This is a genomic window from Amaricoccus sp. B4 (genome assembly GCF_043226085.1).
Classification (GTDB): Bacteria; Pseudomonadota; Alphaproteobacteria; order Rhodobacterales; family Rhodobacteraceae; genus Amaricoccus.
This window is the reverse complement of record NZ_CP171225.1, coordinates 2,660,119-3,550,730: the sequence shown is the minus strand read 5'-3', so window position 1 is coordinate 3,550,730 and position 890,612 is coordinate 2,660,119. Positions and strand designations below refer to the sequence as shown.

Genomic DNA, 890,612 nt, shown 5'->3' with positions numbered 1-890,612 from the left:
TGCGCTGCGCACCGTCGATCACCGGGGCGGGCTCGACGCCTTCCTCGCGAAGGCAAACGACGCCGAACTTTCGCCCCGCGCGCTGAAGGTCAAGCGCGACATCGCGAAGGCACAGGCCGCCGCCTGATCCGGCGCAACCGCCGTCTTCAAGGCCGGGCCCCCGGGATGCGGGGCGCGGCCTTTTCGCATGTACGGTTGTTTTTCGAGGGCCCTGCCTGCACGGTGGTCCTGCCTGTCCGGCGTACGGCGGCTGGGAATCGCCTCCGGCTTGCCCTATTGCGCGGGGCATGGAAGCCTTTGGGGGAAAGGACGCCTGCGCCCATGCACCGCCTGAGAATCGCCGCGCTCGCCGTTCTTCTTGGCATCGCCCTGCTGCCCGGCGCCCGGGCCGGGGAGGCCGCGCCGCTTGCCGGGCGCGATGGCATCCGCATCGAGGACGCCTACGCCCGCGCCGCGGGGGCTGCCGCCCGCAGCGGCGCCGTCTACCTGACGCTCGCCAACACCGGCACGGCGGAGGACACCCTCCTCGCGGTCACGGGCGATGCGGCGGCGCGGATCGAGATCCACAGCACGGTGGTCGAGGATGGGATCGCCCGGATGCAGCCGCATGCGGACGGGCTTCCCCTGCCGGCAGGCGCGCGTGTGAGCCTCGCGCCGGGAGGGCTTCACATCATGCTCCTCGGCCTCACCCGGCCGCTTGCCGAAGGGGACACGGTCGGTCTTACCTTCGTCTTCGAACGTGCCGGTGCGATCCCGGCGGCGGTGCCCGTCGATCTCGCGCGCGGCATGCCCGGCGGGCAGCACACGCATTGAGTGCACGCGGGCGTGAAGTCCTGCCCCTTCTCCCCGCCGCAATACAAGCGTAAAATGGAATATGACCCATCAGCGTGCCCGCTCGGGGCATGTGATCGAAAGGTAAATCCGATGAAAAAGCTTTCATTTGTCGCAGTTTCCCTGGCGGCGCTTTGCGCCGTGACCTCCGCCGCCGCCGGCGTTGCCTTCCCGCGCGCCGACGCCAATGGCGACGGCTATGTCACCTATGACGAGGCAAAGCGCGTGTTTCCCGGCATGCAGGAAGTCACCTTCCTCAAGGCCGACTGGAACGGCGACGGCAAGATCAGCGCCCAGGAATACCCGTCGCTCGAGGCGCTCTATCGCAACACCAGATCGATGGGCCACTGAGCCTCACCCGCGCGCGCTTTCCCGCCGGACGGGGTTGCCGCCCCGCCGAAAAGCGGCCATAACCCGCCGCCTGAGGACAGACGGGTGTGCCATGACGCAAGCTTCGGCCAATCTCAACATCATGATCAAGGCCGCCCGGAAGGCCGGGCGGAGCCTCGTCCGGGATTTCGGTGAGGTGGAACAGCTCCAGGTCTCGCGCAAGGGGCCGGGAGACTTCGTGAGTCGCGCCGATATGCGTGCCGAGGAGATGATCCGCACTGACCTCACCGAGGCGCGGCCGAACTACGGCTGGCTCGGCGAGGAGAGCGACGAGGTGAAGGGCGCCGACCCGACGCGGCGCTGGATCGTCGATCCGCTCGACGGAACCACCAACTTCCTGCACGGCCTGCCGCACTGGGCGGTCTCGATCGCGCTCGAGCACAAGGGCGAGATCGTTGCGGGCGTGGTCTATGACCCGGCGAAGGACGAGATGTTCGTGGCCGAGAAGGGCGCGGGCGCCTGGATGAACGACCGCCGCATCCGCGTCTCGGCGCGGCGTGACACCTACGAGATGATCTTCGCCACCGGCGTTCCCTTCGGCGGCAGCCCGAACCTGCCCGCGACGTTGAAGGATCTCGCCAACCTCACCCCGCGCACCGCCGGCATCCGGCGCTGGGGCGCGGCGGCGCTCGATCTCGCCTATGTCGCGGCCGGCCGCTACGACGGCTACTGGGAGCGCGGCCTCAACCCCTGGGACATCGCGGCGGGGCTGCTGCTCGTCCGCGAGGCCGGCGGTTTCACCGGCCCGATCCAGGAAGGCGCCAGCATCTTCGAGAGCCGCGGCTGCGTCGCCGCCAACACGCACGCCTTCGAGACCCTGACCTCCATCGTGCGCGCCTCCTGAGGCTCGCCGCCGCGCCTCAGGCCAGCTCGGCGCGGAGGCGCGCGGGGCCGGCGGCCAGCGCCCCCTCCGCCCGGTCGAACCGGAGATAGGCCAGCCCCGCGCCGCCCGTGCTCGAATAGAGGCGGCCGGCAACGCGCTCGCCTGCGAGGATCTCGGTGCCCGGTGCGGGCGCCTCGCCCTCGATCTCCACCCGCACGAGCCCCTTGCGGAGCTCGGTCTTGTGCTTCATCCGCGCCGTGACCTCCTGGCCGACATAGCAGCCCTTGCGGAAATCGACGCCGTTGAGCCGCGCAAAGCCCATCTCGAGGATGTAGCTCTCGTCCGGCACGAGCTCGATACCGGTCTCGGGCACGCAGGCCGCAATCCGCGCCGCGAGCAGCGCCGCGGGATCGAGCGGCGCGAGGTCCGCGAGATAGGCCTGCGGGTCCGCGACCCAGGCCCGCCAGCCGAGCGCGGCGCTGCGCGGATCGATGACGGCGCCCGAGGGCGGCTCGCCCTGCCCCAGCACCACGGCGAGATCGCTCGGCGCAACGGTCACCCTGGCGCGCAGCTTGTAGAGCGTGAGCCGTTGCAAAAGCGGTTGAGCCCGGTCGGCCTTCACGTCGATGAGAAATCCTGCGCCGCGCCGGATGACGAAGAAATCGAAGAGATATTTTCCCTGCGGCGAGAGAAGGGCTGCGTAGACGCACGCGCCCTCGGCCAGACCCTCGACATTGTTGGTGACGAGATTCTGCAGGAAATGCCCGGCGTCCTCGCCGCTCACTTCCAGCACCGCCCGATCCGTCGCCTGCAGTCCCGCCGTCATCGCAAATCCTCCTGTCTCCAGAGACAGATAAGCCCCGGAGCGGCGGACCGAAAGGGATCAGGCGCCGGAAAACTGCAAGGCAAAGAGATCGGCGTAGAGCCCGCCGCGGTCCAGCAGCTCCTGGTGCCGGCCCATCTCGACGACGCGGCCGCGATCCATCACCACGATGAGGTCCGAATCCATCACCGTCGCGAGCCGGTGCGCGATCACCAGCGTGGTCCGGCCCTCGGCAAGACGGGCGAGCGCCTTCTGGATCTGGGCCTCGGATTCGGCATCCAGCGCCGAGGTCGCCTCGTCGAGGAGCAGGATCGGCGCGTTGCGCACCATGGCCCGGGCGATGGAGAGCCGCTGGCGCTCGCCGCCCGAGAAGGCCTGTTCGGTCGGCCGGACCATGGTGTCGTAGCCCTGCGGCAGCGCACGGATGAAACCGTCGGCGGCGGCGGCACGGGCCGCCTCCTCGATCTCCGCGCGCGTCGCGCCCTTGCGGCCGAACCCGATATTGTCGGCGACCGAGCCCGAGAGCAGCACCGAATCCTGGCTCACCACCGCGATCTGGTCGCGGAGCGAGGCGAGCGTCATGTCGCGGATGTCGATCCCGTCGATGGAGATCGTGCCTGCGGTCGGGTCGTATAGCCGTGGCAGCAGGTTGAAGACGGTGGATTTCCCGGCCCCCGAGCGGCCGACGAAGGCGGTCTTGCGGCCCTGCGGAATGGTGAGCGAGACATTCTCGAGGGCAACATGGCCGTCGGGATAGGCGAAGGAAACATCCTCGAAATGGATCACGCCATGGACCCGGCCGACCTCGCGCGCGCCGTCGACGATGGTGTTCTCGGCGTCGAAGAGCATGTAGATCCGATCGAGCGCCGCGCGCCCCTGCATCAGCGTCGCATAGGAGCCGCCGATGCGCCGCGCCGGCCCCGAGAGCACGCCGAAGCCGGTCAGCAGCCCGGTGAAATCGGCGATCGAGATCGTGCCCGCCGTGATCCGCTTCGCGACCACGAAGAGCAGCACGGCGATCGCGATCCCCATCAGCACCTCCATCAGCGGCGCCATGCGCGCCCGCCAGATGTATTGCTTGACGCTGAGCCCGAGCAGCCTGTCGAAGACCCCTTCGGCGCTGCGCGCGAGCGGCTCCTCGAGGCTGTAGGTCCGCGCCATGCGGATGCTCGAGAGCCCCTCCGTCACCTCCGAGGTCATGTGGCTGATCTCGGCCTGGGTGCGCTTCGCGAGCTTGCGAAGCCGCCGCCCGATCACGTTGACCGGCACCAGCGCAACCGAGAAGATGAGCAGGATCATGAGCGTGAGCGACCAGTCGATGGTGAGCATCACGCCGATCGAGACGATGATCGTGAGGATGTTGGTGAGCCCGCCGACATAGCCCCGGACCGCGCCGCCGACGACCGAGATGTCGGAGGAGAACCGCGCCGCGAGCCCCGCGGGCGCCTCGCTCTGGAGCCGCGCGAGATCGGCGCCGACGAGCTGGGAGAACATGCGCTTGCGCAGGTCCGTCTCCATGTGCGTGACCACGATGTTGGAGATCGTCTCCTTGTAATACTGCCCCACCGCGCTCAGCGAGGTGAGCCCAAGCACGGTCAGCGGCCCCCACCAGATCACTGCCGGATCGGTGCGCTCTAGCGCCGCCATCACGAGCTGGATGACCTTCGAGTAGGCGCCGGTCGTCGCCGAGACCAGAACGGTCATCAGGATCGCGAGCGAAAGTGTCCAGCGATAGGGCCAGAGCCAGTCGCGCCACAGGCGCACATAGGGTGAGAAGCCCGAAGCTTCCGACATCACGTTCCCCCGCCCCAGCTCACCGGGTCCCTCCCGCCTTGTGTCCGACCGGGCTCCGGACTAGCACGGTGGCGCGCGCGCAACCAAGCGGATTTGCCTTTTCTCCCGCATTTGCGCGCAGTTGATGTCTTTCGTGTCTCTCGGGGAGCATCCGTCCCATGCGCCTGTCCTATGGCCGCGACCTCATCGCCATTCCCGGCCCCTCGATCGTTCCCGACCGCGTGCTGCGGGCGATGCATCGGTCCTCGCCCAACATCTACGGGGGAGAGCTGATCGCGCTCAGCGATACCGTCTACCGCGATCTCGCCGCCCTGGCCCGCACCACCGGCGATCCGGTGATCTATCTCGGCAACGGCCATGCCGCCTGGGAGGCGGCGGTCGCCAACACACTCCGTCCCGGTGACCGGGCGCTCGTGCTCGCGACCGGCGTCTTCGGCCGCGGCTGGGCCGAGATGGCCCGGCGGCTCGGTGTCGAGGTGGAGCTGCTCGACTTCGGTTTCCGCGCCACTGCCGATCCTGCGCGCCTCGCCGAACGGCTCGCCGCCGACCGGGAGCATACAATCCGCGCCGTGCTGACCGTGCAGACCGACACCGCGTCTTCGGTCTCGAACGACATTCCCGCCCTGCGCCAGGCAATAGACGCGGCGGGTCACCCGGCACTCTTCCTCGTCGATTGCATCGCCTCGCTCGGGTGCGAGCGCTTCGAGATGGACGCCTGGGGCGCGGATGTGACGGTCGCTGCCTGCCAGAAGGGGCTGATGCTGCCGCCCGGCATCGCTTTCAACGTCGTGGGCCCCCGCGCCTGGCGCAAGCGGGTGCCCTGCCCCAGCCTCTACTGGGACTGGGCGCCGCGGATCGAGCCGGAGCTCTTCTACCAGCGCTTTGCGGGCACGCCGCCGACGCATCACCTTTATGGTCTGCGCGAGGCGCTCGACATGCTGGCCGAAGAGGGTCTCGAGAACACCTGGGCGCGCCACGAGCGGCTGGCCCGCGCCATCTGGGCGGCGGTGGAAACCTGGGGGGCGCCGTCGGGGGCGGGCTGCGACCGTGCGCTGGCGCTCAACATCGCCGAGCCGGCGCGCCGGAGCCGGGCGGTGACGACGATCCGCACGGCACCGGGCGATGCGATCCGGCTCCGCGCCTGGTGCGAGGAAGCCGCAGGCCTCACGCTCGGCATCGGCATCGCCGCGCCCGACGAGGATGGCGGCAGCCTCTTCCGCATCGGCCACATGGGCCATCTCAATCCGCCGATGGTGCTCGGCGCGCTCGCGACCATCGAGGCGGGCCTCTCCGCCCTCGGCATCCCCCATGGCCCGGGTGGGATCGCCGCCGCCGCCGAGGTGGTCGCGCAGGAGATTTGAGCGTGGGCAGCGCACCACCACCCCGCGAAAAATTGATGGAATGATCGCGCAGGAGCGCCTAGTTTGCCGCGTGGATACAGGCGGCAACGCCATTCCGAACTTGGAGAAAGAACGAATGAAAAAGGCTATCATACTGTTGGGGCTCGCGACTTTTGTCACCGCAGCCTGCACCACCGACCCGCAGACCCAGCGCCAGCTCGAATGCGGCGCGGGTGTGGTCGGCGGCGCGGCCGTCGGCGGAATCCTCGGCAACCAGCTCGGCAAGGGCACGGGCCAGGATATCGCAACGGCAGTCGGCGCGGGCGCCGGAGCGGCCGCAGGCACCCGCCTGCCCTCCTGCCAGTAAGGCACGTTCGGACCAAGGCCCTCTCAGATTGAACCGCAGTCTGAAGAGGGATCCTGGTCTGTTCAGGCACGTGGAGCGACATCCCGGGTGCGGACTGTTTCAGCCCGAACCCCTGGCGCTCTGAAGGACGGCGGCGGGAGGCCTCGCAGGCCCCGCCCCGTCCGCCGCTTGCCCGGCCGCGGAGCCGATCGGTGGCGGGGCATCCGTTTCGGCCTCGGTGACGGGACATCCCGCGCGCCGTGCGACCTTGTCCCAAAGCTCCCAGCTCACCTCCTCCACCATGCAGGAACTGCCGCGGCTGTAATGGCGCGTCTCGGCTGCGAGACGGGCGAACCCGCGGCGTACAGCGGCGAAATGCCGAGCAGCGCCTCCCCCGCGATGCGGGGGAAAGACGTATCCGACTGCACTGACCCCGCCCTTGCTGCCCGGCGGCAAGCCTCGGCTCTCCTGCGAACGGCGCCGTCAGACCGAGCGTCCCTTCAAGCATGTCGGGATGCCCCGGATTGACGGCGGTGGATCAACCGGCGGCAGTGCGTCGGGCCCTGGCGCAGGAACGGAAAACCCGCCGGTCGGGAACCGGCGGGTTTCAGGGGATCACCGTAAAGAGCCGCCGTCAGGCCTGCGGCTGGCGGAAGACCCTCCGGATCGCGACATAGAAGAGCGGCACGAAGAGAATGCCGAGCACGGTCGCCGAGAGCGTCCCTCCGAGCACGCCCGAGCCGATCGCGTTGCGCCCGCCCGAGCCCGCGCCGGTCGAGAGCACCAGCGGCAGGACCCCGAGCGAGAACGCCATCGAGGTCATCAGGATCGGACGGAACCGCTGCCGCGCGGCATGGACCACCGCCTCGAGCAGCGGCTGGCCCTCCTGCTGCCGCTCGCGGGCGAATTCGACGATCAGGATCGCATTCTTGCCCGTGAGCCCGATCACCGTGAGCAGGCCCACCTGGAAGAAGACGCCGTTGTCGAAGCCGCCGAGCCAGGCGCCGATCAGCGCACCCAGAACCCCGATCGGCATCGCCAGCATGACCGCGAACGGGATCGCCCAGCTTTCATAGAGCGCGGCGAGGCAGAGGAAGACCGCCGCGAGCGAAAGCGCATAGAGCATCGGCGCCTGGTTGCCCGACTGGCGTTCCTCGAGCGAGAGCCCGGTCCAGGCGATGTCGAAGCCCGGCGGAAGCTGCCCGGCCAGACGCTCCATCTCGGCCATCGCCTGCCCGGTGGTGACGCCGGGCGCGGGCGAGCCCTGGATCTGCATCGCCGGGATGCCGTTGTAGCGCGTGAGGCCCTGCGGCCCGAAGCGCCAGTTGCCTTGCGAGAAGTTCGAGAACGGCACCAGCTCGCCCGAGTCGTTGCGCACCCGCCACTTCTCGATATCGGACGGCACGGCGCGGGAATCCGCATCGCCCTGGACATAGACGCGCTTGATCCGGCCCCGGTCGATGAAGTCATTCACATAGCGCCCGGCCCAGGCGGTGGAGAGCAGGTTGCCGACATCCACCGCCGTCACGCCCATGGCGCCGGCCGCGCGCCAGTCGATGTCGATGTTGAACTGTGCGGCGTCCTCGAGGCCGTTGGGGCGTGCCGAGGAGATCAGCGGGCTCTCCGCCGCCATGCCAAGCAGCATGTTGCGCGCCTCCAGAAGCTGCTCGTGCGTCTGACCGTTGCGCGCCTGAAGGTAGAAGTCGAAACCCGACACGTTGCCGAGCTCGATCACCGAGGGCGGCACGATCGGGAAGACCATGGCGTCGCGGATGCCCATCATCGCCGGGAAGGCCCGGCCCGCGATCGCCTGCGCGCTCTGATCGGGTCGCGTGCGCTCGTCCCAGTCCTTCAGCCGGACGAAGGCGATGCCCATGTTCTGGCCCTGGCCCGCGAAGCTGAAGCCGACGACGCCGAACATCGATGAGACGTTCTCGGATTCCTTCTCGATGAAGTAGTTCTCGACCTGCTTCACCACGTCGAGCGTCCGGTCGGCGGTGGCGCCGGTCGGGGCCTGGATCAGGGTGAAGATGATGCCCTGGTCCTCGTCGGGCAGAAAGCCCGTCGGCGTGCGCACGAACATGATGCCCATGACAACGGCCAGCGCGACGTAGACGAGGCCGGTCCGCAGCGGCCTCCGCACGATCCAGCCGACACTGCGGCCGTAGCCGTTCTGCGTGCGCTCGAACCCCTTGTTGAACCAGCCGAACGGCCCGCGCTTCGCGTGTTGGGCGTCGCGGCTGCGCAGGATTGTCGCACAGAGCGCGGGCGTGAGCGTGAGCGCCACCACGACGGAGAGGGCCATCGCCGAAACGATGGTGATCGAGAACTGCTGGTAGATCACACCGGTGGACCCGCCGAAGAACGCCATCGGCACGAAGACGGCCGAGAGCACCAGGGCGATACCGATGAGCGCACTGGTGATCTGCCCCATCGACTTGCGCGTCGCCTCGACCGGCCCGAGCCCTTCCTCCTCCATGATGCGCTCGACGTTCTCCACAACGACGATGGCATCATCGACGAGCAGGCCGATGGCGAGCACCATGGCGAGCATGGTGAGCGTGTTGATCGAGAACCCCGCGACGGCGAGGATCCCGAACGTGCCGAGCAGCACCACAGGCACCGCAAGCGTCGGGATGAGCGTCGCTCGGATATTCTGCAGGAACAGGAACATCACCAGGAAGACGAGCACGATCGCTTCGAAGAGGGTCTTTACCACCTCCTCGATCGAGATCGTGACGAAGGGCGTGGTATCGTAGGGGATGGTGTAGACCACGCCTTCGGGGAAGAAGCGCGAGAATTCCTCGACACGTGCTTTCACACGCTCGGCGGTATCGAGCGCATTGGCGCCCGAGGCGAGCCGGATCGCGAGACCGGCCGCCGGCTGACGCATGTAGCGCGAGATGGTGTTGTAATTCTCCGCCCCGATCTCGACGCGGGCGACATCCTTGAGCAACACGAGACCGCCGTCGGTCTCGGCGCGGAGCACGATCTGTTCGAAATCCTCCGGCGTCGAGAGCAGCGACTGCGCGGTGATCGTCGCGTTGAGCATCTGCCCCTCAAGGGTCGGCCGCTCGCCAAACGCGCCCGCCGAGATCTGGGCGTTCTCCGCCGACACGGCGTTCACCACATCCGAGGGCGTGAGCTCGAAGGCCGCGAGCTTGGAAGGATCGAGCCAGATCCGCATCGCATATTGCGCGCCGAAGACCTGGACTTCGCCGACGCCCTCGATGCGGCTGAAATCGTCCACCATCGTGGAGTTGAGGTAGTCCGAAAGGTCCACCTGCTCCATCCGCCCGTCCTCGGAGATGAGCGCGATGACCATGAGGAAGCTCGCGGTGGATTTCTTCACCGTGATCCCCTGGCGCTGCACCGTCTCGGGCAGGAGCGCGGTCGCCTGAGAGACCTTGTTCTGCACTTGGACCTGCGCGATGTCAGGGTCCGTCCCGGTCTCGAAGGTGAGCGTGAGCTGCGACCCGCCCTGCGAGGTCGAGTTCGAATCCATGTAGCGCAACCCGTCGAGCCCGGTCATCTGCTGTTCGATGACCTGGGTGACGGTATTGGCCACCGTCTCGGCCGAAGCGCCGGGATAGGAGGCGCTCACGGTCACGGAGGGCGGCGCGATCTGCGGGTATTGTGAAATGGGCAGGCTGAGGATCGAGAGCAGCCCGACCCCCATGATGATGATCGAGATCACCCAGGCAAAAACCGGCCTGTCGATGAAGAAGCGTGCCATGATCGGCCCTCCGGAAGTGGCAGGTCAGTCTTGCGGATCAGTTCTGGGCCGCATCTGGTGCGGCCCCTTCAGCGGGCGCAGCGTCGGCCGCTTCGGCACGTTCCTCGGGCACGACGGTCGCTCCCGGGGCTGTCTTCTGGAGCCCCGCGACGATCACCCGGTCGCCGTCGGCCAGCCCGTCGCTCACGATCCAGTCGGTGCCGTGGTCGCGCACGATGGTCAGTTCGCGCGACTCGACGACATTGTCGGCGTTCACCACCATCGCGATCGGGCGGCCGCGGTTGTCCCGGCTCACCCCTTCCTGCGGCACCAGGATCACATTCTGGAGCAGCCCTTGCGGCATCTCGACCTGGACATACATCCCCGGCAGCAGCAGCCCCTCGGGATTGGGAAACTCGAGGCGCAAAAGCACCACGCCGGTCAGTTCGTCGACATGCGGTTCCGCCGCAGTCAGCTCGCCCGTCTGTTCATAGCCCTCGCCGTCGGCGAGCGTCAGCGCAACGGTCCGGTCCGCGCCGCCCAGCTCCAGGTCAGTATGACCTCGGCGCCAGCGAATCAGCTCGGCGGCAGACTGTGTCACGTCGACATAGACCGGATCGAGCGCGCGGATGACCGCCAGCGGTTCGGCCTGGCCGGCGGTGACGAGCGCGCCCTGGGTGGTGAGCGAACGGCCGACCTTGCCGGTGAGCTGCGCGCGGATGGTGGTCCGGTCGAGATCGATCCGGGACGAAAGGAGTTGCGCCTCCGCAACCTTGAGCCCGGCTGCCGCCGCGTCACGAGCCGCGGTCGCGGAATCGACGTCCTGCTCGCTCACGACCTTGCGCCGGAGCAGGGTCTCCATGCGCGTCGCCTCCTTCTCGGCGGCCCGCAGCGTCGCCTGGGACTGAGCGACGGAGGCCTCGGCGGACGCGACCTGAGCCTCGTAGGTGGCCGAATCAATGCGGTAGAGCGCGTCGCCCATACTGACGTCACCGCCTTCGGCGAAGAGACGCTCGTTAATGATACCACTGACCTGCGGCCGCACTTCCGCCACGCCCGAGGCCACCACGCGGCCTGGAAGCGTCGAGGTCAGTGTCACGTCCTGGCTGTGGAGCGTCACCACGGTCACCGGCATCGGTGGCGGCGCCTCGCCCCCTGACTGCTGGGCCAGTGCCGGGCGAATCCCGGCGCAGCTGAGGGCAATGGCCAGGGTAAGGCTCACGAGAGACGCTGCGCGCGCAGGCACCATGGGGTGTCTCCAGGACTGGGGGCCAGGATCCGGCTGGCACATGCCGACCGGACCGGCTACAAAACAAAACCGATTGGTTTTATAATGCGGGGCAGCAAAGTTGCGCAAGGGTTTTACCACCCCGGAAACAGACAAGGATGACCGCAGAAACATGAAGGAAGACCACGGCCCTGCCGGATTCGGCTCCTGCACCCGCCGCCGCGGACGGCCGCCGAGCCTTTGCGAAGCCGAACGCAGGGCGCTGATTCTCGATGCGGCAAGCCGTATCCTCGCGAGCGAAGGGCTGCAGGGCACGACGATGGCGGCGATCGCGCGCGAAGCCGGCATGTCGAAGCGGACGCTTTACGAGCTTTTCGAGGATCGCGATGCGCTGTTCGAGGCCTGCGTGCGGCGGACCAGGCTCCAGCTCGTCCGCCCGCTCACCGACGCCGAACGCGCCCTGCCGCTCGCCGAGCGGCTGAGGATCCTGCTCCGGCCCGGCGGCTGCCTCACGGAGCAGTCGAAGGCAATCCTGCGGGCGGTGATCGCGGAGGCCCCTGCCCACCCCGAACTGGCCCGCGGCTTCCTGCGCGAGGGACCGTACGGCGCGCGCCGGAGCCTGCGCGAGGAGCTGGACCGGGCCGTCGCGGCTGGCGAGGTCGAAATCGAGGATACGGACGCGACCGCACGCATCCTCTGCAACATGTCCTTTCAGAGCCCGGTCGAAACGCTGGTGGACCCGGACGCCGTGCCGCCCGCACCGGAAGCGGTCGAGGCCTGCCTCGCCCGGATCATCACGATCTTCCTCCACGGGGTTGCACGGCGCGCGAAGGGCTGACGCCACCAGGGGCGCGCGCTTCACCGAATAAGTTGGAGGCGCACCGCGCCAAAGGCGCGAAACACGCCAGGCCGGTCGAGAGCCTCCACGGGGCCACATCCCCGCCCCTCAGGCCACCCTGCCGATGCGGCACACGATCGGACAGCCGCCCCCTGCCTATCGCCGCGCCATGATGGGCAAGATTATTTTCCACGCATCCGGCGGGGTTCATGGGCCGATGCCCCCGTCAGTTCTCGGCCCAAGGGCCGTGGAAGGCGCCTTCCGCGTCGATCCGCTCGAAGCCATGGCGGCCGAAGAAATCGCGCTGGCCCTGGATCATGTTGGCGGTGCCGCGCGCCGTGCGCATCGCGTCGAAATAGGCCAGCGCCGCAGCCAGCGCCGGTACCGGGTGCCCCGCCAGCGCCGCCGCCGCAACCACCCGGCGCAGCGCCCCGTGGCTCGCCTCGAGCTTGGCCGCGAAGGCAGGTGCGAACATGAGGTTGGTGTCCGGCGAGCCGGCCAGCGCCTCGGCCATGTCGCTCAGCATGTCAGAGCGGATGATGCAGCCCGCACGCCAGACCTTCGCCACCTCCGGCAGAGGCACTTTCCAGCCGAAATTCCGCGAGGCCTCCGAAAGCAGCCCGAAGCCCTGCGCATAGCAGGCGATCTTGCCCGCGAGCAGCGCGGTCTCGAGATCGGCCTCCATGCCGTCGGCCCCGGCAAGCGGCGCAGGCGCAGGCCCGAACACCGCCTCGCCCGCCTTGCGCTCGTCGAGGCGGGCCGACAGGTTGCGCGCCGCCACCGCCGCCTCGATCGCGGTCGCGGGCGCGCCGAGATGCAGCGCCTCGATCGCGGTCCAGCGCCCGGTGCCTTTCTGACCCGCCCGGTCAAGGATCACGTCGAGCACCGGCTTGCCGGTTTTCGGGTCCGTGGTTCGCGCCACCTCGGCCGAGATCTCGATGAGATAGGAGGCGAGCGGCCCCTCGTTCCAGCGCGCGAAGACATCGCCGATCGCATCGGGCGCAAGCCGGAGCCCGTCGCGCATCATGCCGTAGACCTCGGCGATCATCTGCATGTCGGCGTATTCGATGCCGTTGTGTACCGTCTTGACGAAATGCCCTGCGCCGTCCGGACCCATCCAGGTGGCGCAGGGCGTCTCCTCGTATTTCGCGGCGATGGCCTCGAGAACAGGGGCAACCCGCTCCCAGCCCGCCTTCTCGCCGCCGCCCATGATCGAGGGCCCGTGCCGCGCGCCCTCCTCGCCGCCCGAGACGCCGATGCCGAGATAGGGCTGCCCGGCGGCGCGGGCCACTTCAGCCCGGCGCATCGTGTCGTGGAAATCGGCATTGCCCGCGTCGATGACGAGATCCTGCACGTCGAGCACGGGGCGGAGCTTTTCGATCATGTCATCGACCGGCGCGCCCGCGGGCACCATGAGGATGATCGCGCGGGGCGGCCGGATCGCATCGCGCAGCGCCTCGAGGCTGTGGCAAGGCACGACCCGCTCCGCAAGCGCACCGGCGCCTGCGGCGAACTTGTCGGTGACGGAGGTGGTGCGGTTGAAGACCGCCACGGTGAAGCCCTTCTCCGCGATGTTGAGCGCCAGCGCCGCACCCATCGTGCCCAGCCCGATCAGTCCGATTTCTGCCTGTTCTGCCATCTCGTCGCCTCCGTGCTGTCAACGCATGCCCGTGGCGGAACAGTCCTTCCGCCATCTTGTTTCTGCAAGGCTTAGACCCATCCCTTGCGCCGCAAAAGCCGCAAGGCGCGTCCTTCCCGAGCCTGTGACCGGTCAGGGAAAGCCAAGAGGCCGGGCGCTTCAAGGAACGCCCGGCGAAATCTTCTTTTTCAGGGATGACTTTGGATTTTCACGGTGAAAGATCGTGCTTTCACCGTGAAAATTCCGCGCCTCAGGTCACTTCACCGTCTCGGTACGGAGCCCCTTCCAGATGCAGTAGCACATCGTCACGCAGATGATCGCGAAGGGAAACCCGGTAGCGATGGCGAGCGCCTGCAACGAGGCGAGCCCGCCCCCGAGCAGCAGTGCGATGGCAACGAGCCCCTCCAGCGAGGCCCAGAACACCCGCTGCGGCACCGGCGCATCGACCTTGCCTCCGGCGCAGATCGTGTCGACGACCAGAGAACCCGAGTCCGAGGAGGTCACGAAGAAGACGAGGACAAGGATGATGCCGACCACCGAGGTGAAAGCGCTCAACGGCAACTCCGAGAGCATCGCGAAGAGCGAGAGCTCCGGCCTCCAGTCGGTGATGGTCTGCTGCACCCCGGTGTAGCCGTCGCTCACAAGCTGATCGATTGCCGTGCCGCCGAACACCGCCATCCAGCTCATGCAGGCCAGCGTCGGGATCAGCAGCACACACGTGATGAACTCCCGCACCGTCCGGCCGCGAGAGACACGCGCGATGAACATTCCGACGAAGGGCGACCAGGAGATCCACCAGGCCCAGTAGAAGGTTGTCCAGCCGTGGAAGAAGCCATCGTCCGTGCGCCCGACCCAGTTCGAGAACGCGGGCAGCTCCTTCACATAGGTGATCGCGCCCCCGAAGAACGAGGAGAGCACCGCGAGGGGTGAACCGAGCGCGAAGACGAAGACGAAGAGCGCCAGTGCAAGCAGCATGTTGGCTTCTGAAAGCACCTTCACGCCGCCATCGAGCCCGCGCACGACGGAGATGATCGCGGCGCCCGTCACCACGATGATGATGACGATCTCGAGCGTCGCCGAGGGCTCGAGGCCGAAGAGCCGCTCGAGCCCCGCCGCCGCCTGCGTCGCGCCGAACCCGAGCGAGGTGGCAAGGCCCGCGAGCGTCGCGATGGCCGCGAGCGTGTCGATCAGGTGCCCCGGCCAACCCCAGACCCGCTCGCCGAGGATGGGATAGAAGGCCGATCGGACGGTCAGCGGAAGCCCCTTGTTGTAGCAGAAGATCGCGAGCGCCAGCGAAACGACGGCATAGACGGCCCAAGGGTGCAGCCCCCAATGGAAGATCGTCGCCGCGATCCCGAGCTCCACCGCCTGCTTTACTGCCGCCGGGTCGCGCAGATTGCCATCGGCATCGAACACCCCCTGTTGGCCGAGCGGCGCACTCAGGGTGTGGTTCATCGGCTCGAGCACGCCATAGAAGACGAGGCCGATCCCCATACCGGCTGCGAACAGCATGGCGAACCAGCTCGGATACGAATACTCCGGTTCGGCATCCTGTCCGCCAATCCTGATCCGCCCGAGCGGCGAGATGATCAGATAGAAGCAGAACAGCACGAAGATGTTCATCGAGATGGCGAAGACCCAGTCGAACTGCGACGTGAGCCAGGGCCGAAGCGCCCCGAAGATACTTGCTGAAGTCTCGTCGAAGATCAGGCAGAAAAACACCAGCCCGATCACCGACAGGCCGGTAATGAGAAAGACAGGATTGTGAATATCGATCCCGAACGGGCCGATCGAAACCTCGATATTATCCTGTCCGATTTCGTACTCGGTCTCGATCAAATTCGGCACGTTGCCGGTATCGGTGCTTTCACTCATGCTGAACTCCCTCTCCGCTGCCGCATCGCCTACCGTAACAGGCCATGTCTGAGCGTCAACGCCCCCTGAGACGGGGTCGGGCGCACCGGGAAAAGCGGCGTGGTCACCGAAATCTGCCCGCGGGACGGCATGACCTGCCGGCAAGGCAAGGCTCGGACCGGCTCCGGGCGGCGGGGTGTTCGCGATGTTTTCGGGAGAGCGGGGGAACCGGCGCTCTGGCTGTCCCCCTTCTGGGTGCCCGGCGCGGGCGAGGCGCCCGCGAACCGGTCGTTGGTGAACCCGGCCTGGGCCGGACCCTCCGATGTCAGGACGCTGCGAGATACCGCTGCAGCACCGCCCTTACGCGCGGATCGCGCGCGAGCTTTTCGGGCTGCCAGAGACGGAGCGCCTCACGAGACGTGAGTTTTTCCCCTATCGCCTCGTGGAGAACGTCGGTCAGGCACGGACCTTCCATCGGATCCATGCCCCGTGCCACGAGACGCTCGTTGATGCGGGCATCCGTTGCACAGACGACGATAGCACGTTCATTCATCTTATTCCTCCCCGGAATCAACGGCCACGCGGCACCATAGCTCTACTTGGGGTTTATCGAAAGCGATCCGGGGCGAATATTTTATGACAAGACCAGCGAGAAATCGGCAGATCCTTACACTTTGCCACTTCTTGGAGCAACTTCCGGAAAGGTAAACAGGACAAGTTTCCACGCCATAATGGTGGCTTAGAGAAAAGTATTAGCAAGACCGTGACAGAGCGGCAGACTCAGGCTCGAACCCAGGTATGAGCGGTTTTTCGCCTATGACTTTTTGCTGCATTGCACTCCTGCCCGCCTTCGCAATCGATTGATGTGGAACTCGCCGCAGAATACGCGCCAGCCGCTCAGCCCACACCCCAATCCTCTGGAATCAGCCGCTTCCCGTCTTCCATCGCGCGAATCTCTCCCCGGACGCGCGGCGATCTGAGTGGAACCGGAAGAGGCAGACGTATCAGGGTTGGATAGGCCCCACCCGGCGGGTATAAGCGCGTCCGAAGACCAGCCCGAGGATACTTCCCCATGCGCAAGGCAGAGATCAGCCGCAAGACCGCCGAGACGTCCCTCTCCGTCCGGTTGAACCTCGATGGCGAGGGCCGCTACGAGAACCGGACCGGCGTCGGCTTCTTCGATCACATGCTGGACCAGATTGCGCGTCATGCGATCATTGATCTCGAGATTGAAGCGGAAGGCGACCTGCATATCGACGATCATCACACGGTCGAGGATGTGGGCATCGCCTTTGGCCGCGCGCTCGCAGCGGCACTCGGCGACAAGTGCGGGATCCGCCGCTACGGCTCCTGCCTGCTCGCCATGGACGAGGCGCTGGTGCGGGCGGCACTCGACCTGAGCGGGCGGCCGTTTCTCGTCTGGAAAGTCGACATGCCGAGCCCGAAGATCGGCACGTTCGATACCGAGCTCGTACGGGAATTCTTCACCGCCGTGGCGATGAACGGCGGCGTCACGCTCAATCTTGCGAAGCTTGACGGCGAGAACAGCCACCATATCGCCGAAGCGACCTTCAAGGCCTTTGCCCGCGCCCTGCGCGAAGCCGTCGAGCCCGACCCGCGGAGCGCTGGCATCCCCTCCACCAAGGGAACGCTTTCGGAATGACCTGCGTCATCATCGATTATTCCAGCGGCAACCTGCACTCGGCGGAGAAGAGCTTCCAGCGCATGGCGCGGGAGACGGGAGCGGGTACGGTGATCGTTACCAACGACCCCGAGCGCGTGCTGGGAGCGGACCGGATCGTGCTGCCCGGCGTGGGCGCCTTCGCCGATTGCCGGGCCGGGCTCATGGCGGTCGACGGCATGTTCGAGGCGATCCGGACGCGGGTGATCGATCAGGGCGCGCCCTTCCTCGGCATCTGCGTCGGGCAGCAGCTCATGGCGAGCCGTGGCCTCGAGCACGGGGTGACGGAAGGGTTCGGCTGGATTCCCGGCGAGGTGGTAAAGATCAAGCCTTCGGACCCCGCGCTCAAGATCCCCCACATGGGATGGAACGCGCTCTCTGACATTGCGCCGCATCCGGTTCTGGCCGGGATCGAGCCAGGCGACCATGCCTATTTCGTGCATTCCTATCATGTGATTGCGGAACACCCGGAGCATGTGCTCGCGCGCGTCGATCATGGCGGGCCGGTGACGGCGGCGGTGGGGCGCGACAACATGATCGGGACGCAGTTCCACCCCGAGAAGAGCCAGAAGACCGGCCTCAGGCTCATCGCGAACTTCCTCGCCTGGCGACCCTGACCTTGCGGATCAGCCGCGCTCCCCGCGCAGAGCGGCGATCGCAAGCCGCATAAGGCGGAGAAACTCGGCCTGTTCGCCGGCGTTCATCGCGCCGAGCGCATTTGCGTTGGTCTTCATGGCCGCCTCGAGCGCCGGTGTGCGCAGGGCGCGTGCCTTTTCCGTGAGCCAGATCTGCTGCACCCGGCCATCGCCCGGATGCGGCCGGCGCAGGATGAGGGCGTCGCGCTCCATGCGCGCAAGCGTGTTGGCGAGCGTCGCCTGCTCCACGTCGAGCTTCGCAACGAGATCCTTCTGGCTCTGGCCGTCCTTTTCCCAGAGCTCCAGCAATGCCGGAAACTGGCCTGGCGTGAGGCCGAGCGGGCGGATGCGTTCGGCGAGGCCAAGCGCAAAGAGCCGTGCCATATGGTTGGCGAGGTAGCCCGCCGAGCTGTCCTTGCAAAAATCCATGCTCCTCCCTTTCATTTAATAGCTCGCTATGCAATATTATATAGCGAGCTATATTTACGGAGGACGCCTGATGCCGAAATACATTCATCCGCTCGCCGGAGGTATCGCGATGCTGACCATCGCGACCTTCTGGCTTTCCACCGTGGTCGTTGAGCTTTCAGGGAGTGAGGCGGCCATCATTGCGGTGAAGACCGCGATCCCCTGGGGGCTGCTGTTGCTCGTTCCCGCGCTGGCGCTCACCGGCGCGACCGGCAACTTGCAGGCCCGCCGACGCCGGGGGCCGCTGGTCGCCGCCAAACAGGCACGCATGAAGGTCGTTGCGGCAAACGGGCTGCTCGTGCTCGTTCCCTGCGCGCTCTTTCTCGCGGCGCGCGCCGTGGAGGGCCGGTTCGATGCGATCTTCTATGCCGTTCAACTCACCGAGCTTGTTGCAGGCGCCCTGAACCTCCTGCTGCTCGGGCTCAACGCGCGCGACGGGCTCGCGCTTCGCCCGCGTCGGCGGATCGGGACGCTGTGAAGGCCTTGCATCCTGTGTCGAGGGCATCCATCGCGCCAAGCGCACCGCTGCGCTCCGCGATGGCGGGCTTCTCCTCTTCGCTGACGCCGCTCAGGATGATGCCGGCACGACAGGCCTCAAGCGCAGCCTCGGCGGCGGCCAGACGATCCGAGAGATGCATGCCCGCCTCACTCGCCTCGCAGCTCCTGAGCATGCTCTGGGTAAAATGGCCGAGCCCGCGCAGGCGGGCCTGGCTGCGGTAGAAGAGGCATGGATCCACAGTCTGCCCGGTCGCATGCGCGGGCAGCAGCGTGTCGTTTGCCGCCCGAGAGCTCGAAGGCATTGCGCCGGACAGCGGGGCGAGGAGGAGGAGCGCGGACAGGAACTTGAGCAGTTTCTGCTGCCTGGCGAGCATCCTCCGAGAGGCCCGCCGGCGGGGGCCGCGCCAGCGCGACAGGCTGCCGGGATCGCCTAAAGGGACCGGCGATATCAGAGCGGATGCTAGCGTGCTTCGGCTAATGAAACCGTCATCAAATCAAAACGGGCGCTGAAGATCGGCAAGCCGAGCCCTGCGGCATCCCGTCTTTCACGCGACACAGCCCTCCTCCGGCGGCAGATCCCGGCAGAGATCACATACCCGGAGGACAAGACGCGCAGCGTCACATGCGCGTCAGGTCGGCGTGACATCGGAAGGCGCAGCGATTGCCGCGCCTTCCCCGACCGCCGTCAGCAGAAGAGATCGTGGCAGGTCTCGAGCGCGGCCACCAGCTTGTCGACTTCCGCGCGGGTGTTGTAGAGGCCGAAGGACGCCCGGCAGGTGGCAGTGACGCCGAGATGCTCCATGAGCGGCTGCGCGCAATGATGCCCGGCCCGGACCGCGATGCCCTTGTGATCCACCACCGTCGAGATGTCGTGGGCATGTGCCGGTCCTTCGAGGGTGAACGAGAAGATCGCCCCCTTGCCCGGCGCCTTGCCCTGGATATTGAGCCAGTTGAGGCCGTCGAAGCGCGAGATCGCATAGTCGCGGAGGTCACGCTCATGGGCAGCGATATTGGAGATGCCAAGGCCGGTCATGTAGTCGAGCGCAGCGCCCAGACCGATTGTCTGGACGATGCCGGGCGTGCCGGCCTCGAAACGGATCGGCGGATCGGCATAGGTCACCACATCCTTCGAGACCTCGCGGATCATCTCGCCGCCACCGAGGAACGGGCGCATCTCGGCCTGACGCTCGCGGCGGGCATAGAGCGCCCCCGAGGCGGTCGGGCCATAGAGCTTGTGGCCCGTGATCGCGTAGAAGTCGCAGCCGAGATCCTCGACGTCGATCGGCATGTGGACTGCGGCCTGTGCCCCATCGACGCAGACGGCGACACCGCGCGCGCGGGCTGCAGAGCAGATCGCCTTGATGTCGACAACCGTGCCGAGCACGTTCGACATATGGGTGATCGCGATGAGCTTTGTGCGCGGACCGATGGCGGCAATCACCTTCTCCGGGTCGAGCGAGCCGTCGGGCTCGACATCGATCCATTTCAGCACGACGCCCTGCCGCTCTCGCAGGAAATGCCAGGGCACGATGTTGGCGTGATGCTCCATCACCGTGAGAATGATCTCGTCACCGGCCTCAAGCCGGGGCGCGGCCCAGGACTGCGCCACCATGTTGAGGCTGAGCGTCGAGCCGGTTGTGAGGATGATCTCCTCTTCATGCGCAGCACCGAGGAAGGCGCGCAGCTTCTCTCGGACGGCCTCGAACCTTTCAGTCGCGAGATTGGAGAGAAAATGCAACCCGCGATGAACATTGGCGTATTCATGGGCGTAGGCTTGGGTCATCGCGTCGATCACCGCCTGCGGCTTCTGGGCCGAAGCGCCGTTGTCGAGATAGACCAGCGGCACCCCGTTCACCTCGCGGGAGAGGATCGGGAAATCCCTCCGCACCGTTTCGACGTCATACATCATTCAATTCCCTGCGGCGGGGCGCCCAAAAGCGCGAGCACCAGCGCCATTCCGAAGAAGACAACTGTCATCGTGAGCACCACGCCGCCGAAGACGAGAACCGTGTTCGGAAAGCCGTGGAGTTCCGCGACAAAGGAGGCGAGTGCCCAGATCACCCAGAACATTGCGACGAGCGCGAGCAGGGTTGCGAGCGGCGGGAGCAGCACGAGGGCAAGCACCTGCGCGGCCTGGACGCAGACCATCACGGCATCGAGCCATACCACGACGGCGAGGGCATCCCTCGAACTGCCCACTCCGCCGAAGAAGCGCCCGACCCGCACGATCAGGAAGGTGACGAAAAAGAGCAGCCCGAGCTGCACCCCGGCACCGAGAAGCGGGTTGCCGAGCACAAGGGAGGTCATCGCATCCAGCGCGCCGGGATTGAGCTGGATGGTGACGAAGCCAAGGATCATGCCGAGGCAGGTGACAAGCAGCGCAGCCTCCAGCAGCACCGGCCCGGGAAGCTCCAGCGCAAGCAGCCGGCGCGCCGCGAGCCGCGGCCGGACGAGACTGTCGACAAACAACTCGCTCCACACCTTCAAGGGCTTCCTTTCGCGAGACTGCGGGGCCCCTTGGGCGCCCGCCTGATGGATTTCGGCGCTAGAGTGCCCCGCGCAACGCAACGGCCACAAGGCCGAACAGCAGACAGAAGACGAGGAATACCGACCGGGTCCGGAACCGCTCACTCTCGGCCACGGCTGCGGCGAGCAGCCAGAACCAGTAGCCGAGTGCGACATAGCCGATCCAGACAGAAACGGAAGCGACGCCCTCGACACCGGACCGCGCCAAGCTCCCGAAGGCCGCGAGGAGGAGCGCGATCGGTGCGGCGAGCAGCATCGACCAGAAGAGGGCCGAGCGCATGGCAAGCCCGGAGCCACTGCCCCCGACGAGGCGGGACACGCCACGCATCAGGGCGGCGAGCCCATAGGCGATCATGGGCAGCAGAACGATGAAACCAAAGATCTGAGCCGCAATCGCGGCGTTCACCGGATCGTCGGCGTCGATAGATGCAGCGCGTTCGAGGGCGGACGGCACACTTGCGACACAGAGGAGGATGCAGGCGAGCCCGAGATGAAAGAGCGCACGCCCTTCCGAGAGCCCGGCTGAAAGCTGGCGCGCCATCGCGGCGCGGGGCCGGCGATAGGCCGGCCCCATTTCGGCGATCAGTGACTGGTTTTGCGCACCTGCCGGAGACATCATGCCGCCTGCCATCGCTCTAGCGGCGGCGCCGTGCGAGCCAGGCAGCAAGCCTTGCCCGAATGTCGTCGGCAAGCGCCGGATCCTCGATCTCGGCGATTGCCTCGTCGAGGAAGGCCAGCACGAGAAGTTCTTCCGCCTCGCCGCGGCTCACGCCGCGGGAGCGCAGATAGAAGAGCAAGGTTTCGTCGACCGCGCCGCATGTGGACCCATGCGAGCAGGCGACATCATCGGCGTAGATCTCGAGCTCCGGCTTGGCGAGGAACTGGCTGTCGTCATCGAGCAGCAGCCCCTGGCTGATCTGGTAGCCGTCGGTCTTCTGCGCATCGGGCTTCACGAGGATCTTGCCCTGGAAGATGCCCATGGCACCGCTGCGAAGCACCTTCTTGAAGACCTGACGACTTTCGCAGTTCACGGCATCATGGGTGACGAAGACCGTGTCGTCGTGCCGGAAGTCCCCTTCACCGACGCAGGCGCCAGCGACATGCGCGATGCCGTCGTCGCCGGTGAACTCGACCACGCATTCGTTGCGGGTGAGCCGCCCGTTCACCGTGAGGGTGAAGGACTTGAAGGTCGAACGGGCGCCGAGACGTGCAAATGTGCCGGTTACGGCGCGACGCTCGTGATCACGCCCCTGGGCACGCACATGGTGGAAGGCGCCGTCATCGGCGACGTCGACCTCGAGCACCTTGTTGAAGCGGGCGGCGGCTGGGCCGTTCTCGAGCAGCGTGAAATCCGCTCCGGCCTCGACGCGCACGATGTTGTGGACCATCGCATCCGACAGCGCGTCCTCGTGCAGATAGACGAAGTTCACCGGCTTGCCGGGGCGGCCATGGACCCGGATTGCGAAGCCTTCAGTTGCGCGCGCCGTGTTGAGCGCCGCCATCGGCCGGTCGACCGGCGTCTGGCCGCGCGCCTCGAGCACGCCGAAGAGCTCCCGCGCCCAGTGGATGTCGGTCGAGAGCGCTTCGGAAAGCGGCTGGATCTCGATGCCTTCGAGCTCGACCGGATCGGAAAGCTCGCGGGAGAAAACGCCATCCACGAAGACAAGCTTCAGCCGGTCGGCCCCGCCGAAGAGCGGCGCCTCGTCATTCTCGAACGGCGCAGCTGCAACCGGGGGCTGGCAGGTGAGCGATTGCGGATCGGTGTAGCGCCAGTATTCGTCGCGGCGTACGGGAGCGCCGCGCTCGGCAAGACGCCGGGCTGCAGCCTGGCGGACGGACCGCGCCCAGGATGCTTCGCCGGAAGGCTCGGGCGCGGCGGCGAGCAGCGTCTGCGCGCCGTCGAGTTTCAGTGCAGGAACCGCCATTTATGCCACCGACTTCAGGATGTCCGCATAACCGTTGTGCTCGACCTCGAGCGCGAGCTCCGGCCCGCCGGTCTTGATGATGCGGCCCTCGGCCATGATGTGGACCACATCGGGGACGATATGATCGAGCAGGCGCTGGTAATGCGTGATGACGAGAAAGGCGCGATCCTTGCCGCGCAGCGCGTTCACGCCCTGGGCGACGAGCTTCATCGCATCGACATCGAGCCCGGAGTCGGTCTCGTCGAGGATGCACATCTTCGGCTCGAGCACTGCCATCTGAAGGATCTCGTTGCGCTTCTTCTCACCGCCCGAGAAGCCGACATTGACCGGACGTTTCAGCATCTCCTGGCTGATGTCGAGCGCCTTGGCCTTTTCGCGCAGCATGCGCAGGAAGTCGGCGGCGTTGAGTTCCTCCTCGCCACGCGCCTTGCGCTGCGCGTTGAGTGCCGTGCGCAGGAAGGTCATGTTGCCGACGCCAGGGATCTCGACCGGATACTGGAAGGCGAGGAAGAGGCCCGCCGCGGCGCGCTCTTCGGGCTCGAGATCGAGGAGCTCGCTTCCGTTCATCTCCACCGAGCCTTCGGTCACGTCGTAGCCGTCGCGTCCGGCGAGAACGTAGGAGAGGGTCGACTTGCCCGAGCCGTTGGGGCCCATGATCGCGTGGACCTCGCCCGCCTTCACTTCGAGATCGACACCCTTGAGGATCTTCTTGTCCTCCTCCTCAAGGCCGGCGTGCAGGTTCTTGATAGTCAGCATTCGTTATCCCTTTCAGTTCCGGTGTCCCGTCTCACTCGCCGCGCCGTGCGGCACGGGCCTCGTCGAGGGCCGGGTTCCGGTCGAATGTGTGTCGCGCGTCCGGATCGTCGGTCCGGTACCAGTGAAACAGCTTCGCGACGAAGTTGTGCAGGTAGTGGAAGATCGTGACGAAGACGGCGGTCTTCAGCACCGCTTCCACCAGTGCGCTGACATTCGTCACGTTCGGCCCGCCGAACACCATGCTCGACAGGTAATTGAGCACGAAAAAGATCGCCCCAGCGATGATTGAGGCTCCCAGAAACTGCATCACACCCTCTCTATCGTGACCGATGTGCCCGAGGCCGAGACCATGAGCATGCTCTCCCCCACCACCTCGTAATCGAGATCCACGCCCACGACCGCATTACCGCCCGCTGCCCCGGCACGTGCTTCCAACTCACCCAACGCGGTCTCCCGCGCCTCCTGCAAGCTCTTCTCGTAGGCCGCCGACCGCCCGCCGACAATGTCACGGATCCCGGCAAAGAAATCCCGGAACACATTCGCCCCGAGGATCGCCTCGCCCACGACCACGCCGTGATAGGCAGTGATCCGGTGGTCCTCGATGGAGGGTGTCGTGGTGACGATCATTCTTCCGCCTCTTTCCCATCGGATGATCCGTTGGCAAACCGCTCAAGGCGAATACCGACCCACACCGCAACTGGCGCTGCGGCCACGAGCCAGACCAGCACGAAGACAATCATCGGTGCATCAGGAACGATGGCCATAACAGGATACAATGCAAGACCACCGGCGACTAACCCCGCCGCCACCGCCAAATACCTCCAGCTGGTCTGCGGACTGCGCAGCAATTGCTGCAAGGCCTCTCTGGTGACCCCCTTCACGCGTGTTATCCCACCGATCCCTCCAGTGAGATCGCCACAAGCTTCTGCGCTTCCATGGCGAACTCCATCGGCAGCGCCTGGAGCACCTCGCGGCAGAAGCCGTTGACAACGAGCGCCACCGCCTCCTCTTCGTCCATGCCGCGCTGACGGCAGTAGAAGAGCTGCTCGTCATCAACCTTCGAGGTTGTCGCTTCGTGCTCGACGCGAGAGGAATTATTGCGGCACTCGATGTAGGGCACCGTATGGGCTCCGCACTTGTCGCCGATGAGAAGACTGTCGCACTGCGTGTAGTTACGGCTGTTCTTCGCCTTGGGGTGCATCGAGACAAGGCCGCGGTAGGTGTTTTGCGCAACGCCAGCGCTGATACCCTTCGAAACGATGCGCGAGCGGGTATTCCTGCCGAGATGCACCATCTTCGTGCCGGTATCGGCCTGCTGATGGTTGTTGGCGATGGCAATCGAGTAGAACTCGCCCTGGCTCTCGTCACCGCGCAGGATGCAGGAGGGGTATTTCCAAGTCACTGCGGATCCGGTCTCAACCTGGGTCCAGCTGACCTTGGAGCGGTCACCACGGCAGTCGGCACGTTTGGTCACGAAGTTGTAGATGCCGCCCTTGCCGTTCTCGTCGCCCGGATACCAGTTCTGAACAGTGGAATATTTCACTTCCGCATCGTCGAGCGCAACGATCTCGACCACTGCCGCGTGAAGCTGGGTCGTGTCGCGCATGGGCGCAGTGCACCCCTCGAGATAGGAGACGTAGGCTCCCTTGTCGGCGATGATGAGCGTACGTTCGAACTGGCCGGTGTTCTCGGCATTGATGCGGAAATAGGTCGAGAGCTCCATCGGGCAGCGCACGCCGGGCGGCACGTAGACGAAGGAGCCGTCGGAGAAGACCGCGGAGTTGAGCGTCGCATAGAAATTGTCACTCTGGGGCACGACCGAGCCGAGATACTTCTTCACAAGCTCGGGATGCTCGCGCACCGCCTCCGAGATCGAGCAGAAGATCACGCCAGCCTTGGCGAGTTCCGCCTTGAAGGTGGTGCCGACCGAGACGCTGTCGAAGACGGCGTCCACCGCAACCTTGCGGCCTTCCACCGGAGTATCGCCCGCGCCCTCGACGCCCGCGAGGATCATCTGTTCCTTGAGCGGGATGCCGAGCTTCTCGTAGGTCGCGAGCAGCTCCGGATCGACCTCATCGAGCGATTTCGGCTTGACCGTCATGCTCTTCGGCCGAGCGTAGTAATACTGCGTCTGGAAGTCGATCTCGGGATAATGGACCATCGCCCAAGAGGGCTCTTCCATCTGGAGCCACCGGCGGTAAGCCGTCAGCCGCCATTCGGTGAGCCATTCCGGTTCGCCATTCTTGTCCGAGATGAGCCTTACGATATCCTCGTTCAGGCCCTGCGGCGCGTATTCGGTGTCGATCGAGGTCGAGAAGCCGTATTTGTAGCGCTCGCCCACAGACCGGACAGCATCGACCGTCTCGCGGTCCACGCCTTCGCGTATGCTGGTGTCGTCGTGTAGCTGCATTCTCGTCTCGCTTTCCTTCTGCACCGCGTCAGGCCGCTTTCTGCCTGAACCGGCGATACCGTTTCGCCCAGGCCTGTACGAAGCCCAGAATCTCGTCCTCGCGCGTCTCGGGGCCAATGGAGACCCGGATCGCGCTTGCCGCCGCTTCGGCGGACAATCCCATCGCGCCGAGCACCCGGCTCGTGCGCACCTTGCCGCTGGAACAGGCGGATCCGGCCGAGATGGCGAATCCAGCCAGGTCCATCTGCATCACCTGTGTCTCGCTCTTCCAGCCCGAAACCGCGAAACAGGCAGTATTGGGCAGGCGCGGCACGTTCCTGCCCACAAAGATAAGGTCCGGAGCCTCCGCTTCCAGAGCCGCCTCGAGAAGATCACGCCGCGCGGCGACCTGCTCCCAGACACCTGCCGCGAGATCCCGGGCGGCCGCTTCCGCTGCCGCGCCGAAGCCGGCAATGGCGGCAACGTTCTCGGTTCCGGCCCGCCGGCCCATTTCCTGGCCACCGCCTCGCAGCAGAGGCGCAGGTTCGACACCACGGCGCAGAAGCAGCGCCCCAACGCCTTTCGGTCCGCCGAACTTGTGTGCCGAGAGAGCGGCACGATCCGCGCCGAGCCAGTCGAAGGCGAATGGCCGTTTGCCCGCTGCCTGGACGGCATCGATGAAGCCGAGATGCTCGGGAAGAGCCTGAATCACGCCCGTCTCGGAGTTCGCTGCCTGAAGTGCGGTGGCCGGGGGATCGATCACGGAAACGCGGCCCGCGTCATCCACCGTGAGCTCCGGCTGGATCCAGGCCAGCACGCTTTCATGTTCCACCGGCGCGCCCACCGGATCCCAGCCGGAGAGACCGAGCGCAGCCGCCTCCGTGGCCCCTGAAGTGAAGACGATATCCGCCGCCTGCGCCCCAAAGGCTTCAGCAACCTGCCCGCGCGCCCGCTCGACAATCGCACGTGCCGCCCGCCCTTCCGCATGAACGGATGAGGGATTGCCCACCACATCAAGCGCTGCAGCGATCGCAGTGCGTGCTTCAGGCCGCAGCGGCGCCGTTGCGTTCCAGTCGAGATAGGCGCGTGGGCTCATGCCTTGACCGCTCCCTCCACCGCATCGGCATCTGCCGTGACCTCATCTGCTTCCCGCCCGGTCGCAATCCCCTCGTCGATCACGGCAACGAAGCTCGGCACCGCCGGACAGGGTGCAAGATGATCGCCCACCACATCGCCAAGCCGGGTCTGGTGCAGGAGAACATAGACGTTTGCGGAAAGCTGCTCCCAGAACTTGTCGGCCAGCATCTGCTCGCGCGTGCCGCTCGAGGCGCCTGACGCCCCCGCGCCGCGTGCGAGCGCATCCATGTTCTCGTCGACCGCAGAAAGCACTTCGGCAATGCGGATCTGTTCGATGGGCCGCGCAAGCCGGTAACCGCCGCCAGGGCCACGCACCGATTCGACCAGCTGCGCCCGGCGCAGCTTGACGAAGAGCTGCTCGAGATAGGCGAGTGAGATATCCTGCCGCTCGGCAATCTCGGCGAGAGAAACAAGCTTGTCAGCGCCCTGCGCGGCGAGATCGGTCAGCGCGATCATGGCGTAGCGGCCTTTAGTGCTCAGCTTCATCTAGGGTCTCCCGAAATGACGACGGTGTTGACGCCCCGTCCCCGACACCTTAACAGCATCCAAGCTTGGTTTCGCCGCGCGACCAACTTAGAATGCTTCTAGATTGGCTGAGCGATTCCGTCAAGTTATTGTCTCAGCCCCGACAGGAGAAGGCTTTTAATGCCCGAGGTGATCTTCCCCGGCCCTGATGGCCGCCTCGAAGGCCGCTACCATCCGCAGAAAAACAAGGACGCACCGATCGCGATCATTCTGCACCCCCATCCGCTTTATGGGGGGACGATGAACAACAAGGTGGTCTACAACCTGCATTATGCGTTTCACCGCATGGGCTTCACCTGCCTGCGCTTCAACTTCCGTGGTGTTGGCCGCAGCCAGGGGGAATATGACCAGGGCATCGGCGAACTCTCCGACGCCGCCGCTGCGCTCGATTACCTGCAGTCGCTCAATCCGAACGCCAAGTTCTGCTGGGTGGCAGGGTTTTCGTTTGGTGCCTGGATCGGCATGCAACTGCTGATGCGCCGGCCGGAGATCGCCGGCTTCGTGTCGGTGGCACCGCCCGCCAACCAGTATGACTTCAGCTTTCTAGCGCCCTGCCCGTCATCCGGCCTGATCATTTCCGGAAGTGCGGATCGTGTTGTGCCGCCTTCGGAGGTTACGGCGCTTGCCGACAAGCTCAAGCAGCAGAAGGGCATCACCATCACCCACCAGACGATCGAGGGCGCGAGCCACTTCTTCGATCCGGGGATGGAAGAGATGATCGGGAACGTCGAGACCTACGTCCGCCGGCGGATGACCGAAAACACCCGCTGACCGTTTCACGGCCTGGGCTGGCCCTGCTCCAGCCCAGGCCAGAGACTATCTCGGATCAGTAGGTTTCCGCGACGTCGTACATCACCGGCTCGAAGCTCTTGCAGAGCGCACTGATCCGGCGGTTGCGGACGCGCATCTCCGTAGAACGCAGCATGGCGAGGAAGTCCTCGCGCTTGCGCCATTGTGAATAGTTCGCGATTCTCGTCTGGGCGTCGTTGACGTGAAGACCTGCGCCAACGAAACCGTCCTGGTGGCGAATGAACTTGTCATAGGCATCCATGAGCTCGTCGAGCAGATCATGGCAGGTGCCGGGCGTGGTTTCGAAGGTGGTCAGCACCGTCTGGAATGATGTGTCACCCGTGATCGTCAGCATGGTATCCTCCCTACTGCCTTTTCGGGCGAGCCTAGGCCAAGCTCACGGCGCAGGCAACGGATTGAAGCAGATGCGATTCCATCATGTGAGCAAGGCTGGCCTCTGCACGCCCAGCGATCTGAAGTTTCGGCAAAACAGCGCAGAAACAATCGTGTAGGCCTCATTCCTACAGTCGCGCGAGAGAAAGTCTCGACGCAAGACAGATTACCGGACTAATTTTCGGGAGCGCTTTTATCACCAGGAGAGATGCTATGTTGCGTGCGCTTCTGCTCGTGTCGCTGATCGCCCTGCCGCTCCCGTCGCGCGCCGAAATGGGCCGCAGCGAGCCGGTTGCGGGCGTGACGATCATCCGTGGCCCGGCCACATCCCCCGGACCGGCATGGAGGAGCGCAGCGCGCGAAAGACGGGTTCGGCAAGACCCCGAAACGGACGTGGGCTTCAAGCGGCGTCCGCTGTCGGTGGTCGTGTATGAGGCGCCGCCGCGCATCTATGCTTGGCACCAGGCCTGGCAGCGGGGCTGGTGAGAGCCTATTTCGTCCCGAACATGCGGTCACCGGCATCGCCAAGGCCCGGCAGGATGTAACCGTGTTCGTTCAGGCCGCGATCGAGGGCAGCAGTAATGACCGGCACATCCGGGTGCGCCTCGGCCATGCGGGCGACACCCTCCGGTGCGGCAAGGAGACAGAGAAAGCGGATGTCCTTCGCCCCGGCCTCTTTCAGCAGATCGATCGCCGCAACGGAGGAGTTGCCGGTTGCAAGCATCGGATCGACGGCAATGGTGATCCGCTCGTCGAGCGCTGCGGGCAGCTTGCAGTAGTACTGCACCGGCTGAAGCGTCTCCTCGTTGCGGTAGAGGCCCACGAAACCGACGCGCGCCGCCGGGATAAGTTCGAGCACACCATCGAGTAGGCCATTGCCTGCGCGCAGGATCGAAATCAGTGCGAGCTTCTTGCCTTCAAGAAGCGGTGCCTGCATCGGCTCCATCGGCGTCTCGATCTCGCTCGTCATGAGCGGCAGGTCGCGGGTGACCTCATAGGCGAGCAGCAGGCTGATCTCGCGCAGGAGCCGCCGGAATCCGGCCGTCGAGGTCTCGCGATGCCGCATCAGGGTGAGCTTGTGCTGCACAAGTGGGTGATCGACGATCGTCAGGTTCGGATGGGTCATCTGTCCTCGCTATCCGACCCGCGCAAGCAGCCTCTCGCGGGTCTTCTCGTCGCAAAAGGCAGCCCTGAGGGCCGTTCGGTTGATGGCGGCAAAATCGACGCTTGTCCAGCCGAAGGCAGATGCCAGCTCGGCGTATTCGTGGATCATGCCGGTGTGAAAATACGGCGGATCATCGGTCGAGACCGTAACGTTGACACCGGCGCGCCGCAGCCGGTCGATCGGATGCGACCGCCAGTCGGGATAGACGCCAAGCGCGACGTTGGAGCCCGGATTGACCTCCAGCACGATCCCCTCCTCCGCAAGTCGCGAGACGAGCGCCGGCTCCTCGATTGCACGCACACCATGACCGATGCGACTGACCGACAGATGATCGAGCGCATCACGAATGCTCTGCGGGCCGCAGACCTCACCGGCATGAACCGTGAGGCCGAGCCCAGCTTCGGCTGCGAGCTCGAAAGCCGAGGCGAATTCGGCAAGATGCCCGTCCCGCTCGTCGCCGCCCATGCCGAAGCCGGTGACGACGGCCCCGGCCGTCTCGGCGGCCAGGCGCGCGGCGCGAAGGGCGCGTTCCGGACCGAAGTGGCGGATCGCGGTCGGGATGAAGCGGGTCTCGATCCCGGATGCCCGCCGCGCCGAATCGGCGCCCTCAATCATTGCGGCAAGGTATTCGGGCCATGCCGCAGGGGACCCACCGCCGCAGAGATCCGGGGCAAGAAAGATCTCGGTGTAGATCACACCGTCGGCCGCCGACGCCGCCAGAACCGCCTCGACAAGACGACAGAAATCCCGAGGTGACTGCAGCACTGTGCAGGCTGCCTCGTAGGTGCGCAGGAATTCCGCAAAATCGGCCCAGCGATATCCGCCATCCGCATCGAAGATCGCTGACAGATCGACGCCCTTCTCGGCCGCGAGCCCGCGAATGAAGGCTGGCGGTGCGGCGCCCTCCAGATGCAGATGCAGCTCCACCTTGGGAAGTCTTGCCAGATCGGATTTCGGCCCAGTCACAGGCAGCTCTTGCCGTGGCGCCCCGGTACAAGGCCGAGATGCGCGGCGAGCGTCTCCCCAACATCGGCAAAATACATGGGCCCGAGCGCGCGCGGTGCAAATCCCGGACCGGTGCCGAGCACTGGAGCCCGTTCGCGCGTATGATCGGCTCCGCGGAAGGTGGGATCGTTGCCGTGATCGGCGGTAAGGATCATGAGATCGCCGGGTCGGAGCCGCGCTTCGAGGGCCGGAATACGGGCATCAAACGCTTCGAGAGCACGGGCATAGCCGGAGACATCGCGGCGATGCCCGTAGAGCGTGTCGAAATCGACGTAATTGCCGAAGATGAAATCACCCTCCCCGGCCGCATCGAAGGCCTCCAGCGTCCGGTCGAGCAGATCCATGTCATCCTTGCCCTTGGCGAGCGTGGAAATACCGCGATGGGCGAAGATGTCACCGATCTTGCCGATGGCGTGGGTCCGGCCACCGGAAGCAACGACACGGTCGAGCAAGGTATCCTCGGGAGGCGCGATGGCGAAGTCCCGGCGATTGGCCGTGCGCTGGAAGGTCCTGGCGGTATCGCCAACAAACGGCCTCGCGATCACCCGGCCCACACGCATCGGGTGAACGATCCGCGCCGTCAGACGACACAGGTCGAGGAGGCGATCGAGACCGAAGTGCTCCTCATGCGCCGCAATCTGGAGTACGCTGTCAACGGATGTATAGACGATCGGCTTACCCGTTCGCAGGTGTTCCTCTCCGAAATCCTCGATCACCGGCAGACCGGAATAATGGCGATTGCAGAGCGTGCCCGGCAGCCCCGCCTCCGAGCACATCCGGTGGGTGATTTCCGGTGGGATGGAGGGGTCTCCGTCAGGGAAATAGTGCCAGTCCCAGGGGACGGGCACACCCGCCAGTTCCCAGTGGCCTGAAGGTGTATCCTTGCCAAGCGAGATCTCTGTCGCTGCCCCCCAGAGGCCCTGGGGCGCCACGTCGAAGCCAGGCAGGGCGATGTCGGACGCCGCACGGATCGCCTCACCGATGCCGAGGCGTGCCATGTTCGGGATGCAGAGCGGTCCGCTTCGGCCCTCTTCGGCCCGCCCGGTGGCGCAGGCCTCGATGATGTGACCGAGGGTGTTGGCCCCCTCGTCGCCGAAGTCGCCAGCGTCGGGCGCCCCGCCGCAGCCGACCGAATCCATCACGAGCAGCATCGCACGTGGCATCAGGCGATCCTTTCCGCGATCAAGGGCGTTTCATCGGGAGGTCTGTCGCCGATGGTATAGGCCGCGCGTACTTGGGCAGCCGCAGATGACAGGGCACCGCTGTCAGCTGCGTGGATACGCGCGAGCGGCATACCCGCTTCGACCACCGCACCGAGACCGATCAGCGTCTCGAGCCCGACCGAATGGTCTATCGCATCGCTTGCGCGCCTCCGGCCTCCGCCTAGCTCCACCACGGCAACGCCCAGGGCACGGGTATCGACGGCAGTTATGAAACCGTCTGCCTCGGCGGTCACATCAGCGTTTTCGTCTGCCGCCGGCAGATAATGCTCGAACTCCTCGACAAAATCCGCTGGCCCGCCCAAGGCTGCGACCATCTGGCCGAACTTCTCCGCAGCCGCACCGGTTTCAAGGGCGCGATCGAGCCGCTCGGCCCCATCCTGCGCATCGGAGGCGATGCCAGCAGAGACAAGAAGCTCGCCGCCAAGCGCCACCGTCACATCCCAGAGACGGCTGTCGACAGCATCCCCGCGCAGAAACCGAACGGCATTCGCGACCTCAAGGGCATTTCCCGCCGCAGAAGCGAGCGGCTCGTTCATGTCGGTGATGAGAGCGGTCGTCCGGCATCCCGCGCCGTTCGCCACTTCGACGAGCGCGCGCGCAAGCCGCTGCGCCTCCTCCAGAGACGTCATGAAGGCGCCGGAACCGACTTTCACATCCAGAACCAGCGCATCCAGCCCGGCTGCCAGCTTCTTTGAGAGAATCGAGGCGGTGATGAGATCGATCGACTCGACGGTGCCGGTCACGTCGCGGATGGCATAGAGGCGGCGGTCGGCCGGGGCGATGTCGGGGGTCTGGCCAATGATGGCACAGCCGACCCCAGCCACGACCCTGCGGAAGGTCTCGGCATCCGGCTGCGTGCGGTAGCCCGGAATCGCATCGAACTTGTCGAGCGTGCCGCCGGTATGCCCCAGCCCCCGCCCGGAAATCATCGGCACAAAGGCGCCGCAGGCCGCAAGCGCGGGGGCGAGCATGAGACTTACGTTATCCCCTACGCCACCCGTCGAATGCTTGTCTATCACCGGCCCCGGCAGATCCCAGTCGAGCACGGTGCCGCTGTCGCGCATCGCTTCCGTCAGCGTCACGCGCTCCGGCAGACCGAGGCCACGGAACAGGACAGCCATCGCGAAGGCGGCAATCTGGCCTTCGGTGATACTGTCATCGCACAGGCCCGCGACCATGAAGCGGATCTCGTCCTCCGAAAGGGCCCGCCCGTCGCGCTTGGCAATAATGACTTCCTGGGCGAGCATGTTCAGTAATTGTCGTCGCTTGACGGGCTATCCACGCCGTCGAGCGCCGCGAGCAGCGCATCGAGGAGACCCGATGCTCCGATGCGGAAATGCTTCGGACCGGCCCAGCCCTGCCCCATCATCCGATCGCAGAGGTCGAGATAGGTCCTGGCGTCCTCCAGCGTCCGGACACCGCCTGCCGCCTTGAAGCCGGCGGAGCCGCCCGCCGTGCGGATCGCCGTCAGCATCACTTCGGCAGCTTCCGGCGTTGCGTTGACCGCAACCTTGCCCGTCGATGTCTTGAGAAAATCCGCGCCCCCCCTCAATGCCCGCTCCGCCGCGTCGCGGATCAGATAGGGCGACTTGAGCTTCCCGGTTTCAAGTATGGCCTTGAGGGTCGTCTCGCCGCAGGCATCACTCACCTCGGCAACGAACTCCTCGACAATCGCGGCATTGCCCGCGAGCACTTCACGGTAAGGAATGACGAGGTCGATCTCGTCGGCGCCATCGGCGATCGCCTGTTCCGTCGCGGCAAGCACCTCCTGCAGGTCTTCGGTACCTTCAGGAAAGTTGACAACCGTCGCAACCTTCACACCGGTATGGGCGAGCGCACCTGCGGCCTCGGTCACGAAGCGGGGCCAGACACAGACAGCCGCCACCGATCCGTGCGGCGTCTGCCCCCGGGCACAGAGCTGCGCGACATCCTCCGCCGTGCAGCTTTCCTCGAGATTGGTGAGGTCGAGGCAGACAAGGGCGCGTAGCGCCGTTGTGACGGTTTCGCTCTGGCTGGTCATGTTTCCGCACGCTCCATGTGATCGGACCCGAAACTGCCGGGCAGAAGGGCGCCCAGCGTCGTTCGGGTGATGGCGCCGTCGAGGCTCGCGAGGATTACCGGCGTTTCAGGTCCGGCGAATTCTGCGATCTTCTGGCGGCAGCCGCCGCAGGGAGGCACAGGGCTCGGCCCATCCGCGACCACGACGATCTCGGCGATCTTGCGGGAACCATCACAGACCATGGCCGCAATCGCTCCAGCCTCCGCACATGTGCCTTCGGGATAGGCAACATTCTCGACGTTGCAGCCGGAATATATGCCACCGTCCGACGATCTGATTGCGGCCCCGACCTTGAAACCCGAATACGGAGCATGCGCATTTTCACGCGCGGTGCGGGCAACACCAATGAGGCTCATGTTCCCCCCGGAAGACTTATTGTCGGGCCGAACTATGGGCGCTCGCCGATCCGGTTGGCAAGGATAAAGCCGCGCAGGCGGCGAGGCTCCGGTCAGGCGCTTTTCTCGACGCTGTTCCAGCTCTCGAGCTTGCGATAGACCGTCGAGGGCGAAAGACCGAGGACCTTCGCTGCACGCGGGATGGATCCACCGCAGTGGCCGATCGTAGCCTCGATGAACTCCCGCTCCACCTCGGCAAGCGACAGACCGACGAGAGCCGCCACCCGGCTTTCGCTGGACGCCTCCTTGGGAGCTGCCGCCTGCCAAGGACCGCGGAGAGGTTCGACCCTGCGCGGCGCGGCTTCCTCCTCTTGCACCAATGCCAGCATTTCGGAAGGAAGCATATCGGCGGTCACGAACGGGCCATCGTGCAACACAACTACATTGCGGATGACATTGAGCAGCTGGCGCACGTTGCCGGGCCAGGGATGATTGCGCAGGAGCCGCTCGGTCTCCGCATCAAAGCTCGTGAATCCCTTGCCTTCCTCCGCCGCGAAGGTTGCAAGGCTTGCGCGGGCGACATCGAGAATATCCGTAGGCCGCCCGCGAAGCGGCGGCATGTGGATGGGAACGACGTGCAGCCGGTAGTAGAGATCCTCGCGGAACCGTCCCGCGCGCACCTCGGCGAGAGGGTCGCGATTTGTCGCGCAGACGATACGCACATCCACCGGACGGGGCCGCGCCGCTCCCACTGGCTGAATCGTCGATGTCTGCAGGAAGCGCAGGAGTTTCGTCTGGAGCGAGAGATCCATCTCGCAAATCTCGTCGAGAAACAGCGTCCCACCATCGGCAATCGCCGCGGCCCCGGGTTTGTCGCAGAGCGCGCCGGTGAACGACCCCTTCAAATGCCCGAAGACCTCGGACTCAAGCAGATCCCGCGGAATTGCGGCGCAGTTCAACGGGACAAAGGGCTTCGAATGCCGTGTAGAGTTGGCGTGGATCGCCCGCGCGCAAACATCTTTGCCCGTGCCGCTCTCTCCGGTGATGAAGACGGTTGCCGTCGAGCGACCGATCGAGCGGATCATCCGGTAGATGCTTGCCATCGCCTCCGAGCTGCCGATAAAGCCCTCGAATCCTCCGCCTTCGGCCTCGGCGACAGGTTCCGCGGTCGGATCGTCGAGCGGTGTAGACGCGAGCGCATTCTGCACTGCATTGACGAAGCGGGAATCGTCGAAAGGCTTCACGAGAAAGTCGAACGCGCCCGCACGCATTGCCTGAACCGCACGATAGATCGAGCCGTTCGCGGTGATCACGATCACCCGCACCTCCGGGGATGCGGCGCGAACCTGCTCGAGCAACTCGATGCCGTCCCCGTCCGGAAGCTGCAGATCCAGCAGCACAAGATGTGGCGCGGTCCTTTCGGCGAGCATCGTCCGGGCCTCGGCAAGAGAGTAGGCACATGTCACCTCAAGCCCGCTACGGATCAGCGCCTGACTGTAGACCATCGAGAGTGTCTCGGTGTCCTCGACCAGCAGTACGCGTCCCGCCATTTTTTATCCTCTCGCCTTTTGCAGTTCATCCGAAACGAACATGATCGCCCGGTCCAGTTCCGCGATACACCGCCGGACCAGGTCAGGAAGCCCGCTCGTATCGCTCTCATGCGCAGCGGCATTCACCGAGCGCGCCGAAGCAAGGAGCCGGTTTGCCCCGACGGCCCCACCAACCGAAATCAGGATATGCGAAGCCGCGCGGATCGGCTGAATATTGAGTGGAGTGAGCGCCGCCTGGAGATCGTCGCGCGCATTCGCGAGATCGGCGAGCACCTTCTCAAGCAGCTCTTCCATCATCTCGCCACCGATTGCGCCGACAAGCGCGTCGTAAACATCGCGGTCGATACTTGCGGGCTCCGGCACTTTCACCGCCATCACTTCTTCCTGCCCCTGCGCAGCGACGGCACTGGTCAAGTGGGCCGAAAGGCTGCGGCCGAGATCCTTGATCCCCGTGATCGGCTTCGAGATAAGTCCATTGGCCCCAGCCTCGGCAATCCGGTCCCGATGCTCACGCAAGGCATAGGCGGTGAGCGCGACGATCGGAGTGCGGGATCGCTCGTCCGGCAGAGCCCGGATCGCCCGAATGACATCAAGCCCCGACAGTCGTGGCATTTCGATATCGACGATCACCAGATCGTATTCGTCCTCGGCAAAGGCCTCGAGTGCCTCGACACCGTCTGAGCAGACCTTCACTCGCGCTTTCAGAGCTTCGAGCATCTGGCTTGCCACCATCTGATTGGTCGGATTGTCCTCGGCGAGAAGGACGCGACTGCCGGCAAGGGCCGGAAAATTCGCGGCGGGCTCAATCGAGGGCCGCGTCACTTCGGTTGCCACACTCCGAATACAAAGGCGTTCAGGCAACCAGATCGCCGCAATGGCGCCGCCTTCCGGTCGATTGCGAAGCGAGAAGCGCCCGCCCAGTTCAGAGGCAAGAGCCTTGACGATCTGCAGGCCCAGTCCATGCTTCTCGTCTCCCTGCAGTCGCGCCCCGAACCCCGGACGCGACACCGTACGCAATACGGCATCGGATACCCCTGGCCCACTGTCACGCACGAAGAAGTCGAGTCCGCCTTGAGCAGACCGTGACATCTGCACCTTCACTTCCCCCGCTTCCGCGTGTCGAAGCGCGTTGGAAATGAGATTTCCGATCATCCGTGAAAGGTCGATCATCGCGCAGTCGAGCGCTGCGGGGACATCATTCCCCACAACCACCTCGAGTGAAGCGCCACGCGCTCGCGCTTCGCCCTCCCAACGATTTACGAGAAAGTTGCGATACTCGTGCAGATCCACATAGTCGTGCAGCGGATCGAAGTCATCCACGGACTCGTCATGTCCGATCACCTGTTCGATCAGCGAAACCAGTACCCTTGACGCAGCTCGGGCCCGCTCCACCTGCATTGCGGCTTCCGCAGGCAGGGAGACCACATCGATCAGAGCCATTCCACCGACGACGCCATTGAGGGCTGTGCGTATGTCATGGGTCAGCATTGCCGTGTCGGCGTCGCAGGACAACAGGCTGTCTTGCCTGAAATTCTTGCGAGAAAAGCCTGTTTCTAGCGCTGTCATCTTTTCCTCAGCGGCTTAACCTGACCAGCCGCGACTCCGCCCCACAACACGTCACAGTTGAAATAAACCGAACAGTTTCATCGTATGATACACTAGGGTTTTGCGAATAGCAAAAGGCTTTGCAGTATGAGATTCAGGACGCCATTCTGTCGAGAATACGGCTGCGCAGACGTCCCATGTCGCTCGGACTCTCCACAACATCGTCGAAGGCGTTGGGGGTTGCTGGCAAACCAAGCGAAATGAAAAGCGCATCGGGATTGGCACCGCGCAGGCGCGCCATAAGGGTTTCCTCGCCGATGCAGCCGATATCCACGAGGACGATATCGGCCGGCCCTGTGTCTCCTTCATCGACGAAGACCACCCGCTCCGACTTCAGCCCCGCCTTGTAGATGGTTGCGAGCGCCACCGAGCGGGTTTCGAGCAGGACACGTACATTGCTGACAGCAACAACTTCGGCGGGAATTTTCACCTGGATCGCGCGACGGCCTGAGTCGCTGCCCTCGAGACGCAGCGTGCCGCTGCAAGCCGCTATCAGACCGCGGGCGATCAGCGGGCGCAGCGCATCGGCAGAAACCTGGTCTGGTGCAAGATCCCCGAGCCCCATGAGAAGGTCGAGCTTCCAGTCGACCGCCGGCATGTTGAGCGCGAGACAGATCTCGATGACAAGGTTCTCGCCATCATGCCGGAATATGAGCTCCACGCAATCGGGGCCGGTGGCCTCCAAGACGTATTCGCATAGGTGAACAATGATCTGCCGAATACGATCGAGATCGCCGCAGACCCGCTCGGGTGTGCCGGGAATCACCCGGATCTGCATCGCGGACGCGCCGTCTGAGGTAAGAGACATTCCGGCCGATGCAGCCAGAGTGGTCAGCGCGAAAGGCTCCGGCTTCAGGCGGAAACGGCCGTCCTGCATTTCCCCATAGTCAAGCAATCCGGCCAGCATCTGCAGCATCGACTGCCCGCAGCTCTTGGCCTGGTCGACGAGGCGCTGTTGGCCTGATGCAAGATTGCTTTGCCCGAGCAGGGCAAGAGGGCCGAGGATGCCGTTGAGCGGATTGCGAAGCTCATGGCTCATCATCGACAGGAAGCGCGATTTTGCCCGGCTCGACAGCTCGGCCGAATCCGCGAGGCGGCGGTTCATGTCAACGAGGTGGCGCTGCCGTCGGTTCTCACGCAGGATCATTGCGAGCGCAAATACACTCAACAACACGGCGGCAAGACTGATCGCACCTGTGGTCTGCGAGCTCGACTGGATTCTGTCCCGTAACGAGGCGCTGGCGGCAGTATCGGCCCGCACAACCCGAAGCGTGTAGAAGCGCAACTCCTGCTGCAGCGCCTGAAGCTTGGCAAGGATCGCCTGGATTGTCGCCGTATCATGCGGATCCAGACTACTCAGGACAGGATCCACTTCCTCCAGGTAGGAACTGATTGCCGCGAGAGAGCCGTGACCCTCATCATACTGGCGCATCAGCTCTCCAACGCGGCCCTTGCCCATCATGAAGACCCGGCTCCAGAGGATGTCAAAGCGGTCAAGGGCGGTATCTAGCGCCTCTTCAGTCTGGACGACACCGAGCGTCGCCATGCTGAGCTGGAAACGGAGAAGCTCCACCTCCATCTGCGTCGCAGACCAGAGGATATTGTCCTGGCTGATAACCCGGAGATTGTCGACATCGCGGCGGATTGAAAGGAAACCGAGCGCGACAAAACCGGCCATCGCCAGAAGAACTGTCAGGCCAACATATTTCGGAACGGGTCGCATCGCAGTCACTGTGCTTCGATACGAACCACCTGCCAGATCAGACGCGTGATATAGACCGGATCACCGCGAAGTTCGGCATGGTCGGAGATGGGATACATCAACCAGAGCGGTCCCTTGTCGCGGCGCCCGAGTTTCTTTCCGTCGACCTCCATGGCAAGAATGGCATTGTAGCGCCGGAAATCGCTTGCCGGAATGTCGACATAATAATCGTTGGCTGCGATGAACCGAAGGCTCTTGGCCCGTTCGAGTCCAAGGTGCTCGAGCACGTCGAGCACGAGAGGTCCGCGATAAGTGGCCTCGCCGTCGGTAAACTCGTTGCTCGTGACGATCGTGGACTGTGGCAGCGCCTCGAGTTCGGCCATGGAAAACTCGACGGTCTCCGTCCCGCTGGGGGTCGGCCTGCTCAGGACCAGAGCCGGGCGCGCGGCGCTCGCCTCCGACTGTGGAAGCAGCAGCACGAAGAACGCCGAGAGGATGAGAGGACTGATCCTTCTGGCGATCAAAGCAGGGGATGACACGAAACATGCTCCTAATCTTCGCCGCGACCCGAAAACGAGGCAGAGATGCCACTCTCTCCACTCCAGACACTCAGAGCAACATCTATGCCAAGTTGATATCGCGATTCCTTGATAATCGCAAAGGTAGTTCCGCTCAGCCCCCTCTTATTCTGCGAAAAAGCGCGGCGCCGCCGTCGCAAATTGCGACAGCAAAGCGCCACGCCCATCTCCCGTGGATCCTCAGACGTCAGCCGTGCTGAGCATAACCGATCGAGGAAAGCGTTTCTTCGATCTCTCCCAGGATCGCCGGATCATCAATGGTGGCAGGCATCTTGTAGTCTTGGCCATCCGCAATCCTGACCATGATGCCACGCAGGATCTTGCCGGATCTGGTTTTCGGAAGACGATCCACGACAACGGCGGTCTTGAATGCCGCCACCGGGCCAATCTTTTCGCGTACGAGCTTCACGCATTCCTTCCGGATCTCCTCCGGATCGCGATCGCATCCCTTGTTGAGGCAAAGAAAGCCCATCGGCAACTGCCCCTTGAGCGCGTCAGAAACGCCAATCACCGCGCATTCCGCAACGTCCGGATGGCTGGCAAGAACTTCCTCCATCGCCCCCGTTGAAAGCCGATGGCCTGCAACGTTAATGACATCGTCGGTTCGCGCCATGATCGCGAGATATCCGTCCGCGTCGATAACGCCCGCATCTCCGGTCTCGTAGTAGCCAGGGAAGGTTGTGAGATAGGAGCTGATATAGCGCTTTTCGGCATTCCAGAGCGTCGAAAGCGTTCCCGGCGGCATCGGAAGCTTGATGACAACGGCTCCGAGTTCGCCGGCCGGAATCGGATGGCCTTCATCATTCAGGATCTGCACATCGTAGCCCGGCATCGCCATCGTCGGCGAGCCAAGCTTGATCGGCAGGAGCTCGATCCCAGCCGGGTTCGCTGCGATGGCCCAACCGGTCTCTGTCTGCCACCAATGGTCGATGACAGGCACCTTCACATGGTCCTGTGCCCAGACGATCGTATCAGGATCGGCGCGTTCTCCCGCAAGGAAGAGGAACTTGAGCGAGGAAAGATCATATTTCTTCACAAATTCGCCGGCCGGGTCTTCACGCTTGATGGCTCTGAAGGCGGTGGGCGCGGTGAAGAAGCTCTTGACGCGGTATTCCTCGATCACACGCCAGAACGTACCCGCATCAGGCGTGCCTACAGGCTTGCCCTCAAAGACAATGGTCGTGGCGCCAGCCAAAAGGGGAGCGTAGCAGATGTAGGAATGCCCGACGACCCAGCCCACGTCGGAGGCACTCCAGAACACGTCGCCCGCCTCGATGTCGTAGATCGCCTTCATGGTCCACATGAGCGAGACCATGTAGCCGGCGGTCGGCCGCACGACGCCCTTGGGTTGTCCGGTCGTTCCAGAGGTATAGAGAATGTAGAGCGGATCCATGCCGCCCACGGGCACGCAGGGCGCAGGCTCCGCGGATGCGACGAATGCATCCCAGGCGTAGTCGCGCCCTTCGACCAAGGGAGCCTCGACCTGCGGCCTCTGCAGCACCACGCAGAACTCGGGCTTGTGACTGGAAAGCTCGATCGCCTGGTCCACCATCGGCTTGTAGGCGATGACACGGCCAGGCTCGATCCCGCAGGACGATGCAATTATCGCCTTCGGCTTTGCGTCCTCGATACGGACCGCGAGCTCGGGCGCGGCGAATCCCCCGAAGACTACAGAGTGGACTGCGCCGATGCGGGCGCAGGCAAGCATTGCGACAAGGGCCTCGGGCACCATCGGCATGTAGACGATAACACGGTCTCCCTTGCCGACGCCCTTTGCCGAGAGAGCACCGGCGAGGCGCGACGTCTGCTCGAGGAGCTCGGCATAGGTCAGCTTGCCTTTGGCGCCGGTGATCGGGCTATCGTAGATAATGGCAACCCGATCACCGTTCCCTGCTTCGACATGCCGGTCCACGGCATTGTGGCAAGCATTGCACACACCGTCGGCAAACCATCCGTAGAGGGGCGGGTTAGTGTCATCGAGCGCCTTCGTCGGCGGTGTCACCCAGTCGATGGTATCGGCCGCTTTCAGCCAGAACCCTTCAGGATCGGACTTCCAGCCCTCGTAGACGTCGCGATAGCTCATGTTTCTCCCCCTTCAATAAATTTTACCGGTAGTCAGCCGTATGATTGCACCGGCGCCCCTGCGAGCGCGGCGATATTGAGCAGACCCCTTGCAGTAATTGAGGGCGTGACGATGTGGGCCTTGTTGCCCATGCCCATCAGGATCGGCCCGACTTCCAGGCCGCCAGCGACGACCTTCATGATGTTCCGTACACCACTGGCTGCGTCGGTATTGGCAAAGATCAGCGTATTTGCCGGGCCCTGCATTCTCGAATTCGGGAAAATGCGCTCGCGCAGGGCTGGCTCCAGCGCGGCATCAGAATGCATTTCCCCCTCATAGACAAAATCGAGTTCCTGTTCGTCGAGAAGCTCCAGGGCTTCGCGCATGCGTAGACCTGATTCATTGTCGAGATTGCCGAACTGAGAGTGCGAGCAGAGAGCAATCGACGGTTCCAGACCGAAGCGTCGGACATGCCGAGCCGCCGCGATCACCGTATCGGCAATCTGCTGCGCCGTCGGCTCGGGATGAACATGCGTATCGGCGACGAAGATCGGCCCCTTTTCGGTGATCATCAGCGAGAGCGCTCCAATCGGCCGCAGCTTCGGGCTGGCAATCATCTGGCGCACATAGTTGAGGTGCCAGAGATAGAGACCGAAGGTTCCACAGATCATGCTGTCGGCTTCTTCGCGGTGAACCATGACCGCCGCGATCGCCGTCGTGTTCGTGCGCATGATCGCCTTGGCGAGGTCGGGTGTGACACCCCTGCGCTGAAGATGCTCGTGATAGGTTCCCCAGTATTCGCGGAAGCGCGGATCGTTTTCCGGGTTCACCACATCGAAGTCCCGCTCGACCTGAATCGGGATGGCTTCACGTTCGCAGCGCATCGCGATCACATCGGGCCGGCCGATCAGTATCGGGCGATCCACGCCGTTCTCGCGCATGCCCTGCACAGCGCGCAGCACGCGCTCGTCCTCGCCTTCGGCAAAGACGATACGCCGCACGCCAGCAGTCGCAGCCTCGAAGACCGGACGCATGATGAGCGCCGACCGGTAGACCGAATGGTTGAGCTTGTCCTTGTAGGCTTCGATGTCGTCGACCGGCCGCTGGGCAACGCCGCTTTCCATTGCCGCCTTCGCGACAGCCCCGGCCACGATCGCGAGCAACCGAACATCGAATGGCTTCGGGATCAGGTAATCGCGCCCGAAAACGAGCCGCTCGCCCTGATAAGCCTCGGCGGCCTCGGCAGAGGACGACACGCGCGCAAGCTCGGCGATCCCCTCGACACATGCGATCTGCATCGCATCATTGATCTCCGTCGCGCCGACATCGAGCGCACCGCGGAAGATGAACGGAAAACAGAGGACGTTATTGACCTGATTGGGATAATCCGAGCGCCCGGTCGCCATGATGACACGAGGATTGGCCGCCCGCGCGATCTGCGGATCAATCTCCGGATTGGGGTTGGCCAGCGCGAATACGATCGGCTCATCCACCATCTTGCGGACCATATCGCCGGTCAGCACATTCGGCCCGGAAAGCCCAAGAAACAGATCCGCGCCCTCAATGACCTCATCGAGCGTGCGAAGTGCCGTTTTTTGCGCGTAGGCTGCCTTTTCAGGATTCATGTCCTCGGCGCGGCCTTCATAGACGACGCCATGCACATCGCAGAGCCAGACGTTCTCCCGCTTCACGCCGAGCTTCAGCAGCATGTTGAGGCAGGCGATACCGGCCGCGCCGCCGCCGGTGGAAACGACCTTGATATCCTCGAACTGCTTGCCCGCGATGCGAAGCGCGTTGGTCGCGGCGGCGCCGACAACGATCGCCGTGCCATGCTGGTCGTCATGGAAGACAGGGATGTTCATCCGCTCGCGGCAGAGCCGTTCGACGATGAAGCAATCCGGCGCCTTGATGTCCTCCAGGTTTATCGCCCCAAAGGTCGGGCCAAGCGAGCAGACGATCTCGGCAAGCTTGACCGGATCCTTCTCATCGACCTCAAGGTCGAAGCAGTCGATATTCGCGAATTTCTTGAAGAGGACCGCCTTGCCTTCCATCACCGGCTTCGCGGCCATGGCCCCGATATTGCCGAGACCAAGAACCGCCGTGCCATTGGTGACGACCGCAACGAGGTTCGCTCGTGCCGTGTAGCGCGCCGCGGTCGAGGGATCAGCCTTGATTTCGAGGCAGGCTTCAGCGACTCCGGGGCTATACGCCCGCGACAGGTCATGCTGGTTGGCGAGGGGCTTGGTCGCCCTTATCTCCAGCTTTCCCGGCTTCGGCAATTCGTGGTAGAGTAGCGCCGCTTGGCGCGCGCTTTCCTTGCTTCCGTCGCTCATCGACGCAGTCCCCCAGTGTCATCCCCAAACCGCTCCGGCGTCAGGACCGGGCGGTGATCTCGGTCTTCCCCCCGCCGCCCGTCCGGGGGCGGGAGAATGTGCTTTCCTGATCCGGATCAGGCGCGAGCCTGACGGATCAAACCGAGGATGTCACGGGCGGCGTCCGGAATGTTGGTCCCGGGCCCGAAGATGGCACTTACACCGGCATTGCGCAGGAAGTCATAATCCTGCTGCGGGATCACTCCGCCGCAGATCACGAGGATATCCCCTGCACCCTGCGCCTTCAGCGCTTCGATGAGCTTCGGTGCAAGCGTCTTGTGGCCTGCAGCCTGGCTCGAAATACCGACAACATGAACGTCGTTGTCGATGGCATCCTGAGCGGCTTCCTCTGGCGTCTGGAACAGCGGACCCACGTCGACATCGAAGCCGATGTCGGCGAATGCGGTCGCGATAACCTTCGCGCCGCGGTCGTGACCGTCCTGACCCATCTTTACCACCAGCATGCGGGGCCGCCGGCCCTGCTCCTCGGCGAACTTTTCCACATCCTTCTGGATCGCGGCAAAGCCCTCATCGCCCTCGTAAGCCGCGCCGTAGACGCCCGCAAGCGTCTTCACCTCGGCACGGTGCCGTCCAAACACCTTCTCCATGGCCATCGAGATCTCCCCGACCGTGGCGCGCGCACGCGCCGCTTCCACTGCAGCTTCCAGGAGATTGCCCCCCTCTGCGGCGCGACGCGACAGTTCTGCGAGCGCCGCCTCGCAAGCGGCTGCATCACGCGCGCCGCGTGTCCGTCCGATCCGATCGATCTGAGCCTGACGAACCTTGGCATTATCGATATCGAGAATGTCGATCGGATCTTCCTTGGCCAGGCGGTACTTGTTCACGCCGACGATCACGTCCTCGCCGCGGTCGATCAGCGCTTGACGGCGTGCGGCGGTTTCCTCGATGCGAAGCTTCGGCATTCCGGAGGCGACCGCCTTCGTCATGCCGCCCATTTCCTCCACTTCCTCGATGAGCTTCCAGGCCTCTTCCGCAAGTTGTGCCGTCAAGCTCTCGACATAATAGGAGCCTGCAAGCGGATCGACGACGTTGGTGACGCCTGTCTCTTCCTGAAGGATCAGCTGGGTATTGCGGGCAATGCGCGCCGAGAACTCGGTCGGCAGGGCAATCGCCTCGTCGAGCGCGTTGGTGTGCAGCGACTGGGTTCCGCCGAGCACCGCCGACATTGCCTCATAGGCAGTACGGATGACGTTGTTATAGGGATCCTGCTCCTGCAGGCTTACGCCCGACGTCTGACAATGGGTGCGAAGCATCTTCGAGCGCGGATCCTTCGCGTTGAACTCGGTCATGATCCGGTGCCAGAGCAGGCGCGCGGCCCGCAGCTTTGCGGCTTCCATGAAGAAGTTCATGCCGATCGCGAAGAAGAAACTCAAACGGCCGGCAAACTTGTCCACGTCCATGCCCGCCGAAAGCGCAGCGCGGACATACTCGCGGCCGTCGGCGAGAGTGTAGGCGAGCTCCTGAACGAGGTTCGCACCCGCCTCCTGCATGTGATAGCCGGAGATCGAGATCGAGTTGAACTTCGGCATCTCGTTGGAGGTGTATTCAATAATGTCCGCAATGATCCGCATCGAGGGCTCCGGCGGATAGATATAGGTGTTGCGGACCATGAACTCCTTGAGAATGTCGTTCTGGATCGTGCCCGAGAGCAGTTTCCGATCGTGCCCCTGTTCCTCGCCGGTGACGATGAAGTTCGCGAGGATCGGGATCACTGCGCCGTTCATCGTCATCGAGACGGACACCTTGTCGAGCGGAATGCCGTCGAAGAGGATCTTCATGTCCTCAACCGAGTCGATGGCGACACCAGCCTTGCCTACGTCACCCACGACGCGCTCATGGTCGCTGTCATATCCCCGGTGTGTCGCAAGGTCGAATGCGACCGAGACGCCCTGCTGTCCCGCGGCAAGCGCCTTCCTGTAGAAGGCATTTGACTCTTCAGCGGTCGAGAAGCCCGCATACTGCCGGATCGTCCATGGCCTGCCGGCATACATCGTGGCCTTCACGCCGCGGGTAAATGGCTCGAACCCCGGGAGCGTACCCAGATGGTCCAAACCCTCGGTGTCCGCATCGGAGTAGAGCGGCTTAACATCGATCCCCTCGAGCGTATGCCACGTAAGGCTCTCCAGGGGCCGGGCCTTCAACTCCTTTTGCGCGAGCGCTTCCCACTGGCTGATGTCGGCCCTGCTCATCGCGTCACTCCTTGCATCGATACCGGGAGGGCAACAATCAGTCCCGCTCCGGCGAATTCCTGAAATTCTCTCTCGCATCCCGCAACAAAGCGACTAAATCTGGAAGAGAGGGAGAATGATATGCATCTGATCGGTCTGATCGTTTTATTGGCCAGTTGCCTGGCAACGGCCCATGCCGGCATGGCGCGGGCGCAGGCCGAAGATGCCGCCGTGGCACAGACGGCAGCCATGGCCGCCGATGCCCGCTCAGACGCCGTTGCGCAGCCATCGCTCGAGGATCTTCTCTGGATTGCACGGCCAGTCGTTGTCTTTGCGGACACCCCCAACGATCCGCGCTTCCACCAGCAGCTGGATATGCTTGCGGAGCGCAAGGACGAGTTCGTCGAGCGCGACGTCGAGGTTCTTGTGGATACGGATCCCGCGGCGCTGGGTCCGCTCCGCACGGCACTGCGACCGCGCGGGTTCGGGCTGGTGCTCATCGACAAGGATGGCACTGTTGTCCAGCGCCGCCCAGCCCCCACTACTGCCCGCGAACTCATCAACCTGATCGACCGGCTCCCCTCTCGGCACCAGGAAACGGGTTCGCACCGACAGTAGCGCGGGCCGAAGGCGGCACCGGACGTCCACATCCTATTCGAACTCCATGATGATCTCGTCGACGGCCAGGCTGTCGCCAGCCTTGGCGATGATCTTGGTCACCACTGCCTTGCGTTCGGCGCGCAGCACGTTTTCCATCTTCATCGCCTCGACGGTGCAAAGCGACTGCCCGTCGAAGACCTCGTCGCCCTCCTTGACGTTGATCGAAACGACGAGGCCCGGCATCGGACAGAGCAGCATCTTCGAGGTGTCGGGCGGCAGCTTCTCGTGCATCAGTGCCGCAAGCTCGGCATGACGCGGAGAGTAGACGCGCACCTTCAGGTCAGCACCGCGATGACGCATGCGCATATACCCCGGCATGCTCTGGACCTTGGCAATCAATGCTTCACCGTCGATCTCGCCGCGCGCGAGAATCTGACCCGGCAACCAGTCGCTGGCGACCTGGAAGCTCGTGCCATCTTCAAAGAGCACATCACTCTCGCCGGGGTTCTGGTCGACCGAGACTTTGAACTCGGTATTGTCGAGACGCACAACCCAGTCCCGACCAAGCGCGCGGCGATGGTTTGCCATTGCGCCGGAGATCTGTGTGGCACGTTCCTCCGTCATGACATGGAGCCGGACGGCAAGTGCAGCGAGCCGCTTCATCGTATCAAGGGGCAGCGCCGCGCCGCCGAAGCCTTCGGGATATTCCTCGGCAATGAAGGCGGTCGTAATCTCTCCGGAGATGAAGCGCGGATGATCCATGACCGCAGACAGGAACGGCAGGTTATGCCCGATGCCTTCGACTTCGAAGCCATCGAGCGCATTGCGCATCGCCTCGATGGCGGAGGCACGATCGGGGGCCCAGGTACAGAGCTTGGCGATCATCGGGTCGTAATACATCGAGATCTCGCCACCTTCGAAGACGCCGGTATCGTTACGCACCGCAATCGCATCCGCCGCAACTTCCTCAGGCGGCCGATAGCGCGTAAGGCGACCGATCGAAGGCAGAAAGTTCCGATAGGGATCCTCGGCATAAAGCCGGCTTTCGATCGCCCAGCCATTGATGCCCACCTCGCTCTGGGTGATCGACAAGGGCTCACCGGCGGCAACGCGGATCATCTGCTCCACGAGATCGACACCGGTTATGAGTTCGGTGACCGGGTGTTCCACCTGCAGGCGGGTATTCATCTCGAGAAAGTAGAAGTTACGCTCGCCATCGACGATGAATTCCACGGTCCCGGCCGAGCAATAGTCGACGGCCTTCGCCAGCGCGACAGCCTGTTCGCCCATCGCCTTGCGGGTCTCGGCGTCAAGGAACGGCGACGGAGCCTCCTCGATCACCTTCTGGTTACGGCGCTGGATCGAGCACTCGCGCTCGTTGAGATAGATGCAGTTGCCGTGCGTGTCGCCGAGGACCTGGATCTCGATATGCCGCGGCTGCGTCACGAACTTCTCGATGAAGATCCGGTCGTCGCCGAAGGAGCTGGCCGCCTCGGATTTTGAGCGCTCGAAGCCTTCGCGGGCCTCCTCGTCATTCCAGGCGATGCGCATCCCCTTGCCGCCGCCACCGGCCGAGGCCTTGATCATCACCGGATAGCCGATCTCGGAGGCGATCTTCACCGCATGCTCCGCATCGTCGATCAGCCCCATATAGCCGGGCACGGTGCTCACGCCCGCCTCGGCCGCGAGCTTCTTCGAGGTGATCTTGTCCCCCATCGCCTCGATAGCACCAACCGGCGGGCCGATGAAGGCGACGCCGAGCTTCGACAGTGCCTCGGCGAATTCCGCCCGCTCCGACAGAAAGCCATACCCCGGATGCACCGCCTCGGCGCCGGTCTGCTTGATCGCGTCGAGAATCTTGTCGATCACGATGTAGGACTGGTTGGCGGGCGGGGGGCCGATATGAACAGCCTCATCCGCCATCTTGACGTGCAGCGCCTCGGCATCCGCGTCGGAATAGACCGCAACCGTCTTGATGCCCATCTTGCGAGCCGACTTGATGACGCGGCAGGCGATCTCACCGCGGTTCGCGATCAGGATTTTCTTGAACATGTAACCTCGCTCGAAAAGTCTGGCCCGATGCGCCCGGCTCCAGCGGACGCCGCGGCAGATGTCAGGGCAACTGGCCGCCGGCAGCGGACGGGATCTCGCCGGTCGCCAGCGGATCCATACGGGTAAAGTCGTCGGCGAACTCCTCACGCTCTGCCGGCGACATCTTTGCCGCGCCGGACTCGCTGCAGGCAGCGACGAGAAGCACTCCGGCAAACGCCAGCGACAGAACAGTCAATTGTTGCATCCATCCTCTCCCGTCCGGTTCGCGCCCGGACCTGTTGTGGCCCCTTCACCGGAGCCTTTCGTCATCTCAGTCGATCGCGCCGGGAAAGCTCCGCTGCACCTGCTCCAGATCGAGCCGCAGCAGGGCATCGTAGCTCTCGGGATCGAAATCTTCCTCGGCCGGGATCACTTCCCGGCCAAGGACCCAGCTCAACCGCCCGGCATCCAGGTTGCCCCGGACGAAAGGTTCCGTACCGAAATGCTCGTAGATCGCCGCAAGAAACGCGGCATCTGCGGCGAGATCTGCCCGACGGCGGTCCGCATAACGTTCGCGTGCCCTTAGTGGCGTGGCGCCGCCGGCCGCTGGCCTGCGAATGGTGAATTGCTGATCCGTTCCCGGCAGACGGCTCGGGAAGCCGCGATGCTTCAGCATGCGATCCTCCTGTCCACCGTCCCCCCGGACAGGAGCTTCAGTCCTCGCCGAGATTCATCACGGCAACGCCCATCGAAACGGCTCCGAAGGTCAGTGCAGTCTGAAAGAAAAGCACTGCTGTTGCGAGACCAGTCGCATCCTTCTCGAGCAGCGTGCCCAGCCCCGCCAGATCGAAATGGATGAGAACGAGCAGGAACACGCAGCCAATCACGATGCCATTCGCGATATGGATCAGCATGAAACGAATGAGTTTCGGCAAGGACATCCAGACACGCCGTATCATGCGCGGTCCCTCCTTCTGACGAACCTACGAATTCTAGGCCATTCCGGTCCATTCGTCCAATGCCCATGATCTACGCGCCAAATCCATCCGCAGGGTCCGCCCCTAAAGCGGAATGTTGTCGTGCTTCTTGTACGGGTTCGCGAGCACCTTGGTCCGGAGGCTTGCGAAGGCTCGCGCCACACGCCGACGGGTCGAATGCGGCATGATGACTTCGTCGATGAAGCCCCGTTCCGCAGCGACAAACGGGTTTGCGAAGCGATCTTCGTAGTCCTTGGTCCGCGCCGCGATCTTCTCCGGATCGCCAAGTTCGGAGCGGTAGAGGATCTCGACAGCGCCCTTTGCGCCCATCACCGCGATTTCCGCCGACGGCCAGGCGTAGTTCACGTCGCCGCGGAGGTGTTTCGACGCCATCACGTCATAGGCACCGCCATAGGCCTTGCGAACGATCACCGTCACTTTCGGCACAGTTGCCTCGCCATAGGCAAAGAGCAGCTTCGCGCCGTGTTTGATGATGCCGCCATATTCCTGGCTGGTACCCGGCAGAAAGCCCGGCACATCGACAAGCGTCAGGATCGGGATTTGGAACGCGTCACAGAAACGCACGAAGCGCGCCGCCTTGCGGGCACTGTCGATGTCGAGACATCCTGCAAGCACCATCGGCTGGTTTGCCACGATGCCGATCGTGGAGCCTTCAAGGCGTATGAAGCCGGTCAGGATATTCTTCGCAAAATCCTGCTGGATCTCGAAGAAGTCCCCCTCATCCGCAATCTTCTGGATGAGTTCCTTCATGTCGTACGGGGTGTTGGCGTTCGGCGGCACGAGCGTATCGAGGCTGTCCTCGACGCGGTTGACCGGATCGAAGAACGGACGCACCGGCGGCTTCTCACGGCTCGAGAGCGGTAGAAAGTCGACCAGTCGTCGAACCTCGCTGAGCGCTACAACGTCATTCTCGTAAGCGCCATCCGCAACGGACGACTTGGAGGTGTGGGTCTTTGCTCCGCCGAGTTCCTCGGCCGTCACCACTTCGTTCGTGACCGTCTTCACCACATCCGGGCCGGTGACGAACATGTAGGAGGAATCCCGCACCATGAAGATGAAATCGGTCATTGCCGGGCTGTAGACCGCACCGCCGGCGCAGGGCCCCATGATCACGGAAATCTGCGGCACGCAGCCCGATGCCATGATGTTGCGCTGGAACACGTCGGCATAGCCCGCGAGCGAAGCAACGCCCTCCTGGATCCGCGCCCCACCCGAGTCATTGAGACCGATGACCGGCGCGCCGTTCTGCACCGCCATATCCATGACCTTGCAGATCTTCTCGGCATGAGTCTCGGACAGCGATCCGCCAAAGACCGTGAAGTCCTGACTGAAGACGTAGACCTGTCGCCCATTGATGGTGCCCCATCCGGTCACGACGCCGTCTCCGGGAATGGACTGGCTCGCCATGCCGAAATCGACACAGCGATGCGCCTTGAACATGTCGAACTCTTCGAAGGAGCCTTCATCGAGCAGGATGTCGATCCGCTCGCGGGCCGTCAGCTTGCCCTTGGCATGCTGGCTGTCGATGCGCTTCTGTCCGCCGCCGAGACGCGCCTCGTTCCTGCGGCTTTCGAGCTGATCTAGAATTTCTTTCACCAGTCGCTCCCTTCTTCAGTGCGTTTCGTGTGCCAGATACGCAAGATAGTTACAAGCAGACTTCGGTGGATTTGCAAAGTGTGTCGCAGGAGTGGACTGCGAATTGCATATTTGCGAAGCGGGAGGCGCTTTGTTGTGATTTTGGCCGAAGGCTGGACACCCTCGGCCCCACATCGCTCAGCCTTCATATACAGATGCAAAGCCGCGGCCAAACAGCCGCGGCATCATGACAACTTAGCGCGAAGGGTCGCTATTTGCAGGTCATATCATTTTCGTCAGGGCAGTGCTTTTTCTTGCCCTTCTTTTTTTCTTCATGGTTCTTTGCCTTCTTTTCAGCGCCCTGATGTCCCGCGGCCTGCTTTTTGGCCTCGGATTTTGCGGCTTGTCCGGCCTTGTCTTGTGACCTTGCGTCGCGAGCCCCCTGTTTGTCTTGCGCCTCCCGTGCCTGCGCCTCGGCGCGCTCCTTTCTACGCTCGATCCTGGCCGCCTTTTCCTGACGCCTTTGCTCTTCGGCTGCCCGGGCCTGATCCTTCTTGCGCTGCGCTCGCGCCTGCTCTGCCTGGCGCTGCTCTCGTTGTTCCTGCAAGGCGGCATCCTTCTTCTGCTGCTGCCGCTCTTCGCGTGCACGCTCCTGCTGGCGCTGCTCCCGCTCGGCTTCCTTCAGCCGTTCCTCCTTGCGCCGTTCGTTCTCTTCCGCGCGGATACGATCATTCTGGCGCTGCACCCGTTCTTCCCGCTGGTTTTGCCGCGCCTTTTCCTCAAGCCTCTGTTCGCGCCGCTCGTCCTTCAGGCGCTCTTCGCGCCGCCGTTCACGCTGCAACTTGTCGAGCCGGTCTGCCTCAAGCCGCGCCTCCCGCTCCCGGCGCCGCAATTCCTCCAGCTGTGCGGCCCTGCGATTGTTGTCACGTTCTAACCAACGGACTGCATCGCGCTGCGCCTCTATGCGGCGCTGATCGCGCGCCACCTCGCGACGCCACCGCCCGTCGTTTCTGTCCCAATACCGGTCACGTTCAGCGCGCCAGCCGTAGTTGCTGTGGGGGCGCGCATAGACCTGACGATCTCGCCAGTCGATCGCCTTCTGACGATCCCAGTAGTTTCCCCAATCGCCCTCATCATCGTCGTTATGATCATTGTCATCACCCAGGAACTTGCTGACAAGGAAAGCACTTCCGAAGGCCAGAGCCCCTGCAATGATCGGATTGGCGAGAGGATTCTGGGCGCCCCCCGTCACCGGTGCCGCAGCCTGGGGCGTCGTGTAGACCTGCGACGTGTCGTAGCGCGGGATATAGACCATATCGGGATCCGTGGGCCGGATGTAGATCTGGTCATCCTGGCGATCGACCTGCTGAGCCTGATTGCTCACGAGATTACCCGCCGTATAGGCTGCCTGCCGCTTCCTTTGCACAGCGGCAAGCACATCCCCATCCTGCGACAGCATCGCATCGCCAAGATCCTGGGTCCAGTTGAGGTCGCGCGCCATCATCCGGATCACCTCCGGGAACCCGGTCAGCAGGATCATGACGCTGGGATCCCAGTCCTGCTCCGCGATCAGCACGCTCAGCTCATCGTCGGTCAGCCCCTCGCTTTCATCAAGAAGGCGATCGGCCTGCACGATATCGAGAGGGTGGGTTGCCGCGACGAGGATCTGCGCAAGAAGCGTGTCCGGATAAAGGGCGACCGGAGCAACCAGATCATCGAGTTCCGCAGCACCAAGGAGTGCCCCCTCCGCCGCTCCGAGATTATCAGATCGCGCTGCCGTTGCGTCGAACCCGGGTGCATGCTCGATCAGATCGCGCAGTCCCTCGGAACCCTGCTGCATCGAGCGCGGCAATGGACGTGGCGGAACGTAATCCTGCGCTGTCACCGGCGGCACGATCGCCATTGAACCTATACCAAGCATGGCGGCAATGGCCGCAGTATTCGCAAATCGACGCATGACGACCCCCTAAGACGACCACCAAAGCTGAGCAAACAAGAGCCATGCCGCACAGCCTTCAGCGCAAGGTGCAAACCCCGGGACACCGCTCCGGTTCCACTCGCTGCCGCGGAATCAGCGAAACCCCGCCGCAAGCTGGACAGACGATATTATGCACGCGCCGCCCCAGGCGCGTCGAAAGCAGTATTAACCGGTTAAGATCCCCGAACGGAGAAAACACGACAGAACGGCGGCCATACCAGACACAGCGGGCTGGGAATACTTTGCAAATTCGGTTACAGAAATATTCTGCGAATTGCGAAGATTGTGAATGATGGCTCAGAAGGCACCCAATCAAGCCAGGAAGCTCTACGCAGGCGTGAAGCTCCGTGAGGTACGCACACGGCTGGGCCTTACACAGGCAGACTATGCCTCGAAACTCGGCATCTCGCTCTCCTATCTCAACCAGATGGAGAACAACCATCGCCCACTCTCCGCGCGTGTTCTCATCGCACTGGCAGAGCAGTTTGGCGTCGCCGTTACCGAAATCGCGAAAGGCTCGTCCGAGCGCATGGTCGCCGATCTGCGCGAGGCCCTTGCCGATCCGGTCTTCGACACAGCACCGCCCCTCGGCGATGTGCAACTTGTGGCCTCCAACGCACCGAATTTCGCGCACGCCTTTCTCGCACTGCATCGCGCGCATCGACAAACGCAAGAGCGCCTCGCCCAGCTCAATGAGGCGCTCGGCCGCGAGGACAGTGCCCTTGCGCCTCTGCCTTGGGAGGAAGTGCGCGACTTCTTCCATTACTGCGACAACTATATCGACGCGATCGACCGGGCGGCCGAGCGTTTCGCAGGGCTTGTTCCTGCCGGCGACCGGCGCAGGGCGCTCGCCCAGTGGCTTGAATCCAAGCATGGAATCCGCGTCGTTACCGCCTCGGATGCCCCCCTGCGACGCTACACTCCCGACAGCGGAACGCTCACACTCGGCGCCACCGCAGCCCCGGCGACCCAAGCCTTCCAGATCCTTCACCAGATCGCCCTGATCGAACACGATCATCTTCTCGAAGCCACCCTGGATCTCGCGCGCTTCGGCACACCAGAAGCGCGGGCGATCTGCAAGACGGGGCTCGCCAATTACTTCGCAGGCGCGGCGATGCTGCCTTACGATCACATCCTCGACCGCGCCCGCTTTCTGCGACACGATCTCGAAGCGCTCTCGCGGGAATTTGATGCCTCGATCGAGCAGGTCGCCCAGCGCCTCTCCACTCTGCAGCGCATCGGTGCGAAGGGCGTTCCATTCTTCTTCTTCCGGGTCGATCAGGGCGGGACTATCACAAAGCGCCACTCCGCGACACGGCTGCAGTTTGCCCGCTTCGGCGGGTCATGTCCGCTGTGGAACGTCCATAGCGCCTTCGAGACGCCCGGCCGTTTCCTGCGACAGCTTGCCGAGACACCTGATGGTGTGCGTTATCTCTGCCTCGCACGGGACATCGTGAAGCCCGGCGGAAGCTTTCACGCCCCCATACGTCGATACGCCATAGGTCTGGGCTGCGAAGTCACCCACGCCGACGCGGTTGTCTACTCGGACGGTCTCGATCTGAAGGACGACGCCGCCTACGAGCCGATTGGCGTTTCCTGCCGGATCTGCGAGCGGCGGGACTGCGTGCAACGCTCGGTGCCGCCGATGGAACGCCCCCTGAATGTCGATCCAAACCGGCGGGATCTGTTGCCGTATTCGATCGGATAGCAGAAACTGCCCGATAGAAATCGGCCTTCTCCGTGCTACGGCAACTCGGTCACATGTCGCTCGCGCGCGAGCAGCACCTGACGCTGGCGTTCGCGAAACCGCTCACGGTCAGTCGCGTCGTATTCATCGACACATGCCGGGCAGCAGACACCTTCCTCGAAGGCGTGATGCGCCCTGTCCGCGTCGGAAACCGCCCGGCCGCAGGCATGACAGATGCCATAGTCTCCCGGCTTCAGTCCGTGGCCGACAGAAACACGGCCGTCGAAAACAAAGCACTCGCCCCTCCAGAGACTTTCGGCTTCCGGAACCACCTCCAGATACTTCAGGATACCGCCCTTGAGATGGTAAACCTCGGGCACCCCCTCGCCGAGAAGAAAACTCGTAGCCTTCTCGCACCGGATCCCACCCGTACAGAACATTGCCACCGGCCGCCCCTCGAAGCGGGCGCGATTTTGCCGCCACCAGTCAGGAAATTCGCGAAAATTTCGGGTACCGGGATCAACGGCCCCTGCGAACGTCCCGATTGCGACCTCGTATTCATTCCGCGTGTCGATGATGGCGATATCATTCGATGACAGCAGAGCATTCCAGTCCTCGGGCGCGACATACCGGCCGACGCGCGCATTGGGGTCGGCATCCGGCACTCCGAACGTCACAATCTCGGGCTTCACGCGCACCTTCATCCGCTTGAACGGCTGCGCAGCGGCGTGGCTTTCCTTCACCTCAAGCTCAGCCAGCCCCGGCAGAGCACGCAGATATGCGAGGACAGCATCGATCCCGTCGCGTGTTCCGGCGATCGTGCCATTGATGCCTTCGCCGGCGAGAAGAAGCGTTCCCCTGACACCCATATCGTCGCATTGCGCCTGCAGCGATGCGCACAGCGCTTCCGGGCGCTCGAAACGGGTGAATTGGTAGAGGGCGGCAACGACAAGTCCGGTCATGCAGCCCGATTAACAGCGGCCACCGAGGCTGCCAAGAGCCGAGCCGGTGCTTGCGGCACCATGTCATCGCTTGCAAGGATACCTGAAACCCCGATCTGAGGAATCCGACGTGACTCGACCGATTTCGGACCTGCCGGCTCGCCCGGGGCTCCTGCACCGTCTGCACCTCCTGGCAGGCACCATGGCGATCAATGTCTCCAATGCTCTGAGGCCTCGCCTCACACTGGGGGTTCGAATTGCCGCGTTTGATCCCGAGGGGCGGGTCTTTCTCGTGCGCCATTCCTATGTTCCAGGCTTCTACCTCCCCGGCGGTGGCGTCGAACTCGGGGAAACCTGCCGCGAGGCCGTGATACGCGAGGCATCCGAGGAGGGCGGCCTCGTCTTCGACACACCGCCAAACCTGCACCACATCTACCGCTGCGACACGCTTGGACGCCGAGACCACATCGTCCTCTTCGTCGCATACGGTACTCTCACGCCAAACGGCTTTCCGAAAACAGGTGGCGAGATTCTTGATGCCGGCTTCTATGCACCCGACGCGCTGCCGGACGACGCCACACGCGCAACACGAGCGCGCGTGGCGGAGCTGATGTCCGGCGAGGCCCCTTCCGACATCTGGTAGGCGGCGTCAGCCGACAGTGAGGACGATCTTACCGATATGCGCCGAACTCTCCATCCGCGCATGCGCCTCGGCCGCTCTTTCGAGCGGGAAGGTCTGATCCATCACCGGAGCGATCTTGCCTGCATCAAGCAAGGGCCACACCTCACGCCGCAGGTCGGCGGCAATCGCGGCCTTCGCAGCCACCGACTGCGGACGCAGTGTCGAACCGGTGAGCGTGAGGCGCTTGACCATCACCTGCGCGAAATTGACCTCTGCCTTCGGGCCGGACAGGAAGGCGATCATCACCAGTCGGCCGTCCATGGCGAGCGCCCGGATATTGCGAGGGATGTAGCCGCCACCGACCATGTCGAGGATGAGATTCACCCCTTTCTTGCCGGTGGCTTCCTTCACCGCTTCGACAAAATCCGTCTCGCGATAGTTGATCGCGAGTTCCGCCCCGAGTTCGCGACAAGCCGCGCATTTCTCCTCTGAACCGGCAGTCGCAAAAACGTGCGCGCCACGGGCGGCCGCGAGCTGAATGGCGGTTGTTCCGATGCCGGATGAACCGCCGTGGACGAGAAAACTCTCCCCGGCCTTGAGGGCCCCCCGCTGGAAGACATTGCTCCAGACGGTGAAGAAGGTCTCGCAGAGCGCCGCGGCCTCAATCATTCCAAGACCGCTCGGCACCGGCAAGGCATGCGCAGCGGGCGTCGTCACGTAGTCCGCATATCCCCCGCCGGGCAGGAGCGCACAAACCTTGTCACCGATCTGCCAGCCTTCGGCGCCCGCGCCGAGCGCCACCACCTCGCCCGACGCTTCGAGCCCCGGAAGATCCGACGCGTCAAGAGGCGGGGCGTAATTCCCGGCGCGCTGGAGCGCATCCGGACGGTTCACGCCGGCCGCGTGGACACGCAGGAGGATCTCTCCCGGCCCGGGTTGCGGCACCGGTCGGGTGACAAGCCGCAGGACCTCCGGTCCACCTGGTTCGGAAATCTCGACAGCACGCATTTCGGAAGGAAGGGTCACGCAGCTCTCCGGGTCTGATGAGCGAATTCCCAGTAAAGCGCCCGCGCGCGGGCAGCCATTCTGGTCGAACGGAGTTCGTTCGTCTCGTAGCGGGTCACGGGAATGATCTTGCTCGCGTTCGCAGTAGCAAAGATCTCGTCGGCCATGGCAAAATCCTCTGGCCGGAGCGTCACCTCCTCAACCCGTATGCCATCCTCGCGCAACAGCGCGATGACCCGCTGCCGGGTGATGCCGTTGAGAAAAGTGCCATTTGGCACCGGCGTGCGCACGACGCCATCCTGGACCAGGAAGACATTGGTGGAGCCGGTTTCTGCCACATTTCCCTCGGAATCGAGCGAGAGTGCGTTATTGAATCCGCGGCTCCGCGCCTCGCGGATGATCCGTCCGTTATTGGCATACTGGCAAGCGGCCTTCGCATCGTTCAGCCCCGATTCGCGCGTTGGCCGGCGGAACGGGGAAAGTGTGAGCGCATGAGGCTGCGCCGCGCCGAACGGCAGATCCTCGATACAGATTGCAAAGGCCGTCGACGCAGGATCGGGATCGATCATCGCAGGAGACCCCTCGCAAGACCACATCATGGGCCTCAGATAAAGCTCCCGCCCCGCACCGAGCCGCGACACCCCCTCTCGAACGAGATCTTCGATCTCGCCGGCCGAGATGGCAGGCGCGAGCCCCAGGATCTCCGCCGAACGAACGAGACGGGCACAATGCAGGTCAAGATCCGGGATTGTTCCCTCGAACGCCCGGGCCCCATCGAAGACAAGCGTTCCGAGCCAGGTCGCGTGATCGGCGGCCCCGAGAATGGGCAGGTTGCCATCGTGCCACCCGCCCTTGAACCAGGTGACACATTCCGTCCCGACAGCCATCCCTCTTCCCCTTCGCGCAAGTTCTCGCGCCGGGGCTCAGCACTCCCTGCGAAGCGACCCCGGCAAATCAGGGGGCGCAGTATCGGCAGGCGGTTTGACGCGGTCAAGGATACGCATGGGCCCGCGCATGAGCGCCGAGGCCAACGGGTTCTTGCGAAGCCGCGCCTTCACTTCCTCGAATTGCATCACGTTGTCGATGCGCCGGCCGACGAACTCGCGCGTCGCGGAGAAGTCACTGGTCTCATCCCCGAGCCAGTAAAGAACCGAAGCCGAATAGACCGCCGAGAGCGTTGCCCGCTTCGTATACCAGTTGAAATCCTGGCTCGAATCACCGAGCGCGTTCCAGATCGTGTCGGCCGTGTGCCAGAGCGCGCGGGCGGCGTCCGGGGCGTGGTGTGGCAAGGCAAAGAGGGCCGCGGCGCGCCGAACCTCCTCACGCTCACGCGCGACAAGCTCAAGCCGTCGCATGATCGCATAGGCAACCTTGTCCCGAAACCGCATGCCGGCAAGCTCCGCCTCCGCAAGCTCGGCCGCAAGCTCCGCGTCACGGGCATGGTGGAAGGCCAGGGCAAGATCTATCCCGCCGCGCGGAAAGGCGACCCGAGCTACGGCGGGGTTCGAACCTGAATCCTCCACCGCCTGTGCGAGCGTCGCATCGCTCCAGCCATCAAAGACGACATGCGGAAGCGCTGCCGCGAGCACGGCCTGGCGCGTTGCGGTAACTTCAATGTCCTCTGAGGCCCTGGCATGCATGATTGATGTCCTTGTTCCGTGCGTTAGGAGAATCCGGGGGAGTGGACAGCACCCGGCTCTTGCGCTATATAGCGCGCTCTTACGAGATATCGAAACTTCGGCAACAGAAAGGTGGTGAAAATCCGTGCAGGTAACCGTTCGTGACAACAATGTCGATCAGGCGCTGCGGGCTCTCAAGAAGAAGCTCCAGCGGGAAGGCGTTTTCCGTGAAATGAAGCTTCGGCAGCATTTCGAGAAGCCCTCCGTCAAGAAGGCCCGTGAAAAGGCTGAGGCCATCCGGCGTGCTCGCAAGCTCGCGCGCAAGAAAGCGCAGCGTGAAGGGCTTCTCTGAGCCGACGGCCTGATTTCTGACCGACAGGTCACGCAAAACGTGTCGTAGCGCGGCTTTCGCTGTTTGGCACTCGGACCCCCGCATGATCCATGCGGGGGTTTTGTCGTTTTTGCGGGCTTCGCAGATCCGATCACGATACCGAAACCACCCGTGACACCTCGAGCTACTCGGCGGGCGTCGCTGCCGGCTCTTCCGACGGAGTGTCGTGGTCGGCCGTCTCTGGAATCACCAGCGAGAGAATGATGGCGGACAGACCGCTGAGGGTTATCGGCGTCGCAATGACCTGACGCACGAGTTCCGGCAGGTTCTGGGTCGCATCGGGTACGAGTGTGACGCCAAGACCAAGGCCAAACGAGATTGCCATGATGTAAACGCGGCGGCGGTCGATCTCCTCCGTGGCGAGGATACGGATACCCGCGACGGCGATCGTCCCGAAGAGCACGAGGGTCGCGCCACCGAGCACCGGCTTGGGGATAAGCAGGAAAGCACTGCCGATGACCGGAAAGAACCCGAGCAGCACCAGAATCGCCGCGATATAATATCCAACATGGCGGCTCGCGACGCCAGTCATCTGGATCACACCGTTGTTCTGGGAGAAGGTCGTGTTCGGGAAGGTGTTGAAGATGGCAGCGATGCCGGAATTGATTCCATCCGCGAGAATTCCGCCCTTGATACGCTTCATGTAGAGCGGACCCATGACCGGCTGGCCGGAAATGACGGAGTTTGCAGTAAGATCGCCCGTCGTCTCGATAGCCGTGATGAGATAGATGAACGCGATCGCGATGAAGAGGCCCAGATCGAAATCGATGCCGAAGCGAAACGGCACGGGCAGCGCGACAAGGGGCCCCGCGCCGAATGCACTGAAGTTCACCATACCGAACGGGATGGAGACGAGGAAGCCGACGATCAGCCCGACCATGATTGCCGAGATCCGAAGCATCGGATGGCCTTGAAACGTGGTGAAAATGATCGTGGCGACCACAATTCCACCAAGCACAAGATTGATCGGAGCGCCAAAGGACTCACCTGCCCCGAAGCCTCCTGCAAAATCCGTGAATCCGACCTTGACGAGGCTGAGACCGATCACGGTGATGACGATCCCGGTCACGGTCGGGGTCACGATGCGGCTCAGCTTGTCGATGAATTGGCTGAGCACGATCTCGACCACGCACCCGACGAGACAAAGCCCGAAGATCATCGCGAGGATATCCTCCGGCGTGCCGCCACGGCCCTTGACCGCAAAGCCTGCTGCAAGGATCGAGCCGAGGAAGGCAAAGCTCGTGCCCTGCAGGCTCAAGAGGCCGGAGCCCACCGGCCCGATCCTCCGGCACTGGATGAATGTCGCGACGCCCGAAACGAAGAGCGACATGGCGATCAGATAGGGGACATACTCGCCCAGCCCCAGCGCACCGCCAATCACAAGCGTCGGCGTCACGATGCCGACGATACTTGCCAGAATGTGCTGGATAGCTGCCAGAATGGCCGGACCAGGCGGTGGTGTGTCATCCAATCCGTAGATCAGATGTCCGGGAGGCGTATACTTCACTTCGGTCATGTCATTGCCCCATCTCAGGAAACAGATCTTCGCCCGGCACCGCCTTCCCATCCCGCCCGACGCTCCGGATCAGCATGAGAAACCCGTCTGCACTGCGGGCCTCCATGGCGGCGAGATCGCCTGAACACCTCCGGAACACAGCCCGATGCTCCACGCGGGAGCGTTAGGGCAACGTCGCTACGAAGAAGATCGGGCCACCCCGGGGCGCCGTTCTTTCACTCCCTGTCGCTCTTGCCGCGATAGAGCCGGTCAACGACCGCGCCCCGCAGATACGCGAAGGCCTGCCGCTCCGCAGGAACTCGGAGCGGCAGGCAAACTCTGCACAAAAAACAACCGCACGAGATACTCTGTTCATATGTTGGGCTACCCTGTGCCCACACAAACTGTGATATGCGCAGGAATTACTCTGCTCTAGAAATCCGAAGGTTGCAATGCACAAAAAACACCGAACAAAGGTCCGATGCCCATACTTTCAACACCATTGCAGCGCAACAACAGTCAGGCGATCGCGCAGATGTCCCTGGCGACGGTCTGGTCATATTTTCGAGATTTTTCGGGAGGATGAGAGAAGGTCAGCCGCGAGCGCACGAGCCCTGGCTCAAGGGGCCTTCTGTTCCCAGACCTTGTTCTTGCCCACGTCGACCTCACGCACGTAGCCGTTCTCGACCCCGGCGATCTTCGCGAAGTCCTCTCTCACGCCTTCGGGAAACAGGGTGATTCCCACATCCGTGAAGGGCGGGACGGGCTTCAGGGACGCCGTCACGGCCTCGGCACAGAACATCTTCGGCGTCCGGCCGCGCGCCTCGACATTCGCAAGCACCTGATTGGCCGTCGAGAGACTTACCGGCACCGTCTGCGTATGGACGTAATAGGAAAAACGGGCGTGATACCGCTCGTAGTAATCCAGAAAGCGCGGCGTGATCCCGTAATGGACATCGCCGCGCCGCGGCAGATCCGGATGCTGGAACGTACCGGCGGGATCATAGATCACCTGCTCGGATCCGTTGATGAGCAACGCCGAATGGGCCGAGCGGTTGGTTCGGCTGTTGACCATCGACATCAGGGTCACCGAGGGCGGCGCGTCGCTCACATAGCGTGCGGATTCGATCTGCTGCGGTTCGGCAGCGCGATACATCTCGCAGCCGGAAACCAGCAGCGTCGCCAGGATGACGACCGAAGCCCTGAACATGCCGCGCCCGCGCCGCTGTGCCGCCCCGATATCAGGTGTTGAAGATCGCAAGGAAGATGAGAATCGCGATGGCTGATCCGAACAGAAAGACGAAGAAGCGCAGGAAGCCCTCGAAGGTCTTCTCATGATCCGTGATATCCATCTCGCCGTGCTTGTATTCAGCCATTTCGCTCTCCTGTCGCGCCCGGCCCTCATCTGCGCGAGGGGCCGCCTGCCAAGGTTCTAGCCGGATCTGCGCGTTCTGTCAGTCACCTTTTCAACAGGCGGTCCAAAGCCATACGCCGTCCGGCGTCACGTCGCGCACGACCCGCCCTGTCCGCTGCAGGTGATTGAGGTGCCCGACCGCCTCGCCCAGCGCGAGGCCATATTCCGAGCGTCCGATCGGCCGCCCGAACAGCACCTCGAAACACTCCGTCGCACGCCGCGGCGTCACGAGAAAGGCCTGCAGGCGCTCGAGTGCTGCAAGCTGATGCACAACAAGCTCCTCGAGCCGGGAATCGAGCCCGAGAAAGGGCCGCCGGTGCCCCGGAAGCGCGAGCATTTCCGGGCTCGCGAGAGGATGAAGTTTCCGGCAACTCCCGATCCAGTCCCCAACTGGATCCGCACCGGGCTCGGTCGCATAGACACCAAGGTTCGGCGTGATCCCCGGCAGAACCTGATCGCCGGTGATCACCAGCGGATCATCAAGGCTCCAGAGCGTCGCCTGCTCCGGCGCATGGCCATGACCGATCTCGACGCGCCAGAGCCGCCCGCCCGCCAGCAACTCGTCGCCCTGTGCGATTCGCGTGAACCCAAGCGGCATCGGAGCGACAACATCGGCAAAGTTCATTGGCCGCGTGATTTCCCGCTCGGCATAGATCTCCTCCGCCATTCCAGCCGCGCGCCAGTAGGCAAGCAGCTCGTCGGTCGGAAGCGGCTGTTCGTCGAGCATGAGCATGCGCGCAAAGAGCCAGGCTGTCCGGGTCGTGACAAGCTCGGCGCCATGCGTCTTCTGGAGCCACCCGGCATTCCCGACATGATCGGGATGGTGATGGGTGACGATGACCCGACGCACGGGCCTGCCGCCCAGCGGCCCGGCCAGCAACTCTGTCCAGGCCTCCCGAGCCTTGTCGGTGCCGAGCCCGGTATCGACAACCGTCCAGCCGTCGCCGTCATCAAGTGCGTAGATGTTGATGTGATCCGGACGCATGGGAAGGGGAATACGCAGCCATAGCACGCCATCGGCGAGCTCCACTGCGCCTCCGGGCCGCGGCGGCTCGGGAAAGGGATAGCTCACCTGCCGGATGCCACCATCCATCACGACGCGATCTCCCAGGCGTAGAGCTGCTCCGCCCCGCCCCGCGCCTGGGCGCAAAGGGCCGGCACTTCGGGAAGCAGCCGCTCCACATGGAAGGCTGCCAGCGCCTCGCGCTGCGGATCGCTTCCCTCGGCCGCGCCCTTAAGCAGATAATGGCCGCCGAGCGCCAGCGCAAAGGCCCGCAGATAGGGCACAGCGCCCGCGAAGCGGTCATTGAGTTCGGAGCCGAGCATCCAGTCGGTCGCGGCGCCCAGCGCATCGGCTGCCGCCGCGAGCCGCGCCCCCAGCGCACCACCAGCGGCGTCGGCGGTTGCTGCGATTTCAGCAATCAGGGCCTTGGCTGCCGTGCCACCGTCAGCAAGCTTGCGTCCCACCATATCCATGGCCTGAATGCCGTTCGTGCCCTCATAGATCGCGGTGACCCGCACATCGCGGAAGTACTGCGCAACGCCGGTTTCCTCGATGAATCCCATACCGCCATGGACCTGAATACCGAGATCCGAAACCGCGCAGCCGGTATCGGTGCCGAAGGCCTTGGCGATCGGCGTGAGGAAAGCCGCACGCGCATCCCAGGCCGCATCGCCGGTCGCTGTGGCCATGTCGATGGAAAACGCACAGTCGAGACAGATCGCGCGGGCCGTCGCGGTGAGAGCCGCCATGGTCAGCAGCATCCGTCGCACGTCCGCATGGCCCTGGATCGTTTCGACACCCTCTTCCGGCGTCCGCCCCTGTCGGCGCTCCTGGGCATAGGAAATGGCGTCCTGAAGAGCCGCCTCCGCCTGGGAAAGGCCTTCGATACCCACGCCGAGGCGAGCGTTGTTCATCATCGTGAACATCGCCGCCATGCCCTTGTGTGGCGCGCCGACAAGCCATCCCGTCGCGCCATCGAACTCCATCACACAGGTCGGACTGCCGTGCAGACCCATCTTGTGCTCAAGTGAAACCACCTTGAGGCTGTTGGCAGCACCGGGATTGCCATCCGCATCGGGAATGAATTTCGGCACCAGAAAGAGCGAGATGCCCTTCGTGCCCGGCGCGCCGTCAGGCAGTCGCGCGAGGACGAGATGGCAGACATTGCCGCCGAAATCGTGATCACCCCAGGAGATGAAGATCTTCGTGCCGGTGACGGAATAGGAGCCATCGTCCTTCGGCTCGGCCTTCGAGCGCAGGGCCCCGACGTCGGACCCCGCCTGCGGCTCGGTAAGGTTCATCGTGCCGGTCCATTCCCCGGAGACGAGCTTCGGCAGATAGAGCGCCTTCATCTCGTCATCCGCATGATGCTCGAGCGCCTCGATCTGGCCCTGCGTCAGCAGGGGGCAGAGCGAGAGTGCGAGGTTGGCCGAAGCCAGGATCTCGTTCACACAGCTGAGCACCGAAACCGGCAGGCCCATCCCCCCGAACTCGGGGCTTGCCGCCGTTCCCACCCAGCCGCCATCCGCGATCGCCTTGTACGCCTCGGAAAAGCCTCCAGAGGTTCGCACGACGCCATTTTCGAGCCGTGCAGGCTCGAGATCGCCCGCCCGGCGCAGCGGAGCCAGCACATCCTCCGCCAGCCGCGCGGCCTCGTTCAGGATCGCATCGACCATGTCGCCGGTCGCTTCGGCAAACCGCTCCGTTTCCGCGAGCCGCCCTGCCCCGAGCACATGATCCAACAAAAAACGCATTTCGGTGACAGGAGCGCGGTAGCTCATCGGTTTCTCCCCAAACCTTATTTGCAGCCGCGACTTGCGGCTTCCGGATGCACCTGGATGAGACTATGACATCCCGGCCGCAACGCGCGAGTTTAGGCACGGCCGCGCACCTCGGCAAGGAGCAGGCCACTCTCGGCCCATCTCCCACGCAGCGAAGTGCCGGAAGAACTCATGACGCAGGATCCGCATTCGAAGAACACGGTCATTCTCTCCGACAGCCCCCGCGGGCTGCGCGCCGCTGCGGCGCTGCTCCATGCAGGAGAACAGGTCGCCTTCCCGACGGAAACCGTTTACGGGCTCGGAGCGGACGCACGAAATCCCCGGGCTGTCGCAGGCATCTTCGCGGCCAAGGGGCGACCGGCCTTCAATCCGCTGATCGTGCATGTCGCCGATGTCGAGGCCGCGCGCGCGCTCGCGGAGTTCGGGGACGATGCCCGGATACTCGCTACGACCTTCTGGCCCGGCCCCCTCACCCTCGTCCTCCCGCGACGCCCGGAGGCCGGGCTTGCCGACCTGGCGACGGCCGGGCTGGAGACGGTCGGGATCCGCGTTCCGGCGCATCCTCTCGCCCGTCGCCTGCTCATCGCCTTCGGAGGCCCCGTCGCCGCGCCCTCCGCCAACCCCTCCGGCCGTGTCAGCCCCACATCGGCCGCGCATGTGCTGGAAGGGCTGCGAGGCAGGATCGCAGCGGTGGTCGATGGCGGAACCTGCCCGGTCGGGGTCGAGTCGACGATTGTCGGCTTCGACGGCGGCCGGCCCATCCTGCTGCGCCCCGGTGGCATCCCGGTCGCAGCGCTTTCCGAAGCACTTGGCCGCGAAATCGGACGTCCGGTAACGACCGGCATCATCGCACCCGGCCAGATGACATCGCACTACGCCCCTCGGGCGCAGCTGCGTCTCGAGGCTTCCGGCCCTGGACCGGATGAGCTCTGGCTGGGCTTTGGCCCGGTCGAATCGCTGCGGCCGGGCCTCAACCTTTCGCCTTCAGGCGATCTCGCCGAAGCCGCAGCCAATCTCTTCGCCCACCTGCGCGAGATCGATGCCATGGCCACGAAGTCCGGCGTGAAATGCGTGGCGGTCGCCGCGATCCCGGAAAAGGGCCTCGGGGAAGCCATCAACGACCGTCTTCGTCGCGCGGCCGCCCCGCGTCCTGCGGGCTGATGCCGGAGGATAAGAGCATCTCGCGCGTGTGCCCACGTCATCTCGTGCGCAATGCGACGGGGCTAGGAAGCGCGGATCCGGTCGTCTATGCTTAAAAATTAGCCATAGCGCCTTATCCCGGCACTGTTTCCATCCGCAGCACGGCACCATGAAACATGATTTCGCCACCGCACCGCCTCCCGGGGAGGAGAGGGAGCCCCCGCAGCGCATCCTTTTCGTCGAGGACGATCGCAAGCTCAGCGCCTTCCTCTGCCGCTATTTTGGCGAACAGGGCTATCTGGCGGCCGCCGTGCATGACGGCCCGGCGATGCGGCGGGCGCTTGCGGAGGAGAGGTTCGATCTGGTCGTGCTCGATGTCGGCCTCCCCGGCCGGGAAGACGGCTACACGCTGGCGCGCGATCTGAAGAAGGGAGAGGATATCGGGATCCTCTTCCTCTCCGCCCGGCAGGAAGCCGTTGACCGGATCGTCGGCCTCGAGATCGGTGCGGATGATTTTCTCGTCAAGCCGTTCGAGCCGCGCGAACTTCTCGCGCGCATTCGCGCCATCCTTCGGCGCCTGCCACTGGGGCAGCCGGCCGGGGCCAAGCTATCCGCGGAGCATCACCTTGCCTTCGACCGCTGGCACCTCGATCTCGACGCACGGCTTCTCCGGGACGCCGACGGCCGCGTCCAGACCCTGACGACACAGGAGTTCAATCTCCTCAGCATCCTCGCCCAGCGCCCCGGCCGCGTACTCAGCCGGGAGCAGCTGCTGGATCTTACCGTTGGCCGCCACTGGTCGCCCTACGACCGCTCGATCGATGTGATGATCGGCAAGATCCGCCGCAAGATCGGTGATCCCGGCCCCGATCACCGCCGGATCCGCACCATCCGCGGCGCAGGCTACATGTTCTCGCCCGATCCCTGATGCGGCCCGAGACAGGGGAGATCCAGCACCGCCCGCGCCCCGCCGCCAACGGCATTCTCGAGCCGGAACCGCCCGCCGGATTGCAGCGCCATATGCTGGATCATCGGGAGCCCGAGCCCCGTGCCCTCGGGCTTGGTGGTATAGAACGGCTCGAGCACGCGGCGCAGCCCTTCGGGTGTGAGCCCCGGCCCGTCGTCCTCGACCGTGAGCCGGGCATAATGCGCACCGCGCCAGATGCGTTCGAGCCTGACCACGGCACGCCCTCGCCCTCCGGTCGCATCCCGCGCATTGATGAGCAGGTTGACCACCGCCGTTTCCATCTGCCCCGGATCGATCGGCGCCAGCACGCCTTCCTCCGGCAGTTCGGCCGAAAGCGTCATCCCGATACAAAGCGAACGTTCGAGCATCGCTACCGCCCCCGAGACCGGGCCGCGCAGATCCCCGGGCTCCGCCCGATCGAGACGCCCCCGGGCAAATCCCATCAGGCGCGCGACCACGTCGGCAGCGGTTCCCGCGGCCTCCAGAGCATCACTCGCATAGGGCTTCAGCCGGTCCTCCGCCGCAAGACGTTCATCAATCACCGAGAGATTTGCGAGGATCACCGCCATCATGTTCTTGAAGTCATGCGACAAGCCCGCGGCAAGCTGCGACGTCGCCTCGAGCTGCCGCAGCAGTGCGAGCTCGTGCTCCGCGCGTGCCTTCTCCCGCCGGAGATCCGCGAGCTGGAAGCAGCGCTCCAGCGCCCGCATGAGCTCCTCGAGAAAGAACGGCTTGCGCAGGTAATCGTAAGCCCCGGCCTTCAGCGCGGCGACGGCGCTGTCGACCGAGGCATAGGCCGTCATGATGACGAGAATGAGCTCGGGAAAATGCGCCCGAAGCCGTGCCGCGACCTCCGTGCCGTCCTCATGCCCGAGGCGAATATCGAGGAGCGCGACCTCCGTCTCTCCGCCGTCGAGCGCGGCGAGCGCGGCGGCCCCGTCATGCGCGATGTCGCAGTTCACCCCCTCAAGCGCCAGCGCGCGCGAGGTCGAGATCGCGAAATCGCTGTCATCGTCGATGATGAGCAGCCGACGCCCGGATGCGCGCCCGTTCATGCCGCCTCGGCGATGCTGAGGCGCATGAGGGTGCCGTCCGGCCCCGTGCGTTCGATCCAGGCATCACCGCCATGCATCTGTGCCACGCGGCGAACGAGCGAAAGCCCGAGGCCGACACCGGAGGCCTTGGTGGTAACAAGCGGATCGAAGGCACGCGCCCTGAGCTCGGGCGCGAGCCCCGGCCCGTTGTCCTCGATCTCGAGAACGCTGCGGCCCTCCTCCCGAAAGGCCCGCAGCACCACACGCGGGCGGTGGCCGGGCACGTCGACCGCCTCGGCGGCCTGCCAGCCGTTCTCGATGAGATTGCGGATGGCAAACTGAAGCCGGGCAGGATCGCAGCGCAGGAACATTCCCGCCGGCACGTCCAGATCCACATGCGCCCCGGCCGGATGCTCGTCGATCAGCGCCTCCAGCCAGTCCCGCAGATCCACTGGAATCGTTTCATGCGCACCCTGTCGCGCGAAATCGAGCAGGATATCGATGATCCGGCTGCACCGGGCGATGTTGCGCCGGATGCGCTGGACATCCTCCTCCGCTTCCGGCCCGATGCCCGGGCTCCGCGAGAGCACTTCGACCGAACTGGTGATCGTCCCGAGCGGATTGCGCAGCTCGTGGCTGATCGTCGCGGCGACCTCGCCGACCGCCGCCAGACGCTGTCGGATCGCGAGTTCGCGCTGGGTCGAACCGAGGCGCTGCAGGGCCCCGAGCAGGTTTTCTTCGGTCAGTCGCCGGCGCTCGTTGGCCATCACCGCCCAGAAGGCAACGAGCGCCACCAGAGGCGCCGACCCGAGGAAGAAATGCGTCATCGCCCCGGTGTCGTGCAGGCTTCCCGCAAGGTTCAGCGCAATGAGATACAGGCCGCCGAGCCCGGCCATCAGTCCGAGAAACACGGCGCCCACCTGCCAGATCCGCGACCCGAGCCGCGGCGAGACCCGGTGCAGGCGCACGGCATCGGCGGTCGGATCAATGTCCTCCGGCATCGCGACATGCGGGCGCTTGCAAAAATCCCGGCAATGCGGCTCGAGACTGCAGCAGAGCGAGCAGATCGGGCGCTGGTAGAAGGTGCAATAGGCCATGTCGCGCGGCTCGTAGTCATGGCTGCAGATCGCGCAACCGCAGCGCGCGACACCGGCGCCGAAATCATGCGTCCGGCGCGCGACATACCCCCGCCCCTGCCGGACAAGCCCGATCGCCGTTGCCGCGGCAAGCGAGACAAAGAACGCGATCGGCGGCGACCAGGCCTGCAGCAGCTCCCCACCGAACCCGAGGAAGAGCGCCAGTCCGAGCAAGCCGCCAACTGCCATGCCGCCGCAGCCGACAACGTTGAAATCCGGCAGATAGGCGCGCTTGAACTCGATCTGCGCCGGGCTGAAACCGAGCGGCTTCAGGATCGCGAGGTCGGCAAAGATCGCGCCAAGCCAGGCGAGCGCCAGATTGGCATAGATTGCGAGCACCGCCTCCAGCGTCGAGAACACCCCGAGCAGCATGAGCGCGCAACTTATTGCCACATGGAGCAGCAGCCAGACCAGCCGGCCGGGATGATAGCGCGCGATCCTGAGGAAGAAGTTCGATTGTGCCAGCGACCCGGCATAGGCGTTCGTGACGTTGATCTTGATCTGCGCGACCAGGATATAGACCGTCGCCACGACAAGCGCCGTGCCCGGGCCGAGCAGATACTCGTAGGCGTGCCAGAACATGCCGATGGGCTCGACGGCAAGGCTCGCGGGCATTCCGTCGCCAATGGCGAGCCAAGCAAGGAAACTCCCCATCAGGATCTTGGTGCCACCGATCAGGATCCAGCCCGGCCCGGCCAGGATGAGCGCCCCCCACCACTGCAGGCGCGTGGTGGCCTCGGGCGGCGGCAGAAAGCGCAGATAGTCGACCTGCTCGCCGATCTGGAGCGAAAGCGCACAGAGGACACCGATGGCGCCGCCAAGCGAGAGCAGCGTCATCGCGGGCCCGGGCGCGGCAAGCCAGGCCCGAACCCCTTCGGGCTCTGCCCAGAGGATCGCAACGAACGGCAGAAGCGCGAGCACGATCCAGGGGAGCTGGGTCACACGCTGGAAGCGCGAGATCGCGGTCATGCCCCTCGATGCAACCGGCAGGATGACGAGCGCCGACAGGAGATATCCGAGCGGCAGCGGCAGCCCGAAGCACACGAAGAGCGCCTGCCCGATGATGACACCCTCGAGCGCGAAGAAGATGATGGTGTAGGTCGCGTAGATGAGCGAGGTAACCGTCGAGCCGATGTATCCGAAGCCCGCCCCCCGGGTGAGAAGATCCATGTCCACGTTGGAGCGGGCCACGTGATAGGCGATGGGCAATGACGTCACGAATATGAAGATCGAGGCCAGCAGCACCGCAACGACCGTCGTCTGAACGCCCCAGGAAATCGTCAGCGCCGCACCGATCGCCTCGAGCGCGAGAAACGAGATCCCGCCGAGCGCGGTATGCGTGATCGTCGCCGGGCTCCAGCGGCGATGGCTCGCCGGGGCATAGCGCAGCGCGTAGTCCTCGATGGTCTCGTCGGCCACCCACGACTGGTAACTGCGCGGCGCGGGTTCGAGGCCCGGAAAACGGTCCCTGTCCCGCTCCGGATCCTCCGGCCGATCGTCCGCGCTCCGTCTGCCCATGTCTTCACTCCGGCCAAGTCTTCGGCAACAGCGGCGCGCCCTTCGCCGGCTGGAACCGCGCACCCTAGCGCCGAAAGCGACAGCTGTGAATGCGCGCGGGGTCCCCGCACCTGGCGTGCACGCGCCCGCTCTCCATCGCGGCCACAAATCCGCCACGGCGCAAGGCCCGGTTACACGAAATTACATTTGGCCGCGTTTCGGGACGAACGCCGGTTACACGGCCGGCCCAGATTGATGCCCGACCGGTGCCCCCCGAGACGGCGCCGGCGCAGAAACAGGGAGGCATCCATGCCAAAGACAGTCTTCGAGGTCGATCTCACCAAGGCTCCCGAAGAAGCCGCACAGAAGCCGCACAACCGCTGGCACCCCGACATCCCGATGGTGGAGACCTTCAAGCCCGGAGACGTTCTGCGCGTCGAATGCTACGACTGGACCGGCGGGCAGATCGGCAACAACGACAGCGCCAACGATATCCGTGACGTGGACCTCACGCGGGTCCACTACCTCTCCGGCCCGTTCGGCTTCGAAGGCGCCGAACCGGGCGACCTACTGGTCGTGGACATCCTCGACATCGGCGCGATGGACGACTCGCGCTGGGGCTTCAACGGCCTCTTCGCCAAGGAAAACGGCGGCGGCTTTCTCACCGAGCACTACCCCAACGCCACGAAGTCGATCTGGGATTTCGAGGGCATCTACACCACCTCGCGCCACATTCCCGGCGTGCGCTATCCCGGCCTGATCCACCCGGGCCTCATCGGTTGCCTGCCGGATCACAAGCTGCTCGCCGAGGCCAACCGCCGCGAGGCCGAGCTCATCGCGACCGATCCTGACCGCGTTCCGCCGCTCGCCTGCCCGCCCGATGCCTCCACCGCGCTGATGGGCCTGCTCAAGGGCACCGCCGCCGATACCGCCGCCAAGGAGGCCTGGCGCACGGTGCCGCCGCGCGAGCACGGTGGCAACTGCGACATCAAGAACCTCTCGCGCGGCTCCAAGGTCTATTTCCCCGTCTACGTGAAGGGCGGCGGGCTCTCGATGGGCGATATCCACTTCAGCCAGGGCGATGGCGAGATCACCTTCTGCGGCGCGATCGAAATGGCCGGCTGGATCGACATCAAGGTCGAGATCATCAAGGACGGCATGTCGAAATACGGCGTCATCAACCCGATCTTCCGGCCCTCGCCGATCGATCCGCATTTCGACGACTACCTGATCTTCGAGGGCATCTCGGTCGATGAGCACACCGGCGAGCAATACTATCTCGACGCCCATGTCGCCTACCGCCGCGCCTGTCTCAACGCGATCGAGTACCTGAAGAAATTCGGCTACTCGGGCGAGCAGGCCTACATGATCCTCGGCACCGCGCCCGTCGAGGGCCGCATCGCGGGCATCGTCGACATTCCCAACGTCTGCGCGACACTCGCCATCCCCACGGCCATCTTCGACTTCGACATCCGGCCGAACGGCGACGGACCGAAGCGCTCCGTCCCCGACATCCCGGTCGCCATGACGAGCTGAGGCCCCGCCGCGCCCGCCCCGCACGCCGGGGCGGGACAGTCGGAGCGGGCGGTGCCACGCGCCGCGCCGCTCCAGGACGTTCAATCAGATCGGACAGGTCCTCCAAACCGGAGCGGCTCCGATCGGGGAGACAAGATCCATGTTGCTCGGATTTCTTCTATTCTACGTCGGCGCCGTGCTGTTTCTCAACGGGATCTGGCTCATGGGCAAGATCCAGGACCGGGAAATCGTCGTCATCAACATCGTCTCCGGCCTCGTGGCCGCGGGCGTGGTGATCCAGAGCGCCTTCGGTCCGGCCGCCGACCCGGACACGGTACGCGCCGCAGCCCTGACCCTCATGTTCAGCACCACCTATTTCTGGGTCGCCTACAACCGCCTCGTCGCGGTCGACGGTCGCGGGCTCGGCTGGTTCAGCCTCTTCGTCGCCATCAGCACGGCGCCGGTCTTCCTCCGCGGGATCGGGTCCGCCGCCTCGCCGGGCGAATTCTGGCTGGCCGGAAACTGGCTCATCTGGGGCGTGCTCTGGTTCATGTATTTCCTGCTGCTGGCACTCGGGCGCCCGATCCTGCGCCAGACGGCATGGGTCACGCTCATCGCCGGGATCGTGACCGGCTGGGTGCCGGGATACCTGCTGCTCGACGGACTGCTGTAAGGGAGCGCTTCGATGCCGATCTACGATTTCCACTGCGCCGACCATGGCATCTTCACCGACCGGGTCAGTTACGAGGCGAGCCGGGCCGGCATCGCCTGCCCCTGCTGCGGCAACACGAGCGCGGTGCTGCCCGCCCTGCCCCAGATCAGCACGCTCTCGAGCGCGCTGCGCCGGGCCGAACACCGGGCGGAAACCAGCTCCGGCGCGCCGAAGGTGGTGAAACGCAGCCACCTGCCGAGTTGCGGCTGCAACCTCTGCAAGAAGAAGGCGCCGCCCACCTCCCGGCGCTGGATGCTCGGCCAGTGCTGAGGGCATCGCCGGGGCATACCATCCCCCGGCGATGCGCCGCGCCCGCGCCCGAATGACCCTTGACGGGAGCGGCCGAGCGGGTCGTGGTCGACGCCTGGCCACGTCGGGAGACATTGCATTCCGTCGCGGCCCGGCAGGACCGAGACACGAGGAGAGCCATGAGCACGACGATCACCGGCCCCGACGGGCAGCCGCGCTGCCGCTGGAGCGCGAGTGCCGACGAGATGCCCTATCATGACGCGGAATGGGGCATGCCGGTCGGCGACGACCGCCGCCTCTTCGAGAAGCTCTCGCTCGAGGGGTTCCAGTCCGGCCTGAGCTGGCGGACGATCCTCGTCAAGCGCGAGAACTTCCGGGCCGCCTTCGCGGGCTTCGATTTCGACAAGGTGGCCGAATTCGGCGAGGCCGACGTCGCGCGGCTGCTGCAGGATGCCGGGATCGTGCGGCACCGCGGCAAGATCGAGGCGGTCATCAACAACGCCCGCCGCGCACGGGAACTTGCGGCGGAGGCGGGCTCGCTCGCGGCCTATCTCTGGCGCTACGAGCCCGATCCCGCGACATGCGCCCCGCCGCAGACCGTCTCGACCTCGCCCGAATCCGTCGCGCTTTCGAAGGATCTCAAGAAGCGCGGCTGGAAGTTCGTCGGGCCGACGACCCTCTATGCCTTCATGCAGTCGATGGGCATGGTGAACGATCATGTGGAGGGCTGTGCCTACCGCGCGCGGATCGACGAGGCGCGCGCCGCGTTCCGGCGGCCGGGCCGGTAGCGTCCGCCGCGCCCCCGGTCGCGGCTTCGGGATGCCCCTTCCCCCAGACCGCGCCGGTATCGCGGGCGAGCGCCCGGGCCTCGAGCGCATCGAGCGCGGCAATGGCGCGGGCCACGTCGCCCCCGGCCGTCTCGATGGCGCGGGCAAAGGCGCGACGGACCGAGCGCGGGCTCCAGGGCAGCCGCGCGCCCGCGAGCCAGGCGCGCAGACGCGGCGGCAGCGCATCGAACTCCGCCATGGGGTCCCCGCTCCGGCGGCGGCGCGGCAGGGCGCTCGCACCATTCCGCCCGCCGCGCGGCTCAGGCCGCTGCGCCATGTGCCCAGGCCGGAAACGGATCGGCCAGCCCTTCCCAGCGCTCCGGCACGAAGGCCTCCGGCCCGACCTCGCCCATGAGGCAGGCATCGAGCGCCGCGGAAATCGCCTCCCGGTCGAGGTCCGAGCCGATGAAGACGATCTCCTGCCGCCGGTCGCCGAAGGGCTCGCACCATTCCGCGGTCATGCGCTGCACCATCTGCGGATCGTCGGGCCAGTAGCGCTTCGGCACCGCCGCCCACCAGCGTCCGAGGGGTCGCACGCCCGAAACCGCACCCGCGAGGCTGAATTCCGCCACCCAGTCGGGCCGGGTCGCGATCCAGAAATGTCCCTTCGCGCGGATGACGCCAGGCAGCGGTCCGTTCAGCACCGAATGGATGGCCGAGGGGTGAAAGGGCCTGCGCGCCCGGTAGACGAAGGACGAGATACCGTATTCCTCGGTCTCGGGCGTGTGTTCGGCGAAACCGTAGAGCTCCTTGAACCAGAGCGGGTGGCCATGCGCGCGATCGAAATCGAAGAGGCGTGTGTCGAACATCGCGGCGGCCGGCACCCGGCCATGGTCGGCCTCGATCAGTCGGGCCTCGGAATTGAGGCTGCGGATGATGCGCCGCGCCGCCTCGGCCCGCTCGGGCCCCGCGTCATGCACCTTGTTGAGCACGATGATGTCGGCGAACTCGATCTGGTCCACGAGCAGATCGACCAGCGTGCGCGCGTCGTCCGCACCGAGGCTTTCGCCACGGTCGGCGAGGAAGTCGTGGCTCGAAAAGTCCCCGAGCAGGTTGATGGCGTCAACCACCGTGATGGTGGCGTCGAGGCGGGCGACATCCTCGAGGCTCCTGCCCTCCGCGTCGCGGAACTCGAAGGTGGCGGCGACCGGCAGCGGCTCTGATACCCCGGTCGATTCGATCACCAGCGCATCGAACCGGCGCTCGCCCGCGAGACGGCGCACTTCCGTCAGCAGGTCCTCGCGCAGCGTGCAGCAGATGCAGCCGTTGGTCATCTCGACGAGGGTTTCCTCCGCGCGCGAAAGCTCGGCCCCCCCGGCGCGGACGAGATCGGCATCGATGTTCACCTCCGACATGTCGTTCACGATGACCGCGACGCGGCGCCCCTCGCGGTTGTTGAGAATGTGGTTGAGCAGCGTCGTCTTCCCGGCTCCGAGGAACCCGGAGATGAGCGTCACGGGAAGGCGCGTATCGGCGGCGGCGGGCATGCAAGTCTCCCTGCTGGATGGGTCAGGGCTATATTGTTATAGTATAACATATCATACCGCAACCGGTCCGAAGGGTGCATTGCAGCAAGTCCGGGATGCCGCTACGAATGCCGCATGACCCAGGACGCACTCTTCGACGAAGGGCCGTTTGCGCCCTGCCCCGAGACCTTCAACATGGCGGCGCACACCTTCGCCCCGGCCCTTCGCGCGCCCGAACGGACGGCGCTGGAGGTCCTGTGGGCACCGGGTGAGATGGCCGAGCATTGGACCCACGGGGCGCTGCGCGAGGCGGTGCTGCGGGTGGCGGGGGGGCTTGCGGCGGTGGGGATCGGCCGGGGGGACAGGGTGCTGCTCCGGATCGGGAACTCCTCGGATTTCCCGCTGCTCTTCTTCGGCGCCATCGCGCTCGGCGCGGTGCCGGTGCCGACTTCATCGATGCTCACGCCCCACGAGATCGCGGTGATCCTCGCCGATCTCGAACCGGCATTCATCTGTCGCGGCGAAGGTCTCGAGCTGCCGGATACGGGCGGGATCCCGGTTCTGGGGCCGGAGGAAATCCGCGAGCTGCGCGAGGCCGGGCCGGGCGAATTTGCGGCGACGCGGGCGGAGGATCCGGCCTTCATGATCTATACCTCCGGCACCGGCGGCCGGCCCAAGGGGGTGCTCCACGCCCAGCGGGCAGCCTGGGCGCGGCGGATGATGTGGCAGGGCTGGTACGGGCTCGGCGCGGATGACCGGATGCTCCATGCCGGGGCCTTCAACTGGACCTACACGCTCGGGGCGGGCCTGACCGACCCCTGGGCGATGGGGGCGGCGGCGCTGATCTATGCCGGCCCGCCGGACCGGCATGTCTGGCCGCACCTTGCCGAGGCGCACCGGGCGACGATCTTTGCCGCGGTGCCCGGGGTCTACCGCCAGATGCTGGGCGATGATGCGGCGCTTGCGCGCGGGTTTGCCCATCTCCGGCACGGGCTGAGCGCGGGAGAGGCGCTGCCGAAGCAGGTGGCGGCGGCCTGGAGCGGAGCGACGGGGAAGCCGATCCATGAGGCGCTGGGCATGTCGGAGATCTCGACCTACATCTCCTTCTCGCCCGACCGGCCGAGGATCGAGGGCCGGGCGGGCTATCCGCAGCCGGGGCGGCGGGTGGCGATCCTGGCCGAGGATGGCGGGGCGGAGGATCTGGCGCTCCGGGGCGAGGACGGGCTGCTGGCGGTCTCGCGCCGCGATCCGGGCCTGATGCTCGGCTACTGGCGGCGGCCGGAGGAGACGGCGGAGGCGTTCCGGGGCGAGTGGTTTCTGACCAGCGACCGGGCCCGGATGGACGAGGACGGGGCGATCACCTATCTCGGACGGGCGGACGACGTGATGAACGCGGGCGGGTTCCGGGTGAGCCCGGCGGAGGTCGAATATGCCCTTCTCCACCACCCCGGCGTCGCCGAGGCGGCGGTGGTGGCGACCCCGGTGCGGGAAGGGGTCTCGATCATCACCGCCTTCTACGTGCCGCGCGGGGCGGCGGTGGCCGAGGAAGAGCTTGCGGCCCATTGCGCGGGCGAGCTGGCGCGCTACAAATGCCCGCGGGCGTTCCGGGCGGTCGAGGCGCTGCCCCGGAGTGCCAACGGCAAGATCCAGCGACGCCACCTCAGGGCAATGGAGGGAGATGCATGACCCGGCTCGAGATCCTTTCGGACCCGATCTGCCCCTGGTGCTATATCGGGGCGACAAACCTGATGCGGGCGATGGAGGCGCGGGCGGACCACGGGCTGGCGGTGAGCTGGCGGCCCTATTTCCTCAACCCCGACATGCCGCCGGGCGGCATGGAGCGCACCGACTATCTGGAGGCGAAATTCGGCGGCAAGGACGCCGCGGTGAAGGCCTACATGCCGGTGCAGGCGGCCGCGGAAGCCGCCGGGCTCAGCCTTGATTTCCGGGCGATCGCACGGACGCCGAACACGCTCGATGCCCAGCGGGTGATCCACTGGGCGGGCACCGAAGGCGCGCAGACGCGGGTCGCGATGGCGCTCTTCAAGGCCTATTTCGAGAAGGGCGCCGATCTCGAGGACCCGGAGACGCTGGCCCGGATCGCCGGCGAGGCGGGGTGCGACGCGGGCGTGATCGGGCGTCTGCTGGCGGGAGACGCCGACCGGGCGGAGATCCGCGCCGCGGCGGCGGAGGCGGCCCGGATGGGGGTGACGGGGGTTCCCACCTTCATCCTCGGCGGGCATTACGTGGTGCCGGGCGCCCAGCCTTCGGACCTCTGGACGAAGGTGATCGACGAGCTGGCCGCTGCCGCCGCGGGGTCGTAATTCGGACCCCTCTCCCCCGTGAAAACGAGCTTTTCACCGTGAAAATCTCAAAACAGCGCTGAAATCATTGGATTTTCGTAGTTAACATATCATGAATGCGGTCGATGCGCCGCTCTCCGGACGGGCTTGCGCATCGGGACACGGACGCTGCGCCATGCGGGAGCGGGTCAGGGAGGCCGGGGCGCAGGGGGCTGGTCCACCGCGCGGGTGGTCCGGTCGGGCCTCTGGTTCCCGAGGCGGCGTTCTCGATTGTCCGGCCTGTTGGCCGGATTGCATTTCCCCCGCCTGTTGGCGGGGCCCCGTTCCTGCCCGATAGGGTTTCTGCCTGTATGAAATCGCTTTCCGGGGGGGCGCGCCCGGCCGGGAGGGCGGGGTTGCACCGTCGGGGTCGGTCGGGTCTAACGGGGGGCGATGGGCCGGATCGTTCGCGACACTCTCCGCTTCTTTCGGGACAATGCGCGCTGGCTGGCGGCGGGGTTCCTGCTCACGTTCTTTTCCTCCTTCGGCCAGACCTTCTTCATCGGGCTTTCGGGCAACGATCTGCGCGCGGCATTCGGGCTATCGGGCGGGGCGTTCGGGGCGCTCTACATGGTGGCGACGCTGGCGAGCGCCTCCACCCTGCCCTGGCTCGGGCGGACGCTCGATCTCATGCCCGGATGGAAGGTCGCGCGCTTTACCCTCCCCGCGCTCGCCGCGGCCTGCGTGCTGGTGGTGCTGGCGCCCAATGTGGCGGTGCTCGGGCTCGCGCTCTATCTGCTGCGGCTTTTCGGGCAGGGCATGATGACGGAGATCGCCCATACCGAGACCGGGCGGTGGTTCATCGCGCGCCGGGGCCGGGCGATGGCGCTGGTGGTGCAGGGCCAGCCCGCGGGCTCGGCCGTTTTGCCGATCCTCGCGGTGCTGGTGAACGGCGCGGCGGGGAGCTGGCATGCGGCCTGGCTCTGGGCGGTGGGGCTGCTTCTCGGGGTGGCGCTGCCGCTTCTTCTCTGGCTCATGCGCGTCGGGCGGGTGCCGGAGGCGATCGAGGTGAGCGCGCGCGGGCGGCCGATGGCGCGGGACTGGAGCCGGGCGGAGGCGGTGCGCGATCCGCTGCTCTATCTGCTGCTGGCGGGGCTGCTGGCGCCGCCCTTCATCGGCACGACGATCTTCTTTCATCAGGGCTATCTGACGGAGCTGCGCGGCTATGCGCCGCTCGCCTTTGCCGCGGCCTTTCCGGTGATGTCGGTGGCTACGGTGGTTTCGGGGTTCGTCTGCGGGCATCTGATCGACCGCCACGGGGCGCTCGGGCTGCTCCCCTTCGTGCTGGCGCCGCTCGCGCTCGCCTCGCTGCTGGTGGCGGTCGTGGTGCCGGTCTGGGGGATCCATGCCTTCATGCTGCTGCTCGGGATCAGCAACGGCTTTACCGGGACGCTGATGGGCGCGCTCTGGCCGGAGGTCTACGGGCTCGCCAATCTCGGCGGCATCCGCTCGATCATCCTGTCGGCGATCGTGCTGTCGACCGCGATCGGGCCGGGGATCACCGGGGCGCTGATCGATGCGGGGATCGGGCTGCCGGTGCAGATGCTCGGGATGACGGCCTGGTGCGGGCTTGCCTCGCTCCTCCTCGCGCTGGCCGCGCGGCGGATCCGGGCGCGGGAGGCGGCGTGGCGGGCGGGGGTGGCGGCGCGGGCCTGAGCGGCCCGCCGGGCGCCGCGCTTTCGGGCGCGCGGCCGCGGGTCAGCCGAGGGCTTTCACCGCGGCGGTGAAGGCATCGCCCCGCGCCTCGAAGCTCGCGAACTGGTCGAAGCTCGCGCAGGCCGGCGCGAGCAGCACGGTCTCGCCCGGCTCGGCCTCGGCGGCGGCCTGGGCGACGGCTTCCGCGAGCGTCCCCGAGATGGTGTGGGGGACCTTCCCGCCGAGGGTCGCGGCGAATTCGCCCGCCGCCTCGCCGATCAGGTAGGCCTTGGCGATGCGCTCGAAGAGCGGGCCGAGGGTGGTGATGCCGCCGGCCTTGGCCCGGCCGCCGGCGATCCAGCGGATGCGTTCGAAGCTTGCGAGCGATTTCGCCGCGGCGTCGGCGTTGGTGGCCTTGGAATCGTTGACGTAGGTCACGCCGCCGATGGTGGCGATGAGCTGGGCGCGGTGCGGCAGGCCGGGGTAGCTCGCCATCGCCGTCTCGATCTGGCGCGGGGCGAGGCCGAGGCTGCGGGCGGCGGCATAGGCGGCGCAGGCGTTCTGGTGGTTGTGCGCCCCCGGCAGGGTGAGGATGGGGCGGAGGTCGATCGAGGCGAGCTGGCGGCGGCCGCGCCATTCGGCGAGGAAGCCCTTGCGGGCGAAGACGGTCCAGCCGGGACCTGCGAGCTTGCGGCTCGCGGAGATCATGATGACGGGTTCGGCACTTTCGGGCATCTCGCGCATCACGTTGGCGAGGAAGCGGCCTTCCGTCTCGTCGACGCCGATGATGCTGCGCTCCGGGCCGCCCTGGGTGAAGAGCCGGCGCTTGGCGGCGAAGTAGCCGCCCATGCCGCCGTGGCGGTCGAGGTGATCGGGCGAGATGTTGAGGAAGACGGCGATGTCGGGCTGGAGCGCGCGGGCGAGCTCGGTCTGGTAGGAGGAGAGCTCGAGCACGACGACCATGCCGTCCTCGGCCGGGTCGAGATCGAGCACGCCGCGGCCGATGTTGCCGCCCATCTGCACCGGGCGGCCGGTGGCCTTCAGGATGTGGGCGAGCAGTGCCGTGGTGGTGGACTTGCCGTTGGAGCCGGTGATGCAGACGACCTGGGGCGCGCGGTCGAACCAGTCCCAGTCCTCGGTCGCGAAGGAGCGGAAGAAGAGGCCGACGTCGTTGTCGACGGCGACGCCCGCGTCCCAGGCGGCGGCGATGGCGGGGTGCGGCTCGGGGTAGAGATGCGGGATGCCGGGGCTGACGATCAGCGCCTTGACGTCCTCGTAGGCGCCGGGCCGGGTGAGGTCGACGAGGGTGACGCCCGCGGCGGCGGCCTTTTCGCGGGCGGGCGCGCCGTCGTCCCAGGCGATGACCTCGGCGCCGCCCTCCTCGAGCGCGCGCACGGCCGGAAGGCCCGAGCGGCCGAGCCCGAGCACGGCCACGCGGCAATCCTGGTATCCCCGCACCGGGATCATCGAACCGGCGCTCCGGGCCGTGAGTTCATCGTCATGCCGCCAATTGCCTCGCGTCGAATCCTGTCTTCGGGTCGTTATAAGTGCTTGTCCGGAGGATGCAAATCACCGGGCTGCGGGAGGGGGGAAATCAGAGCTGCGCGCGGATCGCCCCGGTGTCGATGAGCGACCAGACCCGGAGGATTCGGCCCTCCTCGAGCTCGTGGAAGACGTTTTCGGCGAAGCGCACGCGCCGGCCGTTGACGGGGAGGCCGAAGAGCACGCCCGCGGGCGTGCCGTCGAAGGCGAGGCGGCTGGCGATCCGGGGCGGTTCGGACACGAGGAGCGCGATGGTGAAGCGGAGGTCGGGGATCGCGCGGAAATCCGCCGCGAGCAGGGCGCGGTAGCCGGCGAGGCCGAGCGGGCGGCCGTTGTGCTCGGCACGGGCGTGGACGAAGGCGCCGAGGCTCTCCCGGCCCTGCCGGTTGAGGCAGGCGATGTCGCCGCGGTAGAAGTCCGAGAGGCTCTCGGGGCTCATGGCGCGGCGCTCCCGGTGCGGCGGCCGGAGCCGGGTTTCCTCGCGCCTTCCGGTGGCGGTGCGGACGCGGCGGGACTTGGCATGAGGCGGTGGCCGTTCGGGATGCTGGGGGTGGGGCCGGCCTTGCGGGCCGGGCTCTCTGCGGTCTTCCTCTCCACCATGGCGGTCATGGGAGCCTTCCGCAATCGGGGTCCATGCGCCGGGGCTTTCGGCGTTAGGGGCGGTCGGGGCGCTGTTCGTGACGGTGCGGGTCTGGCTGGCCCCGGAGCCTCACATCCAGCGGCTGGCTCCGGCGAGCCATGCCGCCTGATCCGGGTAGCAGTCCTTGCAGGGCGTGAAGCCCTGCTGCCGGGCCGCTTCGGGCGTGTCGAAGAACCGCACGCCGTCGCGTTCCGGGCGGGTCCGGCAGATCGGCGAATGATAGATCCTGTCCGCGTCCCGGCCATAGACGAAGGTTCCCGCCGCCTTCACGTCGCAGGTTTCGATGGCGCGCCAGCGGCTTTCGTCATCGCACATGCCGCGGCTCCCGTCCTCGGGGCAGGCCGGGGCCCGCTAGAGCCGCGCGGCGATGGCCAGTGGCGCCGGGGCGCGCGGGACGTGATCCCGGAGCGGGACGGCGAGAAGCCCCTGCCATCGGGGGGATGGGGCGTTGCGGCGGGGTGATCGGATGCATTGTTCCTCCTCCGGTTTCCGGGGGAGGACGGAGCCGCTCGGCGCGCGCGCTTCGGGCATTTCCTCCTCCCCATGGCAGGATCATGCGGCGGGGGTGCAGCACCGGGCGATCCGTTTCTTGCGCTTAGATCAGGACAGGACGGCTTTCTCGCGCGGCCCGGGAGGCTCGGGCGGATCGGTGCCAGCCCTGGAGCGCGCGACGGCCTGCTCGCGGGCGCAGGGGCGTCCGCCGTGCATGGGGGAGAGACGATGCGGGGGCGGCCGCCCGCGCTGATGCAGGCTTCCGGTCGTCGCTTTGCGGGACAGGGGTTTCGGCAGAGGGCCTGCACCGATGGCCGGGCAAGGACGGAGCCCGCGCGCGGCAGGACCGCTCAGGAGAGGGAGGCAGATCGTGTGGAGGATGGGACCGGATGGCCCCCGGTCATCGGGCGTTTCCTCCTCCCCATGGCGGGATCATGCGGCGGGGGCGCGGCGCCGGGCGATCCGTTTCTTGCGCTTAGAGCAGGACAGGACGGCTTTCTCGCGCGGCCCGGGAGGTCTGGGGCGGATCGGGGGCTCGACGGCCTGCTCGCGGGCGCAGGGGCGTCCGGCGGGCATGGGGGAGAGACGATGCGGGGTCGGCCGCCCGCGCTGATGCGGGTTTCCGGTCGTCGCTTCGCGGGAAAGGGGTTTCGGCAGAGGGCCTGCACCGGTGGCCGGGCGAGGAGGGAGCCCGCGCGCGGCAGGGCCGCTCAGGAGAGGGAGGCAGGTCGTGTGGAGGATGGGACCGGATGGCCCCCGGTCATCGGGCGGGGCGCTGGCCCCGGTGGCGGGGCGCGGGTGGCGGGGCGCAGGGCCGAGGGCGCGGGGCGCACGGCCGCAGGTGGCGGGGCGGAGGGCCGAGGGGGCGGAGCGGGCCGGTCTTTCCCGGCCCGCGCGCCCTCGAGGGCGTCAGCCGAGTTCGGCCGCGGTGCGGATGAGCTTGCCGCAGAGGCCGTAGTCGATCGCCTCGGCGGCGGTCAGCCAGAAGTCGCGGCCGGTGTCCTTCTCGATCTTCTCCTGGCTCTGGCCGGTCGCCTCGGCGAAGAGCTTGTGGAAGCGCTCGCGCATGATGCGGATCTGCTCGGCCTGGATCATCATGTCGGTGGCCTGGCCGCCGATGCCGCCGCGCGGCTCGTGGAGCAGGAAGCGGGTGTTGGGCAGGCAGTAGCGGTTTTCCCGCGCGGCGCCGACGAAGATCAGCGCGCCCGCGCTCGCCACCCAGCCCGAGCCGATGGTGCGCACCGTCGGCTTGATGAACTGGATCACGTCATGGACCATGTCGCCGGATTCCACATGGCCGCCGGGCGAGGAAATGAAGACGTTGATCGGGTCGTCGCTCGCCTCGGCCAGCGCGAGAAGGTGGGTGACCGCGCGGCTTGCGAGCTTGTCGTTGATCTCGCCCGCGATGATGACGTTGCGGCTCCGGAAGAAGAGCGCGTCGATCCGGCCGGGCGCCTCCTTCTCTTCCGGCTTGTCGCCATCTTCCTGCTTTTCACGATCGTTGCGCAGGTTCGATACCATGTCGTTCTCCATGTCGGCTTCCGCCGGGGCCCGGGCCTTGCGCGGGGCGGCGGATCGGTCGCCAACTGTTGACGCCTAATCGCGCAGATCGCAAGGCAGATTGATGCCGCCCCCGCCCGGGCGCCCGCGCGGGCAGGTGGCGGGATTGGCGCGGATCACGCGAAGCCCGGGACCTCCGCCGCCGCCACGGCGCGCTTCAGGGCGGCGTAGCATTCGGGATCGATCGCCGACCCCACCATGGCGTCCATGATCTCGTAGGTCTTGCGGAGCGGGGTCGCTGCGCGATAGGGGCGCTCGGCCGTCAGGGCATCGAAGATGTCGGAGACGGTGAGCACCCGGACATCGCGCGAGAGCTCGGGCGCCCTCAGGCCGCGGGGATAGCCCTTGCCGTCGAGCCGCTCGTGATGGGCGCCGGCGAGCCGCGCCATCGGGCGGAACTGGTCGACCTGCGCGAGGATCTCTTCGCCCATCGCCGGGTGCCGCCTGATGACGTCGAATTCCGCATCGGTCAGCCGGGCGGGCTTGTCGAGGATGCGGTTCGAGACCCCGAGCTTGCCGATGTCGTGCATCAGCGCGGCGCGGCGCATCCAGCGCCGGGCCTCGGGCGCGTAGCCGAGCTCGGTGCAGATCAGGTCGGTGTAGAGCGCGACGCGCGCGGAATGGCCGTGGGTGAAGGGGCTCTTGGCGTCGATGACCCTGGCGAAGGCATGGACGACGTCGTCGAGGCCATCCTCGTCGAAGGCGCGCCCCGCCCGCGAGGGTTCGGCCACGAACACCCGCCGCGCGAGCTCCGGCCCCTCGAGTTCGGCCCAGAGCGCCGCGCCCCGGCCGCAGGCCAGTGCGGCCCGCGCCACCTCCGGGTCGAACCACCGCCCCGCGCGGGCGGCGATCTCGCTCATCGCGGCCTCGCGGCCCGCGCCGGTGTGGAAGACGTCGATGACCTGGGCGGCGAGCGCGATCCGGGAGAAGAGCGGGATCTCCCGGCCCCGGAGCCCGGCCGGGCGGCCGCCGCCGTCCCAGTGCTCGTCGAGCGCCTGGATCCCCGCGCAGACGGCGGCCGAGAACCCCATCATGCCGGCGATCTGCGCCCCCTGCTGGCAGCGGGTCTCGATCAGTTCGGCGACGATGGTGTCGGACTGCCGCAGGACCCTGGCCAGCGCCCCGAGGCGGCGCCGGAGATCGGCGCCCGGCCCGGTGTGGCGCAGCACGAAGGCCAGCGCCCCGCGCCGCGAGCCGTCCACGGTCTTGAAGGCGTGCTTGAAGGGCTGGTCGTCGGCCAGATAGAGCTGGCAGATCCGGGCGGCGTTGGAACTGCAGCCGAGATCCTTGAGGAGCAGCGTGTAGTAGAGATCAGCGATCCGGGCCTCGTCGAGGCCCATCTGCCGCGCGATCCGCATTCCGATCCAGCAGCTCCGCACGCAATGGCCCTTCGGCTGGCCTTCGGTGAGATCGAGCGCGTGGCTGAGCGCGCCGAGCACCTGGCCGAAGTTGAGGGCCGCCACGGGGGGTGCCTCGGGGGACCCCTCGGGGGGCGCCTCGGGCCGGGTGACCGCGGTCGGTGCCTCTCGGGCCATGATGCGCCTCGCTTCGAGCCTGGGGCCCGAAGCATGGCGCAGAGGATCTTAACAGACCGTGCCTGCGCCCCGGCGCGGGGCGCGCGGCGGGGGGCGGGCCGCTAGCGGAGCTTGAGGGTGGCGAGGCCGATCATCGCGAGGATGAGCGAGATGATCCAGAACCGGATGACGATCTGGGGCTCCGCCCAGCCGAGCTTCTCGAAATGGTGGTGGATCGGCGCCATGAGGAAGACGCGCTTCTTGGTGCGCTTGTAGTAGGCGACCTGGATGATGACCGAGAGCGCCTCGACGACGAAGAGGCCGCCGATGATCGCGAGCACGATCTCGTGCTTGGTCGCCACCGCGATGGCGCCGAGGGCGCCGCCGAGGGCGAGCGAGCCGGTGTCGCCCATGAAGACCGCCGCCGGCGGGGCGTTGTACCAGAGGAAGCCGAGCCCGCCGCCGATCAGGGCCGCGACGAAGATGGTGATCTCGCCGGTTCCGGGGACGAAATGCAGGCCGAGGTAGTCGGTGAAGTCCACGCGGCCGACGACATAGGCGATGATCCCGAGCGAGGCGGCGGCGATCATCACCGGCATGATCGCGAGCCCGTCGAGCCCGTCGGTGAGGTTGACCGCATTGGCCGCCCCCACGATCACGAACATGGCGAAGGGCACGAAGAAGACGCCGAGGTTCAGCAGGTAGCGCTTGAAGACCGGGAAGGCGAGGTCGCCGGAGAGATCGGCGGGGTGGAGATACATCGCCCAGGCCCCGGCGATCAGCGCGATCGCGAAGCCGGCGGCGAGCCGGATCCGGCCCGGCACCCCGGCATGGGTGTATTTCTTCACCTTGGCGTAGTCGTCGGCGAAGCCGATGAGGCCGAAGCCGAAGGTCACGAACATCACCAGCCAGACGAAGCCGTTGTCGAGCCGCGCCCAGATCAGGGTGGAGACGAGGAGCGCCGAGAGGATGAGGAGCCCGCCCATGGTCGGGGTGCCGGCCTTGGCGACGATATGGCCTTCCGGCCCGTCGGTGCGGATCGGCTGGCCCCGACCCTGGCGGAGGCGCAGCGTCTCGATGAGCGGCCGGCCGAACAGGAAGCCGAAGATGAGCGCCGTGAGGAAGGCACCGCCCGCGCGGAAGGTGATGTAACGGAAGACGTTGAGCAGACTGATGCTGTCGGAAAGGTCAGCGAGGTAATAGAGCATCGGGGATTTGCTATCCCTCCTCGGAGTTGGCAGGGCGTGCCTCGCCCAGCTGCTTGATGGCCTCGACCACGAGCCCCATGCGCGAGCCGAAGGAGCCCTTGACCATGGCGATGTCGCCCGCGTCAAGCAGGCGGCGTGCCCGCGCGGCCATCTGGGCCGAGGTCTGGAACCATTCGCCGCGCTGCGCGGCCGGGAGCGCCTCGTGGAGCGCCTGCATCCGCTTGCCCGCGCAATGCACGACCGAGATGCCCGCGAGCGCCGGGACGCGCGCGAGGCTGGCGTGGAGGGCGACCTCGCCGGGCCCGAGCTCGAGCATGTCGCCGAGGAAGGCGATGCGGCGGCCCTTGGCGACCCGGCCGACGCCATCGACCGGCTTTTCGGCGGCGAGCACCTCGAGGGTCGCGGCCATGGCGGCGGGATTGGCGTTGTAGCTCTCGTCGATGAGGGTGATCGCGCCGTCCATGCCGGCCGGGCCGAGGCGGACGGTCCAGCGCGCGCCGCGCCCGTCGGGGGGCGTCCAGTCGGCGAGCGCGATGGCGCCGCGGGCCATGTCGGCGCCGAGCGCCTCGACCGCGGCGAGGACACCGAGGCCATTCATCGCGAGGTGCCGCCCGCGCGCGGCGATGCGGAAGAGGAAGGGCCGGCCGTGGGCGCGCGCCGAGACCGCGGTGCCGGTGTCGGCGAAGCTGAGCCCGGTGAGCCGGAACTCGGGCCGGCCCAAGGTGCCGAAGCGCACCGCGCGGACCTTCTGCCGCCGGGCGGCGCGGAGCAGCACCGGGTAGGTCGGCGTGTCGCGGTTGAGCACGAGGGTGCCGCCGGGTTCGAGCCCGCGCGCGATCGAGGCCTTTTCGCGGGCGATGCCGGAGACATCGCCGAAGGCCGCGAGATGCACCGCCGCGACCGTGGTGATGAGCGCGACATGCGGCCGGGCGAGGCGGGCCAGCGGCTCGATCTCGCCGGGCGCGTTCATGCCGATCTCGATCACCGCGTAATCGGCGTCGCGCGGCATCCGGGCGAGCGTGAGCGGCACGCCCCAGTGGTTGTTGAAGCTCTTCTCGGCGGCATGGACCCGGCCCTCGGCGCCGAGCGCGGTGCGGAGCATCTCCTTGGAGCCGGTCTTGCCGACCGAACCGGTCACCGCGACGAGCTTGCCGCCGAAACGGGCCCGCCCGGCCGCTCCGAGCGCCCGCAGGGCGTCCATGACGTCGGGCACGATGAGGAGGGGCGCGTCGGCGGAAACGCCGTCAGGACGGCGCGAGACGAGCGCTGCGGCCGCGCCCTTCGCCAGCGCATCGGCGACGAAGTCGTGGCCGTCGCGCTGATCGGCGAGGGCGATGAAGAGATCGCCGGGCACGAGCGAGCGGGTGTCGATCGAGACGCCCTGCGCCGCCCAGTCAGGGCCGGAGCTGCCGCCGGTTGCCGCCACCGCCTCGTCGCGGGTCCAGAGCGGCGGTGTCATGCGCCGGTGCCGTCGAGGGCCGCCACCGCAACGCTCGCCTGCTCGATGTCATCGAAGGGCAGCACGTCGGAGCCGATGATCTGGCCGGTCTCGTGCCCCTTGCCGGCGATCAGCAGCGCGTCGCCGGGCTGGAGCGCGTCGACCGCGGTGAGGATCGCCTCGGCCCGGTCGCCGATCTCGGTCGCCTCGGGGCAGCCGGCCATCACCTCGGCCCGGATCGCGGCCGCATCCTCGGTGCGCGGGTTGTCGTCGGTGACGAAGACCACGTCGGCGGCCCTGGCCGCGGCCGCGCCCATGAGCGGGCGCTTGCCCCGGTCGCGGTCGCCGCCGGCGCCGAAGACGACGAGGAGCCGGCCCATCACATGCGGCCGGAGCGCGCGGAGCGCCGTCTCGATCGCATCGGGGGTGTGGGCGTAATCGACGAAGACCGAGGCGCCGCTCGTGCGCGTCGCGGCAAGCTCCATGCGGCCGCGGACCGTGCAGAGGTGCGGCAGGGCGGAAAAGACCGCCATGGGTTCGCTGCCCGAGCCGATGGCGAGCCCCGCCGCGACAAGCGCGTTATGGGCCTGGAAGCCGCCGATCAGGTCGAGGCGCACGCGCTGGCTCTTGCCGCTCCAGGAGAAGAGCACCTCCTGGCCGGTGGCATCGAAGCGCTGCGCGAGCAGGCGCAGGTCGCACATTTCCGAGCGGCCGACGGTCAGCAGCGCCTGGCCCCTGTCCTGTGCGGCCTGGAGCACGCGGGTGCCGTGGGGATCGTCGAGGTTGATGACGGCCGTGCCCTGGCGCGGCAGCACCCGCTCGAAGAGCCCGAGCTTGGCCTCGAAATAGGCCTCGAAATCCTGGTGGTAGTCGAGGTGGTCACGGGTGATGTTGGTGAAGCCCGCCGCCGAGAGGCGCACGCCGTCGAGGCGGAACTGGTCGAGCCCGTGGCTCGATGCCTCCATCGCGGCATGGGTCACGCCCATGTCGGCGAGCTCGTCGAGGAGGCGATGCAGGGTGATCGGCTCGGGCGTGGTGTGGCCGAGGGGGGCGGAGACCGCGCCCTCGACGCCCACGGTGCCGAAATTCACCGCGCGTTCCTCGAGCCCTTCCCAGATCTGGCGGGTGAAGCTCGCGACCGAGGTCTTGCCGTTGGTGCCGGTGACGGCGACGATCACGTCGGGCTGGCCGGAGAAGAAGCGCGCGGCGGCGATGGCGAGCACCCGGCGCGGCTGATCGGAGATGATGACGGGCACCCGGAGCGCGCCGCGCATCTCGCGCTCGGCAACCTCGAGGCCCTTGGCGTCGGTCAGCACCGCCACCGCGCCCATGCGGAGCGCGAAGGGCACGAACTCCGCGCCATGGACATTCGCCCCCGGCAGCGCCGCGAAGAGGTGGCCGGGCTCCGTCTGCCGGCTGTCGACCGAAAGGCCGGTAATTTCGGGCAGATTGCCCGACCAGTCGCCGCCGCGCCGCGTTCCGGCGAGAAGGCCGAGGGCCTCGAAACCCATGAGGGTATCGGTCCGTTCCGTTCCGCTCATCACGCCCCGTGTGCCGTGTGTTCCGGCCACCGGGCTATTCGTTTCCTGCGAGCGTGTAAAGCACCGGGGTCGCCTCCTTGCCGGGGACCTGCGGGCGGAGGCCCATCACCGGCGCGATCCGGGCGAGTACCTTGGCCGCGACCGGGGCGGCGGTGAGGCCCGCGGTGCGGAAGCGGGTGCCGTTGATGATGGTCTCGGGCTCGTCGAGGGTGACGATGAGCACGTATTTCGGATCGGAGGCCGGGAAGAACCCGGCGAGCGTCGAGATCACCTTGTTGCGGGCATAGCCGCCGGTGGCGTCGGGCTTGTCGGCGGTGCCGGTCTTGGCGGCGAGCTCGTAGCCCTCGACCTCAGCCTTGGTCGCGGTGCCGCGCACCACGACCTGGCGCATCATCTGGCGCAGCTCGCGCGAGGTGCGCTCGGAGATCACCTGGGGCGCGGCGGTCTTGTCGATGCCCGGGCGCTCGATGAGCGAGGGCGTCACCCGGTAGCCGCCGTTGGCCAGCGCGGCATAGGCGGCGGCGAGATGCATCGGCGTCACCGCGATGCCGTGGCCGTAGGAGATCGTCATCGTGGTGAGATCGGACCAGCGCTCGGGCAGCAGGGGCTTGGCGCGGCGCGCCTCGGGCAGCTCGATCTGCAGCGGATCGAAGAGGCCGAGGCGATCCAGGAAGGCGCGCTGAGCCCCTGCCCCTTCCTCGATCGCGAGCCGCGCCGAGCCGATGTTGGAGGATTTCACCAGCACTTCGGTGACGCTGAGCCGCGGGCCGTAGTCGTGGAAATCGCGGATGGTGTAGCGGCCCCAGCGCATCGGCCCCTTGGTGTCGATGACGGTCTGGGGCGAGACGAGGCCGCTCTCGAGCGCAAGCGCCACGGTGATCGGCTTGAAGGTGGAGCCGAGCTCGTAGCGGCCCTGGGCGGCGCGGTTGAAGAGCGGGCTGTCGGCGGGATCGCCCGAGACCGGCAGCGCCGGACGGTCGTTCACGTCGAAATCGGGCAGGCTCGCCATCGCCCGGATCTGGCCGGTGTCGGCCTCCATCAGGATCGCCGAGGCGCCCTTGGCGTTCATTTCCGCCATGCCGTCGGCGAGCACTTCCTCGAGGACGATCTGCGCGCCGAGGTCGATCGAGAGCCGGAGCGGCTCGCCGATGTGCTCGGGATCGCGCAGCCGCGCGTCCTCGGTGAGCTCGATGCCGGCACTTCCCACCACTTCCGCGGCCCGCACCCCTTCGCGGCCGAAGCTGGTGGCGCCGAGCACATGGGAGGCCACCGCGCCGTTGGGATAGAGGCGCGCCTCGCGCGGGCCGAAGAGCAGGCCCGGCTCGCCGAGATCGTGGACGAGCTGGCGCTGTTCGGGCGAGATCGTGCGCTTGATCCACATGAACTTGCGCCCGCTGGTGAAGCGGTCGCGCAGGGCGGCGGCGTCGAGATCGGGGAAGATGCGCGCGAGCCCGTCGGCGGCGGCGATCGGATCGACCATCTCGGCGGGCTGGGCATAGAGCGAGGCGGTGACGATGTTGGTCGCGAGGATCGCGCCGTTGCGGTCGGTGATGTCGGCGCGCCGGGCGGTGATCGGCACGGCATCGGCCTCGGCCCGCGGCTCGGCGGGCACCGCGGCCGAGACCAGCGCCATGCGGCCCGCGACGGTCGAGAAGCCGAGCACGAAGACGGCGCCGAGCAGGATCAGCCGGGCCTCGGCCTTCTTGCGCTCGGCCCTGCGGCTGGCGGCGACGCGCGCGGCGCGTTCCTCGGCCTCGATCAGGTTGGGATCGGTTCCGGCATCGCGGGCGGAGAGGACGCGGGCGAGCGGGCGGAGCGGACGGCGGATCATCGGTTCTTTCCTCCAGCGGCGGCGTCTTGCAGGGCATCGGGCTGCGGCGGATAGGCGACCATGGCCGCCTCGCCGAACTGCTCCGGGGTGAGCGGAACGAGCCCGAGTTCGTCGGAATAGGCCGCGACGAGCGTCGTCAGCCGGTCGGGGCGATTGAGATAGGCCCATTCGGCATGGAGCACGCCGAGCGCCTCCTGCTCGCGGGCGATCTTGACCTGGAGCGCGGCGACGCGGCCGAGCGCTTCCTGCGCGGCGTAGTTCACCCGGTAGGCCCAGGTGGCGCAGACCGCGACGAAGACGATCGCGGAGAGATGGAAGACGACCTTCATCCGACACACCCCCAGAGCGCCACGGGCGGCAGGCCCAGTTCGGCGGGATCAAGCCGGACGGCGGGCGCATCGAGCCGCCGGCCGAGGCGGAGCTTTGCCGAGCGCGCACGCGGGTTTGCAGCGAGTTCCTCGTCGCTCGGGGTGATCGCCTTGCGGAGCGCGCGGGCGAAGCGCGGCTCGTCCTCGTCCTGTTCGGGCGCGTGGCGGCTGCCCTTGGGCTGTCCGCCCGAGGCGGCCTGGAAGAAGCGCTTCACGATGCGGTCCTCCAGCGAATGGAAGGTCACCACCGCAAGCCAGCCGCCGGGGGCGAGCACGCTTTCGGCCGCGGCGAGGCCGCGGTCGAGCTCGCCAAGCTCGTCGTTCACCGCGATGCGGAGCGCCTGGAAGCTGCGGGTGGCGGGATGCGGCTCGCCCGGGCGCTGGCGGCGGGAACAGCTCTCGATGAGGCCCGCGAGCTGGCGGGTGGTGCTGAAGGGCGCGGTCTTGCGCGCGTTCACGATCGCCCGCGCGAGCCGGCGCGCGTTGCGCTCCTCGCCGAGCTGGAAAAGGATGTCGGCCAGGTCGGCTTCGGGCAGGCCGTTGACGAGATCGGCGGCGGAGGGCCCGCTCTGCCCCATCCGCATGTCGAGCGGGCCTTCCTTCTGGAAGGAAAAGCCGCGCTCGGCCTGGTCGATCTGCATCGAGGAGACGCCGATGTCGAGCACGACGCCATCGAGGCGCGGGGCGCCGGCCGCGGCGGCGATCTCGTCGAGCTCGCCGAAGCAGCCCTGCCGGAGGTCGAGCCGGTCGCCGTAGCTGGCGGCCCAGGAGGCGGCGCGTTCGAAGGCTTCCGGGTCGCGGTCGACGCCGATCACCCGCTCGGCGCCGGCCTCGAGCAGGGCGCGGCTGTAGCCGCCGGCCCCGAAGGTGCCGTCCAGCCAGACGCCGGAGACGGGCGAGACCGCCTCGATCAGCGGCTCAAGGAGAACCGGGATATGCGGAGAGACGGGGCCCATCATCATGATCCGCTCCCGCTGCCCTCGATCATCGCGAAAAGGCTTTCCATGCCATCAAGCCCGCCATGTTCGTCCATCTTCTCCGCGATTCCCGCATTGTCGGCGTCATAGGCGGTGGGCGACCAGATCTGGAAATGATCGCCCATGCCCGCGAAGACCGCCTCGCCTTCGATTTCGAATTCCTGCCGGAGCTTGGCCGGCAGGATGATGCGCCCGTTGTCGTCGACCTGGGCGTCCATGCTCTTGGTGTTGATGAGGCGCTCCGCGATACGGCGGCGATCGGAGAATCGCGGCAGGGCCGAGATCATCTCGTCGATCTCCTCCATGCCCTCCATGGTGTAGCCCTCGATCCGGCCCTTGAATCCGTAGATCAGCACGAAGGTCGCCGCCCGGTCCTTGTTGTCGCGATCCCAGTCGGGGTCGCCCTCCTCGATGACGCGCCGAAACGAGGCGGGGACGGACACGCGTCCCTTCTGGTCCACCTTATGGACCGATTCGCCTCTGAAGCGCCGTTTCACCGGCCGGTCTCCTGTCCTTCACACCGGAGCGAAACAAAAGGCGGGCCGTGCAGTCTCAATGCACGACCCGCCGCTTGGTCCGTTCTGGGGGCCTGGGCCCGACTGCGTCCGTTTGTGTGGTCTGCTCTGCTCTTTTGTGTCCGCGTCGGGTCTTCAATGTTTTCGGAAAGCGGCGGGCCTGTATGAAACCTGCCGTTTTTTTTGTTTTTCGCGGAGCTTGCTGCCCCTGTCCGAATTCCGCTGCCTTCCGTGAATTTTGGATACCATGGGAATTTGTACAACTCAATGGATTTTTATGCCACTCCATGGACATGACGCGACTTTCTCATCTCACATTTGCATCAATTTTGACCGAACCTGTGGTACCGAGGCAGTGGTTGCGTATCGCGCTGCGGGATAACACAAGATATGCCGGCAACTTAGAGTTGTGTTGCAAAGCAGCAATCCGCGCCTAATCCGAGCCTGGAAATCGCGATGACGGAGGGGGGGCGGAATCGCGCACGAAGAGGCCCGAATCGAGCCTCTGGTGGCATGCCGTTCCATGGGATCGGCGGCGCGCGCGGACGGCCTGTAAGCCGGATTCTGTGACGCGCCCGGAGGGGCGCGACGATGACCATTCCTCTTGGCCCGCCGTCGCCGACGGGCTCGAGCAGCCAACCCGGACCGCTCGGGCGGAAGATCCCTGGGGCAGAGCCCCGCGCGGTCCCTATTTGGCCTTGCTCCTGGCGGGGCTTGCCGTGCCGCTGCCGTTGCCGGAAGCGCGGTGGGCTCTTACCCCACCGTTTCACCCTTGCCCCCGGCCCGGAGGCCGAAGGCGGTCTGTTCTCTGTGGCGCTTTCCCTCGGGTTGCCCCGGGCGGGCGTTACCCGCCGCCATTCCTTCCTGGAGTCCGGACTTTCCTCGACCCGATCCGGGCCGCGGCCATCCAGCCATCCGCGCCCGATCCGGTCTAGGGGCGGCGCACGCGGCGGTCAATCGGCCCCGGAACGCCGCGCGGGAGGCGTGGCCATCCGGCCACGCGGGGGTGGGATGTACCACACCGACCCGGCCGCGGCCGCCGGGCCGGCAGCTCTCTCCACGCCCCCGCAGGCCGCGGGGCCAGAGAGGGCCCGAGGCCCGGTCAGGCGGGAGAATCGGGGGGACGCAGCGGCGGGCTGCAGAGACGCTATATATACATGTATCGCGGCGGCGCCCCGGTTGCCTTCCCCGCGGGCTTTCGCGTCAGGAAAGCGAGGCCGGGAGGGCGTCGGGATCGAAGCGGCACCACTCCGCGGCCTTCAGCCAGACAGCGGTGAAGCCCGAGAGCGAATAGGTGTCGAAGATGCGAAACGCGCCTTCGTGCGTGACGCCGATCTCCACGACATCGCCGTCGCGCAGCGCCGCCACCGTCTCGGCAGCAAAGCCGTTCGTCATCGAAGCCTCGACCGTGGGCTCGCCGAACGCGTCGATGCCCTGCAGGATGGCCATCTCGTCGGAGAGCCAGGTCGGGGTGCCATCGAAGATGAGCGCGATCTCGTCATACACGTCGAGCGGCAGCGGATCATGGCGGAACCAGACCGGGATATAGCTGAGCACGCCGTCGTAGCCGTTCTCGCCGATGGAGAAGAGGAGCGCGCCGTTGCCGTCGCCGCCGGTCCGAAGCTCGCAGGCGCCGGTATCGGTCATGCGGACACGCCAGGCGCCGTGCTCCCAGAAATTGCTGTCGGCCTGGGCCGGGGCGGCAAGGACACCCGCGACGGCAAGGGGGATGGCAAGGGCAAGGGGTGCGAAACGGCGCATGACTGGAACTCCGGGCTTTCGGAAAACACCGGAGACGCTAGCGGCAGGGTGTGAAGGCCGGGTTAGCCGGGGCGCCCTTTCCGGCGCCCCGGCCCGGTCAGCTCGGATCGCGCCAGCGGTTGACCATCGGGTAGCGGCGGTCGAGCCAGAAGGCGCGGCGGGTGAGGCGCGCGCCGGGGGCGGACTGGAAGCGCTTCCATTCGGAGATGTTGAGGAGATGCTCGACGCGCTTCACCGTGTCGCGCTCGTAGCCCGCCGCGACGATCTCGGCGACCGACTGGTCGTCCTCGACCATGCGCTCGAGGATGCCGTCGAGGATCTCGTAGGACGGCAGGCTGTCCTCGTCCTTCTGGTCGGCGCGCAGCTCGGCCGAGGGCGGCTTTTCGATGACGCGGGGCGGGATCACCACGCCCGCGGGCGCCTTCATCCACGGGCGGTGGTTTTCGTTGCGCCAGCGGCAGGTCTCGAAGACGCGGGTCTTGTAGAGATCCTTGATCGGATTGTAGCCGCCGTTCATGTCGCCGTAGATCGTGCAGTAGCCGACCGCGACCTCCGACTTGTTGCCGGTGGTGAGCAGCATGGCGCCGAACTTGTTGGAGACCGCCATCAGGAGCGTGCCGCGCAGCCGCGACTGGAGGTTCTCCTCCGTCACATCCGGCGCATGGCCCGCGAAGAGTGGCGCGAGCGTCTCGGTGAGCGCGGCGCGGCCAGGCTCGATCGGCAGCGTGTCGAGCCGGCAGCCGAGGGCCTCGGCCACGCCCGCGGCATCCTCGAGGCTTTCGGTGGCGGTGTATTCGGAGGGCAGCATGATGCAGTGGACGTTTTCCGGGCCCAGCGCATCGGCGGCGATGGTGGCGACGAGCGCGCTGTCGACCCCGCCCGAGAGGCCGAGCACCGCCTTCGAGAAGCCCGACTTGGTCATGTAGTCATGGAGCGCCATGACCATGCCGCGGTAGTCCTGCTCGACCACGGGCGGGTGGACGGCCCGCTCGCCGGGGCGCGCGCGCCAGCCCGCCTCGGTGCGGTCGAAATCGACATGGGCGATGACCTCGTCGAAGACCGGGAGCTGCACCGCGAGCTGGCCGCCCGGGTTGAGGACGAAGGAGCCGCCCTCGAAGATCTGGTCGTCCTGGCCGCCCAGCATGTTGAGGTAGACGAGCGGCAGGCCGGTTTCGACGGTGCGCGCCACCATGTGGTGGATGCGCACGTCGAACTTGCCGCGGCGGTAGGGCGAGCCGTTCGGCACCATCAGGATCTCCGCCCCGCTCTCGGCCATCGTCTCGGCGACATCAGGATACCAGCTGTCCTCGCAGATCGGCGTGCCCATCCGCAGCGGGCCGATCGCGAAGGGCCCGGCGATCTGGCCGGGCGTGTAGAGGCGCATCTCGTCGAAGACGTGGTAGTTCGGCAGGTGATGCTTGCGGGCATAGCCCCTGACCTTCCCGCCCTCGAGAATGGCGTAGACGTTGTAATGCCGGCCGTCGGCCTCCCTCACCGGCAGGCCGATGCCGAGCGGCGGGCCGTCGGCGACCTCGGCGGCGAGCGTTTCGAGCTCGTTCCAGGCATCGGCGCAGAGCGCGGGTTTCACGGCGAGATCCTGCGGCTGGTAGCCGAGCAGGAACATCTCGGGCATGGCGACGAAATCGGCGCCGGCGGCCTTGCCCGCGGCATGGGCCTCGCGCGCCTTCGCGCGGTTGCCCGCGAGATCCCCGAGCGTGGGGTTCATCTGTGCCATGGTCAGCCGAAACGTGCCGGTCATGCCGGATCCCCCGCGCTTGCCTCGTCCTCCCCGAATACCTTCGGCGCCGGGGCGATGACAAGGGCGGCTCTGATGCGGCGCAGCGGGGCGCCCGACCGCCGGCATGGGGCAATAAGCCATTGTCCCCGCCGGGGGGGATTGGCTAAGTTCCCGCAACAGCAGATTGACCCGGACCCCGGGCAGGAGACAGGCTTGATACGAGCAATCCGCATCGGCACCGCACTCGGCGTCCTCTGCCTTGCGCCCGGCCTTGCCATGGCCCAGGCGTCGGTGCAGACCAAGGAATACGACAATGGCGGCGTCTACGAAGGCGAATTCGTCGACGGCCGCCAGCAGGGCACCGGCACCTACCGGCTGCCGAACGGCTATGAATACAGCGGCCAGTGGGTCGAGGGCCGCATCGAGGGCGAGGGCAAGGCGACCTTCCCCAACGGCGCGGTCTACGAGGGCCATTTCGCCGACGGCCGCCCGCAGGGCAAGGGCCGCATGACCTATCCCGACGGCTCGAGCTACGAGGGCGCCTGGGCAGGCGGCCTCATCGAGGGCGAGGGCGTCGCGACCTATGCCAACGGCATGCGCTACGAGGGCAACTTCACGCAGGGCCAGCAGGACGGCAAGGGCAAGCTCACCGGGCCGGACGGCTATGTCTACGAGGGCGACTGGGTCGCGGGCGAGAAGGACGGCACCGGCCGGATCACCTATCCCGACGGCAGCGTCTATGAGGGCGAGATGACGGCCGGCGTGCCGGAAGGCTCCGGCGTGCTCGTCGGCGCGGACGGCTCCCGCTACGAGGGCGGCTGGAAGGGCGGCCAGATCGACGGCGACGGCCACCTCGTTCAGGCGGGCGGCGAGAGCTACGAGGGCGCCTTCGTCGCGGGCCGCCGCGAGGGGCTCGGGCGCATGGTCTCGGCCAATGGCGATGTCTACGAGGGCGGCTTCAAGGCCGACCAGCGCGACGGGGCGGGCACGCTCACCGCGGTCGACGGTTTCTCCTACACCGGCCAGTGGGTCGAGGGCCGCATCGAGGGCGAAGGCAAGGCGACCTATCCCGACGGCGCGGTCTACGAGGGCCACTTCACCAACGGCCGCGCCGATGGCCAGGGCAAGATCACCTATGCCGACGGCTCGACCTTCGAGGGCAGCTGGGAGGCCGGGGTGATCGCCGGCGAGGGCAAGGCGGTCTATGCCAACGGCATCACCTACGAGGGCGCCTTCTCCGACGGGCGCAACAACGGCCGCGGCAAGCTCACCTCGGAGGACGGCTATTCCTACGAGGGGGACTGGAAGGACGGGCTGCGCGATGGCGAGGGCGTCGCGGTCTATGCCGACGGCACCCGCTACGAGGGCAGCTTCAAGGAGGGGATGCGCGCGGGCGCGGGCAAGATGACCCTGCCCCAGGGGCATGTCTTCGAGGGCACCTGGAAGGACGGGCTGCTCAACGGGCCCGGCCGGGCGGAATATCCCAACGGCGATGTCTACGAGGGCAATTTCGTCGACGGGCGGCGCGAGGGCGAGGGCAAGATGACCTTTGCCGGCGGGCAGGTCTACGAAGGGCTCTGGAAGGACGGGCAGCCGGCCGGGACGGCAACGGCGACGCCGCCGACGCCGGAGGACGCCCCCGCAGCCCCCGAGGAGCCCGCGGCAGCGCCTGCGCAGGACGGCTGAACCTTGACGGCAGATTGCGCGCGGGGGCGGAAACGGCCCTGCGCGCCCTGTTTATGCTCAGTTGATGCGGTCGGTGGCGCCGCCGGGGCCGATCAGCAGCGCGTCCACGTCGCGGCGGACCGAGCGGATCAGGGCGGCGCAGGTTTCATCGCCCTCCCCTCCCTCTCCCGCGAGGCGGTCCCAGATCGCGAGCTTGGTGCTCACGTCGCGCAGCGATCGGGCCCGGAGCGCGGCCGCCTTCATCGCGACCTGCTGCTCGAGATCGAGCAGCACATCGGTCTCGCTCGCCGCCTGGCAGGCGAGCGCCCAGGTCAGCTCGTGATCGTGCGCCCGCTCGGCGAGATGTTCGCCGATCATCCGGAGATAGTCGTGAAGCTTGTCGAGGTCGTCGGGCAGACTCTTCGGTCCGAAGCGCAATGTGCGTATCAGTCCATCATTTTCCATCAGCGCCAGCATCTTCCCGCCATCCCCCAAAAAAATGCTCGCAATCCCGCCGGAGCGGAGCATCGGCTGCGTTTATCCTGCGACCTATGCGAGTGCAATTCCGAGCGTCACGCTAACGTGATCGCGTGAGGCGCAGGTCAAATCATGTTTCTCCGCGCCGGTTCCATCAGGAATCGCTGCGGATGATTCCGACACCGATCCCCCTTACCGCCGCAGTAATCCGGTCAAACACACCCAGCTTGAGGTAGATCCGCCGCAGATGTGCGTCAACTGTATGAGCGGAAATCCCCAGGATCTCGGCGATCGAGGGATTGCTTTTGCCGCGCGCCACCCAGATCAGCACCTCCTGTTCGCGCCGCGAAAGGCTTGGCCGCGGGCCGAGCGCCGGCACCCAGAGGGCGCAGTAGCGGAGGTGGGCGAGCTGGCAGGCCCACTGCATCTCGTGGAGCGCGCCGGGCTCCATCCGGGTCGTGCCCGGCTCGAACTCGAGGCTTACGAAGCCGTTGCGGCCGTTGGGGCCATAGACCGAGATGCAGAGGCCGCTCGCCGGATCATCGTCGCGCAGAAGCGCTATCTGCTCGGGGTCGAGCGGACCGTCGAGAACAAGCGGCACCTCGTCCCAGTAGAAGGGCCTCGGATGCATCAGCGCGTAGCGGAGGTTGCGGTTGGTCCGGTAGTAGCCGGAGCAGAAATAGGTCTGCACCACATCCTCGCCGAAGCCCTCGGTGGCGAAGCGCAGGCGATCCGCATCCGGCGCGCCGAGCGGCGGCAGATGAGCGTAATAAAGCCGCGCGATGCGGCGCGCCTTTATGTAGCGGGTGCAGATATCCCAGAGTTTCCAGAGATCCGGGGCCCGCTCCACCTCCCCCTGGTAGTCGCGAAGATCCATTGTCTCGCAATCCTGCCATCACCTGCTGTCGCCATCCGATAATAGGACCTTATGCTGCGGAAGCACAATCAACCTTGCGCCAGATCATGGCGAAAGGCCGGCATTTCACACGACAGGCGATTGACGACGACGCTATCCCGCCCCCGGAGCTCAGACCTCGCGCAGGATGCGGCGCTGGATCTTGCCGGTCGCCGTCATCGGCAGATGTTCCACGAAGACGAGCTGTCGCGGCGCGACATGGGGCGAGATCCGGCTCCTCACCCGCTCGACGAGCTGGGCTTCGAGCCCCTCGGAGGAGGCACCGTCGCGCAGCACGACAAAGGCCTTCACCACCTCGGTGCGGATCGGATCCGGCACGCCGACGACCCCGGCCATCGCGACATCGGGGTGGCCGGAGAGGCAATCCTCGATCTCGGTCGGGCCGATGCGGTAGCCCGAGGAGGTGATGACATCGTCGGTGCGCGACTGGAAGAAGACGTATCCGTCCTCGTCCATCGTGCCCTCGTCCCCGGTGAGCAGCCAGCGCCCGGCGAATTTCTCCGCCGTCTTTTCCGGGTTGTTCCAGTATCCGAGAAACATCACCGGATCGGGCGCGCGCACTGCGATCTCGCCGGACTCGCCCGGAGGCAGAGGCCGGCCCGACGGCGAGACGATGGCGACCTGGTGCCCTGGCACGGCGCGACCGGCGGAACCGGGGCGCACCGGCATCCGGGCGGAACAGTTCGCGATCATCGCGTTGCATTCGGTCTGGCCGTAGAATTCGTTGATGGTGATGCCGAAGACGCCGCTGCCCCAGTCGAGCAGCTCGGCGCCCAGCGCCTCGCCGGCGGAAGTGACGGTGCGGAGCCCGGGCACGGCGCCGACGCCCGCCTGGCGCATGAGCTTGAGCGCGGTCGGCGGGAAGAAGGTGTTGCGCACCTCCGTGCGGGTCATGAGATGCGCGGCGCGCTCGGGATCGAATTTCGCCATCCGGTGCGCCACCACCTCGACCCCGAAATAGAGCGAGGGCAGCAGCACGTTGGTGAGCCCGCCCATCCAGGCCCAGTCGGCCGGGGTCCAGATCCGGTCGCCGGGGCGGCCGAGCGTGTCATGGGCCAGCCCGATGCCGGGGAGATGCCCGAGCAATACCCGGTGGCCGTGGAGCGCCCCCTTGGGCGGGCCGGTTGTCCCAGAGGTGTAGCTGAGGAAGGCCGGATCATCGGGGCCGGTCGCCACCAGCTCGCAGTGGTCGCTCGCCTTGCCGAGCTCCTGCCAGAAGCCCATCACGTCGGTCTCGCGCATGTCGATGGAGAAGACCGTGGTCAGATCGGGCAGGCTTGCGCGGATCGCCACCACCTTGGGGAGGTTCGCCTGATCGGTGACGATGGCCTTCGCGCCGGAATCGAGCATGCGGAAATGCAGCCCGTCTTCGCCGAAGAGCGAGAAGAGCGGCACGACCACGGCACCGATCCGGTAGGCGGCGAGATGGGTGATGAGGGTCTCGGGCGTCTGGGGCAGCAGCACCGCGACCCGGTCGCCGCGGCCGATGCCCTGGGCCTTCAGCGCATTCGCAAACCGCCGCGCGGCACGGGCGAGCATGGCGAAGGTCCAGACCCGCTCCTCGCCCTCGGGGCGGATGTAGCGCAGCGCAACGCGGTCGGGTTCCTGCCGGGCCCAGACGTCGCAGCACACTTCGGCAATGTTGAACCGCCGCCAGCGCGGCCAGCGGAAGGCGGCCCGGAGCTCGTCCCAGCTGCCGGATTCAGGAAGGAGGGGAAGCCCTGGACTACGCATCACTCTCATCTCGCACCTGCAACATCACTGGAACCTGATGGCACAAGATTGCGAAATAGCCAAATGGTGGCGTTGCGTTGAGAAAGGAAAAGAGCCATCTTGCGACCCCGCGACAACAATACGAAACACCGCCCCGGGAGTTTGCCGTGTCCGTTCCGCCTCGCCTGATCGACCCGTTCCAGCGGGAGATCACCTACCTTCGGGTCTCGGTGACGGACCGGTGCGATTTCCGCTGTGTCTATTGCATGGCGGAGCATATGGAATTCCTGCCCAAGGCGGAGTTGCTGACGCTTGAGGAGCTCGACCGGCTCTGCTCGGCCTTCGTCGGGCTCGGGGTGCAGAAGCTGAGGATCACCGGTGGCGAGCCCCTGGTGCGCAAGGGCATCATGACCTTCTTCCGCGGCATGGCGCGGCATCTCGAGAGCGGGGCGCTGCGGGAGCTGACCCTCACCACCAACGGCAGCCAGCTCGAGCGATTCGCGGCCGAGCTCTTCGATTGCGGCGTGCGGCGGGTGAATGTCTCGCTCGACACGCTCGACGCGGCGAAGTTCAAGGCGATCACCCGCTGGGGCCGGTTCGAGCAGGTGATGCGCGGGATCGAGGCCGCCGCCGCCGCGGGGCTGGCGATCAAGATCAACGCGGTGGCGCTCCGGGGCGTCAATTGCGACGAGATCCACGATTTCGTCGCCTGGTGCGGCGCGCGCGGCTTCGATCTCACCTTCATCGAGGTGATGCCGATGGGCGATCTCGGCGAGGAGGACCGGCTCGACCAGTATTATTCGCTGGAGGCGCTGCGGGCCGATCTCGAGACCCGCTGGACGCTCACCGATACGCAGGAGCGGACGGGAGGCCCGGCGCGCTATGTGCGGGTGGCGGAGACCGGCGGGCGCATCGGCTTCATCACGCCGCTCTCCCACAACTTCTGTGAAAGCTGCAACCGCGTGCGCCTGACCTGCACCGGGCAGCTCTACATGTGCCTCGGCCAGGAGGACGATGCGGATTTGCGCCGGGTGCTGCGCAGCCATCCGGGCGAGGACGCGCCGCTCATCGAGGCGATCCGGGCGGCGATCGCCCGCAAGCCCAAGGGGCACGACTTCGACTATTCGCGGCAGGAAGTCGCGGGCCAGATGAGCCGCCACATGAGCCACACCGGCGGCTGAAGCCGCCCCCCGGAGGGAGGTGCGCATGGACTTCACGCCGCTCACGGGCAGCTGCCGCTGCGGCAGGGTGCGGATCGGGATGTCGCAGCCGCCGGTGATGACCGCGGCCTGCCATTGCCGGGGCTGCCAGCGCATGAGTTCGAGCGCGTTTTCCCTGACCGCGATGGTGCCCGTGCAGGGTTTTCAGGTTCTTGCGGGCGATCCGGTGCCGGGCGGGCTGCGCGGGCCCGAGCTCGATCACCGGTTCTGCCCGGACTGCATGAGCTGGATCTTCACCCGCATCCGCGGCTGGGACGAGATGGTCAATGTCCGTCCGGTGATGTTCGAGGACCTTCGCTGGGCCGAGCCCTTCCTCGAGACGATGGCGGCGGAGAAGCTGCCCTGGGTGAACCTGCCGGTCCGGCGGAGCTATGCGGGCTTTCCGCCCGAGGCGGATTTCCCCGATCTTCTGGCGCAGTTCGCGGCCGAGCGGCACTGAGCCGCGCGGCTCAGTGCGCGAGAGCCCAGTTCGGCCCCTGCCCCGCATCGACGACGAGCGGCACATCGAGCGCGACGGCGGGCAGCGCCGCAGCTTCCATCACCGTCTTTACCGCCGCGATGGTTTCCTCCACCGCGCCTTCCTCGACCTCGAAGACCAGTTCGTCATGGACCTGGAGCAGCATCTTCGCGGGCAGGTGCGCAATGGCCTCGGGCACGCGGATCATGGCGCGGCGGATCACGTCGGCGGCCGAGCCCTGGATCGGGGCGTTGATCGCGGCGCGCTGCGCGAAGGCGGCCTTGGGGCCCTTCGCAGCAATCTGCGGCGTGTGGATCCGGCGGCCGAAGAGCGTCTCGACGTACTGGTGCTCCTTCGCGAAGGCCACGGTCTCGTCCATGTATTCGCGGATGCCGGGGAACCGCTCGAAATAGGTGTCGATGAAGGCCTTCGCCTGCTCGCGCGGGATGCGCAGGTTGTTGGCGAGCCCGAAGGCGGAAATGCCGTAGATCACGCCGAAATTGATCGCCTTCGCCTGGCGCCGGACCATCGGGTCCATGCCCTCGATCGGCACGCCGAACATCTCGGAGGCGGTCATCGCATGGATGTCGAGCCCGTCGCGGAACGCCTCCTTAAGCGCCTCGATCCCGGCGACATGGGCAAGGATGCGGAGCTCGATCTGGGAATAGTCGAGCGAGACGAGCAGGCTGCCCTCCGGGGCGATGAAGGCCTCGCGGATACGGCGGCCCTCCTCGGTGCGGACGGGGATGTTCTGCAGGTTCGGGTCGGTCGAGGCGAGGCGGCCGGTGGCGGCGCCCGAGATCACGTAGGAGGTGTGGACGCGGCCGGTTTCCGGGTTGATGTGGCTCTGAAGCGCGTCGGTATAGGTCGACTTGAGCTTGGAGAGCTGGCGCCAGTCGAGCACGCGCGCGGGCAGGTCGTGGCCCTGTGCGGCAAGCTCCTCGAGCACGTCGGCGCCGGTGGCATAGGCGCCGGTCTTGCCCTTCTTGCCGCCCGCAAGCCCCATCTGGTCGAAGAGCACCTCACCGAGCTGCTTGGGGGAGCCCACGTTGAATTTGCCGCCTGCAAGCGTGTGGATCTCCTCCTCGAGCGCCGCCATCTTCTGGGCAAAGGCGCCGGACATGCGCGAGAGGTGGTCGCGGTCGACCTTGATGCCCGCCATCTCCATCCTGGCCAGCACCGGAACGAGCGGGCGCTCCATGGTCTCGTAGACGCGGGTGACGCGGGCGAACGGCAGGCGCGGCTTCAGCACCGCCGAGAGCCGCCAGGTGATCTCGGCGTCTTCCGCGGCATAGGCCGCGGCCTCCTCGATCGGCACCCGGTCGAAGGTGATCGCCGACTTGCCCGAGCCGAGCAGCGGCTTGATGGGGATCGGCACATGGCCGAGATAGGCCTCGCTCAGATAGTCCATGCCGTGGCCGTGGAGGCCGGAATGGAGCGCGAAGGACATGAGCATGGTGTCGTCGATCGGCGCCACCGTCACCCCGTGCCGGGCGAAGATCTTGGCGTCGTATTTCATGTTCTGGCCGATCTTGAGGATCGCGGGATCCTCGAGCACGGGTCGGAGCAGGCCGAGCGCCTCCTCGAGCGGGATCTGCCCCTCGATGAGCGCCGCCGCGCCGAAGAGGTCGCCCTCGCCCTTCACATGGCCGAGCGGGATGTAGGCCGCAATCCCCGGACCGGTGGAGAGCGAGATGCCGACGAGGCCCGCCACCATCTCGTCGAGGCCGGTGGTTTCGGTATCGACCGCGACGATGCCCGCCGCGCGGATGCGCGCGACCCAGGCCTCGAGGGCGGCGCGGTCCCGCACCGTCTCGTAGCGCGCGGGATCGATCGGCGGAAGCTCCGGGCGCGCCGGCGCCGTCCAGCCCTCGGCGGCGGCACCGTCCGCCCCGCCGTCGGCGGGGCTCGATGCCCCGGCGCCGGCGCCCCCCGCCCCGGCGGGCAGGGGCGGCTCGACGCCGAATTTCGCCGCCACCCGGCCGGTCAGGGTGCGGAACTCCATTTCCGAGAGGAAGGTCAGAAGCTTCTCCGGGTCCGGCTCGCGCACCTCGAGCGCCTCGAGCGGCTCGTCGAGCGGCGTGTCGCGGCGGAGCGTGACGAGATCGCGCGAGACGCGGATCTGGTCGGCATAGTCGATCAGGGTCTGGCGGCGCTTGGGCTGCTTGATCTCGCCCGCCCGCGCCAGCAGCGTGTCGAGATCGCCGTATTCGCGGATGAGCAGCGCGGCGGTCTTCACGCCGATCCCCGGCGCACCGGGCACGTTGTCGACGGAGTCGCCCGCAAGCGCCTGCACGTCGGTGACCTTGTCGGGGGTGACGCCGAACTTCGCCTCGACCTCCTCGAGCCCGATCGGCTTCATCTTGAGCGTGTCGAACATCTCGATGCCGCCGCCCACGAGCTGCATGAGGTCCTTGTCGGCGGAGATGATGGTGACACGGCCGCCCGCGTCGCGCGCGAGGCAGGCGTAGGTCGCGATCAGGTCGTCGGCCTCGAAGCCTTCCTTCTCGATGCAGGGCAGATTGAAGGCGCGGGTGGCATCGCGGATCAGCGGGAACTGCGGGCGCAGATCCTCGGGCGGCTCGGGCCGCTGGGCCTTGTATTCGGGGTAGATCTCGCTGCGGAAGGTCTTGCCGGAATGATCGAAGATCACCGCGACATGGGTCGGCGCATCCGCCCCCTTCGCGTCCTCGACCATCTTGAAGACCATGTTGCAGAAGCCCGCGACCGCCCCCACGGGAAGGCCGTCGGATTTTCGGGTGAGCGGCGGCAGGGCGTGATAGGCCCGGAAGATGAATCCCGAGCCGTCGATCAGATGCAGGTGGTGCCCCTTGCCGAAGGACACGATCAGTGGTCCGACACCGCCGCGCCCGGCTTCAGCACGTATTTCCGGTCACAGTAGCCGCACTCGACGAACCCGGTCTTCGGGTCGATGGTGAGCCAGACCCGCGGGTGCCCCAGCGCGCCGCCGCCGCCGTCGCAGGCGATGCGGGTCGAGGTCACTTCGATGACTTCCGGGGCTGGTCTGCTCATGCGGAACTCCGTCAGGCTGCGGCTTGTCTCCCGCTCTCCTTAGCCTGCGGGTGCGGGGCTCGGCAATGCCAAGCTCGCGCCCGCGGGCCGAGGCGCGCGGTCAGGCGGGGTGGACGAGCATCGCGCCGAGCGAGCGGCCGGCGAGGATGTGCATGTGGAAATGCGGCACTTCCTGGTGCGAATCCGGGCCAGCATTGCCGATCACCCGGTAGCCTGCGCCGCCCGTCCCCGGCGCGACCCCGAGATCGGCCGAAAGCTTCGCAAGGGTCCGGTAGAAATCGACGATCTCCGCCTCGCTCGCCTCCGCCCCGAAATGGTCGGCGTTCACATAGGCGCCCTTCGGGATCACCAGCACATGCACCGGGGCCTGGGGCCGGATGTCGTGGAAGGCGAGCGTGTGCTCGGTCTCGCAGATGGTCTTGTTGGGGATCTCGCCGCGCAGGATCTTCGCGAAGATGTTCTGGTCATCGTAGTCGTAGGGCATCCCTGTCGCTCCGCTCGGTCTCGGTTCAGTGCGGCTAGCAAGGCGGAAACGCGCCGGGGGTCAAGGGGCAATCGCCCCCGGAGCGGGTTTCAGGCAACGCCCTCCTGGGCGAAGATCCGGCGCAGGTCCTCCTCGGGGCGCGCGCCGATATGGCTGATGATCTCGGCCGCGGCGATGCAGCCCATGCGGGTGGCGGTCAGCATGTCGCGGCCCGCGGTGAGGCCGTGGAGCAGGCCCGCGGCGAAGAGATCCCCCGCGCCGGTCGCATCGACCACGCGGGCCGGCATGGCGGTGGCATGCACCCGCCGGCCGCCGGACATGAGGAAGGCCCCCCGGGCGCCGACGGTGCAGGCGGTCATCGGCACCTCGGCCTGGGCCCGCCCCATGGCCCATTCGAGCACATCGGTCTGGTAGAGCGACTTGAGCTCGTGCTCGTTGGCGACCAGCAGGTCCACGTCGGAGCGGATCATCGCGAGAAAGGCCTCGCGGTGGCGCTCGACGCAGAACGGGTCGGAGAGCGTGATCGCGACCTTGCCGCCTGCGGACTTGCAGGCGTGGATGGCGCGGGCGAAGGCCGCGTGGCTCTCGGGGCCGTCGAAGCGGTAGCCCTCGAGAAAGATCCATTCCGCGTCGGCCATCTGCGCTTCGTCGATGTCGGCGGGGCTGAGGAACTCGGAGACGCCGAGGTAGGTGCTCATCGAGCGCTCGCCGTCCGGGGTGACGAGCACCATGCAGCGCCCGGTCTCGTGCGGATGGTCGCGCGGCGCGGGCGGGGTGTCGAAACCGGCCCCCTGCGCCCGGAGGTCATGGGCGAAGATCGCGCCGAGCTGGTCGTCCTTGACCTTGCCGACATAGGCGGTGCGCACGCCGAGCGCCGCGAGGCCCGCGATGGTGTTGGCCGCCGAGCCGCCCGAAACCTCGCGCGCGACGCCCATGCTGGAATAAAGCTCGACGGCGCGGTCCCGGCCGACGAGCTGCATGATGCCGCGTTCGACCGCGTGTTCGGTCAGGAATTCCTCCCGCACGCGGGAGATCACGTCGACGATGGCATTGCCCACGCCGACGACCTGATAGGTCTTGCTCAAATCGTCTTCTCCTCGAACTCGCAGATATCGCGGATCAGGCAGGCGGCGCAGGCGGGTTTGCGCGCCGTGCAGACATAGCGTCCGTGCAGGATCAGCCAGTGATGTGCGTGTAGCTGGTAGGGGGCGGGAACGTGATCCTCGATCGCGCGCTCGACCGCCTCGACGGTCTTGCCCTTGGCGATGCCGGTCCGGTTCCCCACCCGGAAGATGTGGGTATCGACCGCCTGTGCGGGCAGCCGCCACCACATGTTGAGAACGACGTTGGCGGTCTTGCGGCCGACGCCGGGCAGGCTCTGGAGCGCGGCGCGCGAGGAAGGCACCTCGCCGCCATAGGCCTCGACGAGAATGCGGCTGAGCTTCAGCACGTTCTTCGCCTTGTTGCGGTAGAGACCGATCGTGCGGATATGCTCGACGATGCCCTCCTCCCCGAGGGCGAGCATCTTCTCGGGCGTGTCGGCGGCCTGGAAGAGGCCTTCCGTCGCCCGGTTCACGCCCTTGTCGGTCGCCTGCGCCGAGAGCGCGACGGCGACAAGCAGCGTGTAGGCACTGGTGTGGATGAGCTCGCCTTTCGGCTCGGGCTCGGCAGCGTGGAAGCGGCGAAAGATCTCCGAGATCGTCGCGTAGTCGAGCTGATCGGGCATGGGCCTCCAGGATCGGGGCGCGGCGGGCCCGCCGCTTTTGCACAGGATTCGGGTGTCTGTGTCTCCGGCAAACGGTTACTTTCCCGCTAATGGCACGGAAACACTGCTGCATGTGGAATAACAGGCGATGACCGAACTGCAACCCTATCATTACGGTGTCATGACCCGGGCGCTCGCCCAGATGGACGCCCATGCCCCGGAACAGCTCTCGCTCGAGGCGCTTGCCGCCGGGGTCGGCATGAGTGCGGCGCATTTCCAGCGTGTCTTCAGCCAGTGGGTCGGAGTGAGCCCCAAGCGCTACCAGCAGTATCTCGCACTCGACCATGCCAAGCGCCTGCTCGCCGAGCGGCACAGCGTGCTCGCGACCGCCCATGCCGCGGGGCTGTCGGGCTCGGGGCGGCTCCACGACCTGTTCCTGCGCTGGGAGGCGATGAGCCCGGGGGAATACGCCCGCGCGGGCGACGGGCTCGAGATCGCCTGGGGCCAATTCGAGACGCCCTTCGGGCCCGCGCTTGCCATGGGCACGGCGCGGGGTCTCTGCGGGCTCGCCTTCTCGGCCGAGACCGGCGAGGCGGCGGCGATGGCGGACATGCGCGCGCGCTGGCCGAAGGCAGGCTTCCGGGAGGATCGCGCGCGGCTCGCGCCCTGGGTCGCCGCGGCCTTCGGGGACGGCGGCGAGACGCGGATCCACATGATCGGCGCCCCCTTCCAGATCAAGGTCTGGGAGGCGCTCCTGCAGGTGCCGAGCGGGCATGTGACGACCTATTCCGACATTGCCACCGCCATCGGGCGGCCGCGCGCGGTGCGCGCCGTGGGCACGGCGGTGGGGCGCAATCCGGTGAGCTGGCTCATTCCCTGCCACCGCGCCCTGCGGAAATCGGGCGGGCTCGGCGGCTATCACTGGGGGTTGGGGGTGAAACGGGCGATGCTCGCCTGGGAATCCGCGCGGCTCGAGGGCACACGCGAGGCGGGATAGGCCCCGCGCGGAATTCCGCGCGAGGCGGCCGGGCCTCATGACGAAGGCGTGAAACCCGCAGCCGTGACGCTTTCTGCCGGCGCGCGGTGTATGATAAGGCGGATCCACAACAACAGCACGAACGAGGATCCGAGCAGTGTCCGGCAAACTCAATGCATTTTCCGCGCTCGGTGCAGCGGCGGCCCTTCTCTCCGCCTGCACCTATGCCGACGGCACCCGCAACAACACCGCGACCCAGGCGGTCGCCGGGACCGCGACCGGGGCGCTGATCGGCAATCTGGTCGGCGGCGACGAGCAGTCGACGATCATCGGCGGCGTCGTTGGCGGCATCGCGGGCACCGCCCTTGGCAGCCATCTCGACAACCAGCAGCGCGAGCTTCAGGCCGCGATCGGCGGCAGCGGCGCCGGCATCGTCAACACCGGCAACCAGCTCATCGTGAGCCTGCCCGAAGCGATCACCTTCGCGGTCGACAGCTCCGACGTGCGGCCCCAGATCCGCGACGACCTGATCGCGGTGTCGCGCAACCTGCAGAAATACCCCAACAGCACCGTTCAGGTGGTCGGGCACACCGACAACACCGGCTCGGCGAACTACAACCAGGGCCTGAGCGAGCGCCGCGCGCAGGCGGTCTCGAACATCCTGATTGCGAGCGGCACGCCCTCCTGGCGCGTCCAGTCCTTCGGCCGCGGCGCGAGCCAGCCGGTGGCCTCGAACGCAACGGCCGAGGGCCGGGCGGCGAACCGGCGGGTCGAGATCATCATCACGCCGGGCAGCTGAGGCGCGGCGCCGTCAGACCGGGCGGGCCTCCGGCAACCGGGGGCCCCGGCCGAAACGGGCCGAGAAGCTGGCGCAAGGGCGGCCCTGTGGCCGCCCTCGGGTCATTCCGGCATGTGCAGGACGGACGGGTTCAGCGACCCTGGGCGCAGGCCCGGCATTTCGGGGTGTGCGGCAGGACATCGAGACGCGCGTCGCTGATCGGATCGCCGCATTCGACGCAGATGCCGTAGGTGCCCTGCGCCATGCGGTCGAGGGCCGCACGGATCATGCGGATCTCGAGCTGCCCGGCCTCGCCGAGATCCTCGAGCACCTCCTCGTCCTCGCGTTCGGTGGCGCGTTCCTCGAAATCGCGGTTCACCGGCTCGTCGAGTTCGCTCGCGATCCGGTGCAACCGTCCCTCGAGCTCCTCAAGCCGGGTTTCGAGCAGTTTCCTGCGGTCGTCGGTGGCAATCATCTCGCGCCCCCCTTGTCATCCATTTTTCATGACTCGCGCATGGATCGCGCCGGCGGTCCATGATCCGTGTCAATTCCGGCACTTGCGTGCAGGACAGGATAAATGGCGGGCGGCCCGTCAGCGACGGGCGATGATCCAGACCGCATGGACGATGCCGGGGATGTAGCCGCAGAGCGTCAGCAGGATGTTGATCCAGAACTGGAGGCCGATCCCGACCTGGAGAAACACGCCGAGCGGCGGCAGCAGGATGGACAGAAGAATTCGCAGCAGATCCAATTTTCTCAACTCCTCGATGGGCAGACCACAGGAACGTTTGAGAAACGAGGTTGTTCCCCCCGCCCGGCGCAAGGGGGCCGCTCAGGGGATCGAGAAGATCTCGGCGGCGATCGCAGCGCCGCTGCCCTCGAGACGCCGCTCGGCCGGGCTGTCGTAGACGACGAGCCAGTCCTCCCCCCAGCGCACGAGGCCTTCGGGGTGATCGACCTTACCGCGATAGGGCAGATCGAGCGCATGGACGACCGCTTCCGGCGGATGGACGCCGCTCTTGCGCGCCGAGACGGCATCCTTCCAGCGCAGGACATGCGCCGGCCCGTCGCCGGCCATGGCGGGCCCCGCGAGCACGAGCAGGTCGTCGCCGTCGAAGGCGAGATCGCGCACGCCGAGGCCGCGCGTCGGCAGCAGGTGCGTCCGGTAGCGGCGCTTGCCGTCGATGCGCCGGGGCTTGAGGTGGCCGCTGCCGGTGATCTTGCAGTCGAGCTCGATCACCACCGCCATGCCGCCGATCACCGGCCCGCGCAGCCCGAGCCAGACGCGCAGCCCGCGGGCGGCGATCCCCTCGATGTCGAGGCCGTTCTCCTTGCAGGGGATGTCGAGAAACGGGCCGAGGATCGGATCGTCCCGCAGCCAGCGCTTGAGCTTGCTGTGCTTCTTCGAGAGCTTGAAATGTGCGGCGCGGTTCTCGCCCACTTCGGCGAGCGGCGCCATGCCACCGGAGCGGCGGGTGAGGGGAAAGCGGCCGAGGAACGCGCGGTTCGGGTCGCGCTTGATGTCCGTCATGCGGCGGAGCGCCTCGTCCGGCGCATGTCCGGAGACCTTGGGCTTGCCGCGCTTGAGCGAATGCGAGCCCACCACCCAGAGCCAGTTGCCGTCGCAATCGAGCCCCTCGATATCCATCTCGCCCCCCGGGCCGTCGGGGAGATCGATGAGCGCGCCGAAGGCGAAATGGCGGTGATTGCCCCAGTGGCCGTCGGCCTCGGTCAGGCGGTCCACCCCCGCGGTTTCGTCGCAGGAGAGGAACAGGCTGTCGCCTGCGCGCGCGGCGGCGGAGAGATCCTGGTGTATTGGATCATCAACGTGATCGATCGCCTTGTGATGCCGGAAGCGGAGGATCAGGCGGTCTTTCGGGTCGGGCACGGGCATTCGGTCTCCTGTGGGGCTTGGCGCACCGGCCCTCGTTCACTTGCTGCGGAGCCTTCATCGTGATGCGTGCGCCGAATCCCCCCGAGCCTAGCCCAAGCGAGGGCTGTTCCCAAACCCCGGAAGCGGAGGACGAGGCGCTGGTGATCTTCACCCCGTCGGGCCGCCGCGGCCGGGTGCCGCGCGGCACGCGCGTGCTCGATGCTGCGCGCCGCCTCGGGGTCGATCTCGATTCCGTCTGCGGCGGGCGGGGGATCTGCTCCAAATGCCAGGTCGCGCCGGCCTTCGGCGATTTCCCCAAGCACGGGCTCCGGTCGGCGGTGGATGCGCTCTCGGACTGGAATGCGGTCGAGGCGCGCTATGCCGAGAAGCGCGGGCTGGCGGCCGGCCGGCGGCTCGGCTGTCAGGCGCGGATCAAGGGCGATGTGGTCATCGACGTGCCGCCCGAGAGCCAGGTTCACCGCCAGGTGGTGCGCAAGCGCGCGGAAGCGCGCGCCATCGTCATGGATCCTGCCGTGCGGCCCTTCTATGTCGAGGTGGCCGAGCCCGACATGCACGAGCCCTCGGGTGATTTCGAGCGGCTCTGCCGGGCGCTCGAGGCGCAATGGGGGATCGGCGCGGTGGAGGCGAGCCTGCCGGTGCTCGCCCGGCTCCAGCCGGTGCTGCGGCAGGGCGGCTGGAGCATCACCTGCGTGATCCACCGGGAAGGCGAAACCGGCCCTGCCCGGCTGCTCGAGGTCTGGCCCGGCTTCCGCGAGGGCCCGCTGCTGGGGCTCGCGATCGATCTCGGTTCGACGACGATCGCCGGCCATCTCTGCGATCTCGCGACCGGCGAGGTGCTGGCCTCGGCCGGGCTCATGAACCCGCAGATCCGCTTCGGCGAGGATCTGATGAGCCGTGTGTCCTGGGCGATGATGAACCCCGGCGGTGCGGCGGAGATGACAAAGGCGGTGCGCGATGCGCTCGGGGCGCTGGCCCGCGCCGCCGCGGCGGAGGCGGGCGTGTCCGCGGACGCGATCTTCGAGGCGGTGATCGTCGGCAATCCGGTGATGCATCACCTGCTGCTCGGGATCGATCCGGTGGAGCTCGGCCAGGCGCCGTTCGCGCTCGCGGCGGCGGGCGCCCTGCGGTTCGGCGCGGCCGAGATCGGCCTCGGGCTGCATGCGGAGGCGCGCGTCTACGTGCTCCCCTGCATCGCGGGCCATGTCGGCGCCGATGCCGCGGCGGTGGCGCTCTCGGAAGCGCCGGACCGCTCGGACGAACTCATGCTCGTCGTCGATGTCGGCACGAATGCCGAGATCCTGCTCGGAGACCGCAGCCGCATTCTGGCCTGCTCCTCGCCGACCGGGCCCGCCTTCGAGGGCGCGCAGATCGCCTTCGGGCAGCGCGCGGCGCCGGGCGCCATCGAACGGGTGGCGATCGACCCGGTAACGAAGGTGCCGCGCTTCCGGGTGATCGGCTGCGAGCTCTGGTCCGACGCGCCGGGCTTTGCCGAAGCCGTCGGCGCCACCGGCATCACCGGGATCTGTGGCTCGGGCATCATCGAGGCGATCGCGGAAATGCGCATGGCCGGGCTCGTCGATGCGAGCGGTCTGATCGGTTCGGCCGAGCAGACCGGGTCGGAGCGCTCCGTGCCCGAGGGGCGGACTCATGCCTATCTGCTCCATGACGGCAGCGCCGCCGGCGGGCCCCGCATCCTGGTGACGCAGGGCGATGTTCGCGCCATCCAGCTTGCGAAATCCGCGCTTTACGCCGGAGCGCGGCTGCTCATGGACCGGATGGGGGTCGATGACGTGGCCCGTGTCGTGCTCGCGGGCGCCTTCGGCGCACATATCTCGCCGAAACATGCGATGGTGCTCGGCATGATACCGGACTGCGGGATCGGCCAGGTGAGCTCGGCGGGAAATGCGGCGGGCACCGGCGCGCGGATCGCGCTGCTCAATGCCGCCGCCCGGCACGAGGTCGAGGCGCTGGTGCGGCGGATCGAGAAGGTCGAAACCGCGATCGAGCCGCAGTTCCAGGCCCATTTCGTTGCCGCCAACGCCATGCCGCACGCGAGCGATGCCTTCGCCCGGCTCCGCGCCGCGGTGCCGCTCCCCGATGTCTCGTTCAACACCGGCGGAGCGCGCAGCGGCGAGGGCGGCGGGCGCCGGCGGCGGCGCGGCTGAAGCCGCGGCTAGGCCGCGAGATCGGGTGCGGCCGAACCGATGCGGGCACAGATCTCGCGGAGCGCCCGGCGGCTTTCGGGCGACCAGGGCGCGGCGCGGGAGGCGAAGAGCGTCGCCTGGCTCCTCAGCACGAGCCCGTCCTCGAGGATCTTCAGGTGGTTGTCCCGGAGCGTCGAGCCGGTCGAGGTGATGTCGGCCACGGCTTCGGCGGTGAGGTTCTTCACGCTGCCTTCGGTCGCACCCTGGCTGTCGACGAGCTGGTAATCCGCGATGTCGTGCTGGCGGAAGAACTCGCGCACGAGATGGTGATATTTCGTCGCGACCCGCAGCCGGTGGCCGTGGATCTGCCGGAAGGCGGCGGCGGCGGCATCGAGATCGGGCATCGAGGTCACATCGACCCAGAAGGCGGGCACGGCGATGATGAGATCGGCGTGGCCAAAGCCCATCTCCTCCATCTCGATCAGCCGCTCGGACCAGCGCGGGATCTCCTCATGGACGAGATCCTGGCCGGTGACGCCGAGATGGAGCCGCCCGGCGGCGAGCTCGCGGGGCACCTCGGCGGCGGAGAGCAGCACGAGCTCCACGCCCTCGAGGCTGACCGTGCCACGGTATTCGCGCCCGAGATCGCTGCGGGTGATGGTGATGCCGCGGGCGCCGAACCATTCGATGGTGGCCTCCTGCAGCCGGCCCTTGGAGGGCACACCGAGCTTGAGGGTCATTGCGGGGAGCCTCCGGTGAGGGCGAGCAGCGCCTCGGGGCGGATGATGCCGCCGACCGCGGGCATGCCCTGCCCCTGCCCCAGCACCTCGGTCAGCGCGTCATAGCGCCCGCCGCTGGCGATGGGGGGCAGGTCCGGGCGGCCCTCGGCGATCGCGCCGAAGACGAAGCCGTCGTAATACTCGAGCGTGGTGCGGCCGAAGCCCGCCTCAAAGGCAAGGGCCGCCGGGTCGATGCCGCGGGCGGCAAAGGCCGCGAGCCGGGCCTCGAACCGGTCGATCGCCGTGCCGAGGCCGGGCAGGTCGCGGGAAAAATCGCGCAAGGTCGCGAGCACCGAGGCACAGGTGCCGCGCACCGCCATCAGCGCCTCGAGCGCGCGCACCTTGCCCGGATCGAGCGGCGGCGTCACCGCCTCGGCGACCAGCCGCTCGACGCGGCCCATGACCTCCTCGGCGGTGCGCAGGCCGACCGGCGCACCGGCCTCGGCGATCATGGCATCGAGCGTGCCGGACTGCGCGGCTTCGATGAGCGCCGCGCGGCGAACCGTCATCTTGGCCTGATCGACGCCGAAGCGGTGGAGAAGCTCCTGGAAACGCGCCGGGCGCCAGAGATGGCGGCGAAGGGCGGCCCGGCGCGGCGCACTGGTCTCGAGCGCCTCGATCCCCGCGATCGCCAGCCCCATGTCGCCGGTGAGAAGCGAGACCGGCGCGCCCGCGAGCGCCTCGCCGATCAGCGCGAGCACCTCGGCATCTGCCTCGGCGGGGGCACCCTCGCCGAAGATCTCAAGCCCGGCCTGAAGGTATTCGCGCGGCCGGTCGGAGCCGAACTCCTGTCGCCGCCAGACCGGGCCGCAGTAGCTGTAGCGCGCGGGGTTCACGCCCTGCGCCATGTGGAGCCGCACGATCGGCACGGTGAAATCCGGGCGCAGCATCATCTCGGCGCGGTCGTCGCGGGTCACGAAGGCGCGCGCCCGGATGTCCTCGCCATAGAGGTCGAGCAGCACCTCGGCGGGCTGGAGCGCGGCGGGCTCCACCCGCGCGGCCCCGGTCTGGCCGAGAACCGAAAGGATGCGGGCGACCTCGGCCTCGAGCGCGGCGAGCCCCGCTCCGACGCGGGCGCCCTTCAGATAGGCCCTGTCAGCGACGACCATCTCAGCCCCCTGCCCGCGCCAGCATCGCGCGGACCTCCGCGACGAGATCGCCACGCGCGATCTCCATCTGAGCGGGCTGGGCCTGCCAGTCCTCTCGGGTCTCGATGTTGGCGGCGAGCCGCGCGCCGAGCGCGAGATCCTTGATCTGCACCACGCCGCGCGCCTTCTCGTCGCCCCCCTCGATCACCGCCACCGGGCAGGCGCGCGCATCGGCATACTTGAGCTGCTTGCCCATGTTGCCACCGCCGAGGAAGACCTCGGCGCGGATGCCGGCCGCGCGCAGCTCGGCGGCCATCGCCTGATACTCGGCCATGCGGTCGCGATCCATCACGGTGACAACCACGGGGCCCGCGGGCGCAGCCTCCGCCCGGCCCTTCGCGGCGAGCGCGGCCAGCAGCCGGTCGACGCCGATGGAGACGCCGGTCGCGGGCACCTTCTCGCCGGTGAAGCGGGTCACGAGATCGTCGTAGCGTCCGCCCCCCGCCACGGAGCCGAACTGGCGCTTGCGGCCCTTCTCGTCGAGGATCTCGAAGGTGAGCTCGGCCTCGAAGACCGGCCCGGTGTAATAGCCGAGGCCACGCACCACCGAAGGGTCGATAACCACATGGCCCGCGCCCGAGGCCGCCAGCATCTCGGCGATCGTCTCGAGCTCCTGCACCCCCTCGAGCCCGGTGGCCGAGCCGCCCACCAGCTCGCGGAGCCGCGCGCAGGTTCCCGCGCCATCCTCGGCACGGGCGTCCATGAAGCCGAGAATCACATCGGCCTGCGCCTCGCCAAGCTGCGCGCCTTCGGTGAAATCGCCGCTCTCGTCCTTGCGGCCCGCACCGAGCAGCGCGCGCACGCCGTCGAGCCCGAGCCGGTCGAGCTTGTCGATGGCGCGCATCACGATGCCGCGCCGGGCAGCGTCGCGCTCCGGGTCCGCCGGATCGAGCACGCCCGCGACCTCCATGACGCCGTTCAGCACCTTCCGGTTGTTCACGCGGATCAGGTAGTCGGCGCGCGCGATGCCGGCAGCCTCCAGCGCCTCGCCGAGCATGCCGCAGATCTCGGCATCCGCCGCCACGCTCGCGGCCCCGACGGTATCCGCATCGCACTGGTAGAACTGCCGGAACCGCCCCGGCCCCGGCTTCTCGTTGCGCCAGACCGGACCGACCGCATAGCGGCGATAGGGATTGGGCAGGTCGCGCCGGTGCTGGGCATAGACGCGCGCCAGCGGCGCGGTGAGATCATAGCGGAGCGCGAGCCAGCCCTCGTCGTCGTCTTCCCAGGCGAACACCCCTTCGTTGGGCCGGTCCACATCGGGAAGGAACTTGCCCAGCGCCTCGACCGTCTCGACGGCGGAGCTTTCGAGCGGGTCGAAACCGTGGGCATGATAGACTGCGGTCACGCGCGAGAGCATCTCGGCGCGGTTCGTTACCTCGGCGCCAAAATAGTCACGGAACCCGCGCGGGGTCTCGGCGCGCGGTCTGCGGGGTTTTGCTGCCTTGTTCTTCGCCATGGCCTCATCCGGGCTACGCAATTTGCGCGCCCTCGTAACCCGGATGCCGGGCGGGGGGCAAGGTCAGCCGAGGGTGAGCGACTTGAAGCCGCCGCGATGGAACAGCAGCGGCGGCACGTCGCGCTCGCAGAGCCGCAGCACCTCGCCGACGAGAATCACATGATCGCCCCCGTCATGGCAGGCGGCGGTGCGACACTCGAAGCGTGCGGCATATGTCGCAAGCAGCGGCGTGCCGCCTATACCTGTCTCGAGCTCCAGACCCTCGAAGTCGCGGCCAAGGGTCGCGAAGCGCAGGGCGAGAGGCTTTTCGCCCGCGGGCAGCACATGGATCGTGAAATATTCGGTGCCGGTGAAGCACTCGAAGCGGTCGGAGCCGCGCGCAAGCGACCAGAGCACGAGCGGCGGGTCGAGCGAGACGCTCGCGAAACTGTTGATGGTGATGCCGACGGGCCCGCGCGCGCCGTCGGCGGTCACGACGGCGACGCCGGTGGCGAAATGACCCAGCGCGTCGCGCAGCTCTCTCTGATCGAATTCGGGCATGCCCCGCCTCACTCCCCATCGGGCCCCTGAGCGCCCTACCTAGGCGCGGAAACGGGGTCTGTTCAAGCCGCCATGACGACCCGCGGCCGGACGGTGGCGCCGCCGCCTCAGCCCGGCAGCGCGCCCTCCCCCCGCCGTCGCGCGAGAAGCTGGCGCAGGAACGGCGGCGCGATGAGCGCGAGCCCGATGAGCGTCGCCGTCAGATCCGGCGCGATGAGCAGGAAGGCAGCCGCTCCGAGCAGCAGGCGCTCGAAGAGCCAGAGCGGTGCGAGCAGCCAGTTGGCAATTGCCGAGGAAAGCGCCCAGACCCCGAGCACGGCGCCCGCGAAGGCCAGCACGAAGGAGGACCAGGTAAACCCGTCGGTCACGAGCAGCAGCGAGGGCGAGAAGACGAAGACGAAGGGCACCAGAGCCTTGCCCATGCCGAGGCGGAACGCGGTGTTGCCGGCCTTGAAGGCGTTCGCCCCGGCGATCCCCGAGGCGGCATAGGCCGCGAGCGCCACTGGTGGCGTGATGTCGGCCAGCACCCCGTAATAGAAGACGAAGAAATGCGCGACGAGCGGCTGAACCCCGAGAAGGGCGAGAATGGGCGCCGCCACCGCGATCATGATGAGATAGTTCGCGGTCGTCGGGATGCCGCAGCCCATCAGGATGCAGACCACCGCCGTCATCATGAGGGTGAAGAGCAGCGTCAGCGTGGAGATGCCCATGAGCTCGAAGGGCAGGAAGCCGAGCGCGGCATGCACCGAGCTCGCCCAGTTCGCCGCGACCGAGGTCACCATGTAGGCGATCTTGAAGCCGACGCCGGTGAGGGTGACGACCCCGATGATGACGCCGACGAGCGCCGCAGCCGCCGTGACGGAGAGCGAGTATTTCGCGCCGACCACGAAGCCGTCCCAGAGCTCGCGCACGCTTTCGCGCGCCGCCGTTACCGGGTCGTGGCGCAGCAGGTTCTGGATCACCAGCACGAGGATGCAGGAGAGGATGCCGTAGAACGCCGCGAGGTAGGGCGTGCGGCCCGAGAGCAGGATCGCCACGAGCACGAAGAGCGGCAGCGTGGTGAGCCAGCCCGCCTTGAACACGGCCCAGGCCACCGGCAGCTCGTCCTTCGAGAGCCCGCGCAGGCCGCGGCGGCGCGCCTCGAGATGGACCTGCACCAGCACGCCGAAGAAATGCATGAAGGCCGGGACAAGGGCTGCTGTGAGGATCGTGGTGAGGGGCACCCCGAGGTATTCGATCATGAGGAAGGCGACCGCCCCCATCACCGGCGGCGTGATCTGGCCGCCGGTGGAGCTCGCCGCCTCGACTGCGGCGGCGAAGTGGCGGGGATAGCCGATGCGGATCATCGCCGGAATGGTCAGGGCGCCGGTCGTCACCGTATTGGCGATCGAGGAGCCCGAGATCGAGCCGAGAAGCGCCGAGGAAAGCACCGAGACCTTCGCAGGGCCGCCCGCATAGCGCCCCGCCACCGCCGAGGCGAGGTCGATGAAGAGCTGGCCGAGGCCAATGCGCGTCGCGAGCACCCCGAAGAGCACGAAATGGAAGACATAGGTCGAGATCACCCCGAGAGCCGTGCCGTAGATGCCCTGGCTGGTGAGGTAGAGATGATTGACGATCATCCGCCAGTCCGAGCCGGGATGGGTGAGCACGCCGGGCATCGACTGGCCGAACCGGGCATAGGCCAAGAAGAGGATCGCGATCACCGGCAGCGGCCAGCCCATGGCGCGCCGGGTCGCCTCGAGCAGGATCACGATGAGGATCGTGCCCATCACCACGTCGATCGGCAGCGGGTCCCCGACCCGGAAGGCGAGATCGTTGAAGATCCAGGGCACGTAGAGCGCCGAGACCGCGCCGGCGATGCCGAAAACCCAGTCGTAGAGCGGCAGGCCGAGCGGCGCGAGCGGGCCGGGCTTGGGCGTGCGTGCCCGCTCCCAGGCCGCGAAGGTCATGAAGATGAGCGCCAGCGTGAAGGCGAGATGGACGCCACGATGGAGCGTCGCCTGCGGAATGCCGAAGCCTGCGGTGTAGAAGTGGTAGCAGGAGAGGATGAAGAGCGCGGAGGCCGAAACCCAGTGCAGGAGCGGCGGCAATGGCCGGAAGCGCACCTCCGGGTCGAACTGTTCCTCGAGGGCCTTCATTTCGGCCTCGGTCAGACGCTCGCTGCGCTCGCTCTCCTGCGACATGCCGTCCCTCTCTGTCACCCCGGTGATCGGAAGCCCGGGGGCCGGGCTTCCGCAGCGTCGTTCCTGCGCGGTGCGGAAAGGCGCCGCCCTCCCCGGGCGACGCAGCCCGTCATTCGATCAGACCGGCCTCGCGGTAGTATTTCTCCGCGCCGGGATGGAGCGGGATGCCGATACCGTCGAGCGCGGTGTCGATCGTGATCTCCTTGCCCTTCTGGTGGCCCGCATCGAGCAGCTTGCGGGTGTTCTCGTTCCAGAGTGCCTTGGTGATCTCGTAGATGAGCTCCTCGGGCTGATCGGCGCTGGTGACCCACTGCGCCCCGACCGAGATCGTCGTCACGTCGCCATCGACGCCCTCGTAGGTGCCGCCGGGCACGGTGTTCTCGGCGAAGAAGCGGTATTCGTCGAGGACCGTGGCGGCTTCGGGGCCGGAAATCGGCACCAGCGTGATGTCGTCCTGGCTCGCAAGCTCGGCGATCGCGCCGGCCGGGAAGCCGCCGACGAAGAAGAAGGCATCCATCGCCCCGTCGCGCATGCGCTCGGCCGCCTGGTCGGGCTTGAGATAGGCGGGCTTGATGTCGTCCTCGGTCAGGCCATAGGCCTTGAGGATGATATGCGCATCGACGAGCGTGCCAGAGCCCGGCTCGTCGAGCGAGACGGTCTTGCCCCTGAGATCACCGACCGAGGTGATGCCGGAATCGGCCGAGGCCACGAGGTGGATCGTCTCGGGATAGAGGTTCGCAATGGCGCGGAGCTTCTCGACCGGTTCGCGGCCTTCCCAGATGCCGGTGCCGGTCTGGGCCCAGGTCGCGACGTCGGACTGCGAGAAGCCGCTTTCGAGCGAGCCCGAGGCGATGGCGTTCACGTTGGCGACCGAGCCGTTGGCCGAGAGCGCGGTGGCGATCAGGCCCGGCACGCCGCAGGAGCCGCCTTCGTCGCAGGGCCGCGAGCCCGGCGGGCTCGAGATCGCGTTGGCGATCAGGCCGCCGATGGGATAGTAGGTGCCGGCCGTGCCGCCGGTGCCGATGCGAAAGAACTGGGGTTGCTGGGCGACGGCCACGCCGGAGACCGCGAGCCCGGTCAGAAAGACTCCCGCCAGCGTGAAGTGTCGTCTGTTCATGTTGCGCCCCTTTCAAAGGTTCAGGCTTAAATCCGATTGGCCAAGACAAGCATGGGGGGCCGCATGGCGCAATCCACGCGGCCGTGAAGCCGGGCTTTCCGGACCAACATAGATGAAATGCCTCAAATCACGGCAGGTTCCGGTCCGGATCCGGCGGAAAGGATGCGAAAGCTCCAGGGCGCCAGCATCACTTTCGTATCAGGGCCGACCTCGAGCGCGGCGCCGGTCTCGAAATCCCGGTAGCGGCCGTGGTGCAGCGTCTCCTCGAACCCGACCTCCAGCGCCTCGGGCGAGAAGTTGAGCACGGCGAAGACCCGGTGTGCGGTGTTCGCCCGCACGAAGCTCAGCACCTTGCCCGGCGCGTCGTTCACCACCAGCACCATGCGCGCGCCCCAGGGCGCATTCCAGAGCGCGGTGTTTTCGGCATGGAGCGCGAAGAGCCGCTGGTAGAGATCGCCCACAGGGTGCGGACGCCATTCGATCGGATCGCGTTCGAAGAATTTCAGCCGCTTCTCGTTGCCCGCCTCCTGGCCGCTGTAGATCATCGGCATGCCCTCGCCCACCACCGAGAGCGCGATGGCGGGCATGAGCGCGGGGCCCATGGATTCGAACTGCGTGCCTTCCCAGGAATTCTTGTCGTGGTTCTCGATATGGGTCATGCGCTGCGCCTCGGAGGGCCAGCCGCATTCGTTCTGGGAGTAGTAGACGTAGAGCGCGAAGACATCCGCCTCGCCCTTGCCGATCTTGTGCAGGATGTCCCACCAGCTCCAGGCGTAGGTGGCATCGAAGGCCCCGGCGTGGAGATCGCGGGCCTCCCATTCGGCGAGCAGGAAGACGGGCTTGATCGCCTCGAGCTCGTGCCGGGCGTTCTCCCAGAAATCGACCGGGACGTAGCCCGCCACGTCGCAGCGGTAGCCGTCGATATCGGCCTCGCGCACCCAGTAGGTCATTGCCGCGGTCATGTATTCGCGCAAGGCGGCGCTGGAATAGTCGAGGTCGATGATGTCGTCCCAGTCCCACCAGGGCGTGGGGCGGAAATCGCCCTTCCAGTTGCGGGCATACCACTCGGGATGTTCGTCGCGGAGCGGGTTGTCCCAGGCGGTGTGGTTCGCGACCCAGTCGAGGATCACCCGCAAGCCGAGCCCGTGGGCGGTGCGGACGAAGGAGCGGAGCGCTTCGAGATCGCCGAACTCCGGATTGACGCCGTAATAGTCCTTCACCGCGTAGTAGCTGCCGAGGCTGCCCTTGCGGTGCATCTCGCCGATCGGGTGGATCGGCATGAGCCAGATGATCGTCGCGCCGAGCGCGCGGATCTGCGGAAGGCCCGCCTCGGCGGCGGCCAGCGTGCCTTCCGCCGAGAACTGCCGGATGTTGAGCTCGTAGACCACCGCGTTCTTCGTCCATTCGGGATGGGTGAGCCGGACGAAGGGCTTCGGGGTGTAGCGCGCCGCGGCAGCGGGCAGCACGGTGGCGGAGAGCGCGGCGAGGGCCGGAAGGTCGGAGAGCCAGTCGATCATGCGGGCGGGGTCCACTCCTTGGTTGGCGGCGGGGCCGAGCCTATGCGCCATGGCGGCGGGGCTCAACCATGGCGGGCGCGGAAGATGCGGGGGGTCTCCTGGCGGTGAAAGCGGGGCGTTTCACCGTGAAAATGTGGAAATGCCTTTGAAATCATTTGATTTTAGAGTCAACAAATCATGAATCGGCGCGGTTTCGCTCCCTGTGAGCCGATCTTCCCCAAGAAGCGGCTCCCTCGAAAACCGGCCTCCGCCGCCGCCGCGGGATCAGGCGCGGCGGGCGGAATAGAGGATGATGCGGGCCGGGAGGCGGGCGCCGTCGGGGGCGGCGAAGGGCGCGAGGCGGCGGCCGAGATCGGCGAGAATCGCGGCGCGATCGGCCTCGGTGCCCTCCTTCTCGCGCAGGATGCTCGGGATCGGGCCGACATTGCCGGCAAGGGCGAGGAGTGCGGGCAGGCCGCCGGGATGGTGGAGCGTGACCGTGCACGCCTCGCCCCGGCAGGCGACGAGACCGGCGGCCTCCATCAGCGCGCAGACGCGGGCGGTGTCGGCGAAGGCCATCGGGCCGGGGCCGTCGGGATCGGCCGGCGCGACCGGACCGAGCCGGGCGACGGCCGCGGCGCGGGGTTCGGAGAACCACGGATTGGCGGCGGCCTCGGCCCAGCCCGCGAAGACGATCCGGCCGCCGGGGCGGAGGCTCCGGGCGAGGTTGCGGAAGGCCGCGACCGTATCGTCGAAGAACATGAGCCCGAAGCGCGAGACCACCGCATCGAACGCGGCCTCGGGCAAGGGGTGGATCTGGGTGTCGCCGTGGAGGAAGCGGAGGTTCGCGATCCCGGCCTCTGCGCGGCGGGCCTCGGCAATGGCGAGGAGCGGCTCGGAAAAGTCGATGCCGGTGACCGAGCCGCCGGGCAGCAGCAGGGGTGCCAGCGCAAGGCAGGAGGCGCCCGCGCCGCAGCCCGCATCGAGGATCGCCTCACCGGGGCGGGGGGCGAGCGCCTCGAGGAGCGGGCCGGTGGTGGCGGCGTTGAGCGTGTCGAGCTCGCCGGCCTGACGCGCCCAGTTCTGCCCGCCGGGGCCGGTGTTCCAGAAGGTGTGCTGGCCGTCGTTGCGGGTGGTCATGGGAGCCGACCCTCCTTCTGCTGCGGGTGCCCGCGGACATGAAAAGGGCCGCACCTCGCGGCGCGGCCCAACCGGATCATCGGGGCGGAACGCTCCGCCGGGACGGAATCAGACCGATTCGTCGATCCAGCTCTTCAGGCTCGCCTTCGGAGCTGCGCCGGTCTTGTTGGAGACAAGCTCGCCGTCCTTGAACATGAAGAGCGCCGGGATGCCGCGCACGCCGAACTGGGCGGGCAGGCCCGGGTTTTCGTCCACATTGACCTTGGCGATCTTGATCTTGCCTTCATATTCCTCGGCAAGCTCTTCCAGAGCCGGGCCGATCATGCGGCAGGGGCCGCACCATTCGGCCCAGAAATCTACCAGTACGGGCACATCGGATTTGATGACCTCGTCCTGGAACGTGTTGTCGGTGACCTTGACCGTAGCCATGACGGACTCCTCGCGGGTTTCGAAGTTGGGCTCAACCTATGAACGCGGGGGGGTAGGGTCAAGATGGGCTCCGGCGGCAGGAGAGGCTTGTGGCGGCAGGGGCGCATTGCCCGGCATGGTGCAGATTTGCGTCGACTCCGTGCAGGATCGCGGTCAACACTCTGGCAATGCCAGAAAATCCGGCGCGCCTCCCGTGCCGGGCGCCGATGAGGATGTTCCCATGCCCCTGCCCCAGGCCTTCGCCGGCCGGTTGCGATTGCCTGCCGTCGCCGCGCCGATGTTTCTCGTCTCCGGCCCCGATCTGGTGGTTGAGACCTGCCGGGCCGGGGTGATCGGGACGTTTCCCGCCCTCAATCAGCGCACGAGCGACGGGCTCGCGGCCTGGATCGAGGAGATAGAGGCACGGCTTGCGGCGGCCGGGGACACGGCGGCCCCCTACGGCATCAACCTGATCGTGCACCGTTCCAACCCGCGGCTGCAGGCCGATCTCGAGATCGTGGTGGCGCGGCGGGTGCCGCTCGTCATCACCTCGCTCGGCGCGGCGCGCGAGGTGGTCGAGGCGGTGCATTCCTATGGCGGGCTGGTGTTTCACGACGTGATCTCGCGGCGCCATGCGGAGAAGGCCGCCGAAGCGGGTGTGGACGGGATCATCGCGGTGGCCGCCGGCGCGGGCGGGCACGCGGGCACGCTGAGCCCGTTTGCACTGGTGGCGGAGATCCGGGAGGTGTTTGCCGGCACGATCCTGCTCGGGGGCGCGATCTCGACGGGGGCGCATGTGGCCGCCGCCCGCGCGCTCGGGGCCGATCTCGCCTATCTCGGCACGCGCTTCATCGCAACGCGGGAGGCGATGGTGTCGGAGGCGCAGAAGCGCATGATCCTCGAGAGCCGGGCGCTCGACGTGATCTACACGCCCGACATCTCGGGGGTGAACGCGAACTTCCTGCGCCCGAGCATCCGCGCGGCGGGGCTCGATCCCGATGCGCTGCCGCCGCACCGGGTGCTCGACATGGCAAGCGAGGCGAAGGCCTGGAAGTCGATCTGGTCGGCGGGGCACGGGGTCGGGTCGATCTCCGACATTCCCGGGGCGGGCGCGCTCTGCGGGCGGTTGATCGCGGAATACCGCGCGGCGGTGGCGGCCCTGGCGGCGGAGCCCTTCGCGGCGGGCTGAGGCCGGCCGGCACCGGGATGCCTGTCTGGATCGCGATGCAGGCCGGAACGGTGCTGGTTGGGCGCTTTTGACAGACCAGAATCCTTGTCCGCATTGCGCTGCAAGGCGGAACGGCTCTGGTTCCACGTTTTTGACAGACCAGAATCCTTTGCCGCATGGCGCTGCTATGCGGAACGGTTCTGGTCTAGCCCCGTGCGACGAGGAGCGCGCCCGCGGCGATCATCGCGACGCCCGCCCAGGCGGCGGGGCTGAGGCGCTCGCCGAGGAAGGTGGCGGCGAAGAGCGCGACGAGGACGACGCTGAGCTTGTCGATCGGCGCGACGCGGGAGGCCTCGCCCGCCTGCAGCGCGCGGAAATAGCAGAGCCATGAGGCGCCGGTCGCGAGCCCCGAGAGGGTGAGGAAGAGCGCGGAGCCGCGCGGGAGCGTGCCGATTCCCTGCCAGCCGCCGGTGAGCGTGAGGACGAGCGCGAGCCAGGCGAGGATCACCGCGGTGCGCAGGAAAGTCGCGAGATCGGCGGGGATGCCCGCGACGCCTGCCTTGGCGAAGATCGCGGTCAGGGCGGCGAAGAGGGCCGAGAGCAGCGCCCAGACGAGCCAGGCCGGGATCACCGGGTGGTCTCCGCGGCACGGAGCCGGGCGCGGAGCTCGGCCGGGGTCACGCCTTCAGCGCGGAAGGCGCGCAGCGCGCGGGCGTCGTCGCGCTTGGCGAGCCGCCGGCCGCTGTCGTCGCGGATCAGGCGGTGGTGGTGCCAGACCGGGACGGGGAGGCCGAGCAGCGCCTGGAGCAGGCGGTGGAGCGGCGTTACCTCCCAGAGATCCTCGCCGCGCACGACATGGGTGATGCCCTGGGCGGCGTCATCGCTCACCACGGCAAGGTGATAGGCGACGGCGCCGAGCTCCTTGCGGCCGAGCACCGCATCGCCGATTTCCGCCTGCATCCGGGCGGGATCGAGCACGTGCCGCCCGCCGTGTGCCGGGCCGGTTTCCTCGAAGGCGAGGCCGGGCCCGGCGTGGGCCAGCGCGCGGGCGAGATCGAGGCGGATCGCATCGCCCGGGCGGCGGCTCGACATCGGGCGGCCGCGGCAGGTGCCGGGATAGACCGCCGCCCCTTCGGGCGGGCTGCCCGCGCCTTCCTGCGGCGCGGAGAGGGCCGCGCGGATGTCGGCCCGCGTGCAGGAGCAGGGATAGGTGAGGCCCATCGCGGCGAGCCGGTCGAGGGCGGCCCCGTAGCGGGGGAGGTGCTCGGACTGGCGCAGCACCGGTTCGGGCCAGGAGAGGCCGAGCCAGGCGAGATCCTCGCGGATCGCCGCCTCGTATTCGGGGCGCGCCCGCGTGCGGTCGATATCCTCGATGCGGAGCAGGAATTCGCCGCCCGCGGCCCCGGCCATCTCCCAGGCGGTGAGGGCGGAGAAGGCGTGGCCGAGGTGGAGCCAGCCGGTCGGCGACGGCGCGAAACGGGTGCGGAAGCCCGCCACCGGGGCGCTCAGGCCGGCGCGGGCGCCAGCGCGGCAGCGTCGCGCCAGGCGGCGAGATCGGCCTTGGCGCGGTCGGTATAGCCGCGGTAGCGCTCCTTGCGCCCGCGCCGGCCGCCACGCGCCTCCGGGAGCGGCGGGAAGAGGCCGAAGTTCACGTTCATCGGCTGGAAGGTCCGGGCCTCGGCACCGCCGGTGATGTGGTTGACGAGCGCGCCCATCGCGGTGGTGGGCGGCGGCGGCGGCAGATCGCGGCCGAGGCGCTCGGCGGCGGCCATGCGGCCCGCGAGCAGGCCCATCGCCGCACTCTCGACATAGCCCTCGACGCCGGTCACCTGGCCCGCGAAGCGCAGTGCCGGGCGGGCCCGGAGGCGCATCCGGTCGTCGAGCAGGCGCGGCGAATTGAGGAAGGTGTTGCGGTGGATGCCGCCGAGGCGGGCGAAGGCGGCGTTCTCGAGGCCCGGGATCATCCGGAAGACCTTGGCCTGCGCGCCGTATTTCATCTTGGTCTGGAAGCCCACGATGTTGAAGAGCGTGCCGAGCGCATTGTCGCGGCGGAGCTGCACCACGGCATGGGGCTTCACCTCCGGCGCATGCGGGTTGGTGAGGCCGACGGGCTTCAGCGGGCCGAAGCGCAGGGTCTCGCGGCCGCGTTCGGCCATGACCTCGATCGGCAGGCAGCCCTCGAAATAGGGCGTGTCGCGCTCCCAGTCCTTGAACTCGGTCTTCTCGGCGGCGAGCAACGCGTCGATGAAGGCTTCATACTGGGCGCGGTCCATCGGACAGTTGAGATAGGCCGTGCGCTCCGCCTCGGTCTCACCCTTGTCGTAGCGCGACTGGAACCAGGCCCGGCTGAGATCGACCGATTCGAAATGCACGATGGGCGCGATCGCATCGAAGAAGGCGAGGCCGTCCTCGCCGGTGAGGCCCTGCACGGCCTGCGCCAGCGCAGGGCTGGTGAGCGGGCCGGTGGCGACGATGACGCTGTCCCATTCCGCGGGCGGCAGGCCCGCGATCTCGCCGCGCTCGATCGTGATGAGCGGATGGGCGGCGAGACGTTCGGTGATCCAGCGGCTGAAGGGCTCGCGATCGACGGCGAGCGCGCCGCCTGCGGGCAGGGAATGGGCATCGGCCGAGGCCATGACGAGCCCGTCGAGCGCCCGCATCTCCCAGTGCAGCAGCCCGACGGCGTTCTGTTCGTCATCGTCGGAGCGGAAGGAGTTCGAGCACACCATCTCGGCCAGCCCGTCCGTCTGGTGGGCGAAGGTGCCGGTCTGGGGGCGCATCTCGTGCAGGATGACGGGCACGCCGAGGCTTGCCGCCTGCCAGGCGGCCTCCGAACCGGCCATGCCGCCGCCGATGACATGAATGGGGGCGATCTTCTCCATCCCGCGCATCTAGGCCAGCGCGGTGGAAATGGAAAGAGCGGCGTGCGCGGGATCCGCCCCAACACGCAACGCCACCGCGCAAGGACTAGAATGCGCCCTCGCCCCACGGCGGCAGGATGAAACACCAGGAGGCAGGCTCGGTATGAGACCGCAACAGACAGAATCGCATCCCGCGCGCCGCACCGGAGCGCTCGCACACGCATGTGCCCGCCGACGGCCGGCCTCCGCCGACGGCGCAGCACAGCCATATTCACCCGATTTCATTTCAAAATAGGCGAGACAATCGATGATCAACTGGATGCAGGGCTATCTGAAACGCGATGCGGCGCAAAGGCGGCGCGCGTTCATAATGGATGCGGCGATCGTCGGGCTCGGTGTTCTGCTGATCGTGGTGCTTGCGAATTTCTGGATCCGTCTCGGCGAGCTGCGCCAGGCCCAGGCGCGACTGCTCGAGCGCAACACCGAGCTGTTGAACCAGGTTGTCGATTTCGAGAGCGAGATCGGCTACGGCGGTTTCATCCACAATTTCAAGAACGCGATCCTGCGGCCCACCGAACTGCTCTATCTCCACTCGGCCGAGGCCAATCTCGCCAGTTCGTTCCGGACCCTCGACAACATCTCGCGGCTTTCGGCCTCGGCCGGTGCGCCCATCGATCTCCTGCCCACCCGCAACACGCTGGAACAGTATTCCACGGCGTTGCAGCTGCTGAAGGAGCTGGCGGGCAGCGGCAAGTCCTCCCCGGAACTCGACCGGCTGGTGCGGATCTATGACGGCGACGCGATCGAGAACCTCGCCCAGCTCGTCGCGTCGGTCCGGCGCGACCTGATCCTCCGCATCGAGAGCCTCAACGAGCAGATCGATCAGCTGAGCGACTGGTTCTCGCTCGTCGGCGCAGTGCTGATGACGCTGAGTATATTCATGCTGCGCAAGCGGCAAATGGACACGCAGGGCCTGCGCGGCGCGGCCGGGCGGCAGACAGCCTATCTGCTCGACCAGATCGACGAGGGCGTGATCGGTCTCTCACCCCGGCGCGAGGTGATCTTCCTCAATGCCGCGGCGCGGCGACTGCTCGGTCGGGCCGAGGCACTGCCGCCCTTCATCTGGCCGGAGGCGATCCAGATCATCCCGGCGGGCACGTCCGAAGAAGACCTCGAGATCCCGGACCTGCTGGAGTGCGCGATTTCGGGCGAGAACCTCTCCAACGTCCTCGCGCGGATCACCCGGCCGGGCGGCAACGGCACGCGGCTCGTGCGGTTCACCTGCCATGAGGTGACGGATGAACTGGCCCGCCCGATCGTCTCGGTCGTGGTCATCATGCGGGAGTCGAGCTATCTGCCCGAGTTCGACAATCTGGGCTCGCAGACCAGCCTCGGCTTCGCGCCGAGCTGAGCCCCCCCATCCGGCCCGCAGGGGGCCGGTGCGCGGGGCCGTCGCCCGGCTCTCCCCGGCGTCAGGCGGCGTTCTCGCGCTCGGCGGCCTGCCGCGCCCACATCCGGGCGTAGCGGCCGCGCCGGGCGAGCAGCGCCTCGTGGGTGCCTTCCTCGGCGACCTCGCCCCCTTCCAGCACGACGATCCGGTCGGCATCGACCACGGTGGAGAGGCGGTGGGCGATGGTGATGACGCTCCGCCCCTCGCCCATCCGGCGCAGGCTGTCCTGGATGTCGCGCTCGGTCTCCGTGTCGAGCGCGCTCGTCGCCTCGTCGAGCAGGAGGATCGGCGGATCCTTGAGCAGCGTGCGGGCGATCCCCACCCGCTGCTTCTCGCCGCCCGAGAGCTTGAGGCCGCGCTCGCCGACGACGGTGTCGTAGCCCTCCGGCAAGGAGCGGATGAAATCGTGGATCTGTGCCGCGCGCGCCGCCGCCTCGATCTGCTCGCGGCTCGCCCCGGGGCGGCCGTAGGCGATGTTGTAGCGGATGGTATCGTTGAAGAGCACGGTGTCCTGCGGGACCATGCCGATCTCGGCGCGCAGGCTCGTCTGGGTGACGTCGCGCAGGTCCTGGCCGTCGATGAGCACGGCTCCCTCCCGGACATCGTAGAAGCGGAAGAGCAGCCGCCCGATCGTGGATTTGCCCGAGCCCGAGGGCCCGACCACCGCAACCGTCTCGCCTGGCGCCACGGTGAGATTCAGCCCGCGAAGGATGCCGCGCTCGGTGTCGTAGGCGAAGCTCACGTCGCGGAACTCGATCCGGCCGCCGCTGACCGCGAGCGGGGCGGCGCCGGGGCGGTCCTCGATCTCGGCGGGCTGGCCGAGCAGGTCGAACATCGCCGCCATGTCGACGAGCGACTGGCGGATCTCGCGATAGACCGTGCCGAGGAAGTTGAGCGGCATGGTGATCTGGATCATGTAGGCGTTGACCATGACGAAATCGCCCACGGTGAGGCTGCCGGCCTGCACCCCGCGCGCCGCCATGACCATGACCGCGGCGAGGCCTGCGGTGATGAGCAGCGACTGGCCGAAGTTGAGCCAGGCGAGCGAGACGCCGGTCTTGACCGCCGCCGCCTCGTAGCCCGCCATCGACTCGTCGTAGCGCCGGACCTCGCGTTCCTCGGCGTTGAAATACTTCACCGTCTCGAAGTTCAGCAGGCTGTCGATGGCCTTCTGGTTGGCGTCCTGGTCACGCTCGTTCATCCGCCGGCGGATCTGCACCCGCCATTCGGTGACCTTGAAGGTGAACCAGACGTAGAGCGCGATGGTGACGGCGACCACCGCGAGATACCAGATATCGAAGACCCAGAAGAGGATGGCGCCGACAAGGGCGAGCTCGAGGATGAGCGGGATGATCGAGAACAGCAGGAAGCGCAGCAGGAAATCGACGCCCTTCACCCCGCGTTCGATGATGCGACTGAGCCCGCCGGTCTTGCGGGTGATGTGGTAGCGCAGGCTGAGCGCGTGGATGTGGCGGAAGGTCTCCATGGCGAGGAGCCGCAGCGCGCGCTGGCCGACGCGGGCGAAGATGCCGTCGCGGAGCTGGGCGAAGCCTACGCCCGCGAGCCGCATGAGGCCGTAGAAGACCGTGAGCGCGACGGGGCCGGCGACGAGGAGGAAGCCCGCCTGGGCGGCCGGATCCTCCGGCGCGAGCCCGTCGACGGCGGCCTTGAAGAAGAATGGGGTGGTGACGGTGGCGAGCTTGGAGACCACGAGCGCCGCCATTGCGAGCACGACGCGCAGCCGCACCTCCCGGTTGTCGGCGGGCCAGAGGTAGGGCGCAACCTTGCGAATGGTCCGCCATCCGGAACCGCGGGGTTCCGGCGGAAGCGTGTCGGTGCTGGGTGGCATGGGCTCAATTCGTCTCGTCGAGGCCCGGAATAGATAGAACCTGACCGGGATAGATCAAGTCCGGGTCGCGAATCAGCTCCTGATTCGCGGTGAAGATCTGGGCGTAGAGCACGCCCGAACCGTAATAGCTCCGCGCCAGCGTCCAGAGCGTGCCGCCCGGCTGGACGGTCGCGAGCACGCCCGGCTGCATGCCGGGCAGCGTACGGCCGGGGCGCGGGCGCGGGCCTTCGGGGAAATCGCGCTGGAAGGGCGTCTCGACGCGGCTCGCGACACGTCCGTCGGCGCCGACCTGGTCGATCCGCAGCCGGTAGAGCCCCTGGTCGATGTCGGCGAGGCGCAGCACCCAGCGGCCGTTGCCGCCGACATCGCCCTGCTGCACAAGGCGGTTGTCGACATAGACCCGAAGCCCGGTGCCCCTGGGCCCTGCGCCCTGCAGCTCGATCTCGCCCGACTGGGTGTAGGAGATCGAGCCGAGCGAGACCTGATCGGTGTCGATGGGCGCGGCCATTGCCGCGGGGCGCGCGACGGGCAGGACATCGACGGAGCCGGGTCTGAGGATCGCGGTGGCGGCGACGGAGGGTGCGGGCGCCTGTGCGGCGGGGGCATCCCCGGCGGCGGGCGGCGCGGCCGCGGTGCTGGAGGCGTCGGGCAGCAGCATCACCACCTCGTCGGAGGCGGTGCGGGTGCCGTCGGCGGTTTCGGCATCCATGGTGAGCGCCTGAGCGCCGCGGGCCGGGTCGGCCCGGAAGATCGCGACGAAACTGCCGTCGTCATCGGCCTCGACCGCCGCGAGCGGCATGCCATCGGCATAGATGGTGACCTTGGCATCGGGGCGCGCGGTGCCCGCGACCACCGCCGAACCATCGGGCTCGACGCGCACGATGTCGAAGGCGGGGCCGGATGCGGGCGGGCGGGCAGCGGCGGGCTCGAAGCCCTCGGCCTGCGGCGCCGCGGACCCGGCGTCCGCGAGCTCTCCGGGGCCTGCGCCCGGCGCGGCATCGGCCAGCGGCGCCCCGGTCTCGGCGTCCAGCTCCGGCACCTGAGGCACAAGAGGTTCCGGCCGAGTCGCGTAGATGAGGAGCAGAAGAATCGCCGCCGAGACCGCCCCGGCCGCGAGCTTCCTGCGAGTCCTGGATTCCGTTTTTTCTTCCATAGGTTGCATCCTCCATCCGCTCCGGGCGGGGCGCCCTGTCCGTGCGATCCGGGCTCGCCGTGGGGACGGCAACCTGCTAGCACGTGTGCAGGATTGGCAGGCAATTGTCTTAAAAGTCTCGAAACACAGGATAATGTGATCAGGTGAATCTGTCCATGCAGCCCGAATCAGTGAAATCCGTCTGTGTCTTCTGTGGCTCACGTACCGGCACGAACCCCGCCCATGCCGAAGCGGCGACCGCGCTCGGCACGGCACTGGCCGAGGCGGGCCACCGGCTGGTCTACGGCGCGGGAGACGTGGGCCTCATGGGGGCGGTCGCGCGCGCGGCCCAGGCAGCGGGCGGCACGACCTTCGGCGTGATCCCGGTGCATCTCATGCGGCGCGAGGTCGGCAAGCGCGACCTCTCTACCTTCATCGTCACGGAGACGATGCACGAGCGCAAGAAGGTCATGTTCATGAACGCCGATGCGATCGTGACGCTGCCCGGGGGGCCGGGCTCGCTCGACGAGCTCTTCGAGGTGCTGACCTGGCGCCAGCTCGGGCTGCACCAGAAGCCGGTCTATCTGCTCAATTGCGACGGCTACTGGGACCCGCTGCTGGCGCTGCTGCGCCATGTCGTCGATCAGGGCTTTGCCGAACCGGAGTTCCTTGCGTTTCTCACCCCGGTCGACAGCGTGGCCTCGCTGATGGCGAGCCTGCGCGAAGCCCTTTCCTGACGCAGGCTCTCGGCGGCATAGAGCAGCAGCGCGGTCCAGATCATCGGAAAGGCGATGGCGTGCCAGCGGGTGAAGGGCTCGCCGAAGACCGCCACAGCGACGGCGAACTGGAGCGTCGGATTGAGATACTGGACGAGGCCGAGGGTCGAGTATTTCACCCGCTGCGCAGCGTAGGACATGAGGTTGAGCGGCAGCGCGGTGATGATGCCAGATCCCACGAGGAGCAGCGAGACCTGCCAGTCATGGCCGAACCAGCCCGCCTGGGCCGCGGTTCCCGGCCCCGTCCAGCCCGCGAAGGTGGCACCCGCGAGCCAGACGAGCGCGGCAGGCAGAAGCACCGCGGTTTCGGCAAAGACGGAGATGACCGGGCCGGTACGGGTCCGCTTCTTGAGCAGGCCATAGGTGGCGAAGGTTCCGGCGAGGATGAGCGCGATCCAGGGCGGCGCGTGGAGGCCGATGGTAAGCACCAGCACCGCCGCAGCCACAAGGGCGAGCGCCGCCGCCTGACCGCGTGAGAACCGCTCGCCGAAGGTCAGGGCGCCGAGCGTGACCGCCACCAGCGGGAAGATGTAGTAGCCGAGGCTCGCCTCGAGCGCCAGGCCGCCCTGAATCGAATAGATGAAGAGAAACCAGTTCGCGCCGATCGAGAGCGCCGCCCAGACGAGCAGGCGCAGCGTCCGGCGGTGGCCGAGCACCTCGGCCACCTCCGCCCCCCTGCCCCGCACGAGGATCAGCGCGCCGAAGAAGACCGCGCTCCAGAGGATGCGATGGCTGAGCACCTCGAGCGCCGGAACCTCGGCGAGCAGCTTGTAATACATCCCCGACAGGCCCCAGGCCGCCGCGGCGGCGGTCATTGCAAGCAGCCCCTTGAACGCATCCGTCATCGCTCACCTCCGGCCCTGAGGCCCACGTCCCGAAGCGCGGCGCCGCGCCCGATCCCGGACCGGACAGTCCGGACTGGGCCTTCATCCGGGTGGCGCATTCCGACCGCCATCACAAGGACGGAATGCCGCGTGAGAGGCTCGGTCGGATCAACACTTAACAACTCACAGTTGATTGTTTTCGGCGCGGCCTGTAGCTTGTTGCGACGATTGTGCTCCGATGAATGCGCCTGATCTTTTGAAAAGTCATTTTTTCCGTTTTCGTATCCTCGTCGTGGGAGCGCTTGCCGCCATGGTTCTCAACAGATTTTCACTTCCCCAGGGGTTGCGCGGCGACGCCCATCTTCGGCATGGCGCCGCGCCCGGGCGCGACCCGCTCGGCGTCCTGGCCGGCCCGATGCCGGCAGGGGAGCCCCGCATAGGAATTCCCTACCGTGGCCCCTTGCCGTCGCTTCGGTTCGTCGCCGGCGCGATCGTGCTGCTTCTCGGAATTGCGGGGGTGATGGGGCAATCGACCGGCGATACCTGGCTTGCCCAGGGCCGCGCGAGCTGGATCCCGCTCGATCCGCTCAACGCCTATGTGCTGATGCTGCTGGGTGGTCTGCTCATGCTCTCGTGGATACCCGCCGCGCGCACCGCCTGCTGGATCCTGCCGATCACGACCGGGATCGCAGCCCTGCTGCAATACGCTCTCATCCAGCCGCTGGTGAGCCCGCACGAGCCCGCGATGGAAGGCAGCGCCGTGCTGATCCTCTGTCCGAGCTCGGCAGCCATGCTCATCCTCGTCGCCAGCAGCATTCTGGTCGCAGCTCCCGCCCCGCTGCTCGCGCTGGCGATCGACGGCATCATCCTCGGCTTTGCCGGCACAACGCTCGCCGGATATGTCCTCAACCACCCCCCGCTCTTCCTGTCACCGTTCCTCGGCGGCATCTCCTTCCCGGAAGCCATCGCCTTCAGCGTCATCGGGGTGTTCTTCCTCGCCGCGGACCGGGAGATTGCGAGCATGTCGGCGGCCGCCCGGGGGCAGCCGCCCAGCCGCCGCACCGCGATCGGGCTCACGGCCTTCGCCCTCACCGCGGGCCTGCGCATCGCCATCACGCCCGCGGAGGCCGGCGCGCACGACCCGAGCGTGTCCGCCCTCGCCCTCGGCGCCGCGGGGCTTGCCGTCGGGTTTGCCGCCGCCGGCATCGTCCTGCCGCTGCTCTTCCGCCGGGGCGTTCTGAAGGTATCGGGGGCCCAGGCCGCGCCGAAGCTGCAGCAGGATCTCTCGCGCGCGACGGAGCTGCTCAACACGGCCCATGACGATTATGCCCAGCTTGCGCATGCGCTTGGCGAGGACATGCGGCTCTTTGCCATTCGCCTGCGCCACAGCGCGCTCCAGCTCAGCGAGCTGCTCAGCGTCGAACGCACCGGAGAGGCGCGGGAGACGGCCGAGGAGATCCTCTCCGAGGCGCGCGCCCTCTCGCAGCTGCTCGCGAGCCTCGGGCAGCCCGACACGCTCCGGCCCCGGTCGCTCGACATCGAGACGCTGGACTTCCGCGACGTGCTGGAGGCGAGCATCGCCCAGGGCGGTTTCCGCAACGGACCCCGTCAGCCGGCGATTCTCAGGGAGCAGGCGCACGGCCGGATCCGGGGCGACCGGTTCCTGCTGACCTGCGCCGTCGAGCGCCTGCTGGCCCGCGCCATGGCGCGCTCCGCCGATGCGACCCCGATCATCAGCGTGCGCCTCATCGCCGAGGACGAGATGCAGGAGATCCGGATCTCCTGCGGTGGCATCCCGCCGGCGGGCGAAGCCCAGACGCCGGTGCCCATCCGCCCTTCGACCCAGTTCGTCGATCGGGTGGCGCGCTGGCATGGCGGTTATCTGAGCGTGACGATCGAGGGCCGCGTCCAGACCTGGATCCTGCACCTTCCGGGCAGTGCCCGTATGGCTGGCTGAAAGATGGCGGGCTGAAAATGCAGAACCCGGCCGCAGGGGCCGGGTCCGATCCTGTCTGTCCTGTGCCTTGCGGCGGGGCCGCGGCGCGGACGGGCAGCCTCGCGTGCCTCAGAGCTGCGAGGCGACGTATTCCCAGTTCACCAGCTTGTCGAGGAAGTTGGTGAGATAGGCCGGGCGCTTGTTGCGGAAGTCGATGTAGTAGGAATGCTCCCACACGTCGCAGCCGAGCAGGGCCTTCTGGCCGAAGCAAAGCGGGTTCACGCCGTTCTCGGTCTTGGTGACCTTGAGGCCGCCATCGCTCTCTGCGACGAGCCAGGCCCAGCCCGAGCCGAACTGGCCGGCGCCGGCGGCGGAGAAGTCGGACTTGAACTGGTCGACGGAGCCGAAGCACTCGGTCAGCCGCGCTTCGAGATCGCCCGGCATCTTCTTCTCGCCCGGGCCCATCATCTTCCAGAACTGGGTGTGGTTCCAATGCTGGGAGGCGTTGTTGAAGATGCCCGACTGGGCCACCGCATCGGCGGAATAGGTGCCGGTGATGATGTCCTCGACCGACTTGCCTTCCCACTCGGTGCCGGCAATCAGCTTGTTGCCGTTGTCGACATAGGCCTTGTGGTGGATGTCGTGGTGGTACTCGAGCGTTTCCTTCGACATGCCGAGATCGGCAAGCGCGTCATGGGCATAGGGAAGGTCGGGAAGTTCAAAAGGCATTTATATCCCCTCTGTCTGTTGGGCCGCGCCCCATCGGGAAGCATTCTGGCAACGGCCGGTTATCGCCTTATAGGCGCTCCCGTTCCAAGGCAAAACCCCTCGGCTGCGGGGAAGTTCCTTACTCAGGGAGCAGCGCGTTCACGGCCTCGCGAGCGGGTCAGACCGGGACGAGCGCGGCCGCGACGCGGCGGCCCTCGGCCAGGAGCACGTTGTAGGTCCGGCAGGCGGAGGGCGTGACCATGAACTCGACGCCGATGCCCGCCGCCTCGAGGCGGGTGCGCTCGGCGAGGAAATCCGCTCCGGGCTGCACGAGGGTCGCGCCGAGGCCGACGAGCAGGACGTCGATCTCGGCCGCGCGGTCCGCGAAGATCGAGAGATCGTGGAGCCCGGCCCAGGCCATAAGGCCGCCGGGCAGTACCGCAAGCGGCCCGCGGTGCACCTCGCCCGCGATGCGGAAGGCGCCGGGCCCGTAGCCGTCGATCGGCCGTGCGCCGTCCCGGAACGTCATCTCGACGGTCTGCATTGCTGTCCTCCCTCGCAAGGTCGCGGGGCGCGGCGCCCCGGTCGGAGCCGGGGCGCGCGGCAGGGACGCGCTCAGGCGTCCACGTTGGCGAACTTGGTACCTGCCGCGCCGCCGCCCGGCTTGCTCCAGTCCCGCTTGACGCCGAGCCGCAGCACGATGGCGCTCGCGACCCAGATCGAGGAATAGGTGCCGCTCAGCACCCCGAAGATCACCGCGAAGGCAAAGCCCCAGGTGACCGGGCCACCGAGCAGAAGCAGGGCAACGAGCGCGATGAGCGTCGTGCCGGAGGTGAGCACCGTGCGGCTGAGCGTCTCGTTGAGCGCGAGGTTCATCACGTCCTTGAGCGGCTTGGTCTTGTATTTGCGCAGGTTCTCGCGGACGCGGTCGAAGACCACCACCGTGTCGTTGATCGAGTAGCCGATGATCGTGAGGATCGCGGCGACGATCTGGAGGTTGAACTCGAACTGCAGGAGCGAAAAGATCCCGACCGTCACGATGGCATCGTGAATGAGCGAGATCGCCGCCCCCACCGCGAACTGCCACTCGAAGCGCAGCCAGATGTAGAACATGATGGCGACCACCGCGAGCGCGACCGCGATGACGCCGGTCTGCACCAGCTCGCCCGAGACCTTGCCGCCGACACTGTCGACCTGGAGATACTGGACGCCCGGATAGGCAGCATCGAGCGCGCCGCGCACGGTGGCAACGACCTGCGACTGGTCGGCCTCGCCGTTCGAGCCGATGCGCATCAGCACGACCTGGCCGCCATGGCCGCCCGAAGCCTCGGTGACGGCGACCGCGCCGAGATCGAGGCCATTCAGCAGCGTGCGATAGTCGCCGATTTCGTGGGTTTCGGGAAACTCGGCGAGGATCAGCGAGCCGCCGAGGAAATCGACGCCGAAGTTGAGCCCCCGCACCGGCAGCAGGATCAGGGTGCCGATCACGCCGATGATCGATACGGCGAGCCAGAAGCGCATCGGGCGGAAGAAATCGAGATTGGTCTCCTCGGGGACCAGGCGCAGGCGCATCATGATCTATCGTCTCCCGCTGGCGGAGGGGCGCGCGGGCCCGCAGCGCGTTGCCGTGCTCGTCGTTGCCTTGGTCATCGTCATAGCGCGAGCACCTTCGGGCGCCGCCGGTCGAACCAGCCCGTGATCATCATGCGGGTGACGAAGACGGCGGTAAAGACCGAGCAGAGGAGGCCGAGGGCCAGCGTCACGCCGAAGCCGCGGACAGGACCGGCGCCGATCGCATAGAGGATCACCGCGACGATGAGCGTGGTGAGGTTGCCGTCGAGGATCGAGGAGAAGGCTTTCTCGAAGCCGAGCTCGATTGCCCGTGCGGGCCCCCGCCCGGACCTCGCTTCCTCGCGGATGCGTTCGAAGATCAGCACGTTGGCGTCCACCGCCATGCCGATCGTGAGCACGAGGCCCGCGATGCCCGGCATGGTGAGCGTGGCGCCGAGCAGGGTCATGAGCGCGAGGATCAGCACGATGTTGGTGACGAGCGCGATCGAGGCGAAGACCCCGAAGAGCCCGTAACTCGCGATGATGAAGGCGATGATGGCGACGGCGGCGACCGCCGCGGCGATCTCGCCCGACTCGATCGAGTCGCGCCCGAGCTCCGGGCCGACCGTGCGCTGCTCGAGCACCTTGATCTCGGCGGGAAGCGCACCGGCGCGCAGCAGCACCGCGAGGCGGTTCGATTCCTCGGGCGAGAAATTGCCGGTGATGATCCCCGATCCACCCGCGATATGGGTCTGGATGACCGGCGCGGAGATCACCTCGCCGTCGAGCACGATCGCGAAGGGTTCACCGATATGATCGGCCGTGAAGCGGCCGAAGGCGGCGCCGCCGCTGGCGTTGAAGCGGAAGCTCACCGCCGGGCGGCCGTTCTGGTCGAAGCTTGGCTGGGCATCGACGAGCTGCTCGCCGGTGACCACTGCGCGACGTTCGAGCACGTAGTAGAGCCCGTCGGTGTCCATCGCCGGATAGAGCACCTCGTCGAGGCCGGGTTCGGTGTCGGGGTTATCGGTGCGCGAGACGACGGCATGGAAGGACAGCCGCGCCGTCTGGCCGATGACCTTCAGGAGCTCCTCGGCGGAGCCGATGCCGGGGACCTGGACAAGGATGCGGTCGCTGCCCTGGCGCTGGATCGTCGGTTCCCGCGTGCCGGTCTCGTCGACGCGGCGGCGGATGATCTCGAGGCTCTGCTGGAGCGTGCGTTCGTCGATCGCGGCGCGCTCGGCGTCCGAAAGGGTCACGACGATGCGGTCCCCGTCGGCATTCGCCTCGAAATCGCGCGAGCCGGCGCCGGTGAAGGAGAGCACCGGCTGCGAGGCCGCGCGCACCGCGTCGAGCGCCGCGCTCATCGCCTGCGGGTTGCCGATGCGGATCTCCAGCTCGTCGGGCTTGCTCTCGAGCCGGCGCACGGTGCCGATCTCGTCGCGCTTGTCGCGCAGCGCGTCGCGCAGGACGGGCCAGAGGCTCTCCATGCGCTCGGCATAGACGTCCGAGGTCTGGACCTCGACGAGCACATGCGCGCCGCCCCGAAGGTCGAGCCCAAGATTGACGAGACCCGAGGGCAGATAGGAGGGCCAGGCGGCCGCATCCGCCTCGAGTTCGGGCGTGGGCTGGGCCCCCTGCTCGAGCGCGAGCCGGGCGTCATTGGCGCGCTCGACCCGGTTGTAGAACAGGTTCGGAAAGGCGGTGGCGAGGCCGGCCAGGCAGACGAGAAGAATGGCCAGTCGCTTCCAGAGCGGGAATTGCAGCATCAAGGGGTCCTATTCCCAGCGCAGGGCGCCCGGATCCGGCGCCCCGCGACACGGCGCGCGTCAGCCCTCGGCGGGCTCGGTCTTGCTCAGAACCTGGCTGATCGTCGGCCGCACGACCTTGACCTTCACGTTGGGCGCGATCTCGAGCTCGACCTCGTTGTCGGCGACCTTGGTCACCTTGCCGATGAGGCCGCCCGAGGTGACGACCTGGTCGCCGCGGCGCAGGGCCGCAACCATGGCCTTGTGCTCCTTCACCTTCTTCTGCTGCGGGCGGATCATCAGGAAATACATGATGACGAAGATGAGCAGGATCGGCACGAAGCTGATCAGTCCTCCGGCGCCGGCGGGCGCCCCCGCGGCTTGCGCAAATGCAGGTGTTGCGAACATGAATGGCCCTTCCGCTTGTCGCGGGGCCGGGGCCCCGTCTGGTTCCAGTTCGGGCCGCCCTCGCCGCCCGCAAAATCGCGCGGACACTACCGTCCGCCTCTGCCAATGGCAAGGCACGGCGGCCCGGGCGCTCTTGCGCCATGCGAGGGCCCGGGATCGCCACGTTTCCGCCTGCATCCGCAGGTTTTTCCGATCGGGTGTGATGGCCGTCACAGTGGCTCTCCGGTACGGCGCGGTAAAGTTTCTGTTCAAATACCGGTTTCGAGGTATCAGGACGGCCGATGACGCAACTGCAGGGACCAGCTGGAGAGGCGGTCGCGCGGGGAACACCCCCCGGCGCACTCTTCTGGCCCGTGGGCGCGATCGAGGCCGAGGCGATCGAGGGTGTCGCAAGCCGGCTGCGCGGGCCACGGGATCTGCTCTGCATCCTCCGCAACACCACCGAGTATGACATCGAGGTTGACTGGCATCTCGGCCATGGCCGCTACGAGGGGCGCGCGGGTGACATCGTGCTTCCCGCCCGCGGGCTTGCTGCCACGCGCCCGGCCGCGCTCTACGCCCCCGGCTTTGCCGCCGGGGATGGGGGGTGCAATGTCGTGCTGGTCATTTCGCCGCGCCGGACCGGCTGCCGCATGGAGCGGCGCTTCGGCCTGCTGGTGGCAACCCCGCCGGGACCGGACGGCGCCGCGGATCACCTGGGCTTCAGCCCGCTCGATCCGGCGACCGTCGAGCCCAAACGCGCGCTCTTCGCGCTCAATGCGGTGACCGAGCGCCACCGGCGCGCGGCCGGTGTCTTCAGCGCGCGCCTCGGCCCCTCCTGCCGCATGATCGCGGTGCTCGAGGGGCTCGCGCCCGTCCGCTGCTGGGTGCATTTCCTGCCCTGAGGCAGGCGGCCTCCGGCGTCAGGCGCTCTCGCGGATGAAGGTCCCTGCCTGAAGGTCGCGCATGGCGCGGATCAGCTCCTCGCGGGTGTTCATCACGATCGGGCCGTGCCAGGCCACCGGCTCCTGCAGCGGACGGCCCGTCACCAGCAGGAAGCGCATGCCCTCGGGCCCGGCCTCGACGCGCACCGAATCGCCGGTGTCGAAGCGCACCAGGGTGCGGTTGCCGGTCAGGTCACGGATGTTGAGCTCCTCGCCCCGGAACTCCTTTTCCACCCGCACGCCAACGGGGTTCGAGGCATCGCGGAACCGGCCCGAGCCTGCGAAGACATAGGCGAAGGCGCTGGCGTAGGTATCGACCGGCAGGGTCTTCACCACATTGGGTGGCACCGAGACGTCGATATACATCGGCTCGGCCGCGATCCCGTCCACCGGCCCCGTCTTGCCCCAGAAGCTGCCCACGACGATGCGCACGCGGGTGCCGTCATCGTCGATGATCTCGGGAATGTCGCCGCCCTGGATGTCCTGGTAGCGCGGGCGGGTCATCTTGAGCGAGGAAGGCAGGTTCGCCCAGAGCTGGAAGCCGTGCATCTGGCCCTTCGCGTTTCCGCGCGGCATTTCCTGGTGCATGATGCCCGAGCCCGCGGTCATCCACTGGACCGAGCCCGCCCCGAGCAGGCCACGATTGCCGAGGCTGTCGGAATGCTCCACCTCGCCCTCGAGCACATAGGTTATGGTCTCGATGCCGCGATGCGGATGCCAGGGAAACCCGGCCCTGTAGCGGGCAGGATCGTCATTGCGGAAATCGTCGAGGAGCAGGAACGGATCGCTCTCCGCCGGATCGCCGAATCCGAAGACCCGGTGCAGGTGCACGCCCGCCCCTTCCGTGGTCGGCATGGCGCGGCTTTCGCTCTTCACGGCTCTGAAAGACATGTCGCATCTCCCGTCATTTGCTTGCCGCAAAGATAACCCCGGCCACTCCGGAGACAACGAGCCCGCAACTCGACAGATTGTTTCCAATCAAACGCCACCACACGCCGAGCATTCGGAATTTGGAAACCCTTTGCGCGGAGACCTTGGGGCCTGAGCACCAGCAGAACGCGAGGACCGGGCCATGACGGGCAAGCCGCAATCGATCGACCGCACGCTGTCCCGGGCGAAAACGCACGCGCGGAAGGGCGATCTCGCCGAGGCCGAGGCACTCTATCGCGACGTGCTGGCGCGCTTTCCGCAGAACCAGCGCGCGCTCAGCGGCCTGCGCGAGATCACCAGCGAGGTGCTCGACCACAAACGCAGCGCGCTGAAGCGCCGGGCCCGGCCCACCGCCGAGGGGCCCGATCCGGCGCGCTCGGCCTGCATCCGCGGCCAGAAGCTGCTCGCGGGCGGCGACGCGGCGGGGGCGGAGGCGGCCTATGCCGAAGCCATCGCCGCGGATCCCGCCTGCGCCGAGGCCCATGGCGGGCGGAGCGCGGCGCTGCGCCAGCTCGGCCGCACCGCCGAGGCCGCGGATTGCGCGCGCCAGGCGATCCTCCTCAAGCCCTCCCTGCCAATGGCTCATGTCAATCTCGGCTGCGCGCTTGTCGCGCTCGACCAGCCGCAGGACGCGCTCACTTCCTTCGCCGCGGCGATGAAGCTCAACCCGGACTACGCCGAGACCTATGTGAACACCGCCGAGGCGCTGATGATGCTCGGCAAGCACGAAGAGGCGCTCTCGAGCTATGACATCGCGCTGAAGCTCAGCCCGGAGGCGCCGGAGATTCACAACAAGCTCGGCGCCGCCCTCTATGCGATGGGCCGGCATGCCGAGGCGCTCGTGGCGCTCGAGGCCGCCCGGAGCCGCGCGCCGGAGGCCTCGGCCGTCCAGAACAACATCGGGGCAGTGCTGGGGGCGATGGGCGATCGCAAGTCCGCCGCCGGGCATTTCGCCCGCGCCATCGCGCTCAGACCCGACTACGCGGAGGCCCATTTCAATCTCTGCAATCACCGCAAGCACGAGGCAAACGATCCGCATCTCGACGAGATGCGGGCGCTGCTCGCGCGCAAGGACCTGCCCGCCCTCGACCGCATCTTCCTCGACTTCGGTCTCGGCAAGGCGCTCGAGGACGCAGGGCTCTGGGAGGAAAGCTTCGCGCGCTACCAGGAAGGCAACAGGCTGCGGAAACGCGAATCGGGCTACAGCTTCCGCACCGATCTCGCGCTCTTTTCCCGCATTCGCGCGGCTTTCCCCGAGGCCGGGCCGCCGGCGATCCCGGAGCGCCCCGGCGACGGCCCCCGCCCCGTCTTCGTGCTCGGGATGCCGCGCTCGGGCACCTCGCTCATCGAGCAGATCCTCGCCAGCCACGGCAGCGTCCATGGTGCGGGAGAACTCGAATTCATGGCCCGGGCCGCCGGGCGCGCGCTCGGCCTCGAGGGTGCGAGCCTCGACGGGCCGGTCACGGCCGAGCAGCTCTGCCTTGTCCGCGACGAATACCGCGCCGAGCTGGCAAAGCTCGGGATTGCCCGGCCCGTCGTGGTCGACAAGATGCCGCTCAACTTCCGCTTCGTGGGCTTCATCGCCGCCGCGCTGCCCGAGGCGCGCATCATCCATGTCGAGCGCGATCCGGTCGCGACCTGCTGGTCGATCTTCAAGCACCGCTTCACCAGCCGGGGTAACGGCTATGCCTACGACCTCGAGGATCTCGGGCGCTACTTCCGCCTCTACCGCGCGCTGATGGCCTTCTGGCACCAGCGCTTCCCCGGCCGGATCCTCGATGTGAACTACGAGCACCTGACGGAGAACCAGGAGGCAGACAGCCGCCGGATGATCGCGCATGCCGGGCTCGACTGGGAGGACGCCTGCCTCGACTTCCACCAGACCCGGCGGGCGGTGATGACGGCGAGTGCCGCACAGGTGCGTCGCAAGATGTATCGCGGCAGCTCGGAGGCCTGGCACAATTACGAGCCCTGGCTCGGGCCGCTCAGGGCGGCGCTCGCGGACTGAGGCGGCCGACGTCCGCCCGGCCCGCGCCCGCCTTTCCCCGCGGCAGGAGAATCCGCTAGGATCGCGCGCAGCAAACGGGAGGAAAGCATGGCCGTCTCACCCATCCGCTGGGGTATTCTCGGCGCGGCGAAGATCGCGCGCGAATTCGTCTGTCCCGCGCTCCACAAGAGCAGCCGGGGCGAGGTTGCCGCCGTGGCGAGCCGGGATGCCGCACGCGCCGCGGCGCTGGCGGCACGCTATGACGCCCGCAGCTTCGGAAGCTACGACGCGCTGCTCGCCGATCCCGACATCGACGCCGTCTACATCCCGCTCCACAACGCCGCCCATGTGGAATGGACCCTGAAGAGCCTCGAGGCGGGCAAGCACGTGCTTTGCGAGAAGCCGATCGCGCTCCGCGCCGAGGAGATCGACAGCATCATCGCCGCGCGCGACCGCACCGGGCTCTTCGCGGCGGAGGGCTTCATGGTGACCCACCACCCGCAGTGGCGCTGCGTGCGGGAGCTGCTGGCCGAGGGCGCGATCGGGCGGCTGCGCCATGTGCAGGGCGCTTTCAGCTTCTTCAATGACGACGCGGAGAATGTCCGCAACCAGGCCGATCTCGCCGGGGGCGCGCTGCGCGACATTGGCGTCTATCCCTGCATCGTCACCCGCTTCGTCACCGGGGCCGAGCCCGAGAGCGTCACCGCCTCGGTCGACTGGGAAAACGGCATCGACGCCACCGCCCGCGTCGCCGCCGTCTTCCCGGAGTTCCACATGGACTTCTACATCTCGATGCGCATGGCGCCGCGCCAGCTCATGACCTTCCATGGCGAGACGGGATGGCTCTCGGTGCATGCGCCCTTCAATGCCGAGGTCTACGGCCCCGTGATCGTCGAGCTGCGCTCTGCCGATGGCAGCACCCGGCGCGAACGCTTCGACCGGGCGGAGCAGTATCACCTCCAGGCCGATGCGGTGCATGCCGCGATCCTCGACGGCGCCAGCTATCCCTGCCCGCTCGAGTTCTCGCGCGGCAACCAGCGCATGATCGACATGATCTACGACGCCGCCGGCTGACCGCCCGCGCCGCTCAGCTCCCGGAGCGGGCGGCGGCCACGCGCTCGAGCAGGCGGAGAAGAAGCAGGTTGACGGCCGGCGCCAGCGCCGCGGCGGCTGGCCATGCGCCTTCCGGCAGATGGTCGATCCAGCGCACCCAGGGCTGGCCGAGCAGGATGAGGTAGACCCCCGAGAGCGGATCGCGCGCGACGCCCGCAATTCCATAGGTGCCAAGCAGGAAGACGATCAGCGCCAAGGCGTAGAGCCCGACGAAGACCCACAGCACTCCCCGCAGAAATCGTGACATTCCTGCCCTCCCGGCAAGTTGTTTTCAGCTTAGCGCAAGGAATATTGCATACTCCTTGGACATTCGGGCCGCGAATCGTGCGCCGCAGGCCCCGCACGCCAAAATGGCGTCTTGTATATCAACGAGTATTGCCCGATCCTGAGAAGGGGCTTTTGACATGCGCAGACTGTTTCACCTGCCTGGCCTCTTGGCCATGGGATTTGCCGTCACCGGTTGCATGATGGAGACCGGAACGGTCGAGGAGGTGCCGCCACCAAGCCGCGCCGTGACCGCCGCTGCGCCCGTGGTGCAGCCGCTTGCACCGGTGCTTGATGCGGCGACCCTCGCCCATTACGCGGCACTGCCGGACGGCAGTCGCACCGTGCCCGCAATCGACGTGACGAAATACCACCCGGCCCTGCTGCGCAACGAGGTGGCTTTCGAGACGGCCGAGGCGCCGGGCTCCGTCGTGATCGATACCAAGGGGCCGTTTCTCTACTACATCGAGGGCGAAGGCCGGGCGACGCGCTACGGCATCGCAGTGGGCCGCGAGGGCTTCGGCTGGACCGGTCAGGGCGTCATCGCCCGGAGCGCACGCTGGCCGACCTGGACGCCGCCCCCCGAAATGATCGCCCGCGACCCGAGCCTCGAACGCTGGCGCGAGGGACAGCCCGGCGGCGTCAACAACCCGCTCGGCGCCCGCGCCCTCTACATCTACTTCGACGGCCACGACTCGGGCTACCGCATCCACGGCACCAACCATCCGGGCAGCATCGGCTATGCCGCCTCCTCGGGCTGCTTCCGCATGCTGAACCAGGACGTGATCGAGCTCCAGAGCCGGGTGCAACCGGGCGCGCATGTCGTCGTGATGTAAGCCCGGCGCGCCGCCCGTCAGGCCCGCTCGTCCTTGGGCGAGCCCATGACCACATAGGTCACGATGGAATTCACCTGCGGCAGGGTGCCGAGCACATCGGTGTGGAAGACCTTGTAGGCGGCAAGGTCGGCCACCTCGACCCTCAGCAGATATTCCACCGTACCGGTGACGTTGTGGCACTCGCGCACCTCCGGCGCCCGCGCCACGCCGCGCTCGAACGCCTCCTGCGCGGCCTTTGTGTGCACCGAAAGTCCGACCGCCATGTAGGCCACAAAGCCAATCTCGCGCGCGCCCGGATCGATCACCGCGCGGTAGCCGAGGATCACCCCCGAGCGCTCGAGCTCCTGCACCCGGCGCAGACAGGCCGAAGGCGAGAGCCCCACCCGCTCGGCGAGCTCGGCATTGCTGAGCCGCCCGTCCGCCGCCAGCTCCTGCAATATCCTGTCGTTTATCCGGTCTATTTTCGTCATATATTGTGTCTATACGACCATAACGCCCAATTTAGCAAGCAAATTGCCTCCAGTTTCGCATATACTTGCGCCATGACACAGGAACAGATCACCGCCCTTGCCCTCTTCGTCCTCGTAGGCACGATCACCCCGGGGCCGAACAACCTGATGCTGATGGCCTCCGGGGCCAATTTCGGCGCGCTCCGGACGCTGCCGCACATGTTCGGCATCTCCTTCGGCATGATTGTAATGGTCTCGCTGGTGGGAATCGGCCTCATGGGGCTCCTCGAGGCCTGGCCCGCGGCGGGGCTCGCGCTCAAGGTCGCCTGCGTCGTCTATCTGCTTTGGCTTGCCTGGAAAATCGCGTCGGCCGCGCCGCCCTCGGCCGAGGCCGCAGCGGCGCGAAGGCCCTTCAGCTTCCTGCAGGCCGCGCTCTTCCAGTGGGTGAACCCCAAGGCCTGGACCATCGCGCTGACCGGCATCACCGTCTATGCCCCCAGCCGCGACCTCCACACCATCCTCGCGGTGGCGCTCGCCTTCGGCCTGATCGGCTTGCCCGCCATCGCGCTCTGGGCGCTGCTCGGACAGAACCTGCGCCGCTTCCTCAGCAATCCACGGCGCCTCCGGGTCTTCAATGCCGCGATCGCTCTGCTGCTGGTCAGCTCGCTCTGGCCGGTGCTGCTCGCCTGATGCAGGAATGCCGCGGCGCGGACGCAACCGCCGCCCGCGGGCACGCGGCCACTTGCAAACCCCGGCGCATGCGCGGATATTCGCGCGATGAGTCTTCCTCCCGGCTTCCTTGACGAGCTTCGCAACCGCGTCTCGATCGCTCAGGTCGTGGGCCGAAAGGTCACGTGGGACCCGCGGAAGAGCATCGCTGCGCGCGGCGATTACTGGGCCCCCTGCCCCTTCCACCATGAGAAGACTGCATCGTTCCATGTCGACGATGCAAAGGGATTTTACTACTGCTTCGGCTGCCATGCCAAGGGGGACGCGCTGAGCTTCCTGCGCGAGACCGAGAACATGGGCTTCATGGAGGCGGTCGAGACGCTCGCGCGCGAGGCGGGCATGAGCCTGCCGGCGCAGGATCCCGCCGCCGCCGCCCGCGCCGCCGAGGCCAAGGGGCTCGCGGAGGCGATGGAGGCCGCCGTCCAGTTCTACCGGCTGCAGCTCAACGGCGCTCGCGCCACGGCCGCCCGCGCCTATCTCGAGCGGCGCGGGCTTGCGCGGGCCACGATCGAGCGCTTCGAGATCGGCTTTGCCCCGGAGGGCCGCACGCTTCTGCTCGAGCATCTCACGGACAAGGGGTTCGAGCGGAAAAAGCTTGTGGAGGCTGGGCTTGTCGGCCTGCCGCGCGAGGGCGGATCGCCCTATGACCGCTTCCGGAATCGCATCATGTTCCCGATCCGCGACACCCGCGGCCGCGCCATCGCCTTCGGCGCCCGCGCCATCGCCGAAGGTCAGGAGCCGAAATACCTCAACTCGCCCGAGACGCCGCTCTTCGACAAGGGCCGGAGCCTCTACAACATCGGCCCGGCACGCACGGCGGCCCACAAGGCCGGCGCGCTGGTGGTGACCGAGGGTTACATGGACGTGATCGCGCTCGCCGAGGCCGGGATCGAGCACGCTGTCGCCCCCCTCGGCACCGCGATCACCGAGGCCCAGCTCGAGGCGATCTGGCGGCTCTCGCCGGAACCCGTCGTCGCCCTCGACGGCGACAAGGCCGGGCTCGGCGCCGCCCACCGGCTGATCGAGCTCGCCCTGCCGCTGCTCGCCCCCGGCCGCGCCCTGCGATTCGCACTGCTCCCGGCGGGGCAGGATCCGGACGACGTGGTGCGCCATGGCGGCGCGGAAGCCATGCAGCGAATCATTTCCGAATCACTGCCGATGGTCGAGCTGATCTGGAGCCGCGAGACCGAAGGCCAGGTGCTCGACAGCCCCGAGCGCCGGGCGGCCCTCGACACGCGGCTGAAGGCCAAGCTCGCAAGCATCCGCGACGAGAACCTCCGCGCCCATTACCAGAGCGAGATCCGCACCCGCCGCGCCAAGCTCTTCGCCACGCCGGAGCGGGAGGAGCGACCGGTCCGCCGCACCGGCACCCCGCACCACGGCCGCAAGGCTCGCGGCCGCCTGCCCTGGACCGTCGCCGCGGCCCCCCGCCCCGAGACGCTCGCCTCCCTGCTCGGGCGCGGCGAGCCCGGCCTTTTTGCCGAAAGCCGCATCCGCGAATGCGCGATCCTCGCGGGCTGCATCAACCATCCCGAGCTCGCGACGGAGTTCGAGGATCGGCTCGAACGGGTGCCTTTCACCTGTCCGGATCTCGAAAAAATCCGTGACGCCCTCTTGTCTTCGCTCGAAGCGGCCCTAAATGCCCCCGATCCGGCGGAAGAGCTCGGACGCGCCATAGGCCAGCGAACAGGCCGCAATCCATTGATCGACCTTCTGGCGCCGGGGCAGGTGCGCGCGAACCGCTATCTTTCGAGATCGGCGGAACCCGAGCAGGCCCGGCGCGCGATTGACGAGGAACTGACGCGACATGCAGCGACACTCGGCCGTTCAGCGGAAACGCTCGAGGCCCAGCGCGAGATCATCGCCGATGAAGGCGAGGGTCTGACCTGGCGTCTCAGCGAGGCGGTGAGTGCCGAATTCGAGGCAAACACCCGACCGCTCGCCGAAGCGGGCCAGTCGTCTGAAGACGAGGCTTCGCTGTCCCGAGAACTCGAAAGCATGATCGCCCGCCACAACTCCCGTCAGCCGAAGACTCGATGACGACATTGCGAATCGCTGATTCGTACTTAATTAACGCCACTGATCCCGAATCGGCGAAACGTTCGGGGAGATACGGAGTCGCCCATGGCCGCCAAAGACGCCGAGCAGAAGAAACCTGAAGAGAATTCCGAAGCCACCGGCCCGATGCTCGACATGAGCCAGGCCGCGGTCAAGAAGATGATCGGCCAGGCCAGGGCGCGCGGCTACATCACCTATGACGAACTCAATCAGGTCCTGCCTCCCGAACAGGTCACCTCGGAGCAGATCGAGGATGTGATGGCGATGCTCTCCGAGATGGGCATCAATGTCATCGACAACGAAGAGAGCGAGGACGAAGGCGACGCCGGCGGCGAGGCCTCGGATGCGGGCGAGAGCACCTCGCGCGAGCTCACCGTCTCCAGCACGTCGAACGAGAACCTCGACAGGACGGACGACCCGGTCCGGATGTATCTGCGCGAGATGGGCTCGGTGGAGCTCTTGTCGCGCGAAGGCGAGATCGCCATCGCCAAGCGCATCGAGGCCGGCCGCAACACGATGATCGCGGGGCTCTGCGAGAGCCCGCTCACCTTCCACGCCATCACGATCTGGCGAGACGAGCTCCTCGACGAGGCGATCATGCTGCGCGACGTGATCGATCTCGAGACGACCTTCGGCTCGCAGATGGAGGCCGACGACGAGGAGGGTGTGGACGAAAGCGTACTCTCCGCACTGCAGGACGCCAAGCCGAGTGAGGACGCCCCCGCCCGCCCGGCGCCCGCTGCGGCGCCAGCACCGAAAGCTGCGGCGCCGGACGGACAGGATGGCGACGACGAGGCGGGCGAAGGTGGCGCCGAGCCCGAGGACGACGAGGACGAGGATCAGGGCAACCTCTCGCTCGCGGCGATGGAGGCGGCGCTGAAGCCGCAGGTCCTCGAGACCCTCGACCGCATCGCGACCGATTATGCCCGCCTTGCCGAGATGCAGGACGAGCGCATTTCCGCGACGCTGAACCAGGGCGAGAGCTACACCTCGGCCCAGGAGCGCGAATACCAGCGCCTGCGCGGCGAAATCGTCGAGCTGGTGAACTCGATGCACCTCCACAACAACCGCATCGAGGCCCTAGTCGACCAGCTCTACGGCATCAACCGCAAGATCATGTCGCTTGACGGCGGCATGGTGAAGATCGCCGACCAGGCCCGCATCAACCGCCAGGAATTCATCCAGGAATACCGCGGCTCCGAACTTGAGCCGGGCTGGCTCGAGCGCGTGTCCCGGAAATCCTCGCGCGGGTGGGACCAGCTCACCTCTCGCTATGCCGACAAGGTCGATCAGATCCGCGGCGAGATGGCGGAGATCGGTCAGTATGTCGGCCTCGACATCTCCGAATTCCGCCGCATCGTGAACCAGGTGCAGAAGGGCGAGAAGGAAGCCCGGATCGCCAAGAAGGAAATGGTCGAGGCGAACCTCCGCCTCGTGATCTCGATCGCGAAGAAATACACCAACCGCGGCCTGCAGTTCCTCGACCTGATCCAGGAAGGCAACATCGGCCTGATGAAGGCGGTGGACAAGTTCGAGTATCGCCGCGGCTACAAGTTCTCGACCTACGCGACCTGGTGGATCCGGCAGGCGATCACCCGGTCCATCGCCGACCAGGCCCGCACGATCCGCATCCCGGTCCACATGATCGAGACGATCAACAAGCTCGTGCGCACCGGCCGGCAGATGCTGCACGAGATCGGCCGGGAGCCGACGCCGGAGGAGCTGGCCGAAAAGCTGCAGATGCCGCTCGAGAAGGTTCGCAAGGTGATGAAGATCGCCAAGGAGCCGATCTCGCTCGAAACGCCGATCGGCGATGAGGAGGACAGCCAGCTTGGCGATTTCATCGAGGACAAGAACGCGATCCTGCCGCTCGACAGCGCGATCCAGCTCAATCTCAAGGAAACCACCACCCGGGTGCTCGCCTCGCTCACCCCGCGCGAGGAGCGCGTGCTGCGCATGCGCTTCGGCATCGGCATGAACACCGACCACACGCTCGAGGAAGTCGGCCAGCAGTTCAGCGTCACCCGCGAGCGCATTCGCCAGATCGAGGCCAAGGCGCTCCGCAAGCTCAAGCACCCGAGCCGGTCGCGCAAGCTCCGGAGCTTCCTCGACCAGTAGCGCGGCCGCGCCGCGTCACGCGATTGGAGACCGAAATGCCTGCGCCCCCGGCGACATCGCCGGGGGCGCAGGCGTCATGACCTACGGGTCGCGGCTCGTGCCCCGCTTGGCAGGGAGGTCCCCGGCGCCGGGATCAACCGGCGCCAGGACCAGCGCGTCAGAGGATGAAATCATCCGTGGTGAGGGTCAGGCCGCTACCGATCTCAATCTGGAAATCGGCACTGCCGTCGCCATCCACATCCCCGAAAACGCTGTGATAGCCGTAGCGGAGTTCGCCCGCCGTACCCGAGAACACGTCGCTTCCGATGAACTCAAAGGCCTGATTTCCAGCGCTGGTGATATCGGCATCGATACCCGCAAGATGCAGCCGGTCGAGCCCGGCCTCGAAATCCGTGATCACGTCATGGCCTGCACTGCGCGGCGTTTCGGCGGCCGAACGGAAGACGAAGAGATCGGCGCCAGCATTGCCGGTCATCTGGTCGGCACCCGCGCCGCCGAAGAGGCGATCCGCGCCGCCGCCGCCCAGCATGGTATCGGCCCCCGCCCCGCCGCGCAGGATATTGTCTCCGGCATTGCCGGTGAGGCTGTTGGCCAGGCCGTTGCCGCGCCCCTCGAGATCCCCACCTCCGGTCAGCACGAGGCGCTCGATATTGGCGCCGAGCGTGAAATCGACGCTCGCCGACACGAGATCATTGCCCTGCCCCCTGGCCTCGACGACGACGTCTCCGGCATTGTCGACGACGAAGCGGTCATTGCCGGCGCCGCCGACCATACGGTCCGCATCCTCGCCGCCATTGAGGAAATCGTTGCCGGCACCACCCGCGAGCGTGTCCTCGCCCGAACCACCGCGAAGCACATTGTTGCCCGCATTGCCGGTGAGCACATTGTCAAGCTCATTGCCGGTACCGCGGAGCGCCGCCGTCCCGGCCAGGACAAGCTGCTCCACATTCGCGCCCAACGCATGGTCGACGCTGGCCCTGACCAGATCGTTGCCCTGATTCACGCCTTCGACCACGACATCCTTGACGTTGTCGACGACATAGCGGTCATCACCCAGCCCGCCGAGCATGCGGTCCGCTCCGACGCCGCCATGCAGGAAATCGTTTCCGTCATCGCCAAAGAGAACATCCCGTCCGGCGCCGCCATAGAGGCTGTCGGCGCCAAGCCCGCCGCGGATCGTGTCGTTGCCAGCCATGCCGTCGATCATGTCGGATCCGGCGCCGCCATCGAGATTGTCCGAACCGCCATAGGTCCAGAAGATATCCGCCCCATCCGACCCGACGACATTGTCCTTTCCCGCGAACAGGAGCTCGTAGATGCCATAGGCGTCGCCATCGTTGAAGAGCGCGCCATAGGCTGCGGCATCGACCGCCAGCCCCTTGAGGCGAATCTGCAGCTCGCCATCCTCGAAATAGGTGTATTTCTGGATCGTGCCCGTCGCGTTGCCATCGGCGTCATATTCAAAGACGCCGTCATAGCGCGCGGTGCGCGAGCCATCGGAAATTATGAGAGTATCGGCGGTCGCCTTCACGACCTCTCCCGTCCAGACCACCGCGTCGCTCATGTCGAACGGCGTAAAGACCTTGATGTAAGACATTCGGCTTCCCCACCCAATTCACCGGAAAGCCAGCCTCAAATACGCACGGCCTCCCCGGATTCCCTTCGAATGTGACTTAAAGGCGAGGCATGCCGCATTAACCAAGCGCGGCGTGGTAACTTGCTTAATTGCGGCATTGCAGGCGAATACGCCGCACATGCGAGACCAGCCTCGGATAGAGCCCTCGCAGGAGCATTTCCGCCACGCCTTCGGCGGGAAGTGGCGGATGAAAAATATTTAAGTTGAACTGACAGAAGCTTCGTGACTTGAGTAAAAGCAAACCGCTTCTTGAGTCCGGTCATCTCGGTAAAGTACCGTGCCATACAAAAAACCGTTGATCTGCGTGCCGATGCGCGCCTTTTCCCGAAATGGCGGCGTGCTCGCGACGCTTGATCTTGTTGATCACCTGGAAACGTCGGAACACTTCCGAACTCGCGTGATCAACTACTTTGGCGAGTATCAGACGCGTCCGAAATCGGATGTCGAAATTCGGGAGCCCTACGTTAGGGGCCTCGGTCGGCTGCCGCTTGGCCTTGGCAGACGTCTCGTTTCGCGGCAGCGCAACCGGATGCTCGAGCACGGGATGCGCGATGCCGACCTCATCATCATGCCCGACGACTGGGGCGTCACCTTCACCGCAGCCTTCGACATCGCCCGGCGCCGCAACATCCCCATCTGCTGTGTCGTCCATATCGATCTCGACAACAAGTTCTCAGCGCCGGGCCGCCGCCAACCCTGGACCAAGGAACAGACGCTCGCCTGCTACCGCAAGGCGGATCTCATCATCTGCGTGAGCGGTGGCATTCGCGAACGCCTCGCCCGCGACCTGCCGGATCGCGCGGACCACATCATCGCGATCCAGAACGGCGTCGATCTCGCCCGGATCGACCGCCTCGCCGCCGAACCGCTGCCCGAAGGCACTGCCCTGCCCGACCTCCCCTGCTTCACCGCGCTCGGCCGCCTCGTCTGGCAGAAGGGGTTCGACCTGCTGATCGAGGCCCACGCCCGGCTGCTCGCGCAGGGTGTGGAGCGCCATGCGATCGCCATCATCGGCGAAGGCCCGGATCGCGCCGCGCTACAGGCGAAGGCCGCGGCGCTCGGCGTTGCGGATACCGTGCACTTCCTCGGCTATGTCGAAAATCCCTTCCCGATCCTCGCACGCTCCGCCGGACTCGTCACCTCCTCGCGCTTCGAGGGTTTCCCCCTCAGCACGACCGAGGGCTGCGCGCTCGGCATTCCGGTGATCTCGACGACCTGCAACTACGGCCCGGCGGAAATCCTCGACCACGGGCGCTATGGCGCGCTGGTGCCGGTGGAAGACCCGCAGGCGCTCGCCCGGGCGATGCAGGACCATCTTGCGCATCCGGAGACGCTGCGCCGCAGGGCCGCCGCCTCGTTCCGGGACCGCCAGCGGCTTTCGGCCGAATACTGCCACGCCCGCTACGAGGCGGCGCTCGCCGGCATCCCGCTCCGGAACGGACGGATGCGGGTCGAGGAGAACGCCAAGCTCTTTCCCGTGGTCGTGCCCCTGCCCGAGCCGCAGGTCGAGGGCCAGCCCTGAGCGGCCGGCGCGCCCTCGCCGCGCTCTTCCTCGCAGCAGCCACGCCCGCGGCGGCCGAGATGCCGGAGCGGTGCGCGGCCGATGACGGCGCGCTCCGCGATGCGGCCTTCGTCTTTGCCGAAACGCCGCGGGTGGGCGACCGGGTCGCCTCGGGCTTCGAGGTCTCCGGCTGCTCCCGCACCTTCGAGAGCACCGTGAACTGGCGGCTGCTCGGTCGGGACGGCACGGTGCTGGCCGAAGGCCATGGCGCGGGCGGCGGGGTCGACGGCCCGGCGCCCTTCAGTTTCAGCGTCGCCTTCACCATCGCCGAAGAGCAGATCGGCCATCTCGAGGTCTACGAGGAGGACGTCTCGGAAGGCGAGGGCTTCCCGCCCGGCCGCACGGTCCTGCCCCTCGTCCTGCTGCCGTGAGCCGCGTCGTCAGCCGCGCAGCCTGTCCATGATCGCGACGAGCTGCGCGCTTATGCCGGGCTCGGAAAGCGCATGCCCTGCCGTCGCCACCATGTGAAGCGCGGAGGCGGGCCAGAGATGGTGGAGCGTGTGCGCGGTATGCGGCGGACAGACCATGTCATAGCGGCCCTGCACGATATGGCCGGGAATATGCGCGATCCGCTCCATGTTGAGCAGGATCTGGCCATCGGTCTCGAGAAAGCCCGCGTTGATGAAATAGTGGTTCTCGAGCCGGGCAAAGGCGCGGGCATACTGCCCCGAGGGGCTTCCGCGCGCCTCGCCGGGATCAAGCACCGCCAGCGCGCTTTCCCAGCCCGCCCAGGCGCGGGCAAAGCGGATCTGCTCGCCCTCGTCCGCCGAGAACAGGCGGCTGTGATAGGCGGTGACGAGATCGCCCCGCTCGTCGGGCGGCACCATCTGGGAAAACGCCCGCCACTGATCGGGCCAGAATTGCCCCGCGCCACCGCCATAGAACCAGTCGAGCTCGCCTTGGGTCATGGTGAAGATGCCGCGCAGCACGAGATTGGTCACGCGATCGGGATGGGTCTGGGCGTAGATGAGTGCGAGGCAGGCCCCCCAGGAGCCGCCGAAGACGATCCAGCTCCCGACGCCGAGTTCGATGCGGATGCGCTCGATGTCCGCGACGAGATCCCAGGTGGTGTTGTTCTCGACCGAGGCCGTCGGCTGCGACCGGCCGCAGCCGCGCTGGTCGAACAGCACCACACGATAGTGCTTCGGATCGAAGAAGCGCCGCATGCCGGGTGAGCAGCCGCCGCCCGGGCCGCCGTGCAGCACGACCACGGGAACGCCGTCGGGATTGCCGCATTGCTCGACGTAGATCCGGTGGCCGCCCGGCATGTCGAGGATCTGCTGGCGGAAGGGCTCGATGGGGGGGTAGAGTCCCCCACGCGGGCCGGCGCCGCTCTGGTTCGGGTTTTCCTTCATGCCTGGACTATGTATCCCTGAAAACCGCCGCACAATCGCAGACCGGACCCATGAGCGCAATGCATGACACCACCACCTCCGTCGATGCCGGCGAAGTCGCCAAGTTCGAGGCCATGGCCTCGGAATGGTGGGACCCCAACGGCAAGTTCAAGCCTCTCCACATGCTCAACCCCTGCCGCCTGGATTATATCACCGACCAGATTGCGGCGGAATTCGGCCGTGACCTGAAGGCGCGCGCGCCCTTCGAAGGGCTCCGGCTGCTCGACATCGGCTGCGGCGGCGGGCTGCTGGCCGAGCCGATGGCCCGCCGCGGCGCGACCGTCGTCGGGGCCGATGCCGCCGAACGCAACATCCCGGTGGCGCGCCTTCATGCCGAACAGTCCGGGCTCGAGATCGACTACCGCCACACCACGGCCGAGGCGCTCGCGGAGGCCGGTGAGCGCTTCGACGTGGTGCTCAACATGGAGGTCGTCGAGCATGTGGCCGACCCGGCGGCGTTCCTCACCACCTGCCAGACGTTGCTGAAACCCGGCGGGCTGATGATCTGCTCGACCCTCAACCGCAACCCCAAGAGCTACGCCATGGCAATCATCGGCGCTGAGCACGTGATGCGCTGGCTGCCGAAGGGCACGCATGACTGGCGGAAGTTCATCACCCCCGACGAGCTCTTCGACCTGCTGACCCGCGCGGGCCTCGATCCGGTGGACCGCAAGGGCATGGTCTTCAATCCGATCTCGTGGAGCTGGCGGCTCTCGGACCGCGACCTCTCGGTCAATTACGTCACCGCGAGCGTGAAACCGGCCGACGCCCCGGCCGCCTGAACCCGCGGCATTTTCGGAAATTCCGCGGCATTGAATGTGCCGCGGACATCCTCTCTTAAAGGAATCGCTTACTTCCGGGACTACACTCGCGACCGGGTGGATAGGGAGTGCAGCCATGATTGGCGGGCTTTACAACACGACGTCCCTTCTGATCGAACCGACGCGAGCGCTCGGTGAATTCATGAGGGTCGCCGATACACATGGCGTGACGCCGGTGGCATCACAGAGCAGCTTTACGGCGCGCGGCACCGATGCCGAAGTGCTGCCGGACCGACTGCCGACGGGGGTTCTCAACTTCGTACCGGTCGTGCTCGAGATGCTCGAGCAGCAGGCGGCCGAGGAAATCGCCGCCGACGAGATCCGGCGCGAATCCGAGCGCCACGCCGAACAGGCAGAGGAGATTCCAGACGCGGGCGGAGGCCGGGAGACGGCCGAGGCCGCCACGGCGCCGCCGCCACGGGAGAGCGAGCAGGCGAAGGAGAGCTCGGCCGCGGCCGAGGGCTATGCGCGCGGCCGCGAGGCCCCGCCGGACACCGAACCGGAACTCGACGCCTTCATCTGAAGTATCAGCGCGGCGCCTGCACGTCCGCCGCCGTCTCGCCGCCGAAGCTCTGCCGGATCGCTCTGAGGATCGGCAAGGCCCGGCGGAGTTCGTCGTTGCGGACCCCGGCCAGAAGCTCGTCCAGAACCGGCGTGATCTCGCGAACCGCACGGTCGCGGGCGGCCTGGCCCGCCGGGCTGATCCCGACCCACTTGCGCCGGGCGTCATCCCAGTCGGGCCGCACATGCACATAGCCCGCCTCGTCGAGCTTGCGCACGGTGTTGGTCATCGCCCCCTTCGTCACATGGAAGATCCGGGCGAGCTGGCCCGGCGTCTTCTCGCCGCCGAGGCGCGAGAAATGGTTGAGCACCATGAAATGCGACAGCTCCATGCCCTTCGGCATCGCCCGGCTGATGCGGATACGCGCGAGCTGTTCGATCATCACGATTTCGCTGAAGAGCGCGATGACAAAGGGATCGCCGGGCGGCCGCGTGCTCATGTCACCCGGACCGGCGCATAGGGCCGGTCATGGGTGAGCGCGGGAATCCGGGCCCGCGCCTTCTCGACGAGCCCGAAATCGAGATCGGCATAGACCACCGTCTCCGGCGCCTCGCCTCCGTCCGCCAGCACCTCGCCCCAGGGCGAGACGGCCAGAGAATGGCCGTAGGTCTCGCGCGCCTTGCCCCGGCTCGCCGGATGGGTGCCGCACTGGGAGGGCGCCAGCACGAAGGCCCCCGTCTCGATCGCCCGCGCCCGGAGCAGCACATGCCAGTGCGCCCGGCCTGTCGGCACGGTGAAGGCCGCGGGCACCGTGAGCATCCGCGCCCCCGCCTTCGCGAGATCGCGGTAGAGATGCGGGAAACGCAGGTCGTAGCAGATCGTCATGCCGACCGCCTCCGCCCCGGCCCGCGCCAGCACCGCCGCCGTGCCGGGGCGATAGGCCGCCGATTCCCGATAGCTCTCGCCGCCGGGAAGCTCGACATCGAACATGTGGATCTTGTCGTAGCGGGCATGGACACGGCCATCGGGGCCGACGAGAAGCGAGCGGTTGACGAAGCGCGCCTCGGGCTCCGGCCCGCCGCGCAGGCAGAGGCTGCCGATGAGGAGCCAGATGCCCAGCTCCGCCGCCACGGCCGAAAGCCGCATGAGCGTCGGGTCCTCGGCCTCGATCCTCAGCCGCTCGGCCTGCAGCTCGCGGGAAAAGCTCACCATGTTGGTGCATTCGGGCGTCGCGACGAAGGTCGCACCCCCGCTCGCCGCCTCGCGCAGCAGCGCCTCGGTCACGGCGAGGTTCACCGCCGGATCGTCGCCGGAGCGAAGCTGGAGCAGGGCAGCGCGCATCGTCTCAGGCCGCGAGCAGCGGATCGAGCTTGCCCATCCGGTCGAGTGCATACATCTCGTCGAACCCGCCGACATGGGTTTCGCCGACAAAGATCTGCGGTACGGTGTAGCCGCCGGAGGCGCGCTCCATCATCTCGCGCCGCAGCTCCGGGTCGCCCGCGACATCGATCTCGGTAAAGGGCACGCCCTTGCGGGCAAGCAACCGTTTTGCTGCCATGCAGTATCCGCAGGTCGGCGTCGTGTAGATCGTGACCGGTTTCATATGCACTCCCTCTGACGAGACTTGATTATACGTCCCGCGACTCACCGAATGCAACGCGGCAGAGCACCAGTACATCGACCCGCGCGGCGCCTGCCGCACGCAGCGCCTCGGTGCAGGCCGAGAGCGTCGCGCCCGTGGTCAGAACATCGTCGATCACCGTGACGGCGCTGCCCCGGATCAGGGCGGCGCGGCGCGGATGGACCGCGATCGCGCCCGACTGGTTCGCTGCCCGCGCCGCACGATCCATCTGTTTCTGGGCCGTGGTCGCGCGGCGGCGCTGGAGCAGATCCGGCACCGCCCGCCGCCCCGACTGCCGCGCGATCGCGCGCGCGAGCTCCGCCGACTGGTTGTAGCGCCGCCCCAGCAGCCGGCGCCAGTGGAGCGGCACGGGCACGACGAGATCGGTTCCGGCGAGAATGTCGCGCCCCGCCGCCGCCATCCAGCGCGCGAGCGCCGGCACCATGTCGAGCCGGTCGGCATGCTTGAGCGCGAGCACCATGCGCCGCCCCGCCCCGTGATAGAGCATCGCCGCAGCCCCCCGGTCCCAGGCCGGCGGATGGCGCTGGCAGCTGTCGCAGACATCGCCCTCCACCGCCACACCGACGAGCGGCACGCCGCAGCACGCGCAGGCCGAGCCGGCGATGAAATGCGTCTCGCGCCAGCAGCTGGAGCAAAGCCCGTGGGCACTGTCGGTGAACTCGGTGCAGGCGAGGCAGCGCGGGGGATAGATCGTGTCAAGGAGCGGCGGGACCACCGTGCGGCGCATCGTGGCCTTGCCCCTCCGGAGGACTGTGATAACGCTGCTTGCCATGTCCGATACGCCGCGCCTCTTCGATTCCGGCCTCCTCACCCGCCGCCGTGCACGTGCCCGCGCCACCGGGCCTGCGGATTTCCTGCACGCCGCGGCGGCCGGGGAAATCTCAGAAAGGCTCTTCGAGGTTAACAGGAGGTTTCAGGCCGCCGCCCTCGTCACCCCGCGCCCGGAGATCTGGTGCGAAACGCTCGCCCCGAACGGCCTCGGCGAGATCCGCACCGTACCCGACGCGGACGTGCTCGAGCTTGCGCCCGGCGCCCATGACCTCGTGATCCACGGGCTCTGCCTGCACTGGGCCAACGATCCCGTCGGCCAGCTGATCCAGGCGCGCCGCGCCCTGCGGCCCGACGGCCTCCTGATCGCGGTGCTCTTCGGCGGCGACACGCTCTCCGAGCTGCGCGCCGCCCTTGCCGAAGCCGAGGCGGAGGTCTCCGGAGGCATCAGCCCGCGCGTCGCGCCGATGGGCGAGATCCGTGCGCTCGGCGGGCTCCTGCAACGGGCAGGCCTCGCCCTTCCGGTCGCCGACGGCGTGCGGCTCGACGTGAGCTACGAGACGCCGCTCCACCTCATGCGTGACCTGCGCGCCATGGGCGAGACCAACGTGATGGCCGACCGGCTGCGCAAACCGATGTCACGGGCGTTGCTCGCACGGGCCTGCACGCTCTACGGCGCCGAATTCGCGATGTCCGACGGTCGGGTGCGAGCAACCTTCGAGCTCGTCTTCCTCACCGGCTGGGCGCCCGATCCCGGCCAGCAGAAACCGCTCCGCCCGGGAAGCGCCGTCCAGCGCCTCTCCGACGCGCTGGAGACCGCCGAGCGGGAGACGGAAAGAGACCACGACCCGTGAGGCGCCTTGATCTGCCGCACTCCGCCCCTATCTCCAACAGCGCCCCGACGCGCGAAAGAGCCGCTAGCCCAGCATGAAAGATACCGTCATCGAGACCGATCAGCCGGGCGAAGGCCGCCTCGCCCACAGCACGCCCGACCATCCCGTCCTGCCGCAGCCGAAGGTCGGCGTCGTTCTCTCGAACCTCGGCACGCCGGACGCGACGGACTACTGGTCGATGCGCCGCTACCTGTCGGAGTTCCTCTCCGACCGCCGGGTCATCGACTACTCGCCCTTCTTCTGGCAGCCGCTCCTTCAGCTCGTGATCCTGTCCAAGCGCCCGTTCAGCTCGGGCGAGGCCTATCGCAGCATCTGGAACGAGGCGCGCGACGAGAGCCCGCTGCGCACCACCACCCGCGACCAGGCCGAAGCCGTCGCCGCCCGGATGGCCGCCCTCTATGGCGATCGCGTGATCGTCGATTTCGCCATGCGCTACGGCAACCCCTCGACCGCCTCGGTGATCGAGCGGCTGCGCGCCCAGGGTTGCGAACGGATCGTGTTCTTCCCGCTCTACCCGCAGTATTCGGCGACCACGACCGCCACCGCGAATGACAAAGCGTTCCGTGCGCTGATGAAGCTCCGCTGGCAGCCCTCGATCCGCACCGTCCCGGCCTATTACGACCACCCGCTCTACATCGAGGCGCTGGCGCAGAGCGTCGAGCAGGTCTATGCGCGCCTGCCCCAACGCCCGGACGTGCTCGTCACGAGCTATCATGGCATGCCGGTTCGCTATCTGACCGAGGGCGATCCCTACCATTGCCACTGCCAGAAGACGACGCGGCTCCTGCGCGAGCGGCTTGGGTTCGGCAAGGACGAGGTCGTGCTGACCTTCCAGTCCCGCTTCGGCAAAGAGGAATGGCTCCAGCCCTATACGGTGGAAGAGGTCGCCCGCTTGGCGAAGACCGGCAAGAAGCGCATTGCGATCATGGCGCCGGCCTTCTCGAGCGATTGCGTGGAGACCCTGGAGGAGATCCGCGAGGAGATCCGCGAGAGTTTCGTCGCGGCGGGCGGCGAGGATTTCGCCTATATCCCCTGCCTGAATGCAGAGGACAGCCACATCGACATGATGATGGCTGTCCTCGAAAAGGAATTGGCGGGGTGGATGACGTCGGTCGGCTAGAAGGCCGTCAGCGCGTCATCGCGAATTCTGCCATCTTTACGGTGCGGGACACCTCGGCAGGATTGCGACGCAGAGCGACAGCCTTTCCGATCGGACGACCCCGGTAAACGGTTTTGCCGTCGCGCACAATGACTTCGCCATTGCGGAGAGCTTCCACGAACTCGCCATGAACCGAAACGCAACTGGACAACTGGATCGTCTGATACATGTTCTTCTCCACCCGTGTTTTTTTGCTCTGAAGGGACCGTCACCATACCGGCCCCAAGCGGGTGTGTCACTTAATAAAAGGTATGAATTAAAATAATCGAAATTTTTTAGAGCAAATCGCGCAACATTGGCAAAAGCGGCAAATCAGCGGCCGGCATGGGAAAACGGTTAATGTCCTCGATTTTAACCCATTTCAACGCAGAATGCACCCTCGGTTGCGGAATTCCCTCCCAGCGGCGGCAGACGTAAAGCGGCATCAGCAGGTGAAAATCGTCATACGCGTGGCTCGCGAATGTGAGGGGAGCCAGGCAACTTTTCCACGTCTCGATGCCAAGTTCCTCATGGAGCTCGCGAATCAGCGCCGCCTCGGGCGACTCGCCCGATTCGACCTTGCCCCCGGGAAATTCCCACAATCCCGCCATGGCCTTGCCCTCCGGGCGGCGGGCCAGCAGGATGCGCCCGTCGGGATCGACGAGCGCAACTGCAACAACGAGGACGAGTGTCACGAGCGGTAGTCCGCGTTGATCTCGATGTAGCGATGGGTGAGATCGCAGGTCCAGACCGTCGCCTTGCCCGAGCCGATGCCGAGATCGACCCCGATCACGATCTCCTCGCGCTTCATGTAGGCCGCGCCTGACGCCTCGGCATAGCCGGGATGCACCCAGCCCTGCTCCGCGACGGGGATGTCGCCGAAGCGGATCGAGAGCAGGTCACGGTCGGCTTCGGCGCCGGACTTGCCGATCGCCGCGACGATGCGGCCCCAGTTCGGATCCTCGCCCGCAATCGCGGTCTTCACCAGCGGTGAATTGGCGATCGACATGCCGACCCGGTGGGCATCCGCATCGGAGGCTGCACCGCTCACCTGGATCTCGACGAACTTCGTCGCCCCCTCGCCGTCGCGCACCACCTGATGCGCCAGATCGCGCATGACTTCCTCGAGGGCTGCGCTGAAAGCATCGAGGCGCGGATCGGCGGGCGAGGCAATGCGCTCCATCGCCGCCTTCCCCGTCGCCGCGACGAGCAGCGTGTCGGATGTCGAGGTGTCGCCATCGACGGTGATCGCGTTGAAGGTGCGCGGCGTGATGTCGGTCACCGCGTCCTGCAACAGCGCCGGCGCGATGTCTGCATCGGTGAAGATGAAGACGAGCATGGTCGCCATGTCGGGCGCGATCATGCCCGAGCCCTTGGCGAAGCCGGTGATGCTGACGGGCACCCCGTCGAGTTCGACCCGTGCGGTCGCGCCCTTCGGGAAGGTGTCGGTCGTCATGATCGCCCGCGCGGCCAGCTCGGCGGCGTCTTCCGCGAGCCCGTCGCGGAGCTCGTCGAGCACGGCGGTGATCCGCGCGGCCGGCAACGGCTCGCCGATCACCCCGGTCGAGGCGATGAAGACATGCGGCTCCGGCACGCCCAGCACCCGTGCCGTTTCGGCCACGGTCACATCCACCGCGCCGCGGCCGGCGCTGCCGGTGAAGGCATTGGCATTGCCCGAGTTCACCACGATCGCGAAGCCGCCCTCGCCCGCACCCTGGCTCTCGAGGCGCGCCAGCACCTCCTCGCACCAGAGCACCGGGGCGGAGCGGGTCGCCGAACGGGTGAAGGCCCCGGCGACGGCCGCGCCGGAACAGACCTCGGCCAGCATCACATCGAGCCGGCCCTGGTAGCGGACACCCGCGCGTGCCGCCGCGAAGCGCACGCCGGGGATCGCCGGAAGGGCGGGAAACCCGCCCTTCGGCGCGAGAGGGGAAACGGGACCCTTGCCGCTCATCGACGCGCGCCTCCGCCTACTGGCCGGAGACCAGCCCTTCGTCGTCGAGCGCCGACGGCGGAACACCGGTGTCGGGCGTGTCGATCTCGGCGCCGTCACGCAGCTCGGCGATCGCGTCCTGCACCTGCTGCTGCCGGATCTGGTCCTCGATCTGCGGCCGGACCTCCTCGAGCGTCGGCGCCGTCGAGTCGCGGGTTTCCTCGAGCTTGATCAGGTGCCAGCCGAACTGGGTCTGGACCGGGCCTGCAACGTCGCCGGGCTTCATCGCCACCACGGCCTCTTCGAACTCCGGCACCATCCGGCCGAGGCCGAACCAGCCAAGCTCGCCACCCTGCGCGGCGGAGCCGTCGGTCGAGTTTTCCTTGGCGACCTCGGCGAAATCGGCGCCATCGTTGATCTGCGCCAGAAGCTCCTTCGCCTTGTCCTCGCTGTCGACGAGGATATGCGCCGCGCGGTATTCGGGCTCCGGCTCGAAATCGGCGAACTGCTCGTCATAGGCGGCCTGCACCGCGGCTTCGTCGAGCGGCTCGGAGATGATGCCCTGCACCGCGAGATTGGCGAGCGAGCCGCGACGCTCGTTCTCGAGCAGGAGCCGGATGTCGAGCGGATCGTCGTCCTGCGAGGTCGACTCGGTATCGGCCAGCAGCGTCTGGTCGATCATCTGGTTGAGCAGGTTCGGGAAGAGAACGTCGGCGGGAATCTGCTGGAACTGCTGCGGAAGCCGGCTGCGCAGCAGGATGAGATGGCCGAGCGTGATCTCGGTCCCATTCACCGTGGCGAGCACCGTCGTAGCATCATAGTTGGCCGCGGCCTCCGTCGCGTCCGCGGCGGGCTCCTGCTGATCCTGGGCATAGACAGGTGTAGAGAGGATCAGCCCGGCAAGAGCCGTTGCGGTGAGTAGACTGCGCATGAAGTTCTCCGCATAACGCGTGCCGCGCTCCTGCCGGCACGTCCTGGAACTGCTGGCCGCCGCACCCGGCGGCGGCGTTGACAGGCGCGGCCCTGCCGCTTACATCCCAACCCGGTTCGGACATGGGCCGGACGCGCCTCGCGGCAGACTTAGACCGATCGGCGCCGGTGGACAAGCGCCCCCGTCATGACATTTCGGTGGGCCGGAGCATATCCGCCGGGGCGCGCGAAACGGTCCCGCCGGACAGGACATTGAGGACGACAGGTAATGCTGGGACTGGGCACGATCGCAAAGAAGGTGTTCGGCACGCCGAACGACCGCAAGATCAAGGCTACCCGCCCGCTCGTGGAGCAGATCAACGCGCTCGAACCCGAATTCACAGCGCTGAGCGACGCGGAGATCATCGGCAAGACGGCGGAATTCCGCGAGCGGTTCGCCAAGGGCGAGACCCTTGACGACCTCCTGCCGGAGGCCTTCGCCAACGCCCGCGAGGCGGCGCGGCGCACCCTCGGGCTCCGGCCCTTCGACGTGCAGCTCATGGGCGGGATCTTCCTGCATCAGGGCAACATCTCGGAGATGAAGACCGGCGAGGGCAAGACGCTGATGGCGACACTGCCGGTCTATCTCAACGCGCTCGCGGGCCGCGGCGTGCATGTGGTGACGGTGAACGACTACCTCGCCCGGCGCGACGCGGAATGGATGAGCCTCGTCTACCATGCGCTCGGCATGACCGTGGGCGTCGTGGTGCCCGGCATGGCGGAGCCCGAGAAGAAGGTGGCCTATGACGCCGACGTCACCTACGCCACCAACAACGAGCTCGGCTTCGACTATCTGCGCGACAACATGAAGTCGAGCCTCGACCAGGTTCTGCAGCGCGACCACTATTTCGCCATCGTGGACGAGGTCGACTCGATCCTCGTCGACGAAGCGCGCACGCCGCTCATCATCTCCGGCCCGAGCCAGGACCGCTCCGAGCTCTACCGGACGATCGACAAGCTCGTGCCCGAGCTCCAGCCCGAGCATTACGAGGTCGACGAGAAGCAGCGCGGCGCAACCTTCACCGAAGAGGGTAACGAGTTCCTCGAACGCCGCCTGCTCGAGGACGGCATCCTCGCCGAGGGCGCCACGCTCTACGATCCCGAGAGCACCAACCTCGTCCACCACGTCAACCAGGCCCTGCGCGCCCATGTGCTCTTCAAGCGCGACAAGGACTATATCGTGCGCAACGGCGAGGTCGTACTCATCGACGAGTTCACCGGCCGCATGATGTCGGGCCGCCGCCTCTCCGAGGGGCTGCACCAGGCGATCGAGGCCAAGGAAGGCGTCTCGATCCAGCCCGAGAACGTCACCCTCGCCTCCGTCACCTTCCAGAATTACTTCCGGCTCTACGAGAAGCTCGGCGGCATGACCGGCACCGCGGCGACCGAGGCCGAGGAATTCCAGGAAATCTACAATCTCGGTGTGGTCGAGGTGCCGACGAACCGGCCGGTGATCCGCCAGGACGACGACGACCAGGTCTTCCGCACCGCGCGCGAGAAATACGAGGCGATCGTCATCGAGATCAAGCGCGCCCACGAGGACGGCCAGCCGATCCTCGTCGGCACCACCTCGATCGAGAAATCCGAGCTGCTCTCGGGCATGCTCAAGGCCGCCTCAGTGCCGCACAACGTGCTGAACGCGCGCTACCACGAGCAGGAAGCAAAGATCATCGCCGAGGCGGGCGTGCCCGGCGCGGTGACCATCGCGACCAACATGGCCGGCCGCGGCACCGACATCCAGCTCGGCGGCAACGTCGATGCCCGCGTGCTCGACGAGCTCGAGACCGCCGGCGAGGATGCCGATCCGGCGGCGATCCGCGCCCGTGTCGAGGCCCAGATCGCCGAGGCCAAGGCCAAGGCGCTGGCCGCCGGCGGGCTCTACGTGCTCGCCACCGAACGCCACGAGAGCCGCCGCATCGATAACCAGCTCCGCGGCCGCTCCGGCCGTCAGGGCGACCCGGGCCGCACGAGCTTCTACCTCTCGCTCGAAGACGACCTGATGCGCATCTTCGGCTCCGACCGGCTCGATTCGATGCTGGGCCGGCTCGGCATGAAGGAAGGCGAGGCCATCGTTCATCCCTGGGTCAACAAGGCGCTCGAGAAGGCTCAGGGCAAGGTCGAGGCACGCAACTTCGACATCCGCAAGAACCTCCTCAAGTTCGACGACGTGATGAACGACCAGCGCAAGGCGATCTTCGCCCAGCGCCGCGAGATCATGGAGGTGGAGGATCTCTCCGAGATCACCCGCGACATGCGCCATCAGGTCATCGAGGATCTCATCACCGAGCATGTGCCCGCCCGCGCCTATGCCGATCAGTGGGACATCGAGGGCCTGAACGCAGAGGTCCGGCGCATCTTCGGCGTCGATCTGCCGCTGCAGGCCTGGGCCGACGAGGAGGGCGTCGATGACGAGACGATCTCCGAACGCCTGATCGCCGAGACCGATCGCCTGATGGCGGCCAAGGTGGCGCATTACGGCGCCCAGGCCATGCGCAGCGTCGAGAAGCAGGTGCTGCTGCAGGTGATCGACCAGAACTGGCGCGAGCATCTGGTGACGCTCGACCATCTGCGTTCCGTCGTCGGCTTCCGCGGCTACGCCCAGCGCGATCCGCTCAACGAATACAAGACCGAGGCGTTCCAGCTCTTCGAGAGCCTGCTCAACCGGCTGCGCATCGAGGTGACGCGCATGCTCGCCCATGTCCAGATCATGACGTCCGAGCAGCAGCAGGCGATGATCGCCGAGATGCAGGCCCGTGCAGAGGCCGAGGCGAAGGAACAGGCCGCGAGCCATCCCGAGCTCGCCGAGGCCACGGCTGCGCCCCAGCCCGCCCCGGCCGCGGCGGAGGCCACCGATCCCTCCGGCGCGCAGGTCGTGCCGATGCCCGCGCCGCGCACCGCCGGGGTCGATCCGGATGATCCCGCGACCTGGTCGCGCTCCGGCCGTAACGATCCCTGCCCCTGCGGCTCGGGCAAGAAATACAAGCACTGCCACGGCCGCGTCTGAGATCCCGGGCCGGGCGGGCGCCGGTTGCATTCCGCCCGGCCCGGTTCTAACTAGGTCGTTAACGCTCTGCCCGAGGACCTGACCCGCGCATGAACTGGATCTCCAACTACGTCCGCCCGAAGATCAATTCGCTGTTTTCCCGCCGCGAGGTGCCGGAAAACCTGTGGGTCAAATGCCCCGCCTGCGGCACGATGCTGTTCCACCGCGAACTGGAAGACGCGCTCAACGTCTGCACGAGTTGCGGCCATCACATGGCGATCTCGCCGCGCGACCGCTTCCGGGCGCTCTTCGACGGCGGCGTGTTCCTCGAGCTCCCCGTCCCGGTGCCGGTCGCCGACCCGCTCGGCTTCCGCGACCAGAAGAAATACCCCGACCGGCTGCGCGAGGCGCGCAAGAAGACCGGCGAGGACGGCGCCATGCTTGTCGCCGAAGGCGAGATCGGCCGGCTGAAGACCATCTGCATCGGCCAGGACTTCGCCTTCATGGCGGGCTCCATGGGCATGCAGGTCGGCAATGCGATCATCGCGGGCGTCGAGCGCGCGGTTCAGGAACGCTGCCCGGTGGTGCTCTTCGCCGCCGCGGGCGGCGCGCGCATGCAGGAGGGCATCCTCTCGCTCATGCAGATGCCGCGCTCGACCGTCGCCGTGCAGATGCTGAAGGAAGCGGGGCTGCCCTATGTCGTGGTCCTGACCGACCCGACCACCGGCGGCGTCACCGCAAGCTACGCCATGCTCGGCGACGTCCAGATCGCCGAACCCGGCGCGCTCATCTGCTTCGCCGGCCCCCGCGTCATCGAGCAAACCATCCGCGAGACGCTGCCCGACGGCTTCCAGCGCGCGGAATACCTGCTCGACCATGGCATGCTCGACCGGGTAGTCGCCCGCAAGGAGATGCGCGAGGAACTCGCCCGGCTCCTGCGGCTCCTCACCAATTCCACACCGCCCGTCTTCGGCGACCTGCCCGCGCCCGAAGCGATCCCCGCCCTGCCCAGATAAGGCTTCCGGCCATGACCGAGACGAGCGACCGCGTGCTTTCGCGGCTCATGTCGCTGCACCCGAAGGTGATCGACCTTACACTCGGCCGCGTCGAGCGGCTGCTTGCGGCCCTCGGCCATCCCGAACGGCAGCTGCCGCCGGTGATCCATGTCGCCGGCACCAACGGCAAGGGCTCCGTGGTGGCGATGCTGCGCGCCGGGCTCGAAGGCGCGGGCAAGCGCGTCCATGTCTACACCTCGCCGCATCTCGCGCGCTTTCACGAACGCATCCGGCTCGCGGGCACGCTCATCTCCGAGGACCAGCTCATCGCCGATCTCGCGCATTGCGAGGCGATGAACGGCGGCGAGCCGATCACCTATTTCGAGATCACCACCGCCGCCGCCATCCTCGCCATGGCCCGCGAACCGGCCGACTATACCCTGCTCGAGGTCGGCCTCGGCGGGCGGCTCGATGCGACCAATGTCATCGGCAGCCCGGCGCTCAGCGTGATCTGCCCGGTCTCTCTCGACCACCAGCAGTATCTGGGTGAGACGCTCGAGGAGATCACCTTCGAGAAGGCAGGCATCCTCAAGCATGCCGTCCCCGCCGTCATCGCGCCGCAGGATCCCATCGCCGAGGCGGTGATCGAGGCCCGCGCCGCCGAGCTCGACGCCCCCCTCCTCCTCGCCGGCCGCGACTGGCAGGTCTGGGAGGAGCACGGCCGCATGGCCTATCAGGATCTACACGGCCTGCTCGACCTGCCTCTGCCCCGGCTGATCGGCGCGCATCAGGTCACCAATGCCGGCACCGCGATCGCGGGCCTGCGGCGGCTCGGCTTCGACGATGCCGCCTGCCTCGCCGCCGTCAGCCGCCCCGAATGGCCCGCCCGGCTCCAGCGCCTGCGCCAGGGGCCGCTGGTCGAGGCCGCCGAGGCCACCGGCGCCGAGCTCTGGCTCGACGGCGGCCACAACCCGGCGGCGGGTGCCGCGCTCGCCGAGGCGCTCGCCCGGCTTCCGGCCCGGCCGCTCCACCTCGTCACCGGCATGCTGCGCACCAAGGACGTCGGCGGCTACCTCCGCCCGCTCGCCCCGCTCGCCCGCAGCCTCTCCGCCGTCTCGATCCCCGGCGAAACCGCGACCCTCACCGCCACGGAGACCGCCGAGGCCGCCCGCGCCGCGGGCATCGCGGCCACCGAGGCCGAAAGCGTCGCCGCCGCGGTGGCGGCAATCGGCGCCGTCGAGCCACATGCCCGCATCCTCATCTGCGGCTCGCTCTACCTCGCCGGGGGCGTCCTGCGCGAAAACGGCTGACCCGCAGCCCGCGATCGGGGCTTGAACGCAGGCGCAGCATTGGCCCTAATGTCATCTGGGGCCAGCGCGAGGACATCCGCCGATGACGACGATACCCGAACCGAAGCTGATCGACCGCCTGCTGCAGGTGATGGAAGACGATATCGTGCCGCTGACACAGGCGGGCGTGCGCGAGGGCAACAAGGTCTTCGGCGCCGCGATCCTCCGCAAGTCGGACCTCTCGCTGGTGCTTGCCGGCACCAACAACGAGGTGGAGAACCCGCTCTGGCACGGCGAGGTCCACACCATGAAGCTGCTTTACGAGATGGCGCCGGAGGATCGCCCCGCGCCCGGCGACTGCATCTTCTTCGCCACGCACGAGCCCTGCTCGCTCTGCCTCTCGGCGATCACCTGGGGCGGCTACGACAATTTCTATTTCCTCTTCAGCCACGAGGACAGCCGCGACAGCTTCAACATCCCCCATGACCTCCGGATCCTGAAGGAGGTCTTCACCCTCGAGCCGGGCGGCTACAACCGCGAGAACGCCTACTGGAAGAGTGCGGGCCTGATGGCGGGCATCGAGGCCGCGCCCGAGGCCGAAAGGGCCGCCTTCCTCGCCCGCGTCGAGGCGCTGAAGGCGACCTATGCCGAGATGTCGGACACCTACCAGTCCCACAAGACCGATACGGAAATCCCGCTCAACTGACGTCCCGAAGCCCGCGCCGGGGCCGCCTCAGCCTTCGCCCCGCTGCGCCCGTGCCAGCCGCTCGGTCTCGGCATCGATCGGGCGGCGCAGCGCCGCGATCAGCGGATGCCGGTCGGTGTGCTCGCGGCCGTAGGAGAGGTTGAAGGCGTAGTCGATCGCCGCCGGGTCTATGCCCTGGACATGCTGGAGCACCGTCTCGAGCCGGTCGAGCCCCTTCGCCAGCCGCGCCTCCGGGCTTGCGAGGGCATTGTATTCGTCCCAGAGCGCCATGATCCGCGCCGCGGCGGCGGGCGGCAGAAGCCCGGCGAGACCGGCCATGTCGGCGCGTTCGTCGGCGGTCTTGTCCCCGGCCTGCGCCGGGGCCGGAATGTCGCCGTGCACCGCCTCGCCGAGATCGTGGATCACGAGGATCTGCAGCAGCCGGCCGAGATCGATCTCCGGCAGCGCCTCGGCAAGCGCCACCGCCATCAGGCAGAGCCGCCAGCTGTGCTCGGCGGTGCTCTCCCGCCGCCCGCCGCTGGTCGAGCCGCTCCGCAGCGTGTCCTTGAGCGGCTCCACGGCGCGAAAGAACGCGGCATAGGCGGCAAGCTCGTCCTCGGGAATCGAATCCTCTTGGGTCATGGCGCCGACTATTCCCCGGCGCCGCCCGCCTGTCCATTGCCCGCGTGCCGCAGCCGCACCGGCCCGAGCCGCCGCCCCCAGATCAGCAGCCAGAGCCCGTAGCAGACGAGCGTCGTCGCCATGTCCGTCAGATGCAGTGCCCGCAGCCCGGCCGCATCCGTCTGCGACACGTCGAGCAGCAGCAGGCTCAGCCCGCCGAGCGGGGTGGGTGGCGAGACGAGCAGCAGCGCCACCGCGTTGTTGACGAAATGGAGGCCGATCGCGGCCGAGAGATTGCCGAGGCGTGCGGTGATATCCCCGAGCACCAGCCCGATCAGCCCCGCAGAGGCCGCCACGAGCCAGGCATTCGCCCCATGCGTCACCGGATCAAAATGCAAGGCGCCGAAGACGAGCGCCGGCAGTCCGAGCCAGATGAGGCGCGACCGGAACCGGGCGGCGAGCGATTGCATCAGATAGCCGCGAAAGGCGATCTCCTCCGCCGCGCACTGGATCAGCACCGCAGGAATGGCGAAGGGCAGATGGCGCAGCCATTGCGGCAACGGAACGCCCGGCTCGAGCGGCAGGACATCATGGAGCAGCGCGAGCGAGAGCAGCGCGAGCCCGCCCCAGATCGCCACCGCCCAGCCGAAGAGCCCGGGCCGGAAGCCGCCCGGCCCGAAGACGCTCCGGAAACTCCGGCGCTGGAACAGCCGCACCGCGAGCGCCGTGCCCGCGATCATGCCGCCGAAGGCATAGAGGAACCCGATCGTCAGCAATGCGGGGTCGTGAAGCTGGTGCCCCTTGGCGAATTCCCTCAGCGTCGGCGCGACGGAGACCAGCGCGCCGAACCACGCGATGCAGATCACCACGCAGCCCGCCAGCATGCGCCAGAGTGCCGGTCTGGCACGCGCCGGCGCGACATAAGCCTCGATCGGTGCGAGTTCCGTCACGCGCCCGTATCCCGTCCGTTCCTGCCGCTCATCTGCCTGCGCGCCCGGTCCCGCCCCGGTCCCGGAGCGCAACCGCGTCAGACGACATCGCAGACCCAAAGTCACCCGGCCCGCCAGAATGGGCGGGCCGCCGTGAAATCCTCCGTTCCGGCCGACATGTGCCCGGAACCGGCCGCACTCTAGAGCGAAAACGGCTCGGACTGAAACAGTCCGAGCCGCGGATTACGGTGAAACTCTGAAAAAATGGACCGAAACCCCGGTCGGTTTGCCGGCCACTCCGAAGCGGCCTCGGTCCGGCAGCCGGCCCGGCCGTCGCCTATGCCTTGCCCCGCTTCGTGCGATGCTTGGTCAGGGAGGTGATGTTGACCTTCTTGCGGTCCTTGTAGGGGTTCTCGCCCCCGCGCAGGAACAGCCGGATCGGCGTGCCCGGCATGTCGAAATCCCGGCGCAGCCCGTTCACCAGGAAGCGCTTGTAATCCTCGGGCACCGCGTCGGGGATGGAGGCAAAGACGACGAAGGTCGGCGGCCGGGTCTTTACCTGGGTCATGTAGCGCAGCCGGATGCGGCGGCCGCCGGGCGCGGGCGGCGGATGGTCCGCGATCTGCGTCGCGAGCCAGCGGTTGAGCCGCGCCGTCGAGATGCGGCTGTTCCAGGTGCCATAGGCCTTGACGATCGCGTTGTGCAACCGGTCGAGCCCCTTGCCGGTCAGGGCCGAAATCATCACCATCGGCGCGCCGCGAAGCTGCGGCAGCAGCCGCCCGAAAGCCTCGCGCAGCTCGTTGAGCTTCTGCGGCTTCTCGTCCTCGAGATCCCACTTGTTGACCGCGACCACCACCGCGCGCCCCTCGCGCTCGGCGAGATCTGCGATGCGCAGGTCCTGGCTCTCGAAGGGGATCTGCACGTCGAGCAGCACGACCACCACCTCGGCGAAGCGCACAGCGCGCAGCCCGTCGGCAACCGAGAGCTTCTCGAGCTTTTCCTGAACCTTCGCCTTCTTGCGGATGCCCGCCGTGTCGAAGATCCGGAAGGGCGTGCCCATCCATTCGGTGCGGACCGCGATGGCGTCGCGGGTAATCCCGGCCTCGGGGCCGGTCAGAAGCCGGTCCTCGCCGAGGATCGCGTTGACAAGCGTGGACTTGCCCGCGTTGGGCCGCCCCACCACGGCGATCTGGATCGGCCGGCCCTCGGGGATCTCCGCCCCCTCGCCCTCCTCGTCGACGCTGTCATCGATCGGCTCGATGCGCTCGGCGAGGTTGTCGATATCCTGATGCGCCCTGATCAGCGGCTCGAGAACCTGCTCGAGCTCCCCCAGCCCAGCGCCATGCTCCGCCGACATCGCGATCGGCTCGCCGAGGCCGAGCTCGTAGGCCTCGAGCATCCCGCCTTCCGCGGCGCGGCCCTCGACCTTGTTGGCCGCGAGGATCACCTTGATGTCGCGCTTGCGCATCATCTCGGCCAGCGTCCGGTCGAGCGGCGTGAGCCCGGTGCGCGCATCGACCAGGAAGAGGCAGGCATCGGCCATCACCATCGCCCGCTCGGTAAGCGCCCGCATCCGGCCCTGGAGGCTCGCATCCGTCGCCTCCTCGAGCCCGGCGGTGTCGATCACCTGAAACCGCAGCGCGCCGAGCCGGGCATCGCCCTCGCGCAGATCGCGGGTCACGCCCGGCTGATCGTCGACGAGCGCGAGCCGCCGCCCGACGAGGCGGTTGAAAAGCGTCGACTTGCCCACGTTGGGGCGGCCGATGATCGCAAGCGTGAAGGACATCAAAAGACTTTCGCATGGCCGCAGGCGGAGGGGCCCGCGGCACGAGGGTTGACCAGCGGCCGGCTCATTGCAAGGCGTTGAGCTTGCCGTCCTCGGTCACGACATACATGATCCCGCCGGCGATGACCGGCGGCGCCGCCGCGCCCGCAGGCAGCTCGATCTCGGTCAGCAGCCGGCCGTCGGTCGGGCTGAAGCCCCTGAGCCGCGCATCCCCGCTGGCGATCCAGAGCCGGTCGCCGGCCAGGATCGGCCCGAAATGCGTGATGGCGCGGAACGGCATCCGGTCGCCGAAGATGTTGTGGTTGGGATGGAACTGCGGCAGCTCGACCGACCAGATCTCCTCGCCCTTCGCGGCATCGGCGCGTACCAGCGCGCCGCGGTCCGAGACGAGGAAGATCGAGTCGCCCACCGGCCAGACCGGCCCGTAGGCGCCCTCGTCCATGGTCCAGAGCCGCGCGCCGGTGCTGCGCTCCATGCGCAGCGTGCGGCCGTTCTGGCTCGAGGCATAGATGGCGGAGCCGAGGATCACCGGATCGCCGGTGATGTCGCCGATCGAGCTGCGGGCGAGATCCGGCCGCCCCGGCGTCACCGCCGTGCCCCATTCCCAGAGCCCCGTCGCCACCGACACCCCGCGCAGCTCGCCCGAGGTGAAGGGAATGACCGCAAGGCCGCCCGCCACCGCGGGTGTCGCCCCGCCCATCAGACCGGCGCCCTTCCCGGCACTCTTGATCTCCCAGAGGGTCTCGCCCGTCGCGGTGGAAAGCGCGAGCGCCGTGTCGTCGCGCAGCACCACGAAGAGCCGCGAGCCCTCGACCACGGGTGCTGCAGGCACCGGCGCCTCGAAGGATTTTCGCCAGAGAACCTGCCCCGTCCCCGGCTCCATGGCGAGCACCTCGCCGAAGCCCGTGGTGACGAAGAGCACGCCACCGGCCTGCGCCATGCCGCCGCCCGGCGCCGAATCCGCCTTCTGGCCGACAGGAACGAGGTTCTTGGTCCAGACCCGTGCGCCCTGCGGCGTCACCGCCGAGAGGTTCGCCTCGGCATCCATTCCGAAGACCAGCCCGCCCGCAGCGATCGGCGTCACCGTGACCCGTTCGCGCCGCCCGCCGCCCTTGCCGAGCGGGAAGGACCAGCGCAGCCGCGGCTCGGCGGCAAAGGCCGGCTGTTGCGCCGGCCGCCCGCTGGCAGACCCGTTGCGGAAGCTCCAGTCGGCATTGACCACCGCCGGCGGCAACGCGATCGGCCGCGCCCGGTTCGGCGTCGTGTCTTGGCCGACGAACTCGTTCGCGCGCACCGGCTCACGCTCGCCCGGAAGCGGCTTGTCCCTGCTGCCGCAGGCGCTCAGCAGAACGGCAAGCGCCAGCGCCACGAAAACCTTCGGGGCGCTGGCGGGTTTCCGCGCCGGTTCCAGCCGAGAGACTGCCGTCATCTTTGCCCCCGTCCGCTCTCAGCCATCGGCCGGCGCAGCGTCGGCGGGCACGTCCGTCCCGGCCGCCGTGCCCTCGACCGGCAGCGCACCGCCCGCGGCAACGATGAGCTGGCGCGCGCGCGCCTGCAGCGCATCGGTCGCGCCGGGCGCCTCGAGCGCGGCCTCGAGATCCGCGATCGCCGCCGCCTTGTCGCCATCCTCGAGATGCACGAGCGCCCGCTGCTCGAGCGCAAGCGGGCGGAACGGCGCCTCGGGCGCGAGCAGCCCCTCGAGGGTCGCAAGGCGCTCGGAGCGCGGCATCTCGGGGCCGAGCAGCATCACCCGCTCAAGGCTCGCGAGCGCGCGGTAAAGCGCGGGCGTCGCGGGCGCATCGGCCACCCCGGCGAGCACCTCCGCGGCGCGCGCGGTCTCCCCGGCCTCGGCGAGGCTGCCCGCCTCCGCGAGATGGGCCACGAGCGCGGCATCGGGATCGGTCTCGGCCAGCGCGCCCAGGTTCTCGGCCCGCTTCGCCGGATCGGCCTCGGCCATGGCGCTGCGCAGCGCGTCGCCCGCCACCTCGGCCTCGGTCTGCCGGATGTGCTTGCGCCACTCCATCGCCCCGGTTCCACCGACAATCAAGAGGATCACCGCTGCGATCAACCAGCCCCACCGGCCGAGAAATCTGTAGAACCTGTCGCGGCGTAGCTCCTCGCTGACCTCGCTGATAAAGGAATCACTTTCGCTCAAGACGACCTCCGACGCATCGGGGTCGCGTATAGCGCCCGCCCTTCGGCCTGCCAAGCCTCAACGCCCCCCCGAGAACAGTTGCGCTGCCGCGCCGCGCGCTTATGTTCACCTTGCGCCGTCCGCCGCCGGGGCGCCGTCGGCACACTATTGTCATACGTGATCGCACGCGAGTGCGCGGATGCCCGCTTTTCGGGCGAGGGGATGTTGGAGTCCAAGATGCGTTGGGTATCGGTCCTGACCGCCGTTCTTGTCGCGATCGCGCTTTACGGCTTCATCATGCAGCGCGACGTGCTGCGGGCGCTCGCGGGCGCCGAGCCCGAGGCCGCCACCGAAACCGCAGCGCCGGAGGCGGCGGAGGGCACGCCGGGCGGGCCGATCGCCGTCGTCGTCCGCCATCTGGTCGCCGAGGAGGTGCCGAACGGGCTCGTGCTGCGGGGCCGCACCGAGGCCGACCGTCGGGTCGAGGTGCTCGCCGAGACGACCGGCCGGGTGATCTCCGACCCGCTGCGCCGCGGCACGCGCGTGGCGGAGGGCGATCTGCTCTGCGAGCTCGATCCGGGCAGCCGGCCCGCCGAGCTTGCCGAGGCCGAGGCCCGCTACAAGGAGGCCGAGGCCAATGCCCGCGCCTCCGAACGCCTCTCGGAGCGTGGCTACACCGCCGAAACCACCGCAATTGCCAACCGTGCCGCGCTTCAGGCCGCCCAGGCAGCCATCGAACAGGCACAGAACGAACTCGCCCGGCTGAAGATCCACGCCCCCTTCGGCGGCCTGCTCGAGGACGATACCGCCGAGATCGGCGCATTGCTCCAGCCCGGCGCGCTCTGCGGCACCGTGATCGATCTCGACCCGATCCGCCTCGTCGGCTTCGTGGCGGAAAACGCGGTCAACCGCGTCGAGGTGGGCGCCCCCGTCGGCGCGCGGCTCGTCTCGGGCCAGCAGGTTCAGGGCCGGGTGAGCTTCGTCTCGAGCTCCGCCGATCCCGAGACCCGCACCTTCCGCGTCGATGCGACGATTCCCAATGCCGATCTCTCGATCCGGGACGGGCTGACGGCGGAAACCCTCGTCGCCCTCTCGGGCACCCGCGCCCATCTCGTGCCGCAATCGGCCCTCACGCTCGATGACACCGGCCGGCTCGGCCTGCGCGTGGTGGAGGACGGCCGTGCCGTCTTCGCGCCCGCCGAGGTGCTCCGCGACACGCCCGACGGCATGCTGGTCACCGGCCTGCCCGACGAGATCGACGTCATCGTCACCGGTCAGGATTTCGTGACCGACGGCCAGGCCGTCACCGTCACCCGCGCGGATGACACCCCATGAGCGGCATCGTCGACTGGGCCGCGGCCCATGCCCGCACCATCGTCGCCTTCGTGATCCTCAGCCTCTTGGCGGGCGGCTATGCCTATGTGTCGCTCCCCAAGGAGGGCGAGCCCGACATCGAGATCCCCGCCCTCTTCGTCTCCGTGCCGTTCCAGGGCATCTCTGCGGAGGATTCCGAGAAGCTGCTGGTCCGCCCGCTCGAAACCGAGCTGCGCGGGCTCGAGGGCCTGAAGAAGATCTCCGCCACCGCCGCCGAGGGCTATGCCGGCATCGCGCTCGAATTCGAGTTCGGCTGGGACAAGAGCGCGACGCTCGCCGATGTCCGCGACCGGGTGAGCCGCGCCCAGGCCGAATTCCCCGAAGGGGCCGACCAGTACACCATCACCGAGATCAACTTCTCCGAATTTCCGGTCCTCGTCGTCTCGCTCTCGGGCGCCGTGCCCGAACGCACGCTGCTCCGCCTTGCAAAGGAGCTGCAGGACGAGATCGAGGCCATGCCCGAGGTGCTCGAGGCCGGGCTCGCCGGGCACCGCGACGAGATGCTCGAGGTGCTGATCGACCCGCTGAAGCTCGAAAGCTACAACGTCACCGCCGAGGAGCTGGTGAACGTCGTCACCCGCAACAACCGGCTGATCGCGGCGGGCGAGGTCAACAGCGCGAGCGGCGCCTTCTCGGTCAAGATCCCCTCCTCCTTCGACGAGCCGGCCGACATCTTCAACCTGCCCGTCAAGGTCAACGGCGACAGCATCGTCACCCTGGGCGATCTCGCCGACATCCGCCTCACCTTCGAGGATCGCGAGGGCACCGCGCGCTTCAACGGCGACCCGACCGTCGCGATGCAGGTGGTGAAGCGCAAGGGCCAGAACGTGATCGACACGGTGGCCGACGTCCGCGCCACCGTCGAGCGCGCCCGCGCCGCCTGGCCCGCGGAGCTGCGCCAGGCGGTCCGCGTCGATTTCACCATGGACACCAGCCGCGAGGTCCAGTCCATGGTCTCCCAGCTCCAGGGCTCGGTGATGACCGCGATCTGCCTCGTGATGATCGTGGTGCTCGCGAGCCTCGGCACCCGCTCGGCGCTGCTGGTGGGCTTCGCCATCCCCACCTCCTTCATGCTGAGCTTCGCGCTCCTCGCGCTCTTCGGCATCTCGATCTCCAACATCGTGATGTTCGGCCTCATCCTCGCGGTGGGGATGCTGGTCGACGGCGCCATCGTCGTCGCCGAATACGCCGAACAGCGGATCGACGCCGGCCAGGGGCCGATGCGCGCCTATGCCGAAAGCGCCCGGCGGATGTTCTGGCCGATCATCTCCTCCACCGCCACCACGCTCTGCGCCTTCCTGCCGATGCTCTTCTGGCCCGGGGTCGCGGGCGAGTTCATGGGCAACCTCCCCGTCACCCTCATCTTCGTGCTCTCCGCCTCGCTGGTGGTGGCGCTCGTCTACCTCCCCGTGCTCGGCGGCATCGCCGGCCGGATCTCGCGCGCGATCGAGCACGCCGGCGCAACGCTCCACGGCCTGCTGCCGGGCTGGCTCAGGGTGCTCCTGATCCTCCCCGCCGCCCTCGTCCTCCTCGCGGGCCTCCGCGCCCTCATCCTCGTCCAGATCGCACCGGCGCTCGTCCTCGTCGTCGCCGGCTGCCTCGCGCTGGCCCTCGTCGGCGCCACGCTGCGCCACGGCCGCACCGACCCGGTCGGCCGCGCCGAATACCGCCCCTCGCCCTTTGGCCGCCTCGTCCGGCTCCTCACCGGCAACCCGGTGATGCCCTTCGTCACCATCGCCGGTGTCGTCGGCTTCGTCATCGCCATCTTCGGCTACTACGGCGAGCACAACCGCGGCGTCGAGTTCTTCGTCCCGACCGAACCCGAACGCGCGATCGCCTATGTCCGCGCCCGCGGCAACCTCTCCGTCGCCGAGAAGGACACCCTCGTCGCCGAGGTCGAGCGCGAGATCGAACAGACCGAGGGCGTGAAGGCGGTCTTCGCCTTCGCCGGCGCCGGCGGGCTCAACGAGATGCTCGGCAACAGCGGCCCGCGCGACACCATCGGCCAGGTCCAGATCGAGCTCTCGGACTGGGGCACGCGCCCCTCGGGCCACGTCATCCTCGCCGACATCAACGACCGCATCAGCCGCATCCCCGGCATCATCGCCGAGATCTCCGAGGCCGAGCAGGGGCCGGGCGAGGGCAAGCCGCTCCAGCTCCGCCTGATGGGCCCCGACTGGGAGGCGCTGCAGGAGGCCGCCGCCACCGTGCGCCGGCACTTCGAGGCCCAGCCCCAGCTCACCGACATCGAGGACACCCGGCCGCTCCCCGGCATCGACTGGCAGATCGACGTCGACGTCGCCCGCGCCGGCCGCTTCGGCGCCGATGTCGCCAGCGTCGGCGCGATGGTGCAGCTCGTCACCCGCGGCATCACCCTCGACACCATGCGCGTCGAGAGCTCCGACGACGAGATCGACATCCGCGTCCGCCTGCCCGAACAGGACCGCCTGCTCTCGACCCTCGACACCCTGCGCGTGCGCACGGAGAACGGCCTCGTGCCGCTCTCGGCCTTCATCACCCGCAAGCCCGCGCCCGCCCTCGCCCAGATCGACCGCTACCAGGGCGAGCGCTACTTCGACGTGAAGGCCGATGTCACCGCCGACACCAACGCCAATGCCGAGATCGCCGCGATGACCGCATGGCTCACCGACGAGGCCGTGCTGCCCCCGAGCGTGCACTGGGAATGGACCGGCGATCAGGAGGACCAGGCCGAGAGCCAGTCCTTCCTCGTCAGCGCCTTCGCCGCCGCGCTCGGGCTCATGTTCGTGATCCTGCTCGCCCAGTTCAACTCGCTCTACAACGCCGTCCTCGTGCTCACGGCCGTCGTGCTCTCGGTCACCGGCGTGCTGATCGGCATGCTGGTGATGAACCAGACCTTCTCCATCATCATGACCGGCACCGGGATCGTCGCGCTCGCGGGCATCGTCGTGAACAACAACATCATCCTGATCGACACCTATCAGGAATACGCCCGCTTCATGCCGCGGCTCGAGGCGGTGGCCCGCACCGCGGAATCCCGCCTCCGCCCGGTGCTGCTCACCACGATCACCACCATGGCCGGGCTCTCGCCGATGATGTTCGGCCTCTCGGTCGATTTCGTGAACGGCGGCTACACCATCGACAGCCCGGCGGCGATGTGGTGGAAACAGCTCTCGACCGCCGTCGTCTTCGGCCTCGGGCTCGCCACCGTGCTCACCCTCATCGTCACGCCCGCGCTGCTCGCGGCCCGGATCTGGTTCTGGGTGGCCTTCCATGCCGCGGTGGCCCGCCTCGCGGGCGCCGTCGGCCTCGAACGCGAACGCGCCGCCGCCGACCGCCGCCTCGCCCGCGCCCTCCGCGGCTTCGAGACCGCCGAGATCCAGTGGACCGACCCGGCCCGCCCGGGCCCCACGCGCATCATCCCGCCCGCCGAACCCCACGCCGGCGGCATGGCCTGACCCGCGGCGGCCCCTTCGGCCCCGCGGGAGAAAACGTCAGTCAGGCAACCGGAAGTTGCTCAGCCAATTCTTACAGATATAGACCGGAATCTCTTTAATATTAAAACATCCAAATACGTCATCAGACAAAAATTTTTTATCTACAGAATTTTCATAAAAAATATTCATCCATATTCTATACAAATATAAAACATGACCATCAAATTTTGGATTTTTCCGGTCATCCTCGGTGTATTCTTTTACAAAGTCGTCACCTGCACCCAGATAAGCAACGAGTTCTTCGGGGCTGATCGTAGAAGCGCACAGTTTCGGGAAGATGTCCGACCGGATAATCCTCGTGATCACAAGCGTGACGGCCGCTTTGTGCAGTCCCGTATGCGCTGCAACTGCCTGCGCCTCCTCCGGCAGGAGCGCCACCATCGACATTACCTTCCCGACATCTCTGAGTGAGATGGAATTGTTTCTGCTCAGAATTCGAAGCTGGGTGCCGACCTCCTCCAGAAGATGGTCGGGCATCTTCATGGCTCTTCCGAGATGATCCGCATATTTTAGCATCGCGGACGTTCGCCAATCGTCCCCGACGTGCTCCGGCAGTGTCACGGTAAAGCTCAGGAATTTCTGCAGATACGCCGTCGCATCGATCCCCGCGCCATAGCGGGCCTTCACGCTGTTCTCCAGCGCCTCGAGGTTGGCCCCGAGCACGAAATGCACATGCGGCACGGCGAAGAAATGCTTGATGACCTCGAGGATCTCCAGCGCGTAGTCCGGTCGGCACCTGTCCAGTTCATCGACGACGATGATGAGCGGTGTCGGTGCCTCGCCCCCCTTGGCCGCCGTCAATGCCCCGAGCGCCTTGCGAAACTCCTCCATGGCCGCCTGGCGCCCCTCCTCGCGCTCCCAGAACTCCTCCACCGCCTTTCCGGCTTCATTCTCCACTGCCTTGGCGGCTGCGTCCCCGAGCTCATTCAGCACCGCCGTGGCGCCATAGGTCGCAAGCGCAAGGCCAATTCTGGCCGCGGGTCTGAGCAACTTGAGTGTGACTTTCTTCACCCGATCGAGCTTGCAGCTTTCTTCCTCGGGAAGCCGCTCCGATAGTGCCCCGACCAGCGCGACCAGCGGGTCGGACAGATAGTCATGGGCAAAGGCATCGAAATAGAGCGTGTTCGCTTCGCCGCTGTATTGCCGCAGATGTTCGCCCACCCATCGTTGCAGGAAATGCGACTTGCCGGTCCCCCACCGCCCGTCGAGCGCCACCACCAGCGGATCTTCCGTGCGCTGAAGAACCTCCGAGAGCCTCTGGCCGACCTTCTTGCGCCCGAGCAGGTCGTTCTCGAACCCAGTCTTGTAGAGATCCAGAGCTTCTTCCGGTGGTGCAAACCGCATCTCGGACCCTCTCCCTGAAATTTCTTCCGCCTCGAAATATCTGCGAGCAGGCCGCCCCAAAAATGGCCGCCTCCATGAAATTCATGATATGTTAGTAACTTTTTTCAATGAAATCAATGTATTGATTTCGTTTTCACGGTGAAAAGCCCGTCTTTCACGCACCGGCCCCGCCGCATCGCTGCGACGGGGCCGGGTGTTTCAGGGGTCTCAGGAGGCCATCCCCGCGGGAACGGCCCGCCCGGATCAGATCATCTCGATGGCGAGCGCGATGCCCTGGCCGCCGCCGATGCACATGGTGATGAGGCCGCGCTTGCCGCCGATCCGCTCGAGCTCGTAGAGCGCCTTCACGGTCACGATCGCGCCGGTGCCGCCGACCGGGTGGCCGAGCGCGATGGCGCCGCCGTTCGGGTTCACCTTCGCCGGGTCGAGGCCGAGGCCCTTGTTGACCGCGAGCGCCTGGGCCGCGAAGGCCTCGTTCGCCTCGATCACGTCGAAATCCTCGATCGAGAGGCCGGTCCGCTCCAGCAGCTTCTGCACCGCCGGCACCGGTCCGATGCCCATCACGTCCGGCCGCACGCCCGCCAGCGCATAGCCGAGCATCCGGGCCTTGGGCTTGAGCCCGGCCCGGGAGGCCGCTTCGGCCGTTGCCAGCACCACGGCCGCCGCGCCGTCATTGATGCCGCTCGCGTTGCCTGCCGTCACCGTGCCGTCGCGCTTGAAGACGGTCTTGAGCGCGCCGAGCTTCTCCATCGTCGTGGCCTTGGGGTGCTCGTCGGTGACGAAGTCGACCATGTCGCGCTTCACCTTGACCTGCACCGGGGTGATCTGGCTCTTGAAATGGCCCGCCTCGATCGCCGCGGCCGCCCGCTTCTGGCTCTCGAGCGCGAAGGCGTCCTGCTCCTCGCGGGTGATCTGGTGCTCGGCGGCGACGTTCTCCGCCGTGACCCCCATGTGGCCGGTGCCGAACGGGCAGGTGAGCGCGCCGACCATCATGTCGATCGCACTGGTATCGCCCATCTTCTGGCCCCAGCGTGCCGCCGGAAGGTTGTACGGCCCGCGCGACATGCATTCGGAGCCGCCGGCAAGCGCGAAATCCGCGTCCCCCGTCAGCAGCGACTGATAGGCCGAGGCGATCGCCTGCGCACCCGAGCCGCAGAGGCGGTTCACGTTCATCGCGGGCGCCGAATCCGGGATGCCTGCGTCCATCGCCGCGACGCGCGAGAGATACATGTCCCGCGGCTCGGTGTTGATGACATGGCCGAAGACAACGTTGCCGATCTGTCCCCCCTCGACGCCCGACCGCTCGAGCGCGGCCTTGGCCGCGGTCGCCGCCAGGGTGATCGGCGGCGTGCCGGCCAGCGCGCCTCCGAACGTGCCGATGGCGGTACGCGCGCCGTCAAGGATTACGATTTCTTCGGTCATGGAGCTCCCTCCCCGTTACCCGGATGAATGCGCGACACACTCACGCAACCGTGCGCAGGATGCAAGGCCCCAGGTCGGCTCAGGAGGAGGCGGCCTCCCCCTGCCAGCGTGGCGCGCGGAGATCTTCGCGGCCATGGGGCTCCCGCCAGTCGAGATCCGGGCCGATGGGGACGATGCCGCAGGGATTAATCGTGCGGTGGCTCTCGTGATAGTGCCGGGTGATATGGCGGAAATCGACGGTCTCCGCGACACCGGGATGTTGGTAGAGATCGCGGGCATAGGCCCAGAGGTTGGGATAGTCCGCGATCCGGCGGCGGTTGCACTTGAAGTGCCCGTGATAGACGAGATCGAAGCGGAAGAGCGTGGTCACCAGCCGCACATCCGCCTCGGTCAGCCGCGCCCCCGTCAGGTATCGCCGGGTCGCGAGCCGCTCTTCGAGCCAGTCGAGCGTCTCGAAGAGCGGCACCACCGCCGCGTCATAGGCCGCCTGCGAGGTCGCGAAGCCGGCGCGGTAGACCCCGTTGTTGACCGTGTCATAGATCCGCTCGTTGAGCGCGTCGATCTCGTCGGCAAGCGCGGCGGGATGGAAGTCCTGCTCGTCGCCGGTGATGCCGTCGAAGGCCGAATTGAACATGCGGATGATCTCGGCGGACTCGTTCGAGACGATCGTCCCGCGCTCCCGGTCCCAGAGCACCGGCACGGTGACCCGTGTCGTGGCATCCGGTTCGGCTTCGAGATAGACGTCGCGGAGAAGGCGCTTGCCGAGCACCCTGTCGCCGGTGGCACCCTCGGCATCGGTGGCGAAGCTCCAGCCGTCGTCCCCCATCACCGGATGCACCACATCGACGCTCACATGCGGCGCCAGCCCCTTGAGCTCCCGAAAGATCAGTGTCCGGTGCGCCCAGGGGCAGGCGAGCGAGACATAGAGATGGTACCGCCCGCTCTCGGCGCGGAACCCGCCCTCCCCGCTCGGCCCCGGCCTGCCATCGGCCGTGACCCAGTTCCGGAAGCTCGAAGCCGAACGCTCGAACGCCCCGCCCGACGAGTCCGTGTCATACCAGTCCGTGTACCAGGTGCCGTCCCGCAACAGTCCCAAAACAGATCTCCCTTTATGCCTTCATCGCAATATAGGTCACGAGAGAGCTTTTAAACGCGCATGCCGGAACCTCATTGAACCCAAAACGGAAACAGACAGCGCCGCCGGATGCCCATACAGACCAATGGATGGGGGCCGGGCCGGAGCGGGAAACCATGAAAACGTTTGTGTTTCATCGGCACCCATGGTTGCATTTCGCCATGCGAGTCGTGACCTTCCGTCATTCTGGCGGGCAATCGGGTTGTCATCGAAGGAGGGGGCCATGGACGCTGACGCAGAGGGTTTGCCCGGCGGCATTACGCCAGTTCCCGAGCATCGGGCCCGGCCCGGCATGGAGCTCCGGACCGACAGCGGGCGCTACAAGATCATCGATCTCGGGCGGGACACCTGCCTGATCGAGGTTCCCGAGCATGCGCATCTCCGCGGCTATGCCGACATCTATGATGGCGAGGAGCAGGTGGCGCATTGCCTCATCATGCTCACGGAGCCCGAGGGCTCCTACCTGCGTTGCGGCTTCAAGCGGCACACACCGGCCCGCAAGACACCACCGGTCGATTTCCCCCTCTGATCCGCGCCGCCGCGGCCCCGGAAGCGGGCCTTCGGCACACGCGCGGACTTTCAGGACGCCTGGCGCGCGGCCGGAGCATGTGCCCGCGTCTTCCCGATGACATGGAAAGGCATTGAAATGATCTCTTCCCCCTATCTGCTCTTCCTCGGCGACGCGCCCGACACGCTGGCGGCGAAGGTGGCGCAGGGTATCCGCGACTGGCGGCCGGACGCCGCGATCGGGCAGCTCCGCATGGAGGGCTGCAAGGCGGACATGGGCCTGCCGGACATGACGCTGAGGGAGGCCGTCGCGGCCGGAGCGAAGACCCTCGTCGTCGGGGTTGCGAACCGCGGCGGCGTCATCTCGCCCGCCTGGCTCAGCATCCTCGAGGAGGCGCTGATCGCGGGGCTCGATCTCGCTTCGGGCCTCCACAACCTTCTGCGCGACGAGCCGGTTCTCGTGGCGACCGCCAATTCCTACAACCGCAAGCTCCACGATGTCCGGGTGCCGGAAACCCGCTTTCCGATCGCGAACGGCAAGCGGCGCAGCGGCAAGCGCTGCCTTGCCGTCGGCACCGACTGCTCGGTCGGCAAGATGTACACCGCCCTCGCCATGGAGAAGGAGATGGTGGCGCGCGGCATGAAGGCGAGCTTCCGCGCGACCGGCCAGACCGGCATTCTCATCACCGGCAACGGCGTGCCGCTCGATGCGGTGGTGGCGGATTTCATGGCCGGCTCCATCGAATGGCTGACGCCCGACAACGATCCCGACCACTGGGACCTGATCGAGGGCCAGGGCAGCCTCTTTCACGCCTCCTATTCCGGCGTGACTCTGGCGCTCGTCCATGGCGGCCAGCCTGATGCGCTCATCCTCTGCCACGAGCCGACGCGCCCGCACATGCGCGGGCTGCCGGACTACAAGCTTCCGAGCCTCGAGGCGCTGCGCGATCTCGCGCTCACCATGGCCGGCATCGTCAATCCGGAGGTCTATGTCGCCGGGATCTCGGTCAATACCGCCGCGATGTCGGAAGAAGAGGCCGTGGACTATCTCGCCGGGGTCGAGGCCCGCATGGGCCTTCCGGCCGTCGATCCGTTCCGCCACGGCGCCGGGCGCCTCGTGGACGGTCTGCGATGAAACTCACCGCCGCCACCGAGAGCTTTCCCTTCGCGGAGGTCTTCACCATCAGCCGCGGCTCGCGCACTGAGGCGCATGTCGTCACCGTGACGATCGAGGCCGACGGTGCCGCAGGCCGGGGCGAATGCGTGCCCTATGCCCGCTATGGCGAAACCCTCGAGAGCGTTGTCGCCGAGATCGGGAGCCTGCCGCCGCAGTTCGACCGCGCGGAGCTTCAGCGCCTGCTCCCGCCAGGTGCTGCCCGCAACGCCGTCGATTGCGCGCTCTGGGATCTCGAGGCGAAACGTTCCGGCGAGCCGGTCTGGCAACTCGCGGGCCTGCCCACGCCCGGCCCCGAGATCACCGCCTTCACCCTCTCGCTCGATGCGCCCGCGGCGATGGAGGCGCGCGCGCGGAAGAACGCCGGCCGGCCGCTCCTCAAGATCAAGCTCGGCGGCGAGGGCGACATGGCCCGGCTCGAGGCCGTGCGGCGCGGCGCGCCCGCGGCGCGGATCATCGTCGATGCCAATGAGGGCTGGTCGCCGGAGGCCTATGCCGAGCTCGCCCCCGCGCTGGTCCGGCTCGGGGTCGAGATGGTCGAGCAGCCCTTCCCCGCCGGCAACGACGGGGCGCTGGCGGAGCTCGAGCGGGTGCTGCCGGTCTGCGCCGACGAGAGCTGCCACGATCGCGCGAGCCTCGCGGGGCTCGCCGGCAAATACGACATGGTCAACATCAAGCTCGACAAGACCGGCGGCCTCACCGAGGCGCTGGAGCTTCGCACGGCGGCCCGTGCGGCGGGCTACCGCATCATGGTCGGCTGCATGGTCGGCTCGAGCCTTGCCATGGCCCCGGCACTTCTCGTCGCACAGGGCGCGGCCGTCACCGATCTCGACGGGCCGCTGCTGCTGGCCCGCGACCGCGACCCCGCGCTCAGCTACGACGCCGCCGGGGTCCATCCCGCCCCCCGCGCGCTCTGGGGCTGACCCGGCCGCCGCGCCCCCGGGCAAAAGGCCCGTTGCACCGGCCGCGCCCGCCGCGATACGGTGCCGCCGCGCTCCGGGCCGCACTCGGGGCCGCGCCGCCTGAAAGCTGAAGGATCCGCCATGTCCCGCATAGTCTATGTGAACGGGGAATACGTTCCGGAGGAGGCCGCGAAGATCTCCGTCTTCGATCGCGGCTTCCTGTTCGCCGATGCCATCTACGAGGTGACGAGCGTGCTCGACGGCAAGCTGCTCGATTTCGAGGGGCACATGCGCCGGCTGCACCGCTCACTCGGCGAGCTGGAGATGGCCGAGCCCTGCGACGACGCGACGCTCGAGGCGATCCACCGCGAGCTCATGACCCGCAACGCGCTGCGCGAGGGACTGATCTATCTCCAGGTCACCCGCGGCGCCGCCGACCGCGATTTCCTCTATCCCGCCGAGGCGGTGCCGAGCCTCGTGCTCTTCACCCAGGCGAAGTCCCTGCGCACCTCTCCTGCGGCGCAGGCGGGCGTGCGCATCATCTCGGCCCCCGACATCCGCTGGGGCCGGCGCGACATCAAGACCGTGCAGCTTCTGGCCTCGGCCATGGCCAAGATGGAAGCAAAGAAGGCGGGCAAGGACGATGTCTGGATGACCGAGGACGGCTTCGTGACCGAAGGCTCCTCGAACAACGCCTATATCGTGACGCAGGACGGCACCATCGTCACCCGCGACCTCTCCAATGCGATCCTCCACGGCATCACCCGCGCCGCGGTGCTACGCTGCGCGCGCGAGGCGCAGATGAAGGTCGAGGAACGGCCCTTCACCATCGAGGAAGCCAGGGGCGCGGCGGAGGCGTTCTTCACCTCGGCCTCCTCCTTCGTCATGCCGGTGATCGAGATCGACGGAACGCCCGTGGGCAGCGGTGCGCCCGGGCCGGTCGCCCGCCGCCTGCGCGAGATCTACATCAACACGGCCCTCGAGAGCGGAAGCTGAGCTTCCGCGCCCGAGGCTCCGGGCTCACTCCGCCATGACCTCGCCCGAGCCGCCGAACTCCGCCGGAAAGTCGTGGAGCTTCGGCAGCCCGTCCTTCATCGGCAGCACCGTCTCGGCATAGTTCACATGCACGCCGGGCACGAAGGTCACCGTCGGGATCGTCGCAGCGTAGACATCCGTGAGGCCGAGCGGCGGGTGCTCGGTCAGGACATGCCCGCCACACTCGGTGCAGAACCGCCGGATGCTCATCTCGGTCTTGGCATAGCGGCCGAGCTTGTCCTCACCCTTGGTGATCTTCACGGCCTCCGGCTTCCAGAGCGTGAACGCATTGACCGGCCCCGCCGACCAGGACCGGCAGGAGGCGCAATGGCAATAGCCCATCGCCTCGGGCGCCCCTGTCACCTCGACCTCGACCGCGCCGCAAAAGCAGGCGCCCCTGTGCGTTTCAGCCATTTCGGCCTCCCTCCCTTATTCGAGGCGCACTCTGCCCCCTGCCGCAGCGCCGGGCAACCACACCAAAGTCGCAGGGATGCGGCGGACGGGCGAGGTCAGTGGTTCTCGGAAAACGCCGCCTTGGCCTCCGGGCTCGCCTCGGTCTGGAAGCGCGCGCGCCATTCGTCATAAGGCATGCCGTAGACGATCTCGCGCGCCTCGTCCTTCTCCATCGCGAGGCCGCGCGCGTTCGCCGCCTCCTGATACCACCGGCTGAGGCAGTTGCGGCAGAACCCCGCGAGGTTCATGAGGTCGATGTTCTGGACATCGGTGCGCGCACGCAGATGATCGCGCAGCGCGCGGTAGGCGGCGGCCTCGAGTTCGATTTCGGTCGGTTCGCGCGTCGGTTCGGTCATGGGCTCGCTTCCTCGGATCGGTATGCCGTCACGTTACCCAAGATGGGCGCGAACCGCGCCGCCCGCAACCGTCGGACATCGGTCGCGGGATCTGGTGATGCGGGGTCCGTGCGGCCGGAGCCTTGGGCGAGCCTTAAGAGATCCACAACAAATTGGAGGTCAAGGTGGCGGACCTGAAATCTGCCGGCTGAAGACCCCCCGTGATGATCCGAACCTTCTGCGTCTTTCTCGTTGCCCTGTCCCTCCTTCACGGATGTGGCGCGCCGACAACCACCTATGGCGCCTACACCGCGGGCCGACCGATGCCGATGTTCTACAAGGGCGGCGCAGCTTTCAGCGAGATCTCGGTGGACAATACCGAGTGTCAGGTGGAGGCGACGCAGAGAGTGCCGGCCCAGATCCAGTACAGTCAGACGCCCGCCTACACGACGCCGGCTTCCGTGACCTGCAACCAGTACGGAACGCAGACATTTTGCAACCAGACCGGCGGTCAGACCTATGGCGGCGAGATGCAGTCCTATGACGCCAACGCCGGCCTCCGTCAGCAGGTGCATCTGCAGTGCATGGCGAGGAAGGGATACCAGCTTGTCAATCTGCCGGCCTGTCCCGCCGGCGTGGATATCTCCGACCAGGACGACGAGCGCGTCCTTCGGCCGCTTTCCGCGACAAGCTGCTACCAGGCCGATCCCTCGAACAGGGTCCGTATCGGGAATTACTGATCGGGAGCTTTGATCTGGCCGCTCCCAGCCAGCGGCCCGGATCCGGCCGGCGTGCTCACTGGGCGGGTTTGTCTTCCAGGGTGCCGACGACCTCACTCAGCATGGGGGCAAGCCGTGCGGCCCAAAGGCGCTGGTCGGCCTCGGTCTCGATGAGGTCGTGGCGCAGCTCGATCAGGACATGGGCCAGCCCCCGCCCGGTGCCGTGGCGGCTCATCGAGTCGCCCTCGAGCTGGCCGGTGTAGGGCTCGTTGTCGCCGATGCAGAGGTCGGGCTCCTGCCGGAGGCGCTCCATCAGCGGCAGCGCGATGCGGCCGTCGTGATGCCAGAGGATGCCGACATGCCAGGGGCGCGGCACGCGGCCGACGAGCCGCGGGGTGAAGGAATGTATCGCGACGAGCGCGGGCGTGCGGCCTTCGGCGAGCATCCGGTCGATCTCGGCCGTGACCGCATGATGATAGGGCCGGTGATAGGCCGCGAGGCGCCGCGCCTTCTCGGCCTCGGTGATATGCCGGTTCGCCGGGATGATGGTGCCGTCATAGAGCCGCATCACCAGCGTCGGGTCGTCCTCGCCGCGGTTGGGATCGATGACGAGCCGCGAGAAGCGGCTAAGCACGGCGGGTGCATCGAGCAGCCGGGCGAGCTCGAGCGTCACCCCGCGCGCGCCGAGATCATAGGCGATGTGCCGGCCCATGTCGGCGGGCGGCAGACCCAGATCGCCGCCGTTCACCGCCTCGGGCACGATGTTCGTCGCATGGTCGCAGAGCAGTAGAATCCCGGAGCTGCCGGCGGAATTCACAATCTCGAACGGGGAACTCTCGGTCATCTGGCAATTATGTTTCGTCATGTCGCGCGCACCATATGGGTCTGTTGCGGCAAGCGCCAGAACCCCCGCAAAATTTCCGGTGCAAGCGCCCATCCTTTGGGCATTTGTTGTTTCAAGGCGTTTTCTTTCGCCTATAACGAGGCGGGAACGTCAACTGGAGAGAGGGCCAGGATGGATCACCTTCGCCGTCAGCGAAACGTCAAGATCGTGGCCACGCTGGGGCCAGCGTCCAATAGCCGCGACATGATCCGGAAACTCTACCTCGCGGGTGCGGATGTCTTCCGCCTCAACATGAGTCACGGCACCCAGGAAGAGATCGCCTGGCGGCATGCCCAGATCCGGGCCGTTGAGGCCGAACTCAACCGGCCGATCGGCATCCTGGCCGATCTGCAGGGCCCGAAGCTCCGCTGCGGCGTCTTCGCGAACGGCCCCGAGACCCTCGTGGAAGGCGCGAAGTTCCGCTTCGATCTCGACAAGGCCGAGGGGGATTCGAACCGGGTCTGCCTCCCGCATCCCGAGATCTTTGCCGCGCTTGAGGTCGGTTCGACCCTGCTGGTGAACGACGGCAAGATCAAGCTGCGGGTCACCGACCGCTCCGACAGCCATGCCAATACCGAAGTGATCGTCGGCGGCGAGATCTCGAACCGCAAGGGCGTCAACGTGCCCGATGTGGTGCTGCCGCTCGCCGCGCTGTCCGAGAAGGACCGCTCGGATCTGGAGTTCGTCTGCGAGCTCGGGGTCGACTGGCTGGCGCTGAGCTTCGTGCAGCGGGCGCAGGACGTGGCCGAGGCGCGGACACTCGCCAAGGGCCGCGCGGCGCTGCTCGCGAAGATCGAGAAGCCCGCGGCGGTCAAGGCCTTCGACGAGATCCTCGCCGCCGCCGACGGCATCATGGTCGCCCGTGGCGATCTGGGCGTCGAGCTGCCGGTTCAGGAGCTGCCGCCGATCCAGAAGCGGCTGGTCCGTCAGGCGCGCGCGACCGGCAAGCCGGTCATCGTCGCAACCCAGATGCTCGAGAGCATGATCACCGCCCCGGTGCCGACGCGCGCCGAGGTCTCGGACGTCGCGACCGCGATCTACGAGGGCACGGATGCGGTGATGCTGTCGGCAGAATCGGCCGCGGGCGAGTATCCGATCCAGGCCGTGAAGACGATGGACAACGTCGCCCGCGCGGTCGAGAGCGATGCGATCTACCGCCAGATCATCGAGGCGTCGCGCGCCCCGCATCGCGAAAGCGTGGCCGATGCGATCAGCTCGGCGGCCCGCTCGATCGCCGAGACCGCGAATGTGAAGGCGATCTGCTGCTTCAGCCATACCGGCACCACGGCGCTGCTGGCCTCGCGGGAACGGCCGCGGGTGCCGATCATCGCGCTCACGCCGTTCGACAAGACGGCGCGGCGGCTTGCGCTGTCCTGGGGGCTGCACTGCGCCGTGGTCAGCCAGCCGGTCGGGCGATTCAAGGAAGCGGTGGTGAGCGCGGCGAAGGTTGCGCGGGATCATTCCTTCGCGCTCGAGAACGAGCAGATCGTCGTGATGGCGGGCGTGCCCTTCAACACGCCGGGCTCGACCAACATCCTGCGTGTCGCCGTCTGCAACGAGAAGGCCATCTACGAGGGCTGGGGCGAAGACTGAGCCGCCCGGACGACAAGGTTTTCACCGTGAAAACAGGGCTTTTCACGGTGAAAACGAAATTAAATTATTGATTTCATTTAAAAAAGTTACTAACATATCATGAATTTCACCGGAAGGCGGCTGCGGGGCTGCCCTTGCGGGCAGCATGAGACCGGTGCGGGTCGGGCCACTTGGCCTGCCCTGCCCCCGAACTTCCCCACCCTTTTGACGGGCGCCCGGTTTCCGGGGGGCAGCGCGGCGATGATGGCCAGATCGCTCGCCACGAGCGCCATTGCCGCGCGCGGCTTCGCCCGTGCGGCCAGAGGGGCCGCCAGCAGGTGGGGAAATGCAATCCTCGCGGAACCCGCCCGCGTTTCGAACCGACCCCCGGGCTCAGGCATGGAGGCTTGGGGCGTTTCCCGAGCATGTGCCTGTGGCTAGGGACGAGATCCTCGTGGATGGCGGCTGTCGGCGGCGTTGGCTTGCTGCAAGAAAGAGGCGCGCGGTGGGTATCAGAATAGTGGATTAGATAAAAACTAATCCACGCTATTGAAAATCGTTGTTTTTGTTAAGTCATGCCGATTGTAAGGGAGGAGGGAGAGCGCCTCCGGCCCACCCGCGGGCATCGGCGCCAAACCGTTGGGGACTGCATTGATGACGCTTGAAACCACCGACACGCTGGTCATTGGGGCTGGACAGGCCGGGATCGCCATGAGCGAGCACCTGACGCGCCGGGGGATTGCGCATATCGTCGTCGAGCGCGGGCGCATCGCCGAATCCTGGCGCACGCGCCGCTGGGACTCGCTCGTCGCAAACGGACCGGCTTGGCATGACCGCTTCCCGAACATGGAATTCGAGGGCCACTCGCCCGACGAATTCGTCGGGAAGGAGGATATCGCCGCCTATTTCGAAACCTATGCGGAGCGCTTCGCGGGACAGGTGCGGAGCGGCGTCGAGGTGACCGCGCTCGCGCCGCTCGAGGGGCGCCCGGGCTACAGGGCGGACACCTCGGAGGGCGTGGTCGAGGCGCAGAACGTCGTCGTCGCGACCGGGGCCTTCCAGACGCCGGTGATGCCCCGGATCGTGCCCGAGACCGCGGGGCTCACCCAGATCCATTCCTGCGATTACCGCAATCCCGGCGCGCTGCCCGAGGGCGCGGTGCTCGTCGTCGGCGCCGGCTCCTCCGGCGCGCAGATCGCGGAGGAGCTGATGCAGGCCGGGCGACGCGTCTATCTTTCGGTCGGGCCGCACGACCGGCCGCCGCGCAGCTATCGCGGCCGCGATTTCGTCTGGTGGCTGGGCGTGCTCGGGAAGTGGGACAAGCAGGCGAGCGCCCCCGGCACCGAGCATGTCACCATCGCCGTCAGCGGGGCGCATGGGGGACGGACGGTCGATTTCCGGCGGCTTGCCCAGGACGGCATCACCCTGGTCGGGCGCACCGAACGCTGTGCGGATGGCGTGCTGTCCTTCAGCCCGGACCTGGAACGCAACATCCGCCGCGGCGACGAGAACTACCTGTCGATCCTCGACGAGGCCGACGCCTATGTGACGCGCAACGGCCTCGACCTGCCCCCCGAACCCTCGGCCCGCGCGCTCGCAGCGATGCCCGCCTGCGTGACCGATCCCCTGACGGAGCTCGACATGGAGGCGGCGGGCCTCTCGACCATCATCTGGGCGACCGGCTTTGCCAACGATTACGGCTGGATGGCGGTCGATGCCTTCGACGATGCGGGCCGGCCCGACCACCAGCGCGGCGTTTCGCGCGCGCCGGGGATCTATTTCCTCGGCCTGCCCTGGCTCTCGGGGCGCGGCTCCAGCTTCATCTGGGGCGTCTGGCACGATGCGAAATACCTCGCCGATCACATGCAGATCCAGGCCGGCTACCGCGCCTATCGCCCCGATCCCGACGCGGCCCGCTCAGATGCGCGCGCCGCCCCCCGCACCGCCTGATCCGAACTGGAACCCGACATGGCCCATACCCGCATCCGCGCCTTCAACACGAAGGACACCTACCCCGAACAGAACCTCGACAACGACCTTGCCCAGGCCGTCGTGGCGCGGGGACAGGTGATCTTCCTGCGCGGCCAGTGCCCGCAGGACCTCGACACCGCCAAGAACATCGACAGCCACGATCCGGTGGAGCAGACCCACAAGGTGATGCAGAACATTCGCCAGCTGGTCGAGGAGGCGGGCGGCGAGATGGCGCATGTGACAAAGCTCGTCGTCTACCTGACCGACGTGCGCCACCGCGAGGCGGTCTACCGCACGATGGGCGAGTATATCCGCGGCGTGCATCCGGTCTGCACCGGCCTTGTCGTCGTCGCCCTTGCGCGGCCCGAATGGCTGGTGGAGATTGACGCAACCGCCGTGATCCCCGACTGATCCGAGATCCGCACCGAAACGGAACGCCCCATGACCTTTTCCATCGTAGCTAGATGCGCGCAAAGCGGGCAGTTCGGCGTGGCCATCTCCTCCTCCTCACCGGCGGTCGCGGCGCGCTGCGCGCGGGCACGCGCCGGGATCGGTGCGGTCTCGTCGCAGAACGTGACCAATCCGGAGCTCGGCACGGTGATGCTGGACCGGATGGCGGCGGGCGCGGGCGCGGCGGAGGCCGTGGCCGCGGCGCGGGACGGCGACGCCCACCCCGACTACCGCCAGCTTCTGGCGATCGATGCGACGGGGGCGACATCGGTGCATTCCGGCCCGAAGGCGCTGGGGCTCTGGACCGCCGCCGCGGGGCGCGACTGTGCTGCGGGCGGCAACATGCTCGCCAGTGACGGCATCCCGGCGGCGATGGTCGCGGCCTTCGAGGCGGCCGAGGGCGCGCTCGGCGATCGCCTGATCGCGGCGATGACCGCGGGTCTTGCGGCCGGTGGCGAGGCGGGGCCGGTGCATTCCGCGGGCCTCCTCGTCGTCGACGAGCAAAGCTGGCCCTATGCCGACCTGCGCGTCGACTGGCTGGACGGGGCCTGCCCGATCGCGGCGCTCGCCGAGCTCTGGGCGCTCTACCGCCCGCAGGCCGACGATTACGTCACCCGCGCGCTGAACCCCGGCGCCGCGCCGTCCTACGGCGTTCCCGGCGACGACTGATGCCGCTGCGGATCACCCTCCGCCAGCTGGAATACTTCATCGCCGTCTGCGAGTGCGGCTCCATTGCGCTGGCCGCGCAGAAGGTGAACGTCTCCTCGCCCACGATCTCCACCGCCATGGCCCAGCTCGAGGCGGAGGTCGGGCTCAGGCTCTTCATCCGCCGCCATGCCCACGGCCTTGCCGTGTCGCAGGTGGGCCGCCGCTTCCTCGAAGGCGCGCGCGAGGCCGTCGCGCGGGTCGAGGCGCTCGGCGATCTCGCGAGCGATCTGGCCGGCACGGTGCGGGGCGATCTGCATGTGGGCTGCCTCGTCACCTTCGCGCAGATCGTGCTGCCGAAGCTGCGCCGCGGCTTCATCGACACCTACCCGGAGGTCACCTTCCAGCAGTTCGAGCGCGACCAGTCCGAGATCTTTGAAGAGCTGCGCGATGCCCGTCTGGACGTGGCGATAACCTACGATCTCGGCATCCCCCCCGATCTCGACTTCCTCCCGCTGATCGACCTGCCGCCCGTCGCGCATTTCCCGCAAGGCCATCCCCTGGCCGAACGGCGCGAGGTCGCGCTGTCGGAGCTGGTCGATCTGCCGATGATCCTGCTCGACCTGCCGGTAAGCACGGACTATTTCCTGGCGCTCTTCGCCGAGACCGGGCAGCGCCCGCGCGTGGTGGAACGGACGCGGGACATCGCGGTGATGCGCTCGCTCGTGGCGAACGATTTCGGCTATTCCATCGCCAATATCCGCCCGATCACCGATCAGGCGCCCGACGGCGGCACGCTGCGCTTCGTGCCGATCTCGGGCGGGCCGCGGCTGCTCAAGATGGGCATTCTGACGAGCCGGGGGGCCGAGACCTCGCGCACGGTCGCGGCCTTCATCGAGCATGTCCGCGACAATCTGGGCGAGGCGAGCGAGTTCAGCTTTGGCGCGGTAGCGGGGTAGATCATGGCGCTCTCCACCAGGGACATCCTCGCCGCACTCGTCGGCTTTCCGACGATCACCGACGGGCCGAACGGGGCGCTCGTGGACTGGGTCGCGGATTTCCTGCGGGCGCAGGGCTTCGCGGTGTGGCGGCTCGCCTCCGCCGACGGGGTGAAGGCGGGGCTGCTGGCGAAGCGCGGGGCGGGGGATGGCGGGCTGCTCTGCTCGGCGCATTCCGATGTGGTTCCGGTCGCGGGACAGGACTGGTCGCGGGATCCCTTCGCGCTTGGCGAGTGCGATGGCCGCTATGTCGGCCGCGGCACGACGGACATGAAGGGGTTCCTCGCCTGCGTTCTCGCCGTCGCGCAGGCGCTGAAGGTCGAGGACCAGCGGATGCCGCTGAGCCTCGCGCTCAGCTGGGACGAGGAGATCGGCTGCCGCGGCATCGCCGAGATGATCGATCAGGTGATCCCGACGCTGGGCCGGCCGGACCTCTGCATCGTGGGTGAGCCGACCTCGCTCCGGCTCGTCACCGGGCACAAGGGCAAGGCGAGCTACCGGGCCATCGCGACCGGCGAGGCCGGGCACTCGGCGATGGCGCCGCAGTTCCGCAACGCGCTGCATCCCGCCGCCGATCTGATCGCGGCGATCCGCGACCGGCAGGCGGCGCTCATGACGCAGGGCGCCCGGGACGCGCGCTATGACCCGCCGGTCTCGACGATCCATGCGGGGGTCTTCCGCGGCGGCACCGCGCTCAACATCGTGCCGGACCGGGCGGAGCTGCTCTTCGAGATCCGCCACCTCGCCGCCGAGACGCCGGAGGCGATCCTGGCGGGCCTCGACGTGCCGCAGGACGTGACGATCACGCAGACGGGGAGCTATCCCGGGCTCAGCAGCGATGCCGCGGTTCCAGCGATCCGCGCCTTCGCCTCCGGCCTCGCGCAGGCGGAGCCCGGCACCGTCGCCTTCGGCACCGAAGCCGGGTTCTTCGCCGCCCTCGGCCTTCCGACGATCGTCTGGGGGCCGGGAGACATGCGGGACGGCCATCAGCCCGACGAATCCATTGCGATCTCCGAGCTCGACGGCTGCATCCGGATCCTGCGCGCCTTCCTGTCCCGCTGACGCGCGCTGCGGACGCGATGGCGTCGAGGCGCTTCGGAGGCGGCCGGAAGCCCCAGACTGTGCCACCCGGCGGCTGGGTTAGCTCATGCCTAAGCCGGACTAATGGAAAAAGTCCTTTCGGCAGCGCCGTTCCGGCGTCATTCAGAAGAAGACGTCCGGAGCCGCGTCTCCGCTCCCCGACATGGAACCCGCGATGAACCAGATCTCCCCTCTGAGCAGCGCCCGGATCGATCCTGTTGCCGAACTCGCCGCCAATGTCGCGGTCCCGTTCGAGCATGCCTCCGCGATGCCGACCTCCGTCTACACCTCGGATGCGTTTCTCGCCGTCGAGGAGGCGCGGGTCTTTGCCAGGAGCTGGGTCTGCGCCGGCCGAACCGAGTCGCTCGACGGGCCGGGCGCCTACATGACGACCGAGATCTCCGGCGAGCCGATCATCGTGCTTCGTGACGCCCGGGGCGCGCTGCGTGCGATGTCGAACGTCTGCCGCCACCGGATGTCGACGCTGCTGGAAGGGCGCGGCACCGCGCGGGTGATCACCTGCCCCTACCATGCCTGGACCTATTCGCTCGACGGATCGCTCCGCGGCGCCCCGGCGATGGAGCTGAACGGCTCGTTCTGCAAGGAGACCTCGGGCCTGCCGGCGATCCGCTGCGTCGACTGGAAGGGGTGGATCATGCTGACCCTCGACCCCGATCTGGCCGAACCGTCCGAGATCTACGCCGAGGTGGACGACCTCGTCGGCTATCTCGACATGGCGAGCTACCGCGAGACCTTCCGCGAGACGCATCGCTGGAACACCAACTGGAAGATCCTGGCCGAGAACTTCATGGAGAGCTACCACCTGCCGGTCTGCCACGCGGGCACGATCGGCGGCTCGACCAGGCTCAGGGACATGGTCTGCCCCGAGGGCTTCGCGAATTTCAACTACCACCACATCCTCAAGAACGATTCCGTGCCGCTGGCGCTGGCGCACCCGACCAACACCGCGCTCACGGGCGACGAGCGCCGCCGCACCTGGCTGCTGGCGATCTACCCGTCGCTGCTGATCACGCTGACGCCGGGCTATTTCTGGTATCTTTCGCTTACCCCTGACGGGCCCGATCACGTGAAGATCCTCTACGGCGGCGGCCTCTCCGCCGATTTCCTCGCCGATCCGGAGGCCGAAGCGCATCTCGCCGCGCTCAAGACCCTGCTCGACGAGGTGAACGAAGAGGACAAGGGCTGCACCGAAAAGGTCTGGAAGGGCATGCAGAGCCGCTTCGCGAGGCCCGGCGCGCTCTCGCATCTCGAACGGCCGAACTACGAATTCGCGCAGTGGATCTCGCGGATGGTGTCGGCGGCCTGAGCCCGCCCTTCCAGCCGCGTGCCGGGGTCGCGCACGGGCCCTCCCCGTGCGGTCGATCGCGCGCCCTCACGGCGGGCCGGAGCATGGGTCTCCTCTCACCCTGCCCGCTCGCGCTGCATCGGGAAGGCCCCGACCGGAAGCGCCGGCCCCGGGGCCTGGAATTCCCGGCGATAGGCCGTGGGGGTGCGCCCCGTTGTCGCCCGGAACTTGCGCGCGAAATGCGCCGCATCGTGAAAGCCGCATTTCTCGGCGATGGCGGCCATCGGCAGATCGGTGCGGCTCAGCAGCGTCGAGGCGCGGCCGACGCGCAGGCGGGTGACATATTCGCTGATCGAGAGGCCTGTACTGCGCTTGAAGATGCGCTGGAGCTGGCTCTCGGACACATGGGCGATCTCGCAGAGCGGCGCCAGACGGATCGGCGCCGCGACCTGCGCATGGACATGATCCAGCACCCGCTCCATCCGCCGTCTGTCGCGCGGCATCTCGGACGGGGTGATCGCACCCGAAGACAGGCCGGTGCGGTCGTTCGCACGGGCCAGATCCAGCAGCAGGCCGACGAGGCCGAGCGCGCGGTCGGAAGGCTCGTGCTCGCACAGCCGGAGCATGCGCGCCTTCATCGCCATCGCGACCGCCGGGCCGAACAGCACGCCGTTTCCGGCCTCGCCCAGGAGCGGGGCGATGACATCGAGCTCCGGCATCAGCTCCAGAAGGCCCCGGATCCAGCCCTCGGTGAACCAGCACACGATGGCGCGATGCTCCGCCGCGCCGTCGGCCAGGCGATGCGACTGCCACGCATGCGGGAGATTGGGGCCGATCAGCGCCAGATCGCCCTCGGCATATGGCGCGACGCCGGTGCCGACGAACCGTGTGCCGTGACTGCCCAGGGTGAGCGTCAGTTCGTATTCCGGGTGGTAGTGCCAGTTGAAGGCAAATTCGGGCAGGCGCCGGTCGTAGATGCGGCAGGAGTGTCCATCCGGAATGGTCACGGCCTCGAACCACGGCTGCATTGTGCGTCTCCTGAAGAATGCGGTGATCCTACAAGAAATCGCCGGGGCCGGGAATGGCGCGGGCCAATGCGGGCCGGTATTTTCATCTCCAGGACACGCCCGGCGGGAGGGGAACATGCAAGGCAGGATGAACGATCCCGATGTGGTGGTAATCGGCAGCGGTGTCGGTGGCGGATCGGTGGCGCTGAAACTGGCGGAGGCGGGTCTGCGGGTGCTGATCCTCGAGCGCGGCGGGCCCCTGCCGAACGAGCCGGAGCTCAACGACGCGGAAGCCGTCTTCATGCAAAACCGCTATCGCACGCAGGAGGAATGGCAGCACGCCTCCGGGCGGCGTTTCCGCCCCGGCCAGTATTATTTCCTCGGCGGGCACACCAAGTTTTACGGCACCGCCATGTTCCGGTTCCGGGAAAGCGACTTTGCCGAGACCGCGCATGAAGACGCGCCCTCGCCCGCATGGCCGATCGGCTACGCCGATCTGGAGCCCCACTATGCGGAGGCCGAACGCCTGTTCGGCGTACGGGGGCTCTCAGGGCTTGATCCGACCGAACCGCCCCGCAGCGGCGGCTACGATCATGCCCCGGTGCCGCATGAACCGCTGATCCAGGACATGGCGAACCGGCTGGAGCAGGCCGGTCTGCGGCCTTTCCCGATGCCGGCCGCGATCGATTACGGGCCCGGCGGCGCCTGCCGGCGCTGCGGCACCTGCGACGCCTTCGGGTGCCGCTTCGATGCCAAGGGCGACGCGGAGACACGGCTTCTGAGCCGTCTGCGCGGCCGCGCGAACGTCGAGATACGCCCCCATGCCAGGGTGCTGCGGCTGATCCACGACGATGGCGGCCGGAGGATCGTCGCCGCCGAGGTCGACTGCGGTGGCGCGACGGAGCGGATCGAGGCGCCGCTCTTCGTTCTCAGCGCCGGCGCGATCAACTCGGCCCTGATCCTTCTGCGCTCCGCCAGCCCCCGCTGCCCCGAAGGGCTCGCCAACCGCTCCGGCGTCGTCGGGCGTTTCCTGATGAACCATCACCTGACCGGGCTGATGGGGGTCCTGCCCTCGACGGTCAATGACACGAAATTTCCCAAGACCCTTTCGGTGAACGATTTCTATCACGGCATCGCGGGCGATCCGCTGGCGCGCGGCAATATCCAGATGCTTGGCAACATCCAGGGGCCGATGATCCGCGCCGCCTATCCCTTCGCGCCGCGGCGTGCTGCCGACTGGCTCGGACGGCACAGTGTCGACTGGCTGGTGATGTCCGAAGACCCGCCGCGGGCGGAAAACCGCGTCCGGCTGCTGCCGGATGGCACCCCGGAGATCACCTGGCGCCCGGCGGACCTTGCCGCGCACGAGCGCTTCGTCCGCCATGCCCGGGCGCTGCTGCGCCGCATCGGCTTTCCCGTCGTCCTGCGCCATTCCTTCGGCATCGAGTCCCCCTCGCATCAGTGCGGCACGGTGCGGATGGGCACGGACCCGGCGGCTTCGGCGCTCGACCCGCTTTGCCGGGCGCATGATCATCCCAACCTCTACGTGGTGGATGCCGGCTGCTTCCCGTCCTCCGCCGCCGTCAATCCCGCGCTGACCGTGGCCGCCCAGGCGCTGCGGGTCGGTGCGCATCTCACCCAGGTCCTTGCCACCGGCAAGGCCGCCTGACACCGGAGACAGTCTCATGCCCCACGATTTCCTGCAGCCGCTGACCGGTTCCTTCGCCATGCCGGCGGGCGAAAACCCGACCGTCGCGATGATCGAGGCCGCGTTCCGCCACCACGGGCTGAACTGGCGCTACATCAATTGCGAGGTGGCGCCGGAGGATCTTGGCGATGCGGTCCGGGGGGCGCGGGCCATGGGCTGGCGAGGGTTCAACTGCTCGATTCCGCACAAGGTGGCGGTGATCGATCATCTCGACGGGCTGGGAGAATCGGCCGCGATCATCGGCGCCGTCAACACCGTCGTGCGGCAGGACGACGGCCGGCTGATCGGGGAAAACACCGACGGCAAGGGGTTTGTCCGGGCGCTTTCCGAGGTGACCGCGCCTGCGGGCCAGCGCGTGGTCCTGTTCGGGGCCGGGGGGGCTGCGCGGGCGGTGGCGGTCGAGCTGGCGCTGGCGGGGGTGTCCCACATCACCGTGGTGAACCGGAGCCGCGATCGCGGCGAAGCGGTGGCCGGGCTGATCGAGGAGAGAACCCCGGCCAGGGCCGACTACCGGCCATGGGACGGCCCCTTTTCGATCCCGGAGGGCACGGGGATCGTCGTCAACGCGACCTCGATCGGGCTCTATCCGCATGTCGAGGCCACCCCGGACATCGACCACGACAGCCTGACCCCGGAGATGGTCGTTGCCGACGGCATCCACAATCCGCCGTTGACGAGGCTCCTGCAGGCGGCACAGGCGCGCGGCTGCAGGACCGCGGACGGTCTGGGAATGCTGGTCTGGCAAGGGGTGATCGGCCTGAAATACTGGACCGGCCTCGATGCCGACGCCGGTGTCATGCGCAAGGCGCTGCTGGACCTTGGCCTCTGAGGCCGGACGCCCGCGGAGGCCGGCCTCGGGCCTCCGGGCGGGGGGGCGGCGTTGACGTGGCCAGAAGGGATTTCCGGAAGCGGCGTCTCCCGCCCCGCCCGCGCCCTCCCGGAACCACACTGCGGCGGCGGCGTTAACCTGCGTGCTCCGCGCTCTCGATCCCGAACGGCGTGACAGAGCAGATGGAGTATCTTCATGACTGTTCGCCTCCACGGTCTCGGGACCGCGCTTCCGCCGTACGAACTTCCGCAGGATATCGTCAGGGTACGGGCCGAGGAAATCCTCGGGCCGCAGTATCCGCAGTTCCAGCGGCTGCTCTCGACCTTCGCAAGCGCCGGGGTCGACCGGCGCTATTCCGTGGTGCCGCTCGAGTGGTTCTCGGAGGATCATGGCTGGGCCGACCGCAACGAGGCCTATATCGAGGGCGCAACGGCGCTTTTCATCGATGCCGCCCGTGCCGCGCTGGATCGCGCCGGGTGGGAGGCGGGCGAGGTCGATTGCGTCGTGACCGTCTCCTCGACCGGTGTGGCGACCCCGACGCTCGAGGCGCGCGCCATGGCCGCGATGGGATTTCGCCGCGACATCCGGCGCGTGCCGCTCTTCGGGCTCGGCTGTGCGGGCGGGGTCTCCGGGCTTTCGATCGCGCAGGCGCTGTCGGCGGCGGAGCCGGAGGCTCGGGTGCTGCTGGTGGTGGTCGAGGCCTGCACGCTCTCCTTCCGCAGCGACCGGTTGCAGAAGGCCGACATCATCGCGACCGTGCTCTTCGGCGACGGCGCGGCGGCGGTCTGCCTCTCGGGGCGGCCTTGCGCCGGGCGGGAGATCACGCTCGATCCCGGCACCCAGGTCACCTGGCCCGACACGCTCGACATCATGGGCTGGAATGTGGACGACACCGGGCTCGGAGTGGTCTTCGACCGGGCGATCCCGGATTTCGTCAACGAGCACATGAGCGAAGCGGTGGCCGATGCGCTCATCGCCTGCCGCATGGAGCGGGGCGCGATCGACCGCTTCGTCTGCCATCCGGGCGGCGCCAAGGTCATCACCGCGATCGAGCGTGCGCTTCATCTCGACCAGGGCGTGCTCGCGGCCGAACGCGAGGTGCTGCGCGGGTCGGGCAACATGTCGGCGCCCACGGTGCTCTTCGTGCTCGAATCCGTGCTGGCCTCGGGTGCGACGGGGCGGATGATGACCATGGCGCTCGGACCCGGTTTCAGCGGGGCATTCCTGCCATTGACGGTGGCGGCGGCATGACGGCGGGCGCGGGGCTTTTCCTCGGCTTCCTGATCCTTCAGCGGCTCTCGGAGCTGGCGCTGGCACGGCGCAACACCGGGCGGCTGCTGGCGGCGGGGGCGCGGGAGGTGGCGCCGGGGCATTATCCGCTGATCGTCGCACTCCACGCGGCCTGGCTGCTGGCGATGGTGGTCTTGGGGCATGACGCGCAGGTTGCCCTGCCCTGGCTCGCGGCCTTTGCGCTGCTGCAGGTGTTCCGGGTCTGGATCCTCGCCTCGCTCGGACCGCGCTGGACGACGCGGATCATCGTGACGGATACGCCGCTGGTGGCGCGGGGCCCCTATCGCTGGGTCCGCCATCCGAACTACCTGCTGGTCGTTTGCGAGATCGCGGTGGCGCCGATGGTGCTCGACCTCTGGCCGGTGGCGCTCGTGTTCAGCCTTCTGAATGCCCTTGTGCTTTCGATCCGCCTCCGCGCCGAGAACCGGGCCCTTGCCCCGCTTCGGCCCGCCTGAGCTTGGGGGTGCCGCCCCTTGAAAACGGGCGTTTCACCGTGAAAATCGGATTTTTTCTTTGATTTCGTTGGATAAAGTTATTAACAACTCATGAATGGAGGGGGTGGAGGCTTCGGGTCGGGTAGACTGCGAGGCTGATGCGCGCTCTGAACGGGGCGCTCTTCAGGCGCTTCGGCAACAAGCGGTCATCGCACCGGCCCCCAGAGAGATGCCTTGGGTTCAGGCAGACAACCCTTCTGCGAAGTCGTCACCCCGGACGCAGGACGCGCGTGACCATGCCCGATCAAACCGGACCATATGTCATCCTGTCGAACGCCCCAACGTTCTCGAGAAGTCGCTCAAGCTCCCCGCGGTGAGGCGGGTGCTTGAGGCGTCGGGCGCAGCCTGAGCCGTCCGGTCAGAGCGGCATGGGGGCTGTGGGGCCGGAGTCCTCCAGCTCCCAGACGGCGGTCCAGGTGTCGGCGTTGCGTTCGAGGCGGAGGAAGTTGCGTTCGGCGGCGTAGACGCCGCCCTGCCCCGGCAGCGGGTGGAGGCGGATCGGGTGTCTGGGGAGCGGCGCCTCGCCGAAGCGGGCGAGTACGCCCAGCACCGTGGCATAGGCGCCCGGCGGGGCGGGGTGGGAGATGCCGGAGGCGACGAGCTGGTGGATATCGCCCTCCGCGGTCTTCATCGTGCCGCGGGTCGCGAGGTGGATCTCGCCCGAGAGCAGGCTCACGCGGCAGCCCGGGCGCTCGTGCACGGCGACGAGCGCGCGGAGGAAGTCGCGCCATTCCTCGCGGTGCCAGCGGCTCTGCCACTGATCGCGCAGGTCGTCCTCGTATTTCTCCATCCAGGGGGTGAGCTTCATCAGCCGCTCGACGATCGAGAGCCGCGGCCCGAGGGCGGGGACGCTCGAGACGAGGAGCACGCGGCCCTCGCGGACCGAGGCCAGATCGGCGCGGAAGGCGCGCCAGCCGGCCTCGCCCATCACCCGCTCGGGCCGGCGTTCGGAGCGCAGGTCCGGGGCGAGCAGGGTGGCGCCGGGGATCTCCACCCGCCAGCCGAGCGACTGGCCGGAGCGGTCGGAGCAGATCTCGGGCACCTCGCCGGGCGCGGCGGCGAACTGGAAGATCAGGAAGTGGTCGCGGGCGGCGGCGAAGAGCGCGCGGCCGAGCGGCGAGTCGAGCTTGCGCTCCTTGAGCGAGCCCCAGCCGTCGCAGATGTCGTGATCGTCCCACATGGCGAGGGAGGGCACGCGCGCGGCGAGCCAGGCGAAGCCCGGCTGGGCGAGCTGTTCGGTGTAGCGCTCGAAGAAGGCTTCCGAGAGGGCGGCGGAGAGCTCGGCCGTCGTGTCCTCGCGCAGGTTCTGCGGCACGGCTTTCGGCCAGCCCGTGGCGAGCGGGTGGGCCTCGGTCACCTCGTCGGCATAGAGCTGGTCGCCGCCGTGGAGCAGGAGGTTGAGCGGGCGGTCGCGGTGGCGCTCGGCGAGGCGGCGCCACATGAGGTTGCGCTCGTCGCCCGGCCGGGAGAGATCGCCGTGCTCCTGGCCGTTGCAGGAGACGAAGCCGATGTGGAGATCGCCGGAGAGATCGGCCGCCACCTCGAAGCTCTCGCCGTCGAAGCGGTAGGCGGCGCCCGCCGTCGCGGGCAGATCGAAGCTGTAGCGGAGCACGTCGCGGCCGCCGCACTGCCAGATGCGTTCGGGGGAGACGGGGCCTGCGTCGGTCTCGAGCGCGGGCGGCGTGCCCTCGCCCTCCGGGGTGACGACGAGCGCCGCGAGGCGGAGCCTTTCCCTGTCGCAGCCCCTGAGATAGAGGATCGGGCCGATGCGCCCGCCCCCGTCCGTCTGCCCTTCCTGCATCGCCGCTCCTTCCGTAGTGCCCCACGCGCACACCCACCCGCGCGCGCCCCAACACATGTGGCGCGGAGCGGCTGCGGGCAATCCCCGATCGGACGGATGGGCGGGCTCTTGCAAATCCCGCGATCCGGGGCTATAGGCCCGTCTTCCCGGGCGCGCCGGCTGAAAGGGCTGCCGAGTTGCGCTGCGTGACCAATCCGCGAGAGGAGATGGAAATGCCCAAGATGAAGACGAAGTCGAGCGCCAAGAAGCGCTTCAAGGTGACGGCCACGGGCCGCGTGCTGGCCGCACAGGCCGGCAAGCGCCATGGCATGATCAAGCGGTCCACGAAGTTCATCCGTCAGGCGCGCGGCACCAGCACGCTCTCCGATCCGGATGCGAAGATCGTGAAATCCTACATGCCCTACGCCCGCTGACCAGGAGGCCTTGAGAGATGTCCCGAGTTAAGGGTGGCGTGAAGACTCACGCCCGTCACCGCAAGATCGTCAAGCAGGCTGCCGGCTACTATGGCGCCCGCTCCACCAACTTCCGCACCGCGAAGCAGGCCGTCGACAAGGCGCTGCAGTATGCGACGCGCGACCGCAAGGTGCGCAAGCGGAACTTCCGCGCGCTCTGGATCCAGCGCATCAACGCCGCCGTGCGCGAGCACGATGCCGGCATGACCTATTCGCGTTTCATCAACGGCCTCGACAAGGCCGGGATCGAGGTCGACCGCAAGGTGCTCGCCGATCTCGCCGTCCACGAGCCGGCCGCGTTCAACGCGATCGTCGATCAGGCCAGGGCGGCTCTCTGAGCCCCTTCCGCCAGACCGGATTTCAGGATGCCCGGACCGCGCGGTCCGGGCATTTTCGTTTCCGCGCCCCGGTGGGGACGCGGCAGGGCCGGCGCCCTCAGTCGGCGGCGACGCCGAAGATGGCGAGATCGACGGAATTGGCCATCGCCTCGTAGCCCGCGTCGTTCGGATGCAGGTGGTCGCCCGAATCGTATTCGGCGCGGATATGCGCCGGGTTTTCCGGATCGCGCACCACCGCGTCGAAATCGATCACGCCGTCGAAGGCGCCGCCGTTGCGGATCCAGTCGTTGACCGCGAGGCGCTTGGCCTCCTTGTCCTCGTTGTAGAAGCCCTCGAGCGGGCCGCCGGCGAAGGTGTCGGCGAAGGGGGTGAGGGTCGCGCCGAAGATTCGGATGCCCTGCATGTGCGCCCGTTCGATCAGCTGGCGGTAGCCCGCGATGATGTCCTCGGCGCTCGGCGCGGGTTCGGTCGGAGCGGTGAGCGGCGAATCCGGCCAGCCGATGTCGTTGATCCCCATCATCAGCACCATCGCCTCCACATGCGGATGGGCCAGCACGTCGTCGTTGAAGCGGGCGAGCGCGTTGACGCCCAGCTGGTCGGTGAGCACGCGCGCGCCCGAAATGCCCTCGTTGAGCACGGTGAGGCTGGATCCGGCCTCGACGAGGCGCTCGGCCAGCACGTCGGGCCAGCGGTTGTTCCCGTTCGGGGTCGAGCCGTCGCCGTCGGTGATCGAGTCGGCGAGGAAGACGATGGAGCCGGGCGCGTCGCCGGTCTGGACCTGGATGCCGCTGAGGAAGAAGCGGGAGTCGAAGGTCTGCGCCGCCTCGAAGCTCTCCTCGCCGGTGAAATCGCCGTTGACCGAGATATAGGCGGTCTGGCGGCCGTCGTTGTGCCAGGTGGTGAGCGGCGTCACCTCGGGGAAGTAGGTGGTGACGGCGATCTCGGAGAGATCCTCGACGGCGAGCGCGACCGGATCGCTCCAGGCCAGCGCGCCGGGCGGGATGGTGAAGCTTTCCTCGCCCGAGAAGGTCAGGGCCATGTCGGTGGCGGCGTCGATGGCGCCGTCCTCGCCCGCGCGGGCGACATGGGCCCGGCCGATCACCAGGGGCATCGCGCCGTAGCGGTTGGAGAACTTCACCCGGACGGCATCGCCGCCCTGCGAGATGCGCGCGACCTGGCGGATGGTCTGATCGCGGACCGAGCGGGGGATCGGGGCGGCGGCGAAGAAGTCCTCGCCCCAGATCGGCTGCGGGCTGGCCGACCAGGTGCCGACCCAGGTGCCGCCCTCGGCGCGTGCGGCCGGCGCCGGCAGGAGCGTTTGCAGGCCGAGGGCGAGCGCCCCGGCCGTGACGGCCATGCGGCAGCGGCGGGGACGGGCCCCGGCAATCGTTCCACGCATATTCTTTTTCTCCCTGAATTTTTTTATGCGCCCGTTATCCGCAACCAATTCCGTCGAGGCAAGGCAAACGGCGGGAATGGCGACGAGGGCATTGCTCGCCGGGCCGGACGCGCGCACTATGTGCAGGGCAGACTGCCCGCAATTTCCGGTGACCATGCCTTGTCTTGATGACCTCCCCGCCCCGTCCTTCCTCGTACCCGGCGAGACGGTGTGGCGCGTGGCGGAGGCCGAACGGCTGGCCTTCATCGTCGATGCGGAGGATTTCTTCCGGCTGGCGAAGCAGGCGATGCTGGCCGCTCGGCATTCGGTGTTTCTCATCGGCTGGGATTTCGATGCGCGCATCGAACTCGAGCCCGAGGGGCGGACGCTCGAGGGGCCGAACCGGATCGGAGCATTCCTGAACTGGCTGGCGAAATCGCGGCCCGAACTCGATCTCAGGGTGCTGAAATGGGATATCGGGCTCCTGCATTCGCTGGGCCGCGGCGAGACGCCCGCCTTCCTGCTCTACTGGCGCTTCCGGCGGCGCTTGGACCTGAGGCTCGACGGGGCGCATCCGCCGGTCTCGGCCCATCACATGAAGCTCATCGTGGTGGATGACGCGCTGGCCTTCTGCGGCGGCATCGACATGACGGAGGGCCGCTGGGACACGCGGGCCCATGCGCCGGAGCGCGAGGGGCGCCGCGCCCCGGACGGCGAGATCCAGAAACCCTGGCACGATACCACGACCTGCGTCTCGGGCCCGGCGGCCCGCGCGCTCGGCGATCTCGCCCGCCTGCGCTGGAAGAACGCGACCGGCAAGGACATCCCGGATGTCCCGCCGAGCGAGGGGCTCTGGCCGGACGAGCTTGCGCCGCATTTCCGCAACGTGGAGATCGGCATTGCCCGCACGATGCCGGAATACAAGGAGACGCCGCAGATCAGCGAGATCGAGAAGGCGACGGAGGCGATCCTGCGCAGCGCCGAGCGCACGCTCTACATCGAGAACCAGTATCTCGCCTCGCGCAAGATCGCCGAGATCATGGCCGAGCGGCTGCGTGCGCCGGACGGACCCGAGATCGTGGTGATCTGCCCACGGGATTCCGACGGCTGGCTCGAGTCGAAGGCGATGGACACGGCGCGGGCGCGGCTGATCGAGTTCCTGCGCGGCGAGGACCGGTACGGGCGCTTCCGGATCTTCTATCCGGTCAATGCCGATGACACGCCGATCTATGTCCATGCCAAGGTGATGATCGCGGACGACAGCATCCTCAAGGTCGGCTCGGCCAATCTCAACAACCGCTCGATGGGCTATGACACCGAGTGCGACATCCTGATCGAGGCGACCACCGAGGAGATGCGCGAGACGATCACCGCGATCCGCAACGACCTCCTGGCCGAGCAGGTGGACGCCACGCCGGACGCGGTGGCCAAGGCGGTCGCGGCCTCGGGCGGCTCGATCATCGGCGCGATCGAGGCGCTCAACCCGGATGCGCAGAGGCGGCTCGTGCGCATGGAGGTGGAGGAGCACAGCCTCGACGAGGAGATGCTGGCGGAATCGGATGCCGCCGATCCGATCCGCCCGGTCACCTTCCGCGAGGCGGTGACGAGCCTCTTCCGGAGCTTCCGGCGCAAGCTCTGAGGCGCCCGGCCCGCGCTGCCGCGAAAGCCGCGGAAAAGCGCGCGAAAAACACGCTCAAATTGCGAAATATGACCAAAAATCCAGCTGTTTCGTTGCACTTGGTCCGGCAAGCCAATATACCAGATACAGTGAGCGCAAACTCCCTAAGGGCGAAACCTTGACAGATACCCCCGAGAACGGACCGGACGAGGAAGAGGGCGGCGCTCCCGAGCGCCCCGCCTATTCCGGCCCTGCCATCGCCATCGAGACGGAAATGAAGACGGCCTATCTCGATTACGCGATGAGCGTGATCGTGAGCCGTGCGATCCCCGACCTGCGCGACGGTCTGAAGCCGGTGCATCGGCGCATCCTCTATGCGATGCACGAGACCGGCAACACCCACGAGAAACCCTACCGCAAGTCGGCGCGGCCCGTCGGCGACGTGATGGGCAAGTATCACCCCCATGGCGACAGCGCGATCTATGACGCGCTGGTGCGCATGGCGCAGGATTTCTCGATGTCGCTGCCGCTGCTGGACGGACAGGGCAACTTCGGCTCGATGGACGGCGATGCGCCGGCCGCCATGCGTTACACCGAGGTGCGCATGGACAAGCCGGCGGCCTATCTGCTGGCCGACATCGACAAGGAGACGGTGGATTTCCAGCCGAACTACGACGGCAAGGATCTCGAGCCCGCCGTGCTGCCGGCGCGCTTCCCGAACATGCTGGTCAACGGCGCGGGCGGCATCGCGGTCGGCATGGCGACGAACATCCCGCCGCACAACCTCGGCGAGGTGATCGACGCGACGCTGGCGCTGATCGAGAACCCGGATCTGGGCGTGACCGAGCTGATGGACTATATCCCTGCCCCGGATTTCCCGACGGGCGCCATCATCCTCGGGCGCTCGGGGGCGCGGAAGGCCTATCACGAGGGGCGCGGCTCGGTGATCATCCGGGCCAAGACCCGGATCGAGGAGATCCGCAAGGACCGCTTCGCCATCGTCGTGGACGAGATCCCCTACCAGGTGAACAAGGCGACGATGATCGAGCGGATCGCCGATCTCGCCCGCGAGAAGCGCATCGAGGGCATTGCCCATGTGCAGGACGAGAGCGACCGGTTCGGCGTGCGCGTGGTGGTGGAGCTGAAGCGCGACGCGACGCCCGACGTGGTGCTGAACCAGCTCTTCCGCTTCACGCCGCTGCAGACCTCCTTCGGCTGCAACATGCTGGCGCTGAACGGCGGGCGGCCGGAGCAGCTCGACCTCCGCAAGTTCCTCACCGCCTTCGTGAGCTTCCGCGAGGAAGTGGTGGCGCGGCGGACGGCCTTCGAGCTGCGCAAGGCGCGGGAACGGGCGCATATCCTCTGCGGGCTCGCGGTCGCGGTCACCAATGTGGACGAGGTGGTGGCGACGATCCGCGCCTCGGCCGATCCGGCGGAAGCGCGCGAGCGGCTGATGACGCGGGCCTGGCCGGCCTCCGACATCGCGCCCTACATCGCGCTCATCGACGATCCGAGCCACAAGGTGCAGGAGGACGGCACCTATTACCTTTCCGAGACCCAGGCGCGCGCGATCCTCGAGCTCAGGCTCCAGCGGCTGACGGCGCTCGGGGTCAAGGAAGTGACCGACGAGCTGCAGGATCTGGCGGTGAAGATCACCGACTATCTCGATATCCTGCGCTCGCGCGTGCGGATCATGGAGATCATCTCGAACGAGCTCAAGGAGGTGAAGGAGCTCTTCGCCGTGCCGCGGCGCTCCGAGATCGTCGAATGGGACACCGATCTCGACGACGAGGATCTGATCGAGCGCGAGGACATGGTGGTGACCGTCACCCGTGCGGGCTACATCAAGCGCACGCCGCTCGCCGAATACCGCGCCCAGCGCCGGGGCGGCAAGGGCACGGCGGGGATGAACACGAAGGACGAGGATTTCGTCACCACGCTCTTCGTCGCCAACACCCACACGCAGCTCCTGTTCTTCACCACCGACGGCATGGCCTACAAGCTCAAGTGCTGGCGGCTGCCGCAGGCGGGGCGGAACGGGCGCGGCAAGGCGATCGTCAACATCCTGCCCATCGCCCATGGCGTCTCGATCGCGGCGATCATGCCGGTGGACCAGCCCGAGGAGGACTGGGCGAGCCTGCAGATCATGTTCGCGACCTCCCAGGGCGACGTGCGCCGCAACGCGCTCGACGATTTCACCAACGTCAAGGCCAACGGCAAGATCGCGATGAAGCTGCCCGAGGGCACCCGGCTCATCAACGCGCGCATCTGCTCGGAAGACTATGACGTGATGCTGACGACGCGGGCAGGCAAGGCGATCCGTTTCCCGGTCCATGACATCCGCATCTTCAAGGGCCGCGAATCCACCGGCGTGCGCGGCATCCGGCTCGGCGCGGGCGACGAGGTGGTCTCGATGGCGATCATCCGGCATTTCGAAGCGAGCCCCGAGGAGCGCGCGGCCTATCTCAAGATGCGCCGCGCGGTTGCGGGCGCGCTCGAGGAGGAGGATGCCGGCGAGGACGAGGATGCGGTCGAGGCCGTGACCCTCGGCCAGGAGCGCTATGTCGAGATGTCGGAGGCCGAGGACCTCTTGCTGACGATCACCGAGAAGGGGTCGGGCAAGCTCTCCTCGAGCCACGACTATCCGGTGCGCGGCCGCGGCGGCCAGGGCGTGATGGCGATGGACAAGGCCATGCGCGGGGGGCCGCTCGTGACCCTCTTCCCGGTCGAGAGCGACGACCAGATCATGCTCGCGACCAATGCGGGCCAGTCGATCCGCTGTCCGGTCGGCGACATCTCGTTCCGCTCGCGCAGCGCGGGCGGGGTGCGGGTCTTCCACACCTCGAACGGCGAGCGCGTGGTTTCGGTCGCGCTGATCGCCGAGGCCGGCGACGAGGAGACGGATGAGGCCGAAGACGAGGGCGGCGGCGCGGAGGCGTAAGCCCCCTGCCCCCGCCGTCCGGGTGTCATCGCGGCGTCGATGGCCGAGAGCAGAAGGCTCGAACCGCCCCGGTTCGGGCCTTTTTTCCGCTCTAGCGCTTGAGGAAGCCCACCGGATTGCCGGAGATGAGGCCGGCGACATCGACGAGCGCGCGGGGCAGCTCCAGCCCGCCGGGGGCGGCGAGATAGACCGGGGTCCAGACCGGGCCGAACTTCTGCTTGAAGGCGCGCAAGCCCTCGAAATTGAAGAATTCGTCGCCGCGGCGGTAGATGAAGGTGCCCATCCGGTTCCAGGTCGAGGCGAGGGGATGGTCGGCGAGGCCAGAGAGCGGGGCGGCGCCGAGGTTGAACCAGGTGTATCCCTCGGACTGGCCGTAGAGGATGAGATGGGCGAAGAGCGCGTCCATCAGCACCTTGGAGACGTCCGGGCGGTAGCGCATCAGGTCGACGGAGATCTCGTTCTTCTCCGCGCCGCGCCAGAGATTGGCGAAGGCGACGATCTGGCCCTCGCGCCGGAGCACGGCGAAATCGAACTCGGCAAGGTAGACGGGGTCGAACCGGCCGAGCGAGAAGCCCTTTTCCTCGCCGGACTTGAGCGCGAGCCAGGCATCCGAGATCTCGCGGAGCTCGTCCATGTGGGCGGGCACCTCCGCTTTCGGCAGGATGGCGAACTCGAGCCCCTCGCGCGTGGCGCGGCTGAGGGCGGAGCGGGAATCCTGGCGCTCCTTGCCCTTCATGGTGAAGGTGCGGAGATCGACGCGGGCGACCTCGCCGGTCTTGAGGATGGCGAGCCCGAGATCGAGATAGAGCGGCAGACAGTCCGGCGTGACGGCGTAGAAGACGGCGCGCGCGCCCGCGCGGTCGGCCATCTCGGCAAAGCGCCAGACGAGATCGGAGCCCGCGACGGTATCACCCACCGGATCGCCCATGGTTATCCAGCTCCGGCCCGCGACGGCATACATGAGGAACGCGGTCTCGTCCTCGGAGATCATGAAGCGCTTGTCGCCGAGGAGCGCGATGTTGGGGTGGGTCGCCGGGCAGGTCGTGAGGATCTTGCGCACCGCGTCGGGGACATCGACCTGGCCGACGCGCGATTGCATCGGGCGGTTGACCAGCGCGTCGATCCCGAGGGCGAAGAAGACGACGGCCAGCGCGAGCGTTGCCCGCAGGAAGCGCGGCGCGTCGCCATGCCAGGTGAAGACCCACCAGAGCTCGTTGCGGTATTCGACGTTGCGGAAGGCGAAGAAGCCGATGAGCGTGATGCAGATCAGCGTCATCGCGACGACGGCAAGCCAGCCGGAGCCCGGCCGGAAGCTGCTCCAGTCGCCCTTGCGGTAGAAGGCGTCGCGCGAGGTGTAGAGCAGCCCGGCGACGAGGCAGAGTGCCATGGCCTCCTCCCAGTCGAGCCCCTTGAGCAGCGAGAAGGTGGCGCTCGAGAGCAGGAGCACGATCGCGGCGACGCGGGCGAGCGCCATGCGGTTGGCGAGCCCGTGGGCAATGATGAGGAGCAGCAGGCCGACGAGGCTTGCGAGCAGGTGCGAGGTTTCGGCGAAGGGCAGCGGGAAGAAGTTGCGGAGCTCCTCCATCCGGGTGCCTTCGGCGGGCGTGTTGCCCGAGAGCAGCAGGATGACGCCGGAGAGGAAGACGAGCCCGGCGAGCGCCCGGGCCATGAAGGGCCGCACGGTGCGCAGGGCCGAGCGGGAGGCGCGCATCACGGGTTGTTGCAGCCGCCGGCCCTCGAAGAGCGCCAGCGCGATGCCGGCGAGCACGAGCGGCAGGAAGTAGTAGATCACCCGGAAGAGCAGCAGCGCGGCGAAGGCATCGGGGCGGTCGCCGGCGCCGAGGCCGATGAGGATCGTGGCCTCGAGCACGCCGAGCCCGCCGGGCACATGGCTTGCCGAGCCGGCGGTGACCGCGACGATGAAGATCGCGACGAAGACCGCGAAGCCGGGCGTGAGATCGGCCGGCAGCAGGACATAGAGCACGCCCGCCGCGGCGGAAATATCGAGCATGCCCACGAACATGAGGAAAAGCGCGCCGGGCCCGGAGGGCAACGGCATGCTCCAGCGGAAGGCGGATACGCGCTGCCGCGAGCGCCAGAGCCAGGCGATGAGCCCGACGAGCGAGAGGAGCACCGCGACACCGAGCATCCGGTCGAGGAGCGGCGACAGATCGCGCAGGAGCGGCAGGCCATGCGGGTCGAAGATGAGCGCAACCCCGAAGAGCGCGCCGATCCCGAGCCAGACGGAGGCGAAGGAAATGCCGACGACGCGGCCGACATCGGCCGCATCGAGCCCGGCGGATGCATAGATCCGGTAGCGCACCGGCCCGCCGACGAAGAGGTGGAAGCCGAGCGTGTTCGAGAGCGCATAGCCGGTCATGCCGGCGAAGGCGGCGACCCGTGCAGGCACCTTTCCCGGCGCGACGCAGCGCACGGCGAGGATGTCGTAGAGCGCCATGCCGCAGTAGCTTGCGAGGGTGAGGCCGAGGGCGAGCGCGATGTGGGAATCCGGGGTCGCGAGCACGGCGGCGCGGATCTGGGCGAGGTTCACCTCGCCGGAGATCCGGTGGATCACGAAGGCGGCGAGCGCCATGATGGCCGCGGCGGCGATGGGCCAGACCACTTCGGTGCGCAGGAGGCGCGGCAGCAGGTGCCGGCGTTCGGGCGTGGGGTCGATCCGGTCGGTCAGGGTGCGATCCTCAAAGTCTCCGGCCCGTCATGCGGGGCCCGTGCAGGCGCCTTCCGGCTGAATTTGTCGTGGCCCCATTCTCTCAGGATTGGCTTCGCTTCCCAAGGGCCGGGCTCCTCATCCGTCGGAAGAACCGCGACAACTGCGCTGCCTGTGGCCGATCTGCACCGCAGGCGCAAGAGGCCACGGCCGCCGGGCGGTGGCCGGGCGGGGCCGCGCCACCGGCCTGCGCAATCGGCGCGCAGTTTCTACCCATGGCTGAAAATTTGATCGCCCTCCGCCGTGGCCTGATCCGCCGCGGTGCAAGGGGCTGGACGGAATGCTGCAATTGCGCTCTATTGCCGCGGTGCGGACGTCCGAGCCTTCCGTCCGCCTGGCGCGGGCGGGTCCGGTTGCGGCCGCGGGGGACCTAGGGACAATCCGGGTAGAGGGTGCGTGTCAGCGGCGGATAATACACGGAACGGTCAGGCTGCGCTCGAGGTGCGGGACCTTCGCAAGAGCTTCGGCGAGCACGAGGTTCTCAAGGGCATCTCGCTCACCGCCCGCGACCGCGACGTTGTTGCCATCCTCGGCTCCTCCGGTTCGGGGAAATCGACCTTCCTGCGCTGCATCAACCTCCTCGAGATGCCGTCGGGCGGCGAGGTCAGGGTGAAGGGCGAGCTCATCGAGATGACCACCCGGCGCGGCCGGCCGGCGCCTGCCAGCATGAAGCAGGTGGACCGCATCCGGGCAAAGCTTGCCATGGTCTTCCAGCAGTTCAATCTCTGGCAGCACATGACCGTGCTCGAGAACGTCACCGCGGGCCAGATCCATGTGCTCGGCCGCAGCAAGGCCGAGGCGGTGGAGAAGGCCGAGGCGATGCTCGCCAAGGTCGGGGTCGCGGAGAAGCGCGGGCATTACCCGAGCCAGCTTTCGGGCGGGCAGCAGCAGCGCGTGGCGATCGCGCGGGCGCTGGCGATGGACCCCGAGGTCATGCTCTTCGACGAGCCGACCTCCGCGCTCGATCCCGAACTGGTCAACGAGGTGCTGCGCGTGATGCGGGGCCTCGCCGAGGAGGGGCGCACGATGCTCGTCGTCACCCACGAGATCGGGTTCGCGCGCGAGGCGGCGAACCGGGTCATGTTCCTGCATCAGGGGCTGGTCGAGGACGAGGGCGAGCCGCGCGCGCTTCTTGCCAACCCCAATTCCGAACGGTTCCGGCAGTTCCTGTCCGGCAGCCTCAAGTAGTCGCGTTCCCGCGGGGCGCCGGAGCTGTGCCGCGCGGGCCAATCCAAGGACGATAGCCGCCCATGTATCAGGCCCTGAAGACATTTCTCGCCGCCTCCGCCCTCACGCTCACCGCCGCCCTGCCCGCGCTCGCGCAGGAGACGCTGGTGATCGGGACCGAGGCCTCCTACAAGCCCTTTGCCTGGGTGCTGCCTTCGGGGGAGCTGACGGGCTTCGACATCGACATCACGAAGGCGCTCTGCGCGGAGATGCAGGTTACCTGCGAGATTTCCAACCAGAGCTATGACGGGCTGATCCCGGCGCTCAATGCCGGGAAGATCGACGCCATCATCGCCTCGATGTTCATCACCGCAGACCGCCTGAAGGCGATCGATTTCGCCGGCCCCTATTACGTGACCCCCGGCCTCTTCATCGGGCCGAAGGACAGCGATCTGGAGCTGACCGAAGAGGGGCTCAAGAAGAAGTACATCGGCGTGCAGCGCGGCTCGACCATGGCCGACTATGTCGAGCAGAAGCTGCCGGACGCGCGGGTGCAGTATTACGACACGTTCGATGCGGCGACGCTCGATCTGGTGAGCAACCGGATCGATCTCGTCTTCGCCGATTCGGTGGTGGTCGACGAATTTCTCGCCTCTCCCGACGGCGAAACCTTCGCCCAGGTCGGCACGCCGGTCTTCGATCCGCTGCTCGGCGAGGGTGCGGGGATCGGGCTGCGCCAGGGCGAGACGGAGCTGAAGCAGAAGTTCGACGAGGCGCTCGCCGCGATCATCGCCTCGGGCCAGTATGCCGAGATCAACAAGAAATACATGAGTTCGGACATCTCTCCGAAGTGAGCCGGCCACCGGCGGGCCGGGGCGGCCCGCCGGGGCGAGACGCGAAGGGACGGGCATGGATTCGGTGATCGAGTATCTGCCGCTGCTGTTGCAGGGTCTCCGGACCACGCTGCTGCTTGCGGTCTCGACCGCGGTGCTCGGCCTCGCGCTCGGGATGCTGCTCGCGCTCGCGAAGCTCTCGCGGCATGGCTGGCTGCGGGCGCCCGTCTTCGCGATCACCAATTTCCTGCGCGGCATTCCGGAATTCCTGGTGCTGCTGGTGATCTATTTCGGCGGCACGCAGCTTCTCGGCGCGCTCCTGCCCGGCGCAGGCCTCGAGATGGGACCGTTTGCCGCCGGCCTGACCGCGCTGACGCTCGTTTTCGGCGCCTATGCCTCGGAGACCTTCCGCGCCGCGTTTCTCTCGGTGCCGAAGGGGCAGATCGAGGCCGGGCGCGCCTACGGCTTCAACGCCTGGCAGTGTTTCCGCCACATCCAGCTGCCGCAGATCTGGCGGGTCGCGATCCCCGGGCTCGGCAATCTCTGGCAGGGATCGGTGAAGGATACCGCGCTGGTCTCCATCGTCGGGCTCGACGACCTGATGCGGAAGTCGAGCCAGGCGGCGCAGTCGACACGGGAGCCCTTCACCTTCTATCTCGTGGCCTCGCTGATGTTTCTCGTCATCACGGTCGTCTCGATGTGGATCATCGCCGCGCTGGAGCGGCGCGCGAGCCGCGGCATGACGGAGATGCGCTGAGATGGAGGTCTTCACCGGCATCCTCGCCCGCTACGGGATGGCTTTCCTCTCCGGCACCTGGCTCACCGTGCAGCTGGTGACGCTCTCGGCGCTCATCGGTTTCCTGCTGGCGATCCCGGTCGCGCTCGGGCGGCTCTCGGAGAACCGGCTGGTGGCGGGGATCGCCGGGGCCTATTCGCTGTTCTTCCGCGGCACGCCGCTGCTGGTGCAGATCTTCCTGATCTATTTCGGGCTCGGGCAGTTCGATGTCGTGCGCGACTCGATCCTCTGGCCGTTCCTGCGCGAGGCGTATGTCTGCGCGCTCATCACCTTCGTGCTCAACACCGCGGCCTATTCGGGCGAGATCGTGCGGGGCGGCATCCTCGCGGTCCCCAGGGGCGAGATCGAGGCGGCGCGGGCCTGCGGCATGACGGTGTGGCAGTGCTACCGGCTGGTGATCCTGCCGCGCGCCTTCTCGATCTGCCTGCCGGCCTATTCGAACGAGGTCATCATCCTGATGAAGGGCACCTCGCTGGCCTCGACGATCACGCTCCTCGAGCTCATGGGCGTGGCCCGGCTGGCGGCCTCCTCGACCTACCAGCCGATCCAGGTCTTCGCGATCGCGGGCGTGATCTATTACCTCCTCACACTCGTCATCAGCTGGATCTTCCGGATGCTCGAGGCCCATTACAACCGCTACATCCTCGAGGCGCGCTGAGGCGCCCCCCCCCCCCCCCGCTCAGAGGAGGGAGTCGAGCAGCAGGCTCGTCTCGCTGTTGAGCACGCCCGGGATATCGCGGATCACCCGCAGCACCCGGTCGAAATCGCGCAGGTCCGCGGCACGGATCTCCGCCACCAGATCCCAGGCGCCGTTGGTGGAGTGGAGCGAGGCCACCTCGGGGATGGCGCGGAGCGCGCGAATCACCTGGCGCGACAGGCTGCCCTGAAGCTCGACCATCATCACCGCGCGCACAGCGGCCTCCTCGGCGGTGCGGGTGAGGATGGTGAACTTGCGGATCGTGCCCTCGGCGATCAGGCGTTCGAGCCGGGTGGAGACGGTGGTGCGGCTGAGCTTCAGCCGCTCGGCCAGCGCCGTCACCGGCAGGCGGGCATCCTCGGTGAGCGCGGCGAGGATGCGGCGGTCGGTCTCGGAGAGCTCTGGCATCGCGGATTGCTCATGATGACGGGTCTGGATCGTCATATTGTAGGATCTGTCGCGAAATTTGTCCAATCTGCCGCTTCCTTGTGAACAGCGGCAGCTGTCACATTCCCTGATGGAAGAGTTTTCCCGGAGAGAGCGCCTGTGACACGTGTGAACCATTGCCGGCTTTTGGGCGCCCCCGTTGGGTCGGGCGCCGGGGTGCGCGGGTGCGAGCTGGGCCCGGCGGCGCTGCGGCAGGCAGGGCTGGCGGACGCGCTGCGGGCGCGGGGCTGGCAGGTCACGGATCTGGGCGATGCGCGGCCCGAACCGGGGCCGCTCAGCCATCCGGCAAACCCGGCGCTGCGGTATTTCTCCGAGACCACGGCCTGGATCCGCGGCATCGGGAGGGCTGCACAGACGGCTGGGCGGGATGGCGCGCTGCCGGTGTTTCTGGGGGGCGATCACGCGCTTTCCGCCGCCACGGTGCCGGCGATGGCGCGGCGCGCGCGCGCGGGCGGGCGGCCGCTCTTCGTGCTCTGGCTCGATGCGCATCCCGATTTTCACACGCTGGACAGCTCGACAAGCGGCAATCTGCACGGCACGCCGGTGGCCTATTTCACCGGAGCGGCCGGTTTTACCGGCTTTCCGCCGCTGCGCGATGCGGTCGCGCCCAGGCGGGTCTGCATGATGGGGCTGCGCTCGATCGACGCGGATGAGGCGGCGCGGCTCGCCGGCTCGGGAATCGCGGCGCTTCGCATGGGGGCGCTCCGGCGGGCCGGGGTCACGGCGCCGCTCGAACGCTTTCTCGACCGGGTCGCCGCCGAGGACGGCGATCTGCATGTGAGCCTCGATGCGGATTTCCTCGACCCAAGGCTCGCGCCCGCGGTCGGGACGGCGGTTCCGGGTGGCGCAACGCTGGAAGAGGCGGGCCGCATCGCCGCGCTGCTCGGCGAAAGCGGCCGTGTGACCTCGCTCGATCTCGTCGAACTCAACCCGCGCCTCGCAGCGGCCCGGCGAACCGCGGCGCTGCTCATCGCGCTCGCCGCCGACATCCTGCCGCCCTGCCCCGAGGCGCTGCGGCACACAGGGAGCTGACTGCCATGAACGACATGACCCTTTCCCCTGCATCGGCCGAGGCGCTGGCCCCCTCGGCGCTCGCCATGGTGCCCTTCGTTTCGGTCGGGGACATGATGCGGCTGGTGAACGCCGCAGGGATCGAGACGGTGCTGCGCGATCTCGCCGCCTATATCGAGGCCGATTTCCGGCGCTGGCCGGAGTTCGACAAGACGCCGCGCATCGCCAGCCATTCGCGCGAGGGGGTGATCGAGCTCATGCCGACGGCGGATGCCGAGACCTACGGCTTCAAGTATGTGAACGGGCATCCGGGGAACACCCGCACCGGGCATCAGACGGTGACGGCCTTCGGGATGCTCGCCGCGGTCGCGACCGGCTATCCGCTGCTTCTGAGCGAAATGACGCTGCTGACCGCGCTGCGCACCGCGGCGACCTCGGCGCTCGCCGGGCGGCTGCTTGCGCCCGAGGGGGCGGAGGTGATGGCGCTGATCGGGAATGGCGCGCAGTGCGAGTTTCAGGCGCTGGCTTTCCGCGCGCTCTGCGGCATCGGCACGGTGCGGCTCTTCGACATCGACCCGGCGGCGACGGCAAAGGCAGCGCGGAACCTGCGGGCGCAGGGGTTCGAGGTGGTCTGCTGCCGCAGCGCCGAGGCGGCGGTGGAAGGCGCGCAGGTCCTGACGACCTGCACCGCGGACAAGCAGTATGCGACGATCCTGACCGACAACATGGTCGGCGCTGGCATCCATATCAACGCGATCGGCGGCGACTGTCCGGGCAAGACCGAGCTGCATCCGGACATCCTGCGCCGCGCGGCAATCTTCGTCGAATATCCGCCGCAGACCAGGGTGGAGGGCGAGATCCAGCAGCTGGCGCCGGATCATCCCGTGACGGAGCTCTGGGAGGTCCTCGCCGGCCGGGCGGAGGGGCGATGCGATGCCCGCCAGATCACCCTTTTCGACAGCGTGGGCTTCGCGATCGAGGATTTCTCGGCGCTGCGCTACGTGCTCGACCGGGTGCGGGCGGGTGCGGCGCATCTGCCCCTCGACATGCTCGCGGACCCGGACGATCCGCGCGATCTCTTCGGGATGCTCCGGCGCGCCGGAGCGGCAGGCCCGGCCAGCGCCGTTTCAGGGCGAGACGCCCCCTGACACAGGATTTCGGCGCGGTCAGCCGAGCGGGACGACCCGGATCTCCCCCCCCTGGGCGGAGAGGGCGATCTCGCCGCGCTTGAGGCGCAGCGCATCCTTGCCGAAGACCTCCATCCGCCAGCCCTCGAGCGCGGGGACGTCGGGATCGTCCTCGGAGGCGAGCCGGTCGAGATCGGCGGAGGAGGCGACCAGACGCTGGGCGACGCCCTCGGCATCGGCGCGGGCCTTGAGCAGCACGCGAAGCAGCTCGGACAGTGCCTCGCTGCCGGGCTTGCGCGCCGGCGCCTCGCGCGGAGCCGGGATCTCGCTTTTCGGCAGGGCCTTGGCTGCGGCAATCGCGGCGAGGATGCCATCGGCGATGTCACCCTTGCGGGCCTCGCGCAGCAGCAGCCGCGACTTGCCGAGCTCGTCAAGGCTCGCCGGGCGGTTGGCGGCGAGCTCGAGCAGCGCGTCGTCCTTGAAGATCCTGTTGCGCGGCACGTTGCGGCTCTGGGCCGCGGTCTCGCGGAAGCGGGCGAGCTCCTTGAGAGCGGCGAGGAACTTCGGCGCCGCGGAGCGGGTCTTCACCCGCATCCAGGCCTCGTCGGGGTCGGTGCGGTAGGTCTCGGGGTCCATGAGGACGGCGAGCTCTTCCTCGACCCAGGCGGCGCGGCCGCTCTTCTTCAGGCGCGCGGCGAGTGATTCGTAGATCTGACGCAGGTGGGTCACATCGGCGATGGCATAGGTCTTCTGCGCGTCGCTGAGCGGGCGGTGGCTCCAGTCGGTAAAGCGCGAGGACTTGTCGATGCTGGCATTGGCAATGCGGCGGACAAGGGTTTCATATCCAACCTGATCGCCGTAGCCGCAGACCATCGCCGCGACCTGGGTGTCGAAGAAGGGTTTCGGCAGCACGCCCGCGTTCACCTGGAAGATCTCGAGATCCTGGCGCGCGGCGTGGAAGACCTTGACGATGCTCTCGTCGCGGAAGAGCTCGTAGAGCGGCTCGAGCGAGAGGCCCTCGGCCAGCGCATCGATCAGCACCGCGGTTTCGGGGCCCTTGCCCGGCCGGGCGAGCTGCACGAGGCAGAGCTGGGCATAGTAGGTCCGCTCGCGGAGAAACTCCGTATCCACGGTGACATAGGGGGATCCGGCGCAGCTGCGGCAGAATTCGGCAAGGGTCTCGGTATCGGATATCAGGTCCAAGGGGCGCTCCAGCAGGGATCATCGGGCACCGGGCTCGAAAATTCCCAAGCTGCCTGCGCCGCAAGAGGTCTCCGCCTTGGCCGGACCGGCTGCGAAAACCGGGAGGTTACAAGCGGATACCACTCTTGGGACGTTCTTCTGACACATGTCGCGGCCCAAGGCAAACGGGGACTTGGGCGATGAGCGGGGATCTTACTTGCGGCGCCGGTGCTCCTCCAGCCGGGGCATGATCTCGACGAAGTTGCAGGGCGGGTGGCGGTAGTCGAGCTGGGGGGCGAGGATCTCGTCCCAGCCGTCCTTGCAGGCGCCGGGCGAGCCCGGCAGCGCGAAGAGATAGGTGCCGCCCGCAACCCCGGCGCAGGCCCGGCTCTGGATCGCCGAGGTGCCGATCTTGCCGAAGGAGACCATGGTGAAGAGCGTGCCGAAGGCCGGGATCGCCTTCTCGTAGACCGCCTCGTGGGCCTCGACGGTGACGTCGCGGCCCGTGAGCCCGGTGCCGCCGGTGGAGATCACGGCGTCGATCCCCGGATCGCGGATCCAGTCGCGCAGCTTGGCGACGATCTGCGCCTTCTCGTCGCGGAGGATGGCGCGGTCGGCGAGCAGGTGGCCGGCCTTCGCGATCCGGTCGCAGAGCAGGTCGCCCGAGCGATCGTCGGCGAAGGTGCGGGTGTCGGAGACCGTGAGCACGGCGATGCGCACCGGCACGAAGTGGCGTTCGGAACGGTCGGACATGGCGCTTACCCCTGCCGCATGCAGGCGAGGCGCAGGGCGAGCACGCCGAAGATCGTGGCCGAGACCCGGTTCACCCAGCGCTCGAACCTGGCCGAGCCCATCAGCGTCCGCCCTGCCCCGCCCGCCAGCATGCCCGCCCCCGCCGTGACGATGAAGCCGCCGGTGGAGAGCACGAGGCCGAAGACGAGGAACTGACCGAGGACGGATCCCGCTCCGGGGTCGACAAACTGGGGAATGAACGCGAGCACGAAGAGAATGACCTTCGGGTTGGTGAGGTTGACGAGGATCGCCTGGCGGAAGGCGGTGCGCGAGGAAACCGCGGCGGCGACATGGTGCTGGCCCGGCGGAGCGTTGAGGGTGGTCCAGGCGATGCGGAGCAGGTAGGCGACGCCGATCCAGCGGATGAGGCCGAAGAGGCCGGGATGGAGGGCTACGAGCGCGCCGAGGCCGAGCCCCGCGAGCGTCACATGGACCATCGCCCCGGTGCAGATGCCGAGGCTCGCCGCGGCAGCCGCGCGCGGTCCGCCCCGGAGCCCCTGGCCGACGCAGAAGAGCATGTCGGGGCCGGGGGTGAAGTTGAGCGCGAGGCTTGCGGGCACGAAGGCGAGCAGCACGAGCGGGTCCATGCCGAAGATCATGGGCGGAGCAGCCTTTCCTGGACATGCAGCAGATCGGCCCAGGCGGCGCGCTTCTTCTCGGGATCGCGCAGGAGGGCGGCGGGGTGGAACATCGGCATGGCCGGGATGCCGCGGCACTCGGTCCAGGTGCCGCGGAGCCGGGTGATGCCGGTGGTGGTCTCGAGCAGGGTCTTGGCGGCGGCATTGCCCATGAGGATGAGCACCTGCGGCTTTGCCAGCGCGATGTGGCGGTGGAGGAAGGGCAGCAGCATGGCGATCTCGTCCCCCGAGGGGTCACGGTTCTGCGGCGGCCGCCAGGGCAGGACATTGGTGATGTAGGCCGCGCGCTCCGGCTCCTTGGCCTGGCGCGAGAGGCCGATGGCGGCGAGCATGCGGTCGAGGAGCTGGCCCGATCGGCCGACGAAGGGAAGGCCGAGGCGGTCCTCGTCACGGCCGGGCGCCTCGCCCACGATCATCACCCGCGCCGCCGGATTGCCATCAGCGAAGACGGTCGATTTCGCACCCTTCTTGAGCCCGCACTCCTCGAAGGCCTCGAGCGTCGCGCGAAGGCTGGCAAGATCGGGGCAGGATGCAACGAGCGCGGCGGTATCGGGGCGCTCCGCCGCGCCGGGCAGCGGCGGGGCTTCGCTGGCAGCGGGGTCGGCGCGGCGGGCCGCGGCCGCGGGGCGCGGGGGTGGCGGCGTCTCGACGGCCTCGAAGCGGTTCACCGGTGCCTCGCCGATCGCCTCGTCGGCCCCGAGCTCGAGGAGCCAGGCCAGCGCGGCCAGGTCGGCGTCAAAGGTGTCGGATTCGAGGCTCAAGGCGAGGCTCCGCTGCGGTTCGGTGCCGAGGATAGGCGGGGCCGGGGCGAGATGCCAGAGGGCGCGAGGGGCCTGTGATCCGCGGCACGAGCCTGTATGAGTCGGACAGGCGATTCGCGGCGGAAAGAGGCGGCCATGAGTGACGGGGTGGAGACGGCGGGGCTGACGCAGCTCGGGCAGACGACGGGGCTTCCCGAGAGCCCGGAGGCGGCGGTGCTGGAGCGGGTGCCGAATCCGCAGGCGGACGTGGCCTATTGCGTGCGCTTCACCGCGCCGGAGTTCACCTCGCTCTGCCCGATCACCGGCCAGCCGGATTTCGCGCATCTCGTCATCGACTACGTGCCCGGCGCCTGGCTGGTGGAGAGCAAGTCGCTGAAGCTCTTTCTCGGCTCGTTCCGCAACCATGGCGCCTTTCACGAGGACTGCACGGTCGCGATCGCCAGGCGACTGATAGCGCTGCTCGACCCGGCCTGGCTCCGGATCGGGGGCTACTGGTATCCGCGCGGCGGCATCCCGATCGACGTGTTCTTCCAGACCGGCCCGGTGCCCGAGGGCGTCTGGCTCCCGGACCAAGGCGTCCCCCCCTACCGCGGCCGGGGCTGAGGCGGGGCCTTCCGTCCGGGCGCATGGCGCGCCGGGCTAGACGGAGCAGAGCGATCCGCCGAACAAGTGCGCGCACGGCCACCGCTCGAGGCGCCCGAAGAAGTGGCCTTTCAGGGCAGCTGCCAAGAAAAACATGCCCATCTTCGTCGACGCTATGGTCAGCCCGATAGGCAGCCAGCCGTCCTGCATCAGGATCGTGGGTGCGGAGACGAACATGAGACGATGATGCCGGTTTCTCCCGGTTTCCCGCGGCAGGGCCGGCCTCGACGAGGCGCGCCGGGCGGGTGGCATGGGCGGCCATGGCGAGCGGCGGGGTGATGGCGTCCTTCAGCGCGATCGAGGGTCGGTTATCCCTCCGGCCGGCTGGCGCCGTTTCCGGCCTGTACGGGAAATCTCGCAGCAAATCGGGCAGCGGCGCGCGATAAATCGGGCCATTTCGCCGGAAAGGCGGCCATCCGACAGCCTCATGACAGCAAGCTGGTGTGTTGTGCCCGGGTGATGTCCGGCTGAACCGGTCCAAATGGGGAGATGAAGATGCAACTGAACGGAATGCTCTATGGCGGAAAGCTGCTCGACCATGTCGGGTTCCCGCGCTCGGAGGTTCTGGGGCCCGATGCGTCAGAGGACCAGATCCAGGCCCTGATCGACCGGCATCGGCTGATCTTCATCAAGCCGGTGTTCCGGGGCGGGGTTGGCAAGAAGGGCAAGGCCGGGCTCGTCGGCACGGCGCGGACGCTGAACGAGGCGCTGGCCGAGAAGGAGCGGCTCTATTTCGCCGAGCACCGCCACGGCAATGCCACGGCCAAGGCGAACGGCGTGACCTTCGAGGCCGGCATTCCCGCCGAGCACGAGGTCTATTTCTCCATCACCGATGACACCCGGTATCGCGCGCCCACAATGACGCTGACCCATCGCGGCGGCATGGACATCGAGGATCTGCCGAAATCCGACGTGGCGACGATCCCCTTCGAGGCGCTGACCGGGCTCAAGGCCTTCGTGGTGGCCAATGCGCTCACCGACATCGGCGCGCCGAAGGAGATCATCTCGCCGCTGGTGCAGCACCTGCCGAAGCTCTGGGAGCTCGTGCATCACTACGGAATGACCACGCTCGAGCTGAACCCGATCCGGATGCAGCCGGGCAAGGGCGGCCGCCTGACCCCGGTCGCCTGCGATTTCAAGTGCGGGTTTGACCGCGACGACCCGCGCGTCGAGCGCCTCGGCCTGCCGGACCAGCTTTTCGCGGCCGACATCTCGGCTTTCGAGCAGGAAGTGAACCAGCTTCGCACCCATCAGGGCCAGTCGGATGTCTTCGTCATCAATGAAAACGGCACGATCCTCGCCCCGACCTTCGGCGGCGGTGCGAACAGCCTCGTGACCGAGGTGCTGGGCGACGCGGCGATCATCTCGTCCGATTTCGGCGGCAACCCGCCCTACGAGAAGATGAAGGCGGTGGCCTCGATCTGCTACCGGCATTTCCTGAAGCAGACCAACGTGCTGTTCATCATCGGCGGCAAGTCGAACAACACCGACATCCACGAGACCTTCCGCGGCATGGGCGATGCGCTTCGCGAGCATTTCGCCACCCACGGGCCGACCCCGCTCTATGTGGTCGTCGGTCGCGGCGGGCCGAACCTCGTGCGCGGCATGGGAAATCTGGCGGAAACGCTCGACAGCCTCGGCGTGCCCTACCGCTTCTTCGGCTTCGACAGCGCGATTTCCGAGGTCGTGACCCATGCGAGGCGTGTGGACGAATGGATGCGCGCGGGCGGGCGAGAGCAGATCGCCGCGACGCTCGGACTGAAGATCGCGGCAGAATAAGAACAACGGGAGGACGCAATGTATCATCAGGGCATTCAGGGGATACCCTACTACCTCGGCATCCGCTCGCTGGCCGATATCGCAACCCGCGAGGACCGGGTCTGCGTGCTGAACATCATGGGCGGTGAAAGCCGGCAGGTGACGCCGACGAGCCATGCCTTTTCGGGCGGCAATGTGGTCTTCGGCACCTCGCCCGGCCGCGCCGGTCAGGTTCTGAAGACGGCCGCGGGCGACATCCCGGTCTTCAACAACGTGCGCGAAGGGCTCAAGGCCGGGCACGCCTTCAACACCGGCGTCGTCTACCTGCCGCCCTCGGGGGTGCGCGACGGCGTGGCGGAGCTGATCCGGGTCAATCCCGAGCTTCGCAAGGTCATCATCATCACCGAGAAGATCGCGGTGCATGACGCCCGCGAGATCCGCGCGATGGCGCAGGCCAATGGCGTCGACATCATCGGCGGCAACTGTCTCGGCGTCGCGGATTCCTGGAGCCGGGTGCGCATCGGTGGCGCGCTCGGCGGCGACCGGCCGGAGGAATCCCTGCTCAAGGGCTCCATCGCCATCTTTTCGAACTCGGGCGGCTTTACCACCACCATCGCGCAGTATCTCGCGACCGAGGGCTGGGGCACGACCACGCTGGTCTCCTCGGGCAAGGATGTCTACATCCACTACGCCGCGCCGGACTTCGCCCATGCCTTCGCCGCCGACGACCGCTCCCGCGCCGCGGTGCTCTATGCCGAGCCCGGCGGCTATTACGAGCACGGGCTCACCTGGGAGAAGCCGGTCGTCGCCTGTGTCGTCGGGCGCTGGAAATCCAAGCTGACCCGCGCCGTGGGCCATGCCGGCGCCATGGCGGGCTCGGGCGACCGGGCGGAGGACAAGGAGCGCTGGTTCATGGAGGCGTTCGGGGTGGACAGCATCTTCACCCCCGACAACCCGGTGGTCTCGGCGAAGGGCGCGGTTGTCACCAACATCGCCGACATTCCGGCCGCGCTGACCGCGGTCATGGCGATGAACGGGACCGGGCCGGATTTCGCGCCGCGCGGCAATCTCGCGCTCAAGCCCTGGATCGGCAACGCCCAGGGCCTCGAGCTGCCGCCGGAGATCGACATGCCTCTGGTGACGGCGCCCGAGCCCTATGCCGGCCAGATCGCCGCGCTCTCCGACCAGATCGGGGCGGTGATCGCGCGGCAGAACATGAAGGACCGCTCCGGCGCCAGCGTGATGGATTCGAAGACCCAGGTGACGAGCATGCACGGCCATTCGGTGCTCGACCTGGCGCTGCAGCCGCTCGAGGCCTGCTTTGCGCTGCCCCTGGTGCATGAGATCGCGAACGAGAACGACCGCGCGATGCTGGACGTGGCCGTGGCGGCCGAGGTCAATCTCGTCGGTGATCCGATCCTCGTGGCGGCCGATGCCGCGCGCGAGGCCGGCAACGCGCCGAACGCGGTGATGGCTTCGGCGGTGGCGATCGTCGGACCGAAGCGCGTGGAGCGCCCGCTTGCCTGCATCCGCGCGCTGATCGACGCCTTCGCCCATTCCGGGCTCCGGGACGGGCGTGACCAGAGCTTCGATACCTCGAAGATCGTCATGGACGACGCCACGCGGGCGCTCTTTCTCGCCACCGAGGCGGATGCGGACGACCCGCGCCCCGAGGCGATGCTCGCCGCGATCGAGGCCCGCGGCGGCAAGTCGGCGTTCCTCACCTATCTTCAGGGGCTGGGCGGGCGGCTCAATCGCGACGCGATCCTCGCCGCCATCGCCGCGACGATCGCCTGGGGGCCGCTGATGCGCAAGCGCATCTCGCGGCTCACCGCCGAGACCCTGCCCTGGTATCTGCGGCTCTATGGCGTGATGGTCGGCGCGACGATCCCGGGCCAGCACCACCAGTCCGGCGCGCTCTGGGGCATCTCCCGCGAGGAGCGCTTCGGCTCCTGGACGATGGCCGATCTCTGTTTCCTTGCCATGACCGGCAAGAAGCCGACACCGGAGGAGGCGCTGCCCCTCCAGATCCTCGTGGGGCTGCTGATCTCCAACGGGCCGGGCGCGATCTCGGCGCAGGGCGCCAAGGGTGCGGTCTCGGCCGACGGCCCGCAGACGCCCGCGCGCGTGCAGATCAACAAGGGCATGCTGGGCTTTCTCACCCACACCGGCTACAGCCATGGCGGCAACGGCTTCGAGGGCATGGCCTTTCTGCTCGAGCAGTTCCGGGGCACCGGGCTGAAGGACCCCTCCGATCCCGGCCACGGGCTCGATCTGAAGGCGATGGCGACGGAGTTCGCCCGCGGCTATCGCCGCGACAAGAAGGCGGCGAAGGAACTCGGGACGGAGCCGCGCGCGCTCCCCGGCGTTCATCACCCGGTCTTCAAGGGCAAGCCGGTCAACTACGATCCGCGCGAACGCTTCATCGCCGAATACATGGTGAAGAACGATCGCTACAATGTGTTCCACGCCTTCTATCGCGAGCTTGTTCAGGCCCTTCACGAGCAGGGCGCAACGCCCTACGTCTTCTGCGTCAATGTCGATGCGGTGATCGCGGCACTTCTGCTCGCCCTGCTCTGGCCCGACTACCAGAGCGGCCGGCTGGGGGAGCGGGATCTCGAGACCGCTGCCTTCACCGTCTTCCTCTACGGACGGATGATCGGCGCCGCCGCCGAGATCGACGATCATCTCAACCGGGGCCGCAACATGGACACGCGCACCCCCGCCTCAGCTTGTGGATACGTCGTCTGATGGCCAGTTCCGAAACACCAGTGGCCGCCCCGGCCGAGACGCCGCCCGCCACCGCGCCGGTCATCCGCACCATTGCGATGCCGGCCGACACCAACCCCGCCGGCGACATCTTCGGCGGCTGGCTGATGTCGCAGATGGACCTCGCGGCGGGGTCCATCGCGGCGCTGACCTCGCGCGGGCGCAGCGCCACCATCGCGGTGGAGGGCATGATCTTTCATCGCCCCGTCAAGGTCGGCGACGAGGTCTCGCTCTTCACCGATCTCGTCCGGGTCGGGCGGAGCTCGATGCGGATCCACGTCCAGGCCTGGCGGCGCGAGCGGCACCGCCAGGAGAGCGAGAAGGTGACGGAGGCGACCTTCACCTTCGTCGCCCTCGACGAGGCGGGACGGCCGCGCGAGGTCACGGGCTGAGCGCCCGCGATCAGCGGCGCGCCGCCTCGACACCCGCGCCGCCCCCATAGGGTCGCAGCCACGTCACCTGACGTGGCTGCCCACCGCCCCTGTCCCCCGAACGGTCCGTCTCCCCGGCCTCAGGGGGACGGGGGCGGAAAGGTTTGGCGCCAGAGCTCGAGCAGCTGCTCCCGCTTCTGGCGGTCGAGCCCGACCAGCAGCACCGGCGAGAGCGGGATCGGCCGCAACGCATCCGGCGCACCGGGCACGATGGTGAGATAGGTCTCCGCCATCGCCGCCTGCCCCGGATCGGAGAGGAGAAAGTCGATCAGCGCCCCGGCCGGGCCCGGCTCCCGCGCATCCTTCGGGATGAAGGCCGCGCGCGACATGACCAGGGTGTAATCGGAGGGCGACACAACCACGAGATCCGGGTTCCCGGCGGCACGGGCCAGCGCATAGGGGCCGAGCACGTTGTAGGCGATGAGATACCGGCCCCTGGTCACGCCGTCGATGATCTCCGCCGAGCAGCAGGTCGCGACCACATCCGCCCGCGCGAAGGCCTCGATCAGGCTGCCGAAGGTGGTGGCCTGCTGCGAATCGAGAAAGGCGAAGAGATAGCCGACCCCCGAGCGCTCGATGTCATAGGTCGCGACGCGGCCGGCGTAGGTGCCCTCGTCGCGGCGGAGCAGGTCCAGCAGATCGAAGCGCGATTGCGGAGCGTCACCCTCCGGCACGAGGCGGCGGTTGTAGACCATGACCGCCGGTTCGTGCGTGAGCCCGAAGAGCTCGTCGCGCCAGATCCGGTCCGTCGGCAGCCTCGTGGCCAGGGCGGACCGGAACGGCTGGGCACAGCCGTCGTTCACCAGCTTGACCTGCTGATCCATCGAGGAGCTGATGACGAGATCGGAGGGCGTGGCCGCGCCGCGGCAGGCCGCGGCCGCCTGATCGTAGAGATCGTTGGTGTTCCATTGCTCCAGCGTGACCTGTGTGCCGGGCGTCACCGCGACAAAGGCAGACAGCGCCGGGAAGAAGGAATCGATGTCGAGCGCGCCGCGCACCAGGATGTGGAAGGGCGCCTCGGGCGGCCCGAAATGCGCCACGGCCTCCGCCTGTGGCAGCGCCGCGGCGCCGGTCGCCGCGCCGGCGAGACATGCGGCCAGGGCAAGGGCGCGACGGATCATCCGGCCGCTCCGGTGGCGGCGCGCAGCACCAGCGCCGCCTCGAAATGCCCCTTCGCGGTGCGCCCGAAGCGCAGATCGCCGCGATGCGCCACCGCAACGGACTTGACGATGGCAAGGCCGAGCCCGGCGCTGGTCGGCGACACGCCCGAGCTGCGCGCATAGCGCGTCGTCGCATCGGCCCAATCCTCTTCCGGCAGCCCCGGCCCGCAATCCTCGACCGCCAGCACCGCCCAGCCCCGTTCCCGCCGCGCGGTGACGGTGACCGGGGGCGTGCCATGGCGCAGGGCATTGAAGAGCAGGTTCTTGCAGGCTTCCACCAGCGAGAGGGAATCGCCGATGCACCAGACCGGCTCGTCGGGGAGATCGAGCTGGAGCACGTCCTCCGAGGCGAAGAGATCATGATCGGTCTCGTCGGTGGCCTGGATCGCGACCGTCCGGAGATCGAGCCGCGTCCGGGGCGCCGCGTCGGCCCGGTGGATGATGAGCGCGTGGTTCAGCAGCTGGTCGGTCAGCCGGCCGAGGCTCACCGAGCGCTCGTGGATCCGTGCGACGATCGCCCGCTGCCGCGCCGGATCGGATTCCTCCGCGGCGAGCTCGGCCTGGGCGCGGAGCGCGGCGATCGGCGTGCGGAGCTGGTGCGAGGCATCCGCGATCAGCGTCCGCGTGGTCATGTCCTGCCGCCTCAGCCGCTCCATGAAGCGGTTGAGCGTCCGCACCAGACCGCCGATCTCGGAAGGAACCGGGGTCTTGAGCGGGGTGAGATCGGTCGGCGGGCGGCCGGCGATCGAGGCCTCGATCCGGCGCAGCGGGCCGAGGGCGGAGCGCACCGCGAAAGCGGCCAGCGCCGACATCAGGACGCCCGCGAGCGCCATCACGGCGAGCGCGTTCTCGGTGATCTCGCGGGCAAGCCTGTCGCGGGCGCGCGTGGTCTGGCCGACCACGATCGCGGCGGCGCCGGTGAAATCCCGCTCGGCGAAGATGTGTTCGGTCGCCACGAAGCGCGCCGGCTCGCCGGTGATGTCGGCGGAATAGAAGGTGTCGGCGCCGGAGGCCGGACGGGGCAGCGGGTAGCCGGTCACGATCTCGCCGTCTGGGGCGAAGACGGCGTAGACCACGCGGTCCTCGGGGGCGAGCGCCAGCAGCTCGAAGGCGCTGACCGGCAGGTTGACCATCACCCTGCCGTCGCCCAGCGTGGTCGCATCGGCGATCTGCCGGGCCGCGCCGATCAGCAGGCGGTCATAGGTGCGCTGCGCCGCGCTGCGGCCATAGGCGAAGGCCAGGACCGCGACGATCGCCGCACCGACCACCAGCAGCAAGGCAAGCGCCGTCGCGAGCCGCGCCGTGAGCGAGAGGCTGCGCGGGGGATCGGTCGGCGGGGCGGCCGCGGGTCTCGCGCTCATCGGCGGCCCGCACCGGGTCGCTTCCGCCACGCGCGGCCCTCGGCGTTCCGCACCATGGCCTAGCGCTCGGCGACGAGCTGGTAGCCAAGGCCGCGCAGGGTCTTGATCGAGACCCGGCTGCCCTCGAGCTTGCGGCGCAGCCGCGCGACATAGGTCTCCACCGCGTTCATGCCGACCTCCACCTCGTTGAAGGAGAACATCCGCTCGAAGATCCGTTCCTTCGCGATCACCCGCCCGCGGTTGGCCAGCATGATCTCGAGCAGGCTGAATTCACGGCGGGTCAGGACGACCGTGACCCCGCCGACGTCAAGCTCGCACCGGGCGGGATCGAACACGATGTCGCCGAACTCGATCAGCGCCGAGCGGTTTTCCTGGGTGCGCCGCGCCAGCGCCCGCACCCGCGCCTGCAACTCGCGCAGATCGAAGGGTTTCACGAGGTAATCGTCTGCGCCGCCGTCGAGCGCGGAGACCCGGTCGTCCACGTTTGCCCGCGCCGTCAGCACCAGCACCAGCGTGCCCTTGCCGGCCTGGCGCAGGTCCCGGAGCACCTCGGTGCCCTCGCCGTCGGGGAGCGTCACGTCGAGGATCGCGATATCGTAGTCCTGCACCGCAACCAGGTCCCGCGCCGCGGCGAGCGTGCCCGCGTGATCGACGGCATCGCCGCGCCGCGTGAAGCACGCGACGATGGCCTCGGCAACGTCTTCGGTATCCTCGAGGAGCAGTAGGCGCATTTCCAACCCTGCCTGGCCGCTCGTGCGACCCCGGTCACTTTTGTCAAACCATAGGTCAGATGGGGCCCGTCGAAAAGACTTGACCTGCGACAGGCCCATGACAGCTTTGCGCGGTACGCATGGACACATCACGGCGCCCAACGCCGGTGATCCAAACGAAAGCAACAAGATCCAGTGGAGGAACCCTTGTCCAGATTCGCACCTTTCGCCCTCGCCGCGGCGGCTGCTGCCGCCTTCGCCCTTCCCGCCGCCGCCGAGATCGACCGGCCGGAATGCATCGCGCCGGCCCAGCCCGGCGGTGGATTCGACCTCACCTGCCGCATCGCGCAGCAGGGCCTCGAGCCCTTCCTCGACCGCCAGGTTCAGGTGACCTTCATGCCCGGCGGCATCGGCGCCGTGGCCTTCAACATGTTCAACACCACGCGCACCGACGATCCCAACGCGATCGTGGCCTTCTCGACCGGCTCGCTGCTCAATCTCATCACCGGCAAGTATGGCGACTGGAGCATCGATGACGCCCGCTGGCTCGCCACCGCCGGCACCGACTACGGCGCGGTCGTCGTGCTGGCCGACAGCCCCTACAAGACCCTCGACGATCTGATGGCGGCGCTGAAGGAAGATCCCTCGAGCATCACGATCGGCGCAGGCGGCTCGGTCGGCTCGCAGGACTGGATGAAGGCGGCCCTGCTCCTGAAGACGATCGACGGCGATCCCCGCAAGATGCGCTATGTCGCCTTCGACGGCGGCGGAGAGGCGATTGCCGGCGTGCTCGGCGGCGCCATCCAGGTCTATACCGGCGATATCGGCGAGATGACGTCGCATATGGACGGCAGCCTGCGCATTCTCGGCGTCATGGCCGACGAGCGCCTCGCCCCGCCGTTCGACCAGTTCGCGACCCTCAAGGAGCAGGGCTACGACGCCGTCTGGCCGATCATGCGCGGCTTCTACATGGGCAAGGACGTCTCGGACGAGGACTACCAGGCCTGGGTCGACATCTTCGAAAAGGCCCATGGCAGCGAAGAATACCGCAAGATCCAGTCGGAGAAGGGCCTGCTGCCGCTCGACCTCTCGGGTGAGGAATTCACCGCGGCGGTGCGCGCGCAGACCCAGCAGCTGCACGATCTCGCAGTGGAAACCGGCCTCATTACCGAGTGATCCGGGTGCCGGTCGCGGGCCAGGTGCCACGCGACCGGACAGTGTTTCAGGCCGGCCGGAAACCCGAGGTCTCCGCGCCGGTCCTTTTTCTCCATGCAGCTGCCCTGCAGCCACAAGCCATGAGGTTGCCATGCCTGACCGGATCTTTGCCGCAGTGCTCCTCTTTCTTTCCCTCATCTATGCGTTCTATGCTTTCTTCGTGATCAAGGCGCCGTTTCAGTACGACCCCCTCGGGCCGGAAGCCTGGCCGCGGCTGCTCTCCGTCATCATGATCCTCTGCTCCGGCGCGCTCCTCCTGCGGCCCCTCGTGCAGAATTTCGATGTCGACGGCGCGACCTGGAAGCGGCTTGCGATCGTCCTCGCGCTGCTGGCGGGCTACGCCGTGCTCTTCGAGCCGCTCGGCTTCATCATCTCGACCGTGCTTTTCGCCACGGTGACCTCGCGCCTGCTCGGCGCCGTCTGGAAGCGCGCCGCGCTTTTCGGACTTGGCGTCGGTGTGGGCGGCTATCTCCTCTGCGCCGGTCTTCTCGACCTCAACCTCCCCGCCGGCCCGCTGCCGCGCCTCTAAGGAAAATCCCAGATGATGGAAGTACTCCATGGGCTCGGGACCGGTTTCGCGGTCGCCCTAAGCCCTCTCAACCTGCTCCTCGTGCTCGCCGGGTGCTTTGCCGGCACGCTGATCGGCGCCCTGCCCGGCATCGGGCCGATCAACGGCGTCGCGATCCTGCTGCCGATCGCCTACGGCCTCGGATTTCCGCCGGAATCGGCGCTGATCCTGCTCGCGGGCATCTATTACGGCGCCGAATACGGCGGCCGCATCTCGTCGATCCTGCTCAACGTGCCCGGTGACGCCGGCGCGGTGATGACCACGCTCGACGGCAACCCCATGGCCCGGAACGGCCAGGCGGGCAAGGCGCTCTCGCTCTCCGCCGTCGCGTCCTTCGTGGGCGGCACCATCGCCGTCGTCCTGCTCTCGCTCTTCGGCCCGATGCTCGCGCGCTTCGGCGTGAAGTTCCAGCCGTCCGACTATGTCGCGCTGATGGTCTTCGCCTTCGCCTGCCTCGCCTCGCTCGTCGGGTCGAGCCCGCTCAAGACGCTCACCGGCGCTCTCATCGGCCTCATGCTCGCGACCATCGGCGTCGATGCCAACACCGGCGTGCAGCGCTACAGCTTCGGCATTCCCGATCTGCTGGCCGGGATCGACTTCCTCGTCATCGTGATCGGCCTCTTCGGCATGGCCGAGCTCTTCCACCTCGTCGAGCAGCAGATCCGCGGCCGGCTCACCACCGTGCCGATCGACAAGAGCTTCGTCAGCTGGGCCGATATCGCGCGGACCAAGTGGACGATGCTGCGCTGCTCGCTCATCGGCTTCATCATCGGCACCCTGCCCGGCACCGGCGCCTCGGTCGCCTCGGCCGTGGCCTATGGCACCGAGAAGCGGCTGGCAGGCTCCACGGCCGGCACCTTCGGCACCGGCGACATCCGCGGCCTTGCGGCGCCCGAAGCCGCCAACAACGGCTCGGCCACCGGCGCGATGGTGCCGATGCTCACCCTCGGCATCCCCGGCTCGGGCACCACGGCGATCCTCCTCGGCGCGCTGCTGATGTTCAACGTGACACCGGGCCCGCTGATGTTCGAACAGCGCCCGGAAATCGCCTGGGGCCTGATCGCGTCGATGTATATCGGCAACATCGCGCTCCTCGTGCTGAACCTGCCGCTGGTCGGGCTCTTTGCGCGGATGCTCACCATCCCGCAGCACTACCTGACGCCGCTGATCGCCATTCTCGCCTTCATCGGGATCTACTCGATCGTCGGCAACCCGTTCGACCTCTACATGATCATCGGGCTCGGCGTCTTCGGCTGGATCCTGCGCAAGCTCGACTTCTCGCTGGCGCCGGTGATCCTCGGCTTCGTCCTCGGGGGGCTCTTCGAGAACAACCTGCGCCGGGCGCTGTCGATCTCGGGCGGCGACTGGGGCATCCTGTTCTCGACCGTCGACAGCTTGGTGCTCTACGCGCTGGCCATCGCCGTGGTCGTCATTCCGCTCTGGCTGGGCCGTCGGGCGGCCCGGCGCGCCAATGCAGCCTTCGATGCCTAAGGCTGTCCTGATGACCCCGCTCCGCACGCTGCTTGTCGGCGGTGCGGGGGCCGGGATTGCGGCCGCGGCGGGACTTCCCGCCGCGGCTCTTATCGGTTCGAGCCTCGCCGTTTCGGCCGCCGCCTGGTCGGGGCTCGGCGTCGCCGTGCCAAACCGGCTGCGCGATCTCGCCTTCGCCGGGATCGGCGTCTCGCTCGGCTCGGGCATCAAGCCGAGCATTCTCGACGACCTCACCACCTGGGCGACGAGCATTGTCCTGCTCTGCCTGTCGCTCATGGCCACGATCGCGGTGTCCGTGCTGATCCTCCGCCGCATGTTCCGCTACGACCCGGAGACCTGTCTCCTCGCCTCCAGCCCCGGCACGATGTCCTACGCCGTCGCCGTCGCTCAGGAAGGGCGCGGGGACGTCATCACCGTTCTGATCCTGCAGAGCCTCCGGTTGCTGATCCTCGCCTCGGTGCTGCCGATCGCGATCTTCGTTGCCATCGCACCGCCGGCCGCCCCCGCCCCCCTGATGATGGGCGCTGTTGCCAGCGTGATCCTGGTTCTGGCCGGCCTCGGGCTCGGCACACAGCTCGCGCGCCTCGGGTTGCCGGCGGCCTGCCTCGTCGGGGGCATGGTGCTCTCGGGCCTTGCCCATGCCCTGGGTCTGGCCTCGGGCCGGCTGCCACCCCCGGCGATCTTCCTCTGCTTCGTGATCACCGGCAGCATGATCGGCACACGGTTTTCCGGCATCTCCGGCCGCCAGATCGTCGGCCTCCTCGGCGCGGCATTCGCCTCGACGGGAACCGCGGCCCTCGTCTCCGCAGGCTTCGCCTATGCCGCCGCGCAGTTCGTTGATCTGCCGATCGGCCAGGTCTGGGTCGCCTTCGCCCCCGGCGGCGTCGAGGCCATGGCGGCCATCGGCCTCGCCCTCGGCTACGACCCGGCCTATGTCGCGGTTCACCACCTCGTCCGGATCGTGTTTCTCATCATCATGCTGCCGATGCTGCTGCGCCTCGTTGCGCGCCAGCCGGAGGATTGAGTGTTCAGATGCGTACGGTGCTGCCTGCCTGGCCACATCAGAAGCCTCGGCAGTTGCATTTGCCAGCCTCCCTACCCTCCCTAACGTGTTGGGGAGGGGCGCAACCAGCTCTGGTTCCGCTCAGGCCTTTTCGATTGCCAGCGATGGTGTATGCGCCCTCGACGTGCCGGAATAGCTACAGGACCGCAGAGTGAGAGAGGCGCGGATCAAGCTGCGAGGTGCACCAAAAGCGAATCCCGGATTACCAAGGCAAGTCGCATTATCAAGACCAAGATACACATCCGTTTGGCACCGATCCCTGCACGAGAGTGAAGGAGAGCTCTTGATGCTCCTTCCGAGACACGCGACCATCCCCTTCGGCAACGCCCCGGGTCCGGCACTTACCTGCGGCCGCTGGGGGTCGGGTTCCTGAAGATGATCTGGTGGCGCGACATGGTGATCACGCCCTCGCTGCGCAGCTTCTCAAGCGAGACCGACAGCCACTGACGCGAAGTGCCCAGCATCGTCGCGAGCTGCTCCTGGGTGATGACCCGGTCGATCAGGATACCCTCCTCCGTCGGCCTCCCATAGGTTTCGGCCATGATCTCGAGCAGGAGGGTCAGCCGTTCGGCAGCGGAGCGGGTGCCGAGCATCTGCACCAGCGCCGAATAGCATTTTCCCTTGGCGACCAGCCCGTCGATCAGCGCCAGCGCCACTTGCGGCACCCGCTCGGCAAGCCGCCGGAGAACCGTGCCGGGGAGGAACAGCACCTCGGACGGCGCCTGGGCATCGGCCGACCAGACGTGCCGGCCACGGCCGAAGATCTCGGGGCCACCCACGAAATGGCCCGAGGTCCAGTAGGCGAGGGTCATCTCGCGCCCCTGGGCGCTGACATAGAAGGTGCGCAGCAGCCCGCTCTCGATGACCCAGACCCCGCCATGCACCTCGCCCTGGGAAAAGAGGAGCTGGCCGCGCGCGAGCTTCACCACGCGCCCTTCCTCGCGCAGCTTCGCATGCTCCTCGGCACCGATGCTCTCGAGAAAGCGCGCACCCTCGTTCAGTTCTGCCATGTGCTCCGACAGAAAGAGTGCACTCGGCAACTGCGGTGCGGCCATCGACGGGCTCCGTGGTCTGGGCGGGGAGAGAGCGGCAGGCGCGCCTGTTCTCCGCGGCAAGCGCAACCGGGACTGGTGTGTCGCGGCCTTCTTCGCTGTCATACCGTCTATCGCTCCTGGTTCTCGAATGCACGCAGGCTCTGCTCGCGTATCACCGCAAGACACTGGCGCTTGGTCTCGACAAAACCGGGCTCGGTGGCCATTTCGGGACGGCGCGGGCGGGGAAGCGGCACGCGGATGTCGGAGATCACCCGACCGGGGGCCGCGCTCATCACCAGAACACGATCGGCGAGGAAGATCGCCTCGTCCACGTCATGGGTCACGAAGACCACCGTGGTGCCGAATTCCTTCCAGATCGCCAGCAGGTTTTCCTGCATCACCAGCCGGGTCTGGGCATCGAGCGCGCCGAAGGGTTCGTCCATCAGCAGCACGCTGGGATAGTTCGCGAGCGCGCGGGCGATGCCGACCCGCTGCTGCATCCCGCCCGAAAGCTCGGCCGGGTAGCGGTTCGCGTAGAGCGAAAGGCCGACGATATTGAGAAAGGTGCCCGCGGTTGCATCCGCCTCGCCGCGACTCTTGCCCGCGAGGCGCGGCCCGAGGGCAACATTCTCGCGGATCGTCTTCCAGGGCAGCAGGGAATACTGCTGGAACACCATGCCGCGGTCCGATCCGGGGCCGGTGACGGCGACGCCATCAACCCGGACCGCGCCGGTCGTCGGGCGGACGTGACCCGCGATCGCGTTGAGCAGCGAGGACTTGCCGCAGCCCGAGGGGCCGAGCAGGCAGACGAACTCGCCGGGCGGGATCGCGAGCGAGGTGCGCTCGACGGCAGTGTGCGCAGCCGGGCCCGATCCGAAGACGACGGAGACATCCTCGATGTCGATCCTGCCCTCCTCGGTGCTCCGGCGGGGGGTGCCGTGCTGCCGGAAGAGCGTGTGGGTCGTCGCGACATTCATTGCGCTTGCCTCCATCGGTTCTAGCGGGCCTTTTCGCGCCAGCGCAGCAGAGGCCGCATTGCGCGATGAACGAGATTGGTCGAAAGCGAGCCGAGCAGGCCGATCATCAGCATGCCGACCACGATGTCTGGGGTCCGCACCATCGAATAAGCATCCCAGGTGAAGTAGCCGATGCCGTACTGTCCGGAGATGATCTCGCCCGCGAGCAGGGAGAACCAGGCGACGCCCATGCCGATGGCAAGCCCGGCGGCGATGGAGGGCAGCGCGGCAGGCAGAACCACGTGCCAGAAGATGGAGAGCCCCGATCCGCCGAGCGAGCGCACGGCACGCACCAGCACTTCGGGCGTCTGCTCCGCGCCGTGCATGGCGTTGAGCACGATGGGAAACACCGCGCCAAGGAAGGTGATGTAGACGATGGAGGATTCCTCGGTCGGCCACATCAGGATCGCGAGCGGAATCCACGCGACGGCGGGGATCGGCCGCAGGATCTCCACATAGGGCATCGCCATGGCGCGGAAGAGGCGCAGGCGCCCCATGAGCAGGCCGACCGGGACACCGACCGCCGTCGCCAGGGCAAAGCTCAGCGCGACCCGCTTCACGCTCACCAGCAGGTGGGTATGGAACACCGGGTCCGTGATGTTGGCGAGAAACGCCTCATAGACCTCGAGCGGTCCGGGAACGTTCGAGAAATTGACGATATACTGCAGGTCGCGCTCGGTTGCGATCTGCCAGAAGACCACCCCGAGCAGGAGTGCCAGGCCGGCGATGGCCGCATCCCGAAGCCGGGGAAGCATGGAGGCGATGCTCTGACGGGACTTGGGTGCAGGCATTACCTGGCCGGATCCCGCGCCCGCCTGCGCCGTGGTCCGGGTGTCGGCCGGTTCCTCCGAACCTGCCTCGGTGTCGGCCGCCTCAGGCCGGATGATGGCTGCAAGGGTCACGTGGCTGAACTCCGCCAATGGGAAGACAAGGAAGGCGGACGGGCACCGGCCCGTCCACGCGCAGGATCAGCTCGAGATGCCGTCGAGGATGCTGTCATAGTCGAGGATCTGGCCGTTGCTCTCGGCCGCGAAGCTCTCGGCATCGGCGCGGTTGAGAAAGGCCGCGTAATCATCGCCCGTCTTCACGTAGAAGGCGACATTTCCGAACAGCTTCAGCCCGGAGGACTCATCGTAGACGTAGGTCGCGGCCGGCTTGAAGCCGCTGTCGCGGATCGCGGCCACAGCCTCGAAGAACTGGCCAAGCGTCTCATAGCTCGAGATCCCGTCGCGCGGATGCCAGATCTCGCTGGGCAGGCCCTCGTTATCCACGGCGGTATCGACAACGCTCCCCACGAGCACGTCATAGTCCATGCCCTTCACCTCATAGGCCGCGCGCACGAAACTCGGGTCAACCCAGCGGTCGAAGTCGAGTGGCGGCACATCGCGCTCCTTCGCGAGCAGGGCGTGGCTCTTCTTGAGTGAGGCCACCCATTCCGGCTTGAGCGAGGCCTCGAAGGTCGAGATGCCGCCATTGCTGAAATAGAGGTAGAGCACTTCCTTCTCGATGCCGGTCCATTCCGAGACCTTGATCGCGGCGTTGAGCGGATCGGCCACGACCCACTCCTGGGCCTCGAGTGTCGCGTCCATATAGGCGCTCACGATCTCGGGATACTCGTCGGCGAAGGATTTGGTCACGACCGTTCCGTGAAAGGTCGGAATGTTCGACGCGCTGCCGTCGAAGATCTTGCGGCCCGTGCCGCGGAACTCCATCACTTCCGACCAGGGGGTGAAATCGGCGTGGGCATCGATCCGGCCCGTCGCGATGTTGTTGACCCCGACCGGCGGCGACTGGTTGGCAAGCGCCACCTCGTCGAGCATGCCGCGCTCGGTCAGCACGCTCAGCACCATGCCCCAGGAGGCGCTGCCGAACGGGGTGGAGATCGTCTTTCCCTTCAGTTCGTCGAAGGAATAGACATCGGATGCGACCGGCACCACCACGCCATTGCCGGTGCCCTTGAGGTTGTAGCCGGTGATTGCGATCAGCCGGGTCTCGTCCTGTCCGCCCTGCTGGAAGGTCGCCCCATTCACGATCAGCGGGTAATCCCCCATGACGCCGAACTGAAGCCGTCCGGCGACCATCTGATTGGTGATGGGCGGGCCGGAGGTATAGTCCCGGTAGATCACCTCGTAATCGACATCGGCGTATTTTCCGGTCGTGGGCAGATGCTTTTCGAGCAGCTCGAGCTTCTCGAGGATGATGCCGCCGGGCACCGTGTTGGTAACCGTGCTCTGATGGCCGATGCCAATGGTGATCTTCTCGGCGTAGGCTGCGCCACCAGTTACGAGAGCCAGGGCGGTCAGCGCTCCGAGCGCTGTCACTCGGGCCGGATTTCTTGCTTTCGTGCCGTGGCTGAAAAGTGTCTTGATCATGCTAGGCCTCCATTCCCATAAAGACTACCAATGTAGTCGCGTATTGGAATTCCAAACATTTCTGGCCGGAGAGAAGTTGAGTCTCCTTTGGGCAAGCCCCTCACTCCATTCGAATCTGTTCTTTGTGATTATTTGAGCCCCGCCCCGCAGCGTCCAGAGCGCAGCACCCTTAATCGAATAAAAAATCGGCCATATCACCATATTGCATATATATCGTACATAATTTTCGAAATATCTGCACATAGCTATGGCAAATAGGTGCAAGCGGAGGGTTGAAATGCGGACTCAGAGGAAGTGGCCGATTCGAGTTGAAAGAAATAAGACGTCATTATCAAAGTAAATACAAATACAAATAAGGTCAGCGCGAGATCATTAATGAACTCACGCAGACCTTGATATTTATTGTGGCTATTTATCTAGGCCGACAGCCTGCCGATCGCCCAGCGTACGTTCTTGCGAACGTCGGGATCCTGATCGTCGCGATGGGCGCCAAGATAGGCGAGCCCGGCACTGTCGCCGATCTCGCCGAGCGCCGCGGCGCATTCCTTGCGCAGGTTCGAAAGCGGATGCGCCATCATCCGCCCGATGTGCTGGACCGCGGCGCGCGCGCGCAGCTTTCCGAGGCTCCTCACCGCCTTCAGACGCACTTGCCAGGCATCGTCCGAAAGCACATCGATCAGCGAAGACGTGGCTTCGGGCGATGCTGTCTTCGGCAGCGTCTCCGCTGCGACTTCCCGCACCCGCCAGTCGGGATCGCCAAGCGCTGCGATCAGTGCCGCGCAGGCATCGAGGCTTTGCGAGAAGCCGAGAGCACCAACGGCCAGAAGCCGCACCTCCGCCGAAGGGTCGTGCGTCGCGCCGATCAGGGCGGCGAGGCCCGCCTCATCCTTCAGCCAGCCAATGACACCCACCGCCTCGGCACGAACCTCGGCCGAGGCATCCTCGAGCGCAGCCGTCGCCGGCACGAGTGCTTCGGGGCGGCGCAATTCCCGGATCCCGCGGAGGGCCGATGCCCGCACGAAGGGCGTGGCGTCCGAAAGATAGGACAGAAGCGGCGCCGCGGCCTCTGCCTCCTTCAGCTCGGTGAGGCTTGCGGCGGCTGCCTGCGCAACCTCGGCATCGGAATCGGAGAGTGCACCAGCCAGTGCCGCCGAGGTCTCCGGCCCGTCATATTCCCCGAGCGCGAGCGCGGCCTGGAGGCGGACACCCGCATCCGGATCGCCGATCGCCCGCGCCAGAAGCGGAATGGCGGCGGGATCGGCGCTGTCGGCCAGTTCCATCACTGCCACACGCCGCGCGCCCGGATCGGGATCCGCGAGGTTTTCCTCGAGGTCGTCGAAATCCGCAAAATCGTCGAAGATACCGTTCACCTGGACCTCACTTCAGCAGATAGGGCAGGTTGACCTTGACCGCGCCGGTCGGGCAGTCGGCCTCGCAGGGCATGCAGTACCAGCATTCGTCATAGGCCATGTAGGCCGTCTTGCGGCCGTCCAGGGTCTCTGCAATGCGCAGCACGTCGAGCGGACAAACATCCACGCAGACGGTACAGCCCTTGTCGGCGATGCATTTCGCATCATCGACGACGACGGGCACGGCGGTAACGGTTTGTGCGAGAGGCATGGGATAACTCCTGAACGGGCCCGTTATTCCGCCGCGACGGTCTTGAGGGCATTGCTGCCCACGCGCTGGCGGTAATAGGCATCTTTTTCCGTGTCATCGATCTCGACGACGTAAGGGGCGACGGGCTGCTTGCGGAGCGTCGGCATGCCATCCCGGCCCCGGGTGAGAAGCGTGTGGCAGAACCAGTTCTCGTTGTCGCGGCCCTCGAATTCGACGCGATTGTGATAGAGGCCCCAGCGACTCTCGGTCCGGAACAGCGAAGCCGCAGCAGCCATGTCGGCACAGTCGAGGATCGAGGACGCCTCGAGCGAACGCAGCAGTTCGTGCGAATTGCGCACCAGCATGCCGCTCGAAAGATCCTCGCGGATCTCGGCGAACCGCTCCTGGGCCAGTTCCATCTTCGAGGTGACCTTCGGTGGCTGGAGGTAGTCGTTCACCATGCGGCGGGTCTTGTACTCGATCTGGTTCGGCGGAATGCCATCCTCGCGCAGGGTCGGCGCGAGCACGCGGCGGCGCTCCGCCTCGATCGCGCCCTCGTCGATGGCGGCATGATCGACATCGCGGATCCAGTCGCCGGCGTGTTCCCCGGCCACCGCGCCATTGGTGAAGGCGCCGAGCATGTAGTTGTGCGGAACGCTCGCCATGTCGCCCGCGGCATAGAGCCCGGTCACGGTGGTCCGCGCGTCCTCGTCGACGAAGACGCCGGACGCGGAATGCCCCGAGCAGAAGCCGATTTCCGAGATATGCATCTCGATCATCTTCTGGCGGTAATCGGTGCCCCGCCCGGCCTGGAACGTGCCCCGCGTCGGGCGCTCCACCTTGTGCAGGATGTCCTCGATCTCGCCGATCGTTTCGGGCGCGAGGTGGTTGAGCTTCAGGTAGACCGGGCCGTTGCCCGAAACGAGTTCATCGTAGAACTCCTGCATCATCTGGCCCGACCAGTAGTCGCATTCGATGAAACGTTCTCCCTTCGCGTTGGCGGTATAGGCGCCGAAGGGACCGGCCACGTAGGCGCAGGCCGGACCGTTGTAATCCTTGATGAGCGGGTTGATCTGGTAGCACTCGAGATTGGCGAGGCCCGCGCCGGCATGATAGGCGAGCGCGTAGCCGTCGCCGGAATTGGTCGCGTTCTCATAGGTCCCGTAGAGGTAGCCCGATGCCGGAAGGCCGAGCCGCCCCGCTGCACCGAGGCAGAGGATCACTGCCTTGGCGCGGATCACGAGGAATTCCGCCGAACGGGTGTTCACGCAGATTGCACCGGCGATCCGGCCCTCGCCGGTCAGGAGCCGGGTCGCCATGTAGCGGTTCGAGATGTTGATCCGGGCCTTGCGCAGCTGGCGGTAGAGCGCCTTCTTCACCGTCTCGCCATTCGGCATCGGCAGCACATAGGTGCCGATGTGGTGCACCTTCTTGACGTCGTATTCGCCGTTCTTGTCCTTCTGGAACCGGATGCCGAAGCGATCGAGCTCCTGGATGATGTCGTAGCAGTTCTGCGCGTAGCGATAGACGGGTGCCTGATCGACGATCCCGTCATTGGCGATGGTGATCTCCTTCACATACTGCTCGGGCGTGGCATGGCCGGGGATGACGGCATTGTTGAGCCCGTCCATTCCCATCGAGATCGCACCGGAGCGCTTCACATTCGCCTTCTCGAGCAGAACGACATTGGCGCCGGGATTGCGGGCCTTCGCCTTGAGCGCGGCCATCGGGCCTGCCGTTCCACCGCCGATGACAAGGATGTCGCAGTCGATGCGATTCATCCCGTCTCTGATTTCATCCATGGCTGGCTCCTTGCTTACTTGCTGCGATCCTGCGCGCCGACGCGGACCGGGTTCTGTCAATTAATTGACACCGGAGAGCGCGGCGGGCGTTTCGGCGATCTCCCGCAGATAGGTCCAGGGGTAGATCGCGCGGTCATGACCGTCCGAAAAATGCAGGTTCACCCCCATCGCACCGACGCAGGCCGCGTCCACGAGGCGCAGCCCCGCCGCAACCGGGACGCTTCCGCGCTCCATGCGAAGACGGACCGATGCGGCATCCCGCGCCGCCGCCCTCAGGGCCCCGGCCGGGATATCGCGGCGCAGGTCCGCCCAGGCGACGCTCAGATGCGCACCATCGGCGCTGATTTCGATTTCGGTGGGCTCCATCGGTTCTCCTTTCGCTGTGCAACCAGACTGGCCGGCACAGGTCGGGGCAAAACAGCAACTACTTGACGGACAGCCATGTCATTCGCGGGTTTTCTGCCGGCAACCAGACCCGGGAGACCCGAAATGACCTACGTCGTCACCGACAACTGCATTGCCTGCAAGTTCACGGACTGCGTGTCCGTCTGCCCTGTCGATTGCTTCTACGAAGGGGAGAACATGCTGGTGATCCATCCGGACGAATGCATCGACTGCGGCGTCTGCGAACCGGAATGCCCCGCCGACGCCATCCGTCCCGATACCGACCCGGAGATGGAGACGTGGATCGCGTTCAACGCCACCTGGGCCGAACGCTGGCCCAACATCTCGACCGTCAAGGAGCCCCTGCCCGGCGCCCTCGATATGGATGGCAAACCCGGCAAGCTCGAGAGCCATTTCTCGGCCAATCCCGCAACCTGAAGGAGACATCCATGACCCGCATGGAGGCCCTGTCGCCCGCCGCTACCAATCCCGACGCGCAGATCGTGACATCCGTGACCCACTGGAATGACACGCTCTTTTCCTTCCGTGTCACCCGACCCGCTGCGCTTCGATTCCGCTCCGGCGAATTCGTGATGATCGGCCTGCCCAATGAAACCGGAAAGCCGATCCTGCGCGCCTATTCCATCGCCTCGCCCTTCTGGGGAGACGAGCTCGAATTCTATTCGATCAAGGTGCCCGACGGCCCGCTGACCTCCCGCCTGCAGCGCATCACGCCGGGCGATCAGGTGATCGTGCGGCCCAAGCCCACGGGCACGCTGGTGCTCGATGCGCTTCTGCCCGGCAAGCGGCTCTGGATGATCTCGAGCGGCACGGGGCTCGCGCCCTTCGCGAGCCTCATGCGGGATCCGGAGACCTACGAGAAGTTCGAACGGGTGATTCTCACCCATACCTGCCGCACCGTGAGCGAGCTCTCCTACGGCGCAGCGCTCGAGGCCGGACTTCGCGACGACCCGCTGATCGGCGAGATGGCCCGCCCGAGGTTCATCCGCTACGCGACCACAACCCGCGAGCCCTCGGAGCGCAAGGGGCGCATCACCACGCTGATCGAGACCGGCCGGATCTTCGAGGACCTCGGCCTCCCGCCACTCGACCCCGCGATCGACCGGGTGATGATCTGCGGCTCGATGGGGCTCAACCTCGAGGTCAAGGCGCTGCTCGAAGCCGCGGGGCTCACCGAGGGTGCCAACAACAGGCCCGCGGAATTCGTGCTGGAGAAAGCGTTTGTTGGCTGAAGCATCTGGCTGGGCAGCCGCACGGCCTTCCCGCCTGCGCGCGCTCCTGCCGGGGGTAGGGCTTTGCGCCATCGTCGCGGCCGTTGCGGACCTGCTGGCGCGGCTCGAAGCCATGGCCTTCGGCGCTCCGGGGCTCGGCGGCGTGATGTGGGCCCTCGTGCTCGGCATCCTTCTCCGGACCATTCGTGCGCCGGACCGCGCCTGCGACGACGGCATCGCCTTCTCGGCGCGGCGATTGCTCGAAATCGCGGTGATGCTCTTCGGCGCGCTCCTGAGCACGAGCGCGCTTCTCGAGCTCGATCCGCTGCTTGCCGCAGGCATTCCGGTGGTGGTGCTCGCCACGATCGCCGCGAGCTACGGCGTGGCCCGCCTGCTGGGCGTCGCGCCCCGCCTGGCCGCACTGATCGCCGCCGGCAATGCCGTCTGCGGCAATTCCGCCATCGCCGCAGCGCGGCCCGTCACCGGCGCATCCCCTGCGGAAGCCTCGGTGGCAATCGCCCTGACGAGCGTGCCGGCGATCGCAGTGACCCTCGCCCTGCCGCTCGCCGCCGCCAGTCTCGATCTCGGGCCGGGGCATTCGGGGGCGCTCGCGGGGCTCATGGTCTATGCCATCCCCCAGGTCTTCGGAGCAGCGGCCCCCATGGGGGCCCTGAGCCTTCAGGTCGGGCTCGTCGTCAAGCTCACCCGCGTGCTCACGCTCGGACCCGCAATGATGCTGCTCGCGCTGCTCCTGCCGGATGGCCCGCGCGGTGGCCGCGCCATCCTGAGCCGCATGCTGCCCTGGTACATGCTGGGCTTCGCCGCTCTGCTGCTCGCGCGGACAATCGGACTGTTCCCGGAAATGCTTGTTCCGCCGGTCGGCGCCACCGCACACACTCTGGCCATGCTCGCGATGGCGGCGCTGGGACTTCAGACGGACCTTTCGGCGATCCGCCGCCTCGGCTTGCGCGAGCTCGGTGCCGTCGCGCTCTCCCTCACGATCCTTGCGTCTCTCTCACTCACCCTTCTCGCATTAGTCTAGGGGTTCAATCTCCACCCTTGCATCATCCAGAGTGGTCCGCCCCCCAACGCTCTCAGGGCATGTTGGCGAAGCCGTCGCGCAGGGTCTGGCTCCAGGCCTCCGACATCTGGGAGAACGTGGGATCGCCCGCCTCGATGCGCTGGTGGGTCGCGATACGGAACTCGTTGGTCGGGATGATCGCGAGATCGAGCGGCATGCCGACGGAAAGATTGGAGCGCAGGGTGGAATCCATCGACAGGAGCGCAGCCTTGCGCCCGTCCTCGAGCGAGGTCGCGGGCGTCACCACGCGGTCGAGGATCGGCTTGCCGTATTTGTGCTCCCCGATCTGGAGATAGGGCGTGTCATCGGTCGCCTCGATGAAATTGCCCTGCTGGTAGATCAGGAAGAGCCGCGGCTGGCCGCCGCGGCGCTGGCCGGCGAGGAGCATGGAAGCGCTGGCCTGCTGCTCCATCGCCTTCATCTTGCTGTTGATATCGAGGCTCACCTGATGGAGCGTCCGGCCAAAGATCTCCGCCACCTCGAGCATGCTCTCGGCCCGCAGGATCGATTCGCTGGCGCTCGCCTCGGTGTTCGCCATCCGGTGCCGGATCTTGGCGAGCACGGTCTGGGTGACGGAGAGGTTGCCCGCCGTCATCAGAACCATGGCGCGCTCGCCGGGCACCTCGAAGGTGAACATCTTGCGGTAGACGGAGACGTTGTCGATGCCCGCGTTGGTTCGGGTATCGGACAGGAGGACAAGGCCGGCATCGAGGCGCAAGCCGACACAATAAGTCATTTTCGTGGTCTCCGGCTATCGGCGCTATTGCTGCGAAGACACCATGACCGCGACGTTCATCGCTTCGGCCCCGCCTCCGCGCGATACACCACGAATCGGGGCGGCATCAACAGCGTCGCGGCCCGAGCCGAGCCGGATGTAGCGATCATCCGGGCAATTTCCGTTCGCAGCATCAAAGCCGACCCAGCCGAGCCCCTCGATGAAGATCTCGGCCCAGGCATGGCTTGCCTCGCCCTCGCTGCCCTTCTCCTCGACGAGCAAATAGCCGGTGACATAGCGCGCCGGCATCTCCGCGAGATGGGCGAGCGCGATCAGCACATGGGCATGGTCCTGGCAGACCCCCTCGCCGGCCTCGACGACCTCCGCCGCGGTGGTGTGGGCATGTGTCGTGCCCGGGCGGTAGGCGACGCTTTTCGCGACGAAATCCGCGAGGGCGTGGGCACGGGCGAGATCGCTCTTGTCCTTCAGCCCCCGGAGCGCCTTCTCGAGCAGATCTTCAAATCCGAGGCCGGGCTTGGTTGGGCCCGTCGAGCGCAGGAAGCAGCGCGGCGAGACCCGTTCGGCATGGCCACGGAGCACGCCCGAGGTGTCGGACGTCTCGACCACGCCCTCGACGAGCACCTCGACGCGCGATACCGGCCCGTCGACGGTCATTGTGGTGACAAGGTCGCCGCCGCCATCGGTGAAGGACGCACCGAAGACCGCGCCCTCCGCTGAAACGTTCCAGGATACCACCTTCTGGCCCTCGGAATTACCGGGGGTGAGCCGGTGGCTCTGCGCAACGAAGCGCATCGGCACATCGTAGTCGTAGGCAGTGGTGTGTCTCACGGTCAGGCGCATTCAGTTCACCCCGAAGAGGTAGCCGTCCGCCACGTCAAGGCTGAGGGCGGCGTTCTGGTTAATGAACCGCGAGAGGAACTCGTGAAGCCCTTCGCTGATGATGTCCTCCACACGCGCCTCGGCAAGCTCGGCCAGGAGGCCGCGCTGCCGGGCATGGGCCTTGACCGAATGGCCGTATCCGCGCGCGAGCCGCTCGAGATGGAAGCCGATCTTGTCCTGGCAATGCAGCAGCGAGCGTGGGCAGGCCTTGTTGAGGATGAGGAAGTGGGCGATCTTGCGCGGGCTGTATTCGCTGCCGTAGGTCCAGTGGAACGAGCGGAAGGCGGAGAGCGCGCGCAGGAGCGTGGTCCACTGGTAGGTGTCCACCCCGCCGCCGACCATGTCGGTCGTGGGCAGCAGCACGTAGTATTTCACGTCCAGCAGGCGCGCGGTGTTGTCGCCACGCTCGAGATAGCTGCCGATGTTGAGGAAATCGTAGCCGTCATTCTGGAGGTGTGTCGTTTCGGTCGTGCCGCGCAGGAGCGCGCTCTGACGCTTGGTCCAGTCGCAGAGCTCGGGGAGCGGCGAGGCCGAGCGGGGCCGGCGCTCGATCTCCTTGAGTTCGAGATAGGCGACGTTGAGCGCGTCCCACATGCTGGTGGTGAGCGCAGTGCGCACCGCCCGGCCGTTCTGGCGCGCCGCCTCGAGGCAGGAAATCACCGAGGAACCGTTGTCGCGATCGTAGAAGAGCCAGCTCTCAACGTCGCGCTGGCGGAACTCCTCGCCGTATTTCGCCTCGAATCCGGCCGAGGAGCCGGCCGCGGCCACGAGCGAGGCCCATTCGTTGCGGTAGCCCGAGCCCGTCGAGGGCATGAGCGCCATGCGATAACCCACCTCAAGCAGGCGGGACATGGTGTCGGCGCGCTCCATATAGCGCCCGATCCAGTAGAGACTTTCTGCTGTCCGGCTGAGCATGTCTATTCCCTCAATCCGCCAGCACCCAGGTGTCCTTGACCCCGCCGCCCTGGCTCGAGTTAACCACGAGCGAGCCTTCGCGCATCGCGACGCGGGTGAGACCGCCGGGGCTGAGGTAGACTTCCTTGCCGACGAGGCAGTAGGGGCGCAGGTCGACATGGCGGGGCGCGATGCCCTCGTCCACGAAGGTCGGACAAGCCGAAAGCGCCAGCGTGGGCTGGGCGATGAAATCCTCCGGAGCCGCCTTGATGCGCTCGGCGTAGGCTGCGACCTCTTCCTTGGTCGATTTCGGTCCGACGAGCATGCCGTAGCCGCCCGAGCCGTGCACCTCCTTGACCACGAGATCCTTGAGGTTCTCGAGGACGTATTTGCGATCCGAGAGATCTGCGCATTTCCAGGTCTGGACGTTGTTGAGGATCGGCTCCTCGCCCAGGTAGAAACGGATCATCTCCGGCACATAGATATAGACCGCCTTGTCATCGGCCACGCCCGCACCGGGGGCGGAGGCAATCGCCACCCCGCCGGACCGGTAGACGTTCATGAGGCCGGGCACGCCCAGCATCGAATCGGGCCGGAAGCAGAGCGGATCGAGGAAACTGTCGTCGATGCGGCGGTAGATCACGTCGACCCGTTTCGGGCCTTCGGTCGTGCGCATGTAGACGAAATCGCCCTGCACGAAGAGGTCCTGGCCCTCGACGATCTCGATGCCCATCTGATCGGCAAGGAAGGAGTGTTCGTAATAGGCCGAGTTGAATGCGCCCGGCGAGAGCAGGACGCTCACCGGCGTATGCTGGGCCTTGCGCGGCGCGACGGAGGCGAGCGTGCGGCGCAGGTGGTTGGGGTAGTCGTCCACCGGCAGGATCCGCACCGAGCGGAAGAGCTCGGGGAGCATCCGCATCATGATCTCGCGGTTCTCGAGCATGTAGCTCACGCCCGAAGGCGTGCGGCAGTTGTCCTCGAGGACGAAGAAGTCGCCGGGCCCGGTGCGCACGAGGTCGATGCCGACGATATGACTGTAGACATTTGCGGGCGGATCGATCCCGACGACGGCGGGCTCGTAGGCGTCGTTGCGGTAGACCAGATCGGCCGGGATGACCCCGGCACGGATGATCTCGCCGCGGTGATAGACGTCATAGAGGAAGGCGTTGAGCGCGCGGGCGCGCTGCTTCACGCCCTTCTCGAGCTTGCGCCATTCCGCCTCGGTGAAGACGCGGGGCATGATGTCGAAAGGGATGAGTCGCTCGACGTCGCCGCCCTCGCCATAGACCGCGAATGTGATGCCGATGCGCCGGAAGAGGGCTTCGGCCTCCTGTCTTTTCTGTTCGAGCACTTCGGGTGGGGTGCTCTGAACCCACTGGTTAAGCTGTTCATAGGCAGCCCGTACCTGGTTGCCGTCGAACATTTCATTGAAGGTTTTTATCGACCCGCTCCCATTTTCCAGTCCCCACTTTCTGGTCTGGATCTACTAAATTGTTTTCGCGACTGAAGCGCAAGCGTGCAAAGTAGCGTTTGCAGAGCCTGCGCCGAGTTTTCGGGCAGAAGCCTGCCATGGCCCGCGGTCTGGACCGCACCGAAATCTCCTTTACCGGCATGCGGGAGGAGAGGGGGTTGGCGTATTTCGCACAAGAAAAAGGCATGGCTCTACATTCGCGTGTTTAGCGGGCGTTTTTGGGTCATGAAATGACGAATTCCGACTTCGGAGCGGTGCCAAACGGAGGTATTTGCATCAAGGGTGGCGATGTGCTTAGCATTCGCACAGGATTTTGGCGTGGTGACCGCCTGTAATCGGGGGAAAGACATGGCAGCCGAACCCGGCGAGGGGGCATTCGTAGCCTTCGAGCATGTTCAGAAGAGCTACGACGGCGAGACGCTCGTCGTGAAAGATCTCAATCTCTCGATCGGAAAGGGCGAGTTTCTCACGATGCTCGGGCCCTCCGGTTCGGGAAAAACCACTTGCCTGATGATGCTTGCAGGCTTCGAAACGGCCACCCATGGCGAGATCCGCCTCGCGGGGCGGCCGATCAACAACATCCCGCCGCACAAGCGCGGGATCGGCATGGTGTTCCAGAACTATGCGCTTTTTCCCCACATGACGGTGGCGGAAAACCTCGCCTTCCCGCTCGAGGTGCGCAAGATGAGCCGCGCCGAGCGAGACGCCAAGGTGAAGCGTGCGCTCGACATGGTGCAGATGGGCGCCTTCGGCGGCCGCCGCCCGGCACAGCTTTCCGGCGGCCAGCAGCAGCGCATCGCGCTTGCCCGCGCCCTGGTCTTCGATCCCGCGCTCGTTCTGATGGACGAGCCGCTCGGCGCGCTCGACAAGCAGCTGCGCGAGCACATGCAGTACGAGATCAAGCATCTCCACGAGAGCCTTGGCATCACCGTGGTCTATGTGACCCACGACCAGTCCGAGGCGCTGACCATGTCGGACCGTGTGGCGGTGTTCAATGACGGGGTGATCCAGCAGCTTGCCGATCCGCCCACGCTCTACGAGCGGCCGGACAATTCCTTCGTCGCCCAGTTCATCGGCGAGAACAACAAGCTGCATGGCCGGGTCACGGCAATCGACAATGGGCGCGCGCGTGTGAAGCTCGACGATGCAGCGGGCGAGGTGAACGCGATGGCTGTGTGCTGTGGCGCGGCGGGCGAGCAGACCATGCTCTCGATCCGGCCGGAACGTGTCATCGTCGGGGCCGGGCCCGAGCAGAATGCGCTGGCGGCGCGCGTGGACGAGCTCATCTACCTCGGCGACCATATCCGCTGCCGCATGAATGTCGCCGGCCGCGACGATTTCATCGTCAAGATCCCGAACAGCAGTGCCCACGCGGCGCTGCGTGTCGGGGTCGAGACCAACGTCGGCTGGCTTACCGAGGATTGCCGCGCGCTCGACGCGGCGTGATCATGTGCCCGCACTGGCGGGACCAGGAGCGCGAGGGGACACGGACCCGAAATGACATCTAGGGAGACCATCATGAGAATGAGACTATTGCTGGGCGCGGCTGCGGTCGTTCTTGTTCCGGCAGCAGCCGGAATGGCGATCGCACAGGATATTCCGCCCTGCGAGGATTGTGCCGACAGCATGACGGTAATCTCCTGGGGGGGAGCCTACCAGACTTCCCAGCAGAAGGCCTATTCCGAGCCTTACGCCGCGGAAACCGGCACGTCCTTCACCTGGGACGAAAGCTCGAACGAGGCGGTGGCAAAGCTGCGCGCCATGTTCGAGGCCGGAAACGTGACCTGGGATCTCGTGGACGTGGAAGGCCCGGACAGCCAGCGCCTCTGCGACGAGGGGCTGGCGATGGAGGTCGATATCGACGAGATCCTCGCCCCCGCCCCCGACGGCACGCCCGCCAGCGAGGATTTCGGCGATTCCCTGATCAACGATTGCTTCATCCCGCAGATCGTCTTCTCCACCACATTTGGCTACCGCACCGACGTGGCCGCATGGAACGGCAAGGAGCCGGAGGATCTCTGCGCGGTCTTCGACCTCGAGAACTTCCCGGGCAAGCGGGCGCTCGAAAAGCGGCCGAAAAAGAACCTCGAGTGGGCGCTGCTCTGCGACGGCGTGACCAAGGACGAGCTCTATGACGTGCTTTCGACGCCCGAGGGCGTGGATCGCGCGCTCGCCAAGCTCGGCACGATCAAGGACCAGGTCGTCTGGTGGTCGGCAGGCGCCGAAACGCCGCAGCTTCTGGCCGACGGCGAAGTCGTGATGGGCTCGACCTACAACGGCCGCCTCTTCTCGGTCATCGAGGAGCAGCATCAGCCGGTGAAGATGCTCTGGGACTGGCAGGTCTTCGACTTCGACGGCTGGATCATTCCCGCCGATCTGCCCGAGGAGCGCCTGAACCGGGTGCTGAACTTCCTCTATTTCGCGACCGACACCCAGCGTCTTGCGGACCAGGCGAAGTACATCTCCTACGGCCCCGCCCGCGCCTCGTCGCAGCCGCTGGTTGGGGATCATGCCGAGCTCGGCATCCCGATGGCGCCGCACATGCCGACCAATCCGGACAACATGGGCAACTACCTCGTCAACAACATCGAGTGGTGGGCTGACCATCAGGATGACGTGGAAGCCCGCTTCCAGGTCTGGCTGACCCAGTAAGGGCGACACTCCGGCCAGCGGCCCGCCCGCGCGGCAGGCCGCCGGCCATCCGACCAGTTCAGCCGGGACCACCGTTGGACCCGGCTCCTGCCCCAGCGAAGGGAGCGCGCCGCCCGTGTCCGAAGCCAACGCACCGATGCTTGCCGCCGATGGCAGGCCGCTCAAGAAGAGTCTTCAGCGCGCCCTGAGGGCGCAGAAGCTCCGCGCGCTCCTGCTCATCGCGCCGTTGCTGCTCTTCATCCTTCTGAGTTTCCTCTTGCCGATCGGCGACATGCTGTTCCGCTCGGTCGAGAACCAGATCGTACCCGATACCCTGCCAGACACCGTGAAGGATCTGTCAGAGTGGGATTCCGAAAGCGGCAACCTGCCGGACGAGGCCACGTTCCAGGCGCTCTATTTCGATCTTTTTCTTGCCGCGGAGGCCAAGCAGCACTCTCGCCTCGGATCGCGCCTCAACTACGAGCGCCCCGGCATTTCCTCTCTCTTCCGCTCCACCGGCCGCCGCCTCGATGATCTGGGCGAGCAATATCAGGACGTCTTCGCAGGGTTCGACCCCTCCTGGGAGGATGCGGGCTTCTGGTTCCGGCTGATGTCGGCTCAGGGCGATGACGACGCAGCGCGCGACGTGCTCGGCGCCGAACGCAATCGCGTCGCCAAGCTTACGGGCATCGATACGGGCGGCGACATCGGCTTCGTGCCCTCGGCCACAATGGCCGAGCTTCTGCCGCGCACGACCCGCGAATACACCGCCTTTGCGGTCTATACCGTGAAGGACAAGAACGACGTCGTCGCCGAGGAGGAGCCTTGGGAATCGGTCTATGCCGCACTCGGGCTCGATCTCGAGGCCGCCGACCCTTCGGCGATCGCCGCCTATTCCGGGCCGGGCGCCGAGGTGCTCAAGGCTGCTGCGCTTCAGGCGGGCCAGCTTCCGGTGATCGACTACCGTCAGGCCATGATCGACATCGACGAGGGCTGGGGCCAGGAGAGCAACTGGCAGACGCTGAAGCTCTACTCCGGCGAGTATACAAACGGCTACCTGCTCAACGCCATCGACATGCAGAAGACGCCAGAGGGGCCGGAGCTCAAGCCGGAGAAGCAGCGGATCTACATCAAGCTCTTCCTCCGCACGATGGCGCTGAGCCTCGCGATCACCTTCCTCTGCTTCCTGCTCGGCTATCCGATCGCCTTCCTGCTGGCGACCCTGCCGCTCCGAACCTCGAACCTCATCATGATCCTCGTGCTGCTGCCGTTCTGGACCTCGTTGCTTGTGCGCACGGCATCCTGGAAGATTCTGCTCCAGCAACAGGGGATCATCAACGATCTGCTGGTCTGGGCCGGGATCATCTCGAATTCCGGGCGGCTGGTGATGATCAACAACGCCACTGGCACGATCATCGCGATGACGCATATCCTGCTGCCGTTCATGATCCTGCCGCTCTACTCGGTGATGAAGACGATCCCGCCCTCCTACATGCGCGCCGCCCGCTCGCTCGGCGCAACCGACTGGACGGCGTTCTGGCGCGTCTACTTCCCACAGACGGTGCCGGGGATGGGCGCGGGCGCGATCCTCGTCTTCATCCTCTCGATCGGCTACTACATCACCCCGGAACTGGTCGGCGGCACGAGCGGCATCTTCATCTCGAACCGCATCGCCTACCACATCTCGACCTCGCTCAACTGGGGCCTCGCGGCCGCACTCGCGACAATGCTGCTCGTGGTGGTGCTGGCACTCTACTGGATCTATGACAAGATCGTCGGCATCGACAACGTGAAGCTCGGTTAAGGAGGAACGCGATCATGGCTGGCCTACCCCCCTACGCCTCCACCGGACAGCGGCTCTGGTACTGGAGCTTCCGCGCGATCTGCGTCGCGATCCTGTTCTTCCTCATCGTGCCGATCCTCGTGATCATACCGCTGAGCTTCAATGCAGAGGACTTCTTCACCTTCACCAAGGGAATGCTGGCGCTCGATCCGGACGCCTATTCTCTGAAGCACTACCAGGACTTCTTCACCAATTCGGACTGGCAGCAGGCGCTCTGGAACTCGGTGCGCATCGCGCCGGTGGCGACGTTGATCGCGGTGGTGCTCGGCACCGTCGCCGCGATCGGGCTCAGCCAGCCGCATGTGCCGTTCCGCGGCGCGATCATGGCGATCCTCATCTCGCCGATGATCGTGCCGCTCATCATCTCGGCGGCCGGGATGTATTTCTTCTACTCGCGCCTCGGCATCCAGGGCACCTATCTCGGCGTGGTGCTCGCCCATGCCGCGCTCGGCATTCCCTTCGTGATCATCACGGTGACGGCGACGCTGGTGGGTTTCGACCGCAGCCTCGTGCGCGCCGCCGCCAATCTCGGCGCAAATCCGGTCCGGACCTTCTTCAAGGTGCAGATGCCGCTCATCCTGCCCGGCGTGATCTCGGGAGCGCTCTTTGCCTTCATCACCTCCTTCGACGAGGTGGTCGTGGTGCTCTTCGTGGGCTCGGCACAGCAGAAGACCCTGCCCTGGCAGATGTTCATCGGCCTCCGAGAGCAGATCTCGCCGACCATTCTTGCGGTCGCGACGATCCTGGTCGGGATCTCCGTTCTGCTGCTCACCACGCTCGAGCTGCTGCGGCGACGCTCGGAAAAGCTCCGGGGTATGTCGCCGGGATGACAGGCCCCCTCCCCCATTCCACCGCCCGAGCCCCGCATTCGCATGCAACCTGTTGATACGGCCTCGCGTCTGCTCGACGCGGGAGCCCCGGAAATCATTGCCTGTACTGTCTGCGACGCGCTGCACGAGGTGAAGGAGATTCCCGAGGGCGGGCGCCTGCGCTGCACCCGCTGCGGCGCAACCCTGCTGCGCTCGCCGGGCAAGGCCCTCGACCGCATCCTCGCGAGCTCCTTCGCCATGGTGATCCTGGTACTCTCGGCGCTCTTCTTCCCGTTCCTCCAGATCTCCGCCTCCGGGCTCAGCAGCGCGACGACGCTTCTTCAGACCGCCTTTGCCTTTGACAGCGGCTTCACAGCGCCGCTCGCCTTCGTTCTTATCCTGCTCATCATCGTGCTGCCGGTCACGCGGGCGGTGGCTCTGGCCTACGCGCTGCTGCCGCTGCGGCTCGGGCTGCGGCTGCTGCCCGGCACGAAGGCCGCCTTCCGACTCGCGGGGCATCTCCGTCCCTGGTCGATGGCCGAGGTCTTCATGGTCGGCTGCGTGGTTGCGCTGGTGAAGATCGGCGGGCTCGCCCGTGTCGGGCTCGGCCCGGCGTTCTGGGAGCTTGCCCTGATCGTGATGATCGTGGCACTCGAGGCTTCGACCTTTTGTGAAAAGACCATATGGCGCATGATCGATCAGAAGAGCCGGTCCTGACCGCCCGCGCAGCCGGTCTCGCCGGATGCGGGGCCTGCGGCGCGGTGAGCACGCCGGGCGTCGAGACGTGCCCGCGCTGTGGCAACGCGCTGCACGGACGGCGGCCCGGCAGTCTCGAGCGCGTCTGGGCCTGGTGGTTTGCCGGTCTCATCGCCTATATCCCGGCGAATCTCTACCCCATGCTCCGCACCCAGTTCCTCGGGCGGGCAACCGACTCGACGATTGTCGGCGGGGTCATCGATCTGGTGCATCACGGCGCCTATCTTGTCGGCGGCATCGTCTTTCTCGCCTCGGTGATGATCCCGGTGGGCAAGTTTCTGGCGGTCGCCTATCTCGCGATCTCGATCGGCCGGCACAGCCATCTCTCGTTTCACCAGCGCACCGTGCTCTATGAAGTCGTAGAGTTCATCGGCCGCTGGTCGATGGTGGACGTCTTCGTGGTCGCGATCCTCACGGCGCTTGTCAATCTCGGCTTCGTCATGGCCTTCAAGCCGGGCACGGCCGCAGTGTTCTTCGCCCTTTCTGTTGCCTTCACAATGATATCCGCGCTATCGCTCGATCCTAGGTTGATTTGGGACGATGCCGAACCTGACGGGGCACCACATGACTGAGCCAACTCCTTCCCAGCCGAAGGTCGAGGCCGGCCGGCGGCGGATGCCCCGGTTCTCCGCGACCTGGCTGGTGCCGCTTCTGGCCCTCGTGATTTCGCTCAGCGTCGCCTGGCGCTCCTACAGCTCGCGCGGGCCGCTCATCGAGATCCTGTTCGATTCCGCCAGTGGCATGGTCGCCGGCGAGACGAAGCTCCGCTTCAAGGATTACGACGTGGGCACGGTCGAGACGGTGAATTTCACCGACGATCTGAGCAAGGTCGTGGCCATTGTACGCCTCGACAAGGACATCGCCGAATATGTCGGCGATGATGCAAAATTCTGGCTGGTGAAGGCCCAGGTCGGGCCGCAGGGCATCTCGGGCCTCAGTACTGTGCTTTCCGGGGTCTATATCGAGGGTTCGTGGAACGCCGAGAAGGGCGAGCGCAAGACCAAGTTCACCGCGCTCAAGAGCCCGCCGCAGACGCCGCTCGACGCCCCCGGCCTGCATATCAAGCTGCGCGCGCCCAACGGCGGATCGCTCTCGGTCGGCGCACCGATCCTCTTCAAGCAGATCCCGGTCGGCACCATCGAGGCGGTGGAGCTGACCCAGGCGGGCGACGTGATGGTCTCGGCCTTCATCCGTGCGCCCAACGACAAGCGCCTGACGAATCTGACCCGGTTCTGGAACGCCTCCGGCTTCTCGATCGATCTCAGCACTGCGGGCGCTTCGCTGCGTGTCGACAGCCTCGCCTCGCTCATCCAGGGTGGCGTCTCGTTCGACACAGTGAATTCCGGCGGCACGCCGGTGGAGCAGGAGCACGTCTACCAGCTCTACGCATCCGAAAGCGCGGCACGCTCGTCGGTCGTCACCCAGGACGAGGGCGCGGCGCCACCTGTGGAGTTCGTCGCGATCTTCGACGGCTCGGTGAGCGGGCTCGAGGCCGGCGCCGATGTGAGGTACCGCGGGATCCCCGTGGGCAAGGTGATCGGGCTCACCGCCAGGACCGTCGAGCGGCCTGATGGCGGCCCGGGCGTCGACCTGCTGACGAGTTTCGAGGTCATGCCGAACCGGATCGGCATCAATGCGACCGATGCCGCCGCCGAGAAGGAACTGCTCGACATGGTCGCCGCGGGCGTGAAGCGCGGGCTGCGCGCAAAGCTCGCGCGCGCAGGTCTCATCAGCCCCTCGCTCTACGTCGACCTCATCGATGCACCCGACGCGCCGCCGGCCGAATTCGGCGAGAAGATCGATGGCGTTCCGGTCATGCCGACCGTCCACACCGATGAAGCCGATCTGCTCACCTCTGCCCAGGACGTGATGGAAAAGGTCGCCTCGCTGCCAATCGACGACGTGATGGAAAGCGTGATGACGCTGATCGGCAATATCAACGCGCTCGTCACCGATCCGGAATTCAAGGCCGCACCGGGCAATATCGGCGGAATGATTGCCGATCTGCGCAACAGCGGCGCCATCGACAACGTCAACGCGGCCCTCGCCTCGCTCCGCAACGTGACCGACCAGATCGCGGCGGCGCAGATCGCCGACAGGCTCGAAACCCTGATGCAGGAGGCCGATCTGGCGATGAGCAATGTCAACACCGCGAGCGAAGGCCTGCCGGCGCTCATCACATCGGTGCGCACGCTCACGGACAAGGCCAACAGCCTCCCCCTCGACGAGCTGGTGAGCTCGGCCGACGGCCTCGTGAACACCGCCAACGGGCTTCTGGGCAGCAGCGGCATGGCGGATCTGCCGCCGCGGCTTGCCGATGCGCTGCGCGAGCTCGAGCTCACGCTTGCCGAGCTGCGCGAGGGCGGCACGGTGAAGAATGTGAACGCAACGCTGGCCTCGGCGAGCGATGCGGCGAATGCGATCGCGGCGGCGGCGGCCGAGCTCCCCGCGCTGGTCGATCGGCTCAATCAGGTGGCGCTCCGGGCGGATCAGACGCTTGCCACCGTCGGACCGAATTCCTCGCTCAATCGCGATACGCTGGCGCTTCTGAACGAGGTACGCGCGGCGGCACGTTCGGTTCAGTCGCTCGCGACCGCGCTGGAGCGCCAGCCCAATTCACTGCTTTTCGGGAGGTGACCGGATGGGTCTCATGAGGCTCGGCTCAGCCATGACCGCGCTCGCGCTGCTTCTGTCAGCCTGCGGCTCCGGTCCGGATTATTACATGCTGCCCGCCCAAGCGCGGCCCCCGGTACAGTATCCCGCGCCCGTCTCGGGCATCGTGGTGACGGAAATCAGCCTGCCGAGCTATGCCGATGCGCTGGAGATCGCGGCGCTGCAGGAAAACGGCGCGCTCAAGCTGGAGCGTGGCGTAAGCTGGGCGGACGAACCGCGCCGGGCCCTCACCCGGCATCTCGCCGCAGCGCTTGCCGCGCGGCTTGGCACCCAGGTGACGCCCGATCCCTGGCCCGGTTTCAGCACGGATCCGGACCTGCGGGTGGATGTCGCCGCCGATCGCCTCATCGGTTCCGAAGGCGGCGGGGTCGATTTCGAGGGGCAGTATTTCATCGTGCGTTCGAGCACGGGGAGCATCTTCGCCTCGGAGCGCTTTCGGATCAACGTGCCGCCGCAGGGCGCGGGCTATGGCGGGCTTGCCGCCGCCCATGCCCGCGCGATCGAGACACTCGCCGATCAGATTGCCGCACGCATCGCCGGGCGGAGCGCACCCGCTTCCTGAGCAGGCGGGCTCAGAGCGTCTTGCGGGCGAGAAGGGCTGCGCCAATCGTGCCGTCGTCGAGATAGTCGAGTTCGCCGCCGACCGGCACCCCCTGCGCCAGAGAGGTCAGGCGGATGCCAAGCGGTTCCAGCTGGTCGGCAATGTAATGGGCGGTGGTCTGGCCATCGACGGTGGCATTGAGCGCGAGGATCACCTCGCGCGTGCCCTCCTCGCCCGCCCGCCGGACCAGATCGGGAATGCGCAGCGCCTCGGGTCCCGTGCCGTCGAGAGCTGAAAGCACCCCGCCCAGCACATGATAGCGGCCGCGGAAGAGCCCGCCACGTTCCATCGCCCAGAGGTCGGCGACGTTCTCGACGACGCAGATCTCGCCGGTGGCGCGGGCCGGATTGCGGCAGATCGCGCAGGTCTCGGCTGTCGAGATATTACCGCAGGTCGCACATTCACGCACCGTGGCGGCGACCTCGGCGAGCGCCTCCGACAGGGGATCGAGCAGCACGGCGCGGCGGCGGACCATCGCGAGCACGGCCCGGCGCGCCGAGCGCGGCCCAAGGCCGGGCAGACGCGCCATCAGCCCGATCAGCCGCTCGATCGCGGCGCCATCCGCCTCGCCCGTCATCGCCTGTCGCGCCTTCGGATCAGAACGGGAGCTTCATTCCCGCAGGCAGGTTCATCCCCTCGGTGACCTTGCCCATTTCTTCCTGTGCCGCGGTCTGGGCATGGAGCTGCGCGTCCTGGATCGCGGCAACGATCAGATCCTCGACGACTTCCTTGTCCTCGGCGCTGAAGAGCGAGGGATCGATATCGATACCCATGATCGCGCCCTTGGCGTTGGCGGTGACCTTCACGAGACCGGCGCCGGCTTCGCCCACCACCTTGATCTCGTCGAGGCGGTTCTGCGCCTCGGCCATCTTCGACTGCATTTCCTGCGCCTGCTTCATCAGCTTGGCCATGTCGCCCAGCTGTCCCAGCCCCTTGAGCATGGTTCACTCCTCTTCTGCAAAGGGATCGAAGGGATCCCAATCGTCTTCCTCTTCGAGCTCCGCATCGAGCGCGGCGCGTTCAGCTTCCTGCTGCCCGCCGGTTTCGAGCGCATCGGCCGGACGGACATCCTTGATCTTCGCGCCCGGAAAGGCCGCGAGTGCCGCCAGCACCAGCGGATGCTCGCCGGCCTTCGCAAAGAGATCCTCGCGATGGGCCGCGCGCGTCTCGGCTATGGTGGGCGCCCCGCCGGAGCTCACGACCGAGAGCCCCCAGCGCACCCCGGTCCAGAGCCGCAGCTTCTGGCCGATATGGGAGGCAAGCTCGGGTTCGGCAACGTCAGAGGGCTCGAATTCAATGCGGCCGGGCGTGTAGGAGACGAGCCGCACGCCCGTTTCGACCTCCATGAGCAGGCTCATGTCGCGCCGGGCGCGGATAAGTGCCACGACATCGTCGAAGGTGGCGTAGCGGGCAAGCGCCGTGATCTCCTGTGAGGGAACGGGCCGCGCCTCCCCCCGCGGCTGCGCGGCCTGGGCGGAAACGGCCCCGGCGCGGACCGCCATCTGGGTCCCGCGGCCACCGCCGCCGGCCGGCCCGGGCTGTGCCCCGTCGCCCTGCCCCGCCTCGCCAGAGGTCAGCCGGCGCACGAGATCCTCGGGACTCGGCAGATCCGCGACATGGGTGAGGCGGATGATCGCCATCTCGGCCGCCATCATTGCATTCGGAGCGGTCGCGACCTCGTCGAGCGCCTTGAGCAGCATCTGCCACATCCGGGTGAGCGCGCGCATGCCGAGCTTGCCCGCGAACTCGATGCCACGGGCGCGCTCGTCCGGGCCGATGGTGGGATCGTCCGCCGCCTCGGGCGTGATCCGCACCATGGAGACCCAGTGCGTCACTTCGGCCAGATCGCGCAGGATGGCGAGCGGATCGGCCCCCGCAGCATATTGCGCCGAAAGCTCGGCGAGCGCGGCGCGAGCATCGCCCGTCATCACGCTCTCGAAGAGGTCGAGCACCCGGCCACGGTCGGCAAGGCCCAGCATGGCGCGCACCTGATCGGCAGTCGTCTCCCCCGCGCCGTGGGCGATCGCCTGATCGAGGAGCGAGAGCGCATCGCGCACCGAGCCGTCGGCCGCACGGGTCACGAGAGCCAGCGCGTCCCCGGCAACATCGGCGCCTTCCCTGGCCGCGATGCCGGAGAGATGCGTCATCATCACCTCGGGCTCGATCCGGCGCAGGTCGAAACGCTGGCAGCGGGAGAGCACCGTAACGGGAACCTTGCGGATCTCGGTGGTGGCGAAGATGAACTTCACATGCTCGGGCGGCTCCTCCAGCGTCTTCAGGAGCGCGTTGAAGGCCGAGGTGCTGAGCATGTGCACTTCGTCGATGATGTAGACCTTGTAGAGCGCCGAGGCCGCGCGGAAGGCGACCGAGTCGATGATCTCGCGGATGTCGCCCACGCCGGTGCGGGAGGCCGCGTCCATCTCGAGCACATCGACATGTCGGCCCGCGGAGATCGCCCGGCAGTTCTCGCAGACACCGCAAGGCTCGATGGTCGGCCCGCCGGTGCCATCCGGTCCGGTGCAGTTGAGGCCCTTGGCGAGGATGCGGGCCGTGGTGGTCTTGCCCACCCCGCGCACGCCGGTCAGCACGAAGGCATGCGCAATGCGGCCCGCCTCGAAGGCATTGCGGAGGGTGCGTACCATCGCCTCCTGGCCGATCAGGTCGGCGAAGGTCTCGGGGCGATATTTGCGTGCGAGGACGCGATACGGTGCGGGCTCGGATTGCTCGCTCAAGGGGGATCCGGGAGTTGCTCGTTTGCCGCACCCTAGGCGGGCGCGAAGACCGGAGCAAGGGCAGACCCGCAACCCGGGCCGGAAGACGGCAGCTTCAATGCCGGAAGGGCCTCAAACGCAAACGCCCGCCTCCGGGAGGCGGGCGTTGCTCCTCGCGCGGCGCGCGGGGGGTATTCAGGCGCTCTGCCTCATGCCTTGGCGGCTGGCAGAGGGCGCCGGAGCAGCTCTCAGCCGACCAGCTCGAGGCCGGAGAAGAAATAGGCGATCTCGGTCGCGGCCGTGTCCGGGCCGTCGGAGCCGTGGATCGAGTTCTCGCCGATCGAAAGCGCGAATTCCTTGCGGATGGTGCCGTCCGCGGCATCAGCCGGGTTGGTCGCGCCCATGACTTCGCGGTTCTTCGCGATGGCGTCTTCGCCCTCGAGAACCTGCGCCACGATCGGCTCGGAGCTCATGAACTTGGTCAGTTCGGCGAAGAAGGGGCGTTCCTTGTGGACCGCGTAGAAGGCTTCGGCCTGAGCCAGCGAAAGATGGATGCGCTTCTGGGCGATGATGCGCAGGCCGGCAGCCTCGAGCTTCGCGTTGATCGCACCGGTCAGGTTCCGCCGGGTCGCGTCCGGCTTGATGATCGAAAAGGTTTTCTGAATCGCCATGAGATGTAGCGTCCCTTGTTGTTCGGGCGGGCAGGTAGCACGCGGGCGAAGGCCGGGGAAGGGAGAATCTGCTGCAGCGCGGCGCGCCACAGGCGGGCTGTTGTTGACAAGCCTCATGGCGCAAGCCAAATCGGCTTCATGCTGGCATTCAGGAATATCGGATTCACACTGGAAGGCAAGCGTCTCTTCGAGGACGCCTCGGCCATGATCCCTTCCGGGCACAAGGTTGGCTTCGTCGGGCGCAACGGCACCGGCAAGACGACCCTTTTTCGGCTGATTCGCGGTGAGCTTGCGCTCGACGCCGGAGAGATCGAGGTCGCGTCCCGCGCCCGGATCGGCGGCGTGGCGCAGGAAGCGCCCGCGACGAACGAGAGCCTGCTCGACACGGTACTGGCCGCCGACACCGAGCGCGCCAGCCTGATGGCGCGTGCCGAGGTGACGCGCGATGCCACCGAGATCGCAGAGATCCAGATGCGGCTTGCCGATATCGAGGCGCACTCGGCGGAGGCGCGCGCGGCCGCAATCCTGAACGGGCTCGGCTTCGACAGCGCCGCGCAGGCCCGCGCCTGCTCCGAGTTCTCGGGGGGCTGGCGGATGCGGGTGGCGCTCGCGGGCGTGCTCTTTTCCCGGCCCGATATCCTGCTGCTCGACGAGCCGACCAACTATCTCGATCTCGAGGGCACGATCTGGCTCGAGACCTTCCTTGCGCGCTATCCGCATACCGTGCTCGTCATCAGCCACGACCGTGACCTGCTCAACCGCTCGGTCGGTGCGATCCTCCATCTCTCCGATCGCAAGCTCACGCTCTACCAGGGCAATTACGACACGTTCGACGACACGCGGCGCGCACGCCTCGAGCAGCAGATGGCGGCAAAGAAGAAACAGGACGCCGCGCGGGAGCACATGCAGTCCTTCGTCGACCGGTTCCGCGCCAAGGCGTCGAAGGCCCGTCAGGCCCAGAGCCGCATCAAGGCGCTCGAGCGGATGAAACCGATCGCGGGCGTGGTCGAGACCGAGGTGGCGGCCTTCAACTTCCCCACGCCCGAGGAGCTCTCGCCGCCGATCATCCGGCTGGAGGACGTCTCGATCGGCTACGACGGACGCCCGGTGCTGAAGGGGCTCGACCTCCGCATCGACCAAGACGACCGCATTGCGCTTCTCGGTGCGAACGGCCAGGGCAAGTCCACGCTCTCGAAGCTGCTCGCGGACCGGCTTCCGGCAATGAAGGGGCGCAAGATCGCCTCCTCGAAGCTGCGTGTCGGCTATTTCGCCCAGCATCAGGTCGACGAGCTGCATCTCGACGAGACACCGCTCCAGCACCTCCAGCGGCTGCGCCCTGACGAAGCCCCGGCCAAGCTGCGCGGCCGGCTCGCGGCGGGCGGTCTCGGAGCGGATGTGGCGGTGACCGAGGTCGGACGGCTCTCGGGCGGGCAGAAGGCGCGCCTCTCGCTTCTGCTCGCGACGCTCGATGCGCCGCACATGATCATCCTCGACGAGCCGACGAACCATCTCGATATCGAGAGCCGCGAGGCGCTGGTGCAGGCGCTGACGGAATATGGCGGCGCTGTCATCCTCGTCAGCCACGATCCGCATCTCGTCGAGCTGGTCGCCGAACGGCTCTGGCTGGTGAAGGACGGCGCGGTGAGGAGCTTCGACGACGACATGGAGGCGTACCGGCGGCTCCTGCTCGGTGAGCGCAGCGGCAACGGCGGCGCGCGAAACGAGACGAAGCCGAAGGCCCGGCCGCGCGCCGCGCGCTCGGAACTGCAACCGCTCCGGGCGGAGGTCGCGAAATGCGAGGCGCGTGTCGCCAAGCTCGAGGAGATGCGCGAGACGATCGACGCGCGGCTCGCCAACCCGATGACCTATGATCGCGGCGACACCGAGAAGATCGCGCAGCTCCAGAAGAAGCGCGCGGAGGTGATCGACGGGCTCTCTCGCGCGGAAGAGCTCTGGATGGCGGCCCTCGAACGCCTGGAAGCCGCGGGGAGCGAGGCATGATCTCGACCGATCTGCTCTTCACGACCTTCGTCACGCTCTTCGTCGTGATGGATCCGATCGGCTCGACCCCCATCTTCGTGACCCTCACGAGCGGCATGAGCAAGGCCGAGCGCCGGAAGATCGCCATCCGCGCAATCGTGATTGCCGGATGCCTGCTGACGCTCTTCGGGCTCGGAGGCGACTCCGTGCTCGGCGTCATCGGCATCGGGATGCCGGCATTCCGGATTTCGGGCGGGCTGCTGCTCTTCCTCATCGCGGTCGAAATGCTCTTCGAGCGGCGAAGCGAGCGGCGCGAAAAGCAGTCGAACGAGGCGCCGCCCGATCCTTCGGTGTTTCCTCTGGCAATGCCGCTGCTTGCGGGGCCCGCCTCGCTTGCGACCATGGTGCTGCTCACCAGCCAGGTACAGGGCGATTATGCCGCGATTGCGGCGATCCATGGCGTGCTGTTCTTCGTTCTTGCGGTGGTCTTCGTGCTCTTCAGCCTCGGTGGGGTCATCGAGCGCGTCCTCGGTCATACCGGTATCGTGGTCGTCACCCGGCTTCTCGGCATCCTGCTCGCCGCGCTTTCCGTCCAGTTCGTCCTGAACGGGCTCGGGGATCTCGGCCTGCTTCCGGGCTGAGCCGCGCGTGGCCGTGCTGGACGATCCCGACACGATCGCCCGCCTCGCCTATCTCTCGCTCCTGCTCGTCTTCGTGGCCGGATATTTCTTCACCGCGCGCCGTTCGCTTGGGCGCACGTTGCGTGACGTGCTGGTCTGGGTGCTGATCTTCGCGATGGCGGTGATCGCCTACGGTTTCCGCGACGTGATCTGGCGAGAGCTGATGCCGCGAACGGCGATGCAGGTGAGCGGGGACACCGTCGAACTCCGCCGCGATACCGACGGCCATTTCCGAGCGACCCTCGCGCTCGATGGCGTGCCCGTCACCCTCGTCGTGGATACCGGCGCGAGCCAGATCGTGCTCAGCCGTGCCGATGCGGCCCGGATCGGGATCGGCGCCGAGGCGCTCGACTATAGCGGCCGGGCGCGCACGGCGAACGGGCCGGTTGCGATTGCGCCCGTGGTGCTCCGCACTGTCTCGCTCGGCCCCTTCACCGAGCGCAACGTGCGGGCGTCAGTCAGCGGCGGGGATCTGCATTCCTCGCTGCTCGGGATGAGCTATCTGCGCCACTTCGCCCGGATCGAGATCTCGGGCGATACGATGCGGCTCGTGCGCTGAGGCGCTTCAGTCGGGGACGAGCTGGAAGCCGCGCCCCCAGACTGCGACGAGCCTTCGGGCCTCGTCACCAAGCTTGCGGCGCAGGCGCCAGACCAGCACATCGGCGATCTTCGGAGTCGCGACCTTGTCGAGCCCCGAATAGAGTGCGCCCATCACCATCGCGCTCGTCACCACCGCACCATCGGCTTCGGCGAAGACCTGCAGCACACGCCATTCCGACGGCGAGAGTGGCAGGACCGTGCCATCGATATGGACCGTCCCGGCATCGAGATCGATCTCGACGGCACCGAATGTCCGGATGCCGGAGGTGACCGTCTGCGGCCGCCGGCGCCAGACCACCGGCGGCCGGCCACCCGTCGCGCTCGCACTGCGCCACTCGGCCAGCTCATCCGTGGAAAGACCATAGCGGCGGCAGGCCTCGTCCGCCGCGATCTGCCCGCGTTCGATGCCCTGGATCACCGCGTGCTTGCGCTGGCGGGTCCAGCGCACCCCCGGTTCGGGCAATGGCTCGGGTGCAGGATGTCTGGCCTCGTTCCGGCGCATCTCGCCCCTGCACGCGGCCATGTCATCCTGCGCCTTGAGCTTGCGGACGATCATCGGGCGGCGCGGACCGGTATCTCCCGGCGCTGGCACCCGATCTGGCTGCGCTCCGCCTCTGCGGAACCGGTAGTCGAAAGTCATGCCTCATGTCCCTGACAGATTGCGCCGGTTTTCATCTTCCAGCGCGCGATCGCGCCTCTCATATCCTTCCCGGAGGCCGCTGACAGGCGGATTGAGAAACGCAAGCCATAATCCGCCTGTTTCGCCGCGGCCATGTCACGCGCCGGATTCCAGCTCGAGCAGCTGAATCGTGCCGCGGTTCGACATCTCGAGAATGATCTTGGTGAGCTCGATCTGGGCGGCCTCGCCCTCCTTGGCGGGCACCGGCGGCATGGCGGCAAGATCCTCGGTGTAGCGCTCCGCGAGACGGCGTGCGAGATTCGAGATGATGAAATCTACGGTCGCGCTTTGCTGCTGCTGGCCGCGCTTGAGCGCCTTGAGCACCTCTTCCTCGTCCATTTCGCGCAGCACGCTCGAAACATCGCGAGAGTTGAGCCGCGTGGCGATGTCGTCGAAGGTGAACATGGTCCGCTGGACCTCGAGCGCGAGCTGTTCGTTCTTGCTTTCGAGGAAGCCGAGGAAGCCCTCGCGCACATCGCTCGAGATGTTGTTCATCAGGGCCGCGATCAGTTCGGCCGGGCGGCGCTTGCTGAGCGTGCTCTGCAGCACCGAGAGGAAATCCCGGTCGATGGCCGTCTTCATGGCATTGGCAACCGCCTTGTCCATCGAGGGGATGCGTGCAAGCCGCAGCACGACAGACTGGGCGAAATTGCGGTCGAGTTCGCCGAGCACGCTCGCAGCGACCTCCGGCCGCAGCTCGGTGACGATGACCGCAACGGTCTGCGGATGCTCTACCCCGAGGAAGGCCGCGAGCGCCTTGATCGGGGCTGCGTTCAGTCGCTCCCACACGCCACGCCCCTTCGCCGCCGGAATCGAGCCGAGGATGCGGTCGATCTCGTCGTCGGGAATGAGGCCGGCGAGCAGCTCTCGGGTGACGCGCTCACCCCCGCTCAGCTCAAGCCCGGTGGTCAGCGCTTCAAGAAACTCGATGATCACTGCGTCGAGCAGGTCCTGGCTGACCTTGCCGAGCGCCCCGAGGGTGCGGGCGATCCGCTCCATGTCCTCTTCGGCAAGCTCGCGAAGGCAGCCGGAGGCGAGCTCCGGACCGATGGCCGCAAGCACGACCGCGGCCTTCTGGATCTGCGAGAGGCTCTCGGTGCTGACGGGCCGCTTGGGCTCGATCGTGGCCGGCAACCGGTTGCGCTCCTCGCCGCGCGGGGCAAGCGCCAGCTCTCCCCGCGACAGCACGGTGGCAAGGGCGTTTTCCGAAACGGTGGCGGCGTCGCTCATTGGGTGTAACTCCTGACAAGGGCGCCCGCGAGCAGGCTCCAGCCATCCGCGACGACGAAGAAGGCGAGCTTGAAGGGCAGCGAGACGATGGCGGGCGGCACCATCATCATCCCCATCGACATGAGAATGGCGGCGATCACGAGGTCGATCACCAGGAAGGGCAGGAAGAGAAGGAAGCCGATCTCGAAGCCGCGCTTGATCTCGCTCAGCAGAAAGGCCGGCACGAGGGTTGCAAGCGGCACCGAGCCGTCGGCCGTCTCCTGGCGGCGCGGCGCGGCTTCGGTGAGGATCTCGAGGGTGCGGGGCTCGACGCGGCCCTCCATGAAGGCGCGAAAAGGTGCCATAGTCGGCGCGAACGCCTGCTCCGGCGTGATCTCCCCGGCGACCATCGGCGCGATCCCCGCGGTCCAGGCCTCATCGAAGACCGGCTCCATCACGAAGTAGCTCAGAAACAGCGCCAGGCTGATGATCATCATGTTGGGCGGCGCCTGGGTGACGCCGATCGCCTGCCGCAGGATCGAGAGCACCGTCACCATGAAAGGAAAGCAGGTGACCATGATCGCGAGCCCCGGCGCGAGGCTCAGCAGCGTTATCAGGATGATCAGCTGGACCGTGCGCAGGCTGAAGGATTGCCCGTCGCCGAGGTCGATCGAGATCTGCTGCGCAAGCGCCGGCCCGGCCCAGAGCAGGATCGCGGCCGACGCTACGGACGCGCCGAGGAGTGAGATCCGGAAAGGGAGGCTGTCAGACGTCATTCGAGAAGTCGGCCACCTCGGTCAACCGGACCCCGAGCCGGCCGGAGCCGTCCCCGATCTCCTGCAGTTCGCCGCGCGCGATCAGCCGGTCGCCGATATAGAGTTCGACCGGATCGTCGATGGAGGAATCGAGCGACAGGACCGAATCGCGGCGCAGTTCGACAAGCTCACTGACGAGCGGACGCGCCTTGCCGACCGAAATGGTGATCTCGATCGGAACGCCCAGAAAGGCGCCGGAGCGGCCCTTGCCGGGCTTTTCACGCCCCTCGGGCTCGGCCGGCGCCTGGGCGGCCGCCGGGCCGGTGCCCGCTGCGCGCGCCTCGATCTCGTCTCCGGGGGCCGCCGCGTCCGGCCCCTCCGGCTCATGCGTATCCGCGTCGCTCATGCTGCTCGCTCCCGTTGTCCTGACTAAAATGGGCAGACAGCACCTCCCGGATGCGGGCGATGCAGGCGTCGAGATCGATCTGGTCGTAGCCCTGATCCCAGAAGATCTGCGCCTCGCGCGGCAGCAGCTCCGGGGCCTCCTCGATTTCGGCGGAGATCTCGCGTTCCTCGACCAGACGCTGCAACGGCACGGCGAGCTCATGGGCGCAGCGGATGCGCGGGCGGGCCTTCGGCGCGCTCTCGATCGCATCACTGACGATCCGGCTGACCTCGCCGAGCATGCCTGCATCCGCAAGGCTCGGCGCGATGGCAAGGGCGATCGCCTCGATCAGCGGCGCGATGCTGGCAGCCACGTGCATGCGGGCCGCCTCGTTGGTCATCCCCGCGTCGCAGAGCGCCTCGACGAGTTCGCTGGTGAGCCGGCTCTGATCGGCGAGATGGGAGTCGGTCGCCTCGGCCTGGCCGTCGATGAAACCGGCTTGGTAGGCTTCCTCACGGGCCGCCTGAAGCTGCTTCTCCAGTTCTTCGGCCGTGTTGTCTTCCACGACAGCGGGCTTCGGCTCGGGATCGGGGGAAAATGTCGGGAAGCGGAAATTACTCATGACCCTGCTGGCTCCTTCTGACCTTCTGGGGCTTCGATCCAACTCCGCAGGACACGCGCGGAATCGTCGCTCCGGCTCGAGATCACGTCGCGAAGCCGGTCAATCTTGCTGAGGCTGTTGGCGGGCAGCTCGTCGAGGATGTCGTCGGCTGCCTCGTCGGTCATCTCGGCGGTGATCCGCGCGGGCTCGGCCTGTCCTTCCGGACGCCCGAGCAGGTCGGGATCGACGCCGGAAAGCTCGGCCATCACCGGAGCGGGTTGCCGGCTCATCATCGGCCGCAGCACGAAGAAGATGAGCGCGATGATGATTCCGGCGAGCACGCCGACCTGGATCAGCCGTGCGCCATAGGCCCTGAGGAAACCCTCCTGCCCCGATTCCACCAGCGTGCCCTGATCCGGTGGCGCGGTGAACTGAAGCGACTCGATCGTCACGGTATCACCGCGCTCGGCATCGAAACCGGCGGCGGTCTGCACCAGCTGGCGCAGCGTCTCCATCTCGTCGGCCGGGCGCGGCTGCCATTGCTGCGTGCCGTCCGCGGCGGTGTTGATGATGCCGTCGACCATGACGGCCACATTGATGCGCCGGACCTGGCCCGGCAGGATCACCCGCTCGCTGCGGGTCTCGGAGACATCGAAATTCTGCCGTTCGCGCTGCTGGTTCGAGGACCGGTTGTTCTCGCCGCCCCCACCCTGCACATCCCCGTCAGGCAGATTGCTCGCGACCGTGACGCCGGGGCTGGTGCCGGTGGAATTCTCCGAGCTCTGTTCGGTCTCGGAGCTGATCGCGACGCGGCTGTCGGGGTCGACGCGGCGTTCGGTGATGGTCTGGCTGTCCATGTTGGCATCGACATTCACCTCGACGATCGCCTTGCCGCGGCCGACGCGCGCCTCAAGCAGGCGCTCGATGTTCTTGCGCAGCTTTTCCGCGCGCTCGTCCGGCTTGGTGACACCGGCGCGGGCAAGCTCATCCTCGTCGCCGGTGAGCACGACGCCGCGCGCCGAGTCGATCACCGCAACCTCCTCGGGCGTCAGCCCGGCCACGGCGGAAGAGACAAGATAGCGGATCGCCTCGGCCTGCTTCTGGTCAAGCGCCCCGTTCGTCATCGTCACGGTGACGGCCGCGGAGGCGGTCTGGGCGCGCGAGAAGGGCTGCGATATCGGATTTGCGATATGGACGCGCGCCGCACGCACATTCGGCGAGGCGACGATGGTGCGGGCAAGTTCGCCCTCCTTCGCCCGCCAGTAGGCCGCGTCGAACATCTGGCTCGTGGTACCGAACCCGGTCAGCCCGTCGAGGATCTCGTAGCCCGCGGGCCCGCCCGACGGCAGACCGTCCGCGGCCAGATCCATGCGCAGGCGGTCACGCTCGGCCCGGTCGACATAGATCGAGCTGTCGCGCACGTCGAACTTGACCCCGTCGGCCTCAAGCGCCGCAACGACCTCACCGGCCGCGGAATCGTCCAGTCCGGAATAGAGCAGAGCCATGTCGGGCGCGGTTGCGACGCGGCTGATCCCGAACATGGTGGCAAAGATGGCCAGAACCGCCAGGATCGCGACGATGCGCTGGCGCGGCTCGAGGCCTTCCCACAGAGTCTGGAACTTAGTCGGCACGGCGGATCAACATTCCTCTGGATGGCCCATGGATGGCGCAAGGGTAAGGCGCTCATTTCCAGGGCCGATATTCGGAGGAACAGGCTTAACATTTGGTTAGTGATGAGCCGGTTAGATTGCTGGACACACAGCCAATTCTTTCGCCGGAACCCGCATGACCGATGCAGCCTTGGAATCCGGGGAGACTGCCCCCCCCGTCAAGAAACCCTCTGGAAAGAAGCCGCTGATCTTCGGCATTCTTGGCGCCTTGATCCTCGGCGGTGGCGGATTTTTCGCGGTCTACTCCGGCCTGCTCGATTCGAAGGGTGGCGGGGAGGAAGCGGCGCATGACCCGCACGCGGCGGTGGAAGCCGTGCTCCAGCAGGTGAGTTTCGTGCCGATTGAACAAATAGTGATCTCGCTCCCGCGCGAAGCTTCGGCACGGAACCTGCGTTTCACCGGCGAGCTCGAGGTCGCCCCCGGACAGGCCGAGGCGGTCGCCGCCTTGATGCCGCGCATCCTCGATGTGCTCAACACCTACCTCCGCGCCGTGGACGTGAAGGACCTCGAGAGCCCTTCCTCGGCCGCGCGCCTCCGCGCCCAGATGCTGCGGCGCATCCAGGTCGTCGCGGGCGATGGCATGGTGCGGGATCTGCTCATCACCGAATTCGTTCTCAACTGAGGAGGCAGCGCAATGGAATTGCTGATGAACGGCCTCCTGATGGCGGCGACGCTCTTTGCCGGCGGGTACTGCTGGGTGCTGTCGCGCCGCGTCAAGGATCTCAAATCGCTAGACAAGGGGCTCGGGGCCGCGATCGTGACACTGACGCGCCAGATCGAGCTCGCCCGCACGACGCTCGAGGAGTCGCGCAACAAGGAAAAAACCGGCCGCAAGGAGCTCCAAAGCCTGATCACCAAGGCCCAGGACAGTGCCGATGCCCTGGTGCGTGTGACCCATTCGGCGCGGGACGCAGAGCGCAATCTCCGCTTCCAGATCGCGCAGGCCGGAGAACGGATGCGCCACTCTGCCACGCCGGAACCGGAGGCTCCCGCCACCGCACCCGCCGCTGCACGCCCCGCCGTGCAGCCGGCCGCGCCCGAGGCTCCGGCGCCCGCCGCGGAGCCCAGATCAGCGCAGGCAATGGCGCCGCAACCGGCCGATGACACAGCGGACACTCCTGCCGCCGCTCCGGAGCCCGAGGCACCGCAGCCCCAGGAAACCGTTGCCGCCGTCGAGGAGGCCCCCGCAGCGCCGGCGAAGCCGCGCAGGGGGGCAGCCCTGTTGCGGCTCCGGCCCCAGAAGCCGCGCGAGACCACGGAGGTGGACCTTCCGAAACCCCGGCCCCTTCCCCCGCTCGGCAACCCGCTCCGCAACCGCGCGGCACTGCAGCCCGTCAACAGCGAGGAAGACCTGCTGGAAGCCCTGAGCTCCCTAGCCGCTGGAGGAGGAAACCGCTAAGCGATGGCAGCCCGGACCTCCGCCCCCGCGATCGGGGGCCTCAGCCTCATTGTCGCCTGCTTCGTCGGCTCCGCCGTCATCCGGCTTGCGGAGAGCGCACCCGCCTTCGCCGAAGGTCTCGGCACGATGGCGGGCAATTCCGGGATCGCGCAAAATCCTTCGGGCAGCCCGCTCGGAACGGCGGAGGCCGATGCGCTGCTGCTCGCCATCCGCGATCGCGAGACCCAGCTCGATGACAAGGCCGCCCAGCTCGCCGACCGGGCCCAGGCGCTGAGCGTCGCCGAGCAGAAACTCAAGGAGCAGCTCGCCGCCTTCGAGACCGCCCAGCGCAACCTCGAAGGCACGCTGGCCCAGGCCGACAAGGCCGCCGAGCGCGACATCGATCGGATGACGACGGTCTACGAGAACATGAAACCCGGCGACGCCGCCCGCATCTTCGAGCGCATGGACGTAAGCTTCGCCGCAGGGCTCCTCGCCCGCATGCGCCCCGAGATCACCGCGAGTGTGCTTGCCGGCATGGAGCCCGATGCCGCCTATGCCGTGACACTCGTGATCGCGAGCCGCAACTCGGCCGTGCCGACCCAGTAGACCAGGACCATTCCGGACCAGATCGCGGCCGGCAAGAGGATACGGCTCCCTGCAACGCATCGGAGCGAGATCCCGGCTTCGGGCCGCTTCAATCCGAACCGTCTGCGCTCTAACCCCCGGCGCTTGAAGGTTTCTTAAAGGATGATCGGCTAGAAGCCGCCCAAGGAAGAGTTCGCGCATAACGCGCTTTATCAGTCGAGTAGTGTCATGATCGGATTGGTCGGTATCGCCATCGTTTTCGCCATGGTTTTTGGCGGTTACATGCTCGCCGGGGGCAAGATCGAGATCATCCTGCACGCGGCACCCCACGAAATCATGACCATCGCCGGCGCCGCCCTCGGCGCCTTCATCATTTCCAACGACACGCACGGCATCAAGCAAACCGCCAAGGACATCAGCAAGGTCTTCAAGGGCGCGCACTGGAAGACCAAGGATTATCAGGACCTGCTCTGCCTGATGTTCCAGCTCATCCATATTGCCCGCACGAACCCCGTCCTGCTCGACAATCACATCGAGGACCCGGCGGCCTCGCCGATCTTCGGCGCCTACCCCAAGATCCTCAAGGACAAGGAGGGGGTGGCGCTCATCTGCGACACGCTGCGTTCGGCCTCGATGAACTACGACGATCCGCATCAGGTCGAGGAGGTGCTCTCCAAGCGCATCGAGGCGAGCTACCAGAGCGCGCTGCACTCGGCCCACACGCTCCAGTCGACCGCCGACGGCCTGCCCGCGCTCGGGATCGTCGCCGCCGTTCTCGGCGTCATCAAGACGATGGCTTCGATCGACCAGCCGCCCGCGATCCTCGGCGGCATGATCGGCGGCGCCCTCGTCGGCACCTTTCTCGGCGTGTTCCTGGCCTATGGCTTCGTCGGTCCGTTCGCGGCCCGCGTGAAGGCGGTGATCGACGAGGACCAGCATTTCTACAACCTGATCCGCGAGGTGATGGTCGCCTATCTGCACCAGCATGCGCCCAACATCTGCGTCGAGGTGGGCCGCCAGAATACGCCCGCGGGCCTGCGCCCCTCCTACGACGAGCTCGAAGGCGCGCTGAAGGACTCCAAGCACAGCATGGCCGCCTGATGCGACACGCGCTTCCCCTCGGCCTTGCGCTGATGATCGGCGCCGCCCCGGCGTTCGGCGCCGAGGGCGGCGCGATCCGCAGCGGCGAGCATGACGGTTTCTCACGGCTGGTGATGCAGGTCGAGCCGCAGACCGAATGGTCTCTCGAAACCGGCCCCGGGCGTGCGGTCGTGACCTTTCCCGGCAAGCCGCTCACCTTCACCACCGCCGGCGTCTTCGACAAGATTCCGCGCACCCGCATCACCAGCGTAAGGAGTGAAATCACCCCGGCGGGCACGCGCATCACCGTCGAGCTCGACTGCGAATGCCGGGTGAGCACGTCCTTCGTCGGCGCGCAGTATCTCGCGCTCGATATCGCCGACCGCGATGCCGCGCCCGCCGAGGTCACCCCGACCCAGGCCGAGGCCGAAGATCCGGCCGCCCGCGAGGCCCGGGAGTCGGCCCTCGTCTACAACGCCGAGGAAAACCTCCTGCGCCAGATCGAACGTGCCGCCGAACAGGGCCTCGTCACGCTGCCGCCCGCCAAGGACTCCCCGGCGGAAACCGCCGAAGGCCCCCCGCCGACAAGCCTCTCCGAAGCCTATCCCGAGTTTGCGGAAACCACGCCTCCCGCGCTCCCGAACGCCCCGGAAGAAAGCGAACCGCCTGCACTTCCGCTCGCCATGCCGCCCCAGCCGCGCTCCGGCGATGGCCTCGAGGGCCTGTTCGCGTCCGACCAGATCCAGGCGACGACGGTCTTCGACCGCTACAGCGCGCGTGCGACGGACCGCCTGACACAACCCGTCCTGCCGCCTGATTGCGTGCCGGACTATCGCCTCGACATCGGCTACTGGAGCACCACGAAGCCGCTCTTCGACCAGGTGCCCGAACTGCGCCAGCGGCTCTACGGCGAATTCGACCAGGTCAATCCGGTCGCGGTCGTCGAGCTTGCCAAGCTCTACATTCGCTACGGCTTCGGGGCCGAGGCCGAAACCCTGCTCACGGATTTCGACGTCGAGACCCCGGACAAGCGGCTGCTGATCGATCTTGCCCGCGTCGTGGACGGCCGTGCGGTCACGCCGTTCGGGCCCCTCTCGCGCGACACCATCTGCCCCGGGCGCCACGGCATGTGGCTCGCGGTCGCAGGCACCACACCCGCCTTCCGCGACGCCGATCACTTTGCAACGGTTCAGGAGGCGTTTGCCGACCTGCCGCCGGATCTGCGCATGCTGATCGGGCCGCACCTCATCGGCAACCTCCTTGATGCCGGCCGGCCGCACGAGGCGCAGCTCATCTTCGACACGCTGTCGCGCGTGGGCGATCCGCCATCGGCCGAACTCGTTCTCGTCACCGCGCGTCTCAAGGCCGCCGAAGGCGAACCTGTCCCCGCGATCCGGATCATGTCCGGCCTCGTCGAGCACAGCGCACCCAACGCAATCGAGGCGCTCGAGCGGATGGTCGAGATCGCACTCGTGGAGAACTTCGCCATTCCCGACCGCACCGTGACCGACCTGCGCAGCGCGGCGCTCGAGAACCGCCGGACGCCCGATGAGGCACCGCTCCGCGCCCTGCTGGCCCGCGCGCTGGCCGCACGCGGCAATCTCGGTGAGGCCGTGGAGGAAATTCGCGATGCCAAGGCCGATACCGCCGCCGACGCCTTTCTCGACAGCGTCGCGGTGCATGTCCTCGCGAGCGCCGACCCCCAGCGTGTCGGCCCCGCAACCTATGCCCGGATCATTCTCGCTTCAGGCGATCTCATCTCCGAGATGCCCGAGAACGACGCCGCCCGCGAGGAGATCGCATCCAGGCTGCTCGAACTCGGCCTCGCCAAGGCCGCCCAGAGCATCGTCATTCCCGCCGCCGGGCGCGACGCCGCCGGGCGGCTGCTGCTGGCGCGGGCCTATCTGACCCAAGGCGATGCGCCGATGGTGCGGCGGGTGCTCAAGGACATGGACGGCGCCGAAGCCGCCGACCTGCGCGCGCGATCGTTCTTCATCGAGGGTGATTTCACCGCGGCGCAGGCGGAGCTCGACGCCGCGGGGCTCGATGCCGAGGCGGCCTCCCTGGCTTGGCCCTCGGGCGACTGGCCGCGGGCCGGCGAAGCCGTCACCGACCCCGAGCGCGCCTCCATGGCCCGCTACATGGCGACACGCACGGGCGAAACAGCCGCGCCCCCGCCCTCGGAGGATCCTTCGGCCCTCGCTCCGGATCAGGCCTTTGTGGAACCCCTTCCCCAGCTCGAGGATCCGAGCCTCGATGCCGCGCGCCGCCTGCTCGCGACCGGGGGCAAGCTCGAAGACTTCATCCAGTCCCTGCTCGCCAAGGACTGATCCGCCGCCGGCCGCCCGCGCGGCACTAGCCGCCGAGCCGCGCAATCTGCTTTCCGATCAGATCGAGCACGCGGGCGACCGGCGGCGGCGGCCGCTCCCCGTGCCGCTGGATGAGCGAATAGGTCGAGACCGCGAGATCGGGCGTGACGTCCAGCAGCCGGATATTGCCCCCGAGCCCGCTCCGGGCGGTGTAGAACTCGCCGACCGATCGCGCCACCGGAGCAATCGCGTTGGTCTCGCTGATGATCGCGAGCGTCAGCAGCAGCGAGGACGTGCCCAACACCCGCTGCGGCAGGCGGTAGCCGGTCTCGAGCAGGTATGTCTCGACCGCCCGACGCTGCAGCCCCCCCGGCGGCTGCATCACCCAGTCATAAACGAGACAATCCTCGAGCCTGACCCCCTCCTTCCGCGTCAGCGGATGCTCGAGACGGACGATGAGCCCGACCGGCTCCGGCCCGATCGGGCGCATCTCGACGGCGCGGGCATCGGTATCGGCGAGCAGCCGTCCGATATAGAAATCCAGTTCGTGCGAGAGCAGGGCCTCGGAGAGCTTGTCACTGGTATCCACGATCACCGCGACCTCGATCTCCGGATAGGTCACGCGCAGCTCGCGAATGACCGGCAGGACGATCTCGAGCGCGGGCCCCGTCACCGCGCCGATGCGCACGAGGCCGCGCAGCCCCTGGCTCAGTTCGGCAATCTGGTCGCGGGCATCGTCAAGCTGGCGCAGGATCGCGCGCGCGGAGGCCGCGAAGCGCCGCCCTGCCTCGGTCAGGATGATGCCGCGCGCATGGCGCTCGTAGAGCTCGGTGCCGGTCGTCCGGTTGAGCTCGGCCAGAAGCCGCGAGGCCGCCGGCTGCGTGATCGCCATCTGGGCCGCCGCCGCCGAGATCTGGCCGGTTTCCTCCAGCGCCGCCATCAGGCGGATCTGCGAGAAGCGCAATCCCTTGCGGACGAGTTCGTCGCGCCGCTTGTAGTCGTCTTGCGACATGGAACGCCAACATGCTTTAAATGATATATCTTACATCCATATGCTGATTTGATTGCAATGTCTAACCTTGTCACGCTCGCAGCCGCAGGGGTCAGCCTCACGAAGACGTGCGCGCGCGCCCCGCCAAGAGTGATCGCCCGGCATCCCGCGCATCCCATGCGCAGCCGGGCGGCGGGCCAAAGGGAGGACTTCATGAAACTCATCTCGCGCGTACTCGCGACGACCATACTCGTGGCGCTGGCGGCGCCCTCCGTGATGGCGGAAGACAAGGGTTATGTCGGGATCGCCATGCCGACGAAATCGTCCGCGCGGTGGATCTCCGACGGCGACAACATGGTGAAGCAGTTCGAGGAGGCCGGCTACACCACCGACCTGCAATACGCCGAGGATGACATCCCGAACCAGCTCGCCCAGATCGAGAACATGATCACCAAGGGCGTCAACGTGCTCGTTATCGCGGCCATCGACGGCACCACGCTCTCGAACGCGCTCGAGAATGCGCATGCCGCCGATATCAGCGTCGTGGCCTACGACCGCCTGATCCGCGACAGCGCCAACGTCGACTATTACGCTACCTTCGACAACTTCAAGGTGGGCGTGCAGCAGGCCACCACGCTGGTCGACGGCCTGAAGGAACGCTTCCCCGATGCGAAGCCGTGGACCATCGAGCTCTTCGGCGGCAGCCCGGACGACAACAACGCCTACTTCTTCTACAATGGCGCGATGAGCGTGCTCCAGCCGATGATCGACTCGGGCGATATCATCATTCCCTCCGGCCAGATGGGCATGGACACGGTCGGCACCCTGCGCTGGGACGGCTCCGTCGCCCAGGCCCGCATGGACAACCTGCTTTCGGCCAACTACACCGACCAGCAGCTGAATGGCGTGCTCTCGCCCTATGACGGGCTTTCCATCGGCATCATCTCCTCGCTCAAGGGCGTCGGCTACGGCTCGGGCGACATGCCGATGCCGATCGTCACCGGCCAGGATGCGGAGATCCCCTCGGTCAAGGCGATCCTGCGCGGCGACCAGTATTCCACCATCTTCAAGGATACCCGCGAGCTTGCCCGCGTGACCGTCGGCATGGTCGATGCGCTGCTTCAGGGCGGCGAGCCTGAAATCAACGACACCACGACCTACGACAACGGCGTGAAGGTCGTGCCCTCCTATCTGCTGGAGCCGGTTCCGGTGACGGCGGCCAACTGGGAAGAGGTCCTGGTGGGAAGCGGCTACTACGCCGCCGACCAGATCCAGTAACCTCCGGCGCGGAGGTCGGGCTCCCCCCTGTCTCCCCCTTCGCGCCTTCCCGCCCCTTTCTGCGAGGGGCGACCGCTTCCAGAATGAAGGGCTGAGCATGGCCACGATCCTCGAAATGCGCGGGATCACGAAGGAATTTCCCGGCGTGAAGGCGCTCGACACCGTGAACCTCTCCGTCGAGGAGGGCGAGATCCACGCGCTTGTCGGCGAGAACGGCGCGGGCAAGTCCACACTGATGAAGGTGCTCTCGGGCGTCTATCCGCACGGCTCCTACAGCGGCGACATCGTCTATGACGGCGAGGTGCAGGCCTTCCGCAACATCGCCGACAGCGAGCGTCAGGGCATCATCATCATTCACCAGGAGCTCGCCCTCGTTCCGCTCCTCTCCATCGCCGAGAACATCTTCCTCGGCAACGAACGTGCGGAGCGCGGCATCATCGACTGGCGCGAAACCAACCGCCGCGCCACTGAACTGCTTGCCCGCGTGGGCCTCGCCGAACGCCCCGAGACCCGCGTCGACGACATCGGGCTTGGCAAGCAGCAGCTCGTTGAGATCGCCAAGGCGCTCTCAAAGAACGTCCGGCTCCTCATCCTCGACGAGCCCACATCCTCGCTCAACGAGACCGACAGCGAGAAGCTCCTCGAGCTGCTCATGGAGTTCCGCCGCAAGGGCATCACCTCGATCCTCATCTCCCACAAGCTCAACGAGATCTCCAAGGTCGCCGACACCATCACCGTCCTGCGCGACGGCTCGGCCGTCTCGCGGCTCGACTGCTCAAGCGGCATCAGCGAAGGCGACATCATCCGCGACATGGTCGGCCGCTCGCTCGAAGACCGCTATCCGCCGCGCGCGCCCGAGATCGGCGGGGTGATCCTCGAGGTTCGCGACTGGACCGTGCACCACCCGATCCATGCCGATCGCAAGGTGGTCGACGGGGTGAGCTTCAACGTCCGCCGCGGCGAGGTGCTGGGATTTGCCGGGCTGATGGGGGCCGGCCGGACCGAGCTCGCCATGAGCCTCTTCGGCCGATCCTGGGGCCGGGACATCTCCGGCCAGGCGCTGATCGACGGCGCCCCGGCTGATCTCTCGACCGTACGCCGCGCGGTGAACGCCGGCCTCGCCTACGCCACCGAAGACCGCAAGACCTACGGGCTCGTGCTCGACGACACGATCCGGCGCAACGTGCCGCTCGCCAATCTCGAGGCGATCGCCGACACGATGGTGGTCGACCGGCACAAGGAGGCCGAGGTCGCCGAGCGCTACCGCAAGCGCCTCGCGATCAAGTGCTCATCCATCGAGCAGGAAACGGTGAACCTCTCGGGCGGCAACCAGCAGAAGGTCGTGCTCGCCAAGTGGCTCTTCGCCGATCCGGACATCCTCATTCTGGACGAACCGACCCGCGGCATCGACGTCGGCGCGAAATTCGAGATCTACACCGTGATCCGTGACCTCGCGATGGCGGGCAAGGCGATCATCGTCATCTCGTCCGAAATGCCGGAGCTCCTCGGGATCACCGACCGCATCTGCGTGATGAACGAGGGCCGTCTCGTCGGCGAGATGGCCACGGCCGAAGCCTCGCAGGAGCGGATCATGTCCACCATCATCAGATCGACCGGGGACCGCCGATGACCCAGACAACCACGAACCCGGAGCATGTCGAGCCGCAACGCTCGGTCCTGCGTCACAGCCTGGGCTTCATCCGCCACCACATCCGCGAATACGGCATCCTTTTCGCACTCATCGCGATCATGGCCTTCTTCCAGATCGCAACGGGCGGCATCCTGCTGAAGCCGGTGAACCTCACCAACCTGATCCTGCAGAACAGCTACATCATCATCATGGCGATCGGCATGCTGCTCGTCATCGTCGCGGGCCACATCGATCTCTCGGTCGGCTCGGTGCTCGGCTTCGTCGGTGCGCTGGCCGCGGTGATGATCGTGCACTGGGGCGTCAACTACTGGGTCGCCGGGATCATCTGTCTCGGCGTCGGGGCCGTCATCGGCATGCTGCAGGGCTTCTGGATCGCCTATTACAAGATTCCCTCCTTCATCGTGACGCTCGCGGGCATGCTCGTCTTCAAGGGGCTCACACTCTGGCTTCTGGCCGGACAGTCGGTCGGCCCCTTCCCCGCCAAGTTCCAGCTCATCGCCTCGGGCTTCATTCCCGATCCGCTCGGCGGCGACGGCATGAACCTCTTTTCCTTCGTGCTCGGCGTTGCGGTGGCCGCCATCCTGCTGCTGATGGCCGTCAGGACACGACGGCACCAGGCGCGCTCCGGCGTCGCCGACGAACCCTTCGCCTTCTTCGCGATCAAGAATGCGCTGATCTTCACCGCGCTCGTCTACATGAGCTGGCTGATGGCCGATTTCCGCGGCCTGCCCAACGTCTTCATCGTCATGGCGCTGCTGATCGCGGTCTATTCCTTCATCGCGAGCCGCACCACGGTCGGCCGGCGCATCTATGCGATCGGCGGCAACGAGAAGGCCGCGCGGCTTTCGGGCATCAACTCGGCCCGCCTGACCTTCTTCACCTTCGCCAACATGGGCATGCTCGCGGCCCTCGCCGGTCTCGTCTTCGCCGCCCGCCTCAACACCGCCACGCCCAAGGCCGGGCTCGCCTTCGAGCTCGACGTGATCGCGGCGGTCTTCATCGGCGGCGCCTCCATGTCGGGCGGCGTGGGCACCATCGTCGGCGCGGTGGTCGGTGCCTTCATCATGGGGGTGATGAACAACGGCATGTCGATCCTCGGCATCGGCATCGACTGGCAGCAGGTCATCAAGGGCCTTGTCCTGCTTGCCGCAGTGATCTTCGACGTCATGAGCAAGAAGAAGGGGTGAACCATGCTGCTCTCGCAATACCGCAGGGATGACGGGCACATACAGGTCGTTGCCCGCGACGGGACCGAAGCCTACGAGGTCCGGACCGACGCAAGCCTCTATGATCTCGCGATCGACTGCGCCGCCACCGGCACGCGCCTGCGCGAGCGGATCGCGGATCTCGGCCTCAACGGCGCGGCCGATCTCGAACGCCTCTATGCCGAAGGCCGTCTGCTCCCGCCCGTGCTGCACCCCGACCCGGCGCATCTCCACCTGACCGGCACCGGCCTCACCCACCTGGGCTCGGCTTCCACGCGGGCCGCGATGCACGCCGGCGCCAAGGCCGAGAACGAGACCGACTCGATGAAGATGTTCCGCATCGGCCTCGAGGGCGGCAAGCCGGCCAACGGCCATGCCGGCGCGCAGCCCGAGTGGTTCTACAAGGGCACGGGGGCGGCTCTCGCCGCGCCCGGCGCGCCGCTTGCCGCCCCGGCCTTCGCAGAGGACGGCGGCGAGGAGCCCGAGATCGCCGGCATCTACATCATCGGCACCGACGGCACGCCGTTCCGCCTCGGCTTCGCGCTCGCCAACGAATTCTCGGACCACGTGATGGAGCGGCAGAACTACCTCTATCTCGCCCACTCCAAGCTCCGCCCCGCCTCGGTCGGCCCCGAGCTTCTGGTGGGCGAGCTGCCCGCCACAATCGAAGGCACCTCCCGCATCCGGCGCGGCAACAGCATCCCCTTCGAGAAGCCGTTCCTGTCCGGAGAGGCCAACATGTCGCACTCGATCGCCAATCTCGAGCACCACCACTTCAAATACGAGATCTTCCGCCAGCCGGGCGATGTGCACATCCACATGTTCGGGACCGCAACACTGTCCTTCGCCGCGGGCATCGCCTGCGCGGATGGCGACATATTCGAGATCGAGGCGGCGCCCTTCGGGCTCCCCCTCCGCAATCCGCTCAGCTTTCCCCGCCGCGAGGAGACGCAGGAGCGCACGGAAATCAGGGCGCTCTGAGGGCAGGACCATGGACTTCAAGAAGGCAGACTGGCCGAGACGGCTCCGCAGCCAGGAATGGTATGGCGGCACGTCGCGGGACAACATCTATCATCGCGGCTGGCTCAAGAACCAGGGCTACCCGGACGACCTCTTCGATGGCCGCCCCGTCATCGGCATCCTCAACACCTGGTCCGAGCTCACGCCCTGCAACGGCCACCTGCGCGAACTGGCCGAGAAGGTGAAGGCAGGCGTCTGGGAAGCGGGCGGATTTCCCCTCGAGGTGCCCGTCTTCTCCGCCTCCGAAAACACCTTCCGCCCCTCGGCGATGATGTATCGCAACCTCGCCGCCCTCGCGGTCGAGGAGGTGATGCGCGGCCAGCCCATCGACGGCGCCGTGCTGCTTGTCGGCTGCGACAAGACCACGCCGTCGCTGATGATGGGGGCGGCCTCCACCGACATCCCCTCGATCGTCGTGACCGGCGGGCCGATGCTAAACGGCTGGTTCCGCGGCGAGCGCGTCGGCTCCGGCACCGCCCTCTGGCAGATGAGCGAGGACATCAAGGCCGGCCGCATGAGCCACGCCGATTTCCTCGAGGCCGAACAGGCCATGAGCCGCTCCTCGGGCACCTGCAACACCATGGGCACCGCCTCGACCATGGCCTCCATGGCCGAAGCCCTCGGCATGGCGCTCTCCGGCAATGCCGCGATCCCGGCCGTCGACTCGCGCAGGCGCGTGATGGCGCAGCTCTCGGGCCGCCGTATCGTGCAGATGGTGAAGGACGACCTGAAACCCTCCGACATCCTGACCCGCGCGGCCTTCGAGAACGCGATCCGCTGCAATGGCGCCATCGGCGGCTCGACCAACGCGGTCATCCACCTGCTCGCGCTTGCCGGCCGCGTCGGCATCGACCTCACGCTCGAGGACTGGGACAGGCTCGGCCGCGACATCCCGACCATCGTCAACCTCATGCCCTCGGGCGAATACCTGATGGAGGAGTTCTTCTATGCCGGCGGCCTGCCTGTGGTGCTCAAGCGCCTCGGCGAGGCCGGCGTCCTCCACCGCGATGCGCTCACCGTCTCCGGCGGCCCGATCTGGGACGAGGTGAAGGACGCGCGCAACTGGAACGAGGACGTCATCCTGCCGGTCGAGAAGGCGCTCACCGCCTCGGGCGGAATTGCCGTGCTCCGCGGCAACCTCGCCCCCAACGGCGCCGTCCTGAAACCCTCCGCCGCAAGCCCGCATCTGATGCAGCACCGCGGCCGCGCCGTCGTCTTCGAGACGATCGACGACTACAAGGCCAGGATCGACTGCGACGATCTCGACATCGACGAGACCTGCGTGATGGTGCTGAAGAACTGCGGGCCCAAGGGCTATCCCGGCATGGCCGAGGTGGGCAACATGGGCCTTCCCCCCAAGGTCCTGAAGAAGGGGATCACCGACATGATCCGGATCTCGGACGCGCGCATGTCCGGCACCGCCTATGGCACGGCGGTGCTCCACACCGCGCCCGAGGCGGCGGTGGGTGGCCCGCTGGCGGTGGTGCGGGATGGCGACATGATCGAGATCGACGTCGCCGCGCGGCGGATCCATCTCGACATTCCCGAGGACGAACTCGCCGCGAGGCTCGCCGCCTGGCGCCCGCTCTCCGCACCGCCCGACAGCGGCTATGCCAGCATGTTCCACGCCCATGTCGAGGGGGCCGATACCGGTGCCGATTTCGATTTCCTCAAGGGCTGCCGTGGGCGGGAGGTCGGTCGTGACAGTCATTGAACCCCGTCAGGATTCCCTCGATGCGATCGTCTGGCGCTTCCTGACCGCCCGCGACCCGGGCGCAACCTTCGGCCCGGCCCAGGGCGAGGACAGACCACCCCCGGGCCGGGGCCACGCGCCTTGCGCCCATGGTGCCCGGCAGGACGACTGTCATGACGATGACTGAACAGGATCTGCGCGACATCGCCATTGTCGGCATCGGCAAGATCGCTCGGGATCAGCATATCCCGGCAATCGCGGACGGCGGCGCGTTCCGGCTTGCCGCGACCGTCAGCCGCTCGGGCGGAATTGCCGGCACCGAGAATTTCACGACCATCGAGGCGCTGCTCGAGGCCCGTCCCGAGATCGGCGCCGTCTCGCTCTGCATGCCGCCGCAGGTCCGTTACGAGGCCGCGGCCGCAGCCCTGCGCGCAGGCCGCCATGTCATGCTCGAGAAACCCCCCGGCGCGACAGTCGCCGAGGTCCGCGCCCTTGCAGAACTTGCCCGCGCCCAAGGGGTGTCGCTCTTCGCGACCTGGCATTCGCGCCATGCCGCCGGTGTCGCGCCCGCGCGCGCCTGGCTGGCCGGGCGCAGTCTGCGAAAGGTCACGATCGACTGGCAGGAAGACGTGCGCGAATGGCATCCGGGCCAGGGCTGGATCTGGGAGCCCGGCGGGCTCGGGGTCTTTGATCCCGGCATCAACGCGCTCTCGATCCTGACCGCGATCCTGCCCGTCCCGGTGCATCTCGCGCGCGCCGAACTCGCCTTCCCCTCGAACCGCGACACACCCATCGCCGCGACGCTCACGTTCGCCGCGCCGGGCGGCGTGCCGGTCGAAGCCGTGTTCGACTGGCGCCAGCAGGGGGCGCCGACCTGGGACATCCGGGTCGAGACGGAGGACGGCACGCTCGCGCTTTCGGAAGGCGGCGGCAAGCTTGCGATCGACGGCGCGCCGCAGCCGCTGGACCATCCGGGCGAATACCCTTCGCTCTACGCGCATTTCGCCGGGCTGCTCGCCCGGAATGCATCGGATGTGGACGACACGCCCCTCGTCCATGTCGCCGACGCCTTTCTGCTCGGCCGCCGCATCGCGGTCGAGCCCTTCGAGGACTGACCCTGATCGTGGGGCCCACGAGGCCCCGCGATGAGGACAAGGCGCGCAGAAGAACGCGCCGGAAACACCAGACAATTGAAAACTCAAAGGGAGGAACACTTCATGAAACTCAACGGATTGCTCGCAACAGCCGCCGCGCTCGCCCTGACCGCCGGCGCCGCCTCGGCCCAGACTGTGGGCTTCTCGCAGATCGGCTCGGAATCGGGCTGGCGCGCGGCTGAAACCACGCTCACCAAGCAGCAGGCGGAAGAGCGCGGCATCGATCTCAAGTTCTCCGACGCCCAGCAGAAGCAGGAGAACCAGATCGCCGCGATCCGCTCCTTCGTGGCGCAGGGCGTGGACGCGATCCTGCTCGCCCCCGTGGTCGCCACCGGCTGGGACAGCGTGCTCGAAGAGGCCCAGGAAGCCGAGATCCCGGTCGTGCTGCTCGACCGCCAGGTCGACAGCTCCGACGATCTCTACCTGACCGCGGTCGGCTCGGATCTCGTGCACGAGGGCAATGTCGCCGGCCAGTGGCTGGTCGAAACCGTGGGCGACAAGGAATGCCGCGTGGTCGAGCTCCAGGGCACCACCGGCTCCTCTCCCGCCATCGACCGCGCCAATGGCTTCCGCCAGGCCATTGAAGGCCACGACAACATCGAGATCGTCCGCAGCCAGACCGGCGACTTCACCCGCGCCCAGGGCAAGGAAGTGATGGAGAGCTTCCTGCAGGCCGAGAACGGCGGCAAGGACATCTGTGCGCTCTACGCCCACAACGACGACATGGCGGTGGGTGCGATCCAGGCCATCAAGGAAGCCGGGCTCAATCCGGGCGAGGACATCCTCATCGTCTCGATCGACGCGGTGCCTGACATCTTCCAGGCGATGGCCGACGGCGATGCGAACGCGACCGTCGAGCTCACGCCCAACATGGCGGGCCCTGCCTTCGATGCGCTCGCAGCCTACTGGGCGGACGGCACCATGCCGCCGAAGTTCATCCAGACGGAATCGAAGCTCTACACCCAGGCCGACGATCCGATGGGCCAGTATGAAGCCAAGAAGGGTCTCGGCTACTGAGAGGCCCCAAGGCGGCGGGCCGGCCCTCCGGTCCGCCGCACCCCTGCCTGCCGCTGGAGCGAGAATGCTGCTTTCGGTTCAATCCCTCACCAAGACCTTCCCCGGCACCCGGGCGCTCGATGGCGTCGATTTCGAGCTGGCCGCCGGCGAGGTCCACGCGCTCCTCGGCGAAAACGGCGCGGGCAAGTCCACGCTCATCAAGTGCCTGACCGGCGCCTACCGCCGCGATGCGGGCGAGATCCGGCTCGAGGGCGCGCGCATCTCGCCGCGCTCCACCTCCGAAGCCCAGGAGCTCGGCATCGGCACGGTCTATCAGGAGGTGAACCTCCTGCCCAATCTCACCGTCGCCCAGAACCTCGCCTTCGGCCGCGAACCGCGCCGCTTCGGCCTCGTCGATGGCCGCGCGATGCGGGCAATGGCCCGTGAGACGCTCATGGGGTACGGGCTCGACATCGACGTCGGCCGCGACCTCGGCTGCTATTCCGTCGCCATCCAGCAGATCATCGCCATCGCCCGCGCCGTCGCGCTCTCGGGCAAGGTGCTGATCCTCGACGAACCCACCGCGAGCCTCGACGCCCGCGAGGTCGAGATGCTGTTCGATGTCGTCCGCGGCCTCCGCGACCGGGGCCTCGGCATCGTCTTCGTCTCGCATTTCCTCGATCAGGTCTTCGCGCTCAGCGATCGCGTCACCGTGCTCCGCAACGGCCAGAAGGTCGTGACCGAAGCCACGCGCGATCTCGACCGCGTGCGGCTCATCGAGCACATGCTCGGCCGCGTCCTCGAGGACGAGGTGGTGGCGCAGGCGGCGGGCCACGGCGCGGGCGCGCCGATCCGCCCCGAACTCCTGCGCGCCGAGGGCCTAGGCCGGCGCGGCATGATCGAACCCTTCGACCTGCGCGTCGGCGTGGGCGAGGTCATCGGCCTTGCGGGCCTCCTCGGCTCCGGCCGCACCGAAAGCGCCGAGCTGCTCTTCGGCGTCCGCGCCGCCCAAACCGGCACCGCGCGCGATGCGGATGGCGAGATCGACCTCTCCTCGCCGCGGACCGCCATCGCCGCAGGCTTCGGCTTCGCCCCGGAGGACCGCAAGACCGACGGCATAGTCGGCGACCTCTCGGTGCGCGAGAACATCGCGCTCGCCCTCCAGGCCCGCCGCGGCTGGACCCGCCCGATGTCCCGCGCCGAACAGGTCCGGCTCGCGAAGGACTACATCGCACGGCTCGACATCCGCACCTCGGACGCCGAGAAACCCGTGGGACAGCTCTCGGGCGGCAACCAGCAGAAGGTGATCCTTGCCCGCTGGCTCGCGATGAACCCGCGCTTTCTCATCCTCGACGAACCCACCCGCGGCATCGATGTCGGCGCGCATGCCGAAATCCTCCACCTCATCCGAGAACTCACCTCGGGCGGCATGTCGATCCTCATCGTCTCCTCCGAGCTCGACGAGCTCATCGCCGTCTCCGACCGGGTGATCGTGGTGCGCGACCGCCGCCACGTCGCCGAACTCACCGGGGCGGAGATCTCCACCGAGACCATCGTCCGCGCCATCGCCGAGGAGGACGCCGCATGATGCCGCAAGCCCTCCGCCGCGTCCTGCCGCAGATCCTGACGCTCGCCGCCGTGGTGATGCTCGTCACCCTCGTCTTCCCGACCTTCCTCTCGATCTCGGTCTCCGACGGCCGCCTCGTCGGCCCGGTGATCGACATCCTCAAGCGCGGCGCGCCGATCGGGCTGCTCGCCATCGGCATGACGCTCGTCATCGCCTCGCGCGGCATCGACCTTTCGGTCGGCACCGTGATGGCGATCTGCGGCGCCGTGGCCGCCACGGCGATCGTGAACGGCTGGGGGCTCGGGCCCGCCCTCCTGCTCGCTCTGGCCGCCGGCCTCGCCGCAGGGCTCTGGAACGGCTTTCTCGTCGCGGTGATCGGCATTCAGCCCATCGTGGCGACGCTGATCCTGATGACCGCCGGGCGCGGCATCGCCCAGCTCATCACCGAGGGCCGGATCCTCACCTTCAGTCATCCGGGCCTTGCCTTCCTGGGCTCGGGCAGCCTCTTCGGCATCCCGGTTCCGGCGCTGCTCTGGCTTGCCGCGGCCATCGCCGTCACGCTTCTCATGCGCCGCACCGCGCTCGGCCTCCTCATCGAGGCGATCGGCGTCAACCGCCGCGCCAGCGCACTCGCCGGGGTCAACGCCCGCGTGCTGCTCATCGCCGTCTACATGGCCTCGGGCCTCTGCGCCGCCGTCGCGGGCCTCATCGCCACCGCCGACATCCGCGGGGCGGATGCCAACAACGCCGGCCTCTGGCTCGAGCTCGACGCGATCCTCGCGGTGGTGATCGGCGGCAACTCCCTGATGGGCGGGCGCTTCTCCATCGCGGCCTCCGTGCTCGGGGCGCTCATCATCCAGACCATCGACACCGGAATCCTGCTGGCGGGCTTCCCGTCCGAATACAATCTCGTGCTCAAGGCCGCGCTCGTGATCATCATCCTCATCCTGCAATCGCCCCGCCTCGCGGCGGACTGGCAGCTCTGGCGCCGCAGCCGCTCCGGCCTCTCCGGCAGCCATGCCGCCGCCACGCCCAAGCCGAAGGAGAGCCTCCGATGATCTCCCGCGCGCTGCCGCTCTACGTCACCATCGCGATCTTCCTTGTCGCCTACGCCATCTGCTACGCGCAGTTTCCCGCGATGCTCTCCACGCGGGTGATCGGCAACCTCCTGACCGACAATGCCTATCTCGGCATCGTCGCCGTCGGCATGACGATCGTCATCCTCTCCGGCGGCATCGACCTCTCGGTCGGATCGGTCATCGCCTTCTCCGGGGTCTTCATCGCGGTCCTGCTTCGCGACACCGGCCTGCACCCCATTGTCGTCTTCGCGCTCCTCCTCGCGGTGACGACCACCTTCGGCGCGCTGATGGGCGGCTTCATCCACCTTCTCGGCATGCCGCCTTTTATCGTCACGCTCGCGGGCATGTTCCTCGCCCGCGGGGCGGCCTACATGCTCACGATCGATTCCGTGCCGATCCGGCACGCCTTCTACGACGCGATCCAGAGCAGCTACTATCTCATGCCCGGCAAGGGCCGCCTCACCCTCATCGGCGTCCTGATGCTGCTGAGCGTCGCGGCCGGGATGCTTCTCGCCCACCGCACCCGGTTCGGCGCCAGCGTCTTCGCGCTCGGCGGCGGCGAGGCGACGGCCCGGCTCATGGGGGTCGAGGTCGGGCGCACCACCGTGCTCATCTATGCCTTCTCGGGCTTCATGGCCGGGCTCTCGGGCATCGTCTTCTCGATCTACACCGGCTCCGGCTACCCGCTGGCCACCGTCGGCACCGAGCTCACCGCGATCGCCGCGGTGGTGATCGGCGGCACGCTCCTGACCGGCGGCTCCGGCTACGTGTTCGGCACCCTCGTGGGCGTCCTCACCATGGGCCTCGTCCAGACCTACATCGTCTTCGACGGCAGCCTCTCCAGCTGGTGGACCAAGATCGTGATCGGCATCCTGCTCCTCGTCTTCATCGTGCTCCAGAAGCTCCTGCTCCGCCTCACCCAGGCCCGCCTCGCCCCGCTCGGGGCCGCCGCATGACCATCGCGACGGCCTGGATCGGGGTCGACTGGGGCACGACCAACATGCGGCTCTGGGCCATCGATGCCGCAGGCACGGTGCTGGCCGAGCGGCAGACCGGGACGGGCATGGCCGCGCTCCACCCCAGGGGCTACGAACCGGCGCTGCTCGACGCGGCCGCGGATCTCCTGCCCGCCAGGCGGCGGACACCCGTTCTCGTCTGCGGCATGGCCGGAGCGCGCCAGGGCTGGCGCGAGGCGCCCTATGCCCCCGTGCCCGGCCCGCCCTGCGGCCTGCCGCCGGTCAGCGTGCTCGCCGCCGACCCCCGGCTCGACGTGCGCATCCTGCCGGGCCTCTGCCAGGCCGCTCCGGCCGCCGACGTGATGCGCGGCGAGGAGACCCAGATCGCGGGCCTCCTCGCCCGCACCCCCGGCTTCGACGGCGTCGCCTGCCTGCCGGGCACCCATACGAAATGGGCACGGCTCCGCGCCGGCCGTGTGGAAGGCTTCCGCACCATCCTGACCGGCGAGCTCTTCGGCCTGCTCGCCAGCCAGTCCGTGCTGCGCCACTCCATCGGGCCGGGCTGGGATGGCGCTGCCCATGCCGCGGCCCTCGCCACGGCGCTTGCCGCCCCCGAGCGCGTGCCGGGCGCGCTCTTCGCGCTCCGGGCCGAGAGCCTGCTGGCCGGGCTCGATCCCGCCGCGGCGCGGGCGCGGCTCTCCGGCCTGCTGATCGGCGCGGATCTCGCCGCAGCCGCCGACATCTGGCGCGGGCAGCCCGTGGCGGTGATCGGCGCGGAGCCGCTTGCCGGCCTCTATGCCGCGGCGCTCGCGCAGCAGGAGGCCGCGGTCCGCCGCGAGGATGTCGGCGCCCTCACGCGCGCGGGGCTCACGGCGGCATACGAAACCCTCAGCGGAGCCGAGGCATGAGACGCAAGATCACCGCGATCCTCCGCGGCATCACCCCGGGGGAGGCGCTCGCCGTCACCGAGGCACTGATCGCGGCCGGGATCACAACCATCGAGGTGCCGCTCAACTCGCCGTCGCCCTTCGAGAGCATTGCCGGGATGGCCACCCGCTTCGAGCGCGATGCGCTGATCGGCGCGGGCACCGTGCTCAGCCCGCACGATGCCCGCCGCGTCGCCGTGGCGGGCGGCCGCCTTGTGGTCTCGCCCGACTGCAATCCGGAGGTGATCGCGGCGACGAAGGCCGCGGGTCTCCTCTCCTGCCCCGGCGTCATGACCCCCACCGAATGCTTCGCCGCCCTCCGGGCCGGTGCGGATGTCCTCAAGCTCTTTCCCGCGACCCTGCTCGGGCCCGCAGGTCTCGCCGCCATGCGCGCGGTCCTGCCGAAAGGCACCGAAGTGCTTGCGGTCGGCGGTGCCGGCCCCGAGAATTTCGCCGCCTGGAAACAGGCCGGCGCCGACGGCTTCGGCATCGGCACCGCGCTCTATCGCCCCGGTGACAGCGCGGCCGAGGTCGCCGCCCGCGCCGCCCGCATCACCGCCGCCTATGACGAGGTGTTTCACCCATGACCGACAGCCGCCGCGCCCCCGAGGCCCGCCTCTTCGACGCCCGCGCCTGCACCCTCGGCGAGGGGCCGCTCTGGCACCCGCTCCGCCGGCAGTTCTTCTGGTTCGACATCATCGGCAAGCGCCTGCTCAGCCGGGAAAACGACCGGCCCCATGTCTGGCAGTTCGACGAACACGCCTCCGCCGCGGGCTGGGTCGATGCAGACACCCTGCTCATCGCCACCGAGACCGGCCTGCGCCGCTTCGACATCACCTCCGGCGCGCATGAGGAGGTCCTGCCGCTCGAGGCCGGGAACCCGGTCACCCGCTCGAACGACGGCCGCGCCGACCGGCAGGGCGGCTTCTGGATCGGCACCATGGGCAAGAACGCCGAGCCGGGCGCGGGCGCGATCTACCGCTTCCATGACGGCGCGCTCGAATGTCTGCACAGGGACATCACGGTCTCCAACGCGATCTGCTTCGCCCCCGACGGCCGGACCGCCTATTTCAGCGACACCCGGACGCACCGCATCCTGCGCCAGGAGCTCGATGCCGAGGGCTGGCCGTCCGCGCCGGCCGAAGCCTTCATCGACCTCACCGAGGAGCCGCTCAACCCGGACGGCGCCGTGATCGACGCCGAAGGCGGCCTCTGGAATGCGCAATGGGGGGCGGGCCGCGTCGCCCGCTACCGCCCGGATGGCAGCTTCGATCGCGCGATCGCCGTGCCCGGCCGGAACACCTCCTGCCCGGCCTTCGGCGGCCCCGATCTCGCGCAGATCCTCGTCACCACCGCCCGCGAGGCGCTCGCGGCGCCCGGCGAGGCCGATGGCCGCACCTATCTGATCGAGGCGCCGGGCGTCTGCGGGCTCCCCGAGCCGCAGGTCCGGCTCTGAAACCACCCGCCTGAAACGGCAACAGGCCCCGCCGGGGATCTCCCGGCAGGGCCTGTCCGAAGGAAGGCTCCAGCGGCGCGAAGCCGCCGGAGCGCAAACATCAGCGCTTGGAGAACTGGAAGCTCCGGCGCGCCTTCCGCTTGCCGTATTTCTTGCGTTCGACGACGCGGCTGTCGCGGGTGAGGAACCCGGCGGCCTTCAGCGCGGGGCGCAGGCTCGGCTCGTAGAGCGAGAGCGCCTGGCTGATGCCGTGCTTCACGGCGCCGGCCTGACCGGAGAGGCCACCGCCCTTCACGGTCGCCATCACGTCAAACTCTCCGGCGACACCGGCGACGGAGAACGCCTGGCCGATCACCATCTGCAGCACCGGACGGGCAAAGTAGTCGTTCATCGGCTTGCCGTTGACGGTGACCTTGCCGGAACCCGGCTTGATCCAGACGCGCGCGGTGGCGTCCTTGCGGCGGCCGGTCGCATAGGAACGGCCAAGCTCGTCACGAACGGGTTCGCGCACGGGGGCGGCATCGGCAACCACCGCATCGGCGGCAACGGCATCCTTGAGCTCTTCGAGCGAGGAAAAATCGGCCATGGTCACGCGCTCCGGGTGTTCTTGGGGTTCATCGAGGCGAGATCGACCACCTCGGGGCTCTGGCCCTCATGGGGATGCACCGCACCCGCATAGACGCGCAGGTTCGACATCTGCTTGCGGCTGAGCGGCCCGCCCGGCAGCATGCGCTCGACCGCCTTGAGGATCACCCGCTCGGGATGACGGCCCTCGAGGATCTGCGCCGCCGTGCGGTGCTTGATGCCGCCCGGAAAGCCGGTGTGCCAGAAGTACTTCTTGTCGGCGCGCTTGCGGCCGGTCATCTGCACCTTCTCGGCGTTGATGACGATCACGTTGTCGCCCATGTCCATGTGCGGGGTGAACGTCGCCTTGTGCTTGCCGCGCAGCCGCATGGCGACCAGCGAGGCGAGGCGGCCGAGCACGATGCCTTCGGCATCGATCACGACCCACTTCTTGTTTATGTCTGCCGGTCTGGCGGAATAGGTTTTCATCTCTTGTCCGTCCTGTCTTCAGGTCAGGGCCGGGCGCGCCTCGGGGGCGGTCCCCCAAGGGCCAGCGGCCCGCTCCGAACGAGCGGTCCTTCTACAGGATTTTCCGCGCAGGTCAATCGGCCGGGATCAAAATTACCCCTTATATTTCATGCCCTTGAAATTATGGTATCATAATACCCCAATTATCTACTGCATTCTGTCCGGCGCCCAGGCGTCAATCACGCCCGTTGCCTTGAGAATCGCATAGACGACGAGAAACGCCAGAAAGGCATAGAACGCCCGCCGCATCCCCGGGGTGCGGGTGATGAGCGCTATGACGGCGAACAGGGCGGCAAAGAGGAACAGGATGCGGATCATGTCCGCACTATGCCCCGCCCGGCGCACCGCGCAAGCCGCATTCCGGCCCCGGCTTGACGCGACCATATAATAAGCTTACCTGATTATATGTCTACTTTACAGAATCGGACCCGACCGTCATGCACCCCGCACCGGAAAGCCTGAACTTCGTGGTGGCCGACATGGCCCGCCTGTTCCGTTCGGGCTTCGAGCACCGCGTGGCCGAGGCGGGCCTCGGCGTCACCCCGGCCGAGGCCCGCGTGCTCGCCCACCTCCGCCGCACCGGCCCGATCCGGCAGCACCTGCTCGCCGATCGGCTCTGCGTCGCCCAGATGAGCCTCTGCGGCTTTCTCGACCGGCTGGAACAGGCGGGGCTGGTGCAGCGCGCGCCCGACCCCGACGACCGGCGCGCCAAGCGCGTGCACCTGACCGACGCCGCGGGCCCCGTGCTCGACCAGATCGCGGCGATCGGGGCGGAGATGCGCACGCTCGCCCGCGCCGGCATGTCCGACACCGAATGGGAGACCTTCGCCGCCGCCGCGCGGCTGGTCCGCGACAATCTCACCCGTGCCCGCGAGGCCCGCTGCTCCGGAGGCGCATCATGACCACACCCGAGACCCTGCCCGAGGCCGACGCCGCGCCCGCCCCGGTGATGAGCGAGCGCCGGGTCGCCCTGATCGGCGGCCTCTTCGTCGCCATCGGCCCGATTTCGATGGCGCTCTACACGCCGGCGATGACCGAGATCGTCCATGCCTTCGGCACCACCGAGAGCTTCGTGAAGCTCACCCTCACGCTCTATTTCGGCGGCTTCGCCTTCGCCCAGCTCATCGCCGGGCCGCTCTCCGATGCGCTCGGCCGCCGCCCCGTCACCTTCGCCTTCATGGGCATCTACTTCCTCGGCAGCCTGATCGCGCTCATGGCGCCCGGCATCGAGGTCCTGATGGCCGCGCGCTTCCTCCAGGGCGTCGGCGCCTCGGCCGGGGTGGCGATCTCGCGCGCCATCGTGCGCGACCTATTTTCCGGCGACCGCTCGTCGCGGATCATGAACCTCATCGGCATCATCCTCGCGGTCGGCCCCGCCACCGCACCGACGATCGGCGGCCTCACCCTCGAGCTCGCCGGCTGGCGCGCGATCTTCGTCATCATGGCGCTCTTCGGCATCGCCGTGGTGCTGGCGACCGTCTTCGCGCTCAAGGAAACCGTCGTCCCCGACCGCAGCCGCTTCAGCTTCCGTGGCCTCGCCTCCTCCTATGTCGTCATCCTCGGCAACGCCCAGTTCCTCGGCGCCTCCGGGGTCGTGGCGGGCACCATCGGCGCGATCTACGCCCAGGCGACGTTCCTGCCCTTCATCCTGATGGACCGTGTCGGGCTCACCCCCACCCAGTTCGGGCTCGGCATGCTCATGCAGTCGGGCTTCTTCCTCGGCGGCTCGCTCGCGCTCCGCGTCCTGCTCAACCGGGTCAGCGCGGCCAGCATGGTCGCGCCCGGCCTCTGCTTCGTGGCCCTGGGCGGGCTCGGAACCTTCTCGCTGCTCCTCGGCGATCCGAGCTTTCTCCACGTCATGCTGCCGATCTCCTGCGCCTCGATCGGCATCGCCTTCATCATGCCGGCAATGTCGACCGCCGCCCTTGTGCCCTTCCCCGACCGGGCGGGCGCGGCCGCGGCGATGATGGGCTTCCTGCAGATGGGCTCGGGGCTCGCCGTCGGCACCCTCGGCGCGAGCTTCGGCGATCCGCTCCTCGCCATGGCCGTGCTCATTCCGGCGATGGGCATCGCCGCGATCCTCTCCTACCGGCTCTACCGCCGCACGGTCCGGGATGCCTATGCCCGGCCGCAACACCGCACGCTCTCCGCGGCGCCGCCCCAGGCGCGGGCCTGAGGCCGGCGCGGGATCAGGCGGGGGATCAGGCGCGGGCGGGCGGCACCGAATAGGTGAGGCTCGCCCGCGCCACCGGTGCCGCGACCCCCTCCGAATAGAGCAGCACGTCTCCCACCGAGAGCCGCCGCCCGAGCTTCAGGATGCGCGCCTCCGCCAGCAGCGGGCCAGGCTCGGGCTTGCGCATGAAGTCGATGCCGCAGTTCGTCGTCACCGCCAGCGCCTCGCGCCCGACATGGGCCAGCGTCACGATGTAATAGGCGCAATCGGCCAGAAGGAAGAGCGTCGGACCGGACACCGTGCCGCCCGGCCGCAGGTCCTCCTCGCGCGTCTCCATCCGCACCCGCACCCGCCCGGGCGCCAGGTCGAGGATCTCGAAACGCCCGGCCTGCTGCGGAAACACCTCGTCAACGAAGGCGGAAAGCTCGGGAATTGAAAGCACAGTCTGCATCGGTGGTCTTTCGCGTCTGCGGAAACTGTCGCAGAGTGGCAAGCCAACGCACCGGAGGCAAGGGAGGCAAGATTGACCGAAGACACGCTCGTGCGCGAAGACATTCTCCTGCGGGAGGACGAGGGCGCGATCGCGACCCTCACCCTCAACAACCCGGGCAAGCTCAATGCGCTCTCCGAGGCGATGCTCGCCACGCTCCAGGCGGCCCTCGACGACATCGCGGCAAGCCGGAGCGTGCGCGTGGTGATCCTGCGCGCCGCGGGCAAGGCGTTCTGCGCCGGGCACGATCTGCGCGAGATGACCGCGGCCCGCCAGGCGCCCGACGGCGGGCTCGCCTATTTCGAAACCCTCTTTGCCACCTGCGGCCGGATGATGACCTCGATCGTGAAGCTGCCCCAGCCGGTCATCGCCGAGGTGCACGGCATCGCCACCGCGGCGGGCTGCCAGCTCGTCGCGAGCTGCGATCTCGCCGTCGCCGCCGAGGGCACCCGCTTCGGGGTGAACGGGGTCAACATCGGCCTCTTCTGCTCGACACCGATGGTCGCGCTCACCCGCAACATCCCGCGCAAGCAGGCCTTCGAGATGCTCACCGCCGGCGAGTTCATCGACGCCGGCGAGGCCCGCAGCCTCGGCCTCGTCAACCGCGTGGTGCCCGAGGCCGAACTGGCCGGCACGAGCCGGGCGCTCGCCGAAAGGATCGCCGCCAAGCTCGGGCCCGCGGTCCGCATCGGCAAGCGCGCCTTCTACGAACAGGCCGAGATGGGCCTCGAGGCGGCGTATGCCCATACCGGCCGGGTGATGGCCCAGAACATGATCCGCGAGGACACGGCCGCCGGGATCGAGGCCTTCCTCGACAAGCGCAAGCCCGAGTGGAACCAGTAGCAACGCAAAGGGCCGGCCCCGCCGCCAGGCGGGACCGGCCCCCTCGAGCCTTCGGGCCTCAGCGCGCGGCGGCTTCCGCCCGCACCTCGTCCGCATCCGTCACGCCGGGATCGGCCTCCTCGGCCGCCGGGGCCGGATCGACCAGAAGCGGCAGCATCGTCGCCTGACCGTAGGTCGTCTCCTGGCGATGGGCCGGGGTTTTCCACTCGAGCGTGTCGAACGCGCCGCAGCTCTCGCAGACCGGCCGCCAGGCGTCATGCACGTGCCCGCACTTCTCGCAGACCCACTGCGGCCCGCGCGAGGCATCGAGCGCCTTGGCAAGCCAGGCCCGCACCACCGCTTCCGGCGCGCCCTGCCCGCGCTCGACCGCGGCCATGAGCGCAAGGCTCCGCGTGGTCGGATCGGTCTCGGGCAGCGTGCCGAGCGCCTTGCGCGCCGCGGGGAAATCCTCCGCCGCCAGCGCAAGCTCCGCGCTCAGAAGCCGGCTTTCCGGGTTGTTCGGCGCCGCCGTGATCAGGCTATCGAAGCGCTTCATCCGCGCCTGCGGCGTCTCCTCGGGCACGATCGCGGCAAAGGCGGCGGCGAGATCGGGATGCGGGTTCGCGGCCCAGGCCCGCACCAGCACCTTCGACGCCTTCCGCGCCATGCCCTTCTCGACCAGCACCTGCGCGGCGAGCACCGCGGCGGGCACCAGCGTCGGCGCATACTTGTTGGCCTGCAGCGCCGCATCGTTCCGGCGCGCCTCGTTGCCCTCGGCCGCGGCCGCCTGCGCATCGGCGAGCGAGAGCACCGCTTCGCGCCGGTGGCCGATGTCCCGCGGCAGCAGCCGGGCGTGCATCGAGGCATTGAGCGTGTCGCGCGCCCCCGACCAGTCGGCTTCGCGCGACTGCAGATCGAAGAGCGTGCGCAGCAGCGCGGGGTTGTCCGGCCGGAGCGCGAAGGCCTTCTTGGCCAGCGCCAGCGCCGTCGTCGTGTCGCCCTCCTCGAGCTTCTGGCGCATGAGGCCGCTCACGCCGACGAAGCGCGTGCGGCTGTCGTCGAGCATCGTCTTGTAATAGCCGATGGCCCGCGTCTTGTCGCCGTTGAGCTCGGCGGCCTGCGCGCTCACGAGGCCGGTGACATCCTTGCGGCCGAGAAGCTTCTCGGCCTTCGCCGCCTTCTTCATCGCCCGCTTCGAATCGCCCGAGGCCAGCGCGATCATGCCGTCCGACAGCGCGTTGAACCCGCGCCGCTCGCGCGAACGGTTGAAATACCGGCTGATCGCCGTCTCGTCACCGAGCAGGAAGCGCATCAGCGCGATGATGAAGCCGAGCACCTTGAGGATGACGACCGCCGCCACCAGCAGCACGACGAGCGCGATGAGCGAGCCGATCGGGGTCAGCGACCACTCGCGCCCCGCGAAGGCAATCACCACCTCGCCCGGCGTCTCGAGAATCCAGGCCACCCCGAAGGCAAGGCCCGCGGCAATGGCGATGAAGATGAAGATCTTGATCAGAGACCAGAGCATGTTCGGAAGCCTTCCCTCAGTTCGTGGCCGGCAGGCTGGCCTGCAGTTCGCCGAGGCCCGCCTCCGCGCCCTGGCGCAGACGCACATCCGTCAGCCACGGGCCCATGGCCGCCGCCGCCTCGGAGGGCAGCGCGTCGGCTTCGGCAAGCACGCCCGGCAGATCGTTCTGCTTGAGCTTCGCCTCCATCCGCGACAGCACCGCATCCGTGCCCGTGCCATCCTGGGGCGTGAGCGAGCGGGTGGCGAGCTGTGCGGTGACGAAGGCGCGCGAGCGCGCGAGGAACCCGTCACCCGCCTCGGCCTCGATGCTGGCGCGGATCGCGGCATGGGCCGCATCGGGATACCGCTCCTCGAGCATCTGGAGCGTCGGCGCGCCGCTGGGCGCGGCCGCGGCCAGCCCCTCGGGCAGCGTCACGTTCTCCGCCGCGGTCAGCCGGTCGGCCGCATCGGTAAATGGCTGGCCGCTCGCAAGCGCCGCCCGGATGAGCGCGACATCGGCGTCGATCTCGGCGGCATTGAGCTGCGTCTCGGCCTCCTGCTGGATCTCCGCGACCTTTTCCTCCGCCGCGCTGATCGAGCGGTCGGCGGTCGCGCCCACCTCCTCGATCTGATGGCTGAGCGAGGCGACCCGGTCGGTCAGGTCGCGCATCTCGCCGCGGAGCCCCTCGAGCTCGGCGCGATAGACGTCGATCTCGGCCGAGCCCGACGCGCTTGCGCCGCTGAGCTGGTCGCGCAGCGAGGAGACCTCGCCGGCCTGGCCCTCGACCGTGCCCTCGAGGCGCGCGATCCGCTGCGCGACATCCGCGCTGTCGGCCGCCTCGACCGTCTTGCGCAGATCCGCGAGCGCCGCGTCGGTCTCGGTCTTCGCGGCGGCAACCGCGGAAGAGACATCCGCCTGCGTCGCGACATCGCCGCTCACGCCGTCGAGCTTGGCGGAAAGATCGTCGATCCGCCCGGAAAGCGCTGCAATCTCGTCTTCGGTCCCGGCAGCACCCGGCGTGAGCCAGGCCGCGACCGGCGCCATGCCCGAAGGCAGCATCGGCGCGACCTTCGGCGCGGCCCAGATCCCCAGAGCCGCCCCGGCGATCAGCACCACGAGCAGCGTGAGCAGCTTGGCCGCGAAGGAAGACCCTTCGGCCTCCTCCTCCTGATGCTCTTCCTCGGCGTGATGACGGTCATGCGCCTCAGCCGCACGCGCCGCAGCCGCCGTCTCGGCCGGCTCGGCCTCGACAACCGGCTCAGGCTCGACCACCGGCTCGGGCTCGACGTCCTGCACCGGCGTCTCCGAGGCCGCCGCCTCGCGGTCCGTCTCCAGCGGCTCGTCCGGCTCGACGTTCCAGACGGTCTCGTCCTCCGGCGTGTCCTCGGCCTTCACGACCGGATCCACAAAGGACTCGTCTGCGAGAATGTCGCGCGGCGGCTCCGCCTCGCCACCTGGCCGGATCGGATCCGTCTCCGGAATCGGCCGGGTCCCTTCGGGGCCTTCTGCGCCGGTCCCGGATGCCACCGTGTCGTCTCCGGTCGCATCATTCTCTCGTGCTGCCATCGAACCTTCCCCACGCACCATGAACTTCCGGTCGGATACTAGGCGATGGATTTTCCGTGAACAAGGAAAAGCCCCCGCCACGGACCGCACCCCGCCGGAAGCGTTTCCGGAGCGATCCGCAGGTGCTCGGAAGGCGCGTGAAAGCGCCGTCCGGGCACATCAATTCGCCGTCGCGAGCGCCTCCGGGCCCGGCATCGGCCGGTCACCGTGGCGCGCGAGCTGGCGGCACACAAGCAGCACCGGCAACAGCCCGATCGCGACAATCACAAGGCTCGGCACCGCGGCCTGCTCCAGCCGCTCGTCCGCGGCGAGCCGGTGCGCCTGCACCGCCAGCGTGTCGAAGTTGAAGGGCCGCATGATCATCGTCGCCGGCAGCTCCTTCATCGTGTCGACGAAGACGATCAGCGCCGCGGCGAGGATGCTGCCCCGCATGATCGGCAGATGCACCCGCCCGAGCATCCGCGGCGGCGCCAGCCCCAGCGTGCGGCTCACCGCGTCGATGTTGGGGCTCAGCGAGGCATAGCCCGCCTCCAGCGTGTTGAGCCCCGCGGCCATGAACCGCGCCATGTAGGCCAGCACCAGAATCCAGATCGATCCGGTGAAGATCAGCCCCGTCGAGACCCCGAAGGTCGCGCGGGCCCAGTCCGAGATCGTGTTGTCGAGTGCGGCGAGCGGCACGAGAATGCCCACGGCGATCACGCCCCCCGGCACCGCATAGCCGAGCCCCGCGCCCAGCACCATCACCCGCGACGCCCGCCCCGGCAGCAGCCGGGCCCGGAAGCTGATGAGCACGGCGCCCGTCACCGTCACCAGCGCCGCGGCGGCCGCCAGCGTCAGCGAATTGGTGACGAACCGCATGTAGCGCGGATCGAACAGGCTCTGGCCGCTGTCCACCGCCATCTGCGTCAGCACAACGACCGGCAGCAGGAAGCCCACGAAGACCGGCACGAAACAGAAGAACGCCGCGATCCAGCCCGCCAGCCCCTCGAGCGGCTGCGGGTCGAACATCTCGGCGCGCGCGCCCCGGGTATGGGCGCGGGCCTGCCCGCGCTGGATGCGCTCGAGGGCGGCCAGCAGCAGCGCGAAGGAAAGCAGACAGAGTGCCAGCTGCGCCGCCGCACCCCGGTCCCCCATCGAGAACCAGGCCTGATAGATGCCCGTCGAGAAGGTGCGGACGGAGAAATGCGCCACCGTGCCGTAATCGGCGATCGTCTCCATCACCGTCAGCAGCACCCCGCCGACGATCGCCGGCCGCGCCATCGGCAGGCTCACCTGCCAGAACGCCCGCCAGGGCCCGCGCCCGAGCGTCCGCGCCGCGAGATAGGCCGAGATCGACTGCTTGGCGAAGGCGGTGCGGGCCAGCAGATAGACGTAAGGATAGAGGACGCAGACGAGCATCAGCGCCGCGCCGGGCAGCGAGCGGACATTCGGAAACCAGTAATCCCGCGGCCCCCAGCCCGTCACCTCGCGCAGAAGCGTCTGCACCGGCCCCGAATGCTGCAGAAGATCGGTATAGGCATAGGCGAGCACATAGGCCGGGAAGGCGAGCGGCAGCACCAGCAGCACCTCGAAGAGCCGCGAGCCCGGGAAGCGGAACATCGTGACGAGCCAGGCCGCCCCCGCGCCCACCGCCGCGGTGCCAGACGCCACAAGCCCCACCAGCATCAGCGTGTTGAGGATGTAGCCCGGCAACACCGTCTGCACGAGCCCGGTCCAGGTGGCGAAATTCCCGGTGAACGCCGCAAGCCCCGCCGCCACGATCGGCGCCATGCAGACAAGCGCCGCAATCCACGCGAGGATTTTCAGAATGCGTTCGCCCACAGGGCCGGACCTCCACGTCACACCGTTCCCCCGAGGTAGCCCGGAGACAGAGGCCCGGCAAGCCCCCCTGCGCGATGCGCGTGTGCGTCCTCAGACTCGGGCTCGGATCTCGGGCTCAGACCGCGGGGCGGAGCATCCGGAGACGCGCGGCCGGCACGCGCCGGGTTTCCACCCCGGTGAAGACATGGAGCGTGTCGAGCTCGCGGTCCACCACCGCATGGTCCGAGACCCAGCCGCCCATCAGCAGATAGGTCCGGAGCAGCGGCGGCATCCCCCGCATCGCCGCAGCGAGGTCAGGCTTCTTCAGCCGGAGCTTCCGGGCATAGCGGAAGACCGAGGGCGCCTTCACCCGCGGCAGCCAGCGCCGCGGCGCGAGGTGGTTTTCCTTGAGCAGCGCGAAGGCATCCTCATGCGCCGCCGTCTCGGTGCCGTGGAAGCTCGAACAGCCGAACAGCAGCTCGACCCCATGCGCCTCCACCATGCCGCCGATGAAGCCCCAGGCCACCCGCAGCACGTCCGGGTCGCGCGCCGCCTCGGCGATGCAGAACCGCCCGAGCTCCAGCATCGGCGCCTTGAAGCCCGCGAGCCGCGAAAGATCGTAGAACTGCGCCGAATAGGAACGCGAGATCGCCGAACCGTCCGCGAGCAGCAACGCCCGGAAGCAGCAGACGAGCTCTCCCGAGCGAAGGTCCTCGACCAGCACATGCCGCGCCAGCGCATCGAAGGCGTCGCAGTCGCGCGCCGCCGCCCCGTGATCCGCGCCCGGCGCCCGGCCTGCGCGGAACCGGCGGTAGCGCAGGGCCTGCGCGCGCGCCAGATCCTCCGCCGTCTCGGCAAAGCGCGCCCGGAATTTCACCTGTGTCATACCAGTCATCGGCCTCATCCGGCAGACGCTCCCCGTGGCGGGGATCGTCGCACGGCCGTGCAATATCTGCGTGACCGATCCTTGACGGTTCCAAGACAATGACGATCTCTGATCCCGAGACCCCCGACGCGGAGGAGACCCCGATGACCAGCAAGATCCGCAAGACCGAGGCGGAGTGGCAGGCCGAACTGTCGCCGCTCGCCTACAAGGTCACGCGGCAGAAGGGCACCGAGCGCCCGTTCAGCCACGACGATTTCCCGAAGGCGCCCGGCACCTTCACCTGTACCTGCTGCGGCGCGCCGCTCTTCGATGCCACATCGAAGTTCGACAGCGGCTGCGGCTGGCCGAGCTTCGATGCCCCGCTCGAACAGGGCGCGGTGGAGGAGCACGAGGATCTGAGCCACTTCATGCGGCGAACCGAGATCACCTGTTCGCACTGCGACGCCCATCTCGGGCACGTCTTTCCCGACGGCCCGACCTCGACCGGCCTGCGCTACTGCATGAACGGCGTGGCGCTCGACTTCAAGCCGGAGACGGAGGGCGAGTGACGCCCCGCCGGGCCGGATGACAGATCCGGCAAGGGCGGCCCGGGCCATCGCAACCGATCGCCCGGGTCCCGTACGCTCCGGCCTTCCCGCCGCCCCGCGGCAAGGCCGGGGCGGAGATTACTGCGTGGTTTCTGGCGCCTTGGCCGTCAGCTCGAAGCTCTGGATGCCGACATTGGCGCCAAAGCCTTCGGTGCCCGCGACGCTGAGCGGCTGCAGGGTGAAGGACTTCTTGCTGCCGCCGACAAGGATCTTGCCGCCCACGCCGGCGGACACCGCCGCGGAGGCGGACGCCCCGACATAGGTCCCGGCCAGAGCGCCCGGCTCCTGCTCGAAGCTCGGCGCGATCACCGACCAGATGAGCTTCTGGCCTTCCTTGATCTCGAGATCGACCCCGACCTCCTTGATCTTGCCCTCGTAGGTCTCGTTTTCCCCCTTGGTCGGATTGTAGACGCAGTCGAAGCTCTCGGTGCTGTAGACGACAAGGTTCTTGCCGCCGTCGAGCTTGCAGGTCAGCACGCCGACCTCGAGATCGGCCGCGCTGACGGCGGCAGGCACTGCCGCGCCGAGCGCGGTAGCGGCCAGGGCCGCGAAAATTGTCTTTGTCATTGGAATATGTCTCGCTCTGGACTCGCCTCGGGGCCCATATTGCACCGCAAACGCGTCCAGAAAACCCTGTTTTCGCGAAACACCGTTTTACACCGAACCCCGCCGTGCCGGGATCACCCGGAGGTCGCCGCGCCCTGCCCCGCGTCCCCCGCCGCATCCGGCGCCGGCAGATGGCGCGCGGCAAAGGTCTCGGCCACCCGCGCGCCGCAAAGGGCGGCCATCGCCTTGCGGCCGGGCGCTTCGGCCACGCTCACCGGCTCGAGGAAGGTGAGCTCCACCTCGCTCCCGACCGAGCGCGCGAACATGTCGATGATATGGGCGGCGAAATCCATGTCGCCCCACCAGCCGCAGAAATTCGCCGGCAGGCCCGGGCCGGGGCGGTAGACGATCGCCACCGGCTGGGCCGCGACCCGGCCCTCGAGATCCGGGGCGAAGAACACCCCGAAGAGCGAGGACTTGAAGGGCAGGACCCGCTGCCCGTCGGTGCTGGTGCCCTCGGGAAACAGCGCCATGTGATCGCCCCGGCGCAGCCGGTCGAGCAGCTCGGCCTCCTGCTTCTTCGCCGCCCCCGCCTTGCGGTCGATGAAGAGCGTCCCGATCGCCCGCCCGATGAAACCGATGCCCGGCCAGGAGCGGACCTCGGATTTCGAGACCAGAAACGGCGCCGCGGCCCGCTGGAGCGCCACGATGTCGATCCAGCTTGAATGATTGGCGACGAAGGCGCCCGCGCCCCGGATCGGCGTGCCGCGCTGCACGTAGCGCAGGCCGAGCGTCGGCAGCGCGAGCATGGCCCAGACCTGCACGATGTGCGCCCCCAGCCGCCGGTGCGAGCGGCCGGTGAGGCGCCCGACGAGCAGCTCGCCGCCGCGAATGACGAGAAAGATCGCAAAGAGCACCGCGAGCGTGAGCAGAGCCCAGGACGCGCGCAGCGCCAGACGCAGCTTCTGCCCGGCCCGCAGGGGCGGCAGCGCAGCCGGGTCCGCATCGTTCCAGCCGATCGTCACCGGGCCACACTCCGGTTGCGCTCGTAGAAGCGGCGGTGGCTCTCGGTCATGCGGACGGTATCCATGACGACGCAGACATCGATGGTGTTGAAATCATGATCGACGAAGGCCCCGTCGCCGACGAAGCCGCCGAGCCGGAGATAGGAGCGGATGAGCGGCGGGATCTGCTGGCTCGCGCGGGTGGCGTCCACCTCCGCCGCCGGCAGCAGGTTCATGTCAAGATAATGCCCCTCGAGCGCCCGCACCCTCAGCTCCGGCGGCGCGAGGCGGGTGTGGTGGAGATAGGCCAGCGCCTCGGCGATCGGCGCGGGGTCGGTGCCGTGAAAGCTCGCCACCCCGAAGAGGATCTCGATGTTGCGGTCGAGCACATAGCCCGCGAGCCCGTTCCAGAGCAGATGCATCCCGAGCCCGCCCCGGTGGGCCAGCGCCACGCAGGAGCGTCCGAGCTCCAGCGCCTTGCGCCCGGAGGTCAGGATCGGCGAGAGATCGTATTCGCCGGCGCCATAGAAGCCGATGCCCTCCCGTGCCGCATCGTCGCGCATGAGCCGGTAGACCCCGACCACCCGGTCGAGCGGGTCCTCGATGCCGTCCTCGCGCGAGAGCAGGATCAGGTGATCGAAATACGGATCGAACTCATCCCACTCCTGTCGCAGCGCGTGTTCCTCGGGCCGCGCGCTCGCCCCCATCTCCTCGACGAAAACCCGGTAGCGCAGCCGGCGCGCGCCCAGAAGCTCCTCTTCCGTCTCGGCAATCTTGACGTGGTAGTTGTTCGGCTTCGACGACATTCACACCTTCGATCACTCTGCCGCCCGCCGGGAGTTCAGGAGCGGCCCTCTCCCTATAGCAGCGCATCAGCGGGCTGGACCAGTCGCCCATGGCGATTTACGACCGATTAAGAAATGTGTGTGACGTCTCTTTTCTCAGGCCTCAGGCCCGCCGAATTCCGGCACGAGGTCAATCCGGGACCCATCTATGACGACCTTGCCTGCGTGCTCGAAATTGACAGTGATCTTGTTGCCGATGACCGATTGCACCTGCCCGAGCCCCCAGTCCGGCATGTCCGGATGGCGCACGAGATTGCCGGGCTCGAGAAATTCGTTCAAGTCATGCCTCGTTGAATGGGAGGGCAGCCGATGAGCGCGACCGACCTCAGTGCGCTGGTAAGCGCACGGTTCTGCCACGATCTGATAAGCCCGCTCGGGGCCATCGGCAACGGCCTCGAGCTTCTGCAGATGACCAACGGCGGCGCCGCGAGCCCCGAACTCGACCTCATCACCGACAGCCTTGCGAACGCGCTCGCCCGCATCCGCTTCTTCCGCATCGCCTTCGGCCCCGCCGATCCCGACACCGAGCTCTCCTGCGACGAGGCGGCCGAGATCACCCGGGCGATGTACAGCGGCCGCTTCACCGTGGCCTGGGAGGCCGGCTCCGGCAGCCTGCCCCGCCCGGTCGGCCGGGTCATCTTCCTCGCCATCCTCTGCCTCGAGAAGAGCCTGCCCATGGGCGGGCTCGTGCGGGTCTCGATGGCAGAGGATACCATTTCGCTCAATGTCGAAGGCCGGCGCACCGCCGCCCCGGCCGAGCTCTGGGCCCATGTCACCGACGGCACCCCGCTCGCCGCGCCCCGCTCCGAAAGCATCCAGTTCCCGATGCTGCGCGAGGCGCTCGAACAGACGGGCCTCGGGATCGAGGCCCGGTTCGGCGAGGCCGAGGCCGCCGTCAGCCTGCAGGCGCGAGCACCCCAGCCGGCTTGAGCCCGATGCGGAAGCGCTGCATGTTCGCACGGTAGCGCTCCGCCGACTTCGCAAGCCCCTCGATCTCCTCCGCGCTCAGCTCGCGCACCACCTTCGCCGGGCGGCCGACCGCGAGCGTGCCCTCGGGGATCTCCTTGCCCTCGGTCACCAGCGCGCCCGCGCCCACCAGCGCGTTCCTCCCGATCACTGCGCCATTGAGCACCGTCGCCCCCATGCCGATCAGGCTGAAATCCCCGATGGTGCAGCCATGCAGGATCGCCATGTGCCCGATGGTGCAGCAGCGCCCGATGGTGAGCGGAAAGCCCATGTCCGTGTGCAGCACGCTGCCGTCCTGCACGTTCGAATCCGCGCCGACGATGATCGGCTCGTTGTCGCCGCGCAGCACCGCGTTGAACCAGACCGAGGCGCCCTTGCGGAGCTCGACACGGCCCATGAGCCGCGCACCCGGCGCCACCCAGGCATCGCCGTCCTCCGGCAGCTTCGGCGCAATGCCGTCGAGAGCATAGAGGCTCATGTCAATCTCTCCTCGAATTCACGGTTCATCTGGTTCACCAGCACCATGAGGTCCGGCCTGCGCTCCCGGCGCAGCCGCTCGGCCTCGATGATCGCGCGCAGCTCCGCCTCGCAGGTCGAGAGCGTCTCGTTGACGAGCACATAGTCGTATTCGGCCCAGTGGCTGATCTCGTCCCGCGATTTCGCCATCCGGCTTGCCACCACCTCGCCGCTGTCCTGGCCGCGCGCCCGCAGCCGGCTCTCCAGCTCGGCGATCGAGGGCGGCAGGATGAAGATCGAGACGACGCTGTCGGCGAGCGGCGAGTTGCGGATCTGCTGCCCGCCCTGCCAGTCCACGTCGAAGAGCACGTCCTGCCCCTCCCGGGTCGCCGCCTCCACCGGCGCGCGCGGCGTGCCGTAGAAGTTGCCGAAGACCTCGGCGTATTCGAGCATCTCGCCCGCCTCGACCATCGTCTCGAACTCGCGGCGGCTCTTGAAGAAATAGTCCCGCCCGTCCTGCTCGCCCGGCCGCGGCGGCCGGGTCGTGGCCGAAACCGAGAACCGCATCTCGGGATCGACCTCCAGCAGCCGCCGCGAGAGCGTCGATTTCCCCGCCCCCGACGGCGAGGACAGAATGATGAGAAGGCCCCGGCGCTTCGGCTTCTGCATCCCGGCCTCCGCTTTCATGCGCTACTCCACATTCTGTACCTGCTCCCGCATCTGATCGATCACCACTTTCATCTCCAAACCGATCGCCGTCAAATCGGTCGCACCGGCCTTCGAGCAGAGCGTGTTGGCCTCGCGGTTGAATTCCTGGGTCAGGAAATCGAGCCGCCGGCCGCGCGGGCCCTCGCCGCCAAGCAGATCGCGCGCCGCCACGACATGGGTCTCGAGCCGGTCGATCTCCTCGGAAACGTCCGCCTTTACCGCGATGAGCGCAAGTTCCTGGGAAAGCCGCGCCTCATCGGCGATCGCCGTCGACTCGAGCAGCGCCTGCACCCGCTCGCGCAGCACCGTGCCGCGCCGGGCGGCACGCACCTCCGCCGTCTCCCGCGCCGCCGCTGCAAGCTCCGCGATCCGGTCCACCCGCTCGGCGAGCAGCGTTCGGAGCCCGGCGCCTTCCTGCGCGCGGGCCTCGGCCAGCGCCGCCGCCAGCGGCCCGATCTCAGCCGTCACCGCGGCCAGCACCTCGGTGTTCTCCGCCAGGGGCGCGGCCTCGATCTCGAGCACGTTGCGGAACCCGAGCAGGTCCAGCGCCGAAAAGGGCGCGAGCGGCATCTCCCGCGCGGCGGCGAGATCGGCGACCTCCTGCGCGGCCGCCAGCGTCGCCTCGAGCTGCGCCCGGTTGACCCGCGGCACCGCCTGGGCGCCGATGCCGGCAAGCTTCAGCCCGACGGTGATCGAGCCGCGGCTGAACAGGCGGCCGAACTCCGCGCGGACCGGCGCCTCGAGCGCCTCGAACCCGTCGGGCAGCCTGAGGCGCAGGTCGAGCCCGCGGCCGTTCACGCTCCGCACCTCCCAGACCCACTGGAACTCCCCCGCCGCGCCCGCGAGCGATGCGAAGCCCGTCATCGACTGAAACGTCATTTTCCCCCCGTGCCGAAAAGCCGCCTGCCGCCGCGAATCTTAGCCAAATTTTTACGCAAATTAAGGAAGCCTAAGCAAAGGGCGCGACATTGCGAGGTTCGTCGTATATCGTATAAAGAAATCGTTTACCAACCGCCCGTGGTCATGGGTATGACCCTCCCGGCGGCGCAACATCGGTCGGAAAACAGATGAACGATCTCATGCTGTCATCGCTCAAGTCCTACTGGGAACGCCTCCGCGCCGGGCGGATCGCACCCTATCGGGCCGAGATCGACCCGCGCCAGTTCGAGTCCGCGCTCGAAAACATGTTCATCATCGAGAAGATCGGCGAGAACAACATGCGCATCCGCCTCGCCGGCATGAAGATCTGCGAGATGATGGGCATGGAGGTGCGTGGCATGCAGCCGGGCTACCTCATCGACGAGGTCGACCGCCAGCGCTTCGAGCGCCTGCTCCAGGTGGTGATGAACGAGCCCGCCGTGGTCGAGCTCAAGCTCGAGGCGCCGAACCGCTCCGGCACCTATGACGCCGCGATGCTGCTCATGCCGCTCCGGAGCGATTTCGGCGACATCAACCGCGTGCTCGGCGGTGTCTCCGGCCGCGGTGATCTCTTCGCCCCGCCGCTCTCCTTCATGATCCGCGACGTCTGCGTCACGCCGATCGAGCCCAGCCAGGGCGTCGAGCCGAAGCAGCCGCTGCCGGGCTTCGCCGAGGAGCAGGCGGGTTTTGCCCACGCGCCCGTCAAGTCCCCGCAGCTCCGCTCGATCGAGGGCAACCCCGACGCGCCGAACCGCCCCCGCAACGGCGGCCCCAAGCTCCGCATCATCGACGGCAAGTGACCGCCCGGGGCTTCGGCGCTCCCTAGGCGCAGGCCCCACGGCGATGTCCCCCGATCCCGGCGCCCCGATCCCGGCGCCCGCATCGGCTCACCACCGCATCAGGGCGACCGCTCCCGCACATCACGGCCACGCCCGGCTTGCGCCGCAAAGGCTCGCCCCCGCGCCATTCATGATATGTTAACTACGAAAATTCAATGATTCCAATGGCGTTTTGAGATTTTCACGGTGAAACGCCCTGTTTTCACCGTGATATCACGCCCCGGAAATCGCCCTCCGCCCGGGGTCGGGCGGCCCTCGATCAGGCCACCCACTCCGTTTCCGGAATGCCCTGCAGCGCGAGGATCGCGGTCAGGTCCGAATGCTCGAGCCGCACGTCCGCGGCCTCCGCCAGCGCCGGTTTCGCGTGGTAGGCCACCCCGATCCCCGCCGCCTCGATCATCGAGAGGTCGTTCGCCCCGTCCCCGGCCGCGATCGCCTCCGCCGGAAGCAGCCCATGCGCGCTGCAGATCCGGTTCAGCGCCTCGTGCTTCGCCGCCCGGCCAAGGATCGGCCGCGCCACATCCCCGGTGAGCTTGCCGTTCTCGAACAGCAGCTCGTTGGCCTGATGGATCTGGAACCCGGCCTCCTTGGCGACCCGGCCCGAGAAATAGGTGAACCCGCCCGACACCAGCGCCGTGACCGCGCCGCGGCGGTTCATGGTCTGCACGAGCCGCCGCGCGCCGGGATTGAGCTTCACCCGCTGCGCATGGCAGGCGGCGAGATCGGCCTCCGGCAGCCCGCGGAGCAGCGCGACGCGCTCGATGAGCGCGCCCTCGAAATCGAGCTCCCCCCGCATCGCCCGCTCGGTGATCGCCGAAACCCGGTCCTTCACCCCGGCGAAATCCGCCAGCTCGTCGATGCATTCGACCGCAATCATCGTCGAATCCATGTCGGCGATGAAAAGGCCGCAATCGGTGGCACCGGGCGCGATATTGGCATCGACCGGCCGCCCGGCCACCAGCGCCGTGGCGCTGAGCCCGGTCGGAAGATAGCCCGCAAAGGCCACCCGGACCGCCGTCCGCCCGAGCCTGCGCGGCGCACCGGCAGGGAGCCCCGCCATCCGCAGCGCCTCGAGCGCGGCCCCGACGGTTTCGTCGCTGACCCCCGCCGCGGCGGTCAGAACGAGGGATCTGTAGCCGTTCACGCCGCGCTCTCCGCCCGGCCGCCGCGCCGAAGTGCCCTCATACCGCCGCCCGCTGCGCACGCAGCCGGTTGTGGAGCATGTCCGCCACGAGGAAGGCAAGCTCGAGCGACTGCGAGGCATTGAGCCGCGGGTCGCACGCGGTGTGATAACGGTCCGAGAGCGTCTCGTCGGTCACCGCCCGCACCCCGCCGGTGCATTCCGTCACGTCCCGGCCGGTCATCTCGAAATGCACCCCGCCCGGGATCGTGCCCTCGGCGGCATGGATCGCGAAGAACTCGCGCACCTCGCGGAGCACCCGCTCGAACGGCCGGGTCTTGTAGCCGGTTTCCGACTTGATCGTGTTGCCGTGCATCGGATCGCAGGACCAGAGCACCTTGCGCCCCTCGCGCTCCACCGCCCGGATGAGCCGCGGCAGATGCTCGCCCACCTGCCCCGCGCCGAAGCGGGCGATGAGCGTGAGCCGGCCCGCCTCGTTCTTCGGGTTGAGCTTGTCGATCAGCCGCAGCAGATCGCTCTCGGTGATCGAGGGCCCGCACTTGAGCCCGATCGGGTTCTGCACCCCGCGGCAGAATTCCACATGCGCGCCATCGACCTGCCGTGTGCGGTCGCCGATCCAGAGCATGTGGCCCGAGCCCGCAATCGGAATTCCGGTCGTCGAATCGACGCGGCAAAGCGCCTCCTCGTATTCGAGCAGCAGCGCCTCGTGGGAGGTGTAGTAATTCACCCGGTGCAGGGCGTCGGAATTGCTCCCGTTCACCCCGGCCGCGGTCATGAACTCGAGCGATTCCGAGATGCGGTCGGCAAGCTCGCGATATTCGGCATAGCCTTCCTCACCGGCGGTGAAGTCGAGCGTCCAGGAATGCACCCGGTTGATGTCCGCAAAGCCGCCCTGGCTGAAGGCCCGGAGCAGGTTCAGCGTCGCCGCCGCCTGGGTATAGGCCTGAAGCATGCGGTTCGGATCCGGCACGCGCGCCTCGGCGGTGAAGTCGAACCCGTTGATGATGTCGCCGCGATAGGAGGGCAGCTCGACGCCACCGATGGTCTCGGTCCCGGCAGAGCGCGGCTTGGCGAACTGGCCGGCCATGCGGCCGATCTTCACCACGGGGCATCTGGCGCCGAAGGTGAGCACCACGGCCATCTGCAGCATCACCTTGAAGGTGTCGCGGATATTGTCGGCGCGGAACTCGGCAAAGCTCTCGGCGCAGTCACCGCCCTGGAGCAGGAAGGCCCGGCCCTCGGAGGCCTCGGCGAGCTCCTGGCGAAGCCTGCGGGCCTCTCCGGCAAAGACGAGCGGCGGATAGCTCGCGAGCTTGCCCTCGACTTCCTCGAGGCCCTGTGCATCCGGATAGTCCGGCATCTGGACCCGCGGTTTCGACCGCCACGCGGATTTAGTCCAATCGGCGCACATCGCTTCGCTCCCTGCGGTTTCTTGATTCGGGGCTCCCCCTATATGCGAGGCCCAGGATTTTTTCCATACCCGTCCCTCTCGTGTTTTCGACTTGACCGGGCAAATCGCGGCGGATCAAGCTCGGCCTCGGCAACCAGTCAGGACCCAAGCCGGATGGCCGCGGAACCCGAGCAAAGACCCGATCGCTTCGTCTTTCTGCTTCTCCCGAATTTCACGCTCAGCGCGTTTTCGGGCGGGGTGGAGCCGCTCCGGCTTGCCAACCGGATGTCGGGACAGAAGCTCTACGACTGGCGCGTCATCAGCGAGACGGGTGCGCCCGTCGTTTCCTCCTCGGGTATTCCGGTCGGCACGGACGGCCCGCTCGACGAGATCGGCCGTGAGGCCACGGTGATCGTGGTGGGCGGCGTGAATGTCCGGCAGGCGACCACGCGGCCGGTGCTGACCTGGCTCCGCCGCGAGAGCCGCAAGGGCATTGCCATGGGCGGGCTCTGCACCGGCGCGCAGGTGCTCGCCGAGGCCGGATTGCTCGAGGGCCGGCGCTGCACGATCCACTGGGAAAACCGCGCGAGCTTCGAGGAGGAATACCCGGATGTCGATCTCACGGAGACCATCTTCGTGATCGACCAGAACCGCTATACCGCCTCGGGCGGCACCGCCTCGATCGATCTCATGCTCACGCTGATCGCCCGGCGGCACGGCACCGAGCTTGCCAACATGGTGGCCGATCAGCTCATCCACACGTCGGTCCGCTCCGGGAAAGAGGAACAGCGGCTCTCGATCCCGACACGGATCGGGGTGCGGCATCCGAAGCTTGCCGCGATCATCCAGCGCATGGAGGACAACATCGAGGAGCCGGTCTCGCCCTCGGTCCTGGCGCAGGATGCCGATCTCTCGACCCGGCAACTCGAGCGGCTGTTCCGGCGCTATCTCAACCGCAGCCCGAAGCGCTACTACATGGAGCTGCGGCTCCAGAAGGCGCGGAACCTTCTCCTCCAGACCGACATGAGCGTCATCAACGTGGCGCTGGCCTGCGGCTTCGCATCGCCCTCGCATTTCTCCAAATGCTACCGGGCGCTCTACAACACCACGCCCTACCGCGAGCGCGGCTCGACCGACACGGTGGAGTGAGCCCGGCGCCTCAGTCCGGCGCGGGCACCATCCGGAACGCCGCGCCGTCCGCTTCGGACAGGAACCAGATCGACCCGTCCGGGGCCTCGCGCACATCGCGGATGCGTGGGAAGGCCCCTTCGAACAGACGCTCGCGCTCGGCGTAGCCCTCGGGCCCGCCCTCAAGGCGCGAGAGGAAGTCGAACTTCAGCGAGCCGGTGAAGACATCGCCGCGCCATTCCGGCCAGAGGCGGCCGGAGTAGACCGCCATGCCGGACGGCGCAATCGAGGGATCCCAGTAGAAGAGTGGCTGCTCCATGCCCGGCGCGGAGGTGCCCTCTCCGATGCGGCCGCCGGAATATTCGCGGCCATAGCTGATCTCGGGCCAGCCGTAGTTGCCGCCGGCGGCGGGGCGATTGATCTCGTCGCCGCCCCGCGCGCCATGCTCGACGGTGAGAAGCGCGCCATCGGGGGCGAGCGCAGCGCCCTGCGGGTTGCGATGGCCATAGGACCAGACCTCCGGCGCGCCATCGCCCGTGCCGCCCGCGAACGGATTGCCGGAAGCGGCGCTGCCATCCCGATTGAGGCGCACCACCTTGCCCCGAAAGCTCGACGGGTCCTGCGCGCTGTCGCGTTCGCCGCGCTCGCCGAGTGTGAGATAGAGCGTGCCGTCCGGGGCCTCGACAACCCGGCTGCCGAAATGCCGCCCGCTCGTGGTCGGGTCGCCCTGGCGGAAGATCACGCGGAGCCCGGTGAGGCGCGCGGCATCGGGCTCGAGATGCGCGCGCGCGAGGGCCGTCGCCGCGCCCCGGCCTGCGGGCTCGGCATAGGTAAGGAAGATCTCGCCGCTTGTCGCGAAGTCGCGGGCAACCACCACATCGAGCAGCCCGCCCTGCCCTTCGGCCCAGACCCCGGGCACGCCCGTGATGGCCTGCGCCTGCCCACCCCGCACGAGGAGGAGCCGCCCGCCGCGTTCGGTCACCAGCACGCTGCCATCGGGAAGGAAGCCGAGTGCCCAGGGCGTATCGAGCCCCTCGATCTTCCGGGCGACCTCGATCGAACCTGCGGATGTCTCGAAGATTTCAGCCCGCGCCGAAACGCTCCCGAGAGAGAGCAGTGCGCCGAGCATGAGAATGGCGTGTGTCTTCATGGTCTTGCCTCCCGTTTTACGGGAAGTCTATCGCGCCGGACCGGTGGAAACAGCCGTGGTCAAGCCATCGTGAAGGCGCGTGTGCTCAGGCGACGCCGCGGATTGCGGAATTGCGGCTGCCCGAGACGCGTCGGGTCAGCAGATCGAGTAGCGCCTGGGCCGCCGCGGCGGATTCCGATGCCGCATGGGCCGCCGTCTCGAGCGGCGCATCGCCCAGCATCTCGCCGATCGAATGGACGAACTGGGCGCAGTAGGCGACGGTATCGGCATCCTCGATCCGGATACCCTCTTCCAGCAGGCATTTCGCACGCTGGAGATCCTCGGCGAAGGCCGCCCGGACGGAGGCCCGGTCGGTCAGGTCGAGCTGGCGCTGCGCATCCGGCCCGCGGCGGGTGGTGGCATCGGGCAGCACGCTCAGGATGCATTCCTGGAAGGCGGCAAGGCTCGGGATCGGCTTCTCGAGGCAGGCCGATGCGCCCCCGGCGAGCGCCGCCTCCTGCCAGGCGGAGCGGTCATGCCCGCTCATGGCAACGATGCCGTGGATCGGGGTCGAGGCCGAGGCGAGATGGCTGATGAGCGCCATGCCATCGCCGTCCGGCAGGCCGAGATCAACGATCACGACATTGGGGCGATAGATCGCCAGATGGCGGCTTGCCGCGTGCAGGCTGTCGGCCCGGCGCACCCGCGCTCCGCTCTCGGCGGCGAAGAGCCGGATGGCCTCCGACGCGCTGCGGCTGTCTTCGACGAGGAGGATGGTCACGGCGAAGAGGCACTGGCGGCGCAGGCTTCCGAGCGAAACGCTGCCGGGTTCGAAGGCGGAAAAACTCATCGACGGGGTACTCCACTATCTGGATTTCCCGGGATCTTGAGACGAGCAAGCCTAACAGGTGATTAATCCGAAACGGCAAAGGCCCCCCGGTTTCCCGGAGGGCCCCCGTCAGATCGGGCCGCTACTCAGCCGTTGGCGGCGGCGACGGCGCGCGCGGTCAGCACCTTCACGAGGTGCGCGCGGTATTCCGCGGTGCCGTGCATGTCCGCCATCATGCCGTCGGGATCGACGCTGAGGCCGGAGACCGCATCGGGCGAGAAGTTCGCGCCCAGCGCCTCTTCCCCCTCGCTCCAGCGGAAGACGCCGTCTTCCGAGGCACCGGTCACCGCGACACGCACCCCGGAGGAATACTTCGCGACGAAGACGGCGGTGAGCGGGAAGCGCGAGGCAGGCTGAATGAACTTCTGATAGTGCGCCTTTTCGGGGATCGGGAACTTCACGCCCGTGACGATCTCGCCCTCGTCGAGCGCCGTGGTGAAGAGGCCCTGGAAGTAGTCGTCGGCCGGGATCTCGCGCGTGTTGGTCACGATCGTCGCCCCAGAAGCCAGCGCCGCCGCCGGATAGCAGGCGGAGGGGTCGTTGTTGGCGAGGCTTCCGCCGATCGTGCCGAGCGCGCGGACGGAGGGATCGCCGATACGACCCGCGAGCGAGGCAAGCGCGGGATAGGCCTCAGCCGCCTCCTTCGCCACCACCGCGTGCGTCGTGGCACCGGCAATGGTGAGCGTGTTCCCTTCGGTTTTCACGCCCTTGAGCTCGGCAATGCCGGTGAGGCTTACGAGCTTCGAGGGCATGGCGAGCCGCTGTTTCAGGGTCGGGATGAGCGTCTGGCCGCCGCTGATTGCCTGGGCCTCGTCCTCGGCAAGCGCGGAGAGCGCTTCGTCGAGCGTCGAGGGCTTCACGAAATCAAAAGCATACATGGTTCGTTTCCTTCCGTTCCGCCCGGCCTATTCCGCTGCCTGCTGCGCGCCGGCCATCGCCGCCCAGACCTTCGAGGGCGTGAGCGGCATGTCGATATGAGCGATGTCGTATCCGCCCGCCTGGAGCGCGTCGATCACCGCATTGACGACCGCAGGCGGGGTGCCGATCGCGCCCGCCTCGCCACAGCCCTTCACGCCCAGCGGATTGTGGGTGCAGGGGGTCTGACAGGAATGATCCACGACAAGCAGCGGGACATCGTTGGACCGCGGCATCGCGTAGTCCATGTAGGAACCGGTCAGGTTCTGGCCCTCGTCATTGTGGACGACGACCTCGAACAGCGCCTGCCCGATGCCCTGAACCACGCCGCCATGGACCTGGCCCTCGACGATCATCGGGTTGATGACGTTGCCGAAATCATCGGCGGCGGTGAAGGCCACCACATCGACCTTGCCGGTGCCGGGATCGACTTCCACCTCGCAGGCATAGGCGCCGGCGGGATAGGTGAAGTTCGCCGGATCGTAGAAGGCGCTCTCCTCGAGACCCGGCTCGAGCTCGTCGAGCGGGTAGTTGTGCGGCACATAGGCCGAGAGGGCGATGTCGCCGAAGCTCTTGGACTTGTCCGTCCCCGCCACGGTGAAGTTGCCGTTCTCGAAGACGATGTCGCTTTCGGAGGCCTCCATCTGATGCGCGGCGATCTTCTTGCACTTGGCGATGATCTTGTCGGTCGCCTTCACGATCGCCGTGCCGCAAACCGCAAGCGAGCGCGAGCCGTAGCTGCCCATGCCGAAGGGGATCTTCGAGGTATCGCCATGGACGATCTCGATGCTTGCCTCCGGGATGCCAAGCATGTCGGAGACCACCTGAGCAAAGACCGTCTCGTGACCCTGGCCGTGGCTGTGGGCACCGGTCAGCACCGAGATGTTGCCTGTCGCGTTCACACGGACGGTGGCGGCATCATAGAGGCCGACGCGGGCGCCGAGCTGGCCCACCAGATGCGAGGGCGCGATGCCGCAGGCCTCGATCCAGGTGGAGTAGCCGATGCCGCGGAGCTTGCCCTTCGCCGAACTTTCGGCACGCCGGCTCTCGAAGCCTGCGGTGTCGCCGAGCTCGATCATCTTGTCGAGCGTCGCACCGTAGTTGCCGGTGTCGTAGACGAGGCCAACCGGCGTCGTGTAGGGGAAGGCATCCGGCGAGATGAAGTTCTTGCGCCGGATCTCGATCTGGTCGATTCCGAGCTCACGGGCGCATTTGTCGATCACGCGCTCGATCTGGTAGGTTGCTTCCGGCCGCCCCGCGCCGCGGTAGGCATCGACCGGCACCGTGTTGGTGAAGACGCCCTTCACGTTCACATAGACGAGCGGCGTCTTGTAGGGGCCGGCCATCAGCGTGCCATGCAGGAAGGTCGGCGTCGCGGTGGAGAAGTTCGAGAGATAGGCCCCGAGATTGGCGAGCGTCTCGGTGCGCATCGCGAGGAAGTTGCCTTCCTTGTCGGTCGCGAGTTCGATCTTCGTGACGTGGTCGCGGCCATGGGCGTCGGACACGAAGGCTTCCGAGCGGTCGCAGACCCACTTCACCGGACGGCCGAGCTTCCGCGCTGCGGCGAGCACGACGGCCTCCTCGCCGTAATGATAGATCTTGGATCCGAAGCCGCCGCCGACATCGGGCGCAATTACCGTGAGCTTGTGCTCGGGGATGCCCATCACGAAGGCGCTGATGAGGAGCCGGTGAAGGTGCGGGTTCTGCGACGTGGTGTAGAGCGTGTAGTCCTCGGTGCCGGTGTTGTAGTCGGCGAGCGAGGCGCGGGGTTCCATCGGGTTCGGCGAGAGACGGTTGTTGATGAGCTCAAGCGTCGTCACATGGGGGGCGCTCTCGAAGGCGGCATCGACCGCGGCGCGGTTGTCCTCGATCCAGCCCCAGTCGAAGCAGATGTTGTCGTCGATTTCGTCATGGACGCGGTTGGAGTTGTCGGCCACCGCTGAAGCCATGTCGAGCACGGCATCGAGCTCCTCGATGTCTGCCTCGATCGCCTCGACGGCATCCTTGGCCTGAGCCACCGTTTCGGCCACCACCGCGGCATAGGCATCGCCGACATGCCGGACCTTGCCGTGGGCGAGAACCGGCCGCTTGGGCTCCTTCATGGTCTCGCCGTTGCGGCTGGTGATGTACCAGCCCGCCGGGTTCGATCCCATCTCGACGAAATCCTCGCCGGTGAAGACGGCAAGCACGCCGGGCATCTCCGCCGCGGCGCTGGTGTCGATGGAATTGATCCGGCCATGGGCCACGGTCGATCGGGCGAAGGCCACATAGACCTGTCCGCGAAGATTGATGTCGGCGGTATACCGGCCCTTGCCGGTGAGGAACCTTACGTCCTCACGCCGCTTGGAGCTGGCGCCGATGCCGCTGTCCTTGGGCATTGTTTTCTCCCTGTTGTCGTCGGTGCTGCGCAATCCGCCCGTCCCGGCCCCTCCGGGGGCCGCAGGGCGCCGCGTGGCGTTATTCGGCGGCGATCGGCTTTGCGCCGAGTTCCGCGGCCGCGGCCTGGATGGCCTTGACGATATTGTGGTATCCCGTGCAGCGGCAGATGTTGCCCTCGAGATGGGCACGGATCTCCGCCTCGGTCGGAGCCGGATTCTCCTTCAGGAGGCCGGCGGCCGCCATCACCATGCCCGGCGTGCAGAAGCCGCACTGGAGGCCGTGATGGGTCTGGAACGCGGCCTGGATTGCCCCGAGCGAGCCATCGGCATTGGCCATGCCCTCGATGGTGGTCACTTCCGCGCCCGCCGCATCCATCGCGAAGACGTTGCAGGATTTCACCTGCCGACCGTCGAGGTGCACCGTGCAGGCACCACATTGGGCCGTGTCGCAGCCGATGTGCGTGCCGGTCAGTCCGAGCATATCCCTCAGGAAGTCGGAAAGCAGTGTGCGGCCCTCGACGGTGCCGGACATCGGCTTTCCGTTCACGGTCATTTCGATCTCTGGCATGGTCACCTCCCTGGTCGCCAGTGTCAGTCAATAAGGCGGCGGATCCAGCCCTTCTTCTTTGCGGGCTCCGCATCTGCCGCCTGCGTGTCTCCTGCCTCTGCGGCAGCTTCGGCAGGCTCCGGCGGACCTTCCACCTGTGCCTGGAAATTCTCGAAGAACTGGTCGGCCATCTTCTTGGCGAAGCCGTCGATGATGCGGCTGCCGAGCTGGGCGAGCTTGCCGCCCACCTTGGCCTCGACGTCATAGGCGAGCTCGGTGCCGCCCTCGGCATCCGAAAGGTTGACCTTGGCGCCGCCCTTGGCAAAACCCGCCGCGCCGCCCTTGCCCTCGCCGCTGATGACGTAGCCCTCGTTCTCGACCACATCGGAGAACTCGACGGCTCCCTTGAAGGTCGCCTTCACCGGCCCGACCTTCTGGGTGACGACGGCCTCGTAGCCCTCTTCCACCGAGCCGTTCATTTCCTGACAGCCCGGAATGCAGGCCTTCAGCACCTCCGGATCGTTCAGCGCCGCCCAGACCGTTTGACGGTCGGCGGCGATGACACGGGAACCGCTTAAATTCATGAAGTTACCTCCCCAGTTTCGGACAAGGTTACGCCCGGGCCCGACGCGCCGCATATGCGACTTAAGATGTAGACGGGCGCCGCGCGCGGACCGAATGAAAAGCACGGGGGCCACATCGGAACAAGTCCTGTCTTCGCCACCGGCTGGCGGCGCCGGGTGGAAGGCCACACCCTGCCTCATGGCTCGAGCGCATCCAGAACGCCGAGGCGCGGCTTGAGATAGGCGACCTTGTGAACCGTCATCGGATCCAGCACGAGTTCGAAGAGCGGCTGGAATTCGTAGAAGATCTCGGCGACGACGACCGTCTCCTTGTCCGCAAGAACGAGGGCTTCCGGGATCGCGGCCTCACCGCCCGGAACTCCGACAGCGCTGGAATGGACGAGCGTGCCGCCGCCCGAGCGCTGCCAGTTCACCTCCGCATCCCCGTCCCCGATGCCTTGCACGCCCGAAACGATCGCAACCGCATTGGTGTCAAATTCGAAGGGCTCCATGAGCGAGGCGATCGCGGGAAAGATCGCCGTGAGCTTGGCATCGCTCAGGTGTTCCTCGCGGGCGGCGAGATCGGCGAGGATGAAGGCTCCGTTCTGCAATTTCTGGGAGAGGAGCAGCATCCGGCCGAATTCGACGCCGCCGGTGAGCAGAAGCACGAGCATGGGCAGGACGAGCGCGAATTCGAGCGCGACGACCCCGCGCCGCTCCTGCCAAAGATCTCTGAGCTTCTGTCGCATCGCGCCCCTCAGAACGGTTCGTTTCGCACGGCAACGGACGAGACGTGGCGCATGCTGTTGCCGAGGACGGCCTGGATGAGCGGGGTGATGATGCCCCAGTCGTAGGTGACGCGGTAAAGGACGATATCGCCGGTATCCCCCATCCCCGCAGCGCCCATGTCAGGATCCCACATGCCGTTGCCGTTGATATCGCTGAAGACCTCGCCCATGTCGTAGCTGCCGTTGCCGTTGGCATCCTCGAAGGGCTCCGGCTTGCCGATATCGGCGAAGTCGCTGTAGACGAGGGTCTCGATCTTCACCTTGTCCATGTCGAGAAAGCCGTAGGTGTTTTCCTCGATGATGTCGCGGATACGCTCCTCGCGGCTGACGCCGCCGGTCGTGTTGCCGGTGATGCCGGATCGCGAGGCCTGGAGGACGGCGGATTCGAGGCTCGCGCCGAGAAAGATCGAGATGGAAAGCTCGATGGCACCGAGGGTGAGAAGCAGCAGGACCGGAATGACAAACGCGGCTTCCACGATTGCCGCGCCGCTTTCGTCGCGCAGGAGCCGCGCCCGCGTCACTGGTAGATCCGCAGATTGGCGAGCTCGCCGGCGATGGTGTGGAAGACGCTCCTGAGCTCTTCGTTGGAGGGCGCATGGAAATACATCGAGGGTTCGGTGGCGCAGCTGCTGAAGAGGGCCTGTGTCGAGCTGCCGACGCCGCTGCCAAAAGTTATCGTGTAGATCCGAATGCCTGCACTCTTCATCGCCGTGCAGGTGCCGGACATGCGATTGTCGAGGATCTTGCGGCCTTCCTTCGGGTTGGTAGTACCGAGATCGTCCAGCCTGCCATAGGCTGTAAAGTCGGAGTAAGGCGGGTTTGACATCTTGTTGTTGTCGTGAAACTGGTTCTCGCCATCCGTGAGGATCACGACAACCTTCTCCATGTTCTCGGTGTGGTAATCGAGGGGATGGGTCGCTGGGGTTGTCCCGCCCCAGAGGCCGCGCCAGCGGGGCGAAAGGGTTCTCCAGCCCCAGGAAAGACCGAGATTGCTCGTGGTTCCGCCACGCGCGGAAACCAGCATCGCATCGAGCGCTCCGTCGATCGCGCTCTTCGAGGCCGTCAAGCCCATGATGGGCGCGCCACAGGCCAGGTTCGGACCGCGCGCATTATTGTCAGCAGTGGCTTCAGATTTCACGGGTGGATAGTTGTTGTCTTCCGTATCGCTTGTCTTCGGATAGCGGTAGGAGGTGAAGGGTTGTGTCGCGGGCGGCGTGTCGTCCGTATCGAAGGGATTGGCCCGCGCCATCACGCAGCCGCGCCAGCCCTCGGGGTCGAACCTCGATGGCTTCTTCAGCACCTCATCGTTGGTCGCGAGCCAGTTCGTTCGCGAGGGTCCGATGTTGACCGAGGCCACATAGGGCACGAGGCTGACCCACAGGTTTTCGATCTCGCTCCTGTCGCCGAAGATGATGTCGACGAGATCCTGCGAGGCCTGCTTCATCGCGGCGAATTTGCTTCCTCTCATCGAGCCGGTGATGTCCATGACAAGGGCGAGTTCCATGCCCGTCGTCTGGCGCTGGATGACGGTACGGCCGTTCACGGTCATCGAATCCTTGCCGAAGATCCGCATGAAATAGGTCGGTGTCGTCGCCTGCGCCGTCAGGGTGACGAACTCCTTGCTTTCATCCAGTTCGAAGTGGAAATCGTCGAGACTGACGGTGCCATCGGTCGGGCCGAAATTCGCATCGAAATACTGCCGTGCGATTTCCTCGGCATTGTCGCTCAGCGCGACCCGTCCTCCGGCAAGCGCTGCGGCATCGAGGGATTTCGACAGGCGGCTCTTGAGGATGAAACCGACCGAGGAATCGATCGCGAGCCCCACGGAGCCGACGATCGGGATCATCATCAGGGCGACGAGGACGGCGGAGACGCCCGCCCTGTCCTGAAGGCACCGTCTCAGCGTCCCGAGCGGATGGCTTGCACGCAGCCGTTTCATGATCGTTCGCATCTGCTGCTCGCGGGCCATTGATCTCGAAGCGGGGTCCGCCCTTTCGGCCGCATCGTGGGAGCGGTTGCTCAACATCCCGTAAATGGATGAATTTCAGACCCATGCGATGCCACGGACGTGGTTTCCAAGCCGTTAACGGCTTAACCGGAGCGCGCGTCCGCGCACCGCCGCGAAGTGTTATACTGGCCCCGTCAAACAGACTTCGAGAGAAAGACCGATCCATGCCACGCGAACGCCGCAAGACCCGGAGACACAGGGTGCTCCGCCGCGGCCGGGTGGTTCTGCCCGGCGGCAGAAGCACGCTCGACTGCGTGATCCTCGACATGTCGCCCCTTGGCGCACTGATCCGGACCGATCAGTGGCTCTTCGTGCCGGAGCGCTTCGATCTCCTGATCGACCACGGACCGGAACGCGCCGCGACGGTGCGCCACCGGACCCTCGACAGGGCGGGGCTCGAATTCACGAGCCCCTGACGCTCAGACAATGCCGACCGCGGCCAGGGTTCCGCCCAGCGCGATGGCCGCGCCGTAAGGCACACTGGTATGTGCGGGCGACCTTCCCCGCTGCCGCGCGATGGCGATCCATGCAAGCATCACAAGCGCTATGGCCCCGCCGGCGATGGCAGTAGCGACCAGCATCCCTGGCACCGCGCTCCGGCCGAGCCACACGGCGGTGGCGGCCAGAAGCTTCACATCTCCGCCGCCAAAAAGGCCCATCGCGAACAGGAGGGCGCCGCCAAGGAAAAGCGCAAGGGCTGCCAACATATCAAAGAGCGCATCGAGCGCGAGGGCCCCGTCCGCCCCTGATCCACCCCAGGTAAGCCCAATCCGGACAATGCCGATGGCCGCAAGAACAATCGAAAGACGGTTCGGAATGCGACGAAACCGGATATCGGAAGTCGCCGCGGTCATGAGAACCGCGAGCCCCGAAATCATCACGGCGCTTTCCATCGAGCCTGTCCCCTGATCGGTGCGGCGCGTGCCGCTGCCAAAAGACCAGACTCTCCCTTAACGAGAAATTAACGCGCTCAATTCAAGCTTAATAAAAAGTGCGGACGCATCACAGGTGAGAGCGCGATGAGCAGGACCAGAGCAATCGGCAAGACGCTGTCGATCGCCGCGACGGCGGCTTTTCTGGCGGGGTGCAGCACGAGTGGACCGAGCTCGACAGAAAAGCTTGCAGAGCGCGCCGTCGATGCAGGCGACTACAACACTGCGGCATCACTCTACCGGCAGGCCTATGACGCAAATCCCAATTCGGTCGAGGCCCTGCTCGGGCTCGGCCGCAGCTATGCCGGCCTCGGGCAATATACCCGGGCCGAGCAGGCGCTGGCACAGGCCAAGCAGCGCAGGCCGCGCGATTCAGAGGTGCTTCTGGAGCTTGCCCGAACGCAGCTCGAGACCGGCAAGGCGCAGAGTGCGCTTGCCAATCTCGATCAGGCCCTGGCGATCAGCCCGCGGAACCTTCAGGTCATCACCGCGCGCGGCATCGCTCTCGACCAGTTGAGCCGCCATGCCGAAGCGCAGGCCTCGTATCGCTCGGGCCTTGCGATCGACCCGACGAACTTCGCGCTGCTGAGCAACCTTGGCCTTTCCTACGGTCTTTCGGGCCAGAGCGACGAGGGCATCCGCATCCTGCGCGAACTGGTGCGCGACAACGCCGCCTCGGCGCGTACCCGCGGCAATCTGGCTTTGGTCTATGGTATCTCAGGGCGCGAGCGCGATGCGCGTGCAACGCTCTCGACGGATCTCACCCCGAGCCAGATCGACAGCAACATCGCCTATTACCGTGAGTTGAGGACGCTGCTCGGGACGGGCAAGCCGATTGGCAAGCTCCGCTGATCCGCCACGTCACTGCATGCCGATGAACTTGTCCATGATATCGAGCGCGGCCGGCCCAATGAGCACGATGAAAAGTGCCGGCAGGATGAAGAGCATCATGGGCACGGTCATGATCGCAGGCAACCGCCCCGCCTTCTCTTCCGCGCGCAGCATGCGCTCGGTGCGCTGCTCGTTGGCAAGCACCTTGAAGGCGCGCGCGAGCGGCGTGCCGTATTTCTCCGCCTGAAGCATGGTGTTGACGAAAGCGGTAACGGCAGGCAGCGGGACGCGCTGGAGCAGGTTTTCGAGAGCTGCGCGCCGGTCCGGCGAGAAATTCATCTCCATGGCGGTGAGTTCGAGCTCGGCCCCCAGAATCGAGGAGGTGCGGTTGGTTTCGGCGACGACGCGCTTCAGGGCGGCATCCGAGGACAGGCCGGCCTCGGCGCAGATCACCAGCATGTCAAGCGCGTCCGGAAAGGCCTTGCGCACCTCATCGAGACGTTTCTGGCGCGCATTCGAGACGACGATGTCGGGAAGCTTGCTGCCGAGCAGCGCAATGCCGAGAACTCCGGCGAGGTCGAGTGCCGGCCCCTTGCCGATCATGTTGAAGCCATAGACGGCCAGCATGCCGCCGATCATGGCTGCAAGCGGTGAGACCAGCTTGAAGAAGCTGTAGACCACCATCGCATCCCGGGAGCGGTAGCCGGCGCTCAACAGCCGGAGCCGTGTCTCGCGGATCTGCCGGTCCTTCATGATCGAGAAGCTCTCGGTCGCACGCTTCATGAAGTTGAGCAGACCCTCGTTCATCTGCTGTTGCTCGCGCGGCCCCGTCTTCACAACCCTCGCGCGCGCGGCCGCGTTGCCGGTTGCGGCGGCGATCCGGCGGGCGCGGCCATGCCGGTCGATGATCCACATCGCCCCGGCCGCCACGGCGAGAAGAACGGAGAAGGCGATCAGGCCGAGAATGACCGCGGAGTTCATCGACGTCATATCCTCCTCCTAGATCTCGAACTGCGTCATCCGCCACATGACGAAAGCGCCGATGGCAATGCTGAGGCCGCCCAGGCCGAGCATGATATGGCCACGCGGATCGGTGAAGAGCGGACCGATGTAGTCCGGCGCCATGATGCTCAGGATGCCGAGCATCATGAAGGGCAAGGCCCCGATGATGAGCGCGCTGGCCTTTGCCTCGGAGGAAATGGCCCGGACTTTCTGGCGCATCTGCTGGCGCTTCCGGAGCAGGTCCGCGAGACCCGAAAGGGCCTCGGCGAGGCTTCCGCCGGTCTCGATCTGGATCGAGATGCAGATCGACAGAAAGTCCATCTCCGGGCGCCGGATGATGCGCGCGACGTTCCAGAGCGAGACATCGAGTGACTGGCCGAGCTTCACCCGCTCCGCAACGCCTTCGAAATACATCCCGATCGGATCCTCGAACTCCTTGCCGACCGTCGCGATGCACTCGATGACCGGCAGGCCGGAGCGAATGCCGCGGATGATCGTCTCGAGCGCATCGGGAAGCTGGCGCATGAATTTCGCAGCCATCCGGTCGCCGCGCATCTTGACCACGGTGTCTGAGATGAACATGGCGAGGAGAAGCGAGACGACGGCCGTTATGGGCAGCGAATAGCCCATGAGCCCCGCTCCGAGCCCCGTGAACACGACGCCGAGCGCCACAGAGTAGGCCGCAAATCGGCCAATGGTGATCTCCATCCCGGCGCGTTCGAAATTCGCGATGAGCCGCGTCGTGTTGAGAAGCGGGAAGAACCGTGAAAACAGGTCCGTGACCTGTATCAGGAGGCTTGCATCCTGCTTCGGCTTCTGGAGTTTCAGGCGCATCTCTTCGAGATCGACACGTCCGAAGATGCGCCCGCGGCCAACGCGTGCGAGCCGATTGCGATGGCGGGTGCGCTCCTTGAGCACGAGAGCTATGACCGCCAGACCGAGGCCCACCACGATGGCAAGCCCGCCACCGAAAAGCGCAATGACAAGGCTCGGATCGGGTTGGGTCAGCATCCCATAGCCTCCATCAGACGCCCCCCGAGGCCGAAATATTCCGCCCGGTTCATGAAATGCGGGCGCAGGTTGGAGCATTCGAAGCGGCCGACGAGGCGCCCCTCGGCGTCCTCGCCCTGGAAAACATAGCGGAAGAGATCCTGGGTGGTGACCACATCGCCTTCCATGCCGGTGATCTCGGTCAGATAGGTAACACGGCGCATCCCGTCGCGCATGCGGCTGACCTGGGCGATAAGATGCACGGCGCTCTGGATCTGTTCACGCACGGCCTCCGCCGGCAGTTTGAAGCCCGACATGGCGACCATGTTCTCGAGGCGGGTCAGCGCGTCGCGCGGAGTGTTGGAGTGGATCGTGCACATCGAACCATCATGGCCGGTGTTCATGGCCTGAAGCATGTCGATGGCTTCTTCGCCGCGGATCTCGCCGAGAATGATGCGATCGGGCCGCATACGCAGCGCATTCTTGAGCAGGTGACGCATCGTGATCTCGCCCTCGCCCTCGACATTTGCGGGCCGGGTCTCGAGACGCACCACATGGGGCTGCTGGAGTTGGAGCTCGGCGGCATCTTCGATGGTGATGGTGCGCTCGCCATGGTCGATAAGGCGGCTCATGGCGTTGAGAAGCGTGGTCTTTCCTGACCCGGTGCCGCCCGAGATGAGGATATTGAGGCGGCAGCGCGCGGCGATCTTCATCACCGTAGCCAGTTCCGGTGAAATGTTGTTCTGGCGCGCCATCGTATCGAGGGTGATCTCCTTCTTGGAGAACTTGCGGATGGCGATGGTCGGGCCGTCGATGGCGAGCGGCGGGATGATGATGTTGACGCGGCTGCCGTCGCGCAGACGAGCATCCACCAGCGGCGTCGATTCATCAACGCGCCGCCCCACCTCGGTCACGATGCGGGTCGCGACATGGATCACATGCGCGTCGTCCCGGAACTGCACATCGGTGAGATCGAGCTTGCCCTTGCGCTCGACATAGACCTGATGTGCGCCGTTCACCATGATATCGGTCACGCTTTCGTCCGCCAGCAACGGCTCGAGCGGCCCGAGGCCGATCATGTCATCGACGATCAGCCGCACGATCGATCTGAGCTCGCTTGCATTGAGCTGGATCCGCAGATCGACAATGATCTCCTCGACGATACCGGTAATCTGCTGTCGAAGCTGGTCCGGCCCGAGAGTGGAGGCGACAGAGATGTCGATCCGCTGCATCAGTATCGGCATGACCTCGCTCTTGACCTGAAGCTCGCGCCGGTTGCGGATTTCCGGTGCATTCGGGATCGAAACATCCGCCAATGGATCGAAGATCTCGTCGCGCCTGGCATGCGAGGTCTGCGCGCCCGCCTCGCGGGCGATCCTGAGCTGAGCGACGATTTCCTGCAGCAGTTGCCGTTGCTCCGCGATATCGGGCGGGGTCGCTTCGCCCAGGATGAGCTCCTCGAGCACATCGTTCGCGAAGCCTGCCAGTATCATGGACGTAGCGGTACGGAGACCCGCAGGACCGAGCAGCTCCTTGACCCGCGCGACGGCTGCCGCGCGCAGAGCGTCATGTGGCTCCTCAGGGATCCGGGACGTGTTCGGGATGCCGTCTTCCATCGCGCCTTATTTCTTTCTCGGTGCCTTGCGGCCAAACAGCCCCTTGCGCCGCCCGTCTTCCGGGATGCCGGCCAGCTCGATACAGAGCTTGTGGAGGCCATCGACGATCTTGTGCTTCGGCGTGGTTGCTGCGAGCGGACGCCCCTCCATGCTCGCGCGGGTCACGGCCTTGGTGTCGAGCGGAAAGACGCAGCGCAGCGTGCTCTCCATCCCCTTCTCGAATTCACCCACCGTGATGTCCGGCCGCGAGGACACCCGGTTGGCAATGACATGGATCTTCGCCTTGCGGTTCCGGAGACCGAGCAGCTTGCGCAGGCGGTTTGTGTCGCGCAGGGACTGCAAGGTCAGCTCGGCCACCACAACAAAATCATCGCATCGGGCAAAGAGCTGAGGCTCGCGCAGGATGAAGTGGCGGGGGAGGTCGAGGATCGACATGTCGAAATTGCCGTGCATCGTGTCGGCCAACATCAGCATCTTGTCGTCGGTCATCGGAACGAGATCATCGAATGGTTCTTCCGTGGCGAGGACGTGCAGGTTCTTGCCGATCTTCTTCATCGCATTCTGGAGGAATACTTCATCGACGCGCTTCGGATCGTCGAACGCCTCTCGCAGGCCGCGGGTCGGCTCGATGTCGAGAGCGAGCGCAATGCTGCCGGCATAGATGTCCATATCGACGAGGCCGGTGCGGCGGCTGAGGCGATCCGCCATGATCCAGGCGGTATTGATGGCGATTGTGGAGGCCCCGACCCCGCCCCGCGCGCCAATCACGCCGACGAGGCGCCCGCGCGGACGTGCGCCGTCGCCGGGCTGCTCGATCGCGACCAGAACTTCGCCGAGATCATCGGCCGTGACGGGTTTCACCAGATAGTCGCGCACGCCGGCGCGCATGATCGAGCGAAAATATGCGACGTCGTTCACACTGCCGAACGCGACCACCGAGGCGCCGGTCCGGGCCAGCTCGGTCAGTCCCTGACGTGCCTCCTCGAGCGGCTGGTCCTCGATGTCGACGAAGACGATTCGCGGAGGCGGCGCCACCCCAAGAAGACGGAGCGCGGTGGGAAGCCCCCCCTTGCGGATGCTGGAAGCGCTCCATCCGCGCAACTGAGCGATCTCCGCGGCGGCGGCATGGGTGGCCTCGTCCTGATAGAAGGCGCCGAATGGCTCCCGGTCGGAGGTGTCCTCCTCGAAGACCATGCCGCTCTGGATGACTCGGGCCGGCTCGGCCATGTCACTCTCCTCCGAACCTATTCGACGATGCTCCGCACCACGGTTTTCTGGACCCGTCCACGCCGCTCGGTTTCCACCGCCCGGATAGCCGCAGATGCTCCGCCCTGATCCAGTTCTTCCGGCATCGTCAGATCGCGGGCCTCCGCCACCATGCCCGCGCGATTCAGCGCGTTGCTGCAACCGATATCGAGCGCATTCCGGTTGAAGGCATCATCCGTGAAATCGACGCCGTTGCTTGGGCAAAGAACCCTGACACGTCCATAGCGCATGACCTGTACGAGCGCCGTGTCTGGATTGTGGCTGGCGAGCGTGAAGCCGGGCCGAGCCACGACCAGAACCCGTGCCGGGGTCCATGACAGCGTCTTGCGGACAATCCCGACCCGGCGCTGATCGATGACCTCCGACCCGCTGGAGGGCATGTTCACGATGACATCGTCACTCGGCCGCAACACGAGAGAGCGGAGCGTCGCATCGAGCCGCGCACCTTCGCCCCGGGCGAGTTCGGGCCGGCCCGGCTGGAAGAACAGATCCTGCTGAACTTCCGATGGATCCGCGCGGTATTCGGCCATCATGTGATTGCCCGGCTGGTAGGTGCAGCCGGCAAGCGCGGCGGCACAGGCAAGTGCAGCAAGGACGCCGGATGCCTGCCGGCCTGATCTGATACGTGTTCGGAGAATGCTCATGGCACGCCTCACTCGAACACGAAGCCGGAGGAGCCGTAGAGCCTACGGCTGCCGATGCGGTTCTCGACCTGTTTCACCTGGGTGGAATTGCCCGAGAAGCGGCCAAAGAGAATGCGCTCGAAATCGTTCGGCGGCACATATCTGTCGACCGGCGTGGCAATGCGGCTCGCGTCCGTCGGCTTCACGATGATCGGCGTAACGATAATGACCAGCTCGGTCTGCCCGCGATTGAAGCCGGTGGACTTGAAGAGTGCGCCTAGCACCGGGATCTGGCCGAGACCGGGCACACGGCTCTCATCCTGCGATGTGCTGTTCTGCATGAGCCCGGCGATCGCGAAGCTCTGCCCGCTCGCAAGGTCGACGGTCGTGTCCGCCCGCCGTGTGATAAGCGAGGGGTAGTTTTCCCGGTGAGAGAAATCCAGATCGCTCACCTCGGTCTGCACCTTGAGGCTGATGCGGGTCTGGTCGATCACCGTCGGCGTGAAGGCGAGGCCAATGCCGTAATCCTTGAAGTAGATCGTGTTCTGATCATCCTGCCGAACGGCATAGGGGTATTCGCCACCCGCGAGGAAATTTGCGGCCTCGCCGGAGCGCGCAGTGAGATTTGGCTCGGCGAGGATCGTGACCATTCCCTCCTCGGCCAGCGCCCGGAGCAGGACGTCCACATTGAAGGTCGAGCCGCCCGTGCTCACACCGACGTCGTAGCCATCCTCCGCGAGCGCGCCGCCAAAGAACCCGATACGCGTGCCCCCGGAATTCACGTTGATCGCACCCCAGCGGATCCCGAGTTGGCGATCCACCTTGCGGTTCACCTCCGCGATACGGACCTGGAGGTTGACCTGTGTGGGCGTCGCGATGTTGAGGCGGTTCACCACCTGCGACGCATCATCCACGAACTGGGCGGCGACATTCATGATGTCGGTTGCTTCCTGCGGAGATTGCACTGTGCCCGTCAGCACGAGCGACTGGTCTACGGTCGTTGCCGTGACCGACTGGCCCGGTGCGATGCGGCCGATGCCCCGCTGCAGCGCGCCAGTGTTGTGTGTCACGCGGATCACGGCGGACATGAGCACGTTGTCGGCCTCGTCCACTGCAAAGAGTGTCGTTTCTCCCACGCCCACGCCCGTCAGATAGAGCAGACGCGGCGACTTCACCTCGATATCCGCCACCTCGGGATTGGCGACGAACAGGCTTGTGAAATCCGTATCCACGCGGATGAGCTGGCCCGTCCCCACCACGAGCGAAATGGATTTCGTCGTTTCGGGCTGCACGAGTTCGAAATTGCCCTCGGCATGCACGGTCTGGAAGGTCAGCATCAGGAGCGCCCCGATCAGGGCGGCAAGACATCCTCGCCAACGGGTCATCTCTGCACCTTTCATGCCTATGTCCTAGTCCTTCTGGACGGGTGTGGTCTCTTCCGCGGAATCTTCTTCCCCGCCGACCTTTTCGAGATCGGTCTTGCCGATGCGGACCGCGCCGCCGCGGGCACCACGCACAACCTGAACAAATTCGACCTTGTTGAGGCGCGGGATCGCGTCGAGCTTGTGATCCTTCGCATCCTCCATCAACCGCGCGAGCAGGGAGGTGACATCCGTGTCCATCGTGAGCGGCCGCTGGGCCACGGAAAGGCCTGCATCGCGCACGGCCTCGCCCTCGGGCTGGCTGCGCAGGATCGGCCCCATCAACGTATCAAGGCCGCCTTCGCCGCCGGACATGAGGTCCATCGAGGGCGCCACATCTCCTCTTTGCGCTCCGTCCTGTGCGGAATTGAGTGCAAGCGAGAGCGTTCCGAGCTGGGCCGCAAGCGAGATCATTTCAGCCTGATGCGGCGTCACTTCCAGCGTGGCCGTGCTCGCGACAGGCGGCGGAACCGGCTGACCGTTCTTGTCGAGAGACTGATCGGCCGCCTGGAGACGCTGATCGAGCGCGAGAACCCGGATGTCACGCACCACCGTCTCACTTGCGTGGATGTCTCGCTCGAAGTCGCCCTGTTCGGCTGTGATCTCATAGGTGAGGATCAGGTCAACATGGTCCCCCGGCAGGGCCAGGCCGCTCACACCGGCAACCTCGGTGATCTCGATGGAAATTGCCCGCTTGCCCGCGGGAAGCACGGCCGCGAGAAACCCCCGATCGCCAGGATGGATCACGGAAGAGCGCTGGATCGGAGCACCCTTGGCAATTGTCTGTGAAACGACCCCGCGCTTCAGGAATTCGCGTCCTGACTGGTCCGCGACAATCATGTCATCCGTGACGCTGCCACGCTCCATGGTTGTCCGGCCGAGGCCGACATTCACGAGAAATGTGCCTGCGGGAAGACGCATGTCGGCCGTGTAGACATCCACGGTCGCGGGAACCGGCGCGACCTGGGCAACTGGTGCCTGCGTCGGCATGCTCGGAGCCTCGCGGCCGGTGAAAAGAAAAAGGCCGGCACCAAGCGCAGCGGCCACAGCCGCGCATAAGAGGAGCAGAATGCGCATTTAATGTCAGGCCTTCATGCTTTGTGTGGACCGTCCGCCCTCACGCGAGCGGCGTCTTGGAACCGCGTACGAAGGCGCATCAGTCCCGGTTCTGCGACGGACCTGCACCGGACTCCATTGCCCGGCGCAGCCTGGTTCAAAGCGAACGAAAATCAGCCGCCGTCACCGGTGTCGGGCGTCGTCGCGCCACCGCCCGTACCGCCGCCGCTGCTGCTGTCGTTGGCGCTCTTCAGTTCAGCCTCGACCTTCTGGAAGGTGCCTTGCAACTGTTCGCCAATTCCGCTTAGCGCGGCGATAATAACAACGGCAATCAGTGCGGCGAGAAGGCCGTATTCGATCGCCGTTGCCCCGTCGTCATTCCGCGCGAGACGCGGGAAGACACGCTTGAAGTCAATCATGACATAAACTCCTGCTATCTGGATCTTGGCCTTCCGGCCCGTTGGAACGCCGAGCGCCCTGCTCTCTCTGTCACTTCGAACTAAACAACCGTCCTCTGCGTCCGGTTGGGCGAATTTGTGCTTTCAACAATTGAGAATGCGTTAAATACGCAGGATCATATGTGGATCAGTTCCGCGACGTCGTTGCGCAGTGACACGCCTCCTCAGACGCCATACCCATGCCGATGCAAAAAGTGCCTTACTCGCTTCAGGCGGGCTGAATTGTGCTTCGGATGGATGCTTGCACCATGGAGAAAGGAGCATCGACGCTCGAACCCGTCAGCGCCATCGCGCCCACCAGAACCACGGCGATCAGGCCACAATGCAGCACTCATTCGACCGCGGTTGCCCCCGCCTCGCCGCTCGGCAAGACATCCCGGCCCTGTCCGGCATCAGGAAATCGGCGGATAGGCGTTTGCCGCTCCGCATTCCGGCTCATCATGACACGCAAGGAGGTTTGCGCACCGAATCCTTTCCGTGAGCGCACTCAGCTTCCGGCGCGCCCGTTTAGCGGGCGTAAATCGAGCTCAGAAGATGCCACCTGGCCGGACTCGCGCCGCCGGCGCGACAAGACCCAGCGGATAGGCAGCCGCCGGCACGAATGGCGGCATTTCTCCTGCGACATGCTCTTCCCGGCGCACCTCGGGCGCTTCGGCATCGGTGGGCTTTGGCGCGATATTGATGATCAGCGGCTTCTTCGACAGGCGCAGGCGGCTTCGCCTGGTCTTTGAAGCCGCATCTGCACGCACGACGAGCGGCGCTTCATGTGCGATCCCCTCGAGAATGCGGTCGAATCGGGCCTGGTAGATGACAGACAGGTCAGGTGTGCGGGAATGATAGAACCCCGCGGCCTTCGACCAGTTCCCCGTCTCGGCATGGAGATCGCGCAGGAACATGCCGGCATAGACCGCCCCGGCGATCGGATCGAACATCTGTTCGAGAGAGTCGAAATGCTGACCATGCCAGCGATAATTGATCTGGAAACACCCCACGTCGAAGCTCGTGCGGCCCGCCGCCAGGCTCTCTCGCGCGAAGGCCAGGGCTTCCGCACGATTGCGGGACCAGCGCCCCTCCCCTTCCCGGTTGATCGCCCACGGCCAGGGACGCATGCGGCCAGCTTTCTCTCGTCCGGTCTCGGTGAGCGTAATGGCATGAAGGATTTCCTGAGGCACGCCGGTCATTCGCGCGCCTTCAACCACCGCGCGTTCGCAGAGCGCCGAATCCCTGTCGATTGTCTCCGCCCGGGTGCCCTGCGGAAGCAGGAAGCCGGAAACACAAACGATTACAACTGCCTTGCACAGCCGACTCGAGCGACGATTCATGGGTTCGCCTCCGCGAAAACCAGAAGAGGAGGTAGGCCGCATTGGTTAGCCATTCGTTAGCCGACGCCTGCAGCGGGCTGCGTCGCGCTTCTCGGGATGCTTCCATCCGCAGCATCACATATGACAACCCTTGCGTGTTGCATTCATGCGCGGAAGCCGCATCTGCGTCGTGGAAAAAATATTTCCCCATATGAATCATATGCTTAATCCGTCATAAAACGGACAATGTTCTGAAATATAAGCGTCGCCACTCGTACCTATGGTGAGCGTCGGAATGCTGGGGTCCAAGCGGCCCCGCTTCTTCATGAAAACCTGACACGGACCCTAACGTCAGAGAGGATAGAATATGAAATCCGGCTTGTATGCTGGCGCGGCCGCCGCAGCCCTTCTCGTTGCCGCCGCACCCTCGGCCTTCGCGCAGTCGCGCGACCAGATCCAGATCGCCGGCTCCTCGACCGTGCTGCCTTACGCCTCGATCGTGGCAGAAGCGTTCGGCGAGAACTTCGACTTTCCCACCCCGGTGGTTGAATCGGGCGGCTCTTCGGCTGGCCTGAAGAAGTTCTGCGAAGGCGTGGGCGAGAACACCATCGACATCGCCAACGCTTCGCGCAAGATCAAGCCGGGCGAAATCGAAGCCTGTGCCGCCGCTGGCGTGACCGACATCATCGAAGTCCGCATCGGCTACGACGGCATCGTCTTCGCCTCGAAGAGCGACGGCCCGGCCTTCGACGCGTTCACGCCCGCCGAGTGGTATACCGCACTCGCCGCCGAACTTCCGGTCGACGGCAAGATGGTCGCGAACCCGAATACGTCCTGGTCGGCGGTTGACGCTTCGCTCCCGGATGCGCCGATCCTCACCTTCATCCCCGGCACCAAGCACGGCACCCGCGAAGTCTTCGAGGAAAAGGTCATCCTCGCGGGCTGCGAAGAATCGGGCGCCATGGCCAAGATCCTCGAGATCAACGGCGGCGACGAAGATGCCGCGGAAGCCTCCTGCATGGCGATCCGCACCGATGGCGCTTCCGTCGACATCGACGGCGACTACACCGAAACTCTCGCCCGCATCGAATCCGATCCGAACGGCGTCGGGGTCTTCGGCCTCGCCTTCTACGAAAACAACACCGACAAGCTGAAGGTTGCGACGATGTCTGGCGTGACGCCGTCGACCGAGACCATCGCCTCCGGCGACTATCCGGTGTCCCGTCCGCTCTACTTCTACGTCAAGAAGGCGCACATCGGTGTGATCCCCGGCCTCAAGGAATACGCCGAGTTCTTCGTCTCCGACGCGGTTGCCGGCCCGGACGGCCCGCTCGCGGCGTACGGTCTCGTCTCCGATCCGGCCCTTGCCGAAACGCAGGCCCTGATCGCCGACGAAAAGACCATGGACGAAAGCCCCTCCTGACCGGCTTTCCGGGGCGCCTCTCAGGCGAGGGGCGCTCCGATCTTTCTCTGAAGACTGACCGGCGGTGGGGATATGTCAGCTACCTTGCTCTTCCTGATCCTGTGCGCACTGGCTGCAGCAGGATTCCTGATCGGACGCTACAAGGCCATATCGGCCGCAGGCGGCGACCTGCGTAGCCTTCACTCCTTGACCCATTATCATGGCTGGGGGATTGCGCTCGCGACCTTCCTGGCAGGGTTGACCGTCCTTGTGGGGCTCTCGCTCGCATCGTCGGCCTTTCCCGCACTTGCCGGGCCGATCGTGTTGCCTGGCGTGGTGCTGGTCGCAGCCGTCGCTGCATTCGTCGTCTCCTACCTGCGCATCGAACGCGACTTCCGCGCGCGCAACTATGTCGAGGCGATGGTGCTGGGTCTTCTCATGCTCGCCTCGTCGATCGCGATCCTGACGACGGTCAGCATCGTGCTCTCGATGCTCTTCGAGACGGCGCGCTTCTTCCAGCAGTATTCGTGGACGAGCTTCTTCTTCGGTGCCGAGTGGTCGCCGAACTTCCGGGGCAACAGCAACCTTGGCATGCTGCCGCTGCTTTGGGGAACGCTCTACGTGAGCTTCATTGCGCTCGCGGTCGCCGTACCGGTCGGCCTCTTCGCGGCGATATATCTTGTTGAATACGCCACACCGCGCTTCCGCTCGATGGCCAAGCCCGCCATCGAGATCCTCGCCGGTATCCCGACCATCGTCTACGGTCTCTTTGCGCTCATCACCGTGGGTCCGATCCTGCGCGACTACTTTGCATCGCCGCTCGGACTGGGTCAGAGCAGCGCGTCCGTGATGACGGCCGGTCTCGTGATGGGCATCATGCTCATCCCCTTCGTTTCGTCCCTGTCCGATGACATCATCAACGCGGTGCCGCGCACCATGCGCGATGGTTCTCTCGGTCTCGGCGCCACGAAGTCCGAAACCATCAAGCGCGTCGTCATCCCTGCGGCCCTGCCCGGCATCGTTGGTGCCATCCTGCTCGCGGCCTCGCGCGCCATCGGTGAAACCATGATCGTTGTGCTCGGTGCGGGGGCAGCGGCGCGCATGTCGCTCAATCCGTTCGAGGCAATGACCACCGTCACCGTGAAGATCGTGAGCCAGCTCACCGGCGACACTGACTTCGCTTCCCCCGAGACGCTTGTTGCCTTCGCCCTCGGGATCACCCTCTTCGCCTTCACGCTCGGGCTGAACGTGCTCGCGCTCTATATCGTCCGCCGCTACCGGGAGCAGTACGAATGACTGACGCGGTCACCAACCCCGCCCAGAACACCGGCCCCGCTCCGATGCAACCGAGCGCCCTGACCAAGCGGCGATACGCTGCCGAACGACGCTTCAAGGCCTACGGCGTCGGCGCAGTGGCGATCGGTGTGATCGCCCTTCTGCTCCTCCTCACGTCGATCCTGTCGCGTGGTCTTCCGGCCTTCACCCAGACCTTCATCAGGGCCGACATCTATCTCGCGCCGCAGGTCCTCGACCCGAAGGGCAATCGCGACCGGGACGACATCGCCAAGGTGATGACGTTCAGCTACACGCCACTCATCAAGGACTCGCTCGCAAGCCTTGCCAACGAGCTGAAGGATGGCCCGGTGCCCCAGGCGACCCCTGCCCTTCTGGCCGGAATGGTCTCAGGTGCGGCCAACGCACAACTCCGCGATTACGTACTCGCCCATCCCGACGAGATCGGAAAGACCGTGGCGTTCGAGTTCCTCGCCAACGCCCGGATCGACCAGTATCTGAAGGGGAACGTTACCCGCGAAAGCGCGGCGGCGGACAGCAAGGTTGATCCGACGCAGCTCGACATTGCCGATGCGCTGGTGAAGCAGGGCATCATGTCCAAACGCTTCAACCCTGCCTTCATCACCAATCCGGACGCGTCGGAAAACCGCCCGGAGGCAGCCGGACTTGGTGTCGCCCTTCTCGGTTCGGCCTACATGATGCTGATCGTGCTTGTACTTTCGCTGCCGATTGGCGTTGCCGCGTCAATTTATCTGGAAGAATTCGCGCCGAAGAACTGGATTACGGACGTTATCGAGGTGAACATCTCGAACCTTGCGGCCGTGCCCTCCATCGTGTTCGGTATTCTCGGCCTCGCCATCTTCATCAACTTCATGCACCTGCCGAACTCGGCGCCGATTGTCGGCGGCCTCGTGCTCACGCTGATGACCCTGCCGACGATCATCATCTCGACGCGCGCCTCCCTCAAATCGGTGCCGCCCTCGATCAAGGAGGCCGCACTCGGCGTCGGCGCCTCGAAGATGCAGTCGATCTTCCATCACGTTCTGCCGCTGGCAATGCCGGGGATCCTGACGGGCACGATCATCGGCCTCGCCCAGGCGCTCGGGGAAACGGCCCCCCTGCTTCTGATCGGCATGGTCGCCTTCGTACGCGACTATCCCGGCCCCTTGCCCGGTGGTCTTCTCGACCCGGCAACCGGCCTCCCGGTGCAGGTCTACAACTTTACCCAGCGGGCAGATCCCGCATTCGTCGAGCGGGCCTCCGGCGCAATCATCGTGCTGCTCGCCTTCCTGGTCGTCATGAACGCGATCGCCATCTTCCTGCGTCAGCGCCTTGAGCGTACGTGGTAAGCCTGCAAGAGGAAAAGGACATGACCCTCGTGGATGAAAAGGCACAAACCGCTTCCGGAACCCTGGTCTACCCGGCGACGCCTGCTGCCGCCGCGGCCGCACCCGGAAAGCCGAAGATCCAGGCACGTGGCGTGGAGGTCTTCTACGGCGAGAAGCAGGCGCTCTTCGGCGTATCGATCGACATCCCGCAGCACCAGGTAACTTCCTTCATCGGTCCCTCGGGTTGCGGCAAGTCGACCTTCCTGCGCTGCATCAACCGCATGAACGATACGATTCCGATCTGCCGCGTGAGCGGCAGCATCGAGATCGACAACGCCGACATCTATGACCCGCGCATCGACGTGGTCGAGCTGCGCGCGCGTGTCGGCATGGTGTTCCAGAAGCCGAACCCCTTCCCGAAATCGATCTTCGAAAATGTCGCATACGGCCCGAAGATCCACGGGCTTACCCGCTCAAAGAGCGAACTTGAGGAGCTTGTCACGAGCTCGCTCAAGCGTGCAGGCCTCTGGAACGAGGTGAAGGATCGCCTGCACGAACCCGGCACCGGCCTCTCGGGCGGTCAGCAGCAGCGCCTGTGCATCGCACGCGCGATTGCGACGAAACCCGAGGTCGTCCTGATGGACGAGCCCTGCTCGGCGCTGGACCCGATCGCCACCGCCATCGTCGAGGAACTGATCGACGAGCTGCGTTCGAACTACACGATCATCATCGTGACGCACTCGATGCAGCAGGCCGCGCGTGTCAGCCAGCGCACCGCGTTCTTCCATCTCGGAAAACTGATCGAGGAAGGCCGGACCGAGGACATCTTCTCCAATCCGCGCGAGAAGCAGACCGAAGACTACATCACCGGCAAGATCGGCTGATCTCGGACCGAAACGGCTCCACTTTTTAATGCCCCCACGGCTGGCAACACCGGCCGTGGGGGTCACATTTCCATCGCCTCCGAGTATTGCTCGGGCCTTCGGGCGAATTCTTGCTTTGCGTCGCGCCGTCATGTAACTTCATGACAAATCTGCGGACCCTCCGCAGCACCCGATTTGGCTGAGTAATGGCGCAGAATCTCGACGAGTCTGCGCAGGAATCCACCGCGCCGACGCACTGCCGACGCATCAAAAGACCTGCGCAACAGGAACCTGACCTTTATGCGGCACTTGATCTAGGCACCAACAGCTGCCGCATGTTGATAGCAACCCCCGATGGCGGACATTTCCGTGTCGTGGATGCATTTGCAAAGTCCGTCCGCCTTGGCTCCGGCCTCGAGCGAACTGGGCATCTTTCGCGTGGCGGCATCAGCCGCACGCTGACCGCGCTCGGTATCTGCGCGGACAAGATTCGACGCCATCATGTCGGCAATGTCCGGCTGGTGGCGACGGAGGCTTGCCGAAGAGCCCGGAACGGCACGCATTTCCTTTCCCTGGCAGCACGGGAGACCGGCCTCGCGCTCGAAATCATCCGCCCCGAGGAGGAAGCGCGCCTCGCGGTGATCTCCTGCGCCCCGCTCGTCGAAGCGCAGGCCGATCAGGTGCTTGTCTTCGATATCGGCGGCGGTTCGACGGAACTTGTCTGGATCGACCTTTCCGACGTCGCACCCGAACTCAGGGCGGATGCAATCGTCAATCTCCGGATGAACGGACGCCGCGGGCGGCAGGGCGATGCCCGGATTGTCGATTTCATCTCGGTCCCTCTCGGCGTTGCCACGCTCCACGAACGTTTCGCCGATGTCTGCGACGACAGCGCCCGCTTCGCGCTGATGTCCTGGTATTTCGAGGAACAGATCACGAGCTTCAAACCCTACCTGCGCTGCCTCTCCGAGGAGGACCATTGCGGATTCCAGATGATCGGCACCTCGGGCACCGTGACGACGGTTGGGGCTGCACATCTCGGCTTGAAGCGCTATGACCGTCGCAAGGTCGATGGCATGACGCTGACGACACGGGCAATCGAGGAAGTCATCTCCCGCTTTCTGCGCCTCGGCCCGGAAGGCCGGCGCAAGGATATCGGCCTCGGACGCGACAGGTCGGAGCTCATCATGTCGGGCGCGGCCATCCTGCAGACGCTACTGAGGGTCTGGCCGACTAATTCGATGCGAGTCGCTGATCGCGGCCTCCGCGAGGGCATGCTCTTCGCAATGATGAGTGCCAATGGCGCCTTCGAGAAAGGAATGGACCAGACGTGACAACCACACGTGGTGCGGGCTCGGGCCGTGGCCGCCGGGATCTTCGGGTCCGGGTGAAAACGGCGAAGGGCCGCAAGCTCTCCTCGACTCGCTGGCTCGAGCGCCAGCTGAACGATCCCTACGTCCAGCGCGCGAAAGCGGATGGATTCCGGGGACGTGCGGCCTACAAGATCATCGAGATCGACGACAAGTTCCGGTTCCTCAAGCCCGGCAGCCGCATCGTGGACCTTGGCTGCGCGCCGGGAGGCTGGTGTCAGGTGGCGGTCGAGAGAGTCAACGCGCTCGGTGAAAAGCGGGGCAAGGCCCAGGGCCGCGTGATCGGCGTCGACCTTCAGGAGGTCGAACCGATCGCCGGCGCCGAGATTCATCAGCTCGACTTTCTCGACGAGGGTGCGGACGATGCGGTGCGCACTTGGCTCGGGGGCCCTGCGGACGCCGTGATTTCCGACATGGCGCCGAAGGCGTCCGGACACCCCCAGACAGACCATCTCCGGATCATGGGCCTCTGCGAGGCCGCGGCCGAGTTTGCGATGGATGTGCTCGATCCGGGCGGGACGTTTGTCGCCAAGGTTCTTGCCGGAGGTGCCGAAGCCGACCTCGTGGCCCGGCTCAATCGCGCCTTTGCCAAGGTCGTCCATGTCAAGCCACCGGCGAGCCGCTCGGATTCCTCGGAAAAGTTCGTCATCGCGACCGGCTTCCGCGGCCGCCCCGACTGACACCAAGGTTCCGGACGCTTCATACATGCCTCGCTCCCTCACCGCCGGTGCGTTGATCCTCTGCCTCACCGCCCTGCCACTGCAGGCCGAGAAGGTCGCTCCGGCATCCGCGGCACAGATCTCGCTTTCCTTCGCGCCGATCGTGAAGGCGACGGCGCCGGGCGTGGTCAATATCTATGCCTCCCGCGTCGTCGCCCAGCGCGTAAGCCCGTTTGCCCAGGATCCCTTCTTCTCCCAGCTTTTCGGCGGGCTCGAGAAAACGGTGCCGCGGGTCCAGAACTCGCTCGGGTCGGGCGTCATCGTCGATCCCGCAGGCATCGTGGTCTCGAACTATCATGTGGTTGGAGACGCCAACGATATTCGCGTCGTTCTCTCCGATCGGCGCGAGTTCGATGGCGAGATCCTTCTGGCGGACCAGCACGCAGACCTCGCCATCATCCGGCTTAAAGGCGCAAGCAACCTGCCGGCAGTCGAGCTCGCCGATTCCGATGCGGCGGAGGTGGGCGACCTTGCGCTTGCGATCGGCAACCCGTTTGGCGTCGGCCAGACGGTGACAAGCGGCATCGTCTCCGGGCTGGCCCGCAGCGGCGGTGGCGTCTCCGACCGATCGGGCTACTACATTCAGACCGACGCTCCAATAAACCCGGGCAATTCCGGCGGCGCACTGGTCGACATGTCCGGGAGGCTCCTTGGCATCAACACCTCGATCCTCTCCCGGTCAGGCGGGTCGAACGGCATCGGTTTCGCCATCCCCGCCAATCTGGTCCGGCAATATGTCGAACAGGCGCGGAGCGGAAATTCGAGTTTCCGACGCCCCTGGTCCGGCATCACGGTGCAGCAGGTCGAAGCATCCCTGGCCCAGGCGCTCGACCAGACTGTGCCCCGGGGGGTCGTGGTTGCCAACATCCATCCGTCCAGCCCGTTTGCCGCCGCCGGCCTGCGGCAGGGCGATGTGATCACGGCGCTCGATGGATCGCCTGTCAATGCACCCTCGGAGCTCGATTTCCGCCTTACCACGCGCCGTTTGGGCGATCTGGCGGATGTGTCCTTCCTGCGGAACGGGCAGGAGCAGACCACCGTTGTTTCGATCGTCGAAGCGCCTGACGAGCCCCCCTCGGCGCCCGAGACGATCCAGAGCCGCAACCTTTTCGATGGCCTGACCGTCGCCACGCTCAATCCGCGGCTACAGGAAACGCTCGACCTTCCCCTCAGCGCCCGCGGCGTCGTCGTTACGGATGTCGAAGGCATCGCCGCCAATTCCGGGCTTCGGCGGGGAGACATCCTCGTTGCACTCAACGGCCGCGAGCTGGCGACGGGGCGTGATCTCGCGCGTCTCGTGCGCGGCGGGCCCGCGACCTGGGATCTGACGCTCCGGCGCAGGGATCGCACACTGCGGGTCCGGCTGCGCGGATAATCCTGGAAAGCCCGTCAACTCGATGGTGCCGGGGACAGATCCGACGCCCCGCCATGCGCGGGGCGAGATGTGTCCAGGCCTTCCTCCGCCAGACCGGAAGACACCATCTCGGCCCGAAGGCGGGGCAAGGCCGTCGGGTAGTCCTGCTGGAGCCACACGATCATCTTTTCCCGGATCTCGCAGCGCAGGTCCCAATTGATCGGCGAATTGCGCGAACTCATCAGCCCCCGCATCTTGAGCCCCTGCTCTGTCGCATCGACGACCTGAAGGTTGCAGACCCTCCGGTCCCAGCGCGGGGAAGCCTCGACGAATTCCTGCAGCTTCTCCCGCATCCGCTCGATCGGCACCATGTAATCGACCTGCCAGAAGACCGTTCCGATGATCGACGCCGATTCGCGGGTCCAGTTCTGGAATGGCTGTTCAACGAAGTAGGAGAGCGGCACGATCAGCCGCCGCCAGTCCCAGAGCCGCACGGTGACGAAGGCGGCACCGATATCCTCGATCCAGCCCCATTCCCCCTCCACGATCACGACGTCGTCGATGCGGATCGGTTGTGTCAGGGCAATCTGGATGCCGGAGATGAGATTCGTGAGCACCGGCCGCGCCGCAAAGCCCAGCACGATGCCTGCAGCCCCTGCCGAGGCCAGCAGGCTCACGCCATACCGCTTCACGCTGTCGAAGGTCAGCAACGCCGCTCCGACCGTCAGAAGAATGATCGTGATCTGAATCACGCGGTGCAGGATGCGCACCTGGGTAATCGTCTGTCGCGCGCGGAGATTGTCCTCTTGCGCCAGATCATAGTGACGCAAGGTATACTCGGACGCCAGGTCCGCGACGCCCTTCACGGTCCAGCCCGCAATGAGGATGAAGAGAATGACAGTCACATGCCGCAGATCGCTCTGCATCGCGTAGGGCAGATCGATCACCGACAATGCAATGATGAGACCGATATCCACATAGGCCAGTCGTGTCGGCCGCCGGACGGCGGCAAGTGCCTGCCTTGAAAAGGATTTCGAAGGCAGCTTCAACCGCCGCAGAAGGCGGTAGGTGATGCGGTGCAGAAGCAGCGCGATCAACACCGTAAGAGCAAGATAGAGATAGGGGAGGCTCGCGTTGGCAAGTTCGGCGAGAACGCCCCGGATCTGGGGAGTCAGCGTATCGAGATCGAGCAATGGCACGCCCTCTTTGACGATGACGCCGCAGCGCGGCATCGGAAAAGCAACAGCATGCATGATAGATCGCTGCGCCGCAAATTCATCCCTCCGGTTCTTTCCGGGGCCAATTCCTCGCGCTTCAGCGCCGCGACCGGCGGGGCTTTTCTTTTCTGCCTCGGCGTGAAATAGGAACTCCACGATGCTGGCCGTGGTGGAGATCTGCAGATGATTTTGCGCGAGGCACTCACATTCGATGATGTTCTGCTGGTTCCGGGCCCGTCCGAGGTGTTGCCCGCAACCGCCGACACGCGCACGTTCATCACCCCGACCATCTCGCTAAATATTCCCCTCGTCAGCGCGGCAATGGACACGGTGACCGAGTCGAAGATGGCCATAGCGATGGCGCAGGCTGGCGGAATGGGCGTCATTCACCGCAACCTGAGCATCGAGGAACAGGCGGCAAAGGTTCGCGCGGTCAAGCGCTTCGTGTCCGGTGTGGTCGATCATCCCGTCACGCTCAGCCCGAACCAGACGCTGAAAGACGCAAAGGCGCTTCAGGAGCAGCTTCGCATCACCGGCTTCCCGGTCGTCGATGAGCGAGGCGTGGTGCTCGGCATCGTGACGAACCGCGACATGCGATTTGCTCACGATGATTCGACTCCGGTCAGCGTGATGATGACCTCCGACAATCTGGCGATTCTGAAGGAGCCGGTCGATCTGGCAGAAGCCCGCAGCCTCATGCAGGCACGACGAATCGAGAAGCTCCTTGTCGTCGACGACAAGGGGCATCTCACTGGCCTTCTCACGCTGAAGGACCTCGAACAGGCGGTCCTCAACCCGCGCGCTGCGCGCGACGAACAGGGGCGCCTCCGGGTTGCTGCCGCCACGACGGTGGGCGATGCAGGCTTCGAGCGGTCGCAGGCCCTCGTTGATGCCGGCGTCGATGTCGTTGTGATCGACACAGCCCACGGTCATTCGAGCGGTGTTGCAGACGCCGTGACGCGGCTCAAGCGCTATCGCAATTCCGTCCAGATCATCGCAGGCAATGTCGCAACCGCGGGAGCGACACGCACGCTCATCGACGCCGGTGCGGATGCGGTCAAGGTCGGCATCGGCCCGGGCTCGATCTGCACCACACGCATCGTCGCGGGCGTCGGCGTGCCGCAGATGACGGCCATCACCGATTGCGCCAACGAGGCCCGCAAGACCGGCCAGATCGTCGTCGCGGATGGCGGCATCAAGTATTCGGGCGATTTTGCCAAGGCCATCGGCGCCGGTGCGCATGTCGCAATGGTCGGCTCCATCCTCGCCGGAACCGATGAGGCGCCGGGGGAAGTGATCCTCTATCAGGGCCGAAGCTTCAAATCCTACCGCGGCATGGGAAGCGTGGGCGCCATGGCACGCGGATCGGCCGACCGCTACTTCCAGAAGGAAGCCAGCGCCGACAAGCTTGTGCCCGAGGGGATCGAAGGTCAGGTTCCCTACAAGGGTGCCGTCGGGGCGGTGCTGCACCAGATGGTGGGCGGTCTGCGTGCGGCCATGGGCTACACCGGAAACCGCACGGTTGCCGAAATGCAGACGGGCTGCGAATTCGTGCGGATCTCGGGAGCCGGCCTGCGCGAGAGCCACGTCCATGACGTGCAGATCACGCGGGAAAGCCCGAACTACCATATGGGTTGAGGGTAAAAAATTCGCAGTTTCGCAGTGACTTAAAAGTACTAGCGAACCTCCGATTGGTAGTCTGCCAGGAGAACGTCAACGGAACGTTGGCGGGAGCAGAACAAACCAGAGCAAACTGAAACAGCTTCCGACCAACGTGCCTCAGTTTGCATGAACCTTGTGACGGATCTTCCGGCATAGTTTGTGTCGGAGCTACCCCCAATCGCATACCGATGTTTGATCAAAGGCGATTCCAGCCGGTCTGCCTTCGCATGTTTCTGGCCCAACACGCGCGCCCGATGCCAGGCCAATGGAATGGAATGGTCAGTGCCCGCGCAGAATCCAGTCCAAGAAACACGGCTGCGGCGTCGGACGATTTTGGTGAGGCGACCACTTTTCCGGCCTTGTCGAAGCTGACCAAGAGGGCGTCGAAGGTGGCGTCCCAATGGGCTACCAGAAGAAGGCCGCTGAAGACGTCGAGCGTTGCCCGTCGCTTTCGCACTCGGCCCAAGGATCGAAATGGCTGGCACGCAGCAGGGCGCGGTCCGTGCTGCCCGTCTCCGCGGGCATGACGCTGACACCGACGATGGCGACCGATCTTCGCAACAACGAAAGCCGATCGCATTCGGCGCTCGCAAACTTGACGCCGAGTGCCTTTGCGGCCCAACCGAGACCAGCCCGAAAGGTCGCAGGACGCCCGCACATCGCGGGCCGTGGTGCGGGGCTCCACCCCTCGACGGCAAGCTGACTGCGAGAGACAGCTGAATATCAATTCGTTGGCAGCGGGTTCACTCCTCATCGATGAGACTGTAGCCAAGACCGTGCACTGTTATGATCCGCGCGCTGCTGCCCCTCAGCCGGCGGCGAAGACGTGAGATCAGCACATCGATGGTGCGATCTCCATAGACCCACTCCCGCCCGCAGATCGCCATGCTGATCCGCATCCGGTCGCAAGGCTGGCCAACTCCGCGGATCAGACAGACGAGCAGCCGTGTTTCGGCCGGCGACAGCGTTTCCGTCCTGCCAGCAACACTGAGCCGCCGCAAGCTCGTGTCGAGCTGCAGAGACGCGCCGACGCTCAAGAGTGTTTCTTCGGGCTTGCGGTGGGCTGCAAGGCAGGCCTTGATGCGCGCGCTCAATACCACGGGCTCGACAGGCTTGCAGACGTAGTCGATAGCGCCCATGCCGAGCCCAAGCACCTGATCGTTCGGAGAATCCAGGCTCGACAGGACAATGAAGGAAGCCTTCTTCTCCGCCTGTATCATCGGTGCGAGGAGCAGTCCGTCCGTGTCGGGAAGTCGGCGATCGAGAATAACAAGGTCAAAGGCCTTCTCCTCGAGAACCTTTCGGGCGGACGCGCCGTCGGAAGCGAAGCTGAAGTGGTGGCCGAGCTGATCTACTATGTCCCCGACCATGATCTGCGCCAGGACGTCATCATCGACAAGAAAGATCTTGGCCGGGGCGGTCATTCCGCGCCTCTCAGGACGCTGTCTGGCCAGTCGGGCTTCAGCGCGCAGCTCAGAACCTGCGCCCGCGCAGCTTCGCGTTCTTCAGCGTCCACGCTGTCGGTTCGGTGGGCATATTCGAGGGAGCGAAGCGCGTCCGCCAGTTCGGTCAGGCCGAAAGTCCTGGCGCCGTTCGCGAGCTTGTGCGCCCGGCTTTCAATCGTCGCGTCTCTTTCGGCGGCTGTCTTCCCGGTGAGCATTGCCCTGAACTCCGACCAGCTCTCTGCGAAGGCTTCGGCCATGCGCCGCCGCACGGAGGGCGACAGCCCTTCGAGCAGAGCCGCACCAGTGGGTAGCCGTGTCCGGATCCGGACGGTTTCTGCGAGTGCTGCCGCGTCGAGCGGCTTTTCGAGGATCGCCGCGAACATCGTCGCGTCCTCGGGGCGTTCGCGGACCCGGTCGACATTTGCGCTCAACAAGATCACCGGTTTTCCTCGCAGGACCGGATCAAACCGGATCATCCGCGCAAAATCTATCCCCGTCCCGTCGGCCAGACGATAATCCACGATGAAGAAGTCATAGTCATCGGGTTGGGCTGCGCAAAGAGCGTTGGCCTGGCCGAGATCCCCCGCGTGGTCGACCGAGAGGCCCAGGCGCTCGAGCATGGCGGCGGTCACGAGTCCGCTGATCGGGTCGTCATCCACCACGAGGCAGCTGGACGCGAGTTGGCCGCCGGAGTTGCGCGTCGTGGGCGGGCGGGGAGCGGATCTGGCCGGGACGAGCGGCAGGCGAACCTCGACCGAGGTGCCGACTTCCGGATCCCGTACCGAGATCTGTCCGCCGAGCGCGAGGGTCATCCGCTGGGAAATCGCCAGTCCGAGCCCCGAACCCTCGCGCCCGGTGACACGCGGCCGAAGCTCGGCAACCCCGTTCGCCAGCATGTCACGGATGTCCTTCGGCATGCCGGGGCCATGATCGTCGATGCGGAAGACAAGTTCGTCGGCATCGATGTGCAGGCTGACCGTGACACCCCGGCCGTCATCATGTCTGAGCGCATTCCGGACCAGGTTTCCCAGGATCTGCTGGGTCATCGACCAATCGAGCTGGACCTCCCGTGCCGCTCCCGGCGCCAATTCGAGGTGCAGCGGGACGCCTTGCTGGCGGGCGAGGATCTCCTGGGTTCTGGTGAAATTTCCGAGCGCGTCTCCGATGGCCACCGGTTCCGGCCTGGGCTGGGGGGATTGATGCTCGAACCGGGAAAAGCTGAGTACGTTCTCCAGGGTCGCATTAAGGCCGCGGGCCGCGACGCCGATGAGCTCGACGAGCCGCTCGGTTTCATTCGGTTCGGCGCCCTCCAGAAGCGCGGCCGCGCCGAGCACGCTGTGAAGCGGACCACGGATCTCGTGGCTCATCGCCGCGAGAAAGACCGACATGGCGTTTTCGGCCTCGCGGGCGCGCTGGACCGCGCGAAGATGCTCTGTCACGTCGTGCAGCAAGATGATCTGCCAGCGGTCAAGCTTGTTGACCGTGTCTTCGACGTCGCGGACACGTATATCGAAACAACGGGTGTCGCCATGGGTCTGGAGCCAGATCGCGCGCCACTGATCGCCAGGGGAGCCGAGAATCCCGTCGACCACAGCCTGGAGCTCGCGGCGATGAGGCTGGAGAGCCAGGCGATAGGTGAGGGCACCGACCTCGGACAGGCCGAGAAACGTCTGGAGCGCCGCCTGGTTTGCGTTCACGAGCTTGCCGTCCTCACCGGCAATGAACACCGGACCTCGCAGGCTTTCGATGACCCCGAAATACTGATCGCGTTCCCGGGTAAGGCGGCGAACACTGTCGGCAAGTGCCGCATCGCCTGGTCGGGACACCGCCCAGGGTGAAAGCATCGCTTGGTCCGCCTCGTCAAAGAAATCCTCGAGCCGGTCGACGAGAGCAGGCGCATCCTCGATCCCCGAGCCGGACAGGCCGACCTCGGTGTGGAACAGCGCCGCAAGATGTTCAATGTAGACGCGGCGATAGAGTCTGAACAATCCGTGGTGGAGCTCAAGCGGCACGCCGGCGTCGTGATGCCGCCAGGCGATCTCACGAAGAGATTCGAACCGCTTGTCGCTGCGATAGTCGTGCCGTCCGTCGAGACGGCCCTGGCGCAGGGGATCGCACAGGTAGGAGACGATGCAATCGTTCAGACGCTCCGTGGCTTCCGTCCAGGCCGCCCGCATGGAGCTTGTCTGGTCGGTGAAGCCCATTTCCAGCGCGAGCCGCACTGTTTCCTTCACCAGAGCAGCGCTTTCGCGGCGCAGGATCTCGGAGAGGTGATCAGCGGACAGGGGCATTTTCATATCGCTGGCAGTTGGGACGCAGGCGCATCTGTCCGGCCGTCAAGCTCCCGGCGCAGCGCCTGCCCAGATCGAACCGTTTTTACATGACGTTTACATCCATTTACAAGCTGTCAGCCTTTGCCATGGACGCAAGTGCTATGCCCTGCGTGGCCGTCCTATCTCTGTCGGCCGGACCGGAGGCAATGACCATGAGCTTCAATCGCAGGACACTTCTTGGACTCGGGGGGAGCCTTTTGGTTCTGGGCGGGCTCGGCTTCGTCGTCCTGACCTCTCCCTGGACCTGGTCGGCCACGCATCCCGACCGCGATCTCCCCTCGCTCGAGGGCGCGGACCTCGCAAACGGGCGTTTCGTATTCGTCGCATCGGATTGTGCCACCTGCCATGCCACGCCCGGACAGGAAGACGATACCATCCTGGGTGGCGGTCGGAGTCTCGACACGCAGTTCGGCGTGTTCCACATGCCGAATATCTCACCTGACAAGGAACACGGCATCGGCGACTGGACGCTCGCCCAGTTTGACCGTGCGCTGCGCGAAGGGGTCGGGCCGGATGGCGTGTGGCCGGACGGGCAGAACCTCTACCCCGCATTTCCCTACACGTCCTACCAGCGTCTGACCGGCGAAGATGTCCGCGACCTCTATGCCTACATGATGACCTTGCCGGCTGAAACCGACGCCGTGCCCGAGCACGACCTGAAGTTCCCCTACAACATCCGCCGTGGCGTTGGCGTCTGGCGCCTTGCGTTTCTTGATGGGCAACGCTTCGAGCCGGGCCCGGTCCCCGAAGGTGCAGACCCCGAAGCCTACCACAAGGGGGCGTATCTGGTGGAAGGTCCGGGCCATTGCGCCGAATGCCATTCGCCGCGCGGGCTCATGGGCAACGTGATCGCCTCGAAGCGCTATGGCGGCGGACCGAATACCGATGGGACCGGCTGGTTCCCCAACATCACGCCCGACGAGACCGGGATCGGTTTCTGGTCCGAGGCGTCGATCGCGAACTATCTCCACACGGGCGTCAACCCGGTCGGACGGTCGGCCGACGGAGATATGGCCGAAGTCATCCTGAATACGTCGAAACTGCCGTTTGACGACGTGCAGGCCATGGCACTCTATCTCAAGCACGTGCCCGCTGTTCACGAACCCGCGCCGGGCATGCCGGAGCCGAATCACACCGACGAACTGGTCATGCTCGAAACCGCGATTGCGGCGGCACCGAACTTGCCCATCTCGCCGGCTTCGGAAATCGCTCAGGGCGCCCAGGCAACGGTGGTCGGAACGAAGGATGTCTGGCTCGACGCGGCCGATGTCGATAGCGGCTCTGAAGAGCAGGGGAAGCTGCTGGGCGGCGCCCTTGCCACAGTCACCGCCAGAGATGGAGACAAGGCCGGCTTGCGGATCGAAGGCTGGCAGATGACCGACGCTCCGTCCGTTATCTATCAGGCGAAGGGTCAGCGGGTCATGATGGCCGTTCTCTCGGATGCGGCAGCCGACGCTGTCCAGCGCGGCGAACCCGAGACCGATGCCGATACCGGCCAGTCCTGGGTCCCGGTCGAGATCACGCTCTGGTCGGACGCGACGGATCTCAACGACGATCGCGGTGCGGTGTGGAGCTACAGCCAGGATACCTTCCAGAAGGCCTGTGCGGCGTGTCACGTCCTGCCACAGAAGACTCATTTCACGGCGAACCAATGGATCGGCACGATGAAATCGATGCGTCGGTTCACCTCCTTCAACGATGATCAGTATCGTCTGATCCTCGCCTACCTTCAGAACCACTCGAAGGATCTGAACGAGAGTGATGGAGGCGTCGAATGAACGCTGTCCCACATTCCGCGCCCTCCGAAGTGTCTTCTGCCGATCTTGCCCTGATTGCGGACTGGCTCGCTCTTCAGTTCCTGAACCCGCCCGACGCGGCGCGCCTTGAAGCCGCCCGCTCGATCGAGGGACAGGCTGCGCTCCAGCAGATCGGGGCACTTCTTTGCCAGCCGGATGCGACGGCCGCGCTCTGTCGGCACCTGTCGGTCGGTCCCGTGGCCGAAGCGGTCATCGCGCTCCAGCGGCGGCATACGGCCTTGTTCGAGGGTATCTTCAGGCAGCGCGGCCTCCCGCCTTATGCCAGCGTCTGGGATGGTACCGGCCGCCTCTTCGGCCCTGCCGTTGGCCGGATGCAGCGGCTTCTTCGCGGGCTGGACATACATGTGGCCGAAGGGTGCTGCGAACCTCCCGACCATGTCGCAATCCAACTTGCGGCACTGGCGGAGGCGTTGCGGCGGGACCGCTCCGATATCGTCCCCGCCCTGCTCGACGAATTGGACTGGATCGACCGGTTCGCGGCTTCCCTCGCCGAGGCAGATCGCAGCGGATTCTACGGGGCCGTCGCGCTCCTGCTGACCGCGTTTGCCAAAAGAACAAGACAAGCCCGATCGGGCGTGGCCGGATCCGACCGGCCCTCCGCTGCGGCTTCGATCTGAAAGGACAGGTTATGACCAAGAATTGCGAGCCGAAACTGAACGGCCCATCGCTTTCAAAGCGGACCTTCCTCAAAGGATCCGCCGCCGCGCTCGGCCTGGCCAGCCTGCCCCTCTTCGCGCGTGGAGCCGTCGCTCAGACCGGCACGCAGGGCGTGCTCTCGGGCTGCCACTGGGGTGTCTTCTACGGTGTGGTCGAGGATGGCCGCGCGGTCGAGTTCAAACCGTGGGAGGGGGATCCGCATCCGTCGCCGCAGCTCCCCGGCGTGTTGGACTCACTCTATTCAGAGTCCCGGATCCGTTATCCCATGGTCCGGCGGGCTTGGCTCGAGCAGGGTCCCGGAGCCGATCCGGACGGCCGCGGCGCGGGCGATTTCGTGCGGGTGAGCTGGGAACAGGCAATTGAACTGGTCGCCAACGAGATCGTGCGCGTGCGCGAAACCTATGGCCAGCAGGCGCTCTTTGCCGGTTCCTATGGCTGGAAGAGCCCGGGCAAGCTCCACAACTGCCAGACCCTGCTGCGCCGGATGCTCAACCTCACCGGCAGCTACACCAACAGCACGGGCGATTATTCGACCGGTGCGGCGCAGGTGATCCTGCCCTATGTCTCGGGCTCGCTCGAGGTCTACGAGCAATGCACGACCTGGAACAACCTCGCAGAAAATTGCGAGCTGATGGTCTTCTGGGGCTGCAATCCGCTCAACAATTCGCAGATCTCCTGGCAGGTGGCGGACCATGGCGCCTGGCCCGGTGTCGCGCTGATGAAGGCGGCAGGGACGCCGGTCATCTGCATCGACCCCGTGCGGACCGAAACCTGCGCGGAACTGAACGGCGAGTGGATCGCACCGCGCCCGCAGACCGATGTCGCGATGATGCTCGGCATTGCTCACACGCTCTACGAAGAGGGACTTCACGACCAGGCATTCCTCGATCGCTACACGTCGGGTTTCGACAAGTTCCTGCCTTATCTGCTCGGCCAGAGCGATGGCACGCCGAAGACCGCAGACTGGGCGGCCGAGATCTGCGGCCTGCCGGCGGAGACGCTTCGCGATCTGGCCAGACGCTTCGCCGGGAACCGCACGATGCTTGCGCTCGGCTATTCGACGCAGCGTCAGCACCACGGCGAACAGATCCACTGGATGCTGATCACGCTGGCCGCGATGCTGGGCCAGATCGGTCTGCCGGGTGGTGGCTACGGGCTGAGCTACCACTACGCGTCGGGTGGGTCTCCGACCCATACCACGCCGATCCTGAAGGCGATCGATGATGCTTCGGGGCAGGCGAACGAGGGCGCTGCGTGGCTGGCGCAGAGCGGCTCGGTCTCGATCCCCGTTTCGCGCTTCGTCGAGACGTTGCTCAACCCCGGCAAGACGATGCAGTTCAATGGCCACGAGATCGAGCTGCCGCTCGTGAAGATGGCCTACTGGGTGGGTGGCAATCCCTTCTCACACCATCAGGACCGCAACGAGATGCTGCGCGCCTGGCGCAATCTCGACACCTTCGTTGTGCATGACGTTCAATGGACGGCCTCGGCGCGGCACGCCGACATCGTGCTTCCGGCGACGACCTCCTACGAACGCAACGACATCGAGCAGGTCGGAGACTATGCTCTCAGCCACATCGTCCCGATGAAGAAGGTGGTCGATCCGGTCTTCGAGGCCCGCAGCGATTTCGACATCTTCGCGGCCATTTCCGAACAGCTCGGCCAAGGCTACGCCTTCACCCAGGGCCTGACCGAAATGGATTGGATCCGGAACATCTACGAGGCGGCAAAGATCGAGTCCCGTGCCAAGGGCATGGAGATGCCGGTCTTCGAGGTCTTCTGGGACAGCAACAAGCCGCTCGCCTTCCCGGTGACCGAGGCCCAGGAGGAATTCGTTCGCCACGCCGACTTCCGAGAGGATCCGTTGCTGAACGCGCTGGGCACGGCGTCGGGCAAGTTCGAGCTCTATTCGACGGCGATCGAGCGGTACGGCTATGACGACTGCCCGCCCCATGCGACCTGGATGGAGCCGATCGAACGCCTTGCCGGTCCCACGACCCAATATCCGCTGCACCTTGCGGCAAACCACCCGCAGATGCGGCTGCACTCCCAGCTCTGCGGCACGGTCAACCGCGAGACCTACGAGATCAAGGGGCGCGAGCCGTGCTGGATGAACCCGGCGGATGCAGAGCAGCGCGGGCTCAAGGACGGTGACGTGGTGCGCGTCTTCAACGATCGCGGCCAGCTGCTCGCCGGTCTGAAGATCACCGATGAAATCATGCCGGGGGTCGTTCGCATCAACGAAGGCGGCTGGTTCGATCCTGAAAACCCGCGGCAGATCGGGAGCCTTTGCGTCTATGGTGACGTCAACACGCTCACGACCGGTATCGCCACATCGAAACTGGCTCAAGGCAATTGCGGTCACACTGGCGTCGCAGATGTCGAGCGGTTCGACGGTCCGCTGCCGCCGGTCACGGTCTTCAGCCAACCGGCCAGCTGATCGTTCGCCATAACGTCGGATCGGTGCGGCTGGAGCGAAAACGGTTCAAACTGAAACAGCTTGAAGAATGGATTTCGCTCCAGGTTATCGATTTGACCAAAGTCCTTTTCAGACGGCAATGCCGTCTGAAAAGGTTCTGGTCCAGAGGGGCAGGCCCGCAACCGGGTGGAAGCGCCTCTCTGCGGACCTGGGGGCACCATACCAGGTGAAGTGAGCGTGAAGTTTGGCTATCTGATGATGGAAGGGCGTGGCGCGGCGGCACTGGCACTGGCAGCCCTCGCCGAGCGCCTGCGCCGTGACGGGGTCCGCCTCGCGGGTGTCGTCCAGACCGAGCCTGCCGACGCTGACCGGCATCCGTGCGAGACCGCCTTGCGCGTCCTACCGGACGGGCCGACCCTTCCCATCCACCAGAATTTGGGCTCGGGATCGCGCGGGTGCAGGCTGGATGCGGGAGCGCTTGAAATGGCGGTCGTCGCGGCCGCAGCAGGTCTTGACGGCGCCGAAGTCATGATCGTCAACAAATTCGGCACGCGGGAAGCGTCAGGGCACGGGTTCTGTGGCCTGATCGTTGATGCGCTCAGTCGAGACATTCCGGTCGTGGTCGGGGTGAACGGTCTGAATCTGCCTGCCCTGCGGACCTTCGCCGGCGATCTGGCCGAACAGCTCGTGCCGCGGGAAGAGGAGATTATCCGGTGGCTTCAGGAGAAACGCATGGACTTGGCAAGGCCAGACGGATTGATGCCGAAAGACGGATTGATCCGGGGCGGCACCGGTTATGGCGCTACGTCCAGCATGTCGGGCGTTGGCTGCCGGCGTGACATGTCCGAGAACGCCGACGTTTGGACGTGATCGGACATCAGGCTTCTGGATGTCGGTCGGGTTCCCGGTAGCTGCTCAATTGTGCAGAAGCCGGGGAAACAAGGCAAACCAGCTGCGTGATAGGATGTCCATGACGTGCGGATCACGCGGGAAAGCCCGAACTGCAATATGGGCTGAGGCCAGGATCCTCGGCCCGTAAATCAACCTTCAATTGCGTTTTTGCCAGACGCCGCGCCATGCTCTAGAGAGAGCCAAAGTCGTGCGTTAGGTGTGAGGTCTGGCATGGATCGGGTTGATTGCGTGGTTGTGGGTGCGGGCATCGTCGGCCTTGCCGTCGCCCGAAGCCTCGCGAAGGCAGGCAACGAGGTCATCGTGCTCGAACGCGAGCACATGATCGGCAGTCACACGAGCTCGCGCAATTCCGAGGTTATCCACGCCGGGATCTACTACAGCGCCGGTTCGGCAAAGGCCGAGATGTGTGTGCGGGGCAAACACCTTCTCTACGAGTATTGCGAAAGCCACGGTGTCCCGCACAAGCGCCTGGGAAAGATCATTGTCGCGACCGAAACGGATCAGGTCCCGGCGCTCGAAGGCATCGCCGCCAAGGCTGCGGTCAATGGCGTGACGGACCTCCAGCCGCTGGATGCGGCCGACCTCCGCCGCATGGAACCTGCGCTCCGCGGAGAGGCTGGCCTGCTCTCCCCCTCTACCGGAATCGTCGACAGCCATGCCTGCATGCTGAGCCTGCAGGGGGAAATCGAGGATCATGGCGGCATGATCGCCTTCGAGACCGGCTTCATCGCCGCACGCGCAACTGCGGGCGGGTTCGAGATCGAGACCGAAGGCCGCGACGGCAAGCTCGTGATCGGAAGCAACCGCCTCGTCAATGCGGCCGGCCTCTTCGCAGGCCACGTCGCTGACGGGATCGACGGGCTCGCGCCCGAACACCGGCGCGAGATCTTCTATTGCAAGGGCAACTACTTCAGCGTCTCGGCCCATGTCCCCTTCTCGCGCCTCATCTATCCCGTGCCCGAGCGGGATGGCCTCGGCGTCCATCTCACGCTCGACATGGGTGGCGCCGGGCGCTTCGGGCCGGACACGCAATGGATCGACGGCATCGACTACAGCCTCGATGCGCAGCGCGGCGATGTGTTCTACGACGCGATCCGGCGCTACTGGCCCGACCTTGCCGAAGGTGCGCTGAGCCCGAGCTACACCGGCATTCGCCCCAAGCTCGCCCCCGCCGGCGGCGCGGCAACCGATTTCACGATCGAAGGGCCGGAAACGCACGGGATGGACGGGCTCGTCAATCTCTACGGCATCGAAAGCCCCGGCCTCACCTCTTCCCTCGCCATTGCCGAAGCCGTGGCGGCACGGCTCGCGGCCGCCTGAGACAGCCCAGTCCCTCCTGCCGTTTCCACATTGATTTTCGACCCGCCATCGGGCTAGTCGGGGCGACCGCTGCAAGAGGACCCCCATGACCCGCATCGAGGAAACATTCGCCCGCCTGAAGGAACAGAACCGCAAGGCCTTCGTTGCCTTCGTGATGGCAGGAGACCCCGACCGCGCCGCGTCGCTGGACCTCATCAAGGGCCTTCCGGCCGCCGGTGTCGACGTGATCGAAATGGGCATGCCCTTCACCGATCCGATGGCCGACGGGCCCGCGATCCAGCTTGCCGGGCAGCGCGCGCTCGAAGCCGGGCAAACCATGAAGGACACGCTCGACATGGTCCGTGCCTTCCGGGAAACGGATGCACGGACCCCGATCGTGCTCATGGGCTACTACAATCCGGTCTATTCGCGCGGCGTCGATACCTTCCTGGCCGAAGCGCGCGAGGCCGGCGTCGACGGGCTCATCATCGTGGATCTGCCGCCCGAGGAGGACGAGGAGCTCTGCCTTCCGGCACAGGCGGCCGGCCTCAACTTCATCCGCCTTGCAACCCCGACGACCGACGCGCGCCGGCTGCCGAAGGTGCTGACCAACACCTCCGGTTTCGTCTACTACGTCTCGATCACCGGCATCACCGGCTCCGCCGAGGCAAATGCCGCATCCGTCGGCCCCGAGGTCTCGCGGATCAAGGCCGCGACCGATCTTCCTGTCTGTGTCGGCTTTGGCATCAAGACCCCGGAGGGCGCCGCATCCATTGCGGGCATTGCCGATGGCGCCGTGATTGGCTCGGCCATCGTCGAGCGCATCGGCCGCGGAGAACCCGTCGACCAGATCCTGACTTTTGTCGCCTCCCTGGCAGAGGCCGTTCACAACGCCTGATTTCCTGCGGGGGTTTGCTCGCATAGGCATCACCGCTATCCTTTCTGCGACCCTGCACGGCCAGGGCCCGAGAGAGAGGCTGCGCGATGAGGCTTGAACGACTCGATCTGACCTGGGTCAAGCTGCTGTTTCTGGTGGCCCTGACCGTTGCCGTGCTGGTCTTTGTCTACAAGCGAGTGATGGCACTTCTGCCGCCCGACGCCGTCGTCATCGCCGCCGGCAGCCAAGGCAGCGCCTATTATGGCTTTGCCGATCGCTATCGCCAGATCCTCGCCCGGGACGGCATCAAGGTCACGATCCTTGAAACCGCAGGATCGGTCGAGAACGCGGCGCGGGTGGCAGGGCCGGATGCCGACGCAGACGTCGCGTTTCTACAGGGCGGCGTGCCCGTGCCGGCCGACCGGCCGGTCTCCGCACTCGCCGCGACCTTTCTCGAGCCGCTCTGGATCATGCACCGCGGCGCCCTCGAGACACCTGCGGACCCTGCACACTGGCGCAACCTCCGCATTGCAGGCGGGGCCGAAGGCAGCGGGACGCGCTTCGTGATCGACGCGCTTGCAGGCGTTGCCGGGCAGGGCCTCGAGAGCAACACCTTCCTGCCGCTTGGCGGAGATCAGGCGGGCGCGGCGCTCCTCTCCGGCGAAGCCGACGCATCGGTTTTCGTCGCTCCGGTGACCGCCCCCTACCTCCAGCCACTCTTCCAGGATACCACCGTCACGACCGCCTCGATCCGGGATGGCACTGCGCTCACCCGCCAGCTTCCCTTCGTGCGCCAGGCGACGATCCCCCGCGCGGGCTTCGACTATGCCGCGGAGCATCCTCCGGCCGACATCGATCTGATCGCGATGGTTGGCCGTCTCGTCGCCCGCGACAATCTCCACCCTGCCCTTGTCGATCGCCTGATCGCCGCGGCGCGGAAGGTGCATTCCTCCCGCGACCTCATCACCAACGAAGACGAGTTTCCGTCCGAGATGAATGTCGCGATGCCGATGAACCCCCAGGCCGCAGACCTGCTCAAGAAGCCGCCAAGCCCGCTCTATCGCTTCCTGCCCTACTGGATAGTCGCCCAGGTCAACAGCTTCGCACTCCTGCTGGTGCCGTTGCTCGTCGTAGTCGTCCCGCTCATGCGGGTGCTGCCCGGCCTCTACGAATGGCAGATGCGGTCCCGTGTCTACCGCCGCTATCCCGAACTGCGCGATATCGAGCGCGCGGCCGGGAATGCCTCCGATGCCGCGGAGCTCGAGGATCTCGAGAGCCGTCTCGGGGATGTCGAGCGCGAGGTCTCAAAACTCTCCCTGCCCATGCGCTATCGGGAGTACGCCTACACCATGCGCGTGCACATCAACCTTGTGCGCCAGCAGCTCGAGCGCAAGCGGCGGCAGCTTTTCGGCGACGAAGACGCGCCGCCAGAACCGACCTCATGAGCGCGGCACCTCACCCTGCGCAGGAATCGCCCCCCTGCCCGAGAGCAGCGCCATTCCCTTGATCTGGGCAAACACAGCCTGCCCCGGCGCCAGCCCGAGCCCGTCCCAGGAGCGACGGCTGATGCGCGCCAGAATGCGCGCACCATCGCCCTCCGGGCCGAGCCCCAGAACGACGATGACGAGGAACGGATCGCGGCAGTCGGCCGAAAGAATGCGGGAGGGCAGGACATTGAGGATCGTGCTCTGGGCCGGCCGGTCCAGCGCGAGGCTCACATCGGAGGCCGAGATGCGGATCCGGTGCAGCACTCCGGCCCCGCCAAGCGCCCCCGGGACGATCAGCTCCGCGCCATCGACCGCAAGCGTCGAAAGCCCGTATGCCGCGTCATGGCGGAGAACCCTGGCGCGCAGGGCGACCCCGGCATCGGGCAGCCGCGCGATCGGCATCGCCGGATCGGCCTGAACCGCCTCGAGCGGCCCGGCGCCGATCACCCGGCCCTCGTGCAGGAGCACGATATGATCGGCCAGCCGCTCCACCTCGGAAATGTCATGGCTCACGTAAAGCACCGGCATCGGCAGCGTATCCCGCAGCCGCTCAAGATACGGCAGGATCTCGTCCTTGCTGAACCGGTCGAGGGCTGCGAGTGGCTCGTCCATCAGCAGGAGCCTCGGCTGAGACAGCAGCGCCCGCCCGATTGCCACGCGCTGGCGTTCGCCCCCCGATAGCCTGACCGGCCAGCGCTGAAGCAGCGGCTCGATCCCCAGGAGCTCGACGACCTCGTCGAACCGCACCAGCCCGGCCGCACCCTGCTTCAGCGCCCGGCGGTAGCCATAGTCAAGGTTCCGCCGCACCGTCAGATGCGGGAAGAGGCTCGCCTCCTGAAACACATAGCCGACCGGCCGCTGATGCGGCGGACGGCATCGCGCCCCCTCCTGCCAGACCTCGCCTGCGAGCGAGAACCGTCCCTCCGGCATCGTCTGAAGGCCCGCGATGCAGCGGAGCACCGTCGTCTTGCCGCACCCCGACGGGCCAAAGAGCGCGGTGATCCCGCGTGCGGGCGCTTCGAATGACGCAGCGAGGTCGAAGCTTCCGACCTTTCCCCGAAAGTGCGCCGAAAGCCCTGCAGTGCCGGTCACTTCGACAGCTCCCGGGTGCGGCGCTCGAGCGTCATCATCGTGAGGATGACCGCGAAGGAAAACGCCAGCATGCCCCCCGCGTAGAGATGCGCCTTCGCCCAGTCGAGCGTCTCGACATAATCGTAGATCGCAATCGACAGCACCTTCGTCTCGCCGGGAATGTTCCCGCCGATCATGAGCACCACGCCGAACTCCCCGACCGTATGGGCAAACCCAAGCACCGTGCCCGACAGGATCCCAGGCCGGGCCAGCGGCAGCGCCACGGTCAGAAAGGCATCCAGCGGAGAGGCACGCAAGGTCGCCGCCACCTCCAGCGGCCGTTCGCCCAGCGCCTCGAAAGCGTTCCGGACCGGCTGCACCACGAACGGCATCGAGTAGATCACCGAGCCGATCACCAGCCCCTCGAAGCTGAAGGCCAGGGTGCGCGCGCCCCAGAGACCGGCAAGCGCCCCACCCGGCCCGTGAGGGCCAAGCGCAATGAGGAGATAGAAGCCGAGAACGGTCGGCGGCAACACGAGCGGCAGTGCCACCAGCGTTGCCACCACATCCTTCCATCGGCTCCGGGTCCGGGCCAGCCACCAGGCCAGCGGCGTTCCCAGCAGAAGCAGGATGACCGTCGTGAGCGAGGCAAGCTTCAGCGTGAGCAGGATGGGCGCCCAGTCCATCGTCGCGGCCCTCAGTCGCCTTTTTCGATGGCGTAGCCGTAGCGCTCGATCACGGCTGCGGCCTCGGGCCCCTTCAGGAAATCGAGAAACGCCTGCGCCGCGGCATTGCCCGCCCCGGCCTGCAGCAACACGGCATCCTGGCGGATCGGATCGTAGAGCGCGGGATCGACGAGCCAGCGCGACCCTTCGTCCGAGGCGGCGATCTGCGAATAGGCGACGAAGCCGAGCTCCGCATTCCCCGTTTCGACGAACTGGTAGGTCTGGGCAATGTTGTTGCCCTGAACGACTTTCGGGAAGAGCGCCTCGAAGACATCGAGCGCCTGCATCACCTGCACGGCCGCGGCGCCGTAGGGCGCAGTCTCGGGGTTGGCGATGGCAAGCTTGTGGAAGTCTCCCCGCTTCATCGTCTCCGCACCGTTCACCAGGGCGGTGTCCCTGCTCCAGAGCGCGAGCTGACCGATGGCATAGGTGAATTCCGTGCCCTCGACCGCGAAGCCTTCCGTCACGGCGAGATCCGGCCGCACGTTGTCTGCGGCCAGAAAGACGTCGAACGGCGCGCCCTGTGCGATCTGGGTATAGAGCTGGCCGGTCGAGCCGAAACTCAGCACCGCCTCGTCACCGGTGGCGGCCTTGAAGGCTTCGGCGATGTCCTTTGCCGCGCCGGTAAAGTTCGCCGCGACGGCAACATTGGTCTGACCGGCATCAGCCGTTCCGGCCGTGGCGGTCACAAGGAGGGCAAGCATCAATCGTGTCATTGGGTCGGGAGCTCCCGCTGGGTCAGTTTACGGCAAGGATGATGTTCGATGCGTCAATCAGCGCGCAGGCCCGGACACCGGGGGCGAGGCCCAGCCGCTCCACGCTGCGCAGGGTGACGATCGAGACGAGCGTCTTGCCTGCCGCGATCTCGAGCGAGACCTCCGCGTTCACGGCGCCCGGCTCCACCCGGGTGATCACCCCCTCGAGTCGGTTGCCCATCGAGGTTCGCAGGGCCTCGCCGGCGGGGGCGAGAATGACGAAGGGCGCCTTTATGAGCGCCGTCGCCTGACGCCCCGGAAAGAGGCCAAGCTCGCGCAGGCTGTCGCGGGTGATGATCGCGGAGAGCCTGATCTCATCGGTGATCGCGAGGGTGACTTCCGCATTGACCGCGCCGTCCACGACCTCCGCAACCTGACCTCGCAGCGCATTGCGCGCGCTCGTTCGCATGAAGAACCCCCACATGACACTGGCCGAGGAAATACCGGTCCCGAGCAGTTCCGCCTCGAGCCGCGTGAAGCTCGCGGCAAGCTCCGCCTCGAGCCGGTGGAAAGCCTCGATAAGCCTGATGCCGTCGTCCGTAAGCCGGGCCCCTCCCCCGCGTTTGCCGCCCGTCCGCGCCTCCACGACCGGGCGGCCCACGAGATTGTTGATCGCTTCGACGCCATCCCAGGCCGCCTTGTAGGTCACGCCCATGGCGCGCGCCGCGGCGGAAATGCTGCCCTCCCGCCCCACGGCTTCCAGCAGCCGGACACGTGCGTGGCCAAGCGGAGCAGCATCGGGGCCGGCAAGAGACACTTCGGCGCGCAGGGCAGGCATGAGGGGATCCGGGAATCGCTATATACTAAATCTATATATCGATACGCCAACTTCGCGTAAAGCCCAAGAATGGTTGTCGAATTTTCCGTTCGGATCGGATCAGGCGTCGAGACCGGCCGGAACGGTATCGACCAGCTCGCGATAGAGCTCCGGGTCCGTCGCCCCTTCGGTGCCGAAGACAAGCACGCGCGAATTTCCGTCAAGCTTCAGGACCGCGCGCACCTCGGCATCGCTTGCGGCCGCCATCAGCGCGGCGAGGCCGGCGACGGCCGATTCTCCGGCGATGATCTCCGGGTCCCGGCCCCTCGGCCGCGCGAGGCGCCGCATCATCTCGACGGCGGCGGAATCATCGATCGCCATCACGGCGTCCGCGTGGTCCCTGAGAATGCTCCATGCCAGCGAAGAGACCTCACCGCAGGCGAGGCCCGCCATCAACGTGTCGAGGCTGCCGGTGACTGGCGTCGGCGCGCCGATCCGGAAGCTTTCGAGCCAGCAGGCCGCGCGGTCGGGATCGGCCAGGATGACGAGTGGCCGGGACGATCCCCAGCGGCGGGTGATCTGACCGGCCACCGCCGCGGCGAAGCCACCGACTCCGGTTTGCAGGAACACATGGGTCGGCGGGGCATCGAGCGCGTTGCAGGCTTCCCAGGCGGAGATCTCGTAGCCCTGCATGACATCGCGCGGCACCTCGTCGCCGCAGCCGGGCCCGGTGGTGTCGGAGACGATGAACCAGCCTTCGGAGGCCGCGAGCTCCCGGGAGAGCCGCTGGCAGTCGTCGTAGGTTTCGGCCGTGCGCCGCACTTCGGCGCCGAAGGCCTCCATCGCGCGCTGCCGGTGCTCGGAGACGGAGGCATGAATGAAGATCACGCAGCGGCATCCGAAGCGCCAGGCGCCCCAGGCGACGGCGCGGCCGTGATTGCCGTCGGTCGCGCAGCTGACGGTGATCCCGGCGGCGGCATCGGCAAAGCGCCCGGAGGCGATGTCCTGCATCGAGACGGGGATGCCCAGACGGGCCGAGAGCTCGCGGCAGAGAAGACGGGCCACCGCATAGGCGCCGCCGAGGGCCTTGAAGCTGCCGAGACCGAAGCGGCCGGCCTCGTCCTTGTAATGGAGCTCCGCAACGGCGGCTTCGGCGGCAAGGCCCTCGAGGGAGCGGAGCGGGGTCGGGGCATAGCCCGGCCAGGAGGCCACCGCGGCACGGGCCTCCTCGAAGGCGGCCTCGTTCAGGATGGCATCCTGCCCGGCGTTCCAGGGCAGATCGCGACGGGCCTGTCCGTTCAGGACGAGGGTGAACGGATAGGCCGCCTCGTAGGGTCGTCTTACGATCTCGCGTCCCATTTGTTGCGCGCGGGGAGAGCAAAGCCCCCCGCCCCCTGCTGTCTTCGTTCCCTGCCAGGCACTGGCAGATGCCGCAGCATCCGCGACCTACCCTTCCTCCGCCCCATGGCAGCGCGCGTCAAGTAGACGAAGGTGCATTCTGGACCCGCCATTCTCCTAATAGGCGATCAGGGCCGGAGCGCGGCCGTTCGGGGGCGTGGCCCGGCGGCGCGGGGAAGGTATCCCGGCGGTGAAACAAGGGCTTTTCACCGTGAAAATGAAATCAATGCATTGATTTAATTGGAAATAGTTGTAAACAAATCATGAATGGCGGCCTTCTTTCACAGCTTCGCCTTCCGTGGCGGCGGAGAAAATGGCGCCGGTCGGCAGCACCTGGCGGATGCGCAAAAGGCACACCCAACATCACTATTTTGTGCGGCTTGTGAGCGGTAAGTGCTCGCGGAAAGGGCAGTTCAGATCCGGACGCCATGGGCAGGACCGTAACCGGCGATGACATCTGCCGCGCCACCCCGAGACCCTCCCCAAGCAGCGTCACGCTTTGGGCTGAGGCCGAGCTGATGCGTCCGGTCCTGCACCCAGGCCCGCGCCGCTTCCCTGCCCAGAGCCTCCTCAGGCGGCGGCGATCGGCGGGCCGGGAGGGCGTTCCGGGCACCGCGCCGGGCGGCGTGGGCTTTTCGCTCGTTTCGAAAACCGCTAGCAGGAGGGAGGATGGCCGCGCACCGGCGCGGCACAGGGTATCAGGGAGCGGAAGAACGGCATGAGCCAATATGTCACACGATCGGGGCTTCAGGTTGCGGCAGAGCTTGCCGGATTGATCGAGGAGGAGGTGCTGCCGGAGACCGGCGTCTCTCCGGAGCAGTTCTGGCAGGGCTATGCGGCGCTCCTCACCGAGCTGGCGCCCGAGAACCGCGACCTGCTCGACGCGCGGCGCGACCTCCAGCGCCGGATCGACGCCTGGCTTTCGGCGCGGCGGGGCGAGCCGTGGGATGCGGAAGCCTATGAGGGGTATCTCGCGGAGATCGGCTATCTCGTGCCGGACGGCCCGGCCTTCGAGATCGGGACCGGCGAGGTCGACCCGGAGATCGCGCGGGTCGCGGGACCGCAGCTCGTGGTGCCGGTGATGAACGCGCGCTTTGCCCTCAATGCCGCGAATGCGCGCTGGGGCTCGCTCTATGATGCGCTCTACGGCACCGATGCGCTGCCGGGCACCCCGGCCGGCCCCGGCTTCGATCCGGCCCGCGGAGCGGAGGCGGTGGCCTGGGCGGCGGGTTTCCTCGACGAAGCCGTTCCGCTTGCCGGGGCGAGCCATGCCGACGTGACGGCCTACGGGCGCGATGGTGCGGCCTTCGTCGCCACGGCGAACGGCAAAACCCTGCCGCTGGCCGATCCGGCGCAGTTCGTCGGCTTTGCCGAGAGCGGCACGACCGCCTCCTGGATGCTGCGCCACAACGGGCTCCACATCGAGCTGGTGATCGACCCGGATCATCCGGTGGGCGCGGCGAGCCCCTCCGGGCTGCGCGATGTCGTGCTCGAATCCGCGCTCACCGCGATCCAGGATTGCGAGGACAGCGTCGCGGCGGTCGATGCCGAGGACAAGGTCGCGGTCTATGCGAACTGGCTCGGGCTGATGCGGGGCGATCTTGCCGAGACCTTCGAGAAGGGCGGCAAGCCGATGACGCGGAACCTCGCCGCCGACAAGGTGCTGAGCGCGCCCGACGGCACGCCGCTGGTGCTGCAGGGCCGCGCGCTTCTGCTGGTGCGCAATGTCGGCCATCTGATGACGACCGACGCGGTGCTCCACGAGGGCGCCGAGACGCCGGAGGGCATGCTCGATGCCGCCGTCACCGTCGCCTGCGCGATCCACGACCTGAAGAAGACCGAGGGCCCGCGCAATTCGCGCGCCGGTTCGGTCTATGTGGTGAAGCCCAAGATGCACGGGCCCGCGGAGGTCGCCTTCGCCGACAAGCTCTATGCCCGCGTCGAGGACATGCTCGGCCTGCCGCGCAACACGGTGAAGCTCGGCATCATGGACGAGGAGCGCCGGACCTCGGCCAATCTCGCCGAATGCATCCGCGCGGTGAAGGACCGGGTCGTCTTCATCAACACCGGCTTCCTCGACCGAACCGGGGACGAGATCCATACCTCGATGCTGGCGGGCCCGGTCATTCCCAAGGGCGAGATGAAGGACGCCGCCTGGCTCAAGGCCTATGAGGACGGCAATGTCGATACGGGCCTTGCCGCCGGGCTGCCGGGCAAGGCGCAGATCGGCAAGGGCATGTGGGCCAAGCCCGACGCCATGGCCGAGATGCTCGCGACCAAGGCCGGGCATCCGATGGCGGGCGCGAACACCGCCTGGGTGCCCTCGCCCACCGCCGCGACGCTGCATGCGACGCATTACCACCAGGTCGATGTCGCCGCGCGGCAGGCCGAGCTGCGCGCGCGGCCCAAGGCGCGGCGTCGGGATCTGCTCACCCCGCCGCTCCTCGCGGGGCGCAACCTCTCGGATGCCGATGTGGCGCGCGAGCTCGACAACAACTGCCAGTCGATCCTCGGCTATGTGGTGCGCTGGGTCGAGCAGGGCATCGGCTGCTCGAAGGTGCCCGACATCAACGACATCGCCCTGATGGAGGACCGTGCGACGCTGCGGATTTCCTCGCAGTATCTCGCGAACTGGCTGCTCCACGGGCTCATCACCGCCGAGGAGGTCGAGGCGAGCCTGCGGCGGATGGCCGTCGCGGTCGATGGCCAGAATGCGGGCGATCCGGCCTATCGCGACATGGCGCCCGATTACGATGCCTCGATCGCCTTCCAGGCGGCGCGGGATCTGATCTTCAAGGGCATGGAACAGCCCTCGGGCTATACCGAGCCGATCCTCCACCTCCGCCGCCGCGAGGCGAAGGCGGCCCAGATGGCGGCGGGCCTCCCGGTCTGATCGCCAACACGTTCGCGGGCCTGCGCCGGAGCGCGGTGCGGGCCCGCTTGCCTTGCCCCGGGGCAGGCCGGCCGGTGGTCCCCCGGCCTGGGGCGTGAAGGACGAGAGCCTGGTGCGGGGCCGCGGCGCAGGGGCTCGCCGGCGCCTCCGGGTGCAGGAGAGAGTGCCTCCGGGCAGTTTTCCCGCCCGCGACGCCGCCGCTCTTACCCATCATTAACCAAAGGCTGCCACCAAGCGGCCATGACCGTTGCCGCCTCCCACCGCGCTCCCGACATTCCCGCGCTCTCGCCGCAGATGACGGCGCTCCGCTGCGCCTTCCTGCTCGCGGCCCATCACGGCGTGAGCCTCGCGCCCGAGCAGCTCCCGGCGCTCGCCGAGGACGACATGGTGCCCCCGGTGCGCGAGGCGCTCAACCGGGCGGGGCTGCGCAGCCGGACGATCGGCCCGTGCAGCTGGGCGAAGGCGATGTCGCTCGGATCGGCCTATCCCGTGCTCGCGGTGATGCGGAGCGGCCACTGGGTCATCCTCATCCAGGGCGTGCCGGGAGAGGGAGGCGAGACGGCCGCGGCGGTGCTCGATCCCCGCCGCGAGGCGGAGGGCGTGCAGATCGTTTCCCGCGCCGCCTTCGAGGCCGAGTGGAGCGGCGTCCTGCTGCTCGCGCGGCGGGCGCCCCGGATCACCGACGAGCGCCAGCCCTTCGGCCTGCGCTGGTTCGTGCCCGATCTCATCCGCCAGCGGCGGCTGCTCGGCGGCGTGATCTGCGCGGCCCTGATCGCCAACCTGATCGGCTTCGCCATTCCCCTGCTCATGCAGGTGCTGATCGACCGGGTGATCGCGCATCAGGCCTGGAACACGCTCGTCGTGGTCACGGCGATCTTCGTGCTGCTCGCGACATTCGATGCCGCCTTCTCCTATGTCCGGCAGCGTCTCATGCTGGTTGCCGGCGGCAAGATCGACGCGCGCCTCGGCGCCCGGGTCTTTGGCCACATGCTCTCGCTGCCGCTCTCGGTCTTCGAGACCACCGCGGCGGGGGTCATGGCGCGCAACATCCAGCAGACGGAGAAGCTCAGACATTTCCTGACCGGGCGGCTGCTCCAGACCATGCTCGACGCAGCACTCCTGCCCGTCCTGCTGCTGCTGCTCGCGGTCTATTCCGGGCTCCTGACCGTCATCGTGCTGGGCTTTGCGCTGGCGATCGCGGCCTGCATCGGGGCGCTGCTGCCGGTCTTCCGCCGCCGGCTGAGCGCGCTCTATGCCGCGGAGGCGGAGCGGCAGTCCCATCTCATCGAGACGCTGCACAACATGCGGGCGGTCAAGGCGCTGGTGCTCGAGCCCAACCGCCAGACCGGCTGGGATGCGAGCGTCACCTCGGCGGTGCGCCGGCAGTGGGATGTCGGCAGGATCTCGGCGCTCGTCGGCTCGACGACCGGCTGGCTCGAGAAGCTCATGCAGATCTCGGTTCTGGCGACCGGCGCGATGCTCGTCTTCGAGACCCGCCTCAGCCTCGGCGCGCTGGTGGCCTTCCTCATGCTCTCGCAGCGCGTGACCGGGCCGCTGGTGCAGATCGTCGGCCTCATCAACGAATATCAGGAGGCGGCGCTTTCGGTGCGGCTGCTCGCGAGCGTGATGGACCACCCCGCCGAGACCGCGGGCCAGGCGCGCCCGGCGCGGCCGGAGATCACCGGGCGGATGCGCTTCGACAGCGTCTCCTTCACCTACCCCGGCGCGATCTCGCCGGCGCTCGACGGCGTGAGCTTCGAGATCGCGCCCGGCCAGGTGATCGGCATCGTCGGCCGCTCGGGCTCGGGCAAGACCACGCTCACCCGCCTGATCCAGGGCATCGAGACGCCGCAGGGCGGCATCATCCAGCTCGACGATGTCGATATCCGCCACATCGATCTCGGGCATCTGCGCCGGGGCGTCGGCGTGGTGCTGCAGGAAAACCTGCTGTTCCGCGGCACGATCCGCGCCAACATCGCCGCCGCCCGCCCCGAAGCGCCGTTTGCCGAGATCGTGGCGGCGGCGAAGCTCGCGGGCGCGGAGGAGTTCATCCGCAGGATGCCGATGTCCTACGAGACGCCGGTGGAGGAAGGCGGCGCCAATCTCTCGGGCGGCCAGCGCCAGCGCATCGCCATCGCCCGCGCGCTGCTCACCGCGCCGAGGATGCTCGTCTTCGACGAGGCGACGAGCGCGCTCGACCCGGAGAGCGAGGCGCTGGTCAACCGCAACCTCGCCGACATGTCGCGCGGCCGCACGATGATCATCGTCTCGCACCGGATGTCCTCGCTTGTCCGCGCCGATGCGATCCTCGTGCTCGATCAGGGGCGCGTGGTGGATCTCGCGCCGCATCAGGTGCTGCTCGAACGGTGCGAGATCTATCGCACCCTCTGGCGCCAGCAGACGGAGCATCTCGCATGATCCGCCAGCTCAGGGCGCGCCAGAGCCCGGCACCGCTTCCCGCCGAGGCGCTCGAATTCCAGAACGATCTCGATGCGCTTCTCGCGGAGCCCGTGCCGCTCCTCCTCAGGATCTGGCCCGTTCTGGCCGGCGGGCTGCTGCTCTCGCTGGTGATCGCGGCCGCGGTGCTGCGCATCGATGTCGTCGTGACGGCGAGCGGCCGGCTCATGGCCGACGAGCCCCCCGTCGTGTTGCAGCCGATGGGGAGCGCGGTGCTGCGCGAGCTTCACGTCAAGCCCGGGCAGAGCGTGACGGCGGGCGAGGTGCTCGCCGTGCTCGATTCGACCTTCACGGCAGCCGATCGCGAAACCCTGGAGGCGCAACAGCGCGCGCTTCTCGCGCGACGGGCCCGCCTCGATGCCGAGCTTGCGGGCGAGACCGGCTTCACCGCCGGGGCCGATGCCGAGACCGCGCTCCAGAAGCGCCTGATGGCCCGGCGCGCCGATTTCCTCGCCGCCCGCCGCGCGGCCTTCGATACCGATCTGCGCGCGCTCGAGGCGGCGCGGCGCGCCGAGGAAGAGACAAGCGCGGGGCTCGAGGCCCAGCTCGCACTGGCGCGCGAGGTCGAGGGCATGCGCGCGAAGCTTCTCCGGGACAATGTCGGCTCGCGCCTTGACCTCCTGCTCGCGGAATCCGCCCGCCTCGACACCGAGCAGCGGCTCCACGACCATCGCGCCCGCATCGAGGAGCTCGGCCATCAGCAGGTCTCGAAACGGGCCGAGTGGGATGCCTTCCTGCGCGACTGGGACCGGCAGTCGCTCGAAGAGCTTGCGGCGATCGGGCCCGAGCTCGAGCGTATCGCCGAGCAGCTTTCGAAGGCAGCCCGGCTCGACGCCCTGACGCTCCTGCGCGCGCCGCGCGACGGCGTGGTGCTCGAGATCGCCAAACGGGCGCCGGGATCGGTGGTGCGGGAAGGGGACGCGGTGGTGACGCTGGTGCCCTCCAACGTGCCGCTCATCGCCGAGATCAGGCTCAAGTCGGCCGATATCGGCCGCCTCCATGCCGGAGATCCGGCGGTGCTCAAGATCGACAGCTTCCCCTGGCGCCGCTACGGGAGCCTGCCGGGCACGCTGCGCTCGATCAGCCGGGAGAGCTATCCCGCCAGCGAGACGGTGCCGACAAGCACGGCGCTTCATCGCGGCCAGATCCTGCTCGACCCGGAGGCGGTTGCGGCCCACCGGGATGAAATGCCGCTCATTCCGGGAATGACGCTCAGCGCCGAGGTGAAGACCGGGGAGCGGACGGTGCTGGAATTCTTCCTCGAACCGATCCTGAGGGGCCTGCGCGAAAGCCTGCGCGAGCCCTGAGGCCCGGCCGGCGGCGCGGGCCTCAGCGGGGCGAGAGCCGGATGCGCCGGTATGCCGCCTCGAGGCGCCGGGTGAAACCTGTCGAATCGCCCAGCGTCCGCGCCCAGGCATTGCCCGCGAGATGCGCCTTGAGGCGCGCGAGCTCGGCGGGATCGCGGGCGATCGCCACCGCGCGCGCGACATAGCCCTCGCGCGAGGTCGCAACGCACTCGGGCATCCCGACCGCGGTGACGAGGCTCGAGGCCATCCGCGCCGCGAAGGCCCGGCCCTGGAGCGTGAGGAGCGGCAGCCCCATGCGCAGTGCATCGGAGGCGATGGTGCCGGCATTGTAGGGCATGGTGTCGAGGAAGAGATCGGCGAGCCCGAAGCGCGCCCGGTAGCGCTCGGGATCGACCCGTGGCGCGAAGATCAGCCGCTCGGCGGCGAGCCCGCGGGCCGTCCAGCGCGCCGCCAGCCGCCCGTCGCTTGCCGGATTGTCCTCGACGAGCCAGAGCACGGCGCCGGGGCATTGCGCGAGGATCTGCATCCAGGCCTCGAACATCACCTCGGTGATCTTGTAGTGATGCGAGAAGCAGCAGAAGACGAAGGCATCGTCCGGCAGCCCCTCCTCGGCCCGCGTCACCGCCGGCAGCACCGGCGCGTGGCTGTCATTGGCCTGATAGCAGCCCTCGAGCAGCAGGGGCTTCGGCGCGTAGTCGGCGGCGAGCTCGGGCGGGATCGCCACCTCGTCGGCGATCAGCCAGTCGAGCTCGGGCAGCGCCACCGGGCCGATATAGCCGAGATAGGTCGCCTGCACCGGCGCAGGCTTCCAGCGCAGCACGCCGATGCGGGCGCCCTTGGTCAGCCCGTTGAGGTCGATCAGGATGTCGATCTCGTCGGCCCGGATCTGTCGTGCCGCCGCCTCGTCGCTCAGCGGGCCGATGATGCGGAAATGGTCGAAGGCCGCGATCACCCGCCGGCGGACGTCGCTGCCGTCCTCGGGCGAGGCGCAATAGCCGAAGATCTCGAAGGCGGAGCGGTCGTGCCGCTCCAGCACCTCGGCGATCAGATAGCTCATCGCGTGGCGGCAGAAGTCGGTCGAGAGATAGCCGACCCGGATGCGCGCGTGGTCGTGGCCCGCGCGGGGCGCGAGCCGCTCCGGGGCGGCGGGGACTTTCCGCGCGATCCAGGTGGCGCAGATGTCGCGCTGCAGCGCCGGATCGTCATGGAGCGCCAGCGCGCCGAGCGGGCCGCAGTTGAAGCCGAGCTCCTCCGCCGAGAGGCCGGGAATGTCGGCCGCCAGCACCGGCCAGTTCGCCGCGCGCTGGCGCATGTGGACGAGATGCTGCTGCACGTCGGGCTGGCGGGGATCGATGAGCAGCGCGGCGCGGAGCTCCTTCTGGGCGGTCTCGATATCGCCCTCCTCCTCGAGCAGGCGGCCGAGATGCATGTGGAGAAGGCGGCGCTGCTCGTCGCCCGGCAGCACCCGCCGCCAGGCCGCCAGCGCCTCGTCGCGCCGGCCCGAGGCCTCGAGCGCGAGCCCGAGATTGACGCCGGCCTCGTGCAGCTCGGGCTTGAGCGCGAGCACGTTGGAATAGGCGATCGCCGCGGAGCCCGGATTGCCGCTCCGCATCAGCACCACGCCGAGGTTGAACCAGGCCCCGAAGGCATTCGGGTCGGCGGCATGGAGATCCAGCCAGCCCTTGTAGAGCCGCACGGCATCGGCATCCGCAGCCCTGCCCGCGAAGGACAGGAGACCGTGGAGCGAAAGCCCGTGCAGCACCCCGTCGAGCCGCGCGGCCTGCGCCGCCGAGAGCGCAGCGAGTCCCCCCGGTGCGCCGAGGCATGTCGCGAGCCAGTCCTCGTCGCTCGCGAGGCACAGGGGGGCGGAGGGCGCGGCTATGTTCATCGGGGCCTCTTTCGTTCAAATTGTCCGCATTGCTTCGCAGTTGATGGTCAACAAAGGGTGAAGAGACGCGCCGCTCCCGCGCCTTGCCCCATTGGACCAGCGGCGGAACCGGCGGGATCGCGGGCCGGCCCCAACCCCGAAGTTTCAGAAAATTAGCGGCGAATTTGCCGCGAATGCGCCCCGCGTTTCTTGAGAGATTTTTAAAAAACGCGTGCCACCAACCGCCACACAGAGGCGCCGGACCAGGCGCCATCCCCGCCCCTGATGCCAGGCGGCGCCCCCCTCGGCGCCCGTCGTTTACCATTCCCGCTGGAGCTTCAGCATGTCCATCATTCAGTATTTGACGACCGCGCAGATCCAGGCGTTGAGCAGCGAGGCGATAGCCGCGCTGACGACGGCGGACATGCGCGCGCTGACCACCGCGCAGGTCGTCGCACTGACGACCACGCAGATGGGCGTGCTGTCGTCAAAGCAGGTCGGCGCGCTGACCTCCGCCCAGATCGCGGCCATCGAGACCGCCGATCTCGCCGCGCTCTCGACCTCCGCCGTCGCCGGTCTGGGCGCGAGCCAGGTTCCGAGCCTCACCACGGCGCAGGTCGCGGCGCTCACCACCGGACAGATCGGCGCGCTTTCCTCGCAGGCGATCGCGGCGCTCGAGACCGCGGATGTCGCGGCCCTCACCACGGGTCAGGTGGCCGTGCTCGGCTCCAAGCAGATCGGCGCCCTCGGCTCCGATCAGGTGACGGCGCTCACCACGGCCCAGATCGCGGCCATCACCACCGAGGCGATCACCGGCCTTTCGGCCTCCGGTGTCGCGGGGCTCGAGACCGCCGATATCGTCGCGCTCTCCACCGCCCAGGCGGCGGCGCTCTCCTCGAAGCAGATCGCGGCACTGAGCTCGACCCAGGTCGCGGCCATCGAGACCGCCGATCTCGCCGCGCTCTCCACCTCCGCCGTCTCGGGCTTCGGCGCGAGCCACGCGCCCGGCTTCACCACGGCCCAGGTCGCGGCCTTCACCACCGACCAGATCGGCGCGCTCGCCTCCCAGGCCATCGCCGCCCTCACCACCGCCGATGTCGCCGCGCTGACGACGGCCCAGGTTGCCGTCCTCGGCTCGAAGCAGATCGCCGCCCTCGGCTCGGATCAGGTGACGGCGCTCACCACCGGCCAGATCGCGGCCATCAGCACAGGCGCGCTCACCGGGCTCTCGGCCACCGGCATCGAAGGGCTCGAGACCGCCGATATCGTCGCGCTCTCCACCGCCCAGGCCGCCGTGCTCACCTCGCGGCAGATCGCCGCGATGGGTTCGGCCCAGATCGCCGCCATCGAGACCGCCGATCTTGCAGCGCTTTCCACCGCGGCCATCGCAGGCTTCGGCACCGAGCACGCGCAGGCGCTTTCCTCGACCCAGGTCGGGGCGCTCACCACCGATCAGGTCGGCGCGCTCTCCGTCCAGGCGGTCGGGGCGCTCGAAAGCTGGGATATCCCCGCCCTCACCACCGCGCAGATGGCCGTGCTCGATTCGAAGCAGATCGGCGCGCTTGGCTCGGATCAGGTGACGGCGCTTACCACCGGCCAGATCGCGGCGATCACCACCGACGCCATCGCGGGCCTCTCGGCCGCCGGCATCGAAGGGCTCGAGACCGCCGATATCGTCGCGCTCTCCACCGCGCAGGCGGCAGCCCTCACCTCGAAGCAGATCGCGGCGCTGAGCTCGGATCAGATCGCGGCCATCGAGACGGCCGACATCGTCGCCTTCTCCCCCGCCGCGGTCGGCGGCTTCTCCTCCGCCCAGATTGCGGCCCTGACGACGGCGCAGGTCGCGGCCTTCACCACGGACCAGGTCGCAGCCCTCTCCTCGCAGGCGATCCGGGCCATGGAGACCGCGGATGTCGCGGCCTTCACCACCGCCCAGTTCGCGGTGCTCGACTCGAAGCAGATCGGCGCCCTCGGTTCCGATCAGGTGACGGCGCTCTCCACAGCGCAGATCGCCGCAATCACCACCGCCGCGATCACCGGCCTCTCCGCCACAGGGATCGAGGGGCTCGAGACCGCCGATATCGTCGCGCTCACCACGGCGCAGGCCGCCGTCCTCGGCTCGCGGCAGATCGCGGCGCTGAGCTCCGATCAGGTCGCGGCCATCGAGACCGCCGATCTCGCGGCCCTCTCGACCTCCGCCGTCGCCGGTTTCTCCTCCGCCCAGGCGCCCTCCTTCACCACGGGCCAGGTTGCGGCCTTCACCACGGATCAGGTCGCGGCACTCTCCTCGCAGGCCATCAAGGGCATGGAGGATGCCGACGTCGCGGCCTTCACCACCGCCCAGTTCGCCGTGCTTGATTCGAAGCAGATCGGCGCGCTTGGCTCCGATCAGGTGACGGCGCTTTCCACCGCGCAGGTCGCGGCCATCGGCACGGATGCGCTTACCGGTCTTTCCGCAACCGGCGTCGAGGGGCTCGAGACGGCCGACATCGTCGCCTTCAGCACCGCCCAGGCGAGCGTTCTCGGCTCGAAGCAGGTCGCGGCGATGAGTTCGGACCAGATCGCCGCTTTCGAGACCGCCGATCTTGCGGCTCTCTCGACCGCGGCGATTGCCGGGCTCACCTCGCTCCAGCTCCCGAGCCTCACCACGGGCCAGGTCGCGGCCCTCACCACCGCCCAGGTCGCGGCGATCTCGTCCCGCGCCATTGGTGCCATGGAAACCGCAGATCTCGCGGCGATGACCACGGCGCAGGTCGCGGTGCTCGATTCGAAGCAGCTCGGCGCGCTCAGTTCCGACCAGATCGCGGCGCTCTCCACCGCGCAGTTCTCGGCCCTCACGACCGATGCGATCGCCGGGCTTTCGGCCGACGGGATCGCGGGCCTCGGAACCGCAAGCATCGTGGCGCTCTCCACCGCACAGGCCGCCGCGCTCACCTCGAAGCAGATCGCGGCAATGAGTTCGACCCAGGTCGCGGCGATCGAGACCGCCGATCTCGCCGCGCTCTCGACCTCTGCCGTCAGTGGTTTCACCGATGCGCAGGCACCGAGCTTCACCACCGCCCAGATGGCGGCCTTCTCGACCGACCAGATCGCGGCGCTGTCCTCGAAGGCCATCGGTGCCATGGAGACCGCGGATGTCGCGGCAATGAGCGCGGCGCAGATCGCGGCGCTCGATTCGAAGCAGATCGGTGCGCTCGGCTCTGCCCAGGTCACGGCGCTCTCGACCGCCCAGGTCGCGGCCATCAGCACCGATGCGATCGTCGGGCTTTCGGCGAGCGGGATCGCCGGGCTTGAGACCGCCGACATCGTGGCGCTTTCGACGGCACAGGCCGCCGTGCTCGACTCCAAGCAGATCGCGGCGATGAGTGCGGCCCAGGTCGCGGTCATCGAGACCGCCGATCTGGTGGCGCTTTCGGCCGCCGCGGTCGGCGGATTCTCCGCCGATCAGGCGCCGAGCTTCACCACGGCCCAGGTCGCGGCCTTCACCACCGACCAGATCGCGGCGCTGTCCTCGAAGGCCATCGGCGCGATGGAAACCGCGGATGTCGCGGCGATCACCACGGCCCAGGTCGCGGTGCTCGATTCAAAGCAGATCGGCGCCCTCGGCTCCGATCAGGTCGCAGCGTTGTCCACCGGCCAGGTCGCAGCCATCGGCACGGACGCCATCGCCGGGCTTTCCGTGACCGGCATCGAGGGTCTGACGACCGCCGGTGTCGCCGCACTCTCCACGGGACAGGCGGCCGTGCTGAACTCGAAGCAGATCGCGGCGATGAGCTCGACCCAGGTCGCGGCCATCGAGACCGCGGATGTCGCGGCCCTCACCACCTCTGCCGTCGGCGGTTTCACCGACCTGCAGGCACCGAGCTTCAGCACCGGCCAGATCGCGGCCTTCACCACGGACCAGATCCCCGCCCTCTCCTCGAAGTTCATCGGTGCGATGGAGACCCAGGATATCGCGATGATGACCGCGCTCCAGATCGGGGTGCTCGATTCGAGACAGATCAGCGCCCTCGGCTCGGCGCAGGTCGCGGGCCTTTCCACGGCCCAGGTTGCGGCCATCGGGACGGACGCCATCGACGGCCTTTCGGCCGCGGGCATCGCGGGGCTCGGGACCGACGATATCGTGGCGCTCTCCACCGGCCAGGCCGCGGTGCTCGGCTCGAAGCAGGTGGCGGTGCTCTCTTCCGACCAGGTCGCCGCACTGGAGACCGCCGATATCGCCGCCATCTCGGCGACCGCGTTCCGCGGGCTCACCTCGAGCCAGGCGCCGAGCCTGACAACGGCGCAGGTCGCGGCGCTCTCCACCGATCAGGTGGCCGCGCTCTCCTCGAAGGCGATCGCCGCGATGGAGACCGCGGATGTCGCGGCCTTCAGCACGGGCCAGATCGCGGTGCTCGATTCGAAGCAGATCGGCGCGCTCGGCTCCGATCAGGTGACGGCGCTCTCCACGGCGCAGATCGCGGCCATCGCCTCGGGCGCGATCGCGGGCCTCGCGCCGGCCGGCATCGCCGGGCTCGATACCGCCGATATCGTCGCGCTCTCCACCGCGCAATCGGCCGAGCTCTCCTCGAAGCAGCTCGCCGCGATGAGTTCGACGCAGCTTGCGGCCTTCGAGACCGTGGACCTCGCCGCACTCTCGACCCGGACCATCTCCGGGCTCACCTCGAGCCAGATCCCGGGGCTGACCACGGCCCAGGTCGCGGCCCTCACCACGGATCAGGTCGCCGCGATCTCGACGCGGGCGATCGGATCGATCGAGAGCGCGGATATCGCGGCGCTCTCCACGGCCCAGGTCGCGGTGCTCGACTCGAAGCAGCTCGGCGCGCTCGGCTCCGATCAGGCCGCCGCCTTCTCGACGGCCCAGGTCGCCGCCCTCGATTCGGGGCAGATCCGCGGGCTTTCGACCGCCGCGATCAGCGGGCTCGACACGGCGGACATCGTTGCGCTCTCGACCGCGCAATCCTCGGCCCTCGTCTCGAAGCAGATCGCGGCGCTCGACACCGCCCAGATCGCGGCGATGGAGACGGTGGATCTCGCGGCGCTGACCTCGCAGGCCATCGCCGGGCTCTCGGGCACCCAGTCCGCCGCGCTCACGACGGGCCAGGTCGCGGCGCTCACCACCGATCAGGTTTCGAGCCTCTCGACGCGCGCCGTCACCGGGCTCGACACCAGCCAGATCGTCGCCCTCACATCGGCTTCGGTGACAGCGCTCACCACCAAGCAGATGCAGGCGCTCAGCACGGGCCAGATCGGGGCGCTGACGACGACGCAGATCGCAGCCCTCGAGACCGTCGACATCAAGGCGCTGTCGACCGCACAGGTCGAGGCCTTCTCCTCGACCCAGATCGCGGCGATGTCGACCGACCAGATCAACGCGCTCTTCCTCTGAGCCGCGCAACGCTCCTGCCTGCTCCGGGAACCTCTCCGGGGCAGGCGCCCTCCTCCCGCCTTACACCCCCCGGCGGTTTCCCCAGATCAGGACGTGAAGCTGCGGGAGAATGCGCGGGGTGAACCACCCTGCCCCCGCCGTCCTGTCCACCAGCCAGCGCAGCCGGTCCGCGAGCGCGTCCGGAGCGACCGGCATTTCCGGATCGGTCTCCGGGTTGCCGGGCTGAAGATAGAGCGGCAGTTCGGGATGCCGCGCCGCGGCCGACCGCGCCCACTCGAGATCGGCCTCGTCGAAGATCACGATCTTCATCACCGTCCGGCGCGCGCTCCGCCCCGCCTCGAGGCAGGCTGCAAACATCGACCAGTCCACGCGCTCGCCGCTCGAGGGCGGCTTCGGCGACAGGACCAGCGTGTCGAGCGCCGCGAACCACGGCCGGGCAACGGAGCCCTGCGTCTCGCAGGCGAAGCGGAAGCCCGCCGCGCGGCCGAGCGTGATCAGCCGGCCGAAATCCTGGATCGCCGGGTTGCCGCCCGAGATCGAGACCGTCAGCGGCTGCCCGCCCGAAAGCCGCAGCACTTCGGCCCAGACCTCTTCGGACGTCATCGCAGCCCAGGTCTCGCGATAGGCGCTGTCGACCGCATGCGGGCTGTCGCACCAGACGCAGCGATAGTCGCAGCCGCCCGCCCGGACGAACACCGTCGCCTCGCCGATCAGCGCGCCTTCGCCCTGGATCGTCGGGCCGAAGATTTCCGCGATGCGCAGGGTCATGGCCGGTACTCCGCCCAGGTCTTCGGCGTCTCGCTCACCCGCACGGCCGTGGTCTCGGGCCAGCGCGAGCGGCACCAGTCGAAGAAGTGCCGGGCCATGTTTTCCGCCGTCGTGGGCACGTTCATCACCTCGTTGAGATGCCGATGATCGAAGCGCGTGTCGATGTAGTCCTTGAGCGGTGCAAGCTCGTGATAGTCCCGCACGAAGCCCTGCGCATCGAGCTCCCGCGCCGCCAGCTCGACGACGACGACGTAGTTGTGGCCGTGCAGCCGGGCGCACTGATGCTCCGGCGGGAGATGCCCGAGCTGGTGCGAGGCCGAGAAGTGGAATTCCTTGCTGATCCGGTACATCACGCCCCCTCGCGCCCGGCGATCGCGGCCCGCCAGAACGTCGCGTCGGCATAGACGGTCGGGTCGGGCACGCCGGCGAGATCGAAGGCCTCCCGCCGCTCCACGCAGGTGCCGCAGCGACCGCAATGCACCGCGCCGCCCTTGTAGCAGGACCAGGTCTCGGCAAAGGGCGTGCCGACGCGCGCGCCCTCCGTCACGATATCGGCCTTGCTGCGGTGGACGAAGGGGGTGAGGAGCCGCACCTCGGCATAGCCGTCGAGTGCTGCGGCCTGCATCGCGGCGAAGGCTTCGGTGAAGGCGGGGCGGCAATCGGGATAGATGAAATGATCCCCGCCATGCACCGCGGTCGCGACCGCCGTATCGCCCTTCGCCGCCGCGATCCCGAAGGCGATGGTCAGCATGATCGCATTGCGGTTGGGTACGACGGTGATGCGCATGGTCTCCTCGGCATAATGCCCGTCGGGCACGTCGATGCCGTCGGTCAGCGCCGATCCCGTCAGCGCCGCGCCGATCGCGCGCATGTCGATGATGTCATGGGGCACGCCCAGCCGCTCCGCCGCGCGCGCGGCAAAGTCGAGCTCCTTCCGGTGCCGCTGGCCGTAGTCGAAGGAAACAAGACGGCTCAGGCTCCCGTCCGCCGCCGCCATCTGGGCAAGCGAAACGGAATCCAGTCCGCCGGAGCAGATCACGATGGTTCGCATTTGGATCCCTTGTTTTGATATCCCGGGTGGGCTGCGACCGGGAGAAGGCCCGGGCGATGCGTTCCGCACCGTCCGGCGGGGCCGCCCTAGCAGACCGGCCTCGGGGCGGTCAATGCATTCCCGGCCTCCCGCATTGACGGCAGGAGGCGGGAGGGGTTCTGTCATGGCCGAGAACGCCAACCTGACCCGAAGGGCATTCCGCGCCCCGCACGGCAGCCCCCCGAGGAGATCTCTTCCATGCGCACCGAACCCGCCTTCATCTTCGATCTCGACGGCACCCTCGTCGACAGCGTCTACCAGCATGTGCTCGCCTGGAAGGAAGCGCTCGATACCGAGGGGATCGACCTCTCCGTCTGGCGCATCCACCGCAAGATCGGCATGAGCGGCGGCCTCTTCACCAACCAGCTCCTGCGCGAGATCGGGCTCGAGATCGAACCCGAGCGCGTAGACCGGCTCCGTCAGGCCCATGCCGAGGCCTACAACCGCTTCACCGGCCGCATCCGCCCCCTGCCCGGCGCCCGCGAGCTTCTCGCCTGGCTGAGCGAGGCGGGCATTCCCTGGGCCATCGCCACCAGCGGCCGGATGGAAACCGCGGCGCTCAATCTCCAGGCCCTCGGCGTCGATCCCGAGACGGCGACGGTCGTCACGCGCGATCAGGTGAAATATGCAAAGCCCGACCCCGATCTCTTCATAACCGCCGCCGAACGCCTCGACGTGCCGGTCGAGACCTCGGTGATCGTCGGCGACAGTGTCTGGGACGTGCTCGCCGCAACCCGCTGCCGCGCGCTCGGCGTCGGCCTCCTGAGCGGCGGCTACGGCTCCGACGAGCTGCGCCAGGCGGGCGCGATCCGGGTCTACGAGGATCCTGCAGACCTGCTGCACCATATCGACGAGGTCGGCGGGCGCCGTTAGGCGCCTGGGACACGCGCGGCGGGTTCTGGTCTGGAGATGTTTTCCTGAAGGATGGTGCCGGATGCAGGACTCGAACCCGCGACCTTCGGTTTACAAAACCGCTGCTCTACCAACTGAGCTAATCCGGCATCTGCCTTCGTCCGCACCGAGGCGAAGCCCTGCGACGCAAGCCCCCGCTGATTAACGGCTCCGGCCGCCCATGGCAACAGATCTGCGCGGGCGGCCTCAGCCCTGCGCCATGCGCGCGATGCGCACGAAAAGCCGCTCGACCAGCGCGAGCCCCGGTGTCGGCCGCCCCGAGCGGAGGCGGAGCTCCGCCTCGAGGATCTGCTCGAGCGCCCGCTCGAGACGGGCGGGGCCGAAGGCGCGCGCCTGCGCCGCCATCCGCGCGCGCCGCGGCCCGAAGACCGGCGGACGCGCCCGAGATAACGCGGCATCCGGCCCGGCCGGATCGAGCGATGCGGCGTAGAGCAGGCGGAAATGCCGCGCCGCCGCGATGGTGAGGCTCGTCGAGGCCCCGCTCCGCCCGCCCAGCCGGGCAAAGGCGCGGGCGAGGGCATCCGCACGCCCCGACGCCACGAGGTCGATCAGGGCGTCGAGCTCCGCTTCGGGCGGCGGCGGCGCGCAGGCCGCGACATCCGCCGAACTCAGCGCATCGGCCACCCCGCGCATGTAGAGCGCGATCTTTTCCAGCACCTGATCGAAATCGCCGGGGTCGAGCCCCGCGGCAAGCGCTTCGAGATCGGCCATCGCGCCGGGTTCGATCCGCTCGAGCCCCGCCCGCGTCAGGGCGGCCTCGATCTCGTCGCGCCGCATGGCATCGGCATAGATCCCGATCGCAAAGGCGTTCTTCGCCGTCTCGAACGCCTTGCGGAGCGCGCTGCGCGGCGTGAGGGTGCCCGCCGTCACCACCATCGCCGCATCACCCGGCCGCCAGTCGGCAAGCGTTGCCCGAATCGCCTCGGCATTGCCGTCGCCCGCCTCGTCCACGAGCACGGCGCGCGCGCCGGGAAAGAAGCCGACCGCCTTCACCGCATCGTTGAGCGCGGCGGGATCGCGGCGGAGATCGGCCCCGGAGAGGCGCGTCAGCCGCATCTCCTCGGCGCCCTTCGGCCCGATCAGCGCAAGGATGAGCGCCTTGCGGCGATGCGCCACCCGCATCGCATCGGCCCCGTAGAGCAGCGCCCCGGCCCCGCCGGTATCGGGCTTGTCGAAATAGCGTGCGGCATCGCGTCCCGAAAGCTTCATCGCGGCCGCATCACGGGCCGGTGCCGACGCCGGGCGCTTCCGCCCAGTTCGCCGCGTCCAGCGCGAGGCGCTGCACGATGTCATCGGCAAGCTGCCGCGTCACGCGCACGATGGCGTTTTCCTCCGCCGCCCGGCTGGCAAAGGCCGAAGCCGTCTCGGATTCGGGCGCGCTGAAGCCTGCGATCGCCCGGACCCGGTCCTCGAACACAGGGCGCGCGCCGCCGATCGGGATGAGCCGGTAGGTCGCGACGCCGATCACGTCGAACCTCGTGGTGACGTTGGTGGTGGTGAGGGTGACGCCGACCGTCTCCACCTCCAGATCGACCTCGAGCCGGTGGGTCGCACGCTCCGCCGGCCCCAGCCGCTCGATCAGCCGCTCGCGCAGCGTGTAGCCTTCCGCGGAGGGAATCACATCGACCGCGACCTGGCCGAAAATCGCGCGCGCCGGCGAACCCTCGCCATACATCGGCTCGAAGCCGCAGGCGGACAGGAGCGGCGCGAGCCCCGCAAGGCCCGCGCGCATCAGGAAGCCTCTGCGGTCAGACGACCACATTCACGATCCGCCCCGGCACGACGATGAGCTTGCGCGGCGCGCCGCCGTTCAGCGCCTTCATCACCACATCGGAGGCCAGCACCAGCGCCTCGACCGCCTCGCGCGCGGCATCCGCCGGCACCGAGATCTCGCCGCGGCGCTTGCCGTTGATCTGGATCGGAAGCGTCACGCTGGCCTCGACGAGCATCTCCGGGTCCGGGTCGGGCCAGGGCGCGGAGACCACGAGGCCGGCGCCGCCAAGTGCGGCCCAGACCTCCTCGGCCAGATGCGGCACCATCGGCGCCATGAGCTGGGCCATGGTCCGCATCGCGAACCGCCGTGCCGCCGTCAGGCCCGGCGCCTCGCCGCGCGCCTTCGCGATCACGTTGGTGAACTCGTAGAGCCGCGCCACCGCCTTGTTGAAGGCAAACCCCTCGATATCGGCGGTCACGTCGCGGATCGCCCGGTGCGCGGCGCGCAGCAGCGCCATCGCCTCCGCGCCGGTCTCGCCGACTTCCTCCGACACCGCGTCGCTCTCGGCGGCGATCTCCGACGCGATTCGCCAGACGCGCTGCAGATGCTTGAAGGCCGCTTCCGCCCCGGCGGCCGTCCACTCGACGTCGCGCTCCGGCGGGCTGTCCGACATCACGAACCAGCGCGCGGTATCGGCGCCATAGCGCTCGATGATGTCCTCGGGATCGACGACGTTCTTCTTCGACTTCGACATCTTGATCTGCGGGCCGATCTCGACGGCGGTGCCGTCCTTCAGGCGCGCGCCGGTCTCGTCGCGGATGACCTCCTCGGGGGCATGCCAGACCGTGCGTCCGCCCGCGCCCTTCGTCGCATAGGTCTCGTGCGTGACCATGCCCTGGGTGAAGAGCGCATCGAACGGCTCGATCGCCTTTTCGGGCAGATGCCCGGTCTTCTGCATCGCGCGGGCAAAGAAGCGCGAATAGAGCAGATGCAGGATCGCATGCTCCACGCCGCCGATATACTGGTCCACGTTCATCCAGTAATCGACATCCGGAAGGCTGGTCGGCGTCGCGGCACGGGGCGCGGTGAAGCGGGCGAAATACCACGAGCTGTCGACGAAGGTGTCCATCGTGTCGGTCTCGCGCCGGGCCGCGCCGCCACATTTCGGACAGCTCGCCCTGCCCCAGGTCGGATGCCGCTCGAGCGGATTGCCCGGCTTGTCGAAGCTCACGTCCTCGGGCAGCCGCACCGGCAGGTTTGCCTTGGCCTCCGGCACCACGCCGCAGCTCTCGCAATGCAGCACCGGGATCGGGCAGCCCCAGTAGCGCTGGCGGCTGATGCCCCAGTCGCGCAGGCGGAACTGCACCTTGCCTTCACCCCAGCCACCGGCTTCGGCGAGCGCCACGGTGCGCGCGATCGCCTCCTCGCCGGTCATCACGCCGAGATCCTCCGGGTGCCGCACCCAGCGCACCGGCTCGCTCTTGGGGGGCGTGAAGGCCGTCCCCGCAATGGGCACCGGGTTCTCCGCCGCCTCGAAGGTCGCCGTGACCGGCAGGCCGTATTTCCGGGCGAAATCGAGGTCGCGCTGGTCATGCGCGGGCACGCCGAAGATCGCGCCGGTGCCGTAATCCATCAGGATGAAGTTGGCAATCCAGACCGGAATTTCCCAATTTGGATCAAGGGGATGACGCACCTTCAGCCCGGTGTCGAATCCCTTCTTCTCGGCGGTTTCGAGATCGGCCTCGGAGGTGCCGCTGCGACGGCACTCGGCACAGAAGGCTGCGATCTCGGGATTGTCCGCCTCGAGTGCCTTGGCCAGCGGATGGTCGGGCGAGATCCCGAGGAAGCTTGCCCCCATAATCGTGTCGGGCCGGGTGGTGTAGACCTCGATTCGCTCGACGCCCGCCGCCGGCGCGCTGAGCGCCCAGGAGAACTGCAGGCCCTGGCTCTTTCCGATCCAGTTGCGCTGCATCGTGCGGACCTTCTCGGGCCAGGCCGTGAGCCCGTCGATCGCCGAGAGCAGCTCGTCGGCATAATCGGAGATGCGGAAAAACCACTGGGTGAGCTCGCGGCGCTCGACCGGTGCGCCCGAGCGCCAGCCGCAGCCGTCGATCACCTGCTCGTTGGCAAGCACCGTCATGTCGACCGGGTCCCAGTTCACGACCGCAGCCTTGCGATAGACGAGCCCGGCCTCGAGCATGTCGATGAACATCGCCTGCTGCTGGCCGTAATACTCCGGATCGCAGGTGGCGAACTCGCGCGACCAGTCGATCGAGAAGCCCATCGGCTTCATCTGCTCACGCATTGTGGCAATATTGCCATAAGTCCATGTGCCCGGATGCACACCCTTGTCCATCGCCGCATTCTCGGCCGGCATGCCGAACGCGTCGAATCCCATCGGATGCAGGACGTTGAAGCCGCGCGCGAGCTTGTAGCGCGCGATCACATCCCCCATCGTGTAGTTCCGGGTATGGCCGATATGAATGCGCCCCGAGGGATAGGGGAACATCTCGAGCACATAGTATTTCGGCCGGGCGGGATCGCGCTCGGCACGGAAGACGCCCGCCGCCTCCCAGGCCTGCTGCCATTTCGGTTCAACCCCGCGGGCATCGTAACGCGACATGGGTCATCCACTTCCTTAAAGTCTTGCATGCGGGCGCGCGCGGGCGCCCTTAGTTCCGGCGCTCGGAATCGGCGATGCGGAGCTGCCGGGCCCGGGTGAGGATCGCATCCTCGAGCTGGTTGTTCTCGGCATCGGAGACCGGCACGGCGCGGCCGCCCTGCTGCCGGAACGCGGCAACCTTGAGCGAGCTTGCGTCCAGCGCGGGATCGTCGATCAGCACGGTCACACGGTAACTGCCGCCACCGGCGACACTGCCCCAGCCGGTGAGAATGACGCCGGCAAAGGGATCGGCGGTGTCGAGCGGCAGGAAGGAGAGCGTGTCGAGCGACGCCTGCCAGAGGAAGCGATTGATGAGCACGCCTTGATCGGGATTCCGCTGATTCCGGAACAGATCGAAGAACGACTCGTCGCTGATCTCGAGCTCTTCCTGGCGGCGCTCCTCGTTGCGCTGCGCCTGAAGCTCCGCATCGCCACAGGCGGCGAGCCCGCCGGCGAGAGCAACTCCCGCGATTATGTGAAAGATCCTGCTCACGAACCTGCCAATGACCGAGCCATATTCCTGCTCAGGGTGTGTAAAGTCTCGCCGTCCGAGCGGCAAGAGCAAAGCCGCCGCCCGGCGGCGACCCGCACTGTGGCAAAGGTGCATCATTGGTTGAGTCAAAGCCTGCCTGACTTTTCAATTTCTTGACCCTCGCCCCCCCAATGAGGGAAGAAAGCCTCACCTGATCCGGATGAACCGGGTTTGAGAATAGGTTTCAAGCGAGAAACACGAGGATAGCGATGAAGAAGGTTCTCTTCGCCAGCACTGCTTTCGCCGCTCTGGCGGTTGGCGGCGCGGCTTTCGCCCAGGGCATCACCCTTTACGGCAGCGCCCGGCTCGGCCTCTACTACAACGACGACGCTGACAACAAACTTCAGACGACGTCGCGGACCCGTTTCGGCGTCACCATGACCGGTGAAACCGATTCCGGCATCACCTTCGGTGCCGACATGCGCGCCGACCAGGTCGTCGACGGCAGCATCGACGCCGCCGACAACGGCCGCGCCGGTTCGGCCTTCGTGTCGGGCGCCTTCGGCACCCTGACCTTCGGCGACACCAACGGTGCAGACGAGCAGTGGGTCGGCGACCTCTACGGCGACTTCTCGCTGACCGGTCTGAACGATTGGGATGAAACGATCTTCATCTCGAACGGCGGCTCGCTCGACGACGACAACTTCGTTGCCAACCCCGACGCCCGCCCGACCGTGCGTTATGACTTCGACATCGCCGGCTTCGGTCTGTCGCTGTCGTCCGACCACAGCCTGAACGACGTCGGCGTCGGCGCTGGCTATGCCGGCACCGTGGGCGGCTTCGATCTCTCGATCGGCGCTGGCTACTACAACTTCAAGGGCTTCGAAGTTAACTCCTTCGGCGGCTACCGGCTCGACCCCGTCACCAACGAAGTCGTGGAAGTCACGAACAGCTTCACCGGTAACGACGGCGACCAGTGGAGCGCGATGGTCGGCTTCGGCGCTGGTGACTTCGACATGAACGTCATCTACTCCAGCGTTGACTTCGACGGCCCGGACGCCTGGGAAACCCTCGGCGTTGGCGCCCAGTACAGCTTTGACGCCCTCAGCGTCGGTGCCTACTACACCACGTTCATCAGCGGTGACGGCGGTGCGGACGAATGGGACGGCGACGACGCCTACGAATTCTCCGCGATGTATGACCTCGGCGGCGGCGCGTCCGTCAAGGGCGGCATCCAGGACAACTTCTCCGACACCGTGGTCGCCGACTTCGGTATCGACATGGCATTCTGATCCCGAACGGGACAGTGAGAGGGAAAGGCGGGCCTTCGGGTCCGCCTTTTCTTTTTGTTTCAAGCCTTTTCCTGCCTGCCCGCGCCGCCACCGCACCCCCCGGTCCCTGCCGCGGGAACTCCGCGCGCGAGGCTCCGCTGCGGGTCTTGACCCGGCCCCCTGCTTTCTGTAAGGCAAGGCCAATTCTCCGGAGAATCCATCTTCTCCGGTCCTGTCATGTTTCAGGATCGCCGTCGGTCAGCGCGTTGCGCCCACCGGCGCGATAGCTGCTTGAGGGCGTTTCGGCGCCGCTGATCGAGGGGGCACGCGGCCTTATGTTCGAGAACCTGTCCGACCGGCTTTCCGGCGTCTTCGGCAAGCTCACCAAACAGGGGGCGCTGAGCGACGAGGACATCTCGACGGCCCTGCGCGAAGTGCGCGTGGCGCTCCTCGAGGCCGACGTCTCGCTGTCCGTCGCCCGCGATTTCATCAAGAAGGTCTCCGAAAGCGCCCGGGGCCAGGCGGTCACCAAATCGGTGACGCCGGGCCAGCAGGTCGTGAAGATCGTGCATGACGCGCTGATCGAGATGCTGGCCGGCGACGACGCGACCGCCGGCGCCCTGCGCATCGACAGCCCCCCTGCCCCGATCCTGATGGTCGGCCTGCAGGGCTCGGGCAAGACCACCACCACCGCGAAACTCGCCAAGCGCCTCAAGGAGCGCGAGGGCAAGCGCGTGCTCATGGCCTCGCTCGACACCCGCCGCCCGGCGGCGATGGAACAGCTCGCGGTCCTCGGCACCCAGGTCGGCGTCGATACCCTGCCGATCGTCGCCGGTCAGAACGCGGTTGCCATCGCCAAGCGCGCCAAGCAGCAGGCGACCCTCGGCGGCTATGATGTCGTCATGCTCGACACCGCCGGCCGCCTGCATATCGACGACGAGCTGATGACCGAGGTCGAAGCCGTCCGCGATGCAACGAAGCCGCACGAGACCATCCTCGTGGTCGACGGCCTCACCGGTCAGGACGCGGTCAACGTGGCCGAGCAGTTCGACGGCCGCATCGGCATCTCGGGCGTCGCGCTCACCCGCATGGACGGCGACGGCCGCGGCGGCGCCGCGCTCTCGATGCGCGCCGTCACCGGCAAGCCCATCAAGTTCGTCGGCCTCGGCGAGAAGATGGACGCGCTGGAGGAATTCCACCCCGAACGCGTCGCCGGCCGCATCCTCGGCATGGGCGATATCGTCTCCCTCGTCGAGAAGGCGCAGGAAACCCTCGAGCGCGAAGCCGCCGAGCGGATGATGAAGCGGTTCCAGAAGGGTCAGTTCAACATGAACGACCTCAAGGGCCAGCTCGAGCAGATGATGAAGATGGGCGGCATGCAGGGCATCATGGGGATGCTTCCGGGCATGGGCAAGATGGCCCAGCAGATGGAAAGCGCCGGGCTCGATGACAAGGTTCTGCGCCGCCAGATCGCGCTCATCGATTCGATGACCAAGCAGGAGCGCCGCAACCCGGCCCTGCTTCAGGCGAGCCGCAAGAAGCGCATTGCCGCGGGCGCGGGCATGGACGTGGCCGATCTCAACAAGCTCCTCAAGATGCACCGCCAGATGGCCGACGTCATGAAGAAGATGGGCGGCAAGGGCGGCATGAAGAAGCTGATGCGCGGCGGTCTCGGCGGCCTGCTCGGCAAGGGTGCGGGCGGCATGGCTCCGGGTGGCGGCGGGCTGCCGGGCGGGATGCCCGGCGCGATGCCCCCGGGCGGCGGACTGCCGGGCGGCATGGCGCTCCCCCCCGGCCTCTCCGGTCTGGGCAAGAAGAAATGACGATGCGCATCGACCTCGCCACCGCTTGGCAGGGCGCTGGCTTCGGGCGTTTCCGGCGGATCGCACCGGAGGGGCTCGCATGACCGATGCCGAGACCATCCGCCGCGCCGCCGATCTGCTGAAGGGGCACCGGGAATCGATCGACCGGCTCGATGCGATTCTCGTCTTCACGCTCGCCGAGCGTTTCAAGCACACGCAGGCGGTCGGACGCCTCAAGGCGCAGCACGAGCTGCCGCCCTCCGACCCCGCACGCGAGTCGGTGCAGATCGAACGGCTCGAACGGCTCGCGCACGAAGCCGATCTCGACCCCGAATTCGCCAAGAAATTCCTGAACTTCATCATTTCCGAAGTGATCAGGCATCACGAGAGACATCTCGAAAACGGGCAGAAGCCCGGCCCCCGTCCATGAACAGGAGACAAGACCCATGGCAATGAAGATCCGGCTCGCCCGCGGCGGGTCCAAGAAACGCCCCCATTACTCCATCGTCGCCGCCGACAGCCGCATGGCGCGTGATGGCCGCTTCATCGAGAAGCTCGGCACCTACAACCCGCTGCTGCCGAAGGGCGACGAGAAGCGCGTCCAGATGGACCTCGAGCGTGTGCAGTACTGGCTCGGCCAGGGCGCGCAGGCCACCGACCGCGTGAGCCGCTTCCTCGAAGCCGCCGGCGTCACCACCGCGAAGACCCGCAGCAACCCCAAGCAGGGCGAGCCGGGCAAGGCCGCGCAGGCCCGCGCGAAGGAACGTGCCGAGAAAGCCGCCGCTGCGGCCGCAGCGACCGAGGACGCCGCTGCCGAATAAGGCACGGCAAGCGCCGCCCCGACGGCGGCGGGCAGGAGCACGGTCATGGCCAGACGGCCCGATCTCGTCTGTCTCGGGGCGCTCGCGGGCGCCTGGGGCGTACAGGGTGCTGTACGCCTCAAGTCGTTCTGCGCGGTGCCGGAAGACATCGCCGATTATGCGCCGCTCCTCACCGAGGACGGCCGCAGCTTCGGCGTGACGCTCCTTCGTCCGCTCTCGGGCGCCTTTGCCGCGCGTCTGACCGGCGTCGGTGACCGCGAAGCCGCCGAGGCCCTCAAGGGCACCCGGCTCTACGCGCCGCGCGACCGGCTGCCCTCCCTGCCCGACGACGAGTTCTACCACACCGATCTGATCGGCCTTCTGGTCGTGGATGCGGGCGGGGCCGAGATCGGGCGGATCAAGGCGGTGATGGATCACGGCGCGGGCGACATTCTGGAGGTGGCGCGGCCGGGCCAGCCGCCGCTCCTGCTGCCCTTCACCCGCGAGGCGGTTCCGACCGTCGATCTCGCGGGCGGGCGCGTTGTCGCCGACCCGCCGCCGGGGCTCGACGGGGGCGAGGATGACTGAGCCGGTCTGGACCGCCCGCGTCCTGACACTCTTTCCCGAGATGTTTCCCGGGCCGCTCGGCACCTCCCTCACCGGCCGGGCGCTCGCCGATGGGCTCTGGGGACTCGAGACCTACCAGATTCGCGACTTCGCCACTGACCGGCACCGCAGCGTCGATGACACGCCCGCAGGCGGCGGGGCCGGCATGGTCCTGAAGGCCGATGTCGCGGCCCGCGCCATCGATGCGGCCGAGAGCGGGCATGTGCGGGCCGACTGGCCGGTGATCTACCTCTCCCCCCGCGGCCCGCGGCTCGACCAGGCCCTGGCCCGGCGCCTCGCGGACGGCGCCGGCGTCACGCTCTTTTGCGGGCGTTTCGAAGGACTTGACGAGCGCGTGCTGCGGGCGCGGCAGGTCATCGAGGTCTCGCTCGGGGATTTCATCCTGACGGGGGGTGAAATCGCCGCGATGGCCTTGATCGATGCCTGCGTTCGGCTTATACCCCGCGTTCTGGGTAATCCTGAGTCGCCGGTCGAGGAATCGTTTTCGTCCGGTCTTTTGGAGCATCCGCAATATACCCGCCCGACCGAATGGGAAGGTCACGCGATACCCGAGGTTCTCCTCTCGGGCCATCACGGACGGATCGCCAGCTGGCGACGCTCCCAGGCGGAAAGGCTGACCAAGGAACGTCGTCCCGACCTCTGGCGGGCCTATGTGGCAGGGCAGCAGCCCCGCGCCGCATATGCGGACCCGGCAGGAGAGACAGAGCTCTCGGACGCGCAGATCATCGCCGATGAAGGCGAGCTTGAGAAGGACGACAGAGGATGAACCTCATCGCTGAACTCGAGGCCGAGCAGATTGCCGCTCTGGCCAAGGAGATTCCCGATTTCTCCGCCGGCGACACCGTGCGCGTCGGCTACAAGGTGACGGAAGGCAGCCGCTCGCGCGTGCAGGCCTATGAAGGCGTCTGCATCAGCCGCAACGGCGGCGCGGGCATCGGCGCAAGCTTCACCGTCCGCAAGATTTCCTTCGGCGAAGGCGTCGAGCGTGTGTTCCCGCTCCACTCGCCGAACATCGATTCGATCACCGTGGTCCGCCGCGGCAAGGTCCGCCGCGCCAAGCTCTACTACCTGCGCGAGCGCCGCGGCAAATCGGCCCGCATCGTCGAGAAGTCCAACTACAAGCCCAAAGCCGAAGCAAAGGCCTGAGGAGAGCTGCGATGAAAAAAGGCATCCATCCGGACTATCACTTCATCGAAGTGAAGCTGACCGACGGCACCACCTACCAGACCCGCTCGACCTACGGCGCCGAGGGCGACACGCTTGCGCTCGAAATCGACCCGAGCGCGCACCCGGCCTGGACCGGCGGTTCGCAGCGCCTGATCGACTCCGGCGGCCGCGTGTCGAAATTCAAGAAGAAATACGAAGGACTTGGCTTCTGAGCCTTCCGCGAATCAAGCCAATCGTCTAGATTTTGTGGAGCGCTCCCGCTGGGGGCGCTCCATTTGGTTTGACCATCTGGTTCGGACTGCACACACTCGGAAAGACGGGGCCCATCTATGGCGCAGATCATTGTCATGGGAAACGAGAAGGGTGGATCGGGCAAGTCGACCACCGCCATGCACGTGATCACCGCGCTCGTCCGCGCCGGTCATCCCGTCGGGGCGCTGGATTTCGACCTCCGCCAGCGCAGCCTCTTCCGTTACCTCGACAACCGCGACGACTACATGCGGCGGCACGGCTTCGCCCTGCCCATGCCGCGGCGGATCGCAGTGGAGGCGAGCGATCTCGACAGCCGGCTCGATGCCGAGCTCGAGGATCAGGAGCGATTCCTCGAGGCGATCGCCGATCTCAGCCGGGATTGCGAGTATATCGTCATCGACTGTCCGGGATCGCACACCTCGCTCTCCCGCGCCGCCCATGCCGCGGCCGATATCCTCGTCACACCGCTCAACGACAGCCTTGTCGATTTCGACATGCTGGCCCGCCTCGATCCGGTGGACGGCCATATCCTCGGGCCCTCGCTCTATTCCGAGATGGTCTGGAAGGCCCGCCAGAACCGCGCCACGGCCGGCCGGGCGCCGATGGACTGGGTAGTGCTCCGGAACCGCATGTCGACCTTCGACGCACGCAACAAGCGCCGCGTCGGGGCCGCGCTGGATGAACTGGCGAGCCGCATCGGTTTCCGGATCGCGCCGGGCTTCTCGGAGCGGGTGATCTTCCGCGAGCTCTTCCTCTCCGGCCTCACCCTGCTCGATCTGCGCGGTGACGATCCCCAGGCCATGACGATGTCGAACATCGCCGCGCGCCAGGAAGTACGCGACCTCGTGCGCGCCCTTGACCTGCCCGCAGCCTCCGTCGCGGCCTGATTTCCTTCCCCCGCAAAAGAAAGACGCCGCGCTCCGAGGAGGGCGGCGCCGAAGGTGCGCGAGGAAAAGGTCCCGGTCAGGTGCCCGGTGCGATCGGAGCACAATCCGAATCGAGCTGCTGCAGAGCGCGGCAGGCCGAAACCGCACTCTCCTGGCTCAGCCCGACGAACTGGGCGCGGTAGATGGTGACGCCGCTCACGTTCGACGATTCGATGCGCCGGAGGCTGCCGGAGAGCTGCGGCACGTCCTTGAGGGCGGTGGTCAGGAGCTGGCGCTCTGCATCGGCCTTCGCCCGGTGCACGCCGATCTGGACGCCCCATTCGTGGCCGCCGGTGCTGGTGGGCTCGCTGGTGGTCAGCGACACCGGCACCGTGCGGGCCGGCGGAACTTCCGTGGCGACCGCCGCGGGCCGGGGTGCTGCATTCGCTGCCGAAGCGGCAAAGGTGGAGGCCGATCCCGCCGAAGCCACCGCCATGGGTGCGCTTTCGGTGGTCCCGTCATCCGGCCGCGGGGCCGGGCGGCCGATCAGCCCCCCGAGATCGACGCGGCTCTTCGAGACATTCGCGCTGGCAAGCTCTGCATTCACTTCGGCGATGGCCGCTGCGATGCTTTCGGAATTGCGCGCGATCGGGCCGGAAGCCCAGCCCACCGAACGGGGAATCGGCCGCGTGCTCCGGCTGAGCTGGGCAACCCGTGCCACCGCAATCCCGGAAGTGGACCCGGCCAGAGCCTTCGCGGGCGCGCTCGGCGCCGCCAAGGCGGCCGCGCTCGGCGCGGCGCTCGCCACCGCGACGGTCCGCATCCGCAGCGACGCCGGCGGATCGAGCTTGGCGTAGCGCGGCATCTTGCCGAAGCCGAGATCCATGAGCCGCATCACCTCGGCATTGCGCGCAGCCGTGCTCTTGCCGCCGAGGACAGCCACGATCACCCGCTTGTCGCCTTTCCTGGCCGAGGAGACGAGGTTGAAGCCCGCGGCGCGGGTATAGCCTGTCTTGATGCCGTCAGCGCCCGGATAGGCATCGAGCAGGCGGCGGTTGGTGTTGTTCACCGTCTTGATGCCGGCCGAGGTCGAGCGGCGGCTGAAGAGATTGTAGTACTGCGGAAAATCGTAAACCATCCGCCGGCCGAGCAGCGCCATGTCGCGGGCGGTGGACATGTGCCCCGTCCTGGTCAGGCCGTTCGCGTTCTTGAACTGCGTGTTCCGCATGCCCATCGCGGCCGCGTAGCTGTTCATGAGATTGGCGAAGGCCGATTCGGAGCCTGCCACCGTCTCGCCGAGCGCCGTCGCCGCATCGTTGGCCGACTTCACCGCCGCTGCACGGATGAGATAGCGCAGCTCGATCTCCTGGCCCGGGCGCAGTCCCAGCTTGGAGGGCGGCTCGCTGGCGGCATGGGCGGAGATTCGCACCTTCTGATCGAGGGAAAGCCGCCCCTGCCGCACCTGATCGAAGACAATATAAAGCGTCATCATCTTGGTGAGCGACGCCGGATGCACCGGCGTATCGGCGTTTTGCGAGTATACAACCTTGCCGGTACGGGCGTCCATGACGAGTGCGGCATGCTGTTGTGCCTGCGCAGCACCGGTCCATAGCACGACGCAGATCGCGAGGAAGACCCCGCGGGACAAGGTTCGGATCATCACTGCCTCCGGCGCCACGGGCGCCTTGCCTCGGATTTATCGCAACCGTTAACGACGATTGCTTTATTTTGGGTTAACCTAACACGCTAACCTGCTGTCGCAAACACCTTTGTCGGAATGGGCCAACGGCCGGAAGCGCGAGCGTGGCAATCTTGCACAAATAAATTAGGACCAAAAATTTTGTGCAGTGCAGCACGAACCGTTGACGCAGCGCAACAAAACCGGTAATTGAAGGAATGTCACCAACAGAGCTCATTAACCATAGACCTCTGGAGAGACCGAAATGACCACTCAGGCCGCCAAGTCCGCCGAAAAGAAAGAGCCCATTGAAATGATGAACGACGCCGTTCAGGAAGCCACCGCCAAAGTCGAAACCCTGGTTGCCGACACGCAGAAGAACCTGTCGGAACAGTTCGAAAAGCTCACCAAGAGCTTCGAGAATCTGACGGCGTTCAGCCAGGAAAACATGGACGCGGTTGTCAAGTCCTCCGAAATCGCTGCGAAGGCCGGTGAAGGCATTGCCAGCGAAATCAGCGCCTACTCGAAGAAGTCCTTCGAAGACGGTGTTGCCGCCGCTCAGGATCTCGCCTCGGCGAAGACCATGACCGAACTCTTCGAGAAGCAGACCGCCTTCGCGCAGTCCGCCTTTGAAGGCTTCATGAGCCAGGCGACCAAGATGAACGAAATCTACGTCGCGGCTGCCAAGGACATCACCGCCCCGCTCGGCGCCCGCGTGAGCGCGGCCACCGACGCCGTGAAGTCCTTCTCGCTCTAAGAAGTCTTTCTCTACCTTTACCCAGTACGCCCCCGCGAGCGCCGTTCCTCCCTGGCGGTTTGTGGGGACGCGAGTACCGAATGGCCCCGGAGACGAAAGTCTCCGGGGTTTTTTGTCCGGGCCGAAGCATTGTCCCGGCCCCCGGTGCCACAGAGCGATTCGCGCCGCCCGACGGGCGGGCGCACGCGCAATTGCGCCCTTCGGCCCCTTTCTCTCGCCAGGATCATTTCATATAGTAAGCCGGGGTGCGGAACGAGCTTCGCCCCTGTGGAAAATGGCATGACGGAATCTGGTAACGACAAACCAAATCGCGAGACGGGCGTGCTCACCAAGACACGTCCGAAGACGCAGCGGCCACCGCTTTACAAGGTGATGCTGCTCAACGACGATTATACGCCCATGGAATTCGTGGTGCATGTTCTCGAGCGCTTTTTCGGGATCAATCACAGCCAGGCGATCGACATCATGCTCACGGTCCACCGCAAGGGGCTTGCGGTCGTCGGGGTCTTCTCCTTCGAGATCGCCGAAACCAAGGTCACGCAGGTGATGGACTACGCCCGCCGCAACCAGCACCCGCTCCAGTGCACCATGGAAAGGGAATAGCGCGTCGCCGCGCCTGCCGCCTATGTCTCATGTCGATCGCCTCGCACTCGCGGTGGAAACAGGCGCCCTGCCCCTCCCCGACGATGGAACCGTCGTCGTCCTCAGGGCCGCGCCATCCCGCTTTCTCTCCCTCATGCCGCCGGAACGCCTCCTCTGCGAGCAGGGGTTCCGCCCGCTCCATGACGCCCTGAGCGCCGAGGATCGGCCGGTCCTGCCGGTCGTCGAGCGCGCAAGCGCCGGGCTCGTCGTCGTCAACTGCACGCGCAGCCGCGCCGAGACGCTCGGCAATGTCGCCCGTGGCTTCGCGATGCTGCCGCCCGGCGGGCTCCTCGCGCTCAACGGCGGCAAGACCGACGGCGTCGACAGCCTCGCCCGCCAGATTGCCAAAGCCGTCCCGCAGGCCGGGAGCTATGTGAAGGCCCATGGCCGCGTCGCCTGGTTCGAGCGCCCCGAGGAGCTGCCGCCCGAGCTCCGCGACTGGGCCGAGGCGGCCTGTCCCGCCCCGACCGTCAGCGGCCACCTTACCGCGCCGGGCATGTTCTCGCCCGACGCCCCGGACCCGGGCAGCCAGCTCCTCGCCGAAAGCTTCGGGCCGGGCCTGACCGGCCGCGTCGCCGATCTCGGCGCCGGATGGGGCTGGCTTGCCGACGCCTGCCTCAAGGCCTGCCCGGGCGTGAGCGAGCTCGACCTCTACGAGGCCGAGTACATCGCGCTCGAGGCCGCGCAGCGCAACGTCACCGATCCCCGCGCCCGCTTCCACTGGGCCGACGTCACGAAGCTCGGCAAGGGCACCTCGCCCTATGATGTGGTGATCTGCAACCCGCCCTTCCATCAGGGCCGCGCCGCCGAGCCCGCGCTCGGGATCGCCTTCATCGCCGCCGCCGCCCGCATCCTGAAGGTCTCCGGCCGCTTCCTGATGGTCGCGAACCGCCAGCTTCCCTACGAGGCCGCGCTCGACGCCGCCTTCAGCCGCTGGGAAAGGCTGCACGAAACCCGCAGCTTCAAGGTGATCTCGGCAACGCACCCTCGACGGACCTGACGCCCGGTCCCTATAGTCCTCCCACCCGCGCCCGTTGCTTCAGGAGACACGCATGACCGATCCGGTTGCCCTGACCGCCGAACTCATCCGGTGCCCGTCCGTGACCCCCGAGGAGGGCGGCGCGCTCCAGCTGCTCGAAGGTGTCCTGAAGAAAGCCGGCTTCAGCACCCGGCGCATCGACCGCAACGGCATCGCCAATCTCTACGCCCGCTGGGGCGAGACCGGCCCCGTGCTCGGCTTCAACGGCCATACCGACGTGGTTCCGGCCGGCCCGGCCTCCGGCTGGCGGCACGACCCCTTCGGCGCGGTGATCGAGGACGGCCTCCTCTACGGCCGCGGCGCATCGGACATGAAATCGGGCGTTGCCGCCTTCGTCACCGCCGCCATCGACTTCATCGCCGAGACGCCACCCGCCGGCAGCATCGTCATCATGGTCACCGGCGACGAGGAAGGCGAGGGCGTCGACGGCACCGAGGCCATTCTCGAATGGATGGAGCGGTCGGGCGAAAAGGTCGATCACTGCCTTGTTGGCGAGCCGACCTGCCCGGACACCATGGGCGAGATGATCAAGATCGGCCGCCGCGGCTCGATGACCGCCCATATCACCGCCTATGGCGTGCAGGGCCACTCGGCCTATCCGCACCGCGCGGTCAATCCGATCCCCGGCCTCGTGCGCCTGCTCGACCGCCTTGCAGGGCATGAGCTCGACAAGGGCACCGAGCATTTCGATCCCTCGACGCTTGCGATCACCACGATCGACGTCGGCAACCGCGCCAGCAACGTCATTCCGGCCGAGGCGCATGCCACGCTCAACATCCGCTTCAATGACGCCCACACGCCCCAGAGCCTCGAGGACTGGCTCGAGGAGGAAGCCGACCGCGCGGCCGAGGAAATGGGCATCGGCATCGCCACCCGCTTCACGGTCTCGGGCGTGAGCTTCCTGACCGAACCCGGCCCCTTCACCGATCTGGTCAGCGCCGCGGTGGCGGCCGAAACCGGCGTGACGCCGGTGCTGTCGACCAGCGGCGGCACCTCCGACGCCCGCTTCGTGAAGAACCACTGCCCGGTGGTCGAGGTCGGCCTCGTCGGCCAGTCGATGCACCAGACCGACGAACATGTCGAGGTCGACCACATCGGCCAGCTTAAGGGCATCTACAGCCGCATCCTGACGCGCTATTTCGAGGCCGGCGGGCTCTGACCGCTCAGAGCCCGGCAAGCGCCCGGAGCCGGGCGAGGCTCGCCGCGACGCCACCCGGCGCCGCGGTGTCGATCCGCACCGCCCCCGGCCAGGGCGCATAGTCCCGCGCCAGAACAGCCTCCCAGTCCGGCAGCACGAGCCCCGGCACCCCGGAGACCCGCGTCTCGACCCGCCGCCGGTGCTCCGCGATGTCCGAACAGACGATCTCGACCTCCAGCAGCCGCACCCCGGCCCGCTGGGCTGCCCCCCGCCACATCTCCCGCGTCACGGGCAGCGGATTGACCGCATCGGCGATCACCGTGCGGCCAGGCGCCAGATTGTCGGAGACCACTGCCGCAGCGGCGAGATACCCCGCGGGCCCGAGATCCGCCGCGCAGACGCCGCTCTCCCGCAACGCCTGCTCGATCGAATCGATCCGCAGCCAGACCGCCCCGGACTCCCGCGCAAGAGCGCGCGCGAGCGTCGACTTTCCCGACCCGGGCAGCCCGCCCAGGGCGATCAGCATCAGGCGTTGAAGAGGAAGTGCAGCACGTCGCCGTCGCGGACGTGATAGGTCTTGCCCTCGGCGCGCATCTTGCCCGCTTCCTTGGCGCCCTGCTCGCCGCCCAGCCCGACAAAATCCTCGTAGGCGATGGTCTCGGCCCGGATGAAGCCGCGCTCGAAATCGCCATGGATCACGCCCGCCGCCTGCGGCGCCGTCGCGCCCTCCGGGATCGTCCAGGCCCGCGCTTCCTTCGGCCCGACGGTGAAATAGGTCTGCAGCCCGAGCAGCTTGTGCCCGGCCCGGATCACCCGGTCGAGCCCCGGCTCCTCGAGGCCGAGCGATTCGAGGAATTCCGCCCGCTCGTCGTCCTCGAGCTGGGCGATCTCCTCCTCGATCGCGGCCGAGATCACCACGCTCGCAGCCCCCGTGCGCGCCGCCATCTGCGCGACCGCCTCGGAATGCGCGTTGCCGGACGCCGCCGCGGCCTCCTCGACGTTGCAGACATAGAGCACCGGCTTCGCCGTCATCAGCTGGAGCAGCCGCCAGGCCTTGGCATCCTCCACAGCGATCTCCACGCTCCGCGCGGGCTGCCCGGCCTCGAGCGCGGCCTGCGCCGCGGCGAGCAGCCGGTCCTGATCCGCGGCTTCCTTGTCGCCACCCTTGAGCTTGCGCACGAGCCCCGCCCGGCGCTTCTCGATGCTCTCGAGATCGGCCAGCATCAGCTCGGTCTCCACCGTCTCGGCATCGGCCACCGGATCGACGCGGCCCTCCACATGGGTGATGTCGTCATCCTCGAAGCAGCGCAGCACATGGGCGATGGCATCGCATTCACGGATGTTGGCGAGGAACTGGTTGCCGAGCCCCTCCCCCTTCGAGGCGCCCTTCACGAGCCCGGCGATATCGACGAAGGTCATCCGCGTCGGGATGATCGACTTCGACTTCGCGATTTCCGCCAGCCGGTCCAGCCGTGCATCGGGCACGTTCACCTCACCGACGTTCGGCTCGATGGTGCAGAACGGAAAGTTCGCCGCCTGCGCCGCCGCCGTGCGGGTGAGCGCGTTGAAGAGCGTGGACTTGCCGACATTCGGCAGCCCGACGATTCCGGTCTTGAACCCCACGGGGCAGCTCCCTTCGCTGGCGCGGGGAGGCGAAACCGGAGCCGCAGCGCCCCGCCGCCCGCCCGCTTGCGGACATCCCGAACCGTTCCGACGGAGGCGGTCCGGCGGGCATCTAGGGCAGGGAGACGCCCGGGGTCAAGCGCCTCGGGCCCGCGCGCCGCCGCCCCGGCTTGCCTATTCCCCCGCCAGACGCCAAACTCCGCTCCCGGCGACGGGCCGCTCGCAGCATCGCGCCCCGCCGAGGCAGTCAACATCGAGAAGGAGATCCGGGGCATGACGGACCGGCTGGCACAGGTCATCGCAGCCATCGACACCGCCAACGCGGCCGACCCGAACGCGGAGGACGAGAACGGCGTCCCCCGCCCCGCCGCCCTGCTCTACGGCGAGCGCATGTCGGCCGAGCTGGCGCGGCTCTTCCCCGATGCCTCCGAACACCTCCGCATTGCCGCCCACGGCCAGCATGTCGAACGCTGGAAAATCGCGCGCGACGCCTATCCCGAAGGCCGCACCGGCTATCTCAAGTGGCGCACGGATCAGGCAAAGGCCCATGCCGAGCGCGTGTCGGGCATGATGGCCGAGGCCGGCTATGATGAGGAAGACCGCGCGCGGGTCGAAAGCCTGCTCCGCAAGGAAGGCATCAAGCGCAATCCGGAGATGCAGCAGCTCGAGGACGTGATCTGCTTCGTCTTCATCCGCTGGTATCTCGCGGATTTCGCCGCGACGCGAAAGGGCGACGAGCTCGAACGCATCGTCGAGAAGACCGCCCGGAAGATGTCGCCGGAGGCACGCGCCCGCGCCCTCTCCGAATTCGACATGCCCGCAGCGCTCGCCGGGGCCTTCGCGGACTGACGCGGCACCCCCGGCTCCGGATGGGCCCCGGAGCCGGAAGCGGAGGCCTTACTGGAAGGTCTCGATATAGGCGATGACGTTGTCGATATCCTCGGGCTTGCGCAGGCCCGCGAAGGCCATCTTGTTGCCCGGGATGAACGCCTTCGGATCGGTGAGATAGGAGTGCAGCATCTCCTCGTCCCAGACTGCGCCCTCGGCGTGCTTTTCCTGGAAAGCCTCCGAATAGGAGAAGCCCTCTTCGCTGCCAACCGGACGGCCGACGACACCGGTCAGGATGGGGCCGACGCGGTTCTGCGCATCCGGGCCGATCATGTGGCAGGCCTTGCACTTGCGGAACACCTTTTCGCCGGCTTCCGGGTCACCGCCCTCGGCGAATGCAGGGGCAGCGAGACCCGCCACCAGACCCGCAAGCAACAGGCTTGTACGCAACTTCATGTATCATCTCCCAAAGCTCGGATCCCGCGGACAGACCCATCCACCCGCGAAGCACCCCTGGCGTCTGGCTCGGTCATCCGGATCCTCTGGTTCTTCACTCTTGTGCTGACAGGCACCCACAGCCACCCCCCGGGGGACCGGCCATCGCCACCCGCCGCGACCCCGGTCAAGGATCACACATCAGAGATATAGCATTCCATCAGGCGCGGCGAGCCGACATTAGTCCAAGTTCCAGCAGCTTCAGGACCTTCTCCTCGATATCGGCCGCATTCATCTGCGCCACGCGGTACATCGCCTCGGGCGTGTCCTGATCGATGAAGACATCGGGGAAGACCATCGAACGGAAGCGGAAGCCCCGATCGAAAACGCCTTCCTCGGCAAGGAGTTGCGCCACATGGCTGCCGAAGCCGCCGATGGCGCCCTCCTCGATGGTGATGAGACCCTGGTGGTTTGCGGCAAGATCGAGGATCAGCGCACGGTCGAGCGGCTTGGCAAATCGCGCATCCACGATCGTCGGCGCGATTCCACGCGCGGCAAGCGCCTCCCCGGCGACCAGGCATTCCGCCAGCCGCGCCCCGAAGGAGAGCAGCACCACCGAACCGTTGCCCTCGCGGATGACGCGCCCGCGCCCGATCTCGAGCGGCACGCCCTTCTCGGGCAGATCGACGCCCGCCCCCTCGCCGCGCGGATAGCGGAACGCCGAGGGCCGGTCGTCGAGTGCCACCGCCGTCGCCACCATGTGGCGCAGCTCCGCCTCGTCCGCCGCCGCCATCACGACGAAATCCGGCAGGTTGGCGAGGAAGGCCACATCGAAGCTCCCGGCATGGGTCGCGCCGTCCGCGCCCACGAGCCCCGCCCGGTCGATCGCGAACCTCACCGGCAGCCGCTGGATCGCGACGTCATGGACGACCTGGTCGTAGCCGCGCTGGAGGAAGGTCGAATAGATCGCGCAGAAGGGCTTGAGCCCCCCCGCCGCCATCCCGGCGGCAAAGGTCACCGCGTGCTGCTCGGCAATGCCCACGTCGAAACAGCGCGTCGGGAAGCGCTCGGCGAAGAGGTTGAGCCCGGTACCATCGGGCATTGCCGCCGTCACCGCGACGATCTTCTCGTCCGCCTCGGCTTCCCGGATGAGCGATTGCGCGAAGACCTTGGTGTAGCCCGGCGCATTGCTCGGCTTCTTCTTCTGCGCCCCCGTCACCACGTCGAATTTCGCCACGCCATGGTAGCGGTCGTCGGCGCTTTCGGCCGGGGCGTAGCCCTTGCCCTTCATGGTCAGCGCATGGATCAGCACCGGCCCGTGCGCGCGCGTCTTCACGCGGCGCAGGATCTCGAGCAGCATGTCCGTGTCATGCCCGTCGACGGGCCCGACATAGGAAAAGCCCAGTTCCTCGAAGAGATTGACGCCGCCCGCCGCGGCCTTCACCACGTCGCGCGCGCGCCGCGCGCCCTCCTGGAACGGCCGCGGCAGATGGCTCACCGCCTCCTTGGCCGCCGTCATGATCTCGTAGAAGGGCTCGCCCGCATTGAGCCGGGAGAGATGCCGCGACATCGCCCCGACCGGCGGCGCGATCGACATCTTGTTGTCGTTGAGGATCACGATGAGCCGCCGGCCCATGTGGCCCGCGTTGTTCATCGCCTCATAGGCCATGCCCGCCGACATGGAGCCGTCGCCGATCACGGCGATGGTATCGCCCACATCCTCGCAGCCGAGATCGCGCGCGACCGCAAAGCCGAGGCTCGCCGAGATCGAGGTCGAGCTGTGCGCGGCACCGAAGGGATCGTAGGGGCTTTCCGAACGCTTGGTGAAGCCCGAGAGACCGCCTCCGGTCCGGAGCGTGCGGATCCGGTCGCGCCGCCCGGTCAGGATCTTGTGCGGATAGCACTGATGGCCGACATCCCAGATGAGCTTGTCCGTCGGCGTGTTGAAGACCGCGTGGATCGCCACCGTCAGCTCCACGACCCCGAGTCCGGCGCCAAGATGCCCGCCCGTCTCCGAAACCGCCGAGATCGTCTCCGCGCGCAGCTCGTCGGCGAGCTGCCGGAGCTCGGCATTGCTCATGCCGCGCAGATCGGCAGGCTGGTGTACCCGGTCCAGAAGGGGGGTTTTCGGACGCTGCTGGCTCGTGCTCGCCACGGTTCTTTCCTCCATCTGGGCCTAGCCGTCGCGGCCCACCGCAAAGAGCGCCGCGAGCCGCAGGTTGCGCGCCGCCGATCCGTACGGCGCGAGATGCGCGCAGGCGCGCTCCGCGAGCTCATGCGCCCTCTGGCGCGCGCCCTCAAGCCCAAGAAGCGACACATAGGTCGCCTTTCCGGCCGCCTCGTCCTTGCGCAGCTGCTTGCCGACCCGCTCCGGGTCGCCCTCCACGTCAAGGATGTCATCCTGTATCTGAAAGGCAAGCCCCAGATCGGCGGCGTAGCGCTGCAGCGGCGCCGGATCCTGCCGCCCGAGGAGCGCCCCGGATTCCGCCGCCCAGCCGATCAGCGCGCCGGTCTTCAGCGCCTGGAGCATGCCGATCTCGTCGATATCGAGCGCGGCCGAGTTCTTTTCCGCCGCGATGTCGAAGGCCTGGCCGCCGACCATGCCCATCACCCCGGAGGCTTGCGCAAGCCGCCCGACAAGCCGCACCTGGATCCGCGGATCGATGCCGCCCTGGGGGGCGGCGAGGATCTCGAAGGCGAGCGTCAGCAGCGCATCGCCCGTCAGGATCGCCGTCGCCTCGTCCCACTGCACATGCACCGTCGGCTTGCCCCGGCGCATGTCGTCGTCGTCCATCGCCGGCAGGTCGTCATGAACGAGGCTGTAGGCATGCACGCATTCGACCGCCGCCGCCGTGCGCAGCGCCTGCCCCGGCGGCACCCGGAAGAGCGAAGCGCTCTCCATGGCGAGAAAGGCCCGCAGGCGCTTGCCGCCCGAGAGAACCGCATGGCGCATCGGCGCGCCGAGCAGGGTATCGGAGCCGGGCAGGAAAGCCTCGAGGGCTTCTTCGGCCTGTGTGGCGGCCTGGCTCAGAACCGCATGGAATTGCAGGATTTCGGGCTGCATGAGCTCAGGAGATGTCCACATCGCGGCCGCCGACGGACCCGTCGGCGCCCTGGGTGATCTGGGTCACCTTTGCCTCGGCATCGCGCAGCTTGCCTTCGCAATGGCGGCGAAGCTCGGCCCCGCGCTCGTAGAGCGTGATCGATTCCTCGAGCGGCACGGTTCCCTTCTCCAGCGCCGTCACCACGGACTCGAGCTCCGCCAGGGCGTCCTCGAAACTCAACGTGGCGACCGGCGCCGCAGATTCAGCCATTTCCCCGCTCCATCAGGACCCGCACATGCGCAGCGGCAGACGCCGCGAGCGACTGCAAATCATATCCACCCTCCAGAGTCGAGACGACGCGGCCATCGCAGCAATGATCCGCGATATCGCAGAGCCGCTCCGTCGCCCAGGCGAAGTCCGTCTCGCGCAGATTGAGGTTCGCCATCGGGTCGCGGGCATGCGCGTCGAAACCGGCGGAAATGAAGATCATCTCCGGCTCGTGCGCCTCGATCGCGAGCAGCACGCGCTCCTCCATCACCTTGCGGAACTCCGCCCCGCCCGCCCCGGGCGGCAGCGGCGCGTTCACGATCTGGCGATGAGCGCCCCGCTCGGTCCGCGCCCCGGTGCCGGGATAGAGCGGCATCTGCTGGGTCGAGGCGAAGAGGATGCGCGCGTCATGCCAGACGAGATCCTGCGTGCCGTTGCCGTGATGCACATCGAAATCCATGATGGCCACGCGCTTCAGCCCGTGGGCCTCGAGCGCATGGCGGGCGCCGATCACCACATTGCCGAAGAAGCAGAACCCCATCGCGGCCGCCGTCTCGGCATGATGGCCGGGCGGCCGGATGGCGCAGAAGGCGTTGCGCACCTCGCCCGACATCACCATGTCCACCGCCCGCACGAGCGCGCCCGACGAACGCCGGGCCGCGCGCAGCGTCGCCGGGCACATGTAGGTGTCGTCGTCGATCGTGGCATAGCCCTCGGCCGGCACCAGGCCCTTGATCTTGTTCAGATGGCTCTCGGGATGGGCGCGCAGGATATGCGCATCCTCCGCAAGCGGCGCGTCCTCCCGCACCAGGTAGACGAATTCCTCGCCCTCGAGGGCCGCGAGCACGCTCTGCAGGCGTTCGAGGCATTCCGGGTGTCCCGGGGGGGTGACGTGCTCGAGACAGTCGGAATGCGTGAGCAACGCCGTCGTCATAGAACGGCCTCGAAGGTCCGTGCCAGATTTCCCACGATGTCTTCCCCCGGTTTTATGCGTTTCCTCTTCCTCATGCTTAAACTGCCTCGGCGGAAACTTGCAAACCCATGCTTCAGGACAGGGCTCCGCCCCTGCCATCTCCGGGTCCTCGCGTTGGCGAGATCTTCGGAGAAGACCGAGACCAGCGTCCGCACGATGACGGCAAGCCGCCCGAATCCGGTTTCGCGGCGCACGCGGGCGCAAGGAGGACCAATGGCCCGCCCGGCCCGGCCGAGGCGCGCACGCGCCTCATCGAACGCAAAAAGGCCCGGAGCAGCGGCCCGGGCCTTTTCCGATCGCGGCCGCCTCCCGCGCCTCCCCCTACTGGAAGGCCGCGTCGGTCACCGCATGGGTCCAGGCGCCCTCGGGCTCCTTCGAGATCACCGGGTCCGAGCCCGCCGCCAGCAGCGTCGCCACCGTGCGGTCGTAATCGGCCGGGTCGAGCGTGCCGTCGGATCCGGCCGTCAGCTTCGCGACCTCGCCCATCATGCGGATCTGATGCTGCTCGGTCTGCGCACCGGTCGCGTCATTGTCGAGCACGATCATCGCCGCGTCTTCCGGGTGCTCCTCGGCCCACTTCCAGCCCTTCATCGAGGCGCGCACGAATTTCGCCATGGTCTCGACGAAGGCCGGGTCCGCGAGCCTGTCCTCGAGCACGTAGAGCCCGTCCTCGAGCGTCGCCACGCCCTCGTCCTGATACTTGAAGACCGTCAGATCCTCGGGCGTGAGCCCGGCGTCGATCACCTGCCAGTATTCATTGTAGGTCATCGTCGAGATGCAGGCCGCCTGATTCTGGAGCAGCGGATCGACGTTGAAGCCCTGCTTCAGCACCGTCACGCCGTCCGGGCTGCCATCGGTCGGAATGCCGAGCTTCGACATCCAGGAGAGGAACGGATACTCGTTGCCGCCGAACCAGACCCCGAGCGTATGGCCGGGGAAATCCGCCGTCGAGGTCACGCCCGAGTCGTTGCGGCAGGTGAGCATCATCCCCGACGACTTGAAGGGCTGGGCGATGTTGACGACCGGGGCGCCCGCCTCGCGCGCCGCCAGCGCCGAGGGCATCCAGTCGACCATCACATCGGCGCCGCCGCCGAGCAGCACCTGCACCGGCGCCACATCCGGCCCGCCGGGCTTGATGGTGACGTCGAGCCCCTCCTCCTCGTAGAAGCCCTGGTCCTGCGCCACGTAATAGCCCGCGAACTGCGCCTGCGTGACCCATTTGAGCTGCAGCGTCACATCCTCGGCCCGCGCCGCACCCGCCAGCATCAGGACCGCCAGCGATGCACCTGCCATCGTCTTCGTCATTCCGTCTCTCCTCAAGATACAACACGACCGTAGAAACCCGACAGGCCGCGCAGGCCGGCCTTCAGCCCCGCTGCGCCGGGTGCCAGAAGGTCACGGCCCGCTCGGCCAGGGCCACGATGCCGTAGAAGGCCGAGCCCACGAGCGCCGCGACGGCGATCTCCGCCCAGACCATGTCGAGCGCGAGCCGGCCGACCTCGGTCGAGATCCGGAAGCCCATGCCGCGGGTCGGGGAGCCGAAGAACTCCGCCACAATGGCACCGATGAGAGCCAAAGTCGTGCAGATTTTCAAGCCGTTAAAGAGGAAAGGTGCCGCCGCGGGCAGCCGAAGCTTGAAGAGTGACTGCCGGTAGCTCGCGGCATAGGTGTCCATCAGGTCCCGCTGCATCGCATCGGTCGCAGCAAGCCCCTGCACCGTGTTCACCAGCATGGGGAAGAACACCATCAGGACGACGATCGCCGCCTTCGATTCCCAGTCGAAGCCGAACCACATCACCATGATCGGCGCCATGCCGATGATCGGCAGCGCCGAGACGAAATTGCCCACCGGCAGCAACCCGCGGCGCAGGAACGGCATCCGGTCCACCAGGATGCCTGCGACGATCGCCGCACCGCAGCCGATGACATAGCCCGAAAGCGCACCCTTGAAGAAGGTCTGCACCACATCGCCCCAGAGCACGGCGCCGCTCGCCACCAGCCGCACCGCGATCGCCGAGGGCGCGGGCAGCAGCACCGGGCTCACATGAAAGACCCGCACCGCAAGCTCCCAGAGCAGCAGCAGCGTCGCGCCGAAGAAGACCGGCGGGAAGATCCGGCCCAGCCAGCCGCCGGCCCGCACCGCGCGGATGTTCAGCCACCAGGCGCCCACCCAGGCCAGCAGCAGCACGAGAAGCGCAACCCCCGTGCTCATAGGCGCGCCTCCCGCCGGCGCGGCCGGCTGCCGACGCCCGCCGCACGCTCGGCACTGGACAAGCGCCGCCGCATCCGGTCACTGGAATGGCCATGGCCCGCCACACCGCCCCGCTCGAAATCGGCATTGCCCGCGCCCGCGGCCTCTGGCTGCACGCGCAGCGCCTCGATGCGCCCGCCCCCTTCGGCACCGGCCCCGAGGCCACGCGCGCGGCCATCGAGCATCTCGGCTATGTGCAGATCGACACCATCCACGTCATCGAGCGCGCCCACCACCACGTCCTGTGGTCCCGCATTCCGGGATACCGCCCGGCGGATCTGCACCACGCCCAGAGCGGCGAACGATCCGTCTTCGAATACTGGACCCATGCGCTCGCCTATCTTCCGACCTCCGCCTATCGCCACTTCCTGCCCGCGATGAAGGCCGAGGCCGGCAATACCGATCGCTGGTTCGGCCGCATCTCGCCCGCCGACGTGCGCCGGGTTCTGGCCCGCATCCGCCGCGAGGGCCCCCTGAGCATCCGCGACTTCACCGACGAGCCGCTGGTCGAGAAGCACCACCCGTGGGCGAGCCGGAAGCCCGCGAAAGTCGCGATGCAATACGCCTTCTTCGCCGGAGACCTCGCCATCAGCCGCCGCGACGGCATGCTGCGCACCTACGATCTGACCAACCGGCATTTCGGCTGGGACCGGCGCCCGCGCCCGGCGAGCGAGGCGCAGATCCTCGACTACCTGCTCGAGCGCGCCCTGCGCGCGCAGGGCATCGTCAGCCTCGAGTCGATCTGCTACCTCGATGCGCCACGCAAGGCGGCCATGGCCGAGCTGATCGCCCGGCGCATCCGGCAGCGCAGGCTCCTGCCCGTCCGTCTCGCCGGCGAGGCCGAGGCAAGCCACTGGATCGCCCCCGAAACGGCCGCGCTCGACCTGCCCGGCGCCGGCGAGCGCGTCCACATCCTCTCGCCCTTCGACCCCCTGACGATCCAGCGCGCGCGCCTCAACCGCCTCTTCGGCCATGACCACCGTTTCGAGGCCTATGTCCCGGCCCCCGAGCGCCGCTACGGCTACTTCGGCCTGCCGGTCCTTGTCGGCGACCGGATCGCCGCCGTGCTCGACCTCAAGGCGGACCGTGCGGCGAAGCGCCTCGAGATCCGGCAATGGAGCTGGATCCACGGCCCCCGCGACGGCGACAAGGCCCAGATCGAGGCGGCCCTCGCCCCCTTCGAGGCGTTCCAGTTCGGCACGTGACGCAGCCGCCCTCACGCCCGCCCCCCCATGGCCCGGCCCGCCGCCCGTTCCGCCAGCCCGATCACCGCGACAAGCGCCGCGGCAAGGATCGCGGCCATCACCAGCGCCGACCAGATCTGCACCGTCTGGCCGTAGTAGCTCCCCGAGAGCATCCGCGCGCCAAGCCCCGCCACCGCGCCGGTCGGCAGCTCGCCGATGATCGCGCCGACGAGGCTGGCCGCCACCGCGACCTTGAGCGAGGGAAAGAGATAGGGGAGGCTCGCGGGCCAGCGCAGCTTGCGGAAGGTCTGGCTCCGGCTCGCACTCCAGGTCCGCATCTGGTCGAGCAGCATCGCATCGGGGCTGCGGAACCCCTTCACCATGCCGACGACCACCGGAAAGAAGCTCAGATACATCGAGATGATCGCCTTCGGCAGCAGCCCCGTGACCCCCACCGAGTTCAGCACCACGATGATCATCGGCGCGATGGCGAGGATCGGGATCGTCTGGCTCGCGATGACCCAGGGCATGACGGAGGCGTTCATCGTCCGGTCGTGCACGATGCCCACCGCCAGCAGGATGCCGAGCCCCGTGCCCAGCGCGAAGCCCGTGAGCGTTGCGGCGAGCGTCACCCAGGCATGATAGAGCAGGTTGCGCTTGGAGGAGAGCCGGGTCCCGGCGGTCGATTTCCAGAACTCCTCTGCCACCTGATGCGGCGCGGGCAGCCGCGGCCGCTCCTGGCTCCAGGTCGCCGAGACCAGCTCGGGCAGCGTGAGCTCCACCCCGGCCCGCGCTGCCTGATCGCGCGCCCAGGGCGCATTGAGCCAGACCGCGCCCGCATACCAGAGCGCGAAGATCGCCGCGACCACCGTGACGACGGGCAGCACCGCTCTCATCCGCGCCACTCCCTCTCGATCTCGGGCACAGTCCCGGAGGGCTCCGGCTCGGCCTGCCTCCCCTCGATGAAGCCCTCGCCGGCGTGGAGCCACTGCGCCCCGGCATTCGGCACCTGGGTCCGGAGCCGGAGTTGGGACCTCCCCGGCTTGATCCGGTCCACCAGCACCTTCCCCACCCCGGCACCGGTCCGCCGGCAGAACAGCGCGCCCACCTGTCCGCGCCCCGGGTCGAAGGACAGACAGGCCTCGACCGGATCTCCCGCGCCCCGGATCCCGCGCGCGTCATGCGCCGCCCGGCGCGGGACGGGGCCCGCGGCCGTCAGGACGGCATAAGCCCGCCCTCCCGTGCCGCCGTGCTCAGCCATGCGCCGCCGGTCCGTTGCGGTAGACCACGAAGGGCCGCCCCGCGACATCGCCGCGCAGCTCGATCCCCCTCGCGTAATCGTCCGGCGTCCAGGCGAGCGTTCCGGTCCGCCCGTCGCTGCAGCGGAGCAGCAGCAGGTTCTTCCGCGTGTCCGACGGCCGCTTCATGTTGTCGCACTGCACCCGGCCGGGCAGGCGCAAGACCGTCCAGTCGCCCCAGTCGTTGGGATCCGCGATCGCCACCTGATGCATGGTGATCCCGGCGCCGTTGTCGAGAAACTTGCCGTGATAGGTCGCCCCGCCCGCGGCACAGGCCGCCAGCCCGAGGAGCAGCAGAAGCCGCCCCGCCCGGCGCCCGGCACCCGCACCGCCCCGGCGTCCCCCGCTCCTCCGCGGCAGCATCCCCGCCGCACTCTCACTCGTCATATGCATGTCCTGCCCTCAGCCCCTCGCGCACGCGATGCGCCAGCGCGAGGAATTCCGGTGTTTCCCTGATGTCGAGCGTCCGCTCCCGCGGCAGCGTGCTCTCGATCACATCCGTCACCCGCCCCGGCCGCGGGCTCATCACGACGATATGGGTCGAGAGGAACACCGCCTCCGGGATCGAATGCGTCACGAAGCCGATGGTCTTGCCCGTCCGCGCCCAGAGCGCAAGCAGCTGCTCGTTGAGCTTGTCGCGCACGATCTCGTCGAGCGCCCCGAAGGGCTCGTCCATCAGCAGGATATCGGCATCGAAGGCGAGCGCCCGGGCGATCGAGGCCCTCTGCTGCATGCCGCCCGAAAGCTGCCAGGGATATTTCTTCTCGAAGCCCGAGAGCTCGACGAGCTCCAGCACGCGCGCCATGCGCCGTTCCTGCTCGGCCCGCTCGTAGCCCATGATCTCCAGCGGCAGCCGCACGTTCGCCCCGATGGTCCGCCACGGGAAGAGCCCCGCCGCCTGGAAGACATAGCCGTAGGAGCGGCTCTTGCGCGCCTCCTCCGGGCTCATGCCGTTGACGGTGATGCGCCCCGCCGTGGGCTGCTCGAGATCCGCCGCAACCCGCAGGAAGGTGGTCTTGCCGCAGCCCGACGGCCCGATGAACGAAACGAAATCGCCCTTGTGGATCGCGAGATCGACGTCCTTCAGCGCATGCACCGGCCCGTCGCCCGTCTCGAACGTAAGCCCCAGCCCCTTCGCCTCGATCACAGCGAACCTTTCACTCATCAGACAACCACCCTGACCGGATCACGGGACGAACTGTGCCGCACCTTGAATCAAGCTGCAATGGCTGCCGATCATGATTGCCCGGCGAAGACCGCCCGACGCGCCCCGGGTTTCCACTCACGCGACAGTCATGTGACACTTTATTGACAATCACATGACAGGAACTTACGACGCCACCAATACGGAGCAATCTTAAACAACCCTGAGGCGAAAAACGCAGGCGAGGCCGATAGAATGAAGACATTCCGTGAAGTAATTCTTCTTTTCCGGAGCCTGAAAGAGGACCGGGCTACAAGGAATGCGTTCTTCATTCTTCTTCTTGCCACAGTTTTTATTCTGACATTATCTGTCGTCATACCGTATCTGGCAGCAGGCTCCCGGTACGAACCCCAGGTCCGTGAACTTCTCTTTCTCGCCAGAGAAGAAAGCCTCGGAGAGCAGTATTCGCGCTCCCTGAGCTTCGTCTCTTCGCTTGCGTTCCTGATTGGCGCCCTGACGCAGCGGTCCCCGGCACTGTTCGCCCTCTCGGTCCTGTTCGCCTTCATCTGGCTCGACGACTCGATGCAGTATCACGAGCGCGTCGGCACGCTCCTGAGCAGGGCGTTCGCGCTGCCGTCCGTCTTCGGGCTGCGCAGTCAGGATTCGGGAGAGATCCTTGCCTGGCTTCTGGCGCTGATCGGCATGACACCTCTCTTTGGCTGGGCCTGGCTGCGGCGGCGCGCCGGCGAGGCCGGCATTCTCGCCGCTGTCGTGCTCTGCTTCCTGCTTCTGGTCATCTTCGGAGTGGTCGTGGACATGCTGGATGTGCTCGCCCCGTCCGGCTCGGAATTCCTGATGACGAATATCGAGGATGGCGGCGAGATCGTCGTGCTGGCGCTTGTGACCGTGATCGCGATCGGCCTCACCATTTGCGCGCAGGCCTATCTCGAGGCTGCCGCGCAGCTCACTGGCCCGGAGACCGCCCGACAGCCGCGTATGGCCGCGTCGCATCACGACAGCCGGACACCCTGATCCGCGCGCTCGCCTCATCAGGCCTCGTGGAAGCCCTGAGCGCCTGCTGCTCCCTTCCCGCCGGGGTCAGCCATCGCCCACCTCTCCCTTTCTCACCGGGCCGAAGAACATCGCCATGATCCGGCCCCGGCCGAGCTCGCCGATCAGTTCGCGAAAGGCGGAATAGCCGAGAAAGAGCAGCAGCAGCCAGATCTGCACCACCCAGAACCGGGTCCAGACGAAATGCGCCGCCTCCTCGTGCAGGCCGGCCGCAAACCCGTAACCGTTGGTCGCGGCCGCGAGCAGCTTTTCCAGCAGCCGGAAGACCAGCGCCACCAGCACATAGAGCCCGGCCTTCCAGCCGGCGTTCCAGATCAGCGGCTTGTGCGGATAGCGGTTGAAGAAGGGCAGCTTGTCGGCCACCAGCACCGCCTTGCCGCAGACAAGTGCCGCCACCGTCGCCGCCGCATAGGTGGGCAGCTCGCCGCCGCTCCCATGCGCCAGCAGCGCCACCGTGAGCACGAGGACATTGAAGCACACGATGAAGAAGATCGTCGGCGGCAGCATGTGCCGGAATTCGCGAACAACGAAATCCTTCATCGGCCCTCCAGCACATCAGCCCATTCGGGATGGCGGCGGAACTGCGCCGCGGCGAAGGGGCAAAGCGGCAGGATCCTTTTCCCCGCCTTCCGGGCATCCTCCACCCCCCGGAGCACCAGCGCCGCCCCGACGCCCTGGCCGCGGAAAACGTCCGGCACCCCGGTGTGATCGATGATGAGAAGCGCCGCCCCGGCCTTCGAGAAGGTCATCTCCGCCTCCGCGCCGTCGTTGCGGTAGACATAGCGCCCCTTGCTCTCCCCCTCCTCGAGGAGGATGTCCTCGCCCGCGATCGCCATTCAGACCCCCGAGGGAATGTTGAGCGGATCGCGCGCGATCTTGCGCGGGGAGTTGAGCTCCTTCCACTTCGAGAGCGCCGTGTGCGCCGCGGGAAAGGCCGGGCGCGGCACGAACCTGCCGCGGCCCGGCTGCGGCTGGCTGTTCTGCCCGTCGGCCCAGACCACGTCGCCGCGCGAGAGCGTGTAGCGCGGCAGCCCCCGCACCTCGAAGCCCTCGAAGACACAGTAGTCGAGCACCGATTTCTGGCTCGCCGTGGTGATCGTCTTCGAGAGCCCCGGGTCCCAGACCACGATATCGGCATCCGCGCCGGGCACGATCGCGCCCTTCTTCGGATAGATGTTGAGGATCTTGGCGATATTGGTCGAGGTGACGGCGACGAACTCGTTGGGCGTGAGCCGCCCCGTGCCCACCCCCATCGACCAGAGCACCGGCATCCGCTCCTCGAGCCCGCCGGTGCCGTTGGGGATCGAGGGGAAGCCCGAGAGCCCCATCCGCTTCTGGTCCGTGGTGAAGGCCGCGTGATCGGTCGCGACCACCTGAAGCGATCCCGCCTGCAGCCCGGCCCAGAGGCTCGCCTGATGCGCCTTGTCCCGGAAGGGCGGCGACATCACCCGCCGCGCGGCATAGTCCCAGTCCCTGTTGAAATACTCGGTCTCGTCGAGCGTCAGGTGCTGGACCAGCGGCTCGCCATAGACCCGCATCCCCTTCTGCCGCGCGCGCCGGATCGCCTCATGCGCCTGCTCGCAGGAGACATGGACGATATAGAGCGGCACGCCGGCGGCATCGGCGATCATGATCGCCCGGTTGGCCGCCTCGCCCTCGACCTCGGGCGGGCGCGAATAGGCATGCCCCTCGGGCCCGGTCAGCCCCTCCTCCATGTATTTCTTCTGCAGCTCGGCCACGATGTCGCCGTTCTCGGCATGGACGAGCGGCAGCGCGCCGAGCTCGGCACAGCGCTTGAAGGACGCATACATCTCGTCGTCCTCCACCATCAGCGCGCCCTTGTAGGCCATGAAATGCTTGAAGGTGTTGACGCCGCGCTTCACCACCTCCTCCATCTCGGAGAAGATCCGCTCGTTCCAGCCGGTGATCGCCATGTGATAGCCGAGATCGACGCAGATCTGCTTCGACGACTTCCGGTCCCAGTCCGCGATCGCATTGAGAAGGCTCCCGTCCTCGCCCGGCAGCACGAAATCGACCAGCATCGTCGTGCCGCCCGCCGCCGCCGCGAAGGTGCCGCTCTCGAAGGTCTCGGCCGCCGTCGTGCCCATGAAGGGCATCTCGAGATGGGTATGCGGGTCGATCCCGCCGGGCATCACATAGGCGTCGGTCGCATCGATCGTCTCGTCCCCCGACAGGCCCTCGCCGATCTCGAGGATCGTCTCGCCCTCGATCAAGACATCCGCCTTGTAGCTCCGATCCGCGGTGACGATGGTGCCGTTCCTGATGACCTTGCTCATGTGGCCCTCTCCGATCCTATCTGTATCTGTGGGAATACGCGCCGGTTGCCGGATCCTTCAGCAGGCAGGCCCAGGAGAACTCGCGCCCCTGGCGGACATAGACCTCGTGGCGCGCGACCGCCGCGGCCTTGCAGGCCTCGAAGGTCGGATAATCGCCCGAGACATCCCATCTCAACCGGCCGTCCTGATAGAATCCAAGCTCTGCCGCATAATGCTCGCGCTCTGCGCAGGCCGAGAGAAGCAGCGCAGCCGCCACCGGCAGCGCGAGCGGCAAGATTCTCCGGGTCACTCTCATCCCCCGAATCCCTCCTTACTGGCAAGATAGCTGCCCACGCCTTCGCAGCCGAAGGCGGACGGGTCAATCTCCCGCGAGTCTGCCGACAATTCTCCCGGTTCTCCAGTCCAAATTCACCGCCATCCCGGCCCGCGCCCGCCGCAGGCGCAGCGCCGCCCATGGCGCTACTCCACGATCCCCGCCGTGGCGACGACCGCATGGAAGAGCACGTTCGCGCCCTTCTCCGCCCAGTCCGGGGTGATCTCCTCGGCCTCGTTGTGGCTGAGCCCGTCGACGCAGGGGCACATCACCATGGTCGCGGGCGCGACCTTCGCCGCCCAGCAGGCGTCGTGCCCGGCGCCCGAGACCAGATCCCTGTGGCTGTAGCCGAGCCGCTCCGCAGCCCCCCGCACCTCCGCCACCAGCTCGGGCGCAAACGTCACCGGATCGAAATGGCCCACCCGCTCGACCGCACAGCCGACGCCGAGCTCCTCGCAGATCGTCGCCGCCCGCGCCTCGATCGTATCGCGCATCCCGTCGAGCTTGGCCTGGTCGACGGTGCGGATGTCGACGGTGAAGACCACCTTCCCCGGCAGCACGTTGCGCGAATTGGGCGAGAAGGTCACCTGCCCCACGCCGCCCACGGCATCGGGCTGGGCGGCCATCGCCACCTCCTGCACCATCTCGAAGATCCGCGCCATGGCGAGGCCCGCATTCACCCGCAGGTGCATCGGCGTCGAACCGGTGTGCGCCTCCTTGCCGGTCAGGGTGAACTCGAGCCACCAGAGCCCCTGGCAATGGGTGACGACGCCGATCTCCCGGCCCTCGGCCTCGAGGATCGGCCCCTGCTCGATGTGCAGCTCGTAATAGGCATGCATCTGCCGCGCGCCGACCTCCTCGTCGCCGACCCAGCCGATGCGGGCGAGCTCGTCGCCGAAGCGCTTGCCCTCGAGATCCGTGCGGCCATAGGCATAGTCGAGCGTGTGGATGCCGGCGAAGACCCCGGAGGCGAGCATCGCCGGCGCAAACCGCGCGCCCTCCTCGTTGGTCCAGTTCACCACCACCACCGGATGCTTGGTGCGGATGCCGAGATCGTTCATCGTCCGCACCGCCTCGAGCGCGCCCAGCACGCCCAGCACCCCGTCATACTTGCCGCCCGTCGGCTGGGTGTCGAGATGACTGCCGACATAGACCGGCAGCGCGTCCGGGTCCTCGCCGGCGCGGGTGGCGAACATCGTGCCCATCCGGTCCACCCCGAGCGTGAGCCCCGCCGCCTCGCACCAGGTCTTGAAGAGCGCCCGGCCTTCGGCATCGGCATCGGTCAGCGTCTGGCGGTTGTTGCCGCCCGCGATCCCCGGCCCGATCTCCGCCATCTCCATGATGCTGTCCCAGAGCCGGGATCCGTCGATCCTGAGGTTCTCCCCCGGTGCCGCCATATGCCTCTCTCCTGCTAGGTGTGACGCGAAAAATCCCCGAAGTCCGCACCGGCCCCCGGCGCGCCCGGGCAGGGTGCCAGCCTCAGGCGCACGAAGGCAGCCGGCAGGGCGCACGGGCTCCCGGACGCAACGGCGGATCGTGTGATCATCACTCGCCTTTCCTGAGACACCATCGGGTCTGGGCTTGGCTCGGCCGGAAACGGCTGCTATTTATGACCAAATGGTCAAAATTGACGCTAGCAGAGCGCACGCCTGCGTCAAGGGGCTTGAGGGCAAGGCATGAGCGATACGGCCCGGCGCAAATCTCCCACCCGGATCCAGCGCGAAAAGCGGGAGGCGATCCTCGAAGCCGCGCTCGACGTCTTCTCCACCCACGGCTTCCGCGGCGCCACCCTCGATCTCATCGCCGATGCCGCCGGGCTCTCGAAACCGAACCTGCTCTACTATTTCCCCTCCAAGGAGGAGATCCACCGCACCCTGATCGGCCAGCTCATGGAGATCTGGCTCGCACCGCTGCGCAAGATCGACCCCGGCGGCGATCCGGTCTCCGAGATCTGCGCCTATGTCGAGCGCAAGCTGGAAATCTCCCGCGACCTGCCGCGTGAAAGCCGCCTCTTCGCCAACGAGGTACTGCGCGGCGCCCCGCATGTCGGCGACATGCTCCAGGGCGGGCTCAAGGCGCTGGTGGATGAAAAGGCCGCGGTGATCCGCGCCTGGAGCGAGGCCGGGCACCTCGCCCCGGTCGATCCGCACCACCTGATCTTCTCGATCTGGGCCGCGACCCAGCACTACGCCGATTTCGACACCCAGGTCGCGATGGTGCTCGGGCCGCGCGATGCGACCCGCTACGAGGATGCCCGCGCCTTCCTGCTCGGGCTCTACGCCCGCGGCCTGCGGCCACTCCCGGCGCGTTAACCTTGCCTTCACGTCGCGGATTACACGCTCAGGTTTTCATCGTATGCTCGTAAAAGTTTAGACAACCTAGCCGGGAACGAGCCTTATGAAACCGATCGTCATAGCCTCCGTCGCCAGCACCGCCGTCAACTGCGGGATCGCGAACGGCCAGTCCCGGTCCGGCTATCAGGGGTCCGAGCGCCGCGAGCGCGCCGAGGCCGACCGCCGCCGCAACCACGATCGCCGCACCGCCGATCAGGTGAAGCGCCGCATGGTCTACGGCCTCGAGGAACTCGTCTGGGACGGCACGCCCGTGCCGCCGCCCGCCCGCATCGTCGCCGCCGCCCGCGTCTTCACCGAGGGCGATCACTACTTCACCGGCCAGATCATCGACCGCTCGGCCTGATCCGGGCCGCGCAACACCAGTTTCGAGGCCGGGCTCATTTCAGATCCAGCCTCGCTCCAGAACGGAGCCCTTTCCCTTCACGAAATTGAAGCGGCCCGCTCGGGTCCGGCCATTTCGGTCCGAGCCGCCTTCGCGCCGCAGCCTGCCTTTCCGTTTCGAACAGCTTTCAGGACGCCGCCAGAGGGGTGATATTTTTGGGGCGGCATTCCATAGCGACCTGAAGCCCTTTTCCGCAGCCCGGCTATCGCCCCTGCGGACGCCTTTTCCGCCCCCTCGCCCGCCTCAGCCGATCGCGCCCTGCCCGCCGCTGCGCACGAAGAGAAGCGCGAGTGCGGCGGAGGCCGCACGGGCCAGCGGCCCGTCGGCGCGGCTCGTCAGCATCACCGGCACCCGCGCGCCGAGCACGATCCCGGCCGCCTCGGCGCCCGCGAGATACATGAGCTGCTTGGCGATCATGTTCCCCGCCTCGAGATCGGGCGCGATCAGGATGTCGGCATCGCCCGCCACCGGCGAGACGATGTGCTTCGCCGCCGCCGCATGGCGCGAGACCGCATTGTCAAAGGCCAGCGGCCCCTCGAGCAGCCCCCCGGTGATCTGCCCGCGATCGGCCATCTTGCAGAGCGCGCTGGCATCGAGCGTCGAGGGCATCTTCGGATTGACCGTCTCGACCGCGGCGAGGATCGCCACCCGCGGCTCGGTGATCCCCACCGCCCGCACGAGATCGATCGCGTTCTGCACGATATCGGCCTTGGTCTGGAGGTCCGGCGCGATGTTGATCGCGGCATCGGTGACGAAGAGCGGCTTGGGATAGCTCGGCACGTCGAGCGCGAAGACATGGCTCATCCGCCGCTCGGTCCGCAGCCCGCAGGCATGATCGACCACCGCCGCCATCACCTCGTCGGTATGGAGCGCGCCCTTCATCAGCGCCTCGGCCTTCCCCTCCCGGATCAGCCGCACCGCACGCTCCGCGGCGGCATGGCTGTGCGGCGTATCGACGAGCTCCACGTCCTGCAGGTCGAGCCCCGCCTCCGCGGCGGTGGCGAGGATCTTCTGCACCGGCCCGACGAGGATCGGCTCGATGAGCCCGAGCCGCCGCGCCTCGAGCGCGCCCTCGAGCGAATTCGCGTCGCACGGATGCACCACCGCGGTGCGGATCGGGTCGAGCGGCCGGGCCAGCTCCATCAGCCGCTCGTAGGCCCGCCCCGGACGGTGCAGATGCACCTCCGGCAGCTCGGCGCGCGGCCGGCGGATCTTCTCGGCCGGGGCTATCACCTCGGCCTCGCCCGAGATCACCGTCTCGCCCGCGACATTGAGGCAGCAGCAGTCGAGCACCACATGCCGCCGCGCCGGATCCTTCGACTTCACCGTCACCCGCACCGTGATCACATCGCCCACCGCGACGGGGCGATGAAACGCGAGCGACTGCCCGACATAGATGGTGCCCGGCCCCGGAAGCTCCGTCCCGAGCACCGTCGAGATCAGCGCGCCCCCCCACATGCCATGGGCGATCACGCCATGAAACAGGCTGCTGCGCGCATATTCCGGATCGACATGCGCGGGGTTCACATCCCCCGACATCACCGCGAAAAGGTCGATGTCGTCGGTCCCGAGCGTCCGCACCAGCTCGGCGCTCTCGCCGACCTGGATCTCGTCGAAGGTCCTGTTCTCGATGAACTGCATGTTCCTGCCCCGCTCCCCTTCGCCTCAGGCCATCCGCACATAGGAGCCGGGCGCATCCTCGAGCGGCACGAGCCCCTGCTCCGGCGCGCCCATCTCGGGCGGCGCTACCTCCGCGCCCGACAGCGCCCCGAGCCAGCCGGTCCATTCCGGCCACCACGAGCCGTCCTTCAGCGCCGCATGTTCCAGCCAGTCCTCCGGCGAGAGATAGCGGTCGCCATGGCGCCGGGTGAAGACCCGGTAATGCCGCCGCGGATGGCCCGGCTCGGAGACGACGCCCGCATTGTGCCCCCCCTTGGTGAGAACGAAGGTCACGTTCACATCGGTGAGCGCATGGATCTTGTAGGCCGATTTCCAGGGCGCCACATGGTCCGTCTCGGTGCCGACCGCAAAGATCGGCGCGCGGATGTCGGTGAGCGAGACCGGATGCTCGTCGACCTCGTATTTCCCGGTCGCGAGCTCGTTGTGGAGGAACAGCTTGCGCAGATACTCCGAATGCATCCGGTAGGGCATCCGCGTCGAATCCGCGTTCCAGGCCATGAGGTCGGAGGACCCCGGCCGCTCGCCCATCAGGTATTCCCGCTGGATCCGCGACCAGATCAGGTCATAGGAGCGCAGCATCTGGAAGGCGCCCGACATCTGATGCGCATCGAGATAGCCCTGATCCCACATCATGTCCTCGAGGAAGGCGACCTGGCTCTCGTTGATGAAGAGCATGAGCTCGCCGGCCTCGGTGAAATCGCTCTGCGCGGCGAAGAAGGTGAGGCTCGCCAGCCGCTCGTCGCCGTCCCGCGCCATAGCCGCCGCGGCGATCGCCAGCAGCGTGCCGCCGAGACAGTAGCCCACGGCATGGATCCGCGGCGAACCGGTGATCTCGCCCACCACGTCGAGCGCCGCCATCGGCCCCAGTCGCCGGTAATCGTCGAGCGACAGATCCCGGTCGCGCTCATCCGGATTGCGCCAGGAGATCATGAAGACGGTATAGCCCTGCCCGGTCAGGTAGCGCACCATCGAGTTCTCGGCGCTGAGATCGAGGATGTAGTATTTCATGATCCAGGCCGGCACGATCAGCAGCGGCTCGGGCCGCACCGTTTCGGTCGTCGGTTCATACTGGATGAGCTCGATCAGGTGATTGCGATAGACGACCTTGCCCGGCGCGGTGGCGAGATTGATGCCCACCCGGAAGGTGTCGTCGGGCGGCGCGATCTCTCCGCTCAGCAGCGCCGCCATGTCCTCCCGGAAGTTCTGCGCCCCGCGCACGAGGTTCATCCCGCCCTCGGCCATGGTCCGGGCCAGCACCTCGGGGTTGGTGAAGAAGAAATTCGACGGCGAGAAGGCATCGAGCACCTGCCGCGCGGCGAAGCTCGTCGCCTTCTCGTCCTCCTTGCTCACCCCGCGCACCCCGGTCGTCGCCTCCTGCCACCACTGCTGGGTGAGCAGGAAGCTCTGGTGCATGAGGTTGAAGGGCGGCTTCTGCCAGGCCTCGCCGCGGAAGCGCCGGTCGCCCTGCGCGGGCTGCACGCAGGGCCGCGAGCCGCCGAAGCCCAGCGCGCATTGCATCGTGTATTCCCAGAGCTTCGCCGTGCTCTGCATCGCATCCTGCGCCAGCAGCGCCTGCTTGCCCGGCGCCGTCGAGAGATGGATCGCCCAGTCCGACCAGACCGCCATCAGCGCCGAGGGCGAAAGCCCGCCGGTCATCCGCGCGAGCCGCGCCCGCACCGCCCGGTCGATGACGCCCGCGACCTCCTCGTTCGCGTCATGCTCCGGAACCGTCAGCGCCCCGCCCGGCTCGGCCGGCGCCGGCACGTAGCTCACCGGCAACCCTTCGGACCGGGAGGCCTTGAATGCCTCGTGTCGCTGCTGATCGGTCATGACAGGCTCCCTGTTCTCGCGTCATCCGGGGGAGGACACCTGCGCATGTGCCCGCGCTTGGCAACCACCCCGGACAGACATGGCCTTTTGCCGGCGCCGAGACAAGCGTGGCGGCCGCCCCCGCCCGGGCCGGCCCCGGCTTAGCCCAGCCGCCGCCCCGACGTCTTGACGCAGGTCAACGGCCCGGCCGCGGGAGAGAAAGGCGCGGCGGGAGCCCCCGGCCGCGCCCCGCGTCCGGCCCGCCTCAGTGGGCCAGCATTTCCGAGACGATCTCGTCCGCGCTCAGCCCGGCGGGATAATAGGTCGGCCAGTTCGTCAGCTCCTCGAGCACCGCGGCCCGGTCATCGCCCCAGTAGAGGTGATAGTGGTCCGAGACCTCCGGCGCGATGCGGTGATCGCTGAACTGGATGACCGCAGGCGCCGCCGCATCGCCGCCGACCTTGGCAAAGATGAAGCGCACGCCGCGGTTGCCGGCCGCATAGTTCAGGATCTCGTAGCCGTCCGGGGCATATTCCCCCGTCACCGCCGCCGCGCCCTCGTGAAAGGTCACCCGGTCGCCATGGATCTCGATGCGGTCCACCTCCGTCCGGTAACCGGTCTCGTAATAGGCGCGGTACTCCGCGGCGCTCTTCTCGCCCGCCTCGGCCTTCCGCGCCATCACCGGATCGAGCGTGCCCGCCACCAGCAGGGGATAGACCGACTGCCAGTCGCCCTCCCAGTCCGAGAGCGCGCGCGGCGCGATCTGCGCATCCTCGAAATAGCCCTTGTAGATCGTCTGATCCGCCGCGGTCTCGCCGTGATCATGGGCATGCCCGGCATGCGAATGGCCCTGGGCGGAGGCATCCGCCACCCGCATCTCCGCCTGCCCCGGCCCCGCCAGCAGCAGCATCGCCCCGACCGCCAGCATTCCCGCCGGCCGCACGAAACCCCTCTCGATCATCCTTCAATCCCTCTCTGGTTGCAGCACCCTTCCGGCGCCGGATAAATAATACGTTATAACGTATCATTTCCGACCTAGACGAGTTCCGCGACCGAGGCAATCCCGAACCGGACCCCGGCACGGCGCGCAAAGCGCGCGCCCGCAGAGCCCCTGCCCGTCAGCCTCCTTCAGTCCCTGCTGGTGGTGAGCCCGCACCACGGCTACGCACCGGCGCTCTCGGTGGCGCTGCCCGCCCGAAAGGCCCCGGCAAGGAGCGCGACGGCGGCAAAGCACATCACAGCCGCACCGGCACCCGGACCTGCCATCAGAAACCCGAAGAGCGGTGCGCCGGCGGTCTGGCCGACGGCGATGGTCAGGAACCCGATCATGAGCCCGGTCGCGGGACGGTCCGGCACCGCGTGGATGCCCCAGACAAGGTAGACGCCGGTCAACATCACATAGGCCGCGCCGAAGAGAGCGCCTCCGGTCAAGGCGAGTGCGGGAGGGACAATGCCCGATCCAACCGCAAGAATGCCCGCGGCCATCAGCCCGAGGAACGTCCAGTGAACCGGGTCGAGACCGAACCGGCCGATGAGCGTGCCGGCCCAGGCCCCGGCAATGCCGCCAGCGCCGATGCAGGTCCAGAGGAGTCCGGTTCCGGCGGGTCCCCAACCCGGTTGCTGCGACACGAGCTGGCCTCCGAAGGACCACAGGGCGGTGCTCGCGGCCCCCATCAGGAACGAGGCGGAGATCAGGCGCATCACCGGGCCAGTCATCGGAGGCAGACCGCCAGCGCCCTCACCGCCCCGGGAGGCCGGAAGGGAGACCGCGGCTGCGACCGCGAGCACCACCGCCACGGCGGCGAACGCGCCGAAGGCCAGCCGCCATTGCCCGGCAATGGCGAGGGCGATCGGTCCCGACAGCGCCACCCCCGCGCTCGTCCCGGCATTGATCACGGTGTTGGTAGTATCCTGACGGCTCTTCTGCACCGCGGCGGCCACCGCGGCGGCCATGGGCGGGGAGGCGAGGCCCGTGCTCGATCCCGCCACCACCACGGCGATGGCAACGATCAGTGGCGACGGCGCGAGCGCGATCCCGGCCATGCCGACGGCGGCGACGAGGGCGGCCCCGACGGCGACCGTGCGCGCGCCGATCCGTTCGGTCAGCACCGCGGAGGCGATAATGGTGATGCAGTAGCCGGCAAACGCGCCGCCGGAGATGATACCGCTGAGCGAGGGGCCGAGCCCCAGATCGCCGTCGATCTGCGGCAGGAACAGTCCGAAGGCGAAGCGGGCGAAGCCGTAGCAGACCGCAATCAGGCCGAAGCCTGTCGCGCCGATGCGGAGGGCGGGGCTCATGTTCGTGCCCTCTCGATCAGGATGGCCGCCGCCGCCCGCGCGGCGGACACGGCGTCCGCGCCCCGGTAGACCGCCGCGTGGGTCGCCCCTTCCAGAAGAACCAGCACCTGCTCGGCCAGGACCGGGTCTTCGCGCCCGAGGTCCGTTGCGACAACCTCCCCGATCCGTTGATAAAACGCCGCCTTGTGCATCGCGACCGCCTCGGCGATCTCGGGCGTGTCGCCGCCGGTTTCGGCACGCGACCGCAGGAACAGGCACCCTCTTGTTCCCTCGGCCCGGACCCAGTCCTCAAGAGCCGCGAACAGCGCGTCGACGCTCTGCACCTCGAGCCGGGCCATGAAGCGCCGGTCCCGCTCGGTCAGCACCCGCGCCATGAGCTGCGCCTTGTTGCCGGCGTGCTTGTAGAGCGTCCGGCTCGACATCCCCGCGGCAGCGGTCAGTTGGTCCATTCCGGTGGCCATGTAGCCGTGCCGATCGAAGAGCCGCTCGGCGGCGGCGGTGAGCTTGGCGGTCATGTCCATGGCGAGCCTCATTCGGTGTCCATGAATGACAATGTAAAACGTTCGTTTTACATTACAAGTCCGGCACGCCCGGAGGGCAAATCTGTCCGCGAAGCTGTCGCACGCAAGTCTGGCGCGCCTCTTGCTCTTTCTTGTGGATAACAGGGAAAAGGATTGGCTGGTACCGCAGGCAGATGGACCTGACAGGTGGGCGATATCAGGTTGTTTGAAGAAGATCCCTGACCGGCGCAACGAAATCGTTCACCGACGACCGTATGGCGCTCTCTGCGCCGAGCGTTTCGGATGGGCGATTCCCGTGCGTGCCGAGCTCGGGCTTTACCGCTACGTCCGTCCTGTAGAAATCGAAGGGCAGCCAGAACTCGATCTATTGGACCTGATCTGCTCCCACTACAGCCCGTGCAGAGGGCTCTTCTTTGAGGCCGCAAAGGCGTCCGGGCTCACGGATTGCGCCGTCGAACCGATCGGTTCCACGGGGCCCCATTCATGATATGTTAACTACGAAAATTCAATGATTTCAATGCCGAAATCCGATTTTCACGGTGAAACGCCCTGTTTTCACCGTGAAAATCACCCCCCTTGCGCGGGGCTCAGAAATCGAGATTGGCGACGCTGAGGGCGTTGGTCTGGATGAATTCCCGCCGCGGTTCCACCTCGTCGCCCATCAGCTTGGTGAAGACCTCGTCCGCCTCGTCGAACTGGTCGACCCGCACCTGAAGCAGCGTCCGCGCCTCCGGATCGAGGGTGGTCTCCCAGAGCTGGTCGGGGTTCATCTCGCCGAGACCCTTGTAGCGCTGGAGCGTGAGCCCCTTCTCGCCTTCCTTGGTCACCGCATCGAGCAGCTCGCTCGGCGCATGGATTGGCAGATCCCGCTCCTTGCGCACGAGATGCCCGACCCCGCCATAGACCTCCTGCAGCGCCTCGGTCATCGCCGCGAGCCTGCGGGCCTCCGCCGCGCGCAGCACCGCCCCGTCGAGGATGCGGATCTCGTCCACGCCCCGCAGCGTCCGCCAGAGCCGGAGGCCGCCGTCCTGGGTCGGCCGCCCCTGCCAGCCGCGCTCGTATTCCGCCGCGATGAGATCGAGCCGCTCGGCCACCCGGTCCGCCGTGCCCTGCGGATCGCGGTCGAGCACGCCCGGCACCAGCGCCCCGGCGATCGCCGCCTGTTCGAGCACATGGCGGGCATACTGGGTCGGGAAGGCATTGAGCGCCGCCCGCACGTTCCGGGCCTCGTCGACCACCCGCGCCAGATCGGCGCCCGCCAGCACCGTGCCGGTCGAGAGCCGGAACGTCGCCCCGTCGAGCCCCTGCTCGATCAGGTAGCGGTCGAGCGCCGGCTGGTCCTTGAGATAGACCTCCGACTTGCCCCGGCTCACCTTGTAGAGCGGCGGTTGGGCGATATAGAGGTGCCCTCCGTCGATGAGCTGCGGCATCTGCCGGAAGAAGAAGGTCAGCAGCAGCGTGCGGATATGGGCGCCGTCGACGTCCGCATCCGTCATGATGATGATCTTGTGGTAGCGGAGCTTCTCGAGATTGAACTCGTCCCGCCCGATCCCGGTGCCGAGCGCGGTGATGAGCGTGCCGATCTCCTGGCTCGAGAGCATCCGGTCGAAGCGCGCCCGCTCCACGTTGAGGATCTTGCCCCGGAGCGGCAGCACCGCCTGGTTCTGCCGGTGCCGGCCCTGCTTGGCCGAACCGCCGGCGCTGTCACCCTCGACGAGGAAGATCTCTGCCTTCTCCGGGTTCTTCTCCTGACAGTCGGCGAGCTTGCCGGGCAGGTTCGCCACATCCATCGCCGTCTTGCGCCGGGTGAGCTCGCGGGCCTTCCGCGCCGCCTCCCGCGCCAGCGCCGCCTCGACGATCTTGCCGACGATGGTCCGCGCCTCGGACGGGTTCTCCTCGAACCACTCGGCGAGCTTCTCGTTCAGCAGCCCCTCGACCGCCGGCCGCACCTCGGAGGAGACGAGCTTGTCCTTGGTCTGCGACGAGAATTTCGGGTCCGGCACCTTCACCGAAAGCACGCAGGTCAGCCCCTCGCGCGCATCGTCGCCCGAAAGCGTCACCTTCTCCTTCCGCGCCAGTCCGCTCGTGGAGACATAGTTGTTGATCGTCCGGGTCAGCGCCCCGCGGAAACCCGCCAGATGCGTCCCCCCGTCGCGCTGCGGGATGTTGTTGGTGAAGGGCAGCACGCTTTCGTGGTAGCTGTCGTTCCACCACATCGCGACCTCGATCCCGATGCCGTCGCGCTCGCCGGTGATGAAGATCGGATCGGCAATCAGCGCGGATTTCGAGCGGTCGAGATAGCGGACGAATTCCCGCACCCCGCCGTCGTAGTGGAGGCTCGCCTCCTGAACCTCGGTGAAGCGCTCGTCCCGCAGCGTGATCCGCACGCCCGAGTTGAGGAAGGCAAGCTCGCGCAGCCGGTGCTCGAGGATCTTGAAGCTGTAGTCGAGGTTCGAGAAGGTGTCGGTCGAGGCAAGGAAGCGCACCTCGGTGCCCTTGCGGTCGCCCGCAGGTCCGACCTGGCGCAGGTGCTCGACCGTATCGCCATGCTCGAAGCGCGCGAAATGCTCGTATCCCTCGCGCCAGACCCGAAGCTCCAGCCAGTCCGAAAGCGCGTTCACCACCGAGACCCCCACCCCGTGCAGACCGCCCGAGACCTTGTAGGAGTTCTGGTCGAATTTGCCGCCCGCGTGGAGCTGGGTCATGATGACTTCGGCGGCGGAGACGCCCTCGCCCTCGTGGATGCCGACCGGGATGCCGCGGCCGTTGTCGGAGACGGACACGGAATGATCGGCATGGATCGTCACCCGCACCTCGTCGGCATGGCCCGCGAGCGCCTCGTCGATGCCGTTGTCGACGACCTCGTAGACCATGTGGTGCAGGCCCGAGCCGTCGTCGGTATCGCCGATATACATGCCGGGCCGCTTGCGGACGGCTTCGAGCCCCTTGAGAACCTTGATGGAATCTGCGCCATATTCTTCAGGGATGCGGGCGGTATCGGCCATGCGGAAAGTGATCCTTCTGGTGGGTGGCACAGTCTATCCGCAGGGTGTGCCGTTGTCACCCCCGGGAACGACTTCCGGCTCGCGCAAATTCCCCGCGCCATCAAGATGTTAATGCCTGCCCGGCCGCAAGCCCCCCGCGCTTCACGCCTCCGCGAGACGGTTGAGCAGCTCCGGCTCCGCAATCACGATCGTCCGCCCGTCAAGGCAGACGATCCCGGCCTGGTTCATCTGGCGCAGCAGCCGGTTGACGCTCTCGCGCGTGAGGCCCGAGAAGCCCGCGAGATCGTTCTGCGAGAGCGGCTCGGTGATCCGGATACCGCCCTTCGCATCCGGCTCGCCCCATTTCTCCGCCATCAGCCGCAGACAGCCCGCGAGCCGGGCCTGGGCATTGCCCTGCGCGAGGATCTCGAAGGTGGCAAGAACGCTCCGTGCCCGGCCGCAGAGCCCCATGATCATCGCCATCGCCGCATCGGGGCGCAGGGACAGAAAGTCCACGAGATCCCCCCGCAGGATGGCGAGCAGCGAGACGTCGGTGGCCGCTACCGCATCGACATTGCGCGCGCCGCCATCGAACATGCTCAACTCGCCGAGCAGCTCGTCGGCATCGATATGGGTCACGACGAGACGGCGGCCCGCCGGCGAGGAGATGCAGACATCGATGCGGCCCGAGCGCACGAAATAGACGCAGTCTGACGCATCGCCGCGGAGGAAGATCGTGCTGCGTGCCGCGAAAGCTGCTTCCCGCCCGAGTCCAAGGAACGCAGCCTGTGCCGCGGGGTCGAGCGCACCAAAGAAGGTAGTCGCAGCGGCAGGGCGTTCCGGGCCACCCGTGTCGGCATCGCGCGGCCTCAGCATCTTCCGGCCCTCTGGAACGACGTCATTCAAACAACTCCGAAACCGATCACCAGAGGTCCGCCGTGTGTCCGCAAGCGCCGACAGCCTCAGGCCGGACGGATGGGCGGACCATCAGGACCCACTCGCGGCTCTCGCAGGACCAGCCGCCGGCCTCGACCACCGGACGGCGCGTCCGCTCGACGAAGCCCGCCGTCTCGTAAAGCGCGATGGCGGCGGTGTTCCCCTCCGCGACGATCAGGGAAAGCTCGCGATCTCCGCCCAGGTCCAGAGCATGCTGCATGAGCTTCCGGGCCACGCCGCGGCGCCGGAAACGCGGATAGACGGCGACCACATTCACATAAAGCGACCGGAGGGCAAGGTTCTCAAGCTCCTGCAGCGGCTGAATAATCGCGGGAAGATCATAGACGGGCAGTGGCACCTCCCCTATGCGATAGGTTATCAGCAGTGCCGCGGTTTCGCCGCCGATCTCGGCGATCGTGGCATTACGCCAGCTGAAGTTGCAATCCTCGCTCGCCGCCCGGCGCGCGCCGACAGCCCAGGCATCCTCGCCGGGAAGGGCGATCGCCTGCCAGAAATACGAGGAGAGCCCCTCGCCCGCCATATCGACGAGGCGGGCCATGTCGAGCGCGTCCGCCGGGCTCGCGGGGCGCAGCAGGATGGTATGGGCACCGCTCTCAGGCGGCGCAGTTCCGGAGAAAGACATTGCCGATCTCTCCTATATGCCTGTGGTCGCGCCCACATCGGCCCCCGATCACCCGGAGGCGCGGAAGCAGCTCGACGAGGCGGCGGCAGACATCGGCGAAAGCCTCGGGCTCGCCCGCCTCGGGCACCGCAGCGAGCCGGAACCCGGCCTGGCCCTGCGGCGCGACCTTGGCGCGCAGCCCGCCGATCCGGGCAGTCCAGCTGCCGGACAGCGCATCGACGACATGGGCGGGGTGGGCACAATCGACCATGTAGTAGACGGCGCCGGCCTCCGTTGCCGCATCGCAGCGGCGCACCGCCTCGCCGAGCGTCATGCCTGACGGCAGGCAGCCATCGGCTCCGACCGTGAACGAGATCACCACCGGCATGTCCTCCGTCTGCGCCGCGCGGACGATGCCGATCGCTTCCTCGACCCGGGGCAGGGCTGCGCCCGTGACGAGATCGGCCCCGGCCCGCCGCAGGGCGCGCACCTGATCGGTGTGATACCCCTGTGCCGTGTCGGCGCTCTGGTACGATCCGGCATCTTCTTCGCCGCTTCTGGGACCAATACTGCCGCTGATGACGATGGGAGTCGACCGTGTCTCTTCCCACCGGCGCAATTGCAGGAGCAATTCAACTGCATTGGTATTGGCCGCGAGCAGCGCGGCGGGGGAATAGCCGAGCCGCCGGGCCCAGTCGCGGCTCGCCCGCCAGGTCGCGCTCTCCAGGACGAGGCCCGCGCCCTGCGCACGGGCAAGATCGACATGGGCCCGGAAATAGCGCAGGAGCGCCGCGCGCCCGTCGTTGGTCTGCAGCAGGTGAAAGGCGGCGAGCTCGGGCAGGTCGAGCCGTTCGCGCAGGATCATGGCCGCTTCCAGCCCGCCGTCGGTCAGGAACATGCGCTCGGCCTCAGCATCGCTGCACTGGGGAAGTCGGGTCCGGTATTTCGCGACATACATCCTGTTGATCCTCGCTGCTGCTGCACATTGTCCTCGATGCCCCTCACGGGCATAAACGTTTCTAGATTTCCTGCCGTTACACGAGCGTGACGCGCCCACTCATGATGATCTTCCCGGCACCCGTTCCTGCCCTGCACCTTCCGGCGGACCTCCGATGAGCGGCGTGCTCTGCCTCGGGGCCGCGCATTGGGACATGATCGCGCGGACAGGCCACGCGCTGCCTCCGGGGGCGGATGTGCCCGGACGCATCCGGCGCGTGCCGGGGGGCGTGGCCGCCAATGTGGCGCTCGGGCTGGTCGCGGCGGGTTGTGCCGCCGAGCTCATGGCCGCGATCGGCGCGGATGCCGAGGGAGAGGCTCTGCTTGCCGCGCTGAAGGCGGACGGGGTCGCCTGCGGCGAAGTGCTGCGCGAGGGACGGACCGGCTGCTATCTGGCGATCGAGCGCGCCGACGGGGCGCTTCACGCCGCGGTGGCGGATTGCGATGGCCTGGAGGCCGCCGCGGCGGCGCTCGGCCGGGCCCTGGCGGCGCGGATGCACGCGCGCGCCCTCCCGTGCGGGCTCGTGCTCGACGGGAACCTGCCGGTTTCTGTGCTGAATGACGCTCTTGGCGCCCCGGTGCCGGCCATCGCGCTCCTCGCCGCGAGCCCCGAGAAGGCCGCGAGCCTCCGCGGGCTCGGGCTCCACGAGGGCGTCACGCTCTACGCCAATCTTGCCGAGGCCCGCGCGATCTGCGCCACCCCGCTGCCCGACACGATCGCCGCGGCGCAAGCCCTGCGCGCCCGCGGCGCAGGCGCGGCTCTTGTCACCGACGGCCCGCGTGCGGCATGTTTCGCCGACAGCACGGGCCCGGTGAGCGCGCGTCCGCCCGCCGCCGCCATCCGGCGCATCACCGGCGCGGGCGACGCCCTCGCTGCCGCCCATATCGCCGCACGCCTCGCGGGGCTCAGCCCGCAGGCGGCGCTTGAAGCCGCCCTCACCGCCGCCGCGCGGCATCTGGAACAGATCGACCCATGACCCTTCCCATGACCCTTTCCGCGGATGTCGCCGCGGCACTCGATGCAGGCCGTCCCGTGGTGGCGCTCGAATCGACCATCATCACCCACGGGATGCCCGCGCCGGAAAATCTCGAGACCGCGCGGGCGGTTGAGGCGGAGGTGCGGGCGGGCGGCGCGGTGCCTGCGACGATCGCGATTCTCGAGGGCCGGATCCACGTCGGGCTGGACGAGGCGGAGCTTGCCCGCCTCGCGGGAGCATCTGCGGTGCGGAAGCTCTCGCGCGCCGATCTCGCGGTGGCGCTCGTCGAGGGGGCGACGGGTTCGACGACGGTTGCGGCGACGATGATCGTGGCCGCGCGTGCCGGCATCGGCGTCTTTGCCACCGGCGGCATCGGAGGTGTGCACCGCGGCGCGGAGACGAGCTTCGACGTTTCCGCCGACCTCTACGAGCTTGCACAGACCCCGGTGACGGTGGTCGCGAGCGGCGCGAAGGCGATCCTCGACCTGCCGAAGACCCTCGAGCTGCTCGAGACGCTGGGCGTCCCGGTCTTCGCCGTGGGGCAGGACGACTTTCCGGCCTTCTGGTCGCGCTCCTCGGGCCTGCCCGCACCGCTCCGGCAGGATGATCCGGCGCGGATCGCCGAGGCCCAGCTCATGCGCCGCGCGCTCGGCCTGCCCGGCGGGCAGCTCGTCGCCAATCCGATCCCGGAGGCGGCCGAGATCCCGGCCAGCGAGATGGGGCCGCAGATCGAGGCGGCACTCGCCGCGGCCGATGCGGCGGGCATAAAAGCCAAGGAGGTGACGCCGTTCCTCCTCGCCCATATCGCCGAACAGAGCCAGGGGCGCGCGCTCGCCGCCAATATCGCGCTCGTCAGGAACAACGCCCGCTTCGCCGCCCGGATCGCGGCAGCGCTTGCCGCTGCGTCAGCGAAATAGTCTCCGAAGCGCTTCTTGTGCGGTGCGAGAGCGCACACTAACATCTGTTGCGTTCAAGGATTCCATCCGACATGGCCAGAAAACCCATACGGCGCCGCAAAGGCACCCCGAAGCCGCCCCTGTTGCAGCGGCTGCGCGGCGATTTCCTCACCGGTCTCGTGGTGGTGTTGCCGGTCTTTCTCACGATCTACCTGCTCTGGGCGACGATCGGCTTCATCGACGCCAAGGTGATCCCGCTGATTCCGAACCGCTACAACCCGGAGAACGTCTTCGGGCGGAATATCTTCGGCTTCGGCGTGGTCGTCTTCCTGACCTTCACCACCCTCGTGGGCGCGCTCACCAAGGGCTTCATAGGCCGGAAGATCCTGCACACCGGCGAGCGGATGGTCGAGCGGATGCCGATCGTGCGCTCGCTCTACAACGGGCTGAAGCAGATCGTCGAAACCATCTTCAGCCAGACCAACAACTCGTTCCAGAACGCCTGCCTGATCGAATACCCGCGCAAGGGGCTCTGGGCGGTCGCCTTCGTCTCGACCGACACCTCGGGCGAGATCCGGGAACGGGCCGGCGCAGACGAACTCGTGAGCGTGTTCCTCCCCACGACGCCGAACCCGACCTCGGGTTTCCTGCTCTTCGTGCCGCGCGAGGACATCGTGTATCTCGACATGAGCATCGAGGAGGCGGCGAAACTCATCATCTCGGCCGGTCTCGTCGAACCGCCCTACCCGCGCGCGGCCCCCGCCCGCGGCGCGAAGAGCCCGCCCCCGGCGGCAAAACGCGCGAGCGCACCCGCCTCCTGAGCCCGTCGCATCAGATCAGCGCGGAAGCAACAATTGCGGCGATTCCGGGAAAACCTTGCGCGAGACCGCTGACACGGACACGAAAGCGTCTACATAATGTCACAAATGACGGCTAAAGAGCGGGCGCATCGAAGATGGGAAAGGAACGACCGATGAAGATTGCGGTCCTGGGTGGCGATGGGTTCTGCGGCTGGCCCACATCTCTGCATCTCTCCGATGCGGGGCACGAGGTGCATATCCTCGACAACCTCAGCCGCCGCTGGATCGACACCGAGCTCGGCGTCCAGTCGCTGACCCCGATGGATTCGATCCAGGAACGCACACGCATCTGGCATCAGGAAACCGGCAGGCGGATCCATTTCCACCTGATCGACCTCGCCAAGGATTATCAGATCCTGAAGCAGTGGCTGGCCGAGGAGCGCCCCGACGCGATCATCCATTTCGCCGAGCAGCGCGCCGCGCCCTATTCGATGAAGTCGGACCGGCACAAGAACTACACGGTCTCGAACAACGTCAACGCGACGCACAACCTGCTGAACGCGATGGTGGAGATCGGGCTTGATGCCCATCTCGTGCATCTCGGCACGATGGGGGTCTACGGCTACTCGACGATCGGCGCCGCGATCCCCGAGGGCTATCTCGACGCGGGCATCGAGACCCTCGACGGCACGACGAAGAAGATGGAGATCCTCTATCCGACGCGGCCGGGCTCGATCTATCACATGACCAAGAGCCTCGATCAGATCCTGTTCCAGTTCTACGCCCAGAATGACGGCCTCCGGATCACCGACCTGCATCAGGGCATCGTCTGGGGCACCCATACGGAGCAGACGAAGCGCCACGAGCAGCTCATCAACCGCTTCGACTACGACGGCGATTACGGCACGGTGCTCAACCGCTTCCTGATCCAGGCCGCCATCGGTTATCCGATCACCGTGCATGGCACGGGCGGGCAGACGCGGGCCTTCATCCACATCCAGGACAGCGTGCGCTGCATCGATCTCGCGCTTCAGGACGCGCCGAAGCGGGGCGAGCGGGTGAAGATCTTCAACCAGATGACGGAAACCCACCGGGTGCGGGATCTGGCCGAGCTTGTCTCGAAGCTCACGGGGGCCGAAATCGCCTGGCTGCCGAATCCGCGCAAGGAGGCGGCCGAGAACGATCTCGTGGTGAAGAACGACCAGTTCCTCGCGCTTGGCCTTGACCCGATCACGCTCCGAGAAGGGCTGCTCGACGAAGTGGTCGAGGTGGCGAAGAAATACGCCTATCGCGTGGACCGGAGCCGCATCGCCGCCGTTTCGGCCTGGACCAAGGAGATCTCCAAGGTCGTCGAGCGCGACCCGGAGCATCGCGGGCTCAAGTCCGTCTCCTGATCCATGCAGGACGGACCTGAGCTTTCGGGCGCGGCCGGCTCCGACCGCGCCTATGTGACGCTTGTCACCAACGAGGCCTACCTTCCCGGCGCGGTCGCGCTTGTCCGGTCGCTTCGCCTGAGTGGCACGGCGGCGGATATCGTGGTGATGCATACCGGAGCCGTGGGGCCAGAGGCCCTCGCGCCGCTCGGGGAGCTCGGCGCGCGGCTCGCGCTCTGCGAACTTCTCCCGACCTCCGAGGCCTTCAACGCGGCTCACGCGCGCGGCGAGATCCATGGGCGGAACCCCTTCACCAAGGGCGGCAAGCCCGCCTTTCACACGCCGCTCGACAATTTCGTCAAGCTCCGGCTCTGGCAGCTCGAGGACTACGCGCGCGTTGTCTTCATCGATGCCGATGCGCTCGTGCTGCGCAATTGCGACCGCTTCTTCGCCTATCCCGAGTTCTCGGCCGCGCCGAACGTCTATGAGGGGCTGGTGGATTTCCGGCGGATGAACTCGGGCGTCTTCACGGCGCGTCCCGACGCGAAGACGTTCGCCGCGATGCTGGAGCGCCTCGATACCCCCGGCGCATTCTGGAAGCGCACCGACCAGACCTTCCTGCAGACCTTCTTTCCTGACTGGAACGGGCTGACGGTCTACGACAACATGCTGCAATACGTCTGGTTCAATCTTCCCGAGCTCTGGGACTGGTCGATGATCCGGGTGCTGCATTTCCAGTATGAAAAGCCGTGGCAGGCGAACCATCCGAAGTCCGAGCAGCTTGCGCCGCTGATCGCGCTCTGGCGTGCCTATTACACCGGCACGGGCGTGCCCGAGGACATCGCCGCCCTGCCCCCGCCGGCCTGATGCGGGTTCTCGTTACCGGCGGCACGGGCCAGCTCGGGCGCTTCATCGTCGCGGGGCTTGCGGAGGCGGGCCATGACGTGGTGCTGCTCGGACGGAAGCCGCAGCCGGGCCATGCGCTTCACGCCTGGAGCCTTGCGGAGACGGCCCCGGAGCTGCCGCCCGCCGATGCGCTCGTTCATGCCGCATTCGACCATGTTCCGGGGCGCTATCGCGGCGGCGAGGGCGATGACCCCGCGCGGTTCCTGCGGCTCAACCGGGACGGTTCGGCGGCGCTGTTCGAGGCCGCGCGCCGGGCGGGTATCCCGCGCTGGCTCTTTCTCTCGAGCCGGTCCGTCTATGGCGACCACCGGCGGGGGGAGATTCTGGCGGAGACCGATACGCCCGCGCCGGACTCGCTCTATGGCGAGGCAAAGCTCGCGACCGAGCAGGACATGGCGCGGCTTGCCGGGGCTGCGGCGACGCCGGTCACGCTGCGCGCCACCGGCGTCTACGGCATACCGCCGGGCCTTTCATCGCATAAGTGGGACGGGCTTTTCCGCGACTTCCTCGCCGGCGCGACGATCGAACCCCGCATCGGCACCGAACTTCACGGCGCAGATCTGGCGGAGGCGGTGCGGCGGCTGCTGGAAGCCCCCTCGGAGGACGCGAGAGGCGCGTTCAACGCCTCGGACATCCTGCTTGACCGTCATGACCTCCTCGCGCGGCTGAAAAAGCAAACGGGCGCTCCTCGGCCGCTTCCGCCGCGCTACGAGGGGACGCTGCCGGGGATCATGGCAACCGTGAAGCTGCAGCGGCTGGGCTGGCGGCCAGGCGGGACCGAACGGCTTGCGGCCTTTCTCGCTTCGCTTGCTTCTCACTGAGGGTCAGCCCACCAGACCTCGGGCGCCCAGCCGATCCAGTCCCCATAGGCCGGAACATCGGCCGGGTGATGCAGATTGGCGGCGTGGAGGATGTAGCTCTTGTCGTTGAACCAGAACGGCACGACGTAACGGCCGGTTGTCAGCACGCGGTCGAGCGCCCGCACGGCGGCGGTGAATTCCGCCTGATCCGGCGCGGAGAGCATGTCGGAGATCAACGCACCGATCGCGGGCGTGTTCGCCCCCATGTAGTTGCGCGTGCCGGGCTCGGTCACACCCGCGGCGCCCCAGTAGAGCGTCTGCTCGTTGCCCGGGCTGAGGGAGAGGTTCCAGGCCCCGACGATCATGTCGTAGTCGTAGACGCTGATCCGCTGGTTATACTGCGCGCTGTCGACGAGGCGGGTGCGGACCTCGATCCCGAGCTGGCGCAGGGCATCGGCATAGAGATTGGCGATGGCTTCATTGGCGCTGTCGGTGAGCAGGATCTCGAAGGAGAACGGGACGCCAGCGTCGTTCTTCAGCACCCCGTCCTGCACCGTCCAGCCCGCCTCCGCGAGTTCGGCCGCCGCCCTGAGCATGTTGCGGCGGTTTCGGGTCGAGCCGTCCGATATCGGGAGCGCATAGGCCTCGAGCGCATCGGGCGGGAGTGTGTCGGCAAACGGAGTGAGCAGCTCCCTCACGCGCCCCTCGGCCGGACCGTCGGACATGGCGAGCATCGAGTTCGAGAAATAGCTCTTCGCCCGCGGCAGCACGCCACCGTTCACGGTGCCGTTGATAAACTCGAAGTTGAACGCATGGATCAGCGCGTCGCGGACCCGCCAGTCGGCAAAGACCGGGCGGCGGGTATTGAAGACGAAGCCCGACATGCCGGAAGGGCGGGCGTGCGGAATCTCCTCGCGCACCATCTCGCCGGACGTCACCGCCGGAAAGTCGTATTCGCCGGCCCAGAGCGCGGGCGACACCTCGCGGTAGAAGGTCACCACCCCCGCCTTCACCGCCTGAAACCGGACCCCTGCATCGACGAAGTAGTCATAGCGGATCTCGTCAAAGTTGTTCAGACCGCGATTGTAGGGCAGATCCCGCCCCCAGTAGTCGGGATTGCGCCGGAACGTGATGAAGCGGCCAGGTTCAAAGCCGCCGACCACATAAGGTCCGGAGCCTTTGGGAACCCGCAGACTGCTCTGGGCGAAGTCGATTCCGTCCCAGTCCGACTTCTCGAGAATCGGCCGCAAACCGATGATGAGCGGCAGCTCGCTGTCGGCTTCAGAGAATTCGAATCGTACCGAGCGCTCGCCGGTCTGCACGACGTTTGCGACTTTCGACCAGGCGTTGGCGTAGCGCGGCATCCCCTTTTTCGCGAGTGTTTCCATAGACCAGATCACATCTTCGACCGTCACCGGCGCGCCGTCGGAGAATCGGGCCTCCGGCCGGAGGGTGAATTCGACCCATTTGCGGTCGGGTCCGGTCTCGACTGATTCGGCCAGAAGACCGTAAAGGGCGAAGGGCTCGTCCCAGTTCCGCGCCAGCAGAGTCTCGAAAACGTGAGATCCGACACCCCAGGGCGCGCGGCCCTTGAGGATGAACGGGTTCAGGGAGTCAAAAGCACCAACCTCGCCGAAGACAACGCGGCCGCCTTTCGGCGCATCTGGATTGGCATAGGGCAGGGACACAAAATCAGGTGGGAGGGCCGGCTCGCCATACATAGCAATGCCATGCGCGGGTTCGGCAAATGCCCCGCAGGTTATCTCGGCACTTGCCAGGATTGTTGCCAGAATCCCCCAGAAAGCCCGTGTCTTTTTCGTCACAATCGATGCCTTTGATTAACCATGACCACTCTAGCGGTGCCTCCAGGCAGGCGCATCACGATTTTTGGCTTGGCGTTACATCATTGATTTTGTATAAGGGTTTCACTGCTCGATAGGTTTCTTGCCTGTATGAAACCTGCCTCAACGACTTGACGCCCTCCTCGTGAGGGCGTCTTTTTTGCGTACTAGCCCCACACACACTGCCAGTCTGCCTTGCCTGTTCGCAGATGCGGTAGCTATGATCCGCGCGCAAATTCACAAGTTGCGAGGGACTATGTCGATCACGGGCAAATGCGCAGTCATCACCGGCTCGAACTCAGGTATCGGACTCGGCGTCGCCGAAGAGCTGGCCAGACAGGGCGCGAATATCGTCCTGAACTCGTTTTCCGATCGCCCCGAGGACCACGCCCTCGCCGACAAGATCGCGAAGGAACACAAGGTTCAGGCGATCTACATCAAGGCGGACATGTCCCGCGGCGACGAGTGCCGCGCACTCGTCACCCAGGCCAAGGAGGCGCTGGGACGGGTTGACATCCTCGTCAACAATGCAGGCATCCAGCATGTCGCCCCCATCGACGAGTTTCCCGTCGAGAAGTGGGACCAGATCATCGCGATCAACATGAGCTCGGCCTTTCACACCACGGCCGCCGCCCTGCCGATCATGCGGGAGCAGGGCTGGGGCCGTGTGGTCAACATCGCCTCCGCCCACGGCCTCACCGCCTCGCCCTACAAGTCTGCCTATGTCTCGGCCAAGCATGGTGTCGTCGGCATGACCAAGACGGTCGCGCTCGAAACCGCCGAGGAACCGATCACCTGCAACGCAATCTGCCCCGGCTATGTGCTCACACCCCTGGTCGAGGCCCAGATTCCCGACACGATGAAGCAGTACAACATGGACCGCGAGACCGTGATCCGCGAGGTGCTGCTCCAGCGCCAGCCGTCCAAGCAGTTTGCCACGGTCGAGCAGATCGGCGGCACGGTTGCCTTCCTCTGCTCGCCCGCGGCCGAGCAGATCACCGGCACGACCATCTCGGTCGATGGGGGCTGGACCGCGCTGTGACGCGCACCGCCATCAATCTTGCGCTCCAGGGAGGAGGCGCCCACGGCGCCTTCACCTGGGGCACGCTCGACCGCCTTCTCGAAGAGGAGGATATCGAGATCGAGGGCATCACCGCCACCTCGGCGGGCGCTATGAACGCCGCAGCCCTGAAGCACGGCTGGATAAGTGGCGGCAATGCCGGGGCCCGCGAGAGCCTGGACAGCTTCTGGTTGAGTCTGGCCGGCCTCGACGGCGTGCTCTCGGACGCGATCATCGAGTGGCTGCGCTGCGTCTCGCCGAACCCCACGGTGATCGCGCGGGTGATCGAGGCGAACCCGGCCGTGCTTGCGGGTGAGGTCGTGACGCGCATGCTCTCGCCCTACCAGCTCAATCCGCTGAACTTCCATCCGCTGCGCAGCACCGTCGAGGCGCTGCTCGATTACGACAAGGTCTGCGCCGCCACCGGGCCGAAGCTTTTCATCACCGCGACTCATGTCCGCACCGGCAAGCCGCGTGTCTTCTCCGGCGACGACATCACCGCCGATGCCATCCTCGCTTCCGCCTGTCTGCCGACGATCTACCAGGCCATCGAGATCGAGGACCCCCGGACCGGCAAGATGGAAGCCTACTGGGACGGCGGCTACATGGGGAACCCGGCGCTATTCCCGCTTTTCTACAACACCGAGAGCCCGGACATCCTGATCGTGCACATCAACCCGCTCGAACGCGAGGACGTGCCCCGAACAGCGCAGGACATCCTCAACCGCATCAACGAGATCAGTTTCAACGCCTCGCTGCTCCGCGAGTTGCGCGGCATCGACTTCGTCAACCGGCTGATCGAGAACGGCGTGATCGCCCCCGAGGCGATGAAGCAGAACTTCATCCATTCTGTGCGCGACGACGCCTTCATGAGCCAGCTCGGCATCGCCACCAAGATGACGCTGAACCGCGCGCTCCTGCTGCAGCTCAAGGACGCCGGACGCGCCGCGATGGACAGCTTTCTCGCCGCGCACCGCAAGGATCTCGGCAAGCGCACCTCGGTCGACCTCAGGGCGATGTTCTCCTGAAAGGACCGGTGCGCGCCCCGCGCCGGGATCAGAACTCCACTTCGAGCTCGATGATCTCGTCGGGCTCGGCCAGCGCGCCCTCGATCCAGTCCTGCATCGGCTCCCAGCCGTAGATCGTATCGCAATAGGCCTCGAGCGCGGGATCCAGTTCGACCGCATAGGTGCGGAACCGGGTGCAGACCGGCGCGAACATCGCATCGGCAACCGTCGGAGCGCCGAAGAGGAAGGGTCCGCCATAGCCGGCGAGGCACTCCGTCCAGATCTGCCGGATGCGTTCCACGTCAGGGCGGGCACCGGAGAAGATCTTGAAGAACTTGTGCCGGGCCTTGATGTTCATCGGCAGGGCCGAGCGCAGGTTGTGGAAGCCGGAATGCATCTCGCCCGAGATGGCGCGGCAATGCGCCCGGGCGTGCCGCTCCGCAGGATACATCTGCGCGTCGGGAAAGATCTCGTTGAGATATTCCGCAATCGCGAGCGTGTCCCACACGCTGTCCTCACCGTTGGTGAGCCGCGGCACCCGCACGGAGGGGGAGAGCAGAAGCAGCTCCTGCCGCATCTCCGGATCATCAATATCGATGAGCTGCTCCTCGAAGTCGATGCCTGCCATGCGGCAGAGCAACCAGCCGCGCAACGACCAGGATGAGTAATTTTTAGACGAAATCGTCAATGTCGCTTTAGCCATGTTTGCCCTCGGACCGCCTTTCAGACAGGATGCATCACAATTCTCTCGCACCGCAACATTAAATACACTAGCTTTCTGTCTGTGGTGCAGCACGACTTGCGGGAGGGGCGAATGCTCTATCAGGCTTATCAGCTTCAGGACGATCTCATGGCTCCGTTCCGGCTGATGGCCTCCTCACTCAGCAACGGCGCCGCGCCCGAGTGGATGAAGTCCCTGCCCGGCAAGAGCCACATCAATGCCTCTCTCGAGATGCTGGCGCGTTTCAAGCTCAGCCACGAGCGGCCGAGCTTCGGCATTCCGAGCGTGATGGTCGGCAACCGGGACGTGCCCGTCACCGAAGAGGTCGTGCTCTCCAAACCGTTCGGGAACCTCCTGCATTTTGCCAAGGACATCGACACGCCGCAGCCGAAGATCCTTGTGGTTGCCCCCCTCTCCGGGCATTTCGCAACGCTTCTGGCCGGTACGGTGCGCACCCTGCTGGAAGATCACGACGTCTATATCACCGACTGGGCGAACGCCCGCGATGTGCCGGTGGAGGAGGGCCCGTTCGGCGTCGAGGATTACGTCGATTACGTGATCCAGTTCCTCGAGGAACTCGGGCCTGGCTCGAACGTGCTGGCAGTCTGCCAACCCTGTGTCCAGACGCTGATCGCGGTCGCGGTCATGTCTGCTGCGAACAACCCCGCAACCCCGCGCACGATGACGCTGATGGCCGGGCCGATCGATGTGCGCGAGAGCCCGACGATGGTCAACGAGCTCGCCAACGAGAAGTCGCTGTCCTGGTTCCGGAACAACGTCATCGCGACGGTGCCGGGCCGGCACAAGGGCGGCGGCCGGCGGGTCTATCCGGGTTTCATTCAGCTCATGTCCTTCATGGCGATGAACATGGATCGCCACCGCGAGGCGCATCGCAAGCTCTATGTGAACCTCGCCAATGGCGAATACGAGAAGGCGCGGAAGACGAAGGAATTCTACGACGAATATTTCGCCGTTCTCGATCTGACCGAGGAATTCTACCTCGAGACGATCGACCGGGTCTTCCAGCGGGCGGAGCTTGCGACCGGAGATTTCACCTATCGCGGCACGCCGGTCGATTGCGGCGCGATCCGCAAGACGGCGCTTCTGACCGTCGAGGGCGGGCGCGACGACATCTGTTCCCTTGGCCAGACCACCGCGGCGCACGATCTCTGCCGCTCGCTGCGCCCGCATCTGAAGCGCCACCACCTGCAGGCCAATGTCGGCCATTACGGGGTCTTCAACGGCAAGCGCTGGGAAAAGGAGATCTATCCGATCGTCCGGAACCTCATCCTCGCGATGGAGTGACCCGGGGCGGAGCTCCCGCCGGGTCTTCCTCGGAGGCAAGGATCTTGGCCAGCCGCGGCAGGCCTGCGCGCTTCAGAAGTGTCCTCAGCGGCTGCGGCCGGCCGGAAACCTGCTCGGCGTGGGCCTGAACGCCCGCCGCGACGGAACCAAGCCCCTGCCCGTCCTGGTGGATTTCGACCAGCAGACTGTCGGGATCGCGGGGGATCAGGCCATGGCGCGCAAGCGTGCGGCTCGGGAAATCCCGCCGGTTCAAAGTCACCAGCGTGTCCGCTCCGCCGGCCAGCGCCGCGGCGACCACATGCCGGTCATCGGGATCGGGCAGCGAGATCAGCGCCTCGGCCTCGGGCGTCGCCTCGGCCATCGCCTCTGGCCAGCGGGCGCGCATCCGGCCGATCTCGGCTCGCGCAATCGCCTCAGCCCCGACCGGCAGACGCCGTGTGGCGCGCGCCCATTCCTCGAGGATCCGCTCCGACCAGACCGGCTCGAAGCAGCCCGCCGCTGCCGCGCCGAGCAGCATCTCGCGCATGACGCTCGGAAACAGCACGCAGGCATCGAGACAGGCTTTCATGCCGCTCAGGCGCTCCGCGGCCGCATGTGCCGCAGATAGCGCCGCTCCAGCATCCGGAAGAGCCCCACGAGCACGAAAGTGATTGCCATGTAGAGCAGCGCGGCGGTCAGGATGCCTTCGTAGGCAAGGTAGAAGCGCGCGTTGAGGGTGCGCCCTACCCCGAGAATGTCCTGCAGCGTGATGACACTCGCCACCGCCGAGCCATGCAGCATGAAGACCACTTCATTGCCGTATTGCGGCAGCGCGCGGCGCAGGGCGGAGGGGATCAGCACGAGGAAATCCCGCTGGCGTGGCGAGAGCCCGAGGGCCATGGCGGCCTCTGCCTCGCCCTTTGGCGTCGTCTCGACCGCGCCGCGGATGATCTCGGTCGCATAGGCGCCGGAATTGAGCGAAAAGGCGATGAGCGCACACCACCAGGGATCGCGCAGGACGAGCCAAGCCCAGCTTTCGCGAACGAAGGCGAACTGCGAAAGCCCGTAGTAGATCAGGTAGGTCTGCACCAGCAGGGGCGTGCCGCGGAACAGGTAGACGTAGCCCTGGAGGAGCGGCGACCAGAAACGCTGCCGCCGCGCCCGCGCGAGCCCGGCGGGCAGCGCAATGCAGAAGCCGATCAGAAGCGCGAGCAACGTGAGCTGAAGCGTCATCCAGACGCCCGCGGCGAAAAGCGTCCAGTTCGCAAGGATCAGGTCAACGCGCATGGGCGAGCGGCACCGCATAGCGGCGCTCCATTGCTTCGAAAAGCGTTGTCGAAATCCAGGTGATGAAGAGATAGACCGCCAGAACCGCCATGTAGAAGATGAAGGGCTCGCGCGCGGTCTTGCCCGCCTCGTTGGCGATGCCGACGAGATCCTCGAGCCCGATCACCGAGACGACCGCGGTCGATTTCACCAGAACCTGCCAGACGTTGGCATATCCCGGCAGCGCGAAGCGGATGAGCTGCGGGATGGTGACGTTCCAGTGCAGCGCAAAGCCCCGAAGGCCGAGCGCCTGCGCCGCTTCGACCTGGCCGTGCGGAATGGTCTGGTAGGCGCCGCGAAAGGTCTCGGTGAGATAGGCGCCATAGATGAACGCGATCGCGACGACGCCGGCCCAGAAGGGCGAAAGCGAGACCGGACCGAGCCCGAGGAAGCTCGCGAGATTGTTGAGCAGCCTCTGGCCGCCGAAATAGACAAGAAGAAGCAGCACCAGATCCGGGATGCCGCGCACCAGCGTCGTGTAGAGCAGCACCGCACCGCTTGCGAGGGGCCGCCGGCTGATCCGCCCTGCCGCGCCGAGCGCGCCGAAGAGCGTTGCGAACAGGAGCGAGATCAGCGCCAGCGCCACCGTCACCAGCACCCCGTTCAGGAGCAGGGGCACATAGCGGATCAGGTTCTCCATCGCGCCTCCGGTCCCTGAGGCGCTACCGGTACCGTGCCCGGATCACTCTCCATAGATGTCGAAGTCGAAATACTTCCCCGAGATGTCATCGTAGACGCCGCTCTCGCGGATCGCTGCGATGGCCCCGTTGAGCTGCTCGCGCAGGTCGTTGTCCTCCTTGCGCACACCGATGCCGACCCCCTCGCCATGGATCGCCGGATCGAGATGCGGCTCGCCGAAGAAGGCATAGTCAGCGCCCTGCGGCGTCTCGAGGAATCCAAGCGACAGGACGACGCTGTCGGCCATCACCGCATCGAGCCGCCCCGCAATCAGGTCGAGATTGGCCTCGTCCTGCGAGCCGTAGAGCACGATATCGGCGTCCGGATAGTGCGCCTCGGCAAAAGGCTGGTGCACGGTGCCCCGCTGCACGCCAAGCCGTTTGCCCGCGAGCCCCTCGGGGCTGTCCACGAGATCGGTGCCCTTCGCGGCCACGAGGCGCGCGGGTGTGTTGTAGTATTTGTCGGTGAAGGAGATCACCTGCGCCCGGTCCGGGGTGATCGACATCGAGGCGACGATCGCATCGCATTTCTTCTCGAGCAGCGCCGGGATGATGCCATCCCAGTCGACCTTCACCATCTCGCATTCGACGTTCATCTCGTCGCAGAGCGCGTTGGCGATATCCACGTCGAAGCCGACGAGCGTGCCGTCGTCGGCAAGTTCGGAGAATGGGGGATAGGCCCCCTCGATGCAGATGTTGAGAGCCAGCGCCGGACCGGCGGCACTCAGACAGAGGATCGAGGCGACGCTGGCCAGGATGCGCTTCATAGGCTTTCTCCAGAATGCATGTCCGGGTCAGCCTAGTCGGGATGTCCCGCGCGTCAAGGGACTTGCCCGGTCTCGGCCCGCCGCGAAGAATCCCGGACAAGCGCGCCCACGCGCAGAGGTTTCACGCCAGATGGCACCATGCTCGGCCACCGAACGGAAGCCCATGAGCTCAAATGCGTCGGGGTCGGGCATATGGACGCCCTTCGTGTGCCTGCGTTCGAACATGCAGGCGGTGGACGCCGCATCGGCAGCCGGGGGCGGGGCGCTTGAAGGCGCCTCGCCCGGCCTGGAGCGCGGTCTCCTCGGCGGAGACTCCGCGGCGGGACCAGGTCGGTTGGAGCAGGAAACGACCGTATGGAATCGATATGGAATGCGTATGGAATCTATATGGCAACTTGCCATACGCCGCGGCCGCGGCTCAGAGCACCACGAACCATGCGAAGAGCGTGCCGATGACCGGAAGCGCCAGCGGCAGCGTGCGCGCGAGGAGCACCTCGTCGTCGGCCTCGAGACAGTCCATGGGCAGGCCGAGCACCCGCTGGCGCCGCCGGATCAGCCCCTCGAAGATGCGCGAGACGAGCGGCCCGGTGGTCGTGAGCACCGCCAGCACCGCGAGATGCACCGACTGCATGTCGAGCGCGAGGCAATAGAGCATCAGCGCGGCAACGAAGGCTACCATCGCGAGGATATGCCCGAGGATCAGGCGCTTCAGTTCGGGGCGGATGTGCATGGGCTGCTTTGTCCTCTCCTGTCCTGAAGAGGAGTTCGGAGGAAAGGTGGCCCCTGTTACCGCTCCCAGACGCACCGTCGCCGTGTCTGTGGCGCGGCGGGCGGCGGCGACGCTCTCGCCGATTGTCCGGCCCTCCCGGAGACGTTCGGCGCTGAAGGGAGCTGCGGGCGCGCCTCGGGCCTGTTTCCTTGTGTCACAGGCTCGCTGCCGCGCCAGGACCGCCTGCGCCATTTTGCCCCTCGTTCCCGACGGGGCGCGAACACGGGTGGCGCGAGGCTTGCGTTCGGGCCGGGTTTTCGTCAGGAGCGGAGGCATGCAGGATCCAACCGCCCTCGTGATCGGCGGCGGCCCGGCCGGGCTGATGGCCGCCGGGATGCTCGCCGGGCCAGGCCGCCGCGTGCTGATCGCGGAGGCGATGCCCTCGCTTGGGCGCAAGCTTCTGATGGCGGGGAAGTCCGGGCTCAATCTCACCAAGGACGAGCCGCTGGAGGCGTTTTGCGCGGCCTATCCGGAAGGGGGCGGCGGGCTTTCTCCGATGCTCGCCGACTTCGGGCCGGAGGCGGTGCGGGCCTGGGCCGACGGGCTCGGAGCGGCCTGTTTCACCGGCACCTCGGGCCGGGTTTTCCCGGCGGCGATGAAGGCTTCGCCGCTGCTCCGGGCCTGGCTCGCGCAGCTCGCCGAGGCGGGCGTGGACTGGCGCACGCGCTGGCGCTGGACCGGCTGGGAGGGCGAGGCCTTCCGCTTCGAGACGCCGGAAGGGCCACGGCTCATCCGGGCCGAGGTGACGGTTCTGGCCCTCGGCGGTGCATCCTGGCCGCGGCTCGGTTCGGACGCAGCCTGGACGGAATGGCTTGCCGCGCGGGGCGTGGCGCTGGCCCCCTTCCGCGCCGCGAACGTGGGCCATGGCGCGCGCTGGTCGGAGCACATGGCGAAGCATTTCGGGGCGGCGGTGAAGCCCGTGGCGCTGAGCGCGGGCGGGCGGCGGGTGCGGGGCGAGTTCGTCGTGACGGCGCGCGGAGTCGAGGGCGGCGGCATCTATGCACTGGGAAGCGAGCTCGGCCGGGGCGCGACGCTCTCGCTCGATCTGCTGCCAGACCTTGCGGGAGCCGAGGTGGCCGCGCGGGTCGCCCGGCCGCGCGGGCGGCTCAGCCTTGCCAATCACCTGCGGCGGCGACTCGGGCTTCCGCCGGTGAAGATCGCGCTGCTCCGGGAGTGCGCCCCGGAGGCGCTTGCCGCGCCCGAGACGACGGCGGCGGCCCTGAAGGCCCTGCCGCTGCCGCTCACCGGGCCCCATCCGATCGCCGAGGCGATTTCCTCGGCGGGCGGGGTCTGCCGGGAGGCGCTCGATTCGGGGCTGATGCTCCACGCGCTGCCCGGGGTCTTCTGCGCCGGCGAGATGCTCGACTGGGACGCACCGACCGGGGGCTACCTGCTGACGGCCTGTCTCGCGACCGGCCGCTGGGCGGGGCGCGCGGCCGCGGCGCGGCTGGCGGAGCGGACCACGGGTTGAAGCCCGGCGCCCGTCTTGGTACCCTTTCAGGCCCACGCATTTCAACTACAGAGACAGAAACATGACCCTCCAGGCCGCATTCCGGCATTTCATGGTCCTCGCCCTGGTCTGTCTCCTGAGCCTTGCCGCAGCGCCGCGGCTCATGGCGCAGGCGGCAGATGGCGGCGACGCGGCGCAACCTTCCGCGGAGGCTCCGGCGGCGGAGCCCGAGGCGGGCGAGGCACCGGCGGATGAGGCCGAGGCCGAGGCTGCGCCGGACCTGAACCCGGGCCTGACCAGCCCCGACACCGATCAGGCGGCCTTCGTCCTGCTGCTCCAGCCGCTTACCCAGGACGATCTCGCCAAGCTCGCCGATATATGGCTCGGCATTGTCAAGCACGACACCGAGCAGGTGGTCGACGCGCAGATCGCGGCGATGGGCGACAAGGGGGAGGATGCCGCCGCGCAGATCGAGCCCCTGACAGACACCCGCAACGCGGCCTTCACGAAATACGCCGCGGTGCTCGACGCCTGGGAGAAGAAGGGCGGCGATGCGGCGACGATCGCGCCTTACCGCAGCTACCGCAGCGCCATCATCATCGAGGAAAAGCGCAACGCGACGATCGAGACGCTGGCGCTGGAGGCCTGGCACTGGGCGATCGATCGGGAGGGCGGGCTGCATTTCGTGGTGCAGGGCGCGATCATCATCGGGGCGCTGCTGGCGCTGGTGATCGTGGCGGGCACAGTGCGGCGGATCGCGCGGCGGGGCGTGGGGCGGATCCCCAACCTCTCCAAGCTGCTTCAGGCCTTCATCGTGATGATCATCTACTGGCTCACCATCGCGATCGGGCTCATGGTCGTGCTCTCGAGCCTCGGGATCGACATCACGCCGGTCTTCGCCCTGATCGGTGGCGCCTCCTTCATCATGGCCTTCGCGATGCAGGACACGCTCGGCAATCTCGCCGCGGGGCTGATGATCATGATCAACCGTCCGTTCGACGAGGGCGACTACGTGGATATCGGCGGGGTCGCGGGCACGGTGAAGTCGGTCTCCATCGTCTCGACCATGGTCACGACGCCGGACAATCAGGTGATCGTGGTGCCGAACTCCAAGGTCTGGGGCAATGTCATCACCAACGTGACGGCGAGCCCGACCCGGCGCGTCGATCTGGTCTTCGGCATCGGCTATGACGACTCGATCGAGGCGGCGCAGACGGTGCTGGAGCGCGTGGTGGCGGAGCATCCGATGGTGCTCTCCGATCCGGCGCCGACGATACGGGTGAATGCGCTTGGCGCAAGCTCGGTCGATTTCATCTGCCGGCCCTGGGTGCGGGGCGCCGATTACTGGACCGTCTACTGGGATCTGACGCGGCAGGTGAAGCAGGCCTTCGACGCCGAAGGGATCAGCATCCCCTATCCGCAGACCGACATGCATTTGCATGTCGCGGGTGGCGCGGCGGCCCCGGCTGCCCTGCCCCTCGGTCCGGCCGCCGCCGGGACAGGCCGCCCGACCGGTGCGAAAGACTATGCCGCCGGGGACGATGGCCACGGCGACGACGACGATACCTCGGGGAGCTGAAACGAAACCGCGGCGCCCGGGGTATCCCGCGGCGCCGCGTCATGATCGCATCCGGCGGGCGCGCGATCCCCAGGGGACGCCGCCCGTTTGCGTTTCAGGTCAGGCGCTGAGACCGCCCCCGGCCGCAACGAAGGGCGCGGCCTCATAGCCGAGCGCGCGGCAGATGTCGAAGCTGAGGTCGGGGTTGTTCAGCGTGTAGAAATGCAGGTGATCCACGCCCTCGGCGATCAGACCGGTGCACTGCTCCGCCGCAAGCGAGACCGAGAGGAGATAGGCGTCTTCCTCGGTATCGGCGCGCTCGAAGGCCTTGTGCATCCACTCCGGCACGCTTGCCTGGCAGCGTCCGGCGAAATTCAGCATCTTCGCGAAGTTCTCGACCGGCAGGATACCGGGGAAGATCGGCGCGCTGATGCCCGCCTTGGCGCAGGCATCGCGGAAACGCAGGAAATCGGCGTTGTGGAAGAAGAACTGCGTGATCGCGTTCGACGCGCCGGCGTCAATCTTGCGCTTCAGGTTGTCGATATCTGCGGCAAGGCTCACCGCCTCGGGATGCGCCTCCGGATAGGCGGCGACGGAAATCTCGAATCCGCCGAGATCGCGCAGCGCCGCGACAAGCTCGGCGGCGGACGCGAAGCCCTCGGGATGGGGCGTGAAGCGGGTCTCGCCCTTGGGCGGATCGCCCCGGAGCGCCACGATCCGCCGCACCCCGAGCTTCGCATAGCCCTGCGCCACGGCAAGCGTTTCGGCGCGGCTGGCACCGACGCAGGTCAGATGGCCCGCGACATTGAGCCGCGCGCGGTCCACAATGGTCTGGATCGCGGCATTGGTGCGCTCGCGCGTCGTTCCGCCCGCGCCATAGGTCACCGAGACGAATTGCGGCGCAAGCGGTGCGAGCCGCTCGACCGAACGCCAGAGGCGCAGGCTGGCCGTGGGGGAATGTGGGGGGAAAAACTCGAAGGAAAGACTCGGGAGAGTCTGTGCAGAGTTGGTCATGGTGCTCCGGTCCGAACCGTCAATGATAATAGCGCGCGGAGAATACGTCGGGACCGGTTTTCCGGCAACGATTATCTTTGGTTGCGATTGACGAGGGGTTACGCCTCGTGCAACCGCTTTGGAAAGCGCCCGACGCCGCCAGTTGCGGCCGCGCCGGGCCATCCGGGAGAGGCCGGCGCGATTCGCTCTGCCGGCGGGGAGGCGCGCGATGCCCGAGGTCACCATCGTCTACTGGCGGGACATTCCGGCCCAGGTCATCGTCGGGCGCGGGCGGGCGGCGGCGAAGCGGGCTCTGCCCGATCGCTTCGTGCAGGCCATAGACCGCGCCGCGATGAAGGCCGGGCTCACGGAAAGCGATGCCTATCTGGCCGAATGGCGGCGTGGTACGCCGAGGGAGGTCGAAGGTGACGCGGGGGATGTCGCTTCCAGCGAAGCCGCACGGCTCGATTCGGCGTTCCCTCAGGATGTGCTCGCCGCGCTCGTCGAAAATGGCGGCCGGGCTTCTCGCCCGATCTGATCCCCGGGAAAGGACATCATGGCCAGGATACTCTCCTTCTCGCGCAAGCCCGCCCTCGCCCCCACCCACACCGAGGCGGCGGCCATCGCGGCCTTCACGAACGACTTCTCGATCGAGGTCATGCCGCGCACTGCGTCGAAGATCGAGGATTTCCGGGCGATCCTGCCCGCGGGCACCCGCGTTTATGTCGCCCATATCGACGGGGTGGATTTTTCCGAAATGCTGGCAACCGCCCGGCGGCTGCGGGCGGAAGGCTTCGAGGTCATGCCGCATTTCCCGGCCCGCGGCATTCGTGACCGGGCCGAGCTCGAGGCGCGGATTGCGGCCTATGCCGAGGCGGACGTGCGCTCGGCACTGGTGATTGCCGGCGGCATCACCGAGCCGCGCGGGGCCTTCAGCGATTCCATGCAGCTGCTGGAGACCGGGCTTTTCGACAGATACGGCTTCACCGACCTGCACGTCGCGGGGCACCCGGAGGGCAGCCGCGACATCGACCCGGATGGCGGTGCGCAGGCGGTGATGGCCGCGCTGCGCTGGAAATCGGCGTTTCGCGCGCGGACGGATGCCCGAATGGCGATCGTCACCCAGTTCTGCTTCGAGCCCGAGCCGGTGATTGCCTGGGCCGAGGCGTTGCGCGCGGGTGGGGTCGGGCTGCCGATCCATATCGGCATCGCGGGGCCTGCAAAGCTCCAGACCATGATCCGCTTCGCAATGGCGTGCGGCGTCGGCCCTTCGCTGCGCGTGCTCCAGCGCCGGGCGGCGGATCTCACCCGCCTCATGACGCCTTTCGAACCGACCGAGATGCTGGCGGCCCTTGCCCGGCACAAGGCGGCGCATCCGGACTTTCCGATCGAGCGGGTGCATTTCTTTCCGCTCGGCGGCATCGGCGCCACCGCGGACTATGCCGGACGGCTCAGACCCGAGCGCGCGCGCGTTCGCGCATGACGCGGGTCGGGGCGCTCCTCTTCGATCTCGACGGGACGCTGGTGCATTCCGACCCGCTGCACTTCGCGGTGTTTCAGGAGCTCCTTGGCGAATACGGCATCGAGCTCGACTGGGAGACCTTCCAGACCAAGATCAGCGGGCGGACGAACGAACTCGTCCTGCCGGATTTTCTGCCCGAGCTTGCAGCCGAGCATGCCGCGATCGGCGACCGCAAGGAGGCGATGTTCCGCGCGCGCCTTTCGGCGCGCGTGGATCCCATGCCGGGGATCGAGACGCTGCTTGACCGGGCCGAGGCCGAGGGCATCCGGGTGGCCGTGGTGACGAACGCCCCGCGCGAGAACGCCGTCGCGATGCTCGCCGCCACCGGGCTCGCACCGCGCTTCCCGCTGGTGATCGCGGGCGGCGATGCCGCCTGGCCGAAGCCCAACCCCGCCCCGTACCGTCTGGCGATGGTCAAGCTCGGGCTGACTCCGGAGTTTTCGGTGGTCTTCGAGGATTCGCTCGCCGGGCTTGCGGCCGGCCGGGCCTCGGGTGCGCATGTCTTTGGACTTGCCTCGAGCCTCGATCCCGACGCCCTGCTCGCAGCGGGCGCCCATGTGGCCATCACCGATTTCAACGACCCCGCCCTTCACGCCCATCTCGATCAGGCAAAGGTTCGCACCACATGACCCGAACGATCGTCGAATCCCGGACCCGCACCGCCATCATCGGCTTCGACCAGCCTTTCTGCGTGATCGGCGAGCGCATCAACCCGACCGGGCGCAAGGCGCTGGCCGCGCAGCTCGAAGCGGGCGATTTCTCCACTGTCGAGAAGGATGCGCTGGAACAGGTCGCCTGCGGCGCCACCATGCTCGATGTGAACGCAGGCGTCGTCTACAATTCGAACCCCGATCCGAACGTGACCGAGCCGCCGCTGATGCGGCAGATGATCGAACTGGTGCAGGGGCTGGTCGATGTGCCGCTCTGCATCGACTCGAGTGTCCCCGCGGCGCTGGAAGCGGGGCTCGCCGCTGCGGCGGGGCGGCCGCTGCTCAATTCCGTCACCGGCGAGGAGGAGCGGCTCGAGCGGGTGCTGCCGCTGGTGAAGAAATACAATGTTCCGGTGGTCGCGATCTCGAACGACGACAGCGGGATCTCGGAAGACCCGGACGTGCGTTTTGCCGTCGCGAAGAAGATCGTCGAGCGCGCGGCGGATTTCGGCATTCCGGCCCATGACATCGTGGTCGATCCGCTGATGATGCCCGTGGGGGCAATGGCGACCGCGGGGCTTCAGGTCTTTGCGCTCGTGCGGCGGCTGCGCGAGGAGCTCGGGGTCAACACGACCTGCGGCGCCTCCAACGTCTCCTTCGGGCTGCCGAACCGGCACGGGATCAACGCGGCCTTCCTGCCGATGGCGATCTGCGCCGGCATGACCTCGGCGATCATGAACCCGGTGCGTCCGCAGGAGATGGAGGCGGTGCGCGCGGCGAACCTTCTCATGGCGAACGATCCGCATGGCGCGGCTTGGATCCGGGCGAACAAGCCCGCGGCCGCCGAGGGCGCGACACCCGAAGGGGCACGGGCCGGGCGGGAGAACCGCCGGCGGCGGCGGGCGTGAGCGGCGGCCGGCCCTGGCGGGCCGGACCGGATGGGCTCGAGCTTGCGGTCCGGCTCACGCCGCGCGGCGGGCGGGCCGGAATCGAGGGGGTGATGGAACAGGACGGCATGGCCTGTCTCAGGGTGCGTGTCTCCGCTCCGCCCGTCGATGGCGCCGCCAACAAGGCGCTCGTCGTATTCCTTGCCAAGACCCTCGGCGTTGCACGCTCGGACATCAGCTTCATTGCCGGGGAGAAGGCGCGCATCAAGCGGCTGCGTATCGCGGGCGACGAGGTTGCGGCGCGGCTCGAAGCGCTCTGCAACGGGTGCTGAGGCTCCAGAATGCGGAAGGCCCGCCCCATTGACAGGGGCGGGCCTTGCGGATCGGAAAGGTTCGGGGGCCGCTCAGTGCAGCTTCGAACCGACTTCCTTGATCGAGGCATCGATCATCGCGTTGACGTCGGCAGCCTTCATCTTGTCGCGGATCACGTCGCCCGCCGCGGCGATGGCCACGGTGACGGCACGGTCCTTGACCTGACGGATCGCGGCCTGTTCGGCGGCCTTGATCTGTTCGCCCGCGGTGGTGAGGCGCCGGTCGACGGCGGCACGGATATCCGCCTTCGCCGTTTCCGCCGCCTGGGCCGCCTCGCTCCGCGCAGCCTTGACGATCTCGTCGGCCTGGATCTGGACTTCGCGCTGACGGCGCTCGTATCCCGCGAGAAGGGTCTGAGCCTCCTCGCGCAGGGCCCGGGCTTCCTCGAGATCCGCCTTGATCGAGGCGGCACGCGCATCGAGCTTGGAGGCGAGGAGCTTCGGGACGCCGTAGTAGATCACCACGCCCACGAAAAGGATGAAGCCGATCGAGACGACGATGTTGGTGTTGTTGAGAAAGTCCATCGCCCTACCCCTTCAGCCGGCTGCTGACGGCCGAATCCACCGCAGCGGCGTCGGCCTTCTTGCCCGGCAGGATTGCTGCGACGATCTCGGCGGCGGTCTCCTTGGCGACCTCCTCGACACTGCGCGCAGCACTCTCGCGGATCTCGCCGATCCGGGCCTCGGATTCCGCGGCTTTCGCCGCGATCTCCGCATCGGCCTTCGCCAGGAGCACCGCGGTTTCCTTGCCGACCTGAGCCTTGGTATCGGCCGCGATCTTCTGGGCTTCCTCGCGCGCCTTGGCCAGCGCAGCGTTGTAGGCGGCCTCGGCTTCCTCGGCACGGCGCTTGTAGAGCTGTGCCTGTTCGAGATCGCTCGAGATCGCGTCGCTTCGTTCGGCCAGAACACTGGTGATCCGCGGAATGGCCACGCGGCTCAGGATCAGATACAGCAGAACGATCGAGACGATCAGCCAGAAGATCAGGTTCGGGAAGATCGAGACGTCGAGCTGCGGCATGCCGGCTTCGGCGTGTTCAAGAACCTCGGCCCCGAGTGTATCATTTGCCATGTGTCACTCCGTCCAGAAGCCGCGCGGGCAGAGCCCGCACGGCGGATAACGTTTGCCGATCAGACGGCGAACATCAGGAGGAGGGCAACCAGGAACGAGAAGATGCCGAGAGCTTCTGCAAAGGCGATGCCGATGAAGAGCGTCGCGGTCTGCTCACCGGCGGCAGCCGGGTTGCGCAGGGCGCCCGCGAGGAAGTTGCCGGCGACGTGGCCGATACCGATGCCGGCGCCGCCCATCCCCGTGCAGGCCAGGCCCGCGCCGATGAACTGACCCATTTCAGCGATATTGCCTTCCATCTTGAAGCTCCTTTGGATTGGAATGGCGGAAATTCTGGATATGACGTCCGGGCTCAGTGGCCCGGATGCAGCGCGTCGTTGAGGTAGACGCACGTCAGGATCGCGAAGACGTAAGCCTGAATGAACGCCACCAGGACCTCGAGGCCGTAGATGGCCGAGATCGCAACGATCGGAAGAACGGCACCGACACCCAGGGCACCGGCGAAGCCCGCGAACACCTTCAGCACCGCGTGGCCGGCCATCATGTTGCCGCCAAGTCGGATGGAGTGGCTGACGGGGCGCACGAAGTAGGAGATGACCTCGATCACCGCGAGCACGATACGCAGCGCCACGGTCGGCGCGGAGGACACCCAGAAGAGGTTGAAGAAATGCGTGCCGTGCTTGACGAAACCGATCACCGTGACGGTCACGAAGACCGCGACCGCAAGCACCGCCGTCACGGCGATGTGCGAGGTGGGCGCGAAGCTCGTCGGGATGATCGCGAGCACGTTGGCGAAGAGGATGAAGAGGAAGAGGGTCAGGATGTAGGGGAAGTATTTCGCTCCTTCCTTGCCGGCGACGTCCTCGACCATCTTGCGGGTAAAGCCGAACACCACTTCGGCGGCGGACTGGCCGCGGGAGGGGATCAGGGCCCGGCCGCGGGTGCCGAAGACCATGAAGAGCGTGATGGCAAGAACCGTGATCAGCATCCAGAGTGTCGCATTGGTGGGCGTGTACCAGTGCACCGCGCCATCACCAAAGAGCGGATGGACCTTGAACTGTTCCATCGGGTGGATGTTGAAGCCGTTGCCGCCGTGTTCCGCTTCGCCTGCCATCGTCGCTCTCTCAGCCCTCTCCTGGACCCGACGGGTCCGTTTCATCCGTGCGGCCCTCGGGGCCGGTTTTGCCCGAGCCGCCCAAGCGTGCACCCTCGGCCCGTTTTTCCCGCACCTCTTCGGCGGTGCGGATCATCGTACGCACCCCGGCCGCGAAGCCGAGAAGGGCGAACACCACCAGAAAGGCCGGCCGTGTTCCGAACAGGCTGTCGAGCCCGTATCCGATCGCCAGCCCGAGCAGCATCCCCGCGACGAGCTCGGTCACCATGCGCCAGGCGAGCGAGCTCTGGGTGTACTTCTCTCCGGCGCTGCTACCCTTGCCGGGAGCCTCGCCGGAAGACCTGGCTGCGTGGATCCGGTGTTCGAGGGCCTTCATGCGTTCGGAAAAGGATTCCTCTTCCATCGCCTTGTTTGCCCCTCGCTTCCCGTCGTTGCGTCCCCAAGCCCTGTACTGACTTTTGCGAGGGTCTTAAAGCAATCGTGAAAGGTCTGTCAAGCAAACCGGGCCCTTGCCAAAAACATGCAAGATATTGTTTTAAAACCAATATCTCTCGAGATGAGATTCCGCCGCAGGGTTATTTTGCGGCTTTGCAGCGTAATTCGGGTGCGCGGGCCTTCCGAGTCACTCATTCAACCAGATGGTTGATCTTACATTCAACCAAGTCGTTGACTTTTCAGGGTGATAGGAGAACTGTCCGCGCATGGAGCCTCGCACCGATCCCGACCTCGATCTCGTCTTCGCCGCCCTCGCCGATCCGACCCGTCGGGCGCTGCTTCGGGTGCTGCTGGACGGCGAGCAGAGCGTCAGCGATCTGGCGGAGCCACTGCCCATGTCGCTCGCCGCCGTCTCGAAGCATCTCCAGATCCTCGGGCGCGCAGGGCTGGTGAGCCAGGTGCGCGAGGGCCGCGTGCGGAGCTGCCGGCTCGAGCCCGACGCGCTGGCGGCAGCCTTTGTCTGGATGCAGGGGTTCGGCGCCTTTGCGACAGCGGATTACGACGCGCTGGAGCGGCTTCTGGACGCGGCCCTCGGCGAGGAGGGCGTGGTCAACGAGGTGGAGGGGCCCGACGAGGAAGAGGCGATGCTCCGGCGCACCGACGGTGGTTGAGGCGGAGGGCCTCCTCCTCGCGCGGAGGCGGAGGCCCGATCGCGATCAGATGCCGACCGCGACGATCGCCTTGGCGAGCTTGTCGAGCCCGTCGGCCGGCAGGCCCGCGATATTGATGCGGCCCGTGCCCACCATGTAGACGCCATGCTCCTCGCGCAGCTTCGCCACCTTCTCGAGCGTGCCGCCGAGCTGGGTGAACATGCCGCGGTGCACGGCGATGTAGTCGAAGCGGTCGGAATTCGCCTCGCGGCGCAGCGCCTCGGCGAGCCCCTTGCGGAGCGTGAGCATGTTGAGGCGCATGTCCTCAAGCTCGGCGATCCAGTCGGCACGGAGTTCCGCATCATGGAGGATGAGCGAAACGACCTTGGCGCCGTGATCCGGCGGGAAGGAGAAGTTCAGCCGGTTGAGGGCTCCGATGTTGGCCTCGGTCACCTTCGCCGCTTCGGCGTCCTTGCCGATGACGATGGCCGCGCCGACGCGGTCGCGGTAAAGGCCGAAGTTCTTCGAGCAGCTCGCGGCGAGCATCACTTCGGGCAGGGTCGCGGCGAGATGCCGGAGCCCGGCGACGTCCTCCTCGAGCCCGTCGCCGAAGCCCTGATAGGCGAGGTCAACGAAGGGCACGAGGCCCTGCTCGCCGATCTGGGCGGTCAGCGCCTGCCACTGCTCGAGGCTGAGATTGGCGCCCGTCGGGTTGTGACAGCACCCGTGCAGGATCACCACATCGCCCGCCTTTGCGGCCTTGAGGTCCTCGCACATCGCCTCGAAGCTCACGGCCCCCGCCTCGGCATCGTAGTAGCGGTAGGTCTTCGCCGCGAGGCCGACATGGGCGAGAATCTGCGGGTGGTTCGGCCAGGTGGGATCGGAATACCAGACCGTGGCATCGGGCGTCGCGCGCTTCACGAGCTCGGCGAGCTGGCGCACCGCTCCGGTGCCGCCCGGCGTCTGACCGCCGCCGATACGTTCGGGCGCGACGGAATCGCCGAGGATCAGGCCGGCCATGCCGGTGACGAAGCTCTTGTCGCCCAGCACGCTGAGATAGGTCTTTGTCTCCTGCTCCTTCCAGAGCCGGTGCTCGGCGGCCTTGACCGCCCGCATGATCGGCGTGGACCCCTGCGGGTCCTTGTAGACGCCGACGCCGAGATCGAGCTTCTCGGTGCGCGGATCGGCGGCATACATGCCGATGAGCTGGATGATCTTGTCGGGAGGGGGCGCCTTGAGGGCTTCGAACATGTTCGGTCTCCGGGGTCAAACGCCGATGAGGTCGCGGTCGCGGGTGAGCACGCGGCGGAGGGTTACTCGCCGCTCCGGCGAAAAGCCGGCCTTCTGGTAGAGCGCCAGGGCACGGGGATGGTCGAGCGTGTTGGTGCTGACCGTGACGCGCCGGGTGCCCGGGCGGTCCCAGGCCATGTGGACCGCCGTCTCGAGCAGGAAGCCGCCGAACCGATGGCCGATCACGTCCGGGACGAGACCGAAATAGGCGATCTCGCAGGTTCCGGGCTCGCGCGCGTCGAGAAGGAAGAAGCCATGCGGCCAGCCCGCGCGGAGGAAGGTGTAGAGCGTGACGGCCGGATCGCCGAGGTAGGATTGCAGCTCCTCCGTCGGGCGCTCGAACTGGTCCGTCCACTCATACTCCTGGCCCACGGTGCCGTAGAGCGAGAGGAAATACCAGGGCGGCGGATTATCGGCGGCGATGAGCGCGGAGGTCGGGCCCGCGGGGATGTGTGGGCGGGGATAGGACGGCCTTTCCTCCATCGCGAGATGGGTCACGATGTAGTCGACGACGTCGCCGGCGCGGTGCTTCATCCCTTTTCCACCTTCAGATCCGCGTAGGCGCCCCATTCCGCCCAGGAGCCGTCGTAGAGCGCGTGATTGCGGTTGCCGAGCCTTTCGAGCGCGAGCGAGAGGATCGCCGCGGTGACGCCGGAGCCGCAGGTGGTGATCGCGGGGCGCGCCACATCGACGCCCGCGGCCTCGAAGATCGCGCGGAGCTTCTCCGGCGATTTCATCGTTCCGTCCGAATTGAGCAGCGCCGCGTAATGGACGTTCTTCGCACCGGGGATATGGCCCGAACGCAGTCCCGGACGCGGCTCCGCCTCGGCACCGGTGAAGCGGCCGGGCGAACGGGCATCGATGATCTGCGCATCGCCGAGCTTGGCGCTCGAGGCAACCTGGGTCACGTCGCGCACGAGACCCGCATCGCGCCGGGCGGTGAAATGACGGTCGCGCGGAATCGGCGCGAGATCCTCGACCGGGCGCCCTTCGGACAGCCATTTCGGCAGACCGCCATCGAGCACCGCGACATCTTCCTTTCCGAACAGGCGGAAGAGCCACCACGCCCGGGCGGCGCTGAAAAGCCCCAGGCTGTCGTAGACGATGATGCGGTGGCCGTCGCCGATGCCGAGCGCGCGGACCCGCGAGATGAACTTCTCGACCGGCGGCGCCATATGCGGCAGGTCCGACTGGGTGTCTGCGATTTCATCGATGTCGAAGAACCGGGCACCCGGAATATGGCGGGCCTCGTATTCGGCGTGCGCGTTGCGGCCGGAGTCGGGCATGTGCCAGCTTGCATCCAGGATGCGGATGTCGGGGGCGTCGAGATGCGCCGCCAGCCAGTCCGTGGTCACCAGAAGCTTCGGATCACTACCTGCCATTCTCATTCCCGCCCGCGCAATTTTGTGACGAGACCACCGCATATCCCCGAATCTGCTGAGGAGCAACCCGGGCGGCGCGGCCACTCGGCTCAGACGCCCGCAAGCTCCTGATGGTGGTGGTGGATGAGCGCGGCGATGTGATCGGCGACGACCCGGACACGGCGGGCGGCGGCAAGATCGGCGTGGAGGACGAGCCAGATCTCCTGCGAGAGGCCCGGATCCTCCGGCAGCGCCTCCAGCCCGGCGGCGCGCGCGAGGAAGTGCGGCAGGACGGCAATGCCGAGGCCGGCGCGCGCCGCGCTCACCTGGCTTGCGAGGGTCGTGGTGGCAAGCACGGGGGGGCGGCCGGCGAGCCTTTGCTCGATCCAGCGCGCGGCGGGCAGATCGGCCTGCACCTCTGCCCAGCCGATGTATGGCTCGGGGCCCGCCACCCTGCCCGCTCTCCAGCCCGAAGCGGCATAGAGCCCGTAGCCGAGGGTGCCGAGACGGCGCTGCGCCACATGCCCCCGCTCGGGCCGCACGAGACGCAGCGCAAGATCGGCCTCGCGGCGGTGGAGGTTCACCGCCTGGACATTCGTCACGATCTCGAGCTCGAGCCGGGGATGGGCCGCGAGGAGCGTCGGGAGGCTCGGGATCAGAAGCGGAGTGGCGAGATTCTCGGCGGTCGCGAGCCGGACGCGGCCCGAGACCTCGCCCTGCGCCTCCTCGGCGCTGGCGCCGAAGGCTTTCGCAGCGGCCTCGAGCGCCTCGGCCCGCGGCACGAGTGCCGCACCCTCGTCGGTCAGCCGGTAGCCCGACTGGTGCCGGATGAAGAGCGGCAGACCGAGCGCGGCCTCGAGCCGCTCGATGCGGCGCGAGGTGGTGGCGATGCCGCCGCCCAGCGCGCCGGTGGCACCCGTCAGCGTGCCAGCCCGCGCAACGGCGAGAAACACCCGTGCATCGTCCCAGACCAGATCGGCGCCACGCATGCTGCCTCGTCTTTCAGAAATGGAAATCCATCTTCCGGAAAGGAGCATGGTTTTCCGGCTGCGAAAAGCCAAATCTCGGGAGGACACGGCTTCAACGGAAGGACAGCGAGATGGAAACGCGCACACTTGGCGGAGGGCTCGAGGTATCGGCGCTCGGGCTCGGCTGCATGGGCATGAGCGAATTCTATGGCGCGCGGGATGACGCGGAGGCGACGCGGGTGCTCGAACGCGCCGTCGAACTCGGGGTGAGCTTCTTCGACACCGCCGACATGTATGGCCCGTATCACAACGAGGAGCTGCTCGGCCGGTTTCTGGCGGCGCGGCGGCCCAGGGCGGTGATCGCGACAAAATTCGGAATCGTACGCAAGCCCGGCGAATATGCCCGCACCATCGACAACAGCCCCGAATATGCCCGCGCATCCTGCGAGGCTTCGCTGCGGCGGCTCGGGGTGGAGCGGATCGATCTCTACTACGTTCACCGGGTCGATGCCGGGCAGCCGGTCGAAGAGGTGATGGGGGCGCTCGCCGATCTCGTTACCGAAGGCAAGATCGGCCACATCGGGCTTTGCGAGGTGAGTGCGGCGACGCTGCGCCGCGCCCACGCCGTGCATCCGGTGACGGCGGTTCAGACGGAATATTCGCTCTGGACCCGGGATGTCGAGGGGGAGGTCCTGCCCGTCTGCCGCGAGCTCGGGGTGGCCTTCGTGCCCTATTCGCCGCTCGGGCGCGGGTTCCTCACCGGCACATACGGCAAGGGCCAGAGCTACGCCGAGGGCGACTTCCGCGCCGCTCTGCCACGGTTCCAGGAGGACAATCTCGCGGCCAATCTCGCGATCGTCGAGGCGGTGAAGGCGATGGCGGAGGAGAAGGGCTGCACGCCGGCACAGCTCGCGCTGGCCTGGCTTCTGGCGCAGGGCAAGGACATCGTGCCGATCCCCGGCACACGGCGGGTGCGCTATCTCGAGGAGAATGTTGCAGCCTCGAGTGTCCGGCTCAGCGAGGCCGACGTCGCGGGACTTGCCCGGACCCTCGAGGCGCTGCCAGTCTCGGGCGGGCGCTATACCGAGGAGGGGATGAAGGGCGTCAACGTCTGAGGCGCCCCTCCCTTCGCGTGCCTCAGGGGATCTGGGCGCGCAGGGCTTCGAGCGAGGCCTCGCCCGGATTGGCGGCGAGCGCCTCCTCAAGCGCCGCGCGGGCTTCCTCGGAGTTCCCGGTGAGTGCCGCGATGCGGACGACCATGCTCCAGGCCTGGACGAGCTGGGGGTCCATGCGGACCGCCTCGCGGAAGGCCGCACTCGCGCCGACGGGGTCACGCAGCACAAGGGCGACGCCCCCGAGCTGGAGGTGGGTTTCGGGGAAGTCGAGGCGGCCTGCCATGGCGGCCTGCCATTCCTCGGTCGCCTGACGGCGCGCGGCCTCCATCGCGTCGGGCATATGGGCGATGGGCGCATCGATCATGGCTCGCGCCGCTGAGATGCGGACGCTGCGGATGGGATCGGAGAGGCTGGCCACGAGGCGCGGCACACGGTCGGGGGGCGCCGCCATGCGCTGCGCATCGACCGCGGCGGCACGCACGACCGGATCGGGATCGCGCAGCAGCGGCTCGACCGCTTCGGCCGCCTCCGGGCTGCCGGACTGGCCGAGAATCCAGAGCGCGGTCGCCCGGACGATACCGGGCCGCTCGGGATCGAAGGCAAGCGTGATGAGCTCGCCCGCTGCGGCGACGGGATCGGCCAGGCCCTGGGCCATCGTTTCGCCATAATGCGGGCCGCGATGGGTGCTTTCGGGATACCACTCCGTGATCTGCGCCGCGGCCCAGTCCGGCGTCTCCCCCGTATGGCAGGTCGTGCAGGCATCGGGCGCGCCCGTCACCGCGTCGAGATCGGGCCGGGGCACGCGGAGCGAGTGATCGGCGCGCCAGTCGTTGCCCATGTAGACCCGCTCGACCATGTGACAGTTCTTGCACTCGGCGCCGGGGGTACCAGGCTCGTGGAAATGGTGCTCGGGGCTGTCGTATTCGGCGAGGCGGAGGCTCGGAAATGCGGTGTTGCCCGCCGGGCTGTGGCACTGGGCACAGACGGCGTTGCCCTCAGCCCGGAGGGTTGCCGAATGCGGCTCATGGCAATCAAGGCAGGTAACGCCTTTCGCATGCATCTTTGACTGCAGGAACGAGCCGTAGACATAGACCTCATCGAGGATCTGGCCATCGGCCTGGTAGAGGCCGGGCATCAGCAGCGAGAGGTTGTAGCTGTCGTGAAAGGGCGTGCCGGGCAGCGGCTCGTCGGCGAAATGCGGTTCGCGGCGGGAATGGCAGGTCGCGCATTGCTCGAGGGTGGCCTCGCGGTCGGAGAAATCGACACTGAAGCCGTAGTTCGGCGGCGGGCTGCCGCGGGACTTGCGCGGACCGGAGGCCCAGGCGGCATGGGCCGAGCCCGGCCCGTGACAGGCTTCGCAGCCGACGCCGATCTCGGCCTCGGTGGAGGCGAAGGTATGCGCGGTCGCGTCATAGTTCTTCACGAAGCCGGTGGCATGGCATTCAGCGCAGCGGCCGTTCCAGTTCTTGTAGGGGCCGGTCCAGTGCATGCCATCGTCCGGCGCGAAGGGTCCGTCCGTGGAGAGGCTGAACCAGCCGCCCTTCTCGCTGTCCCAGACCACGTCGAAGCTCTGGAGCCGGCCCGGTTCGGTCTCGATGAGATACTGCTGGAGCGGGTAGACCCCGGCGACCGAATGGACCCGGTAGTCGGTCGTCACGCCATCGGTCTCGGTGACGGCCACGTGGTAACTGCCGTCGGGCTCGATCCGGAAGCGGGCGGTCATGTCGCCCTGCGAGAATTCGGTGCCGTCGAAATCGGCGCGAACATTCCCGGGCGTGGGCGCGGTCCAGGCGAGGCCGTGATGGGAGCCCTTCCAGGCCTTGGCCTCCGCCCGGTGGCACGCGGTGCAGCTCTCCGAGCCAACGTAGGCCGGGGGCGCGTCAGCCGGGGTCATCTCGGCGGCGGCGGCCGGGAGCGCGGCGAGCAGGAGGCCGGAGACGATGAGGACGGCGAGCTGGGCGAGGGCTGTGCGGCGCATGGCGGAGCCTCCGGTCTGCTGGCGGCTCGGAAGATCGGGCGCCTTCTGGGGGTGCGGGAGCACCTTAACTTGGCGGCCGGAGCGGCGCCAGCGGCGACGGCCGCATGCGACGACCGCGTGGAGCGTGCGGGCCATCAGCTCCTTGCCGGTGCCGGTTTCACCCGGCTCCCGGCGAGCCGGCGGGTGCGCTCCAGGAGCCGTGGCATCACCGGGATCTCGCCGATGATCGTACCGAAAGGATCGTTGTCCGTCCGGGCCTTTGAAGCGCGCGACCGGCGGCGGGCCGTCATGCGGACGCCGAGCGCATACCCCAGGTGGCGCACGATCCAGGACTGCATGCCGCCGGTCGCGACCTCGGTCTTGCGGAGGCTGGCCCCATCGGAAAGGCCGTGCGGCGAGGTGCAGCCGATCCGGCAGGTCAGCGACGTTGGCCGCCGCCAAGGTCGGGGGCGGCCGTGCGCCAAGGTGTCGCGGCACGGTCGACGGGAAATCAGCCGATGGCGCGGACGGGCTTCAGACGGCGGTTCGAACCGAGCCGCGGCGCGGTGAGCACGGTCTGCGGGCCGCCCTGGCCGCCAAGCTCGAGCACGCGGTCGCGCATGACCTCGGTCGCCTCGGCCGACCCCGAGGGCAGCGTCTCCGGATCCATCGGCGCGCCGATGGTGATCCGGTAGGGCTGGCGTTTCTTGTTCACCACCTCATGAAAAAGGGTGATGTCGCGGAGCGTCGGGTGGATGCGGTCGAAGATATAGAAGATCGCGGAATTGCGCGCGGTGATGTGGAGCGGCACAATCGGCAGGTTGAAGCGACGGGCGAGCATGGCGCCAGAGGCCATCCAGGGCCGCTCGTGGAGCTTCAACCAGCGGCGCTTGGCGAGGCGGCCGGAAGGGAAGAGCACGCCGAGGCGGCCGGAGCCGAAGGCCTCGTGGGCGTAGTTCATCGTCTCGCGGTTCTGCTTGTGGCTGCGCTTTTCCGGGCGCCACTCGACCGGCGCCAGCACATGGCCGAGCTGTGGAAGGACGCGCATCGCATCGGCATTGGCGAAGATGAAGAGATCGGGGCGGCGGCGGGAGAGTGCCTTGTAGAGCACGACGCCGTCGGCGATGCCGGTCGGGTGGTTGGCCATCACGATTGCGGGGCCGGAGGCGGGAATGTTCTCGAGACCCTGCACCTCGATATGATGGTAGAACATCTCGGCGAGCGAGAGGAGCACCTCACCCCCCTGGGGCATCTTCTCGACTTCCTCGCCGATGCGGATGGTATATTCGTACTTGAGGAGGAGATGCAGCACCTTGCGCGCGGCCGTGACGCCGATCCCCCGGCGCTCGAGCCAAGGCGCGCGTTCCTCGATGAGCTGGTCGACCACTTCCCGCATAATTGGCCCCGTCTATCACATCAGTCTAACACATCCATGACATCCGCCGCAGTCATGGCGTGTCGTCGGTTAACAGGCGACTTACCATTTCGGACGCGTCCTTGGAAAGATCGGGCTGCCCTGCAAGGCGTTCGAGCGCCGCCCGCATCGCGTCGCGGCGTTCGGCGCCGAAAACCCGCCATGTGCCGAAAGCGGTGGTGAGGCGTGCGGTTGTCTGCGGGTTGACCGGATCGAGCCGGATCAGCCAGTCGATGACGAAATCATAGCCGGCGCCGCTCTCGGCATGGAAGCCCGCGGCATTGCCGCTGGCGAATGCGCCGACGAGCGAGCGGAAGCGATTCGGATTCTTCCAGTCGAAATCCTGGCGGCGGGCCAGGGCCTGAACGGTCTCGACTGCGGTTTCGGGCGGTGTGAGGCTCGCCTGAACGGCAAACCACTTGTCCATCACCAGCCGGTCGGACGACCAGACCGCCTCAAACTCGGCAAGCGCCTCCGCCCCACGGCCATGGGCCACGAGGAGTGACAGCGCCGACATGCGCTCGGTCATGTTGTCGGCCGCGGCAAACTGGGCCTCGGCCCGGCCCGCTTCCGGCTCGAGGGCCGTCAGGAGGCCGAGCGCGCGGGCCCGCAACGCCCGGCGGCCCGCCGCGGCGGCATCGGGCAAATAGGGCCCCGGCACGTCGTTGTCCTGATAGAGCGCGGGCAGCATCTCGCCAAGGCCCGCGGCAATCGCGACCTCGAGGCGCCGGCGCGCGGCATGGATAGCCCCCGGATCCGGCGCATGCCCGGCCTCGGCCAGCGCCGAGATCACATCCTCGACGGACGGCAGCCCGAGAGCGAGCGCCTTGAAGGCGGGATCGAGGCTGTCATCCTCGGCAAGCGCGGAAAGAGCGTCGAGATATTCGGGCTCGGCCGTGACCCCGGCGTCGCGGGACATCCGGCCGATGAGATCGAGGGCATGGGCCCTGCCCGCTTCCCACTTGTTGAAGGGGTCGCTGTCATGACCGAGCAGGAAGGCGCGCCCCGCTGCGTCCGATGGGCGCTCAAGGATAACGGGCGCGGAAAAGCCGCGCAGAAGCGAGGGGACAGGCTGTTCCGTCATGGCCCACGAGAAACGCTGCACCGGGTTGGTGAGTTCCAGAACCCCGCTCTCGATTTCTGCACCCTCTCGGTCGAGAAGACCGTAAGCGACCGGGATCACCAGCGGCGCCTTGACCGGCTGACCGGGGGTGGGCGGCGTTGATTGCGAGAAGGTCAGGCTGTATTCGCCCGCCTCGAAGCTTTCGCGGACCTTGAGGCGAGGGGTGCCCGCCTGGGAATACCAGCGCTTGAACTGGGTGAGATCGCGACCGGACGCATCCTCGAAGACCTTCAGCCAGTCCTCGATCGTGCAGGCCTCGCCGTCGTGACGCTGGAAATAGAGGTCAAGTGCCTTGGCATAGGTCTCCGGGCCGACCAGGCGGCGGAGCATGCCGATGACCTCGGCCCCTTTCTCATAGACGGTGGCGGTGTAGAAGTTGTTGATCTCGATGTATTCCTCGGGCCGCACAGGGTGGGCGAGCGGGCCCGCATCCTCGCGGAACTGCGCCGAGCGGAGGCGGATGACGTCCTCGATGCGCTTGACCGCCGCACTGCGCTGATCGGCCGAGAACTGCTGATCGCGGAAGACGGTCAGGCCTTCCTTGAGGCAGAGCTGGAACCAGTCGCGGCAGGTGATGCGGTTGCCGGTCCAGTTATGGAAATACTCGTGCGCGATGATCGACTCGATGAAGGCGTAGTCGGTATCGGTGGCGGTCTCGGGGCTCGCCAGCACGTATTTCGAGTTGAAGATGTTGAGGCCCTTGTTCTCCATGGCCCCCATGTTGAAGTCGTCGACCGCGACGATCATGAAGCGGTCGAGATCGTATTCGCGGCCGTAGACCTCCTCGTCCCAGGCCATCGAGCGCTTGAGCGCATCCATCGCATAGCCGCAGCGCGGCTCGTCGCCCGGACGGACCCAGATCTGGAGCAGCACCTCACGGCCCGAGCGGGTGGTGAAGCTGTCCTCGACCGCGCGCAGATCGCCCGCAACGAGCGCGAAGAGGTAGCAGGGCTTCGGGTGCGGATCCTCCCACTCGGCCCAGCCGGGGCCGGACCCGATGAGGTTGCCGTTCGAGAGCATGACCGGCGCGTCGCCCTCGATGCGGACCTTGTAGGTCGCCATCACGTCGGGACGATCGGGGAAGAAGGTGATCTTGCGGAACCCCTGGGCCTCGCACTGGGTGCAGTACATGCCGCGCGACATGTAGAGACCCTCCAGCGCGGTATTGGTGTCGGGCGAGATCTCGGTTTCGGCTTCCCAGACAAAGGGGCGCTGAGGCACGAGCTCGGCCGGGATGCGCAAGCCCTCGCCGTCGAGCGCCTGGGCGTTGCGGGGCACGGTCTGGCCGTCGATCGCAGCCGAGATGAGCTTCAGCGCGCGCCCCTCGAAATGGAGATCATGCGGGTCTTCCGGCAGAGCCGGGTTGGGCCGCATGTGAAGGCGCGCCCGCACGCGGGTCGCGCCGGGAGAAAGCCTCACCGTGAGTTCCACGCGGTCGGTCAGGTAGGTGGGGGGCAGGTAATCGGCGAGCCGGATCACCGGGGCCTCTGCGTCGACGCGCGCCATGGGAGATTTCCTTCTCTGAGTCGCGCGCAACGTGTCACGATGATGCAAAACTGGTCAAGCGCTCGCGGCGCGACGGCGAGCCTGCGCAGCGGTCTCGACGCGAGCGGCCGAGACGCCTATCCTCTGGTCAGGTATCAGGTAAGCGAAGTCGTGCTCATGTCTCGTCCCGTAATCGGCATCATTGGCAACAGTCACATGGCCAATGACACCTATCCCGTCCAGGCGGCGGGCGTCTCCAACATCGAAGCCGTCGCCGATCTGACCGGCGCCATACCGCTGATCGTGCCCGCCCTGCCCAAGGTCGGGGCCATCGCCGACCTGCTCACGGCCTGTGACGGGTTTGTCTTCACCGGCGGACGGCCCAATGTGCATCCAAGCCTCTACGGGCACGAACCCACGGAGAAGCACGGCGCCTTCGACCCCGACCGCGATGCGGTGACACTGCCGCTCATCTCGGAATGCGTGGCGCGCGCGGTGCCGATCTTCGGGATCTGCCGGGGGTTTCAGGAATTCAACGTTGCCTTCGGCGGCACGCTCCACCCGGAGATTCGCGAGATTCCCGGCCGGATCAATCACCGCATGCCGCCGGACGGAACGCTGGAGGAGAAGTTCGAGCTGCGCCACACCGTATCCCTGACCCCCGGCGGGCAGTTCCATCGCCTGCTCGGCAAGGACGAGATCATGGTCAACTCGCTGCACGGCCAGGGCATTCTCGACCGGGGCGAGCGCGTGGTGATCGAGGGACTGGCATCCGACGGCACTCCGGAGGCCATCGTCATCAAGGGCGCGCAGGGTTTCGCGATGGGAGTGCAGTGGCACCCGGAATGGAACGCAGTGGCCGATCCTGTTTCGCGTACGCTCTTCATTGCCTTCGGCGAAGCTGTTTCGGCCTGGGCACAGCGGCGCCGGAGGGAGATGGGGGCAGCGGTCTGAACCGCTGCCGCGCCGGGACGGTCCGCATCGGCACGTTAAGGGAAGGCTAACCAAAGCCCATGCAGAACGGATCGAGGGGCAATCCGCATGGGAAACGGCATGAACGCACGCAGCGGCAGGATGCAGCAGACGAGCCCGGCTCAGACAGCGGAGCCCGCACAGCGGCGCCGGACCGGCTTGCTCCCGATCGCGGCATCAAGCGCGGGCGAACGCGCACTCGGGGGCCTTCAGCTCATGGCCGAGGATTGCCCCGGTGTCCACCACACGGCCCAGCTTCAGGAGATGGCGGACGCCGCGCCGAACCGCACGGGCCTGCCCGACGCGCTGAAATCGGGCGTCGAGACCCTCTCGGGGCAGGGGCTCGATGATGTAAGGGTGCATTACAATTCGGCCGAACCGGCCAAGGTCGGCGCTCATGCATACGCGCAAGGCAGCGAGATTCACATGGCCCCCGGTCAGGAGCGGCACCTGCCGCACGAAGCCTGGCATGTGGCGCAGCAGAAACAGGGGCGGGTCCAGCCCACGACCGAGCGCGGCGGCATTGCGGTCAACGACGATCCGGGCCTCGAGACTGAGGCCGATGCGATGGGCGCACGCGCCGCTCAGATGAAACCCGCTGATAGGGAGACGCTGGCGGATGCGCCCGCCGCCCCGGCGCGCCCGGTGGCACAGGGCAAGTTCGAGCTCGCGCTCGACGGGCTCACACCGGAGAAGCTCGAGGCGATCCTGCCGAGCTATGGCGTGACCGAGGCGACAGATATCGCGACCGTGCTCGGAAAGTTCGAGCAATACCGGGATTCGAAATTGCCGGTGGTGTCTGTTCCGCAACTGGTGGAACTCACGCTCGGGCGATCGAAGGAGGAAGTCTCCGCTGCGGTAAAGGAAGATCTTTCGGCACGATCGGGCGAGACAGAGGAAGAGACGTCCACAGTGACACTCTATCGCGGCGATACCCGTTCACCGGAACAGATCACCGCGGCGGGCGGCTTCTTCGGCCGCGACCACGCGCCGATCACCATCGAGCATGCCCGCGTGATCATGCAGGATTGGGACGCGCTGTCGGCGCAGGAAAAACTCGATCGCGCTCAGGCCTGGAAAGCGCAGACCAAGGCCAAGCACGAGATCGTGCCGTTCGTGGCGACAGGTGCGGAATCGCAGAAGGCGGGCCATGAGTACAAGATCAACATTCCGCTGGTTTTCCGCGGCAAGCAGAAGGGCGAAAGCGCCTTTACCCCCAAACTCGGCTGCGATGTCTGGCCGATCGGTTCCGCGACGGTCATGGCGATCAAGATGCACGGGGGAGAGGTGATCGTGCTGACCGGCATTCCCGCGAAGTTCATCGAGCTTTGAGGGAGCCAGCCCTCGCGCAACGCGCGGAAATCCGCAGGCGGCGTAAGGAAACATCAAATTCATGTCGACTGACGTTGCCCGACTTCCGTGCTAGCCTACCCTTATTCATCTCACGTGATTGCGCAGCTTGCTCCCTCCCCGACTGTCCGACTAAGCCTGCCACCTTTCCGCCTGCTGCCGTGCGAGCGGCGCCAGCGCCATTCCAGAAGGATCCGGCCTCCGCATGCTGCATCTGACCGAACTGACCGAGAGACTGCGCAGCCGCGACCTGACCAGCCGCGATCTCGTCGATGCAGCCCTGGCCCGGATTGAGGCATCGGGCCGCGAGGGGCCGCTGATCTTCCGCGCCCTCGACGCCGAACGGGCGCGGGAGACCGCCGAACACGTCGACAGGGCACGCGCCGGCGGCGCCGCGCTACCGCCCTTCGCGGGCATTCCGGTGACGGTGAAGGATCTCTTCGACATGGCGGGCGAGGTCACGCGGGCCGGGTCGCGCGTGCTCGACGATGCGGCTCCGGCGGCGCGCGACGCCCCGGCCGTCGCCCTGCTGCGCCGGGCAGGCTTCATCGTGATCGGGCGCACCAACATGACCGAGTTTGCCTATTCGGGCCTCGGCGTGAACGCCCATTTCGGCACGCCTGCCAATCCGGCCGCCCCTGGCGAGATCCGCATTCCCGGCGGTTCCTCCTCCGGCGCGGCGGTCTCCGTCGCCGCGGGCATGGCGCCCGCGGCGCTTGGCACCGATACCGGTGGCTCCTGCCGCATTCCGGCGGCCTTCTGCGGCATCGTGGGGTTCAAGCCCAGCAGCACGCGGATCTCGCGCGCGGGCACCGTGCCGCTTTCGCGCTCGCTCGACAGCGTGGGGCCGCTCGCGGGAAGCGTCTCCTGCTGCGCGCGCCTCGATTCGGTGCTCTCGGGCGGCCGGGGCGAGGATGCCGCACCCGCGCCCGCACCGGGGCTGCGGCTTGGGGTTGTCGGAAACTACGTCGCCGAGGCGCTCGATGATGCCGTGGGGGAGGCCTTCGGCGCGACGCTCAACCGCCTTCGGGGCGCCGGGGTCGAGATCATCCCGGTTTCGATTCCGGAATTCGACGAGATGCCGACGCTCAACGCCATGGGCGGGATTGTCGGCGCAGAGGCCTTCGCCTGGCACCGCGAGCTTCTGGAGACCCACGGTGGCCTTTACGACCCCTTCGTGCGCGCCCGCCTCGAGGCCTCCCGCGGCATGCCCGCCGCCGATTACATCCTTCTTCTCGAGGAGCGCGAACGGGTGCGCGCGCAGGTTGCCGCGCGGATGGCAGGGCTCGATGCGCTGGCAATGCCCACTGTGCAGATCCTGGCGCCAAGGCTCGCCGATCTCGACACGGCCGAGCGGGCAACGCAGGTGAACCGGCTCTGCCTGCGCAACACCTCGCTCGCGAATTTCCTCGATGTGCCCGCGATCTCGATCCCCTGCCAGGATACCGGGGCCCTGCCCGTCGGTTTCATGCTGATGGGGCGGACCGGCGAGGACCGCAAGCTTCTCTCGGTTGCTGCAGGTCTCGAGACACTGATCCGGAAACCGCAGCGCACGCTCGGAAGATCTTTACCATCACATGCCAGTTTGACCGCGGGCCTGGCACCGGTGCCGCAGCCCGTTTCCCGAGACAATCTGATGATGTGATCGCCCCTCTTCGGGCGTTCCCGCAAGCGCGGGGCGATCCGGAGGCAAGGGTGCATGAAACGGATCGTGATCGCATGTGACGGAACCTGGAACCGCGCGGACATGGACCAGCCGAGCAATGTGCTGCGGCTGGCACGGGCCGTAGCCCCACATGGCGCAGACGGAATCGAGCAGGTGGTCTGTCATCTGGACGGGGTGGGCAGCGGGCGCGGAACCGGCTGGCTTGCGCGCACGATTGACAAGACCCTCGGCGGCGCGATGGGCTTCGGGCTCATGGAGAACATTGCGGAGGCCTACCGTTTTCTCGTCTTCAATCATGCGCCAGGCGACCAGATCTTCCTGTTCGGCTATTCGCGGGGCGCCTTCACGGCGCGCTCGCTCGTCGGTCTCATCCGCAATTGTGGTCTGCTGCGGCGTGACGCGATCGACGAGCTGCCGGAGGCGCTCGCGCTCTACCGGTCGCGCGGCGACGAGGGACATCCCAATGGCACGCTGGCGCGGGAGTTTCGCGCCCGGAATGCGGTCGGCGGCGAGGAAGGCTGGCCGGAGCTCAGCTACCTCGGGATCTGGGATACGGTCGGTTCGCTCGGCATCCCGAAACATCTCTGGTGGGCCGCACGGGCCAATCGCGGCCTCGCCTTCCACGATACAGCCTTGACCAGCAAGGTGCGGGCCGCGCGCCATGCCGTAGCCATCGACGAGCGGCGGCGGACCTTCCAGCCCGCACTCTGGGACAATCTCGCCGCGCTCAACGCCGAACGGCCGTGCCTGCCTTACCGGCAACTCTGGTTTCCCGGCACCCATGGCAGCATTGGCGGCGGCACGCCGGAGCCGCTCTCGAACGAAGCGCTGCACTGGGTGGCAGAAGGGGCGATTGCCGAAGGGCTCGTGCTCGATCCGGAGGCCCGCGCGCTCTGGGCGGAGGCACGCGACTGCCGGGCGGCGATACCGTCGGAACACGGGCTTCTCGCGCAATTCGTCGCCCTTGGGCACCGGGACCGCAATGGGCCCGCCGATGTCGCGGAAATCGCCAATGCCGGCCGGCAGCGCTGGTCGCTGCTGCCGGACTGGCGGCCAGGTACGCTGAAGGCGGTTGCGGATGAGCTCGACATGCCCCCCGGCTTCTGGATCTGAGCTCGGCGGAGCAGGCTCGCGTGCCCATGGCGAAAGCGTGATGCTTTCCCTGCTGTCAAGCCGCGCGGCGCACGCTATCTAGGGCGCATGGACAGACGCAGCCTTCTCCTTTCGGGCCTTGCCCTTCCCTTGGCTCTCGCGCTTCCGGCCCAGGCCGCGAGCGTTGACGCCTCGGCGATCGACGCCTATCTGCGCGGCCTTCGCAGCGCCGAGGGCCGCTTCCGTCAGGTCAATCCGAACGGATCGACCCAGACGGGCGATTTCCAGATCTCGAAGCCGGGGCGGATCCGCTTCGACTACGACAAGCCCGCGGGCGCCATGGTGATTTCGGACGGCACCTGGGTCGGCGTTTTCGATCCGAAGTCGAATCGCAACCCGACGCGCTATCCTCTCGACAAGACCCCGCTCCGGATGCTTCTGCGCACGGATATCAGCCTTGCCGAGCCCGGCCTCGTGCTGGGGGCAACCAAGGATGCGAGCGGCACCCATATCACGGTTGTCGATCCTCGCAGCCCCGGCGAGGGCCGCCTCGTGATGACCTTTTCGGAAGGTCCGATCCGTCTTCGCGGCTGGGATGTCATCACCAAGGCGGGCCAGCGGACGCATGTGGACGTGACAGACATGACGGCGAACGTGAGCCTGTCGCGGAGCCTCTTCAATATCGAGCTCGCGGCGCGGAACTACCCCTGATCCTGCGGCGCCTCGGCCGGCAGCAGGCGGGCGAAGGTCTCCCGCGCCCGCTCGTCAACGAGCGTCGCGCGGCTTGCCTTTGAATTCGGCCTGCCCTTCCAGAAATCCGAGATGCCGTAGCAATGGAGGAAGGTGAACTCCTCCGACACGAAGCGGCGGCTGAAAAGCACGCCGTGGAGGCCGTGGGTTGCCCATGACTTGCCGCGCATTGGCCCCGAAGGGACGACACAGTATTTGGCCGGGCAGGTCGCCTCGTCGGCACCGCGCATGTAGTGATCCCGATGCATCGGCATCACCCCCTCCGCAACGTCAGGAAAGCGCCAGACACCGGGGACGCGGAGGAACCCGGCGCGCGAGGCGCAGGTCGCATCGAAGATGCTCGCTCCGCCGTTCCGGAACACCATTTCATCCACATCGCAGGAGAGCACGGCGCGGGCGCGGGCGAGGAAGCGCCAACGGGCGAGATTGAGCAGCGCAGCCTGCAGGAAGTTCGCGAGAAACTTCTTCTTCTTCGAGGCCTGAGGCCCATACAGGAACGGCATGCGCAGCACGCGCACGGCCTTCAGACCCTCGATCCCCTCAAGGGCCGCGAGAATATCGCCCGTGCCGTAGGCGTGAGAGAAATTGTCATAGAAAAGCACGGCCTCTGCGCCGTGCTCGCGGACATGGAAGCGCACCCAGTCGCGGATCCACGCCAGGTCGTTGTTGCGCGAAAGCGTGAGAAGGCAGTTGAGCCCGGCGAAGGTCGCGGTCTCGTCGGGGCTCAGATCAAGCTCGGCACGCCAGCCCGCAAAGACGATCGCCATCCGCCGCGCCGGCGTGGCACAGGGGATCTCGGCGATGTCATAGCGCTCGAAGCGGCGGATCCGGCAGACGCGGGCCGGAACTCCATCGATCTCGATCCGCGCAGCCCGCAACGGGCTCTCGAAATTCACGAGTTTGGGGCAGAAGAGCCAGACCCCCTGCCCGTCGAGGGACACGGCTTCATAGACAAGCGTGGTGAAATCATAGCCCGCATCGAAAGCCGCGGTGCGAAGATGGGCCGGAACGACGCGGTCGCGCCGGAGGCCGAGCGTCTCGGGCAGCACTATCGAGGCGAGCGCATCGGCGTCAGGCATCCGTGTCCTTTCTCTCGATGCCGTTCGGCGTCCAGGTGATCTTCTCGCGCCGTGTCCGCGCGATCATTTCCTTGTGCCGCCGGATCTCTGCCGGATCCTTGTAGCCCCGGGGATGGTCGAGATGCACGAGCGGCGCGGTGTAGCGCAAATGCTGGCCCGCAACGCCCGCGTTAATGAGGCGGATGCCGAATTCCTTGTCGCCGCCGCCATAGCGGATCGTTTCGTCAAAGCCGTTGACCTTCAGCGCATCGGAGCGGAACACAGAGGCATTCGCGCCGCAAAGCGCCTTCTGGACCGGAGTGATGCGGTCGAGGAAAACCTGGAACGAACGCGGGAAGGGCATGGTCTTGAGCCACGTGCCGATCCTGTCGATGGCATTGTGCGCGCGCAGCCAGTCGAAGTCGAACACTTGTCCGTCACTGACCATTTCCGGCGTGACGATTGCAGTTGTCGCCTTGTCGAGCCGGATCAGGCTGCCGGTCGAGAAGCGGCCGGGCCGGGCGAGCTCGAGGTGGCGGGCGATGAAACAGGGATGGATCATCACATCGCCATCGAGGAAGACGAGCAGATCCGCCTCCGAGGTCGCGATGGCGCGGTTGACGATCGCCCATTTCTCGAAGCCGCGATCCTCATGCCAGACATGGCGGATCGGGATCTCCGGGTGCCGGCCGGAAAAGGCCGCGATCGCCTCAGCCGTTTCGGGGCCGGAGCCGTCGTCGGCGATGCAGATGCTGACGGGCATCGCATCCTGCCGCACCACGGAGGCCAGACAGAGCATCAGCGCGCGCGGCGAATTGAAGGTTGCTATGATGACTTCGGTTTTCATGGCGTCACTCCCACCCGATGCGGGCGAGATAGTCCAGCGCGCTCAGATCCTCCACCTCATCTGCTTCGATATTGGCAACGGTCCGCCGAACCTTGCGCTCGTATTCCTCGTTCTTGGCGCGGAGGTTGGGGCCGCGCCCGATCTTCGCGGCGAGCTCCTCCTCGGAACGCGTGTAGTAGTGATTGAGCTGGACGTGTCCGGCCGAATAGAATTCCGGGCGGTTGCGGTCGCGGAGCGAAGCGCTCTCGCCGCGGTCGTTGCAGCTCGCCTCGCTGCCGTCGATCTCCATCGAATGAACCCGGAGGGCGGTCAGATGGCAGGGATCGACGATGCACTTGAAAGCGCGGACGCCGCGGACGTTGCTCATCGGGTCGCTCGCGCGCCGGCGGTAGTTGCGCAAGACGCCCCCCTGTGGCGGCGCGACATGGCCCGAGCGGCCAAACATGTGCCAGGGCAGCGAAATCGAATGGCATTCGCCGAGATGTGCGAGCGCACCAGGCAGGCTATCGGCGCGTTTCGGGATCAGGAACTCGTCGACGTCGATGAACGCCATCCAGCGGAAGTAGCCACCGAAATTGCGGGCGGCATGGGCATAGGCCAGAACCTGGTTGTGGATCTCGCGGCCCATGCGCGCGTCGCTGAAGACCTGGGCCCAGGGCATGATTGAAAGCTGCGGCGGCGGCAGGACATCGCGCAGGAGTGCGACGGTCGCATCCGTCGAGCCGTTGTCGTAGATCACGAAATGCGCGACGCCGGCCCGGGCATGGAAATGCGCCCATTCCTCGATGTGGCGCGCCTCGTTCCGCACAATGGCAGCGATTGCGACGCCGGCGCGATCCGGCTGCGGATCAGGCGGCGTGATGCCGATCTTGCTGATCTTTCCGAAGATCGGGAGTTTCCACAGCATTCGGACCATCTCACGGATTGTGCGGGCTGCATGTAACACCCCATGACGCGGGAGGCAAAGCAACGTTGCAGTCCCTGTCGTGGCTTCCTAATACTTGGCGCTCGGAACAGACCGCGAAATGGGGGTAATTTCATGCGTCTCGGGCTCGATTATGGCGGTACGAAGATCGAGGGAATCGTTCTTGGCCCCGATGGCGTGGAAAAGGCGCGGGAACGCATACCGACCCCACGCCACGACTATCGCGGCGGGATCGAGGCGATCCGCACACTTTTGGAGCGACTGGAGGCGAAAGCCGGCGGCCGGATCGATCAGGTGGGAATCGGTGTACCGGGCTCGGTTGATCGCGCGACGGGCCGAGTCTCGATGGGGAACTCGACGTGGCTCCATGGCAAGGACCTGCGCGGTGATCTCACCGAAGCGCTCGACAGGCCGGTGAAGATTGCGAATGACGCGAACTGCTTTGCGCTCTCCGAGGCGGTGGATGGCGGTGGCGCGGGCGGCGAGGTCGTGTTCGGCGTTATCCTCGGCACCGGGGTTGGCGGCGGGCTCGTCGTTCATGGCCGGCTCGTCGAGGGGGTGAATGCGACCGGCGGTGAATGGGGGCATATCCCGCTGCCAACCCCGCGCGATGACGAACGCCCTGGCCCCGCCTGCTCGTGCGGGGTGCCGGGCCACACAGAAAGCTGGCTCTCGGGGCCGAACTTCGCTGCGGACTACGCGCGCCGGACGGGCATTTCCGCGGATGACGGGCCGCGTGCTCCGGAGATCGTGGCGCTGGCGGCAGAGGGCAATGCTGAAGCCCTCGAAACGCTCGAGCGGTTCGAGGACAGGCTCGGCCGGTCTCTTGCGGTGCTTGTTAACGTGATCGATCCCGACGTGATCGTACTCGGCGGCGGCCTGTCGAATGTCGATCGCCTTTATGAAACCCTGCCACCGCTCGTGAAGCAACACGTCTTCGGCGACCGTTTCGAGACCCGGATCGTGAAGAACGTCCATGGCGACAGTTCCGGCGTCCGTGGCGCGGCCTGGCTCTGACGCGGGCGCAATGCGGATCGATATCCTCTCCGAGGCAAAGCGGCAGGGTCACGCGCTGACAGTCTGCTCGATTGTCCATGACGAGCTTTATGTCCTGCCGGAATTCTTCCGGCATTATCGCGCTCTGGGCGTCGATCGCTTTCTCGTTCTCGATGACGCCTCGACCGATGGAAGCCGCGAGTTTCTCGCCGCGCAACCGGATTGCACCGTCTTCACCAGCGATGTTCGCTATTTCGACATAGTGAACGGGCGCCGGGCGCTCCATGCTTGGCGACAGGAGTTGCTCGACCGCTACTGCGTGGGGCAATGGGCGCTCTTCCCGGACGCGGACGAGTTTCTCGTCCTGCCACCCGGTCGCGGCATTCGTGACGTGATCGCAACGCTCGAGCGCGAAGGCAGCCGCTCGATCTGGGGCCTGATGCTCGACATGTATCCCGAGACACTTGCGGGGATGCGGCCGGACGGCGGGCCGTTCCGGCTCGATGGCGGATGGTGCTACGATGGCGGGCTTCATCTCATCTATCGAAAGGGCTGGAACAAGCCGATGACGATCTACCGCGGGTCGCGGGCGCGGCTGATGGCGGAGAACGGCATTCTCGAGCGGGACCTCGGCTGGTTCAAGCGACAGGCGATCGCGCTCGGATTCGGCGGCTACCTCAAGCACAACATGATCTTCAAGGTGCCACTGATGTTCTGGCAAGAGGGCGATGTGGTGGAGGGTTCACACCAGATCGCGCCTCGCCCCACAACCAGCCGGATCCTCGCGATCCTGCATTTCAAGTTCACTCCGGATACCGCGCGCAAGATCGACTATGCGCTCTCGACCGGGGGCTACTACGAGGGTTCGCGGCAATACGTGGCTCTGGCCACCCTGATGGAGCGCCTGGCCGCGAAAGGCGGGAGCTTCATGGGACGCCGCTCGAAGCGCTTCACCGACTCCGGCGATCCCTACCGCACGGGCGCCGGGCGCTGGTCATGAGGCGGACGTGCGCAGGCTGAGCGTACGGCCTCTTTCGATGATGAAGGCCTCGAGCCGCGCATGGAGCTTGCGGAAATCCAGGCGCTCCTCGGCGACGCCACGGGCATTGCGGGCAAGCTCGGCCGCAAGCGCCCCCTCCCCTTCGAGAAGCCGATGGAGTGCCTCCCGGTAGGCGGCCGCGTCGTTCTCCTCGACCAACAGCCCGGTCCGCCCCTGCTCGATCAGGTCCGGAATGCCCGCATGGCGGGTCGAGATCACCGCCGCACCCGAGGCCATTGCCTCCTGAATCGCGGTCGGCAGCCCCTCCTCGTTGCCCGCAGCGTCCGTGACGGAATGCAGGAGGAAGACGGAAGCGCGGGCCAAGCGCTCCTGCACGAAGGCCCGATCGCGATGGCCGTGGAGCACGATGCGATCGGTGAGACCGTGTGTCGCCGCGCGATTGCGGCAATCGGCCATCAGGTCGCCATCGCCAATGATCTCGAGACGCGCGGCAGGGAACTCGCGCGCCATGGCGGCAAAGGTGTCAATCGTCGTGAGCGGAGCCTTCTTGGCGACAAGCCGCCCCACGGTAAGGATGAGGTTCGGATCCTTCTCACCAGGCCGGAACATGTCCACGTCGACACCGGTGGGGATGACGATCGAATTCGGATGGGTAACGCCCTTGGCCGCAAGATTCTCGATCAGCGATCGGGAGACCGAGATGATGCCCGCAAGCTTTGGCACCGCTTTCTGGTAGCGACGGACGACACGGGGAGACCGCAGCCGCTTGGAGGCATCGAAGCCGCGGAGATACATGTAGAGTGGCAGCCCCATGTCCGCGGCCACCGGCGCAAGCTTGGCGCCGATATGGCCAAATTCGGCGAGGATTGCCGTCGCGTCGTGCTTGCGCAGGAATGCCTCCATCGCACGGCGGGTCCGGCCAAAAGGAACACCCGAACTGGCATAAAGGAGGCTGCCGATCAACTTGCCGGCCTCACGCTCGATGCGCCCGAGCGGGCCATGCACAACCTCGCCCGAGACAAAGAGCGGCCGTGTCGTCTCGAACCCCTCCTCTCGACGCTCGCAAAGCACGACGGTATTGCCGCCGAAGAGAAGGTCGATATGGCGGCGCGCACCGGTTTCGGTTGCCTTGCCAAGGATGCCCGTGGCGATCGCGATGGTGTTCTGGCAGGCTGCCTCGGCCATCCTCTTCCCTCCGTCTGTGTGCGCCCGGTGGCTACCTTATCCCGAAACGCCGGAGCCGGAACAACGCGGTTAGCAGCAACGGGTGGCGCGCCTCGAGGTCGCGGATGCGCTCGAGCTTGCGGGTGACCTTCGGCGTGCGGCCCGCGTTCTTGAAATGCAGGATCTTGCCCGTACGCAGGCCGACATCGTTGTAGATCCGGGCGTCGAGCTTGCGAAGTCTGAGCCCATCGCGCGCGAGTTCCTCCGGACCTGCAAGCAGATCGAAGGGCGCCAAGAGGTCCGACAGCGCCTGCTGGTCGGTGCGCTGCCCCTCGGCGCAGGCCTCCGCCCATGCTGCGAGCAGCGCGCGCGCCGGCGGGCGTCCACTGAAGAAGAGCACGCCGCTGTTGAGATCACCGTTCACGAGATGATGGGGGGTCCGCTCGCGCGGGTGGCGCGGCGTGACGGCAACATCGGCATCGCCGAGTTCCGCGGCGCTCACCGGAGCCGTCAGGAATGTATCGGCATCGGCATAGAGGCAGCCGACCGGGTTACAATCGAGCGCATCGGTGATGCAGGCGGGCTTGTGGGTCGCCATGACGAAACCGTGCTCGGGATGCGCGCCGCCAAAGGCCTCAGGTACCGGGACGCTGCGAACCTTGCTCGCGAGAGAGGCGCGCTGCTCCGCTGTCATGCCGAGGTCGTAGATCACAGGCAGAATGCCGAGCTTGCGCTCGATATTGCGTTCCAGCGCAGGGAGGAAATGGAAGAAGTTCGCGTCGGCGCACGTAATCACGGTGTAAGGAAATGACCGTTTGCCCATGCGTAGCGTCTCCGGGAAATGGCGTCCGGCGTGCCCTTGCAGCGGCGCGCCGGACGTATCGTCATCATGCCGGAAGGCTGCCGGCCGCCTGCGGCGGGCCGGCAAAGGCAGGCCTCAGGCCTCCTCGGTGACTTCCTGACCGGTCTCCTGGTCGACAGCCTTCATCGAGAGGCGAACCTTGCCGCGGTCGTCGAAGCCCATGAGCTTGACCTTCACCGACTGCCCTTCCTGGACCACTTCCTTCGGATGGCCGATGCGGCCCGACGCCATCTGGCTCACGTGGACGAGGCCATCACGCTTTCCGAAGAAGTTCACGAAGGCACCGAAGTCCATGATCTTCACGACCTTGCCGGTGTAGACCTTGCCCACTTCCGGCTCATCGACGATCGCGCCGATGAGTTCGCGCGCCTTGGCAATCGCTTCGGCATTGGCGGAGGCAATCTTGATGACACCGTCGTCGTTGATGTCGACCTTGGCTCCCGATTCCTCGACGATCGAGCGGATCACCTTGCCGCCCGAGCCGATCACTTCGCGGATCTTGTCGACCGCGATCTGCATCGTCTCGATGCGCGGCGCATGGGCGGAGAACTCGGTGCGGCCGGAGGTCAGCGCCTTCGACATCTCGCCGAGGATGTGCATGCGGCCGGACTTCGCCTGCTCCAGCGCCTGGGCCATGATCTCCGGCGTGATGCCTGCGACCTTGATATCCATCTGGAGCGAAGTGATGCCCTTCTCGGTGCCTGCCACCTTGAAGTCCATGTCGCCAAGGTGATCCTCGTCGCCGAGGATATCGGTGAGCACCGCGAAGCGCTCACCGTCGAGGATGAGGCCCATCGCCACCCCCGCGACAGGGGCCTTCAGCGGAACGCCGGCATCCATCATCGAGAGCGAGGAGCCGCAGACGGTCGCCATCGAGGAGGAACCGTTCGACTCGGTGATCTCGGAAACGAGACGGATCGTGTAGGGGAAGTCGGTCGCAGCCGGCAGAACCGCCTGCAGTGCACGCCAGGCAAGCTTGCCGTGGCCGATCTCGCGGCGTCCCGGCGAGCCCATCCGGCCGGTCTCGCCCACGGAATAGGGCGGGAAGTTGTAGTGCAGCAGGAAGTTCGAGCGCGTGGTGCCGTGCAGCGCGTCGATCATCTGCTCGTCATCGCCGGTGCCGAGCGTGGTGATGACGAGGCCTTGGGTTTCACCACGGGTAAAGAGCGCCGACCCATGCGTGCGGGGCAGAAGGCCCACTTCCGAGACGATCGGGCGCACGGTGTAGAGATCGCGCCCGTCGATGCGGCTGCCATTCTCGAGAATGTCGCCGCGCACGACGCCCGACTCGAGTTTCTTGATGCAGGTGTCGAGGTTCGGATCCGCCTGCTCGTCTTCGGAGAGCGCGGCAATGATCGTTTCCTTGGCGGCGGAGATCGCAGCCTGACGCTGCTGCTTGTCGCGGTTCGCGAAGGCTTCGCGCATCGCGGCTTCGCCCGCGCCCTTCACCTTTTCGTAAAGCGCGGCATAGTCCGGCGCCTCGAAGGCAAAGGGTTCCTTGGCGGCTTCCTCGGCCATATCGATGATCATGTCGATCACCGGCTGCATCTGGTCGTGGCCGAACTTCACCGCGCCGAGCATTTCGGCCTCGGAGAGTTCGTAGGCTTCCGATTCCACCATCATCACAGCGTCGCGGGTGCCTGCGACGATGAGATCGAGTCGCTGCTCGGGGTTGTCGCGCAGCTTCTCCATGTCATCGACGGCCGGGTTCAGCACATAGGCGCCATCGACGAAGCCCACGCGCGCCGCACCGATCGGGCCGAGGAAGGGCGCGCCCGACAGCGTCAGCGCCGCGGAGGCCGCAACCAACGCCACGATGTCCGGATCATTCTCCATGTCGTAGGAGAGAACGGTACAGATCACCTGCACCTCGTTCTTGAAACCCTCGACGAAGAGCGGGCGGATCGGACGGTCGATGAGACGGGAGGTGAGCGTTTCCTTCTCGGTCGGCCGGGCCTCGCGCTTGAAGAAGCCGCCCGGGATCTTGCCCGCGGCGTAGTATTTTTCCTGGTAGTGGACGGTCAGCGGGAAGAAGTCCTGGCCGGGCTTCGCCTTTTTCTCGTAGACGACGGTGGCGAGGACACTGGTCTCGCCATAGGTCGCGACGACGGCGCCGTGCGCCTGCCGGGCGATCTTGCCCGTTTCGAGCGTGAGCGTGTCATGGCCCCACTCGATCGATTTCCTCACGATGTTGAACATGTCTTTTCCTTGCCATGCGGCGCCGCCCCCTGGCCCTGCGCCGCGTCCTCCGGGCGAATGCCCGATGACCCCGATTTCACGGATCCGGCCGCGCCCTCGGGATCAGGAGGGGGCCGGCGGACATGGCGGTTTGAGGGAGATCCCCGGCGCACCGCCCGGCGCCCGAAAATGCGCGAGCGCGCCACCGGGGCGCGCTCGCCGAAGAGCCTTAGCGGCGGATGCCGAGGCGGCCGATCAGGGTCTGATAGCGCGCCATGTCCTTGGACTTCACATAGTCCAGAAGCTTGCGGCGCTGCGAAACGAGCTTCAGAAGGCCACGGCGGGAGTGGTTGTCCTTCTTGTGGGTCTTGAAATGCTCGGTCAGCGTGTTGATGCGGCTGGTGAGGATCGCGACCTGAACCTCGGGCGAACCGGTGTCGCCTTCCTTGGTCGCATATTCCTGAATCAGGCTCGCCTTCACATCGGGTGCAATCGACATCGGGATATCCTTCTCGTTCGATGTTGCGTACCCCGCCCGCATCGGCCGCAGCCGGGATGTCGTCCAGCCGGGTCAAATACGAAAAGGGCTGCGTGGCGCGCACGCGCCCGCAGGGGGGCTGCTATACCGCCATTCCGGAGGAATGGGAAGGGGCCGCGTGAGCCATGGCGGGATGTGGCGCGCCGAGCTGTCACGCCGTGGTCACGGGCCGCGAACGGGCGCCGGCGCCTACTCGGAAAGGCACCCGCCACATGATTCTTGCAAGCAGGCGGGGCGATCCAACCGGGAGCAAGACCATGCCAAAGTTCAGATTCACCCACCATCGCCTCGACACCCGCCACTGGCTCAAGGATGGCGTCGAAACCGTCAGCCATACGCTCGAGCTGAGCGGGCATGACGCGGCCACCGGTGCACATGATCACGCAATCCTCATCTTCGATTCCGGCACGGATCTCGGACAGGCACGCGGCGCCGGCACCGTCGGTTACATGACCCGCTGCGCTGACGGCAGCACCTCGCTCGTCGGCTGGTTCCCGCTGCGGGATTTCGCCGCCTATCACGAGGTTCTTGCTCAAGGCGACGAGCTCAGCGTTCATTTTGAGCTGCGCGATCCCCGTGCAGATGCCGGATATCTGCGCCGGCTCGGGATCGGGCATTACGAGAAGATCATGACCGCGACGATCTGTCGGCCTGCGGGTCAGCGCGCGCCGCGCAGCCCGGCATCCGTCTACGCCATGCCGCTTTGATCCAGGCCTGCGACCAGCGGCCTCACTCGAAGACGAAAACCCGATCGGGGCAAAAGATCCCCGCCTGCCACCGGCCAACCGCGAGAGGCCGCCCCTCGCGGCGCACCCAGAGCGCGTCGCCCTCTTCGACCCCCTCAGGCCGGGGAAGCGGCTGGGGATTACCGTTCCCGAGCCCGACCGCCACAACGTCCGGGCAGTCCACAGCGGGTAGGCCTGCGAGCGCTGCCTCGACCGGAAGCAGCCGATCCTCGAGCGCGGCGCCCCCCCTCTCCGCGTTCGCGATCTCGATCTCTCGCCAGCTCACGGCATCCTCAAGCGCGAAGGGTCCGGACCAGAGCCGGCGCAGCGCCACAACATGGCCGTAGCTGCCGAGCACCGAGCCGAGGTCCCGGGCAATCGAGCGCACGTAACCGCCCTTGCCGCAGACAAGCTCGAATTCTGCCGTGTCGGGATCGGGGAAGGCGATGAGATCGAGGCGTTCGACATGGAGCGGCCGCGGGGCGATCTCGACAGTTTCCCCAGCACGCGCCAGCGCATAGGCGCGCTCGCCGTCTATCTTCACGGCCGATACCTGCGGCGGCACCTGCAGGATATCTCCCCGGAAGGACGGAAGCGCGGCGAGGATCGCAGCCTCTGTCGGACGAACGTCGGAGGTCGCGATCACCTCGCCCTCGGCATCGTCGGTCTGTGTCGCCGCCCCCCAGCGGACTGTGAAACGGTAGGCCTTCCGCGCATCGGTTACATGCGGCACGGTCTTTGTTGCCTCGCCGAAGGCAATCGCGAGCAGACCGGTTGCCGCCGGATCGAGCGTGCCGGCATGCCCTGCCTTGCGCGCATCAAGCGCGCGGCGCGCAGCGGCCACCGCAGTGGCGGAGGTGAGCCCTGCGGGCTTGTCGAGGATAAGCCAGCCGTGAACCGGCCGGCCCTTCTTGCGTCGCGCCATCTCTCGCACCCTCTGCAGCTGACGAAAAAATCGTGAGGCGGCGTTCTTACTCGAAACATTTCCAAAATGAAGCCCGAAATGCATTTCGCAAGGGCGCGGCAGTGTGGCTGCAGCGATCAGCACAACACGGGAGGAGACCGGATATGCGATACCCGACACTGCTCGCAACGGGCCTCGCGCTCACAGCCGTCGCGCCTGCGCTGGCGGCAGATGGCGAACGCATCCAGGTCACCGGAGAGGTGATCGATACCTGGTGCTATTTCTCGGGCGTGATGGGGGGGCCCGATGCGGTGACCGGGTCGGCGCATCACACATGTGCCCTCTGGTGCTCCGCAGGCGGCATTCCGGTGGGCCTCCTCGGTGAAGACGGCCAAGTCTACATGGTGCTGAAAATCGCGGGCGACGAACATTCGAACGGCGGCGACACCCAGCTCGCACTTGCAAGCCACGAGGTGAAGGCGGACGGGATGCTCTACCGCCGCGACGGCATCAACTACCTCGTCGTCGCCGAAGTCGTTTCCGATGAAGGCATCACGCATCTCAACCACGAGGATTTCGGACCCGTGCCGGGTTTTGCGATCCCCGATCCGAACGAGTGAGGGAGGAACTCCGATGAAGGCACTTGCAGCATTGCTCTCCCTGCTGGCCGCCCCTGCGCTGGCGCAGGATTTCTCGGAAGGCTCGGAGGCAAAGGCGTGGAATCTGCAGGGCGAGGCCCCTGCCCGTTTCGAAGCCCGTGTCACCGACATGCTCTGTGCAGTGACCGGCGACTGCCCTGCGGACTGTGGTGGCGGGGCACGGCAACTCGGGCTCGAGCGCAGCGCGGATGGTGTGCTCGTCTATCCGATGAAGAACGGCCAGCCGGTCTTTGCCGGGGCGTCGGTTGATCTCCAGCCCTATTGCAACGAGACCGTCGAGGTCGACGGGCTTCTGATCACGAACGCGGAGAATGGCGCGCGGAACGTCTACATGGTCCAACGCATCCGCAGGATGGACGAGACGGACTGGACCCCTGCCACCCGATGGACAGAAGTCTGGGCCGAGGAGCACCCCGAGGCCGCGGGCGCGGGCCCCTGGTTTCGAAGTGATCCGCGGGTGAAGGCCGCGATCGAAAAGGATGGCTATCTGGGTCTCGGGCCGGAGACGGATGCCGCCTTCATCGCCGAGTGGTTTTGACATGCGCGGTCTCCTCGCGCTCCTCCTCGCGGCCTTAGGCGCCAGCGTGGGGTCGGCTCATGAAGGGCATATCCACCCCGCGCCAGCGGCAGATCTTTCGCCGCAAGCGCCGCTTCCTTTTGCACTTGGCGGGCCCTTCCTGCTGATCGATCAGCATGGCATGCCGCGCAGCGAGGCCGACCCCGAGGGTCGAGCGCAGCTGCTCTTCTTCGGCTACGCGGCGTGCGAACAGATCTGTTCTGTCGCCCTGCCGGTGATGGCGGACGCGGTCGACAAGCTGGCGGCAACGGGGGTCCGGGTCACGCCCGTGATGATCACCATAGATCCGGAAACCGATACGGAAGATGTGATGAGAAAGCGCCTCGCCGAAGTCCATCCCGACTTCATCGGTCTAACGGGTCAGCCGGCGGCCCTCGAGAGGGCCTACTCGGCCTTCGGGATCGAGCGCAAACGGCTCTTCGCAGACCAGTCGGGCAATGACGTCTTTGCCCACGGCAGCTTCATATATCTTCTCGATGCGGAAGGCCGCTTTCTCACCCTCATTCCGCCGATCCTGACGCCCGAGCGGATCGCGGAAATCGTGTCGTCGCATCTTGGGAGTGGCGCCGGGGGATGAGGGGCTCCGGCGCCCCGGCACATCCGGCTTGGCCGGCGTGCCGCTGATCCCGGGGGACGCCGCCGCGGCAAGGGCTGCGGTGGCGTCCTGGGCCCTCAAGGCGAAGCGACTTGTCCAGCCGGAGGACCGAGGCAGACCCCGGTCCCGGTTATCGCCTCAGTTCCTGAGATAATCTGCAAGGACGGCGCGAGCGCCACGCGACCAGATATCGGTCAGATGCGCGGCGAAGCAGTCGTGGAAAGCGGCTTCGCGCGCCAGATCGCCGAAGACGCGGGAATACTCGAGAAACGCCGTTGGGTTGCTCTTTGCGTCAAGCGCACGCTCCTTGAGCTCAGCCGCGGCCTCGTCGTCGACGAAAATCGCCCGGCCTGCCTCATCCTCGGCAGCGCAATAGCGGCACCAGAACGCCACCTCGAGCGCAAGCCCGTCAACGGGCCGGCCCTCCTTCAAAGCCTGCCGGACCGTCGGAAGGATGAATTTCGGCTGGCGGTTCGACCCATCGAGGCAGAGACGCGGGATCGTATCTCCGACTTCGGGATTGGCAAACCGCGAAACGATCAGGTCAAGATAGGCCCCGTAGTCGACCCCTTCGATCGGCCCCAGCGTCGGTATCGCCTCGCTTTTCTGAAGCTTGACCAGCCAGGCACGGATATCCGGATCCGCCATCGCCTCGTGAACGAAATGATGGCCGAGAAGTGCGGAGGGATAGGCGATCGCCGCATGCCCCCCGTTCAGGATGCGCAGCTTCATGAGCTCGTAGGGCGCGACATCCTCGACGAACTCGACACCGACCTTCTCGAGCGCAGGCCGGCCAAGCGGAAAGTTGTCCTCCATCACCCATTGATGGAACGGCTCGCACACCACCGGTGCGGCATCCTCAATCCCGAAACGCTCCTTCACGAGCGCGCGCTCGCGATCCGAGGTCGCAGGCGTGATGCAATCCACCATGCTGTTCGGGAACGCGACATTCGCGCCGATCCATGCGGCGAAGTCGGGATCGAGCAGGGCCGCGAGACCCTCCACTGCCTGCCGCGCGACATGGCCGTTCTCGGGCAGGTTGTCGCATGTCATCACCGTGAAGGGGGGATGTCCCGCAGCGCGGCGCGCCTTCAGACCGGCGATAAGCAGGCCGAAGACTGTCTTCGGCGCATCCGGCGTCGCGACATCGCCCATGATATCGGGATGCGTTCCGTCGAAGCCCCCGGTCATGGCGTCGATGTAATATCCCCCCTCGGTGATCGTGAGCGAAACAATGCGGATCGCCGGGTCCGCGAGTGCTTGCACCAGCTTGGCGCCATCGACCTCGAGAAAATCTACCATCGGGCCGATCACCCGCGCGGAAAGCCCTTCCGGATCGAGCTCGACGATCGTGGTGAGCCAATCCTGCCGGGCGAGGCGATCGCGCATCGCCGTGTCTGTCGGCCGCACACCCGCGCCGATGAGCCCCCAGTCATGATCCAGGCCCAAGTTGAAAAGGCGATCGAGGTAGAGCTGCTGGTGAGCGCGGTGAAAGTTCCCGACCCCTATATGCAGAATGCCCGGCGCGAGCTCTGCCCGGGCATAGCGTGGCGTTTCGACGGCCGCATCGAGCTGGTCCAGTGCGGCAAGAGAGAGCGGTGTCGGCATGAGGTCACCCCTTTTTCAGTCCTGTGTCCGTTTGCCGGTCCATGCAAGTGCCGGCCGACCGGATCGTTCATGTGCCGCCGGCGCAGTCTCACACCCGGACAGCGATACGATCGCATCCGGAAAAGCGGCGGCTCGTATGGCGCGCCCCGGTGTTTCTGCGGCGCCTGAGCCATATCGGGCGCCGCCAGGCCGGTGCGGTGTGACGGCCCTAACGGCCGGGAAGCTGAATCGTCCGGCTCATGGCATCCGCAGTCCCTTGTCGTCGAAACGGTGCAGCTTCTCCATGTCAGGGGTGATGAACACCCTGTCGCCATGATGAAGACTGACCTCACCATTGCCGCGCACCGTTACCGTGCCGTGATCCTTGAGATCGACGTAAAGGAAGGTGTCGGAGCCCAGATGCTCGGAGACCACGACCGTGCCTTCCCAAGTGCCCGAGTCGGTCGAGAGCAGGCAGTGCTCCGGCCTTATGCCGATGGTGCCAGCGCTGTACTTCTTGGCTTCCTGGCCTTGGATCAAGTTCATCTTGGGGCTTCCGATGAAGCCTGCAACGAAGAGGTTGCGCGGGGTGCGGTAGAGTTCGAGCGGGCTGCCAACCTGCTCGATCACGCCCGCGCGCAGCACCACGATCTTGTCGGCCATGGTCATCGCTTCGACCTGGTCATGGGTCACGTAGATCATCGTGGTCTTCAGGCGTTCGTGCAGTTCGGAGATCTCAAGCCGCATGCCCACGCGCAAAGCCGCATCAAGGTTGGAGAGCGGCTCGTCGAACAGAAAGGCCGCGGGTTCCCGCACGATGGCCCGTCCGATCGCCACCCGCTGCCGCTGGCCGCCTGAAAGCTGGCCGGGACGGCGCTCTAGATAGTCTGTGAGGTTGAGCGCCTTTGCTGCTGCATCGATCTTGCGGTTCTGCTCCTCCTGCGGCACGCCGGCCATCTTCATCGGAAAGGCAATATTCTTGCGCACCGACATGTGGGGATAGAGCGCATAGGACTGGAAGACCATTGCGAGGCCGCGCTTCGAGGGAGGCGCGTGGGTCGCATCCTGTCCGTCGATCCGGATCTGGCCGCCGGAGACATCTTCGAGCCCGGCGATAAGCCGGAGCAACGTCGACTTCCCGCAACCCGAGGGGCCGACGAAGACCACGAATTCCCCGTCTTCAATGGTGAGATCAAGAGGCGGTATGACTTCCACCTCGCCGAAAGCCTTCTTCACCTTGTCGAGTGTAATACGTCCCATGAGTCTATTCCTATTTCACAGCGCCGAAGGTGAGTCCGCGAACGAGCTGCTTCTGGCTGAACCAGCCGATGACCATGATTGGCACAATCGCCATCACGGATGCAGCAGAGAGCTTGCCGTAGAACAGGCCCTGCGGCGACGAGAAACCTGCGATGAATTTGGTGAGTGGAGCGGCCTGAAAGGTCGTGAGGTTGAGTGTCCAGAACGACTCGTTCCAGGCAAGGATGACGTTCAGCAGCAAGGTGGAGGCAATCCCCGGGATGGCCATCGGCGTCAGTACGTAGAGGATCTCGCTCATCAGGTTGGCGCCGTCCATCCGGGCAGCTTCCAGAATGTCGCCGGGGATCTCACGAAAGTAGGTGTAGAGCATCCAGACGATGATCGGCAGGTTCATCAACATCAGGACGATCATCAGCATGAAGCGCGTATCGATGAGACCCAGCGACTTGCCCATCAGATAGATCGGCACAAGGACGCCGGCCGCCGGCATCATCTTGGTCGAGAGCATCCACATCAGCAGATCCTTGGTCCGCTTGCCATGGACGAAGGCCATGGCCCAGGCAGCCGGGATCGCGATGATCATGCCCAGCACGGTAGAACCGACGGAAATCACCACCGAGTTCCAGAAATACGAGCCATAGCCGCGCTGCGCGATGACGTCGTGGTAGTTCTGCATCGTCCAGTCGAAGCCGACGAAGACCGGGGGCGAGGCGACGGCGACCTCCTCGGGCTTGAAGCTTGTCAGGAAGGTCCAGAGGATGGGGAAAAAGATGATCAGCGCCACAACCCAGGCGGCTGCTGTATTGATCGACTTCTGTGCGGGAGTGACAACACGTGCCATGGGTGCGGTTTCCTCAATCCAGGTTCTTGCCGATCGCCTTCATCAGGAAGATGGCGACGATGTTTGCGAGAATGACGGCGACGACCCCGCCTGCGGCAGCGGTGCCGGCATCGAAGTCAAGGAGTGCTTCCTTGTAGATCAGGAAGGGCAGCGTGGTGGAGGCAGTGCCGGGTCCGCCATTGGTGGTCACGAGGATTTCGCCGAAAACTCCCAGCAGGAAGATCGTCTGGATCAGCACGACAACGGTTATCGCCCGGCTCATGTGCGGCAGCATGATGTACCAGAAACGGGAGAGCGGGGGGGCGCCATCCATCTCCGCCGCCTCGAGCTGCTCCCCATCGAGCGATTGCAGCGCAGTGAGCAGGATCAGAGTTGCGAAGGGTAACCACTCCCAGGAAACGATGAAGATGATCGACGCGAGCGGCGCTTGCCCGAGGAAATCATATGGCGCCATGCCGACGTATTTCGCGGCTTCGGCAAAAAGTCCGTTCGACGGGTTGAAGAACATGTTCTTCCAGATCAACGCGGACACAGGCGGCATGATGAAGAAGGGCGAGATCACCAGAATGCGGACTGGCCCCTGGCCCCAGATCGGACGATCGATCAGGAGGGCAATCAGGATGCCGAGAACGACGGTGACGATGAGCACACCGAGCACGAGGATCAACGTGTTGGCCACCGCGCCACCGAAGCCCGGTGAGAGAACGAAGCGGGTGTAGTTCCGCAACCCGACAAAGCCGGACCGGTCGGGGTAGAGCAGCTGATAGCGCTGAAGGGAGTAGTAGATTGTCGTGCCGAGCGGGATCGCCATCCAGAGAAACAGGAGGATGACCGTCGGCGATATCATGAGACGTGCAGCGGATCGCGAGGCTTGTGTGGCCATGGGGCGCTCCAACGAGGGAGGGGCGGTGGATCGGGGCCGGACGGCGCATGGCTGCACCGAGATGGAAGGGTCCCGGGCGACAGAGGAGCCGGACGCTGTCGATCGGTGCTGCCGTGCCGGAGCGAACGGCAGCACCAGGAAAATGCGATCCGGCAGCGCGCGGACCAGTTAGGGAAGGTGGCCCACGCAGGCGTGGATCGGACCGGGTTTACTTGTATCCGGCGTCGATCATCGCATCGTCGGTCAGCGTCTGGGCTTCGGCCAGAGCCTCCTCACCCGACTTCTGCCCGGCAAGCGCTGCCGACATCTGCTGGCCCACATCGGTGCCGATCCCCTGGAACTCGGGGATCGCGACGAACTGCGCGCCGGTGTAGGGGGTGTCCTGCACGGATGGATGCTGTGTGTTTACTGCATTCATCGATTCAAGCGTCATCTCGGCGAAAGGAGCATCGGCGAGATAGTCGGGGTTTTCATACAGCGAGCTGCGAGTGCCCGGAGGAGCTGCCCGCCAGCCCTGCTCGGAAGCCACCAGCTCGGTGTATTCCTTCGACGTCGCCCATTCGATGAAGGTCTTCGCAGCGTCCTGCTTCTGCGACGAGGCAGGTATGGCCAGTGACCAGGCCCAGAGCCAGTTTCCGTGGTTGTCCACGCCTTCCTTGTTCGGGAATTGAGCAAAGCCCACACTGTCTGCAACGGTCGAATCCGGGCCGGTCACGAAGCCCGCGGCGACCGTCGCATCGATCCACATCCCGCACTTGCCCTGCTGGAACAGCGTCAGGTTTTCGTTGAAACCGTTGGAGGACGCACCAGGAGGCCCGTAGTTCTGCATCAGGTCGAGATAGTCGGCGACGGTTTCCTGCCACTCGGCGCTGTCTAACTGCGGGTTCCAGTCCATGTCGAACCAGCGCGCACCGTAACTGTTGGACATGGCGCCGAGGAGTGCCATGTTCTCGCCCCAGCCGGCCTTGCCCCGCAGGCAGATGCCGTAGATTTCGTTGTCCTTGTCGGTCATCGCCTTGGCGGCGGCCTTGACATCGGTCCAGGTCGGGCTCGCGGGCATCTGGATCCCGGCCTTCTCGGCAAGATCGGTGCGATACATAATCATCGCCGACTCGCCGTAGAACGGCAGGGCGAAAAGCGTGTCATCGACGGACAGCGCGCCACGTACCGCCGGAAGTAGATCATCGACGTCGTAATCTGCGGAAAGGTTGTCGAGCGGCACGAGCCAGCCCTGCTTGCCCCAGATAGGAACCTCGTAGGTGCCGATCGTCAGCACGTCATACTGGCCGCCGCCGGTCGCGATGTCGGTCGTGACCTGCTGCCGCAGCGCATTTTCTTCCAGCGTGACCCAGTTCACCTGGATATCGGGATGCGCCTCATAAAACGCCTGCATCAGGCCCTGCATGCGGATCATGTCGCCGTTGTTCACGGTCGCGACGGTGAGCGTTTCTGCAAACCCGGCCGAGGCAACGAGGGTCATCGCGCTCGCACCGAGGAGCGCGGTGATGGAATTCTTCATGGTGGTCCTCCCTGGAGATTGGGCATTTGCTACCCTTATGGGCAAGTACTCGATCACTATGAGAGTCGAGTCAAGGAAAATCCTAAGCAAAATCCTGCTGACAAGGTTAGCGGGACAGAGCGCCAGTCGCGCCCCGGTTGCGATATATCTTGAAGAAGGTAGCGCGGTGGGAGGCTCAGTCGAGTTCGAGTACCAGCTGGGCCGTGGCCTCGTCGGTGATGAGGCCGTTTATGAGGCGGCCCTTGAGTGCAGCGGCGATCGCGGGCGCCTTCACCGTACCGGTGGCGATCCCGACGACAGGACGGGTTGCGTCCACATCAAGCGGAGCGCTTGCAACGCGGTTATTGGTCAGCCCATGGATCAATTGCCCATTCTCGTCATAGACCCAGGCTGTGATCTCCCCGATTGCCCCTGCCCGCTCGAGCGCTCTGAGTTCATCAGGCCGCACGAAGCCGTCGGCGACAAGCGGGGCCCTGAGATCAAGATTGCCCACTCCGACGAAGGAAATGTCGGCCTGCCGACAGAGCTCGAGCGTATTGCTGACCGGCTCGAGCGCATGGAGGATCGCCAGTTCCTCCGGATTGCGCGCCAGCACCGGCAGCGGCATCGGATAGTGCCGCGCATTCACCCGCTGCGCCATGCGGATCACGACGTTGTAGGGCGTCGCGGCCCCGTCCGACATCATGTTGCCCAGCATCGAGACGATGCGATGGTGCGGGCACTCCATGGCCGGCATCTGCTCGACGCAAGCCAGCAGGGCGCGCCCCGTCCCCATCGAGATGATCTTCGGCTCCTTCGATTTAAGAAGCCTCTCGAGTTCCGTCGCGCCGACGATCGCAACTCCGGCAAGGTGCCCTGGCGCAGCCGGATCGCTCGGCACAACCTCGCAGAGCCGGAGATTATGGCGTTCCCGCAAGGCAGCGCTCAATTCCATGCAGCGCGCAATCGGATGGTCGAGCCGGACCTTGATCAGGCGCTCACTGACCGCGAGCGAGACGAGGCGCTGCGCCGACTGTCGCGAAACGCCGAGCTTCCGCGCGATCTCGTCCTGGGTGTTTCCGGCGACGTAATAGAGCCATCCAGCCCGGGCGGCATCGTCAAGTCGGCTCCGCTCCCCCCCGACAGCTCCATTCATCGTGTATTGTCCCATTCATCAGATCGGGCCGAATCTGCGCGAATTCGGCCCATGAGTCAAAGCTCACCACACCGGGGACTGCCGACTGACTGGCCAGAAGGCCCTCACCTTTCAAGTGCGCACCGCCGGTGTAACGCAGCACGGGCATGCCTGCTGCAAGCGCTGCGGCGATACCCGGGACGCTGTCCTCGATCACCAGACACCGCTTGGGCGCCACACCCATGCGCGAGGCCGCATGGAGGAAGAGATCGGGAGCGGGCTTGCCCCGCGGCACTTCCGATGCGGTAAAGACGTCAGCCCCGAAGCGGTCCGCAAGCCCCACGATGCGCAGCGCCTGTGCGACCCGCGGCGGGCTGCTGCTCGTGGCGACGCAGGCGGGGACGCAGATCCGATCCAGCACGGGCATGAGCCCCTCCGTCAACCGCAGGCTCCGCTGGAACTCCGCGATCAGCCCCGTTCGGTAGCGCGCTTCGAAATCGCCGGGCAATGGGCACTCGAAATTCCGCCGAATGTCCTCGGCGACGGTTGGAAAGCTCCTACCAAGGAAGTGCCGCCGCACATGGTCGAGGTCGAGCACGATGCCGACGCGCGCGAGCTCCGCTATGAGCACCCTTGCACTGATGATCTCGCTGTCGATGAGGACCCCGTCGCAATCGAAGATCACGAGATCGGTTCGGGCCCTTTTCATCACATTCCCCTTCCGAGACGCCTCCGCTTCGCATAGCGCGAAACCGGCCGCACGCGAAGGCCCGCCTTTGCCGCCGTCATTACCGAAAACTTGAGCCGAGCTCCGGCTTTTCCTCTTGGCTGGATGCCTGCTAGGCTCGCCCTGGAAACGCCTGCTGCGGACTGCCAACGTGCGCCAGATCCGACGTGAGGAGCCAGACCATGAGCCTGATGGCCGACCTTCTGTCCACACTCTTCGAGCGCCGCTATGCAGCGGCCGAAACCCGCGACGACCGACCGATGCGCCAACTCGCGCAGGACCTTCTGACGAGCCGCGGCGAAGTGTCGGGAATGGCGCTCGCCCGCCAGATCCTCGACCGCTATGCCGCACGAACCGACGATCGGAAGCGCTCGTTCTTTGAATACCTCGGCCGCGAACTGGACATCGATGCGGACGCGATGCGCTCCGCCCTCGAGGCTTACGGTGCCGATCCGTCCAAGAGGAACTACGGCCGCCTGATGGCCGCGTCCGAGCCGCGACGCCAGGAGCTTGCCCGCCGCCTCAACCAGGTGCCGGGCGCGACCGGCCGGCTCGTGGAGATGCGGGCAGACCTGCTCCGGCTTGCCGGCGATGATCCCGCCCTGGCCCGGGTCGAGTCGGATCTCCGCCATCTCTTCGCCTCGTGGTTCAACCGCGGCTTCCTCGTGCTCAGGCCGATCAACTGGGAGAGCCCCGCGCATATTCTCGACAAGATCATCGCCTACGAGGCAGTGCATGCCATCCATTCCTGGGACGACCTGCGCCGCCGCCTGCGCCCGGCCGACCGGCGCTGCTTCGGCTTCTTCCACCCGGTCATGCCGGACGAGCCGCTGATCTTCGTCCAGGTTGCGTTGACCAGGGGCATCCCAGGCTCGATCCAGGGCCTGCTCGCCGAAGAGCGCCCCGAGCTGAAGCCGGGCGAGGCCGACACGGCGGTCTTCTATTCCATCTCGAACTGCCAGGCCGGGCTCGCCGGGATCTCCTTCGGCAACTCTCTCATCAAGCAGGTGGTGGAGGATCTTTCGCGAGAACTTCCGCAGCTTAAGTCCTTCGTCACGCTCTCGCCCATCCCCGGCCTTATGCGCTGGGTCGAGAGCGAAGGCCTTGGCGACCGCGCCGGAAGCCCGGAGACGCTCCGGCTGCTTGCGGCGCATTACCTGATCAATGCCAAGCGCAGGGAAGAGAAGCCGCTGGATCCGGTGGCCCGTTTCCACCTCAACAATGGCGCCTTCATTCACAACATCCACCCGATGGGCGATCTGTCCCCAAACGGTCTCACCCAATCGGGGGGCGCAATGGTGAACTATCTCTATGACCTGAAGCGGATCTCGAAGAATCACGAGGATTTCGCGAACAACAACAAGGTTGTCGCGGCAAAAGAGATTCTGAATCTCGCCCGTGCCCCCCTGCCTGCCCCCCAGCTCCGGACCGGAACCGATGCCTGAAAATCCCCTCTACGACCGCCTCTTCGGCCGCCATGCCGGACGGCAGACACCTTTCCTTCATCTGCCATCGGGTGAGACCATCACCCACGATGCGTTCGTCCGGCGGGCTGCCCGCTATGCCAATGCGATCACGCAGATCGGCCTCTTGCCCGGAGACCGGCTCGCAGTGCAGATCCAGAAGGGCCCGGAGGCGCTCGCGGTCTATGCCGCCTGCACCCAGGCCGGTGTCATCTTCCTGCCGCTCAATACCGCCTACACACCCGCCGAACTCGACTACTTTGTCGGAAATTCCGGCGCGAAGCTGCTGCTCTGCGATCCTGCCTCGGAAACGGCCTTGGCGCCGGTCGCAACGGCGCATGGCGCAGTGCTCGCCACCCTCGGCGCCGATGGCAGCGGCTCCTTTGCCGAACGCGCGGCCGCCCAATCAGAACACTTCGAAACGACTGCCCGCAGCGAGGATGACCTCGCGGCTTTCCTTTACACCTCCGGAACGACGGGGCGTTCGAAGGGCGCAATGCTGACGCAGGCCAACCTGCTCTCGAACTCGGAAATGCTTGTCGACTACTGGCAATTCACCGCATCCGACGTCCTCCTCCATGCGCTTCCAATCTTCCACACCCACGGGCTTTTCGTCGCGACGAACGTGACGCTGCTCGCAGGGGGCGCGATGATCTTCCTGCCGAAATTCGAGATCGATGCCGTCATCGCGGCGCTTCCGAAGGCGACCGCGATGATGGGTGTACCGACCTTCTACACCCGCCTCCTCGACGATCCGCGCCTCACCCGTGACCTTGTCGCGAAAATGCGCCTCTTCATCTCGGGCTCGGCACCGCTTCTCGCCGAAACGCATCAGCTTTTCGAGGCGCGAACCGGCCACCGGATCCTCGAGCGCTACGGCATGACAGAGACGAACATGAACACCTCGAACCCCTACGAGGGAGAGCGGCGCGCCGGCACCGTGGGCTTTCCGCTGCCAGGCGTCGAGCTCAAGGTCACCGACCCTGCAACAGGCGCCGAACTTCCGCAGGGCGAGATCGGACTCATCGAGGTGCGTGGCCCGAACGTCTTCAAAGGCTACTGGCAGATGCCTGAAAAGACCGCCGAGGAATTGCGCGAGAACGGCTTCTTCATCACCGGCGATCTCGGCCACGTCGATGCGGACGGCTACGTGACGATCGTCGGGCGCAACAAGGATCTCATCATTTCCGGCGGCTTCAACATCTATCCGAAGGAAATCGAACTCGTACTCGACGAACAACCCGGCGTTCTGGAGAGTGCGGTCATCGGGGTGCCACATGCCGACTTCGGCGAGAGCGTTGTCGCGATCCTGGTTGCCCGCAAAGGCGAGACACCCGAAATCGAGGCCATCCGCACGCGCCTTCGCGACACGCTTGCCGGGTTCAAGCAGCCTCGGGCCTACGTGCTGATGAACGAGCTTCCCCGAAACACGATGGGCAAGGTGCAGAAGAATGCGCTCCGCGAAGCGCATGCCCGCATTTTCTCTGAAGCAGCCGAGGCAGGGTGAGCAGGCCTCAGGGCGTCACCGGCATGATGTGGTGGCTGTAAAAATATCTCAGTGCGCCCTCATGGAAGGGCGCGGTCAGCCCGCTCGTCACCATCTGCTTCTCGTCCAGATGGGCAAAGGCCGGATGCGCCGCCCGGAACTCATCAAGATTGCTGAAGACCGCCTTCACCAGCTCCTGCACGATTGTGGGCGGCGTGCGCGCCGAAGCCACAAGCGTCGCGGCGAGGGCAAACCCCGGAACCGAGGTCGTTTGCCCCGGATAGGTTCCGGCCGGAATCTGGTAATCGAAATAGTAGGGATATCCGCTAATGACGCGCTCGATCTGATCTCCCTGCACCGGGAGCAGGATCACGCCGCAAAGTGACAGCATTTCCTCCACGACAAGGTTCGGATGCGCCACGATAAAAACGGCCGCATCGACCTCTCCGGAGCAGAGCGCGCGCGGCAGTTCGCTCATCGGAAGCTCCGAGACATAGGAGAAATCCTGATCCTTCCAGCCCATCGCGTCCATGACGACTTCCATGGTCGCGCGGCTTCCCGAGCCTTGCGGACCAAGATTGACCCGCTTGCCGATGAGATCGGAGAATGTGCTGATCCCCGCATCCGGCCGGGCGACAACGGTAAACGGCTCTGGAAACAGCGAGAAGAGCGACCTGAGCTCGGAGTCCCGCCCCGCGCTCTGGAAGACACCGGTCCCGTTCACCGCGTTGTTCTGCCAGTCCGATTGCGCGATCGCGAAGGTCACCGCTCCGCTCCGCACCTCGCGAAGATTTTCGATAGAGCCATTGGTGCGCTCTGCAATGCAGCGGATCCCGTGCTCCCAGCGATGGGCATTGAGCAGCCCGCAGATCACGCCGCCGGCGAAATAATAGACCCCAGTCCGCTCGCCCGTTGCAATGCTGACAAGACTGAGATCCCCCCTCGTTGCGGATTGAGCCGAGGCTAGGCCGCACCAGGCAGCAAGCACAATGAGACCGATCGTCGCGCGCGAGACGAGGCCTCGCCGCAGATTGCCCGCGAGAAAACGAATTCTGGGCATCCTGTCTCCCTTTCGGTGGGATGCATCCCTGCCGTTCAGACCGGGCCAAGGTTAGTCCGCTGCCGCACCGATCCGCAATACGCCTTCAAATGGCGGTTGATTTCGAGGGACTTGGATGTGGATACTCAGGGAAACTCCGGCACAGGCGGCGCAATGGAAAGCTACCAGCGACTGATCGATGTTATCGCCATCGAGAATTTCCGGATGCAGGTCGAGTACTGGCTGCTGACGCAGGTTCTCGTCTGGTCCACGCTCGGGCAGATCACGGCCACGATTGCCTGCCTCTGCGCTGCCTGGATTTTATCCAAACCCATACGTTCCGGACTGCTGCGACTTTTTCCCGGCCCGCTGTCGAATCTCTCCCTCGCATTCGTCCTCTCCAAGGCTGTAAGCTCGATCACCTTCCCCCTCATCGCGCTCGCGTTTCTGGGCGCCGCAATGGCGGCCGCAAGGACCCTAGGTTGGCCAGACATCCTGCTCGGCACTGCGGTTAACCTGCTCGCCGCCTGGGTGGTGATCCGGCTCGCCGCGCTGCTGATCCGAAATGCCTTTCTCTCGCGCCTCATCGCCTTCACTGCCTTTGGGGTGGCAACGCTCGACATTTTCCACCTGCTCAGTCCGCTGATTGTCTATCTCGATCACGTGGGGATCCGGCTCGGTTCGACGCGGCTCACCCTGCTCGAAATCGTGCGCGGCGCCTTCCAGCTGATCGTGCTGCTCTGGTTGGCGCTTACAGTGTCGCGGCTTATCGAGCGACGAGTGCAGCTGGCCCGCGGGCTGACCCCTTCCCTCAAGGTTCTCACGACAAAGATGATCCGGCTTTCGCTGATCACGACCGCGCTCGTCGCGGCCCTGACCGGCGCCGGCATTGATCTCACGGCCTTTGCCCTCTTCACTGGCGCCCTCGGTGTCGGCATCGGCTTCGGCCTCCAGAAGCCGATCGCCAACGTCATCAGCGGCCTCATCCTGCTCTTCGACCGCTCCATCAAGCCCGGCGATGTCGTGGAACTAAGTGACCCCGACAATCGCGCCGTGCAGCTCTTCGGCTGGGTAACCGCGCTCAATGCGCGCTATGTCTCGCTTACCACCCGCGACGGCACTGAATGGCTGGTTCCGAACGAGGACCTCATCACCCGGCGTGTGATCAACTGGTCCTACAACAACAACAGGCTTCGCCTGCTCACGCCGATCGGCGTATCCTTTGATTGCGATGTGCGCCACGCGATGGAGCTCGCCATCTCGGCCGCACGCAACACACCGCGCGTGCTCCAGGATCCGGCTCCTGTCTGCCGCCTGATGAGCTTCGCCGACAGCACCGTCAATCTCGAACTCCGCTTCTGGATCGAGGATCCGACCAATGGAATCATAAACGTTCGCAGCGAGGTGCTTCTGGCGGTCTGGGAACAATTCCGCATCCATGGCATCCGCACGCCGCTTGGACACCGCGACATCTACGTGAAGGGCGGCTCGGAACTCACCGTCAAGCTCGACCCCGGCACGTCCGCCCCTGCCATGGCGTGACCTCTGCCACAGCCAAAGCCTCCGTCATCGAGTGCCGCTCGGGCAACCACGTGCTGACCACCGCCTGCAGTGCCCGAAAGGCGCGCAGATGGCGTTGCGCGAAAATCGGCGCAATTTCAATCACCTCCGGCAAGCCAAGCGGTTCCAGAAAAAACGAAACTCGCCCTTGTTTCTCCACCGCCTAAACCGCTATACGGGTCAGCGGAGACGTGGCCGAGTGGTCGAAGGCGCTCCCCTGCTAAGGGAGTAAACGGGAAACCGTTTCGAGGGTTCGAATCCCTTCGTCTCCGCCATCATTGCTTCTAATCAATTGATTAATAACGTTTTATTTTTGTAATCAAATGCCTACTGGCCCAAACGCTAGCCCAAAATCAAACGGGTCAGAATGCGCCCGATTCCCCAAGGGCAATGCGGCCCCGGAGCCTCAGGAGCAAGACTCGACGGGGCCGCCTGCCGCCCGCGCCTCCGGCTTCCCGAAGGGAGCGATCGGTTTGTTTCGAGGGGATTCCCAAGGCGCGCGATCCCGGTATCCAAGCATATATTTGCGGAAATCGTGCGCGCGGGCCGCTGCCACTAGGCCGCCGTTGAAGGGCATCAGCGCCTGAACCACCTCGGAGATCGGTATGGGCTCGCGCCATGCCACCTCGGGGGCCAGCACCCACTTGCCGTGAAGCTGCTCGGTATCCCAGAGCTTCGTCATGCCGCAGGCGGAAAGCAGAGCCGCGAACTCTTCGTATTGGTATAGCTCCCACTGCCCCGGCTCCATGCAATCGAAGCAAATGCCGAACTCAAGTTCTATGTCACAGCCCTTGTCGGCATCGCGCAGGGCGATGCGCAATTTCCTGTGGAAGGTCTGGTCCTGAATGATCGAGGACCCGACGATCTCTGCCGGGATCAGCGGGCCGTATGGGGAGGAGACGCTGTAATGGTAGCTCATGCTCTCGGTTCCTTGCTGCCTCAGTCTTCGTTTGCTGGCGGCTCCTGCCGCTCTTGCTCGTGGCCGTTCTTCAGCTTGCCGCCGCCATACTGCTCGGGCGGTGCCTGCCGCTGGGGGTTGGGCTGCGAATTTGCTGGGGTGTTGACGATCAGCTTCATTCATTTCAACCCCCGCTGACGTTGTAACGAGCCGCGTTCGGATCGATTGCCTTGGCCAGCTCGCCGGGCGTAGCCGTGGCATTCAGGCCCGCTCGCCTGCGCATCTCGATGCCGTATTCGATCTGCTTCTGTGTAAGGAGTGGCCCGCGCTGCTTTTCATCCGACGGTGCGAAGTACCGGCCTTGGGGTACGGGGCGAATGTTGAAGTCATCCATCGGTCACGTCCTCGGCTTGATGTTCGATTGTCCGGCCGTCAAAGAAGGGCATCCCCGCATCGAGCTGCGCTTGGGTGCAAAGGATTTGATAGCCCCGCTCGATGCCCTCGGGGTCGGGATCGTCCGGATGGATCAGGTCGGCCACCGTGGCGGCGGGCAGAATGTTGAACTGAGGCTTGAACGCGGCCTGTTGATCGAGATCCACCGATAGCGCCTGATGATCGGCGAGCCCAAGCTCGCGCGAGATGATCGCTTCCCGGAACACACCCACGGCGGCCCCTTCGAACTTGTTGGCGAACATCGTGTCCTTGATCCGGTGCAGGGTCTCGATCAGATCTTCGCAATCCCTACGCCAATACTCGAGCGTTGCGGTCGAGACCCCGAGGAAGGCGGCGAAGCTCTGCCACGTCATGGGCCGAAGGAATTCGTCCTCCACCTCGATGATGCGATTGTGGGAAACAACCTTGCGCAATGCGCACACAGGGTTGGTCTCGATCCATTCAACATATTCGAGGAACCGGCTCCAAAGCTCTTCACCGTCCTTGACCAGCCTCGGCGCTCCGTGGCCAACCGAGAGCTTGTTGCCGGGCGCGAAGAGGTGCGAGGGCATGGATACATCCCGCTCCGGCTCGCCCGGCTCAAGCCACGGAGGCCGCACCCGCCCGTCTGGTAGGCGGTCACTCATCAGCCCCGCCTCCGCCCAACGAGGTTACCCATCAGCCCGAGGGGGATGGTTGTGCTCTTGCGTGGCGCTTCCTGCACGCGATCGGGCCTGCGAGCATCCTCGGGAACATTGAGATTGGGACCCGGTGAAGCGGAAGCCTCCTGCACGATCCGGCGACCGACCGGGACATTCGGGCCATCGCAGGGATTGGCATCGCTGGCCGCCGTGGGGCTGGCTGGGGGCCGGATCCCGAGGATCTTTGCGGGGGCACTCCGCAGCCTAATAGGTTGCAGCCCTTCTTCGGTCGAGACGAAGCCATATCCTCCAAGTGCCCAATCGTAGAGGAATGCCTCATGACCTTCCGGGAGTTCCGTGCTCGGGTCTTTCAGCCACTTCTCGTAGGTCAGCAGGTTGAGGCGCAGGCACTTGAGCATCCGCTCCTGCTCATTGAAAGTCTGCCGCGCCAACTTTGCGCGCAGCCCATCCTTGTACTCCGGGGTCATGTCGCGTGCGGCCTGCAGCCGGTCGCGCAATTCCTTCTGCCTTTCAGCTTCGGTCTTCATCAGTCAAACTCCGTGATTATGGCATTGGGCTGGGCCGGGAAGGTCACGACACTGACCTCATCAAGCTCGCCGCGTGTGATCAGCAGGTATTCCCGCCGCTGGCGTCTTCTTCGATATCGGCATCGCGCACGAAGAACCCCACGCTGTAGGAGAGCCCCCCGGCGGCCCGAATCATGGCGGCAACCTCGCGCCCATGCGCGATGTCCTCGTCGACCTCCGCCTCGATCCAGAGGCCCTTGGCGCGCTGCTCAAGTTTCAGGATGCGGCCGATTACCAACTCGCTCCGGTGTTGATGCAGCAGCCTGATGCCTTTGGGGCCGCTCAGGCCCTTGGCGGCGATGCTGGCGCGGAAGGCGTTAGCGGCGACCACATGCCGCGCCCGATCCAAATCGTTGGTACTGGCGTAGCCCTTGATGTTCATTACTTCAGCACCTCGCGAAGCTCGCGCACCGTGGCCGAAAGCCGCTCGATGGTGCTCGCCTTGGCCGCCGGGGGCTTGCTGCCCGCCTTCGCCGCCTTGCGGAGCGCCATAAGGTCTCGCAGCTCGTTTGAATCGAGCCGCTGGCCTGCGCGCGATTTCTCGAGAATCCGATTGGCCTTCTGAACCTCATCGTAGGTGAGGCGGGTCAGCTCGTAGCTCATACCGTCAAAGGGCGTGCCCTGAAGAATGCCGTCTCGGAGGAGTGGCGTACCCATCGATCAGCCCTCCCGCAGGCGGGCCAACTCGGCGGCCTGCTCATCGAGTTACATTTTCATGCGATGCACCAGCGGAACCAGCTCCAGCATGACCTCAGCGAGGGCCGCCGTGGGGTGCGGGGCTTCCTTGGTCAGAAAGTCACCCTTCTCGACCCGCTGGCGAATGATCGTGCGCAGCGTATCGCCGGGCCGAAGATTAAGATCAGAACCAAGCGTACGGAGGCTGTCGTATTCTTCCTCCGATACTTGGCACTGAACGAACCATCTCTTGCTATTAATCAAAGTCGCCTCCAATATTAAATAATGGCGTATCTATTATTTATAATGGTGGAGCCATAAATAATCGCAAGTTAAAAATTGCCGATGGCTGCAAAATGCGCTGCCATCAACATTTGTAATACTTCAGTTATTTGTGCTCGAAGGCGCTCTACCTGCCAAAATACGGCCTATGGGCCGCCGGGGTGTGGGTGCTGGCACAGTGTGCTGACAGCGTGCAAGAGTGTGAGTCACGAGGTTCTCGCTGGGATCGGCGTGAACTATGGAGTTCCGGAAAAGCTCGTCCCTTACTGAACATTGCAGGGCAAGCCGCGGACTGCCCTGAGTTACTTTGGCCACGACAGCGAGGCATGTCGGCGCTCCAGTCGCAATGAATTCGAACACAATTCCGCGCTTCTTCATCCTCGACAGACAGTCGCTTCCGAGACCCGCCCCCAGGGGTTTTCGAATTTTCCGCCGGGGGGAATATCCGCCCTCTCTTCGAGAATTGAAATGGCCTTCGAAAAATCGCTTCTAGATAGGATGTTGACCTGTAGAGCGTGCAATACATCCAGAACAACTTCTTCGTGTAAATCGACAGAGGTGAACTGGCCCCTGTTTCGACCGGACAGTCAGGCATAGCCATGGAGGCTTAGGCATATGCCTGGGCACGTACTTATGTCTGAATTTGAGATCATCACTGATGGAGGCCGGCGGCAGCGCCGGTCTGCAGAGGAGAAGCTCCGGATTGTTGAAGAAACACTGGATGGACGCGACAGCATATCGGCGGTCGCCCGCCGCCATGGCGTGGCCCCCAATCTCCTGTATCGTTGGCGGAAGCTGATGCTGGAGGGAGGGAGTGTCGCGGTGACCGGCGACGATGACGTGACCAGCAACAAGACCGTTCGCGAGATGGAGACGCGCATCCGGGAGCTGGAGCGGCAACTCGGGCGCAAGACGCTTGAGGCCGAGATCCTCAAGGAAGCCCTCGAAAAATCGAGGTCAAAAAAACCGACCTTGCATGCGCTGTCCTTGCCGAAGGACGGTTCACGATGAAGGCGGTGGTCGAGACGCTGGGCGTGTCCCGCTCGAACCTGCATGAACGGATGACGGGAAGCGCGAAGCCGCGGAGCGCCTACCGAAAGGCAGGCGACGCGACGCTGCTGCCCCGGATCAAACGCCTGTTGGCGGAGCGCCCGACCTATGGCTATCGCCGCATCACCGCGGTTCTGAACCGGGAGCTGCGGGCGGAGGGACTTTCCCCCACCAACCACAAGCGCATCTACAGGATCATGAAGAACAACGCCTTGCTCCTGGAGCGCAGCGGCCTCCCTCGTCCCGAGCGCACCCATGACGGCAAGGTGATCATGCTGCGCTCGAACCTCAGATGGTGTTCCGATGGACTGGAATTCATCTGTTGGAACGGTGACATCATCCGGGCCGCCTTCCTTATCGACGCCCATGACCGCGAGGTGATTGCCTGGCGCGCGCTCACTGGAGCCGGGATCAGCGGATCGGATGTGCGCGACATGCTGCTCGAGGCCGTGGAGCGCCGGTTCGGGACACATCGCGCTCCCGAGATCATCGAGGTTCTCTCCGACAACGGCAGCGCCTACACCGCGAAGGAAACCCGCATCTTCGCCCGCAAACTCGGCCTCAAGCCATGTTTCACGCCGGTGGGCAGCCCCCAGTCGAACGGCATCTCGGAGGCCTTCGTGAAGACGCTGAAGCGCGACTATGTCCGCGTCACGCCACTACCTGACGCCGCAACCGCTCTCTCGTTGATTGGAAACTGGATCGAGGATTACAACGACAACCACCCGCACTCAGGCCTGAAGTGGCGCTCGCCTCGCGAGTTCATCAGGGCCAGAACCGAAACCGCCTGACTGTCCGGTGAAACAGGGGCAAGTCCAGTATCGGAGATCGACCAGCCAGAAATCTTGCAGGTCCTCTCCCCTATCTGGACTGAGAAGCATGAGACAGCCCGCCGTGTCGCGCAACGCATGAAGGCCGTTTTGGACGTGGCCCGCTCACGCGGCTTCCGCGAAGGGGAGAACCCAGTGACGGTCGCCATAGGCGCTCATGTTCTGCCGCGAGTGAAGGCGAAGGTGAGGCACCACAACGCGATGCGCTGGCAGGACGAGCCGGCGTTCTACGCCCAGCTTTCTCAGAAAAGCGGCATGGCGGCTAAGGCATTGATGGTCACTTGCCTGACAGGATGCCGGACTGACCTGCTCCCCTGAAACGTCCTCCGTTTGAGGTTAGCCTGTTCTCCGAACGAGGAGACAGGCGATGAAGAGATCACGGTTCAGCAAAGCGCAAATCATTGGCATTCTGAAGGAGCACGAGGCGGGGATGAGCGCACCAGATCTATGCCGCAAGCACGGGATCAGTGATGCGACCTTCGCCAACGCCTTGACGCAGGTAGGCATGCCGCAGGCCAACCTGACCGCGCAGCTTCCCGGTCTCGGCAGGGCGACAGCCGACAGCTGCAACCTGCTGTCGGTCAGCACGCCGGCAGTCCCCTGAACAACGCTGATGCGGGCATCGAGGCGACAGTCAACAAGGCCGCCGCAGCAAACGATGCCGCCTTCGCGTTCAAGACAGGCATCTTGGCCCGGGCGCTGATCGGCCTCTTGGGCAATGACGATTTCAGCTTCAAGGTCAGGCCGGATGCCGGGAACTTCTTCGAGGCGATCCGGATCGACCGCACCAGCGGCCGGGTCGAGATGCCCGAACCCGTATTGCTCCCGGCGATGGATGCCGTGCCCGTGCCGCCGTCAAGGCTCGGGGGCGCGCTCTGTGCGGGTGACCAGCGCCACGACCGCCATAGCGGCGGCCGAGGAACGCTCGGCAGGATGGGTCTGCTGGAGCGACAAGGATGGCGGTCTCGGCGGTTTCACCTATGTGAAACGGCTCAAGCTCGTCATCCTTCAGACGACCGGCATGGGGTTTTTCGGCCTCTACAGCTCGACCACGGCATTGGCCTCGACCACCCACATCCCTGCCGCCACCCAACTCGTGAGTCCTCGCAACTTCATGGACATCGGGTCAACAGGCGATGGTGGTCGCCCACGATTGCTCGGCGGCCGCTGTGGAGAAGGATTGCTGAGACTGCGAGGCATCGAGCGCTCGAAGCTGCACGCGGTTCGCTAGACTGGCGAATGCTAGAGCCTAGCCTGCAACGGGCACCACGATCCGCCCCCGCACCGTACCCTCTAGGAATTTCGGTGCGGTCTCGATCACGTGGTCCATTGGGATCTCGGTGGTCATCGTCTCCAGCAGGGCCAGATCCAGCTCCCGGGAAAGCTTGTCCCAGGCCCGCTCGCGTTCGGATTTCGGGCACATGACACTGTCGACACCGATCAACCGGACGCCGCGCAAGATGAAGGGCGCGACGGACGACGGCAGGTCCATGCCCGCCGCAAGCCCGCATGCCGCCACCACCCCACGGTATTTCATCATCGACAGCAGATTGGCCAGGAGAGCCCCGCCCGTAACGTCAACGGCGCCGGCCCAGCGTTCCTTGTTCAGCGGTCGCAACGCGCCCTGCAATTCGGCGCGGTCGACGATGCTGGCCGCGCCCAATCGCTTGAGATAATCGCCCTCGCTTGCCCGGCCGGTTACCGCTGCGACACGAAAACCGCGTGCGGCAAGAAGTGCGGTGGCGACACTTCCGACACCGCCGGCGGCCCCGGTCACGACGATCTCTCCGTGATCGGGGGTCAGCCCCTGCTCTTCAAGTGCCATCACGCAGAGCATGGCGGTATAGCCGGCCGTGCCAATGGCCATGGCCTGGCGTGCCGAAAGGCTGTCGGGCAGACGCACCAGCCAGTCGCCGGGAACCTGCGCCCGGGCGGCAAGCCCTCCCCAGTGCTTTTCACCGACACCCCACCCGTTCAGAACCACACGGTCACCGACGGCATAATCGGGATGCCGACTTTCCGCGACTGTTCCCGCAAAGTCGATGCCGGGCACCATCGGAAAGTTCCGCACCACCGGCGCGCTGCCGGTGATTGCCAGCGCGTCCTTGTAGTTCAGGGTCGACCAGGCGACATCGACAGCGACCTCGCCCTCCTGCAATGCGGCAAAGGTGACCTCGCTGCGCGCAACGTGCTGCCCAGACTGGCTTTTCTCGATGACAATGGCGTCGAACATGGATCTCTCTTCCTTGGGGTCTGAGGTGTCGGTGGCCAGCATGGACAGGGCGCCGGCCGGGTCCCGGCATCAGCTCGGCAGATACTCCTTGCTCCAGCTTTCGCTGACCGCTCCGCTGGCCAGCATCGCCTCGATGGCATCATCGCCATAGCCGGCATCTCTCAGAACGGCGCGGGTCGAGGCGCCAAACTTTTCCGTCGGGGCCGGGGCGTAGATCGCCGCATTCGCGGGACGGATCGCGAAGGGGTCGAGCTGAGTGATGACATGTCCGCTGGGATGATCCTCGTAGACCGAGAAGGCATAGCTGCCGTTTTCGGTGCCGGGCGTGCCATCTGCTGGGCGACTGTTATAGGCGCGGATCGTCTCGATGTTCTCGCAGACCGTGGCGCCGATATCGGCGGCGACCAGGCGCTCTGTCCAGTCCTCCGCGCGCGCGCCCATGAAGGCGGTCGCGAGGAAGCCTGCCCGGTCCTCTGCCGGCACGTCGGCGATCCCCTCGAGACCATCAACCGCGTTCAGCTTCGGCAGGTCCGCTTCGGTGGCGCACAGAAGGATGAACCGGTCCGAGGCGGTGTAGTAGAACCGCTCGAGCGGCCCGAACCCGTTGGCTTCGCGGCCGGAGGGTTCGTCGAAGAGCGGGCGGCGTTCGTAGTCATAGCAGAACGGTATCTGTGCGAGGCCCGAGAGCGCGGAGAGCGAGGTGCGCGGCCGTCCGATGCGCCCGAACTTGAGCTTCTGGTACAGCGCGGTTGCGATGCCGAGCGCCGCGCCAAAGCCGCACATCACGTCGATCGTGCCGACGTGCGCGTGTTCCTCGGGGGTGTCCATGCCGCCCCCGAAGCGCAGCATGATGCCGGTCGTGGCTTGCACCAGGTCATCATAGCCGAGGTAATTGGTCCGGGGGCCGGGCCGCACGCCGCTGAAACAGTCGAGCTGGCAGAAGATTGCGTCGGGGTTGAGCTTTTTCAGCCCCTCCACATCGAGCCCCATCGCCGTGACCTGCCTGTCCGGCGCATTCCACACGATGACATCCACCGAGGCCACGAGCTTTTCGAAGACCTCGCGACCCTCCTTCGACGAAATGTCCGCCAGAATCGAACGTTTCCCGCGGCCATGCGACAGGCTGAAGATGACCGTGTTCCAGCAATCGTAGTTCGGCTTGGCCGGGTCGATCTTGATGACCTCGGCGCCGAACCGCGAGAGGTAGGATGCCGAGTGCGGCCCGGCGATCACGTTGCACATGTCGAGGATCCGGACACCGTCCAGCCATCCGGCCTTTTCGCGGCTGGCCCTTGAGCGGGGCAGTTTCGTCGGCTGCCGGCGCAAGATCTGCAACGCCCCCGCCACGGTGACCCAGCGACGCGGTTCGGGCGAGAGCATCTCTTCGCCGCTCTCGGCCAGCCAGACCATCGGACCGGGTTGCGTCATGGTTCCGAACACGGGGTCCTCGACTTCAACCATCAGTCCGGTGGTTTCGGCATGGTCGTCGTTGATCCATTCCTGCAGCCACCGCTGCGGCGCGCCGGGGAACTTGCCGCGCCCGAAGATCCTCTCCCATTCCTTCGCGGTGCGCGTGAGGAAGACCTCTTTCATGCGTGCGGCGATCTTGTCGGCCCAGAGCTTGGGCAGCGGGTAGACGCCCAGCGACACGTCCGAGGTCCATTCGGAAACCGGCAGATAGGTGTCTTCTTCCTCGGTCAGCCCCTCTGCCACCAGGTCGTCATAGATGCCCAGGACCTTGAGGCATCGCTTGGCGTGGTGTTTGTGGCTGGGGCAGACGACGTAGAACATCCGCCCGTCCTTGCACTTGTAGGACCGGTAGAACGGATCGAGGAACTCCTGCAGCTCCTCGTAGGTCACGTTCATCGGCAGGCCTTCGGCGCGGCGCCGCTCGATCTCGGCCTCACGCTGGGTCTTGTAGCGGTCCGGGTAGTCCTGGATGTGGATCGAGTTGTAGGAAAGCCCCTCCATCACCGCCGAGGCCAGCGGTACCTCGATCTCGTCGCCATATCCGGTGCGCTCGCGCGATTGCAGCGCCAGCACGACGGCAGAGGCCGCCAGCATCGTGCCATAGGCCGAGGACAGCGGCAGCGGCGAGAACGACGGGTTAACGCCCATCAGCACGCGGTTCAGTCCCATATCGGTGAAGACGCCCGAACTGGCGGCGATGATGCTTTCGAATGCCCGCCAGTCGCGCCGCAGAGTGTCGTTCGAGGCAAAGCCCGGGATGGACAGCGCGATCAGTTCGGGCCTTTCCTCACGCAGCGCGGCAAAGTCGAGCCCGTGCCGTTTCATCACACCGGGGCGGAAACTCTCGACCACGATATCGGCCTCGGCCACGAGGTCGAGCGCCTCGGCCAGACCCTCGGGTGTCTTGAGATCGATCGTCACGATCATCTTGTTACGGTTCAGCGTGGCATTGGCCGGGCTTTGCCACAACGGGCCGCCCGGCGGATCGACATGGATCACGGTGGCACCAAGATCGGCCAGGATCATGGCGACGGCTGGGCCGGCGATATACTGACCGAAGTCGATGACCTTGACACCCTTCAGTGGCAGGAGCGAGGGCTTGGCGGTAGTCATGTCTTTCTCCATCAGGCGCGGTGCTGGACAGGCAGGGTTCTGCCGGACAAGGGGAAGAGGGCATGCGGATCGGCCCCATCAAGTGGCCGATCCGCGTTTCATCAATTGGCCGGGCCCGAGGGCTGTTTCACCACGAGATGGTGCCGGCTGTCCTCGGTGCTGAAATCTTCCTTCAGCCAGCGCAAAAGCGAGATGCACAGGATCACGAGAACCGGCATCAGCGGCAGGGCCACGACGATCGTCGAGGTTTGCACCGGTTTCAAACCTCCCAGCTGGATCAGCACCACACCGACCGCGGCCAGAATCAGCGCCCAGGTGATGCGGATCGACCGTTTGGGCTCCTGATAACCCGACAGTTTGCGCGAGGTGACCGAGGCCAGAACATAGGCCGCCGAGTCGAGCGTCGTGGCGAGGAAGATGAAGCACAGCACGACGAAGACGATCGTGATGAGGCCGGACATTGGCATCGTGCCTAGGATCGCCTGGACCGTCGCGGGGATGCCCTCGCTCGACAGGATGGCCGAGACATCCAGCGCGCCGGACAGTTGGAGGTTCACCGCGTAGCCACCCCAGATTGCGAAGAATACCCAGCAGCCCAGCGACCCCCAGACCAGCTCCGCGATGATCAGTTCCCGGATCGTCCGGCCGCGCGAGATGCGCGCCACGAAGAGGCCCATCATCGGGGCATAGGCGATCCACCAGGCCCAGTAGAAGACGGTCCAGTCCTTCCAGAACGACGAGCCGCCGACCGGATCGGTCCAGGTGCTCATATGGACGAAATTGGCCGCCATCTGGCCCAGGCTGTTCACCCAGCCATTCACGATGAACAGTTTGGGGCCGACGATGAAGGTGAATGCCAGCAGCAGGATGGCCAGGATAACGTTGATGTCCGAAAGGATCTTGATGCCCTTGGAGAGGCCGAACCACACGGAGCCGCCGAACATTGCCGTCCAGACTACCAGGATGGCGAGATCGAGGCCGAGCGACGGCTCGATGCCGAACTGGCCGCCGACAAGACGGGACACCAGCGGCACAGCAAGGCCCAGCGAGGTGCCGACACCGCCGACCACGCCAAAGACGACGACGGAGTCGAGCAGGACGCCGATCCAGCTGTCGACATGCCGTCCCAGCACACCGCCCGCGGCAACCGACAGCCGGACGCCGGGATTGCGACGGACGAACATCGAATAGGCGATCGGAATGGAGGGCAGGCAATAGAACGCCCAAGGGGTCAGGCCCCAATGGAACTGTCCATAGGTCAGTGCCCATTCGCCGGCCTCGGAGGACATCGGCGGCACGCCGAAGGGTGGGCCCTGCAGATAGTAGATCGGTTCGACCCAGGCCCAGTTCACAATGGCGATGCCGATGCCGCCGCAGAAGATCATCGCAACCCAGCTGAAATAGCTGAACTCCGGCGCGTCCTCCGGTCCGCCCAGGCGGACATTGCCAAATCGGCTCATGGCGAGGCCGATCAGAAAGACGACCGTGCCAAGGCCTGCGACAAGGTAGAGCCAGCCGAACTGGCCCGTCGCAAAGGCGAAGGCGGCATTGACGGCCACGGACCCCGCTTCGGGGAAGAGCAGCAGGGGCGCCACGACTGCGGTGATCACCGCAAGGGATGGAAAGAAGACGCGCCAGTCGAGCCGGTCGCCCCCGGGTATGATGTGTTGCATGTTTTCCTCCTGAACCCGCTCCGTTCTATACTGGCGGGCTTGATTGACGGGCCGGCCCCGAAAAGGACCGGCACGAAACCTGGCGACCGGCTCAGACGCCGGCTCGGATCCAGCGCGCGGCCTTTTCGGCGATCATGAGTGTGGGCGCATTGGTGTTGCCGCTGGTGATCTCGGGCATGACGCTGGCATCGACGACGCGCAGCCCCTCGATCCCATGCACGCGCAGATGCGTATCGACGACCGAGCCCGGATCGTCCTTGCGCCCCATGCGTGCCGTGCCTGCGGGGTGAAAGATCGTGTTGGCAATGTCACCCGCGAGCTTGGCCAGTTCCTCGTCGGTCTGGAACTGGACGCCGGGCTTCCACTCGACCGGCTTGAATTTCTGCATGGCGGGCTTGGCCATGATCTCGCGCACCTGCCTCAGGCTCTGCGCGGCGACCAGACGATCCTCCTCGGTCGCCAGGTAGTTCGGCGCGATCTCGGGCGCGTCGCCCACGCTGTTCGACTTGATCCGCACATGTCCCCGCGAGGTCGGGTTCAGGTTGCACACGCTGGCCGTCATGGCCGGAAACGGGTGCAGATCCTCGCCGAAGGCGTCGAGGCTGAGCGGCTGGACATGGTATTCCAGATTGGCGTGGGGCCGCGACGGGTCCGAGCGGGTGAAGGCGCCAAGCTGGCTGGGCGCCATGCTCATCGGCCCCGAACGCGTCAGAACGTATTCCAGACCGATCTTCGCCTTGCCAAACAGCGAGTTCGCCATCGTGTTCATGCTCTTGGCGTTCTCGATCTTGTAGACCGCACGGATCTGCAGGTGATCCTGCAGGTTCTCGCCGACGCCCGGCATGTCCTGGACGACTTCGATCCCGTGCGACTGAAGCAGCTCGGCAGGCCCGATGCCCGAAAGCTGCAGGATCTGAGGCGAGCCGATGGCGCCCGCGGACAGGACAACCTCTCCGCTCGCCCGGACGGTGACCGCATCACCCCCGCGCCGCACGACGGCGCCGACGCAGCGCTTCGAGCCGTCCTCGGCGGTCTCGACCACCAGGCGCTCGACATGGCTTTCGGTCCAGACAGTCAGGTTCTTGCGGTCCTTGGCGGGACGCAGGAAGGCCTTCGAGCTGTTCCAGCGCCAGCCCGATTTCTGCGTCACCTCGAAATAGCCGACACCGGCATTGTCGCCGCTGTTGAAATCGTCGGTGCTCTCGATCCCGGCCTCGTTCGCCGCCTTCGCGAATGCCTCGAGCACGTCCCACCGCAGCCGCTGCTTCTCGATCCTGAGCTCGCCATCACCGCCATGCAGATCCGAGAAGCGGCTGTTGTCACCCGTCTTCGGATCGGCACCGCCATCCAGCTTGTAGTGATGCTCATGCGCCTTGAAGTCGGGCAGGGACTTTTCCCAGGACCAGTCGTCGTCCCCGGTCAGCGCGGCCCAGGTGTCATAGTCGCGGGCCTGCCCACGCATGTAGATCATGCCGTTGATCGACGAACAGCCGCCAAGGGTCTTGCCGCGCGGATAGCGCAAGGATCGGCCGTTCAGCCCCACCGTGGGCTCGGTCTGGAACATCCAGTCCGTGCGGGGGTTGCCGATACAGTAAAGATACCCCACGGGGATATGGATCCAGAGGTAGTTATCCTTCTTTCCGGCCTCGAGCAGCAGCACCGATTTCGTCGGATCGGCGCTGAGGCGGTTCGCAAGCAGGCAGCCGGCGGTGCCGGCCCCCACGATGATGTAGTCGAACGGATCTCTGGGCATCGTGCCTCTCCGTTCTCAGCGAGAGACCGGCATGGCGAATTCGGCACCCTTCGAGATGCTTTCAGGCCAGCGCTGCATGATCGATTTCTGCTTGGTGTAGAACCGCACGCCCTCTTCGCCATAGGCGTGCATGTCGCCGAAGAGGCTCTTCTTCCAGCCGCCGAAGCCGTGCCATGCCATCGGCACCGGGATCGGCACGTTGACGCCGACCATGCCGGCCTGCACCTTGCGGCCGAATTCGCGCGCAACGTTGCCGTCACGGGTGAACAGGCTGACGCCGTTGCCATATTCATGGTCGTTGATCAGCTGAAGCCCTTCCGCGAAGTCATTGACGCGGACGCAGGCGAGGACCGGGCCGAAGATCTCTTCGCGGTAGATCGTCATGTCGGGGGTGACATGGTCGAACAGCGTGCCGCCCAGCCAGAAGCCGTTCTCATGGCCCTCGACGCTGTGGCCGCGGCCGTCGACGACCAGCTTCGCACCTTCCGAGACGCCCTTTTCGATGTAGCCGGTGATCCGGTCGCGCGCGGCGCCGGTCACGATGGGGCCCATCTCGGCGTCCATTTCCTGACCGTTCTTGATCAAGAGGTTCTGCGCGCGTTCGGCCAGCATGGGAACGATGCGATCGGCGACATCGCCCACGAGCGTCGCGACCGAGATCGCCATGCAGCGTTCACCGGCCGAGCCGAAGGCCGCACCGACCAGCGCGTCGACAGCCTTCTCGAGATCGGCGTCGGGCATGACCAGCATGTGGTTCTTGGCCCCGCCCAGCGCCTGCACGCGCTTGCCGTTCCGCGCGCCGGTCTCGTAGATGTAGTTGGCGATCGGCGTCGAGCCGACGAACGAGACCGCGCGCACATCGGGATGGTCGAGCAGCGCGTCCACAGCGACCTTGTCGCCCTGAACAACGTTGAAGACGCCATCCGGGAAGCCGGCTTCCTTCATCAGCTCCGCGTACATCAGCGACGGAGTCGGATCGGTGGGCGAGGGTTTCAGAACGAAGGTGTTGCCGGCGGCGATGGCAACCGGGAACATCCACATCGGCACCATGACAGGAAAGTTGAACGGGGTGATTCCCGCACAGACGCCAAGCGGCTGGCGCAGCGTCCAGTTGTCGATCCCGGTCGAGACCTGATCGGTGAACTGGCCTTTCAGAAGTTGCGGAATGCCGCAGGCGAACTCGACGATGTCGATGCCGCGCTCGACTTCGCCCCGCGCATCGGTGAAGACCTTGCCATGCTCGGCGGTGATGGCGCGGGCCAGATCGTCCTTGTGCTGGTTGAGCAGGTTGAGGAAGCGGTTCATCAGCCGCGCGCGCCGGATCGGCGGCATGTCGGCCCATGCCGGGAACGCCGCCTGCGCGGCCGCCACGGCGCGGGCGACCTCGGCTTCTTCGGCCAAAGCGACGCGCCCGGTGACGGCGCCGGTTGCAGGGTTATAGACATCCTGCGCGCGGCCTGACTGACCGGCGACGCGCTGTCCGGCAATATAGTGTCCAATGTCTGTGATGGTCATGTCATCCTCCCGATGTTTTCTCGGGCTAGATAGCGACGGGGCCGCGCATATTTCCAATGACTAATGAAATGGCATATTATAAATCGCTCTTATATGAAGCATCCTGTCGACCTTCGGACCCTGCGGTCCTTCGTTACCGTTGCGCGTGAGGGCAATGTCTCGCGCGCGGCGGATGTGCTTTGCCTGACCCAGCCAGCGATCAGCCTTCAAATGAAACGCCTGTCCGAAAGCACCGGATTGACCCTGTTCGTCCGCACCGCGAAGGGAGTTGATCTGACGCAGGACGGGGCGGCGCTGCTGGTGAAGGCCGAACAGGTCCTCGGGGCGCTGGAAGATTTCAGCCAGACCGCGCGTCGGATGAAGGGCACGGTGCGCGGCACGCTTCGTCTCGGCACGGTGATCGACCCGGATTTCATTCGCCTCGGCCAATTCCTGCACGCCATGATCGCCGCAGCGCCTGAACTCCGGACCCAGTTGACCCATGGGATGAGCGGCGACGTGCCTGTGCGGCTTCTGCGCGGTGAGATCGATGTCGGCTATTTCCTGGGAGACCCGGCGGATGGCCCTTGGGTCGCCGGACAGGAGCAAGACAGCGCCGAGTCCGTTTTTAACCATGCGGTGCTGACCAGATTCAAGTATCGCGTCATAGCGCCCGCCGGCTGGAAGAACCGCACGGCAGGGCTCGACTGGAAGGAACTGGCGTCCTTGCCCTGGATCGGCACAGCCACCGCCTCGGTGCATCGACGTCTGCTTGATCGCCTGTTCGGGGAACTCGGCGTCGAGCAGAACGAGGTCGCGGTCGTGGACCAGGAGGCCTCGATGCTGGCCATGGTGCGCTCCGGGGTGGGCCTGTGCCTGTGCCGGGAGTCGATGGCCTTGTATGAGGAGCAGGTCCACGGTCTGGTGCTGGTGGACCGAGCCGCGGTCGAGACGACGCTTGGCTTCCTGTCGTTGGCAAGCCGCCAGGCCGAACCAAGTATTGAACTGGCTTTCGATCTGATCGCTAAGATCTGGAACCTGTGAAAGACCGGATGCTGAAGGGTCGCCCTAGTGAATGCGCCGTAGAAGCGTCGACGTCAGGCCATCCCCTCCGCCGCTTACCCCGGCAATAGCGTTCTCCCGTACGACTGCGGCCGGATTTTCTCTTTGTATTCTAGGTTCATGCGGGAGGGGCCGTTCACCACTCCTGCCGAGCAGAGGCTCGGAAGCGGTCTCTTGGGGCCGGCATTCCCCGGACCTCATGACTGCGCCGATTTAGTGGATATCTTGGAAACTGTTGAAGTGCGGAGCTTTCCCGAAACAACAGCTGACCACTTCGTCTCCAGTCGCCGCTCAAGTAGGTGGATCAGACATCGAAACGTTCGCCGGCCCGACTGCGAGCCGGTCTACATTTTCGAGTAACGGGAAGCGCTCCCACCCCGTCTCCGCGCGCCGCAGGAGGCACTCGGACGTTCGCCGGGTCGGCATAAGAGGGCGGAACCTCCGCCGAGGGGTAACGTGATCCCGAAATACGTCCTGAATAAAGTTCAGGCAACGGGCCAAACTCCCTTAATCCACCGAGCGACTGTCGGCGCCGGTCGCGGTCTGCCAACGGGACAACAGCATCCGATAGAATTGCTCTGCCGCCGGCGGTGCCTTGGCCTGTGGCACGCGAACCACACCGACGGTCCGGGTCACGGTGGGGTCTTTCAAAGGAACCGCGGAAATCAGGGGATGCGGATCGGCAGGTAGCGACATCCGAGGAAGCGCCGCGACGCCAAGACCTGCCTCGACCAAACCAAGCGATGTGGAGAGATGCTGGACCTCGTAATAGGGGCGTGGCCGGATCTGCGCGCCAGCCAGCGCAAGATCCATGATCAGCCGGTTGCCGCTCGCACGACCGACGGTGATGAAGCGGTGATCCGCCAGCTCGGCCCAGGTCACTTCGGTCCTGTCTGCCAGAGGATGATCGCGGCGGCAGGCGAGATAGAAGGGTTCCTCGATCAGCGGTTCGAAAGCCACCTCGGGGTCGTCAGTGCCCAGAAGCGTTATGCCGAAATCGACCTCCCGGTTCAGGACGCTTTGCAAGACCTCGTTCGCGCCGGCGTCGACGATGCGGAACCGGATCGACGGGAATTCCTTCGTGAATTCGCCGATGACATCCGGCAGGAAGTAGTAGGCGGCGGTTGGAATGCAGGCGATGCTGACCAGTCCGGACCTCCGCTCGGCAATCTCGCGCACCGAAAGAAGCGAGGTTTCCAGATCGTCCAGCAGTCGGCGCGCGCGCGGCAGGAAGTCGCGGCCGACGGCGGTCAGCGACACGCGGCGCGTTGTGCGTTCCAGCAGTTGAACACCCAGGGTCGCCTCCAGCTTCTGAATGCGCCGGGTCAGCGCGGGTTGCGACAGGTTGATACTGTCAGAGGCCGCGCGAAAGCTCTGCATCTCGGCGGTGGCGACAAAGGCCCTGAGGTCTTCCAGATCAATATTCATGCGTCAAACGCAATTATCGTTCAGATCATTGCATTTCACACATGCCATGCCGTCATGGCAAGGTTTTCTCATCGGGGGTCAGTGACCCGCCAGGGGAAAGCCAGAAATCATGTCCAGGATACCATGCGTCTTGATGCGTGGCGGTACGTCGCGCGGTCCATTCTTCTTGTCTTCCGACCTGCCCGCTGATCGAGCCGCGCGCGATGCCGTGCTGATCTCGGCCATGGGCTCGGGCCATCCGCTGCAGATCGACGGCATCGGCGGCGGCAATCCCTTGACCAGCAAGGTCGCCATCGTCGGCCCCAGCCAGCAGCCGGGCGCGGATATCGACTACCTGTTCGCCCAGGTGAACGTCGAACAGGCGCTGGTCGATACCGCACCGAATTGCGGCAACATGCTGGCAGCGGTCGGACCCTTCGCCATCGAGCAGGGGCTGATCGCGGCCAGCGACCCGGAAACCTGTCTGACCATCCTCAACGTCAACACCGGCAAGCGGATCGAGGCGATCGTGCAGACGCCGGGCGGCGCCGTCAGCTACGAGGGCGATACGGCCATTGCCGGGGTTCCCGGAACCGCCGCGCCGGTGCGCCTGGCGTTTCTTGACGCGGCAGGCTCGAAAACCGGGAAGCTGCTGCCGACCGAGGCATTGCGCGACCAGGTGCAGGGCATCGCGGTCACGCATTTCGACATGGCGGTCGCTGCCGTGCTTGCCGCCGCCGAGAGCTTTGGCAAGACCGGGCACGAAGCCCCCGCCGAACTGGATGCCGACCGTGATTTCATGACCCGGCTGGAATCGCTGCGGCTGGAAGCGGGGCGCCTGATGGGGCTGGGCGATGTCACCAACATGGTCATACCCAAGCCCATCCTGCTGGCCCCGCCGACCGAAGGCGCGACCATCACCGCGCGCTATTTCATGCCGCATGCCTGCCACACGGCGGTGGCGATCACTGGAGCCGTCTGCATCGCATCGGCCTGCTGCACGCCCGGCACGGTCGCCAGCGATCTGGCGGTGCTGCCCGAACCCGATGAACACGGCCGCAGGATGCTGGTCATCGAACATCCCTCGGGGCGGACGCCCGTCGAGATCGAACAGGACCCAGACACCGGCGAGATCCGCCGCGTCTCGGTCATCCGAACGGCGCGCAGGCTCTTCGACGGCTTCGTGCATATCCGTGACAAAGTCGCATAAAATATCACTCAGGAGGAGGAAACCCCATGAAACTTTTGAATAAACGCGGCCTTCGTTCAATGCTGCTGGGCGCTGTCGCCCTTGCCATGCCGATGTCCCTGCAGGCTCAGGACTTTGCCGGCGAGACCATCGAGTGGACCATTCCCTTCGGCGTCGGCGGCGGCACCGACGTCTGGGCGCGCTTCTTCGCCCCGCAACTGTCCGAGGCACTGCCCGGCAATCCGACGGTCGTCGTCCTGAACGTGCCAGGCGGTGGCTCGATCACCGGTGCGAACCAGTTTGCGATGCGCGCCAGCGACGACGGCCTGTCGATCCTGGGCACCTCAGCCTCGACACAATATCCTGCGATCCTTGGCGACCCGCGCGTGCGCTACGACTATGCGGATTGGACCGCGGTGCTGGCCTCGCCCACCGGGGGCGTCGTCTATATCGACCCGAAATACGGGGTTACCGGCCCGCAGGATATCGAGAAGCTGCGCGCCGAGGAAATCCGGTTTGCGAGCCAGGGCGCAACCGCGCTGGAAATGCCGGTCCTGCTGGCCTTCAAGATGATGGGGCTGAACATCAAGGCGGTCTTCGGCATGGAAAGCCGTGGCGCGGGCCGTCTGGCCTTTGAACGCGGCGAGGCGGGGATCGACTTCCAGACCAGCTCTGCCTTCATGAGCAGCGTGCGGCCGCTGGTCGACGGCGGCAAGGCGGTGCCCCTGTTCTCGCTCGGGGTGGTGGATGCGGAAGGCAATGTCGCCCGGGATCCGTCCTTCCCCGACATGCCGACCTTTGTCGAGTTCTACGAACAGGCAACCGGCGCCAAGCCCGAGGGCGAGGCTTTCGAGGCCTGGAAGGCGCTGATGCTGGCAGGCTTTTCGCTGCAAAAGATGCTCGTACTGCCCAAGGACGCTCCGGCTGAGGTCATCGCGGCCTACGGCGAAGCGGCCAAGACCATCGTCGAGGCGCCCGATTTCCGCGAGCGCGCGGGCGAAGAGCTGGGCGACTACGACCAGCTTGTCGGCGCTGAAGCCGATGCGGCGCTGAAAGAGGCGCTGACCGTCGATCCGGCCATCCGCGAGTTTCTGACGAACTGGCTGGCGGAAGATTACGGCGTGAAGATGTGACCTGACGGGCGGGGTCAGCGGCCCCGCCCCAAAACAATTGGGAGGAAATCGAAATGTTTGATATCGCGCTTTCGGCGCTGGGTCAGGTCATGTCCGGAGGGCATCTGTTGTTCCTCGTCCTGGGCGTGTGCGTCGGCCTGGTCGTCGGCATCCTGCCCGGCCTTGGCGGGATTGCCGGCATGTCGATCCTGCTGCCGTTTCTCTATGGAATGGACACGGCCTCGGCCCTTGGCATGCTGATCGGCATGGTCGCGGTCATTCCGACGGGCGACACCTTCACCTCGGTCATGATGGGGATCCCCGGATCCAGTGCCAGTCAGGCGACGGTGTTGGACGGATTTCCCATGGCCAAGCGCGGCGAGGCGGCGCGGGCGCTGTCCGCGGCGTTCACCAGTTCGCTGATGGGCGGGGTGATCGGTGCGGTGGTCCTGTCCTTCGCCATCGTGATGGCACGACCGCTGGTTCTGTCCTTTTCCTCGGCTGAATTGTTCATGCTGACCATCTTCGGCCTGTCGATGGTGGCAGTCCTCTCGGGGCGCAGCCTGACCAAGGGAATTGCCGCGGCCGGGATTGGCCTGGTCATCGGTTCGATCGGCACCGCGCCCGCGACGGGCGAGGCGCGCATGACCCTTGGCATAGACTACCTTTACGACGGTGTGCCTCTGGTCGTCGTCGCGATGGGCCTCTTCGCCCTCCCCGAGGTGATCGATCTGCTGAAGCGCGGCACCGCGATTTCCGAAAACACGGGTCTTGGTGGTGGCTGGGGCAAGGGCGTGCGCGATGTGCTGCGCCATCCCTGGCTGGTCGCCCGCTGCGCCAGCCTTGGGTGCGTCATCGGCGCGTTGCCCGGCCTTGGTGGCGCGGTCGTCGACTGGATCGCCTACAGCCATGTCGTGCAGACGAGCCGCGACAAGTCGCAGTTCGGCAAGGGCGACGTGCGCGGCGTGATCGCGCCTGAATCGGCCAACAACGCCTGCCAGGGCGGCGCGCTGATCCCGACGCTGCTCTTCGGGGTTCCCGGCTCAGGCTCGATGGCGGTCTTTCTCGGCGGCATGGTTCTGCTGGGCATCCAGCCCGGCGTGACCATGGTCGAGACGCAGCTGGACCTGACCTACACGATCATCTGGTCGCTGGCGCTGGCCAATGTCGTCGGTGCCGGTATGTGCGTGATGCTGGCCCGCCCGGTCGCGCGGCTGACGCAGGTTCCCTTCGTCTATCTGGCGCCCTTCATGGTGATGATCGCCATGTTCGCGGCCTTCCAGGCCTCGCGCTCGATGGCCGATCTGGTCGCGCTGATCCTGATGGGTGGGGTGGGCATCTACATGCGCCGCTTTGGCTGGCCACGCCCTGCGCTGCTGATCGGTTTTGTGCTGGCGCCGGGGGCCGAGAACTACCTGTATCAGGCAGTGCAGTTCTACGACTGGGCCTGGGTTATGCGTCCGGGCGTCATCATCATCGCGCTGATCACGGTCGTATCGGTCTTCCTCGGCTTGCGCTTCGGCGCCGAGATCTCCAGCGAGGGCGAAAGCGACACCGCCGACCAGCAGACCCGTGGCCGCCAGCTCGCCTTTGCTGGCGTGCTGTTCCTGGTTGCCGCGTATTGCGTGTTCGAGGCCGCTCAGCTCAGCTTCCTGGCCATGATCTTCCCGCTGACCATCGGCATCCTGGCGCTGATTGCGTCTCTCGCTGTGATCCTGCGGATCCGGTCGGGGCGTGTCGCCGAAATCCATGATGACGACGCCAGCCTGACGGTCGCCGGGAAATCCTCGGGGCGCGAGAAATATCTGGCGGTCTTCGCTGGACTGGTCGCGCTGATCTGGCTGATCGGCTTCTTCCCGGCGATGGTCGTCTTCTTCCCGACCTTCCTGATCGTGGCGGGCAAGGCCCGACCGCTGACTGCCGCTGCGATGACCGCCGGGGCCGTGGGCTTCATCGGCCTGATCACCTGGGCCATGACCCTGCGCCTGCCCGAAGGTTTGCTTGGCCAGATGCTGTTCTGACGAAACGTCAAACCATCCTGCGGTTGCCCTGATCCGCGACCGCAGGACCACCATTCCCCGACGAAGGACATCAACATGCAACTCACCGGAATGCTGCATGGCAGCAAGCTATTGGATCATGTCGGGTTTCCGACATCCGAAATCCTCGGCCCCGATGCCAGCGAAGACGATATCCAGAGCCTGATCAACCGCCACGGGCTGATCTTCATCAAACCCCTGTTTCGCGGCGGGGTTGGCAAGAAGGGCAAGGCCGGGCTGATTGGCAAGGCCACCGATCTGAAGACCGCCCTGGCCGAGAAGGAACGGCTCTATTTCGCCGAGCACCGCCACGGCAATGCCTATGCCAAGGCCAACGGCGTCACATTCGAGGCCGGCGTGCCTGCCGAACACGAGGTCTATTTCTCGGTCACCGACGATACCCGGTATCGCGCCCCTACAATGACCCTGACCCATCGCGGCGGCATTGATATCGAGGAACTGGACAAGGGCGATGTGGCCACCGTGCCCTTCGATGCGCTGACCGGTCTGAAAGCCTTCGTGGTGGCCAATGCGCTCAGCGACATAGGCGCCCCGCGCGAGATCATCTCGCCACTGGTGCAGCACCTGCCGAAACTGTGGGAACTGATGCACCATTACGGCATGACCACGCTCGAGCTGAACCCGATCCGCATGCGCGTGGACAAGGGTGGCCGTCTGACCCCGGTGGCCTGCGATTTCAAATGCGGGTTTGACCGTGACGACCCGCGCGTCAGCCGCCTTGGCCTGCCCAATCACCTGTTCGCCTCGGACATCTCGGCTTTCGAGCAGGAAGTGAACCAGCTCCGCACCCACCAGGGCCAGTCGGATGTCTTCGTCATCAATGAAAGCGGCACAATCCTCGCCCCGACCTTCGGCGGCGGTGCGAACAGCCTCGTGACCGAGGTGCTGGGCGACGCGGCGATCATCTCGTCCGATTTCGGCGGCAACCCGCCCTACGAGAAGATGAAGGCGGTGGCCTCGATCTGCTACCGGCATTTCCTGCAGCAGACCAACGTGCTCTTCATCATCGGCGGCAAGTCGAACAACACCGACATCCATGAGACCTTCCGCGGCATGGGCGATGCGCTCCGCGAGCACTTCGCCACCCATGGCCCGGTGCCCTTGTATGTGGTCGTCGGCCGCGGCGGGCCGAACCTCGTGCGCGGCATGGGCAATCTCGCGGAAACGCTCGACAGCCTCGGCGTGCCCTACCGCTTCTTCGGGTTCGACAGCGCGATTTCCGAAGTCGTGAGCTATGCCCGCAAGATTGACGCATGGATGCGCGAGGGCGGACGGCAGCAAATCGCGGATGCCATGGGCATTCGGACCGCAGCGTGATCGGAGGACAGGATATGTATCGTCAAGGCATCGAGGAATTCCCCTATTATCTGGGTCTCCGCTCGCTGGCTGATATCGCCACGCCCGAGGACCGGGTCTGCGTGCTGAACATCATGGGCGGCGAAAGCCGGCAGGTGACGCCGACCAGCCACGCCTTTTCCGGTGGCAATGTGGTCTTCGGCACATCACCGGGGCGCGCCGGCCAGGTTCTGAAGACGGCCGCGGGCGACATCCCGGTCTTCAACAACGTGCGCGAGGGGCTCAAGGCCGGGCACGCCTTCAACACCGGCGTCATCTACCTGCCGCCCTCGGGCGTGCGCGACGGCGTGGCCGAATTGATCCGCGTGAACCCCTATCTGGAAAAGATCGTCATCATCACCGAAAAGATCGCCATCCACGATGCGCGCGAGGTCCGGGCGATGGCGCAGGCCAACGGCATCGACGTCATCGGTGGCAATTGCCTGGGCGTTGCCGACAGCTGGAACCGGGTCAGGATCGGCGGCGCGCTTGGCGGCGATCACCCCGAGGAATCGCTGATCCGGGGATCCATCGCGATCTTCTCGAATTCGGGCGGCTTTACCACCACCATCGCGCAGTATCTGGCGACCGAAGGCTGGGGCACGACGACGCTGATCTCCAGCGGCAAGGACGTCTATATCAACTACGGCGCGCGTGACTTTGCCTATGCCTTCCAGAATGACGACCGTTCGGCGGCGGCGGTCCTGTATGCCGAGCCGGGCGGTTACTACGAACACGACATCGACTGGCAGAAGCCGGTCGTGGCCTGCGTGGTCGGGCGCTGGAAATCGCGCCTGACCCGCGCGGTCGGCCATGCCGGCGCAATGGCCGGTTCCGGCGACAAGGCCGAGGACAAGGAGGGCTGGTTCATCGACGCCTTTGGCAGCGGCGGCATCTTCACGCCCGAGACGCCACAGTATGTGTCGAAGAAAGGTGCGGTCGTAACCAACATCGCCGATATTCCCGCGGCGCTGACCGCCGTGATGGCGTTGAATGGCACGCAGCCCGATTTCGCGCCGCGCGGCAATCTGGCGTTGAAGACCTGGATCGCCAACGATCAGGGCTTGCAACTGCCGGCCAATCTGGCGCTGGCCCCGGTGACGGCGCCCGAACCCTATGCAAAACAGATCGCGGCGCTGGACAGCCAGATCGGCGCCGTGGTCGCGCGCCAAACGATGAAGGACAAGTCCGGCGCCTCGATCATGGATCCGAAGTCACGGGTGACCAGCGTCCATGGCCACAGCGTCCTGGATCTGGCGCTTCTGCCGCTTGAGGCGAACTTCGCGCTGCCGCTGGTGCACGAGATTGCAGGCCCGAACGACCGCGCGATGCTGGACGTGGCCGTCGCCGCTGAGGTCAATCTGGTCGGCGATCCTATCCTGATCGCCGCCGATGCCGCGCGCGAGGCCGGCAATTCGCCCAACAGCGTCATGGCGGCGGCCGCCGCGATCGTCGGTCCTCGCCGGGTCGAACGGGCGCTGGCCTGCACCGATATACTGATCGAGTTGTTCGCCCATTCCGGGCTGAAGGACGGCCGCGATGAAACCTTCGATACCAGCGGCGTCACGATGGATGATGACAGCCGGGCGATGTTCCTGGCGACCGATGACGAAGCCGACGATCCCCGGCCCGAGGCCATGCTGGCGGCGGTTCAGGCGCGCGGCGGCACATCGGTCTTTCTGACATATCTGTCGGGCTTCGGCGAACGGCTGAACCGCGACGCCATTCTGGCGGCCATTGCCCTGACCATTTCCTGGGGGCCCTTGATGCGCAAGCGGATCACCCGGCTGACCGCCCGCACGCTGCCCTGGTATTTGCGCCTCTACGGCGTGATGGTCGGGGCCTCGATCCCCGGCCCGCATCACCAACATGGTTCGCTTTGCGGCATCCCGCGCGAAGAGCGTTTTGACCAATGGACCATGGCCGATCTGTGCTATCTGGCGATGACCGGCAAGCGCCCGGCCAAGGCCGAGGCCGAGATGTTGCAGGTGCTGGTCGGATTGCTGATCTCTAACGGTCCCGGCTCGATCTCGGCGCAGGGCGCCAAGGGCGCTGTCGCCGCCGACGGGCCGCAGACTCCGGACCGGGTGCAGATCAACAAGGCGATGGTCGGCTTTCTGACCCATACCGGCTACAGCCATGGCGGCAACGGGTTCGAGGGCATGGCATTCCTGCTCGAACAGTTCAGGGACAGCGGGCTGACCGATCCATCGGATCCCAACCACGGGCTGGACCTGACAGCCATGGCCCGCGAATTTGCGCTGCGCTACAAGCAGGACAAGCGGCAGGCCAAGGAACAGGGCGCCGAGGTCCGCGCACTTCCCGGCGTTCATCATCCGGTCTTCAAGGGCAAGCCGGTGAACCACGACCCCCGCGAGGTCTTTATCGCCGAGTTCATGGAAAGCCGCGGCCGCTACAACGTGTTCCACGCCTTCTATCGGGAACTGGTACGGCAGCTGCACGAGGTCGGCGCCACGCCCTATGTCTTCTGCGTGAATGTCGATGCAGTGATCGCCGCGATGATGCTGGCGCTCTTGTGGGACGACTACCGGTCAGGGCGTCTCGTGGATCGCGATCTGGAAACGGCTGCCTTCACGGTGTTCCTCTATGGCCGGATGATCGGCTCGGCGGCGGAAATCGACGATCACCTGAACCGGGGAAGAAACATGGACACCCGTACGCCAGCGTCACAATGCGCGCACGTCGTCTGATCCCGTACGCCCGAAGCGTCAGCCGGCCATCCGCACCGTCGCGATGCCGGCCGACACCAGCCCCGCCGGAGACATCTTCGGCGGCTGGCTGATGAGCCAGATGGACCGCGCGGCCGCGACGCCGCGATCAGCGTGGAGGGCATGACGTTTCATTGCCCGCTCAAGGTCGGCGACGAGGTTTCGCTCCAGGCCGAGCTGGAGCGGGCCGGCGAGACTTCGATGCAGATCTGGGTCGCGGCCTGGCGCCGCGAGCACAACGCCGAAGAGCGCCATCTCGTGACCGAAGCGAGCTCCACCTTCGCGTCCTTTCCAACGAATGTGGGTCGCGTCTGGTGCGGTGGTAGCCTGAACGTGCACCATCAGGCGATCTGAAGCCGTGCGATAGGCCCCTGCATGGCGAGATCCGGCTGTCTCGCGGCACACGGCGCGGAAGACCGCTTTCATCTTTGCGTTGCAGCGGTCGCCGCCTCGGCTGAAAGGGCGGCAGGGGCGGTCAGTTGAAGCTATCATATGGCGTCACCCACTCCACCGGAGGCGGCTTCAGTTCTTGCGCCAGCGTCAACCTCGGCCCCTGCTTCCCGTCCAGGATCGCCACGCATCCGGCGCCTGCGGCGTCAACCGCATGGCCCGCGCTATGTAAAAGGGGCGCGATCCCGCTCGATACTCCCGGCGCGCGGCTTCGGTTCAAGGCAGTCCCGTTTCCATTCGGTCTGCAAACTGCACGGCACCACAACAAACTGAACACGCTCAACCCCTCCCGGTCGGCCGCGCGACCCGTGCCTCAAGGCCGGGCGGGTCTCGCCGACATGCCGAAGGCAGATACTGCTGCAAGAATTCGGGGCAAGACCTCGGATAAACGTTCCGCCATTCGTGGCAATTGGCCCGGGCATGAAGGGATCGCATCCGTGCTCGTCACGATGCGTATCGCAGGGTCAAGACCCGGGGATTTGTTTTGCTGACACTCTTGTCCGCCGGTCTCTTTCAGTCCGCCGCCCCTGGGGCGGCCTTGCCATGACCACATCGCCAGTCGGTCGGCGACATGCCAGACCAGCGGCGGAAGGCATGTGTGAAAGCACTGGTATCGGCAAAATCCAGCGCCAGGGCGATATCGCGCATCAGAAGCGGGGTCAGCGAGAGAAGTTCGCGGGCGATGGTGAAGCGCACCTCGTCACGCAAGGCAGTGAAGCTCGTTCCCTCGCGCGTCAACGCGCGGCGCAGGCTGCGCGGATGCAGGTGCAGATGCGCGGCGACGTCGTCCATGCCCGTCCGTCCGCTGATGAAGGCGCTGCGCAGGGCATGGCGCACCATTGCCACCTTGCCCCAGGGGGCCGAGGCCGCCCGCCGTGCAATCTGCGCCAGTGCCGCATCATGTCTTCCGCGGTCGCGATCAGGCAACGGCACGGCGGCGGCGGATGGCGGCAGGAAGATGCAGGTCTGGTCCTGACCATAACGCACCGGGCATCGCGCCAGAGTCCGCAGCGGCGCCGGGTCGGCAGGGGCCGGCCGCATCGACCATAGCTCGACCGGTTCCACCCGCTGTTCCGTCAGGATCGAGAGCAGCAAGCAGCCGATCGCCAGCACCGTGTCATGGATCTGGATGGCGCCCACTCCGGCCGGATCGTAGATGCCGTAGCCACAGGCGAATTCCTCGCGCGTGCGATAGGTATAGACAGCAGCGCCGGTGCAGTTCCAGATCTGCAGCAGGGCATAGTCGTTCAGCGCCTCGCCAAGCGTCGAGGCATGGCGCATGACCTCCCCCGCGGGGCCAAGCGAGGTCAGGCTCTGGCGCCGCCCCAGCAGGATGCCCAGATCCTCCCGACCGCTCAGCGCGGCCGCCCGGTCCAGCACGGTCAGGACGGCGGCATAGGGAAGGAACCTGTCGGGAACCAGATCGGCCGCAGCGATCCCCGCCCCGTCCAGCACGGCGTCGAGGGGGGTTCCAAGTTCGGCCAGCAGCGGCGGCAGATGGGTGAGCGCGGTGCCGCGCTGCAGGTACCGGAAATGCGAGGCAGTCATGGCCCGTCTATGTCCTCCGGAACCAAACCCATCAAAACGAAATGCGCCAAGGCTTGCGCAATGATCTGATGACCGGAAAGGCTGGTTGTCTGCAAGAGCCGGCCCCGGAGCAGACGCGACGAAGGGCCGGTCTGACGCCTCAAAAGCCTGCGTGCCGGGAAGAGAAACCTTGGGTCGAGCCGAAGGGCATCCGGGTGAACCTGCTCAGAGCAACAGAAGCGATCGCCTCGACGCGGGACGCCCCCCTGGCCGCGGAGTTCGCCGGCACGGCGGGCCGCTCGCTGCCCCGGGTCTCAAGGGACCGGTCGGTGACAGGGTTCGGCGCCCCGCGTGACACCCGGTCTCCTGAGGACTGGCCGTTCACCGGACCGACCGACCCGGGCCCTTCCGGGAACGATCCGCACGGCCGGACCTTTGAGAGGGCCGGCAAACCGCCGGGGCTGGCCGGAGCCTTCGAACACCTCAGGCATTCGTCCGCCCCGGTGAGCCCGCCCTGCGGCTCGAACGATTGCGTCGCGGATCAGGAGCTGCATATCTCGGTGCCCGAGGGCTATCACTGGCCTCCGCAGGAATCGGTTCGCAACAGCAATGACGCTTGCCGCAACACGTCCCGAAACCGATCGCACCGCACTTTTCGCGGCGCGCACCGTCCACCTGTATCTGCAGCCGGAGATCATATACATGCGACGTCTTCGAGCCATCCCGGCGCTTGCCATCCTGTCACTGATGGCCGCGCTCTCTTCCGCCTCGGCACAAGAGGCCACCCCCCACCGCCGCATCACCCGCTGGAAAAGACCATCGGTCAGGCCCGCCCCGAGATCGTGCCCTCGCTGATCGTGATGAACAGCCAGGGCGCCGTGCTTGCCGATGGCCAGCTGACGCTGAAAGGCATCGCCGGCAACTCGATCGTCTTTGCCGACCGCCCGGTGCGCTCGGCCGGCCATGCGCCGACCTCCGTTCTGCTGGATGAATGGAACCCCGACTATCCCGACAGCTTCTATGCCGATCCGCCCAATGCCACCGTCTCGGTCTTCGGCGAGAGCGAGAAGGACGTCTATGACGCGGTTGTCGTGCTGAAGAACCCCCAGATGTCCGGCCCCGATCTGACATTCGATGTCGACGTGCTGGAAGGCGATCTGACCGGAGCCACGGGCGCGGCCGCGATCTTCATCGACATCATCGGCCGGCCACTCACGCCGCTGTCCTTCGCCGGGGTGGCCCGCCGCACCGCCCTTCGGGGGGCCTTCTATTCCGCCGGCGCGGCGGAGCCCTACTACGGCGGTTACGGCCCCTATTCCGAACCCTGCGGCTATGGCTCCTACCCGCCCTGCCGCGACTGATCCGCGGAGGCCCCGCCGGCAACGGGCGGGGCCTTCTCCTTCGTCCTGGTCAGCTGCACCGCACGAAACGGCAGCGGTGTCCCGGATTCGGCAGCCGAGCCCCGGAGCGCCACCCAACCGAAGGACGATGACGTGGCAGCCTCCTTTCGGTGACGGTCCCCGGCGAAATCCGGGGACAAGCTGCGCCGGGTGTTCCATCTCGCGACGGTCGGCCCGCGCGACCAGCCGTTCCGGCGCCGACCAGATCGCCCAGGCCGCGCTCCCGGCAGGAAGCGGGCAGGACTTGGTCGCGGTGGCGCACATGATCGGAATGGCCCGCATGACACCGGCGGTTCCAGCTCGCCGCAAGCTCTTCAACCTCGCGGCTGCCAGCAAGCTGCACTTGCCCCGCCGCCTCGTTCAGCCGTCCCGGGTGAGCCGGCGCACCCAGTTCGCGGCAAGGATCGTGAGGCCAAGCGACAGCACCGCGCCGAGGCCCAGCGCCTGCACCGGGGTGAGCGAGGGAAGCCCGATCGCGCGGCCCATCAGCGCGAGCATGAAGACGTTGATCGCCGCGGCACCGGTCACAAAGGGATAGAGGAGCGCGCAGAGAAGAAGATATTTCAACTCTGCGCCTCACGACGTGCCGCTGCCCCGGAGAGGCCGGCGGCAATCACCTCCGGGATGACCCGCCAGGTGCCGAGCGGATCGAGCAGAAGGCCGCGATATCCGGCAGATGCAAGCGCCTCCGGCACGTCCACGACCACATGGCCGTTCCGGGCCGCGAAGAAGGGCAGACAGAGCCCGTCCTGCGCCTCGACCGCAGCATCCCGAAGGCGCGGCGCCTCATCGACGTAGCCGGTCAGGATCCGCGCGAACCGCCCGTCCTGCCTCAGTGCATCGGCCACCCCCTCGGTAACGCGCTTCGGGTGCGGATCGCTCGGCGATCCATGCGCCGCGATCAGAACCGTGGTTGCCGCCGGATCGAGCCCGACGCCCGCCGCCCGTTCCGCAGCATGATCCGACATGAGACGCGGAAGGGCGGGATCGAGCCCCAGTGGCGGCAGCACCTCGCATCCCGCGCCCCCCGCCGCGGCCAGCCGGTCCGGCAGACGGGTGCTGACGAACCAGCCATTGGTCATGAAGAGCGGATAGACGAGTGCCCTGCCCCCGAACGTGAGGAGCGCGGCGGCAAGGGCGCCCGGCGCCGCGAGGGTCGCACTTCCGACCCGCCAGCCCGGAAGCCGTTCTGCCACCTGCGCTGCAAGCGCGGCCAACGCCTTCTCCGCGCCATCCGGCGCCGAGGGTTGGCCATGGGATACGATCAATGCGGTGTCAGTGACTGGTGCCATCAGCGAAGGTGATCTTGTTCCAAACGTTGTATTTTCCCGAGGGCTTGCGCATCGGGATGCGGCGCAGTTCCTCGAGCGTATGCGCATCATAGACGATTACTGCGCCATCGTCGGCCCAGATGCTGAGCAGAGCATGCCCACCCGAGCGGTCGAATTCCACATGGGCCGCCGTGGCGCCGGGAACAGGGCGCAGCGTCTTCACGATTTCGAGGCTCTGCTTGTCGATGACATGCACTGCATCCCGGTTCGGCCCGAAGAACACATCGGCCCAGAAGTAGCGGCTCTCGGGATGCGAGCGCAGGAAGAAGCCCGGCCCCGCCGTCTCGATGGTGCAGACGACCTCCCAGCTCTCCATGTCGATGATCGAGAGCTTCGCCTCCTTCAGATGTGGCGTCGCCATCACCCGCCGCCCGTCCCGGATCCAGGAAATGCCCGAGCCGAGATGGGGAAACCCCGGCAACGGCAGCTCCGCCACTTCGCGCCCGACGGTGAGATTGACCACCACGCCCCGCCCGCCCTCGCGCGACGCTCCGATCAGGAAGCGGTAGTCGGGCGAGAAGAAGAAATCGTCTATAGGCTCGTCGATCGGGATCCGCCGCCGCGCGAAGAGCCCCGTCTCGACGGCGAGCGCCTCCTCCATGCCCGCCTCGTAGCTGTGAACGAACCCCTCATGCACGGGCGGCCCGGTCTCGACGGTCGACACTTCCCAGATCTCGGCCGCATCCTTCAGCGCGAGGATGAAACTCTGGCGCTCCGGCGCCTGATAGACCGCGGAAATCCGCGACGGCACGCCGTCCCGGTCCGCGACGTCGATCACCCGCGCTGCCGTGAGATCCCCGGCGTCGAGAAGCACGAGCGTGGCGGGCAGGTAGTTCGCCACGGCGATCCAGCGGCCATCTTCGGAGATCGCGATGTTGCGGCTGTTGAGTCCCGCCCGGATCCGCCCCACCTCCTGCAGCGACCAGAGATCGTATTTCTGCACCCAGCCATCGCGGGACATGATGAACACATGGCGCCCGTCGGGCGTGAACTTCGGTCCGCCATGCACGGCAAAGGGGGTCGGGAAATGGTCGAGCACCTCGAAACTGTCGCCGTCGAGCACACTCACATGATGATCGCCCGTCTCCACCACCACGAAGAGGTTCAGCGGATCGCCCGCGAACACCGGCGCATCCGCCGCCGCATAACCGGCGTTGAGCGCCCGCGTCGCCGCGATCTCGGCCGCACCCCAGGCCGGCACCTCCGCCACCGGCGCCGTGACGAACGCCGCGAGCGCCGCGATCTCCGCCTCGGGGAGCGTCTCGCCGAAGGCCGGCATCTGCGTCTGAGCCCGGCCGTTCGCGATCACCGCGCCCAGATCCGGGCCCCGCATGCGCCCGAGTGTCTCGGGAATGAGCGCAGGTCCGATGGCTCCGAAGCGGTCGGCGCCGTGACAGGCGGCGCAATGCTCGGCATAGAGCGCCGCGGGATCGGCCCTGAGCCCGGCTGCCAGGATCAGGCCAAGGATCAGCGCGCTAGGAAAAACGATGCGCCGGATCATGGCTCTTGCCCCGGAATGGTGCGACTTCGAGACGCGGCTCCGCCGTTGCCACGCCAATCTCCCCGTCTTCGAGAAAGCAGGCCGGATCCTCGGCCCAGGGATCTCCGGTGAGCTGCAGGGCGCGAATGCGGGTATTGCCGCCGCAGACCGCGCGATAGGCGCAGGCGCCGCAGCGCCCCTTGAGCGGGCGCGGCCGCTGGCGCAGGGAGGAAAGCATCGGATCCTCGCCGGTCCAGAGCACGGAAAAGGGCGTCGTCTTGACGTTGCCGACGGTATAGTCGGACCAGTAGGTATCGGGATGCACCCGGCCCTGCGGATCGATGTTGGCGACCCCGAGCCCCGCCGAATTGCCGCCCCAGGCCTCGAGCGCCGCCCGCAGCGCCGCGACCCGCTCGGCCGGGAACCGCTCTTCCGCCCAGCGCAGGAACCAGACCGCATCGGCATCGTTGTTGCCGGTCACGATTTCCGGCCCGGTGCCGTTCAGTGCGGCCCGGTAGGCGCGCTCGACCAGCAGCGCGATCGCCTCCCGGCTCCGCCGCAGCTCGGCATCCTCGCCCCGGTGCTTGTCGCCGCGACCCGCATAGACGAGATGCGAGAGATAGAACTTGTCGATGCCTTCCGCCTCGCAGAGATCGAGCATCTTCGGCAGTTCCGCCGCGGTATCCTGGGTGATGGTGAAGCGCAGCCCCACCTTGACCCCGCGGGCGAGACAGTCGCGGATACCCGCGAGGGCTGCCTCGTAGGCGCCCTCCTTGCAGCGGAACCAGTCGTTCATCCCGCCGATCCCGTCGAGGCTGATACCCACGTAATCGAAACCGATCTCCGCGATCCGGTCGGCAACCGGCCCGGCCAGCGAGGTGCCGTTGCTCGAAAGCGCGAGATACCGGCAAGCCGTCCGCGCCTTCTCCGCGATCTCGAAGAAATCCTTCCGCATCAGCGGCTCGCCGCCCGAGAGGATGAGGGCTGGCAGCCGCAACGTCTCGAGATCGTCGAGCACCGCCATCGCCTGGGCAGAACTGAGCTCGCCCGGAAACGGCACATCCGCCGAGCTCGTGTAGCAATGGCGGCACTGGAGATTGCAGCGGCGGGTGAGGTTCCAGATCACCACGGGCCGCACCGGCCCGGACCGGCGGCGCGGGCGCGCCGTGGTGCCATGGACGAGATCGTGCATGTAATGCGAGAGCCGGAACATCACGTCTCCTTTCGCGACAGGCGCAGGCCGGTCTTCTTGAGGATGCGGGTCGAATAGAGAATGTCGTTCGCGCGGGCCGCCGGCCCGAGCAGCACCGCGATGCGCGCGCGCTTGGCCTCGACCTCCGAACGGTCCCGGCCATGGACCATGGCGAAGAGATTGTAGGGCCAGCCCGGCATCGCCCGCGGCCGGAGATAGGCATGGCTCACGAAATCAAGCGCCCCCACCGCCGCGCCGAGCTCCGAGGCGACTGCATCCTCGAGATCCCAGACCGTCATGCCGTTGGCGGTCATGCCGAGCGCATAATGGTTCGGCGCCCCCGCGATCCGCCGGATGACGCCGCGCTCCTGCATCACCGCCATCCGCTCCAGGACCTCGGCCTCCTCGAGCCCGAGCTCCTCGGCGACGGCGGCGAACGGCCGCGGCACCAGCGGCAGCCCGCCCTGGGTCGCGGCGATGATCCTGCGGTCGGTCTCGTCGATCCTCATGCCGCCACCCGGAACCGGATGAAGAATTCCTCGAGCTTGGGAAAGCGCAGCACCATGATGCCGGTCTGCCCGGTGATCGCCTCGGCCACGCGGACGATGTCCTCCGGCGTCTCGGTTGCCAGCACGAACCACATGTTGAGCCGGTGGGTGCGGGCGTAGTTGTGCGCGACCTCCGGCCAGGCGTTCACCTGCCCGGCCACCGCGTCGAACCGCTCCTCCGGGACCTCCATCGCGCAGAGACAGAAGGCGCCGCCCATCGCGGCGGCATCGTAGAACGGGCCGAAGCGGGTGATGACCCGCTCCGCACGCAGGCGCGCGATCCGCTCGAGCAGCTCCTCCACCTCGATCCCGAGGCTGTCGGCGAGCCCGGCGAAAGGCTCGGCCACGATTGGCAGCCCGTCCTGGATCGCATTCAGGATGCAGCGGTCAAGGCCGTCGAGGATGGGTTGGTCGCGCATCATGCCGCGGCTCCTTCGCCAAGAGAGATGAGAGCGCCCCGCTGCCGAAAGCAGCGCAGGCTGAAGAGGATCTGCGACGGGCAGCCGTCGAGCCGCGCCGCAGCCTCGGCCTGGCCCAGCGTCGCCAGCGCATCCTCCCGGCTCCGCGCATGGATCATGCAGTAGAGCCGGTAGGGCCAGTCCGGCCCGGCGCACCTCCTCTCATAACAGAGCGTCACACCCGGCATGCGGGCCAGCCTCGGCCCGGCCACCGCGATGCGCGCCTCGGGCGCATCCCAGACCACCATCGCATTCGAGGTCCAGCCGAGCGCCCGGTGCCGCACGATCACCCCGAGCCGTCCGATCACACCCGTCTCCAGCAACGCGCCGATCCGTGCGATCACGGCGGCCTCGCTCCGGCCGCAGCTCCGGGCGAGCGCGGCATAGGGCCGCGTCGTGATGTCGAGCCCCTCGCAGAGCCCCTGCAGGATCGCCGCATCGCCCGCCTGGACCGCCTCGCGCCGGAGGGGACGCGGCGCGGGGGGCGGAGCGGCGCCATCGAAGGAAAAACCCAGATCGACGTTGAACGGCCGGACCAGCGGCAGATCGAGCACCCGGAGCCCGGTCCGCCGCGAAATCCGCGCCAGCGCGGCATCCACATGCGCCCGGTCCGGGCCCGTCGCCACGAACCAGAGGTTCCACGCATGATCCCGAAGGTAGGAATGGTTCACCCCCTCCTCCGCATCGATGACCGCCGCAACGGCCTCGATCTCCGCCGGCGGCGCGGCCATCGCGGCGAGCGTGCTTGCTCCGGCGGTGTTCGGCCGGCAGGTGCCGCCGAGCCGGCTGATGAACCCCCGCTGCCGGAGCCGCCGCAGGTGCCCGACCACCTCCGCCTCGCCCAGCCCGAGCGCGGCGGCCAGCACCGAGAAGGGCCTCGGCTCGAGCGGAAAATCCCTCTGCCAGTTTTCGAGAAGCCGCCGGTCGATCGGGTCGAGATCCATGGCCATCTCCCTAGAGCCCGGTGCGATGCGCGCGCGCGGTGAAGAAGATCCCCGACGGGCTTTCGGCCGGGATCTCGGCGATCTTCTCGAAGCTTGCGGTGTCGTAGACATCGATCCGGTTCGCATCGCGCACCGAGATCCAGACCTCGTTGCCCCGCGGCGCGAACTCCATGTGCAGCACGGCCGGCCCGGGCTTCAACTCGTGCACGATCTCGCCAGAAAGCGTGTCAATCACCTGCACCGTATCATTGTCGGGGTGGGCGAAGTTCACCCAGACCTGACGCCCGTCGGGGCGCGCCACCGCGAAGACCGGCTGGCCATGCACCGCTGTCCGCCCGACCTCCTCGAAGCTCCGCGCATCCATCCAGAGCACCTCGTGCCGCCCGATTGCGGGCAGCGCGAAGCGCTCGCCAGCCAGAGCCCAGCCCTCGAGATGCGGCATCTTGTAGACCGGAAGCGCCGGATCGTCCTTGGCATAGCCGTCGAGAATGCGCCGCGCCCGCAGCGGCTCCTGCCAGAGATCGATCTCGGCCAGCCCGTCCTCGCCGAAGAGCCCGGCGATATAGGTCCGGCCATTGGCGGTCACCAGCGCATCATAAGGATTGGCCCCGATCCCGGTGATCTTCGTGATCGCAGGCTCCGGGCCGCCGGAAAAATCCGCGACCCAGGTCTCGCCCGCATCCCAGAGCGAGAAGACGAAGCGCCGCCCCGGCACATCCACAAGGCCGAGCGTCCTGGAGCCTGTCGGAATGTCCGCCACCGGCGCGAGCGTCGCGGCATCGAAAACCCGCACGCCGCCGGGCTCGTAGTTCGAGACCGCCACAAGCGTGCCGTCGTCCGAGATCGCCCCGCCGATCGAATTCCCCGCCTGCATCACCCGGCCCACGATGTCCTGCGTCAGGATATCGACCTTGGTGAGCCCGCCGTCGCGCCCGAAGACGAATGCATGGCGTTCGTCCGGCGAGAAGACGACCGACGCATGCGACAGATCGCCCAGCCCCTCCACCCGGCCGATCGCGGCATGCTCGGATCGGTCCAGCACCAGGAGCGAGCCCGTGGTCCGCTCGACGGCGACGCCGAGATCGCCCGTCCCGCGCAGCTCCGCCGCCGCGGCGGGGAGGGCCAACATGAGCGCAACGATCAGGGTTCGAAGCATCATTCCTCGTCCTCCAGCAGATACCTGGCGATCCAGTCGGCATCCTCCGGCGAGATCAGCGGCCGCCAGGGTGGCATGGCCGTCCCGGGAATGCCGTCGAGGATCACCGCCGCCAGCCCTTCGGGTGTCCGGGCCGCAAGCGCCGCGGGCCGGATGTCCGAGCCGAGCCCGCCCGCAAGCGTAATTCCATGACAGGCCCCGCAATCCTGCCGGACCAGCGTCTCGAGCTCGGCCGCCCGCCCCGGCGGCAGACCGCTTGCCGCCGCGGGCACGGTCGCCGCCGCGAGCAGAAGGGCCACCAGCCGCTCAGGCATGACCCCCGACCCGCATGAGACCCGGAAAAGCCGCGAGCCCTGCGGCCATCTCCGCCGCGGGCTGCCGCAGATCGACCACGCGCCCGATGACAAGCAGCGCCGGCGCCGCAAGCCCCGCCTCTGCCACGACACCCGGAACGTCCCGCAGCGTCGCCGAGACACAGGTCTCCGCCGCCATCGTCGCCGAGGCCACGACGAGCGCCGGCAGGTCCGGGGGCATCCCGTGGGCGATGAGCTGCGCCGAGATCACCGGCAGGGCCGCGAGCCCCATGTAGACCACGAGCGTCGTGTCCGGATCGGCGAGACCGGCCCAGTCGAGCGCGAGCGGCGCGCCCGCGCGGACATGCCCGGTCACGAAGCGGACGCCGGTCGCATGGCCCCGATGGGTAAGCGGCACCCCAAGCGAGGCCGCCGCCCCCGCCGCGGCCGTGATCCCCGGCACCACATCGACGGCAATGCCCGCGGCCCGAAGCGCCGCAAGCTCCTCGCCGCCGCGGCCGAACACGAACGGGTCCCCGCCCTTCAGCCGCACGATGTCATGCCCCTCGCGCGCGAGCTCGATGAGAAGCGCATTGATCTCGTCCTGCGGCACCGGGTGGTGGTCCGGCTGCTTGCCCACGTCGATCCGCCGCGCCCGCGCCGGAACGAGCCCGAGGACCGCGGGCGAGACCAGCCTGTCGTGCACCACGATCCCCGCATGACGGATGAGCCGGTCGGCCCGCACGGTCAGCAGCTCCGGATCTCCCGGTCCCGCCCCGACCAGCCAGACCCGTCCCGGCGGCGGCGGAAGCGGGCCGCCCCGCCGCGCGCTGAGAGGTTCCGCCATCAGTAGACGTCGGCCCTGGTGTTGTAGACGTTGAACTTGCCGGTCGGCGTGATCAGGCGCTCGTCCTTGATTACCTTCTTCATCTCGAGGGTCTTGTCGTCCACCACGACGATCGCCGATTCCCTGTCCTTGGAATTCCAGACCGAGAACCAGATCTCGTTGCCCTCCTCGTTGAACTCGCCCTGCACCACGCGCGGCTGGCCCTCGGCAATCCCCGCCCATTCGCCAATCGGCAGCACGGTGTATTCCGGCTCCTCCTGAGTCAGATCCGAGACATTGAAGACCGCGACCGAAGCGGAAATTTCCGCGTCCGGGTTGAGGGGCGTGTCAACGTAGATGTGGTTCGAGGTCGGATGCGTCTTGATGAAGAGCGAGCCGCCTCCGAGCCCGTAGAGATGCTGCACCACCTTCCAGGCATTGTCGGGATGACCCTCCGGATCGGTGCCGATGAGCGAGATCGTCTCGTCACCCAGATGCGACGTCGCCCAGACCGGCCCGTAGACCGGGTGATCGATGTTGGCGCCCCGGCCCGGATGCGGCGTCAGCCCCCCGGTTTCCACCAGCCCGGCAAGCTTGCCCTCCTTGGTGTCGATCACCGCCACCTTGTTGCGCGCGTTGGCCGCCACCAGGAAATAGCGTTTCGTCGAGTCGAATCCCCCGTCATGCAGGAAGCGCTCGGCCTCGATCTCGGTCACCTTGAGGTTGCGGATGTCGGAGTAGTCGACAAGCTGGATCTTGCCCGTCTCCTTCACGTTCACGATGAACTCCGGCCGGAAATGCGAGGCGACGATCGAGGCCACGCGCGGCTCCGGATGATATTCCTGCTCGTCGTAGATCATGCCGCGGGTCGAGACGATCTTGAGCGGCTCGAGTGTCGCACCATCCATGATGACGTATTGCGGCGGCCAGTAGGACCCCGCGATGGCATAGGTGTCCTCGAAACCCTCGAACTTCGAGGTTTCGATCGAACGCGCCTCCGAACCCACCTTGATTTCGGCGACGGTCGAGGGCTCCTCCATCCAGAGGTCGATCATGTTGACCTTGCCATCGCGCCCGATGACGAAGAGATAGCGCCCCGAGGCCGAGATCCGGCTGATATGCACCGCATATCCGGTGTCGAACACCCGCACGATCTCGTAGGTCGCCCCGTCGATCAGCGCGACCTGGCCCGCGTCCCGCAGCGTCACCGAGAACAGGTTGTCGAGCTTGAGGTCGTTCATCTGCTTGGTCGGGCGGTCCTCCGGCGGCACCACGAGATCCCAGCTCGCCCGCATGTCTGCCATGCCGAACTCCGGCGGCGCCGGCGGCTCGATCAGCAGGTAGCGCGCCATGAGATCGACCTGATCTTCGCTCAGCTCGCCGGACGTGCCCCAGTTCGGCATGCCCGCGGGCGAGCCGTAGGTGATGAAATCCTTGAGGTAGTCGTAGCCGTTCGAACGCGTGATGTCCGTGGTGAGCGGCTTGCCCGTCGCCCCCTTGCGCAACACCCCGTGGCACCCGGCACAGCGCTCGAAATAGATCGTCGCGGCCTGATTGAATTCCTCTTGCGTGATGACGGGGTCGTCGGGCTTCAGCCCGGGGATCTCGACCTCGATCTGGCCCAGCGTCGTCGCGCTGAAGACATATTCGTTGGCCGGGGAATCGCCGTGTCCTGCGGGCTTCTCTTCCTGGGCGTAGAGCGCGTTGGCGGCCATCGTCACCGGCAGGACGAATCCTGCGAGCATGGCGGTCTTGCGCAACCTGGGCGATGTGATCATCGGGGCAATCTCCTCATGCCTTCCTCCCGATCGCATTTTCGCGAGGCCCCCGAAGTGATCCTTGACTTTGGTTAAGGCGCAGGGGCCGGAAGCTGCGACCCTGCCCGTCTGTCATCCGGGACGAGGCCATGCAGCCGATCGCCAGACTTGCGACCCTGCTCATCCTGCTCCTGCTCGGCGCCGGGGCAGGCGGCGCGCGCGAGGGCTTCATTGCTCCCGATGCGATTACCCCGGCGGCGCCCGACGCCGCTCTCGCCGCCGAGATGTTCGGCGCGGCCGAGCCGCTGACCGTCACCCGGATCGAGGCGGCTCCGCCCGGCTGGGAGGTCGCGACACCGGGCGGCATACTCGGCTACATCGCCTCCACCTGGGAAATCTCCGGCTCGGTCGGCTACTCCGGACGCCCGATCGACATTCTCGTCGCGATCACGCCGGACGCCCGCATCGCCGGGGCAAGGCTCATGCGCCACAACGAGCCCGTGCTCACCCTCGGCATCTCGACCGAGGACATTGCGGCCTATGTGAACGGCTTTGCCGGCCTCGACCTCGCGGCCGAACGGGTTGCCGCCTTCGAGACCCGCCCGGACCTGCCGGATATCATTGCGCACGCGACCGTCTCGACGGGCGTCATCCGCGACGCCATCCTCCGGACCGCCCGGACCCTCGCGCTTGGCCGCGGCCTCATCAAGACCACGGCCGGGACCCTCGACCGCGTGAGCTTCCGCCCCGAGGGCTGGGAGGCCCTGGTGGCCGAGGGCGCGCTCGCCCATGTCACGGTTCCGATGGCGGAGGCGCGCGCGGCGCTGGGCGGCGCAAGCGTCCCGCTTCCCGAAACGGGCATCTTTCTCGATCTCTGGACCGCGCTGCTCGACCCGCCGACGATCGGCCGCAACCTGCTCGGGCAGCAGGCCTACACCCGGGCGGTCGCCTCCCTCGGGCCGGGTGACGCGCTGCTGCTCGTCGCCTCGGCCGGGCTCCACTCGCATCGCGGCACATCCTGGCGGCGCTCCGGCGTCTTTGACCGCATCGAGGTGATCCAGGGCCGCGAGACCATCACCCTCTCTCGGGATGATTTCCTGCGCATCGACCGTCTGGCCACGCCCGGTGCGCCGGACTTCCGCGAAATCAGCGCCTTCCGCCTGCCCGGCGGCCGCTTCGATCCCTCCCGGCCGTTTCGCGTCGAGGTCAGCGCCACGCGCACGAGCGCAGCGGGCGACACCCTCACCCTGCGCATTCCCCTCGACTACAGAGTGCCCGCCGGGTTCCTCCTGCCCGATCCCCCCGAACCGGAGCCGCTCTGGATGTCCGCGTGGCAGGCGAAGCGCTTCGAGATCGCGGGGGTGGCCACGATGCTCGCGACCCTCACCGGCATCCTCTTCTTCCAGGAAAGCTTCGTCCGCCGCCCGAAACTCTGGCTCCGCGGCCGTTACGCGTTTCTCGCCGTTACCCTCGTCTGGCTCGGCTGGATCGCGGGCGGCCAGCTCTCCGTGGTGCAGGTGGTGGCCTTCCTGCAATCGCTGCTGACCGGTTTCCACTGGGAGACCTTCCTCATCGAGCCGGTCATCTTCCTCATCTGGTCCTTCGTCGGCCTCGGCCTGCTCTTCTGGGGCCGCGGCGTCTTCTGCGGCTGGCTCTGCCCGTTCGGCGCGCTTCAGGAGCTCTCGAACGCCGCCGCCCGCCGCCTCGGCGTGCCCCAGATCGCCGTGCCCTTCGTGCTGCACGAACGCCTCTGGGTCATCAAGTACACGCTCTTCGTCGCGATCCTCGCGCTCTCCTTCTACTCGATGGAGCAGGCCCTGATCCTCGCCGAGGCCGAGCCCTTCAAGACCGTGATCTCGCTCGGGTTCCGCCGCGCCTGGCCCTTCCTGCTCTTTGCCGGCGCCATCCTCACGGCCGGTCTCTTCATCGAGCGGTTCTACTGCCGCTACCTCTGCCCGCTCGGCGCCGCGCTGGCGATCCCGGCCAAGATCAAGCTTTTCGACTGGCTGCGCCGCCGCCCGCAATGCGGTCGCGAATGCAGGCTCTGCGAGGTGAAATGCACGGTGGGCGCCATAGACCCGATCGGCCGCATCAACCCCAACGAATGCATCCTCTGCATGCGCTGCCAGTCGATCTACCACGACCCCGCAACCTGCACGATCCTCAAGGCCCGCGCCAACCGCGCGGCGCGCCAGCCCGCCCCCCCGGCCCAGCAGGGGCGCCCCGCATGAGACCGACCCGGCGCCACTTCCTCGTCATCGCCGCATCGGCGGCCTCCGCCGCCGCGCTCGCGCGCTGGCCCGAGCGGCAATGGGACTGGCGGGGCGATGCGCTCGGCGCCGAGGCCCGCATCCGCCTCACCGGACCGCGCGACGCTGCCGAGGCCGCCATCGCCGCCATCACCGCCGAGATCGACCGGCTCGAGTCCGTCTTCAGCCTCCACCGCCCCGCCTCCGACCTCGCCCGCCTCAACGCCCGGGGCCGGATCGCCGCGCCCTCGCGCGATCTCCTCACCCTGCTCGAACGCGCCCGGCACTGGACCTCCCGCACCGAAGGCGCCTTCGACCCCGCAGTCCAGCCGCTCTGGCAGGCCGCCCTCACCGGCGCGGGCACGGAAGCCGCCCTCGCCCGCGTCCGCGGCGCGCGCATCGCCACCTCCCCCGGCGTCCTGCAGCTCTCCGGTGGCACCGCCCTGACGCTCGACGGCATCGCCCAGGGCTACATTGCCGACCGCGTCGCCGATCTCGTTCTCCGGCACGGCTTCCACGCCCCGCTCATCGACACGGGCGAGATGCGCTTCACCGGCGAGGCCCCCCAGACCCTGCGCCTCCCCGAAGGCGGCGAGACGCTTCGCCTCACCCGCTGCGCGGCCGCGACCAGCGCCCCTGCGGCGATGCGCCTGCCCCGCGGGCACCACCTTTTCGACCCGCGCTCCGGCCTCTCGCCCGAGCTTTGGCGCTCCGTCACCGTGATCGCCCCGGAGGCCACCGATGCCGATGCGCTCTCCACCGCCTTCGCCGTCTCGCCGCGCGCGCGCATCGGCGATCTCGTGCCTCCGGGCACCGCCGTCTTCGCCATCGACCGCGAAGGCAGACTTCACCGCTTCGGCCGCGCCGAGGGTCTCGCCTGAGCCCCCTCCCGCGTCCGAAGCCCTTCAGCCACCCCGATCGAAAGGAGAAAACCCATGACCAACAGGATGCAGCTCACCGGATGGATCCTCGCCGCCTGCCTCGCGAGCCCGGCGCTGGCCGAGGACGCCGACCCGGCCGCCGGCGAGAAGGTCTTCTCGAAGTGCAAGGCCTGCCACCAGGTCGGTCCGGACGCCAGGAACCGCGTCGGTCCCGAGCTCAACGGCATCATCGGCCGGCCCATCGCCGCGCTGCCGGACTTCAAGTATTCCGAAGCGTTCCAGGAAAAGGCCGCCGAGGGCATGGTCTGGTCCGAGGAGAACCTCACCATCTACCTCCAGAAACCGAAGGACTTCATCCCCGGCAACAAGATGACCTTCCCCGGGCTCCGCAAGGAGGAAGACATCACCAACGTGCTCGCCTATCTCGCGACCTTCCCCTGACGGGCAGCCCTGCCGCGCGGGGGGCCTTCCGCCCGCGCGGCAGCAGCACGGCAAAGCCAAACATGCATGCGCCGCTTGACTTTTGTTAAGGACGATCAGGGCGAATTCGCGAAACCTTGATCTCCAAGACAGGCCGTAGCGGAGAAGGCGATGCGCGAAGTCCTCACCAAATCCATGGCCCGCAACATCTTTTTTGGCGGGTCCCTCTTCTTCATCATCATCTTCCTGCTGCTCTCCCTGCAGAGTCACCGCTACATCGTGACGACCTCGACGGACCGCGCGGGCCTGACCGCCTCCGTCGCGCATGGCAAGCGCGTCTGGGAACACAACGCCTGCATCAACTGCCACACGATCCTCGGCGAGGGTGCCTATTTCGCCCCCGAGCTCGGCAACGTCATGACCCGCTGGGGCGTCGAGGACGATCCGGAAGCCGCCTTCGAAACCCTCAAGGGCTGGATGGAAGCGATGCCCACCGGCATCGAGGGCCGCCGGCAGATGCCCCAGTTCAACCTCTCCGACGAGGATATTCGCGGCCTCAGCGACTTCCTCATCTGGACCAACCGCATCCGCACCCAGGACTGGCCGCCGAACGAGGCGGGCTGAGGAGCCGAGAGACATGAAATACCAGACACAATCGATCGCGAAGGTCTATTTTCTCGCCGCCCTCGCCCTCTTCGCCGTCCAGGTTCTGGGCGGGCTGCTCGCGGGCTGGATCTATGTCGCGCCCAACACGCTCTCCGAGATCCTGCCCTTCAACATCGTGCGCATGCTCCACACCAACAGCCTCATCGTCTGGCTGCTGCTGGGCTTCATGGGCGCGGCCTATTTCATCGTGCCGGAGGAGGCCGAGAACGAGATCTTCTCGCCCACGCTCGCCTATGTGCAGCTGGCAATCCTCATCCTCGGCACGCTCGGCGCGGTGCTGACCTATGTCTTCAATCCCTTCGAGGGCCACGTGCTGCTCGGCAAGGAGGGCCGCGAGTTCCTCGAACAGCCGCTCTGGGTGAAGATCGGCATCGTCGTCGCGGCGCTGATCTTCCTCTTCAACATCACCCTCACCGTGCTCCGGGGCCGCAAGACCGCGATCTCCAATGTCCTGCTCATCGGCCTCTGGGGGCTCGCGCTCCTCTTCCTCTTCGCCTTCTACAACCCGTCGAACCTCAGCCTCGACAAGCAGTACTGGTGGTATGTCGTGCATCTCTGGGTCGAGGGCGTCTGGGAGCTCATCATGGCCTCGGTGCTCGCCTTCCTGATGCTGAAGCTCACCGGCGTCGACCGCGAGGTGGTGGAGAAATGGCTCTACGTCATCGTCGCGACCGCGCTCTTCTCCGGCATCCTCGGCACCGGCCACCACTACTACTGGATCGGCATGCCCGGCTACTGGCAGTGGGTCGGCTCGATCTTCTCCACCCTCGAGATCGTTCCGTTCTTCGCCATGATGTCCTTCGCCTTCGTCATGGTCTGGAAGGGCCGCCGCGATCACCCGAACAAGGCAGCACTGCTCTGGTCGCTGGGCTGCGCCACCCTCGCCTTCTTCGGCGCCGGTGTCTGGGGCTTCCTCCACACGCTCCATGGCGTGAACTTCTACACCCACGGCACCCAGATCACCGCCGCCCACGGCCACCTCGCCTTCTTCGGCGCCTATGTCTCGCTCAACCTCGCGCTCTTCACCTATGCGATGCCGATCCTGCTCGGGCGCGATCCCTACAACCAGGTGCTGAACATGGCCTCCTTCTGGCTGATGTCGGGGGGCATGTGCTTCATGACCTTCACCCTCACCTTCGCCGGCACGGTGCAGACGCATCTCCAGCGGGTGCTGGGCATGAACTACATGGACGTCCAGGATCAGCTCGCGATCTTCTACTGGATGCGCTTCGGGGCCGGTGTTGCCGTGGTCATCGGCGTCGCCCTCTTCCTCTACGCGATCCTGCTGCCGCACCGCGAGGTGGTCTCCAAGGACGCAACGGTCGCGGCGGAGTGAGGGGGCCATGGACGGCACGCCCGACATCGCCCCCGGCGGGGCAGCCCCCTACTACCTGCCGCAGGGCCGCGAATGCGAGATCTTCGCCGCGGCTTACGAGCACCGCCTGCCCCTTCTGCTGAAGGGGCCGACGGGCGCGGGCAAGACCCGGTTCGTCGCACACATGGCCGCCCGCCTCGGGCGGCCTCTGGTCACCGTCGCCTGCCATGACGACCTGTCCGCGGCCGATCTCATCGGCCGCTACCTGCTTCGCGGCGGCGAGACGGTCTGGACCGACGGCCCGCTCACCCGCGCCGTGCGCGAGGGGGCGATCTGCTATCTCGACGAGCTGGTCGAGGCACGCAAGGACGTGACGGTGGTGATCCATCCGCTCACCGACGACCGCCGGACCCTGCCCCTCGACCGCACCGGCGAGGAGATCCCCGCCGCGCCGGGCTTCATGCTCGTCGCCTCCTACAACCCCGGCTACCAGAACATCCTGAAAAGCCTGAAGCCCTCGACCCGCCAGCGCTTCATCGCCCTCGAGTTCGACTTCCCCGCGCCCGGGCGCGAGACCGAGATCGTGGCGACCGAAAGCGGCCTCGCCGGCGAGCGGGTCGCAACCCTCGTCCGGCTTGCGGGCAAGCTGCGCGGCCTCCGCGGGCAGGACATCGAGGAAGGCGTCTCGACCCGGCTCGTCGTCTATGCCGCGACCCTCATCGCCGGCGGCATGCCGATGGAACAGGCCATCCGCATCGCGATGATCGAGCCGCTCACTGACGATGCGGATGTCCGGCAGGGGCTGCTCGACCTCGTGACCGCCGTGATCGGCTGAGGGCCGCGATGCCCGAGATCGAGTTCTGGGAACCGGAAGAAAGCGTCGGAAAGATCTGGCATGCGATCGCCAGCGGCCTCGACGCAGCACCCGACCACGCGGACGCCGCCGTCCCGCTCGAGCGCATGGCCGGCCGCATCGCCGTGCTCTTCCGCGGCCTCGGCGGCGATCCGGCCGTCGAGATCGTGCCCGCCGCACCGGCCCCGAGCCCGCACCGGCTGAGCTTCCGCCGCCGCCTCGGCACAGCGGCCGAGCGTGTGACGGAAGCCGGCTGGGACGGCGTGAAGCTCCGCCTGCCGCCCCGCCTCGACATCTTCCCCGAAGGCGCGCTCAATGCCGGGCTCTACCTCTGGCTCGCCGCCAGCGCCGCCCACGCCCGGCCCGCCGCGGAAAGCCCCGATCCCTTCGCCGCCGACCTCGCCCGGATCGCCGAGGCCCGGCGCTGCGCCGCGGCGACCCTGGCCGCGGCCCCCGGCCTCCGCCCGCTCCACGCGCGCCTCTGCCGCGCGGCCCTGGCGCGTCGGCCCGACCCCGCCCGGCTGCCGCGCGCCGAAGCCACCGTCGAGGCCCGCATCCGCGAGGCGCTCGGCGCGCCCCCGCCACACGCCGCGCCCGATCCGTGCGCCCTCGCCACGCCCCGCGGCTACCGCCCCTTCCGCCCTGTGCCGCTGTGGCTCCGCACCGCGCCCCCGTCGGCAGCGGAAGGCGCAGGCCCCGATGACAGCGACGCCGACGGTGCACCGCCCGACACCGGCGAAAGCAGCCGCACCCACCGGGCCCGCCGCCGCGCCACCGATCAGGTCGAGCGCCGCGACAGCCTGATCCTCCACAAGTTCGAGGCGATCCTCTCTTGGGCCGATTTCGCCAACATCAACCGGCGCGTCGAGGAGGACGACCTCGAGAATGCCCGCAAGGCCGCCGACGACATGGACGAGATCGCGCTCGGCAAGGTCTCGAAGGCGCCCGCGACCAAACTCAAGCTCCATCTCGATCTCTCGCCGGCGGATGTGGACCGCGAGCGCCTCTCCGGCCGCCATCTCTACCCCGAATGGGACCACAAGGCCGGCGCCTACCTCCCGGACCATTGCTGCGTGCTCGCCGCCCGCGCAGAGCCGAGCGAAGGCGTCCCGGACGATCCCGCCGCCCGGCGCCGCATTCGTGCCGTGCGCCGCCGCTTCGAGGCGCTCGCCCCCCGCCGTGTCGCCCGCCCGCGTCAGATCGACGGCGAGGAGCTCGACCTCGACGCCGCGGTGGGCGCACTCATCGACCTCCGCGCCACCGGCCGCGGCTCCGACCGGATCTGGACCGCGACCCGGACGGAGGCGCGCGATCTCGCCGTCTCGATCCTGATTGACGCCTCGCGCTCCACCGAGAGCGCCGTCACCGGCCGCGCGGTGATCGACATCGCCCGCGAGGCGCTGACCGCGCTTGCCTGGGGGATCGAGGGCTGCGGCGACGACTGTGCCATCAACGCCTTCTCCTCGCTCCGCCGCGACCGGGTCTTCGTCCAGGACTGCAAGCGCTTCGACGAGCCGATGGGCCGCGAGGTCGAGGGCCGGATCTGGGGCCTCCGCCCGGGCTTCTACACCCGTCTCGGCGCCGCCATCCGCCATGCCTCGGCCGAACTCGCGGCCCGCGAGCGCCGGCGCCGGCTCCTCCTCGTCATCACCGACGGCAAGCCCAACGACCTCGACCATTACGAAGGCCGCCACGGCATCGAGGACAGCCGCATGGCGATCATCGAGGCCCGCCGCCGCGGCCAGGCTGTCTACGGCATCGCCATCGAGGCCGAGGCGAAGGTCTGGTTCCCCCGCCTCTTCGGCCGCGGCGGCTACACCGTCATCCCGCATCCCGACCGTCTGACCGACGCGCTGCCGGGCATCTACCGCCAGCTGGTCGGCACATGAGCGCCGCCCCCGATCCCGATGGCGGCGTCTGGGCCGAACTGCCGGGCGATCTGATGATGTGGGTGCTCATCGCGAGCGAGCTGCTGGTCTTCGGCGCGGGCCTCGCCTCGTTTCTCGCCGTCCGGGCAACCGATCCGGAGGGCTTCGCCGCGGCGCAGGATCTCCTCGACCGCACGGCGGGTGCGCTCAACACCATGGTGCTCATCACCAGCGGCTATGCCGCGGCCGCCGCCATTGCCGCGCGCCGCGCCGGCGCCCGCGGCAAGGCGCGCCTCCGCCTCGGCGCCGCCGCCCTCTTCGGCGCGGTGTTCCTCGCCATCAAGGCGCATGAATACGCCGCCAAGATCGCCGAGGGCATCGACACCGAAACCCACCCGTTCTTCACCTTCTACTACCTGCTGACCGGCTTTCATGCCGCGCATGTGGTGGCCGGGATCGTCATTCTCGGGCTCATCGCCCTCCGGGACGACCTCCACACCATGGAGACGGGCGTTGCCTTCTGGCACATGGTCGATCTCGTCTGGGTGCTGCTCTTCCCCGTGATCTACCTGCTCCGCTGACGCCGATGACCCGCGCCTGGCTCACCCTCCTCGCCCTCGGCCTCGTCACGACCGCCCTCGCCGCGGCGCCGGTCGGGGCGATGTCGCCGGCCGCCGCCCTGGTCTCGGCGCTGATCCTGATCGTGGCCTGGATCAAGATGCGCCTCATCCTCCGCAACTATCTCGAACTGCGGCACTCGCAGACCTGGAGCCGGGTCTTCGGCTGGATCCTCGGGATCTTCGCCCTCGCCCTCTACGGCCTCTACCTCATCCCCCTCGCCTGAGCCCGCGCTCAGCCGGAGCGGCTCCAGGCGAGCGCCGGGTCGCGGATCGCGAAATGCTGCAGCACCTCGACATCCCGGATCGTCGCGACATTGGCGGTGATCCGCACACCCGCATCCCGCCGCAGCCGCGAGAAGGCGCGGGACAGGCTCTCGGGCTTCATGCCGAGCCGCCCCGCGATGAGGTTCTTGTCATAGGGCAGCATCACGGTGGCCGGCCCCTTCTCCGCCTCGCAGAGTTCGAGCAGGAACCCCGCGACCCGCTGCGCCCCGGTCCGGGCCTTCAGTGCCTCGATCTGCACCACGAGGAAATGAAGATGGCGCGACATCGCCGAAAGCACCGCCCCGAGGCTCTCGGGCTCGGCCTTGACCACATCGAGAAACACGCCCGGATCGATCTGGAGCACGCGGCAGTCCGTCACCGCCTCCCCGGTGACCGGATAGGGATGCCCCTGGAAGGCCACCGCCTCGCCGACGCTCTGACCCGCGGTATAGACGGCAATGACGGCCTCCCCGCCGCTCTGTGTCATGCGGTAGAGCTTCACCCAGCCCTCGAGCACGATGTAGATCGAGCGCGCGCGCTGGTTCTGCAGGAAGATCGTCTCGCCGCGCCGGAAACGCCGGGTCACCGCCCGCGCCAGCACCTGATCGGCGATCCGCGCGGGAAGGTCGGACATGAGAATCGAGCGCCGCGCCACGTCGAGCGCCCCGCCCGTCCTCGGCCGCGCCTGCGGCGCCGGTTCTCCGGCCGGGAGCCCACAGCCCTCACTGCAATACTCCTCGCTCTGGAGCTCGTCGTCAGGTTGCATCTCTCGTCCTCCCAAAGTCACGGAGCCCGCTGCCGTCAGGAATCGCAGTCACTGTCGAAGCGCCGGCGTGGAGCGCTACGTTATTGTTGTAAAACGACAATTTGCAGGATTTGCCATATCCCGCCGGTTGCGGCGCAGCAGCGCGCGACACATCCTCCCGATCCCCGCAAGCGCCGCCGCCCCGGCAGGCCCGAGGGCGCCCGCCGCAGCGGCGCGCCGGGCGTTCCCGGAAGCCGCCATCGCATCAAGCCGGTATCCGCCGGCCGCCGAGACAGGGAATAGGCCAGACGCCGCCCCGCGACGTTGCGCAAACGCAACGTCCCGCCCTGCAACGCGCGGCAGATTTGATGCAGCTCGTCAGGGAGACCTGGAATGACGACCGCGCCCGATGATCTGCACGCGCCCCTCGCCGACCTGTTCCGCGAATGGCCCGAAACAGCCTGCACCTTCATGGAAAACGGCATGCTCTGTCCGGGCTGCCCCTTCGCGCCGTTTCACTCCGTCGCGGATGCCTGCCGGGAATACGGGATCGACCCCGACCACCTGCGCGACATGCTCGGTGCCAGGATCAGGGCGAGCCGGCGCCGGACGCCCCGCTCAGAAGCATGAGCTGGTGCGGATCGGTCACCGTGATGTGCTTGCGCGCGCTCTCCACGATCCCGCGCTTCTCCCAGGCCGCGAGCAGACGGCTCACGGTATGCAGCGTCGTCCCGGTCATTTCGGAAATGTTCGCGCGCGTCACCGGAAAGCCGATCTCGATGCCGCCGTCGGCCTTGCGCCCCGACTGATGCACCATGCGCAGGAGCGCCGAGGCGACCCGCTGCTCGACGGCCTTGGTGGCAAGCTCCATGACCGTCTCCTGCACCTCGCCCAGCCGGTTCCCGAGCGTCCGGTAGGTTTCCGAGGCGAACCCGTCATACTTCCCGGCAAAGACCGTCCAGAGCCGCACCGGCCAGGAGAGCGTCACCGATTCCGAGGCACAGATGGCCGTGGCCGGATAATGCGTCCGGCCGATCGCCGGGGCGATCCCGAGCAGCTCTCCCGGCGGAATGTGGAGCACGATGATCTGCTCGCCCTCGGGCGAGGTCCGCACCGCGCGCACGAAGCCGTCGAGCAGCAGGAAGAAGCGCTCCGCCGCCATGCCCTCCCGGAACACGGCCGCGCCCTCCGCATGCCGGCCCGGCCGCGCCAGATCGAGGATCTCGCGGATCTCCGGGCGCGACAGCTTGGAAAAGGGCGGCACGCCCCTCAGAAGGCTCTCATCGAGTCTGGACACGGATTTCGTCCCGAAGGTTGCGAAACGGCAAGGTCAGCGAACGAGAACTAGCCCATCTCCGTGACAGACGAAACACGCAGGCCGGCGCCGCGCCGCATATTCGCGCACGGGGCCGCCCTTGTCGAGACAACCCCGGAGATGCCCCCATGCCCGAGAAAAGCCCCTACCACGGCCCGGCCCTCTTCGGATACGGCTTCCGGCCCTTCTTCCTCGCCGCCTGCCTCTTCGGCCTCGGCGCGGTGCCGGCCTGGATCCTCGTCTGGCATGGAGACCTGCGGCTCGGCGGCCCGTTCGAGGGCGTGGACTGGCATGTCCACGAGATGCTCTTCGGCTATGCCACCGCCGTCATCGCGGGCTTTCTCTTCACCGCCGTGCCGAACTGGACCGGCCGCCTGCCCCTGCGCGGCTGGCCGCTCGTCGGGCTTCTCGTCCTCTGGCTCCTCGGCCGCCTCGCGGTCGCGGGCGCGGTGCCACTGCCGTGGTGGGCGGTGATGATCCTCGACAGCCTCTTTCTCCTCGCGATCTCCACGGCCATCGGCCGCGAGATCATCGCCGCGCGCAACCGGAAGAACCTGCGCGTGGTCATTCCGGTCGCGCTGCTCTTCCTGGCCAACGTGATCTTCCACCTCGAGGTGGCCCTCACCGGCAGCTCCGATCACGGCCGCCGCCTCGGCTTCGCCGTCATCATCTTCCTCGTCATGCTGATCGGCGGCCGCATCATCCCGAGCTTCACCCGCAACTGGCTCGCCCAGCGCGGTGCCGCGCGTCTGCCCGCACCGTTCGGCCGCTTCGATGCGCTCTGCATGGCTGCGGGCGGCATCGCCCTCCTCGTCTGGGTCGCGGCTCCGGCCGCATTTGCCACCTCGCTTCTCCTCGGCGCCGCGGGCCTCCTGCACATCGCGCGGCTCGCCCGCTGGCGCGGCGGCGCGACGCTCGCCTCCCCGCTCCTCCTCATGCTCCACGTCGCCTATGCCTTCGTGCCCGCGGGCCTCCTCGCAACGGCGGCCTTCGGCACGGGCAACCCCGCCATGGGGCTGCATCTCTGGGGCATCGGCGCGATCGGCGGCATGACGGTCGCGGTGATGATGCGCGCGACCCGCGGCCATACCGGGCGCAGCCTCATCGCCGGCCCCTGGCTCGCCGCCGCCTTCTGGATGATCGTCGCCGCGGCCCTGGTCCGCGGCCTCCTGCCCGGCAGCGCGGCGGCCGGCCTCGACGGCATCACCCTCTCCGCGCTCCTCTGGACCGTCGGCTTCGGCATCCTCTCAGTGCGGATCACCCCCTGGCTCGCGCTCCCGAGCCCCGCACGCCGCAGCCCCTCGCGCCATCCGGGCTGACGTCGGCCCGGCCACCCCGCCGAAAAAAAGCGCCGCGCCCGACAATGGAATGCGTTCACAGCCCTCCCGGCCTGTCCTACCACTGGGAAGACACCAACGGGAGGACTGCATGCCGCTGAAGGACTTTCCGATCTGGCGCCGCCCGCGCCATCACCTCGATGTCGAAGGGGCAGGCGACCACGTGCACTGGGTCGAGCTTTTCTTCGACCTCATCCATGTCGTCACCGTCTTCATGCTGGGGAACTTCCTCTCCCACCATCTGGACTGGCACGGGTTCTGGATCTTCACCGGCCTCTTCCTCGCGATCTTCTTCGCCTGGGCCGACAGCTCGGTCTACAATTCCCTCTACATCTCGACAGACATCCCGCACCGGACGGTGATGGCGGTGCAGATCGTGACGATGATGTTCATCGCCGCGGCCATTCCCGCCGTCACCAGCGGCGGATGGCCCTATTTCGCGCTGGGCTACGCGCTCAACCGGGCCCTGACCGCCTGGCTCTACTGGCGCGCGCGCTCGACCGGCGCCGAGGAAACCTCGCTCGCCTACGAACAGGGGCGCAACTTCTTCGTCCTCGCCGCGGTCTTTGCGCTCTCCGCGGTCCTCCCGAAGCCGCTCGCCTACTGGGTCTTTGGCGCGGGCGTCCTGCTCATCCAGGTGCAGTACATGGCCCCGCGCTTCGGCACGCTCCGCTTCGAGCGCTTCCTGCCCCGCCTCGGCCACCTCTCCGAACGCTTCGCCCTGCTCATGCTGATCCTGCTCGGCGAGGGCTTCTTCAAGCTCGTCGTCACCCTCGCCGACAAGGGCATCTACAAGGCCGCCCCCGGCACGCTCTTCAACCTCGCCATGGGCGGGCTCTCGCTCTTCGCGATGGCCTGGATCTACTTCGACAGCGTCGGAAACGCGAAACCCCGGAGCCGCGCCGTCCCGGTCCTGCTCGCCTACTGGATTGCCCATATCGTGATCCTCTGGAGCGCGGTGCTGGTCGGCGTCGCCCTCGCCGGAGAGGTCTATGTCGGGCTCTGGCAACCCTACCCCAGCGGCTACGGCACCATCGGCACGCTCGGCCTCGCCGTCTTCCTCGCCGCCCTCTGGTGGCTCCAGACCCTCGTCGAGGGCCGCGACGTCACCCGCAGCTACCATTCCTGGAAGGTCCGGCTCTTCGGCATCGTCATGGCGCTCTGCGTGCTCGCGATCCACCCCTTCGTGCCCTCGATCATCGGCAATCTGCTCTGGGGCATCGGCCTCTTCGCGCAGATCGCCGTGCCGCTCTACCGCTCGACGCAGGACATGCGACGCGAGCCGGCCGCATGACGCGGCGCCACCACCTCCGGCGGCGGGTCTTCGAGATCCTCGAGCGGCCAAGCCGGGCCGACAAGCTCTCCTGGGCGCTCGAACTCGCACTGATCGCGCTCATCATCGCCAATGTCGTCGCTGTCGCGCTGGAAACCGTGGGCGAGATCCACGCCGAATACCGCACGCAGTTCCACCTCTTCGACCTGCTCTCCGTCTCGGTCTTCACCGCCGAATACGTGCTGCGGCTCTGGGCCTGCGTCGAGGCCGAACCGGACCTCACCCCCCTCCAGGCCCGGCTGCGCTACGCCCGCTCGCCGATCGCGCTCGTCGATCTCGCGGCGGTTCTGCCGTTCTATCTCGCGCTCTTCATGCCCTTCAACATCCACATGCTGCGGATGCTGCGACTGCTGCGGGTCTACAAGCTCACCCGGTATTCACCGGCGCTCGGCGTGCTGATGAACGTGATCCGCGAGGAATCCGCGACGCTGCTCGCCGCCTTCTCGATCCTCGCGATCCTGCTCGTCTTCGCCGCGACCGGCGCCTACCTCGTCGAGCACAAGGCCCAGCCCGAGAACTTCGGCTCGATCCCGGCGGCCATGTGGTGGGCGATCGTCACCCTCACCACCGTGGGCTACGGCGACGTGACGCCGATCACCGCCGCGGGCCGGCTCTTCGGCGCGCTCGTCACCGTGCTCGGGGTCGGCATGGCCGCCCTTCCCGCCGGTATCCTCGCAAGCGGCCTCGCCGATCACCTGCACCGCCGGCGCGACCACCTCCGCACCCAGTTCCGCCTCGCGCTCGAGGACGGCAAGATCGACCTCAGCGAGGGCCGCAAGATCGAACAGCTCCGCCGCGAGCTCGCGATCAGCCGCGACGTCGCCCGCGAGATCTATGACGAGATCCGCCTCCGGCGCCAGCGCGTGCTGAGCTGCACCTGCCCGGAATGCGGGCACCGGTTCGACCTGCAGACCGAGGAAGGCGACACGCCCTGAGCGGCGGCCGCGGCACCCGTCCCCGCCTCAGTCCTCGCGCCAGGCCTCGGCCACCCAGGGCGCGGGCCGGATGTAATGCCGGAGATAGCGCAGCGGCGGATCGTGGCGGTCGGGCGCCAGAAGCCCCCTGAGATGCGCCGCCGGGCTGCCCGGCGTGTAATGCTTGTTGTAGCGCCCGGCGATCACATGCGGCGGCAGCGTGCCGCCCGGAAAGATCACCACCTTCGCCCCGTCCGGGCATTTCGGCGGCAGCAGGAAATTGAGCGGGAAGCTCCGCGTGCAGTCGCGCCGGAAATGCCGCACCCAGCGCCGCGGCCAGAACCGGATCCCCCCCGGCGCCTCCCGCGTCACATAGCGCTGCTCGAAGCGGTAGGTGTCGGCCACACCCTGCGGATCGGCCCGGAACCGCTCCTGCAACGGATGGAGCTTGCCGACCGGAAAGCGGAAGATCGAGGTCTGGCCGAGCTTCTCGAACGGCGTGTTCTCGTTCCGCGCGAGGATCACATCCTCGGGAGCGCCCTCCTCGAAGAAGCCGTCGAGCGAGCCCACCACCACCATGTCGAGATCCATGAAGAGCACCGGCCCCTCGAGATCGGCAAGCCGCGCGCTCCAGAGCCGCGCCTTGGGCCAGATGCCCTGGGTGCCCGTCGGCATCTCGACATCGAGCTCGGGCAGCGGCTCGGTCCGCACCTCCGGCCGGATGCCGCCGGGATCGTCGCAGAAGCAGGTAAAGGTGAATGGCCCCGTGATGTTGCGGGCAACGCCTGCATAGAGCCGGTTGATGTAGGTCGGACCGTATTTGCGGCCCCAGTTGATGCAGATGACCTGCTTTTTCATGCGCTCCCGGCCCACGTTCCGGCGGCTGTCCCGGGATCAGAAATCCGAGATGATGCCCTTGCGTTCCCAGTCTCCAAAGCGGATCGGCTCCGGCCCGTCGCGGCCGCCGAGCTCCGGCGGCAGCTCGAGCGGCTTGGCTTCCGCCCGCCGCGCCTCGGCCTCCTTGAGCGCCCGCGCGGCCGCTTCGGCAATGCGAGCCTCTTTTTCGTCTGACATCTCGGATATATATCCTTCCCCAAACCGGGGCCGACTATAGGGCTTCGCAGTCGTCTGCCGCAAGGCCGGAGGGAAGATGAACTACTTCAGGACGATGCTTCTGCTCGCCGCGATGACCGCGCTCTTCATGGGCGTGGGCTACATGCTCGGCGGCACCGGAGGCATGCTGATCGCACTCCTGTTCGCGATCGGCACCAATGCCTTCGCCTACTGGAATTCCGACAAGATGGTGCTCCGCATGTACAATGCGGAACCCGTCACCCAGGCCAGCGCGCCCGACCTCTACCGCATGGTGGCCGAGCTGGCGCGCAACGCCGATCTGCCCATGCCGAAACTCTACGTCCTGCGCGATCAGCAGCCGAACGCCTTCGCGACCGGCCGCAATCCGGAGAACGCCGCGGTGGCCGTCACCACCGGGATCATGCAGGTGCTCGACCACGACGAGCTCGCCGGCGTCGTCGCCCATGAGCTCGCCCACATCAAGAACCGCGACACGCTGACGATGACCATCGCCGCGACCGTCGCCGGTGCGATCTCGATGCTCGCGCAGTTCGGCCTCTTCTTCGGCGGCAACCGCGACGAGCGCAGCCCCTTCGGCTTCGTCGGCGTGCTGCTTGCGGCGCTTCTCGCCCCCTTCGCGGCGATGATGATCCAGATGATGATCAGCCGCACGCGGGAATACTCCGCCGACCGGATGGGGGCGCAGATCTGCGGCGCACCGATGGCGCTGGCAAGCGCGCTGCGCAAGATCTCGGGCTATGCCGCCCGGATCGAGATGCCGGATGCCGAACGCAACCCGGCGTCGGCGCACATGTTCATCATCAACCCGCTCTCGGGGGCCCGGATGGACAACCTCTTCTCCACGCATCCCAACGTCGAGAACCGCATCCGCGCGCTTCAGGAGCTGCAGGGCGAGATCGCGCCGCGCCCGAGCGTCCGCCCGAGCCCCCTGCCGAAGACCGGTCGCCGGTCCGGGCCCTGGGGATGAGCACATCCGCCAGGAAAGCCGCCCCCGCGCCCGTGCCGGGGCTCGCCGCGCGCAAGGCCGCGATGGAGCTCCTCTCGGGCGTGCTCGACCGCGCCACGAGCCTCGCCGACCAGCTCGGCTCCGGCGCGCTCGATGATCTCGCCCCCGAGGAACGCGCCCGCGCCCAGAGCCTCGCCACCCTCACCCTGCGCCATCTCGGCCGGATCGACGCCCTGCTCGCGGGCTTTCTCGACCGCCGGCCGCCGCGCCCGGCCCAGCACGCGCTCCGCCTCGCCACGGCGGAGATCCATATGGAGGGCGTGCCCGCCCATGCCGCCGTCGATGCCGCCGTCCGGCTCACCCGCGGCCATCCGAAGACCGGGCATCTCTCGGGCCTCGTGAACGCGGTGGGCCGCCGCATCGCCGAGGCGGAGGCCACCTGGGCCGCCCTGCCCGAAGGCAAGCTCCCCGACTGGCTCGACGGCATGCTGGTGAAGGCCTGGGGGCGGGAGACCGCCGATGCCATCATCGCCGCCCAGCGCGCCGCGCCGCCCACCGACATCACGCCCCGCGACCCGGCAACGGCGGCGGATCTCGCCCGGCGCCTCGGCGGCACGCTCCTGCCGACCGGCAGCATCCGCCTCGCCGCGCCGGGCCAGATCTCGCGCCTGCCCGGCTTTGCCGAAGGCGCCTGGTGGGTGCAGGACGCCGCCGCCGCCCTGCCCGCGCGGCTTCTGGGCCCGGTGGCGGGCCTTCGCGTTCTCGACCTCTGCGCCGCTCCGGGCGGCAAGACGCTCCAGCTCGCCGCCGCCGGGGCCCGCGTCACCGCGCTCGACATGTCCGAACCCCGCCTCGCACGGCTCCGCGAGAACCTCGCCCGCACCCGCCTCTCGGCGGAAATCGTCACCGCGGATGCGCTCGCCTGGGCGCCGGATGCGCCCTTCGACGCGATCCTGATCGACGCGCCCTGCTCGGCCACCGGCACGATCCGGCGCCACCCCGACCTGCCCTATCTCCGCCGCCCCGAGGATGTCGCCAGCCTCGTCGAGCTTCAGGCCGGCCTGCTCGCCCGCGCCTGGGGCTGGCTGGCGCCCGGCGGGCGGCTCGTGGCCTGCACCTGCTCGCTGCTGCCCCGTGAGGGCGAGCGCCAGATCGCCCGCTTTCTCGCCGGGACCCCGGAGGCGCGCATCTCCCCGCCCGACGCCTCCGCCCTCGGGCTCGAGCCCGGCTGGATCGACGCTTCGGGCGGCCTGCGCCTCCGCCCGGATTTCTGGCCGGATCTCGGCGGCATGGACGGCTTCCACGCCGCCCTTCTGAGCAAGGTGGGCCCGGCCCCGGGGGATTGAGGCGGCGCGGCAACACTCGCGCGAAAAACGGGTCTCTCCAAAACGGCCTGAACGCAGGATTTCGCCCTAAACACTTGGTTCCGGGCGAAATCCCGTTTCACACTGCATTTCCGTCCGAGGCGCTTTTGCTCTAGACTCGCGCCTCACGCCTCCGTCATCGGAAACCGCATGCCGCTCTTTCTCAAGGCCCTCCGCGCGCGCCTCACCCGCCCGGCCAGACGCTGGGCCAACCGCCTCGCCGCCCGGCGAGCGCGCCTCGGGACGCGCCCTCAGGTTGCGGAGACCCTGCCCGAACCGGTGCTCTTCGGCGACGCCGACCACGGCCTCGCCCTCGTCGGTGGCCGCTGGCTGGCGCTCGGCCATGAGGTTTCGCTCGACGGACAGACGATCTGGGCCGCCCGCCTGCCGGACCCGCGGCTCGACCCGCTCCGCCACGGCTTCGACTGGCTCGACCACCTCGGCGCCCTCGGCAACCGCGCGGCGCGCGGCACGGCGCAGGCCTGGCTGGCCGACTGGATCCGCCGCTACGGCCGCGGCAGCGGCCCGGGCTGGACCCCGGAGATCGCGGGGGCGCGCGCCCGGCAGTGGACGGCCCATGCCGCCCTCCTCGCCCAGGGCCTCGAGCGCGCCGAGGCCGACCGGTTCTGGCGTGCGCTCGCCGCCCAGCAACACTACCTCGCCCAGACCTGGCGCCATGCCGCCCCCGGCCTCGGCCGGCTCCGCGCGCTGTCGGGCCTCGTCTGGAGCGGCCTCGTCCTGCCCCATCCCGGCCACCGCGTCGCCATGGCCGAGCTCGGCAAGCTCGCCGAGGCGCTGATCGACGACAAGGGCGAGATCGCAAGCCGCCGCCCCGAAGACCTCGCCGAGGCGATCATCCTGCTGATCTGGACCGCCCGCGTGCTCGAGAACGCCGGGCAGCACGCGCCGCCCGCCCATCTCGCCGCCATCGTGCGCAGCGTGCCGGTGCTCCGCGCGCTGCGCATGGGCGATGGCAGCTTCGCCCGCTTCCAGGGCGGCGGCGCGGGCGATGCCGACCGCCTCGACCAGGCGCTCGCCGAGCTGCGCATCGGCGTCCAGTCGAAACCCCCGCTCTCGATGGGCTACTGCCGCCTCCAGGGCGGACGCACCGTCGTGGTGCTCGATGCCGCCGCGCCGCCCGGCGGAGCCGAAGCCGCCCATGCCCATGCCGGAACCCTCGCCTTCGAGATGAGCGCGAGCCGCCAGCCGCTCATCGCCAACCAGGGGCCGGGCGAGGCCTTCGGCCGGCGCTGGGGCCTCGCCGCGCGCCAGACCGCGGCCCATTCCACCGTCGAGATCGCCGGCCGCCCCTCGGCGGGCTTCCGCACCCGCGGGCTCGTCGCGAGCGCCTTCGGCCCGCGCCTCGTGGGCGGCCCCGCCCGCGTCTCGATCCGCCAGGCCCAGGACGCCAGCGGCCAGTGGCTGCTCGCGACCCACGACGGCTACGCCAGCCGCTTCGGCGTGATCCACGAACGCCGCGTCTTCGTCGGGGCCCGCGGCCGCGAGGTCCGCGGCGAGGATATCCTCACCATCCCCGACGCCGCCGCGCTCGCCCGCTTCGGCAAGGCCACCCGCGGCCGGCCCCTTCCCTTCGCGGTGCGCTTCCACCTGCCCCCCTCGGTCGCCGCCGAGGACGACCCGGTGCAGGAGGTGATCCGCCTCACCCTGCCCTCGGGCGAGGTCTGGGCCTTCCGCGCGGCCGGCGGCATCCCCGAACTCGCCGCCTCGGTCTGGTTCGACCCGGCGGCAGCCGCCCCGGCCGAAAGCCTCCAGATCGTGCTCCGCAGCGAGCTCGAGGATGGCCCCGGCCAGGTGATCTGGTCCCTGAGCCACGACGCCGACGCCCCGCCGCCCGAGGAGGACGAGACGCCCTGAGCCCGGGCCTCGTCCCGGCCTTCAGCCCTGCGCGCGCTTCGCCGCGGGCGCAGGCAGCTCTCCGGGCGGTGCCGCAAGCTCGATCCGCGGCGGCGCGGAGGGCAGCGCCGGCATGCGGTTCCAGGCATCGAGCGCGGCGATCTTGTAGGCCTCGGCGAGCGTCGGATAGTTGAAGGTGTTCTCGACGAAATACTCGAGCGTGCCGCCGAGATTGATCACCGCCTGGCCGATATGGATCAGCTCCGTCGCGCCCTCGCCGACGATATGGCAGCCGAGCAGACGCCGGGTCTCGAGATCGAAGATCATCTTCAGCATCCCGCTCTCGAGCCCCATGATATGCCCGCGCGACGTCTCGCGGAACCGCGCGACCCCGCATTCATAGGCAATCCCGCGGTCCCGCACCTCCTCCTCGGTGAGCCCCGTGGTCGAGATCTCCGGCACCGCATAGATGCCATAGGGAAAACTCTCGGGCGGCCGGTGCGCGGGCTTGCCCAGCGCATGGCAGACCGCGATCCGGCCCTGCTCCATCGAGGTCGAGGCAAGGCTCGGGAACCCGATCACGTCGCCCGCGGCATAGATATGCGGCACCGAGGTCTGGAAGGTGTCGGGATCGACCGCAAGCCGCCCGCGCTTGTCCGCCTCGAGCCCGCAGGCCGGCAGGTTCAGCGCCGCCGTCGCCCCGACCCGGCCCGCCGCGAACAGCACCATGCCCGAGCGGATCCGCCGCCCGCCCTTCAGATGCACCTCGCAATTGCCGGGGCCGAGCCGCTCCACCCGCTCGACCTCCGCCCCGAAGCGCAGCACCATGCCCCGGTCGCGCAGCTGATAGGTGAAATCCTCGACCAGCTCGCGGTCGAGGAAATCGAACATGCTCGTCCGCGGCTCGACCAGCGTCACATGCACATCGAGCGCGCTGAAGATGGTCGCGTATTCGACCCCGATCACCCCGGCGCCGATCACCGTCATGTAGCGCGGCAGCGCCGGCAGCTCGAGGATCTCGTCACTGTCGAAGATGCTCTGCCCGTCGAAGGGCACATGGGCGGGCCGGTGCGGCACCGTGCCGACCGCCAGCAGGAACCGGTCGGCCGAAAAGCTCGTGACCTCCCCGCCCTCGCCCGTCACCTCGATCTCGTGCGGGCTCATGAACCGCGCCGCCCCCCGCAGCGTCTGCACCTGATTGCGGGCGAACTGGTGCTCCAGCACCTCGACCTCGTGCCCGAGCGTCATCTCGAGCCGCGCGCGCAGGTCCGTCGCGCTCAGGTCGCGCTTCACCCGGTAGGCCCGGCCATAGAACCCCCGCTCGCGCCAGCCCGAGAGGTTGAGCGCCGTCTCGCGCAGCGTCTTCGAGGGAATGGTGCCGGTATGCACCGAAACCCCGCCGACGCGCCGGCCGCGCTCGATCACCAGAACCCGGCAGCCGAATTTCGCGGCCTGGATGGCGGCGCGGCGGCCCGAAGGCCCGCTGCCGATGACGATCAGTTCGAAATGCTCCATGGGGCGGCGGCCTCCTGCGTCCTGCCTTGCGGCGCTTGCGAACAGGAAGAGGAGCGGATTTGCCCGGCCCGATCAAGCAAAGCCCCCGCCGCGGCGGCGATTTGCGCCCCGAAACCCGCCGCCTGCGTGCTGCGTACGCAAATCCGTGCGCCACGCAGTGGTTGCCCCGGCGTTTCGGGTCGAGTATCGGGAGCGCGTCATCACGGAGGGCGCCGGGCGATCCAGCCCCGCGTCCCGGATCTGGTCCCGGGCGCCGGCCGCGCTGCGGGGCCGCCATCATTGGGGGTTCGCCGCTTCATGTCCACCGATCTCGTGCCGCTGCGCCGCGCGCTCATCTCCGTCTCCGACAAGACGGGCCTCGTGGAACTCGCCTCCGCGCTCGTCGCGCGCGGCATCGAACTGGTCTCGACCGGCGGCACAGCCAAGGCGCTGCGCGAGGCGAGCCTGCCGGTGCGCGATGTCTCCGCGATCACCGAATTTCCCGAAATGCTCGACGGCCGGGTGAAGACCCTGCACCCGATGGTCCATGGCGGCCTGCTCGCCGTGCGCGACGATGCCGGCCACAAGGCCTCGATGGACCAGTACGGCATCGCGCCGATCGACCTCCTCGTGGTCAACCTCTACCCGTTCGAGGCGACGGTGGCGAAGGGCGCCGATTACGAGACCTGCATCGAGAACATCGACATCGGCGGCCCGGCCATGCTGCGCGCCGCGGCCAAGAATCACGCCTGGGTGACGGTCGTGACCGATGTCGCCGATTACGAGGCGCTGCTCTCCGAGCTCGACGCCCACGACGGCGCGACCACCCTTGGCTTCCGCCAGAGCCTCGCCCTCACCACCTACGCCCGCACCGGCGCCTATGACGCCGCCGTCTCGACCTGGATGGCCGATGCGCTCGGCACGACCGCGCCGCGGCGCCGGGTGATCGCGGGCGAGCTCGCCCAGGGCCTGCGCTACGGCGAGAACCCGCATCAGGGCGCGGCCTTCTACCGCGACGGCTCCGGCCGGCCGGGCGTCGCCACCGCCCGCCAGCTTCAGGGCAAGGCGCTCTCCTACAACAACATCAACGACACCGACGCCGCCGTCGAGCTCGTGGCCGAATTCGCGCCCGCCGACGGCCCGGCCTGCGCGATCATCAAGCACGCCAACCCCTGCGGCGTCGCCCGCGGCGCCACCGCGATCGACGCCTATCGCGCCGCCTTCGACTGCGACCGCACCTCGGCCTTCGGCGGCATCATCGCGCTCAACACCACGCTCGACGCCGAAACCGCCGCCGCGATCAGCGAGATCTTCACCGAGGTGGTGATCGCCCCCGACGTCACCGACGAGGCCGCGGCGCTCTTCTCGAAGAAGAAGAACCTCCGCCTGCTCGTCACCGGCGGCCTGCCCGACCCGACGGCACGGGCGCTCGCCTGGCGCCAGGTCTCGGGCGGCTTCCTCGTCCAGGACAAGGATTCGGGCCGCATCGGCCGCGAGGATCTCCGCGTGGTGACGAAGCGCGCCCCGAGCGAGGACGAGCTCCGCGACCTGCTCTTCGCCTGGAAGGTCGCCAAGCACGTCAAGTCCAACGCCATCGTCTACGCGAAGGGCGGCGCCACCGTCGGCGTCGGGGCGGGCCAGATGAGCCGCGTCGATTCGACCCGGATCGCGGCGCGCAAGGCCGCCGACATGGCGGAGGTGCTGGGCCTCGCCGAGGTGCCGACGAAGGGCGCCGTCGTCGCCTCCGACGCCTTCTTCCCCTTCCCCGACGGCCTCCTGACCGCGGCCGAGGCCGGCGCCACCGCCGTCATCCAGCCCGGCGGCTCGGTGCGCGACGACGAGGTGATCGCCGCGGCCGACGAGGCGGGGCTTGCCATGGTGCTGACCGGCATGCGCCACTTCCGGCATTGAACCGGCCGATGCTCGCGCGCGCGCTCGCCGTCGCGATTCCGGTCTTTCTCGCCGACCGGATCACGAAATACTGGGTGGTGGAGGCCCTCGACCTCCGCCACCGCCTCTTCATCCCCGTCCTCGATCCCTGGCTCAACTTCACCATGGCCTGGAACGAGGGCATCAACTTCGGCCTGCTCGACATGGGCGGCGCCGGGCGCTGGGTGCTGATCGTCCTGGCGCTCGCCATCACCATCGGCCTCGCGGTCTGGGTCCGGCACCGCAGCGGCTGGGGCACCGCGGCGGGCGTGGGCGCGATCATGGGCGGGGCCATCGGCAATGTCTGGGACCGCCTGCAATACGGCGCGGTGGCGGATTTCCTCAACACCAGCTGCTGCGGCATCCACAACCCCTTCGCCTTCAACGTCGCCGACGCCGGCATCTTCGTCGGCGCCGTGCTCATCGCCATCTTCGCGCGGGACAAGAAAGCGTGACGTCCCGGAGAGAGTGCGCTAGAGACTCGACCGACCGAACCCGGATATGACGCGGCCATGCTGAGACCAAGACCGACAGCGCTCCTTGCCCTCGTGCTCCTGCCCGCGGCCCTCGCGCTCGCGGGCTGCACCGGCAACCGCTCGCTCGCGGGCATCCTCCGCAATTCCGGCGTCACCAGCACGCCCGACGAATTCATGGTCCTGCCGACCCGCCCGCTCGAGATCCCGCAGAACCTCGCCGAGCTGCCGCCGCCCACACCCGGCCAGCCCAACCGGGTGGATTACCAGCCCCAGCGCATCGCCGTTGCGGGCCTCACCGGCCGGGAGGCGCCGCCCGGCACCGCGAGCGCCGCGCCGCTGCTCGCCCGCATGGGCCCGATCGACCCGCAGATCCGGGCGAAACTCGCGGTCGAAGACGCCGACTACCGCTCGGTCTCGCACGGCCTCTTCTTCGAGCGCATGTTCTCGCGCGACAAGCTCGAGATGATGTACCGCCCGATGATCCTCGATCCGGGGCCGGTCTACGAGGAAATGCGCGCCCGCGGCGTGAAGGTCTCGACCCCGCCGCCGAGCGCTCTCGAAAACAACTGAGCCCGCCGCGACGCCGCGCGCGCCGGCGCGCGCGGACCTCACGCAATCGGGGCTTGCTTGTGCCCCGGGGGGCCTGTCACAACCGGAGGGAGCAGACCTTCCCGGAGTCTCCCCCGATGCGCCAGACAGCCGCCGCCCTCTGCCTCCTCGCCCTCCTGCCCGCCACCCCGCGCGCCGCGGCCGGAGCGGAGGACGGCATCTCGGAATTCACCCTCGAGAACGGCCTCCGCGGCGTGGTGATCGAGGATCACCGGGCGCCGGTCGTGACCCAGATGGTCTGGTATCGCGTCGGCGCCGCCGACTCGCCCCCCGGCCAGTCGGGCATCGCGCATTTCCTCGAACACCTGATGTTCAAGGCCACCGACACCCTCGCCGATGGCGAGTTCAGCCGCATCGTCGCCGAGAACGGCGGCGACGAGAACGCCTTCACCACCCCCGACACCACCGCCTATTTCCAGCGCATCGCCGCCGACCGGCTCGACCTGATGATGGGCATGGAGGCCGACCGGATGACCGGCCTTGCCCCCGGCGCCGAGGGCGTGCTCTCCGAGCGCGACGTGGTGATGGAGGAGCGGCGGCAGGTGGTCGAGAGCAGCCCCGACGGCCCGTTCTTCGAGGCGCGCAACGCCGCGCTCTACCTCAACCACCCCTACCGCAACCCGGTGATCGGCTGGCCGCAGGAAATCGCCGCCTATGACGCGGAAAAGGCCATGGGCTTCTACCGCGCCCATTACGCCCCCAACAACGCGATCCTCGTCGTCGCCGGCGACGTGACCCCCGAAGCGGTCGAGGCGATGGCCCGGAAGCACTTCGGCCCGCTCCCGGCCAACCCCGCCATCGCGCCCCGCAGCCGCCCGCAGGAGCCGCCGCCCATCGCCGCGCGCCGGGTGGCGTTCGACGATCCGCGCGTCAGCACCCCGCTGATCTCGCGCCTCTACCTCGCCCCGAACCGCCGCCCCGGCGATCAGGCGATGGCCGCGGCCTGCGAGGTGATGACCGAGCTTCTGGGCGGCAGCGGCATCACCTCGGTCATGGGCCGCGCGCTCGAGCTCGGCGACGGCATCGCGGTCGGGGCGGGCGCGAGCTATTCCAGCACCAGCCTCGATCCCCGCAGCATCTCACTCTGGGTGGCGCCGAAACCCGGCATCCCGCTCGAAACCGCCGAAGAGGCGCTCGATGCGCTCCTCGCGAGCTTCATCGCCGAGGGCCCCGACCCGGCGAGCCTCGAGCGCACCCGCAAGCGCATCCGCGCCGCCGAGATCTACGAGCTCGACAGCCAGAACGCGCGGGCCAACCGCATCGGCAGCGCGCTCGCCTCCGGCCTCACGCTCGAGGATGTCGAGGCCTGGCCCGGCCTGCTCCAGGCCGTCACCGCCGAGGATGTCCAGGCCTGCGCCCGCATGGTCTTCCGGCCCGAGGCCTCCGTCACCGCCCTGATGACCCGCACCCCCGCGCCCGAGGTCACGCAATGAGCCCGCGCCGCGCCCCGGCCCTCGCGCCCCTCCTCGTCCTGCTCCTCGTCTGGCTCGCCCCGCCCGCGCGGGCGGAGATCGAGATCCAGGAAGTCACCTCGCCCGGCGGCATCACCGCCTGGCTCTACGAGGAACACACCATCCCGATGCTCGCGCTCGAGGCCCGCTTCCTGGGCGGCGCGGCGCTCGATCCGGAGGGCAAGGCCGGCGCCGCCGCGCTGATGGCGGGCCTCCTCGAGGAAGGATCGGGCTCGCGCGATGCGGTCGCCTTCGCCGAGGCCCGCGAGGCCCAGGCGGCGCAGTTCGGCTTCAGCGCCTCCCGCGACGACATCTCGGTTTCGGCCCATGTGCTGAGCGAGGGCCGGGACGAGAGCCTTGCGCTCTTCCGCGACGCGCTCGTCGCCCCCCGGTTCGACCCGGCCGCCTTCGCCCGCGTCAAGGCCCAGCTCGCCGCCTCCGTCGCGGCCGGGGCCGAAGACCCCGGCACCATCGCCCGCCAGGCCTTCTATGCCCGCGTCGCCCCGGAGGGCCACCCCTACGGGCGCCCCGACGACGGCACGCCCGAGACGGTCGCAGCCCTCACGCCCGAGGATGTGACCGCCGCCCATGCCGCCACGATGGTGCGCGACCGGCTGCAGGTGGCGGTGGTCGGCGACATCACCGCCGCCGAGCTCGGCCCGCTCCTCGACCGGATCTTCGGCGATCTGCCCGAATCGGGTCCGCCGCTGCCGCCGAAGGGCGAGCCGGTGCTTGCCGGCTCCCTCGAGGTGATCGAGCTCGACACCCCGCAATCGACCGTCGTCTTCGGCCAGCGCGGCCTGCCCCGCGACGACCCGGATTTCATCCCGGCCTTCGTGCTCGACCACATCCTCGGCGGCGGCGGTTTCGGCTCGCGGCTGACCACCGAGGTGCGCGAGAAGCGCGGCCTCACCTACGGCATCTACACCTATCTCTTCACCGGCGATTTCGGCGAGATCTGGATCGGCAGCTTCTCGAGCGCCAACGCCGTCGCGGCCCAGGCCATCGACATCGTCCGCGAGGAATGGGCCCGCATGGCCGGCGAGGGCGTGAGCGCCGAAGAGCTCGCCGCAGCCAAGCGCTACCTCACCGGGGCATGGCCCCTCCGCTTCGACGGCAACGGCCAGATCGCCTACCTGCTCCTCGGCCTCCAGGCCGCCGGCCTCGACCGCGAATACGTCAACCGCCGCAACGATCTCGTCGAGGCGGTGAGCCTCGAGGACGTCAATCGCGTCGCGCACCGCCTGCTCGATCCGGACGCGCTCACCTTCGTCGTCGTCGGCCGCCCCGAGGCGCTCGGCTCCACGAATTAACCGTGGAAGCGCCTATGGCTTCATGCTAGACCTTGGGGCATGAACGCAGAGAGCCCCAAGATAGAGCCCGCCCTGCCGGTGATCCGGCAACTCGACGCCGCGGCGCAGAACCGCATCGCGGCGGGCGAGGTTGTCGAGCGTCCGGCCTCCGCGATCAAGGAACTCGTCGAGAATTCCCTCGATGCGGGCGCGACCCGGATCGAGATCGCCTATGCCGATGGCGGCAAGCGGCTGATCCGGGTGAGCGATGACGGCCACGGCATTCCGGCCGATGCGCTGCCCCTCGCGCTCTCGCGCCACGCGACCTCGAAGCTCGACGGCACCGATTTCAGCAACATCCTCACCTTCGGCTTCCGCGGCGAGGCGCTGCCCTCGCTCGGCGCCGTCGGCCGGCTGACGCTCACCTCGCGCGCCCGGGGCGCGGCGGAGGCCGCGAGCCTCACCGTCCGCGGCGAGGCGACCGGCAGCGTCCGGCCCGCGGCGCTGGCCCGCGGCACCGTGGTCGAGCTCGAGGGCCTCTTCTCCGCCACGCCCGCCCGGCTCAAGTTCCTCCGCTCCGACCGCGCGGAAGCGCAGGCGATCAACGACACCGTGCGCCGCCTCGCCATGGCCGCGCCCGAAACCGCCATCCTGCTCCAGGATGTCTCCGACCCGGCCGCGCCGCGCCAGATCCTGCGCCTCGATGCCGAGCCGGGCGACCTCTTCGAGGGCCTCGGCCGCCGGCTCGGCGCGATCATCGGCGCCGAGTTCCCCGAGAACGCGCTCGCGATCGACAGCACCCGCGAGGGCCTCCGCCTCACCGGCTATGCCGCCCTCCCCACCTACTCGCGCGGCGCGGCGGTGGCGCAATACCTCTTCGTCAACGGCCGCCCGGTCCGCGACCGCCTGCTGCTCGGCGCCCTGCGCGCGGCCTACATGGACGTGCTCTCCCGCGACCGCCACCCGGTCGCCGCCCTCTTCCTCGACGTGCCGCCCGATCTCGTCGACGTGAACGTCCACCCCGCCAAGGCCGAGGTCCGCTTCCGCGACCCCGGCCTCGTGCGCGGCCTCGTGGTGGGCGCGCTGAAACAGGCGCTCGCCGGGGCCGGGCACCGCGGCGCCACCACCACCGGCATCGGCATGCTCGGCGCCTTCCGCCCCGAGACGGACCAGCCCTCCGCGCCCTACCGCCCCGCCTGGTCGGGCGCCCAGGCCCCGGCGCGCCCCGCACCCGGCACCGCCGCGCTCTTCACCCGCGCGCTCTGGTCCGGCCGCGTCGAGGAGCTGCCCGCGGAGCCCGAGGACGCCCCCGACCCGGAGACCCGGCCCGAACCCCTCGACCTCCCCCTCGGCGTCGCCCGCGCCCAGATCCACGAGAACTACGTCGTCGCCCAGACCGGCGACGGCATGGTGATCGTCGACCAGCACGCCGCCCACGAACGCCTCGTCTACGAACGCCTCAAGGCCCAGCGCGCGGCAAGCGGCGTGCCGGGCCAGATGCTGCTCATCCCCGAAGTGGTCGAGCTCGACGAGGCCGCCACCGCGCGCCTGCTCGACGCGGCCGAGGACCTCGCCGCCCTCGGCCTCGCCCTCGAACCCTTCGGCGGCAACGCCGTCTGCCTGCGCGAAACCCCGGCCATCCTCGGCGAGGTCGACGGCCGCGCGCTCCTCGCCGACATTGCCGACGCGCTGGCCGAAGGCACCGCCGCCGGCGGCCTCGAGGCCCGCATCGACGCGATCCTGAGCCGCATGGCCTGCCACGGCTCCGTCCGCTCCGGCCGCCGCATGAGCGCCCAGGAAATGAACGCGCTGCTGCGCGAGATGGAAGCCACGCCCCTCTCCGGCCAGTGCAACCACGGCCGCCCCACCTATGTCGAGCTCAAGCTCCACGACATCGAACGGCTCTTCGGGCGCCGATGATCGAGATCGCCGGCACGCCGCTCCAGCTCTCCGACCCCCGCCTCTGGGCCGCCCTCGCCGCCGCCGCCCTCGCGCTCGCCCTCATCCGGGCCGCCGGCCGCACCGCGCGCAGCGTCGAGCCCCTCGCCCGCCACCTCGCCGACCTCGACGGCGCCGTCCGCGCGCTCAACGACGGCCAGAACCAGCTCTACGGCGGCCTCACCCACGTCGCCGACGCCCAGGCCGCCGCCCAGGCAAGGATGTCCGAGGCGATGGAACGCCGCCTCGCCGAGGTCACGCAAGGGCTCGGCGAAACCCTCGGCCGCTCCGCCCAGCGCACCGCCCACTCGCTCGGCGAGCTCCAGCAGCGCCTCCAGGTCATCGACAAGGCCCAGACCCGCATCGAGAAGCTCTCCGGCGACGTGCTCGGCCTCCAGGACATCCTCTCCAACAAGCAGACCCGCGGCGCCTTCGGCGAGATCCAGCTCCGCGAGATCGTCACCAAGGCGCTCCCCCCCGACGCGGTGAGCTTCCAGAAGACCCTCTCCAACGGCACCCGCGCCGATTGCGTCATCGAGATGCCGCATCCGCCGGGCCCCATCGTCATCGACGCGAAATTCCCGCTCGAACCCTACGAGGCCCTCGTCAACGCCAGCACGCCCTCGGAAACCAACGAGGCCCGCCGCCAGATGCGCGCCGCCCTCCGCAGCCACATCCGCGCCATCGCCGAGAAATACGTGATCGAGGGCGAGACGGCCGAAGGTGCGCTCATGTTCCTGCCCTCCGAGGCGGTCTACGCCGAGCTCCACGCCCGCTTCGGCGAGATCGTCCGCGAGGGCTTCGAGGCCCGCGTCTGGATCGTCTCGCCCACCACCTGCATGGCGACGCTCCACACGCTGCGCGCCGTGCTGAAGGACACCCGCCTCCGCGCCGAGGCCCACGCCATCCGCCGCGAGCTCGGCGCGCTCCACCGCGACATCGAGCGCATGATGGGCCGCGTCGGCAACCTCGAGCGCCACTTCACGCAGGCCCAGCGCGACGTCGAGGAAATCCGCATCTCCGCCGACAAGGCCTCTCTCCGCGCCCGCCGCCTCGAAGCCGTCGACTTCAGCGACGACGCGGGCGCACCGGAGGGGGAGGTGAGGCGGATCGGGTGAGGGGAGTGCAAATAGACAGAACACGAATTAAATTAATTTTTCATGCTAATTCGTATATGGAAAATATAACGAGGTAATTGATGCGTATATCTAAAATACGCCTAAAGAATGGGTACAAACGATTCCATGATCTGACCATCGATCTAGGAGATAATCCTGCGAGGATTGTCGCCTTGGTGGGACCAAATGGATGCGGCAAGAGCAGCGTATTAGATGGGCTATTGTTCTACGCAAAAGCATATAGCCCCATTGGACGGGGTGGCAACCGCAGTAACGACTACCACTCAATGACAAGAAAAATGTACTTCGATGCGTTGCAGCAAATCGAGATAAAATTTACATCTGGATCATTTCAATCCATTTTCACCTCAAAACAAAAAACCGGTACAGAAAATACTATTTTTTCATTCCGAAGTCCATATAGGTACAATGAAGAACTTAAGATTTCCGAAACTAGATCTGTTCCTGAAATTAGATTGAACTCATATGGCGCTGCTGATGCCTCCGCTCTCGATTCAAAGATGGAAGAAAATTACCGTCGTCTTTATGCGACCTTCAACCGTTACCGTGACGAAAACGATCTAAGGCCCAGCGAAGCGAAAGCAAAAATTATTGGCGACCTCAATAACTCCATCAAGAGCTGTCTAGATCTTGAGATTTTCAGCCTCGGAAACGTTGAAGGAAACGAAGGCACTTTATACTTTAAAAAATCGGATCATCCCGGAGAATTTGAGTTTAATGTACTTTCATCCGGTGAAAAAGAGGTAGTAGACATCCTTCTAGATTTATATCTCCGGAAAAATACTTATACAGACACAGTGTTCCTCATAGATGAGCCAGAACTCCACATCAATACATCAATACAAGGTAAATTGCTATCTGAGATTGATCGCTTAGTGGGGCCAGAGTGTCAGATTTGGCTAACCACCCACAGCATAGGATTTCTGCGCGCCTTACAAACCAACATGAGAGATCGCTGTCAGATTATTTATTTTCGGCCCGAGTATGAACTTGCGTCTAGGGCATACACATTGCAGCCGGTAAAAGTTAGTGCTGGGACATGGCGCGAGCTATTTTCAATTGCATTGGATGACTTGGCTGAACTCGTCTGCCCCTCGGTAATCGTGTATTGCGAGGGAAGAGCAGAGCCCGGAGCGGGTGGCCGGGAGAGAGGCTTGGATGCTCAGGTGTTTAATAACATCTTTGCCACATCCCATCCCGACACTCTCTTTATCTCAAGTGGAGGGAATACCGAGCCCGAGCAGAGAGCCGCAATCGCACTTGCTATAATTGGCAAGGTATTTCCCTCTATGAAAATCTGGGTTCTCAAAGACCGAGATATGGCGTCTGGTAAGGAAACATCTGAAAGCGACCGCCAAACTTACCTCAGGACAAATGAAAAAAGTCATAGAGTTCTAAAGAGATGGGAAATAGAGAACTATCTGTACGATAAAGACGTTTTGAAAGCCTATTGCTCTGCAGAAAATCTCAATTTCGACGAATTAGCGTATGATATGTTTGTCACCGACATAAACAATCAGAATGTCAAAGATTCAACCAATAATATAAAGAACATATGCGGCATAATACACAACATAAATTCCGAGATATTTAAATTATCCATATCGAAATACATTACAGAAGATCTTCCGGTATTTAAGGAACTTGAGGATTGCATATTTAATAGAAGATAAATGAAATCTATATACCTCCAAATACACGATCAATATAATTGGAGGGATATTTTTATGGCCATGTCGAAAGCTAATTGACGCATTCCCCCTCCTTCCCCAACGCCTCCACATAAGCCCGCACCGCCTCCTGCACATGCCGGAAGCGGTCGCCGCCCAGGTGCTTGCCGCCATACCAGCGCGTGACCACCACAACATGGTCGCGCAGCCCCTCGCGTTCGAGCATCCGCAGGATCACCATCCCCGCGCCGCTCTCCCCGTCGTCGTTCTTGAGCGGCCCCTCGTCGCAGAGGAGCCCCCAGGAATTGTGCGTGGCCCTGGCGAATTTCTTCCGCCGCTTGAGCTCCGTCACGAAGGCGCGCGCCGCCTCGGCCGAGCCCGCGGGCCCGCCGGAAACGGCATATTTCGAGCCCCGGTCGGTGAGGACATGTTCAAGCACCAGCATCCCGGCAGGATTAGGCTTCGAGGGCCCCGTCCGCAAGCCGGAGGTCATCCCCGCGGCCCTGCCGTGCGGGCCCGGCGCAAAACGCCGCCCCGCCCGCCATTCATGATATGTTAACTACGAAAATCGAGCAATTTCAAAGCCGTTTTTCGATTTTCACGGTGAAACGCCCGATTTCACGCCCCCTCCACCCCCCGTGGAGTTGCCGCCCGGCCACAGCAAACCACGCCCCTGTGCCGCGCCTGCGGCCCGTGGTAGGAAAAGGGGGGCCGGCCATGCCAGACTGCCCGCCGCCGAGATTCCGGAGCTTTCATGGCGCAGAACCCGCTACCCGACCATCCGATGCGATACGCGCTCGCCAACGAGTTGCATGCCCGCCCCTTCCCGGTGCTCGATCCGCCCTGCCGGGCGATGTATCTCGCGATCAAGAAGCTCGAGAACGCCGCCGAGCGCGACCGCTCCGAGGATCGCGCCCATCTCATCGCCCTGCTCGACCGCCACGGCGCCCCGCATCCGCCCCCCGGCGCCGACCACTATTTCGGCCGTCTGGGCCGCGGCACCCTGAAGTGGGAGCAGCATACCGAGTTCGTCACCTACACCCTCTTCGCCCCCGAGCAGCAGGCGGATGCCTTCGCCGGCGAGCTCTTCAACCTCTTTCCCCGCGACTGGCTCTCCGAGGCCCCGGGCAAGGTGGTGACCTCCTGCATCGTCGAGGTGATGTCCGTCGCCCCCGAGGATCGCGAAAAGACCATGGCGCGCTACTTCCCGAGCTGGTTCGTCCCCGAAAGCCTCTCGGTCAGCGCGGTTGCCGACAGCAGCGCCGTGGTCGCGGGCGATTTCCAGATCGACGAGCACGGCCACACCCGCTTCGCCGTCCTCGCCCGCCCCGACACCACCCCGACCCGCGTCGGCCGCGTGGTCCAGCGCGTGCTCGAGATCGAGACCTACAAGAGCATGGCGATGCTCACCCTGCCCCGCGCCCGCGCCGTCTCCGCGACCGTCGCCCGCCTCGATCGCGAGCTCTCCGACCTCGCCACCGGCATGGCCGAGGAAAGCGAGCAGGCGACCGAAGTGCTCCACCGCCTCCTCGCCATGACCGCAGAGATCGAGGCGCTCTCCTCCGCCACCGCCTTCCGTTTCGGCGCCTACGAGGCCTATGAGGCGATCGTGAACCAACGCATCGGCGCGCTCCGCGAGGAGCGCATCGCCGACCGCCAGCTCATGGGCGAGTTCATGATGCGCCGCTTCGACCCGGCGATGCGCACCTGCCGCTCGGCCAAGGGCCGCCTCGCCGAGCTCTCCGGCCGGGCCGAACGGGCGGCCAACCTGCTCCGGACCCGCGTCGATGTGGCAAACCAGGCCCAGAACGTCGAGGTCCTGCGCAAGATGGACCGCCGCGCCGCCCTCCAGCTCCGGCTCCAGGAAACGGTCGAGGGCCTGTCGGTCGTCGCGATCAGCTACTATGCCGTCAATCTCGCCGCGGGCCTGCTCTCCCCGGTCGGCCACGCGCTCCATCTCGAGAAATCCGATCTCGTCGCGATCCTCACCCTGCCGGTGATCGCCGGCGTCTGGTTCATGGTCCGCCGCATCCGCAACCGTGTCGCGAGCGGCCATGACGAGCACGGCTGAGGCCCCGCGCCCCTAGCCCGCGGCGGGGGCGCACGCTAGAACGGGGGCGGGCATGCGCCCCGCGGGGCGCGATGCCGACCGAACCCCTGCGCCGGAGTGCCGCCCGATGTCCCATGTCTTTCCCCGCCACACCCGCGCCCGCCTTCCGATGGTCGATCACGGTGACGGGGTCTATCTCGTCGACACCGACGGCAAGCGCTATCTCGATGCCTCCGGCGGCGCGGCGGTCTCCTGCCTCGGCCATTCCGACCCGGCGGTGACCGAGGCGATCCGCGCCCAGCTCGGCCGCGCCGCCTTCGCCCATACCGGCTTCTTCACCTCCCCCCCGGCCGAGGCCCTGGCGGCCAAGCTCGCGGCCCATGCCCCGGGGGCACTCGACCGGGTCTGGTTCGTCTCCGGCGGCTCGGAGGCGGTGGAATCGGCGCTGAAGCTCGCCCGGCAATACTGTCTCGAAACCGGCCAGCCCGCCCGCCACCGGGTGATCGCCCGGCGGCAGAGCTACCACGGCAACACGCTTGGCGCGCTCGCCGCGGGCGGAAACCTCTGGCGCCGCGAGCCCTTCGCCCCGCTGCTGGCCGAAACCTCCCACATCGCACCCTGCTACGAATACCGCGAGCGGGAGGCGGACGAGAGCCGGGAGGCCTATGCCCTCCGCGCCGCCGACGCGCTCGAGGCCGAGATCCTGCGCCTTGGCCCCGAGACCGTGATGGCGTTCATCGCCGAGCCGGTCGTGGGCGCAACCGCCGGTGCCGTGCCGCCGGTGCCCGGCTATTTCCCCCGGATCCGCGAGATCTGCGACCGCCATGGCGTGCTGCTCATCCTCGACGAGGTCATGTGCGGCATGGGCCGGACCGGGACGCTCTTCGCCTGCGAACAGGACGGCATCGCCCCGGACATCCTCTGCATCGCCAAGGGCCTCGGCGCGGGCTACCAGCCGATCGGGGCCATGCTCTGCACCGGCGCCATCTACGAGGCCATCGCCAGCGGCTCGGGCTTCTTCCAGCACGGGCATACCTACATGGGCCACCCGACCGCCTGCGCTGCGGGGCTCGCGGTGCTCCGGCGGCTGACCGAGGACGGGCTGGTGGAACGCGCCGCCCGGATGGGCACGCGGCTCCGCGCCGAACTCGAGGCCCGCTTCGGCGACCACCCGCATGTCGGCGATATCCGGGGCCGGGGGCTCTTTCTCGGGCTCGAGCTGGTCGAGGACCGGGCAAGCAGGATGCCCTTCGACCCGGCCCTCGGCCTTCACAGGGCGATCAAGGCAGCGGCCTTCGAGGACGGTCTCATCTGCTACCCGATGGGCGGCACGATCGACGGGATCCGGGGCGATCACATCCTGCTCGCTCCCCCCTTCATCCTCGAGGATGCCCATATCGCGGAGATCTGCGACCGGCTCGAACGCGCCCTCGAGCGGACAATCGGCGCCGCATGAGGCAAGGCTCCGGCAGCACCCGGACGAACGCATCCTGACATGTCGCTTTTTGGGAGGCATCCTGCCGGGTTTCGGGGCATAAGCCCTTGCGGCGCGGGCGCCGCGGCGACCGCCGGCCCTCGTGCCGGGGCAAAATTTCGAGTGACCTGGAGACCCTATGAAATCCTACGTGCTGACCGTGCAATGTGTCTCGACCAGGGGCATCGTGGCCGCGATTTCCGCCTTTCTCGCCGAACATGGCTGCAACATCCGCGACAGCGCCCAGTTCGATGATTCCGTCACCGGCCAGTTCTTCATGCGGATCAGCTTCATCAGCGAGACCGGCACCGGGCTCGAGGCGCTGCGCAGCGATTTCGCGGCCGTCGCGGAACGCTTCGGCATGGACTACGCCTTCCATGACAGCACCGAGAAGATGAAGGTGCTGCTGATGGTCTCGAGCTTCGGCCACTGCCTCAACGACCTGCTCTACCGCTGGCGGATCGGGGCGCTGCCGATCGAGATCACCGGGGTGGTCTCGAACCATCTCACCTACCAGAAGCTGGTGGTGAATCACGATCTGCCCTTCCACCACATCCGGGTGACGAAGGAGAACAAGCCGCGCGCCGAGGCGCAGCTCCTGGAGCTCGTCGAGGAAACCGGCACCGAACTGGTGGTGCTCGCCCGCTACATGCAGGTGCTGTCCGAGGAGATGTGCCGCACGATGTCGGGGCGGATCGTCAACATCCACCATTCCTTCCTGCCAAGCTTCAAGGGCGCACGCCCCTACCAGCAGGCCTTCGAGCGCGGCGTGAAGCTCATCGGCGCCACGGCGCATTTCGTGACCTCCGACCTCGACGAGGGACCGATCATCGAGCAGGAGACCTTCCGCGTCACCCACGCCCAGAGCGCCGACGACTATGTGGCGATCGGCCGCGACGTGGAGGCCCAGGTGCTCGCCCGCGCGATCCATGCGGTGATCCACCGCCGGGTCTTCCTCAACGGCAACAAGACCGTCGTCTTCCCCGCAAGCCCCGGCGGATACGCCTCCGAACGCATGGGCTGAACGGCCGAACCGGGCCCAAAGCGCGGGCTGCTCAAGCTTTGCGCAATCGCAAGGAGAGCTCTGGCACCGGCACCACAGCCGGGGCGAAATCCGGGACCATCCCTTGACTTGGCTGCTGCATCGCAGCGAACGTCCGGTGAGGCGGGGCCTTCTGCCCCACTTCCCGGACGGCCAAACAGGACTGGAACCGCCATTCATGCCAAGTCTCTTCTTCAGCATGTCCGACGTGGCACTCGCCACAGTGGCGCTGGCCATTGCCGGAGCGCTCGGGCTTCTCATCGGAAACATTCATTATCGCGGCGTCGGCCTCGGCATCGGCGGCGTGCTCTTCGCCGGTATTGCGGTCGGCCATCTCTCGGGCATGGCCGGGATCACCTACAGCCACGAAACGATGGAATTCGTGCGCGAATTCGGCCTCATTCTCTTCGTCTTCACCATCGGCATCCAGGTCGGCCCCGGCTTCTTCGCCACCCTCCAGTCATCGGGGCTGAGCCTGAACCTCGCGGCGGCCTCAATCGTGCTGCTCGGTGTGGCCGTGACCGTCGCGCTGCATTTCCTGCTCCAGATCCCTGTGCCCGTGCTCGTCGGCCTCATGTCGGGCGCGGTGACCAACACCCCCGGCCTCGGCGCTGCAACACAGGCCCTCAAGGACGTCGGCGCCGATCCCGCCACGGTTGAGCTGCCGAGCCTCGGCTACGCGGTGGCCTACCCTTTCGGCATCCTCGGCATCCTCGCCGCGATGCTGCTGGTGCGCGGGGTGCTGCGGATCTCGCTGCCGGAGGAGGCCAAGGCCTTCGACATCGCACGCCGGGCGGGTGTCGCCTCGCTGCCGGTGATGAACGTGGTGGTGAAGAACAGCAATCTCGCGGGCCTCAAGCTCTCGGAAGTGCCGGATCTCTTCGATTCGGGCGTGGTCGCCTCGCGGATGATGAAGAACGGCGAGCTCATCGTGCCCGCGCGCGACACCGTGGTGGATCTCGGCGACGTGCTCCATCTCGTCGGACCGGCCGAGAAACTCCGTGCCATGCAGATCATCCTCGGCGAGGAAGTGAAGATGGCGCTCACCACCAAGGGCACAGCGCTCACCTGGACCCGGATCGTCGTCACCGATACCAAGATTCTCGGCCGCAAGCTGCGCGCGCTCGGGCTGAGCGAGGCCCATGGCATCAACATCTCGCGGATCTACCGTGCCGGCGTCGAGCTGCCTGCCCTGGCCGACAGCACGCTCCAGTTCGGCGACATCCTCACCGTTGTCGGCCCGCCCGAGGGCATCGAGGCGGTGCGCGGCGTCTTCGGCGACCAGAAGCGGCGGCTCGACGAGGTGCAGTTCACCGCGGTCTTCATCGGCATCGCGCTCGGGGTGCTGTTCGGCTCGATCCCCTTCATGGTTCCGGGCCTGCCTGCGCCGATCAAGCTCGGCCTCGCGGGCGGCCCGCTGATCGTCGCCATCGTGCTCTCGCGGCTCGGGCATTTCGGACCGTTCGTCTGGTTCATGCCGCCGGTCGCGAACCACGCCCTGCGCGAGCTCGGGATCGTGCTCTTTCTCGCCGTCGTCGGCATCAAGGCAGGCGACAAGTTCCTGACGACGCTGCTCCATGGCGACGGGCTGATGTGGATGGCCTATGGCACCCTCATCACCCTGATCCCGCTCCTCGTGGTCGGGTTCGTTGCGCGGATCGTCTTCAAGTTCAACTATCTCAGCCTCTGCGGCGTGCTGGCGGGCTCGATGACCGATCCGCCTGCGCTCGCCTTTGCAAGCGGGATGAGCAGCTCGCCCGCCGCGCCGATCGGCTATGCCGCGGTCTATCCGCTGGTGATGTGCATGCGCATCCTCGCGCCCCAGATCATCGTGCTCCTGCTGATGTGACCCCGTCTGCCGGCCCAGTCGAGCGGGGCCGGCGGGCCCGGCGCCGGCCTGCGGCGCCGCCTCCCCGCAGCCTTGCCGCGTCTTGCCCTTGCCGCTGGCGGCATCGGCCTGTAGAAAACGGGCGCGAATTTCACGAATGGACGGACGCATGGCCGAGCTTGCCTACAAAGAGCCCGAACCCAAGGTCATTGCCGGGGCGAAGGGCGACTGGGAACTGGTGATCGGGCTGGAAGTCCACGCCCAGGTTTCCTCGAAGTCGAAGCTCTTCTCCGGCGCCTCGACCGCATTCGGCGCCGAGCCCAACACCAATGTGAGCCTCGTCGATGCCGCGATGCCGGGGATGCTTCCGGTCATCAACGGCTTCTGCGTCGAGCAGGCGGTGCGCACCGGGCTGGGCCTCAAGGCCGAGATCAACCTCTTCTCGCGCTTCGACCGCAAGAACTACTTCTATCCGGACCTGCCGCAGGGCTACCAGATCAGCCAGCTCTACCACCCGATCGTCGGTGAGGGCGAGATCCTCGTGGACATGGCGCCCGGCATCGCGCGCAAGGTGCGCGTCGAGCGCATCCATCTCGAGCAGGACGCCGGCAAGTCGGTCCATGACCTCGATCCCGATCTCTCCTATGTCGACCTCAACCGCACCGGCGTGGCGCTGATGGAGATCGTCTCCAAGCCCGACATCCGCGGCCCCGAGGAAGCGGCGGAATACGTCCGCAAGCTGCGGCAGATCCTGCGCTATCTCGGCACCTGCGACGGCAACATGCAGGAAGGCTCGCTCCGCGCCGACGTGAACGTCTCCGTGCGGCCCGCAGGCACGAGCGAGCTCGGAACGCGCTGCGAGATCAAGAACATGAACTCGATGCGCTTCATCCAGCAGGCCATCGAGTTCGAAGCGCGCCGCCAGATTGCGATCCTCGAGGATGGCGGCTCCGTGGAGCAGGAAACCCGGCTCTACGATCCCAACAAGGGCGAGACGCGCTCGATGCGCTCGAAGGAAGAGGCGCACGATTACCGCTACTTCCCCGACCCCGACCTGCTGCCGCTCGAGTTCGAGCAGAGCTTCGTCGATGGCATCGCCGCCAGCCTGCCGGAGCTGCCCGACGCCAAGAAGGCCCGCTTCGTGCTCGAGTACGGCATGACGGAATACGATGCCGGCGTGCTGACGGCCGAAGTGGCGAGCGCCGACTATTTCGAGGCGGTGGCCCGCGGGCGCGACGGCAAGCAGGCGGCGAACTGGGTCATCAACGAGCTTTTCGGTCGGCTCAACAAGGAGGGCCACGGTATCGCCGACAGCCCGATCTCGCCCGTCCAGCTCGGCGGTCTTATCGATCTGATCGCCAAGGGCGACATCTCGGGCAAGATCGCTAAGGATGTTTTCGAGATTCTCTGGACCGAAGGCGGCGATCCGGCCAAGATCGTCGAGGACCGCGGCATGAAGCAGGTCACGGACATGGGCGCCATCGAGGCGGCCGTGGACGAGGTCATCGCCGCGAACCCCGACAAGGTCGCACAGGCGCAGGCCAAGCCTTCGCTTGCGGGCTGGTTTGTCGGGCAGGTGATGAAGGCGACGGGCGGCAAGGCCAATCCGAAGGCCGTGAACGACATCGTGCGCGGAAAACTCGGCATCGGGTGATCCGCGGCAGGCTGCCCCCGCGATTGTGATTGGACCGGGCTCGGGCCCGGCTTCTGACTTGAGGCCGGGCCGGAGCCCGGTGAGGGGGTAGCATGAGCTATTTTGACTACAAGGCGATTCCGGCGCCCCGGCGCAGCAAGAAGGCCCGCGGCGTGCGTGAGCCCGCCGAGCTTCTTGCGCTCACGATCACCGATACGATCAACGAGCAGGCGCGCGAGGGCTGGGAATTCCTCCGCGCCGAGACCCTCCCGGCCGAGACCCCGCGAGGGCTGTTCCGGCGCGCCGTCGAGGAGCCGGTGTCGCTGCTGATCTTCCGCCGGGAGCGGGAAAGCCGCGAACCGCGTCTGGAGGCCCGCGTGGAGGCGCTGCGCCCGGCCCCCGAGCCCGCTGCTCCCCGCCCGGCCCCGGTCATGGAGGTGGCCCCGGCGCCGCAGGCCGAAGCCGCCCCGCAGCCGCGCCCCGAGGCCACCCCGCCGAGCGTTCGCACCTTCGCCGAGCGCGTGCAGGCCGCGAGTGCGGCCCGCCGCGAACCGCCGATTTCCGGCGCCGCCCGCGCGCCGCGTCAGGACCAGGGGCCCTCGCCGCTTCGCCCCGGGCCGCGGTTCGGACCAGCCGAGACGAACTGAGGCGAGGCCCGCCTGGTTCGGCGGGCAAAGGGCCGCTGGGGGCCGCCCGCGATCAGGCCTGGGTGCCGGTGAGATCGAGCGAAAGCGCGTGAACCCGTCCGGCGAGCTCCTGCTTGAGGATGCCGTGCACCGCGCGGCTGCGCGCCACCCGTGACATGCCATTGAAAGCCGGCGCGCGCATGACCACCTTGAAATGCGTCTCGCCACCCTCGATGCCATGGCCGTGGTGGCGGTGCTTCTCGCTCTCATCAATGATCTCGAGCGCCTCGGGCGCAAAGGCCTCGGTCAGTTTCGCCTCGATCGAATCCCTTACGGGGGTCATGGTCTCGCCCATCGGTCTCTTCCTGCAAAGAACGGTCTTGGCCCGCTCCTCGAAAAGTCTAAACTCTGGCGCCCGAGTCGCAAGATTGAAAGGAATCGGCCCGCGATGAGCCGCCGCTCGCCCTTTGAATTCGACATTTCCGTCTCCGCCGACAAGAAACGGCGGGCCCGCAGCCGCGGCCAGTCGGGAGCTGTCGAGAGTTCCAGCCGCGTCTGCGCCCATCCGGGTTGCGACCAGCCGGGAAAGTATCGCGCGCCGCGCTCGCCGGACCAGCTCGACGACTTCCTGTGGTTCTGCCTCAAGCATGTGCGCGAGTACAACCTCAAATGGAACTTCTTCGAATCCCATTCCGACGACGATCTGGAGCAGCAGTTCGCCGCCGACCGGGTCTGGGAGCGCAACACCAAGCCCTTCGCCACCGGCAGCGCCCAGCCCGGCACGCAGCCCCATTCCGAGGGCCGCGCCTGGCAGCGCTTCGGTCTCGATGACCCCCTCGAGCTTCTGGGCGACAAGGGCACGCTCAATCCCGGCGCCAACCGCGGGCCGGTGCAGCGGCGGCTGCCACCGACCGAGCGGCGCGCCCTCGAGATCCTCGAGGCGCAGGACACCCAGAGCAAGGCCGAGATCCGGCGCCAGTACAAGGCCCTCGTCAAGGATCTGCACCCGGACATGAACGGCGGCCGCCGCGACGACGAGGCGCGGCTTGCCGAGGTGGTGTGGGCCTGGGAGCAGATCAAGGCCAGCCGCAGCTTCCGGGATTAGACAAAGGCGGTCGCGCGACGGGGCCGGGTTGCATCACCACGGCATTTGCGACACATAGCAAGGCAGGGATACCGCCCATGCGGGGCGGTCAGTAGGGCTGGGTATAATGGCGGACGGCAACATGGAATCGGATATCGAACCCACGGTCGAATACAGCGTGCGCGACCTTTTCGGGATCGACACCGACATGGTCGTGAAGGGATTTGCAGACGGAACGGACCGGGTGCCGGATCTCGATCCGACCTATCGCTTTGACCGCGACACCACGCTCGCCATTCTCGCAGGCTTCGCCCACAACCGCCGGGTGATGATCCAGGGCTATCACGGCACCGGCAAGTCGACCCACATCGAACAGGTCGCCGCCCGGCTCAAATGGCCCTGCGTGCGGGTGAACCTCGACAGCCACATCAGCCGTATCGACCTCATCGGCAAGGACGCGATCCGCATCAAGGACGGCGTGCAGATCACCGAATTCCAGGAAGGCATCCTGCCCTGGGCGCTGCGCAACCCCGTCGCGATCGTCTTCGACGAATACGATGCCGGACGCCCGGACGTGATGTTCGTGATCCAGCGGGTGCTCGAGGTCGACGGCAAGCTCACGCTTCTCGACCAGAACAAGGTGATCCGGCCGAACCCGTACTTCCGTCTCTTCTCCACGGCCAACACCGTCGGCCTCGGCGACACCACGGGCCTCTATCACGGCACCCAGCAGATCAACCAGGGCCAGATGGACCGCTGGAGCCTCGTCGTAACGCTCAACTACCTCGAGCATGCCGCCGAAGCCGAGATCGTGCTGGCGAAATATCCCGAATATGCGACGCCCGAGGGCCGCCGGACCGTGAGCCGCATGGTCACGGTCGCCGACCTCACGCGCGCTGCCTTCATGAACGGTGATCTCTCGACGGTCATGAGCCCGCGCACCGTGCTCGCCTGGGCCGAGAATGCGCGCATCTTCAAGGATATGGGCTTCGCCTTCCGGCTGACCTTCCTCAACAAGTGCGACGAGCTCGAGCGCCAGACCGTCGCGGAGTTCTATCAGCGCTGCTTCGATGAGGAACTGCCGGAGAGTGCCGCCAGCGTCAGCCTGGGCTGATCGGGGGGCCATTTGTCGAAGCGCTCGAACAACCCCGCGGACCCGTTCAAGAAGGCGCTGAGCGAGGCCACGCGCGCCATGGCCGCCGACCCCGATCTCGAGGTCGCCTTCAGCGTCGATCCGCCCGGGCTCCGCAACGATGCCATGCGCCTGCCGCAGGTGACGCGCCGGATGAGCCGCGAGGAGGTGATGCTCGCCCGCGGCACGGCGGACGCCTATGCGCTGCGCCTGCGTTTCCACGACGCTGCCACGCACCGCCGCTACACGCCGCAGGGCGAGATTGCCACGGAGCTCTTCGAGGCGATGGAAACGGCGCGCTGCGAGGCCGTGGGCGCCCGCGCCATGCCCGGAACGGCGGGCAACATCGATGCCAAGATCGCGGCCGAGGCCAAGCGCCTCGGCTATGCCGATATCACCGACCCCGCCCGCGCCCCGCTGGCGCAGGCCGCAGGCTATTTCGTGCGGCATCTCGCCACCGGCCGCGCGCTGCCCGAAGGGGCGCAGAACGTGCTCGACCTCTGGCGGGGCTTTCTCGAATCCCACGCGAGCGGGGCGTTCGAGGGGCTCGGCGACACCCTCCACGATCAGCAGGCGTTTGCCCGCGCCGCGCGCCAGGTGATCTCCGATCTCGGCTATGGCGAACAGCTCGGCGACGACCCGGACGATGCGCCGGGCGAGGATCAGGACGATGACGAACCCGAGGACCTGACCGAGGACAACCCCGATCAGGACCAGGCCGGCGGTGATGCCGAGGACAACTCCGAGCAGGAAAGCTCGAGCCAGGACCAGTCCAGCGAACAGCCCTCCGATCCGCAGGAAATGAAGGCGGCCCTCGACAGCGCAGACGAAGATGCCATGGCCGAAGAGGCCCAGATGCAGGAGACGGAGGCCGAGGATGAGCGCGTGCAGCCGCCCCATTCCGACGCCGATCCCGACTACCGCGTCTTCGACACGGCCCATGACGAGGAAATTCGCGCGGAGGAACTCGCCGACCCGATCGAGCTCGAACGCCTGCGGTCCTATCTCGACCAGCAGCTCGAGCCGCTCCGCGGCGCGGTGGCGCGGCTTGCCAACAAGCTGCAGCGCCGGCTGCAGGCGCAGCAGAATCGCGCCTGGGATTTCGACCTCGAGGAAGGCACCCTCGATGCCGGCCGGCTTGCGCGCGTCGTCGCCAATCCGCTGACCCCGCTCTCCTTCAAGCAGGAGCGCGACACGGACTTCCGCGACACCGTGGTGACGCTTCTGCTCGACAATTCCGGCTCGATGCGCGGTCGGCCGATCTCGATCGCCGCGATCTCGGCCGATGTCCTCGCCCGCACGCTCGAGCGCTGCCAGGTGAAGGTCGAGATCCTCGGCTTCACCACACGCGCCTGGAAGGGTGGCCAGAGCCGGGAGGCCTGGCTTGCCGCGGGGCGCCCGCCGCTCCCCGGCCGGCTCAATGACCTCCGTCACATCGTCTACAAGCCCGCCGACGCGCCCTGGCGGCGCGCCCGTGCCAATCTCGGGCTGATGATGAAGGAAGGGCTGCTCAAGGAGAACATCGACGGCGAGGCGCTCGAATGGGCGCACCGGCGGATGCTTGCCCGCAACGAGGCGCGCAAGGTGCTGATGGTGATCTCCGACGGTGCGCCGGTCGACGACTCCACCCTTTCGGTCAATCCGCCGAGCTTTCTCGAGAAGCATCTGCGCGACGTGATCGAGATGGTCGAACGGAGGCGTGCGGTCGAGCTCGTCGCCATCGGCATCGGCCACGACGTTACGCGCTATTACCAGCGCGCCGTGACGATCACCGATGTGGAGCAGCTTGCCGGCGCCATGACCGAGCAGCTCGCGAGCCTGTTCGACAACGACCCGATCCGCGCGGGACGCCGCAAACGCCTTTCCGCGCGCGTATGACTTTCGGAACCGCGGGCTGTTCCGCGCGTTGCAAGGCAGGAGGTGCGATATGGATATCAACATCACGGGCATCGGCGGGTTCATCCTGCTCGCGCTGGACATCTGGGCCATCATTTCAGTCGTCGGTTCGGGTGCGAGCACCGGCAAGAAGGTGATCTGGGTACTGGTGATCCTGTTCCTGCCTCTCATCGGCTTCATTGCCTGGCTGCTCCTGGGACCACGGGCGCAGCGCATCTGACGCGAGGGAAATTTGCACGTATTCACCTGTGAGAAATGCGGCCAGATGCTGCATTTCGAAAACTCCGTATGCCTGCGCTGCGGAACCCGATTAGGCTTTCTGCCCGATACGTTGCGGCTGAGCGCCTGCGATCCACAGCCCGATGGCACCATCGCGGTCACCGCGGCGCCGCAGGGCAGCGCCTGGGTTGCCTGCGGCAATGCCGCGAGCGCGGGCTGCAACTGGCTTGTCCGGGCCGACTCGGGCGACAGCTTCTGTCCCGCCTGCGAGCTCAACCGCACCATCCCCGACCTGGCGGTCGAGGGGAACGAAGAGCGCTGGCGCAAGATGGAGGAGGCGAAGCGGCGGCTGATCTATGCCCTCAAGCGCCTCAACCTGCCGCTGACGAGCTTTCAGGACGACAAGGAGCGCGGCCTCGCCTTCGATTTCCTGGCCGACGAGCCGGACGCCCCTGTGATGACCGGCCATGACGACGGGCTCATCACCATCAACATCTCCGAGGCAGACAGCGCCGAGCGCGAGCGTCGCCGGGTCGAGCTCGGCGAGCCCTATCGCACGCTGCTCGGCCATCTCCGCCACGAGGTCGGGCATTATTACTGGGACGTGCTTGTGCGCGACCGCAACAAGATCGACGCGTCCCGCGAGATCTTCGGCGACGAAAGCGCGGATTACGGCGAGGCGCTGCAGCGGCATTACGAGAACGGAGCGCCGCCGGACTGGGAAAACGCCTACGTCAGCGCCTATGCGACCATGCATCCTTGGGAAGATTTCGCCGAGACCTGGACGCATTACCTCCACATGGTCGATACGCTCGACACCGCTGCGAGCTTCGGCATGGAGATCGACCCCCATGTCGCGACAACGGCGGAGCTCAATGCCGAGTTGGCGTTCGATCCCTACCGCGAACCGGATTTCAAGCGGCTGGTGGATGCCTGGATTCCGCTCACCGTCGCGGTCAACAGCCTGAACCGCTCGATGGGCCAGCGCGACCTCTACCCCTTCGCGCTGAGCACGCCAGCGATCAACAAGCTCAACTTCATCCACGACCTCGTCCGCGGGGCCGTGTGACCCAGAGGATCCCGGCGATCAGCGCCGGGATCAACGCCAGCGGCAGGCTGAAGAGGGTCGTGAAGACAGGATCCCACAGCCAGTCCGGCCCGAAATTCTGCAGGATCGAAACCACCTTCGCGTGGCTTCCGGGTGCGTTTTCCGCAAAGACCCGGTCGATCGAAGCCAGCCGGAACGCATAGCCCTCACCGATCGTAGCCTGCCAATCGATCCAGGCCCGCCAGAGCGCCAATCCGGCGAACGCAACCATAACCACAATACGCATGGGGACTTCTCACCTTTAGCGCGATTCAACGCGCCGAAGGTTAACCTTCATTGACCTGTCACGCAAACGACCGATAAGGATTTCCGGAATGAAAGATGATCAGCGCCCCATGTTCCAGGATTTCCGCCAGCGTACCACGCCAGAAACCGGGCCCTTGCGGCTCGAGGCCCTGCGTGAGGCCATGCGCGCCGAGGGTGTTGCAGCCTTCTTCGTGCCGCGCGCCGATGCCCATCAGGGCGAGAACGTCGCCCCCTGCGACGAGCGCCTCGCATGGCTCACGAGTTTCTCGGGCTCCGCGGGCCTCGCGGTGGCGGGTCTCGAGGCCGCGAGCCTCTTCGTCGACGGCCGCTATACGCTCCAGTCGCGCAAGGAGGTCGACACCGGGGCCTTCACCATCCTGCGCCATCCCGAGGACAAGCCCGCCGACTGGCTCGCCGAGGTCATGCCGGAGGGGGGCCGCGCCGGGTTCGATCCCTGGCTCCACACCGCGACCGACATCGCGACGCTGTCCGAGACGCTCGAGCCGCACGGTATCTCGCTCGTCCGCTGCCCCAATCTCGTCGACCGTATCTGGACCGATCGTCCGGCGCCGCCCGCCGCACCGATCGTGCCACAGCCCCTCGAGTTCACCGGGCACAGCGCGGCGGAAAAACGCGCCGATCTCGCGCAGGGCCTTCGCGACGCCGGGCGCTCGGCAGCGGCGCTGACGCTCACCGATTCCATCGCCTGGCTGCTCAACATCCGCGGCGGCGACATTGCCCGCACTCCGGTCGCACGCGCCTTCGCGATCCTTCATGACGACGGCCGTGTCGCGCTCTTCACCGATCCCACCAGGTGCGATGCCGCGCTCCGCGCCCACCTCGGGGCAGAGGTGACCATCGCCGCGCCCGAGGCCTTCGGCCCTGCCCTTGATGCGCTCTCCGGCAAGGTCGGCGTCGACAAGGCAAGCGCGCCGGTCTGGGTGTCCGACCGGCTCACGGCGGCGGGCATCGCGGTCGACTGGGCCCGCGATCCCTGCATCCTGCCCAAGGCCTGCAAGACCGAGGCCGAGATCGCCGGAAGCCGCGCGGCGCATCTGCGCGACGGCGCGGCGATGGCGCGCTTCCTCGCCTGGCTCGATGCCGAAGCCCCCGGGGGACATCTTACCGAAATCGATGTCGTCCGCCGCCTCGAAGCCTTCCGCGCCGAAACCGGCGCCCTGCGCGACATCTCGTTCGAGACGATCTGCGGTGCGGGCGATCATGGCGCGATCGTGCACTACCGCGTGAACGAGGCCAGCAACCGCCCGGTGAAGCCCGGCGAGCTGCTGCTCGTCGACAGCGGCGGGCAGTATGTCGACGGAACCACCGACATCACCCGCACCGTCGCCGTCGGCGCGGTGCCCGAAGGCGCGGCCCGGGCCTTCACCCTGGTCCTCAAGGGCGTCATCGCCATGTCCCGCCTCGCCTGGCCGAGAGGGCTCGCGGGGCGCGACATCGACGCGGTCGCCCGCGCCGGCCTCTGGCAGACGGGGCTCGATTACGACCACGGCACCGGCCATGGCGTCGGGGCCTATCTCGGGGTGCACGAAGGCCCTGCGGCCCTCTCCCGCCGCTCGGAAACACCGATCGAACCCGGCATGATCCTCTCCATCGAGCCTGGCTACTACCGCGAGGGGGCCTTCGGCATCCGTATCGAGAATCTCGCCACCGTGCGTGCGCCAAGCCGACCCGAGGGTGGCGAGCGCGAGATGCTTTCGTTCGAGACCCTCACCTTCGCCCCGATCGACCGCCGTCTGATCGACGCGGACCTGCTCGCCCCTGCCGAGCGCCGCTGGCTCGACGACTATCACGCCGAGGTTCTCGCGCGGATCGCGCCGCTCGTCGATGCAGACACTGCAAGCTGGCTTGAAACTGCCTGCCAACCGCTCTGAACGCCCCCGCTCAGGGGGCCGAGGACACCAACGAACAAAGGACCGCATATGCTTGCCAAGAGGATTACAGTCGTTCCGGCCGAAGGCACCTGGGTCATCCGCGCCGGCGGTGCCGTCATCGGCGAAAGCGGAAATGCCCTCGAACTCAGCAATGGCGACATGCCGGCGACGATCTTCTTCCCGCAGGAAGACATCGGCATGGCCTTTCTCGAAACATCCGGCAGCGAGGCCGTCACGGAAGGCATCGGCCGCGCGACCTATTTCGGCATCGTCACCCGCAGCACGCTGATCGAGAACGCCGCCTGGTGCTATCCCGAGCCCAGCGACGATCTTGCGCGCATTGCCAATCACCTCACCTTCGACCCGAACAAGGTCACGATCGAACAGATCTGAGCCTGAGATGCGCAAGCCCGGCCGCGGGCTTGCGCGCATGGGAGCCCGCGCTAGCTCTCCAGCAGCGCCCGCGCGGCCCCTCGCGCCTCGGGCGTGATCACATCCCCCGCCAGCATCCGCGCGATCTCCTCGGTCCGCTCCGCCTGCGAGAGCGGCAGCACGTCGGTCCGGGTTACCCCTTCGCGCACGTCCTTGCCCACCCGCCAGTGATGCGCCCCGCGGGCCGCGACCTGCGGCGCATGGGTGACGACGAGCACCTGCGCCGCATCGCCCAGGGCGCGCAGCCGCCGCCCAACGGCATCCGCCGTGGCCCCGCCGACGCCGCGGTCGATCTCGTCGAAGATCAGCGTGAGATCGCTGGAACGCTCGGCGAGACAGACCTTGAGCGCCAGCAGGAAGCGCGAGAGCTCGCCGCCCGAGGCAACCTTGTCGATCGGTCCCGGCGGCGCGCCCGGATTGGTCGCGGCAGTGAAGCGCACGCGGTCGCTGCCCTCGGGCCCCGGCTCACCCGGGTCCACCTCGGTGATGAAGCGCGCCCGCTCGAGCTTCAGCGGCGGCAGCTCCCCGGCCATGCGCGCATCGAGCCGTGCCGCAGCGTCCCGCCGGATCTCGCCAAGCCGCGCCGCCGCCGCGCCATAGGCGGCATCGGCCTCGCCCAGCGCGACCTTGAGGCCGGCAATCTCCTCCGCCCCGCCGTCGATCGCCCGCCGCCGCGCGCGCAGATCCTCGGCCAGCGCCGGGAGCTCCTCGGGCGGCACCTGATGCTTGCGCGCAAGGCCCCGGATTGCGAAGAGCCGCTCCTCGACAGCCTCCAGCTCATCCGGATCGCCCGCGAGTTGGGCCTCGAGGTCCTCGACGCCGCGCGAAACCTCGCCGAGCTCGGTCAGCACGCGTTCGAGCCCCTCGAGCAGCGGATCGATCAGCCCTTCGGCCCGTGGCGCCGCCGCCTCGAGCCAGCGCAGTGCCTGAAAGAGCGCGCCTTCCGCCCCCTCGGAGCCGACAGCCCCCGCCGCGCGCGCCACATCGGCGCGGATCTCCTCCGCCGCCCGAAGCTGGCGCCGCCGCGCATCGAGCTCTGTCTCCTCGCCCGGCTGAGGGTCGAGCGCATCGAGCTCCTCGACAGCATGGGCAATGAAATCGGCATCCCGCGCGGCGGCCTCGAGCGCCGCCTCCGCCTCCGCAAGCAGCTTTGCCGCCGCGGCCCGCGCGCCCCAGGCCTCCCGCACCGCCTCGCGCGCCGCCCCGGCCTCGGCAAAGGCATCGAGCAGATCCCGGTGCCGCTTCGGATCGAGCAGCCCCTTGTCGTCCTGCTGGCCGTGAAGCTCGACAAGCGTCGCGGACAGCGCGCGCAGGGTCTCGGCGGCCACCGGCCGGTCGTTCACCCAAGCCCGCCGCCGCCCGTCCGGGCTCGCGACCCGGCGCATCAGCAGCTCCTCGCCCGCGGGCAGGCCCGCCGCCTCGAGCACCGCGCGCGCGGCATGGCCCTCGGCAAGATGGAATTCCGCAATCACCTCACCCTGATCGGCCCCGGCGCGCACCAGCCCGGGCCGCACGCGCCAGCCGAGCACGAAGCCGAGCGAATCGAGCAGAATCGACTTGCCCGCGCCAGTCTCGCCCGTGAGCACGTTGAGGCCGGGCTCGAAGGCGAGCTCGGCCGTCTCGATCAGCACCATGTCACGGATCGTGAGGGTCCGGAGCATCGGTCAGACCCGCGCCCGCGTCAGCGCCAGTCTCCCTTCACCACCTGACGGTAGGTCTGGTTCAGCCAGCTGTCCCCGGCATTGTCCGGCTCGAGACCGCGGCCGGTCAGCAGCGCATAGCTGTCGGCATACCATGTTGATCCCTGGAAGTTGTGGCCGAGGATCGCAGCGGCGGTCTGCGCCTCCTGCGTGAGGCCAAGCGAGAGATAGGCCTCGACCAGCCGGTGCAGCGCCTCGGGCGTGTGGGTGGTGGTCTGGTAGTCCTCGACGACGACCCGGAACCGGTTGATCGCCGCCGTGTAATGGCCCCGCGCGAGGTAATAGCGCCCCACCTCCATCTCCTTGCCCGCAAGATGATCGAGCGCGAGCTCGAACTTGAGCTGGGCGGACTTGGCGTATTCGCTGTCGGGATAGCGCTCGATGATGTCGCGCATTTCCTGCAGCGCCTCGAACGTGTTGGCCTGATCGCGACCGATGTCTGTGATCTGGTCGTAATACGAGAGCGCAATCAGGAACTGCGCATAGGGCGCGTCCACATCCGCCGGGAAGAACTCGAGATAGCGCTCCGCCGCCGACCGGCTTTCCGCGTATTGCGCGCCCTCGTGATAGGCAAAGGCCGACATCAGCATCGAGCGCTTCGCCCATTCGGAATAGGGATAGAGCCGCTCCACCTCGGAGAACATCTCGCCGGCATCACGCGGCTGGCCGTCGGCAAGCAGCGCCTCGGCATCGAGATAGATCTGCTGCGCCGACCGGGTCTCGATAGGCTCCTGGCGGTTGCGCGCACAGGATGAGACGGTGAGCAGGATCAGGAGCAATGTGCCGGCCAACGCCAGAACACGACCCGACTTTCTTGTCATACCCTACCTGCCTCTAGTCACTCCGCCGATGTCCCGGGGCGCCTGCCAAGCCTCGGCCTGATCCGGTTAGCACAGCTCGCAAGGGGGGTGAAACGAAAAGCGCAGCCCCGGAGCCCGGGACTGCGCTTCTGCCTGTTCTTCCTGCCTTCAACCCGCGCGGCGCAGATCGGCAAGCCCCACTCCCGCACCGGGGAGAACCGCCTGCTGCTCCTCGTCGAGCACCACCCATTCGAACGCATCCGGGGTGGCGAAAAGCCGCCGCAGCAGCCGGTTGGTCGCGCCATGGCCTGCCTTCACACCGCGATAGGCGCCGAGAATCGGAGCCCCCGCCAGCGCGAGGTCGCCCATCGCGTCGAGCATCTTGTGGCGCACGCATTCATCCGCGCGCCGGAACCCGCCAGGGTTCAGAACCTTCTCGCCCTCGACCACGACCGCGTTGTCGAGCGAACCGCCGAGCGCAAGCCCGTGGGCCTGCATCGCCTCGACTTCCGCACGGCGGCAGAAGGTCCGGCAGTCGGAAAGCTCGCGCACGAAGGAGCCGTTGAGCATGTCGAGCGTCTTCTCCTGATGCCCAATCGCGGCATCCGGGAAGTCGATCTCGAAGTCGATCGAAAGCATCGGCGCGGGGGTGAGCTCGGTCACCACATCGCCCTGAACGTCGCGCACCGGCTTCAGGATCCGGATCGCACGCAGATCGCCCGCGACCTGACGAAGACCCGCCTTCAGGATCGCCTTCACGAAACGCTGCGAGCTGCCATCGAGGATCGGCACTTCCGGCCCGTCAATATCGACCAGCACATGGCTCACGCCGAGCCCGGCAAAGGCCGCCATGATGTGCTCGACCGTCGAGACCGAAATGCCGGCCTCATTCGAGAGCACCGTGCAAAGCGTCGTGTCGGTCACCGCGTCATAGCGGGCGGGAATGATGTTGTCGCGATCGGTCACGTCGACGCGCCGGAAGCGGATGCCGCCCTCCGTCGCCGGGTGGAGGGTAAGACGCACGGGACGGCCGGAGTGCAGCCCCGTGCCCCGCAGCGTGATTTCCCGTTCAAGAGTCGTGTGCATTTCTGCCCCCAATTGCGACCAGCTGCTCAGTGACCCCCACCCCGGATCCCGTCGTCTGTCGCAATGCAATATAGGGAGATGTCACATTTGGACCAAATCAAGCTTTGTGTCCGATTGCAACAAAAGCGAACGCGCGGTTAACTCGAAATAAAAATCATGAAAATCAACAGCCTGTCGCGAGGCATGCCCAGCCGGCACCTGTGTGTTTCCTGTCACTCCGAGGTGGTGCCCCGCTGCATCGGCCTGCGAATCCGGGCAAGTGCCGTGTCGAGCGGCGCCCAGTCGTCGAGCGCGAGGCGGACCGGCACGACGATGATCTTGCGCCGGAAATCGGGCGGCAGCCGCACCGCATCCTTCTCGGTCGTGACAAGCTGGGCCCGGCTCTCATGCGCCTCGCTGTCGAGCCGCGAGAGGATCCGGCGGTCATAGACGGCATGATCGGCGAATTCCCGCGCCGCGACGATCTCGGCGCCGAGCGCACGCAGCGTGGCAAAGAACTTCGCCGGCCGGCCTATTCCGGCAAAGGCGAAGGCGCGCAGCCCTTCCCATGCCATCCCGGTGTCGAGCGGCGCAAGCGCGGCACCCGCGACCGGCAGGGCCGCTGTCTCCGGCCAGGCCGCGGCAAAGGCCGCCCGATCCGCCGGGGCGCCGATCGCCAGCACCATGTCGGCCCGCGCCAGGCCACGCGCCACCGGCTCGCGCAACGGCCCCGAGGGCACGACCCGGCCGTTGCCGAAACCTGTCGCGGCATCGACGACCACGATCGAGAGATCCTTTGCGAGCGCGGGGTTCTGGAAGCCGTCGTCCATGATGACGATCTCGGCCCCCGCCGCCTCCGCCGCGCGGCCCGCCGCCGCCCGGTCCCGTGCCACCCAGACCGGCGCGAAGGGCGCGATGAGCAGCGGCTCGTCGCCCACCTCCGCCGCGCTGTGCCGCCGCTCGTCAACCGCGACCGGCCCCTCGAGGCTGCCGCCATGGCCGCGCGAAATGACATGCACCCGCACGCCCTGGGCCACGAGCCGCGAGACGAGCGCGATCACCGTCGGCGTCTTGCCCGCCCCCCCGAGGGTGAGATTTCCGACACAGACGACCGGGATCCCGAGCCGCTCCGGCGTCTGCCCGGCAAGCCGCCGCCGCCCGGCCCAGGACCAGACCGCCGCCAGCGGCGCAAGCAACCTGGCACGCAGGCCGGGCCGGTGCCGCGGGCGGAACCAGAAGGCCGGCGGATGCATCACGCGGGCTCTCTGCCGAGCCTGAGTTCGATCTCTGCCAGCACCCGGTCGGTCACTTCCGCGCTCTCGCTCACCACATCCCAGCCCGCCGCCGCCATCCGCGCGGCTGTGTCGGGTGCCAGCGCCAGCACCAGCGCGCGGCCGAAATCGGCGGCGCTGTGCACCTCCATCGCCGCACCCGCCTCGGTCAGCTTGCGATAGGCATCGGCAAAATTGCGCACGTGCGGCCCGTGCAGGATCGCGCTCCCGAGCAAGGCCGGCTCGTAGGGATTGTGCCCGCCGATCTCCTTGAGCGAACCTCCGACGAAACTCACCGGCGCGATGCGGTACCAGATCCCGAGCTCGCCCAGCGTGTCGGCGAGATAGGCATCCGTATCCTCCGTCAGCGGCTCGTCCGCCGAGCGCCGGGCAGAGCGCAGCTTGCGCGAGCGCAGCAGCTCCTCGATCTCATCGCCCCGCTCGGGATGGCGCGGCACGAGGATGAGCAGGAGCCGCGGGATCGCCCGCACCGCTGCCGCATGGGCGGCCAGCACCAGCTCCTCCTCACCGCCATGGGTCGAAGCCGCAACCCAGACCGGGCGGCCGCCGAGCAGGGACGTCATCCGCCGCCGCTCCGCCTCGTCATGAGGCAGCGGCGCGGCGCCCTCCTTGAGCGAGCCGGAAACGCTCAGCCGATCGGGATCCGCGCCAAGTGCCGCCAGCTGCATGCCCGCGAGATCGTCCTGCGCAAGGATGCGGTCGAACCGCCGCAGCAGGGCCCGCGCCGTCCGCGGCGCCGATTTCCAGCGCCGGTAGGTCCGGGCCGAAATTCGCGCGTTGATGAGCATCATCGGAATGCCGCGGCGCGACACCTCGCAGAGCGTTGCGGGCCAGAGCTCGCTCTCGGTCCAGACCGCAAGCTCAGGCCGCCAGTGGTCGAGGAAACGCTGCACCCAAGGCAGCACGTCGAGCGGCACGAACTGGTGCAGGCAGCCCGGCGGCAAGCGTGCGGCAAGCATCCGCGCAGAGGTGAGCGTGCCCGACGTGACGAGGCAGGTGAGCTCCGGCCGGCTCTGCCGGAGCCGCCGCAGCAGCTCGATGAGCGACATCGCCTCGCCGACACTCGCGGCATGGAACCAGACGAGCGGCCCCTCGGGCCGGTCGAGGCCCGCCTGACCCATGCGCTCGCCGAGCCGGTTCGGGTCTTCCTTGCCCGCCGCACAGCGCCGCACCAGCCGCCGCCGGGCAAACCAGCCCAGCCGCCGCGAAACCAGCAGGTAGAACCAGAGCATCAGGGTGCGCCGGGGCGCGGCGGGCATGTCCGCGGTCCGTCTCAGACGACTTCGGAGGTCGGGCCGGTTTCGTCCTCCTCATCGACGAGCCGGTGGATATGGGCGATGAAATAGCGCGTTTCGGCGCTGTCCACGGTCGCCTGCGCCTTGGCCTTCCAGGCGTTGTAGGCGGACGCATAGTTCGGGAAGAGACCGACGATGTCGATGTTCTCGATGTCCTTGAACTCGTGCCGCTGGGTATGGGTGAGTTCCCCGCCGAAGACGAGGTGCAGGCGCTGGGTCATGAATGAGCCTCCAAAGCATATGTGGTGGAAATTGCCCGCACCATAGTGGGCGGTGCAGCGAAATCAATCCGTCCTGCGCCCCGCTGCCGGATCAGCCGGGCAGGGGGCGGGTCTGGGCGAGCAGCCGGGCATGGAGCTCCGGAGGGGCCGCGATCACACCGGGAAGCGCCGGGCGGGGATTGTTGAAGACCGGTGCATGGCCCAGCCTGTCGGTGACGCGCCCGCCCGCCTCGCGCGCGATCAGATCACCCGCCGCGATGTCCCACTCCCAGGCGTCGCGGAAGGTCAGCATCGCGTCATAGCGCCCCTCGGCGGCCAGACACATCCGGTAGGCCAGCGAGGAGCGGAAATGCCGCTCGATCGCCGGCACCCCGCTGGGCCAGAACTTCGGATCGAGCTGGGTCGCATTCACCAGCACCTTCGCCCCGGTCAGCACCTCGCGCCGGCTCACCCGAATCGGCTCGCCGTTGCAAGCCGCCCCCTCGCCCGCGGCCGCGCTGTAGGTGCGCTCGAGCCGCGGCAGGAACACGACCCCCGCGACCACCCGGCCTCGCTCGGCAACGGCCAGCGCATGTGACCACGCCTTGCCGCCCTCCACGAAGGCCCGCGTCCCGTCGATCGGATCGACGATGAACACCCGCTCGGCATCGAGTCGGGCCGGATCGTTCTCGCTCTCCTCCGACAGCCAGCCGTAATCGGGCCGCGCCGCGAGCAGCCGGTCGCGCAGCATCCGGTCCACCTCGAGATCGGCTTCGGTGACGGGTCCCTGCGCATCGGGCTTCTCGGTGGCGGCGCGATCCCCGGCAAAATGCCGCATGGCGATCTCGCCGGCCGCATGGGCGGCCGTGATGAGGAGCGGGAGGTCAGCTTCCGGCAATGACAAGCCCTTCGACCAGAAGGCTCGGGATCACCCGGCTGAGATGCGGCCGGGCGTCGTTCGCCGCCCGGATGCCCCTCAGCATCTCGCGCAGATTGCCCGCGATGGTGCATTCGTTGACCGGCCGCACGATCTCGCCGTTCTCGACCCAGAACCCGCTCGCGCCCCGCGAATAGTCGCCCGTCGTCGCATTGATCGAGGAGCCCATGAGGCTCGTGACCAGGAGCCCCGTCCCCATTGCGGCCATGAGCTCCTCGCGACTCTCATCCCCCTGCGTCAGGGCGAGATTGCCGGTCGACGGGCTCGGTGGCGCGCCCGTGCCGCGGCTCGCATTGCCCGTGCTCCTGAGCCCGAGCTTGCGGGCCGTGGCGAGATCAAGCGTCCAGCCTTCGAGCACACCATTCGCAACGAGCGCCCGCCGCGCCACCGGAAGTCCCTCGGCATCAAATGGCCGCGAGCCGGCGATACGCGGGCGGAACGGATCCTCGATCAGTTCCATGCCTGCCGGCAGCACTGCCTCGCCCAGCGCATCCTTGAGCCAGGAGGCGCCGCGCGCGATCGCCGAACCGTTTACCGCCTGCACCAGATGCCCGATCAGACTGCCGGAAACCCGCTCGTCATAGAGCACCGGATAGGCACCGGTCGGCGGCTTCGTCGCTCCCGCGCGCGCCGCGGTGCGCTCGCCCGCAAGCCGCCCGATCTCCTCGGGGGACGGCAGGTCGGCGCCATGGCTGCGGCTCTCGAAAGCGTAATCGCGCTCCATGCCGAGCCCATCGCCGCAGATCGCCACCGCCTGCACGCCGTGGCTGGTGCGGGCGTATCCGCCCGAAAAGCCGTTGGTGGCGGCAAGGTGGATGCGCGTCGCGCCAAAGCTTGCGCCCGCCCCGTCCATCTTGGTGATGCCGGGCACCGCGAGCGCCGCCGCCTCGGCCGCCAGCGCCATCTCCTTCAGCACCTCCGGTGCCGGGGCCGCCGCCGGATCGGCGAGATCGAGCGCCGCGACGTCCCAGGAGGTCGCAAGCTCACCGGGCTCGGCAAGGCCGCACCAGGGATCCTCCGGCGCCTCCCGCGCCATCGCCACGGCCCGCTCGGCCATCGAGGCAAGCACCTCGTCGCGCGTGTCGCTCGCCGACACACAGGCCTGCCGCTTGCCGATCAGCACGCGCAGGCCGATATCGATGCCCTCGGAGCGATCGGCATGTTCGAGTGCCCCGCCCCGGACCTCGATCGACAGGCTCTCGCCCTCGACAGCGATCGCATCCGCCGCATCCGCTCCGGCGCGCCGCGCCGCCTCGAGCAACCGCCCGGCGAGTTTTTCGAGATCTTCCGACATGTTCAGACCATACCTCCCGCAGCCAGGATCAGCGCCCCGGCGCTGGAAAGCAAAAGAACGAGCATCGTGAGAAGCGTCCCCGCGGCCCGCTGCCAGCGCGGCGCATCGGCGAGGATGAAATGCACCCCGTGGGCCAGCCGGCCGAGCGTGAGCGCAAGCCCGAGCCCGTGCAGCACCCAGAGCGGCGCGCCGAGAAACGCGAGCAACAGCAGGAGCAGCAGGCAGTAGGGCACCGTCTCGACGAAATTGAGCTGGCCCCGCATCGCACGGATCATCGCCGGGTCGCCGCCATCCCCCATGAACACCTTGGTCCGGGCGCGCGTCCGCCCCACATTGACCGCAAGGCAGAGCAGGATGAAGCCGTTGAGGCCGGCATAGAGCGCGACCACTGCGATCGCGGCGGATGAAGTCATGCGGATCTCCGGAACAAGACTGTCGGATCAGTCTTCTAGCTAGGACCATAGACCGGCGGAAACAACCACGGCAAGCCGCGGCACTTGCGTTCCGGCGCGGTTCGGACTTTGATCCCGGTCCCCGCGAACCGAAGAGGGAGGAAGTCATGGGAGAACTGAGCGGAAAGGTCGTGCTCGTCACCGGCGCGAGCCGGGGCATCGGAGCGGCGGCCGCACGCGCCATGGCGGCGGAGGGGGCCTCCCTCATGCTCGTCGCCCGCAACAGCGATGCTGTGCGCGCGCTGGCCGCCGAACTCACTGCGGAGGGCGCGAGCGCAGAGGGCATGGCGTGCGACATCGCCGAGTTCTCCGAGCTCGAGGCCGCGGTCACCGCGACCTGCGGCCGCTTCGGCCGGCTCGACGTGCTGGTGAACAATGCCGCGGTGATCGAGCCCATCGGCGCGCTTGCCAGATCCGATCCCGAGGCCTGGTCGCGCGCCGCCGACATCTGCTTCAAGGGCATCTACAACGGCCTGCGCGCCGCCCTGCCGGTGATGCGCCGCCAGGGCGCGGGCGTGGTCATCAACATGAGCTCGGGCGCCGCGCACAACCCGCTTGAGGGCTGGAGCATGTATTGCGCCTCGAAGGCCGGAGCCTTCATGCTCACCCGCTGCGCGCATCTCGAAAACCGCGGCGCGGGCATCCGGGTGATGAGCCTCTCCCCCGGCACGGTCGCGACCGACATGCAGCGCGCCATCCGCGCCTCGGGCATCAATGCGGTGAGCCGGATGGAGTTCTCCGAACACGCGGCACCCGAGATCCCGGCCCGCGCGCTGGTCTGGCTCGCGACCGAAGCCGCCGCCGATCTGGCGGGCGAGGAGGTGAGCCTGCGCGACCCGGAGATCCGCGCCCGCATCGGCCTGCCCCCTGCCGCTCCCCGCTGAGGCGGGGGGCGCGGCCTCAGTCGCAGAAGACCGGCACCACCGCGCCCTCGAGCGCATCCGGCGCGCCGCGCTCCATGTCGAATCGGCCGATTCCGCCCGGCGACAGCTCCATCTCGCCGGTGACGATCGCATTGCGCTCCAGGAAGCTCACCAGCTCCGCATGGTCGAGGCCATAGTTGATGTTCTGGGGAATCGTCCCGGTCGCTTCCGCGATGTAGCGCTCCGAGAGCCGCGAGACGACCAGCCCCATCACGCCGCCATCCGCATCGATGAGCGGCCCGCCGGAGCTGCCCGGCTGCACCGGCGCGCTGAAGCTGAAGAAGCGGCGATCGTCATTCACATCCGCCAGCGAGCTCACATTGCCGCCCGTCAGGTGCAGCGAGGTGCCCGCGATGTTGTAATAGGGATAGCCTGCGGCATGCACCTTCTGGCCGAGCCGCGCCCGGGCGTCGCCCGAAAGCGCCAGCCAGGCAGGCGCGGCCTCGGGCGTGCCCAGCGCCGCGACGTCGAGATCGCTGTCCGCGGCGAGAAGCGAGAGTTCGGTGCCGTCCGGCAGCTCCACCCGGCGGCAGTTCGCCACCACGTGATCGGCGGTGAGGAGCACATGGGCGCCGACGAAAAATCCGGTGCCGCTCGCCGCAGCCGTCGCTTCGGGCGGCGAGAGCCGCGCGGGCTCCGGCGGGAAGAAATCCTCGAGCGGCCCGGCGCCGCTGAATTCCGCCAGGGTCCGCCGGACCAGCGCCTCGAGGGGGCCGCCCACCGGCATCTGCCACTCGGGCGCCGCGCCCGCGACCGCGCTCGCAAGCAGGAAATGCATCAGGGGCGCGTCCGCCTCCGTGCCTGCGACATAGAGCGTCGCCCAGCGATCGCCATGTGCGAGCGAAAGCGTCTCGAAGCGCCGCCCGTCCTCGAGCTGCCCGGCGCTCCAGCGCCGGTCCGGGCCGTCCTCCGCCTCAAGCGCAGCGGCCTCCGTGTTGGCCCCCCGCGCCGCGCGGTGCCAGGCCGCCGCGAAGCCTGCGTCGAAATCATGTGCGAGCAGGGTGAGCACCCCCTCCTCCGCCCACCAGCGCTGGCCGCCGTCCTCATCCTCCGGCGCGCCGAACACCGTCTCGGGCAGGGCAACCGAGAGATCGAGGTCCGGCAGGTAGCGCACCCGCCAGCCGTGGGTCTCGACCTCCGCCAGCAGGGAAATCACCAGCGCCGCGACCTGCACATCGCCCGCCGCGCCGCCGAACTCGCGCCGCGCGTATCGCGCCAGCGCCGCCGCGCTCTCCGGGGTCCAGCTGCCGTCGATGGGGCCGTCGAACCCGCCCTCGAAGGCAAGGGCCGCCTGCAGCACCCGGCGCTCGTCGGGGCTGAGCGCGCCCGCCTCGAACCGCCCCGCAGCCGTCTCCGTCCGGCTTCCGGCCGAAGGCGAGGCCAGCACCGTCGCGGCCGGAGCCGCCGAAAACACCAGTAAAACCGCAAGAACGCGTGCCAGACCCGCCATACCCACCCCCCGACTGAGGCAGAAACGCTAGCATACGCCTAAAAATTGCAGAACATTTTTGACGTGTTTTGCTTAAGGCCCGCACGCACCGGCCCGGCAAAACGAAACAGGGCGCGTCCTTCCGGACGCGCCCCGATATCTTGCCCCGAAGCCCTCGGGCTCAGGCGAGCGTGCGCACGATCTGTTCGGTCTCGAAGATTTCGATCACATCACCCTCGCGGATGTCCTCGTAATTCTCGAAGGCCATGCCGCATTCCTGGCTGACCTGGACTTCCTTGACCTCGTCCTTGAAGCGCTTGAGCGTCTTGAGCTTGCCTTCATGGATCACGACGTTGTCGCGCAGCAGGCGCACGCCGGCGGAACGCCGCGCCACACCCTCGGTGACCATGCAGCCCGCGACCTTGCCGACGCCGGTGATCTTGAAGACCTGCCGGATCTCGGCATAGCCGATGAAGCGCTCCTTGATCTCCGGGCTCAAGAGCCCGCTCGCCGCCTTCTTCACGTCATCGACGAGATCGTAGATGATCGAATAGTAGCGGATCTCGACGCCCTTCTGGTTCGCGCTCTCGCGCGCGGGCGCATTGGCACGCACGTTGAAGCCGATGATCGGCGCCCCGGAGGCCTCGGCCAGCGTCACGTCGGTCTCGGTGATCGCGCCCACGCCCGAATGCAGCACGCGCACCCGCACCTCGTCGGTCGAGATCTTCTCGAGCGCCTGCACGATCGCCTCGGCCGAGCCCTGCACGTCCGACTTCACCAGAACCGGCAGTTCCTTGACGTTCTGATCGGCCTTCGCCTTGGCGAGAAGCTGGTCGAGCGTCGTCGCCGAGCCCGCAGCCGCCCGCTTGTCACGCGCCAGACGCTCGCGGTAGCTCGAGATCTCGCGGGCCTTGCCCTCGTTCTCGACCACGTTGAGCACATCGCCCGCCTCGGGCGTGCCGTTGAGACCCAGCACCTCGACCGGCACCGACGGCCCGGCCTCGTCCACCCGCTCGCCCTTGTCGTTGATGAGCGCGCGCACACGGCCCCACTGCTCGCCGACGACGAAGATGTCGCCGCGCCGGAGCGTGCCCTTCTGCACGAGCACGGTCGCGACCGGCCCGCGGCCCACGTCGAGCTGCGCCTCGATCACCGCGCCTTCCGCCGGACGATCCGGGTTGGCGGTGAGATCGAGCAGCTCGGCCTGCAGCGCGATGTTCTCGAGGAGCGTGTCGAGCCCCTTGCCCGACAGCGCCGAAACCTCGACGTCGAGCACCTCGCCGCCCATCTCCTCGACCACGATCTCGTGGTTCAGGAGCTGGGTGCGCACCTTGCTCGGATCGGCACCCGGCTTGTCGATCTTGTTGATCGCGACGATCACCGGAACGCCCGCCGCCTTGGCGTGATTGATCGCCTCGATGGTCTGCGGCATGACGCTGTCATCGGCGGCAACCACCAGCACGACGATATCCGTCACATGCGCGCCGCGGGCCCGCATCGAGGTGAAGGCCGCGTGGCCCGGCGTGTCGAGGAACGAGATCACCGCACCATCGGGCGTCTTCACCTGATAGGCACCGATGTGCTGGGTGATGCCGCCCGCTTCGCCCGACACCACGTTGGTCTTGCGGATCGCATCGAGCAACGAGGTCTTGCCGTGGTCGACATGGCCCATGATCGTCACGACCGGAGGCCGCGGCTGGAGATTGACCTCGTCCTCGCTCGAGGTCTGCGTGATCGCATCCTCGACATCCGATTCCGAGACACGCACCACCTTGTGGCCGAATTCCTCGACGATGAGCATCGCCGTTTCGGCGTCGATCGTCTGGTTCTGGGTCGCCATGATGCCGTTCTGCATCAGCGTCTTGACCACCGCGGCAACGCGCTCGGCCATACGGTTGGCAAGTTCCTGCACCGTGATCGCGTCCGGCACCTGGACATCGCGCACGATCTTCTCGCGCTCGCCGCCCTGGCCCATCATCTTGCGCTTCTCGCGCTCCTGGCGCCGCTTCATCGCCGCAAGGCTGCGCTGGCGGCCGCCCTCGTCGGCGGTCGCGCTCGCGATGGTGAGCTTGCCCGAGCGGCGGCGGTCGTCGCCACTCTTGCCGCCACGGCCGCGCTTCTCTTCCGGCCCGGCCTTGTCCATGGTCTTCTTGGGGCCCGTCGGACGGCCGGCCTCGGCGCGCGCGGCCTGGGCCTGCGCGGCGGCCGGATCGACCGAAGCGGTTTCCTTGGCGCGGGCGGCGGAGGACTTCTCCGCCTTCACGGCGGCGCGTTCCGCAGCCGCGGCAGCTTCCGCCTCCTGGGCGGCCTTCTGCTCTGCCTCGGCAGCAGCGCGCTGCTCGGCGATCTCGCGTTCCTTCTCGGCGCGCTCGGCGGCTTCCTTCTCGGCGCGGAGACGCGAGAGTTCATCCTCGCGGGCCTGCGCGGCTTCGCGTTCCTTCTGCTGGCGATCGGCCTCCTGGGCCTTCGCCGCGGCGAGCGCCTTGCGCCGGCGCTCGACCTCGGTATCGGAGAGGCCTCCGATCCCGCCGCGGGACTTGCCCCCGCCGCCGCCCACCTTCGGGACAACCACCCGTTTGCGCTTGTGCTCGACCGTCACTGATTTCGAACGCCCGTGGCTGAAGCTCTGCCGCACCTGGCTTGTCTCGGTGCCTCCGCGTACACCGAGAGTCTTGCCTTTGCGGTCGCCGTCCTTGGTATCAGTCATCAAGTCTTAGCCTTTCTCGCGGAGGCCTTCCCCCGCCAAACATACGCCAGCTTCGTCCCCGAGCATCTGGCGGTCCTGTTGCTCCCTGAAGCCCGATAGCCGCAGGGCTTCCTCGTAAATTCTGTCCGAGAGACCACCCGCCAGTACGGCGGCATGTATCACACGATCACGGCCGAACGCCATGCCCAATTCGCATGCCGAAAGGCAGCAAATCCGGCTTTCAGGGCCCGAGGGCGGTCGCACCCCGGCCATTTCCCGCGCCGAACCATCCGACGCCTGCAAAAGCAGCACGGCCTCGCCCGCACGCAGCGCCGCGAGCGTCTTCTCGCGGCCGGCGATGGCCTGACCCGCCTTGCGCGCAAGGGCGACCGTATCGGTCAGCCGCTGCGCGAGCATCCGTTCCATTTCGGCCGGAAGCTCCGGCGCGACATGCACCTTCCGGCGCGCCGCGCGCGAGAAGACACCCTTCTCGACCGCCCGGGCGAGCACGTCGCGCTCGGCCGCGACATAGATGCCGCGTCCCGGCAGCCGGCCGGCCAGATCCGGCACGACCTGATCCTCCGGCCCGATCACGAAACGCAGCAGCCGGGCCTTGGGCAGCTCCGCGCGCGTTACCGCGCAGCGCCGCACCGGCTCCGTCCTGTCTCGCGTCCTGCCTCCGCGCGTCACGCTCGTTCCGACCTCTCCGCTCTCCTAGCGCTCGCTCGCGCTGCCGGTGCCGAACACCGATTCGATGCTCTCCTCGGCGGGCGACGCGGCAGCAGCCTCGGCCGCCGCCTCCGCCGCAGCGGCCTCTTCGGCCGCCTGTTCCGCCGCAAGCTCCTCGGCACTGATCCAGCCCGCCTGAACGCGCGCGTTCATGACGAGATGCCGCGCCTCGGCAAGGCTCATGTCGAACTTCTCGAGCAAACCGGCGTCCTTCACCCGCTTGCCGTCGACCGTGGTGTAACCGCCTGCCAGCTCCCAGTCGGCGCAGGTGGCGAAATCCTCGAGCGTCTTCACGCCGTCCTCGGCCAGCGCCTCGATCATCTGCGGCGTCAGCCCCTCGAAATCGAAGAGATCCTGCGCCACCCCGAGCTCGCGCGCCCGCTCGAGCGCACGCGCATTGATCTCCTCGAGGCTCTCGCGGGCACGGGCCTGCAGCTCCTCGGCCGTGGTCTCGTCGAAACCCTCGATCGAGGTGAGCTCGTCGAGATCGACGTAAGCGACCTCCTCGAGCGTCGCGAAACCCTCGGCGACGAGCAGCTGGGCGACCATCTCGTCGACGTTGAGGCTGTCCATGAAGAGCCGCGTGCGCTCGGCGAACTCCGCCTGCCGCCGCTCGCTCTCCTGCGCTTCCGTCAGGATGTCGATGTCGAAGCCCGTGAGCTGGCTCGCAAGCCGCACGTTCTGGCCCCGGCGGCCGATCGCGAGCGAAAGCTGCTCGTCGGGCACCACGACCTCGATCCGCTCGCTCTCGTCGTCGAAGACCACCTTGGAGACTTCTGCCGGCTGGAGCGCGTTGACGAGGAAGGTCGCCGGATCCCCGTTCCACGGGATGATGTCGATCTTCTCGCCCTGAAGCTCGTTCACCACCGCCTGGACGCGGCTGCCGCGCATGCCGACGCACGCCCCGACCGGGTCGATCGAGCTGTCATAGGAAATGACGCCCATCTTCGCCCGGCTGCCCGGATCGCGCGCCACCGCCTTGATCTCGATGATGCCGTCGTAGATCTCCGGCACTTCCATCTTGAAGAGCTCGGCGAGAAACTCGGGCGCGGTGCGGCTGAGGAAGATCTGCGGGCCGCGCGTCTCGTGACGCACGTCGCGAATCAGCGCCCGCACCCGGTCGCCGTTGCGGAAGGCCTCGCGCTGGATGAGCTGGTCGCGGCGCAGGATCGCCTCGCCCCGGCCGACATCGACGATGACGTTGCCGTATTCCGTGCGCTTGACGATGCCGTTGATGATCTCGCCCTGACGGTCCTTGAATTCCTCGTACTGCCGCAGACGCTCCGCCTCGCGGACCTTCTGCATGATGACCTGCTTCGCCGACTGCGCCGCGATCCGGCCGAAATCCATCGGCGGCAGCGGATCGGTCAGATAGTCCCCGAGCTGTGCATCCGGCTTGATCTCGCGCGCATCCTCGAGCGTGAGCTCGGTGAAGTGGTTCTCCACCTCCTCGACCACATGGCGGTAGCGCGTCATCTCCAGATCGCCCGATTTGCGGTCGATCTTCGCGCGGATGTCGTATTCGGCGCCATAGCGCGAGCGCGCGGCCTTGCCGAGACTGTCCTCCATCGCCTCGATCACGAGGCTGGGGTCGATCATCTTCTCGCGGGCGACCGCTTCGGCGATCTGCAGGAGCTCAAGCCTGTTGGCGGAAGTCACGCTCATGTTCTTTCCTCGTCGGTATCGGAGGTGCCGGTATCGGCGCTGGTGTCGTCGTCAGTCTCGATCTCGTCGAAGCCCTCGAGATCCTCGGGTTCGAACCCCTGCGCCTTGCGCGCAGCCAGGCTCTCGGCGATGAGCTCGTCGGTCAGCACGAGCTTGGCATCGGCGATCAGGTCGAAGTCGAGGCCGATCGTGCCCTCCTGGATCGCGATCAGCACCTCGCCGTCCTCGACCCCTTCGAGCATGCCCTTGAAGCGCCGCCGCCCGTCGATGAGCTCGGCGGTCTCGATCTTCACCTCATAGCCGTCGTAGCGCTCGAAATCCTTGAGCCGTGTCAAGGGACGGTCGATGCCGGGCGAGGAAACCTCGAGACTGTACTCTCCGGCCACCGGATCCTCGACATCGAGCACGGCCGAGACGGCGCGGCTGATCCGCGCGCAATCCTCGACCTCGATGCCGCCCTCGGGGCGCTCGGCCATGATCTGGAGCGTCGTCTTCTTGCCCGACATCAGGCGCAGGCGCACGAGCTCGAAGCCGAGCCCCTCGATGGTCGGCGTGACGATGCCGGCCAGACGCCGGTCTATGGCGGCCTTGGCGATCAGATCGGCCAAAGGGGTCTCCCATGCAACAAAAAAACGGGCCAGCGGCCCGTCGCAAAGTTTCGGTGGTGGGCCAGATCTTCCGTCCAGCCCGCCGCTATTGAGCGCTCATATAGGCCCGCCCCGGCCGGGATGCAAGCGGATTCGGCAACCGCACGCTTGGGGCGCTCGGCCCCCGGCGGGACGGATCACGCCGCCCGCGCCCCCGGACCGTCGGCGGGGCGCCCGAAGCGGAGGCCCCTGCCTCTCCCGACCCGCATGCGCGGCATCACTTCGTCGGGATCATGAGATGGGCATAGGGCGTTCCCGGCCACATGACCCACGGCTGATCCGGCGGGTTGGGCGCCTCCTGCGGATAGCTCTCGAGCATCGGTTTCGCATTGGCCCCGACGATCATCACATGCGGCCCCGCGACCACCCACTGGTTGTCCGCGGTCTCGCCGGAGGCAAACGGGTCGGTATTGCTCGCGCCCTGATCCCCCAGGAGCATGTAGACGAAACCGAGCGCATCCTGCGGCGGGTCTTCCCGGCTCATCCAGGCCTGCAGGAACGCCATGGCGCCGGCGTCGGCACACATCGGGTCGGTGCCCGGATACATGCAGGTCCAGCCGTTGCTGCCCTCGCGGAGCGACGTGACCTCGCCCTCCGCCGAGATATTCAGGAGCGTCGCATTCCCAAGCACCGCAGCGGGCGCAACCCCCTCGAGGCGCTGCATGAGATCTTCGGCGGATGACTCGTCTGCCCGCACCACACTCGACGACGCAAGCAGAATACAGGCTCCGACACTTGCAGAAATCAGTGAGTATTTCATGGCTACGTCTTCCTTTCCAAGTCGACGCTATCGCCATCGAAATCAACCGCACGACGGCGGCAGCATTTCAGATCATACTATTTTGAAGTAATTTTCGCAATACTTCCGGAATATTTACCAGGATCTCAGGCCACGACACACCTCGCGGCATGTAACCGCGCGGCATTCTCCGATCGTGATGCGTGTTACGGCAAGGATCCGCCCGCCCGACGGGCCCCGGAAGACCCTCAGGAGGATGTACCGCCCTTCACCTGCCCTCCGCCCCCGCCCGGATCTCCGCGGCCACGAGGGCCTGGAGCTTCCAGAGGTTGCGGTCGCGGATGCCATGCTCCTCGAGCTTCTCGACCGTGCGCTGGAGATAGATCGCGGCGGAACCCCAGTGCCCGGCGGCGCGCGCGGTGATCCCCGCGACCGTCTCAAGCGGGAGCCTGCCCGCATAGGCCGGGCCATCCTTCGCCGCAACGAAGGTCAGCGCCCGCCGTCGCCCCGCCGCCGTCTGCACCCAGATCCAGCGCGGCACGTTCGTCGGCGGGTTGCCGTCGATCTCCCGCTCGAGCAGCCGGACGACCTGCGCCTCGAGCCCACCCGCCGGAAGCTCGTAGAGAATGCCCTCGCAGGAGCCGCCCCGGTCGAGCGCCATCATCAGCGCCGGCACCTCCCGCGTGCCGCGCCAGCGGGTGAGATGGAGGCAGAAGGCGCGATGCCAGCCGGAAGCAACCGCGGGCTCCATCGCCTCATGCTCGAATTCCGGGCTCCAGATCAGCGAGCCATAGGCAAAGACGCAGAGACGCTCGGGCCGGTACTCCGCCAGCAGCGCCGCGGCCAGCGCCGCGAAATCCGCCGCACTGTGTTCTGTGCTGCCGGGCTCCGGGCCCGGATCGGGCTCGATCCGTTCCACCAGCGCCACGAGTTCGGGGGTAAGCGAAAGGGTGCGATGATTGATCCGCATGGCCATCCTGTCCGCCCGGAGCGAAACCGGCCAAACGCGCCGGCGGATGAACTCTCCCACCGAATTTTCCCGCCGCAAAGCGATGCGCTGTGGCGACTTGCCCCACCGCGCCGAAATCCGCCGATGCCCGCTACGGCGCGGACCCTTGCCATTCATGATTTGTTAAGAACAATTAACAACAATATCAATATGTTAGTTTGATTTTCACGGTGAAAAGGCCGATTTTCACGCCCCATACGGCCGCACGATATCCTCCGAGCCGACCTTCTGGAACAGCACGACGCTGCCGGTGGAATGCCGCGGATCATAGATGAAGCCCATCTGGGCGAGCGTCGAGAAGATCCGCCCGACGCCGGAAAGGCCGGTCACATGATCGTGGAGCTCGACGAAGATCCGATCGACCCCCGAGAGGTCCGCCCCATGGAACAGGAAGGTTTCCGCCCCCTCCACATCGCAGACCACAAGGCTCACCCGCTCCTCCGCCAGCAGCCGGTCGAGCCCGAGCGTTGGAACCTCGACGGTCGCATAATAGGGGTTCGGCCGGGGCATCAGCGAGCCCATCCAGAAATCCTGGCGCAGGTAGAAGGTCGCCGAGGTCTCGAGCCCGTTGCCGAGCACCGCATTGAGCCGCCGGACCTTGCTGACCCCGTTCTTCTCGTGCAGCCGGGCCATGTAGCCCATCAGCAGCGGATTGGCCTCGACCGCGATCACCGCCTCGACCCTCTCCTCCCGCGAGAGCAGCGTCGAGATGAACCCGATCCCCGCCCCGATCTCGAGCACGCGGTCCCCCGGCCGGACGATCCGCGGGATCTGGGCCGATTCCTCGGCCTCGAACGCGCCGTCCAGCATGGCCTCATGGATCGCGGGTGTGATGACGTTCGGATCCAGCGGCACACTTACCCCGGCGACCTCGAGACAATCCTCGGGCGAGAAGTCCAGTGCGGCGGTATGAGCCATGAGAAAATTTCCCGGCAGGTGCAACCTTCCGGGACGTAAGCGAAAATTTGCCACCAGAACGTTAATGCACAGACCGGGAATGGAATTATCTTCAACGCCGATCCGGCTTCCAAAGTGCCGAACTACAACTTAGAGGCGAAACAGCCGATGCGTTCGGCCATCTGCCCGGCCGGAACATCGGAGGCAAAGAAGTCGAGAAACCCCCGCTCCGGATCCATCAGGTAGGTGAAGGTTGAATGGTCCATGAGATAGAACTCATCATCCCCTTCGGCCTTGCGGAAATAGATCCGATACGCACTCGCCGCCGCCGCGACCTCCCGCTTCGTGCCGGTCAGGCCGCGAATGGCGGGATCGATCGCGGCCGTAAAATCCCCGACCTGCTCGGGCGTGTCCCGCTCCGGATCGATCGAGATGAACACATTGTCCACCTCCACCCCGCGCTCGGCCAGCAACTCCGCGACAATGGCGTTCCTCGAGAGATTATTGGGGCAGAAATCCGGGCAGAACGTGTAGCCGAAATAGACGAGCGTCAGCTTCGTGATCGCCTCCCGCTCACTCACCCGTGCGCCCGTCGCATCGACGAGCGAGAACGGCCCGCCAATGCCCGCCGTCTCGCCGGAAGCAATCGCCCCGTCCCTGCAGGCGGCAAACCGGTCGCGGTCAGCCGTGCGCATGACGATGAACCCGCCAAGCGCCAGGCCGAGCAGAACTGCCGCCAGGGAAAAGAACGCCAGGATTCGGGTCATGCAGCCGAGCCCTCCTTTTTCAACATACGCCGGCCCCCTTGGCATGGCGAGCAGGACAACCACAAGGTGGGGTGCCGCACGTTCCGGTAGCATTTAAGCCTTCATTAAGCCTTGTCGCCTTTGATCGGACATCGCGTAACCGGGTGCGCCTTGCATGAATCTCACTGGAATCTCTTTCACCGATCTGCCGCCGATCGCGCTGCTGCAACAGCAGCCGGAGACGTTGCTTGCCGCGCTCGTCAGCGCGATTGCGACGCTGGCGCTCATCATCTTCGTCGCACCGCGGCTTGCCGCCCCGCATCAGGGCGCGCGGGTTGCCGCGTCAGGCGGAGAGGCCGAAACCTGCGATTTCCTCATCAACGGAGGCAGCGTGAAGGCGCTGACGGGTTCGGCGCGTGCGCTTCTCGACGGCCTCGGACGCGGCACATCACCGCTCAGCGCCCTGAAGCAGCACCTCGAGACCGACTGCCCCTCGATCCACCGTGACATCGACGCGCTCGTGGTCGATGGGATCGGCTTCCGGCACCATTGCCCCCGCGGCGACGGCACGGCTGCCGAAATCCTTGGCGAGCCGCGCGGAAACGCGGCAATCCTCTCGATCCGGCCGGCAAGCGAGGATGCCCGCGCCCTTCAGGACGCCCGGCTTTCCCTCGAACGCGCAACCTCCGAGATCGCATTTCTCCGCCGCGTCATCGACCGCGCCCCGATTCTTGCCTGGAACCTCACGCCCGACGACCAGATCGCCTGGGCCAATGCCCCTTATCGCGAACGCTTCGATCCGAATGCCGGCGGATTGCCAAGCCACCGGGTCGCCAATGCCTTCAGCCACGTCATCGAATCCGTACCGTTGACCTCGCGCGGCGCGGAGGCCCGCAGCCGCATGCTCGTCGCCTCCCCTCTCGACACCGAGCCGCAGTGGTATGAAGTGAGCGAGATCGAGGAGGCCGGCAACCGGCTGGGCTATGCCCAGGACACGAACGAGCTGGTCGCCGCGGAAGCCTCGCTCCGGCGCTTCGTCGAGACCCTCACCGAGACTTTCGCGCACCTCCCGATCGGGCTCGCCGTCTTCGACAAGAACCGCCGCCTCGGCCTCTTCAACCCGGCGCTGACCGAACTGGTGAAGATCGATGCAGTCTGGCTCGCCGGTCGGCCGAGCTTGCGCGATTTCCTCGAGCGTCTGCGCGAGACGCGGCAGATGCCGGAGCAGAAGGATTTCACCGCCTGGCGCCGCAAGCTCGGCGAGCTCGAAGAAGGTGCGCGCCACGGCACCTACGAGGAAAACTGGATGCTTCCTTCGGGCAAGGTCTTCCGGGTGACCGGGCGGCCGCATCCGCAGGGCGCGCTCGCCTTCCTCTTCGAGGACATTTCCGCCACCATCATGCTCGAGCGCAAGTACCGCTCCGAGCTCGAACTCAGCCAGGCGACGCTCGACAAGCTCAACGAGGCGGTGGCGGTCTTCAACGCCTCTGGATCGCTCGTCTTCGTCAACACCGCGTTCGAGGCGCTCTGGGGGCTCGATCCGATGCAGGGCCTGAATGGCCCGACCATCGCCGACATGGCCGAACTCTGGGCCGGAAAGTGCGCCGACAGCCCGGTCTGGACGAAGCTCGCCGAGTTCGCGACCGCGTCCGAGACGCGCACGACCTGGAGCGAGGCCGTCGACCGGCTCGACGGCCGCAGGCTCCAGATCCTCGTCGCCCCGCTGCCCGACGCCTCCGCGCTCGTCGTCTTCCGCGACCTTTCGCTTCAGGCCGCCCACGACGGCTCCGAGGGTGAGGGCGATGACATGCTCGCCGAATTCGCGCTGGAACAGATCCGGATTCCGGTGGAATCGGCGATGAAGCAGGTGATGTCGGCGATTCCCGCCGCGCAGGGTGCCGAAGCCTTCAAGGGCCTCAATGCCGCGCTCCAGGGCCTCAAGGACGGGCTCACCCGTTCGAGCGAGACCCGCAAGATCGCGCGCGCCCGCCAGATCGCCGGAAGCGCGCCGCTCCCGGCGCTGGCGACCGCGCTCGCCGAGCGTGGCCTGACCCTCGAAGTGCCCGAGACCGCCGTGCGCTGGAGCGCCCGGATGCGCAGCGCCGCGATGGCCCTGGGGCTCGCCGTGGCCGACGAGGCACACAAGGGCTCGACGGTGCGGATCACGCTGGCCTCCGACGAGACCACCCACCGCCTGACCGTCGAGGCAAGCATCGGCGAGACCGCCCTGCGCGACGATGCCCCGAGCATCGCGATCGCACGGCGGATCGTCGCGGCGGGTGGCGGCGCGCTTGCCGTCTCTGCCGCCGAAGGCACGCTCGCGCTCAGCGCGACGCTGCCCAACAGCCTTGCCGCCATCCCGGCAGCGAGGGGCGAGGCGGGCAGCAAGCCGGGGTCGGCTGCAACCGGGGCTTGAACCCGCCTGCCGGGCCGCTAGAACCGACGGGCAACGTCGGAAGACCGGAACGCCCGAATGCCAGAACTCCTCCTCGAGGACCCCGATGCAACGTCCCGTCTGGCCCGCCGGATCGCACCGCATCTGCGTGCGGGCGATGTGCTGGAGCTCCATGGCGGCCTCGGCGCGGGCAAGAGCCATTTTGCCCGCGCGGTGATCGCCGCACGCCTCGCCCCACTCGGACGGCACGAAGACATCCCCTCGCCCACCTACACGCTGGTCCAGACCTACGATCTGGGCGGGATCGAACTCTGGCATGCCGATCTCTACCGGCTCGGCGATCCGGACGAGATCGCGGAACTTGGCCTTTCGGAGGCGTTCGAGACGGCGATCGTGCTCGTCGAGTGGGCCTCCCGGCTCGGGCCGGAAGCCCCTTCCCGCGCGCTTTCCCTGTCGCTCGATTTCGCGCCCGGTGATGCGGAGGGGCGGCTTCTCCGTATCGAACCGCGCGGCGGCGGCTGGGATTGGCTTGCGGGCGTCCTCGGCGGTGCGAAGGGTGCTGCATGATGCGCGATACGGAAATCCGGGATTTTCTCACGGCCGAGGGCTGGGGGGCGGCGCAGCGGGTACCGCTGGCGGGCGACGCCTCCGCGCGGCGCTACGAACGGCTTGCGCGCGCCGGGCAGCGGGCCATCCTGATGGACGCCCCACCCGAAAGCGGGCTCGATAGCCTGCCCTTTCTCGTCATCACCCGCTGGCTCGGCCGCCACGGGCTGAGTGCGCCGGAGATCCTCGCCGAGGATCCGGGCCGCGGCCTTGTCCTGCTCGAGGATCTGGGCGACGACCTCTTCATGGGGCTCTGCGCCGCCGAACCCACCCGCGAACCTGGCCTCTACGGTGCCGCAGTCGATCTGCTCGCGCGCTATCAGGAACTCCCGCCGCCCACCGCGGCGGAGGGCTGGACGCCGCCGCCCTACGACATGGCCGTGCTGATGCGCGAGGCGCGCCTCGCCGTCGAATGGTATCTTGCCGCCGCCACCGGGCAGGCCCCGTCCGCGGATACGCTGGCGGAATTCCAGGCCGTGGCGGCAGCGGCCTTCACGGAGGTGGCCGCAGCGCAGGACGTGCCGATCTACCGTGACTATCACGCCGAGAACCTGCTCTGGCTGCCCGAGCGGCAGGGGCTCGCACGGGTGGGTCTGCTCGATTACCAGGACATGCTGCTCGGCCATCCGGCCTACGATCTCGTCTCACTGCTCGAGGATGCCCGCCGCGATCTCGGACCGGGGCTGCGCGACGCGATGCTCGAACGTTATCTCGCGCGGACCGGGCGGGCGCGCGACGGCTTCCTGCGCGATGCGCACACACTCTCGGCCCAGCGCAATCTCAAGATCCTCGGCCTCTTCACCCGGCTCTGCCGCCGCGACGGCAAGCCGCGCTATCTCGCGTATCTGCCCCGGGTCTGGCGGCTGCTCGCGCAGGATCTCTCCCATCCCGATCTTGCTCCGCTGCGTGCGTGGGTGGCGCGGCACCTGCCCGCCCCCGAGCCTGCGGTGCGGGCCACCATCGAAGGAGCCGCGGCATGAGCCCCGATGCGATCATGATCTTCGCCGCCGGGCTCGGCACCCGGATGGGCGCACTTACGCAGACCCGGCCGAAGCCGCTGATCGAGGTCGCGGGCCGCCCCCTCCTCGACCATGCGCTCGATCTCGTCCGGGGCGCGGGGCTGGGACGGATCGTCGTCAATACCCACGCCCATGCCGGGCAGATGCGGGACTGGCTTACCGCCAACGCTCCCGATGTGCGGATCTCGCACGAACCCGAACGGCTGGAGACTGGCGGCGGGCTCCGGCGGGCGCTGCCGCTGCTCGGCGGCGAAACCGCCTTCACGCTCAATGCCGATACGGTCTGGCACGGGCCCAACCCGCTGCCCCTGCTCGCGGCCGCCTGGGATCCCGGCCGGATGGATGCCCTGCTCTGCCTCGTGCCGCGCCAGGACGTGGTCGGCCATGCCGGTCCGGGCGATTTCTTCCTTGAGGCCGACGGACGGCTGCGCCGCCGGGGCGAGGCGGCCGCGGCGGATTTTGTCTATCCCGGCTGCCAGATCCTCAAACTCGAGACGCTGGCGCGTTTCGGGCCGGAGCCCTTCTCGCTCAACCTCGTATGGGACGCGATGCACACCGCCGAAAGGCTCTTTGGCGCCGTCTACCCCGGCCGCTGCGTCGATGTCGGCCGACCCGAGGGTATTGCGCTGGCCGAAGCGGAGCTTCAGGCGTGACCCGGCTCTTCGCGCCCTGCGACGGCGCGCGCGTCTTCGGTCTGCCCCCCGGTGCGGATTTCCTGCGAAGCCTCGTCGCCGGGCTCGATGCCCGCCTCGAAGGCCAGCCGCCCGACGCGGCGGCGCGCGTGACGATCTGGGTCAACACCCGGCGCGCCCAGCGGAGCCTGCGCGAGGCCTTCGCCGCCGGACCTGCGCGGCTCCTGCCGCGGATCCGGGTGATCGGCGATCTCGCCACCGATCCGCTGATGGCCGCCGGTCTGGCACCGGGCATACCGCCCCTTCGGCGCAAACTGGAGCTCGCGCGCCTCATCGCGCGGCTGATCGAGACCGAACCGGGCGTCGCCGCCGAGACGGCCGCCTTCGACCTCGCCGACAGCCTCTCCGAATTGCTCGACGAGATGCAGGGCGAGGGTGTGCCGCTCGAGGCGCTGGAAGAGATCGATCCAGCGGAACATGCCGCGCACTGGCAACGAAGTCTCCGCTTTCTCAACATCCTGAAGATCTACGCCGCACAGAGTGGCGCCCCCGACGGACAGGCCCGGCTCCGGGCGGTGACCGAACGGCTCGCCGCGCTCTGGGCCGAAAGCCCACCGGCCGATCCGATGATCGTCGCGGGCTCGACCGGCTCGCGCGGTGGCACCCGGGCCTTCATGTCGCTGATCGCGCGCCAGCCGCAGGGTGCGCTGCTGCTCCCGGGCTTCGACACCGACCTGCCCGCGCCAGTCTGGGCCCGGCTTTCGCCTGCGGACGGGGCGGCCGGCGATCACCCGCAGGCAGGCTTCAGGCGGCTTGCCGAGGCAGTCGGCTTCAATCCCGCCCGGATGGCGCTGTGGCACGATGCCCCGCCCCCCGCACCCGAACGCAACGCGCTGATTTCGCTGGCGCTCCGCCCCGCTCCGGTCACGGATCAGTGGCGGAGCGAAGGCGCGGCGCTCGTGGCAAGCCTTGAGACCGCGTGCGAGGGCCTCACCTGGATCGATGCGCCCGACCCGCGCGCCGAGGCCCGCGCCATCGCCTGGATCCTGCGTGAGGCGGCGGAGGGTGGCACCCGTGCCGCACTGGTCACGCCCGATCGCATGCTCGCCCGGCGCGTGACGGCCGAGCTCGACCGCTGGCAGCTCATTCCGGACGACAGCGCCGGGCGTCCACTCGGCCTCACACCACCGGGCGTGCTCCTCCGGATGCTGGCCGAGAGCGGGCACGGCCCCCTTTCGGCCGAGGCGCTGCTTGCGCTCCTCAAGCACCCGCTCGTCAACAGCGCTCCCGGCGCACGGCGGCGGCACATGGATCTCACCGGGCGGCTCGAGCTCGTCCGCCTCCGCGGCGGCGCGCCCCATGTGGACTGGGCGGCCCTCGCCGCCTGGGCCGCCTCCGACGCACCGGACGCGCCAGGGCCGGATGCCCTGCCCTGGGTCGCCTGGCTCCACGACACGCTCACGCCACTCGAGGCGCCGGACCGCCTGCCGCTGCCCGAGATGGTCGCCCTCCACCGCCGCACGGCGGAGGCACTTGCAGCGGGGCCAGCGGGCTCGGCCGATCATGCGCTCTGGCAGAAGGACGCCGACCTCTCCGCACTCGCCCTGATGGACGAGCTGGCGCGCGAGGCCGACGCCTGGGATCTGATCGGCCCGACGGAATACCGTGCCCTCCTGCGCTCGCAGATGGCCGGGCGCGACGTGCCGGAGGAGGCGGTCGTGACACATCCTGATGTCGCGATCTGGGGCACGCTCGAGGCCCGCGTGCAAAGCGCCGAACTGGTAATTCTCGGCGGGCTCAACGAGGGGATCTGGCCCGGCCAGCCCGGCGCGGACCCCTGGCTCAGCCGCACTCTCCGGCGCGAGATCGGCCTGCCGCTGCCCGAACGCCGGATCGGGCTCGCCGCGCATGATTTTCAGCAGGCTGCCGCCGCGCGGCGTGTCATCCTCACCCGTGCCGCGCGCGATGCCGAGGCCCCGACCGTCGCGTCCCGCTGGCTTCTGCGGCTCGAGAACCTGCTCGGCGGGCTCGGGGATCCCGGCAAGACTGCACTGGAAGGCGCACGCGCGCGGGGTGCCGCGGTTCTGGCCCGCGCCGCGGCGCTCGACCGCCCCGATGCGGAGCTCGCCGCCGCCCGCCGCCCCTCGCCGCGCCCGCCGCTGGCCGCCCGCCCGGCCGAACTCTCGGTCACCCAGCTCGAGACCCTGGTGCGCGACCCCTATGCGATCTATGCCCGCAAGGTGCTCGCGCTCAAGCCGCTCGATCCGCCGGGGCGCCTTGCCGATGCCCTCGCCCGCGGGACGACCCTGCATGCCGCCCTCGAGAACTTCATCGACGCAACCGAAGAAGCCCTGCCGGAAGATACCCTCGCCGTCTTCCTCGCCGCGGCCGAAGCCGCGCTTGCGGAGACCGTGCCCTGGCCTGCCACGCGCGCGATCTGGCGCGCGCGCCTCCTGCGCGCCTCCGACTGGTTCATCTCGGGCGAGCGCGAACGGCGGGCCCGCGGCCGCCCCGCCGCCCGCGAAACCCGCGGCCGGCGCGCGCTCTCCGGCACTCCCCGGCCCTTCACCGTCACCGCGAAGGCCGACCGGATCGACATCGCCTTCGACGGCGGCTGTGCGATCTACGACTACAAGTCCGGCAACGTGCCTTCGGAAAAGGAGGCGGCCGCCTTTCATCTCCAGCTTCCGCTCGAGGCCGCGATCGCCGAAGCGGGCGGCTTCCACGAGATCGGCAACCGTCCCGCAAGCCATCTCGAGCTGATCGGGCTCAATGCGCGCAAGACCCGCACCTTGCCCGCCAGCCCCGACGAGATCGCCACGACCTGGGCGCGGCTCGTGGAGCTGGTCACCCTCTACCAGACCGAAACCACCGGCTTTACCGCCCGGCTGCGGCCGCAGCGGCTCACCTTCGCGGGCGACTACGACCATCTCGCGCGGTTCGGCGAATGGTCCGACGGTGACCCGACGGAGGAGACGCCATGAGCGATGGACCGGCCCAACTGGAAAACCCGGCCGTTGCGGCGCAGATCGCTGCCGCGGCACCGGACCGCTCAAGCTGGGTTGCAGCGAATGCGGGCTCGGGCAAGACGCGCGTACTCACGAACCGCGTGGCGCGCCTCCTGCTCGCCGGAACCGATCCGCAGCGCATCCTCTGCCTTACCTACACCAAGGCGGCGGCGGCGGAAATGCAGACCCGGCTCTTCCGAACCCTCGGCACCTGGGCGATGCTCGATGACGATGCACTGCGCGGTGAGCTCAGCCAGCTCGGCTCCGACGAGGGTGCACTGCCGGTGGCGGAGCTTGCCCGGGCGCGCACGCTTTTCGCCCGCGCGCTCGAAACGCCGGGCGGGCTCAAGATCCAGACGATCCATGCCTTCTGCGAGGCGCTGCTTCGCCGCTTTCCGGTCGAGGCGGGCGTCGCGCCGCAGTTCACCGTCCTTGAGGACCGCCACGCCCGCGCCCTCCGCGAAGAGGTTCTCGATGCGATCGCCGAGGCCGAGCCCGAGCTGGTCGCCGAGCTTGCCCGGTATCTCTCGGGCGATGACCCGGATCCGCTGCTCTGCGAGATCGGCCGCAACAGAGCTGCCTTCGCGGGCGATTTCGATCCCGCCCGGCTCGCCGCCGCCCTCGGCGCCGATCCCGCCGATACAGCCGAAACGCTCTGCGCACGCACGATCGGCGAAAGCGATCTTGCCGATCTCCGCGCGCTCCTGCCCCTGCTTGCGAGCTCGGGCAAGAACGACCAGCGAGCGGGAGATACCCTGGCGGCCGCCCTTGCCGGCGGCCCCACCGCCGAGCTTCTTCCCGCGCTCGAAGGCGTGCTCCTGACCGGAGCGACGGCAAAGGCGCCCTTCACCGCCAAGACAGGTTCGTTCCCGGCCAAGGCGCTCCGTCTGGCCCATCCTGTGCTCTGCGACCGGATCGGCGCGCTGATGGCACGGATCGAGGCCGCGCGCATCCGGCGCATCGGCCTGCTTGCCTTCGGCCGGTCGTCGGCTCTCGGCCGGTTCGCCGGTGTATGGCTCCACGAGATCGAGGCGCGGAAGGCGGCACTCGGGCTGCTTGATTTCGACGACATGATCGATCGCTCCCGCCTGCTCCTCTCCAACCCGGCCACTGCCGCCTGGGTGCTCTGGCGGCTCGACGGCGGCCTCGATCACGTGCTGGTCGACGAGGCACAGGATACGAGCCCCGCGCAATGGCAGGTGGTGCGCGCGATCACCGACGAGTTCTTCGCCGGCCTCGGGGCGCGCGACGTCACCCGCACCGTCTTCGTCGTCGGTGACGAGAAACAGTCTATCTACAGCTTCCAGGGCGCGGACCCGGCCGCCTTCGGCGAGATGCGCATGCATTTCGCCGGGCGGCTTGAGGCCATGGGCGCGGCGCTTCAGCGCCGCGGGCTGATCCATTCCTTCCGGTCCGCGGGGCCGGTCCTCGAACTTGTCGACGCAGTCTTCGCCGGCCCCGCCGGAGAAGGGCTCGAGAACACGGTGGCGCACCAGCCGTTCCGCGCCGAAAAGCCTGGCCGCGTCGAGATCTGGCCCTTTCTGCCCAAGCCCGAGAAATCCGAGGAACCGCCATGGTACGAGCCGGTCGACGCCCGCGGGCCGGACGATCCGACCGAGCGTCTTGCGGCCCGCATCGCGGATCGGATCGCGGATCTGCTCGCCACGGGTCAGGAACTCCCCGGGAGCACGCCGCCGCGGCCGATCATGGCACGCGACGTGATGATCCTCGTGCAGCGCCGGAACCCGCTCTTCCACGCGGTAATCCGGGCGCTCAAGCGGGCCGACGTGCCGGTGGCCGGCGCCGATGTGCTCCGGATCGGCGCGGAACTCGCCGTGAAGGATCTGCTGGCCTGCCTGCGGGTGGCGACAACGCCCGCAGATGACCTCTCGCTCGCAGCCCTGCTGCGCAGTCCGCTCGGCGGCATCTCGGAAGAGACACTCTTTGCACTCGCCCATGGCCGGAAGTCGCTCCTCCGCGCCGCGCTCCGCGAAAGCACGGCACCCGAGCTCGCCCCGGCCCGCGCGCTGGTGGCGGACCTGCTCGGCCAGGCCGATTTCCTCCGACCCTACGAGCTGCTTCAGCGCATCCTCATCCGCCATGACGGCCGGCGGAGGCTTGTCGCCCGGCTCGGATCGGAAGCCGAGGATGGCATCGATGCGCTGCTGGATCAGGCGCTCGCCTACGAGCGCGGCGAACCGCCCGGCCTTACCGGCTTTCTCGCCTGGATCGACCGGGACGAGATGCAGGTGAAGCGCCGCGCCGAGGACAGTGCGGATCAGGTCCGGGTGATGACTGTCCATGGCGCCAAGGGCCTCGAGGCGCCGATCGTGATCCTGCCCGATACGGTGGAGCGCCAGGAGGGCCGCAACGCGCCGGAGATCCTCGCGCCCGAAAATGGCCCCGCGCTCTGGAAGATGCGCACTGAGGAAGCCCCCGAGACCATGCGCGATGCGGAAGAGGCACGGCGCGCCCGCGCGCGGGCGGAGAACATGCGCCTGCTTTACGTCGCCCTTACCCGCGCCGAGAGCTGGCTCATCGTCTGCGGTGCCGGCGCCGAACCGAAGCCGGACGGCAACAGCTGGTATGCGCTCTCCCGCGCAGCGCTCGAAACCCTCTCACCCGAGCGCATTGCGGCACCGGACGGAAGCGGCGAGACACTTGTCCTGTCGCGCAACTGGCAGACCGGCGTCCTGCCCACCGAAGCGAAGACGCGTCATCTTCCGAGCCTTCCCGCCTGGGCCCGCCGCCCCGCGCCGGATCATCCGGGCGCAGCCCCGCCGCCGCTGTCGCCCTCGAGCCTCGGCGGCGCGCACGCCCTGCCGCCGCGCCCGCCCTTTCTCGAGGATGAGGACGACACCGCCGCGAAGGCCCGCGGAGATGCGGTGCATCTCCTGCTCGAAACCCTGCCCTGGGCCCTCCCCGCGGAGTGGGACCGGCTTGGCCCACAGCTTCTTGCGCCCGATCATGGCGAAGCTGGCCCGCTGCTTGCCGAAGCGCGTGCCATCCTTGAGGCCCCTGAGCTCGGCTTCATCTTTGCTCCCGACACGCTGGCCGAGGTCGAGATCGCCGCACCGCTTCCGGGCAAGTCCGGCCAGCGGCTGCAGGGCCGGATCGACCGGCTCGTGGTGGAGCCGGAGCGGATTCTGGCGGTGGATTTCAAGTCGAACCGGCTGACGCCCGAGACGCCGGAGCAGACGCCCGAGGGCATCCTGCGCCAGCTCGGGGCCTATCACATGGCCTTGTCGGAAATCTGGCCGGGGCGGCGCATCGAGACGGCGATCGTCTGGACACGGACAGCGGCGTTCATGCCCGTGCCGGAGGCTCTGGCGAAAGCTGCCTTCCGGCGCGCCCTCGCCGAGCCCTTGTCCGTAGGGGACAAGACGCCTGCGTAACGCAAGCCGGGAAGCCGGCCGACGCCCGGCTCAGAAGCCGAGCGTCTCGAGGAGACGGGCGGCCTCGGCGTCGCAACTCGCGAGCGCGGCCGTATCCTCGCCGGGATAGAAGCGGTGACGCAATGCGGTCGGCATCGGATTGGGCGAGAACAGCGTCACCTCCGGCGGAAGCTGCCGCGTCTCCTCCGCCCAGGAGCGGACAAGCGCCTCGGCCGCAGCCTTCGTGGCGCCATAGGCCCCGAAGAACGGCTGGCCGGTTCGGTCGTCCGTCACGTGCACGAACCGCCCGCCGGGTCTTGCAGTCAGCAGCGGTTGCAGCATTGTCACCAGCCGGCGGGTGCCACCGAAGTTGATGTCGACTGCCTGGGTGAAGTCCTTCTCGCCGATATGCGGTGCCGGCGAGAGCGGCGGTGCGTTCGCCGCGCAATGCACCACGAGATCGAGATGGCCCCAGCGCTCGAAGATGGCGAGGCCGAGCCGCTGCATCCCGCCATCGTCGGTAAGTGACAGCGGCACGAGCGTCGGCGTCGGGCCGCCATCCGCCTCGATCGCATCGGCCAGATCCTCAAGACCACCGACAGTGCGGGCGACCGCCACCACATGGTAGCCGGCCCGGCCCAGACGGCGCGCGACCGCATAGCCAAGGCCGCGGCTCGCCCCCGTCACCAGGGCATGTTTCATGTCGTCCTGAGGCACGTTCGTCGTTTCGTCGGTCACGCAGTCGCCTTGAGCTGGAAGCCCGACGCGATCCGGTCGGCCGGCCGGACCGGGTAGTCCCCGGAAAAGCAGGCGTCACAGAACTGGGGCTGGACCTTGTTGCGGCCCTCTCCCTCGCCACAGGCGCGGTAGAGGCCGTCGAGGCTCACGAAACGAAGCGAATCGACACCGAGATAGTCACGGATCTGATCTTCGCTCATGTTCGCAGCAATGAGTTTCTCACGCTCCGGCGTGTCCACCCCGTAGAAGCAGGGCCAGACCGTGGGCGGCGAGGCGATCCGGAAATGCACCTCGGCGGCACCGGCGTCGAGCACCATCTCGCGGATCTTGCGGCTGGTGGTGCCGCGCACGACCGAGTCGTCGACAAGGATGACGCGCTTGCCCTGGATCACCGCGCGGTTGACGTTGAGCTTGAGCCGCACCCCCATGTTGCGGATCTGCTCGGAGGGCTCGATGAAGGTGCGGCCCATGTACTGGTTGCGCACGATCCCCATCGCGTAGGGAATGCCCGATTCCTGGCTGAAGCCGATTGCGGCCGGCGTGCCGCTGTCGGGGATCGGACAGACGAGATCGGCCTCGACCGGCGCCTCGCGCGCAAGCTCGACGCCGATCCGCCGCCGGGTCTCGTAGACCGACTGGCCGCCGACCACGCTGTCCGGGCGTGAGAAGTAGACATGCTCGAAAATGCAGAAGCGCGAGCGCTGGCGGCCGAAGGGGAAAGCGCTCTCGACCCCGTTGTCGGTGCAGATCACCATCTCGCCAGGTTCGATCTCGCGGATGAACTCGGCCCCGATGATATCGAGTGCGCAGGTCTCGGAGGCAAGGATCCAGCCGTCACCGATCCGGCCCAGCATCAGCGGGCGCACGCCCAGCGGATCGCGCACGCCGATGAGCTTCGAGCGTGTCATCGCGACGATCGAGAAGGCCCCCTCCACGCGGCGCAGCGCATCCTTCATCCGCTCTGGGATGGAGCGCTGGATCGAGCGGGCCATGAGATGAATGATGCACTCGGTGTCCGAGCTCGACTGGAAGATCGAGCCGCGAGCAATGAGCTCCTGCCGCAACGCAAGAGCATTGGTGAGGTTGCCGTTGTGCGCGATGGCGCAACCGCCCATGTCGAACTCGGCGAAAAGCGGCTGGACGTCGCGGAGCTGGGCCGGCCCCTTCGAGCCGGCGGTCGAATAGCGCACATGGCCGATCGCGAGCGGCCCCGGCAGCGTCTCCATGAGCTTGGCCGAGGTGAAGTTGTCGCGGACATAGCCGAAGCGGCGCGCCGAATGGAAGTCGCTCACGGGGTCATAGGAGACTATGCCACCTGCCTCCTGGCCGCGATGCTGCAGTGCATGAAGTCCGAGCGCCACGAAATTCGCCGCATCCTTGACGTTGATCACGCCAAAGACGCCGCATTCCTCGCGGAGCTTGTCATCATCAAAGGGAGTGGCGCGAAAAGACATTCAGGATTCGCCTTTGTTCTGGCCCGACCCGGTATATAGACAGCCGCTCCCGGGATGTCACGGGTCTGTCATGTGTCCGGTCAGTTACAACTCTGCGTGAGCTGCGAGAACTGCTCCCCGACCCACTCGGGGCCATTCTCTGGCAGCGCGGCGGCGACCTTCTGCTCGATGCTGGAGAGGATCACCCGGCTGCGGCTGTTGTCGATCTGCGCGATGCCGCCCTCGCCGCCCATCACCGTGTCGTAGACCACAAGCGCGATGACGACGAGCAACACCCCACGCGCGACACCGAAGAGGAAGCCGAGACCCTGATCCACCGGCCCGAGAGCCGAATTCTGCACCGCACCGGAAAGCAGCGGCGTGAAGATCGAGACGATGACGAGCGCAACTGCGAAGACGGCGGCAAAGGCTGCCAGCATGCTGAGTTCGCAGGTCGTTCCGATGATGTCCTTGAGAACCGGGATCTCGCGCACGAGCGGCTCGACCGCCGGCGCGAAGAAAAATCCGCAGATCGCGGCGATCACCCAGCCGGCAATCGCCAGCATCTCGCGCAGGAAGCCCCGCGAGTAGGCGAGGATCGCGGAGAGCACGACGACGACGAGAACAATGCCGTCAACGAGTGTAAACCCATTCATGCCTGCCAATCCTATCGGTCGATCGCCCCGAACCCCTTCTCTATGAATGCGCCGAGATCCGCAACCATCTCGATCTCGAGAAGGTTACCGGCTGTGGCACGGATGCCGCGGGGTGTGACTGCCGCGTCAAAGCCGAGCTTGGCAGCTTCCCGGAGCCGCGCCTCGGCCTGGACCGGCGGACGAAGCGCCCCGGAGAGGCTGATTTCGCCGAAATAGACCGTCTTCGGCGGCAGCGCGACGTCCTCCCGTGCGGAGATCAGCGCGGCCGCGACTGCGAGATCGGCCGCCGGTTCACTGACCCGGAGGCCGCCCGCCACATTGAGATAGACGTCCCGATCGGCGAATCCGATGCCGAAGCGGGCCTCGAGCACGGCAAGCAGCATCGAGAGCCGCGACCCGTCCCAGCCCACGACATTGCGCCGCGCCGTGCCGAGCGCGGTCGGGGCAACCAGCGCCTGGATTTCCGCCAGCAGCGGCCGCGTGCCCTCGATGCCCGCAAAGACCGCAGACCCCGGCGACGGCTCCCCCCGCTCGGAAAGAAAAAGCGCCGAGGGATTCGCCACTTCCGCAAGGCCCCGCCCGGTCATCTCGAAGACCCCGATCTCGTCGGCGGGGCCGAATCGGTTCTTCACGGCGCGCAGGATGCGGAACTGGTGCCCGCGTTCACCCTCGAAATAGAGCACCGTATCCACCATGTGCTCGACCACTCGAGGCCCGGCGATCTGGCCCTCCTTGGTGACATGGCCCACGAGGATCACCGCGACGCCGCGGCGCTTGGCGAAAGTCACGAGCTCATGGGCCGCCGCCCGCACCTGGCTCACCGCCCCCGGCGCGCTCTCGACGTGATCGACCCACATGGTCTGGATCGAATCGATGATCGCGAGCGCGGGCCGCTCGGCCTCAAGCGTTGTGAGAATGTCGCGGAGGTTCGTTTCGGCCGCGAGCTTCAGCGGCGCGTCGGTGAGCTCGAGGCGGCTTGCCCGCATCCGGATCTGCGCCGCGGCCTCCTCGCCCGAGACATAGATCGTCGGGTTGCCCGCGCGCGCGAAGGCCGCCGCCGCCTGCAGCAGCAACGTCGACTTGCCGATGCCGGGATCGCCGCCGACCAGGATCGCGGAAGCAGGCACGATTCCGCCTCCCAGCACCCGGTCGAGCTCACCGAGCCCGCTGGTGCGCCGCGGCAGCGCCGCATCCTCGACAGCAAGATCCGTCAGCTCCACCTTGCGCCCACGCTTTGCCCCGAGCGTCTTGCCCTTCGGCCCGGCATCGGAAAGCCCCGGATCCTCGGCGATGGTGTTCCACGCCCCGCAGGCATCGCAGCGCCCGGCCCATTTCGCGTGGACGGCGCCGCAGGCGGAGCAGACAAAGACAGGCTTGCGCATTACCGCACCGCCTCGATCGGCCCCTCGGCCCGGCCATGAATGAACTGGTCCAAGTAGGGATCGCCGGCCGTATCGATCTCGCCCACCAACCCCGCCCAGCGCACCTTGCCGCCGTGGAGCATCGCCACGTGATCGGCAACCGTGCGCACCGTGGTCATGTCATGGGTGATGGTGATCGCCGTCGCACCCATTTCGGAAACGAGCTCACGGATCAGGTCGTTGATGACGCTCGCCATGATCGGATCGAGCCCAGCAGTCGGCTCGTCGAAGAAGATCACCTGCGGATCGGTCGCAATGGCGCGAGCCAGCCCAACCCGCTTCTGCATGCCACCCGACAGCTCGGCGGGGTAGAGATCGGCTGTCTCCGGGCCAAGCCCCACGCGCCGGAGCTTCTCGATTGCCAGATCGCGGGCCTCGCGGCGCGGGAGCGGCTTTCTCCCGTGCCGCCGGCGGAAGGCGACGTTCTGCCAGACGGTCAGGCTGTCGAAGAGCGCGCCCCCCTGAAAGAGCATGCCGAAATGGCGCAGAAAGCCGCGCCGGTCGAGCCGCCCGATGGGGACTCCGTCGATCAGCACATCTCCCCGGTCGTGATGCAGGATGCCGAGGATGCACTTGAGCGTCACCGATTTGCCCGTTCCGGATCCGCCGATGATCACGAGGCTCTCGCCCGTCATCACCTTCAGATCGACGCCGGCCAGCACAGGTTTGCCGTCGAAGCTCTTCCAGACGTCACGGAGCTCGATCTTTGCGGCCGCCGACATCAGAAGAAGGCCTCGGTGAGCAGGTAGTTCGCTGCGAGGATGAGGATCGAGGCCGAGACCACCGCATTGGTCGTCGCCTGCCCCACGCCCTGCGCGCCCCGGCCTGAATGGTAGCCATGGAAACAGCCCATCAGCGCCAGCACGAAACCGAAGACCGCCGCCTTCACCAGGCTCGAGATGATGTCGGACGGCTCGAGGAAATCGACCGTGTTGCGGATATAGGCCGCCGGGTTGAAACCCAGCCGCTCGACACCGACGAGAAAGCCGCCAAAGACCCCCACCACGTCGCTGATCGCCACCAGCAGCGGCATGGTGAGCGTCGCGGCCAGCACGCGCGGCAGCACGAGATATTTCATCGGATTGGTCGAGAGCGTGGTCAGCGCGTCGATCTGCTCGGTCACCCGCATGGTGCCGATTTCGGCCGCGATCGACGAGGAAACCCGACCCGCGACCATGAGCCCGCCCAGCACGGGGCCGAGCTCGCGCACGATGCCGATGGCAACGATCGAGGGCACCACCGTTTCGGCATTGAACCGCGCCCCGCCGGCATAGATCTGCAGCGCGAGCGCCCCGCCCGTGAACAGTGCGGTCAGCCCGACCACCGGCAGCGAGAAATACCCGATCCTGAGCAGTTGCTGGCCGATCTCGACCGGATACCAGGGCGGCCGGAAGAGATGCGAAACCGTCTCGAGCGCGAACAGCGTGAGCCGTCCGGCCCCGCGCAGCAGGCCAATCGCCGAACGGCCGATCGAGGCGAGAAAGAGGGCGAGGAAACGGGGCAGGAACATGCGCCTCATGCTATGTGGCTGACTGCAGAGCGCCCCCCTTGTAGGCGCGTTCATATCTGTCGCCAAGAGAGGTCAGGAATTCGTAGCCGATGGTGCCCGCGGCCTGCGCCAGATCGTCTATCCCCTGATGGCCATTGAGGATCTCGAGATGGTCCGGCACCTCATCAAGCGCGCTCACATCGACGGTGATGAGATCCATCGAGACCCGCCCGATCATCGGACAGGCGGTCTTGCCGGCATAGAGATGCACATTGCCGTTGCCGATCGCGCGAATGAGCCCGTCGGCATAGCCAGCCGCGACGGTGGCGACCCGGCTCGGCACGGGCGCCATCCAGTGCGCGCCATAACCGACCACCTCGCCGGGCATGACATCGCGCACCTGGATGACCGGCAGGGCGAGACTGACGACCGGACCGGCCTCGAGGAAGGGCAGCCCGCCGAACAGGCCGATGCCCGGCCGGACGAGGTCATAGTGATAATCGCCCCCGAGCAGGATCCCTCCGGTGGCGGCAAGAGAGCGGCGCGTGCCCGCCAGCGCGGCGGTTGCGGCACCGAACACGCGCATCTGCTCGGTATTGAGCGGGTGCGCGGGAAGATCGGAACAGGCAAGGTGGCTCAGCACGAGACGGGGCGCGAACCCGGCGATCTCGGGCGACCGCGCGATGAAATCGGCTGGCTCCAGCCCGAGCCGGTTCATGCCGCTGTCGATCTGCACGGCGCAGGGACCGCCGGAGAGTGCCGCGGCGAATTCCTTGATCTGTTCGACACTGTTGAGGCAGGGCGCCAGCACAAACTCGCGGCAGAGCGCGGCATCGCCCGGCATCAGGCCGGACAGCACAAAGATCTCGGCCTCCAGGCCAAGCACCTCGCGCAGCTCCGCCCCCTCCTCCGCAAGCGCAACGAAGAATGTCCGTACTCCGGCCGCCGCAAGCGCGGGCGCCACACGGGTAATGCCGAGCCCGTAGGCATCCGCTTTCAGCACCGCAGCCGTCTCCACCTCCGGACCAGAGCGCGCATCGAGGGCGCGCCAGTTCTCGTTGATCGCGTCGAGATCAATGCTGAGCCGGGCTCTGGCCATGTCGGACTCCTTCGGTCGGGATGGTTCCCCCAACGGGCAACTTCCAGGCGCCGGGGTCAATAGCGGATTCCTCACGCTTTCGCGGATGTCGAAGCAGTGCTTTTCACCGGGGGGCGAGTGTGTATGTTCTGCCCCGAACCGAAACGTCCAGCCGGCAGAGGGGCAATGCATGGAAGAGGCGACGACAGAAGCGGCCGAAACCGTCCAGCACGACAACCCTGTCACCACGGAACTGGTCGAAGCCATTCTTGCCGCCGTCGAGGCCGGAGACAAGGAACGGCTGCTCGAACTTCTCGAACCGTTGCACGAAGCCGATGTCGCCGATCTGCTCGAACAGCTCGGGCGGAACGAGCGCCGTGCTCTCATCGCGCTCTGGGGCGTGGAGCTCGACGGGGCGACCCTGTCCGAACTCGAGGAAGGCGTGCGCGACGAGATCGTCGCCGAACTGCCCGACGAGGTGCTTGCCGCCGCCGTCCAGGACCTTGAGACCGACGACATCGTCTACCTCACCGAGGACATGGAGGAGCCGCAGAAGGAGCGGATCCTGCGCGCCCTCGACGACGCCGACCGCGTCGCCGTCGAACAGCTCCTTCAGCATGACGAATACTCCGCCGGCCGCCTCATGCAGCGCGAGGTCGTCGCCGCGCCGCAACACTGGACGGTGGGCGACGCGATCGACTTCATGCGCGCCGAGGAATGGCTGCCCGACAGCTTCTACGACCTCATCATTGTCGACGCGGGCATGCATCCGATCGGCATCGTCTCGCTCGGCCGTCTCATGGGATCGTCGCGCCGCACGCCGCTGCGCGAGATCATGCACGACGACTTCCGCATCTTCCGCGTCGATCAGCCGCAGGAGGACGTGGCCTACGACTTCAACAAATACCACCTGATATCCGCCCCCGTCGTCGAAAGCGGCGGGCGGCTCGTCGGGGTCATCACCATCGACGACGCGATGGAAGTTCTGGAAGACGAGGCCGAAGAGGACATGCGCCTGCTCGCCGGCGTCGGCGACGAGGAGCTTTCCGACGGAGTCGCGGAAATTGCCAAGGGCCGGTTCATCTGGCTGTCGGTGAACCTTCTGACCGCCATTCTTGCCTCCGCCGTGATTTCGCTCTTTACCAGCACCATCGAGGCGATCGTGGCGCTCGCGGTTCTGATGCCGATCGTTGCCTCCATGGGCGGCAATGCCGGCACCCAGACCCTCACCGTCGCGGTGCGCGCCCTTGCGACCCGCAGCCTGACGGCAAAGAACGTCGGCCGCTTCGTCGGCCGCGAGGGGCTGGTGGGGCTCATTAACGGGGTGGGGTTCGCGATCCTGATCGGGGTATTGAGCGGGCTCTATTTCGCGGATTTGCTGCTGGGAATCGTCATCGCCACCGCGATGGTGGGCAACATGGTGGTGGCGGCCTTCGCCGGGGTGCTCATCCCGCTCGCGCTCGAAAAGGCGGGGGCCGATCCCGCGCTGGCCTCGGGCACCTTTGTCACGACAATCACGGACGTCTTCGGCTTCTTTGCCTTTCTCGGACTTGCCGCCGCGCTTCTGACCTGACCTGGGGCGCGGCTGGCGCCGCGCCGGCGGCCTTTGCCGCCATCCTGAGCGCGCAGGTGCGCGCAAGACGGATTTTCAGGTCGGGCGCGTGTTCGCGCCCGACTGACTGCTCTCCAGGTTAGCAAACCTGTATGAGAACTCTCGCCGCCGCCCCGGAGATCAGCCGAAATCGCCCTCGATCGCCTGCTGATAAGGCCGCACGAGGTTCGAGAAGCGGGTGAACTGCCCTTCGAAGGCCAGTTCGACCGTTCCGATCGGTCCATGACGCTGCTTGCCGACGATGACTTCGGCCTTGCCATGGAGCGCGCTCATCTCGTCCTTCCACTTGACCATGCCTTCGAGGTCATGGTCGCCCGGCTTCTCGCGTTCCTTGTAGTATTCCTCGCGGAACACGAACATCACCACGTCGGCATCCTGTTCGATCGAGCCCGATTCCCGGAGGTCGGAGAGCTGCGGGCGCTTGTCCTCGCGCTGCTCGACCTGACGGGAGAGCTGGGACAGCGCGATGACGGGAATGTTGAGTTCCTTCGCGATCGCCTTGAGCCCCTGCGTGATCTCCGACACCTCCTGCACACGGCCCTCGGAGCGGGAGGAGGCGGGTCGGGCGAGTTGGAGATAGTCGATGACGAGTACGTCGAGCCCGTGCTGGCGCTTGAGCCGCCGGGCGCGGGCCGCGATGGTAGAGATCGGCAAGGCGGGCGTATCGTCGATGAAGAGCGGCGCGTTCTCAAGCGCCTTCGCCGCCTCGAGGAATCGGCGCATCTCCTCCTCGGTCATGTTGCCTTCGCGGATGTTGTGCGAGGGAACCCGTGCCGCTTCCGACAGCACGCGCGCGGCGAGCTGTTCGGCCGACATTTCGAGCGAGTAGAATCCGACGACGCCGCCCTCGACCGCGCCTTCGCTGCCGTCGTGGCGGGTGCCGCGCCGGTAGGCCTTGGCGATGTTGTAGGCGATGTTAGTCGCAAGTGCGGTCTTGCCCATCGAGGGGCGCCCGGCGAGGATCAGAAGGTCGGAGGGATGCAAGCCGCCGAGGCGGCGGTCGAGATCGTCGAGGCCGGTGGAAATCCCTGCCAGCCCACCCTCGCGTTCGTAGGCCGCATTGGCGACCTTGACCGCATCGACGACGGCACGGCGGAAGCTCTGGAAGCCCTTGTCCACCTTGCCCTGCTCGCCGAGCTGGTAGAGCGCCTGCTCCGCCTCGGTGATCTGGTCGCGGGCCTCGCTCTCGACATCCATGCGCGAAGCCTTGCCCGCGATGTTCTGCCCGAGCAGAATTAGTTCGCGCCGGATCGCGAGGTCATAGATGAGCTGGGCATAGTCGCGCGCCGCGAAGAGCGAGATCGCGGCGCCCGCGAGCCGGACGAGATAGGCGGGGCCGCCCACCGCATCGAGCCCTGCGTCCCCCTCGAAGAAGGCCTTCAGCGTCACCGGCGTTGCAAGGGCGTTCTTCTTGATCCGGCCTGCGGCCACCTCGAAGATCCGGGCGTGGACGGGATCGAAGAAATGTTCGGGCTGCACGATCGAGGCCACCCGGTCGTAGACGTCGTTGTTGACGAGCAGAGCGCCGAGAAGCGCCTGTTCCGCCTCGATGTTGTTCGGTAATCCGCCCGTCTCGCCATCGAGGGCGCCCGTCGTGCCGTCAGCCATGTCGCAATCTCCCTGAAGCCGCTACCATACCCCATTGGCGCGGCATCGTGGCCTGTGGATAATGGGGATACCGGTGATAAGGCCAGGGTTTTTCACAGGCCCGGCCGTCAACGACCCGCGAGCGGCAAGCCGGGCCGCACACACGCGACCCGAGCGGCGCGGGGCTTCAGGGAGGAGCGGAAGATGGATGGAAGCATCAACGACGGATCCGGAGGTCAGACGCGGATGTTTGACAATGCCGAGATCGGCGCCCTCGCCCACCTCTACCGCGGCGAGGTCTATCGCAGCACGCTCTGGCGCACCCGGCTCGATCACACGACGAACTGGGCGGTGGTTACCACGGGGCTCGCGCTCTCCCTCACCTTCGCCGGCCCCTACGCCTCACCACTGCCCCTGCTGCTCGTGGGCCTGCTGGTGATCGTCTTCCTGCTCTTCGAAGCCCGCCGCTACCGCTATTTCAACGTCTGGCGCGCCCGGTGCCGCCTGATGGAAACCGACATGTACGGGCCGATCCTGCGCGGGGAAGGGGTTGTGATGGACGGCAAGTGGAACACCCTGCTGGCCCAGGATTACATCAAGCCGCATTTTCACATCAGCTACTGGCGAGCAATCGGACGGCGCCTGAGAAAGAACTATGCCTACATCCTCGCCGTGCAGGCCGTCGCCTATTTCGGCAAGCTCGCGATTCATCCGGTGCCCGTGCCTGACTGGAGCGAGTTTCTCGCCCGCGCCGCGATCGGCCCGATTCCCGGCATCTACGTGGTTCTGGCGGGGGTCGCCTTTCACGGCGGCTGGATCTTCGTCGCCTTGCATTCCTTCCTGATCGAGAAGCGCGCCCGCGCCGGGCGCAGTCTCATCTCGATTGCCTGATCTCAGGAGAGGGCAGCGGCTGCAAGCTGGCTTTCGGAACGGTCCTGCGCCTCGGCCGCACGAACCAGAGCCGCGAAAAGTGCGCGCTGGCGATGCGCGTAGAAAAGATGCTCCGGGTGCCACTGCACCCCGAGCGCAAAGGGCTCGCGCACCCGCTCGACCGCCTGGATCATGCCGCCCGTGTCGCGTGCCGCAACCCGCAGCCCCTCCCCGAGCCGGTCGACGGCCTGGCTGTGCAGCGAATTCACCTGCATCTCTGCAGGCCCGGCGATCGTCGCAAGCCGCGTTCCCGGTTCGGGCAGCACGGTCTTGCGTGGCAGGATCGTCTTGACCTTGCGGCTCTCGCGGAACGTCGCATAGGCATCGCCATCCAGCGATCCGCCGAGTGCCACGTTCAGCATCTGCGAGCCGCGGCAGATGCCAAGCACAGGCTTGCCCTCGGCCATCGCCTCGATCACGAGGCGGCGTTCGAGCGCGTCGCGCTCCGGATCGAGCCGTGCGCTGGCAACGAGCTTGCCGCCGTAAAGATCGGGCGAGATATCGTCGCCGCCGCCGATGATGATGCCATCAACCCTGGAAACACTCGCCTCACGTCCCGCGACCCAGCGCCGGGCGCGGCCGCCCGCCAGCCAGACGTTGAACGCCACGAGCGGAAAGATCCGCCACCCCGACCGGTGCGAGGTGGTAACACCGATACGCGGCCGCCTCATACCTGCGCCTCCGTCCCGAATTCTCGGGAAAGGGCCTCGTCTACCGTGCGGATCCAGTCTCCGGGCAATGTGGTCAGGGCATCGCGATAGTCGATCCAGGCCTCCGAGAGATGCGTCAGCAACTCGGGGCGTGCCGCGACCTGCTCCACGAGACACCAGCGCCGCCACTCGCGCAGCAGCGACCAGCCGGGTTCACCGATGCGGCTGTCGGGCAAGCGGTAGTGGAATGCCGGCCGCGCATTCACCGACTCGGCGTCCTTGCCCAGCGCCTCGACGACCCGCGCCTCGTCCGCCTCGCGCAGCAGCGGAAGGAGATCGAGCGCACGGTTGCGGGTCGGCGTCTTCTCGAGATAGTGCCGCGTCAAGTCCTCCAGGGTCCAGTCCGCCCCTTCACGCGCCACCGCATCGACGAAGGCCCGAGGATAGGGCGAGACGAAAGGCAGCAACCGCCGGGTGATGTCGATCGGGAGCGCAGCACGCAGCCAGTCCTCGAGCAGCGCGAAGGCGCGCACCACCGGCACGATATCGCGCGCCGCGAGCGAGACAGCGGAGACGTTGAAATGCACGCCATAGCCGTTGAAAAGCTGATCCTCGGTGCCCTTGGCGCCTTCTTCACGCAGCCTGTCGACCAGAGCATCCAGCGGCTCCAGAGCGGCGATCTCGACCGGCTTGGTCACGATCTCGACCGGAATGAGCCCCCGTCCGAGTTCGAGCGCCTGCTCCAGCGCGGCATTGCCGGGCTCCTTGTAGGCCGTGTCGAGATAGATCTGGAGATCCCCGAGCCGGGTCTTCCGCACCAGAAGGACATGCGCGGCGCGGTGTTCGATCTCCCCGCCCAGATGCGCGCGGACAATCTCCGCCACTGCCTGTTCCGGCAAGCCGCCAAGCTCGATTTCCACGCCAACACGGCGAGGCTTTCCCTCCCGGTCCATGGGATCGGGTAACGACATTTCACGCGTCATTTCGCGCACGGAGGCATGGGTTTTGAGGTCTTCCATGCCCCTAGAACGCAAAACAGGCGGGATGGTTGCATCCCGCCTGTTCCGGATTTCGATGTCCCGGCTGCCCCGCAAGGCCGCCCGCAGAACGATCAGCGCTCGGCTTCGTCGCTCTCGCCGCGCGCTTCCGCGGGCGCGTAGCCTTCGTCGTCGTCGCTGGCTGCGCCGCCGATATCGTCGAAGAGTTCCTGGATATCGAATTCGGCTTCGGCATCCGCCTCGGCCTGAAGATCCTGGATGCTCTTGCCCGAGGCCTGAAGCTCGGCTTCTTCCTTCGAGCGCGCGACGTTCACCTTGATCGTCGCTTCGACTTCCGGATGCAGCACCACGGTGATGTCGTGGAGGCCGAGTTCCTTGATCGGTTGGTTGAGCACGACCTGGCGGCGGTCGAGCGAGAAGCCGCCCTCGGTCGCCGCGTCGGCGACGTCACGGGTGGTGACGGAACCATAGAGCGCGCCGCCGTCGGAAGCGGAGCGAATCACCACGAACGCCTCGCCGTGGAGTTTCGCGGCCACGCTCTCGGCTTCGGCCTTCGCCTCGAGGTTGCGGGCCTCGAGCTGCGCACGCTCGGTTTCGAACCGGGCGAGGTTGGCCGCGGTCGCACGAAGCGCCTTGCCCTGGGGCAGCAGGAAGTTGCGGGCGTAGCCGTCGCGCACGCGCACGACCTCGCCCATCTGGCCGAGCTTTGCGACCCGTTCGAGAAGAACGATTTCCATCGGTGCCTCCTTAGCGCACGGCGTAGGGCAGCAGGGCGAGGAACCGCGCCCGCTTGATGGCCCGCGCCAGTTCGCGCTGCTTCTTCGACGAGACCGCGGTGATGCGGCTCGGGACGATCTTGCCACGCTCGGAGATGTAGCGCTGCAGGAGCTTCACGTCCTTGTAGTCGATCTTCGGCGCATTCTGGCCCGAGAAGGGGCAGGACTTGCGGCGGCGGAAAAACGGTCTGTTTGCCATGGGTTAGCCTCCCTCTCGATCAATCGCGGCGCGGACGACGGGGTCCGCGCTCGTCGCGGCCGCCACGGGACTGCATCACGGCCGAGGGGCCTTCCTCGTGCTCGTCGACCTTCACGGTCAGCACCCGCATCACGTCGTCATGGATCCGCATGAGCCGCTCCATCTCCGCGACAGCCTCCGAGGGGGCGTCCGAGCGAAGGTAGGCATAATGCCCCTTGCGGTTCTTGTTGATCTTGTAGGCCATCGTCTTGAGGCCCCAGTATTCGGAGCCGACTACGGCCCCGCCATTGTCCTTGAGGACCTCGCCGAAATGCTCGATGAGCCCTTCGGCCTGCGCGTTGGAAATATCCTGGCGCGCAATGAAGACATGCTCGTAAAGAGCCATCTTGCCACCTGTCTGTCGGGCGGGCTTCAAAACGGGGACCCAAACCCCTCCAGGTCCCGTACGAGAGGCCGCGCGTCATCATCATGCGGAGGGTTCGCGCCTTCTACAGAAATCGGGGCGAAATGCAAGTCCGGTGCGCCAGCCCGCGCGACGCCGCAGGAGGATGCGGCCCGCGCGCTCAGTCCTCGGAGAATTTCTTCTTCCACTTGGTGCCCGTCTCGTCGCGCTCCCACTGATCTTCGGTGTGGTAGTCGATCGTCGTGTCCCAGAAGCCGTCCTTGCCCTGCTTGTGCGCATGTTCGAGCTCGGCATCGAGGAAATGCTCGAGGATGATGTTGATCTGCGTGAGCCGTGCCCGCGGATCGGTGATCGCCGCAAGCCCAGCGATCAGCGGAAAGGCCCCGGCAAGCGTCGCCGACACCGGTTCCATCACCCCGGGCGCGGTGAAGTTCGGATCGAGCGCCGTCACCTGCACGCCCTTGCGATGATCGGGATCATCCGAGCGTTTCTTGCCCGACGGCCCCAGCACCAGATTGGAGCGCAGGCTCGTCAGCGCCTCGCGGTCGCCGCCATCCGAGGGGCCGCGATGATCGCCCGTGCCGGACTTGCGCCGGAAGATCCCGCCGAGGAACTCCCGCTCGTGCGGGGTCAGGCCGTCGTAGAAGGTGTTGAGCATCTTGCGCGGCAGGATGTGGTGCAGGTCTTCGGCCAGCCCCTTCTCCTTCACCTGCGCCATGTGCTCGAGATTGCTGAGCTGCTCCGAATCCCGCGCGGAGAGGTGCTCGTGCGGATCGACTTCGTAAGGTCCCTCAACCTCGCCGTGATACTCGCCCATCTGTTCGGCCTCGAAGATCGCCTGCCCGCGCAGGCTGTCGATCCGGTCGAGATCCGTCTCCTCCTTGAGCGAGTCCGACTTCCAGCGCTGGATGGGGGCAGTCTCCGCGCTCGTCTCCTGAAGCCGCCGCTGCGCCGCGACGCCGGGCGCGCCATCGGCGGCGGCCTGGAGACCGGCAAGCGTTCCGCTCTGCGGCGCGGCGGCGCGCCGGGCCATCGATGGCGCCCGGGCAGCGGCACGCCGGGCCGGGTCAGCCTTCTGCGGCTGGATGCGGCGGCGATCGGGCATTCCTCGGGCTCTCCTGCTTCCTCCGGCCCCTGCCCGTGCGGCGAGGCATGAGGCAAGCCTTCCCGTGCCCCGCTTAACAGAAGGTTACCTCACGGCCGGCCCGCGCCCTGCGGGCCTCACGCCGCGGCGCTGCCCGCCTCCTGCGCGCCATAGGCCTGACGGACGAAGACGGCGAGACGCCGGGCCAGCGCCGCGCGCGGCCCTTCACCGAGATACATGTTGACCTTGTAGAGCGGCAGATCGGGCAGAGCCCCGCCATGCCGGATCATCTCGCAGCCGCGCGGCACCGCTACCTGCAGCTGGGCGTTGACCGCGAGATCGGCGGAGATGCTCGCCTCCACCGCCATGTCCGAGATCGAATCGACGCCGTTCTCCCAGTCGATTCCGGCCCGGTCGAGCGCCTCGATCGCCGGCCGGCGGAAGATGCAGTGATTGACGGTGGCAAAGCGCAGCGGCCGCGCCTTCCAGGCCTGCCCGCCGATCGCGCCCATCCAGACGAGCGGACAGCGGAGCAGCGTTTCGCCGCCGGGATCGGTCTGCTCCTCGGTGGCGAGGATGAGATCCATCTCGCCGCGGCCGAGCTGGATCTTCAACACCCGCGTGTAGAGCGAATGAAGCTGCACCTTGATGCGCGGATACTCGGCATTGAACCGCTGCAGCACCCGCGGCACATGGGGATAGATGAGATCGTGCGGCACGCCGAAATTGATCACGCCCTCGAAGGCCTGATTGGTCATCCGCCCCCAGGCCTCGTCATTGAGCTCCACGATCCGCCGGGCATAGCCCAGAAGCTGCTCGCCGGCGGGGGTGAGCGCAATCGTCCGCGAGGAGCGATCGAGCAGCGCCTGACCCAGCGCCTCCTCGAGCCGCTTGAGCTGCATCGAGACCGCAGACTGCGTGACATTGAGATAGCCCGCGGCGCGGGTGACACCGCCGGTATCGGCGACAGTGACGAAGGACCGCAGCGCGGTCATGTCGAGATTGCGTGACATATCACCATACCTTATGGATCGCGTAACTATAATTCATTTTCGTGATCGCACGCAAGGGGGCAATATCCATCAGCATACGTGATGCCCTGCGCATCTCCAACAAGGATCTGAATGGAGGTCGTCATGCCTGCCCAGCCCCTCTCGCCGCAAGCCGCAATGGAAAGCCCCCGGCGCGGCACCGCATTCACGCGATTTCTCGCCCGCTTCCGCACTGCGCCGCTCCGCCGGCGCCAGGCGCTCGATCTCTCGCGGCTCGACGACCGTCTCCTGCGCGATATCGGCGTCAGCCGCGCCGATGCCGAAGAGGAACAGCGCCGCCTGCTGCGGTTCTGAGCCCTGCGCCCTCAGTGCCGTGCCTCGGCAATGAGGGCGAGCACGACCGGGCCGATGCGCGCGACATTCTCCCGCACGCCTTCGGCATTCGGATGGATGCCGTCGGCCTGCATGAGCTTCAGCGCCTCGGGGAGGCTCCGCCCCTCGGTCATGCCGGCAAGAAAGGAGGGGTAGAGGATCGCGTCATGCTCGGCGGCAAGCCCGGTGAAGATCGCCTCGAACGCGGTGCGATAGTCGGCCCCGTAATTCGACGGCACCGGCACCCCCGCAAGCAGCACCGGCAGGTCCTCCGCCGCGATCTGCGCGAGAATGGCTTCGAGATTGCTGCGGATCTCAGCGAGGGGCAACCCGCGAAGCATGTCATTCGCGCCAAGCTCCACGATCACGGCATCGGGCTTCTCCCCGAGCGCCCAGCCGATGCGGGCCAGCCCTCCCGCCGTCGTGTCCCCCGAGACCCCTGCATTGAGAACCACGGCGTCCGGCGCGCCATTCGCCCTGAGCCAGGCCTGAAGTTGCGGCACGAAGCCGTCTTCCTCGGACAGCCCATGACCCTGAGTGAGCGAATCGCCGAAGGCGAGGATACGGACTTCCGCCACGGCCGCGCCCCCCCAGAGAAGCATGGCAAGCAGCAGCGCCGCAAGGTTGCGCAGGCGGCGCATCGCCCCATATCTCCTGTCAGGCGGGTACGAGGAAGGGGCCAAACGCATATGAAGTCTCCTGTGATTTCCCTGCAGGATGCCGCGCTCACGCTGCGTGGCAATGCCGGTCCGGTCAATATTCTGCGCGGCATCTCGCTCGATGTCCGCCGCGGGGAAACGCTGGGGCTCGTCGGCCCCTCGGGCTCCGGCAAGTCCTCGCTGCTCATGCTGATGGGCGGGCTCGAACGGGCAACCGGCGGCCGCGTCGAAGTGCTCGGCCGCGATCTCGGCGCGATGAACGAGGACGCCCTCGCCCGGTTCCGCCGCGAGGCGATGGGCGTGGTATTCCAGTCCTTCCACCTCATCCCGACGATGACGGCACTCGAGAACGTCGCGACCCCACTCGAGCTTTCCGGCGCGAAGGATGCGCTCGACCGCGCCCTCGACGAGCTGGCAGCGGTGGGCCTCGCCAGCCGCGCCGATCACTACCCCGCCCAGCTCTCGGGCGGCGAGCAGCAGCGCGTGGCGCTGGCGCGCGCCGCCGTCACCCGGCCCGCGATCCTTCTGGCCGACGAGCCCACCGGCAATCTCGACGGCGCGACCGGAACCGCGATCATCCGCCTGCTCTTCGATCTCCGCGACCGGCACGGTGCCACGCTCGTCCTGGTCACGCACGCCCCTGAGCTCGCCGCACGCTGCGACCGCGTGGTCCAGCTTTGCGACGGGCAGATCGCGCTCCCCCCTCTCGAGGCCGCCGAATGAGATCAGGCCCCGTCGCGCTCCGCTTCGCGCTGCGCGAGCTCCGGGGCGGGCTGCGCGGCTTTCGCATCCTAATCCTCTGCCTTGCGCTCGGTGTGGCGGCGATCGCCGCCGTCGGGAGCGTCCGGGGCGCCATCGAGAGCGGGCTCGGCCGCGAGGCCGCGACGCTGCTCGGGGGCGATGCCGAAATCGAGTTTACCTACCGCTTCGCGAGCCCCGAGGAACGCGCCTGGATGGCGGATGCGGCCGAAACCGTCTCCGAGATCGTCGATTTCCGCTCCATGCTCGCCCTGCCCGCCCGGCCCGATTCATCTCCCACCCTGGTGCAGGTGAAGGCCGTCGACGGCGCCTATCCGCTTTTCGGAACGCTCGCACTCGAAGACGGCGTCCCGCTCGCCGCGGCCCTTGCCGAGCGCGACGGCCTGCCCGGCCTTGTCGCCGATCCGGTGCTCATCGACCGGCTGGGGCTTGCCGAGGGCGACAGGCTGCGGCTCGGCAGCCGCGACTTCCGCCTCTCGGGCCGGATCGCGCGCGAGCCCGACAGCGCGGCGCGCGGCGTGAGCTTCGGGCCGCGGGTGATCGTGAGCCGCGCCGATCTCGAAGGCAGCGGCCTCCTCTCCGAAGGCGCGCTCTTCGATTCCTCCTACCGGCTCCGCCTCGCCCCCGACGCCGATCTCGACGCGCTCCGCACCGAGGCCCGCGCCCGCTTTGCCGACAATGGCCTGCAATGGCGGGATCGCCGCAACGGCACCCCGGGCCTCACCCGCTTCGTCGACCGCCTCGGCGCATTCCTCGTGCTGCTGGGCCTCGCAGGCCTCGCCGTCGGCGGGGTCGGGGTCTCGGCGGCGGTGAAGAGCCATCTCGATGGCAAGACCGAAACCATTGCCACCCTCAAGACCCTCGGCGCCACCGGCCGCACGATCTTCGCGACCTACCTCCTCCAGATCGGCATGCTTGCCGCGATCGGCATTGCCCTCGGCCTCGCGATCGGCGCAGCCGCGCCAATGCTCGCCGCACCCTTCATCGCCGGCCGCCTGCCGGTGCCGCTCGACACCGGCCTGCAGCCCGGCCCGCTGGCCGAGGCGGCGCTCTACGGCGCGCTCACCGCGCTCATCTTCACCCTCTGGCCGCTCGCCCGCGCCCGCGAGATCCGCGCCGCCGAGCTCTTTCGCGACATCGGCTCCGGCCGCCGCAGACCGCGCGCCACCGACATCCTGATCGTCGCGGCGCTTGCCGCCCTGCTGGTCGGCGTAGCGACCTGGGCCTCCGGTGCCCCCCGGCTCGCGCTGACCACCGCAGGCGGCGTCATCGGGGCGCTCGCGATACTGCGGCTGGCAGCCTTCGCGCTCGCCCGCGGCGCCCGTCGGGCCGGGCGCGGCAGCATCGCCCGCGGCCGCCCTGCGCTCCGCTGGGCCCTGGGCGCGCTCGGCGGCCCCTCGGGCGAAACCGCCTCCGTGGTGCTCTCCCTCGGCCTCGGCCTCACGGTCCTGGCCGCCATCGGCCAGATCGACGCCAACCTCCGCAGCCTCATCCGCGAGGATCTGCCCGCCCGCGCCCCGGCCTATTTCTTCGTCGACATTCAGAACGCCCAGCTCGACGGCTTCCGCACCCGTGCCGAGGCCGAGCCCGGCATCACCGAGATCGACACCGCCCCGATGCTCCGCGGCATCATCACCGGCATCAACGGCCGCCCCGCCCGCGAGGTCGCCGGGCCGCACTGGGCGCTCAACGGCGACCGCGGCATCACCTATGCCGCCGCCCCGCCCGAGGGCAGCAAGATCACCGAGGGCGAATGGTGGCCAGAAGGCTACACGGGTCCGCCGCTCGTGAGCTTCGCCGCCGAGGAAGGCGCCGAAATGGGCCTGAAGCTCGGCGACGAGATCACGCTCAACATCCTCGGCCGCGCGCTCACCTTCCGGATCGCGAATTTCCGCGAGGTCGATTTCGGCACCATGGGGATCAACTTCCTGATGATCGTCGACCCCGCGGCACTGGCCGCCGCCCCCCACACCCACATCGCGACGGTCTACGGCACGGAAGCCGCCGAAGCCCCGCTCCTGCGGGCGCTGTCCGCCGCCTATCCCAACATCACCGCGATCCGCGTGCGCGACGCGATCGACCGGGTCTCGGAAACGCTCGAGGGCATCGGCGCCGCGGCGCGCTGGGGCGCCTCGGTCACGCTCGTCACCGGTCTCGTCGTGCTGGTGGGGGCGGCCGCCGCGGGCGAACGGCGGCGCGTCTACGAAGCGGCGGTGCTGAAGACCCTCGGCGCGAGCCGGGCGCGGATCCTCGCGAGCTTTGCCCTCCGGGCCGGGCTCGCCGGCCTCGCCGCCGGGCTCGTCGCCATCGCGGCCGGAGCGGTCGCCGGCTGGTGGGTGACGGTCTCGGTGATGGAGGGCGAATACCACTTCGCGGCGCTGCCCGCCTTCGGCATCGTCGCCGGCGGTGCGCTTGCAAGCCTCGCCGCCGGCCTTGCCTTCGCCCTCAGGCCGCTCGCCGCCCGCCCCGCCCGCGTGCTCCGCGCCCGCGAGTGATCCCGGCCGGACGGGGCGAGACCGGCGCCGCTCAGTCGCGGCGGCCGAGCTCCTCGGGCGCAAACTCGTAATGCGCGCCGCAGAACTGGCAGTCGGCCGTCACCTTGCCATCCTCGGTCACGAGCTCCGCAATCGTCTCGGGCGGATACTCCGCCAGCGACTCCACGACCTTCTCCGGCCCGCAGGTGCAGCCGAACTGCACCGGCTGGGCGGAATAGACCCGCGGCACTTCCTCGTGGAAGAGCCGGAGCAGCAGATCCTCGGCGCCGACATGCGGCCCGATGAGCTCGGTGTCCTCCACCGTCTCGAGCAGGATCACCGCCCGGTTCCAGTTCTCCGCATCGCCACCGTCGAGCATGTCCTCGGCCGCAAGCAGCCCGTCGGGTCCGCTCGCCTCCTGCCGCGCGAAGGGCGAGGCCTTGGGCATGTGCTGGAGCATGACGCCGCCGCCGCGCCACTTCACCGCCTCGCCCGGCACCTGCGCCTCGCCCATGGCGAGCGCAAAACGCGTCGGAAGCTGCTCGGACTGCGCGAAATAGGTCTCGGCACAATGGGAAAGCGACTCGCCCGCCAGCGGCGTGATGCCCTGGTAGGGCGCCGCCCCCGTGCCCTGGTCGATGAGGATGCCGAAAATCCCCTCGCCCATCATGGCGAAAGGCGCCATGCCCGCCTCGGTATCGGCGCGCAGCTGGTCGGGATCGAAGGCGGCATAGGCGCGCATCCGCGCCGGCTCGCCCTCCGTCTCGGCGGCGAAATAATCGGTGGCGATCAGCCGGATCGCGCCGCCCCCCCGCACCTGCAGCGAAAGGCGCCAGCCGGGGCGCACCGTCTGGCCGATGAGCGCGGTCAGAAGCGTCGCCTCGGCAATCAGTGCCGCGACGGGATCGGGATAGGCGTGCTGGCCGAGAATCGTGTCGAGGACCGAATCCACCCGGGCCACCCGGCCGCGGATATCGGCGCGGTCGAGCTGAAACGGGAGGACCATGTCGTCCCAGGCTATGCGGCCGGCGAGGGTCATCGCTTGTCTCCTGTAGTGAAGGGCATCAGATAGGCGCGGCACACCGCAAGTGCAATCATCCGTCTTTTCTCCGGCCGCCGCCCGGCCTAGGGTCCGGCCCATGCGAAGATTTGGCGAACCCGTCCGGGCCGGAATCCCCTATGTCACGCGACCTGGCGTCTACACGATCATCCGGGAGGGCGACGACGTGCTCGTGACCGAGCAGGCCCGCCCGCGCCTCGAGTTCCAGCTCCCGGGCGGCGGTATCGATCCGGGCGAATCGCCGCTGCCCGCGCTCCACCGCGAATGCCTCGAGGAGACCGGCTGGAAGATCCGCGTCCTGCGCAAGCTCGGCGCCTTCCAGCGCTTCACCTACATGCCCGATTACGACCTCTGGGCGCGCAAGGTCTGCCATATCTACCTGAGCGCCCCGGTGCTGGAAGCGGGCCCGCCCTCGGAGCCTGGCCATGTCGCGGTCTGGATGCCGCTCGCCGATGCCGCGCACCTGCTCGGCAATGCGGGCGACCGGCATTTCGTCCAGCGCCTCGCCGCTCCCGGCCTCAGCGCGCGGCGGCCCTGAGCGCCCGGTCGAGCGCCTCGAGAAACCGCGAACGATCTGCCTTGGAGAACGGCTTGCCGCCACCCTGCCGGAACGGGTCGGCGGCGCGCAGATCCGTCATGAGATCGCGCAGCGCAAGGCGCGTTCCGATATTGGCCTCGCTGAAGGGCTCGCCATCCGGCCCGATCACCCGCGCGCCGGCCTCCACACAGCGCGCCGCGAGCGGCACATCGGCCGTCACGCAGACATCGCCCTTGCCCACCCGCTCCGCGATCCATTTGTCGGCGACATCGGCGCCCTCGGACACCACCACCACCTTCACCAGCGGATGCCGCGAAGGCCGGATGCCACCATTCGAGACGAAGACCACCTCGACACCGTGGCGCTCGGCCACCCGCACCGTCTCTTCCCGCACCGGACAGGCATCGGCATCGACATAGATCATCGGGGCTCCTTTCCGCCACCGGCCGCCACACCCGGCGCCTTCCCCCCTGAAACACCCTCCGGGGGCCGGTTGTCAAAGCGCCTCGGCGCTCACTCGAACACAAGCTTCGCCGCGATCGACCACATGATGAGCGCATTTGCCCCCTCGAGCACCCGCCAGGCCGCGGGCCGGGCGAAAAGCGGGCGGAGGAACCGCGCGCCGAAGCCGAGCGAGAAGAAGAAGACGAAGGAAGCCGCCACCGCGCCCAGACCGAAGGCGGCACGATCCTCGTATTGCGTCGCGATCGAGCCGATGAGCAGCACCGTGTCGAGATAGACATGCGGGTTGAGCCAGGTGAGCGCGAGGCAGGTCCAGAGCGTCCGCCCGAGGCTGCTGTAGCCCGCACCGGCCGCAACGAGCCCCGCATCGGTCGCGAAGGCCGCCCGTGCGGCCCGCAGCCCGTAGGCCAGCAGAAATGCCACGCCGCCCCAGCGCAGCAGCGGCACGAGCTCGGGCACCGCCTCGACCATGCCGGAAAGGCCGAAGACCCCGAGACCGATGAGCAGCGCGTCGGAAAGCGCGCAGGCAAGACAGACGGCAAGCACGTTCTGCCCGATGATCCCCTGGCGCAGCACGAAGGCGTTCTGCGCGCCGATCGCCACGATCAGGCTGAGCCCGAGCAGAAATCCCGAAAGAAGCGCCGCCACCGGTTTCCCCCGCCCAGGCCGTCGAGCCGGCAGAGGTGCCCGATCCCATCCGGAGAGGCAAGGCCCCGTCCGAAACCCCGCCTAGAACGTATAGGCGAGGCGCAGGCCGCCCCAGTGCCGGCCCTCGACGAAGATCGGCGCCGAGAGATCCTTCATCATCACGAACCGCCCGTTGCCCATGTCACGGCGATAGACCTGCAGCAGGAAGGGTTCGGTATTCCGCCCGGCCTTGAGCCCCACCCGGTCATCGAAGATCCGCCGGTTGCGGCAGTTCGCCTGATTCCAGGCCGGATCGCTGCCGGGCTGCTGCGAGAACTTGCGGTTGTGGGTCGAGAGATACCCGCCCTGATTGACCGCGGCACAGAAGACGACCCGCGGATCGAACGCAAGCGCCGCCTCCTGGATGTCGGGCAGCACGGCGTCGAGAAATTTCGTGAAGGGCGCAATGAACTGCGGCGGATCGGAGCCCGGAACCCCGCGATAGTCGCGCGAGAACAGCGCCTCGCGCGTGATGCGCCCGCTGAGGATCCCGTCCGAGAATATCTCGCCGATCCGCGCCGCATCCGCCGTCACCCGCGCGATGAAGGGCGCATCGACCGTCGCGCCGCCAAGCCCGACGCTCCCCTGCACGATCACCTCGCTCTTGTCGACGAGGCCGTTGACCCGGCTGCGCGCCTGATGGATGCCTGCGGTCGTCTCCTCGACACTGCTGCCGATCTGCTCGAAGGCCGGCGCGAAGGCATTGGTCGCCTCCTGCACCTTCTCGGCTTCGGCCGAGATCCGCTGCGCCTCGGTATGCGTCTCGCGCACGCTCTCGGCGATGCGCACCAGCGCACCATCCGTCTCGCGCGATTCCGCAATCACCGAACGGGCCTCATCGCTCACGCTGGCCGATTCGTCGCGCAGCGTCCCGATCCAGCCTGCGAGCGTCGAGACATTGCGCGTGATGCTGTCCGCGGCCTTCGCGGTCTGGCGGCTCAGGTCGTTGATCGCATCGGCAACCACCGCGAACCCTCGGCCCGCATCACCGGCGCGCGCCGCCTCGATCTTTGCGTTGATGGCGAGAATGTTCACCTGCGCGGCAATCCGGGCGATGTCGGCGTTGTTGGTCTCGACCGCCTTGAGGTTGTCCGAGACCGCCGCCATCCGCTCGGTCAGCTCGGCGACCCAGGCCGCCACCTCATGCGAGCGCTGGCCGGCGCGGCGCACGTCCTCGACCGACCCCTCCACCGCCTCGAGCGTGCGGGTCGTGCGCTCGGCCACGGCGCCGACGGCATCCTGCACCGCGCCATTGGCATCCATCACCCGCTCCGCCTCGCCGCGCACGGTCCGCAGAATCGTGAGCTGCTCTGCCGAGAGCGCATCGACGTGATCGAGATACCCCGCGATATCGACGATTTCATAACCGAGGGCCGCCGCCGTCTCCGCCAGCTTGCTCAGACGCGCGTCTCCGCTCACGGCAGGGTCTGAATGCACCTCGGCCTTCATCTGGTTCCTCCCTAGGCTAATGCCCGGGCATACGGACAAAACCTTATCAGAGAGTTATGTATCGGGGGCCTGGAGCAGAAGGTTGCCGTCAGTCCTCGGGGAGCGTGCTCCGGGTCGCCTTGAGTGCGCCGCGGCGGGTCTTGGCCTCGAGCCTGCGGCGGATCGAGCCCTTGGTGGGCCGGGTGGGGCGGCGGGGCTTCGGCCGGACGAGTGCCGCCAGAATCAGCTCGCGCAGCTTCTCGCGCGCCTCCTCGCGGTTCATCGCCTGGCTGCGGTGGCGCTCGGCCGTGACCAGCAGCGCGCCCTCCGCGGTCCAGCGCCAGCCGGCAATGCGCCGCAGACGCGCCTTCACATCCGGCGGCAGATTCGGCGAGCGCGCCGCCTCGAAGCGAAGCTGCACTGCGGTCGCAACCTTGTTCACGTTCTGCCCGCCGGGCCCCGAGGCACGCACGAAACTCTCGGTCAGCTCCCAGTCGGCGAGCGTGATGTCGTCATTGATCCGCAGCATGGGAAAAGGTTTCGGCGAAATGCGCCGTCAATACAAGCCGTGCGGCCGGACGAGGACCATCGGCGAACAGAAGCAGTGCCCCAAAAGAAGCGGGGGTCGCATTGGATGCGACCCCCTTCGTCTCGAGCTTGGAGGCTGGCTGGTTGAGCCGAGCCCGGTGCACCAAGTCCGCTGACCCGAGGGGGCTGCCCCTCAGGAGCTACCTCCGCACACAAACCCCGCCAAACGCTCCAAGGTCCGATAAGACATTGGTCACCTCCTTTCGCTTGTTTCGGTTGAGTCTGATGGTGCCAGACTCGCGCCGAAAGGCAAGCATTTTTTATCGTGTGATTGCGCATTCCGCGCCGGCCTGCTCATCCCGCAGGCAGAGCACGGCGCGCGCCCTGCCTCAGGCCCGCGCGCCGAGGCGCCGCACCGCGATCCGGAAGGGGGCGAGCGCGATCAGCGCCAGCGAGAGCTTCACGCAGAAATCGGCCGCGGCGAGGCTCATCCAGAGCGGCAGCATCGGCCCCGCGCCGAGAAGCGGCACCGCCTCGTTGGCCCAGGCGACATCGACCGAGGGCGCGATGAAGGAGAGCGCGGCGGAGAAGGCGACCGTGAAGAAGATCGAGGTGTCGAGCGCACTGCCCACAAGGCTCGAGACCAGAGGCGCGCGCCACCAGACCCCGCCCCGGAACCGGTCGAAGACCCCGATGTCGACGAGCTGGGCCGTGAGGAACGCCGCCCCAGAGCCGATCGCCACGCGAAAGCTCACCAGCGGGCCGTAGGCGCCGTGGATCTGGCTGCCGACGAGGCTGCAGAGGATCCCGACGGCAAACCCGGCCAGCACCACCTTGCGGGCCTTGTCGGGCCCGTGAAGCCGGTTCATCAGGTCGGTGACGAGAAAGGCGAAGGGATAGGTGAAGGCGCCGAAGGTCAGCCAGTTGCCGAACAGGAACTGGACGAGAATGTTGGAGGCGACAACGATCGCCGCCATGGCGAGAACGCCGGGAAGCAGGGCACGGGACATGGGCTCGGGTCCGTTTTGGCAAGGTTGCGGAGACTTGGCCGCGCCATCCGCGGCGCGTCTCCATACCTCTCCGGCGCCCGGCGGGCAAGCCTCGCGTCAATGGGCGAGGCCGCCGGCGGCAGACAGCAAGGCGGGGCCTCGGCGGCCCCGCGCCTCAGTTCGAGGGGATCAGGAGGCGAGCACGCGGGACTGGTAGAAGCCCTGCTCGCGGACCTGCCAGTGGCGCGCGGGCTGGCGCGCGGCCATCGCGGCCGGCACCTCGATCTCGTCGAAGCCCACGCGGAAGGCCGCGCGGAGCTGGTCGGAGATCAGCGGCCCGGCGGCGCGCAGACGCCCGGTATAGCCGAGCGCGCGCAGACGGCGCGCCTGGGAAAAGCCGCGGCCGTCGCCCATGGCCGGGAAGTCGATGCGGATGACGGCGATGCGCGCGAACGCCGCCGCCAGATCGTCGACCTCGCGGTCGTTCGGCAGCGCGAGCGCAAGCGCGCCGCCTTCCACGGTCTCCAGCGCCTCGGGGGCAATCCAGTCCGGGGTGCCAGCGGGCTCGGTGGCGCCGTCGCGTGTCACGATGAAGCTCATGTCCCTGTCCTTCTCAGCTTGCCCGCAGGATGCGGCCGTCGGCTCCGAAATGGATGCCGCATTCCACCTTGTCGGTGCCGCGCCAGCGGCCCGCGCGAGGATCCTCGCCCTCGGCGACGCGCGTGGTGCAGGGCGCGCAGCCGATCGACGGGTAGCCCTTGGCCACCAGCGGATGCCGCGGCAGATCGTGCGCGTCCATGTAGGCGCGCAGATCCTGCGCGTTCCAGTGCGCCAGCGGATTGACCCGCAGCCGCTCGCCATCGGCCTCGAACACCTCGAGCGCCTGGCGCGTCGAGGCCTGGAAGCGCTTGCGCCCCGAGATCACCACCGGCCAGCGCGCCAGCGCACGCTCGAGCGGCAGCACCTTGCGGAAATCGCAGCAGGCGTCCTGATCGCGCCGATGCAGATCGCCGTTCGGATCGATCCGGGCGGTGTCCGCCGGATCGGGGCGCAGATGCACGACATTGGTGAGACCCAGCGTCGCCGACAGCGTCTTCTGATATTCGAGCGTCTCCTCGAAGAGCATCAGCGTGTCGATGAGCAGGATCGGGATGTTCCGGTCGACCTTCGAGGCCATGTGGAGCAGCACCGCGGCTTCCGCCCCGAAGGAGGAAACCAGCGCCACCTCGTTGCCGAACTCGGCGAGCACGCCCGAGATCACGCCCTCGGGCGAGGCCCCGTCGAACGTCAGCCGCAGCGCGTCGATCGCGTCGAGCGGCCGGGAGTAGCTGAGATCCGCCGTATCAAGCCGCATTGGACCGGGCCTCCTGCGCGGGGTAGAGCGCGGCCTTGAACGGCGCCATCCCGACCCGGCGGAAGACCTCGAGGAAGGTCTCCTCCGTATCCTGGCGCTCGTCGAGATAGGCCTCGACCAGCCGCTCGATCGCCGGGACGACCTCGTCGGCCGAGAAGCCGGGGCCGGCGCGCTCGCCGATCGCCGCCGTCTCGGTGCCGTCGCCGCCGAGCGTGATCTGGTAGTTCTCCACCCCGGCGCGATCGAGGCCGAGGATGCCGATATGGCCGACATGGTGATGGCCGCAGGCATTGATGCAGCCCGAGATCTTGATCTTGAGCGGCCCGATGTCGCGCTGGCGGTCGAGATCGGCGAAGGCCGTCGCGATGTCCTGGGCGATCGGGATCGAGCGCGCGGTCGCGAGCGCGCAGTAATCCATGCCCGGGCAGGCGATGATGTCCGAGATCAGCCCGACGTTCGCGGTCGCAAGCCCCGCGTCCTTCAGGCGGGCATAGATCGCGGCGAGATGGCGGCGCGGCACATGCGGCAGGATGACGTTCTGCTCGTGGCTGATGCGCAGCTCGTCATGGGCGAACTCTTCGGCGAGATCGGCCATGACCCGCATCTGCGCGGAGGTCGCGTCGCCCGGCGTCTCGCCGATGCCCTTGAGCGAGATCGTGACGATCGCGTAATGCGGCAGCCGGTGCGCGGTGACATTGGTGTCGATCCAGGAGCGCAGGCCCGCGCTGACCGCCGGCACCACATCGGAAACCGGCTCGAACGCGGGCGCGGCGAAACCGGCCTCGATGCGGGCGAGCACATCGGGGTTCACGCCCGGGAAGACCGCGAGGTTCTCGGCGAACTTCGCCTCGACGCGCGCGCGGATCTCCTCGATGCCGGTCTCGTGGACGAGGATCTTGATGCGGGCCTTGTACTTGTTGTCGCGGCGGCCATCGAGGTTGTAGGTCTGCAGGATCGCCTCGAGATAGGGCAGCAGGTGCGCCTTCGGCAGGAAGTCGCGGATCACCTTGCCGATCATCGGCGTGCGGCCGAGACCGCCCCCCACCAGCACCTCGTAGCCCGGCTCGCCCGCCTCGTTGCGCACGATGCGGAGGCCGATGTCATGGGCCTTCACCACCGCGCGGTCGTTCTCCGCGCCGGTGACGGCGATCTTGAACTTGCGGCCGAGCCAGGTGAACTCGGGATGGTCGGTCGACCACTGGCGCAGCAGCTCGGCGGTGACGCGCGGGTCCTCGATCTCGTCGGCAGCAGCCCCGGCGAAATGGTCGGCGGTCACGTTGCGGATGCAGTTGCCCGAGGTCTGGATCGCGTGCATCTGCACGTCGGCCAGCGCGTCGAGCATGTCCGGCACGTCCTTCAGCTTCGGCCAGTTGAACTGGAGGTTCTGGCGCGTGGTGAAGTGGCCGTAGCCCCGGTCCCAGGTGTCGGCGATATAGGCGAACTGCCGCATCTGGCGCGAGGAGAGCGTGCCGTAGGGCACCGCGATCCGCAGCATGTAGGCGTGCAGCTGGAGATAGAGCCCGTTCATCAGGCGGAGCGGCTTGAACTCGTCTTCCGAGAGCGTGCCCTCGATACGGCGCTCGACCTGATCGCGGAACTCGGCGACCCGCTCGCGGACGAAGGCCTGGTCGAAATCGGTATACTGATACATCGTGATCCCTCTCAGGCCTGGGTCGCAGCGGCGCGCGCATGCTCGGGGCGGTTGCTCGGCCCCTTCAGACGGAATTCTTCGCGGAAATGAACCGGCACCGGCCGGCCTTCCGCATCGAGGGCCATGTCGGTGAGATAGACACCGACCACCTCGTTCGGGAATTTCGAGGCCCGCGCGAGCAGCGCATCGGCCTCTTCCCGGCTGCCCGCGGTCGCCGCTTCGGCAAGCACGCGCGTCCAGCCGCCCGCAGCGGTAAAATAGACGACATCGCCCTCGAGAAGATCGTTGCCGGTGGCAATCTGGGGTGCGAAAACCTTGGCCATCAGAATGCCCTCCTTGCCGCGAGGATCATGCCCATGCCCATCCCGCAGCCATCCATGCGCATCCGGGCCCGCAGCGTGCGAGGGCGAAAGCGAAGAGGGCTGGCGACGGTGGTCATGGCGATTCCTCGTTGGCTGAACCTCCCTTCAAGATAGGATATTGTTCCTATTTCCCTCAATATTGCGCTTCAAATAAGGTTACCGTTCGCGTATGCTGGATGATGTGAGAACGATATACCAGAAAACCGGAGCGCGCGAGAATGGCAGTCCCCCTTGACGATCTGGACCGGAAAATCCTCTCGCTTCTGCAACAGGACGCGAGCCTCTCTCTCGACGAAATCGCCCGCAGGCTCGGCGCTTCCAAGACCCCGGTCTGGAACCGGATCCGCAAGATGCGCGAGGCGGGCGTCATCCTCGGCGAGGTCGCGCTGCTCGACCCGGAAAAGCTCGGGCTGGAAAGCTGCTTCTTCGTGCTGATCCGCACCTCGGAGCACGACGCGGGCTGGCTCGACCGCTTCCTGCACGCGGTGCGCGCCCGGCCCGAGGTGCTCGAGGCGCACCGGCTCGCGGGCGACATCGACTATATCCTCAAGGTCCGCGTGCCCAATGCCCGCGCCTTCGACGCCTTCTACCAGGCGCTCATCAAGGAGGTGAGCATCTTCAACGTGACCTCGAGCCTCTCCATGGAGGAAATCAAGAACACCACCGCCCTGCCCCTGCCCTGAGCCGCCAGCGGGCCCCGGCCCGGCGGTGCGAAAATCACATGCAATGATTGAAATGTGTTGCGCGTGCCATTATAACAGTGCGGACCTGTTGAATGTTGCAGGTGCGCGGGCTGGCGGAACGCACACCGATCCCTCCCCTGCAACATGAAGGACCAGACGAGAATGAACATCATCGAGATCACGCCGAGCTACAGCGTCTCGCCGCAGATCACCGTCGCGGATGTCGCGACGATTGCGGAGCGCGGGTTCAACGCGATCATGTGCAACCGCCCGGACGGCGAATCCGCCGACCAGACCGACGTGGCGGAGATCCGGGCCGAGGCCGAACGCCTCGGGCTCGCCTTCGCCTTCGTGCCGGTGATCTCGGGCGGCATCCTTCCGGACAACGTCGCCGACTTCAAGGCGGCCCTCGCCGAGCTTCCGACGCCGGTCCTGGCCTACTGCCGCTCGGGCGGCCGCTGCCAGAACCTCTGGATGCTCGCGCGGAGCTGACAGCCATCCATCCATAGGGGCCCCATGCTGAAGAAATACCTGCCGATCCTCACATGGGGCCCGACCTACGGGCGCAGCGAGCTCACCTCCGACCTGATCGCCGCGGTGATCGTGACGATCATGCTCATCCCGCAGTCGCTCGCCTACGCGCTGCTCGCGGGCCTGCCGCCGGAAATGGGGCTCTACGCCTCGATGGCCCCGCTCGTCGCCTACGCCGTCTTCGGCACCGCGCGCGCGCTCGCCGTCGGCCCGGTGGCGGTCGCGAGCCTCATGACCGCCGCTGCGGTCGGCAAGCTCGCCCAGCAGGGCACCCCGGAATACATCGGCGCCGCCATCGCCCTCGCGCTCATCTCGGGCCTGCTGCTCATCGCGATGGGCGCGCTCCGCCTCGGCTTTCTCGCGAACTTCCTCAGCCACCCGGTGATCTCGGGCTTCATCACCGCCTCGGGCCTGCTCATCGCCATGAGCCAGCTCGGCCATATCCTCGGCATCAAGGCGGGCGGCGAGAACCTCTACGAGATGACGACCGCCCTCGTTGCCCGGCTCGGCGAGATCAACCCCTGGACCACGCTGATCGGCACCGGTGCCATCGCCTTTCTCTACTGGGCGCGGCTCCGGCTGAAGCGCGTGCTCATCGCCCGCGGCGTCGCACCCCGGATCGCCGATCTGGCCGCCAAGGTCGGCCCGGTCGCCGCCATCGTGGCCTCCACCGGCGCGGTCTGGGCCTTCGGCCTCGAGCAGAGCGGTGTGGCCATCGTCGGCGCCATCCCCAACGCCCTGCCCTCGCCGACCCTGCCACCGCTCGACCTCGAGCTCTGGGCGCAGATCGCGGTGCCCGCCCTCCTCATCTCCGTCGTCGGCTATGTCGAGACCATCTCGGTCGCCCAGACCTTCGCCGCCCGCAAGCGCCAGCGCATCGACCCCGACCAGGAGCTCATCGCGCTCGGCTTCTCCAATGTCGGGGCCTCGGTCTCGGGCGGCTTCCCCGTCACCGGCGGCTTCTCGCGCTCGGTGGTGAATTTCGACGCCGGCGCCGAAACCCCGGCCGCGGGCGCCTTCACCGCCGTCGGCATCGCCCTCGCCACCGTCTTCCTCACGCCCTTCCTCTACTACCTGCCCAAGGCGACGCTGGCGGCCACGATCATCGTCGCGGTACTCTCGCTGGTCGATTTCCGCACGCTCCGCCACACCTGGACCTATTCCAAGGCCGATTTCACCGCCATCGCCGCCACGATCCTGCTCACCCTGCTGCAGGGCGTCGAGGCCGGGCTGATCGCGGGCGTCGGCCTCTCCATCGCGCTGCACCTCTACCGCACCTCGCGGCCGCATGTCGCGATCATGGGCCAGGTTCCCGGCACCGAGCATTTCCGCAACATCAACCGCCACGACGTCGTCACCGACCCCGAGATCATCTCGATGCGCATCGACGAGAGCCTCTATTTCCCGAATGCGCGCTTCCTCGAGGATCAGGTCAACGCCGCCGTCGCCGCCAACCCGCAGGCGAAACACCTCATCCTCGTCTGCCCGGCGATCAACTCGATCGACGCCTCCGCCCTCGAAAGCCTCGAGGCGATCAACCACCGGCTCGCGGAAGGCGGCGTCACCTTCCACCTCTCCGAGGTCAAGGGCCCGGTCATGGACAAGCTCCAGCGCGTGCATTTCCTCGACGAGCTGACCGGCCAGGTCCACCTCACCCAGTTCGACGCCGTCGCCAGCATCAACCCCGAGCTCGCGCGGGCCACGCTCGCCGCGCGCCGTCTGCAACCGCGGCAACCCGCCGCCTGAAGGAGTTTTCCCGATGACCAAGAACATGGGCACCACCGACCGCGCGATCCGCTTCATCGTCGGCGCGCTTCTCATCGTGCTCGCCATGACCGGCACGATCGGCGCCTGGGGCTGGCTCGGCCTCATCCCGCTCGCCACCGCCTTCATCAGCTTCTGCCCCGCCTACCGCCTCCTCGGCATCAGCACCTGCAAGCTGAACTGATCCGCGGCCCTCACCGAACCCCAGAAACGCCGAAGGGCGGGGCCTTGCGGCCCCGCCCGTTCACATTTCACGATCTGCCGCATCAAGGCCCCCCGCGCACGGACCTGCCGACCTCCCCGGAAGCCCCCGCCGCCTCCAGCCGGATTTTCCGGGCGTCACCCCGCGTCCCGCGCCAGGCTGAGACTTCCGCCCCCTCAGAAATATGAAACGCCATGAAAAGACACACATGCCATGTCGCGCTCCTGGGCCTGCTCTGGACCGGAGCGGCCAATGCCCAGTCCGCCGAATGGATGATGGAGGATTGCGCCGTCGCCACACAGTCCTACTTCCAGGACTTCGCAGCAAAGACCGAGATGCAGGATCAGGGCCAGCGCACGGATGGCACCTATGCCATCAACGGGACGATCTCTCTGGAAACCCACAGCGACAACGTCCAGTGCTCCTATGCCCCGGATGGCCAGACGATGGTCGATTTCTTCGCCGAGGGGGCGTCACGTCCGGACTTCGCGCGAGGCGGCAAGAGCCCCTACATGCACTGAGCCGAACGGAGAGGTCCCGCCCGCAACGGGGCGGGACCACCCGGAGCCCGGAGCCTTCAGCGCATCGCGAAGAGCTCCTGATGGAAGCGCGTCCCGACCTTCAGGCCCTGGCCGGCGAAATCCGCGCGCAACGCCCGGCCGAAGCCCGCGGGCCCGCAGAACCAGACGCTCGCCTCGCGCCAGCCCGGCACCTCGCGGCGGATGCGCGCGCCGGTCAGCACCCCGTCCCGTGCGTCGATGAGGATATGCAGCGTCACCCCCGCCGCGGCGGCATCCGCCTTCAGCCGGTCGAGCGCGCCCTCGTCCACATCCGCGGTGCAGTGGAAGAGATGCACCTCCTTCTCCGCACCCTTGGGATCGCCCTGCGCCATTGCCTTCATCCGCGCGATGAAGGGCGTGATGCCGATGCCGCCGCCGACCCAGATCTGCACCGGGCAGGCGTCATCGAAGGTAAAGCAGCCGTAGGGCCCCTCGATGCGCACCTGCTGGCCCACATGGAGCTTCTCGGCCAGCCCGGTGGTGTGATCGCCGAGCTCCTTGGTCACGAAGCGGATCTCTGGCTCAGCCGGGTTCCAGGCCGAAGCGATGGTGTAGGGATGCGCGCCCTCGCGCCGATCGGTGACCGCAAAGGCGAACTGCCCCGGCCTGTGCCCCGGCCAGCCCGGCTGCATGGCGATCACGGTCTCGAGCGCACGAACGCCGGGAAAATTCACCAGCGAGGTGATCCTGCCCTCGACCCGCCGCCGGCGCCCGATCGCCCCGAAGATCGAGACGAGCGCCGCCCCGCTCCCGCCCGCCAGAAGCAGCGCCAGCAGAGCGCCCGCGGGCGTGAGCCAGATATCGAAATCGAAAAGCACCACCGCATGGAAGACCAGCACCAGATAGGCCACGGGGAAGAGCCGGTGGATCTGCTGGAACCAGCGATAGGGAATGCGGGTGACGAGGGCCACCACGATAAGCACCACGGCGCCGTAGAACGCCCATTCGCCCAGCCCTTCGGCCGTGTGGCGCAGGCCGAGGAACGCCGCCTCGACCGGATTCTCGACCGGCGGCCGCGGCGGGCGCGGCCCGCGCTGCATGAGCCCGATCCCGGTGCCCCATTTCGGCGCCTGGGTCCAGAACCAGTGGGTCACGGCCAGCACCAGCGCACCGATGCCGAACCACTTGTGCAGGCGATACATCTTGTCGAGCCCGCCCAGCGGCCGCTCCAGCAGGCGCGGCCGGAGCGCGAGGATCATCGCAAGGCTCATGCAGGCCATGGCGAGCAGCCCGGAGAGCTGCACCATGTTGTTGCGCAGAGCGAGAAAGGTCTCGGAGGAGAAAGGATCAGGGGTGGCGAGCCCCCAGAGCAGGGCGACGATCGCAAGCGCGCCCCAGAATGCCCGGATGATGTTCGTCATGATGGCCCCGTCCCTTCGCAACCAACCCTCGGCCCCCACCGGGACATCGTCCCGCGGGCCTCGAATCCTTCACGCACGGGCCCGCGATTTCCGGCGGCGTCAGGGTATAATTGTCGCGCCCTGGCCATCTGCCGCGAGGTTGGTCCACCGGGCCGAGCGGAGCCGAAAACGGCACCGCGCCGAGAACGATGTCCTCGAGCGCAATCACCGGCTCGCCACCGGCTTCAAGCAGGGACACGCGCCTGATTTCCGTCCCGTCTTCGCCCGCCATGCACGCCGTCCAAGCTGCCCCCAGCCACCGCCGCCCGCCCATCGGCATGGGAATTGATTCATGATATGTTAACCACGAAAATCAAATGATTTCAGTCTCAGAATCGAATTTTCACGGTGAAACGCCCCGTTTTCACCGGCGACCCACCCGGCTCAGGCTGCTACTCCATCCGCGCCCGGAAGAGGATCGCCGAAGCCGCAAGCGTGACCACCGCGATGAGCCCGAGCGGCCAGGTGTTGGCCAGAACGTCCCCCGGCGGCATGGCCTTGAGAAAGATCCCCTCGGACACGACAAGGAAATGCTTGGAGGGATTGCCCTGCGCCACGATCTGAAGCCAGCCCGGCATGTTGTCCACCGGGCTCGCATAGCCCGAGAGCAGGATCGCCGGGACAGCGACCAGAAACATGCCGAGAAACGCCTGCTGCTGGGTCTGCGCAATCGATGAGACGAGCATCCCCACCCCGACGAGCGCCAAGAGGTAGAAGAGAAGCGAGAGGTAAAGCAGCGGCACCGATCCGCGAAGCGGAACACCGAAGATCGCGGGGATGATGATGACATAGAGCGTTGCATCGAAAAACCCGACGAGGACCGGCGGAACCATCTTGCCCACCAGGATTTCGGGCACCCGGAGCGGCGAGACCATGAGCTGGTCAAAGGTGCCGAGCTCCCGCTCGCGGGCCACCGTCTGGGCGGTGAGCCCCAACCCGAGCACGGTCGTGATGACTACCAGCAGCCCCGGCATGGTGAACCAGAGATAGTCGAGATTGGGATTGAACCAGTGGGTCGTGATCGAGCTCGTAAGGCCCGTCCCGCTGCCAAGCTCGCCGCTGAGCCCCTCCGCGATGGCAAAGATGTAGCCCGAGACGATCTGGGCGGCATTTGACCGGCGCCCGTCGAGGATGAGCTGGACCTCTGCCGGCCGCCCCGCGGCGATGTCACCGCTGAAGCCCTGGCCGAAGACGACGACAGCGAGCACCTCCTGATTGTCGATGGCCCGCCGCATGGCCCCGGCGGAATGGATCGGCCGGATCTCGCGAAAGTTCGGACTCCCCGCGAGCCGCTCGGAGAACTCGCGGCTCCAGGCCCCGCCGTCTCGGTCGAAGATGCCGATATCGACGTTCTTGACCTCGAGGGTCGTGGCCAGGCCGAGCACCACGAGCTGGACGGTAGGGGGCACGATCAGGATGATGCGCGCCCGCGGATCGCGCAGGATGGCGAGAAGCTCCTTGACGATCATGGCGAAGAGGCGGCCGAGCATCAGTCAAGCCTCCGACGGGTCGCACGGATTGCGAGCAGGAAGAAGACCACGCCGAAGCCGAGGAGGATCAGGCTGTTTCGCAGATAGAGCCCCCAGAGGTCACCGACCATGAATACGGTCTGGAGCGATGGGATCAGATAGCGTGCCGGAACGAAATGGGTGATGATCTGGATCGGTTTCGGCATCGAGCCGATCTCGAAGACGAAGCCCGAGAGCACCATCGCCGGCAGGAAGGCGACGATGAGAGCAACCTGGCTCGCGACGAACTGGTTCTTCGAGAGCGCGGAAATGAGCAGCCCCTGCCCGAGCGCCGGAATGAGAAAAACCGAGGAGATGCCGAGGAATGCCGGGATCGAGCCGCGGAACGGCACGCCGAAGAGCGTGACGGCGAGAAGCGCGCAGAGTGCGGCAGAGCCAAGGCCGAGAACGAAATAGGGAATGACCTTGGTGGCAATGAGCTCGGCCATGCCGAGGGGCGTCGCCATCAGGGCCTCCATCGTGCCGCGCTCCCATTCCCGCGCGACGACGAGCGCGGTAAGAAGCGTGCCGATCATCGTCATCACGATGGCAATCGAACCGGGCACGAGGAAATACCGGCTGGCCAGCTCGGGATTGAACCAGAACCGTGGATTGACCGTGAGCGGCGGCGAAACCCGCAGCCCGTGTTCGCCCGCATATCCCTCGGCCCAGCTCGCCCGCACCCCCTCGGCATAGGCGGCGACGAAACTCGCGGTGTTGGGAAGCGATCCATCGGTGATGATCTGGATCTCGGCCCCGCCATCACGCCGGGCGAGATGAACACCGAAATCCTGCGGGATGACGATGATCCCGCGAATGCGGCCTGCGATCATATCATTCTCGAGATCGCCAAGCTCCCGGCTGCCATGGACGTCGAACCAAGGCGACTGTTCATAGGCAGAGGCCAGGCTGCGGGCAGCCGCGCTCGCATCCTGAAGCGCAAGGCCGATCTTCACATCGCGGGTATCGAGAGAGACGCCATAACCGAAGAGAAAGAGCAGGATCAGCGGCAGGACGAAGGCAATGAGAAACGTCGAGGGATCACGCAGGATCTGGAGCGTCTCCTTCACCAGCATGGCCCGGATGCGGCGAAGCCCTGGAGTCATGCCGCAGCCTCTCGCGCGCGATCAGAGGCCTCGATCAGGGCAATGAAGGCATCTTCAAGAGTCGGATCCTTCAGCTCGGACATCCGGGCCGCATCGTCCTTGAGACTGTCGGGCGTGCCGGTCGCGATCTGCTCTGAGCGATAGATGAGCGCGATCCGGTCGCAGTATTCCGCCTCGTCCATGAAATGTGTGGTGACGAGCACCGTCACACCCTTGCCCACCAGCCCATTGATATGGGTCCAAAACTCCCGCCGCACGATCGGATCGACCCCGGAGGTCGGTTCATCGAGAAAGAGCACCGGCGGCTCATGCATCACCGCACAGGCCAGCGCCAGTCGCTGCTTGTAGCCGAGCGGCATGAGACCCGCGTTTGTCGAGAGATAGCTGCCGAGTCGAAAGATATCGGTAACCCGCTCGATGGCGGCGCGACGTGCCTGACCGCGAAGCCCGTAGACTCCCGAAAAGAAGTCGAGATTCTGGCGGACACTGAGATCGCCATAGAGCGAAAATTTCTGCGCCATGTATCCGAGGGATTGCCGCGCCTCGGCCCGTGCCGTGCGAAGGTCATGGCCCGCAACACGGCCGCTACCCTCGCTCGGGGTGAGTAAACCGCAGAGCATCTTGAAAGTCGTGGACTTTCCCGCGCCATTGGGACCGAGCAGACCGAAGATCTGCCCGCGCGCCACCGAAAAGGAAATGTCATGCGCCGCGGTGAAATCGCCGAAGCGGCGGGTTAGCCCTTCCGCTGCGATGGCGGGAGCGTCGTTTTCGGGAATGTCACGATAATAAACCGCGAGCGCGCTTGTGCCCGGCGGGCCACCTCCGAGCCGGTCGACGAAGGCATCCTCGAACCGCGGCGGGACGGGACGGACCTCGAGAGGAATGTCCCGCCCCAACGCCTCGGCATCCGGGGGCTTCGCTTCCGGTGCCAGCACGAGCCGCAGAGACGCACCCTGGATCGTTCCGTCTGTCACATCGTCGCGATCCAGGGCGCGCTCGAGAAGCGCGCGCCGGGCACCCGCGCCGGCAAAGAGCCGGAAGGTCCTGCCCCGCACCGTGTCGGTGAGATCGGCAGGCGGTCCCGAATGCAGGAGCTTTCCCTCATGCAACAGGTGGACGGTGTCGCAGCGCTCGGCCTCGTCGAGATAGGCTGTCGACCAGAGCACCCCGATGCCGGAGCTCGCGAGCTCAGCCACCATCGCCCAGAGTTCGCGGCGTGACACCGGATCGACCCCGACGCCGGGCTCATCGAGAAGCAGGAGTTTCGGCGCACGCACCATGGCACAGGCCAGCCCGAGCTTCTGCTTCATCCCCCCCGAGAGCCGGCCCGCGAGCCTTGGCTTGAACCGGGCAAGATCGGTAAAGTCGAGAAGTTCGGCAAGGCGCGCATCAAGCTCGGCTAGAGGCAGCCCGCGAAGCTCCGCATGGAGGGTGAGATTCTCGATCACGCTCAGATCTTCATAGAGACCGAAGCGTTGCGGCATGTAGCCAAGTGCGGCGCGATCCGAGCGAGTGGCCGGCGCACCGAGTACCTCAACACGTCCTTGATCCGGATCGAGCAGGCCAGCGAGAAGACGGATCAGAGTGGTCTTGCCAGCACCGTCGGGACCGACAAGACCCGTCATCCGGCCCGGCAAAATATCCAAGCTCACGCCGTCGAGCGCGGTGACCGCCGGTCTGGCGAAACGTCGGATGACACCTTCGAGACGAGCCAGTGCTGCAGTCATGGCGCATTTGCTGCGAGACGCACCGTAACTGGCTGCCCTTGGCGCAGCATGTCGTCGGGATCCTCTACGGTGATGCGTAGGCGGTAGACGAGATCCGTGCGCATCGTCTCGGTCTGGACGGTCTTAGGCGTGAATTCCGCGGTGGCGGAGATGAAGCCAATAGTCCCGTGATAGGCTTCGGCCCGGCTATCGGTGTTGATCTCCACAGACATTCCAGGCGCCACACGGCCGAGATCCGGCTCCGCTACATAGGCTCGCACCCGGACCGGCCGGTCGATGGCAAGCGTAAGAACAGTGCCGCCCGCCGGCACGATAGCTCCGGGCTCCTGCGCACGGGTAAGGATCGTCCCCGCCGCAGGAGCGACGAGGACAGCGTCGTCATAATCGGTCCGCGCCCGGTCACGCTGCGCAATTGCTGCAGCATAGGTCGCGGCAGCGGCCGCAATATCTTCGGGCCGAGCGCCTTCGCGCATCAGAGAAACCGCTTCTTCTGCCGCCGTAACCTGGGCTTCGGCCGCGCGGAACTGCGCCTCGCTCACATCGAAGGTCGACTGGCTTATCGTGCGCGAGTTAAGCAGGCGGGTCTGGCGCTCGTAATCGACCCGAGCCTCTGCGAGAGCGGCCCGGCGTTCGGCGAGGGCAGCTTCGGCTTGGGCGATGTCCTGCGGCCGGTTGCCGTTCCGAAGCTTCTCGAGTTCGGCTTGAGCAGCGTCGGCCTTGGCCTGTGTGGAATCGAGCGAAGTCCGGAGAGGGGTGGCCTCAAGACGCGCAAGTGTTTCGCCCTTCGGCACGCTGGCCCCCTCTTCGACTGGAATCGCTGTGATGCGGCCTCCAACGCGGAAACCAAGATCAACGGTGCGAATATCGACATTGCCGTAAAGCTCGAATTCCTCGGCGCTCCCGTCTCCCCAGATGCCGAGTCCCCGAGTTCCCATCGCGGCGATGACGAGCAAGGCAAGGAGAGCTAACGGAATCAGAAGCTTTTTCATCGGCGTTCGCCCTCCAGCAAGATCGCACGGAAGTTTTCGCGGATCACGTTGCGCAGTATATCAGCCTTCTGCGGGCCAATCTCGTCCCAGCCTGTTACCCGCCGCGCGGTCTGGCATGCCGGCGCTCGCCCACCCAGTGGGCTGTCACGACATGAGGCGCGCCTCCCGCCTGACGCTACCATTTTTTTGGCCGTGTCATCCTTCAGCACCGCGTTGTTCAAGATCGCCTCCGCCAGAAGCTTCTTCAACTTGGCGTTCTCGTCCTCGGGTGCCTTCAACCGCCGGGCGTCTGCAACCGCCAGCCTGCCGTTGCGCGCCTTGAACTTGTAGAGGGTCGCCGAGCCCACAACGCGCTTCCGGCATAAATCGGCCGTCGACATCCCGGCCCCCTGCCCCTTCAGCATCCCGACGATCTGCTCTTCCGTGAACCTCGATCGCTTCATGTCCGTCTCCTCGAATGGATCGGACTCTGCCTCAAGCTCGAGGAGGATACGGGACTCAGGTCACTAGCCATATTTTACAGATCGGCTCGCTTGATAGTAAGAGAGGCATAAGGGCCAGGGCCGAAGCGCTCTGAGATCTGGGCGATCTCGACGGAGAAGTCGTCATGTGTACCGTCTTTATTCTGATCTTGTCGCGTGTAGATCACTTGGCTTCTGGCAGGGAAATATTCGCGCACCAACTCCCCAGAACTCAGAATGCGAACATGGTAGATCTCCGCCCCTTCTCCAAGCGGAACATCAGCTCCTTGCCAACTGTCACCATCGATGCGTGTACGCCGAACCCAACTCAAAGCAATGGCGCCACCCTCAACAAGTTCGGCCTCAACGTGTACTGGCCGATATGGTCGCCATCCGACCCCCTCGGCGGTAAAGCGCATTTGAAGAAAGACCTTTGAATCGTAAGACTTTCTCGCCGGCCCAATGCGATAGTGGCGCTCAAGACCAACGGCTGAGCGCGGCATATCGATCTGCTGCACTGCGTTATCCAGCAAAATGAAGTCAGTCCCGGCGGGCCAAGGGGTTGTCGCCAAGAAATCGGTCCCCGCCTGCCCTCTCAGCAAACTTGAAAGTCTGAAGCAACCATCCGGGCCTAGCTCCGCGTTGCCGAACTGGATGACTTCCCAGTCACCAGTTGGTCCACTGCGTAGCGCCGCCGCATTAGCCCCATTTAGAACATCTTTGTATTCTCGGCTCTGGAGCACACCAGATGCAAGCAGGACCCTGAATGCTCCATGGAACCAGCGACCACATGGGCCCGCCGGAACTGGATCGATGGTTTGACCCATTACTGCAGGCCGTGACATGTCGAGGCTCAATGAATAGTCGTAGTCGCTAGCGCTCGAATAGACCGCAACGGTGCCGGCCCAAGGCTTCTTCGCAACAGCAACATAAGGCGCATATGCGACCTCATCTCCTCGCAGAATCGGTAGATCCAGGAGCTCCGCATGAACTGGGGTTGCTGCGTTTAGTGCTCTGAGTTCCCTCCTGTCGATCTGATTGACTGCTATTTCATAGAGCCTAGGCTCCACACGTGTTGCGTTGATAATACGATGGCCCATTTCATCGACGCGGTCGATCCGATACAGATCTAGACTGCCCTCGCTGCGCAATGCCAGCGTATCCCCTGGGACGAGGTCGAGCGACGACGGCGGCAGTGCAAGATTGAGCGTATCCATAGCCACCAGACTTTCGGAAAGCCAGCGCTCGGCAATCGATTTTGCCATCCCCTCACCTAGCACGATCGAACAGTTTGTCTGGGAAACCCGCGAGCTCCCTTGTCCATCGGCAACAGCCTCGGTCGCACCTGCCGCATAGTCGCTGTCATCACGAACAAACCCAAAGGTCACGCGACTTGGGGTTTCGGACCGAGGTGCGCGGGTCTTTAGGAGCACTGGGTCCGAGCCAGTCACGACACAATCATCAGCGCAGATTTCACGCGATCGAGCTTCGCCGCGGCTCGTGAAAACAAGTTTCCCATTGCCAGTGAAACTGTCGAAAGCATGTGTCAACATCAGAGGTTGCAGGCTCTGGCGTGCTGTTTCGATCGAAGTGATAGCAATCCCCGTTACCGTGCCGTTGAGTTCATCGACATCGATATCAGCGGCGGAGAGCCCCGATCTTTGACACGTCTCGGCGACGACTTCAGCAAGTGAGCAAAGCGCAGCGCGCCCGTTAAGCCAGTGACCGAGATGGTAGTTGCCTCCATCAATCCAGGTATCCATGCGTGCTGGGAAATCCGGCCAGGGTCGCGCATCCCAGGCCCAGACATACGCATTGTCCATATCGACCATTGGTCCACCATAAAGGTCAGATATCGGATTATTGGTCTTATCCCCCCAATGTCTAAATGTAGCTTGCAGATAACGGCGTTGGATAAATTCGTCCTGCACGCCACTCGAGAAATAGGGAAGCATGCTTTCGGACGATTTCGGATCATGAAATACGTTTGGCTGGTTGGTACCCTTGTCTACAGCTGGGCATCCAAGCTCGGTAAACCAGATTGGTTTCGAGCGCGGCATCCAAGAGGTCGGGGCCTCTGACCTTGCACCCCCGATACGATTGAAGTGCGGATTGGACCACCAATTGACGAGGTCCTTGTAGCGAAAGATCCAATGCTCGCCATAAGCCGTGTCTTTGATCGGCCGCCTGTCCTGGGTTTCCCGAGCTCTTTCGTCTGCATAGTACCAGTCGTAGCCTTCGCCACCGGCCACATTTCCGCCGAGATAGTCCAGATTGTAGATCGAGCCGTAGTCGGCATCTGCATGCTGACCGCCGTCGCGCCAATCTGATAGCGGCATGTAGTTGTCGATCCCAATGAAATCGATGTCGTCATGCGACCAGAGAGGATCCAGATGAAACAGAACTTCTCCACTCCCGTCGCCAACTTGATGCCCGAAGTACTCTGACCAGTCCGCGGCATAGCCAATTTTTGTGGCCTTCCCGAGGATGGCACGCACATCCGTTGCCAGACGACGCAGCGCCCGAACTGCGGGAAAGGATGCTTCACCGTCCCGGATCTGCGTAAGCGAACGCAATTCGGATCCGATACAGAAGGCATCGACGCCTCCTGCAGCCGCACAGAGATGCGCATAGTGGAGCACGAAACGACGATAGCTCCAGCCATCCGAACCGCGATAGACTGGACGTTCGCCATCGAACACAAACTCATCGGCAGTCGCAGTCCCAAAGAACTTCTGCACTTCGTCCGCGGCCCGTGCCGACTGATCGGGAGACCCCGGACGTCCTGGGGCCTCGGAGAGTGTGATGCGACCGCGCCAGGGAATGGCTGGCTGGCGCAGATTACCTGTCCAAGGATCTCTCAAGCCGTTCTCGGCAAGAATATCCATCAGAATAAATGGATAGAACAACACGCGCTGGCCCGCGTTCCGAATACGGCGAATTGCCTGTATCACGCTTTCGTCAGCCGGGGTTCCGCCGAATACCGGTCTGTCGTCAACGCGCCCAACCATGCGGGCTGATGCCCGAGACAGACCTGCAACCCGCCAAGGCATAGGTTCACCATCTTCCAGCTTCTGCTCTACGGCGGGAAAGATCTCACAATGATCGCATCGAAGATCGCTACCGAACCAGCTGACGACAAGCGAAATCGCTTTCGCGTTCGGCAGCTCGGCCTTCAGCTGATCCAGCGAAGCCAGAATGTCTGGAATACCTCTGTCATTATGGACATTGGCGACGTCGAAGATGCCCTTGTTACGCACGAACATCACTTGCTCCGTCGCGAGTGCGTACTCTCCGGTTCCTGGGACGAGAGCGACACCCTTCACATCGAGCGCCGGCGAACGTGTTGGCAGATCCTGACTGATATTGGATCGACGAAAGACCTCGAAGTTGAACTGCGGAATTCGGTTTCCAAACTGCGTCAGTTGAAGATTTTCAAATACGACATAGGCCAATCCCCGATAGGCTGGCGTCGCATCGAGTCCCTCAATGGCAGCAATAGCTGGATCAGGAAGCTGATCTTCCGTGCCGCGATAGACCCTCAAAGTGACATCAGTCTGATCAAGCGGCTGACCGTCAGCCCAGATACGACCAATGCGCAGTATCTCTCCTTCGCACAGAGCAAGCGCAATGCTGATCGAATAGCTGTATTCCCTGAGCGTTCCGCTGCCCCCTTTACCGCCGACACTTTCCTCGTTCACGGCTTCCAGAAACCGGCTCGACCAGATGAGTTGCCCTGCGACACGCATGCGCCCGAAGACACGCGGTATGACGGCACCTTCGCTCGCGCCCATGATCCGGAATTGATCAACGTGTCCCGTTTCGACGGTCGCAGCGCCTTGGCCCAGAATTGTCTGATCAATCGAATTCCCGATGATTGCACCGGCCGCCTTGCCCAATGCCATCGCGGAAACTCCAGCAAGCGATCCACCAATGGATCCCCCAAGCGCGGCACCTGCGGCAGACAAGACAAGCGTTGCCATCAAAAACTCCTGTCTGGAAATCGGAAAATGCCGGCGATGCGCTCGGACCAAGTCGGAGTCAGAGGCGACTCGACCACCCCATGACCCGAATAGGCATGTATCAGCGTTTCATAGCCTTCGTCGGATCTAGCAAGAATGCCGATGTGCTTCGCGACACCGCCGTCCTTCATACGCATGACCACGACATCGCCGACGAGAGCACCACCAGATGGGACTCGTGTCATATTGCGCGCAGCAGCAGCGAGAAGCTCCTCCTCGCCACCCACGTCAGACCAGTCCGGCGTGTAAAACGGCACGGCTTCCGGCTCGGGGCCGATCGCCTCCCGCCACAACCCTCGAAGCAAGCCTAGGCAATCGGTGCCAACCCCCCTGCAGCTCGCCTGATGCCGATAAGGTGTTCCCAACCACTGCCGTGCAAGCGCAACGATACGTTCACCTTTGACACACGGCTCCTCATCTGAGTCTTGACCCATCATGCACCTCACCTGCCTTCGGATATGCGGCAACCCAATCTTCGCCAGGAATGTGCGGAAAACCTCCGAAATTGAGCAGATTTCCGAACTTCCGACGGCACGTCGAAGCCTGTTTGTCGCAGCCGGCAACGACACTGAAACGATCACCGACCAAGGGCAGGTCTGTCGGTGCAATCCAGAGATCAAGTTCACGCATGCCATCGGCCCGCAAGCGATCCGCCCGGACGATGGAGGTCGTTCCCGCATTGGGCCCAGAAAGCCAGTCGATCTGACCATGCGCAAACCAGTTGGACACGGCGGCACCCAACCCGCCACATATAATTCGCGCATCGGTCGTATCTGCTGCGATCTCACCAGTCGCCATGTAGCCGGACGTATTCACATCGAAGCCGCACCTTGCATCACCCAGAACGCAGTCACAGCTGCGAAGGATAGACCGTCCCACCGGCATATTGAGCTCTTCGGCTAGCCCTCGCAGCTCAACCTCGAAAGTCCCATCCGAACGCCGAATTTCCCCAAGAGTGCCCCGAAAAAGCAGGACTCTCAGCTCGGGTCGCTGCCAGTCCACCAGCCAATGAAATATCTCGGCGCGATCGAAGCGCCCCCGCCGGATGTCTTCTTCCCGTATTGTTGAGGCCGAGAGCGCCCCAACTGCTTGGCAGTTGTCGACGCTCAAACCGTTTGACATCTGCAAGGCATTGGCATCGAGCCCACTGCTCGCCTGGAACTTCAAACCGTCGAATGTCAGGTCGGCGTCATGGTCCGTGAAGCCCAGGACCACACCATCTCGCCGCGATATCTTCCAGCATCGGCAGAGAGTAGTTGTCCCGCTCACCAGTCGCGCATGAAGTTCCGATGGAATGTCCCGCATCAGACGCGCACCTCCATAATCGGAATTGATGGAATTTCGCCTGCAGCGAATCCCGCAAGACTGGTCGTGATCCGATCTGTGTCAAAGCGCACCGGCACGTCATATTCGAACCCGGCCGTGATGATCGCACCTTCAGCCGGAGCCTCCAGAAAGGTCATTTCCCCTCTGGTGTCATCGAGCACGAAACCAGAACCGGCAGAAACAGGTTTGCCGCCGACCGCAACAATCACGGATGCGCCGACCGGCTTCACAATTGGGCGTGTGTAAATATTCCCCGCGGAAGAGTAGCTTTTTACGAGCGAGAAGACCGTCCTTCCGCCATCGCCTATGCCGAGCTTCTGATCGAACATATCGATGCGCGCGGAAGGGCGGCAAGACTTGAAATCTGTCCAGTCCTTCCACCGGAAACCATAGAGTTGGCCGTGCCGTGCTTCAAAGAAGGCAATAACTTCAGTAAGATCATCGAGAGATCGAACACCCAGACCCGCATCATAGCGCCGCCGCGAATGCGCCCAGGGAGAGTTGCGTTCTTCGAACCCGTTGCTGAGCGTCACAATCTCGGTTCGCCGCTCAGGTCCGCCAGTCGAACCGATGGAAAGGTTCGCAGGAAATCGCACTTCATGAAAGCTCATCGTGTGCCTCTTCAGAGATTGCGCCGTCCGCGCTGAAGAGCACGGCTCATTTCAGCCGCGATCTGGCTTCGCGACTGCTGGAAGCCTGTGACATCGGGCGTCGTTACATTCATTGTCACATTGACTGAGCCGCCACCTCCGCCACGCACGCCGAGCTTGCCATCAGCACCTCGCGCGAGCGGCATGATCGCTTCAGGGCCAGCCTCGCCCATGAGGCCCATGCCACCGCGCATTGGAAACCGCGTTGGCTCGCCGACAACGCCGCCGCGCGCAAAAGCCGCCACACGCCCTGAGCTGAAAGCAGCTCCCTTATGAAACTGAAGCAATCCGCCCAAAATCGCCTCGAGCCCACCAGTCATCGAAGAACCGAGTGCATTCTGGATGGGGGCAACTGCCTTGTTCAGAACTGAGCCTGAAATGCTTGAACCGAGTGAGGCAAGCGCATCAGTGAGCCGCGCACCACCAAAGATCACATCGTCGAATGCACGCTTCACTGACGAGGTAACTGAACGAGACATGCCCGATGCCTCCTTGCCGGTGCTTTCGAAGCTCGACTGCAGACCCTGCAATTCCTTGCGAAAGGCCGCAGCAACTCCCCCGAGACCACCAAAAGTTTCTTCAAGGCCGGCAAACTGCTCCTCTAGAGCATCAAGGTCAGTTTCATGATCTTCCATGCTTACTCCGTACCGTCGTCATGAGCGATCGCGCTGTCGGGAAAGCGGGCAGCCAGATGGAGGAAGGCCGCGCGGGTCAGGGTCTGCCGAGTCTCACCAAGGCCGGCCATCAGCATCAATTCGACCGGAGTAAGAGACCAGAAAACATCAGGACGGAGCCCCAAGTCGGTCAGGCCCAGCCGCAGGAGCTGCGACCAAGCTATGCGGTTCATACAGAGAGGTCCTCTCCGGGCAGTGTAAATGTGATCTTGAGAAGCCGGGCCGCCGCCTGCGCGGCGGCGAGAGGTCCTCCGCCGATATGACACTTCAGGAGTTCGGCTTCGGTTATGCTCCAACCCGCTCCATTCAAGCCTGCCGTCAGCAGGCAAATAAGATCTCGCACCCGGAAGGCGCCTGTTTCGAACCTGGAAATCATGCTGAAAAGGGAGTCGCTCTCGAGCCTGCTCTCGAGTTCTGCCAGCGCCCCTAAAGTCAGGCGCATCTGCCGCATCTCGCCATTAACCTCGAGCTCAACTTCGCCGCGATAGGGATTGGCCATCAGATCGCCTCGAAGTTCAGGGCGCCTGCGGAGGCAAGCGAAAGCTCGTAGACCGCTTCGCCGTTGTAGTCGCCGGAGTACTCTATGCTTGTGATCTGAAATGGGCCCTCAACCGAACCAAAATCCGGGATAATAACTTGGAAGCGGGGAATCTCGCCGGCGAAGAATAGCGCTCTCACCCGTTCGTCAGTGGACTCGTCTCGAAAGATCCCGGATCCACTGATCGCCGCGCTACGCATGCCCGCCCCTGCAAGCAGCTCACGCCAGCGCCCCTCGCTCTCCAGATGTGTCACATCCACCGTCTCCGCATTGAAAGTGATGCGTGTTGCCCGAAGGCCTGCAACAGTCTGGAAGTCCCCCTCACCGGTCATGTCGAGTTTGATCAGAAGATCCTTGCCTCGTTGCGCCGTCATAGATCTTGTCCTTGCAAATCAATTTTTTGGGTCAGACGCCGTCAATTACGGCGCGGAAACGTAGCGTGATCAGCCGCTTCACTGGCGAGCGACCGCGCTCAGTCTTGGCCCGCAGCAAACGTAAGCTCACAATTCTATCCTCTCCAATGTCTAGGTGTGCATCGATAAGGGCTGAACAGATCGCTTCGGCGATACCCTTTGCTCCGGCAAAACCGTCGCGCGTCGAATGGATCGTGACATCGAATTCGTGGATACCGCCCTCGCTTGTCTTGCTCCCGAATGGCTTTACGACTTCATCGCCCAGCGTGACGAAGTAAGTCTTGCCATCCGTCATGCCCTGAAGCGGTGCGTCGTAAATCGCCGTTCCGACCCCGGCTGCGACTGCAGGGTCTGATGAGAGCTGGCGGTAAACTGCAGACTGCAACGCCGCGGAGAATACATAGCTCATGAGGTTCTTCCCTCTTCAGCCTGAATCTCGAGATACCGCGCCGACAACGATGCTTCCGTGACGCTGAGGATGTCGAACACGCGCTCCCCCTCACGAAACCGCTGTTCTGGGCGGGGACGCGAGGGAGCACCTGGCGGAGCTGCGCGGACAAGAATGCGATGCAGGATTCGTGATCGCGGCGCAAAACTTGCAAAGAACTCTGTTCCGCTCCGTGGTGTCACTTGGGCCCAAAGAAAACCAAGCACGACCCAGCTCACCACGAAACCGCCCGCTCCGTCAGGCATAGTTCGTCGCTCTTCGAGTGCAAGCTTTCTGGTAAGCGAGACGGCCGTTTTCACAATCCGCCCCCAACCCGCATTGCCCGATAAGACTCCATCAGCACCAGAACACCAAATGGCATGGTATCCCGCGCCGTGATGTCTTCGTTCCGGTGCTCATAGAAATGGGCCGCAAGCAGGAAGACAGCTTGTCGCAAATCAGCCGGGACGCTTTCCCAAGCCGTGCCGAAGCCAGCCGTGAACCGGATTTCGGCTTGGCCTGAGCGCGGAATGGGTGGGAGTGGCTGCCCTCCACCCCCGAGAAGGCGCGGTCGGCGCGCATCACGCACGAGATGCCAGGCTGTGGAGATGACCTGGGTCTCGCTCGCATCTGCAGCGATCATCAGGATCTCATCTACCGACTGCACCGGCCCGGTTGGAAGACCCTGACTGGTTTCGCTCTGCCAGCGCGTTACTGTCCAAGAGAACGATCGGGCAAGCAGGGCAAGACCGAGCCGGGCTTCGATCGCCGCCATGGCGGCCCTCAGATACAGCTCGAGGACGGCATCTTCTGATCCGTCGTCCGAAAAGCCTGATCCAAGCCGGAGGTGTTGACCAAATGCGCGCACCGGTATTGCGGCCGAAGGGGGCGCGCTCACTTCCGTCAAAATCATCCTGAGTCTCCTAAACCCGGGCATCAGCCCGATGCTATGCGCATCACCAGCAGGCGCTCGAGCGTTCGATCGCGGCTAGTGCGCACTCGGTTTGAAAGAAGGTAGAATCGCTCTGCATGTCCGCCGAAGAACACCGCGCGCGATTTCTGAAAGTCGTGACTTTGCTCGGAGACCGAAAGATCTCCAGGCCGGAACGTCGCATTGCGAATGTTCCAGCCCAGATCGTCAACGATGATCTCGAGGGGGGCAAGATAGCCCGCGCGCCAGTCAAGAACTACTTCCTGCAACGCATCCTGCGCCTTGAGGACATAAAATGTCATCGAGGAGACCTGTTTGTCGGAACGACAGGGAACACACCCCCGCGCCGCCCGAACGGAAAAGGAGCAGCGATGGAAAGCGCAGGGGTGTGTCTGGCCGTCACCCAATTGCGACGGCCGGTTGCGGAAACTGAGGCGGATGTAATTTCCGCTCAGCTCACCGCAAACTTCAGCAGCTTGATCGCGGCAAAATCACTGACATCACCACCGATGCGCTTGGTGGCATAGAAGAGAACGTGTGGCTTTGCCGAAAACGGATCGCGCAGAATCCGTAGATCCGGGCGCTCAGCTACAGTGTATCCAGCACGGAAATCACCAAAGGCGATCGCAAAGGAATCGTTCGCGATGTCGGGCATGTCCTCTGCGATCATCACTGGGTAGCCCATGAGACGTGCAGGCTCGGCTGCGGCCAGGCCGTCGGCCCAGAGAAAACGCCCATCGGCGTCCTTCATCTTCCGGACAGCACCTGCCGTCTTCGAGTTCATCACGAAATTCGCATTGGCCCGATACCGAGCGCCAAGCGCATAGACAAGATCGACAACAGCATCGGCCGGCTCGCTGGAGCTGAAATCGCCAACCGATCCGGTCGGGACATAGCCGAGAGATCCCCACGACCAGAGCTCGTTCGTGACCTGGGGATAGGCCAGAAAACCGGTTGGTTTGTCGTGACCATCACCCGCAATGAAGGCGTGAGCTTCGGCGCGGCTGAACTTGTCCGCAATTCGGCGCGCGAGCCATCCCTCGACGTCAAATGCACTGTCATCGAGCAGCCGCTGCGACGCACGCGGCAGGGCCGACAGCTCGTGCAGCGGGATCGAGATACGTTCGACCTGAGGCGTCTCGGTCTCAGAAGCAGGCTCATTCTCAGTCGCCCAGCCTGCGCCGACATCGCTATGATCGACCAGCACATCGAAGGCCGTTGCTTCAACCGTTACCACGTTGGCGATAGATCGAATTGACGATGCATCACGCAGTACCCCGATAATCTCATTCGCCGTTTGCGGATCAACCAGATATCCGCCATCCCCGGCAACGGCTGAGGATAAAGCCTTTTCTTCAACACTCAAACTGCGCAGCCCGTCATCATCTCCGCAGCGGAGGTAGGCAGAAAACGCCTTGCGGTGAGGCGTGGAGGAGTCGGCAGCACGTGCAAGCGGGGGACGCGACATCGCGATCGACTTACGGTCAAGCATGGCCAAACGAGTTTCCTGTTCCTTGAGTCTGGATTTGATCTCAGATTGAAAACTATTGAATTCACTGAGAAAGCCGGAGATGGCGCTCTTGAATTCAACGTGTGGGTTCTGCCCAAGCACGAAGGCCTCCGCCCGGGAGTTAATCTCAGGATTGGTCATCAGTAGAGTTCCTTGGTGACTGATGGTTTTGCTTGTCCCTTAGGCCAGCAATTCCCTGGCTTCGCGAAACGTCTCAGCCAAGGTCAGTGCCAGATTCTCTTCCATGTCGGAGACCTCCGCCTGCACCCGCGCTTGAGGAAGCATGGGAAATGTCACCAGGGACACCTCCCAGAGTTCGATTTCATGCAGCATGCGCTGGCCCGAAGCGGTCTTTTCGCTGCGCAGGGTTCGGTAGCCGATCGAAAGCCCGTCGATCGCGCCTGCCTTAAGAAGCGCATGGGCCTCTCGAGCCGCTTGGACCTCAAGAAGCAGCCGCCCCTTGACGAAAAGTCCACGGGCATCCTCTCGCACTTCATCCCATACTCCGATCGGCTGAGTCGGATCGTGCTGCCAGAGCATCTTCACTGCACGGCCGGATTTCTCCAGACGTCCAAGTGACGTCCCATATGCGCCCGACTGAACAATATCGCCGCCCTGATCCTGCGCACCGAAAACACTTGCGTATCCCGAGATGACAGCGCCCTCCTTGAGAGCCAAGTCGTCATCGAAATTTCGAAACTTCGTTTCAAGCACCGACCGATAACCCGGTAGGAACATCATTTTCGCACCTCGAATTCATTGCTTTCGATCCGCATGACCTTCGGTGGAAGCCCCGACACCTCGATGCTCCATGACATGCTCAGGATGTAAGTTCCTGGAAGCAGTCCGGGACAATTCGGGTTCGGAGGAATATTCATCCACCAGTTCAGGTCAGTCTCCGCAGGGAGGACAGCCGACGGCCGGTAGTCATTTCGTCCCTCCCGGGCACAGAACACGGCAAAATCAGCCCCATTCCTGCGACGTAGCGTCACGATCCAGCTCGCTGTGAAGGGTCGGCGAATCTCTCTCACAACATGAACGACCGGGCTGTCGCCGACGACAGCATCCTCGATGTCGACGGAGTGGACATGAAACCACCGGTCGCCCGACATTGCCCGAAGTACGACGCTCGACGCGCTGGGATAGAGTAGCCACGCGGTCGCGGTCCCGAGCAGGATACCGAAGAGGGCGAAATGCCACCTCTTCATTTCTGTATCCCTGCTACGATCTCGATCATCACGCCCTTGAAGGCCATCCAGCCCGCCGCCACGATCGCGGCCCAGCTGGCCACCGTCTTGATTGAAGTGAACAGCCAAAGTCGTCGCCTCCGTTCCTCGATAAGGAGGTCGATCGCCGCCATTTTTTCCCGAACCTGCTCTGGCGAGCCCATTGAACGGATGATTTCGATATACTCGCGCAATTCCTTGTCCGTGCTCGAATCGAATGGTTCGTACAGGTAGCGTGAGCCGCCACCCCGCGGCACGTTCCCCGTCATCAGTCATCCCTGAGCTTCGGCAGGCCCAGCATGTGGCGCTTTTCGGCATCGCTGAGGAAGTCAGCGTCGGAGATGCGTCGCCACAGGGTCTCCCGCTCCTCGTTGAGCGCTGGCACATTGTCGAAATCGACCTTGATCTGGAATCCAGCGCGGTAGAATTGCGGGAGCCAAGCGGAAATTGAGGCCATCGCCTTGGAAACGAGCGGCAATACGCTCAGCCGGTAAAATGCTCGATGGGCTTCCTGATAATTGGCGTAGGTGTTGTCGCCCGGCAAGCCCAAGAGCATTGGCGGAACCCCAAATGCGAGCGCGATATCCCGTGCGGCCGCAGCCTTGGTGTTGTGAAATTCCATATCCGACGGGGAGAAGCCCATCTGCTTCCAATCGAGACCGCCTTCGAGAAGCATAGGCCGTCCAGCATTCCGGGCACCTTGATGATATGTCTCGAGCTCATCGAGCAGGCGAGCGTACTGATCCGCTGCGAGCGCGCCTTGACCGTCTGCCCCCCTGTAGACGATCGCGCCGGAGGGACGCGCGGCATTATCGAGGAGCGCTTTCGACCAGGTACTTGCCGAGTTGTGCACATCAATCGCACTTGCCGCGGCCTGAAGCGGCGATAAACCGTAATGATCATCCTGTGGATGGAAGCTCTTGACGTGCAGTATGGGGGGACACTCCTGCCGCATATCAAAGGTATGCTTGTTCGCTCCAAGCACATATTCATAAGCTACAGGCCATCCGTCATCGCCTGGAATAACCCGCATCCTGTCAGAGCGAAGCGCATAAAGTTCTCGTGGACCGCCCGAGCTATCCTCACCTGCGGCTTCCAAGAAGGCATCCCCGGAAAGGAGAAGGTAGCCGTAGAAGCTCTCAAGAAGTGCAGGGCCGGCTTGACCGGGATTGGGTGCTGCCAGAAGCGAGAGGACAGGATGCTGATCGTATCGACTCTTCTCGTCCTGCACGACAATCGGCACCGCGGCAGCCGCCTCTGAAATCAGCTTTACGCAGCGGAACGTAACCGGATTCTTCAGAAAACCGATCCGCGTTAGCGTTACGGAGTCTCGCGACGACCATGCAGCCCGACCCGCGCCATGGAATGCCACGACTTGCGCAGCTGCGGAAGCCTTGGCCTCGTTCGTCTCTGATTTGGGCGTGCGAAAGAACTGCAAGACCATGGGTTGCTTGCTCCTGAGTTACGAGGTTGGCTCGCTCGGCGCCTTTGGATCGTGGGAAGCAGATCTAGCTACAGCCTAACGCCGCTCACCCCATGTCGTTGGGCGACGGCACCTTCGTGACTGCAACTTTCCAAGATCTGCGTCAAAGGCCCCGAACGCGCGGCGCACGATACGTCGCCGCCGGGTCGATCATCAGATCCGTAATCGCCCAGACAAGCGCATCCACACGATCGGGGCTACCGGACCCGATGAACCCATTGGGAGTCATCTGCGTCATCTGGTCCTCTAATAATTTGAAGAGCTTCCGATGCCGAACCCGGCCTTGCTCATAAAGCGCCGCAACAGGTTCTGCTCTAGCACTCTTCCCGCGATGGGCACGCACCGCGCGGAACGGGATCAAGGGATCGATCTGCCGGATAACTGCAGCAACAAGATCACCCCCCTGGTTGACCTCTGCCACCAAGCGATCAGCATGATACCTGCGAAAGAGTGAAACGGCACGCTCCGCCCATGCCTTGGGAGATGCGCTGCTGACACTTCCATCTTCAATAATCTCGGCCGCCCAATCGGATGGCGAACCAGATTGAGATACACCTGCTACGACAATGCCGCAGTCATCCGAGTACTTGCCACTGGTCACCGGTGGATCAACTGCAACAACGATACGCCCGACGCTCACCGGAGGGAGCTTCCTTGATTGCTCAAGCATGCTCCACGTCCAGAGCGCACCATCAAAGTCTGCAAGAATCTCACCGTCGAGCTCCTGGCGTCCGAGGCGGCTCTGACCATACTTTTGTGTAACGCCTTCAATGAAACTCTGCGCGAGGTGCATCCGGTTGGCGGACGTCGGAGCACGGGTAACGACCGCGCACCTCTCCCGAAGCAATCGTCGTAGGAGAGCGTTATTCCGTGGCGTCGTCGTCACGATCTGACGCGGCCGGGCACCAAGCCTTAGTCCGAACTGGAGCATATCCCAAGCATCTTCCGCCTTCTTCCACTTCGCAAGCTCATCGCTCCACGCGCAGTCAAATTGCGGCCCACGTAATGCTTCCGGGTCACTTGCCGAAAATATTTGAGCCGTTGCGCCGTTAGGCCACAGAAGCCGGCGGCGCGTTGCCTGCCATTCCGGCCTGCGATCCGGGGGCGTGCATCGCATAAGCCCCGAGTCCCCGAAGACCATCACTTCACGCGCTTGATCCAAAGTTTCAGCGACAAGTGCGACCCGGGAACACGCTCCCGGATCACTTGGCCGCGCACCCTCTACCTGAGAGCGGATCCATTCCGATCCGGCGCGGGTCTTGCCCGCACCGCGCCCTCCAAGAACGATCCATGTCGTCCAGTCGCTCTCGGGCGGTCTTTGGTGACCCGCCAGCGCCCAATGCTCAAAGAGCCATGGAAGAGCAAGAACGGCATTGGGGCTCAATGTGTCGAGAAGCGCGTCAGCTTCCTCGGCTGGCAAGCCAGACAGAAAGTCTCGAAGCGATCTCGGTTCGGGCGGCGTCGAGATCGAGTTCTCGGATCGCTCCGTCCGTGCCGGTTCGTTGTTGTTTTGCAAGATTTCCCTCGAGATCAAGTACAGTCTGAAGCGCCTTGTGATGCGCCCGGACTGCGTCCAGCGATTTGCTGCAATCAAGATCCTGTAAGGCGTTTTCCTTCAGGAGCTTTAGCCTGTCCCGAAGGGCAATAGAGAGATCGCGGTAGAGTTCGATTGTTCGCGAAAGCCTGTCTGCTTCCGCTGGTCCATTCTGTGCTGAAATTGTCATTCTGCAAATTGCCCCGGCTGCTCCGCCCGGGCAGAAACGAAAAAGGCAGAGCGCGCCTAAGCACCTCTGCCATTCACTTCTTCCAGCTTGGAAGGATATATACCTTAGAGCGTTCGCCCTGTCAATCACTAAATCCAAGGTTGTGAATATTTGCCCTGCGCCGCATGATCAGCCGGATCTGACGGCAAATGCCAAGAGCCAAGAAACTCACTGTCCCCCCGTGCCGGCCTCCTCGGCAGCACGTGCACGCTCCGCTTCGATCTGGCGCCACTTCACCACATTTGCATTGTGCTCCGCCAACGTGCGGGAAAATACATGCCCTCCGGTACCATCCGCGACAAAATACAGGTTGTCAGTCTGCGCGGGATGAGCCGTCGCCATGATCGCATCTCGCCCGGGGTTGGCGATGGGCGTTGGAGGCAATCCGAGAATGACATAGGTGTTGAACTCGGTCCGCGCCACGAGCTCGCTGCGCCGAAGCCCGCGGCCTAAGGCACCCTGTCCTTTGGTAATGCCATAAATGACCGTCGGGTCGGTCTGAAGCCGCATCCCACGCTCGAGCCTGTTGATAAAGACGCTTGCTACCAGATCGCGCTCCGCGGCAACACCTGTCTCCTTCTCGACGATGGAGGCAAGAGTAAGTAGTTCTTCAGGCGTCTTCAGTGGCAAGCCTTCATCTCGTCCGGCCCAAGCCTGAGAGAGGATCTCGGACTGGCGTGTCTGCATCCGCTCGATGATCCCTTGGCGACTATCGCCCTTCTGAAAATCATAGCCTGCGGGCGCAAGAGATCCCTCGGTGGGAATGGTCGTGATCTCGCCGCTCAGCTCTTCGCGCGCCCGCAGCATCTCGACGACCTGCCAACTTGTCCAGCCTTCCGGCACCACAATCTGCCGGATGACGTTGCCTCCAGCGTTGAGAAGCGCCAAGACTTCTTCCATCGAAGTCCTTGGCTCAAACTCGTATTCACCGTACTTCAGGCCGCGGTCCTGCTTGGTATAGCGAGCAGCAATCCTGAAAATTGTTGGATGCGCGATAATGCCATCTTGTTCTAGGCGATCAGTAACCCGCGTGAGCGTATCGCCCTGCTCAACCTCGAACCTCATCGGCTCTGTCAACGGGCCAGGGCGCCGGTACTGCGACTGAGCCCACGTAATCAGGCCGAAGACAAGAACGAGCGCGACGGCTATCAGAGTCAGAGCGTTGGCAGCGACATGCCGCATCATTGCAATAAATCAATCCACGCGGCGCAGGACCAGTGACGCATTCGTCCCTCCGAAACCGAAGGAATTCGAAAGCGCAACATCGATCCGGCGCCTCACTGCAGCATTGGGAGCGAGATCGATCGCAGTCTCGACCGAAGGATTCTCGAGGTTCAAGGTCGGCGGTGCGATCTGATCCCGCAGCGCAAGCGTACAGAAGATTGCCTCAACCGCCCCTGCCGCACCGAGAAGATGTCCGATCGACGACTTCGTGGACGACATTGTCACCTTGCCCGCGGCATCGCCAAGCAAGCGCGTCACTGCACCAAGCTCGATCTCATCCCCAAGGGGCGTCGAGGTGCCATGCGCATTCACATAATCGATCTCGTCTGCCGTAATTCCGGCGTCACGCAAGGCTGCGCTCATCGCCCGGAATCCCCCATCGCCATCCGGAGCAGGCGAGGTGATATGATAGGCGTCACCGGAAAGCCCATAGCCCAGAACTTCCGCGTAGATCTTTGCACCACGCGCCTTCGCATGTTCATATTCTTCGAGAACGAGAGCCCCGGCTCCCTCTCCCATCACGAAACCGTCACGCGCCTTGTCATAGGGGCGGCTTGCCTGTCTCGGCGTCTCGCTGAATCCCGTCGAGAGCGCCTTGCACGCCGCAAATCCGGCAATCCCCAACTCACAGATTGCTGCTTCTGCGCCACCGGCGATCATCACATCAGCATCGCCATGACGGATCAGACGTGCGCCGTCTCCGATGGCGTGCGCCCCGGTCGAACATGCGGTAACAACAGAGTGGTTGGGTCCCTTGAACCCGTAGCGGATCGATACCTGCCCGGAGCAGAGATTGATAAGACTTCCGGGAATGAAGAACGGCGAAACCCGGCGCGGCCCCTTTTCTTTCAGGATCAGCGTTGTCTCGGCAATCGTCGTCAGCCCTCCGATGCCGGAGCCGATGATGACGCCAGTGCGCTCGCGATCGTCTTCGTCCTCGGGCATCCAATCCGCATCCCGCACGGCCTGCTCCGCAGCGGCGAGCGCGTAAAGGATGAAGGGGTCGATCTTGCGCTGATCCTTCGGAGCAACCCAGTCGTCCGGGTTGAAGGTTCCGTTCGATCCGTCACCGTAAGGCACTTCGCAAGCGATGTCACAGGCAAGATGACTAGCATCGAACTTGCTGATCTTGCCTGCGCCGGATTCTCCAGCCAGCAGCCGCGACCAGGTTTCCTCTACGCCGCAGGCGAGCGGGGAGACCATGCCAAGTCCAGTGATTACAACGCGCCGCATCTGAATTCCGTGAGCCGTCTTTGAGGTCTAGACCGTGTAGCCTGAAAGGCTCGGTGCAGACAAGCCTCCTAGGCTGCCCTTTACGTCAACAGACACCCAGCCGCCTTGGCATACAAAAAAACGGCGCCGCAAATGGGCGCCGATTATCGTAACGTTCCGATCGGAAGATCAGGATGCGGAGTTTTCCGTGATGAACTTCACTGCATCACCATAGGTCTGGATCGTCTCGGCGGCGTCGTCCGGGATCTCAATGCCGAACTCTTCTTCGAACGCCATCACCAGCTCGACGGTATCGAGGCTGTCCGCGCCAAGGTCGTCTATGAACGAAGCGCTCTCCGTGACCTTGTCCTCGTCAACGCTCAGATGGTCCACCACGATCTTCTTCACGCGTTCTGCGATATCGCTCATGTTTCGTCTTCCTCTTCTGCCTGGTCTCAGGCCAAGCTACCCAGCTGTTCTGCACCTCGGCGCCCTTGGGGGCCGCCGTCAAGTCCGTATTTATTATTGTTGTGCCGCTGCCCCCCGACACGGCAAGAACCGCCCGGAACAACTCGCGCGGCCTATATCACAACCGCAGCCGCTGGCAAATGCTAATGCGCAGGGCATTTCGTGGAGCAAACGGCACTCAGATCATTGCCATACCACCATTTACGTGCAGCGTCTGGCCCGTCACATAGGCGGCTTCCTGTGATGCCAAGTAGATCACTGCCGCAGCGATTTCCTCTGGCGTTCCGATCCGGCCAGCGGGAATTCCGCCTGAAACCTTGGATTTCTGCTCATCTGTCAGCACATCCGTCATTGCCGTTCCAATGAAACCCGGCGCGACGCAGTTCACGGTAATCCCGCGTCCGGCAACCTCGGCGGCTATAGACTTGGACATTCCGATCATACCAGCCTTGCTCGCCGCATAGTTGGCCTGACCAGCATTACCTGTGACCCCGACGACAGAAGTGATGTTGATGATCCGGCCCCAGCGCGCCTTCATCATGCCGCGCATCACTGCACGGGACAGCCGCATGGCGCTCGTCAGATTGACCGCGAGAACCGTATCCCAATCCGCGTCTGACATGCGCATGAAAAGCTGATCGCGTGTCATTCCGGCATTGTTGACAAGGATATCGAGCCCGCCCATCGCCTTCTCGGCATCCTTTGGAAGCGCCGCGACGGCATCCGCATCACCTAGGTTGCAGGGAAGAACGAATGCACCGTCGCCGAGCTCCGCCGCAAGTGCCTCCAATGGCTCGACCCGGGTGCCGGAAAGAGTCACTTTCGCCCCTTGAGCATGAAGCGCCTTGGCAATCGCGCCGCCAATACCGCCTGAAGCGCCGGTCACCAACGCGCACTTGCCTGAAAGATCAAACATGCGCTTCTCCTATTCTTTCGGCGAGCGTCTTTGCATCCGCTGCCGTATTTATCGCCACAACATCAACACTTTTGGCAATCCGCCGGATCATGCCAGATAGAGCCTTGCCCGCACCCACCTCGATCATTTGTGTCACACCCTGCTCGGCCATCCAGGCAACACTCTCCCGCCACCGGACACGGCCCGTCACCTGTGCAACGAGCAGATTTCGGATTTCCTCGGGGTCCGAAACGGCCTCGGCCTTGACATTCGCAACTAGCGGAACCGCGGGGGCATTGATCTGAACGCCCTTCAGCGCCTCCGCCATGGCTTCGGCCGCCGGCTGCATCAGCGCGCAATGGAAAGGCGCGCTGACTGGCAGCAGCATCGCGCGCTTTGCCCCCCGCGCCTTGGCCAACGCCGCAGCACGTTCGACCGCAGCCTTGTGCCCGGAGATCACGACCTGTGCCGGATCATTGTCATTCGCCGCCTCGCAGACCTCGCCTTCTGCAGCATCCTGCGCAATAGCGGTTACCGCATCGAAGTCGAGCCCCAGAACAGCGGCCATCGCGCCTTCACCTACTGGCACCGCGTCCTGCATTGCGCGCCCACGCAGGCGCAACATCCGCGCCGTGTCGGAAAGCCCCATCGCCCCTGCCGCACATAGCGCGGAATACTCGCCAAGAGAGTGCCCAGCTACGAATGCCGCATCCATTGCGCTCACACCTTCGGCTTCAAGCGCCCGAACCGCTGCAATTGACGTTGCCATCAAAGCAGGCTGAGCGTTCTGCGTAAGTGTGAGTTCCGCGATCTCACCTTCCCAGATCAACGCCGAAAGCCTCTCACCTAGCGCCTCATCCACCTCATCGAACACGGCACGCGCAGAGGGATAAGCCTCTGCAAGATCGCGTCCCATTCCGATCACCTGGGCACCCTGCCCGGGAAACACGTACGCTCGTTTCATCCCGTTTGTCCCTTTTCGTGGTGGCGACCTGACTAGCCGCACCCGGCAGCCGCCGTCCAGCCCCTTGCCCACCCGGATGCAGGCGCGAGGGTAACTTCCTCTCCGCCTCATAGAGTTTCAGCCAGAGCAAAATGGATCTTCAGGATAACCGACATCGACGAGACAGAGCCCATCCGGGGGACAGACGGGCCCACATGCCGCCCGCTCACGCGCGGCAAGCGCCTCGCTCACACGGCTTGGATCCCAGGCGCCTGCGCCGACACGCTCAAGCGTGCCGACGATGCTGCGAACCTGGTTATGCAGGAAGGAGCGAGCCTTGAGCCGGAACAGAAACTCTCGCCCCGATGGATAGGGAGCCTCCTGGATCTCAAGGATATCGAGCGTCCGCACGGGGCTATCTGCCTGGCACATCGCTGAACGGAAGGTCGTGAAGTCATGCCGCCCGATCAGATGTGCCGCCGCCTTGCGCATGGATTCGAGATCGAGTGGCCGGTTGACCCGCCATGCAAATCCCGCATCCCGCACGAGCGGCGCCCTCCGCGTCACCAGGCGAAAGAGATATTCCCGCGATATCGCCGAAAATCTGGCATGAAAATCGACGGAAACCAGCGCCGCGTCCACGACAGCGACTGGCGCAGGCCGGAGATGCGCGTTGAGGGCATCTCGCAACCGGAGCGGATCCCAGTCCCGATCAAGGTCGACATGAGCGACCTGCCCGAGGGCATGAACGCCCGCATCCGTCCGCCCTGCGGCACCGACTGCAGGAGCGGCGGGCTCGATGCGCGCGATGGCGGACTCAAGCGCACCCTGCACGCTTGGGTGCTCTGCCTGCCGCTGCCAGCCGGAGAACGGCCGGCCATCATACTCGATCTTCAGGGCATATCTCTGCATGCCCCGCCCCTACCCTTCCCACTCTCGCTTGCCAAGCCGCCATTGCGGCGAAGCCGGAGAGGCATTACCTCACTAAGTCGAAGCGCATGGGAGGCCCGGATTGATCCTGAACCGCATCACGCGAAGCGTCACCCGCGGGATCGAGGAGACGATCGAAGGCATCGGCGAGTCACTCTTCGATCCTGTTGTCCGGATCGGTGTCACCGGCCTCAGCCGCGCAGGCAAGACCGTCTTCATTACATCGCTTGTTGCCAACCTGCTTGATCGCGGTCGCATGCCGCAGCTTCGCGCAGCAGCGGAAGGGCGCATCCTTTCGGCGTGGCTGCAGCCACACCCAGATCACACCGTTCCCAGGTTCGCGTTCGAAGATCACATGGCCGCCCTTACGGCGCCAGAGCCTCACTGGCCCGAAAGCACGCGCTCGATCTCCACACTGCGCCTGTCCCTCCGTCTGCGCCCTTCGGGGCTCCTCACCAGTCTGGGCGGCCAGCGTACCATCCACCTCGACATCATCGACTATCCCGGGGAGTGGCTACTCGATCTGCCGCTCATGAGCCAAAGCTATGCGTCATGGTCTGCGCGCACGCTCGAGATGGCGGGGAGCCCAGGGCGTTCCGACCATGCAGCGGCCTTTCTCGCCCGCCTCAAGGACTGCGATCCTGCCGCCGCGCTCAATGAAGCAACTGCAACCGGCCTTGCGGAGAGCTTCACGGCCTACTTGGCGGCTTCGCGCGCCGCCGGCCTCTCATCTGTAGCTCCCGGACGCTTCCTCATGCCCGGCGATCTCGAAGGCACACCCGCGCTCACCTTCGCGCCGCTTCCTCAGCCCGCGGCCAAGCGTGGCGGATCGCTCTGGAACACCTTCGAGAAGCGGTTCGAATCCTACAAGCGCGTTGTCGTGGCCCCCTTCTTCCGTAACCACTTTGCACGCTTTGACCGGCAGGTTGTTCTCATCGATGCCCTTGGCGCCATCAGTGACGGTCCCCGCGCTCTTGAAGATCTGCGTACGGCGATGGCCGAGATTCTCACCTGCTTCCGGCCCGGCAAGAACTCCTGGCTTGCCCCCATCCTCGGGCGGCGTGTCGACCGCATCCTCTTTGCCGCCACGAAGGCGGACCATCTGCATCACAGCCAACACGCCCGGCTCGCCGCAATCGCGGAGGCGCTCGTCAAGGATGCCCGCGACCGCGCAAATTTCCGAGGCGCAAAGACCGGCGCAATGGCCATCGCCAGCCTCCGCGCAACGGTCGAGCAGACGGTAGAGCATCGGGGGCGCACCGTGGACGTAGTTCGCGGACGCCTTCTCGATACCGGTGAAGACGCCGCACTCTTCCCCGGCACATTGCCCGAAAATCCGGCGCATGTTCTTTCTCCGGCTCGTCACGGAGCCGAGGAGTGGCAAGGCACGGCTTATAATGTGACGCGATTCGCTCCGCCGAAGCTCGATCTGCACCCGGGCGAGGCGCCACCTCACATCCGGCTCGACCGTGCCGCTGAATTTCTCATCGGAGACCGTCTGGCATGACCCGCCCCGAGACAGATCCCGTCGGCGAGACCGGCCCCTTCATACTCCGCTCCTCCGACCTCCCAACCCCGGAAGCCTCAAGCCCCGCGGAAGCCCCACCCCCACCAGACGACGACGTTCCGCCGGAAGGCACCGCAATGCTCAAGGTTACCAGGCTTGCTGGTCGCCGAAGAACTGGGTGGGGAGCATGGTTCTGGTCTCTGCTTTCCGGCTTCCTGAGCCTGGTCATCTCGGTTGCAGCATATGACTACATCACCGGCCTCATGGACCGCTTTCCTGCCATAGGCACGGCTGCGCTGGTCATTCTCTGCCTGCTTCTCCTTGTCGTCTTCATTCAGGTTGCACGTGAGATCTGGGCTTTTCGGCGCCTTGCTCGAATCGACACCTTCCGCAGAGACGCGGCAAGCGCGCTGAGCTCTGCCGACCATAAGGCAGCAGTCGATCTCTCCAGAAGGCTGGAGGGTTTTTACGCGGGCCGGACCGATGTCGCATGGGGAGCTCAGGAGCTTGAAGCCAAGCGTTCCGATCTGCTCGACGCCGATGCCGTCATTGCGCTCACCGAACGCACGCTCTTCGAGCCACTGGATCGCGAAACGCGCCGCGAAATCGAGGCCGCCGCGCGCACCGTTGCCGGCGTCACTGCGCTCGTTCCCCTCGCGTTTGCGGATGTACTCTCCGCTCTCTCGATGAACGTGCGCATGATTCGCCGAATTGCCGAAATCTACGGCGCCCATGCCGGACTCTTCGGGTCATGGCGTCTGCTCCGGGCGGTTGCCACTCACCTGCTTGCGACCGGCGCTGTCGCAGTCGGTGATGATCTGATCTCCTCGGTCGCAGGCGGCAGCGCGCTTACCCGAATATCGCGGCGCTTCGGCGAGGGCATGATCAACGGAGCCCTGACCGCGCGGGTCGGCATAGCGGCAATGGAGGTCTGCAGGCCGCTGCCATTCTCGTCTCTGAGAAGACCTTCAGTCACCAACATTGTCAGACGCTCACTCACCGGCCTCTTTCCGGAAAGGGCCAGCTGATCTGCCGTCGAAAGCCGCGATGGAGCACAAATGATCCCGAGATTTCTTGAAGCAGCAGACGGTCGCCGCATCGCATATCATCACACGGAAGGATCCGGGCCTACTGTCGTATTCCTGGGCGGATTCCGGTCGGACATGAGCGGTACGAAAGCTCTCTTCCTGGAAGACTGGGCGCGGAAGAAAAGCATTGGCTTCCTGCGCTTCGACTACACTGGCCATGGTGCATCGTCGGGCAAGTTTGAGGAGGGCTCAATCGGAGACTGGGCACGTGATGCTGAGGAAACGATTAACCAGCTCACCTCCGGTTCCCGGATTCTTGTGGGATCCAGTATGGGCGGATGGATCAGTCTGCTTGTGGCATCTCGTCTAGGCACGAGCATCGCCGCAATTGTCGGAATCGCTGCAGCACCGGATTTCACGGAAGACGCCATGGTGGCGAACTTCACGAACCAGCAGCGCGTGGACCTGGAAGCGCTGGGTCATGTCGACGTCCCGTCCGACTACTCCGACGAACCATACCGCATCACCCGGCGGCTGATCGAAGATGGACGAAACAACCTGGTTTTGCGCACGCCCCTTCAGTTGCCCTTCCCGGTGCGCCTGTTGCACGGCTCGGAAGACCACGATGTGCCGCTGTCCGTCGCTCTCCGCCTTCTGGACCACGCGACCGGACCGGACCTCCGCCTGACGATTGTCAAAGGCGCGGACCACCGGTTCAGCGAGCCTGAAAACCTCGCGCTTCTTGCCGATACATTGGAGTCGCTTCTGACCGACTGCCCACTTGGCAATCAAGGCTGAAGCGACCCGATTGCGCGGGCCAAGGACAGAGGTCTGCAGGTCAGAACAAGAAATGAAAAACTCGCATAGCGACCGCATGCGTCTGGAGAGTGGCCGACCGCACCACGCAGCCAGCCCGCGCGTTTCCGCTTCCGGGAGGTCATAAGCTTTCGCCGCCCCCCGGACTTTAGCCACCTAGCTGCATCAGGTAGTGCCCTTTCTCGACGCTACCTGATGCGAACCGAATACGATCGGGGAACTGAGCGCCCGGATTGCGGCCGCCCTGCGCGATGCCGGATCGGCAATGCGATAGTAGCTTTGCCGATCCTGTCTTCACTGGATATGTTCTGGGAACTTTGTTGTTCAGCCGACGAGGCCGGAGTAACAACTATCAACGTCTTGCTTGACTCGCGTTGATCAGACCTGCGCCGCGAGGCGTTCGATCTCTTCCTTCAGATGAAGCTTCTGGAGCTTGAGTTGCTTGATATCCAGGTCATTGGATGCCGGTTGCCGCTGCTCGGCTTCAATATGATCCGAAAGCGCCTGATGCTTCTTACGCAGCTCAGACAGATGGGAACTCACGCTCATGTTTTCCTCCATGCTGGTTAGGAACAACGCATGGAGTAAAACATGTTTTCATATATCTGTCACGCAGCGCGAAGCCGAGAATTCTCGATAAAGGCGAGTTGGAGCCGATCCGGGTTCACAAGTGTGAGAATGCCGCCGCCCGCGATCGCAATAAGCCCGAAAAAGCTCATGAGACCAATCGATTCGTCGAACCAGAAGAAGCCGACGACCATCGCGGTCAGGAGATTGAAATAGAGGAAAGGGGCAAGCACCGTCGCCTCGGCCCTTTGATATGCCGCGACCGTAAGAAAGTGACAGATGGCGGAGACACCACCAAGCGCAAGCGCTCCCAAGAACAGCGACGGTGAAAGGACTGGCAACCCTCCAGCAAAGGCGAAGGGCGCAATCAGACCGGCCCCAAGGAGAGACTGTACTGCAAGCGTCGAAAGTGCGTCCGTTTGCTGGGTCGCGCCACGCGTGGCCGCCAGATACGTCCCGAGCAACGCCCCACCAACCAGTGAAAAAATCGCGCCAAGCTCGATGCCGGCTTCAGGGCGCAGAAGCAGAGCCGCCCCCACAAAGCTAACGGCAGACCCGGCGAGACGCGTTGGCGTCGGCTCTTCCTTCCAGATTGCGATGCCAAGCAACCCGGAGACAATCGGCGCAATGAGAAACCCCCCGACGGCCTTTGCCATCGGCACCATGCCAAGGGCGGCAATGAGCGAGACCATTGCGCCCATGATGAGCCCCGTTCGGACGAGCTGCCCGACGCGGTCGCCCCGAGGCACGACGATCTTTCGACCTGTGCCTTTGGCGATTGCCGTCGCGATGAGACCTGCAGTCATATAACGGAGAAACGCGATCATCATCGGGGTGTGATCTGCAGCAAGCGTCTTGGCAACGCCATCGACGGCCGGGGTCAAAAGCATTGCAAGAATCAGAAAACAAACACCCGTTTGCATCGCACACACCCCACTACAATTGGCGGAACGACACTGCACCACTCGCCAATAGGTATAAAGTGATGAATTTATACCACTTTAACGAGAGTTTAGCAATAGCCCGGACAACTCTCGTAAAACTTTCACCACATCTTCCGTATAGTCGTCCCCGTCCCGGATGTGTGACTTTCCTTCATGAATAGTTAATGGATTATAAAGGCTTAGGGGTGCCCTCCGCGTCTTCCGCGCACGCACCAGAACACGATTTGCCGGCCTTCCCACCCGCGGAACGAGTGGTAAAATCTCGATCGCTCCAGCCGGGCCATTCAACGCCGCAAGTATTTCTGCAAGTCGCTCAGCCCTATGCACAATAACAATCGCCCCACCCTGCCGCAAACGGCGCATCCCTGCGGAAATCCAGGCATCAAGCCCTGTCGCTTCAGCCTCGCGATGAGCCCTGTCCCGTCCCGGGTCCTGCGCGCCGGTAGCAGCCCCGGCAGCGTAGAACGGCGGATTCATGATGACGTGATCGAAAGCGATCTCCCTGAGCGCTCGGGGCGGGGCGAGAAGATCTCCGTCATGGATAACAGCCGGTATTCCGTTCACCTCGGCATTTCTCCGCGCGAGCTCCGCGTAAGCCGGCTGCAGCTCGAGCCCATGCAGGACCACGCCAGGAACCCGCCGCGCCACACAGAGGCCGGCTGTCCCCACCCCGCACCCCAGATCGAGTAAGGTTTCCCCCGCCCGTGCCTGCGTAAATGCCGCGAGGAACACCGGATCAGTGGCAGCCCGATATCCGGACTTTGGCTGCAGGATTTGCAGCCTTCCCCCCAGAAAACCGTCGCAGCTCAGCTCATCTGGCTCGAAGCTCATTCCTCTACCAGATCCTCGACCTCATTATCTCGCAAGATCGCGCGGGCGCGGAAAGCATCCTTGTCCCGTACCGAGAGCCGTCTGGGAAACAGCCCGATCCCGCCTTCCAGCACGCTCATATGGACGTCCATTACAAAGCAGTCTATACCCTCGGCGCGCAGTAGCGCGGAGCCGAAAGCAATGATGGTGGGGTCAGTGGTCCGGAGTATTTCTTTCATCTCCCGGAACGTAGGCTCACCCCTCCCCAAGGTCGAGAGCCAAGACGCATGAATACGCCGGAGCGCATCGAGACGCCGATCGAGCGGCTGCAGGCCGCGCTCGCGAGCGACATGACCGAGGTCAATGCCCTCATTCGCAGGCGCATGGCGAGCGAGCATGCCCCCCGGATCCCGGAAGTGACGGCTCACTTGGTCGAAGCTGGCGGCAAACGTATCCGGCCGCTTCTGACACTCGCCGCCGCACGGCATTGCAATTATGCGGGCCAGGATCATGTAAAACTCGCAGCGGCCGTCGAATTCATCCACACTGCCACCTTGCTCCATGATGACGTTGTCGATGAGAGCACAAAGCGCCGCGGCCGCCCGACGGCAAACCTGCTCTGGGACAACAAGTCGAGCGTGCTGGTCGGCGATTATCTCTTCGCGCGCTCCTTCAAACTCATGGTCGAGACGGGTTCGATCCGCGTGCTCGATATTCTCTCGAACGCATCGGCCGTAATTGCGGAAGGTGAGGTCCTGCAGCTCACGGCAGCCGCAAATCTGGAAACGACCGAAGAAATCTATCTCCAGGTCGTACGAGGCAAAACCGCTGCGCTCTTCTCCGCGGCGACGGAGGCGGGCGCCGTGGTCGCCGGAGCCCCGGAAGAGCACGTCCGCGCATTCTTCGCCTATGGGGATGCCCTCGGCGTAAGCTTCCAGATCACGGACGATCTCCTCGATTATGGCGGCGTCTCGGCAAGGCTCGGCAAGAATACCGGCGACGATTTTCGCGAGCGCAAGATGTCACTGCCTGTCATCAAGGCACTCGCTGCGGCAGACGCCAGGGAGCGCACCTTCTGGGAACGCGTCATCGCGCGCAACGATCAGCGTGACGGAGATCTTGAAGAAGCGATCGCCCTTATGACAAGGCATGGCGCACTCGATCAGACTCGAGCCGCCGCGCTCGATCACGCGGCTCGCGCCCGTGAGGCTCTGCGCGATCTGCCATCAGGCACATTTCGTGACATGCTCGACGCACTCGCCGATTTTGTCGTCGAGAGAATCGTCTGACTCGGTCGTTAGACGACCGCTGTCGCAGCCACCCACCAGGCCGGAGCTGCATGGCGAATGGAGGTCGCTGCCGCCTCTGCATCGGCCGCGCTGCAAAAGACACCAAAGCAGGTGGCCCCGGAGCCAGACATCCGTGCAATCCTGCAGCCAAACTGGCTTCTCAGAGTGTTCAGTACAACTTCAATTACCGGCTGAGTTCGGCGCGCAGGCGCCTCGAGATCGTTGCGTGCCCTAGCAAGATACTCCAAGAACCCATCGATTTTTTCGATCCCGGCCAGCGGATCGAGCGGAGGATTGTCCCTCGATAAGAGCCCTCCGAAAACCGTTCCGGTCGGGACCGGAACACCCGGATTAACCAGCACGAGCCAGAACTCCGGCAACTCCACCGGCTCGATCCTTTCACCGATCCCGGACATCCGGCAGGAGCGCGATAGGAGACACACCGGAACATCCGCCCCCAGGGCCAGAACCGCATCATCCTCCGGCAAGGAGCGGCCAGTAATGCGCGAAAGCAGCCGCAAGGTGGCTGCGGCATCGGCCGATCCACCACCGATGCCGCTCGCAATCGGCAGGTTCTTGATGAGCCTGAGCTCCGCTTCTGCACGAGCAAGATGCGCAGCACGGAGCACGAGATTGTCCTCGTCGATCGAAAGCCCCTTCGCAAACGGGCCCTCAAGAGCCAGGGACAATGCGGCCGAAGGCCGCGCAGCAATCGTATCACCGACTTGCGCGAAGACGACCAGACTATCGAGCAAATGATAGCCATCCGCCCGCCGGCCCGTGACATGAAGCGCGAGGTTGACCTTTGCCGGTGCAAATTCCGTCTGCCAGTTCGTCATCTTTCGGCACACCAGCCAGAAATTCAGCCGTCAGTTTTCTCGTCCGGCTCAGCAAGCACACGATCAAGCCCGACATCGAGCTTGCGGCGAACCCGATCCATATCGAGATCTTCGCCGGGGCCGAAGGATAGAGCCCGGCGCCACTGGAACTCGGCTTCCCGTTTGCGCCCGACCGACCAGAGCACATCGCCAAGATGGTCGTTGATGACAGGATCATCGGGAGTGAGTTCCACCGCACGCAGCATATGCGGAACGGCCTCTTGATACCGCCCAAGCCGGTACAGAACCCAGCCGAGCGAATCGGTGATGTAGCCATCGTCCGGCCGGCCATCGACCGCCTTCTCGATCATCGCAAGCGCAGCGTCGAGATCCTCGCCCTTCTCCACCATGGAATAGCCGAGATAATTCAGAACGAGCGGCTGATCCGGCTCGAGCGCAAGTGCCTCGCGGAAATCGAGCTCCGATTTCGACCACTCCCCTGCTCGCTCATAGGCAATGCCCCGGGAATAGAAGAGCACCCAATGTGGCGGCTGCGGATCGGGTACGAGTTCAATCGCCCGGCTATAGGCCTCGGCCGCCTCCTGATATCTTTCTGCTCCGCGCAGCGCATCGCCGAGAGCGGACCAGACTTCTATATCATCGGCCCGGCTCTCCGAGAGCGTCATCAGGATCTCGATGCCCCCGGCTTCATCACCGGAAGCTCCAACAACCGCGGCTCGGCGAATGCCAGCGGTCACATACCAGGGCGACGTGTCGGGAACAGTATCAAGCGCAGCTTCCGCAAGTTTGTACTGGCCCTCGGATTCGAGAAGCTCCGCCGAAAGCAGATTGGCTTCAACAAGGCCAGGGCTCACATGGGCCGCAAGCCGGGCGTGAAGGAGGGAGAGCCTCTCGGAATCACCGCTGTCGAGCGCATCCGCAAGGGTGAGAAAGGCTTCGGCGGCGCCATCACGCGCCGACCGGACTTGGGTGAAGGCAACCTCCTCGCCCGCGGCAAGCCTGTCGCGCAATTGCGAGATCGCAGCGTCAGGAAATCCGCTCGACAACACCTCGTCCAGAATGTCGATTGCCTCGGCTTCGCGGCCGATCTGGGCAAGAATCTGTGCGTGTGCGATCAGGGCATTACGATCGAGGTGAAGTGGCCCCTGATCGCCGCCGGCGAGGATGGCTTCCGCCGACACGAAATCACCGGCAAACGCAAGGGCCAGCGCCTTGTGATACTGTCCATAGGCCGCGAGCGCTTCATTGCCACCCATCGCATCGAACCGCTTCTGAGCAGCCGCGAAATCCTGCAGCCCCACGGCAACCCAGGCAGACACGAGTCCACCCAGCAGCGGATTGATCTGTGCCGCATGCGTCTGAAGGATCACTTGAGCGCCAACGAAATCTTCAGCGGCCAGCGCATCAGCAAGCAGTACCAGAGCTGCCAGCTGATTATCGGGAGTGACCTTTATGAGCTTTTCCGCCAGCGCCCCGGCGGCCGCGGCGTCGCCCTGCGCCGTCTCCATCACCACAGCATTCTGCATCAGTGCCGCATTCTCCGGATCGAGGAGAAGCGCCTGAATGTAGTATTCCGCGGCAACCGAATAGTCGTCGCGGAAATCTGCCTGCATCGCCGCAAGATAGGCTCCGGAGAGCGTCACTGCCCCCCCACTCCCCGCAGCCAGGCTCAACACAACCGTAGCAAGGATGGTTCGGGTCAGACGAGCCAAGGTATTCGGCAAGGGACGATCTCCGGATTGCGACAAGGCTCGACCCTAGTCTGGCTCTAAAACGGTTGCAATCGGACGATTCTCGCTTGGCAACCTGCCGCCATCACATGTTGGGGTAGTTCGGCCCGTCTCCGCCCTGCGGCGTGCACCAGGTGATGTTCTGCGCCGGATCCTTGATGTCGCAGGTCTTGCAGTGAACGCAGTTCTGGAAGTTGATCTGGAACCGCGGGTTCGACCCGTCCTCATCCCGCAGCACTTCATAGACGCCAGCCGGGCAGTAGCGCTGTGCAGGCTCGTCAAATCGCGGCAAATTGAGCTCTACCGGAATCTCCGCCATGCCAAGACGCAAATGACAGGGCTGGCTCTCGTCATGATTCGTGAACGAATAGGCGACATTCGTCAGCCGGTCGAAGGACAGAACACCATCGGGCTTCGGATAGTCGATCGGCTCGAACCGCTCAGCGCGCCCTGTCGCCTCCGCATCGGTTTTGCCATGCTTCATTGTGCCAAAGAGCGAGCGGTTCGCGAAAAGCGAGTTCCACCACATGTCGAAACCGCCCAGCGTGAGAGATGCAGCCAGCCCGTATTTTGACCAGAGCGGCTTGAGGTTGCGAACGGGCTTCAGATCCGCCGCAATCGGGCCGCTCCGCACGTTTTCCTCGTAGGTATTGAGCTCATCGCCCGACCGGCCGGCACTGATTGCCTCGAACGCCGCTTCGGCTGCGGCCATGCCGGAGATCATCGCATTATGGTTGCCCTTGATGCGCGGCACGTTGACCATGCCTGCCGAGCACCCGAGAAGCGCGCCCCCCGGGAACGCGAGCTTCGGCATCGACTGCCACCCGCCTTCGGAGATCGCGCGCGCACCATAGGCGATTCGCTTGCCGCCCTTCAGCACTTCGGCAATCACAGGGTGATGCTTGAACCGCTGGAATTCCATGTAAGGGAAGAGGTGCGGGTTCTGGTAATTCAGATGCACCACAAATCCCACGAAAACCTGATTGTTCTCAAGGTGATACATGAACGATCCGCCACCGGCGTTCTTGCCGAGCGGCCAGCCCATGGTATGGGTGACCTGACCCTCCTTGTGAACCTCCGGATTGACCTCCCAGATCTCCTTCATGCCAAGGCCGAACTTCTGCGGCTCCTTGCCGTCAGAAAGGCCATACTTGGCAATGATCTGCTTCGCGAGGCTGCCGCGCACGCCCTCGGCGATGAAGACATACTTGCCATGCAGTTCCATGCCCGGCTCATAGTTCGGTCCCGGTTCACGGTTCTCGTCGAGACCGAACTCACCGGCAACGACGCCCTTCACCTCGCCGTTCTCGCCCCAGACGACTTCGCTCGCGGCCATGCCGGGAAAGATCTCGACCCCGAGTTCTTCCGCCTGCTCCGCCATCCAGCGGCAGACATTCGCCATCGAGACGATATAATTGCCGTGATTGTTCATCAGGCTCGGCATCGGCCAGTTTGGCAGCCGGATACTGCCTGACGGACCGAGCACCAGGAATCGGTCTTCGGTAACGGGAACGTTGATCGGCGCGCCGCGCTCCTTCCAGTCAGGGATCAGAGCATCGAGACCACTGGGATCAAGGACAGCACCGGAAAGGATATGGGCGCCCACTTCGGAGCCCTTTTCCAGCACAACGACACCAAGCTCCGGATCGAGCTGCTTGAGCCGGATCGCCGCGGAGAGCCCAGCCGGACCGGCCCCCACGATGACCACGTCATACTCCATTGCCTCGCGCTCGAATTCGGCCATCTCTAGATTGCTCCCGTCCCGTCTGCCCCGTGCGTCGTGCTTGGGTATCTCAAGGCTCACCCGGTGGTCAATTGTTGAGAACCGCCCCCGAGACCCGCAAATTCCCGCTGTGCGGCCGACTACGCGCCAAACCGCCCGCCATCTGCTTGCGAAGCCTTTGTCTGATACATATGCTCTCTCGTCGCGGAGGGGAGATCCGCAGATCAGGCCGAGGCTAGGGGCTCCGGCCTGATCTTGTATTTGGCGCCCGTGCATGGGCTGGCGCATGAGGGAATAAGAGAATGGAAAAAGTCCCGCTGACAACGAAGGGCTTCGCGAAACTTGACGCGGAGCTCAAGAACCTGAAGAGCGTGGAGCGGCCTGCGGTGATTGCCGCAATTGCAGAAGCGCGGGAACATGGTGATCTGAGCGAAAACGCGGAGTACCACGCTGCCCGCGAGAAGCAGAGTTTCATCGAAGGGCGCATTCGCGAACTCGAAAGCCTTATCAGCCGCAGCGATGTGATAGATCCGTCGCGCATGTCGGGTGCGATCAAGTTCGGGGCCACCGTCAAGATCGTTGACGAAGACACCGATGACGAGAAGACTTACCAGATCGTGGGCGAGGCGGAAGCCAACATCGAACGAGGTCTGCTCAACATGAAATCGCCGCTTGCGCGCGCCCTCATCGGCAAGGAGGAAGGTGACAGTGTCGAGGTCCGGACGCCGGGTGGCGTGAAGTCCTACGAAATCCTCTCAATCGCCTATATCTGAGCCGGAAACCGGGGATGACGGATGCAACCGATCCGCTTCGCGCCAGAATGGCCCGCAAGTTCACGCACTCCGGCGAAGGGCCGGGTGCGATGATGCGGCGCGTCGCCGAGCGGATCCGTTGGCTGCCCGCGCCGATTGTCTGGGCGCTCGTCGCGAGCCTGCTCTGGTCGATCCTCGTATTGGGTTACGGCATCGGCTTTCTATCGGTCGCGGCCGAAGCCCAGGTGCGGGGAATGGTCTTCCTCGACGGCATTTTTCTGCTTCTTGCCCTCGTTCTTCCGCTTGGCCTGGTCTGGCTGGCGGCTTGGCTCTTCGAAGCCCTGCGCGAGCAACGCGAAATCGCCGTGGCGCTCACCGAGCGCACAGGTCCGCTTCTGGCGGAGCTCGAGGCGACACGCCGTGCCGTTGCCGCCGGCAACGGCGGTGTTTCCGATGCCGTGGATCAGACGATCCGTGCAATCGTCCAGACCCGACAGCGCTCCGAGACCGATCTCGCAGAGACGCTCTCCGCAGTAAGCTCCGGCCAAGTGCGCCTTCAGGCGACATTGACCGCCCTGCTTGATAGCCTCGTAATCGATCCGGTGGGCAGCGCGCCGCCAATGGCAGAAATGCCACCACCGTCCGAACCCGCCCGGCCGGCCACCGCGCCAGCCCGGCCCGCCACCCCGAGCGAGAACAGAAGCGAGGAGCCTCTCCTGCCGCTTTTGCCGGATTCGGTCACCGATCCTGCTCGTCCGGATTGGCCCGACTTGGTGAAGGCTCTGGATTTCCCGCGCGACGATCAGGACTTCGAGGGTTTCCGGGCATTGCAGGCCGTGCTGCGGTATCAGCCGCTCGCGCAGATGCTTCAGTCCGCCGAGGATGTCCTCACGCTCCTCTCGCAGGAGGGCGTCTACATGGATGACCTCTCCGTCGAGACGGGCGACCCGGTCCACTGGCGTCGCTTCATGGCGGGAGAGCGCGGCGCGGAGGTGTCGAGCGTAGGCGGCATTGTCGATGAGCAGGCCCTCGAGTTGACCCGTGCGCTGCTCAAATCCGACATGATCTTCCGAGATACCGCACTCTTCTTCCAACGCCGGTTCGATCGCGTACTGCAGGACTTTGCTCGCGAGGCGGGCGACGAGGAGATCATGGACGTGGCCAACACCCGCTCGGGGCGCGCCTTCATGCTGCTCACGCGCCTGAACGGATCCTTCGACTGATCCAAGACCCCGGTACGCCGAAATTGCCGCTCTCAGGCTGCGCTCGTCTCCACGAGCCGCATCCTGGCAGCCGCCAGATCCTCCGGTGTGTTGATGTTGAAGAACGGATCGCGCCGGTCATGAAAGATCGCACGCGCCGCGCCTTGAGCCTCCGCCCACGCCCGCACCTTCCGTGCCCCGGCAACGATGTCCGCCCGGAGCCGCTCCCGTAGGACCACCGGCCATAGGGCGCAGACCGGATGCGTCAGGAGTTTGCCGCCGGGCTCTTCCGACAGGGCCAGCACCAGCGGCCGTTCGGACGCGACTGCAGCCGCACGGAGCGCCACGACGAGATCTTCGGGAAAAAACGGCGTATCACCGGGCACCGTCACGATGCTTCCGAAACCCTCTGCCGCGGCCCAGTCCAGCCCGGCAAGAACGCCCGCGAGTGGCCCGGGCTGGCCGGAGATGCTGTCGGGGATCACAGGAACGCCAAAACGTGCAAAGCGGGATGCGTCACCACCCGCATTCAGCACCACCTTCGGAACCTGAAGCCGCAAGCGCGCGATGACGTGTTCAAGAACCGTTGCGCCATCCAGATCGAGCAGACACTTATCCCCGCCCCCCATACGGCGTGCGCTCCCGCCAGCAACGACGACACCCGCGACCGGAACGCTCCGCCGATCTGGAGGGAAGATCGCGACGCGGCTTTCAGGCATGTGAGATCCATCGGGGTTGCAGCACGGGTGACGGGCAGGATAGACGATGGACCGCGCAAGGAACAGCGTCTCCCGAAAAGCTCCGGTCATGTCTCAGAATACCACCCGCTCCGCCTTCCTCGCAGGCTTTCGCCAGAGCCTGCCCTTCAACCTCGTCGTCATACCGTTCGCGCTGCTTTTCGGGGTGTTGGCGCACGAGACAGGGTGGGGCGTATTGCAGGCGATCGGGATGAGCCTTGCCGTGATTGCGGGTGCCTCGCAGTTTGCGGCACTTCAGCTCATCAATGACAATGCACCGTTCATCGTCGTGGTCCTGACCGGGCTTGCGGTAAATCTGCGCATGGCGATGTATTCTGCCTCGCTTGTGCCGCATCTCGGCGCGGCGCCGCTCTGGCAGCGGGCGCTGGCCGCTTACGCCCTGACCGATCAGACCTACGGCGTCTCGCTCGCACGCTTCACGCTCCATCCCGAAATGAGCATCCGAGAGCGGATGGCGTTCTTTTTCGGCTCCGTGCTGGCGATCTGTCCGCTCTGGTATGTCTTTACCATCGTCGGTGTCGTGGCAGGTCAGGCCATTCCGCCCGAGTTCGGCCTGGATTTCGCCGCCCCCATTACCTTTATCGCGCTCTTCGCGCCCATGCTGCGCAGCCTGCCGCATCTGGCCGCGGCCTTCGTCTCGGTCGTGGCATCGCTCGCGCTCTCGTTCCTACCCTTCAATCTCTGGATGATCGCCGCAGCTTGCCTCGCAATGGCAACGGGCGCGCTTGCCGAAACATTGCTTGAAAGGCGGACATCATGAGCGAAAGCATGATCTGGGGCGTTATCCTCTGCTTAGGAATCGGCACCTACCTGATCCGCTTCTCGTTCCTCGGGCTGATTGGGGACAGGGATCTGCCGCCACTCGCCAACAAGCTGCTGCGCTACGTGCCAGTCGCGGTTCTGCCAGCCATCGTCACGCCGCTCGTGCTGTCACCCCAGGCCACCGGTGGCGATTTCGACCCGGCGCGCGCCATCGCGGCCCTCGCCGCCCTTGCCTTCGGCGCATGGCGCCGCAGCGTGATCGGCGCCATTCTCGCGGGCATGATCACGCTCTATCTCGGGCTCTGGGTCTTCGGCTGAGGCGGTTTTCGCGGCCTCAGGCCTGCGGCCGATCCTTCAGAATGTCACGGATTTCCGCCAGAAGGGCTTCCGAACTCGGAGCCGGCTCACCCTCGACCTTGGGCTCTTCCTGAGGCATCGCCGCGTCCTTGATCCGGTTCACGCCCTTGACCAGCAGGAAGACGACCCAGGCCACGATCACGAACTTGATCACCGCGTTGATGAAATTGCCATACATGAAGGACGCGGCATGCTCGCCCTCGCCCACCCTGATCATATGGCTCGAAAAATCGACACCGCCGGTAAAGAGGCCGATCAACGGATTGACCAGATCGTCGACCAGTGAGGTCACGATGGCGGTGAAGGCCGCCCCCATGATGATCCCCACGGCCATATCCATGACGTTGCCGCGAGCAATAAAATCCCGAAATTCCTTCAACATCGGTCGCTTCGCTCCTGATTGCAGATGAAACGAAAACTAGCGGCAGCCGCGGTGGACTGACAACAGAAGCGTCAACCGGCCACGGCAGACGAAAGCCGCTTGTGGCCGGTGCACCGCACAAGAAGGGGGTCAGGCCCGTAGAGTGCCGCCGGTTGCCTTCTCGACCGCCCCAATGATCTTGGCGGAAACCGCCTCGATCTGCTTCTCCGTCAAGGTCGCATCGACCGGTTGAAGCCGCACGGCGATCGCGATCGACTTCCGGCCTTCGCCCATCTGCGCCTCAGCCTTGGCGCCCTCGAAAACGTCGAAGACCGACACATCAGCGATCAGCGCCTTGTCGGCGCCGCGCGCCGCCCGAAGCACTGCCTCCGCCTCGATACCCGCATCCAGCACGAAGGCGAAATCCCGCTCCACGCTCTGGAAATCCGACAGTGCAAGTGCCTGCCGCGTGGTACCGCGACTGCGCGCAAAGGGCACCGCCTCGAGAAAGGCGGCGAAGCCGACCGCCGGTCCCTTGACATCAAGCGCGGCGAGCACCTTCGGATGCAGCTCACCGAAAACGCCGATCACGGTCTTCGGCCCAAGGCCGATCACCCCGCTTCTGCCCGGATGCCACCACTCCCGCGCCCCGCGCCGAATCCCGCTGCTTGCAGGCGCGCCGACCGCAGCAAGCACGGCCTCGAGATCAGCCCGAGCATCATGGAGATCGACCGGACGGCGCCCGCCGAACGGATCGCGCGGCCCGGTATGTCCCACACGAATCCCTGCGGCCACGAGACGCTGCTCCCCGGGTTCGCCGCCCTGGAAGCTCTGACCCACCTCGAAAAGCGCCAGATCTCCGAAGCCTCGCGCCTGGTTCCGGGCCGCAGCACGCAGCAGGCCAGGCATCAGACCGGGCCGGAGATGGCTCATTTCCGAGGAAATCGGATTCTCGAGCTGCATCTCGGGGCCGCCCCCGCCAAAGAGTGCCGCAGCCTCCTGGTCGATGAAGGCATAGGTCACGCATTCATTGTAGCCGAGCGCTGCGATCTGCCGCCGGGCCTGAGCCTCGCGCCGCTGAATCGGAGTCAGCGTCGGCTTTGCAACGCCAGCCAGGCGTGCGAGCGGCTTGCCCTCGAGCTTCGTAAGTGATGCCACGCGCGCGACCTCCTCGACGAGATCCGCCTCGCCGAGAACATCCGGCCGCCAGGAAGGAACACCCACCTGCAGCGTCCCCTCGTCTGCATCCTCCGGCGTGAACCCCAGCTCGCGCAGGATACGCACCTGCTCCGCACGCGGGATCTCCATGCCCACAAGCGACACCACCCGCGCAGGATCGAGCCGATAGCTTCTCGAGGTATCGGGCGCCGCTCCGGCCACTGTCACCTCTGCAGCTTGTCCGCCACAAAGATCGAGGATCATCCGGGTCGCGAGTTCCATACCTGCCTTGGTGAAGGCGGGATCAATTCCACGCTCGAACCGGTAGCGCGCATCCGAGTTGATCTTGAGCCGCCGCCCGGTCCGCGCCGTCCGAATCGGGTCGAAATAGGCCGCTTCAACGATCACGTTGACGGTTTCTTCCGTACAGCTCGTACGCAGCCCCCCCATGACCCCACCGATGCTCTCCACACCGGTCGTATCGGCGATCACGGTTTCGGAGCCGTCGAATTGATACGTCTTCTCGTCGAGTGCCTTCAGGCTCTCACCAGGCTTCGCCAGCCGCACCGTCAGCGGTCCATGCACCTTGTCGGCGTCGAAGACGTGCAGCGGGCGGTTGCGATCGAAGGTGAGGAAGTTGGTGATGTCGACCAGCGTCGAAATCGGCCGGAGCCCGATCGCACGAAGCCGGTCCTGCAGCCACTGCGGCGATGGCCCGTTCTTCACGCCCCGGATCAACCGCCCAACGAAGAAGGGGCAGGCTTCCGTTGCCACATCCGGGGCAAGATAGATCGCGAGCGGCGAGGCATCCTCACCGGGCACCGAAGCGATCTCCGGTGTGATGATGCGCCCGAGCCCGCGGGCCGCGAGATCGCGCGCGATCCCTGCCACACCAAGCGCATCCGGCCGATTCGGCGTGATCGCAATCTCGATGACCGGATCGGACGGCCGCACGTCGATATAGCGCGCGCCCACTGGCACGTCGGCGGGAAGCTCGACAATCCCGTCATGCGCATCCGAAAGCTCCATCTCGCGCTCGGACAGCATCATGCCATAGCTTTCGATACCGCGGATCTTGCCAACCTTGATGGTCACGTCGATGCCGGGGATGTAATCGCCCGGCTGCGCCACCACGACCTTGATGCCCGCCCGCGCATTCGGTGCGCCGCAGATGATCTGCTTCTCGCCGTCCGACGTGACGACGCAGCATACCTGGAGCTTGTCGGCCTCGGGATGCTTCTCGGCGGCAACCACCTCGCCCACGGTGAACGCCGCAAGGCGCTCCGCAGGGTTGCTCACGCCCTCGACCTCGAGCCCGAGATCGGTCAGCGCAAAGGTGATCTCCTCGAGCGTCGCATCGGTCTCGAGATGCTCTTTGAGCCAGGATAAGGTGAACTTCATGGCGCCGCCCCGGATGTCTTGACGGAGGCGGGTTTAGGGGATCGGGCCCGGATCGGCAAGAAGCCGGTTGCTCCGTTCACCGCACGCCGGAAATGAAAAGGGCCGACCCAGAGGGTCGGCCCTTTTTCACGAGAACGCGATGGGGTCAGGCAGCTTCGGCGCGCTGCGCCTGGCGTTCGCTTTCCTCGCGGCTGAGCGCGACGGAGGTGCGGACACCGCGGGAGACAAATTCCATCATGCCCTTGACGGTGCGTTCGTTGGGATCGATTCCGGCACACATCAGGACTTCCCGGCCGTCGCGCGAACGCGCCCAGCGGGCAATGACTTCGGGGCCGTTGCCATATTTCTTGTCGTCGGCAATGGCGTCATCAAGAGCAGCCAGGACGACGGCAGCAAACAGCTTCTGGGCGCGGGCACCCTGATCGTTGGTGTAAGCGACCTCATCCACGTAATCGAACATTACGTTTTCCTTTTTGTTAACAGTGCGTCAGAGCGTGGCGCACTATGACGATCTGGTGACAGTTTTGGTCTGCCAATTCCGCAAGGCTGCCCTGCATCTGGTGAATAGCTGAGACGCCTCGAAAGCATGGCGAAGGGGGTAAGCGGTCATATAGTCCGCACCTGCTCACGGATCAACATCCGCGAACGCTCGGACGCAGATTCCTTCCCTGGCGAGAGAATATCTCAATCCAGGGTTGCAAAACGGGCCCAGCAGCCTGCCAAAGCGGCATTTTCGGAGGCCACGTGATCGTGATGTCCTGAGCGCGGGCTGCTACAGGAACCCGCTCCGGGGTGCAAGGCGGCACAACTCACTTTTCCCGACTTCGATCCCGAGCGTGGCCTCCATGCTGCAGCATTCTGCCGGAATCACTCCTGCCCCGGCCATCGTCTGACAAACGGAAGAAAACCCGCCCCCGGCAATCCGGAGGCAGGTATGTATACGCAGTGATTTCAGACCGGACGTGCCGGGCTTCACATGCCAGTGTAGATCGGGAAGCGGCCGCAGAGCTCCATCGCCCGGGCCTTCACGGCATCCTCGACGTCCGAGTTGCCGTCCTCGCCATTCTTCGCGAGGCCATCGACGACATCGACGATCATCCGGCCGATTTCCTCGAACTCCGCCGCACCGAACCCGCGCGTGGTGCCCGCAGGCGTCCCGAGACGGATGCCTGAGGTCACAAACGGCTTCTCCGGATCGAACGGAATGCCGTTCTTGTTGCAGGTGATGTGCGCTCGACCCAATGCCTTCTCAGCCGCCTTGCCCGTCACACCCTTCGGCCGCAGATCGACCAGCATGAGGTGGTTCTCGGTGCCACCCGAAACGATCCCGAGACCGCCCTTCTGGACGGAAGCCGCGAGCGTCTTCGCGTTCGCCACCACCTGCGCCGCATAAGCCTTGAACTCGGGCGTCAGCGCCTCACCGAGCGCCACGGCCTTCGCCGCGATCACATGCATGAGCGGGCCACCCTGGAGACCGGGGAAGACGGCCGAGTTGATCTTCTTCGCGATCGCCTCGTCATTCGAGAGGATCAGGCCGCCACGCGGTCCGCGCAGGCTCTTGTGGGTCGTCGTCGTCACCACATGGGCATGCGGCACCGGCGAGGGATGCACACCGCCGGCAACAAGGCCCGCGATATGGGCCATGTCAACCATCAGATAGGCCCCGACCTCATCCGCAATCTCGCGGAACGCCGCCCAGTCCCAGATGCGGCTATATGCCGTGCCGCCGGCCAGGATCAGCTTCGGCTTGTGCTCGCGGGCTTTGGCGCGGATGTCCTCCATGTCGAGAAGCTGGTCCTGCTGGCGCACGCCATAGGAAACCACATTGAACCACTTGCCCGACATGTTGACTGGCGAGCCGTGCGTCAGGTGACCACCGGAATTGAGATCGAGCCCCATGAAGGTATCGCCCGGCTCAAGCAGCGCGAGAAACACCGCCTGGTTCATCTGGCTGCCCGAGTTGGGCTGAACATTGGCGAAATTCGCCCCGAAAAGCTCGCAGGCCCGGTCGATCGCGAGCTGCTCGGCAATATCGACAAACTGGCAGCCGCCATAATAGCGCTTGCCCGGATAGCCCTCGGCATACTTGTTGGTGAGCACCGAGCCCTGCGCCTGAAGAACGGCAAGGCTGACGATGTTCTCGGAGGCGATCAGCTCGATCTCCTCGCGCTGGCGCCCAAGCTCCTGACCGATGACCTCGAAGATCGCAGCATCGCGGCTCGAGAGCGGTTCGGTAAAGAAGGGGGATGAGGGCGTGGCGTGCTTCATGACGGGACTCCTCGCAGACAAGAGGGTGTGACGCGCCGGTCACATAGCCGGTTCCGGCGATCTGGGGAAGGCCCGAAACGCCCTGTCGTCCCGGGGCACGATCCTGTTGCGCCCGGTCGCGGGATACGCGTGCAGGCACGCTCGACCACGGAATGGCGCGCCGCCCCCCTTGTAACCGGCTGAAGAAATTCACGTCTCCCTGCATTGTGGTGAAGACATGATCCCTATGCATGGGAGCCATGCAAAAATCGCAGCTTCCGCCATCGCCCTGGTGGCGCGATAGGCTGGCAGGGATTGCACCCGATGTTCGGGGCGAGTCGCACGCCGTCCGGATGTTCCCGAAATGACCAGCCTCTTCGACCTGATCGGCCTCGTGGCCGCTGCGCTTACCACGTTCGCCTTCCTGCCTCAGGTCATCCAGACTTGGCGAAGCCGTTCGGCCGCGGGCCTCAATTTCGCGATGCTGCTCGTGCTCGCGACCGGCGTCTTTCTCTGGCTCGTCTACGGGATCGGCGCGGGCCAGCTGCCCGTCATCCTCGCCAATGGAGCGACGCTTGTCCTTGTCCTGATCCTGCTCGGCTTCAAGACGCGGGATCTTCTGCGGCGCGACCCTCTGGCGCCCTGACCGCCGCGCGCGCGGCCTCCGCTGCCGCGACCTGCACGAGCTCGCCCAACCCATCTGCGGACGTGATGTGAACGTCGCGCTGCGGGAACGGGATGGAAATGCCCTCCTTGCGGAACCGCGACGCGATCTCGAAATTCACGTCCGACTTGACCGTCAGCATGAAGTTCACATCGCGCAGGCGGCAGCGCAGTTCGAAATTCATCGAATCCGCGCCAAATTCCATGAAAAGCACGCTCGGAGCCGGATCCTCGAGCACCAGCGGATGACCCTCGATGATGTCGAGCAGAATCCGCTCGACCTGCCGGGGGTCGGAGTCGTAGCTCACCCCCACCGGCACGATGAGCCGCCCCGTCATGTCGGAATGCGTCCGGTTGAGCACCGTGCCTGCCACGAGATCCGCATTGGGAACGATCACCGCCGCGCGATCGAAGGTCTCGATCTCGGTCGACCGCACCCGGATACCACGGACATAGCCCGAGAACTCGCCGACCTCGATCCAGTCGCCTTCCTTGATCGGCCGTTCGATGAGCAGAATGATGCCCGAAACGAAGTTTGACACCACCGTCTGCAGGCCGAAGCCGATACCGACGGACAGTGCGCCCGCAACAATCGCGAGATTGGTGAGATCGAGCCCCGCGGCGGAAATCCCGAGGATCGCCGCGATCGCGAAACCGATATAGTTCACCCCCGCGACCACCGCGTTGCGTCCGCCTGCATCGAGGCGCGTGCGCGGCAAAACAGTCCCCCGGAGCACAGTCTGGAGCAGCCGGGTGAGACCCAGGATGATGCCGAACGAAAGCAGGAACTTGACGATCACCCCAGGCGAAAGCGTCACGCCACCCACGACGATCCCGTCGCTCAGGATCCGCCACGCCTCGGCAATGTCAGTCGGCCGTGCCCCCCAGATCAGCCCGAGAATGGGCAGACAGGCGAAAAAGACCAGAATCGCCACGAAGACCGGAATGAGCCCGCCATTGGGCGGTCCGCTTTCGTTGTCGTGCTGCTGGGAGAAGAGCGACACGGCGGTCTTGCTGATGAGATCGAAGACAACGAGCGCCGCGCCCCCGAGCCCGATCGTCTGCATGAGCGGAAACTCGAGGAGCCGCGCGGCAGCAAGAAAACCGCAGGCGGCGAGCGCCGGTGCCGCGGCCGCGGCAAATTTGGTGAGACGGCCGAACAGATCGAGCACATGAAGGCCGATCCCGACCGTCTGGGCATCCGCCCCCAGGCCGCTCACCCGCTCGCTGATCCGCCGACGGATAAGACGGATCAGCGACGCCGCCGCAAGCAGCTGGATCGCCCCGAGGACGATGATCGGGAAATAGAGAACCGCCTGCGCTGCCGCGGTAAGCCGCCAGATGCCGATCATCGAACCGATGATGCTGTCGAAGGCCAGCAGCACCCCGAGGTACATCACGAGCCGCGCTCCGGCCCGGGCCTCGACATTGTCGATCGGCAGGATGCGGTAGTTGGCCGTGCGCGGCGCGAAGAGGCTTCCCCCGAGCCAGCCCGCACCGATGAGATACCAGGCGAAATCCGGCACGGCGAAGAAGCGAACCTCCGGCTGATCCGCGAACCAGGCCTCCGGCCGCAGCGCCGCGAAAAGCAACCCCACCCCGACCGTCGGCAGGACGATGCGGTTCATGTTCCGGAGCGCGAGAATCCAGGCAACGCTGCGCGGCCGTGTCGCGACTGAGAGGCGCTTCTCGATCCAGTTGCTGAGCCGCATCCGGACCGTGAAGGTCACGGCAACCGCAACGATCAGCAACAGGAGCCGCAAGGGCAGCTTGGTGATCAGAGCTTCGCGGAAGGCCTCATTCTCGAGCGCCTTCTGCGCGACGGCAAGATGCTCGTTGGCCGCTTGTGAGATCGCTTCCACCGTCTCCTGCCAGTGCCGTGGCAGGACAGGAGCAGGGCCGCGCGTGACGAGGTTCTCGGAAAATTCCTGAATCAGCTTGCGATCGAGATCGGCGATAAGGCCATTGGCCCGCAACACCGCTTCCTGCGCCTGAAGGATCGGCACCTTCGCGTCGTTGAGCTGCTTTTCGAGGCTGGCGCGCCGGTCGGTGATTTCCGGGGATTCAGTCGCACCATCGGTCGGGGCCGGGCCGAGCGTATCGAGCCGGGCCTTGAGATCGTCGAGCGAACTCTGGCCATTGGCCTGAGCATCGAGCGCGACGTTCCGCGCCCGGACCAGATCCTCGCGCTCGGCCTGAAGCTGATCGATCTGGGTCGTGGGTTCTTCGAGCAGCGTCTGGACCTTGGACGACCATGCGTCAAGTTCCTCCGAGGTCGGAACCTTGGGCTTTTCCTTCTCGGCGGCCGCCTTGGGCTGGGCAAAGGCCATTGGAGCCACGCCGCCCGGACCAAGGCAGACGAGCAGCGCAAGAAGGACGACCGTCCTCAGGAAGGTCGTCATACCGGGCACCCACCTCATGAGGTCTACCTAGACCTCCATCACATCGGGTATGTCCGTGCGGCCGCTCTCGAGCCACGCCGGAACCGGCAGCCCCTTGGAGCGCAGGAAGTCGGGATTGTAGAGCTTCGACTGATAGCGCGTGCCGTAATCGCAGAGCATGGTGACGATGGTATGGCCCGGCCCGAGATCGCGCGCCATGCGGATGGCACCCGCGACATTCACCCCGCTCGAGGAGCCGAGGCAGAGACCTTCCTCGGCGAGCAGGTCGAAAACCACGTCGAGCGCCTCGGTATCGGGGATATTGTAGGGCATGTCGACCGTCAGCCCTTCGAGATTGGCGGTGATCCGCCCCTGCCCGATGCCCTCGGTGATCGAGGAACCCTCGGCCTTCAGTTCTCCGTGGGCATAATAATTGTAGAGCGCGGCGCCATCGGGGTCCGCAAGCCCTATCTTGACGTCCGGATTCCGGCTGCGCAGCCCGGCCGCCACGCCAGCCAGCGTGCCGCCCGATCCCACCGCGCAGATGAAGCCGTCGACCTTTCCGCCGGTCTGCTCCCATATCTCGGGCGCCGTCGTCTCGATATGCGCCTGCCGGTTTGCCACATTGTCAAACTGGTTCGCCCACACCGCGCCCTTCGGATCCTGCGCCGCGAGCGCCTCCGCCAGACGGCCCGAATACCGGACGTAGTTGTTGGGGTTCCGGTAAGGCGCCGCGGGCACTTCCACAAGCTCGGCGCCCGCAATGCGCAGCATGTCCTTCTTTTCCTGCGCCTGCGTCTCGGGAATGACGATCACCGTGCGATAGCCCAGTGCCGAGCCGACCAGCGCAAGCCCGATGCCGGTGTTCCCGGCGGTACCCTCGACGATCGTCCCGCCGGGTTTCAGCGTGCCGCGCGCCTCGGCATCCCGGATGATGTAGAGTGCCGCCCGGTCCTTGACCGACTGGCCGGGGTTCATGAACTCCGCCTTGCCGAGGATCTCGCAGCCGGTTTCTTCGGACGCCCGGCGCAGCCGGATCAGCGGCGTGTTCCCCACGGCCTCTGGCAGATCCCTGACAAGTCTCATAGCACACTCCGATACGCGACGAAGAAGACGGGCGATCCCGGTGGCCCTGATTAGACCGATCGCCCGGCTCCATCAAGCCGCGCTCGAAGCCCCCCAGTCACGGACAAGCTGGCTGCGGTTGGCATCGAGCCAGAGCAGCGAAAGGATGAGCGGGCCGACATTGATCTCTCCCGAGGCGACCGCCTCCATCGCGACCTCGAGCGGCACGACGATCGAACGGATATCCTCGCCCTCCTCGGCAAGTCCGTGCACCCCGCCTGCGCGGGAAAGATCAGCCTCCGCGATGAAGGGGGTCAGGAACTCCGCACAGACACCGGGGGTGGAGTAGTACCCCGGCAGCTGCACGAGCCGGCCGAGCTCGAGCCCGGCCTCCTCGCGCGCCTCGCGCCGCACCGATTCATCGAGCGGCTCGAGCTTGTCGCAACGCCCGGCAATGGGCTCGAGCAGCCAGGGGTTGGTATCGCGCCGCGCATGCGGCCCCGGGCGGAACTGCTCGATGAGCAGCACCGTGCCCTGCACCGGATCGTAGGGCACGACCGTCACACCGTCGCCGCTGACCATCACCGCCCGTTCGATCGGGCCGGAGGCACCGCCATCGAAGCGCCGGTGGCTCACCACATGCTCCTCGACGCCGAAATACTTCGCATACCCGCTCTGAAGGCCGAGAACTTCGACATCCCCGGGTCGCGGTGAGCGGCGCAGAACGGCCGGCAGATCGGTGCTCCGGCCGCGGACACGCGCGAGCGCGCGGAAACAGATCCCATGCAGCAGAGCGGGCATCTCGCCCGGCCGCCGTTCCCCGATATGCCCGGCGATCTCGCGAACGATCTCATGGAGCAGCATCTGCCGTTCGCCGGTCCAGTTGCGCGGCTCGGCGATGCGCGAGGGGCCTGAAGGCGCCTTCTCCCGGACATGGGCCAGGACCACTGCGGGGCCATCCGCGCCATCGACGGGAACCTCCGCCGTCTCGGCACCGAAGGCCGCCATCACGAAGGTCACACGCGCCGCCGCCGCGGCCTCCGCCGTGACGATCACACCCTCCGTAAGGCCGCCCTCCCGCCGGAGCAGGCTGAGCGCCATGCCAGACCTGTCCTCGACAAGAACGTGATCGGGGAGCGTGGCGCGCCGCAGCGAAACCGGCGCCGTGTCATCATCGAAGAGAACATCCAGAATGTCCGGATGCGCGAAAGGTGCCGAAAGAAAGATGTCCAACAATTCAGTACCTCGAACGGGTTCAGGATCGTAGGCACGCCGCGTCGGCGCCATGATGAAATGCCCCGGACCTCCCGAGCATTGTCTTGCACTGCAATATTGCCGCATCTCAAGGTTTCATTCCAGCCCTATATACAACCAATGCTTGCAAGATGGTTGCGGAGCCGGGCCTGCCGGTGAAACCTCGATCAACGGCCGTCGTGGAAAAGGTTGGGGGCGACCCCCCTGCCCGTCAAGTCCGGCCCGGCCTCACGAGCCGTCACGCCGACGTGCCCGGCAAAGCTCCGCCGGTGCTGGATCGCCACGGCTCCACTTCCATCCGCCCTCGCGCCACGCTATGCTGACTGCGCCTGACGGTGCCCAAGTGGCGCGGCAATCATGCTGCGGCACGAGGGTGAAACGGGAAGCCGGTCCAGGGCGCGGAAAATCTCGCGCCCGACTCCGGCGCTGCCCCCGCAACGGTAGGCGAGAGGCGGCGGTTCATGATGCCACTGTGCCCGGTCGGGCATGGGAAGGCGGACCGCCCGGCGGAAACGCCGCTCGCAAGCCCGGAGACCGGCCCGATGGCGTTCGAACTGGCGGCGCGGGGCGCGTCCGGCCGGGCGTCACTGCCCTGTCCCTGCCCTCGTCCGTCCTCTTGCGCAATCCAGGCCGCTGCACGGGGTGTATGCGGCGCACGGAAAGGACAATCAGATGCATATCGAACCCGGCGTGGTGACCGGCGCCAAACTTGCGCTCTCCTACGCGACCGCCACAGGGGCTGGCGCCTGGGTCATCCGGCACGCCATCGCCGAAGCCCGCAGCGAAGGCCTGGGCGCACTGGCGCTGCGCACGGCGGTTTCCGCCGGCCTCGTCTTCGCCTTCTTCGAGATCCTGCCGCATTTCCCGGTCGGCGTTTCGGAAGTGCATTTGATCTTCGGATCGACACTCTTCCTGATTTTCGGCGCCGCGCCCGCCGCGCTCGGCCTTGCCCTCGGCCTGCTGATCCAGGGCCTGTTCTTCGCCCCGTTCGACCTGCCGCAATACGGCATGAACGTGACGACGCTCATCGTGCCGCTGCTGGCTGTACGGGCCGTCGCGCACCGGCTCATCGCCAACGGCACACCCTATGTCGACCTCAAGTATCGCGAGGCGCTTGCCCTTTCCGTCACCTATCAGGGCGGCGTAGTGCTCTGGGTCGGGTTCTGGGCGCTCTACGGCCACGGCCTGGAAGCCTCGAACCTCGCGGCCATCGCGAGCTTTGGCGCCGCCTACATGAGTGTGATCCTGATCGAGCCGCTGGCCGATCTCGGCGTGCTCGCGGCCGCCAAGGCGCTCCACGGCCTGTCGCATTCGCGGCTCGTCCAGACCCGCGTCCACACCGCCTGACGCGTCCCGCGCCGCCCCCGCCCATTTGGGGGCGGCGCCTCCCCCACCTGCATCCTGCCGCCAGACGCGCTATGATCGCCGGGCAGTCTGCGGGAGGCTCCGATGCTGACGATCCGAACCATGACCGAAGCCGATCTCGGCCGTGTCCTCGACTGGGCCGCGCTCGAGGGCTGGAATCCCGGCCGCGACGATGCCCGCACCTTCTTCGCAAGCGACCCCGAGGGCTTCCTGATCGGGGAGATCGGGGGCGAACCGGTGGCGGCGATCTCCGTCGTGCGCCACGCGCCGGAGGTGGGCTTTCTCGGCCTCTACATCTGCCGCCCCGAATGGCGCGGACAGGGCCACGGGCTCGCGCTCTGGCAAGCCGGGATCGCGCGGCGCGCGGGCGCCTCCATCGGCCTCGACGGGGTGGTGGCGCAACAGACGAACTACCGCCGCTCGGGCTTCGCCCTCTCCCACCGCAACATCCGCTTCAGCGGCCCGGCACCGGCACCGGACCCCATCGCCGAGGGCATCCGGCCGATCACACCCGATCTCGTCGCGGCGGTGATCGCATATGACGCGGCGATCGCCGGTTACGCGCGTCCGGCCTATCTCCGCGCCTGGCTCGCCCCCTCCCCCCATCGAACGGCGCTTGTCCTCCTGCGCGGCGCCCGGATCCGCGGCTACGGCGTGCTGCGCGCCTGCCTCGAGGGCAGCAAGATCGGGCCGCTCTTCGCCGACGGCCCCGGCGAGGCCCGCGCCCTCTTCACCGCGCTTGCCCGCCACGCAGGCGACGGCCCCGTCATCCTCGACGTCCCCGAACCCAACGTGGCCGCAACCGCGCTCGCCTGGGACTTCGGCCTCACACCGGGCTTCGAGACCGCCCGCATGTGGCTCGGGCCCCCGCCGCCCGAAGACCCCTCCCGAACCTTCGGCGTCGCGAGCTTCGAGCTGGGGTGAAAGGGGCTGCCATCACTGGCCCTCACTTTCCCCTGGGCAGATTGCACAAAATCCTTACGTAAAATAATCCCGGAACATCTTCGCAAAAACAGTGGAATACGACGGCACCCCCGGATGGCGCCGCCTTTCGCAGCAACGAAGAGGCGTCGTTGAAGGTTGCGGGATCAGCTTGCCCTTTTCGATGTTGTTCCGGGCCCCAATAGCGACGCAACCTTTTGCTTCCGCGCCACAACCTGCCATAGTCCCCGGGCATTCAATCACGCCACCATTCCGAGCCCCACCCATGGCCAATCCCCAGCACCTCGAATGGCTCCTCGAAGGCGTCGAGGCGTGGAACGCACGGCGCGAGCGGGAAGATTTCGTGCCGGGCCTCAGTGGGGCGAAGCTCAGGGGGGCGAAGCTCAGGGGAGCGAACCTCTGGGGGGCGGACCTCAGGGGGGCGGACCTCTGGGGGGCGGACCTCAGGGGGGCGGACCTCTGGGGGGCGGACCTCAGGGGGGCGAACGTGAAATCGGTATACTCCAGCATGGGCACGAACGATGCAGGTGTGCCGGAGTATACCGATTTAAAGAGCACCATCGAGCTAATCCAGGAACAGCTCGACAAAATGGATGGCGACACTGGTGTCATCCTGCCCGAGGGCCTGCACCACCCGGCCCATTGGCCCGATCCGGAAATGCCAGGACAGGCAATCGAGGAAGCCTTCTCGGTTGAAGAGCAGATCGAAACGAGAGGGCAAGATCCGCATCTTCCCGCCACTAGAGGGGTATCTACCAACTTGGTGGTGGCCGTCCGTGCGCGGAGCACCGCAGAAATACGCCAATCCCTGACGGGGACCTACAGCGAAGCCTCAAGCCTCGCGCAATACATGGTGGAGCAGATCCAGCGGGAAATCGCTGCGCATCTTATGGTGCCGGTCCCCAACGATGCAGAGAAGCTATCCGAGTATAACGCCCGACTGAACTTCCTCCGGGAGACACTGGTCGTAGTCGAAAATCTGCACGCACGCCTTCCAGTTGGCAGCGCGCCCGATTTGTCAGAGCAGGACGCCGCGATCCTCAAGGAGAAGCTGATCGCATTGGCAGACAGGCTACAGATCGCGATCAGTTATCTGGACTCACATACCGGGACCTACGGCAACCTGTGGAAATTCGGTATGATCGGGCTGGGGACCTCTCTCCTTGGACTCTTCGGCATTCCCGCCAATCCCGGCGCATTGGTCGCAGCGGGCGTCGTTGGCGCCTCGACTTTCAGGGTTATCTTTTCGAAATAGCTGTCGCTCCGCAGCGTGCGTTGCAGCCAGACCGCCGTAAATACCCCACAAAATCACTATGCATACGCCCTGTGCATGGAATGTGCATGCGTTGCACATGCCCCAGATTGCGCAGGGCCCGCCCCCTCGCTATATCCCCGCCATGCTGGACAGAGCCATGAACACGCCCGAACTGCCGCCCGAAGTCGCCCGCCGGCGGACCTTCGCGATCATCTCACATCCCGATGCGGGCAAGACAACGCTGACGGAGAAGTTCCTGCTCTACGGCGGCGCCATCCAGATGGCGGGCCAGGTCCGCGCCAAGGGCGAGGCGCGCAGAACTCGCAGCGATTTCATGAAGTTGGAGCAGGATCGCGGCATCTCTGTCTCGGCCTCCGCCATGTCCTTCCCCTTCCAGGACTGGTGGTTCAACCTCGTGGACACGCCGGGCCACAGCGACTTCTCCGAAGACACCTACCGGACGCTGACGGCAGTCGATGCGGCCATCATGGTGATCGACGGGGCGAAGGGGGTCGAGAGCCAGACGCGCAAGCTCTTCGAGGTCTGCCGCCTCCGCGACCTGCCGATCATCACCTTCTGCAACAAGATGGACCGCGAGGCCCGCGATACCTTTGAAATCATAGACGAAATCCAGCAGGAGCTCCAGCTCGACGTCTGCCCGGCAAGCTGGCCCATCGGCATGGGCCGCGAGTTTCTCGGCTGCTACGACATGCTGAACGACCGGCTCGAGCTCATGGACCGCGCCGATCGCAACAAGCGCGCCGAGAGCATCCGCATGGAAGGCCTCGACGATCCGCGGATGGCCGACCACATTCCGGCGGACCTGCTCGAGACCCTCCGCGAGGAGGTCGAGATGGCGCGCGAGCTGCTGCCCACCTTCGACCACCAGGCCATGCTCGACGGCAACCTCTCGCCGATCTGGTTCGGCTCGGCGATCAACTCCTTCGGGGTGCAGGAGCTCATGCGCGGCATCGGGCTCTACGGGCCCCCGCCCCAGATCCGCCCGACCGAAACCCGCGGCGTCGGCGCCTGGGAAGACAAGGTCACCGGCTTCGTCTTCAAGGTCCAGGCCAACATGGACCCCAAGCACCGCGACCGCGTGGCCTTCGTCCGCCTCTGCTCTGGCCATTTTGCCCGTGGCATGAAGCTCAAGCACGTGCGCACCGGCAAGCCGATGGCGATCTCCAACCCCGTGCTCTTCCTCGCCAACGACCGCGAACTGGCCGAGGATGCCTGGGCCGGCGACATCATCGGCATCCCGAACCACGGCCAGCTCCGCATCGGCGATGCGCTGACCGAAGGCGAGGACCTGCGCTTCACCGGCATTCCCTCGTTTGCGCCGGAACTCCTGCAGAACGTCCGCGCGGGCGATCCGATGAAGGCCAAGCACCTCGAAAAGGCGCTGACCCAGTTCGCCGAGGAAGGCGCCTCGAAGCTCTTCAAGCCGGTATTCGGCTCGGGCTGGATCGTCGGCGTCGTCGGCCCCCTCCAGTTCGATGTGCTCGCCTCCCGCATCGAGCTCGAATACGGGCTTCCCGTCCGCTTCGAGCCGACCCAGTTCACATCCGCGCGCTGGATCTCGGGCCCGAAGGACAAGATCGAGGCCTTCATCAAGGCCAACAAGGGCCATATGGCCGAGGACCACGACGGCGATCCGGTCTACATGACCCGCCTGCAATGGGACATCGACCGCGTGGAGCGCGATTATCCAGACCTTCGGCTTACCGCGACAAAGGAAATGATGGTCTGATTTCCGGGCGGAGACGCGCGCGGCCGAGACGGATTGGTTTACCGGCCCGGGCGCGCTAGGGAGGGCGGGTTCCCCGGATCGAGGCCCCATGCTCCCCAACCTCGCCATAGTCCTGCCGATCTTCGCCCTGATCCTTGCGGGCTGGCTCGCGCGGCGCAGCAATGCGCTCGGGCCGGATGCCACCCGCGAGGTGAACCGTCTTGTGGTCTATCTCGCCCTTCCCGCCCTGCTCTTCGACATCATGGCGAACGCGAGCCCCGCGGAGATCTGGCAACCCGGCTTCATTTTCGCCTTCTCGGCCGGGTGTGCAGCCGTTTTCGGGATCACCCTTCTTGTGCGGATGCGCCGCGGCCGCCGGCTTGCCGATGCCGCGATCGACGGGCTCAATGCCGCCTATCCCAATACCGGCTATGTCGGCTTTCCGCTCGTTCTTGCGGTCATTGGCCCGGATGGTCTGGCCGCAACGCTCCTCGCGACCATCCTCACCGCCTGCGTGCTCTTCGGCGTCGCGATCGTGCTGATCGAAAGCGCGCTCCATTCCGGGATGCGCCGCCGGGATATTGCGCGGCGGACGCTCTCCGCGCTGGTCCGGAACCCGCTCCTCCTCGCGCCGGCTGTCGGGGCTCTCGTCATGCTGTCGGGCTGGCCGGTGCCGAAGCCGCTCGAAACCTTCCTCGATCTTCTCGGCGGGGCCGCCTCGCCCTGCGCGCTTGTAGCGCTCGGGCTCTTCCTCGCCGACAATGCCGGCCGCCGCCCGGAAGAGGGGCGCAGCGCCGAGCTCCTGCTTGTCGTCCTGAAGCTGGCGGTCCAGCCTGCGGTCACATGGCTCGTCGCCGTGCCCCTGCTCGGGCTCCCGGCCACTGCGGCCCAGACCGCGGTGCTGCTCTCGGCGCTTCCGACTGGCACCGGCCCGTTCATGCTCGCAGCCTTCTACGGGCGCGATGCACTGCTGACCGCGCGCGTGGTCGTGGCAACCACCGTGCTCTCCGTTCTGACCCTTTCGCTCTATCTCGCGGCAAGCCAGTGAACGCGGACCGAGGCGCGGTTGCAAGACCGCCGGGATGGCAGATCAAAGACCACGCGGCAGAACACCCGAGCATAGTGTCCGCATGCGATCAAAATTACTGTGCGACAATTTAAAGCGTGACAGAATTTATCCTCCGGGACTAGCCTTTCCTCTGCAGGGGAACGGGGACCACGCAACGGAAGACTGGAGAATAGCTACAGCGGGGCATTGCCCTCCGCTGCAATTTCGTTTCGGACGGCCGCCGGCGACCGGCGAAACGCTCCGACAGGCTCGCTCCCGCGGCGTGCCTGCGAGCCAGATCCGTCCCGTCATCGCTCACCGCCACCTGCTCGAAAAGACTATGCCCCGCGTCCTCTGCGGGCCGACAGGAAGGACCGTGCCATGACAAGAATTGTCGTAACCCATTCCGGCGATACCACCGATCCCGACGATGGGCGCCTCACTCTCAGGGAAGCCGTTGCGCTCGCGGAGGCGACGGAGGGCGCGGACCGCATTGTCTTTGCCAAGGCCGTTTCCCGCGTCACGCTCGAGCGGTCCCTGACCATCGACGACGATTCTGTGCTCGTCATCGAGGGCGACCGGAATCGCGACGGGCTTGCCGATGTCACGATTTCCGCCAGCGACAGTTTCAGCGGTGGATCGCTGCTGCATAACGACGGCACCGACCTCCGGATCGACAGCGTGCATTTCGGCGGATTCGACATCACGCGGTCCGACGGCTTCAATTCCATCTTCGCCGGCACCACCGGCGGCAATGGCGGCAGTTTCGCGACGATCTACAACGAGTCCCTCGCCAGGCTCACGCTTTCGGGCGTCGAGTTCGCCGACATCGGCATCACCGCCGGCAATGGCGGCACGGGCGGGGCCGGAGCCAACGGAACGGCCGGCACGAGCTTCGGCACCGCCGACAACGGCATGAACGGCCGTAGCGGCGGCAGCGGCCAGAGCGGGACAGGGGGCGGCAACGGCGGGGCCGGCGGGATGGCCGTTGGCGCGGTCTGGAACGATGCATCGGCAACCCTCAAGGTCATCAACGTCGCCGTTACACCCGATGTCAGCGTCTCGGCGGGGGATGGAGGCGCAGGCGCGCGCGGGGGGACCGGCGGCAATGGCGGGCGTGGCCAGAACGGCGGCGACGGCGTGGCCTTTGGCGCATTCCCTGGCGACCTCCTGCCAGGGAACGGCGGGAATGGCGGCGCGGGAGGCCGCGGCGGGTCCGGCGGACCCGGCGGGCTCGGCGGCAATGCGACGGCGGGGATCTATAACGAGGGCACCCTGGCCATCCGCACCGGGCTCGGCGGGGCAGGCGCAACCGCGGACGCAGGCTCCGGGGGCTCTGGCGGCAGCGGCGGCTCCGGCGGGCGCGGCGGGGCGGGCGGTTCGGGCGGCTCGCTCTTCCTCTACCCCGACGGCGCACCGGGCCGGACCGGCAGCACCGGATCGAACGGAAGCACCGGAAGCACCGGAATTGCGGGAGATGCGGACACCCTGCTGCTCACGGACGGGTCCGAGACGGCGCGGGTCTTCGACACGCTGGTCTTTGCCCATGCCTCGCAGACGGCGGCGCGCGAGGGCGGATCGCTCATCTTCACGGTGGTCCGGCTCGGATCGAGCGACACGAATTTCACCGTCGACTGGAAGATCGGCGGCGGGCCGACCATCGGCGGCAAGGATCTCGACGGTTCCGGCCTTTCGGGCGAGGTCGAGTTCACCGCGGGTGGCGCCGATGTCCGGCGGGTGAAGGTGGATCTCGCCAGAGACGGGCACACCGAAGGCAACGAGACGCTGGTCTTCCGGCTGGGCGAGGCCAACTTCACCTCGACGACCGACGAGACCGTCGGGTTCGGCACGGTACGGGCGCTCAGCACGATCCGCGATGCGGACGCCCCGACGGGCCGGGGCGATCGGCTGGTCGGCACAGTGTTCGACGACGAGATCAATGCGCTCGGGGGCAACGACAAGATGTTTGGCGCCGGCGGCAACGACAAGCTGCTGGGCAATTCCGGCAACGATTCGATCCGGGGTGGCGCGGGCAATGACAAGCTCATTGGCGGCAACGACCGGGATAATCTGACCGGGAACGAGGGAAGGGACACGCTGGTGGGCGGGCTCGGCGCCGACCGGATGACGGGAGGGGCAGATGGTGATGTCTTTGTCTTCACGGACTTCCGCGATTCCCGGCCCGGCACGGCCCGCGACGTCATCACGGATTTCGGCCGCGGCGACGACAAGATTCATCTCGTCCGGATCGACGGCGACCCGCTGCGCGACGGCAATCAGCATCTCGAATTCATCGGCCGCAACGCCTTCGATGGCGACGGCGGTCAGGTCCGGTTTGATGCGGCCCATCACCGGCTTCTGGTCGATCTGACCGGGAACGGCCGCCCGGAGATGGAGATCGCGCTCGCCCATGTCTCGCATTTCAGCGCCGACGATCTGATCCTCTGAGCGGGGCTCCGGAGGGTCGTTTCACCGTGAAAACGAGGGTTTTCACGGTGAAACGGAAATCAAGTGTCTGAAATATCTTGATAAAGTTGCTAACAAATCATGAATCAGGCCGTGAAACGCTGCGCGGAGACCGGCAGGGCCGAGGGCGCGTGCGGAGCGCCGGGGGCCATTCCGGGCCCGTGGTTAACCGGCGCGTGAGCAGTTTGGGTTAGATTTGCAGGATCGGGCAAGGGGGAGCGCGCGCTGGGCGCACCGCGGCCCGCCCGGCACGGCCGGGTTACACTTGTTTCGATTATTACGGTTATTTCATTTGAGAGAACATGCCTGAGACCTTATTTGTCGATTGCACGCCGCAGAGCCGTTTCGGCGCGGAAACGCCGCAGACACGCCCGCGACGTCACGGAGGGAAGACAGGAATGGGACACGCAGACAGGGTCGTCGCGCTCACGAAACGCCTGCCGACCCATGACGAGATGACGAACGCCGCCGATGCCGCAACGGCGCTGGCGCGGGCGCGCAACGACGACGGCTCGCTGACGATCTTCGTCGATGCGGACGGCAAGGAGATGCGCCTCGCGCCCGCCGTCGGCGATGTGGTGATCGACCTGCTCGGCCTGCTCGCGCGCAACAACATGGTCACCATCGTGCCGACGGGCGCCGAGCTCACGACGCAGCAGGCGGCGGATCTGCTCAATGTCAGCCGGCCCTATCTGAGCGGCCTGCTGAAGGACGGAACCATCGACCATATCCAGGTCGGCTCACACCGGCGGGTCCGGCTCGAGGATCTGATGGCCTACAAGGCCAAGCGCGACGCGGGCCGGCGCGGAGCGTTGCGGGAGATGGCGCGGCTCGGGCAGGACTTCGACGCCGACTGACCAGATCGATTCCGCCTTGGGCCAGCATTACGCCGACCGCTTCACCGTCGTTCTCGACGCGAACGTCCTGTATCCGTTCTGGATGCGGGATGCCCTGCTGCGCTTTCATGAAGCCGGGCTGTTTCGCGCCCGCTGGAGCGACACGATTGTCGAGGAATGGATGAGATCCCTGCTCGCCTGCAAACCCGACCGGGCCGAGAGCGTCCACCGCCAGGTCGCGGCGATGCGCACGCACTTCGACGATTCCTGGGTGCGCGGGCATGAGACGCTGATCGACGGGCTGACGCTGCCCGATCCCGACGACCGGCATGTACTGGCCGCCGCCATCAGATGCGGCGCCCAGCATATCGTCACCCGCAACCTGAAGGATTTTCCGGCGGAGGCGCTCGCGCCCTTCGATGTGGAGGCGATCGACCCGGACGATTTCCTGTGCCGGACCTTCGAGCTCTACCCGGAAGCCGGCATCGACGCCTTCCGGCAGATGCGGGAGGACTACCGCAATCCGCCCTTCCGCCCGGCGGAATTCCTGATGGAGCTGGCCGCGAAGGGCATGCCGCGGCTGGCCGCGCGGCTGAAGCCCGACTGCACCCGGATCTGAGCGCGCCGCCCCTCCGCCGCTATTTCAGCACGCCCAGCGCGGCGGCGATGGTGGGTTCGTAGCGCACGAGCGGGGGCCTGATACCATGCGCGACGAGTTCGCGGCGGACATCCGGCGCGGTACCGGTCAGGATCACCTCCATGCCCTTGCGCCCGGTCTTGCGGGTGAGGATCTCGATGGTGTTGGCCGCGGTCGAATCGATGAAGGGCACGGCGGCGAAATCGATCACCAGCGCGCGGTGCTGATCCGAGATGCGGTCGAGCACCGAGCCGATGGAAGCCGCCGCGCCGAAGAAGAACGCCCCCGAGATGCGGTAGACCACGACATTCGGGTCGCGCGCCTCGCATTCCTCGTAAGGCACGCGGTCGGCGCCCTGGGTGTCGGCCTGATCCTCGGAGACGAGGGGCGTGTGGCTGGTGATCGCGGTGGTCTGCGACATGCGGTGGAGGAAGAGCACCGAGCCGAGCGCGAAGCCCACGACGATCGCCTCGGTGAGATCGCGGAAGACGGTGAGCAGGAAGGTTGTCAGCAGCACCGCGGCATCGCCGCGCGAGGCGCGCAGGAGCGTGGCGAAGGCGTGTTTCTCGACCATGTTCCAGGCGACGATGGCCAGAATGCCCGCAAGGCTCGCGAGCGGGATGTAGCTGGCGAGCGGTGCGGCCACGAGGATGAAGACGAGCAGGAAGAGCGCGTGCAACATCCCCGAGACGGGCCCGTGCGCCCCGGCCCGGACGTTGGTGGCGGTGCGCGCGATGGTGCCGGTGACGCAGAGGCCGCCGAAGATCGCCGAGGCGATATTGGCCGCCCCCTGCCCCACGAGTTCGCAGTTCGAGCGGTGGCGCCGGCCGGTCATGCCGTCGGCAACGACCGCGGAAAGGAGCGATTCGATGGCGCCAAGGAGCGCGAAGGCGAGCGCATTCGGCAGCACCGCCTGGATCTTCGCGAGGCTCAGCTCCGGCAGGACGGGCGCCGGCAGGCTGGTGGGAATGCCGCCGAACCTGGTGCCGATGGTCTCGACGGGGAGGGCGAAGAGCGCGGTGGCGATGCCCGCGAGCACGACCGCGATGAGCATGCCCGGCCAGTGCGGGCGGAGGTGCTTGAGGCCGGAGATGAGCGCGATGGTGGCGGCCGAGATGGCGAGCGCGGGCCAGGAGAGCGTCGGGAGGGCGTCCCTGAGGACCGGGAGCTTCTCGAGGATCGGGCCGGGTTCGGGCCCGGCGAGCTGGAGACCGAGGAGCGGGCCGATCTGGCTTGCGAAGATGATGACGGCGATGCCGGCGGTGAAGCCCACCGTCACCGGGTAGGGGATGAACTTGATGTAGGTGCCGAGGCGCAGGAAGCCCGCGGCCATGAGCATGAGCCCCGCGAGCACGGTGGCAAGCGCGAGGCCCCCCATGCCATGGGCCTCGACGGTGGCGGCGACGAGGCCGATGAAGGCGCCCGCCGGGCCGCCGATCTGGAAGCGGCTGCCGCCGAGCGCGGAGACGAGGAAGCCGCCGAAGATCGCGGTGTAGAGCCCCTGCGCGGGCGAGGCCCCCGAGGCGATGGCGATGGCCATGGAGAGCGGCAGGGCGACGATCGCGACGGTGAGCCCGGCAACCGCGTCGGAGCGCAGCGCGGCGCGGGTGTAGCCCTCGCGCAGGACGGTCACGAGCTTGGGCGTGAACATCTCCGCGAAACTCGGGCGGAGGGCGAGCGGGTCTTCGGATCTCATGCTCATGGGGCGGGGGGCTCTGATCTGGGGGCCGGACGGGGCGTCATGCCTTCGGACGGGGGGCGGGGTCGCGGAGGCGCACGCCGCGGCCGCCGGAGGGGCTCGGCGCGTTCTCCGCGATGAGCTCGATCCCGAGGGCGTCGAGCGCCTCGACCACCCGGGTGAGGCTCTCGACGACGCCCCGCACATTGCCCTGGCTGGCTTCCATCCGCTGGATCGTCGGCAGCGAGAGGCCGGCGCGCTCGGCGAGAGTGCGCTGGTCGATGCCGAGGAGGGCGCGTGCGGCGCGCAGCTGCGCAGAGGTGATCATCGGGGTGGCGGCTCCCGTTTCGTCCTGACGTGTGAGTCTCAATCCTGATGTTTTAAACATGCATCATGATATTTTGAAGGGGTATTTTGGGGTTTTTCCTCATTTTGGGACGGCGGGGTCCGCGGGGGTGGCAGGGTTAAATCTTCCTCAACCCTTCGGCCCATAAGGTCGCCGGCAAGCCGTTCACCCGCGCGTGAGCCTGCCCCCGCAACCCACACCGGACACGATGACCCATCTTCCGCCCCGGCTGATCCCGAGCCTCGCTGCTTTCGTCCTGCTCCTGGCCGGGGCGGCCGCGGCCGAGAGCCAGGTCGGGTGCCCGCGGCCGGACGGGCCCGTCGATCTGGTCGTCGCAATGCGCGAGGCGCCGCCCTTCATCGTCGAGGACGAGATCCGCGGCCAGCGGGGCTTTGCCTTCGATGTCTGGGCGAGCGTGGAGAAGGAGCTGCGCGCGGCGGGGCTCATCGGTTCGAGCGCGCTTGTCGAGTGCCCGCTCGGGGCGCAGCTTGCGGGGCTCGCCGATGGCAGCGTCGATGTGGTGATCTCGCCGCTCACCATCACCGCCGACCGTCTCGCGAGCTTCGATTTCAGCCACCAGTATCTGAGCTCGGGCACCACGGTGGCGCAGCGCGCGAATTCGGCGATCAACTTCCGCTATGCCGCGGACATCCTGCGCCAGACGCTCGGGCATCCGAGCGTGCAGGTGGCGATCGTGGCCTTTCTCGCGGCGAACCTGCTGCTCGCCGGGCTGATGTCCTGGGCGCTGCGGCAGCATTCAGATTTCGGCGAGATCAGCCGGGAGCCGCGGCCGGTGCGCCTGCTGCGCTACGGGGTCGAGGCGGTGATCCGCACCATCGGGCTGCGCGGGCTTGGCGACGGGCTCCGGGCCACCTCGACGACCATGCTCGAGATCTTCATGGCGGTGGTTGGCACGATCCTCTCGGCGACGATCTTCGGGATGCTCACGAGCGCGCTCGTCGGCTCGATCGGCGGCAGCCGCACGGTGACGCTCGCGGAGCTCCCGACGCTCCGGGTCGCGACGCTGGAGCAATCGACCTCGGCGCAGTTTCTCGACGGGCTCGCGCGCGGCAGGGCGGCCGAGGAAGGCACGCCGCGCACCCTCAAGCTCTCGCTCGCGCGCCGGAAGGCCGACAGCGCGCCGGCGCTTGACGGAGCGAGCGGAGCGGGAGCCACCCATTGCCTGCCGCCCGAGGCGGCCTCCGCAACCGATCTCTGCCTCGCGATGCCAAGCTGGGAGGCGGCGATGAATGCGCTCGCCGCCGGCCAGGTCGATGCCGTCTTCGGCGACTGGGCCCAGCTCAGCTATCTCGCCCGCCTGCCCGCCTACAGCGATGCGCTCACCGTCCAGGATACCGCCTTCTGGAACGAGCCCTACGGCTGGGGACTGTCGCGGGATCTCGCCCCCGAGATCCGTACCGCGATCGATCGTGCGCTCATCCGCCGGCTGCGCAGCCCGGAATGGCGCGTTCTCGTCCAGGAATACATGGGAGACGGCGCGATCTCGCCGAACTGAACCGCATGAGAGACCCCCTGCCCCGGAGCCCGGATCCCGCCGCCGACGCCACCCCTGACGCGGCGCATCAGACGCACCCGGCGCGGCAATCCACCTCGAACCTCCTGCAGTACGAGCATTACTTCTCGTCCGGGAGCTATGACCGACGGTACCCGGCGCCGAACGCGCGGATGCTCAGGCTCGCCCGCACGCTGCTGCCGCCCGCGGGCCATCTCATCGATTTCGGCTGCGGCAGCGGGCGCTATCTGCTCGCGCTCCGCGAGCGGGCGCGCCTGGTGGCGGGCTTCGACATCTGCCACGCGGCCCTCGGCTGCCTGCGGCACAACGTGATGGCGCATCCGCGCGGCGTGCCGGTGCATATTCTCGGGCCCGACCCGGAAAGCCTCGAGCGGCATGTGGCCCGTCACGGCGGCGCGGATCTGGTGCTTTGCCTCTTCGGGGTGCTCTCCCATGTCGAGGGACGCCGGGCCCGGCGCGAGATGCTCCGGAGGCTCGCCGGTCTGCTCCGGCCGGGGACCGGCCGGATCCTGCTGTCGGTGCCGAACCGGCACCGGCGTTTCCGGCGCGAACAGCGGCTGGCGGAGCCCGGCACCGAGGAGATCCGCTATCTCCGGCAGGTCGAGGGCGGCACGATCGAGCTGTCCTACCGCCTGTTCGACCCGGAAAGCCTTGCCGAGGAGCTGGCCGAGGCCGGGCTCGAGATCGAGCGGATCGGCGCCGAGAGCCTGCTGCCCGAGGCGCAGGTGGCCGGATCGCGCCATCTCCGCGGCCTCGATGCCCGCATCGCGCCGCATATCCCGGCGCGGCTCGGCTACGGCCTCGCCGCCGTGGTGCGGCCCTGCGCCACGGCCCCGGAGGGCACGGCGACGTGAGACGGCCCGCCCTTCTCCTGCGCCTTGCCGCCCTCCTCGTGCTGAGCGCGGGCCCGACGGCGGTGGCGGCGGCGGATGCGGCCCCCGAGGAGGACGGGCGGCTCGCGCGGATCCTCGAGCGCGGGCGGCTCATTGTCGGGGTGAAGAGCGACTATCCGCCCTGGGGCATGGTGGCCGAGGACGGCGCCATCGTCGGGCTCGAACCCGATCTCGCGCAGGATCTGGCGGACCGCATCGGCGTCGGGCTCGAGCTCGTGCCGGTGACGAGCGCGAACCGTCTCTCACGGCTGAACCAGGGGGTGATCGATGTCGCGATCGCCACGATCGGCGACACGGAAGAGCGGCAGAAGAGCGCCGACCTCCTGCGCCCGCACTATTACGCCAGCGGCGTGACGCTGCTCGCGCCGAAGGGCTCGCCCTTCACCGACTGGGGCCAGCTCCGCGGGCGGCCAGTCTGTCTTACCGACGGCGCCTATTTCAACCGGGCCCTGGTCGAGCGCTACCTGATCCGGCCGGTGGTCTTCTCGGGCCTGCGTGACGCGCTGCTCGCGCTGCGCGACGGGCGCTGTGCCGGCATGGCCTTCGACGACACGGTGCTCTCGCAGACCCTCGGCGATCCGCAATGGGCGGGCTATCACCTCGCGACCCCGAGCATCCTCTCGACCCCCTGGGCGGTGGCGGTGCAGACCGGGGAAGGCGGGCGCGGTCTCGGCCGGCTGGTCGAGGAGGCGGTGGCCGACTGGCACCGGAGCGGCCGGATCATCGCGCTGCAGGCCAGGTGGGGCCTGCCGCCCAGCGCGTTTCTCGCAGCCTTCCACGACACCTGGAGCGCGGAGGCGGACGGGCGGCCGATCTGCGCGCGGACCGCGGCGGGCGCCTGGCCCGAGGCCTGTCTCGGCGGCGGCGGGATCCGCATCGCGGGGCTCGGCGGGGAACTTCCCGGCTGGGCCGCGCGGCTCCGCGCCGCAACCGGGCTCGATCTCTCGCCCGCCTTCGACCGGATCGACCGGGCGCGGCTCCTGCGCGGCATCGGGCTCACGCTCGCGCTCAGCCTCGTTGCCATCGCGGGGTCGCTGACGGTCGGGATCTGTCTGGCGCTGGCCGATGCGACGCTGCGGCGCGGCGCGGCGCTGGCGGCGGTTCTTGCCCATCCGATCCGCGGCTTCGTCGTGCTGGTGCGCATGACGCCACCGATCCTGCAGCTCTACATCCTCTTCTTCGGGCTTGGTGGCTATCTCGCCGCGACCCACGGCTTCACGCCCGGGAGCTTTGTCATCGCGAGCCTCGTGCTCTCCTTCTATGCGGGCGGCACCAACACGGTGATCCTGCGCGCGGCCCTCGGCCATCTCGCGGTCGAGCGGCCGGGCGTGCCTCCGCTGCGGCTGCTGCCGGAGGCGATCGAGCGGAGCTACGAGGGGCTGGTCTCGACCTCGGTCAACATCGTCAAGGCGGCGGGGCTCGCGAGCACCATTGCGCTGCCCGAGACGATCTCGGTCGTCAACAGCATCATCGCCGAGGGGGGTGACGCCACCACGATGATGAACCTGCTTCTGGTCTTCTATTTCGTGTTCGTGCTGGCCGTGCTCGGCCTCCTGCGCGCGGCGCGGGGGATGGTGATGCGATGGATCTGACGGAGATGACAGGCCGGGTGCTCGGCTGGACGCCCTATCTGGCCGGAGGGTTCGTGACCAACCTGATGATCGCCGCCGTCTCGATGGCGCTCGGGACAGTGCTCGGCGCGGGGCTGGCGCTGGCGCGCTCGGGGAACGGGCGGCGGCTGCGCTGGCCCGCCGAGCTGCTCACGAGCCTCTGCCGCAACGTGCCGAGCTTCGTGCTGCTCTTCTATGTGGCCTTCGCGATCCCGGTCGAGATCGACTGGGGCGGGCGGGTGGTGGCGCTGCCGCTCTGGATCAAGGCGGCGCTCGCCCTCACCATTCCGGTGATCGGCTTTGCCTCGGATCAGACGCTCGGGCTGCGGCGGCAGCTGGCGCGCGGGGTCGCCTCGGCCCGGGCGACCTGGGTGACCTCCTGGCTCCAGTATTTCCTCATCATCGTCATGGCCTCGGCGACCGCCTCGGTGATCGGCGCCGACGAGATCGTCGGGCGGGCCAACCGGGTGATCGCGACCGACGAGAGCCCGGCCTTTCTGGTGATCGTCTATCTCTATGTCTCGCTCTGGTTCCTGACCGCGGGTCTTGCGCTCTCGGCGGCGACGGGCTGGCTCGCGCGGCACCGGGCCGTGGCGGGCCGCCGTGCGGCGGGCAAACCGGCGGAGGCTGCGACATGAAGGCTCGTATCGGTGCGCTCCTTGGCGTTCTGCTTCTCTGCGCGGGGTGCGGCTTCTTCAAGAAAGACGATGCGGAGGAGGCGCCGCCGCCGGACGCCTGCCCGCGGGTCGATCCGGCCAAGCGCGTGCTGACCGGGGCGGCGGTGCGCCAGCCGCAGGGCGTGGCGCAGTTCGACCTCCTGAGGATCGACGGCAAGGCGCATCGCTCCGGTGCGCTCGCCCGCATCCGGCTCGACGAGAGCGACACGTTCAAGGCCCGCTCCGATGGCAAGGGCGGCTTCACCGGGCGGCGGGGGGCCAGGGCCACGCCGGTCGCGGGGGTTGCCGCGGCGGCGAAGGATTTCGAGGCGCTGTCGCTCGACTACACGCTGAAGAAGGTCGGCTACACGGCGGAGGCGGCCATCGGCGCGCCGACGCGGGCCGCGAAGGTCGCGACCACCGGGCAGGCGCGCTATTCCGGCCCGGTTCGGCTCACGCTGCAGAACCTCGGCGCGGAGGATGCCGGCACGCCGCTCGAGGTCACCGGCACGGTGAGCCTCGATGTGCTCTTCGGTTCGCGGCTGGTGGATGCGAATTTCACCGGGCTCAAGGCGGCGGGGGCCGACCTGCCCTTCGACAGCCTGGTCTGGAGCGGCATCGGGCTCTGCAACACCCGCGTCGCGACAAGCGGCCAAGGGCGGTTCCAGACCCGGAACGGCGACGGCCGGGCGGTGAACTTCACCGGATCGGGCGCGGGCGCACCCGCGGGCGCCGCGGTGCTCGACGCAACGCTCTACGGGTTCGACGAGGCAGCCGGACTGCCGGCGGAGATTGGCGGCGTGCTGCTGATCCAGGGCGACAGCGGCATCATCTCGGGCATTTTCGCCGCGGATCTCCGGCCCGCCGCGCCGGCACCCGCGCAATGACTTGCATGCACCCCGGAGAAAGGAGCTATACTACAGGTTGAATAACGCATGACAGAAGTCGCGTAAAAGAAACCATCCCGTGCAGAAGCCGGAGATTCCATGAGAACGCCCCTCCCCCGCACAGGCCGTCGCGGTCGCCGCGCCGGCGGTAGCGCATGACGGAAGCGATCCTTCCGCATCGCATCACCGACGGCACGGCCCGTGACCGCCGCCTCGCGCCTGCGCTGGCCGAAGGCTATGTGCGCCCGGCGGAGCGCAGCCTTTCCGATCATCTCGCCCTTCTCGCCGCCATCGCCGGGCAGATCCGCTTCCACGACGCGGCCAACCGCCCGGCCGGGACCTGGGCGAAGCTCTTCGCGCAGGAGCCCGCCGCGATGATGTCGGAACTGCTCGCGCTCGGCCCGGAGGATGCGCGCGCGCGGTTTGCCGAACGCGCGGCCTGCGACCCGGAGGGCGCGGCGCGCGAGCTGCGCGATCTGGCGCGCCGGGTCTCGCTCTGGCTCGGCCGCGCGGCGAGCCGGGGTCGCGACCGGTTCGGCGCGCAGATCGACGCGATCGCCGCGCGGCCCGAGCTTCTGCGGCTGGTCGAGACGCTGGCGGCCGCGGAGGAGACCACGCCGGAGCGGCTGGCCGAGCTGACCCGCGAGAGCCTTGCCGCCGGGAGGCGGCCTGCGGCCGATGCCATCGGACGGGCCCGCGCGGCGCGGCAGGCGCTGCTCGATGCGCAGGAGCAACTTCTCAACATCGTTGCCGCCCTGAGGCCCATGGTCGAAGAGACGCTCGATGTCCGCCTCGGCTCGGGCCGGATCGACCCGGCGCTTGGCCTGCTGCTGGCGAATGTCGGCATGCTCGAGGAGGTCGAGGCGGTGGTGAACCGCTTCACCTCGCGTCACACCGCCTTCTACTACCGCGAGGTGCTGGGGCTCGCGCCCCGGCCCGCGGGCGCGGAAGCGGCGCATCTGCGCTTCGCGCCCGGTGCGCTGCCGATCCATCTGCCGGCGGGAACGGAGCTCGTCGCCCGCATGACGGGCGTGCCGGAGCCCGCGCGGTTCCGGCTGAGCGAGGGACTGCGCGTGGCGCCGGTGAAGGTCGCCGAGGCGCTGGGGCTGCGCTTTCACCGCGATCCGCTGATCTCGCCGCAGGCGGCGATGGGATTCGTCTCGGGCGTGAGCCTGGCGCGCATCCCCACCGCAGGCGATGACGCCGTGCGCGCCGATCCGCCGCGGCTCTTCGGGGCCGGGGGCGGCGCGCCGGCGGACATGGGGCTCGAGATCGCGAGCCCGATGCTGCGCCTCGCGGGCGGGCGGCGACGGATCGAGCTCCGCCTCGTGCTCACCCGGCGGGGCGATGCGGAGGCCACGCGGGCGGGCGCCGGAGCGACGCATGAGGCGGTTCTTGCCGAGCTGCAGGCCGACCCGGCCCTCGCCGCGCTCTTCGGCCTCGACGACCCCGACACGTCGGGGCAGATCCTGGCCGAATGGCGCGCAGCCCTCGGGGGGGCGGAGGGCACGCCAGCCGCGCAGCTCCATCATGCGCTGCTCCTCCATGCCGCCGCACCCGCGCAGGTCGAGGCGATCTATGGCCGGGTGGTCCGGGCGGGCCTCGTCGAGGGCACGCCCTGGCCCGCCGGGGATTTCCGCAAGGCCCTCCTCTCCGGCATCGAGGCCCATCTCGGCGGGCCGGAGGTGGCGCGTGTGGCGGCACGGATCTTCGATCACGGCCGCGACGAGGTGTTCCAGACCCTGCTTCACGATGCCTTCGAGGTGACGCTCTCCGCCGAGACCGGGCCGCTTGCCGTCGGCGCGGCGCGGATCGCGCCGAATGCGGCGGAGGACGGACCGGGCTTCACGCTTTCGCTTCAGCTCGACGAGGCCGCGCCCGCGATCGTGCCGCCGCCCGGCGCCGCGGCGCCGGTGCTCGGGCTCCGGATGGCACCGCACGGGCGTTTCTGCCCCTTCTCGCTCTTCGAGCCCTATGCGCTCGAGAGCATCGTGATCGAGACCCGCGTCGAGGGGCTTACGCGGCTGACGGCGTTTTCCGATGACGGGCCGCTCAACATGGCCCAGCCCGTGCTGCCCTTCGGGGCGCGGCCGAAGGACGGCGCGGCCTTCCTCGTCGGCGCCCCGGAGCTCGCGGCCAAACCGGTACTGCGGGTGGGGCTCGACGTGGTCTGGTCCGACCTGCCCTCCGATCCGGGCGGTTTCGAGGATTATTACCGGAGCTACGGCGAAACCTTCCATGCGCCAGATCCGAAGGTCGGGCTTGCCTATCTCGCGGGGGACGGCTGGCGCGACCTGCCGGGAGGTCAATCGCATCCGATGGTCGGGCGCATCGCGCCGGGCGGACCACTCCGGGCGCGGCAGCGCTTCGAGGGCAGCGTGCCCGGCCGGGTGCTGCCGCCGCGGACCGGGATCACGGCGGAGGATTTCCGGCAACGCTCGACGATCCGGGCCGGGCTCTTCGGGCTCACGCTCGACTGCCCGGGCGACGCCTTCGGGCACGAGGCCTATCCGGCGGCGCTCGCCGAGGCGATGCGGCCGGGTTTCCTGCGCACGCGGCGGCGCAGGATCCCGCCGGCGCCCTGGACGCCGCGGATCGCCTCGGCCGCGCTCGACTATGCCGCGCGCGACACGATCCTGCTCGGCACGCCGCAGGCCGCGCGCCCCGGCGAGCGCGTGGTGCAGATCGGGCCCTTCGGGCGGCAGGAGATCTTTCCGGCCCGGAGCCGGCCCGGCATGGGCCTGTTCCCGGCCCGGCTCGCCGACGGCACGCTCTTTCTCCGGGTCGCGGGGCCGACCGCCACCGGCCCGGTCTCGCTGCTCTTCGAGATGGCGCAGGGAAGCCATCGGCGGCGGAGCTTCCGCCCCGAGCCGGTGCGCTGGCACTATCTCACCGCCTCGGGCTGGCAGCCGCTGCCAAGCTGGAGCCTTGCGACCGACACGACCGACGGGCTGATGCGCACCGGGATCGTCACCATCGACGTGCCGGACGAGGACGTGGTGCTGTCGGGCGGCGAGATGCCGGGCGAGGGCGTCTGGCTCGCGGTATCGGCCGATCGCCATCTCGATGCCTTCCCGCGGCTGGCCTCGCTCGGCGCGAACGGAGCCAGGGCCGAGCGCATCGGGCTCCCCGAGGCGGATGCGCCTGCGCTCCCGCTGCGCTGGTCGCTCGACCCGCCGGTGGCCGGGCTCGGCGCGATCGCGCAGGTGGGCGCCACCCTCGGCGGCACGCCGCCCGAAACAGATCCGGCCTTCCGTGCCCGGGTGAGCGAGCGGCTGCGCCACCGGGCCCGGGCGGTGACCGCCTGGGATGTGGAGCGGCTGGTGCTCGATGCCTTTCCCGAGGTCTGGAAGGCGAAATGCCTGCCCGCCTATGACCAACGGCTGCGCGCGCCGCGAGCGGGGGCGATGACCGTCGTCGTCGTGCCGGCAGCCCCGGAGGATGCGGCGGCCGTGCCCTCGCGGCCCGCGATGTTCGACGTGCTGACGCTGCGGCGGATCGAGCGCTTCCTTGCCGGGCGGCTCTCGGCCTTTGCCGAGGCGGAGGTGCGCAATCCGGGCTACGAGCGGTTGCAGGTGCGCGCCAAGGTAGGCTTCACCGCCGGGTCGGACGAGAGCGGCACCGCGCTCCGCCGCCTCAAGCTCGACATCTCGCGCTTCCTGAGCGTCTGGACGGCGGAGGCGCCGATGGACGGCTTCGGCTGGTCGCTCAATCTCAACGACGTGGCGGCCTTCGTGACCGGGCTCGACTATGTCCGGTTCCTCACCGAGTTCTCGATCCTCCAGCTCGTCGCGGACGATGCCGGCCAGCACCGGCTCCACGACACGGCGCGAAGCGGCGGGGGCGGCGACGAGGCGGGCAACGGCGCGGCGATCCTGGCGGCCCGCGAGCCCTGGGGGCTGGCGCTGCCGATGGCCGATCACTGGATCACCCCGCTCTTCGAGCGGCGGAGCGAGACACCGCGGGTCACGGGCATCGGCGGGCTCGCCATCGGCGAGACGCTCGTCGTCGACATGAGGGAGACGGCATGAGCAAGCGGGACCGCCCGACACTGAAGAAGTTCTTCCGCGACGGGGCGCTGCCCACCGCGGAGCATTACGGCGACTTCATCGATTCGATGGTCAACCGGATCGACGACGGCTTCGACAAGACCGAGCAGGACGGGTTGCGCATCGCCTCGATCGGGGCCTCGCCCACGCTGGTGAGCTTCTACAACGGCGGCGGCGCGGCCGAAGCGGCCTGGTCGATCCGGCATGCGGGCACCCCCGGGACATTGCATTTCACCCATGCCCGCGCCCCTGTGGCCGACATGGTTGCGGAGCCCTCCGGGCCGGAGGGCGATCCGCCACCCGGCCTTGCGCTGAGCGGGCTCGGGCGGGTGGGCGTCAATGTCGCCGATCCCGACTGGCGGCTCGATATCGACGGGGTGGCGCGGATGCGTGGGAGGATCGGCCATCCCGGGCCGCAGCCCAAGGTACCCGCCGACGGACGCTGGCACGACATCACCGGGCATCTGACCGGCTGCAACGCCTTCGAGATCATGGCCGGTGCGGGCGGCCCGACGGGGCGCGGGCGCTATGCCCTGATGCATGCCATCGCGCTCAACGCCTACAACCCGCGCAACCCGGTGCTGAACTGGCTCTTCCGCCGCCGGCCGATCCGGCGGCAGAATGCGATGTTCGGGAGCTTCGCCGACCGGCTGCGTCTGCGCTGGACCGGCACGAGCCGCGACTACCGGCTGCAGATCCGCACCAATTCGAACTTCGGGCCGGGCATCGTCATCCGCTATTACGTGACACGGCTCTGGTTCGATACCGCGATGCAGGGCTCGCGCTCCGAGATCCTGCGCGACGAGGACGTGTCGTGAGGGGCGCGGGATCGGGGCCCCATGGCTGAGACGCCGGACTTCATCGCGCTGCGCCGCAAGGGCATCGCGCGGGCCCAGGCGCTCTCGCGCGAGGTCTGGACCGACTTCAACCTCCACGATCCGGGCGTGACCCTCATCGAGGAAGTGGCCTATGCGCTGACCGAGCTCGGCTATCGCGCGGAGTTTCCGGTCGCGGATCTGCTCGCGCGCGAGGATGGGCCGGCGGATCTTGCGCGCCTCGGTCTCTCCGACCCGCGCGAGGTGCTGGCGATGCGGCCGGTCTCGGCGGATGATCTTGCCCGCGCGCTGGCGGCCTCCGGCCCGTCGGTCGATCATGTGATGGTCGCTCCGGCGACCGGGGCGGACGCGGCGGGGCTCTACGACATCCATGTGATCCCGGCGGCGGAGGCCGATCCTGCGATAGCGCTGGCAACCGTGCGCGAGGCCTTCCGCGGGGTGCGCAATCTCTGCGAGGATGTCCGGGTGCTGGCGCTCGCGACCCCGGTGCCCTGCAGCCTCGAGGCGCAGATCGAGATGCGCCGCCGGCATGCGCCCGAGCGGGTCGCGGCGCTCATCTATGCCCAGTGCCGCCGGCTCATGCGCGACCGGGCGGCAAACCGGCGGGCGGTGCCGGCGACGCGGGCCGCTGTCTTCGAGGACCCGGCCCGGATGTATGGCCATTCCGGCGCGCCCGAGGGCGGGGCGGCGGCGCTCGACATCTTCTTTGCCGAGCTGGTCGGGCTCGAGGAGGTGAAGGACATCCTGACGCTCGGCTTCCGTCGCCTCGATGCGCCGGAACGCGATCCCTTCGCGCCGCTCGCACCGGGCGAGTTCCGCGAGCTGGTTCTGCCCGAGCGCGCGGAAGACGTGCGGCTCGAGCTTGTCAGCCGTGATCTCATCGTGCCCTTCGAACTCGAGGGCATGCGGATGGAGCTGGCGCGGCTCGAGGCCGACCATGTGGCGCGGCTCCGCGAGACGCTCGACGGCGCGGACTGGAGCGCGCGGCCCGCGGGCCGCAAGCGCCGGTTCGCCCACCTGCCCGTCGGGCACGGGCTGCCCGCGGCCTATGGCGCCGGGGCGAGCCGCCTGCCCGCCTCGGCCCCGGCCCGGGCGCAGGGCGAGGCGGCACAGTTCCGGGGCTATCTCGCGCTCACCGACGCGCTGCTCGCCAATGCCGCGGCCGATCTCGAGGGGCTTGCCGACCTCTTCGCCACCGGCCTTGCGGCGCGGCAGAGCTATGCCGCGCGCCCGCTCGATTTCGGGCCGATGCCGGAGCTTGCTGCCGAGGGACCGGAGGCGGTAGCCGAGGCAGTGGCCCGGCACGATCCCTGGCACGATCGCAAGGGGCGGGTGCTCGACCATCTGCTGGCGCTTCACGGCGAGGAATACACCCAGAACACGCTCCGCCAGCATGATCTCTACCGCGGGCCCGCCGCGCGACGCGATGCCGTGCTCGAAAACCGGGTGCGGCTGCTCCGCGAGGTAGCCCGGCTCGACCGCGACCGTCCGGGAGGGTTCGACCCGGTGGCAGGGGTGGGTGCGGCGCTTTGCCGCAAGCTCGAGATCCTGCTCGATTTTCCCGACCGCAGCACGGCGCCGCTGTCGGCGCCGGTCACCCGCCTCGGGCTCCGGCTCACCGGGGACGAGGCCGAGCTCGAAAGCCTGCGCATTCCACGCGATCTGCTGCCCGAGCCCGCAAACCCCTTCGACACCATCGTGCCGCGCGATGATCGCCCCGAGCCCGCACCGCCCCGCGAGATCATCGCGCGCACGGCCTTTCTTGCAAGCGGCGCGCTCACCCCGGATCTGCTCCGGCGCGCGGTCTACGACACGGCCTATGTCCTCGCGCCGGAGGCCGACGGCGCCTGGCGGCTCTTTCTCGATCCGGGCCGCGGCGCGGCGGTCTACAACGCGGGCCGTTTCCCCGGGCGGGCGGAAGCGATCCGGCACGCCAACCGTCTGCGGCTTCTGCTCACCGACATCAACCGCCGCTCCGAGGGCGTGCATCTCGTCGAAGACATCCTGCTGAGGGGCCGCACCGGCCACTTCGCGCCGCTGAGCCTCACCCTCATACTCTCCGGCTGGACCGCGCGCACGCGCTGGGACGGGTTCCGGCGGCTGGCCGAGGAGACCGTGGCGCTGCTCTGTCCGGCACATATTGCCCACCGGGTGCTCTGGCTGGGGCATGGCGAGATGGCCGAGTTCGAGGCGCTGGAGCTCGACTGGCGCGTCGCCCTGCGCGATGCGGGCCGCGGCGGGGGCCCCTGGGCGGAGGATCTCGACCGCGCCGCCGCCGTGCTGCGCGGCTTTCTCTCCGCGCGGGGCGCATGATGCGTCGGGCCTCTTCGCCGGACGGGTCTGGCCCCGAGCCGCGGCATGTGATCGGCGATCTCGTCTTCGAGATCGCCGTCGCCGATCCGCTCGGGCCGCTCTCGGATCCCGCGCATCTCGCGCAGACACTGCGGACCGAGCTGCTTGGCGCCATCGAGGCGGCCTGCGATGCCGTTTCGGCCGAGGCGGCAGAGCCGGTCCGGGCCGGCACGATCTCGATCGATCTCGGTTCTCACCCGTCGCCCCCCGACTGGCCGCGGTTGGCCCGCGACCTTGCCGAGCGGTTGCGGCGGGAGCTCCTGCCCTATGCGCGGGAAGTGCCCTCCCCTGATCCCGAAAATCCAGCGCCCGGTGCGCCGCGGCTGGCCCCCTCCGCCGGGCAACGTCCGGCATCGAAGGCCGGAGAGAACAGCGCGGGCGGTCCTCCGGCGCGGGCAGCCGACCACGCCACGGACCATCCGGAGACGGGCACGACATCCGTTCCGGACACGGCCGCAGAGGCGGGGCAAACCGGCCAGCCCGCGCGGGACAGAGATGCGGCCCGCGCCCCGGACGACGGGCGCGCGGGCCGCGCTGCCGAGCGGGGGAAACCGGCGGCGGCAGGTCAGGGCGCATTTCAGGGAAGTTCCGCACCGGGCGCCGCGGCAGCGGCCCGCCATGGCGGTGGCGGGTCGGGCGGGGATGGCGACATCCCGGCCGGCTTCGGCGAGAGGCCGTTGCCGGCCGGCCTTCCGCTCCGGGAGGAGGTCGAGCCGACGCCGACGGGCAGGCTGGCCCATGCGAAAGGCGGCATAGAGGTTGCCGCCGCGGACGTGCCGCGCGGCGAAGATCCGGTGCGCGCACTGGCGGACGCACTTGCCGTTGGTGCGGCAGCTCCGGTTCTGGCGCAGATTGCGGCAGCCGTCGCGGCGCGTTCCGCGCCGTTCCGGGCGCAGGCACGGGATGCCGACGGCAGTACGCCCGATCCGCGCCCCGGGCCACGCGATGCGACCGCGCATGAGGCCCCGGCGCCGGGCGAGGCCGATGGCAGCTTGCCCTTCGCTCCGGTGCTTCCTGAACGCGAGACAGGTGCTGGATCCGGAGACGCGATCGCAGCGATGCCCCGCAGCGATCCGAACACCGGCCCGGAAGAAAAGGCTGTCCGGTCGGGTGTGGCAGCTTCGGGCGAGACGCGCGTTCCGCCATCCGGCGCCGCGGGCGGGGGTGATCCCGAGCCCGTGCCAGGCGAGGCCGGAACGCCCGGGCACTCTGATGTCGGGGGACCCGCGGCGGCGAAGCCGATTTCGGGTGATCCGGAACGGACCGCAGTCGCGGGGCACGCATCCGGTGCGCCCGCAGCGGCGGGTGACGGTGCGCCGCGCCCCGAGACGGCTAAGGCATCGCCCGGGCGCGGGGCGCCGCGTGCCTCGGCCGAGAACCCGAAGCAGGATCAGGGCGCAACCGTCGGATCGGACGGAAGGCCACACGCGGAGGCAGGCGCGACGGCAGCCGATGCCACGCGCGCAGCCCCCGGCCCGTCCGCAGAGACGATACATTCGGGGCCAGCGGCAGGCCACGGCGCTCCTTCAGGGCGCGCGGGCGAGGACCATGGCGCGCTCCCGACGGCCCGGGGACCGACGACACCAGCAGAGGCCACGGAGGCCGCCGAACCGATCCGCTCCGGGGCTGTCACAGGGGCGCAGGCTTCAAATTCGAGCGATCAGCCCGGCAATGCGTTTGACCCCAGTCCGGCCTCAGAGACGGCGGGCACGGACCTTGACGCACGCACGGCTGGCCGGATCGATGCGGCAGAGGCGCATGCGGCGGATATAACGACCGATCCGGCTGAGGCCGGCGGGGCCATGGAAGCGGAGCGCCGAGAGCAGGCTGGTCAGGACGGGACGGTGGCCGCACGCACTCCGGCCGGTCCTGCGGACCCCGGGCCGGCTGTATCCGGGCAGACCGCCATGGTGGCGTCGCAACAGCATGCTCCGATGGCTGCGCGAGAGCCTGGGGAGGGTCCGCTCGACGAGCGGGAGACATTGGGTCTGTCTGGTGCGACCCTTGGCCATGCGGCGCGTGAAACCCGCGCTGGCAAGGTCGCCTCCGTCCCGTCCGGTGAGGCGCCGGCCGTCGGTACGGACGGGGCTGATGCGGGCGACGGTGGCGCGGTGGCGGCACAGACGGGAGCCCGCCCGGACGCCGCCGGCGAAAGATCAGGCCCGGACACCTTGCGCGGGACCGCCGAGGGGGTGGTATACGGCATCGCGCGGCCTGAGGTGGCCGCTGCAACGGCGCAGCGCGCCGGCCAGGCCAAGGGCGGGGCTTCAGCAGGCGCCGAGGCGGCAGCGTATGGACCCCTCGGGCAGGACGCTCAGGCCCGGGCGACCTACGACTCTGGTGACGCGACGGGAGAAACCGCAGACTCCACCGCCCCGGCAAACGGCCCGGCACCGCAGCGCGCGGGCCAGGCCATGGACGGAGCTTCAGCAGGCGCCGAGGCGTCGGCGCATGGGCCCCTCGGGCAGGACACGCCGACCCGGACGGAAGACGACACTAGTGACGCGGCGGGAGATGCCGCCGGCTCCACCGCTCCGGCAAGCAGCCCGGCGCCCGCGGTGGCATCGCCTGACACGCCGGAAGTGGCGCAAGCGACCTCCCCGGCGTTGCACGTGCATGGTGCGGAGATGGAAGGCGCGGTGTGCCAGCCACCTCTAAGCAGTGCCGGTTTCGGGCAGGCATCGGGCGCTGAGGTGCGGGAGCGGATCGCATCTGCCGGCGCGGAAGCACGGGACGACGGGAGGGCGACGGCAGAGGCGGATTCCACGGCGCCGCAGGATGCTTCTCCGGCCGAACATGATCCGGCGCGCGCCGCGCCTGCGGCCGGGAAGGCCGCGCACGGGTTCCCCGACGCGGAGAGAGAGGAGACGGGTTCAGCCGCTGTGCCGGACGGACTCATCAAAGCCACGCAGTCCATGCCGCAGGCAGATACCGGACGCACCTTCCCACGGCAGGCGGCGGCGAAGGATGAAGCGGGGGCGATGCTCCCGAAAGGCGGCACGCCGAGCCACGAGGGCCCGAGCCGCCCGGCCGGCGCGGCGGGCGGAGCGCGACCGACGGACCACTCCGCGGGTGTGAAGCCTGGGATCGGCGCGACATCGCAGGCCCCGGACCCGCCCCTCGCGCCATCAGGCCGGGCGGCCGGTCCGGGCCGCGACGACCCAAACTCACCCCCCACGGCGCGCGATGCAGGCGGAGGCCGACAGGCGGAGCATTCCGGCGGCGGTGCATCGGCGCAGGTTCGAGAGGGGCATGTCGCCCCCCCGGATCGGGCAGACGATGCAGCATGGCGTGCCGCGAGCCCGCGAACCCTGCCATCCGGCGGGGCAGCAGCAGCGGCACATGACGACGGAGGTGCGGTCCGGAAGGCTGGCGATACAGGCGGAGGCCATCAGGCGGAGCATTGGGAGGGTTCGGCACCGACCGACCTTCCGGCGCGTGTCGCGCCGGCTCCGGATCGGGAAGTCGGCGCGGGAGGGCCAGCTGCCGCCCCTCTCGCGGCTTCACCGAACAAGGCAAAGCCCGGTGCGCCGGGAGAGATGCTCGCGAGATCGCCCGGAAGCCCGGAACGGGATGCGCCCGCGGCGAACGCGGAAGCGGGTGGGCATCACGCGGTGGAGCGCCCGGACGTCACTGCACTGCGCGGCGGCTGGTCCTCGGGCATTTCCGGGCCGGAAGAGGGTGCAGCCCCTCGCGATGTCGACACCCCGACGGGGAAAGATGCGCCCGTCGGGAAGCCTGATGCGCGCATATCGGCGGCCCGCGACGGTGCGCCGGGCGAAGCCCGTCCAATAACTGAGCGCGCGGCGCAACGGACTACCGCGGGGCCGGGTGCCGATGCGGGAGACGAGCTCCCGCAGCCCGGGCGGGTCTTGCTCGAGAGCTGGCGGGCGGAGCCCGGCCGGTTGGAGGCTTCGCTCCGCGGGCGGGATGCGGCGGGGCTCGCGGCGCTCCTGCGTGCGGTGCTTGCGCTTGCTGGAACGGCGGCGCCGCCGCTCGCGGAGGCGGCGGAGGCCAGAGCCCGAAGCCTGCCGCGGCCCGAGGCATTTCTCACGGCCGTGCTTGCGGCGGTTGTGGCCGGGGCGGCGGTGGATCTCGATGCCCTTGCGGAGGAGACCGGGGCCGCGACCGGACGAGAGGGCCTCTCCGGCCGCGGGACGGACTCGCAGCGGTTCGAGGCAGTGCTGACCGGCGCCGCCGAACCGGCACCGGACGCGGACCTCGCAGCCGTCGCGCTCGGCGACCCGGAGCGGCTTGCACGCCTGGTTGCGCCGCAGGCCTTCACCGCGGCGCGTCTGGCCCGCCTCGCCCGGAGCAGCCGGGCGGAGAGCCTCGCAGCCCTTGTCGAGCGCCGGAAACCCGGATTTGCGGCGCGCGAGAGCGTCGTCCTCGCGCTGCTCTGGGACTGCCTCCCCGCCGAGCTCCCGGCACAGATGCGGACACGCGCGGCTCTCTGGGACCTCACGCTGCTGGCGGCCTTTGACGCCGTGCCGGTGCAGGGCGGCCTCACGGGGCTCGCCGCGGCGGCGGTTGCGCATCTCGCGCCCGAGGCCGGAGCGCGGCGGGCGCTGGTGCGCGCGCTCGCCACACGGCTCGCGCAGGAGAAACGCGGCCATGTGGCGGCGGCGGAGCTGCTGGCGGCGCTGCGCCGACTTCCGGGCGGGCAGGCCCCGGCCGAGCCCGGCGCGGATGGCGAGACGCGGTTGCAGATCACCCGCAGCGCGGGCCTCGTTCTGCTCGCGCCCTATCTGCCGATGCTCTTCTCCCGGCTCGAGCTCCTGTCGCAGAACCGGCTGCGCGACGGCGCGGCGATAGAGATGGCGCTCGATGCGCTCCATACGCTTGCCACCGGCGACGCCGAGCTGCCGGGCGATGCGCTGCCGCTCGAACGGCTGCTCTGCGCCGTTCCCGAGGGGCTTGAGCTTCGCCCGCCCGCGCCGCTTGCCGACCCGGGCCGGCGCGCGCTGGCCGACGGGCTGCTGCGCGCGGTGATCGCCGAATGGGGCGCACTCGGACAGACGAGCCCCGACGGACTGCGCGCCGCGTTCCTCCGTCGCGACGGCCAGCTTTCGGCGCGGGAGGGTGGCCTGCGCCTCGATGTCGCGCCTGCGGCCTATGACATGCTGCTCGACCGCCTGCCCTGGAGCTTCGCTCTGGTGAAGCTGCCCTGGATGGTCGCACCGCTGCATGTGAAATGGAGGGAGCGGACATGAACGTGGCCCCTGCCGCTCCCCCGTGCACGCGGCCCCATGCCGAGGCGGCGGCGCGCGAGCTCGACTGGCTCGGCGCGGTGATCGAGGCGCGGCTCCGCGGGCATTTCCGGCCCGAGGCGGCCCCCGATCTGCCACCCGCGCCCGAAGCTCCGGGGCCCGAGACGGCGCTCGGGGCCCTCATCCGGGAGGCCGGGCTCGACGCGCGGGCGCGGCTCCTGCTTGCACTTGCGCTCGCGCCGCATCTGCGGCCCGCGCTGCTCGATCCGTTCTTCGTGCGCAATTCCGCGCTCGACCGGCCGTTCACCGAGTTCGGCGGGCAGATCCCGGCGCAGACGGGGGGCTTCCTGCCGACCGGCGAGACGGCGCTCTTCGTCATCGCCGGGACCGATCCGGTGGCACGGGCCGAGGCCGCGGCGCTGCTCGACCCGGGCCATGCACTGCGGCGGATCGGGGTTCTCCGGATGGAGCGGCCTGCGCCCGGGGCGCCGCCGCTCTCGGGGCTGCTCGCGCTCGGCCCCGACGAGATCCGGCGGCTCGCGCGCGGGGCGGCGGGAGCGCCGGAACTGCCGGAGGACTTCCCGGCCCATCGCCTGAGCACGCGGCTCGTGTGGGAGGATCTGGTGCTTGCGCCCGAAGTGCTCGACCAGATCGACCACATTGCCGCCTGGGTGAGCCACGAGAGCCGGATCCTCGGGGACTGGGGGCTCGGACGGGCGCTCGCGCCGGGCTACCGCGCGCTCTTTCACGGGCCTCCCGGCACGGGAAAGACCCTCACCGCCTCGCTGCTCGGGCAGAAGACCGGGCGGGATGTCTACCGTGTCGATCTCTCGATGATCGTCTCGAAATACATCGGCGAGACCGAAAAGAATCTTGCGGGTGTCTTCGATCAGGCGGCGCGGCACGGCTGGATCCTGTTCTTCGACGAGGCCGATGCCCTCTTCGGCACCCGCACGGCGACCTCGAGCTCGAACGACCGCTATGCCAATCAGGAGATCGCCTATCTCCTGCAGCGGATCGAGGACTGCCCCTGCCTCGTGATCCTCGCGACGAACCTGCGCGGCAACATGGACGACGCCTTCTCGCGCCGCTTCCAGTCTCTGGTGGGCTTCACCAAACCTGATGCGGGCGAACGCGAAAGGCTCTGGCGCGGGGTCCTCTCGGGCGGGGTGCCGCTTGCCGCGGATGTCTCGCCCGGCACGCTCGCGCGCGATCACGAGCTGGCCGGCGGCGCCATCATCAACGTCGTCCGTTACGCCGCCGTCAACGCGCTCCGGCGCGGCAGCGGCACCATCGCCCATTCCGACCTGATGGCAGGCATTGCCTGCGAGGCCCGCAAGGAAGGACGCACGCCATGATCCGGGCTCTGCTCATCGCTCTCGCCCTCACCGCGGCGGCCGGCACGGCCCGCGCCGAGACCGATCCGCCACCCGCGGCGCCGGAGAGCGACGGCACCTGCGCGGCCTTCGACACCCCCGATCCGGCGGCGGCCGCGACGCAGGGCGCGGCGGACCGCTCTCTCATCCAGGCGGGCTTGCGGGTCTATTTCGGCGCCGATGGCGGGTTCCTGAGCGACGGGATCATCGGGCCGGTCACCGTCTCCTTCCTCCGCAAGCTCTGCGAGACGATGCCGCTCGCCGCGGGCACCGATCCGGTTGGCGGCACGCTGGATGTCGCGCGCGAATTCGGGGCGCTCTCGAGTGCGAGCCCGGGCTGGCCGGCACGGCTCGGCGACCCGGCCCTGCTCGAGAGCACGGCAGCGGGCCCGGAATTCAACCGCGCGGCGGTGCGGCTGGCAGGCGGGCCCGCGATGGCCGCAGGCGTCTTCGGCGGGCTGAGGGAGGCCGAGGGCTGCGACGGGCTTGCGGACCACGATTTCTCGGGCGCGCGCGTTTCGCCTGCCGATCTGCAGGCGGGCCTCGCGGCGCTGGCGTCGGCCGATCCGGGCCTTGCCCCGCTGCCCCAGCCGCTCGCCGAGCCCGGGATCGGCCCGGAGACGCGGGGCGTCCTCGCCCAGGTCTGCGCGCTCTATCCGCTTAAGGGCGGGCCGGATGCCCTCGCAAGCGCCATGGCGCGCTACGGGGCGCTTGAGACCGCGGTGCCGAATGCCGTCGGGCTCCTTGGCGCGCCGGGCTTCGCCCTCTGGCTCGGCGAGGACCGCGTGGCACGGCTCGGGCGGCTCGTCGCGACCGCGCCTGCGGTGGTCCGGCTTCTGGGCGAATTCAACGGGAGCGCCACGCCGCCCAGCGCCGAGGGCCTCCCGCCGGTCTGCGCCGCGCCCTCGGACGAGGAGCGGCCGACCTACTATGCGCTGACTGCGCGGGACATGGAGGCGCTGGCGGCGCGCTCCGGCATTCAGGCGGCCCTCGCCCCGGTCACCGCCGAGCGGTTCCGGAGCCGGACGGAGCTCGCGGCCGCGGTCGGCACCGCGCTGGGGCTCGACCCGAAGGAATGCACGGCGCGGCTGGTCGAGACGATCATCGATCGGAACGAGGCGGCAAGCCTCGTCTACGATCTCGATCCCGAGGCGCTGAAGCGGCTCGCGCTGCGGCCGGAGCTTGCCGGGACGCTCGCGGCGGTCTCTGGCCTCGGGGGGCTCGAGAGCGAGACGCGCCCGGCGCTCGAGACGGCGGTCGAGGCGGCAATCCGGACGGCGGTCGGCGCCTCGGAACAGGAGGTGGCAGGCGCCGCCGCAGAGGCGGCCGCGGCGGCGGCGGAGGATGTGAGCCCCGCGCCCGACATGGCGGCCGCCGGGTTCGAGGGGCCCGAGGCGCTGGAGGCGCCGCAGGAATTCGCCATCACCGACAGCTCGCTTCTGGTGATCGAGGCCGAGGTGACCGAGAAGGCCTTCTTCGACGCGATCAATGCAACGCCCTACCGGCCGGTGCAGAGCCGCGACATGGTGCGCGCCGACATGCTGCTCGCGCTGCGCCCGGTGGTGCAGCAGCGCACCGCCGCCGCCACGGCGAGCCAGCTCGAAACGGTGATGACGACGCTCCGCACCCGCTGGCGGCTGGGTGATGCGGTGGTCGCGGCCCTCGCCGCCCGGACCGAGTTTGCAGCGATCTCGCCCGAGCTCGACGATGCGGCTCGCTTCGTCGCCCAGATCAGCTATCCCGAGGGCCGGCTCTTCGACCGCGCGATCGAGACGCTGCCCGTCACGCCCGATCCGGCGGCCGAAGCGGTCTTTGCCGAGCTTGCGCGCAAGCAGGTGGACGATCCCTACGCCCGGCGGCACATCGCGCCCATCGCCTCGGATTGCGGCTGCAACGTCACGCGCGAGAGCAACGCGCTCGTCTATGCCTTCTACCCGTTCTGGATGTTTCCCGCGGAGGCCGAGCCCCCGGTGCCGGAGGTCGATTTCGACATCGTGAGCCGCATCGCCTTCGACGGGCTCGAGCTCGACGGCACGGGCGCAGTGCATTACGCCGCGCAATGGTCGGATGCCGCGGCAACATTCGTGACCTCGGCGCACCGCCACGAGGTCGAGGCGGATCTCTCGATCCGGCTGCGCGGCTGGCGGGGCTGGAACGACGATGCGATCCGCACGGGCGTCGATGCGATCGCGGGTCTGCTCGCGCCCGCCGCCGCCGACACCCTCCTCCATTCGCCGGGGCTCTTCGGCGGGCTCGACAAGATGCTGAGCCGCAAGCCCGATGGCGTGACGCTGATTGTCGAAGGCTATGACGGAAGCCCCGCGAGCCCGCCGCCGACGACACTCCTGAGTTTCGTGCGGGCGCTCGCCGACCGCCTCGAGGCGAGCGGGCAGAGCATCAATCTCGCCTTCGACATTCCGCTTGTCGCAAGCCCGAACCAGACCGCGCCGCTCTTCCGCGACCTGCGCGGGCTCATCGTCAACACCGAGGACCCGGAGGCACGGCCAGTCGATCATCTGCTCGTCTTCCTCGAGCGGCCGACCTCGCAGGCCAAGAAGCTGCTCCGCGCCCGCATCGAAGGGAGCTTCACCGGCGAGGAGCGGATCCAGGTGCTGCGCTCGGTCATCCCGGTGGTGCCGCCCGGGGCGAATGCCGCACTCGACCACGCGCCGCCGAGTGCGGCCCCCGCCTCCGGCACCGAGGACGAGACGAGCATCAGCAATTCCTACGGCCAGTTCGACGACGACCTCGTCTATTTCCAGGACAATTTCGACGGCGTCGGGTTCTGGCCCGCCCCGGTCGCGGGCGCGGTGCTGCCCGACGGCTCGCCCGACCGGCTCGCCGAGATCGTCGCTGCGCGCTACTACACATGGGCCCCCGCCCTGGTGCCCAGATCCTATGTGCCGATGGCCCGCAGCGCCTCGGAGGGCGTCTGCCGGGTGGTCTGCCCCAACCGCATACCCTTCTACCTGCTCACGCTCGCGACCGCCGGGATCGCGGTCGGGCTCGGTGTGCTCACCTTCTACAGCGGCCGGGTGAAGAGCCTCTGCGACAGGCTGCTCTTGGTGCCGGTGCTCGCGCTCGTGGTGCTGGGCCTGCTCGGGCTGATCGCCGCCTGCGACGTGGACAGCCGCGTCTGGTCACTCGGCGCGATGGCCGCTCTCGTCGCGCTTCTGGGCGCCAGCATCATCTTCCAGTGGTATGGCCGGAGGCTCGACGGACCGATGCCCTGAGCCCGGCTCAGAGCACCTCGCCGGGGGTCTCCGAAAGCAGCGTGCCCTCGGCGAGATAGAACGGAAACACCACGTTGTGGCGGGTGTTGGTGGCCCGGATGCGGTATTCGAGCAGCACCTTGAGCCGGCCGCCGGGCGCGTCATCGACCTGCACCGCGACGCGGGCAAGCTCGATCCGGGGCTCGTAGAACATCACCGCACGCGAGATCGCGAGCTCGATCGCGGCCTCCGTCTCGGCGTTCATCGGCTCGAAGACCAGATCCTGCAGCGCGCAGCCGTAGCGCGGGTGCATCACCCGCTCGCCGGGGCGGGTGATGAAGAGGACACGAAGGCTTTCGACGATGTCCTCCTCGGCCGCCACCGGAATGAGCCGGCCGCTCGCGGCATCGAAGCGCGGCGGAAAGGACCAGCCACGGCCGAGAAAGCCCGGATCGTCGTCGTCGGTGGGGGTGCTCATCTCATCCTCCGATCATCACGGTGGGCGCGCCCAGCACGATCGAGCCGCCGTGAGCCGTGGTGTCGCCCATGCGCGCCGCAGGCTTGCCGCCGATGGTCACGGTGGCGGAGCCCTTGGCGATGGTGTCGGGCGGGCCGACACAGACAAGGCTGTCACCCACCACCGCCGCCGGCAGGCCGGCGATCAGCACGGTCGGCACGCCCGGCCCCACCACCGGTCCGCCCACATGCGGGATCGGCGGCACGCCCGGGGTCTGCATCGGGCAGGTGTGCATGTCGGTCAGTCGCGCTGCCGGGGGCATGTCCGTCTCCTTCGTCCCATCGCTCAGTTGATCATCACCATCGCGCCCTTGACCGTCACCTGGCCCGACGCCGAGAGCTCCGCCGAGGCATTGCCCTTGGCGGTGAGCCCCATCTCGGCCTCGGCGCTGACATTGGCGCCCGAGATCGCGACATCGCCGGTGGCCGAGATCTTGATGCCGCCGGTGGCCTTGATCGCGATGTCGCCAGGGCTGTCGAGGGTGATGCCGCTCTGGTCGAGCAGCACCGAATTTCCCTTGGCGTCCTTGAGCTTCACCGACTTGCCGTCGTCGTCGAGGACCGCGCTGTTGCCGCCGGGGGTCTCGAGGGTGATGACCTTCTTCTCGTCGTCGAAGGTCGCCTTGAGCTGCGCCCGGGTGACGATCGCCTTGGTGTAGTTGTCATCCGTCGCGGTGAAGGGCGCGGCATTGACCGAGCTGTAGAGGCTCCCGAGCACCACCGGATAGCCGGGATCCTCGGCGAAGAAGCCGACCACGACCTCGTCGCCCACCTCCGGCAGGAAGAAGGTTCCGGCGCTGCCCGTCGCCTGCAGGCAGCCGAGGCGCGCCCAGAGCTTGGGGCCGCCATCGGCGCCGAAGAGCGGGAGCTGGACCTGGACGCGGGCTTGGGCGTCCGGATCCTCTGCGAGCTTCGTCACCTTGCCGATCTGCAGGCCGCGCACCGGGGCGGTGAAGCCGCCCGCGCCGGGGGCACCGAAGCCTTCGCTCTCACGGGAGGAGAGCGTTTCCGGGTCGATGCCGAGGCCCGCATCCGTCACCCAGTCGCCTCCCTCGATGCGATGGACGACAGAGCCGACGATCGCCGTGCCGCCGAAGCGCGCGCCAACCCCCTTGAGCTCGAGCGTACCGCCCGGCTTGGCAAGCCCCGAGCCCTGGAAGCGCACCTGGCCGCGGATGCGGGCGAGCGCGCTTCGGGTCTGGATCGCGCCCGCGATCGCGGTGAGCTCGCTCTCGGAATAGGGCGCGGCGCTGCCGACATCGAAACTCGCGAGCGCACCAACCGTGGCAAGCGCCTTGCCGTCGAGATCGCCCCAGCTCGGCCCCGTGGCCGTGGCGGCACTGCCGGAGACCGCGGCCTGATCGGCAATGCTCCAGCCCGATGCCGCGACGGACGAGAACTGGTTGCGCACGTCCATCTCGCAATCGAAGCGGATGAGATCCACCCCGGCGGTGACGACGAGGGCGGCCGCGGCGCTGGTATCGGGCTTCGCCACCGTGAGCTTGCCCGCATCGCAGGAGACGATGAGCCCGTTCGCCTGCGCCCGCGAGAGCACGAAATCCCAGTCGGTGCAGCGGTGCTGGACGAGCTGGGCATGGGTGATCTGGGTCGCGGCGACCTCCGCCGAGAGCCCCGCCGCGCTCGCGATCGTGGAAATCGCGTCGCTGTCGGTCACGCTCTCGAACATCTGGCTGTTGCGGCCGAGCGTCATCCGGAAGCCCTTGTCGCGGCAGGTGACGATGAGCTGCGGCGCTCCGGTGCCCCCGATCTTGAGCCTGAGGCCGGTGACGAGCCCGGTGAAGAGCACGGTGGGCTCGTCCTCGCCATAGCCCGCCCCGATCGAGATCTCGGTGCCGGGCTTGAAGGTCGCGGCGTCGGTAAGGGGGTAGTCCTGTTCGGCGAGATCCCCGTCCTGCAGCACGACGATGGCCTCGGGGATGCGGTTGATCTCGGCGCGGACGGCCACCGAGACCACCTGCGCCGTGTCGGGAAGCGCCTTGCCGGCCGACTTGATCGAGACCGTAACCGGGCCGTCATTTCCGGCCATCGGGGAAACTGCCATTCGCACCGCCTATCGCATGGGCGGGAACCGCAGCACCGTGTCGGGCCTGAGCGCCCGGAACCCGTCAAGTCCGTTGATGCGGGCGATCTCAACATATTTGGAGGCGTCGCGATAGATCTTCTGGCAGAGGAGCGGCAGCGTGTCACCGGACCGCACGCGGACCACATGCGTCATGTCGGGCGAGGAGCGCTGCGCGGACAGAGCCTCCTCCATCTGGGTCTGGAAGCTCACGAAGGAGAGATCGACCTTGGCCCGCAGCGCCTCGCCGGTGGCGCGGAACAGAGTGTAATTCACCTGCATGCTCTCCATCCGCCCATAGAAGGCGGAGAGGCCGCGGCCCCAGGAGATCTTCACCACATTGGGTTCATGCTCGGTGCCGCTGTAGGTGTATGCGATGAGCTTGAGCATCGCGATCTGTTCGGCGACGCTGCGCTCCTGGGCGTCCTCCACCACGCCGGTGCCGTCGATCACCAGCGAGAAGGCGACCTTCTCGGCGCTGACGTTGGAGAATTTCGGCGTGACCCCGGCCTTGCCGAGCGGGCTTCCCTCCGCGGGCGAGGTCGAGGAATAGGAAATCCCGTAGGTATGGCGGTAGTCGGCGGGATTGATCGAGGCGCGGAAGCTGTCGCCCGCATGCTCCGTCGTCTGGCCGTCCTCGACGGTGCACCGCGTGAGCGTGAGCTTGGCCATGGCTCAGCGCTCCCTTCGCCGCCGATCGGCCTCCGCGAGCATCTCCTCGACCTCCTCGAGGATCTGGCGGCGCAGCGCGACGAGCTTCTTCTCGGTCGCGGCCTCGTCCGCGGGCTTGTCCCCTGCCCCGCCGCTTGCACCGAAGGTGCCCCGCACCACGAGGCTGCCGATCTCCACGCTCATCAGACGCTCCGCTTCAGCATGTTGTAGGCGAACTCGACCGTCTCAACGGCGATCTCGTTCTTCATCGCGTCGAATCCGCCGACGCTCCACTTGACGGGATAGGCACGGTCGATGGACCAGCTCGCCACTGGATCACCCTCGGCGTCCCGCAGCGAGACAACCATGGACTTTGGCGTGATCGCCGCAGTAAAATCGTTCTCGAACGTGGCCTTGCACCATTTCACCAGTTCGCTCGACGTCGAGGTGAGCCCGCGCTTCAACACCAGATTGGGATGCTTCACCGCCTTGGGCAGCCGGTGGACGAAGCGGTTCTCGCCGCCCTCCGTCACCGTCTCGATCTCGATCTCGGATTCGAGCCCGCTCGCCTCCCGAAAGGCCGCATCGGCGCCGGAGCCGTCGGCCCCGGCGATCGAGACGGCGAAATGGAAGACGACCGGGAGCTCGAGATCCGCCATGGCCGCCTCAGGAGTTCTCGATGGTGATGCCCTCGTGGGCGATCTCGATCGTCTCGACCGCAACCTCGTTGCCCTCGGCCTTCAGGTCGGTCGAGGTGATCTTCGAGGGGAAGGCGTTGGCGACCTTCCAGACCATCGTCGGGTTCTGGCCCTCGTCGAGCAGGCTGATCGTGAGCGCCTTGCGCTTGATGATGTTCATCTGGATCTCGTTGAACCAGTCGAAGAGCGCGTTGTCGGACTTGAAGACGCCCTTCTTCATCGTGATGTTGCCGCTCTTCTTCAGGCCCGGCATCTTCACGGTGGAGAAGGTGGGGCTGTTGCCCGCGCGGTATTCGATCACCTGGGCCTCCATGTCGAGGCCGGAGACCTCCTGGAAGGCAAGCTCCGTATCGTCCCATTTCACCTGGAAATGGAATTTCGGGAGCGGCCAGACGCTTGTGGACTGGGCGGAACCGTCATCTGCCATGGGTCAAACTCCTTCGGGGATCAGGATTTCTGCATCTGCTGCTGGAAGGTGATCTCGATGAATTCCGCGGGCCGCGAGATCGCGACGAGCACGGTCACCCGCAGGATCCCCTCGAGGATGTCCACCGGCGTCATCGTCTCGCCGAGGCCGACATGGACCGAGAAGGCATCGGCCGGGACCGCGCCCGCGAGCCCGCCCTGCTTCCAGATGCCGGTGAGGAAGTTCTCGATCATCGAGCGGATCGTCACCCAGGTGCTCGCGGTGTTGGGCTCGAAGACATAGGCCTTCGAGGCAAGCCGGAGACTTTCCTCGAGCATGATCATCGTGCGGCGCACGTTGATGTAGCGCCAGTCGAGCGAGTTGCCGTCGAGGGTGCGTGCGCCCCAGACCAGCACGCCCTCGCCGACGAAGGGGCGGATGGCGTTGATCGACTTGCCCTGCGGCGTGACGTTGAGGTCTTCCTGGTCGTCATGGCTGATGTTGACCGTCGCCGCGGTGACCGAGTTGAGGCTCACGTTGGCGGGCGCCTTCCAGACGCCGCGGGTCGCGTCGACCATGGTATAGATCCCGGCCATGGCGGCCGCGGGCGGCATGCAGTTCATCCGCGCCGTCATCTCGTTCAGCACGTCGTTGTAGAGCGGCACGATCGCGCGCAGGGTCTTGTCGACGCTTTCGGGCGTCGGGGCCTCACCCTCTGCGGCACCCGCAATGGCGCCATCGGCGATCCAGTCGATCTCCTGGAAGGGCACCACGAACTTGTCGGCGTTCTTGCCCGTCGGATCGAGGCTGGCCTTGAGGAGCGTGATGAGCTCCTTGCGGCCGTCGACGGTGAAGTTCTCGAAGCTGAAGTTGCGCGCCTGGTAGACCGAGGTGTTGACCCAGGGGTAGTAGGCCGCGCCATAGTCGAGGAAGTTGATGCCGACATCGTTGCGGAAGGTCGCCACCGGATCGCCCTTCGGATCCTGCCGGTCGCGGTAGCCGCCGAAGATGTCGAGGATCGCGAAGCGGTTCTTCATCCGCTCGCCGCAGTGCATGAGCATCTGCTGCTGGACCTTGACCGCATTCGCGCGCGAAAGCCGCGTCGTCTCGGGAATGACGAGCATTGTCGGCTCGGTCTCCTTCTCGAGGAGCTTGATGCCGCGCAGCATCCGGTCACCGTCGATTTCGTCGTCATAGGAGCCGATCGAGACGATGTAGCAGGGGCCGCCGCCGTTCTGGAAGAAGAGCCGCATCGCGCCGTAGAGCGTGTAGGCCGTGCTCTTCTGCTGGAGCTCGTAGCTGTCCGCGCCGAGCTGTAGCAGTGCTGAGGGCAGCGGGTCCTTCTGTGCCGTGCCTTCCGCGCTCAGCTCGGAGGGGTCTTCCGAGGCCTTGCCGTCGCTCTTGACCAGATCGAAGAGCGGGGCGGGAGCGACGCCGAAATAGCTGTGGAATTCGGCGAGCGAGCTGATCCGCCAGGGCACGTCGCGCAGGCTCTTGTTGCCGTTGAGCGCGAACTCGGTGTAGCCGATGAAGGCGGGCACCGCGGTCGCCACCTGCACGACCGAATTGGGGAAGGCGTTCTTTTCGACGATATAGACGCCGGGTGTCTTCATGGGCTTCATGGGGGCCCTCCTCTCAGAGCAAGTTCACATAAATATCCGAAACCAGATGCCGGGCATCGCCGGCCTTCTCGATCCGGCCCGATCCCGGAGCGGGACAAGGCAGGGCCGGCAGAACCACCCGCGGCCCGAACGGCCCCTCGCTCACAAGCTCGAACCGGCTCTCGGGCCGCGCCCGCGCCGCGATCGGCGCACTGGAGCGGAAGCTCAGCGCGCGCGCACCGTTGCTCATGACGCGCTCCCCCAGCGCATCGAAGCCGATCTCGTCCTTGCGGTCGCGGATGCCGATCCGCGCCTCCGCCGCGCCGCCGAGGACATGGTAAAGCCAGAGCGCCTCCACCGCGCCGAAGCGGAGTGACAGCCGCACGTCCCGGGCCTCGGGCGCCATCACGATCCGGAGCAGCGCCAGCGGCGGGCGCAGCAGGTCCGCGGGGTCCAGCAGGCCCTCCGCCGCGAGAGGCCGCATGTCGGCAGCCCCCACGGTTTCGCCCGACTGAAGCGCGCCCGCCGTACCCGGAGCGGCCTCGATCACCACGACCGCGCCCCGGCTGTCGGCGAGACCCTCGGTGATGCCGTGGAGCGCGGGCGTGCGCGCGCGGAGGCGGAAGGTGAAGACAAGCTCGTCCGCCTCGGCGATGAGGCCAAGGGCGGTGCGGTCCTCCGAGGCGAAGACCTCGAGGAGCCCGTCGCCGATCCGGAGCCGGAGATCGCCCCGCGCTGCAAGCCGCGCCGTCGCCCTGTCGGGCTCCAACGCGATCGGCGGCCGCACGGCCGGGCCGTAATAGTCATGCGTCACATCGAGCCGGAAGAACGGGGCAAAGACGGTCACGGCGCGGCTCCCGCGGCGGCGCGCGCCGATCCCTCGGGCGCGGAGATCGCCAGATCTTCCGCGACGAGCGCGCCCGCATCGATCGTGACGGTCCGCACCAGGTAGCGGATCGAGGGCAGATAGCGCCCGCCGAAGATGCCCCAGAGCTGGCTGGCGCCATCGGTGGAGAGGTTCGCGATCTCGAGCGTGAGCTGCGAGATCCGGGGGTCGAGCTCGGGGGCGCTCAGGCGGTCGAAGACCGGGGTGATCTGGAAATGCTGGATCGCATGCGAGAGGATCTTGAGCGATTCGAGGTAGTTTTCCGCATCGAAGCAGGCCGCCAGCATCACCTCGATGTTGAGATGCACCGGGGCCGGATTGACCGCGAGGCGGCCGGCCAGCGCCGGAGCCCGGCCGATGCCGCCGCGTGCCATCGTGTCGTGGCTCACATTGGTGACGAAGATCGCGAGGCGGTTGCGCAGCGCCATCGGCAGCTTGCCCTCCGCATCCGCCGGGCTCCCCGCGACGACGAGATCGTCCGCCACCCCGAAGCGCGCACGCAGATGCGCGTTGAGGCGGGCAGCCAGAAAGCTCACGGCGCGATCGATCATCAGAGGGTCCGGTCGGCCGCGCATGGGGCGCGCTGGACGCGGGAAGGCACTCGCATGGGACCTCGTCACACTGCGCTCCGAGCCGCGTGGGACACCAGGACCGCCGCAACTCGAGACAAATTCAGCCAGAACTCGGCTAGACTTGCCGCCCGAACCCTTACGGTTTGCTTAATGAGATGCGAATGGCCCACCGGGCCCCGCGCCCGCGCCGGGGAAACCCCAGGAAAGAAACGCCCGCCCGGCGGGACGCAGCGGGCGGGCGATTGCAGGTCTTGCCGGCGGCCGGAAAGGCCGCCGCCGTTCAGCGCTTGCGCATGGCTTCGAGCAGGGCCGCCCCCAGCGCGCCGTTGCCGGCGTCGCTCCCCTTGCCCGCGCCGCGCGGGCCGGCAGAGGCAGGGCCACCCGCGCCCTTCCGGCCCGGCTTGCCGCCACCACCCGGGCCGCGGGCGGCGCGATCCTCGCGCGCCGAGGTGCCGCCGTCCTTGCGCATGCTGAGCCCGATGCGCTTGCGGGCGACATCGACCTCGGTCACCCGCACCTTCACCACGTCACCTGCCTTCACCACCTCGTGCGGATCCTTCACGAAACGGTCGGCAAGCTGGCTCACATGCACGAGCCCGTCCTGGTGCACGCCGATGTCGACGAAGGCGCCGAAGGCCGCGACATTCGTCACCGTGCCCTCGAGCACCATGCCGGGCCTGAGATCCTTGATGTCCTCGATCCCGTCGGCAAACGCGGCGGTGACGAAGCTCGGGCGCGGGTCGCGGCCCGGCTTCTCGAGTTCCGAGAGGATGTCGCGCACCGTCGGCAGGCCGAATTTCTCGTCGACGAATTCCTCCGGACGCAGGCGCCGCAGCACCGCGGTATCGCTCATCAGCGCGCGCAGATCCCGCCCGCAGGCCTTCACGATCCGCCGCGCGACGCCATAGGCCTCCGGATGCACCGATGAGGCATCGAGCGGCTCCTCGCCGTCGCGGATCCGCAGGAAGCCCGCGCATTGCTCGAAAGCGCGCGGCCCGAGGCGCGAGACCCTGAGGAGCTCCTTGCGCGAGCGGAAGGCACCGTTCGCGTCCCGGTGCGCGACGATCGATTCCGCGAGCCCCGGCCCGAGGCCCGAAACATGGGCGAGCAACGGCGCGGAGGCGGTGTTGAGATCGACGCCGACGGCGTTCACCGCGTCCTCGACCACCGCCTCCAGCGATTTCGACAGCCGGTGCTGATCGACGTCGTGCTGATACTGCCCGACACCGATGGATTTCGGCTCGATCTTCACCAGTTCCGCAAGCGGGTCCTGCAACCGCCGGGCGATCGAGACCGCGCCGCGGAGCGAGACGTCGAGGCCCGGGAACTCCCGCGCCGCGAGCTCAGAGGCGGAATAGACCGAGGCGCCCGCTTCGGAAACCACCACCTTCACCGGCGCCTTCGTGCCCTTGGGAAGGAGCTTCAGCGTATCGGCCACCAGGCGCTCGGTCTCGCGGCTGGCCGTGCCGTTGCCGATGGCGATGAGTTCGACACCATGCTGCGCGATGAGCCGGAGGATCGCCGCCTCGGCGCCCCGGAGGTCGTTCTTGGGCTGGAAGGGATAGAACGTGTCGGTCGCGACGAGCTTGCCGGTCGCATCGACCACCGCCGCCTTCACACCGGTGCGGATCCCCGGATCGAGGCCGAGGGTCGCCCGCGGGCCGGCGGGCGCGGCCAGCAGGAGATCCTTGAGGTTGCGGGCGAAGACCGTGATCGCATCCTCCTGGGCCCGGGCGCGCAGCGTGCCGAGCAGGTCGAGCATCATCGAGAGGCTGAGCTTCACCCGCCAGGTCCAGCCCGCGATCTTGCGGAGCCAGAGATCGCCGGGGGCGCGGCCCGAAATGCCGAGCCGCGCGGCCACCATCTCCTCGGCCCGCGCCACGCCCGTCTCGGGATCGGGGGCGATCTCGAGTGTCACCACACCCTCGTTCGAGGCCCGGAGCATCGCCAGCGCCCGGTGGGAGGGCACGTTGGCCCAAAGCTCGCGGTGATCGAAATAGTCGGAGAACTTCGCCCCCTTCTCCTCCTGCCCCTCGACGACGCGGGCGGCGAAGAAGGCCTCCTTCTCCATGAAGGCGCGCAGATCGCCGATGAGGCCCGCATCTTCCGTCAGCCGCTCGGCCAGGATGTCGCGCGCGCCATCGAGCGCCGTCTTCACGTCCGGCACCGCTTCGGTGATGAAATCCGCCGCCAGCGTCTCCGGCGCGGTGGCACGCTCGGCAAGGATCCGGTCGGCGAGCGGCTCGAGGCCGTTCTCGCGCGCGATCATCGCCTTGGTGCGGCGCTTGGGCTTGTAGGGGAGGTAAATATCCTCGAGCGTCGCCTTGGTGTCGGCGGCGGCGATGTCGCGGGCGAGTTCCTCGGTGAGCTTGCCCTGCCCCTTGATCGTCTCGAGGATCGTCGCTCGCCGGGCCTCGAGCTCGCGCAGATAGGCCAGCCGGTCGGAGAGCTTGCGGAGCTGGGTGTCGTCAAGCCCGCCGGTGACCTCCTTGCGGTAGCGGGCGACGAAGGGAACCGTCGCGCCTTCGTCGAGCAGGGTGACCGCGGCACCGACCTGTTCCGGGCGGGCGCCGATCTCGGCGGCGATGGTCTCGGCGATGCGTCTGGCGGTGTCCAAGGGGCGGCTCCTGCGATTGGGTCGGAGCGTCTTCTTAGCTCCGCCGGGCAATGCAGCCAAGAGAGCGCAAACGCAGACCGCCCGGCTCCGGAAAGCCGGGCGGCCGGGCGCCTGAGATCGGGCCCGGATTCAGGTCGCGCGGGCCGGATCGAGGGTGATCGCCCAGAGCTCGGTGTCGTCGCGGTCCATGAGCCGGACGGTCATCTGCTCGGTCTGGCCGTCGATGTCGACGAGGCCGAAGAACTGGAGCCCCATGGAGGGCGGCAGGTTCGGGCCCTGCTCGGCCGTCGGCGCCTTCACGAAGCGCACCTCCGGGCCGAAGGTCATGTCGAGATCGTTGGGGCCGAAGGTGCCGGCATGCAGCGGACCGGAGACGAATTCCCAGAACGGCAGGAACTCCTGGAAGGCGGCACGCGACGGGTCGTAGTGATGCGCGGCGGTGTAGTGGACATCCGCCGTGAGCCAGACGGTGTTCATCACCGCATCGTCGCGGATGTGGCGCAGGATCTCGGCGATCTCGAGCTCGCGCCCCTTCGCCGCGCCGTTGTCGCCATTGGCGACCGCCTCGACATAGCTCGTCTCGTCGTCGATCTTGTCGGCCACCACGAGGCCGATCGGCATGTCGCAGGCGATGACCTTCCAGGTGGCCTTCGAGGCGGAAAGCTCGCGCTTCAGCCAGGCGGTCTGGGCGGCACCGAGGACGCGGGCGTCGTCGGTGAGCTCGGTCTGCAGGCCGAGGCTGTTGGCGCCGCGATAGCTGCGCAGGTCGAGGAAGAAGACATCGACCAGCGGCCCGTAGGCGATCTTGCGGTAGACCCGGTCGGGCTCGGCCGGGAAGTAGCGGATCGGGGTCATCTCGTGGAAGGCCCGGCCGGCGCGGGCGGAGAGGAGCGCGATCGACTTCTCGGTATAGCGCTCGTCGAGGATCTTGCCGGGCGACCAGTTGTTCACGACCTCATGGTCGTCCCACTGGAAGAAGGTCGGCACGAGGGCGTTCATCTCCTGCAGGTTGCGATCGAGGAGATTGTATTTCCACTGGCCGCGATACTCGTCGAGGGTTTCGGCGACCTTGCGCTTCTCGTCGGTGACGATGACGTTCTTCCAGGTGGTGCCGTCGGCGAGCACCACCTCGTCCTCGATCGGGCCATCGGCATAGATCGTGTCGCCGGAATGGATGAAGAAGTCGAGCTCGTGGCCCGCCATGGTGGCGTAGGTCTTCATCCCGGTCTCGTCGATGCCCCAGCCCTGGCCGGCGGTGTCGCCCGACCAGGCGAAGCGGACGTCGCGCTTCGTCGTCGGGGCGGTGCGGAAGCGGCCGGTGACAGGCTCGGAGAGGGTGTTGATGTCGGCGAGATCGGCGGCGACCATCCGGTAGAAGATCTGCTGATCCGCGGGCAGGCCCTCCACCAGACGCTTGATGGCGAGATCGGTGTCGGGCAGCGCATTGACCGGCGGCAGGCGGATCGGGTCGGCAAAGCTCTCGGTCGTCGAGATCTCCATCATCACCCGCGACGGCCGGTCGGTGCGGGTCCAGACCATGCCGGAGGTGGCATCGACATCGCCCGACTGCACCCCGTGGGTGAAGGCGGGGCGGGCGCTGGCGCGGCTGAGGCCGGGCATCGCGAGGCCGGTGGCGAGCGCCGCCCCGGCCGAGGTCGAGAGGAAGCGGCGGCGGGTGACGGGATGGGAGGAAACGCGGACGAGCTTTGACATCGGCACATGTCCAATCGCTGGCGGGTTGCGAGGGGGTTCGGGAACGCACCTTTCCCGGATTTTGCGACCGCATCCTGACAGGGCGATGAAGCTTTGATGACCCGCCCGGGGCAGCTATCGCGAGGGAGACCGGGGGGCAAGCGGGGCGTGAAAACAGGGCTTTTCACCGTGAAAATCAGATTTCACCACTGAAATCATTGGATTTTCGTAGTTAACATATCATGAATGCCGCCCGGATGGCCGGACCGGGATCAGGGCGCGGCCGCCGGGACGGGTGGCCGCCCGGGGGTGCCGCATCGGCGCGTGAGAGGAGCGGACCGGGTCGCCCATCTACTCCGGGCGGGTGCCCAGGGCGGCCCGCCGCGCGGGGGGGGAGCGGAGGCCGCGCGCCAGCCTTCCGGGCGGGCGCGGGCGCGGGCTCAGCCGCTCAGTACCACGGGCCGCGGCGGACCTCGGTGCCGGACTCGCCCTCGGCGACCGCGGCGGCGAAGGCCTCCACGTCGCTGTCGCGGTAGTGGTAGGGCCAGACCTCGGCCGGGCGGAAGGCGGCAACGGCGGCGGCGGCCTGCTCGACGGTCATGGTGTAGGGCAGGTTCATCGGCAGGAAGGCGATGTCGATGTCTTCGAGCGCCCGCATCTCGGGCGTGTCCTCGGTATCGCCGGCGATATAGATGCGGGTGTCGCCCGCGGTGAGGAGATAGCCGTTGTCGCGGCCCTGCGGGTGATACTGGAGCCGCTCGGGCGTGGTGTTGTAGGCCGGGATCGCCTCGATGGACAGGGCGCCCACCTCGGTGCGCTCGCCGTTCGCGAGCGGCGTGGCGCGGGCCTGCAGCGCGGCGGGGAGCATGCCGTGGACGGCCGGGTTGGTGACGAGAACGGTGGTCTCGGTCACGACGGCCTCGAGGGTCGGCACGTCGAGGTGATCGCCATGCTCGTGGGTGATCAGGATGAGATCCGGCGCGGGCTGGCCGGCGTAGAGCTCCGCCCCGCCGACCGGATCGTTCCAGATCACCATCTCGGGCAGTGTCATCACGAAGGAGGCGTGCGAGATCGGGTGGATGCCGATCGCTCCGCCTGTGGCGCGGGCGCGCCTCGGGAAGGCGGAGAGCCCCGCGCCGGCAAGGGCCGCGGCGCCGGTCAGGATCGTGCTGCGTCGGGTCAGGGTCATCGGGTTCCTCCGGGCTTGGGTGGCTTTGGCCCGAGGGTAACCGGTTGCCCGGAGGACCGGGGTCACGTCTGCGACAGGAGGGCGGGCGCCCTCAGGCCGGGCGCAGCGCCGCGAGGCTCGTCTTCTGGCGCCCGGCGGCGTCGAAGTTTTCCGGCGCGAGCCAGGCCTCGAAGGCGGCGCGCCGCGCGGGCCATTCGCTGTCGAGGACCGAGAACCAGGCGGTGTCGCGGTTGCGGTGCTTGTAGATCGTCGCCTGGCGGAAGGTGCCCTCGTAGCTGAAGCCGAGCCGTTCGGCGGCGCGGCGGGAGGGCGCGTTCAGCGCATCGCATTTCCATTCGTAGCGGCGGTAGCCGAGCTCGTCGAAGACGCGCGCCATCATCAGATACATCGCCTCCGTCGCGGCCGCGGTGCCCTGGAGGCGCGGGGAGAAGGCGATGAAGCCCACCTCGATCACCCCGACCGCGGGCTCGATGCGGAGGTAGCTCGCGACGCCGAGCCCGGCCCCGGTCTCGTGGTCGAGGATGGCGTGGAAGAGCGGGTCGTGGCACTGCTCGGCCATCTCGAGCCAGGCGTCGAACGCCTGCCGCTCGGGAAACGGGCCGACGGGCATGTAGGTCCAGAGCCCGCCGTCGCGGTCCTCGGCGAAGGCATCGAAGAGCGAGGCGCCGTGGCGGGCGGCATCGAGCGGCTCGAGGCGCACCAGACGGCCGTTCATCGAGGCGCGCGGCGGCCGGGCGGCGGGCTGCCACTCGGGAAGATCGGGGCCGATCGGCTGGCCGTGTTCGTTGAGACGGGTCATCGGGATCGACCGGCAAGACTGCGAGGGCCCCTTCGTAGCGCCGTCGCGGCGGAAATGCACGCCTTCTCGCGAGGGCGGAGCCCGCGGGCGGCGTCAGGTGCGGGTCATGCGCACCGCGAGCGCGATGTAGCGGAACGGATACCGCTCGGGCGCCTCGCGCAGCAGCCGCTCGGCGCGCGCATAGGTGTCGGCCACCAGAGCCTCGGCCTCGGGGTGATCGGCAAGGGCGATCCGCAGCACGGCCTCGGTGAAGGCGCGAAAGAAGTTGGTGTAGTCGCGCGCATATGCGGCGAGGTCGCCGGTGCGGGCGAAGTCCGTGTTGAAGGGCACGGGCGATTCGTAGCTCTCGCCGCGCTCGATGCGAAACGGGATGTCGGCGGTTTCGACGGCCTCGGTGATCTCGTCGAGGGTGCGGAAATAGACCGGCTGGTAATAGCGCTCATAGGTGGCGCGGCTGATCCGGCCTTCCGCCACCAGCGCGAGGACGGCATCGTTCAGCACGTCGTAGATGCCGTCGCATGTCCGGAGCGCGCCATCGGCCCCGAACACCTGCAGGAGGAGCTGGCCGCCCGGCACGAGTTCGGCCGCGCGGGCCGCGAGAAAGGCGCGGATGTCCTCGCGGGCCTGATCGGCGAAGGCCGCCCGCTCCTCGGCGGTCACCTCCCCGACCCCGCGCACCCGGCTCGGTCCGTTCGGGAGGATGTAGCCCGGCAGCCGGTCGACCGGCTTGCGGCTCAGGAACCCGATGGCATTGAAGGTCATCGCCAGATGCACCGAACCCCTCGGGAGCAGGCGGTCGAACATCGAGCCCGCCACGGCGCAGGACGAGACGTCGGCCGCCGCGAAGACAGAGCGGCCCTCCGGCCGGAGGTCGCGGAAGAGGGCGGAGAAATCGTTGGTCGGCAGGTCGCTGTGGACCGTCATGATGTCCCGCGGCGTCCGCCGGCGCAGGGCGGGAACGAGCCGCTGCATCAGCGCAATGGAATTGCGCCCTTCGGAGCATCCGAAATCGGCGAGCCCGATCGGCGCCGCCCCGCCGAGCGGCAGGACCGCGACCGCCTCGTCGAGCCAGGGCAGGACATGCTCGATCGCGGCCATCTGGGGCGCCGAATTGCGGTTGTAGAACCCCTGGCCAACCATTCCCGTGGTCACCGGCATCGCACCCACCCCCGTTCAACCTGGCGGCCGCGGTGTGCGGGCCGCACGGCAAGGGTGCCTCGACACGGCGGGTGAGACAAGGATTTCGGGAAGGGCGGTGGGCCTGCGGGGGCCGCGGGGCGCGGGCAGCGTGCGCGCATCGCCCGGTAACGGACCCTCCTGCGGGAGGCTCCTGCGCCGCCGGACCTCCCCGCGGCGCAGGCCGGGCGTCAGCCGCCGAAGTCGTCGAGCATGATGTCCTCGCGGTCGACGCCGAGCTCGAGGAGCATGTTGATGACCGACTGGTTCATGATGGGCGGACCGCACATGTAGAACTCGCAGTCTTCCGGCGCGGGATGGTTCTTGAGGTATTCCTCGTAGAGCACGTTGTGGATGAAGCCGGTGTAGCCGGTCCAGTTGTCCTCGGGCAGCGCGTCCGAGAGCGCCACGTGCCATTCGAAGTTGGGGTTCTCGGCGGCGAGGCCGTCGAAATCCTCGACATAGAACATCTCGCGCTTCGAGCGCGCGCCATACCAGAAGCTGATCTTGCGGTCGGTGTGGAGGCGCTTGAGCTGGTCGAAGATGTGGCTGCGCATCGGCGCCATGCCCGCGCCGCCGCCGACGAAGATCATTTCCTTGTTGGTCTTGCGGGCGAAGAACTCGCCGAAGGGGCCGGAGATCGTCACCTCGTCGCCGGGCTTGAGGTTGAAGATGTAGGAGGACATCTTGCCCGCCGGGATCCCCGTCGAGCCCGGAGGGGGCGAGGCGATGCGGACGTTGAGCATGATGATGCCCTCTTCCTCCGGGTAGTTCGCCATCGAGTAGGCGCGCTCCACCGCCTCGTCGACCTTGGAGGTCACGTCCCAGATCTTGAAGCGGTCCCAGTCCGGGTGGTACTCGGGCTCCACGTCGAACTCCTTGTAGGAGAGTTCGTAGGGCGGGCATTCGATCTGGATGTAGCCGCCGGCGCGGAAGTTGACGTGCTCGCCCTCCGGCAGTTCCAGCACCAGTTCCTTGATGAAGGTCGCGACGTTGTGGTTCGAGCGCACCTTGCAGCGCCATTTCTTGACGCCGAAGACATGCTCGGGAACCTGGATCTTCATGTCCTGCTTGACGGCGACCTGGCAGGAGAGGCGGTCGCCCTCGCGGGCCTCGCGCTTGTTGATGTGGCTTTCCTCGGTCGGCAGGATCGATCCGCCGCCCTCGAACACCTTGACCCGGCACTGGGCGCAGGTGCCGCCGCCGCCGCAGGCCGAGGGCACGAAGAGCTTGGCCTCGGCCAGCGTCTGCAGGAGCTTGCCGCCGGTGGGCACCGAGATGGTCTTCTCGCCGTTGATCTCGATGTTCACATTGCCCGCCGCCACCAGCTTCTTCTTGGCGAACATGATGAGCGTGACGAGGGCGAGCACGATGAGCGTGAAGAGGACGACGCCGAGCGTGAAGGTCTGCATGGTCTGCCCCTCCCCCTCAGAGTTTCACGCCGGAGAAGGACATGAAGCCCATCGCCATCAGCCCGGCGGTGATGAAGGTGATGCCGAGGCCCTGCAGCCCGTCGGGGATGTCGGAATACTTGAGCTTCTCGCGCACGCCCGCCATGGCGGTGATCGCGAGCGCCCAGCCGAGGCCCGAGGAGAGGCCGTAGGTCGCGGCTTCCGGGAAGGTGTAGTCGCGCTCGACCATGAAGAGCGAGCCGCCGAGGATGGCGCAGTTCACGGTGATGAGCGGCAGGAAGATCCCGAGCGCGTTGTAGAGCGGCGGGAAATACTTATCGAGCACCATCTCGAGGATCTGCACGATCGCGGCGATCACCCCGATGTAGGAGATGAGGCCGAGGAAGGTGAGATCCACGTCGCCGAAGCCCGCCCAGGAGAGCGCGCCGGGCTTGAGCAGCGTGTTGAGGATGAGGTTGTTGGCCGGCACGGTGATCGCCTGCACCACCGTCACCGAGATGCCGAGGCCGATCGCCGTCTCGATCTTCTTCGACACCGCGATGAAGGTACACATGCCGAGGAAGAAGGAGAGCGCGAGGTTCTCGACGAAGATGGCCTTCACGGCCAGGGAGATGAGACCTTCCATGATCAGTGGGCCTCCACGGTCTGGATGCGGAATTCGCGTGCTTCGACCTGTTCCGGCTTCCAGGTGCGGAAGGCCCAGATCAGCAGCCCGATGACGAAGAAGGCCGAGGGCGGCAGCAGCAGCAGCCCGTTCGGCACGTACCAGCCGCCGTTGTTGACGGTCTGGAGGATGGTGACGCCGAAGAGCGAGCCCGAGCCGAAGAGCTCGCGGATGAAGCCGACCAGCATGAGGATGAGCGAGTAGCCGAGGCCGTTGCCGATGCCGTCGATGAAGGAGGCCACCGGCGGATTCTTCATGGCGAAGGCTTCGGCACGCCCCATGACGATGCAGTTGGTGATGATGAGACCGACGAAGACCGACAGCGTCTTGGAGATGTCGTAGAAGTAGGCCTTCAGGATCTGGTCCACCACGATCACGAGGCTCGCGATGATGACCATCTGCACGATGATGCGGATCGCGGAGGGGATCTGGTTGCGCAGCATCGAGATGAAGAAGCTCGAGAAGGCGGTCACGGTCGTCACCGCCAGCGCCATCACGGCTGCGACCTGCAGCGAGGAGGTGACCGCGAGCGCCGAGCAGATCCCGAGCACCTGGAGCGTGATCGGGTTGTTGTCGACGAGAGGATCGACGAGAAGTTCCTTACGCGTCTGCGACATCAAGCGTCTCCTTCTCTCAAGCGGGCCAGGTAGGGACCGAAGCCGTCTTCACCCATCCAGTAGCGCACGAGATTGTCCACGCCGCGCGACGTGAGCGTTGCGCCCGCAAGAGCATCCACATGAAATTCCGGTCCTGCGGGTGACGGCGCCTTCGACACGGTGATCTCCAGGTCGCCCTCATCGTCGCGGAGTTTCTTGCCATTCCACTGGGCGCGCCAGCGGGGGTTGTCCACCTCGGCGCCGAGGCCCGGCGTTTCGGCGTGTTCGTAGAATTGCAGCCCGTAGATGTCGTTGCCATTCGCTTCAAGCGCAATGAAGCCCCAGAGCGTGGACCACAGGCCGTAGCCATGGATCGGCAGGATGACCTTGTCGAGCGAGCCGTCCGGGTTTTCCATCAGATAGACGGTCTCGTAATTGGCGCGGCGCCCGATCCCCGCGGGGTCGTCGGTGAGCGCGACAGACAGGTTGAGATCCTGCGTGGCAGCCCGCTCGTCATAGGTCGCCACATCGACGGCATCGGTGTATTCGCCGGTCGACAGATCCACGACCTTCGGCGTGAACGAGGAGGTGAAGGCTTCGTTCACGTCCATGCCCGGCTCGTAGAGCCCGGCGACCTGAAGGATGTTGATCCGCTTGTCGCGGAGCTTGTTCGCCTCCTGCACCGGGCGGAGCGAGACCGCCGCCATGGCCACGACCATGGAACAGAAGAGGCAGAGGGCGACCGCCACGAAGATCGTCTTCGGGGTCGAATCGACGGGCAGGGCCTTGAAGCGGGCCCAGAACCCCTGGGGTTCCTGCTCAGGCATTGCGCTTTGCCCTCCGTGCGATGTTGGCCTTGATGACGAAGAAGTCGATCAGGGGTGCAAAGATGTTGCCGAAGAGGATCGCGAGCATCATGCCCTCGGGGAAGGCCGGGTTGATGACGCGGATCATCACGACCATGAAGCCGATGAGCGCGCCGTAGACATAGCGTCCGACATTGGTCTGGGACGCGGAGACGGGTTCCGTCACCATGAAGACGAGGCCGAAGGCATAGCCCCCGAGCACGAGGTGCCAGTACCACGGCATGGCGAACATCGGGTTGGTGTCGCTGCCGATCAGGTTGAGGAGCAGCGAGAAGCCGATCATCCCGCCGAGGCAGCCGACGATGAGGCGCCAGTTCGCGATGCGCGTCGCGAGCAGGAAGACGAGGCCGAGCAGGCAGGCGAGCGTCGAGGTCTCGCCGAGCGAGCCCTGGATCAGCCCGAAGAAGGCGTCCCACCAGGAGATGCCGTGATTGGCGAGCGCCTGCGGGCCCTCGGCGGCGGTGATCCCGAGCGCGGTCGCGCCCGAGAAGCCGTCGACCGGGGTCCAGACCGTGTCGCCCGACATGTTTGCCGGATAGGCGAAGTAGAGGAAGGCGCGGCCCACGAGGGCGGGGTTGAGGAAGTTCTTGCCGGTGCCGCCGAAGACCTCCTTGCCGAGCACCACCCCGAAGGAGATGCCGAGCGCGACCTGCCAGAGCGGCGTCGAGGCGGGCAGGATCAGCACGAAGAGCATGGAGGTGACGAGGAAGCCTTCGTTCACCTCATGCCCGCGCACCACGGCGAAGAGGCATTCCCATATGCCGCCGATCGCGAGCGTGACGATATATATGGGCAGGAAATAGAGCGCGCCGAAGAAGAGGTTGGAGAACGGGTTGCCCGGATCGAAGGGGAGCCCCGACTTGGCCACGAGCCAGGCGCGCCAGCCGGTGGCGCTGTCCGGCCCGAGCGCCATGATCGCGCCATTGGCCTGATAGCCGGTGTTGTAGAGCGCCATCAGGATGCAGGGGATGGTGGAGATGACCACGTAGGTCATGATCCGCTTCATGTCGACGAAGCTCCGGGCGTGCGGCGCAACGGTCGTGACCGTGCGGGGCGTCAGCGCCAGGGATTCGATCATCTCGTAGAGCGGGAAGTATTTCTCGTAGCGGCCGCCCTTGAGGAAGGAGGGCTCGAACTTGTCAAAGAAATCGCGCAGCATCCCCATCGGCTAGCCTTCCTTCTCGATCTTTTCGAGGCTCGCGCGGAGCGCCGGACCGTATTCGTATTTTGCCGGGCAGGCGAAGGTGCAGAGCGCGAGATCTTCCTCGTCGAGCTCGAGCGCCCCGAGCGCCTGGGCGGTATCGGTGTCCATGACGAGAAGCGCCTTGAGGAGCTGGGTCGGCAGGTAGTCCTGCGGCATCAGTTCCTCGAAGGTGCCGGTGGGCACCATCGCGCGCCGCCCGCCATTGAGGTTCGAGGTGAGGTTGAAGAGCAGGCCCTTGCGCCGCGCGGAGGCGAGCACGGGCTGCACCGCGTATTTGCCGGGCTGCGGCGTGATCCAGCCCAGCACCATCTGGTCCTGGTCCTCGGTGATGAGGGTGATCTGGCGCGCGTAGCGGCCGAGATAGGCGAGCGGCCCCGCGGCGACGCGGCCGGAGAGGACCGAGCCGGAAATGACGCGGCAGGGCGAGTATTCCGAGATCTCGCCCTCGGTGAGCGCATCGGTGGAAGCGCCGATCAGCGTGCGCACGAGCCGGGGATTGGCCGCGCGCGGGCCGGCGATCGCAATGATGCGCGTGGCGTCGAGATGGCCGGTGAGGAAGAGCTTCCCGATCGCGATCACGTCCTGGTAGCCGATGCTCCAGACCGTCTTCGAGGGCGAGGGCGGCTCGAGGAAATGCATGTGCGTGCCGGCGAGGCCGGCCGGATGCGGGCCGCCGAACTCGCTGATCTGCACGCCGTGTACGCCCGCATGCGGCAGCGTCGTGCCGCTGGCCTTGCAGAGGTGGACCTTGCCGTCGGTGAGCCGGGTGAGCGCGGTGAGGCCCGCCTCGAAGGCGTCGACCTCGGTCTCGATGATCGTGACGGGATCGGGCGCGTGGGGCTCGGTGTCCATCGCGGTCGCGAAGATCGCCGCCGGGACCGTGCCCTGAGCCGGAACCTTGGAATAGGGCCGGGTGCGGAAGGCCGTCCAGAGGCCGGAGGCCTGCAGCGCGGCCTGCACCGTCTCGCGCGGGGCGGTGCCGAGCTCGCCCATCGGGATCGCGCCGAAATCGCGGCCCGGATCGGCGGCATCGTCGACATCGACCACGACGCTTTGCAGCACGCGCCGGGCGCCCCGGTTGATCGCCCGGACCCGGCCGCTGGCGGGCGCCGTGTAGAGCACCTCCGGCGAGTCCTTGTGGCAGAAAAGCGGATCCCCGCGACGCACCGTATCGCCTTCGGCAACGAGCATCTTGGGTTTCAATCCGATATAATCGTCACCGATGATTGCGACGGATGTCGGGCTTGCGCCCGCATGGATCGTCTGGTCCGGGGCGCCGCTCATCGGCAGGTCGAGGCCCCGCTTCAATACAAATTCAGACATACTTTTCGCTGGCTCACTATCCCTGTTTACCATTCATAGAGTCAAAATCCGCGCATTGCGAGACGCAATTGGCCTTAAATTCCGAGGTATCGGGCGCAAATCGCGTCCTGGGACCGGTCGGGTTGAGAGCGGGCGGAGCAGATACCGCATCACGTGATCCGCCGAGTTGACAGCCGGCGGGGCAGATGGTGTGACAAGGCCCCATCCCGAAAGTAGTGACGGACCCCCGCCATGCGCCCGATCGCCCTCCTCGCCGCCCTTCTCGTCGTGCTCGCCGGGTGCGACCGCAAGCCGGAGGTCATGCGCCTTGCCGGCGAGACGATGGGAACGACCTATCACGTGACGGTGGTGGACGCGCCGCCCGACATCGACGAGGCCGCCGTCGGCGCCGCGATCACCTCGACGCTGGAGGAGGTGAATGCCGAGATGTCGACCTGGGACCCGACGTCCGAGGTCTCGCGGCTCAACGCCCATGCCTCCACCGACCCGGTGCCGATCTCGGCCGATCTCGCCGATGTGCTGCGCACCGCGAATGCCATCCACCTGCTGAGCCGGGGGCGGTTCGACGTGACGCTGGGACCGCTCATCGATCTCTGGGGCTTCGGCGCCGCGGATCCGGGCGGGGTGATGCCCACCGAGGCGCAGATCGCGGCGGCGCGCGAGAATGTCGGCGAGCACGACCTGCTGAAGCTCGGGCCGGGGCCGACGCTCACCAAGCTCAAGCCGGAGGTCAGCATCAATCTCTCGGCGATCGCCAAGGGCTACGGCATCGACCGGGTGGCGGAGGCGCTGCGCGGGCTCGGGATCACGCGCTACCTCGTCGAGGTCGGCGGCGATCTCACGGCGGCCGGCGAGAACCCGGAGGGGCACCTCTGGGCGATCGGCATCGAGAAGCCCGAGGCGGGGCGGCAGGAAATCGAGGAAGTGATCTCGATCTCGGACACCGGCATGGCGACCTCGGGCGATTACCGCAACTTCTTCGAGCAGGACGGCGTGCGCTATTCGCACATCATCGACCCGACGACGGGCCGCCCGATCACCCACCGCACGGCATCGGTGACGGTGCTGGCCGACAGCGCGATGCTCGCCGACGGGCTGGCCACCGCGCTGCTCGCGATCGGCGCGGACGAGGGGCTCGACCTCGCGGAGGAGAACAATATCGCCGCGATGTTCATCTCGCACGATGGCACCGGGTTCGTGACGCGCGCGACAAGCGCATTTGAAAATCAGACGCGGAGCGAATAGATTTGGGCAGGGCCGCGACGGGCGCGGCCCGCCGGAAAGGAAACCGATGGCCACCTTCGTCCTCGCCTTCATCCTCCTCATGCTCGTGGTCGCGGGCATGTCGCTCGGCGTCATGCTGATGGGCAAGAGCATCAAGGGGAGCTGCGGCGGGCTAAACGCGATTTCCGGCGCCGACAAGTGCCTCGTCTGTTCCCGGCCCGTCGACCCGGACAGCCCGCTGCGCGACCGGCTCGCCTGCAAGCGCGCCCGCGCCGCCGCGGAAGCCGCCGCCGCGCGCAAGGCCTGAGGCGGGAGCCCCGCCCCCCTGCCCGCTCAGCGGAAGTGGAGCGGGATGAAGGCGAGCGCGAGGAAGGCGAGGGCCGCGGGCACGCCGTAGAGCCAGGCGCGCAGCACCCAGCCTTCGGCCTGGGCCTTCCAGTTCTCGCGGAAGGCGCGCCCGGAGAAGATCATCACCAGAAGCAGCAGGACCCCCGCGAGCGGGGTGAGGACGAGACCCGAGCTCATTGCGGGCCCCTCGCCGGGCCGCGCCCGGTCACGCGCGCGGCACGCAAACGTGTCCGGGCTGACGGAGGTGTGACTCCCCTCCCCGGCCGCGAACGGCGATCATGCGCGCGGCGCGCGGGATGGTGCGTTGAGACGGGAAAGACATGCATGCGGCGGATTCTGCTGGCAGGATTGATGATGTGGGCCTCGGCCGTGGCGGCCCAGACGATGGAGCCGCGCGACGGCTGGGCCGTCATCGCGACGGAGAAACCCTATCCGCAACTGGTCGAGGACGTCAAAGCCGCGATCCGGAAGAACGGGCTTGCGGTCGTGACGGAAGCCGGCCCGACGGAGGCCGCGAAGGCGCGCGGCATCGAGATCCCGGGCAACCGGGTGATCGGCGCCTTCAACAACGATCTGGCGGTGCGCATCCTCGGGCTTTCGGTGCCGGCGATGATCGAGGCACCGCTGCGCTTCTACGTGACCGAAGACCCGGACGGCGGCGCGACGCTCTCCTACAAGATCCCCGATCTGGTCTATGCGCCCTATCTCGGCGAGGCCGGGCCGGAGCTTGCCGGAATCGTCGCCGAGCTCGATGCGGTATTTGCCGAGATCGCCGAGGAAGCGACGGAGCCGGCCGGCCATGACGGCTGAGGCGCCGTTGCGCGCGGCCGATCTCCTCGCCCGCAGGCTCCACGAGGCGGGCTGCCGCCATGCCTTCGGGATGCCGGGGGGCGAGGTGCTCACGCTTGTCGATGCGCTGGAGCGGGCGGGGATCCGCTTCGTGCTCTGCCATCACGAGACGGCCGCGGGCTTCATGGCCGAGGGCGTCTGGCACCGGACCGGCGCGCCGGGCATCCTCGTCGCGACGCTCGGCCCCGGCGCCCTCAACGGCGTCAATGTCGTCGGCAATGCCGCGCAGGACCGGGTGCCGCTGCTGCTGCTCACCGGCTGCGTCGATGCCGACGAGGCGCTCACCTACACCCATCAGGTGCTCGACCATCAGGCGGTGTTCCGGCCGCTGGTCAAGGCGGGCTTCCGGCTGAGCGCGGCCGGCGCGGACACGATCGCCGACAAGGCCGTGGCCATCGCGACCGAGGCGCAGCCGGGCCCGGTCCATATCGACGTGCCGATCTCGGTGGCCGATGCGCCGGCGGCGGCCGTGCCGCTGCGGCGGCGGGTGGCGGCGAGCCCGGTGGCCCCGGCGCCCGGCCCGGATCTCGAGCGGGCGCGGGGCTGGCTGGCGGCGGCGGAGCGGCCGGTGCTGGTGGCGGGGCTCGATGCGCTCCGCGACCGGGCGGGGCCGGAGATCCGGGCGCTTGCCGAGCGGATCGGCATGCCGGTGGTCACGAGCTACAAGGCCAAGGGGCTGCTCCCGGAAGATCATCCGCTCGCGCTCGGAGGGGCGGGCCTCTCGCCCCGGGCCGATGCGGAGATCCTGCCGCTGCTCGCCCGGGCCGATCTCGTGCTCTGCGCCGGCTATGACCCGATCGAGATGCGGACCGGCTGGCGCGAGGTCTGGGATCCGGGCCGGGCGGCGGTGATCGAGATCGCCGCGGCGCCGAACCATCATTACATGCATCAGGCCGGGGTGAGCTTTATCGGCCACACCGGCGCGGGGCTCCGGGCGCTTGCCGAAGGGCTGGCGCCGCGCCGGAGCTGGCCCGATGGCGCGGTGCCGGCGCTGCGCGCCGCCCTGGCGGCGGCGTTTCCGGCCGATGAGGCCTGGGGCCCCGCGGCGGTGATCGCCGAATGCCGGGAGGTGCTGCCGCCCGAGACCATCGCGACGGCCGATTCGGGCGCGCACCGCATCCTGCTCTCGCAGATGTGGACCTGCACAGAGCCCGGTACGCTGCTGCAATCCTCGGCCCTCTGCACCATGGCCTGCGCGCTGCCGCTGGCGCTCGGGGCGAAGCTCGCCGAGCCCGACCGGCCGGTCGTCTGCTTCACGGGCGATGCGGGCCTGCTCATGGGCACGGGCGAGCTTGCCACCGCCGCGGCGCTCGGGCTTCCGGTGATCGTCGTCGTCTTCGCCGATTCAAGCCTCTCGCTCATCGAGCTCAAGCAGCGCGGGCGGCAGATGGCGAATGCGGGCGTCGACTTTCCCGCCCCCGACTTCGCCGCGATCGCCCGCGGCTTCGGCGGCTGTGGCTGCAGTGTCACGGATCGCGAGAGCTTGCGTGCTGCACTGCAAAATGCATTGCAAGAAAAGAGATTTTCCGTCATTTCCGCGCAGATTGACCGTCGGTCCTACGACGGACGGATCTGACGTTTGGGTGAGGTGGAGGCAGGGGTCATGGCGGGCGCGCTGGACGGGATCAAGGTTCTCGACCTGACGCGGATTCTCGCAGGGCCGACCTGCACGCAGCTCCTCGGCGATCTCGGCGCGACCGTGCTCAAGATCGAGAATCCGGCCACCGGCGGCGATGACACCCGGCAATGGGGGCCGCCCTATGTGGCCGATGCCGATGGCGCCCCGAGCGATCTGAGCGCCTATTTCCTCAGCGCGAACCGCAACAAGCTGTCGGTCGCGGTCGATATCGCAAGCCCCGAGGGGCAGGCAACGATGCGCGCCCTCGCGGTCGAGGCCGACGTGGTGGTCGAGAACTTCAAGCCGGGCGGGCTGGCGCGTTACGGGCTCGATCAGGAGAGCCTGCGCGCGCTCAACCCCGCCCTCGTCTACTGCTCGATCTCGGGCTACGGCCAGACCGGCCCGAACGCCTCCAAGCCGGGCTACGACCTGATGGCGCAGGGCTATGGCGGCATCATGAGCCTCACCGGCGAGCCCGACGGCGCGCCGATGAAGGTGGGTGTGGGAATCACCGACGTCATGTGCGGCATGTATGCCACGGTGGGCATCCTGGCCGCGCTGCGCCACCGCGACCGCACCGGCGAGGGCCAGCATATCGACCTCGCGCTGGTCGATTCCCAGGTGGCCTGGCTCATCAACGAGGGCCTGAACTATCTCACCACCGGCGAGGTGCCGATCCGCCGCGGCAACGGGCATCCGAACATCGTGCCCTATCAGGTCTTCGCGACCGCCGACGGGCACGTGATCGTCGCGGTGGGCAACGACGCCCAGTTCCGCCGCTTCGCGCGCTTTCTCGGCCGCGAGGATCTGGCGGACGATCCGGCCTATGCCACCAACCCGGCGCGGCTCGAGAATCGCGCCACGCTTCTGCCGCAGATCGAGGCGCTCGTCGCGGCGATCCCGAGCGCGGAGCTGGTGGCCGGGCTCGAGGCGCTCAAGGTGCCGGTCGGGCCGGTCAACCGGCTCGACACGGTCTTCGCCTCCGATCAGGTCGCGGCGCGCGGGATGCAGATCACGATGCCGCACCCCGGGCTCGGCGGGCGCGAGGTGCCGCTCATAGGCAATCCGCTGAAATTCTCGGCGACACCGGTGAGCTACCTCCGGCCGCCGCCGCGCTTCGGGCAGGACACGGAGGCGGTTCTGTCGCGGATCGGGAAACGGGAGCCGCAGACGCCCCGGGACTAAGCCTCAAGCCGGAAACGGCGCGGCACCGGCCTCCAGATGTCAAACACTGTTGAAGAATCGGGCAGGCGCCGACATTTTCTGCACAGTTTCCGCGCTTTACTGCCAGAAGACCCGCGAACCCCGCCACTTCATTAGTGAAGACGACGGAACCAATGCACTGTGAACGGAATTTGTGTAACAAAGGGAGCGAGTTTGTCCGAATGAAACCATGGCTGCACATGACAGGACTGCACATGCCGGCCGCGCTGCTTCGGAGGAACGCGGCTGCCGCACGAGTATTCGGTATTGCGGGCGACCAGCCCGGTTCCTTCTCCGTCCCCGCGCGCCGCGACCTGCGAACGGCGGCCAGACCCTTGTCCCTTCGAGAGGGATGACCCGCGGGCATTCGTGACCCAGCGCTTCTGCGAGGCATGCGAACTATACCAATGAAAAATATTGCCGAACCCATCGGGGCAACCCCCATCATGCTGAAGGCCGCACCCCGGCCCGCACCGCGCGATCCGAGGCTCGACTTCTTCCGCGGGCTGGCGATGTTCGTGATCCTTGTCTCGCATTCGCCGAACAACTGGCTTTCGCAGTGGATCCCCGGCCATTTCGGCTTCTCGGATTCGGCGGAGATCTTCGTCTTCTGCTCGGGCATGGCCTCGGCGATCGCCTTCGGGGCCACCTTCGATCGCTCCGGCTTCCTGCTCGGCGCGGGCCGCGTGGTCCTGCGCGTCTGGCAGGTCTACTGGGCCCATATCGGCATGTTCTTCGCCATCCTGCTGCTGCTGACGGCGATCGACAACAGCGGCTGGCTGGAGAAACCTTACGTCGACACGCTGAACCTCCAGGCCTTCTACAAGAACGCGCCGGTCAACATCGTCGGCCTCTTCACGCTCACCTACGTGCCGAACTACTTCGACATCCTGCCGATGTATCTGGTGATCCTGGCGATGATCCCGCTCGCGATGCTGCTCTCGAAGGGCGGCCGGGGGCTGCTGTTCGCAGCGGTGCTCACGACCTGGCTGGCGGCCAATCTCGGTTATCTTGCACTGCCCGCAGAGCCGTGGTCGCATCGCGTGTGGTATTTCAACCCGTTCGCCTGGCAGCTCGTGTTTTTCACTGGTTTTGCCTTCATGCGCGGATGGTTGCCGACCCCGCCCGTGAAACCTGCCCTCGTTGTTGCAGCGCTTATAATCGTCGCTATATCCATTCCTGTGACTTATCCGCCCCTCCTGCGTTCTTCGGAAACATTGCAGGGCCTGGCGGAGAGTCTGCGGGGGTTGAACAGCAAGACCAATGCAGGGCTGCTGCGCTATGCGCACTTCCTGGCATTGGCCTACCTGGGGTGGGTCGCGGCAGGCGAAGGCGGCCGTCGGCTCGTGGTCAACATGGACACGGGATGGATTGCGCGGGTGTGGGGCAGATTTGTGAGCACGGTCCAGAAGGTGGGGCAGCAGTCGCTGGCCGTCTTCGTGTGCAGCATGATCGCCTCGCGCCTGATCGGTCTCGGGCTCGACCTCTCCGGAACAAGCTACTTCACCGAAACGGTGGCAAACATTGCCGGCTTCGCGACCATCATTCTCGTTGCCTACGTGGCGGGATGGTTCAAGTCGCAGCCTTGGCGAAAGGCCAGATGACTTCCATGAACCGCAGATCCTTCGTAACCTCGATGCTCGCCCTGCTGGGGGGCGCCGGGCCAGCCCTCCTTGGCGGCCAGATCCTCGGCATGCGCCCTGCAAATGCCGAAACCGTCGATCCGCGTCCGGGCCCGGCCCTTTCCGAGGAGGCGACGCCGTTCTCGCTCGAGGGCCTGCAGGAGATGGCCCGCAAGCTCTCGGAACAGGGGTTCAGCGAGCGCCCCGAGATTCCGGCGGCGTGGCGCGAGATGAGCTACGACCAGTATCGCGCGATCTGGTTCAACTCGAACCGCGCGCTCTGGCAGGGCACGGAGAAGCCCGTGCGGGTCGATTTCTTCGCGCCCGGCGCCTATTACACCCGCCCGGTCGAGATCAATATCGTCTCGGGCGCGGAATCGCGCACCGTGCTCTTCGACTACGACCTCTTCAAGAAGGGCGAGCAGGCCCCCGAGCTGCCGATCGACGACACGCTTGGGTATTCGGGATTCCGGCTGCGCGGCGCCGTCGCGGGGCCCGGCGAATACAAGGAATTCCTCGTCTTCCAGGGGGCGAGCTATTTCCGCGCCATCGCACGCGGCGAGAATTACGGGCTGTCGGCCCGCGGCCTCGGCATCCGCACCGCCGACGAGCGCGGCGAGGAGTTTCCGGCCTTCACCAAGTTCTGGATCGTCGAGCCGAAAGCGGGCGACACGGTGACCACGATCCATGCGCTGCTCGATTCCCCGAGCACGACCGGCATCTACACCTTCGAGGCCGAACCGGGCGATGCGACGACGATCAACGTCCGCGCGACGCTCTATCCGCGCACCGACATGGATCACGTCGGCATCGCGCCGCTCACCAGCATGTTCCTCTTCGACGAGACGAACCGCAACCGCTTCGACGATTTCCGCCCCGCGGTGCACGATTCCGACGGGCTGCTCGTCTGGAACGGCGCGGGCGAGGTGCTCTGGCGGCCGCTCGCCAACCCCAAGACCCTGCAGGTCAGCGACTTCATGGACCACAACCCCAAGGGGTTCGGCCTCATGCAGCGCAGCCGCAAGTTTTCCGACTTCGCCGATCTCGAGGCGCTCTACCACACGCGGCCGAGCCTCTGGATCGAGCCCGGCGCCGACTGGGGCGACGGCGCGGTCGCGCTGGTCGAGATCCCGGCGGACAAGGAAATCTACGACAACATCGTGGCTTACTGGCGCCCGAAGGACGTGATCCCCGCCGGCAAGCCCTATGAATTCTCCTACCGGATGTTCTGGGATGGGGAGCCTATCCTCGGGCGCGATGTCGCCCGGGTGATCAATACCCGGCTTGGCCGGAACCATCACGGCGAGGGCTATACCGTCACCGTGGATTTCGCGGCGCATGACCTCCTCCCCGCGAACCCCCGAGATGTCCAGGTTTCGCTCAGCGACAACCGCGGCACCGTCAAGGATGGAATTATTCAACGCAACCCGGAAACCGGCGGCCTGCGGCTGGCGTTCCACTTCGTGCCGGGAGACGCCTCGTCAATCGAGATGAGGGCCCAGCTTTCGAAAGACGGTCAGGTCATCAGCGAGACCTGGCTCTACAGGTGGACAGCATGAACACGACGATATTGCATGAACGACAGCCGGATACGCCGGAGGCCGCGAACGTCGGATACACGCCGATGATGCCGCCGGAGAGCCCGCTGGAGCGCCCGATCCAGAACCTTTTCGCCCCCTACCGCGACAAGGATGCCCCCGGCGTGACCTCCGCGCCCGGCATCGGGCTCTGGCGGCTCGCAACCTTCCTCCCCGCGATCGCCTCGACCGGTGTGCTGATCGCGGCCTTTGTCGACTGGTTCGGCACCGAGGGTCTCACGACCTTCGAGGGTTTCCTCATCGCGCTCGTCGCGATGACCTTCTTCTGGATCGCGCTCTCGGTGAGCACCGTCACCGTCGGGATCATCAACCGCCTGCGCGACCGCAAGGTGGTGGACGAAAGCGCGCCGCCGGCGCCGCTCAAGGTCGCGCTGCTGGTGCCGATCTACAACGAGGTGCCCTGGGACGTGTTCGGCAACGCCGTCGCCATGCTCGAGGAACTCGAGGAGCGCGATTGCGTGCATGACTACACCCTCTTCATCCTGAGCGACACGCGCGACGAGGCGATCGCCGCGCAGGAGCTTCAGGCCATGGAGGAGATCTGCCGCTATCTGCCCGCCGGCAAGGTCCATTACCGCCGCCGCGAGGACAACGTGGACCGCAAGGTCGGCAACCTGGCCGACTGGACCGAGCGCTGGGGTGGCGCCTACGAGGCGATGCTCGTGCTCGATGCCGACAGCCTGATGGCGGGCTCGGCGATCTCGGCGCTGGCCGACGAGATGTCGCGCGACCCCTCCGCGGGCCTGATCCAGTCCTTCCCGCAGCTTTTCGGCGCGCAGTCGCTTTTCGCCCGCGTGCAGCAGTTCTCCTCGGCGATCTACGGCAGCCTGCTGTCCGAAGGGCTGGCGAAATGGACCGACCGCGAGGGCAACTACTGGGGCCATAACGCGATCATCCGCACGGCGGCCTTCGCCTCCTGCGCCGGTCTGCCGCGGATCAACACGACGCGGGCGAAGGATGCGCTCATCCTCAGCCACGACTTCGTCGAGGCGGGCCTCCTGCGCCGTGCCGGCTGGTCGGTGCGCTTCCTGCCGCGCATCCGCGGCTCCTACGAGGAAGTGCCGGCGACGCTGATCGACTACGTGATCCGCGACCGCCGCTGGTGCCAGGGCAACCTGCAGCACCTGAACATCCTGACCTCGCGTGGCTTCCACGCCGTCTCGCGCTTCCACCTCTTCCAGGGTGCGATGGCCTATCTGCTCTCGCCGGCGTGGTTCATGCTGCTGGTCTTCTGGGCGATCATCGGTAACGGCAGCGATGCCAACGTCATCACCTACTTCTCCGACGCGAACCCGATGTTCCCGACCTGGCCGGAGATGTCCTCGGTCAACAACTTCTTCATCCTGCTCTTCATGTACGGGATGCTGCTTGCGCCGAAGTTCATGGGGGCGGGCACCTACTGGATGACCGGCGTCTCGGTGAAGCAGCTCGGCGGGCTGAAGCAGTTCGCGCTCTCGTTCCTCTTCGAGATCGTGCTGTCGATCCTCTTTGCCCCGATCCTGATGGTGCAGCAGACGATCGCGGTGATCCGCACGATGATCGGCTACAAGGAGACCTGGAAGCCGCAGCAGCGCGCGGGGGGCAAGTATCCGCTGAGCGTGCTGGCGAAGTTCCATGCGCTCGAGACCATCACCGGCGCCCTGCTGCTCTCGGGGATGTATCTCGGCATCGTCTCGATCTGGCTGCTGCCGATCGCGTTCAGCCTCGCGAGCGCCATTCCGCTCTCGGCGCTCTCGGGCGTCAACCTCCGCGAGATGGACTGGAGCCGCTGGCACATGGGCACGCCCGAGGAATTCGACGAGCCCAACATCATCCGGCTCGCCCGCGTGAACCGCAGCCGCCTGCGCTCGATCCTCGAGCCGGGCCCGGCGGATCGCCTCGCCGCGGAATGACCGGCGGAGGGCGGCCCGGGCCGCCCTCGAACAGACCGGCAACATCTTGAGTTCGACCCTGGAACCCCCGCGACATGCGGGGGTTCGTCATTGACAAGCCCCCGGGAAGGCCCGATTCTCGCCCGAAGAGGTCAGATCGGATTTCCTCGGTGCAATTCACCCGCCTGCGTCTTCTCGGCTTCAAGAGCTTCGTCGATCCGACCGAGCTCGTGATCGCCCCCGGCCTGACTGGCGTGGTGGGGCCGAACGGCTGCGGCAAGTCGAACCTGCTCGAGGCGCTGCGCTGGGTGATGGGCGAGACCCGTGCCAAGGCGATGCGCGGCTCCGGCATGGAGGACGTGATCTTCGCGGGCTCCGGCGACCGGCCCGCGCGCAATCACGCCGAGGTGACACTCACCATCGACAACCGGGAGCGGCTGGCGCCCGCGGGCTTCAACGACACCGACACGCTCGAGGTGATCCGCCGCATCACCCGCGATGCGGGCTCGGCCTACCGCGCCAACGGCAAGGAGGCGCGCGCCCGCGACGTGCAGATGCTCTTCGCCGATGCCTCCACCGGCGCGCATTCGCCCGCGCTCGTGCGCCAGGGCCAGATCTCCGAGCTCATCAACGCCAAGCCGACCGCGCGACGCCGGGTGCTCGAAGAGGCCGCCGGCATTTCCGGCCTTTATCAGCGTCGCCACGAGGCCGAGCTGAAGCTGCGCGCGACCGAGACCAATCTCGGCCGGGTCGCGGATGTGCTCGAGGCGCTGGAGACCCAGATCGCGGCCCTGGCCCGCCAGGCAAAGCAGGCCGCGCGCTACCGCGAGATTGCCGAGGCGCTGCGCCGGGCCGAGGCGCTGCTGCTCTGGCGGCTCTGGCACGATGCCGAGACCGACCGCGAAACCGCGGCCCGCGGGCTTACCGCCGCCGCGCGGACCGCCGGCATCGCCCAGACCGAGGCGGCGCAGGCGCTCCGGCAGCAATCCGAGGCCGAGGAGGCGATGCCGGGCCTCCGCGAGGAGGATGCGATCGCGGGGGCGGTGCTCCAGCGGCTCACCATCGAGCGCGACCGGCTCGATGCCCGCGCCGAGGAGGCCCGCCGCCTGATCGGCGAGCTCGAGGCCCGCAAGGGCCAGCTTGCCGCCGACCGCGAGCGCGAGGCCGCGCTCAATTCCGATGCCGCCGGGATGATCGAGGGGCTCCGCGCCGAACAGGAGGAGCTCGCGGCCGAGGGCGACGGGCATGAGGACGAGCTCGCCCTCGCGCGCGAGGCCGCCGAAGCCGCCGCCGAGACGCTGCGCGAGGCCGAGGCGGTGTTCGAGGCCCGCGCCGAGGCCTCCGCCCGGCTCATTGCCGATCACCAGTCCGCCAACCGCGCCCTCGACGAGGCCCGGCGCCGCGAGACCGAGGCCGAGCGCGCCCGCGCCCAGGCCGAGGAGGCGCTCGGCGCCGCCGGGGCCGAGCTCGAGGCCGCGCTCGAGGCGCGCGAGGCCGCGACGGATGCCGCCGAGGCGACGGCCGATGCCGCCACCGAGGCCGAGGAGGCTCTGGGCGAGGCCGAAGCCGCCTCCGCCGCGGCCCGCAGCGGCGAGACCGCGCTGCGCGCCCGGCTTTCCGAGACCGAGGGCGCCCAGCGCGCACTGGCAGCCGAGGTCGCCGGGCTGGAGAAGCTGCTGGCCCGCGCCGGGGGCGGCGGAAACCAGATCCTCGACGCGGTGCGCGTGACGCCGGGCTTCGAGGCCGCGCTTGGCGCCGCCCTGGCCGACGACCTCTCGTTGCCGCTGCTGGCCGAGGGCGCCGCGGGGAGCGGCTGGCGCACCCTGCCGCCCGGAGGCTCCTCCCCGGCGCTGCCAGCGGGCGCGGCCCCGCTCGCCGCGGAGGTCGAGGCCCCGGAGGCGCTTGCCCGCCGGCTCGCCGCGATCGGCGTTGTTGCGCGCGCCGACGGTCCGCGGTTGCAGGCCGCACTCGGCCCCGGCCAGCGCCTCGTGAGCCGCGAGGGCGATCTCTGGCGCTGGGACGGGCTTTCGGTGGAGGCCGGCGGCGCGCCCACCGCCGCCGCGCTGCGCCTCCAGCAGAGGAACCGCCTCGCCGCGCTCTCCGACCAGCTCGCGGAGGCCGAGGAGGCGGCCGAGGCCGCACGCGATGCGGCCGCCGAGGCGGCCGCCGCGCTCGCCGCCGCGACGGAGGCCGAACGCCATGCACGTGGCCGCCGCAAGGACGCGGACCAGGCCGCATCGGATGCCGGCCGCGCGCTCACCCGCGCCGAGGCCGCCGCCGAGACGCTTCAGGGCCGGGTCGCCACGCTCAGCTCCGCCGTTACCCGCCGGGGCGAGGATCTTGCCGCCGCATCCACCGCCCGCGCCACGGCCGAGGCCGAGGTTGCGGGGCTCGGCGATCCGGAGGCCGCGCGCGCCGCGGTCGAGGCCGAGCGCACCCGGGTCGAGGCCGCGCGCATCTTCATGATGACCCGCCGGGCCGGGGCCGACGAGCTCGACCGCGCCGGGCGCGCCCGCGCCCGCCGGCTCGACGAGATCATCCGCGAGACCCAGGGCTGGTCCAGCCGTCTGGCGAGTGCCGCCGGCCGGCTCGCCGATCTCGACCGCCGGGCGGCGGAAACCGAGGCCGCGCTCACCGAGGCGCGCAGCCGCCCCGCCGAGCTTGCGGAGCAGATCGCGGAGATTGCCGAGACGCTCGAGGAGGCCGAGGCCCGGCGCCGCCGCGCCGCCGATGCGCTCGCCGCCGCCGAAACCGCCCAGCGCAGCCTCGCCACCGCGGCCCGCGCCGCCGAAAAGGCGGCCGGCGAGGCGCGCGAGAACCGCGCCCGCATCGAGGCGCTTTCCGAGGCCGCCGAGATCAATGCCGCCGCCGCGACCGAGCGGGTGCAGGCCGAGATGGGCTGCGCGCCGCAGGCACTGCTCGAACGCTTCGGCGAGGAGGCCGCGAGCGTGCCCGGCGCCACGGCGCTCGAGGATCGTGCCGGGCAGCTCCGGCGCCAGCGCGACGGGCTCGGGGCGGTGAACCTCCGCGCCGAACAGGACAGCATCGAGGTGCGCGAGGAGCATGCGGCCCTCGCCGCCGAGAAGGCCGATCTCGAGGAGGCGATCCGCAAGCTCCGCCAGGGCATCGCCAATCTCAACCGCGAGGGGCGCGAGCGGCTGCTCGAGGCCTTCGACGAGGTGAACCGCAACTTCGCGATGCTCTTCCGCCATCTCTTCAACGGCGGCGAGGCCAATCTCGTGCTGGTCGAGAGCGACGATCCGCTCGAGGCCGGGCTCGAGATCATGTGCCAGCCGCCGGGCAAGAAGCTCTCGACCCTTTCGCTGCTCTCGGGCGGCGAGCAGACGCTGACGGCGCTCAGCCTGATCTTCGCGGTCTTCCTCGCCAACCCCTCGCCGATCTGCGTGCTTGACGAAGTGGACGCGCCGCTCGACGATGCGAACGTGACGCGGTTCTGCGATCTGCTCGACGAGATGACGAAGCGGACCAAGACGCGGTTTCTCATCATCACCCACCATGCGGTGACAATGGGCCGGATGGACCGGCTTTTCGGGGTGACGATGGCCGAGCAGGGCGTGAGCAAGCTGGTTTCCGTCGATCTCGCCGCCGCCGAGCGGATCGTCGAGACGGCGATTGCCTGAGCGGGGCGGCCCTCCACCGATCGCGTCCTCCGTCACAATAGTGTCGCCGCGGTGCGGTAGAGGTCGCGGCCAAAGGGTGAAGGGTTCGGAAACGCCGGTGAGATATCGCACGATCTTCCTGTCGGACATCCACCTCGGCACCCGCGGATGCCAGGCGGCGCTGCTGCTCGATTTCCTCGACCACAATCAGGCCGACACCTATTATCTCGTGGGCGACATCTTCGACGGCTGGCGGCTCCGGCGCGGCTGGCACTGGCCGCAGGCCCATAACGACGTGGTGCAGGAATTTCTCGCCCGCGCCCATGACGGCGCGCAGGTCTACTACATTCCCGGCAATCACGACGAGATCATGCGGACCTATCTCGGCACGCATTTCGGCGGCATCGAGGTGGTGCGGCAGGCGGATTTCGTGTCGACCGCCGGGGCACGGTATCTCGTCACCCATGGCGACCAGTTCGACGCGGTGGTCGTCAACGCGAAGTGGCTCGCCCATCTCGGCGACCGGGCCTATGGCTTCGCGCTCTGGCTCAACACCTGGTTCAACCGGGCCCGCAGGCTCTGGGGCGGGCAGTACTGGTCGCTCTCGAACTGGGCGAAGCAGCAGGTGAAGCGCGCGGTCAACCATATCGGCGAATACGAGGCCGTCTTGACCGAGGAAGCGCGGCGGGGCGGGTATGACGGCATCATCTGCGGCCATATCCACAGCGCCAACATGCGCGACATGAACGGGATTTCCTATGTGAATACCGGCGACTGGGTCGAAAGCTGCACGGCGGTCGTGGAGCGGGAGGACGGCAGCCTCCAGCTCGTCGACTGGGCGGCGATGACCCGGCGGCGGCAACTGGTACGGGCCCTGCGCGAGGCGCCCGCACGACGCAAGGATCGCGCGAGACGCAGGAAACAGGCAGCCTGACCCACATGGACCAGACCCAGACGATCGGCAAGCAGCTCGGCGCCGCGGTGCTCCAGAACCCGGCCCTCTCCCGCACCGGACTCCAGGAGAGGCTCTTCTCGCGGCTGTTCCGCGATCTGGTCTATGCCCAGATCTGGGAGGATCCGGTCGCGGACATGGAGGCGCTCCGGATCACCAGGCGCGACCATATCGTCTGCATCGCCTCGGGCGGCTGCAACGTGATGTCCTATCTCACCGCCAATCCGGCCTCGATCACCGCGGTGGATCTCTCGCCCGCCCATGTCGCGCTTCTGCGGCTGAAGCTCGCCGCGGCGCGGCACCTGCCCGATCATGCCCGCTTCCACGACTTCTTCGGCCGGGCCGATCTCGCCTCGAACCCCGCGCTCTACGACGAGATCCTGAAGCCCGAGCTCGATGCGGAAACCCGCGCCTACTGGGAGGCGCGACCCTACGGGCGGCGGCGGATCCGGATGTTTGCCCGCGGCTTCTACCGCTTCGGGCTGCTCGGGCGCTTCATCGGCTCGGCCCATCTGGCGGCGCGGCTCGGCAAGGTCGATTTCACGCCCTTCCTCGCGGCCCAGAGCCTCGAGGAGCAGCAGGCCTTCTTCGATGCCCATATCGAGCCGCTGCTGGCCAGGCCGGTGGTGAAGTTCCTCGGGCGGCAGCCGGCCGCCCTCTTCGGGCTCGGCATTCCGCCGGCCCAGTTCGACAAGCTCGCCGCCGATGGCGCGGGCGACGTAATCCCGGTGCTGCGCGAGCGGCTGCGGCGGCTGATGTGCGATTTCCCGCTCTCCGAGAACTACTTCGCCTGGCAGGCCTTCCATCGCGGCTACGGGCCGGATGACTGCCGCCCGGTGCCGCCCTATCTCGCGCCGGAGCATTTCGAGAAGGTGCGGGCCAATGCCTCGAAGGTCTCGGTGCTCAACCGCTCGCTCACCGATCTGCTGGCGGATGCGCCCGCGGCCTCGCGGCACATCTATGTGCTGCTCGACGCGCAGGACTGGATGAACGACGGCCAGCTCAACGCGCTCTGGCGCCAGATCACCCGGACCGCCGCCCCCGGCGCGCGGGTGATCTTCCGCACCGGTGGCGCCGAGGACATCCTGCCCGGCCGGGTGGCGCCGGAGATCCTCGCGCGCTGGAGCTATGATGCGGAGGCCTCGGCGGCCGGGTTCGCGGCCGACCGCTCGGCGATCTACGGCGGCTTCCACCTCTACCGTCTCGCGGCATGAGCGGCGGCATGGCGGGCCTCGCGAACTCCCACGGCGAGCTCATGAATGCGGTCTACCGGCGCCAGCGCTGGATCTATGACGCGTCGCGCAAGTATTTCCTCTTTGGCCGCGACCATCTGATCGCGCATCTCGATCCGCCCGAGGGCGGGCGGGTGCTGGAGATCGGCTGCGGCACGGGGCGGAACCTCGCCCTCATCGGCCGGCGCTATCCCGGCGCACGCCGCTTCGGGCTCGACATCTCCTCGGAGATGCTGCGCTCGGCGCGGAAGAAGCTCGGCGAGAGCGCCCGCCTTGGTGAAGGCGATGCCTGCGGCTTCGATGCCGGGGCGCTCTTCGGGGAGCCGGTGTTCGAGCGGGTGGTGTTTTCCTACGCGCTTTCGATGATCCCGGACTGGAGGCGGGCGCTGGAGGAGGCGGCGGGCAAGCTCGCCCCCGGCGGCGCGCTGCATGTGGTGGATTTCGGACGGCAGGAGCGCCTGCCGGGCTGGTTCCGGACGGGGCTCGCGGCCTGGCTCGGGAAATTCCATGTGACGCCGCGCAGCGACCTCGAGGCGGCGCTCGGGGAGATCGCCGCGAAGTCCGGGGCGGAGGTGCGATGGGAACCGCTGCACGGAAGCTATGCCCAGTACGGGGTGCTCCGGCGGCGGTGAAATCGGGCTTTTCACCGTGAAAATGTGAAAACACCGCTGAAATCACTGGATTTTTCCGTAAACAAATCATGAATCGGCGCCGCGTGCGCCGGTGAGACCGGCCGCCGCCACGACCGGTGGCGCGCGGGGGGGAGGGGGGTGGGGGGATGCCCCGTCCCTCGCGAAAGGGTTATCGCCCGGCGGGGACCGCTAACCGACTGGTAACCAAGCTTGCCTAGAGCTTGGCCATTCGGTGGTTGGAGGAGAAGCTTCCCCGTGTTGGCCCGGATCATCCTGGGGCTCGGAATGGCACTTGCGCTGGCGACCATCGCGCAGGCGGCACCTCTGCGCGAGGATGACGAGGAATATGCCGCAGCGCTCTGCGAGCGGGCGATCCTCAATGCCGCCCGGCGCGGCGGCGTGCCGCCCGAGGTGCTCTATGCCATCTCGCTGACCGAGACCGGGCGGATGACCGGCGGGCGGCTCCGGCCCTGGCCCTGGGCGATCAACCGGGAAGGCAAGGGATTCTGGTTCAAGAACAAGGAAGAAGCGCTCGCCTTCGGCAAGCAGAGCCTCGCAGACGGGCGCAAGAGCTTCGATGTGGGCTGCGTCCAGATCAACTACCGCTGGCACGGCCATGCCTTCCCGAGCCTCGAGGACATGTTCAACCCCGAATGGACCGCGACCTATGCCGCGCAGTTCCTGCGCACGCTCTACGAGGAGCGCGGCGACTGGTCGGCGGCGGCGGGCGCCTATCACTCGCTGAGCCCGGAATACGCCACGATCTACCGCAAGCGCTTCGACCGCATCCTCGCGGGCATCGACCCCTCGCTGATCGAGGGCGGTGCCTCGCAGCTCGCCGACTATGTGCCGACCCGCACCCCGCCCCTCGGCTCGCCGCTCCGGGCGCTTGCCCTCGGCGCGGACGGCGCCGGCGGCCGGATGAGCCGCGCCGAGCGCTGGGAGGCGCAGCGGCAGGCCTACGAGGCACGGCGGCAGGAGCTCGGGCCGCCGCCCGCACCAGCGCCGGGCGGCGTGGCCGGCATGCTCTTCCTGCCGGCGGCGGGCTCGCTCCTCAACGAGGGGCGCGGCTCGCTGCTGACGGAGGGCACGCCGCTCCTCACCGCGCCGGGCGGGAGCCTCTATTGAGCCGCGGGGGACCATGCCCAAGAACCTGACGATCGCGAGCCTCTTCCAGCCGACCATCCTGCTTTCGATGGCGCTGATGGCGGTCATCGTGATGATGGTGCTGCCGATGCCGTCCTGGATCCTCGATCTGGGGCTCTCGGCCTCGTTCGGGCTGGCGATCCTCATCTTCACCATCACGCTCTTCATCCAGCGGCCGCTCGACTTCTCGGCCTTCCCGACGGTGCTGCTCGCGAGCCTCATGCTCCGGCTCTCGCTCAACGTCTCCTCCACCAAGCTCATCATCGGCCAGGGCCATACCGGCACGGCGGCGGCGGGCGACGTGATCGAGGGCTTCGCGATGTTCGTGATGGGGGGCTCGGTCTTTCTGGGCCTCGTGGTGTTCTGCGTGCTGCTGATCGTGAACTTCATCGTCATCACCAAGGGCGCGGGCCGCATGGCCGAGGTGGGCGCACGCTTCGCCCTCGACGGGATGCCCGGCAAGCAGCTCGCCATCGACAGCGACATGGCGGCCGGGGCGATCAACCACAAGGAAGCGAGCGAGCGGCGGCGGATCGAGCAGGAGGAGACGACCTTCTTCGGCTCGCTCGACGGCGCCTCGAAATTCGTGAAGGGCGATGCGATCGCGGGGCTGCTCATCACGCTCATGAACCTCGTCATGGGGCTCGCGATGGGCGTGCTGGTCCATCACATGCCGATCGGCAAGGCGTTCCAGACCTATTCGATCCTGACGGTGGGCGACGGGCTGGTGAGCCAGATCCCCTCGGTCATCATCTCGATCGCGACCGCCATGCTGCTCTCGAAGGGCGGCGTGGTCGGTTCGACCGACAATGCGCTCATGCGCCAGCTCGGCGGCTATCCCAAGGCGCTCGGCACCGTCGCGGTGCTGATGGCGCTCTTCGCCTTCATTCCGGGGATGCCGTTCGTGCCGTTCCTGATCGGCGCGGGCTGCCTCGGGGCGGCGGGATACCTCTCGGCCAGCCGCAAGAGGAAGGCGGAGGACGAGGCGGAGGCCAAGAAGCAGGCCGAGGCGACGAAGCCCGTCTCGAAGAAATCCCTCGGCGACCTGCTCGACATCGACGAGATCCACATGGAGTTCGCGCCCGACCTCGTGCCGGTGGTGATGGACGAGGTGACGGGGCTCGATGCGCGCATCGCCAACATGCGCAACCACATCGCGACCGAGTTCGGCTTCGTGATGCCCGAGATCCGTCTGACCGACAATCCCGCCCTGGCCCGCTCGAGCTATGTCATCCGCATCCAGGGGGTGGATACGGCGCGCGGCCAGATCGAGACGCGCAAGGTGCTGGTGCTCCTGCCCGACGACAAGGCGCCCTCGCCCGAGGGCCGTCTGGTGGCCGAGCCGGTCTATGGCGCGCCGGCCCGCTGGGTCGATCCCTCGCTCCAGGAGGAGGCGGCGCTGATGGGGCTCTCGGTGGTGAGCCCGACGGAGGTGGTGGCGACGCATCTCCTCGAGACGGTGAAGTCGAATTTCGGGCGGCTCCTCAACCGCCGCGCGCTGCGCAAGCTGCTCGACGAGTTCACCTCGCTCTCCGACGGGCGGCGGGCGGAGGCGAACAAGCGGATGCTCGACGAGTTCATTCCCGACAAGTTCCCGACCGACGCGCTGCAGTCGGTGCTGCGGCTCCTGCTCGAGGAGCGGGTTTCGATCCGCAACCTGCCGCTCATCCTCGAGGCGATCGGCGAGGTCTACAGCCCGCAGGTGAGCCCAGAGGCGATCTGCGAGCATGTGCGCCACCGGCTCGGGTTCCAGCTCATCTCGGAGCTGCGCGAGGCCGACGGGGCGCTGCCGCTCATCCAGCTCAATCCGAGCTGGGAGGAGATGTTCCAGAAGTATCAGCTGCCCGAGGGGTCGGGGATCGTCGACGTGGCGCTGCCGCCCGCCGAGTTCAACCGGCTCGCCAATGCGATCGCCGAGAAGATCGCCCATGCCGGCGGCCAGGGGCGCTATCCGGCGGTGGTGACCTCGACCAAGCGGCGGCGGTTCCTGCACACGGTGCTGACCGCGAAGGGGATCCGCAACCCGGTGCTTTCCTTCGAGGAGATCGGCACCTCGGCGCGGCCGGCCGTGCTGGGGCTCGCCTGAGATGATGGAGGGGCTCGCCCGGCTACTCGACCTGACGCAGGCCGGGTTTGCGGGGTTCGTGCTCGTCTTCATGCGGGTGGGCGGGGTGATGTTCCTGCTGCCGGCCTTCGGCGACAACGCGATCCCGGCGCGGGTGCGGCTCGGGCTCACCATCGCCTTCACGCTCGTGGTCTGGCCGATGGTGGCCGATCCGGCGCGGAGCCCGGACCCGGCGCGCCCCCTTGCGCTGATGATGGGGATCGAGGCCGGCATCGGGCTGCTGCTCGGGCTCTCGATCCGGTTCATGGTCTTCGCGCTCCAGTTCGCGGGCTCGGTCGCGGCGCAATCGACCTCGCTCGCGCAGGTCTTCGGCTCGGGCATCGCGCCCGACCCGATGCCCGCGATCGGCAACCTGATGATGCTCGCCGGGGTGACGCTCGCGGTGGTCTCGGGGCTGCATGTGAAGGCCGCGCTGCTGATGGCGCGCTCCTACGAGATCCTGCCGATGGGGCTGCCGGTGCCGGCCGCGGACGTTGCCGCCTGGGGCACGGCGCGGGTGGCCTCGGCCTTCGCGCTCGGCTTCTCGCTCGCGGCCCCCTTCGTGCTGACGGCGTTTGCCTACAACGTCTCGCTCGGGGCGATCAACAAGGCGATGCCCTCGCTCATGGTGGCCTTCATCGGCGCCCCGGCGATCGTCGCGGCCTCGATCCTGCTCCTGCTGCTCGCCGGGCCGCTCATGCTTACCTTCTGGCACGCCCGGCTTGACGAGGTGCTGGCGCTGCCGCTCGGGATGCCGCGATGAGCGAGGACTCGGGAGGCGGCGGCGAGAAGACATTCGACCCGACACCGCAGCGGCTGCAGGAGGCGCGCAAGAAGGGCAACATCCCGCGCTCGCAGGATCTGACCGCGGCGCTCGTCTATCTCGCGCTCCTCGGGGTGGTGATGACGGTGGGAAGCTTTGCCATCGAGCAGGCGGCCTCGGTGCTGATGATCTTCATCTCGCAGCCCGACCGGCTCGTGGGCCATATCCTCGGGCCGGGGGGGCCGCGGATGCTGGGCAGCATCCTCTCCGAAGCGCTCTGGGCGCTCGGGCCGTTCTTCCTCATTCCCATCGCCGCGGTGGTGGTGAGCCTCATCGCGCAGCGGGCGGTGACCTTCTCGGGCGAGAAGCTCCAGCCCAAGCTCAACAAGATCTCGCCGCTCTCGAACGCCAAGCAGAAGTTCGGGCCGACCGGGCTCGTCGAATTCGCGAAATCCTTCGTCAAGCTCTCGGCGATCGCCATCGCGCTCGCGATCTATCTGCGCGGCGATCTCGACCGGATGATCGGCGCGGCGCGCTCGGAGGCGCATGTCACCGCGACGCTGATGATGGATTCGCTGAAGATCCTGCTGGCGGTGGTCTGCCTGATCGCAACGGTGATCGCGGCCGTGGACGTGCTCTGGCAGCGCTTCGACCACGCCCGCAAGCTCAAGATGTCCTACCAGGACCTCAAGGAAGAGGTGAAGGAGGCCGAGGGCGATCCGCACATGAAGGCCCAGCGCCGCCAGCGCGCCCAGGCCATCGCGATGAACCGGATGCTGCTCGACGTGCCGAAGGCCGACGTGATCATCGTGAACCCGACGCATTACGCGGTGGCGCTGCAATGGTCGCGCGAGAAGGGCTCGGCGCCGGTCTGTGTCGCCAAGGGCGAGAACGAGATCGCGCTCCGGATCCGCGAGATCGCCGAGACCGCGCAGATCCCGATCCACAGCGACCCGCCGACCGCACGGGCGCTGCACGCGACCGTCGAGATCGGCCAGGAGATCCTGCCCGATCATTACCGCGCCGTGGCCGCGGCGATCCGTTTCGCCGACAGCCTCCGCAAGGCCGCCCGTGCCAGAGGTGACACATGAGCATGACCCCCGACCAGCTCCGCCAGCTCGCCGCGCTCGCCGAGGCGCGCAAGGCCCGCGACCTCGCCGAACTGGAGGCGGCGGTCTCGGAGGACCGCAGGCTTGCCGAGGCGATCGAGGAGTTCGCCCGGCTGCCGATGCGCGATCTCGAAAGCTTCGGGGAGAATCCGGGGCCGATGCCCTATGCCCAGACCGCGCTGCGCATGGCCTGGGCCGATCAGCACATCGCCATCGCCCGCAAGCGCCGGGCCGAGCTTGCCAAGCGGATTGCGCAGCTCCGCCAGGTCGCGGCCCAGAGCCTCGGCAAGCACGAGGCGCTCGAGCGCCTGCGCGAGCGCGCCGCCCACGATGTGGCCGAACGCCGCGCCGCCCGCCAGGAACGCGAGGCGCCGCCGGTGAAGCCGCAGAGGGATTGATCGCACGGGGGCGCGCAAGACGCCGGTTTTCTCCTGCCCTGCGGCGGCGTAGGCTCGGAGCAGGGAGGCGGCGCGCGCGATGATTGCCGAGATCGAGGATTACTTCGCGAAGGGCTGCGGGCGCTGCGCCCGCTTCGACACCGCCGATTGCGCGACACGCCACTGGGCCGCCGGGCTCGCGGCGCTGCGCCGGATATGCCGCGCCGCCGGGCTGAGCGAGCATGTGAAATGGGGCCATCCCTGCTACATGCATGCCGGGCGCAACATCGCGCTCCTCGGGGCGTTCCGCGGCGATTTCCGGCTGAGCTTCTTCGATGCGGCGCTGATGCGCGACCCGGAGGGCATTCTCGAGCCGCAGGGGCCGAACGCGCGGCACGCCGGGACGATCCGCTTCACCGATACGGGCCGGCCGGAGGCGATGGCCGAGGTCATCGGCGCGTATCTGAGGGAGGCGATGGGCCATGCGGAGGCGGGCCGTCGCGCCCCGAAGCCGGCGCCGGAGACCGAATTGCCGGAGGAACTGGTCGAGGCGCTCGATGCCGATCCCGAACTTGCGGAGGCCTTCCGGCGCCTCACGCCCGGCCGGCAGCGGAGCTATGCGATCAACCTCGCCGCGGCGAAGCAGCCCGCGACACGGCGGAAGCGGATCGCGCGGTTTCGCGATGCGATCCTTGCGGGCAAGGGGGCGACGGAGCGCTGAGCGACGGCGGCGCGGGCGGCCGGGCTCAGACGTCCTGGCGGTTGATTTCGGTGACGAGAACCTCGGTCACCATCTCGGCGCCCATGACCTGGCGCGCGGCCTTGAGGAGGGCCGTCTTGAGGTCCTCCATCTTGCGGCCCGTGGTGAAGCTGCCGCTGAAGCCGCCGGAATTCGAATGGAGGAACATGACCTCGAGGAAGCGGTCGCGCAGGCGCGGCTCCAGCGCATGGACGAGCTCGGGGTCTTCGCCGACGGTGGCGACCGAGAGCGAGACGACCATCATCGCCGTGACCTTTTCATTGGTGAAGACCGGCACGACGAAGGGTTTCTCGAGCGCGACATAGAGGGGGTGTTCGCCCTCGCCGCCATGCTCCGCCTCGGCCGCGGCCGGCTCCTCGGGTTCGAAGGGATCGATCTCGGCATGTTCGGGCGCGCAAGGGTCCGCGCCTTCGGCCGCCGGAGCCTCCGCCGCGCCATGGCCGCCTTCCGCCGCGGGCGCGCCCGGCGCGCAGGCGTCCGCGGTTTCCTCCGGCGGCGGCTTGAGCGCGAAGCCCGCGCCGATGCCGGCACCGAGCCCGAGAAGGGCAAGCACGACGGGAATGACGAATTTCATCACCGGTGTGGCCCCCCTCGCCTAGTACGGCATCGCCTGATCGACGATCTGCTGGCCCCAGCGCGGCTGCTGGACATTGGTGATCTGGCCGCGCCCGCCGTAGGAGATGCGCGCGCCCGCGATGCGGTCGTAGCTGATCTCGTTGTAGCGCGAGATGTCCTCTGGCCGGACGATGCCGGCGACGATGAGCTTGCGCAGCTCGTTGTTCACCCGCACTTCCTGATCGCCCTGGACCACGAGATGGCCGTTGGGGAGCACGTCGACGACGGTTGCGGCGATGCGGAGCGAGATCTGCTCGTTGCGCTTCACCGAGCCGGAGCCGGAGAAATCCGAGCTCGAGCCCATCTCGAGATTGGGGTTGAGATCGCTGTTCCACTTCTGGCCGAGGCCGAAGAAGGTGCCGACCGAGGCGCTCTCGCTGCCGGTGCGCTGGCGTTCGGTCTGGTTGTCGATGTTGGCTTCCTCGTCGATGTCGATGGTGATCGTGAGGATGTCGCCAAGCTTGCGGGCCCGCTTGTCGCCGAGCAGGCCGCTCGGGCTCGTGCTCCAGAGCGAGCCGCTCTGGTAGGAATAGCGCGCGGATTCGGGGGCCGGCACGGCAATCGCCACGCGCTCCGCGGTGAGCCCGGTGCCATTCGCGGCCTCGTAGCTGCCGATCTCGGTCATCTCGGGGGGTCTGCCGATCGGGGTGCAGGCGGTGGCGAGGCCCGCGAGGGCGAGGATCGGGAGAGCGGATCTGCGGGTCATTTTTCCACCTTTACGGAGCCATCGGCCTCCACCGTCCCGGCCACGATCTGGCGCGAGGAGAGGTTCATCACACGCACGGTCTCGCCGACGCCGCCGCGATCGAGCACGCGGCCGTCGGCGGTGATGTTGAGCGGCCCCTGCTCGTAGATCATCCTGACGACCGCGTTGCGCTCGACGAGGGCGGGGGCGCCGACCTGGCCCCGGAGGATGGGCCGCCCGGGGTAGAGCGTGACCTTGGCCTCCTGCCCGACCACGTCCTCGAGGGCGTGGATCGCGCCCGGCAGGTCCTTGTCCTTGGCGATCTCGACATCCTCGGCGCCGACAATGTTGGTGCCGCGGATGGCGCGGACCGGCACCACGGCCTGGGCGCTCGGCGGCTCGGACGGAAGGGCCGCCCAGGCGAGGGCGGCCGTCGCGAAGGTGAGAAGGAGGCGGGCGGCAGGGGTCATCGGCTCAGCGGATCTGCACCGTGGCCGAAAGCATCTGGTCCGCGGCGGTGATGACCTTGGCATTGAGCTCGTAGCCCCGCTGGGCCTCGATGAGGTCGGTGAGTTCCTTGACCGCATCGACGCTCGAATCCTCGAGATAGCCCTGACGGAAGATGCCGCGGCCGTCCTGCCCCGGATCGCCGACGTTCGGCTGGCCGGAGGCTTCGGTCTCGCGGTAGAGGTTCGAGCCCATCGCCTCGAGGCCCTTCTCGTTCGAGAAGGTGACGAGGCTGAACTGGCCGAGGAGCTGGGGCTGCACCTGGTCCTTGAAATAGGCATAGACCTCGCCGTCGCCGTTGATGGCGATCTCGGTCGCATCCTCGGGAATGGTGATCTCGGGCGAGACGGAGAAGCCGTCGGAGGTGACGATCAGCCCGTCGCCGTTGCGCTTGAGCGCGCCGTCGCGGGTGTAGCCGATGTCGCCGCCCGGCAGCGAGATCTCGAGATAGCCCGCGCCGTCGATGGCGAGATCGAGCGGGCCGCCGGTTTCGGAGAGCGAGCCCTGCGCCACTTCCATCGCCACCGCGGAGGTGCGCACGCCGAGGCCGAGCTGGACGCCCGCGGGGAGAACGGTGCCGTCCGACGAGCTGATCTCGCCCGGGCGCACCGCCTGCTGGTAGTGGAGGTCGGAGAATTCCGCGCGGCGGGCGTTGTAGCCGGTGGTATTCATGTTGGCGAGGTTGTTGGAGATCACCTCGACCCGGCGCTGCTGGGCCGACATGCCGGTGGCAGCGATACTCAATGCACGCATGACTTACTCCTCTTCCTCGCAGGCGCCGGTCAGGCGCGCTGGCCGAGGGACTTGACGGCCTGCAGGATACGTTCGTGTTCCATTTCGAGCAGCTTCTGACCGCTTTCGTATGCTCGCTGGACCTCGATCAGATGGGCCATCTCCGTGACCGCATTGACGTTCGATTCCTCGACGAAGCCCTGCACGACGCGCGACTGGCCCGGATCGAGCGGCTCGGTATCGCCATCGACGCGGTAGAGCACGCCGGCTTCGCGGAAGACCTGGGTGGGGTCGGTCGGCATCACGAGGCCGAGCCGGGCGACCGGTTCGCCATCGGCGGAGATCGTGCCGTCGGAGGCGAGGTTGATCGAGGTTGCCTCGAAGGGGATCATGATCGGGCCGCCGCCCTCGTCGAGCAGCGGGTGGCCGTCCATGTTGACGACCTGGCCGTCCGCGTCGCGGGTGAAGCTGCCGGCACGGGTGAGGCGTTCGCCCTGGGGTGTCATCACGGTGAAGTAGCCGTTGCCCTCGATGGCGAAGTCGAGGCTGCCGCCGGTGGGGGTGAGCGCGCCCTGGAGCAGGTCGGTGTAGCGGCCGCGGGCATCGGTCATGGCGACGGAGCCGCCCTCGGTCGGGAGCATCTGCACCATCTCGGCGAAGACGACGCCTTCGCGCTGGTAGCCCGTGGTGGAGATGTTCGCGATGTTGTTGGCGACCGTTTCCATCTCCTTGCGGAGGCCGGTCTGCCGGGTCAGCGCAACATAGCCAGCTACGTCCATCAGCGACTCCCGCTTTCTGCGATTGACCGCGCGGCCTTCCGCGCTGGGGGGCAATCTGGACCGCCTTCGTAAAGATTCCGTCAAAGGCGCCAATTGTCTGATCTGTTGAGGAAAATACCGTCCTCACGGGCGGGCCGCGGACGAATCCCCGGCCGCGCTACTGTCCGGCGATCAGGGGGATGATCTGTTCCTGGTAGAGCTTCACCAGCATCTGGCTCGAGAAGCTCATCGACACCCAGTAGACAGCGAGGATCGCGCCGAGTTTCGGCACGAAGGTGAGCGTCATCTCCTGGACGGAGGTGAGCGCCTGGATGAGGCCGATGGCGAGGCCGACGGCGAGTGCCACGGCGAGGATCGGCAGGGAGACGACGAGCGCCGTCCAGAGACTCTGGCGCAGGACATCGAGAAGGACGCCTTCGGTCATCGGATCGGCCTCCGGAGCGGCGCGTCTGTCGGCGCGGGTGCGGGCGGCCGGATCAGACCGGCATCCTCAGGATTTCCTGATAGGCCTCGACGACCTTGTCGCGCACCGCGACCGCGGTCTGCACGGCGAGCTCGGTCGCGGCCATCGCCTCGACGACCGCCTGCGGATCGGCGCGGCCGACGAGGCCCGCCTGCACGGTTTCCTCGCCCTGGCGCAGGGTCTGCATGAAGTCTTCGGTGACAGCCTTGAAGGCCTCGCCCGGCGTCGGCTGGCCTTCGCTGGCCTCCCGCGCGACGGGACGGGCCGCCACCTGGGCCCTGTTGTAGAGTTGCGATGCAAGTGTCGCGTTCACGTCCATGACCTGGTTTCCTCTCTTCAACACCTAATCAACGGCGCAGCAGATCGAGCAGCGACGACGCCATGTCGCGGGCCTGTTCGAACATCTTGAGGTTGGCCTCGTACGAGCGGTTGGCCTCGCGGGCGTCGGCCATCTCGACCATCAGGTTGACGTTCGAGCCCTCGACATACCCGTTGGCGTCGGCGAGCGGGTGGTTCGGCTGGTAGACGCGCTCGACTTCGGACTGGTCGAGCTGCACGGGGCCGGTCGCGACCGCGCGGGTCTCGTTGGTGCGGTCGAAGATTTCCTGGAACGGCACGACCTTGCGGTGGTAGCCGGGCGTGTCGGCGTTGGCCATGTTCTCGGCAGACAGGCGGAGGCGCGCGGCCTGCGCGCGCATGCCGCTGGCCGAGGCCGCCATCGTACGCATCATCTCGTCCATGTAAACTCTCCCCCTGGCGGTTGTGTCAGCGTCCGGTGACCGCACTGCGCATGATGTCGAGCGACTTGCGGTAGACCCCGAGCGCGAGATCGTGATGCTGGCGCACGTCGGTGGCGCGCATCATCTGGTCCTCGAGCGAGACGGAGTTGCCGTTGGGCGATTCGGCCCCGAAGGCCGTGACCTCGAAGGGCGCGTAGGCCGGGTTCTCGGTTCCGAACGGAATGTGCCCGGGCCGGGTCATCCGCGCCTCGAAATGCGGGACCGTCTCCTCGAGGGTTTCCGCGAAGCTCTTGATGTCGCGGGCCCTGTAGCCGGGCGTATCCGCATGTGCGATGTTCTCAGCGATGACCTGCTGCCGCGCGGCGGAATGCGAGGCAAGGCTGCTCGCAAGCTGCAGGATGTTGAGGCTCAGATCCATGGGCCGGGTCCTCCCGCCTTCACTCTGGAAACCCGGGCTTAACCCTTCATGGTTTACAAAACGTAACCAGTGCCGCGAGGAGGGCCCATGCTGACCGACTTCACCGCGCTCCGCTCGGAGATTTCCCGGATCCAGAACCATCGGCGCATCGGCCGTGTGGTTTCCGTCAGCACCGCTTCGCTCGAGATCACCGGCCTCGTGCATCAGGCCCGAATCGGCGACCAGATCGCCATCACGCTCCGGAACGGCCATGAGCTCGGCGGCGAGATCGTTGGGGTGACGGAGACGCGGGCGCGCGCGATGACCTACGAGCCGCTCGACGGCGCCGCGGTCGGCAATCAGGTGACGCTGCTCGGGCCCGCGGGCGTCTATCCCGACACCGGCTGGGTGGGGCGGATCGTCGATGCCTTCGGCCAGCCGATGGACGGCCGCGCGATCTCGCAGGGGGCGGCGAGCGCGAGCCTGCGCCAGCCGCCACCCGAGCCGGCCCGGCGCAAGGCGATGGGGGCGCGGATCGGCACGGGGCTCGCGGTCTTCGACACGGTGCTGCCGCTGGCCCGCGGCCAGAGGATCGGGGTCTTCGCGGGCTCCGGCGTCGGCAAGTCCACACTCCTCGCCGATCTCGCCCGCGGGATCGAGGCCGATATCGTCGTGCTGGCGCTCATCGGCGAGCGCGGCCGCGAGCTCCGGGATTTCGTCGACAACGTGCTCGGCCCCGAGGGCATGGCGCGCGCGGTGGTGGTGGCCGCGACCTCCGATCAGGCGCCGCTCATCAAGCGCCGCGCCGCCTGGATGGCGATGGCGACGGCGGAGGTCTTCCGCGATCAGGGCCACCATGTGCTGCTGCTGATCGATTCGCTCACCCGCTTCGCCGAGGCGCATCGCGAGATCGCGCTGACCGCGGGCGAGGCGCCGACGCTCCGGGGCTTTCCGCCCTCGATCTCGAATCTCATTGCCTCGCTCTGCGAACGCGCGGGGCCGGGGCCGTTCGGAAAGGGCGATGTGACGGGGGTCTTCAGCGTGCTCGTCGCGGGCTCGGACATGGACGAGCCGATCGCCGACATCACCCGTGGGGTGCTCGACGGGCATGTGGTGCTCGACCGGGCGATTGCCGAGCGCGGGCGGTTTCCGGCGGTGGACGTGCGGCGCAGCGTCTCGCGCTCGCTGCCCGGGATCGCGACGGAGGCGGAGAACGCGATGATCGCCAAGGTCCGGCGCGTGCTCACCGCCTACGAGAACGCCGCGCTGATGATCCAGACCGGGCTCTATGCCAAGGGCAGCGACGCGGCGATCGACGAGGCGATCTCGCTCTGGCCGAAGCTCGATGCGTTCTTTTCGGAAGAGGCCCCGGAGGGGGTCGAGGCGAGCTTCGAGCGGCTCGCCTCACTCCTCCAGATCAATCAGGGCCAGGGCGGCTACCCGTCGAAGCGGTAGAAGAGATTGAGCAACCCCTGCGAGCCGCTCGAATTGCGGTGCTGGAGCAGGAACAGCGCACTCGCGCCAGGGCCGGTCGCCGAGGCGCCGCCCTCCTCGATCTGGGCGCGGGCGAGGAAGCGCGTGATGAGCTTGTCGACGTTCTTCTGGTCCTGGAAGGCTGTCAGGCTGCCGCTGCCGAAGACCTGCTTGGCCTTCTTCTCCATCATCATCGCCTGCTTGTCGATGTCGAGGTTGATGAAGCTTGCCGGCAGGCCCAGCGCGCCCTCGAAGACCTTGCGGAGCTGCTTGTCGCCCAGCACGGTATACCAGCTCTTGCCCTCGCCCTCCGAGAGCATCTCCGCCTTGCGGTTGAAGTTCATCACCAGGCCGAGATGGGCGTTCTGATCGTAGACCGAGCTCTCGAAGGAGCGTTCCTTGTAGAGATTGACGATCTTTGCGGCGAAACCGTCGGTGGCGGTCTGCACGCCGGTCTCGTTGCCGAAGCCGAAGGCCGTGGTCATCTCCTTGTAGCCGGTGTTGGAGATGCGGTTGGCGAGCGCCTTCTTGTCGTCGGTGCCCTCCTCGAGGATCTTGCGCACCAGGGCCTTCTTGTCGAGATCGCCCTCGAGGCCATAGGCGGTCAACGCAAAATTGAGCAGACGGCGGTCTCCAACGAGATCCGCCGCCGTTTCGACCTTGCCGATGTTCTCCTCGAAATAGGCAATCTCGCGTTTCATCATCGCGTCGTTCTCGAACGCCGACTTCTGTGTCGTCTGCGTACGTTCGAGAAAGCGCCAGCCGGCGATGCCCGTGAGCGGAACCTGGACCTGATAGCTCATGGCATCTCTCCGGTGTCCTATTGCCCCGATGCGATCGAGAGCAGGCGGGTTTCGCGCGGCAGGAGGGCGCGGAGCGCCTTCATTGCCTGGTAGAAGCGGCCGGCGGCGACGGCCTCGGTGGCCGCGGTCAGCTGTTCGCGGCTGTCGCGGTCGAGAAAGACCTGGCTCAGCTGCTCGATGCCGCGCAGAAGCTGCGGTGCGGCCTCCGCAGGATCCGCCTCGCCCGCAAGGACGAGCTGGGCGATGTAGCAGACCCGCTTCACCGGGGTCTTGGCATCGTCGGGGTGGATCGCGTCGCGCAGGCGCAGGACGTTGGCTTCCGGCGTCATGATGTTGATGCGGGTCCGGCGGTCGCCGTTTTCCATGACGACGCCATTTATCATGACGCGTTCACGGGGACCCAGCTTGAGAACAAGCCCGCTCATGCTGCTGTCTCCACTTCTCCGCGCAGGCCGCGCATGATGGACGTGTTGATGTCGATGAGGGGATCGATCGTGTCCTGGCCGTTCATCACCGCATAGCTGTGACGGCGGACGAAGCCCGCGAGCGAGAGAAGCTGGCCGCGGAGCTCGAGGGGAAGGGCGTTGCCATCGCGGCGCAGATCGCTCGCAAGCGTGCGCCAGAGGCCGAGATTGTCCATGACGGCCCGCGTCAGGGCCGGGCGCATGGCGGTGTCGGTTTCATCCACCTCGCGCAGGCTGCTCGTGATGCGGGCAAAGACGGCGTATTCCAGTCCACGGTCGGTGCGAACGGGACGGGCTGCAGCAGCATAACCGGAAAGGGCTTTTTCACTCGTGGTCATCAGGAACCTCCAGGGGTCTAGGCCGGCGCCTTCAGGCGCCGGGAGGTTTCAACGGATACTATCCGGCCGAAAACGGGGCGGGCTTTCGCCCGCCCCGCTATGGTGCCTGTCAGCGGAAGAGCGACAGGATGGTCTGCGGCGCCTGGTTGGCGATCGACAGCGCCTGAGTGCCGAGCTGCTGCTGCGTCTGCAGGGCGGTCAGGCGAGCCGAAGCCGCTTCCATGTCTGCGTCGACCAGGGCGCTCACGCCGTTGGTCAGCGCGTCGGACTGCTTCGACAGGAAGTCGCTCTGCGCTTCGATACGTGCCTGGGCAGCACCGAAGGCGGCAGCGGCGGCGTTCACGGTGTCGAGCTCGTCATCGATCGCATCGAGCGAGGTGGCGGAGCCATCCACGGTCAGAGCGGCGATCGCAGAAGCCACGGCCTCGAGGTCGACGGTAGCGACCGTCATCGTGTCGACCGTCAGCGTGCCGCTGGAGTCGCGCATGACAGAGGTCGTCACAGTCTGGCTCGAACCCGAAGCGCTCACCAGATTGATGCCATTGTACTGGGCCGACTGAGCGATCGAGGTGATCGTGTCGGTAAGGACGGTGATCTGGTTGCTGATGGTGGCCTGGTCGGTCGCCGAAGCGCCGGCAGCCTGGGTCATCAGGGTCTGGATTTCCTTGACCTTGTCGGCGATCTGCTCGGTCGCGCTGCGCGCGGTGCCAACCATCTCGTAGGCCGAGTCAAGGTTTTCAACCAGTTTGTCGAAGACCGCCGCATCCGACTCCATCGTCGACGCGATCGACCAGGACGAGGCATTTTCCTTGGCGTTCGAAACCTTGAGGCCGGTGGAGACCTCGTTCTGCACGCCGGAAAGGTCCTTGTTGATCCCCTTCAGGGTCTGGAGGGCAACCATCGCGGACGAGTTGGTGAGAATGCTGGACATTGGTCATTTCCTTGTATTCATGCGATGCTTTCGACACCGCCTTGGGATGAATGGCCCCGCATGCGCGAAACCGTTGACCGCCATTCTGACACTGCGACTACCGGTCCGTTCAAAACCTCGCCGCGCCGGCTGATTGCCGCGTGCAATGGACATACTGCGAACACCATGAAGCAAGTGCTAACGCGGCCCCGGAGGGGGTCGAACAATGCACTGTTATTGTTTACATTTTTCAGCGCCTTTTTCGCATCCGGGACGGGTGCGGCCGAGATGCCGGCGGCGCTCCTGGCCCCTCCGGCGGAAATTTTCGAGGACTGGCAGACCACTTGCGCGGCGAAGCTCTGCAGCGCGACGACCCGGGTCAGTTCGCAGGACGGCGCGCCGCTCTTCGCGATCGAGGCACCGGGTGCGCCGGCGGACGAGCTGATCCTGCGCACACCCTTGCCGCTATACCTGCCCGACGGGCTGGGATTCGCCGTCGGGGGGCGACTCGCCCGCGATCTCGCCTGGGTCACCTGCAACCCGGCGGGGTGCGAGGCGCGGATGGCGCTCGACGAGGACCTGCGCGCAGCCCTCAAGGCCGAGCGCGGCGGCAGCGTGGAATTCACGCTGCTGGACGGAAGCCGGGTGCGGCTGCCGTTTTCGCTGATGGGGTTCAGTGCAGCGCTTGCCGCCGCCAAGGCGGGGACCAGTGCCAAAACCGGCGAGAAAACCGCCCCGTAAACGGCGGGATCAGTCGACCGAGCCGAAGATCGTGCCCGCGTGCTCGGCGAGGTAGATCCGGAGCCAGGGCGTGAAGCGCTCCGGGTTCTGCGCGATCTCTTCCTCGAGCTGGAACAATGGCACCCAGCGGGTCTCCATCACTTCCGATGGGTCGGGGGCCAGCGTGACGGCGGGGCGCCAGTGGCCGATGAAGAGATCGACGTCCTCGCGCTCGACCATGCCCCGGCCGACATCGGCACTATAGGAGACGCGGCCGCTCCGGGCGAGCGGCAGGCCGACGATGCCGAGTTCTTCGAGCAGGCGGCGGCTCGCGCAGGCCTCCGTCGGCTCGCCCCAGCGCGGGTGCGTGCAGCAGGCATTCGCCCAGAGGCCCGGCGTGTGATACTTGCCGAGCGCACGGCGCTGGAGCAGCGTCCGGCCACCATCCATCAGGAAGACGGAGACAGCGGGATGGCGCAGGCCCTTGCGGTGCACCTCCAGCTTGTCGACGGGCAGGAGGCGGCCATCGACCCAAGCAGGAATGAAACTGTGCCGACTCGCGGCGCTCTGATCGTTCATGCCCAAGGTCTTTCGGCCATTTCACGCCCGCGGGCAAGGCCTGCGCGCGCTCAGAGCCCCTCCTCGGGCAGCGGCACCCGGCCGGGCGCGTCGATCGCGGAGAGCGCAAGGGCCGCCGCGACGAGGAAAAGCCCCGCCTCGATCACGAAGACCGTGCCATAGGCGAGGTGGTTCTCGCCGAGCGCGAATCGCATCGTGTCGGCCCCCGCGGCCCCGAGAAAGCCGCCGATGCCGGAGGCCATGGCCTGGGCCGCGCCCCAGAGCCCCATGCGGGTGCCCTCGCGGCCGCCCTGCCCCGCGCTCCCTGCGAGCTGCATCATCGCCCCGATGGCGGCGACGGCGAAGACGCCGTTGGCAAAGCCGAGCGCGAAGACCGAGGGCAGCAGCGCCGCTTCGGGACCGCCGAAGCCTGCAAGCGCGATGGCGACAAGCGCGGCCGCGGAGCCGACGCAGCCCGCGGCGGTCCAGACCCGGAGCGAGCCCCTGCCGAGCCCGCTGCCGACGATGCCGACGGTCAGCACGCCGAGCAGCACCGCGCCGTTCTGAAGCCCTGCCATCGAGGTCGAGCGCCCCGGCGAGAAGCCGAAGACATGGCCCGCGAAGGGCTCGAGGATCAGCTCCTGCATCGAATAGGCGATCATCGAGAGGAAGACGAAGACGGCGAAGCGCCGGGAATGCGGCTCGGCCCAGGTCTCGGCGAAGGCGCGGCGGAAGGGCACCTGCGCCTCGCGGGCCGGCGCCACCACCGCGCTGTCGCGTTCGAGGCCGATCATGGCGAGTGTCGCAAGGAGGCACGCGCCGGTGCAGACCCCCGCGACCACCCGGAGAAGCCGCGCGGGCGAATAGGGATCGAGGATCTGGCCGACGAGGGTGGTAGTGGCGGCGATGCCGAAGATCATCAGGAGCCAGGTGATCGTTGCTGCCGCGGGCCGCCGTTCCGGCCGGGTCGCCGTGGCGAGGAAGGCCAGCAGCGATGTGGCCGCGGCGCCGGCGCCGGCGCCGATCAGCATGAAGCCTGCCCCCGAGAGCGGCAGACCGATGGCGAGATCCGTCTCCATCCGCACCGTGCCGAGGGTCGCGACGAGGCCGCCGAGCGCGAGCACGAAGACGCCGCCGAGGATCCAGGGGGTGCGCCGCCGCCCGGCATCGGAGCGGTGACCCCAGACGGGCCGCGAGAGCTGGAGCGCATAATAGATGCCGACGAGCAGCCCCGGCAGCACGGCGGGGAGCGCGAGTTCGACCACCATGATCCGGTTGAGCGTCGAGGTGGTGAGCGCGATCACCGAGCCGATCGCCATCTGGACGAGGCCGAGGCGCAGGATGCCGGACCAGCTCAGACCGTTGGGCGCCATGTGAAATCCTCTGGCTGACACGGGATCGTGGATCGGGCGCGGACCACACCCACCTTGGTTCAATATGCGACCCCGGCAAATGGTGGGAAGGTGACTGAGCCGATTCGCCAAGGCGCGTCGAAAGATGGCCCGGCTTGACAAAGATCAAGGGCGGCAGCGGCGAATGCGGGAATCATGCCCGCCTGCGGAGGAAGGGCGCACGAGCGCCGAATTTACGTGAAAGGGGCGGGGAATGCCAGTCGATCCCATGATTTTCCTGTCAATTCTCGGCTTATCTTCCGTGGTAGTGCACTGCAGACTGGACATGGCGGCGCGCTGGTGCCATGTCCCGGTGACCATAAACCCACACCTGTTGCCGAACTTGGCGCAGGGCTTTGAAGGCAAAGGTGAGGACAAATGGACTACGATGCCCTGTTCCGCAAACATCTCGACCAACTTCGCGATGAAGGCAACTACAGGGTCTTCGCAGAGCTAGAACGCGAGCGCGGCGGTTTCCCGCGGGCCCGCCGGCATGACGGCGGCGCGGTGAGCGATGTCACGGTCTGGTGTTCGAACGACTATCTCGGCATGGGCCAGCACCCCGAGGTGATCGCGACGATGCATGACGCGATCGACCGCTGCGGCGCCGGCGCGGGCGGCACCCGCAACATCTCCGGCACCAACCACGATCATGTGCTGCTCGAGCGCGAGCTGGCCGATCTGCACCACAAGGAGGCCGCCCTTCTCTTCACCTCCGGGTATGTCTCGAACTGGGCCTCGCTCGGCACGCTCGGTGCCAAGCTCGACGGCTGTGTCATCCTCTCCGACGCGCTCAACCACGCGAGCATGATCGAGGGCATCCGGCACTCCCGCGCCGAGAAGATGATCTGGAAGCACAACGATCCGGAGGATCTGAACCGCCAGCTCTCCCGCCTCGATCCCGCGCGGCCGAAGGTCGTTGCCTTCGAGAGCGTCTATTCCATGGATGGCGACATCGCCCCGATCGCCGAAATCTGCGACGTGGCCGAAGCGCATGGCGCGATGACCTATCTCGACGAGGTCCATGCGGTCGGGCTCTACGGGCCGCGCGGTGGCGGCGTCGCCGAGGAGCGCGGCCTCATGGACCGCATCACCCTCATCGAGGGCACGCTCGGCAAGGCCTTCGGCGTGGTCGGCGGCTACATCACCGGCTCCGCGGCGCTGGTCGACTTCATCCGGTCCTTCGCTTCCGGCTTCATCTTCACCACCGCCCTGCCGCCCTCGGTCGCGGCCGCGGCCCGCGCGAGCATCCAGCACCTCAAGGTGAGCGATGCCGAGCGCATGAAGCAGCGCGAGAATGTCGCCAAGGTGCGCGCGCGGCTCGATGCGATCGGCATTCCGCACCTGCCGAACCCGAGCCACATCGTGCCGGTGATGGTCTGCGATCCGGTGAAGTGCAAGATGATCTCCGACATCCTGCTCGACCAGTACGGGATCTATGTGCAGCCGATCAACTATCCGACGGTGCCGAAGGGCACGGAGCGGCTGCGCTTCACGCCCTCGCCGCTGCATACGGATGCCGATATCGATCACCTGATCGGCGCCCTGACCGCGCTCTGGAAGCAGTGCGCACTCTCGCGCGCGGTCGCCTGAGCCCCGCGCGCTGAACGGGGTGCGGCCACTGGCCGCGCCTGCCGCTCCCCCTTCAGCGAACACCCCTCGACCAATGCCCGCGAAGCCGGTTGTGTCACGCGCGCTTGCGTGAGAGGCTGCTGCGGAACGGACGGGAGGTTTGCGAATGTTCCGGCTTCAAGGTCTCGTGGCGGTTGCCGCGCTCTTGCTTTCCCCGATCGCGGCGGACGCCCAGGAGGCGCGACTCATCCGCATGGCGACCGGAAGCCCGGCGGGGGTCTATTTCCCGGTCGGCATTGCGCTCTGCCGCCTCATCAATGAAACGCGCGCCGAACATGGCATCCGCTGCTCTGCCGAGCAGAGCGCCGGCTCGGTCGCGAACATCGCAGCCCTCCGCTCGGGCGATGTCGAGCTTGCCATCGTGCAGTCCGACACCCAGGCCGCGGCCTGGACCGGCGCGGGGGAGGAGGGGCCCTTCGATACGCTCCGCTCGGTCGTCTCGCTCTATCCCGAACCGCTGACCATCGTTGCCCGCGCCGATGCGGGCATCACCGGGATCGACGGGCTTCCGGGCAAGCGCCTCAGCGTGGGACCGGCGGGTTCCGGGCAGCGTGCGCTCTGGGAGGCGGTTGCGGCCGCCGAGGGCTGGGCGGCGGAGAGCTTCGCCGAGGTCGCGGAGCTTGCCGCCACCGATCAGGCCCGCGCGCTCTGCGAGAACCGGATCGATGCCTTCGTGACCGCCATCGGCCACCCCGCGCTCACGGTGCAGGAAGCGACGCTGTCCTGCGACGCGCGGCTCGTGCCCGCGACGGGCGCGGTCGCCGACCGGCTCGTCGCGGAGACGCCCTCGTTCTTCGAGGCGGAGATCCCGGGCGGGCTCTATCGCGGCAACCCCGATGCCGTTGCCTCCTTCGGCCCCGGCGCGACGCTCGTCACCCGGGCGGATGTGCCGGACGAGGTCATCTCGGTGCTGGTGACCGCGATCTTCTCCAAGCTCGACCGGCTGCGCGGCCTCGATCCGGTGCTGGCCGATCTCGAACCGGAGGCGATGACGAAAGACGGGCTGACCGCGCCGCTGCACCCGGCGGCGGCAGCGTATTTCTCCACGCAGGGCCTCACGAACTGAACCTGCGCGCAGCCCGCGCAGACCGCCCCCTTCCCGCACATCGGCTCAGGCCGCCAGCGCACGCTCGACCGCAGCCATATCGGCAGCGGCAAGCGCGGGGCGGGCGGCATCCTCGAGGATCTGGCGGAAGGCCATCGCGGGCATCGCGCTCCGCATGCCGCTCAGCATCTCCACGCGCTCCGGGTGGTTCATCGCCGGGAGCATGAGGCGCATGATCCGCGCCATTTCCTCCGGCGGAATGCGGGCGACGATCCGGCCTTCGATCGCACGCAGCTCCTCGTCCTCGAAGGCCGATTGCAGCACCGGCATGAGCTCGGCCTCCTCCTCGTTCATGTGCGCGAGATCGTTAGCCAGGAAGAGCGCATAGCGGCGATAGAGCTGCCGACCGAGGCGGGCGCGGTCGAGACGGCCCACTTCGAGGGCGTCGACCAGCGCCTCGAGCTCCGCAAAGCTCCGTTCATGCGCGGCGTGATCCTCCGCAGCCTCGTCGGAGGCGCCGGGTCGGCGCGCCTCCAGCGCGGCATGGATCTCGGAATTCTCGTGAAGCAGATGGCCTCGCGCCAGGCCGAGAAAACCCCGGAGCTCGGCGATGGCATCGGCGCGCGCGGCCGCTTCGGTAAAATCGGTTGCCGCGAGCCTGTTCAGCACGCGCGTGTGGCCGAGGCGGAGCGCCTTGTGGATGGCGTAGTAGAAATCATGACGTTCGGAAGCACTCATGGCTCGCTGTCCCGCATCTGAGGCGGCCCCTCTGGCCGCGCTTTCGGGAATAGCGCTTCCATATTGTCCGAAAAATCACGATGCTCTGGAAACTCTCTCTGGAATTGCCGGAGAATTGCATGGACAGGCTCAAGGCGATGCGTGTGCTGGTGCGGGTCGCGGAACGGGGCAATTTCAGCCGCGCGGCGGCGGATCTCGGCCTGTCGCATGGCATGGCAGGGGCGATCGTGAAGGGACTCGAGGACGCGCTCGGCGTCGAGCTCATCCGGCGCACCACCCGGCGCATGTCGCTCACGGCCGAGGGCGCGCTCTATGTCGAGCAGGCCCGGCGCATCCTCGAGGAGATCGAGGCGCTGGACCAGAGCGTCACCGGGCGCTCTCAGCTCCGCGCCCGGCTGACGCTTCAGGTTCCCTCGGCCTTTGGCCGGCTTGTGCTTGCGCCCGCGATCGGCGGCTTCCTCGCCGAACATCCGGAAATCGACCTCTCGGTGCTGTCGCGCGACCGGTTTCCGGACATGGTGGCGGATGCTGTGGATGTGCTCGTCTATGTCGGCCCGCTGCGCGACAGCGCGCTCGTCGCCACGCGGATCGGGCAGTTTCCGATCGTCACGGTTGCCGCCCCCTCCTATCTCGCGAGCCGCGGCATGCCCGCCACGATTTCCGAGCTCGCCGCGCACGACCGGATCAACATCCTCTCGGCAACCGAGGGCCGCGCGCTCAGCTGGCGGTTCAGGGAAGGCGGCATGACCCGGCTCGAGGCGATGCCCGCGGCGCTCAGCTTCGAATCGAGCGAGGCGGCGGTCGCCGCGGCAATCGGCGGGGCGGGGGTGGTGCAGAACATCGCCTATGCGGTGATGGAGCCGGTTCGGGCCGGGAGCCTCGTGCCGCTCCTGACCGGGTATCTCGATCCGGGGCCGGAGATCTTCGCGGTCACCCGCCGCCACCGGCGCACGCCGCACCGGATCCGGGCGATGCTTTCCTTCCTTCGGCGGATCATGCGCGAGCATCCGGCCCACCGGCTTCTCGCCCCGGACGGAGCCGGTCAGAGCGAGGCCTGATCCTCGACCGCGGCCCGCTCCGGCCCGGCCGCCCCCGCGGCAACCGCGGGGCCGCCGTCATGCGCCTGTTCGTTGAGCCCTTCCATGGCGAGCGCCGCCGCCCCCCGGGCCCATATGCGGTCGCCCCACTTGTGCACGCGCATCTTCGGCGGCGTGCGGCCCGAGGCGACGCTCAGCCGGCGCATCTGGTCGAGCACCTCGGGGCTGTAGAGATAGTCGAAGCGCATCTGCTCGCCGGAGAAGATGATGAGGCCAGGATCGAAGATGTTCGCGAGATTGGCGAGCCCCATGGCAAAGATGCGCCCGGCGCGGCGGAAGATCGAATCCGCCACCTCGTCGCCGGCTTTCGCCGCCGCAAAGAGCGCGTCCAGCTCCTCTTGCGGGGTGACGGGGAGCGCAAGGTCACGATCGAGCGCAAAGGCCGCCTCGCGGGCGAGTGCGTAGTCGGCCACATATGCCTCGAGGCAGCCGCGCTGTCCGCAGCGGCAGAGCGCGCCGTCGAACTCGACCTTGGTGTGGCCGAATTCGGTACCGATGCCGCGGGCGCCGCGGAAGATCTGCCCGCCGATCACCACGCCCAGGCCGACACCGTGCTCGATGGTGACGACGAGGAAATCGTCCACCCCGCGGCCGAAGCCGAACCATTTTTCCGCCAGGGCAACGACATTGGCGTCATTGTCGAGATAGACCGGGCAGCCGAAGCCGCGGGCGAGCAGCTTGTGGAAGTTTATACCGCGGTCGGGAAAGCACGCGCTCCAGTGCACGATCCCGGTGCTTGCATCGACAAAGCCCGGCAGGCCGACGCCGATCGAGGCGAGCTCTTCCGGCTTGCGACCGAGACGCTCGAGCGCCGAGGCCGTCGCCGTCTCGAGATGCCCGGCAACCTTCTCCGCCGTCAGCCCGGGTCCGATCGGGAGCGGGCAGACATGGTGCAGCACCTCGGCGCCGGCATAGTCGGTCAGCATGATGGTGATGTGGTCGGTCGAGATCTTGGCCCCGCCAATGAGGAAGGCGTCCGGCCGGATCCTGAGGAGCACGCGCGGCCGCCCGCGCCCGCCCCCCCGGGCAGCGGCGGGGTCCATCGTCTCCTCGACGAGGCCTTCCTCCACCAGATCCGCGGTGATCGAGGTCACGGTGGCGGCACTGATTCCGGTATCCCGGGCAATGTCGACCCGCGCCGTCTGGCCCAGATTCCTGATTGCGGCGAGAATCGCACGTCTGTTGCGCGTGCGAAGCCCTTGGACCTGTGTTGGCTGTGTCACCACGGTTCCGCCTCCCAGTCGTTCTTTTTATTCAAGTGGCAAACACATACAAAATTACAGAGAGACTAATCCCGACTAATTTACGCGGCCCCCATCCCTGCACTGCACATAAATTGTGCTATTGCAACATTACGTTCCACAAAAGGAAGCCACCTTTACATCGAAATGTCAAAATAAATTTGACAAAGAAATTTAATGACTCGATTATGCTGGCGAACCGCGGACCGAAATCATGATCGGTACCGGCGGACAGAAAGCAAGATTCACAAGGGAGATCACCGCATGACACCTCTCAAGACGCTGGCCGCGGCCGTTATGGCTTCCGGGCTGGCGAGCACGGCACTCGCTCAGGACATTACCGTCGGCGTGAGCTGGTCCAATTTCCAGGAAGAACGCTGGAAGACCGACGAGGCGGCCATTGTCTCTGCCCTCGAGGCCGCCGGCGCGAATTACATTTCCGCCGATGCGCAGAGCTCGTCCGCCAAGCAGCTTTCCGATGTGGAGAGCCTGATTGCGAGCGGCGCGGATGCGCTCATCATCCTTGCCCAGGACAGCGACGCCATCGGCCCCGCCATCGAGGCGGCTGCGAACGAGGGCGTGCCGGTCGTGGGCTATGACCGCCTGATTGCGGATCCGCGCGCCTTCTACCTCACCTTCGACAACGTCGAGGTAGGCCGGATGGAAGCCCGTGCGGTGCTCGCCGAGGCCCCCGAGGGCAACTACGTGATGATCAAGGGCTCGCCCACGGATCCGAACGCGGACTTCCTCCGCGGCGGCCAGCAGGAAGTCCTGCAGGAGGCACTCGATTCGGGCGCAATCACCATCGTCGGCGAAGCTTATACCGACGGCTGGCTGCCGGCGAACGCCCAGCGGAACATGGAGCAGATCCTCACGGCCAACAACAACGACGTCGATGCCGTGGTCGCCTCGAATGACGGCACCGCAGGCGGCGTCGTCGCCGCGCTGACGGCACAGGGCCTCGAGGGCATTCCGGTCTCCGGCCAGGACGGCGATTTCGCTGCGCTCAACCGCATCGCGCTCGGCACGCAGACCGTCTCGGTCTGGAAGGACGCCCGCGAGCTCGGCAAGGCCGCCGCGGAAATCGCGCTCGCCATGGCCGGCGGGACTGCCGCCGCCGATATCCCCGGCGCGCAGAAATGGACCTCGCCGGACGGCGCCGAGCTCGACGCGATCTTCCTCACGCCGATCCCGATCACGATGGACAATCTCGATGTCGTGGTCGACGCAGGCTGGATCACCAAGGACGCGCTCTGCGCGGGTGTTCCGTCCGGCAACGTCGCCATCTGCGACTGATCGCTCCGGATCGTCCTGCGGCCGGGAGCGAGGGCCCGGCCGCAGGACCGACGCATCCATTCCCGCATGGACGCCCGGCCCACCCGGCCGGGCACCCGGAGAGGCCTTAAATGAACGCAATCGGCAAGTTCATCAAATCCCTCCAGATCGACACCCGGCTGCTCGGCATGATCGGCGCGCTGCTCGTCATCTGGATCGTCTTCGATGTCGTGACCGGCGGCCTGTATCTCACGCCGCGCAACCTCTTCAACCTGTCGGTGCAGACCGCCTCCGTGGCGGTGATGGCGACCGGCATGGTCTTCATCATCGTCACCCGACATATCGACCTCTCGGTCGGCTCGCTGCTGGGCTTTCTCGGCATGCTGATGGGGACGATGCAGCTCCACGTCCTGCCCGAGATTGTCGGCACCGGGCACTGGAGCATCTGGATCATCACCGTGGTCTTCGGCGTGGTGATGGGGGCGCTCATCGGCGCGTTCCAGGGCTGGCTCGTGGGCTATCTCACGATTCCCGCCTTCATCGTCACGCTCGGCGGGCTTCTGGTCTGGCGCGGCGCGGCCTGGTGGGTGACGAGCGGCCAGACGGTCGCCCCGCTCGACCAGACCTTCAAGCTTCTCGGCGGCGGCGTCAGCGGGACGCTCGGCGGGCCCGCGAGCTGGGTGCTCGGGATCGCCGCGACCGCAGCCGCGCTCTTTCTCCTGCTGCAGTCGCGCCGGAAGAAGGCCGCGCACGGCTTCCCGGTGAAGCCGGTCTGGGCCGAGGCGGTGGTCGCGGGCATTATCAGCGTGGCGATCCTCGGCTTCACCTTCATCATGGTCTCCTATCCGGTTCCGACACGTGCGGCGCGGCGGATCCTCGAGGCTCGCGGCGAGCCGGTGCCGGACGGGCCGATCCACATGGCCCAGGGCATCGCCTTTCCGGTGGTACTCCTGCTCGTGGTTGCGCTCGTCATGACCGTCGTCGCCCAGCGCACCCGCTTCGGGCGCTATGTCTTCGCGACGGGCGGCAACCCGGAGGCGGCCGAGCTTTCGGGCATCGACACGCGCTTTCTCACCGTGAAGATCTTCGCACTCATGGGCGGGCTCACCGCCATCGCCGCGGTGATCGCCTCGGCCCGCCTCGGCGCCGTCGGCAATGACCTCGGCACACTCGACGAGCTGCGGGTGATCGCGGCGGCCGTGATCGGCGGCACGGCGCTTTCAGGCGGCATCGGGACAATCTACGGCGCGGTGATCGGCGCGCTCATCATGCAGAGCCTGCAATCGGGCATGGCCATGGTCGGGGTCGATGCGCCGATGCAGTCGATCGTTGTCGGCGTCGTTCTCGTATTCGCCGTCTTCGTGGACATCGTCTATCGCAAGAGGACCGGGGCATGAACAGCAGGGGCACTCCTCTCGTCGAGATGCGGGACATCCAGCTCGCCTTCGGCGGCATCCAGGCGGTCGACCATGTGACGGTCGACCTCTATCCGGGCGAGGTCGTGGGCCTGCTCGGGCATAACGGCGCGGGCAAGTCGACACTCATCAAATGCCTCTCGGGCGCCTATCAGGCGGACGCGGGCGAGATCTTCGTCAATGGCGAGAAGGCAACCATCACCAATCCCCGCGACGCCCGGCGCTACAACATCGAGACGATCTACCAGACGCTCGCGCTCGCAGATAACCTCACCGCGGCCCAGAACCTCTTTCTCGGCCGCGAGCTCACCACCGCGGCCGGCTTCGTCGACGATGGGGCGATGGAGGCCGAGACCCGCAAGATCATGAGCCGGCTCAACCCGAACTTCCAGAAGTTCTCCGCGCCGGTGAAGGCGCTCTCGGGCGGCCAGCGCCAGTCGGTCGCCATTGCCCGTGCGGTCTATTTCAACGCCAAGATCCTCATCATGGACGAGCCGACCGCAGCTCTCGGGCCGCAGGAGACCCAGATGGTCGCCGAGCTCATCGAGGAGCTCAAGCGCCAGGGCCTCGGCATCTTCCTCATCGAGCACGACATCCACTCGGTGATGAAGCTCTGCGACCGGGCGAGCGTGATGAAGAACGGCCAGCTCGTCGGCACTGTGGACGTGAAGGACGTTACGGACGATGATATCCTCGGTATGATCATCCTCGGCAAGAAACCCGGACAGACCGGGCATCAGGCATAAAAATGTATCTCGGCATCGATATCGGCACGTCCTCGGTCAAGACCGTCCTCTTCGACCGCGCGCAGCGACTCGTCGCGCAGGCGAGCGCGGCCCTCGACATCTCCCGTCCGCATCCGGGCTGGTCGGAGCAGGATCCCGAGGCCTGGTGGCGCGCCGTCACCGAAACGATCGACCGCATCGCCGCGGAGACCAGCCTCGCGGACCTGCGCGGCATCGGGCTTTCGGGGCAGATGCACGGGGCGGTCTGCCTCGACCACGACGACCGGGTGATGCGGCCCGCGATCCTCTGGAACGACGGCCGCGCCAGCGCGGAATGTGCGGAGCTCGAACAGGCCTTTCCACGCGCCCGCGAGATCTCCGGCAACATCGCGATGCCTGGGTTCACCGCCCCGAAGCTGCTCTGGCTCCGGCATCACGAACCGGAGATCTTCGAGCATGTCTCCACCGTGCTGCTCCCCAAGGACTACATCCGCTTCTGCCTGACCGGGCACCATGTCTCGGAGATGTCCGACGCCTCCGGCACGCTCTGGCTCGACGTGGCCGAACGGGACTGGTCGGACGATCTTCTCGAGGCCACCGGCCTCACGCGGGCGCACATGCCGCGGCTGGTCGAGGGGAGCGAGGCCTCGGGCGCGCTGCGCCTCGAGCTTGCCCAGCGCTGGGGCGTCAAGGGCGAGGTGGTCGTCGCGGGCGGCGCGGGCGACAATGCCGCGGCGGCCTGCGGCGTCGGCGTGGTGCGGCCTGGCACGGCCTTCGTCTCGCTCGGAACCTCCGGCGTGCTCTTCGTTTCCAACGCGCGCTTCTCGCCCAACACCCAGGGTGCGGTCCACGCCTTCTGCCATGCGCTGCCCGCGACCTGGCACCAGATGGGCGTGATCCTCTCGGCCGCCGACAGTCTCGAATGGCTCGCCCGCCTCGTCGGGCGGCGCGCCTCGGTGCTCGCGGGCGAGATCGGCACGGTCGAGCGGCCCTCGCCCGTCACCTTCCTGCCCTATCTCTCCGGCGAGCGGACACCGCACAACGATGCGGCCGCCCGGGGCGCCTTCATCGGGCTTTCCCAGAGCAACGGCGCCACTGATCTCGCGCAGGCGGTGATGGAAGGCGTGGCCTATGCCATGGCCGACTGCCAGGAGGCGCTCGCGGCAGGCGGGACAGATTTCGAGAGCGCGCTCGCAGTCGGTGGCGGCGCGCGCTCCCACACCTGGCTCCGGATCCTCGCGAGCGTCCTGAACCGTCCGCTTGAGATCCCGTCCGACGGCGATGTCGGCGCGGCGGCGGGTGCCGCACGGCTGGCGATCTGCGCCGCGGAGGGTGCGGCTCCGCACGAGGTCTGCACCGCGCCGGAAATCGATGCGGTGATCGAACCCCTGCCTGCGCTCGTCGGCCCCTATCAGGACGGGCTTGCGCGCTACCGCGCGCTTTATCCCGCGCTGAAGGCGCTGCCGTCCTGAGCGTCGTGCGCGCCCCGTCCCGGCGGGGCGCACCCCTCCGCCTTTCATGACATTTCCGCGAACGATGCCGCCGGTGATGACACTGCGGCTGTTCTGCGCTATTAGACCCGTGCAGCCAATGGAGGTGCGCATGGAGAAATTCCGGTTTCCACGCTGGTCCTGACCGGCCCGGACGGGCCCGACAGGCCTGATTTCTCCTGCCTTTCTGTTCAATCTCCTTCAGTCTGCGGTTTTCCCGATGCTTTCCTTCTTCGAGTCGCTCGTCGACCCCTATCAGCCCTATGCCGAGGATGACGCGCCCCCGGCGAAGCTCTGGCCCTTTCTCAAGGCCTATCTTCGTCCGGCGCGGAGGGTCATGGTCTTCGCCTTCTTCGCCATCATGGCGATCAGCCTCATCGAGGTCTGGCTCATCCGCTACACCGGCCAGCTCGTCGATACACTCACCGCGACCGGCGCCGAGGCGCTCTGGTCGGTGCACGGGTTTGAGCTGGTGCTGGTGGCGGGCTTCATCCTCTTCGTGCGACCGGTGATCCAGTTCGTCGCCGATGCGCTGCTCAACCAGTCGCTCATGCCCAATGTCGGCACCATCGTGCGCTGGCGCAGCCACCGGCACGTGTTGCGCCAGTCGGTTGGCTGGTTCCAGAACGATTTCGCGGGCCGGATCGCCAACCGGCTGATGCAGACGGCGCCCGCCGTGACCGAAGCCACCTTCCAGAGCTTCGACGCCGTCGTCTATTCGACCGTCTATCTCGGCGGCGCCCTCTGGCTGCTTTCCGAGACGGACGCCCGGCTGACGATCCCGCTGCTGGTCTGGTTCGGGCTCTATGTCTGGCTGATGCTCTGGACGGTGCCGCGGATCGGGCGCGCCTCCAAGGCCTTCGCCGATGCCCGCTCGCAGATCACCGGACGGATGGTCGACAGCTATTCGAACATCCAGTCGGTGAAGCTCTTCGCCCATGGCAAGGCGGAGGAGGCCTATGCCGGCGAGGCGATCGAGCATGCGCGCGAGACCTTCAAGCGCCAGATGCGGCTCATCACGCTGATGGAGTTCGGGCTCACGCTCATCAACGGGCTGCTCGTCGTCTCGGTGGTGGGGCTCGCGATCGGCCTCTGGCAGACCGGGCACGCTACCCTCGGCACCGTCGCGGCGGCAACCGCGCTCACCCTCCGGCTCTCTGCGATGACCGGCTGGATCATGTGGGCGCTCTCCGAGCTATTCGAGAACATCGGCACGATCCGCGAGGGCATGGAGACCATCGCCCAGCCCATTGCGCTGCCCGATGCACCCGGCGCACCCGAGCTCGCTGTCACGCGCGGCGAGGTTGTCTTCGCGCATGTGAGCCACCATTATGGCAAGGGTGCGGGCGGCCTGCGCGACATCGCGCTCACCATCCGCCCCGGTGAAAAGGTCGGCCTCGTCGGCCGCTCCGGGGCCGGCAAGTCGACGCTCGTCAACCTCATGTTGCGTTTCTTCGACACCGAGGGTGGTTCGATACGGATCGATGGACAGGATATTCGCACCGTCACGCAGGACAGCCTGCGCCGCCAGATCGGCATGGTCACTCAGGATCCGTCGCTGCTGCACCGCTCGGTCCGGGACAACATCCGCTATGGCCGGCCCGATGCGAGCGAGGGCGAGATGATCGCGGCGGCCCGGCGCGCGGAGGCGCATGACTTCATCCTCGGCCTCGAGGACGGCGACGGGCGGCGCGGCTACGACGCCCATGTCGGCGAGCGCGGCGTGAAGCTTTCGGGCGGCCAGCGCCAGCGCATCGCGCTGGCCCGCGTCATCCTCAAGGACGCTCCGATCCTCGTGCTCGACGAGGCTACGAGCGCGCTCGACAGCGAGGTCGAGGCCGCGATCCAGTCGACCCTCGAGGGGCTGATGGCGGGCAAGACGGTGATCGCGATCGCCCACCGGCTGTCCACGATCGCGCATATGGACCGCATCGTCGTCCTCGAGGCGGGCGCGATTGCCGAGGAGGGGAGCCATGCGGAGCTGCTCGCCCGCGGCGGGCTCTATGCACGCTTCTGGTCGCGCCAGTCCGGCGGCTTTCTCGACGCGGGTGCGCCGCCCGGACCGGAGGCGGCCGCATGAGGCTGCTCGCCGATCTCGTCCATGCCTTCCGCCATGCGGAAGGCCCGCCGCCCGACCGGCTCGGTCAGTTCCTCCGCTGGGCGCTCGACGGCGCCTTTCCGGCCATCGGGCTTATGCTGGCGCTCAGCATCGCCACCGGCCTCACCGAGGTGCTCGGGGCGACGATCATCGGCTGGCTGATCGACACGGCGCAGGCGCAGGGCGCGGCCGGGCTCTTTCCCGGCATCCTGCCCGCCCTGGGGCTTGTCGCCGGGTTCTTCCTGATCCTGCGCCCGCTGGTGATGGGCGGGGGCGCAGCCGTCACCGCGCTGAGCCTCCAGCCCAACATCTATCCTCTGGTGCTGTCGCGGCTCAATCGCCACGTGCTCGGCCACAGCCTGAGCTATTTCGACGATGATTTCGCCGGGCGCATCGCCCAGAAGTCGCAGCAGACCGCGCGTGCGACCACCGAGGTCGTCACCGAGGTCTGCAACACATTCGGTTTCGCCCTTTCGGCGCTGATCGGTGCGGCAGCGGTGATGGGGGCAGTGAACTGGGAGCTCGCTGCCATCGTCGGGTTCTGGGCAGTGGGTTATGTCTTCCTGATCCGGTATTTCCTGCCGCGCATCCGCCTCCGGTCCAAGGCCCGGGCCGCCGCGCGCGCCGCCGTCACCGGACAGATCGTCGATACCGTTTCCAACATCGCCACCGTGAAGCTCTTCGCCCACGGCGCCTTCGAGGACCGCGCGGCGCTCGATGCACTCTCTGGCTTCCGCGACACCGCGATCGGCTTCGGTCGCGTCTCCTCGGGCTTCCGGCTCTGCCTCATGACACTCGCGGGCGTGCTTCCCGTCGCGCTGATCGGCGCCTCGATCTGGTTCTGGTCGCAGGGTACCGCGACGGCGGGCGACATCGCCACCGCCGGGCTGGTCTCGACCCGGCTCGCGCAGATGTCGGGCTGGGTCAGCATGGTCGCGATGGGGGTCTTTGCCAATATCGGCGAGATCGAGGACGGCATCCGGACGCTGAGCCCGCCGCACCGGGTGGTGGACCGCCCCGGCGCGCAGCCGATCGAGAGCGCCCGCGGCGAGGTCGCCTTCGAGAACATCCGCTTTGGCTACGGGCGCAAGGAGGCCGCGCTCGACGGGCTGAACCTGCGTGTCCGGCCGGGCGAGAAGGTCGCGCTCGTCGGCCGCTCGGGGGCGGGCAAGACCACGCTCGTCTCGCTGCTCCTGCGCCTCTACGACACCGAGGGCGGCCGCATCACCCTCGACGGCCACGACATCCGCGACCTCACGCAGGACGGGTTGCGCGCGCAGATCGGCATGGTCCGGCAGGAAACCTCGATGTTCAACCGCTCGGCCATGGAGAACATCCGCTACGGCCGCCCCCACGCCAGCGACGCGGAGGTGATCGCCGCTGCCCGCCGCGCCGAGGCACATGACTTCATCCTCGGATTGCGCGACATATACGGCAACGAGGGCTATGCCGCCCGCCTCGGCGAGCGCGGCGTGAAGCTCTCGGGCGGCCAGCGTCAGCGCATCGCGCTGGCCCGGGTGATCCTCAAGAATGCGCCCGTGCTCGTGCTCGACGAGGCGACCTCCGCGCTCGACAGCGAGGTCGAGGCGGCGATCCAGGACACGCTCGAGACCGTCATGGAGGGCAAGACCGTGATCGCGATCGCCCACCGGCTCTCGACCATTGCGCGCATGGACCGGATCGTCGTGCTCGATCAGGGCCGGATCGTCGAGGAAGGCAGTCACGCAGAGCTGCTCGAGCGCCGCGGCCTCTATGCCGGGTTCTGGGAGCACCAGTCCGGCGGCTTCATCAACCTCGCGGCAGAATAGGCGGCAGGCGGCGGATGATGCGTCTCGATCAGGCTCTCGTTGCCGCCGGCCTCGCCGACAGCCGCGCCCGTGCCCAGGCACTGATCGCCGCCGGTGTCGTGCGCATCGGCGGTGTCCCGGCCGCGAAACCGGCGCAGAAGGTGCCGGAGGGCGCGGCGCTGACGCTGACGGCGGACCCCCTGCCCTATGTCTCCCGTGCCGCCCTGAAGCTCCGGCATGCGCTCGAGACCTTCGGGCTCGATCCGGCGGGCGCCATCGCGCTCGATCTCGGCGCTTCCACCGGCGGGTTCAGCGAGGTGCTGCTCGAAGCGGGCGCGGCGGAGGTCTGGGCGATCGATGTCGGCCATGGCCAGCTTCATCCGCGCCTCCGCAGCGATCCGCGCCTCCATGCCATCGAGGGGCTCAACGTGCGCGACCTCACCGCGGCCCATGTCCCGGTGCCTGACTGGATCGTCTCCGACCTCTCCTTCATTTCGCTCGAGAAGGCCCTGCCGCCGGCGCTCGCCCTTGCGCGACCGGGCGCCACGCTGATCGCCCTCGTCAAGCCGCAGTTCGAGGTCGGACCGGCGCATGTCGGGAAAGGCGGCCTCGTGCGCGATGTTGCAGCCCGCGAGGCCGCCCGCACCCGCATCCGCGGCTTTCTCGAGGCCTCCGGCTGGCGGGTGACAGCCGAGGACGAAAGCCCGATCACCGGCGGGGACGGAAACACCGAATACCTCGTCGCCGCGATCCGGAGTTTATGAGGCATCCCTCATCAAATTGGCCGGCAGGGCTGCATATCCGCCGGCCAGATGCACGTTATGTGGGCAGTTCGGCGCGATCACTCGCGTTTTCTTCGCAAGACTGTTGCGCAAACCGCTTCGTGAAAAGACCCTCACATAGAGTTTTTGTGAACACGGAGGGCCCGGGCATGTCCGGAACAAGCAAGTTCGAGAAGGTCATAGGCAGCCGCGATGTCCTCGCGCTCGCCTTCGGGGCGATGATCGGCTGGGGATGGGTCGTGCTGGCCGGGTCCTGGATCATCAATGCCGGAACCTTCGGCGCAATGACCGCCTTCGCCATCGGTGGCGTAGCCGTGGTGCTGATCGGCCTCACCTATGCCGAACTCGCTGCCGCCATGCCTCTCGCGGGTGGAGAGCATGTCTATTCGTTCCGGGCGATGGGCGAGCTCGGATCGTTCTTCTGCACCTGGGCGATCATCTTCGGCTATGTCTCGGTTGTGGCCTTCGAGGCGGTCGCGCTCCCGACCGTCGTCGAGAACCTCCTGCCCGGCTACAAACAGATCCATCTCTATTCCTTCGCCGGCTCAGACGTCTATTTCACCTGGGCACTGCTCGGCAGCGTCGCCGCGATCTTCATGACCTGGATCAACATCCGCGGCATCAAGAACAGCGCTTTCCTACAGCGGATGGTCATTCTGCTCATCTTCCTTGGTGGGCTCGCGCTCTTTACCGGCAGCTTCCTTGATGGCAGCCAGGCCAATGCCGAGCCGCTCTTCGTCGGCGGCACGGGCGGCATCTTTGCCGTCCTCGTCATGGTGCCCTTCCTCTTCGTGGGCTTCGACGTGATCCCGCAGGCGGCCGAGGAAATCGACCTGCCGCCGCGCCGGATCGGCCTCCTGCTGATCCTCTCCGTGGTGATGGCGGTGGTCTGGTACATGCTCGTCGCCCTTGCGACCGGCCGCTCGCTCGATGCCGAGGCGCTTGCCTCCAGCAACATCGCCGCCGCGGATGCGGCAACGGCCGTGCTTGGCGGCCCCTGGGGCGGCAAGCTCATCATCCTCGCCGGGATCGGCGGCATCATCACCAGCTGGAATGCCTTCCTGATCGGCGGCAGCCGCGCGATCTATGCCATGGCCGAGGCGCGCATGCTGCCCTCCTTCCTCGCGAAGCTGCATCCCGAATACAAGACGCCGTACAACGCAATCCTGCTCGTCGGCGCCGTGTCGATCTTCGCCCCGCTCCTCGGCCGCGGCGCGCTCGTCTGGTTCGTCGATGCAGGCGGGCTCGGCATCATCGTCGCCTACGCCATGGTGGCGCTCTCCTTCATCCTGCTCCGCCGGAAGGAACCCGACATGCCCCGGCCGTTCCGTGCCGGCAAGAGCCCCTGGGTCGGATACGCCGCACTCGTTCTCTCCCTGGCACTGACGCTCCTCTACCTCCCCGGCTCGCCGGCAGCCCTCGCCTGGCCCGCGGAATGGCTGATCGTGGCGGTCTGGTCGCTGCTCGGGGCGGCCTTCTACATATATGCCCGCCGCGCCTACGGGCCCGCGGTCATCGAACCCTGACCTGAAACGCCCCGGCCCCTGCGCAACAGGGGCCGGGGCCTCGCCCTGCCGGGGGCGAAAACCGGCGTCCTCCCTCGCCATCGCCCGCCGGCCTGTGTAGAGGGCTCCTTCAGGCAACGGGCCGGGAGCGACATCCATGCCGCCAGACAGGTTGCCGCGGAACAAGCAGGAGCCAGGGCCTCCCGATGAGCGGCGATAGCGAAAGACAGGCGGCGGCCCATGCCCGGCTCACCGTCGAACGCCTCGGACAGGAAGGCGACGGCTTCGCCGGGCCGACCCGCATCGCTGGCGCCCTGCCGGGCGAGGTCTGGGAGGGGCCGATCGAGGGCAACCGGATCGCCGACGCACGCCTCGTCTCCCCGAGCCCGTCGCGCGTCGCGCCCTCCTGCCCACATGCCGGCACCTGCGGCGGTTGTACGCTCCAGCACGCGGCGCAACCCTTCCTCGCCACCTGGAAAGCCGAGGTCATTGCCCGAGCACTCGCCGCCCACGGGCTCGAAACCGAGATCCACCCGACGCTGACTTCCCCCGCCCGCTCGCGCCGCCGCGCCGTCCTCACCGGGCGCCGGACGAAGAAGACGGTGCAGATCGGCTTTCACGGCCATCGCTCCGACACGCTCGTTCCGATCCGCGAATGTCATGTGCTCTGCCCGGAAATCATGGCGGCCTTCCCTGCCCTCGGCGAGATCACCCGGCTCGCGGCGTCGCGCGCGAAGCCCATCCGCCTCGCGGTGACCGCCGGACCGGGCGGGCTCGACCTCGATCTGCGCGATGCCAAGCCGCTCGATGCCGCGCTCCGGTCCGATCTCGCCGCCGCCGCACGTGCGGCCGGCTTCGCACGGGTGAGTGTCGACGGCGAAACGGTCGTACTCGAACATCCGCCCTTCCAGCGGATGGGGGCCGCCCGCGTCACCCCGCCGCCCGGCGCCTTCCTGCAGGCAACCGCCGAGGGCGAGGCCGCGCTTCTGGCAGCGGCCGAGACGATCACCGACGGCGCGGAGCGCATCCTGGATCTCTTCGCCGGTTGCGGCACCTTCACCCTGCCGCTGGCGTCGCGCGCCGAGGTCCATGCGGTCGAGGGCGAAGGCGCCATGCTCGCGGCCCTCGACGCCGGCTGGCGGGGGGCGGAGCGGCTGCACCGGGTGACAACCGAGACGCGCGACCTCTTCCGCCGCCCGCTCCTCGCCGCCGAACTCGACCGCTACGAGGCCATCCTCATCGACCCGCCGCGGGCTGGCGCCGAGGCCCAGTCCCGCGAGATCGCCCGTTCGCGCGTGGAGCGCATCGCCTTCATCTCCTGCAACCCGGCAAGCTTCGCGCGCGACGCGGCCACCCTCACCGGCGCAGGATTCCGCCTCGCCTGGGTGCAGCCGGTCGACCAGTTCCTCTGGTCAGGGCATGTGGAGCTTGCCGCACGCTTCGAGCGCTGAGGCGGAAAACCGGCGATTTGCGCTTATTCTACGGGTTTTCTGTTTGCAATCCGGGGGGAGTCTGTCATGCTTTCCTCCGACGTGCGGCAAGACACGCGAGCAGTGGACATGACAGGCAGGAAGCGCATTCAGCGTTCCATATTTCTCGGCCTTTTGCTGGTTACGAGCGCATGCGGGGGAAACAACAAGCCCCCCTCGACGGTTCTTGACGCGTGCCGCATCAAGAGCGAGCGCCCACAGTGGTACAAGGCCATGCAGCGCACCGAGCAGCGCTGGGGTGTCCCTGTTTCGGTCCAGATGGCAACAATCGCCCGAGAATCGAGCTTCCAGCACGACGCCCGACCGATGAAGAAGGTCGGCAGCAGCATCTTCTCGCGCAAGGTGCCGCGCTCGAGTGCCCTCGGCTATGCCCAGGCAATCGACGGCACCTGGGACTGGTATCGCGCCGACACCGGCCGGCGTCGCGCGGATCGTACGGATTTCGCCGACTCCTCCGACTTCATCGGCTGGTACATGAACCAGAATGCGCGCGCCAACGGCGTTTCCCAGAACGACGCCTACAACCAGTATCTCGCCTATCACGACGGCATCGCGGGCTTTGCCCGCGGCAGCTACCAGAACAAGGCTTGGTTGCCGTCGGTCGCACGGGACGTTGAAGCCTGGGCCACGCGCTACGAAGTTCAGTTGCAGAACTGCCGTTAACCAATTACTCTGACGACAGGGCTGAATTTGCCCATTGTCACCTGAACGGAAACAGAAGGCCCGCGCATGGACAGGCTTGCGGAGATGGAAGCTTTTGTGAATGTCGTCGACAATGGCGGCTTTACCGAAGCTGCGCGCAAGCTCGGCGTATCGAAGTCCGCGATCTCGAAGAGCGTCTCCTCGCTCGAGGCCCGGCTCGCCGTGCGCCTGCTTAACCGCACGACGCGCCGGGTGAGCCCGACTGAAGTGGGCCTTGCCTATTACGACCGCGCCCGCGCGGTGCTGAAGGACGCGCTCGACGCCGACAGCATGGTCACGGCGATGCAGGATTCGCCGCAGGGCTCGCTCAGGATCTCGGTGCCGGTCAGCATCGGGATGGGCGAGATCTCGGATGCTGTGGCGAAGTTTCTCACCGCCTACCCGAATGTCGAGGTCAATCTCGTGCTCGATGACCGGTTCGTCGAGCTGGTGGCCGAAGGTTTCGACATGGCAATCCGTATCGGCGTGCTGTCCGACAGCTCCCTCATGGCCCGCAAGCTCGCTGAGGCGCGGGTGATGCTCGTCGCATCACCCGAGTATCTGCGCACGCACGGCACGCCGGCAACGATCGACGATCTCAACCACCACCACCTGCTGCATTACTCGAACCAGTCCACCGGCAACTTCTGGCGCCTGCGCACGCATTCGGGCGAGGAACGGCACATCCGCGTGGGCGGGCGCTTCACCGCCAACAACGCCAACTCCCTGATGAAGGCGGTAGAGGCCGGCATCGGCATCTCGAGAATTCCGTCCTTCGTGCTGGGAGATGCCATCCGCGCGGGGCGGCTCGTCGAACTCCTGCCCGACAGCACGGCCGATCCGATCGGCATCTATGCGGTCTATCCGCCGGGGCCATTCCCGCAGCCGAAGTTGCGGGCCTTCATCGATTTCCTCGTCGAGTATTTCCGCACATCCATTCCCGAAAGCAACGCCGCATGACCGCCGGGCTCGCACCTGCCACCCTCCGCCTCGAGGGCCTGCGGCGCGCCGATTTCGACGCGCTGAGCTTCGATGTCTACGGCACGATCCTCGACTGGGAACCCGAGATCGTCCGGTTCCTCGACCGGTTTCTCCTGCGCGAGGGTAGCCCGCTGCGCGGCCGGGACCTGCTGCTGAGCTATGACCGCCTGCGCCAGCCGCTGCAGGCGCGTCGCCCGGCGCTTCCCTATCCCGAGGTGCTGCGCGAGACGCTGGCCGCGCTGGCGGCCGAAACCGGGGTGACGGCGCGCCCGGGCGATCTCGAGGAATTCGCGGGCATCGCCGCGACCCACCATCCCTTCCCCGACAGCGTGGCCGCACTCGCCGAATTTCGCGGAATGGGGCTTACGCTCGCTGCGCTCAGCAATATCGACGAAGCCTCGTTTGCCCGCGCGATGCAGGCGGCAGGCATCCGCTTCGATGTCGTGGTGACGGCGGAGAGGGTCGGGGCCTACAAGCCCGATCTGCCGCATTTCCGGACCGCTCTGGACGATCTTGCCCAGCGCGGCATTCCCGCAAGCCGGGTGCTCCATGTCGCCCAGAGCCGCCGCGCCGATATCGTTCCGGCGAACGCGCTCGGGCTCACCTGCGTCTGGATCAACCGACCCGGCCATGTCTTCGGCCGCTCCGGGGCCGAAACCGCGCACCCCGACTACGAGGCCCCGAGCCTCGCCGCCCTCGCCGGGCACCTCTCCGCAACCTGAGGCCCGCCTCACATTCCGGTCAGCGCGCCTGCGCGTGGTATTCCGGGTTGGGGCGCATGTCGACCGCGCTCGCCATCCGGTTCGTCATGTTGAAGAAGGACGCGACCGCCGCGATATCCCAGACGTCGCGATCGGTGAAGCCCGCCTCGCGCAACCCCGCACGATCCGCCTCCTCGATCGTGGCGCTCGCCTTCGTCATCCTGACGGCGAAATCGAGCATCGCCCGCTGGTGTGGCGGGAGCGGCGCGACGCGGTAGTTCATCACCAGCATCTCGCCAAGCTCGGGATTGCCCGAGAGCTGACGCACCGCCGCGCCATGGGCCACAAGGCAGTAGAAGCACCGGTTCTCGGCCGAGACCACCACCGCGATCATCTCCCGTTCGAGCTTCGTGAGCCGGCTCTCTCCCAGCATCAGGTCATTGTACATCGCCGTGAAGGCATCGAGCTTGGGGATCGAGAACGCATGCGCCAGAAGCACGTTCGGCACCATGCCGAGCTTATCGCGGCAGATCTCGAAATAGCGCCGGGTCTCCTCGGGCAGCGGATCGGCGGGCGGCAGATCGAGCGCGGTCGGGGCAGTCATGGCAATCTCCGTCAGGGGTGCGAGGGCGCCTCGCGATAGTGATAGCCGCCGGTCTCGGCCATCCCGAGGCCGGCGTAGAGCGAGAGGGCGGCGGTGTTCGCCCGCGTGACGGCAAGCACCAGCGTGTCCGCGCCGGCGCGCCGCGCCCAGGCCGCCGCCGCCCGCGTCATCCGCCGCGCGACACCCGCTCGCCGGTAGGCCCGCCCGATCTCGAGCGCATGCAGCATCGCCGCCCCGCCCTGCGCCGCGACGAAGGCCGCGCCGACCGGCCGGTCGCCATGCCGCCCGAGGATCCAGATCCGCGGCACCGCGACCCGTTCCATCACCCGGAGCCGGGCCGGGCCGATTCCCCCCGCGGCCCAGATCGCCTCCATGCAGGCAAGCGGCGCGTCGCAGAGGATCGCGAACTCGTCGATGTCGCCACCGGTCAGCGCGCCAACGGGGGCGGCAAGCACGGCGGTCGGATCCTTCACGCTGTAGCCACGCGCGGCCAGCGCTTCGTCGAGCGCTGCCTCGTCCCGCCCGACCCGGAAGAGCGGGCGCTGGCCCCAGGCGCGCAACCCAGCTTCCGCCGCGGCGATATCGCAAGACCCGGCCATGCGGCTCGCCGCCGAAACGCGGCTGCCGCCCCCGGCACCGCGGCGCAGGAGAAACCCGCCCGCCTCCACCGTCTCCGCCGCCGGCCATGTGGCCGCGAGCAGCGCCTCGAACTCCATCGGTTTCCCTTCCTTTCCGCCGCGAGCGAGACTGCCGTCGTCGGGATCTGCTTTTGCGGGACGGATCAATAGACGCGCGACGAATGCTCCACCGTGCGAATGAAAACGTCGTTGTCAGCGCAAAGCTGCACGATCGAGCGCGGCGGCGTGACGTCGGTGAAGAAGCCGTCGAGCTCGGCAAGCGAGGCGACGCGCACGGGCGCGGCCATCTTGAACTTGGTGCTGTCGGCAATGAAATAGGCCTTCCGCGCGTTCTTGATGATCGCCTGCGCCACGCGCACCTCGCGGAAATCATAGTCGAGGAGCGAGCCGTCGGGATCGACCGCCGCCGAACCGATGATCGCGTAATCCACCTTGAACTGCCCGATGAATTCGGCCGTGACCTCGCCCACCAGCCCGCCGTCGGAGCGCCGGAGCATGCCGCCGGTCACGATCACCTCGCAGTTGGGCGAGGTCGCAAGGATGTTCGCGACATTGAGATTGTTCGTCACCACCATCAGGTTGCGGTGCTTGAGCAGCGCGCGCGCCACCGCCTCCGTGGTGGTGCCGATGTTGAGGAAGATCGAGACCCCGTCGGGGATCTGCTCTGCGACCATGCGCGCCATCCTCTCCTTGGCATCGGACGCGATCGAGCGCCGGTCCTCGTAGCCGAGCGCGATCACGCCCGAGGGGATCGTCGCGCCACCATGGACCCGCGTGAGCTGACCGATGTCGCAAAGCTCGGCAAGGTCGCGGCGAATGGTCTGGGCGGTAACGTTGAACTTCGCCGCCAGGTCCTCGACGGTGACCTTGCCCGCCTCGCGCGCGATGGCGAGGATCTCGGAATGTCGAAAGTTTTGCGCCATGTGGGGTCTGCCGGCCTCCTGTCACATTTCTAGTCCCGGCCTCCCGATGGCGCAACACCGGCCCGCGCCGGCCAAAACGCCCGAGGGACTCGACGCACCCCGCCCCGGCCTGCGACAAGGCGGGTGGAGACCACAAGGAGCGGCCCGCCCGAGAGGCCGCCGAAGGGGAGGAGGAGACGCCCGCATGAAACACGTTCTCGCCATCGACCAGGGAACCACCTCGACGCGCGCCCTCGTCTTCGACGAGGCCCTCTCGCTCGTGGCCATGGCGCAGCAGGAGTTTCCGCAGCACTTCCCGGCCTCGGGCTGGGTCGAGCATGCGCCGGAGGACATCTGGGAGAGCACCGTCGCCACGGCGCGCGAGGCGATCGCGAAGGCCGGGCTCGAGGCGCGCGAGATCACGGCCATCGGCATCACCAACCAGCGCGAGACCACCCTCGTCTGGGACCGCGAGAGCAGCCAACCGGTGAGCCGCGCCATCGTCTGGCAGGACCGCCGCACCGCGCCCTTCTGCGCCGAACTGCGCGAGGCGGGGCACGAGGCGCTGGTGACCGAACGCACCGGTCTCATCATCGACCCCTATTTCTCCGGCACCAAGATCCGCTGGATCCTCGAGAACACCGAAGGCGCCCGCGCCGCGGCCGAAGCCGGGCGCCTCGCCTTCGGCACGGTGGACAGCTACCTCATCTGGCGGCTGACCGGCGGCAAGGCCCATGTCACCGACGCCACCAACGCCGCACGCACCATGCTATACGACATCCGCCGCGGCTGCTGGGACGAGGAGCTCTGTGCCCTGCTCGGCATCCCGATGGCGATGCTGCCGGAGGTGCTCGACTGCGCCGCCGAATTCGGCTCCACCGAGCCCGGCATCCTCGGCGCCGCGATCCCGATTCTCGGCGTGGCCGGAGACCAGCAGGCCGCGACCGTCGGCCAGGCCTGTTTCGAACCCGGCATGATGAAGTCGACCTACGGCACCGGCTGCTTTGCGCTTCTCAACACCGGCCCGACGCTCGTCACAAGCCGGAACCGCCTGCTCGGCACCATCGCCTACCGGCTGGATGGCCAGACCACCTACGCGCTTGAAGGCGCGATCTTCATCGCCGGCGCCGTGGTGCAATGGCTCCGCGACGGGCTCGGGCTCATCCGCACCGCCGCCGAGAGCCAGACGCTGGCCGAAGCCGCCGACCCCGCGCGCAGGCTCTATCTCGTACCTGCCTTCACCGGCCTCGGCGCACCCTACTGGGACCCGGATTGCCGTGGCGCCATCTTCGGGATCACGCGCGATACCGGCCCGGCCGACATCGCGCGCGCCGCGCTCGAGAGCGTCGCCTTCCAGACCCGCGACCTCTGGGAAGCGATGCAGGCGGACTGGGCGCAGTCGGGCGCGGGCGAGATCGCGCTCGGGCCGCTCCGGGTCGATGGCGGCATGACCGCCTCGGACTGGACCATCCAGTGTCTCGCCAATGTGCTCGGGACAGTTGTCGATCGGCCGCGCGTGCGCGAAACCACGGCACTCGGCGCAGCATGGCTTGCGGGAATGCGCGCAGGACTGTATCCCGGTCCCGCCGAATTCGCGAAGGGATGGGCGCTCGAGCGCAGGTTCGTGCCCGAACTTGACGCGATACGGCGAGAGGAAGTTTATGCCGGCTGGCGAGATTCCGTCAGCCGCACTCTGAGCCGACAGGCATGACGGAAGGGACACTCTATGACCGTTAAGGTGGCGATCAACGGATTTGGCCGCATTGGACGCAACGTGCTGCGCGCGATCGTCGAATCGGGCCGCAATGATATCGAAGTGGTCGCCATCAACGACCTCGGGCCCGTCGAGACCAACGCGCATCTCGTGCGCTACGACTCGGTGCACGGCCGTTTCCCGGGCACCGTCACGGTCTCCGGCGACACGATCGACGTCGGCCGCGGCCCGATCAAGGTAACCGCCGAGCGTGACCCGAAGGCGCTGCCTTGGGGCGATGTCGACATCGCGCTCGAATGCACCGGCATCTTCACCGCGCGTGAGAAGGCCGCCCTTCACCTCGAGAACGGTTCCAAGCGCGTGATCGTGTCCGCGCCGGCCTCCGGCGCCGACAAGACGATCGTCTACGGCGTCAACCACGACGCGCTGACCAAGGACGACCTCGTCATCTCGAACGCGTCCTGCACCACGAACTGCCTTGCTCCTGTCGCCTATGTGCTGAACAACGCCATCGGGATCGAGAAGGGCTTCATGACCACGATCCACAGCTACACCGGCGACCAGCCGACGCTCGACACGATGCACAAGGATCTCTACCGGGCCCGCGCCGCGGCGCTCTCGATGATCCCGACCTCGACGGGTGCGGCAAAGGCCGTGGGCCTCGTGCTGCCGGAACTCAACGGCAAGCTCGACGGCGTCGCGATCCGCGTGCCGACGCCCAACGTCTCGGTCGTCGACCTGAAGTTCATCGCGAAGAAGTCGACCACGGTCGAGGAAATCAACGCGGCGATCAAGGAAGCCGCCGACGGCCCGCTCAAGGGCATTCTCGGCTACACCGAAGAGAAGAACGTCTCCACGGACTTCAACCACGACTCCCATTCCTCGGTCTTCCACATGGATCAGACCAAGGTGATGGATGGCACGCTGGTTCGCATCATGTCCTGGTACGACAACGAGTGGGGCTTCTCGAACCGCATGGCCGACACCTCGGTCGCGTTCGGAAAACTCATCTGAGCGGCACCGCTCTTCCGGAATTCACGCACGCCCGGCGGCATCCGCCGGGCGTGTCGCTTTTCAGCCGGCGCGTGGGGAGCCGGCGCAACCATGGGGGAATTGGGGTATGAAACCGCGCGTTCTCATACTCGGGGGCGGCTTCGCCGGCATGTTCGCCGCGAAAGAGCTTCATCGCTCGCTTGCGGGCCAGGTCGAAATCGAACTCATCAATGAAACCAATCATTTCGTGTTCCAGCCCCTGCTGCCAGAAGTGGCCGCGGGCTCGATCACGACGCGGGATGCAATCGCGCCCCTGCGGCTTCTGCTGCCCGGCGTGAAGGTCCGGCAGGCCTCGGTCTTCGACGTCGACGTCGCGAGCAAGACCGTGACGATCTTCCAGGGCCTGCAACGCCGCTACACCCAGGTGAGCTACGATCACCTGGTGCTCGCGCTCGGCCAGGTCGTCGACCTCTCGCGCTTCCCGGGCCTCTCCGATCACGCCTTCACCATGAAGAACGTGAGCGATGCCTTCCGGCTGCGCAACCATGTCATCGACAAGCTCGAGCATGCCGACATCACGCAGCTGCCCGAGGTCAAGAAGGAGCTTCTGACCTTCACCGTCATCGGCGCGGGCTTCTCCGGGATCGAGACGGTCGGCGAGATGAAGGAGCTGATCGACCGCTCGCTGAAGTTCTATCCCAATATCGATCCGTCCGAGATCCGGGTGGTCGTGGTGGAATTCGCCGACCGCGTGCTCGCCGAGCTGCCGGAGTCGCTTGCGAGCTATGCACACAAGCTGCTCGAGAAGCGCGGCATCGAGATCAAGCTCAAGACAGGTGTTGCGCGTGCGACCGGCACCAGCGTCACCACCTCCGACGGCGAAGTCTTCGGCACCCGTACGATCGTGGCCACCATCGGCAACGCGCCCTCGCCACTGCTCCAGAAGGTCGACATCCCGAAGGCCCACGGCCGGGCCGATGTCGAGCGCACGCTCCGGGTTCGCAGCACCGAGAATATCTGGTCTCTCGGCGACTGCGCCCTGATCCCGATGAAGGACGACGCCAAGGACCGCAAGGATTTCGCTCCCCCGACCGCCCAGTTCGCGGTGCGCGAGGCCCGTCTCCTCGCGAGGAACATCAAGGCGACCCTCGAGGGCAGCCCGCTGACCCCCTTCGACTACAAGTCCAAGGGTGCGCTCGCTTCGCTCGGCGGACGGCGCGGCGTGGCCGAGGTCTTCGGCATGCGCCTCACCGGCTTCAGCGCCTGGCTGCTCTGGCGCACCTACTACCTGAGCTTCCTGCCCGGCTTCAGCACCAAGCTCCGCGTGCTCCTCAACTGGGTGAGCGATTCCGTCCTGTCGCGCAACACCGTGCAGGTGAAGACCCAGATCCAGGGCGGGGTCAGTTACGTCCACTACCGCGCTGGCGACCGCATCTTCGAACGCGGCAATCGCGCCGACGGCTTCTACACCCTGGTCGAGGGCAAGGTCGAACAGCGCATCCCCGGCGAGGACGGCAAGGAGATCGTCCGGGTGCTCGGCCCCGGCGATCATTTCGGCGAACGCGTCCTGCTCGGGAGCGGGCTTCGCACCGGCACGGTACGCGCGCTCGAGGATTCGAAGGTGCTCCTGCTGACGGCCGAGGACTTCCTCCGCCTGACCGATGCCTTCCCCGCGCTCAAGGCCTATTTCGACGACCACGTGACCCGGCTCACCGCCGCGACCCTGAAGGCGCCGACACCGGCGGCATCGGCGGACGCTCCAGCCGGGAACGGCTGAGACTCCCTCGGAGCCAGACGATCCGGTGCCTCCTGCGGAGGCACCCGCGCGCGCGTCGGCCCAGACGCGCGCGCTTTCTACCTCGCCCCCCTGTCTAAAACGTTCGTTCCACGCTAATAAGGTCGCCGAATGTTGAAACGGTCGGGTGGGCGGGCAGCTCATGAACGCAGTCGGAGGATCGGCAGGGAACCTCGGCGATGGTGTCGCGCAGCTTCTCGGCGCACTTGCCGGGCCCGATCGCGCGCGCCTTGCACCCGGCCTTTCGCGTCTCGACTGGGTGGCGCCGCTGCCGAATGCCGCGGCGCCGGGATTTCTCTACCTCGCCGGCGCCCTTGACGGCGCGGCCGCAGGCGGCGGCGGGCGCACCCCTGCCGAGGCCGCGGGACGGCTGGCGGGCGAAGCCGCAGAGGCCGCTGCGCGCGCCGCACCGCCGCTCCTGCGCCGCGATCTGCCCGGCGATCCGGAGATCGACGCGATCTGGACCCGCGATCCGAAATGCACCCGCATCGCCGCCAGCGACCCGCAGGACGGCGCGCCGGTCGGCCTTCCCGCCGTCTCCGTCTTTTCCGGCCCCGAGCTCGACGCCGAACGTCGGCCGGAGGCGCCACCGGGCAGCCTCGGTCTTGCCGCAGGGCCGAGCCAGGCCGCTGCCCGGCTCTCGGGCCTGCTCGAGCTCGTGGAACGCGACGCCGCCGCGCGCTGGTGGGCGGGCCTCGACCTGCCCCGCGCCCTCGATCCCGGCCTCGCAGCCGATGCCGCGAGCGAACTTGCCGCGATGCGCCGCGGCGCATCCCCGCCCGGACGCGCCACCACCCTGCTCCGGCTCGAGGCGCGCTGCGGCGTGCCCGTCGTCTGCGCCTTCTCCTCGGAGCCGGACGGGCGCGGGCTCGCGATCGGGCTCAAGGCCGCGCTCGAGCCCGCTGTGGCGGCGCGCGGTGCGGTGATGGAGCTCCTGCAGATGGAGATCGCGCTCGAGATGGCGCGCATGCGCCACACCCGCGGCGAACCGACAGCGGGAGACGCAAGCGCCCTCGACCGCGCCGCCCTCGATCTCGATGCGCTGCCCGCCTTCTCGGCGCGGCCCGCCCGGGCCATGGCCAGCCGCCGTCCGCTCACGGGCATGCCGGAGCTCGTGCGCGCACTGGCCCGCGAAGGCATCCGTATCGTTGCCGCTGACCTCGACGCGCCCGGCATGGAGCTCCACGTTGCCAAGATCGCGGCAAGCGGCCTCATGCCCTTCCCCTCGGGCCACGAGCAAAGCCCGCGCCCCGGCGCACCCGGCAAACTGGCGAGGCTCATGGGATGATCGAGACGGCGAACCGCTCCGTCACGCTGACCACAACCGGCGTCATGCAGGTTTCGCTCGCGGGCAAGCCGCTGCAGTTTTCCAGCCGCAAGGCGCTTGCGATCCTCACCTATCTCGCGCTGCAATCGGCCCGCTCGGAAAGCCGCGAGCGCATCGCGACGATGCTCTGGAGCGACTCGGGCCCGGATCAGGCCCGTGGTGCGTTGCGCCAGACGCTGCGGCGGCTCAAGCAGGATCTCGGCCCCGCGGGCGAATTGCTGGAGGCCGACCGCAACACCGTGCGCCTCACCTATCCGATCGACTGCGACATCCTCGAGGCGATCGCGGAAGCGGAGCAGGGCATCCCGCCCGGCTTTCTCGCCCGCGATGACGGCGCCTTCGCCCGGCTCTTCACCGACATCGAGGATCTCGACCCAGACTTCAATCTCTGGATCGCGGTGCAGCGCGAACGCCTCGGCAGCCAGCTCACCAACCGCCTCGAAAGCGCGATGGCCTCGGCCCGCGAAGCCGATCGGCAACTCAGCCTCGCCGAGGCGCTGATGCGCACCGACCCCACCCATGAAGGCGCCTGCCGCGCCGCGATGGAGGCCCATGTCGCGCTCGGCGACACGGTTCAGGCGATGCGCGTTTACGAGCGGCTCTGGAAGATCCTGGAGGAAGAACTCGACGTCGAGCCTTCCGAAAAGACCCAGGCGCTCTACGTCGCGATCAAGCAGGGCCAGTCGGGGGCGGCCATGGGCGGCGGCCCATCCGGCACGCAGGATTTTCTCGCCCCCATCGCCATCCTCGTCGAGCCGATCCAGGGCCAGCGGATGGAAGGCGATTTCGACTTCTTCGGTTCCATATTCCGCGACGAGATGATCGCGGCGCTCGCCCGCTTCCGCGACTGGCTCGTGGTCGACGGCGAGCAGGGCGGCTCCACCCCGCCCACCTACCGGACCTATTCGCTCCGCATCATGCTCCACCCGATCAGCGATTCGGTGATGGTGGGGCTCCGGCTGCTCGATCAGGCCGACAACCACTGCGTCTGGGCCGAGCGCTATTCCGTCACCCTGGATGGCATCGCCGAACTTCACCGCTCCGCGCTGCGCCAGCTCGCGGTCGCGCTCAACGTTCACCTCTCCACCCCGCGCCTCCAGTCGGCCCGAGAGACACAGAGCCCCATGGGCCGCAAATACGAGCTCTGGATGCAGGCCCAGGCCCTCAGCGGCGACTGGCGCCCCGAGACCGAGATCAAGGCCGAGCGGATCCTGCGCGAACTGATCGAGACGACGCCGAATTTTGCCGCGGCCATGGTGGCGCTCGCCCAGAGCCTCAATTCCCGCCCCGTCATCTTCCCCGGCTACATGCGCAATCCGCAGATGATCGCCGACAGTCTCGAGCTCACCGCGCGCGCCGTGAAGCTCGACCCGCTCGATTCCCGCACCCACCTTTCGAGGGCCTGGGCCCATACCATGGCCGGGTCCTACACCGCGGCGCTCAGCCATCTCGACATGGCGATGGACCTCAACGAGAACGATCCCTGGACGATCATCTCGGCCGGCCTCGGCTATGCTTTCGCCGGTCAGAACGCGCGCGCGGCGGATCTCATCGCCCAGGCCCGCCAGTTCGGCATGCGGCATTCCCGTGCGGCGCAAGGCTATATCGCCACCGCGACCTATCTCGTCGGGGATTACGAGGGCTCGATCAGCGCCGCGGAGGTCGCCGGCGACGCGATCATCAACCTGCCCGCGTGGGCCGCGGCCAGTTCGATGCATCTCGGCGATACCCGGCGCGCTGCAAGCGAGATCGCGACCTTCCTCGATCTGGCCCGAGGCGCCTGGATCGGCGCCGCCGCGCCAACGGACGGAGCGATCATCGACTGGTTCGTCGCGAGCTTCCCGATCCGCTCATCCTCCTGCCGCGCCGAGCTGCAGAAACGCCTCCTTGCCGCCCTCGGCGCAGCAAAAGAACGGCGGCCGGACTAGGCCGCCGAGTTGCTCAGGGAGGGCTCCCTATCCCGTCGCGCCGCGGTTACTTGCACTGCGCGATGGTGTAATCCCCGACGCGCGACATCAGGATGTCGAGCGGAGTCATCACCGGGCTGAAGCCGGGGCGGTAGAAATCCGAATAGAACTGCGGGAAGGGATAGCTGCCGTCGCGCTCGGGATCGGTCATGTCCTCGATGGCCATCTCCATCATTTCCTTGACCGGCAGGCGGATCACCAGCGTCTCGTGATCGCCCTGGCAGAACTCCACGGCCTTCACCCGGTCCGGCACCACCGCGATCCCGTCGAGCTGCTCCTTGAGCGCCTCGACCGTTGCGGGCCTTTCCTTGCGCCCGAGCGCCCAGTCCGTCACCAGCCGGCCCATCTCCAGGTAGTCGGTCACCTCGACGAGAGGAATTTCCGACCCTGAACTCTTCACATGCGTATCAAGCATTCCACTTCCTCCTCGTACCGATCCATCTGCTAGAGGCGCGTCCCCGTTCAGCGGATGAAGCCGCGCGCCGTCGGCAAAGCCGTAATGCCGCTGGAGCCAGGCGATCACGGCGCTCATCGTGCCCGGCACCTCGTCGCCGAAGACCTGACGGCGGGCGGCATCGAGAGCCGCGTCCCCGGCCTCCACGGGCAGCGCCGCCGCGACGGTCTCGCCCATGATGAAGGATCCGAGCGCGCCAAGACGCCCGCCGCCGGTATCCGCCTCCGCCTCGAGCATGAGGAAGAGGGTAAGCGGCGGGTCGCCCGCCACCGCATCGAGCCGCCCCTCCGGCACACCGGCATCGGCGAGCCACTCGCGGAGCGTCTCCTTCCATTTGCGCTCGTCCTGCGCGAAACGGCCGTCGAAGAGCCCCGGACGCAGCCTCTCGGCGCGCCGGATCAGCGACGGAACGGAGCGCAAGGTGCCCCGTGAACACGCGATGAGATCGCGCAGGACGAGCCCTTCGGCGGATCCTTCCACCCCCACCCCCTCGTGTGCCGCGAAGGCACGGGCCACATGTGGCCCAAGTGCGCGTGCCTTCTGCGGCGTGGAGGATCCGATCGCGAAGAAGTTCGAGAAGTCGAGCAGCCAGTCCTCGGTCAGCGGCATGTCATGCGGCCGCCCGGTGCTGGTGTGCCGCACCAGGGTGCGGATGCCCTCGTTCGGACGCCGGGCATTCAGCCGGTAGATCTCGCGCACCAGCCCGTGCCCGAGCCGCGCCACGCCCGCCATGAATTCGACCGGCGTCTTTTCCGAGAGTACCACGTTCTGCGAGGTGAAGCCGTCCTGCTCGAGACGGTCGAACATGTCCGGCAGCAGCCAGTTGCCGAGCACATCGGCGCAGATTACCTCGCGGTAGATGCCGCGGTTGATCCGCCGCGCCAACTCGAAGGCCGCACCGTAGGGGTCGGCGCCGCGGCCGCGATACTCGGGCTGCTTCTCGAAAGCGGCGGCGAGCGTCGAGGCGATGCCGTTGTGCAGGAGCGCCCAGACTGTCTGGAACTGCCCGAGCAGCATGTTCGAATCAGAGAACGTGTTCGGAACCAGAACTTCCGAGCGCTGATCGACGCCCTTGGCATCGAGATGCGGGCAGGCGACCCGCGGCAGATCGCGCGCGGCCCCCCAGGGCGGCGAGGAAACCGTCGGCCGCGTCCGGTTGAGACGCAGCAGATGCCGCCGCTTTCCCGGCGCCGAAGGCACCTGATAGAATGCCGCGTCATGGCGCGGCCCGTCGCCGTAGATCAGCGCCAGATCGAGCATGTTGCCCGATGCGGTGCTCTCGCGCGTCAGGAAGTCGAGATCATGCACCATGAACTGGCCCATGTAGGTTGCGCCCGCCGGAATGTCCGATTCCGCCCCCGGACGCCGCGTCGCGCCGATCTTCCGCGCAATGCACTGCAAGATCGCGACCGGTTCGCTGCGCGGATCCGGCTCGCCCTCCGGCACCTTCACGCCGCGCGCCAGATCCCCGTCATCCGGCGTCCCGAACAGGTTGCGGATCCGATCCTCGCTGCGCCGTGCTGCCCCTCGTTCAAAGCCCGCCATGTCATCCTCATTGCTGCAACGCGTTGCTGGAATCAGTTAATCAATTCCTGCGTTACAGCACCGTGACATGGGCCAAGGCGCCCTGCCCCCGCATGGAGGGGCGGATCAGGCTTCTGAATTCATTAAAGAAACAAAAGCCTGCCGCGGGATCGTCGGGAGGCCCCGCTCAGTCTATCACGAGATCGGCCAGTCGTGCATCGCCCTGCGTGCCCGTGTTGTCGGTATCGGCAGAGACGCCGATTCCCATGAGCGGCCCCGGCTCGCGCCCGAAGGCCCGGCGAAAATCGGCGCGCAGATCGACCGACTCGCTCACCCACTGCCCGGTGGGGCCATCGGCAGGCTGCATCACCACGAGCTGACCGCGCCCAAGCATCGAGGGGCTGCGGATCACTGTGCCCGGCGCCGAGTTGCCGCCCCAGACATAGACCAGGGCCCGGCCGCTCATCATCGCGGAGCGGAGCGATTTCGGCGGGTCGCCCACCGCGGAGTCGTCATCGGCAAAGAGGAAATAGAGCGCGATGGCCCGGTCGTCGGCCTTGCGGTCGGAAAGATCGGTCGGCGGCACGGCCTCATCGACCCGCCAGCGCCACTGCGCCGTGTTCCCGTTGGCGAAATCCGCCGGCAGCGGCCGCCAGATCAGCGAGCCGGAATTATCCGATGTGACCCGGAGCGTGTCGGTGTTCACCGCGGAGAACTGCGAGGGTTGCCGGCCGCGAAAGGTGAAGTCCTGCCAGCCCGTCGCCGAAAGGCTCGGCCCGAAGGCCACCGGCCCGAGCGCGAGCGCGGGGCTCGCCACCGCGATAGAGGATGCCAGCAGAAAAGCCGCAAAGCTGCGCATGTCGAAACACCCCGAACCCATCTCGTTTCCGTTCAGGTAAAAAAGAGGTGCGACGGCGCGCGAAGTCAACGCGCGCGCCGCTCAAGTGCGCGTTACCGCATCCGCGCCTGCCGGATGAGCGTATAGATGCCCGCCGAGAGGATCATCGCGCCGCCCGCAAGGGTCCAGTTGTCGGGATGCTCGTTGAAGATCAGCGTGCCGAGTATGGTGATGAAGACGAGCTGGAAATACGCGAAGGGCTGGATCGTGCCCGCTTCCGCCACCTCATAGGCCTTGATGAGCAGGAAGTGCCCCAGCACGCCGGTGAGGCAGAGCGCCCCCATCCAGCCCCAGTCCGCGAGCCCCTGGATCGGGGTCCAGAAGAACGGCCCGACCAGCGTCGTCGCCACGGCGCCCGCGACACCGGTGTAGAAGAAGCTCGTCGCCGAGCTGTCGTCCCGCCCGACATAGCGCGTGAGCAGCCCGTAGAGCGCGAACATCGTCGCCCCGATCAGTGGCAGCGCCGCCGCCGGGCTGAAAACCCGCAGCCCCGGCCGCAGGATCACCAGCACGCCCGCAAGTCCGATCAGGATCGCGATCCCCCGCCGCCAGCCGACATATTCGCCGAGCACCGGCCCCGCGAGCGCGGCAATCAGCAGCGGATAGACCGCGAAGACCGCATGGGTCTCGATCAGCCCGAGCTTCACGAAGGCCAGCACGACAATGCAGACCTCCGCGGTCAGCAGCACGCCACGGAAGATCTGCAGCCCCAGGTTCCGGGTGCGCATCACACGGGCGAGCCCGCCGCGATGCCGCGCCGAGAGCACGATCACGAAGAAGGCGAAGAACCAGTAGCGGATCATCACCACCGTCAGCACATGGTATTTTTCCGCGAGATGCCGCGACATCCCGTCCTGGATGGCGAAGACCGCCGTCGTCAGGATCATCAGGAGGATGCCGAGCCGCGGATCGTTGCGGCGTGTCATTTGCGGGCACGCTCCCCCCGCGTCATGTGGCGCTTTCGTCCGAAACCTTCACTGCGCGTGACGGTGAAGCCCGCCGCCGCGATCCGGTCCCGCACGGCCCGTGCGGCGGAATAGGTCGCACAGGTGCCCCCCGGAGCCGTGTGCCGCCCGACCTCGGCGAGCAGCTCCGCCTCCCAGAGCTCGGGATTGCGCGCAGGCGAGAACCCGTCGAGAAACCAGGCATCCGCCGCGCCGGTCCAGTGCCCGAGCATCTCGCGCGCATCGCCCTCGACCACGGTCAGCAGCAGCCCCGGCAGCTCGATCAGCCGCGCGCCCGCCTCCCAGGCCCGCACCAGCGGCCCGGCCCAGGGCTCGAGCTCCGGCCAGCGCTGCAACGCATGCGCCATGTCGGCCGCCGCGATCGGGAAAGCCTCGAAGCTCGTGAAGGCAAGCCGCCCCTCCTGCCCGGAGCGCACCCAGGCCGCGGCGGCCGCGATGGCGTTGAGCCCGGTGCCGAAACCGAGCTCGGCAATGTGGAACCCCGGCCGGAACCGCTCCGGCAGGCCGTTGCCCGCAAGATAGACATGTCGCGTTTCGGCCAGACCGTCGCCCAGCGCGTAATAGGGATCGGCAAAGCGGACCGAGACCGGCACCGCGCCGTCCTCCCAGACCACTTCCGCCTTTTGCATCCCCTGCACAACCATGGTCTATCCCCGTTCCGAACGGGTGATCATAGGCAGGTGCAGGAGCATGGAAAAGGGCGGAAGGGGCGATATCATCGTGATCGGCGCCGGTGCGCTGGGGCTGGCCTCGGCGCTGGCGCTGGCGCGCGATGGCTGGCAGGTCGAGGTGCTCGAGGCCGCCGGGGTGGGCGCCGGTGCCAGCGGCGGCCTCGTCGGGGCCCTCTCCCCCCACATCCCGCGCGGGTGGAGCGACAAGAAGCAGCTCCAGCTCGACGCGCTCATCGGGGCCGACGCCTACTGGCGCGAGGTCGAGACGCTCGGCGGCCTCGCCCCCGGCTATGCCCGGACCGGCCGCTGGATGCCGCTCACCGCCCCCGAGGCCGCCGCCCGCATGGCAGCCGACGGCGCGGAGGCGCGCCGTCACTGGCCGGCCGACTTCACCTGGGAGGTCGTCCCCGCAGCGATGCTGCCTGCCTGGGTCGACCCCGAGGCCGCGCCCTGGGGCGCCGTCCACGAAACCCTGTCCGCCCGCCTCCACCCCCGCCGCGCGCTCGCCGCCCTCGTGGCAGCGCTCGAGGCGCTCGGCGGACGGGTCCGGTGCGGCACGGAGGTCAGGGCCGTCCGGCCCGGCTGCGTCGACCTTGCCGGCGCGCACCTCAGCACGGAGGCGATCGTCATCGCCGCGGGCACCGGCGGGGCGGGACTGGTGGCGCCCGCGATGCCCGGTTCGGCCGGGCTCGGCGTCAAGGGCCAGGCCGCCCTCCTGCGCCCCGCGGGCCCTCCGCCGCCGGCCATGATCTACGGCGACGGTCTTTATGTCGTGCCCCATGACGACGGCAGCGTCGCCGTCGGCTCGACCAGCGAAAAGGCGTTTTCCGATCCCGCCGCGACCGATTCCCAGCTCGATGACCTCATCGCCCGGGCCGCGCGCCTCTGCCCGCCGCTCCGCGGCGCCGCCGTGCTGGAACGCTGGGCCGGGGTTCGCCCGCGGGCACCGAAGGCCGATCCGCTGGTCGGCCCGGTGCCCGGCTGGCCCGGTGTCTTCGTGGCGAATGGCGGCTTTCGCACCGGCTTCGGCTTCGCCCCCCTGATCGGCGCGGCCATCGCCGATCTCGCCGCCGGGCGACCCTCCGGCCTGCCCGCGCGCTTCACGCCCGCAGGCCACGGGCTCGCCCCCTCCGGCGCCGCGCTCAGACCTGGAGCAGCTCCGCGTAATGGGTCCGGATGAAATCCTGCACGTTCTGCGGCAGCGCGGAGAAGACCGTCGAGGTCTTCACCTTCTTGCGGTCCCTGTCCTTCTTCTTCGATCCGCGCTCGCCCTGCGTCGGCTGCTTGTCGGTGATGCCTTCGTCATAGCCTTCGTAGAAATAGTGGATCTTCGGATTGCCCTCGCGCGTGACGTGGAACGTCGCTGTCGTGAGATTGAGGTGATAGGTCTGGCCGCCCTGCTCCCAGGTCGGCATCCCGCCGCTCGGGCTCACCTCGATCTGGCCGACCTTCACCCGCTGGAGAACGGCCGGCTGCGGCTCGAACCTGCCCTGAAGCGGCTCTTCCTCCTCCAGCGAAGCCCGCTGCAGCGCGCGATCGTCCGCCATCCGCTGGAGCGCCTGAACTCCCTGCACCGACGGGCCCTCCGCGGCCTCCCGTTGCAGCGCCGCGAGGCCCGGCTGACCCGCCGAGGCCTCCCGCCCTCGCCTCTGCCGCACGGGTGCGCCCCGGTCTGCCCCGGGCACCTCCCGCCAAACACGCTCACTGGTCATGACGCCGAACTCCTCGCGGGATCCGCCCGGAACAAACACAACCATAGCACGAATTGCGCGATCCGGTAGCCCCCGGGCGCCACAGGGGCGTCAGCTCGCGAGCCGCAACGCCTCGAAGAGCGGAATGCCCGCCTCGGCCGCCATCCGGTCGCGATAGGCCGCGACCTCCGCCGGCAGCGTCACCTCCGGTACGATCGAGAGGCTGCGCAGCACCGGGAAGAGCAGGATGTCGTCCATCGAAATGCTCCCCGGCCGCGGCAGCAGCGGCACCAGCGCCGCGAGCCCCGGCGCAAGCTCGGCCACCAGCGCATCGGTCTCGGCGATCAGCGCCGCGAACCGCCCCGGCGTGCGCTCGCGCCGCCCGGTGAAATAGGCCCGCGCCGCGGCAGTGGCGAATTCCGGATAGACCGCCACCGGCGTGCGCGGGGTCACCAGCCGGTCGACCACGCCCTGCCAGGTGTCGATCCAGCCGCGGATCTCGGGCCGCGCCGGCCGCTCGAACAGCCGTGCCCCCGTCATCGCATCGACCTTCGCCACGATGTCGAGGCTTTCGCCCATGAACCCGTCCGCATCCTCGAGGATCGGCAACATCTTCTTGCCGATCATCGAGATCGGCGTTGCCTCGTCGTCATTGAGCTGGACCCGCATCTCAAAGGGGATTCCCTTCAGACCAAGGGCCATCCGCGCCCGCACGCAGTAGGGGCAGTGGTCATAGACATGCAGCTTCATTCACCTGTCCTTGTCCGTGCCGGGCGCTCTCGGCAGGCCCGGAAATGCTTGCGGGCAGACCTTCCGGCCTGCCCGTCCGTCTGTCTCCTGTCGCGGGGAGCGCGGCCCCCCGCCCGGTTCAGCTCAGGCGCTGGAGCAGCGCATCGACCGAGGCGCGGGCATCGCCGTAGAACATCCGCGTGTTCTCCTTGTAGAAGAGCGGGTTCTCGATGCCCGAGTAACCGGTGCCCTGCCCGCGCTTCGAGACGAAGACCTGCTTGGCCTTCCACACCTCGAGCACCGGCATGCCGGCGATCGGCGAGTTCGGATCCTCCTGCGCGGCCGGGTTCACGATGTCGTTCGAGCCGACGACGATCGCCACGTCCGTGTCCGGGAAATCCTCGTTGATCTCGTCCATCTCCATGACGATGTCGTACGGCACCTTCGCTTCGGCCAGAAGCACGTTCATGTGCCCCGGCAGACGGCCCGCAACGGGATGGATGGCGAAGCGCACCTCCTTGCCCATGCCGCGCAGCCTGCGGGTGAGCTCGGAGATCGCGTTCTGCGCCTGCGCCACCGCCATGCCGTAACCCGGCACGATGATGACCGAATCGGCATCCTTCAGCGCGTCGGCGACATAGTCGGCATCCGTCGGCACCATCTCGCCCTCGACCTCCATCGCCGGGCCCGTCGTGCCGCCGAAGCCGCCGAGGATCACCGAGACGAAGCTGCGGTTCATCGCCTTGCACATGATGTAGGAGAGGATCGCACCCGAGGAGCCGACCAGCGCGCCGACCACGATCAGCAGGTCGTTGCCGAGCGAGAAGCCGATCGCCGCCGCGGCCCAGCCCGAGTAGCTGTTGAGCATCGAGACCACGACGGGCATGTCCGCGCCGCCGATCCCCATGATGAGGTGGTAGCCGATGAAGAACGCCAGAAGCGTCATCAGCAGCAGCGCCCACATGCCCCCGGTCGCGAGATAGACGAAGAGCAGGATCACCGAGAGCCCGGCCGCCGTCGCGTTGAGGACATGTCCGCCCGGCAGCTTGGTCGCCTTGGAGTTGAGCTTGCCCGCGAGCTTGCCGAAGGCGACGATCGACCCGGTGAAGGTCACCGCCCCGATGAAGACGCCGAGGAAGAGCTCGACCCTGAGGATCGACTGCTCGACCGAGGTCTTGTGCGCCAGCACCGCGGCGAAGCCCTTGAGCCCCTCGCGCGCCGCCTCGTCCATCGCGAGCACGCGGCCGAGCTCGAGATGCGCGTTATAGCCGACGAAGACCGCGGCGAGGCCGACCAGCGAATGCATCGCGGCGACGAGCTGCGGCATTTCGGTCATCTGCACGCGCTTGGCGACGATGAAGCCGATGACCCCGCCCGCCGCGATCAGCAGCACGGAGAGGATCCAGAGGCCCGAGCCCGGCCCGATCAGCGTCGCGAAGACCGCGAGCGCCATGCCCGAGATGCCGTACCAGACCGCGCGCTTCGCGCTTTCCTGCCCCGAGAGACCGCCGAGCGAGAGGATGAAGAGGACTGCCGCGACCACATAGGCCGCCGTCGTGAAACCGAATTCCATTGTCCCTACCCCCGATTACGATTTCTGGAACATCGCGAGCATGCGACGCGTCACCAGGAAGCCGCCGAAGATGTTGATCCCCGCCATGAAGATCGACACCGCAGCCAGAAGGATCACCAGGAAGGACCCCGAGCCGATCTGCATGAGCGCGCCCAGAATGATGATCGAGGAGATTGCGTTCGTCACCGCCATGAGCGGCGTGTGCAGGCTGTGCGAGACGTTCCAGATCACCTGGAAGCCCACGAAGACCGACAGCACGAAGACGATGAAATGCTGCATGAACGAGGCCGGCGCCACGAGGCCGATCGCGAGCAGCACCAGCGCGCCGACGCCGAGCAGCGTGACCTGCTGCCGGGTCTGCGCCTTGAAGGCCGCGACCTCCTGCGCCCGCTTTTCCTCGGGCGTGAGTTCCTTGGCCTTTTCCTTCGGCTTCTGCGCCGCGATCGCCTTCACTTTCGGCGGCGGCGGCGGGAAGGTGACGGCGCCGTCATGGGTGACGAGCGCCCCGCGGATCACGTCATCCTCCATGTTGACGAAAGGCGCGCCGTTCTTCTCGGGCGTGAGATCGTCCATCATGTGGCGGATGTTGTTGGCGTAGAGCGTCGAGCTCTGCGTCGCCATCCGGCTCGGGAAATCGGTGTAGCCGATGATGGTGACACCGTGATCGGTCGTGATTTTCTCGTTCGGCACGGTGAGGTCGCAGTTGCCGCCACGCTCGGCGGCGAGGTCCACCACCACGGAGCCGGGCTTCATCGCCTCGACCATGTCCTTCAGCCACAGCTTCGGCGCGTCGCGGCCCGGAATGAGCGCGGTCGAGATCACCACGTCCATCTCGGGGGCGAGCTCGCGGAACTTCTTGAGCTGGGCCTCGCGGAACTCGGGGCTCGAGGGCGCGGCATAGCCGCCGGTCGCGGAGCCGTCCTGCTGCTGTTCCTCGAAGTCGAGATAGACGAACTCGGCGCCCATCGACTCGATCTGTTCGGCGACCTCGGGCCGCACGTCGAAGGCGAGCACGATCGCGCCGAGCGATGCGGCCGTGCCGATCGCCGCGAGACCCGCGACGCCCGCGCCGATCACCAGCACCTTCGCCGGCGGCACCTTGCCCGCCGCCGTCACCTGGCCGGTGAAGAAGCGGCCGAAGTTGTTGCCCGCCTCGATGACTGCGCGATAGCCCGCGATGTTGGCCATCGAGCTCAGCGCGTCCATCTTCTGCGCGCGGCTGATGCGCGGCACCATGTCCATGGCGAGCGCGGTCACGCCCTTCGCCTTCAGGCTCTCGAGCAGCTCGGCGTTCTGCGCCGGATAGACGAAGCTGATGACCGTCTGGCCCGACCGGGTCATCTCGACCTCGGACGCCTCGGGCGGGCGCACCTTCACGACGATATCGGCGCGGCTCCAGAGATCGGCGGCGGTCGGAACGACCTCGACACCGGCGGCAGCATAGGCCTCGTCAGTGAAACGCGCGGCGCCACCGGCGCCGGTTTCCACGATGCAGGTATATCCGAGTTTCTTGAGCAGTTGGGCCGACTGCGGCGTCAGCGCGACACGCGCTTCCCCCTCGCATATTTCCTTCGGGGCACCGATGATCACGGAATGCGTCCTCTTCCTTCCAGGTGGCGCGGATTCTCTCGATCCACTGCCGGATTCTACATACATAGAGTTGGGTGAGTTCTATTTTTCCCCCATTCCCATGTCAAACACCGCGACTACCGCCCTTCCCCTGGGAAATAGCCACGACACGAGTGCGGCAAGGGCGCCGGAATCCGGCCCCACCACCGTTGCCATCTATCTCTGCCAGAGCGCCAACAAGCAATGCCCTGAATTGGCCGGTTGACAGATCGTTTAATTGTTATCGCGTCTTTGGGGCGATCGGGTTGAAACATTTCTCGCCATAGAGGCGAATGGCATGGCCGGACCCCGCCTTTCCCGCCGAGACATCAGGAGACCCCATGCCGATCCTCCGTGCCCGTGCCCTCGCCCTCCTCCTCGCCGCGCTGGCATCTGGCCCGGCGCTCGCCGGCGACCGCCCCGATCCCGCCGACTGGCCCGCGGTGGAGGCGTCCGCCCGCGGCCAGCAGGTCTGGTTTCACGCCTGGGGCGGCGACCCGCGGCGCAACGACTACATCGCCTGGGCCGCCGACGAGGTCGAGGCACGCTACGGCGTGAAGGTCACCCAAGTGAAGCTCGCCGACACCGGCGAGGCGGTCGCGCGCGTCGCGGCCGAGAAGGCCGCGGGGCGTGACACGGGCGGCGCGGTCGATCTCGTCTGGATCAACGGCCCGAACTTCGCCGCGATGAAGGAGGGGGGCCTGCTCTTCGGCCCCTGGGCCGAGGACCTTCCGAACTGGCGCCACGTCGATGTGGCGGGCAAGCCGACCGTGGTGAACGATTTCACCGTGCCCACCGAGGGTCTCGAGGCCCCCTGGGGCATGGCGCAGATCGTCTTCTATCACGACACCGCGCGCCTCCCCGAGCCACCCCGCTCGATCGCGGCGCTCGGTACCTGGGCCGCGGCGCATCCCGGCCGCTCCACCTATCCCCAGCCGCCCGATTTCCTCGGCCTCACCTTCCTCAAGCAGGCGGCCTTCGCGCTCGTCCCCGACACGGCAGCGCTGCAAGAGCCCGTGGACGAGGCGCGCTACGCCGAACTCACCCGCCCGCTCTGGGCCTGGCTCGACGGGCTCGCGCCCGATCTCTGGCGCGGCGGCCGCGCCTATCCGCTCACCGGCACCGCGCTCAAGCAGCTCATGGCCGATGGCGAGATCGACCTCGCCTTCTCCTTCAACCAGTCCGAGGCAAGCGCCGCCATCGCCAATGGCGAGCTTCCCGATACCGTGCGCTCCTACGTTCTCGAGGGCGGCACCATCGGCAACGCGAATTTCGTCGCCATTCCCTTCAATGCCGCGGCGAAGGAAGGCGCGATGGTCTTCGCGAACTTCCTGATCTCGCCCGAGGCGCAGGCCCGCGCGCAGGATCCCGCCGTGCTCGGCAATTTCACCGTGCTCGACATCGCAAGCCTCGCGCCCGAAGACCGCGCCCGCTTCGAGGCGATCGACCTCGGCCCCGCGACCCTTTCGCCCGAGGCGCTCGGGCGGAGCCTCCCCGAGCCGCACCCGAGCTGGATGGAGCGCCTCTCGCGCGACTGGTCCTCCCGCTATGGCGTCGGCGAATAGCCCCATCGATGCTGCCCCCCACCGCCACACCCAAGGCCAGACCTGCGCTCCCCCGGCCCGATGCCTGAGCGCCCCGGCCTTCTCGCGCTCGCGCCCGCCGTCACCCTCGGCCTCATCGCGCTGCCGGTGCTCGCGGGGCTCGCGGGCACCATCCTGCCCGGCCTCGGCCTCGCCCCGGCGCTTGGCGGCACCCGGCTCGACCTCGCGCCCTGGGCGGCCCTTCTCGCCACCCCCGGCCTCTGGCGCTCGGCAGCCCTGAGCCTCGGCACCGGGCTCGCGGCGACCGTGGTCTCGCTCGCCCTCACCACCCTCATCCTCGCCGCCTGGCACGGCACACGGCCCTTCCGCCTCATCGAGCGCGCGCTCTCCCCGCTCCTTTCGGTGCCCCATGCCGCCGCCGCCTTCGGGCTCGCCTTCCTCATCGCGCCCTCGGGCTGGGCCGTGCGCGCCGTCTCGCCCTGGGCCACCGGCTGGCAGACCCCGCCGGACTGGCTCCTGCCCGGCGACCCGCTCGGCCTCTCGCTCATCGCGGGCCTCGCCGCCAAGGAGGTGCCGTTCCTGCTGCTCATGAGCCTCGCCGCCCTGCCGCAGGCCGACGCCGCCCGCGCCCGGCGCGCCGCCCTCACCCTCGGCTACGGTCCGAGCACCGCCTGGCTCAAGGCGGTCTTTCCCCGCATCTACCCGCAGATCCGCCTGCCGGTCTTCGCCGTCCTCGCCTTTTCGCTCGCCAATGTCGAAACCGCGCTCATCCTCGGCCCGAGCACGCCCGCGACCCTTGCCGTGCGCCTCACGCAATGGATGCGCGACCCGGACCTCGCCCTCTGGCTCAAGGCCGCCGCCGGGGCAACGCTCCAGCTCGGCCTCGTCCTCGCCGCGCTCGCGCTCTGGCGCCTCGCCGAGGCCGCCGCCACCCGGCTCGGCCGTGCCTGGATCACCCGCGGCACCCGGCACCCGCGCGACCGCCTGCCGCGTGCCGCGGGCGCCCTTGCCGCCGCGCTCGCGACCCTGCCGATGCTCGCGGGCCTCGCAAGCCTCGCGGTCTGGTCGGTCGCGGGCCTCTGGAGCTTCCCCGACGCGCTCCCCGCAAGCCTCACGCTCCGCGCCTGGAGCCGCGCCGCCCCCGAGCTCGCCGGCGCCGCCCTCACCACGCTCGGCATCGCCGCCGGGGCCACCGCCCTCAGCCTCGCCCTCGTCCTCGCCTGCCTCGAGAACGCCACCCGCCGCGGCCGCGGCGCCGGCCGCGCCCTGCTCGCGCTCCTCTACCTGCCGCTCGTCGTGCCCCAGGTCGCCTTCCTCTTCGGCCTCCAGATCCTCGGCCTCATGGCCGGGCTCGACGGCGGCCCGCTCGCCGTCACCCTCGCCCACACCGTCTTCGTGCTGCCCTATGTCTATCTCTCGCTCGCCGAGCCCTGGGCCGCGCTCGACCCGCGCCTCGCCGCGGCCGCGGCAACGCTCGGCGCACCGCCCGGCCGGATCTTCCGCCGCGTCCGCCTCCCGATGATGCTCCGGCCCATCCTCACCGCCGCCGCCGTCGGCCTCGCCGTCTCGATCGGCCTCTACCTGCCGACGCTGCTGATCGGCGCGGGCCGGGTCGCAACGCTCACCACCGAAGCCGTCGCGCTGGCCTCGGGCGGCGACCGCCGCCTCATCGGCACCTGGGCGCTGGTGCAGGCGGCCCTGCCCTTCGCGGGCTTCGCCCTCGCCCTCGGCCTCCCCGCCCTCCTCTGGCGCAACCGCCGCGCCATGCGGCCCGCCCGATGAACGCCCCGCCCTCCCGGCATGAGGCAGGCCTCACCTTCGAGGAGGTCCGCATCCTGCGCGCGGGCGTGCCCCTGCTCGAGCTTGATGCGCATATCCCGCCCGGCGAGATCCTCACCGTCATGGGCCCCTCCGGCGCGGGCAAGTCCACCCTGCTTGCCTTCGCCACCGGCACCCTCGATCCAGCCTTCACGGCCCGGGGCCGCCTCTGGCTCGACGGCGCGGAAATCACCCACCGCCCGCCGCAGACCCGGCGGATCGGCATGCTCTTCCAGGACGACGTGCTCTTTCCCCACCTCTCGGTCGCGGGAAACCTCGCCTTCGGCCTCAGCGCCGGGATCCGCGGCCGCGCCGCCCGACGCGCCAGGATCGAGGCGGCACTCTCCGAGGCGGGCCTCGCGGGCTTCGGCCCCCGCGACCCGGCCACCCTCTCGGGCGGCCAGCGGACACGGGTGGCGCTGCTGCGCACCCTGCTCGCCGAACCCCGCGCGCTCGCCCTCGACGAACCCTTCTCGCGGCTCGACGCCAGCCGCCGCGCCCGTACCCGCGACTTCGTCTTCTCCCACGCCCGCGCCCGCGGCCTGCCGATGCTGCTCGTCACCCACGATGCCGAGGACGCCATGGCCGCGGGCGGCCCCACCATCCTGCTCGGGGGCTGACGCGGTTCGCCCGCGCCGCGCGCGGCCCGGCCCCATCGACCTTGATCCACATCCCCGGCCCCGAGGCGGTCCCGCTCCGGACCCGGCCCGCGACATTCTCGCGACAAGCCCGCCAACCCGCTTGCCCGACCCCCGCCGGCGCCGCAAGGATGGGAGCCCCGAACCCCCGGAGCGGTCCCATGCTCAGCCAGACGCTCGGCGGCCTCGGCCTCTTCCTCATGGGCATGTGGCTCATGACCGAGGGGCTGCGCGAAGCCGCCGGACCCGCGCTCAAGCGCATCCTCGCCCGCTGGACCTCCAGCGCCTTCCGCGGCTTCCTGACCGGCTTCGGCCTCACCTCGCTCGTGCAGTCCTCGAGCGCCGTCACCGTCGCCACCATCGGCTTTGCCAATGCGGGCTTCCTCACCCTCTCCCAGGCGGTCTGGGTGATCTACGGCACCAATCTCGGCACCACGATGACCGGCTGGATCGTCTCGGTCTTCGGCTTCCGCCTCGATATCGCCGCCGCCGCGCTCCCCATGGTCGGGCTCGGCATGATCCTCCGCCTCGCCTCGGGCCGGAGCCGCAGGGCGGGGCTCGGCACCGCGCTTGCGGGCTTCGGCGTCCTCTTTCTCGGCATCGAGTTTCTCAAGGCGGGCTTCGAGACCGCCGCGGCCGGGATGACCCTGCCCGCCTTCGCCCCGGGCAGCCTCGCGGGCACCCTCGTCTACGTCGGCATCGGCACCCTGCTCTCGCTCCTCATGCAGTCCTCGAGTGCCGCGATGGTCGTGGCGCTCTCCGCCGTCTCCTCGGGCCTCCTCGATCTCGAGCACGCCGCCGCCCTCATCATCGGCGCCAACATCGGCACGACCGCCACCGCGATGATCGCCGCATGGGGGGCGACCCCGGTCGCGCGCCGCGTCGCCTCGAGCCATGTGGCCTTCAACCTCGTCGCCGCGGGCGCCGCCCTCGCGCTCCTGCCCCACCTGCTCGCTGCCATCACCTGGCTCACCGCCACGCTCGGCTTCACGACCGACCCCGCCATCGCGCTCGCGCTCTTTCACACCGCCTTCAACATCCTCGGCGTGCTGCTGATCTGGCCGCTCACCCCCGCGCTCGTGCGTCTGCTCGAGAACCGGTTCCTGAGCCAGGAGGAGGACGAATCCCGCCTCCGCTACCTCGACCAGACCGTGCTGGCCGTGCCCGCGCTCGGCATCGCGGCCGCCCTCAAGGAAACCCGCCGCCTGCGCGACCTCGCGACGCGGGCGATCGGCGCCTGGCTCGCCGCGCCCGACCGCCCGGACCGGCTGCCCGCCGCCATCGCCGCCGCCCACGGCCTCGCCGGCGGCATCGCCGAGTTCCTCGCCCGTCTCACCACCCAGCCGATCTCGCCGCGGGAAGCCGCGGAGATCCAGGGCCTGATGCGCGCGCTCCAGCACTGCGTCGCCGCCCTCGAGGATGCCGGCACCGCCCGCGGCACGCTTGCCGATGTCGAGACCGTGCCGCCCCAGCGCATCGAGCTTGAACACCGGATCCGCGCCCTGCTCGCCCGCCCCGGCGAGATGACCCCGGAAAACGAGGCAGGGCTTCTCGCCCATCGCGAGGAGATCAAGGACGAGCTCGTCCACCTCGCCGCCCTCCACGCGCTCTCGATCGACAGCCTCGATCACGCGCTCCGCGGCATGAACGCCGAGCTCCGCATGCTGCGCCACCTGCGCAAGGCGCACGAGCATCTCGACAGGGCGCCCGCCCCCGAGGGCCCGGCACCCCCTGAAAACGGCGCGGCGCCGCCACCCCCGGCAGCGACGCCCTGATCCTTCAGGCCCCCGGCATGGCGCCGGAGGCCGCCTGTCGCCTTCGCCCGGTCAGTTGCCGAGGCCGGCCTTGATCTTCTCCTCGACGGTGCTGAGGTTGAACGAGCCCGGCGTCTGGCTCGGCGGATAGTCCTGCATCGTCGTGAGGAACTGCGCGGCCAGCCCCTGGATCGGCACCAGCACGAAGGCCCGGTCGAGCAGCCAGTCGTAATAGGTGTTGGCGTTGTGCTGGGCCTTCTCGAACGGATCGCGGCGGAGGTTGGTGATCAGCGGCACCCGGAGCTCGGTGAAGGGCTCCATCCAGACGCCGAACTTCTCGCCGCGGTTTTCGAGGAACACCACCTTCCAGTCGTCATAGCGGGCCGCGACGATCTGGCCGTCGTCGTTCACGTACCAGAACTCGTGCCGCGGCGATTCGTCGGTCTCGCCGGTCAGGTAGGCGGTGAGGTCATAGCCGTCGATGTAGTTGCGGTATTCCCGGCCGTCCAGCTCGACACCCTCGCGCAGCTGCTGCTTAACGTCCGGGTTGCCGCCGATGGCGGCGAACGTCGGCAGCCAGTCCTCGTGGGAGATGATGCCGTTCAGGGTCTCGCCCGCCGGGAAATGGCCGGGCCAGCGCACAAAGGCCGGCACGCGGTAGGCGCCCTCCCAGTTCGAGTTCTTCTCCGACCGGAACGGCGTGGTGCCGGCGTCGGGCCAAGTGTTGTAATGCGGCCCGTTGTCGGTCGAATACATCACCACCGTGTTGTCGGCGACGCCGAGCTCGTCGATCAGATCGAGGAGCTGGCCGACCTGCATGTCATGCTCGACCATGCCGTCCTGATATTCGTCACCGCCCGGCCCGGAGAGGCCGGTATGCTCCTCGCTCACATGGGTGCGGAAATGCATCCGGGTGGCGTTCCACCAGACGAAGAACGGCTCGCCCGATTCGACGGCGTTGCGGATGAAGGCCTCGGCCGCATCGACCGTCTCCTGATCCACCGTCTCCATCCGCTTCTTGGTCAGCAGGCCGGTGTCCTCGATCCGCTGGGTGCCGTCATCGTTGGCCCAGGTGTGGAGCACGCCCCTCGGCCCGAACTTCTCGAGGAAGGTCTGGCCGTCCGCCAGCACCATGTCGGCGGGATAGTCGCGGTTCTCCGGCTCCTCCTCGGCATTGAGGTGATAGAGATTGCCGAAGAATTCGTCGAAGCCGTGCATCGTCGGCAGATGCTCGTCGCGGTCGCCCTGGTGGTTCTTGCCGAACTGGCCGGTGACGTAGCCCTCGGATTTCAGCACCGTCGCCATGGTGACGTCGGTCGCCTGCCAGCCCTGCTCGGCGCCCGGCAGGCCGACCTTGGTCATGCCGGTCCGCACCGGGACGTTGCCGCCGATGAAGGCCGCGCGCCCCGCGGTGCAGCTCTGCTGGGCGTAGTAATCGGTAAAGGAAAGCCCTTCCTTGGCAATGCGGTCGATGTTGGGCGTCTCGTAGCCCATCATCCCGCGGTTGTTGAAGCTGATGTTCCAGGTGCCGATGTCATCGCCCCAGATCACCAGGATGTTCGGCTTGTCCGCCGCCTGCGCCTCCGCGCTCCCGGCGTCCGCCTCCTGCGCCGCCGCGGCACCCGCCGCCAGCGCCGCGAGGCTCACCGCCAGGGCACAGAAACGCGCCGTCCTCGACCAGTTCATGGTGTCTCCCCCTCCAAGATGTGATGGCTGCCCCCGCTCGCGGCTTGCACCGGTACGTGGACGGCGATCCCATGAGCAGGGTAGTCTCCAGTACATTTCAAGAATGGTGCAGATGAACCAATTCAGACACAAACCGTCGCTGGCAGACCTCGCCCCCCTCGACCGGGTGGGGTGGCTCTCCACCCAGCCGGATACCTTCAAGACCTGGGCCGCGGAAAACGGCCGCTGGCGGCGGTTCGTGGCGGGCGAGACGCTCTATTTCGCGGGCGACGAGCCCAACGGCCTCTTCGGCCTCGGCGCCGGGGCGCTCGATCTCACCTTTCCGCTGCTGGGGGACGAGCCGGTGGCGATCCACCGGGCCGAACCCGGCTTCTGGATCGGCGAGGGCACGCCGCTCGCCGGCGGCCGCCGCCTCGTGAGCCTCTCCGCCGCGGCGGAAAGCCGGGTCTTCCACATTCCCCAGGCCGCCGTGCGCGAGCTGCTCGCCCGCGATCCGGCCTGCTGGCAGATGTTCTACGAACAGAGCTTCAACAACGTCACGACCGCCGTGACCCTGCTGGCCGAAGCCCTGGCGCTCAGCCCGCGGGCGCGGCTTGCCCGCCTGCTCCTGCGGCTCGCGGATGCACAGGGCCGCGTGAACGGCAACCAGGACGATTTCGGCCGGCTGATCGGCATGACCCGCTCGAGCGTGCGCCGCGCGCTCGGCAGCCTCGTCGAGGCCGGCGTGCTCCGCACCGGCTACCGCTGGCTCGAGATCGCCGATGTCGAACGCCTCGAGCAGATCAGCCGGGAAGCCTGACGCCCCCCGGCCTCCGGGCCCGGCGGCGCAAACCGCCGGGCCCGGCCGGATCAGGCCGCCCGCCGACGCCGCCAGCGCGACGCGGCATGGACACAGAGCTCCAGCCCCGCCACCACGAGCAGCGACAGCCCCACCAGCGGGAAGAACACGCCGGCCAGCACCGCGATCACGAGGATGGCCTGCGGGATGCGGAAATCCTCCGGCACGCTCGGTGCCCCGAGCGCGCCCGCCGGGCGCCGCTTCCACCACATCACCGCCGCCGAAACCGCCAGCAGCACCATCGCCGCACAGGCCAGCAGCAGCACGATCTGGTTGGCGAGCCCGAAGGCCTGGCCCATGTGGAGGCTCACGCCCCATTCCGCGGCCCGGCCGAGCGGGCCGAGATCGTCGAGCCCCATGTCGAACAGCACCTTGCCGGTATACTGGTCGAGATGCACCACGCGCTCCTGCGTGACGTCATGGGGATAGACCGACGCCGTGAACACGCCGGTCGGCCCGGAGGGCATGTCGAGCGCATAGCCGGGATGCACCCCGAGCGCGTCCAGGGTCGCGACGACCTGATCGAGCGCCGCCGGCGCGCCGTCCGAGGCCCCCGACACCGGCATCGGCTGGTGCTCCATGATCCAGGGCGTCCGGTCGAGCGCCTCGCCTGCGGGCACCTTGGAGACCGGATAGTTCGACCAGTAGCCATCCGGCATCCCGAGCCCCACCGCATAGCTGAGCTTGTAGAACTGCTTGCCCCAGACCCCGGACCAGGGCAGCCCGGAGAAGGCGAGGAAGAGGATGAAGAGCCCGGTATAGAACCCCGTCACCGCATGCAGGTCGCGCCAGAGCGGCCGCCCCCGCGTCCGCCGCGGCGCAAGCACCCCGACATTGCGCCCGCGCGGCCACCAGAGATAGACGCCGGTCGCAACCAGCAGCACCATCCAGCCCGCCGCGGCCTCGATCAGCCGGTTGCCCAGCCAGCCGACGTATTCGAGGCTGTGAAGCTTGCGCACCAGCCACATCGCCCAGCTGCCGGAGGGGCCGCCGTCCCAGGCGCTGCCGAGCACCGTGCCGTCATAGGGGTTCACATAGACCGAGTCCCTGACCCCGTCCGCGCCCGCGATCTTCACCTGCGCGGACCGGTCCGGCGCCGCCGGTGGGAAATAGGCCTTGAGCTCGCCCGGATGCGCGGCCAGCGCCCGCGCCGTCAGGGCCGAAGGCGGCAGCGGCGCCGTGGCCGCGGGCTCCACGAAGCGCAGCGTGCGCTGGGTGACATCGTTGATCTCGTCCTTGAAGAGGTAGACCCCTCCGGTGACCGCCATCAGGACCAACAGGGGCAGGATGAGCAGTCCGGCATAGAAATGCCAGCGCCACACGGCGCGATAGAGCGCAGAGGCCGGAGCCCTGCGAATGGGAGTTTCTGTCATTTTCATCATTCCGAAGTGCAAGAGGGCCGCCGCCCGGCAATCGGGCGCGGCGTATCATGTCGAGACCGGATCAGGCGCCGGTCGCCGGCGGGCCTCTTGCATGGAAGGCAGCGGCCACGCGCCCGGCCGCTGCCACCGGCGGCAGGGGCGGGCGCGGCTGCACCGTGAAGATCCCGGCCAGCAGCTCGAACACGAACGGCGTGACCGGCAACGGATGGAACTGGAAGAACCACGGGCAATGGTCGGAGACCGGCGCGGCGGGCGTGTCGTCCGGCGGGGCGAGCCCGAGCTCGGAGAGCGGGATGTAGAGGATCTCGCTTCCCGTGCAGAGCGTGACGTAACCCTCGCGCACGGGCAACGCGCCGCCGGGGCCAAACAGCCTCAGCGCCAGCGCGACCACGATGGCAAGCGTGGCGATCCCCCGCAGCCACCGGTCCTTCATGCCCGACAGATCCGTCATCGGGGGAAGCGTTATCACACCCGCGTGAGCGGTGTCTTCCCTTCCTGTGTGCCGCCGCGGCAGACCACCCTCCGCTCCCCGGCCCCCCGCGCGCGGGCGCGGCTGGTTTCGGGGGTGGAACGGCGACGATTCATGATTTGTTAATAACAAAATCCAATGATTTCAAAGCGATTTTCGGATTTTCACGGTGAAACGCCCTGTTTTCACCGCCCCACTCGCCCGCCATCGCCAGCGCCGCGGGGCTCTGATATGCGCGAAGGGAGACCTATCCCCCTCCGAGGATCCTGCCCATGCCCGCCATTCCCGCCCCGGTCGCGACGGTCGGCCTGCTGTTCGCATCCAACCTCTTCATGACCTTCGCCTGGTACGGCCACCTGAAGTTCAAGGCCCTGCCGCTCTGGATCGCGATCCTGGTGAGCTGGGGCATCGCCTTCTTCGAATACGTGCTCCAGGTGCCCGCCAACCGCATCGGCTACGGCTATTTCAACGCCTCCCAGCTCAAGACGATTCAGGAGGTCATCACCCTCTCGATCTTCATCGTCTTCTCGACCCTCTGGCTCGGCGAGCCGATCCGCTGGAACCACGCCCTCGGCTTCGCCGTCATCTGCTGCGGCGCATGGCTGGTCTTCCAGGATTTCGGCTGAGGCCCCCTGCATCCCGAAAGCAGACGCAAGCCGCCGTCCGTGATACTCTGGCGCTGGCGGCAACGCTGCGCCGCCTCAGGGTCGGGAGGGGGAAATGTCCGGAACCGACAAGCTCTTCGCCGGGTCGATACCCGACATCTACGACGATTGCCTCGTCCCTCTCATCTTCGAGACATATGCCGAGGATCTCGCCGCGCGGGTGGCCTCCGCCGCACCGCAGGCGGTCCTCGAGATCGCCGCGGGCACCGGCGTCGTCTCTCGGGCGCTCGCCCCCCGGCTGGTCCCCGGCGCGCGCTATGTCGTGACCGATCTCAACCAGCCGATGCTCGACCGCGCGGCCCGGCGCCAGCCGCCCGACCCGCGGATCACCTGGCAACAGGCCGATGCCATGGCCCTGCCGTTCGCGGATGGCAGCTTCGATGCGGTCTGCTGCCAGTTCGGCGTGATGTTCCTCCCCGACAAGGTGCAGGGCTTCCGCGAGGTGCGGCGCGTCCTGCGGCCCGGCGGGCTGTTCTTCCTCAGCGTCTGGGACCGGATCGAGGAAAACATCTTCGCGCGCCGCGTCACCGAAACCGTCGCCGGCCTCTTTCCCGAGAATCCGCCGCTCTTTCTCGCCCGCCTGCCCCATGGCTACCACGATGTCGCGGTGCTGCGCGGCGATCTGGAAAGCGCGGGGTTCGGCCCTGTCGCGATCGAGACCGTCACGCGGCAGAGCCGCGCCGAAACGCCCCGCCTTCCCGCTGTGGCCTATTGCCAGGGCACGCCGCTCCGGGCCGAGCTGGAAGCCCGCGCGCCGCAGGATCTCGAAGCGATCACCGCCCGGTGTGCCGAGGATCTCGAAGCGGAGTTCGGGCCCGGCCCGGTTTCGGGAAAGATCCAGGGCCACGTCGCCATGGCCTCGCGATAGCCCCGCCCGGTCTCACCCGCCCGCAGGCGCCCGCCGATAGCGGAAGGTGCAGCAGGGGGCGCCCGACATGATGGTCTGATCGCGTTCGAGCTTCATCTCCGGGTCATAGCCCTCCACGAAGGCCCCGTCCCGGCCGCAGGAGAGCAGGTGCCCGATCCCGCCCAGCCCCATCTCGCGATACATTTCGGCATAGCGGCAGCGGGTGACATCGAAATCGAAGCGCTCCGGGCTCTGTCCGAGCAGCTCGATCTCCAGCGCCCCGCCCCGGGTCCAGAGCTCGAAAAGCTCGGCGAAGGCCGCCACCGGATCATCCTCGGCCGCTTCGGCGGCGGCGGCGCGATAGCGCGCGCCCTCCGCGATGGCCGCCTTGCGGATCGCGCTGCCCAGGATCGCCTCGGCCCGTTCCCGGCCGATCTCCTGCACCATTTCCTCGAAGATCGGCCCGATCACCTCCGCCTGCGCCCGACGCCGGGCGAGGATCGGAGATGATCCGTCGCCGGTCACGCCTCGCGATCCCAGGTCGGATGGAACTTTCCGGCCGGGGAGAGGGTGAAGATCTCGCACCCGGTCTCGGTCACGCCCACCGAATGCTCGAACTGCGCCGAAAGCGACTTGTCCTTGGTGACGGCCGTCCAGTCGTCGTCGAGCACCTTGGTCTCGGGCCGGCCGAGATTGATCATCGGCTCGATGGTGAAGAACATGCCCGGCTCCAGCACCGGGCCCGAGCCCCAGCGACCGTAATGCAGCACGTTGGGCGCGGCATGGAAGACCCGGCCCAACCCATGGCCGCAGAAATCGCGCACCACGGAGCAGCGGTGCGCCTCGGCGAAGCGCTGGATTGCCGCGCCGATGTCGCCGAAGGTGTTGCCGGGACGGACCTGCTCGATGCCCTTGAAGAGGCAGTCATGGGTGATGTCGATCAGCCGCTCGGCTTTCCGTGCGGGGGCCCCGGCCACATACATCCGGCTCGTGTCGCCGTACCACCCATCGACGATGACGGTGACGTCGATGTTGAGGATATCCCCGGGCTTCAGCCGCTTCTGCGACGGGATGCCGTGGCAGACCACATGGTTGATCGAGATGCAGGAGGCGTGCTGGTAGCCCTTGTAGCCCACCGTCGCCGAGATCGCGCCCGCCTCGCGGATCATGTCGTGGATCGCCGTGTCGAGCTCGAGCGTGGACACCCCCGGCACCACCAGCGGCGCGACGCGGTCGAGAATGTCGGCCGCAAGCCGGCCGGCCGCGTGCATGCCGGCGAAGTCTTCAGGCGAATAGATCCGGATGCCGTCCCTGTTGAGGCGGCCGGGCAGGAAACCATCCAAGGCAGGCTCTCCCGATGTCATGACATCCCGGATTTAGCCCCTCGCGCCCCGGTTTGCAAACCCCCGCAGGCAGACGGCCGCCTCGCGCAGTCGCGATTTGACCCATCCCGCCCCGCCGTGTTCGCCTGCCGCACCCGAAGCCGCACGCGGAGAACCCCGCCCGATGAGACCCGCCGCCCGCCTCGCACTGGCTCTTGCCGCCTGCCTTGCCGCCGCGCCCGCGCTGGCCTGCGGCCCCCGGACCGACTGCGATCTGACCACCGCAGACGGCACGGCGCGCAGCTACCGGGTCGCCCTTCCCGGCCCGCGCGCCGACGGCGCGCCCCCTGGTGCCGTCATCTTCTTCCATGGCCATGGCGGCTCGGCGGAGGGGGCAATGCGGAACGAGGGGCTCGTCGCGGTCGCGGGCGACCTCGGGCTCGCACTCGTCGCAGCGGAAGCGGAGGGCCAGGAATGGTCCGCCCCCAACGCCCCCGGTGCCGGCTCGGCGCAAGGCCGGGGCGACGAACTTGGCTATCTCGATGCGCTGAAGGCCGATCTGGCCGCACGCTTCGGCATCGACCCCGCCCGGACCCTGGTGGCGGGCTTTTCTTCCGGCGCCATGCTCGTCTGGACGCTCGCCTGCGAGCGCGGCGCCGACTTCGCCGGGTTCGTGCCGATGTCCGGCACGTTCTGGGCGCCGGTGCCGCAGAGCTGCCCGGAAATTCCCGCGAACCTCATGCATTTCCAGGGCACGGAGGATACCACCGTGCCGATGGAGGGCCGCCCGATCGAAGAGGCGCATCAGGGCAATCTCGATCAGGCATTCACCCTTGCCGAAAGCCTCAGCGATTTCGGCCCGCCGGAAACCACACAGGAGGGCGATCTCACCTGCACCCGGCGCACCGACAGCGCGGGGCGCATCCTCGATCTCTGCCTCTTCCCCGGCGGCCACAGCTTCCGGCCGGACTTCATCGCCCGGGCCGCAGCGGACTTCCTGCCACCGCCCTGAACCGGCAACCGCTTGCCGCGCTTGCACGAACGCTGCTTTCGCGGCAGGAACATCTGATGGTTGTGCGTCGCGCCAAGACCCTCGCGAGGCGCCTCTGGCGCTGGCTCCGGAAGTTCCTCCTCGTCGCCCTGGCGCTCGCGGTCGGCCTTGTGCTGGTCTATCGCTGGGTCAACCCGCCGATCACCCTGCTCATGTTCACCGAATGGCTCCGGCTCGGGCATATCGAACGCGACTGGGTCCCGCTCGAGGACATGTCGGACTATGTGCCCCTCTCGGCGGCGGCGGCGGAGGACGCGAATTTCTGCAATCACTGGGGCTTCGACTTCGACGGCATCCGGGCCGCGCTGGCCGACGAGAACCGGCTGCGCGGCGGCTCGACGATCAGCCAGCAGGTGGCGAAGAACGTCTTCCTCTGGCCTGGTCGGACCTGGACCCGCAAGGGGCTCGAGGCGGGTTTCACCATCCTCATCGAGACGCTCTGGCCCAAGCGGCGGATCATGGAGGTCTATCTCAACGTCGCCGAGTTCGACGCGGGCGTCTTCGGGGTGCAGGCCGCGGCGCAGCACTACTGGGGCCTCGATGCGGGCGAGCTCGGCCCGCTCCGCGCCGGGCGGCTGATGGCCGTCCTGCCCGCGCCGCGCTCCCGCTCGCCGGTTTCGGGGGATGCCCGGATCAACGCCCGCGGCAAGGCGATCGAGCGAGGCGCGGCCACGATCCGGGCCGATGGCCGCGCAGCGTGCTTTTCCTGACCCTTGCGGCCTCTCGGCGGGTTGAATTGCGCGCGCCGGGGCCGGATAAGAAGAAGCCTCGCGCCCGACACGCCCCGAACCCAGACAAAGGCCCGCCATGCGCCGACTCTATCACCAGACCCTCTCCCCCTTCTGCCGCAAGATCCGCCTCGTGCTCGCGGAGAAGAAGATCGAGGTCGAACTCGTCGCGGAGAAGCCCTGGGAACGCCGGATCGACTTCCTGCGCATGAACCCGGCCTGCCAGGTGCCGGTGCTGAAGATCGACGATCTCGTGCTCTGCGATTCGGGCGCGATCTTCGAGTATCTCGAGGAGACCTTCCCGGAGCCCTCCCTCCTGCCCGAAACGCCGGAAGGCCGCGCCGAGGCGCGCCGGCTCGCGGCCTGGTTCGACGACAAGTTCCACCGCGAGGTCACCGCGAACCTGCTTTACGAGCGAGTGAACAAGAAGCTAGCCCGCACCGGATATCCCGAGAGCGAGAAGATCAAGGCCGGGCGGCAGAACATCCACTACCACCTCGACTATATCGGCTGGCTGATGGAGCACCGGCGCTGGCTGGCGGGCGACACGCTCTCGATCGCGGATTTCGCCGCCGCCGCACACCTCTCCTGCCTCGATTACGTGAACGACATCGACTGGAGCCGCAATGCCGGGCTCCACGAATGGTATGCCAAGATCAAGTCGCGGCCTGCCTTCCGCTCGATCCTCGCCGATCTCGTGCCGGGCTTCACGCCGCCGCAGCATTATGCGGATCTCGATTTCTGATCCTTCCGGCGCGACCGGCGGGCCACCCGTCGCGCCGCGACCGGCCGCAGGCCCGGCCCATGTCCGCTGAGCTTGCCGGGCGCATCCGCGAGCGGGCCCTGGCCGAGGGTTTTGCCGAGATGGGGATCTGCGCGCCCGACGCCATTCCCGAGGCCGCCGGGCGGCTCGAGGGCTTCGTGGCGGCGGGCTACCATGGCGAGATGCGCTGGCTGGAGGAGCGCATGGCCTGGCGCGGCAACCCGGCCGCACTCTGGCCGGCGGCGCGTTCGGTCATCATGCTCGCCGAACCCTACACGCCCGAGGACGATCCGCTCGCCGTGCTCGGCATGCCGGACCGGGGCGCGATCAGCGTCTATGCCCGCGGCCGCGATTACCACGACCTCGTCAAGAAGCGGCTGAAGCGGCTCGGGCGCTGGCTGGTGGCCGAGACCGGCGCCGAGATCAAGGTTTTCGTCGATACCGCCCCGGTGATGGAAAAGCCGCTCGGGCAGGCGGCGGGGCTCGGCTGGCAGGGGAAACACACCAACCTGCTGGGGCGAAACCTGGGCAACTGGTTCTTCCTCGGCGCGATCTTCACGACGCTGGATCTTCCCCGGGACGCGCCCGAGCGGGAGCATTGCGGCTCCTGCCGCGCCTGTCTCGACATCTGTCCGACCGGGGCCTTTCCCGCGCCCTTCCGCCTCGATGCCCGGCGCTGTATTTCCTATCTCACCATCGAGCACGCCGGGCCGGTAGACGAGGCGCTGCGGCCGGCGCTCGGAAACCGGATCTACGGCTGCGACGACTGCCTTGCCGTCTGCCCCTGGAACAAGTTCGCCCAAGCCGCGCGCGACACCGGCTATGCGGGCCGGGCGGAGCAGATGCGCCCGCGCCTCGCGGAACTCGCCGCGCTCGACGATGCAGGCTTCCGCGAGGTCTTCAGCGGCTCGCCGATCAAGCGGATCGGCCGCAACCGCTTCGTACGCAACGTCCTCTACGCCATCGGCAATTCCGGCGAGCCGAGGCTGGCGGCCGCGGCCGCGCGCCTCACGGGCGATGCGGACCCCGTGGTCGCGGACGCAGCTCGCTGGGCTCTGGCGCGTCTTCGACCAGACGCTGGAGATTGCGCTGCGCCATCGGGGCCAGCGGATCCTCGGGGTGGACGAGAATGAGGGTCTGCCACGCCTCCGAGGCGCCCGCGACGTCGCCGCGCTCGGCCGCCGCCGCCCCGGCCTCGAAGAGCCCGGCCGGCAGATCGGGGGAGAGCGACAGCGCGGTCTCGGCGCTTTCCGCCGCCGCCACAAGCTGTTTGTCACGGCGGAGCGCCGCGGCCCGGAGCGCGAAGGCGCCCGCGTTCTGCGGCTCCGCCGCGACCAGCGCGTCGAGCGCGCGGAGCGCCGCGGGCCAGTCGCCCTCGCCCGCCGCTGCCCGCGCAGAGAGTTCGAGCCGCGCCGGCGCGGCCGGCGTCAGTGCATCGGCCCGTGCCAGTGTCTGGCGGGCAAGCCCCGGTTGCTGCTCGAGAAGCCAGAGGCGGCCCGCATCCTCGAAAAGCGCGGCACGAAGCTCGACCGGCATGGCGCGTGAAGTGTTTTCCGCGAGCCCGGTCAGAAGCTGCGCCGCGGTGGCGGTGGCGCCGAGTGCTTCGAGCGCCGCCGCTTCGCAGACCCGCGCCTCGACCCCGCCGTCCGAGCGGCTCCATTGGGCCGCATCCTCGCGCGCCGTTCGCGGATCGGCGGCGATCGCCGCCTCACACTCTTCCGAGGACCGGATTTCCGCCCGGGCCGGCGCCGCCGCCAGCAGGGCCAGCAGCGCAAGACCGATCGCCCTACGCCTCATGGCCGGGCTCCGCGCGCCGGGGCAGTCAACAGGAAGCCAAACCGGAGAGGTACCATCATGGTGCAGCCCAAACTCCCGACACTCGTGACACTGGGTCATGGCTACTCGGCAGCCGCGCTCGCCGCAAGCCTCGGGACGGGCTGGCGCCGGATCGGGACGGTGCGTTCACCGGAGCGGGCGGACGAGCTGCGGCGCGCGGGTGTCCTGCCCGTCGACTGGGCCGACGCCGCCGCGGTCGAGGCTGCGATCGGGGAGGCGAGCCATATCCTCGTCTCGATCCCGCCCGATGCCGAGGGAGACCCGGCTCTCGCGCGGTTTGGAGCAAGCCTCGCGGCAGCCAGGCCGCTCTGGGTGGGCTATCTCTCGACGACGGGCGTCTATGGCGACCGTCAGGGCGACTGGGTGAGCGAGGCCTCGACGCTGCGGCCGGTCAATGCCCGCAGCGAGCGGCGCGTCGCGGCGGAGGCGGCCTGGCGCGCAACCGGCTTGCCGCTCCACATCTTCCGGCTCGCGGGCATCTACGGGCCGGGCCGGAGCGCGCTCGACAGGCTGCGCGAAGGCCGGGCCCAGCGGATCGTCAAGGACGGCCAGATCTTCAGCCGGATCCACCGCGACGACATTGCCCGCGTGCTCTGCGCCTCGATCGAGCGGCCCCGCCCAGGGGCCGCCTACAACGTTGCCGACGATCTGCCAGCGCCGCCACAGGACGTGATCGCCTATGCCGCCGAGCTTCTCGGCCTGCCCTGCCCCCCCGCGATCGCCTTCGAGGATGCAGGCCTCTCGCCGATGGCCCGCTCGTTCTATGCCGAGAGCAAGAAGGTCTCGAACCGCCTCATTCGCGAGGAGCTCGCCGTCGATCTCGCCTATCCCGACTACAAGGCCGGTCTCCGGGCGATTCGGGACGCCGGCGGTTGAGGGCAAGATGCAACAGCGGCGGGAAATCGACCGGAGCCTTTCCTCCGGGCTGGCATTCGGAATGCGTTTCGGCCATGCAGGGACGGTCAATCAAGGAAAAGAGGTCCCGTCGAACAGGGCCGCGAGGTGAGCAGACAATGAGTCAGAGGCAGCGTTGGGCGGCATACGCGGTGGCGGGTCTTGCCACGACGGCTGGCGTTCTGGCCGTGGGCCCGGGCGAGGCGCAGCCGGTGAAGCCGCTGCCCCGTCCGAGCCTCAACCTGTACGGCACCACCGGCCTCATCGACATGCCGAGCGCCGAAGCCCAGCCCGACGGACAGATCGCCATCAGCTACAGCCAGTTCGGCCCCACCGCGCGGCGCAACTTCACCTTCCAGATCCTGCCGCGGGTCTCGGGCACGCTGCGCTACAGCTCGATCGAGGACTGGGGCCAGGGCGACGATCCGGAATACTCGCTCTACGACCGCAGTTTCGACATCCAGTTCCAGCTCCTCGACGAGGATCGCACCGGCTGGCGTCCGGCGATGGCGCTCGGCCTGCGCGACTTTCTCGGCACGGGCGTCTATTCGAGTGAATATCTCGTCGCCTCGAAGACGGTGGCCAAGGATTTCACCCTCACGGCCGGGATCGGCTGGGGGCGGCTGAGCGGGCTCGCGATGACCGAGAACCCGTTCTGTTCGGTCTCCTCCAGCATGTGCGACCGCGACAACGACTACGGCGAAGGCGGCAAACCGGCCTTCGGCAGCTATTTCCACGGCGAGGACATCGGGTTCTTCGGCGGGGTCGAGTGGCGCGCCACCGACAAGTTCACCCTGAAGGCGGAATATTCGCCCGACACCTATTCGCGCGAGCAGAAGAGCTCCGCCTCGGATTTCGAGCGCAACTCGCCGTTCAACTTCGGTGCAGAATATCGCTGGTTCGAAGGCGTGACCTTCGGCGCCTACTACATGTACGGCTCGACCGTCGGCTTCAACATCGCCCTGAGCGGCAACCCCAACAAGCCACTCACGCCGCAGGATCTGGGCGCGGGGCCTCTGCCCGTCAATGCCCGCGCGCCCGGCGCGCCCACCGGTACCGGCTGGGCGGCGAACCCCGCGGCCCGCGACCAGCTCGCCACGGCGCTGGCGGAGGTGCTGAAGAGCGAAGGGATCCGGCTCGAGGAATTCGCCAGCGACGGGCGCACGGCCCAGGTCGTCATCGAGAACCGGCGCTACAACCAGCCGCCCAAGGCCATTGGCCGCACCGCCCGCGTGCTCGCCGCCGGGATGCCCGCGTCGGTCGAGACCTTCAAGGTCACGCTCCTCAACGACAATCTCGAGACCTCGACGATCACCATTCCGCGCCGCGCCATCGAGACCGAAGTCGACACGCCGAACGCCGGCGAGAAGATGTGGGAGAGCGTGACGATCGAGGGCGCCGAGCCCTCGCTCGGCCCCGATGCCTGGAGACGCGACGCCTATCCGGAATTTTCCTGGACCCTCGTCCCGGCCCCCTACCTCTACCTGCTCACCCCGGACGATCCGATCCGGCTCGGCATCAACATCGAAGCCGGCGGAACCGTGGAATTCGCGCCCGGCCTCTCGGTGACCGGCCTTCTCAGCCAGCCGATCTTCAATGCGCCGACGAATCCCGAACCCTCGGAGAGCGTGCTGCCGCCCGTACGCAGCGACACGCCTTTCTACTACGCCAACTGGACGCCAAAGCTCACCCAGCTCAGCGTGGACTACCTCTTCAAGCTCAACGAGAACACATATGGCCGTGTCTCCGCCGGGCAGCTCGAGCGCATGTTCGGCGGCGTGGGCGGCGAAGTGCTCTGGAAGCCGGCCGATCAGAGCTGGGGCCTCGGCCTCGATCTCAACTACGTCGCACAGCGCGACTACTACAGCCCCTTCGGCTTCGGCTACTACGACTATCAGGTCGCGACGGGTCAGGCCTCGTTCTACTGGGATACCGGCTACTACGGGCTCGAGGCCGAGATCGATGCCGGGCGCTATCTCGCCGGCGACTGGGGTGGCAGCTTCCGGCTCACCCGGCGCTTCGCCAATGGCTGGGCGGTCGGGGCGTATTTCACCCTCACGGACGTCACTGCCGAGGAATTCGGCGAAGGCAGCTTCGACAAGGGGGTCACGATCGAGATTCCCTTCCGCTGGACGGTTCCGTTCGAGACCAAGTCGCGCAACAGCGTTTCGCTCACCTCGATCTCGCGGGACGGCGGCGCGCGGCTCGACCTCACGAACCGGCTCTATCCGATCGTGCGCGACTATGACCGCGGCCACCTGAAACAGAACTGGGGCTCTTTCTGGCAATGAGACAGGGTATCCGCCGCTTCTTCCTGCCGATGTGTCTCGCCGCGGGTCTTGCGGCCTGCTCGAACGAGGGCGTGAACCCGATCTTCGATGCGGCGGTCAAGGAGGTCAATCCGTTTGACCAGCCCACCGAGGAAGCCGCGCCGCGCGGCGCCCCGGTGACGCGCGCAGCCGTCAACCGCGCCGATGTGGCGATGATCCGCGCCCGCGTCCATGGTGACAAGGCCCCCACCTATCTCCAGGCCGCGAGCCGCAACGGGCCTTATGTCGATTACATCTCCGGCCTCCGGCAGAGCATCATCATGGTCGGCTCGCAGATCACCGGCACGCGCGGGCTCGGCTACGACCTGCTCTCGGCGACCTCGAGTCAGCCCGACCCGCTCTCGCGCCCGATCCCGGTCGCGGCATGGCCCGCGGGCGTGACCCGGAGCTACGAGTTTCCGGCCAACGGCCCGCAGGGGCGCATCGAGAGCTTCCAGTGCCGCTTCGAACGTGGCCCTGCACGCGAGATCGTCATTCTCGACGAACGCCACCAGGGCATCGAGGTGAGCGAGTATTGCGAAGGCCCGACGGGCAAGTTCGAGAACCTCCACCTGGCCGATGCCAGCACCGGACGGGTCTGGCGCAGCCTGCAGTGGACGGGCTTCCGGCAGGGCAACATCGATATCGAGGTGGTGCTGCCCTACACGGGCGGGACGAACTGATCCCGCTTGGCGGTGCCGCGCCTCAGCGGTTGGCGCCCGGCACCCAGAGCACGTCGGCGCGCCCGTTGTCGTTGGCGATGCGCGCCGCGACGAAGCACCAGTCGGACAACCGGTTGAGGTAGCGTACGGCGGCGGCGTTCACCGTCTCGATCCCGGCGAGTTCCACCACCAGCCGCTCCGCACGCCGGCAGATCGTCCGGCAGGCATGGAGATGGGCGGCAAGCGGCGTGCCACCGGGCAGGATGAAGCTCCGGAGCGGCTCGAGCGCCGCGTTCATCGCGTCGATCTCGGCCTCCAGCCGCTCGGTCTGGGCCGGCACCATGCGCAGGCGCGGATACTTGGCCGTCGCATCGTTTTCCATGTCGGGCGTGCAGAGATCGGCGCCAAGGTCGAAAAGATCATTCTGGATCCGCGCGAGCGCGGCGTCTGCCTCACCCTCGGCATGGAGCCGGGCAAGCCCGAGCGCCGCATTGAGCTCGTCCACCGTGCCATAGGCGGCAACCCGGGGCGAATGCTTGGGCACGCGCGCGCCATTGCCGAGCGCCGTCTCGCCGGCATCGCCGGTGCGGGTATAGATCCTGTTGAGAACGACCATCGCGGCTCACCCTCCCTTGCGGCTGAAATAGACGAAGACGACGATCAGGATGATGGCGATGAACTGCATGAGCAGCCGCAGCCGCATGATCTTGTTCGCGTATTTTCGGTTGAAATCGCCGCCCTTGCCGAAGGTGCCGATCCCGAAGACCAGAACGGCCAGCACGGCGAGGCAGGCGATCGCGGCGAGAACGAAGAGCGGATCGTGAAGCATGGCGCGGGCATCCTGTCCGTGAAGTCATCAGCACCTATCGGATTTGGCCGGCAAAGCAAAGCCCCGGCGCTTTACCAGCCCCCCGCCATCCTGTCGGCGAGCCGGGTGCTGAGCAGGCGACGCATCGCCTCGGCAAGCCGGGTCGGCACCGTCACACGATAGCGCGCGCGGGCTCGACGCGCCTCGAGCGCATGGACGATCCGCCGCGTGCAGGCCGAGGGCGGCAGCTCGAACCGGTCGGGCTTGCCGCGTTCGGCGTAGAGCCGCGGGATCAGCTCACGCTCGTAGCGGAACCGCAGCGCCGAGGCCTCCCAGTCGATCCAGCGCTCGAAATGCGGCACGGCATTCTCACGGATCCGCGTGGTGATCGGCCCCGGCTCCACGAGGCTCACCTGGACGCCCGAGCCCCGAAGCTCGCGGCGGAGCGCGTCGGTCATGCCTTCCATGGCGAATTTCGTGCCGCAATAGGGGCCGCGGAACGGCAGCGCGACGATCCCGAGCACACTGGAGATGTTGACGATCCGCCCCGCGCCCTCACGCCGCATGACCGGCAGGACCCGGTTGATGAGGTCGAAGGGGCCGAAGAGGTTGGCCTCGAAGATCTCGCGGAGCGCGCCGCGCGGCACGTCCTCCATCGCCGCTGGCATGGCGTGTGCGCCGTTGACCACGAGCGCGTCGAGCCGCGCGCCAGTGCGCTCGAAGGTCTCCGCCACCCCCATCGCGATGCTGTCGGGATCGGCATGATCGAGAGGAAAGCTCTCGAGCCCCGCGGCTTCGAGCCGGGCGCAATCCTCCGGCTTGCGGCAGGTCGCGAAGACCCGCCAGCCGCGGCGGGAGAGCGTGCGGGCGGCATCGAGGCCGATGCCGGACGAGCAGCCGGTCAGAAGCACGCTTCGGGTGCGGGGATCAGTCCGTGTCATGGTCGGTCCTGGATATTTTCGGATCGGGAGCGGGGCGCGGCCTCAGGTTTTCCTCCGCCTCTGCCGCCGGGACAACCGCCGCAGCCAGCGGCGCAGGCGGCCGAGTTCGTCGACCTCCTCCTCGATGCGCTGAAGCAGGCGCTCGTCGGGTTCGACGCGCATGATCGCATCGAGCTGCAGGCCGATCCGGGCGATGCGCCCGCCCTCGAGTCGGCGGACGACGAATCGCGCCCCTTCGAGCTTCAACGTCTCGTCGAGCGCGACCTGCGTCCCGAGCTTCTGCGCCAGCCAGTCACCAATCGCGAGATCGCCGGGCGCATCGCCCAGATCGAGATCATAAAAGCCCGCGAGCTCGGAGATTTTTGTCGCCCCGAGGATCGAGAGCTCGCCGAAGAGCGGGCCGAGGCGCCGGGCCACGTCGGGGCTTTCGCGAAACAGGCTATCGAGGCGCGGCAGCCGGTCGCGCGGCACGAGGAAATAGGCGTAGTCGCCGGGCCGGAGCGCGCCCGCCTCGGCCTTGTCCATGATGTTGCCCTCGCGCACGACGAGCAGCGGCCGCGCCCAGGAGGGCACGCGGGTGAGGCCCAGGATGATCGTGTCGGAGCCGATGGGGTAACCGGCGATCTCCTGCTCCACCTGGCCGGGGATGTCGATCTCGACGCGGCTGAGCTTGTGTGTGCTGCTCTTGAGCGCGAGCTTGAGCTTGCGCGCGGCGATCTTCAGCGTCGAGCCCTGGAAGAGCAGCGAGAAGAGCACCACGAAGAAGGCGATGTTGAAGAAGAGCGGCGCATGCTCGACGCCCGCGAGCGTCGGAATCGCTGCGAGGAAGATCGACACAGCGCCGCGCAGCCCCACCCAGGAGATGAAGAGCTTGTCGGCGCGCGCATACCCGAAGGGCGTGAGGCAGAGCCAGACCGCCACGGGCCGCGCGACGAAGGTGAGCACAAAGGCAACGAACGCCCCGGGCAGCGCATAGTCGAGCAGCTCCGTGGGGGTCACGAGCAGCCCGAGCACGAGGAACATGACGATCTGGCAGAGCCAGGTCATCGCCTCGTGAAAACCGGTGATCGAGGGAAAGGCGCGGGTCGGCCTGTTGCCCATCACCAGCCCCGCCATGTAGACTGCGAGCATGCCGCTGCCGCCCGAGAGCGAGGTGAGCGCAGAGATGAGGATGGCGCTCGCCACCACGAAGAGCGGATGCAGGCCGCCCGCCATGGTGATGTTGTTGAGCACCCAGACGGCGGCAGCCCCGAAGGTCAGCCCGAAGACCGCGCCGAGGAGCCCCTGCTGGGCAAAACGCAGCAGCAGGTCGGGACTCGGCATGGTTTCGCCAGAGAGCGCGAGTTCGGTGACGATGAGCACGAGGAAGACCGCGATCGGATCGTTCGTCCCAGACTCGATCTCGAGCGTCGAGCCGACCCGGCTTTGAAGCCTGAGCCCCCCCGTCCGGAGCAGGAAGAACACGGCCGCCGCGTCGGTCGAGGCAACGATGGAGCCGAGCAGCAGCCCCTCGATCGGGCTCAGGTCCAGCACACTCCAGGCCGCGAGCCCGGCCACGGTGGCCGTGATGAGCACTCCGAGGGTCGCGAGGATCAGCGATGGCGCCAGCACACCCTGAAACGTCGATAGTCGCGTTCGCAGCCCCCCGTCGAACAGGATCACCGAGAGCGCGAGCGAGCCGACGAAATATGTGGCCTGATAGTCGTTGAAGACGATGCCGCCGGGGCCCTCCTGGCCCGCCATCATGCCAACGACAAGGAAGACGAGCAGAAGGGGAACGCCGAAGCGTGTGGCAACGAGGCTCGAGAAGATCCCTATCAGCACCAGCGCCGCCCCGACGAAGAGCGCGGTATTGACGAGATATATGCCAGTCATTCGGAACCCGTGGTCATTTCGGTCCCGATGCGAGTTGCGGGCCCAGCGTCAAAAGCAGGTTCCGATGATGGAACGCGGCTCGGCCGGGGGCAAGGCATCCTCGCCCCTCATCACGCCATTTCGAGCGGCCACCGGCAAGAAATGGCTCCGGTTCAGACCGGAGCGGCCGCCTTGTCGCCCACCCGTGCGCAGAGCGCAGCGGCAGCGGCCTCGAGCGCGGCCTCGTCCTCGCTCCGGAACACCACGTTGGCTGAGGGCTTGCCGTCCTGATGGAACGGGTAGCAGCCGATGACCACCTTGGGATGGTCGGCGGCCACCTCACCCAGCGGCGCAGCGAGCAGCCCCTCGGGCATGTTCACCCGCACGGACCGGCTGACCAACGGCCGCCCTCCGCCCAGCCGCGGCACGAGCCCGTCGACCATCACCCGGAAGATCTCCGGCACCCCGGCCATGACATGGACATTGCCGATCGTGAAGCCCGGCGCCTTGGAGATCGGATTGTCGATGAGCCGCGCGCCGTCCGGGATCCGCGCCATGCGCAGCCGCTGCGGGTTCAGGTCGACCTCGGGATTGGCATAGTTCGTGGCAAGGATCGCGCGCGCATCCTCCCGCACGCCGATGCCGACACCGAAGGCCGCCGCCATGCAGTCGGCGGTGATGTCATCATGGGTGGGGCCGATGCCGCCGGAGGTGAAGACATGGGTATAGCGCGCCCGGAGCTGCTTCACCGCCGCAACGATCTCGCCCGCGATATCGGGTACCATCCGCGCCTCGCGCAGATCGATCCCCTTCTCGGCGAGCACCCGCGCCAGATAGGGTGTGTTTGTGTCCTGGGTGCGCCCCGAGAGTATCTCGTCTCCGATCACGAGCATTGCGGCAGTGGGATTGGGCATCGGGCTTGTCCTCCTCTCGCGCCTGGGCCAGGGTCGCGCGCATGAAGTTCGAGACTCCCCTGATCCGCGGCAGGCTTCTGCGAAGGTATAAACGTTTTCTCGCCGACGTCATCCTGGAAGACGGCGCCGAGGCAACCGTCCATTGCGCCAACCCGGGTGCGATGCTCGGGCTCGATGCACCGGGCGAGGCGGTCTGGCTCGAGCGCTCGCCGAACCCCAAGCGCAAGCTGCCGCTGAGCTGGCGGCTCGTGGAGCTCGAGGGCGGGCATTTCGCGGGCATCGACACCAGCCTGCCGAACCGGATCGTAGGGGAGGCACTTGCGGCCGGGGCGATCCCCGAGCTTGCCGGCCACGCCTCCTACCGGCCCGAGGTGCGTTATGGCACCAAAAGCCGCGTCGATTTCCTGGCAAGCGGTGGCGGTCTGCCCGACACCTATATCGAGGTGAAGAACGTCCATCTGCGGCGCGAGGGCGACTGGGCGGAGTTTCCCGATTGCGTGACCACCCGCGGCGCGAAGCATCTCGCCGAGCTTGCGGCGATGGTGGCGGAAGGCCATCGCGCGGTGATGCTCTACGTCATCCAGCGGACCGACTGCGCCCGCTTCCGCCTCGCAGCCGATCTTGACCCCGGCTATGCCCGCGCCTTTGCCGCAGCGCGCGATGCCGGTGTCGAGGCGATCGCCTATGACACCCGCATTTCACCCGAGGGGATCAGCCTTGGCGGGCCCGTCCCGGTCACCGGACCGGCCTGAGCCGCACGCGCAGGTGTCAGAGGCCGAACCCGCCGCGCAAACCGCCCGCAAGCGCCAGCGCGATCACGGCGGACCAGACAGGGACACGAAGCACGGTGATCGCGAGGAAGGCCGCCGTCGCCAGTGTCAGGTCCCCCGGCCCGTGAATCCCCTTGAGAAAGACCGGATCATAGAGCGCCTGGGCAAGGACCCCCACCACAGCAGCATTCACGCCCGCAAGCGCGGCACGCGCCCGGGGCCGCCGCCGCACCCCCTCCCAGTAGGGCATCATGCCGGCGACCAGCAGAAGACCAGGCAGGGAAATCGCCGCAAGCGCGATCAGGCCGCCCGCAACCCCGGAGGGCTCCGGCCCCGCGACGGCACCGAGATAGGCGGCGAAGGTGAAGAGCGGCCCCGGCATCGCCTGCGCCGCACCGTAACCCGCCAGAAATGCCTCCGGGCTTACCCAGCCGGGTGTCACCACCGCGCCTTCGAGGAGCGGCAACACCACATGCCCGCCACCAAAGACGAGGGCACCCGCCCGGAAGAACGCATCGAAGAGCGCCAGCGTATGGCCGCCAAACCCCGCCTGCACCAGGAGCGGGACCAACACGAAGAGGGCCGCGAACACCCCCAGCGCCGGAAGCCCGCTCGGCCGTCGCCATCGCTCCGGCGCGGGCGGAGTGTCCTCCGGCCCGGCCACTTGCGGCAGCAAGAGCCCTGACAATGCTCCGAAGGCAATGGCCGCGAGCTGCGCCTTCGGGTCGGGCCAGAGCGCGAGCAGCGCCATGGCGGCCAGCATGATCGTGATACGAGGCGCATCCGGGCAGAGGCTCCGCCCCATGCCAAACACGGCCTGTGCGACAATCGCCACCGCGAAGACCTTCAGCCCGGCGATCACACCACCACCGAAGCCTGCGCCAAGCGCCGGCGCACCATAGGCAAAAAGCAGCATGAGAAGCGCGGAGGGCAGCGTGAACCCGGCCCAGGCCGCGAGCCCGCCGCGCCAGCCGCCGCGGAGCAGGCCGATCGCGAAGCCGGTCTGGCTCGAGGCCGGTCCGGGCAGGAACTGGCAGAGCGCCACCAGATCAGCGTAGGCGGCATCCCCGATCCAGCCGCGGCGCTGGACGAATTCGTCGCGGAAATATCCCAGATGCGCCACCGGCCCGCCGAACGAAGTCAATCCGAGCCTCACGAAGACGATCAGTATCTCCCGAATCGTCCCCGGTTCGTGCGCCCGCCCGTCCCGCATCATGCGCCTGCCCTGCTTGTTGCGCCTCGGAGGAAGGCCTAGCGGATTCGGCTGCGCCGCGGAACTGAAAAGCCCGAGTGCCCATGCTTTCACCCGCACCGGAAATCGTCTTTAATCGGCCCCATGTGCGTGTGTGGACAGGACGGATGAGCATAATTCGGGGCCTGCCGATAGATCTGGGCGGCGTGGTCTATCAGGGCCGCGCACCGCTCCCCAGCGCCCTGGAGGCGCTCGGCCAGTTACGGGCGGCGGGATTGCCCTACCGGTTTCTCATCAACCGCCTTCTTTCACATGGCCGCGGCCGACATGGGGCTCGACCCTGCCGAGGTTGCGATGATCGGCGACGATGCCAAATTCTACGACCTCGCCTCCGCGATCGCGCATTTCCTCGGCAGCGGGTGCAGGTGAGCCGCAATGGAATGGCATGATGAAGGGATCCTGATCTCGGTGCGCCGGCATGGCGAGAGCTCGGCGATCATCGAAGCGCTGACCCGCGATCATGGCCGGCATGCCGGTGTCGTGCGCGGCGGCGGCTCGCGACGGATGGCACCGGTGCTGCAGCCCGGCGCGCGGCTGGCGCTCCACTGGCAGGCGCGACTCGAGGATCACATCGGGACTTTCCGCGTTGAGCCTGAACCGGGTCTTACCGGCCTCCTCCTTGGCGACAGGGCGGCCCTTGCGGCACTTGGCTCTGTGACCTCGCTCATCGCAGTGAGCCTGCCCGAGCGCGAGGCGCATCCGCGGCTCTACGCCCGGACCCACACGCTGGTGGAATCTCTGGTGGTCGCGCCCGACTGGCCCGGCCTCTACGCCGCCTGGGAGCTCGCGCTGCTGGCCGAGCTCGGCTTCGGGCTCGACCTCGCCACCTGCGCAGCACTCGGCACGTCTGAGGATCTCGTCTGGGTTTCGCCGAAATCCGGCAGGGCAGTGAGCCGGCAGGCCGGTGCCCCCTGGGCCGACCGGCTCCTGCCGCTTCCGGCCTTCCTGCGCGACGGCTGGCCGACGGGCGCCACACTTCCCGCGACCGAGCTTGCCGAAGCCCTGCGGCTGACGGGGCACTTTCTCGAAAACCGGCTCGCGCCACAACTTATGCGCGAATCACTTCCGGCAGCTCGTGCCCGCGCAGTCGACGCGATCCTGCGCGCCGCGGCGTTGTAGCAGCAGTAGACGGCGGCGACGCGCACCGCATTGGCCGAGACGCCGGACGTGTTTCTTGCGCTCGGCCGCAGCTGCGATGCTGCCCGCAATGATCGGAAAGCCGCCACTTCAAATGCAGGCACGTGCTCAAATCTCCGCGTCCAAAGAGCGCGGATTGAAATCGGAGATGGATTCAAGGGGAAGAGATTCGGCGCCGGGTGGCGCTCAATTTAAAAAGGCAGCGCCCGAAAGCGCTGCCTTTTCCAAACTCTGTTCAGACGCAGGACTGACAGTCAGTGGACCGCACACCCCACATATGCGCGCAAACGCGATCCGATCAGGAGTTGTCGTCGGAGATGGCGTAAGCGATCGCGGCGAGACCGATCACCGGGATCAGCCAAGCAGCGTTGGAACCGCCCATCGGCTCGGGCTCGGCAACAACGACGGGCTCTTCCGGAGCTTCGAAAACCAGGTTGCCTGCGAAGGCATGACCGGCAAGCAGGAGCGCCGCCGCGGTGGTCACGATGAACTTCATTTTTGTCCTCCTAAGAGTGCGGGTCTGCGAAACTGCTAACTCACCCGGACCTGCGATCGGACGAGCTAATGAGGAAACTCTACGCAACATTCCACAGCGTTTTCAATCACCGATGGCGCGGCCCGGCACGATTTGTCCCATGTTGTCAAATTAGCAACACCGGGGTTCCGACCTGGGCGCGGTCGTACACCTCGAGAATATGCTCGTTGAAAAGGCCAATGCAGCCATTGGACGACTGTCTGCCTATCTTGCGGATATCATTGGTTCCGTGGATGCGATAGGCAGGCCAACCAAGGTTCAGCGCGCGGATTCCGAGTGGGTTATCCGGCCCCGGCCCTACATATCTGGGGAGATCGGGATTGCGATCGAGCATGTTCTCGGTCGGTCGCCATTCGGGCGCCGGCCGCTTCAGCGTGATCTCCGTCCGGCCCCGCCGGGTGAGCTGGTCGGTGAGCGGAACGGAGGTCGGGTAGACCCGATAGAATCCGTCCGCACCCCAGTAGTGCAGCACCCGGTCATTGGTGTCGCAGAGAATCGCATCGCGGCTAACGCTGTCGAAGTAATCCTGCCAGTGCCGCATCTGCAGGCCGGAGATTCGCCGCTTGAGGCGTGGAAGGTCCTGAGAATCCGGCACGAAGGTGTCGAGCGGATCCTCCTCGGTGGAGGCAATCGCCCGGCTGGCAGCCCCGCCAAGCGCGGCGCCAAGGGCGAGCCGGGAGAAGGCCCGGCGGGAAAGGGAAAAGGTCATCGCTCTGCTCATGCTACTCTTGGTTGCAAACGCTCGTTTTGCAGTCCGACCGGCCATTACGGCCCGATCTCCAGAACCGTGTATATCAAATCACAGTTCCTCTGCGAAGAGGACGCGCCCAGGGAATGGATTTGATCGATTCCGGCAAAGCCGCTAAGCAGAGGGGCACAACCGCAAATGGATGGAATGGCTCATGCTTCGTGCGTTTCACGCAGTTCTCGCCCTGGCCCTGCTGGTTCTCGCCGCATGTGCGTCTTCCAATGGAAGCCCTGGGATCGGCGAGATCAGCCCCGGTGATGCCAACGCGATCCGGCTTCGTCATCTCGATGCGGTGAACGCGGCCCGAATGCAGCATGATCTTCCGCCGGTCCAGCTCTCGGCCGAGCTCAACGCCGCCGCCGAGACCCATGCCCGCGACATGTCGATCCAGGGCCGTGCCTGGCACTTCGGCTCGGACCTCACCAGCCCGCGAGAGCGGGCGTTCCGTGCCGGGTATCGCGGCGAGATCGTCGGGGAGAACATTTCCGAGGGGACCGACAGCGACCTCGTGGTGCTGAAAACCTGGCTCGATTTCAAGGATACGCGGGACGTGATGCTCGATCCTGCCGCCCGCGGTCTCGGCCTTGGCTGGTATCGTGACGCGACGGGCAAAACCTGGTGGGTTCAGGTGGTCGGGCAGTAAGCCCGACCCAGCGCCCGGAGTGTGTCAGGCGAGGATGGTGATCGGCGTTCCGGTCGGCACAAGCGACCAGATTTCCTCTATTTCCCGGTCACTTACGGCGATGCACCCCGCGGTCCAGTCGCGCTTGCCCTTCTCGGAAGTCCGACGCGGTCCGCCGTGGATGAAGATATCCCCGCCCGGGTCGACGCCGAAGGCCAGCGCGCGCGCCATGTCGTTGGCATTGGGATAGCTGATCCCGAGACTCAGGTGATACTCGCTGCGCGGATTGCGGCGGTTGATGTAGTAGCGGCCCTCCGGCGTCCGGCCGTCTCCAAAACGGCTCTTGTGGCCATGCGGCGTGAAGCCGAGGCCGATCCGGTAGCGCTTGATCGTCTTTTCTCCCGACATCAGCGCCAGAACGCGGTTCTTCTTCGAAACCACGATATGATTCGCCCGCGGCTGCACCTTCTGGGCGAATGCGACCGCCTGCTCGGGCATCATGCCCGCGCCGAGTAGGCCGGCGGTCAGCGCAAGCGCACTGCGCCGGGTCCAGAGAGATATGTTGTCAGGATCGCCGTCACACGGCGTTACATGATCCCCGCTGTCCCGCAACCAGGAATTTCTTGTCATGTTACTGCTCTGCTCATCAAGATCACGGCGCCCATTCGGGCATGCCAATTTTTGTCTGGCATGGTTTATATACGGCTAATGCCTCGAATCGAAACAGAATCGGCGCAGGCCGAGATGCTGTGGCAAAGGCGCCACGCCACGCCGCAAAATGTGATCGATTTTAGGGATCAAGCCCGAAGGCCGGATGATGACGGATCGCGCCGGCCGGAGCGGACCTCTCGAAGGCGCGGATCAATACGAACTCAGGCGGAATGCCCCTGCAGGTGACCCCGGGATCATGCGCGAAGCCGAAGCGTGCGTAGTAGCCCGGATCACCAACCAGAGTGCAGCCCCGCGCACCAGACACCACGAGCCGCGCCAGGCCCGCCTTCACCAGCGCGATGCCGATTCCCTCGCCTTGGTGCTCCGGCACGACTGCAAGCGGACCGAGCGCGAACCAGCCCGGGCTCTCGGCGCCGATCTGCACGGCGGAAAATGCGACATGCCCGACGATCTCCCCGCCCTCGACCGCAACCAGGCTCACTGCGAGCGCGCCGGACGCACGCAGATCCTCCACGATCCGGGCCTCGCTGCCGTCGCTGTGGGGATGACCCGCGAATGCGGCCTCGATCACATGACCGATGGCGGACCGATCGGCCGCCCGTTCGTCGCGTAGGACTGGCCCCCTCATGCGGGCGGCAGAGCCCCGGTCTTCTGCCGCCGGGCACGCTCGGTCGCCGACTTGAGCTGACCGCAGGCTGCCATGATGTCCTCGCCCCGCGGCGTACGCACCGGCGAGGCATACCCCGCACGGTTCACGATATCCGCGAAGGCGGTGATCCGATCGGCATCCGATCGTTCGTAGGGCGCACCGGGCCAGGGATTGAACGGGATGAGATTGATCTTCGCCGGAATGCCGGCGATCAGCTTCACGAGCCGGCGCGCATCCGCATCCGTATCGTTCACTCCCTTCAGCATCACGTATTCAAACGTGATCCTCTCGGAATTCGACAGCCGCGGATAGGCGCGGCAGGCATCGAGCAGCTCGGCAATCTTGTATTTGCGATTGATCGGCACGAGCTTGTCGCGCACCTCGTCCGTGGTCGCGTGGAACGAGATGGCCAGCAGACAGCCGATTTCCGCACCGACACGCGCAATCTCCGGCACGATCCCGGACGTCGAGAGCGTGACACGGCGGCGCGAGATCGCGATCCCGTCGCCATCCATCGCGATCAGCATCGCATCACGCACATTGTCGGTGTTGTAGAGCGGCTCTCCCATCCCCATCAGCACGATGTTGGTGATGAAGCGTTTCGCGGCCGGTTCCCGCCCCCATTCGCTGAGATCGTCCCGCGCAACGAGGATCTGCCCGACAATCTCCGCCGCGGTGAGGTTGCGCACCAGCTTCTGCGTGCCGGTATGGCAGAAGGAACAGGTGAGCGTGCATCCCACCTGGCTCGAGATGCAAAGCGTGCCGCGATCATCATCGGGGATGTAGACGGCCTCGACCTCGTGCCCGCCTTCGATCCGCAGCAGGTACTTTCGCGTGCCATCCGAGGAGACCTGTCGCGTCACGATCTCGGGGCGCCCAATCGAGAAGTTCTGGGCGAGGAGCGCGCGATACTCCTTCGAGAGATTGGTCATCGCGGCGAAGTCCTGAACACCCCGATGATAGATCCAGCTCCAGATCTGGCCAACGCGCATCTTCGCCTGCCGCTCGGGTGTTCCAGCCGCGATCAGGGCTTCACGCAGCGCGTCGCGGGTCAGCCCGACGATATTGGGCAGGCCCGCCTCTGCCAGCTTACGCGGCAGGGTCAGAACATCCTGAGTGATCGGTGCAGTTGCAGGCACGGGCTCTCCATCCGGGATCTGGGCACACCAAAAAGGGCGGCAGACCCACCCTAGATAGCATTTTCTGCGCAATCCGCCAGAGGGCGGATTACTTGCAGCGTGCTTCCGCGTCGTTCACCGCGGCGGTGAAGCCCATCAACGAGAAGCTGTCGATCGTCGTGGTACCGCGAGAGGAGACCGCGGTGATCTTTGCATCCGCGCCACCACGCATGGCCGCGACAACACTCGAATCATCGGTCGCATCGGTCCAGGCCCATTCCGAGGCATCACCCGATCCCGGCGTCATGGTGAAGGACTTCGAACCGATCTCGATCTTCACGGGCGTCCCCGAATCGAAGGGATAGCCGCCGGTGAAGCTTACCTCGTTCGACACGCCCTCACCTGGCCGGAAGGCGACGAAGAGGCGAATATCGCCCCGGCGCACATCGACGCTCTTGCCATCGCGGCGTGCTGTGGATGTCGTCGGCGGCGAAACGATGTAGCATTCCTTCGGGCTCTGGGCGACGAAGACGGACCAGTCGGTATGGCTCGCCACCCGCTCGGAACCCTGAGCCACTACGGGCCCGGCACCGACGAGCGCGATCATCAGCGCGGTCGGGATCCACGGCGTACGCATCATCTGCATGTATCTCCTGCTCGTTCACCTTCGCTCGTTCCGCACAAGCGCGGTTTCCGCCATGCGCCGCTGCGGTCAAGCTTTTTTCGGCTTTGCCGGACGCACTCTAGCCCAGACCGTGCCGATTTTGCCAGCCCCTTGCCGGACATTCACTCGCCCGTGACCGATGAAAATTGTCTCGTTCGGGCTGCCGAGACTTGTTAATGGGCGCATTTACTGACCCGGCCGGCGTATCGCGGGCGCGCAACCATGGATTGCGGAGACCGCAGAGCCAAGGCCGGAAACAATCTTAATACGGGTGAGAGCCCTTTGCGACGGGAGTTGGACGATGGCGGACTCGGTTCTGATGGCGGAAGTGTGGCGCGGCGAGTTCGCGGAATCGATCCATCGGGGGCACGCGGTGGTCTGCGATGCCAAGGGTGAGATCCGTGCGGCCTGGGGAGATCCCGACGAGGTGATCCTGCCCCGATCGTCCTGCAAGATGCTCCAGGCACTGCCCCTCGTCGAAAGCCAGGCGGGCCGGCACCTCTCTACCGAGCAGCTCGCGCTCGCATGTGCCTCGCATCAAGGCGCCCGGATGCATGTGGAGCGGGTCGCACGCTGGCTCGAAGAGCTCGGCCTGAGCGAATCCGATCTGCGCTGCGGGCCGCAAGTGCCCGATGATCCCGAGGAGCGCCACCGGCTGCGCGAGCAGCACGAAACGCCCTGCCAGCTTCACAACAACTGTTCGGGCAAGCATGCGGGCTTTCTCATGCTCAATCGCGCGCTCGGCGGCGATCCCGAGTACGTCGATCCGTCGCACCCGGTGCAGCGCGCCGTGCGCACGGCCTTCGAGGAGATGACCGGGATGGAAAGCCCTGGCTACGGCATCGATGGCTGCGCGGCGCCGAATTTCGCCACCACCGTGCACGGCCTTGCGTTGGCGATGGCGCGGATGGCCGATCCCCGCGGACTTGGCGCAGTGCGGGAAGATGCCGCGCGGCGTCTCGTTGGCGGAATGCTCGCCCATCCGCTTCTTGTCGCGGGCGAAGGGCGGGCCTGCTCCGAACTCATGGAAGCGGCCGGCCGCCGCGTCACGGTCAAGACCGGCGCGGAAGCGCTTTTCACCGCCATCCTGCCCGAGCAGGGCCTTGGCGTCGCGCTCAAGATCGAGGATGGCGGCACCCGCGGCTCGGAATGCGCGATCGCCGCGATTCTTGCCCGCCTCGGCGTGGTCGATGCCGCCGACCCGGCCGTACTGCGCCGCCTCTCCCCGCCCATTGAGAACCGGGTAGGCGCGAGCGTTGGCAAGATCGCTCCGGCGGAGGCCTTCTGGCAGGGTGGCGCCCGCCTCTGAACTCAGCCCGCTCGCAGCACACCGGGGCCCGCTCGGGCCCCGGATTCATGCTGCACCCGCGAACAAATCTGCTCATGGACTGATCGGATGGCGCGATTTCTGCACGAAATCCGCACAAAGGCCGCAATAACGCCGATCATTGCTGATTTAGCAACAAATCAAAATCCCGATTCGCGATAGCATCAAGATGTCAAGCGGCATGCGCCGCGGCGGCATGCAGACCTTCGTCGCGGTTTTTCCAGCACGCCCGACACAGACGACCCTTGTTCCCACGCGCCACGCGCGCCGAGTACCCAGGAGTCTTCATGATCGAGCTAATCTTCATCGCCTGCCTCGCATCCGGATCCGGGGCCTGCGGAGAGCGCCAGATCCTTAGCCTGCCCGATATCGGCCTCATGGGCTGCATGACCACCGCGCAAGCCCAACTCGCCGAGTGGACCGAGCAACATCCCGGCTACCGCGTAGACCGCTGGAGCTGCGGCTGGGCTGACCCGAACAAGCGCGACGCGTAAGCGTGGCGCAGGCGCGGCTTCAGGCCGCCCCGCCCCGGACAATCATCACCGAGATCGCCGCGTGCTGCGCGACGTAGCCGGCGTTCGATCCCCCGAGGAACGACAGGCGGCCCGGCATATGGGATGCCATCACGATGAGATCGGCCCCGATCCTCCCGGCCTCGCGGAGGAGCCGCGCGTCGAGATCCACCGCGACGTCATGATCCTCGATCGGGTCCGCGGCGATCGCGACCCCGAGGCGTGAGGCCTCCACCGCAGCAAAGGCATTAAGCTTCTGGCAATACTCCTGATAGGTGTGGGCGACACGGCTCGGCGCCGAACCGGCAACTCCGACGAAGGATATCTCCGAGCCGTAGATCTTCGCGAGATCGGCGGCGGTTGCGATAGCCTTGCCGAGCTTTTCCGCATGTTCAAGGTCCACGGGCACCATGATCCGGCGATACATCTTCCTCTCCTTCCAGTCTTTTCCGCCTGCCCCCTTCAAGCGGCGGCAGGCGACTTTGTGGCCCGGGACGGACGGTTTGTCGCAAGCCGCCTCCACCCGGACCCGCAGGCTACTACCCGGACGGGACGTGCGTCCAGCCAGACACCCAGCGCGGCCCATAGAACGTCGCGCCGCGTGCGATGCCCTCTGCCTCGAGCCGCCCGTCCCGCAACGCGGCAGCGATCTCGGCCTCGGTCGCGAGACCTGCGGCGACAATCTCCGGCGCAAGCGTGCGTACCAGTTGTTCGAAATACCAGATGATCCCGCCCGGTCCGCAGGATGACTTCTGAAAGGCCGCGAGTTCCGGCCATGGCAGCCCCGCCGCGCGGAAGGTCGCCCCAAGCGACGACCCGAGGCCTGGCGCCACGCCCCGATATTCGTAGGCGCCGACGATCCACCGGCCAATCTCGCTCAGAAGCGGCACTTCCGGGGCACTGCCGATCTGCCTTACATCGAACTCCATGAATGCAATCGCCCCGCCTGGCCGGACATGGCCGATCAGGCGCGCCAAGGTTCCGACCGGATCCTCAAGATAGGGCAGAATGAAGCGCCCGACGAGCGCATCGAATCGCTTTGTCGGGACGAAAGTATTCAGGTCCGCCACCTCGATCTGCACCGCGAGGTCACCGACGGCGGCGATCCGGGCCGCCGCGAGCGCCGCCGAGTCCGCCGCGCGCTCGACCCCGAGGACCGCGCCGGCCGGCCCGACGAGACGCCCTAGGAGCATGGCGACATCCCCGGCGCCGCTGCCGATCTCGAGCACGGAATCACCACGCCCGATACCCGCCCGCCGGAACAGGGCCTCGGTCTCGGCCTCGATGAGTGCGGCCTGCCGTTCCAGCCGCACGAGCTCCCGCGAGCTTCGACCCAGAAGATAGTGATCCTGCATCGCCCCGCCCCTCCACGGCCAGGGGGGCCATACCCCACGCTTCAGCTTAGCACGATCGCCGGCCGAAAGCTGGCGCAATCGCCCAGCCGCCGCTTGGTGCTGCCCTGGCGCGCGCCGATAAACCTGCTCTGGCGGGGGCCGCGGCGCCCCCGGCGCGCCTTGCTCGCCGCACCGATTGCGGATAGAGAGCGCCGGATGACACGGATGTTCGACATGGACGATCATGCACGGCTGCCCTGGCGGTTCCACGGGCGGCGCCTGCAGCTACGGGCCTCGGCCCGAGTGCGCTAGAAACGCGCCCTTCGTTCGTTCATGAGCCACGTGCGGGAGGAAATCATGTCCGCAGCCAACACGACCCCCAAGACCCTCTACGACAAGATCTGGGATGCCCATCTGGTTGATGAAGCCGAAGATGGCACCTGCCTGCTCTACATCGACCGCCATCTCGTCCACGAGGTGACGAGCCCCCAGGCCTTCGAGGGCCTGCGCATGGCCGGCCGCAAGGTGCGCGCGCCGGGCAAGACCGTCGCCGTGCCGGACCACAATGTCCCCACCACGCCGGACCGCACCAAGGGCATCGCCAACGAGGAAAGCCGCATCCAGGTCGAGGCGCTCCAGAAGAACGCCGAGGAAGCGGGCATCGAATATTACGGCGTCGATGACATCCGCCAGGGCATCGTACATATCATCGGGCCGGAGCAGGGCTGGACCCAGCCCGGCATGACCATCGTCTGCGGCGACAGCCACACCGCGACCCACGGCGCCTTCGGCGCGCTGGCACACGGGATCGGCACCTCCGAGGTCGAGCATGTGCTCGCGACCCAGACATTGATTCAGAAGAAGTCGAAGAACCTGCTCGTGAAGGTCAACGGCTCTCTCCCGACGGGCGTCACCGCCAAGGACATCACCCTCTCGATCATCGGCAGGACCGGCACCGCCGGCGGCACCGGCTACGTGATCGAATACGCCGGCCAGGCGATCAGCGAACTCTCCATGGAAGGCCGCATGACCGTCTGCAACATGGCGATCGAGGGCGGCGCCCGCGCGGGCCTCATCGCGCCGGACGAAAAGACCTTTGAGTATGTGAAGGGCCGGGCGCATGCGCCCAAGGGTGGCAACTGGGAGATGGCGCTCGCCTACTGGAAGACGCTCTTCTCCGATCCCGGCGCGCACTACGACAAGATCATCGAGCTCGAGGCATCGGAGATCGCGCCCGTCGTCACTTGGGGGACCAGCCCCGAGGACGTGCTGCCGATCACCGGCGTCGTGCCGTCCCCCGAAGACTTCAAGGGTGGCAAGGTCGACGCCGCGCGCCGCTCGCTCGAATACATGGGGCTCACTCCCGGCACCAAGCTCTCGGACATCGAGATCGACACGGTCTTCATCGGTTCCTGCACCAACGGCCGCATCGAGGATCTGCGCGAGGTCGCGAAGGTCATGGAGGGCCGCAAGGTCAAGGAAGGTCTGCGCGCCATGGTCGTGCCCGGCTCGGGCCTCGTCCGTGCCCAGGCCGAAGAGGAAGGCATCGCCCAGAAGCTCATCGATGCAGGCTTCGAGTGGCGCATGGCCGGCTGCTCCATGTGCCTCGCGATGAACCCCGACCAGCTCGCCCCCGGCGAGCGCTGTGCCTCGACCTCGAACCGCAACTTCGAGGGCCGTCAGGGCCGCGGCGGCCGCACCCATCTGCTCTCGCCCGCCATGGCGGCAGCGGCGGCGGTCACCGGCCGCCTGACGGACGTGCGCGAGCTGATGTGATGCCTTAGGGCCCCGCGAGGGGTCCTTCGACCCTCTCCCGGGCAACGGCGGCCTGAGCCCGCGGGCTATCGCTTTCCTTCCGGCCGCAGCGCCAGTGTCGCCGCGGCGTGGTCTTTGTCCTGAGTGTTGACCAGCCGGATCGGCGGCCCGTCGCGCGCACAGAGCCGACGTCCGCCTCCGAGCAGGATCGGAACGATGTGCACGATGATCTCGTCGAGCAGCCCTGCCTCGAGCGCCTGACGCGGAATATCCGCCCCGAAAAGCCCCACATCCTTGCCGCAGGCCGCGTCACGGGCGGTGCGGATCGCCAGATTGATGTCCGCCGTCAGGAACGTCACCGGCAACGGGCTCGCATCCGGCGGCCTGTGAGTCAGCACGAAGATCGGGCCGGACCACCGGCCGTGATAGGGCACCACAACGTCCCAGTCCCGCGCCGCGCATTCGTCATGCCAGACGCGTCCCGCGATGATGGCCCCGATCCGGCCGGGCGTCGTCTCGGCCTCCCGTCCCGGAAAATCGTGTCCGAAGACCCAGCCGACATCTCCATCCGGAGCGGCGATATAGCCGTCCAGAGACGTCGCGACATGCCAAATGACCGATCCGCCCATTCCCCGACCCTATGGGATCAGCCCCTGGCGCGGAAGGCCCGCAAACAGGGTGGGTGCGAAGGCGCGATCGCGGCCCGAAAGCGTCACCGCGGCGGCGGACTCAGCGCAGCCGCGGCGGCAGCGGCGTGACCCGCAGCCCGGCAAGGTTCTCGCTCGCCACCTCGAGGAAGCGGATATCGGGCCCGCGCAGCTCCTGAAGCGCGCGCAGCTCCTCGAGCCGGCCAACGACCTCGGCCCAGCGGGCCCGCGCATTCGCCGTATCGGCCTCCGCAGCCTTCCAGCAGCAGACCCAGACGTCCCGGCTCCGCTGCGCATCCTCGGGTTGCCGGCTCGCAAGTTCGCGACGGATCTCGAGGCTCTCCTCGAAGGCATCGAGCGCGTCCCGCCCATCCTCGAGCGCCAGGCAGACATCGCCGATCCGCTCGAGACTGACCGCGACATCGCGCAGCCAGTCCTCGCCATCGGGATCCGAGGCGGCGAGATCGCGCCGGATGCGCAACCCCTCCTCGAAGGCCTCGAGCGCCCCCGCGAGATTTCCGAGCTCCAGCCGCATGTCGCCCACCCGGTTGAGGCTGATCGCGAGATCCCGCGCCAACATCGCGCTCTGCGCATCCATCTCGAGAAGGCCGCGGGCAATGCCGAGGCCCTGCTCGTACGCGTCAAGCGCCGCGCCCGGATTGCTGAGCCGGTAATTTATGTCACCGATCCGATCGAGGCTCACCGAGACATCGCGCGCCCAGCCCACGTTCTCCGGCTCCCGCTCGACGAGGCGGCCCTGAAGCGCCAGGGCCTCGTAATGCGTGGAGAGAGCATCGATGAGATCGCCGTCAAGGATCTGCATGTCGCCGATCTTGCCGAGCGCCAGCGCCAGATCGCGGAGATGCCCCGAATGGCTGTCGTCCCGCTCCACCAGCGCCCGACGCAGCCGGAGGCATTCACGATACGCGGCAAGCGCCCCGGGCCGGTGGCGGCGCAGGCTCTGCACATCTCCGATCCGCTCGAGGCTCACGGTCACATCGCGAATGAACCCCGCATTCTGCGGCGCCCTGCGCGACAGGCCGCGCACGAGCGCGAGCCCTTCCTCGAAGGCGTCGAGCCCCGCGGCCAGCGCACCCTGCGCGACGTGAACATCGCCGACGCGATTGAGGCCGATGGAGAGATCGCGCGCGAGACAGGCCTCGTCCGGATAGCGCAGCACAAGTTCGCGCCGGATCGTGACACTGCACTCGTGTGCTGTCAGCGCGGCAGCGGTATCCCCGCGCGCGATTGCCATGTCGCCAACCCTGGCGAGCGCCACCGAATGATCGCGCAGCAAGCCCGAGCGGTCGGGTTCGTCGCAGATCAAGTCGCGGATGATGGTCAGGCTTTCCGAATAGGCGCGCGAAGCCTCCTGCAGATCGCCGCGCACACTGCGCGCATCGCCGAATTTCATAAGCGCCATGGCGAGATCGCGCGCGGTGTCGGCGCCCGCCTCACCACGCGCCCTCATGCCCCGCAGGATCGCAATCGCCTGGGCAAGCGCGTCGCAGGCCTTCTCATTGAGATCGAGCTGCTGGCAGGCATCCGCGATCCGCTCGAACCCCGACGCGAGCGCGGCATAGATCTCCGGATCCCGGTCGGACCCGGAAGCAGCGCGGCGGAGCAACCTCACCGCCACCTCGTAGGCATCGAGTGCCCCTTCGAGATCGGCGGTCACCATGCGCAGATCTCCCAGCGCGATGGAGGCGGCCGCCGGCGCCAGCGGGCGGCGCGAAGACGCATCGCGAGCCACGACCCGGGCCATCTCGAGCGCGGAGGCCGCTTCGGACAGGGCTCCCGTCTCGATACGCGCCAGACCGCAATCAATCCAGGACCAGGCATCGCTCCGCGCCAGCGCAGCGGAACGGGCAAGCAGCGGCTCCGCCACCCGCGGATTGAAGGGAGAGAGCAACGTCGCCTGCGCGCCGAGAACAGCGGCGATGTCGCGCGCACCCCTGCCATCCCCCGCAACGAGCGCCTCCAGCCGCGAAAGCGCGACCGTCAGCACCTCGTGATCGGCCGCGTTGAACGCCGCGACCACGGAGCGCAGCACACCGATATAGGCCTCATTTTCGTCAGCAAGGCGCGCGAGTCTCCGATCGAGCCGCCGCAGACGCGCCTTGAGGCCAGTGGCTCGTTCCGGAGAAATGAAGCTCTCGGCCTCTGCAGCCGAGAGACACGCACCCGCATGCAGTGCAGGCAGGACACCCGGATTCGATGCAGACAGCACGGCCCGCGAAACGCGGGCCCCCGCCTGCTCCAAGGCACTTGTCGTGTTCCCTTGCACCTGATCCCCCGCTACGCACACCACATTCCGGCAACGGGTCCGGACGCAAGCTTCCGATCCCGTTCCGAGCCGCGAGCGCACCCCTGCGCCCGCAGCCAGCGACGACAGATCCGACCCCCAAACCGGCCTGCCGCAAATTCACCCAAAAGGACCGGGCCGCACACCGTGCCCCGGTCCGCTGACGGCTCGCACTGGCAGCCGCCCCGAAGAGCTCCGCACCCCGCGAGGCGGGATGGGCGTTGTCATACTCGGAACAAGACGCAGCAATTCCGGGCGAATTCCCGGTCAGCTCCCCTGGTGCCCAGCCAATACCCCGCCAGTTCCGGGCGCAGGCAAGAGGTCATCGACGCCACCGGTCCCCAACATAAGATGTCCAAGAACACGTCTTCTCCAATGAAAGCAAAATATACGACAAACCCTCCCTTGTCGAAAGCTGCGTGCGCGCTAGGCAGGGGGAGGCTGTCTGAAAAAGATGCATTAACCATACTAGATGAAGGGCACCCTGCAGATCACGCGCAGGTAGCGGAACTCCATGCAACTTACAGAAGAAGAGATCCGGCTGATCGAATCCTACCTTCTGGTGCGCACTCCGATTCGCCGCGCCGACCTCTGCTTCGTCTTCGGCGCACGCGCGGGCGAGGCCGCCTTTGCGGCCGAGACCGCCCGGCTCTGGCGCGCGGGCCTCTTCCCGCGGGTGATCGTCTCGGGTGGCAATACGCCCGGCGGCGATGAACCCGAAGCCGTCACGCTCCGGCGCCGAATGATCGCTGAAGGGATACCCGCAGGCGCGATCCTCATCGAGACGGAGGCGCGACATTCGGGCGAGAACGTCATGCTGTCGCTGCCGATCCTCGAACGCGAGATCGGCCTCGCACGCATCCGATCGGTGATCGCCGTCGGTCAGTTCCACACCTCGCGGCGCTATCTCATGACGCTGGAGCGTTACTGGCCCGGCATAGAGAAGATGCTCGTCACCGTCGAATCGTACGGCATCGGCCGCGCCGACTGGCACCGTCACCCCGAGTTCATCTCGCTCATCCGCGGCGAAATGGCCCGGATCGAACCCTATCTCGCGCGAAACATCATCGCCGAGATCGATCCCGCGACCTGCACGCTGCTCTGAACGGGGCGCAATCTTGCACGGCGGCGGCTTCCATGATTTATGGCCCGCCAGATGATGGAGAAGCCGGCCATGGAAAAGTTCACGAAGCTCACGGGCACCGCGGCGCCGCTGCCGCTCATTAATGTCGACACCGACATGATCATCCCCAAGCAGTTCCTCAAGACGATCAAGCGCTCCGGCCTCGGCAAGAATCTCTTTGACGAGATGCGCTTTGATGGGGAGGGCAACGAGATCCCGGATTTCGTGCTCAACAAGCCTGCCTATCGCGACGCGCAGATCCTCGTCGCGGGCGAGAACTTCGGCTGCGGCTCCTCCCGCGAGCATGCGCCCTGGGCGCTCCTCGATTTCGGTATCCGCTGCGTGATCGCGCCCTCCTTCGCCGACATCTTCTACAACAACTGCTTCAAGAACGGCATCCTGCCCATCGTCCTGCCGCAGGAAGAAGTCGACAAGCTGATGGACGACGCCGAGCGCGGCTCGAATGCGAAGATCACCGTCGATCTTGAAAACCAGGTCATCTCCGGCCCCGACGGCGGCTCAATCGCCTTCGAGGTCGATCCGTTCCGCAAGCACTGCCTGCTGAACGGCCTCGACGATATCGGGCTCACGCTGGTGAAGGCGGAGAAAATCGACAGCTTCGAAGCCGGAATGGAAGCCCGCACCCCGTGGCTCAAGGCCGGTTAACCACGCCTTAACCATGGCGGCGCGAGCGTGCCGCCATGCTCCTCGGCACCCCGCAATCCCCGGCCCGCACCCTGCGCACGCTCTGTGCCGCGCTTGTGCTGAGCCTCTTCGCCAGCGCCGCCGCCGCCGAGACCCTCCGCATCGCCACATATGAGGCGGGCCTCACACGGGACGGCGCGGGCCTGCTCCTGCGCGATCTCGGCGGCGAACCCGATGCCGCCATTGCGGGCGCGCTCGCGGTAATCCGCGAGACCCGGCCCGACATCCTCCTGCTCACCGGATTCGACAGCGACCCGAAGGGCCGCGCGCTCGCAGCCTTCGCCCGGCGCCTCGCCGAAGGCCCCGGCGGCATCGACTACCCCTATCGTTTCACCGCCCCGGTCAATGCGGGCGAGCCCTCCGGGCTCGATCTCGATGGCGACGGCATGGGCATGGGGTGGGCCGACGGCTGGGGCTGGGGCAAGTTTCCCGGCCATGGCGGGATGGCGGCCCTCTCGCGTCTGCCGTTCGAGACCGGGGCCTTCCGCAGCTTCACCATGCTCCGCTGGCGCGATCTTCCGGGTGCGGAGATGCCCGGGCATCCCGACGGCAACCCCTGGCCCACCCCGGAGGCGGCGGCAGAGCTCCGGCTCTCCTCGAAAGCGCATTGGGATCTTCCCGTCCGCCTGCCCGGCGGCGGCACGCTGCACCTCCTGGCCTCGAACCCGACGCCGCCGCTCTTCGACGGGCCTGAAGGGGCAAACCGTCTGCGCAACCGCGACGAGATCCGCTTCTGGGCCACCTATCTTGGCGGCACCGCCTTCCCCGACGATCAGGGCCGCACCGCCGGGCCGCCGGAGGCCCCCATCATCGTGCTCGGCAATCTCAACAAGGACCCGCGCGATGGAGCAGGACTGCTGGATGGCATTGCGGCCCTGCTCGAATCAGGTCGCCTCCAGGATGTGAGGCCGGCCTCGGAAGGTGGGAAGCGCGCCGCAGCACGGCAGAAGGGCGCGAATACGCGCCACCGGACCCCGCCCGCCCTCGACACGGCCGACTGGCGCGACGAAGGGGGCCCGGGCAACCTTCGCGTCGATTACGTCCTGCCCGACGCCGCGCTCACCGTCACCGGCGCCGGGGTCTTCTGGCCTGCGCCCGGCGCGCCGCTGGCGGAGGAAGCCGAAGCCGCCTCCGCCCATCGTCTGGTCTGGATCGATGTGGCACTGCCCTGAGCGCCCGGTCAGGCTAGGATCTCGTTGAACTCCAGAACGTTGTCGTCCGGGTCGCGGATGAAGATGACCTTTCGGCGGTCGGAATAGACCACCGGCCCGGTGGTGATCGGAATGCCCTCGCGCTCGAGCATCGCCATCAGATCGTCCATGTCCTCGACGACGAAGGCGGCATGGGTTACCCCGGGATAGCGCAGCGGCTCGTCCTGGAGCACGTTGCCCGCCCTCTTCACGCCGTTGAAGATCAGGTTGATATAGACCCCGGCGCCGTTCACCATCTCGTTCGCCGCATGTTCCGGCAGATCCACCACCTCGCGCCAGCCGAACTTGCCGTAAAACGCCCGCGCCGCATCGCGATCGGTTACGCGTATGCCAACATGCTCGTAGGATTTCACCAGGAATGCCATCGCCTTACCTCAGAGCCCCGGCATGCCGATGAAGTTCGGCAGCGCCTTGATCCGGTTGATCCAGTCCGTGACATGCGCCCGCGCACCCACCGGCGCGTGCCCCTCGTGTCCGAGCGCCACATAGGGGAAGCAGGCGATGTCGGCGATCGTCGGGCGGCCGAGCGCGAGCCAATCGCGCCGTGCCAGCCGCGCCTCGAGCAGATCGAGAATACGCGCCGTGCGGACGAGCGCGAGTTCGTGATCGAGCGGCACGCCGAACTTCACATGCAGCCGGGCATCGTTGGGGCCGCGGGCGATCTCGTTTTCCGCCGCCATCAGCCATTCCATCACCTGCGCCAGCGCCCCGGGCTCCGTCGGCAGCCAGCCCTCGCCGCCGTATTTCCGCGCGAGGTAGACGAGGATCGCCTGCGAGTCGCGCAAGATCAGCTCGCCATCGACGAGGATCGGGATCTCGAGAAACGGGTTCATCGCGCTGAGCGGCGGCTGCCGGTGGGCGCCGCCGAGGAAGTCCACCGGCACGATCTCGCACTCCTGGCCGATGAGCGACAGAAAGAGCCGGATCTTGTAGCAGTTGCCGGACAGGTCGAGGTCATAGAGCTTCACGGAATACTCCCGGTCTGATCCGCCGCGCAGCCCAGTGGCGCAGCGCCGGCGGATCTTCCCTTGTCACCGCTCCTTCCGCTATATGGCTATTCCAGCAATCACCTTTCCGGTTTCCGGAAGGATCTCGCGGAGGATCTGCATGGACCGCCTGCGCGCGATGCGCACCTTCGTGGCGGTGGCCGACGCCGGCAGTCTCTCGGGAGCGGCCCGCGCGCTCGACGAGCCACTGACCAACATCAGCCGCCTCCTCGGCCAGCTCGAGGCCCATCTCGGCTGCCCGCTGGTCATCCGCTCGACCCGCCGGCTCGCGCTCACCCCCCAGGGCGAAGATTACCTCGTCACCTGCCGCCTGCTTCTCGACGATCTCGAGAGCGCCGAGGCCCGGATCCGCGCCGAAGGCGGCGAGCTCACCGGCCGGATCGCCATCGCCGCGCCGGTGGCCTTCGGCCGGCTCCACGTCCTCCCCGTCCTCGCCGCCTTCCTCCAGCGCCATCCGGGCGTCGAGGCCCGGCTCGAGCTTCATGACGAACGGCGCGATCTGATCGAGCATGGCATCGACGTCGCGATCCGCCTCGGCGACCTGCCGGATTCGGGTCATCTCGCGCTGCATGTCGGTGATCTGCGCGTGGTGACGTGTGCGTCCCCCGGTTACGTCGCCACGCGCGGCCGCCCCGCGTCCCCCGCCGACATCGCCAGCCACGACCTGGTGAGCTTCTCGGGCCCGCTCGGCCACCAGCGCTGGAGTTTCTCCAGCCGGGCGCATGGCCGCGAAACCATCCGCCTCACGCCCCGGCTCCAGGTCAATTCCGCCGAGGCCGCGGTCGCCGCCGCCGAGGCCGGGCTCGGCCTCACGCGGGTGCTCTCCTACCAGGCCGGCGCAGCCCTCGCCGCAGGCCGGCTCGTCACCCTGCTCGATGCATTCGAGGATACGCCCGTGCCGGTGCATCTCGTGCGCTGGCCCTCGCGGATCGGCAATCCGCGGGTGCGCGCCTTCAACCGTTTCGCCGCCGATGCACTGCGCGCCCGCCTCGCCGGGGCCGCCGTGGCAGGCGCGCCAGCTTGACGCCCCCCGGCGGAGCGTTTACCGCGGGGCCGATTTCCGAGCGCGCGAGGATGCCCCATGACCAGCCCCACCCTTCTGATCCTGCCCGGCGACGGCATCGGCCCCGAGGTGATGGCCGAAGTGCGAAAGATCATCGACTGGTACGGCGCGAATCGCGGCCTCTCCTTCACGGTCGAGGAAGATCTCGTGGGTGGGTCTTCCTACGATGTCCACGGCACGCCGCTGACCGATGCGGCCATGGCCCGTGCCCAGGAGGCGGATGCCGTGCTGCTCGGCGCCGTCGGCGGCCCGCAGTATGACGGTCTCGACTTCTCGGTGAAACCCGAGCGCGGCCTGCTCCGGCTCCGCAAGGAAATGGACCTCTTCGCCAACCTTCGCCCGGCGCAGTGCTTCGACGCGCTGGCCGACTTTTCCTCGCTCAAGCGCGACGTGGTGGCGGGTCTCGACATCATGATCGTCCGCGAACTCACATCCGGCATCTACTTCGGCGAGCCCCGCGGCATCTTTACCGAGGGCAACGAGCGCGTCGGCATCAACACCCAGCGCTACACCGAAAGCGAGATCGACCGCGTTGCCCGTGTCGCCTTCGAGCTGGCGCGCCGCCGCAACGGCAAGGTCTGCTCGATGGAGAAGGCCAACGTAATGGAATCGGGCGTGCTCTGGCGCGAGGTGGTCCAGAAGGTTCACGACGCCGATTACGGCGACATCGCGCTGTCGCACATGTATGCCGATGCGGGCGCCATGCAGCTCTGCCGCTGGCCCAAGCAGTTTGACGTGATCGTCACCGACAACCTCTTCGGCGACCTCCTCTCCGACGCCGCCGCGATGCTCACCGGCTCGCTCGGCATGCTGCCCTCGGCCTCGCTCGGCGCGCCGATGGCCAACGGCCGCCCGAAGGCACTCTACGAACCCGTCCACGGCTCCGCCCCCGATATCGCGGGCGAGGGCAAGGCGAACCCGATCGCTTGCGTCCTCTCCTTCGCCATGGCGCTGCGCTATTCCTTCGACGAGGGCGACGAGGCCGCCCGCCTCGAGGCCGCCGTCGAGAAAGTGCTGGCCGACGGCGCCCGCACCGCCGACCTGCTCGGCCCCGAGGGCGGTTCGCCGATCTCCACGGCGGAAATGGGCGACGCGATCGTCGCGGCTCTCGACGCCTCGCTCTAAGGCAATGGCCGCCAAACTTCCCGAAGCCTGGCGGCCCGCGCTCGCCGCGCATGGGGTCTGGGACGACCTCGTGCGCCTCGCCGAACGGGCCGCGGTGACACCCGACACCGCCCCTGCGCCCGAACGGCTCTTCCGCGCCCTCGATCTCGTTCCGCCCGCCGCCGTGCGGGCGGTGATCCTCGGCCAGGATCCCTATCCGACCCCCGGCCATGCCGACGGGCTCTGCTTCTCGGTCCGGCCCGGCGTCGCGCCCCCCCGGTCGCTTCGCAACATCTTCCGCGAAATGGAAACCGATCTCGGCCTTGCCCCCGCAGCGCATGGAAATCTCGAAAGCTGGGCGCGGCAGGGCGTGCTGCTCCTCAACACCGTGTTGAGCGTGCGCCTCGGCGATGCCAATTCCCACGCCCGCTGGGGCTGGCAGAAGGTGACCGACGGCATCATCCGCACCGTAGCGGACCTGCCGCAGCCGGTCGCCTTCCTGCTCTGGGGAAAATCGGCGGAGGCGAAGACCGCGCTGATCGGCCCGGGCCGCCATCTGGTGCTCACCGCCGCGCATCCCTCGCCGCTCTCTGCCCGCCGCGGCTTCTTCGGCTGCCGGCATTTCTCGAAGGCCAACGACTGGCTCGCCGCCGAAGGCGCAGGCCGGATCGACTGGCGCCTGCCTTAAGTCTCCGGCGCCTCGCGCGGCAGCGTGATTTCGACCGGCGCGCCCCAGCCATGCACGCTGTCATGGGCGCGCACCCGCACCAGCGTCACCTGCTCCGGCACCACCACGCCGCGCAACGAGCGGGTGAACGGCTGCTCCGAGACATGCGGATGCGCGAGCCTGCGGGTGCCAAGCACCAGCCCGTCCGGCGTGGCGATCTCCCAGGCATCGGCGTAATGCTCCCAGCCCTCATCGGCATGGGCCACGGTGACATCGAAGCGCCAGAGCCCGCCGCCCGAATCCCTCGCCGTCACATCGACCACACGCGGCTCCTCCGCCAGCGCGGCGGAACCGAAAAGAAAGGGCACGAGAAGCAGGGTCCTGAACATGGCGCGGAGCCTTGCACGACGCTCCGCCACCGCGGAAATCACGAAATTGCGCGCTACGACTTTTCGCCGAACCGCCCGGCGACGAGCGCCTTCAGCGCCTCCGCCACCGCCTCTTCCTCTGCGCCCGAGGTCTCCACGTCGATATGGGTGCCATAGGAGGCCGCGAGCATCATCAGGCCCATGATCGAGTCGCCCGAAACCTCCATGCCATCGCGGCGCACCGTCACCCGGGCGTCGAAACGCTCCACCGTCTCGACGAACTTCGCCGAGGCCCGGGCATGGAGCCCCTTGTCGTTTATGATATCGAGTCTGAAATGCATGTCGCCATCCCCGCGGGCCTTGCGCCCGTCTGTCGCGCTCAGAGCGCGAGGGGCGTCTTGTCTTGTCCGAAACCGTCGAGGCTGTTGATGTATTTCCGGCCCGCGGTCAAGGCGCAAGCCACCGCATCGTCCAGCGCGAGGTGGCGGGCTTTGGCGAGCTTGATGAGAAGCGGCATGTTGACGCCGTAGAGCACGCGATGGCTCGCGCGCTTGCAGGCAGACACGGCAAGATTGGACGGCGTGCCACCGAACATGTCGGTCACGACCACCACACCATCGCCTTCATCGACCGAACGAACAGCTTCGTCGATCTCCGTCTGCTTGGTGAGAGCGGTATCTTCTGGTCCGATCGGCACAGCGATTGTTCCAGGATGCTTTCCAACCACATGCTCCATCGCGGCCAGATATTCCCGGGCAAGTCCTCCGTGCGCGACGATCACGATTCCAATCACGCCGTACCCACTCCACTCCCTGGTGCCGCGGGCGTCGCACGCTCCAGGTCCCTGTGGCGAGTAGACACCCGCCATCCGTCCTGTGCAAGCGTTTTCGCGAGGCTTTCCACCAGTGTCACCGAACGGTGACGCCCGCCGGTACACCCGATCCCGAGGCTGAAATAGCTTTTGCCTTCCGCGCTGTAAGCGGGAAGCAGGAAGCGCAGAAGGTCGGTCAGTTTGTCGTAGAACGGCCCGAAGGCCGGGTCGGCCTTGACGAAGGCCTGCACCGCTTCGTCGCGGCCATCCCGTGGTCGCAGCTCGGCATCCCAGTGCGGATTGCGCAGGAAGCGAACGTCGATCACCATGTCGCTGCTGCGCGGAGTGCCGCGCTTGTAGGAGAAGGACTCGAGTCCCACCACAAGCTCGCCGCCCGCCGCGCCCTCGCCGAAGAGCCGGCCAATCTCGGCACGGAGCTCATGCGGGGTGAGGCCCGCCGTGTCGATGAGCACATCCGCCCGCTCGCGCAGGGGGGCCAGCAGCGCGATTTCCCGCTCGATCCCCACACGCGGAGACCCACTCGGGCTGAGCGGATGCCGCCGCCGCGTCTCGTTGTAGCGCCGCAGCAGCGTCTGCGCATCGCAGTCGAGAAACGCCAGAACCGGTTTCGTGCTGGTCTCCCGCGCCACGGCCTCGATGGTCTCGAGCACCCCGGCAACGGAGAAGTCGCGATTGCGCGGATCGATTCCCACGACCACGGGCCGCGTGAGCGGCGGCCCACTGAAGAGCCGCGGAAGCAGCGAGATGGGCAGGTTGTCGATTGCCTCGAAGCCGAGATCCTCGAGCGCACCGATCGCGGTCGAGCGTCCGGATCCCGCGGGTCCGGTGACGACGACTATCTCCTGTTCGCGCTCTTGCTCGGAGCCGCGCTGCTCGGACACCTTGCACCTGCCATTTCGATGCGCCCACCTGAGGCTCAGACGGGAACTCTGGTCCCACCCTGCATCAGAATGGTCAACACAGCCTCAATATTTGCCACACCTCGTCCAGAAATCAATTCAAGCTCCCGTTCCAGGAGGCGGATACGCCCTGGTTGTGGCAGGCGTGCCTCAGGCGCCGTGTCGAGATCGACACCCACCACCAGAGGCACCGGCTCGACCGGATCGAGCCGCAGGATCCCGACGCCGCGCGCCTCGATAAGACCCCGGATCGTCGCAGGCGCCCGCGCCGCGAGCCCGTCCGCCCCGTGGGGTTCGAGCATTACCCGGTCATCCGACACAAGCTGCGCGCCGAGCGCGATCAGGCGCAGCGCGAGCCCGGATTTTCCCGCCCCCGATCGCCCGAGGATCAGCACCCCGCGCCCGCCCAGCGAAACCGCACTCGCGTGCACGATCATGGCCACCGCCTCCACGAGTCGCCCCGCCCTCCCCACATTTTTGCAAGCCTCCTATTCTATTTTTCGCTTACCGAAAGAAAACGAACATCAAGATCAACATCAGCCAACATTTTTTTCACCTTTTTTTTACGCCCGCGTAACAAGGGAGATCTGGATCAAAGCGCAACGTCGCGCGGACGTGCTATAGAGCCTCCCAGCCGATGCCCTCGCACGTGC

838 protein-coding genes, 2 tRNA genes, 1 other RNA gene, 3 pseudogenes and 1 riboswitch (1 of these 845 running past the window's edge) are annotated in these 890,612 nt (G+C 67.1%); of the genes and pseudogenes, 363 read left to right on the top strand and 481 right to left on the bottom strand.

The window, feature by feature from the left end:
• The 4 genes from rpmB to ACF66B_RS17055 all read left to right on the top strand — a co-directional run.
• Window positions 1–127, top strand: the end of a protein-coding gene (gene rpmB / locus ACF66B_RS17070; protein WP_111429784.1) for a 50S ribosomal protein L28. The gene continues 161 nt to the left of window position 1, outside the view; only the last 127 of its 288 coding nucleotides appear in the window; the start codon falls outside the window, past its left edge; its stop codon occupies window positions 125–127.
• 194 nt (window positions 128–321) lie between these two features.
• Window positions 322–813: a copper chaperone PCu(A)C gene (locus ACF66B_RS17065; protein ID WP_162683262.1), complete on the top strand. Its 492-nt coding sequence runs from the start codon at window positions 322–324 to the stop codon at window positions 811–813.
• Window positions 814–924: 111 nt separating this feature from the next.
• Window positions 925–1,182: an EF-hand domain-containing protein gene (locus ACF66B_RS17060; protein ID WP_162683263.1), complete on the top strand. Its 258-nt coding sequence runs from the start codon at window positions 925–927 to the stop codon at window positions 1,180–1,182.
• Between the two features lie 91 nt (window positions 1,183–1,273).
• On the top strand, window positions 1,274–2,065 hold the full coding sequence (locus ACF66B_RS17055) for an inositol monophosphatase family protein (protein ID WP_111429787.1): 792 nt from the start codon (window positions 1,274–1,276) through the stop codon (window positions 2,063–2,065).
• Between the two features lie 16 nt (window positions 2,066–2,081).
• Here the strand turns inward: ACF66B_RS17055 and ACF66B_RS17050 are convergent, their stop codons facing one another.
• Entirely contained in the window at window positions 2,082–2,870 is a 789-nt protein-coding gene (locus ACF66B_RS17050) for a folate-binding protein YgfZ (RefSeq protein WP_111429788.1), read from the bottom strand.
• A gap of 57 nt (window positions 2,871–2,927) precedes the next feature.
• A complete protein-coding gene (locus ACF66B_RS17045; RefSeq protein WP_111429789.1) occupies window positions 2,928–4,661 on the bottom strand; it encodes an ABC transporter ATP-binding protein in 1,734 nt (577 codons plus the stop codon).
• A 158-nt stretch (window positions 4,662–4,819) separates the two neighbouring features.
• Between ACF66B_RS17045 and ACF66B_RS17040 the strand changes: the two genes are divergently transcribed.
• Complete coding sequence (locus ACF66B_RS17040) at window positions 4,820–6,022, top strand: aminotransferase class V-fold PLP-dependent enzyme (RefSeq protein WP_111429790.1); 1,203 nt, start codon at window positions 4,820–4,822, stop codon at window positions 6,020–6,022.
• Between the two features lie 115 nt (window positions 6,023–6,137).
• Window positions 6,138–6,368 (top strand): glycine zipper 2TM domain-containing protein, encoded by a 231-nt coding sequence (locus tag ACF66B_RS17035; protein WP_111429791.1) that lies wholly within the window; start codon window positions 6,138–6,140, stop codon window positions 6,366–6,368.
• A 613-nt stretch (window positions 6,369–6,981) separates the two neighbouring features.
• On the opposite strand, the gene ACF66B_RS17030 is transcribed toward ACF66B_RS17035, so the two are convergent.
• Both ACF66B_RS17030 and ACF66B_RS17025 read right to left on the bottom strand, forming a co-directional pair.
• On the bottom strand, window positions 6,982–10,083 hold the full coding sequence (locus tag ACF66B_RS17030; RefSeq protein WP_111429792.1) for an efflux RND transporter permease subunit: 3,102 nt from the start codon (window positions 10,081–10,083) through the stop codon (window positions 6,982–6,984).
• A gap of 37 nt (window positions 10,084–10,120) precedes the next feature.
• The gene (locus ACF66B_RS17025) at window positions 10,121–11,311 is read right to left on the bottom strand and encodes an efflux RND transporter periplasmic adaptor subunit (protein WP_111429793.1); all 1,191 of its coding nucleotides are present in this window, start codon (window positions 11,309–11,311) and stop codon (window positions 10,121–10,123) included.
• Between the two features lie 151 nt (window positions 11,312–11,462).
• On the opposite strand from ACF66B_RS17025, the gene ACF66B_RS17020 reads away from it, so the two are divergent.
• A complete protein-coding gene (locus ACF66B_RS17020) occupies window positions 11,463–12,128 on the top strand; it encodes a TetR/AcrR family transcriptional regulator (RefSeq protein ID WP_111429794.1) in 666 nt (221 codons plus the stop codon).
• A 226-nt stretch (window positions 12,129–12,354) separates the two neighbouring features.
• On the opposite strand, the gene gndA is transcribed toward ACF66B_RS17020, so the two are convergent.
• From gndA to ACF66B_RS17005, 3 genes are all read right to left on the bottom strand, one after another.
• The gene (gene gndA / locus ACF66B_RS17015) at window positions 12,355–13,767 is read right to left on the bottom strand and encodes an NADP-dependent phosphogluconate dehydrogenase (RefSeq protein ID WP_111429795.1); all 1,413 of its coding nucleotides are present in this window, start codon (window positions 13,765–13,767) and stop codon (window positions 12,355–12,357) included.
• Window positions 13,768–14,022: 255 nt separating this feature from the next.
• Complete coding sequence (locus tag ACF66B_RS17010) at window positions 14,023–15,642, bottom strand: BCCT family transporter (protein WP_111429796.1); 1,620 nt, start codon at window positions 15,640–15,642, stop codon at window positions 14,023–14,025.
• 304 nt (window positions 15,643–15,946) lie between these two features.
• Window positions 15,947–16,174: a hypothetical protein gene (locus ACF66B_RS17005; protein ID WP_111429797.1), complete on the bottom strand. Its 228-nt coding sequence runs from the start codon at window positions 16,172–16,174 to the stop codon at window positions 15,947–15,949.
• Window positions 16,175–16,693: 519 nt separating this feature from the next.
• Between ACF66B_RS17005 and hisB the strand changes: the two genes are divergently transcribed.
• Entirely contained in the window at window positions 16,694–17,284 is a 591-nt protein-coding gene (gene hisB, locus ACF66B_RS17000; protein WP_111429798.1) for an imidazoleglycerol-phosphate dehydratase HisB, read from the top strand.
• The gene (gene hisH, locus ACF66B_RS16995; RefSeq protein WP_111429799.1) at window positions 17,281–17,919 is read left to right on the top strand and encodes an imidazole glycerol phosphate synthase subunit HisH; all 639 of its coding nucleotides are present in this window, start codon (window positions 17,281–17,283) and stop codon (window positions 17,917–17,919) included. Before hisB ends, hisH begins: the two co-directional genes overlap by 4 nt.
• Window positions 17,920–17,928: 9 nt before the next feature.
• Here hisH and ACF66B_RS16990 read toward each other — a convergent pair whose 3' ends face one another.
• A complete protein-coding gene (locus tag ACF66B_RS16990) occupies window positions 17,929–18,366 on the bottom strand; it encodes a MarR family transcriptional regulator (RefSeq protein WP_111429800.1) in 438 nt (145 codons plus the stop codon).
• A gap of 70 nt (window positions 18,367–18,436) precedes the next feature.
• Between ACF66B_RS16990 and ACF66B_RS16985 the strand changes: the two genes are divergently transcribed.
• Window positions 18,437–18,883: a hypothetical protein gene (locus tag ACF66B_RS16985; RefSeq protein ID WP_111429801.1), complete on the top strand. Its 447-nt coding sequence runs from the start codon at window positions 18,437–18,439 to the stop codon at window positions 18,881–18,883.
• Here ACF66B_RS16985 and ACF66B_RS16980 read toward each other — a convergent pair.
• From ACF66B_RS16980 to ACF66B_RS16925, 12 genes are all read right to left on the bottom strand, one after another.
• Window positions 18,828–19,277, bottom strand: coding sequence for a hypothetical protein (locus ACF66B_RS16980; RefSeq protein ID WP_111429802.1), 450 nt, complete (start codon window positions 19,275–19,277; stop codon window positions 18,828–18,830). The genes ACF66B_RS16985 and ACF66B_RS16980 overlap by 56 nt on opposite strands.
• A 311-nt stretch (window positions 19,278–19,588) precedes the next feature.
• Window positions 19,589–20,809 carry a cysteine desulfurase gene (locus tag ACF66B_RS16975; protein WP_111429803.1) on the bottom strand — a complete coding sequence of 407 codons (1,221 nt, stop codon included), beginning with the start codon at window positions 20,807–20,809 and terminating at the stop codon, window positions 19,589–19,591.
• Window positions 20,809–21,384: a YIP1 family protein gene (locus ACF66B_RS16970; RefSeq protein ID WP_162683264.1), complete on the bottom strand. Its 576-nt coding sequence runs from the start codon at window positions 21,382–21,384 to the stop codon at window positions 20,809–20,811. Before ACF66B_RS16970 ends, ACF66B_RS16975 begins: the two co-directional genes overlap by 1 nt.
• A 64-nt stretch (window positions 21,385–21,448) precedes the next feature.
• Window positions 21,449–22,048, bottom strand: a complete 600-nt coding sequence (locus ACF66B_RS16965; RefSeq protein ID WP_162683265.1) for a YIP1 family protein — start codon at window positions 22,046–22,048, stop codon at window positions 21,449–21,451.
• A gap of 16 nt (window positions 22,049–22,064) precedes the next feature.
• The gene (locus ACF66B_RS16960; protein WP_111429806.1) at window positions 22,065–23,354 is read right to left on the bottom strand and encodes a SufD family Fe-S cluster assembly protein; all 1,290 of its coding nucleotides are present in this window, start codon (window positions 23,352–23,354) and stop codon (window positions 22,065–22,067) included.
• The gene (gene sufC / locus ACF66B_RS16955; protein ID WP_111429807.1) at window positions 23,355–24,110 is read right to left on the bottom strand and encodes a Fe-S cluster assembly ATPase SufC; all 756 of its coding nucleotides are present in this window, start codon (window positions 24,108–24,110) and stop codon (window positions 23,355–23,357) included.
• 31 nt (window positions 24,111–24,141) lie between these two features.
• Window positions 24,142–24,417, bottom strand: a complete 276-nt coding sequence (locus ACF66B_RS16950) for a hypothetical protein (RefSeq protein ID WP_111429808.1) — start codon at window positions 24,415–24,417, stop codon at window positions 24,142–24,144.
• Window positions 24,417–24,737, bottom strand: a complete 321-nt coding sequence (locus tag ACF66B_RS16945; RefSeq protein WP_111429809.1) for a heavy metal-binding domain-containing protein — start codon at window positions 24,735–24,737, stop codon at window positions 24,417–24,419. The genes ACF66B_RS16950 and ACF66B_RS16945 overlap by 1 nt, the downstream gene beginning before the upstream one ends.
• On the bottom strand, window positions 24,734–24,991 hold the full coding sequence (locus ACF66B_RS16940) for a hypothetical protein (protein WP_111429810.1): 258 nt from the start codon (window positions 24,989–24,991) through the stop codon (window positions 24,734–24,736). Before ACF66B_RS16940 ends, ACF66B_RS16945 begins: the two co-directional genes overlap by 4 nt.
• A gap of 5 nt (window positions 24,992–24,996) precedes the next feature.
• Complete coding sequence (gene sufB, locus ACF66B_RS16935; RefSeq protein WP_111429811.1) at window positions 24,997–26,520, bottom strand: Fe-S cluster assembly protein SufB; 1,524 nt, start codon at window positions 26,518–26,520, stop codon at window positions 24,997–24,999.
• 28 nt (window positions 26,521–26,548) lie between these two features.
• Window positions 26,549–27,595, bottom strand: coding sequence for an aminotransferase class V-fold PLP-dependent enzyme (locus ACF66B_RS16930; protein WP_111429812.1), 1,047 nt, complete (start codon window positions 27,593–27,595; stop codon window positions 26,549–26,551).
• Window positions 27,592–28,122 (bottom strand): Rrf2 family transcriptional regulator, encoded by a 531-nt coding sequence (locus tag ACF66B_RS16925; protein ID WP_111429813.1) that lies wholly within the window; start codon window positions 28,120–28,122, stop codon window positions 27,592–27,594. The genes ACF66B_RS16930 and ACF66B_RS16925 overlap by 4 nt, the downstream gene beginning before the upstream one ends.
• Before the next feature lie 159 nt (window positions 28,123–28,281).
• Here ACF66B_RS16925 and ACF66B_RS16920 point away from each other — a divergent pair, with 159 nt between their 5' ends.
• The gene (locus tag ACF66B_RS16920) at window positions 28,282–28,932 is read left to right on the top strand and encodes an alpha/beta hydrolase (protein ID WP_111429814.1); all 651 of its coding nucleotides are present in this window, start codon (window positions 28,282–28,284) and stop codon (window positions 28,930–28,932) included.
• Window positions 28,933–28,987: 55 nt separating this feature from the next.
• On the opposite strand, the gene ACF66B_RS16915 is transcribed toward ACF66B_RS16920, so the two are convergent.
• Window positions 28,988–29,305, bottom strand: coding sequence for an antibiotic biosynthesis monooxygenase (locus tag ACF66B_RS16915; RefSeq protein WP_111429815.1), 318 nt, complete (start codon window positions 29,303–29,305; stop codon window positions 28,988–28,990).
• Between the two features lie 251 nt (window positions 29,306–29,556).
• Here ACF66B_RS16915 and ACF66B_RS16910 point away from each other — a divergent pair, with 251 nt between their 5' ends.
• A complete protein-coding gene (locus tag ACF66B_RS16910; RefSeq protein ID WP_111429816.1) occupies window positions 29,557–29,829 on the top strand; it encodes a hypothetical protein in 273 nt (90 codons plus the stop codon).
• Between the two features lie 4 nt (window positions 29,830–29,833).
• Here the strand turns inward: ACF66B_RS16910 and upp are convergent, their stop codons facing one another.
• From upp to scpA, 13 genes are all read right to left on the bottom strand, one after another.
• Complete coding sequence (upp, locus tag ACF66B_RS16905; protein ID WP_111429817.1) at window positions 29,834–30,469, bottom strand: uracil phosphoribosyltransferase; 636 nt, start codon at window positions 30,467–30,469, stop codon at window positions 29,834–29,836.
• 9 nt (window positions 30,470–30,478) lie between these two features.
• Window positions 30,479–31,474 carry an adenosine deaminase gene (locus tag ACF66B_RS16900; RefSeq protein ID WP_392663359.1) on the bottom strand — a complete coding sequence of 332 codons (996 nt, stop codon included), beginning with the start codon at window positions 31,472–31,474 and terminating at the stop codon, window positions 30,479–30,481.
• On the bottom strand, window positions 31,471–32,676 hold the full coding sequence (locus ACF66B_RS16895) for a phosphopentomutase (RefSeq protein WP_111429818.1): 1,206 nt from the start codon (window positions 32,674–32,676) through the stop codon (window positions 31,471–31,473). Before ACF66B_RS16895 ends, ACF66B_RS16900 begins: the two co-directional genes overlap by 4 nt.
• Complete coding sequence (gene deoA / locus ACF66B_RS16890) at window positions 32,676–33,983, bottom strand: thymidine phosphorylase (RefSeq protein WP_111429819.1); 1,308 nt, start codon at window positions 33,981–33,983, stop codon at window positions 32,676–32,678. Before deoA ends, ACF66B_RS16895 begins: the two co-directional genes overlap by 1 nt.
• A 2-nt stretch (window positions 33,984–33,985) precedes the next feature.
• The gene (gene deoC, locus ACF66B_RS16885) at window positions 33,986–34,756 is read right to left on the bottom strand and encodes a deoxyribose-phosphate aldolase (RefSeq protein ID WP_111429820.1); all 771 of its coding nucleotides are present in this window, start codon (window positions 34,754–34,756) and stop codon (window positions 33,986–33,988) included.
• Window positions 34,753–35,271 carry a cytidine deaminase gene (locus tag ACF66B_RS16880; RefSeq protein WP_392664896.1) on the bottom strand — a complete coding sequence of 173 codons (519 nt, stop codon included), beginning with the start codon at window positions 35,269–35,271 and terminating at the stop codon, window positions 34,753–34,755. Before ACF66B_RS16880 ends, deoC begins: the two co-directional genes overlap by 4 nt.
• Window positions 35,244–36,680 (bottom strand): sigma-54 dependent transcriptional regulator, encoded by a 1,437-nt coding sequence (locus tag ACF66B_RS16875; protein ID WP_111429822.1) that lies wholly within the window; start codon window positions 36,678–36,680, stop codon window positions 35,244–35,246. The genes ACF66B_RS16880 and ACF66B_RS16875 overlap by 28 nt, the downstream gene beginning before the upstream one ends.
• Window positions 36,681–36,683: 3 nt before the next feature.
• Entirely contained in the window at window positions 36,684–38,246 is a 1,563-nt protein-coding gene (locus tag ACF66B_RS16870) for a hybrid sensor histidine kinase/response regulator (RefSeq protein WP_111429823.1), read from the bottom strand.
• Between the two features lie 133 nt (window positions 38,247–38,379).
• Window positions 38,380–40,008 (bottom strand): HAMP domain-containing sensor histidine kinase, encoded by a 1,629-nt coding sequence (locus ACF66B_RS16865; RefSeq protein ID WP_111429824.1) that lies wholly within the window; start codon window positions 40,006–40,008, stop codon window positions 38,380–38,382.
• Between the two features lie 5 nt (window positions 40,009–40,013).
• Window positions 40,014–40,526 (bottom strand): molybdopterin-dependent oxidoreductase, encoded by a 513-nt coding sequence (locus ACF66B_RS16860; protein WP_162683266.1) that lies wholly within the window; start codon window positions 40,524–40,526, stop codon window positions 40,014–40,016.
• A gap of 226 nt (window positions 40,527–40,752) precedes the next feature.
• Window positions 40,753–42,648 carry a propionyl-CoA synthetase gene (locus ACF66B_RS16855; protein WP_111429826.1) on the bottom strand — a complete coding sequence of 632 codons (1,896 nt, stop codon included), beginning with the start codon at window positions 42,646–42,648 and terminating at the stop codon, window positions 40,753–40,755.
• 32 nt (window positions 42,649–42,680) lie between these two features.
• On the bottom strand, window positions 42,681–44,960 hold the full coding sequence (locus tag ACF66B_RS16850; protein ID WP_111429827.1) for an NADP-dependent malic enzyme: 2,280 nt from the start codon (window positions 44,958–44,960) through the stop codon (window positions 42,681–42,683).
• A 116-nt stretch (window positions 44,961–45,076) separates the two neighbouring features.
• On the bottom strand, window positions 45,077–47,209 hold the full coding sequence (gene scpA, locus ACF66B_RS16845; protein WP_111429828.1) for a methylmalonyl-CoA mutase: 2,133 nt from the start codon (window positions 47,207–47,209) through the stop codon (window positions 45,077–45,079).
• A gap of 120 nt (window positions 47,210–47,329) precedes the next feature.
• Between scpA and ACF66B_RS16840 the strand changes: the two genes are divergently transcribed.
• Window positions 47,330–47,806, top strand: coding sequence for a DUF4174 domain-containing protein (locus ACF66B_RS16840; RefSeq protein WP_392663352.1), 477 nt, complete (start codon window positions 47,330–47,332; stop codon window positions 47,804–47,806).
• A gap of 33 nt (window positions 47,807–47,839) precedes the next feature.
• Here the strand turns inward: ACF66B_RS16840 and ACF66B_RS16835 are convergent, their stop codons facing one another.
• The 6 genes from ACF66B_RS16835 to ACF66B_RS16810 all read right to left on the bottom strand — a co-directional run bounded on the left by ACF66B_RS16835 (window position 47,840) and on the right by ACF66B_RS16810 (window position 54,349).
• The gene (locus ACF66B_RS16835) at window positions 47,840–49,840 is read right to left on the bottom strand and encodes an acetyl/propionyl/methylcrotonyl-CoA carboxylase subunit alpha (protein ID WP_111429829.1); all 2,001 of its coding nucleotides are present in this window, start codon (window positions 49,838–49,840) and stop codon (window positions 47,840–47,842) included.
• Between the two features lie 61 nt (window positions 49,841–49,901).
• Window positions 49,902–50,084 carry a hypothetical protein gene (locus ACF66B_RS16830; protein ID WP_111429830.1) on the bottom strand — a complete coding sequence of 61 codons (183 nt, stop codon included), beginning with the start codon at window positions 50,082–50,084 and terminating at the stop codon, window positions 49,902–49,904.
• A 66-nt stretch (window positions 50,085–50,150) separates the two neighbouring features.
• Complete coding sequence (locus ACF66B_RS16825; protein ID WP_111429831.1) at window positions 50,151–50,495, bottom strand: hypothetical protein; 345 nt, start codon at window positions 50,493–50,495, stop codon at window positions 50,151–50,153.
• Between the two features lie 37 nt (window positions 50,496–50,532).
• The gene (locus ACF66B_RS16820) at window positions 50,533–50,778 is read right to left on the bottom strand and encodes a hypothetical protein (protein WP_111429832.1); all 246 of its coding nucleotides are present in this window, start codon (window positions 50,776–50,778) and stop codon (window positions 50,533–50,535) included.
• Window positions 50,779–50,880: 102 nt separating this feature from the next.
• On the bottom strand, window positions 50,881–52,413 hold the full coding sequence (locus ACF66B_RS16815) for an acyl-CoA carboxylase subunit beta (protein WP_111429833.1): 1,533 nt from the start codon (window positions 52,411–52,413) through the stop codon (window positions 50,881–50,883).
• A 250-nt stretch (window positions 52,414–52,663) separates the two neighbouring features.
• A complete protein-coding gene (locus ACF66B_RS16810; RefSeq protein WP_111429834.1) occupies window positions 52,664–54,349 on the bottom strand; it encodes a DUF3300 domain-containing protein in 1,686 nt (561 codons plus the stop codon).
• 310 nt (window positions 54,350–54,659) lie between these two features.
• Here ACF66B_RS16810 and ACF66B_RS16805 point away from each other — a divergent pair, with 310 nt between their 5' ends.
• The gene (locus tag ACF66B_RS16805; protein ID WP_392663346.1) at window positions 54,660–56,078 is read left to right on the top strand and encodes a short-chain fatty acyl-CoA regulator family protein; all 1,419 of its coding nucleotides are present in this window, start codon (window positions 54,660–54,662) and stop codon (window positions 56,076–56,078) included.
• A 35-nt stretch (window positions 56,079–56,113) separates the two neighbouring features.
• Here the strand turns inward: ACF66B_RS16805 and ACF66B_RS16800 are convergent, their stop codons facing one another.
• A complete protein-coding gene (locus ACF66B_RS16800) occupies window positions 56,114–57,019 on the bottom strand; it encodes a rhodanese-related sulfurtransferase (RefSeq protein ID WP_111429835.1) in 906 nt (301 codons plus the stop codon).
• A 109-nt stretch (window positions 57,020–57,128) separates the two neighbouring features.
• Here ACF66B_RS16800 and ACF66B_RS16795 point away from each other — a divergent pair, with 109 nt between their 5' ends.
• Entirely contained in the window at window positions 57,129–57,641 is a 513-nt protein-coding gene (locus ACF66B_RS16795) for an NUDIX domain-containing protein (protein ID WP_392663344.1), read from the top strand.
• A gap of 6 nt (window positions 57,642–57,647) precedes the next feature.
• Here the strand turns inward: ACF66B_RS16795 and ACF66B_RS16790 are convergent, their stop codons facing one another.
• The 3 genes from ACF66B_RS16790 to ACF66B_RS16780 are packed head-to-tail and all read right to left on the bottom strand — an operon-like array spanning window position 57,648 to window position 60,265.
• A complete protein-coding gene (locus tag ACF66B_RS16790; protein ID WP_111429837.1) occupies window positions 57,648–58,628 on the bottom strand; it encodes an NAD(P)H-quinone oxidoreductase in 981 nt (326 codons plus the stop codon).
• Between the two features lie 14 nt (window positions 58,629–58,642).
• Window positions 58,643–59,512, bottom strand: a complete 870-nt coding sequence (locus ACF66B_RS16785; protein WP_111429838.1) for a branched-chain amino acid aminotransferase — start codon at window positions 59,510–59,512, stop codon at window positions 58,643–58,645.
• A gap of 36 nt (window positions 59,513–59,548) precedes the next feature.
• Complete coding sequence (locus tag ACF66B_RS16780) at window positions 59,549–60,265, bottom strand: COQ9 family protein (RefSeq protein WP_111429839.1); 717 nt, start codon at window positions 60,263–60,265, stop codon at window positions 59,549–59,551.
• 124 nt (window positions 60,266–60,389) lie between these two features.
• Here ACF66B_RS16780 and rpsU point away from each other — a divergent pair, with 124 nt between their 5' ends.
• Window positions 60,390–60,596 carry a 30S ribosomal protein S21 gene (gene rpsU, locus ACF66B_RS16775; RefSeq protein ID WP_111429840.1) on the top strand — a complete coding sequence of 69 codons (207 nt, stop codon included), beginning with the start codon at window positions 60,390–60,392 and terminating at the stop codon, window positions 60,594–60,596.
• Between the two features lie 163 nt (window positions 60,597–60,759).
• On the opposite strand, the gene ACF66B_RS16770 is transcribed toward rpsU, so the two are convergent.
• The 5 genes from ACF66B_RS16770 to ACF66B_RS16750 all read right to left on the bottom strand — a co-directional run bounded on the left by ACF66B_RS16770 (window position 60,760) and on the right by ACF66B_RS16750 (window position 66,328).
• Entirely contained in the window at window positions 60,760–62,151 is a 1,392-nt protein-coding gene (locus ACF66B_RS16770; RefSeq protein ID WP_111429841.1) for a nucleobase:cation symporter-2 family protein, read from the bottom strand.
• Window positions 62,152–62,749: 598 nt separating this feature from the next.
• Window positions 62,750–63,340: a hypothetical protein gene (locus ACF66B_RS16765; protein ID WP_111429842.1), complete on the bottom strand. Its 591-nt coding sequence runs from the start codon at window positions 63,338–63,340 to the stop codon at window positions 62,750–62,752.
• A 31-nt stretch (window positions 63,341–63,371) separates the two neighbouring features.
• Window positions 63,372–63,506, bottom strand: coding sequence for an aa3-type cytochrome c oxidase subunit IV (locus tag ACF66B_RS16760; protein ID WP_111429843.1), 135 nt, complete (start codon window positions 63,504–63,506; stop codon window positions 63,372–63,374).
• A gap of 90 nt (window positions 63,507–63,596) precedes the next feature.
• On the bottom strand, window positions 63,597–64,637 hold the full coding sequence (locus ACF66B_RS16755) for an MBL fold metallo-hydrolase (RefSeq protein WP_111429844.1): 1,041 nt from the start codon (window positions 64,635–64,637) through the stop codon (window positions 63,597–63,599).
• Window positions 64,637–66,328, bottom strand: coding sequence for an acyl-CoA dehydrogenase (locus ACF66B_RS16750; RefSeq protein WP_111429845.1), 1,692 nt, complete (start codon window positions 66,326–66,328; stop codon window positions 64,637–64,639). The genes ACF66B_RS16755 and ACF66B_RS16750 overlap by 1 nt, the downstream gene beginning before the upstream one ends.
• Before the next feature lie 171 nt (window positions 66,329–66,499).
• Here ACF66B_RS16750 and ACF66B_RS16745 point away from each other — a divergent pair, with 171 nt between their 5' ends.
• Together ACF66B_RS16745 and ACF66B_RS16740 are read left to right on the top strand one after the other, a co-directional pair.
• Window positions 66,500–67,489 carry an L-threonylcarbamoyladenylate synthase gene (locus ACF66B_RS16745; protein WP_111429846.1) on the top strand — a complete coding sequence of 330 codons (990 nt, stop codon included), beginning with the start codon at window positions 66,500–66,502 and terminating at the stop codon, window positions 67,487–67,489.
• Between the two features lie 148 nt (window positions 67,490–67,637).
• Window positions 67,638–68,396 (top strand): winged helix-turn-helix domain-containing protein, encoded by a 759-nt coding sequence (locus ACF66B_RS16740; RefSeq protein WP_111429847.1) that lies wholly within the window; start codon window positions 67,638–67,640, stop codon window positions 68,394–68,396.
• On the opposite strand, the gene ACF66B_RS16735 is transcribed toward ACF66B_RS16740, so the two are convergent.
• Together ACF66B_RS16735 and ACF66B_RS16730 are read right to left on the bottom strand one after the other, a co-directional pair.
• Window positions 68,372–69,490: a response regulator gene (locus tag ACF66B_RS16735; RefSeq protein ID WP_111429848.1), complete on the bottom strand. Its 1,119-nt coding sequence runs from the start codon at window positions 69,488–69,490 to the stop codon at window positions 68,372–68,374. The two genes, ACF66B_RS16740 and ACF66B_RS16735, sit on opposite strands and share 25 nt — an antisense overlap.
• Window positions 69,487–72,123 carry an ATP-binding protein gene (locus tag ACF66B_RS16730; RefSeq protein WP_111429849.1) on the bottom strand — a complete coding sequence of 879 codons (2,637 nt, stop codon included), beginning with the start codon at window positions 72,121–72,123 and terminating at the stop codon, window positions 69,487–69,489. The genes ACF66B_RS16735 and ACF66B_RS16730 overlap by 4 nt, the downstream gene beginning before the upstream one ends.
• A gap of 288 nt (window positions 72,124–72,411) precedes the next feature.
• Between ACF66B_RS16730 and fmdA the strand changes: the two genes are divergently transcribed.
• The 4 genes from fmdA (at window position 72,412) to ACF66B_RS16710 (ending at window position 75,366) form a co-directional block, all read left to right on the top strand.
• Window positions 72,412–73,638: a formamidase gene (gene fmdA / locus ACF66B_RS16725; protein WP_111429850.1), complete on the top strand. Its 1,227-nt coding sequence runs from the start codon at window positions 72,412–72,414 to the stop codon at window positions 73,636–73,638.
• Between the two features lie 139 nt (window positions 73,639–73,777).
• On the top strand, window positions 73,778–74,290 hold the full coding sequence (locus ACF66B_RS16720) for an AmiS/UreI family transporter (protein WP_111429851.1): 513 nt from the start codon (window positions 73,778–73,780) through the stop codon (window positions 74,288–74,290).
• 12 nt (window positions 74,291–74,302) lie between these two features.
• Window positions 74,303–74,599 carry a zinc ribbon domain-containing protein gene (locus ACF66B_RS16715; protein ID WP_111429852.1) on the top strand — a complete coding sequence of 99 codons (297 nt, stop codon included), beginning with the start codon at window positions 74,303–74,305 and terminating at the stop codon, window positions 74,597–74,599.
• A 158-nt stretch (window positions 74,600–74,757) separates the two neighbouring features.
• Window positions 74,758–75,366, top strand: a complete 609-nt coding sequence (locus tag ACF66B_RS16710) for a DNA-3-methyladenine glycosylase I (RefSeq protein WP_111429853.1) — start codon at window positions 74,758–74,760, stop codon at window positions 75,364–75,366.
• Here ACF66B_RS16710 and ACF66B_RS16705 read toward each other — a convergent pair.
• Both ACF66B_RS16705 and ACF66B_RS16700 read right to left on the bottom strand, forming a co-directional pair.
• Window positions 75,266–75,604 carry a DUF6525 family protein gene (locus tag ACF66B_RS16705; protein ID WP_392663333.1) on the bottom strand — a complete coding sequence of 113 codons (339 nt, stop codon included), beginning with the start codon at window positions 75,602–75,604 and terminating at the stop codon, window positions 75,266–75,268. The two genes, ACF66B_RS16710 and ACF66B_RS16705, sit on opposite strands and share 101 nt — an antisense overlap.
• A gap of 61 nt (window positions 75,605–75,665) precedes the next feature.
• Window positions 75,666–76,892: a GTP-binding protein gene (locus ACF66B_RS16700; protein ID WP_111429854.1), complete on the bottom strand. Its 1,227-nt coding sequence runs from the start codon at window positions 76,890–76,892 to the stop codon at window positions 75,666–75,668.
• Window positions 76,893–77,006: 114 nt separating this feature from the next.
• On the opposite strand from ACF66B_RS16700, the gene ACF66B_RS16695 reads away from it, so the two are divergent.
• From ACF66B_RS16695 to ACF66B_RS16685, 3 genes are all read left to right on the top strand, one after another.
• Window positions 77,007–78,557 carry an AMP-binding protein gene (locus ACF66B_RS16695; RefSeq protein WP_111429855.1) on the top strand — a complete coding sequence of 517 codons (1,551 nt, stop codon included), beginning with the start codon at window positions 77,007–77,009 and terminating at the stop codon, window positions 78,555–78,557.
• Window positions 78,554–79,195: a DsbA family oxidoreductase gene (locus ACF66B_RS16690; RefSeq protein ID WP_111429856.1), complete on the top strand. Its 642-nt coding sequence runs from the start codon at window positions 78,554–78,556 to the stop codon at window positions 79,193–79,195. The genes ACF66B_RS16695 and ACF66B_RS16690 overlap by 4 nt, the downstream gene beginning before the upstream one ends.
• Window positions 79,196–79,606: 411 nt before the next feature.
• Window positions 79,607–80,869 (top strand): MFS transporter, encoded by a 1,263-nt coding sequence (locus ACF66B_RS16685; protein WP_111429857.1) that lies wholly within the window; start codon window positions 79,607–79,609, stop codon window positions 80,867–80,869.
• A 42-nt stretch (window positions 80,870–80,911) separates the two neighbouring features.
• Here ACF66B_RS16685 and murD read toward each other — a convergent pair whose 3' ends face one another.
• The 15 genes from murD to ACF66B_RS16610 form a co-directional block, all read right to left on the bottom strand.
• On the bottom strand, window positions 80,912–82,315 hold the full coding sequence (gene murD / locus ACF66B_RS16680; protein WP_111429858.1) for a UDP-N-acetylmuramoyl-L-alanine--D-glutamate ligase: 1,404 nt from the start codon (window positions 82,313–82,315) through the stop codon (window positions 80,912–80,914).
• Window positions 82,316–82,442: 127 nt separating this feature from the next.
• Complete coding sequence (locus tag ACF66B_RS16675) at window positions 82,443–82,829, bottom strand: ester cyclase (protein WP_111429859.1); 387 nt, start codon at window positions 82,827–82,829, stop codon at window positions 82,443–82,445.
• A gap of 270 nt (window positions 82,830–83,099) precedes the next feature.
• Window positions 83,100–83,345 (bottom strand): Ada metal-binding domain-containing protein, encoded by a 246-nt coding sequence (locus tag ACF66B_RS16670; RefSeq protein WP_111429860.1) that lies wholly within the window; start codon window positions 83,343–83,345, stop codon window positions 83,100–83,102.
• 1,086 nt (window positions 83,346–84,431) lie between these two features.
• Window positions 84,432–85,055, bottom strand: a complete 624-nt coding sequence (locus ACF66B_RS16665; protein WP_392663329.1) for an ATP-dependent Clp protease proteolytic subunit — start codon at window positions 85,053–85,055, stop codon at window positions 84,432–84,434.
• A gap of 143 nt (window positions 85,056–85,198) precedes the next feature.
• A complete protein-coding gene (locus tag ACF66B_RS16660; RefSeq protein ID WP_111429861.1) occupies window positions 85,199–86,617 on the bottom strand; it encodes an HD domain-containing phosphohydrolase in 1,419 nt (472 codons plus the stop codon).
• Between the two features lie 101 nt (window positions 86,618–86,718).
• A complete protein-coding gene (gene mraY / locus ACF66B_RS16655) occupies window positions 86,719–87,804 on the bottom strand; it encodes a phospho-N-acetylmuramoyl-pentapeptide-transferase (protein WP_111429862.1) in 1,086 nt (361 codons plus the stop codon).
• Between the two features lie 10 nt (window positions 87,805–87,814).
• Window positions 87,815–89,263 (bottom strand): UDP-N-acetylmuramoyl-tripeptide--D-alanyl-D-alanine ligase, encoded by a 1,449-nt coding sequence (gene murF, locus ACF66B_RS16650; RefSeq protein ID WP_111429863.1) that lies wholly within the window; start codon window positions 89,261–89,263, stop codon window positions 87,815–87,817.
• A complete protein-coding gene (locus tag ACF66B_RS16645; RefSeq protein ID WP_392663325.1) occupies window positions 89,260–90,783 on the bottom strand; it encodes a UDP-N-acetylmuramoyl-L-alanyl-D-glutamate--2,6-diaminopimelate ligase in 1,524 nt (507 codons plus the stop codon). Before ACF66B_RS16645 ends, murF begins: the two co-directional genes overlap by 4 nt.
• Window positions 90,784–90,817: 34 nt before the next feature.
• Window positions 90,818–92,614 (bottom strand): penicillin-binding protein 2, encoded by a 1,797-nt coding sequence (locus ACF66B_RS16640; protein WP_111429864.1) that lies wholly within the window; start codon window positions 92,612–92,614, stop codon window positions 90,818–90,820.
• Entirely contained in the window at window positions 92,611–92,943 is a 333-nt protein-coding gene (locus ACF66B_RS16635; protein ID WP_111429865.1) for a cell division protein FtsL, read from the bottom strand. The genes ACF66B_RS16640 and ACF66B_RS16635 overlap by 4 nt, the downstream gene beginning before the upstream one ends.
• Entirely contained in the window at window positions 92,940–93,941 is a 1,002-nt protein-coding gene (rsmH, locus tag ACF66B_RS16630; RefSeq protein WP_392664892.1) for a 16S rRNA (cytosine(1402)-N(4))-methyltransferase RsmH, read from the bottom strand. The genes ACF66B_RS16635 and rsmH overlap by 4 nt, the downstream gene beginning before the upstream one ends.
• A complete protein-coding gene (mraZ, locus tag ACF66B_RS16625; protein ID WP_111429866.1) occupies window positions 93,941–94,456 on the bottom strand; it encodes a division/cell wall cluster transcriptional repressor MraZ in 516 nt (171 codons plus the stop codon). The genes rsmH and mraZ overlap by 1 nt, the downstream gene beginning before the upstream one ends.
• Before the next feature lie 555 nt (window positions 94,457–95,011).
• An RNA gene (gene rnpB, locus ACF66B_RS16620) (RNase P RNA component class A) lies at window positions 95,012–95,393 on the bottom strand.
• Window positions 95,394–95,677: 284 nt separating this feature from the next.
• Window positions 95,678–96,235 (bottom strand): hypothetical protein, encoded by a 558-nt coding sequence (locus ACF66B_RS16615; protein WP_111429867.1) that lies wholly within the window; start codon window positions 96,233–96,235, stop codon window positions 95,678–95,680.
• 97 nt (window positions 96,236–96,332) lie between these two features.
• Complete coding sequence (locus ACF66B_RS16610) at window positions 96,333–97,994, bottom strand: NAD+ synthase (protein ID WP_111429868.1); 1,662 nt, start codon at window positions 97,992–97,994, stop codon at window positions 96,333–96,335.
• A 255-nt stretch (window positions 97,995–98,249) separates the two neighbouring features.
• Between ACF66B_RS16610 and ACF66B_RS16605 the strand changes: the two genes are divergently transcribed.
• Window positions 98,250–99,659, top strand: coding sequence for a 2-isopropylmalate synthase (locus ACF66B_RS16605; RefSeq protein ID WP_111429998.1), 1,410 nt, complete (start codon window positions 98,250–98,252; stop codon window positions 99,657–99,659).
• A gap of 57 nt (window positions 99,660–99,716) precedes the next feature.
• On the opposite strand, the gene ACF66B_RS16600 is transcribed toward ACF66B_RS16605, so the two are convergent.
• The 3 genes from ACF66B_RS16600 to ACF66B_RS16590 all read right to left on the bottom strand — a co-directional run bounded on the left by ACF66B_RS16600 (window position 99,717) and on the right by ACF66B_RS16590 (window position 102,765).
• Window positions 99,717–100,115 (bottom strand): hypothetical protein, encoded by a 399-nt coding sequence (locus ACF66B_RS16600; protein ID WP_162683267.1) that lies wholly within the window; start codon window positions 100,113–100,115, stop codon window positions 99,717–99,719.
• Window positions 100,116–100,269: 154 nt separating this feature from the next.
• A complete protein-coding gene (locus ACF66B_RS16595) occupies window positions 100,270–100,992 on the bottom strand; it encodes a LuxR C-terminal-related transcriptional regulator (RefSeq protein ID WP_392663321.1) in 723 nt (240 codons plus the stop codon).
• Window positions 100,993–101,142: 150 nt separating this feature from the next.
• Window positions 101,143–102,765, bottom strand: a complete 1,623-nt coding sequence (locus tag ACF66B_RS16590) for an AMP-binding protein (protein ID WP_111429870.1) — start codon at window positions 102,763–102,765, stop codon at window positions 101,143–101,145.
• Between the two features lie 146 nt (window positions 102,766–102,911).
• On the opposite strand from ACF66B_RS16590, the gene moaA reads away from it, so the two are divergent.
• A complete protein-coding gene (moaA, locus tag ACF66B_RS16585; RefSeq protein WP_111429871.1) occupies window positions 102,912–103,925 on the top strand; it encodes a GTP 3',8-cyclase MoaA in 1,014 nt (337 codons plus the stop codon).
• A 25-nt stretch (window positions 103,926–103,950) separates the two neighbouring features.
• On the top strand, window positions 103,951–104,403 hold the full coding sequence (locus tag ACF66B_RS16580; RefSeq protein ID WP_111429872.1) for a GFA family protein: 453 nt from the start codon (window positions 103,951–103,953) through the stop codon (window positions 104,401–104,403).
• Between the two features lie 10 nt (window positions 104,404–104,413).
• Here ACF66B_RS16580 and polA read toward each other — a convergent pair whose 3' ends face one another.
• The 5 genes from polA to nth form a co-directional block, all read right to left on the bottom strand.
• Window positions 104,414–107,266, bottom strand: a complete 2,853-nt coding sequence (gene polA, locus ACF66B_RS16575; RefSeq protein ID WP_111429873.1) for a DNA polymerase I — start codon at window positions 107,264–107,266, stop codon at window positions 104,414–104,416.
• Window positions 107,267–107,268: 2 nt separating this feature from the next.
• Window positions 107,269–107,454 (bottom strand): zinc-finger domain-containing protein, encoded by a 186-nt coding sequence (locus tag ACF66B_RS16570; RefSeq protein ID WP_111429874.1) that lies wholly within the window; start codon window positions 107,452–107,454, stop codon window positions 107,269–107,271.
• Between the two features lie 100 nt (window positions 107,455–107,554).
• Entirely contained in the window at window positions 107,555–107,938 is a 384-nt protein-coding gene (locus ACF66B_RS16565; protein ID WP_111429875.1) for an HIT domain-containing protein, read from the bottom strand.
• 89 nt (window positions 107,939–108,027) lie between these two features.
• Window positions 108,028–109,023: an adenosine kinase gene (locus ACF66B_RS16560; protein WP_111429876.1), complete on the bottom strand. Its 996-nt coding sequence runs from the start codon at window positions 109,021–109,023 to the stop codon at window positions 108,028–108,030.
• Window positions 109,020–109,664: an endonuclease III gene (gene nth / locus ACF66B_RS16555; protein WP_111429877.1), complete on the bottom strand. Its 645-nt coding sequence runs from the start codon at window positions 109,662–109,664 to the stop codon at window positions 109,020–109,022. The genes ACF66B_RS16560 and nth overlap by 4 nt, the downstream gene beginning before the upstream one ends.
• 127 nt (window positions 109,665–109,791) lie before the next feature.
• Between nth and ACF66B_RS16550 the strand changes: the two genes are divergently transcribed.
• Together ACF66B_RS16550 and ACF66B_RS16545 are read left to right on the top strand one after the other, a co-directional pair.
• A complete protein-coding gene (locus ACF66B_RS16550; protein ID WP_111429878.1) occupies window positions 109,792–110,640 on the top strand; it encodes a bifunctional helix-turn-helix domain-containing protein/methylated-DNA--[protein]-cysteine S-methyltransferase in 849 nt (282 codons plus the stop codon).
• A 136-nt stretch (window positions 110,641–110,776) separates the two neighbouring features.
• Window positions 110,777–111,418 (top strand): OmpA family protein, encoded by a 642-nt coding sequence (locus ACF66B_RS16545; RefSeq protein WP_111429879.1) that lies wholly within the window; start codon window positions 110,777–110,779, stop codon window positions 111,416–111,418.
• Window positions 111,419–111,548: 130 nt separating this feature from the next.
• Here ACF66B_RS16545 and ACF66B_RS16540 read toward each other — a convergent pair whose 3' ends face one another.
• The 3 genes from ACF66B_RS16540 to ACF66B_RS16530 form a co-directional block, all read right to left on the bottom strand.
• Entirely contained in the window at window positions 111,549–111,872 is a 324-nt protein-coding gene (locus tag ACF66B_RS16540) for a TraR/DksA family transcriptional regulator (protein WP_111429880.1), read from the bottom strand.
• 117 nt (window positions 111,873–111,989) lie between these two features.
• On the bottom strand, window positions 111,990–112,148 hold the full coding sequence (locus tag ACF66B_RS16535; RefSeq protein WP_111429881.1) for a YqaE/Pmp3 family membrane protein: 159 nt from the start codon (window positions 112,146–112,148) through the stop codon (window positions 111,990–111,992).
• 81 nt (window positions 112,149–112,229) lie between these two features.
• Window positions 112,230–113,291 carry a DUF3616 domain-containing protein gene (locus ACF66B_RS16530; RefSeq protein ID WP_111429882.1) on the bottom strand — a complete coding sequence of 354 codons (1,062 nt, stop codon included), beginning with the start codon at window positions 113,289–113,291 and terminating at the stop codon, window positions 112,230–112,232.
• A 62-nt stretch (window positions 113,292–113,353) separates the two neighbouring features.
• On the opposite strand from ACF66B_RS16530, the gene ACF66B_RS16525 reads away from it, so the two are divergent.
• Window positions 113,354–115,456, top strand: a complete 2,103-nt coding sequence (locus ACF66B_RS16525) for an ASKHA domain-containing protein (RefSeq protein ID WP_111429883.1) — start codon at window positions 113,354–113,356, stop codon at window positions 115,454–115,456.
• Between the two features lie 8 nt (window positions 115,457–115,464).
• On the opposite strand, the gene hisG is transcribed toward ACF66B_RS16525, so the two are convergent.
• The 9 genes from hisG to trxA form a co-directional block, all read right to left on the bottom strand.
• Entirely contained in the window at window positions 115,465–116,175 is a 711-nt protein-coding gene (gene hisG / locus ACF66B_RS16520) for an ATP phosphoribosyltransferase (protein ID WP_111429884.1), read from the bottom strand.
• Entirely contained in the window at window positions 116,172–117,323 is a 1,152-nt protein-coding gene (locus tag ACF66B_RS16515; RefSeq protein WP_111429885.1) for an ATP phosphoribosyltransferase regulatory subunit, read from the bottom strand. Before ACF66B_RS16515 ends, hisG begins: the two co-directional genes overlap by 4 nt.
• Window position 117,324: 1 nt before the next feature.
• The gene (hisS, locus tag ACF66B_RS16510; RefSeq protein WP_111429886.1) at window positions 117,325–118,821 is read right to left on the bottom strand and encodes a histidine--tRNA ligase; all 1,497 of its coding nucleotides are present in this window, start codon (window positions 118,819–118,821) and stop codon (window positions 117,325–117,327) included.
• Window positions 118,822–118,884: 63 nt separating this feature from the next.
• Complete coding sequence (locus ACF66B_RS16505; RefSeq protein WP_111429887.1) at window positions 118,885–119,361, bottom strand: flavin reductase family protein; 477 nt, start codon at window positions 119,359–119,361, stop codon at window positions 118,885–118,887.
• 107 nt (window positions 119,362–119,468) lie between these two features.
• Window positions 119,469–121,544, bottom strand: coding sequence for a TRAP transporter permease (locus tag ACF66B_RS16500; RefSeq protein WP_111429888.1), 2,076 nt, complete (start codon window positions 121,542–121,544; stop codon window positions 119,469–119,471).
• A 109-nt stretch (window positions 121,545–121,653) separates the two neighbouring features.
• On the bottom strand, window positions 121,654–122,661 hold the full coding sequence (locus ACF66B_RS16495) for a TAXI family TRAP transporter solute-binding subunit (protein WP_111429889.1): 1,008 nt from the start codon (window positions 122,659–122,661) through the stop codon (window positions 121,654–121,656).
• Between the two features lie 122 nt (window positions 122,662–122,783).
• Entirely contained in the window at window positions 122,784–124,229 is a 1,446-nt protein-coding gene (locus ACF66B_RS16490) for an alpha-amylase family glycosyl hydrolase (RefSeq protein ID WP_392663311.1), read from the bottom strand.
• A gap of 213 nt (window positions 124,230–124,442) precedes the next feature.
• On the bottom strand, window positions 124,443–125,297 hold the full coding sequence (locus ACF66B_RS16485; protein ID WP_111429891.1) for a class I SAM-dependent methyltransferase: 855 nt from the start codon (window positions 125,295–125,297) through the stop codon (window positions 124,443–124,445).
• A 108-nt stretch (window positions 125,298–125,405) separates the two neighbouring features.
• Window positions 125,406–125,726, bottom strand: a complete 321-nt coding sequence (trxA, locus tag ACF66B_RS16480) for a thioredoxin (protein WP_111429892.1) — start codon at window positions 125,724–125,726, stop codon at window positions 125,406–125,408.
• A 220-nt stretch (window positions 125,727–125,946) separates the two neighbouring features.
• Here trxA and ACF66B_RS16475 point away from each other — a divergent pair, with 220 nt between their 5' ends.
• The gene (locus tag ACF66B_RS16475; protein WP_111429893.1) at window positions 125,947–126,894 is read left to right on the top strand and encodes a nitronate monooxygenase; all 948 of its coding nucleotides are present in this window, start codon (window positions 125,947–125,949) and stop codon (window positions 126,892–126,894) included.
• Between the two features lie 184 nt (window positions 126,895–127,078).
• Here ACF66B_RS16475 and ACF66B_RS16470 read toward each other — a convergent pair whose 3' ends face one another.
• The 3 genes from ACF66B_RS16470 to trmFO are packed head-to-tail and all read right to left on the bottom strand — an operon-like array spanning window position 127,079 to window position 129,755.
• Window positions 127,079–127,504: an EamA family transporter gene (locus ACF66B_RS16470; RefSeq protein ID WP_111429894.1), complete on the bottom strand. Its 426-nt coding sequence runs from the start codon at window positions 127,502–127,504 to the stop codon at window positions 127,079–127,081.
• Entirely contained in the window at window positions 127,501–128,370 is an 870-nt protein-coding gene (gene gluQRS / locus ACF66B_RS16465; protein ID WP_111429895.1) for a tRNA glutamyl-Q(34) synthetase GluQRS, read from the bottom strand. The genes ACF66B_RS16470 and gluQRS overlap by 4 nt, the downstream gene beginning before the upstream one ends.
• 8 nt (window positions 128,371–128,378) lie before the next feature.
• Window positions 128,379–129,755: a methylenetetrahydrofolate--tRNA-(uracil(54)-C(5))-methyltransferase (FADH(2)-oxidizing) TrmFO gene (gene trmFO / locus ACF66B_RS16460; RefSeq protein ID WP_111429896.1), complete on the bottom strand. Its 1,377-nt coding sequence runs from the start codon at window positions 129,753–129,755 to the stop codon at window positions 128,379–128,381.
• 286 nt (window positions 129,756–130,041) lie between these two features.
• Here trmFO and ACF66B_RS16455 point away from each other — a divergent pair, with 286 nt between their 5' ends.
• Window positions 130,042–131,145, top strand: coding sequence for a hypothetical protein (locus ACF66B_RS16455; RefSeq protein WP_111429897.1), 1,104 nt, complete (start codon window positions 130,042–130,044; stop codon window positions 131,143–131,145).
• Window positions 131,146–131,206: 61 nt separating this feature from the next.
• On the opposite strand, the gene ACF66B_RS16450 is transcribed toward ACF66B_RS16455, so the two are convergent.
• Both ACF66B_RS16450 and ACF66B_RS16445 read right to left on the bottom strand, forming a co-directional pair.
• A complete protein-coding gene (locus ACF66B_RS16450) occupies window positions 131,207–133,033 on the bottom strand; it encodes an ABC transporter ATP-binding protein/permease (protein ID WP_111429898.1) in 1,827 nt (608 codons plus the stop codon).
• A gap of 4 nt (window positions 133,034–133,037) precedes the next feature.
• On the bottom strand, window positions 133,038–134,186 hold the full coding sequence (locus ACF66B_RS16445) for a LysM peptidoglycan-binding domain-containing protein (protein ID WP_111429899.1): 1,149 nt from the start codon (window positions 134,184–134,186) through the stop codon (window positions 133,038–133,040).
• 155 nt (window positions 134,187–134,341) lie between these two features.
• Between ACF66B_RS16445 and ACF66B_RS16440 the strand changes: the two genes are divergently transcribed.
• Window positions 134,342–134,902 carry a TIGR00730 family Rossman fold protein gene (locus tag ACF66B_RS16440; RefSeq protein ID WP_111430000.1) on the top strand — a complete coding sequence of 187 codons (561 nt, stop codon included), beginning with the start codon at window positions 134,342–134,344 and terminating at the stop codon, window positions 134,900–134,902.
• On the opposite strand, the gene rarD is transcribed toward ACF66B_RS16440, so the two are convergent.
• A complete protein-coding gene (gene rarD / locus ACF66B_RS16435; RefSeq protein WP_111429900.1) occupies window positions 134,809–135,786 on the bottom strand; it encodes an EamA family transporter RarD in 978 nt (325 codons plus the stop codon). The two genes, ACF66B_RS16440 and rarD, sit on opposite strands and share 94 nt — an antisense overlap.
• 289 nt (window positions 135,787–136,075) lie before the next feature.
• On the opposite strand from rarD, the gene ACF66B_RS16430 reads away from it, so the two are divergent.
• Window positions 136,076–137,722 (top strand): HAMP domain-containing histidine kinase, encoded by a 1,647-nt coding sequence (locus tag ACF66B_RS16430; protein WP_111429901.1) that lies wholly within the window; start codon window positions 136,076–136,078, stop codon window positions 137,720–137,722.
• A gap of 108 nt (window positions 137,723–137,830) precedes the next feature.
• Here ACF66B_RS16430 and ACF66B_RS16425 read toward each other — a convergent pair whose 3' ends face one another.
• The 5 genes from ACF66B_RS16425 to yajC all read right to left on the bottom strand — a co-directional run bounded on the left by ACF66B_RS16425 (window position 137,831) and on the right by yajC (window position 142,113).
• On the bottom strand, window positions 137,831–138,430 hold the full coding sequence (locus tag ACF66B_RS16425; protein ID WP_111429902.1) for a superoxide dismutase: 600 nt from the start codon (window positions 138,428–138,430) through the stop codon (window positions 137,831–137,833).
• A gap of 157 nt (window positions 138,431–138,587) precedes the next feature.
• Window positions 138,588–138,953 (bottom strand): Mth938-like domain-containing protein, encoded by a 366-nt coding sequence (locus ACF66B_RS16420; RefSeq protein WP_111429903.1) that lies wholly within the window; start codon window positions 138,951–138,953, stop codon window positions 138,588–138,590.
• Between the two features lie 71 nt (window positions 138,954–139,024).
• Entirely contained in the window at window positions 139,025–139,981 is a 957-nt protein-coding gene (secF, locus tag ACF66B_RS16415) for a protein translocase subunit SecF (RefSeq protein WP_111430001.1), read from the bottom strand.
• A gap of 80 nt (window positions 139,982–140,061) precedes the next feature.
• Window positions 140,062–141,726 (bottom strand): protein translocase subunit SecD, encoded by a 1,665-nt coding sequence (secD, locus tag ACF66B_RS16410; RefSeq protein WP_111429904.1) that lies wholly within the window; start codon window positions 141,724–141,726, stop codon window positions 140,062–140,064.
• A 60-nt stretch (window positions 141,727–141,786) separates the two neighbouring features.
• A complete protein-coding gene (yajC, locus tag ACF66B_RS16405) occupies window positions 141,787–142,113 on the bottom strand; it encodes a preprotein translocase subunit YajC (protein WP_111429905.1) in 327 nt (108 codons plus the stop codon).
• 281 nt (window positions 142,114–142,394) lie between these two features.
• Here yajC and ACF66B_RS16400 point away from each other — a divergent pair, with 281 nt between their 5' ends.
• Entirely contained in the window at window positions 142,395–142,997 is a 603-nt protein-coding gene (locus tag ACF66B_RS16400; protein WP_162683268.1) for a hypothetical protein, read from the top strand.
• Between the two features lie 18 nt (window positions 142,998–143,015).
• On the opposite strand, the gene ACF66B_RS16395 is transcribed toward ACF66B_RS16400, so the two are convergent.
• Window positions 143,016–143,927: a pirin family protein gene (locus tag ACF66B_RS16395; protein WP_111429907.1), complete on the bottom strand. Its 912-nt coding sequence runs from the start codon at window positions 143,925–143,927 to the stop codon at window positions 143,016–143,018.
• 181 nt (window positions 143,928–144,108) lie between these two features.
• Here ACF66B_RS16395 and ACF66B_RS16390 point away from each other — a divergent pair, with 181 nt between their 5' ends.
• Both ACF66B_RS16390 and ACF66B_RS16385 read left to right on the top strand, forming a co-directional pair.
• Entirely contained in the window at window positions 144,109–145,974 is a 1,866-nt protein-coding gene (locus ACF66B_RS16390) for a sulfotransferase (protein WP_111429908.1), read from the top strand.
• An 87-nt stretch (window positions 145,975–146,061) separates the two neighbouring features.
• Entirely contained in the window at window positions 146,062–147,027 is a 966-nt protein-coding gene (locus tag ACF66B_RS16385) for a Gfo/Idh/MocA family protein (protein WP_111429909.1), read from the top strand.
• Between the two features lie 13 nt (window positions 147,028–147,040).
• Here ACF66B_RS16385 and ACF66B_RS16380 read toward each other — a convergent pair whose 3' ends face one another.
• Window positions 147,041–147,313, bottom strand: a complete 273-nt coding sequence (locus ACF66B_RS16380; RefSeq protein ID WP_111429910.1) for a hypothetical protein — start codon at window positions 147,311–147,313, stop codon at window positions 147,041–147,043.
• Window positions 147,314–147,470: 157 nt separating this feature from the next.
• On the opposite strand from ACF66B_RS16380, the gene ACF66B_RS16375 reads away from it, so the two are divergent.
• The gene (locus ACF66B_RS16375) at window positions 147,471–148,166 is read left to right on the top strand and encodes a L,D-transpeptidase (protein WP_111429911.1); all 696 of its coding nucleotides are present in this window, start codon (window positions 147,471–147,473) and stop codon (window positions 148,164–148,166) included.
• A 17-nt stretch (window positions 148,167–148,183) separates the two neighbouring features.
• On the opposite strand, the gene ACF66B_RS16370 is transcribed toward ACF66B_RS16375, so the two are convergent.
• Window positions 148,184–148,636, bottom strand: a complete 453-nt coding sequence (locus tag ACF66B_RS16370) for an Lrp/AsnC family transcriptional regulator (RefSeq protein WP_111429912.1) — start codon at window positions 148,634–148,636, stop codon at window positions 148,184–148,186.
• A 72-nt stretch (window positions 148,637–148,708) separates the two neighbouring features.
• Between ACF66B_RS16370 and ACF66B_RS16365 the strand changes: the two genes are divergently transcribed.
• From ACF66B_RS16365 to rpoD, 3 genes are all read left to right on the top strand, one after another.
• Window positions 148,709–149,305 carry a LysE family translocator gene (locus ACF66B_RS16365; RefSeq protein ID WP_111429913.1) on the top strand — a complete coding sequence of 199 codons (597 nt, stop codon included), beginning with the start codon at window positions 148,709–148,711 and terminating at the stop codon, window positions 149,303–149,305.
• An 87-nt stretch (window positions 149,306–149,392) separates the two neighbouring features.
• Complete coding sequence (gene dnaG, locus ACF66B_RS16360; protein WP_111429914.1) at window positions 149,393–151,384, top strand: DNA primase; 1,992 nt, start codon at window positions 149,393–149,395, stop codon at window positions 151,382–151,384.
• Window positions 151,385–151,468: 84 nt separating this feature from the next.
• Entirely contained in the window at window positions 151,469–153,520 is a 2,052-nt protein-coding gene (gene rpoD / locus ACF66B_RS16355) for an RNA polymerase sigma factor RpoD (protein ID WP_111429915.1), read from the top strand.
• 157 nt (window positions 153,521–153,677) lie between these two features.
• On the opposite strand, the gene ACF66B_RS16350 is transcribed toward rpoD, so the two are convergent.
• A complete protein-coding gene (locus ACF66B_RS16350; RefSeq protein ID WP_111429916.1) occupies window positions 153,678–155,117 on the bottom strand; it encodes a calcium-binding protein in 1,440 nt (479 codons plus the stop codon).
• A 349-nt stretch (window positions 155,118–155,466) separates the two neighbouring features.
• On the opposite strand from ACF66B_RS16350, the gene ACF66B_RS16345 reads away from it, so the two are divergent.
• The gene (locus tag ACF66B_RS16345) at window positions 155,467–156,678 is read left to right on the top strand and encodes a glycosyltransferase (protein ID WP_392664888.1); all 1,212 of its coding nucleotides are present in this window, start codon (window positions 155,467–155,469) and stop codon (window positions 156,676–156,678) included.
• A gap of 59 nt (window positions 156,679–156,737) precedes the next feature.
• Window positions 156,738–157,088 (top strand): Gmad2 immunoglobulin-like domain-containing protein, encoded by a 351-nt coding sequence (locus tag ACF66B_RS16340; RefSeq protein WP_111429918.1) that lies wholly within the window; start codon window positions 156,738–156,740, stop codon window positions 157,086–157,088.
• A 9-nt stretch (window positions 157,089–157,097) separates the two neighbouring features.
• Here ACF66B_RS16340 and pip read toward each other — a convergent pair whose 3' ends face one another.
• Window positions 157,098–158,072, bottom strand: coding sequence for a prolyl aminopeptidase (gene pip, locus ACF66B_RS16335; protein WP_111429919.1), 975 nt, complete (start codon window positions 158,070–158,072; stop codon window positions 157,098–157,100).
• Window positions 158,073–158,131: 59 nt separating this feature from the next.
• Here pip and ubiG point away from each other — a divergent pair, with 59 nt between their 5' ends.
• Together ubiG and ACF66B_RS16325 are read left to right on the top strand one after the other, a co-directional pair.
• A complete protein-coding gene (ubiG, locus tag ACF66B_RS16330; RefSeq protein WP_392664885.1) occupies window positions 158,132–158,893 on the top strand; it encodes a bifunctional 2-polyprenyl-6-hydroxyphenol methylase/3-demethylubiquinol 3-O-methyltransferase UbiG in 762 nt (253 codons plus the stop codon).
• Between the two features lie 115 nt (window positions 158,894–159,008).
• Window positions 159,009–159,455, top strand: coding sequence for a hypothetical protein (locus tag ACF66B_RS16325; protein ID WP_111429921.1), 447 nt, complete (start codon window positions 159,009–159,011; stop codon window positions 159,453–159,455).
• A 4-nt stretch (window positions 159,456–159,459) separates the two neighbouring features.
• Here the strand turns inward: ACF66B_RS16325 and ACF66B_RS16320 are convergent, their stop codons facing one another.
• The 4 genes from ACF66B_RS16320 to ACF66B_RS16305 are packed head-to-tail and all read right to left on the bottom strand — an operon-like array spanning window position 159,460 to window position 161,848.
• Window positions 159,460–159,933 carry a MarR family transcriptional regulator gene (locus ACF66B_RS16320; RefSeq protein WP_111429922.1) on the bottom strand — a complete coding sequence of 158 codons (474 nt, stop codon included), beginning with the start codon at window positions 159,931–159,933 and terminating at the stop codon, window positions 159,460–159,462.
• Complete coding sequence (locus tag ACF66B_RS16315) at window positions 159,930–160,775, bottom strand: carbon-nitrogen hydrolase family protein (protein WP_111429923.1); 846 nt, start codon at window positions 160,773–160,775, stop codon at window positions 159,930–159,932. Before ACF66B_RS16315 ends, ACF66B_RS16320 begins: the two co-directional genes overlap by 4 nt.
• A gap of 4 nt (window positions 160,776–160,779) precedes the next feature.
• Window positions 160,780–161,037: a glutaredoxin 3 gene (gene grxC / locus ACF66B_RS16310; RefSeq protein WP_111429924.1), complete on the bottom strand. Its 258-nt coding sequence runs from the start codon at window positions 161,035–161,037 to the stop codon at window positions 160,780–160,782.
• 25 nt (window positions 161,038–161,062) lie between these two features.
• A complete protein-coding gene (locus ACF66B_RS16305; RefSeq protein WP_392663298.1) occupies window positions 161,063–161,848 on the bottom strand; it encodes a ComF family protein in 786 nt (261 codons plus the stop codon).
• On the opposite strand from ACF66B_RS16305, the gene ACF66B_RS16300 reads away from it, so the two are divergent.
• Both ACF66B_RS16300 and hemH read left to right on the top strand, forming a co-directional pair.
• Window positions 161,847–162,698, top strand: a complete 852-nt coding sequence (locus tag ACF66B_RS16300; protein ID WP_111429926.1) for a methyltransferase domain-containing protein — start codon at window positions 161,847–161,849, stop codon at window positions 162,696–162,698. The two genes, ACF66B_RS16305 and ACF66B_RS16300, sit on opposite strands and share 2 nt — an antisense overlap.
• A 73-nt stretch (window positions 162,699–162,771) precedes the next feature.
• Window positions 162,772–163,857, top strand: a complete 1,086-nt coding sequence (gene hemH / locus ACF66B_RS16295; protein WP_111429927.1) for a ferrochelatase — start codon at window positions 162,772–162,774, stop codon at window positions 163,855–163,857.
• 7 nt (window positions 163,858–163,864) lie between these two features.
• Here hemH and ACF66B_RS16290 read toward each other — a convergent pair whose 3' ends face one another.
• The 4 genes from ACF66B_RS16290 to ACF66B_RS16275 all read right to left on the bottom strand — a co-directional run bounded on the left by ACF66B_RS16290 (window position 163,865) and on the right by ACF66B_RS16275 (window position 166,739).
• Window positions 163,865–164,065, bottom strand: a complete 201-nt coding sequence (locus ACF66B_RS16290) for a hypothetical protein (RefSeq protein ID WP_111429928.1) — start codon at window positions 164,063–164,065, stop codon at window positions 163,865–163,867.
• A 106-nt stretch (window positions 164,066–164,171) separates the two neighbouring features.
• Window positions 164,172–164,570, bottom strand: a complete 399-nt coding sequence (locus ACF66B_RS16285; RefSeq protein WP_111429929.1) for a (deoxy)nucleoside triphosphate pyrophosphohydrolase — start codon at window positions 164,568–164,570, stop codon at window positions 164,172–164,174.
• The gene (argJ, locus tag ACF66B_RS16280) at window positions 164,567–165,829 is read right to left on the bottom strand and encodes a bifunctional glutamate N-acetyltransferase/amino-acid acetyltransferase ArgJ (protein ID WP_111429930.1); all 1,263 of its coding nucleotides are present in this window, start codon (window positions 165,827–165,829) and stop codon (window positions 164,567–164,569) included. Before argJ ends, ACF66B_RS16285 begins: the two co-directional genes overlap by 4 nt.
• A gap of 16 nt (window positions 165,830–165,845) precedes the next feature.
• Window positions 165,846–166,739 carry a peptidylprolyl isomerase gene (locus ACF66B_RS16275; RefSeq protein ID WP_111429931.1) on the bottom strand — a complete coding sequence of 298 codons (894 nt, stop codon included), beginning with the start codon at window positions 166,737–166,739 and terminating at the stop codon, window positions 165,846–165,848.
• Window positions 166,740–167,006: 267 nt separating this feature from the next.
• Here ACF66B_RS16275 and secA point away from each other — a divergent pair, with 267 nt between their 5' ends.
• The 4 genes from secA (at window position 167,007) to ACF66B_RS16255 (ending at window position 172,750) form a co-directional block, all read left to right on the top strand.
• A complete protein-coding gene (gene secA, locus ACF66B_RS16270) occupies window positions 167,007–169,781 on the top strand; it encodes a preprotein translocase subunit SecA (RefSeq protein ID WP_111429932.1) in 2,775 nt (924 codons plus the stop codon).
• Between the two features lie 89 nt (window positions 169,782–169,870).
• The gene (gene accD, locus ACF66B_RS16265; protein WP_111429933.1) at window positions 169,871–170,776 is read left to right on the top strand and encodes an acetyl-CoA carboxylase, carboxyltransferase subunit beta; all 906 of its coding nucleotides are present in this window, start codon (window positions 169,871–169,873) and stop codon (window positions 170,774–170,776) included.
• Between the two features lie 11 nt (window positions 170,777–170,787).
• Entirely contained in the window at window positions 170,788–172,065 is a 1,278-nt protein-coding gene (locus ACF66B_RS16260) for a folylpolyglutamate synthase/dihydrofolate synthase family protein (protein WP_111429934.1), read from the top strand.
• Between the two features lie 82 nt (window positions 172,066–172,147).
• On the top strand, window positions 172,148–172,750 hold the full coding sequence (locus tag ACF66B_RS16255; RefSeq protein WP_111429935.1) for a nucleoside deaminase: 603 nt from the start codon (window positions 172,148–172,150) through the stop codon (window positions 172,748–172,750).
• A 27-nt stretch (window positions 172,751–172,777) separates the two neighbouring features.
• Here ACF66B_RS16255 and ACF66B_RS16250 read toward each other — a convergent pair whose 3' ends face one another.
• The 5 genes from ACF66B_RS16250 to ACF66B_RS16230 form a co-directional block, all read right to left on the bottom strand.
• Window positions 172,778–173,371 carry an HD domain-containing protein gene (locus ACF66B_RS16250; protein WP_111429936.1) on the bottom strand — a complete coding sequence of 198 codons (594 nt, stop codon included), beginning with the start codon at window positions 173,369–173,371 and terminating at the stop codon, window positions 172,778–172,780.
• Window positions 173,372–173,379: 8 nt separating this feature from the next.
• On the bottom strand, window positions 173,380–174,300 hold the full coding sequence (locus tag ACF66B_RS16245; protein ID WP_111429937.1) for a CPBP family intramembrane glutamic endopeptidase: 921 nt from the start codon (window positions 174,298–174,300) through the stop codon (window positions 173,380–173,382).
• Between the two features lie 316 nt (window positions 174,301–174,616).
• Window positions 174,617–176,065, bottom strand: coding sequence for a ribosome biogenesis GTPase Der (der, locus tag ACF66B_RS16240; RefSeq protein ID WP_111429938.1), 1,449 nt, complete (start codon window positions 176,063–176,065; stop codon window positions 174,617–174,619).
• Between the two features lie 64 nt (window positions 176,066–176,129).
• Complete coding sequence (locus ACF66B_RS16235; RefSeq protein ID WP_111429939.1) at window positions 176,130–177,494, bottom strand: PQQ-binding-like beta-propeller repeat protein; 1,365 nt, start codon at window positions 177,492–177,494, stop codon at window positions 176,130–176,132.
• An 18-nt stretch (window positions 177,495–177,512) separates the two neighbouring features.
• Window positions 177,513–178,220 (bottom strand): tetratricopeptide repeat protein, encoded by a 708-nt coding sequence (locus ACF66B_RS16230; RefSeq protein ID WP_162683270.1) that lies wholly within the window; start codon window positions 178,218–178,220, stop codon window positions 177,513–177,515.
• A gap of 216 nt (window positions 178,221–178,436) precedes the next feature.
• On the opposite strand from ACF66B_RS16230, the gene ACF66B_RS16225 reads away from it, so the two are divergent.
• A complete protein-coding gene (locus tag ACF66B_RS16225; RefSeq protein ID WP_111430002.1) occupies window positions 178,437–179,534 on the top strand; it encodes an efflux RND transporter periplasmic adaptor subunit in 1,098 nt (365 codons plus the stop codon).
• On the top strand, window positions 179,531–183,010 hold the full coding sequence (locus ACF66B_RS16220; protein WP_111429941.1) for an efflux RND transporter permease subunit: 3,480 nt from the start codon (window positions 179,531–179,533) through the stop codon (window positions 183,008–183,010). Before ACF66B_RS16225 ends, ACF66B_RS16220 begins: the two co-directional genes overlap by 4 nt.
• Window positions 183,011–183,046: 36 nt before the next feature.
• Here the strand turns inward: ACF66B_RS16220 and ACF66B_RS16215 are convergent, their stop codons facing one another.
• The 3 genes from ACF66B_RS16215 to ACF66B_RS16205 all read right to left on the bottom strand — a co-directional run bounded on the left by ACF66B_RS16215 (window position 183,047) and on the right by ACF66B_RS16205 (window position 186,911).
• Complete coding sequence (locus ACF66B_RS16215; protein ID WP_111429942.1) at window positions 183,047–184,393, bottom strand: P-loop NTPase fold protein; 1,347 nt, start codon at window positions 184,391–184,393, stop codon at window positions 183,047–183,049.
• A 243-nt stretch (window positions 184,394–184,636) separates the two neighbouring features.
• The gene (locus ACF66B_RS16210) at window positions 184,637–185,815 is read right to left on the bottom strand and encodes an acetyl-CoA C-acyltransferase family protein (protein ID WP_111429943.1); all 1,179 of its coding nucleotides are present in this window, start codon (window positions 185,813–185,815) and stop codon (window positions 184,637–184,639) included.
• Window positions 185,816–185,894: 79 nt separating this feature from the next.
• On the bottom strand, window positions 185,895–186,911 hold the full coding sequence (locus ACF66B_RS16205; protein ID WP_111429944.1) for a glutathione S-transferase family protein: 1,017 nt from the start codon (window positions 186,909–186,911) through the stop codon (window positions 185,895–185,897).
• 262 nt (window positions 186,912–187,173) lie between these two features.
• Here ACF66B_RS16205 and ACF66B_RS16200 point away from each other — a divergent pair, with 262 nt between their 5' ends.
• From ACF66B_RS16200 to ACF66B_RS16185, 4 genes are all read left to right on the top strand, one after another.
• Entirely contained in the window at window positions 187,174–187,479 is a 306-nt protein-coding gene (locus ACF66B_RS16200; RefSeq protein ID WP_162683271.1) for a hypothetical protein, read from the top strand.
• A 117-nt stretch (window positions 187,480–187,596) separates the two neighbouring features.
• Window positions 187,597–188,592, top strand: coding sequence for an N-acetyltransferase DgcN (dgcN, locus tag ACF66B_RS16195; RefSeq protein ID WP_111429946.1), 996 nt, complete (start codon window positions 187,597–187,599; stop codon window positions 188,590–188,592).
• Window positions 188,589–189,554, top strand: coding sequence for an N-acetyl-D-Glu racemase DgcA (gene dgcA, locus ACF66B_RS16190; RefSeq protein WP_111429947.1), 966 nt, complete (start codon window positions 188,589–188,591; stop codon window positions 189,552–189,554). The genes dgcN and dgcA overlap by 4 nt, the downstream gene beginning before the upstream one ends.
• A 120-nt stretch (window positions 189,555–189,674) precedes the next feature.
• Window positions 189,675–190,529, top strand: a complete 855-nt coding sequence (locus ACF66B_RS16185; protein WP_111429948.1) for a D-amino-acid transaminase — start codon at window positions 189,675–189,677, stop codon at window positions 190,527–190,529.
• Window positions 190,530–190,553: 24 nt separating this feature from the next.
• Here ACF66B_RS16185 and ACF66B_RS16180 read toward each other — a convergent pair whose 3' ends face one another.
• Together ACF66B_RS16180 and ACF66B_RS16175 are read right to left on the bottom strand one after the other, a co-directional pair.
• Window positions 190,554–190,982 carry a GFA family protein gene (locus tag ACF66B_RS16180; RefSeq protein WP_111429949.1) on the bottom strand — a complete coding sequence of 143 codons (429 nt, stop codon included), beginning with the start codon at window positions 190,980–190,982 and terminating at the stop codon, window positions 190,554–190,556.
• Window positions 190,983–191,077: 95 nt separating this feature from the next.
• Window positions 191,078–191,377, bottom strand: coding sequence for a DUF1244 domain-containing protein (locus tag ACF66B_RS16175; protein ID WP_111429950.1), 300 nt, complete (start codon window positions 191,375–191,377; stop codon window positions 191,078–191,080).
• A 203-nt stretch (window positions 191,378–191,580) separates the two neighbouring features.
• Between ACF66B_RS16175 and ACF66B_RS16170 the strand changes: the two genes are divergently transcribed.
• The gene (locus ACF66B_RS16170) at window positions 191,581–192,096 is read left to right on the top strand and encodes a hypothetical protein (RefSeq protein WP_111429951.1); all 516 of its coding nucleotides are present in this window, start codon (window positions 191,581–191,583) and stop codon (window positions 192,094–192,096) included.
• 55 nt (window positions 192,097–192,151) lie between these two features.
• Here the strand turns inward: ACF66B_RS16170 and ACF66B_RS16165 are convergent, their stop codons facing one another.
• Complete coding sequence (locus tag ACF66B_RS16165; protein ID WP_111429952.1) at window positions 192,152–192,919, bottom strand: N-formylglutamate amidohydrolase; 768 nt, start codon at window positions 192,917–192,919, stop codon at window positions 192,152–192,154.
• A gap of 171 nt (window positions 192,920–193,090) precedes the next feature.
• On the opposite strand from ACF66B_RS16165, the gene pyk reads away from it, so the two are divergent.
• The 7 genes from pyk to ACF66B_RS16130 all read left to right on the top strand — a co-directional run bounded on the left by pyk (window position 193,091) and on the right by ACF66B_RS16130 (window position 201,001).
• Window positions 193,091–194,551 (top strand): pyruvate kinase, encoded by a 1,461-nt coding sequence (gene pyk / locus ACF66B_RS16160; protein ID WP_111429953.1) that lies wholly within the window; start codon window positions 193,091–193,093, stop codon window positions 194,549–194,551.
• A 633-nt stretch (window positions 194,552–195,184) separates the two neighbouring features.
• Window positions 195,185–196,480, top strand: a complete 1,296-nt coding sequence (locus tag ACF66B_RS16155) for an NAD(P)/FAD-dependent oxidoreductase (protein WP_111429954.1) — start codon at window positions 195,185–195,187, stop codon at window positions 196,478–196,480.
• An 18-nt stretch (window positions 196,481–196,498) separates the two neighbouring features.
• The gene (locus ACF66B_RS16150; protein ID WP_111429955.1) at window positions 196,499–196,912 is read left to right on the top strand and encodes a RidA family protein; all 414 of its coding nucleotides are present in this window, start codon (window positions 196,499–196,501) and stop codon (window positions 196,910–196,912) included.
• A 30-nt stretch (window positions 196,913–196,942) separates the two neighbouring features.
• The gene (locus ACF66B_RS16145) at window positions 196,943–197,620 is read left to right on the top strand and encodes a DUF1028 domain-containing protein (protein WP_111429956.1); all 678 of its coding nucleotides are present in this window, start codon (window positions 196,943–196,945) and stop codon (window positions 197,618–197,620) included.
• Complete coding sequence (locus ACF66B_RS16140) at window positions 197,620–198,555, top strand: LysR family transcriptional regulator (RefSeq protein ID WP_111429957.1); 936 nt, start codon at window positions 197,620–197,622, stop codon at window positions 198,553–198,555. Before ACF66B_RS16145 ends, ACF66B_RS16140 begins: the two co-directional genes overlap by 1 nt.
• Before the next feature lie 3 nt (window positions 198,556–198,558).
• Window positions 198,559–199,656, top strand: a complete 1,098-nt coding sequence (argE, locus tag ACF66B_RS16135; protein ID WP_111429958.1) for an acetylornithine deacetylase — start codon at window positions 198,559–198,561, stop codon at window positions 199,654–199,656.
• Window positions 199,657–199,849: 193 nt separating this feature from the next.
• Window positions 199,850–201,001: an SRPBCC family protein gene (locus tag ACF66B_RS16130; RefSeq protein ID WP_111430003.1), complete on the top strand. Its 1,152-nt coding sequence runs from the start codon at window positions 199,850–199,852 to the stop codon at window positions 200,999–201,001.
• Between the two features lie 95 nt (window positions 201,002–201,096).
• On the opposite strand, the gene ACF66B_RS16125 is transcribed toward ACF66B_RS16130, so the two are convergent.
• Window positions 201,097–202,008: an AraC family transcriptional regulator gene (locus ACF66B_RS16125; RefSeq protein WP_111429959.1), complete on the bottom strand. Its 912-nt coding sequence runs from the start codon at window positions 202,006–202,008 to the stop codon at window positions 201,097–201,099.
• A gap of 115 nt (window positions 202,009–202,123) precedes the next feature.
• Between ACF66B_RS16125 and ACF66B_RS16120 the strand changes: the two genes are divergently transcribed.
• The 4 genes from ACF66B_RS16120 (at window position 202,124) to ACF66B_RS16105 (ending at window position 206,269) form a co-directional block, all read left to right on the top strand.
• Window positions 202,124–203,656 carry a GMC family oxidoreductase gene (locus ACF66B_RS16120; RefSeq protein WP_111429960.1) on the top strand — a complete coding sequence of 511 codons (1,533 nt, stop codon included), beginning with the start codon at window positions 202,124–202,126 and terminating at the stop codon, window positions 203,654–203,656.
• Window positions 203,657–203,672: 16 nt separating this feature from the next.
• Window positions 203,673–204,524, top strand: coding sequence for a shikimate dehydrogenase (gene aroE, locus ACF66B_RS16115; protein WP_111429961.1), 852 nt, complete (start codon window positions 203,673–203,675; stop codon window positions 204,522–204,524).
• Between the two features lie 195 nt (window positions 204,525–204,719).
• Window positions 204,720–205,775: a type III polyketide synthase gene (locus tag ACF66B_RS16110; protein ID WP_111429962.1), complete on the top strand. Its 1,056-nt coding sequence runs from the start codon at window positions 204,720–204,722 to the stop codon at window positions 205,773–205,775.
• The gene (locus ACF66B_RS16105; RefSeq protein WP_111429963.1) at window positions 205,772–206,269 is read left to right on the top strand and encodes an isoprenylcysteine carboxylmethyltransferase family protein; all 498 of its coding nucleotides are present in this window, start codon (window positions 205,772–205,774) and stop codon (window positions 206,267–206,269) included. The genes ACF66B_RS16110 and ACF66B_RS16105 overlap by 4 nt, the downstream gene beginning before the upstream one ends.
• A 397-nt stretch (window positions 206,270–206,666) precedes the next feature.
• Here ACF66B_RS16105 and ACF66B_RS16100 read toward each other — a convergent pair whose 3' ends face one another.
• A complete protein-coding gene (locus tag ACF66B_RS16100; protein ID WP_111429964.1) occupies window positions 206,667–208,109 on the bottom strand; it encodes an alkaline phosphatase D family protein in 1,443 nt (480 codons plus the stop codon).
• A 212-nt stretch (window positions 208,110–208,321) separates the two neighbouring features.
• Here ACF66B_RS16100 and rpmI point away from each other — a divergent pair, with 212 nt between their 5' ends.
• Together rpmI and rplT are read left to right on the top strand one after the other, a co-directional pair.
• Window positions 208,322–208,522: a 50S ribosomal protein L35 gene (gene rpmI / locus ACF66B_RS16095; protein ID WP_111430004.1), complete on the top strand. Its 201-nt coding sequence runs from the start codon at window positions 208,322–208,324 to the stop codon at window positions 208,520–208,522.
• A 17-nt stretch (window positions 208,523–208,539) separates the two neighbouring features.
• Complete coding sequence (gene rplT / locus ACF66B_RS16090) at window positions 208,540–208,899, top strand: 50S ribosomal protein L20 (RefSeq protein ID WP_111429965.1); 360 nt, start codon at window positions 208,540–208,542, stop codon at window positions 208,897–208,899.
• Window positions 208,900–208,996: 97 nt separating this feature from the next.
• Here rplT and ACF66B_RS16085 read toward each other — a convergent pair whose 3' ends face one another.
• Entirely contained in the window at window positions 208,997–210,298 is a 1,302-nt protein-coding gene (locus ACF66B_RS16085) for an SGNH/GDSL hydrolase family protein (protein WP_392663274.1), read from the bottom strand.
• A gap of 154 nt (window positions 210,299–210,452) precedes the next feature.
• Here ACF66B_RS16085 and ACF66B_RS16080 point away from each other — a divergent pair, with 154 nt between their 5' ends.
• Complete coding sequence (locus ACF66B_RS16080; protein ID WP_111429966.1) at window positions 210,453–211,916, top strand: phospholipase D-like domain-containing protein; 1,464 nt, start codon at window positions 210,453–210,455, stop codon at window positions 211,914–211,916.
• A 157-nt stretch (window positions 211,917–212,073) separates the two neighbouring features.
• Entirely contained in the window at window positions 212,074–214,836 is a 2,763-nt protein-coding gene (gene gyrA, locus ACF66B_RS16075) for a DNA gyrase subunit A (RefSeq protein WP_111429967.1), read from the top strand.
• A 91-nt stretch (window positions 214,837–214,927) separates the two neighbouring features.
• Here the strand turns inward: gyrA and mprF are convergent, their stop codons facing one another.
• Window positions 214,928–217,459 (bottom strand): bifunctional lysylphosphatidylglycerol flippase/synthetase MprF, encoded by a 2,532-nt coding sequence (gene mprF / locus ACF66B_RS16070; protein ID WP_111429968.1) that lies wholly within the window; start codon window positions 217,457–217,459, stop codon window positions 214,928–214,930.
• 501 nt (window positions 217,460–217,960) lie between these two features.
• Here mprF and ACF66B_RS16065 point away from each other — a divergent pair.
• The 4 genes from ACF66B_RS16065 to ACF66B_RS16050 all read left to right on the top strand — a co-directional run bounded on the left by ACF66B_RS16065 (window position 217,961) and on the right by ACF66B_RS16050 (window position 221,018).
• On the top strand, window positions 217,961–218,752 hold the full coding sequence (locus ACF66B_RS16065; protein WP_111429969.1) for an ATP-binding cassette domain-containing protein: 792 nt from the start codon (window positions 217,961–217,963) through the stop codon (window positions 218,750–218,752).
• Window positions 218,753–218,814: 62 nt separating this feature from the next.
• Window positions 218,815–219,585, top strand: coding sequence for a transporter substrate-binding domain-containing protein (locus tag ACF66B_RS16060; RefSeq protein ID WP_111429970.1), 771 nt, complete (start codon window positions 218,815–218,817; stop codon window positions 219,583–219,585).
• Between the two features lie 55 nt (window positions 219,586–219,640).
• A complete protein-coding gene (locus ACF66B_RS16055; protein ID WP_111429971.1) occupies window positions 219,641–220,321 on the top strand; it encodes an ABC transporter permease subunit in 681 nt (226 codons plus the stop codon).
• Window position 220,322: 1 nt separating this feature from the next.
• A complete protein-coding gene (locus tag ACF66B_RS16050; RefSeq protein ID WP_392663269.1) occupies window positions 220,323–221,018 on the top strand; it encodes an ABC transporter permease in 696 nt (231 codons plus the stop codon).
• Window positions 221,019–221,039: 21 nt separating this feature from the next.
• On the opposite strand, the gene ACF66B_RS16045 is transcribed toward ACF66B_RS16050, so the two are convergent.
• Window positions 221,040–221,531: an Lrp/AsnC family transcriptional regulator gene (locus ACF66B_RS16045; protein WP_392663266.1), complete on the bottom strand. Its 492-nt coding sequence runs from the start codon at window positions 221,529–221,531 to the stop codon at window positions 221,040–221,042.
• Window positions 221,532–221,603: 72 nt separating this feature from the next.
• Between ACF66B_RS16045 and rocF the strand changes: the two genes are divergently transcribed.
• Together rocF and ACF66B_RS16035 are read left to right on the top strand one after the other, a co-directional pair.
• A complete protein-coding gene (gene rocF / locus ACF66B_RS16040) occupies window positions 221,604–222,536 on the top strand; it encodes an arginase (RefSeq protein WP_392663263.1) in 933 nt (310 codons plus the stop codon).
• 5 nt (window positions 222,537–222,541) lie between these two features.
• Entirely contained in the window at window positions 222,542–223,663 is a 1,122-nt protein-coding gene (locus tag ACF66B_RS16035; protein ID WP_392663261.1) for an ornithine cyclodeaminase, read from the top strand.
• A gap of 18 nt (window positions 223,664–223,681) precedes the next feature.
• On the opposite strand, the gene rnd is transcribed toward ACF66B_RS16035, so the two are convergent.
• From rnd to ACF66B_RS16015, 4 genes are all read right to left on the bottom strand, one after another.
• On the bottom strand, window positions 223,682–224,845 hold the full coding sequence (rnd, locus tag ACF66B_RS16030) for a ribonuclease D (protein ID WP_111430008.1): 1,164 nt from the start codon (window positions 224,843–224,845) through the stop codon (window positions 223,682–223,684).
• 192 nt (window positions 224,846–225,037) lie between these two features.
• Window positions 225,038–225,577: a molybdenum cofactor biosynthesis protein B gene (moaB, locus tag ACF66B_RS16025; protein WP_111430009.1), complete on the bottom strand. Its 540-nt coding sequence runs from the start codon at window positions 225,575–225,577 to the stop codon at window positions 225,038–225,040.
• 5 nt (window positions 225,578–225,582) lie between these two features.
• Window positions 225,583–226,215, bottom strand: a complete 633-nt coding sequence (locus tag ACF66B_RS16020) for a LysE family translocator (RefSeq protein ID WP_111430010.1) — start codon at window positions 226,213–226,215, stop codon at window positions 225,583–225,585.
• Entirely contained in the window at window positions 226,212–227,015 is an 804-nt protein-coding gene (locus tag ACF66B_RS16015; protein WP_111430011.1) for a uracil-DNA glycosylase, read from the bottom strand. The genes ACF66B_RS16020 and ACF66B_RS16015 overlap by 4 nt, the downstream gene beginning before the upstream one ends.
• Window positions 227,016–227,150: 135 nt before the next feature.
• Here ACF66B_RS16015 and queF point away from each other — a divergent pair, with 135 nt between their 5' ends.
• From queF to ACF66B_RS15995, 4 genes are all read left to right on the top strand, one after another.
• Window positions 227,151–227,618 (top strand): preQ(1) synthase, encoded by a 468-nt coding sequence (queF, locus tag ACF66B_RS16010; RefSeq protein ID WP_111430012.1) that lies wholly within the window; start codon window positions 227,151–227,153, stop codon window positions 227,616–227,618.
• Window positions 227,619–228,152: 534 nt separating this feature from the next.
• Window positions 228,153–229,436 (top strand): ATP citrate lyase citrate-binding domain-containing protein, encoded by a 1,284-nt coding sequence (locus ACF66B_RS16005; protein WP_392663256.1) that lies wholly within the window; start codon window positions 228,153–228,155, stop codon window positions 229,434–229,436.
• Window positions 229,437–229,454: 18 nt separating this feature from the next.
• Complete coding sequence (locus ACF66B_RS16000) at window positions 229,455–232,166, top strand: CoA-binding protein (protein WP_111430250.1); 2,712 nt, start codon at window positions 229,455–229,457, stop codon at window positions 232,164–232,166.
• Window positions 232,166–232,576, top strand: coding sequence for an acyl-CoA thioesterase (locus ACF66B_RS15995; RefSeq protein ID WP_111430249.1), 411 nt, complete (start codon window positions 232,166–232,168; stop codon window positions 232,574–232,576). Before ACF66B_RS16000 ends, ACF66B_RS15995 begins: the two co-directional genes overlap by 1 nt.
• 119 nt (window positions 232,577–232,695) lie before the next feature.
• Here ACF66B_RS15995 and ACF66B_RS15990 read toward each other — a convergent pair whose 3' ends face one another.
• Genes ACF66B_RS15990 through ACF66B_RS15980 form a run of 3 tightly spaced genes read right to left on the bottom strand, consistent with a single transcriptional unit; the run spans window position 232,696 to window position 235,867 of the window.
• Window positions 232,696–233,736 (bottom strand): ABC transporter substrate-binding protein, encoded by a 1,041-nt coding sequence (locus tag ACF66B_RS15990; protein WP_111430248.1) that lies wholly within the window; start codon window positions 233,734–233,736, stop codon window positions 232,696–232,698.
• Window positions 233,733–235,136, bottom strand: a complete 1,404-nt coding sequence (locus ACF66B_RS15985; protein WP_111430247.1) for a sensor histidine kinase — start codon at window positions 235,134–235,136, stop codon at window positions 233,733–233,735. Before ACF66B_RS15985 ends, ACF66B_RS15990 begins: the two co-directional genes overlap by 4 nt.
• A gap of 59 nt (window positions 235,137–235,195) precedes the next feature.
• Window positions 235,196–235,867 (bottom strand): response regulator transcription factor, encoded by a 672-nt coding sequence (locus ACF66B_RS15980; RefSeq protein ID WP_111430246.1) that lies wholly within the window; start codon window positions 235,865–235,867, stop codon window positions 235,196–235,198.
• A 186-nt stretch (window positions 235,868–236,053) separates the two neighbouring features.
• Between ACF66B_RS15980 and ACF66B_RS15975 the strand changes: the two genes are divergently transcribed.
• The 4 genes from ACF66B_RS15975 (at window position 236,054) to ACF66B_RS15960 (ending at window position 240,144) form a co-directional block, all read left to right on the top strand.
• Window positions 236,054–237,022: a tripartite tricarboxylate transporter substrate binding protein gene (locus ACF66B_RS15975; RefSeq protein WP_111430245.1), complete on the top strand. Its 969-nt coding sequence runs from the start codon at window positions 236,054–236,056 to the stop codon at window positions 237,020–237,022.
• A gap of 130 nt (window positions 237,023–237,152) precedes the next feature.
• Entirely contained in the window at window positions 237,153–237,590 is a 438-nt protein-coding gene (locus ACF66B_RS15970; RefSeq protein ID WP_111430244.1) for a tripartite tricarboxylate transporter TctB family protein, read from the top strand.
• A 12-nt stretch (window positions 237,591–237,602) separates the two neighbouring features.
• The gene (locus tag ACF66B_RS15965) at window positions 237,603–239,120 is read left to right on the top strand and encodes a tripartite tricarboxylate transporter permease (protein ID WP_111430243.1); all 1,518 of its coding nucleotides are present in this window, start codon (window positions 237,603–237,605) and stop codon (window positions 239,118–239,120) included.
• A gap of 10 nt (window positions 239,121–239,130) precedes the next feature.
• Window positions 239,131–240,144, top strand: a complete 1,014-nt coding sequence (locus tag ACF66B_RS15960; protein ID WP_162683296.1) for an AbrB family transcriptional regulator — start codon at window positions 239,131–239,133, stop codon at window positions 240,142–240,144.
• Window positions 240,145–240,524: 380 nt separating this feature from the next.
• Here ACF66B_RS15960 and ACF66B_RS15955 read toward each other — a convergent pair whose 3' ends face one another.
• The 8 genes from ACF66B_RS15955 to ACF66B_RS15920 all read right to left on the bottom strand — a co-directional run bounded on the left by ACF66B_RS15955 (window position 240,525) and on the right by ACF66B_RS15920 (window position 248,372).
• Window positions 240,525–241,193, bottom strand: a complete 669-nt coding sequence (locus ACF66B_RS15955; protein WP_392663251.1) for a Crp/Fnr family transcriptional regulator — start codon at window positions 241,191–241,193, stop codon at window positions 240,525–240,527.
• 152 nt (window positions 241,194–241,345) lie between these two features.
• Window positions 241,346–242,194, bottom strand: coding sequence for an ABC transporter ATP-binding protein (locus ACF66B_RS15950; protein WP_392663248.1), 849 nt, complete (start codon window positions 242,192–242,194; stop codon window positions 241,346–241,348).
• Window positions 242,195–242,214: 20 nt separating this feature from the next.
• Window positions 242,215–243,135 (bottom strand): ABC transporter permease, encoded by a 921-nt coding sequence (locus tag ACF66B_RS15945; RefSeq protein ID WP_392663245.1) that lies wholly within the window; start codon window positions 243,133–243,135, stop codon window positions 242,215–242,217.
• Window positions 243,136–243,201: 66 nt separating this feature from the next.
• Window positions 243,202–244,605 (bottom strand): ABC transporter substrate-binding protein, encoded by a 1,404-nt coding sequence (locus ACF66B_RS15940; RefSeq protein WP_111430239.1) that lies wholly within the window; start codon window positions 244,603–244,605, stop codon window positions 243,202–243,204.
• A gap of 416 nt (window positions 244,606–245,021) precedes the next feature.
• Window positions 245,022–245,975, bottom strand: coding sequence for a HEAT repeat domain-containing protein (locus ACF66B_RS15935; protein WP_392663242.1), 954 nt, complete (start codon window positions 245,973–245,975; stop codon window positions 245,022–245,024).
• A gap of 7 nt (window positions 245,976–245,982) precedes the next feature.
• Complete coding sequence (locus ACF66B_RS15930; RefSeq protein WP_111430238.1) at window positions 245,983–246,225, bottom strand: ferredoxin family protein; 243 nt, start codon at window positions 246,223–246,225, stop codon at window positions 245,983–245,985.
• Window positions 246,226–246,248: 23 nt separating this feature from the next.
• The gene (locus ACF66B_RS15925; RefSeq protein ID WP_111430237.1) at window positions 246,249–248,006 is read right to left on the bottom strand and encodes a fumarate reductase/succinate dehydrogenase flavoprotein subunit; all 1,758 of its coding nucleotides are present in this window, start codon (window positions 248,004–248,006) and stop codon (window positions 246,249–246,251) included.
• Between the two features lie 60 nt (window positions 248,007–248,066).
• A complete protein-coding gene (locus ACF66B_RS15920) occupies window positions 248,067–248,372 on the bottom strand; it encodes a gamma-butyrobetaine hydroxylase-like domain-containing protein (protein ID WP_111430236.1) in 306 nt (101 codons plus the stop codon).
• Window positions 248,373–248,495: 123 nt separating this feature from the next.
• Here ACF66B_RS15920 and fdxA point away from each other — a divergent pair, with 123 nt between their 5' ends.
• Genes fdxA through ACF66B_RS15905 form a run of 3 tightly spaced genes read left to right on the top strand, consistent with a single transcriptional unit; the run spans window position 248,496 to window position 250,664 of the window.
• Window positions 248,496–248,828: a ferredoxin FdxA gene (fdxA, locus tag ACF66B_RS15915; protein ID WP_111430235.1), complete on the top strand. Its 333-nt coding sequence runs from the start codon at window positions 248,496–248,498 to the stop codon at window positions 248,826–248,828.
• An 11-nt stretch (window positions 248,829–248,839) separates the two neighbouring features.
• Window positions 248,840–249,643, top strand: a complete 804-nt coding sequence (locus tag ACF66B_RS15910) for a ferredoxin--NADP reductase (protein WP_392663238.1) — start codon at window positions 248,840–248,842, stop codon at window positions 249,641–249,643.
• Complete coding sequence (locus ACF66B_RS15905) at window positions 249,636–250,664, top strand: putative sulfate exporter family transporter (protein WP_162683295.1); 1,029 nt, start codon at window positions 249,636–249,638, stop codon at window positions 250,662–250,664. The genes ACF66B_RS15910 and ACF66B_RS15905 overlap by 8 nt, the downstream gene beginning before the upstream one ends.
• A gap of 52 nt (window positions 250,665–250,716) precedes the next feature.
• Here ACF66B_RS15905 and ACF66B_RS15900 read toward each other — a convergent pair whose 3' ends face one another.
• Genes ACF66B_RS15900 through ACF66B_RS15885 form a run of 4 tightly spaced genes read right to left on the bottom strand, consistent with a single transcriptional unit; the run spans window position 250,717 to window position 254,635 of the window.
• Entirely contained in the window at window positions 250,717–251,439 is a 723-nt protein-coding gene (locus ACF66B_RS15900) for a peptidase (RefSeq protein WP_111430233.1), read from the bottom strand.
• 24 nt (window positions 251,440–251,463) lie between these two features.
• Entirely contained in the window at window positions 251,464–252,279 is an 816-nt protein-coding gene (locus ACF66B_RS15895) for a transglutaminase family protein (protein WP_111430232.1), read from the bottom strand.
• Complete coding sequence (locus tag ACF66B_RS15890; protein WP_111430231.1) at window positions 252,280–253,233, bottom strand: alpha-E domain-containing protein; 954 nt, start codon at window positions 253,231–253,233, stop codon at window positions 252,280–252,282.
• 10 nt (window positions 253,234–253,243) lie between these two features.
• Window positions 253,244–254,635: a circularly permuted type 2 ATP-grasp protein gene (locus ACF66B_RS15885; RefSeq protein WP_111430230.1), complete on the bottom strand. Its 1,392-nt coding sequence runs from the start codon at window positions 254,633–254,635 to the stop codon at window positions 253,244–253,246.
• 396 nt (window positions 254,636–255,031) lie between these two features.
• Here ACF66B_RS15885 and ACF66B_RS15880 point away from each other — a divergent pair, with 396 nt between their 5' ends.
• The 8 genes and pseudogenes from ACF66B_RS15880 (at window position 255,032) to ACF66B_RS15845 (ending at window position 263,957) form a co-directional block, all read left to right on the top strand.
• On the top strand, window positions 255,032–256,129 hold the full coding sequence (locus ACF66B_RS15880; protein ID WP_111430229.1) for an ABC transporter ATP-binding protein: 1,098 nt from the start codon (window positions 255,032–255,034) through the stop codon (window positions 256,127–256,129).
• A gap of 72 nt (window positions 256,130–256,201) precedes the next feature.
• On the top strand, window positions 256,202–257,335 hold the full coding sequence (locus tag ACF66B_RS15875) for an extracellular solute-binding protein (protein ID WP_392663233.1): 1,134 nt from the start codon (window positions 256,202–256,204) through the stop codon (window positions 257,333–257,335).
• Between the two features lie 136 nt (window positions 257,336–257,471).
• Window positions 257,472–259,118, top strand: coding sequence for an ABC transporter permease (locus ACF66B_RS15870; RefSeq protein WP_111430276.1), 1,647 nt, complete (start codon window positions 257,472–257,474; stop codon window positions 259,116–259,118).
• A 23-nt stretch (window positions 259,119–259,141) separates the two neighbouring features.
• Window positions 259,142–259,987: pseudogene (locus ACF66B_RS15865) on the top strand (ABC transporter permease); the annotation flags it as partial.
• Window positions 259,988–260,029: 42 nt separating this feature from the next.
• Window positions 260,030–260,683 carry a paraquat-inducible protein A gene (locus ACF66B_RS15860; protein ID WP_111430227.1) on the top strand — a complete coding sequence of 218 codons (654 nt, stop codon included), beginning with the start codon at window positions 260,030–260,032 and terminating at the stop codon, window positions 260,681–260,683.
• Entirely contained in the window at window positions 260,650–261,294 is a 645-nt protein-coding gene (locus tag ACF66B_RS15855; protein ID WP_111430226.1) for a paraquat-inducible protein A, read from the top strand. Before ACF66B_RS15860 ends, ACF66B_RS15855 begins: the two co-directional genes overlap by 34 nt.
• A complete protein-coding gene (locus ACF66B_RS15850; RefSeq protein ID WP_162683294.1) occupies window positions 261,287–263,359 on the top strand; it encodes an MlaD family protein in 2,073 nt (690 codons plus the stop codon). The genes ACF66B_RS15855 and ACF66B_RS15850 overlap by 8 nt, the downstream gene beginning before the upstream one ends.
• A gap of 4 nt (window positions 263,360–263,363) precedes the next feature.
• Window positions 263,364–263,957, top strand: coding sequence for an ABC-type transport auxiliary lipoprotein family protein (locus tag ACF66B_RS15845; RefSeq protein WP_111430224.1), 594 nt, complete (start codon window positions 263,364–263,366; stop codon window positions 263,955–263,957).
• Window positions 263,958–263,967: 10 nt separating this feature from the next.
• On the opposite strand, the gene recR is transcribed toward ACF66B_RS15845, so the two are convergent.
• The 4 genes from recR to ndk form a co-directional block, all read right to left on the bottom strand.
• Complete coding sequence (gene recR, locus ACF66B_RS15840) at window positions 263,968–264,573, bottom strand: recombination mediator RecR (RefSeq protein WP_111430223.1); 606 nt, start codon at window positions 264,571–264,573, stop codon at window positions 263,968–263,970.
• Between the two features lie 19 nt (window positions 264,574–264,592).
• Complete coding sequence (locus ACF66B_RS15835) at window positions 264,593–264,937, bottom strand: YbaB/EbfC family nucleoid-associated protein (RefSeq protein ID WP_111430222.1); 345 nt, start codon at window positions 264,935–264,937, stop codon at window positions 264,593–264,595.
• 3 nt (window positions 264,938–264,940) lie between these two features.
• Window positions 264,941–266,728 (bottom strand): DNA polymerase III subunit gamma/tau, encoded by a 1,788-nt coding sequence (locus tag ACF66B_RS15830; RefSeq protein WP_111430221.1) that lies wholly within the window; start codon window positions 266,726–266,728, stop codon window positions 264,941–264,943.
• 227 nt (window positions 266,729–266,955) lie between these two features.
• Window positions 266,956–267,378, bottom strand: coding sequence for a nucleoside-diphosphate kinase (gene ndk, locus ACF66B_RS15825; protein WP_111430220.1), 423 nt, complete (start codon window positions 267,376–267,378; stop codon window positions 266,956–266,958).
• A gap of 138 nt (window positions 267,379–267,516) precedes the next feature.
• Between ndk and ACF66B_RS15820 the strand changes: the two genes are divergently transcribed.
• Genes ACF66B_RS15820 through ACF66B_RS15810 form a run of 3 tightly spaced genes read left to right on the top strand, consistent with a single transcriptional unit; the run spans window position 267,517 to window position 270,597 of the window.
• Window positions 267,517–269,379 carry an ABC-F family ATP-binding cassette domain-containing protein gene (locus tag ACF66B_RS15820; protein WP_111430219.1) on the top strand — a complete coding sequence of 621 codons (1,863 nt, stop codon included), beginning with the start codon at window positions 267,517–267,519 and terminating at the stop codon, window positions 269,377–269,379.
• Entirely contained in the window at window positions 269,376–269,999 is a 624-nt protein-coding gene (locus tag ACF66B_RS15815) for a MarC family protein (protein ID WP_111430218.1), read from the top strand. The genes ACF66B_RS15820 and ACF66B_RS15815 overlap by 4 nt, the downstream gene beginning before the upstream one ends.
• A 7-nt stretch (window positions 270,000–270,006) precedes the next feature.
• Window positions 270,007–270,597 carry a TIGR02281 family clan AA aspartic protease gene (locus tag ACF66B_RS15810; RefSeq protein ID WP_392663228.1) on the top strand — a complete coding sequence of 197 codons (591 nt, stop codon included), beginning with the start codon at window positions 270,007–270,009 and terminating at the stop codon, window positions 270,595–270,597.
• Between the two features lie 6 nt (window positions 270,598–270,603).
• On the opposite strand, the gene ACF66B_RS15805 is transcribed toward ACF66B_RS15810, so the two are convergent.
• The 6 genes from ACF66B_RS15805 to fliF all read right to left on the bottom strand — a co-directional run bounded on the left by ACF66B_RS15805 (window position 270,604) and on the right by fliF (window position 275,898).
• Window positions 270,604–271,278, bottom strand: coding sequence for a DUF1153 domain-containing protein (locus ACF66B_RS15805; RefSeq protein ID WP_111430217.1), 675 nt, complete (start codon window positions 271,276–271,278; stop codon window positions 270,604–270,606).
• Window positions 271,279–271,413: 135 nt separating this feature from the next.
• Complete coding sequence (locus tag ACF66B_RS15800) at window positions 271,414–272,547, bottom strand: FliG C-terminal domain-containing protein (protein WP_111430216.1); 1,134 nt, start codon at window positions 272,545–272,547, stop codon at window positions 271,414–271,416.
• A complete protein-coding gene (gene fliP / locus ACF66B_RS15795) occupies window positions 272,544–273,302 on the bottom strand; it encodes a flagellar type III secretion system pore protein FliP (protein ID WP_111430215.1) in 759 nt (252 codons plus the stop codon). The genes ACF66B_RS15800 and fliP overlap by 4 nt, the downstream gene beginning before the upstream one ends.
• Window positions 273,292–273,528, bottom strand: a complete 237-nt coding sequence (locus ACF66B_RS15790) for a FliM/FliN family flagellar motor switch protein (protein ID WP_392664883.1) — start codon at window positions 273,526–273,528, stop codon at window positions 273,292–273,294. The genes fliP and ACF66B_RS15790 overlap by 11 nt, the downstream gene beginning before the upstream one ends.
• 136 nt (window positions 273,529–273,664) lie before the next feature.
• Window positions 273,665–274,288 carry a hypothetical protein gene (locus ACF66B_RS15785; RefSeq protein ID WP_111430213.1) on the bottom strand — a complete coding sequence of 208 codons (624 nt, stop codon included), beginning with the start codon at window positions 274,286–274,288 and terminating at the stop codon, window positions 273,665–273,667.
• Window positions 274,285–275,898, bottom strand: coding sequence for a flagellar basal-body MS-ring/collar protein FliF (gene fliF / locus ACF66B_RS15780; protein WP_111430212.1), 1,614 nt, complete (start codon window positions 275,896–275,898; stop codon window positions 274,285–274,287). Before fliF ends, ACF66B_RS15785 begins: the two co-directional genes overlap by 4 nt.
• 154 nt (window positions 275,899–276,052) lie before the next feature.
• Between fliF and fliL the strand changes: the two genes are divergently transcribed.
• The 5 genes from fliL (at window position 276,053) to ACF66B_RS15755 (ending at window position 281,313) form a co-directional block, all read left to right on the top strand.
• Window positions 276,053–276,559 carry a flagellar basal body-associated FliL family protein gene (fliL, locus tag ACF66B_RS15775; protein WP_111430211.1) on the top strand — a complete coding sequence of 169 codons (507 nt, stop codon included), beginning with the start codon at window positions 276,053–276,055 and terminating at the stop codon, window positions 276,557–276,559.
• Window positions 276,560–276,571: 12 nt separating this feature from the next.
• Window positions 276,572–277,336: a hypothetical protein gene (locus ACF66B_RS15770; RefSeq protein WP_111430210.1), complete on the top strand. Its 765-nt coding sequence runs from the start codon at window positions 276,572–276,574 to the stop codon at window positions 277,334–277,336.
• A 3-nt stretch (window positions 277,337–277,339) separates the two neighbouring features.
• Window positions 277,340–277,924 (top strand): magnesium transporter MgtE N-terminal domain-containing protein, encoded by a 585-nt coding sequence (locus tag ACF66B_RS15765; RefSeq protein WP_111430209.1) that lies wholly within the window; start codon window positions 277,340–277,342, stop codon window positions 277,922–277,924.
• A gap of 207 nt (window positions 277,925–278,131) precedes the next feature.
• Entirely contained in the window at window positions 278,132–279,004 is an 873-nt protein-coding gene (gene motA / locus ACF66B_RS15760) for a flagellar motor stator protein MotA (protein ID WP_111430208.1), read from the top strand.
• Entirely contained in the window at window positions 279,004–281,313 is a 2,310-nt protein-coding gene (locus ACF66B_RS15755; RefSeq protein ID WP_111430207.1) for a hypothetical protein, read from the top strand. The genes motA and ACF66B_RS15755 overlap by 1 nt, the downstream gene beginning before the upstream one ends.
• A gap of 25 nt (window positions 281,314–281,338) precedes the next feature.
• Here ACF66B_RS15755 and ACF66B_RS15750 read toward each other — a convergent pair whose 3' ends face one another.
• A complete protein-coding gene (locus ACF66B_RS15750) occupies window positions 281,339–282,304 on the bottom strand; it encodes a LysR family transcriptional regulator (RefSeq protein WP_111430206.1) in 966 nt (321 codons plus the stop codon).
• A gap of 255 nt (window positions 282,305–282,559) precedes the next feature.
• On the opposite strand from ACF66B_RS15750, the gene chvE reads away from it, so the two are divergent.
• The 14 genes from chvE to ACF66B_RS15680 all read left to right on the top strand — a co-directional run bounded on the left by chvE (window position 282,560) and on the right by ACF66B_RS15680 (window position 297,264).
• Window positions 282,560–283,561, top strand: a complete 1,002-nt coding sequence (gene chvE / locus ACF66B_RS15745) for a multiple monosaccharide ABC transporter substrate-binding protein (protein ID WP_392664881.1) — start codon at window positions 282,560–282,562, stop codon at window positions 283,559–283,561.
• 97 nt (window positions 283,562–283,658) lie between these two features.
• Window positions 283,659–285,191, top strand: a complete 1,533-nt coding sequence (gene mmsA / locus ACF66B_RS15740; protein WP_111430204.1) for a multiple monosaccharide ABC transporter ATP-binding protein — start codon at window positions 283,659–283,661, stop codon at window positions 285,189–285,191.
• Window positions 285,188–286,399: a multiple monosaccharide ABC transporter permease gene (gene mmsB / locus ACF66B_RS15735; protein ID WP_111430203.1), complete on the top strand. Its 1,212-nt coding sequence runs from the start codon at window positions 285,188–285,190 to the stop codon at window positions 286,397–286,399. Before mmsA ends, mmsB begins: the two co-directional genes overlap by 4 nt.
• A gap of 3 nt (window positions 286,400–286,402) precedes the next feature.
• On the top strand, window positions 286,403–287,398 hold the full coding sequence (gene araD1, locus ACF66B_RS15730; RefSeq protein ID WP_111430202.1) for an AraD1 family protein: 996 nt from the start codon (window positions 286,403–286,405) through the stop codon (window positions 287,396–287,398).
• 10 nt (window positions 287,399–287,408) lie between these two features.
• Entirely contained in the window at window positions 287,409–289,151 is a 1,743-nt protein-coding gene (gene araD / locus ACF66B_RS15725) for an L-arabinonate dehydratase (protein ID WP_111430201.1), read from the top strand.
• Entirely contained in the window at window positions 289,138–289,317 is a 180-nt protein-coding gene (locus ACF66B_RS15720) for a hypothetical protein (RefSeq protein WP_162683293.1), read from the top strand. The genes araD and ACF66B_RS15720 overlap by 14 nt, the downstream gene beginning before the upstream one ends.
• Entirely contained in the window at window positions 289,304–290,245 is a 942-nt protein-coding gene (locus ACF66B_RS15715) for a Gfo/Idh/MocA family protein (protein WP_392663218.1), read from the top strand. Before ACF66B_RS15720 ends, ACF66B_RS15715 begins: the two co-directional genes overlap by 14 nt.
• A gap of 102 nt (window positions 290,246–290,347) precedes the next feature.
• A complete protein-coding gene (ytfQ, locus tag ACF66B_RS15710; protein ID WP_111430200.1) occupies window positions 290,348–291,301 on the top strand; it encodes a galactofuranose ABC transporter, galactofuranose-binding protein YtfQ in 954 nt (317 codons plus the stop codon).
• 64 nt (window positions 291,302–291,365) lie between these two features.
• Window positions 291,366–292,868, top strand: coding sequence for a sugar ABC transporter ATP-binding protein (locus ACF66B_RS15705; RefSeq protein WP_111430199.1), 1,503 nt, complete (start codon window positions 291,366–291,368; stop codon window positions 292,866–292,868).
• Window positions 292,865–293,905: an ABC transporter permease gene (locus ACF66B_RS15700; protein WP_392663214.1), complete on the top strand. Its 1,041-nt coding sequence runs from the start codon at window positions 292,865–292,867 to the stop codon at window positions 293,903–293,905. Before ACF66B_RS15705 ends, ACF66B_RS15700 begins: the two co-directional genes overlap by 4 nt.
• The gene (yjfF, locus tag ACF66B_RS15695; RefSeq protein WP_111430198.1) at window positions 293,902–294,882 is read left to right on the top strand and encodes a galactofuranose ABC transporter, permease protein YjfF; all 981 of its coding nucleotides are present in this window, start codon (window positions 293,902–293,904) and stop codon (window positions 294,880–294,882) included. Before ACF66B_RS15700 ends, yjfF begins: the two co-directional genes overlap by 4 nt.
• Window positions 294,879–295,790, top strand: coding sequence for a 2-dehydro-3-deoxygalactonokinase (locus ACF66B_RS15690; RefSeq protein ID WP_111430197.1), 912 nt, complete (start codon window positions 294,879–294,881; stop codon window positions 295,788–295,790). The genes yjfF and ACF66B_RS15690 overlap by 4 nt, the downstream gene beginning before the upstream one ends.
• Window positions 295,787–296,395, top strand: coding sequence for a 2-dehydro-3-deoxy-6-phosphogalactonate aldolase (locus ACF66B_RS15685; RefSeq protein ID WP_111430196.1), 609 nt, complete (start codon window positions 295,787–295,789; stop codon window positions 296,393–296,395). Before ACF66B_RS15690 ends, ACF66B_RS15685 begins: the two co-directional genes overlap by 4 nt.
• Complete coding sequence (locus ACF66B_RS15680; protein WP_111430195.1) at window positions 296,392–297,264, top strand: SMP-30/gluconolactonase/LRE family protein; 873 nt, start codon at window positions 296,392–296,394, stop codon at window positions 297,262–297,264. The genes ACF66B_RS15685 and ACF66B_RS15680 overlap by 4 nt, the downstream gene beginning before the upstream one ends.
• A 100-nt stretch (window positions 297,265–297,364) precedes the next feature.
• Here ACF66B_RS15680 and rpsI read toward each other — a convergent pair whose 3' ends face one another.
• From rpsI to ACF66B_RS15665, 3 genes are all read right to left on the bottom strand, one after another.
• Window positions 297,365–297,850 (bottom strand): 30S ribosomal protein S9, encoded by a 486-nt coding sequence (rpsI, locus tag ACF66B_RS15675; protein ID WP_111430194.1) that lies wholly within the window; start codon window positions 297,848–297,850, stop codon window positions 297,365–297,367.
• A 2-nt stretch (window positions 297,851–297,852) separates the two neighbouring features.
• Window positions 297,853–298,317, bottom strand: coding sequence for a 50S ribosomal protein L13 (gene rplM / locus ACF66B_RS15670; RefSeq protein WP_111430193.1), 465 nt, complete (start codon window positions 298,315–298,317; stop codon window positions 297,853–297,855).
• A gap of 186 nt (window positions 298,318–298,503) precedes the next feature.
• Window positions 298,504–298,674, bottom strand: coding sequence for a hypothetical protein (locus tag ACF66B_RS15665; RefSeq protein ID WP_162683292.1), 171 nt, complete (start codon window positions 298,672–298,674; stop codon window positions 298,504–298,506).
• Between the two features lie 119 nt (window positions 298,675–298,793).
• On the opposite strand from ACF66B_RS15665, the gene ACF66B_RS15660 reads away from it, so the two are divergent.
• Window positions 298,794–299,258 (top strand): MarR family transcriptional regulator, encoded by a 465-nt coding sequence (locus ACF66B_RS15660; RefSeq protein ID WP_111430192.1) that lies wholly within the window; start codon window positions 298,794–298,796, stop codon window positions 299,256–299,258.
• Complete coding sequence (locus tag ACF66B_RS15655; RefSeq protein WP_392663208.1) at window positions 299,255–300,532, top strand: multidrug effflux MFS transporter; 1,278 nt, start codon at window positions 299,255–299,257, stop codon at window positions 300,530–300,532. Before ACF66B_RS15660 ends, ACF66B_RS15655 begins: the two co-directional genes overlap by 4 nt.
• Window positions 300,533–300,557: 25 nt before the next feature.
• Here the strand turns inward: ACF66B_RS15655 and ACF66B_RS15650 are convergent, their stop codons facing one another.
• On the bottom strand, window positions 300,558–300,980 hold the full coding sequence (locus ACF66B_RS15650; RefSeq protein WP_111430191.1) for a PaaI family thioesterase: 423 nt from the start codon (window positions 300,978–300,980) through the stop codon (window positions 300,558–300,560).
• Window positions 300,981–301,052: 72 nt separating this feature from the next.
• Between ACF66B_RS15650 and ACF66B_RS15645 the strand changes: the two genes are divergently transcribed.
• Complete coding sequence (locus ACF66B_RS15645) at window positions 301,053–301,862, top strand: enoyl-CoA hydratase (protein ID WP_392663206.1); 810 nt, start codon at window positions 301,053–301,055, stop codon at window positions 301,860–301,862.
• A gap of 58 nt (window positions 301,863–301,920) precedes the next feature.
• Here ACF66B_RS15645 and ACF66B_RS15640 read toward each other — a convergent pair whose 3' ends face one another.
• The 4 genes from ACF66B_RS15640 to ACF66B_RS15625 form a co-directional block, all read right to left on the bottom strand.
• Window positions 301,921–303,369, bottom strand: coding sequence for a heme biosynthesis HemY N-terminal domain-containing protein (locus tag ACF66B_RS15640; protein WP_162683291.1), 1,449 nt, complete (start codon window positions 303,367–303,369; stop codon window positions 301,921–301,923).
• 16 nt (window positions 303,370–303,385) lie between these two features.
• Window positions 303,386–304,915: a hypothetical protein gene (locus ACF66B_RS15635; RefSeq protein ID WP_162683290.1), complete on the bottom strand. Its 1,530-nt coding sequence runs from the start codon at window positions 304,913–304,915 to the stop codon at window positions 303,386–303,388.
• Between the two features lie 159 nt (window positions 304,916–305,074).
• Window positions 305,075–306,736, bottom strand: coding sequence for an ABC transporter permease (locus ACF66B_RS15630; RefSeq protein ID WP_392663202.1), 1,662 nt, complete (start codon window positions 306,734–306,736; stop codon window positions 305,075–305,077).
• 115 nt (window positions 306,737–306,851) lie between these two features.
• Window positions 306,852–307,610 (bottom strand): GNAT family N-acetyltransferase, encoded by a 759-nt coding sequence (locus tag ACF66B_RS15625; protein WP_111430188.1) that lies wholly within the window; start codon window positions 307,608–307,610, stop codon window positions 306,852–306,854.
• Between the two features lie 134 nt (window positions 307,611–307,744).
• On the opposite strand from ACF66B_RS15625, the gene msrB reads away from it, so the two are divergent.
• Complete coding sequence (msrB, locus tag ACF66B_RS15620) at window positions 307,745–308,149, top strand: peptide-methionine (R)-S-oxide reductase MsrB (protein ID WP_111430269.1); 405 nt, start codon at window positions 307,745–307,747, stop codon at window positions 308,147–308,149.
• 117 nt (window positions 308,150–308,266) lie between these two features.
• Here msrB and ACF66B_RS15615 read toward each other — a convergent pair whose 3' ends face one another.
• The 4 genes from ACF66B_RS15615 to ACF66B_RS15600 form a co-directional block, all read right to left on the bottom strand.
• Window positions 308,267–308,755 carry a DUF992 domain-containing protein gene (locus tag ACF66B_RS15615; protein ID WP_111430187.1) on the bottom strand — a complete coding sequence of 163 codons (489 nt, stop codon included), beginning with the start codon at window positions 308,753–308,755 and terminating at the stop codon, window positions 308,267–308,269.
• A gap of 113 nt (window positions 308,756–308,868) precedes the next feature.
• Window positions 308,869–309,759 (bottom strand): lysophospholipid acyltransferase family protein, encoded by an 891-nt coding sequence (locus ACF66B_RS15610; RefSeq protein ID WP_111430186.1) that lies wholly within the window; start codon window positions 309,757–309,759, stop codon window positions 308,869–308,871.
• Window positions 309,756–310,544 carry a GNAT family N-acyltransferase gene (locus ACF66B_RS15605; RefSeq protein ID WP_111430185.1) on the bottom strand — a complete coding sequence of 263 codons (789 nt, stop codon included), beginning with the start codon at window positions 310,542–310,544 and terminating at the stop codon, window positions 309,756–309,758. The genes ACF66B_RS15610 and ACF66B_RS15605 overlap by 4 nt, the downstream gene beginning before the upstream one ends.
• A 135-nt stretch (window positions 310,545–310,679) precedes the next feature.
• A complete protein-coding gene (locus ACF66B_RS15600) occupies window positions 310,680–310,862 on the bottom strand; it encodes a DUF3553 domain-containing protein (RefSeq protein WP_111430184.1) in 183 nt (60 codons plus the stop codon).
• 30 nt (window positions 310,863–310,892) lie between these two features.
• Here ACF66B_RS15600 and ACF66B_RS15595 point away from each other — a divergent pair, with 30 nt between their 5' ends.
• Window positions 310,893–311,513, top strand: coding sequence for a histidine phosphotransferase family protein (locus ACF66B_RS15595; RefSeq protein WP_162683289.1), 621 nt, complete (start codon window positions 310,893–310,895; stop codon window positions 311,511–311,513).
• Here ACF66B_RS15595 and ACF66B_RS15590 read toward each other — a convergent pair.
• Genes ACF66B_RS15590 through ACF66B_RS15580 form a run of 3 tightly spaced genes read right to left on the bottom strand, consistent with a single transcriptional unit; the run spans window position 311,479 to window position 313,592 of the window.
• Entirely contained in the window at window positions 311,479–312,027 is a 549-nt protein-coding gene (locus tag ACF66B_RS15590) for a gamma carbonic anhydrase family protein (protein WP_111430182.1), read from the bottom strand. The genes ACF66B_RS15595 and ACF66B_RS15590 overlap by 35 nt on opposite strands.
• Window positions 312,024–312,674: a guanylate kinase gene (gmk, locus tag ACF66B_RS15585; protein ID WP_111430268.1), complete on the bottom strand. Its 651-nt coding sequence runs from the start codon at window positions 312,672–312,674 to the stop codon at window positions 312,024–312,026. The genes ACF66B_RS15590 and gmk overlap by 4 nt, the downstream gene beginning before the upstream one ends.
• Before the next feature lie 21 nt (window positions 312,675–312,695).
• A complete protein-coding gene (locus ACF66B_RS15580) occupies window positions 312,696–313,592 on the bottom strand; it encodes a YicC/YloC family endoribonuclease (protein ID WP_111430181.1) in 897 nt (298 codons plus the stop codon).
• 188 nt (window positions 313,593–313,780) lie between these two features.
• Between ACF66B_RS15580 and ACF66B_RS15575 the strand changes: the two genes are divergently transcribed.
• Window positions 313,781–314,431, top strand: a complete 651-nt coding sequence (locus tag ACF66B_RS15575; protein ID WP_111430180.1) for a PAS domain-containing protein — start codon at window positions 313,781–313,783, stop codon at window positions 314,429–314,431.
• A gap of 298 nt (window positions 314,432–314,729) precedes the next feature.
• Here the strand turns inward: ACF66B_RS15575 and serB are convergent, their stop codons facing one another.
• Both serB and ACF66B_RS15565 read right to left on the bottom strand, forming a co-directional pair.
• Window positions 314,730–315,614 (bottom strand): phosphoserine phosphatase SerB, encoded by an 885-nt coding sequence (gene serB / locus ACF66B_RS15570; protein WP_392663195.1) that lies wholly within the window; start codon window positions 315,612–315,614, stop codon window positions 314,730–314,732.
• Window positions 315,615–315,651: 37 nt separating this feature from the next.
• On the bottom strand, window positions 315,652–317,022 hold the full coding sequence (locus ACF66B_RS15565; protein ID WP_111430179.1) for a class II 3-deoxy-7-phosphoheptulonate synthase: 1,371 nt from the start codon (window positions 317,020–317,022) through the stop codon (window positions 315,652–315,654).
• 153 nt (window positions 317,023–317,175) lie between these two features.
• Between ACF66B_RS15565 and ACF66B_RS15560 the strand changes: the two genes are divergently transcribed.
• A complete protein-coding gene (locus tag ACF66B_RS15560) occupies window positions 317,176–318,150 on the top strand; it encodes a GlxA family transcriptional regulator (protein WP_392663192.1) in 975 nt (324 codons plus the stop codon).
• A 10-nt stretch (window positions 318,151–318,160) separates the two neighbouring features.
• Here the strand turns inward: ACF66B_RS15560 and ACF66B_RS15555 are convergent, their stop codons facing one another.
• From ACF66B_RS15555 to ACF66B_RS15515, 9 genes are all read right to left on the bottom strand, one after another.
• The gene (locus ACF66B_RS15555; RefSeq protein ID WP_392663190.1) at window positions 318,161–319,279 is read right to left on the bottom strand and encodes a PQQ-dependent sugar dehydrogenase; all 1,119 of its coding nucleotides are present in this window, start codon (window positions 319,277–319,279) and stop codon (window positions 318,161–318,163) included.
• An 85-nt stretch (window positions 319,280–319,364) separates the two neighbouring features.
• Window positions 319,365–320,108, bottom strand: coding sequence for a response regulator (locus ACF66B_RS15550; protein WP_111430177.1), 744 nt, complete (start codon window positions 320,106–320,108; stop codon window positions 319,365–319,367).
• 125 nt (window positions 320,109–320,233) lie between these two features.
• Window positions 320,234–321,025, bottom strand: a complete 792-nt coding sequence (locus ACF66B_RS15545; protein WP_111430176.1) for a xanthine dehydrogenase family protein subunit M — start codon at window positions 321,023–321,025, stop codon at window positions 320,234–320,236.
• A gap of 27 nt (window positions 321,026–321,052) precedes the next feature.
• The gene (locus tag ACF66B_RS15540; RefSeq protein WP_111430175.1) at window positions 321,053–323,440 is read right to left on the bottom strand and encodes a xanthine dehydrogenase family protein molybdopterin-binding subunit; all 2,388 of its coding nucleotides are present in this window, start codon (window positions 323,438–323,440) and stop codon (window positions 321,053–321,055) included.
• A gap of 79 nt (window positions 323,441–323,519) precedes the next feature.
• Window positions 323,520–324,008 carry a (2Fe-2S)-binding protein gene (locus tag ACF66B_RS15535; RefSeq protein ID WP_111430174.1) on the bottom strand — a complete coding sequence of 163 codons (489 nt, stop codon included), beginning with the start codon at window positions 324,006–324,008 and terminating at the stop codon, window positions 323,520–323,522.
• A 23-nt stretch (window positions 324,009–324,031) separates the two neighbouring features.
• Window positions 324,032–324,571, bottom strand: coding sequence for a carbon monoxide dehydrogenase subunit G (locus ACF66B_RS15530; protein WP_111430173.1), 540 nt, complete (start codon window positions 324,569–324,571; stop codon window positions 324,032–324,034).
• A gap of 176 nt (window positions 324,572–324,747) precedes the next feature.
• Window positions 324,748–325,299, bottom strand: coding sequence for a TadE/TadG family type IV pilus assembly protein (locus ACF66B_RS15525; protein WP_111430172.1), 552 nt, complete (start codon window positions 325,297–325,299; stop codon window positions 324,748–324,750).
• Between the two features lie 8 nt (window positions 325,300–325,307).
• A complete protein-coding gene (locus ACF66B_RS15520) occupies window positions 325,308–325,859 on the bottom strand; it encodes a TadE/TadG family type IV pilus assembly protein (protein ID WP_162683288.1) in 552 nt (183 codons plus the stop codon).
• A complete protein-coding gene (locus ACF66B_RS15515; RefSeq protein ID WP_162683287.1) occupies window positions 325,856–327,277 on the bottom strand; it encodes a TadE/TadG family type IV pilus assembly protein in 1,422 nt (473 codons plus the stop codon). The genes ACF66B_RS15520 and ACF66B_RS15515 overlap by 4 nt, the downstream gene beginning before the upstream one ends.
• A gap of 233 nt (window positions 327,278–327,510) precedes the next feature.
• Here ACF66B_RS15515 and ACF66B_RS15510 point away from each other — a divergent pair, with 233 nt between their 5' ends.
• Window positions 327,511–327,762 carry a PilZ domain-containing protein gene (locus ACF66B_RS15510; protein ID WP_162683286.1) on the top strand — a complete coding sequence of 84 codons (252 nt, stop codon included), beginning with the start codon at window positions 327,511–327,513 and terminating at the stop codon, window positions 327,760–327,762.
• A gap of 3 nt (window positions 327,763–327,765) precedes the next feature.
• On the opposite strand, the gene ACF66B_RS15505 is transcribed toward ACF66B_RS15510, so the two are convergent.
• A complete protein-coding gene (locus ACF66B_RS15505; RefSeq protein WP_392663186.1) occupies window positions 327,766–328,200 on the bottom strand; it encodes a prepilin peptidase in 435 nt (144 codons plus the stop codon).
• A gap of 165 nt (window positions 328,201–328,365) precedes the next feature.
• Here ACF66B_RS15505 and ACF66B_RS15500 point away from each other — a divergent pair, with 165 nt between their 5' ends.
• The gene (locus ACF66B_RS15500; RefSeq protein ID WP_111430167.1) at window positions 328,366–329,130 is read left to right on the top strand and encodes a tetratricopeptide repeat protein; all 765 of its coding nucleotides are present in this window, start codon (window positions 328,366–328,368) and stop codon (window positions 329,128–329,130) included.
• 9 nt (window positions 329,131–329,139) lie between these two features.
• Here the strand turns inward: ACF66B_RS15500 and ACF66B_RS15495 are convergent, their stop codons facing one another.
• The 9 genes from ACF66B_RS15495 to ACF66B_RS15455 form a co-directional block, all read right to left on the bottom strand.
• Window positions 329,140–330,099 carry a type II secretion system F family protein gene (locus tag ACF66B_RS15495; RefSeq protein WP_111430166.1) on the bottom strand — a complete coding sequence of 320 codons (960 nt, stop codon included), beginning with the start codon at window positions 330,097–330,099 and terminating at the stop codon, window positions 329,140–329,142.
• Between the two features lie 9 nt (window positions 330,100–330,108).
• Window positions 330,109–331,122, bottom strand: coding sequence for a type II secretion system F family protein (locus tag ACF66B_RS15490; RefSeq protein WP_162683285.1), 1,014 nt, complete (start codon window positions 331,120–331,122; stop codon window positions 330,109–330,111).
• Window positions 331,116–332,717 carry a CpaF family protein gene (locus tag ACF66B_RS15485; protein ID WP_392663181.1) on the bottom strand — a complete coding sequence of 534 codons (1,602 nt, stop codon included), beginning with the start codon at window positions 332,715–332,717 and terminating at the stop codon, window positions 331,116–331,118. The genes ACF66B_RS15490 and ACF66B_RS15485 overlap by 7 nt, the downstream gene beginning before the upstream one ends.
• Window positions 332,718–332,723: 6 nt before the next feature.
• Entirely contained in the window at window positions 332,724–333,944 is a 1,221-nt protein-coding gene (locus ACF66B_RS15480; protein ID WP_111430165.1) for a P-loop NTPase, read from the bottom strand.
• Between the two features lie 17 nt (window positions 333,945–333,961).
• Complete coding sequence (locus tag ACF66B_RS15475; protein ID WP_111430164.1) at window positions 333,962–334,627, bottom strand: CpaD family pilus assembly lipoprotein; 666 nt, start codon at window positions 334,625–334,627, stop codon at window positions 333,962–333,964.
• An 8-nt stretch (window positions 334,628–334,635) separates the two neighbouring features.
• A complete protein-coding gene (locus ACF66B_RS15470) occupies window positions 334,636–336,006 on the bottom strand; it encodes a type II and III secretion system protein family protein (protein ID WP_111430163.1) in 1,371 nt (456 codons plus the stop codon).
• A gap of 9 nt (window positions 336,007–336,015) precedes the next feature.
• Entirely contained in the window at window positions 336,016–337,104 is a 1,089-nt protein-coding gene (cpaB, locus tag ACF66B_RS15465) for a Flp pilus assembly protein CpaB (RefSeq protein WP_111430162.1), read from the bottom strand.
• Between the two features lie 152 nt (window positions 337,105–337,256).
• Window positions 337,257–337,502 carry a Flp family type IVb pilin gene (locus tag ACF66B_RS15460; RefSeq protein ID WP_111430161.1) on the bottom strand — a complete coding sequence of 82 codons (246 nt, stop codon included), beginning with the start codon at window positions 337,500–337,502 and terminating at the stop codon, window positions 337,257–337,259.
• Between the two features lie 566 nt (window positions 337,503–338,068).
• The gene (locus tag ACF66B_RS15455) at window positions 338,069–338,905 is read right to left on the bottom strand and encodes a lytic transglycosylase domain-containing protein (protein ID WP_162683284.1); all 837 of its coding nucleotides are present in this window, start codon (window positions 338,903–338,905) and stop codon (window positions 338,069–338,071) included.
• Window positions 338,906–339,209: 304 nt separating this feature from the next.
• On the opposite strand from ACF66B_RS15455, the gene ACF66B_RS15450 reads away from it, so the two are divergent.
• The 7 genes from ACF66B_RS15450 to ACF66B_RS15420 all read left to right on the top strand — a co-directional run bounded on the left by ACF66B_RS15450 (window position 339,210) and on the right by ACF66B_RS15420 (window position 347,192).
• Window positions 339,210–340,265: a substrate-binding domain-containing protein gene (locus tag ACF66B_RS15450; protein ID WP_111430159.1), complete on the top strand. Its 1,056-nt coding sequence runs from the start codon at window positions 339,210–339,212 to the stop codon at window positions 340,263–340,265.
• Between the two features lie 72 nt (window positions 340,266–340,337).
• Window positions 340,338–341,540, top strand: coding sequence for a phosphate ABC transporter permease subunit PstC (pstC, locus tag ACF66B_RS15445; protein ID WP_111430158.1), 1,203 nt, complete (start codon window positions 340,338–340,340; stop codon window positions 341,538–341,540).
• Window positions 341,537–342,886: a phosphate ABC transporter permease PstA gene (pstA, locus tag ACF66B_RS15440; protein ID WP_111430157.1), complete on the top strand. Its 1,350-nt coding sequence runs from the start codon at window positions 341,537–341,539 to the stop codon at window positions 342,884–342,886. The genes pstC and pstA overlap by 4 nt, the downstream gene beginning before the upstream one ends.
• A 20-nt stretch (window positions 342,887–342,906) precedes the next feature.
• The gene (gene pstB, locus ACF66B_RS15435; RefSeq protein ID WP_111430156.1) at window positions 342,907–343,749 is read left to right on the top strand and encodes a phosphate ABC transporter ATP-binding protein PstB; all 843 of its coding nucleotides are present in this window, start codon (window positions 342,907–342,909) and stop codon (window positions 343,747–343,749) included.
• A gap of 185 nt (window positions 343,750–343,934) precedes the next feature.
• Window positions 343,935–345,062, top strand: a complete 1,128-nt coding sequence (locus ACF66B_RS15430) for a Ppx/GppA phosphatase family protein (RefSeq protein ID WP_111430155.1) — start codon at window positions 343,935–343,937, stop codon at window positions 345,060–345,062.
• Entirely contained in the window at window positions 345,059–345,778 is a 720-nt protein-coding gene (locus tag ACF66B_RS15425) for an RlmE family RNA methyltransferase (RefSeq protein WP_111430154.1), read from the top strand. The genes ACF66B_RS15430 and ACF66B_RS15425 overlap by 4 nt, the downstream gene beginning before the upstream one ends.
• 25 nt (window positions 345,779–345,803) lie before the next feature.
• Complete coding sequence (locus ACF66B_RS15420; protein ID WP_111430153.1) at window positions 345,804–347,192, top strand: trypsin-like peptidase domain-containing protein; 1,389 nt, start codon at window positions 345,804–345,806, stop codon at window positions 347,190–347,192.
• Between the two features lie 14 nt (window positions 347,193–347,206).
• Here ACF66B_RS15420 and ACF66B_RS15415 read toward each other — a convergent pair whose 3' ends face one another.
• Window positions 347,207–348,424 (bottom strand): mechanosensitive ion channel domain-containing protein, encoded by a 1,218-nt coding sequence (locus ACF66B_RS15415; RefSeq protein ID WP_111430152.1) that lies wholly within the window; start codon window positions 348,422–348,424, stop codon window positions 347,207–347,209.
• Between the two features lie 147 nt (window positions 348,425–348,571).
• On the opposite strand from ACF66B_RS15415, the gene guaB reads away from it, so the two are divergent.
• Window positions 348,572–350,026 carry an IMP dehydrogenase gene (gene guaB, locus ACF66B_RS15410; RefSeq protein WP_111430151.1) on the top strand — a complete coding sequence of 485 codons (1,455 nt, stop codon included), beginning with the start codon at window positions 348,572–348,574 and terminating at the stop codon, window positions 350,024–350,026.
• 767 nt (window positions 350,027–350,793) lie between these two features.
• On the opposite strand, the gene ACF66B_RS15405 is transcribed toward guaB, so the two are convergent.
• The gene (locus ACF66B_RS15405; protein ID WP_111430150.1) at window positions 350,794–351,474 is read right to left on the bottom strand and encodes a response regulator transcription factor; all 681 of its coding nucleotides are present in this window, start codon (window positions 351,472–351,474) and stop codon (window positions 350,794–350,796) included.
• Window positions 351,471–353,786 (bottom strand): ATP-binding protein, encoded by a 2,316-nt coding sequence (locus tag ACF66B_RS15400; protein WP_392663170.1) that lies wholly within the window; start codon window positions 353,784–353,786, stop codon window positions 351,471–351,473. Before ACF66B_RS15400 ends, ACF66B_RS15405 begins: the two co-directional genes overlap by 4 nt.
• 194 nt (window positions 353,787–353,980) lie before the next feature.
• Here ACF66B_RS15400 and ACF66B_RS15395 point away from each other — a divergent pair, with 194 nt between their 5' ends.
• From ACF66B_RS15395 to ACF66B_RS15365, 7 genes are all read left to right on the top strand, one after another.
• Entirely contained in the window at window positions 353,981–355,606 is a 1,626-nt protein-coding gene (locus tag ACF66B_RS15395; RefSeq protein WP_111430149.1) for a c-type cytochrome, read from the top strand.
• Window positions 355,603–356,262, top strand: coding sequence for a molecular chaperone TorD family protein (locus ACF66B_RS15390; protein ID WP_111430148.1), 660 nt, complete (start codon window positions 355,603–355,605; stop codon window positions 356,260–356,262). The genes ACF66B_RS15395 and ACF66B_RS15390 overlap by 4 nt, the downstream gene beginning before the upstream one ends.
• Before the next feature lie 11 nt (window positions 356,263–356,273).
• On the top strand, window positions 356,274–358,742 hold the full coding sequence (gene torA, locus ACF66B_RS15385; RefSeq protein WP_111430147.1) for a trimethylamine-N-oxide reductase TorA: 2,469 nt from the start codon (window positions 356,274–356,276) through the stop codon (window positions 358,740–358,742).
• Window positions 358,743–358,958: 216 nt separating this feature from the next.
• Window positions 358,959–359,591 (top strand): DUF2478 domain-containing protein, encoded by a 633-nt coding sequence (locus ACF66B_RS15380; RefSeq protein WP_392663167.1) that lies wholly within the window; start codon window positions 358,959–358,961, stop codon window positions 359,589–359,591.
• A 252-nt stretch (window positions 359,592–359,843) separates the two neighbouring features.
• Window positions 359,844–360,953 carry an NAD(P)/FAD-dependent oxidoreductase gene (locus ACF66B_RS15375; RefSeq protein WP_111430145.1) on the top strand — a complete coding sequence of 370 codons (1,110 nt, stop codon included), beginning with the start codon at window positions 359,844–359,846 and terminating at the stop codon, window positions 360,951–360,953.
• A gap of 85 nt (window positions 360,954–361,038) precedes the next feature.
• A complete protein-coding gene (gene trpA / locus ACF66B_RS15370; RefSeq protein ID WP_111430144.1) occupies window positions 361,039–361,830 on the top strand; it encodes a tryptophan synthase subunit alpha in 792 nt (263 codons plus the stop codon).
• An 86-nt stretch (window positions 361,831–361,916) separates the two neighbouring features.
• On the top strand, window positions 361,917–363,254 hold the full coding sequence (locus tag ACF66B_RS15365; protein ID WP_111430143.1) for a TAXI family TRAP transporter solute-binding subunit: 1,338 nt from the start codon (window positions 361,917–361,919) through the stop codon (window positions 363,252–363,254).
• Here ACF66B_RS15365 and modC read toward each other — a convergent pair.
• The 5 genes from modC to ACF66B_RS15340 form a co-directional block, all read right to left on the bottom strand.
• Window positions 363,249–364,388 (bottom strand): molybdenum ABC transporter ATP-binding protein, encoded by a 1,140-nt coding sequence (modC, locus tag ACF66B_RS15360; protein WP_111430142.1) that lies wholly within the window; start codon window positions 364,386–364,388, stop codon window positions 363,249–363,251. The two genes, ACF66B_RS15365 and modC, sit on opposite strands and share 6 nt — an antisense overlap.
• Complete coding sequence (gene modB / locus ACF66B_RS15355; RefSeq protein WP_111430141.1) at window positions 364,385–365,053, bottom strand: molybdate ABC transporter permease subunit; 669 nt, start codon at window positions 365,051–365,053, stop codon at window positions 364,385–364,387. Before modB ends, modC begins: the two co-directional genes overlap by 4 nt.
• 11 nt (window positions 365,054–365,064) lie before the next feature.
• Window positions 365,065–365,808, bottom strand: coding sequence for a molybdate ABC transporter substrate-binding protein (gene modA / locus ACF66B_RS15350; protein ID WP_111430140.1), 744 nt, complete (start codon window positions 365,806–365,808; stop codon window positions 365,065–365,067).
• A 22-nt stretch (window positions 365,809–365,830) separates the two neighbouring features.
• Window positions 365,831–366,625: a TOBE domain-containing protein gene (locus tag ACF66B_RS15345; protein ID WP_111430139.1), complete on the bottom strand. Its 795-nt coding sequence runs from the start codon at window positions 366,623–366,625 to the stop codon at window positions 365,831–365,833.
• 99 nt (window positions 366,626–366,724) lie between these two features.
• On the bottom strand, window positions 366,725–367,963 hold the full coding sequence (locus ACF66B_RS15340; RefSeq protein ID WP_111430138.1) for a diaminopropionate ammonia-lyase: 1,239 nt from the start codon (window positions 367,961–367,963) through the stop codon (window positions 366,725–366,727).
• A 757-nt stretch (window positions 367,964–368,720) separates the two neighbouring features.
• On the opposite strand from ACF66B_RS15340, the gene ACF66B_RS15335 reads away from it, so the two are divergent.
• The 3 genes from ACF66B_RS15335 (at window position 368,721) to ACF66B_RS15325 (ending at window position 374,659) form a co-directional block, all read left to right on the top strand.
• A complete protein-coding gene (locus tag ACF66B_RS15335; RefSeq protein WP_111430137.1) occupies window positions 368,721–370,895 on the top strand; it encodes a malate synthase G in 2,175 nt (724 codons plus the stop codon).
• A 240-nt stretch (window positions 370,896–371,135) separates the two neighbouring features.
• A complete protein-coding gene (locus ACF66B_RS15330) occupies window positions 371,136–373,313 on the top strand; it encodes a peptidase domain-containing ABC transporter (RefSeq protein WP_111430136.1) in 2,178 nt (725 codons plus the stop codon).
• Window positions 373,310–374,659 carry an HlyD family type I secretion periplasmic adaptor subunit gene (locus ACF66B_RS15325; RefSeq protein ID WP_111430135.1) on the top strand — a complete coding sequence of 450 codons (1,350 nt, stop codon included), beginning with the start codon at window positions 373,310–373,312 and terminating at the stop codon, window positions 374,657–374,659. Before ACF66B_RS15330 ends, ACF66B_RS15325 begins: the two co-directional genes overlap by 4 nt.
• A gap of 22 nt (window positions 374,660–374,681) precedes the next feature.
• On the opposite strand, the gene ACF66B_RS15320 is transcribed toward ACF66B_RS15325, so the two are convergent.
• The gene (locus ACF66B_RS15320) at window positions 374,682–376,547 is read right to left on the bottom strand and encodes a tetratricopeptide repeat protein (protein WP_392663158.1); all 1,866 of its coding nucleotides are present in this window, start codon (window positions 376,545–376,547) and stop codon (window positions 374,682–374,684) included.
• 322 nt (window positions 376,548–376,869) lie between these two features.
• On the opposite strand from ACF66B_RS15320, the gene ACF66B_RS15315 reads away from it, so the two are divergent.
• A complete protein-coding gene (locus ACF66B_RS15315; protein ID WP_392663156.1) occupies window positions 376,870–381,915 on the top strand; it encodes a beta strand repeat-containing protein in 5,046 nt (1,681 codons plus the stop codon).
• 60 nt (window positions 381,916–381,975) lie between these two features.
• Here ACF66B_RS15315 and queE read toward each other — a convergent pair whose 3' ends face one another.
• The 3 genes from queE to queC are packed head-to-tail and all read right to left on the bottom strand — an operon-like array spanning window position 381,976 to window position 383,734.
• Complete coding sequence (queE, locus tag ACF66B_RS15310) at window positions 381,976–382,683, bottom strand: 7-carboxy-7-deazaguanine synthase QueE (RefSeq protein ID WP_111430134.1); 708 nt, start codon at window positions 382,681–382,683, stop codon at window positions 381,976–381,978.
• Window positions 382,680–383,033, bottom strand: a complete 354-nt coding sequence (gene queD / locus ACF66B_RS15305) for a 6-carboxytetrahydropterin synthase QueD (protein WP_111430133.1) — start codon at window positions 383,031–383,033, stop codon at window positions 382,680–382,682. The genes queE and queD overlap by 4 nt, the downstream gene beginning before the upstream one ends.
• On the bottom strand, window positions 383,033–383,734 hold the full coding sequence (queC, locus tag ACF66B_RS15300) for a 7-cyano-7-deazaguanine synthase QueC (RefSeq protein WP_111430132.1): 702 nt from the start codon (window positions 383,732–383,734) through the stop codon (window positions 383,033–383,035). Before queC ends, queD begins: the two co-directional genes overlap by 1 nt.
• 237 nt (window positions 383,735–383,971) lie before the next feature.
• Between queC and ACF66B_RS15295 the strand changes: the two genes are divergently transcribed.
• Window positions 383,972–384,646 (top strand): HAD family hydrolase, encoded by a 675-nt coding sequence (locus tag ACF66B_RS15295; protein WP_111430131.1) that lies wholly within the window; start codon window positions 383,972–383,974, stop codon window positions 384,644–384,646.
• Window positions 384,647–384,698: 52 nt separating this feature from the next.
• Here ACF66B_RS15295 and ACF66B_RS15290 read toward each other — a convergent pair.
• The 5 genes from ACF66B_RS15290 to ACF66B_RS15270 all read right to left on the bottom strand — a co-directional run bounded on the left by ACF66B_RS15290 (window position 384,699) and on the right by ACF66B_RS15270 (window position 389,554).
• Window positions 384,699–384,774 (bottom strand) — tRNA-Thr (locus ACF66B_RS15290).
• 97 nt (window positions 384,775–384,871) lie between these two features.
• A complete protein-coding gene (holA, locus tag ACF66B_RS15285) occupies window positions 384,872–385,894 on the bottom strand; it encodes a DNA polymerase III subunit delta (protein ID WP_111430130.1) in 1,023 nt (340 codons plus the stop codon).
• Between the two features lie 10 nt (window positions 385,895–385,904).
• Window positions 385,905–386,447 carry an LPS assembly lipoprotein LptE gene (gene lptE, locus ACF66B_RS15280; RefSeq protein WP_111430129.1) on the bottom strand — a complete coding sequence of 181 codons (543 nt, stop codon included), beginning with the start codon at window positions 386,445–386,447 and terminating at the stop codon, window positions 385,905–385,907.
• Window positions 386,434–389,022, bottom strand: a complete 2,589-nt coding sequence (gene leuS / locus ACF66B_RS15275; RefSeq protein WP_111430128.1) for a leucine--tRNA ligase — start codon at window positions 389,020–389,022, stop codon at window positions 386,434–386,436. The genes lptE and leuS overlap by 14 nt, the downstream gene beginning before the upstream one ends.
• 49 nt (window positions 389,023–389,071) lie before the next feature.
• Window positions 389,072–389,554 carry a DUF3576 domain-containing protein gene (locus ACF66B_RS15270; RefSeq protein WP_392663150.1) on the bottom strand — a complete coding sequence of 161 codons (483 nt, stop codon included), beginning with the start codon at window positions 389,552–389,554 and terminating at the stop codon, window positions 389,072–389,074.
• A 248-nt stretch (window positions 389,555–389,802) separates the two neighbouring features.
• Between ACF66B_RS15270 and ACF66B_RS15265 the strand changes: the two genes are divergently transcribed.
• From ACF66B_RS15265 to ACF66B_RS15225, 9 genes are all read left to right on the top strand, one after another.
• Window positions 389,803–390,825 (top strand): porin, encoded by a 1,023-nt coding sequence (locus tag ACF66B_RS15265; protein WP_111430127.1) that lies wholly within the window; start codon window positions 389,803–389,805, stop codon window positions 390,823–390,825.
• Between the two features lie 314 nt (window positions 390,826–391,139).
• Window positions 391,140–392,627 carry a signal recognition particle protein gene (gene ffh, locus ACF66B_RS15260; protein ID WP_111430126.1) on the top strand — a complete coding sequence of 496 codons (1,488 nt, stop codon included), beginning with the start codon at window positions 391,140–391,142 and terminating at the stop codon, window positions 392,625–392,627.
• 79 nt (window positions 392,628–392,706) lie between these two features.
• Window positions 392,707–393,036, top strand: coding sequence for a chorismate mutase (locus tag ACF66B_RS15255; RefSeq protein ID WP_111430125.1), 330 nt, complete (start codon window positions 392,707–392,709; stop codon window positions 393,034–393,036).
• 16 nt (window positions 393,037–393,052) lie between these two features.
• A complete protein-coding gene (gene rpsP / locus ACF66B_RS15250) occupies window positions 393,053–393,427 on the top strand; it encodes a 30S ribosomal protein S16 (RefSeq protein ID WP_111430124.1) in 375 nt (124 codons plus the stop codon).
• Window positions 393,428–393,472: 45 nt separating this feature from the next.
• Window positions 393,473–393,994, top strand: a complete 522-nt coding sequence (gene rimM, locus ACF66B_RS15245) for a ribosome maturation factor RimM (RefSeq protein ID WP_111430123.1) — start codon at window positions 393,473–393,475, stop codon at window positions 393,992–393,994.
• On the top strand, window positions 393,987–394,799 hold the full coding sequence (trmD, locus tag ACF66B_RS15240; RefSeq protein ID WP_111430122.1) for a tRNA (guanosine(37)-N1)-methyltransferase TrmD: 813 nt from the start codon (window positions 393,987–393,989) through the stop codon (window positions 394,797–394,799). Before rimM ends, trmD begins: the two co-directional genes overlap by 8 nt.
• Window positions 394,796–395,179 carry a 50S ribosomal protein L19 gene (gene rplS / locus ACF66B_RS15235; protein WP_111430121.1) on the top strand — a complete coding sequence of 128 codons (384 nt, stop codon included), beginning with the start codon at window positions 394,796–394,798 and terminating at the stop codon, window positions 395,177–395,179. The genes trmD and rplS overlap by 4 nt, the downstream gene beginning before the upstream one ends.
• A gap of 11 nt (window positions 395,180–395,190) precedes the next feature.
• Window positions 395,191–395,412 carry a 50S ribosomal protein L31 gene (gene rpmE / locus ACF66B_RS15230; RefSeq protein ID WP_111430120.1) on the top strand — a complete coding sequence of 74 codons (222 nt, stop codon included), beginning with the start codon at window positions 395,191–395,193 and terminating at the stop codon, window positions 395,410–395,412.
• A gap of 117 nt (window positions 395,413–395,529) precedes the next feature.
• Window positions 395,530–396,339: a division plane positioning ATPase MipZ gene (locus tag ACF66B_RS15225; protein ID WP_111430119.1), complete on the top strand. Its 810-nt coding sequence runs from the start codon at window positions 395,530–395,532 to the stop codon at window positions 396,337–396,339.
• A gap of 76 nt (window positions 396,340–396,415) precedes the next feature.
• Here ACF66B_RS15225 and ACF66B_RS15220 read toward each other — a convergent pair whose 3' ends face one another.
• On the bottom strand, window positions 396,416–397,978 hold the full coding sequence (locus tag ACF66B_RS15220) for a D-alanyl-D-alanine carboxypeptidase family protein (protein ID WP_111430118.1): 1,563 nt from the start codon (window positions 397,976–397,978) through the stop codon (window positions 396,416–396,418).
• 283 nt (window positions 397,979–398,261) lie between these two features.
• On the opposite strand from ACF66B_RS15220, the gene ACF66B_RS15215 reads away from it, so the two are divergent.
• The 4 genes from ACF66B_RS15215 to dapE all read left to right on the top strand — a co-directional run bounded on the left by ACF66B_RS15215 (window position 398,262) and on the right by dapE (window position 401,593).
• Complete coding sequence (locus tag ACF66B_RS15215) at window positions 398,262–398,753, top strand: phasin family protein (RefSeq protein ID WP_111430117.1); 492 nt, start codon at window positions 398,262–398,264, stop codon at window positions 398,751–398,753.
• A gap of 279 nt (window positions 398,754–399,032) precedes the next feature.
• On the top strand, window positions 399,033–399,356 hold the full coding sequence (clpS, locus tag ACF66B_RS15210) for an ATP-dependent Clp protease adapter ClpS (RefSeq protein WP_111430116.1): 324 nt from the start codon (window positions 399,033–399,035) through the stop codon (window positions 399,354–399,356).
• Between the two features lie 22 nt (window positions 399,357–399,378).
• Window positions 399,379–400,395, top strand: a complete 1,017-nt coding sequence (locus ACF66B_RS15205) for a class I SAM-dependent methyltransferase (RefSeq protein ID WP_111430115.1) — start codon at window positions 399,379–399,381, stop codon at window positions 400,393–400,395.
• A 52-nt stretch (window positions 400,396–400,447) separates the two neighbouring features.
• Complete coding sequence (gene dapE / locus ACF66B_RS15200) at window positions 400,448–401,593, top strand: succinyl-diaminopimelate desuccinylase (RefSeq protein WP_111430114.1); 1,146 nt, start codon at window positions 400,448–400,450, stop codon at window positions 401,591–401,593.
• A 4-nt stretch (window positions 401,594–401,597) separates the two neighbouring features.
• Here the strand turns inward: dapE and ACF66B_RS15195 are convergent, their stop codons facing one another.
• Complete coding sequence (locus tag ACF66B_RS15195) at window positions 401,598–402,098, bottom strand: AAA family ATPase (RefSeq protein ID WP_111430113.1); 501 nt, start codon at window positions 402,096–402,098, stop codon at window positions 401,598–401,600.
• Window positions 402,098–403,195 (bottom strand): redox-regulated ATPase YchF, encoded by a 1,098-nt coding sequence (gene ychF, locus ACF66B_RS15190; protein WP_111430112.1) that lies wholly within the window; start codon window positions 403,193–403,195, stop codon window positions 402,098–402,100. Before ychF ends, ACF66B_RS15195 begins: the two co-directional genes overlap by 1 nt.
• Window positions 403,196–403,468: 273 nt before the next feature.
• Between ychF and ACF66B_RS15185 the strand changes: the two genes are divergently transcribed.
• A complete protein-coding gene (locus tag ACF66B_RS15185; protein WP_111430111.1) occupies window positions 403,469–404,044 on the top strand; it encodes a DUF4202 domain-containing protein in 576 nt (191 codons plus the stop codon).
• A gap of 48 nt (window positions 404,045–404,092) precedes the next feature.
• On the opposite strand, the gene ACF66B_RS15180 is transcribed toward ACF66B_RS15185, so the two are convergent.
• The 7 genes from ACF66B_RS15180 to ACF66B_RS15150 all read right to left on the bottom strand — a co-directional run bounded on the left by ACF66B_RS15180 (window position 404,093) and on the right by ACF66B_RS15150 (window position 410,954).
• Window positions 404,093–404,479, bottom strand: coding sequence for a cytochrome c family protein (locus ACF66B_RS15180; RefSeq protein WP_111430110.1), 387 nt, complete (start codon window positions 404,477–404,479; stop codon window positions 404,093–404,095).
• A 199-nt stretch (window positions 404,480–404,678) separates the two neighbouring features.
• Entirely contained in the window at window positions 404,679–406,628 is a 1,950-nt protein-coding gene (gene dxs / locus ACF66B_RS15175; RefSeq protein WP_111430109.1) for a 1-deoxy-D-xylulose-5-phosphate synthase, read from the bottom strand.
• A 6-nt stretch (window positions 406,629–406,634) separates the two neighbouring features.
• Window positions 406,635–407,543, bottom strand: coding sequence for a polyprenyl synthetase family protein (locus ACF66B_RS15170; RefSeq protein WP_392663137.1), 909 nt, complete (start codon window positions 407,541–407,543; stop codon window positions 406,635–406,637).
• The gene (locus ACF66B_RS15165; RefSeq protein WP_111430107.1) at window positions 407,527–407,772 is read right to left on the bottom strand and encodes an exodeoxyribonuclease VII small subunit; all 246 of its coding nucleotides are present in this window, start codon (window positions 407,770–407,772) and stop codon (window positions 407,527–407,529) included. The genes ACF66B_RS15170 and ACF66B_RS15165 overlap by 17 nt, the downstream gene beginning before the upstream one ends.
• A complete protein-coding gene (locus ACF66B_RS15160; protein ID WP_111430106.1) occupies window positions 407,765–408,703 on the bottom strand; it encodes a histone deacetylase family protein in 939 nt (312 codons plus the stop codon). The genes ACF66B_RS15165 and ACF66B_RS15160 overlap by 8 nt, the downstream gene beginning before the upstream one ends.
• A 360-nt stretch (window positions 408,704–409,063) precedes the next feature.
• Complete coding sequence (locus ACF66B_RS15155; RefSeq protein ID WP_162683283.1) at window positions 409,064–410,047, bottom strand: ABC transporter substrate-binding protein; 984 nt, start codon at window positions 410,045–410,047, stop codon at window positions 409,064–409,066.
• Between the two features lie 61 nt (window positions 410,048–410,108).
• Window positions 410,109–410,954 (bottom strand): ABC transporter permease, encoded by an 846-nt coding sequence (locus ACF66B_RS15150; RefSeq protein ID WP_111430105.1) that lies wholly within the window; start codon window positions 410,952–410,954, stop codon window positions 410,109–410,111.
• A gap of 92 nt (window positions 410,955–411,046) precedes the next feature.
• Here ACF66B_RS15150 and ACF66B_RS15145 point away from each other — a divergent pair, with 92 nt between their 5' ends.
• Window positions 411,047–412,198, top strand: a complete 1,152-nt coding sequence (locus ACF66B_RS15145) for a winged helix-turn-helix domain-containing protein (protein WP_111430104.1) — start codon at window positions 411,047–411,049, stop codon at window positions 412,196–412,198.
• Window positions 412,199–412,209: 11 nt separating this feature from the next.
• Here ACF66B_RS15145 and ACF66B_RS15140 read toward each other — a convergent pair whose 3' ends face one another.
• The 4 genes from ACF66B_RS15140 to ACF66B_RS15125 are packed head-to-tail and all read right to left on the bottom strand — an operon-like array spanning window position 412,210 to window position 414,640.
• A complete protein-coding gene (locus ACF66B_RS15140) occupies window positions 412,210–413,073 on the bottom strand; it encodes an ABC transporter permease (protein WP_111430258.1) in 864 nt (287 codons plus the stop codon).
• The gene (locus ACF66B_RS15135) at window positions 413,070–413,438 is read right to left on the bottom strand and encodes a hypothetical protein (protein ID WP_111430103.1); all 369 of its coding nucleotides are present in this window, start codon (window positions 413,436–413,438) and stop codon (window positions 413,070–413,072) included. Before ACF66B_RS15135 ends, ACF66B_RS15140 begins: the two co-directional genes overlap by 4 nt.
• Window positions 413,431–413,862, bottom strand: a complete 432-nt coding sequence (locus ACF66B_RS15130) for a hypothetical protein (RefSeq protein ID WP_162683282.1) — start codon at window positions 413,860–413,862, stop codon at window positions 413,431–413,433. The genes ACF66B_RS15135 and ACF66B_RS15130 overlap by 8 nt, the downstream gene beginning before the upstream one ends.
• The gene (locus ACF66B_RS15125) at window positions 413,852–414,640 is read right to left on the bottom strand and encodes an ABC transporter ATP-binding protein (RefSeq protein WP_111430101.1); all 789 of its coding nucleotides are present in this window, start codon (window positions 414,638–414,640) and stop codon (window positions 413,852–413,854) included. The genes ACF66B_RS15130 and ACF66B_RS15125 overlap by 11 nt, the downstream gene beginning before the upstream one ends.
• A gap of 234 nt (window positions 414,641–414,874) precedes the next feature.
• On the opposite strand from ACF66B_RS15125, the gene ACF66B_RS15120 reads away from it, so the two are divergent.
• The gene (locus ACF66B_RS15120) at window positions 414,875–415,651 is read left to right on the top strand and encodes a hypothetical protein (protein ID WP_111430100.1); all 777 of its coding nucleotides are present in this window, start codon (window positions 414,875–414,877) and stop codon (window positions 415,649–415,651) included.
• Between the two features lie 66 nt (window positions 415,652–415,717).
• Here the strand turns inward: ACF66B_RS15120 and ACF66B_RS15115 are convergent, their stop codons facing one another.
• From ACF66B_RS15115 to ACF66B_RS15095, 5 genes are all read right to left on the bottom strand, one after another.
• Entirely contained in the window at window positions 415,718–416,230 is a 513-nt protein-coding gene (locus tag ACF66B_RS15115; RefSeq protein ID WP_111430099.1) for a hypothetical protein, read from the bottom strand.
• Window positions 416,227–416,526, bottom strand: coding sequence for a GNAT family N-acetyltransferase (locus ACF66B_RS15110; RefSeq protein WP_111430098.1), 300 nt, complete (start codon window positions 416,524–416,526; stop codon window positions 416,227–416,229). The genes ACF66B_RS15115 and ACF66B_RS15110 overlap by 4 nt, the downstream gene beginning before the upstream one ends.
• A complete protein-coding gene (gene hydA / locus ACF66B_RS15105) occupies window positions 416,527–417,987 on the bottom strand; it encodes a dihydropyrimidinase (protein WP_111430097.1) in 1,461 nt (486 codons plus the stop codon).
• A 16-nt stretch (window positions 417,988–418,003) separates the two neighbouring features.
• Window positions 418,004–418,276, bottom strand: a complete 273-nt coding sequence (locus ACF66B_RS15100; protein WP_162683281.1) for a hypothetical protein — start codon at window positions 418,274–418,276, stop codon at window positions 418,004–418,006.
• A 170-nt stretch (window positions 418,277–418,446) separates the two neighbouring features.
• Window positions 418,447–419,697: a Zn-dependent hydrolase gene (locus ACF66B_RS15095; RefSeq protein WP_111430095.1), complete on the bottom strand. Its 1,251-nt coding sequence runs from the start codon at window positions 419,695–419,697 to the stop codon at window positions 418,447–418,449.
• Between the two features lie 279 nt (window positions 419,698–419,976).
• Between ACF66B_RS15095 and ACF66B_RS15090 the strand changes: the two genes are divergently transcribed.
• Window positions 419,977–420,612: a TetR family transcriptional regulator C-terminal domain-containing protein gene (locus ACF66B_RS15090; protein WP_111430094.1), complete on the top strand. Its 636-nt coding sequence runs from the start codon at window positions 419,977–419,979 to the stop codon at window positions 420,610–420,612.
• Window positions 420,613–420,697: 85 nt separating this feature from the next.
• On the top strand, window positions 420,698–420,997 hold the full coding sequence (locus ACF66B_RS15085) for a hypothetical protein (RefSeq protein ID WP_111430093.1): 300 nt from the start codon (window positions 420,698–420,700) through the stop codon (window positions 420,995–420,997).
• Between the two features lie 282 nt (window positions 420,998–421,279).
• Here the strand turns inward: ACF66B_RS15085 and ACF66B_RS15080 are convergent, their stop codons facing one another.
• The 9 genes from ACF66B_RS15080 to ACF66B_RS15040 form a co-directional block, all read right to left on the bottom strand.
• Entirely contained in the window at window positions 421,280–422,677 is a 1,398-nt protein-coding gene (locus tag ACF66B_RS15080; RefSeq protein WP_111430092.1) for a bifunctional enoyl-CoA hydratase/phosphate acetyltransferase, read from the bottom strand.
• 24 nt (window positions 422,678–422,701) lie between these two features.
• The gene (locus ACF66B_RS15075; RefSeq protein WP_111430091.1) at window positions 422,702–424,546 is read right to left on the bottom strand and encodes an alpha/beta fold hydrolase; all 1,845 of its coding nucleotides are present in this window, start codon (window positions 424,544–424,546) and stop codon (window positions 422,702–422,704) included.
• A gap of 244 nt (window positions 424,547–424,790) precedes the next feature.
• Window positions 424,791–425,486: a metal-binding protein ZinT gene (locus tag ACF66B_RS15070; RefSeq protein WP_162683280.1), complete on the bottom strand. Its 696-nt coding sequence runs from the start codon at window positions 425,484–425,486 to the stop codon at window positions 424,791–424,793.
• 200 nt (window positions 425,487–425,686) lie between these two features.
• Complete coding sequence (locus ACF66B_RS15065; RefSeq protein WP_111430090.1) at window positions 425,687–426,823, bottom strand: MFS transporter; 1,137 nt, start codon at window positions 426,821–426,823, stop codon at window positions 425,687–425,689.
• Window positions 426,820–427,356, bottom strand: coding sequence for a TetR/AcrR family transcriptional regulator (locus ACF66B_RS15060; RefSeq protein ID WP_392663125.1), 537 nt, complete (start codon window positions 427,354–427,356; stop codon window positions 426,820–426,822). Before ACF66B_RS15060 ends, ACF66B_RS15065 begins: the two co-directional genes overlap by 4 nt.
• A 575-nt stretch (window positions 427,357–427,931) precedes the next feature.
• Window positions 427,932–430,349, bottom strand: coding sequence for a DNA topoisomerase (ATP-hydrolyzing) subunit B (gene gyrB / locus ACF66B_RS15055; RefSeq protein ID WP_111430088.1), 2,418 nt, complete (start codon window positions 430,347–430,349; stop codon window positions 427,932–427,934).
• 141 nt (window positions 430,350–430,490) lie between these two features.
• Window positions 430,491–431,204: a Crp/Fnr family transcriptional regulator gene (locus ACF66B_RS15050; protein WP_111430087.1), complete on the bottom strand. Its 714-nt coding sequence runs from the start codon at window positions 431,202–431,204 to the stop codon at window positions 430,491–430,493.
• Between the two features lie 46 nt (window positions 431,205–431,250).
• The gene (locus ACF66B_RS15045) at window positions 431,251–431,907 is read right to left on the bottom strand and encodes a GNAT family N-acetyltransferase (protein ID WP_111430086.1); all 657 of its coding nucleotides are present in this window, start codon (window positions 431,905–431,907) and stop codon (window positions 431,251–431,253) included.
• Window positions 431,879–432,844 carry a homocysteine S-methyltransferase family protein gene (locus tag ACF66B_RS15040; protein WP_392663120.1) on the bottom strand — a complete coding sequence of 322 codons (966 nt, stop codon included), beginning with the start codon at window positions 432,842–432,844 and terminating at the stop codon, window positions 431,879–431,881. Before ACF66B_RS15040 ends, ACF66B_RS15045 begins: the two co-directional genes overlap by 29 nt.
• A gap of 154 nt (window positions 432,845–432,998) precedes the next feature.
• Between ACF66B_RS15040 and ACF66B_RS15035 the strand changes: the two genes are divergently transcribed.
• The 6 genes from ACF66B_RS15035 to ACF66B_RS15010 all read left to right on the top strand — a co-directional run bounded on the left by ACF66B_RS15035 (window position 432,999) and on the right by ACF66B_RS15010 (window position 438,655).
• Window positions 432,999–433,859 (top strand): PfkB family carbohydrate kinase, encoded by an 861-nt coding sequence (locus tag ACF66B_RS15035; RefSeq protein ID WP_111430085.1) that lies wholly within the window; start codon window positions 432,999–433,001, stop codon window positions 433,857–433,859.
• Window positions 433,856–434,776: a pseudouridine-5'-phosphate glycosidase gene (locus ACF66B_RS15030; protein ID WP_111430084.1), complete on the top strand. Its 921-nt coding sequence runs from the start codon at window positions 433,856–433,858 to the stop codon at window positions 434,774–434,776. The genes ACF66B_RS15035 and ACF66B_RS15030 overlap by 4 nt, the downstream gene beginning before the upstream one ends.
• A gap of 71 nt (window positions 434,777–434,847) precedes the next feature.
• On the top strand, window positions 434,848–435,576 hold the full coding sequence (locus ACF66B_RS15025) for a DUF502 domain-containing protein (protein ID WP_111430083.1): 729 nt from the start codon (window positions 434,848–434,850) through the stop codon (window positions 435,574–435,576).
• A gap of 152 nt (window positions 435,577–435,728) precedes the next feature.
• On the top strand, window positions 435,729–436,949 hold the full coding sequence (locus ACF66B_RS15020; RefSeq protein ID WP_111430082.1) for an NAD-dependent epimerase/dehydratase family protein: 1,221 nt from the start codon (window positions 435,729–435,731) through the stop codon (window positions 436,947–436,949).
• A 3-nt stretch (window positions 436,950–436,952) separates the two neighbouring features.
• Window positions 436,953–437,795 carry a glycosyltransferase gene (locus ACF66B_RS15015; protein WP_111430081.1) on the top strand — a complete coding sequence of 281 codons (843 nt, stop codon included), beginning with the start codon at window positions 436,953–436,955 and terminating at the stop codon, window positions 437,793–437,795.
• Window positions 437,795–438,655: an NAD(P)-dependent oxidoreductase gene (locus tag ACF66B_RS15010; protein ID WP_111430080.1), complete on the top strand. Its 861-nt coding sequence runs from the start codon at window positions 437,795–437,797 to the stop codon at window positions 438,653–438,655. Before ACF66B_RS15015 ends, ACF66B_RS15010 begins: the two co-directional genes overlap by 1 nt.
• Here the strand turns inward: ACF66B_RS15010 and ACF66B_RS15005 are convergent.
• A complete protein-coding gene (locus ACF66B_RS15005; RefSeq protein ID WP_111430079.1) occupies window positions 438,649–440,355 on the bottom strand; it encodes an extracellular solute-binding protein in 1,707 nt (568 codons plus the stop codon). The two genes, ACF66B_RS15010 and ACF66B_RS15005, sit on opposite strands and share 7 nt — an antisense overlap.
• Before the next feature lie 376 nt (window positions 440,356–440,731).
• On the opposite strand from ACF66B_RS15005, the gene ACF66B_RS15000 reads away from it, so the two are divergent.
• Complete coding sequence (locus ACF66B_RS15000) at window positions 440,732–441,517, top strand: 3-hydroxybutyrate dehydrogenase (RefSeq protein ID WP_111430078.1); 786 nt, start codon at window positions 440,732–440,734, stop codon at window positions 441,515–441,517.
• Window positions 441,514–442,563 (top strand): patatin-like phospholipase family protein, encoded by a 1,050-nt coding sequence (locus tag ACF66B_RS14995; protein WP_111430077.1) that lies wholly within the window; start codon window positions 441,514–441,516, stop codon window positions 442,561–442,563. The genes ACF66B_RS15000 and ACF66B_RS14995 overlap by 4 nt, the downstream gene beginning before the upstream one ends.
• Window positions 442,564–442,591: 28 nt before the next feature.
• Here ACF66B_RS14995 and ACF66B_RS14990 read toward each other — a convergent pair whose 3' ends face one another.
• Window positions 442,592–443,245: a glutathione S-transferase family protein gene (locus ACF66B_RS14990; RefSeq protein WP_111430076.1), complete on the bottom strand. Its 654-nt coding sequence runs from the start codon at window positions 443,243–443,245 to the stop codon at window positions 442,592–442,594.
• Window positions 443,246–443,356: 111 nt separating this feature from the next.
• On the opposite strand from ACF66B_RS14990, the gene ACF66B_RS14985 reads away from it, so the two are divergent.
• Window positions 443,357–444,568, top strand: a complete 1,212-nt coding sequence (locus ACF66B_RS14985) for a polyhydroxyalkanoate depolymerase (protein ID WP_111430075.1) — start codon at window positions 443,357–443,359, stop codon at window positions 444,566–444,568.
• Here ACF66B_RS14985 and ACF66B_RS14980 read toward each other — a convergent pair.
• From ACF66B_RS14980 to ACF66B_RS14960, 5 genes are all read right to left on the bottom strand, one after another.
• The gene (locus tag ACF66B_RS14980; protein WP_111430074.1) at window positions 444,549–445,136 is read right to left on the bottom strand and encodes an RSP_2648 family PIN domain-containing protein; all 588 of its coding nucleotides are present in this window, start codon (window positions 445,134–445,136) and stop codon (window positions 444,549–444,551) included. The two genes, ACF66B_RS14985 and ACF66B_RS14980, sit on opposite strands and share 20 nt — an antisense overlap.
• 5 nt (window positions 445,137–445,141) lie before the next feature.
• A complete protein-coding gene (locus tag ACF66B_RS14975) occupies window positions 445,142–445,834 on the bottom strand; it encodes an ABC transporter permease subunit (RefSeq protein ID WP_111430255.1) in 693 nt (230 codons plus the stop codon).
• Window positions 445,824–446,513, bottom strand: coding sequence for an ABC transporter permease subunit (locus ACF66B_RS14970; RefSeq protein ID WP_111430073.1), 690 nt, complete (start codon window positions 446,511–446,513; stop codon window positions 445,824–445,826). Before ACF66B_RS14970 ends, ACF66B_RS14975 begins: the two co-directional genes overlap by 11 nt.
• 42 nt (window positions 446,514–446,555) lie before the next feature.
• Window positions 446,556–447,317, bottom strand: coding sequence for an ABC transporter substrate-binding protein (locus tag ACF66B_RS14965; protein ID WP_111430072.1), 762 nt, complete (start codon window positions 447,315–447,317; stop codon window positions 446,556–446,558).
• A 418-nt stretch (window positions 447,318–447,735) separates the two neighbouring features.
• On the bottom strand, window positions 447,736–448,047 hold the full coding sequence (locus ACF66B_RS14960; protein WP_111430071.1) for a hypothetical protein: 312 nt from the start codon (window positions 448,045–448,047) through the stop codon (window positions 447,736–447,738).
• A 313-nt stretch (window positions 448,048–448,360) separates the two neighbouring features.
• On the opposite strand from ACF66B_RS14960, the gene ACF66B_RS14955 reads away from it, so the two are divergent.
• Together ACF66B_RS14955 and ACF66B_RS14950 are read left to right on the top strand one after the other, a co-directional pair.
• Window positions 448,361–449,557, top strand: a complete 1,197-nt coding sequence (locus ACF66B_RS14955) for a TIGR03862 family flavoprotein (RefSeq protein ID WP_111430070.1) — start codon at window positions 448,361–448,363, stop codon at window positions 449,555–449,557.
• A gap of 61 nt (window positions 449,558–449,618) precedes the next feature.
• The gene (locus ACF66B_RS14950) at window positions 449,619–451,115 is read left to right on the top strand and encodes a mechanosensitive ion channel domain-containing protein (protein ID WP_162683279.1); all 1,497 of its coding nucleotides are present in this window, start codon (window positions 449,619–449,621) and stop codon (window positions 451,113–451,115) included.
• Window positions 451,116–451,214: 99 nt separating this feature from the next.
• Here ACF66B_RS14950 and metF read toward each other — a convergent pair whose 3' ends face one another.
• Window positions 451,215–452,108, bottom strand: a complete 894-nt coding sequence (metF, locus tag ACF66B_RS14945) for a methylenetetrahydrofolate reductase [NAD(P)H] (protein ID WP_111430068.1) — start codon at window positions 452,106–452,108, stop codon at window positions 451,215–451,217.
• A gap of 208 nt (window positions 452,109–452,316) precedes the next feature.
• On the opposite strand from metF, the gene ACF66B_RS14940 reads away from it, so the two are divergent.
• Genes ACF66B_RS14940 through ACF66B_RS14920 form a run of 5 tightly spaced genes read left to right on the top strand, consistent with a single transcriptional unit; the run spans window position 452,317 to window position 455,478 of the window.
• Window positions 452,317–452,625, top strand: a complete 309-nt coding sequence (locus ACF66B_RS14940; protein WP_111430067.1) for a virulence factor — start codon at window positions 452,317–452,319, stop codon at window positions 452,623–452,625.
• An 18-nt stretch (window positions 452,626–452,643) separates the two neighbouring features.
• Complete coding sequence (locus tag ACF66B_RS14935) at window positions 452,644–453,570, top strand: methylenetetrahydrofolate reductase (protein ID WP_111430066.1); 927 nt, start codon at window positions 452,644–452,646, stop codon at window positions 453,568–453,570.
• Entirely contained in the window at window positions 453,567–454,238 is a 672-nt protein-coding gene (locus tag ACF66B_RS14930) for an HAD family phosphatase (protein WP_111430065.1), read from the top strand. The genes ACF66B_RS14935 and ACF66B_RS14930 overlap by 4 nt, the downstream gene beginning before the upstream one ends.
• Window positions 454,235–455,167 (top strand): methyltetrahydrofolate cobalamin methyltransferase, encoded by a 933-nt coding sequence (locus ACF66B_RS14925; protein WP_111430064.1) that lies wholly within the window; start codon window positions 454,235–454,237, stop codon window positions 455,165–455,167. Before ACF66B_RS14930 ends, ACF66B_RS14925 begins: the two co-directional genes overlap by 4 nt.
• The gene (locus ACF66B_RS14920) at window positions 455,164–455,478 is read left to right on the top strand and encodes a DUF167 family protein (RefSeq protein WP_111430063.1); all 315 of its coding nucleotides are present in this window, start codon (window positions 455,164–455,166) and stop codon (window positions 455,476–455,478) included. Before ACF66B_RS14925 ends, ACF66B_RS14920 begins: the two co-directional genes overlap by 4 nt.
• 72 nt (window positions 455,479–455,550) lie before the next feature.
• Here ACF66B_RS14920 and ACF66B_RS14915 read toward each other — a convergent pair whose 3' ends face one another.
• Genes ACF66B_RS14915 through ACF66B_RS14895 form a run of 5 tightly spaced genes read right to left on the bottom strand, consistent with a single transcriptional unit; the run spans window position 455,551 to window position 458,100 of the window.
• Entirely contained in the window at window positions 455,551–456,042 is a 492-nt protein-coding gene (locus ACF66B_RS14915) for an ATP F0F1 synthase subunit B (protein WP_111430062.1), read from the bottom strand.
• A 4-nt stretch (window positions 456,043–456,046) separates the two neighbouring features.
• Window positions 456,047–456,586 carry a F0F1 ATP synthase subunit B' gene (locus ACF66B_RS14910; protein ID WP_111430061.1) on the bottom strand — a complete coding sequence of 180 codons (540 nt, stop codon included), beginning with the start codon at window positions 456,584–456,586 and terminating at the stop codon, window positions 456,047–456,049.
• Between the two features lie 59 nt (window positions 456,587–456,645).
• The gene (locus ACF66B_RS14905; protein WP_111430060.1) at window positions 456,646–456,882 is read right to left on the bottom strand and encodes a F0F1 ATP synthase subunit C; all 237 of its coding nucleotides are present in this window, start codon (window positions 456,880–456,882) and stop codon (window positions 456,646–456,648) included.
• A 53-nt stretch (window positions 456,883–456,935) separates the two neighbouring features.
• Window positions 456,936–457,697, bottom strand: coding sequence for a F0F1 ATP synthase subunit A (locus ACF66B_RS14900; protein ID WP_111430059.1), 762 nt, complete (start codon window positions 457,695–457,697; stop codon window positions 456,936–456,938).
• A 10-nt stretch (window positions 457,698–457,707) separates the two neighbouring features.
• Entirely contained in the window at window positions 457,708–458,100 is a 393-nt protein-coding gene (locus tag ACF66B_RS14895; RefSeq protein WP_111430058.1) for an AtpZ/AtpI family protein, read from the bottom strand.
• Between the two features lie 298 nt (window positions 458,101–458,398).
• Here ACF66B_RS14895 and ACF66B_RS14890 point away from each other — a divergent pair, with 298 nt between their 5' ends.
• On the top strand, window positions 458,399–458,803 hold the full coding sequence (locus ACF66B_RS14890; protein WP_111430057.1) for a metalloregulator ArsR/SmtB family transcription factor: 405 nt from the start codon (window positions 458,399–458,401) through the stop codon (window positions 458,801–458,803).
• A 45-nt stretch (window positions 458,804–458,848) separates the two neighbouring features.
• Here ACF66B_RS14890 and ACF66B_RS14885 read toward each other — a convergent pair whose 3' ends face one another.
• The 4 genes from ACF66B_RS14885 to ACF66B_RS14870 form a co-directional block, all read right to left on the bottom strand.
• Entirely contained in the window at window positions 458,849–460,033 is a 1,185-nt protein-coding gene (locus tag ACF66B_RS14885) for an amino acid aminotransferase (RefSeq protein ID WP_111430056.1), read from the bottom strand.
• Between the two features lie 15 nt (window positions 460,034–460,048).
• Complete coding sequence (locus ACF66B_RS14880; RefSeq protein WP_111430055.1) at window positions 460,049–460,606, bottom strand: GNAT family N-acetyltransferase; 558 nt, start codon at window positions 460,604–460,606, stop codon at window positions 460,049–460,051.
• Window positions 460,603–461,454 carry a 3-mercaptopyruvate sulfurtransferase gene (sseA, locus tag ACF66B_RS14875; protein ID WP_111430054.1) on the bottom strand — a complete coding sequence of 284 codons (852 nt, stop codon included), beginning with the start codon at window positions 461,452–461,454 and terminating at the stop codon, window positions 460,603–460,605. Before sseA ends, ACF66B_RS14880 begins: the two co-directional genes overlap by 4 nt.
• 89 nt (window positions 461,455–461,543) lie before the next feature.
• Window positions 461,544–462,422: a LysR substrate-binding domain-containing protein gene (locus ACF66B_RS14870; protein ID WP_392663102.1), complete on the bottom strand. Its 879-nt coding sequence runs from the start codon at window positions 462,420–462,422 to the stop codon at window positions 461,544–461,546.
• A gap of 110 nt (window positions 462,423–462,532) precedes the next feature.
• On the opposite strand from ACF66B_RS14870, the gene ACF66B_RS14865 reads away from it, so the two are divergent.
• Entirely contained in the window at window positions 462,533–463,516 is a 984-nt protein-coding gene (locus tag ACF66B_RS14865) for an aldo/keto reductase (RefSeq protein ID WP_111430053.1), read from the top strand.
• Window positions 463,517–463,538: 22 nt separating this feature from the next.
• Here the strand turns inward: ACF66B_RS14865 and ACF66B_RS14860 are convergent, their stop codons facing one another.
• The 4 genes from ACF66B_RS14860 to pepN all read right to left on the bottom strand — a co-directional run bounded on the left by ACF66B_RS14860 (window position 463,539) and on the right by pepN (window position 469,516).
• Window positions 463,539–465,494: a HEAT repeat domain-containing protein gene (locus ACF66B_RS14860; protein ID WP_111430253.1), complete on the bottom strand. Its 1,956-nt coding sequence runs from the start codon at window positions 465,492–465,494 to the stop codon at window positions 463,539–463,541.
• Window positions 465,495–465,628: 134 nt separating this feature from the next.
• Window positions 465,629–465,958, bottom strand: a complete 330-nt coding sequence (locus ACF66B_RS14855) for a hypothetical protein (RefSeq protein ID WP_162683278.1) — start codon at window positions 465,956–465,958, stop codon at window positions 465,629–465,631.
• 26 nt (window positions 465,959–465,984) lie between these two features.
• Window positions 465,985–466,869, bottom strand: coding sequence for a 1-acyl-sn-glycerol-3-phosphate acyltransferase (locus ACF66B_RS14850; RefSeq protein WP_111430051.1), 885 nt, complete (start codon window positions 466,867–466,869; stop codon window positions 465,985–465,987).
• Between the two features lie 52 nt (window positions 466,870–466,921).
• On the bottom strand, window positions 466,922–469,516 hold the full coding sequence (pepN, locus tag ACF66B_RS14845; RefSeq protein ID WP_111430050.1) for an aminopeptidase N: 2,595 nt from the start codon (window positions 469,514–469,516) through the stop codon (window positions 466,922–466,924).
• A 156-nt stretch (window positions 469,517–469,672) separates the two neighbouring features.
• Here pepN and ACF66B_RS14840 point away from each other — a divergent pair, with 156 nt between their 5' ends.
• From ACF66B_RS14840 to ACF66B_RS14820, 5 genes are all read left to right on the top strand, one after another.
• Window positions 469,673–470,449 (top strand): gamma-glutamyl-gamma-aminobutyrate hydrolase family protein, encoded by a 777-nt coding sequence (locus tag ACF66B_RS14840; RefSeq protein ID WP_111430252.1) that lies wholly within the window; start codon window positions 469,673–469,675, stop codon window positions 470,447–470,449.
• Between the two features lie 99 nt (window positions 470,450–470,548).
• Window positions 470,549–471,799 (top strand): DUF4157 domain-containing protein, encoded by a 1,251-nt coding sequence (locus tag ACF66B_RS14835; RefSeq protein WP_392663096.1) that lies wholly within the window; start codon window positions 470,549–470,551, stop codon window positions 471,797–471,799.
• Between the two features lie 223 nt (window positions 471,800–472,022).
• Window positions 472,023–473,462: an amidase gene (locus ACF66B_RS14830; protein ID WP_392663093.1), complete on the top strand. Its 1,440-nt coding sequence runs from the start codon at window positions 472,023–472,025 to the stop codon at window positions 473,460–473,462.
• Window positions 473,463–473,516: 54 nt separating this feature from the next.
• Window positions 473,517–474,596, top strand: coding sequence for a DUF2235 domain-containing protein (locus ACF66B_RS14825; protein ID WP_111430048.1), 1,080 nt, complete (start codon window positions 473,517–473,519; stop codon window positions 474,594–474,596).
• An 87-nt stretch (window positions 474,597–474,683) separates the two neighbouring features.
• On the top strand, window positions 474,684–475,286 hold the full coding sequence (locus ACF66B_RS14820) for an outer membrane lipoprotein carrier protein LolA (RefSeq protein ID WP_111430047.1): 603 nt from the start codon (window positions 474,684–474,686) through the stop codon (window positions 475,284–475,286).
• On the opposite strand, the gene ACF66B_RS14815 is transcribed toward ACF66B_RS14820, so the two are convergent.
• From ACF66B_RS14815 to ACF66B_RS14805, 3 genes are read right to left on the bottom strand one after another with little or no spacing between them, the layout of a single operon-like run.
• Window positions 475,277–476,404: a hypothetical protein gene (locus ACF66B_RS14815; RefSeq protein WP_111430046.1), complete on the bottom strand. Its 1,128-nt coding sequence runs from the start codon at window positions 476,402–476,404 to the stop codon at window positions 475,277–475,279. The two genes, ACF66B_RS14820 and ACF66B_RS14815, sit on opposite strands and share 10 nt — an antisense overlap.
• Window positions 476,397–477,230, bottom strand: coding sequence for a glycosyltransferase (locus ACF66B_RS14810; RefSeq protein ID WP_111430045.1), 834 nt, complete (start codon window positions 477,228–477,230; stop codon window positions 476,397–476,399). Before ACF66B_RS14810 ends, ACF66B_RS14815 begins: the two co-directional genes overlap by 8 nt.
• A 4-nt stretch (window positions 477,231–477,234) precedes the next feature.
• Window positions 477,235–478,137 carry a glycosyltransferase family 92 protein gene (locus ACF66B_RS14805; protein WP_111430044.1) on the bottom strand — a complete coding sequence of 301 codons (903 nt, stop codon included), beginning with the start codon at window positions 478,135–478,137 and terminating at the stop codon, window positions 477,235–477,237.
• A gap of 132 nt (window positions 478,138–478,269) precedes the next feature.
• Here ACF66B_RS14805 and ACF66B_RS14800 point away from each other — a divergent pair, with 132 nt between their 5' ends.
• Together ACF66B_RS14800 and ACF66B_RS14795 are read left to right on the top strand one after the other, a co-directional pair.
• Window positions 478,270–479,172, top strand: coding sequence for an ROK family protein (locus tag ACF66B_RS14800; protein ID WP_111430043.1), 903 nt, complete (start codon window positions 478,270–478,272; stop codon window positions 479,170–479,172).
• Window positions 479,132–480,151: a glycosyltransferase family 2 protein gene (locus ACF66B_RS14795; RefSeq protein WP_111430042.1), complete on the top strand. Its 1,020-nt coding sequence runs from the start codon at window positions 479,132–479,134 to the stop codon at window positions 480,149–480,151. The genes ACF66B_RS14800 and ACF66B_RS14795 overlap by 41 nt, the downstream gene beginning before the upstream one ends.
• Here ACF66B_RS14795 and ACF66B_RS14790 read toward each other — a convergent pair.
• The 4 genes from ACF66B_RS14790 to rpsO form a co-directional block, all read right to left on the bottom strand.
• Complete coding sequence (locus tag ACF66B_RS14790) at window positions 480,146–481,336, bottom strand: glycosyltransferase (RefSeq protein ID WP_111430041.1); 1,191 nt, start codon at window positions 481,334–481,336, stop codon at window positions 480,146–480,148. The two genes, ACF66B_RS14795 and ACF66B_RS14790, sit on opposite strands and share 6 nt — an antisense overlap.
• 31 nt (window positions 481,337–481,367) lie before the next feature.
• Window positions 481,368–482,138, bottom strand: coding sequence for a hypothetical protein (locus tag ACF66B_RS14785; RefSeq protein ID WP_111430040.1), 771 nt, complete (start codon window positions 482,136–482,138; stop codon window positions 481,368–481,370).
• A 114-nt stretch (window positions 482,139–482,252) separates the two neighbouring features.
• Complete coding sequence (pnp, locus tag ACF66B_RS14780) at window positions 482,253–484,376, bottom strand: polyribonucleotide nucleotidyltransferase (protein ID WP_111430039.1); 2,124 nt, start codon at window positions 484,374–484,376, stop codon at window positions 482,253–482,255.
• Window positions 484,377–484,584: 208 nt separating this feature from the next.
• The gene (rpsO, locus tag ACF66B_RS14775) at window positions 484,585–484,854 is read right to left on the bottom strand and encodes a 30S ribosomal protein S15 (RefSeq protein ID WP_111430038.1); all 270 of its coding nucleotides are present in this window, start codon (window positions 484,852–484,854) and stop codon (window positions 484,585–484,587) included.
• A 296-nt stretch (window positions 484,855–485,150) separates the two neighbouring features.
• On the opposite strand from rpsO, the gene ACF66B_RS14770 reads away from it, so the two are divergent.
• Entirely contained in the window at window positions 485,151–485,600 is a 450-nt protein-coding gene (locus tag ACF66B_RS14770; protein ID WP_162683277.1) for a hypothetical protein, read from the top strand.
• 22 nt (window positions 485,601–485,622) lie between these two features.
• On the opposite strand, the gene truB is transcribed toward ACF66B_RS14770, so the two are convergent.
• Window positions 485,623–486,543, bottom strand: coding sequence for a tRNA pseudouridine(55) synthase TruB (gene truB / locus ACF66B_RS14765; protein ID WP_111430036.1), 921 nt, complete (start codon window positions 486,541–486,543; stop codon window positions 485,623–485,625).
• 143 nt (window positions 486,544–486,686) lie between these two features.
• Here truB and ACF66B_RS14760 point away from each other — a divergent pair, with 143 nt between their 5' ends.
• The 3 genes from ACF66B_RS14760 to ACF66B_RS14750 are packed head-to-tail and all read left to right on the top strand — an operon-like array spanning window position 486,687 to window position 488,335.
• A complete protein-coding gene (locus tag ACF66B_RS14760) occupies window positions 486,687–487,142 on the top strand; it encodes a hypothetical protein (protein WP_111430035.1) in 456 nt (151 codons plus the stop codon).
• Between the two features lie 13 nt (window positions 487,143–487,155).
• Window positions 487,156–487,719 carry a hypothetical protein gene (locus tag ACF66B_RS14755; protein WP_111430034.1) on the top strand — a complete coding sequence of 188 codons (564 nt, stop codon included), beginning with the start codon at window positions 487,156–487,158 and terminating at the stop codon, window positions 487,717–487,719.
• 1 nt (window position 487,720) lies between these two features.
• Entirely contained in the window at window positions 487,721–488,335 is a 615-nt protein-coding gene (locus ACF66B_RS14750) for an SCO family protein (RefSeq protein WP_162683276.1), read from the top strand.
• Window positions 488,336–488,491: 156 nt separating this feature from the next.
• Here ACF66B_RS14750 and ACF66B_RS14745 read toward each other — a convergent pair whose 3' ends face one another.
• From ACF66B_RS14745 to ACF66B_RS14715, 7 genes are all read right to left on the bottom strand, one after another.
• Entirely contained in the window at window positions 488,492–489,961 is a 1,470-nt protein-coding gene (locus tag ACF66B_RS14745; RefSeq protein WP_111430032.1) for a mannitol dehydrogenase family protein, read from the bottom strand.
• A gap of 237 nt (window positions 489,962–490,198) precedes the next feature.
• Complete coding sequence (locus ACF66B_RS14740) at window positions 490,199–491,200, bottom strand: ABC transporter ATP-binding protein (protein WP_111430031.1); 1,002 nt, start codon at window positions 491,198–491,200, stop codon at window positions 490,199–490,201.
• A gap of 10 nt (window positions 491,201–491,210) precedes the next feature.
• Window positions 491,211–492,041: a carbohydrate ABC transporter permease gene (locus ACF66B_RS14735; RefSeq protein ID WP_111430030.1), complete on the bottom strand. Its 831-nt coding sequence runs from the start codon at window positions 492,039–492,041 to the stop codon at window positions 491,211–491,213.
• Between the two features lie 13 nt (window positions 492,042–492,054).
• Complete coding sequence (locus ACF66B_RS14730; protein ID WP_111430029.1) at window positions 492,055–492,924, bottom strand: carbohydrate ABC transporter permease; 870 nt, start codon at window positions 492,922–492,924, stop codon at window positions 492,055–492,057.
• 208 nt (window positions 492,925–493,132) lie between these two features.
• A complete protein-coding gene (locus ACF66B_RS14725) occupies window positions 493,133–494,443 on the bottom strand; it encodes a sugar ABC transporter substrate-binding protein (RefSeq protein WP_111430028.1) in 1,311 nt (436 codons plus the stop codon).
• 175 nt (window positions 494,444–494,618) lie between these two features.
• On the bottom strand, window positions 494,619–495,578 hold the full coding sequence (locus ACF66B_RS14720) for a sugar-binding transcriptional regulator (protein ID WP_111430027.1): 960 nt from the start codon (window positions 495,576–495,578) through the stop codon (window positions 494,619–494,621).
• On the bottom strand, window positions 495,541–496,266 hold the full coding sequence (locus tag ACF66B_RS14715; RefSeq protein WP_111430026.1) for an HAD family hydrolase: 726 nt from the start codon (window positions 496,264–496,266) through the stop codon (window positions 495,541–495,543). The genes ACF66B_RS14720 and ACF66B_RS14715 overlap by 38 nt, the downstream gene beginning before the upstream one ends.
• 200 nt (window positions 496,267–496,466) lie before the next feature.
• Here ACF66B_RS14715 and ACF66B_RS14710 point away from each other — a divergent pair, with 200 nt between their 5' ends.
• Window positions 496,467–497,729 (top strand): malonyl-CoA decarboxylase domain-containing protein, encoded by a 1,263-nt coding sequence (locus tag ACF66B_RS14710; RefSeq protein WP_111430025.1) that lies wholly within the window; start codon window positions 496,467–496,469, stop codon window positions 497,727–497,729.
• Entirely contained in the window at window positions 497,722–499,254 is a 1,533-nt protein-coding gene (locus tag ACF66B_RS14705) for a malonyl-CoA synthase (RefSeq protein ID WP_111430024.1), read from the top strand. The genes ACF66B_RS14710 and ACF66B_RS14705 overlap by 8 nt, the downstream gene beginning before the upstream one ends.
• 7 nt (window positions 499,255–499,261) lie before the next feature.
• On the opposite strand, the gene ACF66B_RS14700 is transcribed toward ACF66B_RS14705, so the two are convergent.
• The gene (locus ACF66B_RS14700) at window positions 499,262–500,293 is read right to left on the bottom strand and encodes a TAXI family TRAP transporter solute-binding subunit (RefSeq protein ID WP_111430023.1); all 1,032 of its coding nucleotides are present in this window, start codon (window positions 500,291–500,293) and stop codon (window positions 499,262–499,264) included.
• A gap of 153 nt (window positions 500,294–500,446) precedes the next feature.
• Here ACF66B_RS14700 and ACF66B_RS14695 point away from each other — a divergent pair, with 153 nt between their 5' ends.
• Window positions 500,447–501,814: a mechanosensitive ion channel domain-containing protein gene (locus tag ACF66B_RS14695; protein WP_111430022.1), complete on the top strand. Its 1,368-nt coding sequence runs from the start codon at window positions 500,447–500,449 to the stop codon at window positions 501,812–501,814.
• 203 nt (window positions 501,815–502,017) lie between these two features.
• Window positions 502,018–502,107 (top strand) — tRNA-Ser (locus tag ACF66B_RS14690).
• Window positions 502,108–502,238: 131 nt separating this feature from the next.
• On the opposite strand, the gene ACF66B_RS14685 is transcribed toward ACF66B_RS14690, so the two are convergent.
• From ACF66B_RS14685 to ACF66B_RS14650, 8 genes are all read right to left on the bottom strand, one after another.
• The gene (locus ACF66B_RS14685) at window positions 502,239–502,751 is read right to left on the bottom strand and encodes a hypothetical protein (protein WP_111430021.1); all 513 of its coding nucleotides are present in this window, start codon (window positions 502,749–502,751) and stop codon (window positions 502,239–502,241) included.
• Between the two features lie 20 nt (window positions 502,752–502,771).
• Window positions 502,772–502,909, bottom strand: a complete 138-nt coding sequence (locus ACF66B_RS14680; RefSeq protein ID WP_162683275.1) for a hypothetical protein — start codon at window positions 502,907–502,909, stop codon at window positions 502,772–502,774.
• Between the two features lie 5 nt (window positions 502,910–502,914).
• Window positions 502,915–503,124 (bottom strand): hypothetical protein, encoded by a 210-nt coding sequence (locus ACF66B_RS14675; protein WP_111430020.1) that lies wholly within the window; start codon window positions 503,122–503,124, stop codon window positions 502,915–502,917.
• Window positions 503,117–503,809: a terminase small subunit gene (locus tag ACF66B_RS14670; protein WP_111430019.1), complete on the bottom strand. Its 693-nt coding sequence runs from the start codon at window positions 503,807–503,809 to the stop codon at window positions 503,117–503,119. Before ACF66B_RS14670 ends, ACF66B_RS14675 begins: the two co-directional genes overlap by 8 nt.
• A complete protein-coding gene (locus ACF66B_RS14665; protein ID WP_111430018.1) occupies window positions 503,809–504,351 on the bottom strand; it encodes a hypothetical protein in 543 nt (180 codons plus the stop codon). Before ACF66B_RS14665 ends, ACF66B_RS14670 begins: the two co-directional genes overlap by 1 nt.
• A gap of 79 nt (window positions 504,352–504,430) precedes the next feature.
• On the bottom strand, window positions 504,431–504,772 hold the full coding sequence (locus tag ACF66B_RS14660; RefSeq protein WP_162683274.1) for an HK97 family phage prohead protease: 342 nt from the start codon (window positions 504,770–504,772) through the stop codon (window positions 504,431–504,433).
• Window positions 504,772–505,047 carry a hypothetical protein gene (locus ACF66B_RS14655; RefSeq protein ID WP_162683273.1) on the bottom strand — a complete coding sequence of 92 codons (276 nt, stop codon included), beginning with the start codon at window positions 505,045–505,047 and terminating at the stop codon, window positions 504,772–504,774. The genes ACF66B_RS14660 and ACF66B_RS14655 overlap by 1 nt, the downstream gene beginning before the upstream one ends.
• 48 nt (window positions 505,048–505,095) lie before the next feature.
• On the bottom strand, window positions 505,096–505,329 hold the full coding sequence (locus tag ACF66B_RS14650; protein ID WP_111430016.1) for a hypothetical protein: 234 nt from the start codon (window positions 505,327–505,329) through the stop codon (window positions 505,096–505,098).
• 633 nt (window positions 505,330–505,962) lie between these two features.
• Here ACF66B_RS14650 and ACF66B_RS14645 point away from each other — a divergent pair.
• The 4 genes and pseudogenes from ACF66B_RS14645 (at window position 505,963) to ACF66B_RS14630 (ending at window position 508,458) form a co-directional block, all read left to right on the top strand.
• A protein-coding gene (locus ACF66B_RS14645) for an IS3 family transposase (RefSeq protein WP_111432149.1) occupies window positions 505,963–507,188 on the top strand; the annotation gives its coding sequence in 2 pieces (ribosomal slippage) (window positions 505,963–506,305 and window positions 506,305–507,188; 1,227 coding nt in all).
• Window positions 507,189–507,545 (top strand): hypothetical protein, encoded by a 357-nt coding sequence (locus ACF66B_RS14640; protein WP_392664879.1) that lies wholly within the window; start codon window positions 507,189–507,191, stop codon window positions 507,543–507,545.
• A 49-nt stretch (window positions 507,546–507,594) separates the two neighbouring features.
• A pseudogene (locus tag ACF66B_RS14635) lies at window positions 507,595–507,708 on the top strand (transposase); the annotation flags it as partial.
• Between the two features lie 402 nt (window positions 507,709–508,110).
• Window positions 508,111–508,458, top strand: coding sequence for a hypothetical protein (locus ACF66B_RS14630; RefSeq protein ID WP_162683467.1), 348 nt, complete (start codon window positions 508,111–508,113; stop codon window positions 508,456–508,458).
• 18 nt (window positions 508,459–508,476) lie between these two features.
• Here the strand turns inward: ACF66B_RS14630 and ACF66B_RS14625 are convergent, their stop codons facing one another.
• The 5 genes from ACF66B_RS14625 to ACF66B_RS14605 all read right to left on the bottom strand — a co-directional run bounded on the left by ACF66B_RS14625 (window position 508,477) and on the right by ACF66B_RS14605 (window position 516,978).
• Window positions 508,477–509,460 carry an MDR family oxidoreductase gene (locus ACF66B_RS14625; protein WP_111432060.1) on the bottom strand — a complete coding sequence of 328 codons (984 nt, stop codon included), beginning with the start codon at window positions 509,458–509,460 and terminating at the stop codon, window positions 508,477–508,479.
• A 69-nt stretch (window positions 509,461–509,529) separates the two neighbouring features.
• Window positions 509,530–512,043: a CoA transferase gene (locus ACF66B_RS14620; RefSeq protein WP_111432059.1), complete on the bottom strand. Its 2,514-nt coding sequence runs from the start codon at window positions 512,041–512,043 to the stop codon at window positions 509,530–509,532.
• Window positions 512,044–512,144: 101 nt separating this feature from the next.
• Window positions 512,145–513,716 (bottom strand): BCCT family transporter, encoded by a 1,572-nt coding sequence (locus tag ACF66B_RS14615; RefSeq protein ID WP_111432058.1) that lies wholly within the window; start codon window positions 513,714–513,716, stop codon window positions 512,145–512,147.
• 91 nt (window positions 513,717–513,807) lie between these two features.
• Window positions 513,808–515,469 (bottom strand): GMC family oxidoreductase N-terminal domain-containing protein, encoded by a 1,662-nt coding sequence (locus ACF66B_RS14610; protein WP_111432057.1) that lies wholly within the window; start codon window positions 515,467–515,469, stop codon window positions 513,808–513,810.
• A gap of 15 nt (window positions 515,470–515,484) precedes the next feature.
• Window positions 515,485–516,978 carry a CoA-acylating methylmalonate-semialdehyde dehydrogenase gene (locus ACF66B_RS14605; RefSeq protein ID WP_392664877.1) on the bottom strand — a complete coding sequence of 498 codons (1,494 nt, stop codon included), beginning with the start codon at window positions 516,976–516,978 and terminating at the stop codon, window positions 515,485–515,487.
• 99 nt (window positions 516,979–517,077) lie between these two features.
• Here ACF66B_RS14605 and ACF66B_RS14600 point away from each other — a divergent pair, with 99 nt between their 5' ends.
• Complete coding sequence (locus ACF66B_RS14600) at window positions 517,078–518,007, top strand: LysR family transcriptional regulator (RefSeq protein ID WP_111432055.1); 930 nt, start codon at window positions 517,078–517,080, stop codon at window positions 518,005–518,007.
• A 525-nt stretch (window positions 518,008–518,532) separates the two neighbouring features.
• Here the strand turns inward: ACF66B_RS14600 and ACF66B_RS14595 are convergent.
• Complete coding sequence (locus tag ACF66B_RS14595; protein ID WP_111432054.1) at window positions 518,533–519,453, bottom strand: LysR family transcriptional regulator; 921 nt, start codon at window positions 519,451–519,453, stop codon at window positions 518,533–518,535.
• Between the two features lie 109 nt (window positions 519,454–519,562).
• Between ACF66B_RS14595 and ACF66B_RS14590 the strand changes: the two genes are divergently transcribed.
• From ACF66B_RS14590 to ACF66B_RS14570, 5 genes are all read left to right on the top strand, one after another.
• Complete coding sequence (locus ACF66B_RS14590) at window positions 519,563–520,642, top strand: 4-oxalomesaconate tautomerase (protein WP_111432053.1); 1,080 nt, start codon at window positions 519,563–519,565, stop codon at window positions 520,640–520,642.
• 26 nt (window positions 520,643–520,668) lie between these two features.
• Entirely contained in the window at window positions 520,669–521,754 is a 1,086-nt protein-coding gene (locus ACF66B_RS14585) for a tricarboxylate transporter (RefSeq protein WP_111432052.1), read from the top strand.
• A gap of 53 nt (window positions 521,755–521,807) precedes the next feature.
• Window positions 521,808–523,754, top strand: a complete 1,947-nt coding sequence (locus ACF66B_RS14580) for a tripartite tricarboxylate transporter permease (protein WP_111432051.1) — start codon at window positions 521,808–521,810, stop codon at window positions 523,752–523,754.
• A gap of 75 nt (window positions 523,755–523,829) precedes the next feature.
• Window positions 523,830–525,110 carry an ATP citrate lyase citrate-binding domain-containing protein gene (locus tag ACF66B_RS14575; RefSeq protein WP_392663067.1) on the top strand — a complete coding sequence of 427 codons (1,281 nt, stop codon included), beginning with the start codon at window positions 523,830–523,832 and terminating at the stop codon, window positions 525,108–525,110.
• The gene (locus ACF66B_RS14570) at window positions 525,107–527,839 is read left to right on the top strand and encodes a hypothetical protein (RefSeq protein ID WP_392663065.1); all 2,733 of its coding nucleotides are present in this window, start codon (window positions 525,107–525,109) and stop codon (window positions 527,837–527,839) included. Before ACF66B_RS14575 ends, ACF66B_RS14570 begins: the two co-directional genes overlap by 4 nt.
• Before the next feature lie 18 nt (window positions 527,840–527,857).
• Here the strand turns inward: ACF66B_RS14570 and ACF66B_RS14565 are convergent, their stop codons facing one another.
• Entirely contained in the window at window positions 527,858–527,992 is a 135-nt protein-coding gene (locus ACF66B_RS14565; protein WP_392663062.1) for a hypothetical protein, read from the bottom strand.
• On the opposite strand from ACF66B_RS14565, the gene ACF66B_RS14560 reads away from it, so the two are divergent.
• Window positions 527,981–528,211 (top strand): hotdog domain-containing protein, encoded by a 231-nt coding sequence (locus ACF66B_RS14560; protein ID WP_392663059.1) that lies wholly within the window; start codon window positions 527,981–527,983, stop codon window positions 528,209–528,211. The genes ACF66B_RS14565 and ACF66B_RS14560 overlap by 12 nt on opposite strands.
• Before the next feature lie 609 nt (window positions 528,212–528,820).
• Here ACF66B_RS14560 and ACF66B_RS14555 read toward each other — a convergent pair.
• Window positions 528,821–529,855 carry an AraC family transcriptional regulator gene (locus ACF66B_RS14555; RefSeq protein ID WP_111428978.1) on the bottom strand — a complete coding sequence of 345 codons (1,035 nt, stop codon included), beginning with the start codon at window positions 529,853–529,855 and terminating at the stop codon, window positions 528,821–528,823.
• A gap of 821 nt (window positions 529,856–530,676) precedes the next feature.
• On the opposite strand from ACF66B_RS14555, the gene ACF66B_RS14550 reads away from it, so the two are divergent.
• The gene (locus ACF66B_RS14550) at window positions 530,677–531,195 is read left to right on the top strand and encodes a hypothetical protein (protein ID WP_111428979.1); all 519 of its coding nucleotides are present in this window, start codon (window positions 530,677–530,679) and stop codon (window positions 531,193–531,195) included.
• Between the two features lie 399 nt (window positions 531,196–531,594).
• Here ACF66B_RS14550 and ACF66B_RS14545 read toward each other — a convergent pair whose 3' ends face one another.
• From ACF66B_RS14545 to ACF66B_RS14495, 11 genes are read right to left on the bottom strand one after another with little or no spacing between them, the layout of a single operon-like run.
• Entirely contained in the window at window positions 531,595–531,801 is a 207-nt protein-coding gene (locus tag ACF66B_RS14545) for a hypothetical protein (RefSeq protein WP_111428980.1), read from the bottom strand.
• Complete coding sequence (locus tag ACF66B_RS14540; RefSeq protein WP_162683191.1) at window positions 531,798–532,526, bottom strand: cobalamin biosynthesis protein CbiX; 729 nt, start codon at window positions 532,524–532,526, stop codon at window positions 531,798–531,800. Before ACF66B_RS14540 ends, ACF66B_RS14545 begins: the two co-directional genes overlap by 4 nt.
• Complete coding sequence (locus ACF66B_RS14535) at window positions 532,510–534,066, bottom strand: nitrite reductase (RefSeq protein WP_111428982.1); 1,557 nt, start codon at window positions 534,064–534,066, stop codon at window positions 532,510–532,512. Before ACF66B_RS14535 ends, ACF66B_RS14540 begins: the two co-directional genes overlap by 17 nt.
• Window positions 534,041–535,258, bottom strand: a complete 1,218-nt coding sequence (nirJ, locus tag ACF66B_RS14530) for a heme d1 biosynthesis radical SAM protein NirJ (RefSeq protein WP_111428983.1) — start codon at window positions 535,256–535,258, stop codon at window positions 534,041–534,043. The genes ACF66B_RS14535 and nirJ overlap by 26 nt, the downstream gene beginning before the upstream one ends.
• Complete coding sequence (locus ACF66B_RS14525) at window positions 535,258–535,746, bottom strand: AsnC family transcriptional regulator (RefSeq protein ID WP_111428984.1); 489 nt, start codon at window positions 535,744–535,746, stop codon at window positions 535,258–535,260. Before ACF66B_RS14525 ends, nirJ begins: the two co-directional genes overlap by 1 nt.
• Window positions 535,743–536,204: an Lrp/AsnC family transcriptional regulator gene (locus tag ACF66B_RS14520; protein WP_111429506.1), complete on the bottom strand. Its 462-nt coding sequence runs from the start codon at window positions 536,202–536,204 to the stop codon at window positions 535,743–535,745. Before ACF66B_RS14520 ends, ACF66B_RS14525 begins: the two co-directional genes overlap by 4 nt.
• A complete protein-coding gene (locus ACF66B_RS14515; RefSeq protein ID WP_111428985.1) occupies window positions 536,204–537,187 on the bottom strand; it encodes an AsnC family transcriptional regulator in 984 nt (327 codons plus the stop codon). The genes ACF66B_RS14520 and ACF66B_RS14515 overlap by 1 nt, the downstream gene beginning before the upstream one ends.
• A 10-nt stretch (window positions 537,188–537,197) precedes the next feature.
• On the bottom strand, window positions 537,198–538,343 hold the full coding sequence (locus tag ACF66B_RS14510; RefSeq protein WP_392664874.1) for a cytochrome D1 domain-containing protein: 1,146 nt from the start codon (window positions 538,341–538,343) through the stop codon (window positions 537,198–537,200).
• Entirely contained in the window at window positions 538,343–538,657 is a 315-nt protein-coding gene (locus ACF66B_RS14505) for a cytochrome c (protein ID WP_111428987.1), read from the bottom strand. Before ACF66B_RS14505 ends, ACF66B_RS14510 begins: the two co-directional genes overlap by 1 nt.
• Window positions 538,650–539,483 (bottom strand): uroporphyrinogen-III C-methyltransferase, encoded by an 834-nt coding sequence (gene cobA / locus ACF66B_RS14500; RefSeq protein WP_111428988.1) that lies wholly within the window; start codon window positions 539,481–539,483, stop codon window positions 538,650–538,652. Before cobA ends, ACF66B_RS14505 begins: the two co-directional genes overlap by 8 nt.
• A complete protein-coding gene (locus ACF66B_RS14495; RefSeq protein ID WP_392664871.1) occupies window positions 539,483–541,207 on the bottom strand; it encodes a cytochrome D1 domain-containing protein in 1,725 nt (574 codons plus the stop codon). The genes cobA and ACF66B_RS14495 overlap by 1 nt, the downstream gene beginning before the upstream one ends.
• A 161-nt stretch (window positions 541,208–541,368) precedes the next feature.
• Between ACF66B_RS14495 and ACF66B_RS14490 the strand changes: the two genes are divergently transcribed.
• The 9 genes from ACF66B_RS14490 to ACF66B_RS14450 all read left to right on the top strand — a co-directional run bounded on the left by ACF66B_RS14490 (window position 541,369) and on the right by ACF66B_RS14450 (window position 550,315).
• On the top strand, window positions 541,369–543,450 hold the full coding sequence (locus ACF66B_RS14490; RefSeq protein ID WP_111428990.1) for a NosR/NirI family protein: 2,082 nt from the start codon (window positions 541,369–541,371) through the stop codon (window positions 543,448–543,450).
• On the top strand, window positions 543,447–544,349 hold the full coding sequence (locus ACF66B_RS14485; protein WP_162683192.1) for an FAD:protein FMN transferase: 903 nt from the start codon (window positions 543,447–543,449) through the stop codon (window positions 544,347–544,349). The genes ACF66B_RS14490 and ACF66B_RS14485 overlap by 4 nt, the downstream gene beginning before the upstream one ends.
• Before the next feature lie 54 nt (window positions 544,350–544,403).
• On the top strand, window positions 544,404–544,790 hold the full coding sequence (locus tag ACF66B_RS14480; protein WP_111428992.1) for a cytochrome c family protein: 387 nt from the start codon (window positions 544,404–544,406) through the stop codon (window positions 544,788–544,790).
• Between the two features lie 150 nt (window positions 544,791–544,940).
• Entirely contained in the window at window positions 544,941–545,393 is a 453-nt protein-coding gene (locus ACF66B_RS14475; RefSeq protein ID WP_111428993.1) for a cytochrome c, read from the top strand.
• Between the two features lie 13 nt (window positions 545,394–545,406).
• On the top strand, window positions 545,407–546,771 hold the full coding sequence (locus tag ACF66B_RS14470) for a cbb3-type cytochrome c oxidase subunit I (RefSeq protein WP_111428994.1): 1,365 nt from the start codon (window positions 545,407–545,409) through the stop codon (window positions 546,769–546,771).
• Between the two features lie 7 nt (window positions 546,772–546,778).
• Window positions 546,779–547,585: a CbbQ/NirQ/NorQ/GpvN family protein gene (locus tag ACF66B_RS14465; protein ID WP_111428995.1), complete on the top strand. Its 807-nt coding sequence runs from the start codon at window positions 546,779–546,781 to the stop codon at window positions 547,583–547,585.
• Window positions 547,586–547,593: 8 nt separating this feature from the next.
• Window positions 547,594–549,492 (top strand): nitric oxide reductase D protein, encoded by a 1,899-nt coding sequence (locus ACF66B_RS14460; protein WP_111428996.1) that lies wholly within the window; start codon window positions 547,594–547,596, stop codon window positions 549,490–549,492.
• On the top strand, window positions 549,489–550,052 hold the full coding sequence (locus ACF66B_RS14455) for a cytochrome c oxidase subunit 3 (RefSeq protein WP_392663047.1): 564 nt from the start codon (window positions 549,489–549,491) through the stop codon (window positions 550,050–550,052). The genes ACF66B_RS14460 and ACF66B_RS14455 overlap by 4 nt, the downstream gene beginning before the upstream one ends.
• Window positions 550,053–550,057: 5 nt before the next feature.
• The gene (locus ACF66B_RS14450) at window positions 550,058–550,315 is read left to right on the top strand and encodes a cytochrome C oxidase subunit IV family protein (protein WP_111428997.1); all 258 of its coding nucleotides are present in this window, start codon (window positions 550,058–550,060) and stop codon (window positions 550,313–550,315) included.
• An 8-nt stretch (window positions 550,316–550,323) separates the two neighbouring features.
• On the opposite strand, the gene ACF66B_RS14445 is transcribed toward ACF66B_RS14450, so the two are convergent.
• Window positions 550,324–551,121, bottom strand: a complete 798-nt coding sequence (locus ACF66B_RS14445; RefSeq protein ID WP_111428998.1) for a Crp/Fnr family transcriptional regulator — start codon at window positions 551,119–551,121, stop codon at window positions 550,324–550,326.
• A gap of 372 nt (window positions 551,122–551,493) precedes the next feature.
• Here ACF66B_RS14445 and ACF66B_RS14440 point away from each other — a divergent pair, with 372 nt between their 5' ends.
• Window positions 551,494–551,730 (top strand): DUF1858 domain-containing protein, encoded by a 237-nt coding sequence (locus ACF66B_RS14440; protein ID WP_111428999.1) that lies wholly within the window; start codon window positions 551,494–551,496, stop codon window positions 551,728–551,730.
• Here the strand turns inward: ACF66B_RS14440 and ACF66B_RS14435 are convergent.
• Window positions 551,690–552,397, bottom strand: coding sequence for a Crp/Fnr family transcriptional regulator (locus ACF66B_RS14435; protein WP_111429000.1), 708 nt, complete (start codon window positions 552,395–552,397; stop codon window positions 551,690–551,692). The two genes, ACF66B_RS14440 and ACF66B_RS14435, sit on opposite strands and share 41 nt — an antisense overlap.
• A gap of 146 nt (window positions 552,398–552,543) precedes the next feature.
• Here ACF66B_RS14435 and ACF66B_RS14430 point away from each other — a divergent pair, with 146 nt between their 5' ends.
• From ACF66B_RS14430 to ACF66B_RS14420, 3 genes are all read left to right on the top strand, one after another.
• Window positions 552,544–553,734 (top strand): NnrS family protein, encoded by a 1,191-nt coding sequence (locus tag ACF66B_RS14430; RefSeq protein ID WP_111429001.1) that lies wholly within the window; start codon window positions 552,544–552,546, stop codon window positions 553,732–553,734.
• A gap of 109 nt (window positions 553,735–553,843) precedes the next feature.
• Window positions 553,844–555,046 carry a low temperature requirement protein A gene (locus tag ACF66B_RS14425; RefSeq protein ID WP_111429002.1) on the top strand — a complete coding sequence of 401 codons (1,203 nt, stop codon included), beginning with the start codon at window positions 553,844–553,846 and terminating at the stop codon, window positions 555,044–555,046.
• The gene (locus tag ACF66B_RS14420) at window positions 555,043–556,020 is read left to right on the top strand and encodes an ion transporter (protein ID WP_111429003.1); all 978 of its coding nucleotides are present in this window, start codon (window positions 555,043–555,045) and stop codon (window positions 556,018–556,020) included. Before ACF66B_RS14425 ends, ACF66B_RS14420 begins: the two co-directional genes overlap by 4 nt.
• 27 nt (window positions 556,021–556,047) lie before the next feature.
• Here the strand turns inward: ACF66B_RS14420 and ACF66B_RS14415 are convergent, their stop codons facing one another.
• Window positions 556,048–556,857, bottom strand: coding sequence for a glycosyl transferase (locus ACF66B_RS14415; RefSeq protein WP_111429004.1), 810 nt, complete (start codon window positions 556,855–556,857; stop codon window positions 556,048–556,050).
• A gap of 36 nt (window positions 556,858–556,893) precedes the next feature.
• The gene (locus ACF66B_RS14410) at window positions 556,894–557,073 is read right to left on the bottom strand and encodes a DUF1674 domain-containing protein (protein ID WP_111429005.1); all 180 of its coding nucleotides are present in this window, start codon (window positions 557,071–557,073) and stop codon (window positions 556,894–556,896) included.
• Window positions 557,074–557,149: 76 nt separating this feature from the next.
• On the opposite strand from ACF66B_RS14410, the gene htpX reads away from it, so the two are divergent.
• The 3 genes from htpX to ACF66B_RS14395 all read left to right on the top strand — a co-directional run bounded on the left by htpX (window position 557,150) and on the right by ACF66B_RS14395 (window position 561,279).
• Window positions 557,150–558,061, top strand: coding sequence for a zinc metalloprotease HtpX (gene htpX / locus ACF66B_RS14405; protein WP_111429006.1), 912 nt, complete (start codon window positions 557,150–557,152; stop codon window positions 558,059–558,061).
• A complete protein-coding gene (locus ACF66B_RS14400) occupies window positions 558,058–559,386 on the top strand; it encodes a transcription antitermination factor NusB (protein WP_111429007.1) in 1,329 nt (442 codons plus the stop codon). Before htpX ends, ACF66B_RS14400 begins: the two co-directional genes overlap by 4 nt.
• 168 nt (window positions 559,387–559,554) lie before the next feature.
• Entirely contained in the window at window positions 559,555–561,279 is a 1,725-nt protein-coding gene (locus ACF66B_RS14395) for a heparinase II/III family protein (RefSeq protein WP_111429008.1), read from the top strand.
• 21 nt (window positions 561,280–561,300) lie between these two features.
• Here ACF66B_RS14395 and sthA read toward each other — a convergent pair whose 3' ends face one another.
• The gene (gene sthA / locus ACF66B_RS14390) at window positions 561,301–562,773 is read right to left on the bottom strand and encodes a Si-specific NAD(P)(+) transhydrogenase (protein ID WP_111429009.1); all 1,473 of its coding nucleotides are present in this window, start codon (window positions 562,771–562,773) and stop codon (window positions 561,301–561,303) included.
• 297 nt (window positions 562,774–563,070) lie between these two features.
• On the opposite strand from sthA, the gene purH reads away from it, so the two are divergent.
• The 8 genes from purH to ACF66B_RS14350 all read left to right on the top strand — a co-directional run bounded on the left by purH (window position 563,071) and on the right by ACF66B_RS14350 (window position 573,259).
• Window positions 563,071–564,663, top strand: coding sequence for a bifunctional phosphoribosylaminoimidazolecarboxamide formyltransferase/IMP cyclohydrolase (gene purH / locus ACF66B_RS14385; protein ID WP_111429010.1), 1,593 nt, complete (start codon window positions 563,071–563,073; stop codon window positions 564,661–564,663).
• 8 nt (window positions 564,664–564,671) lie between these two features.
• Window positions 564,672–565,136: a signal peptidase II gene (gene lspA, locus ACF66B_RS14380; RefSeq protein ID WP_111429011.1), complete on the top strand. Its 465-nt coding sequence runs from the start codon at window positions 564,672–564,674 to the stop codon at window positions 565,134–565,136.
• Between the two features lie 57 nt (window positions 565,137–565,193).
• On the top strand, window positions 565,194–565,727 hold the full coding sequence (locus ACF66B_RS14375; RefSeq protein ID WP_111429012.1) for a DUF3035 domain-containing protein: 534 nt from the start codon (window positions 565,194–565,196) through the stop codon (window positions 565,725–565,727).
• Between the two features lie 116 nt (window positions 565,728–565,843).
• Entirely contained in the window at window positions 565,844–567,199 is a 1,356-nt protein-coding gene (locus ACF66B_RS14370) for a pitrilysin family protein (protein WP_111429013.1), read from the top strand.
• Complete coding sequence (locus ACF66B_RS14365; RefSeq protein WP_111429014.1) at window positions 567,196–568,530, top strand: pitrilysin family protein; 1,335 nt, start codon at window positions 567,196–567,198, stop codon at window positions 568,528–568,530. Before ACF66B_RS14370 ends, ACF66B_RS14365 begins: the two co-directional genes overlap by 4 nt.
• A gap of 39 nt (window positions 568,531–568,569) precedes the next feature.
• Window positions 568,570–570,429, top strand: coding sequence for a DNA mismatch repair endonuclease MutL (mutL, locus tag ACF66B_RS14360; RefSeq protein ID WP_111429015.1), 1,860 nt, complete (start codon window positions 568,570–568,572; stop codon window positions 570,427–570,429).
• Window positions 570,426–571,565 (top strand): DNA recombination protein RmuC, encoded by a 1,140-nt coding sequence (locus tag ACF66B_RS14355; RefSeq protein ID WP_111429016.1) that lies wholly within the window; start codon window positions 570,426–570,428, stop codon window positions 571,563–571,565. Before mutL ends, ACF66B_RS14355 begins: the two co-directional genes overlap by 4 nt.
• An 80-nt stretch (window positions 571,566–571,645) precedes the next feature.
• Window positions 571,646–573,259, top strand: a complete 1,614-nt coding sequence (locus ACF66B_RS14350) for an ATP-binding protein (RefSeq protein WP_111429017.1) — start codon at window positions 571,646–571,648, stop codon at window positions 573,257–573,259.
• Window positions 573,260–573,329: 70 nt separating this feature from the next.
• Here ACF66B_RS14350 and ACF66B_RS14345 read toward each other — a convergent pair whose 3' ends face one another.
• Window positions 573,330–573,701, bottom strand: a complete 372-nt coding sequence (locus tag ACF66B_RS14345; protein WP_111429018.1) for a YigZ family protein — start codon at window positions 573,699–573,701, stop codon at window positions 573,330–573,332.
• A 309-nt stretch (window positions 573,702–574,010) separates the two neighbouring features.
• On the opposite strand from ACF66B_RS14345, the gene ACF66B_RS14340 reads away from it, so the two are divergent.
• The 6 genes from ACF66B_RS14340 to ACF66B_RS14315 all read left to right on the top strand — a co-directional run bounded on the left by ACF66B_RS14340 (window position 574,011) and on the right by ACF66B_RS14315 (window position 581,930).
• The gene (locus ACF66B_RS14340; protein ID WP_111429019.1) at window positions 574,011–575,327 is read left to right on the top strand and encodes a DUF3422 domain-containing protein; all 1,317 of its coding nucleotides are present in this window, start codon (window positions 574,011–574,013) and stop codon (window positions 575,325–575,327) included.
• Between the two features lie 106 nt (window positions 575,328–575,433).
• The gene (locus ACF66B_RS14335; RefSeq protein WP_111429020.1) at window positions 575,434–576,762 is read left to right on the top strand and encodes an aspartate aminotransferase family protein; all 1,329 of its coding nucleotides are present in this window, start codon (window positions 575,434–575,436) and stop codon (window positions 576,760–576,762) included.
• Window positions 576,763–576,919: 157 nt separating this feature from the next.
• Complete coding sequence (gene purU, locus ACF66B_RS14330; RefSeq protein ID WP_111429021.1) at window positions 576,920–577,804, top strand: formyltetrahydrofolate deformylase; 885 nt, start codon at window positions 576,920–576,922, stop codon at window positions 577,802–577,804.
• A gap of 196 nt (window positions 577,805–578,000) precedes the next feature.
• Window positions 578,001–579,671 (top strand): putative transporter, encoded by a 1,671-nt coding sequence (locus tag ACF66B_RS14325; RefSeq protein ID WP_111429022.1) that lies wholly within the window; start codon window positions 578,001–578,003, stop codon window positions 579,669–579,671.
• 136 nt (window positions 579,672–579,807) lie between these two features.
• Entirely contained in the window at window positions 579,808–581,304 is a 1,497-nt protein-coding gene (gene gatB / locus ACF66B_RS14320) for an Asp-tRNA(Asn)/Glu-tRNA(Gln) amidotransferase subunit GatB (protein ID WP_392663037.1), read from the top strand.
• Window positions 581,305–581,396: 92 nt separating this feature from the next.
• A complete protein-coding gene (locus tag ACF66B_RS14315; RefSeq protein WP_111429023.1) occupies window positions 581,397–581,930 on the top strand; it encodes a DUF4177 domain-containing protein in 534 nt (177 codons plus the stop codon).
• A 52-nt stretch (window positions 581,931–581,982) separates the two neighbouring features.
• Here ACF66B_RS14315 and ACF66B_RS14310 read toward each other — a convergent pair whose 3' ends face one another.
• Window positions 581,983–582,264 carry a BolA family protein gene (locus ACF66B_RS14310; RefSeq protein WP_111429024.1) on the bottom strand — a complete coding sequence of 94 codons (282 nt, stop codon included), beginning with the start codon at window positions 582,262–582,264 and terminating at the stop codon, window positions 581,983–581,985.
• Window positions 582,265–582,357: 93 nt separating this feature from the next.
• On the opposite strand from ACF66B_RS14310, the gene ACF66B_RS14305 reads away from it, so the two are divergent.
• The 5 genes from ACF66B_RS14305 to ACF66B_RS14285 all read left to right on the top strand — a co-directional run bounded on the left by ACF66B_RS14305 (window position 582,358) and on the right by ACF66B_RS14285 (window position 587,309).
• Complete coding sequence (locus ACF66B_RS14305; protein WP_111429025.1) at window positions 582,358–583,014, top strand: DnaJ domain-containing protein; 657 nt, start codon at window positions 582,358–582,360, stop codon at window positions 583,012–583,014.
• Between the two features lie 106 nt (window positions 583,015–583,120).
• Window positions 583,121–584,107, top strand: coding sequence for a cobaltochelatase subunit CobS (gene cobS / locus ACF66B_RS14300; RefSeq protein ID WP_111429026.1), 987 nt, complete (start codon window positions 583,121–583,123; stop codon window positions 584,105–584,107).
• Between the two features lie 12 nt (window positions 584,108–584,119).
• A complete protein-coding gene (gene cobT, locus ACF66B_RS14295; RefSeq protein WP_111429027.1) occupies window positions 584,120–586,003 on the top strand; it encodes a cobaltochelatase subunit CobT in 1,884 nt (627 codons plus the stop codon).
• Window positions 586,004–586,052: 49 nt separating this feature from the next.
• The gene (locus ACF66B_RS14290; RefSeq protein WP_111429028.1) at window positions 586,053–586,241 is read left to right on the top strand and encodes a PLD nuclease N-terminal domain-containing protein; all 189 of its coding nucleotides are present in this window, start codon (window positions 586,053–586,055) and stop codon (window positions 586,239–586,241) included.
• Between the two features lie 12 nt (window positions 586,242–586,253).
• On the top strand, window positions 586,254–587,309 hold the full coding sequence (locus ACF66B_RS14285) for a putative zinc-binding peptidase (protein ID WP_111429029.1): 1,056 nt from the start codon (window positions 586,254–586,256) through the stop codon (window positions 587,307–587,309).
• On the opposite strand, the gene ACF66B_RS14280 is transcribed toward ACF66B_RS14285, so the two are convergent.
• A complete protein-coding gene (locus tag ACF66B_RS14280) occupies window positions 587,278–587,574 on the bottom strand; it encodes a hypothetical protein (RefSeq protein ID WP_162683193.1) in 297 nt (98 codons plus the stop codon). The genes ACF66B_RS14285 and ACF66B_RS14280 overlap by 32 nt on opposite strands.
• 88 nt (window positions 587,575–587,662) lie before the next feature.
• On the opposite strand from ACF66B_RS14280, the gene ACF66B_RS14275 reads away from it, so the two are divergent.
• Complete coding sequence (locus tag ACF66B_RS14275; RefSeq protein ID WP_392663029.1) at window positions 587,663–589,486, top strand: aminopeptidase P family protein; 1,824 nt, start codon at window positions 587,663–587,665, stop codon at window positions 589,484–589,486.
• Window positions 589,487–589,534: 48 nt separating this feature from the next.
• Complete coding sequence (locus ACF66B_RS14270; protein ID WP_111429032.1) at window positions 589,535–589,879, top strand: DUF427 domain-containing protein; 345 nt, start codon at window positions 589,535–589,537, stop codon at window positions 589,877–589,879.
• Between the two features lie 50 nt (window positions 589,880–589,929).
• Here ACF66B_RS14270 and recN read toward each other — a convergent pair whose 3' ends face one another.
• The 9 genes from recN to ACF66B_RS14225 form a co-directional block, all read right to left on the bottom strand.
• Window positions 589,930–591,579, bottom strand: a complete 1,650-nt coding sequence (gene recN, locus ACF66B_RS14265; RefSeq protein ID WP_111429033.1) for a DNA repair protein RecN — start codon at window positions 591,577–591,579, stop codon at window positions 589,930–589,932.
• A 20-nt stretch (window positions 591,580–591,599) separates the two neighbouring features.
• Entirely contained in the window at window positions 591,600–592,439 is an 840-nt protein-coding gene (locus tag ACF66B_RS14260; RefSeq protein WP_111429034.1) for an outer membrane protein assembly factor BamD, read from the bottom strand.
• A gap of 147 nt (window positions 592,440–592,586) precedes the next feature.
• Complete coding sequence (gene lpxC / locus ACF66B_RS14255; protein WP_111429035.1) at window positions 592,587–593,504, bottom strand: UDP-3-O-acyl-N-acetylglucosamine deacetylase; 918 nt, start codon at window positions 593,502–593,504, stop codon at window positions 592,587–592,589.
• 212 nt (window positions 593,505–593,716) lie between these two features.
• Window positions 593,717–594,736, bottom strand: coding sequence for a tetraacyldisaccharide 4'-kinase (gene lpxK / locus ACF66B_RS14250; RefSeq protein WP_111429036.1), 1,020 nt, complete (start codon window positions 594,734–594,736; stop codon window positions 593,717–593,719).
• Window positions 594,736–596,034 (bottom strand): 3-deoxy-D-manno-octulosonic acid transferase, encoded by a 1,299-nt coding sequence (locus tag ACF66B_RS14245; protein WP_111429037.1) that lies wholly within the window; start codon window positions 596,032–596,034, stop codon window positions 594,736–594,738. Before ACF66B_RS14245 ends, lpxK begins: the two co-directional genes overlap by 1 nt.
• 14 nt (window positions 596,035–596,048) lie before the next feature.
• A complete protein-coding gene (locus tag ACF66B_RS14240) occupies window positions 596,049–596,291 on the bottom strand; it encodes a DUF4170 domain-containing protein (protein ID WP_111429038.1) in 243 nt (80 codons plus the stop codon).
• Window positions 596,292–596,382: 91 nt separating this feature from the next.
• The gene (locus ACF66B_RS14235) at window positions 596,383–597,168 is read right to left on the bottom strand and encodes a 3'(2'),5'-bisphosphate nucleotidase CysQ (protein ID WP_111429039.1); all 786 of its coding nucleotides are present in this window, start codon (window positions 597,166–597,168) and stop codon (window positions 596,383–596,385) included.
• A complete protein-coding gene (locus ACF66B_RS14230) occupies window positions 597,155–598,501 on the bottom strand; it encodes a TldD/PmbA family protein (protein ID WP_111429040.1) in 1,347 nt (448 codons plus the stop codon). Before ACF66B_RS14230 ends, ACF66B_RS14235 begins: the two co-directional genes overlap by 14 nt.
• Before the next feature lie 2 nt (window positions 598,502–598,503).
• Window positions 598,504–598,914 (bottom strand): MAPEG family protein, encoded by a 411-nt coding sequence (locus tag ACF66B_RS14225; protein WP_111429041.1) that lies wholly within the window; start codon window positions 598,912–598,914, stop codon window positions 598,504–598,506.
• A 146-nt stretch (window positions 598,915–599,060) separates the two neighbouring features.
• On the opposite strand from ACF66B_RS14225, the gene ACF66B_RS14220 reads away from it, so the two are divergent.
• On the top strand, window positions 599,061–599,837 hold the full coding sequence (locus tag ACF66B_RS14220) for an SDR family NAD(P)-dependent oxidoreductase (protein ID WP_111429042.1): 777 nt from the start codon (window positions 599,061–599,063) through the stop codon (window positions 599,835–599,837).
• A gap of 16 nt (window positions 599,838–599,853) precedes the next feature.
• Here the strand turns inward: ACF66B_RS14220 and ACF66B_RS14215 are convergent, their stop codons facing one another.
• The 9 genes from ACF66B_RS14215 to ACF66B_RS14175 all read right to left on the bottom strand — a co-directional run bounded on the left by ACF66B_RS14215 (window position 599,854) and on the right by ACF66B_RS14175 (window position 610,444).
• Entirely contained in the window at window positions 599,854–601,326 is a 1,473-nt protein-coding gene (locus ACF66B_RS14215) for a serine protease (RefSeq protein WP_162683194.1), read from the bottom strand.
• Window positions 601,327–601,486: 160 nt separating this feature from the next.
• Window positions 601,487–604,012, bottom strand: coding sequence for a translation initiation factor IF-2 (gene infB / locus ACF66B_RS14210; protein WP_111429044.1), 2,526 nt, complete (start codon window positions 604,010–604,012; stop codon window positions 601,487–601,489).
• Between the two features lie 6 nt (window positions 604,013–604,018).
• Window positions 604,019–604,681 (bottom strand): RNA-binding protein, encoded by a 663-nt coding sequence (locus ACF66B_RS14205; RefSeq protein WP_111429045.1) that lies wholly within the window; start codon window positions 604,679–604,681, stop codon window positions 604,019–604,021.
• A gap of 24 nt (window positions 604,682–604,705) precedes the next feature.
• Complete coding sequence (gene nusA, locus ACF66B_RS14200) at window positions 604,706–606,385, bottom strand: transcription termination factor NusA (RefSeq protein ID WP_111429046.1); 1,680 nt, start codon at window positions 606,383–606,385, stop codon at window positions 604,706–604,708.
• Complete coding sequence (rimP, locus tag ACF66B_RS14195; protein ID WP_111429047.1) at window positions 606,382–606,993, bottom strand: ribosome maturation factor RimP; 612 nt, start codon at window positions 606,991–606,993, stop codon at window positions 606,382–606,384. The genes nusA and rimP overlap by 4 nt, the downstream gene beginning before the upstream one ends.
• 256 nt (window positions 606,994–607,249) lie before the next feature.
• Window positions 607,250–607,792 (bottom strand): hypothetical protein, encoded by a 543-nt coding sequence (locus ACF66B_RS14190; RefSeq protein ID WP_111429048.1) that lies wholly within the window; start codon window positions 607,790–607,792, stop codon window positions 607,250–607,252.
• A gap of 247 nt (window positions 607,793–608,039) precedes the next feature.
• Window positions 608,040–608,741: a gamma-glutamylcyclotransferase gene (locus ACF66B_RS14185; protein ID WP_392663019.1), complete on the bottom strand. Its 702-nt coding sequence runs from the start codon at window positions 608,739–608,741 to the stop codon at window positions 608,040–608,042.
• A 225-nt stretch (window positions 608,742–608,966) separates the two neighbouring features.
• Entirely contained in the window at window positions 608,967–609,698 is a 732-nt protein-coding gene (locus ACF66B_RS14180; RefSeq protein WP_111429049.1) for an FkbM family methyltransferase, read from the bottom strand.
• Window positions 609,699–609,820: 122 nt separating this feature from the next.
• On the bottom strand, window positions 609,821–610,444 hold the full coding sequence (locus ACF66B_RS14175) for an SCO family protein (RefSeq protein WP_111429050.1): 624 nt from the start codon (window positions 610,442–610,444) through the stop codon (window positions 609,821–609,823).
• A gap of 154 nt (window positions 610,445–610,598) precedes the next feature.
• Here ACF66B_RS14175 and ACF66B_RS14170 point away from each other — a divergent pair, with 154 nt between their 5' ends.
• Genes ACF66B_RS14170 through addA form a run of 6 tightly spaced genes read left to right on the top strand, consistent with a single transcriptional unit; the run spans window position 610,599 to window position 621,478 of the window.
• The gene (locus tag ACF66B_RS14170) at window positions 610,599–612,839 is read left to right on the top strand and encodes a PAS-domain containing protein (RefSeq protein ID WP_111429051.1); all 2,241 of its coding nucleotides are present in this window, start codon (window positions 610,599–610,601) and stop codon (window positions 612,837–612,839) included.
• A 57-nt stretch (window positions 612,840–612,896) separates the two neighbouring features.
• Window positions 612,897–613,385 (top strand): tRNA (adenosine(37)-N6)-threonylcarbamoyltransferase complex ATPase subunit type 1 TsaE, encoded by a 489-nt coding sequence (tsaE, locus tag ACF66B_RS14165; RefSeq protein ID WP_111429052.1) that lies wholly within the window; start codon window positions 612,897–612,899, stop codon window positions 613,383–613,385.
• Window positions 613,382–614,404 (top strand): phosphotransferase, encoded by a 1,023-nt coding sequence (locus ACF66B_RS14160; protein ID WP_111429053.1) that lies wholly within the window; start codon window positions 613,382–613,384, stop codon window positions 614,402–614,404. The genes tsaE and ACF66B_RS14160 overlap by 4 nt, the downstream gene beginning before the upstream one ends.
• A complete protein-coding gene (locus ACF66B_RS14155) occupies window positions 614,401–615,096 on the top strand; it encodes a nucleotidyltransferase family protein (RefSeq protein WP_111429054.1) in 696 nt (231 codons plus the stop codon). Before ACF66B_RS14160 ends, ACF66B_RS14155 begins: the two co-directional genes overlap by 4 nt.
• The gene (gene addB / locus ACF66B_RS14150) at window positions 615,093–618,059 is read left to right on the top strand and encodes a double-strand break repair protein AddB (RefSeq protein WP_392663011.1); all 2,967 of its coding nucleotides are present in this window, start codon (window positions 615,093–615,095) and stop codon (window positions 618,057–618,059) included. Before ACF66B_RS14155 ends, addB begins: the two co-directional genes overlap by 4 nt.
• Entirely contained in the window at window positions 618,056–621,478 is a 3,423-nt protein-coding gene (addA, locus tag ACF66B_RS14145; RefSeq protein WP_111429056.1) for a double-strand break repair helicase AddA, read from the top strand. The genes addB and addA overlap by 4 nt, the downstream gene beginning before the upstream one ends.
• A gap of 30 nt (window positions 621,479–621,508) precedes the next feature.
• On the opposite strand, the gene ACF66B_RS14140 is transcribed toward addA, so the two are convergent.
• The 7 genes from ACF66B_RS14140 to alr form a co-directional block, all read right to left on the bottom strand.
• Complete coding sequence (locus ACF66B_RS14140; protein WP_392663008.1) at window positions 621,509–622,195, bottom strand: SDR family NAD(P)-dependent oxidoreductase; 687 nt, start codon at window positions 622,193–622,195, stop codon at window positions 621,509–621,511.
• Entirely contained in the window at window positions 622,192–623,649 is a 1,458-nt protein-coding gene (purF, locus tag ACF66B_RS14135; protein WP_111429057.1) for an amidophosphoribosyltransferase, read from the bottom strand. Before purF ends, ACF66B_RS14140 begins: the two co-directional genes overlap by 4 nt.
• Window positions 623,650–623,729: 80 nt before the next feature.
• Entirely contained in the window at window positions 623,730–624,284 is a 555-nt protein-coding gene (locus ACF66B_RS14130; RefSeq protein WP_111429058.1) for a CvpA family protein, read from the bottom strand.
• Between the two features lie 11 nt (window positions 624,285–624,295).
• A complete protein-coding gene (gene radA / locus ACF66B_RS14125; protein ID WP_111429059.1) occupies window positions 624,296–625,666 on the bottom strand; it encodes a DNA repair protein RadA in 1,371 nt (456 codons plus the stop codon).
• The gene (locus ACF66B_RS14120; protein WP_111429060.1) at window positions 625,666–626,427 is read right to left on the bottom strand and encodes an ATP-binding cassette domain-containing protein; all 762 of its coding nucleotides are present in this window, start codon (window positions 626,425–626,427) and stop codon (window positions 625,666–625,668) included. Before ACF66B_RS14120 ends, radA begins: the two co-directional genes overlap by 1 nt.
• On the bottom strand, window positions 626,427–627,215 hold the full coding sequence (locus ACF66B_RS14115; protein ID WP_111429061.1) for an ABC transporter permease: 789 nt from the start codon (window positions 627,213–627,215) through the stop codon (window positions 626,427–626,429). The genes ACF66B_RS14120 and ACF66B_RS14115 overlap by 1 nt, the downstream gene beginning before the upstream one ends.
• 10 nt (window positions 627,216–627,225) lie before the next feature.
• The gene (alr, locus tag ACF66B_RS14110; RefSeq protein ID WP_111429062.1) at window positions 627,226–628,293 is read right to left on the bottom strand and encodes an alanine racemase; all 1,068 of its coding nucleotides are present in this window, start codon (window positions 628,291–628,293) and stop codon (window positions 627,226–627,228) included.
• A 169-nt stretch (window positions 628,294–628,462) separates the two neighbouring features.
• Here alr and mgtE point away from each other — a divergent pair, with 169 nt between their 5' ends.
• A complete protein-coding gene (mgtE, locus tag ACF66B_RS14105; protein ID WP_111429063.1) occupies window positions 628,463–629,845 on the top strand; it encodes a magnesium transporter in 1,383 nt (460 codons plus the stop codon).
• Window positions 629,846–630,004: 159 nt separating this feature from the next.
• On the opposite strand, the gene ACF66B_RS14100 is transcribed toward mgtE, so the two are convergent.
• Complete coding sequence (locus tag ACF66B_RS14100; protein WP_111429064.1) at window positions 630,005–631,492, bottom strand: replicative DNA helicase; 1,488 nt, start codon at window positions 631,490–631,492, stop codon at window positions 630,005–630,007.
• Window positions 631,493–631,675: 183 nt separating this feature from the next.
• Here ACF66B_RS14100 and ACF66B_RS14095 point away from each other — a divergent pair, with 183 nt between their 5' ends.
• Window positions 631,676–632,362 carry a DUF2270 domain-containing protein gene (locus tag ACF66B_RS14095; protein ID WP_111429065.1) on the top strand — a complete coding sequence of 229 codons (687 nt, stop codon included), beginning with the start codon at window positions 631,676–631,678 and terminating at the stop codon, window positions 632,360–632,362.
• A gap of 2 nt (window positions 632,363–632,364) precedes the next feature.
• Here ACF66B_RS14095 and ACF66B_RS14090 read toward each other — a convergent pair whose 3' ends face one another.
• From ACF66B_RS14090 to ACF66B_RS14060, 7 genes are all read right to left on the bottom strand, one after another.
• Complete coding sequence (locus ACF66B_RS14090) at window positions 632,365–633,072, bottom strand: gamma-glutamyl-gamma-aminobutyrate hydrolase family protein (RefSeq protein ID WP_111429066.1); 708 nt, start codon at window positions 633,070–633,072, stop codon at window positions 632,365–632,367.
• A complete protein-coding gene (locus ACF66B_RS14085) occupies window positions 633,069–634,070 on the bottom strand; it encodes an amidoligase family protein (protein ID WP_111429067.1) in 1,002 nt (333 codons plus the stop codon). The genes ACF66B_RS14090 and ACF66B_RS14085 overlap by 4 nt, the downstream gene beginning before the upstream one ends.
• A 92-nt stretch (window positions 634,071–634,162) precedes the next feature.
• Window positions 634,163–634,786: a 50S ribosomal protein L9 gene (rplI, locus tag ACF66B_RS14080; protein ID WP_111429068.1), complete on the bottom strand. Its 624-nt coding sequence runs from the start codon at window positions 634,784–634,786 to the stop codon at window positions 634,163–634,165.
• 10 nt (window positions 634,787–634,796) lie between these two features.
• A complete protein-coding gene (gene rpsR, locus ACF66B_RS14075) occupies window positions 634,797–635,024 on the bottom strand; it encodes a 30S ribosomal protein S18 (RefSeq protein WP_111429069.1) in 228 nt (75 codons plus the stop codon).
• Between the two features lie 19 nt (window positions 635,025–635,043).
• Window positions 635,044–635,409 carry a 30S ribosomal protein S6 gene (rpsF, locus tag ACF66B_RS14070; RefSeq protein ID WP_111429070.1) on the bottom strand — a complete coding sequence of 122 codons (366 nt, stop codon included), beginning with the start codon at window positions 635,407–635,409 and terminating at the stop codon, window positions 635,044–635,046.
• A 178-nt stretch (window positions 635,410–635,587) separates the two neighbouring features.
• Window positions 635,588–636,532 carry a hypothetical protein gene (locus ACF66B_RS14065; protein WP_111429071.1) on the bottom strand — a complete coding sequence of 315 codons (945 nt, stop codon included), beginning with the start codon at window positions 636,530–636,532 and terminating at the stop codon, window positions 635,588–635,590.
• A 116-nt stretch (window positions 636,533–636,648) separates the two neighbouring features.
• Complete coding sequence (locus tag ACF66B_RS14060) at window positions 636,649–637,524, bottom strand: LysR family transcriptional regulator (protein WP_111429072.1); 876 nt, start codon at window positions 637,522–637,524, stop codon at window positions 636,649–636,651.
• A 123-nt stretch (window positions 637,525–637,647) separates the two neighbouring features.
• Between ACF66B_RS14060 and ACF66B_RS14055 the strand changes: the two genes are divergently transcribed.
• Window positions 637,648–637,857 (top strand): DUF1127 domain-containing protein, encoded by a 210-nt coding sequence (locus tag ACF66B_RS14055; protein WP_392662996.1) that lies wholly within the window; start codon window positions 637,648–637,650, stop codon window positions 637,855–637,857.
• A gap of 11 nt (window positions 637,858–637,868) precedes the next feature.
• On the opposite strand, the gene ACF66B_RS14050 is transcribed toward ACF66B_RS14055, so the two are convergent.
• Window positions 637,869–638,516, bottom strand: a complete 648-nt coding sequence (locus tag ACF66B_RS14050; protein ID WP_392662993.1) for an arylesterase — start codon at window positions 638,514–638,516, stop codon at window positions 637,869–637,871.
• A 48-nt stretch (window positions 638,517–638,564) separates the two neighbouring features.
• Here ACF66B_RS14050 and ACF66B_RS14045 point away from each other — a divergent pair, with 48 nt between their 5' ends.
• Window positions 638,565–639,257, top strand: a complete 693-nt coding sequence (locus tag ACF66B_RS14045) for an ATP-binding cassette domain-containing protein (protein ID WP_111429075.1) — start codon at window positions 638,565–638,567, stop codon at window positions 639,255–639,257.
• The gene (locus ACF66B_RS14040; RefSeq protein WP_111429076.1) at window positions 639,254–641,788 is read left to right on the top strand and encodes an FtsX-like permease family protein; all 2,535 of its coding nucleotides are present in this window, start codon (window positions 639,254–639,256) and stop codon (window positions 641,786–641,788) included. The genes ACF66B_RS14045 and ACF66B_RS14040 overlap by 4 nt, the downstream gene beginning before the upstream one ends.
• Window positions 641,789–641,819: 31 nt before the next feature.
• Here the strand turns inward: ACF66B_RS14040 and ACF66B_RS14035 are convergent, their stop codons facing one another.
• Complete coding sequence (locus ACF66B_RS14035; RefSeq protein ID WP_111429077.1) at window positions 641,820–642,806, bottom strand: Hsp33 family molecular chaperone HslO; 987 nt, start codon at window positions 642,804–642,806, stop codon at window positions 641,820–641,822.
• 100 nt (window positions 642,807–642,906) lie between these two features.
• Between ACF66B_RS14035 and ACF66B_RS14030 the strand changes: the two genes are divergently transcribed.
• Entirely contained in the window at window positions 642,907–643,365 is a 459-nt protein-coding gene (locus ACF66B_RS14030) for an NUDIX hydrolase (RefSeq protein WP_111429078.1), read from the top strand.
• Here the strand turns inward: ACF66B_RS14030 and ACF66B_RS14025 are convergent.
• The 9 genes from ACF66B_RS14025 to ACF66B_RS13985 all read right to left on the bottom strand — a co-directional run bounded on the left by ACF66B_RS14025 (window position 643,346) and on the right by ACF66B_RS13985 (window position 650,787).
• On the bottom strand, window positions 643,346–643,789 hold the full coding sequence (locus tag ACF66B_RS14025) for a YaiI/YqxD family protein (protein WP_111429079.1): 444 nt from the start codon (window positions 643,787–643,789) through the stop codon (window positions 643,346–643,348). The genes ACF66B_RS14030 and ACF66B_RS14025 overlap by 20 nt on opposite strands.
• A gap of 89 nt (window positions 643,790–643,878) precedes the next feature.
• Window positions 643,879–644,475: a LysE/ArgO family amino acid transporter gene (locus ACF66B_RS14020; protein ID WP_111429080.1), complete on the bottom strand. Its 597-nt coding sequence runs from the start codon at window positions 644,473–644,475 to the stop codon at window positions 643,879–643,881.
• An 81-nt stretch (window positions 644,476–644,556) separates the two neighbouring features.
• Entirely contained in the window at window positions 644,557–645,963 is a 1,407-nt protein-coding gene (locus tag ACF66B_RS14015; protein WP_111429081.1) for a methyl-accepting chemotaxis protein, read from the bottom strand.
• A gap of 88 nt (window positions 645,964–646,051) precedes the next feature.
• Window positions 646,052–646,471: an alternative ribosome rescue aminoacyl-tRNA hydrolase ArfB gene (gene arfB / locus ACF66B_RS14010; RefSeq protein ID WP_111429082.1), complete on the bottom strand. Its 420-nt coding sequence runs from the start codon at window positions 646,469–646,471 to the stop codon at window positions 646,052–646,054.
• A 388-nt stretch (window positions 646,472–646,859) separates the two neighbouring features.
• Entirely contained in the window at window positions 646,860–647,480 is a 621-nt protein-coding gene (locus ACF66B_RS14005) for a queuosine precursor transporter (RefSeq protein WP_111429083.1), read from the bottom strand.
• A gap of 168 nt (window positions 647,481–647,648) precedes the next feature.
• Window positions 647,649–648,059, bottom strand: coding sequence for a DUF934 domain-containing protein (locus ACF66B_RS14000; RefSeq protein ID WP_111429084.1), 411 nt, complete (start codon window positions 648,057–648,059; stop codon window positions 647,649–647,651).
• Window positions 648,060–648,072: 13 nt separating this feature from the next.
• Window positions 648,073–648,813, bottom strand: a complete 741-nt coding sequence (locus tag ACF66B_RS13995) for a phosphoadenylyl-sulfate reductase (protein ID WP_111429085.1) — start codon at window positions 648,811–648,813, stop codon at window positions 648,073–648,075.
• Window positions 648,803–650,464, bottom strand: coding sequence for a nitrite/sulfite reductase (locus ACF66B_RS13990; RefSeq protein ID WP_111429086.1), 1,662 nt, complete (start codon window positions 650,462–650,464; stop codon window positions 648,803–648,805). Before ACF66B_RS13990 ends, ACF66B_RS13995 begins: the two co-directional genes overlap by 11 nt.
• A gap of 11 nt (window positions 650,465–650,475) precedes the next feature.
• Window positions 650,476–650,787 carry a DUF2849 domain-containing protein gene (locus ACF66B_RS13985; RefSeq protein ID WP_111429087.1) on the bottom strand — a complete coding sequence of 104 codons (312 nt, stop codon included), beginning with the start codon at window positions 650,785–650,787 and terminating at the stop codon, window positions 650,476–650,478.
• A gap of 257 nt (window positions 650,788–651,044) precedes the next feature.
• Here ACF66B_RS13985 and ACF66B_RS13980 point away from each other — a divergent pair, with 257 nt between their 5' ends.
• The 5 genes from ACF66B_RS13980 (at window position 651,045) to ACF66B_RS13960 (ending at window position 654,527) form a co-directional block, all read left to right on the top strand.
• Window positions 651,045–651,509 (top strand): Lrp/AsnC family transcriptional regulator, encoded by a 465-nt coding sequence (locus ACF66B_RS13980; RefSeq protein ID WP_111429088.1) that lies wholly within the window; start codon window positions 651,045–651,047, stop codon window positions 651,507–651,509.
• Window positions 651,510–651,671: 162 nt separating this feature from the next.
• The gene (locus ACF66B_RS13975) at window positions 651,672–652,001 is read left to right on the top strand and encodes a TIGR01244 family sulfur transferase (RefSeq protein ID WP_111429089.1); all 330 of its coding nucleotides are present in this window, start codon (window positions 651,672–651,674) and stop codon (window positions 651,999–652,001) included.
• Window positions 652,002–652,025: 24 nt separating this feature from the next.
• Entirely contained in the window at window positions 652,026–653,786 is a 1,761-nt protein-coding gene (locus ACF66B_RS13970; protein ID WP_111429090.1) for a sulfate permease, read from the top strand.
• A gap of 13 nt (window positions 653,787–653,799) precedes the next feature.
• On the top strand, window positions 653,800–653,988 hold the full coding sequence (locus ACF66B_RS13965) for a DUF2892 domain-containing protein (RefSeq protein ID WP_111429091.1): 189 nt from the start codon (window positions 653,800–653,802) through the stop codon (window positions 653,986–653,988).
• Window positions 653,989–654,200: 212 nt separating this feature from the next.
• Entirely contained in the window at window positions 654,201–654,527 is a 327-nt protein-coding gene (locus ACF66B_RS13960; protein ID WP_111429092.1) for a hypothetical protein, read from the top strand.
• A gap of 56 nt (window positions 654,528–654,583) precedes the next feature.
• On the opposite strand, the gene ACF66B_RS13955 is transcribed toward ACF66B_RS13960, so the two are convergent.
• From ACF66B_RS13955 to truA, 31 genes and pseudogenes are all read right to left on the bottom strand, one after another.
• Window positions 654,584–655,927 carry a ferric reductase-like transmembrane domain-containing protein gene (locus ACF66B_RS13955; protein WP_111429093.1) on the bottom strand — a complete coding sequence of 448 codons (1,344 nt, stop codon included), beginning with the start codon at window positions 655,925–655,927 and terminating at the stop codon, window positions 654,584–654,586.
• Window positions 655,928–656,358: 431 nt separating this feature from the next.
• Window positions 656,359–657,456 (bottom strand): ABC transporter permease, encoded by a 1,098-nt coding sequence (locus ACF66B_RS13950; protein ID WP_111429094.1) that lies wholly within the window; start codon window positions 657,454–657,456, stop codon window positions 656,359–656,361.
• The gene (locus ACF66B_RS13945) at window positions 657,456–658,580 is read right to left on the bottom strand and encodes an ABC transporter permease (protein WP_111429095.1); all 1,125 of its coding nucleotides are present in this window, start codon (window positions 658,578–658,580) and stop codon (window positions 657,456–657,458) included. Before ACF66B_RS13945 ends, ACF66B_RS13950 begins: the two co-directional genes overlap by 1 nt.
• A complete protein-coding gene (locus tag ACF66B_RS13940; RefSeq protein ID WP_111429096.1) occupies window positions 658,577–660,307 on the bottom strand; it encodes an ATP-binding cassette domain-containing protein in 1,731 nt (576 codons plus the stop codon). Before ACF66B_RS13940 ends, ACF66B_RS13945 begins: the two co-directional genes overlap by 4 nt.
• Window positions 660,304–661,296 (bottom strand): secretion protein HlyD, encoded by a 993-nt coding sequence (gene hlyD, locus ACF66B_RS13935; protein ID WP_111429097.1) that lies wholly within the window; start codon window positions 661,294–661,296, stop codon window positions 660,304–660,306. Before hlyD ends, ACF66B_RS13940 begins: the two co-directional genes overlap by 4 nt.
• A 158-nt stretch (window positions 661,297–661,454) precedes the next feature.
• Window positions 661,455–661,739, bottom strand: a pseudogene (locus ACF66B_RS13930) (transposase); the annotation flags it as partial.
• A gap of 74 nt (window positions 661,740–661,813) precedes the next feature.
• Complete coding sequence (locus ACF66B_RS13925) at window positions 661,814–665,740, bottom strand: glycoside hydrolase TIM-barrel-like domain-containing protein (protein WP_111429099.1); 3,927 nt, start codon at window positions 665,738–665,740, stop codon at window positions 661,814–661,816.
• Window positions 665,740–666,216 carry an NlpC/P60 family protein gene (locus tag ACF66B_RS13920; protein WP_392662976.1) on the bottom strand — a complete coding sequence of 159 codons (477 nt, stop codon included), beginning with the start codon at window positions 666,214–666,216 and terminating at the stop codon, window positions 665,740–665,742. The genes ACF66B_RS13925 and ACF66B_RS13920 overlap by 1 nt, the downstream gene beginning before the upstream one ends.
• The gene (locus tag ACF66B_RS13915; protein WP_111429101.1) at window positions 666,194–667,084 is read right to left on the bottom strand and encodes a DUF2163 domain-containing protein; all 891 of its coding nucleotides are present in this window, start codon (window positions 667,082–667,084) and stop codon (window positions 666,194–666,196) included. The genes ACF66B_RS13920 and ACF66B_RS13915 overlap by 23 nt, the downstream gene beginning before the upstream one ends.
• A complete protein-coding gene (locus ACF66B_RS13910; RefSeq protein WP_111429102.1) occupies window positions 667,084–667,716 on the bottom strand; it encodes a DUF2460 domain-containing protein in 633 nt (210 codons plus the stop codon). The genes ACF66B_RS13915 and ACF66B_RS13910 overlap by 1 nt, the downstream gene beginning before the upstream one ends.
• A gap of 11 nt (window positions 667,717–667,727) precedes the next feature.
• Window positions 667,728–668,390 (bottom strand): phage tail tape measure protein, encoded by a 663-nt coding sequence (locus tag ACF66B_RS13905; protein ID WP_111429103.1) that lies wholly within the window; start codon window positions 668,388–668,390, stop codon window positions 667,728–667,730.
• A 2-nt stretch (window positions 668,391–668,392) separates the two neighbouring features.
• The gene (locus tag ACF66B_RS13900; protein WP_111429104.1) at window positions 668,393–668,602 is read right to left on the bottom strand and encodes a phage tail assembly chaperone; all 210 of its coding nucleotides are present in this window, start codon (window positions 668,600–668,602) and stop codon (window positions 668,393–668,395) included.
• On the bottom strand, window positions 668,599–668,928 hold the full coding sequence (locus tag ACF66B_RS13895) for a gene transfer agent family protein (protein WP_111429105.1): 330 nt from the start codon (window positions 668,926–668,928) through the stop codon (window positions 668,599–668,601). Before ACF66B_RS13895 ends, ACF66B_RS13900 begins: the two co-directional genes overlap by 4 nt.
• Window positions 668,928–669,341: a phage major tail protein, TP901-1 family gene (locus ACF66B_RS13890; RefSeq protein WP_111429106.1), complete on the bottom strand. Its 414-nt coding sequence runs from the start codon at window positions 669,339–669,341 to the stop codon at window positions 668,928–668,930. The genes ACF66B_RS13895 and ACF66B_RS13890 overlap by 1 nt, the downstream gene beginning before the upstream one ends.
• Before the next feature lie 31 nt (window positions 669,342–669,372).
• Window positions 669,373–669,789: a DUF3168 domain-containing protein gene (locus ACF66B_RS13885; RefSeq protein ID WP_111429107.1), complete on the bottom strand. Its 417-nt coding sequence runs from the start codon at window positions 669,787–669,789 to the stop codon at window positions 669,373–669,375.
• Window positions 669,786–670,127, bottom strand: a complete 342-nt coding sequence (locus tag ACF66B_RS13880) for a head-tail adaptor protein (protein WP_111429108.1) — start codon at window positions 670,125–670,127, stop codon at window positions 669,786–669,788. Before ACF66B_RS13880 ends, ACF66B_RS13885 begins: the two co-directional genes overlap by 4 nt.
• Window positions 670,124–670,720: a head-tail connector protein gene (locus ACF66B_RS13875; protein ID WP_111429109.1), complete on the bottom strand. Its 597-nt coding sequence runs from the start codon at window positions 670,718–670,720 to the stop codon at window positions 670,124–670,126. The genes ACF66B_RS13880 and ACF66B_RS13875 overlap by 4 nt, the downstream gene beginning before the upstream one ends.
• Window positions 670,721–670,743: 23 nt before the next feature.
• The gene (locus tag ACF66B_RS13870) at window positions 670,744–671,040 is read right to left on the bottom strand and encodes a hypothetical protein (RefSeq protein WP_111429110.1); all 297 of its coding nucleotides are present in this window, start codon (window positions 671,038–671,040) and stop codon (window positions 670,744–670,746) included.
• 149 nt (window positions 671,041–671,189) lie between these two features.
• Window positions 671,190–672,389 carry a phage major capsid protein gene (locus tag ACF66B_RS13865; RefSeq protein WP_111429111.1) on the bottom strand — a complete coding sequence of 400 codons (1,200 nt, stop codon included), beginning with the start codon at window positions 672,387–672,389 and terminating at the stop codon, window positions 671,190–671,192.
• Window positions 672,390–672,428: 39 nt separating this feature from the next.
• Window positions 672,429–672,989: an HK97 family phage prohead protease gene (locus ACF66B_RS13860; protein WP_392662968.1), complete on the bottom strand. Its 561-nt coding sequence runs from the start codon at window positions 672,987–672,989 to the stop codon at window positions 672,429–672,431.
• A complete protein-coding gene (locus ACF66B_RS13855; protein WP_111429113.1) occupies window positions 672,986–673,456 on the bottom strand; it encodes a hypothetical protein in 471 nt (156 codons plus the stop codon). The genes ACF66B_RS13860 and ACF66B_RS13855 overlap by 4 nt, the downstream gene beginning before the upstream one ends.
• On the bottom strand, window positions 673,453–673,743 hold the full coding sequence (locus ACF66B_RS13850) for a hypothetical protein (protein WP_111429114.1): 291 nt from the start codon (window positions 673,741–673,743) through the stop codon (window positions 673,453–673,455). The genes ACF66B_RS13855 and ACF66B_RS13850 overlap by 4 nt, the downstream gene beginning before the upstream one ends.
• Window positions 673,743–674,918 carry a phage portal protein gene (locus ACF66B_RS13845; RefSeq protein ID WP_111429115.1) on the bottom strand — a complete coding sequence of 392 codons (1,176 nt, stop codon included), beginning with the start codon at window positions 674,916–674,918 and terminating at the stop codon, window positions 673,743–673,745. The genes ACF66B_RS13850 and ACF66B_RS13845 overlap by 1 nt, the downstream gene beginning before the upstream one ends.
• Window positions 674,919–675,060: 142 nt before the next feature.
• The gene (locus ACF66B_RS13840) at window positions 675,061–676,386 is read right to left on the bottom strand and encodes a DNA-packaging protein (RefSeq protein WP_392664867.1); all 1,326 of its coding nucleotides are present in this window, start codon (window positions 676,384–676,386) and stop codon (window positions 675,061–675,063) included.
• Window positions 676,358–676,681 (bottom strand): hypothetical protein, encoded by a 324-nt coding sequence (locus ACF66B_RS13835; protein ID WP_162683190.1) that lies wholly within the window; start codon window positions 676,679–676,681, stop codon window positions 676,358–676,360. Before ACF66B_RS13835 ends, ACF66B_RS13840 begins: the two co-directional genes overlap by 29 nt.
• Window positions 676,682–676,888: 207 nt before the next feature.
• Entirely contained in the window at window positions 676,889–677,905 is a 1,017-nt protein-coding gene (gene mltG, locus ACF66B_RS13830) for an endolytic transglycosylase MltG (protein ID WP_111429116.1), read from the bottom strand.
• Window positions 677,906–677,914: 9 nt separating this feature from the next.
• The gene (fabF, locus tag ACF66B_RS13825; RefSeq protein WP_111429117.1) at window positions 677,915–679,177 is read right to left on the bottom strand and encodes a beta-ketoacyl-ACP synthase II; all 1,263 of its coding nucleotides are present in this window, start codon (window positions 679,175–679,177) and stop codon (window positions 677,915–677,917) included.
• 168 nt (window positions 679,178–679,345) lie between these two features.
• Complete coding sequence (locus ACF66B_RS13820) at window positions 679,346–679,585, bottom strand: acyl carrier protein (protein ID WP_111429118.1); 240 nt, start codon at window positions 679,583–679,585, stop codon at window positions 679,346–679,348.
• Window positions 679,586–679,802: 217 nt separating this feature from the next.
• Window positions 679,803–680,540, bottom strand: a complete 738-nt coding sequence (fabG, locus tag ACF66B_RS13815) for a 3-oxoacyl-[acyl-carrier-protein] reductase (protein WP_111429119.1) — start codon at window positions 680,538–680,540, stop codon at window positions 679,803–679,805.
• Entirely contained in the window at window positions 680,533–681,483 is a 951-nt protein-coding gene (fabD, locus tag ACF66B_RS13810; RefSeq protein ID WP_111429120.1) for an ACP S-malonyltransferase, read from the bottom strand. Before fabD ends, fabG begins: the two co-directional genes overlap by 8 nt.
• Window positions 681,484–681,600: 117 nt before the next feature.
• Window positions 681,601–682,374 (bottom strand): tRNA pseudouridine(38-40) synthase TruA, encoded by a 774-nt coding sequence (gene truA / locus ACF66B_RS13805; protein WP_111429121.1) that lies wholly within the window; start codon window positions 682,372–682,374, stop codon window positions 681,601–681,603.
• Between the two features lie 100 nt (window positions 682,375–682,474).
• Between truA and ACF66B_RS13800 the strand changes: the two genes are divergently transcribed.
• The 3 genes from ACF66B_RS13800 to ACF66B_RS13790 are packed head-to-tail and all read left to right on the top strand — an operon-like array spanning window position 682,475 to window position 685,725.
• On the top strand, window positions 682,475–683,899 hold the full coding sequence (locus tag ACF66B_RS13800; RefSeq protein ID WP_111429122.1) for a YcjX family protein: 1,425 nt from the start codon (window positions 682,475–682,477) through the stop codon (window positions 683,897–683,899).
• On the top strand, window positions 683,896–684,927 hold the full coding sequence (locus tag ACF66B_RS13795; protein ID WP_111429123.1) for a TIGR01620 family protein: 1,032 nt from the start codon (window positions 683,896–683,898) through the stop codon (window positions 684,925–684,927). The genes ACF66B_RS13800 and ACF66B_RS13795 overlap by 4 nt, the downstream gene beginning before the upstream one ends.
• A 30-nt stretch (window positions 684,928–684,957) precedes the next feature.
• Window positions 684,958–685,725 (top strand): alpha/beta fold hydrolase, encoded by a 768-nt coding sequence (locus tag ACF66B_RS13790; protein WP_111429124.1) that lies wholly within the window; start codon window positions 684,958–684,960, stop codon window positions 685,723–685,725.
• Between the two features lie 396 nt (window positions 685,726–686,121).
• Here the strand turns inward: ACF66B_RS13790 and ACF66B_RS13785 are convergent, their stop codons facing one another.
• The 4 genes from ACF66B_RS13785 to ACF66B_RS13770 form a co-directional block, all read right to left on the bottom strand.
• Window positions 686,122–686,292, bottom strand: a complete 171-nt coding sequence (locus ACF66B_RS13785) for a DUF465 domain-containing protein (protein ID WP_111429512.1) — start codon at window positions 686,290–686,292, stop codon at window positions 686,122–686,124.
• Window positions 686,293–686,351: 59 nt separating this feature from the next.
• Entirely contained in the window at window positions 686,352–687,233 is an 882-nt protein-coding gene (locus ACF66B_RS13780) for a DMT family transporter (RefSeq protein WP_111429125.1), read from the bottom strand.
• A 78-nt stretch (window positions 687,234–687,311) separates the two neighbouring features.
• On the bottom strand, window positions 687,312–688,085 hold the full coding sequence (locus ACF66B_RS13775; protein ID WP_111429126.1) for a methyltransferase: 774 nt from the start codon (window positions 688,083–688,085) through the stop codon (window positions 687,312–687,314).
• Entirely contained in the window at window positions 688,082–688,303 is a 222-nt protein-coding gene (locus ACF66B_RS13770) for a DUF2007 domain-containing protein (RefSeq protein WP_111429127.1), read from the bottom strand. The genes ACF66B_RS13775 and ACF66B_RS13770 overlap by 4 nt, the downstream gene beginning before the upstream one ends.
• 48 nt (window positions 688,304–688,351) lie before the next feature.
• Between ACF66B_RS13770 and ACF66B_RS13765 the strand changes: the two genes are divergently transcribed.
• The gene (locus tag ACF66B_RS13765) at window positions 688,352–689,353 is read left to right on the top strand and encodes a polyprenyl synthetase family protein (protein ID WP_111429128.1); all 1,002 of its coding nucleotides are present in this window, start codon (window positions 688,352–688,354) and stop codon (window positions 689,351–689,353) included.
• 8 nt (window positions 689,354–689,361) lie between these two features.
• On the opposite strand, the gene ACF66B_RS13760 is transcribed toward ACF66B_RS13765, so the two are convergent.
• The 3 genes from ACF66B_RS13760 to ACF66B_RS13750 form a co-directional block, all read right to left on the bottom strand.
• On the bottom strand, window positions 689,362–690,192 hold the full coding sequence (locus ACF66B_RS13760; RefSeq protein ID WP_111429129.1) for a 4-(cytidine 5'-diphospho)-2-C-methyl-D-erythritol kinase: 831 nt from the start codon (window positions 690,190–690,192) through the stop codon (window positions 689,362–689,364).
• A 23-nt stretch (window positions 690,193–690,215) separates the two neighbouring features.
• Window positions 690,216–691,835: a tetratricopeptide repeat protein gene (locus tag ACF66B_RS13755; RefSeq protein ID WP_111429130.1), complete on the bottom strand. Its 1,620-nt coding sequence runs from the start codon at window positions 691,833–691,835 to the stop codon at window positions 690,216–690,218.
• 172 nt (window positions 691,836–692,007) lie between these two features.
• On the bottom strand, window positions 692,008–693,666 hold the full coding sequence (locus ACF66B_RS13750) for an electron transfer flavoprotein-ubiquinone oxidoreductase (protein WP_111429131.1): 1,659 nt from the start codon (window positions 693,664–693,666) through the stop codon (window positions 692,008–692,010).
• 281 nt (window positions 693,667–693,947) lie between these two features.
• Here ACF66B_RS13750 and greA point away from each other — a divergent pair, with 281 nt between their 5' ends.
• Window positions 693,948–694,418 (top strand): transcription elongation factor GreA, encoded by a 471-nt coding sequence (greA, locus tag ACF66B_RS13745; protein WP_111429132.1) that lies wholly within the window; start codon window positions 693,948–693,950, stop codon window positions 694,416–694,418.
• Window positions 694,419–694,432: 14 nt separating this feature from the next.
• Window positions 694,433–695,620: a hypothetical protein gene (locus tag ACF66B_RS13740; protein WP_111429133.1), complete on the top strand. Its 1,188-nt coding sequence runs from the start codon at window positions 694,433–694,435 to the stop codon at window positions 695,618–695,620.
• A 32-nt stretch (window positions 695,621–695,652) separates the two neighbouring features.
• Here the strand turns inward: ACF66B_RS13740 and mobA are convergent, their stop codons facing one another.
• On the bottom strand, window positions 695,653–696,318 hold the full coding sequence (gene mobA, locus ACF66B_RS13735; RefSeq protein ID WP_111429134.1) for a molybdenum cofactor guanylyltransferase MobA: 666 nt from the start codon (window positions 696,316–696,318) through the stop codon (window positions 695,653–695,655).
• Between the two features lie 88 nt (window positions 696,319–696,406).
• Between mobA and ACF66B_RS13730 the strand changes: the two genes are divergently transcribed.
• A complete protein-coding gene (locus tag ACF66B_RS13730) occupies window positions 696,407–697,117 on the top strand; it encodes an AzlC family ABC transporter permease (protein ID WP_111429135.1) in 711 nt (236 codons plus the stop codon).
• On the top strand, window positions 697,114–697,437 hold the full coding sequence (locus ACF66B_RS13725) for an AzlD domain-containing protein (RefSeq protein ID WP_111429136.1): 324 nt from the start codon (window positions 697,114–697,116) through the stop codon (window positions 697,435–697,437). Before ACF66B_RS13730 ends, ACF66B_RS13725 begins: the two co-directional genes overlap by 4 nt.
• A gap of 16 nt (window positions 697,438–697,453) precedes the next feature.
• Here ACF66B_RS13725 and mscL read toward each other — a convergent pair whose 3' ends face one another.
• From mscL to glyA, 4 genes are all read right to left on the bottom strand, one after another.
• On the bottom strand, window positions 697,454–697,858 hold the full coding sequence (mscL, locus tag ACF66B_RS13720; protein ID WP_111429137.1) for a large-conductance mechanosensitive channel protein MscL: 405 nt from the start codon (window positions 697,856–697,858) through the stop codon (window positions 697,454–697,456).
• A gap of 129 nt (window positions 697,859–697,987) precedes the next feature.
• Entirely contained in the window at window positions 697,988–700,396 is a 2,409-nt protein-coding gene (pheT, locus tag ACF66B_RS13715; RefSeq protein WP_111429138.1) for a phenylalanine--tRNA ligase subunit beta, read from the bottom strand.
• A gap of 145 nt (window positions 700,397–700,541) precedes the next feature.
• Complete coding sequence (locus ACF66B_RS13710; RefSeq protein ID WP_111429139.1) at window positions 700,542–700,856, bottom strand: DUF6280 family protein; 315 nt, start codon at window positions 700,854–700,856, stop codon at window positions 700,542–700,544.
• Window positions 700,857–701,368: 512 nt separating this feature from the next.
• Window positions 701,369–702,664, bottom strand: coding sequence for a serine hydroxymethyltransferase (glyA, locus tag ACF66B_RS13705; protein WP_111429140.1), 1,296 nt, complete (start codon window positions 702,662–702,664; stop codon window positions 701,369–701,371).
• 343 nt (window positions 702,665–703,007) lie between these two features.
• Here glyA and ACF66B_RS13700 point away from each other — a divergent pair, with 343 nt between their 5' ends.
• Complete coding sequence (locus ACF66B_RS13700) at window positions 703,008–703,289, top strand: SemiSWEET transporter (protein WP_111429141.1); 282 nt, start codon at window positions 703,008–703,010, stop codon at window positions 703,287–703,289.
• On the opposite strand, the gene ACF66B_RS13695 is transcribed toward ACF66B_RS13700, so the two are convergent.
• The 3 genes from ACF66B_RS13695 to ACF66B_RS13685 all read right to left on the bottom strand — a co-directional run bounded on the left by ACF66B_RS13695 (window position 703,246) and on the right by ACF66B_RS13685 (window position 707,985).
• The gene (locus tag ACF66B_RS13695; RefSeq protein ID WP_162683195.1) at window positions 703,246–705,708 is read right to left on the bottom strand and encodes a DUF3772 domain-containing protein; all 2,463 of its coding nucleotides are present in this window, start codon (window positions 705,706–705,708) and stop codon (window positions 703,246–703,248) included. The genes ACF66B_RS13700 and ACF66B_RS13695 overlap by 44 nt on opposite strands.
• A gap of 27 nt (window positions 705,709–705,735) precedes the next feature.
• Window positions 705,736–706,773, bottom strand: a complete 1,038-nt coding sequence (locus ACF66B_RS13690) for a cysteine synthase A (RefSeq protein WP_111429143.1) — start codon at window positions 706,771–706,773, stop codon at window positions 705,736–705,738.
• Window positions 706,774–706,845: 72 nt separating this feature from the next.
• Window positions 706,846–707,985 carry an NUDIX domain-containing protein gene (locus ACF66B_RS13685; RefSeq protein WP_111429144.1) on the bottom strand — a complete coding sequence of 380 codons (1,140 nt, stop codon included), beginning with the start codon at window positions 707,983–707,985 and terminating at the stop codon, window positions 706,846–706,848.
• Window positions 707,986–708,322: 337 nt separating this feature from the next.
• A riboswitch (cobalamin riboswitch) is annotated at window positions 708,323–708,564 on the top strand.
• 114 nt (window positions 708,565–708,678) lie between these two features.
• Between ACF66B_RS13685 and ACF66B_RS13680 the strand changes: the two genes are divergently transcribed.
• From ACF66B_RS13680 to ACF66B_RS13645, 8 genes are all read left to right on the top strand, one after another.
• On the top strand, window positions 708,679–709,353 hold the full coding sequence (locus tag ACF66B_RS13680) for an energy-coupling factor ABC transporter permease (protein WP_111429145.1): 675 nt from the start codon (window positions 708,679–708,681) through the stop codon (window positions 709,351–709,353).
• Window positions 709,354–709,455: 102 nt separating this feature from the next.
• Window positions 709,456–710,295, top strand: coding sequence for a GNAT family N-acetyltransferase (locus ACF66B_RS13675; protein WP_111429146.1), 840 nt, complete (start codon window positions 709,456–709,458; stop codon window positions 710,293–710,295).
• 283 nt (window positions 710,296–710,578) lie between these two features.
• Complete coding sequence (locus ACF66B_RS13670) at window positions 710,579–711,568, top strand: pentapeptide repeat-containing protein (RefSeq protein WP_392662947.1); 990 nt, start codon at window positions 710,579–710,581, stop codon at window positions 711,566–711,568.
• A 142-nt stretch (window positions 711,569–711,710) separates the two neighbouring features.
• Window positions 711,711–713,318 (top strand): peptide chain release factor 3, encoded by a 1,608-nt coding sequence (locus ACF66B_RS13665; protein ID WP_111429513.1) that lies wholly within the window; start codon window positions 711,711–711,713, stop codon window positions 713,316–713,318.
• A gap of 88 nt (window positions 713,319–713,406) precedes the next feature.
• Window positions 713,407–714,345, top strand: a complete 939-nt coding sequence (locus tag ACF66B_RS13660; protein WP_111429148.1) for an AEC family transporter — start codon at window positions 713,407–713,409, stop codon at window positions 714,343–714,345.
• A gap of 381 nt (window positions 714,346–714,726) precedes the next feature.
• Window positions 714,727–716,793: a M10 family metallopeptidase C-terminal domain-containing protein gene (locus ACF66B_RS13655; RefSeq protein ID WP_111429149.1), complete on the top strand. Its 2,067-nt coding sequence runs from the start codon at window positions 714,727–714,729 to the stop codon at window positions 716,791–716,793.
• A gap of 416 nt (window positions 716,794–717,209) precedes the next feature.
• Window positions 717,210–717,668, top strand: a complete 459-nt coding sequence (locus tag ACF66B_RS13650) for an excisionase family DNA-binding protein (protein WP_392662943.1) — start codon at window positions 717,210–717,212, stop codon at window positions 717,666–717,668.
• Window positions 717,669–717,684: 16 nt separating this feature from the next.
• A complete protein-coding gene (locus tag ACF66B_RS13645; protein ID WP_392662940.1) occupies window positions 717,685–718,266 on the top strand; it encodes a putative toxin-antitoxin system toxin component, PIN family in 582 nt (193 codons plus the stop codon).
• A gap of 19 nt (window positions 718,267–718,285) precedes the next feature.
• On the opposite strand, the gene ACF66B_RS13640 is transcribed toward ACF66B_RS13645, so the two are convergent.
• Window positions 718,286–719,986, bottom strand: a complete 1,701-nt coding sequence (locus ACF66B_RS13640; protein WP_392662938.1) for a SulP family inorganic anion transporter — start codon at window positions 719,984–719,986, stop codon at window positions 718,286–718,288.
• Window positions 719,987–720,023: 37 nt separating this feature from the next.
• Window positions 720,024–720,290 carry a helix-turn-helix transcriptional regulator gene (locus ACF66B_RS13635; RefSeq protein WP_111429150.1) on the bottom strand — a complete coding sequence of 89 codons (267 nt, stop codon included), beginning with the start codon at window positions 720,288–720,290 and terminating at the stop codon, window positions 720,024–720,026.
• Between the two features lie 226 nt (window positions 720,291–720,516).
• On the opposite strand from ACF66B_RS13635, the gene ACF66B_RS13630 reads away from it, so the two are divergent.
• The 11 genes from ACF66B_RS13630 to ACF66B_RS13580 all read left to right on the top strand — a co-directional run bounded on the left by ACF66B_RS13630 (window position 720,517) and on the right by ACF66B_RS13580 (window position 742,944).
• Complete coding sequence (locus tag ACF66B_RS13630) at window positions 720,517–721,824, top strand: transporter substrate-binding domain-containing protein (RefSeq protein ID WP_111429151.1); 1,308 nt, start codon at window positions 720,517–720,519, stop codon at window positions 721,822–721,824.
• Between the two features lie 5 nt (window positions 721,825–721,829).
• Window positions 721,830–722,696 (top strand): methyltransferase domain-containing protein, encoded by an 867-nt coding sequence (locus ACF66B_RS13625; protein WP_162683196.1) that lies wholly within the window; start codon window positions 721,830–721,832, stop codon window positions 722,694–722,696.
• Window positions 722,693–724,327 carry a transporter substrate-binding domain-containing protein gene (locus ACF66B_RS13620; protein WP_111429153.1) on the top strand — a complete coding sequence of 545 codons (1,635 nt, stop codon included), beginning with the start codon at window positions 722,693–722,695 and terminating at the stop codon, window positions 724,325–724,327. Before ACF66B_RS13625 ends, ACF66B_RS13620 begins: the two co-directional genes overlap by 4 nt.
• Window positions 724,318–724,983, top strand: coding sequence for an ABC transporter permease subunit (locus ACF66B_RS13615; protein WP_111429154.1), 666 nt, complete (start codon window positions 724,318–724,320; stop codon window positions 724,981–724,983). The genes ACF66B_RS13620 and ACF66B_RS13615 overlap by 10 nt, the downstream gene beginning before the upstream one ends.
• A complete protein-coding gene (locus tag ACF66B_RS13610) occupies window positions 724,980–725,888 on the top strand; it encodes a hypothetical protein (protein ID WP_111429155.1) in 909 nt (302 codons plus the stop codon). The genes ACF66B_RS13615 and ACF66B_RS13610 overlap by 4 nt, the downstream gene beginning before the upstream one ends.
• 155 nt (window positions 725,889–726,043) lie before the next feature.
• Window positions 726,044–729,919, top strand: a complete 3,876-nt coding sequence (locus ACF66B_RS13605) for a hypothetical protein (protein ID WP_111429156.1) — start codon at window positions 726,044–726,046, stop codon at window positions 729,917–729,919.
• Window positions 729,916–730,755, top strand: a complete 840-nt coding sequence (locus tag ACF66B_RS13600) for a hypothetical protein (protein WP_111429157.1) — start codon at window positions 729,916–729,918, stop codon at window positions 730,753–730,755. The genes ACF66B_RS13605 and ACF66B_RS13600 overlap by 4 nt, the downstream gene beginning before the upstream one ends.
• 21 nt (window positions 730,756–730,776) lie before the next feature.
• Window positions 730,777–733,086 carry a hypothetical protein gene (locus ACF66B_RS13595; protein ID WP_111429158.1) on the top strand — a complete coding sequence of 770 codons (2,310 nt, stop codon included), beginning with the start codon at window positions 730,777–730,779 and terminating at the stop codon, window positions 733,084–733,086.
• Window positions 733,083–738,338 carry a contractile injection system tape measure protein gene (locus tag ACF66B_RS13590; RefSeq protein WP_162683197.1) on the top strand — a complete coding sequence of 1,752 codons (5,256 nt, stop codon included), beginning with the start codon at window positions 733,083–733,085 and terminating at the stop codon, window positions 738,336–738,338. Before ACF66B_RS13595 ends, ACF66B_RS13590 begins: the two co-directional genes overlap by 4 nt.
• Entirely contained in the window at window positions 738,335–739,693 is a 1,359-nt protein-coding gene (locus ACF66B_RS13585; RefSeq protein WP_111429160.1) for an ATP-binding protein, read from the top strand. Before ACF66B_RS13590 ends, ACF66B_RS13585 begins: the two co-directional genes overlap by 4 nt.
• A complete protein-coding gene (locus tag ACF66B_RS13580; protein WP_111429161.1) occupies window positions 739,690–742,944 on the top strand; it encodes a hypothetical protein in 3,255 nt (1,084 codons plus the stop codon). The genes ACF66B_RS13585 and ACF66B_RS13580 overlap by 4 nt, the downstream gene beginning before the upstream one ends.
• Window positions 742,945–742,951: 7 nt before the next feature.
• On the opposite strand, the gene ACF66B_RS13575 is transcribed toward ACF66B_RS13580, so the two are convergent.
• The 21 genes from ACF66B_RS13575 to ACF66B_RS13475 form a co-directional block, all read right to left on the bottom strand.
• Entirely contained in the window at window positions 742,952–743,401 is a 450-nt protein-coding gene (locus tag ACF66B_RS13575) for a GPW/gp25 family protein (protein ID WP_111429162.1), read from the bottom strand.
• A gap of 1 nt (window position 743,402) precedes the next feature.
• Window positions 743,403–743,702: a PAAR domain-containing protein gene (locus ACF66B_RS13570; RefSeq protein ID WP_111429163.1), complete on the bottom strand. Its 300-nt coding sequence runs from the start codon at window positions 743,700–743,702 to the stop codon at window positions 743,403–743,405.
• A 23-nt stretch (window positions 743,703–743,725) separates the two neighbouring features.
• The gene (gene vgrG, locus ACF66B_RS13565; RefSeq protein WP_111429164.1) at window positions 743,726–745,501 is read right to left on the bottom strand and encodes a type VI secretion system tip protein VgrG; all 1,776 of its coding nucleotides are present in this window, start codon (window positions 745,499–745,501) and stop codon (window positions 743,726–743,728) included.
• A gap of 9 nt (window positions 745,502–745,510) precedes the next feature.
• The gene (locus ACF66B_RS13560) at window positions 745,511–746,191 is read right to left on the bottom strand and encodes a peptidoglycan-binding protein (RefSeq protein ID WP_111429165.1); all 681 of its coding nucleotides are present in this window, start codon (window positions 746,189–746,191) and stop codon (window positions 745,511–745,513) included.
• A gap of 3 nt (window positions 746,192–746,194) precedes the next feature.
• Window positions 746,195–746,374 carry a hypothetical protein gene (locus ACF66B_RS13555; RefSeq protein ID WP_111429166.1) on the bottom strand — a complete coding sequence of 60 codons (180 nt, stop codon included), beginning with the start codon at window positions 746,372–746,374 and terminating at the stop codon, window positions 746,195–746,197.
• On the bottom strand, window positions 746,374–746,829 hold the full coding sequence (locus ACF66B_RS13550; protein WP_111429167.1) for a phage tail protein: 456 nt from the start codon (window positions 746,827–746,829) through the stop codon (window positions 746,374–746,376). Before ACF66B_RS13550 ends, ACF66B_RS13555 begins: the two co-directional genes overlap by 1 nt.
• A 7-nt stretch (window positions 746,830–746,836) precedes the next feature.
• Window positions 746,837–747,295, bottom strand: a complete 459-nt coding sequence (locus tag ACF66B_RS13545; RefSeq protein WP_111429168.1) for a phage tail protein — start codon at window positions 747,293–747,295, stop codon at window positions 746,837–746,839.
• A 20-nt stretch (window positions 747,296–747,315) separates the two neighbouring features.
• On the bottom strand, window positions 747,316–748,896 hold the full coding sequence (locus tag ACF66B_RS13540; protein WP_111429169.1) for a phage tail sheath family protein: 1,581 nt from the start codon (window positions 748,894–748,896) through the stop codon (window positions 747,316–747,318).
• Window positions 748,897–748,909: 13 nt separating this feature from the next.
• Window positions 748,910–749,722, bottom strand: coding sequence for a hypothetical protein (locus tag ACF66B_RS13535; RefSeq protein WP_111429170.1), 813 nt, complete (start codon window positions 749,720–749,722; stop codon window positions 748,910–748,912).
• Complete coding sequence (locus ACF66B_RS13530) at window positions 749,719–750,312, bottom strand: DUF4255 domain-containing protein (RefSeq protein WP_162683198.1); 594 nt, start codon at window positions 750,310–750,312, stop codon at window positions 749,719–749,721. The genes ACF66B_RS13535 and ACF66B_RS13530 overlap by 4 nt, the downstream gene beginning before the upstream one ends.
• A gap of 301 nt (window positions 750,313–750,613) precedes the next feature.
• Window positions 750,614–752,950 (bottom strand): Tex family protein, encoded by a 2,337-nt coding sequence (locus tag ACF66B_RS13525; protein ID WP_111429172.1) that lies wholly within the window; start codon window positions 752,948–752,950, stop codon window positions 750,614–750,616.
• Window positions 752,951–753,079: 129 nt separating this feature from the next.
• Window positions 753,080–754,663, bottom strand: a complete 1,584-nt coding sequence (locus tag ACF66B_RS13520) for an alkaline phosphatase D family protein (protein WP_111429173.1) — start codon at window positions 754,661–754,663, stop codon at window positions 753,080–753,082.
• A 427-nt stretch (window positions 754,664–755,090) separates the two neighbouring features.
• Window positions 755,091–755,831, bottom strand: coding sequence for an MBL fold metallo-hydrolase (locus ACF66B_RS13515; protein ID WP_111429174.1), 741 nt, complete (start codon window positions 755,829–755,831; stop codon window positions 755,091–755,093).
• Between the two features lie 91 nt (window positions 755,832–755,922).
• A complete protein-coding gene (locus ACF66B_RS13510) occupies window positions 755,923–756,630 on the bottom strand; it encodes a GNAT family N-acetyltransferase (RefSeq protein ID WP_111429175.1) in 708 nt (235 codons plus the stop codon).
• A 93-nt stretch (window positions 756,631–756,723) separates the two neighbouring features.
• Complete coding sequence (locus ACF66B_RS13505) at window positions 756,724–757,788, bottom strand: hypothetical protein (RefSeq protein WP_111429176.1); 1,065 nt, start codon at window positions 757,786–757,788, stop codon at window positions 756,724–756,726.
• 209 nt (window positions 757,789–757,997) lie between these two features.
• Window positions 757,998–759,218, bottom strand: coding sequence for an NADH:ubiquinone reductase (Na(+)-transporting) subunit F (gene nqrF, locus ACF66B_RS13500; protein WP_111429177.1), 1,221 nt, complete (start codon window positions 759,216–759,218; stop codon window positions 757,998–758,000).
• Between the two features lie 16 nt (window positions 759,219–759,234).
• Complete coding sequence (gene nqrE, locus ACF66B_RS13495; RefSeq protein ID WP_111429178.1) at window positions 759,235–759,843, bottom strand: NADH:ubiquinone reductase (Na(+)-transporting) subunit E; 609 nt, start codon at window positions 759,841–759,843, stop codon at window positions 759,235–759,237.
• A gap of 2 nt (window positions 759,844–759,845) precedes the next feature.
• Window positions 759,846–760,499, bottom strand: a complete 654-nt coding sequence (locus tag ACF66B_RS13490; RefSeq protein WP_111429179.1) for an NADH:ubiquinone reductase (Na(+)-transporting) subunit D — start codon at window positions 760,497–760,499, stop codon at window positions 759,846–759,848.
• The gene (locus ACF66B_RS13485; RefSeq protein ID WP_111429180.1) at window positions 760,499–761,305 is read right to left on the bottom strand and encodes a Na(+)-translocating NADH-quinone reductase subunit C; all 807 of its coding nucleotides are present in this window, start codon (window positions 761,303–761,305) and stop codon (window positions 760,499–760,501) included. Before ACF66B_RS13485 ends, ACF66B_RS13490 begins: the two co-directional genes overlap by 1 nt.
• On the bottom strand, window positions 761,298–762,503 hold the full coding sequence (locus ACF66B_RS13480; RefSeq protein ID WP_392664864.1) for an NADH:ubiquinone reductase (Na(+)-transporting) subunit B: 1,206 nt from the start codon (window positions 762,501–762,503) through the stop codon (window positions 761,298–761,300). The genes ACF66B_RS13485 and ACF66B_RS13480 overlap by 8 nt, the downstream gene beginning before the upstream one ends.
• A gap of 9 nt (window positions 762,504–762,512) precedes the next feature.
• On the bottom strand, window positions 762,513–763,871 hold the full coding sequence (locus ACF66B_RS13475; RefSeq protein WP_111429182.1) for a Na(+)-translocating NADH-quinone reductase subunit A: 1,359 nt from the start codon (window positions 763,869–763,871) through the stop codon (window positions 762,513–762,515).
• Window positions 763,872–764,102: 231 nt separating this feature from the next.
• Between ACF66B_RS13475 and ACF66B_RS13470 the strand changes: the two genes are divergently transcribed.
• Both ACF66B_RS13470 and nqrM read left to right on the top strand, forming a co-directional pair.
• Window positions 764,103–765,116, top strand: coding sequence for an FAD:protein FMN transferase (locus ACF66B_RS13470; RefSeq protein WP_111429183.1), 1,014 nt, complete (start codon window positions 764,103–764,105; stop codon window positions 765,114–765,116).
• 46 nt (window positions 765,117–765,162) lie between these two features.
• Window positions 765,163–765,402, top strand: coding sequence for a (Na+)-NQR maturation NqrM (gene nqrM / locus ACF66B_RS13465; protein WP_111429184.1), 240 nt, complete (start codon window positions 765,163–765,165; stop codon window positions 765,400–765,402).
• A 26-nt stretch (window positions 765,403–765,428) separates the two neighbouring features.
• Here the strand turns inward: nqrM and ACF66B_RS13460 are convergent, their stop codons facing one another.
• A complete protein-coding gene (locus tag ACF66B_RS13460; protein WP_111429185.1) occupies window positions 765,429–765,620 on the bottom strand; it encodes a hypothetical protein in 192 nt (63 codons plus the stop codon).
• Window positions 765,621–765,767: 147 nt separating this feature from the next.
• Here ACF66B_RS13460 and ACF66B_RS13455 point away from each other — a divergent pair, with 147 nt between their 5' ends.
• The 16 genes from ACF66B_RS13455 (at window position 765,768) to ACF66B_RS13380 (ending at window position 786,860) form a co-directional block, all read left to right on the top strand.
• Window positions 765,768–766,253, top strand: a complete 486-nt coding sequence (locus ACF66B_RS13455; protein ID WP_111429186.1) for a DUF302 domain-containing protein — start codon at window positions 765,768–765,770, stop codon at window positions 766,251–766,253.
• Window positions 766,243–767,868, top strand: a complete 1,626-nt coding sequence (locus tag ACF66B_RS13450) for a thiamine pyrophosphate-binding protein (RefSeq protein WP_111429187.1) — start codon at window positions 766,243–766,245, stop codon at window positions 767,866–767,868. The genes ACF66B_RS13455 and ACF66B_RS13450 overlap by 11 nt, the downstream gene beginning before the upstream one ends.
• Window positions 767,869–767,895: 27 nt before the next feature.
• Window positions 767,896–769,095 carry a CoA transferase gene (locus ACF66B_RS13445; RefSeq protein WP_111429188.1) on the top strand — a complete coding sequence of 400 codons (1,200 nt, stop codon included), beginning with the start codon at window positions 767,896–767,898 and terminating at the stop codon, window positions 769,093–769,095.
• Between the two features lie 425 nt (window positions 769,096–769,520).
• Window positions 769,521–770,717, top strand: a complete 1,197-nt coding sequence (locus ACF66B_RS13440) for an OpgC domain-containing protein (protein ID WP_111429189.1) — start codon at window positions 769,521–769,523, stop codon at window positions 770,715–770,717.
• A gap of 5 nt (window positions 770,718–770,722) precedes the next feature.
• Window positions 770,723–772,294, top strand: a complete 1,572-nt coding sequence (locus ACF66B_RS13435; protein WP_162683199.1) for a glucan biosynthesis protein G — start codon at window positions 770,723–770,725, stop codon at window positions 772,292–772,294.
• Window positions 772,291–774,225, top strand: coding sequence for a glucans biosynthesis glucosyltransferase MdoH (gene mdoH / locus ACF66B_RS13430; RefSeq protein ID WP_392662918.1), 1,935 nt, complete (start codon window positions 772,291–772,293; stop codon window positions 774,223–774,225). Before ACF66B_RS13435 ends, mdoH begins: the two co-directional genes overlap by 4 nt.
• 149 nt (window positions 774,226–774,374) lie before the next feature.
• Window positions 774,375–777,845 carry a chromosome segregation protein SMC gene (gene smc, locus ACF66B_RS13425; protein WP_111429192.1) on the top strand — a complete coding sequence of 1,157 codons (3,471 nt, stop codon included), beginning with the start codon at window positions 774,375–774,377 and terminating at the stop codon, window positions 777,843–777,845.
• A 97-nt stretch (window positions 777,846–777,942) separates the two neighbouring features.
• Window positions 777,943–778,758 carry a UDP-2,3-diacylglucosamine diphosphatase gene (locus ACF66B_RS13420; RefSeq protein WP_111429193.1) on the top strand — a complete coding sequence of 272 codons (816 nt, stop codon included), beginning with the start codon at window positions 777,943–777,945 and terminating at the stop codon, window positions 778,756–778,758.
• Between the two features lie 5 nt (window positions 778,759–778,763).
• Window positions 778,764–779,990 carry a DUF3419 family protein gene (locus ACF66B_RS13415; protein WP_111429194.1) on the top strand — a complete coding sequence of 409 codons (1,227 nt, stop codon included), beginning with the start codon at window positions 778,764–778,766 and terminating at the stop codon, window positions 779,988–779,990.
• Between the two features lie 8 nt (window positions 779,991–779,998).
• A complete protein-coding gene (locus ACF66B_RS13410; RefSeq protein ID WP_392662914.1) occupies window positions 779,999–780,640 on the top strand; it encodes a class I SAM-dependent methyltransferase in 642 nt (213 codons plus the stop codon).
• A gap of 258 nt (window positions 780,641–780,898) precedes the next feature.
• Window positions 780,899–781,768: a transglycosylase SLT domain-containing protein gene (locus ACF66B_RS13405; protein ID WP_111429195.1), complete on the top strand. Its 870-nt coding sequence runs from the start codon at window positions 780,899–780,901 to the stop codon at window positions 781,766–781,768.
• Between the two features lie 13 nt (window positions 781,769–781,781).
• Window positions 781,782–783,872 carry a flagellar biosynthesis protein FlhA gene (flhA, locus tag ACF66B_RS13400; protein WP_111429196.1) on the top strand — a complete coding sequence of 697 codons (2,091 nt, stop codon included), beginning with the start codon at window positions 781,782–781,784 and terminating at the stop codon, window positions 783,870–783,872.
• A gap of 1 nt (window position 783,873) precedes the next feature.
• A complete protein-coding gene (locus ACF66B_RS13395) occupies window positions 783,874–784,653 on the top strand; it encodes a flagellar biosynthetic protein FliR (RefSeq protein ID WP_111429197.1) in 780 nt (259 codons plus the stop codon).
• Entirely contained in the window at window positions 784,650–785,744 is a 1,095-nt protein-coding gene (locus ACF66B_RS13390) for a flagellar type III secretion system protein FlhB (RefSeq protein ID WP_111429198.1), read from the top strand. Before ACF66B_RS13395 ends, ACF66B_RS13390 begins: the two co-directional genes overlap by 4 nt.
• Window positions 785,741–786,160 (top strand): hypothetical protein, encoded by a 420-nt coding sequence (locus tag ACF66B_RS13385; RefSeq protein WP_162683200.1) that lies wholly within the window; start codon window positions 785,741–785,743, stop codon window positions 786,158–786,160. Before ACF66B_RS13390 ends, ACF66B_RS13385 begins: the two co-directional genes overlap by 4 nt.
• Window positions 786,161–786,239: 79 nt before the next feature.
• Entirely contained in the window at window positions 786,240–786,860 is a 621-nt protein-coding gene (locus tag ACF66B_RS13380; protein ID WP_111429200.1) for a YdeI/OmpD-associated family protein, read from the top strand.
• Window positions 786,861–786,885: 25 nt separating this feature from the next.
• On the opposite strand, the gene ACF66B_RS13375 is transcribed toward ACF66B_RS13380, so the two are convergent.
• The 9 genes from ACF66B_RS13375 to ACF66B_RS13335 form a co-directional block, all read right to left on the bottom strand.
• Window positions 786,886–787,473, bottom strand: a complete 588-nt coding sequence (locus ACF66B_RS13375; protein ID WP_392662907.1) for a flagellar basal body-associated FliL family protein — start codon at window positions 787,471–787,473, stop codon at window positions 786,886–786,888.
• A gap of 21 nt (window positions 787,474–787,494) precedes the next feature.
• Window positions 787,495–788,220 carry a flagellar basal body L-ring protein FlgH gene (gene flgH, locus ACF66B_RS13370; RefSeq protein ID WP_111429202.1) on the bottom strand — a complete coding sequence of 242 codons (726 nt, stop codon included), beginning with the start codon at window positions 788,218–788,220 and terminating at the stop codon, window positions 787,495–787,497.
• The gene (gene flgA, locus ACF66B_RS13365; RefSeq protein ID WP_111429203.1) at window positions 788,217–788,669 is read right to left on the bottom strand and encodes a flagellar basal body P-ring formation chaperone FlgA; all 453 of its coding nucleotides are present in this window, start codon (window positions 788,667–788,669) and stop codon (window positions 788,217–788,219) included. The genes flgH and flgA overlap by 4 nt, the downstream gene beginning before the upstream one ends.
• A gap of 4 nt (window positions 788,670–788,673) precedes the next feature.
• Window positions 788,674–789,459, bottom strand: coding sequence for a flagellar basal-body rod protein FlgG (flgG, locus tag ACF66B_RS13360; protein WP_111429204.1), 786 nt, complete (start codon window positions 789,457–789,459; stop codon window positions 788,674–788,676).
• 29 nt (window positions 789,460–789,488) lie between these two features.
• Window positions 789,489–790,217, bottom strand: coding sequence for a flagellar hook-basal body complex protein (locus tag ACF66B_RS13355; RefSeq protein WP_111429205.1), 729 nt, complete (start codon window positions 790,215–790,217; stop codon window positions 789,489–789,491).
• Between the two features lie 157 nt (window positions 790,218–790,374).
• Window positions 790,375–790,641, bottom strand: a complete 267-nt coding sequence (locus ACF66B_RS13350; RefSeq protein ID WP_111429206.1) for a flagellar biosynthetic protein FliQ — start codon at window positions 790,639–790,641, stop codon at window positions 790,375–790,377.
• Window positions 790,642–790,693: 52 nt separating this feature from the next.
• A complete protein-coding gene (gene fliE / locus ACF66B_RS13345; RefSeq protein ID WP_111429207.1) occupies window positions 790,694–790,999 on the bottom strand; it encodes a flagellar hook-basal body complex protein FliE in 306 nt (101 codons plus the stop codon).
• Between the two features lie 28 nt (window positions 791,000–791,027).
• Complete coding sequence (flgC, locus tag ACF66B_RS13340) at window positions 791,028–791,420, bottom strand: flagellar basal body rod protein FlgC (protein ID WP_111429208.1); 393 nt, start codon at window positions 791,418–791,420, stop codon at window positions 791,028–791,030.
• 25 nt (window positions 791,421–791,445) lie between these two features.
• Window positions 791,446–791,838 carry a FlgB family protein gene (locus ACF66B_RS13335; protein ID WP_162683201.1) on the bottom strand — a complete coding sequence of 131 codons (393 nt, stop codon included), beginning with the start codon at window positions 791,836–791,838 and terminating at the stop codon, window positions 791,446–791,448.
• 87 nt (window positions 791,839–791,925) lie between these two features.
• Between ACF66B_RS13335 and ACF66B_RS13330 the strand changes: the two genes are divergently transcribed.
• Window positions 791,926–793,272: a FliI/YscN family ATPase gene (locus tag ACF66B_RS13330; RefSeq protein ID WP_111429209.1), complete on the top strand. Its 1,347-nt coding sequence runs from the start codon at window positions 791,926–791,928 to the stop codon at window positions 793,270–793,272.
• On the opposite strand, the gene ACF66B_RS13325 is transcribed toward ACF66B_RS13330, so the two are convergent.
• The 4 genes from ACF66B_RS13325 to ACF66B_RS13310 form a co-directional block, all read right to left on the bottom strand.
• Window positions 793,254–794,093: a DUF1217 domain-containing protein gene (locus tag ACF66B_RS13325; protein ID WP_111429210.1), complete on the bottom strand. Its 840-nt coding sequence runs from the start codon at window positions 794,091–794,093 to the stop codon at window positions 793,254–793,256. The two genes, ACF66B_RS13330 and ACF66B_RS13325, sit on opposite strands and share 19 nt — an antisense overlap.
• Window positions 794,094–794,110: 17 nt before the next feature.
• The gene (flbT, locus tag ACF66B_RS13320) at window positions 794,111–794,518 is read right to left on the bottom strand and encodes a flagellar biosynthesis repressor FlbT (RefSeq protein WP_111429211.1); all 408 of its coding nucleotides are present in this window, start codon (window positions 794,516–794,518) and stop codon (window positions 794,111–794,113) included.
• Window positions 794,515–794,895: a flagellar biosynthesis regulator FlaF gene (gene flaF / locus ACF66B_RS13315; protein ID WP_111429212.1), complete on the bottom strand. Its 381-nt coding sequence runs from the start codon at window positions 794,893–794,895 to the stop codon at window positions 794,515–794,517. Before flaF ends, flbT begins: the two co-directional genes overlap by 4 nt.
• Before the next feature lie 109 nt (window positions 794,896–795,004).
• A complete protein-coding gene (locus ACF66B_RS13310) occupies window positions 795,005–795,826 on the bottom strand; it encodes a flagellin (RefSeq protein WP_111429213.1) in 822 nt (273 codons plus the stop codon).
• A gap of 60 nt (window positions 795,827–795,886) precedes the next feature.
• Here ACF66B_RS13310 and ACF66B_RS13305 point away from each other — a divergent pair, with 60 nt between their 5' ends.
• A complete protein-coding gene (locus tag ACF66B_RS13305; RefSeq protein ID WP_162683202.1) occupies window positions 795,887–796,546 on the top strand; it encodes an invasion associated locus B family protein in 660 nt (219 codons plus the stop codon).
• A gap of 9 nt (window positions 796,547–796,555) precedes the next feature.
• Here ACF66B_RS13305 and idi read toward each other — a convergent pair whose 3' ends face one another.
• Together idi and ACF66B_RS13295 are read right to left on the bottom strand one after the other, a co-directional pair.
• Window positions 796,556–797,104 (bottom strand): isopentenyl-diphosphate delta-isomerase, encoded by a 549-nt coding sequence (idi, locus tag ACF66B_RS13300; protein WP_111429215.1) that lies wholly within the window; start codon window positions 797,102–797,104, stop codon window positions 796,556–796,558.
• Window positions 797,105–797,154: 50 nt separating this feature from the next.
• On the bottom strand, window positions 797,155–798,456 hold the full coding sequence (locus ACF66B_RS13295) for a BCD family MFS transporter (RefSeq protein WP_111429216.1): 1,302 nt from the start codon (window positions 798,454–798,456) through the stop codon (window positions 797,155–797,157).
• A 396-nt stretch (window positions 798,457–798,852) separates the two neighbouring features.
• Between ACF66B_RS13295 and hemA the strand changes: the two genes are divergently transcribed.
• Together hemA and ACF66B_RS13285 are read left to right on the top strand one after the other, a co-directional pair.
• Window positions 798,853–800,067 carry a 5-aminolevulinate synthase gene (gene hemA / locus ACF66B_RS13290; protein WP_111429217.1) on the top strand — a complete coding sequence of 405 codons (1,215 nt, stop codon included), beginning with the start codon at window positions 798,853–798,855 and terminating at the stop codon, window positions 800,065–800,067.
• A gap of 145 nt (window positions 800,068–800,212) precedes the next feature.
• Window positions 800,213–801,172: a TAXI family TRAP transporter solute-binding subunit gene (locus tag ACF66B_RS13285; protein ID WP_111429218.1), complete on the top strand. Its 960-nt coding sequence runs from the start codon at window positions 800,213–800,215 to the stop codon at window positions 801,170–801,172.
• Between the two features lie 45 nt (window positions 801,173–801,217).
• Here ACF66B_RS13285 and ACF66B_RS13280 read toward each other — a convergent pair whose 3' ends face one another.
• The gene (locus tag ACF66B_RS13280; RefSeq protein WP_111429219.1) at window positions 801,218–801,889 is read right to left on the bottom strand and encodes a hypothetical protein; all 672 of its coding nucleotides are present in this window, start codon (window positions 801,887–801,889) and stop codon (window positions 801,218–801,220) included.
• Between the two features lie 119 nt (window positions 801,890–802,008).
• On the opposite strand from ACF66B_RS13280, the gene ACF66B_RS13275 reads away from it, so the two are divergent.
• The gene (locus ACF66B_RS13275) at window positions 802,009–802,947 is read left to right on the top strand and encodes a LysR family transcriptional regulator (protein WP_162683203.1); all 939 of its coding nucleotides are present in this window, start codon (window positions 802,009–802,011) and stop codon (window positions 802,945–802,947) included.
• Here the strand turns inward: ACF66B_RS13275 and ACF66B_RS13270 are convergent.
• Window positions 802,932–804,209, bottom strand: coding sequence for an ROK family transcriptional regulator (locus ACF66B_RS13270; RefSeq protein ID WP_111429519.1), 1,278 nt, complete (start codon window positions 804,207–804,209; stop codon window positions 802,932–802,934). The two genes, ACF66B_RS13275 and ACF66B_RS13270, sit on opposite strands and share 16 nt — an antisense overlap.
• A 282-nt stretch (window positions 804,210–804,491) precedes the next feature.
• Between ACF66B_RS13270 and xylF the strand changes: the two genes are divergently transcribed.
• The 12 genes from xylF (at window position 804,492) to ACF66B_RS13210 (ending at window position 819,178) form a co-directional block, all read left to right on the top strand.
• Window positions 804,492–805,523, top strand: coding sequence for a D-xylose ABC transporter substrate-binding protein (xylF, locus tag ACF66B_RS13265; RefSeq protein ID WP_111429221.1), 1,032 nt, complete (start codon window positions 804,492–804,494; stop codon window positions 805,521–805,523).
• 110 nt (window positions 805,524–805,633) lie between these two features.
• The gene (locus ACF66B_RS13260) at window positions 805,634–806,899 is read left to right on the top strand and encodes a sugar ABC transporter permease (RefSeq protein WP_111429222.1); all 1,266 of its coding nucleotides are present in this window, start codon (window positions 805,634–805,636) and stop codon (window positions 806,897–806,899) included.
• Window positions 806,896–807,663, top strand: a complete 768-nt coding sequence (locus tag ACF66B_RS13255; RefSeq protein WP_111429223.1) for a sugar ABC transporter ATP-binding protein — start codon at window positions 806,896–806,898, stop codon at window positions 807,661–807,663. The genes ACF66B_RS13260 and ACF66B_RS13255 overlap by 4 nt, the downstream gene beginning before the upstream one ends.
• Window positions 807,664–807,665: 2 nt before the next feature.
• On the top strand, window positions 807,666–809,114 hold the full coding sequence (gene xylB / locus ACF66B_RS13250) for a xylulokinase (protein WP_111429224.1): 1,449 nt from the start codon (window positions 807,666–807,668) through the stop codon (window positions 809,112–809,114).
• 238 nt (window positions 809,115–809,352) lie between these two features.
• Window positions 809,353–811,212, top strand: a complete 1,860-nt coding sequence (locus ACF66B_RS13245; RefSeq protein ID WP_111429225.1) for an ABC transporter ATP-binding protein — start codon at window positions 809,353–809,355, stop codon at window positions 811,210–811,212.
• The gene (locus ACF66B_RS13240) at window positions 811,209–813,038 is read left to right on the top strand and encodes an ABC transporter ATP-binding protein (RefSeq protein ID WP_111429226.1); all 1,830 of its coding nucleotides are present in this window, start codon (window positions 811,209–811,211) and stop codon (window positions 813,036–813,038) included. The genes ACF66B_RS13245 and ACF66B_RS13240 overlap by 4 nt, the downstream gene beginning before the upstream one ends.
• Window positions 813,039–813,052: 14 nt before the next feature.
• Entirely contained in the window at window positions 813,053–813,781 is a 729-nt protein-coding gene (locus ACF66B_RS13235; RefSeq protein ID WP_392662890.1) for a TlyA family RNA methyltransferase, read from the top strand.
• A 167-nt stretch (window positions 813,782–813,948) separates the two neighbouring features.
• The gene (locus ACF66B_RS13230; RefSeq protein WP_111429227.1) at window positions 813,949–815,325 is read left to right on the top strand and encodes an APC family permease; all 1,377 of its coding nucleotides are present in this window, start codon (window positions 813,949–813,951) and stop codon (window positions 815,323–815,325) included.
• Between the two features lie 185 nt (window positions 815,326–815,510).
• Window positions 815,511–816,755: a class I SAM-dependent RNA methyltransferase gene (locus ACF66B_RS13225; RefSeq protein WP_111429228.1), complete on the top strand. Its 1,245-nt coding sequence runs from the start codon at window positions 815,511–815,513 to the stop codon at window positions 816,753–816,755.
• A gap of 66 nt (window positions 816,756–816,821) precedes the next feature.
• A complete protein-coding gene (locus tag ACF66B_RS13220) occupies window positions 816,822–817,457 on the top strand; it encodes a transglycosylase SLT domain-containing protein (protein ID WP_392662885.1) in 636 nt (211 codons plus the stop codon).
• 66 nt (window positions 817,458–817,523) lie between these two features.
• Window positions 817,524–818,435, top strand: coding sequence for a LysR family transcriptional regulator (locus tag ACF66B_RS13215; protein WP_111429230.1), 912 nt, complete (start codon window positions 817,524–817,526; stop codon window positions 818,433–818,435).
• The gene (locus tag ACF66B_RS13210; protein WP_111429231.1) at window positions 818,432–819,178 is read left to right on the top strand and encodes an HAD family hydrolase; all 747 of its coding nucleotides are present in this window, start codon (window positions 818,432–818,434) and stop codon (window positions 819,176–819,178) included. The genes ACF66B_RS13215 and ACF66B_RS13210 overlap by 4 nt, the downstream gene beginning before the upstream one ends.
• A 19-nt stretch (window positions 819,179–819,197) precedes the next feature.
• Here ACF66B_RS13210 and ACF66B_RS13205 read toward each other — a convergent pair whose 3' ends face one another.
• From ACF66B_RS13205 to ACF66B_RS13195, 3 genes are all read right to left on the bottom strand, one after another.
• Window positions 819,198–819,761 carry a peroxidase-related enzyme gene (locus ACF66B_RS13205; protein WP_111429232.1) on the bottom strand — a complete coding sequence of 188 codons (564 nt, stop codon included), beginning with the start codon at window positions 819,759–819,761 and terminating at the stop codon, window positions 819,198–819,200.
• A gap of 11 nt (window positions 819,762–819,772) precedes the next feature.
• On the bottom strand, window positions 819,773–820,477 hold the full coding sequence (locus ACF66B_RS13200; RefSeq protein WP_111429233.1) for a GNAT family N-acetyltransferase: 705 nt from the start codon (window positions 820,475–820,477) through the stop codon (window positions 819,773–819,775).
• Window positions 820,478–820,542: 65 nt separating this feature from the next.
• Complete coding sequence (locus ACF66B_RS13195; RefSeq protein WP_111429234.1) at window positions 820,543–821,322, bottom strand: DeoR/GlpR family DNA-binding transcription regulator; 780 nt, start codon at window positions 821,320–821,322, stop codon at window positions 820,543–820,545.
• Between the two features lie 184 nt (window positions 821,323–821,506).
• Here ACF66B_RS13195 and glpK point away from each other — a divergent pair, with 184 nt between their 5' ends.
• The 5 genes from glpK (at window position 821,507) to ACF66B_RS13170 (ending at window position 829,058) form a co-directional block, all read left to right on the top strand.
• Window positions 821,507–823,012, top strand: coding sequence for a glycerol kinase GlpK (glpK, locus tag ACF66B_RS13190; protein WP_111429235.1), 1,506 nt, complete (start codon window positions 821,507–821,509; stop codon window positions 823,010–823,012).
• A 15-nt stretch (window positions 823,013–823,027) separates the two neighbouring features.
• Window positions 823,028–824,029, top strand: a complete 1,002-nt coding sequence (gene gap / locus ACF66B_RS13185; protein WP_111429236.1) for a type I glyceraldehyde-3-phosphate dehydrogenase — start codon at window positions 823,028–823,030, stop codon at window positions 824,027–824,029.
• Between the two features lie 106 nt (window positions 824,030–824,135).
• Entirely contained in the window at window positions 824,136–825,785 is a 1,650-nt protein-coding gene (locus ACF66B_RS13180) for an FAD-dependent oxidoreductase (RefSeq protein WP_111429237.1), read from the top strand.
• A gap of 160 nt (window positions 825,786–825,945) precedes the next feature.
• Window positions 825,946–827,091 (top strand): YcaO-like family protein, encoded by a 1,146-nt coding sequence (locus ACF66B_RS13175; RefSeq protein WP_111429521.1) that lies wholly within the window; start codon window positions 825,946–825,948, stop codon window positions 827,089–827,091.
• Window positions 827,088–829,058 carry a BTAD domain-containing putative transcriptional regulator gene (locus ACF66B_RS13170; RefSeq protein ID WP_111429238.1) on the top strand — a complete coding sequence of 657 codons (1,971 nt, stop codon included), beginning with the start codon at window positions 827,088–827,090 and terminating at the stop codon, window positions 829,056–829,058. The genes ACF66B_RS13175 and ACF66B_RS13170 overlap by 4 nt, the downstream gene beginning before the upstream one ends.
• Window positions 829,059–829,104: 46 nt before the next feature.
• Here the strand turns inward: ACF66B_RS13170 and ACF66B_RS13165 are convergent, their stop codons facing one another.
• From ACF66B_RS13165 to mnmD, 4 genes are all read right to left on the bottom strand, one after another.
• On the bottom strand, window positions 829,105–831,096 hold the full coding sequence (locus ACF66B_RS13165) for a hypothetical protein (RefSeq protein WP_111429239.1): 1,992 nt from the start codon (window positions 831,094–831,096) through the stop codon (window positions 829,105–829,107).
• A gap of 166 nt (window positions 831,097–831,262) precedes the next feature.
• Window positions 831,263–831,934, bottom strand: a complete 672-nt coding sequence (locus ACF66B_RS13160; RefSeq protein ID WP_162683204.1) for a DUF3047 domain-containing protein — start codon at window positions 831,932–831,934, stop codon at window positions 831,263–831,265.
• A gap of 92 nt (window positions 831,935–832,026) precedes the next feature.
• Window positions 832,027–832,899 (bottom strand): DMT family transporter, encoded by an 873-nt coding sequence (locus tag ACF66B_RS13155; RefSeq protein ID WP_111429241.1) that lies wholly within the window; start codon window positions 832,897–832,899, stop codon window positions 832,027–832,029.
• A complete protein-coding gene (gene mnmD / locus ACF66B_RS13150) occupies window positions 832,896–833,582 on the bottom strand; it encodes a tRNA (5-methylaminomethyl-2-thiouridine)(34)-methyltransferase MnmD (protein ID WP_111429242.1) in 687 nt (228 codons plus the stop codon). Before mnmD ends, ACF66B_RS13155 begins: the two co-directional genes overlap by 4 nt.
• Window positions 833,583–833,628: 46 nt before the next feature.
• Here mnmD and ACF66B_RS13145 point away from each other — a divergent pair, with 46 nt between their 5' ends.
• Window positions 833,629–834,789: an FAD-dependent oxidoreductase gene (locus tag ACF66B_RS13145; protein ID WP_111429243.1), complete on the top strand. Its 1,161-nt coding sequence runs from the start codon at window positions 833,629–833,631 to the stop codon at window positions 834,787–834,789.
• On the opposite strand, the gene ACF66B_RS13140 is transcribed toward ACF66B_RS13145, so the two are convergent.
• From ACF66B_RS13140 to ACF66B_RS13125, 4 genes are all read right to left on the bottom strand, one after another.
• Complete coding sequence (locus tag ACF66B_RS13140; RefSeq protein ID WP_162683205.1) at window positions 834,752–835,321, bottom strand: hypothetical protein; 570 nt, start codon at window positions 835,319–835,321, stop codon at window positions 834,752–834,754. The two genes, ACF66B_RS13145 and ACF66B_RS13140, sit on opposite strands and share 38 nt — an antisense overlap.
• 90 nt (window positions 835,322–835,411) lie before the next feature.
• Window positions 835,412–836,050 carry a glutaredoxin 2 gene (gene grxB, locus ACF66B_RS13135; protein WP_111429245.1) on the bottom strand — a complete coding sequence of 213 codons (639 nt, stop codon included), beginning with the start codon at window positions 836,048–836,050 and terminating at the stop codon, window positions 835,412–835,414.
• Window positions 836,051–836,168: 118 nt separating this feature from the next.
• Window positions 836,169–837,602, bottom strand: a complete 1,434-nt coding sequence (locus ACF66B_RS13130; protein WP_111429246.1) for an NAD(P)(+) transhydrogenase (Re/Si-specific) subunit beta — start codon at window positions 837,600–837,602, stop codon at window positions 836,169–836,171.
• A 15-nt stretch (window positions 837,603–837,617) separates the two neighbouring features.
• Entirely contained in the window at window positions 837,618–839,192 is a 1,575-nt protein-coding gene (locus ACF66B_RS13125) for a Re/Si-specific NAD(P)(+) transhydrogenase subunit alpha (RefSeq protein WP_111429247.1), read from the bottom strand.
• Between the two features lie 359 nt (window positions 839,193–839,551).
• Between ACF66B_RS13125 and ACF66B_RS13120 the strand changes: the two genes are divergently transcribed.
• The 4 genes from ACF66B_RS13120 (at window position 839,552) to ACF66B_RS13105 (ending at window position 844,985) form a co-directional block, all read left to right on the top strand.
• Complete coding sequence (locus ACF66B_RS13120; RefSeq protein ID WP_111429248.1) at window positions 839,552–840,775, top strand: ABC transporter substrate-binding protein; 1,224 nt, start codon at window positions 839,552–839,554, stop codon at window positions 840,773–840,775.
• 60 nt (window positions 840,776–840,835) lie between these two features.
• Window positions 840,836–842,536: an ABC transporter permease subunit gene (locus ACF66B_RS13115; protein WP_111429249.1), complete on the top strand. Its 1,701-nt coding sequence runs from the start codon at window positions 840,836–840,838 to the stop codon at window positions 842,534–842,536.
• Window positions 842,533–843,192 (top strand): ATP-binding cassette domain-containing protein, encoded by a 660-nt coding sequence (locus ACF66B_RS13110; protein WP_111429250.1) that lies wholly within the window; start codon window positions 842,533–842,535, stop codon window positions 843,190–843,192. Before ACF66B_RS13115 ends, ACF66B_RS13110 begins: the two co-directional genes overlap by 4 nt.
• A gap of 179 nt (window positions 843,193–843,371) precedes the next feature.
• The gene (locus ACF66B_RS13105) at window positions 843,372–844,985 is read left to right on the top strand and encodes a Na/Pi symporter (protein ID WP_162683206.1); all 1,614 of its coding nucleotides are present in this window, start codon (window positions 843,372–843,374) and stop codon (window positions 844,983–844,985) included.
• A gap of 51 nt (window positions 844,986–845,036) precedes the next feature.
• On the opposite strand, the gene ACF66B_RS13100 is transcribed toward ACF66B_RS13105, so the two are convergent.
• Window positions 845,037–846,650 carry an arylsulfatase gene (locus tag ACF66B_RS13100; RefSeq protein ID WP_111429252.1) on the bottom strand — a complete coding sequence of 538 codons (1,614 nt, stop codon included), beginning with the start codon at window positions 846,648–846,650 and terminating at the stop codon, window positions 845,037–845,039.
• A 112-nt stretch (window positions 846,651–846,762) separates the two neighbouring features.
• Between ACF66B_RS13100 and ACF66B_RS13095 the strand changes: the two genes are divergently transcribed.
• On the top strand, window positions 846,763–847,449 hold the full coding sequence (locus tag ACF66B_RS13095) for a Crp/Fnr family transcriptional regulator (protein WP_111429522.1): 687 nt from the start codon (window positions 846,763–846,765) through the stop codon (window positions 847,447–847,449).
• Window positions 847,450–847,499: 50 nt separating this feature from the next.
• On the opposite strand, the gene ACF66B_RS13090 is transcribed toward ACF66B_RS13095, so the two are convergent.
• Both ACF66B_RS13090 and ACF66B_RS13085 read right to left on the bottom strand, forming a co-directional pair.
• Window positions 847,500–848,861 carry a PepSY domain-containing protein gene (locus ACF66B_RS13090; RefSeq protein WP_111429253.1) on the bottom strand — a complete coding sequence of 454 codons (1,362 nt, stop codon included), beginning with the start codon at window positions 848,859–848,861 and terminating at the stop codon, window positions 847,500–847,502.
• 70 nt (window positions 848,862–848,931) lie between these two features.
• The gene (locus ACF66B_RS13085; RefSeq protein WP_162683207.1) at window positions 848,932–849,303 is read right to left on the bottom strand and encodes a hypothetical protein; all 372 of its coding nucleotides are present in this window, start codon (window positions 849,301–849,303) and stop codon (window positions 848,932–848,934) included.
• 308 nt (window positions 849,304–849,611) lie between these two features.
• Between ACF66B_RS13085 and ACF66B_RS13080 the strand changes: the two genes are divergently transcribed.
• Together ACF66B_RS13080 and ACF66B_RS13075 are read left to right on the top strand one after the other, a co-directional pair.
• The gene (locus ACF66B_RS13080; RefSeq protein ID WP_111429255.1) at window positions 849,612–849,965 is read left to right on the top strand and encodes a DMT family protein; all 354 of its coding nucleotides are present in this window, start codon (window positions 849,612–849,614) and stop codon (window positions 849,963–849,965) included.
• 94 nt (window positions 849,966–850,059) lie between these two features.
• Entirely contained in the window at window positions 850,060–850,872 is an 813-nt protein-coding gene (locus ACF66B_RS13075) for a class I SAM-dependent methyltransferase (protein WP_111429256.1), read from the top strand.
• 12 nt (window positions 850,873–850,884) lie between these two features.
• On the opposite strand, the gene ACF66B_RS13070 is transcribed toward ACF66B_RS13075, so the two are convergent.
• Both ACF66B_RS13070 and map read right to left on the bottom strand, forming a co-directional pair.
• A complete protein-coding gene (locus ACF66B_RS13070; RefSeq protein ID WP_392662863.1) occupies window positions 850,885–851,376 on the bottom strand; it encodes an L-2-amino-thiazoline-4-carboxylic acid hydrolase in 492 nt (163 codons plus the stop codon).
• Window positions 851,373–852,194, bottom strand: coding sequence for a type I methionyl aminopeptidase (map, locus tag ACF66B_RS13065; protein ID WP_392662860.1), 822 nt, complete (start codon window positions 852,192–852,194; stop codon window positions 851,373–851,375). The genes ACF66B_RS13070 and map overlap by 4 nt, the downstream gene beginning before the upstream one ends.
• 163 nt (window positions 852,195–852,357) lie before the next feature.
• Between map and ACF66B_RS13060 the strand changes: the two genes are divergently transcribed.
• The 7 genes from ACF66B_RS13060 to ACF66B_RS13030 all read left to right on the top strand — a co-directional run bounded on the left by ACF66B_RS13060 (window position 852,358) and on the right by ACF66B_RS13030 (window position 860,437).
• Window positions 852,358–853,185, top strand: a complete 828-nt coding sequence (locus ACF66B_RS13060; RefSeq protein WP_111429258.1) for a PHB depolymerase family esterase — start codon at window positions 852,358–852,360, stop codon at window positions 853,183–853,185.
• 56 nt (window positions 853,186–853,241) lie between these two features.
• Window positions 853,242–853,934, top strand: a complete 693-nt coding sequence (gene mtgA / locus ACF66B_RS13055) for a monofunctional biosynthetic peptidoglycan transglycosylase (RefSeq protein WP_111429259.1) — start codon at window positions 853,242–853,244, stop codon at window positions 853,932–853,934.
• A 97-nt stretch (window positions 853,935–854,031) separates the two neighbouring features.
• Window positions 854,032–854,697 (top strand): glutathione S-transferase family protein, encoded by a 666-nt coding sequence (locus ACF66B_RS13050; RefSeq protein WP_111429260.1) that lies wholly within the window; start codon window positions 854,032–854,034, stop codon window positions 854,695–854,697.
• Window positions 854,698–854,756: 59 nt separating this feature from the next.
• Window positions 854,757–855,848, top strand: a complete 1,092-nt coding sequence (gene queG, locus ACF66B_RS13045) for a tRNA epoxyqueuosine(34) reductase QueG (protein WP_111429261.1) — start codon at window positions 854,757–854,759, stop codon at window positions 855,846–855,848.
• A 721-nt stretch (window positions 855,849–856,569) separates the two neighbouring features.
• Window positions 856,570–857,427, top strand: coding sequence for an SDR family oxidoreductase (locus ACF66B_RS13040; protein WP_111429263.1), 858 nt, complete (start codon window positions 856,570–856,572; stop codon window positions 857,425–857,427).
• Window positions 857,428–857,564: 137 nt separating this feature from the next.
• Window positions 857,565–859,736 carry a YjbH domain-containing protein gene (locus ACF66B_RS13035; RefSeq protein WP_162683208.1) on the top strand — a complete coding sequence of 724 codons (2,172 nt, stop codon included), beginning with the start codon at window positions 857,565–857,567 and terminating at the stop codon, window positions 859,734–859,736.
• A complete protein-coding gene (locus tag ACF66B_RS13030) occupies window positions 859,733–860,437 on the top strand; it encodes a YjbF family lipoprotein (RefSeq protein WP_111429265.1) in 705 nt (234 codons plus the stop codon). The genes ACF66B_RS13035 and ACF66B_RS13030 overlap by 4 nt, the downstream gene beginning before the upstream one ends.
• Window positions 860,438–860,459: 22 nt before the next feature.
• On the opposite strand, the gene ACF66B_RS13025 is transcribed toward ACF66B_RS13030, so the two are convergent.
• From ACF66B_RS13025 to ACF66B_RS13005, 5 genes are all read right to left on the bottom strand, one after another.
• The gene (locus ACF66B_RS13025; protein WP_111429266.1) at window positions 860,460–861,032 is read right to left on the bottom strand and encodes a cob(I)yrinic acid a,c-diamide adenosyltransferase; all 573 of its coding nucleotides are present in this window, start codon (window positions 861,030–861,032) and stop codon (window positions 860,460–860,462) included.
• A 6-nt stretch (window positions 861,033–861,038) separates the two neighbouring features.
• On the bottom strand, window positions 861,039–861,245 hold the full coding sequence (locus ACF66B_RS13020; RefSeq protein ID WP_111429267.1) for a twin transmembrane helix small protein: 207 nt from the start codon (window positions 861,243–861,245) through the stop codon (window positions 861,039–861,041).
• Between the two features lie 71 nt (window positions 861,246–861,316).
• Window positions 861,317–862,165 carry an SDR family NAD(P)-dependent oxidoreductase gene (locus tag ACF66B_RS13015; protein ID WP_111429268.1) on the bottom strand — a complete coding sequence of 283 codons (849 nt, stop codon included), beginning with the start codon at window positions 862,163–862,165 and terminating at the stop codon, window positions 861,317–861,319.
• A gap of 42 nt (window positions 862,166–862,207) precedes the next feature.
• On the bottom strand, window positions 862,208–864,040 hold the full coding sequence (locus ACF66B_RS13010; RefSeq protein ID WP_111429269.1) for a potassium/proton antiporter: 1,833 nt from the start codon (window positions 864,038–864,040) through the stop codon (window positions 862,208–862,210).
• A 152-nt stretch (window positions 864,041–864,192) separates the two neighbouring features.
• Entirely contained in the window at window positions 864,193–864,933 is a 741-nt protein-coding gene (locus ACF66B_RS13005; RefSeq protein ID WP_111429270.1) for a competence/damage-inducible protein A, read from the bottom strand.
• A gap of 41 nt (window positions 864,934–864,974) precedes the next feature.
• Between ACF66B_RS13005 and sfsA the strand changes: the two genes are divergently transcribed.
• Window positions 864,975–865,685: a DNA/RNA nuclease SfsA gene (gene sfsA, locus ACF66B_RS13000; protein WP_111429271.1), complete on the top strand. Its 711-nt coding sequence runs from the start codon at window positions 864,975–864,977 to the stop codon at window positions 865,683–865,685.
• Window positions 865,686–865,701: 16 nt separating this feature from the next.
• On the opposite strand, the gene chrA is transcribed toward sfsA, so the two are convergent.
• Window positions 865,702–866,916: a chromate efflux transporter gene (chrA, locus tag ACF66B_RS12995; protein WP_111429524.1), complete on the bottom strand. Its 1,215-nt coding sequence runs from the start codon at window positions 866,914–866,916 to the stop codon at window positions 865,702–865,704.
• Window positions 866,917–867,330: 414 nt separating this feature from the next.
• Between chrA and recO the strand changes: the two genes are divergently transcribed.
• Window positions 867,331–868,074, top strand: a complete 744-nt coding sequence (recO, locus tag ACF66B_RS12990) for a DNA repair protein RecO (protein ID WP_111429272.1) — start codon at window positions 867,331–867,333, stop codon at window positions 868,072–868,074.
• 316 nt (window positions 868,075–868,390) lie between these two features.
• Here the strand turns inward: recO and ACF66B_RS12985 are convergent, their stop codons facing one another.
• Together ACF66B_RS12985 and ACF66B_RS12980 are read right to left on the bottom strand one after the other, a co-directional pair.
• The gene (locus ACF66B_RS12985) at window positions 868,391–868,588 is read right to left on the bottom strand and encodes a hypothetical protein (RefSeq protein WP_111429273.1); all 198 of its coding nucleotides are present in this window, start codon (window positions 868,586–868,588) and stop codon (window positions 868,391–868,393) included.
• A gap of 145 nt (window positions 868,589–868,733) precedes the next feature.
• Entirely contained in the window at window positions 868,734–869,336 is a 603-nt protein-coding gene (locus ACF66B_RS12980) for a L,D-transpeptidase (RefSeq protein ID WP_392662848.1), read from the bottom strand.
• A gap of 193 nt (window positions 869,337–869,529) precedes the next feature.
• Between ACF66B_RS12980 and ACF66B_RS12975 the strand changes: the two genes are divergently transcribed.
• Complete coding sequence (locus ACF66B_RS12975) at window positions 869,530–870,018, top strand: CAP domain-containing protein (protein WP_111429525.1); 489 nt, start codon at window positions 869,530–869,532, stop codon at window positions 870,016–870,018.
• A 24-nt stretch (window positions 870,019–870,042) separates the two neighbouring features.
• Here the strand turns inward: ACF66B_RS12975 and ACF66B_RS12970 are convergent, their stop codons facing one another.
• The 4 genes from ACF66B_RS12970 to ACF66B_RS12955 form a co-directional block, all read right to left on the bottom strand.
• Window positions 870,043–870,627, bottom strand: coding sequence for a murein L,D-transpeptidase family protein (locus tag ACF66B_RS12970; protein ID WP_392662844.1), 585 nt, complete (start codon window positions 870,625–870,627; stop codon window positions 870,043–870,045).
• Between the two features lie 160 nt (window positions 870,628–870,787).
• On the bottom strand, window positions 870,788–871,297 hold the full coding sequence (locus tag ACF66B_RS12965; RefSeq protein WP_111429275.1) for a GNAT family N-acetyltransferase: 510 nt from the start codon (window positions 871,295–871,297) through the stop codon (window positions 870,788–870,790).
• Window positions 871,294–872,457 carry a 23S rRNA (adenine(2503)-C(2))-methyltransferase RlmN gene (gene rlmN, locus ACF66B_RS12960; RefSeq protein ID WP_111429276.1) on the bottom strand — a complete coding sequence of 388 codons (1,164 nt, stop codon included), beginning with the start codon at window positions 872,455–872,457 and terminating at the stop codon, window positions 871,294–871,296. Before rlmN ends, ACF66B_RS12965 begins: the two co-directional genes overlap by 4 nt.
• Window positions 872,458–872,545: 88 nt before the next feature.
• A complete protein-coding gene (locus ACF66B_RS12955; protein ID WP_392662839.1) occupies window positions 872,546–873,076 on the bottom strand; it encodes an invasion associated locus B family protein in 531 nt (176 codons plus the stop codon).
• A 325-nt stretch (window positions 873,077–873,401) separates the two neighbouring features.
• On the opposite strand from ACF66B_RS12955, the gene ACF66B_RS12950 reads away from it, so the two are divergent.
• Window positions 873,402–874,409, top strand: a complete 1,008-nt coding sequence (locus ACF66B_RS12950) for an asparaginase (protein WP_111429278.1) — start codon at window positions 873,402–873,404, stop codon at window positions 874,407–874,409.
• A gap of 305 nt (window positions 874,410–874,714) precedes the next feature.
• Window positions 874,715–874,921: a hypothetical protein gene (locus ACF66B_RS12945; RefSeq protein WP_111429279.1), complete on the top strand. Its 207-nt coding sequence runs from the start codon at window positions 874,715–874,717 to the stop codon at window positions 874,919–874,921.
• A gap of 19 nt (window positions 874,922–874,940) precedes the next feature.
• Here the strand turns inward: ACF66B_RS12945 and ACF66B_RS12940 are convergent, their stop codons facing one another.
• Together ACF66B_RS12940 and ACF66B_RS12935 are read right to left on the bottom strand one after the other, a co-directional pair.
• Window positions 874,941–875,366, bottom strand: a complete 426-nt coding sequence (locus ACF66B_RS12940; RefSeq protein WP_111429280.1) for a universal stress protein — start codon at window positions 875,364–875,366, stop codon at window positions 874,941–874,943.
• A gap of 112 nt (window positions 875,367–875,478) precedes the next feature.
• A complete protein-coding gene (locus tag ACF66B_RS12935; protein ID WP_162683209.1) occupies window positions 875,479–876,294 on the bottom strand; it encodes a methyltransferase domain-containing protein in 816 nt (271 codons plus the stop codon).
• A 336-nt stretch (window positions 876,295–876,630) separates the two neighbouring features.
• On the opposite strand from ACF66B_RS12935, the gene leuC reads away from it, so the two are divergent.
• A complete protein-coding gene (leuC, locus tag ACF66B_RS12930; RefSeq protein ID WP_111429282.1) occupies window positions 876,631–878,049 on the top strand; it encodes a 3-isopropylmalate dehydratase large subunit in 1,419 nt (472 codons plus the stop codon).
• 65 nt (window positions 878,050–878,114) lie between these two features.
• Here the strand turns inward: leuC and ACF66B_RS12925 are convergent, their stop codons facing one another.
• Window positions 878,115–878,657 (bottom strand): dihydrofolate reductase family protein, encoded by a 543-nt coding sequence (locus ACF66B_RS12925; RefSeq protein WP_111429283.1) that lies wholly within the window; start codon window positions 878,655–878,657, stop codon window positions 878,115–878,117.
• 100 nt (window positions 878,658–878,757) lie between these two features.
• The gene (locus tag ACF66B_RS12920) at window positions 878,758–880,728 is read right to left on the bottom strand and encodes a tetratricopeptide repeat protein (RefSeq protein ID WP_162683210.1); all 1,971 of its coding nucleotides are present in this window, start codon (window positions 880,726–880,728) and stop codon (window positions 878,758–878,760) included.
• Window positions 880,729–881,494: 766 nt separating this feature from the next.
• Here ACF66B_RS12920 and ACF66B_RS12915 point away from each other — a divergent pair.
• The 3 genes from ACF66B_RS12915 (at window position 881,495) to ACF66B_RS12905 (ending at window position 883,980) form a co-directional block, all read left to right on the top strand.
• Window positions 881,495–882,085 (top strand): YdcF family protein, encoded by a 591-nt coding sequence (locus ACF66B_RS12915; RefSeq protein ID WP_111429285.1) that lies wholly within the window; start codon window positions 881,495–881,497, stop codon window positions 882,083–882,085.
• A gap of 69 nt (window positions 882,086–882,154) precedes the next feature.
• Window positions 882,155–882,769: a 3-isopropylmalate dehydratase small subunit gene (gene leuD / locus ACF66B_RS12910; RefSeq protein ID WP_111429286.1), complete on the top strand. Its 615-nt coding sequence runs from the start codon at window positions 882,155–882,157 to the stop codon at window positions 882,767–882,769.
• A 35-nt stretch (window positions 882,770–882,804) separates the two neighbouring features.
• Window positions 882,805–883,980 carry an endonuclease/exonuclease/phosphatase family protein gene (locus tag ACF66B_RS12905; protein ID WP_111429287.1) on the top strand — a complete coding sequence of 392 codons (1,176 nt, stop codon included), beginning with the start codon at window positions 882,805–882,807 and terminating at the stop codon, window positions 883,978–883,980.
• 8 nt (window positions 883,981–883,988) lie between these two features.
• Here ACF66B_RS12905 and ACF66B_RS12900 read toward each other — a convergent pair whose 3' ends face one another.
• On the bottom strand, window positions 883,989–884,384 hold the full coding sequence (locus ACF66B_RS12900; protein ID WP_111429288.1) for a VOC family protein: 396 nt from the start codon (window positions 884,382–884,384) through the stop codon (window positions 883,989–883,991).
• Window positions 884,385–884,393: 9 nt separating this feature from the next.
• Entirely contained in the window at window positions 884,394–884,987 is a 594-nt protein-coding gene (locus tag ACF66B_RS12895) for a glutathione S-transferase (RefSeq protein WP_111429289.1), read from the bottom strand.
• A 139-nt stretch (window positions 884,988–885,126) separates the two neighbouring features.
• On the opposite strand from ACF66B_RS12895, the gene ACF66B_RS12890 reads away from it, so the two are divergent.
• From ACF66B_RS12890 to ung, 3 genes are read left to right on the top strand one after another with little or no spacing between them, the layout of a single operon-like run.
• On the top strand, window positions 885,127–886,050 hold the full coding sequence (locus ACF66B_RS12890) for a LysR family transcriptional regulator (RefSeq protein WP_111429290.1): 924 nt from the start codon (window positions 885,127–885,129) through the stop codon (window positions 886,048–886,050).
• A 57-nt stretch (window positions 886,051–886,107) separates the two neighbouring features.
• Window positions 886,108–887,214 (top strand): 3-isopropylmalate dehydrogenase, encoded by a 1,107-nt coding sequence (gene leuB / locus ACF66B_RS12885; RefSeq protein ID WP_111429291.1) that lies wholly within the window; start codon window positions 886,108–886,110, stop codon window positions 887,212–887,214.
• Window positions 887,215–887,218: 4 nt separating this feature from the next.
• On the top strand, window positions 887,219–887,881 hold the full coding sequence (gene ung / locus ACF66B_RS12880; RefSeq protein ID WP_111429292.1) for a uracil-DNA glycosylase: 663 nt from the start codon (window positions 887,219–887,221) through the stop codon (window positions 887,879–887,881).
• On the opposite strand, the gene ACF66B_RS12875 is transcribed toward ung, so the two are convergent.
• Genes ACF66B_RS12875 through ACF66B_RS12855 form a run of 5 tightly spaced genes read right to left on the bottom strand, consistent with a single transcriptional unit; the run spans window position 887,878 to window position 890,396 of the window.
• Window positions 887,878–888,249, bottom strand: coding sequence for a hypothetical protein (locus ACF66B_RS12875; protein WP_111429293.1), 372 nt, complete (start codon window positions 888,247–888,249; stop codon window positions 887,878–887,880). The two genes, ung and ACF66B_RS12875, sit on opposite strands and share 4 nt — an antisense overlap.
• A gap of 53 nt (window positions 888,250–888,302) precedes the next feature.
• Window positions 888,303–888,569, bottom strand: coding sequence for an HPr family phosphocarrier protein (locus ACF66B_RS12870; protein ID WP_111429294.1), 267 nt, complete (start codon window positions 888,567–888,569; stop codon window positions 888,303–888,305).
• 38 nt (window positions 888,570–888,607) lie between these two features.
• Window positions 888,608–889,021: a PTS fructose transporter subunit IIA gene (locus ACF66B_RS12865; protein ID WP_111429295.1), complete on the bottom strand. Its 414-nt coding sequence runs from the start codon at window positions 889,019–889,021 to the stop codon at window positions 888,608–888,610.
• The gene (gene rapZ / locus ACF66B_RS12860) at window positions 889,018–889,941 is read right to left on the bottom strand and encodes an RNase adapter RapZ (RefSeq protein ID WP_111429296.1); all 924 of its coding nucleotides are present in this window, start codon (window positions 889,939–889,941) and stop codon (window positions 889,018–889,020) included. Before rapZ ends, ACF66B_RS12865 begins: the two co-directional genes overlap by 4 nt.
• Window positions 889,942–889,976: 35 nt before the next feature.
• The gene (locus ACF66B_RS12855) at window positions 889,977–890,396 is read right to left on the bottom strand and encodes a serine kinase (protein ID WP_111429527.1); all 420 of its coding nucleotides are present in this window, start codon (window positions 890,394–890,396) and stop codon (window positions 889,977–889,979) included.
• Window positions 890,397–890,612 lie beyond the last annotated feature (216 nt).

What these genes read in the sequence shown, in the direction of transcription:
- ACF66B_RS17065 (WP_162683262.1), top strand. Translation starts at nt 322, where the DNA reads ATGCACCGCCTGAGAATCGCCGCGCTCGCCGTTCTTCTTGGCATCGCC.
- ACF66B_RS17060 (WP_162683263.1), top strand. Translation starts at nt 925, where the DNA reads ATGAAAAAGCTTTCATTTGTCGCAGTTTCCCTGGCGGCGCTTTGCGCC.
- ACF66B_RS17055 (WP_111429787.1), top strand. Translation starts at nt 1,274, where the DNA reads ATGACGCAAGCTTCGGCCAATCTCAACATCATGATCAAGGCCGCCCGG.
- ACF66B_RS17050 (WP_111429788.1), bottom strand. Translation starts at nt 2,870, where the DNA reads ATGACGGCGGGACTGCAGGCGACGGATCGGGCGGTGCTGGAAGTGAGC.
- ACF66B_RS17045 (WP_111429789.1), bottom strand. Translation starts at nt 4,661, where the DNA reads ATGTCGGAAGCTTCGGGCTTCTCACCCTATGTGCGCCTGTGGCGCGAC.
- ACF66B_RS17040 (WP_111429790.1), top strand. Translation starts at nt 4,820, where the DNA reads ATGCGCCTGTCCTATGGCCGCGACCTCATCGCCATTCCCGGCCCCTCG.
- ACF66B_RS17035 (WP_111429791.1), top strand. Translation starts at nt 6,138, where the DNA reads ATGAAAAAGGCTATCATACTGTTGGGGCTCGCGACTTTTGTCACCGCA.
- ACF66B_RS17030 (WP_111429792.1), bottom strand. Translation starts at nt 10,083, where the DNA reads ATGGCACGCTTCTTCATCGACAGGCCGGTTTTTGCCTGGGTGATCTCG.
- ACF66B_RS17025 (WP_111429793.1), bottom strand. Translation starts at nt 11,311, where the DNA reads ATGGTGCCTGCGCGCGCAGCGTCTCTCGTGAGCCTTACCCTGGCCATT.
- ACF66B_RS17020 (WP_111429794.1), top strand. Translation starts at nt 11,463, where the DNA reads ATGAAGGAAGACCACGGCCCTGCCGGATTCGGCTCCTGCACCCGCCGC.
- gndA (WP_111429795.1), bottom strand. Translation starts at nt 13,767, where the DNA reads ATGGCAGAACAGGCAGAAATCGGACTGATCGGGCTGGGCACGATGGGT.
- ACF66B_RS17010 (WP_111429796.1), bottom strand. Translation starts at nt 15,642, where the DNA reads ATGAGTGAAAGCACCGATACCGGCAACGTGCCGAATTTGATCGAGACC.
- ACF66B_RS17005 (WP_111429797.1), bottom strand. Translation starts at nt 16,174, where the DNA reads ATGAATGAACGTGCTATCGTCGTCTGTGCAACGGATGCCCGCATCAAC.
- hisB (WP_111429798.1), top strand. Translation starts at nt 16,694, where the DNA reads ATGCGCAAGGCAGAGATCAGCCGCAAGACCGCCGAGACGTCCCTCTCC.
- hisH (WP_111429799.1), top strand. Translation starts at nt 17,281, where the DNA reads ATGACCTGCGTCATCATCGATTATTCCAGCGGCAACCTGCACTCGGCG.
- ACF66B_RS16990 (WP_111429800.1), bottom strand. Translation starts at nt 18,366, where the DNA reads ATGGATTTTTGCAAGGACAGCTCGGCGGGCTACCTCGCCAACCATATG.
- ACF66B_RS16985 (WP_111429801.1), top strand. Translation starts at nt 18,437, where the DNA reads ATGCCGAAATACATTCATCCGCTCGCCGGAGGTATCGCGATGCTGACC.
- ACF66B_RS16980 (WP_111429802.1), bottom strand. Translation starts at nt 19,277, where the DNA reads ATGCTCGCCAGGCAGCAGAAACTGCTCAAGTTCCTGTCCGCGCTCCTC.
- ACF66B_RS16975 (WP_111429803.1), bottom strand. Translation starts at nt 20,809, where the DNA reads ATGTATGACGTCGAAACGGTGCGGAGGGATTTCCCGATCCTCTCCCGC.
- ACF66B_RS16965 (WP_162683265.1), bottom strand. Translation starts at nt 22,048, where the DNA reads ATGATGTCTCCGGCAGGTGCGCAAAACCAGTCACTGATCGCCGAAATG.
- ACF66B_RS16960 (WP_111429806.1), bottom strand. Translation starts at nt 23,354, where the DNA reads ATGGCGGTTCCTGCACTGAAACTCGACGGCGCGCAGACGCTGCTCGCC.
- sufC (WP_111429807.1), bottom strand. Translation starts at nt 24,110, where the DNA reads ATGCTGACTATCAAGAACCTGCACGCCGGCCTTGAGGAGGAGGACAAG.
- ACF66B_RS16950 (WP_111429808.1), bottom strand. Translation starts at nt 24,417, where the DNA reads ATGCAGTTTCTGGGAGCCTCAATCATCGCTGGGGCGATCTTTTTCGTG.
- ACF66B_RS16945 (WP_111429809.1), bottom strand. Translation starts at nt 24,737, where the DNA reads ATGATCGTCACCACGACACCCTCCATCGAGGACCACCGGATCACTGCC.
- sufB (WP_111429811.1), bottom strand. Translation starts at nt 26,520, where the DNA reads ATGCAGCTACACGACGACACCAGCATACGCGAAGGCGTGGACCGCGAG.
- ACF66B_RS16930 (WP_111429812.1), bottom strand. Translation starts at nt 27,595, where the DNA reads ATGAGCCCACGCGCCTATCTCGACTGGAACGCAACGGCGCCGCTGCGG.
- ACF66B_RS16925 (WP_111429813.1), bottom strand. Translation starts at nt 28,122, where the DNA reads ATGAAGCTGAGCACTAAAGGCCGCTACGCCATGATCGCGCTGACCGAT.
- ACF66B_RS16920 (WP_111429814.1), top strand. Translation starts at nt 28,282, where the DNA reads ATGCCCGAGGTGATCTTCCCCGGCCCTGATGGCCGCCTCGAAGGCCGC.
- ACF66B_RS16915 (WP_111429815.1), bottom strand. Translation starts at nt 29,305, where the DNA reads ATGCTGACGATCACGGGTGACACATCATTCCAGACGGTGCTGACCACC.
- ACF66B_RS16910 (WP_111429816.1), top strand. Translation starts at nt 29,557, where the DNA reads ATGTTGCGTGCGCTTCTGCTCGTGTCGCTGATCGCCCTGCCGCTCCCG.
- upp (WP_111429817.1), bottom strand. Translation starts at nt 30,469, where the DNA reads ATGACCCATCCGAACCTGACGATCGTCGATCACCCACTTGTGCAGCAC.
- ACF66B_RS16895 (WP_111429818.1), bottom strand. Translation starts at nt 32,676, where the DNA reads ATGCCACGTGCGATGCTGCTCGTGATGGATTCGGTCGGCTGCGGCGGG.
- deoA (WP_111429819.1), bottom strand. Translation starts at nt 33,983, where the DNA reads ATGCTCGCCCAGGAAGTCATTATTGCCAAGCGCGACGGGCGGGCCCTT.
- deoC (WP_111429820.1), bottom strand. Translation starts at nt 34,756, where the DNA reads ATGACCAGCCAGAGCGAAACCGTCACAACGGCGCTACGCGCCCTTGTC.
- ACF66B_RS16875 (WP_111429822.1), bottom strand. Translation starts at nt 36,680, where the DNA reads ATGGCGGGACGCGTACTGCTGGTCGAGGACACCGAGACACTCTCGATG.
- ACF66B_RS16870 (WP_111429823.1), bottom strand. Translation starts at nt 38,246, where the DNA reads ATGACAGCGCTAGAAACAGGCTTTTCTCGCAAGAATTTCAGGCAAGAC.
- ACF66B_RS16865 (WP_111429824.1), bottom strand. Translation starts at nt 40,008, where the DNA reads ATGCGACCCGTTCCGAAATATGTTGGCCTGACAGTTCTTCTGGCGATG.
- ACF66B_RS16855 (WP_111429826.1), bottom strand. Translation starts at nt 42,648, where the DNA reads ATGAGCTATCGCGACGTCTACGAGGGCTGGAAGTCCGATCCTGAAGGG.
- ACF66B_RS16850 (WP_111429827.1), bottom strand. Translation starts at nt 44,960, where the DNA reads ATGAGCGACGGAAGCAAGGAAAGCGCGCGCCAAGCGGCGCTACTCTAC.
- scpA (WP_111429828.1), bottom strand. Translation starts at nt 47,209, where the DNA reads ATGAGCAGGGCCGACATCAGCCAGTGGGAAGCGCTCGCGCAAAAGGAG.
- ACF66B_RS16840 (WP_392663352.1), top strand. Translation starts at nt 47,330, where the DNA reads ATGCATCTGATCGGTCTGATCGTTTTATTGGCCAGTTGCCTGGCAACG.
- ACF66B_RS16835 (WP_111429829.1), bottom strand. Translation starts at nt 49,840, where the DNA reads ATGTTCAAGAAAATCCTGATCGCGAACCGCGGTGAGATCGCCTGCCGC.
- ACF66B_RS16830 (WP_111429830.1), bottom strand. Translation starts at nt 50,084, where the DNA reads ATGCAACAATTGACTGTTCTGTCGCTGGCGTTTGCCGGAGTGCTTCTC.
- ACF66B_RS16825 (WP_111429831.1), bottom strand. Translation starts at nt 50,495, where the DNA reads ATGCTGAAGCATCGCGGCTTCCCGAGCCGTCTGCCGGGAACGGATCAG.
- ACF66B_RS16820 (WP_111429832.1), bottom strand. Translation starts at nt 50,778, where the DNA reads ATGATACGGCGTGTCTGGATGTCCTTGCCGAAACTCATTCGTTTCATG.
- ACF66B_RS16810 (WP_111429834.1), bottom strand. Translation starts at nt 54,349, where the DNA reads ATGCGTCGATTTGCGAATACTGCGGCCATTGCCGCCATGCTTGGTATA.
- ACF66B_RS16805 (WP_392663346.1), top strand. Translation starts at nt 54,660, where the DNA reads ATGATGGCTCAGAAGGCACCCAATCAAGCCAGGAAGCTCTACGCAGGC.
- ACF66B_RS16800 (WP_111429835.1), bottom strand. Translation starts at nt 57,019, where the DNA reads ATGACCGGACTTGTCGTTGCCGCCCTCTACCAATTCACCCGTTTCGAG.
- ACF66B_RS16790 (WP_111429837.1), bottom strand. Translation starts at nt 58,628, where the DNA reads ATGCGTGCTGTCGAGATTTCCGAACCAGGTGGACCGGAGGTCCTGCGG.
- ACF66B_RS16785 (WP_111429838.1), bottom strand. Translation starts at nt 59,512, where the DNA reads ATGGCTGTCGGGACGGAATGTGTCACCTGGTTCAAGGGCGGGTGGCAC.
- ACF66B_RS16780 (WP_111429839.1), bottom strand. Translation starts at nt 60,265, where the DNA reads ATGCATGCCAGGGCCTCAGAGGACATTGAAGTTACCGCAACGCGCCAG.
- ACF66B_RS16770 (WP_111429841.1), bottom strand. Translation starts at nt 62,151, where the DNA reads ATGACCGAAGTGAAGTATACGCCTCCCGGACATCTGATCTACGGATTG.
- ACF66B_RS16765 (WP_111429842.1), bottom strand. Translation starts at nt 63,340, where the DNA reads ATGTTCAGGGCTTCGGTCGTCATCCTGGCGACGCTGCTGGTTTCCGGC.
- ACF66B_RS16760 (WP_111429843.1), bottom strand. Translation starts at nt 63,506, where the DNA reads ATGGCTGAATACAAGCACGGCGAGATGGATATCACGGATCATGAGAAG.
- ACF66B_RS16755 (WP_111429844.1), bottom strand. Translation starts at nt 64,637, where the DNA reads ATGGATGGTGGCATCCGGCAGGTGAGCTATCCCTTTCCCGAGCCGCCG.
- ACF66B_RS16750 (WP_111429845.1), bottom strand. Translation starts at nt 66,328, where the DNA reads ATGAGCTACCGCGCTCCTGTCACCGAAATGCGTTTTTTGTTGGATCAT.
- ACF66B_RS16745 (WP_111429846.1), top strand. Translation starts at nt 66,500, where the DNA reads ATGACGCAGGATCCGCATTCGAAGAACACGGTCATTCTCTCCGACAGC.
- ACF66B_RS16740 (WP_111429847.1), top strand. Translation starts at nt 67,638, where the DNA reads ATGAAACATGATTTCGCCACCGCACCGCCTCCCGGGGAGGAGAGGGAG.
- ACF66B_RS16735 (WP_111429848.1), bottom strand. Translation starts at nt 69,490, where the DNA reads ATGAACGGGCGCGCATCCGGGCGTCGGCTGCTCATCATCGACGATGAC.
- ACF66B_RS16730 (WP_111429849.1), bottom strand. Translation starts at nt 72,123, where the DNA reads ATGGGCAGACGGAGCGCGGACGATCGGCCGGAGGATCCGGAGCGGGAC.
- fmdA (WP_111429850.1), top strand. Translation starts at nt 72,412, where the DNA reads ATGCCAAAGACAGTCTTCGAGGTCGATCTCACCAAGGCTCCCGAAGAA.
- ACF66B_RS16720 (WP_111429851.1), top strand. Translation starts at nt 73,778, where the DNA reads ATGTTGCTCGGATTTCTTCTATTCTACGTCGGCGCCGTGCTGTTTCTC.
- ACF66B_RS16715 (WP_111429852.1), top strand. Translation starts at nt 74,303, where the DNA reads ATGCCGATCTACGATTTCCACTGCGCCGACCATGGCATCTTCACCGAC.
- ACF66B_RS16710 (WP_111429853.1), top strand. Translation starts at nt 74,758, where the DNA reads ATGAGCACGACGATCACCGGCCCCGACGGGCAGCCGCGCTGCCGCTGG.
- ACF66B_RS16705 (WP_392663333.1), bottom strand. Translation starts at nt 75,604, where the DNA reads ATGGCGGAGTTCGATGCGCTGCCGCCGCGTCTGCGCGCCTGGCTCGCG.
- ACF66B_RS16700 (WP_111429854.1), bottom strand. Translation starts at nt 76,892, where the DNA reads ATGCCCGCCGCCGCCGATACGCGCCTTCCCGTGACGCTCATCTCCGGG.
- ACF66B_RS16695 (WP_111429855.1), top strand. Translation starts at nt 77,007, where the DNA reads ATGACCCAGGACGCACTCTTCGACGAAGGGCCGTTTGCGCCCTGCCCC.
- ACF66B_RS16690 (WP_111429856.1), top strand. Translation starts at nt 78,554, where the DNA reads ATGACCCGGCTCGAGATCCTTTCGGACCCGATCTGCCCCTGGTGCTAT.
- ACF66B_RS16685 (WP_111429857.1), top strand. Translation starts at nt 79,607, where the DNA reads ATGGGCCGGATCGTTCGCGACACTCTCCGCTTCTTTCGGGACAATGCG.
- murD (WP_111429858.1), bottom strand. Translation starts at nt 82,315, where the DNA reads ATGATCCCGGTGCGGGGATACCAGGATTGCCGCGTGGCCGTGCTCGGG.
- ACF66B_RS16675 (WP_111429859.1), bottom strand. Translation starts at nt 82,829, where the DNA reads ATGAGCCCCGAGAGCCTCTCGGACTTCTACCGCGGCGACATCGCCTGC.
- ACF66B_RS16670 (WP_111429860.1), bottom strand. Translation starts at nt 83,345, where the DNA reads ATGTGCGATGACGAAAGCCGCTGGCGCGCCATCGAAACCTGCGACGTG.
- ACF66B_RS16665 (WP_392663329.1), bottom strand. Translation starts at nt 85,055, where the DNA reads ATGGAGAACGACATGGTATCGAACCTGCGCAACGATCGTGAAAAGCAG.
- ACF66B_RS16660 (WP_111429861.1), bottom strand. Translation starts at nt 86,617, where the DNA reads ATGGCCCGAGAGGCACCGACCGCGGTCACCCGGCCCGAGGCGCCCCCC.
- mraY (WP_111429862.1), bottom strand. Translation starts at nt 87,804, where the DNA reads ATGCTCTATTACCTCGCTGACCTTTCCGACAGCATCAGTCTGCTCAAC.
- murF (WP_111429863.1), bottom strand. Translation starts at nt 89,263, where the DNA reads ATGACACCGCCGCTCTGGACCCGCGACGAGGCGGTGGCGGCAACCGGC.
- ACF66B_RS16645 (WP_392663325.1), bottom strand. Translation starts at nt 90,783, where the DNA reads ATGAGCGGAACGGAACGGACCGATACCCTCATGGGTTTCGAGGCCCTC.
- ACF66B_RS16640 (WP_111429864.1), bottom strand. Translation starts at nt 92,614, where the DNA reads ATGATCCGCCGTCCGCTCCGCCCGCTCGCCCGCGTCCTCTCCGCCCGC.
- ACF66B_RS16635 (WP_111429865.1), bottom strand. Translation starts at nt 92,943, where the DNA reads ATGAAGGTCGTCTTCCATCTCTCCGCGATCGTCTTCGTCGCGGTCTGC.
- rsmH (WP_392664892.1), bottom strand. Translation starts at nt 93,941, where the DNA reads ATGATGGGCCCCGTCTCTCCGCATATCCCGGTTCTCCTTGAGCCGCTG.
- ACF66B_RS16615 (WP_111429867.1), bottom strand. Translation starts at nt 96,235, where the DNA reads ATGCGCCGTTTCGCACCCCTTGCCCTTGCCATCCCCCTTGCCGTCGCG.
- ACF66B_RS16610 (WP_111429868.1), bottom strand. Translation starts at nt 97,994, where the DNA reads ATGACCGGCACGTTTCGGCTGACCATGGCACAGATGAACCCCACGCTC.
- ACF66B_RS16605 (WP_111429998.1), top strand. Translation starts at nt 98,250, where the DNA reads ATGGCCCAGGCGTCGGTGCAGACCAAGGAATACGACAATGGCGGCGTC.
- ACF66B_RS16600 (WP_162683267.1), bottom strand. Translation starts at nt 100,115, where the DNA reads ATGCTGGCGCTGATGGAAAATGATGGACTGATACGCACATTGCGCTTC.
- ACF66B_RS16595 (WP_392663321.1), bottom strand. Translation starts at nt 100,992, where the DNA reads ATGGATCTTCGCGACTACCAGGGGGAGGTGGAGCGGGCCCCGGATCTC.
- ACF66B_RS16590 (WP_111429870.1), bottom strand. Translation starts at nt 102,765, where the DNA reads ATGCGTAGTCCAGGGCTTCCCCTCCTTCCTGAATCCGGCAGCTGGGAC.
- ACF66B_RS16580 (WP_111429872.1), top strand. Translation starts at nt 103,951, where the DNA reads ATGGACTTCACGCCGCTCACGGGCAGCTGCCGCTGCGGCAGGGTGCGG.
- ACF66B_RS16570 (WP_111429874.1), bottom strand. Translation starts at nt 107,454, where the DNA reads ATGAGCAGACCAGCCCCGGAAGTCATCGAAGTGACCTCGACCCGCATC.
- ACF66B_RS16565 (WP_111429875.1), bottom strand. Translation starts at nt 107,938, where the DNA reads ATGCCCTACGACTACGATGACCAGAACATCTTCGCGAAGATCCTGCGC.
- nth (WP_111429877.1), bottom strand. Translation starts at nt 109,664, where the DNA reads ATGCCCGATCAGCTCGACTACGCGACGATCTCGGAGATCTTTCGCCGC.
- ACF66B_RS16550 (WP_111429878.1), top strand. Translation starts at nt 109,792, where the DNA reads ATGACCGAACTGCAACCCTATCATTACGGTGTCATGACCCGGGCGCTC.
- ACF66B_RS16540 (WP_111429880.1), bottom strand. Translation starts at nt 111,872, where the DNA reads ATGATTGCCACCGACGACCGCAGGAAACTGCTCGAAACCCGGCTTGAG.
- ACF66B_RS16530 (WP_111429882.1), bottom strand. Translation starts at nt 113,291, where the DNA reads ATGCCCGTGCCCGACCCGAAAGACCGCCTGATCCTCCGCTTCCGGCAT.
- ACF66B_RS16525 (WP_111429883.1), top strand. Translation starts at nt 113,354, where the DNA reads ATGCGTGCGCCGAATCCCCCCGAGCCTAGCCCAAGCGAGGGCTGTTCC.
- hisG (WP_111429884.1), bottom strand. Translation starts at nt 116,175, where the DNA reads ATGACCCTCAAGCTCGGTGTGCCCTCCAAGGGCCGGCTGCAGGAGGCC.
- ACF66B_RS16515 (WP_111429885.1), bottom strand. Translation starts at nt 117,323, where the DNA reads ATGGTCGTCGCTGACAGGGCCTATCTGAAGGGCGCCCGCGTCGGAGCG.
- hisS (WP_111429886.1), bottom strand. Translation starts at nt 118,821, where the DNA reads ATGGCGAAGAACAAGGCAGCAAAACCCCGCAGACCGCGCGCCGAGACC.
- ACF66B_RS16505 (WP_111429887.1), bottom strand. Translation starts at nt 119,361, where the DNA reads ATGCCCGAATTCGATCAGAGAGAGCTGCGCGACGCGCTGGGTCATTTC.
- ACF66B_RS16500 (WP_111429888.1), bottom strand. Translation starts at nt 121,544, where the DNA reads ATGTCGCAGGAGAGCGAGCGCAGCGAGCGTCTGACCGAGGCCGAAATG.
- ACF66B_RS16495 (WP_111429889.1), bottom strand. Translation starts at nt 122,661, where the DNA reads ATGAACAGACGACACTTCACGCTGGCGGGAGTCTTTCTGACCGGGCTC.
- ACF66B_RS16490 (WP_392663311.1), bottom strand. Translation starts at nt 124,229, where the DNA reads ATGGCGCATAGGCTCGGCCCCGCCGCCAACCAAGGAGTGGACCCCGCC.
- ACF66B_RS16485 (WP_111429891.1), bottom strand. Translation starts at nt 125,297, where the DNA reads ATGACCACCCGCAACGACGGCCAGCACACCTTCTGGAACACCGGCCCC.
- trxA (WP_111429892.1), bottom strand. Translation starts at nt 125,726, where the DNA reads ATGGCTACGGTCAAGGTCACCGACAACACGTTCCAGGACGAGGTCATC.
- ACF66B_RS16475 (WP_111429893.1), top strand. Translation starts at nt 125,947, where the DNA reads ATGCCCCTGCCCCAGGCCTTCGCCGGCCGGTTGCGATTGCCTGCCGTC.
- trmFO (WP_111429896.1), bottom strand. Translation starts at nt 129,755, where the DNA reads ATGGAGAAGATCGCCCCCATTCATGTCATCGGCGGCGGCATGGCCGGT.
- ACF66B_RS16455 (WP_111429897.1), top strand. Translation starts at nt 130,042, where the DNA reads ATGATCAACTGGATGCAGGGCTATCTGAAACGCGATGCGGCGCAAAGG.
- ACF66B_RS16450 (WP_111429898.1), bottom strand. Translation starts at nt 133,033, where the DNA reads ATGCCACCCAGCACCGACACGCTTCCGCCGGAACCCCGCGGTTCCGGA.
- ACF66B_RS16445 (WP_111429899.1), bottom strand. Translation starts at nt 134,186, where the DNA reads ATGGAAGAAAAAACGGAATCCAGGACTCGCAGGAAGCTCGCGGCCGGG.
- ACF66B_RS16440 (WP_111430000.1), top strand. Translation starts at nt 134,342, where the DNA reads ATGCAGCCCGAATCAGTGAAATCCGTCTGTGTCTTCTGTGGCTCACGT.
- rarD (WP_111429900.1), bottom strand. Translation starts at nt 135,786, where the DNA reads ATGACGGATGCGTTCAAGGGGCTGCTTGCAATGACCGCCGCCGCGGCG.
- ACF66B_RS16430 (WP_111429901.1), top strand. Translation starts at nt 136,076, where the DNA reads ATGGTTCTCAACAGATTTTCACTTCCCCAGGGGTTGCGCGGCGACGCC.
- ACF66B_RS16425 (WP_111429902.1), bottom strand. Translation starts at nt 138,430, where the DNA reads ATGCCTTTTGAACTTCCCGACCTTCCCTATGCCCATGACGCGCTTGCC.
- ACF66B_RS16420 (WP_111429903.1), bottom strand. Translation starts at nt 138,953, where the DNA reads ATGCAGACCGTCGAGATGACGTTCCGGGACGGCGCACGGCCGATCGAC.
- secF (WP_111430001.1), bottom strand. Translation starts at nt 139,981, where the DNA reads ATGCGCCTGCGCCTGGTCCCCGAGGAGACCAATCTCGATTTCTTCCGC.
- secD (WP_111429904.1), bottom strand. Translation starts at nt 141,726, where the DNA reads ATGCTGCAATTCCCGCTCTGGAAGCGACTGGCCATTCTTCTCGTCTGC.
- yajC (WP_111429905.1), bottom strand. Translation starts at nt 142,113, where the DNA reads ATGTTCGCAACACCTGCATTTGCGCAAGCCGCGGGGGCGCCCGCCGGC.
- ACF66B_RS16400 (WP_162683268.1), top strand. Translation starts at nt 142,395, where the DNA reads ATGACGCAACTGCAGGGACCAGCTGGAGAGGCGGTCGCGCGGGGAACA.
- ACF66B_RS16395 (WP_111429907.1), bottom strand. Translation starts at nt 143,927, where the DNA reads ATGTCTTTCAGAGCCGTGAAGAGCGAAAGCCGCGCCATGCCGACCACG.
- ACF66B_RS16390 (WP_111429908.1), top strand. Translation starts at nt 144,109, where the DNA reads ATGACGGGCAAGCCGCAATCGATCGACCGCACGCTGTCCCGGGCGAAA.
- ACF66B_RS16385 (WP_111429909.1), top strand. Translation starts at nt 146,062, where the DNA reads ATGGCCGTCTCACCCATCCGCTGGGGTATTCTCGGCGCGGCGAAGATC.
- ACF66B_RS16380 (WP_111429910.1), bottom strand. Translation starts at nt 147,313, where the DNA reads ATGTCACGATTTCTGCGGGGAGTGCTGTGGGTCTTCGTCGGGCTCTAC.
- ACF66B_RS16375 (WP_111429911.1), top strand. Translation starts at nt 147,471, where the DNA reads ATGCGCAGACTGTTTCACCTGCCTGGCCTCTTGGCCATGGGATTTGCC.
- ACF66B_RS16370 (WP_111429912.1), bottom strand. Translation starts at nt 148,636, where the DNA reads ATGACGAAAATAGACCGGATAAACGACAGGATATTGCAGGAGCTGGCG.
- ACF66B_RS16365 (WP_111429913.1), top strand. Translation starts at nt 148,709, where the DNA reads ATGACACAGGAACAGATCACCGCCCTTGCCCTCTTCGTCCTCGTAGGC.
- dnaG (WP_111429914.1), top strand. Translation starts at nt 149,393, where the DNA reads ATGAGTCTTCCTCCCGGCTTCCTTGACGAGCTTCGCAACCGCGTCTCG.
- rpoD (WP_111429915.1), top strand. Translation starts at nt 151,469, where the DNA reads ATGGCCGCCAAAGACGCCGAGCAGAAGAAACCTGAAGAGAATTCCGAA.
- ACF66B_RS16350 (WP_111429916.1), bottom strand. Translation starts at nt 155,117, where the DNA reads ATGTCTTACATCAAGGTCTTTACGCCGTTCGACATGAGCGACGCGGTG.
- ACF66B_RS16345 (WP_392664888.1), top strand. Translation starts at nt 155,467, where the DNA reads ATGCGCGCCTTTTCCCGAAATGGCGGCGTGCTCGCGACGCTTGATCTT.
- ACF66B_RS16340 (WP_111429918.1), top strand. Translation starts at nt 156,738, where the DNA reads ATGCCGGAGCGGTGCGCGGCCGATGACGGCGCGCTCCGCGATGCGGCC.
- pip (WP_111429919.1), bottom strand. Translation starts at nt 158,072, where the DNA reads ATGAAGGAAAACCCGAACCAGAGCGGCGCCGGCCCGCGTGGGGGACTC.
- ubiG (WP_392664885.1), top strand. Translation starts at nt 158,132, where the DNA reads ATGCATGACACCACCACCTCCGTCGATGCCGGCGAAGTCGCCAAGTTC.
- ACF66B_RS16325 (WP_111429921.1), top strand. Translation starts at nt 159,009, where the DNA reads ATGATTGGCGGGCTTTACAACACGACGTCCCTTCTGATCGAACCGACG.
- ACF66B_RS16320 (WP_111429922.1), bottom strand. Translation starts at nt 159,933, where the DNA reads ATGAGCACGCGGCCGCCCGGCGATCCCTTTGTCATCGCGCTCTTCAGC.
- ACF66B_RS16315 (WP_111429923.1), bottom strand. Translation starts at nt 160,775, where the DNA reads ATGCGCGCTGCCCTGCTCCAGCTTCGCTCCGGCGACGATCCGGCGGTG.
- grxC (WP_111429924.1), bottom strand. Translation starts at nt 161,037, where the DNA reads ATGAAACCGGTCACGATCTACACGACGCCGACCTGCGGATACTGCATG.
- ACF66B_RS16300 (WP_111429926.1), top strand. Translation starts at nt 161,847, where the DNA reads ATGTCCGATACGCCGCGCCTCTTCGATTCCGGCCTCCTCACCCGCCGC.
- ACF66B_RS16305 (WP_392663298.1), bottom strand. Translation starts at nt 161,848, where the DNA reads ATGGCAAGCAGCGTTATCACAGTCCTCCGGAGGGGCAAGGCCACGATG.
- hemH (WP_111429927.1), top strand. Translation starts at nt 162,772, where the DNA reads ATGAAAGATACCGTCATCGAGACCGATCAGCCGGGCGAAGGCCGCCTC.
- ACF66B_RS16290 (WP_111429928.1), bottom strand. Translation starts at nt 164,065, where the DNA reads ATGTATCAGACGATCCAGTTGTCCAGTTGCGTTTCGGTTCATGGCGAG.
- argJ (WP_111429930.1), bottom strand. Translation starts at nt 165,829, where the DNA reads ATGAGCGGCAAGGGTCCCGTTTCCCCTCTCGCGCCGAAGGGCGGGTTT.
- ACF66B_RS16275 (WP_111429931.1), bottom strand. Translation starts at nt 166,739, where the DNA reads ATGCGCAGTCTACTCACCGCAACGGCTCTTGCCGGGCTGATCCTCTCT.
- secA (WP_111429932.1), top strand. Translation starts at nt 167,007, where the DNA reads ATGCTGGGACTGGGCACGATCGCAAAGAAGGTGTTCGGCACGCCGAAC.
- accD (WP_111429933.1), top strand. Translation starts at nt 169,871, where the DNA reads ATGAACTGGATCTCCAACTACGTCCGCCCGAAGATCAATTCGCTGTTT.
- ACF66B_RS16260 (WP_111429934.1), top strand. Translation starts at nt 170,788, where the DNA reads ATGACCGAGACGAGCGACCGCGTGCTTTCGCGGCTCATGTCGCTGCAC.
- ACF66B_RS16255 (WP_111429935.1), top strand. Translation starts at nt 172,148, where the DNA reads ATGACGACGATACCCGAACCGAAGCTGATCGACCGCCTGCTGCAGGTG.
- ACF66B_RS16250 (WP_111429936.1), bottom strand. Translation starts at nt 173,371, where the DNA reads ATGACCCAAGAGGATTCGATTCCCGAGGACGAGCTTGCCGCCTATGCC.
- der (WP_111429938.1), bottom strand. Translation starts at nt 176,065, where the DNA reads ATGTCCTTCACGCTTGCGATCATCGGCCGCCCCAACGTGGGCAAGTCG.
- ACF66B_RS16235 (WP_111429939.1), bottom strand. Translation starts at nt 177,494, where the DNA reads ATGACGGCAGTCTCTCGGCTGGAACCGGCGCGGAAACCCGCCAGCGCC.
- ACF66B_RS16225 (WP_111430002.1), top strand. Translation starts at nt 178,437, where the DNA reads ATGCGTTGGGTATCGGTCCTGACCGCCGTTCTTGTCGCGATCGCGCTT.
- ACF66B_RS16220 (WP_111429941.1), top strand. Translation starts at nt 179,531, where the DNA reads ATGAGCGGCATCGTCGACTGGGCCGCGGCCCATGCCCGCACCATCGTC.
- ACF66B_RS16215 (WP_111429942.1), bottom strand. Translation starts at nt 184,393, where the DNA reads ATGCGGTTTGCACCACCGGAAGAAGCTCTGGATCTCTACAAGACTGGG.
- ACF66B_RS16210 (WP_111429943.1), bottom strand. Translation starts at nt 185,815, where the DNA reads ATGACCGAAGAAATCGTAATCCTTGACGGCGCGCGTACCGCCATCGGC.
- ACF66B_RS16200 (WP_162683271.1), top strand. Translation starts at nt 187,174, where the DNA reads ATGGACGCTGACGCAGAGGGTTTGCCCGGCGGCATTACGCCAGTTCCC.
- dgcN (WP_111429946.1), top strand. Translation starts at nt 187,597, where the DNA reads ATGATCTCTTCCCCCTATCTGCTCTTCCTCGGCGACGCGCCCGACACG.
- dgcA (WP_111429947.1), top strand. Translation starts at nt 188,589, where the DNA reads ATGAAACTCACCGCCGCCACCGAGAGCTTTCCCTTCGCGGAGGTCTTC.
- ACF66B_RS16185 (WP_111429948.1), top strand. Translation starts at nt 189,675, where the DNA reads ATGTCCCGCATAGTCTATGTGAACGGGGAATACGTTCCGGAGGAGGCC.
- ACF66B_RS16180 (WP_111429949.1), bottom strand. Translation starts at nt 190,982, where the DNA reads ATGGCTGAAACGCACAGGGGCGCCTGCTTTTGCGGCGCGGTCGAGGTC.
- ACF66B_RS16175 (WP_111429950.1), bottom strand. Translation starts at nt 191,377, where the DNA reads ATGACCGAACCGACGCGCGAACCGACCGAAATCGAACTCGAGGCCGCC.
- ACF66B_RS16170 (WP_111429951.1), top strand. Translation starts at nt 191,581, where the DNA reads ATGATCCGAACCTTCTGCGTCTTTCTCGTTGCCCTGTCCCTCCTTCAC.
- ACF66B_RS16165 (WP_111429952.1), bottom strand. Translation starts at nt 192,919, where the DNA reads ATGACCGAGAGTTCCCCGTTCGAGATTGTGAATTCCGCCGGCAGCTCC.
- pyk (WP_111429953.1), top strand. Translation starts at nt 193,091, where the DNA reads ATGGATCACCTTCGCCGTCAGCGAAACGTCAAGATCGTGGCCACGCTG.
- ACF66B_RS16155 (WP_111429954.1), top strand. Translation starts at nt 195,185, where the DNA reads ATGACGCTTGAAACCACCGACACGCTGGTCATTGGGGCTGGACAGGCC.
- ACF66B_RS16150 (WP_111429955.1), top strand. Translation starts at nt 196,499, where the DNA reads ATGGCCCATACCCGCATCCGCGCCTTCAACACGAAGGACACCTACCCC.
- ACF66B_RS16145 (WP_111429956.1), top strand. Translation starts at nt 196,943, where the DNA reads ATGACCTTTTCCATCGTAGCTAGATGCGCGCAAAGCGGGCAGTTCGGC.
- ACF66B_RS16140 (WP_111429957.1), top strand. Translation starts at nt 197,620, where the DNA reads ATGCCGCTGCGGATCACCCTCCGCCAGCTGGAATACTTCATCGCCGTC.
- argE (WP_111429958.1), top strand. Translation starts at nt 198,559, where the DNA reads ATGGCGCTCTCCACCAGGGACATCCTCGCCGCACTCGTCGGCTTTCCG.
- ACF66B_RS16130 (WP_111430003.1), top strand. Translation starts at nt 199,850, where the DNA reads ATGAACCAGATCTCCCCTCTGAGCAGCGCCCGGATCGATCCTGTTGCC.
- ACF66B_RS16125 (WP_111429959.1), bottom strand. Translation starts at nt 202,008, where the DNA reads ATGCAGCCGTGGTTCGAGGCCGTGACCATTCCGGATGGACACTCCTGC.
- ACF66B_RS16120 (WP_111429960.1), top strand. Translation starts at nt 202,124, where the DNA reads ATGCAAGGCAGGATGAACGATCCCGATGTGGTGGTAATCGGCAGCGGT.
- aroE (WP_111429961.1), top strand. Translation starts at nt 203,673, where the DNA reads ATGCCCCACGATTTCCTGCAGCCGCTGACCGGTTCCTTCGCCATGCCG.
- ACF66B_RS16110 (WP_111429962.1), top strand. Translation starts at nt 204,720, where the DNA reads ATGACTGTTCGCCTCCACGGTCTCGGGACCGCGCTTCCGCCGTACGAA.
- ACF66B_RS16105 (WP_111429963.1), top strand. Translation starts at nt 205,772, where the DNA reads ATGACGGCGGGCGCGGGGCTTTTCCTCGGCTTCCTGATCCTTCAGCGG.
- ACF66B_RS16100 (WP_111429964.1), bottom strand. Translation starts at nt 208,109, where the DNA reads ATGCAGGAAGGGCAGACGGACGGGGGCGGGCGCATCGGCCCGATCCTC.
- rpmI (WP_111430004.1), top strand. Translation starts at nt 208,322, where the DNA reads ATGCCCAAGATGAAGACGAAGTCGAGCGCCAAGAAGCGCTTCAAGGTG.
- rplT (WP_111429965.1), top strand. Translation starts at nt 208,540, where the DNA reads ATGTCCCGAGTTAAGGGTGGCGTGAAGACTCACGCCCGTCACCGCAAG.
- ACF66B_RS16085 (WP_392663274.1), bottom strand. Translation starts at nt 210,298, where the DNA reads ATGCGTGGAACGATTGCCGGGGCCCGTCCCCGCCGCTGCCGCATGGCC.
- ACF66B_RS16080 (WP_111429966.1), top strand. Translation starts at nt 210,453, where the DNA reads ATGCCTTGTCTTGATGACCTCCCCGCCCCGTCCTTCCTCGTACCCGGC.
- ACF66B_RS16060 (WP_111429970.1), top strand. Translation starts at nt 218,815, where the DNA reads ATGTATCAGGCCCTGAAGACATTTCTCGCCGCCTCCGCCCTCACGCTC.
- ACF66B_RS16055 (WP_111429971.1), top strand. Translation starts at nt 219,641, where the DNA reads ATGGATTCGGTGATCGAGTATCTGCCGCTGCTGTTGCAGGGTCTCCGG.
- ACF66B_RS16050 (WP_392663269.1), top strand. Translation starts at nt 220,323, where the DNA reads ATGGAGGTCTTCACCGGCATCCTCGCCCGCTACGGGATGGCTTTCCTC.
- ACF66B_RS16035 (WP_392663261.1), top strand. Translation starts at nt 222,542, where the DNA reads ATGAACGACATGACCCTTTCCCCTGCATCGGCCGAGGCGCTGGCCCCC.
- moaB (WP_111430009.1), bottom strand. Translation starts at nt 225,577, where the DNA reads ATGTCCGACCGTTCCGAACGCCACTTCGTGCCGGTGCGCATCGCCGTG.
- ACF66B_RS16020 (WP_111430010.1), bottom strand. Translation starts at nt 226,215, where the DNA reads ATGATCTTCGGCATGGACCCGCTCGTGCTGCTCGCCTTCGTGCCCGCA.
- queF (WP_111430012.1), top strand. Translation starts at nt 227,151, where the DNA reads ATGAGTGACGGGGTGGAGACGGCGGGGCTGACGCAGCTCGGGCAGACG.
- ACF66B_RS16005 (WP_392663256.1), top strand. Translation starts at nt 228,153, where the DNA reads ATGCAACTGAACGGAATGCTCTATGGCGGAAAGCTGCTCGACCATGTC.
- ACF66B_RS16000 (WP_111430250.1), top strand. Translation starts at nt 229,455, where the DNA reads ATGTATCATCAGGGCATTCAGGGGATACCCTACTACCTCGGCATCCGC.
- ACF66B_RS15995 (WP_111430249.1), top strand. Translation starts at nt 232,166, where the DNA reads ATGGCCAGTTCCGAAACACCAGTGGCCGCCCCGGCCGAGACGCCGCCC.
- ACF66B_RS15990 (WP_111430248.1), bottom strand. Translation starts at nt 233,736, where the DNA reads ATGATCCGTCGCGCCCTTGCCCTGGCCGCATGTCTCGCCGGCGCGGCG.
- ACF66B_RS15985 (WP_111430247.1), bottom strand. Translation starts at nt 235,136, where the DNA reads ATGAGCGCGAGACCCGCGGCCGCCCCGCCGACCGATCCCCCGCGCAGC.
- ACF66B_RS15980 (WP_111430246.1), bottom strand. Translation starts at nt 235,867, where the DNA reads ATGCGCCTACTGCTCCTCGAGGATACCGAAGACGTTGCCGAGGCCATC.
- ACF66B_RS15970 (WP_111430244.1), top strand. Translation starts at nt 237,153, where the DNA reads ATGCCTGACCGGATCTTTGCCGCAGTGCTCCTCTTTCTTTCCCTCATC.
- ACF66B_RS15965 (WP_111430243.1), top strand. Translation starts at nt 237,603, where the DNA reads ATGATGGAAGTACTCCATGGGCTCGGGACCGGTTTCGCGGTCGCCCTA.
- ACF66B_RS15960 (WP_162683296.1), top strand. Translation starts at nt 239,131, where the DNA reads ATGACCCCGCTCCGCACGCTGCTTGTCGGCGGTGCGGGGGCCGGGATT.
- ACF66B_RS15955 (WP_392663251.1), bottom strand. Translation starts at nt 241,193, where the DNA reads ATGGCAGAACTGAACGAGGGTGCGCGCTTTCTCGAGAGCATCGGTGCC.
- ACF66B_RS15950 (WP_392663248.1), bottom strand. Translation starts at nt 242,194, where the DNA reads ATGAATGTCGCGACGACCCACACGCTCTTCCGGCAGCACGGCACCCCC.
- ACF66B_RS15940 (WP_111430239.1), bottom strand. Translation starts at nt 244,605, where the DNA reads ATGATCAAGACACTTTTCAGCCACGGCACGAAAGCAAGAAATCCGGCC.
- ACF66B_RS15930 (WP_111430238.1), bottom strand. Translation starts at nt 246,225, where the DNA reads ATGCCTCTCGCACAAACCGTTACCGCCGTGCCCGTCGTCGTCGATGAT.
- ACF66B_RS15925 (WP_111430237.1), bottom strand. Translation starts at nt 248,006, where the DNA reads ATGGATGAAATCAGAGACGGGATGAATCGCATCGACTGCGACATCCTT.
- ACF66B_RS15920 (WP_111430236.1), bottom strand. Translation starts at nt 248,372, where the DNA reads ATGGAGCCCACCGAAATCGAAATCAGCGCCGATGGTGCGCATCTGAGC.
- fdxA (WP_111430235.1), top strand. Translation starts at nt 248,496, where the DNA reads ATGACCTACGTCGTCACCGACAACTGCATTGCCTGCAAGTTCACGGAC.
- ACF66B_RS15910 (WP_392663238.1), top strand. Translation starts at nt 248,840, where the DNA reads ATGACCCGCATGGAGGCCCTGTCGCCCGCCGCTACCAATCCCGACGCG.
- ACF66B_RS15900 (WP_111430233.1), bottom strand. Translation starts at nt 251,439, where the DNA reads ATGACTTATTGTGTCGGCTTGCGCCTCGATGCCGGCCTTGTCCTCCTG.
- ACF66B_RS15895 (WP_111430232.1), bottom strand. Translation starts at nt 252,279, where the DNA reads ATGCGCCTGACCGTGAGACACACCACTGCCTACGACTACGATGTGCCG.
- ACF66B_RS15890 (WP_111430231.1), bottom strand. Translation starts at nt 253,233, where the DNA reads ATGCTCAGCCGGACAGCAGAAAGTCTCTACTGGATCGGGCGCTATATG.
- ACF66B_RS15885 (WP_111430230.1), bottom strand. Translation starts at nt 254,635, where the DNA reads ATGTTCGACGGCAACCAGGTACGGGCTGCCTATGAACAGCTTAACCAG.
- ACF66B_RS15880 (WP_111430229.1), top strand. Translation starts at nt 255,032, where the DNA reads ATGGCAGCCGAACCCGGCGAGGGGGCATTCGTAGCCTTCGAGCATGTT.
- ACF66B_RS15875 (WP_392663233.1), top strand. Translation starts at nt 256,202, where the DNA reads ATGAGAATGAGACTATTGCTGGGCGCGGCTGCGGTCGTTCTTGTTCCG.
- ACF66B_RS15870 (WP_111430276.1), top strand. Translation starts at nt 257,472, where the DNA reads ATGCTTGCCGCCGATGGCAGGCCGCTCAAGAAGAGTCTTCAGCGCGCC.
- ACF66B_RS15860 (WP_111430227.1), top strand. Translation starts at nt 260,030, where the DNA reads ATGCAACCTGTTGATACGGCCTCGCGTCTGCTCGACGCGGGAGCCCCG.
- ACF66B_RS15855 (WP_111430226.1), top strand. Translation starts at nt 260,650, where the DNA reads ATGGCGCATGATCGATCAGAAGAGCCGGTCCTGACCGCCCGCGCAGCC.
- ACF66B_RS15850 (WP_162683294.1), top strand. Translation starts at nt 261,287, where the DNA reads ATGACTGAGCCAACTCCTTCCCAGCCGAAGGTCGAGGCCGGCCGGCGG.
- ACF66B_RS15845 (WP_111430224.1), top strand. Translation starts at nt 263,364, where the DNA reads ATGGGTCTCATGAGGCTCGGCTCAGCCATGACCGCGCTCGCGCTGCTT.
- recR (WP_111430223.1), bottom strand. Translation starts at nt 264,573, where the DNA reads ATGACGGGCGAGGCGGATGGCGCCGCGATCGAGCGGCTGATCGGGCTG.
- ACF66B_RS15835 (WP_111430222.1), bottom strand. Translation starts at nt 264,937, where the DNA reads ATGCTCAAGGGGCTGGGACAGCTGGGCGACATGGCCAAGCTGATGAAG.
- ndk (WP_111430220.1), bottom strand. Translation starts at nt 267,378, where the DNA reads ATGGCGATTCAGAAAACCTTTTCGATCATCAAGCCGGACGCGACCCGG.
- ACF66B_RS15820 (WP_111430219.1), top strand. Translation starts at nt 267,517, where the DNA reads ATGCTGGCATTCAGGAATATCGGATTCACACTGGAAGGCAAGCGTCTC.
- ACF66B_RS15815 (WP_111430218.1), top strand. Translation starts at nt 269,376, where the DNA reads ATGATCTCGACCGATCTGCTCTTCACGACCTTCGTCACGCTCTTCGTC.
- ACF66B_RS15805 (WP_111430217.1), bottom strand. Translation starts at nt 271,278, where the DNA reads ATGACTTTCGACTACCGGTTCCGCAGAGGCGGAGCGCAGCCAGATCGG.
- ACF66B_RS15800 (WP_111430216.1), bottom strand. Translation starts at nt 272,547, where the DNA reads ATGAGCGACGCCGCCACCGTTTCGGAAAACGCCCTTGCCACCGTGCTG.
- fliP (WP_111430215.1), bottom strand. Translation starts at nt 273,302, where the DNA reads ATGACGTCTGACAGCCTCCCTTTCCGGATCTCACTCCTCGGCGCGTCC.
- ACF66B_RS15785 (WP_111430213.1), bottom strand. Translation starts at nt 274,288, where the DNA reads ATGAGTAATTTCCGCTTCCCGACATTTTCCCCCGATCCCGAGCCGAAG.
- fliL (WP_111430211.1), top strand. Translation starts at nt 276,053, where the DNA reads ATGACCGATGCAGCCTTGGAATCCGGGGAGACTGCCCCCCCCGTCAAG.
- ACF66B_RS15770 (WP_111430210.1), top strand. Translation starts at nt 276,572, where the DNA reads ATGGAATTGCTGATGAACGGCCTCCTGATGGCGGCGACGCTCTTTGCC.
- ACF66B_RS15765 (WP_111430209.1), top strand. Translation starts at nt 277,340, where the DNA reads ATGGCAGCCCGGACCTCCGCCCCCGCGATCGGGGGCCTCAGCCTCATT.
- motA (WP_111430208.1), top strand. Translation starts at nt 278,132, where the DNA reads ATGATCGGATTGGTCGGTATCGCCATCGTTTTCGCCATGGTTTTTGGC.
- ACF66B_RS15755 (WP_111430207.1), top strand. Translation starts at nt 279,004, where the DNA reads ATGCGACACGCGCTTCCCCTCGGCCTTGCGCTGATGATCGGCGCCGCC.
- ACF66B_RS15750 (WP_111430206.1), bottom strand. Translation starts at nt 282,304, where the DNA reads ATGTCGCAAGACGACTACAAGCGGCGCGACGAACTCGTCCGCAAGGGA.
- chvE (WP_392664881.1), top strand. Translation starts at nt 282,560, where the DNA reads ATGGCGGAAGACAAGGGTTATGTCGGGATCGCCATGCCGACGAAATCG.
- mmsA (WP_111430204.1), top strand. Translation starts at nt 283,659, where the DNA reads ATGGCCACGATCCTCGAAATGCGCGGGATCACGAAGGAATTTCCCGGC.
- mmsB (WP_111430203.1), top strand. Translation starts at nt 285,188, where the DNA reads ATGACCCAGACAACCACGAACCCGGAGCATGTCGAGCCGCAACGCTCG.
- araD1 (WP_111430202.1), top strand. Translation starts at nt 286,403, where the DNA reads ATGCTGCTCTCGCAATACCGCAGGGATGACGGGCACATACAGGTCGTT.
- araD (WP_111430201.1), top strand. Translation starts at nt 287,409, where the DNA reads ATGGACTTCAAGAAGGCAGACTGGCCGAGACGGCTCCGCAGCCAGGAA.
- ACF66B_RS15715 (WP_392663218.1), top strand. Translation starts at nt 289,304, where the DNA reads ATGACGATGACTGAACAGGATCTGCGCGACATCGCCATTGTCGGCATC.
- ytfQ (WP_111430200.1), top strand. Translation starts at nt 290,348, where the DNA reads ATGAAACTCAACGGATTGCTCGCAACAGCCGCCGCGCTCGCCCTGACC.
- ACF66B_RS15705 (WP_111430199.1), top strand. Translation starts at nt 291,366, where the DNA reads ATGCTGCTTTCGGTTCAATCCCTCACCAAGACCTTCCCCGGCACCCGG.
- ACF66B_RS15700 (WP_392663214.1), top strand. Translation starts at nt 292,865, where the DNA reads ATGATGCCGCAAGCCCTCCGCCGCGTCCTGCCGCAGATCCTGACGCTC.
- yjfF (WP_111430198.1), top strand. Translation starts at nt 293,902, where the DNA reads ATGATCTCCCGCGCGCTGCCGCTCTACGTCACCATCGCGATCTTCCTT.
- ACF66B_RS15690 (WP_111430197.1), top strand. Translation starts at nt 294,879, where the DNA reads ATGACCATCGCGACGGCCTGGATCGGGGTCGACTGGGGCACGACCAAC.
- ACF66B_RS15685 (WP_111430196.1), top strand. Translation starts at nt 295,787, where the DNA reads ATGAGACGCAAGATCACCGCGATCCTCCGCGGCATCACCCCGGGGGAG.
- ACF66B_RS15680 (WP_111430195.1), top strand. Translation starts at nt 296,392, where the DNA reads ATGACCGACAGCCGCCGCGCCCCCGAGGCCCGCCTCTTCGACGCCCGC.
- rpsI (WP_111430194.1), bottom strand. Translation starts at nt 297,850, where the DNA reads ATGGCCGATTTTTCCTCGCTCGAAGAGCTCAAGGATGCCGTTGCCGCC.
- rplM (WP_111430193.1), bottom strand. Translation starts at nt 298,317, where the DNA reads ATGAAAACCTATTCCGCCAGACCGGCAGACATAAACAAGAAGTGGGTC.
- ACF66B_RS15665 (WP_162683292.1), bottom strand. Translation starts at nt 298,674, where the DNA reads ATGATCCGCATCCTGTTCCTCTTTGCCGCCCTGTTCGCCGTCATAGCG.
- ACF66B_RS15660 (WP_111430192.1), top strand. Translation starts at nt 298,794, where the DNA reads ATGCACCCCGCACCGGAAAGCCTGAACTTCGTGGTGGCCGACATGGCC.
- ACF66B_RS15655 (WP_392663208.1), top strand. Translation starts at nt 299,255, where the DNA reads ATGACCACACCCGAGACCCTGCCCGAGGCCGACGCCGCGCCCGCCCCG.
- ACF66B_RS15650 (WP_111430191.1), bottom strand. Translation starts at nt 300,980, where the DNA reads ATGCAGACTGTGCTTTCAATTCCCGAGCTTTCCGCCTTCGTTGACGAG.
- ACF66B_RS15640 (WP_162683291.1), bottom strand. Translation starts at nt 303,369, where the DNA reads ATGCTCTGGTCTCTGATCAAGATCTTCATCTTCATCGCCATTGCCGCG.
- ACF66B_RS15635 (WP_162683290.1), bottom strand. Translation starts at nt 304,915, where the DNA reads ATGGCAGCACGAGAGAATGATGCGACCGGAGACGACACGGTGGCATCC.
- ACF66B_RS15625 (WP_111430188.1), bottom strand. Translation starts at nt 307,610, where the DNA reads ATGACTGGTATGACACAGGTGAAATTCCGGGCGCGCTTTGCCGAGACG.
- msrB (WP_111430269.1), top strand. Translation starts at nt 307,745, where the DNA reads ATGACCAGCAAGATCCGCAAGACCGAGGCGGAGTGGCAGGCCGAACTG.
- ACF66B_RS15615 (WP_111430187.1), bottom strand. Translation starts at nt 308,755, where the DNA reads ATGACAAAGACAATTTTCGCGGCCCTGGCCGCTACCGCGCTCGGCGCG.
- ACF66B_RS15605 (WP_111430185.1), bottom strand. Translation starts at nt 310,544, where the DNA reads ATGTCGTCGAAGCCGAACAACTACCACGTCAAGATTGCCGAGACGGAA.
- ACF66B_RS15595 (WP_162683289.1), top strand. Translation starts at nt 310,893, where the DNA reads ATGAGCGCGACCGACCTCAGTGCGCTGGTAAGCGCACGGTTCTGCCAC.
- ACF66B_RS15590 (WP_111430182.1), bottom strand. Translation starts at nt 312,027, where the DNA reads ATGAGCCTCTATGCTCTCGACGGCATTGCGCCGAAGCTGCCGGAGGAC.
- gmk (WP_111430268.1), bottom strand. Translation starts at nt 312,674, where the DNA reads ATGCAGAAGCCGAAGCGCCGGGGCCTTCTCATCATTCTGTCCTCGCCG.
- ACF66B_RS15580 (WP_111430181.1), bottom strand. Translation starts at nt 313,592, where the DNA reads ATGACGTTTCAGTCGATGACGGGCTTCGCATCGCTCGCGGGCGCGGCG.
- ACF66B_RS15575 (WP_111430180.1), top strand. Translation starts at nt 313,781, where the DNA reads ATGAACGATCTCATGCTGTCATCGCTCAAGTCCTACTGGGAACGCCTC.
- ACF66B_RS15565 (WP_111430179.1), bottom strand. Translation starts at nt 317,022, where the DNA reads ATGTGCGCCGATTGGACTAAATCCGCGTGGCGGTCGAAACCGCGGGTC.
- ACF66B_RS15560 (WP_392663192.1), top strand. Translation starts at nt 317,176, where the DNA reads ATGGCCGCGGAACCCGAGCAAAGACCCGATCGCTTCGTCTTTCTGCTT.
- ACF66B_RS15555 (WP_392663190.1), bottom strand. Translation starts at nt 319,279, where the DNA reads ATGAAGACACACGCCATTCTCATGCTCGGCGCACTGCTCTCTCTCGGG.
- ACF66B_RS15550 (WP_111430177.1), bottom strand. Translation starts at nt 320,108, where the DNA reads ATGAGTTTTTCCGCCTTCGAACCCGGCAGCGTTTCGCTCGGAAGCCTG.
- ACF66B_RS15545 (WP_111430176.1), bottom strand. Translation starts at nt 321,025, where the DNA reads ATGTATGCTTTTGATTTCGTGAAGCCCTCGACGCTCGACGAAGCGCTC.
- ACF66B_RS15540 (WP_111430175.1), bottom strand. Translation starts at nt 323,440, where the DNA reads ATGCCCAAGGACAGCGGCATCGGCGCCAGCTCCAAGCGGCGTGAGGAC.
- ACF66B_RS15535 (WP_111430174.1), bottom strand. Translation starts at nt 324,008, where the DNA reads ATGCCAGAGATCGAAATGACCGTGAACGGAAAGCCGATGTCCGGCACC.
- ACF66B_RS15530 (WP_111430173.1), bottom strand. Translation starts at nt 324,571, where the DNA reads ATGAATTTAAGCGGTTCCCGTGTCATCGCCGCCGACCGTCAAACGGTC.
- ACF66B_RS15525 (WP_111430172.1), bottom strand. Translation starts at nt 325,299, where the DNA reads ATGCGACAGAAGCTCAGAGATCTTTGGCAGGAGCGGCGCGGGGTCGTC.
- ACF66B_RS15515 (WP_162683287.1), bottom strand. Translation starts at nt 327,277, where the DNA reads ATGAAACGGCTGCGTGCAAGCCATCCGCTCGGGACGCTGAGACGGTGC.
- ACF66B_RS15510 (WP_162683286.1), top strand. Translation starts at nt 327,511, where the DNA reads ATGCCACGCGAACGCCGCAAGACCCGGAGACACAGGGTGCTCCGCCGC.
- ACF66B_RS15505 (WP_392663186.1), bottom strand. Translation starts at nt 328,200, where the DNA reads ATGACCGCGGCGACTTCCGATATCCGGTTTCGTCGCATTCCGAACCGT.
- ACF66B_RS15500 (WP_111430167.1), top strand. Translation starts at nt 328,366, where the DNA reads ATGAGCAGGACCAGAGCAATCGGCAAGACGCTGTCGATCGCCGCGACG.
- ACF66B_RS15495 (WP_111430166.1), bottom strand. Translation starts at nt 330,099, where the DNA reads ATGACGTCGATGAACTCCGCGGTCATTCTCGGCCTGATCGCCTTCTCC.
- ACF66B_RS15490 (WP_162683285.1), bottom strand. Translation starts at nt 331,122, where the DNA reads ATGCTGACCCAACCCGATCCGAGCCTTGTCATTGCGCTTTTCGGTGGC.
- ACF66B_RS15485 (WP_392663181.1), bottom strand. Translation starts at nt 332,717, where the DNA reads ATGGAAGACGGCATCCCGAACACGTCCCGGATCCCTGAGGAGCCACAT.
- ACF66B_RS15480 (WP_111430165.1), bottom strand. Translation starts at nt 333,944, where the DNA reads ATGGCCGAGCCGGCCCGAGTCATCCAGAGCGGCATGGTCTTCGAGGAG.
- ACF66B_RS15475 (WP_111430164.1), bottom strand. Translation starts at nt 334,627, where the DNA reads ATGAGCATTCTCCGAACACGTATCAGATCAGGCCGGCAGGCATCCGGC.
- ACF66B_RS15470 (WP_111430163.1), bottom strand. Translation starts at nt 336,006, where the DNA reads ATGAAAGGTGCAGAGATGACCCGTTGGCGAGGATGTCTTGCCGCCCTG.
- cpaB (WP_111430162.1), bottom strand. Translation starts at nt 337,104, where the DNA reads ATGCGCATTCTGCTCCTCTTATGCGCGGCTGTGGCCGCTGCGCTTGGT.
- ACF66B_RS15460 (WP_111430161.1), bottom strand. Translation starts at nt 337,502, where the DNA reads ATGATTGACTTCAAGCGTGTCTTCCCGCGTCTCGCGCGGAATGACGAC.
- ACF66B_RS15455 (WP_162683284.1), bottom strand. Translation starts at nt 338,905, where the DNA reads ATGCGGCCTACCTCCTCTTCTGGTTTTCGCGGAGGCGAACCCATGAAT.
- ACF66B_RS15450 (WP_111430159.1), top strand. Translation starts at nt 339,210, where the DNA reads ATGAAATCCGGCTTGTATGCTGGCGCGGCCGCCGCAGCCCTTCTCGTT.
- pstC (WP_111430158.1), top strand. Translation starts at nt 340,338, where the DNA reads ATGTCAGCTACCTTGCTCTTCCTGATCCTGTGCGCACTGGCTGCAGCA.
- pstA (WP_111430157.1), top strand. Translation starts at nt 341,537, where the DNA reads ATGACTGACGCGGTCACCAACCCCGCCCAGAACACCGGCCCCGCTCCG.
- pstB (WP_111430156.1), top strand. Translation starts at nt 342,907, where the DNA reads ATGACCCTCGTGGATGAAAAGGCACAAACCGCTTCCGGAACCCTGGTC.
- ACF66B_RS15430 (WP_111430155.1), top strand. Translation starts at nt 343,935, where the DNA reads ATGGCGCAGAATCTCGACGAGTCTGCGCAGGAATCCACCGCGCCGACG.
- ACF66B_RS15420 (WP_111430153.1), top strand. Translation starts at nt 345,804, where the DNA reads ATGCCTCGCTCCCTCACCGCCGGTGCGTTGATCCTCTGCCTCACCGCC.
- ACF66B_RS15415 (WP_111430152.1), bottom strand. Translation starts at nt 348,424, where the DNA reads ATGCATGCTGTTGCTTTTCCGATGCCGCGCTGCGGCGTCATCGTCAAA.
- guaB (WP_111430151.1), top strand. Translation starts at nt 348,572, where the DNA reads ATGATTTTGCGCGAGGCACTCACATTCGATGATGTTCTGCTGGTTCCG.
- ACF66B_RS15405 (WP_111430150.1), bottom strand. Translation starts at nt 351,474, where the DNA reads ATGACCGCCCCGGCCAAGATCTTTCTTGTCGATGATGACGTCCTGGCG.
- ACF66B_RS15400 (WP_392663170.1), bottom strand. Translation starts at nt 353,786, where the DNA reads ATGCCCCTGTCCGCTGATCACCTCTCCGAGATCCTGCGCCGCGAAAGC.
- ACF66B_RS15395 (WP_111430149.1), top strand. Translation starts at nt 353,981, where the DNA reads ATGAGCTTCAATCGCAGGACACTTCTTGGACTCGGGGGGAGCCTTTTG.
- ACF66B_RS15390 (WP_111430148.1), top strand. Translation starts at nt 355,603, where the DNA reads ATGAACGCTGTCCCACATTCCGCGCCCTCCGAAGTGTCTTCTGCCGAT.
- torA (WP_111430147.1), top strand. Translation starts at nt 356,274, where the DNA reads ATGACCAAGAATTGCGAGCCGAAACTGAACGGCCCATCGCTTTCAAAG.
- ACF66B_RS15375 (WP_111430145.1), top strand. Translation starts at nt 359,844, where the DNA reads ATGGATCGGGTTGATTGCGTGGTTGTGGGTGCGGGCATCGTCGGCCTT.
- trpA (WP_111430144.1), top strand. Translation starts at nt 361,039, where the DNA reads ATGACCCGCATCGAGGAAACATTCGCCCGCCTGAAGGAACAGAACCGC.
- ACF66B_RS15365 (WP_111430143.1), top strand. Translation starts at nt 361,917, where the DNA reads ATGAGGCTTGAACGACTCGATCTGACCTGGGTCAAGCTGCTGTTTCTG.
- modB (WP_111430141.1), bottom strand. Translation starts at nt 365,053, where the DNA reads ATGGACTGGGCGCCCATCCTGCTCACGCTGAAGCTTGCCTCGCTCACG.
- modA (WP_111430140.1), bottom strand. Translation starts at nt 365,808, where the DNA reads ATGACACGATTGATGCTTGCCCTCCTTGTGACCGCCACGGCCGGAACG.
- ACF66B_RS15345 (WP_111430139.1), bottom strand. Translation starts at nt 366,625, where the DNA reads ATGCCTGCCCTGCGCGCCGAAGTGTCTCTTGCCGGCCCCGATGCTGCT.
- ACF66B_RS15340 (WP_111430138.1), bottom strand. Translation starts at nt 367,963, where the DNA reads ATGGGACGCGAGATCGTAAGACGACCCTACGAGGCGGCCTATCCGTTC.
- ACF66B_RS15335 (WP_111430137.1), top strand. Translation starts at nt 368,721, where the DNA reads ATGAGCCAATATGTCACACGATCGGGGCTTCAGGTTGCGGCAGAGCTT.
- ACF66B_RS15330 (WP_111430136.1), top strand. Translation starts at nt 371,136, where the DNA reads ATGACCGTTGCCGCCTCCCACCGCGCTCCCGACATTCCCGCGCTCTCG.
- ACF66B_RS15325 (WP_111430135.1), top strand. Translation starts at nt 373,310, where the DNA reads ATGATCCGCCAGCTCAGGGCGCGCCAGAGCCCGGCACCGCTTCCCGCC.
- ACF66B_RS15320 (WP_392663158.1), bottom strand. Translation starts at nt 376,547, where the DNA reads ATGAACATAGCCGCGCCCTCCGCCCCCCTGTGCCTCGCGAGCGACGAG.
- ACF66B_RS15315 (WP_392663156.1), top strand. Translation starts at nt 376,870, where the DNA reads ATGTCCATCATTCAGTATTTGACGACCGCGCAGATCCAGGCGTTGAGC.
- queE (WP_111430134.1), bottom strand. Translation starts at nt 382,683, where the DNA reads ATGACCCTGCGCATCGCGGAAATCTTCGGCCCGACGATCCAGGGCGAA.
- queD (WP_111430133.1), bottom strand. Translation starts at nt 383,033, where the DNA reads ATGTACCGGATCAGCAAGGAATTCCACTTCTCGGCCTCGCACCAGCTC.
- queC (WP_111430132.1), bottom strand. Translation starts at nt 383,734, where the DNA reads ATGCGAACCATCGTGATCTGCTCCGGCGGACTGGATTCCGTTTCGCTT.
- ACF66B_RS15295 (WP_111430131.1), top strand. Translation starts at nt 383,972, where the DNA reads ATGCGCACCGAACCCGCCTTCATCTTCGATCTCGACGGCACCCTCGTC.
- holA (WP_111430130.1), bottom strand. Translation starts at nt 385,894, where the DNA reads ATGAAGCTTTCGGGACGCGATGCCGCACGCTATTTCGACAAGCCCGAT.
- lptE (WP_111430129.1), bottom strand. Translation starts at nt 386,447, where the DNA reads ATGTGGTCGTCTGACCGCAGAGGCTTCCTGATGCGCGCGGGCCTTGCG.
- leuS (WP_111430128.1), bottom strand. Translation starts at nt 389,022, where the DNA reads ATGTCGCGTTACGATGCCCGCGGGGTTGAACCGAAATGGCAGCAGGCC.
- ACF66B_RS15265 (WP_111430127.1), top strand. Translation starts at nt 389,803, where the DNA reads ATGAAGAAGGTTCTCTTCGCCAGCACTGCTTTCGCCGCTCTGGCGGTT.
- ffh (WP_111430126.1), top strand. Translation starts at nt 391,140, where the DNA reads ATGTTCGAGAACCTGTCCGACCGGCTTTCCGGCGTCTTCGGCAAGCTC.
- ACF66B_RS15255 (WP_111430125.1), top strand. Translation starts at nt 392,707, where the DNA reads ATGACCGATGCCGAGACCATCCGCCGCGCCGCCGATCTGCTGAAGGGG.
- rpsP (WP_111430124.1), top strand. Translation starts at nt 393,053, where the DNA reads ATGGCAATGAAGATCCGGCTCGCCCGCGGCGGGTCCAAGAAACGCCCC.
- rimM (WP_111430123.1), top strand. Translation starts at nt 393,473, where the DNA reads ATGGCCAGACGGCCCGATCTCGTCTGTCTCGGGGCGCTCGCGGGCGCC.
- trmD (WP_111430122.1), top strand. Translation starts at nt 393,987, where the DNA reads ATGACTGAGCCGGTCTGGACCGCCCGCGTCCTGACACTCTTTCCCGAG.
- rplS (WP_111430121.1), top strand. Translation starts at nt 394,796, where the DNA reads ATGAACCTCATCGCTGAACTCGAGGCCGAGCAGATTGCCGCTCTGGCC.
- rpmE (WP_111430120.1), top strand. Translation starts at nt 395,191, where the DNA reads ATGAAAAAAGGCATCCATCCGGACTATCACTTCATCGAAGTGAAGCTG.
- ACF66B_RS15225 (WP_111430119.1), top strand. Translation starts at nt 395,530, where the DNA reads ATGGCGCAGATCATTGTCATGGGAAACGAGAAGGGTGGATCGGGCAAG.
- ACF66B_RS15220 (WP_111430118.1), bottom strand. Translation starts at nt 397,978, where the DNA reads ATGATCCGAACCTTGTCCCGCGGGGTCTTCCTCGCGATCTGCGTCGTG.
- ACF66B_RS15215 (WP_111430117.1), top strand. Translation starts at nt 398,262, where the DNA reads ATGACCACTCAGGCCGCCAAGTCCGCCGAAAAGAAAGAGCCCATTGAA.
- clpS (WP_111430116.1), top strand. Translation starts at nt 399,033, where the DNA reads ATGACGGAATCTGGTAACGACAAACCAAATCGCGAGACGGGCGTGCTC.
- ACF66B_RS15205 (WP_111430115.1), top strand. Translation starts at nt 399,379, where the DNA reads ATGTCTCATGTCGATCGCCTCGCACTCGCGGTGGAAACAGGCGCCCTG.
- dapE (WP_111430114.1), top strand. Translation starts at nt 400,448, where the DNA reads ATGACCGATCCGGTTGCCCTGACCGCCGAACTCATCCGGTGCCCGTCC.
- ACF66B_RS15195 (WP_111430113.1), bottom strand. Translation starts at nt 402,098, where the DNA reads ATGCTGATCGCCCTGGGCGGGCTGCCCGGGTCGGGAAAGTCGACGCTC.
- ACF66B_RS15185 (WP_111430111.1), top strand. Translation starts at nt 403,469, where the DNA reads ATGACGGACCGGCTGGCACAGGTCATCGCAGCCATCGACACCGCCAAC.
- ACF66B_RS15180 (WP_111430110.1), bottom strand. Translation starts at nt 404,479, where the DNA reads ATGAAGTTGCGTACAAGCCTGTTGCTTGCGGGTCTGGTGGCGGGTCTC.
- dxs (WP_111430109.1), bottom strand. Translation starts at nt 406,628, where the DNA reads ATGGAGGAAAGAACCGTGGCGAGCACGAGCCAGCAGCGTCCGAAAACC.
- ACF66B_RS15170 (WP_392663137.1), bottom strand. Translation starts at nt 407,543, where the DNA reads ATGTGGACATCTCCTGAGCTCATGCAGCCCGAAATCCTGCAATTCCAT.
- ACF66B_RS15165 (WP_111430107.1), bottom strand. Translation starts at nt 407,772, where the DNA reads ATGGCTGAATCTGCGGCGCCGGTCGCCACGTTGAGTTTCGAGGACGCC.
- ACF66B_RS15160 (WP_111430106.1), bottom strand. Translation starts at nt 408,703, where the DNA reads ATGACGACGGCGTTGCTCACGCATTCCGACTGTCTCGAGCACGTCACC.
- ACF66B_RS15155 (WP_162683283.1), bottom strand. Translation starts at nt 410,047, where the DNA reads ATGACGAAGACGATGGCAGGTGCATCGCTGGCGGTCCTGATGCTGGCG.
- ACF66B_RS15150 (WP_111430105.1), bottom strand. Translation starts at nt 410,954, where the DNA reads ATGAGCACGGGGGTTGCGCTTCTCGTGCTGCTGCTGGCCTGGGTGGGC.
- ACF66B_RS15145 (WP_111430104.1), top strand. Translation starts at nt 411,047, where the DNA reads ATGGCCCGCCACACCGCCCCGCTCGAAATCGGCATTGCCCGCGCCCGC.
- ACF66B_RS15140 (WP_111430258.1), bottom strand. Translation starts at nt 413,073, where the DNA reads ATGAGAGCGGTGCTGCCCGTCGTCACGGTGGTCGCGGCGATCTTCGCG.
- ACF66B_RS15135 (WP_111430103.1), bottom strand. Translation starts at nt 413,438, where the DNA reads ATGGCTGAGCACGGCGGCACGGGAGGGCGGGCTTATGCCGTCCTGACG.
- ACF66B_RS15130 (WP_162683282.1), bottom strand. Translation starts at nt 413,862, where the DNA reads ATGACGAGTGAGAGTGCGGCGGGGATGCTGCCGCGGAGGAGCGGGGGA.
- ACF66B_RS15125 (WP_111430101.1), bottom strand. Translation starts at nt 414,640, where the DNA reads ATGAGTGAAAGGTTCGCTGTGATCGAGGCGAAGGGGCTGGGGCTTACG.
- ACF66B_RS15120 (WP_111430100.1), top strand. Translation starts at nt 414,875, where the DNA reads ATGAAGACATTCCGTGAAGTAATTCTTCTTTTCCGGAGCCTGAAAGAG.
- ACF66B_RS15115 (WP_111430099.1), bottom strand. Translation starts at nt 416,230, where the DNA reads ATGAAGGATTTCGTTGTTCGCGAATTCCGGCACATGCTGCCGCCGACG.
- ACF66B_RS15110 (WP_111430098.1), bottom strand. Translation starts at nt 416,526, where the DNA reads ATGGCGATCGCGGGCGAGGACATCCTCCTCGAGGAGGGGGAGAGCAAG.
- hydA (WP_111430097.1), bottom strand. Translation starts at nt 417,987, where the DNA reads ATGAGCAAGGTCATCAGGAACGGCACCATCGTCACCGCGGATCGGAGC.
- ACF66B_RS15095 (WP_111430095.1), bottom strand. Translation starts at nt 419,697, where the DNA reads ATGGCGGCACCGGGGGAGAACCTCAGGATCGACGGATCCCGGCTCTGG.
- ACF66B_RS15090 (WP_111430094.1), top strand. Translation starts at nt 419,977, where the DNA reads ATGAGCGATACGGCCCGGCGCAAATCTCCCACCCGGATCCAGCGCGAA.
- ACF66B_RS15085 (WP_111430093.1), top strand. Translation starts at nt 420,698, where the DNA reads ATGAAACCGATCGTCATAGCCTCCGTCGCCAGCACCGCCGTCAACTGC.
- ACF66B_RS15080 (WP_111430092.1), bottom strand. Translation starts at nt 422,677, where the DNA reads ATGCAGTTCATCGAGAACAGGACCTTCGACGAGATCCAGGTCGGCGAG.
- ACF66B_RS15075 (WP_111430091.1), bottom strand. Translation starts at nt 424,546, where the DNA reads ATGACCGATCAGCAGCGACACGAGGCATTCAAGGCCTCCCGGTCCGAA.
- ACF66B_RS15070 (WP_162683280.1), bottom strand. Translation starts at nt 425,486, where the DNA reads ATGATCGAGAGGGGTTTCGTGCGGCCGGCGGGAATGCTGGCGGTCGGG.
- ACF66B_RS15065 (WP_111430090.1), bottom strand. Translation starts at nt 426,823, where the DNA reads ATGAGCCCCGCCCTCCGCATCGGCGCGACAGGCTTCGGCCTGATTGCG.
- ACF66B_RS15060 (WP_392663125.1), bottom strand. Translation starts at nt 427,356, where the DNA reads ATGAGGCTCGCCATGGACATGACCGCCAAGCTCACCGCCGCCGCCGAG.
- gyrB (WP_111430088.1), bottom strand. Translation starts at nt 430,349, where the DNA reads ATGGCCGATACCGCCCGCATCCCTGAAGAATATGGCGCAGATTCCATC.
- ACF66B_RS15050 (WP_111430087.1), bottom strand. Translation starts at nt 431,204, where the DNA reads ATGCTGAGGCCGCGCGATGCCGACACGGGTGGCCCGGAACGCCCTGCC.
- ACF66B_RS15045 (WP_111430086.1), bottom strand. Translation starts at nt 431,907, where the DNA reads ATGTCTTTCTCCGGAACTGCGCCGCCTGAGAGCGGTGCCCATACCATC.
- ACF66B_RS15040 (WP_392663120.1), bottom strand. Translation starts at nt 432,844, where the DNA reads ATGTATGTCGCGAAATACCGGACCCGACTTCCCCAGTGCAGCGATGCT.
- ACF66B_RS15035 (WP_111430085.1), top strand. Translation starts at nt 432,999, where the DNA reads ATGAGCGGCGTGCTCTGCCTCGGGGCCGCGCATTGGGACATGATCGCG.
- ACF66B_RS15030 (WP_111430084.1), top strand. Translation starts at nt 433,856, where the DNA reads ATGACCCTTCCCATGACCCTTTCCGCGGATGTCGCCGCGGCACTCGAT.
- ACF66B_RS15025 (WP_111430083.1), top strand. Translation starts at nt 434,848, where the DNA reads ATGGCCAGAAAACCCATACGGCGCCGCAAAGGCACCCCGAAGCCGCCC.
- ACF66B_RS15020 (WP_111430082.1), top strand. Translation starts at nt 435,729, where the DNA reads ATGAAGATTGCGGTCCTGGGTGGCGATGGGTTCTGCGGCTGGCCCACA.
- ACF66B_RS15015 (WP_111430081.1), top strand. Translation starts at nt 436,953, where the DNA reads ATGCAGGACGGACCTGAGCTTTCGGGCGCGGCCGGCTCCGACCGCGCC.
- ACF66B_RS15010 (WP_111430080.1), top strand. Translation starts at nt 437,795, where the DNA reads ATGCGGGTTCTCGTTACCGGCGGCACGGGCCAGCTCGGGCGCTTCATC.
- ACF66B_RS15005 (WP_111430079.1), bottom strand. Translation starts at nt 440,355, where the DNA reads ATGTATGGCGAGCCGGCCCTCCCACCTGATTTTGTGTCCCTGCCCTAT.
- ACF66B_RS15000 (WP_111430078.1), top strand. Translation starts at nt 440,732, where the DNA reads ATGTCGATCACGGGCAAATGCGCAGTCATCACCGGCTCGAACTCAGGT.
- ACF66B_RS14990 (WP_111430076.1), bottom strand. Translation starts at nt 443,245, where the DNA reads ATGGCTAAAGCGACATTGACGATTTCGTCTAAAAATTACTCATCCTGG.
- ACF66B_RS14985 (WP_111430075.1), top strand. Translation starts at nt 443,357, where the DNA reads ATGCTCTATCAGGCTTATCAGCTTCAGGACGATCTCATGGCTCCGTTC.
- ACF66B_RS14980 (WP_111430074.1), bottom strand. Translation starts at nt 445,136, where the DNA reads ATGAAAGCCTGTCTCGATGCCTGCGTGCTGTTTCCGAGCGTCATGCGC.
- ACF66B_RS14975 (WP_111430255.1), bottom strand. Translation starts at nt 445,834, where the DNA reads ATGCGCGTTGACCTGATCCTTGCGAACTGGACGCTTTTCGCCGCGGGC.
- ACF66B_RS14970 (WP_111430073.1), bottom strand. Translation starts at nt 446,513, where the DNA reads ATGGAGAACCTGATCCGCTATGTGCCCCTGCTCCTGAACGGGGTGCTG.
- ACF66B_RS14965 (WP_111430072.1), bottom strand. Translation starts at nt 447,317, where the DNA reads ATGAAGCGCATCCTGGCCAGCGTCGCCTCGATCCTCTGTCTGAGTGCC.
- ACF66B_RS14960 (WP_111430071.1), bottom strand. Translation starts at nt 448,047, where the DNA reads ATGCACATCCGCCCCGAACTGAAGCGCCTGATCCTCGGGCATATCCTC.
- ACF66B_RS14955 (WP_111430070.1), top strand. Translation starts at nt 448,361, where the DNA reads ATGCAGGATCCAACCGCCCTCGTGATCGGCGGCGGCCCGGCCGGGCTG.
- ACF66B_RS14950 (WP_162683279.1), top strand. Translation starts at nt 449,619, where the DNA reads ATGACCCTCCAGGCCGCATTCCGGCATTTCATGGTCCTCGCCCTGGTC.
- metF (WP_111430068.1), bottom strand. Translation starts at nt 452,108, where the DNA reads ATGACCAACTCTGCACAGACTCTCCCGAGTCTTTCCTTCGAGTTTTTC.
- ACF66B_RS14940 (WP_111430067.1), top strand. Translation starts at nt 452,317, where the DNA reads ATGCCCGAGGTCACCATCGTCTACTGGCGGGACATTCCGGCCCAGGTC.
- ACF66B_RS14935 (WP_111430066.1), top strand. Translation starts at nt 452,644, where the DNA reads ATGGCCAGGATACTCTCCTTCTCGCGCAAGCCCGCCCTCGCCCCCACC.
- ACF66B_RS14930 (WP_111430065.1), top strand. Translation starts at nt 453,567, where the DNA reads ATGACGCGGGTCGGGGCGCTCCTCTTCGATCTCGACGGGACGCTGGTG.
- ACF66B_RS14925 (WP_111430064.1), top strand. Translation starts at nt 454,235, where the DNA reads ATGACCCGAACGATCGTCGAATCCCGGACCCGCACCGCCATCATCGGC.
- ACF66B_RS14915 (WP_111430062.1), bottom strand. Translation starts at nt 456,042, where the DNA reads ATGGACTTTCTCAACAACACCAACATCGTCGTCTCGATCGGCTTCATC.
- ACF66B_RS14910 (WP_111430061.1), bottom strand. Translation starts at nt 456,586, where the DNA reads ATGGCAAATGATACACTCGGGGCCGAGGTTCTTGAACACGCCGAAGCC.
- ACF66B_RS14905 (WP_111430060.1), bottom strand. Translation starts at nt 456,882, where the DNA reads ATGGAAGGCAATATCGCTGAAATGGGTCAGTTCATCGGCGCGGGCCTG.
- ACF66B_RS14900 (WP_111430059.1), bottom strand. Translation starts at nt 457,697, where the DNA reads ATGGCAGGCGAAGCGGAACACGGCGGCAACGGCTTCAACATCCACCCG.
- ACF66B_RS14895 (WP_111430058.1), bottom strand. Translation starts at nt 458,100, where the DNA reads ATGGAAGAGGAATCCTTTTCCGAACGCATGAAGGCCCTCGAACACCGG.
- ACF66B_RS14890 (WP_111430057.1), top strand. Translation starts at nt 458,399, where the DNA reads ATGGAGCCTCGCACCGATCCCGACCTCGATCTCGTCTTCGCCGCCCTC.
- ACF66B_RS14885 (WP_111430056.1), bottom strand. Translation starts at nt 460,033, where the DNA reads ATGTTCGAAGCCCTCAAGGCGCCCCCTCCCGACAAGATCATCCAGCTC.
- ACF66B_RS14880 (WP_111430055.1), bottom strand. Translation starts at nt 460,606, where the DNA reads ATGAAGCACCGCGCCGGCGACGTCGTCGACTACATCGTGACCCATCTC.
- sseA (WP_111430054.1), bottom strand. Translation starts at nt 461,454, where the DNA reads ATGGCAGGTAGTGATCCGAAGCTTCTGGTGACCACGGACTGGCTGGCG.
- ACF66B_RS14870 (WP_392663102.1), bottom strand. Translation starts at nt 462,422, where the DNA reads ATGCGTGGCGCCGATCTGGTCTGGGACGATGCACGGGTGTTTCTCGCC.
- ACF66B_RS14865 (WP_111430053.1), top strand. Translation starts at nt 462,533, where the DNA reads ATGGAAACGCGCACACTTGGCGGAGGGCTCGAGGTATCGGCGCTCGGG.
- ACF66B_RS14860 (WP_111430253.1), bottom strand. Translation starts at nt 465,494, where the DNA reads ATGCGCCGCACAGCCCTCGCCCAGCTCGCCGTCCTCATCGTCTCCGGC.
- ACF66B_RS14850 (WP_111430051.1), bottom strand. Translation starts at nt 466,869, where the DNA reads ATGCGGGAAGTGGTCGACCAGCTCATCGAGGAACGCGCGCCTTGGCTC.
- pepN (WP_111430050.1), bottom strand. Translation starts at nt 469,516, where the DNA reads ATGGCGCGCGTCGACGCAGAGGCCCCGGTGATCCGGCTCGCCGATTAC.
- ACF66B_RS14840 (WP_111430252.1), top strand. Translation starts at nt 469,673, where the DNA reads ATGTCTCGTCCCGTAATCGGCATCATTGGCAACAGTCACATGGCCAAT.
- ACF66B_RS14835 (WP_392663096.1), top strand. Translation starts at nt 470,549, where the DNA reads ATGAACGCACGCAGCGGCAGGATGCAGCAGACGAGCCCGGCTCAGACA.
- ACF66B_RS14830 (WP_392663093.1), top strand. Translation starts at nt 472,023, where the DNA reads ATGCTGCATCTGACCGAACTGACCGAGAGACTGCGCAGCCGCGACCTG.
- ACF66B_RS14825 (WP_111430048.1), top strand. Translation starts at nt 473,517, where the DNA reads ATGAAACGGATCGTGATCGCATGTGACGGAACCTGGAACCGCGCGGAC.
- ACF66B_RS14820 (WP_111430047.1), top strand. Translation starts at nt 474,684, where the DNA reads ATGGACAGACGCAGCCTTCTCCTTTCGGGCCTTGCCCTTCCCTTGGCT.
- ACF66B_RS14815 (WP_111430046.1), bottom strand. Translation starts at nt 476,404, where the DNA reads ATGCCTGACGCCGATGCGCTCGCCTCGATAGTGCTGCCCGAGACGCTC.
- ACF66B_RS14810 (WP_111430045.1), bottom strand. Translation starts at nt 477,230, where the DNA reads ATGAAAACCGAAGTCATCATAGCAACCTTCAATTCGCCGCGCGCGCTG.
- ACF66B_RS14805 (WP_111430044.1), bottom strand. Translation starts at nt 478,137, where the DNA reads ATGCTGTGGAAACTCCCGATCTTCGGAAAGATCAGCAAGATCGGCATC.
- ACF66B_RS14800 (WP_111430043.1), top strand. Translation starts at nt 478,270, where the DNA reads ATGCGTCTCGGGCTCGATTATGGCGGTACGAAGATCGAGGGAATCGTT.
- ACF66B_RS14795 (WP_111430042.1), top strand. Translation starts at nt 479,132, where the DNA reads ATGGCGACAGTTCCGGCGTCCGTGGCGCGGCCTGGCTCTGACGCGGGC.
- ACF66B_RS14790 (WP_111430041.1), bottom strand. Translation starts at nt 481,336, where the DNA reads ATGGCCGAGGCAGCCTGCCAGAACACCATCGCGATCGCCACGGGCATC.
- ACF66B_RS14785 (WP_111430040.1), bottom strand. Translation starts at nt 482,138, where the DNA reads ATGGGCAAACGGTCATTTCCTTACACCGTGATTACGTGCGCCGACGCG.
- pnp (WP_111430039.1), bottom strand. Translation starts at nt 484,376, where the DNA reads ATGTTCAACATCGTGAGGAAATCGATCGAGTGGGGCCATGACACGCTC.
- rpsO (WP_111430038.1), bottom strand. Translation starts at nt 484,854, where the DNA reads ATGTCGATTGCACCCGATGTGAAGGCGAGCCTGATTCAGGAATATGCG.
- ACF66B_RS14770 (WP_162683277.1), top strand. Translation starts at nt 485,151, where the DNA reads ATGCCAAAGTTCAGATTCACCCACCATCGCCTCGACACCCGCCACTGG.
- truB (WP_111430036.1), bottom strand. Translation starts at nt 486,543, where the DNA reads ATGGCGCGACGCAAGAAGGGCCGGCCGGTTCACGGCTGGCTTATCCTC.
- ACF66B_RS14760 (WP_111430035.1), top strand. Translation starts at nt 486,687, where the DNA reads ATGCGATACCCGACACTGCTCGCAACGGGCCTCGCGCTCACAGCCGTC.
- ACF66B_RS14755 (WP_111430034.1), top strand. Translation starts at nt 487,156, where the DNA reads ATGAAGGCACTTGCAGCATTGCTCTCCCTGCTGGCCGCCCCTGCGCTG.
- ACF66B_RS14750 (WP_162683276.1), top strand. Translation starts at nt 487,721, where the DNA reads ATGCGCGGTCTCCTCGCGCTCCTCCTCGCGGCCTTAGGCGCCAGCGTG.
- ACF66B_RS14745 (WP_111430032.1), bottom strand. Translation starts at nt 489,961, where the DNA reads ATGCCGACACCGCTCTCTCTTGCCGCACTGGACCAGCTCGATGCGGCC.
- ACF66B_RS14740 (WP_111430031.1), bottom strand. Translation starts at nt 491,200, where the DNA reads ATGGGACGTATTACACTCGACAAGGTGAAGAAGGCTTTCGGCGAGGTG.
- ACF66B_RS14735 (WP_111430030.1), bottom strand. Translation starts at nt 492,041, where the DNA reads ATGGCACGTGTTGTCACTCCCGCACAGAAGTCGATCAATACAGCAGCC.
- ACF66B_RS14730 (WP_111430029.1), bottom strand. Translation starts at nt 492,924, where the DNA reads ATGGCCACACAAGCCTCGCGATCCGCTGCACGTCTCATGATATCGCCG.
- ACF66B_RS14725 (WP_111430028.1), bottom strand. Translation starts at nt 494,443, where the DNA reads ATGAAGAATTCCATCACCGCGCTCCTCGGTGCGAGCGCGATGACCCTC.
- ACF66B_RS14720 (WP_111430027.1), bottom strand. Translation starts at nt 495,578, where the DNA reads ATGAATGGAGCTGTCGGGGGGGAGCGGAGCCGACTTGACGATGCCGCC.
- ACF66B_RS14715 (WP_111430026.1), bottom strand. Translation starts at nt 496,266, where the DNA reads ATGAAAAGGGCCCGAACCGATCTCGTGATCTTCGATTGCGACGGGGTC.
- ACF66B_RS14710 (WP_111430025.1), top strand. Translation starts at nt 496,467, where the DNA reads ATGAGCCTGATGGCCGACCTTCTGTCCACACTCTTCGAGCGCCGCTAT.
- ACF66B_RS14705 (WP_111430024.1), top strand. Translation starts at nt 497,722, where the DNA reads ATGCCTGAAAATCCCCTCTACGACCGCCTCTTCGGCCGCCATGCCGGA.
- ACF66B_RS14700 (WP_111430023.1), bottom strand. Translation starts at nt 500,293, where the DNA reads ATGCCCAGAATTCGTTTTCTCGCGGGCAATCTGCGGCGAGGCCTCGTC.
- ACF66B_RS14695 (WP_111430022.1), top strand. Translation starts at nt 500,447, where the DNA reads ATGGAAAGCTACCAGCGACTGATCGATGTTATCGCCATCGAGAATTTC.
- ACF66B_RS14685 (WP_111430021.1), bottom strand. Translation starts at nt 502,751, where the DNA reads ATGAGCTACCATTACAGCGTCTCCTCCCCATACGGCCCGCTGATCCCG.
- ACF66B_RS14680 (WP_162683275.1), bottom strand. Translation starts at nt 502,909, where the DNA reads ATGAAGCTGATCGTCAACACCCCAGCAAATTCGCAGCCCAACCCCCAG.
- ACF66B_RS14675 (WP_111430020.1), bottom strand. Translation starts at nt 503,124, where the DNA reads ATGGATGACTTCAACATTCGCCCCGTACCCCAAGGCCGGTACTTCGCA.
- ACF66B_RS14670 (WP_111430019.1), bottom strand. Translation starts at nt 503,809, where the DNA reads ATGAGTGACCGCCTACCAGACGGGCGGGTGCGGCCTCCGTGGCTTGAG.
- ACF66B_RS14665 (WP_111430018.1), bottom strand. Translation starts at nt 504,351, where the DNA reads ATGAAGACCGAAGCTGAAAGGCAGAAGGAATTGCGCGACCGGCTGCAG.
- ACF66B_RS14660 (WP_162683274.1), bottom strand. Translation starts at nt 504,772, where the DNA reads ATGAACATCAAGGGCTACGCCAGTACCAACGATTTGGATCGGGCGCGG.
- ACF66B_RS14655 (WP_162683273.1), bottom strand. Translation starts at nt 505,047, where the DNA reads ATGGGTACGCCACTCCTCCGAGACGGCATTCTTCAGGGCACGCCCTTT.
- ACF66B_RS14625 (WP_111432060.1), bottom strand. Translation starts at nt 509,460, where the DNA reads ATGTTCGACGCCATTGTCATCGAGAAAAGCCAGTCTGGGCAGCACGTT.
- ACF66B_RS14620 (WP_111432059.1), bottom strand. Translation starts at nt 512,043, where the DNA reads ATGACTACCGCCAAGCCCTCGCTCCTGCCACTGAAGGGTGTCAAGGTC.
- ACF66B_RS14615 (WP_111432058.1), bottom strand. Translation starts at nt 513,716, where the DNA reads ATGCAACACATCATACCCGGGGGCGACCGGCTCGACTGGCGCGTCTTC.
- ACF66B_RS14610 (WP_111432057.1), bottom strand. Translation starts at nt 515,469, where the DNA reads ATGCCCAGAGATCCGTTCGACTACATCATCGTGGGGGCCGGCACCGCC.
- ACF66B_RS14600 (WP_111432055.1), top strand. Translation starts at nt 517,078, where the DNA reads ATGAAGCATCCTGTCGACCTTCGGACCCTGCGGTCCTTCGTTACCGTT.
- ACF66B_RS14595 (WP_111432054.1), bottom strand. Translation starts at nt 519,453, where the DNA reads ATGAATATTGATCTGGAAGACCTCAGGGCCTTTGTCGCCACCGCCGAG.
- ACF66B_RS14590 (WP_111432053.1), top strand. Translation starts at nt 519,563, where the DNA reads ATGTCCAGGATACCATGCGTCTTGATGCGTGGCGGTACGTCGCGCGGT.
- ACF66B_RS14585 (WP_111432052.1), top strand. Translation starts at nt 520,669, where the DNA reads ATGAAACTTTTGAATAAACGCGGCCTTCGTTCAATGCTGCTGGGCGCT.
- ACF66B_RS14580 (WP_111432051.1), top strand. Translation starts at nt 521,808, where the DNA reads ATGTTTGATATCGCGCTTTCGGCGCTGGGTCAGGTCATGTCCGGAGGG.
- ACF66B_RS14575 (WP_392663067.1), top strand. Translation starts at nt 523,830, where the DNA reads ATGCAACTCACCGGAATGCTGCATGGCAGCAAGCTATTGGATCATGTC.
- ACF66B_RS14560 (WP_392663059.1), top strand. Translation starts at nt 527,981, where the DNA reads ATGACGTTTCATTGCCCGCTCAAGGTCGGCGACGAGGTTTCGCTCCAG.
- ACF66B_RS14565 (WP_392663062.1), bottom strand. Translation starts at nt 527,992, where the DNA reads ATGAAACGTCATGCCCTCCACGCTGATCGCGGCGTCGCGGCCGCGCGG.
- ACF66B_RS14555 (WP_111428978.1), bottom strand. Translation starts at nt 529,855, where the DNA reads ATGACTGCCTCGCATTTCCGGTACCTGCAGCGCGGCACCGCGCTCACC.
- ACF66B_RS14540 (WP_162683191.1), bottom strand. Translation starts at nt 532,526, where the DNA reads ATGGCACCAGTCACTGACACCGCATTGATCGTATCCCATGGCCAACCC.
- ACF66B_RS14535 (WP_111428982.1), bottom strand. Translation starts at nt 534,066, where the DNA reads ATGATCCGGCGCATCGTTTTTCCTAGCGCGCTGATCCTTGGCCTGATC.
- nirJ (WP_111428983.1), bottom strand. Translation starts at nt 535,258, where the DNA reads ATGTTCCGGCTCTCGCATTACATGCACGATCTCGTCCATGGCACCACG.
- ACF66B_RS14525 (WP_111428984.1), bottom strand. Translation starts at nt 535,746, where the DNA reads ATGAGGATCGACGAGACCGACCGCAGGATCATCGCCGCGACCCAGGGC.
- ACF66B_RS14520 (WP_111429506.1), bottom strand. Translation starts at nt 536,204, where the DNA reads ATGCGCGACCAACCCATCCTCGACGGCCTTGACCGCTGCATCCTGAAT.
- ACF66B_RS14515 (WP_111428985.1), bottom strand. Translation starts at nt 537,187, where the DNA reads ATGGATCTCGACCCGATCGACCGGCGGCTTCTCGAAAACTGGCAGAGG.
- ACF66B_RS14510 (WP_392664874.1), bottom strand. Translation starts at nt 538,343, where the DNA reads ATGCTTCGAACCCTGATCGTTGCGCTCATGTTGGCCCTCCCCGCCGCG.
- ACF66B_RS14505 (WP_111428987.1), bottom strand. Translation starts at nt 538,657, where the DNA reads ATGCCTGAGCGGCTGGTGGCCCTTCTGCTCGCGGCGGCGACCGTGCCC.
- cobA (WP_111428988.1), bottom strand. Translation starts at nt 539,483, where the DNA reads ATGGCGGAACCTCTCAGCGCGCGGCGGGGCGGCCCGCTTCCGCCGCCG.
- ACF66B_RS14495 (WP_392664871.1), bottom strand. Translation starts at nt 541,207, where the DNA reads ATGCTCGCAGGATTCGTCCTGCCGGTGACGATGGCCGCCAACGCGCTC.
- ACF66B_RS14490 (WP_111428990.1), top strand. Translation starts at nt 541,369, where the DNA reads ATGCAGCCGATCGCCAGACTTGCGACCCTGCTCATCCTGCTCCTGCTC.
- ACF66B_RS14485 (WP_162683192.1), top strand. Translation starts at nt 543,447, where the DNA reads ATGAGACCGACCCGGCGCCACTTCCTCGTCATCGCCGCATCGGCGGCC.
- ACF66B_RS14480 (WP_111428992.1), top strand. Translation starts at nt 544,404, where the DNA reads ATGACCAACAGGATGCAGCTCACCGGATGGATCCTCGCCGCCTGCCTC.
- ACF66B_RS14475 (WP_111428993.1), top strand. Translation starts at nt 544,941, where the DNA reads ATGCGCGAAGTCCTCACCAAATCCATGGCCCGCAACATCTTTTTTGGC.
- ACF66B_RS14470 (WP_111428994.1), top strand. Translation starts at nt 545,407, where the DNA reads ATGAAATACCAGACACAATCGATCGCGAAGGTCTATTTTCTCGCCGCC.
- ACF66B_RS14465 (WP_111428995.1), top strand. Translation starts at nt 546,779, where the DNA reads ATGGACGGCACGCCCGACATCGCCCCCGGCGGGGCAGCCCCCTACTAC.
- ACF66B_RS14460 (WP_111428996.1), top strand. Translation starts at nt 547,594, where the DNA reads ATGCCCGAGATCGAGTTCTGGGAACCGGAAGAAAGCGTCGGAAAGATC.
- ACF66B_RS14455 (WP_392663047.1), top strand. Translation starts at nt 549,489, where the DNA reads ATGAGCGCCGCCCCCGATCCCGATGGCGGCGTCTGGGCCGAACTGCCG.
- ACF66B_RS14450 (WP_111428997.1), top strand. Translation starts at nt 550,058, where the DNA reads ATGACCCGCGCCTGGCTCACCCTCCTCGCCCTCGGCCTCGTCACGACC.
- ACF66B_RS14445 (WP_111428998.1), bottom strand. Translation starts at nt 551,121, where the DNA reads ATGCAACCTGACGACGAGCTCCAGAGCGAGGAGTATTGCAGTGAGGGC.
- ACF66B_RS14440 (WP_111428999.1), top strand. Translation starts at nt 551,494, where the DNA reads ATGACGACCGCGCCCGATGATCTGCACGCGCCCCTCGCCGACCTGTTC.
- ACF66B_RS14430 (WP_111429001.1), top strand. Translation starts at nt 552,544, where the DNA reads ATGCCCGAGAAAAGCCCCTACCACGGCCCGGCCCTCTTCGGATACGGC.
- ACF66B_RS14425 (WP_111429002.1), top strand. Translation starts at nt 553,844, where the DNA reads ATGCCGCTGAAGGACTTTCCGATCTGGCGCCGCCCGCGCCATCACCTC.
- ACF66B_RS14420 (WP_111429003.1), top strand. Translation starts at nt 555,043, where the DNA reads ATGACGCGGCGCCACCACCTCCGGCGGCGGGTCTTCGAGATCCTCGAG.
- ACF66B_RS14415 (WP_111429004.1), bottom strand. Translation starts at nt 556,857, where the DNA reads ATGAAAAAGCAGGTCATCTGCATCAACTGGGGCCGCAAATACGGTCCG.
- ACF66B_RS14410 (WP_111429005.1), bottom strand. Translation starts at nt 557,073, where the DNA reads ATGTCAGACGAAAAAGAGGCTCGCATTGCCGAAGCGGCCGCGCGGGCG.
- htpX (WP_111429006.1), top strand. Translation starts at nt 557,150, where the DNA reads ATGAACTACTTCAGGACGATGCTTCTGCTCGCCGCGATGACCGCGCTC.
- ACF66B_RS14400 (WP_111429007.1), top strand. Translation starts at nt 558,058, where the DNA reads ATGAGCACATCCGCCAGGAAAGCCGCCCCCGCGCCCGTGCCGGGGCTC.
- ACF66B_RS14395 (WP_111429008.1), top strand. Translation starts at nt 559,555, where the DNA reads ATGCCGCTCTTTCTCAAGGCCCTCCGCGCGCGCCTCACCCGCCCGGCC.
- sthA (WP_111429009.1), bottom strand. Translation starts at nt 562,773, where the DNA reads ATGGAGCATTTCGAACTGATCGTCATCGGCAGCGGGCCTTCGGGCCGC.
- purH (WP_111429010.1), top strand. Translation starts at nt 563,071, where the DNA reads ATGTCCACCGATCTCGTGCCGCTGCGCCGCGCGCTCATCTCCGTCTCC.
- lspA (WP_111429011.1), top strand. Translation starts at nt 564,672, where the DNA reads ATGCTCGCGCGCGCGCTCGCCGTCGCGATTCCGGTCTTTCTCGCCGAC.
- ACF66B_RS14375 (WP_111429012.1), top strand. Translation starts at nt 565,194, where the DNA reads ATGCTGAGACCAAGACCGACAGCGCTCCTTGCCCTCGTGCTCCTGCCC.
- ACF66B_RS14370 (WP_111429013.1), top strand. Translation starts at nt 565,844, where the DNA reads ATGCGCCAGACAGCCGCCGCCCTCTGCCTCCTCGCCCTCCTGCCCGCC.
- ACF66B_RS14365 (WP_111429014.1), top strand. Translation starts at nt 567,196, where the DNA reads ATGAGCCCGCGCCGCGCCCCGGCCCTCGCGCCCCTCCTCGTCCTGCTC.
- mutL (WP_111429015.1), top strand. Translation starts at nt 568,570, where the DNA reads ATGAACGCAGAGAGCCCCAAGATAGAGCCCGCCCTGCCGGTGATCCGG.
- ACF66B_RS14355 (WP_111429016.1), top strand. Translation starts at nt 570,426, where the DNA reads ATGATCGAGATCGCCGGCACGCCGCTCCAGCTCTCCGACCCCCGCCTC.
- ACF66B_RS14350 (WP_111429017.1), top strand. Translation starts at nt 571,646, where the DNA reads ATGCGTATATCTAAAATACGCCTAAAGAATGGGTACAAACGATTCCAT.
- ACF66B_RS14345 (WP_111429018.1), bottom strand. Translation starts at nt 573,701, where the DNA reads ATGCTGGTGCTTGAACATGTCCTCACCGACCGGGGCTCGAAATATGCC.
- ACF66B_RS14340 (WP_111429019.1), top strand. Translation starts at nt 574,011, where the DNA reads ATGGCGCAGAACCCGCTACCCGACCATCCGATGCGATACGCGCTCGCC.
- ACF66B_RS14335 (WP_111429020.1), top strand. Translation starts at nt 575,434, where the DNA reads ATGTCCCATGTCTTTCCCCGCCACACCCGCGCCCGCCTTCCGATGGTC.
- purU (WP_111429021.1), top strand. Translation starts at nt 576,920, where the DNA reads ATGAAATCCTACGTGCTGACCGTGCAATGTGTCTCGACCAGGGGCATC.
- ACF66B_RS14325 (WP_111429022.1), top strand. Translation starts at nt 578,001, where the DNA reads ATGCCAAGTCTCTTCTTCAGCATGTCCGACGTGGCACTCGCCACAGTG.
- gatB (WP_392663037.1), top strand. Translation starts at nt 579,808, where the DNA reads ATGGACGGACGCATGGCCGAGCTTGCCTACAAAGAGCCCGAACCCAAG.
- ACF66B_RS14315 (WP_111429023.1), top strand. Translation starts at nt 581,397, where the DNA reads ATGAGCTATTTTGACTACAAGGCGATTCCGGCGCCCCGGCGCAGCAAG.
- ACF66B_RS14310 (WP_111429024.1), bottom strand. Translation starts at nt 582,264, where the DNA reads ATGGGCGAGACCATGACCCCCGTAAGGGATTCGATCGAGGCGAAACTG.
- ACF66B_RS14305 (WP_111429025.1), top strand. Translation starts at nt 582,358, where the DNA reads ATGAGCCGCCGCTCGCCCTTTGAATTCGACATTTCCGTCTCCGCCGAC.
- cobS (WP_111429026.1), top strand. Translation starts at nt 583,121, where the DNA reads ATGGCGGACGGCAACATGGAATCGGATATCGAACCCACGGTCGAATAC.
- ACF66B_RS14290 (WP_111429028.1), top strand. Translation starts at nt 586,053, where the DNA reads ATGGATATCAACATCACGGGCATCGGCGGGTTCATCCTGCTCGCGCTG.
- ACF66B_RS14280 (WP_162683193.1), bottom strand. Translation starts at nt 587,574, where the DNA reads ATGCGTATTGTGGTTATGGTTGCGTTCGCCGGATTGGCGCTCTGGCGG.
- ACF66B_RS14275 (WP_392663029.1), top strand. Translation starts at nt 587,663, where the DNA reads ATGAAAGATGATCAGCGCCCCATGTTCCAGGATTTCCGCCAGCGTACC.
- ACF66B_RS14270 (WP_111429032.1), top strand. Translation starts at nt 589,535, where the DNA reads ATGCTTGCCAAGAGGATTACAGTCGTTCCGGCCGAAGGCACCTGGGTC.
- recN (WP_111429033.1), bottom strand. Translation starts at nt 591,579, where the DNA reads ATGCTCCGGACCCTCACGATCCGTGACATGGTGCTGATCGAGACGGCC.
- ACF66B_RS14260 (WP_111429034.1), bottom strand. Translation starts at nt 592,439, where the DNA reads ATGACAAGAAAGTCGGGTCGTGTTCTGGCGTTGGCCGGCACATTGCTC.
- lpxC (WP_111429035.1), bottom strand. Translation starts at nt 593,504, where the DNA reads ATGCACACGACTCTTGAACGGGAAATCACGCTGCGGGGCACGGGGCTG.
- lpxK (WP_111429036.1), bottom strand. Translation starts at nt 594,736, where the DNA reads ATGCATCCGCCGGCCTTCTGGTTCCGCCCGCGGCACCGGCCCGGCCTG.
- ACF66B_RS14245 (WP_111429037.1), bottom strand. Translation starts at nt 596,034, where the DNA reads ATGCCCGCCGCGCCCCGGCGCACCCTGATGCTCTGGTTCTACCTGCTG.
- ACF66B_RS14240 (WP_111429038.1), bottom strand. Translation starts at nt 596,291, where the DNA reads ATGACCCAGCGCCTGCACCTCGTCTTCGGCGGGGAACTCACCCATACC.
- ACF66B_RS14230 (WP_111429040.1), bottom strand. Translation starts at nt 598,501, where the DNA reads ATGTCGGAAGATCTCGAAAAACTCGCCGGGCGGTTGCTCGAGGCGGCG.
- ACF66B_RS14225 (WP_111429041.1), bottom strand. Translation starts at nt 598,914, where the DNA reads ATGACTTCATCCGCCGCGATCGCAGTGGTCGCGCTCTATGCCGGCCTC.
- ACF66B_RS14220 (WP_111429042.1), top strand. Translation starts at nt 599,061, where the DNA reads ATGGGAGAACTGAGCGGAAAGGTCGTGCTCGTCACCGGCGCGAGCCGG.
- ACF66B_RS14215 (WP_162683194.1), bottom strand. Translation starts at nt 601,326, where the DNA reads ATGGCGGGTCTGGCACGCGTTCTTGCGGTTTTACTGGTGTTTTCGGCG.
- infB (WP_111429044.1), bottom strand. Translation starts at nt 604,012, where the DNA reads ATGACTGATACCAAGGACGGCGACCGCAAAGGCAAGACTCTCGGTGTA.
- nusA (WP_111429046.1), bottom strand. Translation starts at nt 606,385, where the DNA reads ATGAGCGTGACTTCCGCCAACAGGCTTGAGCTCCTGCAGATCGCCGAA.
- ACF66B_RS14190 (WP_111429048.1), bottom strand. Translation starts at nt 607,792, where the DNA reads ATGAAATACTCACTGATTTCTGCAAGTGTCGGAGCCTGTATTCTGCTT.
- ACF66B_RS14185 (WP_392663019.1), bottom strand. Translation starts at nt 608,741, where the DNA reads ATGCGGATCAATCATCGCACCCTTTCGCTTACCCCCGAACTCGTGGCG.
- ACF66B_RS14180 (WP_111429049.1), bottom strand. Translation starts at nt 609,698, where the DNA reads ATGGCTCATACCGCCGCACTGGACTTCTCGCCCGAGGATTGTCTCGAG.
- ACF66B_RS14175 (WP_111429050.1), bottom strand. Translation starts at nt 610,444, where the DNA reads ATGACCCGAATCCTGGCGTTCTTTTCCCTGGCGGCAGTTCTGCTCGGC.
- ACF66B_RS14170 (WP_111429051.1), top strand. Translation starts at nt 610,599, where the DNA reads ATGAATCTCACTGGAATCTCTTTCACCGATCTGCCGCCGATCGCGCTG.
- tsaE (WP_111429052.1), top strand. Translation starts at nt 612,897, where the DNA reads ATGCCAGAACTCCTCCTCGAGGACCCCGATGCAACGTCCCGTCTGGCC.
- ACF66B_RS14160 (WP_111429053.1), top strand. Translation starts at nt 613,382, where the DNA reads ATGATGCGCGATACGGAAATCCGGGATTTTCTCACGGCCGAGGGCTGG.
- ACF66B_RS14155 (WP_111429054.1), top strand. Translation starts at nt 614,401, where the DNA reads ATGAGCCCCGATGCGATCATGATCTTCGCCGCCGGGCTCGGCACCCGG.
- addA (WP_111429056.1), top strand. Translation starts at nt 618,056, where the DNA reads ATGAGCGATGGACCGGCCCAACTGGAAAACCCGGCCGTTGCGGCGCAG.
- purF (WP_111429057.1), bottom strand. Translation starts at nt 623,649, where the DNA reads ATGTCTTTTCGCGCCACTCCCTTTGATGATGACAAGCTCCGCGAGGAA.
- ACF66B_RS14130 (WP_111429058.1), bottom strand. Translation starts at nt 624,284, where the DNA reads ATGAATGGGTTTACACTCGTTGACGGCATTGTTCTCGTCGTCGTCGTG.
- radA (WP_111429059.1), bottom strand. Translation starts at nt 625,666, where the DNA reads ATGCGCAAGCCTGTCTTTGTCTGCTCCGCCTGCGGCGCCGTCCACGCG.
- ACF66B_RS14120 (WP_111429060.1), bottom strand. Translation starts at nt 626,427, where the DNA reads ATGTCGGCGGCCGCAAAGATCGAGCTCCGTGACGTCTGGAAGAGCTTC.
- ACF66B_RS14115 (WP_111429061.1), bottom strand. Translation starts at nt 627,215, where the DNA reads ATGTTCCTGCCCCGTTTCCTCGCCCTCTTTCTCGCCTCGATCGGCCGT.
- alr (WP_111429062.1), bottom strand. Translation starts at nt 628,293, where the DNA reads ATGGCCAGAGCCCGGCTCAGCATTGATCTCGACGCGATCAACGAGAAC.
- mgtE (WP_111429063.1), top strand. Translation starts at nt 628,463, where the DNA reads ATGGAAGAGGCGACGACAGAAGCGGCCGAAACCGTCCAGCACGACAAC.
- ACF66B_RS14100 (WP_111429064.1), bottom strand. Translation starts at nt 631,492, where the DNA reads ATGGCTGACGGCACGACGGGCGCCCTCGATGGCGAGACGGGCGGATTA.
- ACF66B_RS14095 (WP_111429065.1), top strand. Translation starts at nt 631,676, where the DNA reads ATGGATGGAAGCATCAACGACGGATCCGGAGGTCAGACGCGGATGTTT.
- ACF66B_RS14090 (WP_111429066.1), bottom strand. Translation starts at nt 633,072, where the DNA reads ATGAGGCGGCCGCGTATCGGTGTTACCACCTCGCACCGGTCGGGGTGG.
- ACF66B_RS14085 (WP_111429067.1), bottom strand. Translation starts at nt 634,070, where the DNA reads ATGGAAGACCTCAAAACCCATGCCTCCGTGCGCGAAATGACGCGTGAA.
- rplI (WP_111429068.1), bottom strand. Translation starts at nt 634,786, where the DNA reads ATGGAAATCGTTCTTCTCGAACGGGTCGCAAAGCTCGGCCAGATGGGC.
- rpsR (WP_111429069.1), bottom strand. Translation starts at nt 635,024, where the DNA reads ATGGCAAACAGACCGTTTTTCCGCCGCCGCAAGTCCTGCCCCTTCTCG.
- rpsF (WP_111429070.1), bottom strand. Translation starts at nt 635,409, where the DNA reads ATGGCTCTTTACGAGCATGTCTTCATTGCGCGCCAGGATATTTCCAAC.
- ACF66B_RS14065 (WP_111429071.1), bottom strand. Translation starts at nt 636,532, where the DNA reads ATGCCCGATCGCCGCCGCATCCAGCCGCAGAAGGCTGACCCGGCCCGG.
- ACF66B_RS14060 (WP_111429072.1), bottom strand. Translation starts at nt 637,524, where the DNA reads ATGTCACGCAATCTCGACATGACCGCGCTGCGGTCCTTCGTCACTGTC.
- ACF66B_RS14055 (WP_392662996.1), top strand. Translation starts at nt 637,648, where the DNA reads ATGCCTGCCCAGCCCCTCTCGCCGCAAGCCGCAATGGAAAGCCCCCGG.
- ACF66B_RS14050 (WP_392662993.1), bottom strand. Translation starts at nt 638,516, where the DNA reads ATGCGCCGCCTGCGCAACCTTGCGGCGCTGCTGCTTGCCATGCTTCTC.
- ACF66B_RS14045 (WP_111429075.1), top strand. Translation starts at nt 638,565, where the DNA reads ATGAAGTCTCCTGTGATTTCCCTGCAGGATGCCGCGCTCACGCTGCGT.
- ACF66B_RS14040 (WP_111429076.1), top strand. Translation starts at nt 639,254, where the DNA reads ATGAGATCAGGCCCCGTCGCGCTCCGCTTCGCGCTGCGCGAGCTCCGG.
- ACF66B_RS14035 (WP_111429077.1), bottom strand. Translation starts at nt 642,806, where the DNA reads ATGACCCTCGCCGGCCGCATAGCCTGGGACGACATGGTCCTCCCGTTT.
- ACF66B_RS14030 (WP_111429078.1), top strand. Translation starts at nt 642,907, where the DNA reads ATGCGAAGATTTGGCGAACCCGTCCGGGCCGGAATCCCCTATGTCACG.
- ACF66B_RS14025 (WP_111429079.1), bottom strand. Translation starts at nt 643,789, where the DNA reads ATGATCTATGTCGATGCCGATGCCTGTCCGGTGCGGGAAGAGACGGTG.
- ACF66B_RS14015 (WP_111429081.1), bottom strand. Translation starts at nt 645,963, where the DNA reads ATGAAGGCCGAGGTGCATTCAGACCCTGCCGTGAGCGGAGACGCGCGT.
- arfB (WP_111429082.1), bottom strand. Translation starts at nt 646,471, where the DNA reads ATGCTGCGGATCAATGACGACATCACGCTCGCCGACTGGGAGCTGACC.
- ACF66B_RS14005 (WP_111429083.1), bottom strand. Translation starts at nt 647,480, where the DNA reads ATGTCCCGTGCCCTGCTTCCCGGCGTTCTCGCCATGGCGGCGATCGTT.
- ACF66B_RS14000 (WP_111429084.1), bottom strand. Translation starts at nt 648,059, where the DNA reads ATGAGCTTCATCGTGACACGCGACGGCGCCACCGAGCCCGCTGGCACC.
- ACF66B_RS13995 (WP_111429085.1), bottom strand. Translation starts at nt 648,813, where the DNA reads ATGCGGCTTGATACGGCGGATCTCAGCTACTCCCGGCCGCTCGACGCG.
- ACF66B_RS13990 (WP_111429086.1), bottom strand. Translation starts at nt 650,464, where the DNA reads ATGTATCAGTATACCGATTTCGACCAGGCCTTCGTCCGCGAGCGGGTC.
- ACF66B_RS13985 (WP_111429087.1), bottom strand. Translation starts at nt 650,787, where the DNA reads ATGGCCAAGGTTTTCGCACCCCAGATTGCCACCGGCAACGATCTTCTC.
- ACF66B_RS13980 (WP_111429088.1), top strand. Translation starts at nt 651,045, where the DNA reads ATGGCAGTCCCCCTTGACGATCTGGACCGGAAAATCCTCTCGCTTCTG.
- ACF66B_RS13975 (WP_111429089.1), top strand. Translation starts at nt 651,672, where the DNA reads ATGAACATCATCGAGATCACGCCGAGCTACAGCGTCTCGCCGCAGATC.
- ACF66B_RS13970 (WP_111429090.1), top strand. Translation starts at nt 652,026, where the DNA reads ATGCTGAAGAAATACCTGCCGATCCTCACATGGGGCCCGACCTACGGG.
- ACF66B_RS13965 (WP_111429091.1), top strand. Translation starts at nt 653,800, where the DNA reads ATGACCAAGAACATGGGCACCACCGACCGCGCGATCCGCTTCATCGTC.
- ACF66B_RS13960 (WP_111429092.1), top strand. Translation starts at nt 654,201, where the DNA reads ATGAAAAGACACACATGCCATGTCGCGCTCCTGGGCCTGCTCTGGACC.
- ACF66B_RS13955 (WP_111429093.1), bottom strand. Translation starts at nt 655,927, where the DNA reads ATGACGAACATCATCCGGGCATTCTGGGGCGCGCTTGCGATCGTCGCC.
- ACF66B_RS13950 (WP_111429094.1), bottom strand. Translation starts at nt 657,456, where the DNA reads ATGCTCGGCCGCCTCTTCGCCATGATCGTCAAGGAGCTTCTCGCCATC.
- ACF66B_RS13945 (WP_111429095.1), bottom strand. Translation starts at nt 658,580, where the DNA reads ATGACTCCAGGGCTTCGCCGCATCCGGGCCATGCTGGTGAAGGAGACG.
- ACF66B_RS13940 (WP_111429096.1), bottom strand. Translation starts at nt 660,307, where the DNA reads ATGACTGCAGCACTGGCTCGTCTCGAAGGTGTCATCCGACGTTTCGCC.
- hlyD (WP_111429097.1), bottom strand. Translation starts at nt 661,296, where the DNA reads ATGAAAAAGCTTCTGATTCCGTTAGCTCTCCTTGCCTTGCTCGTCATC.
- ACF66B_RS13925 (WP_111429099.1), bottom strand. Translation starts at nt 665,740, where the DNA reads ATGGCAACGCTTGTCTTGTCTGCCGCAGGTGCCGCGCTTGGGGGATCC.
- ACF66B_RS13920 (WP_392662976.1), bottom strand. Translation starts at nt 666,216, where the DNA reads ATGATGGGTCAAGACTCAGATGAGGAGCCGTGTGTCAAAGGTGAACGT.
- ACF66B_RS13915 (WP_111429101.1), bottom strand. Translation starts at nt 667,084, where the DNA reads ATGCGGGACATTCCATCGGAACTTCATGCGCGACTGGTGAGCGGGACA.
- ACF66B_RS13910 (WP_111429102.1), bottom strand. Translation starts at nt 667,716, where the DNA reads ATGAGCTTTCATGAAGTGCGATTTCCTGCGAACCTTTCCATCGGTTCG.
- ACF66B_RS13905 (WP_111429103.1), bottom strand. Translation starts at nt 668,390, where the DNA reads ATGGAAGATCATGAAACTGACCTTGATGCTCTAGAGGAGCAGTTTGCC.
- ACF66B_RS13900 (WP_111429104.1), bottom strand. Translation starts at nt 668,602, where the DNA reads ATGAACCGCATAGCTTGGTCGCAGCTCCTGCGGCTGGGCCTGACCGAC.
- ACF66B_RS13895 (WP_111429105.1), bottom strand. Translation starts at nt 668,928, where the DNA reads ATGGCCAATCCCTATCGCGGCGAAGTTGAGCTCGAGGTTAATGGCGAG.
- ACF66B_RS13890 (WP_111429106.1), bottom strand. Translation starts at nt 669,341, where the DNA reads ATGACGGCGCAACGAGGCAAGGATCTTCTGATCAAACTCGACATGACC.
- ACF66B_RS13885 (WP_111429107.1), bottom strand. Translation starts at nt 669,789, where the DNA reads ATGAGCTATGTATTCTCCGCGGCGTTGCAGTCTGCAGTTTACCGCCAG.
- ACF66B_RS13875 (WP_111429109.1), bottom strand. Translation starts at nt 670,720, where the DNA reads ATGATTTTGACGGAAGTGAGCGCGCCCCCTTCGGCCGCAATACCGGTG.
- ACF66B_RS13870 (WP_111429110.1), bottom strand. Translation starts at nt 671,040, where the DNA reads ATGACATTTTATGTCCTCAAGGCGCAGGATGCGTTGCAGGAAGTAGTT.
- ACF66B_RS13865 (WP_111429111.1), bottom strand. Translation starts at nt 672,389, where the DNA reads ATGACCAATCCTGAGATTAACTCCCGGGCGGAGGCCTTCGTGCTTGGG.
- ACF66B_RS13860 (WP_392662968.1), bottom strand. Translation starts at nt 672,989, where the DNA reads ATGATGTTCCTACCGGGTTATCGGTCGGTGCTTGAAACGAAGTTTCGA.
- ACF66B_RS13855 (WP_111429113.1), bottom strand. Translation starts at nt 673,456, where the DNA reads ATGAAGAGGTGGCATTTCGCCCTCTTCGGTATCCTGCTCGGGACCGCG.
- ACF66B_RS13850 (WP_111429114.1), bottom strand. Translation starts at nt 673,743, where the DNA reads ATGACGGGGAACGTGCCGCGGGGTGGCGGCTCACGCTACCTGTACGAA.
- ACF66B_RS13845 (WP_111429115.1), bottom strand. Translation starts at nt 674,918, where the DNA reads ATGGTCTTGCAGTTCTTTCGCACGCCCAAATCAGAGACGAACGAGGCC.
- ACF66B_RS13835 (WP_162683190.1), bottom strand. Translation starts at nt 676,681, where the DNA reads ATGACAATTTCAGCACAGAATGGACCAGCGGAAGCAGACAGGCTTTCG.
- mltG (WP_111429116.1), bottom strand. Translation starts at nt 677,905, where the DNA reads ATGATGCGGCATGTCGCTGCCAACGCTCTGACTCTGATAGCCGTCGCG.
- fabF (WP_111429117.1), bottom strand. Translation starts at nt 679,177, where the DNA reads ATGCGGCGCGTTGTAATCACTGGACTTGGCATGGTCTCCCCGCTCGCC.
- ACF66B_RS13820 (WP_111429118.1), bottom strand. Translation starts at nt 679,585, where the DNA reads ATGAGCGATATCGCAGAACGCGTGAAGAAGATCGTGGTGGACCATCTG.
- fabG (WP_111429119.1), bottom strand. Translation starts at nt 680,540, where the DNA reads ATGTTTGATCTTTCAGGCAAGTGCGCGTTGGTGACCGGCGCTTCAGGC.
- fabD (WP_111429120.1), bottom strand. Translation starts at nt 681,483, where the DNA reads ATGAAACGAGCGTACGTGTTTCCCGGGCAGGGTGCCCAGGTGATCGGA.
- truA (WP_111429121.1), bottom strand. Translation starts at nt 682,374, where the DNA reads ATGCAGAGATATGCCCTGAAGATCGAGTATGATGGCCGGCCGTTCTCC.
- ACF66B_RS13795 (WP_111429123.1), top strand. Translation starts at nt 683,896, where the DNA reads ATGACCCGCCCCGAGACAGATCCCGTCGGCGAGACCGGCCCCTTCATA.
- ACF66B_RS13790 (WP_111429124.1), top strand. Translation starts at nt 684,958, where the DNA reads ATGATCCCGAGATTTCTTGAAGCAGCAGACGGTCGCCGCATCGCATAT.
- ACF66B_RS13785 (WP_111429512.1), bottom strand. Translation starts at nt 686,292, where the DNA reads ATGAGCGTGAGTTCCCATCTGTCTGAGCTGCGTAAGAAGCATCAGGCG.
- ACF66B_RS13780 (WP_111429125.1), bottom strand. Translation starts at nt 687,233, where the DNA reads ATGCAAACGGGTGTTTGTTTTCTGATTCTTGCAATGCTTTTGACCCCG.
- ACF66B_RS13775 (WP_111429126.1), bottom strand. Translation starts at nt 688,085, where the DNA reads ATGAGCTTCGAGCCAGATGAGCTGAGCTGCGACGGTTTTCTGGGGGGA.
- ACF66B_RS13770 (WP_111429127.1), bottom strand. Translation starts at nt 688,303, where the DNA reads ATGAAAGAAATACTCCGGACCACTGACCCCACCATCATTGCTTTCGGC.
- ACF66B_RS13765 (WP_111429128.1), top strand. Translation starts at nt 688,352, where the DNA reads ATGAATACGCCGGAGCGCATCGAGACGCCGATCGAGCGGCTGCAGGCC.
- ACF66B_RS13760 (WP_111429129.1), bottom strand. Translation starts at nt 690,192, where the DNA reads ATGACGAACTGGCAGACGGAATTTGCACCGGCAAAGGTCAACCTCGCG.
- ACF66B_RS13750 (WP_111429131.1), bottom strand. Translation starts at nt 693,666, where the DNA reads ATGGCCGAATTCGAGCGCGAGGCAATGGAGTATGACGTGGTCATCGTG.
- greA (WP_111429132.1), top strand. Translation starts at nt 693,948, where the DNA reads ATGGAAAAAGTCCCGCTGACAACGAAGGGCTTCGCGAAACTTGACGCG.
- ACF66B_RS13740 (WP_111429133.1), top strand. Translation starts at nt 694,433, where the DNA reads ATGACGGATGCAACCGATCCGCTTCGCGCCAGAATGGCCCGCAAGTTC.
- mobA (WP_111429134.1), bottom strand. Translation starts at nt 696,318, where the DNA reads ATGCCTGAAAGCCGCGTCGCGATCTTCCCTCCAGATCGGCGGAGCGTT.
- ACF66B_RS13730 (WP_111429135.1), top strand. Translation starts at nt 696,407, where the DNA reads ATGTCTCAGAATACCACCCGCTCCGCCTTCCTCGCAGGCTTTCGCCAG.
- ACF66B_RS13725 (WP_111429136.1), top strand. Translation starts at nt 697,114, where the DNA reads ATGAGCGAAAGCATGATCTGGGGCGTTATCCTCTGCTTAGGAATCGGC.
- mscL (WP_111429137.1), bottom strand. Translation starts at nt 697,858, where the DNA reads ATGTTGAAGGAATTTCGGGATTTTATTGCTCGCGGCAACGTCATGGAT.
- pheT (WP_111429138.1), bottom strand. Translation starts at nt 700,396, where the DNA reads ATGAAGTTCACCTTATCCTGGCTCAAAGAGCATCTCGAGACCGATGCG.
- ACF66B_RS13710 (WP_111429139.1), bottom strand. Translation starts at nt 700,856, where the DNA reads ATGTTCGATTACGTGGATGAGGTCGCTTACACCAACGATCAGGGTGCC.
- glyA (WP_111429140.1), bottom strand. Translation starts at nt 702,664, where the DNA reads ATGAAGCACGCCACGCCCTCATCCCCCTTCTTTACCGAACCGCTCTCG.
- ACF66B_RS13700 (WP_111429141.1), top strand. Translation starts at nt 703,008, where the DNA reads ATGACCAGCCTCTTCGACCTGATCGGCCTCGTGGCCGCTGCGCTTACC.
- ACF66B_RS13695 (WP_162683195.1), bottom strand. Translation starts at nt 705,708, where the DNA reads ATGACGACCTTCCTGAGGACGGTCGTCCTTCTTGCGCTGCTCGTCTGC.
- ACF66B_RS13690 (WP_111429143.1), bottom strand. Translation starts at nt 706,773, where the DNA reads ATGAGACTTGTCAGGGATCTGCCAGAGGCCGTGGGGAACACGCCGCTG.
- ACF66B_RS13680 (WP_111429145.1), top strand. Translation starts at nt 708,679, where the DNA reads ATGCATATCGAACCCGGCGTGGTGACCGGCGCCAAACTTGCGCTCTCC.
- ACF66B_RS13675 (WP_111429146.1), top strand. Translation starts at nt 709,456, where the DNA reads ATGCTGACGATCCGAACCATGACCGAAGCCGATCTCGGCCGTGTCCTC.
- ACF66B_RS13670 (WP_392662947.1), top strand. Translation starts at nt 710,579, where the DNA reads ATGGCCAATCCCCAGCACCTCGAATGGCTCCTCGAAGGCGTCGAGGCG.
- ACF66B_RS13665 (WP_111429513.1), top strand. Translation starts at nt 711,711, where the DNA reads ATGCTGGACAGAGCCATGAACACGCCCGAACTGCCGCCCGAAGTCGCC.
- ACF66B_RS13660 (WP_111429148.1), top strand. Translation starts at nt 713,407, where the DNA reads ATGCTCCCCAACCTCGCCATAGTCCTGCCGATCTTCGCCCTGATCCTT.
- ACF66B_RS13655 (WP_111429149.1), top strand. Translation starts at nt 714,727, where the DNA reads ATGACAAGAATTGTCGTAACCCATTCCGGCGATACCACCGATCCCGAC.
- ACF66B_RS13650 (WP_392662943.1), top strand. Translation starts at nt 717,210, where the DNA reads ATGGGACACGCAGACAGGGTCGTCGCGCTCACGAAACGCCTGCCGACC.
- ACF66B_RS13640 (WP_392662938.1), bottom strand. Translation starts at nt 719,986, where the DNA reads ATGAGCATGAGATCCGAAGACCCGCTCGCCCTCCGCCCGAGTTTCGCG.
- ACF66B_RS13635 (WP_111429150.1), bottom strand. Translation starts at nt 720,290, where the DNA reads ATGATCACCTCTGCGCAGCTGCGCGCCGCACGCGCCCTCCTCGGCATC.
- ACF66B_RS13630 (WP_111429151.1), top strand. Translation starts at nt 720,517, where the DNA reads ATGACCCATCTTCCGCCCCGGCTGATCCCGAGCCTCGCTGCTTTCGTC.
- ACF66B_RS13625 (WP_162683196.1), top strand. Translation starts at nt 721,830, where the DNA reads ATGAGAGACCCCCTGCCCCGGAGCCCGGATCCCGCCGCCGACGCCACC.
- ACF66B_RS13615 (WP_111429154.1), top strand. Translation starts at nt 724,318, where the DNA reads ATGGATCTGACGGAGATGACAGGCCGGGTGCTCGGCTGGACGCCCTAT.
- ACF66B_RS13610 (WP_111429155.1), top strand. Translation starts at nt 724,980, where the DNA reads ATGAAGGCTCGTATCGGTGCGCTCCTTGGCGTTCTGCTTCTCTGCGCG.
- ACF66B_RS13605 (WP_111429156.1), top strand. Translation starts at nt 726,044, where the DNA reads ATGACGGAAGCGATCCTTCCGCATCGCATCACCGACGGCACGGCCCGT.
- ACF66B_RS13600 (WP_111429157.1), top strand. Translation starts at nt 729,916, where the DNA reads ATGAGCAAGCGGGACCGCCCGACACTGAAGAAGTTCTTCCGCGACGGG.
- ACF66B_RS13595 (WP_111429158.1), top strand. Translation starts at nt 730,777, where the DNA reads ATGGCTGAGACGCCGGACTTCATCGCGCTGCGCCGCAAGGGCATCGCG.
- ACF66B_RS13590 (WP_162683197.1), top strand. Translation starts at nt 733,083, where the DNA reads ATGATGCGTCGGGCCTCTTCGCCGGACGGGTCTGGCCCCGAGCCGCGG.
- ACF66B_RS13585 (WP_111429160.1), top strand. Translation starts at nt 738,335, where the DNA reads ATGAACGTGGCCCCTGCCGCTCCCCCGTGCACGCGGCCCCATGCCGAG.
- ACF66B_RS13580 (WP_111429161.1), top strand. Translation starts at nt 739,690, where the DNA reads ATGATCCGGGCTCTGCTCATCGCTCTCGCCCTCACCGCGGCGGCCGGC.
- ACF66B_RS13575 (WP_111429162.1), bottom strand. Translation starts at nt 743,401, where the DNA reads ATGAGCACCCCCACCGACGACGACGATCCGGGCTTTCTCGGCCGTGGC.
- ACF66B_RS13570 (WP_111429163.1), bottom strand. Translation starts at nt 743,702, where the DNA reads ATGCCCCCGGCAGCGCGACTGACCGACATGCACACCTGCCCGATGCAG.
- vgrG (WP_111429164.1), bottom strand. Translation starts at nt 745,501, where the DNA reads ATGGCAGTTTCCCCGATGGCCGGAAATGACGGCCCGGTTACGGTCTCG.
- ACF66B_RS13560 (WP_111429165.1), bottom strand. Translation starts at nt 746,191, where the DNA reads ATGGCCAAGCTCACGCTCACGCGGTGCACCGTCGAGGACGGCCAGACG.
- ACF66B_RS13555 (WP_111429166.1), bottom strand. Translation starts at nt 746,374, where the DNA reads ATGAGCGTGGAGATCGGCAGCCTCGTGGTGCGGGGCACCTTCGGTGCA.
- ACF66B_RS13550 (WP_111429167.1), bottom strand. Translation starts at nt 746,829, where the DNA reads ATGGCGGATCTCGAGCTCCCGGTCGTCTTCCATTTCGCCGTCTCGATC.
- ACF66B_RS13545 (WP_111429168.1), bottom strand. Translation starts at nt 747,295, where the DNA reads ATGGCAGATGACGGTTCCGCCCAGTCCACAAGCGTCTGGCCGCTCCCG.
- ACF66B_RS13540 (WP_111429169.1), bottom strand. Translation starts at nt 748,896, where the DNA reads ATGAAGCCCATGAAGACACCCGGCGTCTATATCGTCGAAAAGAACGCC.
- ACF66B_RS13530 (WP_162683198.1), bottom strand. Translation starts at nt 750,312, where the DNA reads ATGATCGATCGCGCCGTGAGCTTTCTGGCTGCCCGCCTCAACGCGCAT.
- ACF66B_RS13520 (WP_111429173.1), bottom strand. Translation starts at nt 754,663, where the DNA reads ATGTCAAAGCTCGTCCGCGTTTCCTCCCATCCCGTCACCCGCCGCCGC.
- ACF66B_RS13515 (WP_111429174.1), bottom strand. Translation starts at nt 755,831, where the DNA reads ATGACCCTGACCCGACGCAGCACGATCCTGACCGGCGCCGCGGCCCTT.
- ACF66B_RS13510 (WP_111429175.1), bottom strand. Translation starts at nt 756,630, where the DNA reads ATGACCCGTCTCAACGAACACGGCCAGCCGATCGGCCCCGATCTTCCC.
- ACF66B_RS13505 (WP_111429176.1), bottom strand. Translation starts at nt 757,788, where the DNA reads ATGCCGGTGACCACGGGAATGGTTGGCCAGGGGTTCTACAACCGCAAT.
- nqrF (WP_111429177.1), bottom strand. Translation starts at nt 759,218, where the DNA reads ATGCAGACCTTCACGCTCGGCGTCGTCCTCTTCACGCTCATCGTGCTC.
- nqrE (WP_111429178.1), bottom strand. Translation starts at nt 759,843, where the DNA reads ATGGAAGGTCTCATCTCCCTGGCCGTGAAGGCCATCTTCGTCGAGAAC.
- ACF66B_RS13490 (WP_111429179.1), bottom strand. Translation starts at nt 760,499, where the DNA reads ATGTCGCAGACGCGTAAGGAACTTCTCGTCGATCCTCTCGTCGACAAC.
- ACF66B_RS13485 (WP_111429180.1), bottom strand. Translation starts at nt 761,305, where the DNA reads ATGCCTGAGCAGGAACCCCAGGGGTTCTGGGCCCGCTTCAAGGCCCTG.
- ACF66B_RS13480 (WP_392664864.1), bottom strand. Translation starts at nt 762,503, where the DNA reads ATGCTGCGCGATTTCTTTGACAAGTTCGAGCCCTCCTTCCTCAAGGGC.
- ACF66B_RS13475 (WP_111429182.1), bottom strand. Translation starts at nt 763,871, where the DNA reads ATGTCTGAATTTGTATTGAAGCGGGGCCTCGACCTGCCGATGAGCGGC.
- ACF66B_RS13470 (WP_111429183.1), top strand. Translation starts at nt 764,103, where the DNA reads ATGCGCCCGATCGCCCTCCTCGCCGCCCTTCTCGTCGTGCTCGCCGGG.
- nqrM (WP_111429184.1), top strand. Translation starts at nt 765,163, where the DNA reads ATGGCCACCTTCGTCCTCGCCTTCATCCTCCTCATGCTCGTGGTCGCG.
- ACF66B_RS13460 (WP_111429185.1), bottom strand. Translation starts at nt 765,620, where the DNA reads ATGAGCTCGGGTCTCGTCCTCACCCCGCTCGCGGGGGTCCTGCTGCTT.
- ACF66B_RS13455 (WP_111429186.1), top strand. Translation starts at nt 765,768, where the DNA reads ATGCGGCGGATTCTGCTGGCAGGATTGATGATGTGGGCCTCGGCCGTG.
- ACF66B_RS13450 (WP_111429187.1), top strand. Translation starts at nt 766,243, where the DNA reads ATGACGGCTGAGGCGCCGTTGCGCGCGGCCGATCTCCTCGCCCGCAGG.
- ACF66B_RS13445 (WP_111429188.1), top strand. Translation starts at nt 767,896, where the DNA reads ATGGCGGGCGCGCTGGACGGGATCAAGGTTCTCGACCTGACGCGGATT.
- ACF66B_RS13440 (WP_111429189.1), top strand. Translation starts at nt 769,521, where the DNA reads ATGAAAAATATTGCCGAACCCATCGGGGCAACCCCCATCATGCTGAAG.
- ACF66B_RS13435 (WP_162683199.1), top strand. Translation starts at nt 770,723, where the DNA reads ATGAACCGCAGATCCTTCGTAACCTCGATGCTCGCCCTGCTGGGGGGC.
- mdoH (WP_392662918.1), top strand. Translation starts at nt 772,291, where the DNA reads ATGAACACGACGATATTGCATGAACGACAGCCGGATACGCCGGAGGCC.
- ACF66B_RS13415 (WP_111429194.1), top strand. Translation starts at nt 778,764, where the DNA reads ATGGACCAGACCCAGACGATCGGCAAGCAGCTCGGCGCCGCGGTGCTC.
- ACF66B_RS13410 (WP_392662914.1), top strand. Translation starts at nt 779,999, where the DNA reads ATGGCGGGCCTCGCGAACTCCCACGGCGAGCTCATGAATGCGGTCTAC.
- flhA (WP_111429196.1), top strand. Translation starts at nt 781,782, where the DNA reads ATGCCCAAGAACCTGACGATCGCGAGCCTCTTCCAGCCGACCATCCTG.
- ACF66B_RS13395 (WP_111429197.1), top strand. Translation starts at nt 783,874, where the DNA reads ATGATGGAGGGGCTCGCCCGGCTACTCGACCTGACGCAGGCCGGGTTT.
- ACF66B_RS13390 (WP_111429198.1), top strand. Translation starts at nt 784,650, where the DNA reads ATGAGCGAGGACTCGGGAGGCGGCGGCGAGAAGACATTCGACCCGACA.
- ACF66B_RS13385 (WP_162683200.1), top strand. Translation starts at nt 785,741, where the DNA reads ATGAGCATGACCCCCGACCAGCTCCGCCAGCTCGCCGCGCTCGCCGAG.
- ACF66B_RS13380 (WP_111429200.1), top strand. Translation starts at nt 786,240, where the DNA reads ATGATTGCCGAGATCGAGGATTACTTCGCGAAGGGCTGCGGGCGCTGC.
- ACF66B_RS13375 (WP_392662907.1), bottom strand. Translation starts at nt 787,473, where the DNA reads ATGAAATTCGTCATTCCCGTCGTGCTTGCCCTTCTCGGGCTCGGTGCC.
- flgH (WP_111429202.1), bottom strand. Translation starts at nt 788,220, where the DNA reads ATGACCCGCAGATCCGCTCTCCCGATCCTCGCCCTCGCGGGCCTCGCC.
- flgA (WP_111429203.1), bottom strand. Translation starts at nt 788,669, where the DNA reads ATGACCCCTGCCGCCCGCCTCCTTCTCACCTTCGCGACGGCCGCCCTC.
- flgG (WP_111429204.1), bottom strand. Translation starts at nt 789,459, where the DNA reads ATGCGTGCATTGAGTATCGCTGCCACCGGCATGTCGGCCCAGCAGCGC.
- ACF66B_RS13355 (WP_111429205.1), bottom strand. Translation starts at nt 790,217, where the DNA reads ATGGACGTAGCTGGCTATGTTGCGCTGACCCGGCAGACCGGCCTCCGC.
- ACF66B_RS13350 (WP_111429206.1), bottom strand. Translation starts at nt 790,641, where the DNA reads ATGACCGAAGGCGTCCTTCTCGATGTCCTGCGCCAGAGTCTCTGGACG.
- fliE (WP_111429207.1), bottom strand. Translation starts at nt 790,999, where the DNA reads ATGGACGTGAACGCGACACTTGCATCGCAACTCTACAACAGGGCCCAG.
- flgC (WP_111429208.1), bottom strand. Translation starts at nt 791,420, where the DNA reads ATGGACGAGATGATGCGTACGATGGCGGCCTCGGCCAGCGGCATGCGC.
- ACF66B_RS13335 (WP_162683201.1), bottom strand. Translation starts at nt 791,838, where the DNA reads ATGGATCTGAGCCTCAACATCCTGCAGCTTGCGAGCAGCCTTGCCTCG.
- ACF66B_RS13330 (WP_111429209.1), top strand. Translation starts at nt 791,926, where the DNA reads ATGCTGACCGACTTCACCGCGCTCCGCTCGGAGATTTCCCGGATCCAG.
- ACF66B_RS13325 (WP_111429210.1), bottom strand. Translation starts at nt 794,093, where the DNA reads ATGAGCTATCAGGTCCAGGTTCCGCTCACGGGCATCGCCGGCTGGCGC.
- flbT (WP_111429211.1), bottom strand. Translation starts at nt 794,518, where the DNA reads ATGAGCGGGCTTGTTCTCAAGCTGGGTCCCCGTGAACGCGTCATGATA.
- flaF (WP_111429212.1), bottom strand. Translation starts at nt 794,895, where the DNA reads ATGACCACGAGTGAAAAAGCCCTTTCCGGTTATGCTGCTGCAGCCCGT.
- ACF66B_RS13310 (WP_111429213.1), bottom strand. Translation starts at nt 795,826, where the DNA reads ATGTCCAGCATTCTCACCAACTCGTCCGCGATGGTTGCCCTCCAGACC.
- ACF66B_RS13305 (WP_162683202.1), top strand. Translation starts at nt 795,887, where the DNA reads ATGCGCGAAACCGTTGACCGCCATTCTGACACTGCGACTACCGGTCCG.
- idi (WP_111429215.1), bottom strand. Translation starts at nt 797,104, where the DNA reads ATGAACGATCAGAGCGCCGCGAGTCGGCACAGTTTCATTCCTGCTTGG.
- ACF66B_RS13295 (WP_111429216.1), bottom strand. Translation starts at nt 798,456, where the DNA reads ATGGCGCCCAACGGTCTGAGCTGGTCCGGCATCCTGCGCCTCGGCCTC.
- hemA (WP_111429217.1), top strand. Translation starts at nt 798,853, where the DNA reads ATGGACTACGATGCCCTGTTCCGCAAACATCTCGACCAACTTCGCGAT.
- ACF66B_RS13285 (WP_111429218.1), top strand. Translation starts at nt 800,213, where the DNA reads ATGTTCCGGCTTCAAGGTCTCGTGGCGGTTGCCGCGCTCTTGCTTTCC.
- ACF66B_RS13280 (WP_111429219.1), bottom strand. Translation starts at nt 801,889, where the DNA reads ATGAGTGCTTCCGAACGTCATGATTTCTACTACGCCATCCACAAGGCG.
- ACF66B_RS13275 (WP_162683203.1), top strand. Translation starts at nt 802,009, where the DNA reads ATGGACAGGCTCAAGGCGATGCGTGTGCTGGTGCGGGTCGCGGAACGG.
- xylF (WP_111429221.1), top strand. Translation starts at nt 804,492, where the DNA reads ATGACACCTCTCAAGACGCTGGCCGCGGCCGTTATGGCTTCCGGGCTG.
- ACF66B_RS13260 (WP_111429222.1), top strand. Translation starts at nt 805,634, where the DNA reads ATGAACGCAATCGGCAAGTTCATCAAATCCCTCCAGATCGACACCCGG.
- ACF66B_RS13255 (WP_111429223.1), top strand. Translation starts at nt 806,896, where the DNA reads ATGAACAGCAGGGGCACTCCTCTCGTCGAGATGCGGGACATCCAGCTC.
- xylB (WP_111429224.1), top strand. Translation starts at nt 807,666, where the DNA reads ATGTATCTCGGCATCGATATCGGCACGTCCTCGGTCAAGACCGTCCTC.
- ACF66B_RS13245 (WP_111429225.1), top strand. Translation starts at nt 809,353, where the DNA reads ATGCTTTCCTTCTTCGAGTCGCTCGTCGACCCCTATCAGCCCTATGCC.
- ACF66B_RS13240 (WP_111429226.1), top strand. Translation starts at nt 811,209, where the DNA reads ATGAGGCTGCTCGCCGATCTCGTCCATGCCTTCCGCCATGCGGAAGGC.
- ACF66B_RS13235 (WP_392662890.1), top strand. Translation starts at nt 813,053, where the DNA reads ATGATGCGTCTCGATCAGGCTCTCGTTGCCGCCGGCCTCGCCGACAGC.
- ACF66B_RS13230 (WP_111429227.1), top strand. Translation starts at nt 813,949, where the DNA reads ATGTCCGGAACAAGCAAGTTCGAGAAGGTCATAGGCAGCCGCGATGTC.
- ACF66B_RS13225 (WP_111429228.1), top strand. Translation starts at nt 815,511, where the DNA reads ATGAGCGGCGATAGCGAAAGACAGGCGGCGGCCCATGCCCGGCTCACC.
- ACF66B_RS13220 (WP_392662885.1), top strand. Translation starts at nt 816,822, where the DNA reads ATGCTTTCCTCCGACGTGCGGCAAGACACGCGAGCAGTGGACATGACA.
- ACF66B_RS13215 (WP_111429230.1), top strand. Translation starts at nt 817,524, where the DNA reads ATGGACAGGCTTGCGGAGATGGAAGCTTTTGTGAATGTCGTCGACAAT.
- ACF66B_RS13210 (WP_111429231.1), top strand. Translation starts at nt 818,432, where the DNA reads ATGACCGCCGGGCTCGCACCTGCCACCCTCCGCCTCGAGGGCCTGCGG.
- ACF66B_RS13205 (WP_111429232.1), bottom strand. Translation starts at nt 819,761, where the DNA reads ATGACTGCCCCGACCGCGCTCGATCTGCCGCCCGCCGATCCGCTGCCC.
- ACF66B_RS13200 (WP_111429233.1), bottom strand. Translation starts at nt 820,477, where the DNA reads ATGGAGTTCGAGGCGCTGCTCGCGGCCACATGGCCGGCGGCGGAGACG.
- ACF66B_RS13195 (WP_111429234.1), bottom strand. Translation starts at nt 821,322, where the DNA reads ATGGCGCAAAACTTTCGACATTCCGAGATCCTCGCCATCGCGCGCGAG.
- glpK (WP_111429235.1), top strand. Translation starts at nt 821,507, where the DNA reads ATGAAACACGTTCTCGCCATCGACCAGGGAACCACCTCGACGCGCGCC.
- gap (WP_111429236.1), top strand. Translation starts at nt 823,028, where the DNA reads ATGACCGTTAAGGTGGCGATCAACGGATTTGGCCGCATTGGACGCAAC.
- ACF66B_RS13180 (WP_111429237.1), top strand. Translation starts at nt 824,136, where the DNA reads ATGAAACCGCGCGTTCTCATACTCGGGGGCGGCTTCGCCGGCATGTTC.
- ACF66B_RS13175 (WP_111429521.1), top strand. Translation starts at nt 825,946, where the DNA reads ATGAACGCAGTCGGAGGATCGGCAGGGAACCTCGGCGATGGTGTCGCG.
- ACF66B_RS13170 (WP_111429238.1), top strand. Translation starts at nt 827,088, where the DNA reads ATGATCGAGACGGCGAACCGCTCCGTCACGCTGACCACAACCGGCGTC.
- ACF66B_RS13165 (WP_111429239.1), bottom strand. Translation starts at nt 831,096, where the DNA reads ATGGCGGGCTTTGAACGAGGGGCAGCACGGCGCAGCGAGGATCGGATC.
- ACF66B_RS13160 (WP_162683204.1), bottom strand. Translation starts at nt 831,934, where the DNA reads ATGCGCAGCTTTGCGGCTTTTCTGCTGGCATCCTCTATCGCGGTGGCG.
- ACF66B_RS13155 (WP_111429241.1), bottom strand. Translation starts at nt 832,899, where the DNA reads ATGACACGCCGCAACGATCCGCGGCTCGGCATCCTCCTGATGATCCTG.
- mnmD (WP_111429242.1), bottom strand. Translation starts at nt 833,582, where the DNA reads ATGGTTGTGCAGGGGATGCAAAAGGCGGAAGTGGTCTGGGAGGACGGC.
- ACF66B_RS13145 (WP_111429243.1), top strand. Translation starts at nt 833,629, where the DNA reads ATGGAAAAGGGCGGAAGGGGCGATATCATCGTGATCGGCGCCGGTGCG.
- ACF66B_RS13140 (WP_162683205.1), bottom strand. Translation starts at nt 835,321, where the DNA reads ATGACCAGTGAGCGTGTTTGGCGGGAGGTGCCCGGGGCAGACCGGGGC.
- grxB (WP_111429245.1), bottom strand. Translation starts at nt 836,050, where the DNA reads ATGAAGCTGCATGTCTATGACCACTGCCCCTACTGCGTGCGGGCGCGG.
- ACF66B_RS13130 (WP_111429246.1), bottom strand. Translation starts at nt 837,602, where the DNA reads ATGGAATTCGGTTTCACGACGGCGGCCTATGTGGTCGCGGCAGTCCTC.
- ACF66B_RS13120 (WP_111429248.1), top strand. Translation starts at nt 839,552, where the DNA reads ATGCCGATCCTCCGTGCCCGTGCCCTCGCCCTCCTCCTCGCCGCGCTG.
- ACF66B_RS13115 (WP_111429249.1), top strand. Translation starts at nt 840,836, where the DNA reads ATGCCTGAGCGCCCCGGCCTTCTCGCGCTCGCGCCCGCCGTCACCCTC.
- ACF66B_RS13110 (WP_111429250.1), top strand. Translation starts at nt 842,533, where the DNA reads ATGAACGCCCCGCCCTCCCGGCATGAGGCAGGCCTCACCTTCGAGGAG.
- ACF66B_RS13105 (WP_162683206.1), top strand. Translation starts at nt 843,372, where the DNA reads ATGCTCAGCCAGACGCTCGGCGGCCTCGGCCTCTTCCTCATGGGCATG.
- ACF66B_RS13100 (WP_111429252.1), bottom strand. Translation starts at nt 846,650, where the DNA reads ATGAACTGGTCGAGGACGGCGCGTTTCTGTGCCCTGGCGGTGAGCCTC.
- ACF66B_RS13095 (WP_111429522.1), top strand. Translation starts at nt 846,763, where the DNA reads ATGAACCAATTCAGACACAAACCGTCGCTGGCAGACCTCGCCCCCCTC.
- ACF66B_RS13090 (WP_111429253.1), bottom strand. Translation starts at nt 848,861, where the DNA reads ATGACAGAAACTCCCATTCGCAGGGCTCCGGCCTCTGCGCTCTATCGC.
- ACF66B_RS13085 (WP_162683207.1), bottom strand. Translation starts at nt 849,303, where the DNA reads ATGAAGGACCGGTGGCTGCGGGGGATCGCCACGCTTGCCATCGTGGTC.
- ACF66B_RS13080 (WP_111429255.1), top strand. Translation starts at nt 849,612, where the DNA reads ATGCCCGCCATTCCCGCCCCGGTCGCGACGGTCGGCCTGCTGTTCGCA.
- ACF66B_RS13075 (WP_111429256.1), top strand. Translation starts at nt 850,060, where the DNA reads ATGTCCGGAACCGACAAGCTCTTCGCCGGGTCGATACCCGACATCTAC.
- ACF66B_RS13060 (WP_111429258.1), top strand. Translation starts at nt 852,358, where the DNA reads ATGAGACCCGCCGCCCGCCTCGCACTGGCTCTTGCCGCCTGCCTTGCC.
- mtgA (WP_111429259.1), top strand. Translation starts at nt 853,242, where the DNA reads ATGGTTGTGCGTCGCGCCAAGACCCTCGCGAGGCGCCTCTGGCGCTGG.
- ACF66B_RS13050 (WP_111429260.1), top strand. Translation starts at nt 854,032, where the DNA reads ATGCGCCGACTCTATCACCAGACCCTCTCCCCCTTCTGCCGCAAGATC.
- queG (WP_111429261.1), top strand. Translation starts at nt 854,757, where the DNA reads ATGTCCGCTGAGCTTGCCGGGCGCATCCGCGAGCGGGCCCTGGCCGAG.
- ACF66B_RS13040 (WP_111429263.1), top strand. Translation starts at nt 856,570, where the DNA reads ATGGTGCAGCCCAAACTCCCGACACTCGTGACACTGGGTCATGGCTAC.
- ACF66B_RS13035 (WP_162683208.1), top strand. Translation starts at nt 857,565, where the DNA reads ATGAGTCAGAGGCAGCGTTGGGCGGCATACGCGGTGGCGGGTCTTGCC.
- ACF66B_RS13030 (WP_111429265.1), top strand. Translation starts at nt 859,733, where the DNA reads ATGAGACAGGGTATCCGCCGCTTCTTCCTGCCGATGTGTCTCGCCGCG.
- ACF66B_RS13025 (WP_111429266.1), bottom strand. Translation starts at nt 861,032, where the DNA reads ATGGTCGTTCTCAACAGGATCTATACCCGCACCGGCGATGCCGGCGAG.
- ACF66B_RS13020 (WP_111429267.1), bottom strand. Translation starts at nt 861,245, where the DNA reads ATGCTTCACGATCCGCTCTTCGTTCTCGCCGCGATCGCCTGCCTCGCC.
- ACF66B_RS13015 (WP_111429268.1), bottom strand. Translation starts at nt 862,165, where the DNA reads ATGACACGGACTGATCCCCGCACCCGAAGCGTGCTTCTGACCGGCTGC.
- ACF66B_RS13010 (WP_111429269.1), bottom strand. Translation starts at nt 864,040, where the DNA reads ATGACTGGCATATATCTCGTCAATACCGCGCTCTTCGTCGGGGCGGCG.
- ACF66B_RS13005 (WP_111429270.1), bottom strand. Translation starts at nt 864,933, where the DNA reads ATGCCCAATCCCACTGCCGCAATGCTCGTGATCGGAGACGAGATACTC.
- sfsA (WP_111429271.1), top strand. Translation starts at nt 864,975, where the DNA reads ATGAAGTTCGAGACTCCCCTGATCCGCGGCAGGCTTCTGCGAAGGTAT.
- chrA (WP_111429524.1), bottom strand. Translation starts at nt 866,916, where the DNA reads ATGCGGGACGGGCGGGCGCACGAACCGGGGACGATTCGGGAGATACTG.
- recO (WP_111429272.1), top strand. Translation starts at nt 867,331, where the DNA reads ATGGAATGGCATGATGAAGGGATCCTGATCTCGGTGCGCCGGCATGGC.
- ACF66B_RS12985 (WP_111429273.1), bottom strand. Translation starts at nt 868,588, where the DNA reads ATGAAGTTCATCGTGACCACCGCGGCGGCGCTCCTGCTTGCCGGTCAT.
- ACF66B_RS12980 (WP_392662848.1), bottom strand. Translation starts at nt 869,336, where the DNA reads ATGACCTTTTCCCTTTCCCGCCGGGCCTTCTCCCGGCTCGCCCTTGGC.
- ACF66B_RS12975 (WP_111429525.1), top strand. Translation starts at nt 869,530, where the DNA reads ATGCTTCGTGCGTTTCACGCAGTTCTCGCCCTGGCCCTGCTGGTTCTC.
- ACF66B_RS12970 (WP_392662844.1), bottom strand. Translation starts at nt 870,627, where the DNA reads ATGACAAGAAATTCCTGGTTGCGGGACAGCGGGGATCATGTAACGCCG.
- ACF66B_RS12965 (WP_111429275.1), bottom strand. Translation starts at nt 871,297, where the DNA reads ATGAGGGGGCCAGTCCTACGCGACGAACGGGCGGCCGATCGGTCCGCC.
- ACF66B_RS12955 (WP_392662839.1), bottom strand. Translation starts at nt 873,076, where the DNA reads ATGATGCGTACGCCGTGGATCCCGACCGCGCTGATGATCGCGCTCGTC.
- ACF66B_RS12950 (WP_111429278.1), top strand. Translation starts at nt 873,402, where the DNA reads ATGGCGGACTCGGTTCTGATGGCGGAAGTGTGGCGCGGCGAGTTCGCG.
- ACF66B_RS12945 (WP_111429279.1), top strand. Translation starts at nt 874,715, where the DNA reads ATGATCGAGCTAATCTTCATCGCCTGCCTCGCATCCGGATCCGGGGCC.
- ACF66B_RS12940 (WP_111429280.1), bottom strand. Translation starts at nt 875,366, where the DNA reads ATGTATCGCCGGATCATGGTGCCCGTGGACCTTGAACATGCGGAAAAG.
- ACF66B_RS12935 (WP_162683209.1), bottom strand. Translation starts at nt 876,294, where the DNA reads ATGCAGGATCACTATCTTCTGGGTCGAAGCTCGCGGGAGCTCGTGCGG.
- leuC (WP_111429282.1), top strand. Translation starts at nt 876,631, where the DNA reads ATGTCCGCAGCCAACACGACCCCCAAGACCCTCTACGACAAGATCTGG.
- ACF66B_RS12925 (WP_111429283.1), bottom strand. Translation starts at nt 878,657, where the DNA reads ATGGGCGGATCGGTCATTTGGCATGTCGCGACGTCTCTGGACGGCTAT.
- ACF66B_RS12915 (WP_111429285.1), top strand. Translation starts at nt 881,495, where the DNA reads ATGCAACTTACAGAAGAAGAGATCCGGCTGATCGAATCCTACCTTCTG.
- leuD (WP_111429286.1), top strand. Translation starts at nt 882,155, where the DNA reads ATGGAAAAGTTCACGAAGCTCACGGGCACCGCGGCGCCGCTGCCGCTC.
- ACF66B_RS12905 (WP_111429287.1), top strand. Translation starts at nt 882,805, where the DNA reads ATGCTCCTCGGCACCCCGCAATCCCCGGCCCGCACCCTGCGCACGCTC.
- ACF66B_RS12900 (WP_111429288.1), bottom strand. Translation starts at nt 884,384, where the DNA reads ATGGCATTCCTGGTGAAATCCTACGAGCATGTTGGCATACGCGTAACC.
- ACF66B_RS12890 (WP_111429290.1), top strand. Translation starts at nt 885,127, where the DNA reads ATGGACCGCCTGCGCGCGATGCGCACCTTCGTGGCGGTGGCCGACGCC.
- leuB (WP_111429291.1), top strand. Translation starts at nt 886,108, where the DNA reads ATGACCAGCCCCACCCTTCTGATCCTGCCCGGCGACGGCATCGGCCCC.
- ung (WP_111429292.1), top strand. Translation starts at nt 887,219, where the DNA reads ATGGCCGCCAAACTTCCCGAAGCCTGGCGGCCCGCGCTCGCCGCGCAT.
- ACF66B_RS12875 (WP_111429293.1), bottom strand. Translation starts at nt 888,249, where the DNA reads ATGTTCAGGACCCTGCTTCTCGTGCCCTTTCTTTTCGGTTCCGCCGCG.
- ACF66B_RS12870 (WP_111429294.1), bottom strand. Translation starts at nt 888,569, where the DNA reads ATGCATTTCAGACTCGATATCATAAACGACAAGGGGCTCCATGCCCGG.
- ACF66B_RS12855 (WP_111429527.1), bottom strand. Translation starts at nt 890,396, where the DNA reads ATGATCGTGCACGCGAGTGCGGTTTCGCTGGGCGGGCGCGGGGTGCTG.